Source organism: Endozoicomonas sp. ALD040, from assembly GCF_049275945.1.
Classification (GTDB): domain Bacteria; phylum Pseudomonadota; class Gammaproteobacteria; order Pseudomonadales; family Endozoicomonadaceae; genus Endozoicomonas_A.
Map to the genome: position 1 here is coordinate 5,390,133 of NZ_CP184829.1, position 922,746 is coordinate 6,312,878.

The window sequence follows — 922,746 nt, forward strand, 5'->3', positions numbered from 1 at the left end:
CAGAAAAATTATCAGAGATGTCGAGGCGGAGTGTACGGCCCCTGCCTCCCTCGGCCTCTTCCAGCATGCTTATGGTGCAGACGTGCACTCCGAGTTTCGCACTGACAAAAGCGGCATCCACCATATTAAGCATGCGTAGCCTTGTTATGGGAAGTTTGCTCGCTACCGACATGCACTTGTCGTTTAATAGTCCCAAAGCGCCCTGAGGGAGTATATTAATCAGCACTCTGGCGTCTGTAATTTTGGTGATTTGTCCCTGCCCTGATGCTTCTGCCACCGAGTCGAGTGCAAGAACGAATTGCTGATGAAGCCAGTAAACCAGGTCGTGGGCAGAACTAATATCGAGCACAGATATGGGCCGGGTCAGTTTTTGCAATCTATCCTGCAAGGTCTGGCAATCGCTTAGCCACTGTCTGAAATTCGCAGGTTGGTCGGGTAATTCCAGCTCGGTGGTTAGCGGCAAGACCACCTTTAAGCGCAGTTTATCAATGGCATCTTTCAGGCTTTTGCAGTGTTTTTCAAGGAGATGGATTACCTCGGTAAAGGGTTTGACTTTGGATGGTGCAGTATTTGATTCAGATGCTGTGGCCAGACCTAAAAAGTGCTGATAACCAGAGACAAACAGGTCTAAATCCTTCTGTAGTTGCTGAATCTCAAGGTCAAGTTGTTGTAATAGTTTCGATCGGTTTGCTGACATGCTGACTGCCTTACTTCGGCCCGGGCCAAGGCAGCGACTTGTTATACGGTCAGGGTGAAAATAGTCAAGCAACCGGTGATTCTGGCGATTCAGCCAGGCAAAACCGTCGTCGACACGGGTAAAGTCGGGTGGTTCCGCAGGACTGGTTGCGGCTGAGCTGATGATATCCTGACCGGAAGTGGTGCTCCTGGCCTGCCAATAGGCAGACTGGTCGCCTGACAGCAAACAGGCTCCGGGGCTGCCGACAAAACTGCCAGCCACCAGTGTTACCTGTTGTCCGCTGCTCTGTCTTAATGCTTCAGAATACTGAGAACCAGCCAACAGACAGCTTACACCTGCCTGTCGCAAGGTGATGGCAACATGATCATTGGTTCCTCCCTGTTTGAACACGCAGCCGCCCAGACGTTTTAAAATATCAGGTGCCAGCATCCAGTCACTGGCGTGATTGGCAAACAGAATGGCACCGGGTGGAATCTGTTCCGCATTGACCGGTTCGGTGACCATCAGGGCGACACCACTGCAACAACCTTCACTGACCATGGTTCCTTTAGCCAGTGGCAGGGTTGGCGCAGGTGCAGAGAAACGGGTACTGCCCGGCAGCTCGGTCACTGGTCGACTTTGGAACACGTGGAGTTGCAGATCGCCATCCACGCCAAACTCAGCATCGACCGGGCAACAGAACATATCTTCCAGCTTTTCTATGTTTTTCTGCAGTTCTTGCAATATCTCGTCAGAGAGCATGATGTCTTTTGCATCAGTAGTTGCCGTGTTGCTCCGTTCGATATAACCCGCTTCACCGGTCTCTTCATCGGTGATTTTTTCCAGGACAAACTGTGTCGTAATATCACCCGGGGTAAATTGCCGATTTGGTTGACTGTTTTTATCGTCACTGCGCCTGATTGTATAGCGATGGGGGCGAATTCCTGTTGTTCCGGAGACCGCCCCCCGCGGCTGACCCAGAGCATATTCCACCTGAATGGCATTGTCCTGTAGTGTTGAGTGGCTGATCACTACGCCCCCTAGCTGGCAATGAATGCACTGCTGCAGGACCAGCGCCATGGGCTTTACCTGTCCGTTTGGACAGACTTCAGGCCGGTAGGCGGACGACAGGACTTGCAGGCAGGTTTTCAGGATATCGCCGCCACCATGAACCCGGGAATCATAGCGACCGGCCTGGGCATTGCCGAAGCAGTCTTCATCGACGCCGGAACTGCGAACGATGCAGGCTTCGCTGGCTTGTTGACGAAGCATGAAGTAGCGATGACGAATATATCGGGCAGCACTGATATTTTCTACCTGTTGATAGAAATCCTCACTGGCAATAAATTCGGATAACCCCTTGAGCCATTTTGATTGTTGCTGATGCGGTAGTTCGGTAACGATCGTGCGCAATTGTTCCAGGCTGAATGATGCCTGACCCCGCGTGCCAATATCTGGCAAAAAAGGCAACAGGCATATTGCGGGAAAAGACTGTTGCTCCAGCCTGGCGATCAGGGTTGTGTCAACCACCGTGAAGGGTGGAACCGGGATCCCGGCCTGCTGCATAAGGTGCAGAAACAGGCCCTTGCCGCCCACGAAGCCCCGGGATTGCCTGTCATCGGTGGCTGGCAAGGTGGCAGGTTGCAAGTTATGGCTGGCAGACCCGCAGATATCCGTATTCGGAAGTTTGATATCACGATCAGGTAGTTGAGGATAAGAGAGAACGGTTTTATCTGAATCATCCGTCATGTGCCCCACGCAAGGAGGGGAGTCTTGCCCGGCAGAAATAACAGAATGAGCGAATGCCCGTCCGATGCAGCGGTCTGCTTCACTGGCAGATTCGGGCAAAGTAAAGCCCGTCGTTGTTGGTTGAGTCTTTTCCATGACTGTGATCTCCTTAATCCCTCTTACCTTTGACCGGTGCTTTTGAAAAAAGTTTCAACTACCCGTCAGTCCGGATCCAGGCGGCAGGAACTTTTTGGATATAAAAAAGTCAGAAAGCATCAATACCGGTTTTAAATGAACCTTAATGTCAACACCATCATCCCGATGAAGGCAGTTATTTTATCGTCAGGCTCCTGGCGGCAATACGAGTGAGGTAATTCTAATCCGGACATCACAATGGCTTTCCAATGACTCTAAGGATTATTGATATGGATTCATTACCAACAACAGGAAATTCACTCTCGACAGTATCGTTTACGAACCCTGAGAGTTGTTCTGCGCAATCTGGCAAAAATTCAAACACTGCACATTGCCTGTCCCCGGGTAGTAAAGAGCAGCTAAGACAGGAATTGCGGGCAGCTCTGAAGGCAGGCACTTTCGGTGCTCGACAGATTGAGGTGTGCGACTCGGAATCATGTTTTACAAGATTCGAAAGAGAGTCGGTTTATCTTGACCATAACGACGAGCTTCCTAAAGCACCAAGACCTGTCAACCTGATTATCGAAGACGTACCCTCGATGTTAGTAAGACCAAACGATGTCATAGTCGGCATTCTAAAACCCGATACGCTCGCTGCTTATAAAGATCATGCCGGCACATTTTCTTTAGAGGAAAATACGTTAAAACCAGATGAACTGTCTACTAAATGCCTACCTGACCACAGTTCACTGCGATTGAAAAAGCTCGAGCAAGCTGACCGGCTCTGTAGTGTCTATAGGGAATCTACGTCAGGTGAACTGCGGCCGAACGGCACATTCAAACCGCCCGAATTCAGGGAAAAAGATAATGAAAAGTTAAGACGCCCTGCAGAATGGCTCACCACCGGGTATACAAAATCACAAATCAAGTGTTTTCTGACTGTAAAAGAGAACATTGCCAAAGGTGTTAGCGATCATTTGCAGGATAAACACCAATTAGAAGAGGCTTTTGGCATAGACCCATTGCCCTGGCTGGTTTATTCCCGGCAAGGCGGTTCTGCAGAAGTTTATTTTGAGGATGAACTCCACCGTGATCAGCTGTTAACGCTTAATGAAACCAAGCTTGGTAATTTTGCGATATCCCATAACATTTCTGAAGAGATCCTGAAGAGGTTATTGAATCTTCTGCCAATGCCGTTAAAAGCAGAAATCCTGAATCAACAGCATCTGCCAACGGTGCAGTTTCGAACTCAGGACATTATAAAACTGGTAACGAATCCGGATTGCTTCACTCGTGAACGCTTACGGGAGTTAATAGACCAGGGTTTCCCTGTTCAAAAAAAAGTACTTTACCGGGGAGAATACCAAACAATATTTGATTTATTGATCAAGTCAGCAACCGTATCTTGGCGGAACGATAAGCTTTACAGAATGACGGGTAATGACGAATTCCAGTGCCTGAGCTGGGCAGATTATCAGGAAGATATCCTTATCCAATTATCCACTGATCTGGCCAGATGCGGAGTGCCTGTTACTGAGAAAACCGCCAATAGGCTTTTAGAGGAATTTTATTCAAAAAGACTTTTCTGCCACTTGAAGGCATTGGGAGTATCCTACCAGGGTACAGATTTATGGTCTTTAATGATTGATCACGACTCTATCACCGATCCGGCTGTGATGCTGGAGTTTCATCAACGTTGCCAGAGACTCAGCTCAGCACAACTGCAGGAAGCGTTTCACCTTGTCCTTCGAAGACCTTTTGAGGGACATCATCCCTGTAAACAACTTAAGAAATATTTACTAGCGTTGTTTCATTTTGGCAAGCCCAATGAGCAAACATTAAGCGCCATCAGAAAAAAAATAGCAGACACCAGCGCTAACGGCATTAAAAAATCCCTGGGAACGCTAAGCACAGATGATTATATCCACTGGGTTAAAGCACTCTGGGAGCGGCGAGATCAAGAGTCCTTTTACCGGCAATGGCCAGAAAAAGTCAAAACAGAGCAGCAACAAATAGTCAAACTGCAAAAGTCCCTCGGCCTCACCGACTGTCGATCTGTCCAATCCGCCTCCCTGACGCAACCAGAGGCGTTGCAATTTCTCGTCGACGCCTTCGGCGTACCACCGGTTTTGCCCAATGCCAGGGATAACGAGGAGACCATTCTGAAAATACTGCAGCATTATTACCGACGTCCCGGACCGGAGCGAGTCATCCAATGCCTTGGCAGTGACACATTGCCCGGGGTATGGAAGCCTGATCACAACTGCAGTCATGTATTGCGGGCCCGGAACAATCTGATGTGGTATATCGAGTTGCTGGAGAAATTCGATCTGATGCATTTCTCTGAACCTGAAAAGAACCTGTTGTCATTGGCAATCATCTATCATGATGCCGCTGCAGAAAATGTCCCCAAAGAGGATGAAGAAGAAAGGGCGGCCAGCTATTTCAAGCGGGATCTGAAGGGGCAGTACCCACAGCATCAGCTGGATGATATTGCCGAAGCACTGACTTGCAAGGAAGACGACGTAGAGGGTAAGAGCGACCAGAATATTTCCACACGGGTTCGCGGTTATCTGCATGTACTGCGCTTTGCTGACCGCATGGACTTTATCCGATTCACCGGGGTTGATGCCTCGTTCCCGGGGTTCTTGACAGGACGACAGAAGTTCTGGCAGTTTGACCCATCGCGCCTGGATCTGCCGTCGCAACTGACCCGGAATTTCAGCCTTGATCCTGCCCTGAAACCGGACTTGCAACAGCAACTGGAAGCCGCCATGCACGGTGCTGCTGATCTGCTACAGGTCACTGGCAGTGATCATGAAGACCTCCGGGCGGTTTCTTATGTTCAAACTTTCCGGCTCCAGCCTGACAGGACGGCTATCACCGATAAATTTGAACAGACGCCCCTGCCTCTGCAGAACATGGAAAAATACCTGGATGATAACGTCCGGCGCTATATTGCCAGCCGTGCAGGCATTAACACCTGTTCCAGCCCTGACCATACAGAGTGCAAAACGGACCAGCAAAAGGGGATTACCCGTGGCATCCACAACAGTTTCCATGATCTCAGACAAGTCAGAGTGCCTGAAAGAATGACCCGTCTGGAAAAAATGCAATGTCGCCACGGTTTCAGATTACTGAGTACTGAAACACAAGAGGCCATCGTTCAGGAGGTGCAACGACTGCAATCCGAAGGGATACTCATGAGCCTCGGCACATTAACCCAGGAAACCCTGAAATCACCCCTGGCGAAAAGATCGCTTGAGCAAAGAGGATTTGCGGTGGTTAATGAGAAACGCTTCAGGGGATATAACGAGAAAGGTAAGGTAAACTTGCAGGAAATGCTGGTGCCTGTGAAGGTTCCGCCTGATCGTAATGAAGCGAACAAGCAATAAGGCTGTCCGGAATAACGTCATTCTCGTCATTCCCGCGAAGGCGGGAATCCACACTGACTCTCCACCAGAACCGTACTGCCCGGTGTCCCCCTGGCCTTGTCATCCCCGAGAAGACAGAGATCCACCGTTGGCGCTGGATTCCCGCCTTCGCGGGAATGACGACTTCAGAGCGTGAGAATGAGCTGTTGAAGTTTTGCAACACCCTCTTCACGGCGGGGAGGATGTCAAGAAACTTACGGAGGTCAGACCTGACAGAATGGTCACCCATTCCACTACATCCTTTCAGCTGCAGACTGAATATCCGGATCAGATTTCAGTTTGTCGCTAAGGTATACGTAGATTTGGGGAACTCGTAAGAGCAGAGGCAGGACAAAATCCTTGTCATTTTTAAGGGAATCAGCGACATAGAACATGGCTAAAGGATTTTCCTCAATGATTGTCCTCAACAGGACTTTGTTGTTTTTTGCTGTCTGTCCGGCATAGTAAAAGGCAGGAAAATAGCTTCTGGTAGCCAACAAAACCACTTGCGGGTCATTCCTGAGATCCGTGCTGGCATATTTGAGTGCATCCGCATAATTATTGATGGCAAGCTTTACCAGCGACTTGTCATTTCTGAGACGTTCACTGGCATAAGCTAACAAATCTCCTTGCTGCTCTATGGCAGATTTCGCTATGTCAGTATCATCTTTAAACAGGTCGGCGATCAAACTAAATATTTCCGGGCTTTGCTGAACCAGCGAAAGTACCAGATCCCTGTCATGATCTAAATCAAAGTCCTCTCGCAGCAGTTCAATGCAAGCTTCCCGCCCCTGCCATTCGCTTGCAATGGCCATGCTACAGAGCAGTTCCTTTATTATTCTTGCAGCATCATTCGGCTCAAGGTGTTTGGTATCAGCATTAAATATTTGGCGAAGTTCTGAATTTCTATTCGGATCTTCAGTTGCCTCAATAAAATGACAAGCTTTACTGGCCATATCAAAAAACAGCTTGTATTCGCTATCCAGATAATCGAGGAAAGTATATTCATGATTCCAATAATCTGCCTCCCTGTCATTGATTGCATCCAATACCAGGCAATGTTTGAACGTCCAGTTATTTAAAGGTTCGTCCAGCCCGTTTTGACACCTTTTAACCAGCGTTTCAAAATACCATTTGTCGTTATTTTTACTGAAATTAAATTGGTTGATTGATATATCCATGGAGGTGAGCCCGGACAGAATGTTCACCAATTCCACAAAGGCCTTCTGTAATGCTGGTGTGGAATCAAACCGGGTATACTCTATGGTCATTTTTCCCGCGCTTTGATTGAAGCTGATCGCCATTGGCCGTGAACTTTTATCTAATGATGCGCAACGCAGTGTCTGGACCAAAAACCAGAAACGCTTCAATTTACCCTGTAAGTGCTCGTTTTTCTTGTCTTGGGAAAAATCATCTGAGATGTTGAGGCGGAGTGTTCGGCCCTTGCCTCCCTCGGCCTGTTCCAGCATGGTTATGGTACAGATGTGCACTCCCAGAGTTGCATTAACAAAGGCGGCATCCACCATATTCAGCACGCTTAGTTCAAATAAACTAGGCTTGCCCAGTACCGAGATGCAATTGTCGTCTAATAGTCCGGAAACTCCCCGGGGGAGTATCTCAACCAGCGTTTTGTCTTCTTCAACTTCGGTAATTTTTCCCTGGCCGGATGCGCCAGCCACCGGCGCGAGAGCGTTGACAAATTGCTGATGAAGCCAGTAGATCAGGTCGTGGACAGTACAGATTTCGCATTCATAACTGGGCTGGTTCAGTTTTTGCAATGTATCCAACAAGGTCTGGCAATCTCTCAGCCATTGTCCGAAATCCGTCCGCCGGGAGGGCAATTCTTCATTGCCAGCCAGCGGCGTGACCACTTCTGTGTAAAGGTCATCAATGGCATCCTCCAGGTCTATCAATTGTGTTTCAAGGTACGGGAGTTCATCGGTAAAGGGCTGGATTTTGGAGGGTATAGCAACCGCTTCAGACCCGACGGCCAGATCTAAATAACGCCGATAACCGGATAAAAATTGTTGCAGATCGCCCTGCAGAAGATGAATCTCCCTGCCAAGTTGTGATAACAGATCCGATCGGTTTGCTGACATGCTGATTGCCTTGCTTCGTCCTGGTCCAAGGCAATGGCTAAGTAACCGGTCAGCGCGAAAGTAGTCCAGCAACCGGTCATTCTGGCGATTCAGCCAGCCAAAACCTTCATCGACTCTGGTGAACTCGGGTGGTTCTGCAGGACTGCTTGCGGGTAAGCTGACGATATCCTGACCGGAAGTGGTGCTATTGGCCTGCCAGAAGGCAGACTGGTCGCCGGTCAGCAAACAGGCTCCGGGGCTGCCGGCAAAACTGCCTGCCACCAGTGTTACCTGTTGTCCGCTGCTCTGTCTTAATGCCTCAGAATACTGACAACCAGCCAACAGACAGGGTATACCCGCCTGACGCAGGGTGATGGCAACATGATCGTTGGTTCCCCCTTGTTTGAACACACAGCCGCCCAGACGTTTTAAAATATCGGGTGCCAGCATCCAGTCACTGGCGTGATTGGCAAAAAGAAGGGTTCCGGACGGGATCTGTTCTGCGTTGACCGGTTCGTTGACCGCCAGGGCCAAACCACTGCAGCAACCTTCACTGACCATGATGCCTTCAGCCATCGACACGGCTGGTGCTGGTTCAGAGAAACGGGTACTGCCCGGCAGCTGGGTCACTGGCCGACACTGGAACAGGTACAATTGCCCTAACATAGACACGCCGAACTCAATATCCATCGGGCAACAGAACATATCTTCCAACTGTTCTGTGTATTCCTGCAGTTTTTGCAATATCTTGTCAGAAAGCATGATGTCTTTTGCATCGGTGGTTGCCGTGGTGCTCTGTTCGATATAACCCGTTTCATCGGTCTCTTCGTCGGTGATTTTTTCCAGAACAAACTGTGTGGTAACGTCTCCAGCGGTAAATTGCCGATCCGGTTGACTGTTTTCGTCATCATTGCGCCTGATCCTGAAGCGATGAGGGCAGATGCCTGTACGTCCGGAGACCGCCCCCCGGGGTTGACCCGGAGCAAATTCCACCTGAATGGTATCGTCCTGTAAGGTTGAGTGGCTGATCACTACGCCCCCCAGCTGGCAATGAATGCACTCCTGCATGACCAGCGCCATGGGTTTTACCTGTCCGTTTGGACAGACTTCAGGCCGGTAGGCGGAGGACAGGACTTGCAGGCAGGTTTTCAGGATATCGCCGCCACCATGAACCCGGGAATCATAGCGACCGGCCTGGGCGTTGCCGAAGCGGTCTTCATCGACACCGGAACTGCGAACGATGCAGGCTTCGCTGGCTTGTTGCTGAAGCATGAAGTAGCGATGACGAATATCCTCGGCAGCACTGACATATTTGACCTGTTGATAGAAGTCCTCACTGGCAATAAATCCGGATAACCCCTTCAGCCATTCTGATTGTTGCGGATGGGGGAGTTCGCTAATGATTGTGCGCAATTGTTCCAGGCTGAAAGATTCCTGGCTCCGGGTGTCAATATCTGGCAAAAAGTGCAACAGGCATTTTGCGGGGAAAGGCTGTTGCTCCAGCCTGGCGACCAGGGTTGTGTCAACCACAGTAAAGGGTGGAACCGGGATACTGGCCTGCTGCATACGCTGCAGAAACAGTCCCTTGCCGCCCATAAAGGCCCGGGTTTGCCTGTCATCGGTGACTGACAAGGTGTCAAGCTGCAAGTCATGGCTGGCAGGTCTGTGGTTATCCGTATTCGGAAGTTTGATATTACGAGCAGGTAGTTGAGGACAAGAGAGAAGCGTTTTGTCTGAATTATCCGTCCAGTGCCCCATGTCAGGAGGAGAGTCTTGCCTGGCAGAAATAACAGAACGAGCGAATGCAGATGCGCTGTTGCAGTCTGGCTTACGGGCAGGTTTCAGTGAAGTTAAGCCTGGTGTTGTTGGTTGAGCCTTTTCCATGACTGTGATCTCTATAATTCTTCTCACATCTGACCGGTGCTTTTGAAAAAAGTTTCAACTAATCGTCAGTCCGGGTTTAAGCTGCAGGAACTTTTTTGATGTAAAAAAGTCAGAAACTATAGTGCCGTTTTTAAAAGAACCTTAATACCAACACCATCATCCCGATGAAGTCAGGTATTCATCGTCAGCAGTGACTCACCAGCGGCTCAGGAATGACGTCGGGTTTATCTCTATGTTTAACGCTTCCTTGCTTCAGGAACATCAGGGCGGCAATACGAGTGGGGTAATTCTAATCCGGACATCACAATGATTTTGCAATTACTCCAGGGGTTATTGATATGGATTCATTACCAGAAACAGGAAATTCACTCTCGACAGCATCGTTTACGAACCCTGAGAGTTGTTCGGCGCAATCTGGCAAAAATTCAAACACTGCACACTGCCTGTCCCCGGGTAGCAGAGAGCAGCTAAGACAGGAATTGCACGCAGCCCTGAAGGTCGGCACTTTGGGGGCTCGACAGATTCGGGCGTGCGACTCGGAATCATGTTATACAAGATTCGAAAAAGAGTCGATTTATCATGACCATAACGACGAGTATCCAAAAGCACCAAGACCGGTCAACCTGATTATCGAAGATGTGCCTTCTTTATTACCCCCAACGAAAGATGTCACAGTTGGCATTCTAAAACCCGATACGCTCGCTGCTTATAAAAATCATGCTGTTACAGCTCATTTACAGTTCAGGGGTTTAAAGCCGGATGAACTTTCTACTAAATGCCTCCCTGACCACAGTTCACTGCGATTGAAAAAGCTCGAACAAGCTGACCGGCTCTGTAGTGTATACAGGAAGTCTACGTCAGGTGAACTGCGACCGAACGGCACATTCAAAGCGCCCGAATTCAGGGAAAAAGATAATGAAAAGTTAAGAAACCCTGCAGAATGGCTAACCACCGGCTATACAAAATCACACATCAAGTGTTTTTTCACGATCAAAGAGAACATTGCCAAAAGTATTACCGATCATTTGCAGGATAAACACCAATTAGAGGAGGCTTTAGGCATAGACCCATTGCCCTGGCTGGTGTTTTCCAGGCAAGGCGGTTCTGCAGAGGTTTATTTTGAGGATGAACTCCCCAGTGATCATCTGTTAACGCTTAATGAAGCCAGGCTCAGAAATTTTGCGATATCCCATAACATTTCTGAAGAGATCTTGATGATGTTATTGAATCTTCTGCCATTGCCGTTAAAAGCAGAAATTCTGAATCAACAGTATCTGCCAACACAGCGGCATCCGGTTCAGGTTGAGGACATTATGAAACTGGTAACGAACCCGGATTCCTCCACTCATCAACGCTTACGGAAATTAATAGACCAGGGTTTCCCTGTACAAAAGAAAGTATTTTACGAAGGAGAATACCAAACACTATTTGATGTGTTGATCGAATCAGCAGGCGAATTATGTCTTTACGACCATCTTCACAGAGAGACAGCAGCTGACGAAGACCAGTGTATGAGCTGGACAGCTAAACAGGAAGCTATTTTTGTCCAATTAGCCACTGATCTGGCCAAATGCGGAGTGTCTGTTAATGAGAAAACCGCCAACAACATTCTACAGGATTTTTATTCAATAAGGCTTTGCCGCCATCTGAAGGCGTTGGGATTATCCTACAAGGGTATTGATTTACGGTCTATGATACTTTGCCACCCATCTTGCAATGATCCGGCTGTGATGCTGGAGTTTCATCAGCGTTGTCTGAGACTCAGTTCAGCACAACTGCAGGAAGCGTTTTACCTTGTCCTTCAACGACCTTTTGAGGGACATCATCCCTTTAACCAACTTAGGAATTATTTGTTAGCACTGTTTCATTTTGGCAAGCCCAATGAGCAAACATTAAGCGCCGTGAGAAAAGAAATAGCTGACACCGGCCCTGAAGGCATCAAAGAATCCTTGGGAAAGCTGAGTGCAGATGACTATATCATCTGGATTAAAGCACTCTGGAAATGCCGAGATAAACAGCCCTTTTACCAGCAATGGCCAGAAAAAGTCAAAGCAGAGCAACAACAAATAGTCGAACTGCAAAAGTCCCTCGGCCTCAGCGACTGTCGATCTGCCCAACCTGCCTCCCTGACGCAACCAGAGGAGTTGCAATTTCTCGTTGACGCCTTCAGCGTTCCACCGGTTTTGCCCAATGCCAGGGATAACGAAGAGACCATTTTGAAAATACTGCAGCATTATTACCGTCGCCCCGGTCCTGAGCGAGTCATCCAATGCCTTGGCAGTGACACATTGCCCGGGGTATGGAAGCCTGATCACAACTGCAGTCATGTATTGCGGGCCCGGAACAATCTGTTGTGGTACATCGAGTTGCTGGAGAAATCCGATCTGATGCGTTTCTCTGAATCTGAAAAGAACCTGTTGTCGTTGGCGATCATCTATCATGATGCCGCTGCAGAAGATGTCCCCAAAGAGGATGAAGAAGACAGGGCGGCTTCCTATTTCAAGCGGGATCTGAAGGGGCAGTACCCACAACATCAGCTGAATGATATTGCCGAAGCACTGGCCCGCAAGGAAGACGACCTACAGGGTAAGAGCGACCAGAATCTGTCCACACAGGTTCGCGGTTATCTGCATGTATTGCGCTTTGCCGACCGCATGGACTTTATCCGATTCAGCGGGGTTGATGCCTCGTTCCCGGGACTCTTCAAAGACCGACAAAAGCCCAGACAGTTTGACCCATCGCGTCTGGATCTGCCGTCGCAACTGACCCGGAATTTCACCCATGGTCCTGCCCTGAAACCGGACTCGCAACAGCAACTGGAAGCCGCCATGCACGGTGCTGCTGATCTGCTACAGGTCACTGGCAGTGACAGCAAAGACCTGCGGACGGTTCCCTATGTTCAAACTTTCCAGCTCCAGCCAGACAGGACCGCTATCACCGATAAATTTGAACACACGCCCCTGCCTCTGCAGAACATGGAAAAATACCTGGATGATAACGTCCGGCGCTATATTGCCAGCCGTGCAGGCATTAACACCTGTTCCAGCCCTGACCATACAGAGTGCAAGACTGACCAGAAAAAGGGGATTACCCGTGGCATCCACAACAGTTTTCATGATCTCAGACAAGTCAGGGTGCCTGAAAGAATGACCCGTCTGGAAAAGATGCAGTGTCGCCATGGCTTCAGATTACTGAGCACTGAAACACAAGAGGCCATCGTTCAGGAGGTGCAACGACTGCAATCCAAAGGGATACTCATGAGCCTCGGCACATTAACCCAGGAAACCCTGAAATCACGTAAGGCAAAAAGAGCGCTTGAGAAAAGAGGATTTGCGGTGGTTAATGAGAAACGTTTCAGGGGATATGACAAGAAAGGTAAGGTAAAGCTGCAGGAAATGCGGGTGCCCGTGAAGGTTGTTCCTGATCGTGATGTTAGTGTTTTGCCGTATAAGGAATGAAGCGAAGACGCAACAAGGCTGGCTGGAATAGGCACAGCCAGCCTCATAAGTTGTGCCTATTGCTCTATTGCCTGAATCAAGCGTCCTGGTTCCGGGCTGCAGCCTGAATATCCGGATCAGATTTCAGTTCCTCGCCAAGGTATTCGTAAATGCGGACATCCCTTGAGAGCAGTGGCAGAACAAAGTCCTTGTCGTTTTTAAGGGACTCAGGAGCAAAGTCCATGACCTTAGGGTTTTCTTCAATGAGTATTCTCAAGAGGGTTTTATTGTTTTTTACTGTCTGCCCGGCATAGTGAAAGGCATCAAAATGCCTTCTGGTAGCCGCCATAACCACATCAGGGTCATTTTTGAGATCCGTACCGGCATACTTTAGTGCACAGCCATCACTTTTAATGGCAAGCATTACCAGCACTCTATCCTTTTTGAAACGAGCGCTGGCATATTTTAATGACAGCCCTTGCTGTCCTATTGCAGATTTGGCTATTTCAATATCATCCTTGAATTCGTCGGAGATATATCTGAATACATTTGGGTTTTGTTGCACCAGGAAAAGCACCAGATTCCTGTCGTGATCTATATCAAAGTTCTCACGCAGGAGTAAAATAAAAATCTTTGGAGAGTGGGTTTCAATGGCCATGTGAGCTAGCAGTTCTTTTGTTATTCTTGCAGCATAATTCGGCTGAAGGTGTCCGGTAGCAGCGGTCAGGATTTGACGAAGATTTGAACTTCTATCCGGGCCTTGAGTTGTGTTAAGAAAATCATCAACTTGTTGGACCATTTCATGGAAGAACCTGTATTCGCCGTCCAGAAAATCAAGGAACGCAAAGTCATAGTAGTATGAGGGTATATGGCGGCTTTTGATGACATCCAATACCAGGCAATGTTTGAATATCCAGCTATTCAGGTCGTCGTTCAACCCGTTTTGGCACTTTTTAACCAGTGTTTCAAAATACCACTTATCGGTATTATTTCCGCGATTAAAATTGTTGATTGATATATCCATCGAGGGCAGTCCTCTCAGGACAGTGATCAATTTCACAAAGCCATTCTGTAACGCTAAGGTGGTATCAACCTGGGTGTATTCTATGATCATTTTCCCCGCGTTTTGATTGAAACTGATCGCCATTGGTCGTGAACTTTTATCAATTGATGCACAACGTAGTGTCTGGACCAAAAGCCAGAAACGTTTCAATTTGCCCTGTAGGTGTTTTTTTTCCTCGTCTTGGGAAAAACGATCAGAGATGTCGAGCCGAAGTGTACGGCCCTTACCTCCCTCGGCCTGTTCCAGCATTGCTATGGTGCAGATGTGCACTCCGAGGGTTGCATTAATAAAAGCGGCATCCACCATATTAAGCATGCGTAGCTTTACTATGCCAAGTCTTCTCAGTACAAAAAGGCAATTGTCGTTTAATAGTCCGGGAACTCCTTGGGGGAGTATGTCAATCAGTGTTCTATTTTCTGTGATTTTGGTGATTTGTCCCTGCCCTGATGCTGCTGCCACCGGGGCGAGAGCGCTAACAAATCGCTGATGAAGCCAGTAAATCAGGTCGTGGGCAGAGCGGATATCGCGCACTTCTTCTGGCTGGTTCAGTTTTTGCAATTTATCCAGCAAGGCCTGGCAATCTCTCAGCCACTGTCTGAAATTCGCAGACTGGTCCGGTACTTCCTGGTCGCTGGTCAGCGGTATGACCACTTTTGAGCGCAGGTTAGCAATGGCATCTTTCAGGCAATTGCTTTGTGTTTCAAGGGATGAGAGTTCCTCGGTAAAGGGTTGGACTTCGGCTGCTATTGCATTCGATTCAGACGCTGTGGCCAGCGTTAAAAAGTTCTGATAACCGGATACAAACCGTTGTAAATCCTCTTGTAGCTGCTGAATCTCGATGCCAAGCTGTTTTAATAGTTTCGATCGGTTTGCTGACATGCTGACGGCCTTACTTCGCCCCGGGCCAAGGCAGAAGCCTGCTAACCGGTCAGGGTGAAAATAGTCCAGCAACCGGGTATTTTGGCGATTCAGCCAGTCAAAACCTTCGTCGACTCGGTTGAAGTTCGGTGGCTCAGCAGCACCGGTTGCGGGTGAGCTGATGATATCCTGTCTGGAACTGGTGCTATGGGCCTGCCAGAAGGCAGACTGGTCGCCGTTTAGCAAACAGGCTCCGGGGCTGCCGGCAAAACTCCCTGCCACCAGTGTTACCTGTTGTCCGCTGCTCTGTCTTAATGCCTCAGGATACTGAGAACCAGCCAACAGACAGGGTATACCCGCCTGGCGCAGGGTGATGGCAACATGATCGTTGGTTCCCCCCTGGTTGAACACGCAGCCGCCCAGACGTTTTAAAATATCGGGTGCCAGCATCCAGTCACTGGCGTGATTGGCAAACAGAAGGGTTCCGGGCGGAATCTGTTCTGCCTTGACCGGTTCGGTGACCGCCATGGCTACACCACTGCAGCAACCTTCACTGACCATGATTCCTTCAGCCAGTGGCAGGGTTGGCACAGGTGCAGAGAAACGGGTACTGCCCGGCAGCTGGGTCACTGGTCGGCACTGGAACACGTAGAGTTGCTGATCGCCATCCACGCCGAACTCAATATCGACCGGGCAACAGAACATATCTTCCAGCTGTTCTGTGTATTGCTGCAGTTTTTGCAATATCTCTTCAGAGAGCATGATGTCTTTTGCATCCGGGGATGCCGTCGTGCTTTGTTCGATATAACCTGCTTCGCCGGTCTCTTCACCGGTGATTTTTTCCAGAACAAACTGAGTGGTAACGTCTCCAGCGGTAAATTGCCGATCCGGTTGACTGTTTTCGTCATGACTGCGCCTGATCGTATAGCGATGGGGTTGGATACCTGTATTTCCGGAGACCGCCCCCCGGGGTTGACCTGGTGCAAATTCCACCTGAATGGTATCGTCCTGTAACGTTGAGTGGCTGATCACTACACCCCCCAGCTGACAATGAATACACTCCTGCAGGACCAGCGCCATGGGTTTTACCTGTCCGTTTGGACAGACTTCAGGTCGGTAGGCGGAGGACAGGACTTGCAGGCAGGTTTTCAGGATATCGCCGCCACCATGAACCCGGGAATCATAGCGACCGGCCTGGGCGTTGCCGAAGCGGTCTTCATCGACGCCGGAACTGCGGACGATGCAGGCTTCCCCGGCTTGTTGCCGGAGCCTGAAGAAGCAATGGCGAATATCCCGGGCAGCACTGATATTTTTGACGAGTTGATAGAAATCCTCACTGGCAATAAACCCGGATAACCCCTTGAGCCATTCTGATTGTTGCAGATGGGGGAGTTCGGTAACAGTCCTGCGCAATTGTTCCAGACTGAATGATTCCTGACCCCGCGAGTCAATATCTGGCAAAAAGGGCAACAGGCATTTTGCTGGGAAAGACTGTTGCTCCAGTCTGGCGACCAGGGTTGTGTCAACCACAGTGAAGGGTGGAACCGGGATACCGGCCTGCTGCATACGCTGCAGAAACAATCCTTTGCCGCCAAAAGAGGATCGGATTTGCTCGTCTGTGATGAGAGTAGAAATGTCAGGTGGCAAGTCATGGTTGGCAGGCTTGCTATTTTTCGTAACCGGATGTTCGACACCACGAGCGGGTAGCGGAGTAAAAGACGGGAAAGCTTTACCTGGATAAACCTTCATTAACTGCAGCTGCTTGCGAGAAGGGCTCTCTTGATCGTAAGGAGTGACAGAACGGTTGAGTGCGTACGCTGCCTGATCACCCGATAACCGGGCAGATTTGTCCTCAGCCGGACCTGATTTTGTGGGTTGAATACTCTCCATAGCCTTGATTTCCTGGATTTCCTTGATTTCTTTGAAATAAGACCCTTACTTTTGAAAAAAGTTTCAATAAATGAACACCAGACCTCTTCTTGCACAGAGCTAATACCAATCGTATTTTCTAACTCCCGCAATGAGCATGGAGATTTGAGCCTTAAGACAAGGCGGCGTGAGGAGTCATAGCCTTAGCTATGGCGACGATCGCCAACGCAGGATTAAGGCTCAAATCTTCAGCGCAATAGGGAGTTAGAAAGTTCGATTGGTATAACAGAATGAGAGGTGTTTCTTGAGGGGTGTAGCGAAATCTTCGGGACAACATCGGGTACCGGTCATCTTTTTCTGCACCCCATCCGTTCACAAAAGCGCACTCAGAAGGTGAAAGTCAGAGTCAGAGGATTACACACGAAGAGCCCTGGTCTGTCGGCTTTTCAGGCTGATCTGAGCTCGTGATTTCAGGTTCAACTATATTCCTTTGACTGGCTGCGGCCAGAATATCCGGATCAGATTTCAGACTGTTGCTGAAATATTTATAGATGCAAGGCTGTTGTGAGAGCAGTCGAAGAATAAATTTCTTGTCATTTTTAAGGGAATCATCAATGCATGCGAAGGCTAAGGGTTGCTCCTTAATGATAATTCTCAACAAGGCTTTATCGTTTCTTGCTTTCTCCCCGGCATCAAGAAGGGGAGACGCAATCTTTTTCACGGCCAACAGAACCACCTCGTGGTCATTCCTGAGCTTGCTGCTGGCATACTTGATTGCATGACCATCTTTTTTGACGGCAATCTTTACCAGCGTTCTATCATTTCTGAGACGATCGCTGGCATATTGTAAAAAATATGGATTTTGTTCTATTGCAGTTTTAGCGATGTCAACATCATCCTTCAATTTGTCATCGAGAGATGCAAATATCTTTGGATTTTGCTTAACCAGCAGAAGCACCAGACCTCTATCCTTATCCAAATCAAAGTCCTCACGCAAGAGTTTAATAGCAACATCACGTATGCGCCGCCAATCATCCAGACTAGCCATACAAAATAACAGTTCTTTTATAATTCCTGGTGCAGCCTTCGGCTCAAGGTGGCTGGTAGCAGTGGTCATGACTTGGCGAAGTTCCGTATGGTTATTCGAGTCCTCAGTTGTCTGAAGCCAGTCTTGGACTTCTTTGGCCATTTCATAAAAGAGCCTGTATTCACTTTCCAGATAATCAAGGAGCGAAACACGAGGTCCGTAGTGGTCTAGACGATCGTCGAAGTCACCATCCCTGCCCCCTGAGATTGAATCCAATAGCACGTATTTTTTGAAGCTTGTCTCATTTCTTATGATTGCATCCAATACCAGGCATTGTTTGTATGTCGACTTATTTAAGGGATCGTCCAGTCCGTTTTGGCACCTTTTAACCAGTGTTTCAAAATCCCACTGATCAGTAGCACCCTGATAAGAATTGCTGAGTGACATATCCATGTCGCGCAGTGCTGACAGAATAACCAACAATTTCACAGAGGCCTCCTGTAATGCTGATGTGGAATCAACCTGATTGCACTCTACGGTTATTTTACCCGTGCTTTGATTGAAGCGGATCGCCATTGGCCGTGAACTTTCATCAATCGATGCACAACGGAGTGTCTGGACCAAAAACCAGAAACGCTTCAATTTACCCTGTAGGTGCATGTTTCTCTGGTCTTGGGAAAAATCGTCCGAGATGTCGAGGCGGAGTGTACGGCCCTTGCCTCCCTCAGCCTGTTCCAGCATGGTTATGGTGCAGACGTGTTGTCCGAGGGATATAGTGGCAAAAGCAGCATCCGCCATGTTAAGCACACCTAGCTTCAATCCGGGAATATTCCTCAGTAACGAGATGCAATGGTGGTTTAATAGTCCGTAAGCGCCTGGGGGGCGCATATCAATCAGCGATCTCTTTTCAGCAAATTTGGTAATTTCTCCCTGTCCTGATGCTTTAGCCACCGGGGCAAGAGCTTTAACAAATCGCTTATGAAGCCAGTAAATCAGGTCATGAGCAGAATGGATAGCTGTCACTTCCTTGGGCTGGGTCAGTGTTTGCAATTTATCCCGCAAGGTCTGGCAATCCTTCAGCCATTGTCTGAAATTCGCAGGCTGGCTGGATACTTTCAGGCCAGTGGTCAGCGGTATGACCACTTTTGAACACAGGTTATCAATGGCATCTTTAAGGCTCTTGCATTGTTTTTCAAGGAGCTGGATTTCATTGCAAAAGGTTGGCACTTTAATGTGTGCTTTATCGGATTGAGACACTTTGGCCAGATCTAAAAAGTGCGTATAACCGGATACAAACAGTTGCAAATCATCCTGCAACAGCCGAATCTCCATGCCAAGCTGTTGCAACAGATCCGTTCGGTTTGCTGACATGCTCACGGCCTTGCTCCGCCTCGGACCAAGGCAGTGACTGAGTATTCGGTCAGGGAGAAAATAATCCAGCAAGCGGTTATTTTGGCGATTCAGCCAGCCAAAACCTTCGTCGATCCGGGTGAAGTCCGGGGGTTCTGCAGCACCTGTTGCGGGTGAGCTGACGGTCTCCTGTCCGGAATGGGTACTATTGGCCTCCCAGAAGGCAGACTGGTCGCCTGTCAGCAAATAGGCTCCGGGGCTGCCGGAAAAACTGCCTGCCACCAGTGTGACCTGTTGCCCGCTGGCTGCCTCAGAATATTGAGAACCAGCCACCAGACAGGGTATACCCGCCTGACGCAGGGTGATGGCAACATGATCGTTGGTTCCTCCCTGTTTGAACACGCAGCCGCCCAGACGTTTTAAAATATCCGGTGCCAGCATCCAGTCACTGCCGTGATTGGCAAGCAGAATGCTACCGGGCGGAATCTGTTCCGCGCTGACCAGCTCGTTGACCACCAGGGCCAGGCCACTGCAGTAACCTTCACTGACCAGGGTTCCTTCAGCCAAAGGCAGGGAGGGAGCGGCTGCACAGAAACGGCTACTGCCCGGCAGCTGGGTCACTGGTCGGCACTGGAAGACGAAGACATTCCCCCGGTTATCGACACCGAACTCCACATCCACCGGGCAATAGAACATATTTTCCAGCTGTTCTATATACTTCTGGACTTGTTGCAATATCTTGTCAGTAAGCCTGATGTCTTTTGCATTGCCGGTTGTCGCAATGCACTCTTCAACATAACCCTCTCCACCGGTGATTTTTTTCAGAACAAACTGGCTGCTAACGTCTCCCGGGGTAAATTGCCGATCCGGTTGACTGTTTTCGTCATCACTGCGTCTGATCGTATAGCGATGGGGGCGAATGCCTGCATTTCCGGAGACGGCCCCCCGTGGTTGCCCCTGTGCATATTCCAGCTGCATGGCATCGTCTTCCAAGGTTGAGTGGCTGATCACTACACCCCCCAGCCGACAATGGATGCACTGCTGCAGGACCAGCGCCATGGGTTTTACCTGCCCTTTCGGGCAGACCTCAGGCCGGTAGGCGGATGACAGGACTTGCAGGCAGGTTTTCAGGATATCGCCGCCACCATGAACCCGGGAATCATAGCGACCGGCCTGGGCATTGCCGAAGCGGTCTTCATCGACGCCGGAACTTCGGACGATGCAGGCTCCCCTGGCTTGTTGCCGAAGTAGGGTGTAGCAATGGTGAATCTCCCTGGCAGCACTGGTTTTTTTGACCTGTTGATAGAAATCCTCACTGGCAATAAATCCGGATAGCCCCTTGAGCCATTCTGATTGTTGCGGATGGGGGAGTTTGGTAACGATCGTGCGCAATTGTTCCAGACTGAATGATTTCTGGCTCCGCATGTTTATGTGTGGCAAAAAGGGCAACAGGCATTTTTTGGGGAAAGGCTGTTGCTCCAGCCTGGCGACCAGAGCAGTGTCAACCACAGTGAAGGGTGGAACCGGGATCCCGGCCTGCTGCATATGGTGCAGAAACAGTCCCTTGCCGCCCACAAAGGCCCGGTCATTGTTGGCTTGCAAGCTGGACAAGTCATGGCTGGCAGGCCTGCGGTTATCCGTATTCGGAAGTTTGATATCACGAGCAGGTAGTTGAGGACAAGAGAGGACAGTTTTGTCTGAATTATCCTTCATGCAGGGTGGGAAATCTTGCTTGGCAGAAATAACAGAACGAGCGAATGCAGATGCAGATGCTTTTTCGCATTTTGGCGAACAGGCAGATGTGGGTAATGCTAAGCCCGATGTTGTTAGCTGAGTGTTTTCCATGACTGTGATCTCCATAATCCTTTCTATATTTGACTGGTGTTTTTGAAAAAAGTTTCAACTATCCGTCAGTCTTATCCTCAACAGGGCTTCAATGTTTTTTGCTAACGACCTGGCATAGTCAAAGGAATAAATATTTCTTCTGGTAGCTGACAGAATCACATTATTGTCATTTTTGAGATCTTTACTGGCAGAGTGGAGAGCACAATCAATGATTATTGACGGCAAGCGATACCAGCGATGTATTGTTTCTGAGACGTTCGCTGGCAAAGGCTAATAAATCAGTTTCCTGTTCTATGGCAGTTTTAGCTATGTCAATATCATCCTTGAATAGGTCGGCGACATTTTTAAATATCCAAGGGTTTTGCCGAACCAGCAAAAGCACCAGATCCTTGTCATGATCTAAATCAAAGTCCTCACGCAGGAGTTCAATGCAAGCGTCCTGCAATGGCGAGCCGCTTGCAATAGCCATGGAAAGTAACAGTTCTTTTATTATTCTTGCGGCATCATTCGGCTCAAGGTCTTTGGTATCAGCATTAAATATTTGGCGAAGTTCTGAATTTGTGTTCGGATCTTCAGTTGCCTTAATACAATGACAAGCTTTATTGGCCATATCAAAAAACAGCTTGTATTCGCTATCCAGATAATCGAGGAAAGTATATTCATGATGCCAATAAGCAGCATCTCTGTCATTGATTGCATCCAATACCAGGCAATGTTTGAACGTCCGGTTATTTACTGGTTCGTCCAGCCCGTTTTGACACCTTTTAATCAGCGTTTCAAAATACCATTTGTCAGTATTTTTACTGAAATTAGATTGGTTGATTGATATATCCATGGAGGTGAGCCCGGACAGAATGTTCACCAATTTCACAAAGGCTTTCTGTAATGCTTGTGTGGAATTAACCTGGGTATACTCTATGATCATTTTCCCCGCGCTTTGATTGAAACTGATCGCCATTGGCCGTGAACTGCTATCAATTGATGCGCAACGGAGCGTCTGGACCAAAAACCAGAAACGCTTCAATTTACCTTGTAAGTGCTTGTTTTTCTCGTCTTGGGAAAATTTGTCCGAGATGTCAAGGCGGAGTGTTCGGCCCTTGCCTCCCTCAGCCTCTTCCAGCATGGTTATGGTGCAGACGTGCACTCCGAGGGTTGCATTAACAAAAGCGGCATCCGCCATATTTAGCATGTCTAGCTCTACTACAAAAAGTTTGCTCAGTACTGAGAGGCAATCGTCGTTTAATAGTCCGGGAACTCCCTGGGGGAGTATATCAATCAGCGTTCCATATAATGTAATATCGGTAATTTGTCCCTGACCGGATGCTTCAGCCACCGGGGCAAGAGCACTGACAAATCGCCGATGAAGCCAATAGATCAGGTCGTGGGCAGAATGGATATCGCTCATTCTTCCGGGCTGGTTCAGTTTTTGCAATTTATCCAGCAAGGTCTGGCAATCTCTCAGCCATTGTCTGAAATTCGTCCGTCGTCTGGGCAATTCTCCTTTGCTGGCCAGCGGCGTGACCACTTCTGAGTACAGGTCACCAATAGCATCCTTCAGGTAGCGCCATTGTTTTTTAAGGAGCGGGAGTTCATCGATAAAGTAACTGACTATCGAGCCCGCTGTAGACCCAATGGCCAGATCTAAAAAACGCTTATAACCGGTTATAAATCGTTGCAAATCGTCCTGCAGAAAATGAATCTCCATGCCAAGTTGTAGTAACAGATCCGATCGGTTTGCTGACATACTGATCGCCTTGCTTCGCCCTGGTCCAAGGCAGTGGCTTAGTAACCGGTCAGCGCGAAAGTAGTCCAGCAACCGGTTATTCTGGCGATTCAGCCAGGCAAAACCTTCGTCGACTCTGGTGAAGTCGGGCGGTTCTACAGGAGTGGTTGCGGGTAAGCCGATGATATCCTGGCCGGAAGTGATGCTGTTGGCCTGCCAGAAGGCAGACTGGTCGCCGGTTAGCAAACAGGCTCCTGGGCTGCCGGCAAAACTGCCTGCCACCAGTGTTACCTGTTGTCCGCTGCTCTGTCTTAATGCCTCAGAATACTGACAACCAGCCAACAGACAGGGTACACCCGCCTGGCGCAGGGTGATGGCAACATGATCGTTGGTCCCCCCTTGTCTGAACACGCAGCCGCCCAGACGTTCTAAAATATCGGGTGCCAGCATCCAGTCACTGGCGTGATTGGCAAACAGAAGGGTTCCGGGTGGAATCTGTTCTGCGCTGAGCGGTTCGGTGACTTCCATGGCCACACTACTACAGCAACCTTCACTCACCATGATTCCTTCAGCCATTGGCAGGGCGGGTGCTGGTGCAGAGAAACGGGTACTGCCCGGCAGCTGGGTCACTGGTCGGCACTGGAACACGTGGAGTTGTTGATCGCCATCCACGCCGAACTCAATATCGACCGGGCAACAGAACATATTTTCCAGCTTTTTTATGTATTTCTGCAGCTGTTGCAATATCTCGTCAGAGAGCGTCATGTCTTTTGCATCCGAGGTTGCCGAGGTGCTCTGCTCGATATAACCCGCTTCGCCGGTCTCTTCACTGGTGATTTTTTCCAGAACGAACTGTGTGGTAACGTCTCCAGCGGTAAATTGCCGATCTGGTTGACTGTTTTCGTCATCACTGCGCCTGATCCTGTAGCGATGAGGGCGGATGCCTGTATTCCCGGAGACCACCCCCCGGGGTTGACCCGGAGCAAATTCCACCTGAATGGTATCGTCCTGTAAGGTTGAGTGGCTGATCACTACCCCCCCCAGCTGACAATGAATGCACTGTTGCAGGATCAGCGCCATGGGTTTTACCTGCCCGTTCGGGCAGACTTCAGGCCGGTAGGCGGACGACAGGACTTGCAGGCAGGTTTGCAGGATATCGCCGCCACCATGAACCCGGGAATCATAGCGACCGGCCTGGGCATTGCCGAAGCGGTCTTCATCGACGCCGGAACTGCGAATGATGCAGGCTTCGCTGGCTTGTTGCCGGAGCATAAAGAAGCAATGGCGAATGTCCCGGGCAACACTGATATTTTTGATCTGTCGATAGAAATCCTCACTGGCAATAAATCCGGATAACCCCTCAAGCCATTCTGATTGTTGCTGATGGGGGAGTTTGGTAACGATCGTGCGCAGTTGTTCCAGGCTGAATGATTCCTGGCTCCGGGTGTCAATATCTGGCAAAAAGGGCAACAGGCATTTTGCGGGGAAAGTCTGTTGCTCCAGCCTGGCGATCAGGGTTGTGTCAACCACAGTGAAGGGTGGAACCGGGATTCTGGCCTGCTGCATACGCTGCAGAAACAGCCCCTTGCCGCCCATAAAGGCCCGGGTTTGCCTGTCATTGCTGCTAGGCAAGGTGACAGGCTGCAAGTCATAGCTGACGGGCCTGCGGTTATCCGTATTCGGAAGTTTGATATCACGAGCAGTGAGTTCAGGACAAGAGAGATGAGTTTTGTCTGAATTATCCTTCATGCAAGGAGAGGAGTCTTGTCTGGCAGAAATAACAGAACGAGCGAATGCAGATGCTCTGTCGCAGTTTGGCTTACGGGCAGGTTTGAGTGAAGCAAGGCCCGATGTTGTTAGCTGAGTGTTTTCCATGACTGTGATTTCCATAATCCTGGTTAATTTCGACCAGTGCTTTTGAAAAAAGTTTCAACTAATCAGTCCGAGCTTAATTGAGGTGTGCGACTCGCATCCACTGAGCTGGCTATGAAGCAGGCAGCCTCTGTAGTGCATGGGATGCAGAGATTTGGCGTTGATCAGTATGAGATTTCCATCCTTTGCGCTGCAGCCTGGATGTCCGGATCAGATTTCAGTTTATCGCTAAGGTCTTCGTAAATGCAGGGATATCGTGAGAGCAGAGGCAGGACAAAATCCTTGTCATTTTTAAGAGATTCAGTAGCAAAGTACATGGCTTCCGGTTTTTCCTTAATGATTTTCCTCGACAGGGCTTCATTGTTTTTTACTGTCTGTCCGGCATAGTAAAAGGCAAAAGCATAGTTTCTGGTAGCTGACAAAACCACAGCGGGGTCATTTTTGAGATCTGTACTGGCATATTCGATGGCTCTACCACAATTATTGACGGCAATCGTCACTAGCGATTTATTATTTTTGAGATGATTGCTGGCATACTCTAATAAATCTCCTTGCTTTTTTATTGCAGATTCAGCTATTTCAATATCATTCTTAAATCGGTCGGCAATATATTCAAATACCCTTGGGTTATGGCGAACCAGGAATCTAACCTGAGCCCTGTCGTCATCTAAATTAAAGTCCTCACGCAAGAGTTCAATATAAGTGAGTGTCGATATGCTTCCAATGGCCATGTGAGCTAACAGTTCTTTTATTATTCTTGCGGCATCATCCGGCTCAAGGTGTTTGGTCGCTGAGCTAAGGATCTCGCGAAGTTCTGTATTTCGATTCGGAGCTTTGGATGTGTTAGTCTGGTGGCGAGCTCTTTTGGCCAATTCAAAGAAGAGTCTGTACTCGCTATCCAGATAATCGAAGAACGTATAATCATAATGCCATTCTGTCGGCATATATCGGCTAGTGATTGCATCCAGTACCAGACAATGTTTGTATATCCAGTTATTTTCAGGTTCGTCCAGCCCGTTTTGGCACTTTTTAACCAGTGTTTCAAAATACCACTTTTCAGAAGTGTCACCGGGATTAAATTTGTTGATTGATATATCCATGCTGGTGAGTCCTGACAGAATGGTCACCAATTTCACAAAGCCATCTTGCAATGCTCGTTTTGTATCAACCTGAGTGTATTCTATGGTCATTTTTCCCGCACTTTGATTGAAACTGATTGCCATTGGCCGTGAATTGCTATCAATGGATGCGCAGCGCAGTGTCTGGACCAAAAACCAGAAACGCTTCAGTTTGCCCTGTAAATTCCTGTTTTTCTCGTTTTGGGAAAACTTATCTGAGATGTCGAGGCGGAGTGTTCGGCCCTTGCCACCCTCGGCCTGTTCCAGCATGGTTATGGTGCAGGCATGTATTCCGAGTGTTGCACTAATCAAAGCGGCATCCATCATATTAAGCATGCGAAGACTGGCTACGTTAAGTATGCTCAGTACCGAGATGCAATTGTCGTTTAATAGTCCGGAAACGCCTCGGGGGAGTAAATCAATCAGGATTCTCTTTTCTGTAATTTCGGTAATTTTACCTTGGCCGGATGCTTCGGCCACCGGGGCGAGAGCGCTGACAAATCGCTGATGAAACCAGTAAATCAGGTCATGAGCAGAATGGATATCGCACACTTCTCTGGGTTGGGTCAGTTTTTGCAGTTTATCCTGCAAGGTCTGACAATCTTTGAGCCATTGTCCTAAATTCGTCCGCCGGGTGGGCAATTCTCCTTCCGTAGCCAGCGGCAAGAGCACTTTTGAGCAGAGACCATTAATGGCATCCTCCAGGTATTTACATTGTTTTTTGAGTGCCGTGAGTTCATTGACAAAAGGCTGGACTCCGGAAGATAGGGCGCCCGATTCAGAGCCTGCAGCCAGATATAAAAAGCGCTCATAACCGGTTAGAAATTGCTGCAAATCGTTCTGCAGAAGAAGAGTCTCCATACCGAGTTCCGGTAATAGATTCGTTCGGTTTGCTGACATACTCATTGCCTTGCTTCGACCCGGAGCAAGGCAGTGGTTTAGTAGTCTGTCGGCATGAAAGTAGTCCAGCAAGCGATTATTCTGGCGGTTCAGCCAGTCAAAACCTGTGTCGACTCTGGTGAAGTCGGGCGGTTCTGTGAGACAGCTTGAGGGTCGGCTTATGATATCCTCACCAGAAGTCCTGCTATTGGCCTGCCAGTAGGCAGACTGGTCGCCGGTCAGCAAACAGGCTCCGGGGCTGTCGGCAAAACTGCCTGCCACCAGCGTTACCTGTTGTCCGCTGCTCTGTCTTAATGCCTCAGAATACTGACAACCAGCCAACAGACAGGGTATACCCGCCTGACGCAGGGTGATGGCAACATGATCGTTAGTTCCTCCCTGTTTGAACACGCAGCCACCCAGACGTTTTAAAATATCAGGTGCCAGCATCCAGTCACTGGCGTGATTGGCAAACAGAATGGCACCGGGTGGAATCTGTTCTGCGCTGACCGGTTCGGTGACTGCCAGGGCCACACCACTGCAGCAACCTTCACTGACCATGATTCCTTCAGCCAGTGGCCGGGCTGGCGCAGGTGCAGAGAAACGGGTACTGCCCGGCAGCTGAGTCACTGGTCGACTCTGGAACAGGTGGAGTTGCAGATCGCCATCCACGCCGAACTCAGCATCGACCGGGCAACAGAACATATCTTCGAGCTTTTCTATGTTTTTCTGCAGTTCTTGCAATATCTTGTCAGAGAGCATGATGTCTTTTGCATCGGTGGTTGCCGTCTTGCTGCGTTCGATATAACCCGCTTCACCGGTCTCTTCATCGGTGATTTTTTCCAGGACAAACTGTGTCGTAACATCACCCGGGGTAAATTGCCGATCTGGTTGACTGTTTTCGTCATCACTGCGCTTGATCGAATAGCGATGGGGGCGGATACCTGTGGTTCCGGAGACCGCCCCCCGGGGTTGACCCAGTGCATATTCCACCTCAATGGTATTGTCCTTTAGTGTTGAGTGGCTGATCACTGCGCCCCCCAGCAGGCAATGAATGCACTGCTGCAGGACCAGCGCCATGGGCTTTACCTGTCCGTTCGGGCAGACTTCAGGCCGGTAGGCGGATGACAGGACTTGCAGGCAGGTTTTCAGGATATCGCCGCCACCATGAACCCGGGAATCATAGCGACCGGCCTGGGCGTTGCCGAAGCGGTCTTCATCGACGCCGGAACTGCGGACGATACAGGCTCCACTGGCTTGTTGCCGAAGTCTGAAGTAGCGATGGCGAATACCCCGGGCAGCACTGATATTTTCTACTTGTTGATAGAAATCCTCACTGGCAATAAACCCGGATAAACCCTTAAGCCATTCTGATTGTTGCGGGTGGGGGAGTTTGGTAACGATCGTGCGCAGTTGTTCCAGGCTGAATGATTGCTGACTCTGCGTGTCTATATCTGGCAAAAAGGGCAACAGGCATTTTGCGGGGAAAGGCTGTTGCTCGAGCCTGGCGATCAGGGTTGTGTCAACCACCGTGAAGGGTGGAACCGGGATTCCGGCCTGTTGCATACGGTGCAGAAACAATCCCTTGCCGCCTATAGAGGATCGGATTTGCTCGTCTTTGATGAGAGTTGAAAAGTCAGCTGGCAAGTCATGGCTGGCAGGCTTGCTATTTTTCGTATCCGGGCATTCGATACCACGAGCGGATAGCGGAGTAAAAGACGTGAAAGCTTCACCTGGATCAACCTTCATTAACCGCAGCTGCTTGTGAGGAGGGCTCTCATGATCGTTAGGAGTGATAGAACGGCTGAGTGCATACGCTGCCTGACCACCCGACAACCGGGCAGATTTGTCCTCAGTCGGGCCTGATCTTGTTGGTTGAATGCTATCCATAGCCTTAATTTCCTTGATTTCGTTGATTACCTTTATATGAGACCGGTACTTTTGAAAAAAGTTTCAATAAATCAACATCAGGCCTCTGCTTGCACAGAGAGACCAGAATGAGAGCTGTTTCTTGAGGGTTGTAGCGAAATTTCCGGGCGACCTTCGAAAATAGCAGACACCCACCCTGAATATATTGAGAAATCTCTGGGAACGCTGAGTGCAGATGATTATATCCACTGGGTTAAAGCACTTTGGAAACGGCGTGGTCAAAAGCCCTTTTACCGGCGATGGCCAGAAAAAGTCAAAGTAGGGCAGCAACAAATAGTTGAACTGCAAAGGTCCCCTGGCCTCAGCCATTGTCGATCTGTGCAACCTGCCTCCCTGGCACAACCAGAAGCGTTGCAATTTCTCGTCGACGCCTTCAGAGTACCCCTTCAGAGTACCACCGGTTTTGCCTAATGCCATGGATAACGAAGAGACCATTCTGAGAATACTACAGCATTATCACCGTCGCCCCGGGCCAGAGCGAGTTATCCAATGCCTTGGCAGTGACACATTTCCCGGGGTATGGAAGCCTGATCACAACTGCAGTCATGTATTGCGGGCCTGGTGGTTAAGGAGAAGCGCTTCAGGGGATATGACGAGAAAGGTAAGGTAAACCTGCAGAAAATGCTGGTGCCCGTGAAGGTTCCGCCTGATCGTAATTAAGCGAAGACGCAACAAGGCTGGCTGGAACAGAAGCAGGTAGCCCTCATGCAATAGCTACTGCTTCCTTCGACCGCTGCCATTCCAGAAGCTCTTTAATGGCTTTAATCACTTCTTCAACACCATGAATAATAGGGCTTGAATTGAGGTGGGTACTCTGTTTGAGGCTGGTTTCAAGCTCCAGACAGGCTTTCAGAAGTTTTGGTGCCGCGCAATATCGGCAAGCTCCGTGAAGTCTGTGAACCCGATCCAGTAACGGCTCATGGAGATGGTTTCGGAAGCTCTCTTCGATGGTCTGCAAATCCTCTGGCAAACCATCAAGTAGCATGTCCAGCATTTCTCTGGCCAGTTCCCGGTTGCCGGCTGCCAGTTGTATGCTCTTCTCCACGTCTATTGGTGAGGAGTCAGCCTCTAGCTGAACGGATAGGCTCTCTTCAGTCGGGTCATCCGGTGCCTGCACTGAATTGCCTGTCCAGTGACTGATGGTAGAGACCAGCTGACGGGTGTTGACGGGCTTGGTCATATAGTCGTCCATCCCGCTTTGCAGGATCTGCTTGCGTTCTTCAGGCAGTGCGTGGGCAGTCACTGCAATAATAGGAATACGGTTGTAAATAGTGTTGATATTTCTGATTCGACGAGTCGTTTCCAAGCCATCAATCTCAGGCATCTGAACATCCATCAGTATCAGGTCGAAGATTTTCTGATGGCAACATTCAATGGCTTCAAAACCATTTTTGGCAGTGACTACAGACTGATCCATTTTTAACAGAATGGTTTCCAATAGCTTAAGGTTGACCTCATTATCATCCACGATCAGGATATCCAGTTTTTTTTCAAACACTGCTTTGGCAGGTCGCATGACATCGGCTCCGGGGGCGGGGTTCGAAGTCATCCCTTTAATCGCCCGCAAGAGCTTGTTTCTGGCTACGGGTTTAAGGAGGCAGTGAATCCCTGAGGGCAGAGTATCCAGCAGGTTGCTGCTACCGGCCACGGCAAGAATCAGAACCGGGCTTTGCTGGAGATAGTTTACGGCGATTTTTAGGGTGCGCTGCAGATGATCGTCACCCTGGCTCAGCAGAAGCAGGTCATGGTTGTTATGAGTTTCAACGTAAGTCTGCAGTTCTGACAAAGACTGAAAAGAAGTGACTTTTAATCCCAGGCTCTGTGCCTGATGCCCTATGGAAAGCCTGGAGAGTTCCTGAGGCTCGTAAAGTAATACATGACGGCAGCCGGGTAAGGGCTCCGGCTTAAACAGAAGGCTCTCATCTTTTATCGAACGGACTCGAATGGTAAACCAGAAAGTAGAGCCTCTGCCCAGATCAGAATCGAGTCCGATTTCCCCCTGCATCTGTTCGACAAGACTTTTGCTGATGGCGAGTCCCAAACCAGTACCACCGGCTTGTCGTGTTCTGCTGGAGTCAGCCTGAGAGAAAGATTTGAAAATGCGGGAGTGCTGTTCAGACGTCAGCCCTGAACCAGTATCTGTGACGGTAAACTTAAGTGTATGGATGTCAGCGTCATCCACTTGCTCCAGCATGACTCGAATGGCGACACTGCCGTAATTGGTGAACTTGATGGCGTTGCTTACCAGGTTGGTCAGAATCTGGGAGAGCCGCAGCTTGTCGCCAATGATATCTTCAGGAGTATCTTCATAAATGAAACTGACCAGTTCCAGCGATTTATGGTGTGCCGCAGGGGCCATAATAGCCAGGACATCGTCGATCACTTCCCGGATACTGAGTTGCTGATTGTCCAGTTCGAGCTTGCCTGCCTCGATTCTGGAGAAGTCGAGAATGTCATTCAGTATGGTCATAAGACCCTGGGCAGATTTCTCAATAGTGCACAGATACTCCCTTTGCTGTGATTTAAGTTCCGTTTCAAGCAGTAGGGCAGTGTAGCCGGAAATACCGTTTAGAGGTGTCCGAATTTCATGGCTCATATTGGCCAGGAATTCACTTTTACTCTTATAGGCTTCGAGTGCTTCTTTTCGGGCCAGGTCCAACTCAACATTCTGGATTTCTATGGTTTCCAGAGTTTCGTGTAATTCATTGGTGGATAAGTCAGCGCTTCTTTGCAACACCTCCCGGGAGTGAGTGAGCCGCTCGAGCAGTCTGTTGATAGCCAGCTCCAGTGTAAAGTAGAGACTCCCGGGAGAGGCTTCCAGTCGGCTATCCTGATCATCTGCATCGATTTTATCCATAGCATCGGCGATGGCCCGCATGGGGTTTATCAGGGAGCGGGACAGCTTCATGTAGAGAGAAAGGACAATGCCAATAGCCAGAGCCAGCAGAATAACGGCCACAAGAGTGGCTCTGTGTTTTTGTATACGTGTTTCCGAATAAGCGTATTCAATCTGCAGCCAGCCAAGGGTTTCAGTTGAATCACCACTGAGTCGAACCACGGGGGTAATAGCTCTTAAGGTATCCCGGGTGGTGAAAAGAGTCAGAGCGTCGGGAAGTGGTTGATCTATGCCTACAGGGAGCAGGTTGGGGCCGGTATGAAGTAATTCCCTGCCATTTCGATCGAGCAGGCTGACTGCCCTGATATCAGTATCATCCAGAATCCGGACCGCCAAATCACGGGTGTTCTGCATCTCACCGCTTTCTATTGAATAAACTACAAGCGTCGCCAGCTTGCGAGTCATGTCTCTGGCTTTCGTGGTCAGCTGCTGGTCAAGTCCGGCTAAATGTGCCCAGAGATAGAGGCTGCACGTAAGGGCAGAGATGAGTGTGCCCGGTAGCAGTGCTAAAACAAGAATCCTGCGCTGAACAGTCTGGAAAGATGTTTTCATAAGTAATAATTGTACAGACTGGATTATTATCATTTATGCTGGGGGCATCATAAGAGTTATGTGTCAGTTTTGGAAGTTTTGGTTTAGGAAGTTTTGGTTTAGAGAGTATGGATTACCCCACAATCGAGTCGCTGGTAGGCAACACTCCTCTTATTCGGCTGCAGAGGCTTTCTGCCGGGCGAGGGAACACTATTCTGTTGAAGATGGAAGGAAATAACCCCGCCGGATCGGTCAAGGATCGTCCTGCGCTCTCCATGATATCTGAGGCGCAAGCCAGGGGCGTCATCCAGCCCGGTGATAATCTGATCGAAGCGACCAGTGGTAACACCGGTATAGCCCTGGCCATGGCTGCTGCTATCAAGGGTTATCGAATGATTCTGATCATGCCCGATAACATGAGCGAAGAACGCAAGGGTGCCATGGCTGCTTATGGTGCAGAGCTTAAAATGGTGAGCAAGGAAGAGGGTATGGAAGGGGCCCGGGATCTGGCGCTGGAAATGGAAAAGCAAGGTCTGGGCAAAGTGCTCAACCAGTTCGCTAATCAGGATAATCCTCTGGCGCATTACAAAGGCACCGGCCCTGAAATCTGGCAGCAGACTGGTGGTGAGATCACCCACTTTGTCAGCTCCATGGGTACTACCGGCACCATCATGGGTACCTCAAGGTTCCTGAAAGAACAGAACCCGGATATCCAGATTGTAGGTCTGCAACCTGCTGATGGAGCCAGCATTCCCGGTATTCGGCGCTGGCGACCGGAATACCTGCCGGAAATATTCGATGACAGTCGTGTAGACAGAGTGATGGATATCCATCAGTCCGAAGCCGAAGAAACCATGAAAACCCTGGCCAAAAAAGAAGGTATATTCTGCGGTGTATCTTCCGGTGGCTCTGTCGCGGGAGCATTAAGACTGGCTGAAGAAGTGGAAAATGCCACCATCGTCTGCATTATCTGTGACCGGGGTGATCGTTATCTTTCTACCAACGTCTTTAACCGATAGGGGAATCAACGCATTGACTGTGTCGTCTAAAAGCGGGTTCAAAAAACATTTACACAGTCATTGCTCTCCAGTACTGAAATTTTATACAGCTGTAGGTACAATTCTCAACGGTATTAATTTTTACGCAGCTATTCCCGTGAAAATACAGCATTATTCACTCCGGCACTGCTTCTTGTTGTGAGGGGCTGTGTTGTTTCGTTGACAGGCTGCGTGTGTATTTCTGAATCTGAAGGATACAGTTTCATGCGATCTCAGAAGGCTTCTCCGGGCGCCAGACGTCGGGTCGTTGGAGAAGTTCTTGTACAGGGTCTTTCCCATGATGGTCGGGGTCTTGCCCGATTAAAAGGCAAAACCCTTTTTGTCGATGGGGCGCTTCCCGGGGAGCAGGTTTCGGTCCTGCTGACAGAAGATCGACGTCGTTTCAGCAGTGGTCGGGTCACTGATATAGAGTCTGCTTCAGATGAGCGGGTCTCTCCTCCCTGCCGACATTTTAAAGTCTGTGGTGGTTGCAGCCTGCAATACTGGTCCCATGAGGGCCAGCTTCAGGGCAAACAAATTATTGTACTGGATCAGTTGCAGCGGTTTTCGTCGCTGACGCCCATGGCAATAGCTGAACCTCTGGCTTCTCAACCCTATGGTTATCGTTATCGTGCCCGTTTGTCGATCCTTTGGAAGAAGGGCCACTTATCACTCGGGTTCAGGGAGAGAAGCAGTAAACAGATTGTCGATGTTCGTGAGTGTCCGGTCCTGGCAGAACCCTTGCAGTCACTACCGGCGTTGCTGCGAGACTGTTTACCAGAACTGAACCAGCGAGAAGCGATCAGTCATGCTGAACTGTTGCTGGCTGATTCCGGCCGCGCCATTCTGCTCAGACACACCAGGGGGTTGCCGCCCGAGGATTTGAACAGGCTGGAAGCAATGGCCCGGGAGCAGCAATTGCACCTGTACCTGATGGGGGATGAGAAGCTTACCCGTTGCCTCTACTCTCCGGTGGCTGATCCCTGGCTGTATTACCGGATACCGGAGATGGACCTTAGGTTTCAGTTCAGGCCAACAGACTTTACCCAGGTCAACTGGCCTGTTAATTGTCAAATGGTGGCACAGGCTCTGGATTGGCTGGAATTGACACCGCAAGACCGGGTGCTGGATCTTTTTTGTGGTCTTGGCAATTTTTCTCTGGCAATGGCCAGAAAGACAACTTCTGTCGTTGGTGTCGAGGGCAGTGCGGGGGCTGTTGAGAGAGCTGCATTCAATGCCGGTCTGAATGGTCTGAAAAACACCCACTTTTATCAGGCCAACCTTGCTGCTCTGGTTGAGGGGAACAAGTCAGGGGAGGGCTGGTTGCATCAACATTACGACGCCATGTTGCTGGACCCTCCCAGAACCGGTGCTATTGAAATTATTGAACACATGAAAGGTCATATACCCGATCGGTTGCTTTATATCTCGTGCAACCCTGCAACCCTGGCCAGAGATGCCGGAGCCCTCGCCCAACAGGGGTTCAAGCTGGTCAGATTAGGCGTGATGGACATGTTCCCGCAAACCGGGCATGTCGAATCCATGGCACTTTTTAAACAGTCCTGATTCAGGAGATCCCTTCATTCAGGCAGTGCCTCCGAAGAAATAAGTGGAAAACTTGCATGGTAAAGGTAAGAGAAGATCATCCCGTTCGCTTTGATGGCTCCATCGATTTGGATGCCTGGCTGGTGCGTATGCAGGAAAGCTTTGGTGTGACCGGAACGGATCGCCTCAGGGCTGCCTGTGAACTCAGTCGTTGGGCCGAGCTTGAGGCTCGTCAGCAGGCAGATACTGTCTGGCCTACAGGTTTGGGTTGTTTTCGTACCGGCCTTGAGATGGTTGAAATCCTTGCAGAGCTGAGGCTGGATACTGAAACGCTGGTGGCTGCTGCTCTCTATCGGGCTGTTCGTGAACACAGACTGTCCATGAAACAGGTGGAAGAAGACTTCGGCAAGACCGTCGTTCGTCTGATTAAAGATGTTCAGGGTATGGCCGCCATCAGTGAACTCCTTAACCCGGCCAGAACCCAGGTACTGGATCAGAGTCAGGACCAGCTGGAAAAAGTCCGCAAGATGCTGGTTTCTATTATTGACGATGTTCGGGTAGCACTGCTCAAGCTGGCAGAGCGTACCTGTGCCATCAGAGCTTTGAGAGATGCTGATAAAGACAAGCGCCGCCGGGTGGCCCGTGAGGTTTTTGAAATCTATGCCCCCCTGGCTCACCGCCTGGGTATCGGTTATATCAAGTGGGAGCTGGAAGATCTTTCCTTCCGCTATCTGAATCCTCAGGATTACAAACGTATTGCCCGCCTGCTGGATGAGAAAAGAACCGATCGCCAGCAATATATTGACCATGTTGTCGATCAACTCAGGCAAGCGCTGGGTGAAGCTCAGATAGAAGCCAATGTTTATGGTCGCGCGAAACACATCTACAGCATCTGGCGAAAAATGAAACGCAAGGGGCTGGACTTCAGGGACCTTTATGACATTCGTGCTTTTCGGGTGATTACCAGAGAAGTCAGGGATTGCTACGCGGCTCTGGGTGTTGTGCACTCTCTGTTTAATCATATCCCTCAGGAATTCGATGATTACATCGCAACGCCCAAGGAGAATGGTTATCGCTCCCTGCACACAGCGGTCTTTGGACCGGAAGGCAAAACGCTTGAGGTACAGATTCGAACCGAAGCGATGCATGAAGAAGCTGAGCTGGGTGTTTGTGCCCACTGGAAGTACAAGGGCACCGACGTTAATACCAAAAGTGACAGTTATGAAGAAAAGCTCAACTGGCTGCGTAATGTCATGGAGTGGCATGAAGAGTTGGGTGATCTGGGAGGCATCGCTGAAGAGTGGCGTTCTGATGTCGAGCCGGATCGTATTTATGTGTTCACAAAAGCAGGTCATGTAGTGGATCTGTCTCTGGGTGCTACGCCCATTGATTTTGCTTTCAGAATTCATTCAGAAGTGGGTTTGAAGTGTCGCGGCGCTAAGGTGGGAGGCCGCATTGTGCCTCTGAATCACAATCTTAAAACCGGAGATCAGGTAGAAATTCTGACCGGACCTAATGTTCAACCCAGTCGTGACTGGCTCAACCCGGATCTCGGTTATGTCAATACCAATCGGGCAAGAGCCAAAATTACCAACTGGCTGAAAAAGCAGGATCGCGACTCCAATATTGTTGATGGCAGTAGTCAGCTCAATGCTGAACTCAAACGTCTGGCTCTGACGGGCGTTGATTTCAACGATCTCCTGCCTCAGACGCCCTTTAAGGAAATGGATGATATGTACGCAGCCATCGGAGCTGGCGATTATCGTGTCACCCAGGCCGTAGCCCTGGCTCAAAGAGAGCTGGAGCCGGAAGCAGAAAAAGAGTTTGAGATACGTACCCGGGCACCTCAGGAAAAAGTGTCAGACAGTACTATCACCATTGACGGGGTGGGTAATCTGATGACCCAGATGGCCGGCTGCTGTCAACCGGTGCCCGGTGATCCCATCATAGGCTATATCACGATCGGCCGTGGTGTCACCATTCACCGACAGGACTGCAATAACGCCCTGAATCTTCAGGAGCTGGAACCGGAAAGGCTGATTGAGGTGAACTGGGGCTATTCTCCGGAATACATGTACCCGGTGGAAATTATCATCACCGCCTATGACCGCTCAGGGTTGCTGCGCGATATTACCATTGTTCTGGCTAATGAGCGTGTCAACGTTCTCTCAGTACAGACGCGAACCAGCAAGGAAGACAACATTGCCAATATGTTGTTGACGGTTGAAGTTCAGAGTCTGCAGCAACTGAGTAAAGTCCTGGCTAAAGTCAATCAGCTGCCCAACGTGGTCGAAGTTGCGCGTTATCGCAAGGAAGGCAGATGAGTCAGAGTAGCCTGGAGGATATGCTGTATCTTATGAGCAGGCTTCGGGACCCCGAAGCTGGTTGCCCCTGGGATCTGGAGCAGAACTTTACGACTATAGCCCCCTATACACTGGAAGAGACCTGTGAAGTTCTGGAGGCCATTGCCAGCGAGGATTTTGAAAACCTTCGTGAAGAACTCGGTGATTTGCTGTTTCAGGTAGTGTTTCATTCAAGAATGGCAGAAGAGGCCGGGCTCTTTGATTTTCATCAGGTCGCTGCTGGTCTGGTGGAGAAAATGGTGCGTCGTCATCCCCATGTTTTCCCTGACGGAACCCTGGAATCCAGAATGTCGCCGAATGATGACACCACTTCCGATCAAGTCGTTGAAAGTTGGCAGGCGATCAAGCAGAAAGAGAAACTGGCAAGGGGGGAGAAGACTTCAGAGTCGGCCATGCCGTCAAAATTACCGGCTGCTTTACCCTCGTTAACAAGAGCGTTCAAACTGCAAAAAGCGGCTGCAAAGGTCGGTTTTGACTGGCCAGAAGTCGAACCCGTGTTTGACAAGATTCAGGAAGAAATGGAAGAAATTCGTGAAGCTGTGCGAGAACAGCAGGGCAATGATCGGATTGCAGAAGAAATAGGTGATCTGATGTTTGCCTGTGTCAATCTTGCGCGTCATCTTTCAGTGGATGCGGACTTGTCATTGCGCAAAGCCAGTGACAAGTTTGAGAAGCGTTTTCGAACCATGGAATTAAGGGCTGCTGAAGAAGGCCATGAGTTTCATCAGTTAACACTGGAAGAAATGGAAGCGTACTGGCAGCTGGGAAAAGTTCGTTAGTGGGCTTTTTTGACCCTTTGCAGAAATAACATTGACATTTTTCCACCCTGGCCCCATGAAAGGCACGACATTGAAAAAATAGCAGAGCAAGATGCTTGACTCTTTACATAATGCGCGGAGTGATAGACCTGATTAGAAAAAAAACGAACATGTTTGAACATTGGTTGACTTAAATCAATGGTTTTGCGTTGATGAGTTTTGTTGTTGTTTGAAATAATCTGCCCGCTGTCGGGGCTGCTAAAAATAAACAAGTTTTTATAAGGCCTCGCAATTAATATCTTGAATGTATACCTACGTGGGCGGAGCTCATTTTTATGCGAAAATCTTTCTTTGGTGAATGTCTGGCTGAGTTTATCGGCGTTGGCCTTCTGATTTTCTTCGGTGTTGGCTGTGTTGCCGCATTGGTTCTGGCAGGCGCGGATTTTGGTCAGCTGGAAATTTCTATTGTCTGGGGGCTGGGCGTCTCTATGGCGATATACGTAACCGGTGGTGTTTCCGGCGCTCATCTGAACCCGGCAGTCACTTTGGCATTGACTGTGTTTAAAGGTTTCGAAAAGCACAAGGTTGTGCCTTACATCCTTGCCCAGATTTTGGGTGCTTTCTGTTCCGCTGCATTGGTTTATTTTCTTTATAGTAATCTGTTTGCCGATTTTGAACTGTCTCAAGGTATCGTCCGTGGTTCCGAAGAGAGCCTGGCCACAGCGGGTATCTTTTCCACCTATGCGCACAGTGCCCTGAGCAATATGCAGGCATTTGCTGTGGAGTTTGTGATTACTGCAGTGCTGATGGGGGTTATTCTGGCTATTGGTGATAACAACAATGGTGACTCCAATGGTGCGCTGTCTGCCCTCCTGATCGGTTTGCTGATTGCGACCATTGGTTCTGCTTTTGGCCCACTGACTGGTTTTGCCATGAACCCTGCCCGGGATTTTGGTCCCAAGCTGTTCACCTATATGGCAGGTTGGGGTGAAGTGGCTCTGACCGGCGCTCGAGCCAATCCCTATTTTTGGGTACCAATAGTGGCTCCGATCGGCGGCGCAATGGCTGGCGCATGGATTTACATTAACCTGTTAGGCAAACAATTAGAGCCCGAGACAACATCGAGCCAATTAGAGATAAAAACCACATAACACAGTAAAACCCGTTACGCACCCTGTTACATAGAAAGCGCGGTCTTTTTCACTGTTTTGTATAACAGGCTTAACTGGGTGCACTGCTGATATCAGCCCAGAGCTGAATGATAAAGAAGATTGATTATGACGACTGAGAAGAAATACGTTGTTTCATTAGACCAGGGTACTACAAGCTCCCGAGCCATTATCTTTAATCACGACGGTGACATGGTGGGAACTTCACAGCGTGAATTTACCCAGCACTACCCACAGGCGGGTTGGGTTGAGCACGACCCGATGGAAATCTGGGCGACCCAAAGTTCTGTGCTGACGGAAGTTCTGGCTAAAACAGGTATTCGTTCTGACGAAATCGCTGCTCTGGGTATCACCAATCAGCGTGAAACCACTGTCGTTTGGGATAAGAACACTGGCCGCCCTGTTTATAACGCCATTGTATGGCAGTGTCGTCGTACAACCGAAATCTGCGAGCAGCTGAAGAAAGAAGGTCTGGAAAACTATATCCGGGAAACCACCGGTCTGGTTCTGGATGCTTATTTTTCGGCAACGAAAATCAAGTGGATTCTGGACAATGTAGAAGGTGCTCGTGAAAAAGCTGAAAACGGCGATCTGCTGTTCGGTACTATCGATACCTGGCTGACCTGGAAGCTGACCGAAGGTCGTGCCCATGTCACCGATTATTCTAATGCTTCGCGCACCATGCTGTACGATATCAATAGACTGGACTGGGACGAAAACCTGCTGAAGGCTATGGGAATTCCTTCCTCTATGTTACCGGAAGTGAAATCCAGCTCTGAAATTTATGGCCAGACTAACATTGGTGGAAAAGGCGGTACCCGCATTCCTGTAGCCGGTATTGCGGGGGATCAGCAGGCGGCTCTGTTCGGCCAGATGTGTCATGAAAAAGGTATGGCCAAGAATACCTATGGCACAGGATGCTTCCTGCTGATGAATACGGGGAGTGAGCTGGTCAAATCAGAAAACGGTTTACTGACCACCATAGCTTTCGGTATTGATGGCAAAGTGCAATACGCTCTGGAAGGTGCCGTATTTATGGGTGGTGCTTCAGTTCAGTGGCTTCGTGATGAACTGGGACTGATCCGTGATGCTGCCGACACGGAATATTTCGCCAATAAAGTCGACGACACTAACGGTGTTTATGTTGTGCCTGCTTTTGTAGGTCTGGGTGCCCCTTACTGGGATCCCTACGCGCGTGGTGCGATCTTTGGCCTGACCCGGGGAGCTAACCGTAACCACATAGTTCGTGCAACACTGGAAGCCATTGCTTATCAGTCCCGTGATCTGATTGACGCAATGGAACAGGATTCCGGAATTGAAATGAAACAGTTGCGCGTCGACGGTGGTGCGGTAGCCAATAACTTTTTGATGCAGTTCCAGTCTGACATTCTCGACACTGAAGTGGTTCGCCCGACAGTTGTAGAATCCACTGCCGCAGGTTCGGCCTATCTTGCGGGCCTGGCCGTTGGTTTCTGGAAAAGCACTGATGAGTTAAAGGATAAGGTTTCCGTTGATCGAGTCTATGCTCCGTCGATGTCCGATGAAGATCGTCTGAAACTTTACGACGGTTGGAAGAAAGCGGTCGTTCGCAGTCAGTCATGGGAAAATCAGGAGTGATGTAAATTTCCTGATACTATTGCAAATGAGCCTGCTCAGGCAGGCTCGCGATTGCAATGGGGGTTATTTACTCTGCGCTCTGAGTCTTGACTGAGTTCGGTTTCTGGTTCATTGGAGATGACTTTTTACGCAAGCCATCAAAGGTGAAAATAATCAGGGCCAGCCAGATCAGACCAAAGGTGATTAATTGAGCCTGAGTCACCTGTTCTTTGTAGACGAACAGTCCAACCAAAAAAGAAATGGATGGACCAAGATACTGCAGGATACCGATTGTGGTTAATGTCAGCTTTTTGGCCGCCGTGATAAACAAAACCAGAGGGACGGTGGTCACCAATCCGGCCAGAGACAACAGTAGACTGGTGTGAGGGTCCGAGAAACGGAAACTGTGGTTGCCACTTTTGTAGAGCCAGAAAAAATATCCCAGAGTCACTGGCAGCAGAATCAGAGTTTCGAAAGCCAGGCCAGGTACAGCCTCCACCTGAGTCTTTTTCCTGACCAGTCCGTACAAGCCAAAACACATAGCCAGGGCAAAAGCAACCCAGGGCACAATACCTAACATCAGTATCTGATAGATGACAGCGACAGTAGCCAGCAGGATAGCAATCTGTTTGAGCGGTGACAGTTTTTCATTCAAAAACAGATAGCCCAGAAGAACATTAAACAGTGGGTTGATGTAATAACCGAGACTGGTTTCAAGAATCCTGTCATTGGTCACACCCCAGATAAAGATCAACCAGTTTGCACCAACGAGAATAGCGGATAGTGTCAGTGTTCCCGACAGTTTGATACTGGAGAAAATCTGCTTTAGCTCTGAAATCGTACCTGTTATTTTCAGTAGGGCCAGCAGCAATAAAGCTGACCAGAATACGCGGTGTCCCAATACTTCCAGCGGAGGTGCGTGTTCCAGAGCTTTGAAATAAATGGGTACCAGCCCCCAGATGGTAAAGGCCATTATACCCAATGCAAAGCCAGAGAAATCTCGTTGTTCGGACACTCTTTTTCCTTAAATGGTTACTTCTAATTACGCAGTTATGGTGACGAGCATGGTGTTCTGTTTTTCACGAAGGGACATTGTGCCTGAACATTTGTTTCGAGTTAACCCACTTCTCTATTGATAAGCACGCATTGAGAAAAAAGCCCTTAAGCCGATGACTTTACTGATGGATGAGTAAAGGATGCAAAGGCTGCGATGCGATGGATTACCGGTTTTACGATAGTTCTGTTGAGTCTGTTTACTCAGGCCGAAGTGCGGTTACCTGTTTATCGTGTAGCGATCATCGATCGCTTTTTCCCTCCGGCCGAAGGTTTTAAAAATGATGAAGAGCGAGTTCTCCATGGTTGGCTGTATGGCATGATGGACTTAGACGACGATGAACGTCGGGAGCCTTTTTATCATGGTGATGTGGTTCGGATGATAGCGTCTCACCCTCAGATTACGTTTATCCAATACCCGATTCTGGATGGGAAAAAGCCCATGTCAGAAATCCTCGTCAACCTTCAGAATATTCTGGCTCGCTTCGAAAAACAGCCCGTTGATGCCGTTCTTCTTTCCTGGGAGTCTTCTACGTTGATCAGCACATTCAAAGCGCCACTTCAGTTGCAGCGGGCAGGAGAGTATAAGAAGAAAGTTAGGGAGATGGGGCAGGCGGATGAAGTCTGGAAAACCACTTACCAGATTATAATGGCTCTGGAGGCACTTACCACTCAGGGTATACAGGTCTATACCATAGCCGGTAATGGCGGGAGAGGAATGATCAATACCTTTTCTCTTGCGGATGATGTAGTCACGGTCGGCTCTGTGGAACCAGAGTTGCAACACTTTGTTGCTAATAATCCCTTTGTTGATACTTACGCCCGGGCTGCCTACGAAGTCATCCGTATTGATGATTCTGAAGGTAAGCCCGTTGGTTATGACCTCAATGGCGACCAGTGTGTAGATATTCCCTTAAATCGACTGACCGGCTATTCACGAAAAATGACAGAGTACCCTAAAAAATTCTGGCGATTGCTGACAGGTTCTTCATTTGCCGCTCCTGCTGCTCTCAAGGCGGCATTGTTTAACAGCCTGCCGCTAAGAGCCTGTCACTGACCTGCAAAACGTCATTCGTTGTCTTTTTTGATGGGGCTATTTTCCCTGCTGACTGACTTTTGGACAGCGGCAAGAATGCCTCTGAGCATATTCAGTTCTTTGGCTTCAGGCCTGGCCCGGTTATACAGACGACGAAGGCGGGTCATTACCAGACCAGGGTGCTGTTTGATAATAAAGTTGATGTTGTTGAGTGTCTCTTCCAGGTGCTCGTAGAAATATTCAAGCTCACGGGCCAGTGGATATTCTTCTGCTTCGTCGCCTGAGAAATCCGGCTGGCTCTTGCGCAATTCTGCCTTGCGAATGTCGTAGCAGAGAATCTGAATGGCAGAAGCCACGTTGAGCACAGGGTATTCAGGGTTAGCATCAATGGAGACATGATAATGACATTTCTCCAGCTCTTGATTGGTGAGTCCCATAGTCTCCTGACCAAAAACCAGTGCCACCGGATTTCGGGCCGCTTCAGCAACCAGCTTGTCGGCACAAACTTCAGCCGTCAGCATGGGGCGGTTAAAGGTATGGTTGCGGGTGCGGGCACTGGTTCCTATTACCATTGAGCAGTCAGCAATTGCTTCATCCAGGGTCTGAAATACTCTGGCAGCCGCCAGAACGTTCTGGGCTCCTGCTGCCATGGATTCGGCATCCGGATCCGGGAATCGTTGCGGGGAGACCAGGCAAAGATTTGAGAGTCCCATGGTTTTCATGGCCCTGGCGGCGGAGCCAATGTTTCCGGGATGAAAGGTATTGATCAGAATAATGCGAATGTTAGACAGCATCGTAACCCGAATTAGCACTGAGAAGAGGGGTTAAAAGCAGGTCATTATACGTTGAGTCGTTTTAACTTACGACCGGTTGGGTGAAACCGGATTGAATTATTGCCATTCCATCTGAAGAGTGACGGTAATTTACTGTTGCCTGACTGTATAACCACCCGAGTTCAGATAGAATAGTCTTCTTTTCCCCCTCAGGTTGTGTCCTCTGCTATGAGTCGTATTACGGAGAAGCAGGCTTATAAATGGTTGATTGGCCAGCTCAGTCCTACCCGGAACTGGTTGCTGGTAGCCATCATACTGGGCTTGATCAATGGTCTGTTGTTTCTGGCTCAGGCTGGGTTGCTGGCGAAAATTATTCATCAGATCGTAATGGAAGGCGCAGTCAGGGAGTCTTTGATCCATGACCTGATTCTGACGGCTATGATTATCCTGCTTCGGGCACTCTGTCATTGGGGCAGGGAGATCACCGGGTTCAGAGCCGGGTTGATCGTCAAGGAGACTATTCGAGGAGCTATTCTCAATAAGCTGAAAGCTCTTGGCCCTCTTGTCATTGCAGAGCAGCCAGCTGGTAGCTGGTCGACCATGGTGGTAGAGCAGGTGGAAGAGTTACAGGACTTTGTTGCCCGTTACATTCCGCAAATGGCTCTGGCAGTTCTGGTTCCGCTGGTCATACTCATCGTGGCCTTTCCAGTGAACTGGACTGCCGGTCTGATTTTCCTGGGAACAGCCCCTTTGATTCCTGTATTTATGGCCTTGGTCGGGATGAAGGCAGCCGAAGCGAATCGACGGAATTTCCGGGCCTTGGACCGACTGGGTGGTTTTTTCCTTGATCGTTTGCAGGGCATGGAAACGCTGAGGTTATTTCAGCGGACCTATCATGAGCACCAGTCGCTGAAATCGGCCAGTGAAGACTTTCGACACAAAACCATGCAGGTACTGCGACTGGCCTTTCTGTCTTCTACGGTGCTGGAGTTTTTTGCTTCTGTTTCCATTGCTATTCTCGCCGTCTATCTGGGAATGAGCTTTCTGGGCTATCTGAATTTTGGCAGTTATGGTGCCGGGGTCACGCTCTATACCGGCTTGTTTCTGCTGTTGCTGGCGCCTGAGTTCTATCAGCCATTGCGTGATCTGGGAACGCACTATCACGCCAAGTCAAAAGCGGTGGGTGCAGCAGAATTGATCCTTGAGCTGCTAGAGCGCAAAGAGTCCGGGATGCATCAGGGCAGCAATTCAATGGCTATGGACGTGCCGGTTTCACTCAGTGCTGATTGTCTGATGGTTCAGGGCAGTGCCGGTGGCAGAGCTTTGCTCAGGGATGTTTCTTTTGATATTGCAGCTGGCGAGCGAGTGGCCATCATTGGCCCCAGCGGGGCAGGTAAGTCGACCCTGGTAAATACCCTCATGGGGTTCTGGAACTACCAGGGTAAAATCAGAGCCGCAGGTGAAGACCTCTCCAGCCTGTCAATGGATGACTGGCGCAAAAGAATTGCCTGGCTGGGCCAACAGCCCCTGATTATTCATGGCACGGTCTATGAAAATGTTTCATTTGGTCGGGATCTGGATGAATCTCAGGTCAATCGGGCTCTGGCAAAGGCTCAGGCTATGGAGATTGTTGAACAGCTACCGGAAGGGCTGAACAGTCTGCTGCAAGAACAGGGAGGCAATCTTTCCGTAGGGCAGGCACAGCGGATAGCTTTGGCAAGAGCTATAGCCGAGCCGGTAAAACTGTTAATTCTCGATGAGCCAACGGCCAGCCTGGATGCCTACAATGAGCGTCTTGTCCTGGATGCTCTGGAAGCCATCGATCCGCAATGCACTGTCATTACTGTCACCCACCGACTCAAGCAGATAGATTCGATGGACAGAGTGTTGATGTTTGAAAACGGGGAGTTGGTCGCTGATGGTGAACCCGGTGTCCTCAGGCAACAGTCTGCGGTGGTGCAAGCTTTTGTGGCCGGTTTAGCAGGGAGTCTGGATGATGAGTGAGTTGTTGCCTTATTTAAAGCTTTATCGCAGGCACTGGGGGGCACTGTCTGTGGGTATGTTTTTGGCTTTGGCAACCTTGTTGTTCAGTCTTGGGTTGCTGGCACTGTCAGGCTGGTTTATCACGGCAACAGCTTTGGCTGGTCTGACGGTCGTGACCGCTCAGAGATTTGATTTCTTCTCTCCCGGTGCCGGGGTCAGAGGTTTTTCAATCGGTCGTACCGCTGCCCGTTACTTTGAACGTTTGGTGAGTCACGATGCGACCTTCAAACTGTTGGCCTGGTTAAGAAGCTGGTTTTTCGAAAAACTGCTCCCACTTTCTCTGACTCAGTTGAAACGTTATCGTAAGGCTGAATTGCTGAACCGCCTTGTGGCGGACGTTGATGCCCTGGATCAGCTGTATCTGAGACTGTTCAGTCCGGTTATTGCTGCGGTGCTGGTTGTGATTCTGCTTTCTCTTGGGCTGAGCTTTTTTAGCCCTGTTCTGGCTCAGGGGGCGCTGCTGCTGATGGGAGTCTGGTTGATCGTTCTGCCGGTGATGTTCTACCGTCTGGGTTTCAGGAGTGGCCGGGCACAGGGCAAACTTCTGGGGGAGCTGAGACAGAAAGCCCTGGATTATCTGCAGGGCATGGCCGAATCCAGAATTTATGGATCAGAAGTCCGGATGAGGGAGCGTATCGATGTTACTGGGCAAAATTTGAGTTATATCCAGAGAAAAATGTCAAGGCTGGAGGGGCTAGGTGGTGCGTTGATGGTGGCTGGGGCTGGTATTTCAGCGGTCATAATGCTCTATCTTGCTGCAGGGGAATACCAGCAAGGCGTTATTTCCGGACCAGTGATGGTTATGTCCGTCTTTGCAGTACTGGCAGGCTTTGAGGCGTTGATGCCTCTGCCGGGTGCTTTCCAGTTTCTCGGTAACACTCAACTGGCCGCTGCGAGGCTGACAGAGATCCTTGAAGAAGAAGCTATTGAGTTTGGTGATCAAACCATTCCGGATGCCTTCAAGGGTCATATCATTTTTCGGGATCTGTGTTTCCAATACCCCGCAGCTGCGGGAATTTCGGCAGCGGGGCCGATGATTCTGGAGGGCATCAGTCTTGATGTTCCGGCAGGTCAGCACTTGGCGTTACTGGGTAAAACGGGCTGTGGTAAATCGACACTGATCCGTATCCTGACCCGGCAGCTACCGGGTTTTGAGGGCAGTATCGAGCTGGGCGGCATTGCTATTAATGAATATTCCGAGGCTTCACTTTATCAATTATTAACGGTGATTCCCCAGCAAACCCATGTGTTCAGTACGACGCTGAGGCAAAATCTGAAAATGGCCCGACCCGAAGCGCAAGACAGTGAGCTACTGGAAACTGTCAAAGTGGTAGGCCTGGATCGTCTTGCGGCGGCTGAGGGTGAACAGAACCTGCTGGATCTATGGTTGGGACAGGCTGGGATCGCTCTCTCCGGTGGTGAGCAGCGCAGGCTCGCAATAGCCCGGGCACTCTTGAAAAAGGGTGAAGTGTTGATTATGGATGAAGCCAGTGAAGGTCTGGACCCGGTCAGTGAGGATCATTTGATGAATCTGATTCTGGACGCATACCGGGATAAAACCGTCATTATGATTACTCATAAGAAGGCCATGCTGGAGCGCATGGACCGAGTGATTCGAATGGATGGCGGACGTATTGTCTAGGAGGCTTATATGGTCCACAAATGTTATCGTCATGACGGTTTTTTTGGACGACCTTTCTCGTCCAGTTCGGTATCAAAGTCGACAAGACTGTCATCACTGCCTTGTCGCTCGCTTAGAAATTGAGCGGTCTCCTGTTTTTGACGGTCACTGATCACTTTTTTCAGCAGGTTCTGCTCGGATAGCTGATGACTTTCCGGGTGGGTCGCCAATTCATCCCGGCAGGCTTTCAGGAGTTCGATCTGTTCACTGGGGGTATAGTTGCCAATAAAACTGTCCAGATACATATCGGCTGATTCCTCATCATGATCGAGATTGAGAAGTTTTTCGTTATATTTCTCCTTTCTTTCAATCTCATCCGGGGTATCTGTGGGCAATACGGTTAACAGGCTTTCCCTTTGACCAGCGGCTTCAGAGGGATGCAGCAGCTTAACTGCAATGCTCAGGCGCAGGGACATGCGGGCCGCATGATTGCGATTAAGGCCCAGGCTGGCAAATTGCTCCATCTGCCAGGGGATAAGCTCTGCCTCCAGAAAGTGTTCCGGGAAAGGTTGATCGTTTTCAATGCACCAGAGAGCAAAACTGTACGGGTCTTTTTGCCAGAGTTCCCGGGCGAGGCGGGTGCGCTCAACAAGCTCCTGTTGAGGAATGTTGGCAGGAAAAAAATTCTGGTCAACCAGTCCAGCCCCGGCAACACTTCGAGCCCACCGGCATTCGCGAATTTCCCGTTCATTGATCTTTTTATTACTGAGCCAGCCCCGGCCCCTGAGTATATCGGCCAGCTTAAGACCGAAACCCTTTACTTTTCTGACCACACGCCTTCCGAGCCAGAGAGGCTTATTCTCAGATGTCTGCTGGCTTGTGGGAATGTCCTGAAGAAGGTCCTGGCGAAGTATATTGAGGCAGTTTTCAACGCTGCTGGTCATGATTAAGTCCCTGTAGAGCTGTCCTTGTTGTGTTTTGAAAGAAGACACTCTCAGTATAGAAGGCTACCCATGACGGCTTATGACAGCTTGTCATGCAGGTAGTGATCAATTTTATCAGTCATGGGTCACCCTGTGGCGGATCAATTTATTCAAAGTTTAATCGCAGTGGGGAGAACTGATCTGGCAAAATTTCCGGAACCATCGTTGTCTAACACAATATCGATTTTCTGTTCACCCAGTTCATCATGCAGATCAGCGAGAATATTGAGTTTATCTACAATGCCCAGTGTTTGTGAAGTTACCAGCAGATCAATATCGCCGCCTTTCTTACCGCTGTCAGCACGCGAACCAAACAATAGAATCACTGACTTTGCATCGTAACCTTGAATGACCTTTTTGATGATCTGTTGTTCCTGTTCAGTCAATCTCATAATGATTATCCGGATGATTTTCGGGGAAAATCATATCGTTTCACAGGTGCCAGAAAAAGCTCTCGACGGGTCTTGCATTATTTTTGTGTTTACTTGCTGCCTGTAAAAGAGATGTGTTGTTCCAGGGGTATGATAAAGATTCAGGCAACCAGCCACCCGGTATTCACTCAGAATTCCGGGCGCTATGGGTTCACAGTTTTTTTGAAAAGAAAAGACTGTTGGGGTCTTCGTGATAATCTCCAAAAGGTGCGCAGGGCTCGAAACCAAAGCGTTCATAAAGCTCACAGGCCGGTTTGAAGTGATTCATGGAGCCTGTTTCCAGGTACACGGTCTTATATTGTCTTCGTTCTGCCTCACTGAGAATATTTTTTAAGAGGGCGGAAGCTACACCTCTTCTGAGAAAGCCAGATGAGGTTTTCATGGATTTGATTTCGCCTTCAGAGGGCGAGAGGGCTTTTAATGCACCACAACCTGCCAGGTTGCGGTTTATCCAGGCGGACCAGAAGGTTATGTCTTGCGAACGCAACCTCTCAATATCGAGGGCATGAACGCTTTCTGCCGGTGAGTGACTATACATATCATCCAGGTGGTCTTGGAGCAGATGGGCAATTTCCTGACCCTGTAGGTCGTCTAGTTTTATTTCCATAAATTATTCTTTTACTGCTGAATGGTTATTTAATCTGCAAAGCTGATGCTGTGATCCGCTGGCTGCCGGGTGAGCATCACGATCTTGACTAGTTTCGGTGGCTCATCGTGAATGACTCCGGTTCAGAACATAATACTTTACCGTATCCATGTCCTCTTTTACTTTTTCAAGAATTTCCGAAGTGGACCGAAAACCGAGCCTTAAAAGAACCTGTTCGGACTTTATGTTCCTGGTCAGTGCCCTGGCCCGGATCTGGCTGAGTGGTAACTGTTCAAAGGCGTGGTTTAGCAGTGCTTGTCCGGCTTCTGAGCAATACCCTTGCCCCCAGAAGGGTAGACCCAGCCAGTAACCTAATTTAGCCTCGGTATGAGTTGCGTTATTCAATCCGATGGCTCCGATCAGTGTACTTGATGATTTCAATTTGATGGCATACACAAAAGCGCTGTTTGTTTCTCTCAGGCTTTCTTGATCTTTAATCCATTTTTCTGCCAGTCCGTCCGGGTAGGGGTGGGGAATATTTTCGGTCAGTCTGGCTACCTGCTCCTCTCCAGCCAGTGTCTGTACCTGGTCAGCATCCTGCTGAGTGAAGGCTCTGAGGATTAACCGGTCTGTGGCAATTGTTTTTTCCATAGTGTCAGACTCTTGTTGTTTCTTCCTGTTTGATATCCTGCCATGGATTTAAACAAAAATCCCTGTTTTGGGGCTTATTGAGATAATGTTAAAGTCACTGACATGGCTTGGCCTTTAACACTTTCATCAAAAGCACTCAACAATATCGTCGATTGAAGAGTGCTTCAGGATCAAAAGGACTTTAAGTACTCAACCATACGAAATCTTATTTTCTGACTCATTGTTCAGGCACTCGCGGCAACTGCTCCTGCGTTGCTCTAGCTCCTGCATCCATGCAGTCGTGCTGCGTTGCAACTCTGGTCACATAGCTTGCTATGCTCCCGTCGTTGCGCCTTGCAGAGCACCTGCCCAACAAGCCAGAAATATTCGATTCCGTATGGCAGAGTACTTATAATAAATAACTGATTGATCTATAGAGCTCAGTACTGTGAATGAATGCTCTCTGATCATCTGACAAGGACCTTGTTCCTTTTTTGATTTGTCCTATGAGTGATCTTGACGAGGCTGAAGTTCGATCAAAGCCTTTCTCCAGTCTCTTACTGGCCAGGTTTTTTATGGCATCTATAACCAACCGTCTTATAAAGTGGCTCCGTCATATAGTGAAGGCCTTTATTGCTGTGAAAGGGGTCTTCGCCGCCACCGGCACCACCACTGGCACCCGAGTTTTTACCATTTTTGCTACTTTTTCCATTGCGTCCATGGCTACCACCTTTCTGGCCATTTCCATTTTTCTTGCTTTTGGCGCCAGCTTTTCCGTTACTGCCTCTTGAGTTACCTTTTTTAGTTGCCTGTCGGATTTTGCTGACAGGGGCTGTGAAGTCAGGTCCTCCCATATATAAGCCAGTGCATGCGGGAAGACCTGTATCTGAAAAAGCCAACACCTGAAACGTCGCCAGTAATCAATGCGCCAAAAAGGGCAAGACCTGAATGGAAACAGCCACTGATGGTGGGTTTGAGTTGAGAGCGATCGATGATGAAACCATTTTCAATAATCACATCGCCCGGCAGTTCCAAAAGAACTTCCTCTTCATAGCCCGGAGCTGCCATTAAGGTGGGTTCTTTCCGTGTTAAGCCATCAGAATAACCATCATTGCTAGCACTGGGAGAATACATTGGATAATATTTGACTGTATGCGAGGTGGGTTCTATGTTGTCGAATGAAATAAATGACACATCTACTTCTTTGTGATTTTGACCGTCGCGGGCTATGGAGCCTCCCGAGTCAGAAACCGGAGATGGTTTCAAAACAATCGGGAGTCTGGCATCTACAAGAGAAACCTTCCTGTTGAGCTCGCTTAATGGAAGAACAGTGATGTTGCATTTATTATCAATCCACTCGCCATAGGCTCCTCCACGACTGGAGGGTGAGTTAGCCAAATTGAAACGCTCTCCATACTCTTCACACAATGTGTCCTTTGGTAATCCATAGGTGCTCGTCGACAGAGATATCGAAACAGCCAGAAGAAAAGACGGAGTTAAAGTTTTTGAGAAAGAAGGAAATGTTTTATTCAACGAAAACCTCACAGTTTATAGTACAGTTTTATCATTAGTTGTGAAGTATTCAAACTAGTTTAAAAAAAAACGTTTGAGTTTTTTTTGTAAGCATAAGCAACTGGTTAGGTACTTAATGTATAGGTGTTTTTAACTGCCTTTGTGGGAGTATAAACAGATGGAAGCAGCTTAAGCGGATGTCAGTTTGACTGCTTCACACTAAAAAATACATAAACACTAATGCGTGACACTCTCATAATTTGAGCCATCTCTATTATTATATCTTGGGAGTGCACAATTACATGCTCCACTACAATCACAGGGATCAAAGAATCTAAGTTCCGCCCAAGAGAGAATCAGGGGAGGTTGGTTGGCTAAAGCATCATAATTATTAATAACAAACGACAGGGTATAATAATTAGAGCTAACCGAAATCGCTAATACCTGAAGGTCATTGGTGAGTGATCTCTTGAGGTGGTATCGCAGGACGGTTCCGTCATCAAAGTATAATGATACAAAATCTGTTGGTTTCAGGGTGTCATCATCTTCACTCTCGTTTTCACTGTCTCGCTCTTGCACAAGAACCTCAGCAGGTCTGGCGGTATTGAATAACCCGGGTATTATAAATTCATGCGTCAGGTAGGTCTCCGAGTTTAGATATCCTGTTATCCATTTTTGTGTTTCCGGATTGCGCAGGAAAAGGTCAAATATATGGATATCATCGTCTATAACTTCTGTGTTTGATGACGAAAGCGTTTCATAATGACTGGTCATAGTTATATGAGCCATAGAGCGACTATCGATCGTGACATGTTCAGGCAAATGGTCTGGTGTTGCTGTTTCCAGCTCTCTCAGTTTTGCTTCCTGCTCCAGAATGTCTTGATTAATTATCTTGCTACTCAAAAAACAGGGAAGACAGAAAATGCAACATAATAATTGGGCAATAGATCCTGTTTTGGTTGTTGTTTGACCTCTTAGTGTGTAACGAGTATGAAAGCTGTGTAGAAGGTCATGGCTGGCATTTCCTAATAAGCCATGAAAAAAATCGGGCACATTAATGGTCGGATCATGCGGGTAAAATTCTATATTGGTGTCAGAGAGCAGATCGTAAATAACAAAATGATCTCCGGAAATACCACTCAAATAGTTAGTGAGGACATCCCAATAGCCTTCTCTTGTGGCTTCGCTATGACCGGAGTGAGTGGATGATGTGACTTTACCATTGAGTACAAGTTGACCCAGATGCTCCAACTTCCATCTGAAGTGCAAGTCTTCTGCATTTGAATAAGACGATAGCAAGTAGAGAAAGAATAAAATTATTACACTGACGTTTGTTTTCATTGTTAACTACCTGTTGCTCAGAGGTAAAACGATTATGCTTGAGAAATGTGAACAGGTGGAAATAGCTTAACCTGATGTTCATTACAGTTTCGTATTGAGTTTGCCATCCATATCTTGCGATTCCTGGGTGCCCAGCGGCACTATCACTTCTGCATGATTGAGCATGTCCTGGCCATTATCACCTATGGTTTCACGCTGATAATTTGAATTATGGGTATCATTATTTCTTGAAGTTGCACAATTACATGCCCCATGATGATGACAGGCTTGTTGTAATGGTAACTGTATTGGTAGCTCGGTGTAATGTGGCGGAGGCTGGTTTGCTATAACATCATAATTATCAATAACGAGTGTCAGAGTGTAACCAGCAGAACTAATAACAATTGCCAGTACCTCAATTTGATTGTTGGATAACCTGTTAAGGTGATATTGCACTCTAGTACCGGTCAGAAAGTTTAATGATAAAAAATGTGACGCTTGCAAGTTTTCACTGCCTTGCTCTTGCACGAGAACTGTAGCTGGTATAGCAGTTCGGATTAATCCGGGAATTATCAATTCCAATACATGGTTGGTCGTTGAATCCAGATGCCCTATAATCCATCGTTGAGTTTCCGGAGTATTCAGGAAAAGGTCAAATATACGGGTGTTATCATTTATGGCTTCTGTGTTTGACGATAAAAACTGTTGATAATTATTGGTCACAGCTGTATGAGATAGAGAGCGGCTGTCAATAGTTACATGCTCTGGCAAATGTTCTGGTGTGGCTGCTTCCAGCGCTCTTACTTTTTCGTCCAACAAGTCTTGATAATCCCCATTGCCAGCCACAAAAAAACAAGGACAGAATAAACAGAATATAAGTTCAGTAATCATGGATTTCCTGGTTTCAATTTGACCTCTTAGTGTGTAACGAGTGTGGAAGCTATGTTGAAGGTTATGAAGGCCATTTCCTAGCAACTCATAAAAAAAAACGGGTACATTATTTCCAGAGTTCTGCTGATTAAACTCTATATTGATCGAAGAAAGCAGTTCATAAATGAGAATGTAATCCCCGGATAGATCACTAAAACCTTTGGTGGGATCATCCCAGTAACATTCTCTTGTAGGCCCGCTATGACTAGAATGAGTGGATGATGTGGCTGTGCCGTTGAGTACTAATCTACCCAAATGCTCCAACTTCCATTTAAAGTGCAAGGCATCTGAGTTTGAATAAGATGATAACAAGATAAGACAGAATAAAATCATTAATTTGGCGCTTTCTTTCACTGTTAAATACCTGTTTTTTCACTCATATCGAATTTTAGAAATCAGAGGTGAAAGGTAGCACAAAACTTTCATATAACAATTTCATGAAGCTTGTAATAACTATTAGACGTCCTTGTACAACTCTAAAAAAACGTATAGAGTTTTTTGTCAACCTGATATGTGGGTGTTTTTACCTGTCTTCGTGAATGTAGTCGGCTTCGGGTAATCCTATTCTCGACCGCTTCAAGATGATAAAGCCTGAGAAATATACAGGAGAATAAGTAGTTTAATCTGATGTTCACTTCAACTGCTCCAGACCTGAAATTACATGACCAATAATGCTGTCACTCTGATAATCTGAGTCTTCTGTGCCCTGTGATTCATCTGTATCATTTTTTCTTTGGTTGGAACAATTACATGCTCCTCGGCAATGACAGGTGTTTGCTGGTGCTACTTCTGCCTGGTTAGAATACGCAGGAGGCTGGTTGGCTGAAATATCATAGTTATCAATAGCGAATGTCAGGGTGTAAAGATGAGAGCTAACTACAATTGCTAATACCTGTATATCATTATTGGATAATTTCTTAATGTGGTATTGCACTCTGGCTTCGTTAGGAAAATATATTGATACAAAATGTGAGGGTTGCAGGCTTACATTGTTATCTCCACTGGTTTGATGCTGCACAAAAATCATAGCGGGTAAAGCTGTATTGAATAGCCCGGGTATTATCAGTTGTAACATCATTCCGTTTTTAAGATTTAGATGCGCTATTATCCATTTTTGTGTTTCCGGATTATTCAGGAAGAGATCAAATATATGGGTATCATCGTCTATAGCTTCTGTATTTGACAATAAAAACGTATGACGATCATTTGACACAGCTGTTTCAGATAATATTGAGCGGCTATGGATAGTTACATGATCTGGCAAATGGTTTGGTGTTGCTGCTTTCAACTCCTTCACTCTTTCTTGCTGAATTTGCGAATCTTGAGAAACCAGCTCAGCAGGCATGAAGCAGGGAGTGCAGAAAGTGGAATATAACAGTTCAGCAATTGAAGATGTCGTCTTTGGCGATTGACTTCTAAGTGTATAACAAGTCAGGGAGCTATGTTTAAGGCTATTGAAGCCATCTCCTAACAAACTGTAAAAGAACATTGGTATAATATTACAAGATTGAGTCTGATTGAATTCTATAGAGGTAACAGTAGTTACTTCATAAATGCAAAAATCATACCCTGAGCAATCAGTCTTCGATTGAGTAAGGTCTTCATAATTACATTCTGTTAAATCTTCTCTATGACCACAATGATGGGATGATGTGGCTGTACCACTTAGCAGCAACCTGTCGTTCAGCTCCAGATTCCAGTTAAAGTGTAAGTCTTTTGAGTTGGAATAAAATGATAGCGAGTAGAGAAAGAATACAATAATTAATCTGACGTCTATATTCATTACTAACTACCTATTTTTTACGAATATCAATTTCCAGACATTTGAAGCTTAGAATAGCTTAAACATTTGATATAACTTTTTTTATGAGTTCTTCTAGCGACCAATAGACGTCTTTGTATAAATGTAAATCTTCGGCGAGCTGCTAGTGGCGATCAGGTAGAAACTGACGTATTGTCTTGAGCGACAGCCTGGTATAAATAAGGGCGAGTATTCACTGATGTGGGGCAGTTTTGAAGCGAATTGACACAAAGATGGCACGATTCGACAAAAGCATCATAACAGAGTCACTGCTGGGATTCTGTTGCTGTTAATTTCGCTCAGTTGGCCAGGGTCATTTTACCATCTGAATGACTCTCAGGGGGCTGGGAAGCAGATTGTTGCCAACGTCCACTGCCCAACGGAGACGCTCATTTTCAGCCTCACAGACGAGTATGAGGAAAAAATATACGAGGATTCATAATGTTAATTCTATGAATCCGATTATCTGAATTATCAGTATCATTTGCCCTTGAATGGTCACAATTACATGCGCCGTTACAGTTACAGGTTTTTGGTAATGCCGCATAATGTGGGGGAGGTTGGTTAGCTGTAATATCATAATTATTAACTACGAGTGTGAGGGTATACCCCTCAGCGCTTACCACAATTGCTAGTACCTCAATCTCTATGTCGGAGACTCGATTAAGGTGATATTGTACTTTAATTCCATTGGTAAAATCTAATGATAAAAAATGTGATGGTTGCAGGCTTTCATCATTAGTTTCCCCGTTATTCTCTTGCACAAGAATTGCAGCAGGTGCTGCTGTATTGAATAACTCAGGTATTATCAGTTCTAACCTCTGGTTGGTTTTTGGGTTTAGATTCTCTATTAGCCAATGCTGTGTTTCCGGAGTATTCAGGAAAAGATCAAATATATGAGTCTTAGCGTCTGTAGCTTCTGTGCTTGATGATGAAAGCATCTTATGATGACTGTCCACAGCCCCATGATATAAAGCGCATTTATGAATAGTGATATGCTCTGGAAAATCGGCTGCTATTGCTGCTTCCAATGCTTTGATTCTGGCCAGCTCATTGTCAGATCCATGTGAGACTTTGGCTGAGCATTTCTTGAATCCCAGATAAAAAGGATGACAGAGCACGCAACAAAAGAGTTCAGCAAGGTTACTTGCTTTTGTTGTGTGACCTCTTAGTGTGTATTGAGTATTGAAACTATGGTCAAGACGATCATTGCCATTGCCTAATAAAGTATTAAAAAGCTTTGGCACAGTATAACCTGGATTATTTTGATCAAAATTCACAGTAGTAAAAGAGACTACGTCATAATAAATGGCAAAACTGTCCCCTGAACAAGAAACAGAAGGTGGAGTGGAAATATCCAGCTCTGATGGGTGATCATTCCAACCTGTTAAAGAATTGCTATGACTTACCTGATTGGTTGTTACTGTTTTACCACTTAGTAGCAAATTATTATGGTGTTCCAGCTTCCAATTGAGGTGTAAATCTTTTGAATGCGAATAAAATGGTAGCAATAATAGTAGAAAAAAAATAATTGATCTGACGTGCATTTTCATTGTCAATCACCTGTTTTTCATTAAAATCAACTTGCCGATGTAGGCAATTAAGGATAGCTCAAGTCATTGGTGAGATATTTTTTGAGGATTTTAATAATGGGTAAACATACAGGTATGTTTGAAAAACTTTGTGCCGGATTATAATGTTTTGGTTGCATGGTTTCGTTAACGATTTCAGTATTTTGTACTTTTATATGAATAAAGGCAGGTAGAGTTGTACTTAATAATTCAGGTATTATTAATTCTAAAGTCAGGGTTTGTTTAGCGTTCGGTTTGTACATGACTGGGTGGAATTGATAAATTGTAATAAGTACCTGGCCAGTTGGTTTCGCATATTCTGGCGAGTGGATTTTTTCATCCTTCAAGGCGCAACGACGGGCGCGTAGCCATAGCTACGCAACCAGAGTTGTAACGTAGAAGGATGGAAAAAGCCGCCGTCCAGAATATGCGAAACCAACTGGTTAGGTACTTAACAGGAATTCAGCTGTTAAACAACAGTCAGACCGGTTGAGTACTTATGGGTCTGACGGAGGTGAGTGATGATAAGAGTCAGCAGAATTAACCATGTGGGCATTCGGGTAAGCGATTTGCAGACGACCAGGAGCTTTTATCAGCAGCTCGGTTTCCAGTTTCTGGCAGGGCCTGTGGGGCCAGAGCCGGTTGCCATTATGGAGCACCCCTGTGGCGTCAACCTGAACTTCATCCTGAACGCAACGGTTCAGCCGCAAGAGAATATCCTGATGGATATTGACCAAAAGCACCCGGGCTATACCCATATGGCGCTTGAAGTGGATGATATCCATGAGGTTCAGAAGCAGCTGCAGGCGTTTGGAATCACTATCACAGAAGGTCCTGTTACTACAAACAATGGCTCAATACTGCTTTTTATCCGTGATCCTGATAGCAATGTAATTGAGTTCCATCAGCCAGCGGGTAAAGGATGAATGAGTTTTTCTTTGTCTTTTAACCTTGCTGGACTAACTACGAGAAAAAAATCAGGAAAACAAACCGTTCTCTGGCTTCTATTGCCGAAGCGCTCGGACTGATCGCTTGTGTAAAGTGTTCCCCTGTCGTGGATTAGTATCCTCTACGACAGCGGGGGCTGTGGTTGTATGTCACCGGTGATAAGCGATTCTGAAAAGATTCAGGCGCGGTGATCTGGTCAGGCTCGCCGTATTTTTAGAACTATATGACCAAGTCTTTTCGGAAAATTGCCGAAACCATTATGGGTTGAGCGGGCACCCTCTCTAAGTCGAAAATAATCTAAGTAAAGACCACCTGTTATCAAGTGGCTTAACTACTTTTAGTGGTTTGTTATGAACAGGTCTGGTTATGAAAAAGCAGGTTATAAAAAAATATTGCAACCTGAAAGTCTTGTGGAGTTTTATCACTGTGTTGGCAATCCTGCTGATGCCCACGACTTCATTAGCAGGATATTACCTGCTTCACCTTAAAGGCACCAAGTCATACGTCAGACTATTGCTATCAGTCGAGCCCGATACAGAAACCGATGGATCATCGCAAGTGCAGGGGCCACAAGAGCCATCCTCCGGGTTGTTATCCAGAGCAAATCGGGAATCCGGAACCATTGATGACTTGCCTCCCCGGGAATCTGGCAGGACTGATAGCGCATCAGTCCCTCAGGAAGAGTGTGGAGCCGTTGGTGGCTTACCGGCTTACCCGGCAATTGGAACAGCTGCTTTGCCAGTTATAACGACATTAATAGATTATATTAATGACTGGACTCGTTCCCTGACAACCGGAAGTACTACTGTTTTGGCTTGGTTGACAAGTTTTAATACAGCAACAGACATAGAAACAGCAACAGAAATAGAACATTTACCGGCTCATGAAATACCTGAAAGCGAGCTGCGTAATTACGTTATGACGCTTATCAATCTGATGGAGGAGCCGATCCTAATCTATGCCAATCAGCCTTCCGTGAGCTCTGGCAGCTGTACATGTGATTCGCTCACAAACCTAAGCGGGTGGCGTCGAAAGTTTGCAATTTTTTTGAGGACTCTTTCAACAGCGGCACGCACTGCTGGCAACCTTGGTACAGGGGTACCTGGCATGGAATTCGGATGGTTAGTAGCAGAAAGTTTATCTACTTTTGGCTCTATCTCTTTTTTTAGCCATAGCCAGTTTCCAAATCATTTTCAGGTGAGCTTCACATTCAGCAGGAACGGCTTGACGATCACTCAGGAAATCGACGCTTTGCAGCAAATAGCGCAGTTACTGAAGTGCTCGGGTGGCTACAATTTAAGAGCCTTTGAACGACAGGTTGAAAGACAGATACTGACGTTTAATGTCCAGGTATCGGATTGCGTGGATGCCGATCAGCTAAGAAGATTGCTCGAAACCAGCAATCAACAGTTAGCTAATCCGTTTAGTATAAAAGTCTCCCCTAACGGGTCCTGATGACAGCCTGTAGAAACTGTAACAGGCCGGTACTATCTGCGAGCGATTCAGACCATGGATGGTCTGTCGGTATTGAGCCCCCTTTATATTCCTCAACATGAATTGTTAACCCGTATTCATGCTCTTCACGTAAATCTTTTTGTTGCTTATCAATCGGCTCCGGTGATGGCAAGGTACTTATGATAATGACCAAATTAACTACTTCATTGTAACGGTTGAACTTTATAGAAATATTACTGTCCAACCGGGATGAATGATTTTCTTTTCCAACTTTTTGGCACCATGATCACTGAAAACCACAGATATTAGCCATTAAGTCATGGACAAACATTAGACGTTATATTGGAGATCTTGATGCTAAATCCTCAATTTGGCAGTCCTGATTATCAAAGCCCGACCACTCAACCCTCTCAAAATAACGGGGCCAAAAGCCCATCCAAGAGATATTTAAAGGGTACTGATCCCCATGACACTCTGACCGAGACAAAACCATTAGCCAAGCGCATCTGCCGTAAACCTTTTCCTGTTTCTTCTGACCATTCTCTCCCCGACCGGCAACAGCTCGGGGGCAAGGGTATGTTTTTACAGCGTATGCAGGAAGCAGGGCTGACAGTCCCACCCTTCAGTTGTGTTGCAGCCTCTTTGACGAATGCTCTTGAACAACAGCCACTGGATAACCGTCGTTTAGCCCCGTACCTTCCTGAAATAGTGGCTGAATTGGGGGCAGAAACCAGCCTGGTGGATATCAGGAAGCACCTCACTGGCTGGCTGGATTCAGAGCCTACCAGATGGGTTGACTGGCTGACAGGGCTGGCAAAATTTGTTGCCAGTCATGACTTTTACGAGCAGGTAAAAGATTCAGAAACGGCTCAACAAATCAGGGATCTGCGCTTTGAACTGGGCGGGCCATCCCTATCGCAGCCTGTTATTGTCCGCAGCTCTGGTATCAATGAAGACAACTACGGCGATGTCCAGGCGGGCAAATACCTTTCTGAAATTCAGGGAGAAGATGATGTATTGCGCACCTGTCTTAAGGTTATGGCTTCAGGTTACAGGCCTGGAGTCTGTCATGGGGGTATACCGGAACCTATGGCACTGATCATCCAACAGTGTATTGTCTGCCAATGTGGCGGTGTAGCCATGAGCTTTCAATCACTCCAGGATAATACCATCAGGGTTGAGTACTCATCCGGTCAGCCCAGAGGCGCAGTGGCTGGCAAGTCCGTTAACATGCCTCACCGCATCAATATTGAACGAAGGGGAGGGGCTGACCAGGTGACTTACTTTCCCGGGACGGTCTCAAGTCACTTTATCTTGCAAAGGAATAGCGATAACGACGGCTATTCGGAAACAGAGATTCATAATATCGTTGGCAAACCAGACAGTGTTGGGGAACGACTCAGTGATGACCTGGTTTCAGAACTCAGGCAGGCAGTGGCAATACTTGAAGACCTGTTGCTCTGTCCTGTGGATGTGGAGTTTGGCATCGATCAACAGGGTCGTCTGTTCCTGTTGCAGGTGCGCCCAATTACCCGACTTTCCGGGGGCATGGATTTTGCCATGGCCGAACCCGAAGAAACCCTTGCCAGTGGCGAGGGCATCAGCGAAGGCTATTGCACCGGACCACTCTGGCTGGCCAAAAAACAAAAGGCAGACTCTATGCCAGACGGCGCCATTGTCGTGGCACGACACGCTGAAGACTGGATGCTTGAGCCTGATTGCCTGAAGCGGATTGCGGGTTTTGTCTTTGTTATTGGAGGATTCAATGATCATGTTGCGATCCTCCTGAGACAGAAAAAAATACCTTTAATGCTGGCCGGTGACCAGTGCCTGACATTGACGGGCCAGGATGAACAACAAGCCACGCTGGTCTGCGCCCGCTTTGACGGTATGCCCCGCGCGTTTATTGTTAACGGTGACCTTACTGGAAAACTGGTCAGTCACAGAACCCAATCCTTTGGATTCTCTGATGTGTCATCAGTAAGAATCGGCAAGTCAGCGGATGATTTATCTCCCCCTGAAGGGACCTTCCGTGAAGTTGCCAGCGGGTTTCAATGGCTTGTGGATCAAAATGCCCGCCTGTTGGCATTCTTTGCCGCCGGCGGCGGACTGGATTGTCTTGCAGATCCAATAAAACTAAGCATGTCTCCAGAACGCTTAAAGATAATGTCAGAGACAGAGGATGACGTAACCCTGCTGCTTCAGGGAGCTGAAGCACTGTTGGGAGGTTACCGGGCATTCCTGTTACTGGCGGGTGAGCACCTTTCACCCCAGCTCGAGTCATTGCACGATGAATTACCACAACTGATTAACCGTTTCGGGACGCTGAAAGAGACCATCGGATCAGCGTTAAAGCGTATCATTCTTCCCCTGCAGGCGGGTGAAGCACTGAAACTGTGTCCGGACATGTTTCGTCAGTGGATGGCCACCTGCCATCATCTGCAATCTTCTCTCCAGGCACTCCATCCCTTGGAGGCTGAACAGGTTCAGAGTGTCCATGACCTGATTTTTGCCCTGCATCAGCGCTTTGTAAAAGCGTTGGCAATGGTCTCTCTGGCTTCTGGTCAGGGCAAAGTCTCTACTGAACAGGAAGTCACCTATGTTGATTGCTCACCCCCGGGCGATAAAACGGCGCTATTGAATCAGACCTGCAAAGCAGCCATCGAAAAAATGCGGATTAATGCAACTGTCGTCAATATGGTTGATGCCGTGATTGTTAACCTGAATTTTGGCAATCATGTGGGTATCATTGAGTTACTTGAACAGGCAGAGGGTGGAAAAAAACGAACCTTGCGGCTGACATTCTCTGACCAGTTTTATAGTCCTGATGGCAGTGATCAACCCTTCAGGTTGAAGCGTATGTGGTTTCTGGTGCAGTTATTACAAGCGATCGAGCTGGATAAAAATGCTGATGGCATGAAGCTAAGTAGCAATGCCGTAGCGGGAGAAATTATCGTCGAATGCCCCCGAATGAAAACCACTGAAACTATGCAGGATGCCTTTGAGAAATTGATCGCAGTGTTAGATGATGCTCTTGATGAGGTGGAAGTTCACTTGAGGCACAATACGACCATTTTTGGTGGAGATCAGTGGAACTTTAACTTTCTTGCACAACGCCTTAATAGCGATTCTTTTGCAGAAGCTGATAGATTTGCCTTCCAGCATTGCCTTTTTTCAATGTTCTATTTCAGATTTTTCCACAGCGCTCCCGATTGGTGCCAGTTATTAAGCAGCCACCACAAGCAGTTTATGGATGACAGTCTACGGTTGGCAGAATCAAAGGAGAATCCTCAGGAAATGTTAATAAATGAAGGGATCGGTGAGGACAACTGCAAGAAATTTTTATTTCATCTCCTACTCGTTGGTTCCCGAAAAGCTACCCCATTATTTGAGCATTTTTATAGCCATCTGAGAAATGAATACTTTGTTATCAAGCCACCTCATACTTACAATCTGGAGTTTATTGTTTCACCGGGTCAATCGCTTCAGGATCACAAAGAAAAGGTCAGGAACATCCTGCTGGAATATGGGCTGACCTATGCCAGCCAACGGGTTCGAAGTGATAAAGATTTTGTATTACTCACCATTAAAGAACATCCGGGCGACCTGGAATATGCCAGCCCGGAACTTCGGGACAATGATGAGGTTGTAATGACCGCTATCGCAAAGTCCCCAATGGCTCTGAATGATGCAAGTGAAAGAATCCGAAGCGATAAGCACCTTATTCAAAGAGTCATTGCCGACGACATTAGTTTCTTATCATATGCCAGTAAAGAGATATTGAATGATCGCAAGTATTTGCTGAAATTAATTAAAAAGCATCCTCGTGCTTTCATTTATGCGGATGATGAGCTTAAAAATGATACAGTCTTTGTCAGGTCAGCAATTGAAAAAAACAGTAAAGTTCTTGAATTTATTTAGAAAGCGGCGCATAAGTCCTAGTTCACTATACTGTCATCACGTAAAACACATCTGAGCTTTATAATGCGTTGATAACTTTGAGCGACCGTTGGAAATCGTTGTTATTATTTATCATGTCTGCCTTGCCTGGTTCTTACTGCAAACCAGCGTGGCAGGAATCTTAAAACTCTTCCGTTTATTCAACCGGTCAATAGAGACAATAAAGTGCAATCTGAATCGAACATTAACAATCGGCCCTGGAGAGAAACTGCAGGACTATTTAAGCATCTTTGTATGCTGCGACTTTTCACTGCATTACTATTAGTAACTTTATCGCTGTCTGTGCCAAAGGTTAACGCCAGTTGTCCTGACTGCCAACATTTGTCAAACCTCGGGGCAGTGGGTGGCGTTTGCGCCAGATGTTTAGAAACAAGTTCTGACATGTCAAGTCGGGGTTTGCGTGGGTTCTGCGAAGTGCTGGTAGAGCTATTGAATGATAAAACAGACGACGATAGCATAATGAACGCAAATATACTGAGCGTTGCGAATAACTGTTTAACAGGTCAGCCAGTCATGCTGAATGAGAGGTTGAGCAATGAAATACAAACATTCAGAGAAAGATCTGAATTCATGCAGCGACATATTCACCGAAACCTTCCCGGGGGAGATAGTGAAGGCTATGCCAGCTTGTTCAGTCCGGAAGATCTGACAGTTTTTTTTGCCCTTATGGAGGCAGGTGAGATCACTGATGTTGATTTAGATCGGCTTGAGAAAACCTTCTTTATCAGAATTGGCTGGCTGTCCATTGAAATAAAAGCTGACCTGGCGAGCTATGACTGGAAGCAACTGAGGAATGAAAGGCGTTTTTTTGCTTATCTCTATTACATTATGCTGCGACAACAGCAGGCCCGTCAGGAAGAGGACAATAGTCTGGTCAAACGATTGCATGGCTATTTACTGGATTATGATAGGGGAGATGAGAAAAGTATTGACAATCTTTTTGTTCCTGAGCACATGACATTTGGCTCTTATATTGAGTCCTGTGTTGTGCCATCCTCGGTGCTTGACATGACAGGTTCATGGAAATGGAAGTGGCTTACTCAATATCTCAATCCGCAGGGTTGGACTATGATGTATCTGCAACCGCAGGATTGGATTTTAAGATTCCTGCAAGAGGGACGATGGAACTTTCTGGGACGTTTTTATATATCAGATGGAACCTCGACCTATCAATTACCAGAACCTCACTCTGACATCTGGATTTTGCTTGCTTTAAATGATGATCAAACGGTCACTTTGTTCACTAATCATGGAATGGGCATGATGATAGTCAACGAGAGTGACCTCGGATTGCTGTTGGAAGGAATGCAAAGCACTTTGGGTCATACAGACAATTTAAACTCTGAACCACCCGTATCGGATGAGCAGCTTCAGTGGCTTCTGCCTGATGATCATTTTGGGATTGATTCTCCTGAACAATTTAAATAACACTCTATTACATGACCCGCATCGTGTCTCTGGAGGGCCTTTTTATCTAATCGACCTGGCAAACATCAGCAGTCTGACTGAAAAGATATGTAAGTACTCAGCCATATGGAATCGAATATTTCTGGCTTATTGGGCAGGTGCTCTGCAAGGCGCAACGACGGGAACATAGCAAGCTATGTGACCAGAGTTGCAACGCAGTCAGAGTGCCTGAACAATAAGTCAGAAAATATGATTTCGTATGGTTGAGTACTTAGATTACCGTTCTCTGGCATGTATGATTACACGTCTCAGGCCATTGTTGCAGGCTATAGCCATTGCTGTTGCAGCAACAAAGACTAATCCGTTCACAATAAAAGTCACTAAAACTGCAGAGGCTTCCGACTCTTTAGTCGGTACATTCGGACAGCTTTCACATTGGCACGGGGAGTGCCGCCCAAAGAATTTTTCATTCGTGTCATCAAAAGAACTGAAATTTACAAAATTATAGAGCCTGGTTTTTAGAGGTCGGTCTAATAAGCGAGGGTCAGAGATGTTATGAACATACATTTCAATCTCTGATATATTGCCAATAGGTGAGTCAAGTCGATTACGCACTTCATCTATGACATTAACGAAAAGGACATTGGGTAATACTATTCCATCAACCAGACAGCCTCCAAATGCACTGGCCGCATGCCTTCCTGTTTTGCTGCAAATGGGGCACTGACACTGGAGTGAGTTGTCTGAAAAGCTAATGAACTCGCCTTTAGTCTTAAATGAGTGCACAGATTTGTTGGCTGATAAAGCAAATTCTCTCACCGTATTGGCGCTGGTCAATAGCGGAAAACCATTTTTAGGATCAAAAATTAATACGCCCTGTTGGTACATATCCCTTATTAACCTTTCAGTGTTGATAATGACAAAAACACGGCAGCCTGTGAAGTTATAAGAAGGTTGTTCTATATAGTCAGTAAAAGTGTTTTCCAGTGGCTTTGTGTAGAGCGGTGAAAATATTGAAACAAATAATGCCCCTGCAGGGCTGAATCGAGTGAAAGTCGGATAGTAACTTCGGATCATTAACCAGACTCTCCTGATCCAATGTGGAATTTCTTCGTTTAGTTCATCAAGATCATCCAGGTGTTTTACTATTTTTCCTATCTCTTCATGAATAGTTCTGGCTCTTTCAGAGTTCATCTGAACAGCCGAAGTTGTAAAGTAGATTGGAGTTCCATCAGGATTTGCGCTAAAGACAGTGGATTGCCTGAAAGTTTCTAAGGCATTTTTTATTGCTATAGGGGGAGCCTGTGTGGGTAGCTCGCTTTCACTGATGGCCACACGACTTTTATTGAGGCTAATGGCGCCTAAAACAGTTAAAGACGAAGAGGTTGATGTTGCGGCAAGTGTATTGGTTATAACAATTTCGGTATAGCCCGAATAAATTTCAGCGTCATCAGAGCCTGGTTGTTCGCCCGGTGTGTTGATTGGAACAGCCACCATCGGAACAGGCATGACCTGGCTCACAGCTTTTGAAATCGTAGATGCTTTGTTCTTTTTTTTTGAGATGCACAGGAAATACTGATAGGGACTGTCCTCCTTCAGTTTGGTGCCTTCTTTATCGCAATACTCCGTCAGGCTACGAGAATATTTAAACTCCCAGGCAGAAAAAGCGGCAGGCACAAAAAAAAAGACAGCAGGACACAGAGAAGTATTTTTCTGCTTTTTATTCTCCGGAATTGAGGTAAATAAAAAATTGGAGTCATGATAAAAATAACCTACTGAAGTACTACTTAAGTATAAATGTGAACAATAGGCGTCATTGGTAAGTATTTCTAATCTCTGCTCTCTGTTAAAGCATATCTCTGCTCCAGAAGCTTTTGTTCATGGAGTCTGGAGTTACCATTCGGAGTTTATCGTACAGCTTCAGTCAAGGGGCCTGGTAAAAGAATTGTCGAAATACTCTCTGCTCTGGGAGTCATGACTTAATCATGGTCACAGAATTGTGGCATGCAGTGCAAAAGATTTGTCAGTCAGACGCCAAAAAAGGCTCGATTCTGGCGGTCCAGCGAGGTGACCGGGCAGTCTTTGAGGGATTTTGTTAGGGGTGCTGTCGTTGCTGTTATGAACTTTTCTTGAAGACTAGGGCTCTAAACATTCATTTTATCAAGAAAGGGCTTAATCATGGATTCATCTATCAAACCATTATCAACTGTATCAACTATGGCACCGCCCCAAACGAGAGATGGAAGTGCATACTCTCCTGTGACAGTGGATCCTTCACCTAAAAACCTTGTCCTTAAAGATGATGATAAATTCAAACCAGGAATCATGAGGACAAGAAAAAAATTAGAGGAATATTTTGTTGCAAGGCAGCATAGTTCTCCTTCGCATAAAAATATAGATGCTCAACTTTTACCCACACAGCCTTATGCAGAATGGCTTCAAGATGAAACTGCCTTATTACGGCAGCCTGCACTGTCCGTAGGTAAGCCTGATAAGCTGCCTGGTAACAGTAATGCTTACAAACAAAGTAAAGTTATAAAAGCCTTCAAGGAAGGAAAACTTATTGCCAAAATGCTTGAAAATCCCAAGCGATTCGAAATTAGAAAAACTGGTCTGCGTTCAGGCTATGACAGAGTAAGTTTAGAGGTGGATGAGCTAAAGCATAGAAAATGCATTCAAGTGTCATCAGTAAGCTATATGTCCCCCAATGTTCCAACTCAGTTATTCAGAGATATTGGTTTTCTTCTTGAGCGTGATAAGTGCGAAGTAAAGGCTATATATTCGAAAGATGTGTATACACGATTACTGGATAATCAGGGCGAAGTTTGTAAGTGGAGTATAAACAAGCATGAATTTGTAAAAGATGAGCTCTTAAAGATAATAGATAAACAGTATGTCGGAGCAGAAGTTGTTTCTTTAATGTTGGACACATACTTTAACTTTGCACTACAGAATATTTACTCGAGGCTTACAGGTCAGGATCTTCGGGTTTCAATACCCGAGAAAGCCTTCGACTTAAACTTTTTTTTAAAAAATGAACAAGCCAAAAAAGCAAAATACTTTGAGCTGGAAACCAGTTTTGGAGGGTACTACCGAACGGTAACGGGGAGTCATGAATTTAAAAAGGAGTCCATTTCTGCACTGCAAGATTCATTGGATCTAAAGTATAACTCGGAAAAATGCCCTCTAGAAAACGAACTTATTATTTCATACTCGAAAAAATCCATTGTTGGAATGGTCGTTAATTTATCATCATATGAAAAAAAATATGGAAAAAATACTGAGGCAGGTTTATCGAGTCTCATTGTTAATTATATTTCAGAAGACTGTAAGTTGTTCCGGAACTTAGTGAAAAAAAAGTTAGGACTTGAACTGGATGTTTTTCTCTATAATTCTGATACCTGTGAACTGTCTGTTTTGGAGAGAGAGGTTCAGAGTGAGAGGTAGAATGACATGGCAAAAATAGGGTCAGCATCACTTTATTTTGATGGTTGCGGATTCTGTATTGACAATAATTCTCAGTAGGTATTATCCGCAAGTTTTATTGTCATCGTCTTAATATTAGTATTTGAAAGTCGTATTTATATCCCATGGCTTTTGTCTGGGTAGAAAATAAAGATGAGAATAAAAATGATAAAAACTTCTTTTGTCGGGCTGGCATCGCTGGCCACTGCAGTGTTTTCCAGTATGGCTATTGGTCATGGCTGGACTGAATTTCCCAAAGCAAGGCAGACAATCTGTGCTGATGATGGGGGTTACTGGGGTAATCAGGATGGCTCCACGATTCCCAATGCAGCTTGTCGTGCTGCGTTTCTGGAGTCTGGTACATACCCTTTTGTGCAGAAAAATGAGTTTGCTGCCAATGTCATTGATTATAATAATAACGCAGCTGTCAGCTTGGTTGTGACAGATGGTAATCTTTGCAGTGCTGGCTCTGCCGCTAAAGCGGGCATGGATATTCCTTCCTCGCAATGGCAAAAGACTGAATTGTCTGCCGGTACACACACACTGAGATTCAGGGCAACTGCACCTCACAACCCCAGCTATTGGCGAATTTATTTGACCAGACCCGGATTTGATTCTTCCCTACAAAGGTTGCACTGGTCCGATCTCGAATTGATCAACAGCCATGATGACCTGCCCGTAGTGAACGGGTATTTCGAGATGGATATCAATATTCCCGAAGGAAGAAGCGGTACCGGTATTCTTTATGTGCGGTGGCAACGCGCTGACCCTGCAGGAGAAGGCTTCTATAACTGTTCTGACATTGCTTTCAGCAGTGATGGGGTGACACCAGCTCCAACACCTTCTCCAGATCCGGATCCTTCACCTGAGCTGGTGAATGTTGGAACCTATGTGAGTACCGGGCACGATATTGCTGAAGCTGGTGATAGGGTCCGCTTCCGACTCTTTGACGGCACAGGTAAAGAAGTGGCGGATGAGCAGATTGCCATTACCAGCAGCAATGCCGACTTTAACCTCTGGACCACAGAGTTGGCACTGAAGGTGAATGATCGCAATCAGGGTAAAGCCTTCATTGGTATCTGGCATCAGGAGATGAATCATTTGATGTATGATGAAGACAACCTGTTCAGCAATCGTATCTGGGCTCCTGACACTAAACACTCAGCATCCACTTCCGTCATAAAAGCAGATAACGTTCCCACACCCTCTCCGACACCGAATTACGAATATAAGTATCCGGAAGGTAAAGGTAGCTATCAGCCTGGTTCAGTTGTCCTTGGCACAGATGGTGAGATCTATCAGTGCAAGCCTTTCCCTTACTCTGGTTGGTGTAATCAGTCTACTTTGTATTATGCTCCGGGAACCGGTTTACACTGGTCCGAGGCCTGGATGAAAAAGTAAGTTCGTTGATTCAGGTCGGGCTTTTGCCTGACCTGTTGACGGTTTTGAGAAAACCTTGTAGCTATCAATCCGGTGGCCATCAAAAATGGCAATTGATGTCAACAGAATATACAGATCAAAACATGGGAGCCTATGTTCAGCTGTATATGGTGTGCAACCGGAAGACAGCTAAATTACTGAGACTCCCATTTTTAAACATTCCAATAATCAGTAAGCTTTTACCTGGTTAATATTTTTTGCAATGATACATTTTTTATCTTTTGTCAGTGTGAATGTATATCGACCGGTATAAGGCATTACATCATCCCCACAAACTATATAGCCAGGAATGCCAGGATCAAAAAATCCTAATTGTATGTTTGAACCACGTTTTATACCTAAGTTTATTAATATAATATTGTCTTCAGTAATAGGTCTGGTGTCTCCTGGATAGAGAAACCCTCGTTGGTTATCAGCGGTAAAACCGTTTTTAGTTGCGGCAATTGCTGGGTAGACATTGATTCCTTTTTTAGTTGGATCACTTGGGTCAATCGAATCATTTCGGATGATAAATAAAGGAGCATCAACTTTTAAATGGTCCTGGCCTTTTGTGCAAGGAAAATCACTGCCCTCAAAAGCCCATCCATTTTTTTTACTTAGTGTAAAGCTATAATTACAACCTCCTGTATAGAACTGTTCATTTAAAGAAGTGTTTAATACTAGATTTATAGGAGTTGTGAACTTGTCTACTCTTACTATGAAGTAATTGGTTTTAGGATTTCGATCAAGATAAATGCTTCTATCATGCTGGTCGTATATGAGTGAATCTCCATCAAATACTTCTATAGTGTATTCATCCGGATTGTCGAATACAAAAGAATCAGCAAACAAAGAAAACGAAAAAAATAGCAGCAGAGAAATTAAAAAGGAGATGATTGATTTCATGATTTGACCCTCGCTATTACTTATCACATAGAACATTATACAAGAATTGATTAATCATTAGGTAAACCCCCGGCTATGCCGGGGAGACTCGCATAGGTCATACCGAGGCTTCGGTAGCTAACCTCAAGGGTTCCGCCAAGAACCAAGAGGTTTAACTTACCCTCTGTGTCAGGATAGATGTCGCCTCTTTTGATTCATGACTCTCAATAACTGAGAGAGCATATATGGGACATCCAATGTACTAGCTCAAGTCATATGTGGGACATCCAACAGACATATGTGGGACATCCAATGTTACAAGCATATGTGGAACATCCAATGTACTAGCTCATATTCAGAATTCTACTTAGCTAAATCCAACTGCATAAAAGAGCTCAGAGTATTTGCTGAAATCGACGTATCTGCAGGCACATCCACCAGGAGCTCTCTCATCAGCGATCGCCATTCAACAGACAAGAACACCCTTGGTGGTTCAAAAAAAATGGCCGCAGCCAAAAGTCTTCAATGATGACTTTTGGCTGCACCTGATTGGCAGGAGTCTCATAAGCTTAACCATCAACAACACGGCTGTATTGCTCTCTGAGATTTTCCATAGCCTGTAGAATTGCCGAAGCGACATCTACCTTGTACAGTGAGGCATTGAACGACACTTTTCTTGTCTTTCAAACCTTGGGCTTGTTTCTCTGGAGGGCTTATGGGTCAGCTTTAACCATCCTCGATGAACCTACCCCGGTGCGGACCCGAATGTCGATGTGCTTGGGGGCTGGAGAGTAGAGACATCCAGCTACCTGATTCAGGTGGCTATAGTTTTTTTTTAGCCCACCACTTATTTTTGTATAAGCGCTCTTTGAAGTAATTGACAGTTTTATTACGATCTAATGTAGTGGCTAACCTTCTTTCCATATTAATCATGTTTCTTTCATCGACAGCATCTGATGAACTTCTGTAAACCAGCTGCATTAGTGCAAAGATAAAGTTATCTGACAGCGCGTACAGATGCTCAAGAAGACCGTGAATGAAAGGATAGCTTATAACCAAATACACAAGAGTTGGATTTATTTCATAGCCGTAGTGTGAGTATATTTCCAGAGGGTCAGATTTGGCTTTAACAGATATAACTAAAATTAGTAGCAGTACTCCAGTAGCTTTAAACGTATGCATCAAAATGCCTTCCTAAAATGAAAAACTACCTATAAACACCTTCTTTATAGATCATCCTTCTAAGATAGCCAGTTACTGGTGTGCCACTATGATTACAATGGTGATTATGAGTGATAGTGATTATAGGGTGATTATAGGACATCCTTATATTTGACAAACAAGCCAGCTCGTCTAATTCTGTTCCCTGTCGCTGATTTTTAGTTCCGGCAGGAGAGATTATGACCCGTGCGCGAAGTTCTCTGATCGACCCAGGTTCCACGCCTTATTATCACTGTATAGCTCGATGTGTGCGCAGAGCGTATTTGTGTGGAGAGGATTATTTAACGGGCAAAAACTACGAGCACCGTCGGCAGTGGGTTGTAGATAAGCTCAGGGAACTGGTTTCAATCTTTTCTATAGAAGTCTGCGCCTATGCTGTTATGTCGAATCACTACCATGTGGTTTTGCATATCAATCAGAAACCTGCCAGAGAGTGGACACGAGATGAAATTTTGAGTCGATGGACAAGGCTTTTCACAGGGCCGCTTCTGGTTCAGAGATATCTTGCTGCTGACCAGTTGAGTCATTCGGAACTGGCTCGTTTGGATGAATTTGTTGAAGAGTATCGAAATCGTTTAACGAATATCAGCTGGTTCATGCGTTGCCTGAACGAATATCTTGCCCGTGAGGCTAACCAGGAAGATGGCTGCCAAGGTCGCTTCTGGGAAGGGCGGTTTAAAAGTCAGGCGTTGTTGGATGAGGCGAAGCCTGAGAATGTGGGAGGTTCCATGAACTGAAATCATTCATTGAAATCCAGCAGGTTCAACTCCTGCCCGGCAAAGACTAACCATCAGCCGGAAACGAGTCTTGCATAGCCAGCGGTAACGATGGTTGTGAAGCGTAGACAGTGGGTGCTAAAGCCATGTGATTGAGTCTCGAAATGTTGCAATTGTTGGTGGACTTCATTGTTCAGGAAATGGGGTCAGCATTGGTTTGCCGCTACGGTAAGGCAACATCAACCTAACCGGGATCGGAGAGCAGGGCAGAGGTACAGGATGGATTTCTCAGGAACCTGTGAGGTCCAGTATTGACCTGGGTGTAATCGCCATTGGTTCTATGGCTGAACAGAACCCGGTCATCAGGTATCGCTTTAAACCCGATGAAGCAAACATGAAGCAGCATGCAGGAACCCGGAAGCGAATACATAAGTGACCGGGCAGTAGGTACTGGAAGTCTTAGTGTCCCATAGTACTGATGACAACGGGGAACTCTGCTCAGGAGGACCCGGACGAGGAAAGGGGACATCATAGTTATTGACCCGTTTGTGGGAAACACAAGAGGTGCTCAGAAACCTGTGTTTGTGTCAACGAAACAGAAACGGATAGCCACACTGGCCAGAGACAACCCGGCCATGGCTTTCACTTCTCTCAATCATCACATGGATTATCAGTGGCTTTATCAGGCATACCAACTGACCCGTAAAGATGGCGCTACAGGAGTAGATGGTCAGACGGCTGAAATGTATGAACGACAGCTGGAGTATAACCTCCTGAATCTGTTGGATCGTATCAAATCCGGTCGCTACCGAGCACCCGCTGTGAAGCGGAGTTACATCGATAAAGGAAACGGTCAGAAACGGCCTTTGGGCATACCCACTTTCGAAGACAAAATTGCTCAGAGAGCGGTGGTTATGCTACTGGAACCCATCTACGAGCAAGACTTCTATAACGGCTCCTTTGGCTTTCGCAAACAAAGGTCGTCACATGAAGCCTTGTGTAGTCTGCGTGAAAACATTATGAGAAATGGTGCCTACTGGGTGCTGGACGTGGACATACAAAAGTATTTCGATACGATTGACCATGGTCAGCTAAGACAGTTTCTAGCCAGACGAGTGGCTGATGGCGTAGTAAGAAAACTGATCGATAAATGGTTGAAGGCAGGTATTCTTGAGTCTGGGGAGCTTGTCTACCCGACGCAGGGAACACCACAGGGCGGAGTAATTTCACCGCTACTAGCCAACATTTATCTTCACTATGTATTGGATAACTGGTTCACTCAGACAGTCCAGCCAAGGATGCGTGGAAGATGCAATCTGACGAGATTTGCTGATGACTTTGTCATGGTATTTTCGGTTCATGAAGATTGCAACAAGGTTGAGGCAGTGCTGTCAAAGCGGTTTGAACGCTTTGGACTTACACTGCACCCGGAGAAAACGCGATGCGTTGACTTTCGGCCTTACTGCCGGAAAGAAAACAAACGCAACGGCAATCCGGTCAGCTTTGACTTCCTCGGGTTTACCCACTTCTGGGGAACTTCCCGTAGAGGGAATACTGTTGTTTACCAGAAAACAGCAAAAGGGCGAATTGCCAGAACTTTGAAGTCGTTCAACCAATACTGTCAAAAATACCGACATAAGTCATTGGGTGAACAATATATAGCGCTCAACCGGAAGCTTCGGGGGCACTACGCATACTTCGGAATAACGGGCAACGCCAAAGCGTTAAGTACGATCCTACATCGAGTGAAGAAAATCTGGCACAAGTGGCTCAGTCGGCGTTCGCAGAAGAGCCATATCACGTGGGAGAAATTCAATCTGCTTCTGGATCGCTTCGCCTTGGCACCGCCGAAAATCTATCATCGGTATTCATATGGTCGTCGGCTAGTGAACCAATAATTGTGAGGAACCGGATGCGTTAATTGCGCTCGTCCGGGTCTGCGAGGGTTGAGGTCGGCAACGGCCTCTTCTACTCGGACACAGCGGGTGAGGTATGTCTGCTCTGACATGTGGAAGCCCTATGTAAAGGCGATCGCCGAGTTTGCCAATCAGGCGCTGCATATTCTGGATCGATTTCACATTGTGGCCATGCTGAACAAGGCCATCGATGAGGTCAGGGCATCAGAACACAAACAGCTTCAGGCTGATGGCTATGAGCCTGTTTTGAAAAAGACCCGTTGGTGTCTGCTGAAACGGAAGGAAAACCTGACCGAGAAAGAAGAGATCAAGTTAAATACAGTGCTTCAGTATAATCTCAAAAGTGTCAGGGCCTATCTGCTCAGAGAGGAGTTTCAAGTGTTCTGGAGTTACATATCACCACACTGGGCAGGAAAGTATCTGGACCGGTGGTGTACAAGAGTCATGCGGTCAAAGATAGAACCGATGAAGAAAGTAGCTAAAACTGTTCGGCGACACAGACCACTGATCCTGAATTGGTTCAGGGCAAAAAAAGCATTTTCCAGCGGAATTGTGGAAGGTCTGAACACCAAGATAAAACTCACTACGAGAAAATCGTATGGTTTCAGAACCTATAGATGTGCAGAAATCGCTTTATATCACGCACTGGGCAACCTGCCCGAACCAGAAATGCCCCACAGATTTTGCTGACGAGGCTCTTTTTTTAATGGATGTCCTGTTTTTCCCTGCTTTTTTTTCAATGTGGATGTCCTATTTTTTCTTATCGTCCACATCATTCGTTGCCAATACAAAGCCCCCTATAGAGCGCTCTGCATCTTTTCGACAGTCAACAGATATCCAAAAATCTCCGCTTGGATAAAACACCACGCTATTCGGTTTGGATCCTTTTCCGGACGACTCACCCTGTTATAGCACTGCAACACCATAAGACTAAAAATCCTCACATAACTGACATCTGTGCTGCTCAATATGTCAATAGGCATAACAAATTAGTTTGTTTAACTAACAATGTGGTTGTCGAGAGGAGATTTCTCACTGGTCCATGGTCAGAAATAATGCAGTCAATGTCATTCGATTTAATTAATTCAATAAGATTTTGCGCAGGCTGTTAATTAGAAGGTGTATTAATCTTTGTCATTGTAATTATTGTCACTGCAATTCTTGTCACTTATGTATACATTAATTAAACTGGAAATGATGCGAAGGCCGACGTTATTGATAACATGGTCTTCGCATAAATATACTGTATCAAAAGGAGATAATTATGTTCACGATTACCTGGCAGGGTGGTAATGGATTGAAACCAGTTTCACCACCGAATTTTGAGCAGACGCTGGATAAACTGGAAAACGAAATCAGTGAAACTTCTGTCTCAAAGTGGCTTGTTCGCACAGTTTGCCTTACTACTAGCCTGCAAGCATTGAAGATTAGCAGAAACTATGTTGGAGAAGGCAAAGCGGTAGCTATATCAATAGGTACTCTGATCTTGACTCGTGTCTTGACCCACAAACTTTTCGTTCAACCAAAAATAAACCGGTTGCGCACGGAATATCGTCTGTTAAGCGGTCAACTTGAAAGACAACAACATGTCGACTCTGGCTCACTCAAAAAGTTGCACAATATGGTCGGTTTAGAGAACTTAAAAAGACACGTCGAAAAAATACAACAAAAAATGATGGTTCGAGAAATGCGGAGAAATGCCAGCCTGGAGTGCAAGGATTTATCCCGTGGTCATATGCTCTTTACAGGTAATCCGGGTACAGGAAAAACCATGTCTTCTCGGCTGTTAACAAATATTTTGTATGAACTCGGAATAATAAAAGAAGACAAAATCGTTATAGCGGATCGATCCCGGCTGGTTGGAGAACATGTTGGGCATACGGCTATCAAAACCGAGGCGCTGGTTAATTCAGCACAAAACGGGGTACTGTTCATCGATGAAGCATACAGTCTCTTCAAGCCCGGTTCAGATCGTGATTATGGCACTGAAGCCATCGAAAAAATATTGGTCATGTTGGAAGACCCTAAAATAAATACATTAGTCATCCTGGCTGGATATCATAAGCAGATGGAACAATTGATTGAGTCTAATCCGGGGTTTAAATCCAGAGTGCCAATAAAGATCCATTTTGATGATTACAAAAATGAACAGTTAATCCAGATATTCCAGAAAATGTGTGATCACAACGGTTATCAGCTCTCAGATGATGCCGTCACTATTTGTAAAGAAACATTATTAGACATCAAAAAACAAGAGGGTGAACATTTCGCTAATGCCAGAAGTATCAGGAACTTTTTTGAGAGTGTTCAATCTGCTCAAGAGTGTCGGCTCGCCAGAGAATTTGGTGCACAATTTGACGGTAACAATGGGACTCCACAGGAGGACTCTATAACTTCTCAAGGGGCAAACTCTGCTCATCCTACTGCAGATGTTGAACAGCTGATGGAGTTTTCCGTGGCTGATTTGAAAGCAGCTATGGAGGATTATCAGTATCAGTCAGCTTATCATGAATCAGATGCCTGGAAGGACATATACCGCTGATCAGTTGCAACGGGCGAATCCTCAAGCTCCCGGCAAAAGCTCATCAAAAAGGGGTACCATGACCCATTCCCCGGCTTGTTTATTAGCATTTTCCTCTGCTAGGAGGCCGACCGAGAATAGACTGCCCTACTGCGGCGGCAGCAAATTGGTCTGAAAATCCGCTTTTGTTCGTCAAATAGCTCGCTATTCTCCTCACAAAACCGAATTTTCATCCTCAATTTTCTGCCGTCCTCGCTACGGGCGCTATTCTCGGTCGGCCTCCTAGGACGATACAGCAGTCAGACTGTTTCCTTTTCTGTTTCTCTTTTTTGGATGTCCTATTTTTCACTATTTTTCAGGATGATTTTTCTATTCTATTTTTCTATGATTTTTCTATTCTTCTATCATTCCGGGGTTAACAAAACCGGGTAGGGAATGCCCTCCAGAAAGCAACCTTTTGCCCACCATCAGGCACAATAACACCCGATTTTTTAAGCTTGGGGACCAGTGAAATTGGCCCCCAAAATTCACATCATTCTTCTAAATCTTTGTTTTCATTATCAAAATTCATCTCATGAAACTCATACCACATCAAGTTAAGCGCCCCTTCCTGTCACTCTAACCTCTTGTTTTACTGCAATTCTGATTACCGTTGAGAACTATAAAACCCCTTGAAACACCTATAATTCATCAGCATTTACTCCCAAATTTACTCCCAAAAACTTGCTTGAAAGGTAATGCTGATGAGTATCTATTGCGACACCCGAAAGCGGAAGAAAGGCACTGTTTACAAGTTCATCGTTCAGGTCATGAAAAAGCATTTCGTAGCCAAAGAACAGATGACATTTCCGGACAAGCCGTCAGGACGTGCCTGGGCAAAACAGGTTGAAAAGGAAATGCTGAGAGAAGCGGAAAAAGAGGAACCAAAGTACGAGGCGGCTCAGTCTCGAACCGGCGATATTACCCTGAAATCTTACCTTGAACATTACAGGCTAAAACAGGGTACCCTGCCAGAAGAAAAGCAGATCAGCTATCGGGATATGCAGGCGATCAAATTTTGGGAGAAAAGCTGGCTGGCAGAGAAGAGGTCAAATGAAATTACCGAGCAGGATTTAATCAAAATCCTCGATGAACGACTGGAGACGGTTACTCCATCGACCAATCATTTATATGTCTCTGTACTGAGGCGTGCCGTCAGCTGGCAAAAGAGGGTAGGAATTTACTTCAAGAGTTTTATTAATGATGAAGTGATGAAGGAGCTTTGGAAGCTCGGATTGGTGGGAAAATCCCGACGGCACGACATACGGCCTACTGAGGAACAGATACTTCAGCTATATCAGGTACTACTGGCTGGTTATAACAAACCAACTGGAACCATACCTCACCATCACATCATGATGTTCAGCATATACATACAGCACCTTTCGTGAGGGAGAGGTTTGTAGCATCAAGTACAGTCAGCTCGATATGGAGCATGGGCTTGTGATCATTGAAGACAGGAAAGACCCCAACAATAAATTCGGGAACCATCAAAAAGTGCCCATACCTGTTGAGTGTCTTGAAATTATTGAGAGGCAGCCAAAGTTCGAGGGGGAAGACCGGATATTTCCTTATAAGGCAAAATCTATCGCTGTGCGCTTTTCCTATTGGACGAAAGAGCTTGGGTTTCCAGATATCCGGTTTCATTCCTTTCGGCACGAAGGTGTATCAAGGCTGTTTGAGCAAAATATGTCGATTCCTGAAGTGGCACTTCGTAGTGGTCATAAAACCTGGGAGCATCTGCGGCGCTATACTCACCTCTTGCACAAAGAGCCACCGGATTTATGGGGGCAGTGCAAGAGAATAGAAAATAATTACTGGGCTGAAAATGAGCTGGTGAACAGGCAGTTGCTCAAGGCTTCGATGTCGCTTTCATGGGGAACGGAGTAAGAAACTTAAAGTTCTGCCTGCTGTGGTCAGTGCATATTTTCTAAACCTGTAGCCACTGCTTCAGTGTATTCTCCAGTTTTTCAAGCTGCTGCTGATGCTTGTCTTTGTTTTTTGACAACTGCTGAATATTCTTTAGCTTCCAGCGGATAGCCGGAAGTTCTGCAGCAGAAGGCTCGTCAAACAGTGTCCAGTCTGGCTTGCCTCGTTTGAAAGATAATAGAAAATCCTGGTCTCTCTCGGTGAAGTGAGCTTGCAAGGCTGCCACCATACGAGAACGGGTTTCTATTAGTTCGTTCAATTCCACTGGTTCTTTCGTCATACCGGCAAACTCATCGTAAAACGTTTGCTCCAACTCTTTCCAGCGTGGTGACATGACTTCATGTATGGGGCGTGGATGGCTCAGTGTGTAGGTTAGAAAGCCAGTAAATATCTCTCTGGAAATTCCACCTGCATTTAGCATTCGCTGTACATCATACAAGTCTCGTGGGTGCTGGCGATCCATAGCAGCACAAAGCTTTCCTCCATATAAATCGGCCTGACTGACAACAGGTATTTCAGCATAGCCAAATCCATCCTCTACTGACTCAACCACAGGCAGCAACTCTGGGTCATGCAGTGTACCCCGGGCAACAGGAGAGACTTCGATTTTGATGGTTGCGGATTCTGTAGTAACAATAATTCTTAATTCGTCTTGTCGGTTGTCCTGAAGCACTGCACTGGTTGAAGGCTGCGTATTAATCCGCTCAGCTATACGTTCGAGTGCTGAGCGAACATTTTTCAGTGCTTCATCCCTTGGTTCGAGAGGAAGGTAGGCAAGGTCAATGTCTACAGAAAGTCGAGGAAAATTCTGAACAAACAAATTGATGGCTGTTCCGCCTTTCAGGGCGAAGACAGGCTCGGTTGCCACAACTGGCAGCATTTGGATCAACAGGGACAGCTGTTGGTAATAAACGGATTTTTTGTCCATTTTAGTCTGATCTTCTTTTACGATGCAGGGTAGTGTAGAGATTGAGGAACAGTGATCTGGTAACGCTCGTCGAATCGACCGTTAGTCACTACTTGACGTTTACCTGAACCGAGTTGTATTTGAGATTCATCAAGACGGCCAAACCATTGATGGCCATAGTAATCACTCAGAAAGAGAAATATGCGGTTGGTCTGAACAGCATTACTGCGATTAAGAAGTGACTGCACTTTTCTTGGGCTCAAGTTAACTAAACCCTGAAATAATTCGGCGGCGTGTTCAAAACGAATATTTTTCCCGATAGCATCGACCACTTCATAAGCTGCGAGTTCCGGGCGACTGGCTCTGAGTTCCTTTCCTTTTACGGTTACTGTAGTGAAATCTTTGTCAGTTAGTTCACAAAGCTTTTGGTTACCACTATATAACCAGGGCTGTTCGGAAAACTCCCGAAACCATTTGGGCAGGATTTGCTTGCTTCTGGTCCCAATCCAGACCTGTTCTGAATTCAGTTGCAGATAATGGCTAAGCCCCTGGTGAGTCAAACTGCTAAGCCCTGCAAGGTGTATTGGCAACTGTAACTGTTGAGTAAGAGCCTGCAATGCGTCCGGCCAGTCAGGTTTGATCTTGCCACTGGGTTCCGGACGATAGTAGACACCAGAGCTGAGTCTCTTCAACCAGCCGCTTTTGGCATATTTCTGGGCTAGGGAATAACGTATACCGTTCTCCGTCAGCCATTGTTGGAGCACCAGAGAGCCCGGAGAGGTATGGTTTATTAGCCAGTTTATTTTAGATGACATATTAATACCCAAGGTGTTAATTTATATCTTATGCCAAACAGACAGGTTTGTCTAAATGCAGATATTAATACCTAAGGTGTCAATATATTAAATATCATAAACTGCGCTGTTTTGATCAACGTACTCCTCTAACCTTTTCCCAAGTACTGCTATAGGTTTGATGCCGATTATCAAGATAGTTGGCCAAGTCTGACAACCGAATCATCATCGGCGACTTCCTACTTTCAGTCAGCCGCACTACCGGTACAGGTAGTTGTTGGGAAGCTGCCGCTGCTTTAGCTTTTTTCTCACATAAACCAAAAAACTCGTCACATACCTCTTCGAGGCGGACGTAAGGTTTCTCGTACTTGGCAAAGAGCATCAGTTCAGTATTCATAATATTCAGACTATGACATTGGGTATTAGTGAGGGTTAAAGTGAGGCTTGCTAAATAGATTTATTTTTTCAGTTAGCAAACCTTTATCCCAGGTTTCATTGGTGATTCTGGTTTTCTGGAAGTCATCTTTATTGATCCAGCCTTGTTGATAGCCGCCTTTCACCACCCCTATCAGGAATACATGGACTCGTAAAAAATGCCCAAAATTTGAATGATCGTCCACTGCCTTTCCTTCAAGCCAATCACATGTTCCTCCTGATTATTGACCGTTAATACACTAAGCCCCTGGAAACAGAAAAATACCCATCTTGTTGTTGGGTTCTGGCAGGGCTTTTTTTTCTGGTCTGGAAATACACGACTTTGCTTTTTCAGTTCCTGCCTGATTCTGTGCTGGATAGCAGCGTAGACCATCAGGCATAGAGTCATCACCATTAACAGGGCTTCAATACGTTCCGCTTTCTTCAGATAGAGCGAAGAGACCAGAAAGTCCGGGCTCTTCAGGAACCGAAAGCCGCCTTCAACTTTTTGTTGCGACTTATAAGTAGACAGCAGCTCAGAGGCATTCAAACTATTTTTATCCAGTTCATTCGTGCTTAGGATAAAACAACCCAGTGAGGCTTCTGCATGCTCCCTTTTCTCGCAGGAAACAAAGCATTCAGCCTGCACAAAGTACTCGAAGTGATCAGGCTTGCTATCCGGCGATGGTCTTCCTTTGCCCGAATAGCAGGGTTTACGGATAACCTCTGGCTCTGTTTCGCTTTGGCAAAGTTTCGATTGTTTCTGCCACAAGGCAAAAGCCTTCAATGCATCGTCCCGGCACAAAAAGGCCTTTTTGCTCAGCTTCTCCAGATCACGGGCCTCTTTCAGTGACTGCTTTTGCATCTTTCGGGTCAATGTTTTCCGTTCACTAAGCCCGCGCTTTTTGTTGAGAAACAGGAACCATCGTTGCTGAACCCCTCCGTAGCAGGAAGGCACTTCAGCTGAGTAGTAATCTTCATAGCCTTCAACAGGCACCAGCGACACGGTTGGCGCTTTGCAGACCAGCTCCTTTGCCTCCTTGATGTTCAGGGGCACCCGGGAGATAAACAGCTGCTTTTGCTCATCAAGCAACTGAAGGGTTTCTGCAACATACATGGCAGCATCAGCAACCAGATAGCGGCTATTCAAAGCGGCCTTAAAACATGACAGATGATTTTTGATAATTTCCTGAAAACAGGTTTTGTCGTTTACATTACCGCTGGCAGGGGCCATAAACACAGGGATGCCCGCCTGATTTTCAGTCATTAACTGCAAGACTACCTGATTCAGGTCAGGCCGGTGGTCACGGCTGTAACCTTGGCAGATATGAATACAATTTAAGTCGTCTGGATTGTCATGACTGTTATAGACTCCATCCACATGAAAGCTGGTGCCATCCAGATTTAATGCCTTGCAAGGAAGTTTCAGATGATTGACGACCTTGACGGCCAGATTGAGATACAAGTCGCTAACACCAGCGTCGTACAAACTGTCGAGAGCCCGACCAAGTACCTTGTCGTTCAAGTGTTCGGCCTGTATACCTTCCCCGATAAGGCGGTCAATCGGCTTATCCTCAAAAAACTCAGGGAGCATGTACAGAGTTTGCCCCGTAAAGCCCAAGCCATTGATGATCATTGCGACTACAGCTTGTCCAATAGTGACATTACGAACATCGGAGTCATTTGTGATACGGGCAGCAATGTATTCGGCTATCTTTAACTCCCGACACATAGCGGCAACCAAGCCAAGGTGGTTGAGGTTCTTAGACTGGTATTGAGCTTGAGGCATGTTGGTGCACCTGAATGTCTGTTTATTTCTTTGACAACAGATTTTAGGCAAATATCAATCGGGGTGGTGAAAGGCAGGTCCAATCTACGAATTGCAGGAACACTCTCTGCTCTGGACAGCCATGACTCAACCCCCATGGTCACAGGGTTGTGGTATGCAGTGCATCAGACTTGTCTATCAAATGCCGAAAGGCGCTTGATTCTGATGATTACTGATGGAGCACCGGATATTGACCACTATGATGCGGTGGTTGACCTGGTGAAACGTTGTGAGTACTCAGGGATAGATGTTATGGGGCTGGGGATCAGTATTCAGCTACCAGAAGAGCTGTTCCCAAAAAGCCTGATGATTGAGCAGTTGTATCAGCTGAAATCTTCTCTGTTCGCTTTGACCAGGGACTGGCTGCTGCACTGAAACTAAAACGCCACTCACTGCTTTTTTGCTGTAGAGTGGCGTTTTCTTCCTGAGCAACTAAATCTTGCCACAAGGCACGATTCGGAATTGTTGCTTCTTATTGAGCATGTTCGGGAACAAAAAATGAGCTTGGGAGTAACAAAATTTTACTCCCAAACACCTGCCCTAGTCATCTAAATCATTGATATCATTATCAAATCCCATATCATGAAACTCATACCACATGACATTGATGATACCAAAGGCACACGCAAGGAGTACGCCCAGAATCCAGGCAAAATACCACATAGTCTGCCCTCCTTAGTAAAGTGAGTGGGTGTTTTCGTTAAGGTGTTCTGCTGTCATACGACCCCACAATTTGTAGAAACACCAGATGGTGTATCCCAGAATGATGGGAACAAATATCATGGCAACCACTGTCATAATTCCCAGCGTCAGGTAACTGGACGTTGCATCCCACAGTGTCAGGCTAACGTTAGGGTGGGTGCTGGACGGCAGAATAAATGGAAACAGTGAGAAGCCGGCTGTCATGATAATGCCTGCCTGGGTGATTGAACTGCAGGTAAAGGCCAGGCCGTGCAGACGGCTGTTGGCCAGAAGGAAGACACCAATGGCGCCAGCAAAACCCATGACCGGTGCAATCAGCATAACCGGGTACTTGGTGTAATTAGCCAACCAGATGCCTGCGTCAGCTATGTGAACTGTTTTGATCAGAGGGTTGGCTTCGCCATTCATAACCAGACCGCTGACGACCTCAAAGCCGGGCAGGTTAGCTACCCAGACACCCGCGAGTGCAAAGGTGACAATGGTCGCAAGGGCAGAGATGCGGGCGACAATGGTCGCACGCTCTTTGATTGGGCTACCAGAGCGCATGCTTTGCCATACAGATCCCTGCATGGTTAGCATAGAGACACTGACAACACCACAAAGAAGGGCAAAGGGGTTCAACAATGAGAAGAAACCCTGAGTAAAACTGGAGCGCATTGTGTCATCCAGATTAAAACCAAAGCCCAGGAACAGGTTGCCAAAGGCTACGCCGAATACCAGAGAAGGTACGATGCCGCTGATAAAGAGACCCCAGTCACAGTACTTTGTCTGCTCGGGTTTAACCTTGGAGCGATAATCAAAGGCCAGCGGACGGACAATCAGTGCGAACAGAACCAGCAGCATGGCCCAGTAGAAGCCAGAGAAAGCTGTGGCATAAACGATAGGCCACGCCGCAAACAGTGCGCCACCTGAAGTGATCAGCCAAACCTGGTTGCCGTCCCAGTGAGGGGCGACGGCATTGATCATGATACGACGTTCTTCGTCAGTTTTGCTCATGAAAGGCAGCAGGTTGGCGGTCCCCAGATCGTACCCGTCCATTATGGCAAAGCCAATGAACAGGACTCCGATCAGAACCCACCAGATGAATTTGAGAACTTCGTAGTCCATAAGGGCCTCCTTTTATGCCTGAGCCATATCGTCGGTACGATTGCGTTCAAAGTGGTAGCGGCCAGTGTGCAGGCTGCTAGGGCCTTTGCGGGCATATTTAACGATCAGGTAAATTTCGATAATGATGCAGATACTGTAGAGCGCAGTAAAACCAATGATGCTGAGCCAGAGGTCAGCTTCTGTCCGGGTAGAAGCAGACAGATAGGTAGGCAGAATGCCTGAGATCGACCAGGGTTGACGACCAAACTCAGCAACGAACCATCCCATTTCACTGGCAATGAATGGCAGTGGCAACGCATAGAAACAGAGTTTGAGGAATTTTGGACTATTGTACTCAGTTCTGCGGGCCGTCTTGTAGAAGGCGGTTACAAGCAGCAGGAGCATCACAACACCGAGACCTACCATGATTCTGAAAGAGAAAAACAGTGGCCACACGGTCGGAATAGCCTCTTCTGCAGCCTGCCGAACCATTTGGGGTGTCGCGCTTCGAATGTCGTCGGTATAGCGGCTGAGCAACAAGCCATAGCCCAGGTCATCCACGACTTTATCAAACTCGCGACGATTGTCGGGTGTATCTTCACCATTTTTAAGTTTTTCAAGCAGTTCGTAGGCTTTGATACCATTGTTGATTCTCTGAATCTTGTCGTCGATCAGATCTTTGATACCCAGTACTTCTGTGTTTGTTGAGCGGGTTGCGATTATGCCCATGACGTAAGGGATTTTGATCGCGTAATCTGTTTTCTGCTCTTCCTGGTTGGGGAGTCCAAAAACAGTAAAAGCGGCCGGTGCAGGTTCGGTGTCCCACTCGGCCTCGATCGCTGCCAGCTTGACCTGCTGTACGTCACCCAGTTCATAACCGGATTCATCGCCAAGCAGAAGCGTAGAGAGGATGGATGCCAGACCAAAGCCTGCGGCCACCGCAAATGAACGACGAGCGAAACCTATATCACGGCCTTTAAGCATGTACCAGGCACTGATAGACAGTACAAAGATGGCACCTGTTGTATAACCGGCAGAAACCGTATGAATAAATTTCACCTGGGCTACAGGGTTCAGAATCAGGTCAGCAAAGTTGGTCATTTCCATGCGCATGGTTTCATAATTGAACTCTGCACCTACCGGGTTCTGCATCCAGGCGTTAGCAATCAGTATCCACATGGCCGATAGGTTAGTACCTATAGCCATGAGCCAGGTACAAGCCAGATGCTGAACTTTACTGAGTCGGTCCCAGCCGAAGAAGAACATGCCGACAAACGTTGATTCGAGGAAGAAGGCCATCAGGGCTTCAATGGCCAGTGGAGCACCAAAAATGTCACCAACATAATGGGAGTAGTATGACCAGTTGGTTCCGAACTGAAATTCCATGGTGAGGCCGGTAGCAACGCCGAGTGCAAAGTTAATACCGAACAATTTACCCCAGAATTTGGTCATATCCCGATAGACTTGTTTGCCGGTCATAACATAAACCGACTCCATGATCGCCAGAATGAAGGTCATGCCCAGGGTCAGCGGCACAAAGAGGAAGTGATAGAGTGCTGTCATCGCGAACTGGAATCGCGACAGGTCGATGATTTCGTCTGTAATCATGGTGCTCCTCGTTTATGACAGTGTTAAATCAAATCCGTACTGAAAATCAGAAAATGCATGCTGCCACAGAGGTCCTTTTTGTGCTGCAGTTACCGCGCATTCTGGATAATAGATACATGCTAAATGCATGTATGTGGCCGGTGCGCCGGTATATACGAGTTTTAGATGGGTCTGGATCAATCTGTGGCTGGTTAAACAGATTTGTGGACATGTTACTCGGATTTGTTACATATATGAACTACAGTAGGACGCAAAGTTTGATCTTCATCAAAAATGTTTAAAATATATTGTTATCCAGGTTTTTTTTAGGGATATAAATGTTTTTTGTTTGAATATAAAGAATAAATCACTGTGTAAAAACGAAACATTCGAAATGTAAAGTGGATTTTTGGCTATAAGGAATGCTGATGGATGTAATATCTGTCTATCAGTATTTCTGATTGGCATATAGAAAATATTTGCTCGGTTGATTGTTATCAGGATGGGCTGAGAGGTGACTCAGCCATGGCTTCTGGCAGAGCTGTATTTGCTGATGACTTTATTGGCGTTGTATAAGTCAATGTGCCATTTGTTACTGGCAGGGGGAACTTCGATGGGCGAAATATTATCCCGTGAATAGCGAGCGCTCATAGGGCTCTCGAACTGGGCAATGAACTGTAATCGTTTCAAATCGGCCTGATAGGTGTGTACCAGGAAGTTAATGGTTCTCTCACTCAGGGGGACGCGATAGTAACGGATCAGGTTCTGGGCCAGTTTCTCGGCACTGGCCGAGAGGTTTTTATCAACATCTGCGGCCAAAGCTTCTCCCAGCGCTGCCTTGGTCCTGGCGCTCATACCGGGCTCAAGAAAAGCCAGGCTGGAAGCATTGGAACTCTCAATAGCCCTCTGAATCTGTGGGTCATGAAGATGTATGTAGGGGTCTAGAATAGTTGCCACCTCGATGGCCACCTCCCTGGCACGTGTTTCTGTCAGGTATCTCCGTGCAGGCGACAGGGAGTGGACTCGATGGCTATCTTTTCTCAAGCGGGTTTCCTTTGAAAACGCTTCCAGACGGTTGGCAACCTCCATTCTGGTGTCATCGTCCAGTTCGATACTCTGCTCTGAAATAGTCAGGCTGCGTTTTAAGTTCTCTTCAGGGTTGTGCTGATGGAGTGTGGAGAGTTTTTGCCAGTACTTCAGGGCGCGTTTGAGTTTGTCGCTGTCCCGTCCCTGTTTCAGGTAGGCGCGGTGAGCTTCATTGTAGAGTTGAATGGCTTTATCGAGTTGTTTGCGTTTTATGTTCAGGGCCTTAACGTGTTTGCCGGTTTTATGGGTCAGGTCCCTGGCCTGGCGAACCTGCAAACTGAGAGTGTCGAGTGACTCCCTGACTGCCGCCAGCAAATTCCGGGGGCTCAGGCCGTGATCGGTAATAATGTCATTCTGGATATCAACATTATGGAGCCAGGTTGCCAGAGCCTTGAGGCGTGAGTACACCCTGGCCCGGCTGATCCGGAAATCATTGCGTTCTTCCTCGAGCCTGTCCAAAGCCTTGGCCAGATCCCAGCGACCGGTATACTCAATTTTCAGCCAGGAAATTTTGCGCCCGCAAATCAGCTCGAAGCATAATATGAGTATTTCCTCGACATCGTGAAGGGTCATCAATTCTTCATTATCTCGCTCGCTGGCAGTGAGAATCCGCTCAATAAACAGAGGCTCCCTGGGTTGCCCTTCATGGGGTCTGGCCACGATCCCGCTTAACCTGTTTTTGAGCGCTTTGGCTATGCGTGGGTGAAGTTCTTTGAGTTCGTTTTGATAACGCTCTGTGTCATCGGAGACTTCGTGAACAATGTCATGCATTCTGTGATAAAGGCCAGCCCTGCGAAATATTTCAATCTGTTCGGCCTTGCGGGCCAGATCGGGGTCACCCGTAATATCTTCGATGGCTGTTGATATCCATTCCGGACCAAGATCGAACTTTTGCAAGAGAATACCGGCAGAGTGGATGCGACGTGCATCTTCGGTCATATTACGTTGGGTCAGATCACGCACCATGTAAATGATTTCGGGAATTCGGTCGATGATGCTGAGCAGGTTGTTTTTGTCTTGATTGATCCGTCGGCCGTGGGTAACGTCGTAAATTAGCTTGGTGAACAGACCCAGACCAATGGCAACAATAGAATAGCCAACAAAATACAGGGTTTTGTCCAAAGGCATCATGGTGCCGTAACCAATATAGTAGCCTGCAAAGGCGGCCAGAAGTGTGACCGGACCGGCAGTCCAGGCGTACTGCAGTATGGTGACACTCCAGGGCTCCTGGTGAGGAGCGCGTGCCACTTTCTCCAGCCAGCTTAAATTTCGTTCTTCAAGCTGCAGGTCTGCGTCATTCCGTTGCCGTCTCCAGCGACTGAAAAGAGCGGTCATTGTCGTATATTACGTTTTTTTCGGTAGGAGATGAGTACTATATTCTAAAGCCTCAGTGTGACGGTGTAGTATATGTAGATTTACGTTTCAGGATAAGCGTTTTGTAATCTCTTCTCGCGCAGGCTGTCCAACTTTGTCTGGTTCACCAACCGATAGTCGAATATCTGCACAGGAAGGTGCCCGACAGACTCTGTTCTTACCCAGATGCTTGGCCTGGTATAAAGCGTCGTCTGCCTCTTTAAGTATTTTGTCGAGAGTGTCGGTCTGCGGACCGGTGGCAGCAATGCCCAGGCTGAGGCTCAGGGGAACAGGACCTCCCTTGTAGAGTAATGCCGAGTTCCTGAGTCGCTCAGCGATCTTTACGCCCCTGACAGCATCTGTGTTGGGCAGGAGAACAACAAATTCTTCGCCGCCATAGCGGGCAATCAGGTCCTCTTGACGAAGATCTTTCCTTAGTTGACAGGCAAGGTCAGAGAGAACCTTGTCACCCGCCGGGTGACCGAAACGATCATTGATCTGTTTGAAATCATCGATATCTATGAAAATCAGACAGGATTGGGACTTTGCGGAATCAGGGCGGTGAAGCAGTTCTGAAGCCTCATTGACAAAAGCTCTCCGATTCAGAAGACCCGTCAGTGAATCAAGGCTGGCCTGCAGTTTCCAGAATCGAGTCTGCTGATTGGCCTGAAACAGGGTTCGCGCATGGTTGCTGATGTCGGTTATCTGTTGCCACTTCAAAGGTCTGTTGGGTTGGCTTCCCGGTGAGACCACCAGCAGACTATGGTGGTTTTCTTCACTGTGAAGCAGAAATATCCAGTATTTAACGCCGTTTCGATCTTCAAGCCGGATATGGTGCTTTTGTTCCGAGGTAATGATGTTCATCAGCTCATCTTCAATACTGTCAATACTGTTTGTTAGAATCTGGGCTGCTTTAGGGTAATGGCTGCTGACATCCCACTGGTCTTTATTCTTAATCAGTATCATAGAGGGTGTATCGGGTATTATCGCATCCAGAGTTGCCAGAATACGCTGTCGAATGGTCTTTTCATCCATTAGTGCATTGCTGGGTGCCTGAAGATGTTTGCGAAGGGCTGAATCAAAGACTCGTCGTTTATCAAATTGGCTGTTAACCAGATTGATAGAGATAGCCTGGCGATTCTTGTGTTTGCGGTTAATCCAGTAAAGACCGTTAATTAGCATGGATTGGAGAGCAATTAATGCCAGTTCGGCCTGACTGGGAATGACTCTGGGCCACTCTTTTGAGGCCCAGCTGCTAAATAGGGCAAAGAACAGTGTGAGCATGACCGGTAACGCCAGTTTGGCGGGTCTGACACCCTGCGAAAAAATAGTCAGAAGGCTGGCAATGAGCAGGACTGCGGACACTGCGATCATTAAAAATGCCGCATTGAGAAGCAGGGTTTTCTCTGTGGCGAAGAAGCTGAGAACCAGTCCGACCGACAGGCAGCTAAGCCAGAGCATAAGTCTGTCTGTTTTGGGATTATAGAGTGCCAGCAAACCGAGGTTCTTGTAACAGCCCAGGGCCGAGACAAGGCTGATGACCGTCATGATCAGCACCCAGAATTCGGGGTCCCAGGACCCGTTAATTATCCAGAAAATGTCGCCTTGGTAAAATACGATCAGCGTCGTGGTGGCCAGCAGGTGTGCAGTAAGCAACAGGTAGGAAGGGTGCCGGGTGTAGATCATTACAGCCGCTGTAACGATCAGAAAGAGCAGAAGCAGTGCCAGCAGTGAAGCTGACAAGGCCTGATTTTTGTATTCATCCAGCATGTAGAGTGATTGTGGCCAAAGGTGAGGGTTCAACCTGTTTGGTTCTGAGCTGTCCACACGTATATAAATGTCGTGGGTTTTGTTCCCAGGTAGCCGGAGTTTCAGAACTCTTGGGTCTGACTTGCGGCTTTGACTGCCAATACCCAATGAAGTGATCCGATAACCCTTTTCAGAAGGTGTGAAGACATCAAGTTTCTTGTGGGGAGTCCTTCTGAATACCAACAACCAGTCTGAATTAAGAGAATGATTCAATGTCAGGCGGAGTTTGTACCAGCGATCACTGGTGCCGGGCTGTTTTCCGCTCAGGATCGCTTCCGGAGCAGGAACCGAAGTCAGGAAGCTGACCAGTTTAACCGGTCCAGACGGTGAAGATTCTGCAACGGAAGTCCCGTGGGTAGCCTGGCTGACAAAAAAGATCAGCAGAAGCACCAGAGCCCTGATGAAAATGACTGCTCTTTGCGAACAGGTTGAGAAGGTCAATAGAACCCGCAATTCAGGCAGTCCTCCATGACGAATTGACAGCTTTTCACTCTTCCTTCAAAGGGTCGTCTGTTAAATCTATTTACCCTGTAAATGATTGTGACACAGACAAGGTGTGCAGGCCAAGGTGGCAGAGCGGATTCGTCACTAATTTAACTTCGACTGACGTTGCTTGTCACTGGTGCAACGAGTGTACATCAGGACGTCGAGTCCTGATGTAGTGGAAATTACATTGCAAAGTGCTCTTTAGAAAAAGTGACTTTCTCGTTAATAGGCATAGTCCAGTTGGGCAGAGACTCAATCAGCTCCAGACGGGGCTGGATGCCGCAGTCATTGGCGATCTGGATAGCCAGGCCGGGTCGGGCATTGAGTTCAAGGATCAGTGGACCATCCCTCTCATCCAGGACAATGTCCACGCCCAGATAACCCAATCCTGTCATGTCATAACAGGCTGATGTCAACTTGAGCAGTTTGTCCCAGTGAGGTACTGCCAGTTTTTCAAAGCTGTGACCCGTGTCAGGGTGCCTGTCAATCGGCAGATCAAACTGGACGGCTCTGAGGCTTTTGCCAGAGGCAATGTCCAGACCCACTCCAACGGCTCCCTGGTGAAGGTTGGCTTTACCATCAGAAGCCCGGGTGGCCAGACGCAGCATGCCCATCACCGGAAAGCCCCGGAAAACAATCATACGAATGTCCGGCACACCTTCAAAGCTGTAATCATTAAATACCGGGTCTGCCACGATCAGGCTCTCGATCATGGCTACATCACTTTTGCCTCCGAGACTGTAAAGGCCACCCAGAATGTTGGAAACATGTCGGTTGATGTCTTCAAATTCCAGAGTGTCGCCGCTGGCTTTTACATAACGTGGACCGTCGCGACCCACGATGACCAGAATGCCTTTACCGCCACTGCCCTGGGCGGGCTTGATCACGAAACTGTTGTGTTCTTCAAGCAGGGTACCCAGATCTTTAATGTCGTGCTGGTATTCGACAACACCCAGCAGTTCAGGGACGTCTACATTGGCTTTTTCTGCCATCCTTTTGGTAGTGAGCTTATCGTCCACCTGAGGTAGCAGTTTGCGGGGATTATATTTGATAACATAATCGAGGTTCCGCATGTTCATGCTGAGAATCCCGGCCTCGTGGAGGCTGGATGGACTGGCAAAACTGCGAAAAAATCGTTTGATGAACTCCATGGGTTAACCTCCAACCAGAGGCTTGAAGCGACGAAGTTCCAACAGACGGTAACCGGTGTATTGACCCAGCATGAGGGTCAGACCCAGAACGGTCAATAGCAACTCCGGAAAGTTATAGGTCAGGTGCTCAACCAGTGGGTTGGACATTAGCAGGTAACTCATAGTGGCCACCAGCAGACTACCAGAGCCTTCAATCAGTACGTCTTTGGGGCCTTCTTCTTCCCAGAGGATAGACATTCTCTCAATGGTCCACGCCAGAATAATCATTGGGAAGAAGGTCACGGTCAGGGCCTGGGTAATCCCCATCTTCCAGGTGAGTACGCTCATAACGCCCATTATGCCTATGACGACAATGATCACCGCCGCCAGTCGGGCGACAAGGAGCATATTGAGTTGACTCAATATCGAGCGAATCCAGAGGCCGATGGAAACTATGGTGACAAAGATAATCAAACCAGGCAGTAACTGGGTTTCCAGGAAGGCCACGGAGATCAGGACCGGCATAAAGGTTCCTGATGTTCTCAGGCCGACCAGGATACGCATGATCAATACGACCAGGGTGCCAATCGGAATTAGCAGAATGCTCTTGAAGGCATTCTGGACTTCCAGAGGCAGGGCGTAGATAGAGAAATCGACCAGTGCTGCATTGTCAGCCCGGGACGTTTCAATGGCCAGATCCCTTGTTGGCTCGTTCTGGGAAATCATCGAAAAAGAGACCCGGGACGCTGTGCCACCCATGACATCCAACAGGGATTTACCACCTCGTTGCCAGAGGAAGAAGTTTTCCGGGTTTCCGGATGCTCCGGTTTCAGGATCAAAGAGTAACCAACCATCATTGGTGTAGACTTCCAGCATCTCTACTATGGGCTGACGACGTCTGCCGTCTTCGAGGTAAAGGCCTCGAACAACCCGGGCCGGTATATCGGCCATGGAGAGCATCTCGATCAGCAGATTGGTGAGCTCAGCACGGCTATCAATCATGCTAAGCAGCATGTTGGTATTCTGACTGGGCTGTTGGGCAATAAATTCCTTGATCAGGGTGCCTGTGAAACTTCGACTATCAGCAGAGCGTTCTTTCACCTGTTCCAGCAGTGAGTCTGCTGCAGTCTGATAAGGTTCCGGCAGGGACGGTTTGGCCTTCAGGGTGTCGTTGTTTTCTTCAACAGGAGGGGCCAGAGGTTCCACCAGTTGTCGATCCGGATGCAGACTCACCTTGTAAAACAGGCTTTGTTTGCCACTGGCCTTGCGAATGCTCCACTCTGCACGACGTTGTCCTTCATCATCATACTGGTTGATGCCATAACCCGGAGAAGCAAAGGATTCATTCAGAATACGGAAGCCGGATTGTTGATCGGGTAAGGTCAGGGATGCCTTGGCGGGTCCACCGTCGGCCTTGAACTGTATTTCAGCTTCAACACTCCAGACGGTGGTAGTTTCTCCCCGGGTTAAGGGAAACCCCAGGGCAAAGTGTTTGTATAAAGTCAGGCCCAAACCTGCCGCGATCAAAATGACCACCGCCAGACTGAGTTGAAAACGTCCTTTCATTCAAAACCTCACTTCTTTTTCTCAGCAATATTTTGCTGGGCAACATCAACCAGAGCCGTATTGCTCAGGAGTCTTTCACCGATAAGAATCGGATGCTCGTAGCCAGTGCGATTGGTCAGCGTAAATTCAACATTTTTGGAAATCTTTCCCAAAGTTATGGGAATAAAGACAGTAACCCGGCTCTGGTTTGCCAGACCGCCGTGACGTTTGATTGAAACTTCACGATGGACTTTGCGCTCAAAGGTCCGGCTGTTGTCACCATTGACGATCTTGAAACGAACCCACTCTTCGCCATTTTTTGTGAAGTATTCAATATCGGTTGCATCAATGGAAGACGTTTTGGCACCTGTATCAATACGTGCCTTGAATGGGTTCTTGAATCCTTTGATACGAACCTCTTCAAGCTCTCCAAACAAAGCAAGACCACTGACGTCGACAGGCTTGTCAATCTGTTTCTTGATACTCAGGTTGCCGCCAGTCGGGAGCTTAACGGTCAAGGTATCCAGGACTTTCTCGGTTGCGATGTATTTCTTGCCAACATTGGCTATGGCCATGTCTTTGAGAAAATCCCGACCAATGAGCAGTGGGAATTCAAAACTTTCCCTGTCGTTCAGTGAGACATCCAGGTTCTGGGTAATATCGCCGACCTTGACGTTTATATTGACGACATAACGGGTCTGGGACTCTTCACCGCCCGGAACCTTGATCAAGACAGTGTCTTTGACGGGGAGTTCCAGAGTGACATTGCCCTTGCTGGTTCTGGGGAGGTCAAAGCGAACCCACTTTTTACCATCCCGTTCAAAGTTCTTAATGTTTCTGGCATCAATCGACGAGCGTCCTGCACCGGTATCGATCTTGGCATTCATTTTCAGACCGTATTCTGTGAGAGTGCCTATCTCTGCAAAACCCAACACCAGTTTTCCGCCAACACGGGCGGGGGTTTGAACCAGTTGCTGTTTAACAGAAATGGTATCCGGATGAAGAGGCTTGGAAGGTTTAAAAGTTTGTAATTCTTCTGTCTTCTGTTTTGAGTCGGGCGCCTCGGTTTCTGTCCTGGAGGTCTTTTGACTGTCCGTAGTTTGAGCAGGTTTTTGTAGCACCTGGCAGCCAGTCAAAGCGGATATCGCCAGGATAAGCGCGGGTAATGCCGGAAAACGGGTCATGGGTAAGCTACTTATTTTTACATAAAATGAGTGAATGGTAGCCGCGATAGTCTATCGCAAGCCGAGCAGCTTACTTGATGTTTGGTGACTTGCCAAGAAGTCTGGCCTTGTGAGCAGGCTATGAAGGGGTAACGCGTTTCCCGATCAGGCAGGTAAGAACAATAGTCACCACAGAGGGGGCAACCCAGCTTAAATTAAAGTCGTACCCTGGTAGTGACTCAAGAGGTACCAGAAGCTTTTGTGTAATTGGATGGTTCAAACCCTTACTGGCATCGACCAGACTGAGTATAAAGGTGACCAGGAGCGTGGCTCTGTAGACCAGCTGAGGATTGGGTAGCAGGCTTTTGATCAGTCCCAGGAGAATCAGGGCAATAGAGACCGGGTAGAGTACCAGTAAAACAGGAATAAACAGTTCGATCATCTGGTTGAGATTAAAGTTGGCAAACATCATGCAGGAGAGACTGATGGTCGCCACAAGTACCTTGTAATTGAGTTTCCCGGAGAGATCACAGAAATACTCCGAAGCAGCAGTGATCAATCCAATTGCGGTAGTCAGGCACGCCAGTGTCACAACCGTTGCAAGCAGAACATTGCCATAGAAACCAAACAGTCTGTTGACATAAACAGAAAGAATCTGGCCGCCGTTGTTTGGGTGGGCAATGATTCCGTGACTTTGAGCACCCAGATTGAAGAGGGACAGGTAGACCAGAGCCAGTCCGAAAGCTGCTAGACAGGCCGTTATGACAGAATATCTGGCCAGGGCGTCGGGTGCGGTAATACCGTGAGATTTAAGGTTGGTAATGATGACAATGCCGAACAGCAGTGCAGCCAGAGCATCCATCGTCATATAGCCTTCAAGGAATCCACTAAAGAAAGGATTTTCTGCATAGCCGTTCATAGGTTCACCGGCTTCTCCCAGAGGGGAGATGAGGGGAGATATACCGAGAATCATCAGCAAGAGGATGAGGGCCGGTGTGATGATCTTGCCTACGGATTCAAGTAATTTTCCCGGATAGAGGCTGAGATACCAGGCAGTGCCAAAGAAAATGATGCTGTATGCCAGTCTGGAAGTGCTGTCGGGCTCTTTCAGAAACGGGATTATTCCGATTTCATAGGCAACAAGGCCGGTTCTCGGGACACCGTATATCGGGACAACAATGATATAAATGCAGCAACCCATCAATGCAATCATGCTGCGTGGCAGTTCACCGGTGATCTCGTTGAAGCCGCCGCCAACTCGGGAAATCATGACCACAGCTAACAAAGGGAGAAGCACTCCGGTGACCAGAAAACCGGCAGCAGCAAGCCAGACGTGGGTGCCAGCCAGCTGCCCCGCCAATGGAGGAAATATGAGATTGCCCGCGCCAAGAAACATGGCGAAGGTCATAAAACCCATACCAATGATGTTCTGAAGACTTAATCGTTGCTTCATGCGTAAGGTTCTGCCTTGATTGAATGTTATCTGGTCAGAAACGGACGTCCATGCTCAATCCTGGGAGATGAACGATTTTTTTGTAATGAATAGGAAGTATGGACTCAATTTCAGAAAGTGGTAGTCCGGTCCGAGTTTTGCTCGGTCATTATTCGAGATGAGCATAAGATTAACTTTTGTTAATCTTATGCTCATTGGGTCTTCATTGTAGAGTCACTATCCTTTGCGATTATTCACTGATTTCATACAGGTAAGTGTCATGAGGCTTTTAAAAGAGGCCATTCTGGGCCTTTTTCTGGTATCAACTGCTGCTCTGGCAAGCCAGGAGGATGTCCTGCTTCAGCTGGCTATCGAAAATGCCAAAATCAAACCCGAACAGGCCATTGCGAAAATTTCCGACCGCTATTCCGGGCATCTCAGCGAATTTGGCATCGATGATGAAGACGGTAGAATGGTTTATGAGTTTGCCATTGTTGATCCTGAAGACAGCGTTGAGTTGGAAGTAATTATGGATGCTGACTCGGGAAAGGTCTGGCTGGACGAAAAAGACAGGCTTTCCAGCAAAAAGTTGAAACGTAAAAAGTACCAGCTGTTAATGAACAGTGGCATGACTTTGAAGAAAGCCATTGATGAAGCGAAAAAGATTGTTCCGGGGCAGCTGATGGAAGCAGAGCTTGAACAGGAGAAGGGTATTGTATTTTTTGAAATTGAGTTGTTGACGGATAAAGGCGTGCGCAAGGTGATTGTTGATCTTCAGTCTGGCAGGCCGATTCCGGTGACCCAAAAATGATCAGGCTTTTGATTCCCTTCCATGGTCGGAACGGAATAGGTGTGATGATATGAAGTTGCTAGTGGTTGAGGACGACCAGACAACCCGTGAATACATTGCCAAGGGATTCATGGAGCATGGCTGGACCGTGGATGTGGCTGACAATGGCCGGGATGGTCTGTTTCTGGCATCAGGCGAGAGCTATGACATCATTGTTCTGGATCGTATGCTACCCCAGATGGAAGGGCTCAAGGTGCTGGCGGCACTGAGAGCTTCTGAAAACCAGACACCGGTAATCATTCTCAGCGCTCTTGATGGCGTTGATGAACGCATTAAAGGCTTGAAGCAGGGAGGGGATGATTACCTTTGCAAGCCTTTCTCTTTTGGGGAACTTCTGGTTCGGGCAGAAATTCTGACTCGCAGAGGGCACAGTAAAGAAGCTAAAAATACTCTTGTTATTTCCGATCTCGAAGTAGATCTATTATCCAGGCGTGTGGTCAAAAACAGGGTTGAGGTGAACCTTCAGCCAAGAGAGTTCCAGCTTCTTCGCTTTCTCCTGGAGCATCAGGATCAGGTGATTTCCAGAACCATGCTGTTTGAGTCTGTGTGGGATTATCACTTTGATCCGGGCAGCAACATTATTGATGTTCATGTCGCTAAATTGAGGAAAAAGCTGGATACTGCCGGAGGAGCATCCCTGATTCACACTGTGAGAGGGGCAGGTTATGTTCTCCGTGAGTCAGCTTGACCCTCTGGGTCGGTTACGGGCATCCTCACTGCTGCGCTATACCTTGCTGCATACAGCTATTGTCCTGGTACTCTGCGGATCAGCCCTGTGGTTAGTGAAAGACTACAGTCTGGGGTTCTATCAGAAACGACAGGATCAATTTGTTCTGGAACAGCTCAATTCTCTGGCATCTTTGGCCAGAAGCCATTCAGAAAGTGAATTCAGCGCGGTTGTAAGTCAGATGGCTGAAAATAACCGGCAAGTGCTGGTGGTTTTTAAAAGCGCCGAAGGCTATCTGGGTAATTTGAATTATCTGCCTGAAACCGTCCCCCTGTCACCAGCGACGGGCAGTTTCTGGATACTGGGAGATTCGGTTCTGGGAGACGGTCGCTTCCAGAAAGTGCGGGGGAGTCGTATTAACAGTCGCTGGGGTCCCCTGGTGCTGGCCTACAACTCTTCAGACTTTAACCTGTTTGCTTCTCGTTTCACTCTGGCACTTTATGCCGCTATGGTATTGGTTTTGCTGGTAGGACTGGTGACCGGGTTTTTATTTTCAAAAAAAATATTGGCTCGTCTTCGCGCTATCAATAAAGTGACTGCAAAAGTCGGTGAAGGTCAGTTAGCAGCCAGAGTTAAAGTCACTGATAAGGGCGATGAGTTTGATGAGTTGGCTGGTCATATCAATCAAATGCTTGCGCAGATCGAAGACTCAGTAGAAGCCATTGCATCGGTAACCAGCAGTATTGCTCATGATCTCAGAACACCTTTATCCCGACTGAGGATCAAGCTGGATGGATACTTGCGAAATGGCGGTGCTGGTGTTGAGGATATTCTTGAGGCCCAGACTGAGCTTGATACGATCCTGCATACCTTCAATGCCATGCTTGAACTCACGAAACTGGAATATGGGCAGGGGGATCTTGAGTTTGTCCGTTGTGACCTGAAAGAAATAGGCTACGAAGTGGTTGAACTGGCGGAGCCTTTGGCAGAAGCCTGTGAGCAGTCTCTAATACTTGAAGTGCAGCAGCCTCTGGTTGTTCGGGGGAGTCACCAGTTGCTGTTTAGAATCCTGTTTAACCTGGTGGAGAATGCAATCAAGTACTCTCCTGAAAAAGGCGAGGTCAAAATTCGTATTGATCAGGATTCAGTATCAGTTATTGATCAGGGGGCAGGTATTCCGGAATCAGAGCAGGAAAAGGTATTCCAGAGGCTGTACCGGCTTGATCAGAGTCGAACAACTCCTGGTCATGGGTTGGGTTTGTCGCTGGTCAAGGTGGTCGCTGAGCTGCACAATGCCAGGATCAGTTTTGAGCAGGGTGAGCAATCTTTTGCTGTTAAACTGACGTTTCGCAGAGGAGAGTAAAGCCTGGCATATGGGCAGGCTTTACTCTGTTCGGTTACTTATAGCCAGCCTTTTCGTTTAAAGAAAAAATAAGTGCCAAGAGCGCTTGCCAGCATCAGAATCAGGGCCAGAGGGTATCCCCAACTGCTACTGAGTTCAGGCATTACCTTGAAGTTCATACCATAGATGCTGGCAATCAGGGTCGGCGGCAGAAACATCACGGCGGCTACGGAAAATATCTTAATGATATTGTTCTGTTCCAGATTGATGAAACCCATGGTGGCGTCCATCAGGAAGTTGATTTTATCAAAGAGAAAGCCAGTGTGGGGTGTCAGAGAGTCAATATCACGAAGAATGTCTCGCACCTGGTCAACCTGTCCGTCATCCAGCTTGTGACGGCAGTTTTTCAGTATGTATCTGAGGCAGCGCTGGCTGTCCAGTAGATTAAGACGAACTTTGCCGTTTATATCTTCCTGCAGGGTAATATTTTTCAACAGGTCATCAACATCAGTATCATCGTCAGAAAGAGCATGTTGACTGGTGGCTTCGAGATTTTCGTAAACTTCTTCCAGAGTGTCAGCTAGAAACTGAACTTTAGTGTCAAACAATGCGATCAAGATATCGATCGGTGTTCGTGCCTTTATGTGTTGCAGTTTCAGATAATTTCTCATCAGTCGGAACAGGGCGGTAGGCTCATCCTGTAGGGTGACCAACTGGTCGTCACGAAGGTTGAAAGCAACGTTGATGCTTCGAAATTCCTGGCCTGCCTGATGAGGGAATAAGGAACGAATATGAAAACCTGTCTCACTTTCAAAAAATCGTGATGAGGCTTCAATCTCGTACAGTGCATCTTCGTCTTCTATAAATCCCGGGCACTCCTGTTTCAGCCAGTCATCCTCGTTTTCGTCCAGTTCAACAAGGTCCAGCCAGAGTGTATTTTCAGGAAGCGCCACATCGGTCTGTATACGGGTGATGCAGTACTGCTCAGTATCACGGTGATAGGCGTTGATCATAAAAGACTCTGATAGCAAATCTGGTACTTGGCGTCTGTTGGACTCAGGCTTCCCGGAATTGGCTAAAATCGTCTAAGTCCATCAGGCTCCTTTAAGAAGGGTCGCTCTATTGTACAGATCGATGCACCTTAGTCCAGCAGTGATCTGGCTCTGGTGGAGGCAAGGCATTTGTCCACCAGAGTCTGGTGATATGCTTTATAAGGCTTTTTACCTGTCAGCAATAGTGAGACAGTTCAGCCCAGGCTCTATAAGCGGGTTCTTTCATCGCCTGTATGTTCAGATCTTCGCATCATAGAGGTGACCTCTATCCGAAAGGGATTGGTTGATTGCTGATTATAACTTTCGAGCCAGTCTCTTAGCTGGTTGGCATTCGGACATTAAGCATCAGTGTCTGGCTTTTGCGCTCCCTGTCAAAACGAAATCCGATCAAATAATAAGCAACTGAGCATTGCGGCATTTTTTCTTCATAATCATACCTTTTTAGTCAGAAGCTTCAGAATAGTTAGGTCAATGAAAAAAGATGCTTTTTACTTAGATGATATCTGAATGCAAAAACTCTCAATCAGCCATTCCCGCTGAGTAGCTGTAGATGGAGAAAAAATACAAAGTGACTCAAATCAGGCTGTAATTTTACTTTCTGGTCGTTTTTCAGTATCTGCTGTGGGACATGTCTAACTCATTTTCTTTCGGCAGGCCAGCTTTATCGCTATGCATTGTTGCGATAGGAAAGCTACCCGGCCTGCCGCCTTGTATAAAGTTAATGAGCCCTATAGTTCGGTTTCCTTTTCGACTTTATCCATCAGCTCGTTATCTGCCGGCTGATTTTCTGCCTGCTTGTTATCTGCTGGCCGATCTTCTGCCTGCTTGTTATCTGCTGGCTGATCTGCTGGCTGCTTGTTATCTGCCGACTCATCATCTGCCTGCGCGCCATCTGTTTGCTCTTTATCTACCGGCTCCTTATCTGCCTGCTCGCCGATAGAAGAGATCTCTATCTCAAAAGGATTAGCCAATTGCTGATTACGAGTATCGAGCCAGTTTGTTAGCTTCTCGGCATTCACAGCCTTCGTCACCCATAGCCTGAAACTCAATGTATGGCTGGCGTTTTGTTCGTTCAAACTGAATGAGAGCAACTCATAACTTCCAGAGTATTGCAGTATGGGCAACATATGCTGCAAAGTATCGATTTCCAGATTACTTGAGTTATACGTGAAGCTGACCTGAAACTCTTTTGGAAAGGTGGTATGACTAAAGAAAAGGCCTTCCAGACCTAAAGCGATCAGTCCTGCACCCAGGCATCCGCCTCCCAGCTCTGGAATCCCTATACCAAATCCAACTCCTGAAACAGCCCCTGTCGCGAGAAACGTAAGCGCAACCGCATACTTCATATATGACCATGACGGATTTACTTCCGAGTTACATATGTAGTTACCACATAAGCAGCTGAGCTGATGGTCGGGCTCTATGGCTTCCGGGTCTGATACACAGTGAGGCCGGGAGAAAGGCGGGGTGGAATACATTTCGTCGGCTTTCATGGCCACCAGCCTGGCGAATACGTGGATAAACGTTTTCAGCTGGTTTTCATTAATATGTACAAACGGTTCACCAGCGCCACGGTCTTCTCTTTCCAGCCAGGCGGAAACAGAGGCACTTCCGGTGGGTAGAAATTCAGCGGAACGTCTCGACATAGCAGCAGGCTGACTGGTCAGGGGCTGTTCGGGAGTGGTGGATTCAGCCCTGTTATCAGAATCAAAGAAAGACACTGAGACTGGTAAGGAAACCGCACCATTTGCCGGAGAAGTCGGCACTCCCCCAACAGCTCCCTGTTCCTGACCCGTATCGTCAGCCGCCGATGTCAAGCCACTGGAATGACTCTGGGCAGAAGGGATCCGTCCGGTAACGGGTAACCCGCCAACCATGTCAGATCTCTGGCTTTCAGTATTTTCATGGGTTGGTAACTCAGAATAGTCTCCCTGTGATCCGGGGGCTGGGGTTAGGTCATCAGCGACGGTTTTTGTGTCAGACTCTACGGACAGATAAACTTTGACGAGTGCCCGTGAGGTTTTGAAATTAAGCACGAAATTATCTGCGACTGAAATTGTGGGGGTCAGCAGGAATAGGAGTGCAGTGAAAAAACTACACAATCTCTTGATGCTCGAAATTTTTTTCATAACTACACCTGTTAATCAGAAATTTTAAAATAGTTAAGCCTATGGAAAAAATGGGGTTTTATTTAGAACATTTCCGACTATGACAACTATTAACCAGTCATTCCCTTTGACCATAGTAAATAAAGTATTTTGTTAGACTTTTTAACAAAGATATCGAGGCTCTTTAGATCGGTTGTGATGTTCCTTTATGGTCGTTTTTCAACACCTCTTGTAGGGTGCGTCCTGCTTGTTTTCTGTCAATAGGCCGCCTTGTATCGATAAAAGACGGTTGCGATGAGACAACAACCGTCCTGTTTTCCGCCCATAAATTCAAACTGAATTCTAAAGTCTGGATTCCCGCTCACCCATATAGTTTGGTCTGCTGATGTCGGAGACCCCTATCTGGAAAGGGCTGGCCCAGTGATGATTATGACTTTCGAGCCAGGCTTTTAACTGGTTGGCATCTACTGCGTCCGGCATCCGGACATTAAACCTCAGTGTCTGGCTATCGTGTTGATCGTCCAAAATGTACGATACCAATTCGTAACCTCCCGAATATTTCAGCATGATCGCTATTCGCTGCAAATTACAGATTTCGAAATTGTTCGAGCTAAATGTGAAGTTGACTTGAAACTGATTTGGAAAGTGGGTAAGACTATAGAATAAGGTAGAGGCAGAGGTGATGAGTAGCCCTGCGGCCAGGGATACGGCAGCAAGAATAGGAGCTCCCTCAGCAAATGCAGCACTGGAACTTGCTGCTGTCAAAATCAACGCAAAGAAAGGCACAAACTTTCCATATTTCCAAATCCGATTTGCGGCCGAGTCACATACAAAGATGCCACACCGTGTGAAAGGCTGGTAGGTATTCATTTCTTTAGGTTCCATAGCAACCAACCTGGCGAAGACACGGACAAACGCATTGAGCTGGGTTGAAGGAACATGAATTGACGGGGCGTCATCGGCCATCTCTACTCTTTCCAGCCAGGCGGAAACCGAGGCTCTTCCAGTTTGCAGATTTTGGATAGAATGGGTTGAAACTGCAACGGGTTGAGTGGTTAAGGGTTGAGCTGGAGGAGAGGATTCATCTTCGTCATCGGAATCAAACTCAAACTCAAGCTCGAATAAAGATACTGCAATTGGCAGGCCCCCAACGGCGCCTCGCTCCTCGGTCTCATCATTATAAAAGGGTGTCATCCCAGGAGCGTGAACCCGGGAAAATGGCGAATTAAAAATTGGTAACCCTTCAGCCTTTTTGGAATTTCGACTCGCACTGTTATCAACGTTTGGTAACACAAAGGAATGCCCTTGTAGCCCGCATGCTTGCGATACTTCATCGGTTTTTCTGTCAGGGTCTATAGATAAATAGACTTTGACGAGAGTCTTTGAAGTTTTGAAATTAAGCACGTAGTCATCGGCTGCTAAAACCATGGGAGCTGTCAGAAACACTGTTGTAGTGACAAAATGGAACAATGCTTCGATGATTAAAAATTTTTTCATAATCACACCTGTTAATCAGAAGTCTTAAAATAGTTAAGCCACTGGAAAAAGATGTTTTTTATCGCGTAAGAGTTCCCAGGGTGTCGCAAAAGCAGAGAGCAAAGCTGAGATAAGTAAGAAAGTACTGAAAAAGCGCAATATACTGCCACCCGGCAATACCATCACCCAAACTCTTTCAAAAGGCACCCGTTAAGTACCTGGCCAGTTGGTTTCGCATATTCTGGCGAGTGGATTTTTTCATCCTTCAAGGCGCAACGACGGACGCGTGGCCATAGCTACGCAACCAGAGTTGTAACGCAGAAGGATGGAAAAAGCCGCCGTCCAGAATATGCGAAACCAACTGGTTAGGTACTTACAATAGGCTGAGCGTCAGGACGTGACCTGCTGGCCTTTTGAGCAGGCTCATTGGCATCTGTGACGAAGCAGGCAGGAACCACTACGAAATCGTGAAAAAGTAGCTGCAAAGACAATCCCCCGCTGATTTCTTTGAATCAGTGGGGGGATGTTTAGATGAGGATTAATCTGTCGGCTGCGGATAAATTCAACCTTAGCCCTATAGCGTGGTTTCGGATTTGCCCATGGAAGAGACTTTTATTTGAAACGGATTAGCTAATTGCTGATTCTTACTTTCCAGCCAGTTTTGGAACTGTTTGGCATCCACGTTATCTGGCACGCGGACATTGAACGTCAGTGTCTGGCTGGCGTTTTGCTCATCCAAACTGAACGATACCAATTCATAACCTCCCGAGCACTGTAGAATATTCACAATTTGCTGAAAATCATAGATTTCCTGACTGATAAGCAACTGGTTTGAACTGAAAGTGAAGCTCACCTGAAACGGGTTTGGAAAACGTGTATGGCTGAAAAAACAGGTACACAGAGGAGTAAAGACCCCCCCTGCGACCAGAGATCCGTAAGCTAATCCAGAGACTCCCGTACCAAATCCAGTGCCCGTACCTGCCGCTGCCGCAAGAAACGTCGAGAGCACCGCAAACTTTCCACATGACCAGGTCGGATTTGCCTCGGAGTTAAAGACGTAGGTGCTGAAACGTGGAAAGGGCTTCCAGCTTCGCATTTTGTTGACTTTCATAGCAACCAGACTGGCAAACATCCGGACAAAGGCTTTAAGTTCATTGGCAGAAATATGAAACCGGTTGCCGCCGCTTACCTCTCCTCTTTCCAACCAGGCATAGACGATTGAACTCCCTGTTTTCAGATAGTGGACTGAATGCACCGACGCATCATCAGGTTGATTGGTTAAGGGTTGGGCAGCTGAAGTGGAATCAGCTGCGTCGATAGAGTCAATAATAGTCACTGAAACTGGCGAAGACGCAGGCCAGCGCCTGACTGCTCCGGGCTGCTGATCTAAATCAATGCCAGTAGATCTTAAATCAAGGGGCTGAGTCTGGGGAGAAACTGGCGGGCCGCCTGTTGCTCCAAGTTCCTGATCTATAGCATGTTCAACCATTGTCAAATCAGATAGCAGTCCCTGTATAATGCCATCTACTGTTTCAGGTTCACGGTCTCCATCACTGCCTATCGATGTCAAATCGCGAGGCTGGCTCTGGACAGAAGGTGGCGGCCCAGAAATTGGTAACCCTCCAACTGTCTTATGCTCATGGCTTCCACTCACATCATCGGGGGACATCCCGGTGGCCGTGGCTTGCTCTTCTGGTGCTCCATCAGTGTTAGTTTCAGGATCAATAGACAGGTATACTTTGACGTGTGTTTGTGAGGTTTTAAAGTTAAGCACGTAATTATCGGCCATTGAAACCATGGTGGTCAGCAGAAAGATCAGTGCAACGACAAAGCTGCACAACACCTTAACACTACAAAGTTTTTTCATAATTACTCCTCCAGCTTAATAGCCGGAAACGCATTTCCAATCTGCACAGTGAATTAGATAAGAATGAAAGGGAGAGCTGCTCCAGGGCAGAATAAAGACCCGGCGAGTAACTAAGCCTTCCCGAAAAAACAGAAAATGCATTCAATTAATGCTTGCCCGAAAACACTCCTCCATGATTGTTGATGGTGTTGTCTGCAAACTGTAAGGGGTAATAAAAAAATCGCCATAATGTGTCTTTTAAAGACTCAAACATTATTGCACCTGATTACCAGACGTTTTTAAAATAGTTAAGCCGCTGGAAAAAGATGCTTTTTATTTAGAATATTTCTGTCTATAAAATATAAAATAAAGGGGGGTCCACAAATTTTACTAACAAGGAAACAAAGAAAAACAAAGAAAAACAGAGAAACGTTCGGGGAATTCTTTGACCGGGTGACTTTAAAATAGAGAAGGAAAAAGTATCCATATATTTGACTAACTGACGTGTTGAACTACTTTTTAGACTTGTATCAGGTGGGGACTGTGCTCGAGTTTGCTTGCACCCAAAGTAGACTGATTGATCCGGGAAATACTCTTTTGTTATTGTGCGTCTTGTTCCGTAATCAGAGACTAATGTTGTTTTGAGAATTATACGACCATGGTTTTTTTCAATCTTCAAGGTGGCAGGTTGTCAACTGTTTAGGTGGATTGGACTCTATTTTTGCTATCAAATTTTGTGCTTATGCTTCAATGTTCAATTGCTATGTTTTTCTAGTCCCATATTCTAGTCGGCGTATTTGAATTCTTTGAATTTTTTTATTGTATTTCTACTGAATGATTTTGATGTGAAGATATACAGATTTTCAAAAAAAACCACGTATTCTGCTTTTTATAATAATTTTAATAAAGAGCGTTTGAGTTGAGCGGGTGGTTTTTATGTTTCTCATAACAGTTTGTTTGTTAATTTGGCGAAGGGGTTTTTGAGTATGTTATTTCTTCTCTCTTACAGCGTTTTGATACCAGGCTTCTGTAGTCCGAAATAACGGATATAAAGTTAATCTGTGCTCTAGAGGCTGGTTTCCAGAAGACCAACAGGGTGTGTTGTTGGCTCGCCAATGGCAGATACCTTTATTTGAAACGGATTTGTTAATTGCTGATTGTGCCTTTCAAGCAAGCCGCGGAGATTGCCAGCATGTACTGTATCAGGTACCTGGACTATAAATCTCAGTGTCTGGATGGAGGTCCGCTCGTTGAAATGAAATGACACCAGATTAAAGCCTCCTGTGCACTGCAGTAAATTCACTATCTGCTGCAAATGATTGATTTCCTCACTCATGAGTAAATTATCCGATCGAAATGTGAAACTCACCTGAAACCGGTTTGGAAACCAGGCACGGCTTAACATTAAAATGCTGGGAGGAATACAGATTCCGGTACTCAGACATGTGCCTCCCAAGGCAGGGATTCCCATACTAAATCCAACACTGGTAACTGCCGCTATAGCGATTGACTCAGTGAGAACCGCAATCCTTCCCCGATACCAGCGCGGATTTACATCCGAGTCACATATGTAGCTGCGGAGCCGGGTGAACGGCTGACAGGAATGCATTTCTTTAGCTTCCGTAGCAACCAGACTGGCGAACAGAACGACAAATTCATCCAGCTGATCTGGAGAACCTTCAAAAAAAAATGCACCACCGTCATCCTCTACTCTTTCCAGCCAGGAGGAAACGCTTGCACTTTTGGTTTGCAGCGGACGGATATATTCTTTCGATGCAGCAGTTGGTTGAGTTGTTAAGGGTAGGGAAGAAGTTGATGCAGTCCCGTCATGAGGATCAATGAAATGCAGTGAAACGGGTGAAGGAAGGCCTCCCAGGTTCTGGCCTTCATCGTTAATAATGTAAGTCAAATCAGAGAACTGACTTTCGGTGGATTCCGGCATGCCTCCAATTGCACCAGGTTCCTGATTTTCATCATTAGCACCTGATGTAAAATCAGAGGGCCGGACCGGGGGGGGAGAAGGCGGCGGTTCAGAAATTGGCAAGCCACCTACTGTTGTATATTTCTGATCTTCACTGGGTAACAATCCAGAGGGTTGTTCTTGTAATCCTTGTTCTACCGATGCTTGAGCTGCTTCTGTATCAAGGGGTACAGAGAGGTGGACTCTGACGATGGTCTGCGGACTCTGAAAAACAAGTAGGAAATGCTCTGCAACCGAAGCTGGTGGGGTCAGCAGGAGCAACACAGTAATGACAAAACTGAACGATACCCGGATAAGATATAGTTTTTTCATCATCACACCTGTTAATCAAAAGCTTAAAAATAGTTAAGCCACTGAAAAAAGATGTTTTTTATTTAGAATATTTCCGACTATGCAACACTTTGCAGGCGTTGTTAATGCTTTCCTGGCTCCGGTGTTTTTTGGTACAGCCATAAAGGGACACAAGAGTCATAAACAGCTTGAAGTCCCCGGTCGGCCTGGCTAAGAACTTATGGTTTCTGAAAGCGGATGACATCCTGTTCAGAGGCCTGTTGCAGAATCTGCTTCAGAGTCAGGCAGATATGCTCGGCAACATCAGGATCACTGATGGGCTGATGGTTTTTATCCGTTATAAAGAAGCTGTCTTCGAGTTTTTCACCAAAGGTAGCAACCTTGGCATTATGGACTTGCAGCTCCAGTTCCACGAAAGTCCTTACGACTCTGGCCAAAAGTCCGGGTCTGTCGGTTGCCCTGATCTCCAGCAGTGTCTTTTTAATGCCGGGTAAGTTGCTGATGGTGATCAGAGGTTCTTTGGCGAAGTGCCGAAGTTGTCTGGGGGTGCGTCTCTGGGCAGCAACGGGCATTTGCCCCGAATCGCTGAGAATATCTTGCAGGTAACTCTGTATCTGCACAATGCGAGACTCATTGTTACCTATGGCTGAACCGTCTTCTTCTAATACGGTATAAGTATCGAGGCTGAACTGTTCACTGGAGGTAATGATTCTTGCGTCCTGGATACTGATGTGCAGGGAGTCAAGTCCGGCCACCGTTGCAGCAAAGAGATTGGGGCGGTCAGGCGCATAAACAAAAATTTGAGAACCACTGTGCTCCCTGTCAGTGTCTGTTTCCCGGGTCAGTATCAGGGGCTGCTGCTCCTGGTGAGCGAGAATTCCCTTCGTATGCCAGGCGATTTCATGGGGGTCATGACGGGAAAAGTAGTCGTCATCCAGAGTGTTCCAGAGTGACTGAATCGATTGCATGTCCAGGTTGTCATCAGCCAGCAGTGCGAGAGTCTCCTGCTGAATGTCCAGCAGTCTTTCATCACTGTCAGGCATATTCTCTATGCCGTGCTCCAGGACCAGGCGGGTCTGGCTATACAGCTGTTGTAATAAAGAAGATCGCCAGCCATTCCACAACTCAGGGTTGGTAGCATTAATGTCGGCAACAGTGAGCAGGTAAAGATGGTTCAGGTTGTTCAGATTGCCCACTTTACGTGCGAAATCCTGAATGACTTCCGGGTCCGACAGGTCTTTTTTCTGGGCCGTGGTCGACAGGGTGAGGTGCTCGCGTACCAGCCAGACAATGAGCTTGGTATCTACACGACGCAGGCCGTGTCTTCGGCAGAATACTTCGGCATCAACGGCACCCAGCTGAGAGTGATCACCTCCACGCCCTTTACCGATGTCATGATAAAGGCCGGCGACATAGAGTAACTCTGGTTTTTTGATGTCATGTATGATTCGAGAGGCAATAGGGTAGCGCTGCTTGTTTTCTTCGTAGCGAAAGCTACGCAGGTGCTTGATCAGCAACAGAGTATGCGCATCGACTGTATAGGTGTGGAACAGGTCAAACTGCATCTGGCCAATAATGCGACCAAACTCTGGCAGGTAGCGGCCAAGGATGCCATAGCGAGCCATTCTTCTGAGACTGATGGTTAATCCATAGGGTGCCTGCAAAAGCTGAAGGAATAATTTTGCGCACCTTGGGTCTTTTCTGAACTGACTGTCAACGGTGTGACGAATATCGCGCAGCAACCGGATGGTCTCAGCCCTTGGGCCGAGAATATCGGGGTCGCGGGTCATGAGGACAAACATTTCCAGAATAGCTGGCGGGTGCTCAGCGAATACCCGGTCATGAGTAACTTCAATGTACTGATTGCGTATCTGGAATCGATCATTGATAGCCGTTACGGTCTGCGGTTTGTCCGCATTCAGAATCTTGTCATCAAAATTCTGGAGGATCAGGTCTTTGAACTGGCCAACAATCAGAACCGTGCGGAAGTAGCTTTGCATGAACTGTTCTACCGCCAGTGAGCCAGGTTGGTCCCGGTAGCCAAACTGTTCAGCCAGTGATCGCTGGTGGTCAAACAGGAGTCTGTCTTCGCCCCGGCCGGCCAGTGTATGCAGTGCCCATCGTATCTTCCACAAAAATGCCCGGCAGCGGATGAGTTGTTCGTATTCGGCTTCTGTCAAAAAATTCAAAGCCATCAGTTTGATCGGGTCCTGGGTACCGAAATGACGTCTTGCGGTCCAACCCAGCATGTGCAAATCACGGATGCCGCCGGGTGAGCCTTTTATGTTGGGCTCCAGGCTATACGCGGTGTCAGCATACTTTTTGTGTCGGGCTTTCTGTTCGTCAAATTTGGCCTGAAGGTACTGATTGCTGGGCCACATATGGTGGACGCTGATCTTTTCCTGAAGTTGCTTGTTGAGATTTTCAGGATCACAGAGGGGGCGTGCTTCCATCAGGTTAGTGATGATGGTCAGATCGTCTCTGGCCTGTTCGGCGCATTCTTTTATGGACCGCACACTGGAGCCTACTTTCAGGCCAATGTCCCACAATGTCGTCAAAAAAGTTTCGATTTCTGTCTGGTGGGTCTGGTACTCGTCATTCTCCAGAAGAATCAGAATGTCGATATCGGAGCCAGGATGAAGCTCGCCCCGACCATAGCCTCCTACTGCAAGCAGGCTGATGTGTTCAGAATCGTCCCAGGCAGATTGTTCCCATACTGTGATAAGAATTTGATCGATAAGCCAAGTATGACTGTATACCAGCTGATCAATATTGACTTTTTTCCTGAACCATCGGTTCAGCATATCTCTGCCAGACTGGATGGTGTCTTTGTAAAGAGGGATGGAAGGCTGATTGCTGAGGGCGGTAACAAACGAGTTTTTATCAAACAGCTGGGCTTCAAGCTGATTCGGAATCTTTGGGTTTGCGTGATTCATAATAGATTATTCTCCTGGCACTCCGTCGCTAAAAAAACGGCTCGCGCTTCTTTGAAGGCGAAATTCTACAGATCAGATTCTATAGATAAAACGTGCGAGCCATTCAGGGGTCAAAAAGGAAGCGTTTCTTCACTTCTGAGAGTCAGTACCTCGACGCCATCAGCGGTAACAAGAATGGTGTGCTCCCACTGGGCTGAAGGGCGACGATCCTTGGTGACCGCAGTCCAGCCATCTCCCAGGAGTTTGGTGAACTTCTTGCCGGCATTGATCATGGGTTCAATAGTGAATGTCATGCCTTCCCGCAGAACATAATCGTTATGATCGCCATAACCATCGTAATGAAGTACCTGAGGATCTTCATGGAAGACCTTTCCGATGCCGTGGCCGCAAAACTCTTCAACCACAGAGTAGTGGTTGGCGTGAGCATGCTGGGCGATGACCCGGCCAATATCACTCAACCTTACACCGGGTTTGACGATCTCGATGCCCTTGTAGAGACATTCCTGTGTGACATTGACTAATTTTTCTGCATAGGGCTGGACGTTGCCGACCAGGAACATCTTGCTGGTGTCACCGTGGTAACCGTCTTTGATAACAGTAATGTCGATGTTGAGCATATCGCCGTTCTTGAGGGTCTTCTTGTCATTGGGAATGCCGTGACAGACAACATGGTTCAGAGAGGTGCATATGGATTTTGGAAAACCGGGGCGACCGGGTGCAGCACCATAGTTCAGGGGGGCTGGAATAGCCTGCTGTTCATTAACGATGTAGTCGTGACAGATACGATCAAGTTCGCCAGTAGTAATGCCAGGTTTTACGTGGGGGGTGATCATCTCCAGTACTTCGGCAGCCAGCTTGCCGGCGATGCGCATTTTTTCAATATCTTCAGGGGTTTTGATCGTAACGTTCATTTCAAATATTCTTTGTCAGGCGCAGGAAATACCGAGAGTGCTCTATAGTGAGTGATCTTTGATGACGGGTTAACAAGGTCATTTTGATCACTTATGACGGTCTGCTTCGGTAGCTTCCCAGGGGCTTTATGGATTCATTGCTGAAATTCTAACAGAAAAGAAGAGAGAGTTGGTTATTGTTAACTGGAACTGGCTTCAACTGTATAAAGAATCCTCCTGCAAAGAAATCTGTCGACTTTGAATCATCATAAGATTGTGGTATAAAATTGCGTCCTCGTGTTCAGGGTCACCTGATTGCGAGGTTACTATTTGATTTTGTAAACAGAACTCACATACACCGACACATGATTCAGGGTGCCCGAGTGCAGTCAGCGAGAGCTGATCGTTGGGTCGAACTCATGGGGTGTGTGGAGGCCTAACCCTGTAACAGGAGAATTCTCATGGCTCAAGTCACCATGCGTGACATGCTCAAGGCGGGCGTGCATTTTGGTCACCAGACTCGTTTCTGGAACCCGAAGATGAATAAATTCATCTTTGGTGCTCGTAACAAGATTCATATCATCAACCTTGAGCACACCATGCCTGCCTTTAATGAAGCGATGAGCTTCATTCGCAAGCTGGCCGAAGGTAAGAACAAGATTCTGTTTGTTGGTACCAAGCGTGCCGCCGGTAAGATCATTCGTGAAGAAGCTGCTCGCTGCAGCATGCCTTTCGTAGCACATCGCTGGTTGGGTGGTATGCTGACCAACTACAAGACCATTCGTCAGTCTGTACGTCGTCTGCGTGACCTGGAAGCTCAGGCTGAAGATGGCACTTTCGAAAAGCTGACCAAAAAAGAAGCCCTGATGCGCCGTCGTGATTTGGAAAAGCTGGATCGCTCTCTGGGTGGTATCAAGGAAATGGGTGGTCTGCCAGACGCACTGTTTGTTATCGATGTCGAGCACGAGCGCATCGCTATCCAGGAAGCCAATAAGCTGGGCATCCCTGTCATCGGTATCGTTGACACCAACTCCAGTCCTGAAGGTGTTGACTACGTTATCCCTGGTAACGATGATGCGATTCGCGCTATTCAGTTATACATTAAAGCTGCTGCTGATGTTGTTCTTGAAGGTCGTTCCGCTGCCAACACAGGCGCTGAAAGCGAGTTTGTAGAAGTTGAAGTAGAAGCTGCAGAAGCAGCTGAAGCTGCAGAAACTACAGAAGCAGCTGAAGCCAAGGCTGAAGACGGCCAGGAAGACACTAAGGAAGCTTAATCTTCTGGTCGTTGCGAAAAGGGGGCGTGGCCCCCTTTTTCAGATTTAAAAGAGCGTTTGTCACTTTGGGGTGGTCATTGACAGGAGCTTCAGTATGCACAAGCCTATTTTGTATGTCATAAGCTTGAAGCGCTAAACAACTAAGCTCAAGGCTGCCCTGAATCCCTTATTGAATATTTGCGAGAGGAACCCACCATGGCAGCAATTACTGCAGCACTGGTTAAGGAACTGCGTGAACGCACTGGCCTGGGCATGATGGAGTGCAAAAAGGCTCTGGTTGCTTCAGAAGGTGATATTGAAAAGGCGATTGAAGAGCTGCGTAAATCTGGTCAGGCTAAAGCCGCCAAGAAAGCAGGTCGTACCGCAGCTGAAGGTATTGTCGCTACCAAAGTTGCTGAAGATGGAAGCTTCGGTGTAATGGTTGAAGTTAACTCCGAGACCGACTTTGTTGCTCGTGATGACAACTTCCTGGGTTACGTTCAGACAGTGTTAGACGCTGCTTTTGACCGTAAGGAAGCTGACGTAGCCAAATTGATGGAAGGTGAACTGGAAGAAGCACGCCTGGCGCTGGTACAGAAGATCGGTGAAAACATCGGTGTCCGTCGTATTGAAATCGTAGAAGGTGGCGTGATTGACGCATACGTTCACGGTAACAAGCGTATTGCTGTTCTGGTTAGCCTTGACGGTGGCAGCTCCGAGCTGGCTCGTGATGTAGCTATGCACGTTGCTGCTGTTAACCCTCAGGTGGTTAACAAGGACGACATGCCTGCTGAGCTGGTTGAAAAAGAGAAGGAAATCTTCAAGGCTCAGGCAGAGCAGTCTGGTAAACCAGCTGAAATTATCGAAAAGATGATTGCTGGTCGTATCAACAAGTTCCTGGCTGAAAACAGTCTTACTGAACAGCCTTTTGTTAAAGACCCTGATGTCAAGGTAGGTGCTCTGGCCAAGAAAGCTGGGGCAACTATCACTGGCTTCGTTCGTTACGAAGTTGGCGAGGGTATCGAGAAAGAAGAAGTGGACTTCGCTGCTGAAGTTCGCGCTCAGGCTGGACTCTGATCCTGATACTGGTTATTACTGGTTAATGGATGGTGCCTGACCTGTTAGCTGAACAGGCTTGACTGAGCCTGTTCAGCGGGTCTGCAGGTTTACCCGTGTTCTGGTATCTGAGCAATGATGCACTGCTGCAAGGTTGTATGTAAACGGCCGCTTTTGAGCTGCTGACAGTGCAGAAAGCTCATTTGGCAGGATGTGGGGTGAGTCGGCAGGTTATCGGGGACAGGCGCGCCTTCGCCTAACTCTGAATTGGAAAGCTGAATATGCCGGCAAATGATCGACAACCGAAATACAAGCGCATTTTGCTTAAGCTCAGTGGCGAGGCCCTTCAGGGAGCGGGGGACTTTGGCATTGATCCCAGTGTTCTTGACAGAATGGCTCTGGAAATTGGCCAGCTGGTCGGTATCGGCGTTCAGGTCGGTATCGTGATCGGTGGTGGAAACCTTTTTCGTGGCGCAGCGCTGAGTGCCGCTGGCCTTGACCGTGTGACTGGTGACCATATGGGGATGCTGGCCACAGTTATGAATGCTCTGGCTATGCGTGATGCCCTTGAACGTTCAAACATCAACACCCGGGTCATGTCTTCCATTCCGATGGATGGTGTTGTAGAGCACTATGACCATCGTCGTGCAATGCGCTACCTCAATGGTGGCGATGTAGTGATTTTTTCAGCGGGTACCGGCAATCCTTTCTTTACAACAGACTCTGCAGCCTGCCTTCGCGGTATTGAGGTTGAGTCCGATGTTGTGCTGAAAGCAACCAAGGTTGACGGTATCTATGACAAGGATCCGGTTAAACATTCTGATGCAGTAAAATTTGAATCCCTGACCTATGATGATGTGCTCGAGCGCAAACTCGGCGTAATGGATTTGACTGCGATCTGTCTGGTCCGTGATCAGCAGATGCCCGTTCGGGTTTTCAATATGAATAAATCCGGTGCTCTGCTCAATGCAGTGGTAGGTGGCGAAGAAGGAACACTGGTGAGTGGGGTGGAAAATGATTGAAGAAATTAAGCAAGATGCGCAGGAGCGCATGAGCAAGAGTGTTGACTCTCTGGACAGTGCATTTGCCAAAATTCGTACTGGCCGCGCTCACCCGAGTCTGCTCGATAGTGTCAGGGTCTCTTATTATGGCTCCGAGACGCCATTGAGCCAGGTGTCTAACATTTCTACTGAAGATGCCAGGACTCTGGCTGTCCGCGTCTGGGAAAAGCAGATGGTTCCTGATGTAGAAAAAGCGATCCTGAAATCTGATCTGGGTCTGAATCCTTCCACTGCCGGTGAAGTGATTCGTATCCCTCTGCCTCCCCTGACTGAAGAAACCCGGAAGGGCTACACCCGTCAGGCACGTCAGGAAGCTGAAAACGCTAAAATTGCTATTCGCAATATTCGTCGTGATGCGCTGGCCGATATCAAGGAGCTGGAAAAGGAAAAAGAAATCAGTGAAGACGATGAGCGTCGTGCACAGGACGATATCCAGAAGGTAACTGATAAATACATTGCGGCAGTAGATGCGGCGTTGGCCAGCAAGGAAAAGGACCTGATGGAAGTTTGAGCGCTTCATCTTCTAATTGATTGGTTATAGACAGTCATGAGCGAAGAAAATCAATCTGTGTCAATCTGGATATAGCAGTCTCACTTTAATTGCAAATGTGGTTATTGTGGTGTTGTCGTCAGCTCTGTGTCATTGGCATGGCTGTGTTTCCTTAACATGGCTGTTTGATCGCTCCTCTTAATGTCTCATTTGATCAGGGATGGTGTTTCTCAGGTGGATTTGTGTATCTGTTCTGAGGTGTTAGGAGTGGCACTTTGCTGGCGTTTACAATTTGCAGTGAACGCTTCCGGAGTGCTGCAAATAAATTGTATTTTCAGATCAACAAAATAGTGAATGGCCATGAAATCGCAAGAGGAAATCGGCAGCCTTAAGGAAGTACCAGTTCAGAAGTTGCCCCGCCATGTGGCCATCATTCTGGATGGAAATAACCGCTGGGCGAAACGGCGACTGCTTCCGAGTCTTGCCGGCCATCGAGCGGGTCTGAAAGCAGTCAGAGAAGTGATTGAAGCCTGCGGTGAAGCAGGTATTGAAGTTCTGACTCTTTTCGCTTTCAGCAGTGAAAACTGGAACCGGCCGAAGAGTGAAGTGGATGGCTTGATGGAGTTGTTTCTGAGAACGCTGCGCAAGGAAACCGCTAAGCTCAAGAAAAATAATATCAGACTGAAGATTATAGGCGACATTAGTCGTTTTAGTCCGGACATACAGGAACATATTGCTGAAGCAGAAGCTTTGACTGCTGACGAAGCGAAAGTGACTCTGGTGATTGCTGCCAATTACGGAGGAATGTGGGATATTGCCCAGTCTGCCCGCAAAGTGGCTAACATGGTAGAGCAGGGGGAGATATCCGCTGACCAGGTTGATGAGTCGTTAATTGGTCAGCATTTGAGTACAGTGGGTATACCCGAGCCTGATCTACTCATCAGAACCAGTGGTGAACAGCGTATCAGTAACTTTCTTTTATGGCAGTGTGCCTACAGCGAATTTTATTTTACCAAAACCTTGTGGCCGGATTTCGATCGCAGGGAGTTTGAGCGTGCGCTCCTGGCTTATGTCAATCGCCAGAGACGATTTGGCAAGACCAGTGAGCAGGTGGAGGCTGAGGCTACGTGTTAAAACAGAGAATTCTAACTGCTGTAGTTCTGGCAGTATTGGCCCTGAGCAGTGTTATTTTTCTTCCTCCCACCGCTTTTTCAGTCCTGATTGCCCTGGTTATCATGCTGGGAGCCTGGGAATGGGCTAATTTGTCCGGCTTTAAAGATGTTTTTGCCCGGGTGGTTTATGTGTTGCTGATCGCTGGGGTCTGCTGGTTTGTGAAAGATATGTCGGCCTATGCACTGCTGACAGTGTCTGTTATCTGGTGGCTGCTGGCATTTGCTCTGGTGAAGAGTTATCCGGCCTCTGCCCGTTTCTGTCAGAGTCGATTGCTCAGGCTGGTGATGGGTGTGTTGACCTTGGTTCCAGCCTGGTTTGCACTCTCAAAACTTAAACTCCATGATCAGCATGGCTGGACCATTATTCTGGTGTTTCTGCTTGTCTGGGCAGCCGATATAGGTGCCTACTTTGCCGGTAAGAATCTTGGTCGTCACAAGCTCGCCGAGAGGGTGAGCCCCAAGAAAACGGTTGAAGGATTGGTCGGTGGGCTACTAATGTCGTTACTGGTGGCGGCCTGTGTGGGCTTGTATTTTGACCTTTCTTTAGCTCGTGGGCTGGGTCTTTTGGTACTTTCAGTTGCTGTTGTTCTGGTTTCCGTATTGGGTGATCTTTTTGAAAGTATGCTCAAGCGTGAGCGCGGTATTAAGGACAGTAGTAATTTACTGCCAGGTCATGGTGGGGTGCTGGATCGAATAGACAGCCTGACGGCGGCTGTGCCGGTCTTTACTCTGGCTCTGATTGTCGGAGGGAGTTAAGCATGCAACAGGTTTGTGTCCTGGGTTCAACCGGGTCTATCGGAAAAAGCACTTTGGACGTCATTGCTCGAAACAATGATCGTTACAGAGTCAGGTCGCTGGTCGCATGTCGAAGTCATGATGCGATGTTGGAGCAGGTGAGGGCGTTTAAGCCGGACTTCGCTGTCATGTCAGATCCTGCTGTTGCCGATCAGTTGCGAGCATCGGTAAAAGCTGAAGGGATTAAAACAGAGGTTCTTGGTGGTAGTCGGTCAGTCGCTCTGATGGCTGCTGATTCAGACATCGATATCGTCATGGCTGCTATTGTCGGAGCCGCAGGTCTGCTGCCTACTCTGGCCGCTGTCAAGGCAGGTAAGAAAGTCTTGCTGGCAAACAAAGAGGCGCTGGTTATGACCGGGGCGCTCTTTATGGATTCGGTAAAAGAGTCTGGTGCCCAGCTGTTGCCAATTGATAGTGAGCACAATGCTATCTTTCAGTGTCTTCCCCATGGTTATAGTGAAGGTCTTCAGGGGGTTGGGGTTCGCAGAATTCTATTAACCGCTTCGGGTGGGCCTTTCAGGGATGCACCGGTAGACACTCTACCTGCTGTTACACCAGCCCAGGCATGTGCTCATCCGAACTGGAGCATGGGGCGAAAGATTTCAGTAGACTCGGCCACCATGATGAACAAGGGGCTTGAGTTTATTGAAGCTTGCTGGCTCTTTGGTGCTCGTCCCTCCCAGGTCGAGGTGCTGATTCATCCGCAGAGTATCATTCATTCTCTGGTGGATTATGAGGATGGCTCAGTTCTGGCACAAATGGGCAATCCGGATATGCGCACACCGATTGCTCATGCAATGGCCTGGCCTGAGCGCGTGCAATCCGGTGTGGAGCCACTTTCTCTGGCCGATATTGGCAGACTGGATTTTCAGAAGCCCTGTATGCAACGTTTCAGATGTTTGCAGCTGGCTCAGGATGCTGCAACTGCCGGTGGGACTGCAGCCGCTATGTTAAATGCAGCCAATGAGACGGCTGTGGAAGCCTTCCTGGGTGATCATCTACGTTTTGATCGTATCCCGGAAGTCATTGATGCCACGCTTCAGGCGCTTCAGGTGTTCAGTGCAGGTGATATTGAACAGGTGCTGGATGCTGACCGAAAGGCCAGGTTGCAGGCCAGAACCCAGATTGAACAGTGGCACAAGACAGCTTGATGCTGTCATGGCTTAAATACATATATTTACTGTCATTCTGGCGATATTCTATTTACAGTCGTACATTGAAACATAAAACTCTGTCAACCACTGCTGTCTGCGAGTTCAAGGTCAAAGCAGGCAGGCAGGCGTACCGGAGGTTGGGTAGCGCGAAATGATATTTGGAACTTTGCAAACGTTTTTGGCTTTTGTCATAACGTTAGGAATTCTTGTCAGTATCCATGAGTTTGGCCACTTCTGGGTGGCCCGTCGTTGTGGTGTCAAGGTTCTTCGCTTTTCCGTAGGTTTTGGTAAGCCGCTCTGGAAGCGAACTGATCGTCAGGGGACTGAATACGTAATTGCAGCCATCCCCCTTGGCGGTTATGTCAAGATGCTGGATGAGCGGGAGGGGCCTGTACCTGAATCGGAAAGAGCCTTCGCTTTTAACAACAAGCCTGTCCTGTCCCGGATAGCGATTGTGGCTGCGGGTCCGATCGCTAATTTCCTGCTGGCAATAGCGGCACTGTGGTTAATGTATGTTTTGGGTGTAAAGACTGTGCTGCCGCAGGTTGAAAAAGTATTGCCTGATTCTCCTGCTGCAATAGCCGGTATTCAGCCCGGTGATGAGATTTTAAGAATTGACTCAACAGATACACCCGGATGGCAACAGGTGAATATGGAGCTTTTGTCGTTTATTGGCGACAATCGCTCTGTTGAAATCGTGGTCAGGCCCGGAATCCCTGGTCAAAAGCCTGAAGGCACTGAAGTCATCAGGCAGGTGCCCCTGCATAACTGGCTGGTAGGTCAGGAGGATCTGAATCCCGTCAGGGCACTGGGGATTGTACCTTACTCACCACAACTACCTGCTGTTATCGGTCAGGTTGTTCCGGGCGGTGCTGCTGAGCAGGCAGGCCTCCAGCCCGGAGATAAAATTCTTAAAACCAATGGTGAGCCTGTACAGGATTGGCTGGCATGGGTTAACCTGATTCGTAGTCACTCTGGTAAAACACTGCAGTTAGACGTTGAGCGTAACGGCAGTCTCCAAAGTCTTACCATTACGCCTGGTGAGAAAGAGGTGGAAGGTCAATCTGTGGGTTATATTGGTGCTGGTGTTCAGTCGGTCTCCTGGCCTGACGATATGGTCAGGACCTTGCAGTTTAACCCGCTCTCCGCAGTGCCCAAAGCTATTCAGGCAACGTCAGCTTTGACAGGAATGACGCTTGAGTCGCTGTGGAAGATGGTTGTCGGGCTGGTTTCGGTAAAAAACTTGAGCGGCCCTATTACCATTGCTAAAGTGGCTGGCGCGTCCCTGCAATCAGGACTGGAGAATTTTCTCTATTTCTTGTCCATGTTGAGTGTCAGCCTTGGGGTTTTGAATTTACTGCCCATTCCTGTACTGGATGGAGGACACCTGTTGTTTTATCTGGTGGAGTGGGTCAGAGGGAAACCTCTGTCTGAAAAGGCTCAGATGGTTGGGTTGAAAATTGGGGTGACTCTGGTGGTCAGTGTAATGATGCTGGCTCTTTATAATGACATAAGCCGGCTTTTCTGATGCGACTACCCAGAGTGAAAAATGAACACGGACTAAGAACGGATTCCATGAAGCGATCACTGTTGTCTCTGCTGATTGGCTCGATGGCCTATGCGTCAGGCGCTAATGCTTTTGTAGTGTCTGATATCCGGATTGATGGCCTTCAGAGGGTTTCAGCCGGTACAGTATTTAATGCATTGCCCATAGAGGTTGGGGATGATATTGAATCTGTGCAGATTTCCAGTGCAGCTAAATCTCTGTTCCGCACGGGGTATTTCAAAGATATTCAAATGGCCAGAGACGGTGATATTCTGGTCATTTCGGTTATTGAGCGACCTTCAATCAGTGAAATTGTAATTAAGGGTAACAAAGCCATCAAAACGGATGATCTCAAGCAGGGGCTGAGTAAGTCAGGTCTGGCTGAAGGTGAGATTTTTCAGCAGGCTACCCTGGAGGCTATTCGACTTGAACTGGAGCGTCAATATGTTGCTCAGGGTCGTTATGGAGCCAGTATTACCGCTGATGTTGAAGCTCAGCCCCGTAACCGGGTCAAGCTGACTATCAATGTCAAAGAAGGCAAGGTAGCGACCATCCGACATATCAATGTCGTTGGTAATACGGTTTTCCCTCAGGAAGATGTACTGGGTTTGTTTGAACTCAAAGAGTCGCACTGGCTCTCGTTCTTTGGCTCCAGTGATAAGTATTCCCGGGAAAAACTCTCGGGTGATCTGGAGCGTCTGCGCTCTTACTATCTGGATCGAGGCTACATCAACTTTAATATTCGCTCCACTCAGGTTTCGATTAGTCCTGACAAACAGAGTGTTTTTATCACTGTTAATATTGATGAAGGTGATAAATACTCAATCAGTGATGTCAAGCTGGCGGGCGACTTGATTATCTCTGAAGAAGAGGCCACAAGCTTGTTGCTGGCCAGACCGGAACAAGTGTTTTCCCGTCGGGTGATTACGACGACAGAAGAAATTCTGAGCAGGCGCCTGGGTAATGAAGGTTATACCTTTGCCAATGTGACAGGTATACCGACTCCGGATCACGAAAAGAAAACCGTTTCCCTGACATTTTTTGTTGATCCTGGTAAACGTGCTTATGTTCGCAGGATCAACTTCACCGGGAATACCAAAACCGAAGATGAAGTTCTGCGTCGTGAGATGCGCCAGATGGAGGGTGCTTCTGCGAACACTCAGAAGATTGAGCAATCCAAGGTGCGTCTGGAACGTCTGGGTTTCTTTAAGTCAGTCAATGTTGAAACACCACCGGTTCCCGGAACCAGTGACCTGATTGACGTGAACTACACCGTTGAAGAGCAGCCTTCGGGCAGTATATCAGCCAGTGTGGGTTTCTCTCAGTCTGACGGCCTGCTTTTGGGCGGCTCTATCAGTCAGAACAATTTCCTGGGGACCGGTAACAAGGTGTCTGTAGGTCTGAACAAAAGTGATGTCAGTCAGCTCTATAACTTCAGCTTTACTGATCCGTATTTCACCGTTGATGGTGTCAGCCGTGGTTTCAACTTGTATCACCGTTCTTATGATTACAGTGATACTGATATCTCGAACTATGCTGCAGATACAACCGGTGCCAATGTTAACTTTGGTTACCCGATTTCGGAAACTCAGACAATCAGTATGGGATTGGGTATTGACGATACCAGTATTACAACGGGTTCAGAAACGCCGGATTATATTCTCAATTATCTGAAGGAGAATGGTGATAGTTTCACAAACGTCAAGACAACGCTGAGTTGGTCCGAAAATGAATTGAATCGGGGCTTGCTGCCGACACGGGGTTACTCTCAAAGTGCATCGGCGCAGGTGACTATTCCGGGGTCGGATGTCAGCTTTTACAAGCTGGTTTATCGTGGCCAGTACTTCTATCCGTTTACCGACACGCTGACAGGGCGCGTCTCTACCAGAATTGGTTATATCGGTGCCTATGGTGATACCACCGACATACCTTTCTTCGAGCATTTCTATGCGGGTGGCTTTGGCTCTGTTCGTGGCTATAAAGATAACTCCCTGGGTCCTAAGGCCAAAGAGCGGACAGACAATGATTACAACGCCATTGGTGGTGATTTTGTCTTCGAGGGTACCGCTGAAGTGCTCTTCCCTCTGCCTTTTGTGAAAGATCAGCGTTCGCTCAGAACCAGTCTGTTCTTTGATTACGGTAATGTCTTTGATACCAATTGTCCCAGCGGTGATATCAAGGATTGCTCGAAGCCTGATTTTGGTTCGCTTCGTTACAGTGTGGGCGTGGGCCTGACCTGGATTACTCCACTCGGACCGCTGACCTTTAGTCTGGCCAAAGCACTTAATCCCGAGGGAGAGGACGAGACTCAGGTGTTTGCGTTCTCCCTGGGTACGCCTTTCTAAAACCTCTCGTGATTTTATTGAGGGCTGCTTCTGGCATTAGCAGCTCTCAATAAGATTTTCAGAAGCCAATACAATCATACAGGTTGAGCGAGTGTTTCCTCAGCAGTTTTCGGCTCTGATTTCCACCTGATTATTCCTGCGATTCGATAATACCGAAGGATGGTTTTATATATGATGAATGCCCACTTTTTTTGCCAGGAGAAAGAATCAGTTTTTACTGATTCTATACAAGCAGAGCAGTATAAATAGATGCGATATAATACCATTTCATTATAATTAGTGCGTTCTCGCATGTGGCTTTAGGAAAGCTTTGAAGCTGTTTCAGAATTTATCAGGTGATTGTTTCAGGCTTTAGAGAGTTTCTGGTATACAAAGGTATACTCTGTTTTGGACTTTGCGTTTTTATTCAGGAGAAAGAACTTGAAATCGATCAAATTGGCGTTTGTTGCTCTGCTGCTGTTATCTCCATTGGCTCAGGCACAAAAAATCGCTGTTGTGGATTCTGAGATGGCTGTTCTGGAGTCAGACGCTGCCAAAAAATATGCCAAAGAAGCTGAAAAGATGTTTGCTCCTAAAATCAAACAGCTCAAAGCACTGCAGGAAGAAATCAGAGTAATGGAGCAAAAGCTGCAGAAAGATGGTCCTACTTTAACCGAGGGTCAGCGTGAGAATCGTCAGGTCCAGATCAAGCGTAAGTTTGAAGATCTGCAACTGCAAGATCGACAGCTGCGAAGCGAAAAAGCCCGTTCTGACCAGACCGAACTGGGTAAGCTGAGACCGAAGCTTGATAAAGCGATTGAGGAAGTGTCTAAAGAGCAGGACTATGATCTGGTTCTGGAGCGTGGTGCTACGCGTTTCGTTAAGCCTGGTTTTGATATCACCCGTAAGGTGATTGAGCGCATGAATAAGTTGAAGTAATTCATGAAACAGTCTTTTTCCTTTACCTTGTCTGAGCTGGCTGACAGAGTGGCTGCTGAACTCAAGGGTGATGGTGAGGAGTGTATCTCTGGCCTGAATACCCTTCAGGATGCTGTTGCTGGTGAGCTGGCCTTTTTAGCGAATCCCGCCTACGCTCGCTACCTGGAGACTACAGGGGCCAGTGCCGTTATTCTGGCACCCGCTCAGGCTGAAGCCTGGGCCGGGAATGCATTGATTCTGGATAATCCTTATCTGGGGTATGCTTCTCTTTCTCATCTGTTTGATACTGATAAGGGGTTGCCTGAAGGTATCCATTCCTCCGCAGTTATTGCTTCAGACGCCGCGATTCATCCAACGGCCGCAATAGGCCCAAAAGTAGTGATTGAGTCCGGAGTTCAGATCTCTGAGGGTGTTCGAATTGATGCCGGTGCTGTGATTGGTCATGACACTGTGATCGGTAAGAACAGTCATATTTGTCGAAATGTTTCAGTCTGTCACGGTGTCTTTATTGGTGAGCGCAGTATTATTCATGCTAATGCTGTTATCGGGGCCGATGGCTTTGGCAACGCCCGATTGGACGGGCAGTGGCATAAAATAGCCCAGATCGGTGGAGTAGTTATCGGTAACAATGTAGAGATTGGTTCCTGCACCTGTATCGATCGAGGCGCATTGGGGGACACGGTGATACACGACGGAGTCAGAATCGACAATCTTGTGCAGATCGCTCATAACGTGATAATAGGAAAGCACACTGCTATTGCTGCCAATGTCGGTATTTCCGGTAGTACCAGGGTTGGTGAATATTGCACCATTGCTGGTGCTTCGGGTCTTGCGGGTCATATCACCATTGCTGATCATGTTCATCTCTCTGGAATGGCAATGGTTACCAAATCCATATCCCGTTCTGGTGCCTATGCATCCGGGACAGGCATCATGGATGCGGGGGAGTGGAGAAAGAACGCGGTCCGCTTCAGGAGACTTGATGATATGGCCAAACGACTTAAACGGTGCGAGCGCCGACTCGAAGAATGAAACCCGTTTGATGTGCCGCACGTTCGGTATCTATCAGCAAGAGGCTGGTTTATCAGTCTCTTGCTGTATTTCCTGATCATCCTGTCATGCCCAGTGATCAGGTTTTGCTGAGGGCTTAATTTCTGGCCATGAAAAGAAATGTCTGGAAGTTCTCCTGTCAGGGGGAGGTTGATGGTAAGATAGCCCGCTGTGCTGAAATAACCTGTGCAAGAAAGGAACTATAGTCTTGATTGATTCCCGTTCCAGCCAAGAATCAAATGCTGTTCTGGATGAATTGATCCATCCGACAGCCATTATTGATCCGCGTGCTGCTTTGGCACCGGACGTAAAGGTCGGACCCTATGCCATTGTTGGTGCAAACGTTGAAATTGACTCTGGAACAGAAATTCATGCCCATGCTGTTGTCAAGGGGCACACCAAAATAGGCAGAAATAACCGCATTTTCCAGTTCGCCAGTGTTGGTGAAGATTGTCAGGACCTGAAGTACGCAGGCGAAACGACCTGGCTTGAAATGGGTGACAATAATGTGATCCGTGAGGGTTGTACTATTCATCGGGGGACTTCCCAGGATAATTCGATTACCCGCATTGGCAGCAATAACCTGTTGATGGCCTACGTTCATGTGGCCCATGACTGCATCGTTGGTAATAACATTATCCTGGCCAATAACGCTACGCTGGCCGGTCATGTCAGGATTGGTGATGGGGTCATCCTGGGAGGGTTCACCACCGTGCATCAGTTTTGTGTTATTGGTGATTTCAGTATGAGTGCTGCTCATACAGCTCTCTTCAAGGATGTTCCTGCATTCGTGATGGTCAGTGGTAACCCGGCCAAGGCTCACGGCATGAATTTTGAGGGGATGAGGCGTCGTGGTTACAGTTCGGAACTGATCCGTGAATTGCGTCAATGTTACAAGTTGATCTACCGGCAGGGTCTGCGGACTAATGAGGCACTGGACAGGCTTGAATCCATGAAAAAACAGCCCCAAATCCAGTTGCTTATTGACTCTTTGAAAGCGTCAACCCGAGGTATCACGCGCTGATTTTCGAAGTCAGTCTTTCCCTGCCAGCCACATATTTTTCACGGTAAATAGGAATGTCCAGAACACTGTCATTTGCTCTGGTGGCCGGGGAGGCCTCGGGTGATCTGCTGGGAGCAGCGCTGATCAGAAAGATCAAATGCCATCACCCCGATGCCCGATGCTGTGGGATTGGTGGTCCAATGATGATCGCTGAAGGGTTTGAGAGTCTTTTCCCCATGGAGAGGCTTTCAGTAATGGGGCTTGTTGAGGTGCTGGGGCGGCTGAGAGAGCTATTAGGGATTCGCAAGCAGCTGAAAGAAACTTTCATGGCAGAAAAACCAGACGTTTTTATCGGGATTGATGCGCCTGACTTTAACTTGGCTTTGGAAAAGTACCTTAAATCCAATGAGATACCTACAGTTCATTATGTAAGTCCTCAGGTTTGGGCATGGCGAGAAGGCCGATTGAAGAAAATTCGGTGTGCCGTTGATCATATGCTCGCGCTTCTCCCGTTTGAGGCAGATTACTATCAGGGGCATGGGGTTCCGGTCACTTTTGTTGGTCATCCGCTGGCCGATCAAGTGGCCTGGGAGCCGGACGCGGTTGCAGCTCGGCGCTCACTGGGAATGGATGAAGAAGGGCTTGTGGTCGCCTTATTGCCGGGCAGTCGAAAAGCTGAAGTATCCCGTTTGGGGGAGCTTTTTTTAAACACTGCGCGCCTGCTAAAGAAAGACCATCCCGATATTCGGTTCGTCATTCCCTGTGCCAATGAAAAGAGAAAGTTGCAGTTGCTACCCATGCTGGAAGATTTTCCAGATCTGAATGTCACGGTTGCCGTCGGTAAAACTTCCGAGATGATGGCGGCAGCCAATGCTATTTTGATCGCTTCAGGAACGGCTACTCTAGAAGCAGCTTTACACAAGAGGCCTATGGTGATCAGCTATCGAATGGCGTCACTGAGTTTTGCGATTCTCAGTCGTTTGGTAAAAGTTGACCACGTTGGCCTGCCGAATTTGTTGGCGAGCAAGCCCTGTGTACCTGAGCTGCTGCAAGACGATGCGACCTCTGAAAAGCTCTATGAAGCCATGATCAGGGCATTAGACGATCAGGAGTGGCGAAGTCACCTGGTTCAGGAATTTACAGCGATTCATAAAACCCTCAAACGTGATGCCAGTGCTCTGGCCTATGAGGCGGTGATGTCGGTAGTAGGAAAATACGATGCAACAAAATGAGCTGGGTTTTTTTGCTGTCCCCGTGACCGTTACACAGGTTTGTGGTGTCGACGAGGTGGGTCGGGGCCCACTCTGCGGTCCGGTGGTGACCGCCGCTGTCATTCTGGACCCTGATAATCCCATAGCCGGGCTTAATGATTCCAAGAAACTGTCTGAAAAGAAACGTGATGCGCTCTTTGAAGAAATCAAAGAGAAAGCACTGGCCTGGTCCATCGGCAGGGCTGAAGTTCATGAGATCGATGAACTGAATATTCTTCATGCCACTATGCTGGCCATGCAGAGAGCGGTTGCAGGCCTTTCAGTGAAGCCGGAACTGGCCCTGATCGATGGTAATCGTTGTCCTGATCTGCCCTGTCCTGCTGAGGCTGTGGTGAAAGGTGATGGTTCTGTTCCGGAGATTGGGGCAGCTTCTATTCTGGCAAAAGTAACACGTGATCGTGAAATGGTTGAGTTGGAAAAGCACTATCCCGGTTACGGGATTGCCGGTCACAAAGGTTATCCAACCAGAGTTCATATGGATGCCCTGAAAAAGCTTGGGGCGACGCCTATCCATCGTCGTTCGTTCAAGCCTGTCCGTGATGCATTGGAGGCATCGGGGTTATAACGAGCTGGCAGTTAACATGGCTCCGTTGTTAGAATTAAAAATCACCATCAATCGGTCTACCTTCTCTCATGCCTGCACGTTTCATACATCTGAGACTTCATACAGAATTTTCCCTGAGCGATGGCCTGGTTCGCATCAAGCCACTGATTAAGGCAGCGGGAGAGCTGGGTTTTCCTGCGGTGGCCGTTACTGATCAGTCGAACCTTTGCTCGCTGGTAAAGTTTTATAACAGTGCCCAGGGGGCGGGTATTAAACCGATCAGTGGCGCTGACTTATGGGTTACGCATTCTGATCCGGCTCTTGAGCCTGTGAGACTTGTATTGCTTTCTATGAATGAGAAGGGCTATAGAAACCTCACAGAGCTGATTTCCCGGTCCTTTCTGGAGAATCAGCAGCATGGCAAAGCCATTGTCAAAAGAGAATGGATTCAGGAAAAATCTGAAGGCCTGATAGCGCTATCAGGTGCCAGAGAAGGGGATGTAGGTCAGGCCATTCTTAATGGCAATGAAGCGCTGGCGGGTGAGCTTTTGACTGAATGGATGGAAGCTTTTCCGGGGCGTTACTATCTTGAGCTGCACAGAACATCCCGGGCGGGTGATGAGGATTGCCTGCATGGCTCCGTCGCGCTGGCTGAAAAATACGATTGCCCGGTAGTGGCCACCAACGATGTCATGTTCATCAATAAAGAAGACTTCGAAGCCCACGAAGCCCGGGTGTGTATCGGTGAAAGTTCAACCCTGGACGACCCGCGCAGGGTCAAAAGATACAGCGAAGAGCAGTATCTGAAAACGGAAGAAGAGATGTGTGAACTCTTCTCCGATATCCCTGAAGCGCTTGAAAATTCAGTGGAAATTGCCCGGCGCTGCTCGGTTTATGTGCATCTGGGCGAGTACTTTCTGCCAGAATTTCCCATCCCTGAGGGGATGACGATGGATGCCTTTTTCAGGAAGTTTTCCCATGATGGTTTGACTGAACGTTTGCAAACTATTCTGGACCCTGCTGATTCTGACTATGTCAGTAAAGAAAAAGTGTATCGGGATCGTCTCGATTTCGAACTGGATATTATTCTCCAGATGGGATTTCCGGGCTATTTCCTGATCGTAATGGATTTTATCCAGTGGTCTAAAAGTAACGGCATACCGGTCGGGCCGGGGCGTGGTTCCGGTGCTGGTTCACTGGTGGCCTACGCGCAAAAAATTACCGACCTTGACCCTATTCAGTATGACCTGCTGTTCGAGCGATTCCTGAATCCGGAGCGGGTGTCCATGCCTGACTTTGATGTCGACTTCTGTATGGATGGCAGAGACAGGGTGATTGACTATGTCGCCAGAACCTATGGTCGTGATGCGGTCTCCCAGATCATTACTTTCGGTACCATGGCTGCTAAGGCGGTGGTCAGGGATGTAGCCAGGGTCCAGGGCAAGTCCTACGGTCTTGCAGACCGGCTCTCGAAAATGATTCCCTTCGAGATCGGTATGACCCTCGGTAAAGCTTACGAGCAGGAAGCTACTATCAGGGATTTTCTTGATATCGATGAAGATGGCAAGGAAATCTGGGATATGGCGCTCAAACTTGAAGGGGTTACCCGCAATGTCGGTAAGCACGCTGGCGGTGTCGTCATAGCACCGACCAAACTGACCGATTTTGCACCGCTTTACTGTGATGAAGCCGGTGGCGGTGTTGTTACCCAGTTTGATAAAAATGATGTTGAGTCTGCTGGTCTGGTGAAGTTTGACTTTCTGGGGCTGAGAACTCTGACCATCATTGACTGGGCGTTGAAAATGATCAACCCCCGCCGCCAGCAACGTGGCGAGGATGAGCTTGACATCATGATGATCGATCTGGAGGACAAGTTCTCCTACGACATGCTCAAGCGGGCTGAGACCACTGCGGTTTTCCAGCTTGAGTCCCGGGGCATGAAGGATCTGATCAAGCGTCTTCAGCCCGATTGTTTTGAGGATATCATCGCTCTCGTAGCCCTTTTTCGCCCGGGGCCTCTGCAATCGGGCATGGTAGATAACTTCATTAATCGTAAGCATGGCCGGGAAGAGTTGTCCTATCCGGATGCTCAATATCAGCACGAGTGGCTTCAGCCGATTCTGCAGCCTACCTATGGCATCATCCTGTATCAGGAGCAGGTCATGCAGATCGCTCAGGTGCTGGCAGGTTATACCCTGGGTGGTGCGGATATGCTTCGTCGAGCCATGGGTAAGAAAAAACCCGAAGAGATGGCCAAGCAGAGAGCAGTCTTTGAAGAAGGGGCTATCAAACAGGGGATTGATGGCGAGCTGGCGATGAAAATCTTCGACCTTGTGGAGAAATTTGCCGGTTACGGCTTTAACAAATCTCACTCGGCTGCCTATGCCCTGGTCTCTTATCAGACGCTTTGGCTGAAAGCCCATTACCCGGCAGAATTTATGGCGGCGGTCATGAGTTCCGATATGCAGAATACCGACAAGGTTGTGACGTTTATTGAAGAGTGTCGGGAAATGGAACTTACGCTGCTGCCACCGGATGTAAACAGTGGTGACTATATGTTTGGCGTGAATGACGACGGGCATATTGTTTATGGTCTGGGTGCCATCAAGGGCGTTGGTGAGGGGCCTATCGAATCCATTGTTGAAGCCAGAAACTCAGGCGGTCCATTCAAGGACCTCTTTGATTTTTGTGAACGTGTTGATGCCAAGAGTATCAATAAACGGGTTCTGGAGGCTTTGATTCGTTCCGGTGCCCTTGATCTGCTGGGGCCTGCACCGGGTAAAAAGGCCCGATACAATTTTAACCGCGCGGTGTTGGAGTCCAGCCAATCTGAAGCCATGAAAGCGGCAGACCAGGCCGCCAAGAGTTTTGACTCTGGCCATGGTGATCTGTTCGGTGCACTGGTGCCCGCCGGTGAAGAGGATGTCTACGATAAGTACGGCAATGTCGAAGAGTGGGCCGATAAAGTTCGGCTGAGTGGCGAAAAAGACACTCTGGGTCTGTACCTGACCGGTCATCCCATTGATGAATATGAGCAGGAGATCAAACACTTTATTCGCAACCGTATCCGGGACCTTCAGCCAGCCAGAGGCGAAAGTCAAAACATAGCAGGCCTGGTGGTGGCCATGAGGACCATGAATAACAAACGCGGCGACAAAATGTGTTTTGTGACATTGGATGATCGTACTGGCCGAATCGAAGTATCGATCTTTGCCGATGTTTTTGAGCAGTGTCAGGCGCTCATCAAGATGGATACGGTGATTGTCTTTGAAGGGGAGGTCAGCTTTGATGACTACTCTGGTAGCCTCAAGGTCAGAGCCAAGAAAGCTCTCAACCTGATTGATGCCCGAAGTTACTATGCCCGCAGGCTGCTGGTGGATTTAAGCAGTGGGCAGGTGGACAATGCGTTTCATGCCAAAATGTCCGGCTTGCTCAGACAGCATCCGGGTCAGCTCCCGGTGCAGGTCAACTACACCCGTGACGATGCTTCGGCCAGTATCCGGCTGGGCGAAAAATGGAATGTTAGTCCCAGTGATGACCTGGTGATGGGTTTAAGGCAATGGCTGGGCAAAGAGTCCGCCAAAGTAGAGTATCAGTAACAGACGCTTACTCTTATTAACTCGACATATTGATCGCTTTTACGTATTTTTCAGCTGATGCGGAACTCTTGAAGTGGAATCTATGAACCCGAATTATCTGGATTTTGAACAGCCGATTGCTGAGTTGGAAGCCAAGATCGAAGAGCTAAGACTGGTTGGCACCGATGCCGAACTGAACATTACTGATGAAGTCAGCCGCCTGCAAGAAAAGTGCAAGACCCTGACTGAGCAGATTTTTTCTGATCTGTCTGCCTGGCAGGTAGTTCAGCTTTCAAGACATCCGCGTCGTCCTTACACTCTGGATTATATTCAACATCTCTTTACCGAGTTTGATGAGCTGCATGGTGATCGTCACTTTGCAGATGATCCTTCAATTATCGGTGGCATTGCCCGATTCAATGGTCGTCCGGTGATGGTCATGGGTCATCAGAAAGGCCGTGAAATCAAGGACAAAGTGCTTCGTAATTTTGGTATGCCCAAGCCCGAAGGCTACCGGAAGGCCTGTCGGCTCATGGAGATGGCCGAGCGCTTCAAAATGCCCATCATGACTTTTATCGACACGCCGGGTGCTTATCCGGGAATTGGCGCGGAAGAGCGTGGACAGAGTGAGGCCATTGCCTACAATCTGGCCGTTATGTCTCGCCTGAAAGTGCCCATTATCTCTACTGTTATCGGAGAGGGGGGCTCCGGTGGCGCGCTGGCTATTGGTGTCTGTGACCAGCTGCTGATGTTGCAGAACTCCATCTACTCGGTGATCTCTCCGGAGGGCTGTGCATCGATTCTCTGGAAAAAGTCTGAATATGCTTCCACAGCCGCAGAAGCCATGGGTGTAACTGCATCCCGGCTGATGGAGTTGGGACTCATTGATCGTCTGGTCATGGAGCCTCTGGGTGGTGCTCACAGTCAGCCAGAAGTGATGGCTTCTACACTGGGTGTTGCCCTGGAGGAGGAACTCCGGAAGCTGGAGACAATGGCCGCTGATGAATTGATAGAAAGTCGTTACCAGCGCATCAGGGATTACGGCGCTGTCTGATGGCGGATCAGCCTTTCGAAAAGAATCGACGATTGAAAAAGTCTTTCATTTCATCCAGTGACGAAAGATTTTTCTCCTTAACAGAGCATCTTTCTGAGCAAATCAGAGGCATTGCAGGGAAGCCAGTTTTAGTGGCGTTTAGCGGTGGATTGGATTCTACCGTTCTTCTTCATTTATCGGTGTCTCTTCGTGAACAGGGGAAGATTAAGTCTCTCTCGGCAGTTCATATTCATCACGGGCTCAGTGAGAACGCCGACTCATGGGCAGAGCATTGCCTGTCCCTTTGTGAACAATGGCAGGTTCCTCTGGAGGTGGTCAAAGTTGCTATTGAGTCATCCTCGGATATTGAACGACAGGGCCGTGAAGCACGCTATGCCGTTTTTGAAGACCGTCTGCCTGATGGTGGTTGTCTGTTGATGGGTCATCATCAGGATGATCAGGCGGAAACAGTGCTTTTTCGATTGCTGCGAGGCAGCGGGTTGGATGGTGTGGCCGGTATGCCCGTTTCAAGAGGGTTAGGTGGTGGAGTCTTGCTAAGACCTCTGCTTAATGTTTCCAGGCAAGCCATTGAAAACTATGCGAAAAATTATGGTTTGGTGTTTGTCGAAGATGAATCCAACCAGGATCAGAGGTTTCGGCGTAATTTCCTGAGGCAAAATCTGATGCCGCAGATTGAGGCCGTCTGGCCAGGTGTTGCAGCTCGGCTGGCGCAGTTTTCCGAGGACGTTTCTGAAGTGAATCAGATGCTCCTTGAGCAAACAGCGCAGTACGCCCGGCCGATTATTCAAGCCCCGCCTTCCCGGCTTTGGGGTGAACGCAGCGTTTTAGATCTGGAGGCGCTCAAGCTTATTAATGGTCTTGCAGCCCGGAGAGTGGTTCGCTATTGGCTGGCCTCTCATCAGGTCCAAATGCCAGACAGAATCCGACTGAACGCTCTGTTCACAGATTTGATTGAAGCGGCAGAGGATGCTGAGCCTGTTGTCTTAATAGGTGCTTTTCAGTTACGCCGCTTTGCAGGAAAGCTGGTGCTGCTTCGTAAACCTGAGCCTATTGAGAGAGAAGGTTTTGACTGGCAGTGGCGTGCGGAGCAAGTCATCAAGCTGCCTTTTTCGGGGGGGCGTTTAGCGCTGGAAGAGGGAGGGGATGTCCGGCTCCCGGAAACGGCATTGCGTATATTGTTTCGTTCTGAGCTGCCTGCGGGGCTAAAAGTCGCTGTGAAAGGTCGTGACGGCCGTAAGACGATCAAACGTTGGTTGCAGGACTACAAAGTTCCCCCCTGGGTCAGGGAGTCTGTTCCATTTGTTTTTCATGGGGATCAGCTGGTGGCGTTACCAGGGGTTTTTGTCACAGACACGTACGCCTGTGAGCCCGGTGCTGGCAGACGCCTGTCCTGGTGTCCCGATGACTGAGTCTGTACGGCAGGACTTAAACCAAACTTTCTACGCATTTTCTCAGTATGTGTTTTACGTTTAGCAGTGATTTTGGTATCCTGATCTCCCATCTTGAGTATTCATTTTTTTCCCGCATTTAAGAGTCAGCAGATAACAATGACGCGTTATATTTTCGTCACGGGTGGTGTTGTTTCCTCATTGGGCAAAGGCATCGCTTCAGCTTCCCTCGCAGCTATCCTTGAGGCACGCGGTCTTAAGGTGACGATGCTCAAACTGGATCCTTATATCAACGTTGATCCTGGCACCATGAGCCCGTTCCAACATGGTGAAGTGTTTGTTACTGAAGATGGTGCGGAGACCGACCTCGACCTGGGCCATTATGAGCGTTTTGTGCGCACCACCATGAAGCAGGGCAACAACTTTACCACGGGTCGAGTCTATCAGGACGTTCTTCGTAAAGAACGTCGTGGTGATTATCTGGGCGGTACGGTTCAGGTTATTCCCCACATTACCGATGAAATCAAACGTCGCGTTGTTCAGGGGGCTGGTGACGCAGATATAGCTATGGTTGAAATTGGTGGTACTGTGGGTGACATTGAGTCTCAGCCATTCCTGGAAGCGATTCGCCAGTTGAAAGTTGAGCTGGGTTCTTCCCGTGCTTTGCTGATGCACCTGACCCTGGTGCCCTTTATCAAGACTGCGGGCGAAACCAAGACCAAGCCTACCCAGCACTCTGTTAAAGAGCTACGATCCATTGGTCTTCAGCCAGACATTCTGGTTTGCCGAAGCGAACAGTTTATTGAAGCCTCTGCCCGTCGCAAGATCTCCCTGTTTACTAACGTTGAAGAGCGTGCGGTTATCTCTCTGGAAGATGCAGATACTATCTACCGCATTCCCCAGATGCTCCATGAGCAGGGACTGGACCAGATTGTTGTCGACAAGTTTGGTTTGGATGCTCCGGCTGCAGATTTGTCTGAGTGGGCAGATGTTGTGGATCGTGACACCCACCCGCAAAAGGAAGTGACTATTGCCATGGTGGGCAAATATATGGAGCTTCTGGATGCTTATAAATCCCTGATTGAAGCAGTTCGCCATGCCGGATTGAAAACCCGTACCAAGATCAATATCCGTTATGTTGATTCCGAACTGCTTGAGCAGGAGGGACTGAGTCGTCTGGAAGGTGTCAGTGCGATTCTGGTGCCTGGTGGATTTGGACATCGCGGTGTGGAAGGCAAGGTTCAGGCGGTTCGTCATGCTCGTGAGAACAAGATTCCCTATTTGGGTATCTGTCTGGGTATGCAGGTCGCTGTTATTGAATACGCTCGTAACAAGGCAGGTCTGGAAGGAGCCAACAGCTCAGAGTTTGATCAAAACTCCGAGCATCCGGTGATAGGTCTGATTACTGAGTGGTTGGCTTCCGATGGTGCTTTAGAAACTCGCACCGAAGCGTCCGATCTGGGGGGAACTATGAGGTTGGGGGCCCAGAAGTGTAACCTCATCTCTGGTACACAGGCTCACTCTGCTTACGCTAAAGACATTATTATTGAGCGGCACCGTCATCGTTATGAGGTCAATAACAATTACCTCGAAACGCTCCAGGATGCTGGTCTGGTTATTTCCGGGCGCTCTGAAGACAATGCTCTGGTTGAAATGGTAGAAGTCAAGGAGCACCCCTGGTTTGTGGCCTGCCAGTTTCATCCCGAGTTTACTTCTACGCCGAGGGATGGGCATCCGCTCTTCAAGTCATTCATTGAAGCGGCTTTAAACTATCAGGCTAAACAGGATTAAGGGCGCGTATGTCTGAACAGAAAGCAGTCTCTGTAGGCTCTCTTCAGGTAGCTAACGACAAGCCGTTCGTGCTGTTTGGTGGCATGAATGTGCTCGAGTCTCGTGACATGGCTATGAAAATAGCAGAGCACTATGTTGCTGTTACAGAGAAGCTGGGTATTCCTTATATTTTCAAGGCTTCCTTTGACAAGGCGAACCGTTCTTCCATCCACTCTTATCGTGGGCCGGGCATGGAAGAAGGTCTGAAGATCTTTCAGGAGCTGAAGGAGACGTTCGGAATGCCGTTGATCACCGATGTTCATGAAGTTTATCAGTGCCAACCGGTAGCTGAAGTGGTTGATGTTATTCAGTTGCCAGCTTTTCTGGCGCGTCAAACCGATCTCGTGTTTGCCATGGCCAAAACCGGTGCTGTGATCAACATCAAGAAGCCTCAGTTTCTGAGTCCTTCGCAGATGGGTAATATTGTCGACAAGTTTGCTGAGGCGGGCAATGAGCAGGTTATTCTCTGTGAACGTGGATCTTCTTATGGTTACGACAACCTGGTGGTTGATATGCTGGGCTTTCGTACCATGAAAGAGGTGAGTGGCCAGTCTCCCGTTATTTTTGATGCAACACATGCACTACAGTGCAGAGATCCAATGGGAGCGGCTTCCGGCGGTCGTCGTCATCAGGTGACTGAGCTGTCTCTGGCCGGTATGTCGACCCGTTTGGCAGGTCTTTTCCTGGAAGCCCATCCTGATCCGGATGCAGCTCGTTGTGATGGTCCCTCAGCGCTGCGTCTCTCTCAGTTGGAAGGCTTTCTGGTACAGGTGAAGGCTATTGACGATCTTGTTAAGTCAATGCCCGAGCTGGATACCCATTGAGCGTTCCGTTCGATGTAAGAAAACCGCCGAATTCCGGCGGTTTTTTTTGTCAAAAATAATCTCTTTGATGGCGGCAAAGGGTTCTGTCTTTAAGAGGCTGGGGTTCGTTTTTTTATCAAGCTTCATTCGCTCATTGTTATCCGTTTTTCATCACTGTGATATCAAGGGCTTCCATTGAATTCAAGTTTAATCTTTGCGCTTTCGGTGTTGCTGTGTGCAATAGTTGATAACCCGCCGGGAGTTGGTATAGTGTCCGCACTGCAGCGTCTGGGAAGCTAAAAACAGTCCAATTGGATAATGGCACTGGAAAATTGAATCAGTATTATTATCTAATCGGGCTGAGATGGTTGGGTTGGGAAGATCTGGATCTCAGACTTCATCGGTCTACAGTAAGATTCCTCACTGCCCGGTCAGGTCAGGTATATTTCCCTTCATAGACATGGTGTTGTGAAAAGTATTTTTGTCTTTCTGTGCAACAAGAGTGAAGCAACGTACTTTTCATCGTCTATCGGCATTTGTGTAGAGAGAAAGCTATTATGGCAAAAATTGTTGAAATCAAAGGCCGCGAAATCATGGATTCTCGCGGTAACCCAACCGTAGAAGCCGATGTCATTCTGGAATCGGGTGCCATGGGGCGTGCTGCTGCACCATCCGGAGCCTCTACCGGTTCCCGTGAAGCTCTGGAGCTGCGTGATGGAGACAAATCTCGCTACCTGGGTAAGGGGGTCCTGAAGGCTGTGGGCAACATCAATGGACCTATCCGTGAAGCTCTGCTGGGGTGTGATGCCGCTGATCAGCGTGGACTGGATGCGGCCATGATTGAGCTGGATGGTACCGAGAACAAGAGTGTTCTGGGCGCCAATGCCATTCTTGCAGTATCCCTGGCCGCAGCAAAAGCCGCTGCTGCAGATAAGAAAATACCTCTCTACCAGCATATTGCTGACCTGAACGGCACTTCTGGCCAGTTCATCATGCCGGTTCCTATGATGAACATTCTCAACGGTGGTGAGCACGCTGACAACAACGTCGATATTCAGGAGTTCATGATCCAGCCAGTCGCTGCCAGGACTTTTGCTGAAGGTTTGCGCATGGGTGCTGAGGTATTTCATGCCCTGAAGAAAGTTCTGTCTGCCAAAGGCTTGAATACTGCGGTAGGTGATGAAGGTGGTTTCGCGCCCAATCTCGCTTCTAATGCTGACGCGCTGGCTGTCATTAAAGAAGCAGTTGAAGCAGCTGGCTACAAGCTGGGTACTGATATTACTTTGGCGATGGACTGTGCGGCATCAGAATTCTATGTTGACGGCCAATATAATATGAAGGGTGAAGGCAAAATTTTCTCTTCCAATGAGTTTTCTGACTACATGGCCAATCTTTGTGAAGAGTACCCGATTATCTCTATCGAGGATGGTCTGGACGAGTCTGATTGGGACGGTTTCAAATATCAGACTGAAATTCTGGGCGACAAGATCCAGATTGTTGGTGATGACCTGTTTGTAACCAATACCAGGATTCTCAAGGAAGGTATTGAGAAAGGTATCGCTAACTCTATCCTGATCAAGTTCAACCAGATCGGTTCCCTGACTGAAACGCTGGAGGCCATCAAGATGGCCAAAGATGCTGGATACACTGCGGTGATCTCTCACCGTTCCGGTGAAACAGAAGACGCTACTATTGCAGATCTGGCTGTGGGAACTGCTGCAGGTCAGATCAAGACCGGTTCTCTGTGCCGTTCTGACCGTATTTCCAAGTACAACCAGCTGCTCCGTATTGAAGAAGAGCTGGGTACAAAAGCTCCATATCGTGGTCTCGCTGAATTCAAGCGTGCCTGACAGGTTGTTTGATTAGCGCGTCAATAAAGGGAGGCTTTTAATGTCTCCCTTTGTTCTGTGTAACGAGCCTTTGCTTTTATTTTTATGATCACTTTTCGGGTATTCTAGTTTTTTCTGTTTTCATCGTGGGCACATTTTACAGGCTTTGATAGACTCAATGGCTGGAAACAATGAGAGATTCAGATGCTAAAGCTGGTGCATACATTACTTCTTCTGGCACTGTTGGTCCTTCAGATTCAACTCTGGACGGGAGAGGGAAGTGTGGCCGAAATGGTAGCGATCAAAAAACAGATTGAGCAGCAGGAGCGGGAAAACGAGCGCTTGTATCGGCGAAACCGCTTGCTCGCTACCGAAGTTATTGAGCTGCAAAACGGTTTGCAAACCCTGGAAGAGCACGCACGTCTTGATTTGGGGATGATCAAGAAAGATGAAACGTTTTATCTGATATATGACTGAGTGTTCCAGCTACTTTAATACTGGCTCAATACCGGGCAAAAAATTCCACAACGCTCATCATTGCAGCTATTTTATAGATCGGGGCAGGTTCCTGATCGGCTATTTAAGTGGCGTTTCAGATTTATAACAGACTGAAACATATTCTGTTTGCAAAAGGTTCCTTATGACCTTTCGTAGGTGACAATGTGAGTACGAGTATCCCTCTTGAGCCCCGTTTTTGGGCAATTGTTCCTGCCGCTGGAGTGGGGCGTAGAATGCAGAGTACAATCCCCAAGCAGTATCTTGAGATTCATGGTCGCACCTTAATAGAACACACTCTTGAACGTCTGCTGGGTTTTTCTGTGTTGGAGAAACTGATTGTTGTGATTGGTGCTGAAGATGAGTACTACAAAAATATTGAGATGTTGCGGGATTCGCGAATTATGTTGGTGCAGGGAGGGGATGAGCGTTACCATTCCGTCTTGAATGGGCTGAAGGCTTTGTCCGAGTTGGCAGATGCCGAGGATTGGGTGATGGTGCATGATGTGGCCAGACCTTGTATTCGTCATTCCGATCTGGAGTGGCTTGTGAAACAGTTAGCTGGCCACGCCACCGGCGGTTTGTTGGGAATGCCTGTCAGAGATACTATGAAGCGCACTTCTTCTTCTGGCGAAGTGACTGAGACCGTGGATCGGGATGAGCTTTGGCATGCCCTGACCCCGCAGATGTTTCGAATGAAGCTGCTTTACGATGCACTCAAAAAAGCGCTGGATGACGGAATGCCCGTCACGGATGAAGCCAGTGCTATTGAATACGCTGGATTCAAGCCGCTGATGATCGAAGGGCACAGCGATAATATCAAGGTGACCCGTAGCGCTGATTTGACACTTGCAGCCCTCTACATTCAACAGCAAGATAAACTGATTGAGACAGTATGATGCGAATTGGTCACGGTTTTGATGTGCACCGCTTTTCCGATGAAGTGGCGGCTGATGCCAGCATTGTGTTGGGCGGGGTCACTATTGAACACAGCCATAAGCTTTTAGCCCATTCTGATGGCGATGTTCTCCTTCATGCCGTTTGTGATGCATTACTGGGAGCGGCTGCTCTGGGTGATATCGGTCAGCATTTTCCGGATACAGATCCAAGGTATAAGGGAATCGACAGCCGACAGCTTCTCAAGCATGTGGTGACATTGATTCATGAGAATGGCTACCAGGTAGTCAACGTCGACAGCACTATTGTTGCCCAGACACCAAAAATGGCTGCTTATATTCCTGCCATGAAAGAAAATATCTCCAGAGATCTTCAGATCGAAACTGAAGCTGTCAATGTAAAAGCAACGACAACTGAGAAGTTGGGCTATACCGGGAGAAAAGAAGGTATAGCAGTTCATGCGGTGGTGCTTCTGACTCATAGCAAAGGCCTTTTTTGTTGATCCGTTTGCGCTATACCCGAAAGATTATTGTTTAATGAATCAAATTTCTTACACACCATCCTGGTCTTATTGCTGGGGTGGTCCACTGGGGCAGTGCGCTTTCAAGTCTCTGCCTGAGGATTTCATCGTTGAAGAAGAGCTGCCCTTTCTTCCGGAAGGTGAAGGGGAGCATGCCTATGTCAATGTTCAGAAAACCGGAGAAAATACCGATTGGGTAGCAGGGCGGCTTTCCAGATTCGCTGGTGTAAAACGCTCTGCAGTCAGCTATGCAGGACGAAAGGATCGCCATGGTGTTACACGTCAGTGGTTTAGTGTCTGGCTGCCCGGGCAGGACTCCCCGGAATGGTCGCAGCTGAATAGCGAATCTTTGATTATAATTGCCGCGACCCGACATGGTAAAAAGCTCAAGACCGGAGCATTGAAAGGTAATCACTTTATCATCACTTTAAGGCATGTAAATGTGCCGCAGGTGCTGCTGGAAGAACGCTTGAAGTTGATCGCCGGTCAAGGTGTGCCCAACTATTTTGGAGAGCAACGCTTTGGTCATGAGGGCGCTAATGTTGATCGGGCATTGCTGATGTTTACCGACAGTTTCAAGGCTCACAGAAACAAACGCGCAATGTATTTGTCTGCAGCACGTTCCTGGATATTTAATCAGGTCGTTTCTGAGCGCGTCAGTCAGCACAACTGGACCCGCTACCTTGAAGGAGATGTACCCGGTTTTCAGGACAGTGGTAGTTTAATTCTGCGGGACCATGACCAGGACCTGATGACAAGAATTGAATCGGGAGAAGTCTCATTGACCGCGCCTCTCTGGGGTCGAGGGGAGTTGCTTTCAGGATCGGATTGCAGAAAGATGGAAGAAGAGATTTCTGCACGCAACCTGTTGTTGTGTGAAGGTTTGGAGCAGGCAGGTATAAAGCAGGAGAGAAGGGCCATCCGTCTGATACCTGCAGCTATGAGCTGGAAATGGTTATCAGATGATTGTGTTCAACTTCAATTTTCTCTTCCAAAAGGCTGTTTTGCAACAGCAGTATTGAGGGAAGCTTTAGAATGTATAGAAGGATGTTTCGGTGAGAATACTGCTCAGTAACGATGATGGTGTTTTAGCTACTGGGTTATCCACCCTGTACAGTTCGCTCGATGGCCTGGGTGAGAGAATTGTCTTTGCTCCTGATAGGAACAGTTCGGGCTTGAGCAGTTCATTGACCCTGGGTCGTCCCCTGAGGGTGACTGAGCATTCCAATGGTTTCAACAGTGTTGATGGAACTCCGGCTGATTGCGTTCATTTGGCGGTCAATGCGCTGTTGGAACAAGAGCCGGATATTGTTGTTTCAGGCATCAATCATGGCCCCAACCTGGGTGATGATGTTCTTTATTCAGGGACAGTAGGTGCTGCTATGGAAGGTCGTTTCATGGGCTTACCTGCCATTGCTGTGTCTGCCTGTGGCAAAAGTGAACAAGGCTTCATCACAGCAGGAAGGGTGGTCAGAGAATTGATCCCCAGACTTGAGCAATTATCTCTGCCAGAAAGAACCATTTTAAATGTTAATGTGCCCGATAGGCCTTATGAAAAGCTCCAGGGGCTGGCAGTGACTCGTTTGGGGCACAGGGAAAGGCCTGAAAAACCTGTTAAAGTATTGGACCCCAGGGGAAAGCATGTCTATTGGATTGCTCCTGTTGGTAAAGAACAGGACGCGGGTGAGGGTACTGATTTCCATGCAATTGCTGAAGGTTTAGTCTCAGTAACACCCCTTCAGTACGACCAGACTCATCATGCAACGCTCTCTGCGCTCAGTGAATGGCTGGGCAGATGATATGAAAGAGGTTGATATTCATGGTATAGGAATGACCTCCCGGAGAACCCGGGAGCGTCTTATCCATCGACTTTCAGATCAGGGGATTGACTCTGTCGAGGTTCTGGAGGTCATTCGACATACACCGAGACATCTGTTTGTGGACGAAGCGCTATCCCACAGAGCTTATGAAGATACTGCCTTGCCTATTGGTTTCGGGCAGACACTGTCGCAGCCGTATATTGTGGCCAGAATGACAGAGGCTCTCATGGCAGCAGGTCCACTCAACAGAGTACTTGAAATAGGCACGGGTTCTGGTTACCAGACAGCGGTCCTATCGCCGCTGGTAAAAAAAATATACTCCGTTGAGCGTATCAAACCCCTCCATGAACGAGCGAAGAAATTGCTTAAAGCACTTTCTATTCACAATGCTCAGTTTAAACTTAGCGACGGTGGTATGGGTTGGTCAGTCATGAGCCCCTTTGATGGAATCATTGTGACAGCTGCCCCGGATCAGATACCTGAAGAGCTATTACAGCAGTTGTCCGAAGATAATGGTCGTCTCATCGTTCCTGTTGGAGGTCGCAGTGTTCAGGATTTATTGCGGATCACCCGTCAGGGAGATACCTTCAAGAAAGAAATGCTTGAAGCTGTGCGGTTTGTGCCATTACTGGATGGGATTCAGAAGTAATACACTCCTTTGTATCTCAAGAATGAAAACCAGTCGGGTCGCTCTTAAAAGATAAACGGGTCTCTTGCTGATTTATGCATTACAGAATAAGACAGGTTGGATTATGTCAAAGATGAAAGAAAGTCTGGGTATTCTGCTCAAGGGGGTGGCGATGGGGGCTGCCGATGTTGTTCCCGGGGTTTCAGGAGGTACTATTGCTTTTATCACTGGTGTCTATGATCGTCTGTTAAATGCTTTGAAGAGTATCAATCCCGGTTTGCTGGTCAAGCTCAAATCCGGAGGGGTTGCTGAATGCTGGAAGCATATAGATGGGAGTTTTCTGGTTCTGCTGTTTGGCGGTGTGTTGATTAGTATAGTGAGTTTTTCGCATCTTATTACGTACCTGCTGGAAAGTTACCCGGAACTCATATGGTCTTTCCTCTTTGGTCTGATATTGATTTCAGGGATTCATATGCTAAAACAGATAAAGCATTGGACTGTCGCTTCTATGATACTTCTTATGCTTGGCTGTGGTGTCTCCTATTTTATCGGGACGCTGACGCCTACATCTCTGACTCCTTCTTATCTGATGTTGTTCTTTGCTGGTTGCATTGCTATTTCTGCGATGATTTTGCCGGGCATTTCTGGCAGTTTTATCCTGTTATTGATGGGATTATACCCTGCTGTTTTGGCTGCCGTGAAAGATCTGGATATTCTGTTGCTGGTGATTTTTGGATCTGGATGCATTGTCGGGTTGCTGACATTTTCTCATATCCTCTCCTGGTTGTTAAAGCAGCATCGTGATCTGACTCTGTCTTATCTGACAGGGCTGATGCTCGGTGCCTTGGGAAAAGTATGGCCGTGGAAAGAAACCCTGGAAACGAGAATAAACAGTTCGGGGCAGGAAGTTCCCTTCCTGGAAAGAAATATTTCTCCCTGGACGTATGAAGCGCTTTCTGGTCAGTCGGCTTACCTGTTGCCATCCATTACTTTAATGTTCTCAGGTATTTTGCTGGTTGTTCTGCTTGAGAAATTCAGTAATCGTTTTACTGAAAATTAACTATTGGGCTCTCTTGCTGCATAAGTGAGCAATTAATTCTTAATAGTTGTCAAGGGTTGGTTGCTGCTCCCGGCTGTTCTAAAGATTCTTTGCAGAATTGTGTGTTGGTGTCCTGGTCTCACGAACTAAATACATTCCTGACAGACAGTCTGGAAGGTGGCTGATATGAAAAGAATGTTTCGGTACTGATGATCCTTTGTAGGTAAACTGCGCTGAGATATAGGCGTTATCACTTTTTTTGATATATTTTTTTAGATTAAGAAAATTTAAATATATCCTAATTTATTATATTGTGGGACGTGCCTCGGAGGCTGAGTATGGAGCAGAGTCAATGACAGGTGATCGTCTTGGGCAAGAAATTAATTTGAGTGTTTGCTCAAGAATATTCGGTTGGATAGTATTGACTCTGTTACTGTCAGGGTGTTCTCATGACCCTTCCTCAGTTCAGGTTAAAGAGCTCAGGTTACCCCCCAAAGTAGTTAGTGGTAGTCATATTGTCCGTGGCGGCGAAACTCTTTTTTCAATAGCTTGGCTTTATAGTAGAGATTACAAAGAGTTAGCTGCTGTCAATGGAATACGTTCACCTTACACGATCTTTCCGGGCCAACATATCAATTTGACTTCCTCGAGCTATGTATCTCACTCTCCAGGTCCTGTAATAAAGAGCACAACCATTTCATCCAAGTCTGCTGCGGTTAAAAAAACAACAGTAAAAATGCCTGTGAAGGTAGAACGATCATCCAATATTTCAAGTTGGCGCTGGCCGGCCAATGGAAAAGTGGTACAGGGATACCACAACGGCAATGGGCTGAATAAAGGGATTGATATCAGAGGCAAATTGGGAGAGCCTGTAAGTGCAGCTGCCGCTGGTGAGGTGGTTTACGCGGGTAGTGAGCTCGCTGGCTATGGCAAGCTGATCATTATGAAACATAACAACAGCTATCTGAGCGCTTACGCTCACAATAAGGAGTTGCTTGTGCGTGAAGGAGACTCAGTTAAAGCAGGCCAGAAGATAGCCGAAATAGGTTCTACAGGAACGACAGAGCCTAAGCTGCATTTTGAAATTCGGCATAATGGCAAACCGGTCGACCCGATGCGATTCCTGCCTGTACGCTGATTTCATTCTGCGGTGTCGGTAGAGGGATCTCACGGGTGTCGACTCAACTCTCAGTTGGTTGTTCGACAGACAGTGGGGCTTTCGGATAGGACTGACTCTTATGGCAGCAAAGAGGGAAGACTCAGAGCAAAATAATTTTGCTGAGGATTTTACCCAGGGAAAGAGTGAAATTGATAACGTGTTGGACTCTGATCTCAATCAAAATGAAGAAGTTGAAGAGAAAGAGCCTGCACAGCAGACACTTACACCGAGCGCGTCAGATTACAGTAGGGCCCGTCGTGATGATGACGGTTTCTATAAATCCATTGATGCCACTCAGCTCTACCTCAACGAGATAGGCTTTTCACCTCTGCTAACACCAGAGGAAGAGGTGCATTATGCGCGTCTTGCCCGTCGAGGTGTTGAAGCGGGCAGGCGTCGTATGATTGAAAGTAACTTGCGCCTGGTTGTGAAGATCTCAAGGCGGTATGTGAATCGTGGACTGACACTACTGGATCTTATTGAAGAAGGAAATCTGGGTCTCATCAGGGCGGTTGAAAAATTCGATCCTGAGCGTGGGTTCCGTTTTTCAACATACGCCACCTGGTGGATTCGTCAGACAATTGAGCGGGCCATCATGAATCAGACGCGCACCATTCGTCTGCCTATTCATGTGGTCAAGGAACTCAATGTTTACCTCAGGGCGGCTCGAGAGCTGACTCAAAAGCTGGACCATGATCCTACCCCGGAAGAAATTGCGCAACTGCTGGATAAACCAGTCGATGACGTTAAAAGGATGCTGGGGCTTAATGAGCGTGTCACTTCTGTTGATACCCCATTGGGTCCGGATTCTGATAAGTCCATCCTTGATACCATCTCTGATGAGAAGGAGTCTGATCCAGCGGAATTGCTTCAGGATCTTGATCTTAATGACAGTTTGGACAAGTGGCTGGGAGAGCTTTCTGAAAAGCAGCGTGAAGTGGTGGCCAGAAGGTTTGGTTTAAGGGGCTACGAAACCAGTACCCTTGAAGAAGTGGGTAAGGAAATTGGTTTGACAAGAGAGCGAGTCAGGCAAATACAGGTTGAGGCTCTTAAGCGATTGCGCTCGATCCTTGAGAAACAGGGGTTGTCCGGGGAGTCTCTTTTTAGCTGATAGCAGTGCCTTGATAATAAAAAAGCCATGATCTTGGGGTCATGGCTTTTTGTTTGGGAAAGAGTTAACGCCCGAATCATTGCAAGGTCGTTCTGCACACTTTTCCTATAGTGATCTTCTTGGTTCTATCGTTCCAGATGTTCAAGCTTACCTTTAACGCCATCCCATTTTTCCGCGTCGGGGAGTGCATCTGTTTTTTCTGTAATGTTATCCCAGACGTCAGCAAGTACGGCGTTGAGTTCAATAAACTCCTGCTGATCTTCCGGTACCTCATCCTCGGAGAAGATCGCATTGGCTGGGCACTCAGGCTCACAGAGGGCGCAGTCGATACATTCGTCCGGGTGGATGACCAGAAAGTTGGGTCCTTCGTAAAAACAATCTACGGGACACACTTCCACGCAATCGGTGTATTTGCACTTTATGCAGTTTTCACCCACTACGAAAGTCATGATGGTTACACTCCGTTTGTTCAGGCTGATGATAAGTCAGTCACAATACATTCATGAAATGTCACCATCAGGAATGACATTTCCAATCGCATATCCCTGACTGGTTTGACGCAAGGCCTAACCAGTCGAGGCGACAAGTCTACCAGTATTGTTTCTAAGGTAGTAGTTTAACCAGTTATGAGCATAGTCAGTTTTGCGCAATCAGTGACTTGAGGTCGTACAGCAACCCGAGAGCCTGACGGGGTGACAGGTTGTCAGGGTTGAGATCTTTGAGTGCTTCGACGGCCGGATGTGGTTGTGAAGCTGCAAACATATCTGCCTGAGTCGGGTTCTCATGACAACCCTTTTTGGCCTGTTTTGGGGGCTGTCGCATAGCCTGATCAGTTGAGCCTTCTTCCAATTGTTGCAACCTGGATCGCGCCTGAGAGACTACATTTCTCGGGACGCCAGCTAGCTGAGCCACTTGTAAACCGTAACTCTGGCTGGCAGGGCCATCCTGAACCGAGTGCAAAAATACAATTTTATCGTCGTGTTCTGTAGCATTCAGATGAACGTTGGCAACTGAGCTGCACTCGTCTGGTAGTTGAGTCAGCTCAAAATAGTGAGTGGCGAACAGTGTGAATGCCTTGACGGTGTCGGCCAGGTGATGAGCGCAGGCCCAGGCCAGTGACAAGCCATCGAATGTGCTGGTTCCCCGACCCACTTCATCCATCAAAACCAGGCTGCTTGCTGAGGCGTTATGCAGAATATTGGCCGTTTCAGTCATTTCCACCATAAACGTGGATCGTCCCCCGGCCAGGTCATCGGATGAGCCTATTCGGGTGAATATTCTGTCTACCAGACCAATTTTTGCGTGGTTGGCAGGAACAAAACTCCCTACGTGGGCTAATAAGACGATCAGTGCCGTTTGCCTCATATAGGTCGATTTACCACCCATGTTTGGGCCAGTGATAACAAGCATTCTTTTTGTTGCATGCAGGTCTACATTGTTGGCGACAAAGGGCTCAGTTAACACCTGTTCGACAACCGGGTGGCGACCATCTTCAATATGAATGCCAGGATCCGGGCACAGTTCTGGCTGGCAGAAGTTCAGAGTCTCAGCTCTTTCTGACAAGTTGTTCAGAACGTCCAGTTCGGAGATGCTCATGGCTGTTTCCTGAAGAGGGCCCAGTGCTTCCAGAAGATTAACCAGTAATTCGTCGTAAAGTGCTTTCTCCCTGGAAAGCGCTCTGCTTTTGCTGGACAGAGCCTTATCTTCGAACTCTTTTAATTCCGGTGTGATGAAACGTTCTGTATTTTTCAGTGTCTGGCGACGTATGTAGTCTACCGGAGCGTCTTCAGACTCTCTTCGGCTGAGCTCAATGTAATAGCCATGAACCCTGTTAAAGCCGACCTTCAGGCTAGGTAGCCCTGTTTTCTCCTTCTCTCTTTTTTCCAGTTCAACAAGATAATCGCCTGCGTTCTGACTGAGAGCACGAAACTCATCCAGTTCTGTGTCAAAGCCCTCCGCAATGACGCCGCCGTCTCTGATGATGACGGGCGGATTTTCGATAATGGCCCGGCTCAGTAGATCTGTAACCTGAGGGTGTTCACTGATGGCTTCAGCCAGCTTATGAATGTCCTCATTGTCGATCGTTTTGAGAATGGATTGCAGCTCAGGCAGCTGATTTAGAGCATCTCTCAGACGAGCCAAATCTCTTGGACGGGCTGATTTTAATGCTACTCTGGCAAGAATACGCTCAATATCGCCAATGCCGCGAAGCAAGGGTTGAATCTGCTCGAAGTAATAGCCAGATTTTATTGTTGAGAGAATGGATTGGCGTTTTTGTAACTTATAAAGATTTCTCAGGGGGCGATTCAGCCATCTTGAAAGTAATCGGCTGCCCATAGCGGTCGCTGTTTTATCAAGTACTGACAAGAGTGTGTGATCCCGGCCACCATTGAGGTTCTGGGTTAGTTCCAGGTTTTTTCGGCTGGCTGCGTCAAGGACTACGCTTTCTTCGCGAACTTCCTGCCGGATGCTTCGAATGTGGGGCAGGGCAGTTCTCTGTGTTTCCTTGGCGTATTGCAACAGACAGCCTGCCACCTCCAGACCGACTGTTAATGATTCGCAGTCGAATCCTTGCAGGTTCTTGGTTTGAAACTGACGGGTTAATCCTTCATAGGCGCTGTCACGATCAAAGTCCCAGGGCGGGCGCTTGATTGTCCCCGGACGTTCAACAATTCGGACTGGCCATTCAACACTGTCATTGATGAGAATTTCGGCAGGGTTGATACGCTCAACTTCTGCCATCAGCGCTTCTTCACCCTCGACTTCTACTGCTGTAAATTGACCACTGCTGATATCCAGAGAGGCTATTCCATATCGATTTTCTGATCGGGTCAGTGCGGTCAGAAGATTGTCCTGCTGTTCGTCCAGCAGTGCTTCGTCACTCACTGTACCAGGGGTCAGGATCCGGACGACTTTTCTTTCAACAGGGCCTTTTGATGAAGCCGGGTCGCCAACTTGCTCGCAAATGGCGACAGAAACGCGCAGTCTGACCAGGCGAGCCAGGTAACCCTCTACAGCATGGTAAGGGATACCTGACATGGGAATGGGCTCACCGGCGGACTGTCCACGGGTTGTCAAGGTTATATCCAATAACTCCGCAGCTTTACGGGCATCGTCATAGAAGAGCTCGTAAAAATCTCCCATGCGATAGAATACCAGGTGCTCCCGGTGCTTCTGTTTGATTCGCAGGTATTGCTGCATCATTGGTGTATGCTGACTCTGGGTGTCTTTGCGCTGGCTCATAGATGAGGGTAAGCCTTGAATTCAGGTTGCTGACAAACAATCTGTCATTTTACTATGAAAAGCTGGCTGTTTTCATGGCAACAATGGTTTATCTTTAGCTATTGGCAGCTGCGGGCAGTTGAATGTATGTCTGACCCGATTCAAAAAAACTCTTCCTATTTGACCCAGAGGCGAAATTGATGTCCGGAGATTTTGACAAAAAGCTGCTGCTGCTGGCTGGAAAACTTCAGGCTGGAAACTTGAAAGTGGCTGCTGCTGAATCCTGTACTGGTGGCTGGCTCAGTCAGGTTTTTACTTCTCTTGCCGGTAGTTCATCCTGGTTTGAAGGCGCCATTGTCAGCTACTCCAATGCTATGAAACACAAGTTTCTGGGTGTGCCTGTTGCGCTGATTGATCGTTACGGTGCTGTCAGTCAGCCTGTTGTGGAAAGCATGGCATTGGGTGCTGTCAAGCGCCTTTCTGTACCCTTGAGTGTTTCCATTTCTGGCGTTGCTGGCCCTGAAGGTGGGACTGATGAAAAGCCGGTGGGTACAGTATGGGTTGGCTGGTGTTTTAACGATCAGGTAACGACTGAGGTCTTTCACTTTTCCGGAGACAGGGAGCAAGTGAGAAGACAGGCCGTTGATGTCGCTCTGGACGGCTTGATTAAACTGGCGGATAGAATTTCCAGATAAATGCTGGACAAATATACAGATAGTGTTTAAATATACAGTATCTAAAGATTTGAATACTTAAAGAATAGTGGCCTGTACTAAAAGGGTGGATTTGAATAATGGATGAGAACAGAAAGAAAGCATTAACGGCGGCTCTGGGTCAGATTGACCGCCAGTTTGGTAAAGGAACGGTCATGCGCATGGGTGACCAGAAGCAGGAAGCCATTCCAGCTATCTCTACAGGCTCATTACAACTGGACATAGCGTTGGGAATAGGGGGGCTACCAAAGGGTCGTGTAGTTGAGATTTTTGGTCCTGAATCTTCTGGCAAGACCACACTGACGCTCAGTGTAATTGCAGAAGCTCAGAAGCAGGGTGCTACCTGTGCTTTCGTAGATGCTGAGCACGCTCTGGATCCTCAGTACGCTGGCAAGCTGGGTGTGGATGTTGATGACCTCTACGTTTCGCAGCCTGATACCGGAGAGCAGGCACTGGAAATTACGGACATGTTGGTTCGTTCCGGTGCGGTTGATGTCATTGTTGTAGACTCCGTTGCGGCTCTGGTTCCCAAAGCTGAAATCGAGGGGGATATGGGTGACTCTCATGTCGGCCTTCAGGCACGCTTGATGTCTCAGGCTCTGCGAAAAATCACGGGTTCTATCAAACAGGCAAACTGTTTGGTTATTTTCATCAATCAGATTCGTATGAAGATTGGTGTAATGTTTGGTAACCCCGAGACTACCACGGGTGGTAATGCTCTTAAGTTCTATTCTTCTGTTCGTCTGGATATTCGCAGAACCGGTGCAGTGAAGCAGGGTGATGAAATTACTGGTAATGAAACCCGGGTCAAGGTGGTCAAGAACAAGGTTTCTCCTCCCTTCCGTCAGGCTGAGTTCCAGATTCTTTACGGTCAGGGTATTTATCACATGGGTGAAGTGATTGACTTGGGCGTTAAACAGAAGTTGGTCGAGAAATCCGGCGCCTGGTACTCCTACAAAGGTACGAAAATTGGTCAGGGTAAGGCCAATGCTGCTCAATATCTGACCGACAATCCAAAGATTGCTGAAGAGATAGAAGCACAGATTCGAGCTGAATTGTTGGGTTCTGCAGAACCTGGGTCTGAAGCCTCTGCAAAATCAGATGCAAAGCATCAGGATGAACTTCTGACGGAATAAGTTTTGGAAGTCTTTGACAAAGATATTCGCCGTGCTGGCATGGATTTGCTGGCACGCCGTGAACACAGTTTTCAGGAGCTTCAGCAAAAGCTCAGTCGGCGTTACCCTGATTTTGATGTGGTTCCTGCACTTGAGAGATTGCAAGACGAAGGTCTCCAAAGTGATGAGCGCTTTATCGAGAGTTATGTTCGTTCAAAAACAGAAAAAGGATATGGCCCCGTCAGAATACGCTCTGATTTGCGCAGGAAAGGCCTTGCTGATCAAGTAATCTCATCTTTTCTGTTTGAGGACGATGATGTCTGGCTGGAGATGGCAAGATCCAGTAGGTGTCGCAAATTTGGTAATAACTTGCCCGCTGGAGCGGGGGAAAGATCTAAACAGTATCGGTTTCTGGCGCAGAGAGGCTTTACCAGTCTTCAGATTTCAAATTGTCTAAAGCAGCTATTTTTAACTTAGCCCATATGAACAACATTTAACTTAAACAGAGTCTGCATGGCTGTTTTTCTTTCCCTTCTATATAATGTTCGTCTTTTATAGATTGCTGTTTAATCTCCCGTTTGGAAGACTTGTATGACTCGTGTGAAATATATGAAAAGTGCTGAGATTCGCTCTGCTTTTCTTGAATACTTCAGAGAAAATGGGCATGAAGTCGTACCCAGTAGTTCTCTGGTGCCTCACGACGATCCAACCCTGCTGTTCACCAATGCAGGTATGAACCAGTTTAAGGAAGCATTCCTCGGCAGGGAACAGCGAGCATATACACGAGCAACCTCGTCCCAAAAGTGTGTTCGTGCTGGTGGTAAGCACAATGATCTTGAAAATGTGGGCTACACTGCCCGTCATCACACCTTTTTTGAAATGCTGGGTAACTTCAGCTTTGGTGACTATTTCAAGCAGGACGCCATTCGTTTTGCCTGGACTTTCCTGACTGAAAAACTGCAACTGCCCGTTGAGCGTCTCTGCGTTACGGTTTATGAATCAGACGATGAGGCTTATGACATCTGGCTTAATGAGATCGGTGTTGCTGCTGAAAATATCATTCGTATTGGTGACAACAAAGGAGCTCCGTACGCCTCTGACAACTTCTGGCAGATGGGAGATACCGGTCCTTGCGGACCTTGCACAGAAGTCTTCTATGATCACGGTGATCATATCTGGGGTGGTCGACCCGGAACTCCGGACGAAGATGGCGATCGTTTTATTGAAATCTGGAACATTGTCTTCATGCAATACAACCGTCAGGTGGATGGACTGATGGAACCTTTGCCCAAGCCATCGGTGGATACAGGTATGGGGCTGGAAAGGATTTCTGCGATTATGCAGGGAGGGCATAGTAACTATGATATCGATATCTTCCAGAACCTGTTGAATGATGCTTCCGGAATTCTGGGTGGTGTACCAACACCAGAGGCTTCACTGCGCGTTATTGCCGATCATATCCGTTCAAGCTCATTTATCATTTCCGATGGCGTCGTGCCGTCTAACGAAAGTCGCGGATACACACTCAGACGTATCATCCGTCGCGCATGTCGCCATGGACACAAATTGGGAGCTACTGGGTCGTTCTTCTATAAGCTGGTAGCTTCTCTGGTGCGTGAGATGGGTGATGCTTATCCTGATCTTGCAAAAAATCAGGCGCAGATAGAGAGAATATTGCTACAGGAAGAAGAGCAGTTTGCTAAAACGCTCGATAAGGGAATGAAACTGCTGGAAGGCAAGCTCCAGGGGCTTGAGGATAGTGTTATTCCTGGTGATGTAGTGTTCACGCTTTACGATACCTATGGTTTCCCCGTTGATCTGACCAGTGACATTGCCAGAGAGCGTAAGCTGGCGGTAGATGAAGAAGGTTTCGAGCAGTTACTTGAGGCTCAGCGAGAAAGGGCCCGCGCAGCCAGCAAATTTGGCGTGGACTACAGCGAACAGTTGGTTATTGAGGGAGCTACTGATTTCAGGGGCTATGAAAGTCTTCAGGACGGAGCTGAAGTCACTGCTCTGTTTGTTGATGGACAGTCAGTTGATTTTATTTCTGAAGGTCAACAGGCGACGGTCGTTCTGCAGTCAACACCTTTTTATGCAGAATCTGGTGGTCAGGTGGGTGATAGCGGCTCGCTCAGGTTTGAGGGTGGCGAGGTTAAAGTGCTGGACACTCAGAAACAGGGCGACAGTCATCTTCATATCTCAGAAGTATCCCAGGGTAAATTAAAAGTTGGTGATATTGTGAGTGCCTACGTTGATGTTGAAGCCCGAAAGGCAACGGAGCAGAATCACTCTGCCACCCATTTGCTTCATGCTGCACTTCGCAAGGTTCTGGGTGAGCATGTTACTCAAAAAGGCTCTCTGGTAGATCATGACAAACTTCGCTTTGACTTTTCCCACTTTGAAGGGGTTAAGCCAGAAGAACTCCGGGCTATAGAGAGACTGGTTAATCAGCAGATCCGTAATAATAGTCAGGTGAAAACCGAGCTGTTAGATATGAAAGCTGCTCAGGCTAAAGGCGCAATGGCTCTGTTTGGTGAAAAGTACGGTGTAGAGGTTCGCGTGCTTTCTATGGGTTCTGAAGGCTTCTCTGTTGAACTCTGCGGGGGTACTCACGTTAGTCGTACGGGTGATATCGGTTCATTCAGAATTATTTCTGAGTCCGGTATTGCAGCGGGTGTGCGACGCATTGAGGCTGTAACAGGTGTAGCTGCGATTGATTATCAGGAAAAACTGGAAGATACCCTGAAATCGGTCGCAAGTCTGGTAAAAGGTTCTCAGGACAATTTACAAGATAAAGTTTCTTCTCTTCTCGATCGGAATAAAGAACTTGAGAAAGAGCTTCATAAACTTCAACAGAAGCTGGCCTCTGCCGACAGTGCTGACCTTCTGTCCAGGACAATTGATGTCGATGGTGTGAAGTTGCTGGCTACTGAGTTAGAGGGAGTAGACCCTAAGTCTCTCCGTGACATGGTCGATCAGCTGAAAGGTAAGCTCCAGACCGGTATCGTATTTCTGGCTGTCCCTGGCCACTCTAAGTTCCCTCTGGTAGCGGGAGTAACCAAAGATCTTACTGATAGGGTGAAGGCGGGTGACTTGTTGAAAATGGTTGCCAGTCAGGTCAATGGTCGTGGTGGAGGTCGTCCAGACTTTGCTCAGGGTGGTGGTTCAGATGCTTCCAAAATCAAAGAAGCGCTTGAATCTATAGTACCATGGTTACAAGAACGTCTGTAATGTGATCGATTTACCCCGATAAAAAAACGAGCCATATGGCTCGTTTTTTTATCGTAAGCTTTTTTTAATAAAGCTATTCGTGTTAAATTCCGGCGTTGGCTGATTGACGTAGAACGATATAAACATGGCGCTGTTAGTACAAAAATTTGGCGGCACCTCTGTTGGGGACCTGGATCGCATCCAGGGAGTAGCTGACAAGGTGAAAGGGTTCAGGGATAAGGGGCATGATGTCGTTGTCGTTGTCTCAGCAATGAGTGGCGAGACCAATCGACTGACTGATCTTGCGTCCAGTATTCAAAAACAACCCACACCCAGAGAGATGGATGTTCTGCTTTCCACCGGTGAGCAGGTCACAATAGCCCTTCTGGCAATGGCTCTTAATGAGCGTAACTGTCCTGCCCGTTCTTATAACGGTAGTCAGGTTTCCATTGTTACGGATCAGGCTCACACAAAAGCTCGTATACAGCATATAGATACAGAGAAGGTGCGGGCTGACCTTGATCAGGGTCGTGTAGTGATCGTCGCTGGCTTTCAGGGGTGTGATGCTGAAGGCAATGTTACAACTCTTGGAAGAGGCGGCTCCGATACTACAGCCGTTGCTTTGGCAGCTGCTCTTGAGGCAGATGAGTGTCAGATTTATACAGATGTCGACGGTGTTTATACAACCGATCCACGAGTTGTGGAGGGGGCAAGAAGACTGGACAAGATTACTTTTGAAGAGATGCTGGAAATGGCCAGTCTGGGTTCAAAAGTTTTGCAGATTCGGGCGGTTGAGTTCGCTGGAAAATATAATGTCAAACTGAGGGTACTGCATTCCATGCAGGAAGGCCCCGGAACTCTAATTACGATCGACGATGAGGATGTAGCTATGGAATCACCGGTAGTATCTGGTATAGCCTTTAACAGGGATGAAGCGAAAGTTACTATTAAAGGTGTACCTGACATTCCAGGTGTCGCATCCCGAATATTGGGTCCTGTCAGTCAGGCCAACATTGAAGTGGATATGATTGTTCAGAACGTGTCAGATGATCGTACCACTGATTTTACCTTTACTGTGCACCGTAATGATTATCAGAACACTCTTGATGTTTGTGCCAAAGTCTGTAAGGAATTGGGTGCACGCGAATATGACGGTGATGAAAAAATCGCTAAAGTTTCTATCGTCGGTGTGGGTATGAGATCCCACGCAGGTGTCGCCACCCGGATGTTTCAGGCTCTGGCTGCAGAAGGTATCAATATTCAGATCATCTCAACTTCTGAAATCAAAGTTTCCGTTATTATCGCAGAGAAGTATCTCGAGTTGGCTGTAAGGGCTCTTCACTCTGTATTTGAACTGGATAGGGAACCTGTAGAGAGTAGCGAAGTCTAAGGTTGAGTAGGGTATCTTGAAAAGGGAATGCTGCAGTTCAACGTGCTAAACCCGAATGGCTCTGAGACTGGTTTGATCAACAGTCAGGAGGAATATCGGACAAATACACCGTCATTCCCGTCAGGCATGGATTCTTCAACTAGAATGGGTTGTGCCTGTTAAAAACTTACAAAATGTGATTTTTTTGATGACTACATTTCTCTGCTAGTAAAAATACGCATGGAAATGTTGGGTTCGGTGGCTAGACTCTGTTGGCTGAGAGCTTCTCAAGCATGAAACGGTGATCTGGCAGTAGCTGCCTTGCTGAGAAAGTGTTCCCGTATTTGGGGCTAAGGTCAATCAAGCAAAGCATCACCGTGCTCAGGATTGACGGTCGTTGACTTACAGAGATGTAAATAAGGAGATTGTAATGCTGATTCTGACTCGCCGCGTAGGAGAGACCCTGATGGTCGGGGACGAGGTCACTGTCACTGTGCTGGGCGTTAAAGGTAACCAGGTGCGTATTGGAGTCAATGCGCCAAAAGAAGTTGCCGTTCATCGTGAAGAGATCTACCAGAGAATTCAGAAAGAGAAAGAGCACGGGGGTGTTCCGTCTGCCTCTGAGCCTTACTGAGTATCTGGTTTTAACACCGAATTCAGTGAAAAATACCCGGCTAACAGCCCGGGTATTTTTTTATCTATGAAAAATGTCTCGATTAAGGAGCGATAATGCGTTTGCCGATAAGGTGACAAACTTTAGAACCTTTATAAAAGTCTCTGGTCGTAAGTAAGAAGAAAAAGCTTGCATTCCAGGGTGCGAACAGTAGTATTAATTGCGCATGCGGTGAGGTGGCCGAGAGGCTGAAGGCGCTCCCCTGCTAAGGGAGTATACGGTTTGTAGCCGTATCGAGGGTTCGAATCCCTCCCTCACCGCCAGATTCTTTAATGTTTCCTTTCTCATTAAGATCACAGGGCAGGCTGGTTGTTATCAATCTGCTCCATGCTCTGCTCCAACCTTTGTGATGTGATGCTCCTTCAACTCTAACGATTGAAATACACTTATCGTTGCTCAGTGAATTTCGATAATGCTTTGAAATTTGATAGGGGATTATGGGGTCTTTGCTGCCATAAAAATGTCTTTGAGGAATGTCTCTGAGTTTATCTCGAAAATCTAACGGGTTCAGAGCAGAAGGCATTGGGCTGACTTTATGAAACTGGTTGGTGAAAAACGGGTCGAGGTTGCCAGCCACCGTCAAGATTGAGGCCACGTCATCCCTTTGGGCCGCTGATAACAGAGCCAGAGTGGCCCCTCCTGAGTAACCAATCAACTCGAGTTCTCTATAATTACCCTTTTTCTTCAAATAATCTAAAGCCTCGTTAATGCTTGTCAGAGAAGCCTTGTCGTAGCGGCCAAAAGTCCAGACTGATTTATTGCAGAACTTGGTCATGATGTACTGGCAAGGTCTGCCCAGATAAGCGATATCGGAGTATGGATCCTTCAACATAAGGCTATGAACCAGTCTATTGACCGGTGTTGGGTCGGAAGAGGGTGTACCCCTCTTTAGCCAGGCTTTACCATCTCCTTCTATATAGACCCTTAATCTTTCTTTTCTGGCGTTTTCAGATAGCCATGCCTTGAGGGTGTGGGTTGAAGTGGATATTTCCACAGAGGACAGTTTTTTCGAGTTGGCCAGAAGTTGTGTGGTAGTGGTATTAAAAGGAGCAGGGGAGTGACAGCCAGAGAAAATAAGGCTGAAAGAAAGTATTAAAAGAATGTGCTTCATAGGCAAGTATTTTTTAGAACTAATGTACATTTTTATTTATCGGAAGCTTAGCTCCCTAATATAGTGACTTAACCTGGCAGTTTTTGATTGATACTGTTGTGTTTGTTAAAACATATACGAAAAATTTACCAATGTTTTAATTAATAGGCGCTGGGGGTTAGTTGCAGGTTTCTAAAAGAAAGAATCTTTATATCTATAGAATCTATAGAAAAATTAATATCACTTTTAATTCTGAAAAAGTATTTAATATTACTTGTTGCCATCTGTACGATACCTTGCCTTCAGGCTCCTATGTCTGATATGTCCGTTAATTTGAAAACTCATAAATGAGAAAGTTCAACGAAAAGAACATCCAGAAAAGAGGTTGGAGTTGCAGTAATGAGACAGGTTCAGGTGTTTAATAAGACACTGCTTTCCATAGCCGTGGTCACGGCTCTTGGGGGTTATAGTAAATGTTCACAGGCTCAATTCCTCGTGAATAACAAAGATTTCTTTAAAACAGTTGAAAAAGTAGATCTTTCCGGAATGGTAAAAGTTCGGAATGAAATGCTTTCTGATGATCCACTGATTAAACAGGCTGATAAGGCAGTTAAACGTTATGAAGTCTATAAAGTTAAACATGATGAAAAACAAACAGATGCAGAGCGTTTATTCATCAATGCCAGTTTCTGGAAGCAGCTTGAAATAGATGCACCTGATTTTTTATTGTTAAGTGAAAGAAGTGTATCTGCCGATGATCGCAAGCCAAAAGAGTCAGAGTCTTTGGTTAAGCGGGAAAGGGCCGTTTTGGGGAGAGCGCATAGTGCACTTGAGTCTTTGGGTGCAGCAGAGACGCAATCGAGCTTTAGTGGTCAAGATTATGGGCTTGATAAACACCTTTTTAAAAAAGACGGTCAAAGCCTTAATGAAGCCAGGAACGCCTACGTTAAAAGATTGGTAGAACTTGAAAATTTAGCACTTCGTGATGCCATTCTCGTTGAAAAAGAAGTTGTGGATGAATCTACCAGGAAAACGAAAAAGGTTAAGGTGGCTCCGGATGCAATCATACTGAAAGGTATCGATTTATCTGACGGGGGTGTCAGAAAAACAGTTCTTGAAAAGCTGACCAATGTTGAAGAAGTCTTTGAATTAAAGACAAATGGCAATGGTAAAGTGACCGGGCTGGGCTTTAAAACCAGAGTGTTGGAACTGGCGGATGTCAGCAGTGGTTTTAAAGAGGGAGAAAGAGTACCAGTGGTAGCATCAGCTGCAACTGAAGACGAGGCTGATGTTAAGGCATACGGCACAGTTGTTCTTTCTGGGAGATCCAGTGCGGTGCATGAAGGTTTCGGCACAAGTGAACGAGCACTTGATGCATTTGTTGCCAAAGAAGGTACATCGGTACGTATCGCAAAAGATGGTGCTATCCGATCTACGATCATCTATCTGAAAGGTGTTGATGATGTAACGGGTGTTGATGTCGAAGTTGACGGAAAAAAAACCAAGACTGTTGATACTTTTTTAGACTTGGTAGGAGTACTACCAGAGCAATTGGAAATTATGGAAGAAGCCATGAATAAGCATGGTAAAAAGGTCCATAAGCCAATTGCACGAAAAGCTGCGGTAGCAGTTATCGATGGGGCTAAAAAAGGTACTGTCAATCTGAAAGGCTATGAAGATATAGAGATCAAAGGCTCCAGGTTAGTTGTTCGACAAATCGGTGTTGCGGAAGATGGTGTTACTCCAGCATCCGCTAATGTCACTATCACAGACAGTGATATAACTGTTGATGCAGGGTCCGACGATATAGCAAATGCTGGAAAAGGCGTTGTGGCTGGTCAGAATATCGTTCTGAGTAATACTCATCTGAGTATGCAGGAAGAGAACAAGATTGCTCTGGAAAGCATTATTTCTGATGAGTTAGAAGGTAATGACAACACTAGGAAAATGAAACAGCTAAATTCAATTACGGTTACTGAAATCAAGGCTGTTCCCGTTAAAGGTCTTAATGCTCAGAAGGCAATGGAAGGCTCCATTGATGGTTTTGCAGAGCACGTTGTTGATGTTGAAGCTGAAGATGTACTTGATGTGTTTGAGGTTAGGAAAGGCTCTGTCTCACACGTCAGTCTTACTGATATTGAGAAAGTTCTGGTTGAAGATGGTCAACTGTATGCCGACGAAGTCAGTACGCTCGAAAGGCCACTGGTCTCGTTTGACCTGAGAGGAAAAGCGACCGTTCGATCAATGTCTAATGATGCGCAGCCTGTTTTCGTTAGTAGAGACGCAGATGTAACTCTGGCTGTCGGGCAGGAAGTGTCCAAGGATATTCATGGTTTCAGACACTTTATTTTGGACGGTGGTACTTTAGAAGGTAGCCTACAAGGCTTTGCTGCTGAAAATGGCGATGAGAAAGATCCTGAACGCTTCACTGGTTCAACAGTTACTCTGAAAAAAGGTACTTTGAAGGGTGGTGAGATTGGCGGCGTTGTTGATGGGAAAGAGCGAGGGCACCTAAAGGAAGTGCTTGTAACGGGTCAGATTGATGTTAAGCCCGGCACTACTGAGCTGAGAACTTTGGATAGGGTAGCTACTAAAAAGTCTCAAATGCCTATCTTTCAATCTACTGAACTCAAGCAGGTCAAAGTGGTTGCTCCTTTGGTTGTCGATTCCAAAGGTAGTTTGAAACTCTTTAAGACGTTTAAGCAAAGCAAGCTGGATGAGAAAAATACCCCTGTTCTTGAGTCAGCACCTTCATTATTGGCAACGAAGGGTAAAACACTTGAGAAAGGTGCTAACCTGTTCCTTGTCGTGGATGGTGATGATAAATCACTGTCGTCTGTCCCCTATGTCAGTGTTGATGGTTCTTTGAAGTTGCAGGGGCAGAACCAGATCAAACTTGATTTGACCAATAGCATTGACAGTAAGAAACGTTTTGAAAATGCCAAAAATCTTTATGAAGAAGCCAAGTCTGGTAAGCCTTTGACTGCTTCGATTGCAGTTATTGAGGCCGATAAAGTAGAGGGTAGCTTTGTTGCTCCCGATACAGGTACCGTATTCATTGATGCTTCAGACAGTGGATTTGCGAAGAGTGAGAAGACTGGCAAGTCTGTATACTCTATTAATGTGAAGTATGATGACAATCCGGTTCAGAAATTGCGCTCTCAATATAGTCTGTCTGAAGATCAGGCAAAAATGTACATTGCTACCTATGAATCGGCATTGTCTACTGACAATATGGTTTCATCACAGTCTATGTTCAACCTTGTAACAATGGCGGAGCAGCAGGACATCAAGTTGTTTGCTGACCAGCAGTTGCCCGATCTCAATAACGCAGTGGGTCGTGCTTCTGTAACTTTGCAAAATAAAGTTAATGAGTCGATTGGTCGTCGTCTCAACAGTAACCGTACTGGAGTTAATGCTGGCGATATGTATCAGTCTCAGGGGTTTTGGGCCGAGTATATTTTCAATAACGGAAAGCTTGATAATGATGAAGTTCTAAAAGGTTATCAAGCCAGAGTTAATGGAGTCACTCTTGGTGCTGATACCACGCTTAATGATCAGATGACGGTCGGTTTTGCCTTCACCTATGGTAATACAAAGGTTGAAACTAACGACATACATCGTGAAACAGCGACCGATACTTATATGGGCACCCTTTATACTGGATGGAATCAAAATAATTACTTCCTAGACTCAATGTTCAGTTATGGTAAGGGAGTCAATGAATACAAGCGTAAAGTTCAGCTGGAAAAGACTGCTTACAGAGGCGAAGCCGATAGCACTGTCTGGGGGGCACGTTTAGTAGCTGGCTATAACTATCAGATAAATCAGTGGGTTCTTCAGCCTCAGGTCACCTTTGGCTATAACAGTGTTAAATTTGATGATCTCACTGAAAAGCAAACAGGTGACTGGGCTCAGAAGTGTAAGATGAAGGAATTCGAAGTCATGGAGCTGGGTGCAGGTTTGAAGCTTATGGGTGATTTCGAGTTGGGTCGAGGTATTCTCCAACCTGAGTTTGTTTTGATGGGTTACCATGACTTTAAGGATGAAAAGCCTGAAGCAACGGTGACAATCCTTCAAGGCGGTAAAACCTTGACATTCACGGGTGCTGAACGTGAGCAAAATCGCTTCCTGGCCGGTTTGGGTGTTAACTACAAAATGGAAAACAACCTGAGCTTGAGTCTGCATTATGACAATAACTGGATGGGGGACTTCAAGGCGGATAGCTTGAATGCAACTATCCGTTATGATTTTTGATTGGTTGCAAACTAACGTCTAACCACCTGCGTCTTTAGTTGGACCTGAACTTTTTTAGCCCTGCCTGTGTGGGGCTTTTTTGTTGTTGTGCGTTGTTGTTCAAATGTGAAAATTGCCACAATACCGTTGACTCCTCGGGGTTAAATCTCTATAGTTCGCTCCCGTTGATGCAGCGTGCTCGTAGCTCAGCTGGATAGAGTACCTGGCTACGAACCAGGCGGTCGGAGGTTCGAATCCTCCCGAGCGCGCCACTCATTAAAACGGCAAGTGTCGCTAGTATAAGTTGTACCGGTGAGGTGGCCGAGAGGCTGAAGGCGCTCCCCTGCTAAGGGAGTATACGGTTTGTAGCCGTATCGAGGGTTCGAATCCCTCCCTCACCGCCAGTGAACAAGTTAGTATTACGCGCTCGTAGCTCAGCTGGATAGAGTACCTGGCTACGAACCAGGCGGTCGGAGGTTCGAATCCTCCCGAGCGCGCCATTTAAGAAGTTTTCAAATATGAGCGTCCGTAGCTCAGCTGGATAGAGTACCTGGCTACGAACCAGGCGGTCGGAGGTTCGAATCCTCCCGGACGCGCCAATTTGAAAGTTGGGTAACCCCATCAAAACAAAGAATATGACGGTGAGGTGGCCGAGAGGCTGAAGGCGCTCCCCTGCTAAGGGAGTATACGGTTTGTAGCCGTATCGAGGGTTCGAATCCCTCCCTCACCGCCATTCTGTATCTCTTAACTCATTGATTTATCAATGCTTGACTATTTAAACAACTCAAGTTACGCAGTTAGCAACCTCTTTCAAGTGCCTCAGAGAAGCTTTTAGCCTTGCCATATAAATTTTGGCTCTGAGCTGAAAGTGATTCACTTTTGTTACGCGTTGCTCAGAATACAACGGCTTTCAAGTTCTACTTACAACAAATAGCATGGAGAATCAGCCCTAATCTGATCAGCCGCCGTTCTTTGATGGAGTTATTCAATGATCCAACTGAGAAAATGAGAGTCAATTTACTCATGAATCAGGGGGCTGGAGCTTGGGTATGTTTAGCCGGACAGTAGTGAGAAATCATATCAATTTCCCAGATGAACTTTATTTATTAAAAATGATTCTATCTTCAATAAGAAGTCGTTTAAAAGTTGTTAACTTGCCTATAGGTGCATAGTTACGAAGGTGTAACCTCTGCTATAAAGACCTCTTAAAGAGATTTAAAAGCTGAATGTCGGAGCATTGCAACAAAGCTGCTTTATTCTGTCTACCCTGAAATTAATAAACTATAAACTGTTTTTCGTGAATATAAGAGCGAAGGGAACTCGCCTTATTCTGTGCTTGAGTTGGCTGCACAGCACTTGGATCGAGTTTCCTCTTTTCCCTCAGGATTCAGAGAGTACAGAAATATGAATTCAAGCTCAGGAAACTCTGCACCTGCTATTGGTGAGATCTCAGCAGCGTCTGGTAAAGTGATCGCCATAAAGCCGGATGGAACCCAAATAGTTCTAGAGCCAGGGGACAAAGTTTTTCTTAATGATCGGGTCGTTTCAGAAAATGGTGATCTCGTTGTCATTACAACATCGAATAATCAGGTTCTGGAACTCAGTGGTCAGCAGCCACTTACTCTTACAGACAGTGTGCTGTCCGGTCAGGATACTGATATCGATGAAGAACAGGCCGAGGAAGAGCTGGCTGATGAAGAGATTCGGGACGCTGTTGCTGAAGGAGCAGATCCCGGTTCTCCAACAGAAGCTTCAGCGGCAAAAGAAGATACCTCCGAAGAGAGAAGTCCTGACCAGACAGAACCCAGGCTTGCCCCATCAGATATCCCTGTTATCACGCTTGAAACTGATGACCAGTTAGATGAGGAATCCATTACCGAGTCTTCTGAGATCCTGACTGCCAGCAGCAGGTCTGTCACTAACGCAGTTGTTCAACAACAAGAATCTGAGAAAGAATCGGAGACTCCAGAGCCTGTCGTTATTTCGTACCAGCCTGTCGCTCAGGCATTGTCAATGGATGGTAATGAAGATTCACCGATCCTTCAGGGACAGCTTTCTGCGACAGATAATAGTGGTGGTGCTGGCGGAGCATTGACGTACTCTCTGGTTTCTGCAACGGAAGCAGGTTCAATAAATATAAGTGGTGATGGCTCTTTTGAGTTCAAGCCTGGAGCAGACTTTGACTATCTGGCAAAGGGTGAAAGCCAGACTGTTACTTTTGTTTTTGAGGTTATCAATTCACAGGGAAACAGAAGTCAGGCATCCGTAGGCATCACGATAGAAGGTGTCAACGATACGCCTGAAGTAGAGGCTCCGATTGTTCTTGATCTAAATCAGAATGACTCTGGCATTAGTCTGGATCTTTTACAAAAAGCCAGTGATAAGGATCTGGACGATGAATTGTCTGTTACCAGCCTTCGTCTGGTTTCTGGTAACGAAGCTGGCGTCAGTGTGACCGAAGAAGGATCAGAGCTGGTTATTGATCCGGAAGCTTATAAGTACCTAGCCGTTGGCGAGATGGAAATCATCACCTACGAATATCAAGTATCGGATTCACAGGGAGATTTTACGACCCAAACCGCCAGCATCACCCTGGCAGGAAGTAATGATGACCCGGTAGTTCAAAATGCAATTTTATTGAGGACTAACCAGAATGCGCCATCAAAGAGTATTGATTTGTTGGCAGGTAGTACTGATGTTGATCAGACCGACACCTTAGATGTTGTGAACCTCCGACTCACCGCCGGTGATCCGGTTGGCATCAGTATCTCGGAGGATGGTAACAGCCTGTCTCTGGATTCGTCCGCTTATAACTATTTGGCGGCAGGGGAATCAGAAAGAATTGATTACAGCTACGAAGTTGACGATGGTCATGGGGGAACGGTTAGCCAGAGTGCTTCAATAACCATTGAAGGCCTCAACGACGCTCCCACTATTAGCAATGCCACTGATGTTGCCGGTGCAGTCACCGAGATTGTCGACGGGGGTGCCGGTGAAAACAGCAACAGCCTGACCGACACTGGCTCGTTCACCATTGCTGATGTCGATCTGAGTGACCAGCAGACTGTCAGCGTCAGTGCCGGGGCTAATGGTTATCTGGGCAGCCTGACGGCCACCGTGGCGGATGACACCCAGGGCGACGGCAGCGGTCGGATTGACTGGAGTTTCAGCGTTGATGATGCCGACATCGATTACCTGGGCGCCGGTCAGACTCTGACCCAGACCTACACCGTCACAGTTGACGATGGCGAAGGCGGTACCGTTGATCAGCAGTTGACTATCACCCTGACCGGCACCAACGACGCACCTACTATTGCCAGTGCCACCGATGTTGCCGGTGCAGTCACCGAGATTGTCGACGGGGGTGCCGGTGAAAACAGCAACAGCCTGACCGACACTGGCTCGTTCACCATTGCTGATGTCGATCTGAGTGACCAGCAGACTGTCAGCGTCAGTGCCGGGGCTAATGGTTATCTGGGCAGCCTGACGGCTAGCGTGGCAGATGACACCCAGGGCGACGGTAGCGGTCGGATTGACTGGAGTTTCAGTGTTGATGATGCCGACATCGATTACCTGGGCGCCGGTCAGACTCTGACCCAAACCTACACCGTCACAGTTGACGATGGCGAAGGCGGTACCGTTGATCAGCAGGTGACTATCACCCTGACCGGCACCAATGATGCACCTACTATTGCCAGTGCCACCGATGTTGCCGGTGCAGTCACCGAGATTGTCGACGGGGGTGCCGGTGAAAACAGCAACAGCCTGACCGACACTGGCTCGTTCACCGTTGCTGATGTCGATCTGAGTGACCAGCAGACTGTCAGCGTCAGTGCCGGGGCCAATGGTTATCTGGGCAGCCTGACGGCTAGCGTGGCAGATGACACCCAGGGCGACGGCAGCGGTCGGATTGACTGGAGTTTCAGTGTTGATGATGCCGACATCGATTATCTGGGCGCCGGTCAGACTCTGACCCAGACCTACACTGTCACAGTTGACGATGGCGAAGGCGGTACCGTTGATCAGCAGGTGACTATCACCCTGACCGGCACCAACGACGCACCTACTATTACCAGTGCCACCGATGTTGCCGGTGCAGTCACCGAGATTGTCGACGGGGGTGCCGGTGAAAACAGCAACAGCCTGAGTGATACTGGCTCGTTCACCATTGCTGATGTCGATCTGAGTGACCAGCAGACTGTCAGCGTCAGTGCCGGGGCCAATGGTTATCTGGGCAGCCTGACGGCCACCGTGGCAGATGACACCCAGGGCGACGGCAGCGGTCGGATTGACTGGAGTTTCAGTGTTGATGATGCCGACATCGATTACCTGGGCGCCGGTCAGACTCTGACTCAGACCTACACCGTCACAGTTGACGATGGCGAAGGCGGTACCGTTGATCAGCAGGTGACTATCACCCTGACCGGCACCAACGACGCACCTACTATTACCAGTGCCACCGATGTTGCCGGTGCAGTCACCGAGATTGTCGACGGGGGTGCCGGTGAAAACAGCAACAGCCTGACCGACACTGGCTCGTTCACCATTGCTGATGTCGATCTGAGTGACCAGCAGACTGTCAGCGTCAGTGCCGGGGCTAATGGTTATCTGGGCAGCCTGACGGCTACTGTGGCGGACGACACTCAGGGTGACGGCAGCGGCCGGATCGACTGGAGCTTCAGTGTTGATGATGCCGACGTCGATTATCTGGGTGTCGGCCAGACCCTGACCCAAACCTACACCGTGACTGTTGATGATGGCGAAGGCGGTACTGTCGATCAGCAGGTGACTATCACCCTGACCGGAACCAACGATGCGCCTACCATCAGCAGCGCCACTGATGTCTCCGGTACAGTCACCGAGATTGTCGACGGTGGCGCCGGTGAGAACAGTAACACCCTGACCGACAGCGGCTCGTTCACTATTGCCGATGTCGATCTGAGTGATCAGCAGAGTGTCAGTGTCAGTGCCGGGGCTAATGGTTATCTGGGCAGCCTGACGGCTACTGTGGCGGACGACACCCAGGGCGACGGCAGCGGCCGGATCGACTGGAGCTTCAGTGTTGATGATGCTGACGTCGATTATCTGGGTGTCGGCCAGACCCTGACCCAAACCTACACCGTGACTGTTGATGATGGCGAAGGCGGTACTGTCGATCAGCAGGTGACTATCACCCTGACCGGAACCAACGATGCGCCTACCATCAGCAGTGCCACCGATGTCTCCGGTACAGTCACCGAGATTTTCGACGGTGGCGCCGGTGAGAACAGTAACACCCTGACCGACAGCGGCTCCTTCACTATTGCCGATGTCGATCTGAGTGATCAGCAGAGTGTCAGTGTTAGAGCCGGGGCTAATGGTTATTTGGGCAGCCTGACGGCTACCGTGGCGGACGATACTCAGGGTGACGGCAGCGGCCGGATCGACTGGAGTTTCAGTGTTGATGATGCTGACGTCGATTATCTGGGTGCCGGTCAGACTCTGACCCAGACTTATACCGTCACTGTTGACGACGGCGAAGGCGGTACTGTCGATCAGCAGGTGACTATCACCCTGACCGGAACCAACGACACGGCGGTGATCACCGGCGCTGATACCGGCAGTGTTACTGAGGACGCTGGCAACACTCTGATGACTTCCGGTATTCTGTCTGTCACCGATGTTGATGGCGGTGAAGCCAGTTTCACCCCAGAGACCGTCACCGGTAGCTACGGTTCATTGACTATTGATGGCAGTGGTAGCTGGAGCTATTCGGCGGATAACAGTCTATCGGCTATCCAGACCTTGGGGGATGGTGACACCTTGACTGAGACGGTGACAGTCAAGTCCCTGGATGGCACTACCCACGATATTGTTATCACCATTAACGGCACCAACGACACAGCGGTGATCACCGGCGCTGATACCGGCAGTGTTACTGAGGACGCTGGCAACACCCTGATGACTTCTGGCAGTCTGACTGTTACCGATGTCGATGGTGGTGAAGCCAGTTTCACTGCGGAGACCGTCACCGGTAGCTACGGTTCATTGACCATTGATGGCAGTGGTAGCTGGAGCTATTCGGCCAGTAACAGCAATGCTGACATCCAGGCTCTGGGAGATGGTGGCACCTTGACGGAGACTGTGACAGTCAAGTCCCTGGATGGCACTACCCACGATATTGTTATCACCATTAACGGCACCAACGACACGGCGGTGATCACCGGCGCTGATACCGGCAGTGTTACTGAGGACGCTGGCAACACCCTGATGACTTCCGGCAGTCTGACTGTTACCGATGTTGATGGCGGTGAAGCCAGTTTCACCCCAGAGACCATCACTGGCAGTTACGGTTCATTGACCATTGATGGCAGCGGTAGCTGGAGCTATTCGGCGGATAACAGTCTATCAGCTATCCAGTCACTGGGTGATGGTGACACCTTGACTGAGACAGTGACAGTCAAGTCCCTGGATGGCACTACCCAAGATATTGTTATCACCATTAACGGCACCAACGACGCGGCGGTGATCACCGGCGCTGATACTGGCAGTGTTACTGAGGACGCTGGCAACACCCTGATGACTTCCGGCAGTCTGACTGTTACCGATGTTGATGGCGGTGAAGCCAGTTTCACTGCAGAGACCATCACCGGCAGTTACGGTTCATTGACCATTGATGGCAGCGGTAGCTGGAGCTATTCAGCGGATAACAGTCTATCGGCTATCCAGTCATTGGGGGATGGTGACACCTTGACTGAGACAGTGACAGTCAAGTCCCTGGATGGCACTACCCACGATATTGTTATCACCATTAACGGCACCAACGACGCGGCGGTAATCACCGGCGCTGATACCGGCAGTGTTACCGAAGATGCTGGCAACACCCTGATGACTTCCGGCAGTCTGACTGTTACCGATGTTGATGGCGGTGAAGCCAGTTTCACTGCAGAGACCATCACCGGCAGTTACGGTTCATTGACCATTGATGGCAGCGGTAGCTGGAGCTATTCGGCGGATAACAGTCTATCGGCTATCCAGACCTTGGGGGATGGTGACACCTTGACTGAGACGGTGACAGTCAAGTCCCTGGATGGCACTACCCACGATATTGTTATCACCATTAACGGCACCAACGACACAGCGGTGATCACCGGCGCTGATACCGGCAGTGTTACTGAGGACGCTGGCAACACCCTGATGACTTCTGGCAGTCTGACTGTTACCGATGTCGATGGTGGTGAAGCCAGTTTCACTGCGGAGACCGTCACCGGTAGCTACGGTTCATTGACCATTGATGGCAGTGGTAGCTGGAGCTATTCGGCCAGTAACAGCAATGCTGACATCCAGGCTCTGGGAGATGGTGGCACCTTGACGGAGACTGTGACAGTCAAGTCCCTGGATGGCACTACCCACGATATTGTTATCACCATTAACGGCACCAACGACACGGCGGTGATCACCGGCGCTGATACCGGCAGTGTTACTGAGGACGCTGGCAACACCCTGATGACTTCCGGCAGTCTGACTGTTACCGATGTTGATGGCGGTGAAGCCAGTTTCACCCCAGAGACCATCACTGGCAGTTACGGTTCATTGACCATTGATGGCAGCGGTAGCTGGAGCTATTCGGCGGATAACAGTCTATCAGCTATCCAGTCACTGGGTGATGGTGACACCTTGACTGAGACAGTGACAGTCAAGTCCCTGGATGGCACTACCCAAGATATTGTTATCACCATTAACGGCACCAACGACGCGGCGGTGATCACCGGCGCTGATACTGGCAGTGTTACTGAGGACGCTGGCAACACCCTGATGACTTCCGGCAGTCTGACTGTTACCGATGTTGATGGCGGTGAAGCCAGTTTCACTGCAGAGACCATCACCGGCAGTTACGGTTCATTGACCATTGATGGCAGCGGTAGCTGGAGCTATTCAGCGGATAACAGTCTATCGGCTATCCAGTCATTGGGGGATGGTGACACCTTGACTGAGACAGTGACAGTCAAGTCCCTGGATGGCACTACCCACGATATTGTTATCACCATTAACGGCACCAACGACGCGGCGGTAATCACCGGCGCTGATACCGGCAGTGTTACCGAAGATGCTGGCAACACCCTGATGACTTCCGGCAGTCTGACTGTTACCGATGTTGATGGCGGTGAAGCCAGTTTCACTGCAGAGACCATCACCGGCAGTTACGGTTCATTGACCATTGATGGCAGCGGTAGCTGGAGCTATTCGGCGGATAACAGTCTATCGGCTATCCAGACCTTGGGGGATGGTGACACCTTGACTGAGACGGTGACAGTCAAGTCCCTGGATGGCACTACCCACGATATTGTTATCACCATTAACGGCACCAACGACACGGCGGTGATCACCGGCGCTGATACCGGCAGTGTTACTGAGGACGCTGGCAACACCCTGATGACTTCCGGCAGTCTGACTGTTACCGATGTTGATGGCGGTGAAGCCAGTTTCACTGCAGAGACCATCACCGGCAGCTACGGTTCATTGACCATTGATGGCAGTGGTAGCTGGAGCTATTCGGCGGATAACAGTCTATCAGCTATCCAGACCCTGGGGGATGGTGACACCTTGACTGAGACGGTGACAGTCAAGTCCCTGGATGGCACTACCCACGATATTGTTATCACCATTAACGGCACCAACGACACGGCGGTGATCACCGGCGCTGATACCGGCAGTGTTACTGAGGACGCTGGCAACACCCTGATGACTTCCGGCAGTCTGACTGTTACCGATGTTGATGGCGGTGAAGCCAGTTTCACTGCAGAGACTATCACCGGCAGTTACGGTTCATTGACCATTGATGGCAGCGGTAGCTGGAGCTATTCAGCGGATAACAGTCTATCGGCTATCCAGTCATTGGGGGATGGTGACACCTTGACTGAGACAGTGACAGTCAAGTCCCTGGATGGCACTACCCATGATATTGTTATCACCATTAACGGTACCAACGACGCGGCGGTAATCACCGGCGCTGATACCGGCAGTGTTACTGAGGACGCTGGCAACACTCTGATGACTTCCGGTATTCTGTCTGTCACCGATGTTGATGGCGGTGAAGCCAGTTTCACCCCAGAGACCATCACCGGCAGTTACGGTTCATTGACCATTGATGGCAGCGGTAGCTGGAGCTATTCGGCGGATAACAGTCTATCGGCTATCCAGACCTTGGGGGATGGTGACACCTTGACTGAGACGGTGACAGTCAAGTCCCTGGATGGCACTACCCACGATATTGTTATCACCATTAACGGCACCAACGACGCAGCGGTGATCACCGGCGCTGATACCGGCAGTGTTACTGAGGACGCTGGCAACACTCTGATGACTTCCGGTAGTCTGTCTGTCACCGATGTTGATGGCGGTGAAGCCAGTTTCACCCCAGAGACCGTCACCGGCAGCTACGGTTCATTGACCATTGATGGCAGTGGCAGCTGGAGCTATTCGGCGAGCAACAGCCATGCTGACATTCAGGCCCTGGAGGTTGGTGACACCTTGACTGAGACTTTGACAGTCAAGTCCCTGGATGGCACTACCCACGATATTGTTATCACTATTAACGGCGCCAACGACGCGGCGGTGATCACCGGCGATGATACCGGCAGTGTCACTGAGGATGCGAGCAACACCCTGATGGCTTCTGGCAGTCTGACTGTTACCGACGTCGATAGTGGTGAAGCCAGTTTCACCCCAGAGACCGTCACCGGCAGCTACGGTTCATTGACTATGGCCAGCGACGGCAGCTGGAGCTATTCGGCCAGCAATAGTCAGGCTGACATTCAGGCTCTGGGGGATGGTGACACCCTGACCGATACTGTCACCGTGAAGTCCTTGGATGGCACAACCCACAATATTGTTATTACCATTAACGGCACCAACGACGCGGCAGTGATCACCGGCGCTGATACCGGCAGTGTTACTGAGGACTCCAGCAATACCCTGATGACCTCCGGCAGCCTGACTGTTACCGATGTTGATGGCGGTGAGGCCAGTTTCACCCCAGAGACCGTCACCGGCAGCTACGGTTCATTGACTATGGCTAGCGATGGCAGCTGGAGCTATTCGGCCAGCAACAGTCAGGCCCTGGGGGATGGCGACACTCTGACCGATACTGTCACGGTGAAGTCCCTGGATGGCACTACCCACGATATTGTTATCACCATCAACGGTACCAACGATGCTGCGGTGATCACCGGCGCTGATACCGGCAGCGTCACTGAGGATGCGAGCAACACCCTGATGGCTTCTGGCAGTCTGACTGTTACCGACGTCGATAGTGGTGAAGCCAGTTTCACCCCAGAGACCGTCACCGGCAGCTACGGTTCATTGACTATGGCTAGCGACGGCAGCTGGAGCTATTCGGCCAGCAACAGTCAGGCCGACATTCAGGCCCTGGGGGATGGCGACACTCTGACCGATACTGTCACGGTGAAGTCCCTGGATGGCACTACCCACGATATTGTTATCACCATCAACGGTACCAACGATGCTGCGGTGATCACCGGCGCTGATACCGGCAGCGTCACTGAGGATGCGAGCAACACCCTGATGGCTTCTGGCAGTCTGACTGTTACCGACGTCGATAGTGGTGAAGCCAGTTTCACCCCAGAGACCGTCACCGGCAGCTACGGTTCATTGACTATGGCTAGCGACGGCAGCTGGAGCTATTCGGCCAGCAGCAGTCAGGCCGACATTCAGGCCCTGGGGGATGGCGACACTGTGACCGATACTGTCACGGTGCAGTCCCTGGATGGCACTACCCACGATATTGTTATCACCATCAACGGTACCAACGATGCTGCGGTGATCACCGGTACTGACACCGGCAGCGTCACTGAGGATGCGAGCAACACCCTGATGGCTTCTGGCAGTCTGACTGTCACCGACGTCGATAGTGGTGAAGCCAGTTTCACCCCAGAGACCGTCACCGGCAGCTACGGTTCATTGACTATGGCTAGCGACGGCAGCTGGAGCTATTCGGCTAGCAACAGTCAGGCCGACATTCAGGCTCTGGGGGATGGTGACACCCTGACCGATACTGTCACCGTGAAGTCCTTGGATGGCACTACCCACAATATTGTTATTACCATTAACGGCACCAACGACGCGGCAGTGATCACCGGCGCTGATACCGGCAGTGTTACTGAGGACTCCAGCAATACCCTGATGACCTCCGGCAGCCTGACTGTTACCGATGTTGATGGCGGTGAGGCCAGTTTCACCCCAGAGACCGTCACCGGCAGCTACGGTTCATTGACCATTGATGGCAGTGGTAGCTGGAGCTATTCGGCCAGTAACAGCAATGCTGACATCCAGGCTCTGGGAGATGGTGGCACCTTGACGGAGACTGTGACAGTCAAGTCTCTGGATGGCACTACCCACGATATTCTTATCACCATTGACGGCACCAACGACACGGCGGTGATCACCGGCGCTGATACCGGCAGTGTTACTGAGGACGCTGGCAACACCCTGATGACTTCCGGCAGTCTGACTGTTACCGATGTTGATGGCGGTGAAGCCAGTTTCACTGCGGAGACCGTCACCGGTAGCTACGGTTCATTGACCATTGATGGCAGCGGCAGCTGGAGCTATTCGGCGGATAACAGTCTATCGGCTATCCAGACCCTGGGGGATGGTGACACCCTGACCGAGACGGTGACAGTCAAGTCCCTGGATGGCACTACCCAAGATATTGTTATCACCATTAACGGCACCAACGACGCGGCGGTAATCACCGGCGCTGATACCGGCAGTGTTACTGAGGACGCTGGCAACACCCTGATGACTTCCGGCAGTCTGACTGTTACCGATGTTGATGGCGGTGAAGCCAGTTTCACTGCAGAGACCATCACCGGCAGTTACGGTTCATTGACCATTGATGGCAGCGGTAGCTGGAGCTATTCAGCGGATAACAGTCTATCAGCTATCCAGTCTCTGGGGGATGGTGACACCTTGACTGAGACAGTGACAGTCAAGTCCCAAGATGGCACTAACCACGATATTGTTATCACCATTAACGGCACCAACGACGCGGCGGTAATCACCGGCGCTGATACCGGCAGTGTTACCGAAGATGCTGGCAACACCCTGATGACTTCCGGCAGCTTGGCTGTCACCGATGTTGATGGCGGCGAGGCCAGTTTCACTGCAGAGACCGTCACCGGCAGCTATGGTTCATTGACTATGGCCAGCGACGGCAGCTGGAGCTATTCGGCCAGTAACAGCCATGCTGATATTCAGGCCCTGGGGGATGGTGACACCTTGACCGAGACTTTGACGGTCAAGTCCCTGGATGGCACTACCCACAACATTGTTATCACCATCAATGGCACCAACGACGCGGCGGTGATTACCGGCGCTGATACCGGTAGTGTTACTGAGGACGCGGGCAACACTCTGATGACTTCTGGCAGTCTGACTGTTACCGATGTTGATGGTGGTGAAGCCAGTTTCACCGCAGAGACCGTCACCGGCAGCTACGGTTCATTGACTATGGCCAGCGACGGCAGCTGGAGCTATTCGGCCAGTAACAGCCATGCCGACATTCAGGCCCTGGGGGATGGCGACACCTTGACCGAGACCATCACCGTGCAGTCCCTGGATGGCACTACCCACAACATTGTTATCACCATCAATGGCACCAACGACGCGGCGGTGATTACCGGCGCTGATACCGGTAGTGTTACTGAGGACGCGGGCAACACCCTGACGACTTCCGGCAGCCTGACGGTCACCGATGTTGATGGTGGTGAAGCCAGTTTCACCGCAGAGACCGTCACCGGCAGCTACGGTTCATTGACTATGGCCAGCGACGGCAGCTGGAGCTATTCGGCCAGTAACAGCCATGCTGATATTCAGGCCCTGGGGGATGGCGACACCTTGACCGAGACCATCACCGTGCAGTCCCTGGATGGCACTACCCATAATATTGTTATCACCATCAACGGCACCAACGACGCGGCGGTGATTACCGGCGCTGATACCGGTAGTGTTACTGAGGACGCGGTCAACACCCTGACGACTTCCGGCAGCCTGACTGTCACCGATGTTGATGGTGGTGAAGCCAGTTTCACCGCAGAGACCGTCACCGGCAGCTACGGTTCATTGACTATGGCCAGCGACGGCAGCTGGAGCTATTCGGCCAGTAACAGCCATGCCGACATTCAGGCCCTGGGGGATGGCGACACCTTGACCGAGACCATCACCGTGCAGTCCCTGGATGGCACTACCCATAATATTGTTATCACCATCAACGGCACCAACGATGCGGCGGTGGTCACTGGTGCTGACACAGGCAGTGTCACTGAGGACGCGGGCAACACCCTGATGACTTCCGGCAGCTTGGCTGTCACCGATGTTGATGGCGGCGAGGCCAGTTTCACTGCAGAGACCGTCACCGGCAGCTACGGTTCATTGACTATGGCCAGCGACGGCAGCTGGAGCTATTCGGCGAGCAACAGTCAGGCCGACATTCAGGCCCTGGGGGATGGTGATACCTTGACCGAGACTTTGACGGTCAAGTCCCTGGATGGCACTACCCACAACATTGTTATCACCATCAATGGCACCAACGACGCGGCGGTGATTACCGGCGCTGATACCGGCAGTGTCACTGAGGATGCTGGTAACACGCTGACGACCTCGGGTAGCCTAACTGTCACTGATGTTGATGGTGGTGAAGCCAGTTTCACCCCAGAGACCGTCACCGGCAGCTACGGTTCATTGACTATGGCCAGCGACGGCAGCTGGAGCTATTCGGCGAGCAACAGCCAGGCCGACATTCAGGCCCTGGGGGATGGTGACACCCTGACCGAGACGGTGACGGTGAAGTCCCTGGATGGCACTACCCACGATATTGTTATCACCATTAACGGCACCAACGATGCACCTACTGCTGCGGATAATAACCTAAGTCTCAGTGAGGCGGGACAGCATACCTTTACCAATGCAGAATTCGGATTCAGCGATGTGGATTCCGGGGATAGCCTTGCTTCCATTACCTTGACGTCACTGCCCACTACGGGGAGCCTGACGTTGAACGGCAGTGCTGTCTCCGTTAACCAGGTGATCAGTGCCGGAGATATCCCCAACTTGGTGTTTACTGCAGATGCCAGCATTAACGGTAGCCACCATGGCAGTATAGGTTTCAAAGTGAGTGATGGTGCACTGGAGAGCAGCGCCCATACCATTGACTTTTATACACCGCCTAAAATTGATTCGGTGATGCTGGATGGCAGTTTCCAGCCTGTAATCACAGGTACCGGTCAACCAGATGCCGTCCTGAATTTCACTATTAATGGTAACAATTACAGTGCATCGGTTGGCAGTGATGGTAACTGGAGTTTCACGCCCTCGTTAACACTGAACGATGGTGATCCGCTGAATATCAGTGTTACCTCTACGGAAGCAGGTGGTATTGCCAGTTCTGCGACCACTTATAGTGCAAATGTTAGCCGTGGTGACGCTCAGGATAATACCGTAACAGGCGGCAACAACACTGACTTTATGTATGGTGATGCAGGTGCGGATGTGCTCACTGGTGGTGAGGGCGATGATTGGTTAACGGGTGGTAGTGGTCAGGATCGTTTTGTCTGGCAGGCTGGCGATGGTGGCTCGGCCGGTGATCCGGCCATTGACCGCATTACCGATTTTTCCGTCGGTGCCGGTGGTGACATTCTCGATTTGCACTCCCTTCTCAGTGGCGAGGAAAATACCACCGCAGATCAGTTTATTCATTTCCGCACAGAAGGCAGTGATACCATCATTGATGTCAGCGTTGTTGCCGGTGGTGATGTAATACAGCAGATTGTGCTGGAAAACACAGATCTCTCGCCGCTGGGTAATACGGACCAGGAAATTATTGAGCAGCTACTGAGCGATGGTCAGCTCACCCTTGCCCGAACCATTGCCATTGATAACAACATAATGGGTGACAACCAGATCAGCGCTGCCGAAGAAGGTGCCGTTCTCGTTTCCGGTGTTGGTGAGCCTGGTGCTTCCATTCAGGTCGAAATTGAAGACACATCAGCTGCGACTGTCTCCGCCACCGTCACGGTTAGACTGGATGGCACCTGGAGTTTGGCGGGTAGCGAACTGGATGTCAGTGCTCTGTCTGACGGCCAGCTCGATATTACCGTTACCCAGACTGACAGTGCTGGCAATGTCACAACGGATAATTCAACCGTCATGTTCTCCGGTACTGCTCCCACCCTGTCCTCTGCTGAAATCGTGGCCAATACCCAGAATCTGGTGCTGACTTTTAGTGAAAATATGGACAGGGACAGCACCCCTGATCTGGCTGACTTTGATGTAGCCATTGATGGTAGTGCTGTCAATGTTCTAAACATCTCCTACCTCAACGATACCCAGATTCGCCTCAGTCTTGACACTGCGGTCAGTCCCTCGGGCAATTTGACGCTTGATTACACACCGGGCAGTAATGTTCTTCAGGAACAGGTAGGGATCAACCCGTTTGCGGCATTGAGCGGTTTTTCAGCCACGGTGACACCTGATGTTTCAGCAGCAGTCCGCCAGAATATGACAGTAGAGGGTGACCAGCTGATCGTTGAGTATAACGAAGCACTTGACCCTGGCAGCGTTCCTGACAACAGCGCCTTCACTCTGTCTCTGGTGGGTGGCGGCAGCCGCACGGTATCAAACGTCAGCATTTCCGGTAGCCGAATGACATTGACCCTGGACAGCCCGGTTGGCGATTCAGATATCGTTCAGCTGTCCTATAGCGTGGTGGATGCCAGCAATAATGGGGGTGGTCCCATTCAAGATGCCCAGGGCAATGATAGCAGTGATTTCACTAGTGCTCTGGTTGAGAATAATACCGACACCTCGGTACCCACACTCAACAATGCTGTGGTAGACGGTGATACCCTCATCCTGACTTACTCGGAGGATCTGAACGAGAGTGTCAGCCTGACCGGTATTCTGGATGTTGAAGTGGCGGGTGCCAGCAGGTCGATCAGCAGTGCCTCGATCAGTGGCAATCAGGTGACGGTGCAGCTGACCAGTCCTGTGGCAGACGGGGAGTCGGTGACGTTCAGTTACAGTCCGTCCAGTGCTGACAGCAGTAGTAACAACGACCGGGTCGAAGACTTGCGAGGCTTTGATGCCGCTGCCCTCAATCATGGCGACGTGACCGTCACCAATATCACGGATACGATTTCGCCCAGCCTTTCCACCGCCGAGGTGGATGGTAACACTGTGACATTAACCTTCAGTGAGGCATTGAATGGTAATGCCACCATCAACCCCTCCCTGTTCAGTATTGTCGTAGATGGGCAAAGTGAATCGGTCAGTAGCCTTGCCATCAACGGCCAGCAACTGACCCTGACGCTCTCCAAAGCGATTACCGATGGCCAGTCGGTGACTCTGGATTACACTCCGCCCGCTGCGGGCAGTGCTCTGGACAATGATCGCCTGGAAGACCTTGTCGGCAATGACACTTCTTCGATATCCAGCTTCTCCGTCGACAACGTGACCAACAGCGGTGGTAACCCGGAAGTCGTGCGCCTTTACAGTGATGACGCGGATCAGTGGTATCGCGATGGTGACACCATTACCGTCAAAGTAGAGTTTTCTGAGCCAGTTCAGGTGACAGGGAACCCAACCCTGCAGCTGGAAACAGGAACCATTGATCGCCTTGCTACCTACAGCGGTGGGACAGGAACGAATGTCCTGTCATTTACCTACACGGTGGCTAACCCTGATGAGTCTGCCGACCTCAATGCATTATCCACCTCTGCACTGGATCTTGGTGGCGGTACGATTGCCGACCTTTTAGGTAACAACGCAGACTTGCTCCTGCCTGAGCTGAATGAAGCCGGAGCCCTGGCTCAACAAAACGACATCAGGATTGATACGGTGTCTCCTACCGTAGGGCTCAGCAGCAGCTCAGCCAGTTCAGCGGGCATTCTGACGCTCTCCGGCGATGGTTTCAGCTCACTGCTGTCACCAGGTGAGTCTACCGATACCGATCTGACTGGCAGACTGGACTGGTCAAAACTTTCATGGCGGGTTGTAGACAATAGCGGTAGTAACACAGATATCAGCTTTAGCGCTGCTGATATTGAATCCGCTCTGGCCGTGAACGATCAACAATTGAACATCAAGATCAGCAGTAACAAGCTTGCCAGCATGCGTGCCACTTCAGGCTATGGTAACGAGGAAGGTCAGGATCTGATCCGGATTACCAGTGATGGCTTCTTCCAGGATGCGGCTGGTAACACCATGAACGATGGCAACAGCGCTGGCGTGGAGATCTTCATACTGCCTCCTGATGGTATTGCACCTTCTATCAGCGGTGTCACCAGCCTGACAGCGGATGGGGAATACGCAACGGGTTCCGTTATCCGTTTGCAGGTGAGCTTTGATGAGGCCGTGGAGGTGACGGGTACGCCGGTACTGTTGTTGGGCACTGGTGACAATATCTCTGCTGCCCGGTTCAGTTCCGGGTCTGGCACTCAGGAGCTGGTGTTTGAGTACACCGTTCAGCCAGGAGATGAGGCGCCTGACCTGGATGTGCTCAGTGCCAGTGCCTTGCAGCTTAATGGTGGCACGATTAAAGACCTCTCGGGCAACGCCGCTGTGCTGACAGTACCTGTTGCCGCCAATAGCGATTCACTGGCCAGTACGGCGGATATCTTGATTGATGGCTCCGCCCCTGATGTGTCGATTACCGGGGTGACTCTGGCTCCCGAAGGCGCCAATGATCAAAAGCTGACCATCAATGGCAGTGGTTTTGATGCGTTACTGGGCAGTGGCGAATCCGTTGGCCTGAGCCTGACAGGAGACGAGCTGTCACGGTTTGACTGGAGCAAGCTGTCTATAAAACTGAAACAGCCTGATGGTAGCTTTGAAAGTGTCAGTCTTGACGCCTCCGATATTGGTTCAGTAGAGATTCACAACAACCGGCTTGAGATTGTCATTGATGAAGGCGTCAACAAGGTACTGGACAACAACGGTTTCAGTACCGTATCAGGTGATACAGCACTGGACATCAGTCAAGGCTTTATGGCTGACCGGGCGGGCAACCGATCTACTACCGATGCCCTTGCTGATCAGGCGGTCACTGTCACCAGCAACGGCGCTACGGTTCTTAATGTTTCCTCCGATACCGTAGACGGAAGCTATCAGGCCGGTGATGAGATTCTGATTCGCGTTCGGTTCAGTGAAAAGGTCTCGCTGCAAAATTACGACGCCAACAATGATCCTCTCTTGTTGTTGCTCAATGACAGGCAGCCGACCCTCCCGGCCGATCCTTATGGGGGTAATGCCGTTTATGTCTCCGGTGATGGCACCAGGGAGTTTGTGTTCCGCCATACCGTGAGTGCCGGGGAAAACATTGATGACCTTAACTATCGTGATACCAGTTCCCTGACATTCAGTAACGGCGTTTCAGGTTCGCCGGCTGTGAGTTCCCTGGTCAACGGTGCTGGCAGCAGCGTCAGCCTGACATTGCCCGGAACCGCCAGCACTGAATCACTGGCAGGTAGCAGTGACATTGTTATTGACACAGATGCAGCTACCACCACCATCACCAGTGCCGCCTACGATGAAAACAACAATCAGCTCCTGCTGAAGGGAGCGGACTTTGATCAACTGCTGAACAACAGCGAAAGTGCCACCGCCGATCTTTCAGGCAGGCTGGACTGGAGCAAGCTGGTGATTGATATCGACAAGGATGACGGTATCACACAAAACGTCAGCTTCTCTGCCAGTGATGTGACGGTTGCCCGTCTGGCGGGAACGGATACCCTGTCGATCCAGTTGACTGACGCCAAGGCTGCTGAACTTGAGGGTATTTTTGGCTACAAGGGCTCGGAGGACGGTGTTGATATCCAGGCGGGATTCCTGAGGGATCTGGCGGGTAACGAAGGGGCAGCGGCAGTCAGTGACCTGACCCTGGATTACGCCGATATTGCTGCTCCGACAGTGGTGCAGGTAAGTTTTGAAGATCCTGGTCGATTTATTAATGGCGATGAGGTGGTCATTCTTATCCAGCTGAGTGAGTCTGTGTCCATCACTGGTATTGACGCCTCTGATGCCAGCACCTACCCAACCCTGACACTTGATAACGGCGCTGTGGCCACCTTTGACAGTGGTGCAGGTACCGATACATTGAGGTTTGTCTATACCGTTGGCTCGGGCAACAGTGAAAACACCCTGGGGCTTAACTATGCCTCGGATACGGCACTGACCATACCTGCTGGAGTCATGGTCTTTGACTCCGCAGGGAATAACATGCTGACCACGCTGCCTTCGGTTAACAGTAACGATGCCCTGGCCCAGACAGGCAATGCCATCATTGACGTTAATGCTCCAGAAATTACCTCAGTCGACAGCCTGACCTCGGATGGCCCTTACAATGAAGGCAAGGTGGTTCAGATCGAGGTATCTTTTACCGAAGCTGTTGATATTACAGGAATTCCAGCCCTTAACCTGGATACCGGAGGTCAGGCCACCTACTCCAGTGGTGCCGGAACAGATAAGCTGGTGTTCAATTACACGGTTGGCAGCGGTGAGGATAGCTCTGACCTGGATGTCAGCAGTCTGGATTTGTCAAATGGCAGCATTACAGACCTCGCCGGTAATTCTGTTGATGTCAGTTCGCTACCAACTGGAGCAGATGTTAATTCTCTGGCGAGCAATGCTGCACTTGAAATTGATACCACTGATCCTTCTTTGCCTGGTCTGGGTGCCGTCAATATATGGGCAGGTAATAGCGGCCACCCAGGTGCAATATTTATTTATTCGGATGGCTTTAATACGCTTAATTCAAACGAAGTTAGTCAGATGACTCCGGACTGGAGTAAGCTGTATGTCGAAAATAAAGATACGGGTGATCGGCATTACTTCAAGGATGGGGATTTTGCGACGGACAGTTTTTCACGGCACAATTCCATTCAGTATGAGATGAATATAGAGCTGACCCAGGAAGGTGGCGAGTCCTTTAAAGAAAATTTCCGGGGTTATACCGACTGGCCTGATAAGCTCGTAGTGCATGTTGAGGAAGGCTTTTTGGTGGATCGTGCAGGAAACGATTATGCTTTTTCATCCCCACAAAATGGTTTGGATATGGAGGTGCTGCACCATTTGGATTCTGGAGGGAAATCATCCATTCAGAATAATGAAATTACTGATATCCGTGTTGTTTCAAATAACGATACTTACAAGGCGGGTGAAGAGCTGCTGATTCAAGTGGACTTTAACCATGTCGTTAAACTGAATTACAGTACAACCCCAGAACTGAGATTTGATATTGGTGGCGTTCAGCGTTCAGCGGTACTTGATACTTCAGCCCACCCGACCAGTGAATACAATAACAGCTTTTTGTTCCGATACACTATTCAAAGTGGTGACAACGTCAGTGGCAGTATTTCCCTTGCGGCGTCCAACCCGATTGACACGGTGTTTAAGGAACCTGATAGTTACGGATGGTCTAGTGGTGAGGTCAGTGTCAACTCAGATCGAAACATAACCCTGACACCGCCTTCAGGAGCAGGTTCTCTGGATAACAACAGTTCAGATCTGATTATTGATACGACCGCTCCTCTTACCACCATTGCATCGGCCAGTTATGACCCCGATACCAATCAGCTGGAGCTGTCGGGTTCAAACTTCAATGATATTTTAAGTGGCAACACCGCCGCTGACAGTGCTGAGTTAAGGCTGGTGCTGGACTGGAGCAAGATCAGTTACAAGGTCAATGGATCATTGACCGAGAGCTTCACTGAAGATGATGTACTGTCCGCCAAAGTGTTGGATAACAACAAACTCGTTATTGAGTTGGCAGCGGCCAAAGCTGATAGTATTGAAACCAACTCCGGTGGTGATTATAGCGATGATACGCTGGATGTCTCCGCCGGATTTATAAAGGATCTGGCTGGTAATGAGTCTACCACCGACGCGCTTTCTGCAGGCAGCGTGACTCAGGCGGATTTGAAAGCACCTGATTTAACCTCATCCCTGGCGTCCAGTAATGAACTGGTGCTGGGCTTCTCCGAAGCCATTTCCGGCTCGCCCTCGAACTCTGACTTTACCGTTCAAATTGACGGCAGTGCACGTCTGGTGACTGGAGTTGCCATAAGCGGTCAAGAAGTTACCGTGACTTTTGATGGTGCCCAGATTGACGGTTCAGAACAGTTATTGTTCAGTTACACCGGCAGTAGCCTGAGTGACAGCAGTGGTAATGATGTGGTCACCATCAGTGACCGGGTGGCAGGCTTTGACCATAGTTCCAGTGCCGGTTTGGATACTCTGATTGGCGATATCGGGGACGATATTTTCACCATTGACCATGACGATGTCACTGCTTCTGGCGGCCTGGGGGCTGATATCTTTGATTTTAATGCCACCGGCACTGCGCAAAACCCTGCCGAGCTGATTATTACCGATTTCAACACCGATGAAGGCGACGTGTTGAAGCTGGATGATATTCTGGTGGATCCAAGTGACAGCCTTGATGAGCATTTCCATTTTGTTGCCAGCGGCAATGATACCGTGATGGAAATCAGTGACACGGCCAATGGCGATGTCACGAAGAAAGTCACTTTCAAGGAAGTTGACCTGTTCGCCCTGGGCGGCAGTGATGCTGATATTCTTAATAACCTGATGGATAACAATAATCTCGATCATGGTACCAGTCCTTAGACTGGATATTTAATAGAGTGTCAAACTTATCGTTCTGTTATTTTTTCGAATGACACATTCTGTTGCCCTGTTCGTATATTGCGTGGATATGACGACAGAATGCTGTCATGGCGGGAAAAGAGCTACCATAAGCTATCAACTCACCTGCTAAACAGTGACTCTTTCCCACTTGCGGGTTTGCCAGACCATGACAAAAGCCATGGAGCTGATCAGTCTCTGCAACGTCTGAACCAGCCAGACTGCAGTCAGTCCAAGCCCGAGTACAGGACCAACCAGCCAGCATAGTGGCAGCAGGATTAACCACTGTCCGGCGGCTCTTATGCCCAGTACAGTGCGATTTGCACCAGCACCCAAAAGGGCTTGGGTGAATACCAGAGAGGCTGCATCAAGGAAGATGCTCATACCGGTCAGCTGAAGAGGAATTTTTCCCATTTCGACAAGAGATTCCTGGTGGAGAAAGAGGCTCAGCAGGAGCTCTGGAGCAATAAGTAATGGAAGGCTCAGGAACAGCAGCACACTGGCAGCCACCTTGACAATATCCCAGCCCCAGCGCCAGGCTTTATCGGGTTTGCCGGCTCCCAGGCTCTGACTCACCAGAGTATTAGCGGCCATACCCATACCCATACCCGGTAAAATTAATAGCAGGGAAATATTCATAAGAACATGAGCTACGGCCAGCTCACCGGTACCCATCCGGGCAATGATAGCAAACAGCACCATAAAGCCAAAAGAGAACAGCAACTGTTGCAGAGAGTCCGGAACAGCCAGTCGAATCAGTCGAATGGTCTGCCTGAAGTCACGCTTTATTAAAAATCTGAAGTCCATGAATCCCTGTTCTCTGGCGATCCCCATAAGACTGAACATATTCAGCATGGCGGCGAGGTACATAGCCAAGAAAGTGCCAAGCGCCGCACCGGCCACACCCATTGCTGGTAATGGACCTATGCCGTAGATAAGGCAGAAACTTACCAGCGCATTGAAGAGGTGGGAGATGACCAGAATGCGCAGAAACCCTGAAGGTCTGCCAGTGCCATTCCAGTAACCTCTAAAAGACAGGCAAAGAGCGGCGGCAGTCAGAGACATGACGCGAATGCGAAAATAGCTAACGGCAGTGTCATGCACTAGTTCACCCTGGTTAAAAATTTGCAATATCCAGGGGGCTAACACCATCAAGATGAGACTGACAGGTAGGGCAAAGAATAGTGCGATGATGATGCCATGGTTGACGGGTGTCGCACAGTGAAGGCTATGGCCAGCACCTAATCTGCGAGCTACCTGAGCTTGTACACCGGCGGAGAGTCCTGCAACAAGGGAGAGTGCGACAAAGTTTGCGTAACTGGCGGCACCTACCGCAGCAAGTGCTTCTTTTCCCAAGGGCCCAACCAGGGCAGCGTCGACAAGATTCAAGAGGCTTTGAGACAGCATCGCTATGATGATAGGGGTGCTCAATTTCAGTATGGTAGTTACGCGCTGTTTCAAGCAAACCTCAGGCTTTTTAGATGTTTCTGTTAGATTGTATGTGTTTAGAAGTGCCTGTGTCACGCCAGAACTGAATGCTTTTTATCTTGCAGCAGAGATCCCTAGCTGGGTTCTAATGAGAATATTCCCGTGCTGAAGACTTGCTGGAAAAGCGGTTCAATGTATTAAACATTTCAGTGGCAGGAACAGATCTTTGGTAGCAGAGATCTATTCCTGCCTGATTCAATAAGCCCTGACTTATTCAAGGTTTGGGCGCAACCAGCGTTCGGCTTCTTCCAGACTTATGCCTTTTCGCTCAGCGTAAGAAGCGAGCTGGTCCCTGGCGATCTTACCCAGACCAAAGTATTTGGATTCCGGGTGAGAGAAGTACCATCCACTGACACTGGCAGCAGGCATCATGGCAAAGTGTTCTGTCAGGTTGACTCCGGTATTTACCTCTCCATTGAGCAGCTCAAACAGTGCTGTTTTTTCTGTATGGTCCGGACAGGCTGGGTAGCCGGGGGCAGGGCGGATGCCGGTGTACTTTTCCTTAATCAGTTCTTCATTACTCAAGGCTTCATGTGGAGCGTAGCACCAGAATTCCTTGCGAACTTTTTCGTGCATATGCTCGGCAAAGGCTTCTGCCAGACGATCAGCAAGCGCTTTTACCATGATACTGTTGTAGTCATCACCCTTGTCTTCATAGGTTTTGGCCAATTCATCTGCACCAATCCCCGCCGTAGTGATAAAACCACCCACATAGTCTTTCAGGCCAGTGGCTTTTGGCGCCACAAAGTCTGACAGGCAGTAGTTTGGCTTATCATCCGGTCTCGGGTTCTGTTGACGAAGATGATGAAGCATGACTTTGACTTCAGAGCGACTTTCGTCGCTATAAACCTCAAGGTCATCGTTGTTTACCTGGAACGTCGGCCAGAAGCCAATAGCTGCACGAGCACCCATCTTCTTGTTCTCAACAAGATCTTTCAACATGGCCCTGGCATCATTGTAAAGGTTGGTGGCTGCTTCACCGACAATTTCATCTTCCAGAATATTCGGATATTTTCCCGCCAGATCCCAGGTGATGAAAAAAGGTGTCCAGTCGATGTAATCCACCAGTTTTTCCAGTGGGTAATCTTCAAAGACTTTTACACCTGTGAAGGTTGGAACTGGAGGTTGATAGTTGTTCCAGCCTGCATCAAAACGATTATCAACGGCTTCCTGATAAGTCAGTAGTTGTCGCTTATTACTGCGCTTCTCGTGGCGTACCCGAATTTTTTCGTACTCGGCACGCGTTTCCTCGATCAGTGCCGGTTTTAATTGTTTACTCATCAGTCGAGTCGCAATGCCGACACTGCGGGATGCATCGGTCACATAAAGCGCTATATCATTCTGAAACTGTGGCTCTATCTTAACCGCTGTATGAGCTCTGGAAGTGGTTGCACCGCCGATTAACAGGGGCAAGTGGATGTCCTGGCGTTGCATCTCACTGGCGACATGCACCATTTCGTCGAGAGACGGTGTGATCAAACCGCTGAGGCCAATGATGTCCACGTTTTCTTCTCTGGCTACCTGCAGGATTTTTTCGCAGGGCACCATAACACCAAGATCGATGACCTCGAAGTTATTACAGGCCAGCACAACACCAACAATATTTTTGCCAATGTCGTGTACATCGCCTTTAACGGTAGCCATTAGTATCTTGCCGTTGGACTGAACGTCGCCGTCTTTCTCTTCTTCAATGAAAGGAATCAGGTGGGCAACGGCCTGTTTCATAACCCGGGCACTTTTGACGACCTGGGGTAGAAACATTTTACCGGCTCCAAACAGATCGCCGACTACATTCATGCCCTCCATTAATGGACCTTCGATGACATGAATGGGGCGATCTGCCTGTTGACGAGCTTCTTCGGTGTCTTCAACAATGTAGGTGGTTATCCCTTTCACGAGAGCATGTTCAAGACGCTTGTTGACATCCTGCTCACGCCAGGAAAGATCTTCTACTTTTTTCTGGCCGGTGCCGCCACCGCGATAGTCCTCTGCAATGGCCAGCAAGGCTTCTGTGGCTTCGTTATTGCGGTTGAGAATGACATCTTCAACCCGTTCACGCAGCTCTTTGGGGATTTCCTCGTAAATTTCCAGCTGTCCGGCATTGACAATACCCATAGTCAGGCCACCTTTGATGGCGTGATACAGGAAGACAGCATGAATCGCTTCCCTGACCGGGTTGTTACCCCGGAACGAGAAGGAAACGTTACTAACGCCGCCAGAGATCATGGCATGGGGCAGGTTTTTCCTGATGTAGCGAGTCGCATTGATGAAGTCCACCGCATAATTGTTGTGCTCATCAATACCGGTAGCCACAGCAAAGATATTCGGGTCAAAAATAATGTCCTGGGGCGGGAAGCCCACTTCATTAACCAGAATGTCGTAAGAACGCTTACAGATTTCTATTTTGCGGGCTTCGGTGTCAGCCTGACCGGTCTCGTCAAAAGCCATCACCACAACAGCAGCACCGTAATTACGACATAGCCTTGCCTGATGGCGGAAAGCCTCTTCGCCTTCTTTCAGGCTGATGGAGTTAACAATGCCTTTACCCTGAATGCATTGCAGACCGGCTTCGATGACATCCCATTTAGATGAGTCCACCATGACCGGCACTTTGGAGATGTCCGGCTCAGAGGCCACCAGATTCAGGAAAGTAGTGATAGCCTTTTTGGCATCCAGCATCCCTTCATCCATGTTGATGTCGATGACCTGGGCTCCGTTTTCAACCTGCTGACGAGCAACGTCCAGAGCTGTGTCGTAATCTTCTTCAATAATCAGGCGTTTGAAGCGGGCAGAGCCGGTTACATTACAACGCTCACCCACGTTGACAAACAGCGAGTCTGCAAAAATATTGAAGGGTTCAAGACCGCTGAGCCGACAGGCGACAGGAATTTCTGGGATCTGTCGTCTTTCGATAGACGTCATTCTATCAGCAATTGCCTTGATATGAGCCGGAGTACTGCCGCAGCAACCACCAATAATGTTCACCAGGCCAGATTCAGCAAATTCGGCAACAATGTCTGCCATTTCATCCGGAGTTTGATCGTACTCTCCAAACGCATTAGGCAGGCCAGCATTAGGGTGTGCACTGATAAAAGTGTTGGCAATGTTGGACAATTCTTCCAGGTACGGACGCAGCTCACTGGCACCCAGTGCACAGTTCAGGCCTACAGAAATAGGATTGGCGTGTTGAATAGAGTTCCAGAAAGCTTCTGTGGTCTGGCCGGAAAGGGTACGACCAGAGGCATCGGTAATGGTGCCTGAAATCATGATGGGCAGTTCATAGCCCAGTTCGTCGAACAGTTCTTTTACAGCAAAGATAGCGGCTTTGGCATTGAGCGTATCGAAAATGGTTTCGATCAGAATAATATCGGACCCCCCCTCTATCAGGGCAAGGGCTGCTTCTTTGTAGGCCATAGCCAATGCTTCAAAGCTGGTATTGCGATAGCCCGGGTTGTTGACGTCAGGCGAAATGGAAGCGGTTCTGTTCGTTGGGCCTAGCACCCCTGCTACAAAACGGGGCTTATCAGGGTTTTGAGCAGTGGCTACATCAGCCACTTCTCTGGCTATACGGGCTGACTCCCGGTTGATCTCCGGGACCAGATGTTCCATTTCGTAGTCAGCCATGGCAATGGTTGTAGCGTTAAAGGTATTGGTTTCCAGAATGTCAGCTCCGGCATCCAGGTAAGACTGGTAAATCTCCTTGATGATCTCAGGGCGTGTCAGAGAGAGAAGGTCATTATTGCCCTTGAGGTCACAGCTGTGATCAGCAAACCGTTCTCCACGGTAATCTTCTTCATCCAGCTTATAGCCTTGAATCATGGTGCCCATGGCACCGTCAAGGATCAGAATCCGTTTCTCCAATTGCTCTTTAAGAAGGTTTGCTCTTGGAAAGTGTGCTCTTTCTTGACTGTTAGGCATGGGTACAGATTCCGGGCCAGTTCTCTCTATTGCCATGAAACAGGCCGTCAAGGTTTCAGTTTGACGGTTCACGGCTGCTTGTAGGTATTTTCAGGAGAGCGATGGTATCAGAAATGCGCCACAGAGTGTGTACTTCAAATCACACATATTCATAGAAAAAGTAAGTAAAATGCAAGGTCGACTATGATACCGTTGTCGGCATAACGACGTTCAATCCCATACCACGATCGAATAAAATATTGGCGAGCTTAAACAGTCAATAGCCTAAAATCGTGCCAATATAGTGAATTTTCGCTTACTTTGGTTGAATAAATGACGCGGGTTTTGCGCCTCCGGGTAAGACCGGGGATGGCCACTCATGAATCCGTCATCAGGGCCAGTTCTTCAATTGTGGGCATTTGTTGTTAATACCTGCAGTGGCAGCTTGAATAAGGGTAAAATTGCTGAGGCTTAATATCAGCGATCATTGTTTACCCATTGCACCTGCCTGATAAAAGGGCGTGACCCTACCCCAGCTTTTTCGGTGTCATGGCAATCACTAACACACGATAATCCCCATTACAGAAGTGCTGTGCCGCAGCGAAACCAACACCATTGCAGTTATCCGTGATCACTGCATTATTCATGATATTTTTCCCATTTTTTACTGTTATTTTAATGGGTAGAGAATACCAACCTGAGCCTGTCAAAGTGACCCGTGAACACTTTCGCGTGCGCCAGCCAAGTACCTTTACCTGGTGGGTGGTATTTGATAAACCCTATGGGCTGAATGGATGGCATGGACAACTTAGAAATGGCGAATGATATACGCAGTTTACTGAACACCTTCAACGATGCGTTTTCGAATCAGCGTCTTGATCGGGTTACAGAGCATTTCGCTGACGAGTGTGAATTCCGATAAATGAATGGTCATACTGCCCGAGGTAAACAGAAGGTTCGTAACGCCATCAAATCAGTGTTTAGCGGTATGTACGGAAAATTAACCTTTATTGAAAAAAAGTATGTTGGTTGATGAAGACAATAAAACAGCCAGTTTTGGATTGTAGGGTCAGCATGATATGCTGCCAGTGGCAGGTATGTCGTTTAGCCAGAAGGTTATTGCCTCACTGATTAAGCTGCGTTTTGGTAGGTCGTTTCACTGGGAGGGTATGGATTATTTTGTGTTTGATGATGAGTTAAAGATTGTCAGTAAACAAAGTTATGGCCGTGCGGCGATACCAAAATTTATTTGCGGGCCTGCACTGCGTCAATGTGACTGATTGATTATGAGGAAGACCCGTGACCCTTTCTAAAAAACATCACCTCCCAAGCGGTGGCTTTCGCAATAATGACAAGATGCAAATGCATCACCGTTCGTTATGGAAAATTTTAAAATGGAAGTTATTTGAAAAATTACCGGAAAAAGTTTCGATTCCTATTGTGGAAGATGATCATTCGGTCTTTGAGTACTCGGATAAATCGCTGACAAGTTGGATTGGTCATGCGACTTTTTTGATTCGTCATCAGGGCATGAATATTATTACTGATCCTCACTTTTCTGAACGAGCATCGCCAGTGCAGTGGGCTGGGCCAAAGCGTTATTCACCTCCTGCGATAGATATTAATGCCCTACCTCATGTTGATGTGATATTGATTTCCCACGATCACTTCGATCATCTGGATCGACAATCTGTGTTGACGATCCAGAAAAGGCAGAAACACAACCCGCCGTTATTTATGTTGCCACTCGGATTAGGCCATTGGTTCAGCAGGCGGGGAATTGATAATTGGGTTGAACTGGATTGGTGGGAATCGCATACCCATCGTGGCTGGACGTTCACGGCAGTGCCATGCCAACACTTTAGTGGCCGTTCCATCTTTCCTGACCGAACGCTCTGGTGTGGGTGGGTATTTGAAGCGCCTTCAGTATTTGCGAAACCGGGTAAACGCTTTTATTTTGCTGGAGACACTGGCTACAGCTCAGACTTTAAGGCTATTGGTGATCACTTTGGCTATATGGATATGGCCATGGTGCCCATTGGGGCCTATGAACCACGCTGGTTTATGAAAGAAATCCACGTTAACCCACAAGAGGCGGTGCGCATTCATAAGGATGTTGGCTCGCGCTTATCGCTGGCGATGCATTGGGGCAGCTTTATGCTCACCAACGAGCCGATGTTGCAGCCGCCGGAAGATCTACAGCTTGCCAAACGACAACAGAATGTTGCGGATAACGATTTTATTGTGATCAAGCCTGGAAAAATCACTGCTTTATTTAATGATTTATTGTGACAAGGGTGGAGCTGGCATTCGCGACGGAATTGCTAAAGACTCTCGGCTCCTCCTTTACTGTTTTGAAAATCGGGATGCTTATGCTGAAGCCTGAATATTGTCGTGGCTATTGTTTTGAAGGCAAAACCCAGCAACCAGGGTGGCAACCAGAGTTACACTGGCAAGCGTCACTGTTCCCATTTGTGGCAGTGAACCCACCAAACCACTGACTATTGTAGCCAGTAGCATTTCTATGAAGAAGATCAGTCCGGCAGCGGTGCCTGCATTGTTAATCATATGTTCGGTGGCTCTGGCCTGGCATAGGGGCATAAAGAGACCCAGTCCCAGCTCAAAGACAACCATACCAAACATATAACCCGGAATAGAGCTGCCATGACTCCACCAGGCAGTGGCAAAGGAAATGTTTGCACCTGCAGCCAGAGTGATCCAGGCAAGTCGAGTGCTTTTCTCACGTCCTAACCGGTCATTCAATTTGGGGCCATAGGTTGCACTGAAAAGGTAGCCCGCAATGGCTATCGCAAAAAGGAATCCATAAAATTTTGGAGCCAGGCCTAATTGGCTGATCATTACAAAAGGACCACCGGCGACAAAAACAAAAGCGCCAGAGAAGGCTGTGCCGGCAGCGATAGTGAACCGCAGATAGCGCCAGTCAGTTAATACGTCTTTATAGCCTGAGAGAATAGGGTGGCCAACGCGCCTGGGGATTTGATGTTTTTCAGGGATAAATAGCAGGCTCATCATCGCAATAATGGCCATAGCGCCCATGGCCAGAATGTTGTACTTCCAGCCTGCATATTCTTGAATAAATCCACCTGCGATGGGAGCCAGCATAGGGACCAGTGTCAGGCAGGCGCTGATATAGGACAACATCCTTACTTCCATTTTCTCTCGGAAATAATCTTTGGCCAAAATTCGGGCAACGGCAGTACCAAAGCAACCAAATACGGCCTGGGCAAAGCGTGCAGCTATGAATAGACCAATGTGATTGGTCAACAGGGTGGCAGCAGTGGCAAGCAGGTAGAGGGTATAACCCAGCATCAGGGTCTTTTTACGACCCAGGCGGTCAGCCAGTGGGCCCACTATGAGCATCGATATCGAAAAACCCAGCATAAAAATACCGATACTCCACTGGGTTGTAGCACTGTTACTGCCAAAATATTCTGTTATAGCCGGGAGAGAAGGTGAATAGATATCGATAGAGACTGGACCAACAATGGCAAACACTGTCAGTATCATCAGGACAGTAGTGGAGTGTTTTTCTATATCTAATGAGCTCATGGCTGCGACTCGTTCTACTGAAATTTATGCTGGAAGGGATAAGTTCGAAAGGTTCGAAGGAATTAATTGGCCCTTATTTTTAGGCAAAATTCCCCTTTAACCTGGAAAAAGAGCGCGAAGGGTACAGGCTTTTGAACAGGGTAACAATCGTATAATTTCACATAAGACTGGGGGCTCACGAAGCACTAAAGAGACAAGTACAGCAATGGGGTGTAACCTGCCATCGTTGAAGCACAAGTCTTTAATACCTGACTAGCCCACTGGGGATTTCAACATAACGCTGAATGGCATAGAATGTCGACAGAATGTTGAGAGGGTTCTTGAGTTGAAGATTACATTTGCGGAAGCAGCACAAAAGTACCTTGCCACCCTGTTGGAGAAACAGAATGTGGAGGGTATTGGGGTGCGCCTGTTCGTTACCCAGCCCGGTACTCCTTATGCTGAAACCTGCCTTGCCTACTGCAAACCCGGAGAGGAAAAGGAAGGAGATCTGATTCTTGAGCTGGAATACTTCAATTGCCATGTAGAAGGAAAAAGTGAACAGTACCTGGAAGACGCTGTTGTTGATTTCTCCGAAGATAAACTGGGTGGCCAGCTGACTATCAAAGCGCCGAATGCCAAATTGCCCCAAGTCAGTGAAGACAGTCCACTGGACGAGAAAATCAACTATTTCCTACAGACCGAAATCAATCCGGGGCTGGCTTCTCACGGTGGTGTTGTTTCTCTGGTTGAGATTGATGAGGATGTTGCTGTTTTGCAGTTTGGTGGTGGTTGCCAGGGCTGCAGTGCAGTAGATCTGACTTTGAAAGACGGTGTCGAGAAAACTCTGATTGAACGAATTCCTGAGTTGAAAGGCGTCAGGGATGTGACAGATCACAGCATTACCGAGAATGCCTACTTCAAGTAAAAGGCTGTCTGTCTTAAGAGCCGGTTTATAGACTAATGGCACTCCTATAAGCGAGTCCATTCTTTCCATAAACCGGTTTTTTTTGCGCTGGAAAATGGTAGAAATAGCGAATCAGTATCATTTTGCTATGTATGTACAATATACAATCATATTTATTGCTATTAATTGAAGTGAGGCTTCGTTCGAACTTTGAAACTCATATAAAAAAAAGAGGGACTGACTGTTAATCAGTCCACATTTGTCTGGGAGGGTATGGCAATCAAGCAATTATCTGACAGTAATGGGGTTGTCTAATTCCTCTTTGAAACAACGATGGTTCAGAGCTTGCCCGGCTGTATATCTCTTCTCTGGATTGGCTTCCAGTAGCTTAGGCAAGAGTTCTAAAATCATGAAACGATGCCCGGATCGAGTCTCTCTTTCCAATGTTTTATTACAGGCATCTTTTAATGTTTCGGCATAATCAACGATGGCCTTTCTGGAAGTCTTCAGCTTACCGGTGTTTTGCAGGGTCTCAACTATGTGTCCATCAGTAATGCTCTGGCACTCTCCAGGAGCAATACAATGAGCCATAGAAGCCATAGTGACACCCAGCGCCGAGATATCACCAGCTGTCTCATAACCTTTTCGTGGGAGAAAGCTTCTGGTGGCAAAAGTTCTGGATGAGGAACGTTAAAGATCGTTTCAGAAAAGTATTTTACCCGGTTCATCATGGATTTATCATGAAGTGCAGCACTGTCCTGATGTTCGGTTGCCATGTCAAAACCATCGAATCTAATCTGGTTATTATCTTCAACAATACATTCTTTACTGACACAGCCGTGGGCAAAACTTTTGCTATGGATGTAAACCAGACATTACAAAACGGGTTTTATTTTGTCTGTAAATGGTTTTAAGGACTCTCAGGCCTTAGGGCAGACCAGTGCTGCGGGTGATCCCGAATAGGCTTTGAATGTTTTTCCATCTGCCTCAACAAGGCTTGGTAAATAGCTGGCTCCTGTATCCTGTGTTCCTTTTTTTTGGTGCAGCTTCTTCAAGTTTGATATTTCGCAAAAATGCGTAGAACCAACTTTCTTTATATTGTTTTTCCAGTGTGGGTAATTTATTGGTTGGTTGGGCTAGACCGGGTGTAGGAAGGGCTTTCATGGTAATCGTCCTTGATTGATCAATATTCACACCATAGATGAAAATGTAAATAAAATGACTGTGCTGGATGATATTGCTAAAACAGTGCCTTGATTGATTTCTATCTTTGATTAGGATGTTGGGTTAACTCATTTTTTTCTATAAAAAAACTGGATTTCACTGGATTGGCATTAAATGAAGTCGAATCTCATTACACAGGCAGGCAAAGACAAGCTTGAAAAAGAGCTGCATGACCTCTGGCGGCATAAGAGACCGAAAGTGACTCAGGCAGTTTCTGAAGCTGCGGCGTTGGGTGACCGAAGTGAGAATGCAGAGTATAAGGAAGGGAAAAGACTGCTGAGAGAAATTGATCGAAGAATTCGCTTTCTCACCAGGCGGCTTGATGTTATCAAAGTGGTGGATTATTCACCTGAGCAGGAGGGCAAGGCTTTTTTTGGTGCCTGGGTGGAAGTCGAGAATGAGGAAGGAGAAGTGCTCCAATGCCGGATTGTGGGGTCTGATGAAATTGACGTCAAGCGAGGGCACATAACCGTTGATTCACCCATGGCCAGGGCTTTAATCGGTAAGCAGGTTGACGATGAAGTACTGGTCAGGACGCCGGAGGGAAACAAAATCTGGTTTATCAACAAGATACAATACAAGCCTTTCCATTGACTTTGATGACAATTTCGGTCCTGGATCTTGTAACCAGAGTTCATAACAAAAGCGCAGAGCCTTTTGCTGTATTTTTACCTATGTTGGTTTTAGGGTGTATGACAGTTGGCCATAAACGTATATCATAATGTGCCCTTTTTCGTAGTGTTTCTGGTTTTTCCAGTAAATAAAGAACCTGTGAAACGGTATAAGCAAGTCATACTGTCAAATTTCTTCGTTGCCAAGATCATCCAATCTTGCGGCTCCCAGTGTACACACTTGGTAGAAGCCAACCTTGATATTGAATCTCGCGCGGACCGCACACTGTGTACAGAAGTGTTACACGGTGCGCACCACTATAAAGTGCTGACCAATCACTTGCTGCCGGAAGTTTGCCCGATTTGTGCTGCTATCCTGGCTAGAAGAATCAGTAATATGCCAAAAAAGCGGTTGATTTCTTCCAGTTTTCCCGATGAAGTTTGTGTGGAAGTGCCAGAATCACAAATGGACCTATTATCTGGTCTGACAGAGAGAGATAGATATACTTGGAACTAAAGAGGTCACACAAGGACATCAATTCGATTTGTTTTAAAGGATGCTGACACAGTCATAAACTGACCGTGTCAGACTGTTAATTATTCTGCAATTCTTGCAGGAAGTAGGTTTTTTAACTTCTCCCTCATATCACGCAGGCTTTTCTCTGTAGTTTCCCAGTCAATGCAGGCATCGGTAATCGATACACCGTATTTCAAGTCTTCAAGGTTTGCAGGCACTTTCTGGGCACCCCAGCCAATGTTGCTTTCTATCATGAGGCCCACAACAGATTTGTTGCCTTCGATAATCTGATTAGTCACGTTTTCCATGACCAAAGGCTGAAGCGCCGGGTCTTTGTTAGAGTTAGCGTGAGAGCAATCAACCATAACGTTTGGCTTGATGCCGGCATTCTCAAGCTCCTGCTCGCAAAGAGTTATGCTGACAGAGTCATAGTTGGGCTTGCCGTTACCACCGCGCAGAACAATGTGACCATATTGGTTCCCCTTGGTACGCGTGACAGCTACCTGTCCATAGCCATCAATACCCAGAAAACGATGAGGATTGGATACTGAGTTCAGAGCGTTGATCGCTACTTCCAAGCCACCATCGGTACCGTTTTTGAAACCCACAGCCGAAGACAAACCACTGGCCATTTCACGGTGGGTCTGGGATTCAGTGGTCCGGGCACCAATAGCAGACCAGGATACCAGATCCTGCAGGTATTGTGGGGAGATAGGATCCAGAGCTTCGGTGGCAGAAGGCATACCAAGCTCGGCAACATCCATCAGCAGGCGACGGCCAGTGTGCAGACCTTCTTCAATCTTGAAGGTGTCATCGAGGTGTGGGTCGTTAATCAGACCTTTCCAGCCAACAGTGGTGCGTGGCTTTTCGAAATAGACGCGCATGACCAGATAGAGAGTGTCGCTAAGCTCATCTGCCAGTTTCTTTAGACGTCCGGCATAATCCATGGCCGCATCAACATCATGGATAGAGCAGGGGCCTACCACAACAAAAAGACGATGATCCTTGCCATCGAGAATATTGCGAATAACTTCACGGCCTTCGGAAACGGTTCGCTCAGCTGCTTCGCTCAGGGGAATTTCCTTTTTCAGCTGCTCTGGAGTGATCAGTAAGTCCTGAGATTCAATGTTCAGGTTTTCAATCGGTAATGCGGCCATTTGTTGCGCTCTCAACTTTGATTATTACTCCCTTCCGGGTTTGCGCCTTAGATTGCTCGCCCGGGTATGTATAAGTCGGGCTTGCAGAGTTCAGCGACGGTGATTCACTCTAATCAAGAACTGTGGCTGCTACAACCCTGTGAATAATAATTTTGCTTAATTTAAGTCGTTGCTACTATTGTGAAATCTTGCTGGTTTACATTAGGTAACGAATACCCAGCACCAGCAGAATAGTAGCCAGAATCATACGCATTATGTTCTCTGGCATGTATTTGCCAACTTTAGTGCCCAGATAAATGGCTGGGAGTGAACCAATCATCAGCGCTCCCAGAAGGTTAAAATCAACATTGCCCAGCAAGGTATGACCTATCCCGGCAACGAGGGTTAGTGGTACTGCATGTGCCAATTCAGTGCCGACTACTCTTACAGAAACCAGTGCAGGGTATATCAGTAAGAGAATTGCTGTTCCCAGTGCCCCGGCTCCTACAGATGACAGGGTGACCAGAACGCCCAGGACCATCCCCATAAATACGGTAAAGTACTTCAGTCTGTTTCCAGACAGCACTTTTCTGTTGTAAAACTGCATTTTTTTCAATTTGTTGCTAAATATAAGCACCAGTGCTGTTAAGGTAAGCATAAAGCCAAGGCAGGTAGTAAGTATCGGGCTATAATGATCGCTTCCAGTGAAAAGATATTTCAACAGGAATATAGTAGCCACAGTCGCTGGGATACTTCCCATACACAGTAGTTTGACGAGTCGCCAGTTAACACTATTTTGTCGATGATGAACCCAGACGCCACTGACTTTGGTCAGGGCGGCATACAACAGGTCTGTACCTATTGCTATGTGAGCCGGAAATCCAAATAAAAGGAGTAGCGGAGTCATCAGTGACCCGCCTCCTATGCCGGTTAAGCCAACGGCAAAGCCCACGCTGGCACCCGCTGAAATGTAGAGCAATGTGTCCATAAAATATGGTCTAAAGTTATAAGTAGCTCAGGCGATGTTTGAAATCATGATTAAAGCTGCATGATTCACTGGTAACTGTAGCGACCGGCTTGTATTCTTGGAAGTAATTAAATGATATTCTCTTATGCCGCTATGAACTAAGAGTGCTTGTATTTTTTCACGCTATGGGTAGACGTTAGCTCGACCGGAGGCCATCAATGAAGCTGCAACAACTGCGCTATATCTGGGAGGTCGCTCACCATGATCTCAATGTATCCGCCACAGCGCAGAGTTTATATACCTCGCAACCTGGTATCAGCAAACAGATTCGTCTGCTTGAAGATGAACTGGGTGTTGAGGTGTTTGCCCGCAGCGGTAAACATCTGACCCGAATCACCCCGGCTGGTGAAAAAATTATAGAAACTGCGGGTGAAATTCTAAGAAAAGTCGAAAGCATCAAACAGGTGGCACAAGAGTTCAGTGATGAACGTAAAGGCTCTCTGTCCATTGCTACGACTCATACCCAGGCACGTTACGCGCTGCCTGACATCATCAATAACTTTATTTCCCAGTATCCAGATGTGTCCCTGCACATGCATCAGGGTGCTCCGATCCAGATTGCCGAGATGGCCGCTGACGGTGTTGTCGATTTTGCCATTGCGACCGAAGCGCTCGAACTCTTTAACGATCTGGTGATGATGCCCTGCTATCGCTGGAATCGCTGTGTGCTTGTCCCGAAAGATCATCCGCTGGCACAAATATCTGAACTGACACTTCAGGATGTTGCCCGACATCCTTTGGTGACTTATGTATTTGGTTTTACAGGTCGTTCCAAGCTGGATGAGGCTTTTATGAATGAAGGCTTGTCGCCCAGAGTTGTCTTCACGGCAACCGATGCTGATGTCATTAAAACCTATGTAAGATTAAAGCTGGGTGTGGGGATTGTTGCGAAGATGGCCTATGACCCAGAGCTGGATTCCGACCTGGTTCCCCTGAATGCGGATCACCTGTTTGAACCCAGTGTCACCAAGATTGGTTTCAGAAGAGGGACCTTCCTGCGCGGATTTATGTATGACTTCATCCAGCATTTTGCGCCACATTTGACGAAAGAGGTTGTGCAGGAAGCGATTTCAAGACATAACAAAGCCGAGGTAGATGAACTGTTCTCTGGTGTTCAGCTACCCGATCACTGACTTTTATTTCCTTTGAAGTGGCGGCTGCATTACGCAGCCTGCCGATTCAGCACTTCCTTCACCAGCTTGAAGTAAACGGTGTAGACTCTCGGTTCCTGACCGTCTTCCTCAACGACAAAAAACGGAGCCTTGTCTACCTGGTAGTGATCGGCCAGAAGTGCACCCTCGCTCGAAGTTTCACCTTCCTTGGCAATCAGTACCTGGTCAATTTTTTCAAGGTGACCGGAGCTTTGTAGTCGCTCCAGAACTTCACTGCATTTTTTGCAGGGGCTACCGTCCGCCATTATTTTTTTGACCATGGTGATTTTCATCAAGAGACTCCTGTGGCTGGTTTGCGGTTTATTTTATTATGAAAACGTTGTTTTTTCTTCGCTCGTGGTTATTTATTCAAAGAAAGTTTCGAGAGCTGTCATCAGGTTTTTTACCTTGGTTATGGATTCCTGATATTCCTGGTGACAGTCTGAATCTGCAACAATGGCACCTCCACCCCAGCAGCGAAGCTTTTGATTATGAGCAACCAGAGTCCTGATGGTAATGCTGGTGTCCATCTTGTTGTTACAGCTGATATAGCCAATAGCGCCGCAGTATACGTTTCTGGCGACAGCTTCAAGTTCACGAATGATTTCCATGGACCTGATTTTTGGGGCGCCGGTGACTGAACCACCCGGGAAGGCACCTTCCATCAGTTCGAGAATGCTGTGTTCCTGACTCAGTTCACCGGTCACGGTGCTGACCAGGTGATGAACATTAGCATAACTTTCCAGCTCAAACAGTCTGGGAACGTTTATGCTTCCGGGCTTGCAGACTTTACCGAGATCGTTTCTCAACAGGTCAACAATCATCAGATTCTCAGAGCGATCTTTTTCGCTAGCCAATAATTCTTCAGCATGGGTAAGATCTTCTTCAGGTGTTTCACCTCTGGGTCTTGTACCTTTTATGGGGTGAGTTTCTACCTTGGAATCAGTCACTTTTATAAAACGTTCTGGCGAGTGACTCAGAACAGTGACATCGAGATGAGACAGGTAAGCAGAATAGGGCGCTGGACTCACTTTCCTGAGATGTTTGTATGCCTGCCAGCAATCGCCATTGAATCGACTGGTAAATTCCTGTGTCAGATTTACTTCATAGGTATCACCTGCAAGTATGTAGTCCTGAACTTTATTGAAGGCGGATTCATACTCTGATTCGCTGATGGTAGTAGAAAATTTTTCCTGCAACTGAAATGGCGATGAATCCTCGAGGCCTGCTTTGTTATGGATGAGAGCAAGAATACTTTCCCGGTTACTCTCTGGCATATCAGGGTGACTGAAAAAGACGGTTTTTTGTTGATGGTGGTCGGAAATAATGGCCCAATGATAAAGACCTACGCTCATTAAAGGCGTTTCCAGCTGTCGAAACTGAATCCTTTCCGGCTCACTCAAACCGCAAAGCTCGTAGCCCCAAAATCCCATGGCGCCACCCGTGAAGGGTAATTCAGAGTGTTCTACTTCCGACATGGTTGCGAGTAAATTATCCAGAATCTTGAAAGGGGACCGATCGCTCTCAACCCGACTTTCACCGGATAGACGATTGATGGTCTTTATGCGGTAGTGGCTGTCTACAGTGACGACGGCCCAGGGATCAGCAGTGATGATGTCATAGCGATTGTGCTGCTCTTTCAAGGAAGAGGAAGAGCAGCTGTCCAGATAACATGCCCAGGGTTGCTTGATAAAAGGCTCGAAATAAGGGCTGGAGTCACTCAGGTAGTCCAGTTCAACGATGAATAGCTCTTTCATAAAAGGCATAAAAATCCCGGGTCAGATCAGAGGCGCATTTTACCTTCAGAGTATTGTTGGCGCTACGGACTTTTCTGGTGTTTTATTGTTCAGGATTACTGTTTTCAAAGGCCGGTCAGGTTCTAAGAAATTAGTCTTAATTCAGTTGAAAGCAATATATCTTGCAAAAATTTTTGCCAATTTTCAGATTGTTAACAATAATCTGTATTTTGAAGCATTACTAATGTATAAATGGCTTAAAAAAAGAATATTGTAAACAATTCTTATGCCAGAAAAGTTCGCAAACAAGGGCCCGGTTCGTGTTGGGACTCAGTCGCAAGAGGTGATGGGCCTGCTGATCGGAGATATTACTTCGGGTCGTTTAAGTCAGGGCAGCAGAATCTCAGAGCCAGAGCTTTCAAGAAAGTACGGTGTCGGGCGTGGTCCTCTTCGAGAAGCACTCTTGAAACTTGAAGCTGCCGGTCTCGTTGTTCGTGCTCCTCATGTGGGTGCCAGGGTAGTCACTCTTAGCCAGAATGAGTTGTCAGAAATTTTTGCCGTTCGGGAAGCGCTTGAGGGCATGGCGGCTCGATTGGCAGCAATCCATATGTCCGATCAACAACTGCTGGATCTCGAATTCCTGCTTGAAACACATGCCAGCCATATTAATGAGCACAGTGGCCAGTCATACATTGATCAGGAGGGTGATCTGGATTTTCATTACCGTGTGATCCATGGTTCCTGCAATCAGAGGCTGATACGTTCGCTCTGTGATGAGCTCTATCATCTGATTCAAATGTACCGAAAAACTTCAGGTCGTCCTGCTCGTCCTGAAGAAGCGTTGACTGAGCATCAGATGATCTTCAGGGCTCTGAAAGACCGTGATGGTGAGTTGGCCGAAATGTTGATGCGCCGTCATATTGTCCGGGCCAGAAAAGAAATTGAACAATTCATTGACTCCAATCACCAGCATGAACGAATGAAATAACCTTTGCCCCAGGGGCAAAATATTTTTTCTGGATAAATAGAGGACGTGAAATGAGTGATAAAAACAACGCCCTTGGTCGACTGATCGCTAAAGAGGGCATTGTTACCGCGCCTGGTGTATACGATGGTATCTCTGCTCGTCTGGGTGAAGAAGCGGGCTTTTCTGCACTGTATGGAAGTGGTGGTGCTATAGCTCGAAGCACAGGTGTTCCCGATATTGGTCTGCTGACCTTGACTGAAGTGGTCGAACGTGTCCGTCAAATCTGTGAAGCCACTTCACTTCCCGTGATTGCCGATGCGGATACCGGTTTCGGTAACGAAGTAAATGTCAGACGCACCGTAGAACTTTTCAGAAGCGCCGGAGTGTGTGGCTTTCACCTGGAAGATCAGGAATTTCCAAAGCGTTGCGGGCATCTGGATGGCAAGTCTCTGGTGTCCAGTGAAGAAATGTGCAGGAAAGTTTCCATTGCTGCCAAATACGCCGGTAATGTCACTGTCATAGCGCGAACGGATGCTATTGCGGTAACCGGCTTTGACGATGCAATCGAACGGGTCAAGGCCTATGTTGATGCGGGAGCAGATATGTTGTTCGTCGAAGCTCCCCAGACTATTAAGCAGATAGAAGAGATCGCGAGACAGGCACCTGGCCCGAAACTGATCAATATGTTCTACAGTGGCAAGACACCGCTGGTACCTACAGAAGATCTTAAAGCAATGGGCTATCAACTGATCATCATTCCTTCCGATCTGCAGAGAGCTGCAGTGACTGCTATGCGTGAAGTGCTTGAAGTCATTAAGCGTGACGGCAACAGCGGTGCCATTGCCAATGGCATGATGACGTTTCAGGAACGTGAGCGACTGGTTAAGACCGAAGAATTTCTGAATCCTTAGTGATGACACCTATTCAATAAGAAGAACGGAGAACGATCGTGGCAGAAAAGACGCTTTCCATTAAGAAGCCCGGTGGTGCTGGCCTGCGTGGTCAGTCTGCTGGTGAAACTGCACTCTGCACCGTTGGTAAAACTGGTTCAGGTCTGACTTATCGCGGTTATGATATCAAGGAACTGGCTGACAAGGCTCAGTTTGAAGAAGTGGCTTATCTGCTGCTTTACGGCAAGCTGCCCAATCAGTCCGAGCTGGAAGCCTATAAAACCCGTCTGAAAGGGATGCGTTCACTGCCTGATGCCCTGAAGGTGGTATTAGAGCAGGTTCCTGCGGGTGCGCACCCAATGGACGTTATGCGAACCGGTTGTTCAGTGTTGGGTAATCTGGAGACTGAGCATAGTTTCTCCGAACAACTGGATCACATCGATCGTATGCTGGCCATCTTCCCAGGCATGATCAATTATTGGTACAACTACAGTCATAAAGGCATTCGTATTAATGTAGATACCGAAGCTGATTCCATTGCTGAACAGTTCCTGTGGACTTTGCATGACAGCAAGCCAGAACCTCTGCACGTAAAGGTAATGCACGCTTCCCTGATCCTGTACGCCGAGCATGAATTTAATGCTTCCACCTTCACCGGCCGTGTCTGTGCTTCCACACTTTCTGACGTTCACAGCTGTGTAACGGCTGCGATTGGTTCTTTGCGTGGACCTCTGCATGGCGGTGCGAACGAAGCTGCCATGGCTATGATAGAGAACTGGCGCTCTGCCGATGAGGCAGAACGAAACATCATGACCATGCTGGCTCGTAAGGATAAGATTATGGGCTTTGGCCATGCAATTTACCGTGAGTCTGACCCTCGTAACGCCATTATTAAAGAGTGGTCCAGAAAATTGTCTCAGCAGGTTGGCGATGAGTACTTGTATACTGTTTCCGAGCGTGTTGAAGCGGTCATGTGGCGCGAGAAGAAATTGTTCTGTAACGCTGACTTCTTTCACGCCTCTGCTTATCACTTTATGGGTATTCCAACCAAGCTGTTTACACCAATCTTTGTTTGTTCACGTGTTTCTGGCTGGGCGGCACACGTTATGGAGCAACGTGCCAATAATCGTATTATCCGTCCTTCTGCTGACTACACAGGTCCGGAAACTGCCGAGTGGGTTGCGATCGAAGACCGTTTATAAAACAGAAGGCCTGAAGTTATGAACATTGCCTATCGCAAACCATTACGGGGAACTCAGCTGGATTATTTTGATACTCGTGCAGCCGTCGAAGCGATCCAGTCTGGTGCCTACGCAACTTTGCCATATACTTCCCGGGTTCTGGCTGAGCAGCTCGTTCGTCGCTGTGACCCCGAAACCCTGACGGACGCCCTGAAGCAAATCATAGAACGTAAGCGTGAGCTTGATTTTCCCTGGTATCCAGCCCGTGTCGTGTGTCATGACATTCTCGGCCAGACGGCTCTGGTTGATCTGGCTGGCCTGCGTGATGCGATTGCCAAACAGGGAGGTGATCCTGCCGAGGTTAATCCGGTTGTTCCCACGCAGTTGATTGTTGACCACTCTCTTGCTGTAGAGTTCGGAGGCTATGATCCGCAAGCTTTTGAAAAGAACCGTGCCATTGAAGATCGTCGTAATGAGGATCGCTTTCATTTTATTGAGTGGACCAAAACGGCTTTTAAAAATGTTGATGTTATCCCGGCGGGTAACGGCATCATGCACCAGATTAATCTGGAGAAAATGTCTCCGGTGATTCAGGCCCGTGATGGTGTCGCTTATCCGGACACCTGTGTGGGTACAGACAGCCATACGCCTCATGTTGATGCTTTGGGTGTTATTGCAATGGGTGTTGGTGGGCTGGAAGCTGAAACGGTTATGCTCGGGCGTCCTTCCATGATGCGTCTTCCAGAGATTATTGGTGTTGAGCTATCAGGCAAGCGCCAGCCCGGTATTACCGCAACCGATATTGTTCTGGCCATAACAGAGTTCCTGCGTAATGAGCGTGTTGTTTCTTCTTACCTCGAGTTCTTTGGTGAAGGTGCTGCGGATCTGACTATTGGTGACCGTGCCACTATTTCCAATATGACACCGGAGTTTGGTGCTTCTGCGAGCATGTTTTACATTGATGAGCAAACCATCGACTATCTAAAGCTTACAGGGCGTGAGCCGGAGCAGGTGACGCTGGTTGAAAATTATGCCAGGACAACCGGGCTCTGGGCTGATGATTTGAAAACTGCTGAATATGAGCGTGTACTCAGGTTTGACCTGTCCACTGTTGTTCGTAATATGGCGGGGCCATCAAACCCTCATCGTCGTCTGCCCACCTCTGAGCTGGCCAAGCGTGGCATTGCTGTAAATCTGGACAAAGCTCAGGCCGAAGAAAAAGCCGGTCTTCTGCCCGATGGTGCAGTGATCATTGCTGCGATCACCAGCTGTACTAATACCAGCAACCCTCGCAATGTTGTGGCTGCGGGCCTTGTTGCCAAAAAGGCGAATGAACTGGGTCTGGTGCGCAAGCACTGGGTTAAATCCTCTTTTGCGCCAGGCTCCAAAGTTGCCAGACTCTATCTTGAAGCGTCTGGTTTATTGCCTGAGCTTGAGAAACTGGGTTTTGGAATTGTCGCTTATGCCTGTACGACCTGTAACGGTATGAGTGGTGCCCTGGACCCGGACATCCAGAAAGAATTGATTGATCGCGACCTCTACTCTACAGCGGTATTATCTGGTAACCGAAACTTTGACGGCCGTATCCACCCCTATGCAAAGCAGGCCTTTCTGGCTTCTCCGCCTCTGGTAGTGGCATATGCCATTGCCGGTACCGTTCGTTTTGATATAGAAAAAGATGCACTCGGGACAGATAAATACGGCAATGTCGTCACTCTGAAAGACATCTGGCCAAGTGATGAAGATATTGATGCGATCGTTGCTGAAAATGTGAAACCAGAGCAGTTTAACGAAGTTTACATCCCTATGTTTGATCTGGATAGGGTAGAAGAAGCCAGTAGTCCGCTTTACGACTGGCGTCCAATGAGTACTTATATCCGTCGCCCTCCTTACTGGGAAGGAGCGCTGACTGGTGAGCGAACACTGAAGGGTATGCGTCCTCTGGCACTTTTGGGTGACAACATTACTACCGATCACCTGTCACCATCGAATGCCATTCTGGCGAGTTCTGCGGCTGGTGAATATCTGGCGAAAATGGGATTGCCTGAAGAAGATTACAACTCCTATGCCACACACCGTGGTGACCATTTGACCGCGCAGCGAGCGACCTTTGCTAATCCGAAACTGCTCAACGAAATGTGTCTGGATGACAGAGGCGCGGTGAAACAGGGTTCCCTTGCCCGTATTGAGCCTGAAGGTAAAGAAACCCGTATGTGGGAAGCGATTGAAACCTACATGAATCGCAAGCAACCACTGGTTATTGTTGCGGGTGCCGACTATGGCCAGGGGTCGTCCCGTGACTGGGCTGCGAAAGGGGTTCGTCTTGCCGGCGTTGAAGCTATTGTGGCTGAAGGTTTTGAACGTATCCACAGGACCAACCTGGTGGGTATGGGGGTTCTGCCACTTGAATTCAAGGATGGCACTACCCGTAAAACTCTGGGTCTGGACGGTACTGAAACTTATGATGTTCTGGGTGAGCCTGCTCCACGAGCGAATCTGACGCTGCTGATTCATCGTGCCAATGGTGAAACCTTGGAAGTAACTGTGACCTGTCGCCTTGATACACAAGAAGAAGTTTCTGTATACGCTGCTGGTGGTGTACTACAGCGATTTGCCAAAGACTTTCTGGAGGGCAAATAAGAATGTCGCATGTGCCTCAGATCAGGATACCAGCCAGTTATATTCGGGGTGGCACCAGTAAAGGAGTCTTCTTCACTCTGGAGGACCTCCCTGAGCGGGCGCAGATTCCCGGCGAAGTCCGGGATAACCTGTTGCTGCGGGTGATTGGCAGTCCCGATCCTTATGAAAAGCACACTGATGGAATGGGCGGGGCTACTTCGAGTACCAGTAAAATTGTCATTCTTTCTAAAAGCCGTCAGCCAGATCACGATGTGGATTACCTGTTCGGCCAAGTTTCCATTGATAAGCCTTTCATAGACTGGAGTGGCAACTGTGGCAACCTGACTGGTGCTGTCGGTGCTTTTGCCATCAGTAGAGGTCTGGTTGATCCCCGCCGTGTTCCGGAGAATGGTGTTTCCATGGTGCGCATCTGGCAGTCCAACATCAAAAAGACCATTGTTGCCCATGTGCCTGTCATCAATGGGGAGGTTCAGGAGACTGGGGACTTTGAGCTGGATGGTGTGACCTTTCCGGCGGCAGAAATTCAGTTGGAGTTTCTTGATCCAGCCGACGGCGATGGCGTTATGTTCCCAACGGGTAACCTGATTGATGATCTGGAAGTTCCCTCTCATGTTATAGAGAGTGGGACGCTGAAAGCTACGTTGATTAATGCGGGTATTCCAACCATTTTCCTGAATGCGCAAGAGCTGGGTTACTCCGGAGTCGAGTTGCAGGAAGCCATCAATGGTGATGAAGAGGCAGTGGCACGTTTTGAAACCATTCGTGCTCATGGTGCTGTCCGGATGGGGCTCATTGACCATGTAGATGGAGCTGCAAAACGTCAGCACACTCCCAAGGTTGCTTTTGTCGCCAGGCCTGCCCCATATACCACATCCAGTGGTAAAGAGATCAAAATGGATGATATTGATCTATTGGTGAGAGCCTTATCCATGGGCAAGCTTCACCACGCCATGATGGGAACTGCCGCAGTAGCCGTCGCCACTGCAGCCGCTATTCCCGGAACATTGGTAAACCTGGCTGCAGGTGGTGGTGAACGCAATACGGTTCGTTTCGGGCACCCTTCTGGCGTCTTGCGAGTTGGCGCGGAAGCTGCCCTGGAAAAGGGAGGCTGGACAGCGAAAAAAGCTATTATGAGCCGCAGTGCCCGGGTTCTGATGGAAGGCTGGGTAAGAGTCCCCGGGGATTCTTTTTAATTTGACAATCAAAACTCCATCGAATGTTACTTCAGCCGTCGTTTGAGGTGAGCAAGATCCATAATACGAGTAGAAATTTCTTCAACAGAGTAATCAGTACTGTTGATGTAGGGAATACGTTCCTTGCGATAAATCTGCTCAATCGTATGGATTTCAAACTGACATTGCTGGCTGGATGAATAGCGTGAGTTTGGCCGTCTTTCGTGGCGAATACCAGCCAGACGACCGGGATGAATCGTCAGGCCAAACAATTTGTCCCTGTGTGGCTGCAAGGGTTTGGGGAGCCTGAGCGGTTCATCCAGATCTTCTTCTGTGATCGGATAGTTCGCTGCGAATATGCCAAACTGCAGGCCCAGGTAAATGCAGGACGGGGTTTTACCACTTCTGGAGGCCCCCAGCAGAATAATATCTGCCTTGTCATAATTTCTTGTTTTTGCACCGTCATCATTATCAAGAGCGAACTGAACAGCTTCTATACGTCGGTGGTAAATGTGGCTGTGAGTTGTGGAACGTTTTTTGCCCGTTCTATAGAGGGGGTGTTGGCCGAACTCATGCTCAAGACCCGGCAGAAAAGTTTCGAAGAGGTCTATTATATAAGCACCACTGGTGTGGAGTATGCGACTGACGTCTTCATTCAGAACTGTCATGAAGACGACAGGTCTTATCTGTTCTACTTTGTGAATGCTGTGAATCTTTTCAATCAGCTGAATGGTTTTTACAGTGGAATCTATATAAGGGAAGGTAACATGTTGAAACTCATAGCCTTCAAACTGCGCGAGGAGACTCTGTCCGAACGACTCTGCAGTGATTCCTGTGCCATCTGAGACGAAAATTGCCGTTCTTTTCACTTTTTTTCCTTCAAGGTATTTCATTTTATAACAAAATCTAACATAGTGTACCTACCGTAACACGGAAGCGATAGGCTGGACTGAATCTGGTATAACAGACGTTTGTCTTTTGTACAAAAAAGCCAAGAGTTGGCCATAAGCATACAAGCACGCCTGGCTAACCGAAACAGCCATAAGCAGATAGAAAAGAGCGGGGAATGCTGCTTTGAATAATTTTGTAGTAGGCCTGGAAACTCTGGGCATGGGAGACGTCGAAAAAGTCGGCGGCAAGAACGCCTCTTTAGGCGAGATGATCAGTGGCTTAAGCAAGGCCGGGGTAAAAGTCCCGGGTGGTTTTGCAACAACGGCCGAGGCTTATCGGGACTTTCTCGATGGCAACGGACTTTATCAAAGAATTCATAGCCTGTTGGATGACCTGGACATCAATGATATACGGGCGCTGACCACTGCTGGCGCTAAAATCCGTCGCTGGATTATGGAGGAACCTTTCAGGCCGGAACTGGAAGAGTCCATTATTAAAGCTTACCAGTCTCTTTCCGGGAGTGATGACCTGCCAGTAGCGGTCCGCTCGTCAGCGACTGCGGAAGATCTTCCCGATGCCTCTTTTGCAGGTCAACAAGAGACTTTTCTGAATATTCGCGGTGCAAAAAACGTGCTGATTGCTGTTCGCGAAGTGTTTGCCTCGCTCTTTAACGATCGTGCTATTGCTTACCGTGTTCATCAGGGCTTTGATCACAGGAATGTAGCACTGTCTGCCGGTATTCAGAGAATGGTGCGCAGCGAGACCGGTTCTTCCGGGGTTCTGTTCTCTCTGGATACAGAGTCCGGTTTTGATCAGGCCGTGTTTATTACGGCTTCTTACGGTTTGGGTGAGACAGTTGTTCAGGGTGCTGTTAATCCGGATGAATTTTACGTCTATAAGCCTGCTGTCAAAGCTGGACGTCCCGGTATTCTGAGACGTACTCTGGGCAGCAAGGCGATCAAGATGATCTATGGCCACAGCGGTTCGGCAGGTCGTTCGGTAGAAACGGTAGATGTGGATCTGGATGCCAGAGGGCAGTTTTCAATCAACGATGAGGATGTCACTGAGTTGTGCCGTCAGGCCATGGCTATTGAAGCGCATTACGGTTGTCCAATGGATGTTGAATGGGCTAAAGATGGTGATGATCAGCAGCTCTACATTGTTCAGGCTCGTCCTGAAACTGTACAAAGCCAGAGCAGTGGCAGAAAGCTGGAAAGCTTCATCCTTAAAGAGAAGGGCGAATTGCTGGCTGAAGGTCGCAGTATTGGCCAGAAAATCGGTCAGGGTAGAGTTCGCCTGATCGAAGATATTGATGAGATGGACAAGGTTCAGGAAGGCGATGTTCTGGTCACTGATATGACTGATCCTGATTGGGAACCAGTTATGAAGCGGGCTTCTGCCATCGTGACTAACCGGGGTGGCAGAACCTGTCATGCAGCCATTATTGCTCGTGAGTTGGGTATTCCTGCGGTTGTGGGTTGTGGCGATGCGACCTTCAGGCTCAGGGAAGGTACTCCTGTAACCGTTTCTTGTGCAGAAGGGGATACCGGTTTTATATACGAGGGCCTTTTAAACTTCGAGCACAAGGTTCGTGATCTGGATGTCATGCCGGAGTTGCCTTTCAAGCTGATGATGAACGTAGGTAATCCGGATCGTGCTTTCAGTTTCTCTCGTACACCCAACAAAGGTGTAGGTCTGGCAAGACTTGAATTCATCATCAACAAAATGATTGGTGTGCATCCGAAAGCCCTGCTGAATTTTAACAAGCTGCCTGTGGATGTGAAGCGACAGGTAGGTGAGCGCATATCAGGCTACAGCAGTCCGGTAGACTTTTATGTTGAAAAACTGGTTGAGGGAGTCTCCACCATTGCGGCCGCCTTTGCACCGGAAAAGGTCATTGTTCGTCTGTCTGACTTCAAGTCTAATGAGTACTTCAATCTGGTGGGTGGTCACCTCTATGAGCCCAATGAAGAGAACCCAATGTTGGGTTTCCGGGGGGCATCACGCTATATTTCTGAAGATTTTCAGGATTGTTTCGAACTCGAATGCCGGGCTATGAAGCGGGTGCGTGATGAAATGGGGCTGACCAATGTTGAGCTGATGGTACCTTTTGTCAGAACCCCGGAAGAAGCGGGTCAGGTCGTTTCCATCATGGAGAAGTTTGGCCTGAAGCGAGGTGAAAACGGTCTTCGAGTCATCATGATGTGCGAGTTGCCTTCTAATGCGTTGATGGCCGATGACTTCCTGCAATACTTTGATGGTTTCTCCATTGGCTCTAATGATATGACTCAGCTGACATTGGGTCTGGACAGGGATTCTGGCCTGATAGCCCATCTTTTTGATGAGCGTAATCCTGCTATCAAGCAGTTATTGTCGATGGCTATTCAGGCTTGTAGAAGGCAGGGTAAGTATGTGGGTATCTGTGGACAGGGTCCGAGTGACCATCCTGACTTCGCCAAATGGTTGATGGAAGAGGGTATAGAGACTGTATCTCTTAATCCGGATTCTGTGCTGGAAACCTGGCTGTACCTTGCTGACAATGAGTCTCAATAGCGATGAGCCATAAATGAAGCCCGTAATGCGGGCTTCATCATTTCTCTTTATATTCACTATTCACTTCCTTTGTCTTCTTCACTTCATTGATTCCTGTACACTTTTTGTCGGCAAACCTTGTTCATAAAAGAAGGAAAAAAGAATGACTCAGTTTACTACCCCGGATCTTTGTGATGATTTTCCTGAAAAGATCTCCGTTGTTGAACCGGGTTTCAGAAACTTTGGTGGCGTTAATGCTTTTCATGGACAGGTCGTGACCTTGAAGTGTTTTGAAGATAATTCTCTGGTTCGTGAGTGGGTAGGGCAGCCGGGAGAAGGCAGAGTGTTAGTGGTTGATGGCGGTGGTTCCATGCGCAAGGCCATGTTGGGCGATATGCTGGCAGAGCGTGCCGTTGAAAACGGTTGGGCAGGCATTATTATTTATGGCTGCATCAGGGATGTCGATATTATTGCCGATTTACCGCTGGGTGTTCAGGCGCTGGGCTGTCATCCCATGAAGACAGATAAAAAAGGCGTGGGTGAAAGCAATCTGGTCGTCTCTTTTCACGGTGTTGATTTTGTACCTGAGGGCTATGTTTACGCCGATAATAATGGAATTCTTTTCTCCCGAGAGCAGTTGATATGACGCAATCTTGAAGGAGGGTTGAAAAAAGCCTGCTGTTAGATCACACGAAAGGATGGTTGGGTCATCAATGAATGATCATAGCGTATTTTTCAATATCAATGTTTCCGCCTGAAGCGATGATTACAGTTGTTTTTCCCCTGAACTTTTCTGAGTGCTGCAATAGTGCCCCGAGTCCAATAGCGCCACTGGGCTCGAGGATTAGCTTCAGTTTGGAAGCCGCAAATCGGATGCCTTCGTGAACAAACTCTTCATCAACGGCCAGGCCGGCGACCTTTGAATTCTGTATGATTGAGAGATTCTTTTCCCCCGGGCTTAAAGCTTGAAGGGCATCACAGGAGCTGAATAGTTTGCCATCTGCTCTGGCGCGCTGCCCCTCTTCAATCGACAAAGTCATTCCTTCGTACCCGGAGGGTTCAATAGCCAGCACTTGGGTATCAGGGTAGTTCACAGTATTAAAAACCATGCTCGAACCGGCGGCCAGGCTACCGCCACCGGTCGGGCATAACAGGAAATGGCAGGTCTCTCCCATCTGTTCAAGTTGTTCGGAAGCTTCCATGGCGACAGCTGACTGACCCTGAATCAGAGTAGCATCATCAAAAGGGTGAAGCAGAGAGTAGTCATGCTGCCGGGAAAGTCTAACGGCCTCTGCGGCGGCTGCCTCCTCTCTGGATGGTTCGGATTGGTAACAGAGTTTAACGTCTGCACCATGGGCGCGGGCACTTTCTATCTTGTTCTTCGGGGCATCAGCGGGCATAACAAGGTGAACATCAATGCCCAATATCTCGCCTGCTGCAGCCAGTCCTCTGGCAAAGTTGCCGGAAGAATAAGCAATAACGCCTCGTGATTTCTCGTGTTTAGTGAGTTTTAGTAGTCTGTAGAGGGCTCCCCTGAATTTAAACGCGCCGGTTTTTTGCAGAGACTCAGCTTTCACAAATACTTTGCCTTGGACCCTGGCTCCCAGTTCTTCACTGGGAATCATAGGTGTCTTTCGAGTGTAGCTCTGCAGGCTTTGATAGATTTCCTTCAGGGTTTTTAAGTCAGGGATAGGCATAGAGGTCGGCATAGGGGTTCCATTTTGTACAACTCAGTACAGAATAGACACAATGAAGGGGGAGGGAGTTCCTATCGGTATGGAAAATGGCGTGCAACAAGAAACAGCTCTTCATCCGTTGAAGATGAAGAGCTGTTACAGGTACTAAAATTTGTCAGAAAGCTCCAAAATTTCCCACAATCAATTAAGGCACTATCGGTTCTTCTGGATCACGTGTGTGATGTGGTCAAAGTATCCTGTCCCAACTTCTTTCTGAGGGCATGAAAAGGTGTAGCCTCGTTCAAATGCAGCCTGCTCGGGTTGCTGAACCATTTCTGCGTAATGTTTCATGCCCTCTCCCTTACCGTAGTGATAAGCCAGATCAAACATGTTGTGCCACATACTGTGGATACCTGCCAGTGTGATGAACTGGAATTTGTAACCCATCTCACTTAGTTCATCCTGGAAGCGGGCAATGGTTTTATCGTCCATGTTCTTTTTCCAGTTAAAGGATGAAGAGCAGTTATAAGCCAGTAGTTGATTCGGGTATTCGGAACGAATAGCCTGGGCAAAGGTTCTTGCTTCGTCCAGATCCGGTGTCTCTGATTCATACCAGAGCAGGTCGGCAAAAGGTGCGTAAGCCAGTCCCCGGGCAATCGCCTGTTCAATACCCTTGCGGGTGCGATAGAAGCCTTCTTTGGTTCTCTCGCCGGTCAGGAAAGGCTGATCATAGTCATCGATATCAGAGGTGATCAGATCAGCTGTGCTGGCATCGGTTCTTGCCATAAGCAAAGTCGGAACTCCAGCGACATCTGCGGCCAGTCGAGCAGAAATCAGTTTGTCAACAGCTTCCTGGGTAGGAACAAGAACTTTTCCTCCCATGTGTCCGCACTTTTTGACAGAAGCCAGCTGGTCTTCAAAGTGAACACCCGCAGCGCCAGCTTCGATCATGCTTTTCATCAGCTCGTAAGTGTTACGGACTCCACCAAAGCCATCTTCACCATCGGCAATGATGGGAGCGAACATATCTCTGTATCCTGTATCGCCTGGTTCGATACCATTTTTCCATTGGATCTGATCTGCTCTCATGAAGCTGTTGTTCATTCTTTCGATTAACGCCGGTACCGAATCTACCGGATAGAGAGATTGATCGGGGTACATGGAGCTGGCCGAATTATTGTCGGCAGCCACCTGCCAGCCAGACAGGTAAACGGCTTCCAGTCCCGCTTTAACTTGCTGCAGTGCCTGACCCCCTGTCAGAGACCCCAGACTGTTTACGTAACCCTTGCGTGACTTGTTTTCATAGAGTAGAGTCCAGAGTTTCTCTGCTCCCATTTGTGCAAAGGTATTTTCTACCTTAATGGAACCGCGCAGACGGACGACATCCTCAGCTTTGTAGGTGCGTTTTACATTGGCCCAACGAGGATTTTCTGACCAGTCCTGTTCGATACGGGCAATCTCTTCAGCGCGATTATAAGTTGACATTGTATCGCCTCTCCTGAAAATCAAACGGTTGTTTGTCAAGGCAATTTCAATCTATAACAAAAGATAACAAACTTGATAATTTATTATGGTTATAGTGAATATTCTCATCAAAAATGTCACAATATCCTTCCCTTGCCACTACATAGTTGGCTCTTTTACTGAAAAACTCTTCTTTATAACCGGAAAGTTAATGTCACAAGACTTCCGGAAGCTTTAAAGCAGTATTCTCTGGATTCAGGTGTCCTGAAGTGTCATTCAAAGAGCTTGCTGCTGCTTATAGCAATAAATGGGGCGTTTTTCAGGATCAGAGGATTGTTTGACTTTGCAGCAGGGGGATAACTATTCTTGGCCATCTGGCGAACCGCTTCAGGATGTAAACAAAAAATATGAACTTGGCTCGTGTTGATCTGAACCTGCTAGTGTATCTGGATGTGCTTCTGCGTGAAAGAAGTGTCACTAAAGCGGCTGAGCAACTGGGCATAACCCAGCCAGCGATGAGTAACGGGTTGAAAAGACTCAGGAGTTTGTTTAATGACCCTCTGCTGGTAAGAACCAGTGAAGGCATGTCTCCAACAGAGAGGGCTCTTGCCCTGAAACCCCAGATTGCAGACGCTTTGAAACTTTTGGAGCAGGCTCTTCTGCCCAGGGATGCCTTTAATCCTGGAGAGAGTTCCAGGGTGTTTCGTGTTATGGCCAGTGATTATTCAGAATCCACTGTCATTCCCATGGTGCTGAAAAAGCTCAGAGCTGAGGCTCCGGGGATTACTCTCGATATTCTCACGCCCAGCGATGTGACCTTTCATGATGTGGAGCATGGTCGTGTTGATATGGCCATTAACCGTTTCAGTCATATGCCGCAATCTTTTCACCAGTCATTGATCTGGGAGGACTCTTTTTCCTGTGTCCTGAGTCGCGACAATCCGGTTATTGGTAATTTCACCCTTGATAGTTATCTTTCCGCGCAGCATATATGGGCAAGTAAGACAGGTATGGGTGTCGGGGTGGGTATTGACCCAAAAGATGTTCAGCAACTCGGATGGGTTGATGAGGCGTTGTCGGCTATTGGTCACAAGCGTGACATCAGGGTCCTGACGAGACATTACCAGGTAGCCATGCTGCTCTCATCCCAAAATGACCTTATTGCGACTCTGCCCAGTAAGTTGGCTGAATTGCACCGCCATGAAGATGAGCTGGTGGTTTTGCCGCCGCCGTTTGAGATCCCCCCAATCCAGCTTCGTATGGCATGGAGTCCGTTGTTGCATCACGACGCCGGGCATAACTGGCTACGGCAGGTCATCAAAGCTACTACACAACAAACCAAGCCGGGTGACGACCCTGTTTGATAACAAATGATAATTTATGTGAAATAAGTGGTCTATCTATCTAGAAAGTTGTGTTAACTAGTGTTAATCTCTGATTGCCTTTGAGCGATGGCGGGTAGCTAAGTGCTTTGCCTGTCGAAGTCCTGATAATACCCAAACGAGACCCACCGGAAGGTAAGATAAAATGAACTGGTTAACACAACTGAGCACAGAGCACACGCTTTACCCTGTGGCTGATGAATGTATTGAAAATACATCAGAAAGTTACTACCTGATCATCGCTGAGCAAAAGCAGGAATCACATCCGGACGATTGAGTTTCAGAATCCAGAAAAGCCGCCGTTGTGCGGCTTTTCTGTGCATAAGCTTTGTTAATAATTGCTATTTATTGAAAAAATATCATATATAACTGAGTTGAATTGGTCATCACCTGTCGGTTCAAACAGAATAGTGTCAGACTTGAGCTGTCGGATTTTTTGGTGAAAATCAGGCGGTCCATCTCAACATTGGCATTGTCCCCCACCTTATTTCGGTGAGGGTTACCTGTTGGTCACCTGACAGGTTTCTGTTACATGGTTCGCTGCTCAGGGTGTAATCTTGGTTACTGCGTAAAACTCTCCCAGAGGGAGCTTTTATTGGGCTAATCAAGTTTGCTTCCAGGGTCTCAAACCAACTCTGCAGACTTAACATCCCGTGAGCCCCACGGCAGGTCTGACAGAAGCAGAAAAAATAGTTCACAGGCTTGCTCTTCGCAAGCCCCGCTTACATCTCCACCTGATTCGGTGGTGGTCTTACGCGAATTGAAGATAAAAGCGTGTAGAAGGAAGGCATATGGCTGATCGTATTCAGATCGGAGGTTTGCAGATAGCAGCCCCTATCCACAATCTCTTGGTTGAAGCTATTGAGGGCACTGGAGTGACTCCAGAGGTCTTCTGGTCAGGTTTTGAGGGTGTCCTGGATGAGTGCGTCCTTGAGAACAGGTCTCTGTTGCAGAGGCGGGAGGCTCTGCAAAATCAAATTGATCAGTGGCATAAAGAGCATAAACAGCAGCCCCATGATCCTTCTGCCTATAAACAGTTTCTGTTGGAAATCGGTTACCTGCAATCTGAGGGCGAAGGCTTTAAGATTACGACGGAAAATGTTGATACAGAAATTTCCTCCCAGGCGGGACCTCAGCTGGTTGTACCAGTGATGAATGCCCGTTTTGCCCTTAACGCAGCGAACGCTCGTTGGGGAAGTCTTTATGATGCTTTGTATGGTACTGACGCTATTCCTGAAAGTGATGGTGCTGAGCGTGGTAAGGGCTATAACCCTGTGCGTGGACAGAAAGTCATCGCTTTTGGTAAGGCATTGCTTAATCAGGCGGCGCCTCTGGCTAAAGGAAGTCATTCCAGGGTGGCTGGTTATGCTATCAAGGAAGGAGAATTGGCTCTCTCTTTGGAAGACGGCAGCGTCACGGCGCTGGCCCAACCTGAAAAGTTTGTTGGGTATACAGGCAGTGAAAAAGCGCCTGACAGTGTTCTGATCAAAAATAATGGCCTTCATATTGAGATTCAAATTGACCGTCAATCTCCTATAGGAAAGGCTGATGCGGCCGGAGTGAAGGATCTGGTGGTAGAGGCAGCTCTGACAACTATTATGGACTGTGAAGATTCTGTGGCTGCCGTCGACGCTGAAGATAAAGCGTTGGTTTATCGAAACTGGCTCGGATTAATGAAGGCAGACCTGCAGGACACATTCATTAAAGGTGATAAAACCTTAACCCGTCAGCTGGTTGCTGATCGTAACTATACATCCCCCGCAGGTGAAGCGTTTTCTCTGCATGGCCGGAGTCTGATGTTTGTTCGAAATGTCGGGCATCTGATGACTACTGATGCCATTCTGGATCGTCAGGGAAATGAAATTCCAGAAGGCATTATGGATGGAATGTTTACTTCGCTGATTGCCATGCATGACCTGAAAAAACAGGACGGCATGAGAAACTCCCGTACCGGCAGTGTTTATATTGTTAAGCCAAAAATGCACGGGCCAGAAGAGGTAGACTTTACTAATAAGCTGTTTGGCAAGATTGAAGATGTTCTGGGTCTTGAGAAAAATACCCTGAAGGTTGGCATAATGGACGAAGAGCGTCGTACTTCTGTCAATCTCAAAGCCTGTATCCGGGCGGCCAGAGATCGCGTTGTCTTCATTAATACAGGTTTCCTTGATCGTACTGGAGATGAAATACACACCAGCATGGAAGCTGGTCCGATGATTCCAAAAGGCGAAATGAAACAGTCCGCCTGGATCAATGCTTACGAGGACCAGAATGTTGAGGTAGGACTTGACTGTGGTTTGGCCGGTCGTGCTCAGATTGGTAAAGGTATGTGGGCTATGCCGGATGAGATGGCCAAGATGCTGGCGACTAAAATCGGGCATCCCCAGTCAGGAGCGAATACCGCCTGGGTGCCTTCACCTAATGCCGCGACACTGCACTCTACTCATTATCATTCCGTAAATGTTCTTGAAGTTCAGGAATCTATAGCTGAGCGTCAAAGAGCGAGTCTGGATGATCTTCTGACTATTCCTTTGCTGCACGACAGGGCTTCTCTGACTGAAGATGTGATTCAGCAAGAGCTGGACAACAATGCTCAAGGTATTCTCGGTTATGTTGTTCGATGGGTGGATCAAGGTGTGGGTTGTTCAAAAGTTCCTGACATCCACAATGTTGGCTTGATGGAGGATCGCGCAACGCTGCGTATCTCCAGTCAGCATATGGCCAACTGGATGAGGCATGGTGTCTGTTCTGAGGAGCAGGTGATGGATGCCATGAAGCGTATGGCAAAGGTGGTTGATGAGCAGAATGCCGGGGATCCTGAATACCGACCTATGGCTCCCGATTATGATGCCAGTGTTGCTTTTAAAGCAGCGTGCGAGCTGGTCCTGAAAGGTTGTCAGCAGCCTAATGGATATACCGAACCGGTACTGCATGCAAGAAGGCGTGAATTTAAAGCCACTGCAAAATGAAATAACTGAATGGTAATGAATAAAGCCCTCAATTGAGGGCTTTGTTGTCTTGAAGCGATTTGCTCGCTTCGCTATCGTCAGGTTAGATCGCTCTAGCTTGAGAAGCGGCGTTGCCCACATAATTCGCGGGTGTCAGCTTCTTAAGTTCAGCTTTTACCCCGGCAGGCATGTTCAGGTTGTCAATAAAGGCCTCCAGAGTCGCCTGGGTGATGCCTTCCTGACCACGAGTCAGAGCCTTGAGCTTTTCGTAAGGCTGCTCAATACCGTATCGGCGCATAACTGTCTGGATGGGCTCCGCCAGAACTTCCCAGGCATTATCCAGGTCTTCATTCAGGCGTTCGGCATTGATCTGTAGCTTGCTGATACCTTTCAGAGTCGATGCATAAGCAATCAGGCTGTAACCCAGACCCGCTCCCAGGTTGCGCAGAACGGTTGAGTCTGTCAGGTCGCGCTGCCATCGGGAAACAGGCAATTTCATAGCCAGATGCTGCATAACGGCATTAGCAATACCGAGGTTGCCTTCGGAGTTTTCAAAGTCAATCGGATTAACTTTGTGAGGCATGGTGGAAGAGCCTACTTCGCCGGCCACAGTTTTCTGTTTAAAGTATCCCTGGGAGATATAGCCCCAAATATCACGATCAAAATCGATCAAGACAGTGTTGAAACGGCAAATGGCATCAAATAGTTCAGCGATGTAGTCGTGAGGTTCAATCTGGGTGGTGTAGGGGTTCCATTCCAGACCCAGACTGGTGACAAACTTTTCAGCATGTTGCTGCCAGTCAATTTCAGGGTAAGCGGACAGGTGAGCATTGTAGTTACCAACGGCACCGTTGATTTTGCCTAGTGGAGTAATTCGGTTGATTTGCTGAACCTGACGGCGCAGACGGTAAGCAACGTTTGCCATCTCTTTGCCCAGCGTGGTAGGGGAGGCTGTTTGTCCGTGAGTACGGGACAGCATTGACTGATCGCTGTGCTGATGAGCAAGACTTTCGATTTCCTTGATGATCTGATGCATGGGCGGAAGTACCGCCTGTTCAATGCCAGTCTTCAACATCAGCCCGTGAGACAGGTTGTTAATGTCCTCGGAAGTACAGGCAAAGTGAACAAACTCACTGATAGTAGCCAGCTCACCGTTATCCTGTATTTTTTCCTTGATCAAGTACTCAACGGCCTTGACATCATGGTTCGTGGTGCGCTCAATTTCCTTGACGCGCTGGGCATCCTCAAGGGAAAAGTTGTCGACCAGCCGGTCTAAGAGGACGTTAGCACCCTTGGATAGTTCAGGAACTTCGATGATTTCGGGGTGGCTGGCCAGTGCCTGTAACCATTTAACTTCAACGGTCACTCGAAAGCGGATCAGACCATACTCACTGAAAATGCTTCTCAGGCTTTGGGTCTTGTCCCCATAGCGACCGTCGACGGGGGAAACAGCAGTCAGTGCAGACAGCTCCATGTTTAACATGCCTTATGCTCATAGAAAGGGCGCATCATACCGGAAAAAGGCTTTGGATGCAGGGTGGATGATTTGGTTTAAAGCTGATTCAAGCCGTTCAATAACTTTTTTCGGCTAAGTAATAACTGCCAGCGGCTGCCACCTGTCTGGCGCCAGAGAATGGCAGCCCGTATCCCGGCAAACAAAATGGCGCGTATCTTGTCAGCATTGCCCTGATTCTGAAGATGTTGGAGGTCGCCTGAAACTTGCACTCTTGTCTTAAAGGTGCTGATGGTGTCGAGGTAAATACCGGCAAGGCTGGCAATAACATTTTCATGGAGGATGCCAAAGTGGTCGGCCTGTTCCCTGCAGCGTTGCAGGCGCTGGGAGATCTCATTCAGCATGTCACGATTTCGGGAAAGTTTGCGTTCCAGATGTATCAGGGTCAGGGCATAACGAACGGTGTCGGCCTGGATCGCGTCGGCCTGACGTTGCAGGACATCTTTCAGTATTTTTCTGCCAGTGAGCAGGCTGTCGTAACCATTGAAGACATCCTCAACGCGATCAGGAGAGATGACAAACAGGCTGCCAATCAGTGGTTCGAGTGGCCCTTCACTGATTTGCCCGCTCTTGGCCAGACGTTCTACAAGGCCAGCAGCCTGAAAAATCGCTGAGAGGGCAGCTGCCTGTTCCTTTGCTGTGTATTGCACCTGAGTTTCTCTACCTTACTTATGCTTTCTCTTTTCGGAAGGTTGTCTGCTCCCGGTTGTGGAGAGTTGAGCGAACTGATTGATGTCTTATTGAATCTGAGCCTCACTCAGAGAGTGATGTCTGGTTTCAATAACTCCACCGCCCAGACAAATATCATTCTGGTAGAAAACAACAGACTGCCCCGGAGTGGCCGCCCTCTGAGGTTCGTCAAAAACCACAAGATATCTCCCGTCTGGTGTTCGCTCAAGGCGGCAGGCCTGATCCTGTTGTCGATAGCGGATCTTGGCGGTCAGGCTGGCTGGCATTTCCGGCGCTGAGCCGGAGATCCAGAATATTTCAGAAGCGGTCAGGGCTTCAGAGAACAGCAAGGGGTGACTATTGCCCTGAGCAACGATCAGTTGATTGTTCTCAAGATCTTTCTCAACAACATACCAGGGCGATTCTGAAGCGCCTTTCAGTCCACCAATACCAAGACCCTGCCTTTGGCCGATGGTATGGTACATCAAGCCTGAATGCTCGCCAATAACTGTGCCCTGATCGGTCGCAATGTCGCCAGGCTGGGCCGGAAGATACTGCTTCAGGAAATCACGAAAACGGCGCTCACCAATAAAGCAGATACCTGTGCTGTCTTTCTTGTTGTGGGTGATCAAATCGTGTTCTTCTGCTATGCGCCGAACTCCGGGCTTTGCTATTTCACCCACTGGGAACAAAGTTCTGGCCAGTTGTTCGGTTCCGACCTGATGCAGGAAGTAGCTCTGGTCTTTATTGGGGTCAAGACCCTTTTTGAGGCAAGCCCGGTCATTAATGTTGTCTCTGCGGGCGTAGTGGCCCATGGCGATACAGTCAGCTTCCAGTGTCAGGGCATAATCCAGAAAAGCCTTGAACTTGATTTCCTTATTGCAGAGAATGTCGGGGTTGGGGGTGCGTCCGGCCTTGTATTCCTGCAAGAAATGCTCAAAGACATTATCCCAGTATTCAGCAGCAAAATTGGCTTTATGGAGTTTAATACCAATTTTGTCGCAAACGGCCTGAGCATCTTCCAGATCGGTCATGGCAGTGCAGTATTCAGTGCCATCATCTTCCTCCCAGTTTTTCATGAACAAACCTTCTACCTGGTAACCCTGCTGTTTGAGCAGAAGTGCAGATACCGAGGAATCAACACCTCCGGACATACCCACGATTACACGGGTGTCTTGAGGGTTTTCGTCAGAAAAAGTGGCACAAGAGTCTATCATAGTTACTGTATGGCTGAATCGGGAAGCAGGGCATTGTACCTGTCTGGCTAATTCAGTTCTATAGAGTATTTCGATATGCAAACAGAAGATTGTGTAGCAAAACTACATTTATTCCTTACGCACATTGGTATATCTTATAGGCGATAACGTCAAAAGCGTTACGGGGCTGTGCAAATAAAGTGATAAATAGTGGTCGTCAAACTCCACTTAAACCCCTCCGCAGAGGCACCACAGCCAGTTGTTTTTTGGAGATAACATGACAACAGATACAACCAGAATTATTTACACTATTACTGACGAAGCTCCCGCCTTAGCCACCTATTCACTGCTCCCTATTCTCAAGGCTTTTACCCGAGCCGCAGACGTAGCCGTTGAAACCAAGGATATTTCACTGGCTGGTCGAATCATAGCTAATTTCCCTGAGAAGTTGAGTGCAGCACAAAAGCAAAGTGATGCTCTGTCTGAGTTGGGTATGCTAGCTAAGACGCCTCAGGCAAACATCATCAAGTTGCCTAACATCAGTGCTTCTATCCCGCAACTGACAGATGCGATCAAAGAGCTACAAGAACACGGTTATGACATTCCTGATTTTCCTGTAGAACCCGGGAATCCTGAAGAAGAAGTCATCAAGGCTCGTTATGCCAAAGTGCTTGGTAGTGCGGTAAACCCGGTTCTTCGAGAGGGTAACTCTGATCGCCGTGTTGCGGCTCCCGTAAAAGAGTTTGCGAAGAAGCATCCTCACTCTATGGGTGTCTGGACTGCAGATTCCAAATCTCACGTTGCTCATATGCACAGCGGTGACTTCTACTCCAGTGAGCAGTCAGCAGTCATGCCCGAGGCTACGGATGTAAGAATCGAGTTTGTTGGCAGCGATGGATCTGTTTCGGTGCTAAAACCGAGTACGAGCTTGTTGGCCGGTGAAGTTATTGATAGCGCTGTCATGAATGTGAAAGCTTTGAGGGCATTCTACGAAGCTTCTGCTCAGGAAGCTAAAGAGCAGAATGTTCTGCTCTCCCTGCACCTGAAAGCAACAATGATGAAGGTTTCTGACCCGATCATGTTTGGTCATGCTGTCACAGTCTTCTTTGAAGACGTGTTTGAGAAACACGCTTCTCTATTTTCAGATCTGGGCGTCGATCCGGACAATGGTCTGGGTGACGTTTATGCTAAGATTGCCAAACTGCCTGCTGAGCAGAAGGATGAAGTAAAGGCGGATATTCAGGCCGTATACAAGACTCGCCCTGAGCTGGCGATGGTGGACTCCGATAAGGGTATTACCAACCTGCATGTACCGAACGATGTCATTATCGATGCATCTATGCCTGCCGCTTTGCGTTCCTCGGGCCAAATGTGGGGGCCTGACGGAAAGCTGCATGACACCAAAGCCATGATTCCTGATCGTTGCTATGCAGCTGTTTATCAGGAAGTCATCGATTTTTGTAAGGAGAACGGTGCATTCGATGTCACTACTATGGGTAATGTTTCCAACGTAGGCCTGATGGCTCAGAAAGCTGAAGAGTATGGTTCTCATGACAAAACCTTCAAGGCTCCTGCAAACGGCATTATCCGTGTTGTAGAAGAGTCTGGCAGTACTGTGTTTGAGCACAATGTTGAAGAGGGTGACATCTGGAGAATGTGTCAGACCAAGGACGCGCCAATTCGCGATTGGGTCAAGCTGGCCGTTAACCGTGCCCGGGCAACAGGGGCTCTGACTCTTTTCTGGCTGGACGAAAATCGTGCCCACGATGCCAACCTGATTGCCAAGGTCAACGAATACCTGAAGTTCCACAATACCGAGGGTCTGGATATCCGTATTCTTTCTCCGGTGGACGCTTGCCGTCTGAGTATGGAAACGATTCGGGCAGGTAAAGATGCCATTTCCGTGACCGGAAACGTTCTGCGTGATTACCTGACTGACCTGTTCCCGATTCTGGAGCTGGGTACCAGTGCTAAAATGCTCTCTATTGTCCCTCTGCTGGCTGGCGGAGGTCTGTTCGAAACTGGTGCTGGTGGTTCAGCTCCCAAGCACGTTCAACAGTTTGTTAAAGAGAATCATTTACGTTGGGATTCTCTGGGTGAATTTCTGGCTATCGCTGTATCGCTTGAAGATATTGCCGTTAAGACTGGGAATGCCAGGGCCCAGATTCTGGCTGACACATTGAACGCTGCTATTGGCCAATATCTGGATGCTAACAAGTCTCCTTCCCGAAGGGTGAAAGAGCTGGACAACCGTGGTAGTCATTTCTATCTGGCTCAGTTCTGGGCAGAAGCTCTGGCGGCTCAGCAAGTAGACCAGGAACTCAGCAGCAAGTTTTCCGGTCTGGCAAAGGAGCTGGTCGAGAAAGAAGGTCAGATTGTCTCGGAACTGGCAGATTGTCAGGGGGGGGCTGTTGATCTGGGTGGCTATTATGAGCCCACTCCAGCTAAAGCCACTGAAGCTATGCGTCCAAGCACTACCTTTAATGCGGCAATTGATGGCATGATTTAATTTCCGGGCATTTTTACCCATCAAGAATGGCTGCAGGCTTGTTCTGTGGTCATTTTCTTGCTTGTCAGATCAAATGATTATTTTTCTGATTCTTTTGCTATTTTATTTCGGTTGTCAGTCGATGGTATCCATGAAATCAATAGCTTTTGAAGTGACGAGTGATGTAAATTGTTTTTCTTTGCTCTCAGCGTGTTTAGAATGGTATTCAGGGTGTAGTGCTTTTGACGTTTTTCGTCATCGACACCTGGTTACAGGCAGTCCAGAGCCTGGTTAATTCAGCTGTAAATTCACCTGGAAGCGAGTGCAATGCAGCAGATAGCAGTTCATCAATACATGAGTAACTTTGAGTGGCTTCGTCTAAGCTTAGAGAATGAAGGGATAGAGCAGGAAGGCGATCATGATATCGCTCTGGCACCAGCTAAAGCCAGAGTCAAACCGCCCGCTATGTATCAGGTTCTGCTCTTGAATGATGATTTTACACCGATGGATTTTGTGGTTGAGGTCCTGGAGAAGTTTTTCAGCATGAGTAGTGAACAGGCAACACAAATCATGCTGATGGTTCATACGCAAGGCAAGGCTGTATGTGGATTGTTCAGCAAAGATGTTGCTGAAACCAAAGCCCAGCAAGTCAACGAGTACTCCAGAGAATTCCAGCATCCCCTGTTGTGCAAAACAATTAAGGCCGATTAGTGTTCTCAGGGTAATATCATATGCTCAATAAAGACCTCGAACTGACTCTTAACAGTGCTTTCCGTGATGTAAGAAGCAAGCGACATGAATTCATGACCGTGGAACATCTGCTTCTGGCACTGCTTGATAATGAATCCGCTTCCCGAGTACTTCTAGCTTGTGGTGTAGAAACCGAAAAGCTGCGCAGGGAACTGATTGATTTTGTTGATTCAACAACCCCTTTAATACCTGCCAACGATACCGAGCGAGAGACCCAACCCACTCTCGGGTTTCAGAGAGTTCTGCAACGCGCTGTATTTCATGTGCAAAGCTCAGGAAAAAAAGAAGTCACCGGTGCTAATGTTCTGGTTGCAATCTTCAGTGAGCAAGAAAGTCAGGCCGTTTATTTTCTGAAGCAGCAGGACGTTGCCCGCATAGATGTCGTCAACTATATCGCTCACGGAATTTCCAAAATGCCGGGCAATGAGTTGGAAGAGTTGGGTGGAGAGCTTATGGAGGAAAGCACTGACTCTGAGGCAGCCGGTCAAGACCCCCTTAAAAATTATGCCACTAACCTGAACGAACAGGCCCGTATAGGTAAGATTGATCCACTGGTAGGTCGGGCAGAAGAGGTTGAGCGGGTATCCCAGATATTGACGCGACGTCGTAAGAATAATCCTCTGCTGGTGGGTGAGGCCGGTGTTGGGAAAACAGCCGTTGCTGAAGGTCTGGCAAAAAGAATAGTGGACGGAGAAGTACCTGAAGTACTCTCCAAAGCGGTTGTGTATTCTCTGGATCTTGGTTCGTTGCTGGCTGGAACCAAATACCGTGGTGATTTTGAGAAGCGATTCAAAAAGTTGCTCAGCGAACTTAAAAAGCTCGATAACGCCATTCTCTTCATTGATGAGATTCACACTATTATTGGTGCCGGTGCTGCATCCGGTGGTGTTATGGATGCTTCTAATCTTTTAAAGCCACTGCTGACTTCTGGCGATCTTCGTTGCATAGGTTCAACGACCTTTCAAGAGTTTCGTGGTATTTTCGAAAAAGATCGTGCCTTGGCTCGTCGTTTCCAGAAAGTGGATATCAGTGAACCGAGTGTTGACGATACCATTGATATTCTTCGTGGTCTCAAGAGTCGCTTTGAAGAGCATCACACCATTGAATATAAGGATGATGCCCTGAAAGCTGCAGCAGAGTTAGCTAATCGCTATATCAACGATCGTCATATGCCTGACAAAGCGATTGACGTTATTGATGAGGCTGGTGCTTATCAGCGTCTTTTACCAGAGAATGAGCGCAAGAAGATCATTGAGGTGGGCGACGTTGAAAGTATTGTCGCCAAGATTGCCCGGATTCCACCTAAGTCTGTTTCTTCTTCTGATAAAGAGTTACTTTCCAAGCTTGAGAGGAATCTCAAAATGGTGGTCTTCGGCCAGGACGAAGCCATTGTTTCTCTTTCAACTGCGATTAAATTGTCGCGTGCTGGTTTGAAGGCGCCTGACAAGCCGGTGGGTGCTTTCCTGTTCTCTGGGCCAACAGGTGTCGGCAAAACGGAAGTTTGTCGTCAGTTAGCCAAGTCCATGGGGGTTGAGCTGGTCCGTTTTGACATGTCCGAGTACATGGAAGCTCATACAGTTTCCAGGCTGATAGGTGCACCTCCTGGCTATGTCGGTTATGACCAGGGAGGACTTTTGACAGAAGCGATCAACAAGACACCCCATTGTGTCTTGTTGCTGGACGAAATTGAGAAAGGGCATCCGGATGTATTTAACCTGCTTTTGCAGGTGATGGATCACGGCACTCTGACAGACAACAATGGTCGTAAAGCTGACTTTAGAAATGTTATTCTGATCATGACGACCAATGCTGGTGCTGAAAGCATGACGCGTACTTCTATTGGTTTCACTGAGCAGGATCATACGACAGACGGTATGGAAGCCATTAAGAAAACCTTTACACCGGAATTCAGGAACCGTCTTGACTCCATCATTCCCTTTGACTCATTGACCGAGGATACTATCAAGCATGTTGTCGATAAGTTCCTTACAGAGCTTCAGGCGCAGCTGGATGAGAGAATGGTTCAGATTGACGTTGATGATAAGGCACGAGAGTGGCTGGCAGAGAAAGGTTATGATCGGATGATGGGGGCTCGTCCTATGGGGCGTGTTATTCAGGAGCATCTCAAGAAGCCCCTGGCGGAACAGATCCTTTTTGGCAAGCTGTCTGAGAGTGGTGGCTTTGTCCGCGTGACGGTCAAGAAAGGAGGGCTGTTCCTGAAATTCGAACCTGCCAAAAGCCTGACTTCGGATCTTGAAGTTGTGGATGGTGAGCAGGGCTGAAAAAAAGCCAGGAGAGGGACAGGGGCAAGAGGCCCCTGTCAGCGGGAACGGTATGTGATACGGCCTTTGGTCAGGTCATAAGGAGTCAGTTCAACTTTGACTTTATCACCTGTCAGAATGCGGATGTAGTTTTTACGCATTTTGCCTGAAATATGTGCGGTCACAACGTGACCGTTCTCCAGTTCTACACGGAACATAGTATTAGGCAGGGTGTCAATGACAGTGCCTTCCATTTCAAGACTTTCTTCTTTCGCCATATAAAGTTTGACCTCAGGAATAGAGCGTTAGCTGAATAAATCTGGCAGGCATTCTGCCTGAAAACCAGCTTTAAAGCAAAGTGAACCGGCCTTTATCCATATAAAAACATTCTCTGTCATCACTTTCGATCCCCATCAAATCCTGATTGACCAGATAATACGGTGAATTAACTGGGAGTTAATGTCGCTGTAGCTGATCAACCCTGTCTGAATAATCAGTTACAGTATATATCAGGACGACTACCTCAAAGTAACCCAGCGGTTGTTAACATAGACTTCCAGAGGACGGTATTGAATTTTGTAACTCATTTTTTTGCAGTCCTTGATCCAATAGCCCAGGTGAAGGTGCTTGAGCCCCAGTTTTTTGGCTTCCTCTATCTGCCAGAGAATGCAGTAACTGCCCAGACTTCTGGTTTTGCTGACTTCAGGGTCATAAAAGGTATAAATTGCAGAGAGTCCATTTGACAGCTCGTCGGTGACTGCAACAGCCACGAGTTTTTCGTCCAGCCAGAATTTGTAGTAGCAACAGAATTCAGGGCAACCTACCAAAAAGGATTGGAATTGCTCCATTGAGGGAGGGTACATATCGCCATCGCGATGCTGTATGGAGATGTATTTTTTGTAAAGCTGATAGGTTTCTTCATCGTATTCAGCTTCGGATCGGGTGACCAGGATATCCCGATTTTTTTTTAATAGCTTTCTGTGCTTGCGTCTGGGTTCGAAACTCTTGGCAACCACTCTGGCCGGAATGCAAGCGTTGCAGCCCTGACAGTGAGGTCTGTATACGTGTCGACCGCTTCTTCGAAATCCAATGTCGGCCAAATGCCGATAAAGAGCTGGATCCAAGTCTTTGTCGGGATCCATAAATAATGTTATAGCCTGCTTATCCTCCAGGTAGCTGCAGTTGTGTGGCTGGGTTGCGTAAAATTTAAGATCTTTAAGTGCGCTCATCAGCTTTGGCCGTCCATTGCCCTGTCTAATTCCAGTGTGCACTGGTTGCAGGCGTTCGGCAACCGTCTTTCAATGCCTTGAGAAATGCATCCCGGCTTATCATTCTCGCGCCCAGTGACTCCAGGTGGGGGCTGTGTATCTGGCAATCGATCAGATGGAAGTTTCTATTCAGCAACTCTTTGCACAACATAATCATTGCAAGTTTTGAAGTATTGGTTTCGAAACTGAACATGGATTCTCCAAAGAATACTTTGTCAATCGTGACGCCATAAAGCCCGCCCACCAGCTTATCGCCTGACCAGACTTCCACCGAATGAGCCAGACCCTCTTTAAAAAGGGCAGTATAGGCTTCTTTCATTTCTTTGATGATCCATGTGCCATCCTGATTTTTTCGGGGCGACGAGCAGGCAGTCATGACTTCACTGAAGGCTTCATCAAAACTCACTCTATAAGAGTGCTTTTTTAGAAAACGCTTCATGGAGCGGCTTATGTGCAGATACTCTGGATAAAGCACCATTCTTGGGTTAGGAGACCACCAGAGAATGGGTTCGCCTTCGTTGAACCAGGGGAAGATGCCCCTCTTGTATGCGTCAGTCAGTGTTTCAGGGGCAAGGTTGCCACCCATAGCCAATAGGCCATCAGGGTAATCCAGAGCCTCATGAGCAGCAGGAAATTGAGGTCTATCGGGATCTAGTAAAGGAATGGTTTTGCGCATTATCTGGGCAGCCGGGTTAAAAAATAGATCAGGTTTTCGGTTTTACTGTTAGTGAATACGGCAATCTCGGTTTTTGATTAGTGTATTCACTAATGGGCGTTCGTTCTCGCAGGGGCTATTTTCATAGACTCTTTCCCCCCCCATCAACAGGAGATAGCTGTGACCCAGCTTGTTGAATTATCCCCTCAACCTATTTGGCGACACTTTCAGGCACTTTGCAAGATTCCCCGCCCCTCCAGGCATGAAGATGCTGTGCGTGCCTACGTAAAGGAGTTTGGCGAGAATCTTGGTCTGGATACCCTGATAGACGAAGTCGGCAACGTGATCATTCGCAAGCCAGCTACTCCGGGTATGGAAAACCGCCGTGGCGTTGTTCTCCAGAGTCACCTGGACATGGTGCCTCAAAAAAACGCAGATACAGAACATGATTTTACTAAAGATCCTATCAGGGCGTACGTTGATGGCGATTGGGTTACTGCGGAAGGAACCACTCTGGGAGCCGATAATGGTATTGGTGTTGCAGCGGCTATGGCGGTGCTTGAGTCGACGGATATTCCCCATGGTCCTGTTGAAGCTCTGTTTACCATTGATGAAGAGAGTGGGATGACCGGAGCTCACGGTCTTAAGCCTGGTTTGCTGAAGGGTGAGATCATGCTGAACATGGACTCTGAAGATGAAGGAGAGCTCTATGTTGGCTGTGCTGGTGGTGTCGATGTTTGTGTTTCTCACAGTTACCAGGAAGAGTCTTTGGAGGAAGGATATAGCAGTTTCACTCTTGCTTTGAAAGGCTTGAAAGGCGGTCATTCCGGTATTGATATCAAACTGCAGCGGGGTAATGCCAACAAGCTGATGGTGAGGCTACTGAAAGCCTTGTCTGGAATAGGTGCCAGACTGACAGAATATTCCGGCGGTTCACTCAGAAATGCAATCCCGAGAGAAGCCTTTGCTCAGGTAGCTATCCCTCTAAGTAGTCGCGAAGAAGCTGCCCGAATAGTTGATGAGTATCTGAATGTATTTCGTACAGAGCTGTCAGAAGCAGAGCCAGATCTGAGTCTTGTTATGCAGGTCTCAGAATCTGTTCGGAAGGCTATGACCCCGGAAGCACAAAGTCAGCTGATGAACACCCTGCATGTATCTCCAAATGGCGTCCACCGGATGAGTCTGAGTGTTGAAGGGGTGGTGGAAACATCAAATAACCTGGCCGTCATCAAGATAAAGGAGGGTCGGATTACCATAGAAAACATGGTACGAAGCCTTATTAACAGTGCCAGGGAAGAACATGCCGAGAGTATTGCCGGTCTTTATCGGTTAATCGGAGCAGAAGTCAAAAAGCAGGGGGGTTACCCCGGATGGAGGCCCAATGCTGAGTCTACTATTTTGAAAACCATGAAGGATATTCATGAACAGGTGTTCGGTTACGAGCCTGAGATCAAAGTCATTCATGCTGGCCTGGAGTGTGGGTTACTGGGTGGTGTTTACCCAAACTGGGACATGATTTCTTTTGGCCCAACCATTCGGTTCCCCCATTCACCGGATGAAAAGGTCCATATTCCGGCGGTTGGAAATTTCTGGAACTACCTGATTAAAACACTGGAGGCCATACCAGAAGCCTGATTGACCAATAATGCTGTCAGAATGAGCAAATAAACTGGCAGCATTGCAAAAAATTGTGTAAATTGCGCTTTCCTAGGGGAAGTAAGTGTAATAAACTTGCCTCCGTCTAAAGTCAGTCTGCTTTTGCCAGCCATTGAATGAAGAACAATTGATCTCATTATCAAATATCCCCCATACATGTGTGGATGCCCTGCGCTGGCAAGGGCAGCTTCCTGTTGTCATCACTTCAAACTCTTTTCGGAGGTAGGTAATTAATATGGGTACCCTGAGCGCGGGAGGCCGTTTCTTTAAAAATGAAGAACTGGACGTTATTGAGCAACAGCGCCTGCAAGCTCTCCTTGATATCACTGATCAGCACGATAAAGAAGTGACTCAGCTGAAGTCACGGCTTGATGCGGCTGAGCAGAAGGCTGAAAAGCTGAACAAGCAGGTCAAGAGCGCTGATAACGAGCTGAAAACGCTGCGAGCCAGCAATCCTGATCGTATGAAGAAACAGATCAAACGTCTGCAGGAGCAGAACCGGACTCTGACGACAGAGAACGGGACACTGAAAACCAAGCAGAAGCAGCTCACTCAGCAGCTCAATGCCAGTAAGCAGGAGCTGGAGCAACTTCAGGCTGAAAAGGTTGATCAGGAAGAAAGCGAAGAGAGCTTGTAAAAGGCTCTTGTAGTGTGCAGCAGGCTGTGCAGCGTATGGATATGAGGCTCAAGCCATCAGGCAGTTATGTCTTGAAAAGATATATACTGTATAGCCCTTGCTGATTAGCACGTTTATTCATCCAGTTGCCATTTCCTGGTAAAGGAGGTTCGATCAAAGCCCAAAATTCATTTATCCTTTCGTGGGGTCTGTATAAACTCTGTCTGTACCATCAGAGTGCTTTCTTGCCGTGCCTGTCAGGTAGGGTAATAAGCCACCAGGAGGATAATATATGAGTAACTGGTCGTTGTGTCAGTATGAAGGCGTTGATCACCTTGAGAAGTCCTATACCTTCAAAAAGTATTCGAAGTCTCTATGTTTTCTTAATGCGGTGGCGGGACTGGCGGAGTCCTACGTACATCACCCAAGAATGATTATTGAATGGGGCAAGGTAACGGTTGCCTGGGGGACTCATGAGTCTGAACAAGGGTCAGGAGTCATGGCCAGAGATCGTCATCTCACTCAGGAAACGGATCGATTGTTCGAGCTATTGCAGGTCAAACAGGTGTCGGACGATATCCAGCTATGATTATCTCTGCGTTGGCTGATTGAACCAGAACATGGGTGTGTTTTATAACCGTCAGAGAAAATTTTTATCTAAGGCATACCTGGTAGCGATCAAGCAAGAATAAAAACTTGCCAGGGTGGTGATCGAATTTGCAACAGAATGTTGGTCTGCTTCAATACAATCAAACAACAACGAAGCCGTCAGTTGTCATGAAACACCCTCAGGGTTAATGTAGGGCTACAGAGTAGTTATTTGATGACTATCAGCCATGAAAGTCCTTGAGGGTATTCTAAAAAACAATGAATGAGGATTTCATTAATACCTATCTAAATGAACTTCAACAGGAAGAGGTCGGTCGGTGTTGTAAATGCAAAAGGATTTCTCTGCGCTTTGCCAAGGTCGTTGCTCAACGGAGTCACGCTGATAAGGCTCATAAGAACAAGTAGAACTTTGGCGGGCTGCGATAGACGATTTTACTATTTTTGTGTTCGCCTGCAGTCAAGGGATCGTTTTTTTAGACACTCTTTCCATCCTCGCTCACCCGTGCCTGGCATACTGAAATAATGAGCCTTTCGTACTTACCAACTTGCAAGATAATCCCAAATACTTCTTACGCAGTTCCGAGATTTTTTTTGATTGCTTTATAGTAATCCCACTGTTTAATGCATTAATTTATAGAAAAATATAACATCCCGGGCTTCAAAACTGAGCACTGCCTGCCATTGTTCAGCAAGGTGCTGAAAGGTTTCTATTGAGTAAAAACAGACATGGGTAGGATCATTCTTGTAATGCCATCTGCAAAAGGCTTCCTGATCTATCACCATTTTGGTCATGAATGCCAGTGTCCCGCCGGGTCTGATCATACTCCAGAGTTTCGGCAACCATACATCCGGTTGATGGATGTGTTCTATGACTTCAGTGACTGTGATAAAATCGTACGTTTTTTCCAGAGCGCTTTGATCCGAATGGAAAAAGGGGTCATACAGAGCCATAGGCCAACCAGCTTCAGCCATCATCAAAGAAAGTGTGGGGCCAGGCCCGCAGCCAAAGTCCAGTCCCTGTGCATCCAAAGATATCCTGCCTTTCAACGGCTCTGTCACCCTTGAAAGAAATTTTCGATATCCCGGCTCAAAGGCATTGTTTGTATGAAGCTCATATTCTGAGCGTTCCAGCTCAGGCGTTGGCCAGCTTTTTTTATCAGCAAAAACCAGTGAGCAATCAGAACATCTGAAATAATCTCTTCTTTTATCGCTGGCAAAGTCTCTGGATAAGGCACTGCACAGGGGACATTGACTGTTTTCAGTGGTTGAAAGTGACATTATTAATCACTTTCATGACGGTATTCAGCGAATTTGGATATAGGCACCCAGCCCGTCTGTTTCTGTTGGTTTTCTACCCAGGCCCAAGCGTTAATCTCACGCATGATTCTCAAATTTTCACCCGCTTTCACACTGAGTTTCCTGGCGCTAAAGTCCTCTAATGCAATCCCGTGTTTCTGGTTCAAACGTCTTATCAGAGGCAGGGGAGTCCAGCCTTCTTTGCCCGATCCAGTTGTGACCCAGATCCATCCGGGAAACTCATCATCACTTTTACCTAATATCAGACTGTCACCTTCACTGAAAGTCACTGGGTCCGGGTAGCAGGCCTGATAATCTTCTATAACCTTGACTGTTTTCATAACTCAGCTTTTAGTAGACAACTCTTTCATACCCTCTTCCAGACCCTTCACCGTCAGAGGGAACATTCTGCCCTCCAGCTGTTCATGGATGATCTTTGTAGAATGGGTGAAAAACCAGCTGTCTTTATTGATGGGGTTCAACCAGATAGCATTATCAAAATGATCCAGAACACGCTGCATCCAGGTGTGCCCCGGTTCTTCATTCCAGTGTTCAACGCTTCCGCCCGGTGAGGTGATTTCATAAGGTGACATCTGGGCATCTCCAACAAAAATCACTTTGTAGTCTTTACCAAAGCGATGAACGATGTCCCAGGTTTCGGTTTTTTCACTTTGTCGTCGGACGTTGTTTTTCCAGACCCATTCATAGAGATAGTTATGGAAGTAGAAAAACTCCATATGCTTGAATTCAGAGCGTGCACAGGAAAAGAGTGCTTCACAGTCTTTGACGTGAGCATCCATGGAGCCACCGATATCCATAAAAAGCAGTACTTTCGCTGAATTACGCCTTTGCGGAACCATTTTTATGTCCAGCAACCCTTTATTGGCTGTGGATCGAATGGTGTCATCGAGATCCAGCTGATCCGGAACCCCCTGTCGTGCGAATTTTCTGAGTCTGCGCAGGGCCATTTTCATATTGCGACTGCCCAGTCTTTCATTGTCATCCAGGTTCTGGAATTCCCGTTTATCCCAGACTTTGGTGGCGCTCCGGTTTCTGCTCTCGTGTTGGCCAATACGAACCCCCATTGGATTGTTACCATAGGCACCAAAAGGGGATGTGCCGCCAGTGCCAAGCCATTTATTCCCCCCGGCATGACGTTCTTTTTGCTCCTGCAGACGCTGCTTCAGTGTCTCCATCAATTCTTCAAGGCTGCCGAGTGCCTTGAGCTTTTCCCGCTCTTCTTCGCTGAGCTGATTGATGAATTCTTTTCTGAGCCAATCTTCCGGTATAGTGGCTTCAAGCAGATCTTCAACGCTCTCAATGCCGTCAAAAAAAGCTTTGCAGGCTTTATCGAAGCGGTCGTAGTGACGTTCATCCTTGACCAGTATGGCTCTGGATAGTTGGTAAAATGCTTCGTTATCCGCGAAGACTACATGAGCCTGCATAGCCCTGAGCAAGTCAAGGTACTCCCGGGTACTGGCCGGGACACCAAAGGCGCGAACCGTATCGAAAAAGTTAGTCAGCATCGGTTCACCTTATCGACGAGTCATGAAGGCGAGCCGTTCCAGTAAATGAATATCCTGTTCGTTTTTAACCAGGGCTCCGTAGAGTGGCGGTATAGCACTGCGAGCATCGCTGTTTCTTAGCACATCGACTGGTATGTCGTCAGAGTTCAATAGCTTGAGCCAGTCTATCAGCTCAGAGGTAGAAGGCTTTTTCTTCAGGCCGGGGATATCCCTTAATTCAAAGAACATCTGCAAAGCTTCGGAAACCAGCCCCTGCTTCAGGGTGGGAAAGTGAACATCGACAATCTGCTTCATGGTCGCCGGATCAGGGAAACGGATGTAGTGGAAGAAACAGCGTCTGAGAAAGGCATCGGGCAGTTCTTTTTCATTGTTACTGGTGATGATCACGATGGGCCGCTGTCGAGCCTTAACCATTTTCCGGGTCTCGTAAACAAAGAACTCCATCTTATCCAGTTCCTGAAGCAAATCGTTGGGGAACTCGATATCAGCCTTGTCGATTTCATCAATCAGCAGAACCACCTGTTCATCGGCTTCAAAGGCTTCCCACAATTTACCTTTGACGATGTAATTGCCGATGTCGTGTACTTTTTCATCGCCCAGCTGAGAGTCGCGCAATCTTGAAACAGCATCGTACTCATACAATCCCTGTTGGGCCTTGGTGGTGGATTTGATGTTCCACTGCAAAAGTCGTTTGCCCAGGGATTCTGCTACTTCTTCTGCAAGCATGGTTTTTCCGGTTCCGGGTTCGCCCTTGATCAGAAGAGGGCGTTGCAAGGCAATGGCCGCGTTCACAGCAGTTTTCAGTTCGCTGGTTGCAATATAATTGTCGGTAGAATCGAATTTCATGATCACAATCGGATTTGTTGGCGTTAGAGTTCTGTCAGCACTCTAACGAGGTTTGTAGCTGCTGTGAATACTTATTTGATATTTTGTCCGATCAACGATGACTATCTTTCCATGATCTCTGTGACTTTTACAGAGGTTACGACAGATTTAGGACATTGTTGATTTTTTCTGTCAGACTGTCCGCTGAATTGATTCTACTTTTCAGGCTAAGGAGTGACTAAATGGGTTTTGAGATTACAGCCATTGCATTGGTAGTCCTGATCGCTGTGCTGATAGGTACTGGTGTCAGAATGGTTCCACAGGGCTTTCATTTCACCGTAGAACGTTTTGGTAAGTACACCCGAACACTGTCTCCCGGCCTGCATGTCATAGTGCCTGTTGTTGACAGGATTGGTAAAAAAATCAATATGATGGAGCAGGTTCTTGATATACCTTCACAGGAAATTATCTCCTCCGATAATGCCCAAGTAACGACAGATGCCGTTTGTTTTTACCAGGTTCAGGATGCTGTTCGTGCGTCCTATGAAGTCAATGAACTCTATCGGGCTATGCAGAATCTGGTGATGACAAACATTCGTGCGGTTCTCGGTTCCATGGAGCTGGATGAGATGTTGTCCAACCGTGACCGTATTAACAACATGCTGCTCCTCAAAGTGGATGAAGCTACCAGTCCATGGGGAGTGAAAGTGACTCGCATCGAGATTCGGGACATAGCTCCTCCTAATGATCTGGTGGAGTCCATGGCCCGTCAAATGAAAGCGGAGCGGGAGAAAAGGGCTCAGATACTTGAAGCGGAGGGTAGCCGGGAAGCGGCTATCAAAGTAGCAGAAGGTGAAAAACAGGCTCAAATTCTGCAGGCAGAAGGTGAGCTGGAAGCAGCCAAGAGAGAAGCTGAGGCCAGGGAAAGACTGGCAGAGGCAGAAGCGCGGGCGACTGAAGTTGTTTCTCAGGCTATTGCTAATGGCGACGCCCGGGCTATCAATTATTTTGTTGCGCAAAAATACGTGGACGCCTTGCAATCTGTTGCCGCAGCGGAAAACAGCAAGACCATCATGATGCCACTGGAAGCGGGTAATGTGATTGGCTCGCTGGCGGGTATTAAAGAACTCGTCGATGGCTTGAAGAAAACACCCTGACAGGATCTGGTATATCAATGGACTTTCTAAATACTTTGCAACCCTGGCATTGGTTGATTGTTGCGTTCCTGTGTCTGGGTCTGGAAGCTCTTGGGGCAGGAGGCTTTCTTCTTGGCAGTGCTGCAGCGGCTCTCCTACTGGCAGCCCTGTTGTGGCTGCTGCCTGAAACCAGTTGGGCCTGGCAACTGGTTTGGTTTGCATTGGGCAGCCTGATCTTTACGGTGGCTTACTGGAAGTTTTTCCGTCGGGTGAATGAAAAAAGTGATTACCCTCAGTTAAATCAGCGTTCTGCTCAATTGATCGGCCGGGTGCTGGTTCTGGAAAATGACCTGCCTGGCGGGCAGGGAAAGATCCGGGTTGGTGATACCCTCTGGTCGGTCAAAGCGCCCGGAGACCTTGAGAAAGGCTGCTCAGTGATCGTCACCGGTACAGAAGGGATGATACTTCTGATCGACAGACATAACTGACCGTGGAGAACAAATCGTGGGGCCGATAAAAACTAGCCTGCACTTTATCACCCAGAATCTGATGAGGTTGAGCTGGCTGGCACTGCTTGTTGTTTTGCTGCTGTTATTTTTTGGCAGCTGGTTGTTAATGTGGCTGTTCGGAGAACAGGAACTGACTTCTCCAGAGAACTGGTTTTATTATTTTGTGGCCACGGTAACCACAGTGGGTTATGGCGATTTCACCCCACAGACAGCAGGCGGAAAAATGACTGCCTCACTTTTGTTGATGCCGGGTGGTTTGGTAATTTTTGCTGGCTTTCTCGGCAAACTGTCTTCATTTTTTGTCGAGTTATGGAGAAAAAATATGAAGGGCAAAGGCGATTATTCAGCATTGGTCGGGCATGTAGTCATTTTAGGCTGGCATCCTGAAAGGACAGCCAGAATGATCGAACTGATTTTCGGTGATATCCGCAGAGAAGATCGTAAGGTAGTGCTCTGTGCCACAGAAGAGATGGACAACCCTTTTCCTGATCAGGTTTTGTTTATTCAGGGCAAGAGTCTGAGTGATTATGAACTGCTTAGCAGGGCCGGAGTGACTTCTGCCGACCGGGTCATCATTTACCGCTCCAACGATGACAAAACACTGACCAGTTGCCTGACCGTAACAGCAATGACGAAAACCGCTCATATTGTGGCCTGGTTTGAGCATGAACATATGGTCAAACTGCTCAAGTCCCATTGTCCGCAAGTGGAGTGTCATACCAGTATTTCCATGGAGATGCTGGTGCGATCGGCTCAGGACCCTGGTTCTTCTCGAATCCAGGGGCAGCTTCTGTCAACGTTGATTGGCCCCACACAATACAGCGTTAAAGTCCCTGAAGATTTTGAGGGAGTAAGGTTCAATCGATTGCTGGAATTTATGAAAAAACAGCATGAAGCTATTGTTCTGGGAGTCGCTGAGACGGCCACCGGTGATGATCTGGTTCTCAACCCCAATGGTGATCAGCGAGTAAAAGCAGGTCAACTGGTTTACTACATGTCGGCACAGAGAATTCGCTCCGGAGAAATTCGCTGGAGCGATATTAAGGAGTAATAAGGCATCCCGATTCATTATTCACTCATGACGGTAGTGAACCTGGCCTTCCCGGAATGCAATAAATTCTCCGGACTTCATAATGTTCCAGCTCTCATTGGTGGTCAGAGGTTCGGTGGCGACTACAGTGACAATATCGTTTTTAGTTGTCACCTGCTTAAAATCAACACTCAATGAATCATCCTTCAGAGTCGCTTTTTCAAAAGGTGCTTTTCGGGTAATCCAGCTTAATTTGGTCGAGCAGAAGCAATAAAGATGTTTTGAATCCGTTAATAACATATTGAACACCCCCAGCTTTCTTAATTCCAACGCCAGCTTATGAATGTAGCGGTGCAGGGTTGCAGCCCGTGCAGGGGGTTTAGGAAAGCGTTCCCTGAGCTGGCTCATTAACCAGCAGAAAGCATATTCGCTGTCAGTGGTGCCCACCGGACGGTAATAGCAAAGCGGTTTTTTCTTGATCCCTTTAAGCTGGCCATTATGGGCAAAGGTCCAGTTTCGTCCCCAGAACTCCCGGGTAAAAGGGTGGGTGTTTTCCAGAGAAACCCGTCCGGCATTCGCCTGACGGATATGGCTGATCACAATATCGCTCTTGATCGGATAATTCCTGACCAGTTTGGCGATTTCTGACTCACAGCTCGGATGGGGGTCGCGAAACTCACGTACTCCCGCCCCTTCATAAAAGACGATACCCCAGCCATCACTGTGGGGACCGGTGCGTCCGCCTCTCTGCATCAAACCACTGAAGCTGAAGCAAATGTCGGTCGGTGTGTTGGCGCTCATGCCCAGCAGTTCACACATCTCAACTGTCCGTTAGTATTGTTTCTTGGCATTGTTTGTTCCGTTGGTTCACAAAACTGTCAGCAGGTGGGTTCCTGCCTTTTGGATCGTATCTCGCTACCAGAGGGCTTCGGAGCTCGCTCAGTTTTTTTCTTGTCTGTGTTTGACTTCTTTACGGGCAGGACAAAGGCAATCAGGGCCGCTAATCCAGCGGCGAACACAATGATCATTCCTGTTCTGGACATGGCTTCAAAACCGTGGGTCATGCCATCGTATATCATTGTAAACAGCGCGGGAGACAACAGATCAGAGCCTCTGGTTATCCACCAGGGTGTGCAAAGCAGGGCAGCAGCTGTAAAACGCAGTACCCACTTCAAGCGCGCAGGCAGTCTTCCGGTAATCATAATAAGCGACACCAGACAACCCATTGCACCTGCCAGGTAGATTGTCCAGCCTAGAATAAATTGCGAACTTGTCATCCTTTCTCCTGTTGACGATGGCACCGGGCTAAGCCAGAGCTGGAGGAAAATAGCCGATAAGAAAAAATCAGGTGGTTGATCCCGGGATGTCGGCCGATAAAAACTGAAACAATAGTCTATATTGATGCAGGTGTTAACCCGTGAATATTACGCCTGAAGCAATCCAGAGTCTTAACTTGAGGCCACTTTAGCATATGTTTCCGGCAATTTGATCTTTTCCCGGCATGAGGCAGGTATTGCCTTCGCAGTCATGGCTATCGGGGTAGATAGAAGATACTGCTTTATCGAATGACAACAATAACCCAAGAGGACGGACTATGGTCAATCTATCTGGGGTTGCCTCCTGGTTTGACTGGCTGGCACTCCTGTCACTGATTTTACTGTGGGTAGGCTATACCATTTTTGCCTATCGAAGGGGGCAGGCAACGGCATGTCTGGCCAGCGTTCTGGCACTCTACAGACGAGACTGGATGTATCGGCTGCTTGGCAGGGATAACCGGATAGCCGATGCCAGTCTGCTCGCCAGCCTTCGGGCATCTGTCAGTTTCTTTGCTTCCACCAGTATTCTGGTTATGGCGGGCCTGATCACCGGAATTGCAGCATCAGAAGAAGCGGTCGGCGTTCTGTCGGCTATGCCTTTTGTGACGACCAATACCCGTGAACTCTGGGAACTGAAGGTTTTGGTCATGCTGGTTATATTTGTGTATACCTTTTTTGAGTTTACCTGGAGTCTCAGACTCTATAACTTTACCTGTGTTCTTATGGGGAGTGCCCCTCTGATGCAGGATATCAGTGGTAATAAAACGGAACAGAAAGTATTTGCGGATAAGGTGGGCTTTATCATGACGCTGGCCGCCAACCACTTTAACTACGGCCTGCGGGCCTATTATTTTTCTCTGGCCACATTGTCCTGGTTTATTCATCCGTCTCTTTTTATCATCAGCACGGTCATGGTGGTGGTTATTCTGTACCGTCGGGAGTTTCATTCCAAAGTGCTTGATACGCTCTCTGATACTGCTAAGGAGTAGCAGGCAAAAGAATATTCATAAAATTCTCGAATTCTGCCTTGAAATCAAAAAGCCTGTCCCCACATTAGTTTCAAAGCAATTTATGATCAGGCTGATCGCTCATGAGAAGGTTCTGAACGACGGCCACTGGCAGAAAACAATGTAGAGGGCCAAATGACTGCAGAAGCCAAAAAAGAAACACTGGGTTTCCAAACCGAGGTCAAGCAACTTCTTCACCTCATGATCCACTCCCTGTACTCCAATCGCGAAATCTTTCTGCGGGAGTTGATCTCTAACGCTTCAGATGCTGCTGACAAACTGCGCTTTGAAGCGTTGCATAATGATGGTTTGCTGGAAAGTGATCCCAATCTGGATATTCGTGTTGATTTTGACAAGGAAGCAAAAACCGTTACCGTCGCTGATAACGGCATTGGTATGAACCGTGAGGATGTTATTGCTCACCTGGGTACCATTGCTAAGTCCGGCACCGCTGACTTCCTGCAACAGCTGACCGGTGACCAGAAGAAAGACTCTCAGCTGATTGGTCAGTTCGGCGTCGGTTTTTACTCTGCCTTTATTGTCGCTGATAAGGTCACCGTTGAAACCCGCAAGGCGGATGCACCGGCTGAGCAAGCCGTCCGTTGGGTATCCGACGGCTCCGGTGAATTCACCGTTGAAGGGATCAGCAAAGAAAAACGTGGCACCTCCATCATCCTGCACCTGAAGGACGATGCCGAAGAGTTTGCTGACGGCTGGCGTCTGCGCAACATTGTTCGCAAGTATTCTGACCATATCTCCATGCCAATTCTGATGGTCAAGCAAGAGATGCCTTCAGAAGAAGAGGAAAAGGAGGAAGACAAGGCGCCTGAGTGGGAAACGGTTAATACCGCAAAGGCCCTGTGGACTCGCTCCCGTTCTGATATTACTGATGAAGAGTACAAAGAGTTCTACAAACACATCAGTCATGACTTTGCTGACCCTATAAAGTGGAGTCATAACCGTGTTGAAGGCAAGCTGGAATACAACAGCCTGTTGTTCATTCCTGCCAAAGCTCCCTTCGATCTTTATAATCGTGATATGCAGAAAGGCCTGAAGCTCTACGTTCAGCGCGTATTCATCATGGATCAGGCCGATGAATTCCTGCCCATGTACCTGCGTTTCATTAAGGGTGTGGTGGATTCTAACGATCTCTCCTTGAACGTATCGCGTGAAATCCTTCAGAAAGACCCTGCTGTCGACAGCATGAAAGCCGCATTGACCAAGCGTGTTTTGGACATGCTGGAAAAAATGGCCAAGAAGGAAGAAGAGCAGTATGCAGAGTTCTGGAAAGAGTTTGGTCAGGTATTAAAAGAAGGCCCTGCTGAGGACTTCGCAAACCGTGAGAAAGTTGCCAAACTCCTGCGTTTTGCTTCTACCGAGAGCAAGGGTAGTGACCAGGACCAATCTCTGGAAGGCTATGTTTCCAGAATCAAGGAAGGTCAGGACAAGATCTACTACATCACTGCAGAAACCCACAATGCGGCGGCCAACAGTCCTCACCTGGAAGTGTTCAGGAAGAAGGGAATCGAAGTTCTTCTGCTGAGCGACCGTGTCGATGAGTGGCTGATGTCGCATCTGAACGAATTCGATGGCAAACAGTTTGCAGACATCGCACGTGGTGATCTGGATCTGGGTCAACTGGACGATGAAGGCGACAAGAAAGCCCTGGAAGAAAGTGCCAAGGAGAAAGAAGATCTGCTCAAGCGCATCAAGGATGCCCTGTTGGACCAGGTTGAAGAAGTCCGTGTAACGCACCGTCTGACGGATTCACCCGCCTGTTTGGTCGTAGGTGAACAGGATATGGGCGCCCAAATGCGTAAGATCATGGAAGCTGCGGGTCAGGCCATGCCTGAATCCAAGCCTATCTTTGAGATCAATCCTGAGCACCCTCTGATTAACCGTTTGGACCAGGAAGCAGATGAAGATCGTTTTGCTGATCTGTGTCGTGTGGTCTTTGATCAGGCCAAGCTGGCTGCAGGTGGCCAGCTGGATGATCCTGCCAGCTACGTTCAGCGTTTGAACAAACTCCTGTTAGAAATGGCAGGCTAACAAATATTGGAGCTGGAGCTTAATCTAAGTTCCAGCTCTCAACTGTCACTTGTCCAGTTTTTTCCACCCTGCCTTAAAGTCATGCCTCAATTCTGACCATCGGTTTTTGACATCGTGCCTGAACTCGTTCATCTCTTTTCTAGCTTTCAATTCAAGGCGCTTGAATTTTGAGTCCGTATTGTTCATTTTGACATCAATACTGGCCTGTTCTGCCTCATGTCTGAGTTTATTGGCGGCTTTTATAAAGTTCTCAAGTGTTAACACCTGACACAGATAGTTGCTGATAGGCTTAAACTCCAGAGCCATGTCTTCAAGAAACTCCGCCAGTATATAAAGCAGGCTGTCCAGACTGGATCTGGATTGAACGTCCCGATTATAGGTACGACCACTGGCGGTTTGCGGAAGGTTGTCAGTCTCAGACTGATACGGTCTTCCAGATAGTTGTTGTCCTTCTACTTTCATAAACGATACCTCCCTGTTCGTTTTAATCCCTGTTTGATTGTAGAGTTTTTTAATGCTGTTTTGGTCCTGTTTCGTAAGTTAGATAACCGGTTCGTTATCATTCGGTCGGTTGATTCATAAGCGACACCTCCCTCGTACCTTTGGTCCCTCCATTCGTTTAGTCATTACAATGTTCGCACTCAGAATAGTGGAGAGGACTCCTTGAGCAGTATACGACCTTGATCGATTAGACTTAGGGCTAACTTGACAAAATTACTGCCAGTTCAGTTCATTGTTTCCAGTTTTGATCTACGCTGTATTAAGGCTGAAACGGGTTTTTCTCACCAGTTCCCTGTGACAGTGGCATTCTTTCATGAAGTCCGTCCGTACCGTATTTTTGTCAAAATGGCTGACTGTCCTGTTAGCGATTCTTCTCATTTCTGGCTGCAGCATGCAGTCATCTCCCATTCTTTATCCAAAAGGTCCGGTTGCTGAAACCGAGCGGAATCTGTTATTCCTCGCGACAGCCATCATGCTTTTTACTTTGCTGCCCGTTTACCTGATCACTTTCTGGTCATGCTGGCGTTATCGAGCCAATGGCAAAGGGGCCTATCGGCCAGACTGGCACAAATCCATTTTCGTTGAACTGTTTATCTGGGCCGGTCCACTGGTCATTATCGTTGTGATCGGTGTTCTTGTTGTGATTTACACCTACCAACTCGACCCCTACAAATCTCTGGTCAGTGATGAGAAAACGTTCAGGGTTCAGGCAGTGGCTCAGAACTGGAAGTGGCTATTTATCTACCCGGACCAGCAGGTAGCGGTAGTCAATGAACTGGCTTTTCCCAGTGACAGACCCGTTAATATTGAAATTACTTCAGACACGGTCATGACATCCTTCATTATCCCTGCGCTGGGTGGCCAAATTTATGCCATGGCCGGGATGACCACTCATCTGAACCTCAAAGCCTTCGAGCCAGGTCGTTTTACTGGAAGAAATACCCAGTTCAGTGGCCGGGGCTTTCCTCATATGGTGTTTGACGTTCAATCACTCTCTGAAAGTGACTTTACACAATGGCTCGATAACGTCAAAAAAGCAAACAAACGACTGGACTCAATGAGTTATCAGAAGCTCCTCAGGCCGGAAACAAAGTACCCGGTAGAGTACTACTCCTGGGTTGAACCGGAGCTGTTCAGTCGAATCATTGCTAAATACACCGGAGCAAGCGGTGCCTTACCCCTGCAAAAAACCGGAAGTCTGGAGTAAGCCATGTTAGGCAGATTGACCATTGATGCACTGCCGTTCTATAGCTCGGTTGCTATGGGAGGCGCTCTTGTTACCGTGATGGCTGTGCTTTTGACGGCTCTGGCCGTGACCTGGGCAGGCAAGTGGCGATATTTGTGGGAAGAATGGCTGACCAGTGTCGATCATAAGCGAATCGGGGTCATGTATATCTTGCTGGCACTGGTCATGCTTGTCCGTGGGGTTATTGAAGCCGTCATGATGCGAACCCAGCAAGCGATTGCTCTCAACAATGATGGGTATTTGCCGCCAGAGCATTTTGAGCAAATTTTTACTACCCATGGCACTATCATGATCTTTTTTATGGCCATGCCGTTTCTTACTGGCCTGATCAATATCGTTGTTCCCCAGCAGATTGGCGCCAGAGATGTGGCTTTTCCCTTCATGAATTCGGTCAGTTTATGGCTGACTGCTGCAGGTGCCGGGTTGGTGGGAATTTCCCTGGTTCTGGGCAAGTTCTCGACAGCGGGCTGGACCGGGTATCCACCTTATTCAGGTATTGGTTTCAGTCCGGGAGTTGGTGTCGATTACTGGATTTGGGCACTGCTTGTCAGTGGTGTGGGCAGTACGATGACCGGAATTAACTTTATAACGACCATTTTAAGATGCCGGGCTCCTGGCATGAAATTGATGCAGATGCCATTGTTTGTCTGGACCACACTCTGCACCAGTATTCTGATGGCGTTTGCTTTTCCTGCCCTGACCGTAGTGGCGGCTCTGCTGGGGCTGGACCGGACTGTGGGGATGCACTTTTTTACCAATGAGCTGGGTGGCAATATGATGAACTTTGCCAACCTGATCTGGATCTGGGGACACCCTGAAGTCTACATTCTGATTCTGCCTGCTTTCGGTGTATTCTCTGAAGTAACCGCTGTGTTTTCCGGGAAAAGGCTGTTTGGTTATCATTCGTTAGTCTACGCCACCATGGCTATAGGACTTTTGTCGTTTACAGTATGGTTGCATCATTTCTTTACTATGGGCTCCAGTCCAAACGTCAACGCCATATTCGGTATTGCCACAATGATTATTGCTGTTCCCACAGGCGTTAAAATATTTGACTGGCTCTTTACTATGATCAGGGGGCGGATTGTTTTTCATCCCGCTATGCTGTTTACCATCGGTTTTATTATTACCTTTGTAATAGGGGGTATTACCGGAGTCTTGCTGGCAATTCCTCCGGTAGACTACCAGATGCATAACACCACCTTTTTAGTAGCGCACTTTCATAACATGCTGATACCCGGCGCCTTGTTTGGTTACTTTGCAGGCACTCAGTTCTGGTTCCCCAAGGTCTTTGGCTTCAGACTTAATGAGTTCTGGGGCAAGATGGTGTTTTCCTGCTGGTTGATCGGTTTCTATCTCGCCTTTATGCCACTCTACGCCCTTGGGCTTCTGGGTATGACAAGGAGGCTTGAACAATACACCCAGCCTGATTGGCAACCTTTTCTGCTGGTGGCTTTTGCAGGCGCATGTTTTGTACTGGTTGGCATTTACAGTGTCTTTATGCAGTTTTACGTTAGTGTCAGAGACCGTAATCAACATCGGGATCTAACCGGTGATCCATGGAATGGCAGAACTCTTGAGTGGGCCACCTCCTCACCGGCAGCACCCTATAACTTTGCTGTGATACCCAAAGTCAACTCTGTCGATGCCTTCTGGGAAATGAAAAAAAAAGGGGAAGCCTATTATTTTCCTGATCAATACAGCGCCATCATAATGCCCGCTAATACCGGAGCTGGCGTTTATATTGGTTTGTTTGGATTTTTAGTAGGGTTTGCTTTCGTCTGGTATTTATGGTGGTTGGCCATCCTCGCCATGGTCGGTGCGGTAACAGTATTGATCGTTAGAAGTTCTAATGATCATGAAGAGGAGATCTTTACATCAGAAGCTGTCATGGCCATTGAGAGCAAACGAAAGGCTCAGTTAATGTCTGCTGAAAGTCTCTCACCCAGAGGAGGGCCTGTATGAATCAGAATGCGCTCCAACAAGCCATGGCTGAACATCTTGAAGAGTACCTTGATAACCGGGAATTCGGTTTCTGGCTCTATCTGATGACGGATGCGGTTATCTTCGCGCTGCTTTTTGCAACCTATGTCAGTATGTTCAGAAATACTGCCAACGGACCTGAGCCCATTGAACTTTTCGATCTCAAACATGTCTTTCTTGAAACCGCCTGCCTGTTGATCTCCAGTGTCACATTTGGTTTTGCCTGGTTGGCAGCTATGCATAAAAAACGACCGACTGTAATGCTTTGGTTAATCATTACCCTCGTTTTTGGTGTCACTTTTGTTTCTCTGGAAATCGCCGAATTTGCAGAAATGATCGGAGAGGGGGGTGGGCCTCAAATCAGTGGTTACTTGTCGTCTTTTTTTACACTGGTTGCTACCCATGGCATCCATGTGAGCATTGGCATGCTTGGCATCCTGATGATGGTGTCGCAGGTTTTTATGAAAGGGTTGACGCCCCAGGTCTGCTCCAGGTTGTATCGCCTCGGTTTATTCTGGCATTTTCTGGATATTGTCTGGATAGGGATCTTTTCTGTCGTTTACCTACCGGTGTTCATATAGGAGGTAGCCGTGCAAGCATATGAACATAGCCTGAAGGACTATCTAGCAGGGTTCGTTCTGGCGATCGTTCTGACGGTCATCCCTTTCTGGGTCGTCTGGTCCTCAGCTTTCCCGGCCAAAATACTGTTTGCCATTATTGCACTGTGTGCCTTGATTCAGGTGCTGGTTCACTTGCGTTTTTTTTTAAACATCACCCTCAGGCGTACGGGCAGAGACTATCTGACAGCGCTGTTTTTTGCCGGAGTTCTGATTTTCATTATGGTGGGTGGGACCATCTGGATATTGTTTGATCTGAACTTCAGAATGATGTAAGTCGCAGAAGGCTGCAGCCTAAAGAGTCAAGCGACAATCGCGTTATATTCTTTCACTTTCCTGGCGTATATAGCCGAACCTCTCATTGGGGTTTCAAGATATTTGGCCCGCAGATCAAGACCGGTGCGATATATGGTTTCGATGCAGCTATCGAGTGATACCGCGTGAGTACCGTCAACAGGCATAGCCAGACGAGCAGCAGTGATTGCCTTGATAGCCGCCATACCATTTCGCTCGATGCAGGGGATCTGGACCAGGCAGATCCCACCTCTGCCTGACAGCCTGCTTCTGCGCCCGATATGTCGGGTTCAAATATTGCCTTAAAAAAGCATTGTCATTTGGCGTGTTCTCTCATAAAATACTTCAACATTTTGGAAGTTGTTGGTTTTAAAGACTTTTATCTGAAAATCGATCCATTACGGCGAGTTAGCAAAGCGGTTATGCAGTGGACTGCAACTCCATTTAGACCGGTTCGACTCCGGTACTCGCCTCCATTCTCTTTTTTAAGAATCTAATCTTTCACCCATGGCAAAATATATGGGGCTTCGATGCCGGAGCATGTCAGTTGATTATCTATTTTCCAGGCTTATGATGAGTTCAAGAGGCGTTGGCCACTAACTTAGTGGTAAAAGAAAGCAGCCCAGCGGCTTGGGAACTCTTTCCGTTCCTTGATAAATTGCAGCAGGGTTTTCAAGGGCATTAATTTCAGGGAAGCCCTGGCCTTCTTGTAGCCGAGGCCGTAAACAGGATCGTCACTGTTTTCTATTGCTGCTCTGCGGAATTCTGCGTCTTTTGTATCCTGATTTTTCAACCAGATATAAGTACCTAACCAGTTGGTTTCGCATATTCTGGACGGCGGCTTTTTCCATCCTTCTGCGTTCCAGCTCTGGTTGCGTAGCTATGGCTACGCGCCCGTCGTTGCGCCTTGAAGGACGAAAAAATCCACTCGCCAGAATATGCGAAACCAACTGGCCAGGTACTTACTCCATCATGACACACATGCCTTCTTCAACCCCTAGGAGCCTTATATGGTCCGCCCCGTTTTGCAAGAGCCTGTTTTGTTAATTAGCAAACAAAGATAACTGCAATCATATATACGGCCTATTCATGAGGTCTAACCCTCTGGCCCTGATGGGTATCCGCGCAACCTGGCCTTATCAGTCCGACGGCCTCAAGGGCCAAGACTCCTATCAGGTTTCAGGTTGCCGGTTTTTACCTGTTTGCCATCAACTGTACATGCTCATCGCAATCTGCGGGGGGGTTCCCCTTTGGTTAAGCTTATGCTTTACTTTGCCGCTGCCGCCTTTACCTCATTATGCAGCCTTGTAAACTTCATTTCGGGTCATGATGACCCAGACAATCCGAGCCATTTTATTAGCCAGACCAACGGCGGCAACGTTGTGATTGCTGCGCTCATTAAGTTGGCTAACCCATTTTTTACAGCGGTCATCCTTATTTTTGAGGCAGTGGAGTACCGAACGTGCGCCGTGTATCAATAATGTGCGCAGGTATTTATCACCCCGTTTACTGATGCCCAGCAGGACTGACTTACCGCCTGTGGAATGCTGTCTTGGAACTAATCCCAACCATGCGGCAAGGTGTCGACCAGATTTAAAATACGTCGCATCACCAACGGCTGCCTTCAATGCTGTGGCAGTGATGGCTCCGATACCCGGCATAGTCATCATTCGACGACATTCGTCGTCGTTTTCAGCCAGCTCCTGAATTTTCTGGTCATACTGTTGAATACGCTTGTCAAGACTGGCCAACTCTTCTGATAAACCATGTAGCAGCTCACGAGTCAGCGAATGGAGTCCATTTTCAGCATCTTCCAGAATTCGTGGAAGCTGTGCACGAACTTTACCAATACCCTGGGCAACCACAATACCTTCTTCCAATAGTGACCCCCGGATCTGGTTAACCAGGGCAGTTCTCTGATCAACCGCTTGTTGACGATAGCGGTGCAGAAGTTGCCAGGCCTGCTGCTCTGACGTTTTAACAGGTACAAAACGCATGCTGGGCCGTGAAGCTGCTTCTGCAATCGCTTCAGCATCGTTGTAGTCATTTTTGTTGGTCTTGACATAAGGCTTGACAAATTGAGGTGAAATCAGCTTGACAGTATGCCCATAGTTCTTGAATAACCGAGCCAAATAGTGAGCACCACCACAGGCTTCCATAGCGATAATGCATGGCTCCAGATTTGCCACGTACTCCAGAAGGTTCTTCCTGGACAACTTCTTTCTGATGACTTTGCTACCCTGCTCATCAACACCAAACAGGTGAAAGTTGTTCTTGCCAATATCGATACCATGTACTGAAATAGTCATGGGTGGTTCGCTCCGGTTAATCCTGTTTAAATGGTTAACTCCATTTTGGCTCATTTGAAGCCGTTTAGGAGGGGCGGACCATCCCGTTAGACCGAGAATAGCGCCCGTCTAGGCGACCCCGTAGCGAGGACGGCAGAAAATTGAGGATGAAAATTCGGGTTTGTGAGGAGAATAGCGAGCTATTTGACGAACAAAAGCGGATTTTCAGACCAATTTGCTGCCGCCGCACGACTGCATGGATGCAGGAGCTAGAGCAACGCAGGAGCAGTTGCCGCGTAGGGCAGTCTATTCTCGGTCAGGCTCCTAGCAGGTCGCGATAGTTGTTGTAGAAGAACCAGGCATGGGTTAATTCATGGATGGCTACGGTTCTACGGTTCGGAAATGTTCTTCTGGAAGATGCCTCTGGATCAGAATATCGTTGAACTCTCTGGCTATCACCTGACCATTGGCTGTTGTAGAGGTGCTCCATCGGGTCAGACCCAGTATCGGCCTTTCATTATGAAAGTTACTTCGGCTGGCTTAACGATTTAGACTGTAAGTCTGACAGAACGACCAGAAGGATGAGACTAAGTCTTGTCTCGATGCAGATTATAGAATCAGTAATAGAGCCAGTGTGATTATAATACCGAAACCAGTATCGACTATGGCTTTACCCACAGATGAAGTGGGTACCTTGCTGATACTCGAATCCATACTGTAACTTGAATTAATAATGGAACTTGAATTAATAATGGAGCTTGAATTAATAATGGAGCTTGAATTAATAATGGAACTTGAATTGATAACGTAGCTTGAATTAATAATGGAGCTTGAATTTGAAAAGGTACTGGATACTGCGTTGTTAACAAAAGCGTAGTTTGTCATGTTTACCGGGCAGACTTCCGAGTCGAAGTATAAATGATCTTCGAGATTGATCAGTCCGCTGCAGGCAGTCGCTGTGGAACCTTTGATGGCTGTCCAGGTATTGATGGTCTGGTTGATGGCGTAGAGGGCAGGTGATGCCGTAACAACGGATGAGTTGGGTGTCAACCTTTCGCACTCATTTCTCAACAGGAACGGATCAGCCGCTTTCGGGCTGAATTGTTCCTCAATTTGTCGCCACGGACTGTGTCCTTGCAGGTGATTACAGGCAAAGGCCAGTTCAAGTGGTGCTTTGACGATTAAAGCGGTCGCTGTCACCTGAATCTGATTGCCTGCCAGGTTAAAAAGGGGACGTTCGGCATTGTTCTCTGTATGACCTGTAAGAACGAAGCCTCCTCTCCTTGGTGTTCGTAACCCGAGGGCATCTCGGGGTGCGAAGCCACTATTAGAGATGTTGACTTTGTTTCTGAAGATATTCACACGGGTTCCGGATCCAAGAATAAACTCAGCTGCGTCGGCCATTTTGCCCTGCAATGTGTTCCCGATAATCTCCAGTCTTTGCGACTGGTTCTTGATGGCAGGAAGATGAATAAACACCGCTTCCCCGGGAATAGCGTCGGTAATCGGCACGTTGAGGGTATCACCTATGACCGTGTTATTGGCAAACCTCAGACCCGGGCCAGATTGAGTGGGGTCAATCGATGCATCCAGAGATTCTCTGCAATCAAGATCAACTGCAGCCCATTTAGGGAGATGGAATACGTTGTTTTCGACAATCAGCCTCCGGTTAGAGCACGCAGCTGAAACAATGATGATATCCGACCAGGCGTACATAGGCCTACTTGGCAAGAAAGTAATATGGCTTATATGACTGTCTTTTGTTTCTCCAAAATTGAAGTTATCAGTAGCTCCAACCCAGATCATACCTATATGACGATAATTTGGCCGAAGCGTAATGACGATTTCAAAAGCTTCATCGGCAGCACCAATAATGTCCTGACCATCCTTCAAAACTATATAATTTTCAATGCCGTACTTAACTGAGATTTTATCAGGCAGAGGGGAAGCTGTTGATGGGGAAGGTGTCATTGTAGAAGTAGCAGTGTTGGAGGAAAGCAGTATCACGGTGTTCTCAGGAATCCGGTTGATCAACTCAGCCATATCTCTTGTCTGATCGGCATTGAGCAAGGTACAGTTTCGCCCGCGAACAAGATTACTGTATTCGTCCAGTCGTTTATCAACCCCCGCTGTTTGCCCTCTGAGGGATTCACACAATGCCGTTGTAGGGACTGTTGAAGCAGGAGAAGTTGTGGATTGAGCCTGAAGGCTTAAGGGTTGTAAAAGGAATACAGAAGCGATTAACTGAGCCAGATAATGTTGCTGCTTTATCATCGATTTTCCTCAACTGGATACCCCGTACTTCTAGTGCGGGGAGGAATGTTGACTTGCTGGGGTCGCCCAGACCGTTAGAGCAAGCCATCACTCTATTTTTGGTGCTTACACACCGTCCTAGCCTTGCGGCAGTAGAGTTCACCTCGACGGGGTCGCCTAGACAATGTTAATGGACGGTTTCTTGATAGCAGCACTGTAATTAACCCTCAATACACTGTTTTAACCACTATCCTTAGAGCTTGGGACTGGTGAAGTCGGTAGGAAGTCTAGGTGTTGTATTTATACTTATCCAATCAGACTGTGCACGGACTCCCGACAATGGTGTATAGAACGACATCTGTTTTTTTTTGTCCTGACTTAATGATAAAAGAATGCGCTCCAACGGGTAGGGAACGTTTTCCGTTCTTTGATGAATTGCAGCAGTGTTTTCAAAGGCATTAATTTCAGTGAAGCTTTGGCCTTCTGAAAACCAAGGCCGTAGACAGGATCATCGCTGTTTTCTATCGCCATTCTCCGGAATTCTGCGTCCTTTGTATCCTGACTTTTCAACCATATGTACTCCATCATGACACAGATACCTTCTTCAACTTCCAGTGGTAGGTCGCGATAGTTGTTGTAGAAGAACCAGGCATGGGTTAATTCATGGATGGCTACGGTCCGGAAATGTTCTTCTGGCAGATGTCTCTGGATCAGAATATCGTTGAACTCTCGGGCAATGACCTGACCATTGGCTTTCGTAGAGATACTCCATCGTGCCAGACCCAGTATTGGCCTTTCATTATGAAAGTTATGTCGGCTGGCTTCCCTGAGTTCATCACGACCGCACAGTGTCAGTGGGGTTTTGGATTGATGCAAATTCAATCCTACAGAGGAGAGGGCAGAGCGCATCTGCTCCATGATTCTGCCCCCTTCTTCCTGAGAAACTACACCGTGAAGATTGCAGAGGTTGCAGATCACCAGACCGTCCGGGAAAGACATGCCGCCATCGGTGATGTTTTTGCAGACTATGCGGCCGCAACTTGAACAATTGGTGTAGTCCTGATGGGTCTCGCAGAAGGTATTGCCCCAAAAATCCATCAAATATTGTTCACCGAGGGGTTTGCGGCAGACAGCACAGGGGGGATGATGCTGCTTCAGGTAGCAGTCCAGATGCCAGGGCATGCCATCGTTTTCTATGTATTTGTCTTTGATGGTCTTCCGGCATCCGGGGCATTTCAGGCATCTTGGATGAAAAGGACGGCCATTAAAGCCAACAAACGGTTTGTTCAAAAGCGGTTTTTTGCAGGTTCGACAGTTAAAACAATGTGTGTGCCAATGACTACCAAGGGCTTCCAGACCATTTCCGTGGATTGGCTTTCGACAGCTCTTGCAGAAATTCATGTCCTTCCCTGGCCATGTGATGCTTACTCAATAACTTTAGCAGGAGCAGGTTAAAGCTGTTGATGATTCAGAGAAAATGGGTTGCAGTCATTTGCTTCAATCTCTTGGCTTCAGTGTGGTAGTACTGGCTGGTGGTATTGATCGAGTCATGACCTGCAAAAATGGCCAAATCTTCTATGTCCATCTGACGGGCAAGGTGTGTCAATGCAGTATGTCGCAGAGCGTGGAAAGGCATAGCCTTGAATCGACTTGCCCTGATAGCCATCCCGTTTGCTTGATAAGCGCAGAAGTCCATAAAGCTCTGCCACCAGAAACGTAATCCTCTGGAGGAAAGTCCGCCCATTTTGCCCTGAATTTTGCGTGTTCTGGGAGCTAATGGGAAGTCGTCCCCCAACAGGCCTTCATAGTGAAACCTTTGCCTGAACGCCTTGATCTCTTCAATAAGCTTGTTATTCAGTGGCAGCTGACGACGTTTTCGACCCTTCCCCAGAATACTGAGAAAATAGCCGCCTTCAATATCCGGGTGAATATCATTACAGCTATGTCCGGTCAGTTCAGACTCTCGAAGTCCGAGACTGTAGCCCAGCATAATGATGTAGCGTGTTCTTGCTAACTCTGATTCAGAGATGCGCTCACTATGCCTTTGCAGCTCAAGGCAGTTCAGTAAATGCTGCCATTCTTCTTCATGAAAAAAGCGGACAATAGAAGTGCCCCTGGCGAGCTTTTCGCCGGAACGAATCAATGAAACAGCCGGGTTGCCCGGTGTGTATCGATTTTTCTCCAGAAAAGAAAAGAAAGATGAGAGTACGTCTATGACCTGATCAGTGCTTTTTCCGGGCTTGATGGATGCCTTAAACAGTATTCTTTCTGGTTGTCCTGGGATAATACCTTTCTTTAGCCAGCGATCTGGCAGATTTTGTACATGATGAAGATACATCTGAAGATGCTTCAGCCGAACCTCTTTATAAGTTGCCCCCATATCCTGATACAACCAGGCGCTGAAACGCAGGATTTCTCTTTCATAGCGTCTGAGCGTCTCGCTGGAGCGGGCTGCAGATTTGTTCAGAAACAAAGTAAGAATCTCACTGTCATTGACAGCGCCGGTCATATCAGTATTGAACGACGATAAGTCGGACTGATGGTTTGGATGGTTGCCCCCGGGAAGTAGCAGAAGTTTTGAGAGCGCTGGTAAACTCATGGCCTGCTCTCTTTGCTTTGTTCAATAGACAGCTTTAGAGCATCGTTATAGCCTTTAAGTCGTTCAACTTCGCGCTCCAGTGCTTTTGTTGAATCAAGTTCTTCCTGTAGCTCCCGGTTCTTTTGCTCAAGGTCAGCTTGATGCCTTCTGGACTCTTTGATGACATCCTCGTTATGTCGGGCCTTTTGTTCTGTATCCATAAGCTGTCGCACTGCACTGGTAATCGCTTCAACAGGCAGGTTCATAAGTAGTGCCAGCTCTTTAATAGCCTGAAGTTGCGGATCTGATTCTTTAACAATGGCTTTGTAATGATTCCTCTCTTCGCAAGCTTCCAAATGGGCTTTAGACTTGGCTTCCAATCGATATTGAATTTCATTGTGCGCCCTCTCGGCAGCCAATCCGTATTCTTTCTGTTTCTCCAGCTTGGATTCAATATCTGTTCTTAGCCGACGTTCACTGTCTACGGTTTTGATCCAGTGGTTGATTTGTGCCTGGTACTGACTGTCGAGCTTAGTCTCTAGAGAGGAGAGGGCATTGGTATGTTCTTTTTTATTGCAAGCCAGAGTTTCTTCATGCTTGTTATTTTTTTCGATCTCTGCGTTTAGCTGTTCCTTCAATTGAATGATGCTTTTCTCATGCTCTGATTGTTGCTGAATCAGCTTCTTTCCATTTTCTTGTAGCACCTCATTTTCAGCCGTTAGTTGCTCCAGTTGGTGTTTCAGGGCCAGTCGTTCTTCAGAGAGCTGCTGTACTACCTGTTGCAGCTCGTCAATTTCCTGATTGGCTTGATCTTCAAAGTCACGCTGCAAGGCGGTTGCATCATGTTTCCATTGGATTAGAGAGCGTTTCAGAACACGCACAAGATCAGCAGGTAGCTCTTCGTTTGTCTCTTTCTGGGCGTCATCCAGAAAGCGCCACTCATTGTAATAGGGCAAAACCGTTTGTTTCCCCATTTTGGCAATGCGGGCCAGTTTATCGGCATTAATTCGTTCTCCTCTGGTCTTGAGATCGTCGAGGACTCTGAAAACCAGCTCTCTGCGCTGAATTTCCTTCTGGTTCTCGCTATTGGCTTTGTTATCCATGATTTTTTACCCGGGAACATACTATTAATACCAGTATTATAATACTGGTATTAATAGTATTAAAGTTCTTTATCTACTACCGGTAACTGAACTTACCGGTAGTAAGTAATAGTTTTTGCGAAAATTCTAAAGATCTGCTTTAAATCTGAATGCGTACAAAACTATTTTGATGAATGACATACGATGAGGACTGAAAATGGATAGAAGAAAGTTTATGCAGCTTGGGTTGGCTTGCACCTTAATCCCACTGGTTGCCATGGATACTGTTGCGGAACCAGCAGCCGCTGGTGAAGTTCAGGAAGACGATCCACAGGCAAAAGCTCTCAACTACGTGAAGGAGGCTTCTGAGGCCAAGGGCAATCCAAAATATAAGGAAGGGGATATCTGCAAAAACTGTATGTTCTTTGAGGCTAGTAAGAATAATGGCTGTACACTTTTTGCTGGTCGCAGAGTAGAGGAGGGTGGTTGGTGCACAGCCTGGGTAGCAAAACCGAAATAATTTACCCTTTCAACGATTCGTTGTTCGGGGCTATCTGAAGAGTGACTTTATAGCAGGTAGAACGATGCGTCCGGTACAACCATCAGAGTCGGGCGCAATATAAACCGCAGTAAGGGCTCAAGCTGGAAAGTCGTACTTGCTAATATACCCGCTAGCAGCATTCCTGAGCCCAAAGGGAGGGTCACTTAATATAGCGAGCTTTGGATTTTACTTTTTCGACCAGCTTTTTACCTTTGGGAGTTAAGGTTAGTTTGAAATAACGACCGTCGTCCTCATGTTGAGCCTTTTTGATCAGACCCAGACCAGGGCGGTCATGGCGGCCTTCGCCCAGACGCTTCACACTGACAGCAATATCGCTGGGTGTGCCACAGGTCAGTTTTTCAGCATTCACCAGGTCAGTTATGGTTTCGCCAGGATTCTCAGCCACTACCAGCAGGATCTGCCATTGGATAATGGTAAGTGGGTATTCCTGAAGCAGGTGGGTAAGTTTAATCAGACCTTTTAATGTCATTATTAATCTACCTTTAGGTTAGGTTATGGGCGCGCTGTGAACTTAAGGCGTCGTATACTTCTTATTTTTCGGCCTCTAAAGCATACTGCACAACGGGTGCAACAACAGAGGTACCAGAACAAATATTAGACAGTTTTATACTGATCTGGCAAATTTTAAGAGTCAGGTCGTCTATTTTAATGCAAAGGTAGCATAGCTGTTACGCTTTGAAACAAGTAAGGCTACTATTAATCCATGATCAAAAAATGCCTTTTTCCTGCTGCTGGTTACGGGACACGCTTTCTGCCTGCGACCAAATCCATGCCCAAGGAAATGATGCCTATCGTAAACAAACCCCTTATTGAGTACGGCGTTGATGAAGCCCTGCAAGGTGATTTGCATGAGATTTGCATCGTTACAGGACGTGGTAAACGGGCTTTGGACGACCACTTTAATATAAATTATGAACTGGAACATCAGATCCAGGGAACAAACCCTTTCGGGTATTCGGGGTTTGATGGACGAATGTACATTCTCCTATACACGTCAGCGTGAAATGAAAGGACTGGGTCATGCCATTCTGACCGGAGAAACTTTGATTGGAGATGAGCCGTTCGCTGTCGTCTTAGCCGACGACCTCTGTATCAACCTTGATGGAAAAGGTGTTCTGTCCCAGATGGTTAACCTGTACAAACAGTTCCGTTGCAGTATTGTCGCCATCGCGGAAGTGCCTGCCGAAGAGGCCTGCAAATATGGGGTTATCAGCGGTGAAATGATCAAGCTATTGGTCGCTATATTTTAACGCCGGATATCTTCGACATCCTCAGAGAAACACCTCCGGGCAGTCATCTATTGATGACTTCTTGATATCCTTCAATTGCGCATAATATATATTATGTTAAATATATAATGAGGCTTTCAACTTACGCTGGCTTATGGAGCTTTCCTCCTTCCTCCGCATCAAGGTTCATATTCTATAAATTTCGAGTCATGTAGCCGCAATGTGCACCTAAAGCAAATTTACCTGCACGTAAGATACTTTTTCCTTGGAACTATTCAAGATTCAAGACCCTTTTCCTTTGTTTTACGGAACTTTTTTTTTATTCACTGGTCAACAAGCGTAAGTACCTGTAGAGGGTAACTTTCCTTCATCATGGATAAAGCCAAGAGAATAAAACGATGGACAGATTAACTAACACCTCATGTAATCCGGGACCAAGCCAGTCTGGTTATAGTGCTAAAAACGATGGTAATGAGAATTATGGCAATGCCTCATGCAGAACCGTGAGGTCTGTCAGCGGTGAGCCATCTGGAATCAATCAAGCAGATTTCACACCTGACCCTGCAACAAGACAGAAAGAGATCGAAATTTCCTCCAGAGCAGTTGCTTTCGATGTAAATGCTTGTAAAGCGGCTGAACGCAAACCAAAACTGGATTTTACTGATGTCAGTAGTATTGGTCTTATTTACTGGCAAGAAATCTCTAAGGCGGAAGCTCATCCCGGCAAGAAGTTTGAGGTTAGCAATAGACCGGGCGAATGCCGTGATATTTGTGATATTTCAGAAGACTCAATAGTTGGATTAATCCAATATCATAAGTTTATGGCTGAGCGTAAAGCTCTTTTAGCTGGGGACATAGTAACATATGCTCCATTATTGCCGTCCGAGTTTGATGAGATTCGCTGTTTTCTGGAGGACAACTTAAATCTAGATCCAAAAGACAATGTTATCATTGATGCAGGCTCAGGGCCTTTTTGTTATCACAGTGCGCTATTTGCCATGGCAGGCTTTACTGTGAGACCTTACGACTATTCACCTGCCAGAAGTCTCTACGATAAAGAAGATCATGGCTTAGCAGAGAAAGCTCTTTCTCCTTTTCTGAAGGTAAATGATAAGGATTTGACGGGCGATGATATTACTCCCTTTTTTTTTGATAAGAACTCAGTATTATTTATGAGTTTCCCTGACTTCCCGGGGCATCCTATTAGCTTTCCTCTGGTAAAAAAATACACTGAATCAGAAGCATTAAATAAAGTGGTTGTTCTCATTATTGTCGAAGATGACGACCAACAGGATCATTTTTTGTCTGTGTCAAAAGAGACAATAGAGTTTCTCAGAGAAAACTATGAATTGCGTGATAAAACTCTTATGCGAGGGACTTTGTTAAGCTGTACGCAGGTGCAAATCTACGTCAGGAAAGGAGTCAATCGAGCAGATTTCACAACAGATCCCGTAACAAGTAAAAACAAGACTACCGCTAAAGATAGAATGCGTGAAGCTTTCATAGAACTAGAAAAACAAAATTTCAGACATGCGGAAGGATTATTCCGAGACATTTTGAACGAAGGCCCGTTCACGCTGAGTGTTAGTGAATGCCAAAATATTATCATAGGGCTTGCAAGCTCGCTGAAAGAACAGACCTATGAAAAAAAGACGCAAGCATGCTCTATGCTGGAAGCGCTAAGGTCGAGAAACCCGCTTAATGAATTTGGAGCTTCGACTATTCCCAACCTTGACCTGACCCTGAGTCTTTGTGAACAGGCAGCTGGACGGTACTGTGTGGCTGAAGCACGGCTGCTGGCTCTGAGAAATAAAGGGCAAGATGCCGACGAGGCAGCACAATGTGAGCCATCTGGCAATTTTGACTTTGACCAGGCTCAGGTAAAAGTGTGGGAGTTGATGCGTAAACATGAATTGGCCGAAAAACTGCAGCTTAACTTGAGTGGCAAGCCTCCGGGCGACAGTGAGAGTAGCCCGAGCCAGCCCACTGATAACGATCCGGCCTGAATAAAGATTGGAGAAAATGGAACTTTTATTTTATTCATTTTATGGAACTTTTGTTTAATTCACTGGTCAATATTTACAAGTACCCATAGAGGGTAATTCAACTTCGCTATTATGGCCACTCTGCAGTTTTATGGCTTTTTTCACAGAGGGTTACCAGCAATTCTTTGAGTGTTGCCCACTTTGGTCATTAACAGAGGCAGTTAAAGATTGGAGAAAATTTAAATGGATATTTCATCGACGCTAAATCGAAGTACAACCGATCAGAATGAAAGGTTCTGGTTAGTGGGTCTGAGTGACTCGGAGGAGGATTCTGCATCAATAACCAGTACTTTTCACTCACGAAATACCTCTACAACAGAGCCACTTGAAATACAGAGTTTGAAGATTCGGGGATTTTCACAACGAGAAATCAGTGCAGCAGAGAAAACACTTCGAGAGAGAAACATTACCCCCACCTATGAAGCTATATCCCACTTTTTGGATTCGGGCTCGCGCACTGGTCGTTTTCCTCTTTTTGACCAGCTCAGTGAAGCTATTAAACGGACACCAGGCGTTCAGGGTAAAGCCCGGCTGGCCGAGGCACTGACAAAATTTGCAGAGTCAGTCAATAATGATGTAGCCGAGAAACTTGACAAACACTATGCCACCTTGTGGCCCAATAGTGAGGAAATTGCAACCATTGTCGACGGTTGGCCTCCTGAACTCAAAGAGCAAGCTCGATATATTAAAAGAAACTGGCCAGAACTGGTGTTAAAAGGTGACGTGAAGTTTAACTTCGATTCTACGTCGGAGGTTTGCTCCGACCACTATCGAAGCTATAGGGGTGCACCATCACCGTTAGGATATCTGGCATTTTTCCGTCTGGTCAAAGACATCTGGTTCGGTGCTGTGGATAAGAACAATGCATGCACTATGAACAGAGTCTGCCATCTGCTGATTTTCTTTACCAAGGAAATATCTGACAATACCTTCGCATACGAAGACGAAGGAGCCAGTCGAAAAGAACAATTCGAAAAAGTCATTCAACGGGAGCTGAAAAAAGGCATCTCATCGACTTATGATATCGGCGCTTTTGCTTTTATGCTGGTAGCAAACCCATCGTTATGGACTGATCATAAACTTGAAACCTTTCAGTTGATGATTGGCAGGGCCTTTATTGACGAGACCGATAAACTGACTCCCCTGTATTCTCAGTGGCAGGATCCAACCCAGCAAGATAAGGTTTGCAAAGCGGTCGAGGCCGAGATCATCCCTAATATTGCCCTTACCTTACATTACCTTGATGGCATTTATAACTACCTGATGAACTATAGATCAGTGGTCAGCTGGAGAAGTAATGCACTCAGTGAAGAGATTGCTAATGGAGACTATTTCGACAGCACCACTAAACAGTTGGCGCGTCCAATACAACTGGCTGAATGGAAAACGTTACCTCCTATTCCGCAAGTAAAAGAAATACTGTCTCAGTTTTATACTAATCCCAACAATCAGAAACTGTTTTTAGGAACAGAAGAATTCAAAGCATTCCAAAAAGAACAAAGACGACTGAAAGCCAGACAAGGGTTCATTGAGGCCATTAAAACTACGACAAAGCAGATTAAAAAAGAGAAATCTAAACTCATTAAAAAGCAGTTCAAAGAGCAGGGATTTGCAGTAACAAAGGATAATCAGGGCAATATCAGCTACGGAGAAGAATATTATCGAGAGCGCAAACAATACATTAGTCACCTTAAGGAACAAAAACTGGCCATTGAACAACATATTGGCATCCCTATTCCCTTTAAAGTAACGGCTTTGCAGTTGAGCCAGTTGCTTAAGGTATTTGATGAATTACCCATTGCTGAGCAACGGTACTGGAAAATGAGCCGCGCTTATGCTGAGAGCACTGCCATTCCAAAACTATTGGAAGACTTGACACTGACACAGGATTCGGAGCCTTCAGATCTGGCCGATGAGCACGAAAAACTGAGGGAACAACAAAGTAAATTTATTACTTGCCGCTGTTCAACGTGTACTGTTTGCGAAGCAACCCGTTATCTTTGTGAATGTCGAGATGGCTTGAACCGGAGACTTGCCATAAGAGAGAACAAACACAGAGATCACGTCCTGAAACAAAGAATTGCTAAAAGCGTTAAGGATTTTTATGCTAAAAATTTCTGTACAGAAGGCACTCCTGTGTTGGTCGAAGGTAAGCAAATAGCCATTCCCGCAGCACAGAGGCACAACCCAAATTACAGAAAACGCACAAAGTCCCCTGTTGATCCTGATAAAAGCACCCTCCCCCATCCAGCTAAAATGACTGTTTTTGAGCACATGCTCACGGATGGAAGCCAGTGTGAGAAAAAACACCGCTCAGAATTCGTGATTGATAAGGACCAGCGCAAGTTTATAACCGAAGTATTTCGTAAAAAAGTAAACTCTCCCGCAAAAAAACAACGACGTCACCGACATTCAGCACTACCTGCCGGGCAACTGAAATATAATAAAGTGCTCCAACAACTTTATAAACACCATGCTGACAATCCGGCCTCCCGAATAAGCACTACTAAAATCCTTGACTGGTTTGATAAAAACCCGGAACAGGCAGCTGCTGCTGTTAGCTATTTGCAGAAAAAGCCACAAGAGACAAGATCACTGTTTAAACCGGACACTCTGCAGTCTGCAACGCCTAAGTCATTTAAGGCAATTCCATGTCAGGAGGTCTATCACAATATTGAATCATTTAATAAACACCTTCATGACCTGGCAGCTGGAAAGGATAACAACTTCATTCCCCTGGATAAAAGGAAAATGAAGGGGTTATACCTCCATAAGACATTCTGCCTTGCCTGTCGGACTAATTTTGGTCAGAAGCGCGAGCTGCAAGCCCATTTAAAAGAGACGCATCAGGCAAGCATGGAGAAAACCTTTGAACGTATTCGAGCCATGGGACATGAGGCGACAGAAGAGCCGACTTCCACTGCGGTGATTGACTCTGTTAAAAACAGGGAGCTTCAAACCATTGAGCAAATGCCTTTCGATCAACGATCTGAAGCAATTGCGGCTGTTTTCGAGCATGAAAGTGTATAGATATAGAGATGCGATTTATCCAAATTGCAGGCTTAGATGCCAGAAGGGCATAATGTTCAACAGTAAGCATTATGCCCTTTTGAGAGATCAGCGAAATGAACGAGTTCGCCATTTCCCGGAGATCATCAGCAGGCAGGGGGTCACCAGCAGTGTTAACAGAGTGGCAAAGGTCAGCCCCCCTGCTATTGAGGTCGCCAGCTGATTCCACATCTGGGTGGAGGGTGCTCCAATCTCGATGGAATGATCAAACATATTGATGTTCATCGACAATACCATGGGCATCAGGCCCAATACGGTCGTGATGGTTGTCAGCATAACGGGCCTGAGACGCTGAGCGCCAGTTCTGAGAATCGCTTCTCGTACACTGTGCCCTTCTCTTTTAAGACTATTGAAAGTATCGATCAAAACAATATTGTTATTCACGACAATCCCCGCCAGGGCAATAATGCCGATGCCACACATAACGATGCCAAAGCTCTGACCGGTGATCATCAGTCCCAGGAAGACGCCACCGGTGGCCAATATCACGGCTGACATAATTAATGCAGCCTGATAGAAACTGTTGAACTGGGTGACCAGGATCATGGCCATGACAAACAGTGCGACGCTGAATGCTTGCATCAGGAATTGTCCGCTCTCTTTCTGGTCCTCTTCCTCGCCCTTAAAGTCAAAGCTGACACCATCGCCAAAATTGGCCGCTGCTAACGCTTGGGTCAATAACGGAATTTGTTGCGAAAGCAGCTCTCCAGCAACCAGATCAGCTGAAAGAGTGATGCTTCGTTTACCGTCTATGCGCTTGATATTATCGAGCTTGCTGGTGACTTCTCGCTCTGTAAAGTTACTGATGGGCACCAGTCCGGAAGAAGTCATTAGACGAAGCTGGTCAATACTTTCCAGATGTCGTTCACTTTCAGGGTAACGGATGCGTATATCCACCTCATCGTCGGAATCGTCAGGGCGATAGGACCCCACTGTTAATCCGGATGTCACCATTCTTACCATACTACCGGTTGTTGTAACGTCGGCTCCATATCGGGCAGCTTCAGCACGATCAATACTCAGACGCCACTCGTAACCGGGTGCTGGCCCTGAATCTTCAATATTGGTAAAAGAACCCAGATTCTCGAGCAGGTTTCTTGCTTTAGCTACTGCATTGTATAGAGTGTCGAGATTGTCGGCCCTGACAATCAGCTCCAGCGGCTTGCTGCCGGGAGGACCATCCTTGACACGTTCAACGGCTATGTCCAGCCCTGAGAATGCTGACAATCTTTGTTCAGCATCCCGGGCTATGGTCAAGGTTGTGTCACGGTACTGCCAGTCTTCAAGATTGATTCTTAAGGTCCCTACAACCTGGTTATCTCCGGTTCTGGCATAGAGTGTCTCCATGCCAGGCAGATCCAGCAGGCGGGCTTCTATGTTTGCCATCAGGGCATCTTTTTCGTCAACGGAAAGGTTCCCTGAGTTCACTTTTACGGTAATGATAATGGCATCAGTATCTACATCAGGGAAGAATTCAACACCACGGGAAGTCTTGATAAAAAGAGTAAAAATCAGCGCTACCGTGATGCAGGTAAAAAGTAACATCTTGCCAGGGTTGTCTATCGCGCGGGCTAAAACTGAAACATATCGTCCGGTGAATCCGGTGGTCTGATCAAATTCGCCTGACTCAACAGCCTGCATGGATGCTTTTTCTCCAGCCCCCAGTGAGCGGGGTTTGCCAATCATGGCACCCAGCGTCGGGATGAAAATCAGGGCCATGATCAGTGAAGAAGCCAGTGTTGCAATCAGAGTCAGGGGCAAGTACTTCATAAACTCCCCCATCATTCCCGGCCAGAACATCAGTGGAAAGAATGCTGCCAGTGTTGTGGCTGTGGAGGCGGTGATGGGCCAGGCCATTTTGCGAGAGGCTTCGAGATAGGCCTGTTGGCGATGAATCCCCTCCCCCATTCTCCTGTCTGCATATTCTGTGACAACAATAGCGCCATCAACCAGCATACCTACCGCCATAATCAGCGAGAAAAGCACGACCATATTAATGGTCAGACCCATAATCTCCAGAATCAGAATGCCCGACAGGAATGAACCGGGTATTGCGATGCCCACCAGAAAGGCACTGCGAGCCCCCAGGGCACCAATAATAATGATAACAACGAGAATCACTGCAGACAGGACGTTGTTCTGCAAGTCAGTCAGCATCCTTTTTATTTCTTCGGACTGATCACCCACGTAATCCACTTTCAACGTCTCGGGTCCGGCTGCAATACCATGATTGATGATAGTTTTTGCCACTTCAATGGCTTCGATAATGTTCTCACCGGGGCGCTTTTTTATTTCCAGGGCAATACTGTTTTCGCCGTTCAGGCGGGCATAGCCTCCGCCCTCTTTAAACGTACTCAGGACGGTAGCGACATCTGCAAAGGTCACTACCCGGTTCTCTTCTACTTTTACTGGTTGGGAAAGAATATCTGCCGGGGTTTTGTAAACGGCAGGGACTTTAACAGAGTAACTACCCTGGCCGGTATCCATGCTGCCAGCAGCGACCAGCTGATTATTCTGAGAAACCAGGTTAATGACATCGGCAGGCACCAGACCATAACTTTCCAGCTTCATAGGGTCGATAATAACGTCTACGACTTCTTCCCTGTCACCAGCGATATCTACTTCCAGAATCGCCTTGCGGGCTTCCAACTCATCCTTCAGGGCTCGGGCAATCTTTACCATGGTTCTTTCAGGAAGATGGCCCGAGAGAATAGCAGTCATCACAGGGTTTACGCTGGCCATGGTAATTTGTTCAATGACGGGCTCATCGGTTCCATCTGGCAGCTTGCTTTTTGCCAGGTTCACCTTGTCGCGGACATCGGCAAGCGCTTTATCAAGCTCCATACCAGCCTCAAACTCAAGTGTGACAGAGGCATGAGATTGTGAAGCCGTTGCAGAGAGTTCCTTGACGCCTTCAAGTCCCTGGAGCTCTTTTTCCAGAGGCAGAATCAGTAATCTTTCTGAATCTTCCGGTGAAATGCCTTCGTAGCTGACGGAAACATATACGAAGGGAATAGGAATATCAGGCGAAGATTCTCTGGGAATCGTCAGGTAGGAGACCATCCCCGAAATAAGAATCAGAATAAACATCATCAGAACTGTACGACTGCGATCCAGCGACAGGCCAATCAGGCTGCTCATGGTGTATCCCCTGCAAGCTTGTCTCCTTTAGCCGCAAGAGCCTGCTCCAGTTCAACCATCACCCGGTCCCCTTCCCTGACAAAACCCTGTCCTCTGGTGATGAGTCTGGCACTGGCAGGAATACCGCCAAGCCAGATACCGCTGGCTTCAGATTTGACAATATCAACGGCAGTGAAGTGCACCTGATCCTGTTCATCCACCCATTTGATGCCGGGGTTACCGGTCTCATCCAGACTTAATAAGGCCGGTGAAGCCTTGATGGCTTCAACTTGTTCCAGTTGAAGTTCAGCCTCAACACTCAAACCGGCCGGTGTCTCCATAGCTGCATTAGGCAGACTGAGTTCTACCTTAAAGGTTCGGGTGCCCGATTCCGCCAGACGGGCAATGTTGCGAACTTTTGCAGAGACTGTTTCACCGGAAGCAAAACGAATATCCGCGCTATCACCCAGGGTAACTGCAGCAATATGTGACTGGGGAACATCAACGGCAACCACCAGAGGATCAAGATCGAGTATCTCGGCGACGGGTTTCCCTGTTTCAATATAATCACCCTGCTCAACAAACCGGTCATTCAGAATGCCGGTTACTGGAGCACGGATTCGGGTGTTATCGAAATCAATTTCAAGCGTTGCAAGAGCTGATCGCGCTTCGCTCAGGTCCACTTCCAGTCGTGGCAAATCATTCTCAGCAATCAGGTTTTTACTTTTCAGTGACAGTGCTGATTCATAGTCCAGCTCAGCTTTTCGGACTCTGGCTTTGGCAGTGGCAATCTGGGCCGGTAATGCCCCCTCTTTCAAAGTGACGATAGCTTCTCCACTTTTCATGAGCTGCCCTTTCTGGCCGGTTGCGACTAGCACTCTGGCAGAGATTTCTGCACTGATCGTCACGATCCTGTCGGGCTGGGTTTCGCCAAATAAGCTAAGCGTACGATGAATGGATTCAACAGGAAAAACTTTGGCTGAGACTCTGGTCAGTGGTAATTCAGCAACAGGCCTGTTTTTCGCCACAGATGAGGATCTACCGGTATCGGACATGGAAGTCACATCTGCGGTCAGCAAATAGATTCCTAAAAGCCCCGCCATTCCTCCGGCAAGGATCCAGGATCGATTAATGTCAGGCATAGAGTGTTCGCAATGTGTGGTGATGGTTCCTGAGATGTCGTACGATCTTGTACGATTCTTTAAAGGAAACTATATAAAAGCTGACCAGTAAGCAGCAAGCAAAGGCTGATATATTTGCGTTTTTCTGACCTTTGTCCCTGATACTTCAGCTTATAACCCTGGAGCTTTTCGGCTATGATGCAGCTGATACCACCCAAGGAAGCCGTTTCAAGGTTATGAAAGTCATTACATTCAATGTCAATGGAATCCGTGTTCGTCTGCATCAACTCAAGGCCCTGATCGAAAAGCATCAGCCGGAAGTCATTGGACTGCAGGAGATCAAAGTCACTGATGAAGATTTCCCGGTCGAGGCTATTGAAGCCCTGGGTTATCATGTTGAGTATTTCGGACAGAAAACACACTATGGTGTTGCCTTGATGAGTCGTCGAAAGCCTGTCCGGGTCGAGAAAGGTTTCAAAACCGATGGCCCTGATGCCCAGAGGCGCCTTATCACCGGAGAATACCAGACCGACAGTGGCCAATCCTTTACCGTCATTAATGGTTATTTCCCTCAGGGCGAGAGCCGTGATCACCCTACCAAGTTTCCAGCCAAGCAGGCTTTTTATCGGGATCTGATGAGCACTCTGGATAAAGAGTATTCACCGGATCAGCCTTTGCTGGTTATGGGCGACTTTAATATCTCCCACACGGATACTGACATTGGTATCGGCCCCGATAATGCAAAGCGCTGGCTAAGAAGCGGGAAATGCAGTTTTCTGCCGGAAGAAAGAGAGTGGTTTGATCGTCTTCTGGCCTGGGGCTTCAATGATTGCTTTCGTGTGTGCCCTGAAAAGAACAGCGAAGAACTTTACAGCTGGTTTGACTACCGCAGTCGTGGATTTGATCGTGAGCCCAAACGAGGTCTTCGAATAGATGGTGTTATCGCAACGGACTCTTTGATGACGCACTGCAAAGCAACGGGCATTGATTACGATATTCGTGGTCTTGAGAAGCCTTCAGATCATGCTCCTCTCTGGGTAGAATTCGACGTTTGATTGTTATCTGATGCAAAATAGCCTCTTATATCAAGAGGCTAGAGTATTTTTATAATGCTCTTTGAGCCTATTCGATAATCTCAACGGTGTCGCCCAATCGGATAATGCCTTCTGATTCATGGATCAGGTTTTGTCCAAAAATGACGCCCATCTCCGTTCTTCTGTAACCTGACAATGTCAATAGCGGATCTTTTCCTGTCTTGGCGCCTGTTGCCGGATCAACCGTTGTCATGACACATCGACTGCAAGGCTTGGCGACACGGAAAACCACCTCACCTATTTTGATTCTTTTCCAACGATCTTCTGCATAAGCCTCGTTGCCCTGAACGACAATATTGGGTCTGAAACGGTCCATGGTGACCGGAGTATCAAGGCGGCTGTTAAGCTCCTGCAATGAAGCTTCTGTGGTCAGAAGAAAAGGGAAACCATCAGCAAAAGCCGTGCAGTCGCCCTCATTGGCAAAACGAAGATCCACCTGACGATGCACCTGATTTGAGAACTTAACCATTCTGCATGGCAAGCCAAGACATTCCGTGAGCCATCGGGATGCGGCATCGCCCGCATCAAGCGCCTGCATTTCATCTTTCCAAACCACAACAGGCTTTTGCGAGGCTGCAGACGCTTGCTCCGGGTCTTTAATGATGAGATCAGACATGCCCGGTGCAGACAGGTTCAATCCACCTTCGTCTGGAATGGCAGCAATCAATGCCATTTTTGGATAATGGCGCTGGGTCATAAATTTGCCATCGGGCTCGACGACCAGCCAGCGTCGATCATTAATAAATCCCATAGGATCAATAACAGCCTGATCGACTGAAATCTTCTTGAGTGACTTCACCGGGTGAATGGCAAGATGGGACACAGTCAGGGAAGAATGAGTCATTAAAGTCTCACTATGAATTTAAAGATTGAGCGCATAGCCCGATTGCCATGCCCACCTTATTTTGGAGAGAATGTACCAGATTTTTACCTGTAACTTCGAGGTTTTATGAACCCTAATCTGGTGGACATCGGTGTGAACCTCACCGATAAGCAATTTTCAGAGGATCGGGATGAAGTCGTGGCGCGTGCCGTTAAAGCAGGCGTGAATACGATGGTTCTTACAGGAACCTCTGTTGTTGAGTCTCAGCAGGCATTGGAACTGGCCGAAAAGTATTCCGATTACTGCTACTCAACGGCCGGTATTCATCCGCACGATGCAAAAAATGCCACAGAGTCCTGTTACAAAGTCCTGAAAGAGCTGTTTCAGGCACCGCCAGTAGTTGCTGCGGGTGAAATGGGTCTGGACTTTAATCGGGATTTTTCACCCAGACCGATTCAGGAAACCGTTTTTCAGCAACAGTTACAGCTGGCCGTTGAAGCAGGTCTTCCTGCTTTCTGCCATGAACGCGATGCAGCTGAGCGTTTTACAGCCATTGCCAGAGAGTTCAGAGATCATCTTGATGGGCTGGTTGTGCATTGTTTTACAGCCGACAAAAAAGCGCTCTATCAATACCTTGATCTGGATCTGCACATTGGCATAACCGGCTGGGTTTGTGATGAAAGGCGTGGTATGCACCTGCATTCATTACTGAAAGAGATTCCGGCAAATCGCCTGATGATAGAAACTGATGCCCCCTGGCTTCTGCCCAGAAGCATGGACAAAAAACCAAAGAGCAGGAGGAATGAGCCTGCCTTTTTGTCCTGGGTAGTGAAAACCATTGCCGAGCAAACGGGAAAAACCTATGAACAAGTGGCCAGAGAGACATCAGAAACGGCCAGTAGCTTTTTCGGACTGGTGAAGCGGTAACTCTACATTTGCCTTCCCGCGCAGAGTGGTTGGAGTTTTGCGACAACCTCTTCAGGGCGGGTTTCCTTGACCGGATTTCCTTTTTTTAGCCAGGGAAGCGACATCAACTGCACTTGAATATCGCCGATATCTTTCTATAATTCGTTGTACAATGTATAGCAATGTAATACATATTTGACTTATAGAGAGTAAAACATGAAGCAGGAAATGCTCAGTGCCCGTATCGATCACGATACCAAGGCCGCCTTTACTAATATCTGCGAAGCTGTTGGTTTAAGTACTTCTCAGGCTATTAATCTCTTTGCCAAAGCGGTAATCAATCACGGTGGAATCCCCTTTGAACTGCGAGTTCAGAAGCCCAACAAAACCTCGGTGGCTGCAATGAAAGAACTGTATGAAGGCAAAGGTCAAAGCGCCGAATCCGTCAGTGTTTTAATGAATGAGCTGACTGATGGCAAGGTAAATGACGTATAGCCTGGAATATTCCAATCAGTTTAAGAAGGACTTTAAAAAGATCACCAAACTGGCCATTGCAGATATTATTGCCGTAGGTGATGTTATTGGTACTTTACAGCGAGGCCAAACGCTGGATGCCCGCCATATGGATCATGCATTGGTTGGCGACTGGCTCGGCTTCCGGGACTGCCATATCAAACCCGATTTGGTATTGATCTACCGCATCCACGATAGAAAACTGCAATTGGCTCGCATTGGTTCTCACAGTGACTTATTTTAGCAAGTCAGTCATTCCCGTAGCCGGTTTCAATATAATTGATGGGTTACCTCCAGGAACGAGTGGGCTCTATGAATATCAAGGCTTGGGTGCACTAGCTTTTTCAATTTGGATCCAGATGAACAATGACGTCGGCATTGGGAAGGAACGCCATAATGGCATCTTCCGCTGCCTGACCAATGTCATGAGCCTCGTGCAAGCTCTGATCACCATCAAGGTCGATGTGCATCTGGATAAAGGGAACCCGACCAGAAATACGGGTTCTCATCTCATGAATACCAAGAACCCCTTCAATAGCCAGCACAATGCGTTCAATGTCCTGAACCTGCTGCTCTGGCAATGAATGGTCCATAAGCTGCTGAACCGCATCCCACGCCATTTTGCCAACACTGACCAGCATATAAATCGAAATCAGGAGAGCAAATCCCGGATCAAGATAGAAATAACCCTGACTGGCACCATAGAGCGCAATAATAACAGAGGCATTGGTGAGCAGGTCGACCCGGTAATGTGCGGAATCTGCAGCAATGGCAGCAGATCCGGTCTTCTTCACAACATAGTTTTGTATAGACAGAAGTATGAGAGTCACCACGATCGAGAAAAGCATGACGGTCATGCCCACTGTTTCATTGTCAACGCTGCCTTCCTCTCCTAACAGCTGGTCAGTTGCGCTGAGAAACAAAATAATGGCCGAGCCAGAAATAAAAGCAGATTGAGCCAGAACAGCCAGATACTCAGCTTTGCCATGGCCAAATCGATGCTCTTTATCGGCAGGTTCGAGGGAAATTTTGACTGCCACGAGTGTGATCACCGAGGCAACCACATCCATGACAGAATCCAGCAGTGTTGCCAGAACACTCAGAGAACCGGTCATAAACCAGGCGGCAATTTTAACGAATAAGAGGATGGCGGCAGTTGTGACTGAGGCCATTGAAGCGAGCTTCATTAACTTTTCATGGCTGTCAGAGATTTTTTTAAAGGCTGTAGACATACGATCCATCAATGTTGTGTAAACTGTTTCCCTAGTTTCAGAATACTGAATCTGTAATAAAAATCCTAGGAGCCTATATGGTCCGCCCCGTTTTGCAAGAGCCTGTTTTGTTAATTAGCAAACAAAGATAACTGCAATCATATATACGGCCTATTCATGAGGTCTAACCCTCTGGCCCTGATGGGTATCCGCGCAACCTGGCCTTATCAGTCCGACGGCCTCAAGGGCCAAGGCTCCTATCAGGTTTCAGGTTGCCGGTTTTTACCTGTTTGCCATCAACTGTACATGCTCATCGCAATCTGCGGGGGGTTCCCCTTTGATTAAGCTTATGCTTTACTTTGCCGCTGCCGCCTTTACCTCATTATGCAGCCTTGTAAACTTCATTTCGGGTCATGATGACCCAGACAATCCGAGCCATTTTATTAGCCAGACCAACGGCGGCAACGTTGTGATTGCTGCGCTCATTAAGTTGGCTAACCCATTTTTTACAGCGGTCATCCTTATTTTTGAGGCAGTGGAGTACCGAACGTGCGCCGTGTATCAATAATGTGCGCAGGTATTTATCACCCCGTTTACTGATGCCCAGCAGGACTGACTTACCGCCTGTGGAATGCTGTCTTGGAACTAATCCCAACCATGCGGCAAGGTGTCGACCAGATTTAAAATACGTCGCATCACCAACGGCTGCCTTCAATGCTGTGGCAGTGATGGCTCCGATACCCGGCATAGTCATCATTCGACGACATTCGTCGTCGTTTTCAGCCAGCTCCTGAATTTTCTGGTCATACTGTTGAATACGCTTGTCAAGACTGGCCAACTCTTCTGATAAACCATGTAGCAGCTCACGAGTCAGCGAATGGAGTCCATTTTCAGCATCTTCCAGAATTCGTGGAAGCTGTGCACGAACTTTACCAATACCCTGGGCAACCACAATACCTTCTTCCAATAGTGACCCCCGGATCTGGTTAACCAGGGCAGTTCTCTGATCAACCGCTTGTTGACGATAGCGGTGCAGAAGTTGCCAGGCCTGCTGCTCTGACGTTTTAACAGGTACAAAACGCATGCTGGGCCGTGAAGCTGCTTCTGCAATCGCTTCAGCATCGTTGTAGTCATTTTTGTTGGTCTTGACATAAGGCTTGACAAATTGAGGTGAAATCAGCTTGACAGTATGCCCATAGTTCTTGAATAACCGAGCCAAATAGTGAGCACCACCACAAGCTTCCATAGCGATAATGCATGGCTCCAGATTTGCCACGTACTCCAAAAGGTTCTTCCTGGACAACTTCTTTCTGATGACTTTGCTACCCTGGTCATCAACACCAAACAGGTGAAAGTTGTTCTTGCCAATATCGATACCAAGTACTGAAATAGTCATGGGTGGTTCGCTCCGGTTAATCCTGTTTAAATGGTTAACTCCATTTTGGCTCATTTGAAGCCGTTTAGGAGGGGCGGACCATCCCATTAGACCGAGAATAGCGCCCGTAGCGAGGACGGCAGAAAATTGAGGATGAAAATTCGGTTTTGTGAGGAGAATAGCGAGCTATTTGACGAACAAAAGCGGATTTTCAGACCAATTTGCTGCCGCCGCAGTAGGGCAGTCTATTCTCGGTCAGGCTCCTAGGAGCCTGACTAAGAAGCCATCAACTCCGGGATGAATGCTCAGTCAGGTGGTTATAGATCCATTCTCCGAGCTCTTCCATTTCAAACGGCCAGCCTATCTCGTCACCCTCTTCGGTAGCGATCACCGGGATTCGGACACCATATCGTTCAATCAAATCGTCAGATACGCTGATTTCAACCGCCGACCAACAGAATTGACTATGAAGTTGGGGATGTTGGCCGAGAATTATAAGGAACTCTTCAACATGATCACACAGATGGCAACCAGATGTGGTATAGAAAGATAAGTGCAGCACAAGTTTTCCTGAACAGCGGGAGGCTAAGTCGGATACAATTGTAACCGTTCATTTAGCTCACCCCAAAATTTTGCTAGAGAGCTGTATTTTCACTGTAAAAAGAATAACCAGGCCCTATAAACGATGGACTTTACTTTTTTCAATCAATTGATGTTAATTCTGGCTCTCTCCGTGGGAGCCATTGCTCTGTTTCATCGCCTGAATCTGCCCGAAAGCCTTGGCTATCTGGCGGTGGGTATCGTGCTTGGCCCCACCGCTACCGGCTTGATCGATCATAGCTTTGATATCAGCTTGCTGGCAGAAATTGGCGTGGTCTTCCTGCTGTTTACTCTTGGTCTGGAGTTTTCGCTTAAACGAATTAAGTCCATGAAGCGGGAAGTGTTTGGGCTTGGGGGCGGGCAGGTCCTCTTGTGTGGGGCAGGAATCTTTGCGGTTTTGCTGGTGGTTGGAACATCAGTAAAAGAAGCTTTGATCGTCGCAGCAGCTCTTGCTTTATCTTCTACTGCGATTGTTTCCAAAGAGTTGACCCAGAGCAATGAAATTCGCAGTCGTCAGGGCCAGATGGCGATTGGTGTGCTGCTGTTCCAGGACATTGCCGCAGTTCTGTTCCTGATTCTGGTTCCAGCCCTGGCGGGGGCGGGAGACAAATCAGTCTTCACCACCATTAGCATGGCTCTGGCCAAGGGCCTGCTTTTTGTCCTTCTCATGATGGCCGTTGGTAAATGGATTTTGCCCAGAGTCTTCAACGAAGTCGCGAGGGCCCGCTCTGAAGAGTTATTTGTATTAACCGCTCTCATGGTTGCTCTGATGGCGGCCTGGTTAACCCATGTTCTGGGTTTGTCCATGGCTCTGGGTGGTTTTATTGCTGGCATGATGATGGGTGAGAGTAACTATAAGCATCAGGTGGAAGCGGATATCCGACCTTTCCGGGATATTTTACTGGGACTGTTCTTTGTCTCCGTCGGGCTGATGCTGGATCTGAATATCCTGCTGAATTTCTGGCCAGCGATTATCCTGGGTACAGTGGGTCTGGTCATCTTCAAACTGGGTATCATTACGCTACTGGCAAGGGTGCTCAGAGAGAAAAAAAGCACTTCACTCAAAACCGGTCTGGCTCTGGCTCAGGGGGGGGAATTCTGTTTTGCCCTCATTGCTCTGGCTACTCAATATGGCCAAACGGAGGGAGAAAGAGCTTCCGTGGTGCTGGCCATCACTATTCTATCCATGATTCTGGCGCCATTGCTCATCAGAAACAGCAGCAAAATTGTCAATCTTTTATATAAGAAACAGGAGGCTATACAGTCCCAAATTGATCAGGGCGATATTGAGCAGCAGGTCTCCCACATCAGACAGCATACCCTCATTTGCGGCTACGGCCGTGTGGGACAGACAATAAGCCGATTCCTGGGGCAGGAAAAGCTGGCCTTTGTAGCAGTAGATAATGACCCCTTACATGTTCATGAAGCCGGACTTGCAGGCGAACCTGTCTTTTATGGAGACTCGCGTCGTTTGGAGCTTCTGGAGTCAGTTGGTTTGAAACGCGCCAGGCAAGTCATTGTCTGTATCGATCGCAGTGAAAATGCCCTGGAGATTGTCAAAACAATTCGTTCCCATTATCAGGATATTCCCATTCTGGTCAGAACCCAGGATGACAGTCTAACAGACTCACTCAAAAAGGCCGGTGCCACAGCCGTTATTCCTGAAGTGCTCGAATCCAGTTTGTTGATCGTCAAGCATGTTCTGTTAATGCTGGGCATAGATCGTAATCAGGTCAGAGACAAGATCCATAAAGCCAGAGAACAACAATACGATATTCTCAATGGTTACTATCCCGGCTATGAAGATGTTATGGGAGACAGCGAGGAAACTTCTTTACGGCATGCTGTTAACGTTTGCCGGGGTAATACCTGTGAAGGATTGAATCCCCGTGATTTACCGCTTGAAGACGATGTTTCTGTTGTTGAAGTAAAACGGGACGGCCAAAGTCTGGATCCGGAAGAAGTGGATGCCCTCGAACAAGACGATATTGTTATTCTGACCGGGCCTCTTGCACCTATGCAGCAATCTGAAAAGAACCTTATCTGATATTTTGGCAGTCCTGAAATACGGGCTGCCACATTCTCAAAACCCTTCCGAAACATTTAGCTTTTTTCAGTGTGAGATAACTGCCTGAGATAACAGTCACCATTTATATAATAAAAAGAACTCCATTCATTTCAATATGATACAAGAATAACCTAATAATTATTCAAACAGACACTATAATGAATTTTCGAAAGGACTTCTGTGTAAAACAGGGCGTTAACAAAAACTTTTATAATATTAAAATAGGTGAATACTATGGTCATTCGATCGATTCGGCTGTCCCTCAGTTCGTGTTTTTTGCTGATGTTGATTCTGACCATAAAGCCCTTAAACAGTCACGCCATCTTTCTTGAATTTTACTTGCCACCCTACTTCTCCGGCATGGAAGGACATCCGATTGTTTCCAGAGAAGAACTTCCTCAGAATACTACCCTGATCCAGCAGCAAGAACCTTTTTTCTGCAATGACTACGAGACTAATTTTAATTATTTTAACAGTCTTCCATCCGCCTCATTAATCAAGTTTGGTGGTTTCGCATTGTTGGGATCAGCTTTTACCAATTCAATAGCAGGCGGAGTTGATCCTCATAATTACTGGCACAAGCCTGTTTTTCTGTTGAATCTGGTCACCATTCTTTCCTGGTCCATCCCTCAGACCAGCTTCACCAACGAATACGCTCTACCTGTTGCAGAATACCGCGAAGTCGAAAAGGTGTTAGACCAAATAAAAACGACAGAAAGCAACGAGACTCAGCGTTATAAGGAAGAACCTTCAGCCGGTTACGTCCTGACGGGCCTGTCATTTGTTGGCCTTAATTTATTCGCTGAATTTTATAATGCCAACAATCCATCTCCGGGACCCGGAGTGAATATGCTGGAAAATTTCGCCATCGGAGCTAAATCCATTGGTGTCACCAGCAATATGGCATCAGCCCTGAGAACTCAATTAAAAAATATCTACCTGAGTAAAGGCTTTACAAGTTACGAAGCGACTGCGGCAGCATCAAGAGATGTAACAACCATCTACGTTGTCCTTCTGGCTGGGGTGGTAAACACGGGTCTGCTCAACTCAGCAGCCATGGAAGGTATAAACGCCAAAGATATTGAGCAGTATTCATTGGCGATGGCTCGTTATGTCGGTCGAAAATACTACCACGTATCCCTATCGGGCGGCCTGATGATCAGTGCCGCTTATGAAACCATTGGCTCTCTTGAGAATTACTGTATGGCAAACTTTGATCATGTTTTACCTCATGCCCACTATGGGGAGTCAGAAAAACTGGTTTTATGTAAAGGGTTAGCTTCTGTTTCTATGGCCAGCATGAGCGGTCTGGCCTTATTGAAATTATCCAGTGGTTTGCCCTGGGTCTATCTTGTGAATGCTCTAGAAGCAGCGGGTCTGGTCAACACTGAAATGGCGATCACTCTGGGTCGAAACCTGTTCGATCATCCGATTGCTAAAGATACGGCAGGGCTCGCCATGGGAGGCGCTATTACGGCAGGTTCGCTTTACCTCAACCTCCGATACTTCCCCGGATCGATGATGATGTACATACTCCAGGGCTCCGGGTTAATCATGATCTACGAAACGGGCTCTGCACTGGTAAGTCATTCTTATCCGACTGCAGGAAAGGTACTGGCACTTGGTCATACCGTGATGGGAAATTATGACTATGCCTGTAAGCCAAGACCTTAAGGTCTCAGTTATCAAACCCCTCAAGCTTTCAGGTGTTTTTATTATTAAAGGATGCTCTATGCAATTAATGCTCAAACAGTTAATTTTTTTGGTTTTATCTGCTTGCTTCACTTCTCTCTGTGTTGGCCAAACAAACTCGAAGTTGCGTGATCCTCATACTGCTCCGGCTCCGGGTTTTGAAACGGGAATCGATGTACATGCTGCCTGGTTTCAGCAGCACTTTGGTGTTGATGCTATACAAGAGCAGGAGTCCGTAGAATTTATCATAACTGAGTTACCGGATATGTATTCGGAAGAGGCAAGAGAATATCTCGAGGTGACATTACCTGGCTTGTTAAAGGCAAGAAGTCTGGATCACGAAATTCGGGCACCCTGTAATCAGCAGAGACTCAAGTGTGATGTTGAGATTTACCTTTTCAATCAACAGGAAACTTCAAAGCAGCTGACAGAGATTGTGCGCTTTACGGTACTTACGCAGATAAAGCCAGCCGAAGTATCCTCAGGCTCTGATCATTCATCATTAGAAAAAGATGCCCAGTCGCATTGTACTGCGAAAATGGATTGTCCTACCGCTACTGATTCGGAAACAAAAACGGCTTTATTTCAGGAGTCAGATCTGCCTGAACTTGGTACGGACTGGCTGGAAAAAGTCCATGTTTATCAAAATAAGGAGAATGGAGACAGTCTGGTCATAAGGAATAACATTGTTTATTACACCGGTAAATCACTGACTGTTCTTCTCAAACTTTTCAATTCCCTGCTCTTCAGCTCGGGACCTGTTGATACCAGTGACGGATATTATGGACATTTCGCCAACGCTCAAATACTGGCAGAAGCTCTGGCATTGGGGGATATAATACCGCTTTTGATCAGAGATCATAATTGGTCTTACATCACACCTCAGATAGATGCCAGCGGTTACACTTTGTCTCTTGCTATTTTTTGCACCTATTTACATTATCGGGATAATCTGGGCCTGGTTCTAAACAAGAAAGAGATGTCTGAGTCTGATGTGCGGATATTCTATACGTGGAAGCTGTTTGCGAATATTGCGACCAAAGCGATTAATGAGGTTGCTGAGAAGAAAATATTTGCCAAAGAGACCGATAGCGAGATTAATAAAATGAAATCCTCGCTGTTCACCAGTTTAGTTACAGCCCTTCCCTATGGAACAAAGTTAATGGTCACTGCCTTTACGGGTAATACCTATGCCAATAATATATTGAAGGCGGTACCGGCAGATCACTTCCTCTCCTGCTCGATCAGTGTCAATGGTGCCTGCATTCAACTGTTCTTCCATCGTATTCTGGGTGAAGCTGATATAACCATTGTTCCTGCCACCAGTCTGGAACCGGCCAAAAAAGTGACATCTGGCCTTTCCTATATCCCGTCAGCCATAACACAGGCTGCCATAGGAAAAGCGTTTAATAGCCTTGGAATGACTGTATGCGGTGGACATTACATAAAAGGAGCCGGGTATGCATTGGTTGATGGTGCCGATAAATATCTGGTGGCTCAGGGGGCCAGTGACTTTACCCGCTATTCAGCGTTAATGGCTGGCTCTCTTTTTATGAGTTACAGCAACTACTCATTCAGTAAGACATTTGCGAGCGGATTCACCAATCGCTATGCAAAATATCTCATGATTTGGGCGACTACAACTTTTATGACATTGTCTGAACTCTACTTTCACACGTCTACCTTGAGGTGATTTTTAAGATTATCACGCTTTGTTAATTTTTCTCCTGTCATATCACTTGCGACTTCATCACTGGCATGTAATAAATGAGACGAACTCACGAAACGGGGAATTATCATGGCAAAGGGCACTGGCTTCCTGTCAACGCTGCAGAGCGCCTTAGCGTCTGCGTTTGGTGTGCAGAGTGAAAAAAACAGGGCGCGTGATTTTTCGCAGGGACGTCCGGCGCACTTCATCATCGCCGGTATTGTGGGAACGCTTGTTTTTATTCTGATCCTGGTAATGTTGGTGAAACTGGTGCTCAGTCAGTCTGGGTAGCTTATTGATGGCTGACCCAGTATACAGCAGTAACAACAATCAGCATTACTATCGAAACAGCTGCAATGGCATCAACAGTACTGTCTTTCATGGGCTTTCCCTGAGACATTTCTCATTCCCTCAATCAGTTATTCGATGGTGCTCCTCCAAGCTAGCTGATTATCGCTTTTCGGGCAACTGCTCAATGATCCTTTTCCGCGCCATAAGTCTTGATTGAAAAGTTTATCTGGAATAATGTGTTTGTGGCACTTAAGCAAAGCTACCTATTCAGTCTCCCGAATACATGGATTTCTTCGGATATGCAGTTTTCATCTAGTTATATAAAAAAATTTTTTATTACTAAATACAAAAATACTGTTATCTTGTCTACTCTCGGTCGTAGCTGGAATCTGCATCGAGCCTGAAACAGATTTCCAGAAGCCTGATAAGTACTCAGCCATACGGAATCGAATATTTCTGGCTTATTGGGCAGGTGCTCTGCAAGGCGCAACGACGGGAACATAGCAAGCTATGTGACCAGAGTTGCAACGCAGTCAGAGTGCCTGAACAATAAGTCAGAAAATATGATTTCGTATGGTTGAGTACTTATAGTCAGGCCTCTGGATAGCTCGCCAACCCATTTAGAAAAATTATTCCCATGTATAAATACGATGAGTACGATCAACGCATCGTCGACGAAAGAGTGAGTCAGTTCAGAGAGCAGACTCGACGTTACCTCGCCGGTGAGATCGCAGAGGACGAGTTTTTACCCCTGCGTCTGCAGAATGGCCTCTATATTCAGCGTTTTGCTCCCATGCTGCGGATCGCAATCCCGTACGGCATGTTGAATACCCGCCAGGTTAGAAGACTTTCTGAAATTTCGCGCAAATATGATAAGGGCTATGTGCACTTCACTACCCGCCAGAACGTACAGTTGAACTGGCCTCTGCTTGAGCAGGTTCCTGATATCCTGGCTGATCTTGCGGAAGTTGAGATGCATGCTGTGCAGACCAGTGGTGCCTGCATTCGTAACACGACGACTGATCAGTTTGCCGGTGTTGCACGAGATGAAATTGTAGATCCAAGACCCTGGTGTGAAATCATCCGTCAATGGTCCACATTCCATCCGGAGTTTGCCTTTTTGCCTCGTAAATTCAAAATCGCTGTTTGTGGTTCTGAAGAAGATCGTGCAGCTACCATGGTTCATGACATTGGCGTCCATGCCTTTCGAAATGAGAACGGTAATGTGCGATTCAAGATACTGGCCGGTGGTGGACTGGGACGAACTCCCATGGTCGCCAGTGTCATCAGAGAGTCCATAGAGCCTGAACATTTATTGACCTATCTGGATGCCATTCTGAGGGTTTACAACCGCTATGGCCGTCGTGACAACAAATACAAGGCGCGCATCAAGATTCTTGTAAAAGCCATGACACCTGAAGTGTTCACAGAGAAAGTGGAATCAGAATGGGAGCAGATCAAAGATTCCGCATCCCTTCTGCCTGAAGCTGAGATAAAGCGTGTCAGCCAGCACTTTATTGATCCAGAATACAAGGGACTGGTGGATCAGGACTTTAATGAACTGGCTTTGAAAGCGCCAGCAGGTTTCCATTCCTGGCTGAAACAGAATGTGTTTCCCCATAAGAAACCAGGTTACTGTGCCGTCACCCTGACTTTGAAAGCTACCGGGGATGCTCCTGGTGATGTATCTGCAGAACAGCTGGATGTTATTGCTGATCTTGCCGATCATTACAGCCTGGGAGAGCTCAGAGTTAGCCACGAGCAAAATCTGATATTCGCTGACGTGGAACAAACGGCACTGATTGAACTTTGGGAAAAATTGTCAGCTGTTGGCTTGGGGACGGCCAATCGTGGCCTGTTAACCGATGTGATCTGCTGCCCGGGTGGTGATTTCTGTGCACTGGCCAATGCTCGATCTATTCCTCTGGCAGAGGAAATTCAGCGCAAGTTCGACGATATTGACTATCTGCATGACGTCGGTGAGCTGGACCTGAACATTTCAGGTTGCATGAATGCCTGTGCCCATCACCATGTGGGTCATATAGGTATTCTGGGTGTCGACAGAAAAGGCATTGAATATTATCAGGTTCAGGTCGGTGGCTCTGCTTCAAAAGAAGCTGCCCTGGGCAAGATTATTGGACCTTCATTCAAGCGTGAAGAAATTCCTGACGTGCTGGAGAAGATCCTCAGTGTTTACATAGAGCAGCGTCATGAAGATGAACTGTTTATCGATACCTGCCAGCGCATTGGCATAACCCCTTTCAAGGAGCGTGTGTATGCCCAGGCTGCTTAAAAATAGCGAAGTTTTTGAGGATGATTACCGGATTCTGGATTCAGAATCTGCAGATCAGGTATTTGCAGGGACACTGCTGATTCCAGCTAAGGAACTCGATCAATATAAGAAACTGCTTGAACAAAAGCAGCAACCAACCGGCTTGTTCCTTGATAGTGATGACGAAGTTGAAAATTATGCTGACATACTGTCCAGCTTCGACCTGATTACCATTAATTTTCCCAAGTTTATTGATGGTAGAGGCTACTCCCTGTGCCGCATCCTCAGGGACCGTTATCATTACAAAGGAGATATCAGAGCCGTGGGTGACGTGCTTATCGATCAGATTTTCATGTTGCAGCGGTGTGGCTTTTCAAGTTATTACCTCAGAGAAGACCAGAAAGCAGAAGATGCTATCAAGGCATTGGACACTTTTACCCTAAGGTATCAGGGAAGCACTGATGATCCTGAACCTCTCTACAGAAAAAGACAGGCATCTTAGAAGAGCCAGATCCAACTTGTTAAGGGCTGCTGTCAGCGGCCCTACCCTTCTCTTGTTTACCGGACTCACAGCCTTGGGTATATACTTGGCCTTTTAGCTTCAAGCAAAATGCGGGCTGGAATAGCCCTTTTATAAACAATCATTTATCTGGCGAGTCTAATGGAAAGTGGTTCCCTGCTCTTCTCTTTCTTCCTTATCTTCAGTGGTGCTGCAATACTCGCTACTGCTGCGCTGTTTACCCGTCAACCTCTCCTGGTCGCCTACATCGTACTGGGTGCCTTTCTGGGCCCCTATGGCATGGAAATGGTTACGGATACCGGGCTTTTAAATGATATTGCCCACGTCGGAATTATATTCCTGCTGTTTTTGCTCGGACTGGATATGCAGCCCGCCCACCTTGGTCATCTGCTCAAGAAAACAGCTACGGTAGGATTAATCAGTTCGATCATATTTGCACTAACCGGTTATGGACTGGGACTGGCATTTGGTTTCAGCCAAAAAGAAGCCGTCATAACCGGTGCGACAATGATGTTCTCCAGTACCATTATTGGTATCAAATTATTGCCAACCACGGTACTGCATCACAAACATACAGGCGAAATTCTTGTCAGTCTGCTGCTTTTGCAGGATCTGCTGGCGATTCTGGTTCTCCTGCTGCTGTACAACTTTGATGGTGGATTTGCCAACAGTAAAATGGATGTTCTGATGGCTCTCGCCGCACTTCCTATGATCATAGCTGCGGCTTTTTTGGCTGTTCGTTATGCTCTGCTGCCATTGATGGCACGCTTCGACCGGTTTCATGAATACATGTTCCTCTTAGCCATTGGCTGGTGTCTTGGCTTCGCTGAACTGGCCCATGCCTTGAATCTTTCCTATGAAATTGGTGCCTTTATTGCCGGGGTCAGCATTGCTACCAGCCCGATTTCTCAGTACATAGCCATTAATCTCAAGCCTTTGCGGGATTTTTTCCTGGTTCTGTTCTTCTTCTCAATCGGTGCCAGCTTTAACCTCAATTTGTTCGGAGAAGTGTGGCTGCCTGCGGTTATTATGACCGTTATTTGTCTGCTTCTGAAACCTGCCACATTTGGTATCTTACTGAGTGCCAATGAGAACAAATCAACGGCATGGGAAGTCGGTTTCAGATTGGGCCAGACCAGTGAGTTTTCTATTCTGATTGCAGTACTGGCAGCGGGACAGATGTTGATGGGAGAGATCGCAGCTCACGTCGTCCAGGCAACTGCCATATTAACATTGATCATCTCTTCCTACGTGGTGGTGTTTAACTATGAATCACCCATAGCGGTATCGGAAAAGCTGAGAAGAGACTAAACCGCACAATACGGGGTTCTCCCATCCAGATAACACTACAACTCGTTCCCATGCTCTGAGGTCGTCATTCCCGCGAAGGCGGGAATCCAGCGCCAACGGTGGATCTCTGCCTTCTCGGGGATGACAAGGCCAAGGGGGCATCGGGCAGTATGGTTCTGGTGGTGAGTCTGTGTGGATTCCCGCCTTCGCGGGAATGACGAGAATGAAGTCGGGAATGACGGGAGTCAACTCGTTCCCTCGCTGGAGAGGGTTTTGCGACACTCTCAGAGCGTGGGAACTATCCAGATATCACTTTGAGCAGTTAAGAAAAGTATCGATCCTGAGACAATCTTTCCCAGATTTTTCCGAAGGCATTGTCCAGAGTCGTTTCAGCAGCCAAGCCCAGTTTACTGGCCATTCCTTTCTTCACTTCATAACTGACCTGAATAATGTCTGAGGAGTCTACCCTGCTATAGATATACTCATCACTGGTCATGACCAGATCAATCAGGTTTTTCTCAATCGCCTGACGGCCATACCAGATTTCACCGGTAGCGACCTCTTCTACGTTGACCTGCTCACGTTCCTCCTTGATAAACTCTTTGAACAGCTCATGAGTGTCCTGGATATCCTGCTTGAACTTATCACGCCCCTTTTCAGTGTTTTCGCCAAGAACCGTCAGAGTGCGTTTAAATTCACCGGCAGTGTGCAGTTCAATATCAACATCATGCTTTTTAAGCAATTTATTGATATTGGGCAGCTGAGCCATCACACCTATGGAACCAATCACGGCAAAAGGCGCAGCAACAATCTGATTAGCCGTACAGGCCATCATATAACCGCCACTGGCAGCCACTTTATCGACTGCAATAGTGAAATTAATACCACGATCCCTAATACGTTGTAGCTGGGAAGCTGCAAGACCATAGGCATGTACCATACCTCCCGCACTTTCCAGCTTCAGAAGTACTTCATCCTTGTCTGTGATAACAGACAGTACTGCAGTGATCTCTTCACGAAGAGACTTGACTGCAGAAGCTTTCATATCGCCGTGAAAATCAAGGACATACAGACGTGGTTTTACTTGCTTTTCTTTATCCTTTTTCTTTTCCTTGTCGGCTTTCTTTTTTTCCTTTGCCAGCTGCTTCAGCCCTTCCTTGTCGAGCGTCGCATGCTGAAGATCATCCTTCAGATGCTGATAGTGTTCATTCAGTTTCTTGATTTCAAGATGCCCTTTACTGATCTTTTTGGATTTTTGTCCCATTGCAGCTGCCGCAACAATGATGATCAGCAGTGCCACAACAAATGTGACCACTTTGGCAAGGAATAAGCCGTATTCCGCCAGATACTCCAAGAGAGCCTCCAATAATTCATTTCAATATGAGTGCTTAAGGATACCTGAAAAAGAGAATGTGAAAAGTCCGTCGTTTTGCGGATGATAATGTACCGTTTCCCCATGGAGGCAGTCGGTTTGATGACCCTCTGTTCCGTATTTTTTCTGTGCTAAGAAATTGCACGGAGCTAAACATTTCGAAAGCAATAAAAAAATGATTGTATAATATCAAATATCTATCAACATCCTGGATATTGTGAATTTAGGGGGTATATCCGGCAGATCATCTCTACGGAACCATTCAGCACTCACCAGCTCTTCCTCTTCAAGCCTGATCTCACCTGATTTATATTCAGCGTGATAGCCCAGCATCAAGGCATGGGGAAAGGGCCAGCTCTGACTGAGTTGGTACTTTATTTCACCGACCTCCAGACCCACTTCCTCCCTGATCTCTCTTATAACTGCTTCCTCAGCACTCTCACCCGGCTCGACAAAGCCCGCGATGACTGTATGCATTGTTGTATCACGCAAATGTCGCTGATGTTGAACAAGCAGTACTTCATCCCCTTTATGAACAAGAACTATGATGCACGGAGATATCCTTGGATAGTAAGTCATCTCACAGGCTGAACAAACCATTGACCAATCCCCTTCGCTTGACCTGCATGGACTACCACAGCGGCCACAGAATTGGTGGTCTTTTCTGGATCTCAGGATTTGAGCGGCATGACTGTATAACGCCACCATCGATTCAGGTTGCATCGCCATATATTGTCGGGCATTAACAGCACTCCCCTCTTCAGGAATTCGGTCTGTTTTTATGACCGACACCGAATATTCGTCCAGATTTCCAGTTCTGATTGATTCGTGGTCATCCATCCAGGGGTGTTTCTCCCAGAGGAACTCCCCCTCGGAATTCATCAGGATGTCATGACCAGACAGAATTAGATAACGATCAGCATTACCCCCTTCCGGGGTCCAGCCGTTTGCAGGTTGGTATTGGTGCATGTATGTCACTGCTTTCGATGATGAGTTAATGGTCAGTCGGTCATTGCAAACTGGTAGCAATTACCAATTCTGCTGGCCTATCTTTTCCAGTTTTTCCTGATGCAACTGTAATTCAGCATCGGTCGGTTTGATGATTTTCAAGGCGGGTCTGTCCAAAGGTAGACGTCTGATAACCGTTACATCATCAGTCCCCTCTCCGGTTCCTCCCAGAAGCAGAGAAGTCTGACCACCCGTCATGGCAAGGTAGACTTCAGCCAATATCTCAGAGTCAAGGAGCGCACCATGGAAGGTACGAGCCGAGTTATCGATAAAATAACGTTTGCAAAGTGCATCCAGGTTATTTTTCTGACCAGGGTGCTTCTTTCTGGCTATAGCCAGAGAGTCGGTAATTTTACTGTAGTCCTCAACCTGCCCAAAGGCGGGATCCAGCCACTTTAGCTCATGGTTGAGAAAGTTAATATCAAAGGGGGCATTATGCGCAATCAGCTCGGCATCTTTGATAAAATCCAGAAAATCTTTGGCCACTGCAGCAAAGAGTGGTTTGTCCTGAACAAATTCGTTGGTAATACCATGCACCTGGATAACCTCATCATCCATATGCCGCTCAGGATTGATGTAGACATGATAAGTATTACCCGTCAGCTTACGGTCAATCATCTCCACACAACCGATTTCGACAATCCTGTGGCCCTGCGAAGGGTCTATCCCGGTGGTTTCCGTATCCATTATGATCTGGCGGTTCATTGCTTCTTACCTTCAATAATCTCTTGAGCACCACGACAGGCGAGTTCATCCGCCATTTCATTTTCCCGGTGTCCGGCATGCCCTTTTACCCAGCACCACTCAATCTTATGATGAGTATTCTGGGCATCAAGCCGTTCCCATAAATCTTGGTTTTTTACAGGTTTACCCGCCGCTGTTTTCCAGCCTTTGCGTTTCCAGCCGGACAACCACTCTGTAATACCCTTGCGTACATATTGGGAATCGGTTGTGACACGCACCTCGCAGGCCCGGGTTAATGTTTCCAATCCGACAATGGCGGCCATCAATTCCATGCGGTTATTGGTGGTTTCCTTCTCGCCACCATACAATCCTTTTTCAGCAGTACCGTAACGCAGAATGACACCCCAACCACCGGGGCCGGGGTTTCCTTTACAGGCACCATCTGTAAAAAGCTCAACGAGCTTGCTCAACGATTATCTCCCAATCGACTGGACCCTGTAATCGGTTTTCCGACCAGGGATTGCCCCACGGAGGACCAGACAGGCTTGATGGGTGTCATGCCTGCCACTTCCCGGGTGGCAACTATGATGTAAAAACTGCCAAAAGGCAGCATCCAACTACGACAGCGTTGTTCAATCAATTCCGACTTCAAGCCCATGGCTGAGTGGGTAGAAGGGAACAGGTAGGCACCATGAATCACTTTCTCAACACTGAACCCCAGCAAGGTTAACCAGTCCTTCATCCGACTTGGACTAATGAACTGGACACCACTGAACAACCTTCGATAACCCGGAAGTATCATACGCTTGATGTTGCAGAGACTCAGAGGGTTAAAACCGACTACCATCATCTTCCCTCCGGGGATGATGGTATGCCCCGCTTCGCTGAGAAGTCGGTGCGGGCGATCAGACACTTCTACCATATGATGCAGCAGGACCAGGTCAAGGCTGCCCGGAGCTATCGGCCAGTGATAAGGATCAAGCAACAACGAAGACGTCGGCTCAGAGTTTAAGGGGTGAAACTGAAAGTTTCGACTTACCTGGGACTCTGACAACAGAGCCGCAGTCGGAGATACCGATAATTCAACAGCATGATAACCAAAGATATACTTTAACTCATGTTCTATGTGACAGCGTTCTGTCTCAAGGACAAACTCTCCTGCACCGGATTGCATCCAACCCTGCAGGGCCTGCAATTTTTGAGGCATTTCAGGTCTGGTCGTTTTTTTAAACCATTGCATCAGGCTTTTTCCGTGTATGCTGCAGTGAAATCAGCAAAAACCTCGAGCCAGATTGTTGTCCTGCTCAAATACACATCTTATCGGGCACGGCAGGATTCAACCAGCATCGGTGTCATCCCCTATGACAATCGTAAAGAAAATAGTACAGACTTTACACGCAAAATTTGTAAAAATGGTTTTTTGTCCATTACAGGCATTAGAATGTTATTGACCATTATCCGACAGAATGTCCTATGATCCACATTCAAGCTATCCCGGCTTTTCAAGATAACTACATCTGGCTGCTCTCTGAAGATTGCAGTCAACAAAGTCTGGTCGTTGATCCGGGTGACGCTAGCGTGGTCGAGAAAGCACTGGATAGACTTGATCTGGAATTGTCGGGCATTTTGATTACCCATCATCACTGGGATCATACAAACGGCATAGAAACGTTAACAAAAAACCGTAGCATTCCAGTCTATGGCCCTGATAATTCGGCAATTTCCGGCATTACCCACACCCTGGATGGCACAGAGACACTGGCAGTGCTCGGTACTGAATTCAGTATTTTGAAAACACCGGGACACACGCTCGATCATATTGCCTATTTCGCTAATCCTGATCAGGATGATCCCATTCTATTCTGTGGCGACACCCTCTTTTCAGCCGGCTGTGGCCGACTGTTTGAAGGGACTGCTGAACAAATGCAGAGCTCATTCAATAAACTCCGCGCTCTACCCGAAAACACCCGGGTATATTGTGCACACGAATACACTCTGGCAAATCTTGCCTTTGCCCAGACCGTTGAACCCGACAACCACTCTATTAAGGAGTATCGCAACAAAGTCATCCGGCTTCGCGAGCAGAACAGGCCAAGCCTGCCCTCTAGCCTCAAGCTGGAATTTACCATTAATCCATTCATGCGTACTGACCAGAATAGTGTCATTACTGCTGTTAAGGAGCACGCCCCAAATGCCCCTCTGTCAAACGATTCAGAGGTATTTGGAGCATTGCGTCATTGGAAGGATCACTTTTGATGACGATAACCCCTGTGTTCCTTCAAGATAAATATAGTTTTTATGTCTGAACCTTTGATTACAGAGCAAACGTCTGGTCGCTATACCGGACCTGAAGTTAAACCCCTGATTCGAGTCTTGAGTGCCGCCACACTCATAATGACTCTAACAAGCTGTCAGAGTCATTCTCCAGAGCAGGCAGGTACTCCACCAGTCAAAGTTGAGCAAAAAGTTGCCAAAGGGAAAACGGCCAAAAAAACACTTAAGGATCAACTGGCCAAAAAACCATTGACCGACCTGTGGGATAGAACTCGTCGGGGTCTCGCTATGGACCTGGATAATAATCATCCCCGGGTATTGGCAGAATTACGCTGGTACAAGAAAAACCAGGGCTACTTTGACCGCGTTTCTGATCGCGCCAGTCCCTATTTCTATTTCATCCTGATAGAAGCTGAGAAACGTGGCGTCCCCCTGGAGCTGGCATTAATGCCCATAGTAGAGAGTGCCTTCGATCCATTTGCTTATTCCCATGCAGGGGCATCCGGCTTATGGCAATTCATGCCAGCTACCGGAGAACATTACGGACTGGAGCAGAACTGGTGGTATGACGGTCGTCGTGATGTGGTTGAGGCCACCCGTGCAGCTCTGGACTATATGGTCAGTCTGCACGAAATGTTTGACGACTGGGAATTAGCACTGGCTGCTTTCAACTCTGGGCCAGGGCGAGTCATGAATGCGGTCAACAAGAACGAAAGGCGGGGTAAATCCACCCGCTTCTGGCATCTTGACCTGCCAAGAGAAACCACCGCCTATGTTCCAAAGCTGATCGCCCTGGGCAAGATCGTTCGTGATCCGGCCAAATACGGTATCAAGCTAAAGTCAATTCCTAACAAACCTCATTTTGCCAAGGTTGAAACCGGTGGCCAGCTGGATATGGCCAAAGCGGCCAATTTGGCTGGCGTTACTCTGAATGAGTTATATCGCCTGAATCCCGGGATTAATCGCTGGTCCACCCCTCCTTCTGGTCCACACCACCTTCTGGTGCCTGTTGCCAAAGCCGAATCCTTCCGGACTGAACTGGCTCAATTGCCGGCGGAAAAACGTATGCAATGGCAGCGCTACTCAGTGAAGTCTGGTGATAGCCTGATCAGGATTGCCAATACTTTTAATACCAAGCCCGGGCTCATCAAGGAAGCGAACAAAATGGAAACAGACTTGATCCGGGTTGGTCAAAGTCTTTTAATTCCCGTCGCTGTCAAAGAGAAGGAAGAGTATGCCCTGACAGCGCCGCAGCGCCGTATTGCCAAGCAAAACACTCAGCGTGCCGGACGACACAAACTGAATCACTCTGTTAAATCCGGAGACAGCTTCTGGAGCATAGCCAAAAAGTACAATACCGGTGTCCAGGAACTGGCTCGCTGGAACAGTATGTCACCCAGAGACAATCTCAGGATCGGACAGACACTGGTGGTGTGGACCAAAACCAATGCGCCCCAGGACGGTGTTGTTCGCAGGGTCAATTACAAGGTTCGCAATGGTGACTCCCTGTCCAGAATCGCTGACAAGTTCAATGTCGCCGTAGCCCAGATCAGAACCTGGAATACCTTTGACAGCAAATACCTGCAGCCTGGTCAACAATTGACTCTCTATGTTGATGTGACCCGCGCTTACGAATGATAAATTCATAATGCTCAGACCCGGTTTTGAACGGGTCTGATATTTTTCTCTATAAACCACTCCCCTATCCTGTCGATGCTATATTCATTCGGATTAACAATACCAGGAAGCATCATTGAAACGACTGACGCTCTCTCTTCTGCTCTATTGGCAGGGTATGCACGCAATAGCTGCGGGTGAGCAATGGCAACATTATCTGTCCATCATGGACAAGCCTCTGTATAAGAAAGATTTCAAACACTTCCGGTACGTCAATCCCGCAGCGCCCAAAGGTGGTCATCTGCGATTAGCAGCCCTTGGAACCTTTAATACTCTGAATCCATACAGTGCCAGAGGAATAGCCCCCTCGCAGGCGAATAATACTTTCAGGTTTGGCTTTCTGGAGCTGAACGAACCCCTGATGGTGGGCACTGGTCCTTACGCCCCCTCCATGGAACATAAAAATACAGCCTATGGTTTAATCGCCGAAGCGGTAGCTTATGATACGGAAAAACATAAGCTCTCATTCAAGCTGAGAACAAATGCCCGTTTTCATGACCAGCATCCCATTACCACGGAAGATGTAGAGTTTTCCTATAAAATACTGCTGGAACACGGGCACCCAAACTTCAAACTGACACTAGAGCAAGTTGAACGCATCCAAATCGAAGATCACTACATTATCCACTTCTATCTGAAACCCTCATCCTCTAAAGCGCTCCCAATTAAACTCAGCGAGCTGCCTGTCTTACCAAAGCATTACTGGCAGAATCGTGATTTTGAAAAAACCACACTGGTCCCTCCCTTACTCAGTGGTCCTTATAAGATTTCCAGAGTCAAGCCGGGGTCAACGATCGTCTTTGAACGAGTGCCAGACTACTGGGGGGAAGATCTTCCCGTTAATAAGGGGCTTTATAATTTTGATAAAGTTACTCTGAATTTCTACCGTGACCGTCATGTCAGCTTTCAGGCTTTTAAGAACGGGGAGACCGATGTCCACTATGAAGGCGAGGCGAAAAACTGGGAAACAGCTTATGTCTTTCCAGCCATGCAACAAGGTAAGGCGACCAGACTGAACATTCCCGACAAGATGCATTATGGCAGAAGGTTCTTTGTCTTTAATCTCAGATCTCCACTGTTTCAGGATCGAAAAGTCAGGCAGGCTATCAGTCTGTTATTCGACTGGGAATGGTCTTCAGCAAACCTCTTCCATAACGCCTATGTCCGCACCACCAGTTTCTTTGGCGCCCATGAGAATAATACATCGGCGGTCCCGTCAGAGAGCGAGCAGGAACTGTTTAAAGCTTTTCAGTCGATAGTGCCACCGGGTCTCTATTCCCAACCTTTTGAACTCCCAAAAACAAACGGGGATGGGAATATCACAAGCCAGCGAAGACAGGCCCTGAAACTGCTAAAAGAGGCCGGCTGGCATTATCATCAGGGACAATTATTAAGCGCCCGGAATGAACCCTTTCACTTTACATTTATTCACTACTCAAAACTGGCTGATCGTTACATACTTCCTTTTGCGGCCAACCTTGCCAGCGTGGGAATCAAAATGGATTTTCGAGCCATAGACCTGAGCCAATATCAGCGAAGACTGCGTCAAAGGGATTTTGATATGGTTCAAACAACCCTGACGGTGCCTTTTCTTCCCGGCGAAGACCTTAAAGGGTTATTTCACTCGGAGTCTGCGGACTCTGAAGGCAGCCGCAATGTGGCCGGGATTCATAACCCGGCCGTCGATGGCTTAATTGATCATGCGCTGTCAGCCAACACCGGAGAAGCTCTTTATACTGCTATGCAGGCTCTGAATCGTCTCTTGCTCTGGGAATATTACTTCATTCCCAATTGGCAGGGGCGTTTTATAAGAATCGCTCATTGGCAGCATGTGCAACCTCCTGACACTTTTCCACCCTATGGTATTCGTCTCACTTCATGGTGGATGAAACCAGCCTCTAAAGCCCTTCAACAACAAGGAAAAAAATGACGATCAAACGATGGGCAAGAACTCTTCTGGCGCTGAACATTGCCTGGTTTTATCCTTCTGTACTGGCCAGTGTTCAGGAATCCTATCGCACAGGTCATGCCATCAGCCTGATCGGCACTCCCAAATATCCTGCCGACTTTCAACACTTTTCCTATGTCAATCCTGATGCTCCCCGTCAGGGTAAGGTCAGACTGGCGGTTCTAGGCACTTACGATACCTTTGATCTCTTTAGTTCCAAAGGTGTACCTGCTGCCGTTGGTGCCTACATTTACGACAGCCTGATGTTTGCCAGCCGGGATGAGCCCGGCAGTCTTTATCCAATGATTGCCGAACGTATCGAATACCCGGATGATAATCGCTGGGTACGTTTCGTTATTAACCCGAAAGCCCGTTTTGCCGACGGTAGCCCGATTACTGCCGAAACTGTGAGGGATACATTTTTTCAATATAAAAATGGCGACTTCTCCAACTTCAAGCTCCTGTTGAAGGATGTTAATCAAATAGAAGTTGAACCCGGAAACCGGGTAAAACTGACCCTGAATGTCCCCGAAGACAAAAAGCTGCCTTTTCGACTGGCCCAGCTACCCATAATTCACAGTAATTACTGGACAAAGTCTGAAGATGTTGACACTAAGATCCACATTCCTGTCAGCTCAGGGGCTTACAGCATCAAACACTATGAGCTTGGCCAGACCGTTTTTCTTGAGCGAAATGAGGATTACTGGGCTCAGAAGCTGCCTGTGAATATTGGCCGGAATAACTTTAAGCAGATCAGACTGGAGTATTTCAGGAACTCCACGCTCTCTCTCGAGGCTTTTCTCAGTGGACACTACGATATCCGGATAGAGAATCTGGCCAAAAACTGGACTTATGCCTATAAGGGTAAGGACCTGGAGAGCGGGAAAATCATCAAGAAAAATTACCCTCGCAAGAGCTTTCAGGTTCAGTCCTTTATCTTTAACAGTCGAAAATACCCTTTTAACGATCAACGGGTCAGAGAAGCCATCAGTCAGGGTTACGATGTAGCCTGGACCAACGCCAATCTTCTTTATGGCATTTATTCAGCGCCCGAAAGCCTGTTTGCCAACTCGGATTTTGCCCACTCAGGCATACCCGATAGAGCTGAAGCCCAACTGCTTGAACCTTATCGGGACATACTTCCTGAGAAGCTGTTTAAACAACCCTGGACTGGTGTACAAACAGATGGCACTGGCAATATCCGAAAACAGCTCAGTTATGCTAATAGACTTCTGAAACAGGCTGGCTGGGAACTCAAAAACGGCAAAAGGGTCAACAAGGAAACCGGTGAGCCACTCAGGTTCGAATTGATGCTGGCGGTGCCAGAACAGGAACGTGTTGCTATACCGTTCAAAAGTAATCTGGAAATGCTCGGCATTGAAATGCAGATCACCTCGCTGGATGTCTCTCAGTACATTCGAAGAGTGCGCAATCAGGATTATGATATGCTGCTCAGAACCTTCCACCAGCCCGATGTGCCTGGCAACGAACAAAGAGAATACTGGAGCAGCAGCACTGCCGATCAACAGGGTACACAGAACCTCGCAGGTGTCAGTCACCCTGCTGTTGACGCAATGATTGAATCTATTATCAAGGCTGAAACCATCGACCAGTTGCAGGCCGCCACCAGCGCTATGGATCGCATCCTGCTCTGGGAAAATTACACCATTCCCCAGCTCTACCATCGTTACTGGCGGGTAGCATACAGAAGCCACTACAACTATCCTGACAACGGAGGTCTTTACGGCTCTGTGGACCTCAGCATCTGGTGGGAGAAAGAACCAAAATGAAACGCCTTGTTGCGGGAATATTTTTGATAGTAACGTCCTCTTTGGCATGGGGAGCAGAAAACATTCCTCTGAAGCATGCCATAAGTCTCTATGGTGAACCAAAGTACCATAAGGGTTTTGAACACTTTGACTATGCCAACCCGGACGCACCAAAAGGCGGTGAATTCAGACAGGCCGTGACCGGCCAGTTTGACAGTCTTACACCTTTTGTAGATCGCGGTTCAGCTGCGGCTGGCAGCGACTTGCTCTACGACAGCCTGCTGCAAAGATCCTGGGACGAGCCTTTAAGTAAATACGGTTTGATTGCCCAGTTCATAGAATTGGACCCTGATAACCGCTGGGTTGCCTATCATATTAATCCCAAAGCTCGCTTTAATGATGGCCATAAGGTGTCAGCCAGTGATGTGAAATTCTCGTTTGATCTTCTGAGGGAGAAAGGCTCAACCTTCTACCGCCACTTCTATGATGATATCGAGAAAGCTGAAGTCACAGCGCCTATGAGGGTACTATTTACCTTTAAAAACAACAAAAACCGGGAGCTGCCTCTAATCCTGGGGCAAATGCCTATACTTCCAGAACACTACTGGAAGGACAGACATTTTCCGTCCTCCGGATTTGAAGTCCCCGTCACCAGCGGTCCTTACCAAGTCGATAAAATCAATCCCGGACGATCCATCAGTTATAAAAGAGACGAAGATTACTGGGCACAAGACCTGGCTGTAAACCGGGGTCGGTATAATTTTGACCGCATGCTGTTCGAATATTACGGAAACGAATCTGTGCTGTTAGAAGCGATGTTCAGCAATCAATATGACTTCAGACTGATTACAGACCCAACCATCTGGAATACCCAGCTGAGCGAGAACCGAATTAAAAAATATCGTCTGGTACAAGAAGTCATAAAGAACCATAACCCCCAAACCCTGACGTTAGCCTACAATACCCGGCGACCTTTTCTAAAAGATGCCAGAGTCAGGGAAAGTCTGGGATACGCTTTTAATTTCAAGCAGATCAACGACCACCTTTTCTTTGGAATGTATCGACCTGCTGAAAGCTTTTTTGCAGGCTCTGAGCTGGCAGCCAGTGGAATTCCATCAGCTGAAGAACTGAAATGGCTGGCCCCCTTTCAGCAACAACTGCCTGAAGCCCTCTTCCATGATCCCTTCAAGGTACCTGATAGCCGACTGGCATCGGGCGACCGATTGAGTATGGCAAGCGCACTCAGGTTATTAAAACAGGCAGGCTGGGAAATAAAAGATAATCAACAAGTTAATGCCATGGGGGAACCACTGGTCCTGAACGCACTGGTAGCCACTGAAGAACATGAAAAAGTTCTGCTTTCCATCAAGGACGGTCTGAGTCGTCTTGGTATTACCTTAAATGTTCATCGTATAGACCCACTCCAGATGGTAGCCAGACTCCGTGAACTGGATTTTGAACTGGTACTGCATGTCTATCGACATACTGCATCACCAGGCACCGAACAGGTATCCTTCTGGGGATCGGAAACCGTTGATCAACCAGGAACCAGAAACCTGTCGGGTGTTCATTCACCGGTGGTCGATCACATAGCTCAATTGATTCCATCAGCCACCAGCCGTAAAGAACTGCTTTCAATGGTTCATGCCCTGGACAGAGTTCTGCTGTGGGGACACTACTCACTGCCTCTCTGGTACTCACCCTCCTGGAACGTTCTGTACCGGGATACTCTGAAGCATCCTGAGACGACGCCGCTTTATGCTCTTGACCTGAGTACATGGTGGTATCAAACGAATAAACCACCATCAGCCAGAGCTAATGCTGGTTCAATACTGAAGAAAGTAGATTAACCGCTTGGGAGACAGGGTACATTGCGATACTAACAATCAGGAACTCTCTGGTTACATGTTTGTAGGCGTTGATTCTGAAGCAACACAGGTATTTTAATTGCTTCAGATCAACTTTTACCGTCATCTAAAAGTATTAATGACCTTTTTATGATGAATTAGACCTTGCCTGTCAGGTTTGATAGGTGTTTACAATATTGTCAGAAATCGGAACAACTCCGCAAGAAGCAATACCTGTAGTCAGGGAGCCGACTATAGTTTTGAGGCAAAAGTTATAACAATGCGATCCAGGCTAACCATGAATCATACAGTGATGATAAAAAGATCGTTGAAGACAACGATTTTCCAGTCCCTCCCCATTGCGACACTCTTGCTTTCCCTGTCTGTGATGCCTTTACCGGTAAAAGCAGAGGACGCAGTTAATAAACTCCCTTCCCTCTCGCTCTACGGCGACAGCAAATACTCAAAAGATTTCAAACATTTTGACTACGTGAATCCCGATGCACCCAAGGGTGGTACAATGCGGATGGCCAGCATGGGGACTTTTGACAGCCTGAATCCCTACATAGACAAGGGGACTCCCGCTGCTGGATTAGGCTTGATTTACGATACTCTGATGACCAGCAGTGCGGATGAACCTTTCTCCATGTACGCCCTGGTGGCTGAGTATGCGGAGCCTGCTGCTGATAACAGTGGTATCACTTTCCATATCAATTCAAAAGCCCGGTTTCACGACGGACAACCGATAACGGCTGACGATGTTGTTTACAGTTTTGAATTACTCAGAGATAAAGGTTCTCCTTTTTACCGGGCATATTATGGCGATATAGTCAAAGCAGAAGCCCTGTCCAAACGCAGTGTGCGCTTCGTTTTCAAACACAACCGTAATCCTGAACTTCCCCTGATCATTTCCCAGCTTCCGGTTCTTCCAAAACACTTCTGGGAAAAGGAGTCGAATAACTTCGAAGAGGGCAACCTGACTCACCCTTTGGGCAGCGGACCATACAAAATTCGCTCTGCCGAGCCGGGTCGCAGTATTGTTTACGAGCGAGTTGTTGATTACTGGGGTAAGGATTTGCCGGTCAACAAAGGTCGCTATAACGTTGATGAGCGTCGTTATGACTATTACCGGGATGCCAACGTATCACTGCAAGCATTGAAAGCCGGGGAATACGATCTCCGCTTTGAAAATATTGCCAGAAACTGGGCCACCGCCTATGACACTCCGGCAGTTAAAAAAGGTGACCTGATTCAGGAATCCATCCCAACCAAAGCCCCTCAGGGTATGCAGGGGTTTGTCTTTAACCTGCGCAGAGATATTTTCAAGGACGTCAGAGTTCGAAAAGCGTTGAATTACGCCATGGACTTCCAATGGCTTAACAAGAATCTGTTCTATAACAGTTACACCCGGACACAGAGTTATTTTGCCAACTCTGATATGGAAGCAACCGGCATTCCTGAAGGTAAAGAATTGGCCTACCTTGAGCCCTGGCGAGATCAACTCCCCGCCGAGTTATTTACCCAACCCTTCAAACTGCCTGTCACCGATGGCAGTGGCAGAATCCGCAATCAGCTGAGCGAAGCTCTGTCCCTGATGGAACAGGCGGGCTGGAAACTGGAAAATGGCTCGCTCCGGAAAAACGGCAAGCCCTTTGAATTCGAAATTCTTCTGTATGATTCAAGCATGGAGAAAGTGGCCCTGCCAATGAAGAAAAACCTTGAAGCCATGGGCATCGATGCCAACCTGCGAATCGTGGATATTTCACAATACATAAACCGCCTCAGAAGCTTCGACTTCGATATGCTGGTCAGTCGCATTCCCCAATCCAGTTCGCCCGGAAACGAGCAACGGGACTTCTGGGGCAGCGAATCAGCGGATCTGCCAGGCAGTCGAAACCTGATAGGGATTAAAAACCCGGTGGTTGATGGCCTGATCAGGGAATTAATCAATGCCGACTCCAGAGAGGATCTGGTCGCCGCCGTTAAGGCTCTGGATCGGGTGCTGCTCTGGAATCAATACATGATCCCCCAATGGTATCTGGCCAGTAACCGGGTTGCCTACTGGAAGCCCCTTAAACACCCTCTCAGCCGTCCTGATCAGGAACCTCTTTATCAGTTGGACCTGGACTCCTGGTGGATAGAACCGACAACCATCAGGGCTTCTTCAAACGCGACCGCCGATGGCGAAGAAAGAAATGAAGAAAATAAAGGCATACCACTTTGGCCTGTCGGCATTCTACTGGTCATCCTGTTTCTGGGATGGGTCATCCGTCGTTCAAAACGTCGCAACTGAATTATGAAAAGCTATATTCTACGCCGTCTGGCGTTAATGATTCCGACACTGTTTGGTATCCTGCTTCTGAACTTTGTCATCATTCAGGCTGCACCGGGTGGCCCTGTTGAGCAAATGATTGCCAAACTGGAAGGTTTTGAAATCAATGCCACCAGTCGCATCGGAGGCTCCAGTAGTGCCGAGATTCAACAATTGAGTGTGGACGAATCCGGTGAGTATCGGGGACGGCGGGGACTGGACCCGGAACTCATCAAAGACATCGAAAAGCTTTACGGTTTTGACAAACCCGCCTACGAGCGCTTTTTACAAATGGTTGTCAACTACGCTCAATTTGAGTTTGGCGACTCCTTTTTCAGGGATGCGAAAGTCATTGACCTCATCAAGGAAAAGTTGCCTGTCTCAATCTCTCTGGGTTTATGGAGCACACTGCTGATCTATCTGATCTCCATTCCCATGGGCATTCGAAAAGCAATAAAGCACGGTAGCCACTTCGATGTCTGGACCAGCGCTGTTATTACCACAGGCTATGCCATTCCCAGCTTTCTGCTGGCCATCCTGCTTATTGTTCTGTTTGCCGGTGGCAGTTACTGGAACTTCTTCCCACTGCGTGGGTTAACTTCGGAAAACTTTGATCAGCTCAGTCTGATCGGCAAACTGGCAGACTACGCCTGGCATATGGTTCTCCCGGTTTTTTGCATTGTTATTGGTGGTTTTGCAACATTAACGATGCTGACCAAAAACTCTTTTCTCGATGAAATTCATCGCCAGTATGTGCAGACAGCCCGCGCCAAGGGTCTGGATGATAACCAGGTGCTGTACGGACATGTTTTCAGAAACGCCATGCTGCTGGTGATATCCGGATTTCCTGCGGCCCTGATTGGCATACTGTTCACCAGCTCATTGCTGATTGAAATTATTTTTTCACTGGATGGACTGGGCCTGCTCGGCTACGAAGCCGCCATTAATCGCGATTACCCTGTGGTCTTCGGATCCCTGTTTATCTTCACTCTCATAGGCATGGTGGTAAAACTGCTGGGAGATCTGACCTACATGCTGGTCGACCCAAGAATTGACTTCGAGGCGAGGGACTAATATGGCATCGTCTCAAAGCATAAAACCTTCCCGTATAAGCCCGCTCAACCGGCGACGCTGGCAAAGTTTCAAAAGTAATCGGCGGGGCTATTACTCACTCTGGATTTTCGGTTTCCTGTTTTTCACCACGTTATTTGCCGAGTTCATCGCCAATGACAAACCCCTTCTGGTGTATTTCAAGGGTGAAATCTATACCCCCATTTTACATATCTACCCTGAGACAACCTTTGGTGGTGAATTTGAGCTGGAAATGGATTACCGTCAGGACTACGCAAAAGAGTTGATCGAGCCCCATGGCTGGATGCTCTGGCCTCCCATCCATTACAGCTACGACACCATCAACTATGCCCGCGTTGCTCCGGCGCCTCCCACGCTCGAGAATCTGCTGGGCACCGATGATCAAGGCAGAGATGTGCTGGCAAGAGTCATTTATGGTTTCAGAATATCCGTGCTTTTTGGCCTGATTCTGACGCTGTTCAGCTCTGTCATAGGGGTTGCCGTCGGCGCCATACAGGGATTTTACGGCGGACGAACTGATCTTATAGGACAACGATTTATTGAAGTCTGGTCAGGTATGCCCAGTCTGTATCTGCTGATCATTCTTTCCAGTTTTGTCGAGCCCGGTTTCTGGTGGCTGCTGGGGATTATGCTGCTGTTTTCATGGATGGCACTGGTGGATGTCGTCCGTGCTGAATTTCTGCGTGGTCGAAACCTTGAATATGTCCGTGCAGCCAGAGCCCTGGGGATGACCGATAGCCGATTGATGTTTCGTCACATTCTGCCCAACGCCATGATTGCAACAGTCACCTTTATGCCCTTTATTCTGACCGGAGCCATCACCACCCTGACTTCTCTGGACTTCCTGGGTTTTGGTCTGCCAGCCGGATCACCTTCACTGGGTGAGCTGATCGCCCAGGGTAAGAACAATCTTCAAGCGCCATGGCTGGGCATTACAGCCTTCATGGTAATGTCAGTGATGCTGACCCTGCTGGTGTTTATCGGGGAAGCCACCCGCGACGCTCTGGATCCACGCAAATACGTTACAGGTCACTAAGCGATGACAAGTTCCCTGCTCCAAATCAAAGACCTGAAAGTCCGCTTCAACCAGAGCGGTGGCAGCAGCGATGCGGTAAAAAACGTCAGTTTTGAACTGTTTCCCGGAGAGACGCTGGGTCTGGTGGGTGAGTCCGGCTCAGGTAAATCCATTACAGCTCTGAGCATACTGCAACTGCTTCCTGAAAATGCCAGTCACCAGGGCGAGATAGTGTTTGCTGGCAAAAACCTGTTGGCTCTGTCAGAAAGAGAAATGCGAGGCGTTCGGGGTCATCAGATTGGTATGATTTTCCAGGAGCCCATGACCGCTCTCAATCCACTGCATACCATAGAGAAGCAGATCTGCGAAGTTCTCAGTCTGCATCTGGGAATGCGCCCTCAATCTGCCAGTCAGCGGGCTTTGGAGCTGCTTGAACTGGTGGGCATTCAGGAGCCCGCCAAAAAGCTTTCAGCCTATCCTCACGAATTGTCCGGTGGCCAGCGCCAAAGAGCCATGATTGCCATGGCACTGGCCTGCGAGCCAAAGGTCCTTATCGCTGATGAGCCCACCACGGCACTGGATGTCACCGTCCAGAGGCAAATCCTGACACTGTTGGCAGAGTTGCAGCAGAAAATGGGTATGGCTATTTTATTTATCAGCCATGACCTCAACCTGATCCATCATGTTTCCCATCGAATCTGCGTCATGAAAGATGGAGAACTGGTGGAAACCGGTGCCACAGAAGCGGTTTTTAATCAGCCAAAACATCCTTATACGAGAGAGCTGCTCAATGCTGAGCCTTCAGGGGCTCCTGCTCCTGTCTCTGATGAGCAACATAAGGTTATCGAAGGACAGGACATCAGGGTCTGGTTTCCAGTCAAAGCCGGATTCTTTCGAAGAACGGTTGACCATATCAAAGCCGTCACCGATCTTTCCATCTCAGTTGCAAAAGGTGAAACACTGGGTATTGTCGGTGAATCCGGTTCTGGAAAAACCACATTGGGCATGGCCCTGCTGAAGTTGCAGGAAAGTCAGGGCCAGATCTACTTTGAAGGTGAAGCCCTCCATCTCCTGAACCAGAAACAGTGTCGTCCATACCGACGACAGATGCAAGTTGTTTTTCAGGACCCTTATGGCAGTCTGAGTCCGAGAATGACCATAGCCGATATCATTGGTGAAGGACTCGATATCCACCAGCTGGCCAGCAACAGTGAACGGGACGATCTGATCATAAAAGCCATGGCAGAAGTCGGTCTTGACCCTCAATGGCGACACCGTTATCCCCATGAGTTTTCTGGCGGACAGAGACAGCGTATTGCCATAGCCAGGGCCCTGGTTCTGAAACCCGGGCTGATTATTCTTGATGAGCCCACTTCGGCGCTGGACAGGACTGTCCAGTCTCAGGTGATTGAGCTGTTGAGAGACCTGCAGAAAAAATACAACCTGAGCTATATTTTTATCAGCCATGACCTTGCTGTAGTGAAAGCTATGAGCCACAGGATTCTGGTGATGAAAGACGGTGAGATTATTGAGCAGGGATCAACTGAACAGATCTTTCACCATCCGCAAACAGGATACACCCGCGAGCTGCTTGAAGCCGCCTTCGAAAGTCATCAGCGGCGCTGATTCCTGACAGGAAAAACAGTCTGCATTCTGAGAGTATTTCATCGTTCTTTTATGAAGAAGATGAAATACTTCACTCCCTGATTCATTGTCATCACTGGCTTTTCAACTATCTTCACTTCACCTGCAGACGAATCCCGTCGGAGTAAGCAGCATGTCCCTGTTTGAACATTACCAGCAAAGATATGACCTGACCCAGGAAGAAGAGATGAGCCTTCAGGCTTTCCTGGAACTGTGCAAGAATGAACCCGGAACCTACGCCAGCGCCGCCGAGCGTATTCTTGAGGCCATTGGTGAGCCGGAGCTTATCGATACTTCCAGAAACCCGAGACTCAGCAGAATTTTCTCCAACAAGTTAATCAAACGCTATCCGGCGTTTGATGGCTTCTTTGGTATGGAAGAAGCCATTGAACAGATTGTTTCTTACTTCCAGTACGCCGCCCAGGGACTGGAAGAGAAAAAGCAGATTCTCTACCTGCTTGGCCCGGTGGGCGGTGGTAAGTCGTCTCTGGCAGAAAAACTGAAAGAACTGATAGAAAAAGTGCCCTTCTATGCCATCAAGGGGTCACCGGTGTTCGAATCACCGCTGGGTCTTTTCAACCCGGAGCAGGACGGAGAGCTGCTGGCGAAAGAATTCGGTATACCCGGTCGCTGTCTGCGCTACATTATGTCCCCATGGGCTGTTAAGCGCCTTGAGGAATACAAGGGTGATATTACCCGATTCAGAGTCGTCAAACTCTACCCTGACCGACTGAAGCAGATTGCCGTTGCCAAAACCGAACCCGGCGATGAAAACAATCAGGATATTTCCAGTCTGGTAGGCAAGGTAGATATACGACAACTGGAAGAGTATTCCCAGGATGATCCGGATGCCTATAGCTTCTCGGGGGCGCTCTGCAGAGCCAACCAGGGCGTTATGGAATTTGTCGAAATGTTCAAGGCGCCCATCAAGGTACTCCACCCTTTACTGACAGCCACCCAGGAAGGGAATTACAACAGCACAGAAGGTCTTGGCTCCATTCCTTACGAAGGCATTATTCTTGCTCACTCGAACGAATCGGAGTGGCAGGCATTCAGAAACAACAAAACCAATGAAGCTTTTATTGATCGCGTCAATATAATCAAAGTGCCCTACTGCACCCGTATGAGTGAAGAGATAAAAATTTATCAGAAGTTACTTGAGCACAGCTCTCTGAACAAGGCCCCCTGTGCCCCGGACACATTGCGGATGCTTGCTCAATTCAGCGTTTTGTCGCGAATTGTTGATCCGGAGAATTCTTCCATTTACTCGAAGATGCGGGTTTATGACGGCGAGAATCTCAAAGACACCGATCCCAACGCCAAATCGCTCCAGGAATACAAGGATGCCGCTGGCGTTGACGAGGGCATGGAAGGATTATCAACTCGTTTTGCTTTCAAGATTCTCTCAAAGGTCTTTAATTTTGACCCTACCGAAATAGCAGCTAACCCGGTTCACCTGTTGTACGTTCTTGAACAGCAGATTGAACAACAACAGTTCCCTGAAGCGTTGGAAGAGCGTTACATCGGCTTTCTCAAGGAGTATCTGACGCCAAGATACGTTGAGTTTCTGGGTAAGGAAATACAGACGGCTTATCTGGAGTCCTATTCTGAGTATGGCCAGAACATATTTGATCGCTACATTACCTACGCGGATTTCTGGATTCAGGATCAGGAGTTCAGGGACCCGGATACCGGGCAGATTCTTGACCGTAAGGCACTGAATGATGAGCTGGAAAAAATTGAGAAGCCAGCGGGCATAGCCAACCCGAAAGACTTTCGCAACGAGGTGGTGAATTTTGTGCTCAGGGCCAGAGCTGACATGCAGGGCAAGAATCCTATCTGGCTCAGTTATGAGAAGATGAGAGCCGTGATTGAGAAAAAGATGTTCTCCAACACAGAAGATCTGCTGCCGGTCATCTCTTTCAACGCCAAGGCTTCTCATGACGACCAGAAGAAACATGCCGACTTTGTAGACCGCATGGTCCAACATGGCTACACCGAAAAGCAGGTCAGGCTGCTGTCTGAATGGTACATCAGGGTCAGAAAGTCCCAGTAGCCCGGCAAGTGACCGTCATGAGTATCATCATTGATCGACGCCTGAACAGCGGCAAAAAAAGTACCGTTAACCGTCAACGCTTTCTGCGACGGTACAAAAACACCATCAAAGAGTCTGTAAAGAAGCAAATCAACCAACGCTCGATTACCGATATGGAGCGTGGTACGGATGTCACTATTCCCAGGAAGGATGTATCAGAACCGGTCTTTCATCATGGCGATAATGGTCGCAGACAACATGTTCATCCCGGCAACAAAGAGTTCCACTCAGGTGACAGGTTCAAGCGCCCAGAGGGTAGTCAGGGTCAGGGGGCAGGTGAAGGCGAAGCCAGTCATCAGGGTTCGGGCATTGATGACTTTGTCTTCCAGATCAACCGGGATGAATTTCTTCAGTATCTCTTTGAAGATCTGAAGCTGCCCAACCTGATCAGGAAAAACCTGATGGACACCACCGAATACTCTCTCAGGCGTGCCGGATTCACCTTGTTTGGCTCTCCTGACCGGTTGAATGTCGTGCGTTCACTCAGGGCCGCTAATGCCCGCAGAATTGCCCTTTTTGGCAAGGAACGCAAATTGATCAGGGAGTTGAAGCGTCAACTCAGGGAGCTTGAGGTACAACCAGGTGGTCGTGACAGGGAGAAGGAAGAGGCGCTTCGCCATCAAATCACTGAATTGAACAAAAAGCTGCGTCGGTTGCCGTTTATTGACGACTTTGATCTGCGCTTTAACAATCTGGTGAGGGTGCCACAACCTTCCAGCAAAGCCGTTATGATCTGTATCATGGATGTCTCGGGTTCCATGACCCGGGAGATCAAGGATATCGCCAAGCGGTTTTTTCTTTTGCTTTACCTGTTTCTGGAAAGAAATTATGAAGCCACTGAAGTGGTTTTTATAAGACATCATTCCCAAGCACGAGAATGTAACGAACAGGATTTTTTTTACGCCAGAGAAACGGGAGGTACCATTGTCTCTTCAGCACTGGTGCTAGCCAGGCAGATCATTGATGATCGTTATCCATCGGCAAAATGGAATATTTATGTTGCTCAGGCCTCAGATGGCGATAACTGGGACAGCGATAACCCACTCTGTCATGACGCCATTACCCGGAAGCTTCTGCCTCTGGTCCAGTATTTCGCCTACGTAGAAATCGCCAACCGGCATCAGAACCTCTGGCATACCTACAAAGACATCGAAAAAAACTTCAGTGAACAGTTTGCCCAGCAGCAGATTCGTGACCAGAGCAATATCTATCCGGTCTTCCGACGTCTTTTCGAAAAGAAAGTGGAATAGCCATGACTCGCCAGTACCTTTCAACCGGTTCCGAATGGACCTTCGAATTGCTTCATGCTTATGACAGGGCCATTGGTCAGCTGGCAGAAAAATTTAAGCTTGATACTTACCCGAACCAGATCGAAGTCATTAATTCGGAACAGATGATTGATGCCTACGCTTCAGTAGGCATGCCCCTGATGTACCATCACTGGAGTTTTGGCAAAAAATTTCTCACCAACCTTCAAAACTATCAGCGCGGCCACATGGGCCTGGCCTATGAAATCGTCATAAACTCTAACCCCTGCATTGCCTACCTGATGGAAGAAAATTCCATGGCCATGCAGGCGCTGGTGATTGCCCATGCCTGTTATGGTCACAACTCTTTTTTCAAAGGCAACTACCTCTTTCGCCAGTGGACCAATGCAGACTCGATTGTCGATTATTTATTGTTTGCCAGGAACTACATTTATCAGTGCGAAGAGAAATACAGTGTGGATGCCGTTGAAGAGATGCTTGATGCCTGTCATGCGCTGATGAACCAGGGGGTCAATCGATATATGCGCCCTTCTGCTATTTCTGCAGAAATGGAAAAAAATCAGGCACGGGAAAGAGAAGAATATATCCAGAGAAATATCAATGACCTCTGGCGTACGGTCCCGACCAAAAAGGAAGACCCTGCCAAATTGAGAAGACGTTTCCCTCCGGAGCCGGAAGAAAATATTCTCTACTTTATTGAAAAAAACGCCCCACTGTTAAAAACCTGGCAGCGGGAACTGATTCGAATTGTCCGTAAGATAGCCCAGTATTTTTATCCTCAGCGACAGACCCAGGTCATGAATGAAGGCTGGGCCAGCTTCTGGCATTACACACTGATGCATCAGCTCTTCCGGGAAGGTCTGATAAACGAAGGCTACATACTCGAGTTTCTGCATTCCCACAGTAATGTCGTGTTTCAGCCGGATTTTGATGATCCACGCTATTCCGGCATTAATCCTTATACCCTGGGCTTTAATATCTACCGGGACATTCGCCGGATATGCGAGCACCCTACTGAAGAGGACCGGCTCTGGTTTCCTGACCTGGCGGGCAGTGACTGGCTGAAAGCTATCCATCACGCCATGGTTCAATACAAGGACGAGAGTTTTATACTCCAGTTCCTTTCACCCAAAGTGATGCGGGATATGAAGTTATTTTGCATTGATGACGACCACAAAAAAGCCTTCCTGGAAGTCAGCGCCATACACGATGAGTCAGGTTACAAAGCACTCAGGGAGGCATTGTCCAATCAATACAATCTGGGTAATCAGGAGCCTAATATCCAGGTTTATGATGTTGATGTAAGAGGAGACCGCTCGCTGACCCTGATTCATTCCATGCACCTAGGTCAGAACCTTCACGCAGGAACTGCTATGGAAATTCTCAAACACCTGCACCTGCTATGGGGGTTTGACGTACGGTTGAATTCCGTGGACGCTAAAGGTGTGGTACAGCACAGTTACTGTACCTCGGAAATACACTGCACCCCCTGAAAAAACTCATCAGATGAGCTTTTTCAGGACGATAGACTAATGCCTGTTATTGAAGAGGCAGGGTCTTGTGGTGATTACCGGTCATGTGTTGCAGAATACGATTGACCTGGCAGCTGTAACCAAATTCGTTGTCATACCAAACGTAGAGTACGCAGCGGTTACCATCAACAATGGTGGCCTGACTGTCAACAATACCCGCATTACGGTTACCGACAAAGTCACTGGATACCGCTTCAAAAGAGGTCACGTAATCGATCTGCTTCTTGAGATCAGAGAACAGCGCCATCTCGCGGAGATAGCTGTTAAGCTCTTCAACGGTAGTGTCTTTGGACAGATTCAGGTTCAGGATAGCCATGGATACGTTGGGAGTCGGAACCCGAATGGCATTACCGGTCAACTTACCCTGCAACTGAGGCAGCGCCTTTGAGACGGCCTTTGCAGCTCCGGTTTCAGTGATCACCATGTTCAGGGCAGCACTGCGACCACGGCGGGAACCTTTATGGTAGTTATCAATCAGGTTCTGGTCATTGGTGTAGGAGTGAACGGTTTCCACATGGCCATTCTCAACACCAAATTTGTCGCAGATCGCTTTCAGTACGGGTGTGATCGCATTGGTGGTACAGGACGCAGCAGAAATAATCTGATCTTCATCATTGATGATGTTGTGGTTGACACCAAACACAACATTTTTCAGATCGCCCTTGCCCGGGGCAGTCAGCAGAACCCTGGAAGCTCCGTTAGACTGAAGGTGTTGACTCAGACCTTCCTGATCACGCCATACACCGGTATTGTCTACGATGATGGCGTTGTTAATACCGTAGCTTGTGTAGTCGATGGAATCCGGAGAGTTGGCATAGATAAACCGGATCGCCACACCGTTTGCGTAGATGATATTGTTCTCTTCATCCACACTGATGGTGCCATTGAATGAACCGTGGACCGAGTCACGTCTCAGCAGACTGGCACGCTTTTGCAGATCGTTTTCCGCTTTGCCCTTGCGAACGACAACCGCTCTCAAATTCAGGCCGGAACCACCTGCTCGTTCAACAAGAATTCGAGCCATGAGTCGACCAATACGACCAAAGCCGTAGAGAACGACATCTTTATCGTCATGGCCATTGCCATTCTTGCCATCCACGAGCCCGGAGACCTGACTGCGAACGTACGCTTCCAGGGTTTGCTTGCCTTCACTTTTTTCGTAGCCGGATGCCAGCTTACCAATATCAATTCTGCCCGGAGCCAGGTTCAGCTTGCTCAGCAATTCAATGACAGGGAATGTCTGACGGACACAGAGGGCAGAACCTTCTACCTGGCGGACGTATTTGTGAGATTTAAGGATGTCAATCACAGAACGGTTGATGATTGAGCGGCCATAGATTGAGGTCACAACGTTGTTTTCGCGATACAAGCGGCCGATCAATGGAATCATGGATTCGGCTAAGGCTTCACGTTCTCTCCAGTCCTGAAAATGGTCTTTTCCCACGGTTCCAATCCTGTAATTTTTATGCACTCAAGGCTGTCAATCAGCTCAAGGCTGTTTACTTCTGGCAGACTGTCACCCGAAAGCAACCGACAGGTTACCTCAAACAACATAGGTCTACGTTTTTTGGCCTTTCGGCTCAGGGGCTATTATCCAGAGTTCACCCCCACTTGGCAACAAAGTACAACAAACTTTAACACTGCGTTTAATCATTCTTTCGATACATAAAAGACTGTTGCTGCGCCAGTGCATGGTATCTGGCGCCCCGAGCAGCTACAATTGCGGGTCTAGCGTATAAAGAACAAACCACCTTTCATGTCGCAGGCCAACTTGAAATCATCTTCTTTCCAGCTTCCAGAGACTCCGGGGCATAAAACCTTCTGGGGTCATTTAAGCCAGTCAACAAGCTCATACGCCATAGCCAGTGCCGCCCGGTCAACCCGCAGGCCGCTTCTGGTTATTACCCCGGATTCCGCTCAGGCCAATGCCCTTGAAGAAGAACTGAGTTTCTTCCTAAAAGGTGATCGGTCCACCCGGATTCTGCACTTTCCCGACTGGGAGATACTGCCCTACGATGCTTTTTCTCCCCATCAGGACATCATTTCCCAGCGGCTGAAAACCCTGTATCGACTGCCTCGCAGCGAAAAGACCCTGCTGATCATCTCGGTTTCCACCCTGCTGCACCGACTCTGTCCCCGGGATTATCTGGAATCCAACTGTCTGGTTTTGAAGCGGGGTGAAACCTTTGTACTTGCCAAGAAAAGGCAACAACTGGAACAGGCGGGTTATCGTTGTGTTGAAACAGTCTACGAGCATGGTGAGTTCGCAATTCGGGGGTCGCTCATGGATATCTTCCCCATGGGTTCCGATACCCCCTACCGGATTGACCTGTTTGATGATGAAATCGATACCCTGCGAATTTTTGATCCGGAAAGCCAGCGCTCCATAGAACAGGTTGATCATATAGAACTGCTTCCAGGTCATGAATTCCCAATGGACAAGACCTCCAGAGATCGCTTCCGCAGTCTGTTCAGAGAAGCGTTTGATGTGGATCACCGTGAGTGTCCCGTGTATCAGGACATAGGACAGGGAATGGCAAGCCCGGGTATTGAATACTACCTGCCCCTGTTTTTCGAAAAGACAGCCACGCTGTTTGATCATTTGTCCACTGACACAACGATCATTCAATATCAGGGCGTGCAGGAAGCGATTGAACACTTCTGGCAGGATCTGACGGATCGCTACGAAAACCGGAAAGTCGATAAACACCACCCGCTTCTGCCTCCCGCAAAGGTTTTAATGCCTTCAGAAGAAATCAACCGGGCTCTGAAACAATACCCGCGTATTATCCTGTCAGCTGAGCATGTTGATGCCCCGGACAGCTTCAACCTTGATCACCAGTCATTACCTGAGCTGACCCTGAATGCCCGAGCCGACCACCCTTTAAAGCCTCTTGAAGACCTGATCGAGTCAGGACCAAGGGTTCTTCTGGTGACCGAGAGCGCGGGTCGCAGGGAAGTCCTGCTGGAAATGCTGGCCCAGTCCGATATTCGCCCCGATACATTCAACAGCTGGGATACCTTCCTGAGCAGAAAAGAGACGCTGGGGATTACCCTGGGTACTTTAGCATCAGGATTCTTTCTCAAAGATCTGAATATTGCCCTAATTCCGGAATCCCTGCTTCTGGGCCAGAGAGTTATGCAGCGCCGCAGGCGAAAAGGCGATACCCAGACCGATACCGATCAAACCATCCGTAACCTGACCGAGCTGAGAGAAGGTGCTCCGGTCGTCCATATTGATCATGGCGTAGGACGTTATCGTGGGCTTCAAACCCTGTCCGTTGATGATCAGGAAACCGAATTCCTGACCCTGGAATACGCCAGCGAAGCTAAACTCTACATTCCTGTCGCTTCTCTGCATCTTATTGCCCGTTACACCGGCACGGATGATGAGCTTGCTCCTCTGCACCGTCTTGGCAGCGAACAATGGTCCAGGGCTCGTCGCAAAGCGGCTGAGAAGGCCAGAGATGCTGCAGCGGAGCTACTGGATATCTACGCCCGACGAGAAGCCAGAAAGGGCTTTGCCTTTTCGGCACCGGATCAACAGTATCATGCATTCACGGCCGGCTTTCCGTTTGAGGAAACACCGGACCAACAGCAGGCAATTATCAATGTCATAAAAGACATGTCTGAGGGTAAACCCATGGACCGACTGGTCTGTGGTGATGTCGGTTTTGGCAAGACAGAAGTGGCTATGAGAGCAGCCTTTCTGGCAGTCCAAAGTGGCAAGCAGATAGCGATCCTGGTCCCGACCACCCTGCTGGCTCAGCAGCATTACGAAAGCTTTCGTGACCGTTTTGCCGACTGGCCCGTTGAAATCGACGTAGCCTCACGTTTCAAATCGGCAAAGCAAATTCAAGGACTCAGGGAGAAAGTCGCAGAAGGCAAACTGGATATCATTATTGGTACCCACAAACTGATTCAGGGTGATTTCAAGTTCAAAAATCTGGGCCTGTTGATTATTGATGAGGAGCACCGCTTCGGAGTCAGGCACAAGGAAATGCTGAAATCCCTGCGTTCCGAAGTTGATATTCTGACTCTGACGGCTACCCCGATCCCACGGACACTTAATATGGCAATGTCGGGTATTCGCGACCTGTCAATCATAGCCACGCCACCTGCACGACGGCTGTCAGTTAAAACCTTTGTTCGACAAAACGATCAATTACTGGTCAAAGAAGCCATTCTGCGTGAGCTATTGCGCGGCGGTCAGGTCTATTACCTGCACAACGAAGTTTCCAGTATCGAGAAAGCGGCTGCTGATTTGCGGGAGCTTATTCCTGAGGCACGTATTGCCGTCGGTCACGGTCAGATGCGTGAAAGAGAGCTGGAGCAGGTCATGTCCGACTTCTATCACAAACGACATAATATCCTGGTCTGTACTACCATCATTGAGACAGGTATTGATATACCGAATGCCAATACCATTATCATCCACCGATCGGACAAGTTTGGCTTGGCACAATTGCACCAGTTGAGAGGTCGGGTCGGTCGATCTCATCATCAAGCCTATGCTTACCTCTTGACACCTTCACCAAAATCCATGACCAGGGATGCTCTGAAAAGACTGGAAGCCATTGCCGAAGCCCAGGACCTGGGAGCTGGCTTTATGCTGGCATCCAATGACCTGGAAATACGGGGAGCGGGTGAGTTGCTGGGTGAAGATCAGAGTGGGCAGATTCAGAATGTTGGCTTTACACTCTATACCGAAATGCTTGAGAAAGCAGTGGAAGCGATCCGAAAAGGTGAAACACCGGACCTGGACAAACCTTTACAGCAAGGCAGCGATGTGAACCTGCGGTTACCCGCACTGCTTCCGGAGGACTATATTCATGATGTTCATAACCGACTGATTCTCTATAAACGAATTGCTGCAGCGAAAAACGACGAAGATCTGAAAAACCTTCAGGTTGAACTGATTGACCGATTCGGCCTGTTGCCGGAACAGACCAAGAACCTCTTTCGGCAGACCCGTCTCAGGTTAAGAGCCGAGAAAATGGGTATCATTAAAATTGATGCAGGTGCCAGCAGTGCCCGAATCGAATTTAATAGTCAACCGGACATTGACCCCATTGCGATCATTCAGCTGATTCAATCTGAGCCGCACCTATACAAACTGGAAGGTAGCAGCGTGTTGAAGTACAGTGGCTCCATGGAAAAAGGCGAAGCACGATTCAAGCTGCTTGAGCAACTACTGGATCGACTGACCCCATGATCGACTGGCCCCATATACCTCGGCAGTGGCAAACGGCTGCACACCAGACTGAAGGTCTGAGAGTTTCAGGATTGAGCAGGGATTTTATGAAACAAAAAGCGATCGGCACCCTACTTCTGAGCACAATCTCCATGACAGCCATTGCCAGTGAGGATACGCAGTGGTACCAGGCCGACATGATTGTATTTTTGAACGAGCAGAGTGCCAGTGACAATGAGAAATGGCCTGATATTACGGCTCACCCTCTTCCCGCTGACACCATTAAACTAAAATCCTACAACGCCGGGGCGGACGCAAAAGGAACCTCTTCTGATCTCACTGACTTTCTGGATCGTCCTGACAAAAAGCCTGCAACAGATCTGGAGCGGGATGCCTTTGTGTCCCTGCCCTACCCATCACACTTGTTGCAAAGTGAAAGCAGTGCCCTGTCCAAAAATGGTGGCTACCGGATTCTCGATCAAAAAGCCTGGCTGATGCCGCTCAGGGAAGGCAAAAGTTCGAGGCCAATCAGGATAGGCAACTACAACACACAAAGTAAAAAACCCAGTATGTTGGAAGGTACCGTTACGATCAGCTCCAGTCGTTATCTGCATGTAAAAGTTAATCTCTGGTACAGCGAACTGGCATGGGAAGCACTGGCAAAAAACATGGAGAATGTTCAGCCGCACCCGGAGTCTCAAAAGAAACCAACCCTGGATAAAAATCTGCAACTGGTCAGGGCACCTGACGGTCAGCCCATGAAGATTTCCCGTAATTTTCATTTGCAGGAAAGTCGCAGAATCAAAAACAGTGATGAGGTTCAGTACCTGGACAGCCCGGTCATCGGTGTTCTGTTCAAACTGACGCCCTATAAAAAGCCGGATAAACCTTTGCTACCTGAAATGGAAGCTGACCAGGAAAAAAGCCCGGAGCCAGGGATACTACCCGGAATTGTCGATCAGGAAGGCAGCTGATTCGGAGTAATACCCATCGTGCTTTCTAACCCGAGACAAGGCGGCGTGGAAAGTTCGATTGGTATAAAAAGAGCTGTCAGTGGCGCAGCTCTTTTTTCATGATAAAGCTGTTCTTGTCCTGGTTTGACTCATAGGTCACCTGATCCATCAGCTTGTTCACAATGTGTAGACCACGGCCACTGCACAACCAGGCTTCAGGATGCTCAGGATCAACGACCATTTCAGTCTTATTCTGCATGACATCGTCCGGAATACTGTGTCCCCAGTCGCTAACAGAAATATTCATCATGGTCTTGTCCAGATTGATACACACTTCCACCGGATGGCCCGCTTCATTTTCGTAAGCATGCTCAATGGCATTGTTGACAATCTCTACCAGACAAAGCTCTAGCCGATTAATTTCAACAGGAGAGAGAGTGGTCATGGCACAGACACCTCTGACCGCCATAGCCACCAGCGTTGTATTGGATAACTGGCTGTCGATTTCCAGCTTCAGCACCTGTGACATGTCAGCTCCCTTTAACAGCCTCAGCCACTGAACCATGGAGTTTGAACAATTTATCCATGGACGTAAGATCAAACAGATCCTGCACCGCAGGTTGTGCAGAAGCCAGACTGAGTGACCCCTTACCCGACAATTTCTTAAGACCCGCTACCAGCACGCTCAAGCCTGTGCTGTCCATAAAACGCACTTCGGCAAGATCTATAACTATGTCGGATTTGCCGTCTTCAATCAGATCAAACACATAGGTTTTAAACGCTTCGGCAACGGAAGCATCAAGACGGGACTCATCAATCCGGACCACTGTAATGTGGCCTTCCTCGTGGTGTTCAAACGCCATGCCATCCTCCTGGCTTTCAGGGTTTCCATTCCAGTAACAGGTAGGTCACATCGTCATCGAAACGGTCCAGCTCACTCCAGTCTCTGACATTTTTCTCTACCTGGTCAATAACCGATTTTAAATCTTCTTCTAAAGTATCTTGCAGGCATTGCAGCAAACGGGCCTCACCAAACTGTTGACCTTCAGTGTTTTCACATTCTGTGACGCCGTCAGAATAGAGAAACAGACGGTCACCCGGCTGAAACTGCAAAGTGCAGGAGGTGTATTCCATATCCGGCATCATACCGATGGGCACGCCTCCACCCGCAACGGGCTCTACAATGGCTTTATCACGATGAATCCATAAGGGTTGCGGATGACCCGCCTGGGATAATGTGACTTGACCTGTGCGACTATTGATAAGTCCATAGGCAATGGTGAAATAAAGCATCGATTCCGGTGTCAGCTGAAACCGCCTGTTCAGTGAGGCCAGAACTTGTTCGGGCGCACGCACCTTATTGAATGGCTCATAATCCAATGTTTCCCTGACGATGGAGCCTCTGCCCGATGTTTCTGAGAGAATATTATTCAGAGTAAATGAAAAGAGCGCTGAGGGAATACCATGCCCGGCCACGTCCAGTTGATAGAACCCTAAGGTTTCACCATCAATAGCCTGATAACCAAACATGTCCCCGCCCAGTATTTTGCTGGGCTGGAAAAACCAGTCAAAAGAAACATGTTGTATGGTCGCCGGTTGAGCCAGCAAAACTTCCTGGGCTTTGGCCGCCGATTCAAGATCTTTTTCAACGGTCTGAATCGCTTCAACCAGGCGTGTATTTTGCAGCTCGAGCTGCCTCTCAAGTTCGATGATACGAATCCCTGCTTTCAGGCGGGCAGCCAATTCATCAAAATTAACCGGCTTGGCAAGAAAATCATCCGCCCCGTCATTCATGCCTTCAACAACTGCCTTATGATCTGCATTACCGGTGAGCAGGATAAAATAAATATAACGTCCAAGATCTGTTTTTCGGGTCTGCCTGAGCAGTTCCAGACCATCCATCTCAGGCATCATCCAATCGCTGATGATAATTCTGACATCCTGATGTTCCCGCAGAATCTCCAGAGCCTGTCTACCATTCTCGGCCTCGAGTACCTGGTGCCCCTGCTTTTTCAATACCACGGAGAGCATCAAACGCTGGTCACGAGCATCTTCAACGATAAGAATATTCATTCAGCCTTTATCGGCCGGGCCTTATTTCATCTTAATCAGTGGCTATCATTATCGGGTGAGTTACCTGACTCTGGTTCAGCATTCGCTTTATGAATCACTTTCATCACCGGATAGGCGAACTCCGCTCCTGCTTTTTGCACTGCAGAAGCAATGATCAACATGATGCTTTCCTGGACCCTGACAAAGTCCACTCTGCCCTTGGGAATGACATGCACCCGGACCTGACACTCCAGTGATGAATCCCCATATTTAAGAAACCTTGCATAGTGGGGCTCCGAACAATCCAGCTCGGGATGCTGAAGAAATTCTGTCGTGATCTGATTCATGACGGCGGGGATCTTGTCCAGATCCTCGTAGCGAATACCAAAGTTTTCAACAACCCGGCGGTTACGCATTCTGGATGGATTTTCCAAAACGATACTGGTGAAGACCGAGTTCGGGACAAACACGGGTCTGCGATCAAAATTTCTTATCTGGGTCAAGCGCCAGCCAATATGTTCTACATGGCCTTCTATCTGTCGGTCCGGAGAACGAACCCAATCGCCTTCTTTAAAGGGTTTATCCAGCATTAACATCAAACCACCAAAGAAGTTGGCCAACCATTCCCTGGCAGCCATACCCACAATCAAGCCGCCTACGCCACCAAAAGTCAGCAGCGCGGAGAGCGAATAGCCCAACTTTTGCGCCAGAATCATCACCGCCAGAACAATCAGAACGATATGAAAAAACCGTGACAGGGTTCTGGCCAGGTCGAGATCTTTATCTTGAACGCCCGAGATCTCGGCAATGTTCGGTAACTGCCTGATGAGTCTCAGCAGAAGCCAGAGTGGAAGTAATACTGAGCAGACAGCTTCTGATGTGGCCAGCCAGTCATGGCCTTCTTCTTCACTATGATCAACAAACCAGTGAGCGAGGTAAAAAAAACATAACAACCACGGAAGAAGCAACAACGGAGGACGAAAAGCTGAGGCCAGACAGGCTCTCACCGATTGATTCTCAGATTGAGCCCACCGACTGAGAAGGAAGTGGCTGAACCAGGAAACGATAACAGCAGCCACAAGCGCTGTCACTAAATCGACATTCTCCCCTTTAAGAAGACCCTCCCAAAACATTGCCTGCTCCTCGCACAAGAAAACCCCACGGTAAAGGAGATATCGGCCATCGCCTTCCCGGTTATATTCAGACCATTGAAATTATCCTCAAGGGATAAAAGCTGGACGAACATACTTTGATTTCAACACTGAAGGGTTGAAATCAATCTATCATAGCTCGTTCAGCCGTTTTTGCCGGTGTCTGTTTCAACTTGCCGAGCCACTCTTGCGGGACATCAAGCGTCCGGGTCGGGAAGGCAATATCAGCACCATGAGAATGGATAATAGCCATTATCCTGACCAGGACATCCTGTTTAACCCTGAGGTACTCTGCCCAGTCTCTGGTACATGTAAAGCAATAGACTAAAATATCGAGGCTGGAGGGTCCAAAGGCATTGAGCGATACGAGAAGAGTCTTATCGCTGGCGATTTCATCGTTGTCGTTCAGATACTGCCGTATTTCCTCGACGATCACCTCCACCTTCTGGCCATCCTGATACCTCAGGCCAACAGTTTCCTTGATCCTTCTATTTTCCATTCGCGATGGATTCTCAACAGAAATGCTGTTGAAAGTGGCGTTGGGAACGTAGAGTGGTCGCTTATCAAATGTCTTGATGCGGGTTTCTCTCCAGCCAATGTATTCCACAGTGCCTTCAATGTTTCTATCCGGCGAACGAATCCAGTCACCAACCCGGAAGGGTTTATTCAGGTAAATCATCAGACCACCAAAGAAATTGGCCAGCATATCCTTAGCGGCAAAACCGACTGCCAAACCTCCCACACCACCAAATGCCAAAAGACCTGAGATACTGTAGCCAAGTGACTGTAATACAGTCAGAAAACAGATGATGATGACCACAATTCTGCTTAATCTGCCAATCGCTACTACAGTCGTTGGATCATTAGACCGATCGCCTGCCAGTTCAGGATTCAGAAAGTTTCGCTCCAGCTGACGAATGAAACGGATAATGCTCCAACCCGCCAGAGTCAGGATAATGACATCCCTGAGATTATTCAGACCATCAATTAACTCAGAATCCGTAGCCTTGGCAGCTACACCAACAACCCAGCAGAAACCAATAACCCAGATCAGCAGGATCACAGGGGTTCTCAGTCCCCTGATAACGGCATCATTCCAAGGGGTAAGGGCTGCACGACCATCTCTGGAAAGATGAGCAAACACTCTGGACAAGATCAGATGGATAACGCCTGAAATCAACAGGACAATAACGGCCTGAATAACCCATTGAGGAATATCCAGTTCATGAAAAAAAGGGTGAGAAAGAGACATTATCAGACTTCCGGATAGAAAACGGGACACTTAACACTGAGAATGATTTCATTCCCACAAGGTTGAAATCATTCTATGGACGTTTTATGGCAGATCAGTTAAATCGTTCAGAAAGATAATCCAGTCTGTCCTTGCAACTAAGATAGCGATCCATGGTCACCAGCTCTTCCAGAGCTCGACCGCCACGGGCCTGAAGAGATGAAAGATCAGGCGTAGAGAAAGAAGACCGTTCAAGCCAGGGCAGAACTTCCCGGACACCCTCCCTGCTGCTTAATAACAATAAATCACAACCCGCATTCAAGGCTTTTTCGACCCGGACAGTGTAACTTCCGGCTGAAGCTGCACCCTCCATGGTCAGACAGTCACTGATCACTAAGCCATTAAAGCCGATCTGTTCTCTAAGGATGTCTTTCAACCAGATTGATGAAAAACCACAAGGCTGATCATCTACTTCAGGAAAAACAATGTGAGCGGGCATAATCGCTTCTATGCCCTGCTCTATCAGAGCTTTGAATGGCGCCATATCTTGCTGCTGGATGGCATCCAGCGCACGACTATCCCTGGGCAGGGTCAGGTGAGAATCTTCGTTAACACTGCCATGACCGGGAAAATGTTTACCTATACAGGGCATTCCTGATTCACGGACACCACTGAACCATGCACCGGCCAGTTTAATGACGGTTTCTGGCTCACAGCCGAAGGCACGGTCGCCCACTATATCTGTAAGACCCAGATTAAGATCCAGGACCGGAGCCAGACTCATGTCAAGGCCGCAGGAGAGTATTTCTTCAGCCATAAGCCAGCCACAATCCTCAACCAACTCCAGGGCTTTCTGGGGATCACATTTGAAATAGCTGGCATAACGCTCTGCAGGCGGCAAACGGGTAAAATCGTTTCTGAAACGCTGAACCCTGCCACCTTCCTGATCCACCATCAGAATCAGGTTTTGTCTGATACTTCTTATGTCTCTGACCAGATCACACAACTGTTTACGATCGTGAAAATTCCGGGCAAAAAACAACACGCCGACAACACCGGGATGCAGGAGTAATTCCCGCTCTTCAGGCTGGAGGGTCTGACCTTCAAGGTCGATTATCAGAACGCCATTATTTTTCGCATTGTTATGATCATGCCTGTACATACTTTTCTTGCTCTCCTGACCCGTCTGAATGCGATAAAACTACTTTGGCAGAATATCAATAGTAGTTCCCGGAAGAACCCGGTCAAATAAATCAATCATGTCACGACCATGCATCCTGATACAGCCTCTTGAACCCGGCTCGCCCATCACAGCGGTATCGGGTGATCCGTGGATATAGATGTAGCGTCGCATGGTATCGACATTTCCCAGACGGTTGTAGCCGGGTTCAAGACCGCTTAACCAGAGAATTCTGCTTAAAATCCAGTCCCGACGTTCAGAGTATTGTTGTAATAGTTCGGGTGAATAGATCTCACCCGTGTATCGCCTTCCCACAAAAACCGCATGGAGAGGGAGGCCCTCACCGATTTTCGCACGAATAATATGACGCCCCAGTGGAGTCTGCCAGCTACCTTCCTGCTGCCCTGTTCCTTTACTGGCGGTGGATACAGAGTAACAAATCGTTTCTGCACCCTTTTGCAGCAGCTCCAGAGTCTGCGAGGCAATTCTAACATTAATGTGCACAGATGAATCTCGTATTGACTGGTTTCGCTTTGGCTCAGGCTCGAGAGCCAGCAACTCGAATAAATATTATCGACCATTCTTATAGGTGGCATGAGCACGCAGACCAGCTGCCATAAATGGCACCATTCTTCTCATAATGTTCTCAAGATTGTCATCAATGTCATAATCTCTCTGGGCAATGGAGAGAAGTGCATCGGCGCCAGATACGGAAAAGACAGCAGAGCCAAGACTGAAATAGGTACGCCAGAATTTATCGGCTATCGGAAGGTCAGGACAGGCCCTGAACAACAACTCAAAGTATCGGCTGAAGACGGTTCCATAAGTTTCCGTCAGATAACGCTTCAAATGCCCCTGGTTCTGTGTGAAAGCCAGCCCCATGAGTTTCATAAAAATAGAGATGTCATCGGGCCTTCTGGGTTTTACAGCAAGAATATGGTCAACAAGTATCTCAAGCACAGCCTCAAGATCAGGTGGCTCACTCTGATCGGACCACTCATCCAGAGTGGTATCCAGCCCTTTCATGAAGGGGTCCAGAAAACGGGCAAAAACCGCCTGTATCAGCGCTTTTTTGGAACCAAAGTGATAGTTCACTGCAGCCAGATTAACCCCTGCCTGTTTTGTAATGGTTCTTAAGGAAGTCTCTGAGAAGCCATGTTCAGCGAAGAGCAGTTCGGCTGAATCCAGAATTCTTTCGACAGTTGAAAGTTGTGCCATGGTACAAAGCATTTTATAAGTTTATTAAACGACTGTGTAGAAGCTACGTATCTGGCCCCGAACTGTCAAGGCTGCTGCAGCTTGAATCGACTTCAAGTCAACACTTCAAGCCAATGCTCTGGACGACCTTGCATACCCTTTAGCTTACCCTCTACAACAGCCACCCTATGGTGGACCTAATGTCAAGAAAATAAATCAATAATTTAAGTCAAGTCCTGCATAGCAAGGAATACGGGAAAGCTCTTGCTTTGAGGGCATTCATGTTTGGGCTATCAACGGGACGGAGAAATATGTGGTAGGCATCACGGAAAGCCAGATTTCCAAATAGAATCGCTTGCCCGCAAGATCATCCATACTGTTGTTGGTCACTGGATAATGGTTGAAAACAGGAAGTTCTGCAAAAGCCGCTGAAATAGATAGAAAAAAAACGCATATACGAATGTTATTTAAAAATGATGATTCTCATAGCGATTACCTTTTCAGACTCTATGTAGATAAAAAAAACCTCCTTGATTTTAGACGGTCATTTGAGGTTCAGCTCGAACCAGATAATAAATTAATGAATTCATGACCATGATTTTCATTGGGTAATGTTTTTGTACGAAAACTATCTGATTAATCAGTATAATGCCCTGAGTGTTTTTGGTTCATTGAGCCTGTCATGTGACTTGGCAAAACCAATCCGATCATCTGTTTTATCGAAAACGGTGTAAAACGCTCTCATGAATGGATTTCCAAGGATCCAAGATTCATTATTTATTCCGGGCATTTCGTCAATTCCAGCATGACATTCAACCATTCCAAAGCAGTTTTGCTCTTTGACTACATAAATTTGTGGGGGAACCTCATAGATATGGCCACCAATGGAGACCTTCAGAGGTGGAAGTTGGCTGACGTTTGAGCAATCTGCTTTCACATCAAGAGATTCAAGAATGGATTCGACGTCTTTTTCTGGCCCATAAATATAAAGTGCCCCTGTATCAATATGGGCTTTGCATTGTCTTTCTTGACAGCTTAGGAGAATATTTTTTGCTCCGACTGAGATGCCGTCAAAAGAAATATCGTAATAAGGATGTTCACCATCGATAGCTATCAGGGAGTGCCAGTATATAGGCCCCTGATAATAGAAAGGGTCGGGCTCACCGATAATCATAACACTACCGCCCTTGTTGGTTTTTTGGGACAGGTAGAACGAAAAGACAGCTTTATCGATCAAACCCTGTTTTAGGGCATTGTCTAACCATGATGGGATGATACTATTGCTCTTAAAGCCCAAGCCTAAAACGCCATCGAACGGATGGTCCTCGATATCATCTGAAATAACGTCGGCTACAGCAAATCCCTGAGATACTACCTTTATGCCACCGAGAGTAATATCATCATAACCGAAGATACCAGATATTTTACCTCTGGCGTAACTTAGGTTCAGTCTGTGGCTAGTGCGTACAAACGAGCTGCTGCTTTGTGGATCAAAACGTTTTTTGTCAGAGCAGCTGTTAGAACTACATGTTGTACCAGGAACCCAGATATAACTTGATCCGGTATCTAAAAGAACTTTAAATACCTGATCGTCAGATCCAATTTTTATCTCGCCGTAATACTGCGTATTACCGAAGTTGTGTAGTAATGTCTTTCCTTTAGCCATTTCTGGTCCATAAATTTTCAAATAAAGTCGCTTACCGGGAAGGTCACCCATATTGCTGCTGGTTACTGGAATGCGGTTAAAAACAGGAAGATCTGCAAAAACCGCTGAAACAGATAGAGAAAAAATACATATAAAAATATTTTTTAAAAAGAGTTTGTTCATAATAATTACCTTTTCAGACTCCATGTAGTGCCTGCCCGAAAACCCACAAATAATCCGATTCAGCAGGCAGCAGCAAAAATTTTTGTTTAAAATTCAGCCTACTCATCTGTGGGTGCTACTTTTTGGTTTATTTCTGTTCAGCGGCTCTGTCGCCACAGGCTTTCATGCTGCTCCGAAAACAAAGTGGTTGCCCACTCTATCAACTTGCAAATAGCATCTCTGAGCAGGTTGATATCCGTCGGAAAGTGAACATTGGTTTTTACGACGATCGAGTCAGCGCGGGCGCGTGGCCTCTCTTCTTTTTTTTACCAATTCACGGCCAGCATTGACGACGACCTGATTGTTCTGGTCCAGAATTTCCGGTGTGAACAATGAGATGTTGTCTTGCAGGGTTTGCAGTTTGTACTGGTGTTCACAGTAAGACCCATGGCCTGGAATCTTTCGGTGAGTTCCATGCTCGTTAGCCAGCTCAAGAAGCCGGTCGTAGTCGCAGTTAATGACCAGCCGCAAGGCGCCAAAAACCAACATCCTCCAGGGATCCATTCCGGGACGCCCGTTACCTTGGTCGGCAGCTATCATACCCTGAAGCACGTGAAAAACCTGATTCCTCAACTCGATATTTGTCCAGATATATTGCAATGCCAGGAGCAAGCGGGGAGTGTCATCCCTTGACCTGAGATTGAATGTAATGGCAGAGATATCAACCTCGCCAAGCTGCATTTGTGGATTAATGGTCTGGCGCATAAGTTCGGGAACGTCCTGTTGTGGAAAACCTTCGTTCCTTAAATTAGGCTATAAGCCGCTATTTTCAAGTATTTGAGGGTTTTCGGACGGGCACTAATTATATTGCGACTGTATACGAATGAGCTGCTGCTTACTGGACTGTGGTTAAAAGCAGGAGATACCACAAAAGCCGCAGGAATGGATAGAGAAAAAAAACATATAAAAATTATTTTTAAAAAGATATGGAAGACCTTCTGCATCCGGACGCACCACTTTATTGCAGGGAGCAAGGCGTTATCGTAACTGACCAAGCGGTTAGTGATTTGTGAAAACAAATTGTTAACTATTAGATATAAATGGCCGCATCGTGACTCACGATTTACAGCTATATCAAAGCGTGGACGCAGTGAGTTCACTCACTATTTAGTCATCAGGAAAGGAGTTTAGCCTATGCAACCTCTCGGATATTCAATAGAACAAACATCACTGTCAGCGCAGCCATTAGACCTGCCAGACACATCCTCCAAGATCACCGTAGTGGCTTCCGACGTCGTTAAAAATCTGCTGGATAGAGTAAAAATCTCGATTCTGGACTTTACCGGCAAATCAAGTATAGCGCTGTCTTCTGTTGGCCTGGCTGCCAGTCTTGGCATGCTTCTGGCGAGTATGGATGATAAAGACAAGAAGGCAATGATTCTGGGCATCCCCGTAGAAGCCTTAACGGATGAGCTGGAGACTGAAATCCACAAAGAACTCGGCCAGCTCAGTCTAAAACACGCTTACGTTAAACACCTTGGTCAAAAACAGGCAATCTCTTGCACTAACTTTATAGCGACTAAAGATGCCACCAGGGATGAGCAGTTTGAAAAGAGGCTGTCTGAATGTTATCAAACCGAAAAACTGGAGTGTCCTGTCAGTTGCATAGCAGACGTCACAGAAACTTACATTAATGATGGCAAAATTAACAACTTGTTTAGTGGTTATTCTGAAGCTCAACGGCATGAAATTACAGCAGCCATAGTCAATGCGATGAGTTTCGATTTCAAGGGCATCTGGGAGACAAGTGCATCTTCAGATAAAATCACCACGGGCAATTTTATATGTACAACTGAAATTGATTTAAAGAAAGTTAAGATGATGAGTACAACTGATAATTTTCCAATTGCTGACAACGGACAATTCATTGCCATTGCCAAAGAATTAAAATCTGTAAATGGAGAAAACCTTAGATTGGTCGCAATAAAACCGCGTGTTGAATCTACGTCCACAATTACATTCCTTGATTCTGAAACAATTGATCACCTGATTGAAAGATTAAATGATAATAAAATGACATTAAACGTAAAGCTACCAAAAATAAACATGGAAACTTGTGAAAACCAATTATTCAAAAGAATTCATCAGGCATGTGAAATCAACACACTAGCAGCAGTAGATTTATCAAAATTAGGCAAACAGGCAGACCAAAATTTAAATATGATTCAGAAGATTACAGTAACCGTTGATGAACAAGATACTTGCAACCCATTGACCAATGCCGAAAAAACCACCGTAAAAGACGATCCTGAAACCCCTGACTTTGAATTTCTCTGCCCTGGCTACATTGGCATTGTAGACTCAGAAGGTAATCGGTTGCTTGATTTGGTCATTAAGGATGACAGATTTTTGGAAACAGTGGAAAACCCGGACTCTGACGACCTGATGTTTGATAGCTTTGATGACTCTGATAGCGATGATGATCTAACTCCCAAAAGAAACTATACATTTGATGCCAGATGGTACGCAGTTCAAAAAAGCGCAAATAATATAAAAAATATTGAAGACGCTATTGAAACCAGAATCAATGAGTTTCTTTCCAACCCTCTTCGCTATGGTGATATGACTATTTTAATACAACATAGATTTAACCAGGATGAAGAGCTTGAAATTATTAACGCTCGGGTAAAGTGCTTACCCGAAATAGATATCGATGTCGTTTCTTTGGATGACGCCAAAAAGCTTAAAAAAAGAATATTAGAATTAATTGGAGAAGAATATGAGGATTTACTTAGGCTTGAAGATTTTATCGAATATTTTAGAGTTGAAGTTCAATCTAATGCATGGGATGCTCTGCTGGAAAAGTTAACTGCTAGCAAATCGTGAATAAATATAATGCTAATTAAGTGGCTAAAATAACCTCTGGACAATCATAAACAAAGAGCCAAATCCGGTTTTTAATCACCTCCGGATATTTTTATTAACATAAGCCTGAAAGCAAACCAGACTCCATAATTTGGAAAAATAGATAAGTTAAATTTTATGGCAGAACTTCGGAAAGAGAAACATCTGCCACGATAACGAGCCTCTATTGCAGGAAACAAAGTGTTATCGTAACTAACCGGTCAGTGATTTCTGAGAAAAGAAATAATTAAATATCAAGTACCAAGGGCAATACTGTAACCCGGGATTTATGGCTATTTGCTCAGCATGGAAGCAGTGAGTTTATTCTCACTAATTAATTTTTATCAAGAAAGGGAGAATAGACTATGCAACCTATCAGACAATCAACCGAACCAATGCAATGGCAGACATCAAAACCGCCAGTTAACTCCCTGGAGGTCTCCGAAAAGGCTTCTAATATCGTTACAAAACTGATCAGAAAGCTGTCACTCAAAATCCTGCCTAAGGCGGTCAATGACGACAAAAGCAAGGTAGTGTCTGCTACCAGCCTGGCACCGGTTCTGGGCATGCTTCTGGCGAGTATGGATGATAAAAAAAGGAAGGCATTGATTCTGGACATCCCCGTAGATACCTTAACTGATGACCTGGAGAATGCAATCCATAAAAAACTCGGTGAATTCAGCGTAAAACACGCTTATAGTAAGGATCCTGATCAGAAACAGGCAGTCTCTTGCGCTGGCTTTATGGCTACTGAAGATGCCAGCAGGGATGAGCAGTTTGATCAGAGGCTGTCTGAATGTTATCAAACTGAAAAGCTCGACTGTCATGACAGCTCCGTAGCACGCGTCGCAGGAAGTTACATTAATGAGAAAACCAATGGAAAAATTAAAAACTTGTTTGATTGTTATCCTGAAACTGAGCGGGATAAGATTAAAGCGGCCATTGGTAGCGTGATACAATTCGATTGTAACTGGGAGAAAGCATTTTCTCCAAATGATACAGTCCCGGGCAATTTTCTTTGCGCAGATGGAACTCATATTAATGACGTAAAGATGATGCAGATGTGGGAAAATTGCCACTATTCCTATAACAGAACATTTGGCGCCATAGCCAAAAATTTCCGATCTGTGAATGGAGAAAACCTTAGATTAGTTGCGATATCACCCCGCGAAGAAAGTGCAACAGCAATTAACTACCTTAGTTCCAAAATAATCACTGATCTGATTAGCGATACAAGACATAATAAAGCGATATTTAATATAACGCTACCTAAAATAAACGTAGTAGAAAGTTGTGATATTCAATTACTCGAGATAATTTGCGAGGCATTTGGAACCGACGTAATAGTCGCACAAGACTTAGCAAAATTAGGCAAACCGGAAAATAGTAATCTGAGTATTCTTCAGAAGACTGTACTATCCATTGATGAAGAAGGTGCTCAGAACAAGCTTTTGAGTGATGAAAGAATTTCTGTAAGGTGCTTACCCAAAGTAGGTAGCTTTGACTTTGTCTGTCCTGGTTACATTGCCATTGTAGACGAAAATGAAAATCGGTTGGTTGAGTTGATCATTAAGGATGGTCGTTTTTTTGAATTTGCTCCGGCCGAGACCATTTCTTCTGAAAGTTTGAACACTGATGACTGTAAAGCTGAAAGCAAAAGAGCTAAAATCGAAACCAACACAAATGGTAGGAAAAAGCTTGCTTCCAAAAAACGCGGAAAAAGCGGTAAAGCTAGTATTGACTCTATAATAGAGCACTTATCTGATAAAACAAAAATCAAAAGTATTGATGCGAGTCCTCTAATACGTCATAGCTTTGATCCGAATGGGGAGTTTAATATCGAAAGTGCCTATTCAGGTAGATCTGATTTATCTATCAAAACTCGTACCAAGGAAGACGCTATTAAAATCAAAGATAAAATATCAGAATGGCTGGATTACAAACATGAATGTTTTGTTAAAGTTTTCGAGATCTCTGATGGCTCTCATGTAGAAGTTACATTTGACGCATGGGATGCACTGTTTAAGAAGTTAAAATCTATACATTCATAAATAAAATGCCAAATCCGGAGATTAACCATCTCCGGTTTTTTTTTAACAAAAGCTTAACCTGTAGTTGCCCCCACAGGTTAGACAAACGGACAATTAAAGTTTTCGGGCAGAGATACCTTCACTATGACAATCGGGCTCTATTGCAGGGAATAAGGTGTTATCGTAACTAACTAACCGGTCAGTGTTTTCTGAGAAAGGAAATACTTAAATATCAAGTACTAATGGCAATGCTGTAATTCATCATTTATGACTATTTGCAATAGCATGGAAGCAGTGAGTTTATTCTCACTACTTTGTATCAACCAAAGGAGAGAATACTATGCACTCATTTACCCCAACCGGAACAATTAGAACTTCAAGCCAGGCAATGCAATGGCAGCCATCTAATAGGCCAGCAACTTCCTTCGAGATCACCTCACAGGCTTCAGATATTGTTAAAAAACTGATAAATAAAGTGTCAATCGGGATCTTATGTACTCAGGATGCCAAGGACCACAAAAGCAAGGTGATCTCTTCTGTCAGCCTGGCTCCAGTACTGGGTATGCTTCTGTTGTGTATGGATGATAAAGCCAAAAAGGCATTGATTCTGGAAATCCCCGAAGAATCCTTAACTGATGAGCTGGAGACTGAAATCCATAAAAAACTCGGTGAATTCAGCAAAGACCACCCTTACGGAAGCCATCCTGATCAGTTGATCTCTTGCGCTAACTTTATTGCTTCTGCCTTTTGCGTCAGATTTGAGCAGTTTGAAAAAATACTCTCTGAATGTTATCTAACCCAAAAGCTGGAAGGTGCTTTCTGGGACGTAGCTGATGTCACAGAAGCTTTTGTTAAGGATAAAACCAAAGGAAAAATAGAAAAGTTGTTTGATGGGTTGAACGAAGTTAAAGCAGTAATTGGTAATGTAATAGATTGCCGGGCTGTCTGGGAGGATAGTTTTTCTCCAGATGAAACGGCTGCTGGACGTTTTCTATGTGCAAATGGAACTTGTATTGATAACGTCAAGATGATGTCTAAAACTGAAACGGTTCAATGTGCTTCTAACAGGAGATTTCGTGCCATCGCAAAGGAATTCCAATCTGTGAATGGAGAAGATCTTAAACTGGTCGCAATAAAGCCGCATAATAAAAGTGCCACAGCGATTGATAAACTTGATTCTGACACGATTAACGAGTTAACTGAACAATTAAATCATAGACAAGCGGAATATACGCTAACGCTACCCAAAATAAACATGGACAGTTGTGACACTCAGTTACTCAAGAAAATATGTAAGGTATTTGGAACTGACATAGTAGCGGGAGATCTAACAAAATTAGGCATTTCGGCAGATGATAATCTGGAGATGCTTCAGAAAATCATATTTTCTGTTGATGAAAAAGGTGCCAGCTGTGCGATGGCGACTGTTGCACAAATTCAAACAAGGTGCGAAAAACCTCGCTTTGATTTTGACTGCCCTGGCTACATTGCCATTTTAGACAAAAAAGGTAATCGGTTGATTGAGCTGGTCATTAAGGATGGCAGCTTTTTGGAGTGTGTTGGTGACCCTATAATCTCCACCGATGGAGAATCAGGCTCTAATAATCTGGCAAGTTTTAACAGTTTTTATATATCTGATAGCGAAGATGATAGTTTTTATAGCGAAGATGATAGTTTTTATAGCGAAGATGATCAAGAACCAGTGCATCGCAGTAAAATAGATTTACCCACAAAAATAAAGCTGGTAGAAAAAGACTTATCTGCAATAACACGCTTATCTTTTGACCCTCTTGAAACTATAGATGTGAGTGCTTTTATAAAAGACTGTTATAATCCGGATGGAAAGCTTGATATTAAAAGCGCTAAGGCAGATAATCATAGGCTAAATATGACAACATCTTCTTTCGATGACGCTAAAGATATCAAGAAAAGAATATTAAAATGCATTGGAGAAGACTATAGTTGCCATGTTAATATTCACGAAAGAGCTACTCCTATTGAAGTAAGTGTTTTAATTAATCCTTGGAAAAAAATGATTGATCAAATAACTTCTGGATTTATCAGTTCTTATATTTCTGATAGCGAAGATGATAGTTCTTATAGCAAAGATGATCCAGAACCAGTGGATCGCAGTGAAATAGATTTATCCAAAAAAACAAAACTGGTGAAAAAAGACTTATCTGCAATAACACGCTTATCTTTTGACCCTCTTGAAACTGTAGATGTGAGCACTTTCATAAAAGACTATTATAATCCGGATGGAAAGCTTGATATTAAAAGCGCTAAGGCAGATAATCGCAGGTTAAAAATAACAACATCTTCTTTTGATAACGCTAAAGATATCAGGGAAAGAATATTAGAATCCATTGGAAAAGAATATATTGATTCTGTTAAGATTTATGAAAGAGCTAAACCTATTCAAGTAGATGTTCTAACTAATCCCTGGAAAAAAATGATTGATAAAATAACTTCAGGACCTACCGATTCTTATATTTCTGATAGCAAAGATAATCCTATAATTACAACTGCTGAAAAACAGAGCTCTGATAATCTGGAAACTCTTAACGATTATGATATGCCTGATAGCAAAGTTTATACATCTGATAATCAATTCACAATTGAGAAAGATGTAACCGATCTAACTTCGATGGATAGGATTAGTACTTTAATACAACACCACTATAATCCGAATAGCGAGTTTGATGTTCGGATCGATGTGGCAGATCATATGCAGCTAACACTCAATATGTCTTCTAAGGATGAAGTTATAGAGCTTAGAGAAAGAATATTAAAATCAATTGGAGATGAACATAGCAAATTTGTTAGGATACTCGGTCAAAATTCTCCTTTTGAATTAGAGGTTTCTTTTGAAGCTTGGGAAGCACTGCGCAATAAGTTAACTTCTAATCAATCATGAATCAATACAATGCCAAATCCGGAGATTAACCACCTCCGGATTTTTTATTAACAAAAGCTTAAACTATAGTGGCCCCATAGGATGGACAGACGGACAATTAAAGTTTTTCGGGCAGAGATACCTCCACTATGGCAACCAGGCTCTATTGCAGGGAACAAGGTGTTATCGTAACTAACTAACCGGTCAGTGATTTCTGAGAAAGAAAATACTTAAATATCAAGTATTAAGGGCAAGGCTGAAGCTTGGCATTTATGGCTATTTCCTCAGCATGGAAGCAGTGAGTTTATTCTCGCTAATTAATTTGTATAAAGTAAAGGAGAGAAGGCTATGGAATCAATGAGAACTTCTATGAATACGGCGCAGTGGCAGCCATTTAATCTGCCAGACACATCCTTACAGACTACCTCACAAGCTTCTGATATTGTTAAAAAACTGCTGGACAAAGTGTCATTAGGCATCCTCAGCGCCAAAGGTGTCAGGGACGACGAAAGCAAGGTAGTGTCTTCTACCAGCCTGGCTCCGGTTTTGGGAATGCTTCTGGCGTGTATAGATGATAAAGCCAGGAAAGCAGCAGTTCTGGGTATCCCTGAAGAAGAATTAACTGATGAGCTAGAGTCTCAGATCCATAAAAAACTCGGTGAATTCAGTGTAAACCACCCTTATAGTAATGAGAAACAAGCACTCTCTAGCACTAACTTTATAGGTTCTGCCTCTGCCGTCATTAATGAGAAGCTTAATCAGATACTGTCTGCATGTTATCAAACCGAAAAGCTGAAATGTGATGGCCATAACAAGTTCCTGGCTGACGTCGCAGAAGCCTTCGTGAAATGGAAGACCAATGGAAAAATCGAAAAGTTGTTTCATGGTCACTCTAAAGATCGACGAGAACTAATTACAGCGGTAATAGGTAATGTGATGGAATTCGAGGGTATCTGGAAAGACAAATTTTCTAAAGACAAAACGGTCAACCGGCCATTTTATTGCGCAGATGGAAGTTTTATTACAAACGTCAAGACGATGAGGTCGACTGAAGAGCTTCAATTTGCTAATACCCGTGCCTTTGATGCCATAGGCAAAGAATTCCAATCCGTGAATGGAGAAGACCTTAAATTAGTTGCAATTAAACCACGCTTTAAAGATCCTAAAGCGATTAACAAACTTGACTCTGAAACCATTAATCATCTGATTGAAAGATTAAATGATCATAAAGTAAAGATGGATCTAAGACTTCCGAAAATAAAATTAGATAATTGTTATGATACCAGGTTACTCGAAAAAATTTCTGAGGTATTTGGAACCAACATAATAACGGCTGGTGATTTAACAAGATTAGGCGATTCATCATACTGTGATCTGGAAATACTTCAGAAGACCAAAGTATCTATTGGTGAAGAGGGAGCTTATGGTACAGTCGCCACTGTCGCAACAACTACTCTTAGGGACAAATCCTCTGAGCATCCCAGCTTTGATTTTGATTGCCCTGGCTACATTGCCATTGTAGATAGTCAAGGTAATCGGTTGCTTGAGATGGTGATTAAGGATGGCAGCTTTTTAGAACTTGACGGTACACCTGTAATCATACCCGCTGAAAAACAGAGCTTTGGTATATCTGATAGTGATGATGATATGTCTGATAGTGACGATGATCAAAGCAGTCAAATCGATTTACCCACAAAAACAAAGATGGTACAAAAAGACTTATCTGTGATAACACAGTTATCTTTTGATCTTACTGAAAGTGTAGATGTGAGTACTTTTATAAATAACTATTATAATCCGAATGGGAAGCTTGATATTCAAAGCGCTAAGGCAGATAATGAACGTTTAACTATCAAAATCTCTTCTCTGCGTGACGCTAAAGATCTTAAAGAAAGAATATTAGAATCCATTGGAAAAGAATATGAATCTTCTATCAACGCTTATCCTCTTCAAGTACATATTTCAACTGATGCTTGGGAAAAAATGATTCATAGAATAACTTCTGGGCAATCATAAACAAAAAGGCAAATCCGGAGTATAATCACCTCCGGATTTTTTTATTAAAAAAAGCCTAAAAGTATCGTAGCCCCCATAATATGGACAGATAGACAAGTTAAGTTTTATAGCAGTACTTTGGACAGAGATAAATCCACCATGGTAACGGCCTCTATGGCAGGAAACAAGATGTTATCGTAACTAACTAACCAGTTAGTGATTAATGCGAAAGCAAATACTTAACTCATAGTAATGCTACATAACACAGAATTTACGGCTATTTGAAAAGCATGCGCTGTCCGCAAACATGGAAGCAGTATGTTTGTCCTGAATAAAAATAAATTTTTATCAGAGTTAGGAGAAAATATAATGGGACCTATTAGACATTCATTAAGACAATTATCATTGTCATCGCAACTACTAAATGTGCGAAACACATCCTTCAAAACCATCTCACAGGCTTCATATCTTGTTAAAAAACTGATTGATAAAGTGTCATTAGGAATTCTGAACGCTGCAGACGCCAGGGACGATAAAAGCAAGGTAGTGTCTTCTACCAGCCTGGCTCCGGTTCTGGGTATGCTTCTGGCGAGTATGGATGATAAAGCCAGAAAGGCATCGGTTTTGGGTATCTCTAAAGAAGACTTAACTGATAAAATGGAAACTGAGATCCATAAAAAACTAGGTGAATTCAGCGTTAACCATCCTTACGCCAAGGATCCGGATCAGAAACAGGCACTCTCTTGCAGTAACTTCATAGGTTCTACCTCTGCCCTCGGGAATGAGAAGCTTAATCAGACACTGTCTGAATGTTATCACACCGAAAAACTGGAATGTCATGACCATGACAGGTGCCTGGCCGATGTCGCAGAAGATTACGTGAAAGAGAAGACCAATGGAAAAATCGAAAAGTTGTTTCATGGTCATTCTAAAGCTCGACGAGAACTAATTAAAGCGGTGATAGGTCATGTGATGGAATTCGACGGTATTTGGAAAGATGAATTCTCTGAAGACAAAACGGTCCACCGCCCATTTAATTGCGCAAATGGAAGTTTTATTAGAAACGTCAAGATGATGTCTTCAACTGAAGAGCTTCAATTTGTTGAGACCAGTGAATTTGATGCCATTGGTAAAGAATTCCAATCCTTGAATGGAGAAGACCTTAAATTAGTTGCAATACAACCACACTTTGAAGATCCTGAAGTGATTAATAAACTTGACTCTGAAACCATTAATCATCTGATTGAAAGATTAAATGATCGTAAAGTGAAGATGGATCTAAGACTTCCGAAAATAAAAATAGAGAATAGTTGTGATACCAGGTTACTCGACAAAATTTCTGAGGTATTTGGAACCAACATAATAAAGGCCGCTGATTTAACAAGATTAGGCGATTCATCAGACGGTGATCTGGAGATACTACAGAAGACCAAAGTATCCATTGGTGAAAAGGGAGCTTATGGTACAGTGGCCACTGCCGCAACAACTACTCTCAGGGACCCATCCTCTCGTCCCAGCTTTGAGTTTAATTACCCTGGATACATTGCCATTGTCGATGGACAAGGTAATCGGTTGCTTGAGATGGTGATTAAGGATGGCAGCTTTTTTGAGCTTGGCGGTACACCTGAAATCACACCCGCTGGAAAACAGAGCTCTGACAACCAGTCAGGTTATTACGATTTTGACATGTCTGATAGTGAAGATGATATGCCTGATAGTGACTATAATACAGAGCCTAAAATCGATTTGCCCACAAAAATAAGGCTGGTACAAGAAGACTTATCTGCAATAAAACGGTTATCTTTTGACTTTTTTGAAACTGTAAATGTGAGTAATTTTATAAAAGACTATTATGATCCGGATGGGAAACTTGAAATTAAAAGCGCTATGGCAGATGATAAAATTTTAACACTCGAATTCTTTTCTTCGGATGACGCTAAAGATCTTAAAGAAAGAATATTAAAATCCATAGGAGAAGAATACAGATCTGCTGTTAAGATTTATGAAAGAGATAATCCTGTTGAAATAATAGTTAATAATAATACCTGGCATAAAATGATTGCTAAAATAACTTCTGGACAATCATAAAAAAAAGCCAAATCCGGAGTTTAATCAGCTCCGGATTTTTTTATTAACAAAAGCCTGAAAGCAAACTAGCCCCCATAAAATGAACAGATAGACAAGTTAAGTTTTATGGCAGGAAACAAGATGTTATCGTAACTAACTAACCAGTTAGTGATTAATGCAAAAGCAAATACTTAACTCATAGTAATGCTACATAACACAGAATTTACGGCTATTTGAAAAGCATGCGCTGTCCGCAAACATGGAAGCAGTATGTTTGTCCTGAATAAAAAATTAATTATTATCAGAGTTAGGAGAAAATATTATGCACCCTATTGGACATTCATTCAGACAATTTTCATTGTCATCGCAACCGCTAAATCTGCGAAACACATCCTTCAAAGCCACCTCACAGGCTTCATATCTTGTAAAAAAATTGATTGATAAAGTGTCATTAGGAATTCTGAACGCCTTAGACGACAGGGACAATAAAAGCAAGGTAGTGTCTTCTACCAGCCTGGCTCCGGTTCTGGGTATGCTTCTGGCGAGTATGGATGATAAAGCCAGAAAGGCATCGATCCTGGGTATCTCTAAAGAAGAGTTAACTGATGAGATGGAGATTGAGATCCATAAAAAACTAGGCGAATTCAGCATTAACCATGCTTACGCCAAGGATCCGTATCAGATACAGAAGGCACTCTCTTGCGCTAACTTTATAGGTTCTGACTCTGCCGTCATAAACGAGCATCTTGATCAGATACTGTCTGTATGTTATCGAACCGAAAAGCTGGACCGTCCTGACCAGGACAGGTGCCTGGCCGACATCGCAGAAGACTTCGTGAAAGAGAAGACTCATGGAAAAATCAATAAGTTGTTTCATGGTCATTGTAAAACTCGACGAGAACTGATTACAACGGTAATTGGCAATGTGATGGAATTCGAGGGTATCTGGGAGAGGCCATTTTCTAAAGAAAAAACGGCCTCGGGCAAATTTATCTGCGCAGACGGAATTATGATTGAAAACGTCAAGATGATGAAGTCAACTGAAAACGTGCAATTTTTTGATAATGGAAAATTTGGCGCCATTGGCAAAAATTTCCGATCAGTGAATGGTGAAGATCTTAAATTAGTCGCAATAATAACCCCTGATGACAGTCCGACAGGGATTAACAACCTTGATTCTGATACAATCAATCACCTGATTGACGGATTAAATGGCCGTAAAAAAGAGATGGATCTAATGCTACCCAGGATAAAAATAGACGGCAGTTGTGACACTAATTTACTCGACAAAATTTCTCAGACATTTGGAGCCGATGTCATAAGGTCTGAAGATTTAACAAGATTAGGCCATCCCTCAAATTGTGATCTGGAAATTCTTCAGAAGACCAGAGTATCCATTAATGAAGAGGGAGCTTATGGTCAAGTTGCCACTGCCGCAACAAGAACACTCAGAGGCTTCGGTACAAAAAAACCACCACACTTTCATTTTGTCTCCCCTGGTTACATTGCCATTGTAGATGGACAAGGCAATCGGTTGGTGGAGATGCTGATTAAGGATGGCAGCTTTTTAGAATTTTATGCGGCCGGGAATGACTCAGCTGAAAGCTTGAAATCTAATGATTTGAAATCTGATAAAAGTTTGAAACCAAATGACTTGACAGCTGATAGCAAAATGACTCCTATCGAAAATTATAAAAATTACAGAAAAATAGATGAACCCAAAAAAGACGAAAAAATTATTGAAGAAACTATTAACTCTATAAAATATATGTTACCAGATGATGAATCTATTGATGTGAGTAAACTAATATACCATAAGTTTGATCCGAAAGAGGATTTTAATATCAAAAGTGCCAAAGCAGTTAAATCCAGATTAGCTATCCATACTGGTAGTAAGGATAATGCCCTTGATATCAGAGAAAGAATATTAGAATGGCTTGATTACAAACATGTAGATTTTGTTAAAGTTTGGCATGGTTTTGATGGCTTTGAAGTAGAAGTTTCAAATGATGCCTGGGATGCACTGCGGAAGAAATTAACTTCTACACAATCATAAATAAAATGCCAAATCCGGAGATTAACCACCTCCGGATTTTTTATTAAAAAAAGCTTCAGGGACTCAGCTTGCGAATTTCAGCCAACAACTCATCACTATGGTGGCAAAGCATGCCTCACCTGCACCATTGACGACCCTCTTGTCAGTTTTTGCTTATCGTCGCAGCCTGGATAATAACTTGCCACCACAAGAATACTGTATATAATCACAGATACTGTATAAAAAAACAGATTGAGAGACCATGATCAAACTGACTAAACGGCAATCCGAGATACTGGACCTGATCAAATCTCATATTGACGAGACAGGTTTCCCACCCACCAGAGCCGAAATCGCCAAGACCTTCGGCTTTCGCTCACCCAATGCTGCCGAAGAACATCTCAGGGCACTGGCCCGTAAAGGCGCTATCGAGATTACCCCCGGCGCCTCCCGCGGTATCCGTATTCCGGACAGCCAGCCTGAAGGCCTTCCGATTATCGGACAAGTTGCTGCCGGGAACCCGATCCTCGCCCAGGAACATATCGAAGACCACCTGATGCTCAATCCCGCTTTCTTCACCCCATCGGCAGACTTCCTGTTAAGGGTAAAAGGAATGAGCATGAAGGACATCGGGATTCTTGATGGTGACCTGCTGGCCGTTCACAAGACAACAGATGTTCGAAACGGTCAGGTTGTCGTCGCCCGGATTGAAGATGATGTCACCGTAAAAAGATTCGAGAAACAGAAAAACAAAGTATTGCTGCATCCGGAAAACGACGAGTTCGAAACCATAGTCGTTGATCTCACTCAGGATGCCTTTGCCATCGAAGGTTTAAGCGTCGGAGTCATCAGAAATCAGTCCTTAGACGGAATAAGATGAGCCTGACCATTACCAGAGACACTACTCACAACAGGCAGCTGTTGTTAAAGGCCCACTACGCTGAAGTGCGAATAACAAACAGCGTCCGGGCTATGCCAGAAGGAAGAATTTATGCTGTACCGAACCAGCAGTGAAAGGCACAATTTTTCAGCCCCAAGCTACCAGACCAATACAGTCTGCATTAACCCCTCGCGCCTAGAAAAGACTTTATCAGGAAAAACTGAAAAGTCTCTGAAGCCCAGTATTAATGAACTCATTCTTTCAGGTCAACCCTGGCAGGCAGAACAACTCCTGACGCCCATGCTCAGTCAGCTGTCCACTGACAGTGAACGTTGGTTGACCCTGATTCTGGCAGATGACACCAGAACCCTGCACTGGTTAAAGAATTGCGACTTAAATCATGACAAGGTGCAAATCTTTAGCTCCAACAATATTAATCAGACATTGGAACTCACCAGGAAAGCGCTGGCATCCGGAACCAGCCACACTGTCATCAGCTGGCTGGGGCATTTGGATAAAGGGTGGCTAACTAAGCTTGAAAGCGCAGCCAGGAATGGACAGTGTCAGGGGCTGGCTATTCGCAGTAGACAGGTTGCATGATGCCCGTCATTTTCATGAAAATGGAGTCAGTGCAGTACTCTGTTCTCAGGAATCTCTTCTTCAGAGGATTGCGGACGAGTGAGTTCAGCAACTTCACGCATGCCAGCATCAAACATGACCTTTGCCACTTGCAAATGGTCCCCTTCAAGATACTGTTTGGCTTCCTCTGAAAATTTCATAGTCAGCAGGGGCTCACCCTCGTCGTCACTGCTTCGCAGAACAATCTCTCCTGTTGGAAGTTCCACAATTTCCAAAAACGATGCAGCCATATTTCGTTCCATAAATAGCGTATAAGAGGGAGAAATCATGCAGCATTGTGACTTATGATGCAATAGGTCAGTAGAGAGTAATGCAAAGTGTTATTGCAGACTGGAAAGTAAAAACCCTTAAAAGAGCTGCAGCTTTTGCCCCCGTATTGCAGCATACACACGATAAACTGGAATTAATCAGGCTGTTAGCGACAGAGCAAAGCCCAACACTTTCGCACCATTCATCGTGCCATAATCAACAGGGCTGATCGCCTCAACCGGAACAGCATATTCGGCAGCACGCAGCTTGAGATCATTCAACATATATTTAACCTGAGGACCCAGCAGAACAACATCGAAACAGGCTACCTGTTCATCGAAATGACTAGCGCCGAAGGCTTCAACCTCGACTTCTTCACTCCGACTTTCAGCTGCTTCGCGCATTTTCTCCACCAACATGCTGGTAGACATACCTGCCGAACAGCACAGCATGATCTTAGTCATAAGATACCTCTGATCAAATTGAACAACAGCCATAAACAACAGAGTTCTAAACATTCCCACAATCATGCACGGTTTGAATCAATCCAGGCACACTATTATGAGTCATGAATCAGATCTAAAAAATCTAATCACCATTCAAGATTGAAATTTCTAAAGTGCCCTACCAACTCCTTGAGGGAGGCAAGAATACTCTTGGCACTTTCTGGCGTCTTAATACCTTTGGTGACTTCACTGGTATCCGAAGCAATCATAATCATACTGCTATTACTTGAATATGATTGTATATTACCATTAGCATTAAAAATATCGTCATAAGCTTTAAGTAAATCTGCCAGCCAACTGTCCGATGACTCCAGCTGCTTTAACTGCTCGAGTTCAGACACTTCTGCAGGTTGCTCATCCATCAATCTGCAAGCATCTTCCAGAGACAGCAACCGGGTCAGCTGCTCACCGTAGGGAGACAATATCTCCGCCAGCATCGAGGAATAGGCTTGACTGGCATGCATCAGAAATGCCTCTCGAAAAGCCTCCTGCTCAAAAGCTTCTGCTCTTTCCCAGGCATCCAGCTGTAAACGGGCATAGTGTAATTTTTTGTTGGTATGGGAACGCCACTGCTCAGACATAATCTTTCTCAAAAATAAAAAGACCTCCACGGATCTCTGTGAAGGTCTTGTTTGTGACGAGGCCAGGTCAGGATTTTTTACGCTTCCTGGTGACTTTTTCTTCCCACCTGCCGTCCTGGAAGGTAGCACTCCACCCTGTCGCCTTACCTTCAGACTCAGTCATAACATACTGAGTCCTGGTTTTGCGACTGTAGCGAATGATTGCGGGATTACCATCAGCATCCTGTCTCGGTGCATCCAGAAGATAATGATACTTTGGATCAATAGCCGCCTGATGCGGGATCAGTTCACTGACCAGAGGAGCACGGGTCTCACGGTTCTTTGGGAACTGACTGGCCGCCAGAAAAAGACCTGAGGCACCATCTCTGAGAATATAATGATCATCCACTTTCAGACATTTGAGCTCAGGCATGGGTACCGGATCCATTTTGGGGGGAGCCGCTTCCCCGCTTTTCAAGAGCTTACGGGTGTTTTTACACTCGCTGTTGGTACAACCAAAGTATTTACCAAAGCGTCCGGATTTGAGCTGCATCTCAGAACCGCACTTGTCACATTCAAGCACGGGACCATCATAACCCTTGAGTTTGAACTGACCTTTTTCCACTTCATAGCCAGAGCAGTCCGGGTTATTACCACAGACATGAAGCTTACGCTGCTCATCAATCAGGTAGCTTTCCATTGCCGTAGAACACTTGGGACAACGATGCATAGCCCGCAAGGCGTTGACTTCTGCATTCTCGTCGTCAGCATCTTCAACTTCTTCGCCGGGCACCAGATTAATGGTACATTTACAACGCTCCCTGGGCGGGAGCGAGTAGCCGGAGCACCCCAGAAATACTCCCGTACTGGCCGTGCGAATCATCATATCCCTGCCACAATCAGGACATTTGATATCGGTAGGAGAAGGGTCATTGGATCGCATACCGTCGCTGTCGTCTTCAGCCTGCTCCAGCTTGCTGCTGAAATCACTGTAGAAACTGTCCAGCAGATCTTTCCAGTTCTCACCACCTTCAGCCACTACATCGAGATTGGACTCCATCTTGGCGGTAAAGTTGTAATCCATGAGATCATGGAAGTTCTCAACCAGCCGGTCTGTGACAATATCGCCCATTTTCTCGGCATAGAAACGACGATTTTTCAGGGAAACATAACCGCGATCCTGAATCGTCGAAATGATGGAAGCGTAAGTCGAGGGCCTGCCAATGCCACGCTTCTCAAGCTCTTTTACCAGAGCCGCTTCACTGAAACGGGCCGGCGGTTTTGTAAACAGCTGTTTCGGGTCCAGTTTTTTCAGATCCAGCGGATCACCTTTTTCCAGAGCCGGCAGAATGATGTCTTCACCCTTTTTGGCTATGGCTGCCATAACCCGGGTGTAACCATCAAACTTGAGGGTTCTGCCCCTCGCTTTGAGATCAAAGTCGTCCACCCGAACTGTCAGGGACGTACTCAGGTACTCCGCAGGCGTCATCTGACAGGCAACAAACTGTCTCCAGATCAGTTCATAGAGCCGCTCTGCATCCTTCTCAAGACCGGAAATAGAGCCTGGCTCAGCAGTCACAGAGGAAGGACGTATTGCTTCGTGAGCCTCCTGAGCGCCTTCTTTACTGGAATACCGGTTCGGATTTTCAGGCAGATACCTTGAGCCGAACGTACCATCGATAAATTCCCGGGCACTCTCCACCGCTTCCTGACTCAGATTGGTCGAGTCAGTACGCATGTAGGTGATGTGACCCGCTTCATAAAGACGTTGGGCCATCATCATGGTCTTCTTGACACTGAATCCCAGACGCGTACTGGCCGCCTGCTGCAGGGTTGAGGTAATGAAGGGTGCAGAAGGACGACTTCGGGTCGGTTTGTCTTCACGCACGGTCAGCTTGTAATCAGCCTGTCTCAGCTTTTCAAGAACAACTCCGGTGGCAGCCTCACTGACAGGTCTGAAGGCATCGCCAGCTTCTTTGGCCACCTGAAAACGGATAACTTCTCCATTTTCCGTAGCCAGGTCAGCGTAAACTTCCCAGTACTCTTCCGGGATAAAGCTTCTGACTTCACGCTCCCGCTCAACAATCAACTTAACCGCTACTGACTGCACCCGCCCTGCTGACAGGCCACGGGCAATTTTAGCCCAGAGCAGAGGAGAAACCATATAACCTACTACACGGTCGAGGAATCGCCTTGCCTGCTGGGCATTGACTCGGTCAATATTGAGAGAGCCGGGCTCTTTGAAGGCTTCCTGGATGGCATTCCTGGTAATTTCGTTGAAGACTACCCGCCTATAACGACCAGGCTCCCCCCCAATGGCTTCCTGAAGATGCCATGCGATGGCCTCTCCCTCACGATCCAAATCGGTTGCGAGGTAAATTGTGTCAGCCGATGCTGCAAGTCGACGCAGCTCGTCAACCACCTTCTCTTTGCCGGGCAGTATCTCGTAACGTGCCTGCCAGCCTTTTTCAGGGTCGATGCCCATTCTTTCAATCAGCTGTTCTTTGGCTTTGCGCTTCTTATGGATGATTTTCTGCTCAGGAGATAGCTTACGTGTCTCAGCAGCAGCCTTTGCCCGAGCTTTGGGGTCCACAGGCTTCCTGGAGCCACCTGCAGTGGGCAAATCACGAATGTGACCAACACTGGACTTAACAACAAAGTCCTTGCCCAGATATTTGTTTATTGTCTTCGCCTTGGCCGGCGACTCGACGATAACTAAAGATTTACCCATGCTACCTTACACGTCCTGTAATCAGCTCCATTGTTCCGGTTATGCTGACCAGCCTGGAAAAAAGATCATAAAACACTCAGTGCTGTCTGCGACCAAAACAAGAAAGGTCGGGAATTGAAAATTGTTTCAATATATAAGGTCAAGAAAAACATCGGTCAAGGAAAACCCTGCAATGATCCTGAATTTTTCTCGAACGACCCTCTTATTTATCGTTTCACAGCCTCAATGATTAATCCAGCCAGTTATAAGCAATAATATCCTTGAATATCAAAAGATTATTTAATTACTGTGAAGCCTGACAGATTTCATGATGATCATTGACGGGAAAAAATGTCGGGTTTTACCGACAAAATAACTTATGCAGACACTGAAAAATATACTCATTTTCGAAGCAGAATCTCTGCATAAAAATGCATCAAAAAGGAATACCCCGGAATAGAATTCCGGGGCGAGTACTTTCAGGCAGGATAAGCCAGACAGGAACCCGTCTGGCAAAGGCCGACGCCTTACAGACGTTCAAATACCGTAGTAATACCCTGACCCAGACCTACACACATGGTTGCTACACCGAGCGTACCATTGTTCTGCTTCATTACATTCAGCAGAGTACCGGAGATGCGGGCACCAGAGCATCCGAAGGGGTGACCCAGGGCAATAGCGCCACCGTGCAGATTCACCTTCTCATCCATCTTGTCGAGCAGATTCAGGTCTTTCAGGACAGGCAGAGCCTGAGCAGCAAAGGCTTCATTCAACTCAACATGATCAATGTCATCGATAGTCAGTCCTGCACGCTCGAGAGCTTTCTTGGTGCTGGGCACAGGACCATAGCCCATGATGGACGGATCAACACCGGCAACTGCCATGGAACGAATCACAGCCATTGGCTGAAGACCCAGGTCCTGTGCACGCTGTGCAGACATAACAATCATGCAGGAAGCACCATCGGTAATCTGGGAAGACGTTCCGGCTGTCACTGTCCCTTTCGGGTTAAAGGCAGGCTTCAACTGCGCCAGTCCTTCGAGTGTGGTTTCAGGACGGATCGTCTGATCTTCGGTGAAAACGGCCAGATTGCCATCATCATCATGTCCCTGCATAGGGATGATCTCATCTTTAAACTGACCGGCTTTGGTCGCTTCCCAGGCTCTCATGTGAGACCTCACACCAAATTCATCCTGGGCTTCACGAGTAATGCCGTGCATCAACCCCAGCATTTCTGCAGTCAGACCCATCATACCAGCAGCTTTGGCAGCGTACTTGGACAAGCGCGGGTTAGGATCCACTCCGTGCATCATACCCACATGGCCCATGTGCTCAACACCACCTACAACAAAGACATCACCGTTACCGGTTTGAATAGCCTGAGCAGCGGTGTGTAGTGCGCTCATGGAAGAACCACAAAGACGGCTGACAGTCTGGGCTGATGAAGTATGAGGAATGGGAGTCATCAAAGACGCCATACGGGCGACGTTCCAACCCTGCTCCAGAGTCTGGTTGACACAGCCCCAGATCACGTCTTCAACTTCTTCAGGGTTAACACCGGGATTACGGTTCAATACTCCGGTGATAAGGTTGGCAGACAGGTCATCGGCACGGACATTTCGGTACATGCCACCCTTTGAGCGACCCATAGGGGTCCGCCCAAAGTCAACAATTACGGCGTCTCTCGGATTAAGGCTCATAGTCAATTCTCTCTTAAATCTGTTGCTCGTGATTAACCATTTTTTTGTCGCTCAAGGCTGTTTACGCGCCGTAAAACGTCTTGCCTTCACGGGCCATTTCCCGCAGCTTTTCAGTAGGCTGATACAGAGGACTGATGTGAGCGTACTGATCAGCCAGTTCAACGAATTTGTCGACACCCATGCTATCGATGTACTTCAGGGCGCCGCCTCGGAAAACCGGAAAGCCGATGCCGTTGAGCAGAGCCAGGTCAGCCTCAGCAGCTGTATCAACAATGCCGTCTTCCAGTGTACGAACGGTTTCCATACACAGTGGAATCATCATGCGATCAATAATTTCCTGAGTCTCAAACTCACGACTTTCACCAGCCACTTCAGAGAGAAGCTCATAAGCCGCTTCGTCGACCACCTTTTTGGGCTTACCTTTCTTGTCCTGCTCGTACTTGTAGAAGCCGACATTGTTTTTTTGTCCGTAACGCCCATTCTCGAACATCACGTCAATGGCACTCTTCCAGTCACGGGACATACGGTCGGGGAAACCTTCAGCCATCACTTTTTCCGCATGAGAGCCAGTATCGATACCCACTACGTCAAGCAGGTAAGCCGGACCCATTGGCCAGCCAAACTTCTCCATGACTTTATCGACTTGCTGGAAGTCGGCACCGTCTTTCACCAGCGCGGCGAAACCACCAAAGTACGGGAACAGCACCCGGTTAACCAGGAACCCGGGGCAGTCATTAACAACGATAGGAACCTTACCCATCTTCTTGGCATAAGCAACAACCGTTGCCACCGTTTCTTCGCTGGTCTTCTCACCACGAATCACTTCCACCAGAGGCATTGCGTGAACCGGGTTGAAGAAGTGCATGCCACAGAATTTTTCGGGTCTTTTCAGATCCTTAGCCAGCTCTGTTATTGAAATGGTTGAAGTATTGGAGGCCAGAACAGCGTCCTCACTGACGTGATTTTCTACTTCGCCCAGGACTGCCCTCTTAACATTGACGTTTTCGACAACGGCTTCGACAACGACATCAACATCACCAAACTCACTGTACGACAGAGTTGGAACAATGTGATTAAGAACCTCTCCCATTTTCAGAGGGTCCATACGACCACGGGCCACTCGCTTGGACAGCAGCTTGCTGGCCTCGCTCAACCCCAGATTCAGACCTTCCTGAGCGATGTCTTTCATCAGGATGGGAGTGCCTTTATAAGCAGATTGGTATGCAATACCACCACCCATGATGCCGGCGCCCAGAACAGCGGCTTTCTCAACTTTACCTGCCTTTTTGGTCAGCTCCTTGGTCTTCTTCTTGAGCATCTGGTCATTCAGAAACAGACCCACCAGGACGTCAGACACAGGCGTCTTGGCCAACTTGACGAAACCTTCAGCTTCCACTTTCAGGGCTTCGTCTCTTGGCAGCTCGGCATGCTTTTTGATCGCTTTGACAGAAGCCACAGGTGCTGGCATGTGAGGGCCCGCTTGCTGCTTGACAACCGCCGTAGCTGTTTCAAAAGCCATCAGCGATTCCAGCAAAGGCAGCTTGAGAGGTGAACGCTTTTCATCCTTACGGGCATTGTAATCCAGCTCACCTGCCAGGCAGCGTTTGATGATAGCTACCGCTGAGTCCACCAGCTTTTCGGTTTCAACGACTGCGTCTACAGCACCCACTTTCAGAGCTGCATCAGGCTTCTGTTCACGACCGGCAGCAATCCACTCGATCGCGTTATCAACACCGATCAAACGTGGCAAACGGACAGTCCCACCCCATCCCGGGTAGATACCGAGTTTAACTTCAGGCAGGCCGACACCGCCTTTGTTGGACAGAACACGATAGTCAGCACACAGGCAGATCTCAAAACCACCACCCAGAGCGCTGCCATTGATGGCGGCAACGGTCGGCATATCCAGATCTTCAAAACTGCTGAAGGTCTGGTTTACGCCCATGACCATCTCCATCAGTTCACTCTCTTCCTGACGGAAGTTGGAAGTGAACTCCTTGATATCAGCACCAACAATGAAAACGCCTTCCTTGCCACTGGTAAGAACGACACCCTTAATGGTGCCGTCCGACTTGATGGCCTGGACTGCAGCATTAAGATCTTCAATGGCAAGCCGGTTGAACTTGTTCACCGACTCCCCATCCAGGTCAAATCTCAACTCAGCGATGCCGCTTTCAAGTGCCAGAACCTTGAACGCTTTCCCCTGATATATCATTTATCTCTCTCCGGACGGATTGAAAAAGGTTGTCCTGATAACTGACGTCTGAACAAATGGCGCCAGAAGTCTGACTGAAAATAGTGCCTTTAACGAAAATGGCAGATTATTCTCAGTAAGACTCCTGATGAATACATCTCAGACTGTGTTCGCCAGAAATTCATACAACCGTTTGAATTTTTGAGCCTACCTTCTTTGAATTTTTTATCAATGTCAAGGAAATGAACACCAATATATCCGCAAAAATACTGATTCATAACAAATACCCATTGCAAATTTACTTGGACAACTCCAGCTACAGCCATACAATATAGGCGTTTGGTCTATGATGCCTGCAGTAAATCGCCACTTTATGTCACAACCTCATATCGCAACTTTATGCAGCGGTATTGTAGCTGTAGTGGTTATAGTGCATAGCCATGATCCGGAAATGCAGCTCACCGGCTCAGATGATAAAAATGGCTACGAAACTGGATTGAGCTACATTTCTCTGAAAAACACCGGGAAGAGAGAGACGGTCTATGAGTCAATATAACCATATACTCGTTGCTATTGACCTGTCTGACGAGGCAGACGATGTTCTGGATAAAGCAAAGTCTCTTGCAGAAACCTACCAGGCAAGACTGACACTGGTGCATGTGGTTGAACCACTGAGTGTGGCTTATGGCAGTGATATCCCACTGGACCTCACAACCCTTCAGGATGAAATCACCCAGCAGGCCAGAGAGCGTATTTCGCGTTTGGCAGAGAGTATTAATCTGGACAAGGGCGAACAGCATGTCGTTTATGGCCGCCCGGAAAGAGAAGTACATCGCATCGCTGACGAATCAGACGTTGACCTGATCGTTGTTGGAAGCCACGGCAGACACGGTCTGGCCCTGATCCTCGGCTCAACATCAACCAGCATTCTGCATGGTGCGGGCTGTGACGTTCTGGCGGTGAGAGTGGGTAAAAATAACAACCATAAGTAAGAACAGAAGTGGTGAGTTAACATTTAGCAGATATCTGTTCTTAAGACTGCACGCTGCTGACTGTTGACTCCCGACTTAATAAAAATACTATCTCATGGTTGAGGACTTGTTCGCATCTTCTTTAAATAATCGAGCCACTCCGTGAATTTCATCAAATAATATACACGTTTTATCAGATCTCTTTTCTGTAACTTTGCTGTCTTGTCACGTAGACGTTTTCTCAGTTCTTTTCTCTGTAACTTTGCTGCCTCGTCCATGGTTTCATTAACTTGTTCAGAGTCATGAGAGACAAAAGTTGGAAGCAAGCCAATAGTTGTGCCAGGAAGCAGTTCCCATAATTCAAATGATTGAAACACCAGATCCTTAAATCCGACGATGAGGATTTCCAGTATGACGCAATAATCATTTTGATCAGGAAAAACTCTGTGTAATTGTTGGTTTATATAATATTTGATGTGTACCAATAGTTTTCGAAATAATTCAGGTTCCAGATTTCCCAAAGAATTGAATGTTAGAGTTATTCCAATCTCGATTTTTTTAAATAATTCCTTTTCCTTGCGCTCATGGTTATAAAAGGTTGTCGTTTTACCTGATGTTCTGAAATATTTCTTTACATTATCAATCTCTTTCTCTACGTATGAATACCTTAAATGATCGAAAGGGTCGAGCATCAGATTTATGACATCAATCAGTTTCAAGAACTGATTACCCCAAGCCACTAATTCAGGTTCTTCATTACCATGCTCTTGTATTAGCTCCAGCATATGATCAGCTGATCTTTGCTGTCGCTTATAGATCGCTATTCTATGACTATTAATGTTATTGTTGAGCAGTTTGGCAGCGTCTATTAATAATAAATCGACTGATACAATATTGGATTGCCCAGACTCTAAGGGTGCCTCCAATTGCTGCAAAAGTTTCATGCGTTCTGTATCAAAAGATTTCAGACCAGAAAAGACTGAAGACGATTTTGTAACATTTTCTTTTAAAACATTTTTATCTTTTATCGGTTTACTTTTACCTAACAGCTCATCTTTATGCCAGTGAAGTCTGGATATTCCAGCTATTTCAGCAGCGTGAAGCAGGAATGAAGTAAAAAAACATGGGCCCTTTGAGAGGAAGCTCCGCTTGAATTTATGGCTGCATAGTAAGCCAACAGCAAATACGCGAGGCTCTCTTGTTGTTGCGAATTGTTAAGATCGACAGGCGACAGGGTAACTTGGAGATAAGATAGAGCCTCCATGATTGCATTCTGATTTTGATCAAGGTCGACGTGAAGACTAGCCTTGACTTGCTCAATCATGCTTGCAATGGTGAGATTATTACCCGGGGGCATTTCCGGAATCTTGTTCAACAGCGTGGTTAAAGTGTCTTCTGAGAGGCCTGAATTTAATTTGCGGATAATTTCTGCAATTTGTTCACGGGACATTGGCGGCAGCGAAAGGTTCATCAAAGGTTGCATCTGCGCTGCTTCAGCTCCCTGCGGTTCTCCCTGAACCTCAATCTCATTGACGTCTTGTTCATTCCCGGTGTTCATGGCAAAGATAAGATGGGTATCATTTGGGTTGATTAAGGTAAACCTCCCCGTAAGAGCATTATGGTTAATCAAGTCGGGTAGAAAGTCGGACTCTTTTGTTCCCTTTCCTTCAAAAAATATTTCATCCACCGGTGTTAATAAAGGATTTGCCGCCAGCAATGCCATACAGGGGCAAGCCATGATAATACCAAGGGAACCGGCGACTAGCTGACTCGCCCTGGTACAATGGGTCAATATTGATAGCCTTGTTGTTTTTGATAATTGAGAAATGGACTGGCTGACCATTCTACTTCCTAAAGGTTTGAGGAACCCTCGTAAAGTAGACCAGAGATCGCAATAATGCCCGATTCTGGTCACGAATATCAGATCTGACACTCACCGGTTCATTGTCGTCTTTGGGAGCCTGTCGGACTTCAGCATCCGTCTGGGCGACCCCGTCTGGGCGACCCCGTCTGGGCGACCCCGTCTGGGCGACCCCGTCTGGGCCCCCCGCAGCGAGGATTACGAGAAATTTTCAGACCAATTATCGCAACCGAACCGATGCATGAATGCAGGAGCCAGAGCAACGCAGGAGCAGTTGCTGCGTGGGATTTACACCTTCTGCTGTGTCAATAATCCTGTTCAGAATCACTCCCGTCAGAATAACTTTTGTAATCACTACTATCAGTATCACTTCTTTCAGATTCACTCTCGTAATTGAATTCAGAAACCTCCGTACTCCAACCAATTAAATAGTCGAGCCATTTCGAGAATTCATTCAATAACTCCAGACGTTTCATCAGGTCTTTTTTCTCTAACTTTGCTGCCTCGTCATCCATGGCTTCGTTAGCCTGTTCAGCGTCATCAGCGCCAATAGTTGTATCAGGAGGCAGTTCCGATAAATTCAGTGATTGCACCACCAGAGCCTTAAATCCTGTAGTGAGGGTTGCCAGTATGACGAAAGAATCATTTTCATCAGGAAAATCTACATGTAATTGTTGGCATATATAATATTTGATATGTACCAACAGCTTTAAAAATGTTCTAGGTTCCAGACTTCCCAAGTCAATGATTTTCTCTGCTATTCCTTTTTTTATTTCTTTAAACAATTTCTTTTTTTTGCGCTCACTGTTATAAAAGGTTGTCTTTTTACCTGATGCTTTGAAATATTTCTCTATGTTAGCAATGTCTGCAATCACGTCCCAACACTCCGGATGATCGAAAGGGTCAACCATCAGGCTTATGATATCAATCAGATTCAAGTACTGATTGCCCCAAGCCACTAATTCAGGTCTTACGCCACCATATGCTCGTATTAGATCCAGCATATGCTCAGCTGATCTTCGCTGTCGTACATATTTCGGCATTCCGTGCTTGTCAATGTCATGGTTAAGCAGTTTAACAGCGCCGCTTAATAATCCAACGACTGATACATTATCGGGTTGCCCAGACTCTAAGGGATTCTCCAATTGTTGCAAAAGCTTAATGCGTTCTGTTTCAAAAAATTTCAGACCAGAAAAGACTGAAAATGATTTCGCAACATTTTCTTTTAAAACATTTTTATCTTCTATCGGTTTACGTTTACCTAACAGTACCTCTTTATGCCAGTGGAGTCTGGATAGTCCAGCTATTTCAGCAGCGTGAAGCAGGAATGAAGTAAAAAAAACATGGGCTCTTTGAGAGGAAGCTCCACTTGAATTTATGGCTGCATAGTAAGCCACCAGCAAATACGCAAAGCTCTCTTGTTGTTGTGAATTGTTAAGATCGACAGGAGACAGGGTACCCAGGATATAAGATAGAGTTTTCATAATTGCATTCTGATTTTCATCAAGGTCAACGTGAAGACTGGCCTTTACTTGCTCAATCATAGTTGCAATGGTTAGATTATTACCCGGGGGCATTTCCGGAATGTTGTTCAACAGCGTGGTTAGAGTGTCTTCTGAGAGGCCTGAATTCAATTTACGGATAATTTCTGCAATTTGTTCGCGGGACATTGGCGGCAGCGAAAGGTTCATCAAAGGCTGCATCTGCGGTGCTTCAGCTCCCTGCGGTTGCTCTTGAACCTCACTCTCATTGACGTCTTGTTCATACCCGGTATTCATGGCAAAGATAAGATTGGTATCATTCGGGGTGGCTAAGGGAAACCTCCCTGTAAGAGCATTATGATTAATCAAATCGGATAGAAAGTCAGACTCTTTTGTTCCCTTTCCTGCAAAAAATCTTTCATCCACCGGCGTTAATAAAGGGTTTGCTGCCAGCAATGTTGAGCAGTGGCAAGCCATAATAATACCGAGTGAACCTGCGACTAGCTGACTCGCCCTGGTACGATGGGTAAATATTGATAGCCTTGTTGTTTTTGATAATTGAGAAATGGACTGGCTGATCATTCTACTTCCTAAAGGTTTGAAGAACCCTCGTAAAGTAGACCAACGATCGCAATAATGCCCGATTCTGGTCACGAATATCAGACCTGACACTCACCGGTTCATTGTCGTGGTCTGATTCTAACGACCTGCTCTCCATAGAGCGTACTTTACCTGATTCCAGAATTTCAGCAGTGGCCCGGGCAGCTCAAGCATTTCAACATCCAGTTCGTTGCAGCCTCGTTTATGGCCAACAGATTGACTGACCTCCCGAACAGTCTTGCCAGCCAGCAAGCGGCTGAGTTCTCCAGCGGTCAATGCTTTAACAGGAACACGACAAATGTTTACTGGAAAAAGGAAATTTTTTCTTACTTGAGAACATTTTACTTACCGAATTACACCTTGTGGCTTGTCAACATCATCCTTGTCAGAACCACTGCTGTCAGGATAATTTCTGGAATCCTCACTATCAGAATCACTACTCCAACAATGATAAGGAACAGAGAGACTTCTACCATAGAAATAATCGAGCCATTGCACGAATTCATCCAAGTGATTTAACCGTTTTTTCAGGCGTTTCCTTTTCCTCTTAGTCTCTTCTTTGCTAAGCTCTTTGTCTTCTTGTCCGCTTACTGCCTGGTCTTGCATGGTATCGTCAGCTGGCTCAGCGACATCAGACCTGATAGACCTGTCAAGCGCTTCCACTAAATCATATGATTGCAACTGCAGGGCCTTAAATCCTTTAGTGATGGTTTCCTGTATGACTTGAAATTCATTTTCATCTGGAAAAGCCACTTGTAATTGTTGGCATATATAAAACTTCATCTGTACCAACACTTTTAGAAATGATTTAGAGCCTGGATTTTCCTGGCCAAAAAATTCAACTGCCATTGCTTGTTTGATTTCTTTAAGTAATTTCCTTTTTTTACTCTTATAATTATAAAAGGTTGTCTTTTTACCTGTTTTTTTGAAATATTCCTCCATGTTAAAAATATTTGTAATCACGCCTCTCTCTTCTGGATCGAAAGGGTCAAGCATTGGGCTAATGACATCAATCAGATTCAGGTACTGATTTCCCCAAACCACTAATTCAGGTTCTTCGCCACCATATTCTTGTATTAGCTCCAGCATGTGCTCAGCTGATGTTTGCTGTCGCTTATACATCGGTATTCTGTAACTATCAATATTATGGTTGAGTAATTTAGCAGTGTCTCTAAGTAATGCCTCGACTGGTACATTGGGTTGCTCAGATTCTAAGGGATCCTTCAATTGTTCCAATAGCTTAATGCGCTCTGCTTCTAAAGATCTGATACCAGAAAAGACTGAAGATGATTTTGCAACATTTTCTTTTAAAACATTTTTATCTTTTATCGGTTTACCATTACCTAACAGTAGATCTTTATGCCAGTGGAGTCTTGATATTCCAGCCATTTCAGCAGCGTGAAGCAGGAATGAAGTAAAAAAAGTACGAGCCCTTTGAGGGGAAACACTACTTGAATTTATGGCTGCATAGTAAGCCATCAGCAAATAGGCGAGGTTCTCCATGTCATGCGGATTAAAAGGATTGACAGGAGACCCGGCACCCTGGGTATAAGACAGGGCTATTATGATTGCATTCTGATTTTGGTTAACGTCAACGTTAAGACTAGCCTTCACTTGCTCAATCATGCTGGCAATGGTCGGGTTATCACCGGGGGGCATTTCCGGAATATTGTTCAACAGTGTAGTTACTGTGTCTTCTGAAAGTCCTACATTCAATTTTCGGATAATTTCAGCAATTTGTTCACGGGACATTGGCGGGAGCGAAAAGTTCATCAAAGGCTGCATATACAGTGCTACAGCTCCCTGCGGTTGTTCCTGAACCTCACTTTCATTGACGTCTGGCTCATTCCCGATGTTGATGGCAAAGATAAGATTGGTATCATTTGGGGTGACTAAAGGAAACCTCCCTGTAAGTGAATTATGGTTAATCAAATCAGATAGAAAGTCAGACTCTTTTGTTCCCTTTTCTAAAAAAAATCTTTCATCAACCGGCGTTAATATAGGGTTTGTTGCCAGCAATATTGAGCAGTGGCAAGCCATAATAATACCAAAGGAGCCTGCGACTAGCTGATTAGCCCTGGTACGATGGGTGATTGATAGCCTTGTTGTTTTTGAGAATTCAAAAATGGAGTAGCTGATCATTCTAGTTACTTAAAGGTTTAAGGACCCCATATAAAGTAGACCAGGGATGGTAATAATGCTCAATTCTGATCACGAATATCAGATCTGACACTCATCGGTTCATTGTCGTCTCTGGGAGACTGTCGGGCTTAAGCGTCCGTCTAGGCGACCCCATCTCGGCGACCCCATCTCGGCGACCCCATCTCGGCGACCCCATCTCGGCGACCCCATCTAGGCGACCCCATCTAGGCGACCCCATCTAGGTGACCCCATCTAGGCGACCCCGTAGCAAGTTCAGAATCGCTCCCGTCAGAGCAACTCCTGGAATCACTACTATCAGTATCACTTCTTTTAGATTCACTAGTGTATGAGTAATCAGGAACACATGTCCTACTACCAAAGAAGCAATCGAGCCATTGTACGCATTCATTCAAGTGCTTTAGCCGCTTTTTCAGGTATTTTTTCCTCCTCTCTTTTCTACTAATCTCTTTGTCTTCTTGTCTTTTTACTGCCTCATCATATCTGGCTTCGCCAGCTTGCTCAGAGATATCAGTGCCATTAGTTGTATCAGAAAGCATTACCCATAATTGATATGATTGTTGATGCAGGGCCTTTAACCCTTTAGTGAGGGTTTCCACTATAACTTGATGATGCTTTTCGTTAGTAAAAGCAACATGCAGTTGTCCCGCTATATAGGACTTTAAGTATTCAATCACTATTTTAAATGATTTATGATTTTGATTTTCTTCGTCGAGCATTGCGTCTACTATTACTTTTCTTATTTCTGTCAGCAACTCCCTGCTTTTTCCACTCCCATGGGAAATAAAGGTTGCCCTCATATCTGATTTTCTAAAATAGACGTCTATGTTATCAATCTTTGCTATCAGGTCTATTTTTTCCGAAGCGAAAGGGTCAAGCATCAGTCCAATGAGATCAATTAAATTCAAGAACTGATAGTTCCAGGCTACTAATTCAGGTTCATCTTCACCATATTTTTCGATAAGCTCCAACATTCGCTCAGCTGACGTTCGCTGTCGCTTATACATCGATATTTCGTTCCTATCAAGGTCATTATTGAGCAGTTTGCCTGCGTCACACAGTAAGGCATCAATTGACTCAACTGAGGGGTCCTCAAATGGATCTTCAAATAGATCCTCAGATGGTTGCAAAAAGGTAATGCGCTCTTTTTCTAAAGATTCCAGAACGTAAAATACTGGATATAATTTTGCAACATTACCTTTTAAAGCATCTTTATCTTTTATCGGTTTATTTTCAGCTAATAGTTTGGTTTTTTGCCTGTGAAGTATAGATATTCCAGCCATGTTAGCAGCGTGAAGCATGAATGAATTAAAAAAAACATGGGCTCTGTACATAGAAGCACCACTTGAATTTATGGCTGCATAGTAAGCCAGCATCAAATAAGCGAGACTCATTTGTTGTTGCGAATTGTTCGGATTGACAGGAGACTTGGTACCCTGGATATGAGATAGAGCTACTATGATCGCATTCTGATTTTGGTTAACGTCAACGTGAAGACTAGCCTTAACTTGCTCAATCATGCTCGCAATGGTCAGGTTATCAACAGGGGGCATTTCGGGAATGTTGTTCAACAGGGTGTTTAGAGTGTCTTCTGAGAGGCCTGAGTTCAATTTACGGATAATTTCTGCAATTTGTTCGCGGGACATTGGCGGCAGCGGAAGGTTCATCAAAGGCTGCATCTGCGCTGCTTCAGCTCCCTGCAGTTGTTCCTGAACCTCACTCTCATTGACGTCTGGCTCATTCCCGTTGTGCATGGCAAAGATAAGATTGGTATCATTTGGAGTGACTAAGGGAAGCCTGCCTGTAAGAATATTATGGTCAATCAAATCGGATAGGAAGTCAGACTCTTTTGTTCCCTTTCCTTCAAAAGATCTTTCATCCACCGGCGTTAATAAAGGGTTTGCTGCCAGCAATATTGAACAGTGGCAAGCCATAATAATACCAAGGGAACCTGCGACTAGTTGATTAGTCTTAGCACGATTGGACAATATGGATGACTTTGTCGTTTTTGGTAATTGAAATATAGAGTGGCTGATCATGCTAACTACTCAAGTGTTCGAATGTCTCTAGGAGCCTGACCGAGAATAGCGCCCGTAGCGAGGACGGCAGAAAATTGAGGATGAAAATTCGGTTTTGTGAGGAGAATAGCGAGCTATTTGACGAACAAAAGCGGATTTACAGACCAATTTGCTGCCGCCGCAGTAGGGCAGTCTATTCTCGGTCAGGCTCCTAGCAGCCTGTCGGACTTAAGACTGTCCTACTGCGGTTGCAATAAATTGGTCTAAAAATCTCTGTTTCTTCGTCAAATAGCTCGCTATTCTCCTCAGAAACAGAGATTTTTATCCTCAATTTCTTGCAATCCTCGCTACGGACGCTTAAGTCCGACAGGCTGCTAGAAAAGTAGACCAGGGATCACAACTACACTCAGATTTATGTTTCAGGAGCTTGTTTTAAGCCAGTCCTTCACGGTAACAGCTCCTGCATTGCGCAGACCGCTGACAGCCTGTTATCTTTTTTTCGTACTTGCGAACATTTGACTTACTGAGTTACAGCTTCGGTGTATCAATATCGCTCCCGTCTGAATCAGTCCAGTCAGGGTTACTGTCAAAATCACTACTGTCAAGATCACTACTGTCAGTATCATTTTTTTCAGATTCACTACTGTCAGCAGGATCAGGAACCATTTGACTAGTACCAAAGTAATATTCAAGCCATTCGACGAGTTCTTTTAAGTACTTTATTCGTTTTTTCTGGTTTCTTTTTCTCTTCTCTTCTTCACTAAGCTCTGTTCCTTCATGTTCCTTAGCTGCCTCATCATGCATGACTTCATCAACCTGCACAGTATCATTGGAACCAATAGCTTTATCAGGAAGCAGTGCCAATAAATCATATGATTGTTCCAATAGAGCCCTGAATCCAATAGCAAGGGTTTCCTCTATGGTGTCGCAATCATTTTCATCAGTAAAAGTTAAGTGCAATTGTTGCGCTACATATATTTTTATGTATAAAAACAATTTCTTAAATGCTTTAACATCTTGATTGTTTTGATCATGCATCACTTCCATTGATACTTTTTTGAATTCTTCAAACAAATCCCTTCTTTTGTCTCTACCGGAATAAAAGGTCGTATCCTTACCTGATTTTCTAAAATAATCCTCTATATCTTCAATATTTACATTCGGATATTCACATTGTGGCGCGAAAGGGTTAAGAACCAGACATACGACATCAACCAAATTCAGGAAATGATAGTTCCAGGCTATTAATTCAGGTCTATCTTCACCATATTCTTCTATTAGTTCCAACATTCGTTCGGATGATTTTAGCTGTCGCTTATGACTCGACATTCCGTTCCTGTCGATGCCATCGTTCAGCAGTTTGGCTGAGTCTCTTAGTAATGCATCGACTGATATACTGGATTGCTCAGACTCTGAGGGATCCAGCACTTGTTGAAAAAACTTGATGCGTTCTGTTTCCAAGACTTTCAGACCAGAGAATACCAAAGATGATATTGCAACATTTTCTTTTAAAGAAGCTTTATCTTTTATCGGTTTATTTCTACCTAACAGTTGAGCTATGTGCAGATGGTGGAGGAATCCAGACATTCCAGCCATATCAGCGGCATGAAGCAGAAATGAAGTAAAAAAAGCATGGGCACTTTGAGGGGAAGCACTGCTTGAATTTATGGCTGCATAGTAAGCCAGCAAAAAACAGGCAAGGCGCTGTTGATGTTCTGAATTGCTCGGATTAACAGGGGACTGGGTCCCCTGAATATAAGATAGAGTTTCCAGGATTGCATTATGATTTTGGTCAATGTTAATTTGAAGACTCATCTTCACTTGCTCAATCAAGCCTGCAATGGTCAGGTTATCACCGGGAGGCATTTCCGGAATATTGTTCAACAGAGTGGTTATGGTGTCTTCTGAGAGGCCTGAATTCAATTTCCGGATAATTTCAGCGATCTGTGCACGGGACATTGGCCGGAGTGGAAAGTTCATTAATGGCTGCATCTGCGGTGCTCCAGCTCCCTGCGGTTTTTTCCGGCCCTTTCTCTTATTTATGCCATGCTCATTCCCGGAGTTCATGGCAAAGATAAAATCAGTATCATTAGGGGTGATGAAAGGAAACCTACCCGTAAGGGCATTATGGTTAATTAAAGCGGATAAGTAGTCAGACGCCTTGGCCCCCTTTTCTTCAACAAATCTTTCATCGAACGGCGTAAACAAAGGGTTTGCTGCCAGCAGTTTTGAGTAAGGGCAAGCCATGATAACGAGACCAAGGGAGGCTGCGAATAGCTGATTAGTCTTACTTCGATGGGGATATTTCGAGGACCTTGTTGTTTTCGTTAACTGAGACAGCGAGTTACTGATCATTCTGCTTCCCTTAGTCTTTAAACGCCCCTCATAAAGTAGTCCAAGGATCACAGCAATGCTCAATTTTAAGCTTTAGTCACCAATATCTGAACTGACACTCACCGGTATATTGTCGTCTGTAACCTCAGCTCTTACCCATCGTGCTTTCTTAAATAACGGTTTGGTGAATTGTTCAAGTTAATTGATAGCTCGAGGCTTATGGAGTACCTGCTATCATTGCTGAACGTATATTGAATCATAAGTACTGCCCTGACCGGAGACCTTGAGCTGTCTGGTTGACGGGCTGTAACTTCTTAAGTTTTCTTGACAGAATCACAGAAAAATCAATAAATTGATAGACAAGTACTTCAGAAAATAACAACGAACTATCCAATGATACCTTCTTATTTTGCTACTGCACTCAGGAATATGATTCATCCATTAGACGATTTGAGCGATAAAGACCGCTATCTGTTTGGCTCGAAAGAACAGTCACGATTTGTTTTTGGCAGATGTCCTTCTACCGAAAAGAGACACTTGTACCCGGATCCATCACAAACTCCTGATACCCTGTTACATGCCAGAAAAATAACCAGATTATCTCACGATAATTTTAAACAGAATGATCGCAGTTTTGAAAAAATAGTGAACGACTGTAAAGCTGCATTTAATCTGGGAAGAGTAGCAACGGTTGTTCAAGGGCGGAGGCATACTTATTATGCATACTTTCTTGCGAGACTGGACGGCTGGCTCAGCCATTTTGAATCAGTACCCATGTTTCAGTGGAATGAAAACAGCACTCTGAGTAAATGTGAAGACTTGGTCAGCGCTATAGACCAACTGCCTAATTATTTTAATTATTATAAGAAGGTTGGGGCTTTTACACGTAAGGCTTGCGCCCTTCTTCTTTCAGAAATGAGTATTGAAGAAATTCGACAATCTCTTATTGAACACGAAAAAGGTGAAAAGCGCTTCTCTTTGCGGTTATATCACCTTTTAAAGGGTATTTGCCGTGCTTCTGAGGAGACTGAAGAAGTGCAGACCATGCTGGATCACACAGAACAGTGCAAAGGCTTTCCTGTGGAAGAGCTGTACCGGCTTTTTATTGATGAGGATCACTCGAAAGAGTACGGTTTAGGGCTGTTTTGTTATGAGGATGAGCCCGGGTACGCAGCCGCTATGCTAAGAGCCTTTAAAGAAGTTGGTAATATATTGGCTAATAAACCCCTGGATTACAGTAAAATTGAAGCCATTCATACTTTGACAACATCCGGGGTTTTGTCAAGCAATGAAGATGTGGCCATTAAAGACATCTCCTGGAACGAAGGCAGCGTTTTCTATAAAAGAGGCATAAACTTGACAGAGGATGGTTTAGAAGAAATAACGAGACTGGCTAGTGTGAACAATTTTCCAAAAATAGAAAGGCTGAATTCTGATACATATCTTGTTGATTTTGATTATAAAGATCACAAAGGTATGGAGTTATCAAAAAATTATTGCCAAACCTTTGAGAAAAAGTTGCAAGAAATAACTGAAACTGACAGCCAACGGCGACAGGATGCAATTATTCATGCCATTGTTGAACTATGTCGGAATCTTCAGCATACCCACCCTTTCAGAGATGGGAATGCCAGAACCATCGGCTGTATTCTGCTGAACGGACTCCTTCTGCGAGAAGGTTTTTCACCCACCATAATTGATGATATTAATAAATTCGATGCTTACAGTGTGAATGAGCTGGTTCAAATCCTTAAGAAAGGGCAGCAATATTTTCAAACGCTTCGCAAGTAATCATAGTCAGCCATTGATCTAAAGTAACTTTTGTTAACCTGATGCGTTTGATCATTGCAGAAAAAACCAGCCTGGGCAGAACCATAGCCGATGTTCTGCACCGGCCACATAAATAAGAACAGAAGCTGTGAGTGAAATGCTGGCAGATATAGGACTGCACATTAACGACTGCTAACTCCCCACTTAATACCGAAGGTTTTCAACTCATATTTTCGAGTTCTTCCCAACGCTGCATCTTCTCTTCAATATCCTGATTGACGGCTTCCAAACGTGCGAGAGTGGTTTGAACAATTTCCTGATCACTCTGATAAAAGACAGGATCGGCGACAGTTTCTTCCAGCTGAATCAACTCTTCTTCTAACGTTTCAAGCTCTCCCGGCAAAGCATCCAGTTCACGCTGAAGCTTGTAACTGAGTTTTTTCTTTTTCGGTTCCGACCGGGATTGAATGCCGGGTTCAGGTTCAGCCTTCTTTTCTGGCTTGCTGGTTTGCGCTTGCGCAACCAGTTGACTGACCTCGCCTCCCTGTCTGAGCCAATCTTCAAAACCACCCACATACTCTTTAATCCTGCCGTCAGGCTGGAATACGAGGGTACTGGAAACCACATTATCGAGAAATTCACGATCATGGCTGACCAGCAGCACCGTACCCTCAAAGTCCACCAGTAATGACTCAAGGAGCTCAAGCGTTTCGACGTCCAGATCGTTGGTTGGCTCATCCATGACCAGCAGGTTAGCGGGCTTACTGAACAACCTTGCCAGCAGCAAACGATTTCGCTCTCCGCCAGACAAAGCCTTTACAGGAACACGACAACGGTTAGCGGGGAACAGGAAATCTCCGAGATAGCTGATCACGTGCCGGCTGGCTCCGTTAATCATGATGCTCTCACGGCCTTCAGCCACGTTATCTATGACCGTTTTTTCAAGATCCAGTTGATTTCTCAACTGGTCAAAGTAGGCTACTTCCAGCTTGGTGCCTTCCTTGATAGAACCGGATTCAGGTTGAAGTTGCCCCAGCAAAATACTTAATAATGTTGATTTGCCAGCACCGTTGGCGCCAATCAATCCGATCTTGTCGCCCCGGATCACCCTGAGATCAAAATCTTTAATAATGTGCCGACCTTCCCAGGACTTTGAAATACCCCTGGCTTCCATCACCAGCTTACCGGAACTACCGCCCTGCTCCAGAGAGAAGCTTGCCTTACCTTGAACTACCCGGCGCTCCATTCTTTCATTTCGAAGCACTTTCAACGCTCTGACACGGCCTTCATTACGGGTTCTTCGTGCTTTGATACCCTGGCGAATCCAGGCTTCTTCCTGAGCCAGCTTTTTATCGAAAAGCGCATTCTGTTCCGCTTCCACTTCCAGTGCATGGGCTTTTCTGTCCAGGTAAGTTTTATAATCACAGTCCCAACTGGTCAGGATACCCCGATCGAGCTCGACAATCCGGGTAGCGAGAGACTGCAGGAATGAACGATCGTGGGTGATAAACAGAAGAGCGCCCTGAAAATCAAGCAGCTGCTTCTCAAGCCAGTCAATGGCAACAACATCAAGATGGTTAGTGGGTTCGTCCAGCAATAACAGATCAGGTTCACACACCAGTGCCCTTGCCAACTCTACCCTTCTGCGCCAGCCACCGGAGAGTTCCTTCATTTTCTTCTCTTCCGGCAGACCCAGTTTCTGAATCACTGTGTCTACCTTCTGCTGAAGACTCCAGCCATCGGCAGTTTCCAGCTTTTGCTGAACTTTTTCCAGAGCTTTTATATCTTCATCCGACTGAATATTCTGGGACAATTCGTGAAACTGACTGATCCAATCGCCCACTTGTTCAAGGCCGGAAGCCACGACATCGTAAACTTTTTTCTCATCCTGCTCAGGAAGATCCTGGTTCAGAACGCCAATACGCATACCCGGCTTTCGCCAGATGCTGCCATCATCTGCATCGATTTTGCCGGATACCAATTTCATCATGGTGGACTTGCCAGCACCATTACGTCCCAGCAAACAGACCCGTTCACCTTTACGTATCTGAAACTCAGCGCCATCCATCAGGGGATGATCGCCATAGGCAAGGTTTATATTGTCAAATCTTAGTAATGGCATTCTCGAGTTAACCTGTCCTTTTCAACGTCCTACAACTGCGATAACACAGGATTAAAAGTGCCACCAAGCATACCTGCTTAAGTGTTTCGAGCCAAAAAATCCAGGCAAAAATCCACAGTTCACGATAAGGCTATATTTGTTTTGCGGTCGGCTGTTCTTTGCCATTGTTTCGAACAAAGCGGTTTAACCAAAGCGGCCCGGAGAAAGATTAGCCAAAGTGGCGAAGAATGGAATGTTTTCAGGGCACGACCATCTCAACCAATGTTGCCAATCCCGGACCGGGAAGCTCCATTTCCAGTACAGCTGCATTGCCAGTCATAAAGCCGGGTCCCTGATGAATTGATCCTTCGCAGAGCAGTCCGGTTAAAGCGCCGACAAGAGGCATATGACTGGCAAGAACGATATTTCCCTGAGCAGGCAGTTCTGAGATAACAGCCATCGGATCGTCGTCTGGAGTAATGCAATCCATTGTTTCCAGGGAGCAGCCCAGCGTTTCTGCCAGAATCCTGCCGGACTGCTGAGCCCTGAGATAAGGACTGGCCAGTATCCTGTTAATGCCAAGATGGGTCAGCTTCGAAGCTGTGCTGAGCACTTCTTGCTGACCCATGCCCGTTAAAGGTCTTTCCTGATCATTTGGCGCTGACCAACTGGCTTGTCCATGACGCATTATGATCAGTTTCATGATTAGATACCTGTTTGTTTAAATGAGCTGATATACGACTGAATATATACAATTTTGGATACAAAAACAGCTACATCCTGTCACCCTGTGAAAGTCCGGATTTCTGGCTCATTCGACAACATCTCAACACGAATTCAGGCATCTTTCTCATCACTGACAGGCTCTTTCTCTCCGGGCCAGTCACTGAATGGGTAAGGCTTGGTGTCGGCGTTATAAGTAACAAACTGGATAATCTGATAAAAATATTGATTCAGCCCGGCTGAGAAATCCAGCAACCGTGAATTCGGTTCAGATTTAATAAACCCGTGAATCACCTGAATAATGGCAATCAATAGAATCAGCAACCCGACAATATGGGCCAGCATGTAAAACAACACCATGAACAACAGCCTGAGCCATCGGGACTCTGATTTCAGATTATCTAACACTTTCTCATCCATAAAAAAACCCTCGCCGTTTTTGTTAATGGATATGCGTCATTAATTGACAATATTAAGGAAGGAAAGCCCTCCAGCCCTTCATCTGACCATAAATTCGACATCAGTTTTCTGTTCTCGAAGCATCATACCGCGCACCAGCTGATTGACATCAAACTCTTTGAAGATGACCATATGCAATGCTTCAACAATCGGCATATAGACTTCCAGCTCAACCGCTTTTTGCCTGACCTGCTGTAAGGTATTAACCCCCTCTGCGACCTGACCCAGTTCAGCTTCAGCTTCTTCCAGGGTTTTCCCCTGACCCAGAGCATAACCAACCCTGAAATTACGGCTGAGACTGGAAGTACAGGTGGCGACCAGATCCCCTACCCCGGACAGTCCGAGAAAAGTCATAGGGTCCGCACCAAGCTTGACAGCAAAACGACTCATTTCTGCCAAACTGCGGGTTATAAGCATACTCTTGGTATTTTCACCCATACCCATGGCCGCCCCGATACCCGAGACAATGGCATAAATATTTTTCAGGGCACCGGCCAGTTCAACGCCATAGACATCCCGATTGGAATAGACTCTGAAGTAATCCGAATGCAGCACCTTTTGTACTATCTCACACAACTCGTTATCTTCACTGGCAATCACGGTCGCCGTCACTGCTTTGGCGATAATTTCCCTGGCCAGGTTGGGGCCACTGAGAACACCCACTCTGGCTGAGTCAAGTTCCTCATTCAGAATTTCACTCATCAGGTCAAAGGTGACCGGTTCGATCCCCTTGGTGGTACTTATTACCATTTTGCCTTCCAGTGCATCGCCCGCCATCTGAACCACTGAACGGAAGGATTTGCTGGGAATGGCAATCAGGACAAGATCTGCAGATGAGACTGCGGCCTTGATATCAGTACAAGCCTGAACCGAAGGATGAATGGTAAAATCCGGTAGATAGCGATGATTAATATGATCCCGGTTAATCCCCTTTACCTGCTCATCACTGCGCATCCAGAGTTTAACCTGATGGCCGTTGTGAGCTGATATATCAGACAGTGCCGTACCAAAGCTGCCTCCACCCAGGATGGCTATGGTATACTGCTTGCTATCGTTATTCGGCGTCATCATTATAATTTCGGCTTCATTTCTCTTGATCTGGTGCAAATCAGCCTATTGGGCAGGCCATGAGTCAAGAATCATCTTTTCAGCCTCAAGCCGGGGAAAAATGATTCGAACAAATAATACAATACCTGAAACGTTTATTGCATGGGCTAAGTACATAAGTTAGTGCATAAGTCGGTATTGCGTTTTTCAAGGCACAAAAAACCCTGACCATTAAGGTCAGATCTTGATTAAATGTCACGAGAGCTGCCACATCTGTTGTTTTTTTGTTAATTTCAACAGAATTCGATGATGACAGTCTGAGACCGGTGGTATAGTGCACGCCGGAACGATAGTAATGAATTCCCGTGATCAGTGATCAGCCAGAAAGGGAGTCGATGTACCCGTGTCACCCCTGCCTTATCGGGCGACCATGTCATTTTCCAGGAATAATGAACGAATGAAGCAACAATCCTTCGATAAAGACGACCTGCTCCGCTGTTCACAGGGTGAGCTTTTCGGGCCAGGCAATGCCCAACTGCCAGCACCCAACATGCTGATGCTGGACCGTATCGTTCGGATCTCTGAGGAAGGCGGTAAATACGGTAAGGGCGAAATCGTTGCCGAGCTGGATATCACTCCAGACCTTTGGTTCTTCGACTGTCACTTTCCGGGCGACCCGGTTATGCCTGGTTGCCTGGGTCTGGACGCTATGTGGCAGCTGGTCGGTTTCTATCTGGGCTGGATGGGTAATCCCGGTCGTGGCAGGGCGCTGGGCAGCGGTGAAGTCAAATTCACCGGCCAGATTCTGCCAACTAATAAGAAAGTGACCTACCAGATCAATATCAAGCGTATTATCAGTCGCAAACTGGCGCTGGGTATTGCTGATGGAACTGTCAGTGTCGATGGACGTGAGATTTATACTGCCGATGGGCTCCGGGTAGGCCTTTTCCAGAGCACCGACGCATTCTGATTCATTCGGATAATTCAGGTTTAGATTAATGAAACGTGTTGTAGTTACAGGGATCGGCATTACCTCCTGCCTGGGAAACACCCAGAGTGACGTGGCCGACAGTCTCAAACAGGGAAAATCCGGTATCAGCTTTAACGAAAGCTACGCTGAAAAAGGCTTTCGCAGCCAGGTTTCCGGCACTGTCGACATTGACCTTAGCGAGCATATTGATCGTAAAACCCAGCGTTTTATGGGTATGGCGGCTTCTTACGCCTACATCGCCATGAAGCAGGCAATTGAAGATTCTGGCCTGTCAGAAGAACAGGTTTCCAACCCAAGAACTGGCCTGATTGCTGCATCCGGTGGCGCCTCATCCGAAAACATTGTCGAGGCCGCTGACATCATGCGTGAAAAAGGTGTCAAGCGTGTAGGCCCTTACCGTGTCACCCGAACGATGGGCAGCACAGTATCTGCCTGTCTGGCGACCCCATTCAAGATCAAAGGCGTCAATTACTCCATTACTTCTGCCTGTGCTACCAGTGCTCACTGCATCGGTAGTGCGGTTGAACAGATCCAGCTGGGCAAACAGAATGTTGTCTTTGCTGGCGGTGGTGAAGAAGAGCACTGGTCACAGACCGGCCTGTTCGACGCTATGGGCGCACTGAGTTGCAAGTACAACGACAGCCCGGACAAAGCTTCCCGAGCTTACGATGCTGACCGGGACGGATTTGTCATTGCCGGCGGTGGTGGCATGGTGGTTCTGGAAGAACTGGAGCACGCCAAAGCCCGTGGTGCCAAAATTTATGCAGAAGTCGTGGGTTACGGTGCTACTTCTGACGGTTATGACATGGTTGCTCCTTCCGGTGAAGGGGCTTCCCGTTGCATGCGTCTGGCTCTGGAAACGGTTGCCGGTCCTGTCGATTACATCAATACCCACGGTACATCTACTCCCGTTGGTGATGTAGCAGAACTGAAAGCACTGAAAGAAGTCTTTGGTGACACAATGCCTGCCATCAGCTCCACCAAGTCCCTCTCCGGTCACTCTCTGGGAGCGGCTGGTGTCCAGGAAGCGATCTACTGTCTGCTGATGATGAAACACAACTTCATCGCGGCTTCAGCCAACATAGAGACCCTGGACGAGGAAGCCAGAGATCTGCCCATTCTGGTCGGTAAAGCTCGCGAGCAGAAACTGAACCGCATCATGTCTAACAGCTTCGGTTTTGGTGGCACCAACGCTTGTCTGGTATTCCAGAACTACGAAGACTGAAGGGATTCAGATTTCCGGGTGTTTCAGAAGAATGATGGAGCCTGGTTTTATGGTTATGCTCCATCATTTATGTCCGGGAGCTTTGGCTGTGGCAAATTCAACTAACAATGCTCAGATAACGTTTAAAAGCGTCCTCCTCTGCTTCAACGACCATTGCTATGAAGTCTTGATAGCACAGGCTGGTATGAGCTTTATCCAAAGCTTCATAATAAGCAAGACGATTTTCCGCTCTGATAATGACGGGTAAGTAACCACTGCTCATTAAGTCAAAGTTCATCAGCAAGCGGGCTGTACGGCCATTGCCATCGACAAAAGGATGAATTCCTACAAAATCAACATGCAGCCTCGCTGCCCTCTCAACAGGATGGTAATCCTGATTTTCATAGCCATCCACCAGTTCCGTCATTAACGACTGCAAGTGCAGGTGTTCAGGAGGCGTGTTGAGCACCTGCAATCATTACATTTTCCTGTCGATAGCAACCCGCATTAGTGTTATCAATATTTTTTAATAGCAACTGATGAATAGACTTAATCAGTCGTTCACTGAATGGCTCATCTCTTGCGATTACAGACTCTACCCACTCAATGGCCTCCCGGTGATTAATGGCTTCAAAATGCTCCCTGATTGACTTGCCGCCAACAGTAATACCCTCAAGAACCACCTTGGTTTCCTTGAGAGTCAAGGTATTACCCTCTATCGCATTGGAATGATAAGTCCACTCAAGCATCATTGCTTCATGGAGCGACTGGACACTGTTTTTTGGCAGGGGCCTGAGGGCATCCAATTGGGCTTTGAGAGCATCTATGGTTTCAAACATACCGTGAGTAATCCATTGCGATCGTACTTGTGCCCATTATATGGCAAACAGGTTGCTTATGCTCTGGGTCATCAGTAACGGCGCAACTGTCATCCTTTCTATGCCACTCTTTGTTATTCTGGCTTACTTTATGGTTAGTATTAATTAACAAAATAATGAATTACTGTTCGTTTTATCTGTCAATACAACCAAGCCTGAAATGCAGTAGGATGAAAAAGCCGCCTTCCAGGAAGGCGAAGCCAGCTGATCGGGAACTTACAAAAATATCACGGAGTGTATGACAATGAACCCAGTGACAGAAACAAACTTACAACTTGTCCCTGCTTTAGCGCAAATAAGCATTTCAGACACTAGAGAGTCAGCGCCAAAAGAATTAGCAACTCATCACTTAAAAGCTGATCAAAGCCAGCCATCGCAGGTTGAAGGGAAATCCTTATCAGAAAGAAAGATTGGCTCCACCAATAAAGTTTTGTTCCTTGATGAAGAGCACCACACGGAAATATTATATGCTAACCGAAAATGCGATGGAACAACCTTTTTTGAACAAATTGACAACCCAGAACTCTACGCTGAAGAAACTCTTGTGTATTGGAAGCTTAAACTTTTACCTTTTACTTTGAATGGAGTCAAGCATTATAAAGTGCCAGCTAATACCCCTATTTTAAAGGAAGAATGTTTGGTTTCTTTGCCTTTAACTGAGGAAGCAAATATTGATTCATGTTATTTGAATCAAATAAAAAGCAGGCTGTCCTGTCTCTTTACAAAGGGCTTTGAGAATGTTTGCAAAACGGTTTTTCCTCTTGAAAATAAAGAAATTGATTCTCACGGTGTTTGTCATCAGCTTGTGAATTATTTGGCATTTGGTATGGATAAACAAAAGGATATAAAATTCAATGGGTGGTATGAAAAACTTCCTTTTGCTTCTATTCATACACATGATAAAACAAAACTATGCATCGGAGATATTCTGCAATTATTTTCAAATGAAAAATTGATTCATAGTCTGTTTTATATCGGAGGTGGAAGATGTATAAGTAAGCATGGTCCGATTGATATATTTTTCCAATCTTTACCTGCTGCTCTGGAGACATACCCTTCAGAATCAATAAGGATCGTTAGATTAGCGCCTGAATATTATTCAAAACAAATACCGTTTAGAGTAAATTACTGATCCTTTTGGTTGCCTCTCTATGCCGATTTAGCTGTGACAGGTGGAAAGGATTTAGCCCCTAATTGAGGACAAATACTTACTTAAAGAGATGAAAGCATGAACGGAATAAATAACAAATCCAGTATTGACAGCTCCACCCCATTAACATCTAATCAACCGCCATCAGAAACACCAACTGTTGTCAGTATGGGTAGAGACATCAGTGTACATAACAAGAGTGAACCTTTGTCAGTCAATATTCCTCCCTCAGAAGGCGCAGCCCAATCAATTGCTCCGGAGAAAAAATCACAGCTTGTTAAGGAAGCTTTAAATGAAGCTACCTCTGTCTTTTCAAGATGTGTCTCACTTCATAATGAGGTAAAGGAAGACAGTAGATTGTTATCTCATGCTACTTCTGAAACATCGACTGCAGACACACAATGTTTGTCTGAAAAACCTCAGGCAGAGGCAAGAGCTGCCACCTTATCTCCATTAGAGTTGAGTATTAATGAACTAAAAGATAAAAATATATGCCACACAACGGTATCAGTTCTTGAAAAACATCTCTCTAAAGAAAAGTATTCAGTAACTCATACCTTCATGTTTGGCGAACAACAATTATACAAGGAATACATCAATGGCAATCCAGAAAATAATTATGCTTTTTCACACAGAATCAGTTACATAAACGATAATGTGAAAGTATATTCTCATGAATTTGTTATTCTGAGGAAAAACAACAGATTCCATATCTTACAGTCGATGGTAGACGCTTTTAGTCTTGATCAATGGCTGAATGGTGACTCTTCAACAATAGTCAAAAATAAAAAAAGCTTAAAAAAAACCAATGATATGATTTTGTTTTATCAGGAGAATAATTTGCCATCACTTTTTTCTAAAGAAAGGGAAGATGAAATAAAAAAAATGACAGAAGATTTAAATAAAATCGAACCATCATTTAATAAAATAATAAAAACAAGAAAAAACAAATCCTGCTCTAAAGCTATTTTTAACCAGAAGATTTTGCCTACATTGTTTTCAACCTTAGGCAATTCGGATGATCGTCCTTACTTTAGAATATTCTCAGCTTCAAGAAGATACTTAGGCATTGATCCAAAATATGAGATGTTTTTCGAAGTATACGATTTCCAAATATAAGTCGTGTTCCCGAAGTAATTCTGACTGAATACAGCAAACCAGTGAGAGTGGACCCATCACTCTACAAGAAAAAAAGGAAAAACCTTCATTTCAGGATTCATTCTCATTACAATTTTGCTGAGCTCGGCAGCAGTTTGAGAAAAGCCAGGTAGTTTCAGTTAAGTACTCAGCCATACGGAATCGAATATTTCTGGCTTATTGGGCAGGTGCTCTGCAAGGCGCAACGACGGGAACATAGCAAGCTATGTGACCAGAGTTGCAACGCATCACGACTGCATGGATGCAGGAGCTAGAGCAACGCAGGAGCGGTTGCCGCGAGTACCTGAACAATAAGTCAGAAAATATGATTTCGTATGGTTGAGTACTTATTGTCCAACTTAAAAAGGTATAACCATGAAAACACGTGCAGCTGTCGCCTGGGGGCCAGGCAAGCCTCTCACTATTGAGGAAGTTGACCTTCAAGAACCCCAGGTTGGCGAAGTCCTGGTAAAATTAACAGCATCCGGCGTATGTCACACCGATGCCTTTACCCTGAGTGGCGAGGACCCTGAGGGTATCTTTCCCTGTATATTGGGTCATGAGGGTGCAGGTGTTGTAGAAGCCGTAGGAGAAGGAGTTACATCCGTCGCGGTGGGTGATCACGTTATCCCGCTATACACTCCGGAATGCGGCGAATGTAAATTTTGTACCTCTGGTAAAACCAATCTCTGTCAGGCCATTCGTGAAACTCAGGGCAAAGGCCTGATGCCGGATGGAACCTCGCGTTTTTCAAAAGATGGGCAGCCTATTTATCACTTTATGGGTACATCAACCTTTGCAGAGCATACGGTATTACCTGAAATTGCCGTGGCAAAAATCAATCAGGCCGCACCATTGGATAAAGTCTGTTTGTTAGCTTGTGGAGTGTCTACCGGTATTGGTGCTGTTCTGAATACAGCTAAGGTGGAAGAGGGAGCTACGGTGGCTATATTTGGTTTGGGCGGTGTTGGCCTGTCGGCAGTTCAGGGCGCTGTGATGGCCAAAGCCGCACGCATTTTAGTGGTGGATATTAATCCCGATAAATTTCAAATGGCCAAAGACCTTGGTGCCACCGATTGCATCAATCCAAAAGATTACGATAAACCGATTCAGGATGTGATTGTGGAACTCACCGGGGGCGGAGTAGATTACTCATTCGAGTGCATCGGTCGAACTGAAACCATGAGAAGCGCCCTGGAGTGCTGTCATAAAGGTTGGGGTGAGTCGACGATTATTGGTGTCGCTGGCGCTGGTCAGGAAATCAGTACCCGTCCCTTTCAATTAGTCACAGGCCGTGTCTGGCGCGGCAGCGCCTTTGGCGGGGTTAAAGGGCGGACGCAACTGCCAGAGTATGTTGAAAAATATATGGCGGGTGAAATTAAAGTCGACGAAATGGTCACCCATACAATGCCGTTAGAAGACATTAATATAGCCTTTGAGCTGATGCATGAAGGTAAATCGATTCGCACTGTCATCGAATATTGACAAATGAGTGAATGAGGCTCGTGAATTCTACTCACTCGCCAGGTAACTTTTTAAGTGAATCAACAGACAAAACCAGCTATGAAAGAATTATCTCGTGTTAAATGCTTTGGTGGCGTTCAACTGCAGTATGAGCATGAAGCTGACACTACCCGCTGCACTATGCAGTTCTCGATTTATTTACCCAGTAAAGCCGAATCCGAAAAGGTTCCGGTTCTGTATTGGCTGTCAGGTCTTACCTGTACGGATCAGAACTTTGTGACAAAAGCGGGCGCCCAACAGTTTGCGCAAGAACATGGTGTTGCTATTGTTTGTCCAGATACCAGCCCTCGTGGAGAGGCTGTGGCAGACGATTCCGAAGGCGCCTGGGATTTGGGTTCAGGGGCCGGTTTCTATGTCAATGCAACAGAGCAGCCATGGGCTGAGCACTATCAGATGTACGATTATGTGGTGCACGAACTTCCAGCCCTGATCGAGGCTAACTTTCCCGTTACTGGTAAAAAATCAATCTCAGGGCATTCTATGGGTGGCCACGGCGCCTTGGTGATTGGTCTGAACAATGCCAATCATTATGAGTCAATTTCGGCTTTTGCGCCGATCGTAAACCCCAGTCAGTGCCCATGGGGACAAAAGGCATTTACTTATTATTTAGGGCACAACCAGGACGCATGGCTTGCCTACGACGCCACTGTATTAATTGCGAATCAGGCATACGATCGTGTTTTGCCTATTATGATTAATCAGGGTCTGTCGGACAATTTCTTGCAGCAGCAATTACTGACAAATCATTTCAAGTCGGCGTGTGATAAGGTGAATTACCCCATCCAGCTATCGATGGATGAAGGCTATGACCATAGCTATTTCTATATAGCCAGTTTTATCAGCGATCATATCGCTTTTCATGCCAGGGCCTTAAACTCTTCACTTTAAAAAGACATTTAAAAACTCAGTCTTAAGTACTCAACCATACGAAATCATATTTTCTGACTTATTGTTCAGGCACTCGCGGCAACTGCTCCTGCGTTGCTCTAGCTCCTGCATCCATGCAGTCGTGCTGCGTTGCAACTCTGGTCACATAGCTTGCTATGTTCCCGTCGTTGCGCCTTGCAGAGCACCTGCCCAATAAGCCAGAAATATTCGATTCCGTATGGCTGAGTACTTATTGATCATTTTTCGAATCAGAGTCCTGTTTTCTTGTTAACTGCACTTACGACAATGTTATGAACTTTTATCCTGAAAGGAACTCCCAATAAATGGAGAAAATCAATATTGGATGACCTTCAATACAATATCTATGCAATGAAGGATAAATCCAACTTAATAAAAAGGAACATGATATGAATAACTTAAATAGCGCTCCCGGTGCTAACGGACTTCCGGACTTACACTCAACAAAACCTGCTCAGCCGCAGAGCGCATCAACAGGTGTTGGTTTCGGAAAGGTTGTTACTGCAGTTGAACTGAGACAATTTTGTATGGAGCGTTATGAGAGTTTGCAACAGCAAAGCTACCATACTCAAGGCGAAGGAAGCATTGGTCTCCACCGTTCGGTGGCCGTCAGTGCCGATGGCTGCGCGAAGATCTATAATCGGCAGGCCGATGGATCACTAGCAGAGTCCACCGTTCCCACTACAGGTCCTGTCAGCTCAGCCACCTTAAGCCTCAATGGTCTCCATCTGGTAACCATCAGTAACGATTACACGGCAAAAATTTTTGACCTGCAGGCAGACGGATCATGGACAGAAAAAACCGGTATTTGCCATGGTGACAAGATCAGATCAGCCACCTTTAGCAATGATAACAAGCATCTGGTGACCATCAGTGACGATTACACGGCAAAAATTTTTGACCTGCAGGCAGATGGATCATGGATAGAAAAAGCCTGCATTTACCATGATGACAACATCAGATCAGTCACCTTTAGCTCTGATGACAGGCATCTGCTGACCACCAGTGACGATCACACAGCAAATATCTTTGGGTTGACTGACGACGGATCATGGGCAGTAAAAGCCACTATTTACCACAGTGCCAAAATCGGAATAGCCACCTTCAGCGCTGATGACAAACATGTGGTGACCGCCAGTGACGATCACACGGCCAAAGTCTATTGCGAGGTGGCCAACGGATCATGGTCAAAACAAATCACCATTGACCACGATGGGCCGATCGAATCATTAATCTTCTACTACGATGGCCGCATCCTGGAGACCACCAGTGAGGATGGAACGAGGCAACTTACTGCTCTGACTTGAAATGATTGTTGGCTTGGAGGCAGAAGTTCCTGACTGCTCAAAACTGAGTTCGATGCAATAAAACAGGGGGCTTCTGGTTATTTAGCTATGGCTCCTTCCCATGCTGGAGAGGTTGTCGCAAAAGCCCAACAACTCCTTCCCACGCTCTGCGTGGGAAGGAGTCAAACGCATTCCAATAATCAGTCAGCTTTTGCCTGGTCAATACTTTTTGTAATAACACACTTTTTAGCTTTCGTCAGTGTGAATGTATATCGACCCTTGTAAGTCATTACATCATCCCCACAAGCTATATAGCCAGGAATTTCAGGATCAAAAAATCCTATTTGTATATTTGAACCAATTTTTATACCTAAGTTCACTAATATAATATTGTCTTCAGTAATCAGTCTGGAGTCTCCTGGTTCGAGAACCCCCCGTAGGTGATCAGTGGCAAAATCGTCTTTAGTTGCAGCAATCGCTGGGTAGACATTGATTCCTTTTTTAGTTGGATCACCTGGGACATTCGAATCGTTTCGGACGGTAAATACAGGGTAAAAATGATGCTGACCTTCTGTGCAAGGGAAAGCAGAGCCTGTAAATTCCCAACCAAGTTCTTTGCTAAGTGTAAAGGTATAATTACAACCTCCTTCATAGTACTTTTGATTTAAAGAACTGTTTAATTTTACATTTATAGGAGTTGGGAACTTATCTACTTTTACTGTGTAGTAATTGGTTTTAGGGTTTACCCCAAAATAGACGCTTCTGTCATGCCTGTCGTATACGACTGAATCCCCATCAAATACTTCTATGGTGTATTCATCTGGATTGTGCAATGCAAAAGAATCAGCAAACAAAGAAAACGGAAAAAATAGCAGCAGAGAAGTTAAAAAGGAGATAATTAATTTCATGATTTCACCCTCGCTATTACTTACCACACTGCCATATGACGATACGGCTCTGTTAAGTCAAACGCGGCCTCGCCCGAAGCATAAGTACTCAACCATACGAAATCATATTTTCTGACTTACTGTTCAGGCACTCGCGGCAACTGCTCCTGCGTTGCTCTAGCTCCTGCATCCATGCAGTCGTGATGCGTTGCAACTCTGGTCACATAGCTTGCTATGTTCCCATCGTTGCGCCTTGCAGAGCACCTGCCCAATAAGCCAGAAATATTCGATTCCGTATGGCTGAGTACTTAGCGTATGTGCATATAACATGTGTGGCATGTGTGGGACATCCAATATTTTAGCTCATATTAAGAGTTCTACTGAGCTAAATCCTACCAGAGCATATGTGGAGAGCATATGCAGGTCATTGCGACAGCCTCTGGAGCGTGGGAAGGAATCAAAATGCTCTTAATTGAACTTTTAGTACAAGCAAAAGTCTAACTTAATAACCTAATCAATAATAAAGTCTAAAAGCTATTTGCAAAAAGTTAATACAAGGGAGTACATAACTATGAACATGGAAGCGATTGGTTACATTTCAAAGGTCCTGTTTGACGTACATGACAGAGGTGGCTACTTGATGCATTCAGGCAATGGCACATCTGTGGGACCCGATTTAAAAATCAAACTTATGGAAGTTTATAATCAGCAGAGCCTTAAATCTTCCAATAAATTTCCGAATGACACACCTATCAATGAAAGAACTGTTGAATTCATTCATATATTGCCCACCCTTGCTCAAACCTCCGATTTTTTTGATAGATTAAACAGGCATGCCGAAAATTTCTGCAGAACGATAGAGAGTAATATTGCTGATTCAATAGAAATACAAGACGCTCTAGAAGAGCTCAACAAGCAACATAGATCGAAGAGGATCAATTTAAAAGAATCTTTAAAGGAACTTAAAGGTGTCGGAAATTTCATAAAATCAATTATAAATAAAATTTATGACAGAGTTACAATAACTGATAATGAAAAAAAAATATACAAGTTTCTGTTATCCAACATATTAAAGATTGACCAAAATACAGATAATTCAGATGTAGAGTACATTATTAGAACGTTGATAAGATATTTACATCCTGACAAATGTCTTGGTAAGAATAGTGATTTATATTCCTGCATTTTAAGCAATGGATTCGATATTATCAAACAGATAAATAATTTATGGAATGTCGACAAAACAGAGAATTCCAGAAGTCAGAAGGGTATTAGCCATGAATTAACTATTGACTCTTTGATAGAATCGATTGCCAACCTAAACAAAATTGACAACTGCTATCGACTCAAAACTTATGAAAAAATAAAAAAAGAGATGCTGGCACTCAAAGCTAGTGATCTGAAAGATAACCACAAAGAAGAATTATTAATGACGATCATCCAAACCGATTCATCGTCGCTGCTGAAAATAATGATAAATCTCCTAGGTATTAATAATTTAAAAATAAACAATGAAACACCGCTTATTTATGCCATCCAGAATTCTGCCGTGGAGATTGTCAAGATATTAATAGAAAAAGAAGATATCAATGCTCTCAGCCTCGAAGGAAAAACACCGCTCCAAATAGCCATTGACTGTTACAAGAAAAAGAAAGATCAGATTTTCACTAGTTGTTTACCTGCGATAATTCTGTTCATATCAGATTATCATAAACTCTCTGTTGATGCTAAGGACTCTGATGGTAAAACCGCATTATGCCATATTGCTTTTCAGGAAAAAATTGATCCAAATAGTCTTCTGATTATAAAAAAACTAATCAGTCTGGGTGCCAATATTGATCAGCCCATTATGCCCGATATAACAGTACGTAGCTTTTTAAAAGGGAAGATAAATAAGAATAAATTTTATGATATTGAGACATTGGCAGATAATCTGTAAGATTTAAGAGTGGGAGTTGAATTTCACGGAGATGACATTGTGGCATTAATTGACGAGTACAATAAAACTTCTCACAATAATGATAAAGCACGTAAAAAAGTTGAAGAGGCGATCAGCAATAGAAAAACACTTCTTCAGAAAAAAGACTGCAAAAAAACTGTACTGATGGCAGCTATTGAGTCTAACGCACTAAGTTTCATTCAATTACTATTAAAACGATCTGATTTCAGTCTTGACCAGCTAACAACTGAAGGTGATAGTCCATTAGATTATGCAAGAAAAAAAGGTGCTCATACAATTGTCGAATTTCTGTCCGATGTTGTTTCAACAACCGGTGCTTTCCCAACAAATAGTGGGAATACAAAGCAGTCATCAAATAGTCCATTCACTAACACCTCCACTGACGGAGCCACACCTCCGAAAATACAAAAAATGAGCTGATTTAACTAACTCAAGTACGCATCATCCTGAAAATCAGTCACTATAGGTGACATGGCTCGTTCCCACGCTGGAGAGGGTGTCGCAAAACTCTCTCCAGCCTGGGAACGAGTTGACTCCCGTCATTCCCGGCTTCATTCTCGTCATTCCCGGCTTCATTCTCGTCATTCCCGGCTTCATTCTCGTCATTCCCGCGAAGGCGGGAATCCACACTGACTCACCACCAGAACCATACTGCCCGGTGTACCCCTGGCCTTGTCATCCCCGAGAAGGCAGAGATCCACCGTTGGCACTGGATTCCCGCCTTCGCGGGAATGACGACTTCAGAGCGTGAGAACGAGCTGTTGAAGTTTTGCAACACACTCGCCCTGCGTGGGAATGCATACCTGCCATGAGAAACGGACTCTGCAGCGCGAGCTGGGTATGGGTTCCCACGCTGGGACCCACAGGGTCTAAAAGCATGGGAACCAGTGTTTTGCGACAGCCTCTCTGGTCCGTGGGCACGAGTCAAAATTCTCTTAATTGAACTTTTAGTACAAGCAAAAGTCTAACTTAATAACCTAATCAATAATAAAGTCTAAAAGCTATTTGCAAAAAGTTAATAAAAGGGAGTACATAACTATGAACATGGAAGCGATTGGTTACATTTCAAAGGTCCTGTTTGACGTACATGACAGAGGTGGCTACCTGATGCATTCAGGCAATGGCTCATCTGTGGGACCCGATTTAAAAATTAAACTTATGGAAGTTTATAATCAGCAGAGCCTTAAATCTTCCAATAAATTTCCGAATGATACACCTATCAATGAAAGAACTGTTGAATTCATTCATATATTGCCCACCCTTGCTCAAACCTCTGATTTTTTTGATAGATTAAACAGGCATGCCGAAAATTTCTGCAGAACGATAGAGAGTAATATTGCTGATTCAATAGAAATACAAGACGCTCTAGAAGAGCTCAACAAGCAATATAGATCGAAGAGGATCAATTTAAAAGAATCTTTAAAGGAACTTAAAGGTGTCGGAAATTTCATAAAATCAATTATAAGTAAAATTTATGACAGAGTTACAATAACTGATAATGAAAAAAAAATATACAAGTTTCTGTTATCCAACATATTAAAGATTGACCAAAATACAGATAATTCAGATGTAGAGTACATTATTAGAACGTTGATAAGATATTTACATCCTGACAAATGTCTTGGTAAGAATAGTGATTTATATTCCTGCATTTTAAGCAATGGATTCGATATTATCAAACAGATAAATAATTTATGGGATGTCGACAAAACAGAGAATTCCAGAAGTCAGAAGGGTATTAGCCATGAATTAACTATTGACTCTTTAATAGAATCGATCGCCAACATAAACAAAATTCCCAACTGGTATCAACTCAAAGCTCGTGAAAAAATAAGAAAAGAGATGCTGGCACTCAAGGCTAGTGACCTGAAAGATAACCACAAAGAAAGATTATTAATGTCGATTATCCAAACCGACTCATCAGATATGCTGAAAATAATGATAAATCGCCTGGGTATTAATAATTTAAAAGTCAACAATGAAACACCGCTTATTTATGCTATCCAGAATGCTGCCGTGGACGTTGTCATGATATTAATAGAAATACAAGATATCAATGCTCCCGGCCTCGAAGGAAAAACACCGCTCCAAATAGCCATTGACTATTACAAGATAAAGAAAGATAACTTTTGCCCTGGTAATTCAGCTAGGATAGTTCATTCCATATTAGATTGTCATAAAGTCTGCGTTGATGCTAAGGACTCTGAGGGTAAGACCGCATTATGCCATATTGCCTTTCAGAAAAACGTTGGTTCAGACAGCCTCAGCCTTGAAATTATTAAAAAACTAATCAATCTGGGTGCCAATATTGATCAGCCCATTATGCACGATTTAACAGTACGTAGCTTTTTAAAGAGGGAGCTAACGAAGAAGAAATTTCATGATATAGAGACATTGGCAGATAGTCTGAAAGACCTAAGAAATGCCGGGTTGCCTTTGATACCATCGATTGCGAAACTAAACACACTTACCGACATGGATCGATCCAAAGCTTATGAAAAAATAAGAAAAGAGATGCTGGAACTCAAGGCTAGTGATCTGAAAGATAACGACAAAGAAAGATTATTAAAGTCGGTTATCCAAACCGACACATCAGAGCTGATGGAAATAATGATAAATCGCCTGAGTATTAATAATTTAAAAGTCTACAATGAAACACCGCTTATTTATGCTATTCAGAATGCTGCCGTGAAGGTTGTCAAGTTATTAATAGAAAAAGAAGATGTCAATGCTCCCGGCCTCGAAGGAAAAACACCGCTTCAAGTAGCTATTGACTGTTACAAGAAAAGGAAAGATACGGATACCAATAGTGATCTTACTGAGATAATTAAGTCCCTATTAGAGTCTCATAAACTCTGCGTTGATGCTAAGGACTCTGAGGGTTTTACCGCATTATGCCATATTGTCTCGCAGAGAAAGATTGATTCAACAAGCCTTGAGATTATTAACAAATTAGTCAATCTGGGTGCCAATATTGATCATCCCATTATTCACGATATAACATTACGTAGCTTTATAAAGGACAGGCTAAACGAGAAGCAATTTTATGATATTGAGACATTGGCAGACAGTCTGGAAGACTTAAGAAATGGCCGGTTGCCGTTGATAGCATCGATTGCCAAACTAAACACGCTTACTAACATGGATCGATTCAAAGCTTGTAAAAAAATAAAAAAAGAGATGCTGGCACTCAAGGCTAGTGATCTGAAAGGTAACGACAAAGAAAGATTATTAATGTCGATTATCAAAACCGACACATCAGAGCTGATGGAAATAATGATAAATCACCTGAGTATTAATAATTTAAAAGTCAACAATGAAACACAGCTTATTTATGCTATTCAGCATGCTGCTGTGAAGGTTGTCAAACTATTAATAGAGAAAGAAGATATCAATGCTCCCGGCCTCAAAGAAAAAACACCGCTCCAAATAGCCATCGACTGTTACAAGCAAAGTAAAGATAGGAATACCAATAGTGATTTTACTGTGATAATTCAGTCCCTATTACAGTCTCATAAACTCTGCGTTGATGCTAAGGACTCTGAGGGTAATACCGCATTAGGCCATATTGCCTTTCAGATAAAGATTGATTCAACAAGCCTTGAGATTATTAACAAGCTAGTCAATCTGGGTGCCAATATTGATCAGCCCATTTCGCACGATATAACAGTACGTAGCTTTATAAAGTCGAGGCTAAACCAGAAGCAATTTTATGATATTGAGACATTGGCAGATAATCTGAAAGATTTAACAGTGGGAGTTGAATTTCACGGAGATGACATTGTGGCATTAATTGACGAGTACAATAAAACTTCTCACAATAATGATAAAGCACGTAAAAAAGTTGAAGAGGCGATCAGCAATAGAAAAACACTTCTTCAGAAAAAAGACTGCAAAAAAACTGTACTGATGGCAGCTATTGAGTCTAACGCACTAAGTTTCATTCAATTACTATTAAAACGATCTGATTTCAGTCTTGACCAGCTAACAACTGAAGGTGATAGTCCATTAGATTATGCAAGAAAAAAAGGTGCTCATACAATTGTCGAATTTCTGTCCGATGTTGTTTCAACAACCGGTGCTTTCCCAACAAATAGTGGGAATACAAAGCAGTCATCAAATAGTCCATTCACTAACACCTCGACTGACGGAGCCACGCCTTCGAAAATACAAAAAATGAGCTGATTTAACTAACTCAAGTACGCATCATCCTGAAAATCAGTCACTATAGGTGACATGGCTCGTTCCCACGCTGGAGAGGGTGTCGCAAAACTCTCTCCAGCCTGGGAACGAGTTGACTCCCGTCATTCCCGGCTTCATTCTCGTCATTCCCGGCTTCATTCTCGTCATTCCCGGCTTCATTCTCGTCATTCCCGCGAAGGCGGGAATCCACACTGACTCACCACCAGAACCATACTGCCCGGTGTACCCCTGGCCTTGTCATCCCGGAGAAGGCAGAGATCCACCGTTGGCGCTGGATTCCCGCCTTCGCGGGAATGACGACTTCAGAGCGTGAGAACGAGCTGTTGAAGTTTTGCAACACACTCGCCCTGCGTGGGAATGCATACCTGCCATGAGAAACGGACTCTGCAGCGCGAGCTAGGTATGGGTTCCCACGCTGGGACCCACAGGGTCTAAAAGCATGGGAACCAGTGTTTTGCGACAGCCTCTGTGGTCCGTGGGCACGAGTCAAAATTCTCTTAATTGAACTTTTAGTAGAAGTAAAAGTCTAACGGATGACCTAATCAATAATAAAGTCTAAAAACCATTTACAAAAAATTAATGAAAGGAAGTACATAACTATGAACATGGAAGCGCTTGGTTTGATTTCAAAGGTTCTGTTTGACGAACATAACACAGGTGGCTGCCTGATTCATTCAGGCAACAGCAGATCTGTGGGACGCTTTTTAAAAATTAGACTTATGGAAGTTTATAGTCAGCAGAGCCTTAAATTTTCCAATAAACTTCCGAATGACACACCTATCAATGAAAGAACTATTGAATTCATTCATATATTACCAACCCTTGCTCAAACCTCTGATTTTTTTGATGGATTAAACAGGCATGCCGAAAATTTCTGCAGAACGATAGAGAGTAATATTGCTGGTTCAATAGAAAAACAAGACGCTCTAGAAGAGCTCAACAAGCAACATAGACCGAAGAGAATCGATTTAAAAGAATCTTTAAGGGAACTTAAAGGTGTCGGAAACTTGATGGATTCAATTCTAAATAAAGTTGAGAACGGATTTACAATAACTGATAACGAAAAAGAAATATTCAAGTTTTTGTTAGCCAACATACTGAAGATTGATCAAAATACAGACAATTCAAATGTAAATTACATTATTAAAACGTTAACAAAATATTTTCATCCTGATAGATGTTCTGGTAAGAATAGTGATTTATATTCCTGCATTTTAAGCAATGGACTCCGTATTATCGATCACATAAAAATTTTATGGGATGTCGAAAAAACAGAGAATTCCAGAAGTCAGAAGGGTATTAGCCATGAATTAACTATTGACTCTTTGATAGAATCGACTGCCAACCTAAAAAAACTTTCCGGTTTAGATCGATTCGAAGCTTATGAAAAAATAAGAAAAGAAATACTGGCAATAAAGGCTAGTGTTCTGAAAGATAACTACAAAGAAAGATTATTTATGTCGATTATCCAAGCCGACTCATCAGATCTGATGGAATTAATAATAAATCGCCTGGGTATTAATAATTTAAAAGTCAATAATGAAACACCGCTTATTTATGCTATCCAGAATGCTGCCGTGAAGGTTGTCAGGATATTAATAGAAAAACAAGATATCAATGCTCCCGGCCTCGAAGGAAAAACACCACTCCAAGTAGCTATTGACTGTTACAAGAAAAGGAAAGATAAGGATACCGATCGTAATTGTACTAGTGATTTTACCAGGATAATTCAGTCCCTATTAGATTGTCATAAACTCTGCGTTGATGCTAAAGACTTTCGGGGCAAGACCGCATTGTGCTATATTGCCCATCAGAAAGAAATTGATTCAACAAGCTTTGAGATTATTAACAAACTAATCACTCTGGGTGGCAATATTGATCAGCCCATTATGCCCGATATAACAGTACGTAGCTTTTTAAAAGGGAAGCTAAAGAAGCAGGAATTTTATGATATAGAGACATTGGCAGACAATCTGGAAGACTTCAGAAATGGCCGGTTTCCGTTGATACCATCGATTGCCAAACTAAACACACTTACCAGCATGGATCGATTTGAAGCTTATGAAATAATAAGAAAAGAGATGCTGTCACTCAAAGCTAGTGATCTGAAAGATAACTACAAAGAAAGATTATTAATGTCGATTATCCAAGCCGACTCATCAGATCTGATGAAAATAATGATAAATCGCCTAGGTATTAATAATTTAAAAGTCAACAATGAAACACCGCTTATTTATGCTATCCAGAATGCAGCCGTGAAGGTTATCAAGATATTAATAGAAAAAGAAGATGTCAATGCTCTCGGCCTCGAAGGAAAAACACCACTCCAAGTAGCTATTGGCTGTTACAAGAAAAGCAAAGATAGGAATGCCAATAGTGATTTTACTGAGATAATTAAGTCCATATTAGATTCTCATAAACTCTGCGTTGATGCTCAGGACTCTGAGGGTAAGACCGCATTAGGCCATATTGCCTTGCAGATAAAGATTGATTTAACAAGCCTTGAGATTATTAACAAACTAATCAATCTGGGTGCCAATATTGATCAGCCCATTAAACACGATATAACAGTACGTAGTTTTTTAAAAGGGAAGATAAATAAGACGAAATTTTATGATATAGAGACATTGGCAGATAATCTGAAAGATATAAGAGTGGGAGTTGAATTTCACGGAGATGACATTGTGGCATTAATTGGCGAGTACAATAAAACTTATCACAATAATGATAAAGCACGTGAAAAAGTTGAAGAGGCGATCAGCAATAGAAAAACACTTCTACAGAAAAAAGGCTGCAAAAAGACTGTACTGATGGCAGCTATTGAGTCTGACGCACTAAGTTTCATCCAATTACTATTAAAACGATCTGATTTCACTCTTGACCAGTTAACAACTGAAGGTGATAGTCCATTAGATTATGCAAGAAAAAAAGGTGCTCACACAATTGTCGAATTTCTGTCCGATGTTGTTTTAACAACCGGTGCTTTCCCAACAAATGGTGGGAATACAATGCAATCATCAAATAGTCCGTTCAATAACACCTCGACTGACGGAGCCACAACTCCGAAAATACAAAAAATGAGCTGATTTAAATAACTCAAGTTACGCCACATCCTGAAAATCAGTCACTATAGGTGACATGGCTCGTTCCCACGCTGGAGAGGGTGTCGCAAAACTCTCTCCAGCCTGGGAACGAGTTGACTCCCGTCATTCCCGGCTTCATTCTCGTCATTCCCGGCTTCATTCTCGTCATTCCCGGCTTCATTCTCGTCATTCCCGCGAAGGCGGGAATCCACACTGACTCACCACCAGAACCATACTGCCCGGTGTACCCCTGGCCTTGATCCCGGAGAAGGCAGAGATCCACCGTTGGCGCTGGATTCCCGCCTTCGCGGGAATGACGACTTCAGAGCGCGAGAACGAGCTGTTGAAGTTTTGCAACACCCTCGCCCTGCGTGGGAATGCATACCTGCCATGAAAAGCGGACTCTGCAGCGCGAGCTGGGTATGGGTTCCCACGCTGGGACCCACAGGGTCTAAAAGCATGGGAACCAGTGTTTTGCGACAGCCTCTCTGGTCCGTGGGCACGAGTCAAAATTCTCTTAATTGAACTTTTAGTAGAAGTAAAAGTCTAACGGATGACCTAATCAATAATAAAGTCTAAAAACCATTTACAAAAAATTAATGAAAGGAAGTACATAACTATGAACATGGAAGCGCTTGGTTTGATTTCAAAGGTTCTGTTTGACGAACATAACACAGGTGGCTGCCTGATTCATTCAGGCAACAGCAGATCTGTGGGACGCTTTTTAAAAATTAGACTTATGGAAGTTTATAGTCAGCAGAGCCTTAAATTTTCCAATAAACTTCCGAATGACCCACCTATCAATAAAAGAACTATCGAATTCATTCATATATTACCCACCCTTGCTCAAACCTCTGATTTTTTTGATGGATTAAACAAGCATGCCGAAAATTTCTGCAGAACGATAGAGAGTAATATTGCTGATTCAATAGAAATACAAGACGCTTTAGAAGAACTCAACAAGGAACATAGATCAAAGAGGATCAATTTAAAAGAATCTTTAAGAGAACTTAAAGGTGTCGGAAACTTCATAGAATCAATTTTAAATAAAATTGAGAACGAAGTTACAATAACTTATAACGAAAAAAAAATATTCAAGTTTCTGTTAGCCAACATATTGAAGATTGATCAAAATGCAGACAATTTAAATGTAGAGTACATTATTAAAACGTTAACAAAATATTTTCATCCTGATAGATGTTCTGGTAAGAATAGCGATTTATATTCCTGCATTTTAAGCAATGGACTCCGTATTATCGATCACATAAAAAACTTATGGGATGTCGAGAAAACAGAGAACTCCAGAAGTCAAAAGGGTATTAGCCATGAATTAACTATTGACTCTTTAATAGAATCGATCGCCAACATAAACAAAATTCCCAACTGGTATGAACTCAAAGCTCGTGAAAAAATAAGTAAAGAGATGCTGGCACTCAAGGCTAGTGACCTGAAAGATAACCACAAAGAAAGATTATTAATGTCGATTATCCAAACCGACTCATCAGATATGCTGAAAATAATGATAAATCGCCTGGGTATTAATAATTTAAAAGTCAACAATGAAACACCGCTTATTTATGCTATCCAGAATGCTGCCGTGGACGTTGTCAGGATATTAATAGAAATACAAGATATCAATGCTCCCGGCCTCGAAGGAAAAACACCACTCCAAGTAGCTATTTACTGTTACAAGAAAAGGAAAGATATGATTACCGATCGTAATTCTATTAGTGATTTTACTAGGATAATTCAGTTCATATTAGATTGTCATAAACTCTGCGTTGATGCTAAGGACTCTGAGGGTATGACCGCATTATGTCATACTGCCCTTCAGAAAATAATTGATTCAACAAGCCTTGAGATTATTAACAAACTAATCAATCTGGGTGCCAATATTGATCAGCCCATTATACGCGATATAACAGTACGTAACTTTATAAAGGGGAGGCTAAATAAGGAGCAATTTTATGATATAGAGGCATTGGCAGATAATCTGGAAGACTTTAGAAATGGCCGATTTCCATTAATACCATCGATTGCCAAACTAAACAGACTTCCCAACATGGATCGGTTCGAAGCTTATGAAATAATAAGAAAAGAGATGCTGTCACTCAAGGCTAGTGATCTGAAAGATAACTACAAAGAAAGATTATTAACGTCGATTATCCAAACCGACACACCAGATCTGATGAAAATAATGATAAATCGCCTAGGTATTAATAATTTAAAAGCCAACAATGAAACACCACTTATTTATGCTATCCAGAATACTGCCGTGAAGGTTGTCAGGATATTAATAGAAAAACAAGATATCAATGCTCCCGGCCTCAAAGGAAAAACAGCGCTCCAAGTAGCTATTGACTGTTTCAAGAAAAGCAAAGACAAGAATACCAATAGTGATTTTACTGAGATAATTAAGTCCCTATTAGATTGTCATAAACTCTGCGTTGATGCTAAAGACTTTCGGGGCAAGACCGCATTATGCCATATTGCCCGTCAGAGAAGAATTGATTCAACAAGCTATGAGATTATTAACAAACTAATCAATCTGGGTGCCAATATTGATCAGCCCATTAAACGCGATATAACAGTACGTAGCTTTATAAAGAGGAGGCTAAACGAGAAGCAATTTTGTGACATAGAGACATTGGCAGATAATCTGAAAGATACAAGAGTGGGAGTTGAATTTCACGGAGATGACATTGTGGCATTAATTGGCGAGTACAATAAAACTTCTCACAATAATGATAAAGCACGTGAAAAAGTTGAAGAGGCGATCAGCAATAGAAAAACACTTCTTCAGAAAAAAGGCTGCAAAAAAACTGTACTGATGGCAGCTATTGAGTCTGATTCACTAAGTTTCATCCAATTACTATTAAAACGATCTGACTTCACTCTTGACCAGTTAACAACTGAAGGTGATAGTCCATTAGATTATGCAAGAAAAAAAGGTGCTCATACAATTATCGAATTTCTGTCCGATGTTGTTTCAACAGCCGGTGCTTTCCCAACAAATAGTGGGAATACAATGAAATCATCTAAGCGTCCGTTCACTAACACCTCGACTGACGGAGCCACACCTCCGAAAATACAAAAAATGAGCTGATTTAAATAACTCAAGTTACGCACCATCCTGGAAATCAGCCATTCTGCCAGTGTCAGATAATAAAATTTTGTTGGTTTTACTTATCAACCTGTTATGAACTTCCCTGCAAAAATCGAATCTAAATTCAAGTATCAACTATAGCGCCCCTTGCTTATCAAGGATGAAATACTCACTTTCAAGGAACAAAACATGAATAAAATAGACAATAGCTCCATCGTTCAAGGCCCTCACTCGCCACCACCCAAACGAGCTCGATTGGAAACATCAGCGATTACAAGGGCAGGAAGGAGCATCACGGTATCTGACTGGGAAGAAAAAGAAAAACCTTCATTATCAGTTATATCCCCGTCATCATCTGCCATGATTCTTCACGATTTGGAGCCTCGGGATATCCGCAGTTCAGAACGGGTTTGTCCCCCCCTTCGCGAGACTGTCATAGCTGATAAGGCTCTGGCAAAAGACTGGTATCGTCGGTTTTCTTCAGCACAGCAGTGTCGACTAGGCACTGCCATCAAAACAAAAGATGATAATCAACTTCGTGATTGGTTAGAGTCGTTCTCGAATGACCGGGCGTTGGTGGAGTCACTCATAAATCTCGATCGCGAGGATAGTTGTTTCCCTGCCCGGTTATATTCCACCAAAATCAGGCTGATGTCCGAATGTAAAACATTTAATTTGCTGACAAAAGCCACCATTCACGGAAAAAAACGTATCGCCTCAGCCGCACTCAGTTCCGACGGCCGCTATCTGGTAGCCGTCAATTACCAAAACAAGGCAAAAATCTATCGCCACATGACTGATGGATCATGGGAAAAAGTAACCACCATTTCCCATAAAAGCTTTGTCTACTCAGCTATTTTCAGCCTCGACGGGAAGCATGTGTTGACCGCCAGCCGCGATGGCACAGCAAAAATATATAGTTTGGGGTACGAAGAAGCATGGAAACTGGATGAATCATGGCAACCAAAAGCCATCATTTCCCATGATACCATGGTTCTATCAGCCAACTTTAGCGCCGATAGCCAACATGTGATAACCCACAGTTCGGATGGAAAGGTGCAAATCCATAGCCAGATAGACGATGGATCATGGCAATTGACAGCCACATTTTCCCATAATGATGGTGTCGAATCGGCCAGCTTCAGCCCTGATAGCCGCTATGCAGTCACCGCCAGTTGGGATAGTACGGCGAAAATCCTTGCCCGGAAGACCGATGGATCATGGGAAGAAGAAGCCATCATTGACCATGAGAGTAGTGTCTTATCAGCCACCTTCAGCCCTGATAACCGCCATCTCGTGACCACCAGTAGTGATTGCACTGTAAAAATCCATAGCCGCAAAGACAATGGTTCATGGGAATTAACCGCCATACTACTCCATGATGGTATTGTCGAATCAGCCACCTTCAGTCCCGACTGCCGTCATTTGGTGACTGTCGGCTATGATGGCACAGTGAAAATCTACGCCCGGAAAGACAATGGATCATGGCTAAAAAATGCCATCATTCACCATAAGGATCGCGTCAGGTCAGCCGCCTTCAGCCTTGATGGCCTCCATTTCGTGACCGCCAGTGACGACGGCACGGCGAAAATCATTGGTCAGCTGCCCGATGGGTCATGGGTAGAAAAAGCCTGCATTTCCCATGATGGCTGGGTTCTATCAGCCAGCTTTAGCGACGATGGCAGTCATGTGCTGACCGCTGGTGGCCACATGGTGAAAATCACTGAACTAAAGCGGAGTGATTTATTGCCTGCCCCACCCCTTTTACAGCGTACCTGTACAATCTTGTGATTTTTCTTACTCAACAGGGTGGTCAATGGTTGGATTCTAGCTGGATCAATATTAAACGTCGCTGCTCATTGAGGATACGTACCTGCTTTCAGAGAAAAAAATATGAATGGAATAGACAATAACCCCAGAATTGAAGTTTCACACTCGCCTCCTAAACGAGCTCATTTGCAAACACCAGAGGGTAACCATGCAGACAGGAGCGTCAGGGTACCTGACCAGAAAATAGAAGATAAACCTTCATTGCAGGCTTTAACCCCATTACCACTTTCCATGATTTTTTCCTATTTGGAGTTTAGAGATATCCGCAGCCTGGAACTTACCTGTACCATCCTTCGCACGGCTGTCAAAAAGGATAACGCTCTGGCAAAAGCCTGGTATCGTCGGTTTCCTTCACCACAGCAGTATCAACTAAGAACAGCCATCAAAACAAAAGATGCTACTCAACTCCGTGATTGGTTAAAGTCGTTCACGAATAATCAGGCGTTGTTGAAGTCACTCACAGGCCTCAACCCGGTGGGGGTTTCTGTGCCTGCTCAGTTATATTTCACCAGAGCCAGGCTGATGTCCGAATATAAAATATTTAATTTGGTGAGAAAAGACACCATTTACGAAAATGAATCAGTCGACTCAGCCGTCCTCAGTGTCGATGGCCGCCATCTGTTAATCGCCAACTGCGATTATGCAGCAAAAATCTACCGCCGCATGGCTGATGGATCATGGGAAACAAACACCATCATTCCCCATAGAAGAAGGATCCGCACAGCTATTTTCAGCCCCGATGGGGAGCAAGTTTTAACCGCCAGTTGGGATGACACAGCAAAAATATACCGTCTGGGGTGCGATGGGTCATGGTCAGAAAAAGCCTGCATTTTCCATAATGGCTCGGTTATAAAAGCCAGCTTTAGCGCCAATGGCCGCCATGTGATAACCAACAGCTCGGATAAAACGGCGCAAATCCATAGCCGGAAGGACGATGGATCATGGCAATTGACAGCCACATTTTTCCATGATAATGCTGTTTACTCAGGTAACCTGAGCCCCGATGGCCACCATCTGGTCACCGCCAGTTGGGACAAGACAGCGAAAATCCATCGCCAGAAGACCGATGGATCATGGGAAGAAGCAGTCTTCACTTTTTACCATCAGGATCGAGTCAGTTCAGCCGCCTTCAGCCCTGATGGCCACCATCTGGTGACCGCCAGCGACGATGGCACAGCAAAAATCATCAGCCAGCAGCCCGATGGCTCATGGTTAGAAATAGCCTGCTTTTCCCATGATAAGAAGGTTCTATCAGCCAGCTTCAGCCCCGACTGCCGTCATTTGGTGACCTGCAGTGATTGCAAAGTGAAAATCTACGGCCAGAAAAATAATGGAAAATGGGTAGAAAAAGCCATCTTTAAACATGAGGATCCTGTCACCTCAGCGACCTTCAGCCCTGATGGCCGCCATTTGGTGACCGCCAGTGATGATGGCACAGCGAAAATCATTGGTCTGCAGCTCGATGGCTCATGGTTAGAAAAAGCCTGCATTTCCCATGGATACTGGGTTATATCAGCCTGTTTTAGCGACGATGGCAGTCATGTGGTGACCGCTGGTGACAACACGGCGATAATCACTGAACTACAGTGGAGTGATTTATTGCCTGCTGCCCCACCCCTTCTTCAGCGTATCTGTACAATCTTGTGATTTTTCTTACTCAACACGGGTGGTCAATGAGTGACACCATACGGCCTGTGTTGAAAAAAATAAATTTTGTTAGCTGCACTTAACAACATGTCATGAACTTTCATTCTAAAACCGATTCTAAACCGCTGGATCAATATTAAACGTCGCTGCTCATTGAGGATACGTACCTGCTTTCAGAGAAAAAAATATGAATGGAATAGACAATAACCCCAGAATTGAAGTTTCACACTCGCCTCCCAAGCGAGCTCAATTGCAAACACCAGAGGGTAACCATGCAGACAGGAGGGTCAGGGTACCTGACCAGAAAAGAAAGGATAAACCTTCATTGCAGTTTTTATCCCCATTATCACTTTCCATGATTTTTTCCTATTTGGAGCTTAGGGATATCCGCAGCATAGAACGTACCTGTACCTTTCTTCACGAGGCTGTCAAAGAGGATAAGGCTCTGGCAAAAGCCTGGTACCGTCAGTTTCCTTCACCACAGCAGTATCAACTAAGAACAGCCATCAAAACAAAAGATGCTACTCAACTCCGTGATTGGTTAAAGTCGTTCACGAATAATCAGACATTGTTGAAGTCACTCACAGACCTCAACCCGGTGGGGGCTTCTGTGCCTGCTCAGTTATATTTCACCAGAGCCAGGCTGATGTCCGAATATAAAATATTTAATTTGGTGAGAAAAGATACCATTCACGCAAATGAATGTGTCGACTCAGCCGCCCTCAGTGTCGATGGCCGCCATCTGTTAATCGCCAGTTTCGATTATACAGCAAAAATCTACCGCCGCATGGCTGATGGATCATGGGAAACAAACACCACCATTCCCCATGGAAGAAGGGTCGTCTCAGCTATTTTCAGCCCCGATGGGGAGCAAGTGTTAACCGCCAGTTGGGATGGCACAGCGAAAATATACCGTCTGGGGTGCGATGGATCATGGTCAGAAAAAGCCTGCATTTTCCATAATGACTCGGTTCTGGCAGCCAGCTTTAGCAGCAATGGCCGCCATGTGATAACCAACAGTTCGGACAGAACGGCGCAAATCCATAGCCGGAAGGACGATGGATCATGGCAATTGACAGCCACATTTTTCCATAATGAAGCTGTTTACTCAGGCAACTTGAGCCCCGATGGCCACCATGTAGCCACCGCCAGTTGGGACAAGACAGTGAAAATACATCGCCAGAAAACCGATGGATCATGGGAAGAAGCAGCCTTCACTTTTAACCATCAGAATCGTGTCAGTTCAGCCACCTTCAGCCCTGATGGCCGCCACCTGGTGACTGCCAGCGAAGATGGCACGGCGAAAATCATTAGTCAGCAGCCCGATGGCTCATGGTTAGAAATAGCCTGTATTTCCCATGATCACACGGTTCTATCAGCCACCTTCAGCCCCGATAACCACCATGTGGTCACCACCAGTTGGGATAATACAGTGAAAATCCATCGCCAGAAAAACAATGGATCATGGGTAATAAAAGCCACCTTTAAACATAATGATCCTGTCAGCTCAGCGGCCTTCAGCCCTGATGGCCGCCATTTGGTGACCGCCAGTAATGATGGCACAGCGAAAATCATTGGTCTGCAGCGCGATGGGTCATGGTTAGAAAAAGCCCGCATTTCCCATGGATACCGGGTTATGTCAGCCAGTTTTAGCGACGGTGGCAGTCATGTGGTGACCGCTGGTGGCAACAAGGTGATAATCACTGAACTACAGTGGAGTGATTTATTGCCTGCTGCCCCACCCCTTCTTCAGCGTATCTGTACCATCTTGTGATTTTTCTTACTCAAGAGGGTGTCGCAAAACTTCAACAGCTCGTTCTCACGCTCTGAAGTCGTCATTCCCGCGAAGGCGGGAATCCAGCGCCAACAGTGGGTCTCTGCCTTCTCGGGGATGACAAGGCCGGGGGGCACCGGGCAGTATGGTTCTGGTGGTGAGTCAGTGTGGATTCCCGCTTTCGCGGGAATGACGAGAAACTTCACCAGATGTCATGAACTTTCATTCTAAAACCAACTCTAAGCAGCTGGATGAATATTGAACATCGTTGCTCATCGAGGATAGCTACCTGCTTTCAGAGAAAAAAATATGAATGGAACAGATAATAACGCCAGAACTCAAGTTTCGCTCTTACCACCTGAGCAAGTTCGTATGGAAACACCAAGGGGTACCTATGCGGGCAGGAGTATCAGGGTACCTGACGAGAAAATGGAGGATCAACCTTCATTGCGGAAATTACCCTCATTAGCATTTTCCAGGATTTTTCGTTATCTGCAGCTCCGGGATATCCGCAGTTTAGAACAGGTATGTAACTTCCTTCACAAGGTTGTCAAAGAAGATAATGCTCTGGCAAAAGCCTGGTATCGTCGGTTTTCTTCGTCACACCAGTACCAACTGAAGATGTCTATGACTGCAAAAAACAAGAATCAACTTTATGATTGGTTTGAGTCGTTTACCAGTGATCAGGCACTGGTGAAATCACTGGCAGACCGCAACCCGGAGGAAGTTTATGTACCGGCTCTGTTTTTTTTCACCAAGAGTAAACTGATGTCTGAATGTAAAACGTTTAAATTAGTTACAGCATCAAAGATTAAGAAAAATGAACAGGTAACTTCAGCCAGCCTCAGTGTTGATGGCCGCCATATGATCACCACCTGTATTAATGACTCAGCAAAAATCTTCGTCAATAAGCCTGACGGATCATGGCAACCAGAGGCCATCTTTCCTCATGCCAAAGCGGTCACTTCTGCCAGCTTCAGCCCCTCTGGTGACCATGTGGTGACTGCCAGTAAAGATGGCACGGCTATAATTTACGGCCTTAAGGCCGACAGGTCCTGGGAACCAGTGGGCCGCATTTCCCATACCAAAAAAGTCCAATCAGCCACCTTCAGCACCGATGGCCGCCGTGTGGTGACCGCCAGTTCCGATATGTCGGCGAAAATCTATGGCCTCAAGGACGATGGGTCCTGGGAAAGTGAAGCCACTATACTCACGAACAGTCCGATCATATTTGCTACTTTCAGCCCCGATGGCTACCACCTAATAACCGCGTGTTTAGTTGACACGGCGAAAATCCATACTCAGCAGACCGATGGATCATGGCGAGAAAAAGCTACCATTCCCCATTTTGATATGGTCATCTCAGCCGCCTTCAGTCCCGATGGCCGCCATGTGGTGACCGCCAGTATGGATAAAACGGCAAAAATCAATGGCCAAAAGGCCGATGGGTCATGGGAACCAGAAGACACCATTCACCATATTAGCCGTGTGCTCACAGCCAACTTCAGCCCCGATAGCCGCTATGTGGTAACTGCCAGTTTGGAAGGCACGGTAAAAATCCATAGCCAGAGAGCCGATGGATCATGGCAGCCAGAAGCCAACATTGTCCATGAACAGGGAGTCTTCTCAGGCATTTTCAGCCCTGATGGCCGGAATGTAGTGACCGCAGGCAATGACGGAACAGCGAAAATCATTGGCAAAAAGGACGATGGGACATGGTTAGAAAAAGCCTGCATTTCCCACAAGGATGGCTGCTGGATCAACTCAGCCAGCTTCAGCACCGATGGCCAATATGTGGTAAGCGTCGCCAGCAACCGCTCGGTCAAAATCACTGAACTGCGGAAGAATCATTCATTGTTTAGCGTCACTGAGTGACGCCATTCTGCCTGTGTTGAAAGATAGAAATTATTAACCATTGTCCGGAATCAGAGTCCTGTTTTTGTTAGTTGAACTAAACAACATGTCATGAACTTTCCCTCTAAATCCGATTCTAACTACCTGAATCAATATTGGACGTCTTTGCCAATCAGGGATAAGTATTCACTTTCAGGGAAATAAAACATGCATGGAATAGATAATAAATCGAGCACCGATGGTTCACACTCACCACCACCCGGGCAAGTTCGTTTGGAAACACCAAAGGTTATCTGCGCGGGCAGGAGCGTCATTGAACCCGACAAGGAAATCGAGAATAAACCTTCATTGCAGGTTTTATCTTCATTATCACTTTCCATGATTTTTTCCCATTTGAAGTTTCGGGATGTTAGCAGCTTAACAAAAGTATGTACCCGCTTTCGCGACCTTATCAACGAAGATAACGCTCTGGCAAAAGCCTGGTATCGACAGTTTTCTTCACCACACCAGTATCAACTCAGGAAAACCATCAATACAAAAAATGGGAATCAACTCCGTGCCTGGTTGCAGTCATTTACTAATGATGAGGCGGTACTGACGTCGTTCAAAGATTGCAAACCTGAGAGTGTTTATTTACCTGCACGGTTATATTTCACCAAGACCAGGCTGATGTCCGAGTGTAAAACCTTTAAATTGGTTAATAAAGCCACCATCAAGGAAGACAGGGCTATCAGAACAGCTCTCCTCAGTGTTGACGGCCGCCATATGGTAACCGTCGCTGAAGACCCAAGAGAAAGAACGCCGCAAATCTACGTTTATAAGACTGACGGATCATGGGAAAATATAACCACCATTCCCCATGAGGACTGGGTCAACTCAGTTATTTTTAGCCTCGATGGTGACCGTGTGTTGACCGCCTGTAGCGATGGCACAGTGAAAATCTATGACAAGGAGGCTGATGGGTCATGGAAACATAAAGCGACCCTTGCAAATAATCGTCATTCATTAAGCTTCATTGCCGATGAGCGCCATGTCTTGACTACCAGCAGGGACGGAACGACGATGATCCATGGCCTGAAAGACGATGGATCATGGGAATTACCAACCACCCTTTCCCATAATGCACGTATCGAATCAGCCGCCCTCAGCGCCGATGGCTGCCATCTGGTCACAGCGGGTTTTGATTACACAGCAAAAATACACAGTCAGAAGACCGATGGATCATGGGAAGTGAAAGGTATCATTCCCCATAAAAGTCTCGTCTACACGGGCAACTTCAGCCCGGACAGTCACTATATCGTGACCGCCAGCCGTGATTTCACAGCGAAAATCTATGGCAGGCAGGCCGATGGGTCATGGCTGCCAGAAATCACCATTGAACACGATTGTGCTGTCAAGTCAGCCAACTTCAGTCCCGATGGCCATTACGTGCTCACTGCCAGTAACGACTGCACGGTGAAAATCTATTACCTGAACGCTGATGAAAAATGGATAAAAAAAGCCACCTTTAACCATGACGATGGGGTCAATTCAGCCAGCTTCAGCCCTGATAGCCGCCACCTGGTCACTGCCAGCTGGGACGGAACGGCGAAAATCATCGGCCAGAACGACGATGGATCATGGTCAGAAAAAGCCAGAATTTACCACAAAGACAACGTCTTATATGCTACCTTCAGCGCCGATGGCAGCCATGTGATTACTGCCGGCAGGGACTGTGAGGTGCAAATCACTGAACTACGGATGAATGATTCATTAGCTGCTGTCATTGTCTGACACCTTTCTGCGTATGCGAGAAGACAGAAACTTTGTTAGTTGTACTTAACACAATGTTTTGAACTTATCATTCCGAAACAGTTTCAAACCTGAACGATTAACTTTCGAACGTCTCTATTGGTCGAGGATAAATTCCAAATTTTTCGGGAGTCAGACATGCACGGAATAGAGAATAATCCCGTCGTTGAAGGTCCAGTCTCACCACCAAAGCGAACTCCACTGGCAACACCAACGACTGACAGCGCGGGCAGGAGCGTCACTGTTATTGGCGAGGAAAAAAAGCAAAGATCATCACTACTGTCTTTACCCTCATTTTCCATGATTTTTCGCTGTCTGCAGCTTAGAGATATTTACAATACAGGACTGACATGCAAGCGCCTCCAAACCGCCGTCAAAGACGACAACGCTCTGGCAAAAGCCTGGTATCGCCAGTTTTCTTCAGCACACCAGTATCAATTCAGGATGTCCATCAATGAAAAAGACAGTCATCAAATTCGAGATTGGTTGAACCTCTTTACGGAGGATGAGGCGTTAGTCGAGCCATTGGCAAATCTCAGACTGGAGAGCGTTTATTCGCCTGCGCTGTTATATTTCAACAGAGCCCGGCTAATGTCTCAATGTGAAACATTTAATCTGAATCCAGAAGTCACTATTCACGAAAATAATTTTATCAACTCAGCCGAGCTCAGCGTCGATGGCCGTCATCTTGTGACCGCCAGAGAAGACTTTCAGGCGACTGTCTATAACCAGAAGAGTGTTGGATCATGGGTAAAAAAAACCAGCATTCCCCATCACCGCAGTGTCAAACCACCCATGTTCAGCCCTGATGGTCAGAATTTGCTAACAGTCGGCACCGATTACACGGCGAAAATATATAGTCTGGGATCCGATGAATCATGGGCATTATCAACCACCCTCGGCCTACCCCATGATGGTACTGTCCAGTCAGCCGCTTTCAGCACCGATGGCTGCCATGTGATAACCGCCTATTGGGATCAAACAGCGAAAATCCATAGCCAGATGGACGATGGATCATGGGCAGTAACAGGCAACCTTTCCCGAAATCATATCGAATTAAAATTAAGTAAATTGAGGTACCCCGATGACGTTAATGAGATATCTGCCACCTTCAGCACCGATGGCTGCCATTTGGTCATCGTATGGGGGAATCATAAAGCGTACATCCTTGGTCAGAAGTCCAATGGATATTGGGAATTAGAAGGTGTCATTTCCCATAAAAATAGCATCAACTCAGCCAGTTTCAGCCCCGATGGCCGCTATGCAGTGACTGCCAGCGAAGACAAAAAGGCGAAAATCTTTGGCAGGGATAGCAATGGATTATGGGTACAAATAGCCACCATTGACCATGAGGCTTCTGTCAATTCAGCTGCCTTCAGCCCCAATAGCCGCCATATAGTGACTGCCAGTCATGATGGTACAGTGAAAATCTACTGCCTGGACGCTAATGAATCATGGCAAGAAAAAGCCGTGATTGAACATTCTGATGCTGTGTGTTCAGCCACCTTCAGCCCTGATGGCCACCTTATAGTGACGGCTAGCGATAACGGTTTAGCAAAAATCATTGGTCAGGCGACCGATGGTTCATGGTCAGAAAGAGCCAGCATTACCCATGATGACAGTATTACGACAGCCAACTTTAGCGCCGATAATCACTATGTGGTGACTGCCAGTCGGGATGGAACAGTGCAAATCAATGAACTGCAGAGAAATAAATGAATGCTTTTCAATGACTAACGACATTGCACCTGTGCTGAAAAAACCTTCACTGCAGCATTTATCCTTGTTACCTCTTGCCAGAGTATCAACCAAGAACAGCCATCACCTCAAAAAACAGGCATCAACTCAGTGACTGGTTTGAATCGTTTTCGAAGGCTGAGAAGGTTGCCGAGCCACATACAGATCTCGAAAAAAATGTTAGTTGTACTTAACAAAATGTTTTGAACTTTCATTCCAGAACAGTCTCTAAATCATCATACACTTTTCGAACTCTCTGTTGATCGAAGATAAATTCCAAACTTTTCAGGAGTCAGACATGCACGGAATAGATAATAATCCCATCGTTGAAGGTCCAGTCTCACCACCAAAGCGAGCTCGACTGGCAACACCAACCAATGACAGCGCGGGCAGGAGCGTCACTGTTGTTGGCGAGGAAAAAAAGCAAAGACCATCACTAGTGTCTTTATCCTCACCTTCCACAATTTTTCGCTGTTTGCAGCTTAGAGACATTTACGATACAAGACTGAGATGTAAACGCCTTCGAACGGCTCTCAAAGAACAGAACGCTCTGGCAAAAGACTGGTATCGCCAGTTTTCTTCAGCACACCAGCAGCAACTGAATACGGCCATCAATGCAAAAGACAGGAATCAAATTCGAGATTGGTTGAAGCCCTTTATGGAAGATAAGGCGTTAGCCGAGTCAATGGCAGATCTCTCGCTGGAGAGCGATTATTCGCCTGCGCTGTTATGTTTCACGAGAACCCGGCTAATGTCTCAATGTGAAACATTTAATCTGAATACAGAAGCCACTATTCACGAAAGTAATATAATCAACTCAGCCGCCCTCAGCGTCGATGGCCGTCATCTTGTGACTGCCAATGATAACCATAAGGCGACTATCTATGACCATAAGAGTATTGGATCATGGGTAAAAAAAACCAGCATTTCCCATCACTGCAGGGTCAAACCACCCATGTTCAGCCCTGATGGTCAGCATTTGCTAACAATCAGCCACGATTGCACGGCGAAAATATATAGCCTGGGGTCCGATGAATCATGGGCATTATCAGCCACCCTCACCCTGCGCAATGATGGTATTGTCCAGTCAGCCGCTTTCAGCAGCGATGGCTGCCATGTGATAACCGTCTTTTGGGATTACACAGCGAAAATCCATAGCCGGATGGACGATGGATCATGGGCAGTAACAGCAAGCCTTTCCCGAGGCTGTATCGACTTAAGTGAATTCAGGTGCCCCCAAGACGTCAATGAAATATCTGCCACCTTCAGCACCGATGGCTGCCATTTGGTCATCGTCTGGGGGAATCACACAGCGAACATCCATGGCCAGAAGGCCGATGGATCCTGGGAATTAGAAGGTACCATTTCCCATGGAAATACTATCAATTCAGTCAGCTTCAGCCCCGATGGCCGCTATGTAGTGACTGCCAGCAAAGACAAAGAGGCGAAAATCTTTGGCAGGGATAGCACTGGATTATGGGTAGAAATAGCCACTATTGAGCACGAGGATTTTGTCAACTCAGCCACCTTCAGCCCCGAGAATCGCCATTTGGTGACTGCCTGTAATGACGGCACGGTGAAAATCTATTACCTGAACGCTGATGAAAAATGGCAAGAAAAAGCCGTCATTAAAGATGATAGAGCTGTGGCCTCAGCCAGATTCAGTCATGATGGCAGTTATATCGTGACGATTTGCCGGAACTGGACAGCAAAAATCATTGGTCAGACGAGCGATGGGTCATGGTCAAAAAAAGCCTGTATTACCCATGATGACTTTATCCTTTCAGCCACCGTTAGCGCCGATAGTCGCTATGTGGTAACCGCCTGTTGGGATGAAACAGTACGAATTACTGAACTGCAGAGCAATAATTGAATGCTTTTCACTGACTAACGACATTGCACCTGTGCTGAAAAAACCTTCATTGCGGCTGTCCCAAAACTCAGACAGGGGGAGCCTCACGACTCCCTCACCCATTGTTGCAAGCGAAGAAGAATGTGGCTTTGAAAGATTTTAATCTTCAAACTGATTTGTCTTTTTTGGCGCCAACCAGAAGTCCATCCTATGTTGAGTGCCTGATTTAACATTTGGTTGACCATTCTGCAGGGTAGCGGTTCATAAGATAGGAACGATATTCCCAGACATAGCCGAAGATTAAGACGACAAGGTACATACATGGCTTCATCAGTTAAGGCTTCCAATATAGTCAGGCAGTTCAGGTCCGTTCCAGTGTTATCCTGTTTGCTCTGCTTTCTGTTCACACCCTCACAACTTCTGGCAGTGAACTGTATAAAGTGCGGCCGTGAGTACAGTGATGACTTATTTAAAGAATCTGAACCCTGCCACTTATGTCGAACGAAAGACGGTTCTGATTCTGCTGATGAGGGTCATGATTTAAATCCCGGTACGCAGGCAGATGAATCACAGGGGACTCTGGGTCTTACCGTAGATATATTCAGGCGTGCAGCACAGGCAACTCCTGAAAATATGGTCCTGTCCCCTGATGGTATTTTTCAGACACCGTCACTGTTACTGATGGGGGCCACTGATGAAACCCGGGAATTGCTTGATAATAATCCCATCGTTGAAGGTCCGGTCTCATCACCAAAGCGAGCTCGACTGACAACACCAACCAATGACAGCGCGGGCAGGAGCGTCACTCTGGTTGGCAAGGAAAAAAAGCAAAGACCATCACTACAGTCTTTACCCTCATTTTCCACGATTTTTCACTGTTTGCAGCGCGGAAATATTGACAATACAAGACTGAGATGTATGCGCCCTGGAACGGCTCTCAAAGAAGAGAACGCTCTGGCAAAAGTCTGGTATGGCCAGTTTTCTTCAGCACACCAGCAGCAACTGAATACGGCCATCAATGCAAAAGACAGAAATCAAATTCGTGATTGGTTGAAGCCCTTTGTGAAGGATGAGGCGTTAACCGAGTCAATGGCAAATCTCTCGCTGGAGAGCGACTATTCGCCTGCGCTGTTATATTTCTCCAGAGCCCGGCTAATGTCTCAATGTGAAACAATTAATCTGAATACAGAAGCCACTATTCACGAAAATAATATGATCAACTCAGCCGTCCTCAGCGTCGATGGCCGCCATCTTGTGACCGCCAGTGAAAACAATGAGGCGTTTATCTACGGCCAGGAGACTGTTGGTTCATGGGTAAAAAAAACCAGCCTTCCCAACCACTGCAGGGTCAAATCACCCATCTTCAGCCCTGATGGTCAGCATTTGCTATCGATCAGTACCGATTACACGGTGAAAATATATAGCTTGGAGTCCGATGAATCATGGGCGTTATCAGCCACCCTCATCCTGCACAATGATGGTATTGTCCAGTCAGCCACTTTCAGCAGCGATAGCTGCCATGTGATAACCGTCTGCCGGGATCACACAGCGAAAATCCATAGCCGGATGGACGATGGATCATGGGCATTAACAGCCAGCCTTTCCGGAGGTCATATCGAATCAAGTCAATTCAGGAAGGCCGATGACGTCAATGAAATATCTGCCACCTTCAGCACCGATGGCAACCATTTGGTAATCACCTGGGGGAATCACACAGCGAACATCTATAGCCAGAAGGCCGATGGGTCGTGGGAATTAGAAGGTATCATTTCCCATAAAATGAGCATTAACTCAGCCAGTTTCAGCCCCGATGATCGCTATGTAGTGACTGCCAGCAAAGACAAAGAGGCAAAAATCTTTGGTAGGGATAGCAATGGTTTATGGGTAAAAATAGCCACCATTGAGCACGAGGCTTCTGTCAACTCAGCTGCCTTCAGCCCCGATAGCCGCCATATAGTGACTGCCAGTCATGATGGTACAGTGAAAATCTACTACCTGGACGCTAATGAATCATGGCAAGAAACAACCGTGATTGAACATTCTGACGCTGTGCGTTCTGCCACCTTCAGCCTTGATGGCCAGCTTATAGTAACGGCTAGCGATAACGGTATAGCAAAAATCATTGGTCAGGACACCGATGGGTCATGGTCAGAAAGAGCCAGCATTAGCCATGATGACAGGATCACGACAGCCAACTTTAGCGCCGATAATCGCTATGTGGTGACCGCCAGTTGGGATGGAACAGTGCAAATCAATGAACTGCAGAGAAATAATTGAATGCTGTTCACTGAGAGACGCCATTCGGCAATTAACCAGCTCAATGCTTTACGTAAGTACCTAACCAGGTACTTAATTGCTAATCAAGATAAATACTCAGTCTCTGGGAACAAATCATGAATGGGATAGGTAATAACTCCAGCATTGAAGGCTTTTATTCACCACCTGTGCAAGCTCAATCAAGAACAGATGCGGCTACCCGTGCGGGCAGAACCATCAGTCTGACTGACACAGAAAAAAATGAAAAACCTTCACTGCAGCATTTATCCTTATTATCTCTTTCCAGGGTTTTTCGTTATTTGAAGCTTAGGGATATTCGCAGTTTACAACAGGTATGTATCTACCTTCGCGATCTTGTCGAACAGGATAACGCTCTGGCAAAAGCCTGGTATCGCCGGTTTCCTTCACCCCATCAGCATCAACTGAGCATGACCATCAGCAGAAAAGATGACTATCAACTCCGTGATTGGTTGCAGTCGTTTTCGAATGACAAAGAGTTAGTCAATTCACTGATGGGGCGACGGGAAAGTGTTTATTTTCCTGCTCTCTTGTATTTCACCAGGGCTAAGCTGATGTCTCATGATGAAAGGTTTAAACTGGTAACAAATTCCATCATCGAGGAAGAGAAAACTATCAACTCAGCCGCCCTCAGTGCCGATGGCCGCCATCTGGCTACCGCCAGTGATATGGCGAGAATCTACGCCAGGGAGGCCAATGGATCATGGACACAAAAAGTCCTCATTTCACACAACCATGACCTCAACTCAATCAGTTTCAGCCCCGATGGTCAACATCTGGTGACTGCCTGTTATGATGGTACGGCAAAAATATATGGTCTGGGGTGCGATAAATCATGGACACAAAAAGCCATCATTACCCATGAGTATTCGGTGCAATCAGCCACCTTCAGTGCCGATAGCCGCCACGTGTTGACCGCCAGTTGGGACAAGACAGCGAAAATCCACAGCCAAAAGGACGATGGATCATGGCAATTAACAGCCACCTTTTGCCATGATGATTTTGTCCAATCAGCTACCTTCAGCAGCGATGGCCGCCATGTGGTCACCGCCAGTTGGGATAAAACAGCGAAAATCCATTCCCAGAAGGACAATGAACCATGGAAATTAGAAGCCATCATTCACCATAATGACATAGTCAATTCAGCCAGCTTCAGTCTCGATAACCGCTATGTGGTCTCTGCCAGCAGGGATCACACCGCGAAAATCTGCGGTAAGAACGACAAAGGTTTATGGGAAGTAAAGGCCATCATTGACCACAAGGATCATGTCAAGATAGCCAACTTCAGCCCGGACAGCCGTCATGTAGTCACTGCCAGCAAAGATGACACAGTGAAAATTTACGGCAGAAAGTCCGATGGCTCATGGGAAAGAAAAGCCATCTTTTATCATAGGGCCTGGGTCATATCAGCCATCTTCAGCCCTGATGGCCGCCATATTGTGACTGCCAGCGGTGACTCATCGGCCAAAATCATTGCTCAGAAGGCCGATGGCTCATGGTCAGAAATAGCCAGCATTGCCCATTTTAACTGGATATCATCAGCGACTTTTAACGACGATGGCCATCGTGTGATCACCGCCGGTTGGGATGCCAGCGTGAGAATCACTGAACTGCTTTGGTATCATTCGTTGTCTGCTGTCACCAAAAGACACCCTCCTGCATGCACCGAAAGAAACTTTGTCAGTTGCACTTAACAAGCTGTTATGAACTTTCGTTCCGAAAATGTCTCTAACTAAATAAATGATTTTTATCCGACCTTGCTAATCAAGGATAAATATCAATCTTACAGGAAACAGTCATGCATGGAATAAATAATAATCCTGGTATTAAACCTCCACTAAAGCGAGCCCGAGATCGATTCTTAGCGCTAGCAGGCAGGAATGCGGGTAGGTCCGTCACTGTACCCGATAAGAAAATAGGGCAACAATCTTCATTGCTGGCTTTATCCTCAGATACACTATCCAGGATTTTTTGCCATTTAACACTTCGGGATATTCGCAGTTTACAAAAGGTATGTGTCCGCCTTCGCGACCTTATCAAAACAGATAACACTCTGGCAAAAGCCTGGTTTAGCCAGTTTTCATCACCACACCAGAAGCAACTGAGGATGATCATTAATGCAAAAGACAAGGATCAACTCCGTGCCTGGCTTGAGTCGTTTTCTAATGACCAGGCGTTACTCAATTCGCTCACAGATTGTCGGCCAGAAAGTGTTGATTTAACTGATCTGTTATTTTTCACCAGGGCAGAGCTGATGTCTAAATGTGAAAGCTATGAACTGGTCACTAAAGCCATCTTTGATAAAACTTATCATGCCAACTCTGCCATCGACACTCCTGATCACCTGCCGATAGAATTCCTCGCTAAAGTGTATTCAGCCGCCCTCAGTGCTGATGGCCGCTATCTGGTTACCGCCAATGGAGACTATAGGGTAAAAGTCTACGCCCGCAATGCGGATGGGATATGGGAAATAAACACCACTATTCCCCATGAAAACCGGGTCGAGTCAGTCATTTTCAGCCCCGATAGTCAACATTTACTCACCATCTGTTTGAATTACAAGGCGAAGATATGTGCCCTGGGGTCCGATGGATCATGGGAACCAAAAACCACCATTCACCATAATGAACGCATCAAATCAGCCGCCTTCAGCACCAATAGTCAACATGTGGTGACCGCCAGTTGGGATTGCACAGCGAAAATCTATAGCCTGAAGGATGATGAATCATGGCAATATACAGCCATCCTTCCCCACGGGTCTGGTGTCTATTCAGCCAATTTCAGCACTGATGACTGTCTCTTGGTAACGGGCTGTCATGATAAAACGGTGAAAATTCATAGCCTGGGGGCTGATGGATTTTCATGGCAAGAAAAAGACTCCATTCCCCATAAAGGTATTGTCATATCAGCCAGGTTCAGCCCCAATGGCCGCTATCTGGTCACCGCCAGTAGGGATTGCAAGGCAAGAATCTTTATCAAGAAGGCCGACGGATCATGGAAAAAAATTACCACCATTGAACACACCAGAGTCGTCAACACAGCCACTTTTAGCCCCGATGGCCGCCATCTAGCCACTGCCAGCAACGATGGCACGGTGAAAATCTACGGTCGAAAAGCCAATGGCCTTTGGGAAGAGAAAGCCACCTTTTCCCATAAGAATTGGGCCTTATCAGCGACCTTCAGTCCTGACGGTCGCCATCTGGTGACTGCCAGCAGAGACAAAACAGTGAAAATCATCGCTCAGCAGGATGACGGGTCATGGTTAGAAAAAGCCACCATTACCCATGATGGCAAGATCTCATCGGCCGCCTTTAGCACCGATTGCAGCCAGGTGATCACAGCCAGTGAGGATGGCACAGTGATTATCACTGAACTACGAAAGAATCGTTCATTGCCTGCTGTCACTGAGTGACAGCCTCTTGCATGTGTCGAAAGAAATTTTGTTAGTTGCACTTAACAACCTGTTATGAACTTTCATTCTGAAAATTTCTCCAACTGACGTAAGTACCTAACCAGGTACTTATTAATTTTTTAAACGTTCTTGTTGATCGGAGATAAATAGCACTTGCAGGAACCAGAGATGCAAAGAATAAATAACAATCCCGGTATTAAAGCACCACTAACGCAAGATCAATCGCTGGCACTAACGGGTAACCATGGGTACAGGTCCATCACTGTAACTGATAAGAAAAAAAAAACAGTTTCATTGCAGGATTTAGCCTCAGATACACTGTCCCTGATTTTTCGCCATTTAAAACTTCGGGATATTCGCAGTTTACAAAAGGTATGTACCCGCCTTCGCGACGTCATTAAAGAAGATAAGGCTCTGGTAAAAGCCTGGTATCGCCAGTTTTCTTTACCACACCAGCAACAACTAAGGATGAGCATCAGGACAAAAAACAAGCATCAACTCCGTGCGTGGCTCAGGTCGTTTTCGAATGACAGGGCATTAGTCAAGTCACTCACAAATCGCCGGCCGAAGAGTGTTTATTCAGCCGGTCTGTTATTTTTCACCAGGGCTAAGCTGATGTCTGAATGTGAAACGTTTAAATTATTGACTAAAGCCACCATTGATAAAACGTATAAAGCCAACTCAGCCAGCAGCACTGAGGAATGCAACCGTTTAGCAGGCCTCAATCAAGTCAACTCAATCGACCTCAGTGCCGATGGCCAGTATCTGGTCACCGCCAATGGCGACAAAACGGCGAAAATATACGCCCAAAAGCCCGGTGGAACATGGGAAAAAAAAACCACCCTTGCCCATGACGCATGGGTCGAGTTAGCCCTTTTCAGCCCCGATAGTCACCATTTAGTCACCGTCAGTTTGAATGGAAAGGCGAGGATATATGATCTGGGGTGCGATCAATCATGGCAACCAAACACCATCATTCGCCATGATGGTCTCATCAATTCAGCCAGCTTCAGCAGCGATTGCCGTCATCTGGTGACCGCCGGTTCGGATAACACAACGAAAATCCATAGCCGGAAGGACGATGGATCATGGCAGTTAACAGCCACCCTTCCCCATAACTCTTCAGTCCGTTCAGCCACTTTCAGCACCGATGGCAGCCATTTGGTAACCGCCTGTAACGATAAGACGACGAAGATCTATAGCCAGAGGGCTGATCGACCCTGGGAGGAAAAAGATGCCATTCCCCATGATCGTGCCGTCCTGTCAGCCAGCTTCAGTAGCGATGGTTGCTATGTGGTCAGCGCCAGTATGGATTACAAGGCGAAAATCTATGAGAAGAAAACCGATGGATCATGGCAGGAAAATACCATTATTCAACACACGCAAACTGTCAACTCGGCCAGCTTCAGTCCCGATGGCCGCCATCTGGTGACTGCCAGCAACGACGGCACAGTGAAAATATATGGCCGAAAAACCGATGGTTTTTGGGAAGAAAAAGCCACCTTTTCCCATAAGAATTCGGTCTTATCAGCCACCTTCAGCCCTGATGGCCGCCATCTGGTGACTGCCAGTCATGACAAAACGGCGAAAATCATTGGTCAGCAGGATGATGGTTCCTGGTCAGAAAAAGCCACCATTGCCCATGACGACTGGGTCTTATCGGCCACCTTTAGCGCCGATGGCAGCCATGTGGTCACCGCCAGTTGGAATGGCATAGTGAAAATCACTGAACTGCGCAGGAATAATTTATTGTCTGCTGTCACTGAGTGACACTATCTCAATCACACTATCTCAATCACACTATCTCAATCACACTATCCTGCATGCACCGAAAGTCATTTTGTTAGTTGCACTTACCAACCTGTTCTGAACTTTCATTCTGAAACTGTGTCTGACTGACTAGATAATTTTTAAACACCCCTGTTAATTAAGGATAAATAACAACTTTGCAGGAACAGTCATGCATGTAATAAATAATGATTCCGTTATTAAACCACCAATAACGCAAACCCAAACTCTATCGCTAACACCAACCGGTAATAGTGCGGGCAGGTCTGTTGCTGTAACTGACAAGGAAAAAAAATCTTCATTTCAGGATTTAGCCTCAGATACGCTGTCCCTGATTTTTCGCCATTTGAAACTTCGGGATATTCGCAGTTTACAAAAGGTATGTACCCGCCTTCGCGACGTTATCAAAGAAGATAACACACTGGCAAAAGCCTGGTTTCGACAGTTTTCTTCAGCACACCAGAATCAACTGAGGATGTCCATCAACACAAAAGACAAGAATCAACTCCGGGCCTGGTTTGAATTATTTTCTAATGATCAGGCGTTACTCAAGTCTCTCACAGATCGCCAGCCCACAAGTGTTTATTCACCTGCTCTATTATTTTTCACCAGAGCAGAGCTGATGTCTCAATGTGAAACCTTTGAACCAGTCACTAAAGCCACCATTGACAAAACGTATAAAGCAAACTCAGCCACCAGCGATGAAGAACGCGACGATATACCACACAAGAATAAAATCTACTCAGCCTGCCTCAGTGCTGATGGCCGCTATCTGGTCACCGGCAATGGAGACTGTACAGCAAAAATCTACGGCCACAAGCCTGATGGAACATGGGAAATAAAAACCATCATTCCTCATGGTGGAGGGGTCGGATCAGTAACTTTCAGCCCCAATACTCAACATCTGGTTACTGCCGGCGGGAGTGGCAAGGCGAAGATATATGATCTGAGGTGCGATGAATCATGGGAACCAAACACCACCATTCGCCATTATGCTTCCGTCAGATCAGCCACCTTCAGCACCGATAGCCGACAGCTGGTGACCGCCAGTTGCGATAAAACAGTGAAAATCCATAGCCAGAAAGATGATGGATCATGGCAGTTAACGGCCACCCTTCCCCATAACGATGCAGTCTTTTCAGCCAGTTTCAGCACCGATGGCAGTCATCTGGTCACTGCCTGCTGGGATCACTCGGCGAGAATCTACAGCCAGAAGAACGGATCATGGAAAGTAAAAAAAGCCATTCCCCATAGAGAGGCTGTCCTGTCAGCCACCTTCAGCGCCGATGGTAACTATGTGGTCACCGCCAGTCAGGATGGCAAGGCGAAAATCTATACCAAGAAGGAAGATGGATCATGGGAAGAAAATTTCATCATTGAACACAGGGAAACTGTCCACTCGGCCACCTTCAGCCCCGATAGCCGCCATTTAGTGACTGCCAGCGACGATGGCACAGTGAGAATTTACGACAGAACAGCCAGTGGCACCTGGGAAAGAGAAACCACCTTTCGCCCTGGTAAGATAAGGTATGGGTTTCCACGCCAGAGCGTGGGAACCAAAGGTTTTGCGACACTCTGTCAGTTTCTGGGCTTATCAGCCACCTTCAGCCCTGATGGCCGACATATGGTGTTTTATCACAAAACGGCGATCATCGTTGGTCAGCGGGATGATGGGTCATGGTCAGAAAAAGCCTCCATTACCCATGATGAAAGGATCATATCGGCCACCTTCAGCGCCGATGGTAGCCTGGTGATCACAGCCAGTCTGGATGGCATAGTGAAAATCACTGAACTTCGGAGGAATCATATATTGTTTGATGTCACTGAGTGGCACCATCCTGAATGTACCGAAAGAAATTTTGTTAGTTTCACTGACCAACCTGTTATGAACTTTCATTCTGAAATTGTCTCTGACTACTAAATAATTTTGAACCCTCCTTGTTGATCAAAGATAAATAACAACTTTGCAGGAACCCGTCATGCATGGAATAAATAATGATTCCGTTAATGAACCACCACTACCGCAAATCGAAGCTCTATCGCTAACACCAACCGGTAATAGTGCGAGCAGGTCTATTACTGTCCCTGACAAGGAAAAAAAATCTTCATTTCAGGATTTAAGCTCAGATACGCTGTCCCTGATTTTTCGCCATCTGAAACTTCGGGATATTCGCAGTTTACAAAAGGTATGCACTCGCCTTCGTGACCTGATCAAAGAAGATAACACACTGGCAAAAGCCTGGTTTCGACAGTTTTCTTCAGCACACCAGAATCAACTGAGGATGGCCATCACCGGAAAAGATAATAATCAACTCCGAGCCTGGTTTGAGTCGTTTACGAATGATCAGGCGTTACTCAAGTCTCTCACAGATCGTCAGCCGACGAGTGTTTTTTCATCTGCTCTATTATTTTTCACCAGGGCTGAGCTGATGTCTCAATGTGAAACCTTTGAATTAGTCTCTAAAGCCACCATTAGTCTAAAGTGTAAAGTCTACTCAGCAGACCTCAGTGCCGATGGCCGCTATCTGGTCACCGCCAATGGCGACCATACGGCAAAAATCTACCGCCAAAAGGCTGATGGAACCTGGGGAAAAATAACCTCCATTACCCATAACAAATGGGTCATACCAGCGATTTTTAGCCCCGATAGTCACCATCTACTGACTGCGAGTGCTGATTACACAGTAAAGATAGTTAATCGGGAGTACGATGAATCATGGCAACCAAACACTACCATTTCCCATGATGCAGGCGTCCAGTCAGCCAGCTTCAGCACCGACAGTCGACATGTCTTGACCGCCTGTTATGATGGCACAACGCAAATCCATAGCCGGAACGACGATGATAGATCATGGCAGTTAACAGCCACCCTTCCCCTTCCCGATTACATACCTGTCTATTCAGCCTTTTTCAGCACCGATGCCCGCCATGTGGTGACCGCCTGCGACGATAAAATGGCGAAAATCCTCAGCCAGAGAGACGATAGATTATGGGAAGTAGAAGGTGTCATTACTCATAATGCTCCTGTCATGTCAGCCACCTTCAGTGTCGATGGTTGCTATTTGGTTACAGCCAGTGCTGATGGCAATGCGAAAATCTGTGAGAAGAAAGCCGATGGATCATGGGAAGAAAATAGCATCATTCAACACAGGAAAACTGTCAACTCGGCCGTTTTCAGCCCCGATAGCCGTCATGTCGTGACCGCCAGCAAAGATCGTACAGTGAAAATTTACGACAGAAAAGCCGATGGCTTTTGGGAAGAAAAAGCCACCTTTTCCCATAAGCATTCGGTCAAATCAGCCTACTTCAGCCCTGATGGCCGCCACCTTGTGACAACGGCCTCGTATTGTAAAACGGCAAAAATCATTGGTCAGCAGGATGATGGTTCATGGTCAGAAAAAGCCAACATTGTCCATGACGACACTATCTCATCGGCCACCTTTAGCGCCGATGGCAGCCAGGTGATCACAACCAGCCTGGATGGCGTAGTAAAAATCACTGAATTACGGAGGAATCATTTATTGTCTGCTGTTGCTGAGTAACAACTTCCTACATGCGCCGAAAGAAATTTTGTTAGTTTCACTGACCAACCTGTTATGAACTTTCATTCTGAAATTGTCTCTGACTGACTAAATAATTTTGAACCGTCCTTGTTGATCAAAGATAAATAACAACTTTGCTGGAACCCGTCATGCATGGAATAAATAATGATTCCGTTAATGAACCACCACTACCGCAAGTCGAAGCTCTATCGCTAACACCAACGGGTAACCATGCGGGCAGGTCCATTACTGTAACTGATGAGGAAAAGAAACCTTCATTGCAGCATTTAGCCTCAGAGACACTGCCCCTGATTTTTCGCCATTTGAAACTTCGGGATATTCGCAGTTTACAAAAGGTATGTACCCGCTTTCGCGACCTGATCAAAGAAGATAACGCTCTGGCAAAAGCCTGGTTTCGCCAGTTTTCTTCAGCACACCAGAATCAACTGAGGATGTCCATCAACAGAAAAGACAAGAATCAACTCCGAGCCTGGTTTGAGTCGTTTTCCAATGATCAGGTATTACTCGAGTCACTCACAGATCGCCAGACGACGAGTGTTTATTCAGCTAGCCTGTTATTTTTCAACAGGGTTGAGATGATGTGTCAATGTAAAACATTTGAATTGGTCACTCAATCCACCATTGACAAAACTTATAAACCCAACTCAGCCACCAGCGAAGTTGATCGCCTCCGTATGGTACACCTCAGCGGAGTCGACTCAGCCGCTCTCAGTGCTGATGGCCGCTATCTGCTCACCGCCAATAAAGACTGTTCGGCAAAAATCTACGGCTGCAAGGCTGATGGAACATGGGAAATAAAAACCATCATTCGCCACTACGGACACACCAGATCAGCGATTTTCAGCCCCGATAGTCGCCATGCTGTTATCACCAGTGATGCCAAGGCAATGATATATGATCTGGGATGCAATGAATCATGGGAACAAAACACCACCATTTTCCATGATCGTAAGATCAAATCAGCCACCTTCAGCACCGATAGTCGACATGTCTTGATCACCAGTTTGGCTAACACAGCGAAAATCCATAGCCAGAAAGATGATGGATCATGGCAGTTAACAGCCACCCTTCCCCGTCACAATGCCTTCCTTTCAGCCATTTTCAGCATTGATGGCTGTCATTTGGTAACTGCCTGTCAGGATAAGACGGTGATAATCTATAGCCAGAAGGGCGATGGATCCTGGGAACAAAAAGATATCATTTCCCATGATAGTGTTGTCGAGTTAGCGACCTTCAGCGCCGATGGTTGCTATGTGATCATTGCCAGTACCGATTGCAAGGCGAAAATCTATGGCAAGAAGTACGATGGATCATGGGTAGAAAATACCGTCATTCAACACGGTGATTATCTCAACTCGGCCACCTTCAGCCCCGATGGCCGCCACGTAGTGACTGCCAGCGACGATCGCACAGTTAAAATTTATGGCAGAAAAGCCAATGACGTCTGGGAAGAAAAAGCCACCTTTTCCTATAGCGGGTTTGTCTTATCAGCCACCTTCAGCCCCGATGGCTGCCATGTGGTGACTACTATCTTCTCCAGTAAAACGGCGAAAATCATTGGTCAACAGGATGATGGCACATGGTCAGAAAAAGCCAACATTGTCCATGATGACTGGGTCACATCGGCCACCTTTAGCGCCGATGGCAGCCAGGTGATCACATCCGGTTTCGATGGCACAGTGAAAATCACTGAACTTCGGAGGAATCATTTATTGTCTGCTGTTGCTGAGTAACAACTTCCTACATGCGCCGAAAGAAATTTTGTTAGTTTCACTGACCCACCTGTTATGAACTTTCATTCTGAAATTGTCTCTGACTGACCAGATGATTTTTAAACGCCCCTGTTGATCAAGGATAAATAACAACTTTGCAGGAACCCGTTATGCATGAAATAAATAATAAGCCCGGTATTGAATCACAACTGACTAGAGCGCAATCACTAACACCAATGGGCAACCATGCGGGCAGGTCCATCACTGTTCCTGACAAGGAAAAAAACTCGTCATTTCAGGATTTAACCTCAGATGCGCTGTCCCTGATTTTTCACCATTTGAAACTTCGGGATATTCGCAGTTTACAAAAGGTATGTACCCGCCTTCGCGACCTGATCAAACAAGATAATGCACTGGCAAAAGCCTGGTATCGTCAGTTTTCCTCAGCACACCAGAATCAACTGAGAATGACCATCATCAGAAAAGACAAGAATCAACTCCGAGCCTGGTTTGAGTCGTTTTCCAATGATCAGGCGTTACTCAGGTCACTTACAAATCTCCAGCCCACAAGTGTTTATTCACCGGCTCTATTATTTTTCACCAGGGCTGAGCTGATGTCTAAATGTGAAACCTTTGAATTAGTCACCAAAGCCACCATTGACATAGGGTGTGAAGTCTACTCAGCCGAGCTCAGTGCTGATGACCGATACCTGGTCACCACCAACGGAGACTATACGACAAAAATCTGCGGCCACAAACCTGATGGAACATGGGAAATAAAAACAACCATTCCTCATGATAAAGAGGTCGAATCAGCGAATTTCAGCCCCGACAGTCACCATGTAGTAACCATCAGTAATGATGGCACGGCGAAGATATATAGTCTGAGATGCAATGAATCATGGGAAGCAAACATCACCATTCGCCATGATCTTGAGATCAATTCAGCCAGCTTCAGCACCGATAGTCGTCATGTCGTAACCGCCAGTTGCGATAAGACAGCGCAAATCCAAAGCCGGAAGGGTGATGGATCATGGGTGTCAACAGCCACCCTTCCCCATAAAAAATCTGTCTATTCAGCCATTTTCAGCACCGATGGCCGCCATATGGTAACCGCCTGCAGGGATGAAACGGTGAAAATCCATAGCCAGAAGGACAATGGATTATGGGAAGAAGAAAATACCATCGCCAATTATACAAATGCCCGGTCAGCCACGCTCAGTCCCGATAGTCGCTATGTGGTCACCGCAAATATGGATGGCACAGCAAGAATCTTTAGCAAGAAGGCCGATGGATCATGGGAAGAAAATTTCATCATTGAACACAGTAAAACTGTCAACTCGGCCACCTTCAGTCCCGATGGCCGCCATGTAGCCACTGCCAGCAACGATGGCACAGTGAAAATCTATGGCCGAAAGGCCGATGGCTTTTGGAAAGAAAAAGCTACTTTTTCCCATAAGGATTGGGTCTTATCAGCCACCTTCAGCCCTGATGGCCGCCATGTGGTGACTGCCAGCTATGATAAAACGGCGAAAATCATTGGTCAGCAGGATGGTGGGTCATGGTCAGAAAAAGCCAATATTGTTCATGGTGAGCCTATCTCATCGGCCACCTTTAGCGCCGATGGCAGCCAGGTGATCACATCCGGTTTCGATGGCATAGTGAAAATCACTGAACTACGCAAGAATCATTTATTGCCTGCTGTCGCTGAGTAACACCTTCATGCATGTGCCGAAAGGCATTTTGTTAGTTGCACTTACCAACCTGTTCTGAACTTTCATTCTGTAATTGTCTCTGACTGACTAAACAATTTTTAACGCCCCTGTTGATCAAGGATAAATAACAACTTTGCAGGAACCAGTCATGCATCAAATAAATAACGATTCCGTTATTAAACCACCAATAACGCAAACTCAAACTCTATCGCTAACGGGTAACCATGCTGGCAGGTCCATCACTGTAACTGATGAGGAAAAGAAATCTTCATTTCAGGATTTAACCTCAGATACGCTGTCCCGGATTTTTCGTCATTTGAAACTTCGGGATATTCGCAGTTTACAAAAGGTATGTACCCGCCTTCGTGACCTAATCAAGGAAGATAACGCTCTGGCAAAAGCCTGGTTTCGACAGTTTTCTTCAGCACACCAGAATCAACTGAAGATGGCCATCACCGGAAAAGATAATAATCAACTCCGAGCCTGGTTTGAGTCGTTTTCCAATGATCAGGCGTTTCTCGAGTCACTCTCAGATCGCCAGCCCACGAGTGTTTTTTCACCTGCTCTATTATTTTTCACCAGGGCTGAGCTGATGTCTCAATGTGAAACCTTTGAATTAGTCACAAAAGCCACGATTGACAAAATTTGTAAAGTCGACTCAGCCACCGGCATTGACGACACCAACTATTTAAGAAAACTCAATAAAGTCCAATCTGCCACTCTCAGTGCCGATGGCCGCTACCTGATCACCACCAATGGCGACAATACGGCAAAAATCTACCGCCAAAAGGCTGATGGAATATGGGAAAGAACAACCTCCATACCCCATGGCAGTTTGGTCAGATCAGCGATTTTCAGCCCCGATAGTCACCATCTGGTAACCGTCTCGAATCACAGGGCGAAGATATGTGGCCTGGGATGCAATGAGTTATGGAAACCAAACATCAACATTCTCCATGATCATCAGATCAGTTCAGCCACCTTCAGCACCGATAGTCGTCATGTCGTGACTGCCAGTTATGATAAAACAGTGAAAATTCATAGCCGGAAAGATGATGGATCATGGGAGTTAACAGTTACCTTTTCCCATAATTATTCTGTCTATTCAGCCACTTTCAGCAGCGATGGCCGCCATGTGGTAACCGCCTGCGGGAGTAAAACGGCAAGAATCTATAGCCAGAGAGACGATAGATTATGGGAAGAAAAAGTGGTTTTTCCCCATGAAGGTGCTGTCATGTCAGCCGACTTCAGCCCCGCTGGTAACTCTGTGGTCACAGCCAGCCTCGATGGCACAGTGAACATCTATAAGAAGAAGTCCGATGGATCATGGAAAATAAACACCATCAGTCAACACAGAAATGGTGTCAACTCAGCTACCTTCAGCCCCGATGGCCGTCATGTCGTGACTACCATCTTCGATGGCACAGTGAGAATCTACGGCAGAAAAGCCAAAGGCTTATGGGAAGAAAAAGCCTCCTTTGACAATAATTTTTTGGCCATGTCAGCCACCTTCAGCCCTGATGGCCGCCACCTGGTGACAACTACCTTGCATTGTAAAGCGGCGACAATCATTGGTCAGCAGGATGATGGTACCTGGTTAGAAAAAGCCAACATTGTCCATGATGCCGCTATCTCATCGGCCACCTTTAGCGCCGATGGCAGCCAGGTAATCACATCCAGTGTGGATGGCGTGGTGAAAATCACTGAACTACGGAGGAACCCGTCATGCATGGAATAGATAATAATGCTGTTACTGAACCACCACTAAAGCAAGTTCAAGCTCCATCTCTCACACCAATGGGTAACCATGCGGGCTGGTCCATTACTGAATCTGACAAGGAAAAACAATCTTCATTTCAGAATTTAAACTCAAATACGCTGTCCCTGATTTTTCGTCATTTGAAACTTCGGGATATTCGCAGTTTACAAAAGGTATGCACCCGACTTCGAGACCTGATCAAAGAAGATAACACACTGGCAAAAGCCTGGTTTCGACAGTTTTCTTCAGCACACCAGAATCAACTGAAGATGGCCATCACCAGAAAAGACAAGAATCAACTCCGAGCCTGGTTTGAGTCGTTTACGAATGATAGGGCGTTTCTCGAGTCACTCTCAGATCGCCAGACCACGAGTGTTTATTCACCTGCTCTATTATTTTTCATCAGGGCTGAGCTGATGTCTCAATGTAAAACCTTTGAATTAGTCACAAAAGCCACCATTGACAAAACGAATAAACCCAACCCGGCTGCCGACAGGGGCGACCGCCTCTATATGAGACAACTCAGTAAAGTCTACTCTACCGCCCTCAGTGCTGATGAACACTATCTGGTTACCGTCAATGGAGACTATACGGCAATAATCTACTGCCAAAAGTCTGATGGAACCTGGGAAAAAAAAACCTCCACTCCCCATAACGAATGGGTCAAGTCAGCGATTTTCAGCCCCGATAGTCACCATCTACTTACTGCCAGTGATAATGGCACGGTACAGATATATGTTCGGGAGTGCGATGAATCATGGCAACCAAACACTACCATTTCCCATGGTGGTGGCATCACTTCAGCCAGCTTCAGCACCGACAGTCGACATATCTTGACCGCCAGTTATGATGGCGTAACGAAAATCCACAGCCGAAACGACGATGACAGATCATGGCAGTTAAGAGCCACCCTTCCCCATTACAGACCTGTCTATTCAGCCTTTTTCAGCACCGATGCCCGCCATCTGGTATTGGGCTGTCACGATAAAGTGGCAATAATCCTTAGTCAGAGAGACGATAGATTATGGGAAGGAAAAGGTGTCATTACTCATAATTCTTCTGTCATGTCAGCCACCTTCAGCGCCGATGGTTGCTATTTGGTTACCGCCAGTGATGATTGCAATGCGAAAATCTGTGAGAAGAAAGCCGATGGATCATGGAAAGAAAATACCATCATTGAACACAGGAAAACTGTCCAATCCGCCGTTTTCAGCCCCGATAGCCGTCATGTAGTGACCGCCAGCAAAGATTGCACAGTGAAAATTTACGACAGAAAAGCCGATGGCTTTTGGGAAGAAAAAGCCACCTTTTCCCATGAGGGTTGGGTCACATCAGCCAAGTTCAGCCCTGATGGCCGCCATGTGGTGACTAAAAGCTATGACAAAACGGCGAAAATCATGGGTCAGCAGGACGACGGGTCATGGTCAGAAAAAGCCAACATTGTCCACAGTGACATTATCACATCGGCCACCTTTAGCGCCGATGGCAGCCAGGTGATCACATCCAGCCTGGATGGCGTAGTAAAAATCACTGAACTACGGAGGAATCATTCATTGTCTGCTGTCACTGCGTGACGCTATCTTAATAGAACTATCCTGCACGTGCCGAAAGAACTTTTGTTAATTTCACTGACCAAGCTGTTTTGAACTTTCGTTCAGAAATTGTCTCTGATTATTTTTGATGATTTTTAAACGCCTTTGTTGATCAAAGATAAATAACAACTTTACAGGAAGCAGTCATGTATGAAATAAATAATTCCTTTATTGAACCGCCAATAGCGCAAACTCAAGCTCTATCGCTAACACCAATGGGAAAAAGTGCGGTCTGGTCCATTACTGTATCTGACAAGGAACAAAAATCTTCATTTCAGGATTTAACCTCAGATACACTGTCCCTGATTTTTCGCCATTTGAAAGTTCGGGATATTCGCAGTTTACAACAGGTATGTACCCGCCTTCGCGACGTTATCAAAGAAGACAACGCTCTGGCAAAAGCCTGGTATCGACAGCTTTCTCCAGCACACCTGAATCAGCTGAGGGTGACCCTCACCCGAAAAGACAAGAATCAACTCCGAGCCTGGTTTGAGTCGTTTACCAATGATCAGGCGTTACTCAATTCACTTACAGAACGCCAGCCCACAGGCCTTTATTCGTCTGCTCTACTATTTTTCATCAGGGCTGAGCTGATGTCTCAATGTGAAACCTTTGAATTGGTCACTATCGCCACCATTGACAAAACTTATAAAGCCGACTCCTATGATCTCTCTGCCAATATTTCAGATATGGCATTTCACAATCGAGTCATTTCAGCCGCACTCAGTGCTGACGGCCGCTACCTGGCCACCGCCAATGGCGACAACACAGCAAAAATCTTCGAACACAAGGCTGATGGAACATGGGAAATAAAAATCACCATTCCCCATTATGATGAAAGGGTCGAATCAGTGGTTTTCAGCCCCGATAGTCACCATGTACTGACCTCCAGTTCGATGAACACGGCGGAAATATATGATCTGGGCGATGAATCATGGGAACCAAACATCACCACTCTCGATGATCTTTACGTCAACTCAGCCACCTTCAGCCCCGATAGCCAGCACGTGGTGACCGCCGGTAGCCGCCAGGCGGCGAAAATCCATAGCAAAAAACGCGATGGATCATGGCAGTTAACCACCACCCTTCCCCATGAAAATACTGTCTCATCAGCCTCTTTCAGCAATGATGGCTGCTATCTGGTAACCGCCTGTTGCGATGGAACGGTGAAAATCTTCAGCCGGAAGGACGATGGGTCATGGGAAAAAAAAGATGTTATTCCCATTAATGATGGTGACATGTCACCCACCGCCACCATCAGCCCTGATGGTCGCTATGTGGCCACCGCCGGTGTGGATTATTGCATGGCGAAAATCTTTAGCAGGAAGGCCGATGGATCATGGAAAATAAATACCATCATTGAACATAGGAAAATTGTCAACTCAGCTAACTTCAGCCCCGATGGCCGCCATCTTGTCACTGCCAGCAACGATGGCACAGTGAGAATATACAGCCGAAAAGCCGATGGCTTATGGGAAAAAAGAACCATCTTTTCCCATAAGGATTGGGTCACATCAGCCACCTTCAGCCCTGATAGCCGCCATGTGGTGACTGCCAGCGATGACAAAACGGCGAAAGTCATTGGTCAGCAGGATGATGGTACATGGGTAGAAAAGGCCACCATTGTCCATGATGACTGTGTCTCATCGGCCACCTTTAGCAGCGATGGCGGTCTGTTGATCACATCCAGTGAGGACGGCATAGTGAAAATCACTGAACTACGCAAGAATCATTTATTGCCCGCTATCACTGAGTGACACTATCTCAATAACACTATCTCAACAGCACTATCCTGCATGTGCCGAAATTCATTTTGTTAGTTTCACTGACCAACCTGTTTTGAACTTTCATTCTGAAATTGTCTCTGACTGACTAAATAGTTTTAACCATCCTTGTTGATCAAAGATAAATAGCCACTTTGCAGGAACCCGTCATGCATGGAATAAATAATAAATCCGTTATTGAACCGCCAATAACTCAAGCTCTATCGCTAACACCAACGGGTAACAGTGCGGCCTGGTCCATTACTGTATCTGACAAGGAAAAAACCTCTACATTTCAGAATTTAACCTCAAATACACTGTCCGTGATTTTTCGCCATTTGAAACTTCGGGATATTCGCAGTTTACAAAAGGTATGTACCCGCCTTCGCGACGAGATCAAAGAAGATAACGCACTGGCAAAAGCCTGGTATCGCCAGTTTTCTCCAGCACACCAGAATCAACTGAGGATGACGATCAACAGAAAAGACAAGAATCAACTCCGAGCCTGGTTTGAGTCGTTTTCCAATGATAAGGCGTTACTCCAGTCCCTCACAGAGCGCGAGCCAACGAGTGTTTATTCACCTGCTCTATTATTTTTCACAAAGGCTGAGCTGATGTCTCAATGTAAAACCTTTGAATTAGTCACAAAAGCCACCATTGACAAAATTTATAAAGCCAACTCAGCCACCAGCTTTGACGAACTCATGTCTATGGAAGTTCACAATAAAGTCCACTCTGCTGATCTCAGTGCTGATAGCCGCTATCTGGCCACCGCCAATGGCGACAACACAGCAAAAATCTACGACTACAAGTCAGATGGAACATGGGAAATTAAAACCACCATTCCTCTAAACAGACCGGTCAAATCAGCCACTTTCAGTCCCGATAGTCACCATCTGGTCCTCGGCAGTATGCATGGCACCGTGTGGCTATGTGACCTGGGATCTGATGAATCATGGAAACTAAGCGCCACCATTTGCAATGAAAGTCCACTCTGTTCAGTCACCTTCAGCACCGATAGTCGACATGTCGTGACCGCCAGTTTTGATAAAACAGCAAAAATATACAGTCAGAAGGATGATGGAACATGGAAGTTAACAACCACCCTTTCCCATTACGGTTCTGTCCTTTCAGCCATTTTCAGCACCGATGGCCGCCATTTGCTAATCGGCTGCGGCGATAAAACGGCGAAAATCTATAGCCAGAGCGCCGATGAATTATGGGAAGAAAAAGAGGTTTTTCCCCATGAGGAGACAGTCCTGTCAGCTGCCTTCAGCGCCGATGATCGTTGTGTGGTCACCGTCACTATGTATGATGGCAAGGCGAAAATCTATGAGAAAAAGTCCGATGGATCATGGGAAGAGAATGTCTTCATTCAACCCATTAACGCTGTCAAATCGGCCTCCTTCAGCCCCGATGGCCGTCATCTAGTGACGACCAGAGCAGATAACACAGTGAAAATTTACGTCCGAAAAGCCGATGGCTTGTGGGAAGAAAAAGCCACCTTTTCTCATAAGAGTTCGGTCTTCTCAGCCACCTTCAGCCCTGATGGCCGCCATTTGGTGACTGCCAGCTATGACAAAACGGCGAAAATCATTGGTCAGCAGAATGATGGGACATGGTTAGAAAAAGCCAACATTGTCCATAGTGACACTATCGCATCGGCCGCCTTTAGCGCCGATGGCAGTCAGGTGATCACATCCAGTGAGGATGGCATAGTGAAAATCACTGAATTACGGAGGCATCATTCATTGTCTGCTGTCACTGAGTGACACCATCCTGCATTGAGTTTTAGAGTTTTACGACACCCACGGAGTGAGGGAACGAGTTGACTCCCGTCATTCCCGGCTTCATTCCCGTCATTCCCGTCATTCCCGTCATTCCCGCGAAGGCGGGAATCCACACTGACCCACCACCAGAACCATACTGCCCGGAGCCCCCCTGGCCTTGCCATCCCCGAGAAGTCAGAGATCCACCGTTGGCGCTGGATTCCCGCCTTCGCGGGAATGACGACCTCAGAGCATGGGAAAGAGTTGATGTTGGAGTTTTGCGACACCCATGTTGGAGTTTTGCGATGGAGTTTTGCGACACCCACAGAGTGAGGGAACGAGTTGACTCCCGTCATTCCCGGCTTCATTCCCGTCATTCCCGGCCTCATTCCCGTCATTCCCGGCCTCATTCCCGTCATTCCCGCGAAGGCGGGAATCCACACTGACTCACCACCAGAACCATACTGCCCGGAGCCCCCCTGGCCTTGTCATCCCCGAGAAGTCAGAGATCCACCGTTGGCGCTGGATTCCCGCCTTCGCGGGAATGACGACCTCAGAGCATGGGAACGAGCTGTTGGAGTTTTGCGACACCCACAGAGTGAGGGAACGAGTTGACTCCCGTCATTCCCGGCTTCATTCCCGTCATTCCCGTCATTCCCGTCATTCCCGTCATTCCCGTCATTCCCGTCATTCCCGTCATTCCCGGCTTCATTCCCGTCATTCCCGGCCTCATTCCCGTCATTCCCGCGAAGGCGGGAATCCACACTGACCCACCACCAGAACCATACTGCCCGGAGCCCCCCTGGCCTTGCCATCCCCGAGAAGTCAGAGATCCACCGTTGGCGCTGGATTCCCGCCTTCGCGGGAATGACGACCTCAGAGCATGGGAACGAGCTGTTGGAGTTTTGCGACACCCATGTTGGAGTTTTGCGACACCCACGAAGCGAGGGGACGAGTTGTTAGAGTTTTGCGACAGCCTCACAAGGCTTATTCCAATTCTCAGTCTCAGCAAAACAGACTACCTTGAATAAATTCAGCAACCTAACCGATCAGGCAATGTACAGCTTTTACACCTTTCTACAGTTGTCCAATGTAGCATTTGTAGCAACAGTAATTTCCTTTTTCACAAATCCTGAAGTGGCCACTGGTGAATATTTGGAATGGCAGTTGCCTGTAAACCAACAAAGTGATGCCTCTATATCCGTTCGAGCCAGGTCGGTAAGTGTTGCTAAAAAAACTCAGGGCACACGAACGCAGCCTTTTACTGGCGAAGTCACTGTTTTCGGGCAGATCGACCAGCCATTTATCGTCTGTGCACAAGGCTTAAACGCTCAGGGCTTTACTTATGAAGCCAGTGCTGTTGTACCTTTCCCCTTTTCTGATAGTGCAAAATCAACCCATCTTTATGTGCTCAGGTTGAGTGAGCAAACGGGCAGAATGGCGATTAAAAAAAGCCAGCCTTGTCCGGAGTCTTTTAATCACCCGTATCCATTCACATCAGGGCAATATCTGCGTTCAAAAAGGCCTTTTTTAGTGGTAGATGGACGAGTAGAAAAAACGCTCAATACTCAAAATGCCGGGGCCATTCCCCCTGCCGACATGCCAATCAAGCCTGTATTGTTTCAAAGCCCTTCAGGCGGTGGCTACGACACTGACGATTTCAACGATTTCAAACGTCCGCCCTTTATGCCCGTGCCTGACAAAATGATGGTCGACCTGCTTCTCCTGCCCACTCTCAGCCTGCCTGCTAACTGGCGTGATTATCTGCCCTTTGTCGGGGTGTACCACTGGCTTACCAATACACAGCCCGAAGGAGTAACGATGGTTGTACGGTTCGGTGATTCGCCGCCGCTTACCTTCCAAATCAGCCTGGCTGAATCCCGGGAACTGGCGGATAAGCTGCTTAATACACGGGCGCTTTTACACTGGCTCGCACCCAGACTCAGTGGCAGGGAGCATCTGATACAACGGCTTCTGGAGCTGACAGCAGACTCAGATGAACTACCCAACCCATTATCTGAAGAAATCCTTAAATCCCTCCGAAAGCAACTGGCTATCGTGTTGGAACTACCCGATACTGAGTTCAGTCTTGAGTTTGAATACTCGGAACTGGAACGCACCTTTAGAAGACAGACCAAGACTCAGACACCCCCCGGAACCATACAGTTGGGAAGCTCCGAAAGCACAAGTTCACAAAATCCCGCAGTGAATAAAGGCAACAAACAGCGTTATTCAGGCCGCCAGACACACAACAATGAAAGACAACAAAACCAGCCAGAGCAGAATTATCCAGAACCTGATAACAAAGGTACCGATTACACTCATAATGCATTTTCCGGGGATGATGAGTATTACACCGTCATACTGCATCAAACCGAATATCACGTCAGCAAACGACAGGTGTTAGCGAATCTGGACAGGCCTGCGTCAGAAGCCGGTTTAAGGCTATCTTGTGTGGATTGCGAACAAAGCGGGTTTCTGCTTCAGGAAGTACTGCCTCACGCAGAAAGGCACCGGATAACATGCGATCGGTGTCAACAATTCAGACCCATTGCAGGTACCCTTGATGCGCGCCAAATAATGCTACAAAACCATACCCAAAGTCAGTGTACTCGCTACAGAGGGCAGGTACTGGGAGCACCTTTAATGGACAATACTCTGACTCTGTTCCGTTTCATGATTCGTTTCGGAACGGAAAAAACCCTGCTCGACCTGTTACAACAATTCGATTTACCGATAGTCGCTGAGGATTTAAATCAGACCGATCGTAACCACAGAACCGTGCTTCACGATCTGGCTCAATATACTTCACCGGCAGTCATCCGATCGTTTCTTCAGCGTTTCAAACATTGGGTAACAGCAGAACTAATACAGCTTCCAGACAATTACGGCTGGACTTCAGCACACTACCTGTTTCAATATCAGTCAGAACAAGCCATCACTGAAACCATTCAATCTAATGGCAAGATGATTACCTGGGAATTGCAGTCCCGGCGAAACCACCAAGGTTCAACCCTGCTTCATATTCTTTATCACCGGCATTTCTTCCGGGCAGTGGCGGAAGTGTTTCAAAGATTACAAAATCAGACAGGCAGACCTGTTAGCCAGGATCTGGCAGTGAAGGATTTCAGTGGCGTGAACCTGCTGCATATTCTTTTTGCCAGTGGCAGTACCCCGCTGATTTATCATTTTATTGACCGGAATTACCTGAAGACCGGTTTTATGCTGGGGGATGTAGCCCATAACGGCGAAACGCCTCTGCACATACTGTTTGAGCAGGGTTCTTCATCTGCCATTCAACGGCTTATTGACCTCTATAAAAATTACCTTGACTCTCAGGTGTTAAGCAGAAAACGAGCCATTGATGGCTATACCCTGCTGCATCTTCTCTTTGCCAGAGGTGATATCTCACTGACTAAAGCATTTCTGGACAGCTTTGACTTTAATTATCTCACAGGACTAACAACCAACCATGCCGGTGTCTCTGTACTTCAGATGTTGTTGCAGCATGCTTCTCCTGCAGCTGCATCGACCTGGTTGCGGGCTACCCTTGTGCATGTGCATAAGCAGCTTCTAAAAACACTTTTGGAGACTAACCCTGAACTCAGCTGGGACGAGCTGTTTCAACGGGCCGGGCAGCTTCAGGTCAGGTCACATCGACTTGACTGGTTGAAGGTAGAGCGAGAAAAACTTGAACCATCATTTGTTGGATTTTCGGCACCGCTTTCAGAACCTTTGGGTTCGACAAGGCTTGCTCATGGGCCATCCGCTCCGCCGCTGTTTGTACCGGAGAAAGCAACGACTTCGGAAGTCTCCATTGCAAGTGCTGAAAAATCTTCAGAGGTTTTAAGCATCACAGAAAAATCCATAGTCACTGTCGCCAGTGGTGAAAACCAGTTACACGTAATAGCAAGAAACAGCTCACCTGAAGAGATTGCAGCAATCTTCGAACGCAATGCTGAAACCATCACGCCAGCCATGCTATCAAAAGCCAATACTGCTGGTATTACGCCTTTTCATATATTGGTTGTTCGAGGTATCAGCGCCGGTACTATTTTGTCTTGGCTTTCGCATGGTTTATCAGATGCTGTGACCGTTGAGCTGCTTGATAAAAATCTCTTTGCCGAACTTAGCTGGCGGCACTTATACGATTACGCTCGTGTATCTCCTTATCTTGAAAAAGACCTGAAACTCAAACAGGTTCTGGGCCTGCTTAAGCCGATATTCAATCAAAAACCCACATCATCTGAAATTGCTTCATCGCCATCAACTCAGGAGTTTTCAGACGCAGAGGCTCATATGGAGTGTCCAATTTGTATGGAGGCAATGGTCGAAAATGTTGCGGCCACTCCCTGTTGCGGTCAACTCTTCCATAAAGATTGCATTACCCGTTGGGTAGAAGACAAAAAAGAGTGTTCTCTCTGTCGCGAGAGTATTTCAGCCAATCAATTAACAACCATCCGACTGCCTAATATTGTTGTTCCGAAAGGGTTTGATGCTCAGCCTAAAGTGAAGCCAGAAGAAAAAAGCTCGTCGCCTGATGGAGCAAAAGGTTTTGCCTTTGGTGTTGAACCTGACTTTAAAGCCGGTATGCAATTAGAAACGACAGATAAGATGGGCGATACACCATTACCCCACTTGGCTACTGGTCAAGGCCAAACAGACACCGTCGAAGCCAAGGTATTGTCGGACATTGACCGATTCATCCGCTTTTGGGATTTTAACGTTGCTGCCCGCAATGGCAACACATGGTTGATCAGGGAATCGCTGAAGGTTGATCCCTCCCTGGCCAAAGAGAAGGCTAACGATGGCTCGACGGCTCTCCACTCAGCTGCTCGTAATGGCCAACTAGAAACCATCCAGACATTGCTGAACTTTGACCCCTCACTGGCCAAAAAGAAGGATAACTATGGCTGTACGGCTCTCCACTTAGCTGCTTATAACGGCCACACAGAGGCCATCCAGACATTGCTGAACTTTGACCCCTCACTGGCCAAAGAGAAGGATAACTATGGCTGTACGGCTCTCCACTTCGCTTCTGAATGTGGCCACTTAAAGGCCACCCGGACATTGCTGAAGTTTGACCGTTCTCTGGCCAAAGAGAAGGATTATTATGGCAATACGGCTCTTCACAAAGCTGTTTCTAATTTTTGGGGCCATACAGTGGTTATCCAGACATTGCTGAAGTTTGACCGCTCGCTGGCTAAAGAGAAGGATAACTACGGCGAAACCGCTCTCCACAAAGCTGCTCGTGAGGGATGCACAGCGGACATTCGGACATTGCTGAACTTTGACCGCTCCCTGGCCAAAGAAAAGGATAACGATGGCAAAACGGCTCTCGACTTTGCTATCAAGTGTGGCCACAGAAAGTGCAAGAAACTTCTTGAAGACTATGGAGCCCAACCATCTGGGAGCCTTCAACAGTGAGCAATAAAATTGCGCGGAGAACCGATTCTTGATTATTTCAAACCTCGCCCTCATACTGCGCCAAACCCGTCGCAGTACCTTTGATCTCCCCATCCTGAATAAACGCCTTTTCACCAACGTTTCTCAACTTTAGTCTTCAGGTAGCACGCCGAAAAATAACTGCATCAATTTTGGAAGAGACTAGTGCAGCTAAGCCTTGATATCCATACAGCCCTCGTTCCCAAGCTCTGAGGTCGTCATTCCCGCGAAGGCGGGAATCCAGCGCCAACAGTGGGCCTCTGCCTTCTCGCGGATGAAAAGGCCAGGGGCACCGGGCAGTATGGTTCTGGTGGTGATTCAGTGTGGATTCCCGCCTTCGCGGGAATGACGTGAGTCTAGCCGGGAATGACGGGAGTCTAGCCGGGAATGACGGGAGTCTAGCCGGGAATGACGGGAGTCTAGCCGGGAATGACGGGAGTCTAGACGGGAATGACGGGAGTCTAGCCGGGAATGACGGGAGGGGAACCAGGGTTTTTCGACAACCTCGGAGTATGGGAACGAGTTGTTGGAGTTTTGCGACAGCCTCACAAGGCTTATTCCAATTCTCAGTATCAACAAAACAGACTACCCTGTATAAACTCAGCAACCTAAACTCTTTGGCAATGTACATCTTTTACACCTTTCTACAGCTGTCGACTGTATCATTTGTAGCAACAGTAATTTCCTTTTTCACAAATCCTGAAGTGGCCACTGGTGAATATTTGGAATGGCAGTTGCCTGTAAACCAACAAAGTGATGCCTCTATATCCGTTCGAGCCAGGTCGGTAAGTGTTGCTACAAAAACTCAGAGCACACGAACACAGTCTTTTACTGGCGAAGTTACTATTTTCGGGCAGATCGACCAGCCATTCATTGTCTGTGCACAAGGCTTAAACGCTCAGGGCTTTACTTATCAAGCCAGTGCTGTTGTACCTTTCCCCTTTTCTGATAATGATAAATCAACCCACCTTTATGTGCTTACGTTGAGTGAGCGAACGGGCAGAATGACGATTAAAGAAAGCCAGCCTTGCCCGGAGTCTTTTAATCACCCGTATCCATTCACATCAGGGCAATATCTGCGTTCAAAAAGGCCTTTTTTAGTGGTAGATGGACGAGTAGAAAAAACGCTCAATACTCAAAATGCCGGGGCAATTCCTCCCGCCGATATGCCAATCAAGCCTGTGTTGTTTCAAAGCCCTTCAGGTGGTGGCTACGACACTGACGATGACAACGATTTCAAACGACCGCCCTTTATGCCCGTACCTGACAAAATGATGGTCGACCTGATTCTCCTGCCCACTCTGAGCCTGCCTGCTAACTGGCGTGATTATCTGCCCTTTGTCGGGGTGTACCACTGGCTTACCAATACTCAGCCCGAAGGAGTAACGATGGTTGTGCGGTTCGGCGATTCGCCGCCGCTTACCTTCCAAATCAGCCTGGCTGAATCCCGGGAACTGGCGGATAAGCTGCTTAATACACGGGCGCTTTTACACTGGCTCGCACCCAAACTCAGTGGCAGGGAGCATCTGATACAACAGCTTCTGGAGCTGACAGCGGACTCAGATGAACTACCCAACCCATTATCTGAAGAAATCCTTAAATCCCTCCGAAAGCAACTGGCTATCGTGTTGGAACTTCCAGATACTGAGTTCAGTCTTGAGTTTGAATACTCGGAACTGGAACGCACCTTTAGAAGACAGACCAAGACTCAGACACCCCCCGGAACCATACAGCTGGGAAACTCCGAAAGCACAAGTTCACAAAATCCCGCAGTGAATAAAGGCAACAAACAGCGTTATTCAGGCCGCCAGACACACAACAATGAAAAACAACAAAACCAGCCAGAGCAGAATTATCCAGAACCTGATAACAAAGGTACCGATTACACTCATAATGCATTTTCCGGGGATGATGAGTATTACACCGTCATACTGCATCAAACCGAATATCACGTCAGCAAACGACAGGTGTTAGCGAATCTGGACAGGCCTGCGTCAGAAGCCGGTTTAAGGCTATCTTGTGTGGATTGCGAACAAAGCGGGTTTCTGCTTCAGGAAGTACTGCCTCACGCAGAAAGGCACCGGATAACATGCGATCAGTGTCAACAATTCAGACCCATTGCAGGTACCCTTGACGCACGCCAAGTAATGCTAAAAAGCCATACCCAAAGTCAGTGCACTCGGTACAGAGGGCAAGTACCGGGAACACCTTTAATGGACAATACTCTGACTCTGTTCCGTTTCATGATTCGTTTCGGAACCGAAGAAACCCTGCTCGACCTGTTACAACAGTTCGATTTACCGATAGACGCTGAGGATTTAAATCAGACCGATCGTAACCACAGAACCGTGCTTCACGATCTGGCTCAATATGCTTCACCGGCAGTCATCCGGTCGTTTCTGCAGCGTTTCAAGCATTGGGTAACCGCTGAACTGATACAGCTTCCAGACAATGACGGCTGGACATCAGCACACTACCTGTTTCAATATCAGTCGGAACAGGACATCATGGAAACCATTCAATCTAATGGCAAGATGATTACCTGGGAATTGCAGGCCCGGCAGAACCGCCGAGGTTCAACTCCGCTTCATATTCTTTATCACCGGAATTTCTTCCGGGCAGTGGAGGGAGTGTTTCAAAGATTACAAAATCAGACAGGCAGACCTGTTCGCCAGGATCTGGCAATGCAGAATTTCAGTGGCGCAAACCTGCTGCATATTCTTTTTGCCAGTTGCAGTAACACGCTGATTTATAATTTTATTGACCAGAATTATTCCCTGATGACCGGTGCTATGCTGGAGGCTGAAGCCCATAATGGCGAAACGCCACTGCACATACTGTTTGGTCAGGCTTATCCATCTACCATTCAACGGCTTATTGAAGGCTGTCGCATTTACCTTGACTCTAAGGTGTTACGCAAAAAACGAGCCATTGATGGCTATACCCCGCTGCATCTTCTCTTTGCCAGAGGTAATATCTCACTGACCAAAGCATTTCTGGGCAGGGTTTACTTTGATTATCTCATAGGATTAACAACCAACCATGCCGGTGTCTCTGTATCTCAGATGTTTTTACAGCATACTTCTCCTGCAGCTGCATCGTCTTGGTTGCGGGCTGACCTTGAGCATAAGCATGACCAGCTTCTAAAAACACTTTTGGAGACTAACCCTGAACTCAGCTGGGACGAGCTGTTTCAACAGGCCAGGCTGTTTCAAGTCAGGTCACATCGACTTGACTGGTTGAAGGAAGAGCGAGAAAAAAGCATCACAGAAAAATCCATAGTCACTGTCGCCAGTGGTAAAAACCAGTTACACGAAATAGCAAGAAACAGCTCACCTGAAGAGATTGCAGCATTCTTTGAACGCAATGCTGAAACCATTACGCCAGCCATGCTATCAGAAGCCAATATTGCTGGTTGTACGCCTTTTCATATATTGGTTGATCGAGGTATCAGCGCCGGTACTATTTTTTCCTGGCTTTTGCATGGTTTATCAGATGCTGTGGCCAATGAGCTGCTTGATAAAAATCTCGTAGGCGAACTTAGCTGGCGGCCTTTATACGATTATGCTCGTGTATCTCCTTACCTTGAAAAAGACCTGAAACTCAAACAGGTTCTGGGGCTGCTTGAGCCGATATTCAATCAAAAACCCACGTCATCTGAAATTGCTTCATCGCCATCAACTCAGGAGCTTTCAGACGCAGTGGCTCACATGGAGTGTCCAATTTGCATGGAGGCAATGGTCGAAAATGTTGCGGCCACTCCCTGTTGCGGTCAACTCTTCCATAAAGATTGCATTACCCGTTGGGTAGAAGACAAAAAAGAGTGTTCTCTCTGTCGCAAGAGTATTTCAGCCAATCAGTTAACAACCATCCGATTGCCTGAGATTGTTGTGACGAAAGTGTTTGATGTTCGACCTGAATTGAAGCCAGAAGAAAAAAGCTCGTCGTCTGATGGAGCAAAATCACCCCACTTTGCTACCGGTCAAGGCCACACAGAGGCCGTCAAGGCCAAGGTATTGTCGGACAGTGACCGAATCAAGCACCTTCGGGATTTGCATACTGCTGTTCGCAATGGCAACACAAAATTCATCAAGAGAATGCTGGACTTTTACCCCTCCCTGGCCAAAGAGAAGATTGATCGCGAAACGGCTCTCCACCTGGCTGCTTCGGAAGGCCAGACAGAGGTCATCCAGACATTGCTGAACTTTGACCCCTCCCTGGTCAAAGAGAAGAATATCTTTGGCGAAACGGCTCTCCACAAAGCTGCTTATGAAGGCCCCTCAGAGACCATCCACAAATTGCTGAAAATTGCCCCCTCACTGGCCAAAGAGAGGGACAACGATGGCAAAACGGCTCTCCACAATGCTGCTTTTCGTGGCAACACAGTGGCCATCCAGACATTGCTGGAATTTGACCGCTCACTGACCAAAGAGAAGGACAACAATGGCAAAACGGCTCTCCACACAGCTGCTAATTGTGGCCATCCAGAGGTCATCCAGAAATTGCTGGACTTTGACCGCTTAGTAGCCAAAGAGAAGGATAAATATGGCAGGACGGCTCTCGACTATGCTATGCAGCTTATCTGCACAGACTGCAAGAAACTTCTTGAAGACTATGGAGCCCAACCATCGGGCAGCCTTCAACAGTGAGCAATAAAAGTGAAAATCACTGAATTACGGAGGAATCATTTATTGTCTGTTGTCACTGAGTGACACTATCTCAGTAGCACTATCCTGCATGCACCAAAAATCATTTTGTTAGTTGTACTTACCAACCTGTTTTGAACTTTCATTCTAAAACTGTCTCTGACTGACTAAAAATTTCTAAACGTCCTTGTTGATCAAAGACAAATAACAACTTTGCAGGAGCCCTTCATGCATGGAATAGATAATAAACCCGTTATTGAACCGCCAATAACGCAAACTCAAGTTCTATCGCTAACACCAACGGGTAACAGTGCAGGCTGGTCCATTACTGTATCTGACGAGGAAAAAAAATCTTCATTTCAGGATTTAACCTCAGATACGCTGTCCCTGATTTTTCGCCATTTGAAACTTCGGGATATTCGCAGTTTACAAAAGGTTTGTACCCGCCTTCGCGACGTGATCAAAGAAGATAGCGCTCTGGCAAAAGCCTGGTATCGCCAGTTTTCTTCGGCACACCAGAATCAACTGAAGATGACCCTCTCCATAAAAGACAAGAATCAACTCCGAGCCTGGTTTGAGTTGTTTTCCAATGATAAGGCGTTACTCCGGTCACTTACAGAGCGCGAGCCGACGAGTGTTTATTCACCTGCTCTATTATTTTTCACCAGGGCTAAGCTGATGTCTCAATGTAAAACCTTTGAATTAGTCAGAAAAGCCACCATTGACAAAATTTATAAAGCCAACTCAGACACCAGCTCTGACGAGCTCATGATTATGGAAGCTGACAATAGAGTCCACTCAGCCGACCTCAGTGCTGATGGCCGCTATCTGGTAACCGCCAATGGCGACAATACAGCAAAAATCTACGGCCACAAGACGGATGGAACATGGGAAATTAAAACCACCATTCCTCTTGATAGACAGGTCGTATCAGCAATTTTCAGTCCCGATGGTCACCATCTGGTGATCGTCAGTTCGTATGGCTATGGCATGGTGAAGGTATTTGACCTGGGATCTAATGAAACATGGCAACCAAAGGCCACCATTCGCCATGATAATCCAATCTCTTCTGCCACTTTCAGCACCGATAGTCGACATGTAGTAACCGCCAGTTTGGATCACACAGCAAAAATCTACAGTCAGAAGGATGATGGATCATGGAATTCAACTGCCATCCTTGCCCATTACGATGCTATCCATTCAGCCATTTTCAGCACCGACGGCCGCCATTTGCTAATTGCCTGCAGGGATAAAACCGCGAAAATCTACAGCCAGAACGGCAGATTATGGGAAGAAAAAGAAGTTTTTCCCCATGAGGAGGCTATCCTGTCAGCCGCCTTCAGCGCCGATGATCGCTATGTGGTTACCGTCGGTATGAATGATTGCAAGGCAAGAATCTATGAGAAGAAATCCGATGGATCATGGGAAGAAAATACCTTCATTCAACACACTAAATATGTCAAATCCGCCACCTTCAGCCCCGATGGCCGTCATTTAGTGACGGCCAGAAGAGATCAAACCGTGAAAATTTACGGTCGAAAAGCCGATGGCTTATGGGAAGAAAAGGCCTCTTTTTTCCATGATGATTGGGTCTTTTCAGCCACCTTCAGCCCTGACGGCCGTCATGTGGTGACTGCAAGCAAGGACGGAACGGCGAAAATCATTGGTCAGCAGGATGATGGCTCATGGTTAGAAAAAGCCAACATTTTCCATGATGACTCTGTTTCATCGGCCAGCTTCAGCGCCGATGGCAGCCAGGTGATCACATCCAGTATGGATGGCATAGTGAAAATCACTGAATTACGGAGAAATCATTCATTGTCTGCTGTCACTGAGTGACATCTTTCTGCATGCACCGAAAGGCATTTTGTTAGTTCCACTGATCAGCCTGTTATGAACGTTCATTCTGAAATTTTCTCTAACTGACTGAATATTTTTTAACTGCCCTTGTTGATCAACGATAAAAAGCAACTTTGCAAGAGCCAGTCATGAATGGAATAAATAAAAATCGCGTTACTGAATCACCACTAACACAAGCTCTATCGCTAACAACAACGGATAACAGTGCGGGCAGGTCCGTTACTGTATCTGACAAGGAAATAAAATATTCATTTCAGGATTTAACCTCAGATACACTGTCCCTGATTTTTCGCCATTTGAAACTTCGGGATATTCGCAGTTTACAAAAGGTATGTACCCGACTTCGCGACCTGATCAAAGAAGACAAGGCTTTGGCAAAAGCCTGGTTTCGCCAGTTTTCTTCATCACACCAGAATCAACTGAGAATGCCCCTCACCATTAAAGATAAGAATCAACTCCGAGCCTGGTTTGAGTCCTTTTCCGATGATCAGGCGTTACTCCAGTCACTCACAGAGCGCGAGCCGACGAGTGTTTATTCACCCGCTCTATTATTTTTCACCAGGGCTGAGCTGATGTCTCAATGTAAAACCTATGAATTAGTCACCAGAGCCACCATTGACAAAACTTATAAAGCGAACTCATCCCCCCCCATTGCCGGTCCCTTGAATAGGCCAGAGCTCAATAGGGTTAACTCAGCCGCTCTCAGTGCTGATAGCCGCTATCTGGTCACAGCTAATGGAGACCGTACGGCAAAAATCTACGGCCTCAAGGCTGATGGAATATGGGAAATAAAAACCACTATTCCCCATGACAAACCGGTTGTATCAGCCATTTTCAGCCCCGATAGTCACCATCTATTAATCGTAAGTTTTAATGCGGCGAAGATATATGATCTGGCATGGGATGAATCATGGGAACCAAACACCACCTTTCGCCATGGTGCTCTCATCAATTCAGCCACCTTCAGCACTGATAGTCGTCATGCGGTGATCACTGGTTGTGATGAGACAGGGAAAGTCCTTAGCCGGAAGGATGATGGATCGTGGCGATTAACGGCCACCCTCAGGAAAGCCTACAACTCAGCCAACTTCAGCGATGATGGCTGCCATGTGGTCACCACCTCTTTTAATAAAACGGTGGAAATTCATAGCCAGAAGGCGGATGGATCATGGGAAGAAACAGATTCCATTCCCCATAGCGGTAAAGTCATTTCAGCCAAATTCAGCCCCAATGGTTGCTATTTGGTCACCGCCAGTATGGATTGCAGGACGAAACTCTTTGAGAAGAAGCCCGATGGATCATGGAAAGAAAATACCCTCACTCTATACAACAACGTTAACAAATCGGCCACCTTCAGCCCCGATAGCCGCCATTTAGTGACCGGCAGCAACTTTGGCACAGTAAATATCTACGGTCGAAACGCCAATGGTGTATGGAAAGTAAAAGCCATTTTTTTCCATGATGATGAAGTATTGTCAGCCAGCTTCAGCCCTGATGGCCGCCACCTGGTGTCAATTTACAAGCGTTGTAAAACGGCAAAAATCATTGGTCAGCAGGATAATGGCTCATGGTTAGAAAAAGCCAACATTGTCCATGATGACTTTATCACATCGGCCAGCTTCAGCGCCGATGGCAGTCAGGTGATCACATCCAGTAAAGATGGCATAGTGAAAATCACTGAATTACGGAGAAATCATTTATTGTCTGCTGTCACTGAGTGACACCCTTTTGAATGTACCGAAAGTCATTTTGTTAATTTCACTGACCAGCCTGTTATGAACTTTCACTCTGAAACTGTCTCTGACTGACTAAATAATTTTTAAACGTCCTTGCTGATCGTAGATAAATAACAACTTTTCAGGAACCAGGCATGCATGGAATAAATAATAAGCCCGGTATTGAACCACCACTGACGCAGGCTCTATCGCTAACACCAACGGGTATCCATGCAGGCAGATCCATCGCTGTAGCTGACAAGAAAGAAAAGCAAAAACATTCATTGCAGGATTTGGCCTCAGATACACTGTCCCTGATCTTTTGCCATTTGAAAATTCGGGATATTCGCAGTTTACAGAAGGTCTGTACCCGTCTTCGCGACGTTATCAGAGAAGATAAGACACTGGCAAAAGCCTGGTATCGCCAGTTTTCTCCTCAACATCAGTCTCAACTAAGGATGACCATCACTGTAAAAAATAAGAATCAACTGCGTGCCTGGTTTGAATCGTTTTCCAATGATCAGGCGTTCATCGAGTCGCTTACGAATCGCCGACCAACGAGTGTTTATTTACCTGCTCTGTTATTTTTCACCAAGGCAGAGCTGATGTCGAACTGTAAAACCTTTGAATTAGTCACTAAAGCTACCATTGATAAAACTTACAAAACCAACTCAGCCACCGGCATTATTAATCGCATCCGCCTGGGACAGCTCAGTAAAGTCAATTCAGCCGCCCTCAGCAGCGATGGCCGTTATCTGGTCACCGCCAATGGAGACAATACGGCAAAAATCTACAGTCAAAACCCTGATGGAACATGGGAAATTAAAACCACCATTCCTCATGAAGGCCATGTCAAATCAGCAATTTTCAGCCCCGATAGTCATCATTTAGTCACCGTCATTAGTAATGACATGGCAAAGATATGTGACCTGGGATGCAATGAATCATGGGAACCAAACACCACCATTTCCCATGAAAATCACATCAGATCAGCTTCCTTCAGCACCGATAGCCAACATGTGTTGACCGCCAGTATGGACGGAACGGCGAAGATCCATAGCCAAAAGCGCGATGGTTCCTGGCAGTTAACAGCCATCCTTCCTCATGAGAAATCGCTCTATTCGGCCAGTTTCAGCACCGATGGCTGCCATGTGGTTACCGCCAGTTACGATAACACTGCGAAAATCCATAGTCAGCAGACCGATGGATCATGGACAGAAAAAAAGGTTTTTCCCCATGAGGCGACTGTCCTGTCAGCCGCCTTCAGCGCCGATGGTCGCTATCTGGTCACCGCCAGTATGGATTACAAAGCGAAAATCTATGAGAAGAAGTCCGATGGATCATGGATAAAAAATACCACTATACAACACAAAGATACTGTCAACTCGGGCACTTTCAGCCCCGATAGCCGCCATCTGGCGACTACCAGCAGAGATCGCACAGTGAAAATTTACGGCCGAAAAGTCGATGGCTTATGGGAAGAAAAAGCCTCCTTTCCCCATAAGCTTTGGCTCTTGTCAGCCAACTTCAGTCCTGATAGCCGCCATCTAGTGACTACTGTCGTGTTTTGTAAAACGGCGAAAATCATTGGTCAACAGGATGATGGCTCATGGTTAGAAAAAGCCAACATTGCCCATAATGACTGGATCTCATCGGCCACCTTTAGCGCCGATGCCAGTCAGGTGATCACATCCAGTGAAGATGGCATAGTGAAAATTACTGAACTACGGAGGAATTATTTATCGCCTGCTGTCACTGAGTGACACCATTCAGCATGCACAAAAAGTCATTTTGTCAGTTTTACTTACCAACCTGTTATGAACTTTCATCCCGGAACTGTCTCTGACTAACTAAATAATTTTCAAAATCCCCTCATAATCGAGAATAAACACCAGCTTTGCAGGATACAGACATGGATGGAATCAATAATTCCGGTTTTGAGCAACCACTGACGCAAGTTCAAGCTCTATCGCTAAGATCAGCGGGTCACCACGCGGCCAGGTCCATCACTGAAGCTGACAAGCAAGAAAAGCAAAATCTTTCATTGCAAGATTTAGACTCAGATACACTTTCCATGATTTTTTGCCATTTGAAACTTCGGGATATTCGCAGTTTACAAAAGGTATGTACCCGCCTTCGGGAAGTTATCAAAGAAGATAACACACTGGCAAAAGCCTGGTATCGCCAGTTTTCATCACCACACCAGAATCAACTGGGGATGACCATCACCAGCAAAGATAAAAATCAACTCCGAGCCTGGTTTGAGTCGTTTTCCAATGATCAGGCGTTAATCAAGTCACTCACAGATCGCCAGCTGACGAGTGTTTATTCACCTGCTTTATTATTTTTCACCAGGGCTAAGCTGATGTCTCAATGTGAAACCTTTGAATTAGTCACTAAGGCCTCCATTGACATAAAGTGTGATGTGTACTCAGCAAAACTCAGTGCTGATGGCCGATACCTGGTCACCGCCAATGAAGACCATACGGCAAAAATCTACGGCCAAAAGGCTGATGAAACATGGGACAAAGAAACCAGCATTCCCTATGACTTCTGGGTCCAATTAGCGACCTTCAGCAACGACAGCCAACATCTAGTGACAGCCAGTCTGGATGGCAGGGCCAAGATATATGATCTGGTGCGCAATGAATCATGGGAACCAAACACCACCATTGCCCATGGTAGTCCCATCCTGTCAGCTGCCTTCAGCACCGATTGCCAACATGTAGTGACCGCCAGTGGCGACCGAACAGCGAAAATCCATAGCCAAAAACGCGATGGTTCATGGAAATTAACCGCTACCCTTCGCCATAAAAGAGCTGTCTGGTCAGCCAGTTTCAGCACCGATGGCCGCTATGTGGTAACCGCCAGTTATGATAATACTGCGAAAATCCATAAACAGGTGGTCGATGAACTGTGGGAAGAAATAGATGTCATTCCCCATAATGAGCTTGTCTGCTCAGCCACCTTCAGTCCCAATGGCCACTATTTGGTGACTGCCAGTGTGGATCACACTGCGAAAATCTATGAGAAGAAGTCCGATGTATCATGGGAAAAAAACACCATCATTCGACACGAGAAACCTCTCAGATCAGCCACATTCAGCCCCGATGGCCATCACTTGGTGATTGCCTGCCAGGATGGCACAGTGAAAATTTGCAGCAGAAAAGCCAATGGTTTATGGGAAGAAAAAGCCACCTTTTCCCATAAGCATTGTGCCTTATCAGCCACCTTCAGCCCAGATGGCCGTCATCTGGTGACTGCGAGCAGGGACAAGACGGCGAAAATCATTGGTCAGCAGGATGATGGCACATGGTTAGAAAAGGCCAGGATTGTTCATGATGGCCCTATCTTATCGGCCACCTTTAACGCCGATGGCAGTCAGGTGATCACATCCAGTGAGGACGGCATAGTGAGAATCACTGAACTGCGAAGGAATCATCTATTGTCTGCTGTCACTGAGTGACGCTATCTCATCAACACCATTGCGCATGCACCGAAAGTCATTTTGTTAGTTTCACTGACCAGCCTGTTTTGAACTTTCATTCTGGAAATGTCTCTGCTCACTAAATAATTTTTAAACCGCCCTGACGATCGAGAATAAACAACAGCTTTGCAGGATCCAGACATGAATGGAATCAATAATTCCGGTTTTGAACCACCACCGACGCCAGCTCCAACCAAAGCCCCGGCACTAACGGGTAACTACGCGGGCAGGTCCACCTCTATAGCTGACACGAAAGAAAAGCAAAAACTTTCATTACAGGATTTACCCTCAGAGACACTGTCCTTAATTTTTTGCCATTTGAAACTTCGGGATATTCGCAGTTTACAAAAGGTATCTACCCGCCTTCGCGACACTATCAAAGAAGATAACGCTCTGGCAAAAGCCTGGTTTTGCCAGTTTTCTTCAGAACACCAGTCTCAACTAAGGATGACCATCGCTGGAAAAGATAAGAATCAACTCCGAGCCTGGTTTAAGTCGTTTTCGAATGATCAGGCGTTACTCGAGTCACTCTCAGATCGGCAGCCGACGAGCGTTTATCTAGCAGCTCTGTTATTTTTCAGCAGGGCTGAGCTGATGTCCAAATGTGAAAGATTTGAATTAGTCACTAATGCCACCATTGACAAAATATATAAACCCAACCCAGACCTTCAATTAGTCGATCGTATCCACCTGGAACACCTCAATAGAGTCAATTCAGCCGCCCTCAGTAGTGATGGCCGCTACCTGGTCACGGCCAATGGCGACAATACGGCAAAAATCTACGGCCACAAGCCTGATGGATCATGGGAAATAAAAACAACCATTCCTCATGAAGGATGGGTCAAATCAGCGAATTTCAGCCCCGATAGTCACCATGCAGTGAGCTTCAGTGGTGATGGCACAGCGAAGATTTATGCTCTGGGATGCAATGAATCATGGGAACCAAAAGCCACCATTACTCATTATGATCTCATCAGATCAGCCACCTTCAGCAACGATGGTCGACATATCGTGACCACCAGTTTGGATAACACAGTTAAAATCAGTAGCCAAAAAGATGATGGATCATGGGTGTTATCAGTCATCTTTTCCCATCATTGTGATATCTATTCAGCCACTTTCAGCACCGATGGCTGCTACGCGTTAATCGCCTGTCAGGATAGGACAGTGAAAATCCATCGCCAGAAGGACAATCCATCATGGGAAGTAAAAGATGTCATTCAACATGGTGGCAGTGTCATCTCAGCCACCTTCAGCGCCGATGGTGACTGTGTAGCCACTGCCAGTATTGTCGATTGCAAGGCGATCATTTACAGCAAGAAGACTGATGGATCATGGGCAGAAAATGCCGTCATTCGACACAGGGGACCTGTCAAGTCGGCCAACTTCAGCCCCGATGGCCGACATCTGGTGACTGCCAGCTATGATCACACAGTAAAAATTTACGACAGAAAAGCCAATGGCTTATGGGAAGAAAAAGCTACCTTTTCCCATAGGAGTCTGGTCATATCAGCCACCTTCAGCCCTGATGGCCGCCATCTGGTGACTGCCAGCTATGACAAAACGGCGAAAATCATTGGTCAGCAGGATGATGGGTCATGGTCAGAAAAAGCCGCCATTGTCCATGATGACTGGCTCTCATCGGCCAACTTTAGCGCCGACGGCAGCCAGGTAATCACATCCAGTGAGGACGGCACGGTGAGAATCACTGAACTGCAAAGGAATCATTTATTGTCTGCTGTCACTGAGTGACGCTATCTCAGTAACACCATCCTGCATCCACCAAAAGTCATTTTGTTAGTTTCACTGACCAGCCCGTCTTGAACTTTCATTCTGGAACTGTCTCTAACTAAATAACTTTTTAACCGCCCTGGCGATCGAGAATAAACACCCGCTTTACAGGATCAAGATATGCATGAAATAAATAATAATTCCGTTATTGAACCACCATCAGTGCAAGCTCTATCGCTAACACCAACGGGTAACCACGAGGGCAGGTCCATCACTGAAGCTGACGAGCAAGAAAAGCAAAAACTTTCATTGCAAGATTTAGACTCAGATACACTTTCCATGATTTTTTGCCATTTGAAACTTCGGGATATTCGCAGTTTACAAAAGGTATGTACTCGTCTTCGCGACACAATCAAGGAAAATAACGCTCTGGAAAAAGCCTGGTATCGCCAGTTTTCTTCAGCACAACAGAATCAACTGAGGATGACCATCAGCGCAAAAGATAAGAATCAACGCCGTGAGTGGCTTGAGTCGTTTTCAAATAATAAGGCGTTAGTCGAGTCACTCCTGGATCTCCAGCCGACGAATATTTATTTACCTGCACTATTATTTTTCGCCCGGACTGAGCTGATGTCTAAATGTAAAACCTTTGAATTAGTCACTAAAGCCACCATTGACAAAACTCATGAAATCAACCCAGCCATCAGCCTACAAAACCCCAACGCTAACGCAAGTCTCAACAAGGTCAAATCAGCGGCCCTCAGTGCCGATGGCTGCTATCTGGCAACCACCAATGGCGACCATAGGGCAAAAATCTACCGCCAAAATCCTGATAAAACATGGGAACTAGAAACCTCTTTTCCTCATGAAAGCAATTTCCAACCAGCCATTTTCAGCCCCAATAGTCACCATTTAGTCACCGTCAATCGTCATTGTGCAGCGAAGATATATGATCTGGGATGTGATCAATCATGGGAACCAAAAACCACCATTGTTCATAATGGGTACATCAGGTCAGCCACCTTCAGCACCGATAGCCAACATCTGGTCACCTCCAGTCTGGATGGTAAAGTGAAAATCCTTAGTAAGAAAGGTGAGGGATCATGGAAGTTATCAGCCAGCTTTTTTTATAAGAATGCTATCTATTCAGCCAATTTCAGCACCGATGGTTGTTATGTGGTAGCCGCCGGTAAGGATAAGACGTTGAAAATCATTGGCCAGAAGGACGCTGAATCATGGGAAGAAAAAGATGCCATTCCTCATGACGGTAGTATCATTTCAGCCACCTTTAGTGCCAATGGCGGCTCTGTGGTCATCGTCAGTCCGGATCGCAAAGCGGTAATCTATGAGAAAAAGGCCGACGGATCATGGGCAAAAAGCGGCATCATTCAACACGGTGATTTTATCAACTCGACCAGCTTCAGCCCCGATGGCCGCCATTTAGTCACTGCCAGCAATGATTGTAAAGTGAAAATTTACGGTAAAACAGCCAATGGCTTTTGGAAAGAAAAAGGCACCTTTTTCCATAAGGGTCGGGTCTTCTCGGCCACCTTCAGCCCTGATGGCCGTCATCTGGTGACTGCCAGCATGGACAATACGGCGAAAATCATTGGTCAGCAGGATGATGGCTCATGGTTAGAAAAAGCCACCATTGTCCATGAAGGCTGGCTCACATCGGCCACCTTTAGCGCCGACGGTAGCCAGGTGATCACATCCAGCGAGGATGGCATAGTAAAAATCACTGAACTACGGAGGAATCATTCATGGTCTGCTGTCACTGAGTGACACCATCCGGCACGCGACGAAAGTCATTTTGTTAGCTGTACTTACCAACCTGGTATGAACTTTCATTCCGGAACTGTCTCTGACTAACTAAATAATTTTCAAATCTTCCAGGTGATCGATAATAAACACCCGCTTTGCAGGATCCAGACATGCATGGAATCAATAATTCCGGTTTTGAACCACCACTGACGCGAGCCCGAGCCAGAGCGCTGGCACAGGCGGGTAACCATGCGGGCAGGTCCATCACTTTGGCTGACACGAAAGAAAAGCAAAAACTTTCATTGCAGGATTTAGCCTCAGATACACTTTCCATGATTTTTTGCCATTTGAAACTTCGGGATATTCGCAGTTTACAAAAGGTATCTACCCGCCTTCGCGACGTTATTGAGCAAGATAACGCTCTGGCAAAAGCCTGGTATCGCCAGTTTACTTCAGCACACCAGCAGCAACTCAGGATGGCCCTCAGTACAAAAAACAAAGATCAACTCCGTGCCTGGTTTGAGTCATTTACGAATAATAGAGCGTTAGTCGAATCTCTCACAGACCGTCGGTCGATGAGACTTTATTCACCTGGTCTGTTATTTTTCACCAAGGCTAAGCTGATGTCCGTATGTGATACCTTTGAATTAGTCACTAAAGCCACCCTTGACAAAACTTATAAAACCCACTCATCCAACAGCATTATCGATCCCATACGAATTAGACGAAACAATAGAGTCCACTCGGCCGCACTCAGTGTCGATGGCCGCTTTCTGGTGACCGCCAATGGCGACAATACGGTAAAAATCTACAGCCATAAGCCTGATGGAACATGGGAAAAAAAAACCATCATTCCCCATGTCAGAGAGATCAAATCAGCGATTTTCAGCTCTGATGGTCACCATCTGGTAACTGCCAGTTCGGGTGGCACGGTGACGATATACAATCTGAGGTGCGACGAAACATGGGAGCCAAACACCATCATTTCCCATAATGGTGACATCAAATCAGCCAACTTCAGCGCCAATAGTCGACATGTCGTGACCACCAGTTGGAATGGCACAGCGAAAATCCATAGCCGGAAGGACGATGGATCATGGGAGCTAACGGCCACCCTGCCCCATAAAACTGCTGGCGCTTCAGCCATTTTCAGCATCGATGGCTGCCATGTGTTAACCACCTCTGATAATACGGTGAAAATCCATAGCCAGAAGGACGATGGATCATGGGAAGAAAAAGATGCCATTCCTCATGTTGGTGATGTCCTGTCAGCCACCTTTAGCGCCGAGGGTCACTATTTGGTTGCCACTGGTCTGGAATGGAAGGCGAAAATCTATGGTCAGAAGGCCGATGGATCATGGAAAAAAAATACCACCATTCAACACTGGGGAATTGTCAGATCAGCCAGGTTCAGCAACGATGGCCGCCACCTGTTGATTACCGACAACGATAACAAAGTGAAAATTTACGGCAGAAAAGCCAACGGCTTGTGGAAAAAAAAAGCCACCTTTTTCTATGAGTCCTATGGGGATTGGACCTTATCAGCCACCTTTAGCCCTGAGGGCCGCCATATGCTGACTACTGCCTGCTATGACAACACTGTGAAAATTATTGGTCAGCAAGATGATGGGACATGGATAGAAAAAGCCACCATCACCCATGATGACTGGATCTCATCGGCCACCTTTAACGCTGATGGCAGTCAGGTGGTCACCTCCAGTCGGGACGGCATCGTAAAAATCACTGAACTGCGAAGGAAGCATTCATGGTCTGCTGTCACTGAGTGACACTATCTTGCAGGTACTGAAAGTCATTTTGTTAGTTTTACTAACCAACCTGTTATGAACTTTCATTCCGGAAATGTCTCTGACTAACTAAACAATTTTTAACCCTCCCTGATGATCGAGAATAAACACCAGCTTTGCAGGATCCAGACATGCATGGAATCAATAGTTCCGGTTATGAACCACCACTGACGCGAGCCCGAGCCAGAGTGCTGGCAGTGGCGGGTAACCATGCTGGCAGGACCATCACTCTTGCTGACAAGAAAGAAAAGCAAAAACTTTCATTACAAGATTTAGCCTCAGATACACTTTCCATGATTTTTTGCCATTTGAAACTTCGGGATATTCGCAGTTTACAAAAGCTATCTACCCGCCTTCGCGACGTTATCAAGCAAGATAACGCTCTGGCAAAAGCCTGGTATCGCCAGTTTACTTCAGCACATCAGCAGCAACTCAGGATGGCTCTCAGTACAAAAAACAAGGATCAACTCCGTGCCTGGTTTGAGTCATTTTCGAATAATAGAGCGTTAGTCGAGTCACTCACAGATCGCCAGCCGATGAGTGTTTATTCACCTGCTTTGTTATTTTTCACCAGGGCTGAGCTGATGTCTAAATGTGAAACCTTTGAATTAGTCACCAAAGCCATCATTGACAAAACTTATAAAGCCAACTCAGCCACCTCATTAAATGATCGCATCCGTATGATGTATGAAAATGAAGTCAACTCAGCGGCCCTCAGTGCTGATGGCCGCTATCTGGTTACCGCCAATGCAGACAAGACGGCAAAAATCTATGGCCACAAGCCTGATGGATCATGGGAAATAAAAACAACCATTCCTCATGAAGGATGTGTCAAATCAGCGATTTTCAGCCCCGATAGTCACCACGTAGTCACCGCCAGTGGAGATCACACTGCGAAAATCTATGATCGGGGGTGCAATGAATCATGGGAACCAAACACCACCATTTCCCATGGTAATTTCGTCATATCAGCCGCTTTCAGTTCCGATAGTCGACATGTGGTGACCGCCAGTCGTGATGGCACAACGAAAATCCATAGCCAGAAAGAGGATGAATCATGGGAATTAACGGCCACCCTTACCCTTCCCTATAACGATTCTGTCCATTCAGTCACTTTCAGCACCGATGTCTGCCATGTGGTGACCGTCTGTCAGCATAAGAAGGCGAAAATCCTTAGCCAGAAGGGCGATGGATCATGGGAAAAAAAAGGTGTCATTCCCCATGATAGAGCTGTCATGTCAGCCACCTTCAACGCCGATGGTAGCTATGTGGTCACCGCCAGTCTGGATGGCAAGGCGAAAATCTATGGCAAGAGCGCCGATGGATCCTGGGAAGAAAATACCATCATTGAACACAGGCTAATAGTCAACTCGGCCAGCTTCAGCCTCGATGGCCGCCACGTAGTCACTGCCAGCGATGATGGCACATTAAAAATCTACGGCCTGAAAGCCAATGGCTCATGGGCAGAAAAAACCACCTTTCTCCACACTGGTTTGGTCACATCGGCCACCTTCAGTCCTGATGGTCTCCACATAGTGACTACTGCCAGCTACAGGAAAACGGTGAAAATCATTGGTCAGCAGCATGATGGGACATGGTCAGAAAAAGCCACCATCGCCCATGATGACTGGATCTCATCGGCCACCTTTAGCGCTGATGGCAGTCAGGTGGTCACCTCCAGTCGGGACGGCATCGTAAAAATCACTGAACTGCGAAGGAAGCATTCATGGTCTGCTGTCACTGAGTGACACTATCTTGCAGGTACTGAAAGTCATTTTGTTAGTTTTACTAACCAACCTGTTATGAACTTTCATTCCGGAAATATCTCTGACTAACTAAACAATTTTTAACCCTCCCCGGTGATCGAGAATAAACACCCGCTTTGCAGGATCCAGACATGCATGGAATCAATAATTCCGGTTTTGAACCACCACTGACGCGAGCCCGAGCCAGAGCGCTGGCACAGGCGGGTAACCATGCGGGCAGGTCCATCACTCTGGCTGACACGAAAGAAAAGCAAAAACTTTCATTGCAGGATTTAGCCTCAGATACACTTTCCATGATTTTTTGCCATTTGAAACTTCGGGATATTCGCAGTTTACAAAAGGTATCTACCCGCCTTCGCGACGTTATCAAGCAAGATAACACTCTGGCAAAAGCCTGGTATCGCCAGTTTACTTCAGCACACCAGCAGCAACTCAGGATGGCCCTCAGTACAAAAAACAAGGATCAACTCCGTGCCTGGTTTGAGTCATTTACGAATAATAGAGCGTTAGTCGAGTCACTCACAGAGCGCCAGCCGATGAGTGTTTATTCACCTGCTTTGTTATTTTTCACCAGGGCTGAGCTGATGTCTAAATGTGAAACCTTTGAATTAGTCACCAAAGCCACCATTGACAAAACTTACAAAGCCAACTCAGCCACCTCATTAAATGATCGCATCCGTATGGTGCATGAAAATGAAGTCGACTCAGCGGCCCTCAGTGCTGATGGCCGCTATCTGGTTACCGCCAATGCGGACAAGACGGCAAAAATATATGGCCACAAGCCTGATGGATCATGGGAAATAAAAACAACCATTCCTCATGAAGGATGGGTCAAATCAGCGATTTTCAGCCTCGATAGTCACTACCTGGTCACCGCCAGTCATAACAGAGCGAAGGTATATGATCTGGAGTGTGATGAACCATGGGAACCAAAAACCACCATTATTCATGATGGATTCATCAGATCAGCCAACTTCAGCACCGATGGTCGACATCTGGTGACTGCCAGTTGGGATCAAACAGCGAAAATCCATAGCCAGAAAGATAATGGATCATGGGAATTAACGGCCACCCTTCCCCATAATGATCTTGTCGAGTCAGCCACTTTCAGCACCGATGGCTGCCATGTGGTGACCGTCTGTTGGGATAAGACGGCGAAAATCCATAGCCAGAGGGGCGATGGATCATGGCAAGAAAAAGGTGTCATTCCCCATGATAGAGGTGTCATTTCAGCCACCTTCAACGCCGATGGTAGCTATGTGGTCACTGCCAGTCTGGATGGCAAGGCGAAAATCTATGGCAAGAGCGCCGATGGATCCTGGGAAGAAAATACCATCATTGAACACAGGATAAGAGTCAACTCTGCCACCTTCAGCCTCGATGGCCGCCACGTAGTCACTGCCAGCAATGATGGCACATTAAAAATCTACGGCCTGAAAGCCAATGGCTCATGGGCAGAAAAAACCACCTTTCCCCATACTGGTTGGGACACATCAGCCACCTTCAGTCCTGATGGTCTTCATATAGTGACTACTGCCAGCCACAAAAAAACGGTGAAAATCATTGGTCAGCAGCATGATGGCTCATGGTCAGAAAAAGCCACCATCGCCCATGATGCCTGGATCTCATCGGCCACCTTTAACGCTGATGGCAGTCAGGTAGTCACCTCCAGTCGGGACGGTATAGTGAAAATCACTGAACTGCGAAGGAATCATTCATGGTCTGCTGTCAGTGAGTAACACCATCTTGAGTGTGCCGAAAGAAATTTTGTTAGTTGTACTTACCAACTTGTTATGAACTTTCATTCTGGAACTTTATCTGACTGAATAATTTTTAAAGCTCCCTGGTGATCGAAAATAAACACCAACTTTGCAGGATTCAGACATGCATGGAATAAATAATAATTCCGTTATTGAACCACCACTAAAACAAGCTCAAGCTCTATCACTAACACCAACAGGTAACCTCGAGGGTAGGTCCATCACTGAAGCTGACAAGAAAGAAAAGCAAAAACTTTCATTGCAAGATTTAGCCTCAGATACACTTTCCATGATTTTTTGTCATTTGAAACTTCGGGATATTCGCAGTTTACAAAAGGTATGTACCCGCCTTCGCGACGTTATCAAGGAAGATAACACTCTGGCAAAAGCCTGGTATTGCCAGTTTTCTTCAGCACACCAGAATCAACTCACGATGACCCTCACTACAAAAACCGAGAATCAACTCCGTGCATGGTTTGAGCCGTTTTCCAATGATCAGGCGTTACTCGAGTCACTCACTGATCGCCAGCCGACGAGTGTTTATTCACCGGTATTATTTTTCACCAGGGCTAAACTGATGTCTCAATGTGAAACATTTGAATCAGTCACTAAAGCCACCATTGACAAAACTTATGATACCAACTCAGCGAACTGCATTGCTGAATACCTTCGTATATTAAACCGCAATCGAGTTAGCACGGCGGCCCTCAGTGCCGATGGCCGCTATCTGGTCACCGCCAATGGCGACAAAACGGCAAAAATCTACGGCCAAAAGGCTGATGGAACATGGGAAAAAAAAACCTCCCTGCCCCATAGCGGACTGGTCGAATCAGCGATTTTTAGTGCCTATGGACACCATGTAATCACCACCAGTGCGGGCTGCACGGCAGAGATATATGATCTGGGGTGCGATGAATCATGGAAACGAAAAATCATCATTCTCCATTATTATCAGATCCATTCAGCCGCCTTCAGCACCGATGGCCGACATGTATTGACCGGCAGTCTCGACGGAGAGGTGAAGATCCATAGCCACAAGCGCGATGGATCATGGAAATTAACAGCCATACTTTCCCTAGGATTTCGTCTCGAATCAGCAGCCCTCAGCAACGATGGCTGCCATCTGATAACCACCTGTTGGGATAATACCGCAAAAATCTATAGTCAGAGGGCTGATGAATCATGGGAAGAAAAGGATGCCATTCCCCATGATAGTTCTGTCATGTCAGCCGCCTTCAGCGCCGATGGTGGCTATGTGGTCACCACCAGTAAGGATTGCAAGGCGAGAATCTTCAGCAAGAAGGCCAATGGATCATGGGAAGAAAATAAAATCATTCAACACAGGAATCTGGTCAAATCGGCTAACTTCAGTCCTGATGGCCGACATCTAGCCACTGGCAGCAGCGATGGCACGAAAATCTACGGCCGAAAAGCTGATGGCTTTTGGGAAATAAAAGCCACCTTTTCCCATGGCAGGGCGGTCTCATCAGTCACCTTCAGTCCTGAAGGTCGCCATCTGCTGACTACTGCCTACTATGAGAAAACTGTGAAAATTATTGGTCAGCAGGATGATGGGACATGGTTAGAAAAAGCCACCATTGCCCATGATGACTTCGTCACATCGGCCACCTTTAGCGCTGATGGCAGTCAGGTGATCACCTCTTGTTCGGATGGCATAGTAAAAATCACTGAACTGCAAAGGAATCATTCATGGTCTGCTGTCACTGAGTGACACCATCTTGCAGGCACTGAACGTCATTTTGTTAGTTTTACTAACCAGCCTGTTATGAACTTTCATTCTGGAAATGCCTCTGACTAACTAAACAATTTTTAACCCTCGCCGGTGATCAAGAACAAACACCCGCTTTGCAGGATCCTGACATGCATGGAATCAATAATTCCGGTTTTGAACCACCACTGAAGCGAGCCCAGACCAGAGCACTGGCACTAACGGGTAACAATGCGGGCAGGTCCGTCTCTGTTGCTGAGAAGCAAGAAAAGCAAAAACTTTCATTGCAAGATTTAGCCTCAGGTACACTCTCCATGATTTTTTGCCATTTGAAACTTCGGGATATTCGCAGTTTACAAAAGGTATCTACCCGCCTTCGTGACGTTATCAAACAAGATAACGCTCTGGCAAAAGCCTGGTATCGCCAGTTTACTTCAGCACATCAGCAGCAACTAAGGATGACCATCAGTACAAAAAACAAGGATCAACTCCGCGCATGGTTAGAGTCATTTTCGAATAATAAAGCGTTAGCCGATTCACTCGCAGATCGTCGGCCGACGAGTGTTTATTTACCTGGTCTGTTATTTTTCACCAAGGCAAAGCTGATGTCTGAATGTGATACCTTTGAATTAGTTACTAAAGCCACCATTGACAAAACTTATAACACACACTTAACCAACAGCATTGACGATCTCGTCCGAATTAGACGCATCAATACAGTCCACTCGGCCGCACTGAGTGCCGATGGCCGCTATCTGGTGACCGCCAATGGAGACAATACGGCAAAAATCTACGGCCATAAGACTGATGGAACATGGGAAAAAAAAACCTCCATTCCCCATGACGGACGGGTCAAATCAGCGATTTTCAGTCCCGATGGTCATCATTTAGTCACCGCCAGTTCGGATCATGTGGCGAAGATATATGGTCTGAGTTGTGATGAATCATGGGAGCCAAACACTCTCATTCACCATCATGGTATCGTCAACTCAGCTAGCTTCAGCACCAATGGTCGACATGTCTTGACCGCCAGCTGGGATGGCACAGCGAAAATCCATAGCCGCAAGAACGATGGATCATGGGAGTTAGCGGCCACCCTTCCCAATCGGTCTTTTGTGCATTCAGCCATTTTCAGCATCGATGGCTGCCATGTATTAACCACCTCTGATAAAACGGTGGAAATCCATAGCCAGAAGTACGATGGATCATGGGAAGAAAAAGATATCATTCCCCATAATGGTTTTGTCATGTCAGCCACCTTCAGTGCCGATAATGGCTTTGCGGCCACTGCCGGTTTGGATGGCAAGGCGAAAATCTATGGCAAGAGGGCCGATGGGTCATGGGAAGAAAGTGCCTTCAATCAAGGGGAAGCTGTCAGCTCGATCACCTTCAGCCCCGACAGCCGACATCTGGTGACTGCCGGCAACGATTACAAAGTAAAAATTTACGGCAGAAAAGCCAATGGCTTGTGGCAAGAAAAAGCCACCTTTTCCCATAAGGATTCTGTCTCATCCGCCACCTTCAGCCCTGATGGCCGCCATCTGGTGACTGCCAGCCGGGACAAAACGGCGAAAATCATTGGTCAGCAGGACGATGGCTCATGGTCAGAAAAAGCCACCATTGTTCATCATGACTGGCTCTCATCGGCCTCCTTTAATGCCGATGGCAGTCAGGTGATCAGCTCCAGTGAGGATGGCATAGTAAAAATCACTGAACTACGCAGGAATCATTTATTGTCTGCAGTCAGTGGGTGACACTATTCTGCATGGGCCGAAAGTCATTTTGTCAGTTTCACTAACCAACCTGTTATGAACTTTCATTCTGGAAATGTCTCTGACTAACTAAATAATTTTTAAACCTCCCTGATGATCGAGATTAAACACCCACTTTGTAGGATCCAGACATGCATGGAATCAATAATTCCGGTTTTGAACCTCCACTGACGCGAGCCAGAGCCAGAGCGCTGGCACTAACGGCTGACCATCAGGGTAGGTCCATCACAGTAGCTGACAAGAAAGAAAAGCAAAAACTTTCATTACAGGATTTGGCCTCAGATACACTTTCCATGATTTTTTGCCATTTGAAACTTCGGGATATTCGCAGTTTACAAAAGGTATCTACCCGTCTTCGCGACGTTATCAAGCAAGATAACGCTCTGGCAAAAGCCTGGTATCGCCAGTTTACTTCAGCACATCAGCAGCAACTAAGGATGACCCTCAGTACAAAAAACAAGGATCAACTCCGTGCATGGTTTGAGTCATTTTCGAATAATAAAGCGTTAGCCGATTCACTCGCAGATCGCCGACCGACGAGTGTTTATTTACCTGGTCTGTTATTTTTCACCAAGGCTAAGCTGATGTCTGAATGTGATACCTTTGAATTGGTTACTAAAGCCAACATTGACGATCTCATCCGAATTGGAAGCATCAATGTAGTCTACTCGGCCGCACTCAGTGCCGATGGCCGCTATCTGGTGACCGCCAATGGAGACAATACGGCAAAAATCTACGGCCATAAGCCTGATGGAACATGGGAAAAAAATACCACCATTGCCCATGAAGGACGGGTCAGATCAGCGATTTTCAGCCCCGATGGTCATCATGCAGTCACCGCCAGTTCGGATGGTACGGCGAAGATATATGATCTGAGTTGTGATGAATCATGGGAGCCAAACACCCTCATTCACCATAATGGTATCGTCAAATCAGCCAGCTTTAGCAGCAATGGTCGAAATATCCTGACCGCCAGTTGGGATTATACAGCGAAAATCCATAGTCGAAAGAACGATGGATCATGGGAGCTAACGGCCACCCTTCCCAATGAGACTTTTTTCTATGATGCCATTTTCAGCATCGATGGCTGCCATGTATTAACCGCCTCTGATAACACGGTGACAATCCATAGCCAGAAGTACGATGGATCATGGGAAGAAAAAGATACCATTACCCATGTTAGTAACGTCTTGTCAGCCATCTTCAGAGCCGACACTGGCAATGTGATCGCCAACACTCCTGATCGGAAGGCGAAAATCTATGGCAAGGAGGCCGATGGATCATGGAAAAAAAATACCACCATTCAACACTGGGTCAAATCCGCCAGATTCAGCACCGATAACCACCATCTGGTGACTGTCGGCTACGATCACAGAGTAAAAATTTACCGCAGAAAAGCCAATGGCTCGTGGAAAGTAAAAACCACCTTTTCCCATAAGAGTCACGTCATATCAGCCAACTTCAGCCCTGATGGCCGCCATCTGGTGACTGCCAGCCTTGATAAAACGGCAAAAATCATTGGTCAGCAAGATGATGGGTCCTGGTCAGAAAAAGCCACCATTGTTCATGATGACTGGCTCTCATCGGCCACCTTTAGCGCTGATGGCAGCCAGGTGATCACCTCCAGCGAGTATGGCATGGTAAAAATCACTGAACTGCGGAGACATCATTTTTTGTCTGCTGTCACTGGATAACATCACCCTGTAGGTGCTGAAAGAAACTTTATCCGTTGCGCTAAACAAGATGTTATGAACTTTCATGCTAAAACCCATTCTGATTTACAGAATCAATGTTTACTGTCTTTGCTAACCGGAAATAAACGCTAACTTTGGAGGAGCCAGACATGGACGGAATTAATAATAACTCCAGCATTTCAGGTTCATACTCGCCACCACCAAAGCGAGCTCGCCGGGGAAGTGTATCATCTTCTGTTAGTGAGGGTAGAACCTCCGATGTCACTGAAAAAACAGCATTGAATGCTTTAATCAACATTAGTGCTTTCAGCGACAGTGCATTCAAACTGGAACAAGCGCAAGTTACTGACGAGAATTGTTCAGTCTGTTATGGGTCACACACGGCAAGTATAATGAAAACGCCATGTAAACACCTTTTTCACGTGCATTGTTTGTATCAGTGGCTGCAAACCAGACTGCGAAACAGGACAGTTAAAACCTGCCCTGTTTGTCGCGCAGAATTGATTAGCTTAAGGAACAAACTTAAAGACTTAAATGGGCTATTGGATAAATACGACGGTTGTTACTCATTAGATATTGCTGCCAGAGCAGTGAACGAATGGAATAAAGCAGAAGCATGTCATGGAGTCTTATATCATTTTGTCCAACTTTGCAGACATAACAGCCAGGCATCGGATGATTTACAGTATGTAAGTATCCTGCGAAAAATAATTCATCCGGTTATAAAAGCTGAGATTATCCATAAATATAAGATCAACTCCGCCGTCTTCAGCAGCAATGGCCACCTGGTAATAACCGCCAGTGACGATGGAACGGCAAAAATCTATGGCTACCAGGCGGATGGATCATGGCAAGAAGAAGTCACTATCAGCCACTATGGTCCGATCAAATCAGCCTCCTTCAGTCAGGATGGACGACATGTGGTCACTGTCGGCAGGCATCACAGGGCGAAAATTACTGGCCAAAAGGACGATGGAACCTGGGAAACAGAAGCCACTATTCACCATAGTGGTTCGATCGAATCAGCCTCCTTCAGTGCCGATGGCAACCATGTACTGACTGTATCTAATGGGCAAAGGGAGAGAGTCGTTGAAATTAATGCCGATGGTCAGCTTTTTGTAACTATAAAAAACAAAAATCGGGTGACAGTAGCTGGCAAGCGAGCCGATCAAGTCTGGAAAGAAAAAGCCATCATTGTCCATGACAACACTGTCAACTCAGCCATCTTCAGTGCAGATAGCCTCCATCTGGTGACCGCCAGTGAGGATCATACTGCGAAAATCTTTGCTCAGAAAAACGATGGATCATGGCAAGAAGAAATGACCATTCGCCATAATACTCCGGTCAAATCAGCTAGCTTCAGTGCTGATGGCAGCCATATTGTGACTGTCGGTAAGGATAACGAGGTAAAAATCACTGGCCAGTGGAGCGATGGTTTATGGAAAGAAAGTGTCATCATTACCCATGATAAGACGGTCAATTCAGCCAGCTTCAGTGCCGATAGCCACCATCTGGTGACCGCCAGTGATGATAGAAAGGCGAAAATCTATGGTCTGAAAGATGATGGCTCATGGAAAGAAGATGCCACCATTCACCATAAAGGTATGATTAACTCAGCCACCTTCAGCGCCAATAGCCGTTATGTAATAACCGCCAGTGAAGATGGTAAAGCAAAAATCTATAGCCTGACGGATGATGGATTATGGGAAGAAGAAACCATCATCCGCCATTATGACCCAGTGATATCAGCCACCTTCAGCCCCGATAGCCGCTTTGTGTTAACCGCTGGTGTAGATAGAAGGGCGAAAATCTATAGCCGTAGGGGCGATGCAACATGGAAACATGAAGTCACCATCCGACATGGTGGTCCGATAAAACCAGCCTCCTTCAGCAACGATAGTCGCTTTGTGGTGACCGCCGGCAGAGGTCCCATGGCGATGGGTGGTCACAAGGCAACAATCACTGAGTTATGGAAGGAAGACTGATTGAATAGAAAGCTCATCCGAAAAACCCGTTGTAAATACTTAACTGGCCAGATAGACAAGTATTTTTCTGGCAAAGAAGTTGATTCAGCGAAAAGCACTCTGGCACAAGACAATTAACCGTTTAGCGATTCAGAAATTTTTGGCTATTCTCTGTTTCTACAACAAATAATGAAATCAACCAATGATGTTCCTTTATTTTTCCAGAACAGAAAGTCAAAACGGATTGTCCTGCCGTTTGCTATCAGGCGAAAAGAATGGAATTGATATTATTGACACAGCCTTTTTTGAGGGATTCGAATGCAAATTTGTCGTTTATTCATAGCATTTGTTGTTTCTCTGATAACTATCGTAGTTGTGCCATCAGTCTATTCTTCAACCATCATCGACCGACATAATCCCGATGGACAAAGAGTTCAGATTGAAATCAGCGACGATACAGATCCCCGGGATGTGAGTCATTGGCAAGTGAGTTTGCTGCTTTCGGAAAGCTTCAATGACCGAAACAGCATTCTTTGCTTTAAGGCACCTGTGGTACCAACTGATTTGAACAGTATCGCAATATGGGTCACGAACGACTTGAGTGACTATTGCTATAAGCTAGTGCTTCCAAATGAGAAGCAAACACCCGTCTTCCGGCCTCTCTCACAAGGTGCCTCTGAGAATAGCGCACTGGTTCGCTTGAAATCCACGACGGCGGACAGACCAGAGCTTATTTCTGTAACCACCGATCAACCGCTGAACGACAAAACCCAGGCTAGCCCGCTGACCCTTCTGCTCTATCCCGACAACCTGCCCGACATTGGGCTGAAAATCGGGCAAACCCGAAATAACACAATCACATTGAAAGGAGCCGGGTTCGCTGGCAAAACCGATTTTACCGGTGGCGGTAATGGAGGCTTCTTCTATTCGCCTCCCCCCCCGGGAGGCGGAGGGGGAAGACCATCGGGATTCTTCGAAATTGACCTGGTTATCCTGAAACCCGTCATCAACTGGCTGATGTCCATAGGCAAGGATTCTGTCTCGTTTGCGGAACAGCGATCCCCGGCGCGTCTGAAAATGACACGCGTCAATGCCGACGGCTCTTCCAGTGAGGCCGTTATACCCGTTGGTTGGCTTAACTTCCTGAATATAGAACAACTGACCGATGTTAATTTCTGGAACACCCTCTTCCAGCGTGCCGCCACTACTTGCCCAGCCAGCGAGAGCCTTCAGTGGCAGCTTGACTGTCTAAAACTATTTCTTGAGTACACTGCCTTGAAGACAGATCATGCTGATGTATTAAAGGCAGGTAATGGGGATGGGGAGTCATCGGATAAGGTACAAGATAAATCACTAAAGAACGAAAATAACGACCATCAAAAAGAAAAAAAAGGTGCCCCTGAAGATCAGGAGCGCAATTCACAGCGAGAAGACAATGATAGCAGTGGAGATGGTAATAACAGAAAAGACGACAATGGAAAAGAAAGTGAAAAAAACAGCAGGACTCAAGACCTTCAGGTACTGGCGAAGCAACTTGTAGCCATCATTGAAAGCGACGATCCCGATGCCGTTTTTAAGCTGAGGCAAATACTGGTTGAGCTGAACATGCCTCTGCGTTTGCAGGTTTTGGAAACAAAAAGCACAAACACCGAGGGCATTAGTCTCACGCCCCTTGAGGCGATATTGAAGCTGCAGCGTTCCTTCTACGAAAACTCAACACGCAACCGTTTTATCGAACAGCTGATAGAAGCCACCAGTGATAAAACACGGACTTTGGATGATATTAAGATTCCGTCTGAACTCCAGCCGATAATTCCACCTGACCGGACTCTGTCCGAAGCTGGAAACAAGAACCTGATCATTTTGTATAAAATTGTTCGGGATATAATCCACAGAGTCAACCAATCCAGCCAACAGCCACCTATAGGACAATTTGAAAAATGTTGCTTTGCAGAGTACTTCGTTCAATTGTTCCTGCTCCGTTCCAACCCACTTGAACTTATTCTTTATCCGTTAGGACAAATATCAGATCCGGAAGTAAGGCTAGATATTCTTATTGGCGCACAGTCATTTACACTTTCCACCTCTTTTTTATATACCGTTACACAATTCCCTCAACACCCATCGTTTCATGAATTAAAACATTTCTTAAATCGACTGTTGATTCAGTTAAAAACTTACACTTTACCACAGCAGCCTCCACTGCAAGGGGCTGCAATCATTAGTAGAGACAGCACTTCTAACAGAACAATAGCCTCTGGCTTTGCCGACAACTCCCTTCTCACTCGGCAACCTTATTCCCAACCATCCCTGCCTGCACCGATGAAGTATACCCACGGACTACTTTCAGATACCCCAGCGATTACTCCGGGAAATCCATCTAATGCAGGCGACAGCCCCAACAATCAAGAATTTCAAACTATCAATTGTGGTTTAGAAAAGCTGGAAACTGTTTTAAATGAGTACAGCAGGCTAAGAATCGAAGTTGAGCTGAAAAGAGGAGCTCAGGAAAAACAAGAAAATAAAAGACAACAGATTGAAGAGTTAACTGAAAAAGTTAAAGGGCTAAGCAAAGAGAATCGAGAGTTAAGAATGGAGGCTGAAGGGTTAAGAAGGCAGAATCAAGCGTTAAATACAGATAACCAGGGATTACGGAGCTGCGTGAGCTACCTGCAGGCTGAAAACGAATGCTTTAGTAAACAACTTGAAAAGGCGCAGTATGTGCTCAGAGAGCTACGAGAATCATTAAACGCTATGCCCCATTGGGCGCAAGAACCTATGACAGCCGCCAGCCCGCCGATGGGAAGCAATGGTGCCGGGCATAGTGGTTCTTACCAGCAGTCGGGCACTCACAATGAGCTTGCAACCCCTTCGTATGAGGCGACAAACTCATCCAATGAGCATTCAGAGCTACCATCAGTAGACGATATGCCCCATGGAGAGCAGCAACCGATTTCAACGACCAGCCCGTCGAAGGCACAGTCGACGACATCTGTACAAAAAAAACCAATGTCGCTCTGTTTTCATTACTACAGACTCTGCCTTCTGAAATTTGACTGCTGCAGATTCTATTTCCCCTGCCATAGATGTCATAACGAAAGTGATCTATGCGAGGTTACGAATAAACTGCCGTTTGATGCAAAACAGTTTCAATGTTCTCTCTGCAAATATGAGGGGGACATTACAGAAAACTCCCAGAAATGCCCTGGCTGCCACCAGCAAATGTCGGAATATTTCTGTGCACGTTGCAAACTCTTTACCTCTAGCGAAAGATCCATGTTCCACTGCGATAAATGTGATGCTTGCCATAGGAGCAAGGATAAACTCTTTCACTGTGATGTTTGCAACCTTTGCCTTGATATAAATTTACAAAGCACGCACAAATGCCGGCAAATCTCAGGGCGCGAAACCTGCTGCATCTGTCTGGAAGAGGTCCCCGGCAGCCGTTTTGTCCTTCCCTGCTCCCACCAGGTCCACGGGGAGTGCGGCCTTGCGATGGTTCAAAACAGGTTAAAACACTGCCCTGTTTGCAGGCATCCCCTATACCCGTAAGAAGGTGAACATGAACATAATAATTGCCCGACGGTGTGCATTTATTGAAAGCGGTTTAACACGCCTTTTCTTTCCCATAATCCCTGGGTGATCTGCATTGATCCTGGTCAGTGAGATGCAGAGTTGTGAGACTCTGCCCTATCCCAATTATATTGTTTCTCCTGTCATGCGGGTTTCTTTGAGCTTTCTACTTACATATAGAATGGCTGTTATTCCAAGAAGAGTGCCAACAACACCAGCTCCAATGCCAACAGTAATGTCAAAAATACAAAAAACATCCTTCCAATTATCTTTTTGAGACTTTTCTAAACTGGTATTATCTACGATAAAATCAAGATATTTTGATAGGGTTTCGAAGATAATTACGCCACCAGCCACGCCAGCGCTTGCGTCAAGTAATCCTAATAAATATGCAGTACCGTTCATGCTGTAGAATAGGGGGCCTCCGGAATTGCCATTTTCTGCATAACCAGCATAATTTAACTCATAAACTGAATTCTTAACTGATAACCATGTAAGAATCACTTTCTTCAAGGCATCGTGATCTGAATAAGCAGCAGCGTAAATGGGATTGATTTTATATAAATCATTTATTAAATATGTTTTATTATCGATTAAGGGTAGCTTTATACCTTTCTCATCCAGAAAAATTTTTTGATCTAGCTCAACTATCGCAAAGTCATAATTATAAATAATTCGTGAAGAATCAAATTTCGAGTACAATATATATCTGCTTGCTTTAACCGAAAATGGAGTCAAAGCATTTTTAAAATGAGCCTTAAGGCAGTCAGCATCCGGAAAAGAATCTAACGCATGAGCAACCGTTACTATATGTCTGTCTGATATCAATACTCCAGTAAAAGTGCCACCGGTATTTGTCATTTTAACAACCCAAGGTAGCAAGCCAGGTGCAACAACTTGAGTGGGTTCTGTGTATCGCTTTTGTCTATCTAATGCAAAAATGCAACTGGAGTAGACAATTAGAAAAACCAGCCCAAAATAGTGCATAACGACCTCACCTCAACCTTTCATACTATAAATTCAAAAAGGTAGTCTATAAACGCGACATAAATCGGGTTTTCGAAGGTCTCCAGGAGGCTGTCGGACTTGAGCGTCCGTCTGGATATGCTGGCGTATCCATTGATCCAGTCGTGGTATAGGTAGAATTTTCCCGTAAGTTACACATTGGTAGTCGTGTATGACTTTTAGTCGCCTGCCAGCGCTCGGCTGAAGCAGGCGGTTATGTTCCTTGAAACATCAATTATCGATAACGGAAATAAAGGTGCATAAGCCAATGATATGTTTGCCAAAAATAGTTTAGCGATGTTCTTATTAAAGTTCGGGTATGAGTAAGTAATCTATCATCAATATTGTGTTCATCATCCGGTCTTATTGCTTGTGCTTGCACAATTACATCTTGATCAGCATTCAACATTTGAATTTGGCCTTCCCGTAGCTCCAGAAAAACAACTTGAGGATTTATAACTGTAGTCCTGCGTGCATTTAATAGTGAACGATGATGAGCAATGGCATTTCTACAAATCGTATTAGTGACAGACGCACCTATAGAACCAACTATTAATGGTCGCTGTAAGTAAGAAGGGCATAGATTTACAAAAAACATCATGTGTGCGAAAGTGGCCGAGCCGGCACCTTGCAGTATTGGACTTAACGTGCCACTGATTCCATTATATCTGCAATAAGCTATCATTCCGGCAAAACAGACACTGGCTGAAAAAATAGTCACTCCATTTGGATAGCGTACCATCAGTCTTCTTATTGCTTGCGGTATCCATTCACCTGGAAAGAGATTGGCTCCCCGATTGATGCTATAGGGGATAAGCATCCCAGCATTTCGCATCTGCTCAAGTTGTTGTGAAAGCTGCTGAAGGAGTTCTTCATCTTCGGCATGCACATAAAATGTTTGTTGACCAATTTTCACCCAGCGTTTCTGCCAGTGACATGGGTCACGATCATCACCGCCGCTTGCTCCTCCTGATGAGGATATCGTGGGTGGGGGAGGCATCAGATCTGACCCCGCCATAGAGCTGGGACATACATCTAAAAATATGAATGTTAGCGTAACTAATACTCTAAAGCGGTAGAATAATATTTTGGCTTCATAAATAAATGACATATAGGTAACCCCTACGTCAGGATAGATATCGCCTCTTTTGATACATGACTTTCAATAAGTGAGAGCAGATAAAAAGAGACTGTTTTGGCTCGCTGCTGCAAAAAATGGAAGAACCCATTTTCCAGAAGGTGATGCTAGCAGCCTGTCGGACTTAAGCGTCCGTAGCGAGGATTGCAAGAAATTGAGGATAAAAATCTCTGTTTCTGAGGAGAATAGCGAGCTATTTGACGAAGAAACAGAGATTTTTAGACCAATTTATTGCAACCGCAGTAGGACAGTCTTAAGTCCGACAGGCTGCCAGGAGCCTGACCGAGAATAGCGCCCGTCTAGGCGACCCCGTAGCGAGGACGGCAGAAAATTGAGGATGAAAATTCGGTTTTGTGAGGAGAATAGCGAGCTATTTGACGAACAAAAGCGGATTTTCAGACCAATTTGCTGCCGTCGCACGACTGCATGGATGCAGGAGCTAGAGCAACGCAGGAGCAGTTGCCGACGACTGCATGGATGCAGGAGCTAGAGCAACGCAGGAGCAGTTGCCGACGACTGCATGGATGCAGGAGCTAGAGCAACGCAGGAGCAGTTGCCGACGACTGCATGGATGCAGGAGCTAGAGCAACGCAGGAGCAGTTGCCGACGACTGCATGGATGCAGGAGCTAGAGCAACGCAGGAGCAGTTGCCGACGACTGCATGGATGCAGGAGCTAGAGCAACGCAGGAGCAGTTGCCGCATAGGGCAGACTATTCTCGGTCAGGCTCCTAGCCAGTAATGTTTTCGTGGCTCAGCTTAAAAAAGAGAAACCGGCATTACTGATGCAGCTCTGTATACTTGACGCAAACAGACAAAAGTGCAAGGTATACTCGTGCCCGGTGATGGTAAGAATCCATCGGCTCTGTTAGTTCTGACAAACAAGGCAAAGGGAACTTGTACTGTGAAGGCCCACGCCAGGCTCAACCTGTCGATACACAGGGTTCAGCGCTGGCAAAAAATGAAGAACAGGTACGGGAAGATAAACGTCAAAGGGAAGGTAACCTGTCCTGTCGTCACAGAAACACTGGAGAACTTGAGGATAGCTTAAAATTAAACCTCTACATATCAGTGCCTTATTTTTTTTCAGCTCATAATGAACTTATTGGCACGGCATTTGGTCTAACCATTCAGTACATCTGAAACAATCAATGAGCAAGCCATCAACTTTCAGGGAGCGCAATATGAGAGATGAGATTTTAGAACGTATTAAAGACCACAACGTCATTATTCACTATGCCATTGAATCCGGGAGCTGCGCCTGGGGAGTAGCGAAACGAAAACCATTCAGGCTATGCTGGGACTGAATGAATTCATGGAGTCACAACTCTCTGTGCTGGAAGCCTTCAAGGGCAGCCAGCAAACGACTGTGGGATCATTTGAGACCATCAATCACCTGCTCCATAAAATTTTGGACCATACCGCTGAAAAAAATAAGAGAGGTGCAACATCATGCCAGTGATTACTTTGCTAGAGGGTACCGATAGCCAAAAGCCAGTTAAGATTTGGACGGATGAGGTCAGCCCACAGGCACTTGAACAGATGCGTAAAGTCGCCAGCCTGCCCTTTATTCACAAACATGTGGCTGGCATGCCTGATATCCATCTGGGCAAAGGTGCAACAATAGGATCGGTTATTGCTACCACAGAAGCCATTATTCCTGCCGCAGTTGGCGTCGATATAGGCTGTGGCATGAATGCGGTTCAGTTATCGCTGAAAGCCTCTGATCTGCCGGACAACCTTCTGGCCATCCGGCATGATATTGAAAAGGCTATTCCCCTTGGAGCCGGCGGACAGCATAAAGAAGCGCAAATAGCCGGAGATTCATCTGTTGCTCATGGCTTGCAACGTATTCTGGAAAAGCATCCGGATATTGTTCGTAGAGGCAATCGGGACAAGTTTGTTCGTCAGATGGGCAGTCTGGGTTCTGGCAATCACTTTATTGAACTGTGCCTGGATGAACACGACAACGTATGGGTAATGTTGCATTCCGGAAGCCGGGGTATCGGTAACCAGATAGGTCAGTACTTTATTCATCTGGCTCGAAAAGACATGGAAAGGCAGCAGATTCATCTGCCCGACAGAGACCTCGGCTACCTGAAGGAAGGCTCGGACCACTTTGATGATTACGTTGAAGCCGTGGCATGGGCACAAAACTACGCCCTGCTGAACCGGGAACACATGATGAACAGTATTCTCAACGTATTGCACCAGCATCTGAAACCGTTCACCGTCATCAATGAAGCTATTAACTGCCACCACAACTTTGTTGAGCAGGAGCTACATGATGGCCAGCAAGTCTGGGTAACTCGTAAAGGAGCCATCCGGGCCAGAAACAACGAACTGGGCATTATACCCGGCTCTATGGGAGCCAGGTCTTACATTATCCGTGGCAGAGGCAATCCCGAAGCATTTTGCAGCTGCGCTCACGGAGCTGGACGGAGCATGTCCCGTACCGCTGCCAAAAAAACCTTCTCTGTTCGTGATCTTGAAGATCAGACACAGGGCATAGAGTGCAGAAAGGACAAAGGCGTACTGGATGAAATTCCCGCCGCTTACAAAAATATCGATAAGGTCATGAGCCTGCAGAACGATCTGGTTGAGGTCGTGTGCACACTGCGACAGATCGTTAATGTGAAAGGCTAGTGCAGCTAAGCTCTGATATCCATACACCCCTCGTTCCCACGCAACAGAGGGTGTCGCAAAACCCGTTCCCCTCACGTCATTTCCGGCCTCACTCCCGTCATTCCCGCGAAGGCGGGAATCCACACAGACTCATCACCAGAACCATACTGCCCGGTGTCCCCCTGGCCTTTTCATCCGCGAGAAGGCAGAGACCCGCTGTTGGCGCTGGATTCCCGCCTTCGCGGGAATGACGACCTCAGAGTATCGGAACGAGTGGCCTGTATGGATATCAAGGCTTGGCTGCACTAGGAAAAAAGAGAAGTAGCAATGGTCTGGAGTTACCGAGTGATTGAAACCTGAAACCATGAATCCAGGTTTGCAGTGCGCAACGTGTATTACCAGGATGAAGGCAACATTCAAGGCCGGAATGGAAAGATACCAACAACATTCAGGAGACCGAACAATGAAAAAGCAAAAAAACGCTCGTAAGCACTCGCCTTCGGCGGTGCTGAAACTGATGCAAGGCCCTATGTTTCGCCAACGTCGGGAAGAGCTGAAAAACCGCTAAGTACTAAGCCATACGGAATCGAATATTTCTGGCTTATTGGGCAGGTGCTCTGCAAGGCGCAACGACGGGAACATAGCAATCTATGTGACCAGAGTTGCAACGCATCACGACTGCATGGATGCAGGAGCTAGAGCAACGCAGGAGCAGTTGCCGCGAGTGCCTGAACAATAAGTCAGAAAATATGATTTCGTATGGTTGAGTACTTATAACCGTAAAGATAAACATCGTGGTCGCAGCGATATCAGGCTGCACCAGAAAGCATTGAATGAGACAGTGTTTTCTTGTGCGGCTTGTTAAACTTTTTTTGCTTTAGTGTTGACAGGGTGATTGCCCGAGGGCATAGACCGCACGTAATCTTCCTGTTCCCTGGTTTCTATGGCTCCGATCCTGGCTTTTCGTACATTTGAAATAGCCTCATCAGATGATGCACCATAGGCCATTAGCAGTCTGGCAACCAACAGTCCGGTGCGCCCAAGCCCTCCACGACAATGAACCAATACTTTCTTCCCCTGGTCCAGGCAACGATAAATCGTATTAACAGACTGCTGCCAATGCTGTTCAAATCGGGCATCAGGAATGGAGAAATCTTTTATCGGCAAATGCAGCCACTGCATACCTGCTTTGTTAACTTCATCTTCAAGCTCATTGATACCCAGCATGTGGAACTCATGTTCTTCAATCAGAGAGATCACCAGCACTGCGCCCCATTTTTTTATAGCGGTAATGTCTTTAGCCAGATCCCGGCTCCAGTCCTCTCCAAACATTGACTGCCCCTTTTTACCGGGTGCAACGGCCATGCCCAGAATTCCACCTCCGGGAATAGAAACGCTATCAATGACTAAAGGATTTGATTGTGATGCTCGCATTTAAATGATTCCCGGACTTTATTCTGAGTTAATAATCGATATTCCCATAGTTTCTGACGGAATCTTTTAGTATATCCGAACAATCCGTTTTTGCAGATTTACGGAATTAGTTGTGACTGATGTTGTGTTCAGTAGTTTTGATTGACCCTGTAATCTTGTTGTTTGAGCCAATTAATACTACTATTTAGCTCATAATTTGAGTCGATTAAGATTCACAACCGGCTCACTATCTTGGGTAAACCCGTAAATGACCGATTATTCACCAACGCTGTGGATCTGGCAAAACAAAGACTGGCCCCAGTTTTGCTGGCAAGAAGAGGCTGTATTACCTCTGCTCAGAGAAGTTCGCTTCAGCTTGGGAGTCCTGTTAGGAAAAGCCAGCACTACCCAGAGTGATAAAGCAGAAGCCTCTGCACTGGACACCCTGCTGGAAAACATCATCACCTCTTCTGCCATCGAAGGTGAACGCCTTAATGCCCAGTCTGTCCGGTCATCACTGGCGAAACGCCTGAATCTCAAAGGTACTGATGACACTGCCTACCCGACTTCCGAGCGAACCGAAGGGTTGGCAGAAATGATGCTGGATGCAATCACTAACCTGGATGACCCTCTGAGTCTGGATCGTCTTTTCCAATGGCACCGCTGGCTGTTTCCCAATACAGAGTTTACCTTTCACAAGGTTCAGGCAGGTCAGTTAAGGAGCGATGAACCCATGCAGGTGGTGTCCGGACGTATTGATCGGCCCACCGTTCATTTTGAAGCACCGCCAAGAAGTGTATTGACCTCAGAGCTGGAGCGATTCTTTGACTGGTTTAACCAGAGCAGAAACGATCCAAAGTGTGATCCCCTGCTTCGTGCTGCCATCAGTCATTTCTGGTTTGTGACACTGCATCCTTTTGATGATGGTAATGGGCGATTAACCCGGGCTATTACCGACCTGGCCCTGGCACAAGCCGATGCCCAAAGCATCCGGCTCTACGCTGTGTCCAGCGCGATTCTGGATAATCGCAAAGCGTATTATCAGATCCTGGAACAATCCCAGCGTGGGAAGGTGGACATCACCCACTGGCTGCTCTGGTTTTTACAAATGCTCGATGAAACGATCAAAGCCTCGTTGAGAAAGATTGATCGTACACTACACAAAACGCGGTTCTGGCAGGCATTTCACGATACGGGGCTTTCCGATGAGCAGATCAAAGTACTTAACCGGCTACTCGACGGCGGGGAGAAAGGGTTTGAATCCGGGATCAGTGCATCGCAATACCAGAAGGTGGCAAAAGTCAGCAAGGCAACAGCTACCCGACATTTGTCTTATTTATTGAATAAAGGATGTATTGAGAAATTGCCGGGTGGTGGTCGCAGTACCCGGTATCAGGTCGCTCGTAAATGATCAGACGCTACATATCAACTACCGGAATGTTCTCTTGTCGTGACGGAGCAATAGCCATAACCGGGTCAATCACCAAAGCGATATGTGTTCCAAAAGTCGCTTATTCCGTTCCATGTAAACACTTCAGCAAGGCCAAACCAGACTGCGCCAGCGATCATTGAGGAAATAAGTCAGCAATGTGTTTGGCATTTACGCAGCATGACGTTCTTTAGTAATCCTGAGCCAATTCGCAGCCCCTGGTGATGATTGTCAACGGCGGGCCGCCCCACATAACTCCGGCTTATGCGCATGTGACAAGGCGATAACTCATCCAAAGCTGAAAGTCTTATAGCACCTACAGCCGCTTTGTAATCCATTAGATCCTGATATCGGACTCTGCGATGCCAGCACCAACCTGTGTCTGGACCGCCAGAGGATCAGACATACCCTGCAGCTCTTCTGCCACGACAGTCACATGTCATAGTCAATGGCGTCTGCAAATGCGTGTGGAGGAATTTTTTTCACTAAAAGATTCGGATAAAGTTTGTAAATAGAAAAAAAGGTTGAGATGACTACTGTCGTTCATCCCAACCAAAAAATCATTCAAAGAAAGTCATTAGCTGGCAGGCATTGGAATGATCTCAAACATTCCGTCAAAGTCATCCAGAGTTGCTGACAGCTTTTCTATCAGCTCTGCGTTGCCTTTGATCTCAGCATCACCTGACTTCAGGAGGGTTGTCAGGGAAGTTTGACCCAGCGCCATTTTTGTCAGGTCAGTTTTTTGAATGACCAGTTCAACATCAGTCTCCGGCAGTGTTTCCACTTCTATATTACTCATATTGGCGTTTGAAACTTCACCAAAAAAGCGCTGCTCCAAGTCCGGGTGATAAAGGCCAAAACTAAAGTCTAAACCCGCCTGCTCCGCTTTTTCGGCATTGAGGCGAACCGCCAGAAAGTCAAGAAACATGCCTGTTGGCGTATTAGCAATAACATCGGCAGAGGCCAGCTTAATGGATGGTTTGATCTCTCCGGTTCTCAACTCCACTGCACCTTGCAGGTAGGAGTTGCGCCACGCCATGGTTTCTGACTGATAACCCTGTTGCTCAAAGCTGTCAGCCAGTGCATAGCGATAATCCAGATTATCCGGGTGACATTGCACCAGATCGTTGAACAGCTGGGATGCTTCTTGATATTGCCCGTTATTGAAGTGTGAAACTCCTGCGCTATAAAGTGCCTCTGCACCCGCTGCATCCACATAAACACAGGACTTGTCTCTGGTTTCAAGCGGGTTGGTGTTTACCGGGTTCATATCGTGATAACCAAGATATAAATTGACCACCGCGCGAGCGTTGTGACTGTATGAACCGTGGTAGCCATTGGTGTGCCAGGTCTGCTTTTGAACCTCTGGCACCAGCTTCTCAATTTCACGACCTACGTCGTTAATAGTGGTGCCATGGTTGGCCAGGCGCATGGCCTGATTGTGAATAAAGCCATAGTTATCCCGCTGCAGGGTCATATACTCGGCAATTTCGTTGTTTTCAGTGGCGGGATCATTCCAGACTGGTGCCGAGTGTGCAGCGTGAATACTGTCAACCATTCCGGAATCCACAAAACGCATTTTCAGTTCAGTCAGATACTTGGTCCAGACCAGAGCATCACGAACTTTTGCTCCCCGGAAAGTGTAGATGTTATGCATGCCGTCATAAGTGAGCTCAGCGGTATTGAGTGAGCGGTATTGCGGAACATAGAGCACCATTTCCGCAGGTGCTTCAGCGCCCGGCATATTTATGGCATGAAACTCCAGGCCATCAATATTAATCACTTTTTCACGTGACGTAATTTCTGTCGTAGGCGCCACAAGAGTGACCTCGCCCCTTGACGTACCCAACCCCAGAGCATTGTCAACGATGCCTTTGGTACTATTGGTTAACGTTGTTCCATACTGATAGTTTGCCCGGCGGCCCATAGCAGTACCGGCGATGACGTTTTCGTCAGCCAGCTCTTTGATGAAATCTTTTGGCGCGTAGATTTGCGCGCCTTCGGCGAAGTTGCCGGACTCATAGACACCCCTGGAACCACCAAAGTGATCAGCATGCATATGGGAGTAAATCATCCCGGTAATTTTATGCTCACCATTGATTTCAGGCAGGTGTGTTTTGGCAAAATCCCAAGCAGCTGCAGCCGCTTCCCGGGACAACAACGGATCATGAATGACATAGCCGTTTTTGGATCGATAAATGGTCATATTGGATAGATCAGCCCCGCGAATCTGATAGACACCATCCGTCACCTGATACAAGCCACCCGCCGTATAATTCAGCATACCCTGACGCCAGATAGACGGATTCACCGTGGCAGGTATTTCGTCAATCGACATATCCGTCATGTACTGAAAACGATTTTTCAGCTCTCCCGCAGCATGATTGCCAAATTCTGCGATCAGCCCTTTGCGGGTACGTTCAAAAGCGGATACATCTTTCCATGGCAGGTTTTTTGCCAGATTCTGGTTTGCCTGTTCAGTATGGGCAGTGGCAGGTTTGCCCTGATAGTCCTCAAGGCTGGTATATTCAGCACTTGCATTAAACGACGCAAGAATAGCAAGGGTAATAGCTGATAGAGTCTGTGTCGGTTTCATAGTGGTCCTTATTCACAGTTGAACTGAAGACTCGATCACTTTAATGGCTAAATTCATAATGATAAATTTACGATTTTTTAGTTTAATCATCACTGCTGGTTATATATTGATGAAAGCATCAAAGTTCGACCTTAATCTCCTGCGAGTTTTTCTGGCGGTCTATCGCTATCAATCAATCACAGTGGCGGCTGAGGTTATGGAGCTAACCCAGCCCGGCGTCAGTGGCGCATTAAAGAGAATGCAAAACCAATTGGGAGATACCCTGTTTGTTCGTGATGGCCGAGGCATTGCGCCAACGGATTTTGCCCACGAAATAGCCCGCCAGATTGAGCCCGCCCTGGAAACTATAAACAATACTCTCATTGATATGCAGGGACTCAGCCATCATGGAAAGCGCCGGTTCATCGTGTATACCCCAGAGCCCGTAATGCTGATACTGCTCCCCAAGATTGAAGCTGACTCAACATTGGAAAACCGGGAAATAGTGCTTTTCCCAACACCGACCACTGAGGAAGAGTTACTTGATAAGCTCAATTTACGGCAAGCGGATTTAGCAATAGATTTTGCTCATGTCTCCACCTTATCTTATTTTTCCCAGCCTTTGTTTACTGACCAGATCTGCCTGATTGCCAGCCAATCCCACCCCAGAATCCAGGGAAGCGTTACAGCTGAGCAGTTTTATCAGGAAAAACATATAACGTTGAAACTAAGGCGTGAAAATACATTTTTGGCAGACTCTTTTACGCAAGAGCCCCTGCAACCAAGGAAGGTTATGGCTGAGTGCGACTCCCTGCTTGCGTTAATGGCTCTGGTAGCCAGTAGTGAAAGTATTGGCACTATGAGCAGCAGTCTGGCAAAGATGTTTTCTCAACAATTTGGTTTACAGATCATGAAAATACCGTTTCGTTCTTTGCCCATTAACTACAAATTGCTAGCCCATAGCCGGGTCCGGAATAGCAAAACCAACTGCTGGTTGCGCAGTAAAATTCTGTCTTATGTCACAGAGTTAAGGGGTGAATAGAAAAGGGCGGGCAGATCATTCCTGAAAAAGCTCCGTGACGGCACGATTCTGGATGGACTTCTTTGCTATCTTCCAGAACTCAAGTGCTCAGGAGGGTGTCAAAAAAGTAGCAAGCAAAGCTGCTGATGAGCAGGCAATTCCCCACACCGCAGGTAAATCACGCAGAGATATGACAGAAGCAAGCATTCAACAGACCTGTCCCAGGTACTTTCATACTCTTTTTAATGCAACTGGTGAAGGCACCTGACCACTTTCAGCATAAATTAGCCGGATCGAACCAGGTTGGCCGTAGAAATTCAGGTATAACCACAGATGATGAAAACCGGACAGGTTTGAGAAACTACAACCAATGGACAAAGGGGGAGCAAAGGACTTGCTTGCAAGATGCATGCAAGGAAGGCCAACAACAGGCTGACGCCATTTCGAAGCTTCTCTGGAAACGTCAATCGCAAGATTGGCGTTTTTTTTCGTCTGGTTGTACCTTTAACAACGCACTTCAGCAATGCGCCAGCCAAAAGTTCTTATCGTGTCAGATCATCACCGCAGCATCCACATTTTAGCCCTGCGCCCCGGTATGTATAGCCTACGCCATTGGCTGTTTACTATGAATGTGTCAGCAGGTTCGATGACATCAAAGTAAGTTTGATGCCAGAAGAATTTGTGCTCCTCCGTATTTACCCAATACTCCTGGCCATGTTCACACTTGTTGATAGCAACCACCGCAGCGGCGTCAGGCTCACCTCGGCTAAAAAGAAGAAAACAATCACCCTGCCCTATTATTCTCATTGGTAGCCCCTGGTTGGTTCTGTGAACTTCGAGCAACAGATTCTTGGCATCTTCATCCTTAATTCGCGTAAGCCCCCCAAGCTCGTTGAAGGTCTTACGCGAATGAAGATGAGAGCCGGTTACAGCAACGCTCGTCAGCAAACAGCGCCATGAATATCACGTTTTCCTGACAAGCCCTGGCAATCCGGGGACTGGAAGTTATGCTGTGGAATAGGCGAACAGAACCGCCTTTAATAACATGGCAGGGTCATCAGCTGGGCACCTGCCGCCGAACTACAAACTCTGATAATTTGCCCTGTGGTAGAGTTTGTAAATCAGGTAGCCCACAGAAGCAATCACACCAATTAAAACAAACGCTGCAACTTCTCCAGCTACTCCTTCTCCGATGGAGTCAGCAGGTTTTTTGCCAGAATGCTTTGGATCAGGTTTACCTTTACAACCAGGCATACAGCCTTTGGGTCTGCAAATCACAGATTTGCTGCCGGTCAACGACGAATTAGACCACGTATACTGGGCTGAACAAGATTTGCATGTAATAAAATCACCCTTCCTCTCATAATCCATTTCATCAGAATTAAAAGCGTACGAAGAGTTGAATGTACACTGCTCTTTTGACTTGGGGTTAACGCATGACCCATTTACATCAAGACCTGCAACACCTTCTGGTGATATAACTTCACTACAATTGTACATCCCCCTTTCTCGGCAATGAAAATAATAAGTATCGTTAGCCCTTGGACATCCGGGGTCATAGTCTTTTGCAGAAGCGTTTAATAAGTAGGATGACCTGATGCAAGTATCGCTTACCACTACGCAGAACAGCTGGTTTCTTAGTCTAACCGGAGCCCCATCAGGGATACTGATATCCGATGGCAGCTTGATCATTGTTTGCACTCCGGAATTTTGCTGGCTATCAAAGATAAAATAATGCTTTGTAACATTCATCTCTTCATCGCCTTGTTGCATGTAATAAGCCGTTAGCTCAATTCCATTTGTAACATTAACGGTACTCAATACAGGCGGTTGATAGGGCAAGTTATCAGCATAAAGATCTATAGACAGGAGACCTGCTGTAGCCGACCGATTATGTGAAGTTTGAATATGGCCAAGCTTCACGCTACCGGGACTCAGTACATTTATGTCAACGGCTTGCATGAATAGCGCGAGTATTTGCTTGGCGCAGGATGGCGAGGTAAAAATATGCTTTTTTGAAACCCGCACCCCAATACAAGGTTGAGCCTTTTCTGCAATGTAAATCCGGGGTTGAAAGTAAACAAGATTTTCGAAAGCGTTGCCCTGCGTATTTTCTTCGGCAAAGCTTTGAGCAGATAAAATTAGCAATAACAAACAATAGAAAAATGTTTTGTAGTTGTGCAGTCTCATAATAAATAACCTCTGATGAATTAACACTTACGCCGCCTGCTTATTTACAGCGGGTAGCGCTGCCGTAGCAGTTAGACTCGGAAAAACCTTCAGGCAGTAAAAAATACTGAAGCAGGTATGTACCAAGGCAATTGTTTTCATGATATTCATACACACAGCAGGCTTTAGAAGACCTGAGAGATACGATAGAAGCGACGATGCAGTATAGCTTGTAGCGCTCGGTCTGGACTGAAAACCTGAGCAAGCTTCAAGGCATAAAATCCTACGTTTAGACCTGGAAAAAAATATCAGTTCGAAACGTAGAGTTGAACAGAAGTAAGCGAACAGACTCCCTCCAGGAGGCCGACCGAACAGATAAAAACATCAGACACCTGACCGGAAAGACACCTGAAAGTGATCTAGGAGCCTTAGACCGAGAATAGCGCCCGTAGCGAGGACGGCAGGCTGCTAGAGGTTTTTTCCAGCTTTCGTTTCCAGTATCCAAATTTGGATACCCGGATGTCGTGCTGCTTGCACCAGGCATTCTGGGACAGTCCCGACGCCTGCCAGGCCTGGATGCGTTCTTGCCATTCATTGTGCTCGGGTGAGTTTTTTGCCATACCGGCCTCCGTTTTCTTGGGAGGCTTATCATTTCAGGCTGGAGTTTGATTCTGAAGTACGTGGGTTTGTTTGGCGTTTACGGTTTAACAACCAGGATCCACGTTGCGACGGATGCGCTTGGTAATCCTCTTCGCTTCATTCTCACGGCTGGACAAGCATCAGAATACGGACAGGCAAATGCTCTGATAGAGTGATTTTCAGCGGACTCCGTTCTTGCTGACAAGGGATATGACTCAAATGCATTCCTCCTCGAGGTCAAGAAGTCAGTTGCTGAAGCAGTGATTCCCCCGAAGTGAAATCGGGTAGATCAGCAAAAATATGACAAAGAAATCTACAAGGAGCAAAATCTAATAGTGAGAAAACGTGAGTAACAGGTACAAAAAAAGCCTCCCATTTCTGGAAGACTTTTTGGAGTTGGTGCCCGGAGCCGGAAAATTAATCCTGGATATTCCAGTTACTTACAGAATTAGTGGTAATCCTGTTGTGATCAAAAAATTTGAACGTTGCCAGCTTCACCTGTTTTCCGGGTACTTTCAGGGTGCCTGTGTTCGGAGTCCGTCTGGGCAGTAATATTAGCCATGATTTTTCAATCACGCCCTGCGCGAATTTCACGGGACTTGATAAGGAAAAATCCTTTTCATGCGCGTAGCGTCGCCTGTTGACCCGTCGGACAGAACCGTCATGGCAGAGCAATCCTGTCAAAACCAATCTGCCAGATCGTCCAGAGAAAAGCCCCTGTACTCAATTTCATACCCCTTCAGTTGCTGCACCAACTTGATGGCTTTTTCCTGTAAATGCGTTTTTCGGATATTTTTCGGGTTACGCTTGATTTCAGCAATCAGGACTTTTTTATCCAGTTCATTGACCGCGACAAGATCAATTTCATTCTGGTTCCCTCTCTCCCAGTAACTGCCGACGATATTGTACTCGCCAGTTTCCGCAATCACTTCCCTGACGATTTGTTTCAGCCAGTGACCACTCCAGGTCGGGTAATCACGCTCAATGACTTTATGGATAAACGGAAAGTTGCCAATCTCCACTGCGCTACGGTGCTTATAAATAAAGCGAAACCAAAAGGCCAGGAAAGCATCGGCAATACGATATTTAACCAACCGGGTTCCCGGTTTAGACAACACTGGTCGGTTTCGGCTGATGATATCAAATTCATTTTCCAGGCGATCAAGCTGTGGCCCCACGGAAATACCCAGCAAAGATTCTATTTCAGGTCGGCTCGTACTCCCGGAAGCAATAGCAGCCAGTATGGAAAAATAGGTACCATGTTCAGGTCCGAACTCTTCAGCCAGACGATAATGCCCTTCCTCAATGACCAGACTGTGTGCGTTAATCAGCTGCGACCAAAGGTCGGTTGCAGGATCAATGTTAAACAGCCACTCCAGATATTTAGGAACACCGCCACTGAGCATGTACCACTGCAGAAGTTTTTCAGGCGTAAACTCCTGCCGGTCATTCAGCATCTGGGCGATATAGCGACAACGCAACGGCTGAAGGTTGATGCGATGATCGGCACGACCAAACAAGGGCTCTCGTCCATCCTGAAACAACCGGGTCATAAGGCTGTATAAAGAGCCACAGCAGACCAGGTGCATACGACTCTGTTGTCTGTATCGATCCCATAAATCCTGAAGTTCGGAAAAAAACGCCCGATTAACCCGCTGGATATCCTGAAATTCATCCAGTATGACGGTAACCGGCGTTGTGATGCTGAACTGCAACAGGATTTCCATGACTTCCCGAAGACGTGCAGGCTGACCAAATATGGGAATATTTAAGACCGTTCTGATTTGCTCGACAAACTCCTCGCACAGCAATGACTCCTGCTTTCTGGATACGAACAGATAGATAGAGGCTGCAGAAGTATTGCGCTGAGGAAAGGTTTTATTTAACAGCGCTGTTTTACCGACCCGGCGCCTTCCTACTACAGTTGTCAGGTGGGCCGTTCCTTTAGAGGCTAGTTCACTCCACTCACGGAGCTGTTCAAGCTCATCTTCTCGATTATAGAATATCATCAAAAGTTACCGTAATAATTATTACAGTAACTATATCACAAAAACGGTCCTCTCCATACAAATATGCTCTGCGCAAACATCGAGCTATAAGTACTCAGCTACCTTCAGTGTCGATGGCCGCTATGTGGTGACCGCCAGCCTGGATAGCAAAGCGAAAATCCATGGCAAAAAGAACGAAGGATCATGGCCCTGCTGTGTCGGGAGTGTTGCCCAGGTTTACTTCTGCCTTCTCAAGCATCAATATCAGCTGCTCACGTTTTTTCCTCCTGGCCAGGTCCAGAGGTGTCTGGCCATGGCAATCCCTGGCATGGATATCAGCGCCGCTGTCGATCAGGACAGACAGAGACCGAATGGCATTTAACATGACAGCATGATGCAGCACCGTCCGGCCCATGCTGCTGGTAGCATCGATATTTGCCCCGTTATGGATCAGGAATTGTGCAGTCTTTGCCATGTCCCGCTTCATGGCCTTGTGCAGCGGGGTCAAGCCTTCAGGTGAAGCGATATTAACATCTGCCCCGCTGTTAATAAGGACTTGAGCACAGTCGATTCGGCTACACTGGGCCGCGTGATGCAAGAGCGATTCCCCTCCCTTTAACTCATTGACGGAAATACCGGACTTTGTCTGCTTATCAATCAACAGTTCCAGGCAGGCAGAATGACCATGTCGGGCAGCGTAGAACCCGGGCGAAAATCCACCGCTATCCGTGGCACTGATATTGGCATTGTTATCGATCAGGACTTGCACACACTGCACGTGACCGTTCATGACGGCCAGGTGCAGGGGAGTCAGGCCCTGTACATTCCTGATATTAATATCCGCTTTATAAGCCAAAAGGAGTTGAACACACTCCAACTGGCCAAATTGTGCGGCCAAATGCAGAGGGCTCCAATGCCTGTTACTCCTTAAATTAATATGCACATGGTCTTTAGCATTCAACAACACAGCCATACAACGAACCCTGCCAAACTGAGCAGCGATGTGCAGGGGGGTAAAGCCTGCCTCATCCACGGGATTGATGTTCACCCTTTTGTCCATCATCAGTAACCGAAGACATTCACTGTGATCATTTTTGCTGGCAAAATGCATGGGCGTCCATCCCCCTCCTCGTTGGGAGCTAACGATCAGCGCCTGGTGTTCAAGCAAGACTTTCAGACACTTTACACTCCCTTCCCGGGCAGCAATATGCAGGGGCGTCAAGCCATAAAGGGTCCTGGCATTGATATCAGCCCCTTGCCTGATCAAGGCCAGCAGATACTCCACGCTGTCGAACATTAGGGTATTATGGAGGGGGGTATTATTGCCCTCTGTAAGGGCCTGGATGTTGGCACCGTATTTGAGCAGGATATCCACGGAGTTTCGCTGGGGAGTTAAGGTGGCTCTGTGAAGAGCAGTCATACCGTCAGAGGTGGCCGCATTGACCTCATGCCCGGCGCCAAGCAAAAGTTCCACACATTCAACATGTCCCTGATCTGTGGCACTGTGCAGGGGTGACCAGCCAGGCTCTGTGGTGGCTTCAATAAACCCGGCACCATGAGCGAGTAAAAGCTTTACACACTCCGGATACCCTTGATGGGCAGCGCTGCTCAGTGGCGACAAGTTTCTGTTGTTTCTGCAATTGACGTTTGCCTGTCGGTGCAGCAGCCACTCCACGCACCGGGCGTTGCCAGCCAGGGCTGCCATATGTAGGGGCGTAGAGCCGCCGTTGTCCGTGGCATCCAGCAGGCTGGCATTGTGCTTGAGCAACAGTTCCAGAAAGTCCATACGGCCAGTAAAGGCGGCAACGTGCAGGGCTGTCCAGCCATTGTCGTCTTTGGCATCGACAGCTAACCCTCTGTCAAGCAGTACTTGCAGGGAATTAATGGGGCCACTTCGGGTGAGAACATGCAAGAGCGTCTTGCCCTTGTCCAGCAGGGCATTGATATCGGCTCCGTGATCCAGCAGGATTTGAGCACACTTGCCATGACCATTCAGAACGGCAAGGTGCAGTGCCGTATGGTGGTGATCACGGGTGGCATCTATGTTCTCTTCATGCCTCACCCAACTCCTCTCCCGTTTCTGTCTGGGCCCGATGAAGAGCAGGGCTGCCACACACGCATCGTGCCCCATCATAGCTGCGAGATGCAGGGGAGTGGTTTCAAAATGGTCAATTTCATTGCCAATCGCCTTGAATTCAAGAAAACGTTCCACGCACTTCACCTGACCATGCAGGGCAGCGCTGTGCAGGGGCGACCTGCCCATACTGTCCCGGATATTGATATTGGCACCATTGCAGACCAATGTCCTGACACACTGCTCCTGGCCAAATTCGGCAGCAAAATGCAGGGGCGTCGCGCCTGAAGACGAGACGGCATTGACATCAGAGTGATGGTCAATAAGCATCTGTACACACGCCTCATTGCCGGCCTGGACAGCGATATGCAGCAGCGTGACATAGCCACCATAAAACGCTGAGTAGAAGCTTTGACCGGCCAGCTCGGATTCCCGGTCAAGCCAGTCAGACAGCGCCTCAATATTTCCGGAACGACAGCATTGCAGGGGCAGAGGTTCATCGCCAGAAGTGGCCTGGTCATACAGTGGCTCAGCTGCAGCCTCATCTTCACCTTCATCTGACAGTTCCATATCTACCCCGGTGGCACGCTGCACAGCACACTGGAGTCCCCGTAGCTCACCCCTTGGTATCGTTTCTGCACCCTGGCGAGTAAGCATTAAAGTACCTCCTGCAGAACCATCATCAACAGAAACGGTATTTGCACCGCCCCTCCAGACAGGTACACCCCGTTGGGAGGCAGATGGTTTTTGAACAGGCAGAACGGCTACCGGTGCAAGGAAACGTTCCAGGACAGCATTGATCTCGTCATTTCTGTTTCTTTGATGCCCACTTCTAATTTGATTGGCAATCATATAACCCAGTGCTGTTACTGCGTTTTCAGACTCTGTCAACACCGCCGAAGCTCCCCCGGTTGCACCTTCAGTGGTTTGGGGCGCATTGCCTATTTCTCTTTGCTTTTTGGCTACCAAATAGTTATAAAGTTTTTTCAGCTTTAGCGATTGATCTTTCTTGCAGAATCTTTTCATAAACTCATCTTTCCCAGCAAGGTTGTCAGGAAACATTGCGTGCAACAAAGAATAAAAAGTGGTTGCTGTGGGCGATTTCTCCGCCAAAAACCTCAGCAGAATCATAGTGTCATTGATATCTCCAGTATCTGGGTAGTTGTTATAATTGATATAGGCCGTCACTTCCAGAAAAGCTGGCGTTAACGGATAATCCAGAAAGTCAGAGCGTAACGCTTTGTTGTCGTTTATTCCCGGTAGTCCATAATTTGTCGGTAAGAGTGTCTTTCCCTGATCGCCAAGACCTGAAAGAGAAAAAATAGCCTGACCCGGAGTCAGGCTGCCTGAATAGTATTCTTGCTGACTGCCCTTTTGATTTAAACCAGTCGGCCATTCTTTTGCCGTTATAGTAATACCTGAAAAATGCTGCCCTGTTTTTTTAATATCAGTTGAAGCATCAACAGGCGCAAAAAAAACCTTCTTCTTTTTTGCCAGAGCCTGCAAATCAATAGGTATCTGATTATCTGAAATATCAGTCACAACCAGGGACTGGTGAGCATCTGCCCGAAGTCTGATGATATTTTTCTTGTTAATGTCAGAAATAAGGAGTACCGAGCCTTTTTGGGAATCAAAAAATGGAGTAAAACCATGGATCGATAAAATCATATCGGCCTCAACAATAATGAAACCGTCACCGAGAACTATAGATAATGGCCCAGGCGGAGCATTTGGGAGAGTAGCTCCTTTAACCGTTCCAGTGGTAATCAAAATAGAAATTAACAATGTCTGCAACAAACTTTTTTCCACTGAAAAACCTCACTTAACATATAAATTTGAGCATACCTGAATATCCAAATCCCCCCTGTGCCAGCATAGTTGTCGCCTCTCCTGAATTTAGAAACCTAAACAGGGGGCGGGCACTGAGTGATCAATGGCTCGCTATTCAGAAGAGTTCAAAGAGTCCATCATTCAGATGATGATGCCCCCCAATAATGTGCCAGTTTCTCAGCTGGTACGTGATACTGGTATCCCCGATGTGACTCTGTACACTTGGCGAAAGAAAGCTTTATCTCAAGGAATACCTGTGCCAGGCAACGGAAAAAATCCAGATCAGTGGACACCGGAAAACCAATTAGCCGTGATCATTGAAACGGCGGCGTTAAATAAAGCAGAAATGGCCGAATACTGTCGTAAGAAAGGCCTTTTTGCTGAACAAATACAGCAATGGAAAGCAGCCTTTATCAGTGGCGTTTCGGCCAAACCTGTCAATCCTGGCTATTCCAGAGCATTCGGCCACTCAATCCGGTAGCATCCGGCCACCTCCCTCATCGGAGCGCAGCGACGCATCGGAATGGAGCTTAGGACTTATATTTGGATCTTGCCAGTTTAGTCTCTTCCAATATGAAATGAGCCTGAAGGGGAGCCCAGTTTCCAACATGCCTGTTAGCTTGAGAGTCTGAAGCTTTTCCAGGGTAGGATTGAGTAACATGATTCTTATCCCTTTGTTAACTGTTATTGGTAGTAGTCTGAGCCGCGCAGGTTCTCATGGTCATCCGGCAGCACTTCATCAGGCTCCAGCTCTGACAACGACTGTTGATCCAGATTGTTTTTCAGGATGGACTCAATGCTTCGGTAGGAGCAGGTATCTGCATACAGTGCACGACGGCGGGCGTTTTCCAACCGGTCATGACCATAGCCTAAACCTAACTTCATGATGCCGAGGCAACTGCGGTCACTTTGCTCTGGATGTCGACGGGTTGAGAGGATGCGACGGATGACTGCTTCTGTTTCCGGACCTGTCCTTGCCCCCTGTTTTGCAGTCGCTCAGGCGTCCATTCGGCATACTTTCGGTGTTTTTCAGGCATATGCCCTGGCTCGGTGGTATGACGCCCTTTATGCTAGGAACGTTGGTAGTGGCCAAGTCAACCCCGACACGGCAAAGCGTCCCAGATAGTCACTTACGGTTGCTCGGGAAATATTACAGCTGTTAGCGATTTTCCGCTCGCTGAGGAGGTGCTCGAATTTGAGTCTGAGTACTTCACGAATCTTGCGCATGGGCAGTCTCTTCATGATGCTATCCGCTCGTCCTTGAAGAGGTCTCAAGTTTGAGGGTAGCGGTGAAAAATAGGACTGCGCCACTGGTCAGAAAAGGGGTGGCTGGATTTACCGGAATCAGTGGCCGGATACTACCGGAATGGCTCCGGAATACCCAGAAATGCCCCACAGATTTTGCTGACGAGGCATTTTTTTAGCTACGTGATCCGTATGGCCGGTGTTGTGGGAGGAGCAGAGTTGTGAGACTCTGCCCTTTCCCGATTAGGCATCTAATTCAGGCTGGAATACTTCTTTGAGTTTCTTTTCACCTTGCTCAAACAATAGACGGTAGTTAGAGCAAAACTTTTCTTCATTAGGCTCAAGAAGCACTTCTACAGATGGTGCAATACCCTTTTTCCAAGCTGGCAAGTCAATACCGTGGAGCCGACACAATGTATTTGTTAACATCTCTGCTATTCCCCCAGAGCCTCTGCAGGTTGGAGCAAGGTGAACGTACCACCAGTGTATTCTTGGAATAACACTTAGATCACCGCTTATGGCTTTATCTATTAAATTTCTTACATGCTCTAGCACGATGGGTATTTGTTCCCTACCAGTGTGTAGCCAAAGACCAGATTCTTGATTATCTCCAATATAATCATCATCGCCCACTCCAAACCATCTTTCGCTTTCATATCTTCTATTGCCAGATTCTCTAGGGCAAAAAACATACTGCGTTAATGGAATTGGCGTATCATCTATGTGGCCATGAACCAAGCCATATCTCAATTCACCCGTAGCACCACCGCCATAAAAATGTTTTCTTGCCCATAATAATCCGTCGTCACTGATCAAATTGAAAAAGTGTTTTTTGTCATATGGAATCTTTACAGCCCGTTCCAGTGCATAGCCATATGCCTTACTTTTACGGTTTATTTTTGTATAACACGATTTATTATTAAATAAAGCACCCCCTGTATTTAAATCTCTACGCAAACCAAATAGGTTGAATTTCTCATTATTTCTTTTGAGCGCTATATGTTTTCTTGTTTTTTCAAAATGCTCAATAATGTTTGATGATTTCAGGTCATTTTTTTTAATACTATCCACTGCGTTTGTTACTGCATTTTCAAATTCAAGATCCCAAATTTTCGGATCGCCATAATTAAGCCACTCAACCCCTCTTTGTGCTATGTGCTTTCCTTCTGGTGTAGCACTTTCAAATTCAGGTATTTTTCTTGCTGTAGTATCTTGTATACTTTGAGCTTTTTCTTGATCAATATTAGAGTGTTTGCCAAGTAAGCTAGAGCTTGTGGTTACTGGATTCATGTATTTTAGTCCTCTTAGTCGTCCTTTAGTTCTTTAGTTCTTTATTAAGTTCAATATTGTTACTGACAGAGATGTAAGGATGCCTAACAAAAACTATTTGGTTCTGGACGTCTATAGCCGCATGATTGAGAGTTGGGAAGTCCATCAGAGGGAGTCCTCTGATCTGTCTGCTCAGATGATCCGCAAAGCTTTCATGCATCATAAGATCAGCCTTCAGGAACAACCGCTGGTCCTGCACTCGGATAATGGTAGTCTGATGAAGGGGGCGACCATACTGAGTACTCTTCAGCAGCTGGGTGCACAGACATCGTTCAGCAGGCCACGTGTGAGTGACGATAACTCAAACCCGGAATCAGACTTCAAAATCATGAAATACCCACCCGGCTATCCGAATCACTTCTCCAGTCTGGAGTCAGCCAGAGAGTGGGTGTATGGGTTCGTAAACTGGTACAACATGGAGCATAAGCACAGTGGCATCAAGTTACGACAGACACACAAGGAAGGCTCAAAAAAAGGGTCTGAATCGTGAAAGAGTTTACCGTAAAGCAAAAGAGCAACACCCTGAGCGTTGCTGAAGTCGTATAACCAGAAACTGGAAATTACCGCTAGAGGTATGACTTAACCCTGAGCGATCAGAGAATCAGCAGCATTGTGATTTAGCTGCATAAGTTGAGGCGACATCTTTGTTGACAAACACCGCCCTCCATATTTGGGTGTCCTAATTTCTCTATCCTAATTTCTCTATTTCTTTCGCTTTGCTCTAAAAGTCACTAACAATATCTTCTATGTGGTTTTCCGGTCCAGATGAAGAGGAAGATCCGCCAGATTATTGCTCGCTGGGCAAGCTCTTTATGAATCTGGATGTCTTATTTGTTTTTTTTCGGATTTAAAGGCCTCTTTCGAGCATCTGTTCTAAACAAGCAGAGATCGCTTACTTCACATCATTTACAGGTTCAGCCCTTCAGTTTGCGGCAACAAACCTACTATGGCGTCTGCTGACTTCTGTTTTCCCATCCCAACACCTCACGATGCCGGTAGCCTGAGGCAGGAGAACAGATCTCCCGAGGTAATGCGCGTGACCTTCCCACTTATACCCGCCGCATCTACGTCCGCAGTTTCCATGCAAGTATTGGGCTTTGAAGATAATGGCCTTCTTACCCACTGCGACCGCCTACTATGCGATTCCTGTTCGTCGGGTCAGTGTTTTGCCTTCAGCTTTCTTCAGATTCCACCTCACGATGGACACCCTTGCCGTTCGGCTAATCATTCCCCTTGCCGGGCTGATAGAGGACTTTCACCTCCAAGTCATCCAGCCGCCACCACGCGTACTGGTACAGCGCCGTTTGGCGCTACGCGCCATACTCGGCGCACCACAAAAAAAAGCCTCCCATTTCTGGAAGACTTTTTGGAGTTGGTGCCCGGAGCCGGAATCGAACCGGCACGATCTTAACGATCGGCAGATTTTAAGTCTGCTGTGTCTACCAATTTCACCACCCGGGCTAAATAAATAGCTTATCTATTCAAGCCGAAAAAAAACAGGCTAGTTACCTGTTTTTTTGAATTTGGAGGCGAGTACCGGAGTCGAACCGGTCTAAATGGAGTTGCAGTCCACTGCATAACCGCTTTGCTAACTCGCCTTTTATCTCTTGAGAGACTGGATCGGGAACGGGTTTCACCACTGCCATGTATAGACGAACCCAACCTTTCTCAGCTCGCAGACTTATCTGTAATTGAACTGGAGCGGGAAACGAGACTCGAACTCGCGACCCCAACCTTGGCAAGGTTGTGCTCTACCAACTGAGCTATTCCCGCAATGAAGATTATTCAGGACTTCTTCAAAGTCCGGAGCAGGAAACGAGACTCACTCTTTAACTCTGAGGCGACCCCAACCTTGGCAAGGTTGTGCTCTACCAACTGAGCTATTCCCGCAATGAAGATAATTTAGGACTTCTTCAAAGTCCGGAGCAGGAAACGAGACTCACTCTTTAACTCTGAGGCGACCCCAACCTTGGCAAGGTTGTGCTCTACCAACTGAGCTATTCCCGCAATGAAGATTATTCAGGACTTCTTCAAAGTCCGGAGCAGGAAACGAGACTCACTCTTTAACTCTGAGGCGACCCCAACCTTGGCAAGGTTGTGCTCTACCAACTGAGCTATTCCCGCAATGAAGATAATTTAGGACTTCTTCAAAGTCCGGAGCAGGAAACGAGACTCACTCTTTAACTCTGAGGCGACCCCAACCTTGGCAAGGTTGTGCTCTACCAACTGAGCTATTCCTGCAGTGAAGATTATTCAGGACTTCTTCAAAGTCCGGAGCAGGAAACGAGACTCACTCTTTAACTCTGAGGCGACCCCAACCTTGGCAAGGTTGTGCTCTACCAACTGAGCTATTCCCGCAATGAAGATAATTTAGGACTTCTTCAAAGTCCGGAGCAGGAAACGAGACTCACTCTTTAACTCTGAGGCGACCCCAACCTTGGCAAGGTTGTGCTCTACCTACCGAGCTATTCCCGCATTTGTATTCGTCAGTGCTTGAAGCGTTTGGGCTTCGTCTCCGTCGAAGATGCTGCGTAGTTTAAGAATATTTCGTCTGCTGTCAATAGATTGGAGCAACGAATTAGCTTTCAGCCCTAGAGAATGGTGTCAGATCAGGCCATGCCGCATGAAGGTATACGTACATGGACCAGAGTGTGAGGATCGCAGAAATGTAAAGCAGTGCCAAACCAATATAACCAATCATGGATTCCAGGGGAGCAGGTGCAAGCAGTAACAAGGTAATCGCCATCATTTGCCCGGCCGTTTTAAATTTTCCGATCATATTCACCGCCACACTGGTACGCTTTCCTATTTCGGCCATCCATTCACGCAGAGCAGAAATAACGATTTCCCGACCAATAATGATAACAGCGGGTATGGTCATCCAGGCTGCCCTGAATTCGTCGACCAGCAGACACAACGCTGTTGCAACCATGATTTTGTCTGCTACAGGATCAAAAAAAGCCCCGAAGGGTGTGGTCTGATTCCAGCGCCTGGCAAGATATCCGTCAAACCAGTCAGTGACAGCAGCTGCTGCAAAGATGCCTGCACAAAGGGTGTAACGCATCTCAATGGGCAGGTAGAAAATCAAGACCAGAAAAGGAACCAGAACAACGCGTAGCATCGTCAAAGTATTTGGAATATTCATAGCAACAGATAACTAACCATGATGTGAAAACAGTGCTGAGATCTTTGTATAAGAGCCCCCATACAACCTCGAATGGTCTGGTGCAGATGGAGACCCGACAGACTGTCGTTGAAAGTATTTACAGCCGCATAAGTTACACAGTCAGGAGACAGAGTACAAACCCGAATCCAGAAGCCTGTCAATTTCGGCCTCCTAGGAACCATGTAAATGAGCATGTATTTGCTCTGCCAGGTTCTGACTGATTCCCTCGACTTTTGCCAACTCATCTACTGGTGCATTCATTACGCCATGACGCCCTCCGAAGAACTTGAGCAATGCAGAACGGCGTTTGGCACCAATGCCCGGAATATCTTCCAGAGTTGATCGCTTTCTGGCAACACTGCGCTTCTGCCGGTGGCCGGTAATGGCAAACCTGTGTGCCTCGTCTCGTATATGTTGAATCAGTAGCAGAGCGCCATCTTGTTCCAGTGCAGCTAGCTCCCTGCCCTTATAGATGAGTGTTTCAAGACCTGGTTTTCTGGAAACTCCTTTAGCGACACCCAATAAAGGAATATGTTGCAGAGACAAATCGTACATGACTTCCTCTGCCACCCTCAACTGCCCCTTACCGCCATCAATCAATATCAGACCAGGTGTGTTCTCTGGATGCTCAGCCAAGCCTTTATAACGCTTATGTAAGGCTTTCTTCATGGCTGCATAATCATCACCGGGCTCAATGCCTGTTATGTCGAAACGCCGATACTGGCTTTTATCAGGCCCATCCTGATTAAAAACAACACAGGAGGCAACAGTTGCTTCTCCCATGGTATGACTGATATCAAAACATTCAAACCGGGTTAAAGGTTCTTTCAGCTTCAGCAGCTTACCCAATTGTTCCGTGCGCTTGCGCTGGTGAGTTTTCCCGGCCAGCTCAGACTGAAGGCTCATCTGTGCATTTTTTTCTGCCAGCTTCAACCAGTCCTGCCGCTCTCCCCTCACCCGATGCTTGATTTTGACACTTTTACCCGACAACTGACTTATTCCCTGCTCTAGCACCTGACAATCCTCCATGGCAATGGGCAGGATAATCTCAGAGGGAAAATTGCGACTGTTGGCGAGCTTGATATAAAATTGGGCCAGAAATTCTGACAGGTGATCTTCCGGCTGAAGATCCAGTCTGAAGTTCGGAAAATAGCTCTTGTGACCCAATAGCTGACCATTGCGGAAAAAAAGTACCGCAAAACAGACCTTACCCATCTGGTTGCTGTAACCGACTATGTCAGCATCGCCGGTGCTGCGGTTCACCGACTGCTGCTCCTGGACATGTCTGAGCTGGCTGATCTGATCCCGAATTTCAGCTGCCTCTTCAAACCTCAATGCTTCAGCCTCATTCTCCATTCTCTTGATCAGTTTACGGATGAGTTGTTGACTCTTTCCTTCCAGAAACTGACGAGTATCCTGCACATCTTGCTGATACTCTTCCGGCCTGACCAGATTGACACACGGAGCCTTACAGCGTTGAATCTGGTGCTGGAGACAGGGACGGCTTCTATTGCGAAAATAACTGTTCTCGCACTGCCTGACTTTGAACACCTTTTGCAGTAGATTCAGACTTTCCCGCACGGCACCGCCACTGGGATAAGGGCCAAAAAACAAGCCTTTCTTGCTTTTACTCCGACCTCTCTGATAGCCAATGCGAGGGTATTCATCTTCTAAAGAAAGATAAATAAAGGGATAGGACTTATCGTCTCTGAGAAGGATATTGTAAGGCGGCTTCCGGTCCTTGATGAGGTTTTGCTCCAACAGCAGAGCCTCCAACTCGGAGTTGGTAATGGTAACCTCTATAGTGTGTATCTTGCTGACCAGTGCCATGGTTTTGGTGGTCAGACCAGTAGGACGAAAGTAACTGGAAAGACGGTTTTTAAGATTTTTCGCCTTACCGATATAGAGGGTATTCCCGAGATTGTCCCGCATGTCATAGACACCCGGTTGTCTGGGCGCCTGTTTTAGAAAAGCCTTGTGATCGAAGCGCTCTTTTTCTTCACCCTGAACCATTGAGCCTGTCATGGAGTGTTAATACTGTCGATTAATTTCGAACAGTATACTGACAAACTAACCCAGAGACCTACTGAAACTTTAGTTCAGAGCATACGGCTGATTAGACAGAAACAATATCCTGCCCCACTTCAATCAGGCCACATCGAATGGCCAGATGAGTTAACTCCACATCACTGTTTATTTGTAGCTTCTCAAAAATACGGTAGCGATAACTGTTCACCGTTTTACTACTCAGACACAGTTTGTCTGAAATAGTTTGCACCTTTTCACAGTTGACGATCATCAGGCATATCTGCATTTCCCGGCTGGAAAGTTTTTCAAAGGGGGAGCCGGAGGAAGGACGTAACGATTTCAGTGCCATTTGCTGTGCAATATCAGGGCTAATGCAACGCTTGCCAACGACCACTGACTTGATGGTGGTCACCATCTCGTCGATACTGATGCCTTTGGTCACGTACCCGGCTGCACCGGCTTCCATCAGCTTGGCAGGATAAAGCTCATCATTGCAGACGGTGACAGCAATGACCTGAATTCCCGGGAATGACTGATTAATTCTGCGGGTGGCTTCCAAACCACCAATGCCTGGCATACGAACATCCATCAAGACAACCTGAGGCTTCAGGCTTCGACATTTCTCAATGGCTTCTTCCCCACTGCTGGCCTCTCCGACAATGACCAGCTCCTGTACATCAGAAAGCATACGGGATAGCCCCGTTCTCACCAGATCATGATCGTCAGCAATCAGTACGCGAATCATGAAACACTCCAACCTGCATCTTTATAGTTGTTATTTTCCTAATCCGTCTCTTACTTCCCTGATGGTAAATCATTCCAATGCCACCAAAAAAGCCTGTGCACGAATAATACCGTACAGCAGGCTTATTATGCTACCAGCCTGATAGCAACATCAGACTCTGAAATCAGAGTTTGCCTTCCAGCTCTGGTACAGCTTCAAACAGATCTGCTACCAGACCATAGTCGGCTACCTGGAAGATAGGCGCTTCTTCGTCCTTGTTGATGGCAACAATGACTTTAGAGTCTTTCATACCTGCCAGGTGCTGGATCGCACCGGAAATACCTACAGCAACATAGAGGTTGGGAGCAACAATCTTGCCGGTCTGACCGACCTGCATGTCATTAGGAACAAAGCCTGCGTCCACCGCAGCACGAGAAGCTCCTACGGCAGCACCCAGCTTGTCAGCCAGTTTGTACAGGATTTCGAAGTTTTCTCCATTACCCATACCACGACCACCGGATACTACGATTTTGGCACCACCCAGCTCAGGGCGATCAGACTTGGCCATTTCTTCACTGACAAAAGAAGAAATACCTGCATCGTGGGCAATATCCAACTGTTCAACAGCTGCACTGCCACCTGTAGCGGCGACAGGATCAAAGCCGGTACCACGAACGGTGATAACCTTCACAGGAGCACCACTCTGTACTGTTGCGATGGCGTTACCGGCATAGATAGGACGGGCAAAAGTGTCAGCATTATCTACACGGATAATGTCAGAAATCTGATCAACATCCAGCAGAGCAGCAACACGAGGCATATAGTTTTTACCGCTGGTGCTGGCAGCACTCAGAATATGGCTATAGCCTTTGCCCAGCTCAGCAACCAGCAAACTGACATTTTCTGCCAGCTGATGCTCATAGGCGGCGTTGTCCACAACCATAACCTTGTTGATACCTTCAACGGCTGATGCTGCTTCGGCAACAGAACCACATCCGGACCCGGCGACTAATACATGAACATCATCGCCTATTTGGCGGGCAGCCGCTACAGTATTCAGAGTGGCTGCGCCCAAGGCTGCATTATCATGTTCTGCAACTACGAGAATAGCCATTAGATTACCTTCGCTTCTGTTTTCAGTTTTTCGATCAGTTCATCAACACTGCCCACACGGATACCGGCACTGCGCTCGGCGGGCGGCTCAACTTTCAGTGTGTTCAGGGAGGAAGTTACCTCAACACCCAGATCTGCAGGTGTTTTGACGTCCAGAGGTTTACGCTTGGCCTTCATGATGTTAGGGAGGGAAGCATAACGAGGCTCATTCAAGCGCAGGTCAGTCGTCACGATAGCGGGCAGTGACAGGGAAACAGTCTGCAGACCACCGTCAACTTCACGAGTGACACAGGCCTTACCATCTTCTACAGTCACTTCAGAGGCGAAAGTACCCTGAGGAAGACCAGACAGTGCCGCCAGCATCTGACCGGTTTGGTTGTTATCACTGTCGATGGACTGTTTACCCAGAATCACCAGATCTGGCTTTTCTTCATCAACAATGGCTTTCAGCAGTTTGGCAACAGACAGAGAACCGAGCTTTTCTTCGGTTTCTACCAGAATGCCGCGATCAGCACCCAGAGCCAGAGCGGTGCGTATTTGCTCCTGACTCTCTTTGGTACCGAGAGATACGACAACGATTTCACTTGCAACACCCTTTTCCTTCAGTCTCACCGCTTCTTCAACAGCAATTTCACAGAAAGGGTTGATGGCCATTTTTACGTTCGTCAGATCGACATCACTATGGTCCGCTTTTACACGAACCTTGACGTTATAGTCGATGACTCTCTTAACGGCTACAAGAATTTTCATGGGTTCGCAGCCTTCCTTATTTATACTATGACTGGATACTTGGTTGTGAGGCAGGGCATGAAATCTCCGAAAACATCGCGCGGAGCATCAATTGTTATCATTGTTTCACATCACTGCTGTGTGGGCAGTCTAACAGCACGTCAATAAGGGTTCAAACCTATGTTCAAGATTGATGATTATCAAGCAGTTTTATGAACAATTTGTCTGACCAGTGCCTTTTATTAGAGCACCCGAACATTATCGCATATTCTGCAAACTGCCTCAGAGGCATCTCATTGGCAGAAAGCCACCTGACACTCTTCTGCGTCGAACGGACTCCGACTCAGCGAATGCTGGTTATTTGCGTATGAGACAGTATAATGCAGAAAAAAATTCAAACAACTGTTTGATTTTCATGCTGGCAGATTCTTCTGACAACGGCAGCCGGAAAATTTAACCGGAAAAGTTAAAGCGTCATCAGATAAAAAATAGTGTATGAAAATCACCATATGATAACTCGGTGAGGGAGGGGATTCATTTTGGAACGCGAGTCTATGCCATTCGACGTGGTAATTGTGGGCGCTGGTCCATCCGGTTTGTCTGCAGCATGTCGTCTTATGCAACTGTCACAGGAAGCGGGTCAGGAACTCTCTGTCTGCGTCGTTGAGAAAGGATCAGAGGTAGGAGCACACATCCTGTCCGGCGCCGTATTCGAACCCACTGCTCTGAATGAACTGTTTCCTGACTGGAAAGAAAAAGGTGCGCCACTGAATACCGCTGTCGCATCCGACGATATCTACTGGTTGAGTTCTCAGGAAAAGGCTCTGAAAGTGCCGGGGGTCTTTGTACCCAAGACCATGCACAACGAAGGCAATTACATCATCAGCCTGGGTAACCTCTGCCGCTGGCTGGCCGAGCAGGCAGAAAGCATGGGTGTAGAAGTTTTCCCAGGCTTTGCTGCCAACGAAATTCTGTTCAACGAAGATGGCAGTGTTAAAGGGGTTGCTACTGGTGACATGGGCATCTCTGCCAATGGCGAGAAAAAAGACAGTTACATGCCTGGCATGGAACTGCACGCCAAATACACCCTTTTCTCAGAGGGCTGTCGTGGTCAACTGGGCAAAGAACTTATCAGCCGTTTTAATCTGGACGAAGGTAAAGACCCTCAGCATTACGGTATAGGCATCAAGGAGTTGTGGGATATAGCTCCAGAGAACCACTCTCAGGGCCTGGTAGTGCACACCGCTGGCTGGCCTCTGACTGAAAGCGGCTCAACCGGTGGTGGCTTTCTTTACCACATTGAAAACAATCAGGTCGTTCTGGGTCTCATTACCGACCTGAGTTACTCCAACCCCCACATCAGTCCGTTTGAAGAGTTCCAGCGTTATAAACAGAGCCCAACCATCAAGAAATTCCTAGAGGGAGGCAAACGGGTTTCTTACGGTGCCCGCGCCCTTGCTAAAGGTGGACCTCAGTCGCTGCCAAAAATGACCTTTGCCGGTGGCATTCTGATCGGTTGTGATGCCGGCACCATGAACGGTGCCAAAATCAAGGGCTCTCATACGGCCATGAAGTCCGGCATGTTGGCGGCTGAAGAAGTTTTCAAGTCAATCAGCACTGGTTCCGAAGGTGGTGAAGATCTCACCTCTTACGCCCGGGCTTTTGAAAACTCCTGGCTGGGTGAAGAGCTTAAGGCGCAGAGAAACTTTGGACCGGCCATGCATAAGTGGGGCAATTTTGTGGGTGCCGGCTTTGCTTTTGTCGACCAGAATATTTTTGGCGGCAAGCTGCCGTTTACCCTGCATGATAAAACACCCGACTATGCAACCCTGAAACCAGCCGCTGATAGCAAGAAGATTGATTACCCAAAACCGGATGGAGTCATCAGCTTTGATCGCCTGAGTTCTGTGTTCCTGTCCAACACCAACCATGAAGAAGACCAGCCCTGCCACCTGAAACTGGCGGACGCATCAATTCCTCTGAAAGATAATCTGCCAAAATACGACGAGCCTGCTCAGCGTTACTGTCCGGCTGGTGTCTATGAAATTGTCGAAGAGGAAACGTCCGGCGAACAACGCTTCCAGATCAACAGTCAAAACTGTGTTCACTGTAAAACCTGTGACATCAAGGACCCTGCTCAGAACATTACCTGGGTAGCTCCGGAAGGTACCGGCGGCCCTAACTACCCGAACATGTAGCTCGGGTTACACAGAAAAGGAGCCATCAGGCTCCTTTTCTGTTTTATGTATGCTCAGGCAGATTTATTGACTCCCATCCCGGATCAGTATTCAGGTTTTATACTGCCAATGGTGAAAGTTTGACCGTGACTGTTGAGGCACAACTCTACATCATCATGCTCCGTAGATTTTTCTTCTGCCATCTCAATGAGTTGATAGAAGACGTTACGATGAACCAGAGCATCCAGCTGAGCCCTGACTCTGATGTACGGTGAAGGCTCTCCCGTCGACGAATCAATATTCACCCACAAAGGATGCTCTCGATCCAGAGTCACTTTATCACCTACGTTAGTAGTGAAAGTCAGGCCATTGTCATTATTTTCAACGGAGACAGCCACAAACGGAGCATCTTCTACCTGGATTCTCACCTTCTCTACCGGGGTCACCAGATAAAAACAGTCATCCTCATCATGCCTGAGAATGTTAGAAAACAGTTTAACCATGGACTCTCTGGCTATGGGTGATCCCATGTAGAGCCAACTGCCATCCCGACAGATTTTCATGTCTATATCCCCACAAAAATCGGGATTCCATGAATGAACAGGAGGTAACCCCTGCTGTTTCAGGAGAGGCTTCATGCTCTCAGCCAGCTGTCCGGGTGATATGGATTGATCACTCATAATTCGGCCCCTCAGTCTGTTGTCATTGTTCTGGCGAAACGTCAGTACTCGAATGAAACACGGATGCAACAAAGACATTATATCGTCTTAATGAGGACGCCGTCTGATTTATCTCTGCCGGACAATCGATCGATCCAGAAAGGATAGTTCGCAAGATCGAGATTAGAAGTCACCCATGACCCTATCAGGGATATGACAAATGCTACTATTTAAGTTGAAGCACTGAAGTTATGGAGAAGTGCATAGTCGAAGAACGACAGGGAAAAACAATGCAGCTCTTCAAATCACTCGCTGGCTTACTCACCAAATGGCTCATGCAACAGCCTGAAGACAACAACCGACCTCTCTGTAATTTCGAAAGAATCCGCCATGAGCTTAAGCCCTGCGATGTAGTGCTCGTTGAAGGTAAATCTCGAGTCAGCAATGTCATCAAACAGATCACCCAGAGCCCCTGGTCCCATGCCATGCTTTATGTTGGCCGCCTGCATGATATAGAAGACGACCGTATTCGACAGACCGTTAAAGAGTCTTATGACGGCTCTCCGGATGATCAACTTATCATTGAGAGTGAGCTTGGATTTGGAACAGTCGTACACCCTTTAAGCCGCTATGAAGGTGAACACCTGAGAATTTGTCGACCCAATGGATTAAACTATTCCGACAGCCAGCAGGTCATTCACTATGCTGTCAGCCGTTTGGGTCTTGATTACAACGTGCGCCATATATTGGACCTGGCCCGCTTTTTCTTCCCTTATTCCATAATGCCCAGGCGCTGGCGTTCCACTTTATTTCAACATTCACCCGGAGATGAAACCAAAACTGTTTGCTCCAGTATGATTGCCGAGGCATTCAGTTTTATTCACTTCCCGATTTTGCCTCTGGTGAAAATGAATGGAGAAAATGGTGTTCAGCTGTTTCAGCGCAATCCCAAACTCTGCACACCCAGTGACTTTGACTACTCTCCCTATTTCCAGATCATTAAATACCCCTTTCTCGATTATACCCACCATTCGGACTACAAACTGCTTCCCTGGCATGGCCATGGTGCTCTGGAAGGTAAGGAAGGAGATCTTTATATCACCCCTGATGAGGTGAAAGAACTGCAGCAGATAGGATTAAACAGTGGCTCAGGCTCAGAGACTCTGGACAACAGAAACACTTTGAACTGACGCCTGGTGAATAAACTGAGAGGCATCAAATCATTCAAGAGTAATAAAAAAGCTGATTATTCAGAATTGATCTTATAGCTCAGTGGACGCGAGAAGAATCTGCACCATAATTACTTCTACTGATCCGGTCGACTTCCCCCTACGATCAATCAGTCTGGGCTGCTGACTTAAGTGGCCTTGATACTTGCATTGTGTACCTATGTTTCACTCCTAAAATGGTCTTAGCCCGCGTACTCTTCCCCCAGAGTCGCGGGTTTCTTTTTGCCTGAAACTCTTGTGTAGCAAGGGCTTTTTACGCCGTTGCGACCTTCCATCCGTGATGCCATTGCTGAGCCGATGGCTTTTTTGCCCGTAGAAACCATCATTCGTGACCAACAAAATACCCATTATCAAGCATTGCGTCAGGCCGACGATGCCGGCGACTCAACACCATATTATCGCCTTCATACTTAAAAGCGATTGAGCAGACTCTCAACGAAGCACTTGCCAGTGAACCCATCCATTTCAGCGACCAAGTAAACCGTCAAGTAAAAAGTCTTCTTCAGCTTCTTCTGACTGACCCTGACGAACCTTTCAAATTTCCAGTATTCCTTGGAATAGCGGTACTCGTGAAGATTTCAGGGTAATTGACTAAGGTACTATGGTTCTGATCATCCGGCCTCAGTCTGGGCAGCCCTCACCAAACCCGTGGGTCAGTTGAAAACGAAGGTTTATGGATGTCCTGCAGGTAGCACTGCAGGTAGCAGATAAATATTACAAAAGAGACTGTATATGAAGAGTAATCCTTTGAATATCACGATAAAACTTATTCTTTATAATGGCTTCAAGAATATTGCGATTGACGTCAAGATAGTCATGCACTACCACATTTCGAAAACCGATCATCTTCATCGCTGTGTCGTAATCCTGTCGAGTTAAAGCGTTCCGCTTCTCTAAACCATCGATTGCCGCCCGGGATTTTGTGACTTTAACTCCGAATTTTTCCTGATAAACATATCGGGATAAGCCAATCAGCGACTCAATCAGAATTTGTAATGCTCTCTGGGCAGCCAGCATGTCCCTGGCTCTCCAGCTGCCAAGATCATCATGAAGCTCATCAAGAATAAGTATCATCTCCTGCTGAACATTCTCAATTTCCTGTTCGTACGCTTTATCGTTCATAGTCTTTTTCCCAGGCAGAAATAATGGCATGCTCAAGACGGCGAACGGCCGGAACATAGCGGTCAAACAGTTTCATACCCTGAATAATATTCCATTGCAGAGGCACAGGTACCTCTCGAAGATCAACAACACTGAGTTCAAGCTCGGGGTACAGCCGCTCTAGCTCGGCTTCCATCATTTGTGGCCGGACGGCACGTTCCAGAAGATCGGTTTCATAATCTGTATAAATAACAGCAAGATCCCAGTCGCTGTCGTCCCTGGCATTCCCTTTTGCCCGTGAACCGTATAGATAGATGGCATCAATTGCACTGAAATGTCGCATTGCATCAACCAGACCATCTGGAAGCTGACATGTTGAAGGGCTCAATAGAATGTCCTGCAGGTAGTGTCTAAAAAAGTATTACTAAGGGTTATCATTTCATCTGGCCAGTTATTTTTCCATAGTCATCCTGCCTCAAAATATCCATCATGAGCCAAACCTCCCAGACTGACAGCCAATGTGGCTAAAAACAAAGGTTATACCAATCGTGCTTGCTAACTGCCATGATGAGCATGGAGATTTGAGCCTTGAGACAAGGCGGCGTGAGGAGTCATAGCCTTAACTATGGCGACGATCGCCAACGCAGGATTAAGGCTCAAATCTTCAGCGCAATAGGAAGTTAGAAAGTTCGATTGGTATCACCCATCACTTTGGGCACCCTCTGAATTTTCAGAAGTTTTATGACCCCATCAGAGGGTCTGAAACGCCATGAGTGCCATTTTCAACCCTGCCACAATAACGTCTGAACGTGTCACTTCCTTCAACACTGACTTCCAGCTCATACCAGTTGGATGCAGGCTTGATAAACTGCTCAACAGACGATTTTTCACCGGCTGCCAGAGTGACAGTCTTTTGATTACCTGGCTCGTAGGCTGAGAAGTCTACAGTTACACGCTTCTCTGTATCTGCAAGATTTTCCAGCTTGACAAGAACCGACGGCGTTTCCTTGTTAACTCCATAACATACGGAGACTTCCTGGTTATGTTCCTGCTCGCAGGTTCCCTTAAACTGACGATGAAAACCGTTAGCAGAGAGCACCCACAAGTCATACTTATTGTCGAGAGATGTCGGCCATGTAGCCCGTACGGTATCTCCGGCTCCAATGACAAAACGCTTAGGTATCTCTTCCAGATTCAGTTGATCATAGACATGAATCACCGCGCCCTGCTGTCCACTGTTGGTCATAGTCAGAACAACGGAATACTGATCAATATCGACCAAAGCGTTGACGTGCAGCTCATAAGGAAGAGCTCTTGAAGGCCGGATACCTGCATCCGCAGCGGGCGGTAGCTGGTCATCTTCAGCCGGAGGATTAATCTGTGGCAATAGTTGTTGGAAGAATCTTATGGTATCAGCCTCGGACTTAGTCATTTCCGGTAGCGATGGCAATGGCTCGTCATTAGGGTTTTCAAAATTAAACGCCGATAATAAATTACCGCAAACCGCACGGCGAAAAGGCGTAATATTCTCTTCGATCACTCCAAAACGCTTCTCCAGAAACTGTAACACCGACGTATGATCGAACACCTGTGAGTTCACCCAGCCTCCCCGGCTCCACGGAGAAACAATCAATGCCGGAACTCTTGGACCCGGACCATAAGCCTGATTTTCAGTATGATACTCTCCGGTTGTATCAACAGTACTTTCACCATGAAAAGCTCCCTCACTCAGGGAAGGCGGGCAAGGTGGAGGCATATGATCAAAGAAACCATCATTTTCATCAAAATTGATAATCAGGACTGTTTTACTCCAGGTGTCCGGGTCACTGGTTAATGCATCCAGAACTTCCTGTGTATACCAGCCTCCCTGTACCGGTGACGAAGGTCCCGGGTGCTCGGAATAAGTTGCTGGCGCAATAATCCATGACACTTGTGGCAAAGTTTTGTTTTCAATATCATTTTTAAGACTTTCCAAAAAGCCACCGTCAGCCATGGTATTGGCGACGCCTTTCAGCAAAGGGCTTATGTTGTCATCGTCTTCTGACCATTCGGGATAAGGCTTACCATTGGATTGATTGCCTTTTGATTCATTGGCTTCCCGGTACTGTCTAAAACCGGCCAGAGGGTTGTCTGTAAAATTATCAGGTAAGTTCTGATAAATCCTCCAACTGACACCCGCCTGCTCCAGACGCTCGGGATAGGTTGTCCATGTATACCCTTCACTGGACGAGCCCAGACTATCATAATCATTAAAAATGGCAGGTGGGTTAGGGTCCAGTTCGTGATGATTGATACCCGTCCAATGATACAGCCGGTTAGGGTTAGTTCCCCCATGGAATGAGCAGTAGTATTCATCACAGACAGTAAAAGCATCGGCCAGGGCAAATTGAAAAGGTAATTCAGCCTCTGTGTAGTAACCCATCGACTGATCTTCTTTATAGGTTGGCCAATCGCTCATGCGCCCGTGATCCCAGGCTTCATGGGCATCCGGAAAAGTGTGTGGCGTACCATTCACCCGCTGGGCATTACCCTGTTCCGCATCCAGATGATAGGGATAAATAAAGCGTTCATTATTTCGTTGCTTATATTTTTGCTTCCAGACATTGCCATACACCGTAGGAACAGGATGGCGATCAGCAAAACCACGAACCCCTGCCAAGGTTCCAAAATAGTGGTCAAAAGCCCGGTTTTCCTGCATCAATATAACCACATGCTCGACATCATTGATGTTGCCATGGACATTATTTGCCGGAATGGATAAAGCCTTCACAATTGAAGGTGGAAGCAACCCTGATGCTGTCACTCCAGTTAAACCGATACCTGACGCTTTTAAAAATTTACGACGACTCAACGCTTTTTTCATAATTAGCTGATTGCCTTTACTATTTATTCAACTGGGCAGTGGTATTCACTGGTATTATTGTCACCATTGGCGGTTTCTGTTTCATCGTCACAGCCACTCAGCAATAGTGAAAAAACAATCAGTGGTATAAAACTCAGAACTCTCACAAGGACTCCCGTTTGTTATGGGTTATTTTGCGAGCACAGGGTATGTAAGAAATAAGACACAGTGATGTTACAAGGGTGTCAGTTTCATGATGAATTGGTGACAGCTGTTGGTCCTTCCTTTAATGCCTTTAGCTTGTGATTGCCCTTTATTTTTTATTTTCCGATCAAGGTTGTCTGCAGAACCATTTTGAGCGTCTATAGTTACCGTTTGTTATAAACCAGCAGGTATTTCTGGTGCGACAAACTGTTATTTTTCTGATTGTTATGACAACGGTTCGAGCGGTTATGGCGCAGGCACCGGCAGATTTGTTCCCTGAGTATCTGTGGATCGTTGACCATGATTACCACGCTACTGCTAATTACAGGAATGCAGGTTACCTCAGCTACGTGAAGTCATTTAAAGGTAAAGCCAAGCAAAATTTCTTCTTATCATCGCTGAATATTCTTGTTCATCCGCCCGAAATCAAAGGTACTACCTCTGTTGTCTCTGTTGGCCTGCCCGGTACCTCGGTTACTTACCGATTTGATGCTGTTCCAATGGTATGGTTTCCCCCTGAGTCTCTGGAAAAAGCCTCGTTCAGCTGGTCTGCAGATGGACAGTCTCTTTTTGTCAAACGAACAGTATCGGAGCGTACATCGGACAAACCTATTATCAGGATTGAATTTGAATATTCAGGCTGTCTCAGCAGCGTCTTCACTAAAGATGTTTTGAAGCATCTGTTTACAAGGTATAACAGTATCAACCCTGAACTCTTCAATTTTGTTGCCTTTCCGGCTACTGGTCAAACGCTTGGTGAAAGGCGCGCTGGTAAAAGAGCTGCTATATTCGTCGGTGACTTTAGGGAAGAGGCAGTCTCTGGCTGTTCTGCAGCCGCTGTATCTCAACACGCGCCTGATGCCGTTGACCCATTGCATTCAGATTACAAGCCTGACCACTCAGACAAACTGTCGCCTTTGGATAATACCCCAAAAGTAAAAAATTCCTCTTCGGAACAGAAGCACGAACTGCCAAAAAAAACACACTCCGCTTTCTCCAATTGAGAAGAAGCATAACATGCAGGGCATCGAAAAATTTGAGATAGGAAAATATTGCCGTACATCTATTCCAACAAAGTATTAAAGAATTCAGGAACCAATTCAGTAGCAGGACCGCTTAGACTTCGATCAAACCGGGAGGCGTTGGAGCCGGGCTCAAGATTCAACTCTACAGTTTCGGCACCCGCAGCTTTGGCTTCTTCAAAAAAGCCAGCAGCCGGATAAACATTACCTGAAGTTCCGATGGATACAAAAAGATCACACTGCGACAAAGCTTTGTAGATACGATCCATCTCCAGGGGCATTTCACCAAACCAGACGATATGAGGCCGCAAATTGCCCGCCATTTGACAACAGGGGCAGAGTGTTTCGGTAGTCAGATCCTCATACCACTCGAAAACCTGCTCTGTATCCTGACAACTCGCTTTATAAAGCTCACCATGCATGTGAATCAGGTTCTGACTGCCCGCCCGGGAATGCAGATCATCCACGTTTTGGGTTACCAGCAGAAACTCACCATCAAAAGACTTTTCAAAGTCTGAAAGAGCCTTATGAGCAGCATTACAAACCACTTCACTCAGTCGTTGTCGCCTGTCATTATAGAAAGCCTGCACCAGGGCCGGATTGCGATAATAACCTTCCGGCGTGGCGACATCTTCAATCGAATGGTTTTCCCAAAGGCCATCACTGCCCCTGAAGGTTCGAATACCCGACTCGGCAGAAATACCGGCACCAGTCAGAACTACAATGGATGGATAATTGAGCATGAGCCTTTGATCTGTAGTAAGTTGCATTTTATTTTGCCAGAAGCCTGAACAACTATTGCCTTCAGACTTCTGACCTGAACGGTATTACCGAGTGTATACCGAGGTATATGTAAACGTTTTCTTGCTTTTTGCGGGAACTTTGACTTTGATGGTGTCAGTCTGCTCCAGAGTACCGCCTTTCACATCTTCCAACTTAATCAGAGAATGATCGCGATCTGTCATCATCAAGGTCACCTCTTCATCACTGTCATTGAATACGACGGCCTGCCAGCGACTGATCAGCTCCTTCTCGCGCTGCTGACTGTCAACACGCTTTCTCTCAACCCTCACAGTCAGAGCTTCGCCCATAGCAAGATGGGCATAATCCCCTTTGGTGGTCTGGGGAATCATGGCATTACCACTGATAATCACAGTGCCGTCGCCGGTAGATTCAAGAATTCTCACCTCACCTGCAGGAAGATCGCGCCCTGCCTTAAAGCGATAATTCAGTCTGGGTCTTTGCAGATCTGAACCTCTGCCCGAATATGAACGTCCATTGACATCCAGCTGATAGTAATGATCGAGTGCTATCTGATCTTCCTTGTAGAGCGTCATCTGTTGCCAGGAGAACGGGGTCAGTTTCGTTTGATCCTTCGGCAAGGGTATGACCATGACTTCACCCACCCGCTGATTTTCCTGACCGGGCATGGGACTGGCAGCATTCGCCCTCACCATTTTATGGGCATAGCCCACGTTGGGTCGCCCCATATCACCGGCCACCAGCTTGATATCTGCGTTGTTGTAATCGGTTTCTGTGTTGTTGTTTAACAGCGCCGTCAGCTCAATACGAGCCTTTCCATCATCATCAAGAGTCATTCGATAATGGCTTGAATAGCGAATGGAAGGCGTGATGTAAGAAAGACGTAACTGGTCGGTACCTTCCAGATCCGGGAAGCGTGCTATCAGACGAGTCTGATAGTCTTTTTCCAGAAAAACCTGTTCGCGCGAAGCCAGCCTGATACCCTGCGGATCGTTCCAGTCCACCAGGTATTGTCGACCATTACTGCCCTGGACCAGACCCATTCCACTGTCATAGGAGAGCAACACACCCTGTACCGGAACGTTCAGCCCTCCCCCTACGAGTTCAACCGACTTGCCGACCAACCTGTTGTATAGATGATCCCGGTCCAGCCCACCTCTGTGCCAAGTGAGGCTATCGGGCACCAGACCTTGTTTGTCTTTGATGTATTCCAGCTCAAGGCTGTCATCTTCCCAGTCATCGGCCATGCCTTCGACGACCAGGCTCCCATCCGATCCGGGAAGCACTTTGAACTGCTGACGAACCAGGGTTTTGTCCGGGTAAAGCGTTAAATGAGTACTGTTGGCGTGACTGACTTCCACTCTTCCTGCCTGTTCATCTTCATCTGCCGTTACCATACTGGCAGCCATGCCAGTAAGAACAATAGAGCTAATCAGTATTCCGGTCAGTTTGAGTCTGGTTCTCATTATGACTTTCTCCCTTTAATGAGATACTGAGGACTGATTGAGTCTACCTTTATACATAACTCAATGACCAGCCCGGATAATGATGTAAAGCTTTTGAAGAACATGCCCGTAAAATAGACCATAAATCAACTGAACGTTTGCTCGGGTATGACTCAATAATATCATCCAGTGCAGCCGAATAACGGGATACATTAACTCTTCTTATGTCCCGGGCTGGAAAGGTGGTGCCCCCACTTCATCAGGCTTCCAAGATCAAAAAGACCAGAAAGGATTATCTACTTCCAGATTCACCGGGTGGCCGAAACCGGGTACCTTAATGGATTGGTCGGTGTACTCCAGATCGTCTTCTCCAAGAACCCCTTCACCAAATAGATAAATAGGCTCCGCCTGGCCAGACAGCTGTGCAGACTCATACTCTTCCTGACGGCGGAACGTAGTTTCATAGCACTGCTGCCAGGATGAAAGTGCCTGCTCGCCGTGTCTGGCTTTTAACATCTCACGGGTTATATCAGGACTCAGAACCAGTGCCGTAGCGTTGTTGCCCCCAAAACCTTTGGCATTGATCAGCGACATGGCCATCTGTGATGGGTCCATCTGTTTGTGATTCATACTGATATCAAGGTGTGAATGATGAACGTCTTCAGCAATGCCGGAAATGGTTCTGATTCCGGGAATAATGCCCTGATGCCAGACACCCAGTGTCGACATTAGCTGATCACCGGCAGCCGCACCAATAGAGTGACCCAGATAGCTCTTAACTGCAGTGACAGGCCAGTTATTCATACCAAAATGACGAGCCGTTTCATTGAGGACGCGGGATTCAGTCACCCGGTTCTGTGGGGTACCGGTACCGTGAGCCTGAACAAAACTTCTCTGTCGCAGAGCGTCCTCTCCCAGAATGGCCCTGCCGAGAGCGGCAGCCCTGGCAAGGGTCAGATAGTTGCCGGCACCGGGCGCTGAAATGGATTTCTTATAGCCGTCTGCGTTCACAAAAACATCAGCCACCGCCCCGAGAATTTCAGCACCGGTCTCCAGCGCCAGTCCATCATCCATCAAGACAAAGTATTGAGAAGACTCGGCAATGGTAAAACCGGTACTCTCTGCAAAAGGACGACAGGCGTTACGCCAATCGGGGTTGGTAAGATCGTCAAGACCATCAAGCTTCCTCAAAGCATCATCCGTAGCCAGAGCTCCCATGGTGCTATAGCCATCCATGATTTCAGGAATGACCGGTGCCTCACTGTTGCCAACAATCACCACACGGCGCTTGCCGGAACGAATGTCGTTTACTGCCAGCTGCAGGTTATAAAGCAAGGTCGCACAGGCTCCCATTGAAGTGCCGGTATTACCCAGTGAACCCAGGATATAAGCATTGATAAAGTCAGCAGACATTTCAGCAAAGCCCAGTGGACATTGCTTGGAACTAACTCTCTTACCCATCAGGCGGGCTTTCAGCATACCGCCATAGCCGTTATAGTCGAGCTGGCTCATGGCACTGCCAGAATAGACAGCAATCTGTTCGGGAGACAAATTCTCTTTTAAGAGCTGCCACTCCAAACCTGAGGATTGCAAGGCATCTGACGCACCATAAACCGTCATAGCCAGTGAGCGGGGATGATGTCTCGACTGATAGAGCGCAGCAGGATCAAAACCGCTGGGTAACTGACCAGCAGCATTGACCGAACCAGCCCTTGTTGAAGGCAACATCAGGGTTTGCAGACCAGAAAAACAAACTCTGACATTTCGACCATCATTCAGTGCTTCCACCTGCCAGTTTTCCGGCAATGGCTTGGGCAACCTGCACTTGGGCAGAATCAGCTCGGACCCCTTGTCGGCTTTGAGGGGCTGGTGATAATAGAGAGCGTTATTATCAAACAGATTGGTTTCCAGCTGCCTGATCAAAGTACCTGAAAGAATGGTGTCTGCCGGAGTGTCTTTATCCAACCCCCTGAGTCGTGCGATAGCAGACAATGTTTTCTGCTGTTGCTGAGCACCCAATTGATCAAATATCAGGCGATGATAGCCATGAAACCCTGAACTTCGTCCCGCCGGGCTGATGCCTCCCTGCGCGACAATGACCGGCAATCTGCTCACGGTAACAACTCCATTTAGAGAAAAGATATAGCGGTAGTTTAATAGGACATTCATCAACTCATCTGTACATTTACGCCAATATACCTGATTATTACGCCATACCATCGAATTCACAGGCCGGTGCATTGGTACAGAAAACGCTTTCACTGAATAGAGTTCTGATTCCCCTTGTGGATCATATGCTGTCTACCAGCATCAGTTTACCCCTTGAAATGATCCAGGCAGGAGTCACCTATAGTCGACTGAGACATCAGTATCCAGACGTCGAAGTCTGTTTCTGTGCTGAGCAACTTAACCCGATCATCAGCATGAGCAGAATTCCTCTGACACCGGAAGTGACCTTTCCTGAAACAGGTCCCGGAGACCTTGTCATTGTGCCCGGCCTTTGGCGCAATCCCCTACCCGTGGTCAAACAATCCAGAGCAATGGTGAAATGGCTAAGGTATCAGCATCAGCAGGGCGCTACCTTCTGCGTAGCAGCAACCGGGGTCACATTTATGGCCGAAACAGGTTTATTGAATCACCAGCCCGCAGCGACTCACTGGTATTTTCTTGAACGATTAAAGCGACACTATCCCAAGGTTGATTTTAAACCCCACCACCTGATTACCCGCTCAGGCAGAATATTCTGTGCCGGAAGTGTCAACTCGGTTGCCGATCTTATGGTCCACCTTATTAAGCTGAGCATGGGAGAACAAATTGCCCATAAGGTCGAGCAGCAGTTCTCCCATGAAATTCGTCGACCTATGGATCAGATGCTGTTCGCCGAAGACCACACAACCGCTCATAACGATGAAATCATCGTCCGGCTTCAGGAATGGATAAGGCAGCATTATTGTGAAGCTATTGAGATGGAAAACCTGATAGCAGCTTCAGGCTTGACACGAAGAACGCTGCACAGAAGATTCAAGGAAGCAACGGGCTTCTCCCCCACCGCTTATATTCAGCGAATGAGACTGACCCTGGCCTCGGATCTCCTGAAAAGTACCGACCTTTCAATCAGGGAAGCAGCCTACCAGGCCGGATACACAGACCCTGACTATTTCAGCCGACTGTTTCAGAAACACTTCCAGCTCACGCCGAGCGACTTTAAGCGCAGTGTTCGGGACAAACTTTTCTATCTTGAGAACTCTTGATACATTTCGTATCAATATACCGACTGATCTATACCGCCTGCGCCTTTTCCACCCTGCCGGTTTTGGATAAGCTTTACTCGACTGTTATGGCACAGTGAACCGAGTGCCGTCTCTTATCGTTAACCGGAGCCAAAGATGATTATCAAGCCAAGGATTCGCGGATTTATCTGCACAACGACCCACCCTGTCGGGTGTGAGCAGAACGTTAAAGAGCAGATCGCTTATACCAGGGCTCAGGGTGAAGTGGCCGGGGGTCCCAAGCGGGTCCTGGTTATTGGTGCTTCCAGTGGTTACGGCCTTGCCTCTCGAATTACTGCGGCTTTTGGTTCAGGCGCGGCCACTATCGGTGTTTTCTTTGAAAAGCCTGCGACCGAAAAAAAACCCGGTACGGCAGGTTGGTACAATTCTGCCGCTTTCGAAAAGCTGGCCCATGAAGCAGGTCTATATGCAAAAAGCCTGAACGGAGATGCATTCAGTCACGAAGCCAAAACCAAAACAATCGAACTGATCAAGGAAGATCTGGGCCAGATCGATCTGGTAGTTTATTCCCTGGCTTCTCCCGTCCGTAAACTGCCTGACAGTGGTGAAGTGATCCGTTCCGTACTCAAGCCTATGGGACAGCCTTATAAGGCGACTGCCGTCGACACCAACAAAGATCAACTGTTTGAAGCCTCTGTTGAGCCTGCGACCGAAGAAGAAGTAGCAGCAACGGTGACGGTAATGGGGGGTGAAGACTGGGAACTCTGGATAAAAGCTCTTTCAGAAGCCGATGTCCTGGCAGAAGGCTGTAAAACTGTGGCCTATAGCTATATTGGTACCGAACTTACCTGGCCTATTTACTGGGAAGGTGCATTGGGTCAAGCCAAAAAGGATCTCGACCGTGCCGCCCACGCCATTGATAAACAACTCAAGAGCCTGAATGGTTCAGCCAACATCGCAGTACTGAAGAGCGTCGTTACCCAGGCCAGCTCCGCCATTCCGGTAATGCCTCTCTATATCGCCATGGTCTTCAAAAAGATGCGCGAAGAAGGTGTTCATGAAGGCTGCATCGAGCAGATCAACCGAATGTTCCGTGATCGCCTTCACAGAGAAGACGGCCAGGCTCCGGCAGTGGACGACACCAATCGCCTGCGCCTGGATGACTGGGAGCTGAGAGATGACATTCAATCACACTGTCAGGCACTCTGGCCAGCACTGACCAACGAAAACCTGGCCGAGCTGACTGATTACATTGAATACAAGGAAGAGTTCCTGAAACTCTTTGGTTTTGGTGTTGAAGGCGTTGATTATGAGGCGGATGTTAATCCATTAGTGCCTTTTGACGTGATTGATATCTGATCGACCGATCCGGGAGGGCTTGAAAGCCCTCTTTTATCAATTCCCAAGCTCGTTGAAATACGACAGCCAACCAATCCTACCTATTTTTTTAAATCTGAATTTAATGCGTTTAAACGAAAGCCATGGTTCAGAAAAGGAGTATTATGCAATGGATATATTGACTGATCTCAAGGCTATTCTGCACTCAAAAAGAGCCAATATCTATTATCTGGAAAAATGCCGGATCATGCAGAAAGATGGCCGGGTGCTGTATCTCACCGAAGCAAAAAATAACAACCACTACTGGAATATTCCCATTGCCAACACCACTTGCCTGCTATTGGGCAACGGAACCTCTATTACTCAGGCCGCTGCTCGTATGCTGGCTTCTGCCGGTGTGTTAATTGGTTTTTGTGGTGGCGGTGGAACGCCCCTGTTGATGGCCAATGAGGTGGAATGGTTAACGCCACAAAGTGAATATCGCCCCACAGAATACATGCAGGGCTGGATGCAGTTCTGGTTTGATGACCAGAAAAGATTACAAGCAGCCAAACAAATGCAGCTCGCCAGAATTCAGTTTATGAAAACAATTTGGAGCAAAGACCGAGACCTCAAAAATGAAGGCTTTCTTATTGATAGCATAAAGCCTGACCTTGAGACTACTGAAAGCACAATCAACAAGGTATTAACAGTCAATGATTTACTACAGGCAGAGGCTCGGCTGACCAAGACGCTTTATAACTTTGCAGCACGGCAAACCGGTTATGGTTCATTTACTCGTGAACGCAGCGCAGAAGATCAGGCCAATACATTTTTGAATCATGGTAATTATCTGGCTTACGGACTGGCAGCGACCACGCTCTGGGTATTAGGCATCCCCCACGGTTTTGCAGTGATGCACGGCAAAACCCGCCGGGGAGCCCTGGTATTCGACGTAGCTGATCTCATCAAGGATACGCTGGTTCTTCCCTGGTCGTTTATCTGTGCAAAGGAAGACGCCACAGAGCAAGAGTTCCGGCAACAGTGCTTGCAGGCATTTACTGATCATAAGGCCCTGGATTTTATGTTTGATCAGGTAAAAGCCATAGCCCTGAAAGATGACTGGGAGTAAGCAGCCATGATGGTCACCTTTGTCTCCCAGTGTGAAAAAAATGCTCTGAAAAAAACACGACGGGTTCTGGATGCTTTTGCAGACCGAATTGGCGACAACACCTGGCAAACCATTATTACTCAGGAAGGATTAAACGCTGTTAAAAAATTGCTGCGCAAAACAGCGACTAAGAGTACTGCCGTCAGTTGCCACTGGATTCGGTCTCGGTCGCGTAGTGAGTTGGTGTGGGTGGTGGGCAAACGCAGCGCCTTTAATAACAAAGGCCTTGTGCCAGTCAATCGAACCCGGAGAACTCTGACGGGCACAGAGTGGGAAAACAACTGGACTATGGCAACCTCAATACAAATTGTTGCCGTACTTGCTGCACTTCTGCACGACCTGGGCAAAGCAACGGTTGGATTCCAACAAAAACTTAAGAGCTCTGGAACTCAACAAAGTGACCCTTACCGTCACGAGTGGATATCCCTTCGCCTATTTGAGGCGCTGATTTATGATTGTTCGACTGACAGGGAATGGCTGGAAAGATTATGCAATCTGCCCATCTATTTCAAACAGCAACCCAACTGGGTTGATAACCTCTACAACGACCATAAACACAAAAACAAATCCAAAGGTATTGCCTATCTTCCACCCTTGGCACAATTAGTTTCCTGGTTGATTGTCACCCACCACCGCCTCCCCTGTGATGACCGACATAATTTTAGGGAAAGGGAAAAACTATGCGACCAGTTGAAGTTTTTGCAACTGGATCTTGATCGCTTCTACAAGCGGCTATCAGCCTATAACTATTGGGTTTTCTCGGAAAAAGCACAGAGTGAACGCAATGATACAGGAGATTTTTGGCGATTTTCAGCTCAAGCCACCGACAGCCTGATGTGGCAAAAAACAGTAAAACGCTGGGCCACAAAAGCACTGAACCATCCTCAGCTATTGAATCCACCTGAAACGAATAATCCATTACTGATGCACTTGGCACGCTTATGTCTTATGGTGGGCGACCACAACTATTCCAGCCTGTCTGCGGATGACAAACGTCGTGTTACTGGTGATCAAAGCCTTTCAACTTCACTTATTGCCAATACTGATCACCTATCAAAACAACCAAAACAAGCCTTGGATGAGCATCTGCTTGGGGTTGCCCGGTTTACGGGTGATTTCTCGCGCTTACTACCACGGTTTGCCCATGAATTGCCCCGCCTCGAGGATATCAGCCCATTTTCCAGACGGACTTCAATACCAAGATTCCAGTGGCAAAACCAAGGTTGGAGCCTGATAAAAAAACACCAGAAGGAGGCTCGTCGGCAAGGTTTTTTTGGTGTAAATCTGGCCAGCACGGGCTGTGGTAAAACTCTGGGCAATGCCCGGATCATGGCCGCACTTGCTGATCCCGAGCGAGGACCCCGCTTTACCATCGCCCTTGGCTTGCGGGTATTAACCCTTCAGACGGGCATAGCCTTGCGAGAAAGATTAAACCTGGATGATACCGAACTGGCTATTCTTGTCGGCGGTACGGCCCAACGGACACTGTTTGATCTACAGCAGGAAGTGGAAGAGGAGATTACCGAGGATAACGGCAGTGAATCGGCTGCCGATCTGATTATCGATAAGCTCGACTACGAGAACTGCGTACTGGATAAATCCACCTTGGGAACCATTATTCAAGATCCAAAAGCCAGCGACCTGCTCTACGCACCGGTAGTTTCCTGTACAGTTGACCACATTATCAGTGCAACAGAAACACTGCGCGGTGGGCGCCATATCGTGCCGATCCTCCGTCTAATGACCAGCGACCTGATTCTTGATGAGCCTGATGACTTTGATCAAAATGATTTGCCCGCCCTGAGTCGTCTGGTTCATATGGCTGGTATGATGGGGAGTAATATCCTGCTCTCTTCTGCCACCCTGACACCAGACCTGGTTCAAGGACTCTTTGTAGCCTACCAAAAAGGCCGCCAGCTCTGGCAACTTAACCAGAATGAAAAAAACATGGATATCTACTGTGCATGGTTTGATGAATTCAACCAACATATTGAACCTTGCATTAACGGACAAACCTTTGCCAGGTGCCACACCAAATTTATTCGCAGGCGTATTAGAGCGTTGAATGCACTTCCGCCAAAACGTATAGGAGAAATTCTACCTACTGTTCTTCCCAAAGCATCTGAAGAGGAAAAAATTCACAACCGTACTCTGGCACAAATTATTACCGATGCCTGTTTACGCCTGCACAACACCTATCATGAAACCTGTCCTGTAAGTCACAGAACCGCCAGTGTTGGCCTGGTTCGGATGGCGAATATTGATCCAATGGTTGATCTGGCAAGAGCACTTTACCAGTCAACGTTACCGGACAATATTCAACTACATATCTGCTGTTATCATGCCCGACAACTGCTTCTTTTACGCAGCCGACTGGAACATAAGCTGGATCGTATTCTCAACCGGAATAGAGACAAAAACCTGTTTGACCATCCAGAAATTACCAATGCAGTTCAGAACGGCGATAAACAACATCATATCTTTATCGTTCTTGCTACAGCTGTTGCTGAAGTGGGCCGGGATCACGATTACGACTGGGCCATAATTGAACCATCATCAATGCGCTCAATCATTCAGCTGGTTGGGCGAATCTGGCGACACCGACCAGATAAGATAGCGACCAAAGCCAATGTGCTGATTCTTGATAGCAACATCAAAGCCCTTCAGGCCGGGAGCAATCTGGGGGTTGGAGACCCTGTATTTCTGCGGCCTGGATTTGAGAGCAAAACGCATCTTCTCAATAGCCATCGCTGCTCAGATCGCCTGATTACCGATCAGCAGCTGGATAATATCAATTCAGTCCCTCGAATAGCCCGGCCCGATGAACTCCAGCCAGACCTTCGGCTGGCCGACCTTGAACATGCAGTTATGGCCGACCTTCTCAACTCGGAAAGTACTAACGTTGTCAATGCTTTCTGGCAGCGCAACACTGCAGCACAGGCCAACATCCATATGCAGCGAGCAACTCCATTTCGATATGATCAGATCCCACAGGCTGACATTGTTGCTCTACCTGACGAGGGCTACCCGGCAGGAATACGTTTTCGTTATGCGGATAAAGCCTGGGAGAACCCTCAGGGGCAAGACAGCATAAACAGCCAGTTTGCCTACGACGATTTTGCACCACAAAATGCGACAAGCCAGCCCTGGTTGGTCAGTGATTTTCATACGGCATTGGATGATCTTTGTGCACAGTTGAATGACGAATCACCAATAAAGACTTCTATTCGCTTCAGTTCAATACGATTGGCCGAACAAAAAAGCTGGCGCTTTCATCCATGGTTTGGGTTTTGGCCAGCCTGAGCTGACACCCGGAAGTGAGATGCATCACCAAAAGGGCTTCTAACAGAAAGCCCTTTTGGTGTCTGCCTGTTCGGCAGTAATTTACGCATGGAGAACCACGCTTGCATTTTATTAGCTGCCTGCTCGGCAGAAGGGCAGAGTCTACCACAACTTTAAAAAGTCATAGTTTATTAATTACACAGATAAACACACCTGCATGGCTTTGAGAATCACGCTTACATGGTTGATTTATTCTGTTATACTACCCACTCTATTGAACTGATAGAGGTGTAAAGAAGCTATGGACTCAATCACACGTGATGACATTATCCAGGCCATTGATCAGCATCGTAACGAACATTATCAGAGCAAACTGGAGCCAGAACAGAAGAAACTGGAAAAGGCAGAGCCTGGCAGTGACCAAGCGAAAAAGATTAGGGAGAAAATAACAAATATCACAAATCGCTATGACAGAGACAACTGGATGGCAACGCTTGCGAATAAATATACCGAGCAAATCAAGTTCGGCACCCATCTTTCCAAAGGTGTACACCCCGATTCCAAGGGAGATAACATAAACTTCAGGCCATCCTCACTCCCGCCTCCAGGGATTGTTGGCACGCAGCTCTTATCATCCTCAGCTTTAGATGCCAACGGTAACGCTGCTGCTTTACCATTAGTTGCTTTTTTTAACATCCCTGTAAAGGATGACCTTCTTCGAGATCTGATCCTTGAAAACCACCTTGGACTGGAGAAAATTTTTGCTGCCGACACGTCACTTTCCGCTCAATATCAACAAAAATTTTACTCCTCACTCGCTGCGCAAACAGATTCGCCCAAAACTTCAGGCCTCAACAAGCAGCTGCTTTGGCCACGAGCGAATGCCATCGCCGAAGACAGCTATCTCTGTCTGGTGCCGCTGCACCCCTCGACAATGACTTACAGCGTTGCAAGCAAGATAAACAATAAACGGTTTAGCGAAGCGAACAAAAACGCCCGGGACAATCGCAAAAAAAAGAGTGTTGAGCAAAAGGCCTATGTTTCCGTTATGTCTCTGGCAGCGCTTAAAATAGGGGGCTCCAACCCACAGAACATTAGCTCACTGACCAGTAAACAGCGTGGTATTAACCTGCTACTTGAATCCTTGCCACCCACCTACTCCCGACAGAAAGACTTCTCCGTTGGCAAACGACAAGAAAGCTTCTTTAACAGAAATCTGGCTTATCACTGTTACGAAGGTCTGCAGATACTGTATGCAGTGATCGAAGCTCCCAGCAGTATCATGGATATTCGTGAACAGCGAAAAGAAGCTCTCAATCTTATTCTTGGCCAGATTTTACAAATAGCGGCCTATATACAACAAAACTTTCTTGCAGGGTGGAGTGAAAACTACCGGCTAAAAATGCCGCACAAACTCTGGCTCGACCCTTTGCGAGCAGATCAGGAAGACCAGGACACTTTCAAAGAACAGAGAGAAAGAGGCGAATGGGTAAAGACCGTAATGCAGGATTTCGCACTCTGGTTGAACAATTTGCTGCAGGCAAGATTCAAAAAACAAGCCACTGACTTTGACGATGTGGAATTCAGAGAATGGCAGCGAGAAATGGAAGCAGCCATCAAAGCGAGCCAGCGTCATGATGCGGGGATATTCTCATGAGTGATATTGATTACTACCTGCATATTGCCCAAATCAAGGTACAGGCTGCCAATGCCATCTCTGGCCCGCTCAGTTATGGCTTTCCAGCTTTAACAGGTTTTTTAGGTGCTGTTCACGCTCTGGAACGTAAAATTACGTTTCCTGTCAACCTGACTTTTGATGGAGTATTGATAGCCAGTCATGAGTGCAGGGTAAGACGTTATCGTCCCAATGCTTTCAGCGATTACACATTCAATCAAAGCCGTAACCCAATCAAAAAAAACGGTACAACGCCAGCCATAGTTGAAGAAGGCAAGGTTGATATGACTATCAGCCTGGTTATACCTATACGCTGTGAAGATTTCGATGACCAGGACTGGCTCAATGACAATGAACAAGAGTTTTGTCACTGGATCAACCAAGCAATGCAACAACAAAGAATGACTGGGGGAAGTGTATTTGGCATCAAAACAGTTGAGCTGATATCGGCAGAAAATCTGGATCAGCTAAAGGCTCGTCTGGCACCAGCCTTTATTCTTATGGATGCCCGTCAGGAGCTGATAGAGATTACCGAGCAGCTGCAGCAGCAATCACCGGATGCAACCGCTCTGGATGCTCTACTCGAAACAGCAATACTGCATCACGTACCCGAACAGCTGCCCGCAAAGGATAAAGACAAAGAACAACCCGTACAGTGGAAGACGACCAGCGTAAAACATGGCCGTGGCTGGCTGGTGCCGATTCCGGTCGGTTACCAGTCAATCTCACCGGTTTATGAACCGGCATCTATGCAACATAGCCGGGCTCCCCACTACCCAAGCCAATATGTCGAAACACTCTACAGCCTTGGTCGCTGGATTTTCCCTTACAGCCTCAACTCACTGGACAACGCCTTCTGGCGAATGAACACCGGTGAAAACGGCTTGTACCTGATTGCGCAAAATGTCGACTGATATCAAAGGAGTTATGTAATGACTAAACTAGCAACAGCCTCAGTTCTCGCTTTCGAACGCAACCTGGATATCTCCGACGCGGTATTCAGTCAATTCAATAGTCAGCTGGAACATCCTCAGGAGACCGTAATTGCCGTTCGTACCAAGTCAATTCGAGGCACAATCTCCAACCGCCTGAAAAACAAGGATGCCAGCGACCCGGCCAAACTGGACGCAAAAATTCAGGTACCTAACCTGCAAACTGTCGATGTCGCCATGTTGAATAGTGACAATGACACTCTCAAGATCAATTTTTCATGCAAGGTGATACCTTTTGATGGCACTCCCAGTGTCTGTAATAACCAGCACTATCAGGCCAAGGTGAAATCCATTGTTGCTCATTATATCCATGAGCATGGTGTAGAAGAACTGGCAAGACGTTATGCAACTAATATACTCAACGCCCGCTGGCTGTGGCGAAACCGTCTTGGCAGTGAGTCTGTTTCAGTCACTGTGCGCTGTAAAATAGATGGCACAGAGAAACGCGTCACCATCGGCAGTGCCCGCCAGCTGAGTTTGCAAACTTTTGATCACAAGTCCAATGAAATCGCCACCGTCGCTAAATGGATAGCTTCGGGATTACGTGATGAGCATTTTATTCTTCTCAATGTTGAAGCTCATGCCTGCCTGGGCTTTGGTCAGGAGGTTTACCCTTCACAGGAGCTGGTACTGGATACAGGAAAGACAAAAAGCAAGGAACTTTATATCGTGAATGAAACCACTTGCCAGACAGGCATGCACTCTCAAAAAATCGGTAATGCAATCCGTACTATTGATACCTGGTACAGTGACGATGCCATGATGCCTATCGCCGTCGAACCTTATGGTTCGGTAACAACTCTGGGTGAAGCCTTTCGGCAACCAAAGGAAAAAAAAGATTTCTATAGCCTGTTTGATAACTGGGTACTCAAGGACAAAAAGCCCTCTGTAGAGCAACAGCACTATGTGATGGCTATCCTGATCCGTGGTGGTGTCTTCGGTGAATCCGGTAAGGAGTAATTATGGACAGCTACTGTGAGCTTAAAGCACTGCCCAACCCTGAGATAATCCAGTCCGCTGTGGTTTCGGCAATTATTCAGGCACTGCACAAGCTATTACCGACCTATGAGGGTCGTATAGGCCTGAGTTTCCCCGCCTACAGACAGCAGCCTACACTGGGCGGTACTATTCGTATTCTGGGAAAAAAAGCGGATATTGATGACTTGCATTCAACTCTGGTAGGTCATGCTGTTATCAAGGATTATGCCTTGCTGAAACCGGTCAGTACGATACCTGGGAGTGTCACTGAACATAGTTGCTATCATCGCCGTCAACCCAAGGGTAACAGCAGATTGCGAAGGCAAAAAAAGCGTCATCTTGAGCGAGGGACCTGGACAGATGAGTTGGAGCAAGCTGTCCTTTCACAAATCTCAAAACCGCTTCAGTTACCTCATCTTGGACTGAAGAGCAGCAGTAACGGTCAGAATTTTCTGCTGTTTATAGAGCGCCATAGCAAAGCCAGCTCTGTAGTAGGACGGTTTAACAGCTACGGTCTGGCTATAGAAAAAGCCACTGTTCCTGAGTTTTAACACTGTTAGGGAGCCGCTAGTATCGGCGGCTCTCAAAAACCCTTTTTGTGATGAAATCCAGCATTTTATGAGCTGTCCGTGCGGCAGTGAACAAAGCAGCCAGGGTCAGGCGCTCATCTGAGAATTTCTAAGCTGCCTGTGCGGCAGTGTACACTGGCGAATGAACGTAAGAACCTGACAGACATTTCTAAGCTGCCTGCACGGCAGTGAACCCTGAATTCTGCACGGCCCACCTTCAGCACCGTTTCTAAGCTGCCTGCACGGCAGTGAACTGTAGCGTGATGATTTTACGGTATGCACCGTCCTTTCTAATCTGCCTGCACGGCAGTGAACGCTTTGAGCCACGTCAGGCTCTCCGCATTTGATTTCTAAGCTGCCTGCACGGCAGTGAACGAATTCACTGCGTCAATAGCCATTCGATTGACTTTCTAAGCTGTCTGCACGGCAGTGAACAGAAAGTTATGGAATCTATCAGTGATTCTCTCTTTCTAAGCTGCCTGCACGGCAGTGAACAAACTCGGCGGCATCATCAATAGAAACACACTTTTCTAAGCTGCCTGCACGGCAGTGAACTATTCAGTTTGAATCACCGGAGTATGGGGTCATTTCTAAGCTGCCTGCACGGCAGTGAACGTTAAGTTCAGCACGGAAGGTAGCCCCCGGCTTTTCTAAGCTGCCTGCACGGCAGTGAACGTCCCGTCGTTGTACTCAATCTCTCCAGAACCTTTCTAAGCTGCCTGCACGGCAGTGAACAATCTCCTTCGCCCCTTTTCCTTCATTTCTGATTTCTAAGCTGCCTGCACGGCAGTGAACAAGGCACGCATAACAACACGCAGCAGTCGGACTTTCTAAGCTGCCTGCACGACAGTGAACAAGGCTCTGATTGAGTATTCTGATTCTAGAACTTTCTAAGCTGCCTGCACGGCAGTGAACTAACAATCGTTGACTTCAGTGTTCCTGAAGACTTTCTAAGCTGTCTGCAAGGCAGTGAACCTGCTGTGCTGTGCTGACTATTCGTTTCAGTATTTCTAAGCTGCCTGCACGGCAGTGAACCCATCGCGCGCACCTTTTTATAATGCGTTTCATTTTCTAAGCTGCCTGCACGGCAGTGAACGCACCAGCTCAAAGCCGGTGCGCTCAGTGTACTTTCTAAGCTGCCTGCAAGGCAGTGAACCAGGGCAATGATGTGCCGGACGATGGCCACCCTTTCTAAGCTGCCTGCAAGGCAGTGAACTGTCCATTTCCTGTTTCATGTACTTCTGGCCCTTTCTAAGCTGCCTGCACGGCAGTGAACGCAGTCGTCGCCGCCGTCGCGGCACTGGTCCATTTCTAAGCTGCCTGCACGGCAGTGAACATGGCCCAGCGCGCGGGCAACATATTAATGATTTTCTAAGCTGCCTGCACGGCAGTGAACTTGCAGCGCTCATTCACGACGCTTCTACTGCTTTTCTAAGCTGCCTGCACGGCAGTGAACGCGCCCACCGTAAGGGAGTCGAATACATGTTTTTTCTAAGCTGCCTGCACGGCAGTGAACTCATCTGAGAATAGAACCAAGAAGTCCTGAAATTTCTAAGCTGCCTGCACGGCAGTGAACGATGCAAATTTAATGACACCACGAAATCGATCTTTCTAAGCTGCCTGCACGGCAGTGAACACAGACTCGACCCGATCACTGAATAGCACGGTTTTCTAAGCTGCCTGCACGGCAGTGAACGAAAAGGGGCAGGCCGGATAAATCCGCCAAATTTTCTAAGCTGCCTGCACGGCAGTGAACGCGGGCAGACATCGCGCTGGATTTTCTGCATCTTTCTAAGCTGCCTGCACGGCAGTGAACATCTAAGCCGATTCGGTACACCGTCGTCAATCTTTCTAAGCTGCCTGCACGGCAGTGAACACTGCTGAGCCTGTTTCAGAAGCTGCATTCTTTTTCTAAGCTGCCTGCACGGCAGTGAACAATATTTACGGTGATGTCATTTATGCTCTTGATTTCTAAGCTGCCTGCACGGCAGTGAACGAGACTTACACTCAGTCTGATCTCGAGGGCGATTTCTAAGCTGCCTGCACGGCAGTGAACATCAGCAAATATATCATATTGGGAATAATCACTTTCTAAGCTGCCTGCACGGCAGTGAACGTGAATATGAACACTGTGCTGTTTCCTCAACTTTTCTAAGCTGCCTGCACGGCAGTGAACTTTACTGAAATGGAGAGTTACGTCTCATTGATTTTCTAAGCTGCCTGCACGGCAGTGAACTGATGGATTTAACCGGCAAGCCGCCGCTTTCGTTTCTAAGCTGCCTGCACGGCAGTGAACTATTCGACTCTCTGGGGGCGACTCTGGGTACTTTTCTAAGCTGCCTGCACGGCAGTGAACCTATCCGGTGCAGGGGTGGGAAGCCTGCAAGCTTTCTAAGCTGCCTGCACGGCAGTGAACAACCACGCTTACATTTTCTAAGCTGCCTGTGCTTTCTAAGCTGCCTGCACGGCAGTGAACGCGTACTCCCTGAGCTGTTCTACTGTTGCGTATTTCTAAGCTGCCTGCACGGCAGTGAACCAGAAGTTACACCTGTGTTCTGGCCTTCATTGCTTTCTAAGCTGCCTGCACGGCAGTGAACTACACGAGGGAAACCAGGCTAAGCATTTGCAGTTTCTAAGCTGCCTGCACGGCAGTGAACGACTCCAAGGCCAGCTATATAATAAAGGTTACTTTTCTAAGCTGCCTGCACGGCAGTGAACGGAGAGCTGTATTACGCTGTTAACGAAGTTGATTTCTAAGCTGCCTGCACGGCAGTGAACTTTTAAGGGGTCCAGTTGAGGAATTAACATGATTTCTAAGCTGCCTGCACGGCAGTGAACTTGAGTAGCGCGGGCCTGCAGTTCTTCTGCCATTTCTAAGCTGCCTGCACGGCAGTGAACAAAGAGGTGGCGTTCCCGGACCCGATGCCGCATTTCTAAGCTGCCTGCACGGCAGTGAACAAAATCTCAGACGACGCCTGTGCGCTCTGGCTTTTCTAAGCTGCCTGCACGGCAGTGAACTGTAAGGCGACAGCTAATAGCAGTATCGAACCTTTCTAAGCTGCCTGCACGGCAGTGAACGCAGCGGGGGGGACGCTAACCCTTGGAAATCATTTCTAAGCTGCCTGTACGGCAGTGAACAAAGGATCAGGGCATGGGGGCCGGTTTCGAGTTTTCTAAGCTGCCTGCACGGCAGTGAACCTCCATACCCTGTGGCGTCACTACGGAGATAATTTCTAAGCTGCCTGCACGGCAGTGAACTCAAGTAGACGTATGTTAAACAGGGGTATTCATTTTCTAAGCTGCCTGCACGGCAGTGAACAAGGCGTGCAATCACGCTATGAGTCTCAGTATTTTCTAAGCTGCCTGCACGGCAGTGAACCCCCGGCCACCGTCCTGCGCTGGTTACGGCAATTTCTAAGCTGCCTGCACGGCAGTGAACTTTGAAGTTCAGGCCATTCTGGACACAGTGACTTTCTAAGCTGCCTGCACGGCAGTGAACATTTCTACGATCCCAAATCCAAGAATTATATTTTTCTAAGCTGCCTGCACGGCAGTGAACTTCCATCTGTTTTTGTTGCACCTTCTTCATCGTTTCTAAGCTGCCTGCACGGCAGTGAACGCTGATCGTGTCTTTGATTCCCTGATGTCTCATTTCTAAGCTGCCTGCACGGCAGTGAACGTTTATACCCCAGTCTCCGGTGAACAAATACTTTTCTAAGCTGCCTGCACGGCAGTGAACGATAAGACAAGTCTTTAGTCGCATAGGTCACATTTCTAAGCTGCCTGCACGGCAGTGAACTATTCAGCAAAAGAAAAACCCGCATCAAAGCATTTCTAAGCTGCCTGCACGGCAGTGAACGTAGATAACCGGGTTGTGTGTCCTGATTGTGGTTTTCTAAGCTGCCTGCACGGCAGTGAACGTCAGTAAGCCAGAGTCTACAAGTTTCTTACGTTTCAAAGCTGCCTGCACGGCAGTGAACGAATATCGCGCCGGGCACTTCTGAGTGTTTACTTTCTAAGCTGCCTGCACGGCAGTGAACTGAACGGGCAAGACGTTGTTCTACGGATTTACTTTCTAAGCTGCCTGCACGGCAGTGAACGCTTGCGAACGTATTCGAGCGCGTTGTTATATTTTCTAAGCTGCCTGCACGGCAGTGAACAAATATATTCACGGCAAAACGCCTTCTGTTTTTTTCTAAGCTGCCTGCACGGCAGTGAACCGCAAGGATACCCAAGGGCTGAACCGTTATGTTTTCTAAGCTGCCTGCACGGCAGTGAACAAGTCCGGTAAGCGTGGCTCTTTTTCTCCTTGGTTTCTAAGCTGCCTGCACGGCAGTGAACAGTAGTTCCATTAGCTGGTAACTTGTAAAAGATTTCTAAGCTGCCTGCACGGCAGTGAACGTTCCGCTACAGTAACAGTGACTTCTACAGATTTTCTAAGCTGCCTGCACGGCAGTGAACTTTAATGTGGTTATGTCTGATGTTCTCGGCTTTTTCTAAGCTGCCTGCACGGCAGTGAACTTATAAAAATTGAAGAGATAAGAACTCAGGAGTTTCTAAGCTGCCTGCACGGCAGTGAACATTTTAATCATAACCGGAGTCCAGTTTTTAATTTTCTAAGCTGCCTGCACGGCAGTGAACTCAAAAAAAGGGAAACTCGAAAGCCTCCCTATTTTCTAAGCTGCCTGCACGGCAGTGAACTATCATCTTTTAATTTAAAGCGATAAGTCAGGTTTCTAAGCTGACTGCACGGCAGTGAACGTACACCCAAAAAACGCAAAGAGGCGTTCACCTTTCTAAGCTGCCTGCACGGCAGTGAACGAGCAGCTTCAGAACTACTTATGCAACCGGTTTTTCTAAGCTGCCTGCACGGCAGTGAACGCTTCCGCTGATCGGGCCGCATTGTCCTGTACTTTCTAAGCTGCCTGCACGGCAGTGAACTTTCTGTTAATTTGAAAGCATGTTTTTTTTGATTTCTAAGCTGCCTGCACGGCAGTGAACTCAAGATCTTTATCTAACTTCTCGGCTTCATTGTTTCTAAGCTGCCTGCACGGCAGTGAACAGCAGCCTCTTCAAAATTCTTTTTTGATTGCTTATCTAAGCTGCCTGCACGGCAGTGAACTCGATCCCTCAGCACCACCTTTAACTGTTACATTTCTAAGCTGCCTGCACGGCAGTGAACTGGTCCAGATACATTGATACCTGCGGGTCTGTTTTCTAAGCTGCCTGCACGGCAGTGAACAAGCGGCCTGTCTGGGAGTTCTGAACATGATCTTTCTAAGCTGCCTGCACGGCAGTGAACGCCACCCTTCCATCCCATACAGCAGCTTCGAATTTCTAAGCTGCCTGCACGGCAGTGAACTTCATACTTAGACCCTCTCACAATGCCTCACATTTCTAAGCTGCCTGCACGGCAGTGAACTACAGACAGAATCAAGATTCCTTTCATTGGCTTTTCTAAGCTGCCTGCACGGCAGTGAACCAGACAATTTCGTCTATCAGCAGTGCGTAAAATTTCTAAGCTGCCTGCAGAGCAGTGAACTCTTCGCTGCAGCGTATCGCACCTCTTTTTTTTTCTAAGCTGCCTGCACGGCAGTGAACCAGGCAGCGCCAGCACCGCAACAGGTACAACATTTCTAAGCTGCCTGCACGGCAGTGAACCTCTGGCTGAGGCTGTAGGCGTTAAAAGCGAATTTCTAAGCTGCCTGCACGGCAGTGAACAATCGGCCATAGTCCTGCACCATCATGGAGGTTTTCTAAGCTGCCTGCACGGCAGTGAACGAACTCTTGGAAACTGAAGCTGCGGTGTCTGATTTCTAAGCTGCCTGCACGGCAGTGAACGCCACGATAATAAAGTTCTAACACCTCATCATTTTCTAAGCTGCCTGCACGGCAGTGAACACATTATGTTGGATTCTGCGCTAAATTAGATTTTTCTAAGCTGCCTGCACGGCAGTGAACCCTTACGCTCGGCAATCTTCCCTGCACAAACATTTCTAAGCTGCCTGCACGGCAGTGAACTCTTCGAACGATGCCCGACGCCATGCTCGTCATTTCTAAGCTGCCTGCACGGCAGTGAACTGTAAGTACAGACATGGATTCACCGGCACACTTTTCTAAGCTGCCTGCACGGCAGTGAACGGGCGAACCTGCCGCCGCTACAACTTTATTTTTTTCTAAGCTGCCTGCACGGCAGTGAACGTGATCTGACTTCTCAGTCTATCGATCTCATGTTTCTAAGCTGCCTGCACGGCAGTGAACAAACGTCGCCCGGTTCCCAGTTCCGAATGATTTTTCTAAGCTGCCTGCACGGCAGTGAACGGAGATACCCGAACATGTCTGGCGTTTTGCCGTTTTCTAAGCTGCCTGCACGGCAGTGAACATGAGTCCCAACCTTTTGAACCATCAAACTGGTTTCTAAGCTGCCTGCACGGCAGTGAACCTGTTCACCATGAAACGAGCCCTCCCTGGGGATTTCTAAGCTGCCTGCACGGCAGTGAACGTCTGGCTGAGTACTGGTGAAGGTCATCCGATGTTTCTAAGCTGCCTGCACGGCAGTGAACGGACTCGGATCGGCTTCTTTCGGTCCTACTCATTTCTAAGCTGCCTGCACGGCAGTGAACAACACACGACAATCACGAAGATTCCTCTGAACTTTCTAAGCTGCCTGCACGGCAGTGAACTCCTTGTGGTTTTCTTTTGCAACCGTGGTAGCTTTCTAAGCTGCCTGCACGGCAGTGAACATATTCAACCATAAGCATAACCATTCTTCGAAGTTTCTAAGCTGCCTGCACGGCAGTGAACAAACAAGAAGGTCAGGTACTTATCCGACAAGGATTTCTAAGCTGCCTGCACGGCAGTGAACGTGATGACAGCCCCAATGCACGCCGTCGTCCATTTCTAAGCTGCCTGCACGGCAGTGAACGGCGTATTCAACAATAGCGCCCGGATCGGGTATTTCTAAGCTGCCTGCACGGCAGTGAACTTGTTTTCGCAACGTCTCTGCCAGCTCTGCCATTTCTAAGCTGCCTGCACGGCAGTGAACTTCATCCTGAAGGATGCAATCGAAAGGAAGGCTTTCTAAGCTGCCTGCACGGCAGTGAACTTCAGACACCCAATCTGATAAAAGTCCTGAAATTTCTAAGCTGCCTGCACGGCAGTGAACTGTGCCCTTTGAAAGTTGGGAAGGCTTTATCATTTTCTAAGCTGCCTGCACGGCAGTGAACAAAATCAACTACATAAGAACGCTTTTTAGTCGTTTCTAAGCTGCCTGCACGGCAGTGAACGGTGCCATCGCCTGCCCAGAGTCGATTTCTCCTTTCTAAGCTGCCTGCACGGCAGTGAACTATGGCTGGCTGGTGGCCTAAACAGCCTTAGATTTCTAAGCTGCCTGCACGGCAGTGAACGATGGTGATAACTTCGGTGATGCAATGGATCATTTCTAAGCTGCCTGCACGGCAGTGAACCACATATCATACTGAGCACCGGTCTTTTTACTTTTCTAAGCTGCCTGCACGGCAGTGAACAACAGGATAGACCTTGCCCTTGATGCCTTCGATTTCTAAGCTGCCTGCACGGCAGTGAACTTCACCTTGGGTCAGGGCAGAGGCGGAAATCATTTCTAAGCTGCCTGCACGGCAGTGAACGTCGAGAAATTCAGGAAGTTGTTCGTCAGGATTTTCTAAGCTGCCTGCACGGCAGTGAACTTGGGTTCGGTTCGTTCTCTCGAGGTTCGCTATTTTCTAAGCTGCCTGCACGGCAGTGAACAATGTCGTATAGAGCTTTCCGAACTGGTTTTTTTTCTAAGCTGCCTGCACGGCAGTGAACTGTACGACAAAAAATTTAAAGGCCGGATCAAATTTCTAAGCTGCCTGCACGGCAGTGAACTTTGATTACTGGGGCTTCTGCCCCTTTTTATTTTTTCTAAGCTGCCTGCACGGCAGTGAACTCTTGTTGCTGCATGCACCTTACATTGCATGTTTTCTAAGCTGCCTGCACGGCAGTGAACCACAAGTATAAGTGTCTGTATTTAATATTTTGTTTCTAAGCTGCCTGCACGGCAGTGAACATTCACCTTGGGTCAGGGCAGAGGCGGAAATCATTTCTAAGCTGCCTGCACGGCAGTGAACCCTCGACTCTGCAGACTCTAATGGCCTATCGCTTTCTAAGCTGCCTGCACGGCAGTGAACATCAGGACAGGGAACGTCAAGGTTCGTACTGATGTTTCTAAGCTGCCTGCACGGCAGTGAACAAACCAGAAAAGATCTTGCCAGTGGGATGCAATTTCTAAGCTGCCTGCACGGCAGTGAACGTGCCGTTTGAAAGTTGGGAAGGGTTTGTTATTTTCTAAGCTGCCTGCACGGCAGTGAACGTTCAAACTACTTCTTCTGTTGATTCTTCAACTTTTCTAAGCTGCCTGCACGGCAGTGAACCAGTAACACGAGAAACTGAAACAACAGTTACGTTTCTAAGCTGCCTGCACGGCAGTGAACATTCGAGCCGCCACTCTTAACCGACATTTCAATTTCTAAGCTGCCTGCACGGCAGTGAACCAAAAACTTCATCATAAATCGGTGCTGTGTGCTTTCTAAGCTGCCTGCACGGCAGTGAACCTTAACCGACATTTCAAGGAAAAAATATGTTCTTTCTAAGCTGCCTGCACGGCAGTGAACAACCATAGACAAAATTTCAGAAGCAGGCATCTTTTCTAAGCTGCCTGCACGGCAGTGAACTTTTAACCGCAACGGCTCGCAAGCAATAAACATTTCTAAGCTGCCTGCACGGCAGTGAACGGCCGCAGGGATAGAGGAAGACGAGCCATGATTTTCTAAGCTGCCTGCACGGCAGTGAACAAGTGCTCGCTCTTTGCGGCGAACCTTCAAAATTTCTAAGCTGCCTGCACGGCAGTGAACGAGTCAGTAACCAGAGCTACTCATCTCGTAGATTTCTAAGCTGCCTGCACGGCAGTGAACGCTCAAAAGCAAATTGTCGATTTTTTGGAGAATTTCTAAGCTGCCTGCACGGCAGTGAACTAAAAGAAGAAACCTAGATAAAACCAACATTTTTTTCTAAGCTGCCTGCACGGCAGTGAACAGTAGCTGTATATGTGATTTACCCTTGAGCGTTTTCTAAGCTGCCTGCACGGCAGTGAACTTCTGTAAATTGTGGAAGTGCAGAAGGTGAAATTTCTAAGCTGCCTGCACGGCAGTGAACCTTTTTCACCGTGGGATTTGTTGCGTGTCTCTTTTCTAAGCTGCCTGCACGGCAGTGAACTGTGGGTGATGGCATTTCTATACCTGTGAAGTTTTCTAAGCTGCCTGCACGGCAGTGAACAACAATGAGGAAGCTGTGGCTCTTCACGATCATTTCTAAGCTGCCTGCACGGCAGTGAACAGCGCCCTTGAGTCTTTCTCCTGACATATCAATTTCTAAGCTGCCTGCACGGCAGTGAACGAGGCTCTTTTTCTTGATCCTGAAGTCGATATTTTCTAAGCTGCCTGCACGGCAGTGAACTGCCCGAACTCGCTAGACTGACTGATAAGTCATTTCTAAGCTGCCTGCACGGCAGTGAACTCTTCAGCATTCCCGAGTCGCCTCTCTTTGTTTTTCTAAGCTGCCTGCACGGCAGTGAACAGTGGCCGCAAGTATTGTTGAGCGATCATACTTTTCTAAGCTGCCTGCACGGCAGTGAACGCACAAATTAACGACCTGACAGGGGCAACCAATTTTCTAAGCTGCCTGCACGGCAGTGAACTGGGGCGTTTGACTTGGCGAGGTAGGCTTTCATTTCTAAGCTGCCTGCACGGCAGTGAACGACCCTACTGGAGCTTTGTCTGATTCCGAGTATTTCTAAGCTGCCTGCACGGCAGTGAACTTTCACAAGCTTCGTTAAGATTGCAAGTTTCATTTCTAAGCTGCCTGCACGGCAGTGAACGCATTGGGTGAACTGTCTTTCTCTGTCTCTGATTTCTAAGCTGCCTGCACGGCAGTGAACTTGTGGCATTAGCCGACCTTGATGATTGCAACTTTCTAAGCTGCCTGCACGGCAGTGAACGGATACACGGTCAGGAAAGGACACTCTATGTCTTTCTAAGCTGCCTGCACGGCAGTGAACAAGCGCCACGCCTGCATTCTATATTCCCCTTTTTTCTAAGCTGCCTGCACGGCAGTGAACGCCTACCTCAATCCCTCTTTCTCAGGATCAACTTTCTAAGCTGCCTGCACGGCAGTGAACAGAAGCTGAACAATGTGACCTGACCCTGAGCTTTTCTAAGCTGCCTGCACGGCAGTGAACCAACGTTTTCAAGGCTACACGATAACCGGGCATTTCTAAGCTGCCTGCACGGCAGTGAACCAGAGTATAAAGCATCAAACCACTTATATAACAGCAACTTAGGAATAAATATCAAATTCACCCCAATTTTTTGAGCCATTTATAACCATATGATTTTTAACATCTTTTTAAAGAGCGAATATTTTTGGTCAAAATCAGGAAAATGTCACTCTGTTGCAAACACCTAAAAAAGTCAAACCAGCAAAGTCGGTGGCGCAAATCTAATCCAACTATGCTCCCTAACCATCTGGCAGCCGAAGCGCATCGCGATAGATGACGATAGGCTTTTACTCATAGTAAGAAGCTTCCCGACTGTACCAGGACTGAGGGCGCCCGACGGGCTGATTGAAATCCGGGAATGGCAGTAGCTTGCCATTGGGACCTTTGGTCATTTTATAATCCTGCCATCGATCATCAATGTACAATTCATCACCGGCACGTATAAATTTTAATTGAGCATAGACCGCTATGGGCAGAGGCTTAACTCCCGCTGTGTATGCAACACCCGAGGTAAAACCTGTCAGCTCAAAGCCGTTTTTCAGCCAGTCGACATTGCCTGTAAGGGCATGGGACTCCACCACGGCAGGATCACTGTGGGACAGTACACTGCTTTCAAAATGCCATTGATGTTCGGCATCTATTCTTAATACGTAGCGAATCGCCAGATAGCGGTGCTCACGAAACTTTTTCTTGCGCTGATCATGTTTATTAATTTCGTAAAACGTATTCCTGATGGCTTCAATCGTATCAAAAGCGATGCCATCCGCCATTCGATAAGGATTACCAATAAGCACCTCACCCTTAGAGATGGTCAGTGTTTCCGGCTCATTTTCGACAGGTTTATTTTTATACTCCTTGTCAATAATGATACGGAACTGCCTGGCATGCATCGGCTCATACCGCCCAAGTACTGATTGCAGTTTTTGGAAGCCTGCATCCAGGCTTTCAATAGACGGGACAGGTTCGGCTGCATAGAGAGGCCAAATGACGATTGTGACCAATGAGAATACGCCAGTGATCGCCAATTTTCTCATCGCACCATTTATCGCACTATATATCGCACTGTTTATTGCACTATTCATCGCACTACTTGACTTGAGACTCTGTTTGTAAGCTAGTTCATACAGCAAAACTGTCCAGCCAGAACTTGATCAAAGCGTCAAATAAAGAGCAATATAAAAACCTGGCGGGTAATAAAGTGCTTTAAGGGAATGATTAACTTTGAACACACAATTCTGATTCTGATCTTTTTTGCAGGCTGCCTGATAACTACGACCATTGTCTTTTGGAGCCTGCGTTTGGGCATCACTCCAACACCCTCCTCTGGCAAGGTAAGAGTAAAACTACTGGAAACCCTGCCTTCAAGGGTCGATGGCAACATTTATGAACTGGGCTGTGGTTTTGGTTCTCTGATTTCAGTGTTGGCAAATGCCTATCCTGACCGCATCATCTTCGGAATTGAACGTTCTCCCCTCCCCTACTGGATCAGCCGAATACGCTGCAGCCATCTAAAAAATGTCATCATCATTCAGCAGGATATTTTTCAACATCAATGGGAAGAAGCCGGATTGGTCGTATGCTATCTCTATCCGGGCGCTATGGAAAAGTTATCCGGGGCATTCAAGGAGAAACTTAAGGATGGCTGTTACATCGTCAGCCACACATTCAGGCTACCGGGATGGCAGCCTGAACGTACGAATAAGGCTAACGATTTATACCTTAGCCCAGTCTATCGATATCGGGTTAATCACTCTGAACACAGACAGGAATGAGATCGTAGTGACTCGAGCTTAACCAACGATAGACAATCAACTGTTCAGGCCCACAACTGACACACCCCTGTTTGCAGCCGGATGACTCCTCCACCACTTTTCCTTTCCTGACCCAGTGACTCAGCATGGCCTGCATGGCTTCAGGGTCTACTTCAAAATGCTGACTCAGTTCAGCCAAAGTACAGATACCTTTTTCTGACAGAAAATCTCTGATTGTTAGCAGCATCAATGGCTTCCTGTAGAGCTTCTGAGTGTTTCAGCAGGTAGATCTTCTGAAGTGAATAGCATTCTCTGCCCTGCCCTCCTGAGTAGCAGAAACACCAGAGTCATGGCCAGCATTATGATGGACAGCCAGCTCAGGGATGTCAGTGGTTGAATAGTAATTCGGGACAACTGGTAGTATAGAGTAGCCACTGAATATCCCATGAAGAAAGTCCAGCCCGCCACAAAGAATGTCCAGCGAAGGCCTGATTCCCGATAAATAGCCCCCAGGGCTGCAACACAGGGTGTGTAGAGCAGGATCATCAGGAGATAAGCGACGACAGCCGCATCACTGATGAACAGTCTTTGCATGACCGCGAAGGTGGAAACTTCCACTGCCTGGTCCTGTGCTACTGATTCCAGATTACTCAAATCACCAACACTGAGTCCAAGAGGATCTGCCAGAGAAGATACCACCTCTGAAAGATTGACAGGAATGGTTGCCATGGCCTCCTTAAAACCAGACATAAAGTCAAAATTATGGGCTTGGGCTTGAGTGCCATTCTCCTGCTCAGCGATGGAGGTGTACATGGAGTTTAGCGTGCCAACCACCGCCTCTTTTGCCAGAATGCCTGTGAACAGGCCAACAGCCGCTGGCCAGTTATCTTCTGACATACCCATGGGAGCAAAAGCAGGTGAAATGGTTTGACCTATTTTACTGAGCGCTGATGACCGGGTGTCTTCATGGCCAAAACTGCCGTCAGTTCCTACAGAGTTCAGGGTATTGAGTATCATTACTACGAGAACTATGGCTTTACCTGCCCTGAACAAGAAGGCTTTCAGTCGACTCCAGGTTCTCAGCAGTACATGCTTGACTGACGGCCTGTGATAGTTAGGTAACTCCATAACAAAAGGTGTAACCTCTCCACTGAAGAGACTCTTCTTCAGCATCAAACCCGTTACCACCGCAGCCAGAATACCCGTCAGGTAGAGTGTAAAAACCACATTCTGACCGAAACCGGGAAAGAAGGCCGCAGCAAATAACGCATAAACAGGAAGACGCGCACCACAGGACATAAAAGGCGCCATGGCAATGGTCAGCATCCGGTCCTGCTGATTTTCCAGCGTCCGGGTCGCCATAATGGCCGGTACGTTACAGCCAAACCCAACCAACATAGGCACAAAAGCCTTTCCGGGAAGCCCCAGAAAACGCATCGCCCTGTCCATAACAAAGGCGGCTCTGGCCATATAACCTGAATCCTCCAGTACTGAAAGGAACAGGAACAGAAAAGCAATTACCGGTATGAAGGTAGAGACAGTCTGGATACCGCCACCGACACCTTTGGCCAGCAGTGCAATAATCCAGTCCGGCGCATCGATACTTTGAAGCAGATGGCTCACACCATCGACAAAGAAAGTGCCTGAGAGAATATCGAAAAAGTCTATAAAAGCACTGCCTATGTTCACAGAGAACATGAACATCAGATACATAACACCAAAGAAAACCGGCAACCCCACCAGTCGATTCAGGACAATGCGGTCGACACGCTCAGTAAGACCTTGACTTACATTCCCCACGCTTTTGACAGTATCCTTCATGATGAGGCTGATGCTTTCATAGCGACCGTTTGCCACCAGGATATCCATCTCTGCATCATAGGCGTCCTCAAGTTGGGATCGTGCCAAAACCGCAGCCTCCAACAGACCCTGAGAAACCTGGTCAACAAAACCGGCCTCGCCCTCCAGTAATTTAAGCGACACCCAACGTGCAATTGAGCGATCTTCAATCTCACTGGCAACACGTGCCTGCAGGCAAGTAACAGATTCTTCCAGAACGCTTCCCAGATATTGCGGCTTTGCCGGTTCAACTCCTTTAAAAAAGCATTGATTAATAAGATCCTTGAGCCCCGGTGTTCCTTTGTTTCTGGAGGCTATCATGGCATGAACAGGGCAACCGAGCTGTTCGGACAGCTTTTCAGCATTGATCTTGAGACCTTTGTCCCTGGCAACATCCATCATGTTGAGGACAACAAGAACGGGGAGTCCCATATCCAACAGCTGTGTGGTCAGATACAGGTTACGCTCAATATTTGCAGCATCGACAACGTTGACGATCAACTCAGCTTCACGGGCAAGGATAAAGTCACGGGCAATGCGCTCATCCATCGATACCTGATCATCAACCACGTCCAGACAATAGGTACCGGGCAGGTCAACCACTTCAACGAGCTGGCTTTTATACTCATAGCGGCCACTGCGCTTTTCTACAGTAACACCAGGCCAATTGCCTACATGCTGACTGGCCCCCGTCAAACTGTTGAATAAAGTGGTTTTGCCGCAATTAGGGTTGCCTACAATCGCAAACACATGTTCGTTCATAGACGAGTCACTTCAACGGCTGCCGCTTCGTGACGACGCAGACTGAGTTGAAATCCCCGAACCTGGAGCTGAATAGGGTCACCCAGAGGCGCGACCCGGCATACTCTGAAACAGGTTCCAGGCGTCAGGCCCATGGCCAGAAGCTTACGACGATAGGCTAAGCCTGCTTCCCTGAAAGCGAAGACCCGAGCTTCCTCTCCTGTCCGGAGATCCCCTAAAGTGACCGTCATCACAATCTCCCAAGCCTCCTCCCGGAACGCACAGCAAGCGGGAGAGAGTGCTTCCTGATACATCTGATGATGTAGTGAAAAGAGTAACCTGAGGCGGTTCATGGAAAGACAACAACAGATTGAAAAGCAAGCGGAATACTAGACCTAAATGAGAATTATTTCAATTAACAATCGAACTCATTAATATCGTAGTTTCAGAAATATTAATTTTTAATTCATATAGATTTTTTCAAAATATCAAAAAGAAATATCTGCTAAATGAGTACGAAAATATTAAATGGTCATACTGTGACATCTTGAAAATCAATTTAACTTTCAGCTCAGGGGGCCATTATTTTCTCTGTCTCCGACAATCTTCTCTGCCAGTGTATGGCGCACTTGAACCCTGGCTTCATCCAGTTCCTGAAGAGTGGCAATATTCATTTTTACTTTCAATCGAGATGGGGCTTTGTCGGCAAAAACAGGGGCAGAAAGAGCCAGCAGGGTCACTGCGGTAAAACTGATTATTCTTTTTCTCATCGGAGACATCCTTAACTTCCTGTCTGCCTCCCACGCTGCATCCTGAAATTTGGAAGATATACTAAGAAGGCTCTATAAACAGGTCTAGACAAGAACACTCAGTAAAACAAACAAATGGGGATATTACTCCCCTTCTACGCCCTGAATGGGTGCCAGAGTTCCCCAGCCATCACAACCCGGACAATGCCAATGCATCTCTTTGCCGGAAAAGCCACAGCTGAAGCACTGGTAAACAGGCTTTTCAAGCAACATCTGGTCTGTGACCTCTTTCAACAGTTTGATACTGGTCAGAGAGGGGTCAGAGGAATGATTTAACTGAATATTGATCAAGGCATTCAACCCCCTGAGAGAAGGTTGCCGTCGCAACTGAATGGTTAAAAATTCCATGGCAGACACTTCATCACGACTGTTCATTAACTGAGCCGTCATGGCCAATATAATAGCTGTACCCGACTTCTCATTGAGACACCGTGCCAGATAGCTGCCCAGAGCACGCTGCTGATGACTTCGGTGACAGACAGTTTCAAGCATTTCCAGAGTCAGTGGCACGTAACGATTATCCTGAATGGACACCTTCTGGAGAGCCTTAACGGCTTCTCTGTCGCGTCCTTCCTCCATCTCTATCTGGCCCAGTATCAAACTGGCCCTGACACAGTTCTTATCCCTGGAAAATGCTGTTCTGATGAACTTTCTGGCCCCCGATCGATCATTGTGAAGCAGTTTTTCTTCGGCTAACTCACAGTACAAATGAGCCAGCCTGGAGGCATAGTGCTCACCTGACAATTTACGGAGGGATTCTGCAATCTCAACGGCCTGCTGCCACTCTTTCTCTCTCTCATAGATTTTCAGAAGTTGTTCAAGCGCATCCACTCTATATTCATGATTTTGACTGGAAAGATCGACCAGCATGGCTTCGGCGCGATCAAATAATCCTGCGGTCATGTAGTCCTTGGCCAGCTCCAGCCGAACACGAATGGATTGAAGGGGGGTCAGACTGGGTCGGGCCAAAAGATCCTGATGCACCCGAATCGATTTATCCACCTCTCCTTTACGACAAAACAGGCTACCCAGGGCAAGATAGGTATCGACAGTATCATTATTAATATCCAGCGCTCTGATAAAGGTCTCAATGGCCTCATCCGTCTGCTCATTTAACAGATAGTTCAACCCCACAAAATACTCTTTAGAGAGGGGTCGCCCGGGGAAGTGGTCTTTTTTTTTCTTTTTTTCAGCACGTCCGAGAAGATATCCTGCCAGCATTGCCACCATAATCAGCGCCAGCAGTGCAACATCGGGCATCAGGTTAATCCTTGCAAGGCATTCGCTCTGAGTTTTTGTATTTCTGCATCACGTCGGCCCAGCTTACGCTTAAAACTGGCATTGGCCAACCTCAGCCGGGTCATAGCCACCAGTGAGACCAGCAGCCCGAATAGCCCGCCCATTATGAAGGAGATAACGACGACAGAAGACACCTTCACTTCTGGCAATAAAAAACCAGCCAGGTCGAATCTCACCAATTGTGGGTTAGCGACAATAAAATTGACGAGAATAATCAGCAGGAGGAGACTGCCCAACAGTATTACCAGCCGCTTCAGCCAGATACTCAAATGAGAGACCATATTCGATCAAACTCCAGTGATGACTTATTTACGATCCGATTCCGAGTCACAATTGAACAGAGCTTAACAACAGTGGAAAAATCAAGATTTCAGATTCTTAAGGCTACTGTTAACACGATCCCGCATATCTTTGCCCGGCTTGAAATGAGGAACGTATTTTCCATTCAGAACAACAGAGTCACCGGTCTTGGGATTTCGCCCCACCCTGGGAGCCCTGTAGTGCAGGGAAAAACTGCCAAACCCTCTGATTTCCACCCTTGTTCCACAGGAAAGAGAATGTGACATCTGCTCAAGAATAGATTTGATGGCCAGCTCTACATCCTTCACCGACAACTGATCTTGCAGATCGGTCAGTCGTTCTATCAATTCTGATCGGGTCATTGTCGTTCTTCCTATCCCTGCACCCTTGGGTGACACTGAAGTATCAGTATCGTTACAGACGCTGCACCCTGATCAGGAGATAAACAAGACATTAAACAGTCGTAGCCTGGAACGGCCAAGTATCTCATTAGCCGGACACCCGATAATTCAGGCAGCCCCGAACCTGACAGGGATTACAGATAATTCCTACCCTAGCCAACCCGATTCAATAAATCAAGCAACCTATTGATTACCATAAAAAAAACCGCAGCCCGAGCTGCGGTTTTTTTTATGGTAAAAGAAAGCTTCATCAGAAGCTTTCTCCAACAAGTATTACTTGTTTTCCATCTGAGCCTTGATCAGGTCACCGATGGTGGTAGGGCCGGAAGTCTCGTCTTCCTGCTTCGCACGCAGTTCTTTCATGGCCGCTTTCTCTTCAGCCTGATCCTTCGCCTTGATGGACAGGGAGATATTGCGGTTCTTACGATCGATACTGATGATGCGGGCTTCTACTTCTTCGCCTTCTTTCAGGACGTTGGTAGCGTCTTCAACGCGATCAACACTGATTTCAGAAGCTTTCAGAGTAGCCAGAACGTCTTCAGCCAGTTCTACGGTAGCTGCCTTGGCTGTCACTTCCTTGATCACACCCTTAACGATGGAACCTTTTTCATTCAGGCCAGCGAAAGAGTTGAATGGATCTTCGGACAGTTGCTTGATACCCAAAGAGATACGCTCACGCTCAGCGTCGATCGCCAGGATAACAGCTTCAACTTCGTCACCTTTACGGTACTTGCGAACAGCTTCTTCGCCAGTTTCATTCCAGGAGATATCAGACAGGTGAACCAGACCGTCGATGCCGCCATCCAGACCAATGAAGATACCGAAGTCAGTGATAGACTTGATCTTACCAGCCAGTTTGTCGCCCTTGTTGAAGGAACCGGAGAACTCTTCCCATGGGTTCTGCTTGCACTGCTTGATACCCAGAGAGATACGACGACGCTCTTCGTCGATGTCCAGAACCTGAACTTCAACTTCATCACCCAGAGCAACCACCTTGGATGGGTGGATGTTCTTGTTAGTCCAGTCCATTTCAGAAACGTGAACCAGACCCTCAACACCTTCTTCCAGCTCAACAAAGCAGCCGTAGTCGGTCAGGTTAGTGATTCGACCGGAAACACGGGTACCTTCAGGGAAGCGTTTGGTGATAGCCACCCAAGGATCTTCACCCAGCTGCTTCAGACCCAGGGATACGCGGTTACGGTCGCGGTCAAACTTCAGAACCTTGACGTTGATTTCGTCACCAACGTTCACAATCTCGCTTGGATGCTTGATGCGCTTCCAGGCCATATCAGTAATATGCAGCAGACCGTCAACACCGCCCAGATCAACGAATGCACCGTAGTCGGTCAGGTTCTTGACGATACCTTTAACTTCCAGACCTTCCTGCAGAGACTCCAGCAGCTGCTCGCGCTCAGCGCTGTTTTCAGCTTCCAGAACGCTGCGACGGGAAACGACTACGTTGTTACGTTTCTGGTCCAGCTTGATAACCTTGAATTCCAGCTCTTTGCCTTCCAGGTGAGCTGTGTCACGAACCGGACGCACGTCAACCAGAGAGCCAGGCAGGAAGGCACGAATAGTGTTAACGTCAACAGTAAAGCCACCCTTGACCTTACCGGAAATAACACCTTTAACGATCTCTTCAGCTTCGAAGGCTTTTTCGAGTTCGCCCCAAGCTTCCATACGCTTGGCTTTTTCACGGGAAAGACGGGTTTCACCGAAACCATCTTCAACCGCGTCAAGAGCAACCTGAACTTCGTCGCCGACAGCGATGGTCAGTTCACCCTGTTCGTTCAGGAACTGAGCTTTTGGGATAACACCTTCAGACTTCAGGCCTGCGTGGACAGTAACCCAGTCGCTGTCGATATCGACAACCTGACCGCTAACAATAGCGCCCGGCTTCATTTCGATATCTTTCAGGCTTTCTTCAAACAGTTCAGCAAAGCTTTCGCTCATGGTCATTCCTATCAATCAGCACTTCAATCAACACCACCTCAGAAAAGCAGTGACTACCGATCGCATGCTGGCCACACCGCCAGTCAGTGTGGGTTGTTTTTCAAAAAACACCGTATGGTTGTAACTGGCAATCTGCACCACACGGCTATTCACGCCGGTCTTTCCGGAAGTCGGTCAGACCACCTCGATATAAACAGGCTGTCGAGCTCCTCAACAACCAGCAGGTTCCGAAATGATTAACGTTAATCAGATCAGGCCATTCTGTCGCATGACATCCACTACACGACTGAAGACTTCCTGAATACTCAATCTGGTGCTGTCCAGAACAATAGCATCATCGGCGGGTTTCAGCGGGGCGACATCGCGATTCATGTCACGTTCGTCCCTGGCAAGAATGTCAGCTAAAAGCTGGTCAAAGCTAGCATCAATACCTTTCTGTTGCAACTGATTTTGACGGCGTTTCGCCCGCTCTTCCGGACTGGCTGTAAGGTAAACTTTGACGTTAGCATGGGGGAATACCACAGTTCCCATATCCCTTCCATCGGCAACCAGACCCGGAGCTTCTGCAAAGTCCTGCTGACGCCTCAAAAGAGCCTTCCTGACACCCGGCAAAGCCGCCACCTGAGAAGCTTTGGCTCCCACCTCTTCGGTCCTCAGATTAGCGCCAACGCGCTCACCCTCAAGAACGATTTTCAGACCTTCACCATCAGCACCCGGTTCAAATTGCACATCCAGGTGACCTGCTAAAACTTCCAGTGAATTTTCATCGGAAAAATCCACCCCGTGATTCATGGCCGCCAGCGCCGTCAGTCGATACAAAGCACCACTGTCGAGCAGATGCCAGTCAAACTCTTTCGCCAGCAGAGCCGCAACCGTTCCTTTCCCGGAACCGCTGGGACCATCAATAGTTACGACCGGCACGCTTATATATGAAGAAGTTTTCATTGACTGACTCTCTAATCCATGAAGTAATTAAGAATTACTTCTGTCGCTGCAGACATATCAATATCTCTCACGCTTGAATACCTTCTGTAGAGAGCGCCAGACCCGCATCGAAAGCCGGGTTGACGAAGTTAGCTAAGGATGTGACCACACTGGCACAATCCGGAATACGAATCTCAGCTTAGGGAATCACCCTGATTCTCATCAAGGGTATTCATACGGGCTCTTTTTTCCAGAATACTGGCAAAGTGCTGCCGTGCAGACTGGGCTCGCTCAAAACTCGCCAGTATCCCTTTGCTGTCTTTCTCAACGATGGCTTGACGAAGATGAGTCAAGCCCTCAGAAAACTGATCCAGCGAGGAAATAATAGCCTCGCTATTACCCAGGGCAATATCGTGCCACATGATCGGATCACTGCCAGCAATGCGGGTAAAGTCTCTAAACCCTCCGGCGGCGTAACGAAAGATATCCTGATTTTCAGGATTGCCCGCCAGCGTATCCACCAGTGAAAACGCCAGGAGATGAGGCAAATGGCTCGTCATTGCCAGCACTTCATCGTGACGCCGAAAATCCATAGCGTTGACCTGGGCACCACAGCATTGCCAGAGATGCCTGACGAGGGATAAAGCGGCAGTATCAGTGTTCTCCAGCGGTGTCAGGATCACCTTATGATTCTTGAACAGTCCGGCCCTGGCAGCAGTGACTCCGCTTTTTTCGGAACCGGCGATGGGATGACCCGGCACCAGATTCTCAGGTACACAGTCAAATATTTCCCGGGCAGCCTGGACCAGTACGCCTTTGCAACTACCCACATCCGTCATCACTTTGTCAGTGAGATCGAGACCCTTAAGTTGCCGGAGTAATTTTGGCATAGCCAGCATGGGAACTGATAGCAGGATAACATCAGCCTTGCTGACGGCGGATTCAAAATCTGTACAACCTTCTGCCACGATTCCCAGGGAAAGGGCTGCTTCGATGTTTTCGCCCTTGAGATCAAAACCCATCAGATGAAAGTTTTCACTGCACTCTCTGAGGGAAGCTGCAAATGATCCTCCAATAAGGCCCAGCCCGACCACCAGAATATTCAGTGGGGTACCGGTCTTGTTTTGCTCTATCACTACACGTTCAACCTTTTTCAAAAACCACTTTCAAATGTCTGTCGAATGAAAATGGCGACAGCCTCTTCAGACTAATAACTTTCGTACAGGGCTGTATTTCGCTCAGGGCTGTATTTCGCTCAGGGCTGTTATCACTCAAGACTGTTTAAGAGCGGACAGTGCTTCCAGAAAACGACGGTTCTCTTCTTCCAGACCAACGGAAACCCGCAGGTGCCCCGGCATTCCATAATTGCCAAGAGGTCTGACAATGACGCCCTGTTTGAGTAAGCGCTGATAACACTCCACACCTTCCATGCCAGCATCAAAAGTAATGAAGTTGCCATTGGATGGAATGTAATCAATATTCATGGACTTCAGACCCGCTTCAATCTGAGCCATTCCATCCTGGTTAACCTGTCTGGAACGGTTCAGGTATTCTTCGTCATTAAGAACAGCAACCGCTGCCGCCTCAACAAGATTATTAACATTAAAAGGCTGTCGTAATCGGTTGATAATAGAGGCTATTTCAGCGCTTGAAACAGAATAACCGATTCGACCACCCGCCAGACCGTAGGCTTTTGAGAATGTTCTGACCACTACAAGATTGGGGTATTCTTTCAGCAGCGCAATACCATCCGGGTAATCACTCTCCATGACATACTCAAAGTAAGCTTCATCCAGAACAACAATAACCCCTTCAGCTAGTTTACCCAGAAAGGCACGCAACTCTGTTTCTGAAAAACGGGTACCTGTCGGGTTATTAGGATTAGCCAGAAATACGATACGGGTATCAGAACGAACCGCTTTGGCCATCGCTTCCAGATCATGCCCCCAGTTTTTAGCCGGAACCACAATGCTTTCAGCCCCGCTCGCCTGAACTGCAATGGGATAAACCGCAAAGGCGTATTCAGAGAACACGGCTGAGAATCCTTCTTTCAGGTAGCACTGCGCCAACAGAACCAGAACATCATTGGAACCGTTACCAAAGGTTATCTGATCAGGATCAACCGCCAGCTTTCTGCAGAGAGTATCACGCAGATTGTAAAGACTGCTGTCCGGGTATCGGGCCAGCTCGGCCATCATTGCGGCAATGGCTTCACGGGAAGACTGAGCCGCCCCAAGAGGATTCTCATTGCTGGCCAGCTTAACAATACTGCTGGCATCCAGACCTTGTTCGCGCGCCAGCTCTTCCACAGGCTTTCCGGGAAGATAAGGATTCAGGGCACGTATTCCCGGTACGGCAAGCTTTGTAAAATCACAACCCATGTTTCACCTGTATATTCACCATCTACTCGTCCCCACACTGAAACCAGGGCTTTTAGACAGCCTCCAGAGGCAGGGACGAAAAATTGCTTCAATCGCGCATGGCTGTTTTGTTAAAGAACACCCTTCGGATAAGAGCCCAGAACACGGAGGTCATTCACTCTGTCAGCCAACTTTCCCAACACTTTCTGGATAACCGGATCGTCTTGATGACCTTCAAAATCAATGAAAAAGACATAGTTCCAGATGCCGGTACGGGATGGACGGGTTTCCACTCGAGTGAGATCCACATCATGAACATCGAACGCTTCAAGAATCGAATGCAGAGCACCGGACTGGTTTCTCATGCTGACGACAATTGAGGTTTTGTCTTCACCGCTGACGGGCACATCCTGATGACCAATAATCAGGAAGCGAGTGGAATTGTCGGGTTGATCCTCGATTTTCTCAGAGATTTTTTCCAGACCATAAATGTCAGCAGCCATATCACCAGCAATGGCCGCAGAGTTCCATTCACCCCTGATACGCTTGGCCGCCTCCGCATTGGAGCTGACCGCTACTCTTTCGGCCATTGGCCAGTGAGCATCCAGCCATTTACGACACTGTGCCAGTGACTGGGCGTGGGAGTAAATACGGGTAATATTGTCACGACGAGTGTTTTCAGAAACCAGCAGGTGCTGATGAATTCTCAATACAACTTCACCACAGATTTTCAGAGATGAATCCATGAAGCTGTCCAGAGTATGACTGACCACGCCTTCCGTTGAATTCTCAACAGGCACAACACCGTAGCTTACAGCTCCAGCCGTCACCTCCCTGAATACCTCATCAATCGCTGCCATAGGGACAGAAATCGCTGAATGGCCAAAGTGCTTCAAGGCCGCCTGTTGGGTAAAGGTGCCTTCCGGACCAAGAAATGCCACTCGGACGGGCTCCTCAAGGGCCAGACAGGCTGACATAATCTCCCTGAACAATCGAGCCATTTCTTCATCGTCCAGTGGACCATTGTTCCGTTCCATCACCCGACGCAAAACCTGGGCTTCACGTTCCGGGCGATAAAATACTGCCGCAGCGTCTTCAGTCTGCTTGACCCTGGCCACTTCCTGAGCGCAGCGTGCACGCTCACTGATCAGCTTCAGAATATCCTGGTCAAGTTTGTCAATTTTTGTCCGCAACCCCTTCAACTTATCATCTGTCATAATGTTCTCTGCGTTTAACTGTAATGACCAGAGCCGTGCAATCAGCGGCTGGCAATCCTGCGAGCTTTGTGATTGAGATTGCAACGGATCAAGAATTTGTTATCCAAATTTTCTTTCGAATTCACGCATAAAAGCAATCAACGCATCGACATGCTCTTCCGGTACTGCATTATAAATACTGGCCCGCATACCGCCTACTGCCTTGTGACCCTTAAGGTAAAGAAAGCCATTCTTTTCAGACTCTGCCAAAAAGACTTTGTCCAACTCAGGGTCAGTCAGTGTAAAGGGTACATTCATTCTTGAACGCCATCGAGGGTCCACCTTGTTGTGATAAAAACCGGACTCATCAATCACCTGGTAAAGCTTGCCGGATTTGCGGGCATTGACCTGGTCGATCACCTCCAGCCCCCCCTGCTCCTTCAGCCACTCAAACACCAGACCGGCCAGATACCAGGCAAAGGTTGGCGGGGTGTTGTACATGGAATCCTTGTCCGCCTGCACTCGATAATCAAAAACAGCAGGACAACTGGAATGTCCTCGACCCAGGAGATCGTCACGCACGATGACCACTGTTAATCCTGCCGGACCAATATTTTTCTGGGCACCGGCATAGATAACCCCAAAACGGCCGACATCAACAGGCCCGGACAGGATATTGGATGACATATCTGCTACCAGCGGGACATCCACTGAATCCGGTATAAACGGAAATTCAAGACCACCAATAGTTTCGTTTGGCGTGTAATGGACATAAGCCGCATCTGAACTGAAGCGCCATTCACTTTCTTCCGGCATGGTATGGAATGAAGCTCCCTTACCGTCAGCAATAACATTGACATTCAAATAACGCTGAGCTTCCTTGATAGCTGATTGAGCCCAGTACCCACTATTGACATAGTCGGCGCTATTTTTCTCACCTCTCAGATTCAGCGGGACGGCAGCAAACTGCCCACGGGCACCCCCCTGTAAAAACAGAACCTTGTAGTTTTCAGGAATCTTCAAAAGCTCACGCAGATTTTGCTCCGCCTGCTCTGCGACTTTGAGAAAGGATTTCCCTCTGTGACTGACTTCCATAATGGAAGCCCCTTCACGGTTGTAGTCCAGCAGCTCATCACGAGCACGCTCAAGCACCGACTTTGGCAAAGGCGCCGGACCCGCCGAAAAGTTATAGGTTTGCCCTTTTGGGTCAGCCAGTGTTTTTGCCAATAGATTGTTCATACCATCCTCCCATACAGCCAGACTCGTCGATTCAGAAATGCGTAACTGCCGCTGAAATTGCTCCTGCATCTCAGGGATAAATTACATCCCGGCAAGTAAAACGCCAGCATGATGCTGGCGTTAAATTATGGAATACAGAATCAGCCTTCCTGCCCTTCATCAGGTTCGGCCTGAGAGGTTTCTTCCCCAGCCTCTTCGGTTTCATTGCCCTCAGCTGAATACTCTGGCTCTTCCGGCTCCTCAACCCTGGCAACACCGACCAGCTTCTCGCCTTCCTGAACCTTGATCAGGGTAACACCCTGGGTATTACGACTCATGACAGATATTTCATCGACACGGGTTCTCACCAGGGTCCCCTGATCAGAGATCAACATGATCTCTTCTCCATCCTGCACCTGAATAGCACCAACCAGCTCACCGTTCCGATCGGTACATTGCATGGAAATAACCCCTTGACCACCGCGCCCGGTGATTCTGAAATCTTCTACCGCCGTACGTTTACCGAAACCATTCTGACTGACGGTCAGAATCTGGGTGTCGTTTTCGGGAATAATCAGAGAGATAACTCTTTGTGCATCCTGTAACTTGACACCACGCACACCTCTGGCAGTTCTGCCCATGGCGCGCACGTCAGTCTCTTCGAAGCGGATCGCTTTTCCGGCGTTGGAAAGCAGCATAACCTGTTTCTCACCGGTAGTAATTTCAGCACCCACAAGAGTATCGCCTTCATCAAGACCCAGGGCAATCAGACCACTGGTTCTTGGACGGGAAAACTGCTCCAGAGGCGTCTTCTTAACCGTTCCCGCAGCCGTTGCCATAAAGACAAAGTGACCTTCGGTATACTCTTCTACAGGCAGCATCGCCGTAATCCGCTCATCCTCTTCCAGAGGCAGGATATTCACAATTGGGCGGCCACGTGAAGTACGGCCAGCTTCCGGAATCTGATAGACCTTCAACCAATAGACCTTACCCCTGCTGGAGAAACAAAGAATCTGGGTATGGGTATTGGCCACCAACATATGTTCAACATAATCTTCGTCTTTTACCGAAGCGGCAGACTTACCCCGACCACCACGGCGCTGTGCCTGGTAGGTGTCGAGCGATGTGGTTTTTGCATAACCACCATGAGACAGGGTGACGACCATGTCTTCTTCAGAAATCAGATCTTCAACGGTCAGATCCCGGCGTGAACTGGTGATTTCAGTGCGACGCTCATCGCCATACTCTTCAACCACTTTTTCCATCTCTTCGCGGATGACTTCCATCAAACGCTCAGAGCTGGAAAGAATGAGTAGTAACGCGGCAATTTTTTCCAGCAGCTCGCGGTATTCACTGAGCAGTTTTTCATGCTCCAGGCCAGTCAGTCTGTGCAGACGCATTTCCATAATTGCCTGAGCCTGAGCCGGGGACAAATAGTAGAGACCATCCTCTCTCATGCCAAACTCTGCAGGTAATTCTTCAGGTCGACAGGCATCGGCTCCGGCACGCTCTGCCATTTCCAGCACGTGACCGGGCTGCCACCCTTGAGCCACCAGTTTCTCTTTAGCTTCTGCAGGCGTTGGAGAGTCCTTGATCAAGGCAATTACCGGATCAATATTGGAAAGCGCTACGGCCAGACCTTCCAGCAAATGACCCCGCTCACGCGCTTTTCGCAGCTCATAAACGGTTCTGCGGGTCACCACTTCACGACGGTGGCGAATGAAGGCTTCCAGCATCTCCTTGAGATTCAGGAGTTTTGGCTGACCATCCACCAGCGCAACATTGTTGATACCAAATACGCTTTCAAGCTGGGTTTGGGCATAGAGGTTGTTGAGTACTACGTCAGCCACCTCGCCACGACGCAGCTCAATCACGACCCGCATACCGTCTTTATCAGACTCGTCGCGCAGCTCGGAAATGCCCTCAATTTTCTTGTCTTTAACCAGCTCGGCGATCTTTTCAATCAGCCGGGCCTTATTCAGCTGATAAGGAAGCTCGGTAACAATGATGGTACTTTTGTTTCTCTTCTCATCGTGCTCAATATCCGCTCGGGCACGAATATAGATGCGACCACGCCCGGTTCGATAGGCCTGCAAAATGCCCGCACGACCATTAATAATGCCAGCCGTCGGGAAATCCGGACCCGGAATGTATTCCATCAGGTCATCAACAGACAGACTCTCATCATCAATAAGCGCCAGACAACCTTTGACCACTTCAGTCAGATTATGAGGAGGTATATTGGTTGCCATACCGACGGCAATACCGGCAGCGCCATTCACCAGGAGATTGGGAATGCGGGTAGGCATAACAGCAGGGATCTGTTCCGTGCCATCATAGTTAGGCACGTAATCGACCGTTTCCTTATCCAGGTCAGCCATGATGTCATGACTGATCTTCTGCATCCGGATCTCGGTATAACGCATGGCCGCTGCAGAGTCACCATCCACGGAACCAAAGTTACCCTGCCCGTCTACCAGCATATATCGCAGAGAGAATGGCTGAGCCATACGAACAATGGTGTCATATACTGCAGAGTCACCGTGGGGATGATATTTACCGATCACATCACCCACCACACGAGCTGATTTTTTGTAGGGCTTATTCCAATCATTGCCCAGCTCGTTCATTGCGAAGAGAACTCGCCGATGGACCGGCTTGAGTCCGTCACGTACATCGGGCAGTGCCCGCCCGACGATGACACTCATGGCATAGTCCAGATAGGACTGCTTGAGTTCGTCTTCGATGTTTACCGGAAGAATCTCTTTGGCGATATCAGTCATGTAAACCCAGTCGTCCTTTAGCTTGCGCCCAACGGATACCAGTCAGCACCCTTTCTCAACCCGAAAGGCCGGAAACCCGAACAATTCAATCAACACGCAGCCATGTGGAAGCAATCATACAGTTCCTGTCTGAATAGAAAGGAGCGTTGAAATGAATTTAACGATAAAAAGGGCATGGCTACTTTTTTCATATTAAGTAGGAAATAATACCACAGCTGCCAGCCCTACTGCGAGCAAGTCTATGCGTTGACAACAATATTTGTGAATAAAAAATGACACAGAAGTACGACATAGTAACTCTTTAGTATCCGGATAACAGGAATACTTAACTCTGATAACTCTGTCTGTATAATGCAGACAAGAATACAAACTGCGCTGTTACTTTCGGAAATCAACCGACTCTCGAAATTGGTTTTTTGCGTTATTCTTCGCATAAAGCGGTTTTCAGAGAGACCCGCTTCCCGGCGCACATTCAACACAACCGCATGAGAATCTGGACACTATGACTGCAAACCAGGACGAACCACGCCCAGTGCAAAACGTCGATCCAGCCGAAATTGCTAAATTTGAAGAGTTGGCCAGCCGTTGGTGGGACATGGAGGGTGAATTCAAGCCACTGCACGAAATCAATCCGCTGCGCCTCAACTACATCGACGAGCGAGTGGGTCTGGCCGGAAAAAAAGTACTGGACGTTGGCTGTGGTGGCGGCATTCTCAGCGAATCCATGGCACTTCGCGGCGCAGAGGTGACTGGCATCGACATGGGCGACGCGCCACTTTCTGTAGCTCGCCTGCACAGCATGGAAAGTGAAGTCGAAGTCAATTATCGTAAAATTCCGGTGGAAGAGCTGGCAGAAGAGATGCCCGGCACCTTTGATGTTGTCACCTGCCTTGAAATGCTGGAACACGTTCCCGAACCTGCATCCGTTATTCGCGCCTGTGAAAAGCTGCTCAAACCCGGCGGAAAGATCTTCTTTGCTACGATAAACCGCAACACCAAATCCTGGCTATTTGCCATTGTCGGAGCCGAGTATGTTCTAAAAATGCTACCCAGGGGTACACATGAGCATAGTAAATTCATTAAACCCCATGAACTCTGTAGCTGGATGCGCCAGACCGATCTGGAAGTACACGACATGACAGGCATGGTTTTCAACCCGTTTACTGGCGTTTATTCCCTCAAGAAGTCAGACACTGACGTTAATTACCTGATCTACGGCAGCAAACCAGAGCCCCAATGAGAACTCCGATGAGCCAAACGAACGCCATTGAAGGTATTTTTTTTGATCTGGACGGCACATTGCTGGACACCTCGGAAGACTTTATTTTCACCGTTAACAAAATGCTGGCAGACGACAATATGCCAGCGATTGATAGTGAACTGATTCGAAGCCATGTTTCGGAAGGCTCAAGAAAGCTTGTTCAACTTGCCTATGGTATAGAGCCACCTGATCCGAAGCTCGAAAGCCTCAGAACCAGGCTTCTTGAAGAATACAATGAATATATCAACAATGATCGCAGGGAAAAGGCTGCAAAACTGTACGACGGAATGCCAATGCTGCTGGATACTCTGGATGACAAAACCATTCCCTGGGGAGTCGTCACCAATAAACCTTCAGCTTATGCAAAAATCTTATTGGATCAGGCTGGCTTGAGCCAGCGTTCAAAAACATTGATCTGTCCAGACCATGTCAAACAGACCAAGCCCAACCCGGAAGCTTTGCTGGTAGCTTGCCAGCAAACAGATGCCAACCCGGCAAAGTGCATTTATATAGGTGATCATTTGCGTGATATCGAGGCTGGCAGAAATGCAGGAATGGTGACTATTGCAGCACTCTATGGTTTTATCAGCCCCATAGATACACCGGATCAATGGCACGCTGATTACAAGGTTTCGTCCGCAGAAGAGATTCTTCCGCTGCTGGAAAAGTATAAGTGGCAGCTGCCACGGAGAGCAACGCATGTTTGAATATACCGCACCCGACAACCTCCTCCGGGACAAAATCATCCTGGTCACCGGTGCAGGCAGTGGTATTGGCCGTACGGCAGCCCTGACCTTTGCACGCCACGGCGCAACCGTCATTCTGCTGGGCAGAACCATCAGCAAGCTTGAACAGGTCTATGACGAGATTGAAAAAAATGGCTGGCCCCAGGCAGCTATTTACCCCATGAACCTCGCCGGAGCCTCTGAACAGGACTATGCCAACCTGGCGGAAACTCTGAACAAAGAATTTGGCAGACTGGACGGGCTTCTGCACAATGCAGGTCTGTTGGGCGAACTCAAGACCATTGCACAGTTCGATCTGGACAAATGGAATGAGGTCATGCACGTTAATGTGACCGCCCCCTTTCTGCTCTCCAGAGAACTAATCCCCCTGCTCCGCAAGGCTGAATCGGGTTCTATTGCCTTCACTTCATCCAGCGTTGGCCATAAAGGGCGCGCTCACTGGGGAGCCTATAGCATTTCGAAATTTGCTACCGAAGGGCTTATGCAGGTCATGGCCGACGAAGAGGACGGCCTCAGTCAGGTAAGAGTCAACACGATTAATCCCGGAGGCACCCGCACAGCCATGAGAGCTTCTGCTTACCCCGGAGAGGACCCGATGAGTCGTCCGACGCCTGAAGATATTATGCCAGTCTATCTGTATCTGATGGGAGACGACAGTCACTCAGTCAGCGGCAAAGCCTTTCATGCCCAGCTTCCGGGTGATCCAGAGAACATTGCAACACTCTGACATCGCCGTGTGACCCACTTAAACGGTGGGTCATTATTTACCTTGTCAGCAAACAACCCGTTACAAAAAAACACGCCTTCCCTGAAACCTCGACTAGATTTTATCCTCGAAGCCCGCCGATAAATCGATCAGACAGAGGAATTCATGGCCATAGCTCAAACTTCAATCCTGCTCATAATGGCAGCATACACATCTGCATTGTCAGCACGTCCTGATGATTATTCCCAGAGAGAATTGAATGAAGAAAAAGTCGTTGCGTCCAATTGGCAACAACACTCACCGGAATATGAAGCACTGGTGTACCAGTCTTTTAACATGGCCAGAGACAACCTCAGCAACGCACTGAATCAACTACCGAAAGGCAAGCGTGCAGCGATAGTGACTGATATTGATGACACTTTGATCGAGGGCACCACCTATTTCTCAAGTATGGTGGGGACCGACGGTGCAAGAAACGTCGATGCTACTTTAGCCTGGTGGAAAGATCAGAAGATGGAAGCCTTGCCCGGTGCCTTAGACTTTCTGAATGAGGTTGATAACCAGGGGATAGACATCTTCTATGTCAGCGCTCGTTTTAATGAAGCCAAGGAACTTTCCCTGGCCAAACTAAAACGCTTGGGATTCCCGATCAAAGGAGCTGATTATCTACTCTTTCAGCAAACAGACAATAGAACATTAAGTAAAGAGAACCAACGTCAGAAAATCAGAGACAAGGGCTATCACGTACTGATGCTTCTGGGTGACCAGCTGGATGATCTGGCAGATGTGGAAGGCCATCACTTCAACAGGAGACAACAGTGGGTTCAGCAAAACCGAAGCAGATTCGGCAAAGATTGGATCTTTTTTCCCAACCTTGTCTATGGAAGCTGGGAGCATGCTGTGGTGACGGTGAACTTCAACCAGCTGTCTCCTGATGAGAAGCACGATGCCAAATTGAATGCGCTGAACTATTCTCACTTCGCGCAGATACAGGACCCAACATTTGCACTGCACAACATTAATGCAATGCTGTGGATGAACTCATCAGCGGATTATCATGCCCTGACGCATCAGGCTTACAATCAATCCACAAGAATATTGGCAAAAATGAATCAGAAAACCATGGAGAACCCTGCTATTGTCGTGAACATCAACGGTACCATATTACAATACACCCCCCAAAATCCTGACCTGAACCTACCTGCACCAGGATCAGAACAGAATCTGTTTAACTGGCACCTTGAACAACAAAAAAATGCAAAGCCAACCCCCGGAGCTCCCGAGTTTCTTGCTGGCGCAAAGGAAAAAGGATTTGATATCTTTTATGTCTCCGAAACACCAGTGTCGTCTGGTCGGCAGGGCAACAAGAAAGACATAGAAACGCTTACGGTCAGGAAATTAAGGGAGCTTGGCTACCCCGATGCAGACGAAACCCACGTTTTATTAAAAGGTGAACACTGCACTGAGGTCGAGCTGAAGAACTGCACAAAAACTTCTCAGCGACATGCGATCACCAGCGGACAGGTTGATAGAAAAAAACATCAGATCGCACTTTATATTGGTGACACACTCTCTGACTTTGGCCTTGAAGAAAATGGCTTTGACCCGGACCTGAAAGCATCCGTGGCAGCCAATAAAGACAGGTTTGGCCGTCAGTATATGATCATTCCCAACCCATTAAATACACGTCGACTTGTTACCATCTACAGCGATTATGCCGGTAAGCACATTGGTGATTTATCGAGTGAAGAGCAAGCCAACATCAGACGAAAATTGATCAGGAACTGGCCTGCGAAGCCTTTTTGACCACCAGCTCCAGATAACCTGTTTCATCATCTGCTTCCCGGGTGAAACAGGTATCGTCAAGAATACCCACAACTATTTCTGCTGTGGTTTCAATAATCGACCCCGGTTTTAAGTGACCACCAAAAACACGCCCTTCCTTGTCCGCCACACAGATATGCAAATGGAGCCCTGATAGACAACAGGTGCCAGAAAGAGAAAGAATTTCGAAGGGGCCCTGAAGTATCTTCTCCTGCTCTGCTCCGGCCAATCTGAGCGACAACACTTTCAGACTTCCCACGCAGGATAACAGAAAGGCTGCAGGCCATTCCTTGGCAAGGGTCAGGAGTTCGAAATAGAGATCATCGCCAGGAAGCAAACGTTGACTATGCGTTTTCATAACACCCAGATCTGTTTTACCTTAGGAAAGAGCTTAACAAACGCAGAAAAGAAAACAAACTCGCAGAAAAGAACAGGTTACTGACAGAGAGCAAGGGCAGCCCTGAAAAGCCGGGCCACCCTCTTAAAAAGCTCTGCTACCAAGCAGATAACCGGTCGTGACAAAGCGCCGTAAAACCCGGGGCTTACTTTAAGTACCTAACCAGTTACTTAGTCAAATTGTTCAGCATTCCCTATTGTCAGTTGCCCGTATTTCAGTGCCCGTTTTCCTGACTAACTACCTCTGTTTGCACAGTATTATTTACTGCATTTCTTACTGCTTATCAATTCTACTTTACGAGACTCGTTTGGTTTTCCATAATCGTGCCTTGACTCTATCAATGCCATCTCAATCACAGATTCAGCGTGGCATAACATTTATTTTCACATTAAGCAGCCAGGGAGTGCGGATTGACGGCATCTCGTGATATTCCTTCACTGATCAGCAACATTTTAACCAGCGGTCAAAAACTTAACCTGCAACCCGCAGAGCTAGCATTTCTTGCTACCCTGAGATACTGGAGAGATCAGGAATCTCAGCCAGAGTTCAGCGAAGCAGAGCTTCATATCGTCTATGAACAGGTTGATAAACACCTTATAGACAGTGATTCCGTCACATCTGAACGACGCTGCAATGAAACTATTCGTCGAATGATGGATCAAAACCTGCTGATCTGTCTGGAGGGTATCGGTGAAAAACAGCACGCTTACCTGCTTCCTCCCGTTTCAGAACAAATCGTTGAATCCATCTGCACAGGCTTTGACGCCTCCCATACCGCATTGAGCACACTGTTTATGACAGTCGCCAGCCACCTGCGGGAGATCAGGGATGCTGCTATCAATGATGGTAACGATCAGTACTGGCGTCTTCAAATCGAAGCACCCTTGGATGTCACTGTACAGCAACTCGTCACCGCGATTGATCATAGACAGAGACAACTGGACCAGGAAGCCATAGAAACACGGTCTGACGTCGTCGCCTTGCTGAAGCAAGACTGGCAAAATGCCATGACACAGTGTGAACACCTTCTGAATGATACCCAGGACCGATTACAGGATCTTCAACAACTGTTGCTGGCCTCCTGTCATGACCTGAGACAACTTCTGGAAGCCATTTCCCAGGCCTGCGAAACAGCGAATAGACATCTTGCAGCCCACTCGGTGTTCAGACTCGAGCAACACCTTGATCGCATTGAGCACTGGAGCGGAGAAAGACTGGCACACTGGGAAAGTTTCCATCAACGCGCCCATCAATATATCCGCCAGTTTATCAACATGGATGAACGCAAAGCCCTGATGGAAAGAACGCTGGACGCCATTCAACAGTATGATCAGAACCCCTGGTATCTCAATCTTTGCAGCGACGCTCCTTTACTTCGACTGAGAGAAATTGATGCGCCCCAGCCTGAAACCACTCAGTCCCGGGTCATCATGGATGAAGAGAGCATGACCGACATGGACGATCTTGAAAGCCGTAAAACAGCGATCGCTCAATGGCTAAAAACACGGGTTTCTGACAAAGGCTATCTTCCCTCCTATGAGGAAGCCTTAAGCGAACTTGCCAACACCCTACCCATGACCGATTTTTTGCAATCTGCGGGCTGGCTGTTCGAAGCCATGACCAGACTGGGCCATTTCCGTAATGCTCAGGATATTCCTGAAAGTTTCTGGCACCAAATCATGCCCAACCTCGAAGCCGAACACCTGCAATTAGAGCTAACAAAACCCATCACATCAGAGAGAGAATCTTCGCTTGAATGCTAACAACCCCTACCAGACTCTGGCCGATGTCATAAACGACGATCTCTTTCCCGAGCTGGACAGCCGACTGCGCCGGGGTGAGCATATTGATGCCAGACATACCCATCTCTATAGCATGTTACAGGCAGGCGAAACCTGGCTTGACGGGCATTACCAGCGTTATGGTATAGATCTGATTTGTGCTCAGGAAGACTATTATTACCTGCAGCCAAAACTGGGCAACAAAAATCTGATTCGCTCTAAAAAGCTCGACGAACTCAGCATGGTTCTGGGCCAGCTTTTGGCCTTGTATCACCTTGACCCGGAACAGCTCGAAGGCGGCGGCTGGATTCACGCGGATTCTTTGTTTGAACGTTTACGGATGCTTGTAGACGACAAGCGGCTGGCACGATTGCTGGACAGAAAGAAAATCGATACCCAGCTGGATCGTGAAAAAGCTATGGAAACCCTCAAGAGGTCACTGCGGCAACTGGCGAAGCTCGGCATGATCCGCATGGATGGCATAAAAGCAGACAGAGTTCAGACCCAATCCCCCCTGATGCGCTTTATTGAACCTGTAAGAAGCAGCCAAATGACCCGGGAAAGTCTGGAAAAGCTGGTGCAATCCGGTTCTATTTCTCTGGAGGCAGACGAAGAAGTGGCAGACGAATCAGTAACGGATGAAACACTAAACAGCGACGAACCGGCAGCAGAAAACAAAGGTTCCGTTGAAGGCAATGAAGAGATTAAGGAAGTCGAAGCATGAGTCAGACACGTACGCAGATTAACAGTCTGACGCTGGTCAACTTTCGAGGGATATTCTTTAAAACTCTCTCATTGCACCAGTGGATGAGCAACCTGATTGGCCATAATGGGGCCGGCAAAACGACCATTATGGGCGCACTGCTGGTTAACCGGGTACCAGACAATCGTCTGGTAAGATTAAGAAACAACTCCGACAGCGGTCAGGATCGCAGCGATAATGGTATCTGGGGACGCATTGACAAAGGCACCTGTTATTCTCTGGTGGATTACACCCTGTACAACGGTGAACGTGTCATCGCCGTCGTCCAGCTAAAGCGCCTTGGAAAGCCCAGAGTCGAGCTGAAAATGTTTGCCATTTCGGGCATAGACCAAGACATATCAGTAAAAGATCTGATGATGAGTCCTGCGGGTGAGAATCGTTACGATGCCCTGGAAGGAAACGCCCTTTCAAATCAGATTGCCATTCAGGGCGGAACACTGAAACGCTTCAAATCTCTCGGCCAGTTTATGGACTGGCAATTTCAGTGCCGGATCATTCCCCGCAGAATGGAAAACATCAGAGACCGCCAGCGTTATTATCGAATGTTGGAAACCAGCCTGTATGGTGGCCTTTCTTCTGAAATGCAAAAAGGGCTCCGGGACTACCTGCTAACATCGGAAGAAAATGTTAAAAAGTCGGTCGGTTCCATGCAGAATGCTTTGCAGGAAACTCGCAAAACACGGGACAGTATTCACCATACCCGTGAAAAACGGGAGCTGATTAAAGAGTTACTGGATTCAAGCTACAAACTGGGCGAAAACATCATAGCATTGGCACAGAGACTTCAGGTCCAACTTGAGCAGTCGCTGATTGATTGCCAGAACCAGACTGAGCGCACTGAGTCAGATATCACAGCTCAACGACAGCAAATCAGCGCAATTGAGCTTGAAATAGAGCAACTGGAAAGTACCAGGGAACAGCTCCAGACTCATGAAACCATGGCCCGTACTCAAAAGGAACAGGCCGAAACACTGGACCGAATCCACACTGAGTCCAGGCTGCTGAAACAAGAAAATGACAATATTCATGAACGCCTGCAACAACAGAACGAACAACTTGAAATACTGGAAGCTCAAAAACAGCAACAAAACCAGCAACTGGAACAAATAGAAGAGGACGTTCGATCACTCGTTAAACAGCTGGCTGACGCTGAAGATGCTTATTCTGAAGAAGCCCGTAAAGCCGGACTCTATAATCAGGCTTTAGCCAGCCTTGAAGAGTGTCGCAGCCATCTGTCGGATGCGACCCTGAGTGAAAAAAACCTCAGTCAGATTCTTCAGCAGACGATTGCGCAGCGCAGCGAACTCTCAGCAGAGTATCATGTTAAACGGCCCCTGCTGGAGCAGATGGAAAATATCAGACATCACTTTGATCAGTGTCTACCGATCCTGTCTCTCCTTGAAAACAGTGAAGTGTCTACCGCCAATGTCGGCCAGTTATCAGACAAGTGGATTCAGGTAAAGCGCTCAAAAGAGCATGATACACGTCAAATAAAGGTTATAAAGGACAGGCTGGAATTAACACAACGCAAACTGGCAGAACAACAACGACTTAAAGAAGGCATCGCCAGACTACCCTCCCCCTTCAACCATGCCATAAAAAACCATGCACAATGGCTGACTCACCTGAAGCAGGGAGAGACGGACAAAGCCCTGATCAGTGAACAACTGAGTACACTTTCCGATGCCATTCAGGACCTGAAAGTGAAGCAGCAGCAGCTGGAACAACAGCGTTTACAAAAGCAAAAAGATCATACCCAATGGCTGGAATATGAAAGTCTCAAACAACAGCTGTTTGAGCTAAACGACGATATTCAATTAGAACAGCCGGAGGAGCTGAGTACTCTTCGCTATACATTGACCGAACAGCAGAATATCTGCCATCGTCAGGACCTTGGGCTTGAGACCGAACTGAGCACCCTGAGACTCAGGTTGAAAGGGCTTGAAATCTGCGATTCAAAAGAGCAGATCCAGCTGCAAAGACTGGCGGAATTGACAAAGGGTCAGCTGGTAAGCCAGTTCTTTGATGAAGATGAGATTTCACTGGCAGAAGCCGCCTGGCTGGAAGCCAAAATGGGTCCCTTACGCAATGCGCTACTGGTAAAGGATGTTGAGAAGGCAGCGGCACTGATCAGACAGGAAACTGATCGCCCTGACGATGTCTGGTTGCTTGAGGGTGATTCGAGCACCAGCTTTTCTGAAGACCTCTTCATTGAATCACCGTTACATCAGGATGAAGACGGCAGTGTACTGGTGAATCTTTCAAAGAACATTTCCCGTCTCAGCAAGGAACCTGAATTTCCTACTCTCGGTAAACTGGCCCGCGAGAAAGAGAGAGCAAGACTCATTGAACGGGAAGAAAACATTCTCGATGAGAGACAAACGCTGGCCGTCAACCGCAGGAAACTTGAAAAACAGTTTACTCTGCTCGACAGGATGGCACCTTTATCGCAGTGGATTGGCCAGGAGGAGCCTGACCTCCAGTCACTGGCCGTAAGCATTGAAGACTGTCAAAACCAGCTCACATCGTCTCAGGCCACCCGGACTCAGAAAGATACAGAGTTAAAAACGCTTAACCATGTTGTCTCTTTTCTGGCCTCTCAACAATCCAATGCCACTGTTCTTGATGAAGTCGATCTTGCCATGACAGTGGAGAGTCTGGAGTCCCGGCAGACTCAGTGCCTCGAAGCCGCCGAATGGATCAAAATACATTCTGAAAATATCAGTCAACTGGAAAGCAGTCGTTTATACCTTGATACCCCTCCGGCTGAAGACATTGAAGTCTTCAAGGCCAGTCTTGATAAACTCGGCAACCAGATAGCCGAGTCAGGTAAGACTATTGATCTGCTCCAGCGCACAGAACAGACCCTGCCAAACCTGCGCTTTAAAAACTCAGTCCATCGTCAGAACGAAACCAGCTCTTTGAGAGAATCCCTGAAACGGGAATGGGAAGAAAAAGACTCCAGAAAACAGGTCCAACAGAGAGAACTCGAACTCCTTAAGGATCAGCTGCAGGCTCTTAACAGTAATATGTCTGCCGATAAGAGCGTACTGCAACACAATGAAGGTCAGCTCCTGCTCAAAGAAAACGAGATCAAAGGCATCCCACTGGATTGGCATGAAACACTGACAGAGCAGATGAAAGCTCGCTTGGACGAGGTCATCCGGCAACTGAAAGACCTTGAGCCAAAACACAATACCCTGTTCAAGTCAGTCACGGAACGTCGCTCAGAGCTGAATAAACTACAGGATCATTTAGAAGCCCTGCAGAAAGACATTCAATCTATTACCCCAAGGTGCGAGACAGCAAAGCAACAGTGGGCAGCGATTGAGGAGCGTGCCAGCCAGTCCGGTTTAATGACTCGGCTGCACTCTCAGCAATTACTCCATGAGAGTAATGAAGCGTTAAAAGAAAATATTTCAACCGCCCGGGCGAGATTGGAACAGGCTCTCAAGTCTGAACCTGAAAATACCCTGCTCAGACGCTTGTCCCAAGCCAGTGCTTCCGACTTGCCCGACCTGTTTGAATGTGTTCTTTATGCCCAGCAACTACTGGCAGAGCGAATGGATAAAACCATTTCCAACTCTGATGACCCCAGACAGGCACTGGAACAACTTGAAGAACATCTGGTTCGACTGGAAGAGCGACTCAAGGACGCAGAAGAGCAGTTCCTTGCTGAATCGGAATACATGGGCCAGAACATTCAACGCAGTATTAACAGACAGCGGAAGCAGATTTTTCAACTTAACTCTGCGTTGTCCAGCGTTCACTTTGGCACCATCCGCTCTATCAAAATCGAAGTGCAGGAGATTGAGAGCTTCAAAAAGGTACTGGATGCCCTGCAAAGCCAGTTCTATGGCGATCTTTTCAAACAGCCTGAAATGACAGTTGAAGATGCCCTTGCGGCAATATTCAAACGGGAAACAGGTGGCACCATTACCGGGGAGAAGCTGCTCGATTATCGCGAGTACATCAAACTTAACATTCTGATTCAACGCGCAGGTAGCAGCCAGTTTGAAGCAGCCAATCCGACCAACCTGTCTACCGGTGAAGCCATAGGCACAGGTTTGGCCGTACTCACCATGGTGCTGCACTCCTGGGAATCCCAGAACCGTGAAGGAAACGGCCATGCAGCCAATCGCCTGCTGTTCCTTGATGAGGCGGCGCGACTGGATGCCCGGGCACTCCAGACTCTGGAAGAACTCTGTGCCAATCAGTCATTGCAATTGCTGGTAGGCGCTCCGGACAATGTTCTTCCAAAGAATGGCGTGACGTACCGTATGGTGCGTCTAATGGAACCTTATGAGCACGTTATTTTTTCAGGAGTCAGAAGCAAGCCTGTTGCTTTGGAAAGTGTTTAATGGCTGACTTCCCGATGGAGGAAGACGCTATGATGGCTATCAAGTTACTCTATTGAAGCAATTGCCAATGCATCATTGCCTCTTGCTGATCTCCAACAATCCATTGAATCCGGAAACGACTGGAGCCAATAGCGTCTTCCCTCAGTCTGGATTGAAGGAGGCTTTTGAATTGTTGCAACCGCCTGCTGAGACTGTCCACCTCAGAGACTCTTTCAGCCGAAGCTGACTCGACCGTAATCAATAAGGCTCTGGTCTGGTTTTCAAAAGCCTTAAGCAGAGACTTGTAGGCTTCTGAACGGGCCAGGGTAGATGAACTGGTCGGCAAGGTGGTCATGACAACCTGGTTATTCCTCACTACTTTTGTTTTGCCTGCAGTGAAGATATCGACCAGGGCGTACTCTCTTTTGTCGCCTCTGCGAACCGTATAGGTCAGATAATAAACGGTCTTGCCATCGACTTGCTTTTCACCCAGAAAATAGGCTTGAGTCTTATCAAGTCCATACAAACGAGCTACATCAAAAACATTATTCGCCCAGAAATTGCTGGCCCCACAGCTGAAACGTTCGCAGCTGTATACAGAGGTGACACCCAGTTTTTCAAACTGATCGGTAAAAAATCGATAGGCTTCGTCACTGCTTTTACCACTGGGCAGCTGGTAGAGTTTTCGATTGAGAGAGCCATCAAGCCACTGCTCTGAATCGGCAGTCACGACACCATTCACCTTTTTCATTGGGCTACTGATAACCGGATAGCTGGTCACCTGCTGTTCGAATTCAAGGTTGAGAGTGGCATTGGGAAACGGGACTATTTCATCAGCAATTAGAGTAGCAGAGGCAATAAGGCCACCTGCCAATGTTAAAGTAAGTGTTCGTCTTAACAAAGAATGAAAAATGGCTATGATTTGCATTTCAATCCCGACCAATGAAGTACCGCTTTTTTATCGGATATAAGTACCTTTCAGGTGCCTGGCCCGCCAGACAGAGTCAAGAACTCATAACAGTGTTCACTATGGTGGCTACAGAATCCGTCTCCCCGTCCATATGAAAGTGGTGGGAGCCTGGCATCGGATAAAACCGGACATTATCAAGACGTTCACGGTATGGCTCAATCAAAGCATCAACATAACCTTCTTTTGCGTAAAGCATGTGTGCATCACAGCTCATCTGTTCTGCAAAGGCCAGCGCCTGATCTTCTGTAAAACGAGTGGGAGAAGGCAACTTCAGACGTGGATCGGTTCGCCAGGTCCAGGCATCACCGTCCTGAAATAACGCTCGCTCCACCAGCAATGCGGAAGAGTCCCGCGATACTGGAAATTGTCCCAGACAACGTACACGAATAGCATGCTCCAAAGAGCGGTAACGATTTACTGGCTTGCCTTTTCGAAAGGATTTTCGTTCCTGAATGTAGGCCGCCAGGGCACTGGGAGTATCTTCAGGTTTTCTGGGCATGGGAAAAAGCCCATCCAGCAAAATCGCTTTCTCAATCCGATCCCCCAGAATGGCTGAAGCCATCACCGAAACAATGGCTCCCATTGAGTGCCCGATTAAACTGAAGGATTCCAAATCCAGGCTATCAGCGATTCCAACCAGATCTTCGACGTAGTGCCAGATGGAATAATCCAGTTCATCGGGTCGATGGGAGGAACGCCCATGTCCGGCCTGATCAATAGCAATCAAACGCACATCTTTCAGAAAGGGAGCCAGAGGAGTAAAACTGGCGGCGTTGTCCAGCCAACCATGCAGGGCAATCAGGGGCTTTCCTTGCGGGTCGCCCCATTCCTGACCGGAGAAGTTCATCCGCCCGATACTGATTTCAATGTCTCTAGGCTCCATAGCTCTCTCTTGTCAGCCTCTCTATCTTCCACGACAGTGTGTCATTATTTTCGCCATAAATTATGGTCAGGAGCCTGTCGGTCTCATCACAAAAGTTTTCAGGCAGTTTTATCCATTCACCGAACAGCCCGAGAATGCCGAAAAATTATCAGGATATTAAAGGTAAAGCAACCAGATCCCCGCACCAGCGACAATAGGCTCAGGCACTCTTGGGGGCGAATTTTGAGGTTAATAGTCCCAGCTTCATGGCTTCATGTACTTTTGCCATCAGATCCATTTCTGTCAGACTGTGTAACTCTGAAAGGGACTGGATAATAAAGTAGACCGGCTGAAGAATATCGATCCGGTAGGGAGTTCTCAAAGCCGTCATCAAATCAAAGGACAGACGCTCAGGATCCTCACTTTCGATAGCGTAGACCGTTTCCCTGAAGCTGGAGAGAATACCTCCTCCATATATTCTCAACCCTTCATCTGTCATGACCAGGCCAAACTCCACGGTCAACCAGTACAGCCTTGCCAGATAAACTCTTTCTTCTTTGCTTGCTCTGAGTCCCAACTGACCATAGGTTTCAGTAAATTTCGCAAAATCGGGGTTCGTCAATAAAGGACAGTGTCCAAATATTTCATGGAAGATATCCGGTTCCTCAAGATAATCCAGCTCTTCACGGGTGCGAATAAAAGTAGCCACCGGAAAACGACGATTGGCCAATAATTCAAAGAAACGGTCAAAGGAGATAAGAGCTGGAACTCTGGCCACCGACCAACCGGTGCATTCAAGCAGCTTCTCACAGATGTCATTGAGCTGAGGGATTTGCTCAGCAGAAAGACCAAGAATCCCCAGCCCCCTGATATACTCGGGACAGGCTCTCTTTTCGACCGCCCTGATCTGACGTTCATAGAGTATTCGCCAGGTTTCATGCTCTTCGGCGGGATACTCAATAAAACCCTTTTCATCAGGCTTTCGGGCTGTATACTGTGTGGGCTTCTTCAATCTGAAATTCCTTTTGCTGTGAAAAAAGCAATCGCCATAGCCATTTTCACAGCCTGGAGGCTGTCCGAAAACAGACAGCCTGATCTGAGAGATGCAAGAAAAGTCATTCTTCCTGCAAAACACCACGACGAATCTGATCCCTCTCCATGCTTTCGAACAGAGCCTTAAAGTTACCCTCTCCGAAGCCTTCGTCGCCCTTACGCTGGATGATCTCAAAAAAGATCGGTCCGATGGCGGTTTCGGTAAAGATTTGTAGCAGCAAACCGCCGTCTGAAGTGGGAGCACCATCCATCAGAATAGCTCTGGTTTTCAGGTCTTCAACCACTTCCCCGTGCCATGGCAGACGCTCACCCAGCATTTCGTAGTAAGTATCCGGTGGCGGCGACATAAACTTAACCCCCAAACCCCTCATTCTGTCTACCGCTTCATAAATATTTCCGGCTGTCAGGGCAATATGTTGAATACCCTCGCCCTTGTATTGCTCAAGATATTCTTCTATCTGGCTTTTATCATCAGAAGATTCATTGATGGGAATTCTGACCTTGCCGCAGGGGCTGGTCATGGCCCTGGACTTGAGCCCCGTCAGCTTGCCCTCAATATCAAAGTAGCGAATCTCGCGGAAATTAAAAAGCCTTTCATAAAAACCAGCCCAGTGATCCATGTTGCCACGTGCCACGTTGTGGGTCAGATGATCCAGTATTTCCAGACCGACTTCAGGTTTTTCTGTCTGATCCTGAACAAACTCAAAATCGCTGTCATAAATGGTGCCTGCCGACCCATAACGCTCAACCAGGTAAAGCAAAGCGCCGCCAACACCAACAATGCAGGGGATTTCACGACCATCGACCGAATATTCAGATTCGCCCTGCTCTGCACCCAGACTCAGGGCTCGCTCCAGTGCATACTCAGCGTCTGCCACACGGATACCAAAAGAACAGGCACAGGGGCCATGTTTTTCATAGAAACGACGGCCAAAACTGCTGGCATCACCATTTACCAGAAGTTGAATGTCGCCTTGTTTGTAAAGAGCAACATCCCTGGTTTTATGATGCGCAGAGGCATGAAAACCGAGGCTTGCGAAGAACTCATGGAGCGCAGCGGGCTCTGCAGAGGCAAACTCTACGAATTCAAAGCCATCAGTCCCCATGGGATTAATATCAGAAACCTTTGCAGAATGGCCAATGCCTTTCATAAATTACCCTCATTTTATGGACGAATTCGGGCTAACTTTCCCTTTAAAGTCCGCTATTCTATCTATCGGCCAACCTTGGCAAATCAGACGCCTATTAGCTTCTTGTTAGTTCAGCTCAAGATTGCCAATAATCTGAAAGGTGTCAGGGAGAAGAACTCACCAACCATAACCAAGCGGTATCGGCCATTGAAAGTGCTGCATTTCCATAGTAAATACAGTATAAAAGGGTGGTCATGCAAAATGGTTGCGACATAAAAAGCAATAAAACAACATCATGCAATTTGATTGCATATCAGGGCCTTGTTCATGATGACTGAATCTCTGGATAAGTACGACGTAAGTCTTCTGGATAGTCTGCAGAAGGAAGATGGAGTCTCTCTGGCAGACTTGGCTAACAAGGTAAACCTGTCCAGCTCCCAATGCTCCAGACGCATTAGCCGCCTGAAAAAGCTGGGCTACATCAGGAAGCAGGTGGCACAACTAAACCCCGAAGCCCTGGGTCTGGATGTCTCGGCTTTTGTCACTGTGACACTGGAAACCCATGGCAAGCACTCTGCTGAAAGTTTTCAGACCTCCATCTTACCTATGGATCAGATACTGGAGTGCCACTCGATAACCGGCGATGGAGACTATCTGTTAAAAGTCATGGCAGCCAACAGTCAGGCTCTGAATGAATTTATCATGAAAGAGCTTCTGACCCTGCCCGGCGTCAGTCATGTCAAGACAGCCCTGGCCCTGGCCTCGGTTAAATCCACTACGGCGCTGCCTTTGTGAAACAAATTTACTGACGCACTGCTCTCCAGACCTCCACCAGAGTTTGCGGAACCAGCCCAAGCTCCTTGCTGTTTCCACGCCCTAACCATTTGTCCATGTGTGTGAAGACATAATAATGACCGGCCAAGCCCCAATAGGCTTCTTGAAGCTCAGTCTTGGCATTCATCATTAACGATAACAGCTTCATTAAATCATCGCGCTCATCACCAATAGCATGGTTGTGATGCCCGATTTCAAGAATATCGAAATAAGTGGAGTCACTGATGTTAACAGACTTCCCCTCAAAAAAAGGCTTATATTTGAACAGCCCCCTCAATAAGAATGCCAGGTCTTTATTCCAGTCCGTTGTCCTCGATAACCGATCCATGGCTTCTAAATAGTGCGCCAGGAAAAAAGCATTCCCGGGAGATGATGGAGAACCCGTTTGTAATTCCTGTCCCAGTTGCGTCAATGAATTATAGAGTTCATAGCTGTGCTGCTTAATGTCATTGGACAGTGTCGATAACAGTATGATGTAGCTCATACCGTGCCAGGCAGACATAGCCGGGCCCGCATAACAGTCGTCAGCTGTCAGAGACGGCTCGCTGAGTTTTGGGTGGTAAAGTGTCACCGGGTGCAGGCCATTTTTGCGAAGCTTATAGAGCGCTTTTATATCAGGCGCGCCGAGAAAAAGAACAGGTTTTTCCGGTGATTGTCCGAAGGTCTCATGATAGAAATGTAATCGATTATGCTCGGCAATATCAGCCCAGACTTTTGCCATGATGGGTATCTGCACCAGGTTTTTTTCTCGATCATAGATAAACGGCTCAGAATTTATGTCCAAAATTCGAAGCCAGGTTAAAACCGCTGCCGCTTTTTCAGAAGCCGCATGAGGGCAACGGTCAACACGCGTTGCTGATTTGAGGAAAGCTTTCCGATAGCGCTCATCAAGGTTAACCTGGACACCCTGAAAAGAGCCATCACTAACAGAATCAAGCTTGCTTATTGATGCAGAACCAAACTGAGCAGCTGGAAGCAACTGGGTGATCCAGGCATTCAAAAGGTTGTCAGTGGTGAGTTGACCGGCAAGGTGAATATGAATGTAGACCAGAAGGTCGAACATTTTTTCCAGCACTGCGTCATCATTTTTGACTTCAGAATTTTCAGTGCCAGAGGCCGGTAATATAAAGTCATTATTGCTGATTTTCTCAACCAGCTGTTCCGCTTCCACGTTTAAAGATTCATCATCAATGATGTCATCACGAAAAACCTTCCAGTCCGAGGCAGGAACATGACAGAACAGGAAATATCTTTGATTATGCTTCAGCCGACTGAGAAAGTCCGGCTCCTGATTGAGACAGCTTGCAGGTTCAACCACCTCATCAGATAAGATCTCCAGACTCAGGCCTGACAGAGGCAGTATCAGTGCCGTTAAAGTAAGAATACATCCGGACAGGAGATGATTTTTTTCACATCGCCACGATGGTCTTGTCATCACATTTACTGACATGGATTGCTCCTCTATACCTTAGGCATTTCATAGAATGTAGTGCATTAGCAAAAATGCTGGGACACATAGGGCCTGAAAATATGGGAAACAGAGTTTTGTGATACCTCAAATGGGCAGGGATATAGATTGAGGACTAACACCCTCACCGTAACCTTCAGAAGAAACCATTCTTACCGGAGGTGAAGGCGGTTACAGCTTTGACGACAACTAGCAGCAAAAAAACGGCTGCCCTGGATTCTTTTCCAGACCTGACACTAGAGCCTGATGGCACTTCCCGCCCTGAGACTGCCTGAAGGACTGAGGGATTTTATTCCCGGAACCCGGCTTTATTTCGACTTGTTAGAACAGCTTGGGTATAGCGAAGAGATCAATATCATCCTGCGCACTGATGGCCATAAACCCATCATTCAATCAGCTTGGCAATGGACACCTTCGACAACGCCATATCGATCTCGCTGTCAGAGGTCTGGAGCCGGAACGAAAACGTACGCTAACGGTCATAACCCCTATTTCGACAGTGGCCATTGCTGTGCGGCATGCAAAATGCGAAGTATCCGAATGGTGGTTTCACTTACCTTGTACACAATAATGTAATTTCCCCAAGCCACTAACTCCCTTGTACCTACAACCCGGCCTACCCTGCCAATTTTGGGAAAATCCATAAGCTTTTCAGCTTTGGCCTGAATGTCGTCCTTGAGTCGAGGGGCCGTCTCTAAGTTATCATCGGAGTGTAATCAACAATGGTCAAAAGGTCGTTACGAGCAAGGCCCAACCGCTCCAATTTATGCACGTTGTTTTTTCCTTTCGATCAAGGCTTGGGCTTCATCCATAACCTGGTTATGGGATAAAACATCTTCAGAGTTCAAGGCTTCCTTAACCCGCTCCCGGAACCAGGCATCATGCGCTTCAGGGTCACTGGTAAGGCCGACGGGCAGGCCACCTTCTTTGGTTATCCGGGTCAGCAGGATCCGAACCGCATCAGACAGGGTTAAGCCGAAGTTGGCCAGCTTTTCGGTCGCTTCTGTTTTTAAAGCAGAATCTACACGGACGTGCAACATTGATGTATGAGCCATAACAAATATCCTTTTTAAGTGATGTTTATTTAGTATGTCTCTCAATTGTGAGACAGCCAAGTATTGGGAGCTTCACTATTCCTTTTCTCCTTCGGGCCACGTATTTTACGACTCGTTCCCACGCTCTGAGGGTGTCACAAAACTCTCTCCTGAGGGTGTCACAAAACTCTCTCCAGCATGGGAACGAGTTGACTCTCGTCATTCCCGACTTCATTCTCGTCATTCCCAACTTCATTCTCGTCATTCCCAACTTCATTCTCGTCATTCCCAACTTCATTCTCGTCATTCCCGCGAAGGCGGGAATCCACACTGACTCACCACCAGAACCATACTGCCCGGTGCCCCCCTGGCCTTGTCATCCCCGAGAAGGCAGAGATCCACCGTTGGCGCTGGATTCCCGCCTTCGCGGGAATGACGACCTCAGAGCACGGGGACGAGCTGTTGGAGTTTTGCGACACCCTCTTTATCTGTGGGAGGATGTCAACGGGTGTTCCAGTACCAGATCATTGACTTGCAGACCTTACCAGAAAAGAAGCCCATTAAAGCATCTGCCGTCAATCTGGCTAAGGGTTGGCGAAGCCGGGCAAATCAAACAATCCTCAACTCCAGCTTTCTCCCCATCACCTGAGGGGCATTCGCCAGTGTTTTCAGATTCAGGCTGGTGCTGTTGGGATCAAGAAGCCGATCCAGTTGTGAACGGCTGGTACCCAGGCGGCGGGCAAAGGTTGATTTGTTGGCCTTCTCTTTTTCCAGGTACTCGCTTTATGGCCTCTGCCTGGCATTCGGGCAGCAAGCCCTCTTCTTCCAGGAAGTCGTCGAAACTGCTGCCAATATGGGGATTACTCATCACTACCTCCTTTCTGTTCCCTTAGCACGTCATCACGGCGCGTTTTTGCCAGCTTAAGATCGTTTGCCGGGGTTTTATCCGACTTTTTGATAAAGCCGTGCAGTAACAGCATGTTAGCACCGGCTACTGTATAGAGCACTCTGGCAATGGCGGTTTCCACCAGTGTGTACAGAATCGCACTGCTGTGACATGAGAAAATTGTACCCGGAATATACTGCGCTTTGTGGACATTGCACTTTTAGAAGAAATGGTCGCAATACCTTGATGGAGATGACAAATGGAACTATAAATTTGGCAGTTTTTTCCGCTTTATTCAGGCTCTTTTCCGCTTAACAATTGGGACATGACAAATAGCCTGTGTCTCTCTTGATGATTTCAACCCGTCCGGAGAACGGTTATGCAAGAGTACGAAGAAATGATGGGAGAGCTGATCGAGCTTGGCATCAATGCCAACCCCGTAGCACCTTTTTCCTGCTGCATCCTGGACCCCTGCGGCCAGATTCTGGTGACTGCCGCTTATGCCCGGCATATCAGTCCCCTGTTCAGCGCTGAAGGTCTGGCCCTTCATGCATTGGCACAGAACTATCATGTCCGCCGGGATCAGGAGCTGATTCTGCTGACCAATACCGAGCCGGACTGCGCAGCCATGTCGACGATTCTCTGGTGCAATATGCACGATATCAACATTGCCAGAATCGCCTACGGCGCTTCAAGAATCAGCCTCAAAGAACTCTGGGATTGCTCTTTCGGATTCGAAGCCGTCGAAATTCTCGACCGGGCAGGAAAAGACAACAAATACCGGCCTGAGTTGATTGGCCCAATTCTCGAAGATGACTGCCTTGAAGCCTTTAAAGATGCCAGGGCCTTGTCTGATCAGGGTGATCGCCCGGTATTATCACTGGATCTGGACGACTTTTGGATACCAGGTGACTGGATGCTCGAGCTGGAAAACTAATTCTCAATCGGTGTACCAATTCCGACCGGAGAGGGAGCGTCCCCCAATAATTGACAAGGGTTTGGCGCACACGAAACTGGCTTAACAACTCATGTTTCTCTGGCTTTTTATGATAGGTTAAAGTTTACACAGCCCCCCATCAGCCTCTTCATGGAAGATTAAGCCGGTATGCGGATACCCAGTTTTGTCAGCTCAGTCTATCGCTCTCTGCACAGTGGACTTGGCCGTCTCTCCGGTTTCTGGCTGGGTCATAAGGTCAGGAGTCTGCCCACACAAAATACGCTCCCGACAGTTCAGCCCTTTTCTGCAAAAACCCTGGCACACTGGCAAGTGACTGCCAGAGGTCAGGGAGAGGAACTACTGCAGTTGCGCCACAAAAAGCTCTGGCAGCGTGAACTGAATCAATTTGTAGCGTCTCTGGAACAGCACTATTCGGACTTTTATGCAGACAAAAATCAGCTGCGCAGCAAAGTAGCCTTTGTATTAACAAAGCTTGGAATGGCTTCTGGTCAGGTTAACTCACTGAAGCCTTCAGGATTCTTCGCATCAAAAGTGAATAACAGAAAGCTGTTCCTGCTTGATCGCTATCTCGCCTGTACAGACCCGGTTGAGTTTGGTCGAATCTGGTTAAACGACGGTGGAAAACTTGATCAGGGGTTTGTGTTTCACTGTGTTTATCCTGCCAGAACAGAAGAAGCACCACTTTTTACCAACAATGAGCTCAGCCAGATGGGCTTTATCCATCGGGAAGAAGACAACAGTTACACACTGGTTTCAGTCGATATCACGCTCGACCATATTGAACTGATGGAACGAACCCGCAGGTCCCGACCGGTTAAGGCGCTGGTGTCTGAACAAACAGGCCTGATGACATTACAAAAGCTGGAACACTTCTGTCAGTCCCTGTCGCAACAGGTCGATGAACCTTTGAAGAGTCAGCTTTGTGAACCCTTGGATGAAAACCATTTGATTAACCTGACTCTCCTACCCGGAATTCAGTACTTTGATGGACTAGAGCAGTCCATCAAGCGTTTTGTAAAAGCATTTCAGGCCGGAAAGACCCTGGAGCAGCAACTGCAAGCCGCAGAAACTTCAAATCCCATTCAGCCGGACTTGATAGAGTGCCTTGTGTCGTGGAGTTCAGCCTCCCTGGATGAAAGCACTAAAAAGATGCTGGCAGCAATGTTGTCCGATATTCAACAACAGCAGTTGACTCAGGAGAGACTTAATCATTACATCATGGGACTGCTGATTCAGGCCCCCGAACAAATGAGCATGCAGAGCCAGCTTTTTACCCTTATCGCCCGGCACCTGGCGAATGATCAACCTATCCATGGAATTCAGAACACTCCCTGGCAACAAACATTTCATCAGGATATGACTTTTATTGTACAGAGGGTTGAACGATTCAATAATTCTGATAGAAATTTAAGAAATTTCTACGTTGCAGACATTCCCACATTGCTGGTCCAAGTGGCTTCAGGAACGGAAATTTTTTCCTACGACAAAGGTCTATCACACCTGTTTGCTCTCGTTGAGGAAATACACGATGCCTGTTCAGTACCCAGTGTTTCTTCTGACACCCGCCAAATGATCGGGGAGCCTTCAGAAAAATGGCTGAGCCATATCACAGGCGAATTAACAAAAAGATTACCCGTGGCGTTAAAGTATGGTCTTAACCATGACATGCCTGTTTCCCCGGAATTTCTGGGCATAAAAGAAAACATGACGAAAGAGTGGCAAGTCATTCTGAACAGTATTAACGATTCCGAAGAAATGCTGACCCAATTTGAAAAGGACCGCCCGCGAACAGACTATCAGTTCAAGGTAGCTACCGGCAGCAAAAAGCGAAGAAAGGATCAAACTTTTTCTCGTATCGGACATACGCTGGAAGTCACTCAACTGATGCGTTTTCTTGGCGACATGCGTGCTGCCAGGACTCTGTCAAAACTTTTGACCCAGACTTTTGCTGCTTACCAGACCAAACTTGAGACTTATCGACTGTTTAAGGTGACTCCCTTCCTGCTGAATCCTATGGGCAGGGACGCTGACGATAACCAACAGATAACCGTCACACTACTGGCAGACGGTGACCTTGCCGTTGATTACACAATGATCGCCAGCAAACCACCCTATTCACTGGGAGCAAAAGGTGCCGGGATTATGGGACTGGAAACATATCAAATTTCCGGCAGATCCATTGTTTCCATGAAAGATCTGAAACGGGACATCGTTGCAGCAACAGAACCAGAAGTTACAGTGAAACTGAGCACCAAAAACGGTCAAATAGAATGGTATGTTGATGAAAATACTCAACTGCTTCAGATCCCCTGCCCTCATTTACCGCCAGAATAATAAGCATTTATTAATGGAAATTCAGGTATTTACAATACCTGCTGTGACGCTCTCCGCCTTGTCATGGGAGGTTTCTGACTTCACAGGCTACAGCCAGCCTATAGCGTCTGGACTTATAAAGAAGCCTTCATCAGCAGTAACCGGGTGCCCCTCGGTTTTTTTACGGCAAACGACTGGTGACGTCGGAACCACCGCTTGGTCATAGGCAGGAAATCAGACCGACCGAACTTACCCTGAAAAACCAGAAAAAAGTCAGTAACTGAATATCTGAAACAGGATTAAATGAATATTAAAGTGAGTCTCTTGGAGATAGCAGCCTTTGAGATGTTTTTTCTACAGACTCGTTACGTGACAAAAGACAAAAACGACTCTACCTTAAATGAAATTTCTAATGCATAGGTTGAGTCAATGAAAACAACCACTCACTCTACGATAAAGCTGTTTTATATAATATCGTTTCTCTTGGCTTTAGCCTCTTCCGAGCGTTCTTATTCATTTGAATTTAACTATAGATATTCAACTTCTGAATATAGATATTCAACTTCTGAAACAGGGGCACAACTTACCGTTGTAAGTAATGGCGTTCAAACAACATACCATGGCTGGCGAGCAACAATCAGATCAATTCCAACACTGGCAGGTGTTAGTATTTTAATAGGCGGCACTTTTCTTACCATTGGTGCAGCAACAGCAGTCACAGGTATTTCAATTGCAGCCCTTCCTGTAACTATCCTCTATGGCTGTCGTAGAGGATTTTCCTTAGTATTGCGAGCAACCAGGAATCTAAGGTTCCCGCCACCAGGAGCAAATGCTGAATTAGACGTACCACCAGAATTCAGTGTCAATTCATCATTAGTGGTTCCAATCAATGAAGCTATTCGGATGAACGAGGAGGATTTGTCTATCTTGATTGATAATGTAGAGCAGCAAGACACTTACATTAATAGACAGGAAGACATTGCCAAGATTATTAATTATTCAGGAGCATCATCTACAATTTATTCAACATTCGATCAACTTTCCAGACAAACCAAATCAGCTCAAATAAAAAATTATATTGTATTACTAACAGTAGAAAACAACTCTAAAGAAAACAAACCACGAGGGCTAACCAGGCATGATGTAGATTTAATGCTGTCAAACAGAACATTCCTATATCATGCATCAGAAACTGATTTAATTGAACATAACGAAAGCATTACACATTGCCTGTTGGACAATATCAAGCGTTATTCAATTAATATATCTAAAGAGCAATTCGAAGGCTGCTTTTTATACTTCATGATGAGTGATCATACGGCTAGAATAATTTTTGTACCATTTTCTTAACAAAGTCACCTGGACCAGCTTTGTCTTTTCCGGATGCAATGTCAGACCACAGTCTTTTAAACGTTGTATGACCTGCTCCGACAGATATTCCGCTTTCTGTTTGGTACGAAAATGGATAGTCGCCACTATGCGGACTGGAACAGCGCCAGTTGGCGCTGCGTGCCGTAATCGGCCAGAAAAAATAAACCCCGATAAAAACCGGGGTTTATGACTGCCATTCGGATTGGGTTAACCTGAGATCACTCTTCTTGTTTAGTGATCTTAACCTTTGCGGTTTCCTTCAGGCTCTTGAGGTACTCGGTAAAGAGGTTACGTCCATTACCGTTAGCGATGTAGCTCGCCATCATTCGATTACTGGCAGTATCTGCCTCGAGTGGCTTACCTTCAACTACTTTACTAAGGGCAACAACAGCGATATCACCATTGGACAATTCGACTGAAGCATAGCTCGACTTCCCGTCTTCAGGATGAGGCATTTTGAAAGATTCAATCAGAAGGGGTTGAGGAACGCCCTGCTCTCTTCTGGCAATCGTCTTGGCCTCAGTCCAGTTCAGACCCTCAGATTCAGCTACCTGCTTAACCGTGTCGCCGGCCACCAGTTTTGCCTGCAGAGCTTCTGCCCTCTTGACCAGCTGCTCTCGTGCTTCTTCAATCTTGAGAGCCTGTACAATGCTGTCCTGCACTTCAGCCATCGGACGCAATTCTGGTTTAAGGTGCTTTTTAACTCTAAGAACCATGGCCTTTTCTGGAGACAGCTCAATCAGTTCACTGTTGGCACCCAGTTCAAGCACATCATCACTGAAGGCAGCTGCAATAACTTTAGCGTTTGAAGTTACATCGGTGCTTCCACCCTGGCGAGTAAAAGGACCTGCCGTCTGGATGGTCAGGCCCAGCTGTTCTGCCGGTTGGGCCAGATCAGATGCTTCGAAGCTGATATCCGCCAGCTTACGGGTTTTTTCCAGATAAATGGTTTCGGCTTCCTGAGCCTTAAGCCCGGTAGCAATTTCATCTTTCAGTTCATCAAAGCTCGGAATGACGGGCTTCTCGCGAGAAGTTAATTTGATGATCTGGACTCCAAAGTCAGTTTCAACTGGCCTGGAAACCTGTCCTGGCTCAAGAGAGGCCACCGTTTCATCAAAAGTATCACCAAAGATGCCTGGTTGAACCTGCCCCATATCACCGCCCTTGGCAGAGGTTACGGGATCGTCCGAGTACTCTTCTGCCAGCCTGGCAAAAGCTTCACCCGCCTTCAGCCTGGACTCTACTTCTGCAGCAATTTTACGAGCTTCTTCCAGTGAGCGCTGATCACCGGTCTGAATCAAAATAGTGGACACTGTTTGTATATCAGCGGCATTCTCTTCGATGTCCTGGAGTCGACGCTGGTATTCATCTTGGACAGCCTGCTCATCGACTTCAAGATCCTCAACCATGGAAGCCCTATCCATTTCTACGAAACTGATCTCAACCTGCTCTGATGTCATGTACTGATCACGGTGGGCTTCGTAGTAGGATTTAACCTGATCTTCAGTCGGTTCAATACTGTCGCGAACTTTTGCAACATCCAGTGTCAGCCAGGTTATCTCACGCTTCTGGCTTTCCAGGGCAGTCAGCCTGTTAATCTCTGACTGGGTGACAAACTCGGAACCTGCAACACCGGCCTGAATTTGCTGCAAAACTGTTTCGTCACTCAAAAGCACACGGAACTGAGCTGGAGACATACCCAAACTGCGGACCATCATCATGAAGCGATCCTGGTCGAATTTACCGTCCTGTTGAAATTCAGGCATACGAACGATCATGGCATCCAGTTCTTTCTGACCTAAACCCATACCACCATTTTTGGCTTCCTGCAGCAGCAGACTGCGATCAATCAGAGATTGAAGAACAGACTCCCTGAGCTGTTTTTCATCAATCAGGGATGGATCAAACTGATCACCCATCTGCTGAATAAGCATTCTTCTCTGTTGCTCCAGCGACTGTGTCAACTGGGCACGGGTGATATCTTCACCGTTAACGCTAGCAACGTTAGGATTATTAGGATTCGGCGCCAGTGTTTCCAGGCCGGTAATCGCCATCATAAAAGCAATGATGCCGACAACAACAAATGTTACCCAGCTCTTTGCCTTATCCCTCATTGATTGGAGCATACTAACCTCAGGTTCCGGGCTCGCTTTAGCTTTATATTCATAGAGACACGAACCTGATGTTCGAGCCCTGTTACGATGACATCACTTACCTCTCTGTAAGCTCTTGAGAATGAGCTCTTGAGACGTAGTGTCAGGTGCTGCTGGTATGACCTTTATCCCCTGACCCGTAAAACGGAGTTTCAGAATTTCAGGCTTCACCAACAAAAAAAGCGCATCTTAAGATGCGCCTTTTCGGAAAGCAGCAAAAAATTAACAGCCTTTTTGAAAACAACTGCAGATTCTTGCCACAGTTCCTTTGTGGTTTGTTGAAGTCTCAGGACTTCATCCCAGGCGCGCTATCAGCTGTTAACCGCATCCTTGAGAGCTTTACCAGCCTTGAAGCTAGGGATCTTGGAAGCAGCAATCTCAATAGGCTCACCGGTTTGAGGGTTACGGCCAGTTCGAGCCGCACGCTCTTTAACAGCGAATGTACCAAAACCAACCAGGACGACCTGTTCACCATCTTTAAGTGCATTGGTGACAGAGTTAATCATGGCGTCCAGGGCACGACCAGCGGCAGCCTTGGGAAGGTCAGCAGATGCCGCAATTGCTTCAATCAGCTCGGACTTGTTCACTCTATTCCCCTTCTTTGTACGATGCTTTTATAGCCAAAAATAGCTATAACCAAAAATAGCTTGTTGGTACTGAAGACAGTCTGACTGCCCCAGATACCATACCTGACGGGTGCTTTGCTATGCTGCGTGATTTTAGCTGAAAACTCAAGCGATAGCGCAGGTTACCCGGTAATTTCTGCCGTTTTCTGCCTAATCTGATCGTATGTTCCAATCAAACAGTTAACAACAGCTCCCCGTTTATTACAGAACGGCCACAACGACTTCGAAATACCCTCTGACTTTCCATCTGAAAGAATCGAACAGGGCAAAAAAGCGAAACAGCATCAAACGAGTTGCAGATTGTATCCGAAACGGATAATTCTCAGGCTCATAAAACCCACAAGAGCCTACTTAACAGCAGACGCTGTTTATACCAATGCCTTATGGGAACTGTCAACAGCGGCAACAACCGCCAATACTGCCTCTGCGCACTAACTCCAAAAAAAAGGCCAGTACTCTTGTACCAGCCTGTTGTTTTAATAGGATCAGTATGCTCAATGGGTCTTGATTAAACGTCTCCTACCAGATGCAGCCTCGGTTTCAAGATCCTTAATAGGCTCTTCATTGTCAGCAGTTGGCATATACTGCAAGGCAATCTCCAGCACTTCATCAATCCACTTCACCGGCACGATCGTAAGGTCTTCCTTGATATTCTCCGGAATCTCTTTCAGATCCCGGCGATTCTCTTCCGGAATAACGACCGTCTTGATACCACCTCGATGTGCCGCCAAAAGCTTCTCTTTCAAACCACCAATGGCCAGCACCTGCCCTCTCAGAGTGATTTCCCCGGTCATGGCAACATCGGCCTTGACTGGAATATCAGTCAGTACAGAAACCAGAGCTGTGCACATGCCGATACCGGCACTTGGACCATCCTTGGGCGTAGCTCCCTCAGGAACGTGAATGTGCAGATCATTCTTCTGGTGGAAATCCTGAGGAATTCCCAGTGAATGGGCTCTGCTACGAACGACAGTCAGGGCAGCCTGGATAGACTCCTGCATAACATCCCCAAGAGAACCCGTCTTGGTAATCTGCCCTTTCCCAGGCACCGCCATTGACTCAATAGTCAGCAGCTCACCGCCAACCTGGGTCCAGGCCAGTCCGGTTACCTGACCCACCTGATCCTGATCTTCCGCCTTACCAAAGCTGAACTTGCGAACCCCCAGGAAATATTCCAGTGATTCAGGGGTCACTGTATCGTAACGCTCTTGAGCAGAAAGTGCTTCATCCTTAACCGCCTTACGGCAAATTTTGGCAATTTCCCTTTCCAGCCCCCGGACGCCTGCTTCCCGAGTGAAGTAACGGATGACATCACGTATGGCGTCTTCCTCAAACTCCAGCTCACCAGCCTTGAGACCACTGTTCTTGATCTGCTTGGTGACGAGATAACGCTGGGCAATATTCACTTTTTCATCTTCGGTGTAACCCGGAATCCGGATCACTTCCATACGATCAAGCAGTGGTGCCGGGATATCCATGGAGTTGGAGGTACAAACAAACATGACATCAGAGAGGTCATAGTCGACTTCCAGATAGTGATCGTTGAATGAGTTGTTCTGCTCGGGATCCAGCACCTCCAACAAAGCTGAAGAAGGATCGCCCCTCATATCAGAACCCATCTTGTCAATTTCATCCAACAGGAAAAGCGGGTTACGCACTTCGGACTTGGCCATTTTCTGTATCAGCTTGCCGGGCATGGAACCAATATAGGTTCTTCTGTGGCCACGGATCTCCGCTTCATCACGAACACCACCGAGAGCCATACGAACAAACTTACGATTAGTAGCCCTGGCAATCGACTCGCCCAAAGAGGTTTTACCAACACCGGGAGGTCCCACCAGACACAGAACAGGACCTTTTATCTTGCGAACACGTTTCTGTACTGCCAGGTATTCCAGAATACGCTCCTTCACCTCTTCCAGACCATAGTGTTCTGCTTCAAGAATATCCTGAGCACGCCTCATGTCATGACGAACTTTGCTGCGCTTTTTCCAGGGTACAGCAATCATCCAGTCGATATAACCACGGACCACAGTCGCTTCAGCGGACATTGGCGACATCATCTTGAGCTTGCTGAGCTCTGCTATGGCCTTCTCTTTCGCCTCGACAGGCATACCTGCATCATCAATCTTCTGTTTCAGCTCTTCCAACTCATTAGGCGTCTCATCCATATCACCCAATTCTTTCTGGATAGCCTTCATCTGCTCATTCAGATAGTACTCACGCTGACTGCGCTCCATCTGTTTTTTGACACGGCCACGAATCTTCTTTTCAACCTGCAGAAAATCCAGCTCACCCTGCATAATACCGATCAGGTATTCCAGCCGCTCACCCAAATCTTCGACTTCAAGCACTTTCTGCTTGTCCTCAATCTTCATGGGCATGTGAGCGGCGACAGTGTCAACCAGCTTGGAGGGCACATTGATTCCTGTCAGGGACGTCAGTACATCAGAAGGCACTTTCTTGCTCAGTTGAACATACTGTTCAAACTGGGACATTAATGACCGGGTCAGAACTTCCGACTCGCGCTCACTGACTTCCTGCTCAATGAATTCCTGAACTTCCGCCGTAACATAATCATTACTTTCATCCAAACGATTGATAGTGACACGGCCCTCACCTTCAACCAAAACTTTGACGGTACCATCGGGTAACTTTAGAAGCTGTAAAATGCTGGCAAGTGTGCCCACCTGAAAAATATCGTCTACGACCGGATCATCGACCTGGGCATTTTTCTGGGCCACCAAAAGAATCTTCTTATCTTGCTCCATGGCAAGGTCAAGGGCCTGTATGGATTTCTCACGCCCGACAAAAAGCGGTATCACCATGTGCGGATACACCACCACATCCCTGAGAGGCAGCAATGGCAGCTCAAAGGGCTCTGACAGATGCAAAGTATCGTTTTTATCCATGACTCAGTCCCCTTACGGCATTTCTACTTACATGACTCCGGTATTATAATGTTCCGGAACGGCTCACAACGGGCAACATCCTGTAAACGTGCAGCACCGTTGGCTTAAGGTTTAAGATGCTTCTTTTTTGCGGAAATTACAATAGTGTTTATTGCTTCCAACTGTGGTAGATTTTCATGATTGAGAAGCTTATCTTCGCAACTTCTTTCGATCAATTCTCTATACAGCCACTGATCTGATTTTTTACAAGACTCTCTACCCACCCGGCAAGTAAAATTTATAGACCTTAGTACCACAATAACGCTGACCCAATTCGTTAATGTAACAGTTTTTGAAGTCTGTCAAGAGCAATGTATCTCTTGTATTTTTCTGTCATCCCCATCAGAGCTGGGCCTATGTAATCCAACACTGAAAAAATAAAGCAATAAGCGTTTTACCAGAATCCCGCTATTTTGGTCGGTTGTGGATTTGCTCCCGGGAAAAAGAAACCCTGCCATTTGACAGGGTTCCCGGTTCTGTAAAAATGCGAACTTATAGTCAACTGTCGTCAGATGCTGCCATCTGTGCTCCAGTGTTTTCATAAATCATAAGCGGTTCAGACTTGCCTTCAATCACGGAAGCGTCAATGACCACTTTGGAAACCGTCCTCTCTGACGGTATGTCGTACATGGAGTCCAGCAAAACACCTTCGAGAATGGACCTTAGACCACGGGCACCCGTCTTTCGTTCCATAGCTTTCTTAGCCACTGCACGCAGAGCGTCTTCACGGAAGTCGACATCGACATCTTCCATTTCGAAGAGCTTTGAATACTGCTTGGTCAGAGCATTCTTTGGTTCGGTCAGAATCTGAACCAGAGCAGCTTCATCCAGTTCTTCCAGCGTGGCAATCACTGGCAGACGACCAATAAACTCCGGAATCAGACCAAACTTAACCAGATCTTCCGGTTCAACCTCTTTAAAGATTTCACTCAGATCCTTCTTGCTATCCTTGCTCTTCACTTCCGCCGAGAAACCAATACCACCTTTATCAGTGCGGTCCCGAATCACTTTATCCAGACCGGCAAAGGCACCACCACAGATAAACAGGATATTGGAGGTATCTACCTGCAGAAACTCCTGCTGAGGATGCTTGCGACCACCTTGTGGCGGAACGGAAGCAACGGTACCTTCAATCAACTTGAGCAGGGCTTGCTGAACACCTTCACCGGATACATCACGGGTAATTGAGGGGTTGTCAGACTTTCTGGAAATCTTGTCAATTTCATCAATATAAACAATGCCCACCTGGGCCTTCTCTACATCGTAGTCACACTTCTGTAGCAGCTTCTGAATGATATTTTCAACATCTTCACCCACATAACCTGCTTCGGTCAGAGTGGTGGCATCGGCAATAGTAAAGGGCACATTTAGCAGCCTTGCCAGTGTCTCGGCCAGCAATGTCTTACCACTGCCGGTAGGCCCGAGCAGCATGATATTACTCTTGCCCAGCTCTACATCATCTTTTTTCTTATCGCCATATCGCAGGCGCTTGTAGTGGTTGTATACAGCAACCGACAACACTTTCTTAGCGCGCGGTTGACCGATCACATATTCGTCGAGAATATCCTTGATTTCCCGGGGTGTCGGCAGCTTGTCAGAGGAAGTCTCTGTTTCACTGTCCTGAATTTCTTCACGGATGATGTCGTTGCACAGATCAACACACTCATCGCAAATAAATACGGAAGGGCCGGCAATGAGCTTGCGCACCTCATGCTGACTTTTTCCGCAGAAAGAGCAGTACAGCAACTTGCCGTTATCTTCACCCTTGCCGCTAGTTTCGTCGGTCATTCGATTACCTGTTGGAGGAACAACACCTGTCATAAAAACAAGATGCAGGCATTGGGACGTATTTTCAAGTGTCAAACAGGAGAAATTACAGAAAAATGGTCTACGAGAGGTTAGTCAGACCTATTTTTCATGCCTCAGGCAGAAACTGTCATGGATTCAATTTACTCCTTCACATTGGGGCAATCTGTTACCAATACTGAGACTGCCTCCACAAAAGCACTCACTGTCCACCTTTGCCTGATTTTAATCTGTTTCTGCCAGATGGTACTCGGGAGTCTGAACAAGAATAGACAGCTCGAGGCTATTTTCGTTCAAACTCCACGCTTTTACTTGTCAGTCGGAATGCGACTACTCAGAACCTTGTCAATCAGGCCGTATTCCATTGCCTGTTCGGCACTCATAAAGTTATCACGGTCAGTATCTTTCTCAACCACTTCCATGGGCTGTCCGGTATGCTTGGCCAGCACATGATTCAAACGTTCCTTGATGGTCATGATTTCCTGGGCGTGAATAGCAATATCAGACGCCTGTCCCTGAAAACCACCCAGCGGCTGATGAATCATCACTCTGGAGTGAGGCAGTGCATAACGTTTTCCGTTAGCACCTGCCGCCAGAAGCAGTGAGCCCATGCTACAGGCCTGCCCGATACACATGGTTGAAACATCCGGTTTAATAAACTGCATGGTGTCGTAAATAGACATACCGGCAGTAACCGACCCACCCGGAGAATTGATATAGAGATGGATATCCTTGTCTGGATTCTCTGACTCAAGAAACAGTAGCTGAGCCACAACCAGATTGGCCATGTGATCCTCAACCTGACCCACCAGGAAGATAACTCTTTCCTTGAGTAGCCTTGAGTATATGTCGTAAGAACGCTCACCTCTGGCGGACTGCTCAACGACAATTGGAACCAGGCCGGAATTGGTGATTGCCACGGATTGCGTTTCGATCAGTCTGGACATGTCCTGTCTTAACTCCTTGCCAAGTCGAAGAGGAACGACCCGCATAGAGCGGGTCGCGAAACGTGTCATGGTTTAACCACTGTAGTGATACAGTGACTAACATTATCGACGCACACAAGGCGTTAATACGGCAGCGCGCGTCAAAACCTTAGACGACGCCCTGATCAGGCCAGCTGTTCTTCGGAAGCTTCGGCTTCTTCAGCAGGAGCAGCTGGCTTGATTGCATCCTGGTAGCTGCATTCGCTATCAGAAACCTTGGCTGCTTCCAGAACAGTATCTACTACCTGCTCTTCCAGAACAACATACTTCACTTCAGAGAGCTGCTCTTCGTTGCTGTAGTACCAGTCGATAACCTGCTGTGGTGTCTGGTAAGCAGAGGCCATTTCTTCAATCATGGCGCGAACGCGATCGTCATCAACCTTGATTTCGCGCTGCTTGACGATTTCACCAATCAGCAGACCCAGAGCTACACGCTTCCTGGCATCTTTTTCAAACAGTTCAGCAGGCAACTGCCTGGGATCGAAACCACCCTGAGCACCACCAAAGCGTTGAACAGCCTGTTCACGCATGCGGTCGATTTCCTGAGTTACCAGTGGCGAAGGAACCTCAATCTCGTGAGTAGTCAGCAGACCGTCCATTACCTGATTCTTAACCTTGCTCTTTATAGCCTGACGCAGTTCACGCTCCATATTCTTGCGAACTTCAGTGCGGAAAGCTTCTTCGCCACCCCCAGCTACGCCGAAACGCTCAAAGAATGCCTCATCAAGTTCTGGCAGAGTGGCAGCCTGCACCTGGTGCACTTTGCAGGCAAACTTAACGGCTTGCCCTTTCAGCTCTTCAGCGTGGTAGTCTTCCGGGAAGGTCAGTTCCAGCGTCTTCTCTTCACCGACTGAAACACCAACCAGACCGTCTTCAAAGCCCGGAATCATCTGACCAGAGCCCAGCTCCAGAGTGGCATTCTCAGCCTTGCCGCCGTCAAACTCTTCACCGTCTTTCTCTCCTGAAGCAAAGGAACCCACGTAATCAAATACGATCTGGTCACCCAGTTCAGCAGCACGCTCTACATCTTCAAAGGTTTTGCTCTGAGCACGCAGAGTTTCTACCATTTCATCGATATCAGCATCGCAAACTTCAGCGACCGGGCGCTCAACTTCAACACCTGCGAAGTCACCCACTACAATCTCCGGATAAACCTCGAAGATGGCTACGAATTCAAAATCCTTGCCTTCTTCGTCATTCTTGGGTTCAACACGGGGCGCACCTGCAGGATTCAAATTTTCCTGGGTTATCGCTTCTACAAACGCCTGTTGCATCTGCTCACCGAGCACTTCCTGACGTGCACCCAGGCCATAGCGACGCTTAACGACCTTCATAGGCACTTTGCCGGGACGGAAACCATCCAGGCGAACACGACGAGACAGATCCTGCAGTCGCTTGTTGATTTCCCCATCGATCTTGTCGGCTGGGATTGTAATTGTCAGGCGACGCTCCAGACCGGAAGTCGTTTCTACGGAGACTTGCATTTGCGTTCCTCAATAAAACCTGAGTTGCAGTACGTATGGAACAAAGGCGCATAGACTAGCAAAAGTACTTATAGGTTGCACCCCGGATCATACAAACAGACCCCTGCCCCTCTCACGCCTCACCAGCGAGCTGGGACTGCGGACTAGTTGCAGAGAGAATGCCCGGCTCAAACAGGCTATTTCTCCAATACAAAAACGGGGATAAGCAAGCTTATCCCCGTATCGTTCACTGGTGCGGATGGAGAGACTCGAACTCTCACGCCTCACGGCACTGGAACCTAAATCCAGCGTGTCTACCAATTCCACCACATCCGCTTACAGCACTTTACTGATGCTGCTTAACTCTTGACAAACCAAATATCGGGCTTAAACCCTTTTTTCATACTGGGGTGGACGATGGGGTTCGAACCCACGACCACCGGAATCACAATCCGGGGCTCTACCAACTGAGCTACGCCCACCAGCAATAACCGACTCTTCGAGACAGTTAATTATGGCGCGCCCGGCAGGATTCGAACCTGCGACCATCCGCTTAGAAGGCGGATGCTCTATCCAGCTGAGCTACGGGCGCATCATAAGTCATCACTCGTCTAAACATTAAGAACATTTTAACCAGTGATTAATCTGGTCGGGGTAGAGAGATTCGAACTCCCGACATCCTGCTCCCAAAGCAGGCGCGCTACCAGACTGCGCTATACCCCGAGTTATGGATAACTTTCTGTTAATCCAATGTGCTGATCGTTGCAGCGCGGCGAATATTACCCAGAAGAGAGTGTCTCGTCAACGTCGATTTAATTCAATCATCTGAGCCATCAACGAGTCGCCGGACTTGAGCTCCGCCTTGCTTCCAACGGCAAACAATCTAACACAGGAGTACCAGACTGACCAGACTCGAAACGTTCATTTTTTGAGCCGAAAACAATCACCCGGGTCACTCGGCACTCCAGGAGAACTCCATCTAATAGCTATAGGTATCTTCGACCTATTCAATTCATGAACAATAAAGAACTTCCATGATAAAATGGGCAACTCGTCCGCTTAACAGGCATCCACCAAGAACCATGACCGCTAGAATCATTGACGGCAAGGCCATTGCCGAAAAACTGAAAGATTCCATTGCTGAACGCGTCAAACAACGGATTGTACAGGGACTCAGGGTACCGGGTCTTGCTGTCGTTCTGCTGGGTGACGACCCTGCCTCCCAGGTGTACGTAGGCAAAAAAAGAAGTGACTGTGAACGTGTTGGCTTTCACTCTGTTTCTCATGACCTGCCTGCTTCTACCAGCGAAGCAGACCTTTTGGGCCTTATTGACCAGCTGAATGAGGACCCGGCCATTGATGGCATCCTGGTTCAGCTGCCACTGCCAGAGCACATCAACTGCGACCCTGTATTAGAACGCATTCGTCCTGACAAAGACGTAGATGGTTTCCACCCTTATAATATTGGCCGTCTGGTTCAACGCATCCCAATGCTGCGCCCCTGCACACCAAAAGGTGTTATGACCCTGCTAGAGAGTACCGGTGAAGCCATTCGCGGCAAAAATGCAGTGATCGTTGGCGCATCCAACATCGTTGGCCGCCCCATGACCATGGAATTACTGTTGGCAGGCTGCACAACAACAACAGCTCATCGCTTTACCCACGACCTCAAAGAGGTTGTAGGCGGAGCCGAGATTCTGGTGGTTGCCGTTGGCAAACCAGGACTGGTCAAAGGTGAATGGGTTAAAGAAGGTGCAATAGTCATCGACATCGGCATTAACCGTATGGACGACGGTCGACTGGTAGGTGATATCGAGTTCGAAACGGCACAGCAGAGAGCCAGTTGGATCACGCCTGTACCAGGCGGTGTGGGCCCGATGACCGTGGCCACTCTGCTGGAAAACACACTTTACGCAGCGGAACACCTTCACGACTGACCGCGCAACGTTTGAAAAGCTCCGTTAAACAGGCCGGAGCTTCTTTACTCTGTATCAATGTCCTTATTTCGCACTTCACTTTTAACTCGCATCAGGCATCCAAACCAGATGTGTATAGTGAAAGGCTATGATCTTTTGTCAGGAGAAACAATTTGGCTAAGCGCTTGAGTTCTTTCTTTGCTCTGAACCTTTCTACAATACTTGTCGGAAAGTCCAGGCTTTTGAAAGGAAGCCCGTACAGACTCATATCCTTAGTATCTACAACTACGGACATTGGACGATCTAGGGTGTCACCGACAAACAACTGTTTTATGGGAATACCTTTTGAAGATACAAAATCGATCAAGCTCAAAAAACCGTTTTCCATACCTAAATATTGATACCAGCCACCGACAATATGACACTCGAGGCTTCTCATTTGTTGTTGATCACAAAACTTGTAAATATCTGACAGCTTTTCATATGAAAAATCAGCAGCCCCAAAATGACCAAGTAGCAGTTTACTTTGAGACCCGTCAAAAAGAGCAAGACAAATGCAGGGAGCGAGAGCCGTGGTAAATATATATCGTGGCGAACCATCTGTGAACCCCAATTCATCCATATTGACTCTTAACATAGAGGTATCAGCATCCCTTAATGCCCGGGGATTATAAAAAGGGGTAAAAGGCTTCGTTTCAAGTAGCACTTCCTGACCATACAAAGTATGAACGTAGGCCTCAGGAGCAACCTTGAGCTCTACAGTTAATTGTTTCTCCTTATAGCCTTTCCGAGCAATAGGAATCAGCCTTTCCGCTCTGATTATATCAGGGATATCTGTACCTTCGAACGCATTTCCGATTAAAGCGTGATATTCACCATCTTTAAAATAGTTGTCCTGATTCACATTATTTCTTTTAGTCAAATCAAAAATAAGCCTATCTTTATTCATGCTAACAGTAATTCCTTTTTTTCCTGAAACAATATCGTGAATCTTTTTGAATAGATGACTTCTACGATCATCATCAGCAGAGTACTTTCTTAAACTGACAGGTGTTTGTTGATAACCCCTCATCCCCTGATCGCCATGGGAGATTACAGGCTCGACACTCGCAACAGAATACCCCTGATGTGTTACCTGTTCTTTTAACTGGTTATTTGAAGTGTGTTTTATAGAAGTAAAAACAAGGTCTGCATCCAGGCCTACTTTTGGGTCCATAATACAATTCCTTAAACTACTCAGCTACTTGATTTCGGCAGTCGTTCACGCTCATTACGAACAACTTTGCAACAATGTCTGACATAGTTACACCTCCAGTTTTTTATCCTTAGCGTGCCACTAAGGGTGCCCTTTTGACTTGTTTCAGTTTCAATTCACTTCAGGAATCCAAACCAGCTGTCAATAATGAAAGACTGTGTTTTTTTGTTATGAGACGCATCGTTGCCATATGCCTGAACTTTTCCTTTGTTGAATCCATTTCATAGTGGCTTACTGGAAAATCAAGTTCACAAAAAGGAAGCTTATACAAGCTCATGTCTCTGGTATCTATGACTATAGATTTTGGGCGATCTTTGGTATCTCCTACAAACATCTGGTTTATGGGTATGTCTTTTGAAGATATATAATCTATCAAAGTTAAAAAACCGTTTTTCTGACCTAGATAATTATATTGACCGCCTACAATGTGACACTCAAGGCTTTTCATTTTTTGCTCATCACAAAAATCAAAGATCTCTGATAGATTTTTGGGTGAAATACTTGTTCCACCAAAGTGACAAAGTACCACTTTATTTTGAGATTTATCAAAAAAAGCGATACAAATGCAGGGGTAAAGACCTGTAGTAAAAATGTATCGTGGTGAGCCATCGCTAAACCCCACTTCAAACGCATCTACCCTCAGCATCGAAGTATTAACGTCATTTAAAGCTTGAGAATTATAAAAAGGTGCAATTGGTAGTGTTTTAAGAGTCGTCTCTTCTCCATATAGAGTATGGACATAGGCAGTAGGAAAATGCTTAAACTCTAAAAGCATTTGATTTTCACTATCACCTTTCTGAACAACAGGAATTAGTCTTTCAGATCTAATTAAATCAGGGATATCTGTGCCATCAAATAGATGTCCTAATTTAGCATGACACCCTAAGCATGTAAAAAAGCCACCCTGATCATCAATGATTTTTTCAGTTAAATCAAAAGCAAGCCTTCCTTTATTGACGACAACAGGGATTCCGGTTTTTTCTAAAAAAACATCTTGTATGTGTTTAAAGACTTGTTTCCCAGGATGATCATAAGCGGTGTATTTTCTTAAACTGATAGGAGTTTGCTGACAGGCACTCATCCCATAGGAACCAGACGAAACCAGAGGCATAACACTCAAAACAGTATGCCCCTTATTATTTCCCTGCTCTTTAATTTGGTTGTTTGAAGTGTGATCTATGGAAGCAAACACACAGCTTTCATGCAAGCCTGTTCTTGGGTCCATATATAATTCCTCAATCTTAAATCACTCAGTTATTTTAGAGACTTTATTTCGAGAATCGTTCACTTTTATTACTAACAACATTGCAAGAAAGGCCGACAATATCCTCCAGTCTTTGAACATACTGTGTCACGAAGGCTGCCCTTTCCACTCGTTTCAGTTTAAATCAGGCATCCAGACCAGCCGTTAATAATGAAAGGCTATGATTCTTCGTTATGAGAGGCATCTTTGCTATACGCCTAAGTTTCTTTTTCGATACATACATGTCTTGGCTGCTTGCAGGAAAAGCAAGATCACTAAAAGGAAGCCCATACAAACTCATATCCCTGGTGTCTATAACTACCGATTTTGGACGGTCTTTACTATCACCAACAAACATCTGTTTTATGGGAACACCTTTTGCGGATATAAAGTCAATTAAATCTAAAAAACCGTATTTCTGACCTAGAAACTCACATTCTCCACCAACAATATGGCATTCAAGGCTTTTCATTTTCTGCTGATCGCAAAAATCAAAAATTTCTGATAGTTTTTCAGATAAAAAATCTGTACCAGCAAAGTGACAAAGTAGCACCTTATTTAGAGATTTATCAAAAAAAGCAACACAAATGCAGGGGTAAATGCCTGTAGTAAAAATGTATCGTGGCGAGCCATCTATGAACCCCACATCAAACATATCCAGCCTTAACATAGAACTATCAACATCGTTTAATGCTTCAGGATTATAAAAGGGCATAATAGATAGTGTTTTAAGTGGCGTCTCTTCTCCATAAAGAGTATGCACGTAGGCCCCAGGAAAACACTTAAACTCTAAAATGAATTGACTTTTACTATCACCTTTCAGAACAATAGGAATTAGCCTTTCAGCTCTGATTAAATCAGGGATATCCGTACCATTGAAGGCACTTGTGATTAAATAATGATATTCACCAAATTCTAAAAGCCGATCCTGTTCTTCATTGATTTTTTTAGTTAAATCATAAACAAGCCTGTCTTTATTGATTCCAACAGTGATTCCATATTTTTTTGAAATAACATCTTGAATATGTTTAAAGACATGACTTAAAGGATGATCATAAGCGGTGTATTTTCTTAACCTGATGGAGGTTTGCTGACAGGCACTCACCCCTGGTAAATCAGAGCCGACTACAGGCTCCACACTGACTAGGGTATGACCCTGATACGTTACCGGCTCTTTTGCCTGGTTATTTGGACAATTATTTGTAGCAGCAAAGGAGCCACTAGCCTCCATATTTATGTTTGAGTACAATGTAGAACCCTCTAACTCTTACATCTCAGACTATTTTAGAGTCTCAGTTTTGATATTTGTTCAATATTCTTACTAACATCTTCGCAAGAAATCCTGACAAAAACATTCAGATTCTTTATCAGATATGCCGTTTAACCCCGTGTTCTGAAGACTGTCACAAAACTACAACAACTCGTTCCCACGCTACGAGCTACAGAGCCAAAAAGCATGGGAACAAGCTGAAAAGCCAATAGTTTCAAAGACCATAACGATCCATTACTTCGCGCTTAAGATCATTTCGTTTTATTTTTTCAAGAACAAGCAGTAAGTCTTTAAAGGTAAGTCCAACTTTCCTTTTTTTCCATCGTTCCAGCATTTCCATTGCCTTTCCATCATCTTCATCGATATCATCATCAATACTCCTTAGGTTGTGATTACTAAAAACACCCGTTTGTCTGGCAAAATTCTTCCAATCTTTGCCTAGTTTAAGACCAATATTCAGCAATTCTCCCAGTGGTAAAGGAGCTTTCATAATTACCGCCTGTGGAGTGCCTGTTTTAAATGGATGATACCGCGGATGTTTCGATACATACTCAGCGGCTTGCGTTAACGGAAAAAATTCGTGATTAACTTCCCAAGACAATAGATCAGATAATTCTTTGGGTACCATACCAAAGATCAAAAACATACTACGAATGAATTCGTCTCTTTCTTCTGGCTCACTAAGCTCCAATGCCTCAACAAGCTTTTCTCTGGCTTTAAGGGTAAAATCTATCAAAAGCTCAAGTTCTTTACTGGGTAGCTCTTCAGCCAAAAGACTATGTTCAGGAAATATACCACTTAAACGATACGATAACATTGATCTTATAAGAACTAAAGCAGTAAACATACCCCTAACATCTTCACATTTTGATGATCCATCGCCAGAAACATTTAATGCTAGTCCCTGAAGTGTTTGATGATCAGGCATTTCAAGCAAATTATTTTTGTTAGATGGAGTAATAAAAGAATATTGACCTTGGCTCGCATAGCCCCACATAATAATGTCAAACCCTCGGCCATCAATAACCGGAAAACCAAAAATATACTTAGCATAAACATCTCTGGCTAATTTATTTAACATTTCTATTGTTTTAAATCCCGACGGAACAGTTTGTTCTTGTAGTAGACGCCCCGTCTTTTTAAAAAGCTGATAAATAGAATTAATTAGCACCACTTTCTTTTCGCGAACTAACCCTGAATAAAAAACTTGGTCTGAGTCATCAGATATCAAAAGATTATTATCCACCAGGCTGTTCAGCAATTCGTTTTTGAATCGCACCAGCGCAACTTCGTCTATATATACATTTCTATATAATGCAAGCGCTATAATAATTCTCGTCACCTCGAGATGCTCTTCGACTCCCTGCGATGTTGCCAACTCACCAACATCTGAAATAAGATCATAAAGTGACAAGTTGTTCTTTACAAAACGAATCCATTTCGAATGAAAATCACTAAGAGTTTTTTTGTCTGAAAAAAAACTATGAGTTAAAAGGTTATAAATTTCTGGGAAAATATAGTGATCATTAGTGTGAAAAAGATTTGCTCTGCGCCTTTCATTTAATTTCAAATTTTTGAACCATTGGAATACCTCGAGTGCTGAAGTATCAGCATCTTTTGTTCCTGACACCGGTATTTCTCTATCTTGTCTAGTGGCAAGAGGCTGTTCTTCAGTCGCCTCCTGTTCTACCACTTTGATTCCTGACGCTCGTATTTTCCTAACTCTTCCTACTAAAGGAAGCCGTTTTTTAGCCGGTTCCTGCTCAAGTACACAAGACTCACGATCCAGACATTCTTTACATTTATTGAAAGCTAATACCGGTTTATTACAATTTTGGCATAACCCATTGTTTGAAGATCCACCTGACCCATCGTCGCCCCCACTCCCATTTCCACCTCGGCTACCTTGACTTTCACGACCATTGTCTTGTTTAAACCGGGTATTGGCAGGTTGGGTTTCACTAAGGTCGGCCATTTGTTTTTCAGCCTCACTGCTTCCCCCGGAGTGGCTGATCCCGGTGGGGACATGGCCCGGAAAAACGGTCACGCTGCGTAATTGTTTGGGACTTAAAATAAACTCGTGCTGTGCATAACGACGATAGTCTTCCGTTTGTAACGGCTGTGCCGGTTGACTGCTCAAGAAATGCTCAAATGCAACTTCCGGATTATCGGGATTTTTGGACAATGCCAGAAAAAGCCCTGAACTCCTTTCAAGATTTGCACCCCTTATCTTATTCCAAAGTTCCTGCGAAATAATAATCACCTGCTCATTCCAACCCCGTTTGATTTTGAGCACAATCCGGGTATCCCAAATTTGTTTTTTTACGGTCTGCCCGCCGGCGACAGGCACCAGGATCATTCTACTGACCGGCTGACTCGTTAATTCAAAAGAGTAAAGGGGAGCCATCCCATTTCCTGGCTTTTTCTTGAATAAATCACCTAAATCATCGCCACCACCAAAACCGCCACCACCAGAGCTTATGTAAGGCTCGCTGTTATCCGCAGTCTCAGAGGTTCCGGGTATTGCAAAAGGCCCACTGAAACGGCTGCTGCCATCAGGCTTACCAGGCCCATTTTGTACAGGTTGTTTATTACGGTAAAAAATATCGACAAATGATGCTTTTTTGCTATTAGATGCGTTGCTGCCCGATGACGACTTTAAAGCAGCGTTTTCTGAAAGAATACCGCTACATTCCGGTTCAATAACCCATCCATTACCATTGTCTTCGATGGCCAGAACCAAAGACTGATTACCTGCCGGTAAACGCCATCTGGCCGAGTACTCATGCTGCCGGAAACCACTGTCTTGTGCCGATTCGACCCGTCTCATTCTCCCATTTTGTATATCCATCATACCCTGACCCGTTAGAGGTTTTTTAATGACAGGAGGGGAGGGAAAATTTCCTGTCGATAATGCAGGAGGCGTCCTGAAACAAAAATTAAACAGGTCACCCGGTTGGCTATCGAGGATGATGTAAAGCTGATTTTTCTCCAGTTCAGAAACTGTTTTACCGCTCTCTTCAAGCGTCTTGCGATCATAAGTAAGAAGGAGGGGCGGATTGCTCCCTATAAACGACAGTTTGTTAATCTCTCCTGATGCCTCACCCCACTTCTCAGTGTCTTTGGGAGAACTCCCCCAATCTGGCCAACTCAACAGGCTGGTATAAGCAGAACTGTGACCTGCAAGTGGCAAAATAAAAGACAGAATGAACAACAGAAACAAGCGAGTCATAGCGAAAATCCTTGCCGTTTTCATAATGAGTTTTGCCTACAAATTTTATTGAGGAGGGATAACAATAGACCCTAAATTTGAAGTTGTTTTATCTATTCCCATCTTTTCTGATATTTCTCGAAAAAACCTTTAAAATTAGCAGCCAAACTACTATTAAACGTCGCCATCACTTTGCCCCTAAAATAACAAAATCAATGTTGTTGCTTGACAGCTCAGGCAGTACCTGAATCAGTCAAATCAGGCTGCTGCGGGTTCGAGTAATGGGATCTCCTGCTACAGCAGTAAAAATCGGAAGCAGGAGAAGATTATTATATCCGGTCGATTAGCCAAATACAGGGATAGCCATTTTAGTTCTCTTGGGGAGCCAGCCGGATAAAAAGTCAACAATTTCACAAATGATAACGATCTACTACCTCGGTTATAAGATCAAATCGTCCGATTAGTGCAAAAACATCCAGCAAGTCATTGAAGGTAATCCGAAATTTCATGCTTTTCCATTTTTTCATCATTGCCCCTGCCTTATCATCAAACCCAACGTTAGCTTTATCAATCTCTATTATATGTTTTTCATTAAGAACACCGGTATTTCTGGCAAATTTTTGCCAATCAATACCTATTTTAAAACCAATATTCAAGAGTTCCTCTTGGCTACGGTAGAGTCCAAAGTTACAGACTGTGGTGTGCTTTTTTTGACAAATGAGGAACAATCGATATCGAGTCTGGAACACACATCCAGGATTTCCGCTGTATCAGAATTCAAGGTTAGAGGCTGTAGCGCGCTTATTTCTGATTCATGATCCTGTGGATATGCGTCTGCATGTGCAGCGGCTTGCGTTAACGGAACAGGTTCGGGATCCAATGATTCATCTAACAGCTCATCCGATAGCTTCTCAGGAACCATACCAAAGATCATAAACATACTACGTATAAATTTGTCTTTTTTTTCTGATCCAGCCTGTTCCAGAACCTTAACAAGCGCTTCATGGGCTTTAATGCTAAAAGCGCTTAAAAGCTCAAGTTGCTCACTGGGTAAATCTTTCGTAAAACTGGCATATTCAGGGAACATATCATTTAAACGTTGTCCGTGCATTGATCCTATAAGAACAAAGGCGGTAATCATAGCTTCAACAGCACCAAAATCCAAATATTCATTGGCAGTAACTCCTAATGCCAGCATATGAAGTGATTGACTAATGATTCCACTTATAAAATCTTTGTTATATGGAGTAATAAAAGAATATTCACCACTACTCCCACAGCCCCACATAAGAATTCCTGGTGTGTCCTCATATTCCATTTCCAGATCCGGAAGACCAAAACCATACTTAGCATAAACATCTCTGGCAAATTTATTTAACATTGATATTGTTGTAAATCTCGATGGAAATCTTTCACTCTGTAGAGGTCGACTCGTTTTTTCAAATATCTGATAAATATTATTAATTAACTCTGCTTTTTCCTGGCGACCTAATCCTGGATAAAAAACTTTACCTGGGTCATCAGAAGCGAAAAAATCATTTCTCATTAAGTAGTTCAGCAATTCGTTTCTGAATTGTTTCAAACCGATTTCGTTCTCAAAGTCATCCCTGTAAACAGCAAGTGCTTTAACAATTTTTGCCACTTCAACATAATCTTCAATTCCCTGAGATTTTGCCAATTCCCCCACATCTGAAATAAGGTGATAAAGAGATAGACTGCCATTTAAAAACTTAACCCATTTCGAATGAAATTTACGTAGCGTATTTTTATCTGACATAAAACTTTGAGTTAAAAGTCTATAAAGCTCTGGGAACTTATAGTAATCATTAATGCGAAAACAATCTTCTCTCTGACTTTCATTTGATTCCAACATTTTGAACCATTCAAATACCTGGATTGCTGAAGTATCAGCATCTTTTGTTCCTGATACAGGTACTTCCCTATTTTGACTTATTGCAGGAAGCAGTTCTCCAGTCGATACCAGCTCAACAACACTGGCTCCTGACACAGGCTTTCCCTCATATTGTCTTATTGCAGGAAGCAGTTCTTCAATCGGATCCTGCTCAAGTACACTGGATTCACGATCCAGACATTCTTTGCATTTATCGAAAGCCAGTACCGGTTTATTACAATTTTGGCATAACCCACTGTCTGGTGATCCATCTGACCCATCGTCTCCTCCACTCCCACTTCCACCTCTGCTGCCTTGATCTTGATGACCATCGCCACTTTGAAACTGCGTATTGGTAGGCGGAGTCCTATTAACGTCACCCTTTTGATTTTCAGCCTGACTGGTTCCGGTTCCTCCAGAATGGCCTATCCCTGTAGGAACAGTACCCGGAAAAACGGTCACGCTGCGTAATTGTTTGGGACTTAAAATGAACTCTTGCTGTGCATAACGACGATAGTCTTCTGCCTGCAAAGGCTGTGCTGGGTGACTGCTCAGGTAATGATAAAATGCAGCTTCAGGATTATCAGGATTTCTGGACAACGCCAGAAAAAGCCCTGAACTCCTTTCAAGATTTGCACCCCTTATCTTATTCCAAAGTTCCTGCGAAATAATGATCGCCTGCTCATTCCAACCCTGCTTGATTTTGAGCACAATCCGGTTATCCCAAATCTGTTTTTTTGCGGTCTGGCCGACTGCGCCAGGAACAGGCATCAGGATCATTCTACTGAATGGCTCACTCGTTACTTCGAAAGAGTAAAGAGGAGCCATCCCATTTCCTGGCTTTTTCTTGAATAAATCGTCTAAATTATCGCCACCACCAAAACTGCCACCGCCAGAGCTTATGTATGGCTCGCTGTTATCAGCAGTATCAGAGGCTCCGGGTATCGCAAAAGGCCCACTGAAACGGCTGCTGCCTTCAGGAATATCAGGCCCATGTTTTACAGCCTGTTTATTAAGGTAAAAAATATCGACAAATGATGCTTTTTTGCTATCGAATGTGCTGCTGCCCGATGACGACTTAAAAGCAGCGCTTTCTGAAAAAATACCGCTACATTCCGGTTCTATAACCCACCCATTATCATTGTCTTCAATGGCCAGAACCAAAGACTGATTACCTGCCGGTAAACGCCATCTGGCCGAGTACTCATGCTGCCGGAAACCACTGTCTGGTGCCGATTCGACCCGTCTCATTCTTCCATTTTGTATATCCGTCATACCCTGATGAGATACAGTCTTCTTAATTACAGGAGGGAAGGGAAAATTTCCAGTCGAAGATGCGGGGGGCGTCCTGAAACAAAAATTAAACAGGTCGCCCGGTTGGCTATCGAGGATAATATAAAGCTGATTGTTCTCCAGTTCAGAAACTGTTTGACCGCTCTCTTCAAGCATCTTGCGATGATAAGTAAGAAGAAGGGGCGGATTGCTCCCGATAAACGACAGTTTGTTAATTATCCCTGATACCTCGCCCCGCTTCACAATGTCTTTGGAAGAACTCCCCCAATCTGGCCAGCGCACCAGGTTACTATAAGCAAAACTGTGACCAGCAAATGGTAAAATGACAGACAGGATGAATAAAAGAAACAGGCGTGTCATAGCGAGAAGCCTTGCCGTTTTCATAATTGGGTTTGCCTACAAATTTTATTAAGCAGGGATAACAATAGACCTTAAATTTGAAGTTGTTTTATTTTTTCTCACCTGTTCTGATATCTATCGAAAAAACCTTTAAAATTCGCAGCCAAGTTACTATAAACGTCGCATCACTCTTCTGTCACGACAACTCTGTCGGCCCCGGAAAAAGACGTGAATGTGGAACACCTGTTGCCAATGAAGATCAAACCAGAATTTTTAATAAACCCCACCCAAGCCTTGCGGGGTAGGTGTTGTTGGTTGAGCGCTCAGGCAGTAGCTGAATCAGTTAAAATAGGCTGCTACGAGTTCGAGTAATGGGATTTCCTGATAAAGCGGTAAAAATCGGAAGCAGGAAAAGATTATTATATCAAGTCGATTAGTCAAATATAGGGATACCCATTTTACTTCTCTCAGGAACCAGGTATAAAGTCTATAGTGTTAAAGATGATAACGATCTATTAGTTCGGTTATAAGATCATATCGTTCGATTTCTGCAAGAACATCCAGTAAGTCATTGAAGGTAATCCAGCCTTTCATTCGTTTCCATTTTTCCATCATTGCCTTTACTTTATCATCAAATCTAGCGTTATCAACATTAATACTTCTTAGTTGATCGTCACTGAGAACACCCGTATTTTTTGCAAATTTTTGCCAATCGATGTCAAGTTTAGAACCAATATTCAGGAGTTCCTGTTCTGCTACAATAAAGAAATTTAATTAACGCTACTTTCTTTTGTCGATCCAGCCCTGAATAAAAAACTTGTTCTTAGTCATCAGAGGCAATAATATTATTACTCGTTAGGCAGTTCAGCAAGTCGTTTCCGAATTTATTAAAACTAGTTTCGTTCTCAAACTCATCCCTATAAAAAGCAAGTATTTTAACTGCCCTTGTTACCTCAACATAATCTTCAATTCCCTTTAATTTTGCCAATCTACCGACTTCTGAAATAAGCTCGTAAATCGACATACTGTAATTTAAGAACCTAGCCCAATGCGAATGAAACTTACTAAGCGTATTTTTATCTGACATAAAACTTTGAGTTAAAAGATTATAAAGTTGTGGAAGTTTATAGCAATCATTTTCGTGAAAGCAATTTCCTCTCTGCCTATCCTTTAATTTTAAAGTTCTGAACCATTGAAATACATGGATTGCTGATGTGTCAGCATTTTTTGTTCCTGATACAGCTGTTTTTCTATCTTGTCTTATTACAGAAGGCAGTTCTTTAGTCAGTTCCTGCTCAGCTACACTGGGTTCACGATCCAGACATTCTTTGCAGTTATTGAAAGCTGGTACCGGTTTTTTACAAACTTGACATAACCCACTGTTTGGTGATCCACCTGAACCATCGTCTCCCCCACTCCCTCCACCATCACGGCTGCCCCGATTTTGACGACCATAGTCTTTTTTAAATTGGGTGTCGGCGGGTGGGGTTTCACTAAGGTTTGTCATTTGCTTTTGAGCCTGACTGCTTCCCCCGGAGTGGCTCGTCCCGTTGGGAACGAAGCCTGGGAAAAAAGACACACTAAGTAATTGTTTAGGACTTAAAATGAATTCTTGTTTTGCATAATGAGGATAGTCTTCTGCTTGTAAAGGTTGTGCCGGGTTACTGCTCAGGTACTGTTCAAATGCAGCTTCCGGATTATCGGGATTTCTGGACAATGTCAGAAAAAGTCCTGAACTCCATTTGATATGGGTGGCACTGTGACCGGCATTTATTCTCACCTATTCTGATATTTCTCAGAAACACTATTGAATTGCACAGTCGGGCTACTATAAACGACCGCGTCACTCTGTCCCAAAACTGCCAAAATCAATAGGCATGAGCCTTATGCCTCGCTGTAGCATGGGTAGCTCCGTTCATTGCAGGCAGAGCCAACAATTCATGACCACGTCCATGGGACGTGGTTTTTCGCGGTGCACTAAATTTTATGAAACACCTCAGAAACAGATCACATGGTTACATGAAAATACCAAAATTGGCTGTCCCGACTGTTGATGCCCACTGTTGTTTTACCGCTGCCATAAAATGCTCCAAAATCACTGAATTGAGACGACTTTCGATAAAAAAGTTAATGATTTCAAAGAGCATAAAGTTCCATTATATCGTCTACAAGATCATCTCGTCCGATGTTTTCAAGAACAATCAGTAAATCTACAAAGGTAATTCGGACTTTCAATTGTTGCCATAGTTCTAGCATTGCCATTGCCTTATCTTCAACTCTCTCGTTATCAGCATCAATCTTTCTTACATCAGCATTACTAAGGAAAGAGCTTTTGGCAAAATTTTCCCAATCTTCGTCAAGCTTAAATCCAATATTCTGGAGTACCCCTTGTGGTAAAGCAAAGTCCAAACTTACAGACTGCGGTATTCTTATTTTTGATGACAGATGCTGAGGATGTGCTACTGCGTGAGAAGCAACTTGCGATAATGGATAAAGTTCGGAATCCGATTCTTTAGACAATTCATCAGATAGTTCTTTTGGAACCATACCAAAGATCAAAAGCATACTACGTATGAATTCATCTTTTTTTTCTTCCCCACTAAGTTTTAGCACTTCAAAAAGCTGCTCTCTGGCTTTAGAAGTAAAAGTCCTTAAAAAATCAAGTTGCTTATAGGGAATACCTTTTATTAAAAGAGCATGCTCCGGAAAAACTTTTGTCAAACGTTCTGAAAACATTGATTTTACAATAGCCAAAGCCGTAAACATAGTGCTAACTTCTTCAGCATTTGATGATCCATCAGCAGAAACAAACAATGCCAGATTTTGAAGTGATTGATGACTGTTAACCTCAAGAAAATCATCCCTGTTGTTTGGAGTTAGAAAAGAATATTGATTGTGATTTGCATAACCCCACATAATAACGTCGAATAAACCGTCATCATCAACATCCGGAAGACCAAAAAAAAACTCAGCATAAATCTCTCTGGCAAAGCTATTTAACATTACCATTACTTCATATCCCAATGGTACAGTTTCTTCTTTTACCAAGGGAACAGTCAATTTAAATAACTGATAAATAAAATTAATCAATTCTGCTTTCTTATGGCAATGCAATCTTGAATAAGAAATTTGATCCGATTCATCAGATACCAAAAGATTATTGCTCGCTAGATAGTTTATCAATTTGCTTCTGAATAGTGTTAAAGAAATTTCGTTCTCATATACATCCCTTTTTAATGCGAGCGCTTGTATAATTCTCATCACCTCAACATAATCATCGACTCCCTGGGATTTAGCCAATTCACCGACTTCTGAAATAAGGGAGTAAAGTGCCAGATTTCCTTTTGTAAATTCAACCCATTTTGAATGAAATTTACTTAGATTATTCTTGTCTAAATAAAAGCGATGAGATAAAAGCTTATAAAGCTCTGGTAGATTATAGTAGTCATTATGGTGAAAATAATGTATTGCCTCCTTTTCATTTGATCTCAAAGTTTGAAACCACTGAAATACATCAATTGCTAAAGCATTAAAATCTTTTGCTTCAGACAGTGGCATTTCGCTATTTTGATCTGTTGAAGAGGAGAGCTCTTTATTAGCTACCTGCTCAAATAAATTAGATTCACGATTCAGGCATTCACGGCATTTATTGAAGGCAACAACAGGCTTATTGCAATTTTTGCATAGTCCACTGCTTGGTGATCTACCGGATCCATCATCTCCCCCACTCCCTCTTCTACCTTGGCTTCCTTGATGGTGCCGATCATCGTCTCTTTGAGATTGGCTATAGCCGGGAGGTTTCGCGCCAAGGTCTGCCATTTCCTTTTCAACCTGACCGGTTCCTCCAGAGCAACCGATCCCAGTGGGGCAATGGCCCGGAAAAACAGACACACTAAGCAATTGTTTGGGACTTAAAATAAAATCTTGCTGCGTATAGCGACGATAGTCTTCTGCCTGTAAGGGTTGTGCCGGGTTACTGCTCAGGTAGTGATCGAATGCAACTTCCGGATTATCGGGATTTCTGGACAATGCCAGAAAAAGTCCCGTACTCCTTTCAAAATTTGCACCCTTTATTTTACGCCAGAGTTCCTGCGAAATAATAATCGCCTGCTCATTCCAACCCTGTTTGATTTTGAGAAGAATCCGGGTATCCCAAATCTGTTTTTTTACGGTTTCGCCATCAGCGTCAGGGACAGGTACAAGGATTATTCTGCTGACCAGGTCACTCATCCATTCAAAAGAGTAAAGAGGCGTTAACCCATTTCCCGGCCTTTTCTTGAATAAATCGTCTAAATCATCACCACCAAAACCGCCACCACCAGACCTTGTGAATGATTCGCTGTTATCGATAGTATCAGGTGCTGCAGATATTGCTAAAGGCCCACTGTTACGGCTATTGTCGTCAGAACTGACAGGCTCATTTCTTACAGCCTGTTTATTACGATAAAAAATATCAACAAATGATGCTTTTTTGCCATCGAAAGTATTGCTTCTCAAAGGCGACGGAGAACGGGTGAGTTCTGAAAGAATACCACTACATTCCGGTTCTATAAGCCATTCATTACCATTATTTTCAACGGCCAGAACCAGCGAGTGATTACCTGCGGGCAAACGCCATCGGGCCGTGTACTCATACTGCCAGCGACCAGTACCTGGTGTCGATGCCAACAGTCTCAATCTCACGTCTTGTATATCGGGCAAACCCTTATCCGTTAAAGACTTTGTAATTACCGGAGGAGAAGGAATATTCTCCGACGAGAATACTGGAGGTGTCCTGAAACAAAAAACAAACCGGTCATTTGGTAGGCCATTCAAAATGATATAAAGCTGATTATTATCCAGTTCAGAAATTGTTTTATCGATCTCGACATTTGACTTGCTATCATAAGTGAGATGAAGCGGCGGACTGTGCCCTATAAACGACAGTTTGCTAATCCCCTCCAATGTCTCACTCCTTTTTTCAATGGCTTTGGAGGAACTCATCCAAGCTGTCCAGCTCAACAGGTTGGAAAAAGCAGCACTGTGACCAACAAGAGGAAAAGTCACAGCCAGAATGAATAACATAAACAAGCGAATCATAGTCAGAAGTTTTACTGTTTTCATGATTGGATTTGCCTAAAGATCTTATCAACGAGGCATAACAATAGACCTTAAATTTGAAAATGCTTTATTTATTCCCATCTATTCAGTGCCTGTCTGAAAAACTTGATGTGGCAAGGATTTTCCGGACATTTTTTTACCCTGCCTTGCATGTTTTTATTCACCTCGGGCGGGTGATGTAGTGTCACATCGATCAGGCCATGTCCAGAAGTCAACAGTAGGCAGTAGGCAGTAGGCAGGTATCGTGCCTCGTTATTCTGAAGAATATCGCCAACACCTTAACGGCTTATCAGGTGGTATGCAGAGACAGCAAGGACACATGTAGACTGTTTGCGGTGATCCGTACCACACAAGTTTGCTGGCGGAGTTCCCTGGCACTCCAAGATGGGGAAAGCCCATTACATGGCGAATGTGAACAAATTCCCCCACAAGGCAGCGGCAAGAGTGAAAGCTATCATGCAGAAATGGTGAAATTTCTTTCTCCATTAACCATATGGCCATTCACTACTGAGCAAAGAAAAGAGTTAAAATTAAAACCATGTGCCAAAGGCTTAGAGTTTGTCTAAATTTGGACAAAATCAAACTAAAGCCACAAAGGATTTTGGCGAAAAATGTGCTTGCCAGAAAAGTTAGTCCCTGAACTAAAAGCTAACGATTTAAGAAACCGGCATACTGATTTTGATTTTTATTAGTGGCTGGTTGCATTCATCCCTAAAGGTGCCATTGCTCTTTAAACTCTTTATGCTATTGTTGCATTATAAAAAATAAATTCGTAAATCCTTTAGCTACATAAAACTTAATAAGTAAAAAAAGGAGCAACTGTGGAGCAGGCGATTCTAGTATTTCTTGAGCTAGTTTGGTTCAACAACGTTTACTTAGCTCGTTTAATTCAAGATTGCATTGAGCTTTACCCAGTCGTTCAGCTTTATGTGTCACAGGTTCTGACCAACCCTTTTTTTGAAAATTACGAACAAATAGAGGCTATTTCAGATTATATCCATCTTTATTGCTCAGAGTATGGGTATCCGGATGAAACCTGAGAAACCGTTAGAAAAATAAGATAAGCACAACTGCTATCTCTACATCCCTCTTATTAAATATGCGAACTCATCTTTCCTGATTTAAAATCAATGCCGACCTATAAAGGTCATTAATTTATGGAGCATACAGACTGCACTTTTGAATGGCTCAACCGAAATAAATAATCGGATAAAGAATGATCCTGAACTTAACTGTTAAGTCGAGCTCAAAAACACGACAGAAAGCGGGTCATCTCAAATCAGTGGGTGAAGGTCATTCAAAACGGAGTTAACACCCTTCAGGCAACACCAATAATGACACTACTCTAAAGTGTAATAGAGCACCAGACCAAGTACTTATAAAAACTGGGAACCAACGCTGACAGACACAAGATTACACTAAAGAATCATTGGAGACTGGCTCAAAACCAGCAGGTATCTACCGCTAAAAAATACTCCGAACAGGTTTTGATCGAACTGATTGTCGGCACTTTTTTTGGTACATTACTTAACTACTGACAAAGCGGAAAAACTATCATACATCTGCCTGCTAACAGCTATTATGCCTATACTGTCCGAACAAAACGTACTATTTAAAGCTGAATATTGAAATGATTACTAAAGGTATAGTTCTATTACTTCTAGCAGTTACGTATAAAATTTTTGCACAACCTGGTGACTGTCTTGTAGTCACAAGTGAAGATTTGTTATTAACAGAACACATCGAGTCTCTCCATAGGAACAGAGTACCTTCAGAATTACGTCCTCAACCAGAGCAATTTGCGTTGAGCTTTGTTCAGGCCGGGTCGCGCAGGCCGGGTCGCGCAGGCCGGGTCGCGCAGACCCTGCCTCGCGACAACGCCCTTGCCCTTTCGCTAACCTTTGGCAGCGAATACCTGGTAAGAGGACTTCACCTCTCAAGTTAAGTGCCATGCTCGGCACACACACTAAAATCTGGTATGCCGTAGGTGTCACCTGGTTTTTTTTGTTAGCTGCGTTCTCCATTTTTTCTGAATAGAATTTTTATCCATCATGTAGAAAAGCCACTCTCTACCGTGTTTCTTTTTTTCAAAAATATTTAGATCAACTAGTCCGTTTAGTACAGTTGAAGCAGTATTATACGAGCAACCAAGATTGTCTCTTACACTAGATGCTGTGAAGACACTTGCTGTACCACTCTTTGCCACCTGAAACACAACCCTCTGTTTTTCTGATAGCTTTTTATAAAGTCCTGAAGACCAAATCCATTGATTGAAACTTTCAATATCATCTAATGCTTTTTTATATGCTTCTTTGAAATTATTTATTGCTTTATGAATAATTCCACACTGATATTCGATAAAATATGTTAAGTCCATATCATCCGTCTCAGTATATAAATATGACATTCCATATTTTACAGGAGCAGCTCTTAGTAAAACACTTATTGCAATATATCTGAATGCTGCATAATCATTTTTGAACATGAACCAATAAAATAATGATCGGGCAACTCTTCCGTTTCCATCTCGAAATGGATGCTCAAAACCAATCGAAAAGTGCAATGAAATTGCCTTGACTAGTGGATGGAGGTAGTCTGAGCTATCCTCATCATCATGACATTGATTTATCCAGTCGCATAAAAGTTTAAACCGTTTCTTTATCCCTTTATGAGAAGGCGGTGTATGGACGGTTTCACCATCACTATCTACAACGACAACATCATCAGTTTGTCTAAATACACCTGGCGTATATTTATCATCATCAATGTCACTGACACCAATCCTGTGCATGTCACATATCAAATCAATAGTCAGAGGCTCATCTCTATTGTCCCATGCAAATCTCATCATTTTATAGTTTCCAAGAATCATTTTTTCATCTGATGTTCTTGGTTTTCTCTTTCTCTTGAGCATGTCTTTTGCTACAAGAGTCGTTGTAGCTGCCCCTTCCAACTGGCTACTACTAATTGCTTCATCTTCAATGAGATCATTTAGAAGATATTCAAAATGTTGCTCTTCCCCAATTTTGCTACTCATCCACTCTAGTGCAGCTGTAGTTGCGTTCCGATCAGTGTGTGAGATCGTTTTTTGAATCGATGGCGTAAGTATTAGGCTACATAGTCCGGTTGGTTCACCTACAGGCAGCAAGTTTACATACTGGCTGTTTCTAGACAGTTTTGTTAAGGACCATGCAATAGCTACATCTAAGCCTTTCTTTACTCGATATCGGAATTCATCAAAGGGTAAATAGCGACCTTTTCCATCTAAGGGCTTGTAATAACTAAGATAATCTCCAAATTTCTCTGGACTATATTGGGAGATTTCCTCAAATACATTTGGATTTAGGCCTTCAGGTGGTGGTGGCTTGAACATAATATATCTCAAAAAAGTGTGATATTGAGATATTCTAACTCAATATTTCTAGTTTGTCTCAATTATGTCGTATTTTGAGATGTGGAGAGAACAGCTAACGAGCCTTTAGAAAAACCCAAAAACAAAGCCGTAAACCTGCGGTTACTGTTATTAGCGAGTACTGATCTTCAGATTCGCGGTTAATTTGTATTTTTCCATTCTGGCTTATTAGCAGCCTGAGAACCGTTCAGAACACTGCAGGCGCCTCTGGCGGGGCAAGCTGTTCACATAAATACCGACCAAAGTCGTTTCAGCGTTTCTTTTTTGATCTTCTCCATTCGTTGTAGCAACTTTCCGCCGCCATAACCATGGATTTTCTTGAGATACAGGGGTTAAGTCGCTTCCGTCGCAGTGGGCTTGAGAACGTTAAATTGGTGTTTGGCTTGCATCTGCTGGCTTACAACCTGAGCAGGGCTGTAAAAGCCGTTATTTACGCTATTTTGTGGCTAAACAAGCTTCTCTGTTGGCTTTTTGAAAAATATTGGTTACTTGATAGAAAATGGGTCAGTCGGAAAAGAAACTCAGTAAAGCCTCATACTTTGCAAAGGAGAGAGCTTTACTGTATTTGAATTTTGGCTTTTACGACACCCTCGATTGGACGAGGGTTTACGGCGATTTTGCTAGATCTGCTCTTGAAATGTTTAATAAAAATCATGAATAATATCTATTCGCAAACTCATGGTTTTGTTGAAACTTTATGTTTAAGATATGGAGTAATAATCACCCTATAAAATAAGCAAACATTGATAACGAAGAATAGATTATGAACTTTCTCCAGTCTCTTCTACCTGGTCGTTCATTTTCTTCTTTTCTGAATATACAAGTTAATTTACGAATAAAGTAGATTGTTAAGAAAATAAACAGTAGAAACTGAGGAATAAAAATGGTCAATGCGTAAACCATCATTATTCCGCCCATGCTATCACCAGAACATGTCCATCCAGAATTTAAGCACCCGAGAAAATATATGATCAAGTATATCGAAATATTACCAATTCCTACCCAAAAAATTGAATCAGGTATAACTCCCTTTTCTTCGATTTTCATACCAGTCTCCTTGCTCGGTTTGAGCATCTAACGCCTAGCCTATAAGCGGCGGTGCATCTAGCGCCGCCGGATTCTCTTTTAAGGTGCGTTGTCAATGTTTTCTTTGAGCTGAACTCACTGAAACGCCGAGAAGATAAAGAGTATCCTTGCTGAAATCTTGATCATTAGGCCATTCTACTGAGCTAAAAGCTACTCTGACCTGTTTAAAATAAGAGACATCTTTGAGTATTGCATCGAGCTTCCTTTAGACCGGGTCGCGTAGACCGGGTCGCGTAGACCGGGTCGCGTAGACCGGGTCGCGTAGACCGGTCGCGTAGAACCCGCCTCACGACAACGCCCATGCCCTTTCGCCAACCTTCGGCTCTGCGAATACCTGGTCAGAGGACTTTCACCTCCCAAGTTAAGTGCCATGCTCGGCACACACGTCATTTTCAACTGCTCCGCCGCAGGCGTAGTCTGCTGGAAATTTTTTATGCGCATGATCGTACTTGAATGAATTATTACGTTTTTTGATTAAGTGCCTGAATAAAAAGACGTATAAGTATTTCAGGGCAGTCTTTGTTTTTTAGAAGGAGGACAATAAACTCATCAGATGTATTTAAATTGCTAATCAGGTAATTTAGTGCGCGAGGGCTAAGATTATTGAGTAAGTTGACCCAACTTGGCGCATACGTTATCACTCCACTTCCTTGGCAATCAAAACCAGTATAATCACAGCTAGCAATAAAGTAAAATACTGAGCCATCATGTAGTTCCCCAAACATGACCCATGGAGCTTCATCTCTTTCACCTTCTGAATATGAAATCACTTTTTTAATTTCAAACTCCCTGTCTGTAGAATACTCCAGCATTCCTGCTTGAGGTGTTCCACGCACTTCCCAATCCCCATCTTCACTTAAATAGGAAGAATACGCGTAATTCAGCCACCTATTTCGACTTATAGTTCTTATTACATGTAGACCCGAGCTTTGTATTAATTCAGACAAACCCAAAAGAGATGAGTCACAACCAACCGCAGTTCGAAATGAAGAAATGCCTTGAAAGCTTAAATATTTTAAAATATTTGGAACAATTGAAGAGTTTGAAAAAACATCAATGAAACCTTTTCCAGTCTGTGAGCAGGCACAGTCTGAGAAACAATAGAATAAACATACTGTCTTTAGTAACTTTTTCACTTTTAAGTCATCATTCAAGTGATTAATAAGAAAATAATCATAGACCAAAACCTACCCGTCTAACTGGCTTTAACTGATTGCTGGCAGCGCAAAACCGAAAAACTGACGGGCGCACAATATGTACGTCCCAGTTGAGCCTGTTGTTGAACCAAGCCGCTACACGGAAAAAAAACTTACAATATTGCCTAATAATTCCTGATACCACATCAATTCTGATGTGTCTGAATAACAGGAATACCAAACATGAATTCAATCGAAAAAAACAGTTCGAAGAACTTTACCAAAAACACCTGACCGCACTCAAACTACAAAGCAAAAGCAAGCCCACCATTGATCTCTACAGCCGCCCGTTAGACGTCTTGCCAGCTATTTTAACTGCTGCCTCGATGCACTCAACACGGATGACCTTAAAACCTATTTTGCGGATCTGATCGAAAGCCACTCATGGAGTATATTAAAAACAGATCGCAACGGTATCCAGTTCTACTATGGACATGTGATCAACAAACCGTGGAAATTCATTGATATCTTCAAGCCTCTCTCAGTCAGGCGACTGCCGGATATCCTGACTTCAGCAGAGACCGCCCGGCTGCTCAACAGCTACCAGGAATCCAATATTCAAAAACTTTATTCTCGTTACTTACAGTTCGGGACTGAGGTTAGGAGAGGCATTGAGCCTCACTGTCAACGATGTTGACTCAGACAGAATGAGTGTTCATTTAAGACAGTGCAAAGGCGGTAAAGATCGTTAGGTCCCACTGCCAACCCAAGCACTCGGGGCCCTGAGAACCCATTGGAAAACCCACCGAAATCCACGTTGGGTTTTTCCACAAGACCGGGATAAAGCAGAAAAACACCTGGCACAAAAGCCGATGAATCGCTCGTTACCCCAAAGAGCCATGAGAAATGCACTGCCTACCAGTGCCGTGATATCACCCTCATGTGCACTTTGTAGTTCCGGATGGTGGTATTAATACCCGCCGTCGTGAATGGCGAAAGCTCAAGGGTAAATACCTGTTCAACAGTAACAACCTGGCCAGAGTCTTCCGGGGACGATTGTTGAAAGCCTCGAAAGAAGCGGGTTTACTGATACCAACGCTCAAAAAGTCATCGCCCGAACTCTGGGTGGTGAATTGTCAGCACGTCGGAAAAGGCGAACCTGCTTTGTAATACTTGTCCAGAGATCTCTACCGGGACGTTCTCACTGACCGGCAGATTACAGGTCATGATGACGGACAAGTGACTTTCATCTACCGGAACAGTAAAACCGGTGCAATGGAGCAGCGAACCATAAAAGGAGAAGACTTTATCTGGCTGGTTTTACAACATTTTCTGCCCAGAGGGTTGAGACGAGTCCGTGACTACGGATTCCTGTACTGTCGGGAGAGGCAGACTTACCTGATTCAGCTGATCTTGAAAGTCATGCTGGAACCTCTGTAACCCGTCATCCGACCCAAACACGCCTGCAGAACCTGTGGCTGCGATATGAAAGCCATAGCATTCCGGTTCACAGGTTTCACCTGACCGATAAAAAAGGTCTCAAACTCACTCAACACGACAACGCCCGTGCCCTTTCGCTAACCTTCGACTCTGCCAATAACTGGTAAGAGGACTTTCATGTCTCAAGTTAAGCGCTATGCCCGGCACACACGCACAAAACTATATGTGCCGTTGACGTCAACTGGATTTTTTTGTAACACCTTGTCCGAAAAATGCGTTTAATATACGTTCTTTTTCTAACGACACCCAGCTTCAGTTGCGATAAATTTTCTCAATTCCACAATAGATAAATGTCCCTGGCTATTCTTGACTACGAAGGCTCGTTTTTTAAAACTGATTGGTACGCACCTTGCTGGCTGTACAAGGTGGTTTTGCTCGTATAATTTTTGCTTGGCGATAGTGTGCTGCCTGGCCTTTCTCATGGAATCTATATTAGAGCAACTGCCAACAGCCTGCTTGATGTTTATTCTTTTTGCGCTCCAGAATTCGCTGATATCACCCTTCAAAATATCAAATTTCGACACATCGAATTCAAGATCTTCAAGATGACAATCCCCATTATTGCTATCAGTACTATCGATAGATCTTCTTTCTCTATCTAACCCTCGCGTTTCATTTGCTTTATCATCATGTGAGTCAAGACTCATATCATATGGTTTGGTCTCTAATGAAATATTGCCTGTCACCTCATCAAGTAATATTTCCCCCTCATAAATGGGGACATTATATTTCTTGGCTAACTCCAGCACGTCGTCAGCACTTTTATCATCCACTAGCCGGGAAAATGGCTCAATATCAACCGTCGGTTCAGTTCCATTTTTGTCACTCAATGTTGGAACAGGATTAGCCATACACACTGAACAGGAAAAAAGAGAGATTGCAATAGATTGCACAAGCCGACATTCATTAATACTCCGAACCTTCATACTTCACCTCAATAGCCTAGGAGCCTTATATGGTCCGCCCCGTTTTGCAAGAGCCTGTTTTGTTAATTAGCAAACAAAGATAACTGCAATCATATATACGGCCTATTCATGAGGTCTAACCCTCTGGCCCTGATGGGTATCCGCGCAACCTGGCCTTATCAGTCCGACGGCCTCAAGGGCCAAGGCTCCTATCAGGTTTCAGGTTGCCGGTTTTTACCTGTTTGCCATCAACTGTACATGCTCATCGCAATCTGCGGGGGTTCCCCTTTGATTAAGCTTATGCTTTACTTTGCCGCTGCCGCCTTTACCTCATTATGCAGCCTTGTAAACTTCATTTCGGGTCATGATGACCCAGACAATCCGAGCCATTTTATTAGCCAGACCAACGGCGGCAACGTTGTGATTGCTGCGCTCATTAAGTTGGCTAACCCATTTTTTACAGCGGTCATCCTTATTTTTGAGGCAGTGGAGTACCGAACGTGCGCCGTGTATCAATAATGTGCGCAGGTATTTATCACCCCGTTTACTGATGCCCAGCAGGACTGACTTACCGCCTGTGGAATGCTGTCTTGGAACTAATCCCAACCATGCGGCAAGGTGTCGACCAGATTTAAAATACGTCGCATCACCAACGGCTGCCTTCAATGCTGTGGCAGTGATGGCTCCGATACCCGGCATAGTCATCATTCGACGACATTCGTCGTCGTTTTCAGCCAGCTCCTGAATTTTCTGGTCATACTGTTGAATACGCTTGTCAAGACTGGCCAACTCTTCTGATAAACCATGTAGCAGCTCACGAGTCAGCGAATGGAGTCCATTTTCAGCATCTTCCAGAATTCGTGGAAGCTGTGCACGAACTTTACCAATACCCTGGGCAACCACAATACCTTCTTCCAATAGTGACCCCCGGATCTGGTTAACCAGGGCAGTTCTCTGATCAACCGCTTGTTGACGATAGCGGTGCAGAAGTTGCCAGGCCTGCTGCTCTGACGTTTTAACAGGTACAAAACGCATGCTGGGCCGTGAAGCTGCTTCTGCAATCGCTTCAGCATCGTTGTAGTCATTTTTGTTGGTCTTGACATAAGGCTTGACAAATTGAGGTGAAATCAGCTTGACAGTATGCCCATAGTTCTTGAATAACCGAGCCAAATAGTGAGCACCACCACAAGCTTCCATAGCGATAATGCATGGCTCCAGATTTGCCACGTACTCCAAAAGGTTCTTCCTGGACAACTTCTTTCTGATGACTTTGCTACCCTGGTCATCAACACCAAACAGGTGAAAGTTGTTCTTGCCAATATCGATACCAAGTACTGAAATAGTCATGGGTGGTTCGCTCCGGTTAATCCTGTTTAAATGGTTAACTCCATTTTGGCTCATTTGAAGCCGCTTAGGAGGGGCGGACCATCCCATTAGTCGGACTTAAGCGTCCGTAGCGAGGATTGCAAGAAATTGAGGATAAAAATCTCTGTTTCTGAGGAGAATAGCGAGCTATTTGACGAAGAAACAGAGATTTTTAGACCAATTTATTGCAACCGCAGTAGAACAGTCTTAAGTCCGACAGGCTGCTAGGTTCCAAGAACATCATCTCACCATCACAAAGAGCGAGAAATACATAGGCAGTTTGACACATATTTTTGCATTTTCAATTTCCTTCATAAAAGCATAACGAATCTGTAGAAAAAGGAGATTGCTACCATACGCAGAGTCTGAATACGCTTCTCATCGCCCTCACGATACTGCTCGTTCTGTGCTTCCTGAACGTCGTGCTTCTGATGCTTTTTCATCAGATGGGCGATCATCTGCTCGAGCTTTTTCTGTTTACTGGGCAGTTCCTTATGTTATGTGTCCCACTCCATTCCTTGCGGGCATTGGACGACATTTTACGACCATCAATAGCAAACATCTCACGACCAACCCGCTTTAGCTGATCACAGGTCATGAGGATCTCTAGAAACAGCAGACTGACAGGCTTGTGCATACACCAGTGTGTACAGAACCGCACTGCTGCGTGCACCAGCAATACTGTCTGAGAATAGCCAGCCTTTGTGCCCCATCACGAAGGGTTTGATCGCCCGTTCTGATGCGTTGTTGTCAATGCCCACAAGACCATTGTCCAGCTAGCGAACAAGTTACGTCCACTGGTTCTGCATGTAGCGAATCGCCTCACCCAGCTTGCTTTTGGGGGTGACATTCAGCGCCTGTTTTTCCAGCCAAACCTTGATTTTGTCCATCACCGGACCGGCGTCGTTTTGCCTCGCCAGGCGTCGCTCATCCGGTGTTTTGTCCCGCACTCTCTGTTCTATGGCGTAGCCATCGCGGTGCAGAGTCCCCTGATAGTCAGCTAAAATGTTCAGATCCACGCCCCTGCTGGTATTCGTAGATGACAATGGGTTTACTGTAAGCACCATTGCGATATAGCCACATATACGACTTGCTGGCCGCCTCTCGCCCTGGTTCTTTCAGCACTTGTAGGGTTGTTTCATCCGCCATGATCGCCAGACCCGACAAGGCAAAAGTGAAATTTCTTGGGACGTATATTAAATCCGATCCCAAGGGGCACACTTCCAAACATAAAAGTGGCCATGCGAAACGGGCAACACTTGCACGTACTGGTGCGGGCACCATAAGGCTCGAAGCTCCGATCATGGAGCTGATGGGCAAACTGGTTGAGGATGGATTTGCTAAGAAGGGGTCTTTTAAGGGAAAAGCGCGTAGAGATTTAATCCCGAGACAGGAATGGGAAATAGTCATGTACTACAACTCGGTCTTGGGAGAAGTTCTGAACTATTACTCTTTCGCTGCCAACAGGTCAAAAATGAGCTGGATGGTATACACGCTTCAAAGATCACTGATGCATACATTAGCGAGCAGCAGGCGCTGTTCAACCCGGCAAGTTTTGAAGAAATGCAACGGTAAGATTACAGCCTTGAAGACAACTAAAGATGGTATAAGACAGGTTAATTTTAATGGATACGGCAATAACCTGTCCCTGAAGGTGAACCAGAAAGCATTTAATGTCATCGGCAAAGGTCTTGATCCTGAGAAATTGTACCCGAAGCGAATAAACCAGCGAACAAGGAGCAAGTTGGGGTGTCACTGTGCAATTTGCGGTAAACCCGATGATATTGAGATGCATCATGTCCGGCATACCCGCAAGATGGGTCAGGAAGCCAAAGGCTTTAGCAAGGTAATGGCGCAAATCAACCGGAAGCAAATACCGGTCTGCCGTGACTGCCACATGAAAGTTTATGACGGAAAGTACGACGGCATGAAGCTGTCGGAACTAGTGTAGTGCGACCTAATTAACAGTACATAAAGACTCCTAACGGTCTACTATGGATGTTATTCCAACCACTGCCTGTTTTTACTATGCGAGTTGCCACAGAGATAATACTTGATGCTTCTGAAGAAATATGACTCAGAAAGATTACTTCATCAAATACTTGCCCTCTTCGCTTGGCCCGCCGTGCCCAGATTGTTCTTCTCTCTGCAGAAGGAAAAAGCAATCTTGAGATTGCGCAAATACTGAAGATCGGTCGTCATCAGGTCAGCCGCTGGCGTGACCGATATGCTCAGGAAGGCTTCTCCGGGATTGAACAGGATCGAACTCGCAGTGGCCGTAAAAAGCAGATTGATGCTGCTGAGATTGTGAGTCTGACCACAAACACCCTTCCGGAAAATGCCACTCACTGGAGCACCCGAACTATGGCTGCTGTTAGCGGTATCAGTGAGAGAAGTGTTCGCCGGATATGGCATGCATATGGCCTCAAGCCTCACCTGGAAAAGACATTCAAGGTTACGGAGAAAGACCAGTCCTTACCCGATTTATGCACTGGTCTCGAATAGTTAGTATTGCTAACACACATGTTTGTATTGGTAGAACTACTTGGCAGCAGCATTGTCAGATTAGTAATTAAATTGATTATTAAGGAGGATAAAGTGCAAGGAATAGATCAGGTAAACTTATTACAACCAAGTCCGCAAGACGCATCAAACCAAGAAAACCTTTCGTCAGGTAAATTTGCTAGTAAATCTATAACCAGTAAATCGCTGAGCTTTACTTATTTTCCTAAAAGCCAAGCTTTCATTTCAGCTGTAAAGCTAACGGAAAGAGAGGCTGCTCAGCAAGATGTATTAACAATATATTATCCTCCAGGTAAAATTTTTTTTAGCTTTGGAGAATGTCAAAATGCATTGGGTTATGATAGTGGAAGTATGATTTTTAGTTATCATCCAGACCATAAAGCAGAGTTACATAAGCCAGAAAATCCTACTAGTAAAAATCACAAGTTAGACGGTTGGCACTGCCATATCAAAGTAAATAGAGCAAAGCTTTCTGATTTCTTAGGGAAAGTTTTAATAAGGCATAATGTAGATACGACTGACGTTGCTCTTCATAAAAAACAATTTTTATATTCGATGTCTGCGCTCAGAGAAACACCCAGTCTCAGCGGGCTTACCTTTAAAGATGGCAGTATTACACAAAACTCTGAATGTACCAACATGAAAAAAAGCTTAGCTTTAAATAAAGCTGATTTTATGTCAGTTGAGCATATTGATTGAAGTGCCTAACGCTTGGTTCAGCTGCGCCGTAGGCGTCACCTGGAACCACTTGGTACGCCCGGCATGGGCATAAACTTATGGAGTGAAAGTCCCCTGTGAGTAAACCAGCATCGGATCTTGCGCCTAATAAGCCAACCGATGATAACCACTAGCTTAAGGCAAGTGCAATCCCGCGAGGGATTGTGCGGAGGCAGTCTAGGCTGCATAGGTGCGAGCCGACGTAGACTGGGCGTCCCCCAGAAATCGCATACAAGGCCGACTCTCGTGGGCAAGTGAGCCAAAGGTCAAAAAGCCTTCTGGTTTGAGAGATACGGTAAATGCGGCGGTCGTCTGCATGGATGCAGGACGCGGAAGCTTTGTGCACTGACGTGCGCCAAGCCATACTGGATGGAACATATAGGCCATCTCCGGTTCTTCAGGTTGTTATTGAGAAGCCCGATGGAGGAGAACGGTTGCTGGGCATTCCAACGGTTCAGGACAGGGTTATATAACAGGCCATAGTGCAGGTGTTGACCCCGATCTTTGACCCCGGATTCTCCAACAGCAGCTTTGGCTAAAGACCAGGAAAGTCTGCACGAGATGCTGTGCAACAGGTTAAACGCTATATCAAACAGGGGCTAAATCAGGCAGTTGACGTTGATCTGAGTAAATTCTTTGATACCGTCAGCCACGATGTACTCATGTCAAGAGTCTCTCGTAAGAAGAGCCTGCAACGCTTCAAACGGAAGATACTCAAACTCACCAGTCGCAGCTGGGAGTGTCAATGGATTACCGACTACGAAAGCTTGCCGAATATATCAGGGGCTGGATGGGTTATTTTAGGATAACCGAATATTACCGCCCCATACCGCAACTGGATCAATGGATACGTCGGCGCATCCGTTGCTGTTTTATCAAGCAGTGGCGTAAGCCGGAAACCTCTTATATAAATCTGATCAAGTTAGGCGTTGACCATGTCAAAGCCGCCTCGATCGCAGCCAGTAGCAAAGGGTATTACCGGTTGGCCAAAACCTTTGCAGTGCAGCAGGCATTGAACGACAGCTTTCTTGCAAACCTTGGACTTGTTTCTCTGAAAGACTTATGGATCAGGTTTCACCATCCTCGGTGAACCGCCCGGTGCGGATCCGCACGCCGTGGTGGTATGGGGGCTGGAGGTTAGAGACCTGCGGCTAACCGATTTAGGTGCGTTGTTTGACTGATTGGCACTTTGCAACCATAATGAAACCATTATGACATTTCAGGAGGTTAGGCAATGCCAGCCATTACGGTTAAAAACATACCCGAAACTCTTTATAACAGGTTGAAAGAAGCGGCTTCCGCCCACCACAGAAGCATAAATAGTGAGTTAATTCATTGTCTTGAGCAAATGCTTTTGCCTAAGCGAGTGAACCCTTCCGAGCACTTGCAGCGTGCCAGAGAGCTACGTAGAGGGATTGATGCCAATCTGGTTGATATTGACGATATCCAAGATGCGATTAATAAAGGCAGAGCATGATTGTTGTTGATACCAATGTACTCGTTTATTTGTACTTGCCAACGAAATACACCCCGCATGCGGAAAAGCTTCTCGAAATTGACCCGTTGTGGGTTGCTCCTCACCTCTGGCGTAGCGAATTTAGAAATGTTTTAGCACTCTATCTGAGAAAGGAGCTTGTTACCTACGACAAAGCTCTCCAGATACAGAATGAAGCTGAAACATTAATGTCTGGTAATGAATATGACATCAAATCACTGAACGTGTTATCTCTTGTAAATCAGAGCAACTGCTCAGCATACGACTGCGAATATGTTTCTTTGGCTATGAACCTTGGGACAAAACTGTTCACGATGGACAAGAAGGTAATTTCTGAATTTCCTCTGATAGCAGAGCCATTGCGCGATGTGAAGTTGTGAGCACCTAACGCCTTAATAACCTGTGCTGCCAGGCAACAGGCTGATTTATTTGTTATCAGTTTTGCGCAACCATATTCGACCTACAAATGCATAAATAATTAATATTGCAAAGCACGCCCCCAAACCAACCCAATCCATATATTCTTTAAACATGAAGCCTGCAAAGATTACTAAAGCTATGTATAGAGCACCAAACAGATCGATTACAAAGTTATGTTTTGCATCCTGATTGATCAAGTAAAGCATCAGCAGTGCTATAGGATAAGCTACAGCAAAGCAGTATACACCCAACGCAATAAAAGCTAGTGAGGTATTTGCGAGTTCTGAATCAGGCACCCCACGGGTAACTATGAACAATCCTAACCCAATACCAACGAGCATACCGCTTGCGATAAAGCCGCAACTTATTCCTGCTCTACAAGGAGCCAAAAAGATTTTTTCGAACCACCACTTTTCATTATGGTTCTTAGTCCCTCCCCAAGTAACTAAAGCAGTAGCCAATAGACTTAGAATACTCAATATAAAGAAGTATCCGATCGAGATAGGTTCTTGAATCAAATTTAAGTACCAACCTGGCAAGTCCCCACTAAGATCTACAAAACAGCCACCCAGAACAACCAATAGCATTCCCGCAACCAGGAAAACAAAAAGGCTTTCAAAAGCCGAACCGATCGATGTTTTTTCAAACGTTGATTTACTCATAATGTATCCCTACTGATAACGCCTGCAGCAAGGGCGCGAACACAGTGAGCCTCCCTTTGACTGCACTTGTTAAAAGGCGGTTGCTGCCCAACGTGATTGTTTAATCCGTGCTCTCTGAGTTTGTGGCCAACAGGTTAGGCTGGATGCTCAAAGTTTGATGCTTGCCTGACCATATCTAACCTTTCCATTACTGCCAACGGTATCGATGGCGTCGTCATTGAGGCTTACCCTGACCTTGCCAAACAGCACTGGCCTTCAGTGCGCCAAGCCATACTGGATGAAACATATAAGCCATCTCCGGTTCTTCGAGTTGTTATTGAAAAGCCCGGTGGAGGAGAACGGCTGCTGAGCATTCCAACGGTTCAGGACAGGGTTATACAAGAGGCCAGAGTGCAGGTGTTGACCCCAATCTTTGACCCCGGATTCTCCAACAGCAGCTTTGGCTACAGACCAGGAAAGTCTGCACAAGATGCCGTGCAACAGGTTAAACGCTATATCAAACAGGGGCTACATCAGGCAGTTGACGTTGATCTGAGTAAATTCTTTGATACCGTCAGCCACGATGTACTCATGTCAAGAGTCTCTCGTAAGATTCACGACAAGCGCCTGTTAAAACTGATTGGCCGCTTCCTCCGCGCTGGTTTCATGATCGATGGGCAATGCTACCCTACCCGGGTAGGCATGCCACAGGGCGGTCCTCTTTCACCGCTGCTGTCCAATGTACTTCTCGACGACCCGGACAAGGAACTGGAATACCGGGGCCACTGTTTCACGCGTTACTGCGATGACTTTGTGATACTGGTCGGCAGTCAACGAGCAGGGGAACGAGTGATGGATAGCATCACCCGTTACCTTGAGCGCCCATTAAAACTGACCGTCAACGCCACCAAAAGCAAAGTGGTGAAAGCCACTGAAGCCGAGTTCCTGAGTTTTACCTTCACAGGGAAGCGAATCCTCTGGTCAGAGAAGAGCTTGCAACGCTTCAAACGGAAGATATTCAAACTCACCAGTCGCAGCTGGGGAGTGTCAATGGATTACCGACTACGAAAGCATGCCGAATATATCCGGGGCTGGATGGGTTATTTCAGGATAACCGGATATTACCGCCCCATACCGCAACTGGATCAATGAATACGTTGGCGCATCCGTTGCTGTTTTATCAAGCAGTGGCGTAAGCCGGAAACCCGTTATATAAATCTGATCAAGTTAGACGTTGACCATATCAAAGCCGCCTCGATCGCAGCCAGTAGCAAAGGGTATTACCGGTTGGCCAAAACCTTTGCAGTGCAGCAGGCATTGAACGACAGCTTTCTTGCAAACCTTGGGCTTGTTTCTCTGAAAGACTTATGGATCAGGTTTCAACATCCTCGGTGAACCGCCCGGTACGGATCCGCACGCTACGTGGGGTGGGGGTTGGAGGTTAGTATCCTCCGGCTACCCGATTTAGCCCTCCGAGTATATTTGCCCCCAAGGTGTATGCGTAAGCAGCACTAGGCCTATATCGTAGCTTAACACCATCAACGGTTTGTTTCTGAGTTATTGTTTTTGTGGTTACTAAGCCATCATCTAAATCATGCTGCTTTATAAATGCGATAATCCCCTTTAGAACTCTAGAGTCAGAGCATGGTAAATCAGACCACTTTACTTCAACACACCAGTAAGGCTTTTGAGTTGCAAGATTTAACCACACAATATCAACTTCGCCTGCCTTCCAACGAGCATAGTGTAAGTTTTCTATATTGGGATTATGTACCCACTGACTGAAGATTGCTGTTTCTGTCAAGGTTCCCATTGCTTCATGGTTTCCCTCCACAGGGCCAAAAAGAGCGGCCCTCATTGAAGGGTTTGTAAGATATACCTTAAACGTTGTTGCCCTTTTGAATTTTTTTGCACTAATATCTACACGATGAATAATCTTTATTAGAAAAGCAGCTTCTAAATACTCAATATATTTTTTTATGGTATTTTTTGAAACACCTGACGACTTTGACAATGACTCTAAAGTTATTTCATTACCTGTGTTATAGGCTATAGCATTAAAAAGTTTATTCAATTCTTGAACATCATTTATCCCATAAAGACTTGGTAAGTCTCTTAAAAGCACTTTATCAATTATGTCACTCTTTATATATCTAGAGCTGTCTTCTTGTATCAATGATGAAAATACAGCTTCAGGATAACCACCATAGTTAAGATAGTTTACAAACTCTTTGTTTAGTTCTTCTATATCTAATGCTTCCCAAAATTCATCATCATAGCTCATGAGTTTATCTGACTTATTGATAAACGAAATGTACTCAGCGAATGTTAGAGATGGGAGATGAAACTCTGTGAACCGACCTGCACCTGATTCACGGCTTTTCAATTTAAGAGCAGCAGCGGCTGAACCTGTGGCAATATACTTATGAGATGCATATGAATCAACAAGTGATTTTAAATGAACTTCCCAGTTTGGAAGATATTGTATCTCATCAAAAATTATATAGAGTTTGCTATCTCTCTTATGCTTAAATTCTTCATTAAAAAAATTTAAAATTTGTTCAAGCGAAAGACCCGTATATATAGGTGTTTCCAAAGAAACATAAAGAATGCTGGTCGGACTAACACCTTCTTCAAGTAACTTTCCAATTGTATGGTAAACCATAACAGTTTTACCAACTCGTCTAGGCCCCATTAAGACAGCAGCTCTATTTATAGATGACTCTCTAACCAATTCAAAGAAAGGAGTAAAGTAAAACCTCTTGGGATAATTTTGGTACCTAGATTCAATATTGGAGGTTTCCCACCATGGGTTATCAAAGTAGAGGCGCTTTATTATTTCATTGCCAGATATAGTTAACATGAAAATTACTATAAGATCAATTTATTGATTTTAAGTTTACTCTGGAGCCAAATAAAGTCAAGGGATTGATCTTAGCTAGATTTAGGAGGGCTAACGCTTGCAGCAAGGGTGGCGAACGCAGTGAGCCATCCCTTTGCCTGTAACTGTTATGTTGCATGTGGATGGCGGTAGATTTGCCAGAGCCCACCTCTGAACTCTGTTTCTTTTTCGAGATTTGCACCTACAGATTTCGCTAGCTTTATTGATGCCAAGTTCTCTGAATGAATAAAACTTATCAAAGACAAATCTGGCATATATTTTTTGCCAGTTGCTTGAACAATCAGAGTTGCCTCCTTTGCAAAGCCATGTCCCCAGAACTCCGGAGCCAGTGCCCACTTTATTTCTGGAGATGGCCAGTCGTTAGGATACCAGAAGCCTACTGGACCCAGTACAGCGTTACTGGACTTTTCTACAACAGCATAAGGGCCATAACCTCGTAGTTGCCAATGGCCAATCATTCCTGCCATAGCTCTCCATGTTTCACCCTCTGTAAAAGAGCGACCAGTTGTGAATTTTGTAGCTACTGAGTCACAATAATATTTGTGCAAATCAACCCAATCACCGTCTTCGAATTGTCTGAGAATTAATCTCTCTGTTTCCAACACTTTGGGGACAAAAAAGTCCATTTGATGAATGACTCCTTTGATTTGTATGCAACATAACGCCTAAATCAGGTGTGCTGTAGGCGTCACCTGAATTTTTTTATGCGTCTGTTTGATACACCATGATCGTTGTTGTAACAGAATTCTGCTCTGCTTGATGTAATGCTTGAAAGCCATGTTTGAGATATAAAGCAATTAAGCCGCTGATTCTTGATTAATATCCCAACCAGGAAAGACTAGAACGGCTGGATGACATTTTAAAGCACGAGCTAAGATCTTGGCCCTTTCAACTCCAAGATTGACTCGATTATTTTCGATTGCAGAAAGTGTAGACTGCGGTATCCCAGTTATTTCCGCAAGTTCATTCTGACTGAGCTCTTGAAGCTCTCGTACAATCCGAACCGAATCGCCCACTGACAGCGCTACATGACGTTTAGCTTTCCTGTATTCGCTCATTTCATTTTCTCCTGTAGTCGTGTGGAGTTACTTTTACGACCTGCACAAGAACATTGTCTTTCTCAACTTTGTAAATCACTCTATATCGCATATTTAGGCGTGATGATCGAAAGCCCTTCCACTCTCCACGTAGGGCCTCATCATTAAACCCACGAATCTGTTTTAGGCCTCCAGGGCCTGAGATCATTACGATATCCTTCCATTTTTCATACCTTTGCAAGACATCCTTCGGAATTTTTCGAAGCTGACCAGCCAATTTCTTATGTTCGTATATTTCCCACATACCAAATATAGTATATATATCATTTATAGTATGTCAATGATAGGTAATGCGGTTTAACGCCGCCAGCAGCGGAGAGCGTAGCGATTCCGACTGACTGGCCTTGTTATGCTTTTTCTATCGTCATAGTATTTTTTTTCGGCACAGACAAAACTAAAACATAGCCTAATATGACTGGAAGGGTGGCCCACTTAAAAACAGCAAGCCAAGAATGGATTAAAAATATATCATCCGAAAAAATTGCAGTATTTTCTAAAAAACGAAGTTCAATAGTGTTTTCAATGCAATCGAGTATTCCTGCTAGAAAAGCTAGGTATACAACCCAAGTATAAGAAAAGTGCTTAGATTTGTTGTTCTTGAAAATAAGAAATGACAATAATGATGAAAAAAACAAAGAGTAAGATACAGCATAGATATAGTCAGTAAATATCAATGATTTAAAATTGTTTATACCAGAATCCCCCCAATGTCTCACCAACTCGATACCAACCGATTTATTAAAAGCCAGCTGCAAGCCAATAACTTCAAACCCATTTTTACCATCAATTAATGGATTTACATAAAACATGACAATTGAAAACATAATGCATGTAGATATCAATGAACATATTATTAGTACTTTGTTGTTTAGTTTATCTAACATATTAAATCCTATTATTATAAACGTACGTAGCATAACGCTTGCAGCAAGTGTTGCGAACGCAGTGAGCCATCCCTTTGCCTGTAATTGTTATGTTGCATGTGGATGGCGGTAGATTTGCCAGAGCCCACCTCTGAACTCTGTTTCTTTTTCGAGATTTGCACCTACAGATTTCGCTAGCTTTATTGATGCCAAGTTCTCTGAATGAATAAAACTTATCAAAGACAAATCTGGCATAATTTTTTTGCCAGTTGCTTGAACAATCAGAGTTGCCTCCTTTGCAAAGCCATGTCCCCAGAACTCCGGAGCCAGTGCCCACTTTATTTCTGGAGATGGCCAGTCGTTAGGATACCAGAAGCCTACTGGACCCAGTACAGCGTTACTGGACTTTTCTACAACAGCATAAGGGCCATAACTTCGTAGTTGCCAATGGCCAATCATTCCTGCCATAGCTCTCCATGTTTCACCCTCTGTAAAAGAGCGACCAGTTGTGAATTTTGTAGCTACTGAGTCACAATAATATTTGTGCAAATCAACCCAATCACCGTCTTCGAATTGTCTGAGAATTAATCTCTCTGCTTCCAACACTTTGGGGAGAAAGTCCATTTGATGAATGATTCCTTTGATTTGTATGCAACATAACGCCTAAATCAGGTGTGCTGTAGGCGTCACCTGAATTTTTTTCATGCGTCTGTTTGATACACCATGATCGTTGTTGTTGAACCAAGCCGCTAACGCGGCAAAAAAATACCGTTCATCCCAGCCACCCCAACATTGCCAATACTTCCTGATATCCGTACCACTCCGGCGCGGCTTATATAAGGAAGCAACATGGAACGTTCTGAGCAAATCCGGTTTGACAAACTGTATCAAAAACACATCACCACCCTGAAGCTTCAGAGCAAAAGAAAATCAACCATTGATCTATACAGCAGGCCAATTCGGCGGCTGGCAACCTTCTTTGATCGTTCTCCTGACAGACTCAGCCCTGAGGATTTAAAAACCTATTTTGCCGCCCTTCTGGAAAGCCATTCCTGGAGCAAGGTCAAAACCGATTGTAATGGCCTGCAGTTTTTCTGGAAACATGTTCTGGGAAACCCTGTGGCTTTGTTGAAATCATCAAACCACCGACCGTCAAGCGACTGCCCGTTATCCTGAAGCCTGCAGAGGTAGAACGACTGCTCAATACTGCACGGAAACTGCGCTATTACACCATTCTGTTGACACAGGAGAAGACTTCCTGTGGCTGGTACTGAAACATGTATTACCCAGGCGACTTCGACGATCGCGGGATTACGGATTTTTACACAGCAACGCAAAAAAACAATTATCACTGGTGCAACTGGTTTTAAATGTGATGGTCAAAGCATTCGAACCCGTGATTCGCCCGAAATTCACATGCAGGCGTTGCGGTGAGCCTATGAAACACATTGCGTTCAGTTTCCTGAAACCGACCTGAGCTATTGTCACATCAACAAACACCGCCATTCACAAGCAAGGAGGAAATGTAAGCTCAGCCAGACAGATCCGATATACCCAAGACTACCGTAATGCAGTGGTCTGGAGACACTCATCCTGAATAAATAGCGTTCAGAAAAAACGTTTTGATTCAAGGTCCGCCAGATAAGTAAACTTCAATAGACCTTTCTTACCAGAATTCAACCTGGGCTTGTGCAACAACAGGATAAGATTGCGGCTGGGCGCAATCTATCCTTATTCGTTATGCCCGTGCTTCGATACGATCACCATGACTCGGCGGAACAGATGTGACAACAAAAACCAAATCTTGAGAGCTTGTATTTTTAAGCTGATGTGGGACTTTAGCCGGAATATGCAAGCCTTGTCCTGTAATCAACGAATGAACCACTCCATCAGCTTCAATAACTGCGTTACCAGATAATATGTAGAAAAACTGCTCTGACTTTTGGTGAAAATGTCGAATTTCACTACAGCCACTGGGAACACGCTCTTGGATTACACTGAGCATGGCAGACTTTACGAGATGCCAACCATCACACTTTTCGCCCCATTTGTAATGCTTGGCAGTATCTATAGAAACCACTTTCATTGCTTGCCTTTATTTAACTTATGCTGGTTCTTTGCTTCTAGTAATTTCCTGAACTAACTCATTAAATTCACAATTTGCTGATATTTCCCAAGCATAATCTTCAGCGTATTGTGGGAGTGTGTGAATTATGTTATTGAAATATGTTTTCCTATTCTCATATCCAAGCCAATCAAAAAGGCTCCTGAGAACTTTTCTCGAAGCTTCGTCTTTCCCTTGAAGGGATAAATGACATGCTAAAGAAAAATAATTTCTGAACATCATATCTGTTCGGTTTGCCTTGTGGGACTCAATGATCTCTATGAGTTTTAGGAGTGATTCTTTTTTAGCCATTATATTTTTCTCACCGGTCAGATTGTAATTTGTTTTCTTGGTATAAGGGCATAACGCCTGCCTGTGCGGCACCGCTGCAAGCGGCGTCCCAGGAAGCTTGCTGCCGACACCACGCACTTGTTATGCGGCACTTTGACTGGTTGCCAAATTTCACAGCTTGTGCTGCATGAATTTGTGTTGTGTCGTATAGCGGGATATTTGTATGCTGCTGTTGAACAAGCAACGCAATTTCAGTACAACCAAGAATTACCGCTTCTGCTCCTTGCGAATATAAGTTGCTGATAATTTCGAGATATTTTTCTCTCGATTCATCATTAATTTCACCAAGGCACAGCTCATTGTAAATTACTTGATGAATAATGTTTTGATCTTGATCGTTTGGAACAATAACCTCTATACCATAATTTTCTGAAACTCGATTTTTGTAAAAATCTTGCTCCATTGTGAATTTTGTACCAAGCAAACCAACCCGCTTTATTCCATCAGTGATAAGTTTTTCTGCGGTTGCGTCTGCAATATGAACAAGTGGTATTGAAATAGAAGATTGAATCTCTTCTGAAACCTTGTGCATTGTATTTGTACAGATGAGGATAAAATCAGCTCCACCCGCTTCAACTGATTGAGCGGCTTGAGAAAGAATTTTTCCTGTCTTATCCCAGCAACCAGAATGTTGCAGCTTTTCTATTTCATCAAAGTCAACACTATAGAGGCAGATTTTGGCGGAATGTAAGCCACCAAGTACTTCTTTGATACCTTCATTTATTGCTTTGTAATAGCTTGCGGTAGATTCCCAACTCATTCCTCCAAGCAGACCAATAGTTCTCATATTTTTCTCGTTTTACTCAATTGTTGATTTGTGCCACATAACCGCCTACATGTGGGGCGCCGTAGGCGACCCAGCCAGCTTGCTGGCGACACCATGTGCTTGTTAGCCGTTTTTCCCCGATATTTCGTGCAAAGCAGCTAATGCGGCGTGAGCTTTTTCAGATTGAACAAAAACATGATCATGAAAATATGCTGCAATTACATTTGCACTGACACCTTTTGACGCAAGTTTGTTTGATATTGCTGCTGTTAAGCCAACAGCCTCCAAGCTTGAATGCACAGTTAAAGTGATTTGCTTGTAGGTATTTTCAAAACTAATGCCAGCACTTTCAGCAGATTTTTTTGGTAAAACCAATGTTAAGCCCTCTGATTCATTGAAAGTAGCAAGAGGGTTTAAATTAATATACTCGGACAGTTGACCTGATACATTGCAAAATACAAATTCATCCTCAACTAGCACTGGGTTCATACTTTCCAGAAGTTTTCCAAGATCTACTATTCCTGACATTACGATACTTCTCGATGTTATTATGACGGCTAACGCTTGCAGGCTGCGTCCCAGACAGTTAGCTGCGTTCTGATTGTTGCATTTTTTTGGACACAGAAATATCTGAATTGTTTTCTGAAGCCGCCAAACCGTTTACGACACCTGAATAGTCTGATGCTGTTTTATTTTGACTTAACTTGAAGTTACCAACTATATCATCAATAACGACCTCCAAACCAACAACAGCATTTATCAGTTTTTTAGTGAACTCAAACGGAGCATCTGAAACTGACCAAGGAAGGGTTTGGTTTAGTTCATGAAAGTCAGAAATATTGTTGAGCAGCTGAATAATCCAGTCACTTTCATGTCTGAAAAAAATTCGACCTCTAACGTGTACGACAGAGTAATTCCATGTTGGAACGACTTTACCCGTTTCTTTCTTTGATGGATATAAATTCGGGCTGATATAAGCGTTTGGTCCATGAAAGATAAGCAGAACCTCCTGACCGTCTGAGACCTTTTTCCATAAAGGGTTTACTTTTGCAATATGGCTTTGAAGTATTACCTGTGCATTCTTTCGTTTCTGAAGATAAAACGGAATATGGTCAGCATCCAAAGTATTTTCAGCTGAAACTATTAGAGTGCCAAGCGGATGCTCTTGAATAAACTCATACAATTTATCCAAGTTTTCTTCTTTAAATTTTGATGGAATGTGCATATTTACTCTTAGCAGCTGACGCCTGCATCAGGTACACCATAGGCTTCACCTGAAGCACTTGGTACGCCCGGCATGGGCATGAACTTATGGGGTGAAAGTCCCCTGTGGGTAAACCAGCATCGGATCTTGCGCCTAATAAGCCAACCGATGATAACCACTAGCTTAAGGCAAGTGCAATCCCGCGAGGGATTGTGCGGAGGCAGTCTGACTGCAAAGGTGCGAGCCGACGGAGACTGGGCGTCCCCCATAAATCGCATACAAGGCCGAGTCTCGTGGGCGAGTGAGCCAATGATCACAAAGCCCTCTGGTTTGAGAGACACGGTAAATGCGGCGGTTGTGCACTGACAGTTCATGTTCTTATCCGGGGAGGTCTGTTCAACATGCGATTGGTTATTCCCAGTTCTCAGCCACTGGTTACAACAGGCTCGGCGAGCAAGATTCATCACCCTGTTCGAGCAAACCCGATGACAACCAATAGCGCCCAAAGGAGTAATCCTGTGTGGTGATTGAACAGAAGTCAGCAGACGTCATACGACTGCATGGATGCAGGAGCTAGAGTAACGCAGGAGCAGTTACCGCGTAGTTGTTCGACAGGAGTCGTCAGCGAAGGACTGAACACCGATGACAAAGAGGAGACTGATTCCCTCAGCGCAGTGCAGCCGTCCGGCGAAACACTGTGTCTGGCGACAGAATCTTTAACCAGCTTTGAACCACGATCTACTAAGTTGTGCACTGGAGCCTGCCAACTTATTGAAGGCATGGAAACAGGTCAGAAGCAACAAAGGTGCTCCCGGTATTGATGGAGTCACCATTGAGGCCTACCCTGACTTTGCTAAACAGCATTGGCCTTCAGTGCGCCAAGCCTTACTGGATGGAACATATAAACCGTCTCCGGTGCTTCGGGCTGTCATTGAGAAACCCGATAGAGGAGAAAGGTTGCTTGGAATTCCTACCGTTCAGGATAGGGTTATACAACAGGCCATAGTGCAGGTGTTAACCCCCATCTTTGATCTCGGATTTTCAAACAGCAGCTTTGGTTACAGACCGGGAAGATCTGCACATGATGCTGTGCAACAGGTTAAACGCTATATCAAACAGGGGCTGCATCAGGCGGTTGACGTTGATCTGAGTCAGTTCTTTGATACCGTCAGCCATGATGTACTCATGTCGAGAGTCGCCCGTAAGATTAACGACAAGCGTCTTCTAAAACTGATTGGTTGCTACCTCCGTGCTGGCGTCATGATTGATGGGCAATGCTACCCGACACGGGTGGGTATGCCACAAGGCGGTCCACTTTCACCGCTGCTGTCGAATGTACTTCTTGATGACCTGGACAAGGAACTGGAATATCGGGGTCACTGTTTCGCAAGATATTGCGATGACTTCGTGATAGTGGTTCACAGCCAACGGGCAGGGGAAAGGGTGATGGAAAGCATCACCCGGTACCTTGAGCGTCGACTGAAACTGACAATCAACCCGACCAAAAGCAAGGTGGTGAAATCCACTGAGGTCGAGTTCCTGAGTTTTACCTTCACAGGGAAGAGAGTCCGCTGGTCACAGAAAAGCCTGCTTCGCTTTAAGCGGAAAATCATCAAACTCACCAGCCGCAGCTGGGGAGTCTCGATGGGCTACCGCCTGCGAAAGCTTGCCGAATATATCCGGGGCTGGATGGGTTATTTCAGAATAACCGAATATTACCGTCCTATACCGCTGCTGGATCAATGGATACGTCGGCGCATCCGTTGCTGTTTTATTAAGCAGTGGCGCAAGCCGAAAACCCGTTATCGAAATTTAGTCAAGTTAGGCGTTGATCATATCAAGGCCGCTTCGATTGCAGCCAGCAGCAAAGGGTATTATCGGTTGAGCAAAACCTTTGCAACACAGCAGGCACTCAACGACAGTTATCTTGCAAATATTGGGCTTGTTTCCCTGAAAGAGTTATGGATCAGGTTTCACTATCCTCGGTGAACCGCCCGGTGCGGACCCGCATGCCGGGTGCTGTGGGGAGGGCTGGAGAAAGACCAGTCCTTACCCGATTTATGCCTATACTGAGCTGGGCTGAGGCGCATAGACTTCCATCATGAACAAAATTTTTATCTTTAAGTTGTTGACCTTATCTTTATTCATAATCCCTCTACAAGCATTAGCGCAAGAGGCTTGCTCTTTATGCCTGGAAGTCTTAGAAGATAGTGACAATGTACAACAACTTTGTTGTGGGCATTTATATCATGCCACTTGTATAGCCCCTTGGTTTGAGGCCCATGATACATGCCCGAATTGCATGCAGAAAGCTTGTATTCATACTCCAGAGTACAGTACTGAAGAGCATGATAAATGCGTTGATGTTATTTGTGTAATGTCTAACCATGAAGAATCACGTCACCCACGACATTCACGTCGTCAACGATATGCTCCATACACATTTGGAGCACATGGGTTATCAATGTCGGCACAATTTTTACCGGCAACGCCCTCAATGCCTCCAATACCCTCAATGCCTCTAATGCCTCTAATGCCTCTAATGCCTCCAATGCCTCCAATGCCTCCAATGCCTCCAATGCCTCCAATGCCTCTAATGCCTCCAATGCCTCTAATGCCTCCAATGCCTCCAATGCCTCCAATGCCAGATTTGTCACATAGCAGTGGAATTTCTATTCAGCTTCAACAGCGTGGAGAAGGAATTTTCATTTATGGCACACAGGAGGGAGATCCTATTCAAATTAGTTTACCTTCAGAAGATCAAACAGCAACTTTGCAGCAAATAAACCATGGCAACTCTGTTACACAAATAACTACTGAATCAAAAGATGGATGTGTGCGAGTAAGAATATCGAGTAAGAATATGTACCAGAGATAATAGTGGTAATAGCACTGTTGAGGATTAAAGGCATAACGCCTGCGTGTGGGGCTGACGCCGCAGGCGGCAGTCCCAGCCAGCTTGCTGGCGACACCACGCACTTGTTATGCGCTGGTTTATATGCGAGAAGCTTGAACTAAGGCTCTTGAAATCCATTGGTTGATACTTTGACCGCTAACCTGAGCTGCTGTTGCAATGGTTGCATGAAGTTCTGGTGGAATACGTAGCATCAATTTTCCAGAGTATGGTTTCTGAGGCTCTTTGCCCACAGAGGCACAAGTTTCGAGATAATCTTCAACTGCGTCGTGAAAAGCATCTTTTAATTCTGTTACTGACTCACCATGAAAACCAACTCGATCTTTAATGCCTGCGATATGACCAATAAAGCATTCATCATCGTCACTGTATTCTATGCTAGCTGCATAGCCTTTGTATGTCATTGTGTTCATGGTTTAACTCCAATTCTAGTTAGAAAATCTCGTGCATCTTTAACCTGATAGGGCTTTGCCTCTTTTTTTGGGTGCGGTCTATGAAAAGTTCCGATTTCCCCATCTTTATAGAATCTTACACGTGACCCGCGCCCCTCGATAATATCAGCTCCGACAGCAATCAAGAGGGCTTCTATAGCCTTCCATTCCAACTGTTTTGGGGTTGGATCTTTGAATATCGCTGTGAGCGTTTTACGGTGTTTAGCATTCATAGAAGGCACTATAGAGCATAGTATCATAAAATGGTATCAACGTTATGATTTATGATGAATCGAAGCGCATAACGCCGCCCTGAGCCGCGCGCCGAAGGCAGCATCGGGTGGAGCCCTTTAGGGAGGAACGTACTCTAGGGCTTTGTTATACGGCTTCTCACGATTAGCATCTGAGTTGCTCCCTTTTGAAACTCATAGCTGACTTCTTTGAGAGAAGCTTCAATTCCATTTTTTCTTAAATGTTCTATACTACCGGCAAATGCTTTGATTCTCTACCATCCAATGTTAGTAATGGATAAATTCTTACTTCTCTTGCAATTCTAGTTAATTCAAGTATTGATTCGATATGCTGCGATTCAGAAAAGTGTTCACTGTAAAGAAATAGAAAATGTGAGCAAACTGCTAAATCAAACTCATTGTTTTGGAAAGGTAAGTTTGGCAATGAAGCATAAATATACCTACTATCAAGTCTACCACTATCGTAATCACTAAGGAATGCATTCATTGCTGACATTCTTACTGACTCTAACATTTCAGGAGATTTGATATTTTTCCAAACATATTCATTTTTATTTAGATATATTTGTTCCATAATAAGGGAACGAACTTCTTTGATTCTTGTGATTATCTGAGACTTTGAAAACTGATATATCGGATCAACTGAAACTACACTACCTCCAAGCTTTTTGATTTCCATGTTAAAGCTTGCTGGCCCATCCCCACAGCCAAGTATTTTCTTTCTTTTATCCTTATCACTCAAAGAAAACATCAATTCATACTCTTCGAGTGTACGTCCCCAAGGAACAACGTTTTCTAACTTCACTATAAAAACTCTCTTGTGGTATAGCTCTTTGATTTTTTCTGCCGTATAACGCCATGCTGTGGGGCCACTTTCATAGCCAAAGTCAAAATCTCTCCTTAGTGCTTTGTCCCAGATATCTCTTGATGATTTGGACAAACCATCAATTAAAGAAACATACTCAGCAATTATCTCATCGATCCCGCTACAGGCTGTTTCAAAGGATCCATAGTAAATACCATCAATCTCTTCATTACGAAACACGCAAATACGCTCTCCCCATTCCTTGATGATGGGAGATATATCAATCGACGATTCGATATCTAGATCTATGTTAAGAAAGTGGATCTCATTCATATTAACTTAACTTGATTTGGCACATAACACTTGCATCAGGTGCGCCGTAGGCGTCACCTGGAACCATTTGTTAGGGTGCTTTCTACCTTGTATTTTTGAGCTAGACCTACGAGATCAAGATAGGAATATCTATCCTTAGATACGACAGGGAAAGTTGAATAGACATAGTCTGTAAAATCATTGAAATATAATGTTTTTGTTTTAGTGATTACAGCATCTAATATCTGCTTATCTCTAGGAGATAGTTCAACAGGCTCAATATTACCATCAAACCCAATCAAAAGCTTATCAGAGCCATACATGGTTTTTTCGTGCGCAATTGTAAAACCATCGCCAGTTTTTACTGCATTGAAAACATCATCAACATATGGCCCATAGTGATTAAACAGCCACTTAATTGATGTTAACTGTTTTTCATCTGCTAAAGCACTAAACCAGTCAGCCAAATAAACTAGTTTTGTCAGCCTAGCTTTAGATAGCTCACCTTTATGTGGATATTGGGTGCAAAAGTAAGCAATTATATTCTGTAACCTAGTCACTTTAAGCCTCCCAACATATTCAATACATCAGCATCATTATCGACTGTCGCTGGTGCTTTGTTAGAATCAATTGATTTATCATACAAAATACCATCTTTTACAAAGTTACAAAGATGGCTTTGATAATCACTGCAATAATCCCTTATTTGTATTTTAACTTCATTAGGAAATGAATCTTTTCTTTCGCTTTCAAAAAGTATCACTCCAATGTTATCTCCAGCTTCAGTTATAGCCACTGCAAAATACCTACAGCTTTTCATATTAATAGATTCAAGAATTTCACGGCTATAGCTATAATTTTGCATCATATACTCAAAGTATCCATCTTTGTCTGAAGCAAACTCAGGGCTATTATCTTCAGAGTGCTCGCCATGCTGCCAAGCCTGACTAATAACACCCTCGTTTAGTCCAAACTTTGGTTTATGCACTTTAGCAAGCTTAGGATTTATTGAATACCTTGATAACAGATAAAAGCTTTCTCGGTTTTCATAGTAAATTGAAACCCTAGAATAGGAGTCCAAGTTAATTTGTTTAGACACACCTTTTAACCATGTTCCAACAAGGTCTTGATGGACACGGTAAATATCAGAGCGAAGGCTTTGTCCATCCTCTTGAGAGGCTTCCAATTCAGCCTCAAGATCTTTTACCTTAATATTTTCTTGGCGCAACTGATCGTTTTCTTTGGTCAGTTGTTTCTTTTCATCGTACACACCTTTGGCACCGAACACCGTTAGAGGAAAACCAACGATAAAAGCTGCGTAAGGGTTCGTCAGTAGATACGCTATAAAACTAGCACTAGAGTCCACAACAGCCCATGCCTTACTGTGGTCATAAGAGCCAAGGAATGCGCCTCCCAATGTCATGATAAAGGCACCAATAGGGGTCGCAAGGCTATAAAATGCTCCATCAAGGAACGCTCCAGCCCGTTCAAAAACATTTAAACTGCTTCTGTTTCTTCGTTCGACCACTAATGCACACCCTCCTATTTAACTGGATGGATATACACTGGTTTTAATGTATTTACTAGTTCTTGAGCTGGTGTAGCGCCCTAACGCTGGCAGCAAGGGTGGCGAACGCAGTGAGCCATCCCTTTGCCTGTATTTGTTAGCCCGGCAGTCCTGCCGCCTGGGACGATGTTGATTATTGCAGAGGAGCTTCAGTAAAACCTGCACCTGCTGCACCGATTGAAGTGCATAAAAGTTACCGCTGGAAAACTTGCAGGCAACGCCAATGCTGATACAACTTTTAACTGGTTTAGTGCGCCGGACCAAATACTCATAAACACCGTGAACCCACGCTGACATGCCCAACAAGACACCGCAGATTTTTCATCGACTGACACAGAATCTACAGACATGCATTACTGAGAACTAATCAGAACTGGAATTGACCAGACTGGTTGCTGGCGTAGATTTTGGTTCGTGATTCATCTATTGGAAAAATAGAAAAAACTTTCATATTGCTGCCGGCTAACGCCTGCTTCAACCGCGCGCCTACAGGCGCGTCGGGTGGAGGGGCGAAGCCCTGGAACGAACTGGAAGCACTTGTTGAACCAAGCCGCTAACGCGGCAAAAAAATACCGTTCATCCCAGCCACCCCAACATTGCCAATACTTCCTGATATCCGTACCACTCCGGCACGGCTTATATAAGGAAACAACATGGAACGTCCTGAGCAAATCCGGTTTGACAAACTGTATCAAAAACACATCACCACCCTGAAGCTTCAGGGCAAAAGAAAATCAACCATTGATCTATACAGCAGACCAATTCGGCGGCTGGCAACCTTCTTTGATCGTTCTCCTGACAGACTCAGCCCTGAGGATTTAAAAACCTATTTTGCCGCCCTGGTGGAAAGCCATTCCTGGAGCAAGATCAAAACCGATCGTAATGGCCTACAGTTTTTCTGGAAGCATGTTCTGGCAAACGCTGGGACTTTGTTGAAATTATCAAACCACCGACCGTCAAGCGACTGCCCGTTATCTTGACGCCTGCAGAGGTAGAACGACTGCTCAATACTGCACGGAAACTGCGCTATTACACCATTCTGTTGACACTTTACAGCATGGGCCGAAGGCCTGAACCTGACCATTGCCGACATTGATTCCGAACTCGTAGCCGACGGCTTGACTACCATCCCCATATACACTTTGTCGTGTCAGGTGGCGGCATCAATACCCGACGAAAAGAGTGGTGCAAACTCACAGGCAACTATCTGTTCAATGGCAAGAATCTGGCCATGGTCTTCCGAGCCAAACTCCTTCGCGCCCTGGTCGAAAAGGGACTACTATCTCCGAGCCTGAAAACAAGGCTGCCCAAAGAGTGGGTCGTCAATTGCAAACGGGTAGGCAAAGGATTACCAGCACTTGTATATCTATCCCGATATCTGTACCGAGGCGTGATCAGTGACAACAACATCCTGGCCAGCAAACGAGGAAAGGTGACCTTTTCTTACCTCAACAGTGAAACCGGCAAAAAGGAGAAGCGAACCCCGCCAGGAGAAGATTTCCTGTGGCTAGTACTGAAACATGTATTACCCAGGCGACTTCGACGATCGCGGGATTACGGATTTTTACACAGCAATGCAAAAAAACAATTATCACTGGTGCAACTGGTTTTAAATGTGATGGTCAAAGCATTCGAACCCGTGATTCGCCCGAAATTCACATGCAAGCGTTGCGGTGAGTCTATGAAACACATTGCGTTCAGTTTCCTGAAACCGACCTGAGCTATTGCCACATCAACAAAAACCGCCATTCACAAGCAAGGAGGAAATGTAAGCCCAGCCAGACAGATCCGACATATCCAAGACTACCGTAATGCAGTGGTCTGGAGACACTCATCCTGAATAAATAGCGTTCAGAAAAAACGTTTTGATTCAAGGTCCGCCAGATAAGTAAACTTCAATAGACCTTTCTTACCAGAATTCAACCTGGGCTTGTGCAACAACAGGATAAGATTGCGGCTGGGCGCAATCTATCCTTATTCGTTAGGGGCTTTGTCTGAAAATAGAAATTCAACTGATTTCAGGGTGTTCTCTAGGTCATCAAGAATCATTTGGGATGTGAGAACTATTGTTGGTATTCCTGCTTCTGCTGCAATGTTACGTTTTATTGCGTCTATTCTTCGTTGTTCTTTAGTTTTATGAGTTTGATGACCGTCAAGTTCAATAAAATATACTATCTCTTGCTTTGCATTATAAACCAAATAATCCATTCGCCCTTTTTTGGGATTTCGTGTATGTTCATCGTAGGTAAAACTTCTTCCGTAAGCGCTTTCATTACCCAGAGAAAATCGATGGACTTCAGGAATTAATGCTGGCGTTTCCTGAGAATAAAACCGTTCAATCCAAGCCTTATAAAATATTTTCTCGATATGGCTTGTTGAAATACCATTTAAAAGTGAAACGATATCGGTATAGTGCCCCATTGCAGGGATATATTGATTTACGTGATTTACTGTAAATGCATCTTCTATGTCAGGTAACTCACTTTTTTTCATCCTTTGCGTGCCGTTAGGAGTGTTTAGCCTCCAACCATACCGGATGTCACTTACTTTTTTATTACCACAAAAACTGAAAGCGGACCCAATTAAAAGAGCTTTTTCGTTCCTTGTATGGGACTCAAGCCTTCTTTGGAGGTATTTTATAGCAAAGTTTTGAATCTCAGGATTAGCCAAATCTGATGTAGTAATAGCATGGTAAGAATCATCTCTAGACTTTATGTAGATCTCAAGAAGTTGTTCTGATGACCAGATTTTATCTGTTCTGAATGCTTTATCGCAGAAAGCTGATAAAGATCCATTTAGCTGCAATATATTGATCATAATGATGTTGAAGTGTGGTTGCCCCTAACGCCTAAATCAGGTGCGCCGCAGGCGGTAACTTTCAAGGTAGATGTCGACTCAACTTATGCAGCTAAATCACAATGCTGCTGATTCTCTGATCGCTCAGGGTTAAGCCACACCTCTACCGGTAATTGCCAGTTTCTGGTTTCACGGCTTCCCCATCGCTCAGGGTGTTGCTCTTTTGCTTTACGGTAAACTCTTTCACGATTCAGAACCTTTTTCTGAGCCTTCCCTGTGTGTCTGTCGTAGGGGGTCTGGAACTTGATGCCACTGTGCTTATGCTCCATGTTGTACCAGTTTACGAACCCGTACACCCACTTTCTGGCTGACTCCAGACTGGAGAAGTGATTCGGATACCCGGGACGATATTTCATGGTTCTGAAGCCTGACTCTGAGTATGAGTTATCGTTACTCACGCGTGGCCTGCTGAACGATGTCTGTACACCCAGTTGCTGAAGAGTACTTAGCATGGTCGCCCCCTTCATCGGACTGCCATTATCCGAATGCAGGACCAGCGGTTGCTCCTTAAGGCTGATCTTATGCTGCATGAACGCTTTTCGGATCATCTGAGCAGCCAGATCAGAGGACTCCCTTTCATGGACTTCCCAGGTCACAATCATGCGGCTATAGACGTCCAGAACCAAATAGAGATAATAATATTTACCCCTGATGGGCGACCCCAAGAATGTTATATCCCACGACCAGAGCTGATTCGGTGCCGTAGCCCGATGCGATGTTGGCTTCCGCTTTGCGGGCTTCTGACTGCGACCGCGGTGATGCTGTTGATTATGGGCCTTCAGCACTCGATAAAAGCTTGACTCAGAAGCTATATAAACACCTTCGTCGGCCAGTGTCGGTACAATCTGGCATGGCGACTTACTTTTGAATCGCTCGCTGTTACAGACTTTCAGAATCTCGTTTTGCTCACTCTTGGTTAGTTGGTTGGCAGGCATTGGCCGGTCTGCGTATTGACGCTGATCTTCCCGCACCTGTTCTACATCTTTTTGCCAGCGCTGAACCGTGCGTATCGACAGGTTGAGCGCAGCACAGGCTTTCACTTTACGTGCACCCTGTGAAACAGCTTCCTGGATTAAAGCAACGGCTTCCTTGCGATCAGGGAGAGGAATCAATCGTCCTCGCGCTCCCCCCAGATCGCGTTTGCCTTTTTTGTTAGAACCAACAGTGCTGCGGTTTCAGCAAGTGCTTTGTCTTTGCGTTTGAGTTCTTTTTCCAGTTTCTGGATGCGCTTCTTGTCATCTCGTCTGGCAGCGGCCTGTACCTGACGGGATTCAGCAGGCTTTGTGCTGCCTGCGATAAAATCAGCTTTCCACTGCTGCAGGTCTTCATAGTAGAGACCCTTCTTACGACAGTATTCGGATAGCTCTGTTGTGTTCATGTTGGCGGTTTCCATCAGAACCGCGAACTTGTTTTCAGCACTCCACTGCTGAGGATTCTTACCATCACCGGGCACGGGTACACCTTGCGCTTTTGCCTGTTTGCGCCAAGTATACAGGGTTGCATCAGTAATGCCGGTTTCTCTTTTAAGCTGAGTCACGGAAACATTATTTGGCGGCATCATCTTCTGGATAATGGACTCTTTCATTTCTTTGGAATAGCGAGCCATAACAGCCTCTTTCTAAATGCTCTCAGTTATTGAGAGTCATGAATCAAAAGAGGCGACATCTATTCTGACACAGAGGGCAGGCGTCACCTGGATTTACTTGTTAGCAGCAGCTAGAGGCAGGCTCTTGCCTTGGATTTGTAATAGCTCTTGTTTACATAGATTTGGCATCTTCAACTTTTGTACTTCGATAGTTTTTATTTTATTGAAGTACTCATCGATATCAGAAGTTTCTGAAGGAAAAGTGTTGGTATTAGCAAGATGTAATGCCGTAAATCTAGATAGGCCTAGTGCCATAATATTTAGTGCTTCTTTACGACAAGAGCCAAACTCCAAATATATGTGATAAGGTTCTATTTCAAAATCATCTTCTACAAGCGTTTTCTCCAAAAGTACATGTTTTAATACGTCATTAAATGCAGAAAAATATTTCACCAATTTAAATCTAATTTCATGATCTAGTACATCTAGATAATTTCTAATTATTGTCGATGCATCAGCACCAGGATCATCTCTCCTTACAAAATTTACTCGCTGTGTTAGTAGTTCACCTAGTGATTTTCCCCACATCCAGTGGTGCGCCAAATAGCTAATTAAATTCTTAAAACCGGTGGTAATTTTCCACTCAAAGCATTCGATGAAAATATCGATAATATTTTCCATGACTGCCTTGGCACCTACAGAGTATGGGCTTAAGGGGGTATAGCTATCTAATTGATGGCAGTTAGTTAAGAATTCATACACACGCTGAAGGTGATCTGGTCTTATGGCCTTGTTTTTTTCTATTATTTCAGAGGGTAAATCGATAATTATTTCCGAGATGACGGATATGGTCTTATCTAGATTCTCAGAATTAGCATCTGTTCTATAGCTCTCAAAAGATGATAGGTCACCAGAATAATGATAATCTTGATAAAGCTTGCTGAATGCCATTTCTGCTTTATCAATAATCTTTCCTGAATCTAAATTTTCATCAAGAAGGTCTTGAATTAAAGACCCTCCATCAGTCATGACAGTGCTGATTGCAGAAGAAATCTCCTGAAGCTTCTCTCCTTCATATGAGTTATCTTCCCATGTTGAAGGTCTAATACACCAAATATTTCCGTGAAACTCTTTTAACAACCTTCCCGCACGTCCAGATAAGTTAAGAAAATCAGAACGTGACATGGGTATGTCACCAGATTTAGGGTTTTCGATTATAATATGTTTGGCTGGTAAGTTTACGCCTTGAAGTAATGTACTTGTGCAACATATATATTTTATTTCATCGTTTTTGAAAAGAGATTCAATCCCTGAACGTACAATCGAAGGCATTTTTCCATAGTGAAATCCTACGCCGGATTGCAAGCACTCAATAAGTGGATATTCTGGATGAACTTCTTTCTTTAAAAAGTCTACGAATTGCTTTATGTTTTCATTTGCTACGAAATCAGTTGCTGTTGAACTTATTGATTTTGCAACTGCTTCAGCGTCAGCTGGACCATTTGAAAAGACTATAACCGATTCCTGATTATTAGAAATTTCTTTGGCTAAGTGTGCCTTCTGAAGAGATTTGCTGTCTCTGAATTTAAAGTCAACGCCCCTAATTCCAAGATCAACATTTCCTGATTCAACAAGTAGCTCGAACCGAATTTCTTTAGGCTTACGATATACATCTGATGCTAATATTACGTTTTGAGAAACTGGTGAAATTGTTTCAGTGAAAAATTTCCCATTGTCCGTAATGTTAAATATATTGAAAAAATAGCCTGGGTTTTTTATTAGAGGGCTAGCGAATAATATTTCGGTTTTCGGATATTTTTTGAGCAGAAAATCTATTGCGCTTTGTAGCAGTATGCCTCGTTTTCCCTTTTGTATCTCATGGGCTTCATCAACAATGAGTGAGGATATTTTTGGCATCTCTTCACTAGTATTGCTGAGAAAGTTCATTAATCTCTCTTGAGTTAAGACATATACAACTCCATTTTTAGCTTTATCTGCTGATACAGTGAAAGGAGCAGTTCTGATAATAATGTCATCAAGTTTATATTGCCTCAATGACTCTCTAATTCTGTTAGAAACCTCAGTTATTAGAGCCCTTGTAGGAACAATGTATACAATGCACTGATTTTTCTTCTCTCTCAGTCTGTTTATAAGATTTAAGCCAAGAACAAAGGATTTACCAGCAGATGTTGGTGCAGAAATACTTAAAGCTTTTTCTTCTTGGAGAGAGTTATAAAAATTGTATTGAAAGTCTGTGAGTTGAATTGATTCATCATCTATAAAAATAGAGTTTTCAACTTCTCGCATTAAGCATTCAAGTTTTAGGAAACTTGGAACTTTTTTAGTTACAGAGCTGTGGCGTTCTCTGAGAAGCTGTCTGCCAGGAAAATTACCTAACCTGGACATTATGACTTCTGCAGAGTTAATTAGCTTTGGGTTTTTATCATTATCTATTTCTATAAGCCGAGTTATTATTTCATAAGCTAGTATTTTGTCTTCAGGCTTTTCTGATAATGATATTATAGAAGTATGACCAATTAGCTGATTGATTTCACCTTTAGTCAAAGTCATTTCATCATGTATCGGTTTACCCGGAAGTTGATTTTGAGTGCTAGATATCTGTAATTTTTCAATTAGAGTTGAGATGCTGGTCATTTTCTTTTAGTCCAGAGCCTCGTTGAAAGCATTTCGAAATTCTACGACTGATGGAAAAGGTAAAAAGAAAATATCAAAAGCAAGATACTTTTTATTGAAGTTATCCATCTTTTTCTGAAGAAGTCTTACTAATCTTTCTCCATCTGCTCTAAAAGATTCTTCAAACTTATCTTTCATGATATTTCTAGGCTCTGTTGCAACTGCTGCATAGCCATCATAGTCATAGCCGATCAAACATGCGTGGTTAATTCTAACGTTTTCTCCAGGGTTCCCGTTAGTGAATAGCTGGGAAATTTCACGCTTAACCTCTTCATCTGCATATTTAAAATGTTTGGTGACCATGTTGAATTCGTGCTCATACATTTTTATATCATGAAAGTCGTTGACACTTTTTAGAGCAGAAGTCATCGCACCAGCTACATCCTTATATAATTTTGACTCACCGAAATAAAAATCAACCATTTCGATCTCGTCATTCCATCTCGCATGTATGCCGTCAGAACCTTTTACTTCATCCTTATGGTTTGTTTTTAACTCCATTTTTGAAACTATTTGAGGAGCTTGTAAAACCGCCTCCATTAGAAAATAAAGTAGGGTTTCTCCCGCCTCCCCTGTCTTATCTGGGGACTCATCTGATATTTCGGGGTGACGGAACAGACTTCTGGCTTCTTTCACTAGAAGGGCTGATTGTCGTCCTGATAAAGATTCTTCTCTATTTTTTGCAGAAAGACAATAATCAATGATATATAAATACAAAGTATTGGCTAGAGCCCGTACCATAGGCTGCCTATTTCCATCGAATTTTAAGTAGTGCAATCTAATTGTTGTTTCGATGCCAGAGATTTTTAAGTCATGCTCTATTACATCAATGCAACTTGAAAAGTCAGGCGTTTCAACTGATATTTTATCTGCAATATTCTTTACTTGATCCATATGGTACTAATATTCCACTTTTCTTAAAAGATTACTCTGAACTCGATTTTTACTCTTTGCTGCTAACGCTGACAGCAAGGGTGGCGAACGCAGCGAGCCATCCCTTTGCCTGTATTTGTTAGCCCGGCAGCCCTGCCGCCTGAGACAATGTTGATTATTGCAGAGGAGCTTAAGTAAAGCCTGCACCTGCTGCACCTAGGGAAAAATCATGAAACCCCACACCCAGCAAGGACTTCAGACAGGTATTGTGTGTTCATGGCTGCCTTTTTCTGTTTACGCTTTAAGCCTGCTTTAAAGGTTTTGGTATTGTTCAACATATTCACTGCCATATGTCGAAAACCTGTGAGCATTTCAGCGGCATTGCCCCTTCTGATTCGACAATCATCTTCTCGCATTGCAACATCCATTTTCCAATGGAGTTTATTTTCGATCGCCCAATGCTCTCTTGCAGCATGTGAGAATTCTTCTGCTGTTAACTCCGCAGAGGAGATATAATAACGCACACTGATATCATCAGCGTTGAACACTTTATCTTCCATTCTGGCAGAGAAAATAATCCCGAGTGTTTTCATTCCTTTCCAATCAAAAGAAAAATTAACGAACTCATCAAAGGTATCACTTACTATGTGAAGGCGTGTTTCCATTCTACCATGGCTTTTTTCTTCGACTCTGAAAGTATCACCATTCCATTGATTCACTTTTTCAACAGAGAAATGTTTCTCAAATGCTTCATGAAGCTTGCCCTGGTTGCCTTTTACCGCTAACAAATAATCAGCGCCTTTATCAACGATTTTCTTGGCAATGTCCCTCTGACACCCCATGGCGTCTATAGTTATGAGGCAGCCACGGATTTCCAGGAGATCAAGCAATTCAGGTATGGCGGTAATCTCGTTACTTTTATCATTAATTTTAATTTGGCCAAGAACCAATTCGTTTGCAGTCGCAAATGCACTCACCATGTGAATTGCACCTTTGTCCTTGCCTTTATCGTAAGAGCCTCTTGCTGTTTTTCCATCAATTGCAATGATCTCACCATTGGTTGTCTGGTGACAGGCTTGCATCCACTCAATAAAGCATTTCTGAAATTGCTTTGGGTTAATAGCAGCAACTACTCTGGAAATTGTATAATGTGAAGGAATACCGTATTCAAATTCACCATACTTTTTTAACCATTGCAGTCTTTCATTGCCGAAGTCTTCAATTTCTTCCCAACCTTCACAACCTGCAATGACAGCACAGATGGTTAAGGGCAGAATATCGGCAAGTTTATGATCTACTTTCCATTGCTGGCGTGCGTCATAAATGACAGATAGCCTATTCATTAAATCAAATGCATTCATTTCCAGGACATCCAAATCTTTTTTATATAAGACAATGGATGTGTATTTTACTCTATAGGTGGATATCCTTATAGCCATTGAGCTCAGTGGCTTCGGGGGCTTTCATGATTTTTCCCTACTGCTGCACCGATTGAAGTGCATAAAAGTTACCGCTGGAAAACTTGCAGGCAACGCCAATGCTGATACAACTTTTAACTGGTTTAGTGCGCCGGACCAAATACTCATAAACACCGTGAACCCACGCTGACATGCCCAACAAGACACCGCAGATTTTTCATCGACTGACACAGAATCTACAGACATGCATTACTGAGAACTAATCAGAACTGGAATTGACCAGACTGGTTGCTGGCGTAGATTTTGGTTCGTGATTCATCTATTGGAAAAATAGAAAAAACTTTCATACTGCTGCCGGCTAACGCCATGCCGTGGGGCGCCGCAAAGCGGCGTCCCAGCCCCTACAGCGGCGACACCAACAATTTGTTAGGTGCTTTTGCACAAGCTGCTTTGTAATTCATGCAAACTTGGCATGGTTTTATGTTGGCATGAGCCTTGTGGCAAAACATCCCAGCCTGCTTTAGAAGATGTATGTAAATGGATTACCACTTTACCATCGGGATCTTCGAGAAGACCTACAGGAACCCATACAAGCTCAGTATTACTTAAAGGGTTTGGAACTGGGCTTCCACATGACTTGCAGAAATCTACACGGTAGCCTGAGTCTTTAACAAACGATGAAATATTATTCTGGCCTTGAACCCATTCAAAATATTCTTTGCTGATGAGAGCCCCTGCATTAGCCGAAGAGCCTGTTACCTTGCGGCATAAACTACAGTGGCATTGGTAGAAGTTTGGAGTTTCACAGGACAACTTAAACTTAACTTCATTGCATAAGCACTGACCAATCATAAATAGATCTCACTCATTATTACGGCGAACGCTCCGGTGTAGTTTTTAGTGGCACCTAACGCTGGCAGCAAGGGTGGCGAACACAGTGAGCCATCCCTTTGCCTGTATTTGTTAGCCCGGCAGCCCTGCCGCCTGGGACAATGTTGATTATTGCAGAGGAGCTTCAGTAAAACCTGCACCTGCAGCACCGATTGAAGAGCATAAAAGTTACCGCTGGAAAACTTGCAGGTAACGCCAATGCTGATACAACTTTTAACTGGTTTAGTGCGCCGGACCAAATACTCATAAACACCGTGAACCCACGCTGACATGCCCAACAAGACACCGCAGATTTCATAGCGACTGACACAGAACCCAAAGACATGCACTGCTGAGAACTACTCAGAACTGGATTTGAACAGGCTGGTTGCTAGCATGGATTTTGGTTCGTGACTCGTCCACTAAAAAAATAGAAAAAACTTGCACACTGCTGCCGGCTAACGCCTGCAGCATCGGCAGACAAAATTGGCGGTGTGTTGCCTGCACTTGTTATGTGCCGGGTACTGGATAAATAGTAACAACAACACTACCGCCGACCCCAGCCAATTTTTTTATTGCATCTGACTCTATTCTTGAATGAAAGTTATTTGGTGTAGTCCCACTTTCATAGCCAAAGTCAAAATCTCTCCTTAGTGCTTTGTCCCAGATATCTCTTGATGATTTGGACAAACCATCAATTAAAGAAACATACTCAGCAATTATCTCATCGATCCCGCTACAGGCTGTTTCAAAGGATCCATAATAAATACCATCAATCTCTTCATTACGAAACACGCAAACACGCTCCCCCCATTCCTCGATCATGGGAGATATATCAATCGACGATTCGATATCTAGATCTATGTTAAGAAAGTGGATCCCATTCATAGTAACTTAACTTGATTTGGCACATAACGTCGGCAGCAGCGGCCGGAGGCGATTGGCGACTTTTGTGCGGTACGCACAAAAGGTGACAATTGCCGGAGGTCCGTTGCCTGCCCTTGTTATGTGCGGCTATGTGGACCGTATTTCGTATTGGGCTAGTCCTAACCAGCCGTCTTCGTGGGAAACTGTCCGATGGATTTCATTCCCTTTAATTTCATATTGAGGTAAACCTAGCCAACCATCCACATGTGAAACTGACCGGAAAATCTCATTACCCTTAATTTCATATTGAGGTAAACCTAACCAACCGTCCACATGCGATACGGACCGAAAGATTTCGCTTCCTTTAATCTCATATTGGGGTAAACCTTGCCAGCCATCTACATGACTAACACTTCTATATATTTTTGACATACTAATAGCCCTTAAGATGCTTAAAAACTATCTATTGGGGCTGTTGTTTAAATTTCAAGCAACTTATGCACATAACGCCTGCGTGTGGGGCGCCGCCGTAGGCGGCGTCCAAGGCAGCTTGCTGCCGACACCACACACTTGTTAGGTGCGCATGATTATTTGCCAATAGCCGACATCCTGCCACTGATTGAACTTAAAACCAACTTTCTTAAAATGAGCAACTTTATTCATTCCTAGCTTTTCATGTAAGGCAATACTTTTTTCATTTGGTAATGTTATACAGCCAATAACTGTTTTAATTTTTTTACTCTGTAATTCATTTAATAACTGTTTATACAATGTACTGCCAAGTCCGTTACTTTGAAAGTTCGGATCGAGATAAATAGTAGCTTCTACTGAGAAACGGTATGCACTACGATCATGCCATTTTGAAGCATAAGCATAACCGACCACATCTGAATCATTTATTAAAACAAGCCAAGGTAACCCATTTGATTTGATTTTCTTAACTCTTAAATCAACATCAGACAATGAAACCTCTTCTTCTTCAAACGTAAATGCAGTGTTCCTTACATAGTGATTATAGATTTCTACAATCCGTTGAATATCACCGTCCTCGACTTCTCTTATCATTATTTCTGCCTCTTAACTGTGATGTATGAGCACACCTAACGCCTGGCGCAACGGCGAAGCACGCAGTGCTGAGTCCGGCACCCGAAGGGTGCGAATTGCCGCCACTTGTTATAAGGCATTTTGCTGCCATGTTGATTTACTAATTTTGTATAACACATGCTCACATTGCGGATGCGAAACTTCAATGTCTGGGTGCATAAATTTTTGGTTGCTGTTGTGCATGCCGATTTTTTGCATAACGGCTTTGGAGCGATCATTGGCTAATGTGGTAAATGAGACCACCTCATTTAGATTTAACGTATTGAACGCATATTTTAGTGCTTCTTTGGCAGCCTCGGTTGCGTAGCCTTTGCCCCAATAATGTTTTGATAACCGCCAACCGATTTCTACGCAAGGCGAAAACGGCATTTTATTTGTTGGTGTATGCAAACCAACAAAGCCAATAAATATATGCTGATTAGGAACCTCTACTGCCCAGAAACCCCAGCCTCGTTCATTGATAAGGGACAAGATTTTTCTCCCCATTTCGAAGCTTTCCTCTTGAGTTTGGAGTTTTGGAAAATGCTCCATTACTTCTTTGTCTCCGCACATTTCAGCGAATGGGAGAAAATCATTCTCTGACCATTGACGAAGCAATAATCTTTCCGTTTTCAACATTCTTCGACTATGCCTTATAACGCCTGGGTGAACCGCGCGCCGAAGGCGCGTCGGGTGGAGCCCTTTAGGGCGGAACGTATTCCACCCACTTGTTATGTGCGGATTACTCGGTGGTTTTGTTTGTTTTTGGCAACTTTCTAAAAATATAAAAAGATATAATAACAATGCAGATGAGCCAAAATAATATATATTTATTCCGGTCTTTATATCTTTCAAATCTTTCTTGGTAAGTTGACTTTAATAAGTATGATTTTACACCATTAATATTTATTTCAGTTACATATGGTTTTACCTGAAAATCATCTTTTTCTAAGTGAATGCGTAATGAAACAATATCACCTTTATTTAGATTTTTTATTTGCTCTGTTATTTCACTTGAGAGGTGATGAAATTTGAAAATAAACTTTCTGTCATTTTTTCGTAGATATATCGAGGAAATACGGCTTTTTCCTCCTGTTTGAAACCATGCATATGTTCCTTGAAATTCAGGCATTTCGTCATATCTCATTGGATGCACTGGTTTTGTGCTAATAGATATAAATAATATAATCAGGACTCCTAGCCATAAGTAACCTAATGATTTTCTTTTTTTTAGTCGATTATCAAGAGCAGATCTGATTTTTTTTATTGAAGTTTGAGGGCTGAATGTGAAGTACACAAAGATAATGAACGATAACCAAAATATATAGCTAGTTGCTTGATTATAAGTTAGATAGCCCTCAAGCATCTTTTCAACTACAGGCGCAGTTGCAATGATATATGATGCTTTTACTTCCTCATTCATAAAGCAGAATTCTTAGTTCTTATTATTGGTGAATTTGCATGCTTGAGCACATAACGCCATGCTGTGGGGCGCCGCACAGCGGCGTCCCTGCCCCTTTAAGGGCGACACCAGCAACTTGTTAGCATGGCAGCCCATCCGCAAGGGCAAATGGTGAATGATGCAGAGGATTAGCAGCTTTCTTGCTGAACTGATTGAAGCGCACAATCTCTGATATTTAAAAGCTTCCAGGCGATAAAGAAGCTGATGCAACTTTGAACTGGCATAGGGCCACTGAGCAAAAAGTACCGATAAACTGAAAACCAACGCTGACATGCCCAACGATACACCGCAGATTTTTCAGCGACAGACTTCACACCAGCAGACATGTACTGCTGAGAACTACTGAAAAGTTAGTGTAACAGTGTCTTTTTGCTGGGAGGTTCTAACTCGAAACCCACCATAGACAGTGAACCCAAAAACTCTTTTTGAAAACTGGTCTTTTCACAACCAGAAATTCTCGATTATTGCTGCCTGCTAACGCCGCCAACACGGGCGAGCAACTTGTTGCGAGTCCGGCACGCGCAGCGTGCATAAGTGCTTGGCCTTGTTAATGGACATTGGCGGCAGACCCTGTGAATACTATTGCCAGACCAACTAACGAAAGTAACCATGCCTTGATTAGTTGGCTCTTAGCTGTTTTTACAAACTGGGATGATTCCGGTGAAGATCTATCTACCATTAACAACCTCTTAATGAATGCCATATTTGCTAGTAGTGATATCTCGGATTTTGCATGAAAACCAAGAACTTGATTACCACCATAATCAATTGCCATTCTAAGAGTCACAGCTAGGGAGTAATAGAAGTAGATTCCAACAAAGAACGTAAATAAGCCAAATAATGTAGTCATTGTTTGATTACGTAACCATTAACGCCTGCTTCAGCCGCGCCGCCGCAAGCGGCGTCGGGTGGCGAAGCCACGAACTGGAAGCATTTGTTATGCGTCGTTTACTGCGATTACATAGCAATAAATACTCAATGTATCTGCAAGATTTTGAAGAGACAATGGTAGCTCTCTTTCCGTTACTAGCATTGCTCTTGCTGTTGGAGGCTTACCTAAAGCTCTTTGTTCTGCCCGTAATAAAGCCTGATACTTTATACATTGAAAGATACCACGATTGAGATCATCTTTATTTGACCGAATTGATTTTACTTCTACAGCGTATATATTATGGTCTGTGCTGAATACAATATCGGCTCGATCACCAGAAGCAAATAAATACTCTTGTTCAGTGGATATTATATTTTCTAACTCTATCTCTTCTGGGTTTTCAGAAACGTATTCTTTGAGATTCTTGTGTTCATCACTTTCATTGCAATCTGACCATCCCCCTTTTGATGGAGGACAGATTTCATCTTCATCACCTTCAGGTGCAAAGGCTCCATCCAGTGGCTCTAACTCATAAAGTTCTAGAACATCATCCCAGTATTCATAAGCAAAAATATCCGAATGTACTTCTTCTATCAGGGCTTGCTTATCATCTAATGACATATTGAGAATATACTCATCTGGCTCTGAGTATCTCTCAACATAATAATTTACTCCTTTACCAGGAAGACCAGTTTTAGCATTTACAATTATTGCGTTTAAAGGGGGAATCGACTCTTCCCATTCTTCTTCTGTTTCAATTAGTGCTTCTCCAATAGCTCCAGCAGGATAGCCATATTGAACAGGAAGAACATGGTGTCCCCAACCTCTACTTATTATTTCTTGATCCAGTTGCCCATAAGTTATTGTTTTACCATTTTTTGCACACCAAACAATCAATGGTAGAACTGTTCTTGCTGTGTACTCTGTCCATCTATCGCCTTGAAGTGATTCTGGTAAAGGCATTTTTACTCCTGAATTGATGTAGACGCATAACGCCATGCTGTGGGGCGCCGCACAGCGGCGTCCCAGCCCCTTTAGGGGCGACACCAGCAACTTGTTAGCATGGCAGCCCACCCGCAAGGGCAAATGGTGAATGATGCAGAGGTTTAGCAGCTTTCTTGCTGAACTGATTGAAGCGCACAATCTCTGATATTTAAAAGCTTCCAGGCGATAAAGAAGCTGATGCAACTTTGAACTGGCATAGGGCCACTGAGCAAAAAGTACCGATAAACTGAAAACCAACGCTGACATGCCCAACGATACACCGCAGATTTTTCAGCGACAGACTTCACACCAGCAGACATGAACTGCTGAGAACTACTGAAAAGTTAGTGTAACAGTGTCTTTTTGCTGGGAGGTTCTAACTCGAAACCCACCATAGACAGTGAACCCAAAAACTCTTTTTGAAAACTGGTCTTTTCACAACCAGAAACTCTCTATTATTGCTGCCTGCTAACGCCTGGGTGAGCCGCGCGCCGAAGGCGCGTCGGGTGGAGCCCTTTAGGGCGAAACGTACTCGACCCGCTTGTTATGGTGATTTCATTGCACTGTGCTAATGATGAGTAGGGCTATAGTACTCTGCATTGACTTTTTAGTTCCCTCAGTAAAAATTATTTAAGGCTCGCTTGAATTATTAGGAGTTCAATTTCTTCGGATGAGTCATTCACCAAACTATGGCATCCATATGGTTTGTTGACGATCATATCTCCGGTAGAAACTCGTCTTTCTTTGCCGTCGATTGTCATTGTACCTTCACCTTTTAAGATGATATACATCTCTTCGTCATTTGCATGACTATGCTCACCCATTGAGCTTCCAGTAGGCATAACAACACGAATTGCAAAATCCCATGCGCCATTAAAATCCTTGCGTCTAAATGCCCGATAAATTTCTATAGAGCCATTACCGTCGTGACTGTTGTGTTCAACTTCATTATCACAAGTGTAAAAATTACGAATCATCTTTTATTACTTCCTTCGATTAATTCTTTTGTTGATTGCACTATCTTATCACCATAACGCCATGCTGTGGGGCGCCGCACAGCGGTGTCCCAGCCCCTTTAGGGGCGACACCAGCAACTTGTTAGCATGGCAGCCCACCCGCAAGGGCAAATGGTGAATGATGTAGAGGTTTAGCAGCTTTCTTGCTGAACTGATTGAAGCGCACAATCTCTGATATTTAAAAGCTTCCAGGCGATAAAGAAGCTGATGCAACTTTGAACTGGCATAGGGCCACTGAGCAAAAAGTACCGATAAACTGAAAACCAACGCTGACATGCCCAACGATACACCGCAGATTTTTCAGCGACAGACTTCACACCAGCAGACATGAACTGCTGAGAACTACTGAAAAGTTAGTGTAACAGTGTCTTTTTGCTGGGAGGTTCTAACTCGAAACCCACCATAGATAGTGAACCCAAAAACTCTTTTTGAAAACTGGTCTTTTCACAACCAGAAACTCTCTACTATTGCTGCCTGCTAACGCCGCCAGCAGCGGCCGAGTGAAACGAGGTCCAGCGACCGCAGGGAGCGATGCTGGCTGGCCTTGTTATGTTTATATTCCATGGCTAAACCACCGATAAGCAAATGCTGTATATAACGCCATGGCTGCAATGCTTGACGGATATACTTTTTGAGCAAGATCACTGCCTACTTTTTTAAGGTGTGCTCCATAAATTAGAAACGAACTAATGATTAATTGGAATGTGTACATACTTGCTAACGCAGTTTTGCCACCTGGACCAGAAAGCTCTGTAAAGAAAGTCATCCAGAGGCCTGATGCAGCAGCAATGATTGCCAGCGCACCAATTATTTTTACGATTGTAGTCATAGGTTTACTTTGAAAACATAACAGCTATTAAAACTCAAACGAGTGATATCAGATATTACACTCACACGCGCCACATCCCCCCAAATCAGAGAAAATCAACGCACTCGAGATATATCCCGTTTTTTCAATCCGTCAAAAAGTCATTAATTATCAACAGACTACGAGCTGTTCTACCTACCGTCCCGAATAGGCCGCAAGTGAGTTATTTGCATTTTTGGTATTTTCTTCAATAATACTGTACAAAATAACAGTTATTGAGTTTACCATGCCATCTGCTTTTATGACTGAAGCAGACAAAACTCTGAGAGTGAGGGGCTATAGCTTTAAAATCAAGCTGACGGTTTCTTTAACAAAAAGACAACCGGATCTACATTGATATGACAAACCCGTGTGCTCATACAGTAAAAAGCCCTTGTCGCAAAATACAAGAAGCACGCTACCGCCCTGAGAGTTAAATCTGCCGAAACAGCAGACAAGCACATATCCCTTGGCTCAATGGCATTCTGGTTGGATGAGTAAACAGGTTCTATTGAGCGACATTGTGCCAGTATTTTTCATTGAAGGGCAGATATTAGGGCTTAATTTTTGGCAACAGGAGTAAAAATTCTTGAGGTTTGGCAGGACCTGAAGACTCCAGGTCCTGAAAAGTCTATCAGCGCTCAATACGCCAGGTGGTTCCTTCCCGACGGTCCTGCAGGATAATACCCTGACTGGCCAGCTCCTCACGGATACGATCCGCTTCAGCAAAGTCACGAGCCTTCTTGGCATCTTTGCGCTTCTGAATCATTGCTTCAATCCAGGCTTCATCGACATCGGCTCCGGACTTCAGGAAAGACTCGGCATCACCTTGCAGTATACCCAGGATGCCACCCAGTTTGACCAGCAAAGCTGCCAGCGGCATGGCTTTCTGCTCATCTTCGGCACGAATGGTATTCAGCTCACGTACCAGTTCAAACAGGGACGCCAATGCTTCCGGTGTATTAAAGTCGTCATCCATGGAAGCCATGAACTTTTCTTCAAAACGAGTGCCTTCAGCCGCAGTGACACCAGCCACATCCAGTCCTTTCAGTGCAGTGTATAGACGCTCAAGGCGAATAGACGCCTCTTTCAGACTATCTTCCGAGTAATTAACCGGACTGCGGTAATGACTGGAAATCAGGAAATAACGCACGACTTCGTCCGGGTACTTATCCAGCACCTCACGAATCGTAAAGAAGTTACCCAGGCTCTTGGACATTTTCACATTATCAATGCGAATGGCACCTGAGTGCATCCAGGTATTCACGAAGGTCTGACCGTTGGCCGCTTCACTCTGGGCAATCTCGTTTTCATGATGAGGGAACTTGAGATCTGAACCGCCGCCGTGAATATCAAAGGTTTCTCCCAGGCAGCACTTACCCATAACCGAGCACTCTATATGCCAGCCAGGACGGCCATTACCCCAGGGTGAGGCCCAACTTGGCTCACCTTCTTTAGCTCCCTTCCAGAGCACAAAGTCCATAGGGTCTTCTTTCTGCTCATCGACTTCGATACGGGCACCGGCTTCCAGTTCTTTCAGAATTTTTCCAGACAGCTTGCCATAGCCATCGAATTTGCGAACCCGGAAGTAAACGTCGCCATTGCCCGGTGCATAGGCAAAGCCTTTCTCAACCAGGTCACTGATCATTTCGATCATACCTTCCACGTGCTCGGTCGCCCTGGGTTCCTGATCAGGCTCCAGATTGCCGAGACGTTTAAAGTCTTCACGCATGGCGGCGATCATACGATCTGTCAGCACGTCAATAGTTTCACCATTATCAGTGGCGCGACGAATGATCTTGTCATCAATATCAGTGATATTGCGAATGTAAGTCAGGTTGTAGCCTTTAGCTCTCAGGTAACGGGAGACCACATCAAAAGCCGTAACCGTTCTGGCATGACCAATATGGCACAGGTCATAAACTGTCATACCACAGACGTACATCCGCACATGATTTTCATTCAGTGGTTTAAAGGCTTCTTTGGTTCTGGTCAGGGAGTTGTATATCTGCAACACGTTCTTTGTCCTGTAGCCCGATGATCCAGGCTGTATGCTCTCCCTGAAATGGGAGAGCTTGATTCCACTCGTCAGACTTTACTGGCCCAGGTATCCTTGAGACCAATCGTCATATTGAACACGGGTTTTTCAGAACAGTGTTCACGTCGATCGGCGACAAAATACCCTTCCCTCTCGAACTGAAAGCCCTGTTCCGGCTTCGCTTCTACCAGAGAGGGTTCAACCCAGCCTGTCACCACTTCCAGGGAAGACGGATTCACATGAGCCATAAAGTCTTCATCACCCTTGTCTGGAGCAGGGTTATTAAACAGGCGATCGTACTTACGGATTTCTGCCTGCTTGCCATGGCTCGCTGACACCCAATGAATCACACCACGAGGTTTAATACCTTCAGGAGGGTTTTCTCCCACTGTACCGGGTACATAGCTGCAGTGAATCTCAGTGATTTTGCCCTGCTCATCTTTAATTACCTGGTCTGATTTGATGACATAGGCACTGCGCAGGCGCACGTACTCACCCGACACCAGTCGCTTGAATTTTTTGCGTGACAGAGTGGTGTCTTCAGTAAAATCTGAACGATCAATATACAGTTCACGTGTAAACGGCAGTTTACGCTCACCCAACTCAGGCTTGTTAGGGTGTGCCGCTGCGGTCATTTCCTGTACCTCGCCTTCAGGCAGGTTGGTAATCACGACTTTCAGCGGATTGATAACCGCCATGGCACGTGCTGCGTTGTTGTTCAGATCGTCACGGATCGCATGCTCCAGCATGGAAACATCAGCAATACCATCGGAACGACTGACGCCCACCATATCGGAGAATTTGCGAATAGAAGCCGGTGTGTACCCACGCCGACGCATACCGGACACGGTAGGCATACGGGGGTCGTCCCACCCTTCTACGATACCTTCATCCACCAGTCGCTTCAGTTTTCGCTTGCTGGTGACGGTGTAGTTCAGGTTCGTTCTGGCAAACTCGAATTGTCTCGGCCTTGATGGCACCGGCAGGTTCTCGATAAACCAGTCGTATAACGGACGGTGGTCCTGAAATTCGAGTGTACAGATCGAGTGCGTTACCCCTTCAATGGCATCTTCCTGACCATGGGCAAAGTCATAGCTTGGATAGATACACCACTTATCACCCGTCTGGTGGTGAGGCACCTTGCGGATACGGTAAAGAATCGGATCACGCATATTCATGTTGGGGTTCTGTAGATCAATCCTGGCCCTCAGGCTGCACTGACCTTCTTCATACTCACCGGCACGCATCTTTTCAAACTCTGCCAGATTCTCTTCTACAGACCGCTTGCGGCATTCCGTTTCAACGCCGGGGGTATTAAAGTCACCCCGGTTTTTAGCCATGGACTCGGCGTCCTGATGATCCACATAGGCCTTACCTTCTTTGATCAGGTAGAGAGCCCATTCGTAAAACTGATCAAAGTAGCTGGAAGCATAGCGAACCTCTCCGCTCCACTTGAAACCCAACCAGCGAACATCTTCCTGAATGGCATCGACATACATCTGCTCCTCTTTTTCGGGATTGGTATCATCAAACCTCAGGTTACATTGGCCATTGAATTGCTCAGCCAATCCAAAGTTCAGACAGATGGAGGTGGCGTGTCCAATATGCAGAAAGCCGTTGGGCTCCGGCGGAAATCGGGTCTGAACCGATTGAACCAGACCTGCAGCCAGATCCTTTTCAATGATCTGCTCAAGGAAATTACCGGATTTTGATGGTTTGTTGGATGAAGTGTCTGTTGTGCTCATTGCAACCAGCGTCTTGGAAGAGAAAGCCCTCTCTGATACAGAAGCCCGGAGACATCAGACCGTTCAGGATCTGACCCGCCCATGCTCTAGAGGGAATGCATTATTTTACCGTAAAAAAATCTTTTGCCATCCAGAGCGATAATAGACTTTTCAATCGCCCATGGCTGTTTGGTTAACGCCTGAGACTAACATTTTCCCATCGAAGGGTACAGGTCAGACCGACTTTTGGCTTGCGGTTTCTGTAAATAGTTTCCTGCATCTCAAGCAGCTTGATTAAGTCACCCATCGCTGTTTATTCCACTCTGACCTTTTACACCTGTCTCATAACCACCTAGAATTGGAGGTTTTCCGTTCGCGGATCATCTGAACAGAGATTACGGTAACCCTATGGTTGTACTGCACACCAATTTTGGCGATATCAAACTGGAACTGGACGCTGAAAAAGCCCCCAAAACTGTGGCTAACTTTCTGGAATATGTAAAGAGTGGCCACTTTGACGGTACCATCTTCCACAGGGTCATTGATGGTTTTATGATCCAGGGCGGTGGTTTTGAGCCAGGTATGCTTCAAAAAGAGACACAGACACCTATCGAAAACGAAGCAGACAACGGCCTGAAAAACACCATTGGCACTATTGCCATGGCCAGGACGATGGACCCACATTCAGCTTCATCGCAATTCTTTATCAATGTTTCTGACAACCATTTCCTTAACCACACCTCCAAGACGCCGGATGGCTGGGGCTATTGCGTATTTGGTCAGGTCACTGAAGGTATGGATATTGTGAACAAGATCAAGGCGGCTAAAACCACCTTCCGGGCCGGTCATCAGGATGTTCCTGAAGATGACGTGTTGATTGAGTCTGCTGTCGTCGAATAGGAAGCCGATTGAATGAACATACAGTTCATTTCTGACCTGCATCTGACACCCGAACGCCCGGACATTGTCCGGGCGTTCACTTCTTTCATGCAGGAGCAGGCTTCTCAATCAGATGCTCTTTACATTCTGGGCGATTTCTTTGAATACTGGGTGGGCGACGACGCCATGGAACCCTTTCATCATGACATAGCCCGTCAACTCAAAGCCTACTCTGATTCAGGCAAGCCACTGTTTGTGATGGCAGGTAATCGTGACTTTGCCATCGGCAAGGATTTCCTGAGAATGACCGGAGCCACCTGGCTCAATGACCCCTGCGTCATTGATCTGAATGGCGAGACGGTTCTGCTGATGCACGGTGACCTGCTCTGCACGGGTGACACGCAATACCTTCGCTACCGCAAGATTATCCGCAACCCTCTGGTTCTGGGCATACTTCGCCTCACTCCACGGAGTTACCGGAAAAAACTGGCTCAAAAATTACGCAGCAACAGCAAAAAAGCCAAATCCACGAAGTCTCTGGCCATCATGGATGTCACTCCGGAGGAGGTGGTTCGGGTAATGGACAAGTATCAAGTCAAAACGCTGATTCATGGTCACACTCATCGCCCGGATACCCATGAAGTCGAACTGGCTTCAGGTACCGGAAAACGGATTGTACTTGGCGATTGGGACCGGCAGGGTTGGGTGCTGACCTGTGACGAATCAGGACTGAAAATGGACGCTTTCTGTATCGAGCCACTCCTGTAAGTTGAGATAATACCGACCCGGCACCTACTGCTATCTATCCATCTTCCAATAGCGATGATGGCTTCTTATGGATTATCATTCGTCCTTCAGGATTCCCATTGACGTTGTAGTCATATGATCCTCCCGAACAACAAATGAAGGCTGCCATGGCCACCACCCGTTAATCTCGACATGTCTTTTCCCTGAAGACCACCTGCCCAGCGGCGTATCCCAATGATAGAATTCTGTGGTGCTGGGTATTGCATCAACAAACTCCATTTTCAGGGCCAGTTCTGTTGCATTCAATGGAATACCCTCCATAGTTCTGGTCATAAAACCAACAATATCCTGATGCAGCTCCTTCTCACCTTCCGGAGTCTGGAATTTTAAGGTTGCCTTGATAAAGTAACTCCCCTTGTTTTCGAAGATGATTTGAAAAGCTTCAATCTCTTCCATCCAGTAAGGAATGACCTGCTTGCCACTAACCGACGCAAAGGTGTATGCAACAGGAACAAGATCTTCAGTTGTGGTGTTTGGTTGACTGGGCCAGATAGTGCTGATTACATCAGTATCACCCCCGGCGCTGGAGTATGATGCCTTTGCAGAACCATGCCCCAGCATGCTCTGTAAATTGCTGGCCTTGCCGGTAATACTCCACTGGGAAGAGTCTGAGAGTGACGCAACATTCATCCCGCTTTTTGCCAGAAGCACACTGGTTACCACTCCAAACCCCTGGGAAATGGCATCGGCTCCAGGATCATACATCTCCATATCTGCAGCGACTGATTTCAAGAAATCCATATTCTCATTGATAACCCGAAATGGCTCCTTCAAACTGTGCTCCTTTACCAGATACCATTGAGCCATCATCGCTCCTCGTTTGCTGAACTGCCATTTAAGGTCCGTATTTACACTCGCTTTTGATGACTGATCATTCATTGGAAATGAGGCTACCTGAGGACCTTTAACATGAGAAGTCGATATTTTCAGCTCTTCAGAAATGTCACCGGAGTCCACAGAGATTTTGGAAATCTGCTGCCCTGCAGAATGAAATATTCCAGTATCAGTATCAATCACACCGATCGCACCCGGCTTAATGGCAAGATCCAGCCCCCAGTTCCCCCATAAGTTTGGCCTGACCTCTCGTATCAGAGCATTGAAACTATTCGACGGACCCTCTCGGTCAAGAATCGATAGAGAAGAACTGGAAAATAACTGTCCAGCTCCAGAAAAAAAAACGATCAGCAGCAGTGATTTTCTTTTCAGCAGGGGCATTGCATATCTCCCGAAAACCAGTATCCCAGTCAAACTGAATCAGAATGAAGGTGGGAAATCAGAGATGAGAAGCCGTAAGAATAGAGTCAGTTGAAAGCACTTTACGCAACAGCTATTGAGATAAATAAAAAATTTACAGCACAGGGTAAACCCACTAAGTATTCGATTATAGACTACGAAGCTGATCTACCATTCCCTGATTGGCTACATTTCAGGCAGTGGCCGGAACGCCACTGTGAAAACGGAAGGTTTCATCAGCGGACTCAATGGCTTCCCGTTCTACTTTGGCAAAAAAAGCCACTCGCTCTTCTATGGATTCTTCTGAAAGACTTTCTGCCAGAGTCAGGTAATCTTTGAAATGTCGACCTTCCGACTTGAGCAGTGACAGGTAAAACTTCTTCAGCTCATCATCAAGATATGGGGCCAGCTTGTGAAATCGTTCACAGGAGCGGGCTTCAATGTAAGCACCAATAATCAAGGTGTCCACCATTCGAGCGGGCTCCCAGGTTCTTACGTGCTTTCTTAGCGCTCCGGCATAACGTGAAGCTGACAGGGTTCCATAAGGAATATCCCGTTTTTTGATAATGGCCAGAACTTGTTCAAAATGCCTCAACTCCTCACGAGCCAGGCGCGACATTTTGTTGAGCAACTGAAAATGCCCGGTGTAGCGATACATCAGGTTCAAGGCAGTGGAAGCCGCTTTTTTTTCACAATTAGCGTGATCAATCAGCAGAATATCCTGATTTTTCAGCGCTTCTGCAATCCATTCATCTGGCGTCACACAGGGTAAAAAAGCATCCAGTTCAGGAAAAAGTTCGGTCAGGCTCTGGTCACTCATTATTTCTATGTCTCTTAGCAACAAAATCCAAACAACCAGGTCCTGGTAAACGACCCTGATTAAGTTTGAATAAGGGTAAAAATTCCGGCACTACCTTACCTTTAAAGCTGAATGCTGTCATGGGTTGATGCCTGTTAATAGAGCCATCGTCACAAATTTCTGATTAACAAGTTAACGATATTAATGCAGATCATTTTTCCTCATCGGGCTATTCAGTTCGATCCCATTAGTCTATAAAAAAAACAGTTAGAGTTAGACCCCCTCAGGGTTATAGAAATTCTTAAGGTATAAAGGAGCAGGCCATGCAAGGAATACAACGAATACTCGTTATTGTTGATACTCGCAAAGCCCGTCATGTCGCACTCAATCGAGCCACCCAACTGGCCAGGGCAGCCCATTGCAGTCTTCATATTCTGGCTCCGAACCCCAAACCTGACGCAACGTCTGCTGAGGTACTCTCTACACTTAGCAAAAATGTCGAGGCCGACGGTATAGAAGTCACCAGTCAGGAGTCGTGGCGAAATAACCTTCTCGACACCATTATCCATGTCAGACAGATGGAACGCAGTCATCTGGTTATCAAGGATTTCCGGCAGGAAAGCTTTATGGAAAAGCCTTTCTCTACGCCTACAGATTGGGCTTTACTGAGAAAAAGCCGGGTTCCGGTCCTTCTGGTTCGTCATGATCGTCCGTGGGAAAATGAGCCTATGCTCGCGGCCATTAAGGCCGATCCCGGAGATGCCGACCATCAACAGCTGAATAAGGCCATCATGGAAAATGCCAGAGTGGTCAGAGACTATTTTGATGCACAGCTGCATCTGGCTTCTGCCTACCCCACCATAATGCTGGCAGTATCCGACAAGGGTGACGGTCAGACCAATGAGGAGCGTTACCTTCAGAATTGTCAGCATTTTGCCAAAGATTACGGGATTACCGAGGACGCTATCCACCTGATCACTGCACCAGCGGAGGCCATGATTCCGGACCTGACCCGTGAGCTGGCGGTATCACTGCTGATCATGGGCACCAATGCCCGTTCAGGCCTCAGTGGACTGACCCTGGGCAATACGGCTGAGAAGTTGGCCAGCAATATCGACTGTGACCTGCTTGCGGTTCAATCCAGACACCACATGCTGCCGCTGGAGCGTGAGCTGGAAGCCTGACCAGATTCCTGAGTGCTACTTTCTGTCAGGCCCGTCAGGCAGCGAGAAAGTAGCTTCATAGGATTAAGGTACGGATAGGCCCCGGATACATTGCTCTTATCAGGCTTGGCTCAATGCCATTGTCAAGGTGACTGCCTATATTTTTGTCATTTATGGTAGCCTCCAAAGCACAGTGGAACACGTCAGTGCCGACACGATTCGGGACGAAAACGGCAAGAGCTTCTATATTGTTCGGGTTAGAACGAAAAAAAACCATCCGGGCACTTCCGAGAACCCGTTACCGATTATTTCTGGAATGCAGACCAGCGTTGGCACTTCCACAGAAGAATATCGGTTCCGGATTACTTGCTTAAGCCGATCCGTCGTTCTGCTCTGAGAGAAGCCTGAATAGTAGGAAACTGACCAAGAACAGACAGCCTGTGACCAAAACTGGAATCCATCGGTCTTAATTCCTGATTAGGCGGCTTCCAATTTTGTAAAACGCCGCATTGAATTTGCTGAGGAAACTGATGGCCAACGAAGATTCAGTAGTAACCCCTATCACAACACATGGGGTTGAAGACCCTGACACTGGAATGTCTGCCAGACAGTTCGGAGCTCAGATCGTCGTTGATCGAACCAGACCCGTTTTTCAGAGGGAACTGTCGGATATTTCCACCAGTCACCAGCCTGTATTCCCCATAAGGCTGCACACGGCTCACGAACTTCTGCAAAGCCCTGCCCTGACCACCACTATTGATTACGCAAATTATGTCAGCGCCCCGGAACTGCCTGCCCTGCTCTGTACCCTGAAGCAGGCAGGCAGAAAAGATCTGATTGACCAGATATTCATCCGCCATAAACAGGATACCAGCGACAGCCATTGCAATTGTCGGTCCGTCGATGATCCGGCTTGCACCATCAACTATCCGGACCCCACACATCAGCCGCTTCTGGTTGTGAATTATGAGGAACAGCAATATGGCCTCTATCCTTCATCCTGAGTACGTCTGATACCAGAGATGCCCGTCGCCCATCCAGAGTTGCTCCGGGTGGGTATTCCTTCTCACCCACAGGTAATCATTGTCGAGACGCGCTATGAACAAGAAAGAACTTGTTGAAAAGGTCGCAGAGCAATCCAACCTTTCAAAGAACAAGGCGGAGCAGGCCGTCAATGCCTTCATTCAAAATACCCAGGATACCCTTGCAAAAGGGGATATTGTGCAGCTGATCGGGTTTGGAACTTTTTCAGTGGTGGATCGAGCGGCGCGCAAGGGAAGGAACCCGCAAACAGGCCAGGAAATTCATATACCCGCCTGTAAATTGCCGCAATTCAAACCGGGAAACAAACTGCGGGAAGTGGTGAAATAACCAGACAACACAAAGTTGTCTACCGCGTCACTACCCAAACCGGCTCGATCAAAGCAAAATGGAGAGGACCTGTCTGGACAATGCCAATAAGGCTTTTGTTCTGACAGGTCTTCAGTGAGCCTCTTTCATTGCAGCCAAAAATAGTTGTTTGATGCATGGTTATTGAAAAGGCGCTTTTCAGCGCCTTTTATCAAGCAAGTATACAAGCTATCAGAAGCTGTACTTTAGTCCAACCGATATTAATGAACTTTCGTTGGCTGCTCCGCCTCCGTCTTTCAAATAGAATGTTTCAGAACCATCATCGATCTTGAGATTAATGTTTTTCTCAGAAAATTTTGTGAAAGTATATTCACTGTAAATTTTCATCCTCGGACTTAGTTGATAGGCGTAATTAAACGATAAAGAGCCGTAAGTTGAATGGCCACTACCTTTGCCGTCATAAGTCGTATCTATAAGATGGTGCGTATCGAAATCTTCAGCTTTAACCAGAGGGCTCCATTTTATTTGGGCACCATACTGAGATTTTCCGACTCTGTAGTCTCCACTCAACCCCAGATATAACGTTAAAAATATTTGCTGGTATGAAACTCCAAGAGTGTCATGAGGTATAGTACCTACATCCTCACCGAAATCGTAATTATATGAACCTCCACGTGCCTCATAGTGCATTTTTTGACCAAACAGGCCGCCAGTAACGCCTACTTTATAATCGCTTTTTGAAAGCAGCCAATAAGAAGCACTTAGATCTATTGCAGAGGCCTTGGTTGTTTTTGTGTGAGGGTGTTTTGATATGTCAGATGGTTCAGCTATTCCTGACTCCCAGTCCCTATCTGTCAAATAGCCATTGCCGTGCGTCAGTGTCATCCAGTAGTCTGCATTAAATGTCCATCTTGGGTCTAAATCCCAAATTGCACCTAGCTTGATAACAGGGGCATTGTAAGTTTCCCAATCGAGTTGGCTGGCTCGTTCCCCGTCGATATAGACTAACTCGGTCGCCTCTCCACTTAAGACACCCAATGAGCCTTCAAATGTCACTTTGGCATTTGCACCTGTGGCTGCAACGGCAAAAAACGGAAATAAAATTAACTTTTTAACAACTCACCTCCGAGCATATGAAGTGAGAATATGAGCTTCTGAAGCCGATCACCCCATGGCTCTCATGACATTAAGAATGGCCCGCTTTTTCTTCAGGTTCATTCTGTTCAGGCTGCGAATGATCTCATCATCGACTTGAGTGTCGCAGATGGTATCTGCAGGTGAAGTCAGATACTGATTCCCCCTGCCTGTCGCCAACCATTCAAATGAAACTTCCAGAAGCTCAGCCATTTTGCGGAGATTTTCAAGACTGGGACTGCTCATTTCGGTTTCCCATTGAGCCAGAGCACTTCGGGAGACACCGATCAGATCAGCCAAAACTTGTTGGGAATAACGCTTTTCCTTGCGTGAGCGAAGAATCCTTGTTGTCAGGTTCATCCTTGAACTCTCGTCGATAATCGAAAAAGATACTTTATTAAAATTTAGTGTAACACATGCTCTGGTAATGACCGGTTGCAATTAGAGAATCCTTTCTCCCGAACCCTAACCTGCTTTCAAGATCAGGCTGTTATCCAGCACTGGCCTGAGTAAATCCAGTACTTGTCGGGAGTCAATGGCTTTCAGACATTGGTTATCGTTGCAACTGGTCTTCCTGTGATTCGCGGCACTGACACAGGGCGAACAGGGCAATCCGGCATAGATCGGAGTTGAATTCCCGAGGGCACCGTAAAGTGCGGGTGTTTCCGGGCCGAATATCACGAAGGTTTTCAGTTCTGTGACGGAAGCAAAATGAGGAGGTCCGGAATCATTGGACAACATCAGTTCAGAGAGAGAGTAAAGGGGAACCAGCTCCTTAAACTCAAAAGCACCGGCACTGTTGAGACAGCGTTCATGTTTCACCCGCTGTCTGAGAATTTCAGCTTCTGGACGTTCTGCCGGAGCACCGGTAATGACCACCAGAATATCTGAGTACTCGGCCAGCAAAGTCCGAATAACGTCAACGTAACGATCTTTCATCCATCGTCTCTGGGGGAGCAGGTCACTGGCATTAGGGTTCACAAGCACCAGACGCTGAACACCCGGTTCAAAACCGACATAAAGCGATTTCAGCTTGGTGATCACCGATGATCTCAGATCACTGCTTACTTCTGCTCTGGCCAGTTGAATTGACTCATCAAATAGCTCTTTCTGATAAGGCTGATAAGGTGTATTTTGAGAAGCCCTCACCAGAGTCATAAAGTTTTTCGAAATATGGCTGTATGGGTTATACATCACCGGGTTAGTTAAGTAATTACCCCGGTACAGACCCTCTTCATGAACCCGATCAAAACCTGTCCGATTGCTGGCACCGCAGAGTCGACTCAGAATGGCTGTAAAACGTGAGAACAACTCCAGATCAATCACCGTATCAATTTTCTTTTTCCGACACCAGATCAGGAATTTAAGGCTACTGATTGCCAGGCTGAATAAATTATCCGGTTTAATCAGGAAAATGTTGTCCCGATGAATGGTATTTAATAACTGCAGGCTGGTCGCATTTTTCTCAAAAATGACAAAATGCAGGGTTTTGCCCTGTCCCTTCAGCCAGCGCATGGAAGGGTCAGCCAGAATAGCACTGCCCATTTCAGACAACTCAATCAACAGTACATTGTTAGAAACCGTCTTCTGCCCCTTATGAATCCAGTCAAAAGGCCAGAAAACCAGTTTTAAAAGAAGACAGAGTGGAACACCCACATAATGATCAACCCATCGCATAGTATCTACTTTCACAGGTTGGCCCCCTTAGCTACATTGGACTTTTGTCCTGAAAAAACAAATACCGTTGCTATGGTGAAATTAAATAACATGCCCGCCAAAACACCGGATATCAGTGCCAGCTGTTTGTATTCCGTAAAGAAAGGTACAAAGGACGTTAATAAATAATAAGTTCCCCAGTTGGGGATAAAACTGACCATACACATAGTCAGATATTTACTCCACTGTTTCAGTTTTTTCTCTTTGGGGACATGGGAAAAAGTAAAAGTACGATTCCAGAACCAGTTCCAGCTGGCAGCGACCCAATAGGAACCGCCTCTTGCCAGCAAGTGAGGCACTCCCAGCCACTGCACTGAGAGAGTGTAAAAACCCATATCCACCAAGAATCCACTGGTTCCTACCATGCCGAACTTGGTCAGTCTCTGCCCTGTCATAAATAGCTTGTTCAACAGGGTTCCTGATTGTTTCATGCGAGCTTCCAGCTCGTCCTGATAAAGAGAGAACATACAGTGAGCGGATAAAACCAGAGCCAGCAACGCAAGTACAAATTGTAAATACATAATCACTTTATAAGAGCGGAATCCATTGTCGTAGAATGGCAATACAGCCACGCACAACAAACCCAGAAGAATAAAGACCATCCGACTCTTAAGGCCAGATGCCACTTTACTGGCGAGGAAGTCCCCTGTCACAGCAGCAAGAATACCCACCCAGGCGCCCAGAAAAATATCAAACGGCCAATGAGCCCCGACAACAATGCGTGAGATTGCAGAAAGAATTGCAATCGAAAGAAGCAGGTATTGAGTGAGTGAATTCAAATAAAGAAACGAAAGTCCAACCAAAAGAAAAACCGTACCGGTATGCCCCGAAGGCATGGTATCTGTTTTTAAAACAGGCCCCAGGACATTAACGGCTTCAAGCCCCAGCTCGCCGACCGGACGTGAGAAGGGAAGAAGTGCTTTACCACCACTCAATAAAAAGTCACCCACCAACATGGTAAAAATAATCGCCAGCTGTTTGTCCGGCTTTTTATAAAACAACAACATAGCCAGAGGAAACAGGAAAAAGCCATCCCCCAGGTTGGTTAATAACACCCAAAAAACAGCAGCGGGCGACTCAACACCCCAGTCATTGACCTGATAAAAAACTGAATGATTGACCGCTGTGACTGAAAACAGCGCCACGAAGGGAAACAGAAAGCAGCTGGCTTTATAGATTGTTGAGCGAGACCGGCCAGAATCGACTCCGAGCAAATCGGACATTCCTTATATAACCTCGAAACCCTGTCAAAACAGCTTTCAGCGATAAAAATGATGATTCATCATGAACAGATGAATTTATCCAACACTAAAAACCAAGTTACAGCAAACAGAAGAATATGCAAAGACAGAATAAAAAAACTGATGAAATCAATGTTAAAGGCAAGCCGTACAGAAAAGCACAAAAACCCCATCAATAGACCAGGGATGAGGCTTTAAATAAAACCTCAGTTACTGAGCGACCTGACACCGATAAAACTGGAATCGATTAACCGTAATAGTGTCCAGCCCGGATTCTGTCTCATCGACCAGTATGCAGGAAAAGTTCTGTATTTTAAGGCGGCCACTCTCAGGGGCTGATTTCTTATCGCGTACCAGCAGACCATAACTACCGGATTCTGGTTTGCCGTGCCAGAAATCAAACTGGGTTAATCGATCGGTCAGCAGTTGCACGGGTTCAGGGTAGGCATACCAGGCTATGCGACTGGCCTTGGTCCAGTTATCCACCATCAGAACCGATTCTATTCCTGCTTCTTTCTGCCACTTCTGCTTCAATAACTGCGCCTGTTCAGCCGCTGCTTTCCAACCCACCAGGTCTTTGATGGCTGAGGTCATGAAAGGGAAAGTAGAAAGAGGCATAAAGGCCAGAAAGAAAAACACAAAGCCAATCAGTCCCAGTGACAGGATGGAAGAAAAAACAACCAGACCTTTCACCCACAAACGGGACCAGCCATGGCAGATCCAATAGGCCGACAAAGGCGCCAGTAGTGTCCAACCCAGGGCTGGCCAGTTAGGCAACACTGTGCCATCACCGGCAGACCAGCTGGTCACAGCCAGTAACGGCACAGCACTCCAGATAATCAGCCAGGAAGATGCCCTGTGGCGCTCCGGGATTCGTTTCCTGATCAGTGAAAAAATCGCCGCTATGGCGGCAACATAAGCCAGTAAGGAATAGAGAAGCATTTGCGCCAATTGCATGACCAGAGCTTCTTTTAATGACCACTCCTCAACCCCGACACCACGATTAAACTGGTAAGCCAGAGATGCCCAATCGTTGTCAGCATTCCAGAGGAGTACAGGAGAAATCAACACCAGTGCTATCGAAGCTGCCAACCATGGACCGGCCTGTCGAAGCCATCTCAGTCCCTGATACTGAATCATGAAAAGTATCATGCCCAGGGGCAGGAATACCGCCGTATATTTGCTCAACCCCGCCAAACCAAAGACGATACCCAGAGCCAGCCAATAAGGTAAACAATTGTCATGGTGGATGCGGTAAATCAATTCCAGCGACAAGAGACCAAAGACCATCAGGGGCAGATCAGGTACCAGCCCCCACCCCATCAGCTGCAGAATAGGTGCCGTATTGATCAGAAAGACTGCCACCAGTCCGATCCAGACCGGACCATCAGGAAAAAGTATCCTGCTGACCCTGAATGCCAGATAACTGCTTAACGCATAAAGAATCGCAGGGACAAGCCTGACTGTAAATTCATCGTACCCCAGCGGTGCTACCAGAAGTTGTAACCAGCCCACCATAGGTGGATGATCAAAATAACTCAGGGCCGGATGAAGGGCATAAAGTGCATAGTGAGCTTCATCAACACCCAGTGGCACTCCGGATGCCATGGTTAAATGAATCAGGAGCACCGTGGTAATGATACCCCAGGCTGCAACTTGCCCTCGTTCCTGCATGAACACACCCGTTAATTATGATTGGATAAAGCGATCGCCCAAAGTTCCACTACCGATTCTGCATCACTTATCAGACAGGAATTGAGCAAACTTCCTGAATCTGATTAAAGTATTCCGCCCGGCTTTCCCCTGTCTGATAGAGAGCTCATTACTCTACGACAAGGGATGTCTAAAAAAAAGTATGTCAGAGTACCCATATCATTCTGAGACAGTGCGCTTTTTGTGAAAAATGCAGCATTCGGGTCTAAGGTAGATGAACTCTTTGTTGTTGCCTCATGGGTCTTTGCACCTGAGGTACCATACTGTGATGGCTGCAATCCCTCTCTGCCCGAAGCGCCCAAACTGGCCGGAGCAAAGTTTGTTAGTGCTAATCCGTAACTCATAACAACATAACATTCTTGAAAAACTATGTCCTTGGACAGTCAACGGATAAAAAAGTTCATAGCTAGCCAGCCGTCTTTACGCTGGTTCACACATAGCCATTCTCTTCCTTGGGCTCATTCAGAAACGGTATCTCATAGCGAACGAAGTGGTGCTGCACTTCATTGGACTGGTAATCAAATATCCGGACTTTGCCACCCCCTGCGACAGGTTAAAACTCAACAGGTTAATCGCAACGCAATTGCTGATTCTTTTGTTCATTGAATAATCTACCGCAACGGCCGCTCTGGCATTAAACACCCTGACTAGGAGCCTGACCGAGAATAGCGCCCGTAGCGAGGACGGCAGGCTGCTAGGCCTGGCTTTCGTGGGGGTAAGTCTCTCGCAGGAACAGGAATAGGAAACACGCCAGAGCCAGGATTAGCGGAATACACACCAGGGCCCATTGATAGTTGACGACGGTTTGCGCGGCATCTCCTTCTATATCAGCTATCCGCGCCACCAGCCCTGAGCCCGACAGGACCCGACCAGGAATTGCCATGATGATACCGCCCACAATGAACTGCACCGCATTCACAACGGCGGCCGAGGTGCCAATGAGGTGTGGCTCCACCAACTCCGCAGCAATCGGAAAGTTCAGCATGGACGCACCAGCCATCCATCCCCAGGCGAAGAAGAAGATATTCGCTTGTTGCGGTGACATGGAGGGATTTAACAGAATGAATAGAATGGTGAGTAGCTGGAGAAAGCAGCCAATGAACATGGTTTTCCTGCGGCTACGGAAAGTGTCTGAGAGCCAACCCCAAACCGGCGCGCCCAGTGCGAGTCCACCCCACATCATTGAGCTGGTGAAAAACGCGTCAGTCTGCCCCATACCCGCGACCATCAGGTACTTGGGACCCCAAACCACCCCCATAGACAGCATGGTACCGAAAGTCGCACCACCAATGAGAGCGTTGATCCAACTGTCCGGGATGGATGCCACCTCGTTGATCGCATGCACCACATCGTGCAGGAATTTACGTCCCCCCTCCCAGGGAATGAGGTGCTGGTCCTTCCGTGTCGGATCTCGCATCACGATAAACATAACTGCCGTCAGAGCTGTTCCGCCCAGTGCAAGGCCATTCAATACGGTGTTCCAGGGTAATTCCTGTACCAGGCTGCCCAGCACACGCTGGCCAATAATTGCTGCGGCGGACGCCACAAACTGTACCCAGCAGAACATAATTCCGTACTTGGCAGCACCGAACCAGCTCCCTCCGGTAAAGCCGGCCCCGACAAAGCCGAAGGATGCACCCAAGGCCATCAGCACCTGCCCCAATACCAATACTTTGGGGCCATCCGCATTGGCAAAAATTAACCCCCCGACCGAGACAAAGCCCGCTGCGATGGGCAAGACCCAGCGAATGCCGAAGCGATCCAGGATAGAGCCACTGGAGAACTGCACCACGGCAAATGCCCAGGTATAGATAGAGCCAATCAAACCCACCTGGGCCACCGTCAGCGAAAGATCTTCCTGCATGCCCACGCTGGTGATGGCATAGCCCGTCTGGAAGGTGAAAACAAAAACGACAAAAGCGGTTGCCAGTAGCCAGTTGATCCAGGCCTGTCCGCCACCCAGGGTGCTTTGCCTACTCATGCTGATACTCCTGTCTGGCCAGGTTTGATGGAGAGCTATTTCATTTCATGTCATGCTTGTGTCTCACTGGCTACTCGCTGGTACACGCAATTGCCGTTGACGTAGGTCGCACGTGCAGTGCGATCATCGCCCAGTGTCATGAGCACAAACAAAACCTCGTCCAGGTCGTTTGCGTACTTCAGGCGATAATCCATCAACGGGGTTGCCTTTAGATCCAACACCGCAATGTCTGCCTCCATCCCGACCGCAATGCTGCCGATCTTGTCATCAAGGTACAGGGCATTGGCAGCGCCACGGGTTGCCAGGTAATAAGCGTGATGGGCACTCAGGGAATAACCACCCATTTGCGCGACCTTGTAAGCCTCGTTCATGGTGACTAACTGGGAGAAATTGGTGCCAGCACCGAGGTCAGTTGCCAAACCGACCCGAATCGGCCGCTTGCTGTCCATGGCAGTTTCCACGCTGAACAGGCCACTGCCCAGGAACAGGTTGGAAGTTGGGCAGTGGGAAATCGCCGTTCCGGTATCGTGCAGGATCTGAAATTCCTCTTCAGTCAAATGGACACCGTGGCCAAGAATGCTGCGCTCACCCAGCTGCCCGTAATAGTGGTATACGTCCAGATACCCGGTACGCGCTGGGTACAGTTCCCTGACCCACTCAATCTCGCCCAGATTCTCCGACACATGGCTTTGCAAATAAGTACCGGGGTGCTCTTTCCATACAGCCCCGGTCATCTCCATCTGCTCAGGAGTACTGGTTGGAGCGAAACGCGGCGTAACACAGTAGAGGCTGCGCCCCCTGTTATGCCATCGGGCGATCAGTTCCTTGGTCTGGTCGTAGCCGTTCTGCGCCGTGTCCATCAGTTCCGGGGGCGCGTTGCGGTCCATCAACACCTTACCTGCGATATTGCGCATCCCCAGCTTCTCGGATTCCTCGAAGAAAGCATCCACCGACACCGGGTCTACGGTGCAGAAGACACAGGAGGTGGTCGTGCCACTGCGCAAACCCTCTTGCAGGAACACTTTCGCGACTTCCAGGGCATGCGCCTTGTCCCTGAAGTTTTGCTCGGCAACAAAGGTGTATTTATTCAGCCAGTCGAGCAACTGCTTGCCATACGCACCAATGATTTCCGTCTGCGGGTAGTGCACGTGGCAGTCAATGAAACCGGGGACAATCAGGGAATCTCTGTAGTTAGTGACTTCTATGCCCTCGGGCAAAGAGGGCAGGACCTGATCAGCAGGACCAAAAGCTGAGATCTTTCCGTCCTGCATCACTATCACACCGTCGGGCTCGTGGACGACACACTCTTCCAGCGGCGACTGGAAGGGGTCGTCCCGGTAGGACAGGACCGAGCCTCTTACCGCACATGGCTCACCGACACCCGGGGAATGGCTTGCAGACATAGCGTTTCCCTCAACAGTTGCTAGTTGCTTGAAACAAGAAACTTACGAACTAGATGGCGCAACTGTCGTTATAGCTCCAGACTGGGAAAACGCAAACCCCCGGATATATCTTCCTTTGAAAAAAACCTCTACAAAACAGAACATTTCAAGGTAGAAGTTTCGTAGTTTCATCGAGCAAGGGCAAAGGTAGTGATCACTCCTTCTTTTCATGCGTCCCCCGGCTTTCTGCTTTTTCTCACCCGACTTTTTCTTGCCCTGCCTTTTCTCGCGCGGCACACCCTCAGGTATATCCACAGTCGAGTCACTGTCATAGATTTCGATGCGACCTATTGATTCGGCATCAATTTCTGCTTTATTGGCAAACAGGATTCTTTGCCCTTCCCGTTCCGGACTGCACCTGGTCCAGCAGGTTAGGCCCGACAGCAGATGGAGAATCGTCATGGTCTGAGAATCAGAGGGGGTCTTGTAGCCCATTTGAAATAGCTGAATGTTAGCCCTGAAAACCCAATCAATAGAAGAGAAAATATAGAAAATAGCAGACTCAGTCAGGAAGAATTGAATGAGCCGTTGACTACGACTCACCCAATAACGGACTTCAAACGGCCAAGGCCAGGAACAGACCGGCAATAGTGGCACTCATCAGGTTAGAGAGTGTACCCGCTACCACCGCTTTCAAACCAAAGCGGGCGATGTCCTGACGACGGTCAGGCGCCATAGAGCCCAGACCACCCAGCAGAATAGCAATGGATGAAATGTTGGCGAAGCCACAGAGGGCAAAGGTCAGAATTGCCTGAGAACGATCAGACAACAAGGCAACACCGGCCTTGGCTGCCGCTTCAGCATCGACGTAGTTAGCCAGACTGCTGAAAGCAACAAACTCGTTAACGATCACTTTCTGACCCAGGAAGCTGCCTGCAGTCAGAGCTTCAGACCAGGGTACGCCGATCAGGTAAGCCAGAGGAGAGAAGGCATAACCCAGGATCAGTTCTATGGTCAGGTCAGGATAACCCAACCAGCCACCAGCCCAACCCAGCAAACCGTTAAGCATGGCAATCAGGGAGATGAAAGCCAGCAACATGGCACCAATCATGGCAGCCAGTTTGAGACCACTGGCAGCACCCGAAGCAGCAGCATCAAAAATATTAGCTGGCTTTTCTTCAGAGCCCTCCTCGTCAATGTCGTCTACGTCATCATGAGGTGTCTCGGTCTCAGGCTTGATAATTTTTGCCATCAAAAGGCCACCCGGAGCCGCCATGAAACTGGCAGCAATCAGGTACTTAAGCTCAACCCCCATACTGGCGTAACCCACCATAACTGCACCGGCAACAGACGCCAGACCGCCCACCATAACGGCAAACAGTTCGGACTGAGTCATAGGGCTGATGAAAGGACGAACCATCAGAGGTGCTTCAGTCTGACCAACAAAAACGTTAGCAGCAGCTGAGAGCGATTCTGTGCGACTGGTGCCCAGTAATTTGTGCAGAGCGCCGCCAAACAGTTTGATGACAAGCTGCATGATCCCCAGGTAATACAGCACTGCCACCAGAGCAGCAAAGAAGATAATGACAGAGAGAACATGGACAAAGAAGATAAAGCCAAGCTTGAAGCTGGCCAGTCCTCCAAACAGGAAACCAATACCACTGTTAGCATATCCCATAACAGCATTAACGCCGTTGGTAATGGCTTCCAGAATGTATTGTCCGGCAGGGATATAAAGAACGAATGCGCCGATACCCGCCTGAATAGCAAATGCCCCACCCACGGTTCGCAACTTTATCGCTCTGCGGTTGTCCGATAATAATATTGCAATACCCAATAGGACTGCGATTCCCAAGAGACTTATAAGCATGTGTTGCACGGGGATGGTCACCTTAAAACGGATTTTTGGGGCATTATACTTATATATTTATTGGCTTTAATAGAAAGTAATTACCGAATAAAAACATAATAATGACACACCCTATGTCCCGTAGAATTCGCCTGTAAACGGATACAAAGATTTCACTCAATCTGCCGACGACTCCGGCAACCTGCAAAATTGCTACAAATCTGCTCTCTGACTAGAATCTGATGTTGATGATATTCTGATGTAATGAAAGACAACTTGATTCTGTCCACTAAATGATTTCTTAAGAATTGGATCTCATCATGGGATACTGTTCAGAACGCTTTCTGGTTCTCGCCTTTCTCACCTTAATTGGATTATTAGAACCCCGGATTTCGACGGCCCAGGTAGCCTGTCCAAGACTACCTTCCTTTGGTGATCTGGCCGAAGGAGATTACACGACATCACCCAGTAGTTGCATTTTCAATGGGGCTGCACATCCGAACAACGGGTTTTCTGTCATCAATCGTTTGCAAAGCAAGCGGGTTTTTATCGGCTTTGGTGAAGCAGGTGTGCCCAATTTTAATATCTCCGACTATTCAGGCAGCTGCGCGGGACAAGGTTGCGTCGCACCTACCCATTTCAGACCGGGCTTCTTTTACGAATGCAATCCAGACCTCGGCTCTTGCACTATCAATCACGACTACACTCAGGACAACGGACAAATTGTCAACTTGAATTTCTCGGTCCCTTCTGGCTCGGAGGAGATAACGCCATTTGTCGCAAATGGTGGCAGATTTGACATTACTGCGCCGGTTTTTTCGGGAGTTCCCTCTGACATTTACGTAACCGCTCCGGCGGGACAGACGTCATACGTCGTTACGTTTGCGTCACCCACTGCAACAGACAATACCGATGGCCCTGTGACACCAACACTAACCTCCAGCCCTACTCCCGGATTGAACAGCGGAAGCGCCTTTCCACTGGGTGTAACGACCCTTACGTATACCGCGACAGATCGGACGGGTAACATAGCGGCCTACAGTTTTGGTGTGGTCGTTACGACTTCACCACATGTTGACAAGACCGCACCCGTTTTTTCGGGGGTTCCTTCAAACATATACAAAACCGCCCCAGCAGGTGAGACCTCAGCCGTCGTAACATTTACCTCACCCACTGCAACAGACGATGAAGATGGCCCGGTGACACCAACACAAACATCGAGCCCTACTGTCGGCTTAAACAGCGGAAGCGCTTTTCCATTGGGAGTAACGACCCTTACGGATACTGCAACAGATCATGCGGGTAACGTCGCGACCTGTAGCTTTGATGTAATCGTCTCGGCTTCACCACTTGGCTCGGTAACACTTGTGATCCGGTCTGACGTCGACGGTACTTTCTTTATTCGGTCGTCAGCTCCTGACTTGAACACTGCCATTCCGGTCAAATCCGGATCGGGCAGTTCCGGAGCCATTCCTTTGCCTCCCGGCAGTTATCCCATAAACTTTTCGGCACCGGATGGTATCGGGGTAGAAGGTGCTACATGCGACAATCCCTCAGGCGTTCTGGACGTACAAAAACAAACTGGTACGCTCTTGCTTACCTCTGCGGAATCGATTGTTTGCACGATTGATCTGAAGGACTCGCGGCGCGCCACAACGCATCAGATAGAGCAATTTCTGGAGGCGCGGTCCAGGCTGATCCTGCAACACCAACCCGATGTCGTCCGGCGCATCAACAGACTGGAAAATAGCATGCCAGGAACTTCTGGCATCGAAGGTTTCGGCTTTGCATTCAATGCCGGGAGCTTGCCATTCTCAGCGTGCCTCGGAGCAGATCGGTTCAGTTTTGCCTACAGCAGAAGCAATGCGCATTCGCATGCGTACTCACCTGGTTTACACGCTAATCTTCAGCAGGTTCTTGCAAATATCGATGTATTGATCGCGACATTAGGGTCTGACCAGCGGGTCGGTAGATCGTCCTCAGTTTCAAAAACAGGGCTGTCTCTGGATGACCTTCATCGCTCTCTCGAAAATCCAGACCCTCGACCACAATTCCCAACCGCAGTTGGCAAACAGATTATGCTTGCAGCCAACTCTGAGATCCCTTTTAAGTTCGACGTTTGGACCGAGGGACAAATCAGCAGGTTCAATTACAAAGAAGGTGATGGCAGTTTCGGAGTTCTTCATATTGGTATGGATTATTTGTTCCAGCCAAAGCTTCTTGTTGGTCTTTCCGTTCAGGGTGACTGGACGGACTTAGAGTACTTAGTCCCTGGTAGTGAAGCAGAAGGTGTTGGGTTTCTGGTCTCTCCGTATTTGACCACAGAGCTGTCAGACAATTTCTATGTCGATGCCCGTGCTGGTTGGGGTAAAGTAGAGAACAGGATTTCACCCTTTGGCACCTATCGGGATTCGTTTGATTCTGAACGCTGGCTCGCAACTGCTGCGCTGATCGGAACCTGGCAGATACAGGAAACTCGAATCACGCCAGAGGCAAGACTGTCCTACTACAAGGAAAAAAGTGATGACTATCTGGATTCGTTGAACGTAGCCATTTCTTCGGTTGAAGTCGAAACCGGCGTTTTTCAGTTTGGACCAACGGTCAGAAAAGACTTCAAAATGTCCACGGACACTCGTCTGTCACCCTTTCTCACGTTTGAGGGAATCTGGACCTTCAAACAAAAAAACTCTGCACCAGTTCCGTCCGGTTCATCCGGCCTGGCTGGTGAGGGTTTTAGAGCAATGCTCAAGACCGGCATTAACCTCTACAGCAGCAACGGTGTCAGTTTTTATTGTTCAGCCTATTATGACGGAATCGGCGATGGCGACTTTGAAGCCTCGGGATTAGACCTGCGTTTTGATCTTCAGTTTTGAAAGGTGTGAAGCCTGTAGAAAATCTGGTTCGATAAAGTATTCATAAGTATGCACTCCTGAGACCATTATCTGATACTATGATTACTCTGTCCGATAGATCCCCACTGGCGTATTGATTGTATGGAACTGACCGGCCCTCAACAGAGGGTAACCCGGCATGTAAATGGACATGCCCTTTGCATAGCCGTGGCCGGTTCAGGTAAGACCACCACCCTCTCCTTTCTCATTCATGAGTTGCTGAACCAGGGGGTTCCTCCCCGACGCATCATGGTCATGATGTTTAACAAATCAGCCCAGCTGGACTTTACCCGCAAGCTTCGAAAGCGCTGTCGACAGTGGCCGACACTTCCGATAGTCCGGACCTATCACTCAACAGGCCTGAAACTTCTGAAGTCGCTGGAAGGCTGGGGATTGAGAGCAACCTACAATCACCGCCCCCTGACAGAGAAAGAGATCGAACTGAAAGTCCGGGAACTGCTGCTGGCACTGGCACCTGACGTACTGCAAGACCGGATCAAAGCAGACAGCGCCCGTTACATTGAAGTGGCCAGCAGTTTTATCGATAACGTTAAAGCCAGTCTTAACGCCCCCTGCGAAGTTCTGGAACAGGCAGACTATCCTGATTATTTTCGATTTCTGGTGGAACTCTTTGAGGCCTTTGAACAGTGGCGCCACCAGCATCGGAGAATAACCTTCACGGATATGTTATACGACACAGTCTGTTTGATAGAAGCCAACCCGGATGTCATCCCCCGCATCACCAACAAAATAGATCGAATCATAGTAGATGAATATCAAGACACTTCGACCCTGCAACACCGGTTGACCCGTATCATCGCTGGTGAACGGGCAAAAATGATTGCCGTGGGCGATCCTGATCAAACCATTTATGAATTTGCCGGAGCCAATATCCATAATATTCTCCGGCATTTCGAAGCGGATTACGCCAGCACCGATGCCGTTCACGAGTTGACTCTGCCTCATACTTTTCGCTATGGCCACGAGATCGCCATGGCAGCCAGTCACTTGATCAGTCGTAACAAAAACAGAAAAGATGTGATCTGTATTGCCCACCCGGACAACCCGGATTCGAGTATCTCAATCTCGCAAGGGGCAGGCGAAGATACCGAACGGGTATTGGCCACTATCCAGCAACATATTTCCAACTCCGACTCCCGGATTGCTGTGCTTTTGAGGGTCTGGGCACAATCCGTCCCATTGGAGCTGAGACTGCTGGCAAACGGTCTGTCTTACCAGTGTGAAGGCCCTTCCCTGTTTGACCGTCCTGAAATATCAGCCTTGATCGCAGCCCTCAGAATGGCCTCAGGCGAGTTGCAGCACCTGAACCCTGCCGTTCGTTCCGAGATATTGACTTCGCTGTTTACCCTCCCTCACCTGGGCGTTAAAGCAGCCCTGTTAAAACAACTGGTTGCCCGCCTTCAGGAACAGGATCAGCAATGGGGAAAAGAATTGGGTCAGCTAGCCGGCAAAGTTTCAGGAATCAGTGATTATCAGGGTCAGAAGCTTTACGACAGGGGTGAGATATTACAGTTGTTGGAAAAGACATCCGATCAGCAACCTGCTGCTGAATTACTGCAAGGCTACATTCAACGCACAGAGCTCAGGGAAAGCCTGCAATCCATGAGCCTTAATGATCAGAGAACGGAAGAGCAACTGCTGGCCATCGATGGATTCCTCAGCTATCTGAGAAAAATGAACCTGACCGTCGGGGAAAGCTGCCTGCATCTGGATGAATTGAGATCCAAACAGAAAACACCATCCAGAACCTCGGGACAACAGACCGCTCACGGAACCGAACAGATCGTGATCAGCTCCTGCCACCGGGCTAAAGGGCTGGAATGGTCGACAGTATTGATTCCGGGACTGACCTCAAAATACTGGCCGTTCAAAAGAGAAGATGAACTGACCCCGGGCAGCAGCGAAGATCTGGAAAGTGAACGTCGACTGCTCTACGTAGCCATGACTCGTGCCAGAGAAAAACTCTACCTGTTTACCAGCAACGGATCTCTCCAGCCCAAAGCCAAAAGCTGGATGGATAACGGCTCACAACAGATCAGCCAGTTCCTGAAAGAGATGCAGGTCCCTCACGTCAAATCCGTTTGCCAGTCACTCAACCAGGCCTCAGAGGATGAACTGGTCAACCAACTCAAGAAAAATGGCCTGAGTAAAGCAGCACGTCGATACTTTCAGGCAATAAAGCCGAACCTGGCACAAAGGATTGAAACCATCCCTTCACTGGCAGAAAAGCATCGCTCAAAGCCTTCCGCTTCGTCTCACAGTCCGGCCTATCTGTCAGCACGACAAAACATCTTACGCAGGGAAGTACCGGAAAATGCCCCATGGCAACTTAACCGGAGGTTGAAACACAGCATTTTCGGGAAGGGTAAAGTCATTGAAGTCAACGACACTAACTTTGTCATCCTGTTTGACAGCGAGAATAGCGTAAAAAGGTTTGCCCGCAATCAGCAGGTTCTGCATATGTTCGAGCTGCTCTGAACGCTTCGCAAAGTTACATGTCAGCTGACTTTTTTCTATGCTTGAGCAACTCAGCCTCATGCCAATGAATGGAGAAAATGACATTGCTGTACTATAAATCCTTCTGAAAAACAGAAGTGGCCAAAAGCTGGCGCATTACAGGCTGCTAGGAGCCTGACCGAGAATAGCGCCCGTAGCGAGGACGGCAGAAAATTGAGGATGAAAATTCGGTTTTGTGAGGAGAATAGCGAGCTATTTGACGAACAAAAGCGGATTTTCAGACCAATTTGCTGCCGCCGCAGTAGGGCAGTCTATTCTCGGTCAGGCTCCTAGTGCATACCGATCAGCTTTTCGCAACAGAAATATAAGCCAAACCAGGGGGACATATAAAGCATCTGTCGCCCATGAACCTTAAGTACCTGGCCAGTTGGTTTCGCATATTCTGGCGAGTGGATTTTTTCATCCTACAAGGCGCGACGACGGGCGCGTAGCCATAGCTACGCAACCAGAGTTGGAACGCAGAAGGGTGGAAAAAGCCGCCGTCCAGAATATGCGAAACCAACTGGTTAGGTACTTATGCTGGATGTAATCAAAGTAACCGTGTACTCACGATAGGTAGGGTCAGTCTGGTATTTTGTTTATATCAAAACCGACTACCCGAATTAAGGGCGTAAATAATGAAAGCATCCGGTAAATCACTACCACTGTTTTTGTGCTTGCAATTTTTATGTTCAATCGCCTATTCGGGCATATCAAAACAAGAACAATTAAACTTATTGAGCCACTACAGCAATACAACGTCAGTTGAAGATGGCCTGAAACTGGCAACCAGCAGTTCCGGGCTGGTGATTTCCACCGTGATCAATTATGGATTATGGTACAGCATCTGCAGATCACCCGAAGTGATCTCTGCCCTTGTGGGTCGCTCCGATCTGTCAGGCACAGAGCAAAATGAGCAACTGGAGTTCAAATCCTCCTTTTGCAATCAACTCGCAGCCGTTGTCACTTCCACTGAGATTGCATTAGCAGGACACGTATCGCTCTGGCCGCCTGAGACACCCTGGTGGCAGCCGCTGCGGTTTGTAGCAACAGCATACAGCGCTTATCTGGTGTACACTGACCAGGATCCATATTATGGGCTCACAACGACTGCTGCTTACTTAACCCATGAGGTAATGGCAAGAACGGTAGCCGCAATCTACGCTGCACGTGCTTTAAGGTATCAGGATAGAGGCAAAATCGAACCTTTAGATTATGCCCGTAGTGAATATTCCTTCTTGTCAACAATGGCAGGCACGATGGTCGGGACAGCAGCTTATAACAGGATGGTCAGCAGAGGAGCTACAACTTTAGATGCAATCTCTGCATACCTGATATCGGCTTTATTGATAGAGCAAGTATTAGCAATAGGCTCTTCTTCAGCACATAATTCAGGCGCTGTTGATTCAGTCGAGGCAGAAGCAAAAGCCATAGCCGGAATTGGAGCCATAACGGGTTCACTAGCCACAGGCATAACCGGAGTCGCAACTGTTGGGTTGTCATCAGATGTGTACGCGTCCCTAATCACATTCGCCAAGCTGTTCATATCTATGACCAAGTTTCAATTCATAGCCAAAGACGCAGTGCTTGCCGGAATCATAGCCGGAACCGGATACAAGCAGCTTCTGGTGATACAAAGCTTCGTTCTGGACTCAAACCATTTATGGAGAAACATTGCTGTTACCATATCTCCTGCATTGGGAATCGCTCTGATGAATGGTTTTTCAAAGAATATTCTTTATGGTTACACGCTTGAAGAAAGTTTGACAGAAACTATCCGAAACCAATGGCAGAAATTTCATGCTCCTTTGCGTTATCTGCACACCTTGTTTAACTGACAGATAGCTGATTCGGGAGACTATCAATGGGCATTGGCAGAACAGTCAACTCCTGACAATAAATGGCGAAAGATCCATTATTGTACTATAAATCCCTGTTGAATTAGTAAAGCCCATAGTGCTGAGAACGCATGGCAGGCTCCTGCATGTGCCAAACAGGTTTCTTAACTGGAAAGTTCAGCCATAGGAGGGTGAATATAAAGCATCTGCCACTTATAACCCTTATACCGGATGTAATTAAAGAAACAGGATGCTTCTGGTATTTAAGGTTTGACTGGTCATTTACTAATAACAAATCAGTCACACTTAATAAGGACATAAACAATGAAAACAACCATTAAACTCATATCGCTATGCTCATGCTTATTATTTATAAGTTCAGCCGCTCATTCAGACGTATCGAGAGAAGAACAATTCAACTTATTGAGCCACTACAATAACGCATCTTTAGTTGAAGACGGTCTGAAACTGGTAACCAGCGGTTCCGGGCTGGCAGTTTCTACCGCGATCAATTATGGATTCTGGTACGGCATCTGCAGATCACCTGAGGTGGTCATTGCCCTTGCGGGTCGCTTTGGCCTGTCAGGCCCACAAGAAAATGAGTTACAAGAGATCAGATCATCTTTTTGTAAGCAACTCGCAGCGCTTATGACTTCTGCTGAGGTTGCTTTAGCCGGACACATATCGCCCTGGCCCGTTGAGCCGCCCTGGTGGCAGCCAATGCGATTTGCAGGAACAGCATACAGTGTTTATAAAGCAGGCACTGAAGAGGTACCTCATCTTGCGGCCATAACACCCTTCGCATACTTTACCAATGAGATAATAACAAGAACATTTGCCGGAGCCCATGCTATCAGGGGTTTAAGGTCTCAGGGCAATGATACAATCCAATCTTTGGATTATGCCCGTAGTGAATATACCATGTTGTCATCAATCGCTGGCACGATCGTTGGCATGATAGCCTATGACAAGGCAATCGATAGAGGTTATACACCTGCGAATGCAATCTTTGCTTTCGTGTTATCTTCTATATTGGCAGAGACAATATCATCATTTAGCTCTTTTTCAGCGTTAAATTCAGGCGTTGGCAATAAAAACGATACAGGAACAGCAGCCTTAGCCGGGGCCGGGGCCTTAGCTGGGTCAATGGCCACAGCCGCAATCTTAACCGGCCATGTTAGGAGCAGATCAAATGTTGTCTTGACTGTAACCGCAGTTAGCACCTTCACTCGCTCTATACCTAAAGTTGGATACAGAGTCTATTTTAGCGCCATAGCCGGAAGCTTCGTCGGGCCCATTTTCGAGGTGTTTCTCTGGAAACAGGGCCGGGAACTGAACTCAAGGCATTTATCGAGATACGCCGCTGTTATCCTGGCACCTGCACTGTCAATCGCTCTGATTAATGGCCTTTCAAACCATGCAGTTTATGGTTACCCACTTGAAGAAAGTTTATCCGAAACAGCCCGTAATCAATTGCAGAAACTTTATGACCCTTTAGATTATTTGTACACCATATTTAATTGACAATAACTGGATCAACCCGGCAGACTGTCTTACGAGTAGAATAAGCAGACTCTGAAACTTTTTGAGTTACTATGAACTCCTCGCATTGCGTCTGAATGACTTTAAATGTCAGCTGACTTTTCTTCGTTTGAGCGATTCAATAAAAGCGCCCTGGCGGCTTTGACTAATACGCACGCCCACTTATTTCTGAAAAAAACTTTTTTTGGTTCCGGGTGAATATTTCTTTCAGGTCAGACACCAGAAGAATTAATTATGATAATGAGTGGAGACAACTCCAATGCTGTACTATAAGGTATTACTCAGATAGAAAAGCCCAAAAAGCCAGTAACAGCAACACTGGTTCATTTGTATGACAAACAAGTTATTACAACTATTAAGGTCAGCCAAAGGAGGGCATATAGAGAGCATCTGTCACTCAAGAATCTCATGCTGGATTTAATTTAAGAAACTGGTTAATTCTGGTAGGTATTTTTTGACGTGTCATTAGCTTATAACAAACCAGAAAATTTAATTAAGGACATCAATAATGAAAACATTCACTAAACTAATACCGCTATTCTCGTGCTTATTATTTATATGCCCGGGAGCTCATTCAGACATATCGAAAGAAGAAAAATTCAACTTATTGAGCCATTACGATAATACATCATTAGTAGAGGACAGCCTGAAATTGGTTGGTAGCACTTCCAAGGTGGCCATTTCCACAGTGATCAATCACGGATTCTGGTACAGCATCTGCAAATCACCCGAGCTGGTCTCTGCCGTTGCAGGTCGCTTTGGCCTGTCCGGCACAGAAGAAATTGAGTTACAAGAAATCAAATCATCTTTTTGCAATCAACTCGCAACCGTTATTACCTCTGCTGAGATTGCTTTAGCCGGACAACTTTCGCCCTGGCCCCATGAGCAGCCCTGGTGGCAACCGCTGCGATACATGGGAACGGCCTACATTGGATATAAAGCATACACTCAACAGGAGCCTTATCATGTACCTTTAACAACTTTGGCTTTCTTTACCAACGAGATAGTGATGAGAACAGTAGCAGGAGCCGCTGCTATCGAAACTTTAAGGAATCAGGGAACAGTCTGGCCTTTGGATTATGCTCGCAGAGAATATTCCATGTTGTCAACACTCGCTGGATTGATGGTCGGTACTATCGTTTACGAACAGATGCTTGCCAAAGATGTTTCAGCGGTAAAAGCTGCTTTTGCCTGCATTATCTCCGCTACATTGACACTGAAAATATTAGCCATTAGCTCTTTTTCAGCACTCAATTCAGGCTCTTTTGATTTTGTCGGGACAGGGGCAGAAGCAGAAAGCCTGGCTGGAAACGCAGTCTTAGCTGGGTCATTTGCCACAACCATGTCCGGAATGATGTGGGTTGGGAGCTCACTTAATCAGTTCATCACTCTTGCCATCGTGGCCACGGCTTTTCCGATGTGGGGAATTGCAGCTGATTACAAAATCTTGGCCGGGTTGGTAACCGGGACAGCAGTCTCAACGGGAATCATTGAACTTCAGAAGCTGCAAAGGTCAAAACTGGATTCAAGGCATTTATTAAGCAATCTTGCGATTTCCCTGGCTCCTGCATTGGCTATCGCTCTGATCAATGGCGTTTCAAACAATGTCGTTTATGGTTACCCACTTGAAGAAAGTTTATCCGAAACAGCCCGTAGCCAATTGCAGAAATTTTATGCTCCCCTGGATTATTTGTACAGCTTTTTTAATTAACAGATAGTTGAAGCGAGAGATAGCCAACGGTTAAAGTCATTGGCAACAACTTTGTAATCCTGTTTAAAAACAACAAAGTGTAAAAAGATTCAACAGGAGTGAGCAGGTTCTGAACCTGCTCAAGTTGCTTTGAATGCTTCGGGAAGCAGCGGGTTGAGTTTAACTTTTCTCTTTGAATAACGAACCAACAAAAACACTCAACCACTTTTATTAATATTCCTCTCTAAAGCGCGGTGTATACATAGATCTGTCGCCCCTGAACCTCATAATGGATGCTATAAAAGAAACAGATTAATTCGGACAGTTAAGCTTTGACTGGTCTTATAACAAATCAGTTACTCCAATTAAGGACTTCAATAATGAAGACATTCGGTAAACTAACAATACTCTTCTCGTGCTTATTATTTTTATGTTCAGTCGCTCATTCAGGCAGATCAAAAGAAGAACAATTTAACTTGTTGAGCCACTACAATAATGCATCCTTAGTTGAAGATAGCCTGGAACTGGTGACCAGCAGTTCCAGGCTCGCAGTTTCTACTGTTATCAATTATGGATTCTGGTACAGCATCTGCAAATCACCCGAGCTGATATCTCCCCTTACGGGTCGCTTTGGCCTGTCAGGCTCTGACGAAAATGAGTTACAAGAGGTCAGATCATCTTTTTGTAACCAGCTTGCAGCCATTATCACCTCCACTGAGGTTGCCTTAGCCGGGCACATATCGCCCTGGCCCCTTGAGCTGCCATGGTGGCAGCCACTGCGGTTTGTAGGAACAGCATACGTTGGTTATCAAACATACACTAACCAGGATCCTTATCGTGTTGCGATAGTGACTTCGGCTTACTTTACCCATGAGGTAATGGCCAGAACCTTAGCCAGAGCCCTTACCATCCGAACTTTAAAGCATCAGGACACAGGCACAACACAATCGCTAAATTATGCCCGTATTGAATATAAATTGTTGTCATCAATCGCTGGCCTGATGGTCGGGGCAATAGTCTATAAAAAGATGCTCGACATAGGCTTATCACCTGTGCATGCAGTCTTTGCTTACATGATATCTACTTCAATGATGAAGACAATATCAACATTAAGCTCTCTTTTAGTTCTTGACTCAGGCAGTGGTCATGCAGTTGTGGAAGAAGCAGTAACCATGGCAGCGGCCGGAACCGGGGCCATAGCGGGAACAATGGCTGTAGCCATAAGCGGAGCCATGGCTGTTTGGTGCAGATCAGATCTATTCTTGAAAGTAAACACACTTGTTACCATAACCCTGGCCAGTCCTGAATCTGAAATTGGACACATAGACAGTTTTATTGGACTTAAAGCCGAAGTCGGAATGACAGTCGGAGCCGTACTCTTGCAATTTCTATTGCAACAAAGCCGGGAACTGGACTCAAGGCATTTAATGAGAAACGTCGCTGTTACCCTGGCTCCTGCATTAACACTCGCTCTGATCAATGGCGTTTCAAACCATGCTGTTTTTGGTTATTCACTTGAAGAAAGTTTCACCGAAACAGCCCAGAACCAATGGAAGAAATTTCATGCTCCTTTGGATTACTTGTACACCTTGTTTCATTGACAGAGTGAAGTCAATCGCACTATCTTTGTCATACCTTTTACCATCAGCAAGTTGCATTGGACACTTTATTTCCTGAACCCGGGAACCACTCAATGGTTGGCGAAAATTCCATTGCTGTTCTATAAATAGGATCCTGAGAAAACAGGAAATGCTCGCAACACATCAGTTTCATTTACCCTGATTATGGACACGAAGAATGAAAATGTCCGTTAGACTAATACCATTATTTTCGTGCTTATTATCTTTGTGTTTGGTCGCTCATTCAAGCTTAACCAGAGAAGAGCAATTTAACTTATTAAGCCACTACAATAATAATGCATCGTTAGTCGAAGACAGCCTGAAACTGTTCAGTAGTGGTTCCGGGCTGGCCGTTTCCACCGTGATCAGTTACGGATTCTGGTACAGCCTTTGCAGATCACCCGAGCTGGTCTCTGCCCTTGCGGGTCGCTCTGATCCGTCTGGTACAGAGCAAAATGAGCTGCAAAAATTTAAATCACTTTTTTGTTATCAACTTGCAGCCGTTATCACTTCCACTGAGGTTGCATTGGCCGGACGCGTATCGGCCTGGCCCCTTGCGCTGGATTGGTGGCAGCCGCTGCGATTTCCGGGAACTGCATACGTTGGTTACAAAACATACACTACCTGCAATCTCCCTTTTCTTATGCCCGTGGTCACTGCGGCATACTTTACCCATGAGGTCGTTGTAAGAACGGTAGCCGGAACCTATGCCATCCAGGCTTTAAGGCAGCAGGACAGAGGCACGAGCCAACCTTTGGATTATGTCCGTAGTGAATATACTTTGTTGTCATCAATGGCGGGTCTGATGGTCGGGGTAGTAGTCTACGACGCTATGCTCGCCGGAGGTTTTACAACGGCGCAAGCGATCGGTGCTTACCTGATATCGTCTGAATTGACAAAGAGAATATTTACAAGAAGCTCTTTTTCAACACTTAATTCAGACGATACTGATAGAATCGAGGCAGGGGCAGAAGCACTGGCCGAAGCCGGAGCCATAGCTGGATCATTAGCTGCAGCCATGGCCGCAGCCATAATGATGTCTGCTGAGCGCTCAAATTTAATCTTCGAAGGAATCACACTTGTCACTCTGGTCTCAGCCGTCCCCATAGTTCCGGAAGTCTGTGTTGGAGCCTTCGTCGGATTGCTAGCCGGAACACAAATCATTGGACTTATGATGCTGCAACACTCACAACTGGACCCAAAACATTTATTGAAAAACATCGCTCCTCTGGGTCCTGCACTGGCAATCGCTGCGATCAATGGTTTTTCAAACCATCGTGTTTATGGTTACTCACTTGAAGAAAGTTTCACCGAAACAGTCCGTAAACAATGGAAGAAGTTTCATGCTCCTTTGGATTATCTGTACACCTTGTTTAATTGACAAATAGTTAGATGCGAGAGACAGCTAATTAGATTTTAGCTCGTGTGTCGCTGAGCAATTTCCGCTAGGAGCCTGACCGAGAATAGCGCCCGTAGCGAGGACGGCAGAAAATTGAGGATGAAAATTCGGTTTTGTGAGGAGAATAGCGAGCTATTTGACGAACAAAAGCGGATTTTCAGACCAATTTGCTGCCGCCGCAGTAGGGTAGTCTATTCTCGGTCAGGCTCCTAGTGAATGCCGAAAATAAACAAGAATAGTGAACAACTAATGCCGTGTAAGCCCCAAAGGGCCAGGAAGATACCGGATGCTATAAAAGAAACAGGTTAATTCTGGTAGTTAAGGTTTGACTGGTCATTTGCTTATCACAAATCATTTACCCTGATTAAGGACTTCAATAATGAAAACTTCCGGTCAACTAACAACGCTGTTCTCGTGCTTGTTATTTTTATGTTCAGTCGCTCATTCAGGTATATCAAGAGAAGAACAATTTAAATTACTGAGCCACTACAGTAATACATCGTTAGTTGAAGACAGCCTGAAACTGGCAACCAGCAGCTCCGGCCTGGCCATTTCCACTGTGATCAATTATGGATTATGGTACGGCATCTGCAAATCACCCGAGGTGGTCTCTGCCCTTGCAGGTCGCTTTGATCTGTCAGGCACAGAGCAAAATGAGCTACAAGAGGTCAAATCATCTTTTTGTAATCAACTCGCAGCCGTTATCACTTCCACCGAGGTCGCTTTAGCCGGGCACGTATCACCCTGGCACCTTAAGCATCCCTGGTGGCAGACATTGCGGTATGCCGGAACAGCCTACAGTGGTTATGCAGCATACACTAACCGCAATCCTTATCTTATACCCATAGTGGCTGCGGGTTACTTTACCCATGAGGTAGTGGCAAGAAGGGTAGCCGGAGCCACTGCTATCCGGAGCTTGAGGTATCAGGACAGAAGCACAACCCAACCTCTGGATTATGCACAAAGTGAATATTCCATGTTGTCAGCAGTTGCTGGCATGATGGTCGGGTCGATAGTCTATGACATGATGATCGCCAGAGATGTCTCACGCGCAAAAGCAATCTTTGCTTACATAATATCCCACGTATTGGTAGAGGGATTATCAACAATAAACCCTCTTTCAAAATACAATTCAAACGGTGTTGCCAGCGTTTGGACAGAAGCAGGAGCAGATGTCCTGGCTGGAACAGGAGTCGGAGCCTTGGCTGGATCATGGGCTACAGCCATATCCGGAGGCGTAAGGGTCGCGCACACATCTGATCTATTACCGAGCGCCGCCATAGTAGTTTACACCGCGATTTTGGTTTCTCCTTATTCTAGAGGAAGGGACACCATTGTTGGAATGGTGGGAGGATTGATGGCCGGAAACCTGGTCTTGGCTCTTCTCAGTCATCAACGCTCAGCACTGGACTCAGGTCATTTATTGAAAAACGTTGCTCTTACTCTGGCTCCCGCATTGACTCTCGCTCTGATCAATGGCTTTTCAAACAATGCGATTTATGGTTACTCACTTGAAGAAAGTTTCAACGAAACAGTCCGTAACCAATGGAAGAAGTTTCATGCTCCTTTGGATTATCTGTACACCTTGTTTAATTGACAAATAGTTAGATGCGAGAGACAGCCAGTTAGATTTCAGCTCGTGTATCGCTGATACAATTTCCGCTAGTGAATGGCGAAAATTCAATCGTTGCACTATAAAATCTTCACGAAACGTTACAGGGCGAGACACAACAAAGACCACCCAAAAGACGGCATATATTAAGCATCTGTCGCCCTTAAGCCTAATGCTGGAAGCTATAAAAGAAACAGGTTAATTCTGGTAGTTAAGTTTTGACTGGTCATTTGCTTATCACAAATCATTTACCCTGATTAGGGACTTCAATAATGAAAATATCCGGTCAACTAACAACGCTGTTCTCTTGCTTGTTATTTTTATGTTCAGCCGCTCATTCAGGCACATCAAAAGAAGAACAATTTAAATTGTTGAGCCACTACAGTAATACATCGTTGTTTGAAGACAGCCTGAAGCTGGCAACCAGCAGCTCCGGCCTGGCCATTTCCACTGTGATCAATTATGGATTATGGTACGGCATCTTGTGCAAATCACCTGAGCTGGTCTCTTCCCTCACGGGTCGCCCTGGCCTGAATCTCCCAGAGCGAAATGAGTTCCAGGAGCTCAAATCTTCTTTTTGTCATCAACTCGCAGCCGTCACCACCTCCACTGAGGTTGCATTAGCAGGTCAGGTATCGCTTTGGCCCCTTAAGCGGCCCTGGTGGCGGCCACTGCGATTTGTTGGAACCGCATACACTGGTTATTTAGCATACACAAAATGCGACACTCGTTTTATACCCATAATGACTGCGACTTACTTTACCCATGAAATAGTGGCGAGAACGGTAGCCGGAGCTACGACTACACTGGCTTTAAGGACCCTGGACAGACCTCCAATCCAACCCGAAAATTATACCTGCAGTGAATATGCCTTAGTGAAATCAATCACCTGCGTGATGTTTGGAGCAATGTTTTATCGCCAGTTTCTCGCCGCAGGCTCTTCAACGGGTAAAGCCATCTCTGCTTATCTTGCGTTTTCTGCATTGATAGAATTATTACTACCCGAAAGCCATTTTTCAGCTTCTAATTCAGGCGGTGCCCATGCATTCGAGCTGGAAGCAGACGCAGAAACCTTAGCCGGCGCCTTGGCTGGATCAATGGCCCTAGCCTTGACCGGAGCCTTCTATGCTGGATTCTTTGACCTGACATTGTCCACAGTCGTAGTGGGTTATATGACCTTGTCACTCAGTAAAACTGAATTTTTATCCGGAGTTGAAGACGAAGTCCTACTTGGAGCTATGGCCGGAGCTGGAACCGGACTCACAGTCCTGATAATTCTGTTTAAACAAAGCTTAGAGCTGGACTCAAACCATTTATTAAGAAACATTGCTATTACCCTGTATCCTGCACTGACAATCGTCCTGATCAATGGCATTTCAAACTATGCGGTTTACGGTTACTCACTTGAGGACACTTTGACCGAAACAACTCGTAACCAATGGAAGAAATTTCATGCTCCTTTGGATTATTTGTACACCTTGTTTAATTAACAAATGGTTAGGTTAGATGCGAGAGACTAGTTTATTTCGTGAATCGCCAAACAATGACCGTTACTGAATAGCGAAAGTTCATTTGCTGTACTATAAATTCTCCCGTAAACAATAAAAGGTCAGGCACTGCAGCTTCCTGTATATGCTGATCGAACTCTCGTATCTGCAAAGACCAGCCAAATGCGGCCGTATATTAAGCATCTGTCACCCTTGAACCTCATTATGGATGCTATAAAAAACAAGCAGATTAATTCTGACAGTTAAGGTTTGACTGGTCATTTGCTTTATAGCAAATCAGATACCCTGATTATGGATTTCAATAATGAAAATATCCGGTCAACTAACAGCGCTTTTCTCGTGCTTATTATTTTTATGTTCAGTCGCTCATTCAGGCCTATCAAAAGAAGAACAATTTAAATTATTGAGCCACTACAGTAATACATCGTTGGTTGAAGACAGCCTGAAGCTGGCAACCAGCAGCTCCGGCCTGGCCATTTCCACCGTGATCAATTATGGATTCTGGTACGGCATCTGCAAATCACCCGAGGTGGTCTCTGCCCTTGCAGGTCGCTTTGATCTGTCGTGCACAGAGCAAAATGAGCTACAAGAGGTCAAATCATCTTTTTGTAATCAACTCGCAGCCGTTATCACTTCCACCGAGGTCGCTTTAGCCGGGCACGTATCATCCTGGCCACTTAAGCAACCCTGGTGGCAGACATTGCGATATGCCGGAACAGCCTACAGTGGATATGCAGCATACACTAACAGCAATCCTTATCTTATGCCCATAGTGACTGCGAGTTACTTTACCCATGAGGTAGTAGCAAGAACGGTAGCCGGAGCCACTGCTATCCGGAGCTCAAGGTATCAGGACAGAAGCACAACCCATCCTCTGGATTATGCTGAAAGTGAATATTCCATGTTGTCATCAGTCGCTGCCATGACGGTCGGGTCGATAGTCTATGACATGATGATCGCCAGAGATGGCTCACACGCAAAAGCAATCTTTGGTTACATAATATCCCACGCATTGGTAGAGGGATTATCAGCAATAAGCCCTCTTTCAAGATACAATTCAAACTGTGATGATAGCGTCTGGACAGAAGCAGAAGCAGGAGCAGATGTCTTGGCTGGAACAGGAGTCGGAGCCTTGGCTGGATCATGGGCTACAGCCATATCCGGAGGCGTAAGGGCCGCGCACATATCAAAAGATCTATTACCGAGCATCGCCATGGTAGTTTACACCGCGATTTTGATTTCTCCTTGTACCAGAGGAAGGGACATCACTGATGGAATGGTGGGAGGATTGATGGCCGGAAACCTGGTCTTGGCTCTTCTCAGTCATCAACGCTCAGCACTGGACTCAGGTCATTTATTGAAAAACGTTGCTCTTACTCTGGCTCCCGCATTGACTCTCGCTTTGATCAATGGCTTTTCAAACAATGCGGTTTATGGCTACTCACTTGAAGAAAGTTTCACCGAAACAGTCCGTAACCAATGGAAGAAATTTCATAATCCTTTGGATTATTTGTGTACCTTGTTTAACTGACAGGCAGTTTAGGCGAGCGACGACCTAAGTACCTGGCCAGTTGGTTTCGCATATTCTGGCGAGTGGATTTTTTCATCCTTCAAGGCGCAACGACGGGCGCGTAGCCATAGCTACGCAACCAGAGTTGGAACGCAGAAGGGTGGAAAAAGCCGCCGTCCAGAATATGCGAAACCAACTGGTTAGGTACTTAAGGCCCAGTCTGGCACGACGGGTTGAACCGTCAAAACAGTCCCATCTGTTCGTCAATCAAGGTATTAAAATCAAGATTTATAAACGGAAGAACACCCTCTGCCACCGGCTTTAGCTGCTTGTCGATGTAATGTTGATAATCAATGGGGCTGGTGCGATATTCCAGCGGCTCAGGGCCGTTGACGGTGATCAGGTATTGAATCCAGCCTTTTCGCTGGTACTTTAGTGGTTTTCCCAGTGACTGATTGATCTCATCGGCTTTTCTGGCTGCCCTGACCTGGGGAGGAATGTTTTTAACATAGTCCCTGAGATTACGCCGCAGCCGCTTTCGGTACACCAGTTTATCATCCCACTCTCCGGCCAGCGTTTTCTGCACAGTCTCCCTGACCAGGTTTTCCGGAGATTGATCGTTAAACACCAACGAGAACAGTTCTGTTTGAAAATATTTTGCCAGTGCCGTCCAGTCAGAACGGACCGTTTCCAGCCCCTTGAATACCAGTTGCTGCCCGCTGGCAGTGGCTGTAATGCCGGCGTAGCGTTTTTTACTGCCGGTATCCGCGCCACGAATGGTCGGCATCAGAAACCTTCGGTAACAGGTTTCAAACTCAAGCTCCAGTGCCGAGTCCAGTTGATAATCCTCTTTTAATTTGGCTGTCCAGCGTTCATTAATCAGCCGCTCCAGTTCTTTCCCGGTGGACCTGGCCTGTTCATCGGAATAGGCTTCATTCAGGAGCACGAACGTAGAATCGGTATCGCCATAAATCACCTGATAGCCCTGCTCTTCTATCCAGCGGGCCGTCTGCTGCATGATTTCATGCCCTCGCAGGGTAATGGAGCTGGCCAGCCGGGTATCGTAGAAACGACATCCGCCTGAGCCCAGCACGCCATAAAAGGAATTCATAATAATCTTCAGCGCCTGGGAGCGGGCAGCATCCTTTTGCTTCTTGGCCTCATCCCGTTGGGCCCAGAAAGAAGCAATAATATCTGGAAGAAAGTGCCGGTCACGGGAGAACAGGCCGCCACGAAAACCGGGAATCGCCCCTTCCGGTTCCTGCAGACCTTCCACCAGTCCCAGTGGATCGATTTTGAAGGTTCTGATGATCGAAGGATAGAGGCTCTTGAAATCCAGAACGATGACATTGCGATAGAGTCCTGGTATGGAATCCATAACATACCCCCCCGGACTGGCCAGCCCTCCGCCTTCCGGTAAATTCGGAGCCACATAACCGGCCCTGTGCAAACGGGGCATATAAAGATTGGTGAATGCCTGGACTGAGCCACCCATGCGATCAAGCTCCAGCCCGGTCAGATGACTGCGTAATCTCAGGTAATCAAGAATGTTGGTGTGTTGAAAAATCTCTGCAACCAGTCGGCAGTCCTGCAGGTTGTAACGGGCCAGTTTTTCCTTGTTATGGTGAAAGTCATGATTAATGATAGCCATCCGGTTATCTACGTCTTCTGTCGCCTTACCTTTGCCCAGAAGCGTCTGTGCCACAAACTCCAGACTAAAGCTGTCAAACTGATAAGTGGCCGCCTTTAATGCCTCAATGCCGTCAATGACCATTCGACCCGGCAGGGTAATAAACCCCTGCCCACTATCACCCCTGCGACTTCTCCAGCTGGCTGCCTGTTGCCCCCTGCCCAGTTTCAACGACATGCCATGGCGTTCTGCCCGTTTAAGCAGCAGCCGAAAATCAAAATTAATGACATTCCAGCCAATCACTATGTCGGGGTCCAGAGTTCCGAGCGTCACTTCAAGTGCCTCCAGAAGCGCTCTCTCATCAGCAACCCAATGTATCCAGTCAACCGGCTCCTGATCGCCCACCATGATGACCCGTTGAAAGTCCCCGGCCAAAAGTCCAATGGAGTAAAGTTCACCTCGCTCGGAACATTCAATATCCAGGGAGACCACCTTGAAGTCGGGATTAAACTCAGCAGGACGAATTCGCACCTTGCGGTATTCCTGATAGCCTGACTTCTGCACCAAATCACCCGTGAATGCCATGCCACCGTAAACAAAACGCTCCATCAGAAACCGGTCTGCCAGCCTGACATCGGCTTCCAGCAACTCTACACCCCTGGTACGAAAATAATCATGCATCTGAAACGATTGGTTCAGGTTTTGACTATAAAGGGCCGTGACTGGCTCATGGCGAAAGTTCTTCAGAGGCAGCGGCTTTGCCTCGATTGTTGGATAACTCCTGAAAAACTCACTCTGTAGTGGCTCAAACCCGGAGGAAACAACAAAACAGACGGGACGCTCTCCTTCAACCACCAGCTTTGCAGGGCCGTCATCAGTGACAACCCACAAAACAACTTCCGTCTGTCCTCTGCGGTCCTGGCTATGTCGGCTAAGAAGAAAGCCTTTGCGTACAGGCTGGGTATTTGGCAAGTCAGTTCTCAAATGTTGTCTATTCGGTCAATCAGGTTCTGAGAGATATTAACATTGCCGCAATATCTCCGGGAGAGGAAAAATTGGTCATCTGTACGAATAATACCCATCGTGCTTTCTAACTCCCATGATGAGCATGGAGATTTGAGCCTTAAGACAAGGCGACGATCGCCAACGCAGGATTTAGGCTCAAATCTTCAGCGCAACAGGGAGTTAGAAAGCTCAATTGGTATAAAGTCTCAGGACTGGCTAAAAATGGAGAAACCTCAAGCTTTGCAGCGACCTCTAAGAATACGGGATTATACACTCACTCGATGAATCTAATAAATGGCGAAAATTCCACTGCTGAACTATAAACTCCCGTGGAAACAGCAAAGTCCAGAGGGCTGGGGCCTGGTGATAGCTTCCTCTGTGAACTGGTCAGGTATACACAACTACAAAAAACAACCACAAAAAAGCAGTTATACCAATCGTGCTTTCTAGCAGCCTGTCGGACTTAAGCGTCCGTAGCGAGGATTGCAAGAAATTGAGGATAAAAATCTCTGTTTCTGAGGAGAATAGCGAGCTATTTGACGAAGAAACAGGGATTTTTAGACCAATTTATTGCAACCGCAGTAGGACAGTCTTAAGTCCGACAGGCTGCTAGCTCCCGTGATGAGCATGGAGATTTGAGCCTTAAAACAAGGCGGCGTGAGGAGTCTTAGCCTTAGCTATGGCGACGATCGCCAACGCAGGATTAAGGCTCAATTCTTCAGCGCAATAGGGAGTTAGAAAGTTCGTTTGGTACTAATTCCCGGTACGAAAAGGTTCAGCCTGACATTTCCTGACAATAAATCAGTTACCCCAATTAAGGATATGAACAATGGAAACACTGTGTAAGATATCAGCACTGTTGTCGTGCTTGTTATCTATAGGTTCAGTCGCTCATTCAGATCTATCGAAAGAAGAACAATTTAACTTATTGAGCCATTACAATAATGCTTCGTTAGTTGAAGATAGCCTGAAACTGGTCAGTAGCAGTTCCGGGCTGGCCGTTTCCACTTTGATCAATTACGGATTCTGGTACGGCATCTGCAGATCACCCGGGCTGGTATCTACCCTCACAGGCCGATCTGGCCTGTCTGGCACACAGCAAAATGAGTTACAAGAGGTCAAATCATCTTTTTGTAATCAACTGGCAGCCGTTATTACCTCCACTGAGGTTGCTTTAGTCGGACACGTATCGCCGTACTGGTCCCTTCGGCGGCCCCTGTGGCAACCGCTGCGATATGTAGGAACAGGATTCGTTGGTTTCAGAGCATACACGACTGACGACCCTTATTTTATACCCATAACAATCGCATACTTTACCCATGAGGTAATGGCAAGAACAGTAGCCGAAGCTGAGACCATAAAGGATTTAAGGGACCGTGACATTCGTTCAATCAAGCCTGAAAAAATTACCCTTCTTGAATATGCCATCTTGAAATCCATCACAGGCTTGATGGTCGGGGCAATAGTTTATGAGCGGTTGGCCGCCAGAGGCTCTACTCTTAATGCAATCTTTGCTTATGTGCTGTCTAACTTGATGGCACATTCAGTGATGTCAAAAATCTATATGTCAACATATAATTCAGACGATGCTCATGCAGTCGAGGTGGAAGCAGGAGCAAAAGCTTTGACCGCAACCAAAGAATTAGCCGGAACAAGGGCCGTTGCCACAATCGGAGCCATCGGAGCAGTAGCTTTCTGGATCTCTGACCCAGTCTTGTCCGTTATCGCATTCTATACTCTGGCCTTCTCTCTAGGAAAAATTGAAACCAGTATCCCGCATTCAGGTGATTGCGGAAGTACAGTCGGGGCCGTCGTCATGTTTCTTCTGTCGAGTCAAAAATCAAACCTGGACTCAAACCATTTATTGAAAAACGTCGCTTTTACCCTGGTTCCTGCATTGACAATCGCTCTGATCAATGGCGTTTCAAACAATGCTGTTTATGGTTACTCACTTGAAGAAAGTTTCACCGAAACAGTCCGTAACCAATGGCAGAAACTCTATGCCCCTTTGGATTATTTGCACACCTTGTTTAATTGACCTGTTGCACACACGACTTCTGTCGTCATGAAGGTAAGCCGTGGAGAGAAAAGCTCACAGGACTTGTGATAAAGAGAGAGCCCTGAAGGAGCCGGATTTAACACTGTCGCAGCAGCGCCGGGAGATTAAAAATCCAGAATCCTTATGGACAAACTCTCAGGACTGGCTAAAAATGGAAACAATTCAGGACCTCGACAAACAGCTTTCATCCTTACCCGGCAATTAGGCTTGGAAATAAGAAAAACGATAGGTTCAGTTTGATGACATTACCTGACGATCTTGAATACCAGACGGGCTTTGGTAACGAACACGAAACAGAGGCATTACCCGGTGCCCTGCCCAAGGCCTGCTTCAACCCTCAGAAAGTGGCTTACGGGCTCTATTGTGAACAGTTTTCCTCCACGGCCTTCACAGCCCCCAAACACCAGAACCGCCGGACCTGGACTTATCGAATCCGCCCCTCTGTTGTTCAGGGAGACTTCCAGCCCTGGGAGAACAATCCCCTGCTGGAAACCGCCCCCCTGACAGACCTGCCGCCTGTGCCAAGTCCGCTTCGTTGGGACCCACTGCCCGCTCCGAAACAACCGACTGATTTTATCAGTGGTCTGACTACCCTTGCGGCTAATGGTAAAGCCATTACACAGATCGGTAGTGCCATTCATCTGTACGCCGCTAACCAGAGCATGGAAAAGCGTTTTTTTTATAATGCCGATGGCGAGCTGCTGATTGTGCCACAGTCAGGCGCTCTGATGATCTGTACCGAACTGGGTCGATTACAGGTTAGCCCGGGAGATATCGCCGTGATTCCGCGAGGTATGAAATTCAGAGTGGATCTTCTGGAGAGTCAGGCCAGTGGTTATCTCTGCGAAAACTATGGAGCCCCTCTGACACTGCCGGAACGCGGCCCGGCAGGCGCCAATGGCTTCGCCAATGACCGGGATTTCCAATACCCCGTTGCCTGGTATGAAGACGAAGAAGGTAACTTCGAACTGATCGCTAAATTTGCTGGTCACCTTTATGCCTGTGAGCTCGATCACTCACCCCTGGATGTCGTTGCCTGGGTGGGAACTTCGGCACCCTATAAATACGAGCTGTCCCGTTTCAATGTCATCAATACGGTGAGCTATGACCATCCGGACCCCTCTATCTTTACGGTTCTGACCTCCCAATCTCACTCACCCGGCGTAGCCAACCTGGATTTTGTCATCTTCCCTCCCCGCTGGATGGTGGCTGAAAACACCTTCCGCCCCCCTTGGTATCACCGCAATATTATGAGTGAGTTTATGGGGCTGATTCAGGGTGTTTACGACGCCAAGGAAAAAGGGTTTGTACCCGGTGGCAGCAGTCTGCATAACTGTATGTCACCCCACGGTCCCGAGGCGGAGGTATTCAGGAAAGCCAGCGAAGCGGAGCTGAAGCCCGTGCGTTATGAAAACACTCTGGCGTTCATGTTTGAATCCCGATATGTCTACGTACCCTCAAAATTTGCCATGGAGAGCAACCTGCGACAAAAAGACTATCTTAAATGCTGGTCTGGCCTGAAGAAGCATTTTGACCCCAGTCAGAAGCCTTAAGTCAGACAGTCATTAACAACAAAAATCACGCGTGCCAGATAGGCTGTTTGCAGTTGCTGGTACCCTGCTTCTTGATGCATTCAGGATGACCAATGATTTCAATGAACGAGACCCATGACGTTAATCTAACCAGCTGGGTAATTTGTGCCAACAAATTGGATGCCGACTTTACCATTCAGAATCTGCCTTTTGCTGTTTTTCGCACAGGCAGTGAGCCTTTCCGCTGTGGCGTAGCCATTGGCAACCAGATTCTGGACCTGAAGGCAACGGACGCACTGAAGCCATTTGACGGCAAGGCAGCCGTGGCACTGACAGCCTGTGCCCAGGAAAATTTAACGCCCCTGATGGAGTTGGGCTTTGAATACTGGAGCGCTCTCAGGCTCAGCCTGTCCAGAGCACTGAGAACAGGCTCGGAACTGGAGAGCCAACTGAAGCCCTGTCTGATCACCATGAACAAAGCCGAATTCGCCCTGCCCTGCCAGATTCGGGATTACACGGACTTCTATTCCTCTATCTATCACGCCACAGCCGTCGGTTCACTGTTCAGACCCGACAATCCCCTGCTACCCAACTATAAGTGGGTGCCCATTGGCTACCACGGCAGGGCCTCATCCATTGGGGTTTCAGGACAAACTTTTCACCGTCCGGTTGGTCAAACCAAAGCACCGGACGCAGAACAACCTTCCTTTGGTCCCTGTAAACGACTGGACTATGAGCTTGAAATGGGCATTTTCATCGGTCAGGGCAACCCTTTGGGTGACCCTATTGCGTTGGATAAGACCGATCAGCATGTATTTGGCCTGTGTCTTCTCAATGATTGGTCTGCACGAGACATTCAGGCCTGGGAATACCAGCCCCTGGGACCGTTTCTGGCCAAAAGCTTTGCCTCCACTATTTCGCCCTGGATCGTGACGCTGGAAGCACTGGCTCCATATCGAACCAGTTATCTTCGTCCTGCCGATGATCCACAACCTCTGCCTTATTTGAGCTCGGAAGAAAACACTCGTCTGGGCGCTCTGGACATTCAGCTGGAAGTCCTCCTGCAAACACCCGCCATGAAAGGTTCTCAACAAAGCATGGAAAAGCTGTCTCAATCCAGCTTCAAACATTCTTACTGGAGTGTGGGCCAGATGGTGGCTCATCACGCCAGTAATGGTTGTAACCTGCAATCCGGCGATTTGCTGGGAACGGGTACCCAGTCAGGCCCCAGGCCAGAGGAAGCAGGCTCACTGCTGGAGCTGACCCGGGGTGGTAAGGAGGCTATAAACCTGACCAATGGTGAACAAAGAAGGTTCCTGCAGGACGGAGATACCGTGATCATGAGAGGCTGGTGCGAGAAAGAAGGCACGGCCAGAATCGGCTTTGGTGAAGTCTCGGCCACTCTTCTGCCAGCAAAGGGATAACACAATGAAGCTATACAGCTACTTCCGATCTTCAGCGGCTTACCGGGTCAGGATTGCCCTGAACCTGAAAGGGGTGGATTACGAACTGGTTCCGGTTAACCTGTTGAAGTCAGAACAGACAAAGGATAAATATAAAAACATTCAACCCCAGGGACTGGTACCGGCACTGGAAGTCGGCAATAACAGGCTGATTCAGTCCATGGCTATCATGGAATGGCTTGAAGAAACCTGTCCGGAACCAGCCATTATTCCCGGTGATGCCTGGCAGAAAGCCCGGATTCGAAGTCTGGCCAATATCATCAGCTGCGATATCCATCCTCTGAATAATCTGAGAACACTAAAATATCTGAAGTCAGAATTTGCAATCAGTGACGAGCAAAAAAACCAATGGTACCAGCACTGGATAAAAACAGGTTTTGATGCCTGTGAGCAGCAATTGGGGGATGACCCTTTCTGTATCGGAGACACCCCTACCCTGGCCGACATCTGTCTGATACCTCAGGTCTACAATGCCTTGCGGTTTAACGTGCCATTAAGGGATTATCCAAAAATCCAGAGGATCCACCAGCACTGTAATGAACTCAATGCATTTATTGATGCCAGTCCAGAGCAACAGCCTGACAGCACCTTATGATTGAAGCTCAGCGTCGCTTCAAAGCAATGACGGCACGGCGATCATTAATAGCCAGGTAGGCCAACCGCTCGAATTCAGGGTATTCACCGGGTTGATAGAGGTTTTTCTTAATGACGATCTGCCGCTTCACAACCAGAGTATTACCCTCCATCCTGTAATGACTGCTGTAAGTGCCGGCCTGATTATCCACCTTCAAATTTTCCGGAAGCCGGGTGACTTTATAATTTTTGGGGAGTTTCATTCGGTGCTCCCAATGATAATGCCGGGGTCCGACCGTAAACGGGTACTTGCGCTCTCCATCCACCAGATAGGTTCTCAGCGCCAGCACATCTTGAAAATCCAGCCCTGGTGCAGTGGTGATAAATCCTTCCTTGCCCAGTTCAAAAGCGTGAGGGCTGTGCCATTTACCCTTATAGGCGGGCTGTGTTTTCAGATCATAAGCAGACGCACCCTGAGAGATAGAGCCAAAACCGCCGATCAGGGTGTCCGCCAGCAGATTACTGGCCTTCCATTCACCGCTGCCACTGGCTGCCAGCAGCTCGCGAATCTCTTCTCCGATGGTTCCAGTCCCGGTGACTTTACTCTCTCCTCTCAAAAATCCATTCCCGGACAGCACCGACTGGTTTTTTACCCAATAACGGTTCTGATCCGGTTGCATGACGGGAAGAAATTGAGTTTCACCTTCAGGGCTGGCCAGCACCACTCGCTTGCCCGAAAGACTGTAATCCAGTGATCCGAATGGAGACAGGGGTGAAACAGGATTGAGCCAGGTGTTCATTTCAGGAATGTATAACAGCGCATGATTAAACTGCATGGAAGTCGGTACCGGCCAATCCTTATAGCTGTTATCCCAGCTGACCAATGCCGACTTTGACTCTATACCACGGGCTTTTAACAATGCCTGCAACAACAGAGCCTGATCTTTGCAGTCGCCATAACCATGAAGAAGAATCTCTTCCACCGGGTGAGGGACCAGCGTATCTTCAAGGTTGTAGCTCAGAGACAGGTAATTAATATTTTGGGCCACCCAGTTATAGATGAGTTCTGCCTCCTCCCGTGGATGCCTGGCTCCGCGGGTGATCTCTTCAGCCAACTGACGGATTTCTTCACTGTCAGCCTGTCTGTTCAGACTACTTTCGTAGTATATCTGGCCGATCTCTTCCCAGCTTTTCAGAGAGGTTATCGCAAACATGGGCAGCACATCATCCGGGCTGACCATATTTGGCTCCATCTCCTGATAAGGGAAGTTTTCAAGGCTGACCGTCAACTCTTTACGCTTGCCTTTCCAAAGTTCTTTAACAGAGAAATTGCCTCTGCTCCCCCATTTCATGGGTTTGTTTTCAGGCAGCACAATGGTAGCTGCCAATTTCTTTTGTTCCAGTTCCAATTCGGGTTGCAGCACCATGTTAAAGCCCATGGGGCTGTCCTTGTTCACCACATGCTCAAACTTCAGTTTCATGGTGCTGCCTGGTGTCAACCGGGAGAAAATCACCACGACTTCCCTGGAACGCCGCTCCTGATCACGCCCTCCCAGATCCTGTTCGTAAATATTATCTTTTTCAACAGGGAACACCTTACCATCCGGATGGGTAATCGAAGCTTCCAGAACCTTCAGGGATTCATTCTCGGAAAAATAACTGTAGTGGTATTCCTGCAACTCCTCAGCACCTGCAGGAGTCAACACCTGATACTCAAAGGTTACAATACGGGTGTAACTCAGATCGTCGTTGATCTCTATATGATATTCCGCCAACAGACTGCTATAGTCCTGAACAGCTTCATCCGCCAGAACCAACCCCGAAATAACCAGCAACAAGAAAGACAGAAGAGCAGAACAAGCACGCATAGAATATCTCGAATCAGACATAACTCCCCCTTTAACAATTAATGGAACTTTCTAAAAATTAATGAAACTCACTCAATAACTTTGACCGTCAATATATAAAAAAGTTCAGGGCAGAGTGTATTTTTAAACACTGAAAGACATTGAAGCAGTCCTGGATTCCTTCGGTATCTGACATCAGAGCAACTCAAGAAACCTTATTGCACGCTGGCCGCTTTGCAAGGCTCAGCATTGTTAGAAACTGAGCCATATTGTCTGATACTTTGCAATGAAGTTTTTTACCAACTTTTTCCACCCAAACCTCACCGGTTTCATTATTCAGGGTAAGATTGATATCTTCCATATCAGTGACGACAAAAAACAGGGTCAGAGGCTGTCGGAGTGATAGTGCTGAACTTTCACCTTGTCTCAATTCGTTCCCATATTCTGGAGGCCGCCGTGCGCACCTGAACCAGTCGTCAGGTGCGAGTCAATTGCGGGAGAGCCTCTTTTAATCCAAGTGAGCTGTATACTTGTGAAGGGTCTATTGGGGAAGCAGGGTCAAATTTTATTAAGCTTTTGATCAATGTATTTAAAGAACCGCTTCCCCGCATTGTTTCATCTATGATTTTATCAAGTTCAACTTTATCTTTAAGCTTGTCATCAACCTGATAGCAGGCTTTGCATTTATAAGTAACACTCTCTTTGCACTCATGAGATTCTTTCAATTTACAATAAAGAACAATTAATCCGATATTTTTCATGATTTCATTTTTCTCGGCAGGAATGTCAAAACATGCACTGTTAAAGTCTATGAATTTCAAAACTCCCTGATTGAAAAAATACACGACATTATTATCAAAAAGATCCTTGTTTTGAATCCCATTTTTCAACATAAATTCAGCAGCTCTTGACAGGTTATCAATGATAAAATTTCTTGTCTTAAACAATTTGTCGGTATTCTGTCCACATTATATACCTGATAATTCAAATTCAATTTATAACATCAGAGCATTACTTCTCTTTAAAGTTCATTGGAAAATAAATGTTTTTCGATGTATTCAAAAACTCACTGAACTCTGAACTTATGTCACTCCAGACTATCTGACCAACTCATTTATAATCTCGTTGGCAATTCTTTGAGACGTCCCTTGGCATCAACACTCTCTGAACTGGTACTTTTGAACTAGTCATCATTTTTCGACACAAAGTATATATGAGTAGAAGATACAACAACAGGAGCAAGCTCTTATCTCAAAGCTTAAAGTCCGCTGGCCTGCGTTCTACCGCCATTCCCCAGGCTGCGGCCAATTTCAATCAACATATTTAGCCCTTCCGAGCGATTAAGGTCAGGGTCCTCCGGGTGCCTGTTAAATCTAAAGTTATCAGCTCCAATCAACACATTTAGCGCTTGCGAGTGATCAGTGTCAGGGTCCTCCGGATGCTGGATAGGTGTGAAGCTATAAGCTGCCATCAAGGCATCAACAGGTGAGTCCTCTTGCTGGATTGTCCTATCTTTGAGGGGAGTTCTACACAAAGGACATTGATCTCCACGCTGTAGCCAGGTTTCCAGACAAGATGTATGAAAATAATGGTTGCATTTGGTAACCGATACTTTTTTTCCTGCAAAACAGAATTTACAAATAGTACATTCGTCCTCTTGCATGTATTCAGTAGCGGGCTGGTAATATTGGCTAGAAGAGCTTGTGATTCTGTTCATAATATTTATTCCTGATCGGCTGATTGTGCTTGTTTGACTTGCGTTAACTCTTTCAGTTCCTTGGTCCCTGGTATTTTTTGTCGTTATTGAATAGCCGTAACCATTTAATCGGAGTTGTAACACCAATCGTGTTTTCCAACTCCCGTGGTGAGCATGAAGATATTGGACTTCTTCGTTCATGGCGTTCTCCAGGTTTCCGAGTCGGACCGGCAGAAAAACAGGGACCTGAAAGTAGCTATGTTCAGATGTACATGGGCCACTCAACTGGAAAAATGACGACGGAATACCAGGAAGGACACGAGATCAGATACGAGTCTGTAGAAGCTGAACTGAGCTTGGAAGGTTTGGAGATTTGATCGTTTTTTTACGACGCAAAAAAAGCCCACTGTAAAAAATGGGCTTTTCTTTAGTGAAATCAATCACTTATATGGTAGGCGGTACTGGAGTCGAACCAGCGACCTTTACGATGTCAACGTAACGCTCTAACCAGCTGAGCTAACCGCCTGAAGTTGCTGCGTATAGTATCAACGCTGCTGAAAAATGCAACCCCCGATTCCCGATTAATCTAAAAGAAAATCAGGCGCTTAGCTGAATATCAGCTTGGTTAAAATATGTACAAAACAGAACATGGATATAGCTGAAAATCAGTCCAGATTTCTGTGCAAAAAACGTTCATTTTTTTGCCCTTTTACCGCCAGCAGGCAGTCGGCAATTTTTTTGAGGCGTCCCTTCGCATCATTCCCTGACCTGGTACTTTTGAACTATTTCTCATTTTTCAAGTCAAAGTATTATGTAGGTGAACTAATCATCCCTTCAGAAAAATTAATTTTTATCCAGAAGGATATATTTTCGTATCAATTAACTGATTTAGGAGAGAAACATGTTACTAATTAATAAAAAACTTCGTTTAAAAACCGCCTTCTTATTTCTTTTTGTTTTTTCTTCAAGCATCGGTGCTATTAAAGCACAAGCATTTGACATTGAGGAAGAGAAAAGAAAAGCTCAAGCAAGTGGTTTTTTAGTCAAGGCTACTATCTTTCAGAGCACCACTACCACAGTGACGGAAAGAAAATCGGTTAATGGAAAACTAAAGAGCTTTAAACAAATAAAAAGTCACTCACACAATAGCAAGATCATTTCTGTAATCAATAGACCACAGAGCCTGACTCGTCATGATTTTTATGCCGGGGCTGGTCTATTGACTATCAGCTCTGACATTAAAAGTGGAAGTAATGAAATCAAGATTTCTTTGATGGGTGCTGACAAGGGGCAATATGTAACCTTGACACTTTTCAATCAGCCACACTATTTCCAGATAACTCAGACTGCATTTTCAAATCAGAAAAAAAGTACCAACAGCATCATCCCAATCAACAGAGGTGCAAGTGCCATTCACGGTAAAGCTCATTTAAGCTGGTCTGTCAGTGGCGCTACTAAACGATTCAATGTATATGTTGGTAATATTCAGCTGGCCAGCTTTGATACCCCCAACTTCCCGGTAAAAGAAGTATTTATAGATAATGGTGGTGAGACGGTCAGAGCTGAATTACAAACTGTTTCAAACCACAATGGTCAACTGCTCGTTACAATGGATATGGCTGAGGCTTTTTCTCACAATTTTATCCATTAATACCCGTCGCACCGGGCTTAATACCGGTGCGTCAGAACGCTGATCCCCACAGACAATCGCTGCTGGGCTGGCTTAGGAAGAGAGTCAAATCATTTCAATACCCGATCCCTGAGCCTGGCCACCTGATCACGGACAGCTGCCGCTTCTTCAAACTCCAGATTGCGGGCATGTTCCATCATCTTGTTTTCCAGCTTACTGATCTCTTTAGCCAGTTCCTGAGCCGACATCTCATGGTGATAGTCCGCTTTCGGCTCAGCAACCTTGCGACTGGGCTGCCCTTTCTTCTTGCCGGGAATGACTGCGCCTTCAAGAATATCCGCAACCGATTTATGGACACTCTTCGGGGTAATCCCGTGCTCTTCGTTGTAGGCAAGCTGTTTTTTTCGGCGACGTTCGGTTTCATCAATCGCCCGCTGCATTGAGCCCGTGATTTTGTCGGCGTAGAGAATAGCCTTACCATTAATATTACGGGCTGCACGACCAATGGTCTGAATCAGAGAGCGATCAGAACGCAGGAAACCTTCCTTGTCGGCATCAAGAATAGCCACCAACGAAACTTCCGGCATATCGAGACCTTCTCTTAACAGGTTAATGCCTACCAGCACGTCAAACGTCCCAATCCGCAGATCACGAATGATCTCAACCCGCTCTACTGTATCGATACCAGAATGCAAATAGCGACAGCGAACACCGTTTTCATGGAGATAATCGGTTAAATCTTCCGCCATGCGCTTGGTCAGGGTCGTTACCAGAACCCTGTCGCCTTTAGCCACGGTTTTATTAAGCTCAGTCAACAGATCATCCACCTGGGTCGTGGCAGGACGAACTTCAATCTCCGGATCAACCAGCCCGGTGGGTCGAACCACCTGATCCACTATCTGTCCCTGATGTTCCGCTTCATAAGGGCCGGGAGTCGCGGAAACAAAAATAGTTTGCGGGCGTCGTCCTTCCCACTCTTCAAACTTCAGGGGCCGGTTATCCAGCGCAGAAGGCAGTCTGAAGCCATACTCCACAAGGGTCTCCTTACGAGAACGGTCGCCTTTGTACATCCCACCCACCTGGGGCACCGTGACGTGTGATTCGTCAATCACACACAAGGCATTGTCAGGAATATAATCAAACAGTGTCGGTGGTGCTTCGCCGGGTTGAGTGCCTGAGAGATAGCGGGAATAGTTTTCGATACCCGTGCAGTAGCCCAGCTCCAGCATCATTTCCACATCGTACTTGACCCTCTGCTCCAGACGCTGTGCTTCCACCAGCTTATTGTTATTTCTGAGCACTTCCAGACGTTCAACCATTTCGTCTTTGATAGCTTCTGTGGCTTCAATGATGGTCTGACGAGGTGTGACATAGTGAGTCTTGGGGTAAATAGTCACCCGGGGCAGTTTTCTGAGCACTTCGCCGGTCAGAGGATCAAATTCACTGATTTCCTCCACCTCTTCATCAAACAGCTCCAGCCTGATGGCTTCTTTTTCAGATTCTGCCGGGAAGATATCAATGACATCACCACGAACACGATAAGTAGCCCTTTTCAATTCTGTATCGTTGCGGGTATATTGCAGCTCGGCCAACCTGCGCAAAACCTCCCGCTGGTCAATCATTTCACCCCGGGAAATATGCAACATCATCTTCAGGTAAGATTTGGGATCACCCAGACCGTAAATCGCTGAAACCGTCGCAACAATAATGGCATCTTCCCTTTCCATCAACGCTTTAGTGGCCGAAAGTCTCATCTGCTCAATGTGCTCATTGACCGAGGCATCTTTCTCGATAAAGGTGTCCGAACTGGGCACGTATGCTTCAGGCTGGTAATAATCGTAGTAGGAAACAAAATACTCAACCGCATTGCCAGGGAAAAACTCCTTGAACTCGCCATACAGCTGGGCAGCCAAAGTCTTGTTATGGGCCATAACAATAGCGGGTCTTTGCAGCTTTTCAATGACATTGGCAATGGTGAAGGTTTTCCCTGAACCGGTCACCCCCAGCAATGTCTGGCAGGCCAGTCCCGAATGAATGCCGGACAGCAGCTTTTCAATGGCTTCAGGCTGATCTCCGGAAGGCTGAAATTTTGATGATACCTTGAATGTCTTTCCCATACGTATCCACTGGCAGAAGCGCTTAAATTATTTGTTGATTATAAACAGCCCAGGACAGGAAATGCAGCCAGAGAACACTGCGCTTAATCAGGAAAAGCAGCCACCATCGGTGTGTCGCAAAAATGTAACCAGACTTCCGTTTTCAGATGGCGCAGTGAAGAGGGCTTGTGTATGATGCGCATTGCTGATGCGTGATTCCCTGACAAGTCAGCTTGTCAACCTTATAAGATTCGCACCGGAATCAGTATCAGTCAGGACACTGGCTGAGCATTGCGCCAGATTGTCTGACTTTATACGGGTTTGAAAAACGATTAACGAGGAACATCGTGACTGGTCAACCTTCCCACCGCGTTCAGATGGTCAAACCATCACCTACCATGGCAGTCACTGCCCGAGCCGCTGAACTTCGCGCCGCCGGACACGACATTATTGGCCTGGGTGCCGGTGAACCCGACTTCGATACCCCTGATCACATCAAGGCTGCTGCGATCAGGGCCATTAACGAAGGAAAAACCAAGTACACTGCCGTTGACGGTACTGTAGAACTGAAACAGGCCATTATCGATAAGTTCAGGCGCGACAATGGTCACGAATATGCGCCAGACCAGATTCTGGTTTCCTCCGGTGGTAAACAGAGCTTCTTCAATCTCTGTCTGGCACTGATCAATAAGGGTGATGAGGTCGTTATTCCTGCCCCTTACTGGGTTTCCTACCCGGATATGGTCACTATTGCTGAAGGTGTCCCGGTGATCGTCAAGGGCAACCTTGAGAACCGTTTCAAACTGACTCCGGAACTTCTGGATTCGGCCATTACAACAAAAACCAGGCTGGTAGTTCTGAACAGCCCCTCCAACCCGTCCGGTACAGCCTACACCCGCAAAGAGCTGGAAGGTCTGGCCGCTGTTCTGCTGAAACACCCCCATGTTATGGTGGCTACTGATGATATGTACGAGCACATCCTCTGGAGTGATGAGCCTTTCTGCAACATCCTGATGGCCTGCCCGGAACTGTACGACAGAACAATTGTTCTGAACGGTGTATCCAAGGCTTACTCCATGACCGGATGGCGTATTGGTTATGCCGGTGGACCCGCCTGGCTGATCAAAAACATGAAAAAGATTCAGTCACAGAGTACCTCCAACCCCTGCTCTGTTGCCCAGGCTGCGGCGACTGAAGCTCTGGCCGGTTCACAGGAGTGTGTAAAAGAGATGCTGGTCTCTTTCAAAAAGCGTCATGACTATGTCGTAGGTCGTCTGAAGAAGCTGCCTGGTGTTACCACCATTGAAAGCGACGGTACTTTCTATACCTTCCCTGATTTCAGCGAAGCCATGCAGAAGCTGGGCTTTGAAAAAGACACCCAACTGGCAGAGATGCTCCTGGAAAAAGGCGTTGCCCTGGTACCGGGCTCAGCCTTTGGCATGGAAGGCTGTATGCGTCTATCCTACGCCACCAGTGATGAAGCCCTGGAAAAAGCCCTGGATCGAATGGAAGCAGCACTCAGTTGATCTTTCTCGTCATCCCAGCCAGCATTCTTTCCGAATGCTGGTCGTAGAATTACCTTTCGCTGCAATTACCTCTTGAAATGAAAACCATTTGGTTAACGAGCCTGGCCCTCATAGCATTCGCGGGAAATTCCATTCTGTGCAGATTGGCTTTGGGTGATAACGAGATTGACGCCGTTAGCTTTACGTGGATTCGATTACTTAGCGGCGTTTTGGTATTGCTGCTGATACTCAAGTTATCCCGATTCAATTGCGTTTCAACATCAAAAGGGAGCTGGAAAGCTTCCTTCATGTTATTTCTTTACGCCATCGCTTTTTCTTTTGCCTACCTCTCTCTGAATACGGGAACAGGGGCATTAATCTTGTTCGCTTCGGTACAAATTACGATTATTGTTGCTGAGCTTGTTACAGGAAAAAAACTTTTACCTGTTGAGTGGTTGGGTGCTTTTATTGCATTTCTGGGTTTTGTTTATCTGGTAATACCCGGTTTGTCCACGCCGTCACTGACGGGATTTATCCTGATGACTGTCTCCGGCGTAGCCTGGGGCTTCTATACGCTTGCTGGCAGGGGCTCACAAAATCCGCTGGGAGACACCACTTATAATTTTGTTCGTACGCTACCATTTGTATTGATTTTGGGGCTTGTATCCATTCAGGACAGCCGCTTGTCCACCGAAGGTGTCATATTGGCAGTGGTATCTGGTGGCGTCACATCGGGGATTGGTTACATGATCTGGTATATCGCGCTGGCGGGGCTTTCTGGCACACAATCGGCTGTCGTGCAATTGCTCGTTCCTGTTATTGCCGCAATAGGAGGTGTGTTGTTTACCAACGAGACCTTATCTATGAGACTTGTTCTGTCTTCACTGATGATACTTGGCGGTATCTTGACCTTGATTTCAGGAAAACACTTTTTTGTTCAGCGAGCCAAAAACCAAACAAAGTAGCAGTGAAAACTCAATCACTTTTGATCGTTATTTCTTCACTTTACTTTTTTGGGAACCCTGGTCGACGTGCTGGTTCATATCAACAGTCTTGTGTTTTCGATGTGCCCTTTTGTGGTCCAACAGGGCTTTTGTATTCTTGCAGATCTTTCCGCATGGCCAACGCTGACCACCCTCTCCGACCACTGTGTAGTAACAGGTTTGTTGCCCGCTGTGGTCAATTCTCTTGTGATCCGTCAGGGCTCCAGCATTCCTGCAGACCTTTGCACATGATTGCTGCTGGCCATTCTCACCGATCACGGTTACGTCACAGGTTCGTTTTCCACTGTGGATTTTGCTTCTGTGAGACCTCAGAGCCTGAGGATTCTTGCCGACAAACGCGCATGACCGCTTCTGGCCATCTTCCGAGACCACAATCAGGTCACAGCTTGCTTGCTTGGTGTGTCCATTTCTTTTGTGGATCATCAGGTCTTGGGCATTCTTGCAGACTGCCCCACATGGCCGCTGCTGGCTACCCTCCCCGGTCACCATCAAGTCACAGGTTTTTTGCCCGGTGTGGAATTTGTATTTGTGCGTCGCAAAAGATCGATTGTTCTTGAAGACTTTCTCGCAAGGCCGCAGCTGGCCACCCTTCCCGAGTATGGTCAATTTACAGATTCGTTGATTGCCATGGACTCTGGCTTTGTGAACCGACAGGGCTCCGGCATTCTTGAAGAAGGTTCCACATGGCTGCGACTGGTTATCCTCCCCGATCACCATCACGTCACAGGTTTTTTCCCCGGTATGGCATTTGCTTTTGTGACACGATAGTCTTTTTTCGTTTTTACAGACCTTCCCGCATTGTCGCAGATGGCCATCCTTTTCGAAGACTATCACATTGCAGGCTAATCGCCCGGCAGTAGTGTTTATAGCGTCTGTCACTGTAGCTATTGAGGCTGAGGCGACCCCGTCCAGAGAGTTACATCGATAACAATGTCTCCTTGCCAAATGGTGGGAGAAGCTTTTTTCGGATGTTTTACCCGTTTTGTCTGTAGAACTTTCTTCACAATTCTGCACTTTACCATCGGTTGAACCGGAAGATTGTCTAAATCGACAAACGCCATTACAGGGGTGGACGAAACAATTTAAGCCCAAAGTATGTGAGTGTTGTTGTGGCTCTTCGTTACCTTTGCCAGAGTCAGAGTAGAACAAATGGGTTAAATAGCCCAAAGGGTGGGTAGTGAACTGTATTGCCTGGTGGCCGGATGATTCTGGAGGTTGCCCCTGTGGTTGGTCCTGTTCAGAACCTGGCACCGTAATGCTGACCGCAAACGGGTGATTTTGAGACACTTCTTGTTGTTCAATCGGGTTAAACCGAGGTGAATCCCGGTTCCAAGAGCTTTTTAAAAGCCAGCCAACGGCGATAGCTGCTTCTAGAGAATAGGGGATGGCGCTTAGAGGCTTGTCTTTGGGTGTCAGGATCAGTTCATAAGCAACCAGCAGATTCCTGACGTAAGGCCATTGCAAGGAGGTCGACTCAACGGGAGGCGCTTCCATCTCGTAACTGTCAGGTCTATCAAGCTCGACAATAAAACCCCCGTTCAACGGTTTGGCCAGGCAGATGACAGACAACGACAATAACAGCAGTATTGCAAAACGGGAGTGTTTAATAATTTTATCCTTGCCTTCTGATTTCCAGAGAGGAAGGATAGATCAATATAGAAGTCTGCCCAGTGGTTGAGCCTAGGAGCCTGACCGAGAATAGCGCCCGTAGCGAGGACGGCAGAAAATTGAGGATGAAAATTCGGTTTTGTGAGGAGAATAGCGAGCTATTTGACGAACAAAAGCGGATTTTCAGACCAATTTGCTGCCGCCGCAGTAGGGCAGTCTATTCTCGGTCAGGCTCCTAGCAGCCTGTCGGACTTAAGACTGTCCTACTGCGGTTGCAATAAATTGGTCTAAAAATCCCTGTTTCTTCGTCAAATAGCTCGCTATTCTCCTCAGAAACAGAGATTTTTATCCTCAATTTCTTGCAATCCTCGCTACGGACGCTTAAGTCCGACAGGCTGCTAGCCATCAAAAAAGCCTTTACCATGGAAAACCAGACGCATCTTACTGACTTTTTTCGGCAGAAGCTTTATGAATAAGCTATACAGAAGATTCGTGTAGTTTTTTGATCTGACCTCCTAAATGTCCTTTATATTCAAGCCCCTTACATTCAGGGTTCGTGGCTGGCTGCGTAGAACTCTCCTTGCCCTGCCCTGCTTCCTGTTGGCCTTCACTGCTTCCATGCAGGTTTTCTCTTTGCCCCTTGAGAGGGGTCTGCTGGCCAACCCAAAATCCCTGCACCCCCACTATTTTGGCGGCTCACCCAACGCCCAGGTGCTCAAGGATGTTTTTGAAGGGTTAATGGTGCAGAACAAAAACGGTGAACCCGTGCCCGGAGTGGCCAGCGATGTTGAACGCGCCCCTGACGGCACCCGATATACCTTTATCATCAGAAAAAATCTGAAATGGTCAGATGGCAGTGCCCTCACGGCTGAAGACTTTGCCCGCAGCTTCAGGGCACTGGCCGATCCTGAACGTCGAGCCACCTACCGCTGGTACTTGAAAGTCGCTAAAATAAAAGGAGCCGAGCAGGCTCTGAATGGCGATCTTGATGCCCTGGCGGTGAAGGCATACGACGATAAAGTCATTATCGAACTGGATCAGCCCACTCCTTATTTTCTGGACCTGATGACCTTTCCCAGCTTTCTGCCTGTCCATAAGAGTAATCTCAAGGGCGATACCTCAACCATTCCGGTCACCAACGGTCCCTTCAAAATTCGTCAAGTGATCCCTGAAACCCGTATAGAATTAAGCAGCAACCCCCATTATTTCCGTCATCTGGATACTGACCTGCAACGGGTCAATTACCAGATTATTCCATCCGTCCATCGTCAAATAGAACAATTTGAGAATCACGTACTGGATGTAACGGCTCAATTGCCAGCGCTGCATATTCAGGAATTGAAGAAAAAGCACCCTGTGTCTGTGTTTGAAGATCAGGTTCTTGCCACCGCCAGCCTGATGGTCAGCCCGAAGGTAACGGTCCTGCATAATTTAAAAGCAAGGCAGGCTCTATCGATGGCTATTGACAGGAATGCGCTGGTCAAGAAGATATACCCCCACAGTCATACCACACCAGCGTGCAGTTTTGTGCCTCCCCATACCCGGGGCTTCAACCCGGACCCGGCTAACTGCAAAAGACTGCTCGATAATCCGGATCGCAGGGAACAGGCCATCAAGTTACTGGCTGAATCAGGCATTAAAGGGAGTGATATAAAACTAACTGTATTATCAAGCCCAAGGTACGATTCTCTGGATATTCTGCCAGAGATCTGCCACCAGATTAACAGCACTCTGGGCACATCCCTGAGCAGTAAGAGTGAGGAATGGGGTAGTTACCTCGAGCATATATCCAAAGGAGACTACGAGCTGGCATGGTTTGAGTGGTTAGCTGACTACAATGATGCCACGGCGTTCCTGATTCCTCTAACCGAAAGTCAATTCTTTGGCCCCTTCAGGGATCCAGCCTATCTCAGGGAACTTTCCCTGGCTGCAAGCAAGAAAACCACTGTAGCCCGTTTACCGAACTATCAGAATGCCGAAGCTATTCTGGCCAGAGAATTACCACTGATTCCTGTCCTCCACCCTTCCCGGATAACACTCGTCAATCCTGATATTGGTGGCTTCTACGCCTCCAATCCGGAAGGCTGGGTTCAAAGCTGGCACCTGTACCGAATACTTGACTGACCCGCCGAGAAAAAGCAGTGTTACCAGACTTTGAATACGCCCCCTATACTGAGGAAAGACACTCTGCTTTGAGAGCTGAGTTGAAAAGTTTCACAACAGGCATAAGAATCAGATCATCATGGATAGATCCAGACTCGATACACAAGCGACTCAATTCAAGCCTATTTCTGAAAAACAGTTCGATAAGTCTCAGAAAACAGGTGTGTTTGGCCGGTGGAAAGTCAAAATTTCCAAGTCCATGGGCAAATATTCCCCCCAAAAAGCCACTCTTAAAAACGATGCCCCTGTGAAACTCGAGCAGCGGGAAATCAAAAAACTGGCCATGAACAGTAAACCGCCCACAGAACCCAGAGTTCTCAGATCTATGGCCATTGATGCACAGTTGGCCGCTTACCCCTACCATCGCTCACTTGAGAAAATCAGTGAAGCCGGTGACATTCACAAACCAGAGAAAGAGGATTTTGCCGCTCAATGGCAACCTTCTGAGGATATCGCAAAACTGATTTCCGATGAGACAGGAGTGACCCTCAGCACCAAGGAACCCGGATTCCTGTATGACAAGAAAACAGGACTCACGGCTTACGTTCTTACCAATCCTGAACGTAAGGAAGTCCGTCTGGTGTTTGGCGGCACGACATCGGGACTGGCAGCAGGAGGGCTAATCGAACGTTCGAGAAAAAACATGCAGTTTTCAGGCAAGCAATGGCAAGCCAATCTCAAGAATCTCACGGGAAAAGGCATCCCTGACAGCTATAAACAAGCCAAAGCCCTGACCGCCAGTCTTATGAAAAATCTGCCTGCAACGCCTGAAGGCGAGCCTTTTTCTCTGAAACTCAATGGCCATTCCAAAGGAGGAGCCGAAGCAAGCTATGCAGCACTCTCCATGGTGCCTCCGGTCGAAGCGGTTTGCTTCTCAAGTGCCGAGCTGAGTCGTGCAGCTTTATCAGACATTCCCAGAGAAAATCTGGCCAGCGCCCACGAGAAGGTAACCCATTATAAGGTCAGCAAAGACCCGGTGACGCTTGCCGGAAAGTTTATCAGCGGTTTGTCCCATACCGGCAAAGTCATCACGCTTCCAGCCAAACATGCTTACGATTCGTTTCTGGATCGGCATGATAAGTTCACAAAACATATCGAGCATTACGCCAAAAATGAGTCCCACTGAACCTTTACGTTTGATTGAGAGGGCTTTTAAAACCCTCTCAAACAAACTTACAGCTCAGGTTCCATTATCGGATTTTCAATCAAAGGGAATTGATCACCTTCGCTTTCGCCCAAATTCATTTCAGGATCTTTCGTCAAGCCTGTTTTCATTTCTACGCCTTCGGATGGCGAAAAACTAACTGTATCATCATCCTCACTTAAACTGCCCCATTTGCGTTGGTTACACCATGCAAGCACTTTTGCAGTGGCAGCCAGTGCAAGGGTTTTGGGTAAGATAAAGAATGACCAGGCTCTCCCATGTCCAGGCAGATTGGTAAGACCATAGAGACCACACCCGCCGTATACAGCAGCTGCACCGACAGCCAAACCTATGCCGACCCATTGGCCCGTGCTCAGACCATTGTGTGAAGGTGTCGGTGCCCCCCTCAAGGCCTGAATATCGGGCAAAGCGCTGCAATTACCCTCAGCAAACTCGACAACATTAGAAGGTACTTCATTAAGGTTAACGGAGAAGTAACGGTTACTGCACACCCGAACCAGGCCATCAATTCTGGCAGGCTCTTTAGCCAGTCTGCCAACCGTGACGTCAATGGTTTTCTTCTCGTCAATAGCTGAACCCATGGCAATGTTGTCAGCGATAAGAGCAAAGATACCGCCCCTGTTATTTGGCAGTTCAACATTGATGTTCACCGAAACAGACTCGGTCTCCTGAACATTGTCATGAACTTTCAGGATTCTGTAGTGACGAACATCAATGGCAGCCGGTGCGGACTCGCCAGAATTTGAGTCTGTAAAGCGGTTACCCGAAATATCCATCTTCTGGAGTTCTTCCAGGCAATTTTTACAATCGGCATAAATGGCGGCTTTTTTCAGACCTCCGGAAAAAAACGTACTGCCAGTAATTATCACATCACCTGATGAGCCCCGTACCTCAACATAGTGGGAAGGTGCTTTTTCGTTCTCCCTGTTGACGTTATATTGAAACTCATCACTACTCATCAGGAGTTTTCCACGATAGTCGACCGCCTTGACTGCCGTGTAGAGAGGCTTGCCCCGGATATTGTCTACAGCGGAAATATCCCAGGTTATACCTTTGCTGAAGAAACCCTGAGCTGAACTGTTAATATCCAGCAGAACCAGTGATTCTGCCTCGGCAGGATAATCAATGGATTGCTTAATCACCGTATTGCCAACACCGGCCAGTGCCACGGGCCGGAGCATACGGAGTGGCCTATTCAGTTCATAACTGCCTGCTTCAAGCAAAATAACCTTGCCAGACTCTGACGTCGTGTTTACTGCGTAGAGCAGTTCCCCGATGTTTTTTACAATCTCCACTTCAGAAAACGTAGTCTTTACCCCCTCTTCCTGAAGCTCATTCAGAAGTTGCTGACAGAGCTGAGCCTTGACTGAATCGGTCAGCTGATCACATGGGCTGCTGAACACGGGGGAAGTGGTCGGTGTCAAGCTTGCTGTGGCAGATGATACGACAGTGGTTTTGTTTGCACCCAACTCAAAGGGTTCATAACTGTCCGTTACCAAGGTAGTCTGAATAGACTGCGAAGGCGTCAGCGAAGTTGGCGTTGAAGTAGACACTTCAAGGCCTGTAGTGTAGCGATAATTAGTAAAATCCAGAATCTTTAACCCATAGTAATCATTTCTGTCTACATCCACATAACCGTATACCTTTGCAGGGTCAAAAGGGCTCTTCTCAAGTTTTAGCTCAATAACTCTTGCATCTTCCGGTGCATCTTTGTTGGCTGTATTGTTTTTTATGGAAGCACTTTCGATATGCTGGTAATTTGCAAATTTAAGCTTTATCGCACCTGCTGCATGACGGTCTGCCTGAAGGTTGTCGTTAATTTTCAGGTGTTGATAATCAGAAAGAACGATAGCACTGGGTTGCGAAAGATCCGTATTACGGAAAGTCACGAACACATTAGTGTCGACCTCAATAGCAGCCTGAGAACTTGTGCTGGCACTGGACTTGACCACACTAACCGGTGTTAACGATGAATCAAAGAAACTATAACCAACGTAATACTTATAACCCGGGTTATTGTCCAGCACTACAGCATGTTCAGACCAGGCCCCTGGTTCATGATGAGTAAAGTGGTTTTGGTAAATCCGTATATCCCCGCTGTAACTTTTTGCAGAGATATGAGATTCAAATGGATATCCATAAGAACCGAAAGGCCGTTTGGTTTGCCACTCCAGATTCCAACTGTAAAAACCGGCATCCGGAGAATCATGGCTAGTACTCAGGTACAGCAATGAAGTGTGGGGGCCGACGTTATAATAGTCACCTGCTGGTTTTATTACAGGCAGCTTAACAGCTCCACCTACTACACCCACCATGGCAGTCCGGTGACTGATTCTCAGCGCCCCTGAGAGTTCATAGTCACCCGGTTTCAATAAAATAATTCTACCGAGAATAGCCCTGCCATCCTCGCCGATCGTTTTATTGATGGCTTTGAGCAGCTCCGCAGCCGTTGCAACCACAAAGGCATGTGAAAACTCAGGCTTGTTGGTCGCAGGCCCCGAGGCCCGTTCGTTTTGCAAAAACGCCCCGCAGGCAGCAAATGCAGCTGAATGGTCCAAGACATCATTACAAGGTTGCTTTTTCACAGGCAACGGGTTGATAGAAGCCGTAGCAGACAGCAGCAAACGGGTTGGCGTAATAACATCAGGAGACACACGGATTGCTACCGTCGATGGCACTTCCGTTGTCTGTGAAGACGCAATCACCTGTTTTCCGGGAATGTAATCAACATGACTCCAGGCAAGTCCCCGGTCATCAAACGTGTAATAATCATTGCCGTGAACAATTAGCTTGCCGACAATGAACGGAAGGTGTTTGGGATCATGGGTGGACTCAAAGATTATTTTTCGCTGAGAATCCGGTGCATCTTTATGGGCAATGTTATTCATTACATAGCCATTCATATGCTCTATATCGTTATGGTCCCTGATTAAAATAAGGCCTGGGGCATTTTCGGACGCCTGCTGGTTGCCGACAATCCTGAAGTTCGCATAGCCCTGGACGTATATTGATTTCAGATTTTCAATGCTTCGGATAAAATCACTATTGAAATAGTTACTACTAATTTCGAGCTGAGGTTGTGCGGTTATACAGGTGCCACTCGCACAACGGGCCACAACAGCAGCCGTTTTCAAATAAGGAGTATCAAACCAGTTGTATCCTACAAATGTTCCACCCATAACATTCTGTAGCTTGATATAATGAGCAGTGTAATCTTCTTTTGATTCCGAGAATTGATTGTCATAAATCCGCACTTCTCCCTGATAGGATTCACTGTAAATGGCGCCGTTAAACAACAACCCGAATCGATGAAAGGTTGGATTAGTCGTGTCCCAGTGAATGTGATGGCTGTAAAAGCCAGTTTCAGCTACCGCTGAATCCTGATAGAGGTGAACTAATGAAAAGTTGCTTGATTTAAATACGCCAGAGATTCGAATTTTCGGAAACTGACCGTTCTTGACGGCGCCAACCAAGGCTATTTTGTGTGAAATCTCCAGTCCATGCCTGAGCCGATAGATTCCGTTTTTTAACACAATCAGTGTGCTGGCATCAGCGTCTCTTGTTTCTGATGTGCCGATGGCCGCTTCCAATTGCTCCACATCACTGACCACAAGTGCCTTGGAAAATGACTGGCCTGCCGACGCTGTTGTATTGTTAAGAAACTCCTTACAAGCATTAATTTCAATGAGAGTTATCCCTGTGGACGATTGCATATGATCACAGATTGCCGTGGAAGCACCTGTGGGTGTTGGGGAAGAGATTGACGGTATCGCCGGGGTCGGTGAAGCCGTTGTGGAACGGCTGGCACTAACCTGTTGTGTTGGTGTCGGCATGATTGCCGCAGATGTCTGGACGACCCGGGATGGCAGCAACGGCGGTTGAGTGGTGGACGATGCCTGGGCAGTGGTTGCCGCACCACCGGCTGATCCCAGAAGAAACATTAGATTTCCTGGGTCAGAGAGGATGTAATTTGTGTTTCCCGTTACAGTCAAAGATCCGGTAAAACTCAGTGGCTCACTCCCAACCATGTAAGGCTCGATTTTTATTGTTTTCTGGGCTGTTGAAGTATCGCTTTGCGCGGTGTTGTTGCGAATAACACCACTCACTGCCCCGGTTTTATTTTTCAGGTAAACTTCAATCCGGGCAGCAGATTCTTTGTCATCCTGTTGATTGTTTTCAATCCGGAATCGATTATAGCCCCTGAGGTAAACACCCGGAGGAACCGTTCTCGGTGTATCTTCCCAGTCCCAGCCTTGAAAATGGTTTGAGACAATTTCCACTTTCGTGCCAAGTTCAGAACAATAGCTGCACTGGGCTCGGATCACCGCTGAATTAAGGTGGCTATCATTAAAATCGTTGTACCCTATGTAAATATCGCCGGAGGCATCCTGCAGCATCAGGAAGTGGCCAAAATTGTGGTTGTTCCGCCGATGATAAAAAAGGTTGTCATAAATCCTGATCTTGCCCCGATAAGAGTCACTGCTGATTGCACTCTCCTGGTAAACATTTTTTGAACCCCTTTTTATCTCACCAATGCTAGCTTCCCAATGAATATGAGAACTGTAAAAACCGGAGGATGGTTTCGATGAACTGTTTCTCAGAAGTACCAGCGATTTACGTGAACCGGGCGCGTCGAACATGTCTTCACTGGCTTGTATTTTGGGCTTAAAGCGATAGCTCGCACCGACCAGGGCCACTTTATGGTCGATTATTAACGGCCTCGGTAGCAGGTAGGGGTCATCTCCTGCAAGTCCTTCATGCAAAACAATAATGCTGCCGCTGTCGAGATAGTCTTTATTCTCCACTGCGCGATACAACTCTTGTGCATTGCGTACAACAAAGGCGTGAGCAAAGTTTTTATCGCCGCCTGTTGCCAGCGGGTTACCAAGAAAGTCGTTACACGCTTTTTGGGCAACAGTGTCATGACTTAAGTTATCGCAGGGATTGGTAACCGCCTCTGGCGTTGCACTTGCGCCGGGACTGACTGCCGTAGCAGAAGTGGGAGACAAAGAAGCTATGGCAGACGAAGAACGATCAGGAACCTCCTTTCCTGGCGTGAAAGCAATATAGGCGCCTATTTCATCCCCGTAATCAACATCGAAATAGTCATTGCCAGAAATGGTCACAAGACCTGACATTACACTGCGCGACTCGCCTGAGACTACTTCCAGGACCCGGTCATTGGGTGACGCGTCAATATGAGCCTTGTTGTCTTTGACAGAACCGTCTAATCCGGGCTCGTCAGGTAATTTAATGAAAATAGAAGGGTCAGTCCTTTCGTTCTGCGCAATATTATTTTCGATCGTGAATTTTTTGTAGTTGAAAAGAACGAAGGCATACTCACTGACGTCGTCGGATGCACCATTGGCGCTGGTTAATGTATTGTTAGTGATAACAATTTCGTTTTGATCCACATCGGAGCCGAAGATTTCCGCGTATACAGCCGAATAACTAAGATTACTGGTATTGAACCGGTTGCTGTCGATCACTATTTTTTTGGGTGAGCTTTCATTGTCCTCCAGATAAACAAAATTGCTTATATGGAATTCAGTACTGGTATGCGTAAACACGTTGTCATAAAGCCTGACTTCCCCCGGATAATTTTCCCCACTGACAGTTCTATAATCGTTGTACTTCCGATCACCTATAACCACGATGGTTTCCCAGTGTATGGAAGCACTGTAAAAGCCGACTGAAGCGCCCTCTGTTCCAGACAGAGAAACCATGGCTACCGGCTTATCACTCTTTAAATCAATATAGGTAGTAATATTAGGTCGGGTCCCATCTCTTTTAACACCCACCAGGGCGATTCTCTGAGTGGGTTTCAACACGTCGGTCAGCGTATACGTTCCGGGAGCCAGAAGTATAATGGAGCCTCCTGGCCCGGCGTTTTCAACTGCTCTGACCAGCTCACGGGCATTATGAACAACCAAAGCTGTTGCAAAGGACGCTGTGTCTCCAGAGGCTATTTCATTGTTGAAAAACTGGTTACAACTGTCCTTGGCTGCCTGATTAAGTCGAATATGACTGCACGGATTGTTCCTGCTGAATACCGATGTCGGAGTTATTGTCGTAGCCGTAACTGAAGTACTGTTTGGTAACAGGCCAGTCGGAGTGCTTTGTGAAGGAGCGGTCGTGTCAGTCAGATTATCAGGTGGGGGAGCAGTCGTATCAGTCGGAGTGTCCGGTGGGGGCGTAGTCGTGTCTGGGGAAGCGCCACTGCCGACACTATAAGCGGAAAGAGACAGAGCGCAGAATGCCAGAAAAAAAACCGATAAAAAACATCGTATTTTATACGACGGATAACAAATAGTTGCACATGAACTTTTCATAATAATGAGTAAGCCATATCTATAAAAATTAATAAAAAATCAAACGCATCTTCAATGACAGAATGTTTGAGTAATTAGTCGTGTAACTTCAGTTATAAAAACTGATAGTTAATAAGTTAGGAAAAATATTTCCAACAATTAAAATAGTTTGAAATAGATGTGGGATTTTTTACATTGAACGGCTTTAGGGAAAGATGAATTCGTAGATTTTCATGCACCAAAGCCACAATAACCGACAAGACTTTCAGGCTCCAGAGTAGAGGTTGATTTGTCAGCTAATGAAACGCACCAAAAATGGGCTGGAGCCCCATTTTAAGAACGACATTTGTCTTAAGTACCTGGCCAGTTGGTTTCGCATATTCTGGCGAGTGGATTTTTTCATCCTTCAAGGCGCAACGACGGGCGCGTAGCCATAGCTACGCAACCAGAGTTGGAACGCAGAAGGATGGAAAAAGCCGCCGTCCAGAATATGCGAAACCAACTGGTTAGGTACTTATTATATCTGGCTATTGACATAGATCTTTTTTCACAAATTGCCCAGATGGACAATGGATAAGGCCAAAGCACAGGCTTTGCTGTTCGAACCTGTAATACCAATCGAACTTTCTAACTCCCTATTGCGCTGAAGATTTGAGCCTTAATCCTGCGTTGGCGATCGTCGCCATAGCTAAGGCTATGACTCCTCACGCCGCCTTGTCTTAAGGCTCAAATCTCCATGCTCATTGCGGGAGTTAGAAAATACGATTGGTATAAGAAATACAGAACAGATGTGCCGGTCGGTGGCTGGAGTGGCTGGAAAACCGCACCGTTTTCTTAACCTCGATCAATGGCTAACCATACATGTAGCGTCTAGGCTTCGGTAAATTTCTCAGGAGTTCAGAGCATGATGAAGCTACAGCAATATCTGGCACGTTTAATTGTGCCTGTATTACTGTTTCAGGCCCTGAATACCCAGGCTCAAACAAGATTACAATCTTCAACAGCAACCCCTTCTGCCATAACTACGACGACACCCTGCGACGATCTTCTGAAGCCGACGAATCTTGCACTGCAGACGAAAGGAGTACAAAAACGACTGAACCAGCACAGGAAACTTGTTAAGGGAGAGCAGTGCGTTATTCTCAGTGCCAACCCCTTAAAAGATTTAAGTGAGTTAATAGAGCAGTTTCCCGAGAACACCGTCATATTGTTCTCATCCAATACTGACCCTATCGTGACACCCTCGCCAACAGCTACCTCTTTGACGGGCAAAACGCCGGTTGTGTACTTTGCTGACCATGAAATACATTTAAAGAATGGTCAGAACATTATTGGCGCAGCTGATGACGGCTTTGAGATCGTCATCAGGGATCGGCCAGTATTTGAAGGCAAATATCTGCTCAGGTTTGGATCTGCTAACTTTCAGCCCGCCCATACAGACGACAGCAATATAAAACACATTACTTTTCGGCCCACCCGAAAAAAAAAGCGCGACTCCATTAAATCCATTATTTACGCAGAGTGTTATAACCGAAAACTGATTGTAGAAAAAAATGTATTTTATCCCCCTGTCCTGGCCGAAATTATTGATGTAAATGATTTACATAAGCCTCCTTTCCGGGCCGCCGTTATTATTGCTTGCGAAAAAAATCTGGATGCATCTGTCAAATGGCTCCAGGGCCCAGAGTTGCAGTTTGCAGATAACAAGATCATCGGTGAAAAGTTCGACTCGATTAGCGACAAACTTTTTCCCTATGTTATTCCCGACCAAGGCCTGTTTATTAATCTTACTGGCATCGTGAATCAGCAGGACAAGATAGCTGTTTCCGGGAATATATTCGAAGGTTATATTGCAGAAGCGGCTGAGTTCACGCTTGGACCCGGGACCCGCATGGAGGTCTTCAATAACACTATCAGCATTTCCAATGAGGGCGACACAGAGCACAACTCTGTTCGCAAAGGGGGGTTCGTTCTCGCGGGGCCTGCAGATAACACGGAAATCCCCCCTGTTTTTTTACTGGCTGACAATCAGATCAGGGTAACACGGACAGCTATCATCGTAAGGGGGCAGCTCGGCCTGATAATGGCTTGTAATCACCTGCAGGCAGTTAATCCATGGTGGCAACCCCAAAAACAATTCAGCCTGAAAGCACTGCCATTGCCCTCGGGAAGAGAACCAGAATGGTGCAATGACATAGTGAGTTCAACGACTGTCAGGCCCACTTCTTCAGGTTCAGCCCATGACAGGTCAACATCCATTCCACCTGCAATAAGCAGCCGGTTTGCCAATACCTGGACTGCCATCAACGGTTCCTTCTTCACTGCCTGTAAGGGTCTGGTCAACTTCGAGGGTCGGTTTTTGTTTGCTACAGAAGTCTGCCAGCCTGTCATTTCCCATTCTGCTCCCGATACCAGCACGACAGCAGTCCCTCCCTCATCAACAATTACAGCTACAGTGGCAACCCCTCTGGGCATCATGACCACTCTGGCCATATTGTTGAATCTATAACCAGAGCCTGTTTATCCTCGCAGGCATTCCGGGAACATGGGAACGATTAAAGGGAAGTCCTGTTTATTTTCTTAATACCTGATAATGGCCAACTATTAATGGAGCGTCTAGGCTTCCTATCTAGATTCGCCAGGAGCCGGGAACATGATCAAGCAGCAATATTATCTGGCCCGATTGATCGCGCCTTTATTCCTTTTGCAAGCTCTGATTCTTCAGGCCCAGATGCCGACAGTCTCTCCTACTACATCAAGCCTTTCGACATGCGACACTCTCACGGGACAAACGAGTGGGGTTGAAAAACGGCTAAATCTATACAGAAAACTGGTTAATGGAGAAGAGTGCATTGTTCTCGATCACGACCCTTCAAAGGATTTAGGTGATTTAATAAAACAGATTCCAAAGGACACCTTTATCTTCCTCTCCTCCAGAACTGCACCCGGCGCAACGCTTTCTCCAGCTACCCCCGCATCCAGTATTGCACCCAGCGCAACGCTTTCTCCCGCTACCCAGGCAACTAATACCTCGGTTGAGTATTTTGTTGACAGTGAAATAGTTTTGAAAGACGGTCAGTCCATTATTGGAGCAGCTGATGACGGCTTTGAGATTGTCATCAGGGATCGGTCAACTTTCAATCACAAACACTTACTTAAAGTTGGATACCCTAAAAGCTTCAAGCCTGACGAAACCAAAGACAGCTATATAAGACACCTTACTTTCTGGCCATCGCTGAATAATCCACGCCTTCCCATTGACTCTATTATTTCTGCAAAGTGCTTCAACCGGAAGCTGATCATAGAAGATAACGTATTCCGTACTCCTGCAAAGGCCGCCTTCAAGCTTGAGTGCAACGAATTTTCCGATGCCTCTGACCCAACCCGCCCCCCTGGCCCACACCTGCAGTTCGCTAATAACAAAATCTATGGAGGAAAATACACCTCGATTATGGACAGAATTTATTCCCATGTTATTCAGGAACAAGGAATATTTATTAATCTTCCTTCTGTCATTAACCAGTCAGGTCGGCTATCGGTTATTGGAAACAGATTTGAGGACGATATTGCAGAAGCGGCTCAGCTCAGACTTGCCCCCGGATCTAAAATCAATGTCTTCAATAACATTATCAATATATCCAATGTTGGCCCCATAACTCGCAGCACCACTCAAAAAGGAGGTTTCGTTCTGGTTGGGCCAACATATGACCTTGCAAAGCTGCCTGTTTTTTTCCTGGCTGGCAATCAAATCAAGGTAACACGAACCGCTATAACCGTCAGGGGACAGCTTGGACTGACTCTGGTTTGTAACCACCTGCAGGCCGTCAACCCATGGCGGCAACCCTTAAAACAATTCAGCATTAAAGCAATGCCAGCACCTTTGGGACAAGTGTCAGGAGTGTGCAGTAGCCTTGTGGGTCCAACTTCTGTCATGCCAATATCTGGTACAAATTCAACCTTTGTTATGTCAACGCCCACCCCAGATTCAACGGCTGTCATGTCAACATCCGCTGTTGTGTCGGCTTCCAGTCCGAATGCAACCCTTGCCATGTCAACTCCCATTCCAGATTCAAACGCTGTCATGTCAACTCCCATTCCAAATTCAACCCTTGTCATGTCAACTCCCGCTGTAAATTCAACGATTGCCATACCAACGCCCACTACACATGGAAGCACCCGGTTTGCAAATATCTGGACTCCCATAAACGATTCCTCGTCAACTCCCTGTACCGGTCTGGTTAACTTCGAGGGTCAGTTCTTTTTTCGTAAAGAAATCTGCCAACTATTCACTCTGGCTTCTGCTTCTGTTGCTAATACAACGTCCGGTTCCCTTTTGGTCCCAACTACGGCAGCGGGAACAACCGCAGAGATTACTGGTTTGAGTGTTTTGGCTACGTTGGCCATATGGTTGAATCTATAACCTGAGCTAATTCTTTCGAGGCGATCATTCCCCACAAAGCGTCTGTTGCAAAACTCTGGTTCAGGTGCTTTCAGGCCTTGTGGGTTCAATGACCCACAGATATCCCTAAAGAGCCCGAAACATGAACAAGCTGCCAGATTATCTGACCAGATTGATCGCGCCTTTATTCCTTTGGCAAGCTCTGATTCTTCAGGCCGATGTGCCGACAGTCTCTTCTTATATATCATGCCTTAAGATATCATCTTGCAACACTCTCATGGGACAGTCGACGTTAGGGGTTGAGAAACGGCTGAAGCAATATAGAGAACTTGTTAATGGAAAACAGTGCGTTGTTCTCAGTGTCGACCCATCAGAGGATTTAGGTAGGTTGGTAAACAAGATCCCGGAGAACACCGTTATCTTACTCTCCTCCGCCACTGCACCTGGCGCGACACTTTCTCCGTCCCCTTTCCCCGTGACAGATAAAACGCCGGCTGTGTACTTTGTTGACACTGAAATAGTTTTGAAAAACGGTCAGGACATTATTGGAGCGGCTGATGACGGTTTTGAGATTGTCATCAGGGATCGGTCATATTTTGAATACAAACACATACTCAGAGTTGGATACCCTGAAAGCTTCAAACCTGAAGAAACGAAAGACAGCCATATAAGACACCTTGCTTTCTCGCCATGGCAGAAAAGTTTTCACCATCCCATTGACTCCATTGTTTTTGCAGAGTGCTTCAACCGGAAGCTGATCGTAGAAGATAACCTATTCATGAGTCCTGCAAGGGCCGCCTTCGCTCTTGATTGCAAAAAATCCTTCGATGCCTCTGACTCAACCCGGAACCCGGGCCCAAACTTGCTGTTCGTTAATAACAAAATCTCTGGAGGAAAATACAGCTGGATTCCCGATTATACTTTTTACTATGTTACTCAGGAACAAGGGATATTTATTAATCTTCCTTCTATTATTAACCAGTCAGATCGACTATCGGTTATTGGCAACACATTTGAGTACTATATTGCACAAGCGGCTGAGTTCAGACTTGCACCTGGATCTAAAATCAATGTCTTCAATAACATTGTCAATATATTCAATGCTGGCCTCACAATTCGAAGCTCTGCTCGCAAAGGAGGTTTCGTTCTGGTTGGGCCTGCACATAGCCCTTCAAAACTGCCTGTTTTTTTCCTGGCAGGCAATCAAATGAAGGTAACACAGACCGCTATAAACGTCAGGGGACACATTGGACTGACTCTGGCTTGTAACCAACTGCAGGCCTTCAATCCATGGTGGCAACCCTTAAAACAATCCAGCATTAGAGCAATGCCGGCACCTTTGGAAAAAGTGTCAGGAGTGTGCGGTAGCCTTGTGGGCCCAACGACTGTCATGTCAACTCCCACTGCAAATTCAACCGTTGCCATGTCAACTCCCGCTGTAAATTCAACGGTTGCCATACCAACTCCCACTAAACATGGAAGCATCCGGTTTGCAAATACCTGGACTCCCATAAACAATTCCTCGTCCACTGCCTGTGCCGGTCTGGTTAACTCCAAGAGTCAGTTCTTTTTTTACTCAGAAATCTGCCAACCATTCACTTTACGTTATGCTTCTGCTTCTGCTTCTTCTGTCTCTGTTGCTGATACAACATCCAGTTCCCTTCTGGCCCCAACTAAAGCAGCGGGAACAACCGCAAAGATTACTGGTTTGGGTGTTTTGGCTAGTCTGGCCATATGGTTGAATCTGTAACCTCAGTTAATTCATCCTTTTGACACCATCATTCCCCGCAAAACAGCATTGCAGAACCCTGGCTCCCATGCTTTCAGGCCCTGTGAGCCGCAACCTGGGAACCGATACGTTCTTGCCAATTTTTTCATGATCGAATTACATGAGATCGAATAATATTAATGGATAGTTATAAATGCAGAGTCTAGGCTTCCTTATTTTAGGATTTCCGGAAGTTTTTAAAGTGATTCATAATTTAACCCGATTAATCGCGCCTGTGTTTCTTATAAAGGCTCTGAGTCTCCATGCCCAAACGACAACTCAATCGACTATACCCGAACCCCCTTCTCCTTCAACACCCCCTCCGACGATGTCCTGCGAGGCTATTTCGGGGCAGACGTCAGGGGTTCAGAGTCGCCTTATCGAGCATAAAAGCCTCGTTCGCGGTCGGCAGTGCGCTGTTCTCAGTGCCGACCCGACAGTGGATGCAGATCAGCTGATCAATCAAATTCCTGAAAACACCGTGATACTGCTCTCCTCCGAAACTGCTGTGAAGACGCCTTCTCCATCAGGTTACCCTGTCTCGAGCAAAGTCCGGGTTGAGTACCTTATTGGCAGTGAAATACGTCTAAAAAACGGTCAAGTCATTCTTGGGGCGGCTGATGATGGCCATGAAATCGTCATCAGAGATCGGCCGGGATTTGTAGATAAACATTTCGTTAAGGTCGGAACCACTGACAACTTCCGGTTTGACGAAACCGAAGACAGTCACATCAGACACCTTACTTTCCAGCCCAATCGGGAAAATGGCTCCCCCTCAATTGACTCCATTGTTTTCGCAGAATGCTATAACCGGAAACTCATTTTAAAAGAAAACGTATTTCACCTTCCTCTCCGGGCTTCACTTGTCCTTGATTGTAAAGAATCTCTGGATGCATCAGACAATGACAAACACCAGGGGCCGGGCCTGCTGTTCGCCGGAAACACACTCATAGGTACAAACTTCAAAAAGCTCACCAAAACGCTTGTTCCCGAAATAGGCCTATCTATTAATTTGCCTGCCATCAGAAATCAGCAAGAGGCATTAACTGTTACCGGGAACACAATCCGGGGCAAAATGGCAGAGGCAGGTGCGTTTAAACCTGGCTCCGGAAGCGATATAAAGATTTTCAAAAACACGGTTGATATTCGCAATTACGGCAGCATTGGTCGCCCCGCTTACCGCAGAGGTGGTTTTGCTCTTTTAGGTCATACCGATATCAGTGCAAAAACGCCTCTCTTTAATGTGGTTGGCAATAAGATCCAGGTGACAGCAACAGCTATAACTATCGGGGGACTGATTGAACTGTCTATGTCTTGCAACCAGCTGCAAGCCTTCAATGCATGGTGGCAAATGCAACCGCAATACAAATTCAAGGCACTCCCTGCAACATTTGGTGATATTGGAAGACAGTGTGAAAACCTTGTGAGTTCAAACGATGTTATGCCAACTCCACATAAAAACAACCGGGCTGATAATACCTGGACGGCGACACATTATTCCTCTGATACGGCTTGCTCCGGTTTGGAAAACTATGTAGGCCAGCTCTTCTATGACTCAGAAAACTGCCAGTCCTTCACTCGATCCTTTGTTTCCAGAACCCGCAAAACTGACAGTCCCACTAAAACTGGCAGTAATAATAAAACTGACAGTAGCACTACCACTGAAAGTATCTGCATGAACTGCGGTAGATTACCAGAGCATACCGTCCAATTTTTTAGTGTGTGTTTTCTCCTGACCCTCGTGGCTGTGATGTGCACTAATTAATCTGAGCTGATTCACCCTTCCGGTTCAGGCAGGCTTTTAGAAAACTCTGGTTCCCTTTCAGGCTCTATGGGATCCGGAGTTGGAAACAACAGGCTATCTCAAGTTATTGAGACCGGTTTTCGGATAAGCAGAGCATGGAAACAAGTTGTACTTTCTCAACACAGACCAATGGATAACTACAAATACAGCGTCTAGGCTTTTTAACGACCTTCCCGAGGAACCCTGAAAATGATTAAGTTGCAGCGTTCTACAGCTCGGTTAATCGTTACTGCATTTCTGATACAAGCCCTGAGCCTGTTCGCCCAGACAACTCAGCCTGCAACCACAACATCCTTGCCATCAACATTGTGTGACACTCTTACAGGACAAACGACGGGGGTTCAGCAACGGCTCAACCAGTATAATGACCTTGTTCGTGGACGACAGTGCATTGTCCTCAGTGCCGATCCGATAGAAGATACCGCAGAGCTGATTAATCGAGCTCCTGAAAACAGCGTGATACTGCTCTCCTCCAACATTATCCATGGAGTGACGCCTACTCCCTTCATGACCCCTTCAACAAGTAAAAAACCGGTTAACTACTTCATTGACAGTCCAATACTTATAAAAAGTGGTAAGGATATTATAGGGGCTGCTGATGACGGTTTTGAAATCGTTATTTCGCCTTGGCCAAGTTTCCGACAAAATTATATGCTCAAGATGGGTTCCTATGATGATTTTCAGTTTGGAGAAACAAGAGACAGTCATATAAAGCACATTACGTTCCAACCCATTCTACCTGACAACAGCTCACCCATTCACACGATTATCTTCGCTCAGTGCTCTAACCGCAGATTGTTTCTGGACAACAACGTATTTTATCTCCCAAACTGGATCGGAGTCAGACTTGAGTGCACAGAACCTCTCGATGCAGCTGCCAATCATTTGCGTCCGGGCCCTGGTCTGCACTTCATCAATAACACAGTACTGGCCGACTCAATCAACGCTCACGGTCACATACGTATCCCTCTGCATGCGTTAAAAATCTATCTTCGTGGCATCGAGAACCAGTCCGGGAGGGTCAGTGTTATTGAGAACACTTCCCGGGGAAAGATGGGAAGCATGGGTCGCTTTGGTCTTGGACCCGGAAGCAGTATGGATATCTTCAGAAATATTATCGATATTGACAACTCAGGCTTGACACATAGAGAAATGAATTTAGGAGGAAAAATACTAAAAGGTGGTTTCATTCTTATTGGTCATAGTGAACGCGCTTCAGAACCGCCTCTCTATAATCTGGCAGGCAACCAGATTTATGTAACAGACACCGCTATAAGTGTCGAGGCAAAACTTGAACTGGCCCTGGCATGTAACCGCCTGCGGGCCTATAAACCCTGGCAACAAGACAAACAACAACACCCCGTCAAAGCTGCTGATCCGTTACCACTGGCAGGTGAGTGCGAAAGTTCGGTAAATTCAACCGTTGCCATGGCAATGACCCGGCCGCCCAGACTCTGTCAGATTGTCAATACCTGGACTGCCATCAATAATTCCACAGCTTCTGCCTTGAGTGGACTGTCCTACGTCGATGGTCAGTTCAACTTTGACCCGCTAGTCTGCCCGGCAATCAATTCGACCTCTGCTCCTGCCACCACACCATCTCCCCCTTCATCGGAGGGCACAAACCTCGCAGCAACGGCTTTAGGCGTCGTGACCTCTTTATTCCTTTTGTTAAAAAACTAATCTGAAGTCATGTCTCCGGCAAAGAGACTGATGGCTAATTGTAAATGCAGAGTCTAGGCTTCCTATCTAGATTTATCGGTAGTAGTCCTTAATATGAACAAGTCACAGTATTATTTAGCCCGTTTAATCGTTCCTGTATTCCTTTTACAGGCTCTGAATCCGGAAGCTCAAGCGACTCAGCCGCCACTTCCAACAGACTGCGCCTCTCTTTCAGGACAAACGACGGGGGTTCATCAATGGCTTGACGACAATAGTGAATTTATTCGTAGACGACAGTGTGTTGTTCTCACTTCAGACCCAACGGTGGATACCGCTCAGCTGATCAATCAAATTCCTGAAAATACTGTCATACTGCTCTCGTCCCGTACGACGATTCAACCCGTTATCCCCCCAACAGGTAATACCCTGATTATCTACCTTATTGATAGTGAAATCGTTTTGAAGGACGGTCAGGACATTATTGGGGCAGCTGATAAAGGTTTTGAAATAGTCATTACGCCTAAGCAAAGTTATAAAAAGCAATTTATGGTCAGGGTTGGAACCCGTGACAACTTCCAGTTTGAAAAAAAAAGAAGCAGTCATATAAGGCACGTTACTTTCACGCCAAAAGGCCACGGGTACCGCAGCCAAGTATACGCAATTGTTAAAGCAGAGTGCTATAACCGAAATCTGATTATAGAAAACAACCAGTTTTCTCTTCCTTATTGGACGGCAGTTGACCTTGATTGCAAAAAACCTCTGGATGCATCCGCCAATGATGATCACACGGGCCCGGGCCTCCTGTTCGCGAATAATTTGATCATCGGTAGTGGTATCAGAACGCGGTTCGGCCTCTTTTTTGCCGAGGAAGGGATACACATTAACCTTCCAGCCATCCAGAACCAGTCAAAGAGGCTCAAGGTTATTGGGAACAGATTCCTGGGCAGAATGGCTGAAGCCGGTGAATTTGTTCTTGGACCCGGTGCCCATTTAGATGTCTTCAGAAACAGGGTCTACATTTCCAATATCGGTATCACACTTCGCAGCGCCCGTCGACAACGACAATCATTGCTGGGAGGCTTTGCTCTCATACGTCACAAAGACAGCGACTCAGAGCCTGCTCGCTTTAATCTGGCGGGCAATGAGATTAAGACAACAACAGCCGCCATAACCGTCAGAGGCCCCCTTGAACTGGCCCTGGCTTGCAATCACCTGCGGGCAATCAGTCCCTGGTTACAACTTCAACCAGAATTCAGCCTGAAATCTGCTAATCCATTGCCACTGGGAAAAGAGTGCCCAAGTGTGATGAGTTCATCCATTGCCATGCTCACTCCTGACTCAACCGTTTCCAGACAGGCTCCAGTATCAACCGTTGACATGTCAACGCCAAACTCAACGTCTGTCATGCCAGGTCTGGAATCAACCGTTGGCGTGTCAACGCTAAACTCAACCTCTGTCGTGCCGGGTCTGGGATCAACCGTTGGCGTGTCAACTCCAAACTCAACCTCTGTCATGCCAGGTCTGGAATCAACCGTTGGCATGTCAGCTCCAAACTCAACCTCTGTCGTGCCAGGTCTGGAATCAACCGTTGGCGTGTCAACTCCAGACTCAACCTCTGTCATGCCAAGTCCGGGATCAACCGTTGGCATGTCAACTCCAAACTCAACCTCTGTCATGCCAAGTCCGGGATCAACCGTTGGCATGTCAACTCCAAACTCAACCTCTGTCATGCCAAGTCCGGGATCAACCGTTGGCATGTCAACTCCAAACTCAACCTCTGTCATGTCAGGTCTGGAATCAACCATTGGCACGCCGACACCAAACTCAACCTTTGACTGGCCAACTCCATACTCAACCGTTGTCATGCCAACACACAAATCCTATACAATCAACCAGATCAGGAACACCTGGACCGCCATCCATGATTCCACCGCCAACGCCTGCAGCGGATTGTTCAACTTCGAAGGTCAGTTCTTCTTTAACAGAGAAGACTGCCTGACAGTTGCCATGACCCACGCTTTTTTTATTACCGATACGATATCCATTAACAGCAGGACTCATGATACCGTCAAGACTATCATTACCTCTATGGTCCCCACTTCGTCAGCGGGCACAAATCTGTTGACTACTTCTGGCCTGGGAATCATAACCACTCTGGCCGTATTGTTATCTCCTTGACCTGAGCTTATTCATCCCTACGCAAGCGTGGCAACCGGTTTTGATTAATAGATGAGTAAAATTGCAGCGTTCAGGAGTATGACCCAGCATGATCAAACTGCAACATTATCTGGTCTGGTTGATTACTCCTTTGTTTCTGTTACAGGCTCTGAACCAGGAGGTTCCGGGCGCTCATCGCCCTAATAAACTTGACCCGATCGAGTGCGACTCTGTCCTATTGCCTGCGTTGAAGCATACGACGGGGGTTAAGCAACGGGTGGCCCAATACGGCAACCTGATTCGCGGACGACATTGCACGGTTCTCAGCGCTAACCCTGCAGAAGATTTAAGTGAGTTGATAAAACAGCTTCCGGATGACAGAGTTATACTGCTTTCCTCACACACGTTTTCACCAACCACCCCCTCTGTGCCAACCACTCCCTCTGTGACGGGTAAAACCCGGATTCACTATTATATTAGGAATGAAATAGTTTTGAAGAACGGTCAGTTCATTCTTGGGGCTGCTGATGACGGTTTTGAAATCGTTATTTCGCTTTGGGAACGTTTTCGGGATAAAAATATGGTCAGGGTTGGAACCACTGACAACTTCCATTTTGGCAAAACTCATGAAAATCGTCTGAGTCATCTTACCTTCCTTCCGACCGGGCCTCTGGACCAGCACCCCGTTAACACCATTCTTTTCGCAGAGTGCTATAACCGGAGACTGATTATAGAAGACAATGTATTTCATCTTCCTGACTGGTCTGCGGTTGATCTTGATTGCAAAAAAAGTCTGGATGCGTCTGACAATGACTCGGAGCAGGGCCCTGGCTTGCTGTTCACCAAGAACATAGTTATCGGTAAGATCATCAGCACAATAGACAACAGAATCACCATTCCCAGGGAAGGAATATTTATTAATCTTCCTGCCATCAAGAATCAGTCAAAGAGAGTCGCGCTTACCGGGAACACAATTCTGGGCGTAATAGCAGATGCAGGTCAGTTTGAACTTGGACCCGGAACCAGTATGGATGTCTTCAGAAACACGGTCAACATTACCAATGCTGGCCCCACTGTTCGCGACACCACTGGCCTTCGAATAACACAAAGGAGTGGTTTCGTTCTCAAAGGTCATTCAGAAAGTGATGCAGAACGTCCACTCTATAATTTGGCAGGCAACCAGATCCGGGTAACAGGAATGGCTCTGGCCGTCAGTCCACCCCTTGAACTGGCCCTGGCTTGTAACCACCTGCAGGGATCCAGCCCTTGGCGACAACTATACAAAGAATTCACCCTGAAAGCCGCTGATCCATTTCCACTTGGAAGTAAGTGCAAAAACTTCGTGAGTTCAACCTTAGTTATGCCAACACCCACTACCGGTTCCTATACAATCAGCCAGATCGAGAATAGCTGGACAGCCATCAGTGACTGCAGGATCAAGGCCCTGAGTGGACTGACCAACTTTGAAGGACAGTTCTTCTTTGGCCGGGAAGACTGCCTGAAAACAACTACACTATCTCCAGGCAACAGCAGTAGGCCTGCCGCTGACATAGACCCCGATTCATCAACAGCTACAACCTCAGTAACAACGGGTTTGGGTGTCATAACCACCCTGACACTATTGTTGAATCTGTAACCCGAGAGAATCCGTCCCTTCGGTTTAAAAGCCAGAGGCATGAATTCACTTACTCTGGCTCTCTTGCTTTCAGGCTCGGCAGGTCCCATCAGGAGCACAGACTGACGGCAAGTTTAAACGCAGCGCCCGGACTTCCTATCCACTCTTTTAAAAGGGCTCATAAAATGACTAAGTTGCAGCATTATACGATCTGGTTAATCGCCCCTGTATTCCTGTTTCATACTTTGAGTTTAAAGGCCCGGATAACGACTCAATCTTCAGCCACAACGAGCCTTCCAAGAGCGTGCAACAGTCTTAAAGAACAGACGACGGGGGTTAGGCAACGACTAAACCAGTACAGTAAACTTGTCAGCGGACGACAGTGTATTGTTCTCACGGCCAACCCTGCAGATGATTTAAGTGAGCGGATAAAACAGATTCCCGAAAACACCGTTATATTGCTCTCTTCCAATACCACGGCCCCGACCGTTACCCCAGCGACAGGTATAATCCCGGTTAAGTACTTTATCGGCAGAGAGATAGTTTTAAAGGACGGTCACGACATTCTCGGGGCTGCTGATGACGGTTTTATAATCGTCATTACGTTTCATTCAAATTATAAAAAGAAAGAGATGATCAGGGCTGGAACCACTGACAACTTTCAGTTTGAAAAAACAAGAGACAGTCATATAAAACACATTACTTTCCAGACCACCGGACCTAAGCACCACAGGCCGGTTAACACCATTGTTTTCGCAGAGTGCTATAACCGGAGATTGATTGTAGAAAACAACGTTTTCTTTCTTCCTGAATTGGCTGCAGTTTATATTGATTGCAAAGAACCCCTGAATGCATCGGACAATACCACACGGCCCGGCCCGGGTCTGCTGTTCGAAAATAACACGCTCAGAGTTGACCCCACCAGTGCGATGCACCACGGTACTATTCCCGAGGAAGGGGTCTATATTAATCTTCCCAACATCATGAACCATTCAAAGAGGGTCGCAGTTATTGGGAATCGGTTCGTGGGCGAAATGGCAGACGCAGGTGAGTTTAATCTTGGACCCGGAGCCAGTATGGATGTTTTCAGAAATACACTGGTGATTTACATTGCCGAAGGACAACCTCAACGAGGTTTTGTTCTTACTGGTTTTGCAGATACCGACGCAGAACGTCCTCTCTTTAATCTGGTCGGCAATAAGATCTATGTAACAGGGACGGCTATAGCCGTCAGCACACCCCTTGCGCTGGCTCTGGCTTGTAATCAACTGCAGGCAGTTAAACCCTGGCAACAACTTCAACCGCAATTCATCCTGAAAGCTGAAGATCCATTAGAACCTGGACTGGCAGGTGAGTGCCAAGGCTTCGTCAGTTCAACCGTTGCAATGCCCACTTCAGGCTCTGCAGCTGTCATGGCAACATCTATTCCGTTTTCAATCGGTCATATCATGAATACCTGGACGGCTATAAATGGCTCCACGGCGACTGCCTGCAGCGGACTGATCAACGTCGAAGGCCAGTTCCTGTTTGAGTCGTACAGCTGCCAGGCAGCAACCGCATCCCCTGCTGCTATTACTGACACGACTTGCATTAACGGCGCGATCGCCAGTTCTTCAGAAGTTACAACCCTGTTGACTACTGGCTTGGCTGTCATAACAACTCTGGCCATTTTATTGACTCCATAACCTGAGCTAATTCATCCCTTCGGTTTACAAAGGCCGTTGCAAAACCCCGCCTGTGAATGGCTCAGAAGTCAGGACTTCAACTCTGGCCAAAAGCACCAGAGGAACAATAGAAAGAAAAGATCACCTATTCTATAAAAACACTCTGGTCTCGTTAATGGATAAGTATTAATACAGAGTCCAGGCTTCCTATCGCCTTTTATGCGGTGTCCAGATAATGATTAAGTGGCTACTTTATTTTGCGCGATCAATCGTCACTGTATGTCTGATACTGACTCTGAGTCTGCAGGCTCAGACTCCAACCAATGATCCTGCAAGGGTACTGTGCGACTCTTTGTCAGGACAAACAACAGGGGTTCAACAACGGCTAAACCTCTACAGTAGCCTTGTCAGCGGGCGGCAATGCATTGTTATCGGTGCCAATTCGACAAAAGATTTAGCTCAGTTGATAAACCGGCTTCCTGAAAACACCGTGATACTGCTCTCCTCAGAGGCTGTCACTAACCTAACGACGCCTATACCATCGGTCACCCCTGCCCCTGCGTCGGGCATAACCCCGATTGACTACCTCATTGGCAGTGAAATCGTTTTGAAAGACGGTCAGGACATTCTTGGGGCCGCTAATGATGGTTTTGAAATCGTCATCAAGAATAACGCAAGTTATACAGATACACAGATGGTCAGGGTTGGAATCACTGACAACTTCCAGTTTGGAGAAACAGAAGACAGTCATATAAGACACGTTACTTTCCTGCCAACCGGACCTAAGCTACCCAGGCCCATTAATGACATTGTTTTAGCAGAGTGCTTTAACCGGAGACTGATTTTAGACAACAATGTATTCTATCTTCCTTATAAGTCTGCGGTTAACTTTGAGTGTAGAGAACACCTGAATGCGGCCCAAAATGACAGTCGTCCGGGCCCGAGCCTGATGTTTGTCAATAACACAGTTATAGGTAACACTATCCCAATGCAGATAGACGAATTAACTCCCGAGAGAGGGATACGTATTCATCTTCAATCCATCAAGAACCAGACACAGAGGGTCGCTGCCATAGGGAACATATTTCAAAATACAATGGCAGGAGCGGGTGAAATAATGCTTGGAGCCGGAACCAGTATGGATGTTTTCAGAAACAGGGTCGATATTTCCAATGTCGGCAAGACCTACAAGGAAGCTTCTGGTCGAGGAAAATTAATACAAGGGGGATTCATTCTCATAGGTCATACCAGTAAGATTGAAGAACCTCCTCTTTATAATTTTGCAGGCAATCAGATCCGGGGCTCAGCAGCAGCTATAGTCGTTATTGACACCATTAAACTGGCTCTGGCCTGTAACCACCTGCAGGCTGGCAGTCCGTGGCGACAACTTACAAAACACAGCCTGAAAGCCGTTGACCCATTGACACTGGCAGATAAGTGCGGAAGCCCAGCGACTTCAACTATTGGCATGGCAACTGGAAGTTTGCCTGCATTCTGCCAAATCGTGAATACCTGGACTGCTATTAATGTTTCTACAGTGACTGCTTTAACTGGACTGACCAACGTCGAGGGTCAGTTCTACATTAACTCAGCTGCTTGCATGGCAGACGCTCAGTCCTCTTCTTCTATTGCCAATACGACTTTCAGTACCAGTACCAGTCCGGTTCCCACTTCATCATCAGGTACCACCGCAGTGACCAATGGTTTGGGTGTCATAGTCACTCTGGCCATATTGTTGAAACTATAGACATGAACTGATTCATCCTTTCGGTTTAAACAGGTTGTTGCAAAACCCTGTATATAAATGGCTCAGGAGTCAGGGCAAACACCCTGAATAACAGAAACTTAAGAGAGAACAGACAGAAAGATCGATCTATTTTCTTGCAACGCCTTAATCCTATTAATGGATAATTATAAACACAGCGACTAGGCTTCCTATCGACTTTCCAAGGAGTCCTGAAAATGATTAAGTTGCGGCACTATTCGTCCCTGTCCATCGCACCTGTATTTCTTTTACTGCCTCTGAACCTTCAGGCTCAGAACACGACTCAACTTACAGCCGCAGTTCAATCGACAGCTGGAGTTCAATCGAAAGCCACAGTTCAATCGTCAGCCGCAGTTGAACCGACAACCACAGTTCAATCGTCAGCCGCAGTTGAACCGACAACCACAGTTCAATCGTCAGCCGCAGTTGAACCGACAACCACAGTTCAATCGTCAGCCGCAGTTGAACCGACAACCGCAGTTCAATCGTCAGCCGCAGTTGAACCGACAACCACAGTTCAATCGTCAGCCGCAGTTGAACCGACAACCACAGTTCAATCGTCAGCCGCAGTTGAACCGACAACCACAGTTCAATCGTCAGCCGCAGTTGAACCGACAACCGCAGTTCAATCGTCAGCCGCAGTTGAACCGACAACCGCAGTTCAATCGTCAGCCGCAGTTGAACCGACAACCGCAGTTCAATCGTCAGCCGCAGTTGAACCGACAACCGCAGTTCAATCGTCAGCCGCAGTTGAACCGACAACCGCAGTTCAATCGTCAGCCGCAGTTGAACCGACAACCGCAGTTCAATCGTCAGCCGCAGTTGAACCGACAACCGCGGTTCAATCGTCAGCCGCAGTTGAACCGACAACCGCAGTTCAATCGTCAGCCGCAGTTGAACCGACAACCGCAGTTCAATCGTCAGCCGCAGTTGAAACGACAACCGCAGTTCAATCGTCAGCCGCAGTTGAACCGACAACCGCAGTTCAATCGTCAGCCGCAGTTGAACCGACAACCGCAGTTCAATCGTCAGCCGCAGTTGAACCGACAACTGCGGTTCAATCGTCAGCCGCAGTTGAACCGACAACCGCAGTTCAATCGTCAGCCGCAGTTGAACCGACAACCGCAGTTCAATCGTCAGCCGCAGTTGAACCGACAACCGCAGTTCAATCGTCAGCCGCAGTTGAACCGACAACCGCAGTTCAATCGTCAGCCGCAGTTGAACCGACAACCGCAGTTCAATCGTCAGCCGCAGTTGAACCGACAACCGCAGTTCAATCGTCAGCCGCAGTTGAACCGACAACCGCAGTTCAATCGTCAGCCGCAGTTGAACCGACAACCGCAGTTCAATCGTCAGCCGCAGTTGAACCGACAACCGCAGTTCAATCGTCAGCCGCAGTTGAACCGACAACCGCAGTTCAATCGTCAGCCGCAGTTGAACCGACAACCGCAGTTCAATCGTCAGCCGCAGTTGAACCGACAACCGCAGTTCAATCGTCAGCCGCAGTTGAACCGACAACCGCAGTTCAATCGTCAGCCGCAGTTGAACCGACAACCGCAGTTCAATCGTCAGCCGCAGTTGAACAAACAGCCGCAGTGCAACCGACAGCTAGAGTTCAACCGTCCGCCGCTGTTCAATCGACAGTTACAGCTCAATCGTCAACTGCAGCTCCTACTACTGCAACTCCCCATCCAACGGAATTATGCAGCTCTCTCAGAGGTCAAACGACGGGGGTCCAACAACGGCTCGAGGACAGTGATCTTGTTAGCGGACGACAGTGCGTTGTTCTCAGTGCCGACCCTGCAGATGATTTAAGTGAGTTGATAAAACAGATTCCTGATAACACCGTTATCTTGCTTTCCTCCAAAACAACTTCTCCAACCGTTGCCCCCGTGACAGGTAAGCCCACTGCTGAATATCTTATCGCCAATGCAATAACTCTGAAGAACGGTCAGGACCTCATCGGGGCTGCCGATGACGGTTATGAAATTGTTATCAAGCTCCATGATAACTTTAAAAATAGATACATGATCGGGGTTGGCGTTGACTACGATGACAAATTCAATTTTGGAGAAACAGCAGACAATCATATAAAACATATTACTTTCCGGCCAACTGGAGTTAATCCAGATACTCAAACTGACGATATTGTCCACACAAACTGCTATTATCGGTCATTATCTATAGAGAACAACGTTTTTTATCTCCCTGTCTGGGCCGCAGTTAACATTAGTTGTTCTGCGAATCTGGATGCATCCACCAGTGATTTGCACACGGGTCCGGGCTTACGTTTCGCTAATAACAAGGTCATTGGTGAAACCATCCGCACAACAAAACTCAGTATGATTCCCGAGGAAGCAATATTCATTAATCTTCGCAACATCAATAACCTGTCAAACAAACTCGAAATAATTGGTAACACATTCCGGGGCAAAATCTCGGAATTGGCTGACATTGCAATTGGATCCGGAAGCAATATTAATATCTTCAGAAACACTGTTGATATTGATAATAAAGGCAAGACACGTAGCGAAATCCGTACAGGAATTGAAACCCGAAGGGGTGGGTTCGCTTTAAAAGGTCTTTTCGTTTTTGCCCATAGAAAAGCTCCTCTCATTAATCTGGTTGGTAACAATATCAACGTCACAAGGACAGCTTTAACTATCTATGACAAGCTTGATCTGGCACTGACCTGTAACCACTTTCGGGGAATGACTTTGTGGAAAGTAGACAACGAATATTTCCCCCTGAAAGCCGTTGATCCATTGCCACTGGCAGATAAGTGCCCAAGGTCTGTGAGTTCAACCGTCGGCATGGCAACGACCAGTGCACCGACACTTTGCCAGATCGTGAATAGCTGGACTCCTATCAATGATTCCAAAGCCACTGCTTTGACTGGACTGACCAACGTCGAGGGTCAGTTCTACTTTGACTCAGCTGTTTGCATGAGAGACCCTCAGTCCTCTGCATCTATTACCAATGCGACTTTCAATATCAACCCGGTTTCCACTTCATCGGCGGATACAATCCCAGTGACCAATGCTCTGGGGGTCATAGCGTCTATTACCAATGCGACTACCAATGCGACTTTCAATATCAACCCGGTTTCCACTTCATCGGCGGATACAATCCCAGTGACCAATGCTCTGGGGGTCATAGCCTCTCTGGCCATATTGTTGAATCTATAGCCTGAGTGTTTCATCCCCTCGTTTATAAAGAGGCTGTTGCAACGCCCTTGCCCTGTAAGTACCTGGCCAGTTGGTTTCGCATATTCTGGCGAGTGGATTTTTTCATCCTTCAAGGCGCAACGACGGGCGCGTAGCCATAGCTACGCAACCAGAGTTGGAACGCAGAAGGATGGAAAAAGCCGCCGTCCAGAATATGCGAAACCAACTGGTTAGGTACTTATATGAGCGGCTCAGGAGTCATGGCTAATACCCTGAGTAGCAGCACTAAAGAGAGGATTGACAGAAAGACCCATCTGTTTTCTTGCAACACCTTAATCCTATTAGTGGATAACTATAAACACAGCGACTAGGCTTTCTGTCGGCTTTTCAAGGAGACCTGAAAATGATTAAGTTGCGGCACTATTCGGTCCTGTTCATTGCTCCTGAATTTCTGTTACTGGCCCTGACCATTCAATCTACACCCACTACAGCGTTAACAGCCCCCATAAAGATTAATGATGCAGAAGACCTGAGCAAGATTGGTCGAGAATATCCACTAAACGGTACCTATCAACAGACAGCGGATATTGTTGTCACTAAAGACTATCAATCCATTGGCAATGATACCCATCCATTCACCGGGGAGTACTATGGGCAGTGCCGTACCATCAGCGGCCTGTCTGACTGTTTTATAGACACTCTGAAAGGCAGCATCAGGAACCTTCACTTTACGGGTGCCAATATAACTTCCTGGAAGACGACCGGGTTAGCAGCCTGTGTTGTTGATGATACTGGCAAAGTCAGTAATATCCGGGCGAAAGATGTTCGTATTGACAACCCAGGGGGGAGGCGTGTGCGCGTCGGCATCGGGGGTGGGGTGGTTAAAGGAATGGTTGACAACACCACGGCGGTGAACTGCCATGTCTTACTCAAGGCTTCGGATTCAAACGCCGGCATCGGGGGGGGGTATGTTACAGATACAGGAAAGGTTGCCAACACCATGGCGGTGAACAGCAGTGTCACAACCTCGGGTCAGCATGCACATGCCGGCATCGGGGGGGGTGGGTTGAAGGAACGGTTGCCAACACCACTGCGGTTTACAGCAGGGTCGAAACCAAGAATTTCAAGGCATGCGCCGGCATCGGTGGGGGGGTGGTTAAAGGAACGGTTGTCAACACCACGGCGGTGAACAGCCATGTCAAAACCGAGGGTAATCAAGCAGAAGCCGGCATCGGAGGGGGGTTGTTGTATTACCGGGGAAAGGTTGACAGCACCACGGCGGTGAAAAGCTCGGTCAAAACCTCGGGTTCGAATGCAGATGCCGGCATCGGTGGGGGGGAGGTTCACGGTACGGTTGACAAAACCACTGCGGTGAACAGCAATGCCAAAACCGAGGGTTGGTATGCAGACGCCGGCATCGGGGGGGCGTTTGTTACAAATACAGGAAAGGTTGCCAACACCATGGCGGTGAACAGCCATGTCGGAGCCACCAAGCGTGGATTTTCAAAAGCCGGGATCGGGGCTGGGGGAAATAGTGGAACAAAGGTTACCAAGACCAATGCGGTGAACAGCTATGTCAATGGCAATATAAGGAATTTTGGATCTATCCCCAATGATCAACTTTTTTGCCAAAATGCAGACCCACGTGTGTTAACAGCCAATTGCTCTTCGAGAACTGAATTTCGGGATGCGTTGGATTTATCGTTTTGCCTGGTAAATGCCGCTACCGCAACTTCCCTTCCAACGGAATTATGTAGCTCTCTCAGAGGCCAAACGACGGGGGTTCAACAACGGCTTATCGACGACAGTGATCTTGTTAGCGAACGACAGTGCGTTGTTCTCAGTGCCGACCCTGCAGATGATTTAAGTGAGTTGATAAAACAGATTCCTGATAACACCGTTATCTTGCTTTCCTCCAAAACAACTTCTCCAACCGTTGCCCCCGTGACAGGTAAGCCCACTGTTGAATATTTTATCGCCAATGCAATCGTTTTGAAGAGCGGTCAGGACATCATCGGGGCTGCTGATGACGGTTTTGAAATTGTTATCAAGCTTCATGATAACTTTACAAGTAAATACATGATCGGAGTTGGCGTTCACTACGATGACGAATTCAATTTTGGAGAAACAGCAGACAGTCATATAAAACACATTACTTTCCAGCCAACCGGAGTTAATCCAGATACTCAAACTGACGCTATTGTCCACACAAACTGCTATTCTGGGACATTATCTATAGAGAACAACGTTTTTTATCTCCCTGTCCGGGCCGCAGTTAACATTAATTGTTCTGCGAATCTGGATGCATCCACCAGTGATTTGCACACGAGCCCGGGCTTACGTTTCGCTGATAATCATGTCATTGGTCAAACCATCCACACAACAAAACTCAGTATGATTCCCGAGAAAGCAATATTCATTAATCTTCGCAACATCAATAACCTGTCAAACAAACTCGAAATAATTGGTAACACATTCCGGGGCAAAATCTCGGAATTGGCTCAGATTGCAATTGGATCCGGAAGCAATATTAATATCTTCAGAAACACTGTTGATATTGATAATAAAGACAAGACACCTGGCGAAATTCGTACAGGAATTGAAGGAGGGTTCGCTTTAAAAGGTCTTTTCGTTTCTGCCTATAGAAAAGCGCCTCTCATTAATCTGGCTGGTAACAACATCAACGTCACAACGACAGCTTTAACTATCTATGACAAGCTTGATCTGGCGCTGGCCTGTAACCACTTTCTGGGAATGACTTTGTGGAAAGTAGACAACGAAGATTTCCCCCTGAAAGCCGTTGATCCATTGCCACTGGCAGATGAGTGCCCAAGGTCTGTGAGTTCAACCGTCGGCATGGCAACGACCAATGCATCGACACTTTGCCAGATCGTGAATACCTGGACTCCCTTCAATGATTCCAAAGCCACTGCTTTGACTGGACTGACCAACGTCGAGGGTCAGTTCTACTTTGACTCAGCTGTCTGCATGACAGAGCCTCAATCCTTTGCTTCATCAGCGGGTACAACTCCAGTGACCAATGCTTTGGGGGTCATAGCTTCTCTGGCCATAGTGTTGAATCTATAGCCTGAGCTGATTCCTCGGTTAAAAGAGCATGCCCGCACCCTGTATATGAAAGGCTCAGGAATCAAGGCTAATACTCTGATTAGCAGCACTAAAGAGAGGATTGACAAAAAGATCCATCTATTTTCTTGCAACACCATCATCACATTAATGGATAAGTATAAACACAGCGTCTAGTCTTCCTAACGACTTTTCCAAGGAGTCCTGAAAATGATTAAGTTGCGGCACCATTCGGCCCTGTTCATCGCTCCTGTATTTCTGTTACTGCCCCTGAACCTTCAGGCTCAAAACACGACTCAACCTACAACCGCAGTTCATCCAACAACCACAGCTCAACCGACAGCAGCACTTCAACCGACAGCGGCAGCTGAATCGACAACCTCAGTTCATCCAACAACCACAGTTCAATTGACAACGGCAGTTGAACCGACAGCCTCAGTTCAAACGACAGCCGCAGTTCAACCGTTCGCCGCAGTTCAACCGTTCGCCGCAGTTCAATCGACAGCCGAAGTTCAATCGACAGCCGCAGTTCAATCGTCAGCCGCAGTTCAATCGTCAGCCGCAGTTCAATCGTCAGCCGCAGTTCAATCGTCAGCCGCAGTTCAATCGACAGCTGGAGTTCAATCGACAGCTACAGCTCAATCGACAGCTACAGCTCAATCGACAGCTACAGCTCAATCGTCAACTGCAGCTCCTACTACTGCAACTCCCCCTCCAAGGGAATTATGTAGCTCTCTCAGAGGTCAAACGACTGGGGTTGAACAACGGCTTAAGCAGTACCCTGGTCTTGTTAGCGGACGACAGTGCGTTGTTCTCAGTGCCGACCCTGCAGATGATTTAAGTGAGTTGATTAAACGGATTCCTGATAACACCATTATCTTGCTTTCCTCCAAAACAACTTCTCCAACCGTTGCCCCCGTGACAGGTAAGCCCACTGTTGAATATCTTATCGCCAATGCAATAACTTTGAAGAACGGTCAGGACATCATCGGGGCTGCTGATGACGGTTATGAAATTGTTATCAAGCTTCATCCAGGTTTTGCAGACAGAAACATGATCGAGGTTGGAGTTGAATACAATGGCGGATTCAATTTTAGCGAAACAATAGACAATCATATAAAACACATAACTTTCCGGCCAACCGGAGCTAATCCCGATAATCCAATCTACTCTATTTTTCACACAAACTGTTATAACCGGACACTGGCTATAGAAAACAACGTTTTATATCTCCCTACCTTTGCCGCAGTCGACATGAGATGCTCTTCATCTCTGGATGCATCCGCCAACAATTTGCAAACGGGTCCAGGCTTGCGTTTCGCCAAGAACGAGGTCATAGGTGAAACCATCCGCACAACACAGCACAGTATGATTCCCGAGGCAGCAATAATCATTAATCTTGGTAACATCACCAGACAGTCAAACAAACTCGAAATAATTGAGAACACAGTCCGGGGCAAAACCTCACAATTGGCTGAGATTCAGCTTGGGCCCGAAAACAGTATTGATATCTTCAGAAACACGGTTACCATTGATACTGAAGGCATAACGCGTTACGAAATTGCAACAGGATATGCAGGCCGACGAGGGGGATTCGCTCTTATAGGTGATCGGTTTGGCGGTAAAGTTTCTCGCTTTAAACTGGCTGGTAATTATATCTACGTCACAACGAAAAATATAAACATCTCTTACAGCATTGGACTGGCCCTGGCCTGTAACGACTTTCTGGGAACGGCTCTGTGGAACCAATACAGCGAATTTCGTCCAGTGATAGCAGTTGACCCCATACCGCTCGGAACTGAGTGCCAAAGATCCGTGAGTTCAACCGCCGGCATGGCAACGACCAGTAGACCGACACTCAACCAGATCGTGAATACCTGGACTCCCATCAATTATTCCACAGCTTCTGTTCTGACCGGGCTGACCAATATCCAGGGTCAGCTCTACTTTGATAATGATGCAAACTGCCCGACAGTTGCTGCCCCTGCTGTTATTGACACCACATCAGCAGGTATAGACGACTCTGATTTTGTGACCACTTCAACTGCAGGTTTAACCGCCGCGACGACTGCTTTGGGTGTTATAACCACTCTGGCTGTATTGTTGAATCTATAGTCTTATGCAACCAGGCCCTGACATAAATGTACCCTGCGTTTATTCTGATTCCCGTGCTTTCAGGTACTATGGGTGGTCCCGGCCCGGGAATCCGCACATCATCTCGGGAGATAGACATTCCCGTCGAGGGCAAAACGAGTGATATGAAATAGCTCTGGAGTCAGGGCTGGCTGTCCGGGCAAGAGCACTGAAGAGAGGGTAGTAAGAAAAATCCAACTGTTTTTCCTGAAACATCTTAACCATATTAATGGATAAGTATAAATGCGGAGTCTAGGCTTCCTATCTAGGAGCCTGACCGAGAATAGCGCCCGTAGCGAGGACGGCAGAAAATTGAGGATGAAAATTCGGTTTTGTGAGGAGAATAGCGAGCTATTTGACGAACAAAAGCGGATTTTCAGACCAATTTGCTGCCGCCGCAGTAGGGCAGTCTATTCTCGGTCAGGCTCCTAGGCTTATCGGGAGTCCTTAACATGACCAAGCTACAGTATTATTCAACCTGCTTAATCGCTCTTGTACTCCTGTCACAGGCTCTGATTCTGCAGGCACAGAACACAACTCGATCACCCAGTGTAACCCCTTCTGCTCCCCCCCTCCTTCCGACTGAATTGTGCGACCGTCTTTCAGGGGTTGATGCAGTAGTGAACCTTTATAGCGACCTTGTTTACAATCGACAGTGTATTGTTCTCAAAGCTGACCCGACAGAGAATTTAAACAAGCTGATCGAACGGATTCCCGAGAACACTGTTATTTTGCTCTCCTCCGAAACCGTGCAGACCTCAACCACTGCCCCAACCACTGCCAATGTCACCACCAGCTCTTCGATGAATATGACCTCTTCCTCAATGGTTCAGTCAAATAGCACCACAGCGATGCCGCCTCCGTCAACGACCTCGGCGCCTGGTAAAATTACCGCTAAATACTTTATTGACGGTGAAATTCGTTTGAAAGACGGTCAGGACATTCTTGGACCTGCCGAGGTCGATCATGAAATCGTTATCGAGAATCGGCCAGGATTTACAGGCAGTAGTATGATCAGGATTGGAGCCCCTGATAACTTCCTCTTCGAAGAAAGAAGAAAAAGTAATATACGACACATTACTTTCCGGCCAACCTGGGAGAATAACCTCCCCAAAATTGACTCCATTGTTTTTGCAGAGTGTTATAACCGCAGACTGATATTAGAAGAAAACGTATTCCATCTTCCTGTTCGGGCAGCAGTTAACCTGGATTGCAAGTTACCTTTGAATTTATCCGCCACTTATTGGTATCGAGGTCCAGGTCTACAGTTCGCCAATAACACGGTCATTGGGAAAAAATACACCGGGCTTCACAACGGCATTCTTTCCAATCTTATTCCCGATCAGGGAATATTAATCAATCTTCCCGCCATCAAGTACCAGTCCAGGTTATTGACTGTGACTGGGAACACATTCCGGGGCGATATGGCAGAGGCGGGAGAGTTCAGACTAGGCCCCAGAATCACCATGGATGTGTTCAAAAACACTGTTGATATTTCCAATGAGGGTATCACACGACTCGACCCTCTTCGCAAGGGAGGGTTTGTACTTGTTGGTACCGCAGATAAGGAAACAAAGTTTCCTCTTTTTTACCTGATTGGTAATCAGATCAAAACAACACAGACCGCTCTGACCGTCAGTGGACTGCTTGCTCTGAATTTGGTTTGTAACCACCTTCAGGCAGTCAAACCATGGTGGCAACCTCTGAAACGCTTCAGCTTGAAAGCAGCACACATAACACTGGACGACGCGGAAAAACAAAAACTGTGCGAAAAAGTTGTAAGTTCACCCAGTGTCTGGCCAATTCCCACTCAAACAACCGTAAATATCTGGACCGCCATGAATGCTTCCACGGCCACTGCCTGCGCCGGGCTGGTCAACCTCGAAGGTGAGCTCTTCTTTGTTTCAGAAGTCTGCCAGCCAGTCAGTCCGCCCCTTGACTCAGCTGCAGGTTTCGCAGCCTTCTTCAATGCCGTCAATATGAGTTCGGCAGCGGCCTCCAATTTATCAAACACAGTTACGACCACAGCACTCCCAACTTCATCAAATACAAATATGACCGTCGTACCCACTTCATCAACTACAAATATGACAGTCCTGCCCACTTCATCAGCAGGTAAAGCCGCAGTGACGACTGCTCTGGGTGTCATGGCCACTCTGGCCATATTGTCGAACTTATAACCTGATGCATTCCCGCGCAAAGGGCGGGAATGCAGTGGGTGGGGGATGTATTGTTTGAACTAAGAAGTTTGAGGATTAAACCACTTAAGCTTGTCGTGGAGCTGCACCACATCGCCAACAATTATCAGAGTGGGTGCCTTTACAGCATTCCCTTCAACAATACTGCAGATCGTCTCCAGAGTTCCGGTGAATACCCTTTGTTTCTGGGTGGTTCCTTTCTCAATCAAAGCAATGGGTGTGTCTGAACTGCGCCCGTGTTTGTGTAACTCTTCACAGATTCGTGGCAGCCCCATCAGACCCATGTAGAAAACCAGAGTCTGGGAAGTGTCAACCATTTCTTGCCAGTTCAGGTTATAGCTGTCGTCTTTAAGATGACCGGTTACAAACCTTACAGACTGAGCATGATCTCTGTGCGTCAGGGGAATGCCCGCATAACTGGCACAGCCGGATGCCGCCGTAACACCCGGCACCACCTGAAAAGGAATATTCTCTTCAGCCAGAGAGTCAATCTCTTCACCTCCCCGACCAAAAATAAATGGATCTCCTCCTTTTAGACGCAACACCCGCTTACCTTCTTTTGCCAGATCCACCAGTAGCTGATTAATTTCTTCCTGGGGGCGGGTGTGTCGATCGCGCTTCTTGCCTACGTAAATGTAATCCGCATCCCGACGACAGAGTGACAATACCTGTTCTGAAACCAGTCGGTCATGCAACACGACATCAGCCTGCTGCATCAACCTCAGCGCTTTGAATGTCAGCAGGTCCGGGTCGCCTGGCCCACCACCCACCAGATACACTTCCCCGGTTGTCACCGCTTCGGAGCTGGCCAGCTCTTCTGCCATTAAACGTTGGGCTGCTTCAACATCACCGGAAATGGCTTTTTCCGCAGCGCTCCCGGTTAACACGCGCTCCCAGAAATATCTGCGATCATTAATATGGCTGAATTTCCGGGACACTTCTGCACGAAACTGCCCCGCCATTTCGGCCAGACGGCCATAGCCCGCCGGCAAGATGGATTCCAATCGCTGTCGCAGCATTCGCGCTAAAACAGGTGCTTTTCCTCCCGTTGAGAAAGCCACCATAACCGGTGAGCGATCCACAATAGAAGGCATTACGGCATTACCGGATTGAGCGTCATCGACGACATTGACAAACAAATTTTGCAGCTTTGCCTGCCGGGCCACTTCCGAGTTCACTTCAGGGTCATCGGTTGCTGCAATCACGAGACAAACGCCTTTCAAGTCAGAAAGCTCAAAGGCTTTCTGCCGGAACTGATGATCTCCGGCATTGATCAATGTCATCAGGTCCGGGTGAATTTCGGGCGCTACCAGCTGAATCATCGCACCCGCATCAGACAGTAATCTGGCTTTGCGCAAGGCAATGTCCCCCCCCCCAACGAGAAGACAGGGACGATCACGAACTTCGAGGAATAATGGCAAATAATCCACTCGGACGACTCTCTTTCAGTTATCATTATTGTATCCGGGAAACGGTTTTTTCAGCGGCTTAACCTGATACTGAACCTGTTCCTCTCATTGTCCGGCATTATACCAGTGAATGCTTATCCTTTAATAAGAATAAATTTGATCCTTATACCCTCTTTTAAAGCCTTAAAATCCAATGCCTGGTTGTCTCACTTCAGAGTTCGGTATTTCCCAGCAGATGAGCGATACTTTAGTTCATATAATCTACGCCGAATAATTCAAGACTGAATCTAGAACAGTCTAAGTACTCAGCCATACGGAATCGAATATTTCTGGCTTATTGGGCAGGTGCTCTGCAAGGCGCAACGACGGGAACATAGCAAGCTATGTGACCAGAGTTGCAACGCATCACGACTGCATGGATGCAGGAGCTAGAGCAACGCAGGAGCAGTTGCCGCGAGTGCCTGAGCAATAAGTCAGAAAATATGATTTCGTAGGGTTGAGTACTTAATACCCTTTTTATCAGGAACTGCATGAATACATCCGCTTCACTAAGTTTTAGTGCGGACAGGGAGTTTTTTCATAAACTCTGGCGCCTCGCCCTGCCTGTTTCCCTGCAATCCATGATGTTTTCCCTGCTCGGACTCATCGATATTCTGATGGTCGGTCAGCTGGGTGAGACAGCCGTTGCTGCGGTGGGCCTGGGAAACCGAATCTTTTTCTTTAACCTGATTCTGACTGCCTCTCTGGGTAGCGGTATGAGTATTCTGGCCTCACAGTTTATCGGCTCGGGCGATCCTGCGGGCTTGCGAAGAACGCTGGTGCAATCGCTGCTGACCTCAGTACTCATCACGGTACCTATCGTGGCCTTTTACATGCTGCTGCCTGATGTCGTGATCGGGCTTTCAACCCGCGACCCTGAGCTAACCCGACTGGCTATTGAATACCTCCTGATTACCGCCCCTTCGATTATCTGTGCGGCAATTGTCGTACCTTTGGAAGCCGCGATGAGAGCATCTGGCGATGCCAGAACACCCACCCTCATTGGCTTTTATGCCATTCTGGTGAATGTATTCCTGAATTACGTGCTGATTTTTGGGCACTTTGGATTCCCGGAACTGGGCGTTGCCGGATCGGCCTGGGGAACAACCCTGTCCAGACTCTTCCAGACAGTCCTTCTGCTCTGGTACATCAAACAATTCAGAAGCTACCTGATTCCCGAAAAACAGGATTTAGAGTTGGGCCTGAAAACGAAAGAGCTGATTCGCTATTTCAAAGTCAGTGTTCCCATCGTGCTCCAGGACGGTTCCTGGGCTTTTGGTCTGATTATATACAGCGTCATCTATGCCGGTATTGGTGTCAATGAGCTTGCAGTCATGTCAGCGATCTCCTCTATCGAGGCCATCCTGATTTCACTGTTTCTCGGATTCGGTGTGGGCGGCTCTATTATTCTGGGTCAGGAACTGGGAGCCTGCCGTTTTGAGAGAGCCTGGCGACAGGGTTGGATGATGCTGATCATGTCACCCTTTATTGCGCTATTTATTGGTACTCTGCTGATCGTTTTCCGGACGGATGTAGTCACCCTGTTCGGAAACTTTGAAGGCCCTACCATGACTATGGCCGAGGAGGCAATGATCGTAGCCAGTGTGGGCTTATGTATCCGGGTTATCAACCTGATGGGAATTCTTGGTCTGCTGAGAAGTGGCGGCGATGTCAAAGCCACCGCTATCATCAGCACCTTTGCCATGTGGGGGATTGGCATCCCCATGGCCTGGCTCGCAGCGCACTGGGGACTGCCGCTGTACCTGGTGTTTATTTTCAGCCTGTTTGAAGAGCTGTTTAAGGCTATGATGGTGTTGTTCAGAGTATTCTCACGACGGTGGTTGAAGAACCTGGTCTCGGAGCCTGTGACCCAGAGCACCTGAAGGTGCTCTGGTTTCAGAACTATCTGTTTCAGAACTATCTGCCCAGGACAGTGACGCCACCCATGTAAGGCTGAAGCACTTCCGGGATAGTAATGGAGCCGTCTTCATTCTGATAATTTTCCAGAACAGCCACCAGCGTTCTGCCCACTGCCAGACCCGAACCATTGAGGGTATGCAGCAGTTCCGGCTTGCCGGTTTCGGGATTACGGAAACGGGCCAGCATGCGGCGAGCCTGGAAATCCAGACAGTTACTGACAGAAGAAATCTCACGGTACTTGCCCTGACCCGGCAGCCAGACTTCCAGATCGTAAGTTTTGGCGGCACCAAAGCCAAGATCACCGCCGCAGAGCGCGACTACGCGATAAGGCAGTCCCAGTTTCTGCAGAATAGCCTCAGCATGACCGGTCATGGCTTCCAGGGCCTCGAACGACTTTTCCGGATGCACTACCTGAACCATTTCCACTTTCTCAAACTGATGCTGGCGGATCAGGCCACGGGTATCACGACCATGGCTGCCTGCTTCGCTGCGAAAACAGCAAGAGTGTGCCGTCAGTTTCAGTGGCAGTTCAGTGGCATCCAGAATGCTTTCGCGCACGACGTTAGTCAGGGTCACTTCGGAGGTTGGAATCAGGTAGAAAGGTTTCTCAGCTTCAGCGCATTCGGTCTTGAACAGATCTTCACTGAACTTTGGCAGCTGTCCAGTCCCCAGCAGAGCGGTATCATGAACCAGAGCCGGTGTATTGACCTCTTCATAACCATGTTCCTGAACCTGAACATCCAGCATAAACTGAGCCAGGGCACGATGCAGTCGGGCAATGCCACCACGCATCAGTGTAAAACGTGCACCAGACAGTTTGGTGCCGGTTTCAAAGTCCAGACCCAGGGGCTCACCCAGATCAACGTGATCCTTAATGTCAAACTGGAAATCAGTCGGGGTCCCCCAGCGACGCACTTCAACATTGTCTTCTTCATCAGCTCCTTCCGGTACTGATTCATGGGGCAGATTGGGAACCCCCAGTAACAAGTCATTCAGTTCTACCTGCAGGGCTGACAGTTGGTGCTCGGACTCTTTCACCTCCGCAGAGAGCTGGTCCATACGAGCCTTGAGTTCGGAGATATCACCGCCCCGGGATTTGATCTTGCCGAACTCCTTCGACCCGGATTTACGTTCGCTCTGAAGCTGTTCGGTGCGAATCTGCAGGGACTTGCGACGCTCTTCCAAAGCGTTTAGTCGCTCTACATCCAGCTCGAAATGCTTTTTACGAAGCAAGGCAGCCACTTCATCGAGGTGGCTGCGAACGTATTTGGGATCCAGCATGTGAATTCCGTAACCTTATGTCTTGAACAATTCTGAGGGTCCTGAACCAGGACGAGCGCAGAGATCCTGAGCAGATCTCCGTGAAACATCAATAATAAGGAAAGTCTGTAAATTCACAAGGGGCAGGTTCTTTAATTGCGGAAATTGTTTATTGGGGAGTCTTTTTAATGGTGCCATTCAGCTCCAGGTCGCCTTGCGACACTGAACCTCAGAAGTCCTTGGGGTACGCCAGCTGGAACAGCCACTTGCTTTTTGCTGACTTGAAGAACTACTGGAGGGTGAATGTGTGGTCGCCCTCCCCTGCTGATGGCTAGTTCCGCTGCAGGTGGCTGTTCGGGCCCTTTCATCCGCCTCTTCCTGCATCATCTCCATCTCCATCTCCCGGCGTCTTTTCTCTTCTTTTGTCAAGAGATACCTGCGTTCCTTCAAATAGTCGTATAGCTTTATCAGCGATATCTGCATGCTGAGATTAATATCCACGTTACAGGAATAGGGATCCAGAGCCCCGGACCTGATCAGTACTTTCTCCGTAACCCTTCTATCAAAGCCTTCCATAATCTCTCCGATCTTTTTCCTGTCTCTCCTGTCAGGCTCCCGGTCCCTTCCTTCCTGATCTTCCAGCTCGAGTGCCTTGCCTAACTTTCTTTGCAACTCCTCCGCCTGTTCAATCTCCCATGTCCATTGCTCTCTTTGTGATAGCCTCTGGCCATGAGCAATGACTATACCCATCACGCCGGTTAAAAAACCTCCGAGCAAGGCGCCTGAAAGGAACAGTACTTTATAATTGAGACCATCAAGGTTATAACCACTGCGTGGGTGGTAGGTGACCGGCTTTTTACCCTCCAGAACTCTGTGAACCTGCTGGTACCATTCAGTGCCATAACCTTCAAGACCAGCGGCGTCCATAAACAGGGCGGAAAGATCTTCTTGATAATGACGACGTTCACTGTCTGTACGCCAGAGGGTGGAATGGCTGTTAAACAGTTCAGTCAAAGAGGAAACGTAAAGAACAAAGGCTGGGTCTCTGGCAATCTCCGGGTCCTGTTTTTGCTCATCGACCCTGTAGCTGAGATGACGAAGCGCCTTGCCACGGAGAAAAAGCTCCTGCATTTCTACCAGAATAAAACCGAGCTGCCGGGATAACTCTTCCTTGGAAAGCGGGTTGGACGGAAACTCTCTGAAACTGTTCTGCACTGCCTCCTCAATCAGGCTCTCTATTGAGTCCGTTCGGTCTTCAGCCGAGACCCCCTGAAGCAACACAGGTCGCGTTCGATACCAACGGGCAACATCCGGGGATTCTTCCATGCCAGGTGCTTTGTTGAGCAGAAGGTGAAACATAGGGTGGTCCGGATTGTCGCTAGCGGTGACTTTCGAAATAGTATGCCGGACAGCCTGCTGGACGAGTCTGGTCAGAAACTGCTGTCGGTTTTCTGTCTGACTGCCTGGGAAAAAGCGGTCCTGCGCCTCCTGATCCTGCTCATAGACTCGCCGAACCGAAACCATGATGGCTTTTAACAGCTTCTCATTTTCTTCGGCAAACACGTAATCAAAATAGAGACTATTCAGGTTATCCCGAACATTCCTGGCGGCTTTCTGCTCGGGTGACTCAGCACTGCCCCAACAGGAAGCCACCAGCAGCAAGCTGAGAAACACAAACAATAATTCTCGAAGAAAAAACATCTGACCTCCCTGTCAAACGGCAAATTTAGAAAGTATAGGACAAGCAACTGTGGTTGCTGCGGAATAAAAACAATGAATCCATGGCCAGAACCTTTAATGGCGGAAATTGTTTACTGAAATAAATCAGCTGACAAAGCTTTAAATAATCAATCCCAGCTAGCCTCCAGACCCTGAACTGAAAGAGTGGTCGGTGTATCCCAGCTGGAAAAGCCAAAACCACCATCGTTGTCTGAAGAATCCCAACTGAAGCCGGAATTGGATAGGGTATTGCGCTTATTTTGTTGATGGGTTGTTGCAGTGTAGGCGGCTGCTCTGGCTCTTTCAGCCGCTTCTTGCCGCTGCTGTTCATGACGTATTTTATCTTCTCTTGTCAGGATATATTCTTCTTGTCTCAAATGGCTATAAAGATCTGCCAGCGACCACTGCATATAGAGATCATCCAGATCCATGTCACAGAAATGGGGATCCAGAACCCCGGCTCTGATCATGACTTTTTCCCAAATCTTTCGATCAAAGCCTTCGATGATATCTCTTACCTTCTTCCTGTCCCTTCTGTTAGGTGTCCAGTCCCTTCCTTTCGGATCCTTCCGCCAGGGCTTGTTGAGTGCTCTGCCCAGCTTCTTTCGCAGCTTTTCCTCTTGCCGCCACTTGCGTTCCATTTTATATTCATCGACCATCAAAAAGGCCATTATGCTGATCATGCTGATGACCATGCCGCCTGCCGAAGCGATCACCCCAATTTTAAACCAGCGTTCACAGTTATTGTCATCCTGATGGCTTTGCCTGATCGGCTTTTTACTGACCAGCTTTTTACTGACCCGTTTTTCACCATCCAGAATTCTGCGAACCTGCTGATACCACCCAAGACCATAATCCTGACGGTCAGCCGCTTCCATAAACAGGGCAGAGAGGTTTTCCTGATAGTCACGACGTTTGCTGTCTTTATGCCAGAGGGTGGGATGATTATTAAAGTCTTCAGTCAGGATGGTCAGGTAAATGTTAAATGCAGGGTCTCTGGCAATCCGTGGGTTCTGTTTTTGCTTGTCTACCTTAAAGCTAAGCGAACGAAGCGCCTTGCCACGGAGAAAAAGCTCCTGCATTTCCAGCAGAATAAAACCGAGTTGCCGGGCTGACTGCTCCGGGGAAAGCGGGTTGGTGGGAAATTCTCTGAAGCTGTTCTGCACAGCCTCCTCAATCAGACTCTCCATGGAGTCCAGACGATCTTCAGCCATCACCCCCTGAAGCATGACCGGATAGGTTTGAGACCAGTGAACGACATCCTGAGATTCCTTCATGTCGGGAGCATCGCTGAATGCCTGCAGGAGATGAAACATGGGACGGTCCGGGTCACTGTCGTCCAATTTATCGTTAACTTTCGCAATAGTGTGGCGGGCAGCCTGCTGGACGAGTCTGGTAAGAAACTGCTGTCGAGCTTCTTTCTGATTGTCTGGAACCAGTTGGTCTTGCGGCCACTGATTCGGCTTATAAAGGTCATAGATTTGCCGGACAGATACCATCATGGCTTTTAACAGCCCCTCATTTTCTTTGGCAAAGACATAGTCAAAATAGAGATTGTTGAGGTTCTTCCGGGCATTCCTCTCAGCTTTCTGCTCGATTGACTCAACACTGCTCCAGCTGGAAGCCGCCGCTATCATACTGAGAAACAAAAACAGAAAACCACGAAAAACAAGCATCCAACACCCCTGTGTCCTGACAAATTAAGGAAGCATAGAACAAGGTAATGGCAGCTGCAGAGAAAAAACCAATGAATTCAGGGCAGAACGTTTAATTGTGGAAATTGTTTAGCGAAACGGGGGCCCTGGCTGACGTTTGCAGCCTATCCTCTTTTAGCTCTTCTTCGCGGAGGTTCCGGTTCACATATATCTTTCACTATTGATACCACCGTGAAGATGACCACCAAGGAAAACGGAATCATGATCACAGGTTTGATCCAATGTTCCCAATCATTGTCAGCCCCGAAAGGCTCTTCACTGACCGGTTTTTCTTCATCCAGAACCCTGCGAATCTGCTGGTACCACTCAATACCATAATCTTCATGATCAGCAGCTTTCATAAACAGAGCGGAGAGGTCTTCCTGATACTGACGCCATTTGCTCCCCCCGCTCTCTGTATGCCAGAGGGTGTCATGGCTGTTAAACCGTTCAGTCAAAAAGGAAAGAAAAAAAGCAAATGAAGGATCACTGGCAATCTCCGGTATCCGTTTGAAGCGGTTTACCGTGTGGCTAAGAGAACGGAGCGCCTTACCACGGAGAAAAAGCTCCTGCATTTCCACCACTATAAAACCCAGTTGCCGGGCTAACTGTTCCCGGGAAACCGGGTTAGACGGGAATTCTCTGAAACTGTTCTGCACAGCCTCCTGAATCAGGCTCTCCATAGAGTCCATACGATCTTCAGCGACGACCCCCTGAAGCAACACAGGCCGGGTTCGATACCAATGAACGACATCCCCGGATTCCTCCATGGCAGGAGCATTACTGAATGCCTGCAGGAGATGGAACATGGAACAGTCTGGGTGACTGTCAACCACCTTTTCGCTACCAATGACTTTCGAAGTAGTATGCCGGATAGCCAGCTGGATGAGGTTGGTGAGAAGTTGCTGTCGGGCTTCTGTCCGATTCTCTGTTGCAGAGTGACCTTCCGACCAAAGATCCTGATAATAGTAGTCATAGACTTGCCGCACTGAAACCATGATGGCTTCTAACAGCCTTTTATTTTCTTCGGCAAAGACGAAACTAAAATAGAGGCCGTTGACACTGAGCCGGGCATTCCTGTGAGCTTTCTGCTCGGGTGACTCAACACTGCTCCAACAGGAAGCCACCAGCATAAGATTAAAAAACAGAAACCATAAACTACGAAAAAGAAGCATCTGCCCCCCTATTTCCTGAAAAATTTACAAAGCATAGGACAATCAACTAGGAGGCTGAAAAAGTCATTAAAATAAACCCCAACAACTCGTTTCCACGCTGGAGCATGGGAACGAGTCAAAAAATCCCAACTGAAGCTGGTAAATTAGGTTGAGCGCTCTGCCTGATGTCCTTTGCAGCCTATCCTCAAACAGCTACTCATACCCTTGGTACAAACATTTCATATACATGTGCAGTTCTCAAAAGATGAGCCACCGCGTTGATCATCAGCATGCTAAAAATAGCAATCAGCTCAAGTCCGATCTTTCGATCCAGTAAATCGCTGATCATGTTCACGTAGTCTTTCCTGACTGGCTCTTTATTGACCGGCTTTTTATTGACCGGCTTTTTATTGACCGGCTTATTATTGACCGGCTTATTATTGAATAGCTTTCCACTATCCAGAATTCTGCGAACCAGCTGGTAAAACTCAAAACCATAATTTTCATGATTAGCGGCTTGCGAAAACAGGACGGAGAGGCCTCCCTGAAACTTAAGCCATTTGCTCCCCAGGCTCTTTGTATGCCAGAGGGTGTCATTGCTGTTAAACAGCTCAGTCAAAAAGGAAAGATAAAGAGTGAATGCAGGATCATTGGCAATCTCCGGGTTCTGTTTTTGCTGCTCTATCTTGTAGCTGAGAGACCGGAGCGCCCTGCCACGGAGAAAAAGCTCCTGCATTTCCAGCAGAATATAGCCGAGTTGCCAGGCTAACTGTACCCGGGTAAGTGGCTCATAATAGAATGCCCTCTTCACCACAAATCTTGGTAATAACTGTTCCCAGGTAAGTGGGTGAGACGGGAATTCTCTGAAACTGTTCTTTACCGCCTCCTGAATCAGGTTCTCCATGGAGTCCGTACGATCTTCAGCCAGAATCCCCTGAAGCAACACCGGCTGATTTTGATACCAATCAATAACATCCCGGGATTCCTCCAGAGCAGGAATACTATTGAATACCTGCAGAAAATGAAGCGAGGGACTGCAAGGGCGACTGTCATCCATACCATTGTCACCGGTGACTTTTGCAATAGTATGACGGATGGCCTCCTGAACAAGACTGGTAAGCAGCCGCTGCCGATCTTCTTTCTGACTGTCTGGAGTAAAATGACTTTCCAGCGACTGATACTGCTCATCGCGGTCATAGACTTTCCGTGCAGAAACCATGATGGTTTCTAGCAGCATCTTATTTTCTCCGGCAAAGACGTAACCAAAATAGAGATTGCTTATGTCGTACTGGACATCTATGAGAGCTTTCCGCCCGACTGACTCAACACTGCCCCGACAGGAAGCCACCAGCATCAGACTGAAAAGCAGAGACCATAAACCACGAAAAAGAAGCACCCGCCCCCCCCCTATGCCCTGACAAATTCAGAAAGCATAGGACAATCGACTAGTGGGTGCAGATAAAGTCATTAGAATTGCCCTTGGTGAAGGCGTATACGGTACGCAAAATCTTCCACAATAACGATCATCAGCCAATCAACCACAAGCCAAAGGGTAAATTTCTCCCTTGGGCCCACTTCAATGCAGTACAGGTAGTATTTGATGTCATTCCAGTACGAGTAGTATTTCCTGGTCGGCTTTTCATGGAGCAGCTTTTCACCATCCAGAATTCTGCGAACCCGCTGGTACCGCTCAATACCATAATTTTCATGATGAGCGGCTTTCATAAACAGGGCGTAGAGGTCTTCCTGATACTGACGCCATTTGCTCCCCAGGCTCTTTCTATGCCAGAGGGCTTCATGGCTGTTAAAAAGTTCAGTCAAAAAGGAAAGATAAAGAATAAATGCAGGATCACCGGCAATCTTCGGGTTCTGTTTTTGCTGCTCTATCTCGTAGCTGAGAGACCGGAGCCCCCTGCCACGGAGAAAAAGCTCCTGCATTTCCAGCAGAATAAAACCGAGTTGCCGGGCTAACTGTTTCCGGGAAAATGGGTTGGACGGAAATTCTCTGAAACTGTTCTGTACCGCCTCCTGAATCAGGCTCTCCATGGAGTCCCTGCGATCTTCAGTCGGCACCCCCTGAAGCAACACCGGCTGGTTTCGATACCAATGAATAACATCCCGGGATTCCTCCATGGCAGGAGAACCACTGAATGCCTGCAGGAGATGAAACATGGAACGGTCCCGGTAACTGTCATCTATATCATCGTTACCAGTGATTTTCGCAATAGTATGGCGGGTAGCCTGCTGGACAAGTCTGGTGAGCAGCTGCCGCCGGTGCTCTGTCTGATTGTCAGGAGCAAAATGACTTTCCGGCCACTGATACAGCTCATAGCGGTCATAAACTTTCCGTACTGAAACCATAATGGCTTCTAACAGCCTGTTATTTTCTTCGGCAAAGACGTGACCAAAATAAAGACCGTTGATGTCGTAATGGACATCTATGAGAGCTGTCCGTTCGAGTGATTCAACACTGCCCCAACAGGTGGCCACCAGCATCAGATTCAAAAACACAGACCATAAACCGCAGAAAATAAACATCCGCCACCCCAATGTCCTGACAAATTCAGGGAGCATAGGACAATCCACTGGCAGGTGCCGAAAAACTAATTAATGGTTCAGATTGAGACGTTCCCGGCAGGCAAATGAGGACACTGCCGGGCCTCCAAACATGGAATCAGGCACATAAATGACCTCAATTCCAGTCCGCATCCCGTCCCTGTACCTCAGTGGCAGTGGCAGTACCAAAGCTGACATAACCACTGTCGTCATCACTGCTTAGAAAATTATAAGTGAAGCTCGATGAAGACTCCGACCCGTTTTGTTGCGAGGTTGTTTCAGCGTATGAGGACGTCCAGGCTCTTTCATTAGCCTGTTCCTGCTCTTTTCTGCGGCGTTCTTTATATTCTTCCTGCTCCCTTTGTCGGCGAATTTCATCTTTTTCTGTCCAGATATAGCGTTCTTTCCTTAAATACCTGTAGAGCTCTGTCAGCGATATCTGCATGTAGATATCAGCTATGTCCATGTTACAGAAAAGGGGATTCAGAACCCCAGCCTGGATCAGTACATTTTTTATGATCTTTTCTTCAAAGCCTTCCGCAGCTTCTTTGACTTCCTTCCTGTCAGTTTCGTTGGGTTTCCAGTCCCTTCCCTGCGGATCTTCCCGCCCGGGTTTGTTGAGTGTTTTGCCCAATTTCCTTTGCAGATTCTCCTCCTGCCGCCGCTCCTGCCTGCCCTGCTCAGCTTCATGTTCAGACATTCCCAGACAGATCATGGTGGTGACAAATGCGCCAAACATAACACTCATCCCAAGCACCACTCTAAAGGGAGTGAGTTCAAACCAGCCTTCCCACTCATCATCATCATCCCGGTAGTAATGCCTGTGCGGTTTCTGAGCGGGCGTTGGTCGGGTAACAGGCACTGGCTTTTTACCATCGAGAATCCTGCGAATCTGCTGGTACCATTCATTGCCATAACCTTCACGATCAGCGGCTTTCATAAACAGGGCGGAGAGGTCTTCCTGATAATGACGACGTTTGCTGTCGGTATGCCAGAGAGTAGGATGCTTGTTAAAGGCTTCCGTCAGCAGGGACAGGTAAATGGTAAATGCAGGGTCTCTGGCAATCTGCGGGTTCTTTTTTTGCTTGTCTACCTTGTAACTGAGTAAACGAAGCGCCTTGCCCCGAAGAAACAGCTCCTGCATTTCAACCAGGATAAAACCGAGTTGCCGGGCTAACTGTTCCCGGGTAAGCGGGTCAGACGGGAATTCTTTAAAACTGTTCTGCACAGCCTCCTGAATCAGGCTCTCCATGGAGTCCATACGATCTTCAGCCAGAACCCCCTTAAGCATCACCGGCCTGGTCTGGAACCAATGAGCAACATCCAGGGATTCCTGCATGGATGGCGCATTGCTCAGTGCCTGCAGAATATGAAACATGGGAAGATAACTGTCTTCCGTGTCATCGTTACCATTGATTTTCGCAATAGCATGGCGGGTGGCCTGTTGAACCAGCTCGGTGAGTAGCTGCTGTCGGGCTTCTGTCTGATAGCCAGATGCAGTCTGACATTCCAGCCTCTTATCCAACTCATCGCGGTCATAGATTCGCCGCACTGAAACCATGATGGCTTTTAACAGCCTCTCATTTTCTTCTGCAAAGACGTAATCGAAATAGAGTCTGTTAATATTGTCCCGGGCATTCCTGGCAGCTTTCTCTCCGGGTGAATCAACGCTGCCCCAACAGGAAACTACCAGCATCAGACTGAAAAACACGGACCACAAACCGCGAAAAAAAAACATCCGGCACCCCTGCGCCCTGACAAATTCAGAAAGCATAGGACAACCATCTTGCAGGTTCTGAAAAAATTATTGGCTCAGGCTGCGTTCGGTTTAAAGAGCGGCCGGATACCCTGATAACCCAGACTGGCTCCCGGCAGGCAGACAGGAACAATGTCGGGCACACAGACGTAGAATCAAACAGATACATGACTTCATTCCCAGACCGCATCCCGACTCTGAACTTGTTCAGTAGAGGGTGTACCAAAGCTGTCATAACCACCAAAGCTGCCATAACCACCAGAGCTGCCATAACCACTGCCGCCATTACCGCTGCCTGGAGGACTGAAAATGGAGCCAAATGCCTCCCCTGACCCGTCTTGATGATGAGTTGATTGAGTGGCTTGTCTTTTAGCCTCTTCCTCCTGTCTTCTCAGGCGTCTTTCCTCTTCTACTGCCCAGATATCGCCTTCTTCCCACGAATAGATGTATAGCCTTGGCTGTGGAGACTGCATGAAACTGACCTGCTTCCCTTCAGCGCTGTTAGGTCTCAAGTTCCTTCCCTGGGGACCTTTCCGCCCGGGTTTGTCGATGCCCGATTCTGTGTCATATTCGAAGGAGATCGCCATGTAAACCGCAGCGCAGGTCAACACGCCAAGCATAGCCCCCATCCCAAGCGCTGCTTTTAACACAGTGGGTTGATACCAGGCTTCCCCATTACTTTCATGCCGATTGTGATGGCTGCCCGGATTCTGAACGGGCGGCGGTGGTGGTGTAACAGGCACCATCTTTTCAACAGCCAGAATCCTGCGGATCTGCTGGTACCACTCATGACCATAATCTTCACGATCTGTGGCTTTCATAAACAGCGCGGAGAGATTTTCCTGATACTGACGACGTTTGCTGTCTGTATGCCAGAGGGTGGGATGACTGTTAAAGGTTTTAGTCAGCAGGGACAGGTAAATGCTAAATGCCGGGTCTCTGGCAATCTTCGGGTTCTGCTTTTGCCGATCTACCTTGTGGCTTAGAGAACGAAGCACCTTGCCACGCAGAAAACGCTCCTGCATTTCCAGGAGAATAAAACCGATTTGCTGAGCTAATTGCTCCCGGGAAAGCTGGTTGGACGGGAATTCTCTGAAACTGTTTTGCACAGCCTCCTGAATCAGGCTTTCCATGGAATCCATGCGATCTTCAGCCAGAACCCCCTGAAGCAGTAAGGGCCGGGTGTGGAACCAGTGAGCAACATCCTGGGATTCCCGCATGGATGGCGCATTGCTGACTGCCTCCAGGAGATGAAACATGGAACGATCACTGCCATCCAGCTCCTCGTCACCATTGATTTTTGCGATAGTATGCCGGGTTGCCTGCTGGACCAGCCCGGTGAGAAGCTGCTGTCGGGCTTCGGTCTGATTGCCTGTTGCAGAGTGGCCTTCCAGCCAATGATCCAGCTCATAGTGGTCATAAAGTCGCCTTACAGAAACCATGATGGCTTTTAACAGCTTCTCGTTTTCTTCTGCAAAGACGTAGTCAAAATAGAGTCTGTTGAGATTTTCCCGGGCGTACCTGAGCGCTTTCTGCTCAGGTGAATCAACACTGCCCCAACAGGAAGCAACCAACACAAGACTGACAAAAACGGAACTAATTATTCGAAAAAGATACATCCTATACCTCCTTTTCTTTAAAGAATATTTTCCTTAACAAACCCCGGAAGCATAGGACAATCTACTGGCAGGTGCAGAAATAGCGATAAACGGTTGAGCCTGTATCCAGGTTCTAAAGCGCCCAGCGGACCCCCTGATAACCCAGCCAGGTTCCCAGCAGGCAAACAAGAACACTGCCAAGCCCATAGGCCAGGGCAGTCAGAAGCTGATCGGATTGAAGCAATCTCATCAGATCCAGAGAGAAGGTTGAGAAAGTGGTCAGTGCGCCCAGAAAACCGGTCATCACAAAGACCTTCCAGGTGGGTGATAACATGGCTTTTTCTGTCAGCAGGTACCAGCAAACTCCCATGATAACTGATCCCACCAGGTTAACCGTCAGCGTCGGAAAATGATGCAGATGAGGATTACGGGTCAGCACAAACAGCTCATAGACAAATGCTCTGAGAAGGGCTCCCAGTGCACCACCCGCAGCGACGGCTATCCAGTGTGTAGCTTGCATCATAATTCCTGTTTGTTTTCTGGTCACAGTTCTGCCCGTAGCCGCTTTTGCTACGTCAGGCGTGACCAGACTAATAGTGTTTGATCTGTGCCAAGATAACACGGGCTCCCTGGCATTGGCAGTGGGACAAACAAGTCAGCCGACTGGACAGATATCTCTGACCTGCTTCAATTGAACTGCCAGAACGGTTCGCCAAAAATCACGCCAAAGGTTCCAAAAAATCAGACACTTCAGGGCGGAGCAATTTGCAAAAATGTATCCTATAGGTTACAGTCTAAAAATTATGAAATACGATTTAGTGGCCACAGAGGTATTCCAGAAGTGGCGCAAAGGCCTTAAAGACCGCCAAGCGGCGGAGGCTATCGCCATAAGGCTTGAGCGGGTCAGGGTCGGCCATCTCGGAGATGTCCAGTCCGTTGGAAACCAGGTCAGTGAGATGAGAATTTTTGTTGGTAAAGGATACCGCCTCTATTTCACAATCCGGAACCGTCAGCTAATCGTACTCTTATGCGGTGGCGACAAAAGTAGCCAAAAGCGGGATATTCTCAAAGCCCACACATTGATAGAACAAATGAGGGATGACGATGGCACTGAAACTTGAACCTTTTAACCCTGTGGAAATGCTGGAAACCGATGACGAGATTGCACACTTTCTGGCTGAAGCTTATCTGGACGACGACCCAGCTGTTTTCGTGCTGGCTCTGGGTGATGTGGTTAAGAAAAAAGGGGTCGCTCAATTGGCCAGACAAACCGGGCTGAGCCGGGAGAGCCTTTACAAAACCTTCAATGGCAGGGTGCAGCCCCGTTGGGATACGGTTCACCGCCTGCTGAAATCACTGGGTGTTAAGCTCACTGTTGCAGCTTGAATCGCCAACGCGGTTCTTATGTGCTCTATATGATCGATGTCATCGACGACCATGAGCTTCAAGGTTGATCTCGACCAGCGCCTGATGCTCTGATTTGCAGCGGAAGTGCGCCTTATTCCATGTTTTCCAGATTCCGCGAGCTCCCAGGCATTGGCAGTGGGACAAACAGGTCAGCCGACTGGACAGATATCTCTGACCTGCTTCAATAACAGTGGGTCTCCCGTCTTTCATTCCATCATCAGAGTACACCCCGGTAAGCCGATGAAACATCGTTCAGAAGTCGATATTTTTAATGAACAATGGCAGTGCTACCGCTGGCTGGTCGATAACAATGTCATGGGGCACCAGCAGCTGATGCGTCTTGCTACCCGTAAACTCATGCAGCACTACGGCGATCAAAAAGTAAATCTGCTTGATCTTGGCTGTGGCGATGCGTCACTGGCAGCAGAGATGACCAGAGAGCTATCGCTAACCTCTTACACGGCAGTCGATCTTGCTGAATCTGTTTTAGCCATGGCCAAAGAAAACATGCAAAAACCCGGTGTTGATTCACAGTTCTTTCTCAGTAATATTTTCGAACCCCTGCCAGGCAGAGGCTCCTACAACCTGATCTTCAGCAGTTTCGCCATTCATCATGGCTCCCTGTCGGAAAAACAGGCGCTTTTCTCGGAACTCAGGAACAAGGCAGACCCCAACAGCCTGTTTGTGATGATTGATGCCATCAGGCTTGATCAACAGAGTCGGGATCAATACATCGAAAAAGTTGGCCAGTACTTCAAAAGTATTTCGGAACTTCAGGGCGACTGGCAGAACCTTGTTCTGGATCACGTCAGCCAGTTCGACTTCCCGGAAAGTATTGCGCAGCTTTGTGAAATAGGTGAGCAGGCTCGCTGGCAGCTGCTGGATCACCAGATAGTGAAAGAGCTGCCGGACTATCCGGCAGCGATCATGGTTTTTCAGGCGATTTGAGTATTATCTGTAAACCGGTAGCGTCCCACTGAACCTGTCACTGCAGAAAGAAACAGACCCTGTGGTGATTTTACATTGGCGGTGAATACCCTTATCCGGAACAATAGCCGACCCGCTGTATTTTTGTTCACAACCAGAAACCCTTCCCTGAATGATTTCGCACTGACGGTAGGCACCATTATTTTCAATCACCGCTGCACCGGTATACTTGCCACCACATTGGCTGATCTGACCATGACTGATTGAGCAGGTGCGATATTCACCGGCAAGGGTTATGCCTGACATCAGCAGGCTGGACAGGAATATCCAGAACTTCATTTTAAATACCCGGGGAAACTTTGCGCTTGCAGATTAACTTCATCATGATTGAGGTTCATCGGGGCCCATGGCTATCTTTCAGTTGTCACGAGAACCAGTATGGATCAGTCTTCCTGACGTCGGCGAACAGGACTCTGCTGATCCCATTGCGCCAGTTTCTCAAGCTTCTCGCGAATCTTGATTTCCAGCCCACGATCATTGGGCTGGTAGTACTTTCGGGCCTCCATATTCTCCGGAAAATAGCATTCACCGGCTGCATAGGCATTGGGCTCGTCATGAGCATAGCGGTATTCAGAACCGTAGCCCAGGGATCCCATTAGCTGGGTGGGAGCATTTCTGAGATGGTTCGGAACGTCAAAGGAAGGGTTTCCTTTGACATCGGCCATCGCCGCCTTCCAGGCCAGGTAGACGGCGTTACTCTTGGGCGCACAGGCACAATAAACCGTGGCATGGGCCAGAGCCAGCAGCCCTTCCGGACTGCCCAGCCGCTCATAAGCCTGCCAGGCATTCATGGTCATCTCCAGCGCTCTTGGGTCAGCATTGCCAATGTCTTCACTGGCAATCGCTACCAGTCTGCGAATGATATAGAGTGGATCAGCGCCACCATCCACCATTCTGGCAGCCCAGTAAAGTGCGGCATCGGGATCAGAACCTCTTACGGATTTATGAAAGGCTGATATCTGATCGTAAAATGCATCACCGCCCTTGTCGAAACGTCGGCCACTGTCGGCGAGAATCTCGGTCACCGTTGCCACTTTAATCTGGCCATCCTCACTGAGATCTGCCGCTACTTCCAGAGTATTCAGAACCCGTCTGGCATCGCCATCGCCATAACGCACCAGAATATCTTCGGCTTCAGGCTCCAGCGAAACAGGACTGCCCTTAAAACCCCGTTCGTCAGACAGAGCCTGATGGAGCACTTCTCTGAGGGCATCTTCCGTCAGCGGTTTTAATACATAAACCCGGGCCCTGGAGAGCAAGGCGTTGTTTAACTCAAAGGAAGGATTCTCGGTAGTAGCACCGATAAAGGTGATGGTGCCATCTTCAATATGGGGCAGAAAAGCGTCCTGCTGGGACTTGTTAAAACGATGCACCTCATCCACAAACAAAATGGTTTTGCGCTGACGGGTCATCTGCTCATCCCGGGCTCTGGCGACCGCAGCCCGAATGTCTTTGACACCAGAGAGTACCGCAGACAGTGTTTCAAAGTGGGCATCGCAGACACCGGCAACCAACCGGGCCAGGGTTGTTTTCCCGACCCCCGGTGGCCCCCAGAAAATCATGGAGTGAATGGCACCCTGCTGCAAAGCTTCACGCAGAGGTTTGCCCCTGGCCAGTATATGCTCCTGCCCCAGGTACTCATCCAGATTGCGGGGCCTCATGCGCGCGGCAAGGGGCTCATATCGGGATGACTCGTCGTCAAACAAACCGGCAGAATACACAGCTAACCCCGGGTCTCATCAATGACATCAAAACCTTTGGGAGGTTTTACCTTGAACAGGCTGTCATTCAGGTGCGTGTTTTCCTTTACCCCGGTGAACAGGATTCTGCGCTTGCCACCCAGAGAATCAGACAACTCAATAGCGCTTAGCTTCCCCTGGCGAAAATCAATATCCAGCTTCTCAAACAGGTCTGACGCCTCTTTGGGTGTCAGAGTGAATCTCTCATTGCGATCCTTGCTATAGACAGAAACCTTGTACTGTTTCAGCAACTCACGGGCATTCCCTGTCAGCAGTCTGGCTGGCGTATTGGCCATGCGCGCATCCTGCTTCTGGATGATCACCTGCTGGAGTTCAGGGTCTACCATCCAGACTTTATTGCCCTGGGCAACGATCTCCTGTTCAAAAGGTTCCCTGGTTAGCCAGCGAAAAAGATCAGGACGTTTCATTTGCATCTCCCCGGATTCTGTCTTGGTACGACCATCAGAAGAGACCGCTTGCTGTTGAAAATGAGCACTCAGACTTTTTATGGACTGCAGTTTTTTGGCGAGAGCCTGAGAGGCTTTCTCATCGTTCAGCTCCTTGCTGACATCCAGCTTCTTGACTGGTTGAGCCTTCAGGGTAGTGGCTGAAACATTTTCCAGCGGGGTAGCCATGACCTGCGCTGAGACATTGAAAATAGCAGTAATTACAACCACTTGGGAAATTTTATTAAACACTCAACTTCAACCCTTCACGGGAGGTGGTGCGATCACCTCACGATTACCATTATGACCTGCCGGACTCACCACACCGGCTACTTCCATAGTTTCTATGATACGCGCAGCGCGGTTATAACCGATCTTTAATTTACGCTGCACTGACGAAATTGACGCTCTTCGGCTTTCAGTCACAAAGGCGACCGCTTCATCATACAGGGCGTCTTGCTCTGAATCTTCATCCAGTCCACCACTGAAAGCACTGCCGTCAGAGGCCGTATCGGCGCCACTGAGAACGGCTTCCACATAATCAGGCTTGCCCCGCTTCTTCCAGTCAGCAACCACCCGGTGCACTTCATCATCGCTGACAAAAGCACCGTGAACACGAATAGGAACACTGGTTCCCGGCGGCAGGTAGAGCATGTCGCCATGACCCAGCAATTGTTCTGCCCCACCCTGATCAATGATGGTGCGGGAGTCAATTTTACTGGACACCTGGAAACTGATTCGGGTCGGAACATTAGCTTTGATCAGGCCGGTAATGACATCCACCGAAGGACGCTGGGTTGCCAGTATCAAATGGATGCCCGCCGCACGGGCTTTCTGGGCAATCCGGGCAATCAGTTCTTCGACTTTCTTACCGACAATCATCATCATGTCAGCAAACTCATCCACCACCACGACAATGAACGGCAGTGATTCAAGCTCAGGGGCCAGATCACCAAGGGTCATGGCTTCATGGAATGGATCACGCAAAGGCTCGCCCGTAGCCGCCGCATCTTTGACCTTTTTGTTGTAGCCAGCAATATTCCTGACCCCCAGAGCCGCCATCAGCTTGTAGCGACGTTCCATTTCCGCCACACACCAGCGCAGGGCGTTGGCGGCTTCTTTCATGTCGGTCACTACGGGAGATAGCAAATGCGGAATACCGTCATAAATCGACAGTTCCAGCATTTTCGGGTCAATCATAATCAGACGAACGTCTTCCGGCCCGGATTTGAAGAGCATGGAGAGCAGCATGGCATTAACGCCAACCGACTTACCGGAACCGGTAGTCCCTGCCACCAGCAGGTGCGGCATTCTTGCCAGATCTACCACCACCGGCTGACCGGCAATATCATGTCCAAGCGCCAGACTGAGAGGGGATGCGGCTTGTTCGTAAGCTCTGGAAGCAATCAATTCTGCAAAGAACACCGTTTCCCGGTCGTCGTTGGGAATTTCGATGCCCATCACTGACTTGCCAGGAATCACTTCAACCACCCGGACACTGACCACAGCCAGAGAACGGGCAAGATCCCTGGCCAGATTGGAAATCTTGCTGGCCTTGACTCCGGGCGCAGGCTGAATCTCATAACGGGTAATCACCGGACCCGGATGCACAGCGACCACTTCAGCTTTAACACCAAAGTCTGCCAGCTTGGCTTCCAGCAGGCGGGAGACAATGTCCAGCTCTTCCTGGTTAATACCGTTGCCATGATCTTTGATTTTGTCGAGTAAGCCCACGCCGGGTAGTTCACCTTCCGGCGGTATTTCAATGGCATCTTCTATATCGGCTAAAGGGCTTTTCCCGGGCACGGCAATTTTGCCGAGTCTGGTGGGTTTTGATTCGGGCTCAGGAGCCGGGAGAACCACTACAGGCTCCTGACGCTGCCCTGGAGCAAAGTCGGCAGGCTCCGGCTCAGGCTGAGCGGCTTGAAAGGCTTCACGATCCCTTTCACGTTGCTCTTTCCAATTAGCGATGCGAGCCCGGATGATTGCAACCAACCGGATAATACCCCTGCCTGTTCTGGCAAAAGTTATCTTTAATAACCGCCCGATTGTATCCAGAACCTGAAACCATGACAGATGGGTGTATAAAGTGAATCCCACCAGAAAAATGGCCAGCAAAATCAATGTGCTGCCGACCAGATTAAAAACAGGCAGTGACTGTTCCATAATCATGCGACCGAGAATACCACCGCTGCGGGCAGGCAAGCCTCTGCCGACTGTTTCCAGATGAATAGCAGCCAATGCTGCCCCTGTAGCCAGAGCCAGCAGTAATCCCAGTGAGCGCATAACAAACCAGCCGGGTTGCCAGCGCCAGGCACTGTATCGATATTGAAAAACCAGCACCGTTTTGATGACCAGCAGAACCGGTATCCACCAGGCAAATACACCAAACAGGGAAAACAGGACATCACTGAACCAGGCTCCCGCTCTGCCTGTGCTGTTTGCCACTTCTCCTTCATGGCCCACGTAGCTCCAGCCGGGATCTGTAGGGCTGTAAGAAAACAGCGCCAATGCAGTAAAAGCAGCCAGCACCAGCAGGAATAACATACCCGCTTCTCTCAGTCTCAGTACCAGAGCACTGGCTTCTTCAGTCCCTGCGCCAGAGTCCGCATCACGAATACCCGTTATGGCTTTGAGCATCGGCTTTTCTTTTGCGGCTCGCTTACGCTTCTTGGTGATCGGTTCGGACATTCGACTCCCGTTTAATCTCCTGACAGTCTCATCAATAGTTGCTCTGCGCGCAGAGCAGCTGACGGTTTATTTCAAGATACCATGCAACCCACACAGGGTCCCAGCATTGAATATTACGCCAGACGGTAACTCTCAAAACCCTGCTCAGGGTCGTGCCCCTCTCTCAACAACATTTGTCGTTTACCAAGATTCATTATCAGGGTCACCAGAGTTCCCGCATTTCCGGTCAGCTCATGATAACTGTAGGGCCTGAGAACCGGAAAAGGTTTTTCATTATTATCAAGCATTTGCATCATGGTCTTAAGGTTCAGTTGAGGGTTATACAGTAACCCATCCTCTAGCCGTTTGAGCCGGGTCTCAGTACACGGCTTTGATGAAGTTGGCTGGGCCTGGCCCGGCTGAAAGTAATGATTGGTATGCAGATAAGTAGCCTGTTCCGTGGATTGGAACCAGGGCTGATCAGGTGCCAACTCAACCGCTATGGTTTCATTTTTATCCGCGACCATAATGTGACTGGCCTTGCCTGCCCCGTGAGCCTCGATCAGGGAACGGGCCTCCTGAAGGCTTTGAGATTCCAGCAATGCTCTCAGTAAAATATGAACAGGTAAGCCGGTCAGTTTTCGAGTGGCGGGCAGAATATTCAGACAGACGCCCAGCCCCGCAGAGTTCATTCCGATTTTGGCCAGCATTCCCGGCTCGGTCATGGTCAGAAATCGATGACCGTTTTCGAGTTCAACATCTGCCAGGGCCAACTTGCCTGCAAGTGCTTCAGCCCAGTCCCAGTTTTGCCCTATCAGCCCCTGCCTTGGGAATGCGACAGAAGAACACTCAATGGGCGAGGACATAAGCTCACTGCGGGCGTTAATGCAATAAATCCAGAAAGGCTCAATGTCTGCGGCTTCGGCAATAGCATCCATCTCCACTTTATAGTGCGGTCTGAATGACAGAACTTTCTGCATCAGCAGATCAAGATGAGACTGTAAACGTTCCCTGTCTCTAAGAAAACGTGACCGGTAGTAATCCAGCACTGCGCTGATTTCATCGCGCATCTGCTCACCATGGATACGCCCCCGGTTTTTGGCTGATCCATTGAGCGCCAGTTTTTTCATCAATATGAGCCCCGAAATGTCCCGATTCATTAACAGCCCAATGCTCAATGGGCTTCCGTTGACGCTGCTGGTCTCGATTCTTGTGTCACTCTTCGTGGAAGATAACACAACAGAAAGCCAAGAAAAAAATCAGGATCATATGATTTCAGGAGTCGCTCCTGTATCAAAATCCCCGACAGAGAGTATCTTTCGATATCAAGCTATTGAGCCTTGCAGCTTTACCTTCACTGATGTCACTAAATATCATCCGTTTCAACTTCATACTTGACATAAAGCAATGAGGTTATAATCTGGATGCATGGCTTGGCTGACAGGCCATGATAATAATGATACTCATGACGTCAGAATATGGACTGTCTGGCTGCACTGAGTGCTCCGTTCACGAAAACCAGAACATTCAGGATATGATTCCGGAAACCCTGTGCAAAGAGGCCATTGGCCCCTCCCTTCATAACAACAAGAGAGATCAAAATGTTTCTGCCGGGTTTCTGCTGAAAGCCCTTAGATGTCGTCCTGAATTTAAATAATGATGCTGCCCAATGCCTTGTTCGAGCCAAGTTGTGTGTCTCGATTCCGGGTTACAGTAGCTTTGGATAATTGGAGACCTATTTACCATGCAACAGAATAAACTGTTTATAGGTAACCTTCCTTTCAGCAGTGATGAAAGTGACCTTCAGCAAGCCTTCGAGCAATTTGGTGAGATCGATGAAATTCGCGTGATTACCGACAGGGAAACCGGTCGCTCCAGAGGTTTTGCATTTATTACTTTTGCAGAAAGTGATAACGCTCAATCTGCTTTAACTATGGATGGTAAAGAATTGAATGGCAGACCCCTTCGAGTCAATTTTGCTACCGAACGCAATGCTGGAAAGACCCGTGGCAAGTCCCGCAATCAAACTCCTACGAGAAACAATGTCTGATTAAGGCGACGAACCTGACAGGGAAACAGATCGGTCATTTAATTTCAGTACCCGATATGACAGTGATGAAAGCTATGCTTTCCGGGCACCTGGTCAGCTCTGGTTGGCTTCAATCAGAAGGGCCCGGGAAATGGTTCCCGGCTTCCCTGATCATGACCCTGTCTTTTTTCTCCAGAATTTTTCATCATTCCCTGCTGTCACTTCATCGGGTTGATGGGTATTTTCTCGGCACTTGCAGATCCATCGCTCGTTGAATCTGCATTTGCGGTTGTTGAATGGCTTTTGCTATCGGGTTGAACCGGAATTACTGAATTCAGGAATGGGCACTCTTGAAGTGCTGCTACAGTTTTTATTCTGTGCCAAACCTAGCAGGTAATTGTAACGTTGACGAAAGGCATTAATTTCAATCTGCTCTGCCTGACTGAGGTCCATAAAGAACCAGGGAACCAAGAGAAACGCACCGGCCACCCCCAGGGTTACGTTTTTACCGGTTTTATCGGTCTTGGGAACCTGCCTTCTGATTTCCTCCTCGATAAAGACTATTTCGTTTTCCAGAGCTGCACAGGAGCGATTGATATCCCCGTACTGTCGTACAGCAACCGGATGTGCATCCCTGCCTGCACAGCCTGCCTGCAGCAGCGTGACGGCCAGTAGTGATAGACCGGCAATTCTATGACTATTTCTTAACAACATAATTTAATCTGAACACTCTAAAAAAAACCAGATATAGGTTAGACCAACAAAACGATACTTCGTTCACTCCTTACAAAAAAATAAATAAAAACCTCTTTCGCAAGCCTCATCCCTATCCACTTTTGCCGATACAAATCTAACGTCTCCCTGCAACTGATTAATGGATGTCCTGATGAATAATGTGATGAATAAAAAGTATTTGCTTTCCCTTGCTCTGGTTCTCTCTCCTGTCATACAAGCTAACCAAAAACCTATAAAACCGGTTGAACCCGTAAAGGCTGAAATGACCGTTGAATCTGCCACTCAACCCGAACTCTCAGATAAATCTCCTCTGCCACTGGTTTCTGCTGCGGTGCGCTATGGAATGATGGCCAGTGCTTATTTGAACAGCCCCAGTGGGATGGTGACAGAAGGCTATCGTTTTCAAATCAGAAGCCTCTACCTGTCTTATCTGAAAGAGATGCTGGCAAAGCCGGGTCATACCGTTGAAAAAATTAATGAGACACTGTTGGCACAGTGGATGATGAGGCTGGGCCGTGAAGGTTTTGGACCTGAGACACTCCTGAGTATCAAAAATGGCATGCAGGACAAACTGGCCGAGTGGAGCCAGAAAAGCCTGTCAGGACAGATTACGCCTTCCCTGGAGTCCACTGAAATCATGCCCAAACTCGAACAGCAGATTAAGGCCTGCAAGAGAATGACGCCTCAACCCTCCAGTGATCCCGCCAAACGTCGCTCTTGCCACCAGGCCGAATCCCTGACCAGAATTGAATCCAGTGCAGTGATCGGCCCTGACCTGCTGAAAAGCGCCATGCTGAAATTGATTCCCTCTTATGCCCAGGGTTTAATCGATGTATCCAGTCGTCCTTACTACCGGGCATTTATTACTTCCAAAGAAGATTTCCAGGGGAGCGTGAGCACTTTACTGGGTCAGGGTTACACTGCACGCCAGCTGGCTGAAATTCTGGAATTTGCCGGTGTGGATTACCCGGAGGTTTTTAACAACCTTTATTACTACGCCCTTCGAAACGACCAGAGTATTCATGAGCCAGTGGTGACTCAAAACTGAACATCCTTGTATAAAAAAAGAGCCGTGCTATTGAAAGTCACGGCTCGATTTTTTAGAGAGCAACGGCCTTATCCGTCATAGCGAACCTTGTAAAGCAGCGAATAAGTCACAGGCAGTACAATCAGTGTCAAAACGGTTGCAAAGCCGAGACCAAAGATAATAGTCACCGCCATTGAACTGAAGAAAGCATCAAACACCAGCGGTATCATACCCAGCATGGTGGTCAATGCAGCCATGCAAACCGGGCGTACCCTGCTGACAGAAGCATCAACAATGGACCTGGCAAGATTGCCGGTTTTCTCTTCTTCAATGTTGATTTGTTCCACCAGGACAATGCCATTCTTGATCAACATACCTGAAAGACTCAGTAAACCAAGCAGCGCTGTGAATGTGAAAGGCATATTCAGTAACAGCAAACCTGCCGACACCCCGATGACACCCAGAGGTACGGTAAACCAGATAGCCAGTGGCTGCCGAACCGTACTGAACAGCAAAACCGTAATAATAAACATTATCAGGTAACCCATCGGCAATGACTTAAAGATGCTGCCCTGGGCATTACTGGACATTTCGAATTCACCGCCCCATTCCAGGGTGTAACCTTCTGGCAGGCTGATGGACTCAATTTTATCCTTGAGCCTCAATCGAACCGATTCGGGGGTTTCACCTGTGAAGGGTCTTGCGTCTGCCATGACCGTGAGAACACGCTTCAGGTTACGACGCACAATCAGCGGATTTTCTGTAGCCGATTCGAAGCTGCTCACGACCTGAGCTACTGGCACAAAGGCATTACGCTCCTGGCTCCATACCTGAAGATCGGTCAGGGTATTGGCGTTCAGGCGTTCTTCCTCCGGAGCTCTGGCTATGATCGGCAACAGATGACTGCCATCCCGATACACACCCACCTGCTTGCCGGTAAAGTTCACCAGCAAGGCTTCATCCAGCGTCTGTTTTGAAATACCGCTTCGGCGGCCTGCCGCTTCATCAAACTGAGGACGGGCAATGGTAACCTGCTCTCTCCAGGACTGTCTCACGTCTACGGCTGAGGGCTCTTCCTCCATGATGGCCATGGCTTTGGCGCCCAGTTCCCGAAGAATAGCGGGGTCTGAGCCGTAGAACCTTGCTTCTATGTTGGCGGCGGGTGAAGGACCGTTCTGCAACAGCTTGAACTTGAATTCAATGCCCGGGTATTTGGCGTTCATAGCCTTTTCCATGGGACCAATCAGCGCTTTCATCCGATCCCTTTCATCGACCTCGATAATCAGCTGTCCGTAGCTGCTGTAACTCTTTTCCGGAGCATATGTCAGAATAAAACGCTGAGCCCCCCTGCCCATCACCGAAGTGACATTCACGACGCCCTCGTAAGTCAGTACATCCTGCTCAAGTTGCTTGATGGCTTCTTCAGTGGCACGAATATCACTGCCTTCCTGCATCCAGACATCGACAAAGAAGATCGGTGTATTTGAAGGAGGAAAGAAAGACTGCTTAACATAACCAAAACCGACAATGGCCGTGACCAGAGCGGCCACCGTCAATAACAGAGAAATAATTCTGTGCTTCAGGGCTTTGTTCAGAAACCAGCGATAAAAAGAGAACAGAGCGCCTTTATAGGGATCAGATTCACTGCCCACCATGGCCTCGGACGGTTCCTTGAATACCAGATGACAGAAAAAAGGTGTCAAAGTGAGAGCCAGAACCCAGCTGATCATCAGGGACAAAAACAGCACCTGAAACAGGGAAACCATGAAATCACCGGTGGTATCAGGTGACAGACCAATGGGCGCAAAGGCGATAATGGCAATCACTGTCGCGCCCAGCAAAGGCCACTGATTCTGAACCACCACCTGCCTGATGGCGTCCATTCGGGAAAGCCCTCTGTGCAAACCCACCAGAACCCCTTCGGTGACCACAATAGCATTATCCACCAGCATCCCCAGGGCAATGATCAATGCCCCGAGTGAAATAAGCTGCAAATCGACTCCCAGCAAGTTCATGCCGATGAAAGTGCCCAGAATGGTCAGCAACAGAATACCACCCATTAACAGACCGGAACGCAGACCCATGGCAAACAGCAAGACAACTATGACAATGGCAATAGCTTCAGCCAGACTGATCAGAAAGCCATTTACTGAAGCTCTGACCACTTCAGGCTGGTCATAGACAGTGGTAACATCGATCCCTACAGGACGGCTTGACTCCAGTTCGGCCAGACGGGCATTAACGGCATCTCCCACATCCACTACGTTCACGCCCTTGGCAAATGAGATGCCCAGAGAAATCGCCTGCTCACCATTACTTCGATAAAGGTTTTGAGGCGTGTCATCAAAGGTAGTGTGAACATCAGCAATATCACCCAGGTAGATCAGTTCAGTGGTGCCGGGTGAACTGACCAGCAATTCTTTCAACTCACTGATGTCCCTGAACTCTCCCGTGGGATGAATACGTACCGAAAAGCCATCAATAAACATCTTTCCGGCATTGGACACAACATTCTGATTTTGGATCAAACTGAAGATATAGGCCGGATCGACACCCAGGGCGGCGGCTTTGGGCTGAGAAATCTCAATAACCACCTGTTCATCGACCGTACCCGCCAGGCTGACTTTCTTGACGCCGTCGACCAGAGAGAGTTCACGTTGAAGAAAGTCGCCATAACTTTCCAGCTCACGATAATTAAAGTCGCGGCCACTGATGTTCAGCATGATGCCAAAGACATCACTGAAGTTATCATTGACACTCGAAGGAAAGACACCCGGAGGCATAGACGACTGGGTATCATTGACCTTACTGCGAAGCTCATCCCATATTTGCGGCTGATCGCTGGCCGTGAACTCATCTTTCAGCTCTATCATGATCTGGGAGAGACCGGCACTGGAGACAGAATCGATATTCTTCACGTATTCCATCTCCAGAATGGCCCGTTCCAAAGGTAAAGTGACCTCTTCTTCAACCTGCTGGGGTGAAGCTCCGGGATACGCCGTGTTGACCATCGCCTGGGGAATCGGAAATTCCGGGAACTCCAACTTGCCCAGACCAAAGAAGGATACCGTACCGCCAATCAGCAGCAGGACCACAAACATCCAGCTGATCACTTTGTTTCGAATCGAATACTCAGCAATATTCATGTTTACAGCCCCCGCTCACGCTGCAGTGGCTTGACAGTCATGCCGGGGCGCAGCCGATTAACACCGGCTGAAACAATGCGCTCACCTTCTTTGAGCCCTGAAGTGACTTCGATACCCGACTGGAGAATGGTACCTGTGGTCACTGCAACCGGATTCACGGTGTTATTATGCTCATCGTATATCCAGACCTGCTCCCTGCCGCTGGTATTGTCTTTCAAAACCGCCGACAGAGGCACAATAAAGTGCTGACCGCCGTTGCTTCCCGGTGAAACTTTTGCCAAATCCATTGTCAGGGTTGCGCCCATGCCGGGATAAACCGTTAAGTCTTCAGGAATAGGCATGGTGAAAACGGCTTCATAGGACTGGGTACCGGGGCTCACTCTGGTGGCGTGCTCTTTGTAACTGACTTTGTATTCCGTACCGGGTCTTCCGGCAAAAGTGACCGTCGGCTGATAGCTGAAATCCACCTCCTCTTCCCGGACATTGGCGACAATACTCTCCGGAACCTGAATACTGACATCCAGGGTATTGCTGCCCTCCAGAATAAGAATGGCCTGCTGCGCCTGAACAAACTGATAATTCTCTACCAGAGTCTGGGCAACCCGACCATCAAACGGCGCCTTGAGTACAGAGTACTTCAATTTATCCCTGGCCAACTCCAGGGCGGCTCTGGCTGACTTGAGTTTGGCGTTGGAGTTATCCAGCTCGGACTGAGAGACCACTTTTTTCTGATAGAGCGATTTAATCCGTTTATTGTCCGTTTCTGCCAGATCAAAATCTGCCTGTCGGGCAGCCAGCTCATTGCGAATATCACGGTCGTCCAGCCTAGCCAGCAACTGCCCTTTCTTAACCTCTTCAGCCTGTTTGACAGGAAACTCCACCAGTTCGCCGGGAATACGGAAAGAAATCTCGGCTTCCTTGCTGGCATAGACCTTGGCCGGAAACTGTCGTAAGTTGCCGGCATTGGAATCTTCCACCTTGAACAGCTTCACTGGACGAGTCACCACTTTCTGTTCTTCCTGTGGCTGCGAGCAACCTGAAAGAACCAGAACCGCAGCGACCAGTGAGGTCAGAAGGAATGGCGAGTAACCCAACTTGTTGTTATTGATTGAAGCCTTACCTTTGGGCAGGCTGAACATCGATTTCATAAACTTTCTCCCTCGCGGACACAGGGCATCCCAACCCCGAATATCATTCGCAAAACAGCCTAAAAAATCCCCTGCGTGAGGGGATCAACATAAACAGCAATAAGCAAAGAAAAACACTCTGTGCCAGCTGCACATTTCAGAAATGGCAAATCAAACCGTGTTAAAGTAAGACTTTCAGTAGTCTGCTTCAAGGACTGTATAGCTAGTCACAACGCCCACCAGCTGATTAAGCCGTGATCTGGGAACGACAGAATGAAGATTCCAACCCGCCAGATAACGTTCAATATTTGACAAGTGCAGATCCACCCCGTCGTCTTCTCGAAAGTCTGCATTGAAAACGCCAAAGCCTGACTCCTTAATCTGATAAAGACCGCAGGACAAGCCCCAAAGCCCCATCAACAGCTCAGCAACCAGCGCATCAGAAACGCCTTCATAGCCATTCTCAACAAGCGTCAGCCGAACCAGAGCCCTGAGCTGATTGTCAATATAGTTACCCAACTCATTCATGGCATTGCTGCGATTGGCAGAGGCTCTTTGCCAGATACTCGGGTTCATGGCCAGCTGACTGAGTGAAAAGTGCTCCGGATTATCCTGATTCACTTGCCAGAGGCAGAGACAGATCATGACCATCTTTTCGACTGAAGCCAGATCCGTATCCAGAACACGATGCAGCACCTGAATTTTTTGCCGGGCCAGAAAATAAGCGCACCCCAGAAGCAGATCTTCTTTACTGGAGAAATGAGAATAGATGGCTCCCATGGAGCACTCTGCCGCCTGGGCAACATCGGACATTCGCAGATCGAGGAAACTTTTCTCTTTCATCAGAAGGAGTGTGGCAGCAACGATCTCGGCTTCTCTCTGAATACGTTTCTGCTGTCTGGACATAAGGACGCTAATACTTGGAAATAAAAACGAATAATATTCGTTTTTGCTCAACTGACACAAGTTATTTTTTAGATTGGAAGGAGCCACGATCCGGATTTTTCACATTGCTGAATGGGTTCCCACCAAACGCTCCCGGCAAACTTTGCTGTTTGAGCTGATCCTGCAGTCCGAACTCCGCAAAGTCCGGGAACATATGCGCTAGCCGCTCCCTGACACAGACCTCATTATAGTTAAGAGATAAATATGGCTGATTTAAAAAAACCCGTACAGATTTTAACAATAATAAGCGGTCATTGGTTTTGACCACCAGCTTCAAGCCTTCGTTGTGTACTCTCTGAATAACATTTAAGAACTGCTTGATATGAGTATCATCATCAATAACATCACACTCCATAAAAACAGCCTGATGCTGTGTTTTGGTTAAATCTCTGAGATCGTAATCCGGGCTTACAACATATCTTCCGGGTAAAAAGGGGCTCCCCACCTGGCGGATCTGTTCGGCCGGAATACTGAGTACTCTGACCAATTCGTCTATTGATACTGCGTGTTCAGTGATCACTGCTGCCGCATTGCGGCCGTGATACTGAGCCAGTTGCGATATTGCATCAGCAGCCTGTACTTCAGGGCTGTGCCACCATCGGGAACGGTGACTGTCTCCCTGCAAATCGCTCAGATAAAGAAAATTATGTGCGTAGTCGGTTAAGGGATCGATATTGCAAGGGAATGCAGCTTTGACAGGAATATGATGATTTGAACTGACCATGATGGCCTTATCATAATTCATCACATGTTTCATTGTTTTTGCCAGAAGTTGTTTGCTAAAGCCATCGCTGCGGGCATCATCGATGACCACCAAATCTTTACCGGCAAGCATTTCGTCGATCTTTACATACCATCGCACTATATCAGCCTGTAAGTGCTGATAAAGCTCACCTAACTTATCTGCGTCCAGATACAGGGTGTTGACACCATACTTGGCTGCTTTTTTGGTAACAGCTGCACAAAGATGTGTTTTTCCTATTCCTGGTGATCCGGTCAGGAATAGTCCCATGGACTTTTTACACCGGGCTTCACCCTGATTATTAATCACAGCGTGCGTGAACTTCAGGGCCTTCTCATGCATGAGTTCCTGCTGTGTTGAATAGGGTTTGTATTGATCTATATCAGCATCAAGATTTTCAGTGTGGAGCTCTGACCCGTAATGCACCGGCTTTGGTTCCATAGTCGCAGTGACAGACAAAAGCGGTTGACGGTGCCAGACTTGATCGCACTGGGACAAAAAATATTCCCAGAACTCAGTATTAAAGCGAGCCGCAATAAGTATACCACCAATAGGGTGGTCATAGGGCAGGATATCGCTGGCCCGCTCTGTATAGTTCGTTCTCCCCTCTTTAATGGCAAAAATTGTCTCAGGAGTCTGTGGTTTATTGTAGCCATCAATCAGTATTTTTTTGACCTGATCGTAGGTTTTCGGCTCATCAAATACACCCGGACCAAACCCCAGATAGAGATTCTGTCCGCTGCTGTTTTGCCCGGTGCATACCAGATTGAAACCGACAGAACGACCATTTGCGTGCTTCAAATCGTAGCCCTCTACGCCCTGAATATAGAGGAAATCACCTTTTTTTATCTGCTGTTCTGACTGCTCAGTGCTCCCTGAACCTTTGTAAAACTCAAGATAATTAAACAGATGATGGAGAGGGTTGCTAAAATCGGTCAGTTTTAAAGATTCGCCTTCTTTTGCGAGTTCTTGGAAGGATTCATAAACATGGCTGATGTGACTGAAAAGGTCGCAGGAAATTCTAAACTTTGAGATCGGTGCGCCAAAGATGCGGTCGAATTCGTCTGTGCCAATGATGGTTTCTATGGCCCGATACTGACAGGCCAAAAGGGTCATTGCACAGTCTGCAGTGGTGGGGCCATGAAAAAAAGCATTCAGACACTCACTTGGTTTATGCCCATTATCCCTTGCTACAAAGCTACGCCTGTTCATCGTGTCAAAATATTCCGGTAGTGAGTGCGCCCCGAGGTAGATACTTTTTGTCAGCTTGCGAAGTTCGAGGGCCAGATAATCCTCCCGATAAAAAATACCCAGACGTTTTTCTTCTTCTGCCCAACAATTATCCGCTTGGTGACAAAAGCTTGTCGTGACTGAGCCCCGTTGATCGTATGGTGTGTTAACAAGCTGGAGCCAGTGAATTGTTTTTTCGGCGAACTGCTCAGCAAAGGGTTTAGTACTGAGACTTTTCGGGAAGGCGTTGTAAGGGGGGGTTATCTGGTGTAAAGATTTGATATGATCTCTAAAAACACACTTATCGTGGTATGAGACTTTTTTAAAAATTGAGTCAAAGAGGACAGGAAAGCCTGCGCCAATTCCAACACCATCGTTTCCCCCATTCATTATATTCGACTTCTGCACGCATGAATCCACCTTTTCATTAGGGTCGTCATGAGTGAACTCCGCACCAGAAGATAATACACACCTGGACGTAATAGCTGTCTGTATCGGTTTCCCATTGATATCGATTGGTTTAAAAAGTTTTGAATCATCTTCATAATCTAATGACAAAGATGATACAAGCCTTGAGGGGTTACCCAAAAATGTTTTGGTATTCCCTACTTCAGAAACTCTTTCAGTAGACTCTCCTGCCGGGAATTGGAGATTTGTGCCGGGTTGAAAGCTTGCAGGTTCAGTATACATATTTCTTATCCTCCATTTCTTATGCTTGCTGTTAATACCTTTTTGAAGTCAGCATATTTAGTCAGCACGTTGAATCCTGCCTGAGAGTATTTCAGGTAATCTCAGGAGAGCGTGCTTGTATAAATATGACACTAAAGTCCTAATATCTTTGACAACGAAGAAATGATTTAGTTCATTGCTAAATGGAGGTGTTCGGTTCAGGAGTTTGAACCATGGCCTACAGAATTGCTCACTGACAGCCTGTTACCTGCTCGCCCGGCAGGTCTGCTGGCGCCTTGCTATAAAAATGAAGCTCCCGTTGCGGGAATGGAATGGTGATACCTTCCCGGTCAAACCGGACTTTCACCTCACGGGTGATGTCCCAGTATACATCCCAGTAGTCGTCAGTTTTTACCCAGGGACGAACCACAAAATCCACAGATGACTCGTTGAGAATATTCAGACGAATGATGTGCTCCGGTGTTTTCAGTATTTTCTGGTGGCTGCAGACAATATCTTCAAGAAGGCTTTCAACCTGCTCAACATTGTCTCCATAAGCAACCCCAAAGACCATATCGACCCGGCGGATGCGCTCCGATGTGATGTTCTTAATGGTTTCTCCCCAGATTTTGGCATTGGGTACCATAAAGACCTGATTATCAAAAGTGCGAATTGTGGTGTTGACCAGACTCATTTTGCCCACTTTGCCTGCAACACCTCCGGCCTCAACATAGTCACCCACATCAAAAGGGCGATAGATCAGGATCATCATACCGGAGGCAAAATTGGACAGGGTATCCTGCAGGGCAAAACCGATAACGATACCGGCCACACCCAGACCGGTCAGTACCGGTGTTAAATCCAGTCCCACCTGTGCCAGGGCAAACAGGAGGCCGAAAACCACCACCAGGTTACCGCCAACACTGATAAAGAAATCCTGAACCAATGTACTGAAACGAGCTTTCTTAAGAGTAACGGCCCGGGATATCCCCCGCCGAACCAGACGAGATAGCATTATGGTGACTGCCATCAGAGCGACAAACAGTAAGAGGCGGGAGAGTATGCCGCCCAGATTGGATTTAAACCAATGAATCAAATCACCCCAGAGTCCGGCAATGACCGTGTGCAATGTTTCGATGTTAACGACGGCTTCTGCCAGATTACCGGTAGTTTTGAAAATCAGTTCATTATACTGTTCCACCGGCAGTCCCTGTTCTTGCATCATTATCACGATCTGTTTCAGATTCGCCACGGCACTGCGAACCAGACGGTCCTGAGTGGCAATTTTACTTTCCAAAGAACTTCGGGCATCTGCAGGAAGGGATTTCAGCTCCGTCTGTAACAACTCTTTCTGGCGGTTATTATTACGGAGATAGGTAGCCATAAACTCAGCGTAAAGGGTTATCTCCCGGTCAAGTTGCTGTTGCGCAGCGGCGCTATTGACCTTCCAGCTTTTCAGTAATTTCAGGTTATCCAGCCGTTCATTCAGCAGCCAGTTTATGTAGGCGTAGAAGTCGTTGATGTTGAACAACACCAGTAACTGCTCATCGGCACTGGCTTTCTCATATTGTTCAAACAGTTTGCGCAGATCAGTTGAGGCGGGGGTTAGCCGGGCTTCAAAAAAGCGGTTTTCTGCGTTCACCACCTCTTCACCCAGCTTTATGGTCTCTGGGGTATTAATAGCCTGAACCTGGTCAAGGAAATCATTAACCAGACGAGTAGTGGTGCGAATATCGGAAACGACTTGTTGCTGAATTAAATCGCGGGTCATCTCAGAACTGGTATCCTCCCAGTTGGCCTCCATCTGAACCACCCGTTTGCTGGCAGCTTCAATATTGCTGATGACCGAAGCCTGTGAAGCAACAAGCTCGGTTGCTGGCAGGGACTGGCTAGTGGTGTTTTCTGCTAAGGCGCTGAAAGAAAAAAACAGGAATATCCAGATAAGGTTTCTGAACATCGGAAATCTCCGAAAAGAACAAGAGTCTCTGTTCCAGTTTAGGTGGTGATGGGATTCCCTATGTGAAAATTTGGCACCTGAACTTGAATTCCGGTCTTGCCTTATAGTAGTCAGTCGTCGTTTATAAGTATAACCTGATTCACTCCGGTAAACTACTTCATGATTACCCTTATGGAGGCTGTCGCAAAACTCCAACAACTCGTTACCACGCTCTGAGGGTGTCGCGAAACTCTCTCCAGCGTGGGAACGAGTTGACTCCCGTCATTCCCGGCTTCATTCTCGTCATTCCCGGCTTCATTCTCGTCATTCCCGGCTTCATTCTCGTCATTCCCGGCTTCATTCTCGTCATTCCCGGCTTCATTCTCGTCATTCCCGGCTTCATTCTCGTCATTCCCGCGAAGGCGGGAATCCACACTGACTCACCACCAGAACCATACTGCCCGGTGCCCCCCTGGCCTTGTCATCCCCGAGAAGGCAGAGATCCACCGTTGGCGCTGGATTCCCGCCTTCGCGGGAATGACGACCTCATAGCATGGGAACGAGCTGTTGGAGTTTTGCGACACCCTCTATGGCAGCAGTTTTTTATAGCGACCAAATTGAAGCAGCGCTGCCACCACCTTGTTATTGAAAGGCTTATTCACATGCATTTGCTGCAGCCTGAAGTGATGGTTTGTTATTGAGTCCTTGTCCAGGCAGCTATCAATATAATCAGCCAGGGCTTGCTCAGAAGGATCAAGCGCTGCGAGCAACGCCTTTTTTTCAATCCCGCCCAGTTTTTCTGCTTTATGTAACAGGCTCATAATGGTGACTGGCCGCAATTGCAAAGGCGATGGCTGGGGGTCTGCCCATACAAAATCCAACGCCTCATTTTCAAATTCAAACTCGTTGGTCTTTATCTTGTCAATATAAGAAACTGCCTCTGCATAGCGACCTTCCCTGACAAAACTGGACAACTTTTTAAGGACTTCAATCCCGGTGCCTTCCCTTTCCATCTGTAGCTTGCAGGAAAAGGCCAGGGCCTTTAAAGCCTCCAGTGGCACTCCCATGTCCTGGGCCACTGGCGTATTTCCATAGGGAAGGAGAGAAAGATGGGGTTGGCCACTTTGCAACAGAGTCGTGGTCAGATTGGCACCTTCACTTAACACCGGGAACCGGGTGCTTTGCACCAGCTTATTGAAACTTTGCTGCGGCAGACTGGGCATAAGACACAGTAACCATTGGCTCCTGCCCGAGGCCATCAAAGAGGCCCGGTCCTGCTGATCCCGAAAGTCAACCAGTGTAAAACCCATGGTTCTCGCGATTTCTTTTAACGAACTCATTCCATTTTCATCCATATATTCATCTCCCTCTCTATCCTTATCCCTAAAAGCGCTGACCGTGGTGGTCACCACTACCGGGAGGGCGTCTGCTGCCTGACCCTGATTTATTTTAATAGCACTAAGCCAATTGCTTAGTATCGTTGCTTTATTCTGGCGCAGAACAGTGTGCAAACCATAAACTACCGCAATATGTATTTTTTCGTTGGCAGATAAATCACAAAGATCATCAATAGCAGAGATTAATGTTGCTCGATGGCTATCGACGGATTCGATGGCTGTTTCCGTTCCCTGTGGTTGCAGATCTTCGCCGGGAATAATGGCGTTTGCCGGTAGATGCAAAGAGACGATATTACAATCAGACACTGCATCCTTGTCGTAAATGGAAGTTGTGGGTAATTTATCGGTGAAAGTGGATTTCGAAACGTTGCAAGGCTGTGACCATAGAGAGTATTCGTTATTTTCATCATTCATTTTAACCGATGTTTTGGTATCCAAATACATCGTTTCATGCTCAATGAAAAAACGATAGGGTTTTAAAGTAACGTAGGATTCTTGTATGCATCCCAATTGCCAGTAAAGCATTTCGGGTCGAAAAAATGAAAGGGTAACGGCTGCATTGATTTTATTCTCGCTTCGAAGATTACAGCTGGAAATGATAACCCTGGTGTCTTTTATATAAATTTCCTGAATGTCCTGATTAATCTTTATTCCTGGCAGCAAGTAAGCCAACATTGATAATGCTATTCGCTGTTTCTTTAGGTATCCTGCCTGTTCTTTATGATTAAATTTTTGTCGTGTGATGAAATCACTGTAATCCGGGGGTGACAATTGCGCATGAATAGTTTTGGCGCCCAGGTCAACAAGGGTTTTAATGAGTCCAACCGATGCCACGGTATCACCCATAGACATGAATTGACCTTTTTTATCTAAATTTTCTTCAATGATACAATGTACATACACCCCTATTTCCTGCAACCCACTTAACAAGGCTTTAACCTTTGGCAAATATTTGTCGGATGATGATCTCTCGGCAAAACTGTTGTCGGGCTGATCCGATAAATTTTCTCCCCTGATATTTTTATTGAAAATTTTATCTTCTTCCTGCTGCAAGGTCTGTTGGAATAGCGTTTTTTCGAAATTCTTCACCGGGCAAAACGGCAACTTCACTTTCTTCCGGGCCTCTCTGATCAGTTTTGCACAGATACCATTTTCTTTACTCTGAAATTCAGAGGCATATCCCATTTTCGTCAGTCGATTTATGAAGAACGGCTGCTCGAGAAGATATTTTAGAATTTCATCATGGCCACGTTTTATAGCCAGCTGAGTTAGCGGCTCCAAGTCATTTAAATCAACCTCGTCAGGTGTGAAAGTATCTGGACAGGTTTGAACGAGCCATTTTACACAATCCAAATGCCCACACTTTACCGCATGGCGAAGAAGGCTATTGGGTCGAAAAAAAACACCCGCGTTTTTTGCACTGCTGATAATTACTTCTGCACACTGCTTATGACCATTTTCCATCGCCAGCCCAATAAGGGAATAATTGCCAACAAACAGATTCCGGATACTTTCATACTCAAGCATGACCATTAGGCCGGCTTTATTGCCGTGTTGCGCTGCCAGATGAACCGGTGTGGCTCCTGATTTGTCTGTTGCCAGCAGTTCTTTTTCCAATAATGACAAGTTGGGGCAATTATCCAGAAAAAATCTCAAAAAATTATTTTGTTCTTCTTTGGCTGCGATATGCAGAGGTCGTTCGCCGTTATTATTTGTTGCCTGCAACAGCTGCTGAGCTCTACTAACCAACAGCCGAGATAAATCATCATGGCCGTGTAGTACCGCCAGATGCAGGACGGAGTTACCTTCTTCATCTTTAATAGCCAGAGCAAGGGGGTTTTTGCTAATGCATTCTTTTACGCTTTCTGTATCCCCCTGCCTTATCAGGTTTATCAGGACTTGCGGGGATAAATTATCCGCAAGGTTGCGCTGATGCCATGGTGCCTCCTTCGAAGAGACTTGCAGTTCCGCCATCTCCATCATCACTTGTTGCATCAGCACATTACCAGATGATTCCGGGAGTGCTTTTTTATTTTCGGGTCTGGAGTAAGGGTGACCAAGAATGGAGCGAGCCTGGATCCGTTTTACTGTTCTTGTAGCGCGTAAGCTTTCAGATGGCACAGAGCTTTGACAATGCCCTGATGCCACGCTCTGGACAGAGGGTATTACGGTGGCGGGGACTGTTACGGGATTATGCTTTTCAGATGTATTTTTATCAACACCATTCAGGTTTACTGGATTGGAAGATGCCCCTCCTGTTGGCAGCATTGTTGTTTCCCTCCTGAAAATCTTGCCAGCATCAGCCAGCTTTTTTAATGCACGCTGTCTTTTTTTTGACAACTGATAAATAAGGAAGTTCAGACTCAGGAAACTTTTATTCGATACCAGAACAGCCTCACCAAGTGTATCTTCGTATTGGATGCAGCCCACCGTAACAAGGTTCATTTTATAGATTGAACTAATATCTGGTACTTTGGTCTAAATAAAAAAACTAATAGCTGGTACTTTGGTCTAAATAAAAAAGAACAGACTTTAATCATTACAAGCTGAATAAACGTTTTTAATCTAATTGCATATTCATAGAAAAGGAGAAAAGTCATGATTAACGGTATGAACACCCTCAAATCTCTCGTTCCGGCAACAATACAGGGCAACACTAGGGAAACTCCCCCTGGTAAGCCTGATGATGTTACGCAAAAACGTGACATCACCCCTTATCTGAAAACCGACGGCAACGAAATTCAACAACCGACCGTCGATCTTTCAAGCCGAACAGTTACTGATTTGAATTCAGACTTAAACGACTCTGACATCAGCCCGCCGCCCCTTCCACAAGAGGAAATCGCAAAATTAGCAAGCAAAACTGAGACAGGGCAAAAAGCGGCAAAAAAACGTCGTTTACTTGAAGTAGATGAGTATTTTGTGGCAATTTTTCATCCCCTGGCGGAGCGACCCACGAATGCTCCTTCCAAACAGTACACGGGCAGTTCCGAGCGTAAGAATTGGGAGCATATGAATAATAACCCCCGGGGCAACTACTATGCGAGCTATGCCAATGTACCGCTTGGGAATGAACCGGAAACTGTCCAGATTGGCAACCAGCAACTGATTACGCTGGATACTTCGCAAGCATTTGTTGATCGGGATCTGGAGGCAAAGAGGGAAGATCTGGAATACTATAACTTCAGCTTTCTGGTTGATTTTTTAAACGAAAACAGCTCAATCAAATACATTGTTGATATTGGCTGTGATAACGGAAAAATATCCCTGTTAATGCAAAACTATCTCAATGAAAAGGGAATTCAAATTAAAGTGATTCCTGTTGATATTGCCAATACCTATGACAATGTATATTGCGACGACAAGCCACTGCCCATTAACATTATCCCGGCTCAGGAAATTCTTGGCGCTACACCGGCAACTACTTTGTTTACCGCAATACACCCTTTTACTGGCTTCGTGGATGAAGTAAAAGAACTGAGCAGGGAGGTTACACAGGGGAAAACCGACTATTACATCACTACACTCATAAAAAACAATCCTGGCTGTTTTGTCCTGGCCACCGAAGACCCTAATTCATCCTCCCCCCAGCGTTATATTCCCCCGGAACTGGTGTACACCAAGCATTATCACGCCTACGCGAATAGCTTTTGGATAAAGTGGCTGGAGGATGATGACAGGGTGCCTTTTTACCAGGAAAAAGCTGCAGAAATGAACTCAGAAAACGGTAATATTCACCGGTTAAACCAATTACTGGCGAAACTTCCCGAACAGCGGGATGGTTATCTGGCTTCGATCTCCCAAATTACAGATCGAATAAAAAGTTACATACTCAAAGAGCCAGAGAAATTCTGGCCAGATAATATCTTCAACTTGCATATTAATGACACATTATTCATGGCAACTAACAAATCTTCCGAATGTATCACATTCGAAAGCATCGAAGATGAGATAAAAAGAAATAGATTGGAGATGCATTGCTGGCATGTCTATCGCCAGGATATCAATGCCTCAGAAGTTTCCGGCCAGGCAGGGAAAGAGCCCTAACTTTCAGATTGAAGCTACAAGGCAGCCCGATTTTGTTGAAAGCATAAATTGAGATTAAGCTCTGTTGTTGGCGATGACTCTCTGTCAGATAGTCTACCCTTTATCCGGCATCGCATTCGTTAGGGCTGATCCATATCTGGACAACGAAAGTAATGGAACAGTTGGTATTACGGAGAGCCCATCGGCAATAATTTTTATGTTCTGTCATAGTTACTTATCAATGGCTTCCTGACCGGTATTGTGAAAGACAGATATTGGGGTGACATGAACAAAATACATTGCACACTGGCTATTTGCAGGCTGCTCTTATTCTGTCTTATGATGCAGGCGACAATACAGCAGGCAATGGCCGTGGGTAGTCTCAGTGAGCCCATTTCACTGAGTTCGCTGCTACCCTTGATGGCCACTGTTTACCGGAATATTCCCGAAGCAAAGAACCTGTTGCCAGAACAGAATCCGTCTTATCTGAACAACGTCGTAAAATACATTGATCCAACTGAACATTGTCACCGACCCTGGTTTTTTGCGAGCAATGGCCATGACAGATCGGATAACAATGACCTTGACCCGGTAAAAAAACCGTTAACCCGCCTCCTCCCTGCTCCCTTCCCCCTGTCAATCCGTTACGCTGAGCCCGGCATTTCGGTTTTATTTCAGGATTCAATCTGGCTAAGGCTTAATCAGGAAGAATCGCTGGCTCTTGTGCCTGCGGAGTTTCCTGCCGTGGCGAAAGTCAGCGATATGGCCGATGAAAACTGGCCGCAACTCATTGCCGTTGAGTCTGTTTACAGTGATACCGGCGGTGTCAGATCTGTCTTCAGGTGGGCTAATCAATGGCTGCTGAACTCGTTATCTGATGACCCTTTATTAAGATTTATCGCACTCATTCACGGGGTAGCCTTTCATGTGCAGGACAGTCATGGACAAGTGTCATACATCATCCAACAAAACGGCAAGCTGTTATTCATCAGCAGGCTCGAAGCCTGCCTAAGGTTCAGTCAGTATGGCCAAAGTTTTCTTGAGTCGCTGTATCCGGAGATTTTCGGCCCGTCGCTGCCAGCGGGTGGTGGCTGGCATGAATGGAACCGCTTCATTCGCAAGCAGCCTTTTCATCCCCATGAGAGGCCTGAACAGGATGCCAATATCCGTTCTGGTGCTCAAAGGCCCTTAAATCCTGCAGGTGGAAATAATGAAAGAAACGATGGATCAACGGGTTCTGACACTCACGCAATGGGTCACTCAGAACGCAGCTCAGAACAAACCCCGGAGCCCTGCACAGCATCTACCGTAAGGAATGGAAGGCAAGAGCAGATAAACCAGCAACGCCAGTATTGTCATATTTGCACCGAGCCCATTACCAGAGGTCCCTCAGACTGTGAACACAGCTGCCCACCGGCCTTCATGAAGAACCAAAAAGTGGCGAAAAAGCGCCGTTTACAAGAAGTAAAAGAGCATTCTGAACCCACCATACCAGCTAAGAAGCCCCGCACTTTTGCGACAGCCTCACGTAGCCAGTCATGTAGCCAGTCACTTAGCCAATCACTTAGCCAAAGTCTCGCTGAGACCAGTGAACACATTGAACAAGATAAACATATCCCACAGCAGATCACTCCCTCCACGCCATACCCTGATACTTCCGGTTACAGACGCGTATATACCTTGATGGATAATGATATCCAGCGCAATTATCGCGCGAGACATGCCAATGTACCGGTGACGGTTGAACCGGAAACTGTCCGGATTGGCAACCAGAATCTGATGACGCTGGATACTTCGCAGCCCTTTGTTGACAAAGCCCTGGAGTCACACAGGAGCAATTGGGAAGAGTTTAACTTCGACTACCTGATTGACTTTTTACGTAAAAACAACACCATCGAATACATTGTTGATATTGGCTGTGGTGGCGGACAAACATCCCTGTTAGTACAAAACGTTCTCAACGAAGAGAAGTTCAAGATCAAAGTAATTCCCGTAGACGTTTACAATTATTACGACGATGAAGCTGTCAAGTCACTGCCCATCAACATAATAGCGGCCCAGGAAATTGTTGGCGCTACACCGGCAAACACTCTGTTTATCGCCATACACCCTTTTACCGGCCTCTACACTGAATCAAGAGAGCTAAGCAGGGACATTACACAGGGGAAAACTGACTATTACATCACCACACTCATAAAAAACAATCCCGGCTGTTTTGTCCTGGCCACCGAAGACCGCTGTGCCTCCTCACCGCAGCGTTATATTCCCCCGGAACTGGTGTACACCAAACATTATCAGGCATTCGTATACAGGATTCCGTTGGAGACCGATGAGGCCAGGACCTTTCGTCAGGCGAAAGCTGCGGAAATGAATTCAGAAAACGGTGATATCTACCGGCTAAACCAGTTACTGGCAAAACTGCCTGAACAGCGCCAGAGTTATCTGGCTTCGATCGACAAAATTACAGGTCGGGAACAACAGCGAATACTCAGAACGCCTTCTAAATTCTGGCCGGATGCCATCTTCAAGTTGCATCTTAATGGCAACCTGTTTAAAGAAGTTGGCAGAACTCTCAGAAGTATCAAACGTGAAGTAAAAAATAATAAATTGGAGATGCTTTGCTGGCATGTTTATCGCCAGGATATCAATACCTCAGAAGTTGCCAGCCAGGCTGTTAAAGAACCCTCTTGCTCAAATTGAAGCTACCAGACAGGTTCGGATGTATAGCTCTCAGAAACCCTGTGAATGCAGCCCCCACAGAAGAAGATTCGGTTTATGGATTGAACCAAAAACTTGTACCTTGGTCTAAATAGATAAGCACTGATCATTATCGGATCAAGCTGAATAAACGTTTTTAATCTTTTTGCATACTCATCGACAAGGAGAACAGTCATGATCAGAGGTATGGACACTTTCAACTCTCTCGTTCCGACGACAATACAGGGCAATACTGAAGAAACTCCCCCTGGTAAACCTGATGATGTTACGCAAAAACATGACATCACCCCTTATCTGAAAACCGACAGCAAAGAAATTCAACAACAGACCGTCGATCTTTCAAGCCGAACGGTTACTGAGTTGAAGACGCCTTCCAGACCTTATTACGGTTCATCCAGATCGATTAATGTCATTATGGATAATAATGCCATTGGCAATTACTTTGCTACCTATGCCCATCTATCGGATAAGGATAAACCGGAAACGGTCCGAATTGGTGGTCAGGAACTGATGACACTGGATCCTTCGCAATCATTTATTGATCCTGATCTGGCGGAGAAAAAAAGCTTTTTGGATTCATTTAACTTCAACTTCCTGGTTGATTTTTTGAAAAAAAACGACAAAATTGAATACATTGTTGATATTGGCTGTGGTGACGGAAAGATATCCCTGTTAATGCAAAATCACCTCAGGGCGCTTGGATCGAAGATCAAAGTCGTTCCTGTGGATGTCAACAATTCTCACACTGAATATAACGACAACAAACCAATCCCCTTCAACTTAATTCCGGCCCAGGAAATTGCTGGTGCTTCACCGGCAACTACCTTGTTTACCGCCATACACCCTTTTACCGAGCTGGGGTCTACAGCAAACAGACTGAGCAGGGAGATTACACAGGGAAAAACTGAGTATTACATCACCACAGTGATAAAAAATAATCCCGGCTGTTTTGTCCTGGCCACCGAAGATCTGCACACATCCTCCCCTCAGCGTTATATTCCTCCGGAATTGGTGTACACGAAACATTACCATGCCTACCCGATTTGCTTTGGCATGGTCTGTTCTGAACCAATGTCTGTTCGTCAGGAAAAAGCCGCAAAAATGAATTCAGAAAACGGTAATGTTAGCCAGTTAAACCAGTTGCTGGCAAAACTTCCCGAACAGCGGGATAGTTATCTGGCTTCAATCTCCAAGATTACAGATAATATAAAAGAGCACATACTCGAAGAGCCAGAGGTATTCTGGCCAGATAACATCTTCAAGTTGCATATTGAAGATACATTATTAAAGGCAGCTATCAAACCTTTCGAAAGCATCCAATATGAACTCACCAGAAATGGATTGGAGCTGCTTTGCTGGCATGTCTATCGTCAGGATATCAATGCCTCAGAAGTTTCCGGCCAGGCTGTTAAAGAACCCCCTTTTTCAAATTGAAGCTACCAGGCAGGTTCGGATGTATAACTCTCAGAAATCCTATGGATGCTGGCCCCTAGAATAGGGTTCGGTTTTGGATTGAACCATTAACTTGTTCATTGGTCCAAATAGATAAGCACTGATCATTATCGGATCAAGCTGAATAAACGTTTTTAATCTTTTGCATACTTATCGACAAGGAGAACAGTCATGATCAGAGGTATGGACACTTTCAACTCTCTCGTTCCGACGGCAAAACAGGGCAATACGAAAGAAACTCGTCCTGGTAAACCTGATGATGTTGCTCAAAAACATGACATTACCCCTCATCTGAAAACCGACGGTAACGAAATTCAACAACGGACTGTCGATTTTTCAAGCCGAGCCGTTACTGATTTGAATTCAGGTATAAACAACTCTGACACCAGCCCATTGCCCAAACCGCGCGAGGCAGATGCAAAAGTAGCCAGCAAAACTGAGACAGAGCCAAAAGTGGCGAACAAACGCAGTGCACAAGAAGTCAATGAACGTTTTGATCCCAACGTACCAAAGAAGCGCAAAACTTTTAAGATGACCTTGCACAACCAGAGCGTCCCTGAGACCAGTGAACACATTGGACAAGATAAACGTCCCACACAGCAGAACACTCCCTTAACGCCATACCCTGATACTTCCGGTTACAGACGCGTATTTGCCTTGATGGATAATAATACCCGACACAATTACTGTGCGAGACATGCCAATGTAACGGCTGAGGTTGAGCCGGAAACTGTCCGGATTGGCAACCAGAATCTGATGACCCTGGATACTTCACAATCATTTGTTGATCCAGACCTGGAGTCAGACAGGAGCAATTGGGAGGAGTTTAACCTCAGCTACCTGCTCGATTTTTTGGATAAAAACAAAACCATCGAATACATTGTTGATATTGGCTGTGGTAGCGGAGGAATATCCCTGTTACTGCAGAACGTTCTCAACGAAAAGAATTTCAAGATCAAAGTAATCCCTGTAGATGTTTACAATTATCACGACGATGAAGCTATCAAGTCACTGCCCATCAACATAATAGCGGCCCAGGAAATTGTTGGCGCTACACCGGTAAACACTTTGTTTATCGCCATACACCCTTTTACCGGCCTCGACTATGAAGTAATAAAGCTAAGCAGGGACATTACACAGGGGAAAACTGACTATTACATCACCACACTCATAAAAAACAATCCCGGCTGTTTTGTCCTGGCCACCGAAGACCGCTGTGCCTCCTCTCCACAGCGTTATATTCCCCCGGAACTCGTGTACACCAAACATTACCAGGCATTCGTATACAGGATTCCGTCGGAGACCGATGAGGCAAAGGCCCTTCGTCAGGAGAAAGCTGCGGAAATGAATTCAGAAAATGGTGCTATTTACCGGTTAAACCAGTTGCTGGCAAAACTGCCTGAACAGCGGGATAGTTATCTGGCTTCGATCAATAAAATTACCAGCTGTCAACAGCAGCAAATACTCAGAAAGCCTTCTGAATTCTGGCCAGATGTCATCTTTGAGTTGCATATTAATAATGACTTATTAACGGAAGTTGGCAGAACTTTTGAAAGTATCAAACGTGAAGTTGAAAATAATCAATTGGAGATGCTTTGCTGGCATGTCTATCGTCAGGCTATCAATCCCTCAGAAGTGGCAAGCCAGTAGGCGAAAAAAGCCCGATTTTTAAATTGAAGGCCCCAAACGGCACAGTTATCCCTGAAGAGCCTGAGTTGAACTAAGCGGTGATATTTTGGTCTAAACAAACAATTACAAATTTTAACCCGTTCAAGGTGAATAAAGTTATTGATCTTGTTGCATAGACGTGGAGACTAGTCATGATTCGTAGTACGGGCACAGCCAATTCTCCCATTCAGACGGCAAAACAGGGCAGTACAGAAAAAAAAACCTCTGGCAAACCTGATGATATTGCGCAAAAAAATAACATCACCCCGAAAACCAACGGCAACGGAATTCAACAACGACAAACCATAAGTCTTTCGAGCCGAGTGATTACTGATTTAAATTCGGACTCAAACAACCCTGAAATCAGTCCATCACCCTCCTCTCTGCACGAGACTGTCGAAAAAGTAGCAAGCAACGCTGTGACAAAGCAAAAAGTGGGTAAAAATCGTCGTTTACAAGAAGCAGATGGGTATTTTGAGCCACTTTTTAACGCTGTATCAGCGAAGCGACCCACTTTAGCGACAGCCTCGTATTGCTATAGCATCCCTGAGGCCAGTGGACCTATTGGACAAGGCAGAGGTGCCACACAGCAGATCCCTCCCTCCAGAGCATACCCTGGCCATCCAAGGTACGAGTCTGCCTTCATGGATAACAGTCCCCGCAGCAATTTCTCTGCAACCTATGCCAATGTACCCGTTACGGTTAATCCGGAAACTGTCCAGATTGGCAACCAGCGGCTGATTACGCTGGATAGGTCGCAGCGATTTGTTGATTCAACCCTGGCGGAAGACAGAATTGATTCGGAACTTTATAACTTCAGTTTTCTGGCTGATTTTTTACGCCAAAACAACACCATCGAATACATTGTCGATATTGGCTGTGGTAATGCAGAAGCATCCCTGTCAATGCAAAACTATCTCAACGAAAAGACATTACCAATCAAAGTGATTCCTGTGGATGTCAGCAATGCTTATGCCGGTAAATCTGACGTCGCCACGACACTGCCCATCAACCTGATACCGGCCCAGGAAATTGCTGGCGCTTCACCGGCAACCACTTTGTTCACTGCTATTCACCCTTATACTGACTCTGGCTCAGTAGCAAGGCAACTGAGCAGGGAGATTGCACAGGGGATGACTGACTATTACCTCACCAGGCTGATAAAAAACAATCCCGGCTGTTTTGTCCTGGCAACCGAAGATCCCTACCTCTCCTCGCCCCAGCGTTATATTCCTCCTGAGCTGGTTTACACCAAACATTATCAGGCATTCGCGAATGACATGAAGCTGGATGATTATGAAACAAACCCCAACCAAGAGGCAAAAGCCATGAGAATGAATGCAGAAAAAGGTGATATTCACCGGTTAAACCATTTGCTGGCAAAACTTCCTGAAGAGCGGGCCCATTACCTGGCCTCGATCCCTGCAATTAAAGAAAAATTACAAGTGGAATTGCCCGGAAAACCTGAGCGAGCCAGGCCAGACAAGATCTTCAAGTTGTATCTTGACAAGATGGCATCTACCAAGGGTTTCAGGTTATACCGTGATATTAAATATGACCTGGTAAAAAATGGATTGGAGATGCGTTGCTGGCATGTCTATCGTCAGGATATCAATGCCTCAGAGGTTTCCAGCCAGGCTGCTAAAGAGCCGTATTTTTCAAATGGAAACTACCAGACAAACTACCAGACAGTCCGTTTTATGAATGGAACTCAGTATTAATATTTTGGTCTGAAGAGAAAACGCAAAACTTTTATCAGTTCAAACTGAATAAGGATTTTTGATCTTATTGCTTATTAATCAACATGGAGAACCATAGTGATTAGAGATATGGAGACTTCTCATTTAAACGTCAAGACGACAGAACAGCTCAGTACTGAAAAAACTCCCCCTGACAAACCTGTTTATTGCAGGCAAAAACAAGAGGTCAACCCTTTTCTGAAAACCGATGGCAACGAAATCCACGAGCAACAAGTCTTCAGTCTTTCCTGCCGTAACGTTGCTGATTTGAAGACTCCTTCCAGGCCATATCCCGGTACTTCCAGATGTACATCAGTCTATATGGATAATAATCCCCGGGGGAACTACTCGGCTACCTATGCCAATCTACCGGAAACAGTTACACCGGAAACAGTCCGGATTGGTAATCAGCAACTGATCACGCTGGATACTTCGCAACCATTTGTTGATTCGGATCTGGCGGCAGAAAGGCGCTTTTTGGGATTGTATCACTTCGACTTTCTGGTTAATTTTTTATACCAAAACAACCAAATTGAATACATTGTTGATATTGGCTGTCACCGCGGAACAATATCCTTGTTAATGCAAAACTATCTCAATGAAAAGGGATTGCGGATCAAAGTAATTCCTGTGGACGTCCGTAATGATTATGCCAATGAAGCTGACGGTGCCAGGGCACTGCCCATCAACCTGATCCCGGCCCAGGAAATTGCCAATGCTTCACCCGCAACCACTTTGTTTACTGCCACACACCCTTATACCGGCTCAGGCTCAGGAGCAAGAAGACTGAATAAGGAAATTAGAGAGGGGATCGCTGACTTTTATCTCACCACACTGATAAAAAATAATCCCGGCTGTTTTGTCCTGATCACCGAAGATCCTTATGTATCCTCACCACAGCATTATATTCCCCCGGAACTGGTGTATAGCAAACATTACTACGCATACCCGAACTTCCTTGTTCCAGCGGCTTGTGAGACAGAGAAAGCCATTCGTCAGGCAAAAGCTGCAGAAATGAATGCGCAAAGCAGTGATATTCACCGGTTAAACCAGTTGCTGGCCAAACTTCCTGAAATGCGGAACAGCTATCAAGCTGAGATTTCTGCATTGAAAGACCAATTACAGCCGGAAATAGTCAAAAAGCCCGATCGATTTTGGCCAGATGAAATCTTCAGGTTATATCTTGATAAAAGGTCCTTTACCGAAGGTGTCAGACCTTATGATGATATCCAATATGACGTAAAAAGAAAGGCATTGGAGCTGCGTTGCTGGCACGTCTTTCGTCAGGATATAAATACCTCAGAAGCCTGTGGATACAGCCCCCCAGAACAAAGTTCGGTTTATGGATTGAACTAATAACTTGTACCTTGGTCTAAATCTATAAGCACTGACCATTAATGAATAAACGTTTTTAAACTTTTTGCGTGCTCATCGACAAGGAGAACAGTCATGATTAGAGGTATAGAAAACTCTGTCGTTCCGACGACATTACCGGGCAATACTAAAGAAACTCGCCCTGATAAACCTGATGATGTTGTACAAAAACATGACATCCCCCCTCATCTGAAAACCGACGGCAACGAAATTCAACAACAGAGCCTTGATCTTTCAAGCCGAACCGTTACTGATTTGAATGCAGATATAAAAAGCCCATTACCCAATGCGCGCGAGGCAGACGCAAAAGTAACCAGCAAAACTCAGACAAGGCAAAAACTGGCAAACAAACACAGTTCACAAGTATTAAAGCAATGTTTTGATCCCAGCGAATCACAAAAACGCAAGACTTCTGAGACAGCCTCGCACAGCCAAAGTGCCCCTGAGGCCAGTGAACACGTTGGACAAGATGAACGTCCCTTAGAACTGAACACTCCTCGCAAACCCTACCCAGGTAGTTCCAGGCGTCGACGTGAAGCCCATATGGATAATAACCCCTGGGGCAACTACTATGCGACCTATGCCAATGTACCGCGTACGTTTAGACCGGAAACTGTCCAGATTGGCAACCAGAAACTGATAACGCTGGATACATCACAATCATTTATTGATCCGGATCTGGAAGGAGACAGGAAAGATTTGGAACACCATAACTTCAGGTACCTGGTTGATTTTTTGAACAAAAACAACGAAATCAAATACATTGTTGATATTGGCTGTGGTGACGGAAAAAAATCCCTGTTAATGCAAAATTATCTCAAAGAAGAGGGAGTTCAGATTAAAGTGATTCCTGTTGATATTGCCAATGCTTATGACAATGTATATAACCACAACAAGCCACTGCCCATCAACATTATCCCGGCTCAGGAAATTGCTGGCGCTACACCAGCAACCACTTTGTTTACCGCCATACGCCCTTTTACCGAAGAGGACCGGGAAGCAGAGCAACTGACCAGGGAAATTGCACAGGGAAAAACCGATTATTACCTAACCACACTCCTGAAAAACAATCCCGGCTGTTTTGTACTGACCACCGAAGATCCGTACGCATCTTCACCCCAGCGTTATATTCCCCCGGAAATGGTGTACACCAGACATTACCATGCATTCGCAAATGCCTTTTCGCCGCACAATTATGAGACATTGTCTGATCGTCAAGCAAAGGCTGCGGAGATAAATGCAGAAAACGGTGATATTTACCGTTTAAACCAGTTGCTGGCAAAATTTCCTACTAGAAATCGGGATATTTATTTGTACTCGATCCCTCTAATCAGGATAAGGTTGCAAAAGGACTTACCCGGAGAACCTGAGCAACTTTCGCCAGAGAAAATCTTCAATTCGTATCTTGATCAGATGAGACTTTTCGAGCCTGTAAAACCATTTCTTAGAATTAAATATGACTTAGCAGTAAAGAATTTAGAGATGCGTTGCTGGCATGTTTATCGTCAGGATATTACTACCTCAGAAGTTACCGAGCAAGGCACTAAAGAGCCCTGATTTTTTAAATTGAAACTAATAGACAGCCCGGTTTATGAATGGAACTCTCTATTGATATTCTGGTCTGAAAAGTAAGGACAACCTTTAAACCAGTTCATTCTGAGTAAGCGTTTGTAGTCTTATTACATGCTCATCGACAAGGAGTATAGTCATGATTAGAAGTATGGACACTGCCAATTTCCAGGCTCCGACAACAGAACAGGGAATTACAAGAGAAACTCCCCCTGACAAAACTGATCATGTCAGGCAAAAACATAACATCGAGCCTCAATTAAAAACCGACGTCGATGGAATTCAGGAACAACAGGCCGCCAGTCTTTCAAGCCGTACCATTACTGGTTTAAACCCTCATTCTGCGCCGTACCCTGAAACTCGCTCCTATGCTTGTACCCTTATGGATAATAATCCCCGGCGCAATTGCTGTGCGAGACATGCCAATGTATCGGGTACGGCTGAACCGAAAACTGCCCAGATCGGCAACCAGAAGCTGATAACACTGGATACTTCGCAATCATTTGTTAATTCAACCCAGGAGGCAGACAGGGAGTATTTGGAACTCTTTAACTTCAGCTTCCTGGTTGATTTTTTGGACAAAAACAGCGGAATCAAATACATCGTTGATATTGGCTGCGGTAACGCAAAAATATCTCTGTTAATGCAAAACTATCTCAATGAGCTGGAACGTCAGATTAAAGTGATTCCTGTGGATATCGCAAATTTTTACAGTCGTTCCTATGCAGTTTTCTTCAACAAGCCACTGCCTATCAACATAATCCCGGCCCAGGAAATTGCTGGCGCTACACCGGCAACCACTTTGTTTACCGTTTTACATCCTTTTACCGGCACGCCTTCAGAAGAAGAAAAACTCTCCGGGGAGATCGTAAGGGGGGAAACCGAGTATTACATCACCACACTCATAAAAAACAATCCCGGTTGTTTCGTCCTGGCCACCGAAGATCCCTATGCATCCTCACCCCAGCTTTATATTCCCCCGGAACTGGTATACACCAAGCATTACCATGCATTACTGAATTGCGTTTCGTCGGAAGATATTGAGACAAAATCCCTTCAAGAGGCAAAAGCTGCAGAGATGAATGCAGAAAATGGTGATATTGACCGGTTAAACCAGTTTCTGGCAAAACTTCCTGAGCAACGGAGTCATTATCTCGCTATGACTTCTGCAATTACAGAGAGATTACAACGGCAAATGGACTTAAAACCCAGGCTATTCACGCCGGATTACATTTTTAATGCTTATCTCTGGGGAAAAAGGTTAGACAATAAGGCAATCAGGTCTCGCGCTCATATCAAATCTGTCCTGGAAAATTATGGACTGGAGCTGCGTTGCTGGCATGTTTATCGTCAGGACATCAGTGCCTCAGAAGTGACCAGCGAAACTGCGAAAGAGCCCTACTCTTCAAATTGAAGCTGCCAGACACCCTCTCTGGCCTGGGAATAGCCGTCAACAACGCCCGGTTTATGGATTGAACTAATAACTAGTACTTTGGTCTAAATATGTAAGCACAGACTAAAACCGGCCCAAGCTGAATAAAATGTTTGATCTTTTTGATGACTCATCGACAAGGAGAAATGTCATGATTAGAAGTATGGACACTGCCAATTTACAGGCTCCGACGACACAACAGGAATTTACCAGAGAAACTCCCCCTGACAAACCTGATCATGTCAGGCAAAAACATAACATCGCCCCACAATTGCAAACCGACGGCGATGGAATTCAGGAACAACAGGCCGCCAGTCTATCAAGCCGAACCATTACTGGCTTGAACCCTCATTCTGCGTCGTCACCTGAAACTTACTGGGAATGTGAGCATATGGATAATAATCCCCAGCGTTATTGCTGTGCGAGCTATGCCAATGTATCCGGTACGTCTGAACCGAAAACTGTCCAGATTGGCAACCAGCAACTGATGACACTGGATACTTCGCAATCATTTGTTAATCAGGCCCTGGAGGCAAACAGGAGTCATTTGGAACTCTATAACTTCAGCTTTCTGGCTGATTTTTTAAGCAAAAACAGCGAAATCGAATACATTGTTGATATTGGCTGTGGTTATGGAAAAATATCCCTGTTAATGCAAAACTATCTCAAAGAGCTGAACCCCCAGATCAAAGTAATTCCTGTAGATATCGGAAATGCTTATGCTATGCAGGATGGAACTTACTGTGACGACCCGCTGCCCATCAACATAATCCCGGCTCAGGAAATTTCTGGCGCTAATCCTGCGACCACTTTGTTTACCGCTATACACCCTTATACCGGCTTGCCTTCGGAAGAAGTACAACTTTGTAAAGAGATTGCACAGGGGAAAACTGACTTTTATCTCACCACACTCATAAAAAACAATCCTGGTTGTTTTGTCCTGATCACCGAAGACCCGCACGCATCCTCACCCCAGCAATATATTCCCCCGGAACTGGTGTACACCAAACATTACCACGCGCTCGCTCAAAGCATTACGCTGGAGGAGCGTGAGACAGAACCCCGTCGCCAGGCAATAGCCGCAGAAATGAACGCAGAAAACGGTGATGTCTACCGGTTAAACCAGTTGCTGGCAACACTTCCTTCGCAGCAGGGTATTTATCTGTTTTTTACCTCCATAAATACAGAAAGGCTTGAACGGGAAATATCCTTAGCACCCTGGCAATACTCGCCGGATTATATCTTCCATTCGGCTCTTGAACCCATGTCACAGGACGTGGGGATTAGATCCTACGAAAACATCAAATCTGAGGTCGCAATACATAACCTGGGGCTGTTTTGCTGGCATGTCTATCGCAAGGATGTCAGTGCCTCATAAACTTCCAGCCAGGCGGCTAAATCAAATTGAAGCTACCGGAGGGCTGTCGACCGGACAGCCCGGTTTTGTGGTGGGGATACACAGGCCGGGCTGTTCTAGAAACAGTTTGTAGGTCTCGGCAGACCTGCAATTCTGGCAGCCAGTTTGGCGGGACTGCCGGGAAACAGCTTCATCAGATAGAGACTGTTCCCCTTCTCTTTTCCCAGCTGGTTGGCAACATACTTAACAAAAGGTCTTTGACTGGGAGCGTGTTCAAATTGCTGATAATACTCTCTGAGCAGATTAAGGACTTCCCAGTGCTCATCGGTCAGAATAATATGGTCTTCAGCCGCTAACTGACCCGCTACCTCTGGATTCCAGTCACTGAGGTTGACCAGATAACCGTCTTTATCAAGCTTCAAATCCGACATATTCTAAAACCAGCTCACCACCTTGTCGTTGGCCTCCGTCAGCTCAACAAATCCCTGATGGTCCACCATACCAATATCCAGATCGTCTCTGTTTGTGATTCCCCGGGCCAGTACATCCGCCTCCAGCACATAGACGGTTACATGCCTGAGAAGATCTGATAACACATCACTGGCTTCGTACAAAGCGTAAACGCCCTCTTCCAGAAGCAGAACACTGTCACCGGCATTAAGGGCTCTCAGGCAGAGCTCCAGGGGTTGTCCGGTTTTATTGACCGTATGCAGAGTAGCCATCAGAAACTCAATACCTTATCTTGCTGTGCCAGGAAAGAGGCCACCGCGTCCCCTTCCAGAAGTGTGTACAGGGGTAATAACTGCTCTGGATCAAGGTGACGCTCTGTCAGCGATTCTCCATCCACATAAACTGTTTCAATGCCATAGAGCTCCAGGGATTGAAAAAGGGCTGAAAGTTTTTTCCTTTGCAGCTGTCCGGGAGACTGCCCATCCAGGATCTGATAAACACCATCCCCCATCAGCAACAGACGGGTTGGGATCTCATAGGATGCAGAAACCAGCACAGCGTCCAGGGCTTCTTTGGCAAATTGACCACGGTAAGGGGCCTGAGTCGATATAATACAAATGGATTGACTCATGCTTAGTCTCCAAAAGTAACCAGACGATCGGCCACAATCGTCGCTTCAATTAACTGACCCAGTCCCGAGAGATCGTACTCATCTCTGAGATTGCTTCCCGACAGTTCGTACCTTTCGGCTTCTTCAGTATTCACCACACCTCTGCGCAAAGCCGCTGCGACGCAGACAACGGCATCAATACCCTGCTCTGTTATCAGCTTTTGCCATTGCTCTGGCAGATTCACCTCATCCTGTGGTGGAGAAACCAGGCTGGAAGCATTGTGCACACCCTCCTGATAAAAAAAGACCCGAATAATCTCATGGCCACAAGCCAGCAGGGCCCTGGCAAAAGAAAGCGCTGTCAGTGAAGACTGCCCGGTGCCGGAGGCACCGTATACAGCCAGTGCGTATTTCATTCAAAGACTCCCTTCGACAAAAAAATACCCCGGGGATACCGGGGTATTTATATGGGCCATCGAATACTTAGTCGTCAGACATGCCCAGCAGAGAAAGCAGAGCCGTAAACAGATTGTAGATATTCAGATACAAAGAGACGGTAGCGCGGATATAGTTAGTTTCGCCGCCGTGGATGATACGGCTGGTATCAAACAGGATAAAACCGGACATCAGCAATACAATGGCAGCAGACAGTGCCATAGATGCCGCCGGGATCTGGAAGAAGATCAGAGCGATACTGGCGATTACGGCCACAATCAGGCCAACCATAAGGAAACCACCCATAAATGAGAAGTCTTTACGGGTAACCAGCACATAGGCTGACAGGGCAAAGAATACGACGGCTGTTCCACCCAGAGCCTGCATCACTAAAGAAGGACCATTAGGCAGAGCCAGGTAGAAGTTCAGCATTGGGCCAAGGGCTGCGCCCAGAACACCGGTGAAAGCAAAAACAGCCACCAGACCTTTGCCTGAGTCAGCGGTTTTATTGACAACGAAAATCAGACCAAAACCTACCAGGCTGAGCACCAGGGCAGTGATACGGCTGATTTCCAGTGCCATGGCCACACCAGCAGTAAAAGCACTGAACAGCAGTGTCATACCCAACAACAGGTAGGTGTTGCGCAAAACACTGTTGATCTCAATGCCGCTGCCAACCTGTGTCGGCCTTGACGCTATAACGGTAGATTTTCGTTCCATCTTTTTATTCCTCACGTTGGGAGATATATAAGGAGTATACCAGAGCTGAACATGTCGGCTATATCCAAAACTTCGTTTTACATGATGCCCACAGTACCCTGATGGCGTTACAAAATCGTAACAATCGTTACTTTTTCCGATGCTTTGCCATAAATATTTTTCCATTCAGGAGATATCCTTTGGTTTTCAAGGGTTTGACAGTTGATCGTTTTCAGGTAATATTCATTCCCGTTGCTGCGGAGGGATGGCTGAGCGGTTGAAAGCACCGGTCTTGAAAACCGGCGTGGGTTAATAGCCCACCCAGGGTTCGAATCCCTGTCCCTCCGCCATATTTAAATTTCCTTTGAAATCAGATATCTGTAGGCAGTTACTTGGGTGACAGCCTGCTTTTACTGTGAATTTTCACCTGATACGGTGGGTTGGCTGAGTGGTTGAAAGCACCGGTCTTGAAAACCGGCGTAGGTTAATAGCCTACCCAGAGTTCGAATCTCTGACCCACCGCCATCTATCACGAAAACGTCTGGAATCATGCTGGTCTGTTTGCGAGTTTCATTTGTTTGAAACCTTATTGCTTCAGACATCTTTATCTGAACGCTTTATTTAAGACTCCAGATCTTCGGAATTTTTCAATCATCATCAAATAGAGTGAATATCTCCCTGGCATTACGGGTGGTTGCAGCAGCAATCTCTTCAGCATCTACACCCAGTACTACACTCAGTGCATGGACCACATAGGGCAGATTAGCAGGAACATTATCAACTCTTTTTTTACTACCCTTCACAGGATTATCTTTTCGGGGCATCACCTGGAAGGGGCATAAAAATGGTGCATCAGTCTCAATCATCAGACGATCCCGCAGAACATCCCATCCAACAGTACGCAATGCTTCCACCAGATCTCTGTTGCAGCCACCAGCAATCCATCCTGTAATTCCAATAGAGCACCCCAGATCGATGTAATCTTGCAGAGCCTCGCTATTGCCGGTGAAACAGTGAACGCAGGCCATTTTTTTCGCGGGCAGTTGCTCAATATAATCCACCAGAATTTCCTTGAAATCGTCATGAGCGTCACGCTCATGCAAAAACAACGGTTTTTTCATTTCTACAGCCAGTGCCAGCTGCTGCCGAAAAGCTTCTTTTTGATCTTTCACAGGCGAGTAATTTCGATCGTAATCAAGCCCGCACTCACCCACTGCGACGCAGCGATTGCGATCCTTCTTGAGCATTTTTCTCATCGCCGGGATGCCACCCTCTTTTAAAAAGTCTTTGGCATCGTGAGGATGACAACCCACGGTGTAGTATAAAGAACATCGAGAGGCATCAGAGGAATCGGCAATAGCTGTTGCCTGATCAGTTGCTTTGCCTGGCACAGGGGAGGATTTCCCCCATTTCATGACCTCATTTTGGGTCTGTCTGGATATCGGGATAGATGCACCGGTTAAAATTATAGTGCCGACCCCCGAACGGGCAGCATCAGCAACAACTGCGTGCAAGTTTTGAAACCTACTATTCCCGACCAGATTGGCACCAATATCTATCAGCGGAGTATCATACCGGGGTCTCTCCAGCAGAGATTTCAGTTTTACTTTTGCCCCTTCTTTTGCAGGAGTTAACTGAAAACCAGTGGAAGTATCACCTCTGCCAGAATCAGTCAGCTGCAAGCCGGCCCGGGTTGAGTTCTTGCGATATCGGAACTTAAGTCCTATGTCAACCAAAGCCTGCTGCCCCTGAGCTGCACCCGGACTTGGGTTATTACGATGACGGGCAGCACAGGGTGGATACCCGGCAACAGACTTGCCCGCGAAACCTGAGCGCTTTTTCTTTTTGCCTTTCCGTGCCCGTGAATCAGCGACCAACACCCAGTCTCCTTGCGAACCCTTTCCGTCAGAATGATGCCTGGCATTTTGTAGATCTTTCCTGTGAGCGTCGGAGTCCGTAGTTACAGAGCTCAGTTTGCTTGTTTCTGATGACTGATACCAGGGATGTGCCGCTGCTGAATTATCAACACCTTTTGCCACAAGCTCCGGTATTTTCTTTTCTCCTCTCATTACAGGAGGCGATCCTTTAGTCACTTCCTGCTCATCGAGTTGAGATTCACGATTCAGGCATTTGAGACACTTATTGGAGGCTACAGCAGGTTTATTACAATGTTGGCATAACCCGGTGTTGGGTGACCCTCCTGACCCATCATCTCCTCCACTCCTTCTTCCACTGCGGCTGCCTTGATTTTGCCGACCATAACCTCTTTGAGATTGGGCATTGGTCGGTGGTTTCACACTAAGGTCAGCCATTGCCTTCTCAACCTGAGCGGTTTCTCCGGAGCAACCGATCACTGAGGGGCAATGGCCCGGAAAAACAGATACACTTCGTAATTGTTTAGGACTTAGGATGAACTCTTGCTTTGCATAGCGACTGTAGTCTTCTGGTTGCAGCGATTGTGCCGGGTTGCTGCCCAGGTAATGATCAAATGCAGCTTCCGGATTAGCGGGATTTCCAGACAATGTCAGAAAAAGTTCTGAACTCCGTTCAAGATTTGCCGCCCTTATCCTGTTCCACAGTTCCTGCGAAATTATGATCGCCTGCTCATTCCAACCCTGCCTGATTTTAAGCACAATCCGGTTATCCCAGACCTGTTTTTTAACAGTCTGACCGTCAGTATCAGGGACAGGCACCAGCACCATTCTGCTGACCAGTTCACTCACCCATTCAAAAGAGTAAAGTGGAGCCAACCCGTTTCCCGGCCTTTTCTTGAATAAATCGTCTAAATCATCACCACCGCCAAAACCGCTACCACCAGAAGAGCTTGCGAATGGCTGGCTGTTATCAGCATTATCAGCGGCTCCGGGTATTAAAAAAGGGCCATCTAAACGCGTTTTGTCATCAAGATAATCAGGGCCATTTTTAACAGTTTGTTTGCTTCGGAAAAAAATTTCGACAAATGATGCTTTTTTGTTTCCGTAAGTAATACTGCCATACATATTGCTTCTCGAAGGCGACGGTAAACCAGTGCTTTCTGAAACTATACCGCTACATTCCGGCTCTAAAACCCATCCATTGTCATTGTTTTCAATGGCCAGAACCAGCGACTTATTACCTGTCGGCAAGCGCCAACTGGCCGAGTACTCATGTTGCCAGCGATCACTGTCTGGCGCCAATGGAACCAGCCTCACTCCCCCGTTTTGTATATCCGGCATAGCCTGGCCCTTCAGAGCCTCTGCAATTACCGGGGGGTAAGGCAAGTTTCCCGTTGAAAATGCAGGTGGCGTCCTGAAACAAAAATTAAACAAGTCGCCTGGTTGGCCATTGAGGATGATATAAAGCTGATTGTTCTCCAGTTCAGAAATTGTTTTGATGTTCTCGTCAAACGCCTTGCGATCATAATTAAGATGGAGAGGCGGACTGCCACCTATAAATGACAGTTTGCTAATCCCTTCCGATGCCTCACTCTTTTTTTTAATGGCTTTGGAGGAACTCAACCAGCCAGTCCAGCTCAATAGGTTGGTAAATTCAGCACTGTGAGCAACAAACGGCAAAATGACAGACACTACGAACAAGAGAAACAGGTGAGTCATAGTGAGAAATCTTGCTGTTTTCATAATTGGATTTGCCTGCAGGCTTTATTAATTGAGACATAACAATAGACCCTAAATTTGAAGATATTTAATTTATCTTCCTTTTATTTTCGTACCTGTCAGAAAACGCTGGTCCCCCAAAAATGGCTTCATATTTCTGTATCACCCTATGCTAAATTTTCCCAATGAACCTGTTCTTTGGAGTCAATACCATGATACAGAAAGAATATGTACGCTGTGCTGTATTGATTGTCGCACTGGTAATTTGTTCGGCTGCACAGGCAAAAACCGCTGTTTTATATTTTAAAAGCAATACAGATAACAGCTACTGGGCCATCCACACGGATGACGGTAAGTGTATGGATGATAATCCTATGGATGATATTGGTTTCAATGGACTTAGAACCCGGGTTCCGCCGGGAGCAGTGACACATATATACTATTCCTCGTCGATTGTTCACTGCGCATGGCATCAGTCCTGGTTCGATTTCACTGTCAGTGATGTCCATGGACATAAGGCACTCATAAGGTGGTACAAGCACGCAGATAGCGAATTACCTTTTTTATGGATACGTACCGACCCCGACCATCTTATTAAAGACTGGTATTCGACGTATCATGATGACAGTGTGTCACGGGGAGGATATTACTCTACAACTATTGCCCTAAGCTATTGAGATAGCTGGACAGACTCGCCCCCTGACCCTCCGCCATTAAAAAAAGCCCCTGACCAGCATAAAAAGTGGTCAGAGGCTTTTTTCATTTCAATAACTCCGTGCTATCACTGCTGCAGAGAAAATGCTTATGCTGCGCCAGACACTCTTCAGCAACACTTCTCAATTGTTCTTCAACAACTCAAGCTGCAAAATGGACTGTTCAAATCCCTGACCGGCGGCCAATTTATAATAGGTTTCAGAAAGCTCTTTGTTCATGGGAATACCATGACCCATCTGGTACATTCTGGCCACCCAATGCTGAGCACAGTCCAGCCCATTGTCGGCTTCTACTTTGAGTACCTCAAACGCTTTGGCATAATCACCTGCGATATAGATGGCCAGACCTGATGAACAGCGTTTATTATCTACCACCTGTTCAGCCATCAAATGCAATGGCAATAAAATCAGCAATAGTGCTAATCCCTTAGCCTTCATGTCAAACACTCCCTGTTTGTTATGTGTGCTTCCCATATTGACAGAAAATTAACAAAGAAATGAAATTTTTCTTCTCAAATTTGCGTTATCAACCATAGCTGCTCAAACCGTGCACTCAAGCTGAAGCCGACTGATCTTTTGAGTCAGCTCTTCATAAACAAGCTGCCTGAACCAGATATGAGCCGGTTCTTTCATATACCTCTCATGCCAGATGATTGAGTAGGTAAAAGGCTTTTGCTCCATGGGAAAAGGCAGTATCGCCAATCCATAGTGACTGGCACAGCTTCTCACCAACCCATAAGGTGCTGTCAATATATAATCGGTATTGGCTACCAGAGCCAGTGCGGCAATAAAGTGCGGCACCCTCAGGGCAATTCGCCTGGACAATCCCCGCTCTTCCAACAGGTAGTCAACAGCACCCTTACGCTCCCCCCCCATGGTAATCAGTGCGTGGGAATGGCTGGCATAGCGCTCAATATCCATGCCCTGCTCCAGCAGAGGGTGTGAATCTCTGACAACACAGGCAAACTTGTCTTGACCTATTCCTCGCCCATGAATCATTGCCGGCGCGTCAGTGATAGAGCAGACAGCCAGATCGACATTCTGCTGATCCATCTGATGGAGCAAATGCGAACGCCAGGGCACAATTTCGAGCGAAATTCCCGGAGCCTCACGACTTAGCCTCCTGATGACTTCAGGCAGTAATACGTGAGCCCCATAATCTGAAGAGGCCATTCGAAAGCTGTGCTCAGACTCTGCCGCTATGAAACGGGGAGGCTCAATTAACTGGCTGATGTCTTGCAATGATTTTTGCAAGTCCAGGGCTATACCCTGGGCCCGTGGTGTCGGTGCCAGCCCCTGGGGAGTCCGGGTGAACAAAGGGTCATCAAAAAGTACCCGAAGTCTGGCCAGACTTCGACTGATGGCAGGCTGAGTCAGATTTAATCGACCAGCAGCACGGGTCACACTTCGCTCTTCCATCAGGACCTGCAACACCGGCAGCAAATTTAAGTCGGAAGACGAGAGATTATCAACAGGCAAACTCATTACTCACAATCATGATCAATATAACAATGATGCATTGGAGTCATATTGAGTACAACGATAAATTATTCCCTGAACTATCTGTTTCAGGACATTCGTTCATGTTTATAGAGAAAAATTGCGAGATTCATCTTGCCAGACGCCCCGAAGGTTTGCCAGACAGCACCTGCTTCAAACTGGTTTCTCAGCCCGTTGCAGAGCTGAAAGAGGGTGAAGTTCTGGTTAAAAACCTTTGGATGTCTGTTGACCCCTACATGCGTGGACGCATGGTCGATCGCAAAAGCTATGTGCCACCCTTTGCTTTGGATGCCGCCCTCGAAGGTGCAGCCATCGGCGAAGTCATAGAGTCACGAAATCCATCCCTGCCGACAGGTAGCAAAGTGTCCAGCATGAAAGGCTGGCGCGAGTATTTCATTTCTGATGATAAAGACCTTCAATTGCTACCCCAGACAGAGATTGACGATCAGGCCTTCCTGGGAATAATGGGTATGCCTGGCATGACAGCCTGGGTGGGATTAACACAAATTGCAGAACTGAAAAAAGGTGACCGTGTTTTTGTTTCTGCTGCATCCGGAGCAGTAGGGTCGACCGTCTGCCAGATTGCAAAGCTCAAGGGTTGTTATGTTGCCGGCAGCGTTGGCTCCGATGATAAGGCCCGTTACCTGCAGGAAGAATTGAAAGTCGATGCAGTGGTCAATTACAAGACCGTACCTGACCTGGCGAATGCCATTGCCGAAGCCTGCCCTGAAGGCATTGATGTCTATTTTGACAATGTCGGCGGCCAGCACCTTGAAGCCGCCCTCAATCTAATGAACGATCATGGACGTATAGCTGTATGCGGCATGATCGATCAATACAACTCAACTGCTCCTGTTCCCGGACCAGCCAATCTGGCTCAGATAATTGTAAAAAAACTGAAAATGCAGGGCTTTATTGTGTTCGAACATTGGGAGCATTACCCCGAGTTTATCCAACAGATGGACCACTGGATACAGGAAGGCAAGATCTCCTGGAAAGAAACGGTTTTTGAAGGTATCGAGCAGGCCCCTGAAGCTTTTCTCGGGCTTTTCTCTGGCATTAATACCGGCAAAATGCTCGTTAAACTCAGCTAATCAGTATTAGGTTTAATCATGAAAAACTTTTCATTTCACAACCCAACACGCATTCACTTTGGCAAAGGCATGATCGCCCGTATTGCTGATGAAGTCCCTCGTAATGCCAGAATTCTGATCACCTACGGCGGTGGTAGCATTAAAAAGAACGGCACTCTTGATCAAGTCAGGGAAGCCCTGAAAGAGCATACGTCCATTACCGAGTTTGGCGGTATTGAGCCTAACCCTTCCTTTGAAACACTGATGGAAGCGGTTGCTCTGGCAAAACAGGAAAACATTGATTTCTTGTTGGCCGTAGGTGGTGGCTCGGTCATTGATGGCACAAAGTTTATTGCCGCAGCCATTCCATTTGAAGGAGATCCCTGGACCATTCTCAGTGAGCACGCCAGGATTCATCAGGCCATACCTGCTGGCAACGTTCTTACCCTTCCGGCAACAGGCTCGGAAAGTAACTCAGGGTCAGTTATTACCCGCAGAGCCACCAATGACAAGTTGGCTTTTAGCAGCCCCGAAGTCTTTCCACAATTTACTGTGCTGGATCCGGAAACCACTTATAGCCTTCCGCAAGGCCAGACCGCTAACGGTGTCGTAGACGCCTTTGTCCACGTAATGGAGCAGTATCTGACGACCCGCGAAAATGCCCCTGTTCAGGATCGCTATGCCGAAGGTTTGCTGTTAACCCTGATTGAGCAAGGCCCGGTTGTACTCAAACAACCCCAGGAATATGAATCCAGAGCCACCATCATGTGGGCTGCAAATCAGGCCTTGAATGGTCTGATTGGCGTGGGTGTGCCCCATGACTGGTCTACTCATATGATTGGCCACGAGATCACTGCCCTGTTTGGCCTCGACCATGCCCAGACACTGGCCATCGTGCTCCCCTCAGTGATGCATGTCATGAGAGAAGAGAAAGCGTCCAAGCTGCTTCAGTATGCTGACAGGATCTGGGGCATTAAGGAAGGCAACGACCAGGAGAAGATGGATTCAGCCATCAGCAAAACCCGCGAATTCTTTGAACAGATGGGTATTAAAACGCGTTTGTCCGATTATGGCATTGAGGAAAGCGCCATCGCTGACCTTGTTGATCAGCTGAAACGGCACAAAATGACTGCACTGGGAGAAAAGCAGAATATTACTCCTGAAGTTGCCACCAAAATTCTCAGGCATGCCGCCTGACCATATGGAGATGAACTTATGAAGGTGTTATTCGTCCTGACATCCCATGACAAGCTGGGAGATACAGGTGAGAAAACGGGTTTCTGGATCGAGGAGTTTGCAGCGCCCTACTATGTGTTTGCGGATCACAATGCCGAGGTAACCCTCGCATCCCCGAAGGGTGGCCAGCCGCCCATTGACCCTAAAAGTGCCCAGCCGGACTCTCAGACTGCAGCCACAAAAAGGTTTGATTCGGACGGTGCCCTGAAAAACAAACTGTCAAATACCTTAAAGCTGTCTGAGGTGTCTGCTGACGAATACGATGCCATCTTTTATCCGGGTGGCCATGGCCCTTTATGGGATCTGGCCCATGACAAAAACTCTATAGCCCTGATAGAAGCATTCGCGAAACAGGGGAAGCCTGTCTCTGCCGTATGTCATGCACCAGCCGTTTTGCTGAATGCAAAGAAAGGAGACAATACACCACTGATCAGTGGCAAGAGAGTCACCGGTTTCAGCAACAGCGAAGAGGCCGCTGTAGGTTTAACCGATGTGGTTCCCTTTCTTCTGGAAGATGAGCTCAAAAACAAGGGAGGCCAATACAGCCAGGGAGATGACTGGTCACCCTACTGTATTACCGATGGTTTACTGGTAACTGGGCAAAATCCAGCTTCTTCAGAAGCTGTTGCAGAAGTTGTCCTGTCGATGCTTAGCTGACGCTGGCATTCAGGGCCTGCTTTGGTATTCTCTTTTCAAAGCAGGCTTTGGAAACAGCCACTCTCTTCTCTTATGAAGTAACCTGACCAACAATGCCTCTGACCAACAATGCCTCTGACTATCAATGCCTCTGACTATCCGGGAAAATCAATACTAATTAACTACCAGGGAATCAGGGAGCCGTCGTATGCCAGAAACTGACCAGTCTGCTCAGAACTTAAACGAAGAATCACCTCCAACATCCTCTGGGCTGAGTGCTGCGAAGAGAAGAGCTTTTCCGGTGGAACATTTTTTTTAAATGGCTCGGTAAGCTGAGTATCTACCGTTCCGGGATGAATGGCCACAATACAACCATCGGGCTTTTTTCTTCGCCACTCATGGCTGAGTGTTTTCAACACCATATTAAGAGCCGATTTCGATGCCCTGTAGCTGTACCAACCCCCCACCCTGTTATCTTCAATACTACCCACCCTTGCAGACAGTGCAACAAACCGGGGGCATTCACTGCCCTTAAAATTTTTCAGGAAGTAACGGGCCAAAAAAAGTGTCGACAGAACATTCACTGCCATTGTTTTGTGAAAAAAATCTGAATCTATCTGAGTAATCGATTTTTCAGGCATCTGAGTGGGAGTATGCAGCATTCCCGAAGCATTGATAATCCAGTCAATTGGCCCAACGCTATCGGCAAGCTGTTCAACGGAATCGGCATCGGTAAGGTCTGACCTGTGCCATTGAACGGAGTTTACGGAATTATTATTTTCTGGAGAGTTTTTGGAATCCGGAGAGCTTCTGAAAAAAGTGGCATGTACTTGCGCTTCTGGCATTTCATGCACGATCTCTTCGACAAAGGCCCGACCAATTCCACCACTGCCACCAGCAACCAGTATTTTCATAGAAGCCTCAATTAGATGCGTCACTCATCCTACGCATTCCGGTGAATCTGGATCACATTTTATCGCAATAATCAATTTAACTGGCTCCCGCGCTACACATGGGAACCTGCTACCGACATTCATCAGAGATTAGACAATGGATTGGCTGACTCTCCCCAGGGAGGGGTAAACATTTCGACTACTTTTTCCTGAGGAACCTCTTCAATCACTGGATAAGCCCATTGTGGCTGATTATCCTTATCCACCAGAAGCGCTCTGACCCCTTCCTGAAAATCGCCTTTCAGCACACAGTTGATGGAGAGCAAGAGTTCACTCTGAAAGACTTCCTTCAAAGAGACATGCCGACTCTTTTTAAATTGCTCGTAGGCAACCACAGCCGACAGAGCCGAACCCGTCAGAGCTATATTACGTGCCTGCTCAAGCCAGCTGTCTTCTGTTTCCAGGGCTTTCAGATCAGCAATGATCGCCGAAAAGTTTGACTTGTCCATCATTCGGGCTATTAAATCACGGTGTTCCCTGATCTTGGAGTAAGGCAACCAGCCAGCACTGTTATCTGCATAATATTGAACAACATCAGAGGTCACCTGATAATGGTCTCCGGACCAGTCAGCCTCCTGAAGTGATTCCAGCACATTTTTTCTAAAGGCATGATCAATAAATCGGTTAGCCAGACCCAGGTACATAGCATCCGCAGGATTTAAACGACACCCGGTCAAAGCCATAAACAGACCAATTTTTGCGGGCAGGCGATTCAAGATCCATGAACCACCGACATCCGGATAAAGTCCTATCGTAATTTCAGGCATGGCCATAACAGAAGTGTCGGTCACTACACGAAAGTCTGCCCCGGCCATGAGGCCAAAACCGCCCCCCATAATGACTCCGTTACCCCAGCAGATCACGGGTTTTCGGTAGGTATGAATCAGGTAGTCAAGACGGTATTCTTTTTCAAAAAACTGCCCCGGGGCACTGGTATCCCCATCAAGAACACTTTGCCTGAGAGAACGGACATCTCCACCCGCACAAAACGCTTTTTCCCCAGCCCCCTGAAGAAAAATACAGACGATTTTGTTGTCTTCCTGCCATTCACTGAATTGTTCATAAAGGCTGTCTAACATCGCTTTATCGAGGGAGTTAAGAGTGCGCTCAGCATTTAAAGTGATAACACCAACTTTATGCCCGGAGGCTGTATCGAGCCTGTCAAATAGGACCTTTTTGGTCATTTCTTCTTCTCCTGCAATGACCGGCGATAAACCGTTCAATCGTTATTCTGTGCTCACCCAGGGTCACTGGATAGGTAGTTCTCTCACTGATCCACTATATGAGACCAACGTGGGCTTTTCAAACCTGATCTGATCTACATCAACCACACCAGTGCATTTGCCGATAGCAAAATAAAGGCCCCTCCTATTCTTGAAGAGACCTGTGCATAAGGCATGAGATACATACGACGGCTGGCTGATAATACCGCCACATCTCCGGTTCCCCCCATATTTGCCATACACAGCCCCGCCGTTACAGAGGCTTCTATGGGATAAAAACCCAGTATTTTTCCAGCCAGTCCTGCACCCAGTATGGCCCCTGTGACAGTCGTCACTACCAGAATGAAATACTGCAAAGAGATCACTTGTGCAATCTGATGAAGATCCGTAAAACCTATTCCTATACAGGCAAGTAAAGCAGGCGTAAGAGACATCACCATAAAATCGCCCCACAGAGCAGCTCCTTCTTCAACGCTGGAAGGAAACACTCCCAGCGCTTTGACAAGGCCGACAGAGAAAATCATTAAGGCGTAAGGATGCAGAGAAATGAACAGACTGAGCAAATAACCCAAAACGTAGAAACCGCTCGCAACAAAAAGTCCGATCCCTATCTTCGCCAGATCGGGAACAGGCTCGACTTTATCTTCATGACGCTCTTCATGGCGCTCTTCATGAGGCTCTTCATGGGGCTCTTCATGGAGAGTGGCCTTCTGACTTTTCATCAGTTTGCCATTGCCTGTCAGACCGGGCTTGATCTTTCCCAGCCTTTCCAGCAACCCCGCTGCAATAATGGCGACCAGATTACCCAGTACAACCGCCGGGACCATTTTTGACAAAACCGTCGTAGCGTCGGAGTTCAGAATATTGGCAAAGATCTCTGCCAGCGGGACAGCTCCAGCACCCATACCGCCACCCATGATGGGCAGTCCAACATAGAAGACAGCTTCAACAAAGCCAGTACCAATGAGCATACCTGCCAGCCCCACCAGAGTAATGGCACCCAGAACACCGCCGACGATCACCGGTAAATACCAGAGTGCTGATCGCAACAGCAGCTGCCTGTCCATACCGAACAAACTGCCGGTAATAAGACCTGATATAAACAAAGTGAGAAAACCCTGATTTCGGACAAAATCAGAGACGCTGTCACAGGGGGATAGTGGCGCTCTTTCGGGGAGACATTTCTTTCAGGCAGAAAAACCGGTAGATTCTTAAGGTGGGGTTTAAGAAAAGTGTGGCTGTGGAGGATAATTTGGCGACACTAATTACTTCTTACCTATTTTTACCAATTTTTGGGTGGCCTGCGTGAACAATGGAAAACCCTCAGTATCTCTACTCTCTCGAGGTCGAGCCTAACACGATAAGGAACAACATACCTTGTGTTTGGCACAACCAACTCTCTTGTCCCAGAAACCCTTCCAGCTCGACCCGCTGAAGGATTATCAGCAAGACTTAAAACGGCCTTGTGTATTCTCTCCAAAATTTTTTGTGCCGCTGCTGGATCATCATGTGAAATGTAATCTAATTCATTATTCAGACTTTCTAGTGCTTTTCTAAGCCACTTACTCTCCATTCTCTAGCCCCCAGCGATCAAAAAGCCCCTGAACCTCTTGATCGCTAGCGAATTCTTCTGAATTTGCTTCCTTAACAGCAAGCTTTATCTCATCCACCTGCCACTCATTGAGTTCCACAAAATCTTTGATTGCCTCCGCTGCGAGAAAGGATTTTGATCTTTGCATGGCCTCAGAAAGCTTTTCCAAACGATCTTTGAGACTGTCTTCAAGCCTGATTGTCATAGTGGAATTCATATTGTGTGCCTCCATTGTGTTCGCATGTACACAAAATAGTACACCTGCAAGAAAAGTCCATAGCCAATTATTTTTCTGAGATAAATCCAAACCAGATAAATCGTCTGGCCTGGATACGAGAACTCAGCTTTCCCGGTCCGTCTGGGCCTTGCCAACAGACTCAACGGTCAATCTTCCCTTATCTTCTAGAACGGTATCCAGCGCCTGCTGAATCTCTTCAACAGAGACGGTCTTCACTTCTTCAGCAATGAGCTTCTGGAAATCAAAACCGGCTTCCTGACCATCCAGGGATTGCCAGAAACGGGAGCTGCGCTCATCCAGGTTGGCATCTTTCTTCAAAAGATCACCCAACAGGCCCTGACGATACTGCTCCAACTCTTCATCGGTCAGGGATTTCATCTTCTCTTTCTGGCCCTTCAGGAAGACTTCTACCTTCTCCTCGATACCTTCCGGCCCCAGCACAGGAGACTGCACCACAAAGATTAAGCCAGGATGACGTTCAACAGGACGGGGACCGGCAAAGACGATGTATCCCAGCTGCTGCTCTGTCCGCAACTGGTTGAAGAAGGGAGTCGCCAGCAGTCTGCCCAGCAGGGAGTATACGGCACGATCTCTGTCATCAGTACCAGGGCGCTGGTAGTAAGTGATATAGAGAGAGTCATTGTGGTTAAAGTCAGTCTTGATGGTGCGCTTCTTATCCTTCAGAAGATTAAGAGGCTGCCTGAATTGACGGCCACGGTTGTCTTTCGTTAACAAAGCTTTTTCCACCAGCTCAGCCAGCTTCATAGCCTCTTGTGAACTGTGGTTTCCATGGACCAGCATCTGGATATAAATCGAACGATAGAAGTCACTGGCAAACTGTTTAACATCACTGAAGGTCACCTTTTCAGCGGCTGCCAGTAACGTCTTATCGTCACGATAGGTGGGATAAAGTTCCTGGCTCAAACGATCCATACCCAGTCGATAGGGTGGCTGGAACTGCTTGTTTTTGAGCCTTCTGATCAGCAGCGCCTTCTCCTGGTCAAAACCGGCCTGATCGGGGTTGAACTGCCTGATGGCCTTGAGAATGTCTTTTAGCAGAAGCTCCTGCTTATCCTGATAGCCAGACAGCGCAATGGTCAGCCCTTCCCGGCTGGATGAAACACCGTAGTTCAGGCCCGCTTCTTTGGCTGGGTAGCCGTATTCATTCAGACTTCGTCTCAGGAGGACGCTGTAGAGTTGCATCTCTACAAGATCGGCTTCTGTTTCGGAAGCCTTCCCGGAGGATATCTTGATGCGAACATTGGCTTTGGGCACTTCAAAGCTGCTGTCTGTCATACTCCAGACTTGAAAGCCGGGCTCTTCCAGTAACACCCCGGGCTTATCACCGGAACTGCTTTCACGCAGCTTCAAATCCCGGGCAATAAAGTCATTAGGCTCGGGAATGGTCATTTCTGCATGAACCTGAGGCGATAAAAGTCGCTTCACCAGGGTATCAGACAGAGGTTTGATACTGTAATGAGTCTTGAAATAGGGCTCGACCTGATCCGTTTCAATGCCTCTGGCAATAACAACCTGCCTCATGTTCGAAGGCTTCATTTGATCAAGCAGATCACTGATCAGCTCGCGATCAAAGTCTTCGTAGAGGTAGCTGGTCCGCAAAATATCCTGAGGCGGGATATCGTGAATGCGAGAAGCCAGTCCGGATGCGGTCTGCTGTGGATTGGCATCTTCCTGGTAACGGAATCCCAGTTCTGCCAGCTGACGAGCTTCCTCGTATATCCGGAGCTCCAAACCCTGTTTGCGAACCAGATCCAGATAATCAAACACCAGGGCAGTCATCTCGTCGACCTGCTCCAGACCTTTTGGAGTCAACTCCATTCGAACCGTGAACTCACTGAACTCTCCGGGTAAATGGCTGGAATAAGAAGACAGCGACTCTATCAGACCACGCTCCTTCAAATAACTGTGCAGACTGCCCTCACCTTCATAACCCAGTATTCTCGCCAGATAGCCCAGAGGCTTCTTGCGGTAATTCTCATATTGACTGGGCATTGGAAAGCTCAAAGAGAGTACCCGGACGTCTTTTAGAGGTACCAGATCAATACGAACACCCAGCTGCTCAGGTGTATAGGGAGCAAGACCAATATGAGTGCCCGGTGACTGGCCTTCAGGTACTCCGGCAAAAGACTCTTTTAACCAATTTTCCAGAACATCTGTTGATTCCTTGCCATAGATAACAACGCCGATATTCTCCGCTACATAGTAGGCATCGTGAAACCTCTTAAGGTCTTTCCAGAGTGACCTGCCGTCTTCGTTGGCAAGGGTTTCCAGACTACCGATATTGAAACGACTGCGGGGATGAGCCGGATTTGAAGTAGCGTTCTGAGCTGTCATCAGACGCCAGCCATCTTCATTGGCATGAAGCTTATATTCTGAATCAACGGCATTACGCTCACGATCAACATAAGCAGGATCCAGCGTAGGGGAGACAAAAAACTGTGCCAGCTGATCCAGCGCAGGTCTCAGCTTGTCACTGTTAATATCGAAGAAATAATTGGTTCGGGTATCAGCCGTATAGGCATTGGCACTGCCGCCATTGGCACGGATGTATTCAAAATACCCATCCACTTCCGGGTATTTTTCATTGCCCAGAAATAACATATGTTCAAGAAAATGAGCCAGCCCCAGACGATTGTCCGGGTCCTGGAAACTACCCACTTTCACATCCACTGCGGCAGCGGCCTTATCGGTATCCGGATCAGAAATCAGAAGAGCCTTGAGACCATTGTCCAACTCGACAAAACGATAGTCCCGATCATCCGCTGGACTTTTCACCACCACCCGACTTTTTTCCATTGCATCTCGTTCAGCTGTCACTGTACACCCACTTGCCAGTATCGTTGCCAGCACTCCCACAATCAGAGACATGTGCTTTCGTAGCATAAAAGTTCCCACACCTTCTAAAGGTCTTGATCCCAGCTGAATACTTTCTGCAGACAGGGCTAATTATCAAGCACTGAGACAGCCAATTTACCATCCTTTTACTGTTCGCAAAGATGTCCGTATAGACGCACGTACAAAGGGTGCCTGTATTTATATCTATTTTTCTATTCGTCAAGATTTTAAACCAGAGTACAAAAGTAGCAGTCGTAATCTAATTACACTTGTACCACAGAAAGGATTAAAGGTTCGAGTATTAAGTACTCAGCCACACGGAATCGAATATTTCTGGCTTATTGGGCAGGTGCTCTGCAAGGCGCAACGACGGGCACATAGCAAGCTATGTGACCAGAGTTGCAACGCATCACGACTGCATGGATGCAGGAGCTAGAGCAACGCAGGAGCAGTTGCCGCGAGTGCCTGAACAATAAGTCAGAAAATATGATTTCGTATGGTTGAGTACTTATACCAATCAAACTTTCTAACGCCCTGTTGCGCTGAAGATTTGAAAATAAAGAAAACCAGCCCTGAAGGCTGGTTTTCTTCTTTGAGGGATCAGAAGCCCAGGGGAATATTGAAGGCGAAGAACCCTATCAATGCAGTCGTCCAGATAGTGATAAAGGCAATGGAATAAGGCATCATGATTCCGATCATGTCACCAATGGTCAGATCAGGCTTGTACTTCCTCATAAAGGCCAGAATAACACCCGCATAAGTCATCATCGGTGTAATAATGTTGGTGGAAGAGTCAGCAACACGAAATGCTGCGGCCACCAGATCAGGAGTCATCGCCGGGTTAGCCTGGTAGAGCATAGGTACGAAGATTGGACCCAGCAGCATCCACTTGGATGTCAGGCCGCCGACAAACAGGTTGATGACTGCAGTGGTGATAATGAAGCCAATGATCAAGAGAATTGGGAAATTATCCAACCCCAGGAACTGAAGGAAACTCGCTCCCAGAAAGGTAATGTAGGTCCCCAGTCCGGTAAAGCTCAACAGGGCCAGAAAGTTGTAGCAGAAGAAGGTCAACACCAGTACATAGCCGACAGTATTCATCTGCTTGACCATGGCACTGATAACATCCTGCATAACCTTGAATTTACCTGTCGATTTGCCATAGCAAACACCCACAATGAGGAAAGTCATGGTAATCATCAGGATGATGTTATTAAGGAATGGGTTGACCACCTTACCGGCTTCATTGGTGTATTCAGCCAGCGGCCCCATTGCCAGACCTGTCATAATGGCAATGGAAACCAGCAGGCCAAAAAATGCGGCCTTCAGGCCCTTGTTCTCAGCTTTGGTGAGTTCGAAATTGGTGATATCCAGATCTTCAGGTATCTGATAATCCATTTTCTCAAGTTTGGGAGTAACAAACTTGTGGGTCACCCAGGCACCCACAGTCGCCAGGATAAAAGTCGATGCAAAAATAAAGAAATAGTGCATGGTGGCAGGCGTTAGTGCTTCACCGGCTGCGTTAGTGAAAGGCACTCCCTGAGATTCAGCAAAAATCTGAGCATTGACACCAACGATAACATCCACCGGAGTAGCAGGCAGCAGATTCGCACTGAACCCGGCAGAGACACCGGCAAACGCAGCCGCCATGCCAATCAGAGGATTCTTGCCGAGGCCCGCATACAAAAGGCCTGCCAGTGGAATCAGAACCAGATAACCGGCATCGGTGGCTACACTGCTCATGATGCCAATGAATACCAGCAAAGCAGGCAGGTATTTATCGTTCACTTTAAGACCGGCCTTCTTGATCAGGGTGGATAGAAGACCAGAGTCTTCTGCAACACCGACCCCCAACATAACAATCAGGATGATGCCAAGAACGCCGTGACCAAAGGACAACCAGTTTGTCAGAATGGCATTTTCAAACATCCAGCGGACATTTTCTGTGGTCAGCATGTTTTTGACAGTATGAACAATCTGACCACCATCAGCGCCCATAACTTCAAAGCTGTGGCCTCCCATCAGGAAAGAACCTGCCAGAGTCAGGCCGAATAACCAGATAAAGATGATGACCGGGTCAGGTATTTTTTTTCCGATTCTTTCAATAATGGACTTCTTGCCGTCATTGGCAGAAGGTGCGACCGTTGACGTTGTGCTCATTAAAACCAGCCTGTTTAACAAGAGTTAAATACCTAACCAGGTATTTGTATTTTTCATTTGCCCTTTCTCAGAGTACAGGAAGCCAAAGGCCTGAGGGCCCTTCCCTTCTGAAAGGAATTGGAAAGACAGGATTAAGGTATTAAGTATGTTTGACTTTAATTTCAGTCAGAATGACTTGGATTAAATCAATTACCCTACCTCAAGGGACAGGGCATGAAGTGAGTTCTGTGGTCCGTTCACCGCATCGACGGAGAAAAACCCTCGGAGATGAAACTCTTCCACCTTCAAGCATCTGCCCCCACACACTATTATAATCTTGAACAAGAGGCTGTATTCTCATTGATATAGACCAGCTCAACAAATCGTATTAATACCAATGAACACAGTACTTTCAACCAATAAAAACTCGCACAACGAGAAATAAACCAGAACTTCAAATAAAAACAAAGTAATACCCTATTCACAAATGCGGCCTTTTAAAAAAACACGTGTAATCAGGGCATTAGGTTAACGGTGTCGTTAATCATTTTCTATTAATTAATACCCAAAATGGTATCGCACTTCGACAAGCCCAATGCAAGGATTCAGGTCTTAAGTACAACTCCACTGACCAGATTTGACAGCGGTTTCACGACCTGACCGGTTCATATACAATAAACTCACTGCATCAGCGAAGTATGAACATGGATATCAGCCATCTGCGAGAGAATTACACTCAGGCGGGTCTCGATCTGGACTCTCTTGATCCCGATCCATTCCAACAGTTTGACCTGTGGTTTCAACAAGCGGTCGAAGCACAACTGCCCGAACCCAACGCCATGAGCCTGGCAACAACATCCAGAGATGGTTTACCCAGCCTGCGCACCGTCCTGCTGAAATACGTAAGCCCCGAGGGCTTTGTCTTTTTCACCAACTACAGCAGTCGCAAGGCTCAGGACATTGCCGACAACCCCAATGTAGCCATTATGTTTCCCTGGGTTGCCCTGGAAAGACAGGTCACTGTTCGGGGTCGGGCCGAAAAGATTTCCAAAACCGACTCGCTAAAATATTTCGCCAGCCGCCCTCACGGCAGCCAGTTAGGAGCCTGGGTTTCACAGCAGAGTTCAGTCATCACTGGCAGAAAAGTGCTTGAGATGAAGCTGGAAGAAATGAAAAGAAAATTCAAGGAAGGCAAGGTTCCTTTACCGGATTTCTGGGGGGGCTATCGGATCATCCCTGAAGCCATAGAATTCTGGCAGGGGCGCCCCAATCGTCTGCACGACCGTTTCCTGTTTAAACGAACAGAATCCAACTGGTCAATAGAAAGGCTGTCACCATGAGTCAGAAGACGGCGGCCAGGATTGCCGTCAGAGACACCCTGATTCATATGGTGACCGTCAACAGACAGTTTCGTGATCAGGTCTATGATGACCAGCTCCTGCCCGTTTGGGTTATGAAATCCCCGGACGAAGACAAGAATGACCGTGCTCTGGCGGCAGAAACCAGCACCCGACTGATCTATACCGATCAACAAAACAAACAGGAAACAGCCCGACTGCCCGGAATAGTTGGCATTGCCAAAGAAACGCTGCAGACGGGTATAAAACTTAACGAAGCCCGGGAAAATTTCAAACAGGCTATGTCCGAGTTCAGGAAACTCTACGGAGACAGTATTGAGGCCATTGAAGAAACCTCGGACGAGATCAGGGAAAAAATGCTCGGCGGCTTGCAGTTTGCCCACATACATTTCGTCCAGAGTTACCGTCAACTAAAACTCTTTGAGACTCCACCCCGTCGCATTGGCTTCAGCTGGGCAGCCCACCACAGCGGCTCTGTGAAGCTTTCTGCAAATGAGGCGATTGATCACCTGCGCAAGAAATACCTGACTTCCAACGCCATCCAGACAGACATCCAGATGCTTGAGCAGATGCCTGCCGCTGAGACCGTTATTATTAAAAGAATGCTGAGCCCTCATCTGCGTGCCAACCTGACCTGGGCAAAGGATATTGAGCAACTGAGAAAAACGGATAAAGATTTTCGCAAACTCTATCCTGGCCAGATCAATACGCCCCTGCCTGTTTTTGTCCAGCTGGAAAAAGGCCAGCCATTACCAGAGTTCAACCGGATCAAACCTTTTGACCCCTCTGCCAAACAGGAGCGACTCACACGCAGTGACACCAGACTGGTGAAAATCTCGGAAAACCCGCACTCTCGAATTTATAAATATGCCTGAACGTGCCTGCTCATCAAAAATGCTTTTCGCTCCGGCCCGGTTTTCCATGGCAATGGCAGGGGCCAGATTCTGATCCCAGTAATGGTTGCACAGACGTTCTTTTTCGGCATCGTCGGCCTGTTGAAAAATGGGTCTGCGGTCTAGTCATGCCAGCTGGTCATAATGTCATCCCTGATCTATGCTGTTTTTTCAGTTTTTGTCGGGGTGGTTATGGAAAAGTCGTTATTTTCAGAGCTCAAGCGTATTGGCATTGATGAAGAACTGGCCAGTAAGGTCAGTGCTTCCCTTGATCCGGAATACAATGCCAGTAAAAAGGATATCCTGATCATGCAGGAAGCCATTATGCAGATACAACTGCAAAGTGAGCGCAATTATCAGTCACTGAGTTCGGATATCAGTGCCTTGCGTACTGAGATGCATAGGGAAATAGCCGGTGTGCGTACTGAGCTGCATAAAGAGATAGCCGGTGTACGTGCTGAAATTACCGATGCTCGAGCCGAAATGGGTTCTTTCACCCGACAATACATCATTACCTTTCTCAGTTTGATAACCACCATTGTCAGCGTCTTTATCATCAACTGGCACTTTCACTAGAAGGCTCATTGGTTGCAGTGGTTGTGCAGCAGCTGGCAATGGTGCAGCGGCTGGCTGTTGACCTCAGCCTTGCAGGGATTCCACCAACTCTTCTCTCAAATAGGCAGCCAACTCTGTGTAACCGCCAATGTACTTTTGGCCGTGAAAGATCTGAGGCACGGTTTCAACCGGCTTTCCAACGGTTTTTTCCAGATCTGCCTTGGTGATACCTTCCGCATGAATATCCACATACAGCATGGGCAGTCCACGGCTTTCCAGCACTTCTTTAGCCCGCACACAGTAGCCACAGCCCGGACGTCCAAAAACGGTAAAACGATCCATAAAATCCACCTAACCCTAATCAGGATTCAAATTCATATAAAAGGATGCCACTGACTATAAACGAGTCAGTGTAATGCCTGAAATCAGTATTTTTTAACGGTTTGATAGAGAAAGTCTATCCGTCATTACCGAACCTCCTTATTGCCTGTCAGTCCGGCTTCAACAACGGATTGCCCCGTTCTCCCAGACACCTCTTTTACAGCAGACTGGATTTTCAGCGGTGAACGATTACTTTTTTTTGTTGTCTATATATAAGTACCTAACCAGTTTGCATTGAAGTCAACCATTTTCAAGAGTTGAGGAAATATCATTTATGAAAAAGAGCTATCCAAAAAACTATCTGATGATTATTTTGGCTGCCGCTTTATTCAGTAGCGCAGTTTGGGCGGCGGATTCTTTAAGAAGCATCATTACAGGCAGGTTTGTAGCTTACCCCGTCCAGAGTAAAGATCAGGATCACAGAATATGGGTTCTGGATTCTGAAAACGGAAACGTTAAGCTTTGCAAGAAAGAGAACTTTGGCGGCGTGGTTAAATGCTCAAATTTCTCTGATTGACTCCTTAAAGCTGGGAGCTACTCTGGCTTTCAGCGATTTTTTGTCGCGTACATAAGCCCCGGACACATTGCCTTAAAAATTGAACGGCCTGCTTTCTGCCCGTCAGGCCATTCGCCCTGGCTATCTCTGACCAGTCATTCAACTGAAGTACTTTGGCTATCAAGACATTCAAAGCGACCTTCGAGACAGAGCTGTCAGAAATTTTTGATAAAAGGAGGGAGCGAATGGCAGGCAGACAACTTTCAAACAGACGATCCGAACAGACAAGAGATTTCAGATCCATCTGATCCCGCTGATCCAGAACCGATTCAATGTTTGAATGACTCAAGCGAAGTATCACTCGAGCCAGATCAGGAGTCATTTCTCTGAATACCCCGGGCAGCTGGATCAGAAAACCTGAAGTAAAACGACACTGCATTTCTTTAACAAGAAGACAAAATGCTTCATTCAGTGACTTCAAAACCATCACTGAATAACAGCCACTGGCCGCTTCACGGGTAATACCCACTCGAACAGGAAGATAGCCCGAACCTCCCCAAAAAGACGCCAGTTCTGAGGTTGCACCAAAGCTACTGCCCAGATAATCCAGTTTTCTGAGCTTTGCCTGCTCTTCAATGCATTTCAACAGATGAGTGCCGAGCCCATTCCCCTGCAATGAAGGATGTACCGCAATTCGAATAACCCTCAAACCTTTAAAGCCTGAAGCCTCCGGAAAACCACAATGATTGCTGAGAGACTGTGGAATAAGATGACCCCGAACCCTGCGCTGCCCAAGCCAGACCGCTTCCTGCAAGTTGTCTTCAATGCCACCTTCCAGCGCCATTAACGCCGTTGCCACGACACGTTCCTGATACCTGAGGCAGTGCACCTCGATATTCGGGCCATCCAGTAAATGCCTGAGATCAAAAGGACGGGTTCGATAATGGGCGAATACCAGCAGACCAAACACATCCGTCAGCAGCTGATCGTCATGAATCAGTTCAGTCGACTCAAGACGATCAAATGAACAGTTCTCAATACCTGCACCCTCTACCATTTCCTCTGAAACAGGTGAGGCATTCAGCATCAACGCTCTGAAAACAAACGCCTCGAAAGGATCATTACCAGCCCAACGGATCGGCTGTTTCAGATGCAGACCCTGCCATTTTGGCGTCAGTTCAGACAGTGTTGACTTGAACTTGATGGCAAAACCCCTGCCCGTTCCTTCATAGCCATGCTGGGTGGATGAGAAAACGATTCTGGAATGATTCCTTAACAATTGGGTCAACAGTGGCACCGGGATAGCAGCGGCTTCATCGACCAGCATTAGGTCGCAACCAGAGTCATCATCAGGATGCAGGAGTTCGTCGGGTGCTTTGAATTCAAGTATACTGCCTTCCCAAAGCAGTTTTCCCCGGTGGACTTCACACCCATCAAGCAATGATTCAGCGGTATTAAAGACGACTTCGGCAGAAGTCAGAGAGGGGGCCGTTACCCATATCCTTGAAAGCCCCGATTGCAGTAAGCGGGCGGAGGCAATACCCAGTGCAGCACTCTTGCCCCGACCACGATCTGCAGTCAGCACTAATGGACGACGCCGATGGCCTTTTGCCACGCGAAGAATAGCTTCAACAGCCCCGGATTGATCCCATGTTCTACAAGCACTGTCGCCTTTTGATCCAGCTTGATAAGAATCAGATAAATCGGTGTAACAAACAGTTTGTTGCCATCGAGCATCGCTGTTCTCGCATAACAGAGAGAGCGTCGTTTCAGACTTGATAAGGTTTGCCAGCCTTTTCAGATAGAGCCCCCCGATCTGCTCAGGCTTATAGGGGTAAACAGTAAGTCTTTTATGATCCGGGTCGCAGTAATCTGGCCAGTTATCCAGGTCTGGCACCAGAAGTACGAAAAGCCCTCCCCCTTTCAAAGCACCACTGAGTTGACCAAAGGCATCGACATCAAAACCGGAAAAGGCGTTAAATACCAGGAAGTCAATCTCACGCCCTAACCAGCTTGTAGCTTTAGATGCAGAGATCGAACTTTCATTTCCCCGCTTGCGCTCACCTACCCAAAGAGCTTGTAACTCCGGATTATTTGAGCACAGGAGTGCATTTTGAAACAGGCATTCAGCCTGCCGCTGTGCCCAGACTTCTGTCCCGGATAAAACCAATAGAGCACGATGATTGTTTTCAGCCGCCTGCCTGAAGACAGACTCAACTTTATCCATTTGCCGCCGCAATTTTTTCTAATGCCAACGTAACTATCCATAGTTCAGAATCAGCAGGAATACGGCTACCAAACTGTCTGGCAGGTGTCGCGTGGTTAATGCCTCTTTCTACCGGGAAGCCTGAACCCGTCCAGGCTTTAAGTCCACCATTGAGAAGTCGTACATCTTTGACACCGGCATATTGAAGAACAAACAAAACTCGTGCAGCGGCAATCATATCATCGCCATAAACGACTATAGGCGTATCTTTAGTGATACCCAGCCTGAGCAGGACCGACACCAGTTTTTTTGACTCCTTGATAATCGACTCCAGGCTGCCGGTTTCAACATGCAGGGCACCGGGAATATGCTCAACGACATAGCGAGCCCCCCTGCCCCAGGAGACATCCAGTACCATAAGATCGGAATTTACCTTAAGCTGCTCATCCAGCCACTCAGGTGTAACCAGTCGCTCATAACCCGGCAACTTGGCAGGCTTGCCACCCTGGGTCAGCCAGGAAGAAAAGCCTGCTTCAAACACACGAATCCGATCCTCATTAAAGCCCTGCTCATCCACCAGCCACTGGGCGAGCACCTGGGCATCCTGCTTGTCGCGACCATAAACAACGATATTGTTGTCAGGCGATATTCCCTTACTGGCCAAAAGGTTCTGAACAGGTTCAGGGTCGGCTGTCATCAAAGCCAGGTCAAAGTTTCGGGCACCCGGAATATGCCCCCCATCCGGATCATTACCCGAAGGCCATCCGTTATACCAGTTACTGTCTCGAACATCGACCAGGACCCAGCCCTGCTCCCGGACCAATGCTTCCATCTCAGGTTGATCAACGGATTTTAATGCCAGCCTGCTATTCCAAAAGCTGTCGCAGGCTGTAATAACCGGCAACAAGATGATCAACAGACAATTTTTTGCCCAACGCTTCATGGAACCTTATTTACCTGATAGTTATTGGGGTAACAGCGACGCTTATAGCTGTTTTACTTAATTGGTGGCCGTTTTGACTCTTTCAACTGCCATAATGGTGATCGGGTCAACAGGAACATTTGCATGAGGCCCTCTATTCCCGGTTTTCACCGAAGCTATGGAATCCATAACCTCGTCACCTTTAATCACCTCGCCAAACACTGCATAGCCCGGACGACCCGGACGATTATTCAAAAAATCATTATTAACGAGATTAATGAAGAACTGAGAGGTAGCGCTGTCCGGGTCAGAGGTTCTTGCCATAGCGACAGTGCCACGACTGTTCCTGAGGCCATTACCAGACTCATTCGTGATAGGTGCCTCCGTCGGCTTTTGACTCATATCTGCGGTCATGCCACCGCCCTGAATCATAAAGCCAGGCATCACTCGGTGAAAAACCAGACCTTCATAGAACCCTTGGTCTACATAAGCGAGAAAGTTCTCTACGGTGGCGGGGGCCCTCTCGGGATTCAGGCGAACTGTCATATCACCTTTGCTGGTCTTGATCACTACATCAACAGGCTGCACAGCTTCTGAAGCAGGTTTATCTGGAGCTGTTGCTTTCTGCTCTGCCAGCAGTTGACTGGCAAAGAGTAAAAAAGATAGCGTCAGAACCCTTTTGATTGCATTTAACACTGGCGTTAACCCATAAGAAAGATGATTAAGGTCGTTATCCTACTGGATTCGTCGTTAAGGCTATAGTCTGACACGGAGAAAAAGTAAACATTTCTTCATTTTCTGTTTGCTAATCCATTGTTGTTATAGAGGTTGCTATAGAAGGAAATCAGACTAAGACTTGCAAATCCGCATTAGAAAGGTAATATACAGCTCCGCCGCACAGAGCGGCACGTCGGAGCGTAGCGCAGCCTGGTAGCGCACCACAATGGGGTTGTGGGGGTCGGAGGTTCGAATCCTCTCGCTCCGACCAGTTATACCAAGTGTTCCAGAGTTTTTCGCCCATTTCAAAAAACAGGGCGGGACACGTCTGGGACATGCAAGTCTTTCATTAGTTTTTCACCCTCCTGAATTTTTCTCTTTTGCCCACTCTGAATTTCAAAAACTGTCTATCATGATGACAAATTTCAAAATAATCATTCGCAGGTAAGTTCGAAAAAACCGCGCACAATTTTCATTCAGCGAGAATAAAGGACTGAGATATGAATTATCACTATACAGAGTGTGGTTTATCTTACATTTACCTTGCTGATGGGTACGATATTGAAACCATAGATGGTGAGACTTATGTGGGCGTGGAAGATGTTCATGGTCTTCACCGAATCATTGCCAAATATATTACTGAAAAGAAAACCCCGCTCCTGGGTGAGGAGGTGCGATTTTTGAGAATCGAGTGTGGCATGTCTCAAAAAAACATGGCGGAAATATTGGGTGTTAATAGCCAAACAGTTGCTCGCTGGGAGAAGGATCAAATCGCTATACCAAGGACCTCGGACGCAGTACTTCGATCTATCTATCTGGAAACCATAAACACGAGCAGCAAAATCAGCTTTTTCCTCAACCTTCTTGCACAGAGCGAAGAGGCACAGGCCATCAAGCAGCTGACGCTCAAGGCTGAAAATAATCAGTGGTCGTTAGCGATTTAACTTGTTCGTGCGCTTCAAGGCTCTATTGCTCCATGCATGGAAACAAGTTGATTACTTGCTGGCAAGGTTGTTGACGATCTGGACCAGCAGCTCTTCAACCTTGTCGAAGCGCCTACTGTGATCCGCCAATTCTTCCCTCACTCATATTTGCCCCCTCAGAATCCAGGCCACTGTGCTTTTGAGGCCAGTGAGTATCTGATCGTGCTCACTAAAGCGCCTGTCATCTCTTTCTTCACCCCGGTGATCTCTTACTTCACCCCTTCCTGTTCCCTGAGAATCAACCCTAGAGTGCCTTCAATACCAACAAGGACCTTGTCGCAATGCTCCCGATTCTCTTCCAATGCCGTGGCTCTTGCCTCAAGACTCATACTACTTAAACTAATGGTTTTTTATTCGAGATCTGAGCATAGCAGATTAAAAGGAGTTGCAACCCTTTCGAACAGTCGAAAGGTTAGCGATCGAAGTCGTGAGCAAAACCTAGGCAAGGCAAATCAGAGATAGGTTCTAGCAGCCTGTCGGACTTAAGACTGTCCTACTGCGGTTGCAATAAATTGGTCTAAAAATCCCTGTTTCTTCGTCAAATAGCTCGCTATTCTCCTCAGAAACAGAGATTTTTATCCTCAATTTCTTGCAATCCTCGCTACGGACGCTTAAGTCCGACAGGCTGCTAGTACTTATTGCATAGGAAATCAATACAGTATAGATTTCAAAGAAAATACAAAACTCTTGAATTTCGTGTGCAAAATATACATAGATAATAGAGATCACGAAGCTTCTCCACCTTTATACAAGGTACTTATTACCTAGCTTATATTCGCACCTTTACGGGAACATAGCAGTAATACGCAATGTAGTAACCCTTAAATCAAGTGTGCAAATACACTATTACTCAAAAAAAACATAAAACTTAAAATGCTCAGCCAGCTTTCGATATCTGGTTGTTTCAGATCATATCTATAGGTCAGATGCACAAAACCGATCAAGGTATTGAAAATACACAATAACCTGATCAAAAGATAAATCTTAAAATACTCAGCCAAATTTTCCATCTCGATGTTTCAGTCTATGCGTGCTTGCGTCAGTCTTACAACAACTCACGAAGCAAAACTCGAAGGGCGGTAGCGTTTCTGAATATAAATCATTACGAACCATAGCGTAAATCTACTTATAGCTTGGGGAACAACCCCCTCAAATATCCATTAATCTCAGTCAATAGCGAACCAGAAGATTTGATGGCACAAAAGCCTGATCAGAAAACCATGCATCACACCAGTGATATTAAAAGTGGATTCTAAATTCACAATCTAACCCCTAAATTCTGTATTTGATACTTTAAATAAAGCTCACTTAAAAACAGCCAAAACTTTTAGAGATACAACATGAATGAATTTTTTATCGGTAACAGACGAATTGGTCCAAATGACGAACCACTGGTTATTGCTGAAATTGGAATCAACCACGAAGGCTCATTGAAAACAGCCTTCGAGATGGTAGATGCTGCAGCTGAAGCCGGTGTAGAAGTGGTTAAGCACCAGACCCATGTCATTGAAGATGAAATGAGTGCAGAGGCAAAAAAAGTCATCCCTGGCAATGCAGACGTTTCTATATACGAAATAATGGATAGATGCTCACTCAATGAAGAGGAAGAAATCAAGCTTAAAGAATATGTCGAAAGTAAAGGTATGATCTTTATTAGCACACCTTTCTCTCGTGCAGCTGCGAACAGACTCAAACGAATGGATATACCTGCCTATAAGATTGGTTCCGGTGAGTGCAACAACTACCCATTAATTGATTATATTGCCTCATTTGGTAAACCTATAATACTCAGCACTGGAATGAATACCATAGAAAGTATTAAAAAAGCAGTCTCTATTTTTGAAAAGCATGGCGTACCATACTCATTATTACACTGCACTAACGTCTACCCAACACCACCAGAATTAGTCAGACTGGGTGCTATGACCGAAATGCAATCTGCATTTCCGAATGCTGTAATTGGTCTGTCAGACCATACTGTTAATAATTATGCATGTCTGGGTGCCGTAGCACTGGGCGCCAAAATCCTTGAAAGACACTTTACAGATAGAATGGATCGACCAGGGCCAGATATTGTTTGTTCAAATGATTCAAAAACCATGTCTGAGCTAATCTTAGGATCTAAAATCATCCACAAGACTTTGGGCGGAACAAAAACACCGATTAATGAAGAACAACCTACTATAGATTTTGCATTCGCAACAGTTGTTGCAATCAGAGATATCAGAGAAGGTGATCTATTCAGTAAAGACAACATCTGGGTTAAGCGCCCTGGAACTGGTGAAATACTAGCAGAGGACTTCAATTCGTTACTAGGCAAAGTCGCAACACGAAACATCAGCTCTGACGAACATATTAAAAAGTCAGATGTAAATTAACTTGCCCATAAGATCTTTCGAAGTTCATTCGTCAGCTCTTCCTATTCTCTTCTCAACAGAAAAAAAAGTCATGGAGCAACGTAAAATACTATTCCTCACAGGCACACGTGCTGATTATGGTAAAATAAAGCCTTTAATGCTAGCTACTGAAAATCATGAAAGGTTTGAATGCCAAGTATTTATTACGGGCATGCATACACTACAACGTTATGGTTATACTGCCAGAGAGGTTGTAAGCGCAGGTTATAAGTCTGTTTACACATTTATGAATCAACATGTTGGTGACAGAATGGAGATGATTCTGGCTAGCACCATTAAAGGTCTCTCACGTTACATTCATGAAAATAAGCCAGACATGCTCGTCATCCACGGTGATCGAGTAGAAGCCCTTGCAGGCGCCATTGTAGGAGCCCTTACTAATACACTGGTGTGCCATATTGAGGGTGGTGAGCGATCTGGTACGATCGATGAATCTATTCGTCATTCTGTTTCTAAATTATCTCATTTACATATGGTTTGTAATGATGAGGCAGTAAAACGGTTGGTCCAAATGGGAGAAAAACAGGAATATATCCATAATATCGGTTCACCCGATATAGATGCCATGCTATCGTCTGACCTGCCTGATTTAGATATAGTGAAGGAACATTATTCCATCCCGTTTGAAAATTACAGCGTTGTTCTATTTCATCCGGTAACCACTGATATTGATAATATGCCAGCCAATGCCAAAGCAATAGTTGACGCTTTATTGAAATGCCAAAAAAACTTTGTGGTTGTATACCCCAATAATGATGAAGGTTCAGATTATATTCTTAAAGAGTATGATCGATTGAAGTACAGAGAAAACTTTAGAATTTACCCTTCTATCCGGTTTGAGTCATTTCTGACGTTACTGAAGAATTCTGAATGCATAATTGGCAACTCCAGCGCAGGCATTCGTGAAACACCATTCTATGGTATGCCATCAATTAATATAGGTAACCGTCAGAACGCAAGGTATTTTGCAAAGAGCATTATCAATACTGGTTACGATAGCGAAGACATATACAAAGCTATTCAAAAAGCCTCTCGCTTTACAAAAACCGTAAGAGACAGCTATTTTGGTGATGGCAATAGTACAGAAAAGTTCATCTCGCTTATAGAGAAAGAAGAAATCTGGTCTGCTGCAGACCAAAAACTATTCAATGATGTAGACTTTTCATTAATGGCAACTGCCATAAAGGAAGTAGCCTGATGCAGAAAAATACCTATACCGCCATTATCACTGCCAGAGGAGGCTCTAAAGGGTTACCCCGAAAGAATGTGCTTGACCTTGCTGGTAAACCAATGATTGCACACACTATAACAGCAGCACTGGAAAGCCAATGCTTTGAGCATATTGTTGTAACAACAGATTGCTCCGAAATTAAAGAGGTCAGTTTGACCTGGGGAGCTGAGGTCATTGACCGGCCAGATGAGCTGGCAACAGATTTATCAAGCAGTCTTGATGTAGTCAAACATGCTTTGTTAGAGCTTGTAAATCAAAATAAAGAAACGACGCATTTTATACTTTTGCAGCCAACATCACCTTTGCGTAGTGCTACACACATTAAAGATGCGAAGGAGAAATTCAATGCGTCTAATGCTAAAAGCCTGGTAAGTGTCACCAAAACAGACCACCCTATTCAAAAGAACTTATATTTTCGGAATGGTTTTATTGAACCGGTTTTTGACTGGGCTAGCCTCACAGCCCCAAGGCAAAGTTTAGAGTCAACATACTTAATTAATGGAGCAATCTATATATCAAATTGCATCAACTTCATAAAACGATTAGATCTCTTTGAAAAGCCGGTCATTCCATTTGACATGGAACGTAAATTTTCAATTGATATCGATAATATTGATGACTTGGTCAATGCTGAATCCATATTCTAGAGTTAGAGCTTTTTTTATAAGGAAATATTTTTCTTTTTTTGGTAAGAGCTCTGCAAACACTGAAAGACTCATTAAGCTAGCCTGTAAAGTTAGTCCAAGAACATTCCCTTTAGCTGTAAAGTTTTCAAAAGTATACCGTAGTGCTAACAATAATTTCTCTGCTGAAAGAATTATACGCTTTTATGAAACTCATGAGTCCCTTAAAGTTGATATTGCTAGAGAACTTTTTAAAATGAGATCTTTTTATAAAGTTGTAAGACTCTTCTCTAAAGAAAGACATGATGAAATTGAGCATAAATATGGCAAAAATACAGTTGAATTGATAGGTGATTCATATCATGCACTTAGAAATTTTGAACGAGCTTTGGAGTATTATGAGTACATTATAAATACCCATAAAGCGGCTAAATCATCAAGAATAAAGTCTGCTGAATGCCATTATCATTGTGGCAATTTTAAAAAAAGCTTATTCAGGTTAAAGCAATATATAATACGTAACGGTGTCAACCCAAGAAGTAGAATGTTATATAGCAACATAGTTGGCAATCAGGCAAAAAAACAATATGAGAAAAAGCTATTTCTGGAAAACAAGTACGGCCTTAAAATCAACTACAAGCTAGAAATTATTTAATATGGCCTCATTTTCACTGAACCCTAAAGTTGTTGAAGAAAACATCAGTCGAATTGAGCATGAGTTCAATGTAAAAAACATAAGATTTAATGGCTGGTATGTCTGGAACGCTGTAAAGTGCTTGCTAGCAGGTCTTCACCTGTGGTCTTTCGATAGTGCTGGGCTATTGGCTTCGGCCAATAGAAAAACTTATTCAGTTTTTAATAGTGATTCCTCATTTCGTCAAAACAAACTCTTCGCAAAAGAGGTTGGTGATAATTTGCTATTAGCGAAAGAAAAACCCTGCCTTAACAATAATTATGAAATTGTTTTTCTTGAAGCTCTTGATTCATTGGTTTTAAATGAGAGAGGCTCTTCAGAGAACAGGCTTTTTAAGCCTTTTCAAGATGAAATGTCAGAGTTTACACAGTTAAGCATTCTTCCATTTGATAACGGTTTCAGAAAAATCCAATTCGAAAGAGATATATTGTACTATAAGAAACCGATTGATAAATATATACCCAATAATTTTAAAGAACGTAACATACGAGGACTAAAAGAACTCTTCTTTTTCATTAGGAAGAATAAATTATTATGCCCATTCAGTTACGATTATGTTGATAGATGGATTAAATCCATATTTATAAGATCAGATAATTTCATAAATATTCTATCTAACATCTCACCTAAGCTTCTCATGTTAACCAGCTTTTATTCTTCTGAACGCCTGGCTGCGGTTATTGCCTGCAAAAAGCTCGGAATAAAAACGGTAGAAGTACAACATGGGATTCTGGGGCCAAACTTTTATAACTTGAAAAAAATTGATCATCAAAAGGATATCTTACCAGATACTTTTTGGGTCTGGGGTGAGTCTTCAAGAAAATACATAAAGCCAGTAAAAGACGATTTAACACCAGAAGTGCTAGTAGGAGGGAAATTAGACTTATTTTCCTATAAGAATGGAAGCAATAAAGAAGGTAAAAAGATCAAGAATATTGTATTTATTGAGCAATATACTCACAACCATACAAAATCAATGATAACCAAGGCCGCTAATACGATAATTGACAATAATCTTCAGGATAAATTTCAGATCTCTTTGAGACTGCATCCTCGAAGTCATCATTTGATAGAAAAATATACAGACTATTTTTCTAGTTATTCTTTTTTTGATATACAAGAAACCACCTCAAAGAATATATACGAACTCTTAAATCAGGCTTATGCGGTAGTTGTTGAAAGTTCTACAGTAGCATATGAAGCCAGTTTTTTCGGTTGTAAAGTCCTAGCCTATGGCGAAAATGCCAAGGAATATTTTTCAGAAGCGATCAGCAATAAGTTATTTCATCATATCGATGATTACAAAAAGACTGTCGAATACATTGTTAACATGCCTGAGATGGCAAGCGATGAAGATAATCACTTTTTTGTCAATTGCAAAGGGCAGTCAGATTACAATCTGAATAAATTAAAAGAATACATAATTTGATTATTCATTTAATCTTTTTAAAATTTTATATAACGTCAGCTGATACAATTTGCTTAAAAAATACTCATCATTAAATTTATCGAAATATGCAATTAAACATTCACTGGGTGATTGTTTTAAGAATGATATTTTGATTGAGAACTTGACTAACAAACAATTTATTAATTTTTTTGAACAAAATCATTCAAAGCTGATTGTTAGTTGTTTTTCTGGATACATTGAGGGGGATGATGCAACCATTTTATCCAGAGTCCAGTCTGATCTAATATTATTCAATTGTCCCAACGATTACGAAAGATATATAGAATTATCGAAAGAGCTTGCTTTTTCACCAGATAACGCTTTTTGTTTTGGCTACCCTCAGCTTTTAAACATCAAACATAACTTCGTCAACAAACAAAAAGATATAGTTTTTTTTGAGCAGCTTGTTGCGCCCAGGAATTTTCGTGAAAGATGTTATTTATTAAAAAAACTCGTTCATTTAGCGAAATCAAAACCTCAGGAAACCATATTAATAAAGCCCCGCTGCAAACTCGGCGGCAGAACAATTCATAAACAAATATGGCATCTAGAAAGAATAAGAAAATTACTGAAATTAAAATTTCCGGATAATTTGCGATTTACCTACGAACCGGTCGAAGAAATCCTTCAGCACACTGACCTATGCATTACTGTCAGTTCAACTGTCGCAATAGAGGCTATGGCTCGTGGCATCCCAACAGCCATTGTAAGTGATTTTGGCGTACGAAAAGATATACATACAGCTAGCTTTGTAGGCAGTGGATGCCTGGCAACCTTTGATCAACTGGCTACTGGGTGTGTGCCTTCGGTTAACCGACAGTGGTTAGAAAAAAATGTAAAAACACCTGATATGGAGGCATTAAAAATAAAACTAAATGAGCTTCTGATTCTTAAAAATAAAGGCCTGTTACCACATCGTCATATGCCAGATGGAACTTTTTCAAAAGTACCGGACAACAGGCCATTATTGTTAAAAAGAATGAAAAAGCTAATGAGTGATCCTATAGGATTTTGTAATGACTCCAGGTATAAAGTTTTAAGAAATTTTGCAACAATTATCGACTCAAAAACCAATAGACAGGGAGTCTCACAATAAAGTCTGACCACAAAACATATTTTATATGCAGTAGCCACAACCTATTATGACATTTACCCGACAGAAGCCGTTTTCACCATTAGCTCAGATATTGAGCACAGTGTTTTAGAAGCTTTCTATTTTTTTCACAATAGTGTCGCGTAAACCTTCTGGAATGAGATCCTTATATTTTTTTAAATATCTTACAATGATAGGTTCATCAAGATAGCTATCAATTTTATTCAATCTTGACCAGATGACATCACTTTTAACCAGCTTCGCTGGTGATCCGGCCCATACCGAAAACGGTGTAGTTTTCCCTGTAACAGTTGAGTTAATGCCAACACTACTGCATGGTTGGATTTGCGCCCCTTTTAAGATAGTCACATTTTTTCCTATCCAGCAATAATCACTCACTTCAATACTCTTGCATTGATTGATTTTTGTATCGCTGGCTAAATCAAAAATAGGATGAGAATCGGTCGTCCTGAGCTGAACCCCGGCAGCTAACATACAATCGTCACCAAAGATTATGGATGCTTTTTCGGCGATTAATTCCAGTCTGTTTCCAAATCTGCACCTGAGACCAATATTAACGCTAGCTTTGTGAGAAACACTTAAGCTCCCCCCAAAGAAAATTGCACCTTTTCTGATAATAACACTATTATGATCACCAATAAGCTCGATCTTGAGATTATTGATTTTGGCGCCTGACTCAATAAGCAGCGTATTACCGCTCCCCTTAGCCATTATACTAAGACCATTGATATCACTATTCATTTTGTTGATAGTAATATCGTTGCAATGTGTGTCTGCGTTGATTGATATCATTTTAATCTGGTTTCATCTTTCAGAGCCTTCGAGAAAAGCAGATTTTACCCAGCGGGTAAAGCAATCCAGAAATTAACCAGGATAAAGATGGCTGATCCTTAGCTTGAACTTATAATCCGAGGACATGCCTCTGAACAGTTCCGCAAAAAGCTCGCAACCAACCTTTTTTCTTTACCAACCTCCCCTAAATACCGACATTAGTGATGATGTCGAAATTACCGATCACAAGGATATCGTTAAAGCCGTGTTCACATGACGCCAAAGAACGAGTATCTTCGAAATTTTCAAGTAAAGCGAGAAGGGATCAGGCTAATAAGTTTTAGGAAGTTCCGGATTATATACCTCTACCTCAACCTGTCAAATAGTGCGCAAGCCCTGCATCATTACTATTTTCGTTGACCCGATGCATTAGCCTGAATGTCGTTTTTTTCTGATAGAGCCTGAGTAGAGCAAAACTTGTGCGCAAGCTCCTTAGTTCAGATGTTGGCTATCCCAGCGCTTTCGACTAGTGATTCAGGTACATCTGGCCACTCCCTATCGGAGCCCAGCGACGCATCGGAATGGATGTCTAGGACTTATGTTGCGCCTTCAATACCGCCCCAATGCTCACGATGCTCTTCCAATGCCGTGACTCTCTCCAAAAGACTCACACTACTTACCCCAATGGTTTTTTATTCGAGATTGGAACGTAGCAGATAAAAGAAGAGCTGCAACTCAGTTACATAGAGGGCCTAAAGCAAGGAAACCAGGGCGAAAAATCACCCAGCACCGCTGAGCAAAATGACCACAGACATTACCGCACAGAAAGTGCGATTGGATTGCGCGATGCTGGCGACTCTTTAAACGACACTAACCTTACACCAAGTCTTTCATAACTGGATAAACACTAAAATACACTAACATGGTAATATAATAGGACATTGGCGATTATCATGCTTTTCTTATTTCTCCAAGCAGGTATACTACCTATTGTATGAAACATTAGTACCATATAAATTACAAAAAGCCTACAAAACCAGACATTTTATGAACAAAGCATGAATATGAACAACAGCAATCAAGATACCTGATCCGCCTTTATACCCAGAGTTTATTGCCTTCCTTGTCTTCGCACCTGTACAAGAACATAGCCGCAATAATCGGTGTAACAAAAACGAAATAATCAAGTGCGACAATACACAATTACCTGAATAAAACACAAAGCTTATAGTACTCAGCCAAATTTCCCAACACGCTGTTTCAGTATATGCGTGCTCGTACCTGTCCTATGACAATTCATGCAGCAAATCTCGAAGGGCGGTAGCGTGCCTGAATATAAATCGATGCAAATCCAAGTTACAAACCTGCTAATGGCTCGAGCTGACTGACCTCATTTTTCTGATGCAATCAAGATCACCCTTACAAATTCAGTATGCTGTACTGCATGCGCTGCTCACACGCGAGCTTAAAACCCGCTTTGGAGCTTACCGGCTTGGCATAGCCTGGGCCTTTATTGAACCTGTGCTGCAGATAGCTGTTTTCATGGGGCTGTTTTACTTTGGCGGTCGAAGCTCTGTCGGAGGCCTTGAAATCCCCATATTTCTGGCCACCGGTATTGCCCCCTTTCTATATTTCAAGAAAGTCATAACGCAATCATTGAGCGCAGTGAATGCCAACAAAAACCTACTCATATACCGTCAGGTAAGAGTCTTTGACACCTTTTTGAGCCGCTTCATACTTGAATTTATAACATCTTTTATTGTCTTATCCGGGATAATTCTGATCACCTGGTGGGTTGGTTATGAAGTCAATCTGGTAAACAGCCTGATTATCATTTATTCCTACTGTTTGTTGAGCATCATTGCATTTGGTCTGGGTTTGATCTTTGGCGTCATCAATACGCTTTACCCTGAGCCTGGAAAATTTATACCCGCCTTGCTCAGACCACTCATGTTCATCTCTGGCACATTCTTCTCCATCAACGAGCTGCCTTCTGCTGCACAGGAAATCTTGCTGTGGAATCCACTGGTCCATATTTTTGAATTTATGCGCTCAGGTTTTTCATACGACTATGATACCAGCCTGCTCAGTCTTGAATACGTAGAGATGTGGGCCTTAACAACCTTAACTTTAGGCCTTCTGATGCTCCGGGCTAACTGGCGCAGGATGCTGACACAGTGATCACTTTCAATAACGTCACAAAATATTATCCGACTCCCAAAGGCCGCCACTACATACTCAAAGATGTAGACCTTGTTTTGCCAGGTGATAAAAACATCGGAGTGTTTGGAGCCAACGGAAGTGGCAAGTCCACTCTAATGCGACTGCTGGCGGGTGTCGACCATCCCAACAAAGGCAGTATCAAAATAGCAGGCAATGTTTCATGGCCTCTGGGGCTTTCCGGTTACCAGGGCAGTATGACGGGCCGAGAGAACGCTGAATTTATCTGCCGGATTTACGGAAAAAACAAAGATGAGATCAAGGATAAGATCGAATACATCAAAAACTTTTCTGAACTGAATGACTTTTTCGAAATGCCTCTCAAAAGCTACTCTTCCGGAATGAGATCCAAATTCTCATTCGCCGTCTGCATGGCTTTTGACTTTGACTACTACCTGATTGATGAGCTTACAGCCGTAGGTGACAAGCGATTCAGAGAAAAATGTCGTAAAACCTTTGATGCCAAAAAAGGGATAGCCAACTTTCTTTTTGTTTCACACAACATCAATGAGCTAAAGCGGCAGTGTGACATTGGCATTTATATAAAAGACGGCTCAATCCATGTTCATGACAGCATAGATGATGCCATTGCCGCCTATAACTCGATGTAAATTGACCTGACCCTATCGACATGCCAGACACTATTCAAGCACCACCTCAAACACCTCCTAAAGAAGAAAAACCAGCCAGTAAAAGCGAAGTTCTTCGAACTCCACCAGAGCACAAACAGACTGTCGCTCCTGCATATACCATCAAGAAAAAGCTAAAACAGCTTAACCTTGCCCATAAACTCAAGTCAGCACTTCTGACTCATCAAACCGGGCAGTGGTTTACCGCTATTGTTCTTATTCCCTGGGCACTCTGTGCAATATACTTTACCCTGATCGCTTCGGACCGATATGTGTCCGAGGCCAGCTTTCTTATTGAGCGAAGTGACTCAGGCGGCGGCTCTATTGAAGGCCTCAGTCTGTTTGGCGTGACTCCACAAGCCAGCAATGACCAGAAGATTCTGGAGACCTTTATACAGTCGCCCGATATGCTGGAGCACCTGGATCAAAAGCTTTCATTGAAACAGCATTACATTGAATCTGCCGACTGGATTTCCAGACTCTCCCCATCTGCCAGTCAGGAAGATTTTCTCGACTTTTATCGCAGCCATATCAATGTGCGATACAACGATACCAATGGCATGCTGGATATGGAGGTTCAGGGATTTGAGCCTGAATACACCAAAAAAGTCACCGACCTGATCCTTTTAAAGAGCGAGAGCTTTGTAAATGACATCAGTCACAACCTGGCCAATGAACAATTAACCTTTGTACGTTCCGAAGTCGAGCGGGCTGAACAAAGGCTCAAGGACTTCACGCGAAGATTATTAAACTTCCAGAACGAAACCGGATTACTGAGCGTCGAAGAACAGGGAGCTGCACTGAGCGGCATCATGAATGAACTTCAGGCTGAACTGATCAGAAGCCAGACCGAGTTACAGACCCTGACGTCTTACCTGAACGAAAACTCAGCTCAAGTCATTGCATTAAAACAACGGATCAGTGCTCTTCAATCTCAGATCACCACAGAAAAGGACAAGCTGGTCGATAGTGATGCTACTTCGCTGAACGAACTTGCTGCTCAACAACAAGAGTTACAACTGGATCTGGAGCTGGCTACCCAGGCCTATACGTCGGCACTGGTTGCCCTGGAAACAACACGCACAGAGGCAAGCCGAAAATTAAAGCAGCTGGTCGTCGTCAGCAGTCCATACCAGGCGCAGGATGCCAAATACCCCAGGGTGGCCTACTCACTTATCAACATACTGCTGATTTTGCTGATGATATTTGCTCTGGCACGAATGATTCGCGCCACTATCCATGAGCATCGTGATTGACGAAAGATCAAGAAAACAGCATCGTTAAAGCATTCCTGATTTCCCAGACTATGAATTTATGAAACAACAACTCATCTCTTCAACAGCTGCACTCATGCTGAGTGTGGCTGCTTACGCAAACACACCGATCCCCGAATCTACTGAAACGGAAACAGTAGGCCCGGAACTCGTTGAAACCGTCACGCAACATCCGGTATTCGGTCAAAATTTATTTGAAGGGTTCAAACAGGCCGAGTTTAAAGGCTTCAACCCTGAGTACACTCTGGCCATTGGTGACAGAGTAACCCTGCAAATGTGGGGAGCTTATGAAGTGGCCGTAGAACTTACGGTCGATGCACAAGGTAATGTCTTTATTCCACAGGTAGGACCCGTAAAGCTGCAAGGTGTTGCCAACAAAGACCTGAACCAGGTTATCGAGAAAAAAGTTCGCAGTGTTTACCAAAAAAATGTCAACGTCTACTCCAGCCTGAATGCAGCAGAACCGGTTAAACTGTTTGTCACCGGCTTTGTTCAATCACCCGGCCTTTATGGCGGCTTTTCATCGGATTCAATACTGGCCTTTCTGGCAAAAGCCGGTGGTATACGTCCAGAGTCTGGTAGTTATCTGAACGTTGAGCTAAAACGGAACGGCAAGACCCGAGCTATTTTTAACCTCTATGAGTTTCTTCTCACAGGTACCATTGAACAGGTTCAACTGGGCGACGGTGACACTCTGGTTGTCAACACACGACAAGGGGTAGCCGCTTTTGATGGACTGGTTGAAAACCCGGTTCAGATCGAATTCGCCAACGGCCAGACGGCTCTGAAAGACGCTCTGGATATGGTCGGTGTGTTACCCGAGGCCACCCACGTTCGGATTGCCAGAAACCAGATGGCCAAGCGCAACGTGGAATACCTGCCTATTGCCAAAACAGCGGACGTGCAACTTCATAGTGGCGATGAAGTCACCGTTGTTTCTGACAAAATGCCGGGAACCATCAGTGTATCAGTCGAGGGGGAACACAACGGTCAGGCTATTTATATCCTTCCTTACGGCAGCACCATTAAAGATCTGATGGCCCGGCTCTCCCCTAACGACCGGTCCAATATGGAAGCCATGCAACTCTTCAGAGAGTCTGTAGCAAAACGCCAGAAAGCCATGCTTGATGTGCAGCTAAAACAGCTTGAGCAAGCGGCACTCTCGGCACGAAGCAAAAGCATAGGCGAAGCCAACTTGAGAAAGGCCGATGCACAATCGATCCTGCAATTTGTAGAAAGAGCCAGACAGGCAGTCCCTCGTGGTCAGGTGCTGCTGGGCCAGAATAAAACCCGCATGGATGTCATGCTGAAAGACCAGGATAGAATCGTTATTCCTAATGACACCGTTCTGGTTCAGGTGCATGGCGAAGTCATGTTCCCCAATGCCATGGTCTTTGATAATGAAAAAACCATCAACGACTACGTTTCCGCAGCAGGGGGCTACTCTCAAAAAGCCGATCAATCCCGAGTGCTGGTCCTGCATCAGGATGGAACGATTTCTCGCATTGAATACAACGATGGTCTGTTCAGTAGTGGTTTAGCGAAATACGACGTTAAACCCGGAGACGAAATCCTGGTGATGCCACAGGTCGATGAAAAAACCATGCAATATACCAGTGATATTATGCAGGTCATTTATCAGGTGGCTATGAGTGCGGCGGTGGTGTTGAGGCTATAGCACTTTTTTGCGGTTATGAAAGGGTATTACTTTAGGTAGTACCCTTTCATGCTTATCCGTAGAAAAGCCGATCAAATCGAAATAACTGGTAATGTGGGTAAAATCTCTGATACAGCTTATTCCGCTCAACTCGAAGAGCATTAAGCCAGGCCATCAAGGCAGCTGCGATCCGATGGATCAAAACCATCGGCAGGTTTGCCATTTTCTGCCATATGCCACTGGAAAGGCACCTGCTCCGGTTTATTCTGCTGTGTGGAAATAGCCATGCGAATGAGTTGGTTTGCCAACTGGCTCACGGTTGTGCGCTCCCTGGCGGCTTGCTCCTTGAGCTGAGCAAGCAAGCCCGGCTCTAGATCCAGTGTTGTTCTCATGGTTTAAGCCCTTTTTTTAGTTTGATACATCATGAATGTGATAATAGTGCATCATGGTGCATTGGCAAATCATCATTAACAGAACCGGTTTTGACACTCACCTTTCCAGTAGTATCCAGTCAATAGCTGGGGCTAATGATTATTAATGGAATGGTGTGCAAATGACTGGTTAATATATGATCAATCCGTCGTCTGTTTGTACGGTTAATCCTGGTAATTTCAGTGCTACCTTTGCTTTATTGATAAATGTCCATGTATATGCGAAACAATACCGTTCTGGTGAGAGTCTATGGTGAAATAATGTTCCTAAATGACATGGTACCCACTGAGTGCAAACATCGGCTTGCGCCCTTTGACACGTAGACTTCCAGGTATTACTTTGAGTAATACCTTTATTTTCGGGAAGTCAGCCATGGCCAGCAGCTCTATTACCACCAAGGGACAAGTGACCATCCCCAGCGCCTTGCGGGAGAAATTCCAGTTGGAACCGGGCGATAAGGTGCTGTTTTTAGAAAAAGACGGGGTAATCACCCTGGTACCCATGAAACAGGATATTACCCACCTGGCCGGTTGCCTTGCCGACGATGTGGGCGGACGCCGGGCATCCCTTGAAGATATGGAATCCGCTATCAGGGAGGGCGCCACTAAGGATTGGGGGCAGAACAAGGAGCTTGACAATGGAAGGGATTGATACAAATGTACTTATCCGCTTCCTGGTCAAAGATGACCTGCAGCAGTACCAACAGGCACTGTCACTGTTTATCGGAATGCCGAAGGTTTATCTCTCCCCCATCGTGCTGGTAGAAACGGTATGGGTACTCAGTCATTTCTATCAGGTCAAGCGGTTACGACAGTGCGAGATATTAAAGGCTTTTATTTGCCAACAGGGCGTTGTCACCGATGACCGGCAAGCGGTCATGGCTGCACTGGATGACTATGAACAAGGGTATGACTTTGCAGATGCAATGATTGGCCACTATAACCTCAGTCATCAATGCAAAAAGACCTGGACCTTTGACAGAAAAGCATCAAGACTGCCAGCCTTTAGCCTGATTCAACCAGATCACTGAAATAACAGGATGGAAAAGCAACAAGATAGTCGCTGGAAGCAACGATTTGATAACTACCAGCGTGCCTTAGGCCGATTGCAGGCAGCTGTCAGTCTGGCCAACCATCGTGTGTTGAGTGAGCTTGAAAAACTGGGTTTGATCAAAGTCTTTGAGTTTACCCATGAGTTGGCCTGCAATACCCTGAAAGGCTTTTTGATTGAGCGCGGGGCTGAAAGAATTTACGGTTCCAGGGACGTCACTCGCCTCGCCTTCAAAGAAGGGCTTATAGAGCAGGGTGAAATCTGGATGAGTATGATTAAAAGCAGAAACCTGACATCTCACACCTATCGGGAAGAAGTTGCTCAGGAAATCTATGAAAATATCATCAGCCAGTATTTTTTTGAATTCAAAGCACTGGAGCAGATGTTAAAAAGGCTAGCAGCCTGTCGGACTTAAGCGTCCGTAGCGAGGATTGCAAGAAATTGAGGATAAAAATCTCTGTTTCTGAGGAGAATAGCGAGCTATTTGACGAAGAAACAGGGATTTTTAGACCAATTTATTGCAACCGCAGTAGGACAGTCTTAAGTCCGACAGGCTGCTAGGTGACGATAACTCATGAAATTTGGCTTAAGTGATAAAACCATAGAAGCCATTCAAGACGTATTAAACCGACACCAGCAAGTTGGGAGCGCCATTATTTATGGTTCCAGAGCAAAAGGAAACTACCGCACAGGCTCAGATATTGATCTAACCCTGGTGGCCGCAGAGGGTAAAACACTGGATTTAAACCTGCTGTTCAAAATTGATGATGCATTGGATAACCTGCTATTGCCTTACAGTTTTGATCTCTCGATTCTGGAAGACATTGATAACCCGGCGCTGGTTGAGCATATTCAGCGGGTGGGAAGGCTTTTTTATCAGAGCTGACTCTCCCCGCTTATCGGGCAAAGCTTTACGGCGAAACTGGTAAGTTAGCAATCTTGGCAGCATACTGGGTTCAAAGCTTTCAGAACCTTGAGACGAACAATGCCACTCAATACAAAATATCTATCTCTTTTTGAGCAAAACTGGTCTGAATCCCAAAGAGCCGTCAAACGCATGGAAGCCTCACTCAGGAGGCTTGAAGAGCACTTTCCATTGACTGCTCAAGCACTCAAGTCGGAAGATGAAGCGCTATTTGAAAAACTCGACGCTTTCAGAGTTCGATTTGCAGGCCTGCAAGACTGTATTGGCAACAAGCTCTTCAGAAACTTACTACTAATGGAAGATGAAGAAGGCTTGAATATGGCAGATACGTTATCCCGGATGGAAAAGCGACATATCCTCAGTTCCGCCGACAGCTGGCGGAAAATGCGTGAAATTCGCAATGTATTTTCTCACGACTACCCGGAGGCTGAATCACAACGGGCTGAAGCTCTCAACATGGCATGGGCTGTGGCTCCCGAACTGATTAAAATCACCGATCAGATCGAAGCTTACCTACTCAAGCTCCACAATTTAAAGTTAGGTGGTGACGATTGAGAATCAGTCCGAAGCAAAAAAACGACATCATAGAGTTGGTCAGGAAAGAGATCAGCCAGCAGGCCCGGGTCTGGCTCTTTGGCTCCAGGGCCAGAAATGACGCACGAGGTGGCGATATTGACTTGTTGATTGAAGTCGATGGATTGAGCAACCCGGTCGAAAAGAAAATCAACTTACGCCTCGCCCTGGAAGACCGATGGGGTGAGCAAAAAGTAGATATTTTGATTCACGATACACAGCACCCGGAACAACCCATTCACCAAATTGCCAAATTGGAAGGTGTTCGCTTGGTTTAGGGTCTATCAGTTGAATAAACGAGCTACGGTGATACCCTGGCTTTCAACACACGACAAGGTATCACCTCTTTTAATGGACTGTTAGAAAACCCAGTTCAGATTGAATTAACCAACGACCAAGTAATTTATATTTTTCCCTACAACAGATAGATCTGATTTCTGAACTCACCAACCCTTAACGACCTGTCAAAATGCTATTCGATAGGCTATTCCGTGACTTGTTCTTATTAATATGAAAGATAGTATTTTACCCACTACAGCAAATGTCGAAGACAGCTCTGTCTATCGCTGCACAGTTAAAGTCGAAAACGTAGACAACTACACAGCATTAAAGCTGACTGGAAAAAACAAAGATGGCAGCTTAATACTAAATCGTGATTTAAAAAGCGACGGTGAAATATCAACAATATTCTTTACCAAAGACAAGCCCGAATGCCTTAATATTCAACTAACAAGCAAGTGCAAAAAACCAATTAATACAAATAAGACTATTAAATACTTTCGTCTAGAAAAAGTTGGCTGCACTCAAAAAAACATCAAACTCAATACCAGTCAAGATACTATTTGCGCTGCAATTGCGACTTATCCTGCAAGGCAAAGAAGCTTACTCATAACTATTGATTCATTGATAAATCAGGTTGACTATTTACTCTTGTATTTAAATGAATATCAAGAAATACCACTAGAGATCAAAGAGCATAGCCAACGAAATAAAATTATTTGTATTATTGATGAGACAGGTAACCGCAGAGCAGAAGCAAAATTCCATTGGTTACAAAAAACAAATGGTTACTATCTGACATGTGACGATGATATCATTTATCCTGAGAATTATGTCTTCAGAACAGTATCTGCAATCGATAAACATAACCGTAAAAAAGTAGTTGGTTATCACGGTATTATTTTCAAGAAATATGTAGCAAGCTTCAAAGCCGATAGAAAGGAATTCTATAAGTTCACTGAAACGGTAAAAGAAGATAAGGTCTGCCACTTATTGGGGACTGGTGTTAGTGGATTTCATACTAGTCTATTTACAAAAGTGAATAGCCAAATTTTAAACGAATATCCATATGCAGTAGACCCAGCTTTTGCAGTAATCTGCAAGAAAAACAATATTGAAATGTTATGTTTATCTCATGAAGAAGGGTGGCTAGAGTCATCCCCATACATGCTTTATGGTTTACATGAAGAAAAACAAAATTTCAAAGATATTAAAAATTCAGTTAACAAATTACTAACTAATAATAGCCCTTGGGGAGGCTACTCAATTTTCAAACCCTTTGCATATATAAAACTAAATGCAAAATTTAGAAAACTGATAAATAATCCCAGGCAATTTTTTAAGGACAGCTACCTAGGTAGTAAAATTAAGTAAATCGGTACAACAAACAGTATGTTTAATTTAGAAAACACAAAAATCGCAGTAATCGGCCTTGGCTATGTGGGACTACCACTGGCAGTTGAATTCGGCAAAAAGTTGGAAACCAAAGGGTTTGATATCAATAAAAAGCGCATTAATGAGTTGTGCGAATTTGTTGATCATACTCTGGAAGTATCCAGCGAAGAGTTAAAAGCATCAGACAAAATAACGTTTACTGATAAGCTTGATGAAATTCGTGACTGTAATGTTTACATAGTAACAGTTCCAACACCTGTTACCGAATTCAAAACTCCCGATATGACACCTGTTAAGTCTGCTAGCCGCATGTTGGGTGAAGTGGTAAAAAAAGGTGATATTATCATCTATGAAAGCACCGTTTACCCTGGCGCAACAGAAGAAGATGCTATTCCTGAGGTTGAACGTGTTTCTGGCTTAAAGTTTAATAAAGACTTCTTTGCAGGTTATAGCCCTGAGCGAATCAATCCGGGCGACAAAGTAAATACCGTTACAACTATTCAAAAAATCACTTCTGGCTCCACTCCTGAAGTAGCGGATTATGTTGATAGTCTTTATAACATGATCATTACTGCCGGTACTCACAAAGCCCCTACCATTAAAGTTGCAGAAGCAGCTAAAGTCATTGAAAACACTCAGCGTGACGTTAACATTGCTCTGGTAAATGAACTTTCTCTGATTTTTGATCGTCTGGACATTGATACAAAAGATGTAATCGAAGCCGCAGGCACAAAATGGAACTTTATTAAAATGCAGCCAGGTCTTGTTGGTGGCCATTGCATTGGTGTTGATCCTTACTACCTGGCTCACAAAGCAGAATCTGCTGGTTATTATCCTCAAATGATACTGTCTGGCCGACGGATTAATGAAGGGATGTCTGCTCACGTGGCCAACAAGGTAGTCCGCCTGATGAACAGTAAGCGAATCCATGTGGTTGGCTCCCGTATTCTGGTGCTGGGTTACACCTTCAAGGAAAACTGCCCGGATGTGCGTAACACTCAGGTAGAAAATCTGGTTAAAGAGCTGGAAGCACACAATGCTGAAGTGGATGTGTACGATCCATGGGCTAACAATCAGGAATGCTGGGAAGAATATGGTCGCGATCTGGTAAACAAGCCAGTCAGTAATGCCTATGACGCCGTTATCTTTGCCGTAGGTCACGAGCGTTTTGTTAAGAACTACAGCCAGAAAGTTGAGCAGTTTGCCAAATCAGAGCGTGTAATTTTTGATGTTAAAGGTGTGCTGCCTGTGCATCAGGTTGATGGCCGTCTGTAATTTTTGGGTAATTGTTTAACCAATACCCCGGCTTTGCCGGGGTAATTTTTTGTGGCATTTGTAGTGAACAGTAATTTTATAACTAACTTTAAGGCACAGAGAAAAGCGAAAGAGTTAAAGAGTCACTTGATAACATTGGGTGAAAAGAAAGATTACTCTTCAGTGCATCAGCTTATATCTCAGGAAACCTATCAATCGCTCTATAGCAATAACACTGCACTCTCTGTTATCAAAACTCCCCGAATCATAACGATTTTAAATGAGGCTCGTGATCATTATGTAGAGCTTGGGGAGATTGATAAGGCATATGATTGTTTTTCTCAGTCTCTGTCGATCAGAAATCGACAAAGAGAAAATATAGATTTAGAAATTTCCAGACAGATTGATCAGGGACAGCTGAGTAATGTTCTTAAGCTGGCTAAAAAAGGTTATGATGCTTATAAACATACCCGCTATCTGGCTCTTCAGGCTTTTCTTCAGGCTGTATTATCAGAGTCTTCAGATAAAAGCTGCGACCAATCTATTCTGGAAGATGTTAATGGATATATTCAGTCTGGTAAGCTGAAAGGTTTTTACCGACTTTATCTTAAAAATAAGCTTTATCACAATGACAGTACTAAAGCATTTGTCTATACGATGCTAAAAAAAGGTGTTCGAGACCCACTAATAAAGCAGCTTCTGCTAAAAATAATCAAACAGTCAAATTACCTGAATATAAAAATTTGTAATCGCTATGTTGATTTGTGCATAACGACGCTTGTTGAAGCTAACAAGTCCGTTAGTGATGCCGCCTACCTGATTGAGAATATTGATGTATTGCCAGACGGGGACAGTCGCAATATATTAAAGATACTAAAAATGGCAGGAACAGAGGGCTCATTTGATGAAGCGGAAAAATTATTTTACCGGTTAAAACTGGCTTCAAGTCGTTATCATTTGATAAAACTACTGGCTGGAACTAATGCTGAAGCCTGGATTGATCGGTTAGCCCATAATGCTTGTAAATGGAAATCGCCAACATTTATAGCAAGAATATTCAAACTGCTTTTTGATGCAGGTAAAACAACCTTATTGATTGATCTATACGATCAATTATCAAATGAACACCAGCAACATAAGCAAATATTCAACTTTTATCTTGGCTCACTGCGAGTGACAGATCAGCTGAAAAAAGCCAAAGAAATGCTGGCCGCTGCTCCAGATTCTGTACCTGAAATCACCTTGCTGACGCAAAGCTTCTTTATCAACAAAAAAGAAAAGCGATTTGGCGATGCACTTGGAAATGCCAGACAAATATATCAACTTCAATCAGATAGAAACAAGCAACGCTGGGCTATGGCCATTGTTGAGTTGCTGGCGGCAGAGTCAGATTTTGAAGCAGCATACGCTTATGTCAAGCAGCACCCCCAGTATGCTAACGCCCTGCTGCCATTGATACACTTTCGTGAAGGTACGCTGGCAAAAATAGAAGATCAGTTAAAGTCCCGCATTCTTGCCGGGGAAGTGAGTGATGAACTGCATTATTATCTCTCTTATCTACACTGTGAGAGAAAAGAGTATACTCAGGCTATTGAGCAAATTACAGCAGCGGTTAAACTTAAAGTAAGTCGACGAAATGCTTTTCTCTATATATTGCTAAAAATTGTAGTTAAAAGTGATTTTAAGGCCTGTCTTGAGTTAATTCAAAACAGTGGAATAGATAAAGATTTATTGTTTGCAAAATACTATGCTTATTCATTGATTCAGCTTGGTCGCTATCAAGATGCTGATGATTACTTATACAAACAAGTAGATGTATTCAATGCTACAGAAAAAGGCAAGTATGAAAGATTGCTTCTGCTATCTAACTCTGCACGATTGATTGGAAATCACCAAAAGTCATTCACTTTATTCTCTGAAATATTTCCAAAGAACCAACGAAATTTTGCCAGTAAGGATGATAAAACACATTCATTTTCTGTAATGAACTTACAGTCAACGGCTGATGTAATTACGGATCATAATCAACCATTGATTTCTGTTATTATGACTAACTTTGGGTGGACTGAATATACCCCAGTGGCTATTCAATCAATACTAGATCAGACGCACAGTAATTTTGAATTGGTTATTGTTGATGATCGTAGTGAATCAAATGCTTACAGAAAACTGGCTAAATTTGTAAAACACAAGAAAGACAAACGAATTAATTTAATCAGGCTTAAAAAGAATTCGGGTACATACAGAGCTAAAAACCATGGGTTAAAGGCTGCCACAGGTGAATATATTACCTTTCAGGATTCTGATGACTGGTCTCATCCAAATAGGCTGGAAGTGCAACTTGATAAATTGAAGTCTGAAAAAGTTATGGCGCTGGTAGTTAATTATTGTAGAGTTGACGTTTTTTCAGTTGTGAACTTGCATAATGGTAATATTATGCGTAAAGGACCAATCACTCTTTTCTATAAAAGAGAAGTTTTTGAGACTTTAGGGTATTTTGATTCGGTCAGGACATCGGCAGATAGTGAGCTCCTTGATCGAATAGCAGCATATTTTGGTAGTGATGCTTTGTTCCATTTTGAAGCACCCTACTATATTGCTAGTTATCATGATCGTTCGTTGACTTCTTATGGTCCTCTAAGTCTTGATCCGATATTAGGTGTCAAAGGTGCTCGCAGAGAGTATAGCTCCGCTTACAAAGCTTGGCACAAAGATATAATTGAAACTAATAAATTTTATATTGAATTTCCTGTCAAACAACGGAAATTTAATGCCCCTGAAATATTGTCTTTATAAAGCAGATTTAAATTATGGAATTAAAAACATATGAACTAGCTTATTTGCCAAGCGAAGCGAATGAGTCAGTTGTACAGACCTTATTAGGTAATATTAAGTTTGAAGCTTTCTTTGCAAAAAAAAGTGACGTTAATAAACTGGTAGTAATGTTTCCTGGTGCTATTGATCGTTCTAAATTGAGCCCGCCGGTGTATCACAGATGGTCATGGCATAAAAGAATACATGCAAATGTTGTGGTTATAAATGACCCAACTTTATATCTTGCGGATCATCTTCGTATTGGGTGGTTAGTTGGCACAAAAGATGAAAATTATTTGAAGTTAGCAAAAGAGTTTTTGCTAGATATTATAAAAAAAATATTCCCTGCAACTGACGAGGTGTGTTTCTATAGCTCAAGTGCCGGGGGCTTTATGGCTTTGCAAATGGCAGCAGAGTTTCCATTGAAGAGCAAGGTGCTGGTAAATAATTGCCAGACAAATATACTCAAGTATCACAAAGGACATGTAAAACACTTTACTGATTTATGCTTCCCCGAAATGACACACTCCGATATTGAAAATATTTATGGAGAAAGAGTTTCTCTCATTAAGCGTTATGAAAACTGCACACTTCCCAGAACGGTTTATTTACAGTCTGTATCCGACGTTTTTCACTTAAATAATCATTGTTTGCCATTTATTCAGTCGCTTGGTAATGACTCTATTGACAACCATTCTAATTTAACAGTTCAATTTTATCGGGATGATGAACGTGGTCATGGTCCTTTAGATCAGGAAAAATCGTTAGCAGCATTGCATAAATTGTTACAGGAATGATTTTGTGTCTGTAGTTGTTTTTGGCCTATGGATTGGTGAATTTGAATTATAGGAAACCGGGATCAAGTAACCGGGGTCAGGTCTTGACTGTTGACATCGTTTAACTCTGTTCTATTTTCAAGGCTCTTTGGCTCGTTCCCACGTATGGCAAAACATTGGCTTTAATGCTGAACCCATAAGATATCTCAAGTTGTAGGTGCGTATTCTGGTATGCATTCCCACACTGGAGAGTGGGAACGAGTCATCTCTTGAAAATACTGTAACTGCCCACGCTTTACCATCAGCTTTTTCAAAATGAGACATGATTCAGTCTTGCTCTGTTTTGAATGCTTCTGAGTCGTTCACTGTGTAAACAATAGTTAAGTGCTTGTCTTTAATATCCATGATCTAAAGTCCTGTGTTTATCGCAATATAACAACTCGCTGGACCGGGGCACCTGTTAGTGCGCTCGTCAGCTATACGGTTAGCTGCAAGGAGAAATACCACACAACAGAGTAAGCTTTAAATTTTATCAATATGTATTCTTTAATCTATAGATTTAAAAAATGGTGCTGGTATGTTTAGCTGGCTCGCAAAGCTATTATTAACAAGCACATCAATAGCACCAGTTGGTTTCACTTACGCATGGGTAGCTTGGTTTGCTGGTGAAAAAGCCTTTGCAGCATTAGCTGTATGCTTATCGTTGTTCCTTGTTTTACTTTGCATTTGGTTGTTGAGGTATGCAAACAATTCGCTCGAGAGAATAGATTTTAGCGTTTCTACAGTTGAAGCAGCTGATCGAGAAAATATGGGCTTTTTGATTTTGTATTTACTCCCATTATTCACTGCTAGTTTTGACACTCTAAATTGGGAGGTTTGGCTTCCTACCCTTGTCATTTTCGCAATAATCACTAGCACGGGGTATAGCTATCATTTCAATCCACTCCTAGGTGTAATGCGTTGGCATTTTTATAAAGTAAGCACACCTGAGGGTGTTACATATGTATTAATTACAAAGAAAGAATTAAGGCGTGCAAGCCAACCTTTGGTAGTATCTCAACTAACTGAATATATTATATTAGACACTGAGGATTAAAGTAGTGACAGGACAGCAAAATTATTTTGCGCTCGTAAAGGACGGAAATGGAAATCCTGAAGTAAAATGGATTCGTGTTAACCAAACTTTGCAAAATGAAATAGCGAGAGTTTTCACTAAGCAGAAAGCTTCATTTGAAGCTGGCATTGATACAGAAATAGAATTTAATGGCGATTGGAAGCCTGATCAAAATGAATTACTGGTAATTGATGATTTGGCAGAATCTTCACTAATGGTAAATGCCATAAATGCAAACACCTCTTCATTTTCTGATCTAAACATTTCCAATTTTACTAACGAGCCAATTAAAGCAATCTTTACTGGCACCGTTACAAATGGGAATACTACAGTGCTAGTTCAAAAGTTTTCATCTAGGCAAGCACTTTCTTTGAATGAGATTCCTATTATAAAAATGCAAACAGGTAACACTTTTGTAAAATCAACAGATAAAATTTTTACCCTTGATAACAAGCTTGTTGCAATAATTGAAAACGACACAACAAAGTTTAAGAGCTTTCACAATGCCAGAATGGTTTTTGATCTTTCAGCCCAGTACATTGAGGCAACTGATGAAGATCTTGAGGTTATCACTCAACATGCATCTATAGAAGTTCCAGATGCCAGCTCATTCATCCATGAGGCTGATACCCAAGTTAGGAAAATGGTTCATACCATTTCAAGTACAGGAGTATTAGAGAATTATTCTGTCACTGAAATATCTAATGCTGCCAATAACTTTCCAAGCGTGACCATCAATGTTAATAACGGAAAGATTGTCATGCCAACAGAGAAACGAGAACTAAAAGAAGTTCTTCATTTCTTGCTTGAAGATATTTACAAAGGCCCTCTGACTGGGAGCGATTACCTTACAAATTCAAAGAAGAGTTTGTAGCAAGGGAAAACCGAGGTCAAGGAAAAGAAAAAAGAAACCGAGGTCAGATCTTGACTCTTGAATTAAGTCAAGAAAATTTTCAAACCCCTGGATGGAATTCAACTCCTAAACAGCCGCTTTTGCAATAATGTGCTGAAATTTCTCCGCCCATCAGCGCAAAGCAATATGGCAACGATGACGTCCTGGTTATTTTTTGTTGCGTCCTCAGTTACCAGATAAATTATACGAAAAGGCTTCCTTACCAACTGCCGATATTCAGTATTCCCGAACCGGGTCAGTTCCGGAACTATGGCACCTTTATAGGGCTGCTCCCTGAGGCTTTGCAAGGCGGTATTAAAAGTCTGCCTTAATTTCACTGCCCGGGGGTTGCCAAAGTGGTCTCTGGTGTAGGTGATAATGTCCAGTATGTCCTGTCGGGCATCCTGAGTGAGAATAACTTTTGTCATGATTATTCCCCTGTACTGTTTTGTAATTCTTCATCGTTGTTATCGTCTCGGTTATTATCAGGTGCGTCATCCACCAGGAGTTGATCGATATCGGCCATTACACTGTCTGCCGTAACGGTGTGATGGTCGGCCAGCTGTCGTTTTCCCAGAGCCAGCAGTTTTAACAGGGCGATATCTTCCTGCAATGCTTCATAACTGTGGATATCCTGAATAACGGCTTTAGCTTCACCGTTCTGGGTTATCACCAGCGGCTCCCGGCTTTCTTGCAGCTGGTTCAGTATCTCGGCTGCGTTGGCTTTCAGGTAGCTGATGGGCTTGACTTGTTGTGAGAGTTTCATCTGGAATTGCCTCCATAAGACTTAATTAAGACTTAATATAGTCTAGCTGGTTTACTATCATACACAAACCTTTTGGGTTGGTTTTAGCATTAACCGCCCTGCCTTTTCTATTGAGCCGTGCAAGATAATTTTCCATCCTTTTATTCCTTTAGTGATTTCCAATGACTAGAAAATACTTCGGTACCGACGGCATCCGTGGCCGTGTCGGTCAATTTCCTATTACCCCTGATTTTGTCCAGAAACTAGGCTGGGCTGCCGGGCGTGTACTAAGCCGCCAGGGCAATAACCGGGTGTTGATCGGTAAAGATACCCGTATCTCCGGCTATATGTTCGAGTCGGCTTTAGAAGCCGGGCTTTCGGCGGCGGGGATGGATGTGTATTTGTTAGGCCCAATGCCTACGCCAGCTGTCGCTTACCTGACCCATACCTACAGCGCCAGTGCCGGTATTGTGATCAGTGCTTCCCATAACCCCTATTACGATAATGGTATCAAGTTTTTCTGTGGTGAGGGCCTCAAGTTGCCCGATGAGGTTGAGCTTCAGATTGAAGCAATGCTGGAAGAACCGTTCAGCTGTGTGCCCTGCAATGAGTTAGGTAAAGCGCGCCGTATTAATGATGCCGCTGGTCGCTATATCGAGTTTTGCAAAAGTACCGTACAACCAAGGCTGAATCTGCATGGCCTGAAGATTGTGGTGGATGCCTCCAACGGCGCCTGTTACAAAGTGGGGCCTGCGGTATTTGCTGAGTTGGGGGCTGAGGTGATCAACACCGGTATTGAGCCCAATGGCACCAATATTAATGTCGGTTTGGGTTCCACCTGTATCAACCATTTGCAGCAGCAGGTGCTGGAACATCGTGCAGATCTGGGCATCGCCTTTGATGGCGATGGTGACCGGCTGATTATGGTGGATGGCAATGGTGCCGAACTGGACGGTGATGAGTTGTTGTTTATTATGGCCTGCTCACTGCAAGACCGTGGTCTGTTGCAGGGCGGTGTGGTGGGTACGGTGATGTCCAACCTGGGAATGGAGCACGCTCTGGCCCAGCGTAATATTCCGTTTACCCGTGCAGCGGTGGGCGACCGTTATGTTAATGAGTTGCTGCTGGCCAATGGCTGGTATCTGGGTGGCGAATCCTCCGGCCATCTGATCTGCCGACAGGTGACCACCACGGGTGATGGTATTGTGGCCGCTTTGCAGTTACTGGCAGCGGTTCAGCATTCCGGTAAGACCTTGGCGGAACTGAAGCAGGGCATGAACAAGTACCCACAGCATTTGGTCAATATTGTTATGACCGAGCGCCGAGACCTTGCCCGTATTCCTGCAGTGACCCGTGCTGTTACCGAATGCGAACAGGCACTGGCTGGCTGTGGCCGAGTCTTGTTGCGCCCTTCCGGTACTGAACCCGTCGTTCGGGTGATGGTAGAAGGTGAAGATAAGGCGGAAATTACCCGGCACTGTCAGGTGTTGGCGGAGAAGGTTGAGCAGGTATTGAAGGTGTTGAACGGGTAATAGACCTTGAATAAGCTTCTTTCCGTTATTATCCCCTTTCGGAAACGGTCAGGCGATCGGGCTTCTATTGAGCGACTTGATCAGGCCATTGCCTGTTTTGCAGATCAACCAGATATCGAACTCGTGGTTTTTGATACGGGGCGACAATCAACGCGCTTAAAATTGACTAATGGACAGCAGGACAACCTGCGCTATTTCCATCAGTATCAGCCAGGTGTATTCGCACCGGGGCAGGTCCGTAATGCAGCGGTTGCCCATGCAACCGGTCAGTATATTTTTCTGTTTGATGCGGATTTATTGATCAGCCGGGAAATGATTGATCAGCTATCAGGCTTTGTTCGGGAATTGTCACTGGAAGGGCCGCTGGCTTTTCGCATGTTCCCCTGCCTTTACCTTTCACAACGCTATTCTGCCCATTTTACGGCGGAATTTTTTAAGCCTGTTTTGCAGCAGGCTTTATACCAGGAGGCGTTTGAGTCCTGGTTTCGTGGTGAAGTATGTAAAGTGGATGGCATCGCCCTGGCCTCCAGCTGTTTACTGATCAATCGTGAATGGTTTCTGGCGATTGGCGGCTTTCGTCAGGCATTTGCCGGCCACGGCTATGAAGACTTTGATCTGATCCACCGATTGGCCATGTATTACCCTGTTGGCAAACGGCCTGCCGATTATCCTGTGGATGTGAAAAGTCAGTTTCCGGGGGATTACCGGGGCTTTCGCCGCTACTTTAGTTATTATGCGGTGCCGCATTTGTTTAACGGTTCATTTCTGCTGCACCAGTGGCACCCAAGGCCACTGACTCGACAGTACCACCGTAAAAGAAAGGAGAATGAAGCCTGTTTTGCCGAGATCCTCAAGGACGCCACGGTGACATTGCCAGAACCTTTGCCGGGCTTTCAGGCAGATGCTGAGATATTGGCTGTTTTAAAAAACGGTGTTTTCGACTCTGATACGGTACTTTCTGATTTTCCTTGCTGGTTACGGGAGCAACAAATATTGAATGGCTTTCCAGTTGAGGAGTATCCCGGTCTTTTTCATTTTCAGGCCGGTGTGAGAAAAAAGAATGGTGGTTTCTGGCGGAAATTGCGAAAGCTAATTTTAAATCCAAGAGCTTTTTTTCAAGATAGTATGTTCATCAGGAAAAATTATGAAAATCCTTGAAACCGTTTTATAAGAGGAGCCTAATGTGATAACCGACAACCCCGAACTCCTGAAACTCTTGGAAATCAGGGGCTAACTTGTAACACTTGATGCCACAGGACGTCAGTGAGATATGGTCCAGGCCATAGTCGAAACTGCCTTAATCTGACCGAAAGATTAGGATGTTCATCCAAAAAGAACCGGGGTCAAGTGTTGATTCTTGACCCCCTCTAATCCTGCTCTAGTCTAAAAATGGATTCAGCCATTTAACACCTATTCCTGAAAAGTTACTCTAACTTCTGGCTACAGCGATCAAATCGCAAGCCAGCACAGTCGCTGCAATCTGTTTATCAACGAGCCGCAAAACAGACCATGCTCGCACAGAAAGCCAGATGCAGTTAGCTGAGTAGCCTATTTAATCGCAGGGCAGCCAGTCATCCTCAATAATTTGCCCGAAGGTCCAGGGACACTCAGGTGTGAAACTGTTGTTATTAAGCTGCTGGTGCTTCTGCACGTAGCGGTTCATTTCTTTAATAGCCATGCGCTTGGCACTAGGGTAAACCTCACGGAGTGTTTCGTCGGTCTCCCGTTTCAGAGATGGATTTCTGCGGAGTAGCGACCCTATGGCATCCCTCGCCCTGTCTATGCTTGCAAACCATTCACGACAATTATATGGCTCCGGCAGCACCGGGTTGATAACTTCTACCTGATGCTGGTATTTCAGCAAATGTAATAAAAGAATCTTCAGATGTGACTCAAGGGTATGATGGTTATTCCCCATTTCCTGTTCCATTGCCTCTAGCAGGTTGGGTATATCCAGTTCGTTAAGCCTGTTGTTTTTCAGTAGCTCACGTTGCCGGGCGATCCAGCCGTGATAGTCGGTGTTATAGAGGTTTTCCATGATCATCTCTTAATGTTTAACTCCATTGACCTTCCAACCTAGATCAACTTTTGTAAGTTATCCAGTGATTTCATAATGCATATGCGTGCCTTTGCTGATGCCTGGCCGACCTTCACCTAAGAACCTAATATCCAACAGACTGTTGGACCAGGGAAAAATCATGAAACCCCCTGAAATTATCGACCTGTAGCTTATATTTGTTTTCTTTCTAATACGTTTATGGTCTTATACCTGAACATCAGATAAGGCCTCAGCATGATGCTCACGATTTGATTTCACAACTCTATATTATCAGTGACCCTCGCCAAGCTTGGAAAGTCGGCCACAAGCTAACAGACATCCTTTTTCTGACCATCTGTGCTGTCATTGCCGGCGCAGAAGGCTGGGGTGAAATCGAAGACTTTGGTCATGAACCACTGGACTGGCTTAAGCAGTATGGTGATTTTGAAGAAGGCATTCCTTCAAATGACACCATAGCGCGAGTCGTGAGTGCCATCAGCCCAAAGCGGTTCCAGAAGTGCTTTATTGGCTGGATGAATGCCTGTCATAACGTCTCTCAGCAGCTTTGACCCTTGATAATTCAGAGTGGTTGCGTAATGCAGTAATGAGTCCTGTATCACGGACGCTTCATCCTGGTGCATGAGAAGGTAACTGATTTCATCCAGTATCAGCCAACTTGAATACATCAGTTGCTGCACTTATCTCTCAAGCCAGTTTTCCTCTTGTGTTTTTTCCAGCGTGGCCATCAGCTTGTTAAGGCTCATGAACATCACCCGGTGTCCTGCTTCCCTCAAGGCAAGAGCTATTGCCAATATGGGTACAGGCTCTCTCGCTGAAGCCCTTGCTGAGGAGGCAATTGCATGATTTGCTGCGCGTCACGCCTCAATAAAACTTGACAGATCCCAACACGCACATACAGTGTACATACGATTAAATTTGAATGAGATCAGACTAAAAACCGATCCAACCGAAAAAAGCACGGAATCTCCTTCGAGGAGGCAAAAAGTATATTTTATGATGAATATGCTATTCAGTTTTATGACGAGGAAAGTTCTGAGGTCGAAGATAGATTTTTAATGGTTGGTGTGAGTCAACAATCCCGTGTTTTACTGGTATGTCATTGCGAGAGAGACGATGGTGAGACCATCCGTATTATCTCAGCAAGGAAAGCCACTAATACTGAGCGCAGTTATTATGAAGGGAACTTATCATGAAAGATGAATATGATTTTTCAAAAATGAAAGCCCGCAGAAACCCTTACGCTTCAAAGCTGAAAAAATCAGTAACAATGCGCCTTAGTGAAGATGTGATTGAATATTTCAAAAAAATGGCAGAAGAAACGGGTGTACCTTATCAAAGTCTGATCAACCTCTATCTCAAAGATTGTATGATACAGCATCGTAAAATCGACATCACATGGCAAGCCAGGACATAAATTGGTAGTCGGAGGTATCTAACCTTCAGCCCAAGGTCACGAGGCTTTGGTGTGTATTAATGATGGTACAGTTCTCAATGGCCATCTTCCAAAGAAGGCCGCAAGGTTGGTATCTGACTGGTCTGGTGACCATAAAACAGCACTATTTGATAACTGGCAAAAAGCAGTGGAGCTTCAGCCGCCAGAGCGTATTCCGGGAGCTGATTATGATTAAATTGATAAAAGCTGAGTGGTTATACGATAAAGAAATTCGACTTTCTTTCTCTGATGGTTCCCACGGAGTGATGGATTTTTCTCCGTTGCTGTCTAAAAAAACAGCTATGACATTACCCTTGGAGAGTTCACAGTATTTTTGCCGTTTTTTCCTTGAGTTGGGCGCTTTGTGCTGGCCTAACGGTTTTTAGCTGAGTCCAGGTAGCTTGCATGAGAAACTGGATAAGGCAGGTAAGCTAGTCAGGTTTGATGCCGCGTAACCAAGAAAAGAAACTCGGAGAAACCCGTGTGGTGAGACCCGGCAACACAAAACCGGTGTCATGTGTTTGAGCCGTAAACGTCTCAGGTAACCGCCGCATTGTGTTTGAATTTAAAGACGGTGATGCCTATATCGTAAACTATGAGGATTACCACTGATGGCTATACAACCATTTAACCCACCTCACCCGGGGGCATTGATCTACCGTACCTACATTGAGCCGTTCACCTCAATGACCGCTAACAGAATTGCCGACCAACTGGGCGTGGCCAGAAGTACTTTCAATCGTTTGTTGAATGAAAAAGCAGGTGTTTCACCGGAAATGGCCATTCGATTGTCCCAAGTACTGGGTGGTTCTGCTGAAAGCTGGATGACACTTCAGGAAAGCTTTGACTTGTGGAAAGCCAGGCAAGTGGTCGATACAGCAAGCCTTGAACGCATTGATTTTAATCAGGTAGCGTAGCGAATGAGAAGAAAGCAGAGTCAGATCTTGATTCTTGACATCCTTTAACTCTGTTATACTCCGGATTCCTCCCTGCCTTTTTGATTGACTTGAATGTGTCGTAATTATTGGGTTGTAATTTATCGGTGATAACTTGAGAGTGAGCTAGTGAGCCTGAATGATGTCTGCATTCACCATTACATCAGCTCTGAAGAGCTAACTGCTGAACAATTGGTGAGGCCATCCGGGAATATTGACACATCGAGAATAAGCTTCACTGACTGTACTAATCAAATTTCTGAGATATGATGGTCTAAATATCAATTGTCAGTAAGACACATGACTATAGACACTACTTTTTTTTCTCGTTGCATCAAGACACTGGATACTGCTTATAACCGTTTACTCGGCTGTGAAGAAGACAGTATAGAGTACGATATGTACCGTTCAGCCTGTGTGAAAGAGTTTGAAATCATCCTCGAACAGGCTGGTAAACTTCTCCGCAAGTGTCTGAAGGATTTTGCTCATAGCCCCAAGGCGATAAATCGCCTTGTGTTCAAAGAAGTCTTCAGGCAGGCGGGGCAACATAGCCTTTTGTCTGTTGAGGAAACCGAACGCTGGTTGATTTATCGGGATAATCGTAGTAACACGGCCCACGATTATGGTAAGAAATTTGCTGAATACACGCTAACGTTGCTGCCAGGTTTTATCGCTGATGCCATTACCTTGGAGAAAGCTATAGTGCAGCATCTAGGAAGAGTCAGAGATGATTGATTTACGAGAAAAAGATCGCAAGTCCGTCTGTGATCTGGCATCGCAGATATTCCCCGTTGGTACCATGCTATGGGCTTATGGAAGCCGTGTAAAAGGTACTAATTATGATGCCAGTGACCTGGACATTGTCGTTCACTTTCCTGATGAGCAAGATGAGAATGATAGTTTCGCTCAGCTAGCGGCGTTTAATGAAGCCTTACGTGACTCCAACATTCCCATAATTGTGCAGGCACTGTCCTGGTCTGCGATACCAGAGTCTTTTAAAACTAATATTAAATCCTGTTATCAAGAGCTTTGCCTGGTTTGAAGACAGGAAAAGATTAACCCCCTCCCCTGCTCTTTCATCAGCCTGGCAGACTTAACGACAGAGCAATCGGGTAAGGCCGGTCGGGAAACATTAGCACATCGAGTATAAGCTTAACTGGAAGTTTGATGTTACGATGAGAAAATCAGTGTCGAATTCAAAGAGTACACACTTCCCCGCTCAGGCTCTTGCTGAACTGGCACTTTCATGATTTTGCCATGTTACAGCCTCCGAAGCCGGAGCTTCGTCTTATAGAAAATATTGCCTGGCATAGTCACAGGGTTTCCAGAGAAGCACGTTCGAACCTGAAATCACAAAAGCCCTGCCTGATCCGGTTCACTGGCCTGAGTGGCTCAGGTAAGTCTACCGTTGCCAACGCAGTTGACGGTCTCCTGCATGGACAGGGTTATCATACCTACGTCTTGGATGGTGATAATGTTCGTCATCGTTTGAACAAGTTAGCACCTCTTGCAGAACTGAGCCAATCATTGCGGCTCTGTGCTGCCTTATAAGACGTTTAATAACCAGAGCTGCTTCGGGTAACCGTTCTTGCGCACCACAATCCAAAAATTCACCTGATGTACGTTTTTCTGTTATTTTAATCCTTTTATCATTGCTGATTTATCCACATGACCCCAACGCCTGATAATCGCTGGAAACAGCGCTTCGAGAACTATCAGAATGCCCTTGCTGTTCTGGACTCCGCTGTAGCTGCTGTTCAGGCAGCACCCGAAGATATTTTATATCGAATCGCCCTGATCCAGTCTTTCAAGTTCAGTTGGGAGCTTGGCTGGAAAGTACTGAAAGACTACCTGAACTATGAGGGTATCGAGGTTCAACCGTCGCCCAGACAGGTTATTAAGCAGGCATTTCAACAGCAGATAATATCAGATGGCCAGTTATGGATAGATATGCTGGAAGCCCGTAATACCATGAGTCATGCCTATGACAACCAGAAGGCGCAACAAGCTGCCAAGGCTATACAGCGCAGTTATCACCCAGCTTTAGTGGCGCTGTCAGATTACTTTACCGGGCGAGTGACACCCTGATGTTTGGGCTTCCTGAAGCAACCCTGCAACAAATTATTGCCTGCTTGTCCGGCTTCACTGAAATCAGTCGGGCGGCTATTTTTGGTTCCCGTGCTATGGGCACATATCGGGCAGGATCTGATATTGATATCGTAATTTGGTTAACCACCGATAACCCTCACACAGTAGCTCGTATTGCTGCGGCTCTGGATGAACTTCCAACACCTTATTTGTTTGATGTAGTGGATTATGGAACAATCACTCATGAGCCTTTGAAGGCTCATATTGATAATAAGGCAAAACCTCTGATTTTGGAGAGGTAGGTACCGCAGGCAGGTCTTGTAACACCCATAGTTACACATTGTCTTACACATTTTCACTTTAGACCTGTCGATTTTCAGATTCCAGGTTATTTATTCCAATCAACTATCAGTGACTACCTTGCCGTCTTCTCCAAAACCAAAACCAGCTTTTATCACCCTTTCTCAAGGGATCAGTGACGCCAGAGAACTAAAAGCTCTCTTACAGTGCAATGACATAGAGAAGAAAAAGCCTTACACAAAAATACAGCCATCTCACGTTGTTCTGGGCTGGGGTAAAAAAGCCAACACACAACAGGCTGTAAAACTTGCAGAAAAACACCAGGTCCCTTATTGGCACCTTGAAGACGGCTTTATCAGCTACCTGGGCCACCCTGCCCTGGGTGACAAACGCTTTGCTTTGATCGTTGATAAACGGGGCATTTATTACGATGCTACCTGCCCTTCAGATATTGAAGATCTTCTCAACCATCCAGACTGGTTCAGCTCAGCATTAAAAGAGCGGTCTTCAACCCTTCTGGCTCTGATTACTGAAAACAAAATCACTAAATATAATCATGAGCCAGTTGATAGCTGGAAGCCTGAAGCTGGAGAGCAGAAACGTATTCTTGTGGTTGATCAGACTTACGGGGACTGTTCCGTCAAATTTGGGTTAGCCGATGACTCCAGCTTTAATAAAATGCTGAATGCAGCTCTTGCTGAGAATCCGGATTCTGAAGTCTGGATAAAAGTTCATCCCGATGTTGTTCTGGGTACCAAAAAGGGCTACCTCGGCAGCAACCTTCCTGATAATCCCAGAATACGCATTCTTGCCGACAAGGTTAATGCCCAGTCGCTTTTCCCCTATTTTGAAAAAGTCTACGTTGTTACCTCTCAATTAGGCTTTGAAGCACTCTGGCACAAGAAGAATGTCGTTTGTTTTGGTGTCCCCTTTTACAGTGGCTGGGGGTTAACCGATGACCGAGTTCCCTGCCCTCGTCGAAAACAAGTGCATACTATTGAAAGCCTCTTTGCTGCTGCCTGCCTGAAATACACTCGTTATATCGATCCGGAAACGTTTGAACGGTGTGAGCTGGAAGCTATTCTTGAACTTATCCCCCTGCAGAGAAGATCACGCTGCCAACCCGTCAAAACACTCTATGCGGTTGGCTTCAGCCTATGGAAAAGAGCCTTTTTAAAGAGTTTTACCCGGGCAATTTCAGAGAAGGTTCAGTTTGTAAAATCAGTTCAGCAGGCTGAAGCAAAGGCTAAATCAGGAGACGGTGTTCTGGTTTGGGGTGCTAAACATCATGATTATAAACCTCCATCAAATATTAAGCTTTTCAGAGCAGAAGACGCATTTATTCGTTCAGTAGGTCTAGGCGCAGACCTGCGCAGACCCAGTTCATTGATTCTGGATCAGACGGGTATCTATTTTGATGCTTCACGACCTTCTGATCTTGAAACTGCGATCAATACCATTGAGCTCAATGATAAGCAGCTCGAACGGGCGAAGGCTTTGTGTAAAACACTGAAAGAGCAAAGAATCAGCAAATATAATCTGAAAGGCTCAGAACAATCCTTGTTTGCGTCAGCCAGAAGGGATCAGCGCAAGATACTGATTACCGGTCAGGTGGACAGCGATGCTTCCATTCAATGGGGCAGCCCCGAGATCTCATCCAATCTTGAATTGATCAAGGCGGTCAGAACCTGTGCGCCTGATGCTTTTATTGTTTACAAGCCTCACCCTGATGTTCTTTTAGCAGGAAGAGAGGGACATATTCCTGACAGTCTGGCATTGAACTGGGTTGACCATGTTGTGGCGAATGGTGATATTTTTGATTGCATAGAGCAATGTGATGAGTTGCACGTCATGACCTCTCTGGCAGGTTTTGAAGCCCTGACACTCGGAAAAACAGTTCACTGCTGGGGCCAGCCTTTTTATGGGGGATGGGGGGTAACCGTTGATCATTTAACCAGCAACAGGCGTTATCGTACGAGAAACCTGGAGGAACTGATCTATTTTGCGCACTGTTATTACCCCATGTATATCAACTGGCAAACCCGAAGGTATACGACACCAGAGAGGGTTATTGCTGCTATCGAGCAAGAACGTTGTTCAACATCAGAGAGTGGGCACTTTATAAACCGATGGTTGAGCAGAAAACGACGAAAGGTGGGCTATTTAATAGAGGCTCTGTTTAGTTAGATATTCCTTATACATTCAGTGGCATTCTCTGAGATAGCTGAATTGGTATTCACGATTCCCTCCTGAAGGGCCATGTTGTAGCCAGAAAACTTAACTTAATCAACTGTTCAGTGTATGAGATCCTCTGCATATTCAGCTCCAAAGTTGCAAAGCCAGCTATTTTTGGGTATGTAGATGAGTTCTCTAATCAACTTAAAGATGATGCTGGTTTTTAAGTAGATTCTTCGCTATTCTGCTCAACATTAATAATCTATGGGAAAATATAATGGCTATTAGCCCAAAAGAAGCGGCTCAAGCAGCAGCAAAGTATTTCGAAGATGTGTCATCAGAGAGGGTAAGATTGTCAATTGAGGAAGTTGAACTGGAAGATGGTTTTTGGTTAATTACTCTTGGTATGTCTGATTCTTACGCACTTGGAAGCATAGGAAATAAAGTAACAAGCTATAAAATATTTAAAGTCGATGCTAACACAGGTGAAGTAATCTCTATGAAAATTCGTAAAATCTAGTATTTCACAATGCTCACTGATTTATTGATAGAGTACAGGAACGGTGGTGCATTCTTGGATACCAATTTACTTATTCTATATCTAATTGGTAAATATCAACCTACATATGTACCAAAGTTCAAACGTACCACAATGTATTCTGAACAAGATTTCCATTGGCTTAATGGTTATGTGTCTCAGTTTTCAAAAATTGTCGTTACTCCTCAGGTTTTAGCTGAAGCCTGGAATTTTCTGGAAAAAATACCTGAACACAGATTCAAGGTCTTTTTAGATTCAATTCTCCCAACACTCTATTTAGTGAATGAAGAATATATTCATAAAGATGAAGTGATTAGTACATATGGCTTTAACCATATTGGGATTACTGATACATCCATCATTTTGGCAGCAAAGAGTTTGAAATGTTTAATTTTAACAGATGATCTGAGAGCTTATAACAACTTTGCATATCACGAAGTAATGGCCATTAATATCAATCATCTAAGGCAACTGTAATCTCTATCAAATACTGCTGATTCCTTCCGGGGTTTCTCCTCTTCACCTTAATATAAAGTCCGGTTTCCCTCGCAGGGGCCAACAGGGCCTGAAAAAGGAAAGAGAACCAGTGTCAACTTAACCATCTGCCCACTGTATTATGTCCAATTTGCTTTGAGCAGTGTTATTCTAATGGTTCAAACATCACTCAAAGAGAAAGTATGCACGCAGATTTGGATGCTTCCTATATCGAAGAGTCACTTAGAGCGGCATTTGGTAAAACTTTGCTGGGAGTCGTTTTGTATGGCGGCCAGGCGACTGGGCACGCCACAGCTGGAAGCGATATAGATTTGGCGGTCTTTATATCCGGAAAAACCTCCCAACAACTTTTGTGGGATAAAGCACAGGAGCTCGCTTGCCACTTTGGTAAGTATGTTGACCTGATTGACTTGAAAGGCGCGACTACCGTGCTCCAGAAAGAAGTATTTCAGCATGGTGTTTGGCTGGCCAGGATAGATGAAATGGCATGCGACCCTGTTTGAAACGCATGTTTTTTCACACTATCAGCAACTTCAGGAAGATCGCCGCGAGATTATTAATGACTTATTGAGCAGGATTAAAAATGGATGATGTGATTCTGAACAAATACAGTATTATTCAACGGCGCCTTGCCCGTATCGAAGAAGAGTATGTCGGGTACGAAGATGAGTTGACGACGAATTTTACCCGCCAAGACTCCATTATTTTAAATATCCAGCGAGCATCACAGGCCGCACTGGACCTGGCGAACCGGGTAATTCGCCTGAAACAGTTGGGCATCCCTCAGGGAAGTCGGGACTCGTTTTCCCTGTTGTCAGACCATGGTTATGTGCCTCTTGCGCTGGCAGATAGCATGATGAGAATGATCGAATCGTTCTCGCATATCACTCCTGACAGCTCTGCAACCTCTCCCTCTAACTTTATTTCATCGCGCTCTCAAGACATTGACAGTGATCTCAGGCAATTTTCTACCTGCCTGGACAGGCTCTGTTGGCTGGCTGCATCAACTTTAAATTGTTTAACCACTTCAGGACCCAGTGTTAAGGTGAGTTTAATCATTACCACGTACTATACGTATAGCCTTCCCAATGCAGAACCTAGTATTGTTTAAGGCAACCATATTAAAACCCAAACCAGTTTGCTTGCTACGGCAATTCAATTACATTCAGTTATATTTTTAGACTGGCTTATGCTAGGATTTGCACAACACACAACCACCGATAAGCGACCAAGGTCATACACAAGGATCGGATTTAGGCTATGACCAAATCTGCCGTACTTTTTCTTCAAGGCCCACTGGGGCCATTTTTCAAGCGGCTGGCACGCACCTTTTCCAGAGCGGGTTACACCACCCACAAAATCAACTTTAATGGCGGCGACCGGTTTTTTTCATGGGCTAATGTTCAGACCCACTACAAGGGAAAACCAGCTGACTGGGCCGCTTTTCTTGAACAGTACCTCACCGAACATCGTATCGAAGCCGTTTTTCTCCTTGGTGACTGCCGTTATTATCACAGAACTGCAAAGCCGGTCTGTGATGCATTGGGGGTTCAATTTTGTGTCTTCGAAGAAGGTTACTTACGACCTGATACCATTACACTGGAGTCCGGAGGCGTTAATTCACTGAGCCAGATGGATCTCAGCCGCGAAAGCCTGGAGAGAATAACGCCATGCTCAGCTAAATCCAGCCAGACAATCGGCGGCACCATGAAACGAAGGACCCGCTACGCTGCTTTTTATTATTGGGCCAGTTCTTTCTCAAGGGATGAATTTTCTGAGTACAGGCATCACAGGGCTACTAATCCGGTCAAAGAAGGCTTTTACTGGTTGAGAGGGTTTGCCAGAAAACTGCTGTTTAAAAGTTATGACAAGCAAACGCAATTTCGTCTGGATAATGAGTTTGATCAGAGATTTTATCTGGTTCCGCTGCAAGTTCACGACGACTCCCAGATGATTTTTCACTCTCCTTATGAGTCAGTGAAAGCTTTTATTCAGGAAGTCATAGTCTCCTTCTGGAAGCATGCAGATTTAGACAAGGTGTTGTGCTTCAAACACCACCCGATGGACAGAGGCTACACAGAATACGGGCAGTTTATTGAAGACCTGGCAACAAATCTGGGCATCCAGGACAGAGTGCTTTACTGCCACGACATCCCTTTACCCGATTTATATCATCACACCTGCGGCGTAGTAACCGTTAACAGTACCGTTGGGATCTCCGCCCTTCTGCACCACCTGCCTACCAAGGTCATGGGACGAGCTTTTTATGATATCGACGGCATTACCCATCAGGGATCTCTGGAGTCATTCTGGAAAAGTCCGGAGCCTGTTGACCGTCATTTATTCAAACAACTGCATTCCTACCTGTTTCAGAAAACCCAGATCAATGGCAGTTTTTTCAAATACTACCGGCTTACCTGTGATAGCAGTCTGCGCTTTTACGAAGAATTTCTGAAACCCACTTCAACATTCAGACCATCAGAACAAGCGCCTGTCCTGATCTCTGAACAAGCCAAACCCCTGCCCTCCTCTTATAGCAGTGCTGCGTAGAGCAGCATTGACCACCCGAGCCATATTCATTTAGGGCTCTCCTTCTCTTTGTATACACCTCTGCTCAACACCCTTCTCTACCTAATATCGGTGGGAGATTCCTGTTAGTCACTTGAAATGTCCAGCCAGTTGAGAACAGTTGTGGAAGAACTACTCTTTATTACAAACAAGTCTGCGTGACCAATGCGCAAAGGATTTTAGCCCTCTTCTCTCATCAAATCCCCCCGGCAATAAGCTGTCTGAAAATCTCTCATAAAGTTTCATTTTTATCGGCCGATAGCTAATGCGTGGAAACCACTAAGAGAATAATATCAAGGGGAAGTATATGAAGAGTGCTATTGCCAGCCTGTGCTTATCAGCGTCGCTGCTGATCCAGACACAGAGCGTTCACGCAGAGGACTTTGTTCCAGATGGTATCAATGTTAGCTATGGCCAGTACCTTGACCTTGTTTCAGGTCGTTCAGCGGATTACACCAATCTGCGCCTGGGTATCACCTGGGACTGGAAAAAGGACTTTTATCAGTCTGATAGCATTGTACTCAGCAGCTATTTTGAATTGGCTGCCAGCTCGTGGAAAAGTAATCTCTCGGCCAGTGACAATCCCAGTCCTGACGGCAAAGACAAAGTAACCACTATTAGTTTTTCGCCGGTATTAAGAATGGGATTTCTCCCCAACGCCAGCGTGCGTCCGTTTATAGATCTTGGGGTGGGTGCCGCCTACCTGTCTGAACAAGATTTGGAGAAAGAAAAGAGATCACCTATTAATATGGGCGGTCACTCCCAATTCGAGATCCGGCTCATGGCAGGTATTGAATTTGGAGCTAATCAGCAATTTGAACTCAGCTATGGCTGGTTCCATTACTCCAATGCCGGACTGCACAGCATGAATGAATCCATTGATTTTCATTCGGTGACATTTGGCTACAACTGGTAATCACTTAGTCAGCAGCCTTCTAAAACACTAACTAGAATGGATACATCATAGTGTTATGGTGTATTCCAATGGCTGTTGGCTTATCGACAATTTTTGGATTTTTTGCTGCCTGGATGCCTCTGGAATCTCCCTGGGTGGATGTAGCAACAGACACCCCGGAGGATTTCAACCCTCATTGCCACTATCAGGTTGAGTTCGATCAAGCCTGGTTCTTTGCAGCCGCCGTCAATAAAGATGCTCTCTTGTTTACCCCCTACGGCAGCCTGGAAAATGCCGAGACTTATATACTCAAAATTTCTGCCGCACAAAAAAACACTCTGATCGTTGAAAGCAGTGACGGCACCAGTGAAAAACCTCTTGGCTTTGAATCCATTCGCAGATGGTGCCCTTCTGTTCCAGAGAAATTAGATCTCAACAGCAACAGCAGCTTTAATCCTGACTGTTTCCATTGGATCAATGGAGAACAGGCTTTTTACAATTACCTGTCCACCTGTTACAACAAAACCCGGCTTGAACTGATACCCGAAGACTTCGGCGACCAGAAAACCGTACTGAAAGCCCATATTCAGTCGGACAGAAAAAATACTACCCTTGTTCAGAAAGCGGATGGACAAGCCAGCAAAGTGCCGACCCATACAATACTGAGCCAGTGTCAAAATATTGAATGGAAAGAGTTTCCTGATTCGGATTCAACTAAAAAAGTGATTCATGAAGCCAGAGGCAGAAAGCTTCAGGCCAGCAGCTTCAGCAGAAATTGCTTTTATCGAGTGCAGCTCGATAGTGACACAAGCTGGCAAACCGCTTTTGGTACAGATAATGGCGGCTTCACCCTCTATATCAACACTTATTTTCCGGATTCTTTACCAGGCACACAGAAAACCATTGACTGGATGACGACGGACCAGTACACCCGAATACGAACAGGTGAAGCGAAAACCACGGGCCTTGTAAATCGAATTCAGTACTTTTGTCCTAAGTAAACCAGGACATCTCCTGGCCTCTGCTGCTTTATAGTTCAAGCTTTCGTCGGCCTGCCAATGCGTGGGCCAGAGTGCCGCCGTCAACGTATTCCAGCTCACCACCCAACGGCACACCATGTGCTATCCGGCTGGCTTCAACGCCCATATTTTTGAGCTCTTCTGCAATAAAGTGAGCCGTGGCTTCACCCTCAACCGTCGGGTTAGTTGCCAAAATGACTTCTTTAACCTGAAAATCGGACACTCGCTCCAGCAAGTCGGTCACACCGATTTCGTCAGGACCAACTCCATCGATCGGTGAAAGGTGCCCCATAAGAACAAAATAGCGTCCGGAATAGCCACCGGCCTGTTCCAGGGCCATTACATCAGAAGGGTTTTCTACCACACAAAGTGTTGATTTCTCGCGACCCGGATGACTGCAAATATCACACAATTCACTCTCGCATAATGTTCTGCAAGACTTGCAGCGCCCAACCCCTTCTGCTGCTTCGGTGAGAGCTTTAGCCAGCCGAAGTGCACCCTCCCGGTCTTTTTCCAATAGATGCAACGCCATTCGCTGGGATGACCTGGGCCCCACCCCGGGCAAACAACGCAGGGATTCTATCAATTCCTTGATCAGAGGACTGAACATAAATGCACTCAAATTCCGGTCAGGGCCCACCCACCTTGAGTAGACCCTGGTAGCCAATGACTGTCCAAAGGTGTTTTGAACGAATAGCCTGCTGCAAGAAAATGACGCTTAAAAAGGCATCTTGAAGCCAGGCGGCAGACCCATACCAGCGGTCAGACCACTCATTTTATCCTTGCTGTTTTCTTCCACTTTACGTACCGCATCATTCACTGCTGCCGCCAGCAAATCTTCCAGCATTTCCTTGTCTTCTTGCATCAGGCTTGGATCGATTTGGACATCCTTGACATCATGACGACCGTTCATAATCACTTTCACCAGACCGGCACCAGACTCACCAGTCACTTCAGCGTTCGCCAGCTCTTCCTGGATACGCTGCATGTCTTCCTGCATTTTCTGGGCCTGCTTCATCAGGTTACCCATACCGCCCTTAAACATAAAAACTCCTTTACGTTATCTTTTGGCTTATTAAAAGCGACGAACTAAACACAAATACAACCGCCGGATGATTGAAATACCCGGCTATTCATCACTTAACGACATTGCCAACTGGCTGAATACTGTCTTCGATGACGACAGCAGAAAATTTATCAATCAGACTTTGCACATGCTGATCATTAAAAATACTGGAGCGAGCATCAGCCATTCGTTCAGCCATTTTGCGCTCTCGCCAGGCGGCAGGCGTTTCTGCCTGAACCTGACCAATTTCCACCTGAACCCTGAGCGGCTGATCAAAATAGTCGCTCAGCGCTTTCTCAACCCTTTGCCGATGCATGTCGTTGTACAAAGTACTTCTGCCACTATCCAGTCGCAGATCGACTCTACCTGCTGAATGACTGACATACTCAGAGTGAGAGGCAATCGTTCGGGTCACACCACCCAGAGGAAGACTTCTAAAAACAGGCACCCAGGACTGAACATTCAGATCAGCAAAAGAAATTCTTTCTTCAGGAGCAGAACCCTGAACAGGTTCTTCTATCACCTGTGCTGACTCTGGCTCTGGCTGAGCGACCGTCTCTCTTGATGCCTGCTCAGATGCATAAGCTTCATAAGTGGATACCGATGGCGGAACTCCATCCTCCTCCACTTGCTGTTTCTGAGAAGCTTCAACCGTTGGCGGAACTTCTTCATCGACATTTTGATCAGGCCCGCATACCTGAGCTGGCTCCAGACTGGATGGCGTTGAAGGAGAAAAATCTTCCGGCAAGAAATTTTCTGTAATAGCGGTAACAGGCCGCTCAGCTGAGGCCTGAGGTTGATATTCTTCAGTCACAGGCGATGACAGAGGACTTTCAGGCTCGCTTGTTTCAGTATCCCTCTGCTGCTGATTTTCGGACTGCAATACTGCAGCAGGCTCAGGTTCCGGATCAGGAGATGATACAACAGGTTCTGAAGCCTCTGTTGACTGAGCCTCCACTTCACGCCGGGCACTTTGTGGCACCTGAATGGCAACAGGCTCAGGTCTGAATGCCAGCATTCTCAAGAGAGCCATTTCGAAGCCGCCCCGTGGATCCGGCGCCAGCGGAAGATCTTTTTTCCCGACCAGACCGACCTGATAATAGAGCTGAACGTTTTCAGCCAGCATATTACCCGCCAGCTCCAGAACCTGCTCACGATCACCCTGACTATTGTCCACTGCCTCTGGAACTGCCTGGGCAATGGCAATCCGATGCAGCATGGAAAGCATATCGTCCAGCACTGCCCCATAGTCCGGTGCATGTTCAGCCAGGCTGGCAACAGCGGCCAGGACTTCAGGAGCCCCACCCGAAGAAAGTGCCCTGACCATCTTCATGACCTGGCCCTGATCAATGGTACCGAGCATGGCACTGACTTCCTGCTCGGTTACCTGACCATTACCGAATGCGATGGCCTGATCGGTCAGGCTCAGAGAGTCCCTCATACTGCCATCGGCTGCTCTGGCCAGCTGCCAGAGGGCCGGACCTTCAAAAGGGATAGCTTCCTGGCCGAGAATATTTTCCAGGTGACCGACAATCCTTTCCGGCGTCATATTTTTCAGCCCAAACTGTAAACATCGCGACAGAATGGTGACCGGTAACTTCTGAGGATCAGTGGTAGCCAACAGGAACTTTACATGGGGAGGTGGTTCTTCCAGGGTTTTTAGCAACGCATTAAAACTGTGCACCGAGAGCATGTGCACTTCGTCAATCAGATAAACCTTATAACGCCCTCTGGTAGGAGCGTACTGGACATTATCAAGCAGCTCCCTGGTATCTTCCACCTTGGTTCTGGAAGCAGCATCCACTTCAATAAGATCAACAAAACGACCTTCATCAATTTCGCAACAGGCAGCGCACTGCCCACAGGGAGTAGAGCTGACACCTGTTTCACAGTTAAGGCACTTGGCAAGAATTCTGGCAATCGTTGTCTTACCCACGCCTCGTGTGCCCGTGAACAGATAAGCATGATGCAGCCGATCCTGGTCCAACGCATTGACCAGAGCCTGTAATACGTGAGTCTGGCCCACCAGCTCTTTAAAAGAACGGGGTCGCCATTTGCGTGCAAGAACCTGATAGCTCATTGAAAAGCTTAAATACCGGTAACTGAAACTGAGGACTCTATGCTAACCAAGAAAGCGAAAGAATGCACGATTCACAGGGGTCTGATAAGGATATTTCAAGGACAGGGCAATACAGATGGAGGCAAACCCCACCAGCCACACCCCGGCACATGACGTCACTGCTACCGTTGCTCCCTTCCGGGCCTGGCGGGGTTCACAGCTGATCATTGCGAGGGGACCGACAGGGCCCACCAAAAAAACAGACGTCTCGTCTGGATGCAGCGCATTTTCCACAAAACGCCCTACTCCGTCAACTACTTATAGTGTCTCTCTGCCAGATGTTCAAAACCAGCTGGTCATGGCAGCGTCCTGCTGATAGATATCTTCTCTGAACCGGACTCTGCCCGATTCATCGGGCCAGGCTGTAAAGTAAACAAAATAGATAGGCACAGGCTGGAAAAGCATTCTTTTGTACGTCAGCTCTCCAGGGGTGGTTTTGTGCACCCACGCCATAGATTGCTGATGAAAGATGGTTTGGATCAAATCGGCAATCCCTTCAACCCGGGTACAGCCTGAACTAAACATCCTCCTTTCCTCTGCAAACAGCTCAGGCTTATCCGTATCGTGGAGATAGACACCGAACGGATTCGGCAGATCCAGCTTAAAGCGCCCTAATCGGTTTTTCTCACCGGGTTGCTGCTCAAGCCGGTAACGAAATGTTCCGGGCGTCAAGGATCGCCAATTGACTTTATCGATAGCAACAGCAGGTGCCCGGTCCTCCCAGCTTTCATAGACGACGAAACCTTCACGCTTTAAAAATCCCGGTTCTTTCCTTTCAGCCCTTAACATCGAATGGGCGGCTATAGAATGAGGAACTTTCCAGACGGGATTGAATGTCACACTTTCGACCTGATCATTGAAAACCGGCGTCTGCTTATGACGCATTCCAACGATCGCCTTATGAATCTTCTGATTGGTTTTATTCTTGACCCAGGCAACATTGAAACCCGCAATATCCACACGAATGTGAGGGTATGGCAGTGTCGATGGCAACCAGCGAAGACGTTCAAGATTAGCCTTAAGCGTTCTGATTCTTTCGTGAGTTATGGCTAACAATGCCTGACGCGTCATGACCCCCAGCCTGCCATCCGGCATCAGATCAAACTGAAGCTGTACTTGCGTCAGGACATCCTTATGCGCTTGAGTGTAAACACTTCCTTCCAAATGCTCTGCAAGATCCAGATCCATCAACCACTGATTCAGGCGGACAACAGCAGAGTGCCGGTCATCTTTGAAGAAAATCAGATCATCCGGAAATTCCTGAGCAGCCACCAGGCTCCAGTTCTTGAGTTTTTTCAGACTGTTGATCAAAGCACGATATTGGGGAAGGTCAGGCTCAAGACCCTTAAGGTCATCAATGGAATAGCGTTGCGATTGATCTTTTTCTTTACGTGGCTGGTCATCTATCTGCCAGCCTGGCTGAAACAATCTTTTATCAAGACGCCCTCTATCAACATACAAAGCGTACCGACGAACTATTTGTTGAAGTGCTGCAGAAGAAGGACTGGCAACCAGGCGCTGCCAGTCCGGGTCCTCCACAGGAATACCCTGTTCTGGTAAACCGGCAATCCAGTTGATATAAGCAGTATTATCGGCCTTGGCATAAAGCGTGAACCCAATCAGCATGACAACCCATCTATGCATAATATCCTCGTTTTCAGCTGCGCCCCGGGGACAGACAATGTCTGGGGAAACAAAATCAGTGGCTAAGTACCTGGCCAGTTGGTTTCGCATATTCTGGCGAGTGAATTTTTTCATCCTTCAAGGCGCAACGACGGGCGCGTAGCCTTAGCTACGCAACCAGAGTTGGAACGCAGAAGGATGGAAAAAGCCGCCATCCAGAATATGCGAAACCAACTGGTTAGGTACTTATATGAAGACTAAAGAGCGCTGCAAACGATCAGGCAAAGCGGAGGCCTGGCTGGCCGACAAAGAGCAGATTTCATTAGTGGGTGGTTGCCCGTATTATTTGCAGTGACAAAAATCTGTCAACTCAATGAGAAAAAGCACTCGCCGACGGGATTCACTCTGGAACGATATGTAACCCACGATCCCAATCGTAACGTAGCACTATGAGGAACAACTCAAAAAAAGCCACTTACGTAGTCACCCCAAACAAAGGAAAAACGCACCAAAATAGGTATTAACACCCGCCTTTCTATCATTGGCACGGGCTGTGCATATTATCCTCCCACAACGAGCAGCCCGTCCGAAGAAAGGATGTCAGGACAACAGGTGAACAGGATTCATTATTTTTAATGTTGAAAGTACGTTTAGCTCAAACAGATCACTTTTTAGCTAAACACGCACTTTTCGACCAAGGCGATTTGGAACAAGAATGAGCAAACCTGAACAAAGTCACATGGAAGCTTATCTGAAATACCTCAGAGCCAATGTGCAGCTGAAAGAAAAACATCAAGAAATCAACAACCTCAGATTAGAAGAAACTGTCAAGACAGAAGGTTCTTTAAACGTTAAAGACTCTTTAGCGCTTGAAGCCGAATATCTAAGAAGTATTTATAAAGTCCTGCCAAGAGAACAGGCCCTGCAAATGACTCTCAAACAGGCAAAAAACCACACCTCTATCAGACCTTGATACAAGCAGTGATGCCTTAAAACAAAGTAAACGACTGTGTCTACAAACAGCAATAAGAATCAAGGTCCTGATACTCCTCTCTTTACCGTCAGGATCTTATACCAATCGAACTTTCTAACTCCCTATTGCGCTGAAGATTTGAGCCTTAATCCTGCGTTGGCGATCGTCGCCATAGCTAAGGCTATGACTCCTCACGCCGCCTTGTCTTAAGGCTCAAATCTCCATGCTCATCACGGGAGTTAGAAAGCACGATTGGTATTACTGAAAATTCTTCATTGACTGCCGAAGCAACCTGCTGTTAACTCTCACCTCAGGACTGTCTGCGGAAAACGGCATGAGCACATCGGCTTCTGATCAAAAAAATGTTCTCGGGGAACCTCTTCAACCCTGTTGCCTTGATCCTGTTACCGGAATCTACCGGGATGGGTATTGCCATACTGACAAGAATGACATTGGACAGCACGTTGTCTGCGCCAGAGTCACTAAGGATTTCCTGGAGTTTTCCCTCGAACAGGGTAACGACCTGATTACCCCCAATCAGGCCTACCGTTTTCCCGGACTCAAAGAAGGCGACCAATGGTGTCTGTGTGCACAGAGGTGGATACAAGCCTATGAAGCCGACGTCGCCCCTCCAGTCTACCTGAGATCGACACACGAAAAGGCTCTTGAAATGATCAGCTTTGGTGTATTGAAATCTAAAGCCCTTGATATTCATTAATAAACGACACAAGTGTTCGGTTTCAAAACATATCATTAGAAGTCCACAATGCAGTACAATTGCACAGAACAAACATCCCAAGTAATCAGTCATGAGCACAATATGCACAATGCAGAAAGAGAAGATCTGACTATTTCAAGGGCAGATACTCAATGCAGTAACCTTTCTTCTTCTGATGAACAGACTTCAGCTAACGATAGAGATGAAATATCCAGTTCTGAAGCACTCCGCCTGATCAGGGAACGCTGGCCTGAAGCCTTTCGGGTGGCTTCACCGCGCCCCCTTAAAGTCGGCATCCATAATGAAATGAATCAGACCGGTGAATTTCCGGCCAGCACCATCAAAAAAGCCCTGAAACTCTTTACTCAGCAGGATCGCTACCTATCATCGATCAAGGAAGGCAGAAACCGCGTCGACCTGAATGGCAAACCTGCCGGCAAAGTCAAACTGAAAGAAGCTGTCAACGCCGAAATTCTTCTGTATCAGAGACAACTGACTCGCCAGAAAAAGAACGAACGAGTCTTTGTGGGGCAACTCAAACTGGTAGTGACCGGACAACCCGCTCAAAGTGACACTTGCAAAACGGCCACTAACCAAAATTCAACCACTCAGGAGTAATCTTATGGCGACTGCCGGTGCCAGACACATCCTGGTTAAAACGCAGGAAGAAGCAGAAAAGCTCAAAAAGCAGCTGGACAAAGGGGCTGACTTTGGCCAGCTGGCCAAAAAACACTCCCATTGCCCCTCTGGCAAGAAGGGAGGAGACCTTGGAGAATTTCGTCAGGGACAAATGGTAAAAGCCTTTGACCAGGTGGTGTTTCGAAAAGAAGTTCTTAAGGTTCATGGTCCGGTCAGAACTCAATTCGGCTTCCACTTGGTACAAACACTGTTTCGCAACGACTGACACTCAAATAGCAACCCGGCCAAGCCGGGTTTGGCTTTACTCGTAGCGCCAATCAGGTGAGCGCTTTTCCAGAAAAGCCTTAACACCTTCATTTTGATTCTGACCTTTAAACAACTTCAGGAACAGATCTCGCTCAACAGCGTACCTATTGCTTGAGGAAAGCCGATTCATTTGAATCAGCTTTTTACTGGCGACAACAGAATCAGGGCTTTGCTGACTGACCTTTTCAGCAAGCTCCCGAGCCATTGAACAGGCCTGCCCCTGCTCTACGACTTCTTCCACCAGACCAATCTGACAGGCTTTCTCTGCGTCCACTTTCTCACCCAGCAATATTATCCGCTTGGTCCAGGCTTCGCCCACCAGCCACATTAAATTTTGAGTACCACCTGCACAAGGCAGCAGACCCACTGATGCTTCTGGCAGCCCCAACAAGGCCTGTCTTTCAGCCACTCTCAGATCACAGGCCAGCGCCACTTCAAGCCCACCCCCCAGGGCAAACCCATTGATTGCTGCAATAGAGATGCCCTTAAATTCTGTCAGTGTTTCAAAAGCCATGCCAAATGCTTCCGCCATGGGCCGGGCCTGCTCAGGCGAAACATCGGCAAACAGCTTAAGATCGGCTCCGGCACTGAAAAATCTTTCTTCTTCAGAGAAAATAATCAGGGCGGTGACCCTCGGATTTTCATTCAAGTCATCAACCATCTCTTGAAGGAGCTTCAGACTTTCCAGTGTCCAGGTGTTGGCCGGCGGGTTATTCAGTTGGATGGTGGCGATATGGCCTTCGAGAGAAAGCTTCAAAAGATCAGACATAGTTCATTCCAGTCCTGCGTATTCATCAGCCAGAATTCTACGGGCAATGATCAGTCTCATTATCTCATTGGTCCCTTCCAGAATCTGGTGCACCCGGGTATCTCTGACATGCCGCTCAAGAGGATACTCATTGATGTAACCATAACCCCCATGGAGTTGCAGCGCCTCATCACAGATTTTAAAACCAACATCCGTGGCAAAACGTTTCGCCATGGCACAATAGGCAGTGGCTTCAGGGTCTTTTTGATCCAGCTTGAAAGCTGCGAGCCTGACCATCTGCCTGGCTGCCGTCAACTCTGTGGCCATATCGGCCAGCCGGAACTGCAAGGCCTGGAACTCGGCCAGAGCTTTTCCAAATTGCTTACGCTCCCTAAGGTATTCTCTGGCAGTATTCAGCGCCTGCTGAGCAGTACCGACAGAGCAGGTGGCTATGTTAATTCGACCACCATCCAGACCTTTCATAGCAAGAGTGAAGCCTTCTCCCTCCATACCCAGAAGAGAGCTGGCGGGAATCCTGACATTGTCAAAACTTACCAGCCGGGTTGGCTGACTTTTCCAACCCATTTTCTTTTCGTTACGACCATAAGTAATTCCTTCACTGTCGGCAGGAACCGCAAAAGCAGAGATACCTTTTGGACCCTCTTGCCCCGTTCGGGCCATGACCAACAGCAGACTGGTGCTGCCCGCACCTGAAATAAACATTTTCGAACCGGAAAGGATATACTCGTCTCCTTCCCTGACGGCACGGGTTTTCAGAGAAGCAGCATCACTCCCGGAACCCGGTTCTGTCAGGCAATAAGAAGCCAGTTTTTCACCCGTCACCAGAGCCTCACTCCACTCGGACAGCACCTCATCGCTGGCAGCCAGTCCTACCATCCAGACGACCATGTTATGGATGGTCATATAAGCCGTGGTTGACGTACATCCCATGGCAAGCTGTTCGAAAACCAGACTTGAGTCGAGCCGTGATAACCCCATCCCCCCCATTGATTCAGGTGCATACAGGGATAAAAATCCCAGTTTGCCAGCTCTTCTGAGGGTCTCAACGGGAAAAGTGCTATCTCTATCCCAGTCAGCCGCATGGGGTAACAGCTCTTGCCGGGAAAACTGGGCGGCAAGATCACGGAAAGCGATTTGATCTTCTGTCAGGGTAAAGTTCATTAACGGCCTCTTATTGTTTGTAAGCCTCAGGAGCCTGCCGGACTTCAGAAAACCATTACAGACTCCTTTTGCTTGTGGCGATTAATAAACGACCAAGTCGTCAAAAATCCTGAGCTCAAGACACATTAAATAAGCTCAAGTGCGATAGCAGTAGCTTCACCACCACCAATACAGAGGGATGCAACACCTTTGCTGCCCCCCTTCTTTTTCAGGGCATTAAGAAGCGTCACAATAATTCGGGCGCCACTGGCTCCCAGTGGATGGCCCAGCGCACAGGCGCCACCGTAGACGTTGACCTTGCTGTGATCCAGACCCAGCTCTTGCATGCACGCCATGGTGACAACCGCAAAAGCTTCATTGATTTCAAACAAGTCTACATCTTCTGCCTGCCAATCCACCTTTTCCAGCAATCTACTGATAGCAGCAATGGGGGCAATAGTAAACTCCGCCGGTAACTGGGCATGGCTCTGATAGCCTTTGATGCGTGCAACAGGTGCCAAACCTTTGGCCAAAGCATCTTCTTCACGCATCAAAACGAGGGCCGCCGCACCGTCGGAAATAGAGCTGGAGTTTGCTGCTGTGACAGACCCGTCCTTCTCGAACGCGGGTCTCAGCTGCCGAATCTTTTCAGGACGGGCCTTGCCGGGCTGTTCATCCACCGTAACTTGACCATTACGACGTGTTTCCACCGGAGCAATTTCATCTGCGAATGCCCCTTCCTCATTGGCAGCCAGGGCTCTTCTCAGTGATTCCAGAGCATAGTCATCCATCGATTCTCTGGATACTTCAAATCGTTTGGCGGTTTGCTCGGCAAAAACGCCCATGGCCTGGCCTTCATAGGCATCTTCCAGCCCGTCAGTGAACATGTGATCTTTAATCTCTCCGTGCCCTAATCTCAAACCTGAGCGAGCTTTTTCCAGAAAGTAGGGCGCATTCGTCATACTCTCCATACCGCCTGCAACCACGGCGTCAGCCTCGCCCAATTTTAGCTGAGCCGCGCCCATCATGACGGTTTTCATGCCTGAGCCACACACTTTATTGACAGTTGTCGTGCAAGTAGAGTCCGGCAGACCTGCTCCTCTGGCTGCCTGTCTGGCGGGAGACTGACGACAGCCTGCAGGCAACACACAGCCCATCAGAACTTCAGAGATATCGGAGGGAGAAAGGCCACTTTTCTCAAGGGCAGAACGGATAGCAACAGCGCCCAGTTCAGGCGCTGAGACGTCTGAAAGGCTCCCCTGGAAACCTCCCATGGGAGTACGTGAAGCTGAAACGATGACAATACTAACTTGATCAGACATGGTAATCTCTTGTTTTTGTTGATGCTAAATGCACATACGGCAAAAAGCTCCATTGTACAATACATCTGCACTTCGTCTGCACTTCATCGCACTGAAACGATTACGGCAGAACAGCGATACAATACAGCCAGTATCCGACAGAACTGACCGACTCTCAAACATTCTACTGCAAGAGAGGACAAAAAATACCACCCTGAACATTTGGACTCGTGATTGCACTTCTGTGACAGGCACCTCTAACCTGAGAAGGCAAGATGTATGGGGGGGGAATATTAATTCAGTTAGATGCAGCTATCATCCGCAATATCAAAGCATCCCCACTCGAGGAAGAGGCCTTCAACTTCGCGGATAGCTTCTTTGTCAGCACTACTGATGTGCCTCAGGACAGCATTGGCCATGACTGAAGCCAGATCACTTTTTAGCGACTCTCCCAAACCCGCTGGCAGGCGGAGAATGACATCCCCAAAGAGAATCGTGCTACCCTGGGTTACCCGGATAACATATTCCCCCTGGGTCGATTCAGTCATGGTGAGAACGGCTTTTTCTATAGACTTACTCATCAGTTTCTCCTCTTGGCTGATCGACGACACCTCTATCCATGCATCGGCTGAGAAGAGAAAAACATTGCTTGAATTCAGGTCATAAATACCTGACCGGTTAGTTTCGACTTTAGCAGCGGAGGAAAGTGGCCTTGTGAGCAGCCCCGAAGACAAAACCGAAAGCAACCTATTGTGAAAAGCACTATCTTGTGAAAAGCTCTACCCCTTGGCATTCAAACCCAGAATACCTTCCTTAAACTTCTGGTTGGGCGGGGTTTCACCAATCCAAACTTTAAGTATTGCGTTGAATAGTTTCTTGCCGGGTATGATCCCCTTTTCCTCCCCGGCAATAATGACTCTAGCTCCCTTACCAGGGATGTATTCAAAGGTTCCAGATTCTCCTTTGCTCAGAGTGCCATCAATCATGCCCATAAACTGAGCGATACCTTTTTCCAGCTCCTTCTGCTCTTCCTCAGATGTATTAATCTGAATCGCTTCGTAAAAGGCATTGGCCATACGTCTCGCACTCATTTTCGATAACAGAATGGTGAAGCTCATTCTCTGATAACTTTCTTCAGAGAGTATGCGGGATACGTCAGTGGTGGGGTTTTCAAGATAGAGTGCACCAATGTAACCGTCTACCACCAAATACCATGTTCGAACTGCTGCACCCTGAAGTTGCAAAACAGTGTCGTCTGACTTCACAACATCAGGGATCTCCACACCCTTCATCGAAAGAGCCTGAGCTGACTGCCAGAGGGCCATCCCAAATGCGACAATAAACAACTTTTTCATAAGTATCCTTTGGGTATTATTATTGTTTGTCGCGACATATTACAGCAGCTGATACTTTATTCCCATTTTTACCACGGACATGGCGAAAAAAGCTCAGAAAGATGATCCAGGCTGCTGAAGAAAGCTCAATTCTTCATCGGTACTCTCACGTTCCAGCAGGCTGTTGCGATGAGGAAAGCGTCCAAATCTGGCAACAATATCACGATGTCTGACAGCAAAATCCAGTGAACCTGCGAGGTATTGTTGATAGCCATCTCCAGCCCCGCCAAGAATGCTCTCAAACAGCCTCACACATTGCTCCTGATCTTCAAGCGACTCACTGTGCATGAAAGGCATGACAAAAAAAGCCTGTTGCAGCTCTGTCAGCTGATCCAGCTGACCCAGCTCTACACCCTCTCTGGAAATCGTCAGAGCAGTATGATCGTACTGAAAGGATCTGGGATCGCCCCGGAACATATTCCGGGGAAACTGATCCAGCGCAATAATCGCTGCCAACCGCCCTTCAGCGGATTCCAGCCACTCGTCGCACTCTCCGGACTCTATCGCCTCCGGCAAGCCAGCAAATTGATTGCGGATCTGCTGATCCTGAGCCTCACTTTTCTTCCACCAGCGAGACATTTGCACATCGCCAAGGGGTTCACCTTCAAACCAGAAACCCAAAACTTCCTGAAAACTTTTCATATTATTAACTCCCTTGATCGCGTCAGTTGAGTGGCACGCAGATTTTACTCAACCATACTTAATTACATCGCCTATTGAAATCACTGGAGATGACTCCAGATAGTCATTATCCGCTTACTATTCATTCCGAGACGTTATCCGAAAAGACTATGACAGATCAGGACAATCAGGAACCCGAAGTTATTTCAGCTGATGAACAGGTAGAGGATATGGGTACCGGACTGGTGCTCCCGGAACACGCTCTGCCTGACAAGCTTTACCTCATCCCTGTCTCAAACCGACCGTTTTTCCCGGCACAGGTTCAACCTCTGGTATTCAGTAGTCAGGAGTGGGAAGAAACACTTCATCGGGTCGCCCAGAGCCCACATAAAGTAGTAGGACTCAGTTATGTTGCTGGCATGACAGGAGCTGGCCATGTGGTCAGTCCGGGAGACTTCCCGCAGGTGGGCTGCACCGTAAGAATTCACAATATCCTTCCGGAAGGCGACCAGATCCAGTTCATCGCTCTGGGCATGCAGCGCTTTCGTATCAAGCAATGGCTTCGAAAACGCCCACCCTACCTGGTTCAGGTAGAGTACCCTGACAATATCGAAGATGACACCGATGAAATCAAAGCCTACGCACTGGCACTGATTCAGGCCATCAAAGAATTAATCCCGCTGAACCCGCTCTACAGCGAAGAACTGAAAAATTACCTCAATCGATTCAGTCCAAAAGACCCGTCCCCACTGGCGGACTTTGCAGCCGCCATCACCACTGCGCCGGGTAAGGAGTTGCAGGAAGTCCTTGAAACATTCTCTGTTCAGCGTCGAATGGAGAAAGTATTGATTCTCATCCGCAAGGAACAGGAAGTGGCCCGCCTTCAGGGTGAGATTAACGCTGAGGTGAACCGCAAGATCAGCAAGCATCAACGTGAATTTTTTCTAAAAGAACAGCTGAAAGTCATTCAGAAAGAGCTTGGCATTTCGAAAGACGACAGAACGGCTGAAATTGAGGCATTTGAAAAACGGATTGCCGAGCTGGCTATTCCGGAAACGCCCCTTAAAAAGATCAATGACGAGATGAAAAAGCTCTCGATTCTCGAAGTGGGCTCCCCTGAATATGCCATCTGCCGGAACTATCTTGACTGGGCTACCTCGGTCCCCTGGGGCAAATACTCCGAAGACATATTTGATCTTGCCCATGCCAGAGAAATTTTAAATGCAGATCATGATGGGCTTGAAGACGTCAAAGACCGAATCATCGAGTTTCTGGCTGTTGGTGCTTACAAACAGGAAATATCAGGCACTATCATGTTACTGGCAGGCCCTCCCGGCGTTGGTAAGACGTCCATAGGACGATCCGTCGCCCGTGCTTTAGGCAGAAAGTTTTATCGTTTCAGCCTGGGCGGCATGAGGGATGAAGCAGAAATTAAAGGTCATCGCCGGACCTATATCGGTGCACTGCCGGGCAAACTGGTTCAGGCCCTTAAGGAAGTCGATGTTGCCAATCCCGTTATCATGCTGGATGAAATTGACAAAATCGGTGCCTCTTATCGTGGAGACCCCGCATCCGCAATGCTGGAAGTGCTCGACCCGGAACAAAACAGTGAGTTTCTCGATCACTATCTGGACATGAGAATCGATCTTTCAAAAGTGCTGTTTATCAGTACTGCCAATCAATTGGACACGATTCCCGGCCCTCTTCTGGATCGAATGGATGTCATAAGACTTTCAGGCTATATCACAGAAGAAAAAATGGCTATCGCCAAAAATCACCTGTGGCCAAAACTGTTGAAACAGTCGGGTTTAAAAAAGAGCCAGATCAGGCTCTCCGACCTCACTCTTAAGGCAGTCATTGAGGGCTATGCCAGGGAAGCTGGCGTGAGAAACCTTGAAAAACTGCTTCATAAAATTATTCGCAAAGTCGTTGTTCAACTGCTTGAAGGCACCGGTAAGAGTCTCAGTGTGACTACCAGGAATCTATCTGACTATCTGGGTGCACCTTACTTCAGAAAAGAGAAGCGCATTGAAGGCATTGGTGTAGTGACAGGTCTGGCCTGGACTGCCATGGGAGGCGCAACCCTGCCAGTAGAAGCCAGCCTTATTCATCATCAGCGAGCTGGCTTCAAACTGACCGGTAAGTTGGGGGATGTCATGAAGGAGTCTGCTGAAATAGCTTATAGCTTTGTTTCAAGCCAAGCTGAAAAATTAGGCATTCCGGAAGCCTATTTTGAAAAAGCCTTTATCCATCTTCATGTGCCTGAAGGCGCAACTCCCAAAGACGGTCCTTCAGCCGGGATTACCATGGCAACCGCACTATTATCTCTTGCTACGAGCAAAAAGCCCGCCTCTCTAGCCATGACCGGAGAGCTGACTCTAACCGGAAAAGTTCTGGCTGTTGGCGGGGTCAGGGAAAAAGTCATAGCCGCCAAACGACAAGGTATTCATACCCTGATCATTCCGGAAGAATGCCGAAGAGATTACGATGAACTGCCGGATTATATTCGAGAAGATATGACCATTCACTTTGCCACAACCTTCGAAGATGTGCGCCAAGCAGCATTTCCTGAAAAGACATCGCCTGTAAAGACATCGCCTGTAAAGAAAAGCACAAAGAAAACTGCACGTAAAAAGCCTGTGAGGAAGCGTTGAGTTCAATCAGATCGACCCGGACTTGGAAATTTCTTTCCCCACAACGAACTGTGCCGCCCCTTAGGGGGCGGCACATGATTCAATGCTCTAACAACGAGGGAGACCCCCGTTAGGACACATTAGTGAGCGAGCTAAGTATTGACTTCTTAAAGATTGCTGTCCATCTGCAATCAAGAATTTTGAAGCATAAGAATTTTTTTTTAAGTCAATTTTCGTCACGCTGCAAAATGCCAGCCATTTCCTTTGACAGTCTGCCATTCATTCGACACTTTTTAGCAGCGCAAAAACACAATTTCTCCTACCGCCTCAACCAAGCTGCCAAGCTCTATTGCTATCAGCTAAGCTGTGTTAATAAATACTGAAATGCTGATGAACCCGAAAGCTCATAACGGACTGCAGCGACATGTCATCACCTCTTACACCTGGCAGCAACAACTCGCCCCCTTCCTCCAGATCTTCTGGCGATCGTAATCCGCCCTCTTCTCCACTCACTGGACAGGACCATCTGGGCAGACAAATCAGTGAGACAAGCACCAGGAGTCAATTGAGCCACGAATCATCTGATCAACGGGCACCTCAATCCCCTCAGATTAATGAGCGAAAAGCTGAAAGACGCCCCTGGTTCTTCCGGCGATGGTACAAAAGTTACATCGGCAAGAAAAACTCGACACTTCCTCCTACTAAGGATTTTGAACCTGAAGAAGCGGAAAAGCAGACCGGTTACCTTGGTTTACTGAAAGATCTTCCAGGCAGAGCTGTCGGAGCACTGGCGAACCTTCCTGGTGCAGGTTTCGAGAAAGTCGCATCAAAGCTTGATAATTTCGTCAATCATCAGGCTGGCATTGAGATCAGCCGTGAGGATGAAAGACGCCAGTGGCGCTCTTTATTATATGACTTGCTGTGCAGTTATACGGCGGTCATTGTCGACGGAGAGCAAACTCCATTCAACTTTAATGAGATACTCATAAAGAATGGCGATGATCTGCCCGTTAGAATTACAGCGCTGAACTTCGACTCGAAAAGAGTCGTCCAGGCATCAGAGAGCTATTTAATCAATGGACAAGCCACAAAAAACCATTTTGAAGTAGGGGATCTTTCCTGTACGGTTGAAATTCCGGTTAAAGATAAACCTCCACTGACGTTGCAAATCAGACTCGAGAACACGACTATCTCAGTCGGCACCGATATCAGCATCTCCCAGATATTGAAAAACTCATTCATTTCCTCTTCCGAGGATCGAACAGCGGTGCAACTTTCCGCTGAAAGAGTTGAAGTCCGATATGAAAATCTGGACTCTTATGAAGAGCTGACGGCAGTACCTGACCCTTCAAAAGAATCAGACTGCATAGTAGGTTATGAGAGAGGAAAGCTGACCATGAAAGGCGTCCGCTTTTGCAAACCTCTCGATCTGCTTAAAGCTTCAACAAAACAAACATCCATACTTGCTTTCGATGCGTTAAAGCTTGTCAACGAGTCAGCCCGGCCTGCCCTGCTGGAGGTTAAGAAAGTCAACATTCAGCACTTCGATGATACTCATAATGGAACCTTCAACAGCTCACTGATCATTCACCCCAAAACCATTCGAAACATCCCCTACATTGGTTGGCTATTAGCTCCTCTCTTCTCAAAACCTGTTCATCTCGATATCTTCGCTTTTATGCAGCACGGCGAAGTCAGGATAAAAGATTTGAAACACGGTATCAGAGTTTCAGGTGGAAGCCTGGCTGGGTGGTTGGTAAAAAAAGCGCTAACAGCCAAAGAAACACGCCTGGTTCCCTACGAAGGTGGAACAGGACTGCAAATAGGCTGGCCGTTTGAATTTATCGCATGCAAAATCGAGATACCCGGTCTGCTCCCTGGAAAACCGGCAACCAGAATAGAAGATCACGATCAGGTCACCTATGAGCGACTGAATCAGATGCACACTCAAGATGCTTCAATACCAGGTCAATCTCAATCAGGCAATACGCCAGATGAAGTGTCACCTGCACTTCACCACCAGCATATAGAAGCACTCAAAAAAGAAGAGGGTGTACTCATTGTACCCGATGCCTTCAGTAGAGTGCTCAGTGACATCATCTCAGAAGACCAGGCTTTAGCCCAGCCAGTAAGGATGGTGCCAAGATTAATGGAAAAACGTTGCATAGAAGCGGCAAGAGGTGACGAGGCCGCCTGCCGGATCCTGCTCCGCTTTGTCCGGGATCAGGAAAGATTTAAGCATGAAAGTGACTGCATGATCGCCCTGCAGGCTATCCCTGAAGCTTTCTATGCCAGGGAAGCTGCAGAAGCAGATGATGAGCAATGGCTATGGCTTGAGAGTGTCGCACACAGGCTGATTGTCGTTGAACGACAGAAAGCCTTTGAGCTATACAGACAGCTGTTGAAAAGAAAAGACATCGAAAATGCCAGTAAACTGGTGACTGACACTGAATGGCTGATCCATCTGGCAAAAAACCTCCCTAAAAACACGCCCGAGGAAAAAGCCATTGCCTTCCGCTTAGCCGAGTTTGCCTATAAATCCAATCCGGAAAAAGCAGAAGAAGTGATCAAGCTGCTTATCGACTGCAATAAAAACAATCTCTATAAAACAAAGCAGCTGAATGATCTTATTCAAGACTTGGTCAGTCACCATCCCTACTTTGCAGACCCTCATCATCTCATCTCATTATTAAACCTGCTTGACCAAAGCCATCCGGACATCGTTGCCCGCTCACTGGAACACTTTCCGATACAGACTCTTCTTCAAAACCTCTGGGCAGATGACAACATTCAAGCTCATAGCACTCTGAATTATCTTAAAATCCTGCTGATCAAGCATGGTCGCTTTAAAGAAGCCGCTGAACTTTTGATTGAGTCAGGGGATCCCAGACAGGCTGCAAGAATGCTTGACCTTGGTATCAGGCAGGGCAACCCATCAGCTCTTAAGGTGAAAGTGGAGTTGGCGGTAAGGGATGAGCTAGCTGAAGGTGTAACGTTAGAAAAGGAAGTTCGTCGCCTCAGGCATTTGATAGAGACTCCCACAACCCCGGAGGTCATGAGAGAGGCAGCTATTTCCGTCCTGGCTGATCTTGTTACAGAAGAACCCCATCCGGAACTTGCAGGGATTTTCACAGAAGATCTTTTGATGACAGAGGAAAAAAAGGCTTCTTTCGTGAAAGCAGTCAATAAGCTGTTTAACCTTCAAAAGGGAGAAGCGCTGAGTCTGAATGATCGCGTGAGAATCCTGAATCAGGTTGAACAGCATCTGAAAACTGCCCGAACTGATGAGTCAGCCTACTTAAGCAAACCTCTGCTGCTGAAGAAGATTCAGGATGCAAATCAGCAGGTTGATCGGGTTATGGAATTACTGATAAAAGTAAGGGGACCTGTTGAGCCCAACCTGCTGACCATGCTGACATCTCAAGGCCCGGTTGCCGAAACCAGCATCGAAAACAACACGGCCTCTGAGACAATATCTGGCATGAAAGAAGATGATGAGTTTTTCGATGCTTTGGATACACCCTACAACCCAACGATTGATCAAAAGTCCACTGCCTTCAATGAAGACTTGCCTATAGCAATCGATGATGAAGATAAGGAAATAAAGATCTCTCCAACCGATGAAACGGGCCATCTGGAAGAAGAGAACTTCTTGCTTTCAAACTCTTTCTCAAGCTATGCATCGCTGCTTAGCCAACCTGTATTTTCCAGATCTTCGAAAGGTTTTCTTGACCCGGGGCTCAAGCGTGAGTGGGCCTCAATACTTAAGATGATGTCGATTTGACCGGAAAGTTCAGGCAGATATTTCTCTGTCACCATAGAGATTCATCAAACGTTCAAGAGCCACGAGACTGTCTGGTGTGTATGTCCGGTTGAAGCGGTTTGACCGAATCTCTTCAGGCGACTCCATGATTACCCTTGCCACTTCTTCTTCCTGCAACCTCAGCTCCCCCTCATATTGACAGCTGTAGACCCTCCCCCAAACCTTGCAGTCATCATTCTGAAAGTAAAAGTGAAACAGAGGCTCCAAAGGTGTGTCTTCTATGCCAAGCTCTTCCGCCAGTTCCCTGACGGCAGCCACGTCATAACTCTCACCTTCAGCGACTACGCCTCCCGTTGCCGGCTCAAAATAACCCGGGTAAATATCCTTGCTCAACGTCCTTTCCTGAACGTAGAGCTGCCCTTTACTGTTAAAAACAAAGACGTAAGTAGCCCGGTGGCAAAGTTTCTTTTCTCTCATCTGGCTTCTGGGTAAAGCACCAAGCACCTGGTTACTTTCATCGACAATAATGACCTTTTCTGATGCAGGCTGCAGTTCTGGGTTAGATGGCATAAATACCAGGCTCCGGATATTCGTTTTATTTTACCGTGAGACATTTTCACGCAATCGTATCTCTCTGTCTCTTCGAGAGCACAACCGGATGCACGAGCTCCTGAAAGTCTTGCCAACCCAGTATCAAAAGTTCAGAGATATCATCACTGTTTTGGCCAAATTATGACCACTGATCTGTGCCTGTTCGGCAACTTCCTAAGCCGTAAAAGCGGATGGCTGGCGATGGGTTGAAAAGGTCACATGGTGATGATTCAGATAGCCCACTACTCTTTGTTTAGCCATTTTCACTACCTCTGGCAAAGCCTGAAAGAGCCGAAATGAAATGTGAGCCAGTGAGTCAACCATTCGGCTCTCAACAAGGTGTTAACACTCCCAATTTGTCAGAGGATGGACAATCCGTCAAGACTGAAAAAATGTCTTATATCCACATATAATCAGACTGTGGCCGATTAAATAACATGGCCACAAGGTCAGAACCACTTTGCTATCCAAATCGCTGGACGATTTTCACGATAAAAAAAACCAGGGGGTGCCATGACCGCCAGAAATACTGTTTCCACTATTGTTAACCCTGTAGGCTCCATGCGTGTTCTCTCAAACCATGAGGTCAGCAGCCTTCAGGACACCAGTCAGAAAGGGTTGCATCGTTTGTTCCGGCAGTGCGCCCTGGCCATACTCAACTGTGAACAGGAAGGTGATGACACCGAAGAAATCATGGAGCAATACCAGGATTTCGACATTCGTATTGTTCAGGAACACCGCGGACTAAAACTGGAATTAATTAATGCTCCTGCCGACGCCTTTGTTGCTGGAAAACTGATTCGCGGCGTTCGGGAAAACCTGTTTTCTGTCCTCAGAGATATACTTTATGTGTCGTCTCGCATCACAGAAGACCCGCGCTTTGCTGTAAACAGTTCCACGGATATCACGCATCTGGTTTTCCAGATTCTCAGACACGCTGACGCTTTTATTACCCAACAGGTTCCCAGTATTGTGGTTTGCTGGGGCGGACACTCCATTGCCCGACATGAATATGAATATACCAAGAAAGTGGGTTACCAGCTGGGCCTGAGAAGCATGAACATTTGCACAGGTTGTGGTCCGGGTGCCATGAAGGGCCCCATGAAAGGGGCTTATATCGGTCATGCCAAACAGCGAATGTCCCGTGGACGATTCATCGGTTTAACAGAGCCTGGCATTATTGCGGCCGAATCCCCCAATCCTATTGTCAACGAGTTGATTATCCTGCCGGATATTGAAAAGCGTCTGGAGGCCTTTGTTCGTCTGGGTCATGGTATCACCGTTTTTCCGGGTGGACCGGGAACCTGTGAGGAAATTCTCTATATTCTCGGCATTTTACTCAACCCTGCCAACAGGGAAATCCCTTTCCCACTGGTTTTTACAGGGCCAGAAGCCGCCAGAGAATATTTTGAAAAAATTGATGAATTTATCGGCAACACACTGGGGGAAGAAGCCCAGTCACGCTACCAGATTATTATTGATGATCCGCTGGAAGTCAGCCGGGTGATGAGAAGTGGACTGGAGCAGGTTACGCGCTATCGCAGAAAGCATGGCGACGCCTACTACTTTAACTGGTTGCTTCAAATTGACGAGGACTTTCAAACCCCCTTTGACCCAACCCATGAAAACATGGCGAACCTCGAGTTAAATACCCAGCTGCCTCCCCATATTCTGGCGGCCAATCTTCGACGCGCCATGTCAGGTATTGTGGCAGGCAATATAAAAGAAGAAGGCGTTTGCCAGATCAGGGCAAAAGGCCCCTATCAATTGAAGGGAGAGCCTGAATTGATGAAACAGGTCGATAGCCTGCTTCAGTCTTTTGTAGAACAATTCAGAATGAAGCTGCCGGGCAGTCATTATGTCCCCTGTTACGAGATCGAAAGCGAAAGCTAAAAAAGTAGCTCTGGAAAGCGAAGTGATAAGTACTCAGCCATACGGAATCGAATATTTCTGGCTTATTGGGCAGGTGCTCTGCAAGGCGCAACGACGGGAACATAGCAAGCTATGTGACCAGAGTTGCAACGCGGTCAGAGTGCCTGAACAATAAGTCAGAAAATATGATTTCGTATGGTTGAGTACTTACATCTTCGCTTTCTCCTTTTTTAGCACAATGACTCTTACCCAACCATTTAATGCCTCATCCAAAGGCAATCCCATGAATTTTTTTTAGCCGTTCGATGGATCGGATTTGAAATTTTCAATAATTTTCTCATTAAGGCACGATCTCAGAAATGTATTCATCAGGATTGTGTCTGCCGTTGCATAGAAATCAAGCATCAACTGGTTAAACTCTTTCTGACGTTTTGCTGGAACATTGACAATGGGAAACCCATGAGAAAGCAAAATACCGTTCATCATAAATCGCCCCATACGCTTATTCACATCCCAGAAGAACTGTGCTCTCGCCATTCTCAAAAAAGCGGTAAATGCCATATCATAAACATCGTTACAGGTAGCGATTTCCGACTCAATCTCAGCCCAGACGTTATCCAGCTCATTGGGCGAGGGAGGTTCGTATGCTGATCCACTTATCGTGACGTTACCAGTTCGAAAAGCCCCCCACACCAGAGCTTCTGCTTTACCCGCAATCTTGTGAATTGCCAAGGCAACGTCTTTGGAAAAAGAGAACTTTCCTTCAGCAGCCAGAGCAAACAAATATTTCCAAGCCTCTGCCTGATGTAGAGCCATATTCTGGTCACTTATTTTATGGCCTCCAACAGTAATCCCATCTAATAATGTTTGAATTTCTGGAAGAGTCATCGCAACCCCTTCAAGGTTGACAGCGTCATAAACCAGGGAAGGAATATCACGAACGGCAAGCTGCCTGGCCATCGCAGGATCAGGGTTCATACCCCAAACAGTATCTTTTGCCGTTGTCATTGGCTCATCCCAGAAGTTGTGGTTGAAATTTCCACATTATATCTGCACGAGTTCTTATCGTCATGCAGCTCGAAGAGTCTGGGCAATAACAGATAACGCCCCCACGAAAAACTCCCGGATGGTAAGTCAGTCACACATAACGGTAAATAATTAATGATTTGAGACAAATCTGGCAATCACCTCCTAAACTATTAGTAACCATTATGTTCAGGGAGCGAACAAAAATGTCTCAGTTAATTGAGGAATTCAAAAGCGAACATGTGCAAATCAGTGACTTACTTTTACAAGCACGTGATATTGGCATTGGTAACCAGAAAGGTCGGGATTTAATACTGTCCGCCAAAAAAATACTACTGGCACATTTAAACAAAGAAGATAAGCTCCTGTATCCCGTATTAAGAGAAGCCGCTGAGAACGATGAAAGCCTGAAGTCGACTCTGACTGACTACGCGCTTGATATGGATAAGATTTCTGCCAAAGTGATGATTTTTTTCAACCTTTATGAAAATGGTGATAATACCATCGAAAACTTTCAGCAGGACTGCAACAATATCATCAGGGCGTTAAGCAAGCGAATTTCCAAAGAAGAAGCCGTTCTCTACAAGACTTACGACAAAATCAAAGGTCTCTGAAACCACCAGCACAAATGATCGGCTGGTTCCCGGCCGATCATCATTCCCTTCCAGAAGAATACAAATCCAGATAGCACGACCCACCGAATCATCCCAAAGACGAAGTATGACATAACCGATGTTCCCTTTAGTTCTTTGTTATATTCGCTGACTCGAATGTTAGTGACATCTTCTTTTTATACAGATTTAATTAATCATTCAATCTGTTATCAAGGAAGAACCATGCAACCATTTCAAAATAGCACGGCATCAATTCAACCAGCAATGGACATCCCATCCATCTCTCAAACTGATCAGCCAGTAAATCGAAAACTGGAGATATGCCAATATAAAGTAACTAATAGAGACAATATGGGAGACTTTAAAGTCTATCCATTTATTCTAAACGGCAAGACTTATTACCATATTGACAAAGCCTCAGGTTGTGACTCCGTTTCAGAAAATGATGAGATTTTTATAGAACATTGTGCAGGACAACAAGAAGAGAAAAACCAACAATTAATAAAGAGACTCTCTGACATCATAACAAAAGGCTTTAGAAATGTTTGCACTGTTTTCTATCCAGATGATAAATCAAAAATAGAGGGTGTATGTCACGACTTTGCTTATTATTTGAGCTTTGGGCTTTCAGTTTTAATATCTACGAGAGATAACACTCATGATTCTTTTTACGAATCGCTTTCGAACATAAAAATTTATGAATTTACTGGAGAAAAGGATTTAGACTTTGGAGACATTGTGCAAATAACAAACAATACTTCCCACACTGAAAGAAAACCTTTAGTTTTTCATAGTGTGGTTTATATCGGTAATGGAAAATACATTAGCAAGCTTTCTAAGGAAGATATTTACATTCAGGATCTTGAATCAATATTAGATACTTTTGAACTATGGAAAAAAGGAAGTCTAAGGGTTGTTAAAGATCTAAGCACATAACTGCCTTTCTCATAAATAAACAAAGCGCCATAGTTTATTTTTGCTTCTTTACATATTCTGAAACCTTGAGTGCTTAAAAAGCTCCAATACTTCAGGCAGTGGCTCCTCCAAAACCATTTTTCTGATAATACTCCCCACCACAGGGGCAAACTTGAAGCCATGACCTGAAAAGCCCCCTGCTACAATGACTCTCTGGTGATCTGGTAATGCCTCCATAATGAAATGCCCATCGGGGCTATTAGTGTAAAGACATGGCTCTTCCCTGATAACTTCAGGCACCACCCCTGGCAAATACTTTTCAATAACTGACTGGATCTCTGAAAGGTTTCTGCGAGAATCTTGAAGCAACTGTTCAGGATTATCCAACAGAAAACCCGTTTTGTGTCTGCCAATCTTCACCAGTCGCTCAGCACCATATTGAGGCACACCATAATAAAATCCATCGGGAGTGTCGAAGGCAAAAGCTGGCGCATCCGCTGACAAATTCTCACTGTTTCTGCTCTTAAACCAATACTGAAGATTCATCTCAATTTCCAGCGGATACTTTCCACCGACAATGCTGTTCAGCCAGGAGCCTGCGGTTACGACCAGGTGTGAACAGGAAAAAACATCTTTACTGGTTGTAACCTCAACACCACTATCATGCTCCTTAAATGACTCCATTAAAGTGTTCTCCAGTATCTGACCTGAGTGACTTCTCAATACTTCAAGGAAATATTGCAATGACTTATCAAGATCCAAAAACCCGGCTTGCCGGTCCAGTATGCCTGTCCAGACTGAAGGGACTTTCAGACCGGAAACAAGTTCGCTGCATTCACTGCCTTTCAGGATATTAACGTCCAGATCATACTCAGAGGCACTGCTTAAAACTCCCTTTAAAGTCTGGCTTGACATCAGATCACCAGCAATTAGCAGCCCGTTCAGAGAGAGTATCTTCCCGTCTGTAACACGATTGATATCCTGCCAGTCGACCAGAGCTTCTTTAAGCAGGGGAACGTAGCGAGAGTCTTCAAAATAAGAGAGTCGAAAGAGTCTGGTCTGGCCGTGAGAACTGTTTCTTTTATTACCTAACTCATATTGCTCCAGACAAAGCACACTTAAACCAGCTTGGGTCAGTCGGGCTGCAACAGCGCATCCCATAATCCCCATACCCACAATAATGGCATCATAGTGCATCATATTCTAATGCCCCTGCCCCACCTTTATGGGAACTTGACCTACTTAAACCGATCACTTGATCAGTTGGGTTAAGTCATTTCAATGAATAGACATCGAAGTTCATTCAGACCAGATGGCATTCATTATTTGCGGTAATAATCAGCGATATACGAAAAAAACCGGCGCAACAAGGGCTTTTCCGACCGATTCAACCAGTATTCACCAAATTTATATCAAAGATTGCGGGCTTCCCTTAACTTGAATAACGCTATCCGCTATACTGCCCGCGCCGCCGGTTGGCTGAATAAGCGAAGGTTACAGTTCTTTTCACTGCTAATCTATACAGAATAATTCCGACCGGTTTACGATGCCTGCACACATCGTCATGGGCATGAAAGTGATCTAAAGTAAACTCCTGTTCTAGAGGAGGAGCAGAAGTATCCGGCAGAGCTTTCTTCTTTACCCGCCCAGCCATACCGTGCAGGACCTATATTCACAGGAACATCAGCAACTGTCCGCCCCATCACTGTAAACATTACAGCAAGGGTGAACGGGCAGGCCGCACAGATGATGAGGGTTGATCCGTGCTAGAAGCCTACAGAAAACATGTCGAAGAGCGTGCAGCAGAAGGTGTCCCACCAAAGCCATTAAGCGCTGAGCAAGTCACCGGACTGGTAGCCTTGCTGAAAAACCCACCCGCCGGTGAAGAAGAGTATCTGCTGGACCTGCTGGAAAACCGCATTCCGCCCGGCGTGGACGAAGCTGCCTATGTGAAAGCCGGGTTCCTGTCTGCCATTGCTACAGGTGAGGCAGAATCCCCACTGTTGGACAAGAAAAAAGCGGTTGAACTGCTGGGCCTGATGCATGGTGGCTACAACATTGAGACGCTGGTTGAACTGCTGGACAGCACCGAACTGGCAGAGCTGGCCGCAGAACAACTGAAAAGCACCCTGTTGGTGTTTGATGCTTTCCACGACATCGAAGAGAAAAGCAAGGCCGGAAACGCCCATGCTAAAGCTGTCCTGAAGTCCTGGGCAGACGCCGAATGGTTCACCCAGCGTCAAGCGGTTCAGGAAAGCATCAAGGTTGCCGTCTTCAAAGTGTCCGGTGAAACCAACACCGACGACCTTTCTCCTGCCCCTGATGCCTGGTCTCGACCAGACATTCCAGTTCATGCCCGAGCCATGTACAAAATGACCCGCGACGGTCTGGAACCTGAAGAGCACGGTGTTACCGGCCCTCTGAAGCAGATCGACGACATCAAGGCCAAAGGCCTGCCCGTTGCTTTTGTGGGCGACGTAGTAGGTACCGGCTCTTCCCGTAAATCCGCGACCAACTCTGTACTCTGGTTCTTCGGTGATGATATTCCGGGCGTACCTAACAAGCGTGCAGGCGGTATCTGTATTGGCGGAAAAGTAGCACCCATCTTCTTCAACACGATGGAAGATGCTGGCGCACTGGTTTTCGAAGCCCCCGTTGATAAGTTGGGCATGGGTGATGTGATCGAGATCCGTCCATACGACGGCAAAATCCTGTCCGAATCCGGTGAAGTACTGTCTGAATTTGGCTTCAAATCCGATGTCATCCTGGACGAAGTACAAGCTGGCGGCCGTATTAACCTGATCATTGGTCGTGGCTTGACCGACCGCGCCCGTGAAGCTCTGGGTCTGGGACATTCCGAGATATTCCGTCGCCCTGTTGCTCCTGAAGCCTCCGAGAAAGGCTTTACCCTGGCTCAGAAAATGGTCGGTAAAGCCTGTGGTGTTGAAGGCGTTCGTCCCGGTACTTACTGTGAGCCAAAAATGACCACCGTCGGTTCTCAGGACACCACGGGCCCAATGACCCGTGATGAGCTGAAAGATCTGGCCTGCCTGGGCTTCTCTGCCGACCTGGTGATGCAGTCTTTCTGTCACACGGCGGCTTATCCAAAGCCGGTTGATGTTGAAACTCACCACACTCTGCCAGACTTCATTATGAACCGCGGTGGTGTATCTCTGCGCCCGGGTGACGGTATCATCCACAGCTGGCTAAACCGTATGCTGCTGCCAGACACTGTGGGTACAGGGGGTGACTCTCATACCCGTTTCCCACTGGGTATTTCCTTCCCTGCCGGTTCCGGTCTGGTCGCCTTTGCTGCGGCCACCGGTGTTATGCCTCTGGATATGCCGGAGTCCATTCTGGTTCGTTTCAAAGGCGAAATGCAACCCGGCATCACTCTGCGTGATCTGGTTCACGCCATTCCACTGTACGGTATCAAGCAAGGCCTGCTGACCGTTGAGAAGAAAGGCAAGAAAAATGCCTTCTCCGGTCGCATCCTGGAAATCGAAGGTCTGGAAAGCCTGACAGCCGAGCAAGCCTTCGAACTGTCAGACGCTTCTGCTGAACGTTCCGCTGCAGGTTGTACTATCACTCTGTCTGAAGAGTCCATTGCTGAGTACCTGAAGTCGAATGTGACTATGCTGCGCTGGATGATCAGCGAAGGTTACGGCGACCCTCGTACTCTGGAGCGCCGTGCCCGCAAGATGGAAGAGTGGCTAGCCAACCCGGTTATGATGCGCGCTGATGCTGACGCAGAGTACGCTGAAGTGATTGAAATCGACCTGTCTGAAATCAAAGAGCCTATCCTGTGTGCTCCCAACGATCCGGACGATGCCCGTACACTGTCTGACGTGGCTGGCGACAAGATTGACGAAGTTTTCCTGGGTTCCTGCATGACCAACATCGGTCACTTCCGTGCAGCCGGTAAACTGCTGGAGCAGAACAAGGCCCCTCTGCAAACCCGCTTCTGGATGTCTCCTCCCACCAAGATGGACAAGGCCCAACTGGAAGAAGAAGGCTATTACAACATCTATCAGGACAGCGGTGTACGTACCGAAATCCCGGGTTGCTCACTGTGTATGGGTAACCAGGCACGGGTAGAACCCGGTGCTACAGTACTGTCAACGTCTACCCGTAACTTCCCGAACCGTCTCGGTGACGGGGCTAACGTATACCTGTGCTCTGCCGAGCTGGCTTCTGTTGGCGCGATTCTGGGTAAGATTCCTACAGCTGATGAGTACATGGAATACGCTCAAAATCTGGATTCCATGTCCAGTGAAGTCTACCGTTACCTGAACTTTGATCAGGTAGAGTCCTACCAGAAGGCAGCTGATGATGTTATCGCCAAAGCAAGCTGATCAGTAACCTGATTGTCCACCTGAAATCCCCGCTATTGTGCGGGGATTTTTTTAACAACTCGTTCCCACGTTCTAAGCTCGTCATTCCCGCGAAGGCGGGAATCCAGCGCCAACGGTGGATCTCTGCCTTCTCGGGGATGACAAGGCCAGGTGGGCACCGGGCAGTATGGTTCTGGTGGTGAGTCAGTGTGGATTCCCGCCTTCGCGGGAATGACGAGAATGAAACCGGGAATGACGAGAATGAAACCAGGAATGACGAGAATGAAGCCGGGAATGACGGGAGTCAACTCGTTCCCACGCTGGAGAGAGTTTTGCGACAGCCGCCATTGTGCGGGGATTTTTTTTACTAAGCCTGGTTGCCAGAGTGGGAAAATTGACAGCCTATTTCCAGCCAGCAGAAAGACTCGTCAGAAAGTCGATAACTTATCCGGCTGACGTTGTCAGCCAGCCTTGCCAGATACCTTTTAGCCTTGTAAATCCAGATCAGGAATGAACTGATTATACTGAAGACTATCAGTAGATTTTCTGGCTTATGCATGATTCCAACGTCTGACGTGTTCAGTTCGGCATCCAACTGGCAGATTTTCAAAAGCTGGGTAAAACACAAACTGCGCTCAGCCTTTACCTGGAACCGGAAAACCCGGGTACTGGAAGACCCTGCCGCCCTGCTCCAGGAAGCCAGAGCCAGGGGCGACAACCCTTATTCGCGCATAAGACTTCGAGACATCAAACGCCATGATAATCCCAGATCCCGGATTAATAGAGCCGCTCAACACTTCAGGAATGACTTTGCCCGTATTGGTATTGATGTCAGCTCAGTCACTGTAGAGACGGACCTTTTATCTGAACTTCAGAACAAACTGCTAACCCAAGCCAGGCGCCTTCAAATCAAAACCTACAAACAGGGAACGCTGGAAGACATGCAGGCTTTTTCCAAACTTGTGAACCAGGTGGGCGCCGCTAACTGGCCAGCTGTTTTGAATGATCTGACTCTGAGGCATCCTGCTGGAGAGGCTCACAAACTTGCCGATTTTGTCAGGCCTCTTGAGCTTCTTATCACTGCTTCAGCACAACCATCTACGGACACTCTGATGCAAACGGATGTCAGAATACCTGCTGACCAACTGCTAGGAAAAGAGGTCTTTTTGATGTCCGGGGATATCAGCCGAATGAATGAATTACAAACCCCGCCTATTCAAGCCATTGCCTGCCCGTACACCCCCAAGGGATCAAAAAATGAGACGGTTTTACTGAAGCAGCTTTCCGAAATTGATACCGGTTTGGCAAAAAAAGGTTTTTTGGAAGCTATTAAAAAGGTGCAACCAGGACTGGCCGTCATTGCACCCAGCCCTGCACTGCAGGACAGGGGCTTCAGTCACATGGTTCATGCCATGCTTCCACATGTCGATTCCGGGAATATTAATTCAGAGTTGGTCGCCGCCTACCAATCCACCATCGAAGCCGCTCACAGGAAAAATCTGTCGAGCATAGCCATCCCCATTTTCAGTTCTGAAATGAACCTTTCCCCGCAGCGAGCAGCGACCATCGTTTGTGTCGCTATCAGCCGTTACATGAGCAGCCATCCCTATGAAACCAGACCGCCCAAAGTGTATCTGGTTTGCCCCGGCACCGAAAAAGGTCAGGAAACCCAGCGATATATTAACCATTATCTGAGCCAGAAGATGCCAAAGCCACCCAAACGAGAAACTACCTAGCCCTAAAAACGGGTCAAAAGCCGCTTCAGCTCGTCCATTTCCGAATGCTTTTCTCCGTAAGCCGCTCGCATATAAGCCTCACAAAACGACATTACAGGTTCTGCAAGCGAGTCATCCGATTGGGAAATACGACGGGCAAAACTCAACTCTGCTTCACCCTTTCGAGGAACAAAGCCTCTTCTGGCCATTTTTTTCAGGAAGCGAGCATAGAGTTTCTGAAGCGGAGGCAGAGTCTGTCGGCGATACAGTAAAGTCAGGGACAGTATGGCCAGTATCACGCTTACCCCTATCGTCAGAGCCACCCCTTGTCGCCAATAAAAATCTTCATCACCCAACAGGCTTCTCAGAAACGCTTCCTGCTGATCCTGCTTGAAATTCACGACCGATCTCTGCCATTGATATTCTGCCTTCTCAAAGGCCAGCCTGACTCTGTTAATAATGCCTGAATCACGGTAACGATAGAGAGACAAAGGACTGTCTGGCAAAAAAGTTCCGGAGTTGCCAATAGCCGCTTCCAGACCCGCCTCTATGCGCTGGGGTGAAACTGCAGCAGTTGGATCAAACCTCTGCCAGCCCTGCCCTGCCACCCAGATTTCAGCCCAGGCATGAGCATCGAACTGCCGAACCTGAATCAGGTTATCAGCTTCCTTAAACTCTCCACCCTGATAACCGCCGATGACCCTGGCCGGAACACCCGCAGCCCTCATCAGATAAACGAATGCTCCGGCATAATGGGCACAAAAACCTCGCCTACCTTCAAACAGAAATTCATCAATCGTAGAGTTTTGATCGTACAAAGGCGGTGCAACGGTGTAGTAGAAATCATCCAGACGGAACAGCGACAGCAATCGAGCCGCCATTTTGACGGGATCCTGACCTGCCTGGTTGAACAGCCTGAGGGCATATTGTCGACTCCGGTCATTTCCAAAATCCGGAATCTGAGTATTCAAGGCAGCAAGCCAGTCAGGCATTAAGACAGATCGAGCCTGAGGCAACATCCCATCCAGTGAGTACAACAATCGGCTGTCAATCGGTCGTTCCGATGCCAGTCTCATTGTCCTGTATAAAAAGCTGTTTTCAGCCACTGTGCCAGCAGCTCCCAATGTATACATCCATGGTTTTCCGGTAGGCTCCATCATCACTTCATATTGATAGCTTCCCTGACGATTCTTCCACCAGCCTTCAATTTCAGGTTGCCTGCTGACCCAATCTTTCTGCGACATGGCGGCAACAGAAAAAGGCTTGTCCGTTTGCTTCCAGGTCTTGCCATCAAACTGATCCAGAACCACAGCCCGCCAGTATCTTTGCCGAGGTGGTGGTACATCACCAGCAAAGCGTGCCCGAAACACCAGCTCATCTGAACGACTGAGTCTTGCTATATCGCCTGGCGTCATGGCATCGGTTAAGCCAGTTCTGGCACTATTATCGGGAAGGGGTACTGACCAGAGCGGCCCCATCCGTGGCACCAGGACAAACAGGAGAATGGTTAAAGGAGCTGCCTGCAAAACAAGGAGGCCTGCAAACCTTATACTGGAAACAACAGGTGCCGCATTCGTTGATCGGAACAAGCCCTGCTGGGCAGCGATCAACATCACCAGACAAAACATCAGGTAGAGTGTTTGTAGTAACGACTGGGAGAAAAGAACGGCTGTCGCCACCAGAAAATAGCCGATGTAAACCACAATAAGCGCATCACGCTGGCTTCTCATTTCCAACAGTTTGAGTGCATACCCTGCTGCCAGAACAGAGACCGATGATTCCAGAGATATCAACGGCCTGAAACTGACTATCACCGTAACCAGTGCAATCAGAATCAGTCCCAGACGCAACAAAAAAGGTGGCCACTGCCCTCTACCCAGCAAAATAGTAATCCGCCAGCCTGCTGAAAGACAACCCAGTAAAATAATCAGCGTCGGAACTTGCTTCCAAATGGGCAACAGGACTGACAGAAGGGCTGCAGTTAACCACAGTGTTGAGGTTCTGCTCACCTGAGCATTACTCAGCACGACCACCTCCTGACTTTACACTGCCCGAAGCCCTGTCAGAGCCAGAAGCAAATAGAGCCAAAGTCTCAAGGCACTGTTTTAAATGCTTGCGCCCTCCATCGGCTGCCAACTCTGTCCCGGGAACAGACAAGCTGAAAGGTTTGTTAGTGGCTTCGCATCTCAGACACCATCCAGCCAGAACAGACAGTTTATCTTCAAGACTTACGCCGGGATTATGCTCCAGGGAGAGCTTAACCTGATGACCAATAGGCTCTTCAAACAGCTTGGTATTCAGCTCACTGGTTCTCGCATACCCTTTCCAGTCAACATGACCCGCAAGATCCGTCTCTTTAAAGCGGCGAAAGCCGGCAAAATCATCCTGCCCTGATCGTGTTTGGACACCGGTTTCCTCCCCCGCGCCCAGTAGGCTTGGAACAGGGTGGGTGTAATCAGGTCGGGGATAGATCAGTGTCTGCATTTCAAGTTGAACCCAGCTCCAGGCCCTGCAAAATCCCAGAGGATACAGGCTCTCGAGTCTCATCCTTCCCGGACGAAACCAGCCTCTGGATGTTGCTTTTACCCTCAGACTCACGTCCAGATCCGTTTCGAATGAATAGGTCACTTGCTCATTTTCGGGCCAGCCTAATCTCACAGATTGCCGACCCCGCCCACCTGTCTGCAATTGCAGATGAACGGGTATCAGGTCCCCAACATGTCCCGAACCGGCAGACTTTGAAATCAGAGTGATGCCCGCCAGATTTCTCCAGGTATGAAGAATGGACAGCATAAACAGACTGACCATAAAAAAGGACAGACCAAACGCCAGACTGTTAGCATAATTGGCAGCAAGAATAAAAATAAGGGCAGCAACAAACAGCCATGTGTAGCCCCCTTTTGTGGGCAGGATAAATATCCGTTTTTGATCCAGAGTCACCCGGGCAGCCGGAGGAATCCGTCGATCCAGCCATTGACGATATCGCCGTTTTACAGCGCCTTCTGACATACCCGTTAACCCATCACTTGAGTGCTAGTTAGCAACTCCCTGACCGATTGACCTTTTTCCTTTGCTTGTAATCGGTGATCGGCAACAGAGACAAACACAGCCTGAATATCCTCGGGAATAACATAGTCCCGACCTTCCATCCAGGCCCAGGCTTTTGCAGTCGCCATTAACGCCAGTCCCGCCCGTGGCGAGAGTCCAACATTGAAGCATCCCACTTCCCTGGTACGAGAAATCAGCCTCATGACATAATCCAATAACATCTCCCCGACATGTACCCGGGCTGATGCATTCTGAGCCTTGATCAATTGATCTGCATTAAAGATGACAGGCAGTGCATTCAGTTCTGCCCTGCCGGCTTCGCCTTTCAAAATGGCTTTCTCTGATTCAGGATCGGGGTAGCCCAGCTTCAATCTCATCAAGAATCGGTCAAGCTGGGATTCTGGCAGGGGAAAAGTGCCTTCCTGATAGACAGGATTCTGGGTGGCCACCACGAAAAAAGGTTCGGGCAGGGAGTGCGGCTGACCATCTACCGAAACCTGACGCTCCTCCATGGCTTCAAGCAAGGCACTTTGCGTTCTGGGTGAAGCCCTGTTGATTTCATCCGCCAGCAACAGCCGGGAAAAAACCGGCCCGGGGTGAAAAGCAAAGCTGGCACTATTTTTATCAAAAACAGTGACCCCGATAATATCAGCAGGTAGCAAATCACTGGTAAACTGCACTCGCTGATAATCTAACCCCATGACCCGCGCCAGTGCATGAACCAGCGTTGTTTTACCCATGCCGGGCAGATCTTCGATGAGCAGGTGGCCCCGGGCAAGAAGACAACATACCGCAAGCCGAATTTCCTGATCCTTGCCACGGATAATCGTATTCAGCGCATGAATACATTGATTGACTTCATTCATTGATTGGGAACCATTCTTATTATTTTGAAGACTTTGCTTTTTTGTACTCAAGGCTGTTTTATCGGTCAATCGACACAAAAGAACAGAATTCCTTTTCTGTTCCGGGGGGCTTATTTAAAGTTGAGCTAATCCTTTTTCCAGATCAGCCTTGAGATCTTCAAGGTTCTCAAGGCCTACAGCCACCCTGATCAGATTTTCGGTAATACCGGCTCTTGCTTTGTCTTCATCAGAAAGACGACAGTGCGTTGTGGTGGCCGGATGGGTGATCGTTGTGCGGGTATCACCCAGATTAGCGGTTCTGGAAATAAAGGTTACCGCATCCATCACTTTCCAGGCCTGCTCTCGACCGCCTTTGACTTCAAAGGCAAGAACACCGCCAAAGGCTTTCTGCTGCCGTTTTGCCAAACTATGACCGGGATGAGACTCAAGACCACTGTAGTGAACCTTTTCAACAGCAGGATGCGCTTCCAGCCATTGGGCCAGAGCCATTGCATTGCGGCAATGAGCATTGACCCTGAGATTAAGTGTTTCAAGGGACTTGTAGAAATTCCAGGCATTAAAAGGACTCATTGAAGCACCAGCCGCTCGTTGCCAGAGATGCATCTCACTGATCAGTTCCTTGCTGCCGACAGCTACTCCCCCCATGCAGCGTCCCTGACCGTCGATAAACTTGGTGGTAGAGTGGACGACAATATCTGCCCCAAGCTTCAGAGGCTGCTGCAGAGCCGGTGTACAGAAACAGTTATCCACCATCAATAAAGCATCATTCTCATGAGCAATGGCGGCCATGATTTCCAGATCCACTACTTCGCCCAGAGGGTTTGAAGGCGTTTCCAGAAATAAAAGACGTGTTTCAGGACGCATTGCATCTCGCCACTGCTGGTAATCCGTGAAATCAACAAAAGTGGTTTCTACGCCAAATTTGCCCAGGTATTTGGCAAATATGGTGACCGTCGTACCAAAAACACTGCGAGAGCAAATCACATGATCACCGGCTTTCAACAACCCCATGCACATACCCAGGATAGCCGCCATGCCTGAAGAGGCGGCACAGGCCAACTCTCCCCCTTCAAGGGCCGCCATACGCTCTTCAAACATTTTTACTGAGGGGTTGGTATACCGTGAATAAACATTGCCCTGTTCATCTCCGGCAAAAACAGCCTGAGCCTGCTCAGCACTGTCATAAGTGAAGCTGGAAGTCAGATAAATAGCTTCGCTGTGCTCTCTTTCACCACTGCGTATGACGCCAGTCCTGATAGCCTGAGTTTCAAACGCCCATTGATCCTGATTACTCAATTCGTTGTCTTTCATTTCTGGTCCTTTGTACCGCTGAGGGCAGTTTACCATGAATAATATTTTGTTCTGCTATTCAGATATTACGCTGCATTTTTTTCACTCATGGCTGTTTCTGAGCCTACAATTCCAAGGCTTCGATTATATGTCATGCTGAGGTTTTCTACCCGGCCTGAAAGAACCTTGAGTCTGACATATCCCGGATGGCTGAGATGCCAAAGATAGCGAAAAAAACCGGCGGTTGACAGTAGAAATAACCACCCTCACTGCTCGGTTTTAGAAAGATAAAAGAAAATTCCCGGCCCCTGAATGTGGTAATCTGGGAACACGATTATTAAATGTTTAGTGTTGATTTATACATCCATGGCTGTTCAGGAAAAACAGAATGCGCCCTCACCTGCTTTTGATTGATGCTCTGAATCTTATCCGAAGAGTACACGCTGCTGTCAGGGCCCCGGATGAAAACAGCCAGATAGACGGAGCAATTTCAGCTACCGTTGCTTCGCTAACTCGGGCCATTAAGGAAACATCGCCAACGCATTGCCTGATGGTTTTTGATTGCAACCCTCCGACCTGGCGACATGAGCTTTTTCCTGACTATAAAAAGGGTCGCAAGCCCATGCCCGAAGCACTGAGAAAAAGACTTGGCGACTTTAACAGAGCTTTTCTGAAAATGGGGGTAAAAACATTCAGAAAAACAGGTCTGGAAGCGGATGATGTCATTGCCGCTATAGCCTCCAAGGCATCAAAAGCCAACGCCGAAACCACCATCCTTTCAACCGACCGTATTTTCCTGCAACTGTTGAATGTTCCGCAGATAAAACTGCGTGATCATTTCCAGAAGATTGATTATCAGGGAGAGAGTGTACAGAACCTTTACGGCTTCGGGGCTGAAAAGCTAACCCAGTTCTGGGCAATTGCCGGTGTGGGCGATGTGCCCGGCGTTCAGGGTGTAGGCGATAAGGGAGCGACCTCCCTGATTCTGGAACATCAGGAAATAAGCAATATCTTTTTGTTGGGAGAGGAGGCTAAAGGGGCGGCGGGAAAAGTAGTGAAGCAGAAAGAACAGGCATTGTTAAGCCTGAAATTGGCAACTTTGGCTTGTGATCTTGAGATTGGGGTGAGGATGAAAGATTTGAGGTATGAAACTGTATCTAAACCAGACCCAGCTTAGCCCCTGTTAGCAAAGCTAACAAGGGCTTGGTAACTGGCGCTGTTGAGGGATAAATCAGGCAAGCTCTTCATCATTGTGAAGGTCAATGATCGAATCACTTCCTTTATTCGCCCGGGTTTGTTCGTTCCTGCTGGCAGCAAGACGACTGAGGTATTCACTGTCGATACCGCCAGCAATGTATTTACCATCAAAAACAGAACAGTCGAAGTCGGTAATCTCGGGATTCAACGAAGAAACAATTTTCTTCAGATCATCCAAATCCTGGAAGATCAGACGATCTGCCCCGATTTCCTGCTCAATTTCCTTATCTGTCCGATTGTAGGCTATGAGTTCTTCTGATGTCGGCATATCGATCCCGTAAACATTGGGGTAACGAATCGCAGGGGCAGCAGAGCTAAAATAGACTTTCTTTGCACCACTGTCTCTGGCCATCTCGATGATCTGCTGACAGGTTGTGCCCCTGACGATAGAGTCATCCACCAACAGCACATTCTTGCCTTCAAATTCCTGACGTATAGCACTGAGTTTTTGACGAACGGACTTCTTGCGGACCTCCTGACCAGGCATGATAAAGGTTCGACCGATATAACGGTTTTTAACAAAGCCTTCTTTGTAAGGAAGCCCCAACCGGTTGGCAATCTCCAGTGCCGATGTTCGGCTGGTGTCAGGAATAGGCATGACCACATCGATATCGTGCTCTGGCCACTCTCTGAGAATCTTGTTGGCCAGGATCTGCCCCATTCTCTGATGCGCCTGATAGACCGAAATACCGTCCACAATTGAGTCAGGCCGAGCGAGATAGACGTATTCAAACATACATGGGTGCTTGGTGCCCTCGACACACTGGAAAGTGTGCAGCTGATTGTTTGAGTCTATAAATACGGCTTCGCCTGGTTCAACGTCACGGATCACTTCAAAACCAGAGGCACTCAGAGCGACGGATTCAGAAGCCATCATATACTCTGTACCTTTCTCGCTTTCTCGCTTACCGTAAATCAGGGGGCGGATACCATAAGGATCACGAAAACCAATGATACCGTGACCATTGATCATAGCAACGACAGCATAACCTCCTTCACAACGCTCATAGACGCGACGAACCGCCTGAAAAAAATCTTCCGGACTGGGCTGCAACTTGCCAGACTGCTCCAGTTCATGGGCAAATACATTCAACAGAATCTCTGAATCAGAGCTGGTATTGATATGACGAAGATCTGCTTCAAAGAGCTCTTGCTTGATGCTCTGGGCATTGGTGAGATTCCCGTTATGGGCAAGGGCAACCCCGTAGGGAGAGTTCACATAGAATGGCTGGGCTTCGGCTGAGCTCGAAGTCCCTGCAGTAGGATACCGAACATGAGCGATGCCCATATTCCCTACCAGTTTTTTCATATGCCGGGTTCTGAAGACATCACGGACCAGCCCGTTATCTTTTCTCAGATAAAAATGCCCTCCCCCCAGAGTGACCATTCCGGCTGCGTCCTGCCCCCTGTGCTGAAGCACGGTCAGCGCATCGAACAACAGCTGGTTAACATTCACTGTCGCCGAAATACCGACAATTCCACACATTTATCACATCCTCAGGCTGGATCAGCGGCTCTAAAGCTATGGCAGGGTAACCTGAAAATCGGCTCTCCCCGCATTTTATGCTTTTGGTTGGCTTTAGAGCCTGTTTTTTCTCAAAAGTTCATTGAAAGCACTCCCTGGACGTTTGCCTGTTCCCGGGAAGCTTTCAGAGATTATTTCAACCGGCTTGCATCAATGGTTCAACCCACTGGACCACTGTTTGCCTGGACCAGTCTGCAAGCAGCAAAAAGTGTGGCAATAATACCGAATCTTGCCATGCTTCGTCATTCTCTAATGGGGCAAATGTCATTAGTCCCACCACAAGCACTACAAGCAGGCAGCCTCTGAGTCCTCCGAAAACCATACCCAACACCCTGTCAGTCCCAGTAAGGCCAGTGGCTTCTACCAATTCTGCAAACAAACGATTCACTAACCCCCCCACCAGTAGAGTTGCGACGAAAAGCAGGATTGATGCGGAAATTACTCTAACAGATGGGGTCTCTACATACTGGGTCAACAAGCTGGCAACACTGCCATTAAAAGTCCAGGCCACAAAAATGGCCACTACCCAAGTCAGAAGAGAAAGAACTTCCTTAAAAAAGCCACGTTTAAGGCTGATAAGAGAGGACACAGCCACTATGGCCACAATGACCCAGTCGATCCAGGTAAACGTCAAAGGAAAACTCCTGCATTAGTCTTTATTCGGGTCAGATTATCGGTTTTGGAACAGCTACTCAACACACAAAAAAGCCCGTCTCTATGGACGGGCTTTTTTGTGTGTATTATTCCTACTCTTCAAAAATTATTCTGGATTCGTTTTTCTTCATAAAGGCTTCACCGATGAACTTCACCTGATCCAGGTCATCCATATTCTTGTAAGGACCATGGGCTTTTCGGTGTTTTACTATCTCTTCTGCTGTTCGTCGACCTACACCTATAAGCTTTTCGTCCAGTTCCTGAACAGTGGCTGTGTTGACATTAACGACCCATTCTTTTTCGTCGCTATTGGCAAATGAGCCTGCAGAGAACATCAAAAGACTGGAAAGAGCGATAGCTGGGAAAAAATTATTCATAATCAAACTTCCTTATTGATTATTTGAGTTTGGCTTTAGATATTTCTAAAACCGTTATTTTCAGTTCTAGACGGATTTTAAAAAAAAACCAAACGCATTGAAAAAAAACTATGACTATGACAGAGCCATTTGGTGTAAACGACTGATTTTATAAAGAAGTCGGGACAGTCTCCAAAATAAGTACTCAGACAGCGAAGCCAATGTTTTGACAATATATAAGCATGAACAAAACTATTTCTTCAGGCTCTGACAACAAAAAGTCAAGAGTAAAACAAACCCTCAGGAGCCTTTCGGATTGATGACTTCGAGTATAAATTTCAGAACAAAACGAGCCGGAGTATTGAGTGCACTCATGGCTGCAACCAGTATCACCTTCTGACTCTGTATTAAACTACGCCCAGCCCTATAAATGAAACTTGATGTCCGCCCCGTCCTAAGGGACGGGTTTTTACGCTCATTCGATAATTAATTAATCGTGTCGGTGCTAATCCCTTTGCTTCTTTCCCTGCTTAGCTTTTCCTCTATCGCCTCACAAATGAACGCATTGATAGACTTTGGCCTTGTGTGATTAAGTGGTGCTTCGAGGATGGCTATGGCCATGGCCTTGTGAAGTTCCTCACCGACGCGAACATTCAGCGAGCCCTTGAATGGTTTATCAGGGGTTTTGCCTAGTTCCTCACAGTCTTTCAGGTAGTCATCTACTGACTGCTGAAATTCCTCTATCAGCTTTGGCAGCGTGTCCGCTCCATAAGTAATCAGATCTCGGATAAAGGCTACTTTGCCAAACAGCGTACCATCATCAATCTGTGGCTCTATTGTGCCTTGATAGCCCTTGTATTTGAGGTATTGAGTCATGACAGATGCCCCTCGTTATCCAGAAACTCAATAAGTGCCTTCAGGGCTCCCCCTTTCAGATTTTTGTCCGGGTGTGGCCTGTGCAGTCTTATCATTCGTTTCGTGTTTTTGTTGTAAAATCGTACCCGTGAGCCAGCCTTTTCCTCCTGCTTGTAGCCAAAATAATTCAATAGTGAGCAGACATCTTTCCATGGAAAGGTGTTCGGGCCTTCCTTCAGTTTTTCAATGTTCTTTTTCTGAGCCACAATAATTGCTCTCCAGTATGCGACTAATTATAGTCGCTTGGCTCTCTGTGGCAACTGCCGAGCTTACATCCCCCACCCATTTCGGTGGGGGTCTTACGCTGAAGTTCGATAAAAGCATGAATAAAACTATTTCTTCAGGCTCTGACAACAAAAAGTCAAGAGCAAAACAAACCGTCAGGAGCCTTTCGGATTGATGACTTCGAGTATAAATTTCAGAACAAAACGAGCCGAAGTATTGAGTGCACTCATGGCTGCAACCAGTATCACCTAATGACTCTTCATTAAACTACGCACAGCCCTATAAATGAAACTTGCACTATCGTTGTTGGTGCAGTTTAGATTCGTAAGGTACAAAGTAGGTAAGATAGACTGTAGGAAAGTGTGATAATGGACAAAGCAGGTGGCCTATATGCGTGACTTGTACGATACCGACTTTTACAGCTGGACCCAGAGGCAAGCAAAACTGATCCGTGAAGGTCGCCTCGCAGAACTCGATCTGGAAAATATCCTTGAGGAAATTGAGAGTATGGGTCGCAGTGATTACAGAGCTTTACAATCCCGGCTGGAAATACTCTACATGCACTTGTTGAAATGGAAGTATCAGCCAGAAAAAAGGCAGATGGGTCACAGTTGGGAACGCACCATTCGTGAGCAACGAAAACAGGCACGACGAATTCTCCAGGATTCTCCGGGCCTCAAAAACAAAATTGATGCCATGCTTCCTGTCGCTTATAAAAGAGCCGTCGAAGATGCTACTGAAGAAACTGGACTATCACCTTCAACCTTCCCCAAAGAGCGTCCCTGGAGCTATGAGCAAGCTATGAGCCCTGAGTTCTGGCCCTGATAATTCTCCAGGCAATAATATAAACTGAAAGGTGACTATGAAATCTTATAAAAACAGCAGGTGATCTTTGTGCGTGATTTATACGATACCGACTTTTACAGCTGGACCCAGAGACAGGCAAAACTGATCCGTGAGGGCCGACTCGCAGAACTCGATCTGGAAAATATCCTGGAGGAAATCGAAAGCATGGGGCGCAGTGACTACAGGGCATTGGAATCCAGAATATGTTTGCTTTTCATGCATTTGTTGAAATGGCGGTACCAGCCTGAAAAAAGACAAACCGGACACAGCTGGGAAAGGACTATCCGGGGGCAACGCAAGCAGATCAGACGGATTCTAAGAAAAAATCCAGGACTGAAAGGCAAGCTGCCAGAAATTCTGCTTGAAGCCTACTCCGACGCTATGGAAGATGCCTCAGATGAAACAGAACTCCCCTCCACTACTTTCCCAAAAGAATGCCCCTGGAGCTATGAGCAGGCAATGGATCCGGAATTCTGGCCTTAATGCTCAACTCTTCTAATATCCTTGTAGATATCCAGAACAGAAAGTTCGAGACCGACTGAGCGCAACAGCAAAGAGTCTCCTTCTCCGTAACGCTGTGAACATCATTGTCCTCCTTCCCGTCGGTATAGATCCACCAGAAGCTCATATTGAGAAACCAGCATGTATTCTTCCAGAGTTGCTATTTGAGTATATGCCTCAAGTTTCGCAAAACGATCATGCTGTTCTGTAGATTTTGAAAGGATCTCAATAATCAGTTTTGGATTCTCTTCAATATAATCATCACCAGAGCCACTGCCACAGGACACCATTATGTCAGGGTAAAAGAAGATATTATCGCTTTCAGAACCTGCACTGACTTTCATGTCAGAAGCAAAGACATCACAGCCAGTGCCCGATAGATGCTGATGAAGTCTCGTGGCAAGAGAAACCGTTAGCAAGTTATGCTTTCGACTGCCACCCACCATAGCGAAGACATATCCATTGATGTACTCGCTTTTCGATTCAGCCGTCTTTTCAGACTCTATATATTCATCAACGGATAACAGTGGATTTTTCATAGCATTTTGCATCTGACCCACCGATCATTATGAAATATGAGCCGTTCAATATAGACAGGGATTAAGCAGAAATCATAGCAAACGACAAATCAATGGTATTTCAATACTTCTCGCTCTGGTTTTGATTCAGCTTGTCTGGACTGATCCATCCAATCCACCACATCAGAGGTTGGATTAAAACCATTCACACAGCTGGAAAGCAGATCTCTCAGATCGGTAAAACGCCCACTTCTTGCCACTTCAAAAACAGTTTCCAGGACCAGCCTATAGTTACTCCATAATTCTTTGCTTTCCATAGCCATACTGATTTTAGGATGACTGGTACCTGTCACATTGTCTCCAATCAACAGTTCTTCATAGAGCTTTTCACCAGGGCGTAATCCTGTGTAGACAATTTCAATATCGCCTTCAGGGTTACTTTCATCCTTCAGGGTCAAGCCAGATAAATTAATCATACGCTTTGCCAGGTTGGCTATTTTGACAGGCTTCCCCATATCCAGCACGAAAACCTCCCCTCCGCTGGCCATCGCACCGGCCTGAATCACCAGAAGTGCAGCCTCATGAATCGTCATAAAATAACGATTAATGTCTGGGTGAGTCACCGTCACAGGACCACCGACCCGAATCTGTTCGCGAAACGCGGGGATCACTGAACCACTCGAACCCAATACATTTCCAAACCGCACCATTGTAAAACAGGTATTAACGGGTATTTTTGTTTCTGGCCTAAAGCCAAACCTGTCGGAATGGAACAGATTCACTGAACTTTCATCAGCCAATCCCTGCAAAGCCATCTCTGCCAGACGCTTTGAAGCACCCATAACATTTGTGGGACGTACTGCCTTATCGGTAGATATAAGAACAAAACGTTCTACCTGAGCAACAATGGCGGCTTGTGCCGTATAAAGCGTACCCAAAGTATTATTGCGTAAACCTTCTTCAATATTTTGTTCAACGATAGGTACGTGTTTATAGGCAGCAGCATGATAAACCGTATTCACAGCGAATCTTCGCAAGGTTTCAATTAAACGCTCCGGATTATTCACCGAACCGAGTACTGCTGCTATCTGAACCGCTTTAAAGTCATTCGAACTATTTTGCGTCTTAATTAAATCCTGTTCGACAGAATATAAGCTAAACTCACTGTGCTCATATAGCACAAGACATAAAGGTTTCTTTTTAAGAATCTGACGACAGAGTTCAGAACCGATAGAACCCCCTGCCCCAGTCACCATGACAACCTTACCGGTGATACATTTCTCCAAAAGCTCTTGCCTTGGCTCTACCTCGTCTCTTCCGAGCACATCACCAATATCAACTGGCTGAATTTCCTGCATTTTCATGCGACCGCTAGCCAGGTCAGCCATGGCGGGTATAGTTCGGATAGGTAGACCATGTTGTTCAAGAGTCTGAACGATCTTTTTTCGCCTTTGCCTACTCGCAGAGGGTATAGCCAGTAACACCTCCTGAACACCTGTCTCCTGAACCATCTGCTCAAAACATAATGGTCGATAAATGCGCCTCCCTTGAATAGCACGACCAGCATTGTCCTGCTTATCATCTAAAAAAGCGACTGGCTGGTATTCAATCCCTTTGTCTAAAGCGGACATTACCTGCACACCTGCAGCGCCTGCGCCATAGATGGCGACAGGAACTCCTCTGCGTGAGTGGCGTTCCCTGCGTGGAAAAAACTCAGGAAAAATATCTGCTATAGATTCCTCCAATAACCAGCTTCTGATCAAATAGCGAGAGATAATCATTGTCGGTAGCAACAGGAGCCAATATATAAAGGGAATGGACCGGGGAAGATGAGCCTGACCTGAAAGAAACCCTGCCAACATCAGGCAGATAGCAGCATAGGAACAGGCTTTAAAGATAACGATAAGAGAGTCTGAGCCCATGTACCGGAGGACAGCCCGATAAAGTCCCATCTTAACCAGGAAGGGCAAGGTGACGACTACAGCAATGATGAATGCAGGATAATATTGAGTGAACGAGTCCACCATATTCAGGCGAATATAGAACGCCATCCATAGACAGAAGATAATTGCTATTGAATCGAATAGCAATGTAACCAGCCGTTTGCCTGAGCGTGGGAGTGAGAGCAGTGTCTTGCGCATGTGTAACCTGAAGTAAAACTTAAATTACTTTATCAAAACTCTATCATTTAGACTGATTTACTCTATCACCCTGACCACGTCCAGCCAGAGTCATGAAAATATATCGAAAGTAGTTAGAAAAAGACATACCTTTAATCATTTCCGCATCTGTTTTTGCCAGTAATTCAGGCATTGACATATCAATATCTGAAACTTGGGCCAAGCCTGTAATCCCAGGCCTTACATCGTAAACTTTTAAACTATTACGATGCTCGATAAGCTCAGTCTGATTAAATAGATTGGGTCTTGGGCCGACCAAGCTCATGTCACCTTTTAGGACATTCCATAGTTGTGGCAGCTCGTCTAGTTTCGTTTTTCTAAGGAACCGCCCAAAGCGAGTTATAGAACTTATACAAGCAAGGTGGCTAGCTACTGAGGCAGTTTCTACATTCATTGTCCTGAATTTAATCAATATAAAAGGCTTTTTTTTGCGCCCCACTCTTTCCTGACGAAATAAAGGCGAGCCTGTATCGAATAGACCGATGATATAAATCATCATCATAATGGGTAAGCCAAAGATCAATCCAAAAAACGCCAAAACAAAATCAAAAAAACGCAGCACGTTAACGATTACCTCCAGATCTTTTATCCTCAATGTAAGCAGCCACTGTCGCGTCTATACCTTGCTGAAATGTATAAGGTGGCTTCCACGACAAAGTTTTCACTGCCTTTGAAGAATCTACTTGTAAGTCGCCTATCAATCGATCAACAATTGAACTTTTCCTAATTACAGCTCCTACAAAACAAAAACAAAATTTTGGTATGGGAAAAAGTCTTTCCGGCCTTCCAAGTGAAGATCGTATCGTTTTAATCAATACTGGCAATGATAGATCTGTTCCATCAGAGATGAGGTAAGTTTGATTTGCTGCCCTTGGGTGCTCTATACAGGTGATTATAAAGTCTACAAGATTTTCAACATACACCATACTGCGCATATTTTTAATCATGCTAAAAGGAAGTGGAATTTTTGTATCAGTAAGCTTCATTAAGTTTAGAAAGTTAGCCTTTACGTTTGCCCCATAAACAAGAGGAGGACGAATAATTACAACCTCCATAGCAGTTTCCAAAGCTATCTCACGCAACCCATCTTCAGCTTCCTTTTTTGAAATTCCATATGCATCTTGAGTTAGAGGGCTATGCTGTTCCGTAAATGCTGAAGCACCAGAAGTTGTTTCACCATTGACTTTTATTGAACTTATGAATATGAAGCGCTTTACTCCAGCAGATGCAGACTGTCTTGCTAAATTCAATGCTCCATCGGTGTTGACCCGGCGATATTCTGCTATTGATTCAGTGACTTTGTCCTTCATGATATGTGCACGAGCAGCAAGATGAACAACAACACCTATTCCTTGCAATGCTGCAGACCAATCAGTAGAAGCATCGATTGAACCAACAGCAATGGCATCTTCATCAGAGACTGATGGTAGTTTACGAAAAACTGCTTTGTAACTGTATGATTTTTCCGCCAGCTGAGCTTGCAGAGACTGACCAACAAAACCACTGGCACCCGTTATTAAAATCGTCAAATTGGAGTTCTCAAATAACGAATAGAAATAAAATTCATTAAAAATTAAACTTTTTCATTTATAAAATCATAAAACTTAAACAGAATCACCTGCAATGCAGGCGGTATTGTGAAGGCCCCTCAGAAGGGGGGTGGTTAGCTTAACGCTAGAAAGCTTCATTTGCTCCTGCCGTTTCTCTTCTGCTTCTTTGTTGCGAATATATTCAAAGATCATCTACTCATCTCAACCGCTCTAACCACGAAAAAATCATGAAAGCTCTTGCCGAGCAAACTGTTCAGTGAGTTATCGTTTACTCAAAGCAGCTTTCTTTTGTTTTCTCTTCAGGCCTGCTTTGAAGGTTTTCGTATTGTTCAGCAGATTGACAGCAATATGTCTAAAGCCTGCCAAAATTTCTGCACCGTCATTTCTTCGGATATGACACTCGTCTTCTCTCATCGCAAGGTGAGTAGGCAATTGGAACCTCCCCCACATTGCTGCTGCCAAATTCAACAATATCTAATGCCATCGCCTTCATAATCGCCCGTCGCGCATATTTTTCTGTAAATGTTGTTCTTGGTGTTGTAGTTAACTTAAGCCCTGCGAAAGCTTCGACAGCCTGTTGTGTATCAGACGGATAAAATACTGCACAATTATTCACTTCCATTGTAAGGAAATCAGCAGAATATCCAGAGACACCTGCTAATATAGGTTTCCCTGAGGCAGCGTACTCAAATATCTTAGAGGGTAGAACTTTCTTGAATGCCGGATAATCATTCAAGTGAAGGAATAACACATCTGCATTCATATACTCAGCAATAAGCAGCTCCCGGTTAACAGGGGGGAGAAGCGTGACATTTTTCACATTACAATTTTCCAATTCATCAATCAACTGTTGTTTTCTACCACCATCACCAATAATCCGGAACTTAACGTTAGTATCTAATTTTTTTGCCAAAAAAGGTACAATAGTATGAAGGCCCTGACCTTCACCAATATTGCCTGCATAAAGTATGGTAATTTCAGTATTGGAACCCTGACGCTGTATTGTATCCGGAACTACACGCAAGAACTCATCATCGATACCATTTGTGAACCAACGATATTCAATGGTTGTGTACCGCTTCTTAAAGTATGCAGAAAAACCTTTCGAGACGAGATTGATACGTTCTGCACGGCTAAAGGTGAAGTGCTCGACAATTGACGATACCGGACCGGCAAGCCACGAGATTTTCGGAGAAAGCACATTATTGAGTGTGTCTACGAAGATGTCACGAATATCCAGATAAAGTGGTGTTTTAGATCTGCTGGCAACAATCGCTCCCAAAAATGCTGTAAAGAGTCTTGAAGATGTTGAAAAGACAATATCGTATTGCTTTCCACTGACTAAACCTAAAGCAGCCCGGCAGTATGTAATAAAAGCCTTCATCTGATCAAACATCCCACTTTTGTGGGCAGGTAGGGGGATGCGTCGGACTGTTACATTTCCATTACGCTCAACTGGTGGCGCATCGACACCAAACGAAGCATAACGATTAGGCATGGTTGTTATGACTTCAATCTCAGTAACTAACGGACTCAGTTGCTCGACCAGGGCAGTACAACGAAAAGAACCAGCGCACAAATCCGGTTGGTAATAAAACGAAAAAATTAAAACCTTCACTTAAAACCTAGAATAGAAAAAGTTGTTGAATCCGAAAATATATGAAACAAAGAAAGCTTTTCATGGAATTGGTCTCTGGTTCACCGCTGTTTGCAAACATAGTTATAGCCAAACAGAACACTCAATTATTCCGCGCTGCTGAATGCTAATAATCAAGTTTTACTACACATTCGCTATTTACAAACTCAAAAATCAGGCAAAGATTTGGTATGGAAAGGCCAAACTCTGGATGCCAACTAGTTTGTTCTATCCTGCGTTTGCTGCTCTGATTATTTACCAGCACTTCATGCCCTCCAGGTAGGGTGAGCACTAAACACTCTTCGCGTTCAGCACAGCGAATATCCGGATGCAAATGGAAACGGGCTTCCGCCTTTTGAAACTTGCCAGTAATACGATCTTTTATCGAAAAGGTTCGAGCCGTCAAGGCCCACTCTCTGGAATGCAAAGGCTTACCCTTTAGCCAGCGGTAACCGTTGTGGCTACAGCTCACTCGATGTGATTCCGGTTCTAGTGAAAAGAAAGGCTGCCCAGGGTAAGCCCTGCGAGCTACCCGGAAGCCACTCCATACTTCGGAGGAATTCTGGTCATCAATCACCACGGTATTGTGAGCAGCAGTGCCACGTTGCCTCATGCGTTCATCACCCAAGCCGTAGCAGGAAGTGCCAGAATTAACGAACACACGATGACCAAACAGGGATAACTCAAACGATAGCGTATCGGCATGGGCATGGCCTGGAATATAGTCAGGCCCCACTTTTGCCAGATCCAGAAAAGCCACTGCCCGTTTATTTTCAAGACGCACGTAGCCAGAAGCCTTTAGATGTTTAAGCTTTAATAACTGCGGTTTAGCAGAAGACTGTATTGAATAACTTTTAGTAGCAATACCTAATGATCTGGCATAACTAGACATAGTTTTCAGTGAGGCAGCAATCCCCACGGCCGCATCATTAAAAAAAGCAATATCACCATCCGGATGACACATGGCTTGCAGCCAGGTAACCATATTTTCAGCATATTGCTGCCAACCGTTAATAAAAGGTTGCACTGTTGTTGCTGAGTAACACTGGCTGATGTTGATCAGGTCCAGCATATCCATCAGCATAATGCTGTGATACATCGGGGACAGTTCAAAGTTACCACCATCGTCTAAAACCTGTTCAGGAACTTCCCGCTGCAAAATTGCCAAACCAGTCTGCAACCATTTTTCTGCCTCAGCCCCCTGAAAATAGAGGCCAACAAATACCAGAGCCTTGGCATTTGCAAACAAATGATTACCCAGTAGATGGTGCTCTAGTTTTTGCATCAAAACCCGAGCCTGCAATGCCAGACTATCAAGCCAGTGTTTTTTCGGTGGCTGATTCGCTGAAATTCGCAGAAAGAATTTCACCCAGTTAACTATCCGCAGCGATAATGGATAAGGTTCCCAGCCATTCCCCCTAGGTGCCGGATTTTCCTTAATCCATCGTTCAATCAGCTCTGCATGCCAGGGCAACCGTAATTCTGCATCTTCAGCATTCAGGTCATCAAAGTAATGGAGGTTGTATAGCCATAGCTTTTCCCATTTCGGGTTATTCCAGTCACTGGCAGAAGACAGGGTATGGGTTTCATTTAAAAAGTGGAAAGTTTCAAGATTTAGAATGGAGGCTTTGATCTGTGCAGGCAGGTGCCATTGACCATTTGAAGCCAACGGTCGCCCTAGAGGTGCCGGTCGGGTATCCAGACGGATTTTATGCAATCGATGCCCGAGTCGGCCATAAAACTGAACAGGCTTAAGATGCCTTAGCGTATGGAAATAGCGGCAAAAAGTACTGGTTTTCAACAAGAGCGAAACTCATTGGTTTTGTTTTTGGAACCACTAAGGTCACGAAGAGCACGAAGGCTTAAAAGAATAAAACTTCGTGTCCTTCATGGTTAATAAAAAAATTACCCGCGTAAAGATTGAGCAACTTCAATGGACACACGAGCCACTTCTATCACTTCTTCGAATGGAATCGGCGATGGTGCACCCTGCCGAATGGCATCAACAAACGCCTTGGCGCAAGCCTTCTGCCCCTTATCCTGCTGCATCAGCTTTAGACCCTTGAAACCGGGCCAGCCGAAGCTATTCAGTCGACGAAAGTTATCCAGCTGCAACACTGCATCGTTACAAAAAACCTCAATCCGCTCTTTAGGGAAGCTCTTGCCACCTTTGGCCAAGTAAAGAATGGTGCCAAAAGTACGAACCGCAAAACTCAGAGTAATACTGGCCTTGTCTTCTCGTACTTCAACGCCTGGCGCATCCCACATCATGTCGGCGTTGAAGCCGGTAATCGGGCTACCCACCAGAAAGCGCATCAGGTCGATATAGTGACAGGTTTCACCAATAATACGACCACCACCGACTGTCGGATCCTGTGTCCAGTGACCAACGGGAATGGCACCGGTACTCATGGTCATAATTAAAATTTTTGAAGCTTTCACCGGTTCCAGCAGCGCCTACATACTTGCCAAATGGGGCTGCCGATAAAGGCAAAATCAATGTATTTTTAACCAGCCATTGATCCGGTGGGTAGAATGAACTACCAGAAATGAAATATGCAGTCTAGATATTGGTGAAATAGCTAACATCTCAAACACAGTCGCAGCTCTTTTAGACCTGAGAGTTGAACTTGTTATATTAGTCAACTTCTACATTCTCTTTAGTTGATAAATTAACTGATTCATTATTCCGCTAAACCTAGCAGCCAGCCATTGTAAATTTGATTTATTAAAAAACTTCCATGACAGATATATTTCGGCGTTATTGAGCGAACAAAGCACTCTATAATATTTCCAATTTTTTTCGTTCTTATTTAAAGTATATCTTGCAGACACCCCTAAGGTCTGAATTCCAAAAGGAAATTTAAATGCAAACCAAAGTGGCTGACTATTAATTACAAGATCACATTCATCTGTCGTATTTAGCTCACTAAAAGTACCATCCTTGAAGCTAAACTCTACTTTCTTTGATATATCATTAATTTCTACAGTGACAGGTTTAAGAATAAACCTAAACAAACTAGAAAAGTCGTACTTTATCTGCTTAAACCTTTCATTAAAAGCCTCTCTAATAGCCTCAATAGATTTTAATGCTGACGTTTCAAAAGTATTGTCAAAGTTACTTTCAAGTGCTTCGTATTTTTTTTTACTAGCTACATTGTTAAATGCCATGCCAAGCGTATATGTATCACCAGGATATAAGAGGGTGTAGTCTAACGACTTGCTCATCATGTGTTCGCAAAAATCTAATGGTGAATTGTGATAATTGTTCATATAGGCATTATCATCTTTACAGAAGTACACCAAGCTGGCGAAAGGTATAGTGACAGAAGCCCCTAGATCAATATGATTATTAGAGCAGTTTATCAGAGTATTTTTCGCCATTAGTGGAAGGTGGTTACCCCTGTCTGCCTGTCCAGAATAGCCAGCAATTGAGAATTGGTTAAGCACCACATCAGGTGAACCAATATCACCTTTCACAATGTTGCAATCTCTTTGGTTTAGTTCAGAATCATTGATATTAAAAATCACTTCCTCGTCAGCCATAACACCAAGTGCAGAGTCCATACCTCCTACTTGATAGCAATAGACTTTTGTTTGATCTGAAAGCTTAACAATTTCACGGTGAGGCAATATTTCAAAACTATTAAACCCAAAGCCCTTCAATGCTTTTATCATTTTATTTGAGTTATTCTTCTGATAAAGAACTGTAACTTTATTTTTAAAAGATTCTGGTAAAGTTTTAAGTATTGGGATGTGAAAGTGGTCAGGATGTTCATGTGAAATCCATAAATAGTCTATATTTTCATAGTCTAACGATTCTTTCGATGCTTGAGGTTTTAATGACCAAGAATCATTAAAGGCTGTACCAAAAAGCCATGGATCAGTTAATATTTTTATGTCTTCAGTATGAATTACAATACATGCATGTGAAATTAATGTTATTTTCATAGTTTTAATCTCTAATATTTTCTAAATCATATAGCGAACCTGTAGAAAGAGCTCTACAAAGAAAATGATACCTTACAGTTTCAACCTGCTAATTTATTGAAACTCATTTCAGATAATTTCGACTCAGAAAAAAATTTAACGCACTTTTCAATTAAACGTTGCTGAAATAAGACAATTAGTGCGAATGTCTGATAATTCCGAAGTGTCTCAGCCCTCACGCAGGTAATCAGCCACATCAACAGCTACACGTGCCACCTCAATAATTTCTTCCATTGGAATTGGCGAAGGTTTGCCTTCACGAATGGCTCTCAGAAATGCCTCAACACAAGCTTTTTGACCTTTATCCTGTTTACTAAGATTCATCTTTTTAAAGCTCGGCCATTCAAAACCGGTCATCTTGCGAAAATTATCAATCTGAAGGGTTGCGCCGGCGGCAAACACCTCAATACGCTCTTTAGGGAAACTGCTGCCACCATTAGCGAGGTAGTGAATCACGCCAAAAGAGCCATCAGCAAAATTCAACATAATAGCTGCTTTGTCTTCCCGAATCGCCATCGAAGGCACGTTACCAACCTGGGTGGCTTGATAACTGGTTATAGGACTGCCCGCGAGGTACCGCATTAGATCAATATAGTGACAGGCTTCACCTAATATACGACCACCACCGACAGCTGGATCCTGAGTCCAGTGATCAGCCGGAATAGCTCCCGCATTCATGGTCATTATAAAAGATTTGGGTTCTTTTATAGCATCCAACAGAGTTTTCATTTTCTGAATCTGTGGGGAGAAGCGTCGATTATAACCAACCATCAAACGCGGCTGAATTTCCGCTACGCCCAGCGCTTCAACTATACCGTCGATCTCATCATGATTGAGAGCCAGTGGCTTTTCTACAAACACATTTTTGCCTGCTTGCAAAGCCTCAGTAACAAAAGCAGCATGGCTGTTATGCTGAGTGACAATGGTGACGGTATTAATAGCAGGATTAGCCAGCATGTCATCAACAGAGGTGGAAGCCTCAGTAAAACCGGCCTTCTTGCCATGATGAACACCACTTACACCACCGCTAGTGACAATAGTGTGAAATTTTGCCCTGGCTTTATCAAACGCAGGGATAAGAATACGTGATGCATAATTGCCAGCTCCAATAAACCCACATACAGGATCAGTGGTGAGATAAGCAGGTGTTTTATTAGACAGTGCTACTCGATCAACCCGCAATGCATCAACCGATTGCTTGGGATACTGCAAAAGAATACCCAATGTCTTCGGTTCATCCGTTAAGGTTTGGTAGGCTTTAAGGGCATCATTAAATGCAAACCGATGGGAGATCAATGGTTTCATATCCAGCCGCTCATCCGCCATCATATCCAGAATGGCTTCAAAGTTACGCTGCTCCGTCCATCGGACAAAGCCCATTGGATAGTCCTGCCCCTTTTCTTCATAGTTGCTATCGTAACGACCAGGGCCGTAAGAGCAGGAAACCTGAAAAATGAGCTCTTTTTCATAAAAGTCCGCCCGACTCAGATTAAGGCCGGTAACCCCTACCAAAATAATGCGGCCACGCTTACGACTCATGCGTGCAGCTTGAGTCACTGGATCATTAGATTTGGTACTGGCTGTAACCAATACGGCATCCACGCCTTTACCCCGGGAAAACGCCATACCTGCCGCAACTGGGTCTTCACCTTGAGCAAGATTAACCGTTTCAGCACCAAACAACCGAGCCAGCGCCAATTTATCTTCATCAAAATCAACACCCAATACCCGACAACCTTGGGCACGAAGCAGCTGTACCGTCACCAAACCAATTAGACCAAGGCCAGTTACCACCACGCATTCACCCAGCGTTGGTTGGGCCAGTCGAACGCCTTGTAAGCCAATCGCTGCAAGGACGGTAAAGGCTGCCGATTCATCGTCTACATTATCTGGAATCTTTGCACACAGGTTTTGTGGTACCCGCACAATATCTGCATGGGGGCCATTACTGACCACTCGGTCACCAATAGAAAACCCTCTAACACCATTGCCCGTTTCAAGCACAACACCAGTATGGCAATAGCCCAATGGCAATGGCTGATCCAGCTTTGACTTGACAGCGTCCAGTGTGGTAGCCAAACCATCGGTACGCACTTTTTCAATCACCATTTTTACTTTATCTGGCTGCTGTCGTGCTTTTTCTAACAGGTTGGCCTGACCGAATTCAACTAGCATACGTTCCGTGCCAGCAGAAATTAGCGATGTTTTACTTTGTATTAATAGCTGGCCGCTTTTAGATTTGGGTGATGGTGTTTCAACTAGTGTGGTTTCACCGGTGGACATGTTTTGGAGGATTTGCAACATAAATCAAATACTAACTGAAATATTATTTGGCTAAATTAATACAGCGAACTAAATCATCGAAAGAGTTATATTGATACGTTTCAACTCCATCAGGTCGAACAACCACATCTGAAGCTATAACACTACATCCTAGAAATAGAGCTTCTCTCACACTGACGCTATCACCATCCGTCGATGTAAGTCTGAAAAATAACTTCGCATGTCTAAATAAAGGCCATAACTGTTTTTGACCAACAAGAAGGCATAGTCGACCCTGTTTTTGAAAGGATTTGATCATGTTCAAGACATTTGAAGGAAGTTTTTCAGATTCATACTCAGGTATCGCAAGTAAGAGCCTTTCACTCCTATAGACACTCAACAACTCTAAGCTAGTTGATATACCATATAAATCTAAACCATTAGAGCACGGTATATATCGCCATGCAGAGTTAATCCAGAACGAACCATTATCAACAAATGATCTAACATCCTTATCATAAGTTTCTATAATTTTTTCCTCATCTGCAATTCGAGGTGGAATGAAAGGAATAAAGACCTCTACATTTACTGCTTCTTTAATAGGGCTATAAAATGAAATAAGCTTTTCATTCACAACCTTAATTCCGAATGAACCCTTTAAAAAATAAAGCAAAAGTTTCTTTTTCATACCTGAAAAATGTCTAGATGCATTGTGATCATAAAAAATGCATCTCTTAGATTTCCCAAATAGAGTAAGAAATAAAACCAACTTTATGTTTAAGCTATGAACTTCGTAAATAGAGAAATTACCAAAAATCAAGTTTAGGATAGAACTGAAACTACCAAGATCTATTTTTTTTGTAACTTCATTATCAATAGATTGATTTAAACGGCGATCTGCATAGACACTAACTCCACCCAAAGGTGGAGGAAATCGAGCTACTATACCAACAACATTCATATAAATACTAATACAACCATGTCTTGTAGGGAAAAATATTACCCGCTAGAAATGAGACAAATATATTATAACACCAATAAGCAGAACTGATGAATACAATAGTAACATTAACAATCAATGAATTATAAAACTTAAATTTAGCTACATTATTGATTACAATAATGCTGAATAGAAAATCAATAACAAGTGATAATCTACTAGCAAGCATAGGTATATCTAGCAATATAAAAAACACACATAAAAATGTAAAAAACAGAGAGATCAAAGCATTGCTATTTAAATCATTATATTTGATTTTAAAGTAGAGAACAGCTAATCCAAATAATATATATTTAAAGACAAATAGATTAGACGCAGCTTCTTTGAAATTATTGGTATAACCAAGTATTTTATATTTCAGATAACTTTCACCAACAAAGGCTTGGAACCAATTTACAACATAAACTAAATCGATAAGAATTGAAAATACTAATGAAAGCCCTAGTAAAGTCCAAAATCTAGCCCCAGTGTTACATCTTTCAAAAATAACTTTATTAGCTATAACGAGAAGCAAAACTAAAAATGAAAATATGTGGATGAAAGAGGCCAAGAACAAAAGTAAAAATGAGGCAAAATATCGTTTAACGTTATAAAAATAAAATCCTGCAAAAATTAGTGACAATGCAAGAGTCCATCGTATTTGAATAAACTCTGAACTTATATAAACCAACGAAAAATAAACAAATAGGGAAACCACAGGATTTAATGAGAGTTTATTAAAAATATACCCTTTGCTAGAGATACTAATAGCAGCAAGTAAAGCTAAAAATAGAAAGCCTGGCATCCCAAGTGTGCTAAAAAACGAATTTGTTATCGAGTATAACGGTTCCATTCCATTACGATCGAAGAAATCAAACTTTAAAATATTCAGGCGTGATGCCTCATAGATATTTATATAAGCTTCATAATCAGCTCCAGAAAAATGCCTAAAGGCCGTAAATAATATAATCAGAAACAAAAATAGATAAAGACAAGCCTGTAAATCTTTCTTATTAAGAAAAGGTGAAATTAAGGCAATTAAAGTCAAATAAAAAACAAGAAAATAATAATCTAACAAAATCTATATACCGCCAGCCAACTTAATAATCGCATATAGCATCAAAATAGATCATCTATTATCTAATTCAACGATATGCTCAAACCATTTGTTATTAATATTATTTAAACTAAAGCGCAAACTCATGGAATAAGCATTATGTGCCAACTGGGAATATAGGACTTGATCAGTAGCAAGCAACTCAACCTTTTCGATAAATTCGGTCTCATTTCCATCATTTATAAGAAAACCATTTAATTCATTTTTTATCAATTCTCTAGGCCCAGTAGGACAGTCAAAAGATATCAAAGGCAATGAAAAAGAGTTTGCTTCAATTAATACCATTGGAAGCCCTTCATAGTAAGAAGTCAGTAATAATATATCAGAGTCTCTAAAATAGTCCTCAATATTACTTACCAGTCCAACTAACTGAACCCTATCTGATAACTCATATTTATTTATCAAATTTTGAATTTCATCTTTAAGATTACCCTCCCCTATGATTGTCAATTGAAAATCAATTTTTAAATTACTTACGATTGACATTAACCTATCATAACCTTTTTGTTCAACTAGCCTTCCTACTGATAATAACTTTACTGGTTTACTCACTGTTTTATTAGAAATTACACCTTGCCCAGGCAGCTCTGTGAGTGGATTTACCATCACAGAGGTAGATTCTCTTTTAAAAGGATTTTTTTTAGAGTAGACCTTCTTATCTCTATCTGTTAATACAAACAACTTATCTGCTCTGAAAAATGCAATCAATCTAATCACTCTTTTTAATCTATTTTTATATGCATAGTAATTATTATGCTCGCAGACAATCACTTTGTTTTTAAAGAAAAGCAAGGAAAACAAAAAACGAATGGATATATCAGTACCAGACAAAACTAAGACTTTACTCTTTCTACTCCTTAAAAAACCATACAATATGAAAAACCTACGAAACTGTTCAAAAACAAAAGAGAATTTATTTTTTGATCTGTAGTTAAATTTTAAAGATGTTCTTGTAATATTGTTAGACAGTTTATAAAAGTCATTTTCAGCTAAGTCTCCAGTCACAAGCTCAACATTTACACCATCAATCTCTGACCAACTATTACACAAGTTCGATGCAACTCTTTCAGCACCACCAGATTGCAAACTACCTAATATAAAGGCTATATCAACTTTCATAAGACTTAGCTACTTTCTGATCTTTAAAAAATGAAACAAAAATAGAAAAAACAAGTACACCATATATATGTATAATTGATAAAAATCTTAACTTAGTTATTGGGACTAAATGATCATGAAAATCATCAAAATCTTTTGAGCTTTTTTCTAAAGAAAACTCATTAGCTCTAATATAGTTTTTTTTCCGTATTTTATTGTAATCTTCGTCACTACAATTGAATAAAGATTTAACAATGTCAGTTATTTTAGATTTTTGATACTTAAGGCCATCCTCTTGGATATATTGGCCTTCCGTTTCATAAATATAACCGTAGCTCAATGGTTCTTTAAGAGAATCAATACCTATAATGGAAGGACAAGAACGACCAGCGGCTAAAATTAATGTAGTACCACTACCAACAAAACAATCTGCTGAGTCAATAATATCTCCTAACTTATCGTATGCAATGTTATCTTTTAAATGCACACAATCTCGTAAACCTAATTCTTTTATTTTTGAATTTATCTCACCTGATAAAGGTCCATTTCCATAGATACAATACTCTGCATCAATACCATCATCAATTAATTCCCTCATGACTTGTAACATAGAGAGATTATAGGTTTTAAAATCAACCAATCGACCAATTGATATAATTTTAAATTTTAAACCCTTTCCTTTTGATAGAAAGCTTTTATGAATTGGAACACCCATTTTCAATAAAAACACATCGTTCTGAGACGAATAATATTGATCCGCAACAACATTTCTAGTTACTGCACCGGTCGCCATAAAATTTTGAACTGGATAATAATCAATGATCTTAGAAATTAATATTTTATTAAAATAACTATCGCGTTCGAAGGCTATTATTTCAGCCGAGTGATATAGTCCGAATGAGGCCGTACAGCATAACAGCTTCCTGTAATATAACAGATTATAAAAAAACCAACCTATTAGATTGCAAAAGTGGCATACATCAGCTTCTGCCAAAACTTTTCTAAACTCGACACTATAGCAACTCAAAAATAAAAATATCTTAAATCTCTGAAAAAACTTAAGTCTATAAACAGATGAGATATGATCATCAATGAAATAAACAGTTGCTACAGCTTTAATTTCATTCAAAAGCGATACATCATACTCCTTTGTCAAAAGAACAACACTAATCTCATTGCCTCTCTTCTTCAATTGTCGGCATTGTTCAAGTAACTGAGTCTGAATACCACCAATAAGAAAATCCGTATAAATAAATAAATACTTCTTATTCATAATCACTTACAAAATGTAAAATTATATAATTCAAAATAACTTTAGAGGCTGATATTAAAACCATTAACCATATCAGTTGAGTTCCAGTAAAAAAGAGTGACAAAGAACAAAAAATTATTAAAAATAAAGTTTCGATCAATGAAACTTTATACTTACTAATCCTCGATAATATTAGATAGCCACTACAATAGCCTATAGAATTTAACACCAAATTTATTGATAGTGGAAAAAAATACGAAATAGCCCCTAACTGTTTTTCAGATAGTAATAATGTCACTAACTCACTTGAAAATAAATTTAAAAGCAAGCTACTTAGACTGAATAGAATGCATGAGGTGATACTTACTCTATACATATAAAGCTTTGCATCACTAAAGGTCATTTTACTTACATTAGAAAAGTAAAATGTGCTGTAAAAAGCTGCTGACAAGCTCAACATGATCTCAAATATTCTTTGTGCAGCAAAATATTGCCCCATTTCAGAAAAACCATAGCTATCATTTAGACTATCTCTAATAAGACCAGTTGTAATTATCCCCGACATAAGAGAGATAAATCCATATAAATAGAATGGTGTTGGATACCCTTTTTCTTCTTTAACTGGCTCACCACTCCTCACCATAGCTACCTTACCACTAAAAATTAAATAGAAAGACAAAGCTCCAGGTCGGATTAAAACAGCAACGATGAGAACTAAATAGCTTTCATAACTTATAGCAAGACATACTATAAACATTCCAACTACGGTATTTGCAATAGAGAATAAAAAATAATCACGACTATTATTCTGTTTTGCATTGACAGCTTGAACTGAAATAAACAACTGATAGACTATTGGAAGAAATAATAATACAACATAAACAGGAAGGGAAAGCTGAATGCTGAAAAACTTTTCAACTTTAGAGGAAAAAATGATTACAAGAAGTACTGAAATGTATCCAAAGCTAGTATAAAAAACAGTTGTTTTATGGTCTGATATAGAGGAACTAATTAAGTTATTCGACAATCCTGAAGTAAACAAAGCCATTAGAAATGTTGAAAACAATAAGAATTGCCCATAAAGAGCATATGATTCCTCACTTAAGTTTATAGCAGCAAACTTATTTAGAATTATTGAAATAACAAGCGCAATTAAAGTACTTCCTGATGAAGAAAATACATTTTTAAGTTTATAAAGAATCTCTTGCATTGAAGTAATTTATTATTGACTGACAAACTACCGAAATTTCATTATCGGTAATTCCATGATAAATTGGCAACCTGATTAGTTTCAATGACTCTGTTGAAGTAAACTTATTCACACCATGAAACACGCTAACTCTAGCTCCAAACTCAGAGCTGTGTAAAGGGATATAGTGAAAGCAAGCAGATATATTTCTACTTTTTAAGTACGCTATAAGATCATCTCGTATTGCTTGCTCTTTTACCTTTACACAAAAAATATGGCCATTATGTTTGGCTTTATTCACGGTTATCGGAGGTAATTCAAATTTATAATCATCTGAAAATGGCTTCAATCTTTCATAGTAATTATGCCATGCATCTAACCTATAGCTAATAATTTCTTCAGAGTGTTGTATTTGACCGAATAAATATGCAGCTTGTAGTTCTGATGGTAAATAACTACTACCAACATCTACCCATGAATACTTATCAACTAACCCACTTATAAATTTACTTCTATTAGTCCCTTTTTCTCTGATGATTTCCGCCCTATCTATTAAGCTTTCATCATTAACAATAAGTAAACCACCTTCACCACCACTGGTAAAATTCTTAGTTTCATGAAAACTAAACGTACCAATATGCCCTATGGTGCCTAGATTATAACCATTATATTCAGCCAACATTCCTTGGGCAGCATCTTCTATTACATACAGCTTATACTTTTTTGCTAGCTCCATTATTTTATCCATTTCACATGCCACACCTGCATAATGTACTGGAACAATAGCCTTCGTTTTTTCGGTTATAGCCGCCTCTATAAGATTCTCATCTATATTCATTGTGTCTTTGCGAATGTCTACAAAGACAATTTTTGCACCCCTTAATACAAAGGCATTGGCTGTGCTGACAAAGGTAAAGCTCGACATGATGATCTCATCGCCGGGCTGGGTATTGATAAGAATGGCTGCCATTTCCAAAGCATGAGTACAAGAAGGTGTAAGCAATGCTTTTTTACATGGCAAGGTACTTTCAAACCAATGGTGGCATCTTTTTGTATATTGACCATCACCTGAGATTTTTGTGCTCTTCATAGCATCAAGAACATACGCTTCTTCATTCCCAACACAGGCTGGCTTATTAAACGGTATCATTGTCATCAAAAACTCTTCATAAACTCTTTTGCATCGGGACCTTTATTAAAAATTAAGTCCAGTATGCTAACACCTGATTCAAATGGTGCATGGATTTGCTGGTAAGTTGGGTAATCAAAATAATCCATCCACTCTACTCTTATGTTTTCGTTTTCGAATATCTTAGAATCAAGATAGCCTTTTGCAGATGGCCCACTCAAGTATATCTTTGCATTTAAATCCTTACAAATACCCAGCAAACGTTCTGATTTTCCATCACACAAATCAAAGTCACTCGACCAATAGATATTTGTAGATATATCAAGAATCTTATTAATCAAGATAATAAAATTGTAATTAATCTTGCTTAAAAATGTTTCATCACCATTTAAATAAAGGTTTTCAAATAAATTTGAGTATTCTTTAAAGTAAGGAGCCTTACTGTACTCTTGTTTAATTATCCTCCAATGTTGTTCACGCCAACCCAAATCAGAAACTGTTGTCTCATTAATTTTTTGAAAATACTTCCCTTTCACATTTACGGGAACAGTTAGCCATTTTAATCCGTGAGCAGTATATATCTTGTTTCTATTTCTCCAGTCACGGCGAGTGTACTGCATATCATCATATAAAACAAAATCATCAACGCTATTAATCAGATCAAAGTAACCTTTCCAAGGGATGTAATTGGACTGGCTGATCGCAACCTTTTTCATACTTGAATTCTAGACTCCAAATATTCTGACACACCACTTTTAACACTAAATCTGAGCCCAAGTAACTTCTCAAACTTTTCAATATCAAATTTATATACAAACATTTCTTTATCAAGCTGTATTTGTTTGGCAAATATAGGTGCCGCATAAACGTGATTAACTGCACACCGATCATAAATAGTTACGTTTTTACCACCAGAATGATAAAGCATACAGTTTAAAATTAAATAATCACCAGCATTTGCTATGATTTGTTTTTCATTTTCATCTATATATTCATTTGATGGAAATGTCTCATGCAAATGAGATGAAGGTATTACTTTTGTCGCCCCATTATTAAGTGTAAACTCATCAACACAATAAAGGGCATTGATAGCAATTGGTCTTGATGTAGTAAAATGCTGATATGGTAAGTCCCTGTGCCATTTTCCTTGGTTGTACTCTTCACCTGCAGGATTAACAACGCCATTTTGCTGATTTAAAATAAAACCTTCACCTAAAAAGTGGGTGAGAAATTTTATCACTCGTTCATTTGCAGCTAACTCTAGAAATACATTACTCAATAATAATGGTAGCCGTATACCATTATGTTCATTCCTACTCTCCAAGTAGCTTGAGGAGTATTTTTGAATATACTTCTTTCTTATAGACGTAAACTCTTCTTTAATCTCTAGTATTTTTTCTTTTGAAAACCCTGATGATATTAGAGCGTAACCATTTCGTTCAAACTGTTCTTTTTCAAGATCAAACTCTTTTTTTATATCATACTGTTCTCTTACTCCGTAACTATTTATCACCATTACCAGCACTCTAACATAGCCAAACCAAAACCAGTTTTACCATGACCATTCCCATTATAAGTCATGTAAATCTTATCTTTATGTTTAAATACATAGGGATAACAAATCATATCGGAATCCCAACCCTTTTCAGATACATCAATACCTGAGCTCTCGTTTTCTAGTAACCAAGCTATACCATCAAAACTTTTTGCATAGCCTATTCGGTATTTATTTGGTGGCTTGCCTCTGTAAGAAAACCACATATGATATATTTTTTTATCACAAACAAAAACTGTTGGCCTTGAAAATGCCTGTGCATTACCCAAACAAAATGGTACTGCCAAACCTTTTAAATCCCAAGATTCGCCATTATGAGAGGATGCGTGATTAATTATATGTAGCATTTCGCCATTACCGCTATCCCAAGTCAATGTTGATCCATACCACATTTTGAATGAATTATTATCTTTATATACTGCTGGGTACGAAAGGCTAACTGGATCGGTATCAGATACACTTATAAAAGGATTATCGCTAGTTGATTTTAAATTTTCTTTATTAGTTAACTCTAATCTGCCAATATCACCACGCCAATGTTCGTCACCTGTAATTTTCCATCCCATAAAAAGAATATAATCTTTACCTTGACTCTGATATACATCACCAATACTTATACCGTGCGAGTAAAAACTTTCAGGTGATCCATGTTTAATTACAGGCTCGTTTTTTGTGTATATAATTTCTTTTGTTAATATATCAATATCTACAAAACCTACAGATGATCTATTTTTACAATCCCTACCGCTATAAAAAAATCTATATATATCCTTTTCTAAATGAATTGGTAGTGGGTTTGCCGCATGACTAATAAGTTTTTCATCAGTACTTGCTGGACTAAATATTAATCCTAGTTTGATCCATTTCATATTATATGCCTTTCATCTTGTAACTAGGAATTGCCCTGACTTTAGTTTTATCTGCCACATAAACCTGATCATTTTCGGTATTATGCATAATCGAAGCACTAGCACCGATCACATTTGAAGATCCTACTTTGATATGATCACGTAACGTGGCATTAACGCCAATAAACGAATGATGTCCAATGGTGACGCCACCAGAAATAACAACATGTGAAGTTATAAAACAGTGATCTTCAATTGTTGAATGGTGACCAATATGATTACCACTCCATAAAGTGACATTATTCCCAATCGTAACAAATGGCTGGATCGTATTATCTTCTAAAATAAAGCAATTTTCTCCAATATATTTGCTCCATATTGTTGCATTACTGCTCACATAGCTAGCCAAGCTATAACCTTTTTCTTTCATTTGAAGATACTTACTTTCTCGCAACTTGTTTACCTGGTTATAACCTATAGCAACAAAAACACTATTCTTTTCTGGCGGGTAGTCTCTTGTTAAATCGTCAGTAGTTATTAATGGTAAATCGCAAAATGTGTCACTTTCTTTAAAGTCTTTGTCTACAACAAATGCAACAACGTTATATTCGGTATCTTTACTAAAATAGAACCATGCTAACTCTGCCTGTTCGCCATTCCCAAAAATAACAAGATTTT

Annotated in this window: 684 protein-coding genes, 24 tRNA genes, 1 other RNA gene, 15 pseudogenes and 1 CRISPR repeat array (2 of these 725 running past the window's edge); of the genes and pseudogenes, 374 read left to right on the top strand and 350 right to left on the bottom strand. The window is 46.5% G+C overall.

Annotated features, from left to right (window positions below):
* Positions 1-2,560, bottom strand: the 5' portion of a protein-coding gene (locus ACOJUN_RS19490; protein WP_422133554.1) for a DUF4116 domain-containing protein. Its footprint begins 1,241 nt before the window's first position; only the first 2,560 of its 3,801 coding nucleotides appear in the window; its start codon is at positions 2,558-2,560; the stop codon falls past the left edge of the window.
* 269 nt (positions 2,561-2,829) lie between these two features.
* Between ACOJUN_RS19490 and ACOJUN_RS19495 the strand changes: the two genes are divergently transcribed.
* Positions 2,830-5,934: a hypothetical protein gene (locus ACOJUN_RS19495; RefSeq protein WP_422133555.1), complete on the top strand. Its 3,105-nt coding sequence runs from the start codon at positions 2,830-2,832 to the stop codon at positions 5,932-5,934.
* Entirely contained in the window at positions 5,915-6,109 is a 195-nt protein-coding gene (locus ACOJUN_RS19500) for a hypothetical protein (protein WP_422133556.1), read from the top strand. The genes ACOJUN_RS19495 and ACOJUN_RS19500 overlap by 20 nt, the downstream gene beginning before the upstream one ends.
* 97 nt (positions 6,110-6,206) lie before the next feature.
* Here ACOJUN_RS19500 and ACOJUN_RS19505 read toward each other — a convergent pair whose 3' ends face one another.
* Positions 6,207-9,914, bottom strand: coding sequence for a DUF4116 domain-containing protein (locus ACOJUN_RS19505; RefSeq protein ID WP_422133557.1), 3,708 nt, complete (start codon positions 9,912-9,914; stop codon positions 6,207-6,209).
* 338 nt (positions 9,915-10,252) lie between these two features.
* Here ACOJUN_RS19505 and ACOJUN_RS19510 point away from each other — a divergent pair, with 338 nt between their 5' ends.
* Positions 10,253-13,372, top strand: coding sequence for a hypothetical protein (locus ACOJUN_RS19510; RefSeq protein WP_422133558.1), 3,120 nt, complete (start codon positions 10,253-10,255; stop codon positions 13,370-13,372).
* 76 nt (positions 13,373-13,448) lie between these two features.
* Here the strand turns inward: ACOJUN_RS19510 and ACOJUN_RS19515 are convergent, their stop codons facing one another.
* From ACOJUN_RS19515 to ACOJUN_RS19530, 4 genes are all read right to left on the bottom strand, one after another.
* Positions 13,449-17,162 carry a DUF4116 domain-containing protein gene (locus ACOJUN_RS19515; RefSeq protein ID WP_422133559.1) on the bottom strand — a complete coding sequence of 1,238 codons (3,714 nt, stop codon included), beginning with the start codon at positions 17,160-17,162 and terminating at the stop codon, positions 13,449-13,451.
* A gap of 385 nt (positions 17,163-17,547) precedes the next feature.
* Positions 17,548-21,363, bottom strand: a complete 3,816-nt coding sequence (locus ACOJUN_RS19520; RefSeq protein WP_422133560.1) for a DUF4116 domain-containing protein — start codon at positions 21,361-21,363, stop codon at positions 17,548-17,550.
* A gap of 205 nt (positions 21,364-21,568) precedes the next feature.
* Entirely contained in the window at positions 21,569-24,961 is a 3,393-nt protein-coding gene (locus tag ACOJUN_RS19525) for a PEP/pyruvate-binding domain-containing protein (protein ID WP_422133561.1), read from the bottom strand.
* A 161-nt stretch (positions 24,962-25,122) separates the two neighbouring features.
* Entirely contained in the window at positions 25,123-28,845 is a 3,723-nt protein-coding gene (locus tag ACOJUN_RS19530) for a DUF4116 domain-containing protein (protein ID WP_422133562.1), read from the bottom strand.
* A 316-nt stretch (positions 28,846-29,161) separates the two neighbouring features.
* On the opposite strand from ACOJUN_RS19530, the gene ACOJUN_RS19535 reads away from it, so the two are divergent.
* On the top strand, positions 29,162-29,494 hold the full coding sequence (locus ACOJUN_RS19535) for a hypothetical protein (protein WP_422133563.1): 333 nt from the start codon (positions 29,162-29,164) through the stop codon (positions 29,492-29,494).
* A 93-nt stretch (positions 29,495-29,587) separates the two neighbouring features.
* Here ACOJUN_RS19535 and ACOJUN_RS19540 read toward each other — a convergent pair whose 3' ends face one another.
* Positions 29,588-32,332, bottom strand: coding sequence for a response regulator (locus ACOJUN_RS19540; protein ID WP_422133564.1), 2,745 nt, complete (start codon positions 32,330-32,332; stop codon positions 29,588-29,590).
* A 107-nt stretch (positions 32,333-32,439) separates the two neighbouring features.
* Here ACOJUN_RS19540 and cysM point away from each other — a divergent pair, with 107 nt between their 5' ends.
* The 6 genes from cysM (at position 32,440) to glpK (ending at position 40,800) form a co-directional block, all read left to right on the top strand.
* Positions 32,440-33,330, top strand: a complete 891-nt coding sequence (gene cysM / locus ACOJUN_RS19545) for a cysteine synthase CysM (protein WP_422133565.1) — start codon at positions 32,440-32,442, stop codon at positions 33,328-33,330.
* Positions 33,331-33,573: 243 nt separating this feature from the next.
* Positions 33,574-34,914 (top strand): 23S rRNA (uracil(1939)-C(5))-methyltransferase RlmD, encoded by a 1,341-nt coding sequence (rlmD, locus tag ACOJUN_RS19550; RefSeq protein WP_422133566.1) that lies wholly within the window; start codon positions 33,574-33,576, stop codon positions 34,912-34,914.
* A gap of 56 nt (positions 34,915-34,970) precedes the next feature.
* Positions 34,971-37,217 carry a GTP diphosphokinase gene (gene relA / locus ACOJUN_RS19555; protein WP_422133567.1) on the top strand — a complete coding sequence of 749 codons (2,247 nt, stop codon included), beginning with the start codon at positions 34,971-34,973 and terminating at the stop codon, positions 37,215-37,217.
* Positions 37,214-38,035: a nucleoside triphosphate pyrophosphohydrolase gene (gene mazG, locus ACOJUN_RS19560; RefSeq protein ID WP_422133568.1), complete on the top strand. Its 822-nt coding sequence runs from the start codon at positions 37,214-37,216 to the stop codon at positions 38,033-38,035. The genes relA and mazG overlap by 4 nt, the downstream gene beginning before the upstream one ends.
* 314 nt (positions 38,036-38,349) lie before the next feature.
* Positions 38,350-39,165 (top strand): MIP/aquaporin family protein, encoded by an 816-nt coding sequence (locus ACOJUN_RS19565; protein ID WP_422133569.1) that lies wholly within the window; start codon positions 38,350-38,352, stop codon positions 39,163-39,165.
* 126 nt (positions 39,166-39,291) lie between these two features.
* On the top strand, positions 39,292-40,800 hold the full coding sequence (gene glpK, locus ACOJUN_RS19570) for a glycerol kinase GlpK (RefSeq protein ID WP_422133570.1): 1,509 nt from the start codon (positions 39,292-39,294) through the stop codon (positions 40,798-40,800).
* Positions 40,801-40,867: 67 nt separating this feature from the next.
* Here glpK and rarD read toward each other — a convergent pair whose 3' ends face one another.
* Entirely contained in the window at positions 40,868-41,794 is a 927-nt protein-coding gene (gene rarD / locus ACOJUN_RS19575; protein ID WP_422133571.1) for an EamA family transporter RarD, read from the bottom strand.
* Between the two features lie 195 nt (positions 41,795-41,989).
* On the opposite strand from rarD, the gene ACOJUN_RS19580 reads away from it, so the two are divergent.
* The gene (locus ACOJUN_RS19580) at positions 41,990-42,889 is read left to right on the top strand and encodes a hypothetical protein (protein ID WP_422133572.1); all 900 of its coding nucleotides are present in this window, start codon (positions 41,990-41,992) and stop codon (positions 42,887-42,889) included.
* Positions 42,890-42,900: 11 nt separating this feature from the next.
* On the opposite strand, the gene trmJ is transcribed toward ACOJUN_RS19580, so the two are convergent.
* Positions 42,901-43,662: a tRNA (cytosine(32)/uridine(32)-2'-O)-methyltransferase TrmJ gene (trmJ, locus tag ACOJUN_RS19585; RefSeq protein ID WP_422133573.1), complete on the bottom strand. Its 762-nt coding sequence runs from the start codon at positions 43,660-43,662 to the stop codon at positions 42,901-42,903.
* A gap of 207 nt (positions 43,663-43,869) precedes the next feature.
* On the opposite strand from trmJ, the gene cydD reads away from it, so the two are divergent.
* Positions 43,870-45,645 (top strand): heme ABC transporter permease/ATP-binding protein CydD, encoded by a 1,776-nt coding sequence (gene cydD, locus ACOJUN_RS19590; RefSeq protein ID WP_422133574.1) that lies wholly within the window; start codon positions 43,870-43,872, stop codon positions 45,643-45,645.
* Positions 45,635-47,326, top strand: a complete 1,692-nt coding sequence (gene cydC / locus ACOJUN_RS19595; protein WP_422133575.1) for a heme ABC transporter ATP-binding protein/permease CydC — start codon at positions 45,635-45,637, stop codon at positions 47,324-47,326. Before cydD ends, cydC begins: the two co-directional genes overlap by 11 nt.
* Before the next feature lie 29 nt (positions 47,327-47,355).
* Here the strand turns inward: cydC and ACOJUN_RS19600 are convergent, their stop codons facing one another.
* The 4 genes from ACOJUN_RS19600 to ACOJUN_RS19615 all read right to left on the bottom strand — a co-directional run bounded on the left by ACOJUN_RS19600 (position 47,356) and on the right by ACOJUN_RS19615 (position 49,956).
* Positions 47,356-48,249, bottom strand: a complete 894-nt coding sequence (locus ACOJUN_RS19600) for a hypothetical protein (RefSeq protein ID WP_422133576.1) — start codon at positions 48,247-48,249, stop codon at positions 47,356-47,358.
* Positions 48,250-48,398: 149 nt separating this feature from the next.
* Complete coding sequence (locus ACOJUN_RS19605; protein ID WP_422133577.1) at positions 48,399-48,680, bottom strand: nucleotidyltransferase domain-containing protein; 282 nt, start codon at positions 48,678-48,680, stop codon at positions 48,399-48,401.
* 190 nt (positions 48,681-48,870) lie between these two features.
* Entirely contained in the window at positions 48,871-49,326 is a 456-nt protein-coding gene (locus ACOJUN_RS19610) for a GNAT family N-acetyltransferase (RefSeq protein ID WP_422133578.1), read from the bottom strand.
* Between the two features lie 102 nt (positions 49,327-49,428).
* A complete protein-coding gene (locus ACOJUN_RS19615) occupies positions 49,429-49,956 on the bottom strand; it encodes a GNAT family N-acetyltransferase (protein WP_422133579.1) in 528 nt (175 codons plus the stop codon).
* Between the two features lie 485 nt (positions 49,957-50,441).
* Between ACOJUN_RS19615 and ACOJUN_RS19620 the strand changes: the two genes are divergently transcribed.
* Positions 50,442-50,726 carry a hypothetical protein gene (locus ACOJUN_RS19620; protein WP_422133580.1) on the top strand — a complete coding sequence of 95 codons (285 nt, stop codon included), beginning with the start codon at positions 50,442-50,444 and terminating at the stop codon, positions 50,724-50,726.
* Positions 50,727-50,775: 49 nt separating this feature from the next.
* On the opposite strand, the gene ACOJUN_RS19625 is transcribed toward ACOJUN_RS19620, so the two are convergent.
* The 6 genes from ACOJUN_RS19625 to ACOJUN_RS19650 all read right to left on the bottom strand — a co-directional run bounded on the left by ACOJUN_RS19625 (position 50,776) and on the right by ACOJUN_RS19650 (position 57,416).
* Complete coding sequence (locus ACOJUN_RS19625) at positions 50,776-51,468, bottom strand: hypothetical protein (RefSeq protein ID WP_422133581.1); 693 nt, start codon at positions 51,466-51,468, stop codon at positions 50,776-50,778.
* 216 nt (positions 51,469-51,684) lie between these two features.
* Complete coding sequence (locus ACOJUN_RS19630) at positions 51,685-52,788, bottom strand: hypothetical protein (RefSeq protein WP_422133582.1); 1,104 nt, start codon at positions 52,786-52,788, stop codon at positions 51,685-51,687.
* An 81-nt stretch (positions 52,789-52,869) separates the two neighbouring features.
* Positions 52,870-54,051, bottom strand: a complete 1,182-nt coding sequence (locus tag ACOJUN_RS19635) for a hypothetical protein (protein WP_422133583.1) — start codon at positions 54,049-54,051, stop codon at positions 52,870-52,872.
* 277 nt (positions 54,052-54,328) lie between these two features.
* Complete coding sequence (locus ACOJUN_RS19640) at positions 54,329-55,480, bottom strand: hypothetical protein (protein WP_422133584.1); 1,152 nt, start codon at positions 55,478-55,480, stop codon at positions 54,329-54,331.
* Positions 55,481-55,899: 419 nt separating this feature from the next.
* A complete protein-coding gene (locus ACOJUN_RS19645; protein WP_422133585.1) occupies positions 55,900-57,051 on the bottom strand; it encodes a hypothetical protein in 1,152 nt (383 codons plus the stop codon).
* Positions 57,052-57,098: 47 nt separating this feature from the next.
* Positions 57,099-57,416 (bottom strand): hypothetical protein, encoded by a 318-nt coding sequence (locus ACOJUN_RS19650; protein ID WP_422133586.1) that lies wholly within the window; start codon positions 57,414-57,416, stop codon positions 57,099-57,101.
* 174 nt (positions 57,417-57,590) lie between these two features.
* On the opposite strand from ACOJUN_RS19650, the gene ACOJUN_RS19655 reads away from it, so the two are divergent.
* From ACOJUN_RS19655 to ACOJUN_RS19670, 4 genes are all read left to right on the top strand, one after another.
* On the top strand, positions 57,591-57,995 hold the full coding sequence (locus ACOJUN_RS19655; protein ID WP_422133587.1) for a VOC family protein: 405 nt from the start codon (positions 57,591-57,593) through the stop codon (positions 57,993-57,995).
* Positions 57,996-58,383: 388 nt separating this feature from the next.
* The gene (locus ACOJUN_RS19660; RefSeq protein ID WP_422133588.1) at positions 58,384-59,472 is read left to right on the top strand and encodes a hypothetical protein; all 1,089 of its coding nucleotides are present in this window, start codon (positions 58,384-58,386) and stop codon (positions 59,470-59,472) included.
* Positions 59,473-59,826: 354 nt separating this feature from the next.
* Positions 59,827-63,393 carry a DUF4116 domain-containing protein gene (locus ACOJUN_RS19665; protein WP_422133589.1) on the top strand — a complete coding sequence of 1,189 codons (3,567 nt, stop codon included), beginning with the start codon at positions 59,827-59,829 and terminating at the stop codon, positions 63,391-63,393.
* 468 nt (positions 63,394-63,861) lie between these two features.
* Positions 63,862-64,860 carry a hypothetical protein gene (locus tag ACOJUN_RS19670; RefSeq protein ID WP_422133590.1) on the top strand — a complete coding sequence of 333 codons (999 nt, stop codon included), beginning with the start codon at positions 63,862-63,864 and terminating at the stop codon, positions 64,858-64,860.
* A 255-nt stretch (positions 64,861-65,115) separates the two neighbouring features.
* Here the strand turns inward: ACOJUN_RS19670 and ACOJUN_RS19675 are convergent, their stop codons facing one another.
* The gene (locus ACOJUN_RS19675; protein ID WP_422133591.1) at positions 65,116-66,516 is read right to left on the bottom strand and encodes a hypothetical protein; all 1,401 of its coding nucleotides are present in this window, start codon (positions 66,514-66,516) and stop codon (positions 65,116-65,118) included.
* A 501-nt stretch (positions 66,517-67,017) separates the two neighbouring features.
* Here ACOJUN_RS19675 and ACOJUN_RS19680 point away from each other — a divergent pair.
* Complete coding sequence (locus ACOJUN_RS19680; protein ID WP_422133592.1) at positions 67,018-68,286, top strand: hypothetical protein; 1,269 nt, start codon at positions 67,018-67,020, stop codon at positions 68,284-68,286.
* A 183-nt stretch (positions 68,287-68,469) separates the two neighbouring features.
* Positions 68,470-69,705 carry a lytic polysaccharide monooxygenase gene (locus tag ACOJUN_RS19685; RefSeq protein ID WP_422133593.1) on the top strand — a complete coding sequence of 412 codons (1,236 nt, stop codon included), beginning with the start codon at positions 68,470-68,472 and terminating at the stop codon, positions 69,703-69,705.
* Positions 69,706-69,912: 207 nt separating this feature from the next.
* On the opposite strand, the gene ACOJUN_RS19690 is transcribed toward ACOJUN_RS19685, so the two are convergent.
* Entirely contained in the window at positions 69,913-70,629 is a 717-nt protein-coding gene (locus tag ACOJUN_RS19690) for a hypothetical protein (RefSeq protein ID WP_422133594.1), read from the bottom strand.
* Between the two features lie 801 nt (positions 70,630-71,430).
* Positions 71,431-71,790, bottom strand: a complete 360-nt coding sequence (locus ACOJUN_RS19695) for a hypothetical protein (RefSeq protein WP_422133595.1) — start codon at positions 71,788-71,790, stop codon at positions 71,431-71,433.
* 218 nt (positions 71,791-72,008) lie between these two features.
* On the opposite strand from ACOJUN_RS19695, the gene ACOJUN_RS19700 reads away from it, so the two are divergent.
* From ACOJUN_RS19700 to ACOJUN_RS19730, 7 genes are all read left to right on the top strand, one after another.
* Positions 72,009-72,566: a transposase gene (locus ACOJUN_RS19700; RefSeq protein WP_422133596.1), complete on the top strand. Its 558-nt coding sequence runs from the start codon at positions 72,009-72,011 to the stop codon at positions 72,564-72,566.
* 277 nt (positions 72,567-72,843) lie between these two features.
* The gene (locus ACOJUN_RS19705; protein WP_422133597.1) at positions 72,844-72,981 is read left to right on the top strand and encodes a hypothetical protein; all 138 of its coding nucleotides are present in this window, start codon (positions 72,844-72,846) and stop codon (positions 72,979-72,981) included.
* Positions 72,982-73,129: 148 nt separating this feature from the next.
* On the top strand, positions 73,130-74,443 hold the full coding sequence (gene ltrA / locus ACOJUN_RS19710; RefSeq protein WP_422133598.1) for a group II intron reverse transcriptase/maturase: 1,314 nt from the start codon (positions 73,130-73,132) through the stop codon (positions 74,441-74,443).
* 48 nt (positions 74,444-74,491) lie between these two features.
* Entirely contained in the window at positions 74,492-75,151 is a 660-nt protein-coding gene (locus ACOJUN_RS19715; protein ID WP_422133599.1) for a transposase, read from the top strand.
* A gap of 574 nt (positions 75,152-75,725) precedes the next feature.
* Entirely contained in the window at positions 75,726-77,003 is a 1,278-nt protein-coding gene (locus ACOJUN_RS19720) for an AAA family ATPase (RefSeq protein WP_422133600.1), read from the top strand.
* A 722-nt stretch (positions 77,004-77,725) separates the two neighbouring features.
* Positions 77,726-78,412 carry a hypothetical protein gene (locus tag ACOJUN_RS19725; protein ID WP_422133601.1) on the top strand — a complete coding sequence of 229 codons (687 nt, stop codon included), beginning with the start codon at positions 77,726-77,728 and terminating at the stop codon, positions 78,410-78,412.
* Between the two features lie 37 nt (positions 78,413-78,449).
* On the top strand, positions 78,450-78,911 hold the full coding sequence (locus ACOJUN_RS19730) for a tyrosine-type recombinase/integrase (protein WP_422133602.1): 462 nt from the start codon (positions 78,450-78,452) through the stop codon (positions 78,909-78,911).
* Between the two features lie 40 nt (positions 78,912-78,951).
* Here the strand turns inward: ACOJUN_RS19730 and ACOJUN_RS19735 are convergent, their stop codons facing one another.
* The 4 genes from ACOJUN_RS19735 to ACOJUN_RS19750 form a co-directional block, all read right to left on the bottom strand.
* A complete protein-coding gene (locus ACOJUN_RS19735; protein WP_422133603.1) occupies positions 78,952-79,878 on the bottom strand; it encodes a nucleotidyl transferase AbiEii/AbiGii toxin family protein in 927 nt (308 codons plus the stop codon).
* Between the two features lie 17 nt (positions 79,879-79,895).
* The gene (locus tag ACOJUN_RS19740) at positions 79,896-80,672 is read right to left on the bottom strand and encodes a type IV toxin-antitoxin system AbiEi family antitoxin domain-containing protein (RefSeq protein WP_422133604.1); all 777 of its coding nucleotides are present in this window, start codon (positions 80,670-80,672) and stop codon (positions 79,896-79,898) included.
* Between the two features lie 115 nt (positions 80,673-80,787).
* A complete protein-coding gene (locus ACOJUN_RS19745; RefSeq protein WP_422133605.1) occupies positions 80,788-81,048 on the bottom strand; it encodes a pyocin activator PrtN family protein in 261 nt (86 codons plus the stop codon).
* 171 nt (positions 81,049-81,219) lie between these two features.
* A complete protein-coding gene (locus tag ACOJUN_RS19750) occupies positions 81,220-82,854 on the bottom strand; it encodes an IS1634 family transposase (RefSeq protein ID WP_422133606.1) in 1,635 nt (544 codons plus the stop codon).
* Positions 82,855-82,884: 30 nt separating this feature from the next.
* Between ACOJUN_RS19750 and ACOJUN_RS19755 the strand changes: the two genes are divergently transcribed.
* A complete protein-coding gene (locus ACOJUN_RS19755) occupies positions 82,885-83,268 on the top strand; it encodes a hypothetical protein (RefSeq protein ID WP_422133607.1) in 384 nt (127 codons plus the stop codon).
* 165 nt (positions 83,269-83,433) lie between these two features.
* Here the strand turns inward: ACOJUN_RS19755 and cydX are convergent, their stop codons facing one another.
* The 9 genes from cydX to brnQ all read right to left on the bottom strand — a co-directional run bounded on the left by cydX (position 83,434) and on the right by brnQ (position 96,293).
* On the bottom strand, positions 83,434-83,556 hold the full coding sequence (gene cydX / locus ACOJUN_RS19760) for a cytochrome bd-I oxidase subunit CydX (RefSeq protein WP_422133608.1): 123 nt from the start codon (positions 83,554-83,556) through the stop codon (positions 83,434-83,436).
* A 12-nt stretch (positions 83,557-83,568) separates the two neighbouring features.
* Positions 83,569-84,702 carry a cytochrome d ubiquinol oxidase subunit II gene (gene cydB / locus ACOJUN_RS19765; RefSeq protein WP_422133609.1) on the bottom strand — a complete coding sequence of 378 codons (1,134 nt, stop codon included), beginning with the start codon at positions 84,700-84,702 and terminating at the stop codon, positions 83,569-83,571.
* A gap of 12 nt (positions 84,703-84,714) precedes the next feature.
* The gene (locus ACOJUN_RS19770; RefSeq protein WP_422133610.1) at positions 84,715-86,289 is read right to left on the bottom strand and encodes a cytochrome ubiquinol oxidase subunit I; all 1,575 of its coding nucleotides are present in this window, start codon (positions 86,287-86,289) and stop codon (positions 84,715-84,717) included.
* A 498-nt stretch (positions 86,290-86,787) separates the two neighbouring features.
* Positions 86,788-88,689: a hypothetical protein gene (locus tag ACOJUN_RS19775; protein WP_422133611.1), complete on the bottom strand. Its 1,902-nt coding sequence runs from the start codon at positions 88,687-88,689 to the stop codon at positions 86,788-86,790.
* Between the two features lie 87 nt (positions 88,690-88,776).
* Entirely contained in the window at positions 88,777-90,969 is a 2,193-nt protein-coding gene (locus ACOJUN_RS19780; RefSeq protein WP_422133612.1) for a diguanylate cyclase, read from the bottom strand.
* Positions 90,970-91,184: 215 nt separating this feature from the next.
* The gene (locus tag ACOJUN_RS19785; protein WP_422133613.1) at positions 91,185-92,153 is read right to left on the bottom strand and encodes an alpha-L-glutamate ligase-like protein; all 969 of its coding nucleotides are present in this window, start codon (positions 92,151-92,153) and stop codon (positions 91,185-91,187) included.
* 3 nt (positions 92,154-92,156) lie between these two features.
* The gene (locus ACOJUN_RS19790) at positions 92,157-93,698 is read right to left on the bottom strand and encodes a UUP1 family membrane protein (RefSeq protein ID WP_422133614.1); all 1,542 of its coding nucleotides are present in this window, start codon (positions 93,696-93,698) and stop codon (positions 92,157-92,159) included.
* 8 nt (positions 93,699-93,706) lie between these two features.
* A complete protein-coding gene (locus ACOJUN_RS19795; protein WP_422133615.1) occupies positions 93,707-94,861 on the bottom strand; it encodes an ATP-dependent zinc protease in 1,155 nt (384 codons plus the stop codon).
* A 118-nt stretch (positions 94,862-94,979) separates the two neighbouring features.
* Positions 94,980-96,293, bottom strand: coding sequence for a branched-chain amino acid transport system II carrier protein (brnQ, locus tag ACOJUN_RS19800; protein WP_422133616.1), 1,314 nt, complete (start codon positions 96,291-96,293; stop codon positions 94,980-94,982).
* 259 nt (positions 96,294-96,552) lie between these two features.
* Here brnQ and ACOJUN_RS19805 point away from each other — a divergent pair, with 259 nt between their 5' ends.
* Genes ACOJUN_RS19805 through ACOJUN_RS19815 form a run of 3 tightly spaced genes read left to right on the top strand, consistent with a single transcriptional unit; the run spans position 96,553 to position 99,152 of the window.
* Positions 96,553-97,083, top strand: a complete 531-nt coding sequence (locus ACOJUN_RS19805) for a PepSY domain-containing protein (RefSeq protein WP_422133617.1) — start codon at positions 96,553-96,555, stop codon at positions 97,081-97,083.
* 49 nt (positions 97,084-97,132) lie between these two features.
* Positions 97,133-97,810 (top strand): winged helix-turn-helix domain-containing protein, encoded by a 678-nt coding sequence (locus ACOJUN_RS19810; protein ID WP_422133618.1) that lies wholly within the window; start codon positions 97,133-97,135, stop codon positions 97,808-97,810.
* On the top strand, positions 97,788-99,152 hold the full coding sequence (locus ACOJUN_RS19815; protein ID WP_422133619.1) for an ATP-binding protein: 1,365 nt from the start codon (positions 97,788-97,790) through the stop codon (positions 99,150-99,152). Before ACOJUN_RS19810 ends, ACOJUN_RS19815 begins: the two co-directional genes overlap by 23 nt.
* A 38-nt stretch (positions 99,153-99,190) precedes the next feature.
* On the opposite strand, the gene corA is transcribed toward ACOJUN_RS19815, so the two are convergent.
* The 7 genes from corA to map all read right to left on the bottom strand — a co-directional run bounded on the left by corA (position 99,191) and on the right by map (position 111,732).
* The gene (gene corA / locus ACOJUN_RS19820; protein ID WP_317141697.1) at positions 99,191-100,144 is read right to left on the bottom strand and encodes a magnesium/cobalt transporter CorA; all 954 of its coding nucleotides are present in this window, start codon (positions 100,142-100,144) and stop codon (positions 99,191-99,193) included.
* 767 nt (positions 100,145-100,911) lie between these two features.
* Positions 100,912-102,219, bottom strand: a complete 1,308-nt coding sequence (locus ACOJUN_RS19825; RefSeq protein WP_422133620.1) for a hypothetical protein — start codon at positions 102,217-102,219, stop codon at positions 100,912-100,914.
* A gap of 414 nt (positions 102,220-102,633) precedes the next feature.
* A complete protein-coding gene (locus ACOJUN_RS19830) occupies positions 102,634-103,788 on the bottom strand; it encodes a hypothetical protein (RefSeq protein ID WP_422133621.1) in 1,155 nt (384 codons plus the stop codon).
* A 553-nt stretch (positions 103,789-104,341) separates the two neighbouring features.
* On the bottom strand, positions 104,342-105,634 hold the full coding sequence (locus ACOJUN_RS19835) for a hypothetical protein (RefSeq protein WP_422133622.1): 1,293 nt from the start codon (positions 105,632-105,634) through the stop codon (positions 104,342-104,344).
* A gap of 1,045 nt (positions 105,635-106,679) precedes the next feature.
* Positions 106,680-107,912 carry a hypothetical protein gene (locus ACOJUN_RS19840; RefSeq protein WP_422133623.1) on the bottom strand — a complete coding sequence of 411 codons (1,233 nt, stop codon included), beginning with the start codon at positions 107,910-107,912 and terminating at the stop codon, positions 106,680-106,682.
* A 191-nt stretch (positions 107,913-108,103) separates the two neighbouring features.
* On the bottom strand, positions 108,104-110,821 hold the full coding sequence (gene glnD, locus ACOJUN_RS19845) for a [protein-PII] uridylyltransferase (RefSeq protein WP_422133624.1): 2,718 nt from the start codon (positions 110,819-110,821) through the stop codon (positions 108,104-108,106).
* 110 nt (positions 110,822-110,931) lie between these two features.
* Entirely contained in the window at positions 110,932-111,732 is an 801-nt protein-coding gene (gene map, locus ACOJUN_RS19850) for a type I methionyl aminopeptidase (RefSeq protein WP_422133625.1), read from the bottom strand.
* Positions 111,733-112,172: 440 nt separating this feature from the next.
* Between map and rpsB the strand changes: the two genes are divergently transcribed.
* The 29 genes from rpsB (at position 112,173) to rpoS (ending at position 145,520) form a co-directional block, all read left to right on the top strand.
* Positions 112,173-112,985 carry a 30S ribosomal protein S2 gene (gene rpsB, locus ACOJUN_RS19855; protein WP_422133626.1) on the top strand — a complete coding sequence of 271 codons (813 nt, stop codon included), beginning with the start codon at positions 112,173-112,175 and terminating at the stop codon, positions 112,983-112,985.
* Positions 112,986-113,180: 195 nt separating this feature from the next.
* The gene (gene tsf / locus ACOJUN_RS19860) at positions 113,181-114,041 is read left to right on the top strand and encodes a translation elongation factor Ts (RefSeq protein WP_422133627.1); all 861 of its coding nucleotides are present in this window, start codon (positions 113,181-113,183) and stop codon (positions 114,039-114,041) included.
* A gap of 260 nt (positions 114,042-114,301) precedes the next feature.
* Entirely contained in the window at positions 114,302-115,042 is a 741-nt protein-coding gene (gene pyrH, locus ACOJUN_RS19865; RefSeq protein ID WP_317141688.1) for a UMP kinase, read from the top strand.
* Positions 115,035-115,592 carry a ribosome recycling factor gene (gene frr, locus ACOJUN_RS19870; protein ID WP_422133628.1) on the top strand — a complete coding sequence of 186 codons (558 nt, stop codon included), beginning with the start codon at positions 115,035-115,037 and terminating at the stop codon, positions 115,590-115,592. Before pyrH ends, frr begins: the two co-directional genes overlap by 8 nt.
* A 357-nt stretch (positions 115,593-115,949) precedes the next feature.
* Positions 115,950-116,705, top strand: coding sequence for a polyprenyl diphosphate synthase (gene uppS, locus ACOJUN_RS19875; RefSeq protein ID WP_422137102.1), 756 nt, complete (start codon positions 115,950-115,952; stop codon positions 116,703-116,705).
* Positions 116,699-117,499 carry a phosphatidate cytidylyltransferase gene (locus ACOJUN_RS19880; protein ID WP_422133629.1) on the top strand — a complete coding sequence of 267 codons (801 nt, stop codon included), beginning with the start codon at positions 116,699-116,701 and terminating at the stop codon, positions 117,497-117,499. Before uppS ends, ACOJUN_RS19880 begins: the two co-directional genes overlap by 7 nt.
* A gap of 2 nt (positions 117,500-117,501) precedes the next feature.
* On the top strand, positions 117,502-118,689 hold the full coding sequence (gene ispC, locus ACOJUN_RS19885) for a 1-deoxy-D-xylulose-5-phosphate reductoisomerase (RefSeq protein WP_422133630.1): 1,188 nt from the start codon (positions 117,502-117,504) through the stop codon (positions 118,687-118,689).
* Between the two features lie 154 nt (positions 118,690-118,843).
* Complete coding sequence (rseP, locus tag ACOJUN_RS19890; RefSeq protein WP_422133631.1) at positions 118,844-120,220, top strand: sigma E protease regulator RseP; 1,377 nt, start codon at positions 118,844-118,846, stop codon at positions 120,218-120,220.
* A 47-nt stretch (positions 120,221-120,267) separates the two neighbouring features.
* Positions 120,268-122,583, top strand: a complete 2,316-nt coding sequence (gene bamA, locus ACOJUN_RS19895; RefSeq protein ID WP_422133632.1) for an outer membrane protein assembly factor BamA — start codon at positions 120,268-120,270, stop codon at positions 122,581-122,583.
* A 420-nt stretch (positions 122,584-123,003) separates the two neighbouring features.
* Positions 123,004-123,501, top strand: a complete 498-nt coding sequence (locus ACOJUN_RS19900; RefSeq protein ID WP_422133633.1) for an OmpH family outer membrane protein — start codon at positions 123,004-123,006, stop codon at positions 123,499-123,501.
* Positions 123,502-123,504: 3 nt separating this feature from the next.
* Positions 123,505-124,533, top strand: a complete 1,029-nt coding sequence (gene lpxD, locus ACOJUN_RS19905; protein ID WP_422133634.1) for a UDP-3-O-(3-hydroxymyristoyl)glucosamine N-acyltransferase — start codon at positions 123,505-123,507, stop codon at positions 124,531-124,533.
* Positions 124,534-124,807: 274 nt separating this feature from the next.
* Positions 124,808-125,575 (top strand): acyl-ACP--UDP-N-acetylglucosamine O-acyltransferase, encoded by a 768-nt coding sequence (gene lpxA, locus ACOJUN_RS19910; RefSeq protein WP_422137103.1) that lies wholly within the window; start codon positions 124,808-124,810, stop codon positions 125,573-125,575.
* 53 nt (positions 125,576-125,628) lie between these two features.
* On the top strand, positions 125,629-126,786 hold the full coding sequence (gene lpxB, locus ACOJUN_RS19915) for a lipid-A-disaccharide synthase (protein WP_422133635.1): 1,158 nt from the start codon (positions 125,629-125,631) through the stop codon (positions 126,784-126,786).
* Positions 126,773-127,390 (top strand): ribonuclease HII, encoded by a 618-nt coding sequence (rnhB, locus tag ACOJUN_RS19920; protein WP_422133636.1) that lies wholly within the window; start codon positions 126,773-126,775, stop codon positions 127,388-127,390. The genes lpxB and rnhB overlap by 14 nt, the downstream gene beginning before the upstream one ends.
* A gap of 68 nt (positions 127,391-127,458) precedes the next feature.
* Entirely contained in the window at positions 127,459-130,968 is a 3,510-nt protein-coding gene (gene dnaE, locus ACOJUN_RS19925) for a DNA polymerase III subunit alpha (protein ID WP_422133637.1), read from the top strand.
* A gap of 82 nt (positions 130,969-131,050) precedes the next feature.
* Positions 131,051-132,001 carry an acetyl-CoA carboxylase carboxyl transferase subunit alpha gene (accA, locus tag ACOJUN_RS19930; protein ID WP_422133638.1) on the top strand — a complete coding sequence of 317 codons (951 nt, stop codon included), beginning with the start codon at positions 131,051-131,053 and terminating at the stop codon, positions 131,999-132,001.
* A 32-nt stretch (positions 132,002-132,033) separates the two neighbouring features.
* On the top strand, positions 132,034-133,410 hold the full coding sequence (gene tilS, locus ACOJUN_RS19935) for a tRNA lysidine(34) synthetase TilS (protein ID WP_422133639.1): 1,377 nt from the start codon (positions 132,034-132,036) through the stop codon (positions 133,408-133,410).
* A gap of 138 nt (positions 133,411-133,548) precedes the next feature.
* On the top strand, positions 133,549-135,180 hold the full coding sequence (locus ACOJUN_RS19940; protein ID WP_422133640.1) for a CTP synthase: 1,632 nt from the start codon (positions 133,549-133,551) through the stop codon (positions 135,178-135,180).
* 8 nt (positions 135,181-135,188) lie between these two features.
* Positions 135,189-136,043, top strand: coding sequence for a 3-deoxy-8-phosphooctulonate synthase (kdsA, locus tag ACOJUN_RS19945; protein ID WP_422133641.1), 855 nt, complete (start codon positions 135,189-135,191; stop codon positions 136,041-136,043).
* Between the two features lie 536 nt (positions 136,044-136,579).
* On the top strand, positions 136,580-137,872 hold the full coding sequence (eno, locus tag ACOJUN_RS19950; RefSeq protein WP_422133642.1) for a phosphopyruvate hydratase: 1,293 nt from the start codon (positions 136,580-136,582) through the stop codon (positions 137,870-137,872).
* Positions 137,873-138,055: 183 nt separating this feature from the next.
* Positions 138,056-138,328 carry a septum formation initiator family protein gene (locus ACOJUN_RS19955; RefSeq protein WP_422133643.1) on the top strand — a complete coding sequence of 91 codons (273 nt, stop codon included), beginning with the start codon at positions 138,056-138,058 and terminating at the stop codon, positions 138,326-138,328.
* Between the two features lie 185 nt (positions 138,329-138,513).
* Positions 138,514-139,245: a 2-C-methyl-D-erythritol 4-phosphate cytidylyltransferase gene (gene ispD / locus ACOJUN_RS19960; protein WP_422133644.1), complete on the top strand. Its 732-nt coding sequence runs from the start codon at positions 138,514-138,516 to the stop codon at positions 139,243-139,245.
* Positions 139,245-139,745: a 2-C-methyl-D-erythritol 2,4-cyclodiphosphate synthase gene (gene ispF / locus ACOJUN_RS19965; RefSeq protein ID WP_422137104.1), complete on the top strand. Its 501-nt coding sequence runs from the start codon at positions 139,245-139,247 to the stop codon at positions 139,743-139,745. The genes ispD and ispF overlap by 1 nt, the downstream gene beginning before the upstream one ends.
* Positions 139,746-139,779: 34 nt before the next feature.
* The gene (gene truD, locus ACOJUN_RS19970) at positions 139,780-140,838 is read left to right on the top strand and encodes a tRNA pseudouridine(13) synthase TruD (protein ID WP_422133645.1); all 1,059 of its coding nucleotides are present in this window, start codon (positions 139,780-139,782) and stop codon (positions 140,836-140,838) included.
* On the top strand, positions 140,819-141,562 hold the full coding sequence (gene surE, locus ACOJUN_RS19975; protein ID WP_422133646.1) for a 5'/3'-nucleotidase SurE: 744 nt from the start codon (positions 140,819-140,821) through the stop codon (positions 141,560-141,562). Before truD ends, surE begins: the two co-directional genes overlap by 20 nt.
* A 1-nt stretch (position 141,563) precedes the next feature.
* The gene (locus tag ACOJUN_RS19980; RefSeq protein WP_422133647.1) at positions 141,564-142,232 is read left to right on the top strand and encodes a protein-L-isoaspartate(D-aspartate) O-methyltransferase; all 669 of its coding nucleotides are present in this window, start codon (positions 141,564-141,566) and stop codon (positions 142,230-142,232) included.
* Between the two features lie 103 nt (positions 142,233-142,335).
* Positions 142,336-143,271, top strand: coding sequence for a DUF368 domain-containing protein (locus ACOJUN_RS19985; protein WP_422133648.1), 936 nt, complete (start codon positions 142,336-142,338; stop codon positions 143,269-143,271).
* A gap of 331 nt (positions 143,272-143,602) precedes the next feature.
* Positions 143,603-144,388 (top strand): peptidoglycan DD-metalloendopeptidase family protein, encoded by a 786-nt coding sequence (locus tag ACOJUN_RS19990; RefSeq protein ID WP_422133649.1) that lies wholly within the window; start codon positions 143,603-143,605, stop codon positions 144,386-144,388.
* A 100-nt stretch (positions 144,389-144,488) separates the two neighbouring features.
* A complete protein-coding gene (gene rpoS / locus ACOJUN_RS19995; RefSeq protein ID WP_422133650.1) occupies positions 144,489-145,520 on the top strand; it encodes an RNA polymerase sigma factor RpoS in 1,032 nt (343 codons plus the stop codon).
* 125 nt (positions 145,521-145,645) lie between these two features.
* On the opposite strand, the gene fdxA is transcribed toward rpoS, so the two are convergent.
* Both fdxA and mutS read right to left on the bottom strand, forming a co-directional pair.
* On the bottom strand, positions 145,646-145,969 hold the full coding sequence (gene fdxA / locus ACOJUN_RS20000; protein WP_257281113.1) for a ferredoxin FdxA: 324 nt from the start codon (positions 145,967-145,969) through the stop codon (positions 145,646-145,648).
* Between the two features lie 187 nt (positions 145,970-146,156).
* Entirely contained in the window at positions 146,157-148,763 is a 2,607-nt protein-coding gene (gene mutS / locus ACOJUN_RS20005; RefSeq protein WP_422133651.1) for a DNA mismatch repair protein MutS, read from the bottom strand.
* Between the two features lie 179 nt (positions 148,764-148,942).
* Between mutS and ACOJUN_RS20010 the strand changes: the two genes are divergently transcribed.
* The 14 genes from ACOJUN_RS20010 to ACOJUN_RS20075 all read left to right on the top strand — a co-directional run bounded on the left by ACOJUN_RS20010 (position 148,943) and on the right by ACOJUN_RS20075 (position 182,829).
* Positions 148,943-149,437 carry a CinA family protein gene (locus ACOJUN_RS20010; RefSeq protein WP_422133652.1) on the top strand — a complete coding sequence of 165 codons (495 nt, stop codon included), beginning with the start codon at positions 148,943-148,945 and terminating at the stop codon, positions 149,435-149,437.
* Positions 149,438-149,535: 98 nt separating this feature from the next.
* The gene (gene recA / locus ACOJUN_RS20015) at positions 149,536-150,591 is read left to right on the top strand and encodes a recombinase RecA (protein WP_422133653.1); all 1,056 of its coding nucleotides are present in this window, start codon (positions 149,536-149,538) and stop codon (positions 150,589-150,591) included.
* 3 nt (positions 150,592-150,594) lie between these two features.
* Positions 150,595-151,047 carry a regulatory protein RecX gene (locus ACOJUN_RS20020; protein ID WP_422133654.1) on the top strand — a complete coding sequence of 151 codons (453 nt, stop codon included), beginning with the start codon at positions 150,595-150,597 and terminating at the stop codon, positions 151,045-151,047.
* A gap of 132 nt (positions 151,048-151,179) precedes the next feature.
* On the top strand, positions 151,180-153,801 hold the full coding sequence (gene alaS / locus ACOJUN_RS20025; RefSeq protein ID WP_422137105.1) for an alanine--tRNA ligase: 2,622 nt from the start codon (positions 151,180-151,182) through the stop codon (positions 153,799-153,801).
* Positions 153,802-153,925: 124 nt separating this feature from the next.
* The gene (locus tag ACOJUN_RS20030; protein WP_422133655.1) at positions 153,926-155,170 is read left to right on the top strand and encodes an aspartate kinase; all 1,245 of its coding nucleotides are present in this window, start codon (positions 153,926-153,928) and stop codon (positions 155,168-155,170) included.
* 409 nt (positions 155,171-155,579) lie between these two features.
* A complete protein-coding gene (csrA, locus tag ACOJUN_RS20035) occupies positions 155,580-155,783 on the top strand; it encodes a carbon storage regulator CsrA (protein WP_422133656.1) in 204 nt (67 codons plus the stop codon).
* A gap of 209 nt (positions 155,784-155,992) precedes the next feature.
* Positions 155,993-156,085 (top strand) — tRNA-Ser (locus ACOJUN_RS20040).
* 1,226 nt (positions 156,086-157,311) lie between these two features.
* Positions 157,312-161,169, top strand: a complete 3,858-nt coding sequence (locus ACOJUN_RS20045; RefSeq protein WP_422133657.1) for an autotransporter outer membrane beta-barrel domain-containing protein — start codon at positions 157,312-157,314, stop codon at positions 161,167-161,169.
* Positions 161,170-161,343: 174 nt separating this feature from the next.
* Positions 161,344-161,420 (top strand) — tRNA-Arg (locus ACOJUN_RS20050).
* Between the two features lie 39 nt (positions 161,421-161,459).
* Positions 161,460-161,552: transfer RNA gene (locus ACOJUN_RS20055), tRNA-Ser, on the top strand.
* 19 nt (positions 161,553-161,571) lie between these two features.
* Positions 161,572-161,648 (top strand) — tRNA-Arg (locus ACOJUN_RS20060).
* 22 nt (positions 161,649-161,670) lie between these two features.
* Positions 161,671-161,747: transfer RNA gene (locus tag ACOJUN_RS20065), tRNA-Arg, on the top strand.
* Between the two features lie 41 nt (positions 161,748-161,788).
* Positions 161,789-161,881, top strand: a tRNA-Ser gene (locus ACOJUN_RS20070).
* Positions 161,882-162,552: 671 nt separating this feature from the next.
* Entirely contained in the window at positions 162,553-182,829 is a 20,277-nt protein-coding gene (locus ACOJUN_RS20075; protein WP_422133658.1) for a VCBS domain-containing protein, read from the top strand.
* Between the two features lie 147 nt (positions 182,830-182,976).
* Here the strand turns inward: ACOJUN_RS20075 and ACOJUN_RS20080 are convergent, their stop codons facing one another.
* Together ACOJUN_RS20080 and metH are read right to left on the bottom strand one after the other, a co-directional pair.
* Positions 182,977-184,308, bottom strand: coding sequence for an MATE family efflux transporter (locus ACOJUN_RS20080; protein ID WP_422133659.1), 1,332 nt, complete (start codon positions 184,306-184,308; stop codon positions 182,977-182,979).
* Positions 184,309-184,545: 237 nt separating this feature from the next.
* Positions 184,546-188,253 carry a methionine synthase gene (gene metH, locus ACOJUN_RS20085; protein WP_422133660.1) on the bottom strand — a complete coding sequence of 1,236 codons (3,708 nt, stop codon included), beginning with the start codon at positions 188,251-188,253 and terminating at the stop codon, positions 184,546-184,548.
* A gap of 1,058 nt (positions 188,254-189,311) precedes the next feature.
* Between metH and ACOJUN_RS20090 the strand changes: the two genes are divergently transcribed.
* Together ACOJUN_RS20090 and ACOJUN_RS20095 are read left to right on the top strand one after the other, a co-directional pair.
* Positions 189,312-189,512 carry a hypothetical protein gene (locus tag ACOJUN_RS20090; RefSeq protein WP_422133661.1) on the top strand — a complete coding sequence of 67 codons (201 nt, stop codon included), beginning with the start codon at positions 189,312-189,314 and terminating at the stop codon, positions 189,510-189,512.
* A 19-nt stretch (positions 189,513-189,531) separates the two neighbouring features.
* Positions 189,532-190,524 (top strand): MBL fold metallo-hydrolase, encoded by a 993-nt coding sequence (locus ACOJUN_RS20095; RefSeq protein ID WP_422133662.1) that lies wholly within the window; start codon positions 189,532-189,534, stop codon positions 190,522-190,524.
* 78 nt (positions 190,525-190,602) lie between these two features.
* Here the strand turns inward: ACOJUN_RS20095 and ACOJUN_RS20100 are convergent, their stop codons facing one another.
* Positions 190,603-191,802, bottom strand: coding sequence for a multidrug effflux MFS transporter (locus ACOJUN_RS20100; RefSeq protein ID WP_422133663.1), 1,200 nt, complete (start codon positions 191,800-191,802; stop codon positions 190,603-190,605).
* A 325-nt stretch (positions 191,803-192,127) separates the two neighbouring features.
* Between ACOJUN_RS20100 and nfuA the strand changes: the two genes are divergently transcribed.
* The gene (gene nfuA / locus ACOJUN_RS20105; protein ID WP_422133664.1) at positions 192,128-192,709 is read left to right on the top strand and encodes a Fe-S biogenesis protein NfuA; all 582 of its coding nucleotides are present in this window, start codon (positions 192,128-192,130) and stop codon (positions 192,707-192,709) included.
* 267 nt (positions 192,710-192,976) lie between these two features.
* Here the strand turns inward: nfuA and ACOJUN_RS20110 are convergent, their stop codons facing one another.
* The gene (locus tag ACOJUN_RS20110; RefSeq protein WP_422133665.1) at positions 192,977-193,288 is read right to left on the bottom strand and encodes a hypothetical protein; all 312 of its coding nucleotides are present in this window, start codon (positions 193,286-193,288) and stop codon (positions 192,977-192,979) included.
* Between the two features lie 738 nt (positions 193,289-194,026).
* Here ACOJUN_RS20110 and greB point away from each other — a divergent pair.
* Together greB and ACOJUN_RS20120 are read left to right on the top strand one after the other, a co-directional pair.
* Positions 194,027-194,506 carry a transcription elongation factor GreB gene (gene greB / locus ACOJUN_RS20115; RefSeq protein ID WP_422133666.1) on the top strand — a complete coding sequence of 160 codons (480 nt, stop codon included), beginning with the start codon at positions 194,027-194,029 and terminating at the stop codon, positions 194,504-194,506.
* A gap of 105 nt (positions 194,507-194,611) precedes the next feature.
* Positions 194,612-195,040: a hypothetical protein gene (locus ACOJUN_RS20120; protein WP_422133667.1), complete on the top strand. Its 429-nt coding sequence runs from the start codon at positions 194,612-194,614 to the stop codon at positions 195,038-195,040.
* A gap of 80 nt (positions 195,041-195,120) precedes the next feature.
* Here ACOJUN_RS20120 and ACOJUN_RS20125 read toward each other — a convergent pair whose 3' ends face one another.
* Positions 195,121-196,197, bottom strand: coding sequence for a 3-deoxy-7-phosphoheptulonate synthase (locus tag ACOJUN_RS20125; RefSeq protein ID WP_422133668.1), 1,077 nt, complete (start codon positions 196,195-196,197; stop codon positions 195,121-195,123).
* Between the two features lie 196 nt (positions 196,198-196,393).
* Entirely contained in the window at positions 196,394-197,164 is a 771-nt protein-coding gene (locus ACOJUN_RS20130) for a sulfite exporter TauE/SafE family protein (protein WP_422133669.1), read from the bottom strand.
* Positions 197,165-197,361: 197 nt separating this feature from the next.
* On the opposite strand from ACOJUN_RS20130, the gene cysB reads away from it, so the two are divergent.
* Positions 197,362-198,336 (top strand): HTH-type transcriptional regulator CysB, encoded by a 975-nt coding sequence (cysB, locus tag ACOJUN_RS20135; protein WP_422133670.1) that lies wholly within the window; start codon positions 197,362-197,364, stop codon positions 198,334-198,336.
* 29 nt (positions 198,337-198,365) lie between these two features.
* Here the strand turns inward: cysB and ACOJUN_RS20140 are convergent, their stop codons facing one another.
* A complete protein-coding gene (locus ACOJUN_RS20140; protein ID WP_422133671.1) occupies positions 198,366-198,647 on the bottom strand; it encodes a hypothetical protein in 282 nt (93 codons plus the stop codon).
* 72 nt (positions 198,648-198,719) lie between these two features.
* The gene (gene pabB, locus ACOJUN_RS20145) at positions 198,720-200,120 is read right to left on the bottom strand and encodes an aminodeoxychorismate synthase component I (protein ID WP_422133672.1); all 1,401 of its coding nucleotides are present in this window, start codon (positions 200,118-200,120) and stop codon (positions 198,720-198,722) included.
* Positions 200,121-200,376: 256 nt separating this feature from the next.
* On the opposite strand from pabB, the gene ACOJUN_RS20150 reads away from it, so the two are divergent.
* The 5 genes from ACOJUN_RS20150 to prpF are packed head-to-tail and all read left to right on the top strand — an operon-like array spanning position 200,377 to position 206,961.
* Positions 200,377-201,078 carry a GntR family transcriptional regulator gene (locus ACOJUN_RS20150; RefSeq protein ID WP_422133673.1) on the top strand — a complete coding sequence of 234 codons (702 nt, stop codon included), beginning with the start codon at positions 200,377-200,379 and terminating at the stop codon, positions 201,076-201,078.
* A 50-nt stretch (positions 201,079-201,128) separates the two neighbouring features.
* On the top strand, positions 201,129-201,968 hold the full coding sequence (locus ACOJUN_RS20155; RefSeq protein ID WP_422133674.1) for an isocitrate lyase/PEP mutase family protein: 840 nt from the start codon (positions 201,129-201,131) through the stop codon (positions 201,966-201,968).
* 38 nt (positions 201,969-202,006) lie between these two features.
* The gene (prpC, locus tag ACOJUN_RS20160) at positions 202,007-203,149 is read left to right on the top strand and encodes a bifunctional 2-methylcitrate synthase/citrate synthase (RefSeq protein WP_422133675.1); all 1,143 of its coding nucleotides are present in this window, start codon (positions 202,007-202,009) and stop codon (positions 203,147-203,149) included.
* An 18-nt stretch (positions 203,150-203,167) separates the two neighbouring features.
* Positions 203,168-205,768, top strand: coding sequence for a Fe/S-dependent 2-methylisocitrate dehydratase AcnD (gene acnD, locus ACOJUN_RS20165; RefSeq protein WP_422133676.1), 2,601 nt, complete (start codon positions 203,168-203,170; stop codon positions 205,766-205,768).
* Between the two features lie 2 nt (positions 205,769-205,770).
* Complete coding sequence (gene prpF, locus ACOJUN_RS20170) at positions 205,771-206,961, top strand: 2-methylaconitate cis-trans isomerase PrpF (protein ID WP_422133677.1); 1,191 nt, start codon at positions 205,771-205,773, stop codon at positions 206,959-206,961.
* Between the two features lie 26 nt (positions 206,962-206,987).
* Here the strand turns inward: prpF and ppsR are convergent, their stop codons facing one another.
* The gene (ppsR, locus tag ACOJUN_RS20175) at positions 206,988-207,809 is read right to left on the bottom strand and encodes a posphoenolpyruvate synthetase regulatory kinase/phosphorylase PpsR (protein ID WP_422133678.1); all 822 of its coding nucleotides are present in this window, start codon (positions 207,807-207,809) and stop codon (positions 206,988-206,990) included.
* Positions 207,810-208,014: 205 nt separating this feature from the next.
* Between ppsR and ppsA the strand changes: the two genes are divergently transcribed.
* Both ppsA and rraA read left to right on the top strand, forming a co-directional pair.
* Positions 208,015-210,384 (top strand): phosphoenolpyruvate synthase, encoded by a 2,370-nt coding sequence (gene ppsA, locus ACOJUN_RS20180; protein ID WP_422133679.1) that lies wholly within the window; start codon positions 208,015-208,017, stop codon positions 210,382-210,384.
* Positions 210,385-210,526: 142 nt separating this feature from the next.
* Positions 210,527-211,009 carry a ribonuclease E activity regulator RraA gene (rraA, locus tag ACOJUN_RS20185; RefSeq protein ID WP_422133680.1) on the top strand — a complete coding sequence of 161 codons (483 nt, stop codon included), beginning with the start codon at positions 210,527-210,529 and terminating at the stop codon, positions 211,007-211,009.
* Positions 211,010-211,073: 64 nt separating this feature from the next.
* Here the strand turns inward: rraA and ACOJUN_RS20190 are convergent, their stop codons facing one another.
* Together ACOJUN_RS20190 and aceA are read right to left on the bottom strand one after the other, a co-directional pair.
* Complete coding sequence (locus tag ACOJUN_RS20190; protein ID WP_422133681.1) at positions 211,074-212,072, bottom strand: threonine ammonia-lyase; 999 nt, start codon at positions 212,070-212,072, stop codon at positions 211,074-211,076.
* 180 nt (positions 212,073-212,252) lie between these two features.
* On the bottom strand, positions 212,253-213,524 hold the full coding sequence (gene aceA / locus ACOJUN_RS20195; protein ID WP_422133682.1) for an isocitrate lyase: 1,272 nt from the start codon (positions 213,522-213,524) through the stop codon (positions 212,253-212,255).
* Positions 213,525-213,910: 386 nt separating this feature from the next.
* Here aceA and ACOJUN_RS20200 point away from each other — a divergent pair, with 386 nt between their 5' ends.
* The 3 genes from ACOJUN_RS20200 to ACOJUN_RS20210 all read left to right on the top strand — a co-directional run bounded on the left by ACOJUN_RS20200 (position 213,911) and on the right by ACOJUN_RS20210 (position 217,851).
* Positions 213,911-214,867, top strand: coding sequence for a LysR family transcriptional regulator (locus tag ACOJUN_RS20200; protein ID WP_422133683.1), 957 nt, complete (start codon positions 213,911-213,913; stop codon positions 214,865-214,867).
* Positions 214,868-215,030: 163 nt separating this feature from the next.
* Positions 215,031-215,162 (top strand): hypothetical protein, encoded by a 132-nt coding sequence (locus ACOJUN_RS20205; protein WP_422133684.1) that lies wholly within the window; start codon positions 215,031-215,033, stop codon positions 215,160-215,162.
* A 514-nt stretch (positions 215,163-215,676) separates the two neighbouring features.
* Complete coding sequence (locus tag ACOJUN_RS20210; RefSeq protein WP_422133685.1) at positions 215,677-217,851, top strand: malate synthase G; 2,175 nt, start codon at positions 215,677-215,679, stop codon at positions 217,849-217,851.
* Between the two features lie 82 nt (positions 217,852-217,933).
* Here the strand turns inward: ACOJUN_RS20210 and purB are convergent, their stop codons facing one another.
* From purB to mnmA, 3 genes are all read right to left on the bottom strand, one after another.
* Entirely contained in the window at positions 217,934-219,304 is a 1,371-nt protein-coding gene (purB, locus tag ACOJUN_RS20215; RefSeq protein ID WP_422137106.1) for an adenylosuccinate lyase, read from the bottom strand.
* Between the two features lie 77 nt (positions 219,305-219,381).
* Entirely contained in the window at positions 219,382-219,993 is a 612-nt protein-coding gene (gene hflD / locus ACOJUN_RS20220; protein ID WP_422133686.1) for a high frequency lysogenization protein HflD, read from the bottom strand.
* Between the two features lie 87 nt (positions 219,994-220,080).
* Complete coding sequence (mnmA, locus tag ACOJUN_RS20225) at positions 220,081-221,229, bottom strand: tRNA 2-thiouridine(34) synthase MnmA (protein ID WP_422133687.1); 1,149 nt, start codon at positions 221,227-221,229, stop codon at positions 220,081-220,083.
* A 256-nt stretch (positions 221,230-221,485) separates the two neighbouring features.
* Between mnmA and ACOJUN_RS20230 the strand changes: the two genes are divergently transcribed.
* From ACOJUN_RS20230 to clpA, 3 genes are all read left to right on the top strand, one after another.
* Positions 221,486-223,717, top strand: a complete 2,232-nt coding sequence (locus ACOJUN_RS20230) for an NADP-dependent isocitrate dehydrogenase (protein WP_422133688.1) — start codon at positions 221,486-221,488, stop codon at positions 223,715-223,717.
* A 306-nt stretch (positions 223,718-224,023) separates the two neighbouring features.
* Positions 224,024-224,407 (top strand): ATP-dependent Clp protease adapter ClpS, encoded by a 384-nt coding sequence (clpS, locus tag ACOJUN_RS20235; protein WP_422133689.1) that lies wholly within the window; start codon positions 224,024-224,026, stop codon positions 224,405-224,407.
* A gap of 20 nt (positions 224,408-224,427) precedes the next feature.
* Entirely contained in the window at positions 224,428-226,728 is a 2,301-nt protein-coding gene (clpA, locus tag ACOJUN_RS20240) for an ATP-dependent Clp protease ATP-binding subunit ClpA (RefSeq protein ID WP_422133690.1), read from the top strand.
* Positions 226,729-226,766: 38 nt separating this feature from the next.
* On the opposite strand, the gene infA is transcribed toward clpA, so the two are convergent.
* From infA to aat, 3 genes are all read right to left on the bottom strand, one after another.
* A complete protein-coding gene (infA, locus tag ACOJUN_RS20245; RefSeq protein ID WP_252180026.1) occupies positions 226,767-226,985 on the bottom strand; it encodes a translation initiation factor IF-1 in 219 nt (72 codons plus the stop codon).
* A gap of 240 nt (positions 226,986-227,225) precedes the next feature.
* Complete coding sequence (locus ACOJUN_RS20250; protein WP_422133691.1) at positions 227,226-227,936, bottom strand: arginyltransferase; 711 nt, start codon at positions 227,934-227,936, stop codon at positions 227,226-227,228.
* 25 nt (positions 227,937-227,961) lie between these two features.
* Complete coding sequence (gene aat, locus ACOJUN_RS20255) at positions 227,962-228,651, bottom strand: leucyl/phenylalanyl-tRNA--protein transferase (protein ID WP_422133692.1); 690 nt, start codon at positions 228,649-228,651, stop codon at positions 227,962-227,964.
* Between the two features lie 159 nt (positions 228,652-228,810).
* Here aat and ACOJUN_RS20260 point away from each other — a divergent pair, with 159 nt between their 5' ends.
* The 3 genes from ACOJUN_RS20260 to ACOJUN_RS20270 all read left to right on the top strand — a co-directional run bounded on the left by ACOJUN_RS20260 (position 228,811) and on the right by ACOJUN_RS20270 (position 231,491).
* Complete coding sequence (locus ACOJUN_RS20260) at positions 228,811-230,265, top strand: aminoacyl-histidine dipeptidase (protein WP_422133693.1); 1,455 nt, start codon at positions 228,811-228,813, stop codon at positions 230,263-230,265.
* A 256-nt stretch (positions 230,266-230,521) separates the two neighbouring features.
* Positions 230,522-230,923, top strand: a complete 402-nt coding sequence (locus ACOJUN_RS20265; protein WP_422133694.1) for a hypothetical protein — start codon at positions 230,522-230,524, stop codon at positions 230,921-230,923.
* A gap of 271 nt (positions 230,924-231,194) precedes the next feature.
* The gene (locus ACOJUN_RS20270) at positions 231,195-231,491 is read left to right on the top strand and encodes a 4a-hydroxytetrahydrobiopterin dehydratase (protein WP_422133695.1); all 297 of its coding nucleotides are present in this window, start codon (positions 231,195-231,197) and stop codon (positions 231,489-231,491) included.
* Positions 231,492-232,129: 638 nt separating this feature from the next.
* Here the strand turns inward: ACOJUN_RS20270 and ACOJUN_RS20275 are convergent.
* Genes ACOJUN_RS20275 through ACOJUN_RS20290 form a run of 4 tightly spaced genes read right to left on the bottom strand, consistent with a single transcriptional unit; the run spans position 232,130 to position 235,179 of the window.
* Positions 232,130-232,789: a class I SAM-dependent methyltransferase gene (locus ACOJUN_RS20275; protein ID WP_422133696.1), complete on the bottom strand. Its 660-nt coding sequence runs from the start codon at positions 232,787-232,789 to the stop codon at positions 232,130-232,132.
* 2 nt (positions 232,790-232,791) lie between these two features.
* A complete protein-coding gene (locus tag ACOJUN_RS20280) occupies positions 232,792-233,148 on the bottom strand; it encodes an SH3 domain-containing protein (RefSeq protein WP_422133697.1) in 357 nt (118 codons plus the stop codon).
* A gap of 3 nt (positions 233,149-233,151) precedes the next feature.
* Complete coding sequence (locus tag ACOJUN_RS20285) at positions 233,152-234,333, bottom strand: vWA domain-containing protein (RefSeq protein WP_422133698.1); 1,182 nt, start codon at positions 234,331-234,333, stop codon at positions 233,152-233,154.
* A 9-nt stretch (positions 234,334-234,342) separates the two neighbouring features.
* A complete protein-coding gene (locus ACOJUN_RS20290) occupies positions 234,343-235,179 on the bottom strand; it encodes an AAA family ATPase (RefSeq protein WP_422133699.1) in 837 nt (278 codons plus the stop codon).
* Between the two features lie 221 nt (positions 235,180-235,400).
* On the opposite strand from ACOJUN_RS20290, the gene ACOJUN_RS20295 reads away from it, so the two are divergent.
* From ACOJUN_RS20295 to ACOJUN_RS20305, 3 genes are read left to right on the top strand one after another with little or no spacing between them, the layout of a single operon-like run.
* Positions 235,401-236,315, top strand: a complete 915-nt coding sequence (locus ACOJUN_RS20295; RefSeq protein WP_422133700.1) for an SPFH domain-containing protein — start codon at positions 235,401-235,403, stop codon at positions 236,313-236,315.
* A 17-nt stretch (positions 236,316-236,332) separates the two neighbouring features.
* A complete protein-coding gene (locus tag ACOJUN_RS20300) occupies positions 236,333-236,782 on the top strand; it encodes an NfeD family protein (RefSeq protein ID WP_422133701.1) in 450 nt (149 codons plus the stop codon).
* Positions 236,783-236,798: 16 nt separating this feature from the next.
* A complete protein-coding gene (locus tag ACOJUN_RS20305; protein ID WP_422133702.1) occupies positions 236,799-237,854 on the top strand; it encodes a potassium channel family protein in 1,056 nt (351 codons plus the stop codon).
* 21 nt (positions 237,855-237,875) lie between these two features.
* Here ACOJUN_RS20305 and ACOJUN_RS20310 read toward each other — a convergent pair whose 3' ends face one another.
* On the bottom strand, positions 237,876-238,652 hold the full coding sequence (locus ACOJUN_RS20310) for a class II glutamine amidotransferase (protein ID WP_422133703.1): 777 nt from the start codon (positions 238,650-238,652) through the stop codon (positions 237,876-237,878).
* 59 nt (positions 238,653-238,711) lie between these two features.
* Positions 238,712-239,110: a hypothetical protein gene (locus ACOJUN_RS20315; protein WP_422133704.1), complete on the bottom strand. Its 399-nt coding sequence runs from the start codon at positions 239,108-239,110 to the stop codon at positions 238,712-238,714.
* 317 nt (positions 239,111-239,427) lie between these two features.
* On the opposite strand from ACOJUN_RS20315, the gene ACOJUN_RS20320 reads away from it, so the two are divergent.
* Both ACOJUN_RS20320 and htpG read left to right on the top strand, forming a co-directional pair.
* Positions 239,428-240,138, top strand: a complete 711-nt coding sequence (locus ACOJUN_RS20320) for a DUF599 domain-containing protein (protein ID WP_422133705.1) — start codon at positions 239,428-239,430, stop codon at positions 240,136-240,138.
* 153 nt (positions 240,139-240,291) lie between these two features.
* A complete protein-coding gene (htpG, locus tag ACOJUN_RS20325) occupies positions 240,292-242,205 on the top strand; it encodes a molecular chaperone HtpG (RefSeq protein ID WP_422133706.1) in 1,914 nt (637 codons plus the stop codon).
* A gap of 45 nt (positions 242,206-242,250) precedes the next feature.
* On the opposite strand, the gene ACOJUN_RS20330 is transcribed toward htpG, so the two are convergent.
* Complete coding sequence (locus ACOJUN_RS20330; RefSeq protein WP_422133707.1) at positions 242,251-242,667, bottom strand: hypothetical protein; 417 nt, start codon at positions 242,665-242,667, stop codon at positions 242,251-242,253.
* A 352-nt stretch (positions 242,668-243,019) separates the two neighbouring features.
* On the opposite strand from ACOJUN_RS20330, the gene ACOJUN_RS20335 reads away from it, so the two are divergent.
* From ACOJUN_RS20335 to cyoD, 4 genes are read left to right on the top strand one after another with little or no spacing between them, the layout of a single operon-like run.
* Positions 243,020-243,913 (top strand): COX aromatic rich motif-containing protein, encoded by an 894-nt coding sequence (locus ACOJUN_RS20335; protein WP_422133708.1) that lies wholly within the window; start codon positions 243,020-243,022, stop codon positions 243,911-243,913.
* A 3-nt stretch (positions 243,914-243,916) separates the two neighbouring features.
* On the top strand, positions 243,917-245,917 hold the full coding sequence (locus ACOJUN_RS20340; RefSeq protein ID WP_422133709.1) for a cbb3-type cytochrome c oxidase subunit I: 2,001 nt from the start codon (positions 243,917-243,919) through the stop codon (positions 245,915-245,917).
* Positions 245,914-246,516 (top strand): cytochrome o ubiquinol oxidase subunit III, encoded by a 603-nt coding sequence (gene cyoC, locus ACOJUN_RS20345; protein ID WP_422133710.1) that lies wholly within the window; start codon positions 245,914-245,916, stop codon positions 246,514-246,516. The genes ACOJUN_RS20340 and cyoC overlap by 4 nt, the downstream gene beginning before the upstream one ends.
* Before the next feature lie 9 nt (positions 246,517-246,525).
* The gene (gene cyoD, locus ACOJUN_RS20350; RefSeq protein ID WP_422133711.1) at positions 246,526-246,828 is read left to right on the top strand and encodes a cytochrome o ubiquinol oxidase subunit IV; all 303 of its coding nucleotides are present in this window, start codon (positions 246,526-246,528) and stop codon (positions 246,826-246,828) included.
* 26 nt (positions 246,829-246,854) lie between these two features.
* On the opposite strand, the gene ACOJUN_RS20355 is transcribed toward cyoD, so the two are convergent.
* Complete coding sequence (locus tag ACOJUN_RS20355; RefSeq protein WP_422137107.1) at positions 246,855-247,127, bottom strand: L-serine ammonia-lyase, iron-sulfur-dependent, subunit alpha; 273 nt, start codon at positions 247,125-247,127, stop codon at positions 246,855-246,857.
* Positions 247,128-247,248: 121 nt separating this feature from the next.
* On the opposite strand from ACOJUN_RS20355, the gene ACOJUN_RS20360 reads away from it, so the two are divergent.
* Positions 247,249-247,322, top strand: a tRNA-Cys gene (locus ACOJUN_RS20360).
* A 125-nt stretch (positions 247,323-247,447) separates the two neighbouring features.
* On the opposite strand, the gene ACOJUN_RS20365 is transcribed toward ACOJUN_RS20360, so the two are convergent.
* The 7 genes from ACOJUN_RS20365 to ACOJUN_RS20395 form a co-directional block, all read right to left on the bottom strand.
* Positions 247,448-247,639, bottom strand: a complete 192-nt coding sequence (locus ACOJUN_RS20365; protein ID WP_422133712.1) for a hypothetical protein — start codon at positions 247,637-247,639, stop codon at positions 247,448-247,450.
* A 502-nt stretch (positions 247,640-248,141) separates the two neighbouring features.
* Entirely contained in the window at positions 248,142-249,155 is a 1,014-nt protein-coding gene (locus ACOJUN_RS20370; protein ID WP_422133713.1) for an IS110 family transposase, read from the bottom strand.
* Between the two features lie 295 nt (positions 249,156-249,450).
* Positions 249,451-249,624 carry a hypothetical protein gene (locus tag ACOJUN_RS20375; protein WP_422133714.1) on the bottom strand — a complete coding sequence of 58 codons (174 nt, stop codon included), beginning with the start codon at positions 249,622-249,624 and terminating at the stop codon, positions 249,451-249,453.
* Between the two features lie 119 nt (positions 249,625-249,743).
* Positions 249,744-251,408 carry a hypothetical protein gene (locus tag ACOJUN_RS20380; protein ID WP_422133715.1) on the bottom strand — a complete coding sequence of 555 codons (1,665 nt, stop codon included), beginning with the start codon at positions 251,406-251,408 and terminating at the stop codon, positions 249,744-249,746.
* A 357-nt stretch (positions 251,409-251,765) separates the two neighbouring features.
* Positions 251,766-252,788 (bottom strand): protein DA1, encoded by a 1,023-nt coding sequence (locus ACOJUN_RS20385; RefSeq protein ID WP_422133716.1) that lies wholly within the window; start codon positions 252,786-252,788, stop codon positions 251,766-251,768.
* A gap of 67 nt (positions 252,789-252,855) precedes the next feature.
* Positions 252,856-253,986 carry a tyrosine-type recombinase/integrase gene (locus ACOJUN_RS20390; RefSeq protein ID WP_422133717.1) on the bottom strand — a complete coding sequence of 377 codons (1,131 nt, stop codon included), beginning with the start codon at positions 253,984-253,986 and terminating at the stop codon, positions 252,856-252,858.
* Complete coding sequence (locus ACOJUN_RS20395) at positions 253,983-255,068, bottom strand: hypothetical protein (RefSeq protein WP_422133718.1); 1,086 nt, start codon at positions 255,066-255,068, stop codon at positions 253,983-253,985. The genes ACOJUN_RS20390 and ACOJUN_RS20395 overlap by 4 nt, the downstream gene beginning before the upstream one ends.
* Positions 255,069-255,264: 196 nt before the next feature.
* Between ACOJUN_RS20395 and ACOJUN_RS20400 the strand changes: the two genes are divergently transcribed.
* Positions 255,265-255,567, top strand: coding sequence for a high-potential iron-sulfur protein (locus tag ACOJUN_RS20400; protein ID WP_422133719.1), 303 nt, complete (start codon positions 255,265-255,267; stop codon positions 255,565-255,567).
* A 181-nt stretch (positions 255,568-255,748) separates the two neighbouring features.
* Here ACOJUN_RS20400 and ACOJUN_RS20405 read toward each other — a convergent pair whose 3' ends face one another.
* A complete protein-coding gene (locus ACOJUN_RS20405) occupies positions 255,749-256,078 on the bottom strand; it encodes a MarR family winged helix-turn-helix transcriptional regulator (RefSeq protein ID WP_317141597.1) in 330 nt (109 codons plus the stop codon).
* 234 nt (positions 256,079-256,312) lie between these two features.
* Between ACOJUN_RS20405 and ACOJUN_RS20410 the strand changes: the two are divergent.
* From ACOJUN_RS20410 to ACOJUN_RS20420, 3 genes and pseudogenes are all read left to right on the top strand, one after another.
* A pseudogene (locus ACOJUN_RS20410) lies at positions 256,313-256,900 on the top strand (sugar phosphate nucleotidyltransferase); the annotation flags it as partial.
* A gap of 336 nt (positions 256,901-257,236) precedes the next feature.
* Positions 257,237-258,844 carry a hypothetical protein gene (locus ACOJUN_RS20415; protein WP_422133720.1) on the top strand — a complete coding sequence of 536 codons (1,608 nt, stop codon included), beginning with the start codon at positions 257,237-257,239 and terminating at the stop codon, positions 258,842-258,844.
* A gap of 222 nt (positions 258,845-259,066) precedes the next feature.
* Complete coding sequence (locus ACOJUN_RS20420; protein ID WP_422133721.1) at positions 259,067-261,913, top strand: hypothetical protein; 2,847 nt, start codon at positions 259,067-259,069, stop codon at positions 261,911-261,913.
* 87 nt (positions 261,914-262,000) lie between these two features.
* Here ACOJUN_RS20420 and ACOJUN_RS20425 read toward each other — a convergent pair whose 3' ends face one another.
* Together ACOJUN_RS20425 and ACOJUN_RS20430 are read right to left on the bottom strand one after the other, a co-directional pair.
* Entirely contained in the window at positions 262,001-265,093 is a 3,093-nt protein-coding gene (locus tag ACOJUN_RS20425; RefSeq protein WP_422133722.1) for an efflux RND transporter permease subunit, read from the bottom strand.
* Positions 265,090-266,214, bottom strand: coding sequence for an efflux RND transporter periplasmic adaptor subunit (locus ACOJUN_RS20430; protein ID WP_422133723.1), 1,125 nt, complete (start codon positions 266,212-266,214; stop codon positions 265,090-265,092). The genes ACOJUN_RS20425 and ACOJUN_RS20430 overlap by 4 nt, the downstream gene beginning before the upstream one ends.
* A 215-nt stretch (positions 266,215-266,429) precedes the next feature.
* On the opposite strand from ACOJUN_RS20430, the gene xthA reads away from it, so the two are divergent.
* Positions 266,430-267,248 carry an exodeoxyribonuclease III gene (gene xthA, locus ACOJUN_RS20435; protein ID WP_422133724.1) on the top strand — a complete coding sequence of 273 codons (819 nt, stop codon included), beginning with the start codon at positions 266,430-266,432 and terminating at the stop codon, positions 267,246-267,248.
* A gap of 67 nt (positions 267,249-267,315) precedes the next feature.
* Here the strand turns inward: xthA and ACOJUN_RS20440 are convergent, their stop codons facing one another.
* Positions 267,316-268,131, bottom strand: coding sequence for an MOSC domain-containing protein (locus tag ACOJUN_RS20440; RefSeq protein ID WP_422133725.1), 816 nt, complete (start codon positions 268,129-268,131; stop codon positions 267,316-267,318).
* Between the two features lie 105 nt (positions 268,132-268,236).
* Here ACOJUN_RS20440 and ACOJUN_RS20445 point away from each other — a divergent pair, with 105 nt between their 5' ends.
* The 3 genes from ACOJUN_RS20445 (at position 268,237) to ACOJUN_RS20455 (ending at position 269,773) form a co-directional block, all read left to right on the top strand.
* A complete protein-coding gene (locus ACOJUN_RS20445) occupies positions 268,237-269,037 on the top strand; it encodes a TatD family hydrolase (RefSeq protein ID WP_422133726.1) in 801 nt (266 codons plus the stop codon).
* A 195-nt stretch (positions 269,038-269,232) separates the two neighbouring features.
* Entirely contained in the window at positions 269,233-269,511 is a 279-nt protein-coding gene (locus tag ACOJUN_RS20450) for a type II toxin-antitoxin system RelB/DinJ family antitoxin (RefSeq protein WP_422133727.1), read from the top strand.
* A complete protein-coding gene (locus ACOJUN_RS20455) occupies positions 269,501-269,773 on the top strand; it encodes a type II toxin-antitoxin system YafQ family toxin (RefSeq protein WP_422133728.1) in 273 nt (90 codons plus the stop codon). The genes ACOJUN_RS20450 and ACOJUN_RS20455 overlap by 11 nt, the downstream gene beginning before the upstream one ends.
* Positions 269,774-269,873: 100 nt before the next feature.
* Here ACOJUN_RS20455 and ACOJUN_RS20460 read toward each other — a convergent pair whose 3' ends face one another.
* The 3 genes from ACOJUN_RS20460 to ACOJUN_RS20470 form a co-directional block, all read right to left on the bottom strand.
* Positions 269,874-270,716: a cation diffusion facilitator family transporter gene (locus ACOJUN_RS20460; protein ID WP_422133729.1), complete on the bottom strand. Its 843-nt coding sequence runs from the start codon at positions 270,714-270,716 to the stop codon at positions 269,874-269,876.
* Positions 270,717-271,122: 406 nt separating this feature from the next.
* A complete protein-coding gene (locus ACOJUN_RS20465) occupies positions 271,123-272,136 on the bottom strand; it encodes an IS110 family transposase (RefSeq protein ID WP_422132667.1) in 1,014 nt (337 codons plus the stop codon).
* A 265-nt stretch (positions 272,137-272,401) separates the two neighbouring features.
* Positions 272,402-272,677, bottom strand: a complete 276-nt coding sequence (locus ACOJUN_RS20470; protein ID WP_422133730.1) for a glutaredoxin family protein — start codon at positions 272,675-272,677, stop codon at positions 272,402-272,404.
* Positions 272,678-272,827: 150 nt separating this feature from the next.
* Between ACOJUN_RS20470 and ACOJUN_RS20475 the strand changes: the two genes are divergently transcribed.
* The 7 genes from ACOJUN_RS20475 (at position 272,828) to ACOJUN_RS20505 (ending at position 282,577) form a co-directional block, all read left to right on the top strand.
* Positions 272,828-274,762 (top strand): cation:proton antiporter, encoded by a 1,935-nt coding sequence (locus tag ACOJUN_RS20475; protein WP_422133731.1) that lies wholly within the window; start codon positions 272,828-272,830, stop codon positions 274,760-274,762.
* 255 nt (positions 274,763-275,017) lie between these two features.
* Entirely contained in the window at positions 275,018-276,457 is a 1,440-nt protein-coding gene (locus ACOJUN_RS20480) for a hypothetical protein (protein WP_422133732.1), read from the top strand.
* 142 nt (positions 276,458-276,599) lie between these two features.
* Positions 276,600-278,168, top strand: coding sequence for a hypothetical protein (locus ACOJUN_RS20485; RefSeq protein WP_422133733.1), 1,569 nt, complete (start codon positions 276,600-276,602; stop codon positions 278,166-278,168).
* A gap of 105 nt (positions 278,169-278,273) precedes the next feature.
* Positions 278,274-278,474, top strand: a complete 201-nt coding sequence (locus ACOJUN_RS20490) for a DUF2970 domain-containing protein (RefSeq protein WP_422133734.1) — start codon at positions 278,274-278,276, stop codon at positions 278,472-278,474.
* 637 nt (positions 278,475-279,111) lie between these two features.
* A complete protein-coding gene (locus tag ACOJUN_RS20495; RefSeq protein WP_422133735.1) occupies positions 279,112-280,767 on the top strand; it encodes a nitrite/sulfite reductase in 1,656 nt (551 codons plus the stop codon).
* A complete protein-coding gene (locus tag ACOJUN_RS20500; protein WP_422133736.1) occupies positions 280,751-281,248 on the top strand; it encodes a DUF934 domain-containing protein in 498 nt (165 codons plus the stop codon). The genes ACOJUN_RS20495 and ACOJUN_RS20500 overlap by 17 nt, the downstream gene beginning before the upstream one ends.
* Before the next feature lie 159 nt (positions 281,249-281,407).
* Positions 281,408-282,577 (top strand): cation:proton antiporter, encoded by a 1,170-nt coding sequence (locus ACOJUN_RS20505; RefSeq protein ID WP_422133737.1) that lies wholly within the window; start codon positions 281,408-281,410, stop codon positions 282,575-282,577.
* On the opposite strand, the gene ACOJUN_RS20510 is transcribed toward ACOJUN_RS20505, so the two are convergent.
* The 6 genes from ACOJUN_RS20510 to ACOJUN_RS20535 form a co-directional block, all read right to left on the bottom strand.
* Positions 282,539-282,805 (bottom strand): hypothetical protein, encoded by a 267-nt coding sequence (locus tag ACOJUN_RS20510; RefSeq protein WP_422133738.1) that lies wholly within the window; start codon positions 282,803-282,805, stop codon positions 282,539-282,541. The genes ACOJUN_RS20505 and ACOJUN_RS20510 overlap by 39 nt on opposite strands.
* Before the next feature lie 73 nt (positions 282,806-282,878).
* Positions 282,879-283,910, bottom strand: coding sequence for a protease SohB (sohB, locus tag ACOJUN_RS20515; RefSeq protein ID WP_422133739.1), 1,032 nt, complete (start codon positions 283,908-283,910; stop codon positions 282,879-282,881).
* A gap of 207 nt (positions 283,911-284,117) precedes the next feature.
* Entirely contained in the window at positions 284,118-284,897 is a 780-nt protein-coding gene (gene nudC, locus ACOJUN_RS20520) for an NAD(+) diphosphatase (RefSeq protein ID WP_422133740.1), read from the bottom strand.
* A gap of 60 nt (positions 284,898-284,957) precedes the next feature.
* Complete coding sequence (gene dnaQ / locus ACOJUN_RS20525) at positions 284,958-285,641, bottom strand: DNA polymerase III subunit epsilon (protein WP_422133741.1); 684 nt, start codon at positions 285,639-285,641, stop codon at positions 284,958-284,960.
* A complete protein-coding gene (gene rnhA / locus ACOJUN_RS20530) occupies positions 285,638-286,090 on the bottom strand; it encodes a ribonuclease HI (protein WP_422133742.1) in 453 nt (150 codons plus the stop codon). Before rnhA ends, dnaQ begins: the two co-directional genes overlap by 4 nt.
* Positions 286,087-286,860, bottom strand: a complete 774-nt coding sequence (locus tag ACOJUN_RS20535) for a hypothetical protein (RefSeq protein ID WP_422133743.1) — start codon at positions 286,858-286,860, stop codon at positions 286,087-286,089. Before ACOJUN_RS20535 ends, rnhA begins: the two co-directional genes overlap by 4 nt.
* Before the next feature lie 233 nt (positions 286,861-287,093).
* Here ACOJUN_RS20535 and gloB point away from each other — a divergent pair, with 233 nt between their 5' ends.
* From gloB to ACOJUN_RS20595, 12 genes are all read left to right on the top strand, one after another.
* Positions 287,094-287,876 (top strand): hydroxyacylglutathione hydrolase, encoded by a 783-nt coding sequence (gloB, locus tag ACOJUN_RS20540; RefSeq protein ID WP_422133744.1) that lies wholly within the window; start codon positions 287,094-287,096, stop codon positions 287,874-287,876.
* 42 nt (positions 287,877-287,918) lie between these two features.
* Positions 287,919-289,532, top strand: a complete 1,614-nt coding sequence (locus ACOJUN_RS20545; RefSeq protein WP_422133745.1) for a LysM peptidoglycan-binding domain-containing protein — start codon at positions 287,919-287,921, stop codon at positions 289,530-289,532.
* Positions 289,533-289,647: 115 nt separating this feature from the next.
* On the top strand, positions 289,648-291,501 hold the full coding sequence (locus ACOJUN_RS20550; protein WP_422133746.1) for an extracellular solute-binding protein: 1,854 nt from the start codon (positions 289,648-289,650) through the stop codon (positions 291,499-291,501).
* Positions 291,498-293,309 carry an extracellular solute-binding protein gene (locus ACOJUN_RS20555; RefSeq protein ID WP_422133747.1) on the top strand — a complete coding sequence of 604 codons (1,812 nt, stop codon included), beginning with the start codon at positions 291,498-291,500 and terminating at the stop codon, positions 293,307-293,309. The genes ACOJUN_RS20550 and ACOJUN_RS20555 overlap by 4 nt, the downstream gene beginning before the upstream one ends.
* Positions 293,306-295,138: an extracellular solute-binding protein gene (locus tag ACOJUN_RS20560; RefSeq protein ID WP_422133748.1), complete on the top strand. Its 1,833-nt coding sequence runs from the start codon at positions 293,306-293,308 to the stop codon at positions 295,136-295,138. Before ACOJUN_RS20555 ends, ACOJUN_RS20560 begins: the two co-directional genes overlap by 4 nt.
* A 310-nt stretch (positions 295,139-295,448) precedes the next feature.
* A complete protein-coding gene (locus tag ACOJUN_RS20565) occupies positions 295,449-297,428 on the top strand; it encodes an extracellular solute-binding protein (protein WP_422137108.1) in 1,980 nt (659 codons plus the stop codon).
* Positions 297,429-297,431: 3 nt separating this feature from the next.
* On the top strand, positions 297,432-298,520 hold the full coding sequence (locus tag ACOJUN_RS20570; protein ID WP_422133749.1) for a microcin C ABC transporter permease YejB: 1,089 nt from the start codon (positions 297,432-297,434) through the stop codon (positions 298,518-298,520).
* A gap of 1 nt (position 298,521) precedes the next feature.
* Positions 298,522-299,574: an ABC transporter permease gene (locus ACOJUN_RS20575; RefSeq protein WP_422133750.1), complete on the top strand. Its 1,053-nt coding sequence runs from the start codon at positions 298,522-298,524 to the stop codon at positions 299,572-299,574.
* Positions 299,575-299,577: 3 nt separating this feature from the next.
* Positions 299,578-301,179, top strand: coding sequence for an ABC transporter ATP-binding protein (locus ACOJUN_RS20580; RefSeq protein ID WP_422133751.1), 1,602 nt, complete (start codon positions 299,578-299,580; stop codon positions 301,177-301,179).
* A 151-nt stretch (positions 301,180-301,330) separates the two neighbouring features.
* Entirely contained in the window at positions 301,331-303,253 is a 1,923-nt protein-coding gene (locus ACOJUN_RS20585) for a PrkA family serine protein kinase (RefSeq protein WP_422133752.1), read from the top strand.
* A gap of 17 nt (positions 303,254-303,270) precedes the next feature.
* A complete protein-coding gene (locus tag ACOJUN_RS20590; protein ID WP_422133753.1) occupies positions 303,271-304,542 on the top strand; it encodes a YeaH/YhbH family protein in 1,272 nt (423 codons plus the stop codon).
* A 2-nt stretch (positions 304,543-304,544) separates the two neighbouring features.
* Entirely contained in the window at positions 304,545-306,053 is a 1,509-nt protein-coding gene (locus ACOJUN_RS20595) for a SpoVR family protein (RefSeq protein WP_422133754.1), read from the top strand.
* 46 nt (positions 306,054-306,099) lie between these two features.
* On the opposite strand, the gene ACOJUN_RS20600 is transcribed toward ACOJUN_RS20595, so the two are convergent.
* Positions 306,100-307,536, bottom strand: coding sequence for a glyceraldehyde-3-phosphate dehydrogenase (locus ACOJUN_RS20600; protein ID WP_422133755.1), 1,437 nt, complete (start codon positions 307,534-307,536; stop codon positions 306,100-306,102).
* Positions 307,537-307,863: 327 nt separating this feature from the next.
* Between ACOJUN_RS20600 and mfd the strand changes: the two genes are divergently transcribed.
* Together mfd and ACOJUN_RS20610 are read left to right on the top strand one after the other, a co-directional pair.
* Complete coding sequence (gene mfd / locus ACOJUN_RS20605) at positions 307,864-311,307, top strand: transcription-repair coupling factor (protein WP_422133756.1); 3,444 nt, start codon at positions 307,864-307,866, stop codon at positions 311,305-311,307.
* A complete protein-coding gene (locus ACOJUN_RS20610) occupies positions 311,304-312,260 on the top strand; it encodes a CsiV family protein (protein ID WP_422133757.1) in 957 nt (318 codons plus the stop codon). Before mfd ends, ACOJUN_RS20610 begins: the two co-directional genes overlap by 4 nt.
* Before the next feature lie 76 nt (positions 312,261-312,336).
* Here the strand turns inward: ACOJUN_RS20610 and ACOJUN_RS20615 are convergent, their stop codons facing one another.
* The 10 genes from ACOJUN_RS20615 to ACOJUN_RS20660 form a co-directional block, all read right to left on the bottom strand.
* Positions 312,337-312,768 (bottom strand): ATP-binding protein, encoded by a 432-nt coding sequence (locus ACOJUN_RS20615; RefSeq protein WP_422133758.1) that lies wholly within the window; start codon positions 312,766-312,768, stop codon positions 312,337-312,339.
* Position 312,769: 1 nt separating this feature from the next.
* Positions 312,770-313,102 (bottom strand): STAS domain-containing protein, encoded by a 333-nt coding sequence (locus tag ACOJUN_RS20620; protein WP_422133759.1) that lies wholly within the window; start codon positions 313,100-313,102, stop codon positions 312,770-312,772.
* Positions 313,103-313,118: 16 nt separating this feature from the next.
* The gene (locus ACOJUN_RS20625; RefSeq protein WP_422133760.1) at positions 313,119-314,312 is read right to left on the bottom strand and encodes a PP2C family protein-serine/threonine phosphatase; all 1,194 of its coding nucleotides are present in this window, start codon (positions 314,310-314,312) and stop codon (positions 313,119-313,121) included.
* 35 nt (positions 314,313-314,347) lie between these two features.
* Positions 314,348-315,424, bottom strand: a complete 1,077-nt coding sequence (locus ACOJUN_RS20630) for a mechanosensitive ion channel family protein (protein ID WP_422133761.1) — start codon at positions 315,422-315,424, stop codon at positions 314,348-314,350.
* A 142-nt stretch (positions 315,425-315,566) separates the two neighbouring features.
* Positions 315,567-316,694, bottom strand: coding sequence for a mechanosensitive ion channel family protein (locus ACOJUN_RS20635; RefSeq protein ID WP_422133762.1), 1,128 nt, complete (start codon positions 316,692-316,694; stop codon positions 315,567-315,569).
* Between the two features lie 94 nt (positions 316,695-316,788).
* Positions 316,789-317,835: a beta-N-acetylhexosaminidase gene (gene nagZ / locus ACOJUN_RS20640; RefSeq protein WP_422133763.1), complete on the bottom strand. Its 1,047-nt coding sequence runs from the start codon at positions 317,833-317,835 to the stop codon at positions 316,789-316,791.
* Positions 317,836-317,874: 39 nt separating this feature from the next.
* A complete protein-coding gene (locus tag ACOJUN_RS20645; RefSeq protein ID WP_422133764.1) occupies positions 317,875-318,357 on the bottom strand; it encodes a L,D-transpeptidase family protein in 483 nt (160 codons plus the stop codon).
* A gap of 66 nt (positions 318,358-318,423) precedes the next feature.
* A complete protein-coding gene (locus tag ACOJUN_RS20650; protein ID WP_422133765.1) occupies positions 318,424-319,071 on the bottom strand; it encodes a TetR/AcrR family transcriptional regulator in 648 nt (215 codons plus the stop codon).
* A 619-nt stretch (positions 319,072-319,690) separates the two neighbouring features.
* Complete coding sequence (locus tag ACOJUN_RS20655; RefSeq protein ID WP_422133766.1) at positions 319,691-320,902, bottom strand: pepsin-like aspartyl protease; 1,212 nt, start codon at positions 320,900-320,902, stop codon at positions 319,691-319,693.
* 249 nt (positions 320,903-321,151) lie between these two features.
* The gene (locus tag ACOJUN_RS20660; protein ID WP_422133767.1) at positions 321,152-321,622 is read right to left on the bottom strand and encodes a hypothetical protein; all 471 of its coding nucleotides are present in this window, start codon (positions 321,620-321,622) and stop codon (positions 321,152-321,154) included.
* Positions 321,623-322,051: 429 nt separating this feature from the next.
* On the opposite strand from ACOJUN_RS20660, the gene ACOJUN_RS20665 reads away from it, so the two are divergent.
* The 8 genes from ACOJUN_RS20665 (at position 322,052) to ACOJUN_RS20700 (ending at position 336,264) form a co-directional block, all read left to right on the top strand.
* Positions 322,052-323,743, top strand: a complete 1,692-nt coding sequence (locus ACOJUN_RS20665; RefSeq protein ID WP_422133768.1) for a serpin family protein — start codon at positions 322,052-322,054, stop codon at positions 323,741-323,743.
* 383 nt (positions 323,744-324,126) lie between these two features.
* Positions 324,127-325,812: a serpin family protein gene (locus ACOJUN_RS20670; RefSeq protein WP_422133769.1), complete on the top strand. Its 1,686-nt coding sequence runs from the start codon at positions 324,127-324,129 to the stop codon at positions 325,810-325,812.
* Between the two features lie 319 nt (positions 325,813-326,131).
* Complete coding sequence (locus tag ACOJUN_RS20675; protein WP_422133770.1) at positions 326,132-328,708, top strand: serpin family protein; 2,577 nt, start codon at positions 326,132-326,134, stop codon at positions 328,706-328,708.
* A gap of 327 nt (positions 328,709-329,035) precedes the next feature.
* A complete protein-coding gene (locus ACOJUN_RS20680) occupies positions 329,036-330,703 on the top strand; it encodes a serpin family protein (RefSeq protein ID WP_422133771.1) in 1,668 nt (555 codons plus the stop codon).
* 297 nt (positions 330,704-331,000) lie between these two features.
* On the top strand, positions 331,001-332,770 hold the full coding sequence (locus tag ACOJUN_RS20685) for a serpin family protein (RefSeq protein WP_422133772.1): 1,770 nt from the start codon (positions 331,001-331,003) through the stop codon (positions 332,768-332,770).
* A gap of 301 nt (positions 332,771-333,071) precedes the next feature.
* The gene (locus ACOJUN_RS20690; protein WP_422133773.1) at positions 333,072-334,805 is read left to right on the top strand and encodes a serpin family protein; all 1,734 of its coding nucleotides are present in this window, start codon (positions 333,072-333,074) and stop codon (positions 334,803-334,805) included.
* Between the two features lie 241 nt (positions 334,806-335,046).
* Positions 335,047-335,664 carry a transcriptional repressor LexA gene (gene lexA / locus ACOJUN_RS20695; RefSeq protein ID WP_422133774.1) on the top strand — a complete coding sequence of 206 codons (618 nt, stop codon included), beginning with the start codon at positions 335,047-335,049 and terminating at the stop codon, positions 335,662-335,664.
* 111 nt (positions 335,665-335,775) lie between these two features.
* Positions 335,776-336,264 (top strand): SulA-like leucine-rich domain-containing protein, encoded by a 489-nt coding sequence (locus ACOJUN_RS20700; protein ID WP_422133775.1) that lies wholly within the window; start codon positions 335,776-335,778, stop codon positions 336,262-336,264.
* Between the two features lie 26 nt (positions 336,265-336,290).
* On the opposite strand, the gene ACOJUN_RS20705 is transcribed toward ACOJUN_RS20700, so the two are convergent.
* From ACOJUN_RS20705 to fadB, 6 genes are all read right to left on the bottom strand, one after another.
* Positions 336,291-336,533, bottom strand: a complete 243-nt coding sequence (locus ACOJUN_RS20705; RefSeq protein ID WP_422133776.1) for a hypothetical protein — start codon at positions 336,531-336,533, stop codon at positions 336,291-336,293.
* A gap of 177 nt (positions 336,534-336,710) precedes the next feature.
* On the bottom strand, positions 336,711-337,049 hold the full coding sequence (locus ACOJUN_RS20710; protein WP_422133777.1) for a PTS sugar transporter subunit IIB: 339 nt from the start codon (positions 337,047-337,049) through the stop codon (positions 336,711-336,713).
* A 95-nt stretch (positions 337,050-337,144) separates the two neighbouring features.
* A complete protein-coding gene (locus tag ACOJUN_RS20715) occupies positions 337,145-337,639 on the bottom strand; it encodes a DUF6586 family protein (protein WP_422133778.1) in 495 nt (164 codons plus the stop codon).
* A 67-nt stretch (positions 337,640-337,706) separates the two neighbouring features.
* A complete protein-coding gene (gene topA, locus ACOJUN_RS20720) occupies positions 337,707-340,349 on the bottom strand; it encodes a type I DNA topoisomerase (RefSeq protein ID WP_422133779.1) in 2,643 nt (880 codons plus the stop codon).
* A gap of 506 nt (positions 340,350-340,855) precedes the next feature.
* Entirely contained in the window at positions 340,856-342,028 is a 1,173-nt protein-coding gene (gene fadA, locus ACOJUN_RS20725; RefSeq protein WP_422133780.1) for an acetyl-CoA C-acyltransferase FadA, read from the bottom strand.
* A gap of 61 nt (positions 342,029-342,089) precedes the next feature.
* Positions 342,090-344,243, bottom strand: a complete 2,154-nt coding sequence (fadB, locus tag ACOJUN_RS20730; RefSeq protein ID WP_422133781.1) for a fatty acid oxidation complex subunit alpha FadB — start codon at positions 344,241-344,243, stop codon at positions 342,090-342,092.
* 521 nt (positions 344,244-344,764) lie between these two features.
* Here fadB and ACOJUN_RS20735 point away from each other — a divergent pair.
* Positions 344,765-345,214 (top strand): universal stress protein, encoded by a 450-nt coding sequence (locus ACOJUN_RS20735; protein WP_317146481.1) that lies wholly within the window; start codon positions 344,765-344,767, stop codon positions 345,212-345,214.
* A 92-nt stretch (positions 345,215-345,306) separates the two neighbouring features.
* On the opposite strand, the gene ACOJUN_RS20740 is transcribed toward ACOJUN_RS20735, so the two are convergent.
* The 6 genes from ACOJUN_RS20740 to ACOJUN_RS20765 form a co-directional block, all read right to left on the bottom strand.
* The gene (locus ACOJUN_RS20740) at positions 345,307-346,137 is read right to left on the bottom strand and encodes a hypothetical protein (RefSeq protein ID WP_422133782.1); all 831 of its coding nucleotides are present in this window, start codon (positions 346,135-346,137) and stop codon (positions 345,307-345,309) included.
* Between the two features lie 140 nt (positions 346,138-346,277).
* On the bottom strand, positions 346,278-346,916 hold the full coding sequence (locus ACOJUN_RS20745; RefSeq protein ID WP_422133783.1) for a hypothetical protein: 639 nt from the start codon (positions 346,914-346,916) through the stop codon (positions 346,278-346,280).
* A 443-nt stretch (positions 346,917-347,359) separates the two neighbouring features.
* On the bottom strand, positions 347,360-349,117 hold the full coding sequence (locus ACOJUN_RS20750) for a hypothetical protein (protein ID WP_422133784.1): 1,758 nt from the start codon (positions 349,115-349,117) through the stop codon (positions 347,360-347,362).
* Positions 349,118-349,480: 363 nt separating this feature from the next.
* Entirely contained in the window at positions 349,481-351,277 is a 1,797-nt protein-coding gene (locus ACOJUN_RS20755; RefSeq protein WP_422133785.1) for a hypothetical protein, read from the bottom strand.
* Positions 351,278-351,501: 224 nt separating this feature from the next.
* Positions 351,502-353,334, bottom strand: a complete 1,833-nt coding sequence (locus ACOJUN_RS20760; RefSeq protein ID WP_422133786.1) for a hypothetical protein — start codon at positions 353,332-353,334, stop codon at positions 351,502-351,504.
* A 507-nt stretch (positions 353,335-353,841) separates the two neighbouring features.
* Positions 353,842-355,560 carry a hypothetical protein gene (locus ACOJUN_RS20765; RefSeq protein ID WP_422133787.1) on the bottom strand — a complete coding sequence of 573 codons (1,719 nt, stop codon included), beginning with the start codon at positions 355,558-355,560 and terminating at the stop codon, positions 353,842-353,844.
* A 480-nt stretch (positions 355,561-356,040) separates the two neighbouring features.
* Here ACOJUN_RS20765 and ACOJUN_RS20770 point away from each other — a divergent pair, with 480 nt between their 5' ends.
* On the top strand, positions 356,041-357,438 hold the full coding sequence (locus ACOJUN_RS20770; RefSeq protein ID WP_422133788.1) for a hypothetical protein: 1,398 nt from the start codon (positions 356,041-356,043) through the stop codon (positions 357,436-357,438).
* 199 nt (positions 357,439-357,637) lie between these two features.
* Here the strand turns inward: ACOJUN_RS20770 and ACOJUN_RS20775 are convergent, their stop codons facing one another.
* The 4 genes from ACOJUN_RS20775 to ACOJUN_RS20790 form a co-directional block, all read right to left on the bottom strand.
* A complete protein-coding gene (locus ACOJUN_RS20775) occupies positions 357,638-359,539 on the bottom strand; it encodes an ATP-binding cassette domain-containing protein (RefSeq protein WP_422133789.1) in 1,902 nt (633 codons plus the stop codon).
* A gap of 238 nt (positions 359,540-359,777) precedes the next feature.
* Positions 359,778-360,221, bottom strand: a complete 444-nt coding sequence (gene sixA, locus ACOJUN_RS20780; RefSeq protein ID WP_422133790.1) for a phosphohistidine phosphatase SixA — start codon at positions 360,219-360,221, stop codon at positions 359,778-359,780.
* Between the two features lie 134 nt (positions 360,222-360,355).
* On the bottom strand, positions 360,356-360,661 hold the full coding sequence (locus tag ACOJUN_RS20785) for a DUF4389 domain-containing protein (protein WP_422133791.1): 306 nt from the start codon (positions 360,659-360,661) through the stop codon (positions 360,356-360,358).
* A gap of 78 nt (positions 360,662-360,739) precedes the next feature.
* On the bottom strand, positions 360,740-361,771 hold the full coding sequence (locus ACOJUN_RS20790; RefSeq protein WP_422133792.1) for an NAD(P)H-dependent glycerol-3-phosphate dehydrogenase: 1,032 nt from the start codon (positions 361,769-361,771) through the stop codon (positions 360,740-360,742).
* 433 nt (positions 361,772-362,204) lie between these two features.
* Between ACOJUN_RS20790 and fabA the strand changes: the two genes are divergently transcribed.
* Together fabA and fabB are read left to right on the top strand one after the other, a co-directional pair.
* Positions 362,205-362,717 carry a 3-hydroxyacyl-[acyl-carrier-protein] dehydratase FabA gene (fabA, locus tag ACOJUN_RS20795; RefSeq protein ID WP_317146541.1) on the top strand — a complete coding sequence of 171 codons (513 nt, stop codon included), beginning with the start codon at positions 362,205-362,207 and terminating at the stop codon, positions 362,715-362,717.
* Between the two features lie 28 nt (positions 362,718-362,745).
* Entirely contained in the window at positions 362,746-363,963 is a 1,218-nt protein-coding gene (fabB, locus tag ACOJUN_RS20800; protein WP_422133793.1) for a beta-ketoacyl-ACP synthase I, read from the top strand.
* 97 nt (positions 363,964-364,060) lie between these two features.
* Here the strand turns inward: fabB and ACOJUN_RS20805 are convergent, their stop codons facing one another.
* Both ACOJUN_RS20805 and ACOJUN_RS20810 read right to left on the bottom strand, forming a co-directional pair.
* Positions 364,061-364,369, bottom strand: a complete 309-nt coding sequence (locus ACOJUN_RS20805) for a Fic family protein (protein WP_422133794.1) — start codon at positions 364,367-364,369, stop codon at positions 364,061-364,063.
* A 22-nt stretch (positions 364,370-364,391) separates the two neighbouring features.
* On the bottom strand, positions 364,392-364,781 hold the full coding sequence (locus tag ACOJUN_RS20810) for a Fic family protein (RefSeq protein ID WP_422133795.1): 390 nt from the start codon (positions 364,779-364,781) through the stop codon (positions 364,392-364,394).
* Positions 364,782-365,064: 283 nt separating this feature from the next.
* Between ACOJUN_RS20810 and ACOJUN_RS20815 the strand changes: the two genes are divergently transcribed.
* The 5 genes from ACOJUN_RS20815 to ACOJUN_RS20835 all read left to right on the top strand — a co-directional run bounded on the left by ACOJUN_RS20815 (position 365,065) and on the right by ACOJUN_RS20835 (position 370,844).
* Positions 365,065-365,952, top strand: a complete 888-nt coding sequence (locus ACOJUN_RS20815) for a hypothetical protein (protein WP_422133796.1) — start codon at positions 365,065-365,067, stop codon at positions 365,950-365,952.
* A 96-nt stretch (positions 365,953-366,048) separates the two neighbouring features.
* The gene (locus ACOJUN_RS20820) at positions 366,049-367,089 is read left to right on the top strand and encodes a hypothetical protein (RefSeq protein ID WP_422133797.1); all 1,041 of its coding nucleotides are present in this window, start codon (positions 366,049-366,051) and stop codon (positions 367,087-367,089) included.
* Between the two features lie 393 nt (positions 367,090-367,482).
* Positions 367,483-368,592: an S-(hydroxymethyl)glutathione dehydrogenase/class III alcohol dehydrogenase gene (locus ACOJUN_RS20825; protein ID WP_422133798.1), complete on the top strand. Its 1,110-nt coding sequence runs from the start codon at positions 367,483-367,485 to the stop codon at positions 368,590-368,592.
* Positions 368,593-368,670: 78 nt separating this feature from the next.
* Entirely contained in the window at positions 368,671-369,519 is an 849-nt protein-coding gene (gene fghA / locus ACOJUN_RS20830) for an S-formylglutathione hydrolase (RefSeq protein ID WP_422137109.1), read from the top strand.
* 407 nt (positions 369,520-369,926) lie between these two features.
* The gene (locus ACOJUN_RS20835; RefSeq protein WP_422133799.1) at positions 369,927-370,844 is read left to right on the top strand and encodes a WD40 repeat domain-containing protein; all 918 of its coding nucleotides are present in this window, start codon (positions 369,927-369,929) and stop codon (positions 370,842-370,844) included.
* Between the two features lie 179 nt (positions 370,845-371,023).
* Here ACOJUN_RS20835 and ACOJUN_RS20840 read toward each other — a convergent pair whose 3' ends face one another.
* Positions 371,024-371,731 carry a hypothetical protein gene (locus ACOJUN_RS20840; protein ID WP_422133800.1) on the bottom strand — a complete coding sequence of 236 codons (708 nt, stop codon included), beginning with the start codon at positions 371,729-371,731 and terminating at the stop codon, positions 371,024-371,026.
* A gap of 550 nt (positions 371,732-372,281) precedes the next feature.
* Here ACOJUN_RS20840 and ACOJUN_RS20845 point away from each other — a divergent pair.
* The 11 genes from ACOJUN_RS20845 (at position 372,282) to ACOJUN_RS20895 (ending at position 389,313) form a co-directional block, all read left to right on the top strand.
* The gene (locus tag ACOJUN_RS20845; protein WP_422133801.1) at positions 372,282-373,649 is read left to right on the top strand and encodes an ankyrin repeat domain-containing protein; all 1,368 of its coding nucleotides are present in this window, start codon (positions 372,282-372,284) and stop codon (positions 373,647-373,649) included.
* Between the two features lie 39 nt (positions 373,650-373,688).
* On the top strand, positions 373,689-374,090 hold the full coding sequence (locus tag ACOJUN_RS20850; protein WP_422133802.1) for an ankyrin repeat domain-containing protein: 402 nt from the start codon (positions 373,689-373,691) through the stop codon (positions 374,088-374,090).
* Between the two features lie 109 nt (positions 374,091-374,199).
* The gene (locus tag ACOJUN_RS20855; RefSeq protein ID WP_422133803.1) at positions 374,200-374,421 is read left to right on the top strand and encodes a hypothetical protein; all 222 of its coding nucleotides are present in this window, start codon (positions 374,200-374,202) and stop codon (positions 374,419-374,421) included.
* A 287-nt stretch (positions 374,422-374,708) separates the two neighbouring features.
* Positions 374,709-377,855, top strand: a complete 3,147-nt coding sequence (locus ACOJUN_RS20860) for an ankyrin repeat domain-containing protein (protein ID WP_422133804.1) — start codon at positions 374,709-374,711, stop codon at positions 377,853-377,855.
* A 109-nt stretch (positions 377,856-377,964) separates the two neighbouring features.
* The gene (locus tag ACOJUN_RS20865; RefSeq protein ID WP_422133805.1) at positions 377,965-378,186 is read left to right on the top strand and encodes a hypothetical protein; all 222 of its coding nucleotides are present in this window, start codon (positions 377,965-377,967) and stop codon (positions 378,184-378,186) included.
* Positions 378,187-378,472: 286 nt separating this feature from the next.
* Positions 378,473-380,959, top strand: coding sequence for an ankyrin repeat domain-containing protein (locus ACOJUN_RS20870; protein ID WP_422133806.1), 2,487 nt, complete (start codon positions 378,473-378,475; stop codon positions 380,957-380,959).
* Positions 380,960-381,069: 110 nt separating this feature from the next.
* Complete coding sequence (locus ACOJUN_RS20875; protein WP_422133807.1) at positions 381,070-381,216, top strand: hypothetical protein; 147 nt, start codon at positions 381,070-381,072, stop codon at positions 381,214-381,216.
* A gap of 359 nt (positions 381,217-381,575) precedes the next feature.
* Positions 381,576-384,062, top strand: a complete 2,487-nt coding sequence (locus ACOJUN_RS20880) for an ankyrin repeat domain-containing protein (RefSeq protein WP_422133808.1) — start codon at positions 381,576-381,578, stop codon at positions 384,060-384,062.
* Positions 384,063-384,251: 189 nt separating this feature from the next.
* On the top strand, positions 384,252-385,853 hold the full coding sequence (locus tag ACOJUN_RS20885) for a WD40 repeat domain-containing protein (protein ID WP_422133809.1): 1,602 nt from the start codon (positions 384,252-384,254) through the stop codon (positions 385,851-385,853).
* A 102-nt stretch (positions 385,854-385,955) separates the two neighbouring features.
* Positions 385,956-387,539: an F-box/WD repeat-containing protein gene (locus tag ACOJUN_RS20890; RefSeq protein WP_422133810.1), complete on the top strand. Its 1,584-nt coding sequence runs from the start codon at positions 385,956-385,958 to the stop codon at positions 387,537-387,539.
* Between the two features lie 187 nt (positions 387,540-387,726).
* A complete protein-coding gene (locus ACOJUN_RS20895) occupies positions 387,727-389,313 on the top strand; it encodes an F-box/WD repeat-containing protein (RefSeq protein WP_422133811.1) in 1,587 nt (528 codons plus the stop codon).
* Here ACOJUN_RS20895 and ACOJUN_RS20900 read toward each other — a convergent pair.
* Entirely contained in the window at positions 389,289-389,519 is a 231-nt protein-coding gene (locus tag ACOJUN_RS20900; RefSeq protein ID WP_422133812.1) for a hypothetical protein, read from the bottom strand. The genes ACOJUN_RS20895 and ACOJUN_RS20900 overlap by 25 nt on opposite strands.
* A gap of 103 nt (positions 389,520-389,622) precedes the next feature.
* Here ACOJUN_RS20900 and ACOJUN_RS20905 point away from each other — a divergent pair, with 103 nt between their 5' ends.
* From ACOJUN_RS20905 to ACOJUN_RS20980, 16 genes are all read left to right on the top strand, one after another.
* Positions 389,623-391,188, top strand: a complete 1,566-nt coding sequence (locus ACOJUN_RS20905) for an F-box/WD repeat-containing protein (protein WP_422133813.1) — start codon at positions 389,623-389,625, stop codon at positions 391,186-391,188.
* Positions 391,189-391,374: 186 nt separating this feature from the next.
* Positions 391,375-392,940 carry an F-box/WD repeat-containing protein gene (locus ACOJUN_RS20910; RefSeq protein ID WP_422133814.1) on the top strand — a complete coding sequence of 522 codons (1,566 nt, stop codon included), beginning with the start codon at positions 391,375-391,377 and terminating at the stop codon, positions 392,938-392,940.
* A 156-nt stretch (positions 392,941-393,096) separates the two neighbouring features.
* The gene (locus ACOJUN_RS20915) at positions 393,097-394,677 is read left to right on the top strand and encodes an F-box/WD repeat-containing protein (RefSeq protein WP_422133815.1); all 1,581 of its coding nucleotides are present in this window, start codon (positions 393,097-393,099) and stop codon (positions 394,675-394,677) included.
* Between the two features lie 316 nt (positions 394,678-394,993).
* On the top strand, positions 394,994-396,568 hold the full coding sequence (locus ACOJUN_RS20920; protein WP_422133816.1) for a WD40 repeat domain-containing protein: 1,575 nt from the start codon (positions 394,994-394,996) through the stop codon (positions 396,566-396,568).
* 300 nt (positions 396,569-396,868) lie between these two features.
* Positions 396,869-398,824 (top strand): hypothetical protein, encoded by a 1,956-nt coding sequence (locus ACOJUN_RS20925; RefSeq protein WP_422133817.1) that lies wholly within the window; start codon positions 396,869-396,871, stop codon positions 398,822-398,824.
* A 116-nt stretch (positions 398,825-398,940) separates the two neighbouring features.
* Entirely contained in the window at positions 398,941-400,536 is a 1,596-nt protein-coding gene (locus ACOJUN_RS20930; RefSeq protein WP_422133818.1) for a WD40 repeat domain-containing protein, read from the top strand.
* A 104-nt stretch (positions 400,537-400,640) separates the two neighbouring features.
* The gene (locus ACOJUN_RS20935; protein WP_422133819.1) at positions 400,641-402,254 is read left to right on the top strand and encodes an F-box/WD repeat-containing protein; all 1,614 of its coding nucleotides are present in this window, start codon (positions 400,641-400,643) and stop codon (positions 402,252-402,254) included.
* Positions 402,255-402,422: 168 nt separating this feature from the next.
* Positions 402,423-404,024 carry an F-box/WD repeat-containing protein gene (locus tag ACOJUN_RS20940; RefSeq protein ID WP_422133820.1) on the top strand — a complete coding sequence of 534 codons (1,602 nt, stop codon included), beginning with the start codon at positions 402,423-402,425 and terminating at the stop codon, positions 404,022-404,024.
* Between the two features lie 190 nt (positions 404,025-404,214).
* Complete coding sequence (locus ACOJUN_RS20945; RefSeq protein ID WP_422133821.1) at positions 404,215-405,963, top strand: F-box/WD repeat-containing protein; 1,749 nt, start codon at positions 404,215-404,217, stop codon at positions 405,961-405,963.
* 58 nt (positions 405,964-406,021) lie between these two features.
* Positions 406,022-407,584: an F-box/WD repeat-containing protein gene (locus ACOJUN_RS20950; RefSeq protein ID WP_422133822.1), complete on the top strand. Its 1,563-nt coding sequence runs from the start codon at positions 406,022-406,024 to the stop codon at positions 407,582-407,584.
* A gap of 149 nt (positions 407,585-407,733) precedes the next feature.
* Positions 407,734-409,338, top strand: a complete 1,605-nt coding sequence (locus ACOJUN_RS20955; RefSeq protein WP_422133823.1) for an F-box/WD repeat-containing protein — start codon at positions 407,734-407,736, stop codon at positions 409,336-409,338.
* A gap of 149 nt (positions 409,339-409,487) precedes the next feature.
* Complete coding sequence (locus ACOJUN_RS20960) at positions 409,488-411,032, top strand: F-box/WD repeat-containing protein (RefSeq protein ID WP_422133824.1); 1,545 nt, start codon at positions 409,488-409,490, stop codon at positions 411,030-411,032.
* Positions 411,033-411,180: 148 nt separating this feature from the next.
* Positions 411,181-412,770: an F-box/WD repeat-containing protein gene (locus tag ACOJUN_RS20965; protein WP_422133825.1), complete on the top strand. Its 1,590-nt coding sequence runs from the start codon at positions 411,181-411,183 to the stop codon at positions 412,768-412,770.
* A complete protein-coding gene (locus ACOJUN_RS20970; protein ID WP_422133826.1) occupies positions 412,758-414,365 on the top strand; it encodes an F-box/WD repeat-containing protein in 1,608 nt (535 codons plus the stop codon). The genes ACOJUN_RS20965 and ACOJUN_RS20970 overlap by 13 nt, the downstream gene beginning before the upstream one ends.
* 164 nt (positions 414,366-414,529) lie before the next feature.
* Complete coding sequence (locus ACOJUN_RS20975; RefSeq protein ID WP_422133827.1) at positions 414,530-416,140, top strand: F-box/WD repeat-containing protein; 1,611 nt, start codon at positions 414,530-414,532, stop codon at positions 416,138-416,140.
* 176 nt (positions 416,141-416,316) lie between these two features.
* Positions 416,317-417,918 (top strand): F-box/WD repeat-containing protein, encoded by a 1,602-nt coding sequence (locus ACOJUN_RS20980; RefSeq protein WP_422133828.1) that lies wholly within the window; start codon positions 416,317-416,319, stop codon positions 417,916-417,918.
* Here the strand turns inward: ACOJUN_RS20980 and ACOJUN_RS20985 are convergent.
* On the bottom strand, positions 417,891-418,271 hold the full coding sequence (locus tag ACOJUN_RS20985) for a hypothetical protein (protein WP_422133829.1): 381 nt from the start codon (positions 418,269-418,271) through the stop codon (positions 417,891-417,893). The genes ACOJUN_RS20980 and ACOJUN_RS20985 overlap by 28 nt on opposite strands.
* On the opposite strand from ACOJUN_RS20985, the gene ACOJUN_RS20990 reads away from it, so the two are divergent.
* From ACOJUN_RS20990 to ACOJUN_RS21075, 18 genes are all read left to right on the top strand, one after another.
* The gene (locus ACOJUN_RS20990) at positions 418,258-418,530 is read left to right on the top strand and encodes a hypothetical protein (RefSeq protein ID WP_422133830.1); all 273 of its coding nucleotides are present in this window, start codon (positions 418,258-418,260) and stop codon (positions 418,528-418,530) included. The two genes, ACOJUN_RS20985 and ACOJUN_RS20990, sit on opposite strands and share 14 nt — an antisense overlap.
* Complete coding sequence (locus tag ACOJUN_RS20995) at positions 418,527-418,946, top strand: hypothetical protein (protein ID WP_422133831.1); 420 nt, start codon at positions 418,527-418,529, stop codon at positions 418,944-418,946. The genes ACOJUN_RS20990 and ACOJUN_RS20995 overlap by 4 nt, the downstream gene beginning before the upstream one ends.
* A 136-nt stretch (positions 418,947-419,082) precedes the next feature.
* Complete coding sequence (locus tag ACOJUN_RS21000) at positions 419,083-423,342, top strand: ankyrin repeat domain-containing protein (protein ID WP_422133832.1); 4,260 nt, start codon at positions 419,083-419,085, stop codon at positions 423,340-423,342.
* A 752-nt stretch (positions 423,343-424,094) separates the two neighbouring features.
* Positions 424,095-428,009: an ankyrin repeat domain-containing protein gene (locus ACOJUN_RS21005; RefSeq protein ID WP_422133833.1), complete on the top strand. Its 3,915-nt coding sequence runs from the start codon at positions 424,095-424,097 to the stop codon at positions 428,007-428,009.
* Positions 428,010-428,234: 225 nt separating this feature from the next.
* Entirely contained in the window at positions 428,235-429,845 is a 1,611-nt protein-coding gene (locus ACOJUN_RS21010; protein WP_422133834.1) for an F-box/WD repeat-containing protein, read from the top strand.
* 149 nt (positions 429,846-429,994) lie between these two features.
* Positions 429,995-431,587, top strand: a complete 1,593-nt coding sequence (locus tag ACOJUN_RS21015; RefSeq protein WP_422133835.1) for an F-box/WD repeat-containing protein — start codon at positions 429,995-429,997, stop codon at positions 431,585-431,587.
* A gap of 149 nt (positions 431,588-431,736) precedes the next feature.
* Positions 431,737-433,344, top strand: coding sequence for an F-box/WD repeat-containing protein (locus ACOJUN_RS21020; RefSeq protein ID WP_422133836.1), 1,608 nt, complete (start codon positions 431,737-431,739; stop codon positions 433,342-433,344).
* A 149-nt stretch (positions 433,345-433,493) separates the two neighbouring features.
* Entirely contained in the window at positions 433,494-435,047 is a 1,554-nt protein-coding gene (locus ACOJUN_RS21025; protein ID WP_422133837.1) for an F-box/WD repeat-containing protein, read from the top strand.
* 162 nt (positions 435,048-435,209) lie between these two features.
* Positions 435,210-436,820: an F-box/WD repeat-containing protein gene (locus ACOJUN_RS21030; RefSeq protein ID WP_422133838.1), complete on the top strand. Its 1,611-nt coding sequence runs from the start codon at positions 435,210-435,212 to the stop codon at positions 436,818-436,820.
* A 159-nt stretch (positions 436,821-436,979) separates the two neighbouring features.
* A complete protein-coding gene (locus ACOJUN_RS21035) occupies positions 436,980-438,584 on the top strand; it encodes an F-box/WD repeat-containing protein (protein WP_422133839.1) in 1,605 nt (534 codons plus the stop codon).
* 149 nt (positions 438,585-438,733) lie between these two features.
* Entirely contained in the window at positions 438,734-440,350 is a 1,617-nt protein-coding gene (locus ACOJUN_RS21040) for an F-box/WD repeat-containing protein (RefSeq protein ID WP_422133840.1), read from the top strand.
* 149 nt (positions 440,351-440,499) lie between these two features.
* On the top strand, positions 440,500-442,116 hold the full coding sequence (locus tag ACOJUN_RS21045) for an F-box/WD repeat-containing protein (protein WP_422133841.1): 1,617 nt from the start codon (positions 440,500-440,502) through the stop codon (positions 442,114-442,116).
* A gap of 149 nt (positions 442,117-442,265) precedes the next feature.
* Entirely contained in the window at positions 442,266-443,873 is a 1,608-nt protein-coding gene (locus tag ACOJUN_RS21050; RefSeq protein WP_422133842.1) for an F-box/WD repeat-containing protein, read from the top strand.
* A 145-nt stretch (positions 443,874-444,018) separates the two neighbouring features.
* A complete protein-coding gene (locus ACOJUN_RS21055; protein ID WP_422133843.1) occupies positions 444,019-445,626 on the top strand; it encodes an F-box/WD repeat-containing protein in 1,608 nt (535 codons plus the stop codon).
* A 149-nt stretch (positions 445,627-445,775) separates the two neighbouring features.
* Positions 445,776-447,377 carry an F-box/WD repeat-containing protein gene (locus tag ACOJUN_RS21060; RefSeq protein WP_422133844.1) on the top strand — a complete coding sequence of 534 codons (1,602 nt, stop codon included), beginning with the start codon at positions 445,776-445,778 and terminating at the stop codon, positions 447,375-447,377.
* A 149-nt stretch (positions 447,378-447,526) separates the two neighbouring features.
* Positions 447,527-449,089, top strand: coding sequence for an F-box/WD repeat-containing protein (locus tag ACOJUN_RS21065; protein ID WP_422133845.1), 1,563 nt, complete (start codon positions 447,527-447,529; stop codon positions 449,087-449,089).
* Positions 449,090-449,238: 149 nt separating this feature from the next.
* Positions 449,239-451,074, top strand: coding sequence for an RING finger domain-containing protein (locus ACOJUN_RS21070; protein ID WP_422133846.1), 1,836 nt, complete (start codon positions 449,239-449,241; stop codon positions 451,072-451,074).
* Between the two features lie 354 nt (positions 451,075-451,428).
* A complete protein-coding gene (locus tag ACOJUN_RS21075) occupies positions 451,429-454,605 on the top strand; it encodes a CHY zinc finger protein (RefSeq protein WP_422133847.1) in 3,177 nt (1,058 codons plus the stop codon).
* Positions 454,606-454,752: 147 nt separating this feature from the next.
* Here ACOJUN_RS21075 and ACOJUN_RS21080 read toward each other — a convergent pair whose 3' ends face one another.
* Both ACOJUN_RS21080 and ACOJUN_RS21085 read right to left on the bottom strand, forming a co-directional pair.
* Positions 454,753-455,613, bottom strand: a complete 861-nt coding sequence (locus ACOJUN_RS21080) for a trypsin-like serine protease (RefSeq protein ID WP_422133848.1) — start codon at positions 455,611-455,613, stop codon at positions 454,753-454,755.
* 253 nt (positions 455,614-455,866) lie between these two features.
* Positions 455,867-456,742: a hypothetical protein gene (locus ACOJUN_RS21085; RefSeq protein WP_422133849.1), complete on the bottom strand. Its 876-nt coding sequence runs from the start codon at positions 456,740-456,742 to the stop codon at positions 455,867-455,869.
* A gap of 845 nt (positions 456,743-457,587) precedes the next feature.
* Between ACOJUN_RS21085 and ACOJUN_RS21090 the strand changes: the two genes are divergently transcribed.
* From ACOJUN_RS21090 to ACOJUN_RS21105, 4 genes are all read left to right on the top strand, one after another.
* Complete coding sequence (locus tag ACOJUN_RS21090; RefSeq protein ID WP_422133850.1) at positions 457,588-457,818, top strand: hypothetical protein; 231 nt, start codon at positions 457,588-457,590, stop codon at positions 457,816-457,818.
* A 133-nt stretch (positions 457,819-457,951) separates the two neighbouring features.
* Entirely contained in the window at positions 457,952-458,074 is a 123-nt protein-coding gene (locus ACOJUN_RS21095) for a hypothetical protein (protein WP_422133851.1), read from the top strand.
* A 145-nt stretch (positions 458,075-458,219) separates the two neighbouring features.
* Entirely contained in the window at positions 458,220-459,413 is a 1,194-nt protein-coding gene (locus ACOJUN_RS21100; RefSeq protein WP_422133852.1) for an RtcB family protein, read from the top strand.
* Positions 459,414-459,566: 153 nt separating this feature from the next.
* Complete coding sequence (locus ACOJUN_RS21105; protein WP_422132603.1) at positions 459,567-459,701, top strand: hypothetical protein; 135 nt, start codon at positions 459,567-459,569, stop codon at positions 459,699-459,701.
* A gap of 552 nt (positions 459,702-460,253) precedes the next feature.
* Here ACOJUN_RS21105 and ACOJUN_RS21110 read toward each other — a convergent pair.
* Positions 460,254-460,826 carry a cyclin-dependent kinase inhibitor 3 family protein gene (locus tag ACOJUN_RS21110; RefSeq protein ID WP_422133853.1) on the bottom strand — a complete coding sequence of 191 codons (573 nt, stop codon included), beginning with the start codon at positions 460,824-460,826 and terminating at the stop codon, positions 460,254-460,256.
* Positions 460,827-461,073: 247 nt separating this feature from the next.
* Here ACOJUN_RS21110 and ACOJUN_RS21115 point away from each other — a divergent pair, with 247 nt between their 5' ends.
* Positions 461,074-462,216, top strand: coding sequence for a Fic family protein (locus ACOJUN_RS21115; protein WP_422133854.1), 1,143 nt, complete (start codon positions 461,074-461,076; stop codon positions 462,214-462,216).
* A gap of 595 nt (positions 462,217-462,811) precedes the next feature.
* On the opposite strand, the gene ACOJUN_RS21120 is transcribed toward ACOJUN_RS21115, so the two are convergent.
* Positions 462,812-464,830 (bottom strand): alkyl/aryl-sulfatase, encoded by a 2,019-nt coding sequence (locus ACOJUN_RS21120; protein WP_422133855.1) that lies wholly within the window; start codon positions 464,828-464,830, stop codon positions 462,812-462,814.
* 109 nt (positions 464,831-464,939) lie between these two features.
* Between ACOJUN_RS21120 and ACOJUN_RS21125 the strand changes: the two genes are divergently transcribed.
* Positions 464,940-465,851 carry a LysR family transcriptional regulator gene (locus tag ACOJUN_RS21125; protein ID WP_422133856.1) on the top strand — a complete coding sequence of 304 codons (912 nt, stop codon included), beginning with the start codon at positions 464,940-464,942 and terminating at the stop codon, positions 465,849-465,851.
* A gap of 537 nt (positions 465,852-466,388) precedes the next feature.
* Here ACOJUN_RS21125 and ACOJUN_RS21130 read toward each other — a convergent pair.
* The 5 genes from ACOJUN_RS21130 to ACOJUN_RS21150 all read right to left on the bottom strand — a co-directional run bounded on the left by ACOJUN_RS21130 (position 466,389) and on the right by ACOJUN_RS21150 (position 474,368).
* On the bottom strand, positions 466,389-466,778 hold the full coding sequence (locus ACOJUN_RS21130) for a hypothetical protein (protein ID WP_422133857.1): 390 nt from the start codon (positions 466,776-466,778) through the stop codon (positions 466,389-466,391).
* 132 nt (positions 466,779-466,910) lie between these two features.
* The gene (locus ACOJUN_RS21135) at positions 466,911-468,020 is read right to left on the bottom strand and encodes a hypothetical protein (RefSeq protein WP_422133858.1); all 1,110 of its coding nucleotides are present in this window, start codon (positions 468,018-468,020) and stop codon (positions 466,911-466,913) included.
* Positions 468,021-468,427: 407 nt separating this feature from the next.
* Positions 468,428-468,619 carry an IS66 family insertion sequence element accessory protein TnpA gene (gene tnpA / locus ACOJUN_RS21140; RefSeq protein ID WP_422133859.1) on the bottom strand — a complete coding sequence of 64 codons (192 nt, stop codon included), beginning with the start codon at positions 468,617-468,619 and terminating at the stop codon, positions 468,428-468,430.
* Positions 468,620-469,318: 699 nt separating this feature from the next.
* On the bottom strand, positions 469,319-470,647 hold the full coding sequence (locus tag ACOJUN_RS21145; protein ID WP_422133860.1) for an ATP-binding protein: 1,329 nt from the start codon (positions 470,645-470,647) through the stop codon (positions 469,319-469,321).
* Between the two features lie 181 nt (positions 470,648-470,828).
* On the bottom strand, positions 470,829-474,368 hold the full coding sequence (locus ACOJUN_RS21150; protein ID WP_422133861.1) for an ankyrin repeat domain-containing protein: 3,540 nt from the start codon (positions 474,366-474,368) through the stop codon (positions 470,829-470,831).
* A 265-nt stretch (positions 474,369-474,633) separates the two neighbouring features.
* Here ACOJUN_RS21150 and ACOJUN_RS21155 point away from each other — a divergent pair, with 265 nt between their 5' ends.
* The gene (locus ACOJUN_RS21155) at positions 474,634-475,011 is read left to right on the top strand and encodes a transposase (protein ID WP_422133862.1); all 378 of its coding nucleotides are present in this window, start codon (positions 474,634-474,636) and stop codon (positions 475,009-475,011) included.
* A gap of 203 nt (positions 475,012-475,214) precedes the next feature.
* Here the strand turns inward: ACOJUN_RS21155 and ACOJUN_RS21160 are convergent, their stop codons facing one another.
* The 3 genes and pseudogenes from ACOJUN_RS21160 to ACOJUN_RS21170 all read right to left on the bottom strand — a co-directional run bounded on the left by ACOJUN_RS21160 (position 475,215) and on the right by ACOJUN_RS21170 (position 477,065).
* Entirely contained in the window at positions 475,215-475,415 is a 201-nt protein-coding gene (locus ACOJUN_RS21160; protein WP_422133863.1) for a hypothetical protein, read from the bottom strand.
* Between the two features lie 201 nt (positions 475,416-475,616).
* A pseudogene (locus ACOJUN_RS21165) lies at positions 475,617-475,772 on the bottom strand (IS21 family transposase); the annotation flags it as partial.
* A 246-nt stretch (positions 475,773-476,018) separates the two neighbouring features.
* Positions 476,019-477,065, bottom strand: a complete 1,047-nt coding sequence (locus tag ACOJUN_RS21170; protein WP_422133864.1) for a hypothetical protein — start codon at positions 477,063-477,065, stop codon at positions 476,019-476,021.
* A 79-nt stretch (positions 477,066-477,144) separates the two neighbouring features.
* On the opposite strand from ACOJUN_RS21170, the gene ACOJUN_RS21175 reads away from it, so the two are divergent.
* Complete coding sequence (locus ACOJUN_RS21175) at positions 477,145-477,594, top strand: transposase (RefSeq protein WP_422133865.1); 450 nt, start codon at positions 477,145-477,147, stop codon at positions 477,592-477,594.
* Positions 477,595-478,477: 883 nt separating this feature from the next.
* Here the strand turns inward: ACOJUN_RS21175 and ACOJUN_RS21180 are convergent.
* From ACOJUN_RS21180 to ACOJUN_RS21245, 14 genes are all read right to left on the bottom strand, one after another.
* A tRNA-Leu gene (locus ACOJUN_RS21180) sits at positions 478,478-478,565 on the bottom strand.
* Between the two features lie 63 nt (positions 478,566-478,628).
* Positions 478,629-478,702: transfer RNA gene (locus ACOJUN_RS21185), tRNA-Cys, on the bottom strand.
* Between the two features lie 99 nt (positions 478,703-478,801).
* Positions 478,802-478,877, bottom strand: a tRNA-Gly gene (locus ACOJUN_RS21190).
* A 34-nt stretch (positions 478,878-478,911) separates the two neighbouring features.
* Positions 478,912-478,994, bottom strand: a tRNA-Gly gene (locus tag ACOJUN_RS21195).
* A 34-nt stretch (positions 478,995-479,028) separates the two neighbouring features.
* A tRNA-Gly gene (locus tag ACOJUN_RS21200) sits at positions 479,029-479,111 on the bottom strand.
* A 34-nt stretch (positions 479,112-479,145) separates the two neighbouring features.
* Positions 479,146-479,228, bottom strand: a tRNA-Gly gene (locus ACOJUN_RS21205).
* 34 nt (positions 479,229-479,262) lie between these two features.
* Positions 479,263-479,345, bottom strand: a tRNA-Gly gene (locus ACOJUN_RS21210).
* Between the two features lie 34 nt (positions 479,346-479,379).
* Positions 479,380-479,462, bottom strand: a tRNA-Gly gene (locus ACOJUN_RS21215).
* Between the two features lie 34 nt (positions 479,463-479,496).
* Positions 479,497-479,579, bottom strand: a tRNA-Gly gene (locus ACOJUN_RS21220).
* Between the two features lie 103 nt (positions 479,580-479,682).
* Entirely contained in the window at positions 479,683-480,249 is a 567-nt protein-coding gene (gene pgsA / locus ACOJUN_RS21225; protein WP_422133866.1) for a CDP-diacylglycerol--glycerol-3-phosphate 3-phosphatidyltransferase, read from the bottom strand.
* A 192-nt stretch (positions 480,250-480,441) separates the two neighbouring features.
* Positions 480,442-482,295 (bottom strand): excinuclease ABC subunit UvrC, encoded by a 1,854-nt coding sequence (gene uvrC / locus ACOJUN_RS21230; RefSeq protein WP_422133867.1) that lies wholly within the window; start codon positions 482,293-482,295, stop codon positions 480,442-480,444.
* A 91-nt stretch (positions 482,296-482,386) separates the two neighbouring features.
* Positions 482,387-483,043, bottom strand: a complete 657-nt coding sequence (gene uvrY, locus ACOJUN_RS21235; RefSeq protein ID WP_422133868.1) for a UvrY/SirA/GacA family response regulator transcription factor — start codon at positions 483,041-483,043, stop codon at positions 482,387-482,389.
* A gap of 163 nt (positions 483,044-483,206) precedes the next feature.
* On the bottom strand, positions 483,207-484,136 hold the full coding sequence (locus tag ACOJUN_RS21240; protein WP_422133869.1) for an electron transfer flavoprotein subunit alpha/FixB family protein: 930 nt from the start codon (positions 484,134-484,136) through the stop codon (positions 483,207-483,209).
* Positions 484,136-484,885, bottom strand: coding sequence for an electron transfer flavoprotein subunit beta/FixA family protein (locus ACOJUN_RS21245; RefSeq protein WP_422133870.1), 750 nt, complete (start codon positions 484,883-484,885; stop codon positions 484,136-484,138). The genes ACOJUN_RS21240 and ACOJUN_RS21245 overlap by 1 nt, the downstream gene beginning before the upstream one ends.
* Before the next feature lie 533 nt (positions 484,886-485,418).
* Here ACOJUN_RS21245 and ACOJUN_RS21250 point away from each other — a divergent pair.
* Positions 485,419-487,062: an electron transfer flavoprotein-ubiquinone oxidoreductase gene (locus ACOJUN_RS21250; protein WP_422133871.1), complete on the top strand. Its 1,644-nt coding sequence runs from the start codon at positions 485,419-485,421 to the stop codon at positions 487,060-487,062.
* 83 nt (positions 487,063-487,145) lie between these two features.
* On the opposite strand, the gene ACOJUN_RS21255 is transcribed toward ACOJUN_RS21250, so the two are convergent.
* Positions 487,146-487,721, bottom strand: coding sequence for a DUF1285 domain-containing protein (locus ACOJUN_RS21255; protein ID WP_422133872.1), 576 nt, complete (start codon positions 487,719-487,721; stop codon positions 487,146-487,148).
* A 269-nt stretch (positions 487,722-487,990) separates the two neighbouring features.
* Between ACOJUN_RS21255 and ACOJUN_RS21260 the strand changes: the two genes are divergently transcribed.
* Positions 487,991-488,890 (top strand): hypothetical protein, encoded by a 900-nt coding sequence (locus ACOJUN_RS21260; protein ID WP_422133873.1) that lies wholly within the window; start codon positions 487,991-487,993, stop codon positions 488,888-488,890.
* A gap of 300 nt (positions 488,891-489,190) precedes the next feature.
* On the top strand, positions 489,191-489,343 hold the full coding sequence (locus ACOJUN_RS21265; RefSeq protein WP_422133874.1) for a hypothetical protein: 153 nt from the start codon (positions 489,191-489,193) through the stop codon (positions 489,341-489,343).
* Positions 489,344-489,643: 300 nt separating this feature from the next.
* Here the strand turns inward: ACOJUN_RS21265 and hepT (ACOJUN_RS21270) are convergent, their stop codons facing one another.
* The 4 genes from hepT (ACOJUN_RS21270) to ACOJUN_RS21285 all read right to left on the bottom strand — a co-directional run bounded on the left by hepT (ACOJUN_RS21270) (position 489,644) and on the right by ACOJUN_RS21285 (position 493,039).
* Positions 489,644-490,051 carry a type VII toxin-antitoxin system HepT family RNase toxin gene (gene hepT, locus ACOJUN_RS21270; protein WP_422133875.1) on the bottom strand — a complete coding sequence of 136 codons (408 nt, stop codon included), beginning with the start codon at positions 490,049-490,051 and terminating at the stop codon, positions 489,644-489,646.
* A complete protein-coding gene (mntA, locus tag ACOJUN_RS21275) occupies positions 490,041-490,418 on the bottom strand; it encodes a type VII toxin-antitoxin system MntA family adenylyltransferase antitoxin (protein ID WP_422133876.1) in 378 nt (125 codons plus the stop codon). The genes hepT (ACOJUN_RS21270) and mntA (ACOJUN_RS21275) overlap by 11 nt, the downstream gene beginning before the upstream one ends.
* A gap of 351 nt (positions 490,419-490,769) precedes the next feature.
* Positions 490,770-492,893, bottom strand: coding sequence for a phosphocholine-specific phospholipase C (locus tag ACOJUN_RS21280; RefSeq protein ID WP_422133877.1), 2,124 nt, complete (start codon positions 492,891-492,893; stop codon positions 490,770-490,772).
* Between the two features lie 23 nt (positions 492,894-492,916).
* Positions 492,917-493,039, bottom strand: a complete 123-nt coding sequence (locus tag ACOJUN_RS21285; protein ID WP_422133878.1) for a hypothetical protein — start codon at positions 493,037-493,039, stop codon at positions 492,917-492,919.
* Positions 493,040-493,303: 264 nt separating this feature from the next.
* On the opposite strand from ACOJUN_RS21285, the gene ACOJUN_RS21290 reads away from it, so the two are divergent.
* On the top strand, positions 493,304-494,080 hold the full coding sequence (locus tag ACOJUN_RS21290) for a hypothetical protein (protein ID WP_422133879.1): 777 nt from the start codon (positions 493,304-493,306) through the stop codon (positions 494,078-494,080).
* A 59-nt stretch (positions 494,081-494,139) separates the two neighbouring features.
* Here ACOJUN_RS21290 and cobB read toward each other — a convergent pair whose 3' ends face one another.
* The 3 genes from cobB to ACOJUN_RS21305 all read right to left on the bottom strand — a co-directional run bounded on the left by cobB (position 494,140) and on the right by ACOJUN_RS21305 (position 498,420).
* The gene (cobB, locus tag ACOJUN_RS21295) at positions 494,140-494,868 is read right to left on the bottom strand and encodes a Sir2 family NAD+-dependent deacetylase (protein ID WP_422133880.1); all 729 of its coding nucleotides are present in this window, start codon (positions 494,866-494,868) and stop codon (positions 494,140-494,142) included.
* 57 nt (positions 494,869-494,925) lie between these two features.
* Positions 494,926-496,326, bottom strand: coding sequence for a DUF4139 domain-containing protein (locus tag ACOJUN_RS21300; protein ID WP_422133881.1), 1,401 nt, complete (start codon positions 496,324-496,326; stop codon positions 494,926-494,928).
* Positions 496,327-496,578: 252 nt separating this feature from the next.
* Complete coding sequence (locus ACOJUN_RS21305; RefSeq protein WP_422133882.1) at positions 496,579-498,420, bottom strand: beta-ketoacyl synthase; 1,842 nt, start codon at positions 498,418-498,420, stop codon at positions 496,579-496,581.
* Between the two features lie 179 nt (positions 498,421-498,599).
* Between ACOJUN_RS21305 and ACOJUN_RS21310 the strand changes: the two genes are divergently transcribed.
* The 8 genes from ACOJUN_RS21310 (at position 498,600) to cas6f (ending at position 509,501) form a co-directional block, all read left to right on the top strand.
* A complete protein-coding gene (locus tag ACOJUN_RS21310; RefSeq protein ID WP_422133883.1) occupies positions 498,600-499,556 on the top strand; it encodes a GlxA family transcriptional regulator in 957 nt (318 codons plus the stop codon).
* 135 nt (positions 499,557-499,691) lie between these two features.
* On the top strand, positions 499,692-500,894 hold the full coding sequence (gene fabV / locus ACOJUN_RS21315) for an enoyl-ACP reductase FabV (RefSeq protein WP_422133884.1): 1,203 nt from the start codon (positions 499,692-499,694) through the stop codon (positions 500,892-500,894).
* Between the two features lie 148 nt (positions 500,895-501,042).
* A complete protein-coding gene (gene cas1f / locus ACOJUN_RS21320; protein ID WP_422133885.1) occupies positions 501,043-501,984 on the top strand; it encodes a type I-F CRISPR-associated endonuclease Cas1f in 942 nt (313 codons plus the stop codon).
* A 6-nt stretch (positions 501,985-501,990) separates the two neighbouring features.
* The gene (gene cas3f / locus ACOJUN_RS21325) at positions 501,991-505,326 is read left to right on the top strand and encodes a type I-F CRISPR-associated helicase Cas3f (protein WP_422133886.1); all 3,336 of its coding nucleotides are present in this window, start codon (positions 501,991-501,993) and stop codon (positions 505,324-505,326) included.
* A 280-nt stretch (positions 505,327-505,606) separates the two neighbouring features.
* Entirely contained in the window at positions 505,607-506,962 is a 1,356-nt protein-coding gene (gene csy1, locus ACOJUN_RS21330; protein ID WP_422133887.1) for a type I-F CRISPR-associated protein Csy1, read from the top strand.
* Positions 506,959-507,894, top strand: a complete 936-nt coding sequence (gene csy2, locus ACOJUN_RS21335) for a type I-F CRISPR-associated protein Csy2 (protein WP_422133888.1) — start codon at positions 506,959-506,961, stop codon at positions 507,892-507,894. Before csy1 ends, csy2 begins: the two co-directional genes overlap by 4 nt.
* Before the next feature lie 18 nt (positions 507,895-507,912).
* Entirely contained in the window at positions 507,913-508,932 is a 1,020-nt protein-coding gene (gene csy3 / locus ACOJUN_RS21340; protein WP_422133889.1) for a type I-F CRISPR-associated protein Csy3, read from the top strand.
* 2 nt (positions 508,933-508,934) lie between these two features.
* Positions 508,935-509,501 carry a type I-F CRISPR-associated endoribonuclease Cas6/Csy4 gene (gene cas6f, locus ACOJUN_RS21345; protein ID WP_422133890.1) on the top strand — a complete coding sequence of 189 codons (567 nt, stop codon included), beginning with the start codon at positions 508,935-508,937 and terminating at the stop codon, positions 509,499-509,501.
* 124 nt (positions 509,502-509,625) lie between these two features.
* A CRISPR array of direct repeats spans positions 509,626-519,873; the repeat unit is 28 nt; unit sequence TTTCTAAGCTGCCTGCACGGCAGTGAAC.
* Between the two features lie 266 nt (positions 519,874-520,139).
* Here the strand turns inward: cas6f and ACOJUN_RS21350 are convergent.
* A complete protein-coding gene (locus ACOJUN_RS21350; RefSeq protein WP_422133891.1) occupies positions 520,140-520,886 on the bottom strand; it encodes a hypothetical protein in 747 nt (248 codons plus the stop codon).
* 177 nt (positions 520,887-521,063) lie between these two features.
* On the opposite strand from ACOJUN_RS21350, the gene ACOJUN_RS21355 reads away from it, so the two are divergent.
* Positions 521,064-521,624: a hypothetical protein gene (locus tag ACOJUN_RS21355; protein ID WP_422133892.1), complete on the top strand. Its 561-nt coding sequence runs from the start codon at positions 521,064-521,066 to the stop codon at positions 521,622-521,624.
* Here ACOJUN_RS21355 and ACOJUN_RS21360 read toward each other — a convergent pair.
* The 14 genes from ACOJUN_RS21360 to gyrA form a co-directional block, all read right to left on the bottom strand.
* Positions 521,596-521,850, bottom strand: coding sequence for a FeoC-like transcriptional regulator (locus tag ACOJUN_RS21360; RefSeq protein ID WP_422133893.1), 255 nt, complete (start codon positions 521,848-521,850; stop codon positions 521,596-521,598). The two genes, ACOJUN_RS21355 and ACOJUN_RS21360, sit on opposite strands and share 29 nt — an antisense overlap.
* On the bottom strand, positions 521,850-524,204 hold the full coding sequence (feoB, locus tag ACOJUN_RS21365) for a Fe(2+) transporter permease subunit FeoB (protein ID WP_422133894.1): 2,355 nt from the start codon (positions 524,202-524,204) through the stop codon (positions 521,850-521,852). The genes ACOJUN_RS21360 and feoB overlap by 1 nt, the downstream gene beginning before the upstream one ends.
* Entirely contained in the window at positions 524,201-524,434 is a 234-nt protein-coding gene (locus ACOJUN_RS21370) for a FeoA family protein (protein ID WP_422133895.1), read from the bottom strand. Before ACOJUN_RS21370 ends, feoB begins: the two co-directional genes overlap by 4 nt.
* Before the next feature lie 315 nt (positions 524,435-524,749).
* Positions 524,750-524,953 carry a hypothetical protein gene (locus ACOJUN_RS21375; RefSeq protein WP_422133896.1) on the bottom strand — a complete coding sequence of 68 codons (204 nt, stop codon included), beginning with the start codon at positions 524,951-524,953 and terminating at the stop codon, positions 524,750-524,752.
* 123 nt (positions 524,954-525,076) lie between these two features.
* Positions 525,077-526,252, bottom strand: coding sequence for a lipopolysaccharide assembly protein LapB (lapB, locus tag ACOJUN_RS21380; protein ID WP_422133897.1), 1,176 nt, complete (start codon positions 526,250-526,252; stop codon positions 525,077-525,079).
* Positions 526,252-526,572, bottom strand: coding sequence for a lipopolysaccharide assembly protein LapA domain-containing protein (locus tag ACOJUN_RS21385; protein WP_422133898.1), 321 nt, complete (start codon positions 526,570-526,572; stop codon positions 526,252-526,254). Before ACOJUN_RS21385 ends, lapB begins: the two co-directional genes overlap by 1 nt.
* Before the next feature lie 81 nt (positions 526,573-526,653).
* Positions 526,654-526,953 (bottom strand): integration host factor subunit beta, encoded by a 300-nt coding sequence (ihfB, locus tag ACOJUN_RS21390; protein ID WP_422133899.1) that lies wholly within the window; start codon positions 526,951-526,953, stop codon positions 526,654-526,656.
* 312 nt (positions 526,954-527,265) lie between these two features.
* Positions 527,266-528,945: a 30S ribosomal protein S1 gene (gene rpsA, locus ACOJUN_RS21395; RefSeq protein ID WP_317146341.1), complete on the bottom strand. Its 1,680-nt coding sequence runs from the start codon at positions 528,943-528,945 to the stop codon at positions 527,266-527,268.
* A 246-nt stretch (positions 528,946-529,191) separates the two neighbouring features.
* Entirely contained in the window at positions 529,192-529,890 is a 699-nt protein-coding gene (cmk, locus tag ACOJUN_RS21400; RefSeq protein ID WP_422133900.1) for a (d)CMP kinase, read from the bottom strand.
* Positions 529,891-530,063: 173 nt separating this feature from the next.
* Complete coding sequence (locus tag ACOJUN_RS21405; protein WP_422133901.1) at positions 530,064-531,026, bottom strand: prephenate dehydrogenase/arogenate dehydrogenase family protein; 963 nt, start codon at positions 531,024-531,026, stop codon at positions 530,064-530,066.
* 114 nt (positions 531,027-531,140) lie between these two features.
* A complete protein-coding gene (gene hisC, locus ACOJUN_RS21410) occupies positions 531,141-532,250 on the bottom strand; it encodes a histidinol-phosphate transaminase (protein WP_422133902.1) in 1,110 nt (369 codons plus the stop codon).
* Between the two features lie 110 nt (positions 532,251-532,360).
* Positions 532,361-533,446, bottom strand: a complete 1,086-nt coding sequence (gene pheA / locus ACOJUN_RS21415) for a prephenate dehydratase (protein WP_422133903.1) — start codon at positions 533,444-533,446, stop codon at positions 532,361-532,363.
* 99 nt (positions 533,447-533,545) lie between these two features.
* A complete protein-coding gene (serC, locus tag ACOJUN_RS21420; protein ID WP_422133904.1) occupies positions 533,546-534,664 on the bottom strand; it encodes a 3-phosphoserine/phosphohydroxythreonine transaminase in 1,119 nt (372 codons plus the stop codon).
* A 140-nt stretch (positions 534,665-534,804) separates the two neighbouring features.
* Positions 534,805-537,426 carry a DNA gyrase subunit A gene (gene gyrA / locus ACOJUN_RS21425; RefSeq protein WP_422133905.1) on the bottom strand — a complete coding sequence of 874 codons (2,622 nt, stop codon included), beginning with the start codon at positions 537,424-537,426 and terminating at the stop codon, positions 534,805-534,807.
* Between the two features lie 532 nt (positions 537,427-537,958).
* Here gyrA and ubiG point away from each other — a divergent pair.
* The 4 genes from ubiG (at position 537,959) to ACOJUN_RS21445 (ending at position 541,945) form a co-directional block, all read left to right on the top strand.
* Positions 537,959-538,666: a bifunctional 2-polyprenyl-6-hydroxyphenol methylase/3-demethylubiquinol 3-O-methyltransferase UbiG gene (gene ubiG, locus ACOJUN_RS21430; protein ID WP_422137110.1), complete on the top strand. Its 708-nt coding sequence runs from the start codon at positions 537,959-537,961 to the stop codon at positions 538,664-538,666.
* Between the two features lie 8 nt (positions 538,667-538,674).
* On the top strand, positions 538,675-539,394 hold the full coding sequence (locus ACOJUN_RS21435; protein WP_422133906.1) for an HAD family hydrolase: 720 nt from the start codon (positions 538,675-538,677) through the stop codon (positions 539,392-539,394).
* Entirely contained in the window at positions 539,387-540,160 is a 774-nt protein-coding gene (locus ACOJUN_RS21440; RefSeq protein WP_422133907.1) for a YciK family oxidoreductase, read from the top strand. Before ACOJUN_RS21435 ends, ACOJUN_RS21440 begins: the two co-directional genes overlap by 8 nt.
* A gap of 144 nt (positions 540,161-540,304) precedes the next feature.
* The gene (locus ACOJUN_RS21445) at positions 540,305-541,945 is read left to right on the top strand and encodes an HAD family acid phosphatase (protein ID WP_422133908.1); all 1,641 of its coding nucleotides are present in this window, start codon (positions 540,305-540,307) and stop codon (positions 541,943-541,945) included.
* On the opposite strand, the gene ACOJUN_RS21450 is transcribed toward ACOJUN_RS21445, so the two are convergent.
* Entirely contained in the window at positions 541,917-542,321 is a 405-nt protein-coding gene (locus ACOJUN_RS21450) for a PPC domain-containing DNA-binding protein (protein WP_422133909.1), read from the bottom strand. The two genes, ACOJUN_RS21445 and ACOJUN_RS21450, sit on opposite strands and share 29 nt — an antisense overlap.
* A 449-nt stretch (positions 542,322-542,770) precedes the next feature.
* Between ACOJUN_RS21450 and ACOJUN_RS21455 the strand changes: the two genes are divergently transcribed.
* From ACOJUN_RS21455 to mukB, 3 genes are read left to right on the top strand one after another with little or no spacing between them, the layout of a single operon-like run.
* Entirely contained in the window at positions 542,771-544,123 is a 1,353-nt protein-coding gene (locus ACOJUN_RS21455) for a hypothetical protein (protein WP_422133910.1), read from the top strand.
* Positions 544,113-544,865 (top strand): chromosome partition protein MukE, encoded by a 753-nt coding sequence (locus ACOJUN_RS21460; protein WP_422133911.1) that lies wholly within the window; start codon positions 544,113-544,115, stop codon positions 544,863-544,865. The genes ACOJUN_RS21455 and ACOJUN_RS21460 overlap by 11 nt, the downstream gene beginning before the upstream one ends.
* On the top strand, positions 544,862-549,265 hold the full coding sequence (mukB, locus tag ACOJUN_RS21465) for a chromosome partition protein MukB (RefSeq protein WP_422133912.1): 4,404 nt from the start codon (positions 544,862-544,864) through the stop codon (positions 549,263-549,265). Before ACOJUN_RS21460 ends, mukB begins: the two co-directional genes overlap by 4 nt.
* 49 nt (positions 549,266-549,314) lie before the next feature.
* On the opposite strand, the gene ACOJUN_RS21470 is transcribed toward mukB, so the two are convergent.
* The 4 genes from ACOJUN_RS21470 to hppD form a co-directional block, all read right to left on the bottom strand.
* Positions 549,315-550,172 (bottom strand): DUF4892 domain-containing protein, encoded by an 858-nt coding sequence (locus ACOJUN_RS21470; protein WP_422133913.1) that lies wholly within the window; start codon positions 550,170-550,172, stop codon positions 549,315-549,317.
* 76 nt (positions 550,173-550,248) lie between these two features.
* Positions 550,249-551,097: an alpha/beta fold hydrolase gene (locus tag ACOJUN_RS21475; protein WP_422133914.1), complete on the bottom strand. Its 849-nt coding sequence runs from the start codon at positions 551,095-551,097 to the stop codon at positions 550,249-550,251.
* A gap of 199 nt (positions 551,098-551,296) precedes the next feature.
* On the bottom strand, positions 551,297-552,214 hold the full coding sequence (phhA, locus tag ACOJUN_RS21480) for a phenylalanine 4-monooxygenase (protein ID WP_422133915.1): 918 nt from the start codon (positions 552,212-552,214) through the stop codon (positions 551,297-551,299).
* Positions 552,192-553,280, bottom strand: coding sequence for a 4-hydroxyphenylpyruvate dioxygenase (hppD, locus tag ACOJUN_RS21485; RefSeq protein ID WP_422133916.1), 1,089 nt, complete (start codon positions 553,278-553,280; stop codon positions 552,192-552,194). Before hppD ends, phhA begins: the two co-directional genes overlap by 23 nt.
* Before the next feature lie 306 nt (positions 553,281-553,586).
* On the opposite strand from hppD, the gene ACOJUN_RS21490 reads away from it, so the two are divergent.
* Positions 553,587-554,054, top strand: coding sequence for an Lrp/AsnC family transcriptional regulator (locus tag ACOJUN_RS21490; RefSeq protein ID WP_422133917.1), 468 nt, complete (start codon positions 553,587-553,589; stop codon positions 554,052-554,054).
* A gap of 7 nt (positions 554,055-554,061) precedes the next feature.
* On the opposite strand, the gene ACOJUN_RS21495 is transcribed toward ACOJUN_RS21490, so the two are convergent.
* The 3 genes from ACOJUN_RS21495 to ACOJUN_RS21505 form a co-directional block, all read right to left on the bottom strand.
* Positions 554,062-555,543 (bottom strand): hypothetical protein, encoded by a 1,482-nt coding sequence (locus tag ACOJUN_RS21495; protein WP_422133918.1) that lies wholly within the window; start codon positions 555,541-555,543, stop codon positions 554,062-554,064.
* A gap of 506 nt (positions 555,544-556,049) precedes the next feature.
* Entirely contained in the window at positions 556,050-556,229 is a 180-nt protein-coding gene (locus ACOJUN_RS21500) for a type II toxin-antitoxin system RelE/ParE family toxin (RefSeq protein WP_422137111.1), read from the bottom strand.
* A gap of 96 nt (positions 556,230-556,325) precedes the next feature.
* Positions 556,326-556,616, bottom strand: a complete 291-nt coding sequence (locus ACOJUN_RS21505; protein WP_422133919.1) for a type II toxin-antitoxin system RelB/DinJ family antitoxin — start codon at positions 556,614-556,616, stop codon at positions 556,326-556,328.
* 188 nt (positions 556,617-556,804) lie between these two features.
* Here ACOJUN_RS21505 and ACOJUN_RS21510 point away from each other — a divergent pair, with 188 nt between their 5' ends.
* A complete protein-coding gene (locus ACOJUN_RS21510; RefSeq protein ID WP_422133920.1) occupies positions 556,805-557,488 on the top strand; it encodes a hypothetical protein in 684 nt (227 codons plus the stop codon).
* On the opposite strand, the gene ACOJUN_RS21515 is transcribed toward ACOJUN_RS21510, so the two are convergent.
* A complete protein-coding gene (locus ACOJUN_RS21515; protein ID WP_422133921.1) occupies positions 557,456-557,623 on the bottom strand; it encodes a type II toxin-antitoxin system RelE/ParE family toxin in 168 nt (55 codons plus the stop codon). The genes ACOJUN_RS21510 and ACOJUN_RS21515 overlap by 33 nt on opposite strands.
* Before the next feature lie 237 nt (positions 557,624-557,860).
* Here ACOJUN_RS21515 and ACOJUN_RS21520 point away from each other — a divergent pair, with 237 nt between their 5' ends.
* The 3 genes from ACOJUN_RS21520 (at position 557,861) to ACOJUN_RS21530 (ending at position 562,102) form a co-directional block, all read left to right on the top strand.
* A complete protein-coding gene (locus ACOJUN_RS21520) occupies positions 557,861-558,418 on the top strand; it encodes a hypothetical protein (protein WP_422133922.1) in 558 nt (185 codons plus the stop codon).
* Positions 558,419-558,586: 168 nt separating this feature from the next.
* Positions 558,587-560,773 carry a hypothetical protein gene (locus tag ACOJUN_RS21525; protein WP_422133923.1) on the top strand — a complete coding sequence of 729 codons (2,187 nt, stop codon included), beginning with the start codon at positions 558,587-558,589 and terminating at the stop codon, positions 560,771-560,773.
* A gap of 408 nt (positions 560,774-561,181) precedes the next feature.
* Positions 561,182-562,102, top strand: coding sequence for a hypothetical protein (locus ACOJUN_RS21530; protein WP_422133924.1), 921 nt, complete (start codon positions 561,182-561,184; stop codon positions 562,100-562,102).
* Between the two features lie 239 nt (positions 562,103-562,341).
* Here the strand turns inward: ACOJUN_RS21530 and ACOJUN_RS21535 are convergent, their stop codons facing one another.
* The 10 genes and pseudogenes from ACOJUN_RS21535 to ACOJUN_RS21580 all read right to left on the bottom strand — a co-directional run bounded on the left by ACOJUN_RS21535 (position 562,342) and on the right by ACOJUN_RS21580 (position 572,831).
* A complete protein-coding gene (locus ACOJUN_RS21535; protein ID WP_422133925.1) occupies positions 562,342-564,249 on the bottom strand; it encodes a SurA N-terminal domain-containing protein in 1,908 nt (635 codons plus the stop codon).
* A 338-nt stretch (positions 564,250-564,587) separates the two neighbouring features.
* A pseudogene (locus ACOJUN_RS21540) lies at positions 564,588-564,866 on the bottom strand (HU family DNA-binding protein); the annotation flags it as partial.
* A 530-nt stretch (positions 564,867-565,396) separates the two neighbouring features.
* On the bottom strand, positions 565,397-567,790 hold the full coding sequence (gene lon, locus ACOJUN_RS21545) for an endopeptidase La (protein ID WP_422137112.1): 2,394 nt from the start codon (positions 567,788-567,790) through the stop codon (positions 565,397-565,399).
* Between the two features lie 561 nt (positions 567,791-568,351).
* Positions 568,352-569,641 (bottom strand): ATP-dependent Clp protease ATP-binding subunit ClpX, encoded by a 1,290-nt coding sequence (gene clpX, locus ACOJUN_RS21550; protein WP_422133926.1) that lies wholly within the window; start codon positions 569,639-569,641, stop codon positions 568,352-568,354.
* A 326-nt stretch (positions 569,642-569,967) separates the two neighbouring features.
* On the bottom strand, positions 569,968-570,606 hold the full coding sequence (gene clpP / locus ACOJUN_RS21555; RefSeq protein ID WP_422133927.1) for an ATP-dependent Clp endopeptidase proteolytic subunit ClpP: 639 nt from the start codon (positions 570,604-570,606) through the stop codon (positions 569,968-569,970).
* A gap of 164 nt (positions 570,607-570,770) precedes the next feature.
* Complete coding sequence (gene tig, locus ACOJUN_RS21560) at positions 570,771-572,129, bottom strand: trigger factor (protein ID WP_422133928.1); 1,359 nt, start codon at positions 572,127-572,129, stop codon at positions 570,771-570,773.
* Between the two features lie 230 nt (positions 572,130-572,359).
* A tRNA-Leu gene (locus tag ACOJUN_RS21565) sits at positions 572,360-572,444 on the bottom strand.
* Positions 572,445-572,514: 70 nt separating this feature from the next.
* A tRNA-His gene (locus tag ACOJUN_RS21570) sits at positions 572,515-572,590 on the bottom strand.
* Positions 572,591-572,623: 33 nt separating this feature from the next.
* Positions 572,624-572,700, bottom strand: a tRNA-Arg gene (locus tag ACOJUN_RS21575).
* A gap of 54 nt (positions 572,701-572,754) precedes the next feature.
* A tRNA-Pro gene (locus ACOJUN_RS21580) sits at positions 572,755-572,831 on the bottom strand.
* A 359-nt stretch (positions 572,832-573,190) separates the two neighbouring features.
* Between ACOJUN_RS21580 and folD the strand changes: the two genes are divergently transcribed.
* Positions 573,191-574,045, top strand: coding sequence for a bifunctional methylenetetrahydrofolate dehydrogenase/methenyltetrahydrofolate cyclohydrolase FolD (gene folD / locus ACOJUN_RS21585; protein ID WP_422133929.1), 855 nt, complete (start codon positions 573,191-573,193; stop codon positions 574,043-574,045).
* 91 nt (positions 574,046-574,136) lie between these two features.
* Here the strand turns inward: folD and ACOJUN_RS21590 are convergent, their stop codons facing one another.
* From ACOJUN_RS21590 to ACOJUN_RS21625, 8 genes are all read right to left on the bottom strand, one after another.
* A complete protein-coding gene (locus ACOJUN_RS21590; protein WP_422133930.1) occupies positions 574,137-575,240 on the bottom strand; it encodes a hypothetical protein in 1,104 nt (367 codons plus the stop codon).
* Between the two features lie 160 nt (positions 575,241-575,400).
* Positions 575,401-576,504: a hypothetical protein gene (locus ACOJUN_RS21595; protein WP_422133931.1), complete on the bottom strand. Its 1,104-nt coding sequence runs from the start codon at positions 576,502-576,504 to the stop codon at positions 575,401-575,403.
* Positions 576,505-576,667: 163 nt separating this feature from the next.
* Positions 576,668-577,771, bottom strand: a complete 1,104-nt coding sequence (locus ACOJUN_RS21600; protein WP_422133932.1) for a hypothetical protein — start codon at positions 577,769-577,771, stop codon at positions 576,668-576,670.
* A 235-nt stretch (positions 577,772-578,006) separates the two neighbouring features.
* Positions 578,007-581,024 carry a hypothetical protein gene (locus ACOJUN_RS21605; protein ID WP_422133933.1) on the bottom strand — a complete coding sequence of 1,006 codons (3,018 nt, stop codon included), beginning with the start codon at positions 581,022-581,024 and terminating at the stop codon, positions 578,007-578,009.
* Positions 581,025-581,413: 389 nt separating this feature from the next.
* Positions 581,414-581,659, bottom strand: coding sequence for a death domain-containing protein (locus ACOJUN_RS21610; protein WP_422133934.1), 246 nt, complete (start codon positions 581,657-581,659; stop codon positions 581,414-581,416).
* A complete protein-coding gene (locus ACOJUN_RS21615) occupies positions 581,656-584,571 on the bottom strand; it encodes a hypothetical protein (RefSeq protein WP_422133935.1) in 2,916 nt (971 codons plus the stop codon). Before ACOJUN_RS21615 ends, ACOJUN_RS21610 begins: the two co-directional genes overlap by 4 nt.
* Before the next feature lie 778 nt (positions 584,572-585,349).
* Positions 585,350-586,306 (bottom strand): hypothetical protein, encoded by a 957-nt coding sequence (locus tag ACOJUN_RS21620; RefSeq protein ID WP_422133936.1) that lies wholly within the window; start codon positions 586,304-586,306, stop codon positions 585,350-585,352.
* A gap of 356 nt (positions 586,307-586,662) precedes the next feature.
* The gene (locus ACOJUN_RS21625) at positions 586,663-589,629 is read right to left on the bottom strand and encodes a death domain-containing protein (RefSeq protein ID WP_422133937.1); all 2,967 of its coding nucleotides are present in this window, start codon (positions 589,627-589,629) and stop codon (positions 586,663-586,665) included.
* Positions 589,630-590,447: 818 nt separating this feature from the next.
* On the opposite strand from ACOJUN_RS21625, the gene ACOJUN_RS21630 reads away from it, so the two are divergent.
* Positions 590,448-590,666, top strand: coding sequence for a hypothetical protein (locus tag ACOJUN_RS21630; protein ID WP_422133938.1), 219 nt, complete (start codon positions 590,448-590,450; stop codon positions 590,664-590,666).
* Positions 590,667-591,616: 950 nt separating this feature from the next.
* Here the strand turns inward: ACOJUN_RS21630 and ACOJUN_RS21635 are convergent.
* The 3 genes from ACOJUN_RS21635 to ACOJUN_RS21645 form a co-directional block, all read right to left on the bottom strand.
* Entirely contained in the window at positions 591,617-592,999 is a 1,383-nt protein-coding gene (locus ACOJUN_RS21635) for a Fic family protein (protein ID WP_422133939.1), read from the bottom strand.
* Between the two features lie 759 nt (positions 593,000-593,758).
* Positions 593,759-594,085 carry a hypothetical protein gene (locus tag ACOJUN_RS21640; protein ID WP_422133940.1) on the bottom strand — a complete coding sequence of 109 codons (327 nt, stop codon included), beginning with the start codon at positions 594,083-594,085 and terminating at the stop codon, positions 593,759-593,761.
* 500 nt (positions 594,086-594,585) lie between these two features.
* Positions 594,586-595,308 carry a hypothetical protein gene (locus tag ACOJUN_RS21645; RefSeq protein WP_422133941.1) on the bottom strand — a complete coding sequence of 241 codons (723 nt, stop codon included), beginning with the start codon at positions 595,306-595,308 and terminating at the stop codon, positions 594,586-594,588.
* Between the two features lie 313 nt (positions 595,309-595,621).
* Here ACOJUN_RS21645 and ACOJUN_RS21650 point away from each other — a divergent pair.
* From ACOJUN_RS21650 to ACOJUN_RS21660, 3 genes and pseudogenes are all read left to right on the top strand, one after another.
* Positions 595,622-595,765, top strand: a pseudogene (locus ACOJUN_RS21650) (integrase); the annotation flags it as partial.
* Between the two features lie 124 nt (positions 595,766-595,889).
* Positions 595,890-596,012: a tyrosine-type recombinase/integrase gene (locus ACOJUN_RS21655; protein ID WP_422137113.1), complete on the top strand. Its 123-nt coding sequence runs from the start codon at positions 595,890-595,892 to the stop codon at positions 596,010-596,012.
* 178 nt (positions 596,013-596,190) lie between these two features.
* A pseudogene (locus tag ACOJUN_RS21660) lies at positions 596,191-596,784 on the top strand (IS91 family transposase); the annotation flags it as partial.
* A gap of 212 nt (positions 596,785-596,996) precedes the next feature.
* Here ACOJUN_RS21660 and ACOJUN_RS21665 read toward each other — a convergent pair.
* The 4 genes and pseudogenes from ACOJUN_RS21665 to ACOJUN_RS21680 all read right to left on the bottom strand — a co-directional run bounded on the left by ACOJUN_RS21665 (position 596,997) and on the right by ACOJUN_RS21680 (position 600,179).
* Positions 596,997-597,611 carry a hypothetical protein gene (locus tag ACOJUN_RS21665; protein ID WP_422133942.1) on the bottom strand — a complete coding sequence of 205 codons (615 nt, stop codon included), beginning with the start codon at positions 597,609-597,611 and terminating at the stop codon, positions 596,997-596,999.
* A 387-nt stretch (positions 597,612-597,998) separates the two neighbouring features.
* The gene (locus ACOJUN_RS21670) at positions 597,999-599,012 is read right to left on the bottom strand and encodes an IS110 family transposase (protein ID WP_422132667.1); all 1,014 of its coding nucleotides are present in this window, start codon (positions 599,010-599,012) and stop codon (positions 597,999-598,001) included.
* Positions 599,013-599,617: 605 nt separating this feature from the next.
* Positions 599,618-600,097: pseudogene (locus ACOJUN_RS21675) on the bottom strand (IS66 family transposase).
* Positions 600,027-600,179, bottom strand: coding sequence for an IS66 family transposase (locus tag ACOJUN_RS21680; RefSeq protein ID WP_422133943.1), 153 nt, complete (start codon positions 600,177-600,179; stop codon positions 600,027-600,029). Before ACOJUN_RS21680 ends, ACOJUN_RS21675 begins: the two are co-directional and overlap by 71 nt.
* Between ACOJUN_RS21680 and ACOJUN_RS21685 the strand changes: the two genes are divergently transcribed.
* From ACOJUN_RS21685 to ACOJUN_RS21715, 7 genes and pseudogenes are all read left to right on the top strand, one after another.
* Positions 600,178-600,981: a group II intron reverse transcriptase/maturase gene (locus tag ACOJUN_RS21685; protein ID WP_422133944.1), complete on the top strand. Its 804-nt coding sequence runs from the start codon at positions 600,178-600,180 to the stop codon at positions 600,979-600,981. The two genes, ACOJUN_RS21680 and ACOJUN_RS21685, sit on opposite strands and share 2 nt — an antisense overlap.
* A gap of 164 nt (positions 600,982-601,145) precedes the next feature.
* Positions 601,146-601,535, top strand: coding sequence for a helix-turn-helix domain-containing protein (locus ACOJUN_RS21690; protein WP_422133945.1), 390 nt, complete (start codon positions 601,146-601,148; stop codon positions 601,533-601,535).
* Between the two features lie 93 nt (positions 601,536-601,628).
* Positions 601,629-602,252, top strand: a complete 624-nt coding sequence (locus ACOJUN_RS21695; RefSeq protein WP_422133946.1) for a hypothetical protein — start codon at positions 601,629-601,631, stop codon at positions 602,250-602,252.
* A 317-nt stretch (positions 602,253-602,569) separates the two neighbouring features.
* A complete protein-coding gene (locus ACOJUN_RS21700; protein ID WP_422133947.1) occupies positions 602,570-602,743 on the top strand; it encodes a hypothetical protein in 174 nt (57 codons plus the stop codon).
* Positions 602,744-603,000: 257 nt separating this feature from the next.
* Positions 603,001-603,360 (top strand): annotated as a pseudogene (locus tag ACOJUN_RS21705) (group II intron maturase-specific domain-containing protein); the annotation flags it as partial.
* A 144-nt stretch (positions 603,361-603,504) separates the two neighbouring features.
* Positions 603,505-603,747, top strand: coding sequence for a FitA-like ribbon-helix-helix domain-containing protein (locus ACOJUN_RS21710; protein ID WP_422133948.1), 243 nt, complete (start codon positions 603,505-603,507; stop codon positions 603,745-603,747).
* Positions 603,744-604,145, top strand: a complete 402-nt coding sequence (locus ACOJUN_RS21715; protein WP_422133949.1) for a type II toxin-antitoxin system VapC family toxin — start codon at positions 603,744-603,746, stop codon at positions 604,143-604,145. Before ACOJUN_RS21710 ends, ACOJUN_RS21715 begins: the two co-directional genes overlap by 4 nt.
* Before the next feature lie 45 nt (positions 604,146-604,190).
* On the opposite strand, the gene ACOJUN_RS21720 is transcribed toward ACOJUN_RS21715, so the two are convergent.
* Positions 604,191-604,847 (bottom strand): hypothetical protein, encoded by a 657-nt coding sequence (locus ACOJUN_RS21720; protein WP_422133950.1) that lies wholly within the window; start codon positions 604,845-604,847, stop codon positions 604,191-604,193.
* Between the two features lie 201 nt (positions 604,848-605,048).
* Between ACOJUN_RS21720 and ltrA (ACOJUN_RS21725) the strand changes: the two genes are divergently transcribed.
* Positions 605,049-605,978, top strand: coding sequence for a group II intron reverse transcriptase/maturase (gene ltrA, locus ACOJUN_RS21725; protein WP_422137114.1), 930 nt, complete (start codon positions 605,049-605,051; stop codon positions 605,976-605,978).
* 289 nt (positions 605,979-606,267) lie between these two features.
* Here the strand turns inward: ltrA (ACOJUN_RS21725) and ACOJUN_RS21730 are convergent, their stop codons facing one another.
* The 6 genes from ACOJUN_RS21730 to ACOJUN_RS21755 all read right to left on the bottom strand — a co-directional run bounded on the left by ACOJUN_RS21730 (position 606,268) and on the right by ACOJUN_RS21755 (position 610,312).
* Complete coding sequence (locus ACOJUN_RS21730) at positions 606,268-607,689, bottom strand: ATP-binding protein (protein ID WP_422133951.1); 1,422 nt, start codon at positions 607,687-607,689, stop codon at positions 606,268-606,270.
* Between the two features lie 146 nt (positions 607,690-607,835).
* Positions 607,836-608,354, bottom strand: coding sequence for a GNAT family N-acetyltransferase (locus tag ACOJUN_RS21735; RefSeq protein WP_422133952.1), 519 nt, complete (start codon positions 608,352-608,354; stop codon positions 607,836-607,838).
* Between the two features lie 171 nt (positions 608,355-608,525).
* Positions 608,526-608,786: a helix-turn-helix domain-containing protein gene (locus tag ACOJUN_RS21740; protein WP_422133953.1), complete on the bottom strand. Its 261-nt coding sequence runs from the start codon at positions 608,784-608,786 to the stop codon at positions 608,526-608,528.
* Between the two features lies 1 nt (position 608,787).
* Positions 608,788-609,069 carry a type II toxin-antitoxin system mRNA interferase toxin, RelE/StbE family gene (locus tag ACOJUN_RS21745; protein ID WP_422133954.1) on the bottom strand — a complete coding sequence of 94 codons (282 nt, stop codon included), beginning with the start codon at positions 609,067-609,069 and terminating at the stop codon, positions 608,788-608,790.
* A 103-nt stretch (positions 609,070-609,172) separates the two neighbouring features.
* The gene (locus tag ACOJUN_RS21750) at positions 609,173-609,709 is read right to left on the bottom strand and encodes a hypothetical protein (RefSeq protein ID WP_422133955.1); all 537 of its coding nucleotides are present in this window, start codon (positions 609,707-609,709) and stop codon (positions 609,173-609,175) included.
* Positions 609,710-609,796: 87 nt separating this feature from the next.
* The gene (locus tag ACOJUN_RS21755; protein WP_422133956.1) at positions 609,797-610,312 is read right to left on the bottom strand and encodes a GNAT family N-acetyltransferase; all 516 of its coding nucleotides are present in this window, start codon (positions 610,310-610,312) and stop codon (positions 609,797-609,799) included.
* Between the two features lie 225 nt (positions 610,313-610,537).
* Here ACOJUN_RS21755 and ACOJUN_RS21760 point away from each other — a divergent pair, with 225 nt between their 5' ends.
* Entirely contained in the window at positions 610,538-610,864 is a 327-nt protein-coding gene (locus ACOJUN_RS21760) for a phage integrase N-terminal SAM-like domain-containing protein (protein WP_422133957.1), read from the top strand.
* Positions 610,865-610,931: 67 nt separating this feature from the next.
* Positions 610,932-611,165, top strand: a pseudogene (locus ACOJUN_RS21765) (transposase); the annotation flags it as partial.
* Between the two features lie 261 nt (positions 611,166-611,426).
* Here ACOJUN_RS21765 and ACOJUN_RS21770 read toward each other — a convergent pair.
* From ACOJUN_RS21770 to ACOJUN_RS21790, 5 genes are all read right to left on the bottom strand, one after another.
* Positions 611,427-611,768, bottom strand: coding sequence for a cupin domain-containing protein (locus ACOJUN_RS21770; RefSeq protein WP_422133958.1), 342 nt, complete (start codon positions 611,766-611,768; stop codon positions 611,427-611,429).
* Between the two features lie 24 nt (positions 611,769-611,792).
* Positions 611,793-612,104 (bottom strand): hypothetical protein, encoded by a 312-nt coding sequence (locus ACOJUN_RS21775; protein ID WP_422133959.1) that lies wholly within the window; start codon positions 612,102-612,104, stop codon positions 611,793-611,795.
* Positions 612,105-612,114: 10 nt separating this feature from the next.
* The gene (locus ACOJUN_RS21780; protein WP_422133960.1) at positions 612,115-612,930 is read right to left on the bottom strand and encodes an aspartate/glutamate racemase family protein; all 816 of its coding nucleotides are present in this window, start codon (positions 612,928-612,930) and stop codon (positions 612,115-612,117) included.
* 102 nt (positions 612,931-613,032) lie between these two features.
* Positions 613,033-613,437, bottom strand: a complete 405-nt coding sequence (locus ACOJUN_RS21785; RefSeq protein WP_422133961.1) for an ACT domain-containing protein — start codon at positions 613,435-613,437, stop codon at positions 613,033-613,035.
* A 58-nt stretch (positions 613,438-613,495) separates the two neighbouring features.
* The gene (locus tag ACOJUN_RS21790; RefSeq protein ID WP_422133962.1) at positions 613,496-614,134 is read right to left on the bottom strand and encodes an FMN-binding negative transcriptional regulator; all 639 of its coding nucleotides are present in this window, start codon (positions 614,132-614,134) and stop codon (positions 613,496-613,498) included.
* Positions 614,135-614,884: 750 nt separating this feature from the next.
* Between ACOJUN_RS21790 and ltrA (ACOJUN_RS21795) the strand changes: the two genes are divergently transcribed.
* Both ltrA (ACOJUN_RS21795) and ACOJUN_RS21800 read left to right on the top strand, forming a co-directional pair.
* A complete protein-coding gene (gene ltrA, locus ACOJUN_RS21795) occupies positions 614,885-616,102 on the top strand; it encodes a group II intron reverse transcriptase/maturase (protein ID WP_422133963.1) in 1,218 nt (405 codons plus the stop codon).
* Between the two features lie 112 nt (positions 616,103-616,214).
* Positions 616,215-616,403 (top strand): annotated as a pseudogene (locus ACOJUN_RS21800) (RING finger domain-containing protein); the annotation flags it as partial.
* Positions 616,404-616,494: 91 nt separating this feature from the next.
* On the opposite strand, the gene ACOJUN_RS21805 reads toward ACOJUN_RS21800, so the two are convergent.
* The 6 genes from ACOJUN_RS21805 to ACOJUN_RS21830 form a co-directional block, all read right to left on the bottom strand.
* Positions 616,495-616,770, bottom strand: coding sequence for a hypothetical protein (locus ACOJUN_RS21805; protein WP_422137147.1), 276 nt, complete (start codon positions 616,768-616,770; stop codon positions 616,495-616,497).
* A 337-nt stretch (positions 616,771-617,107) separates the two neighbouring features.
* Positions 617,108-617,440, bottom strand: a complete 333-nt coding sequence (locus tag ACOJUN_RS21810; protein WP_257282032.1) for a type II toxin-antitoxin system HicB family antitoxin — start codon at positions 617,438-617,440, stop codon at positions 617,108-617,110.
* Positions 617,437-617,691: a type II toxin-antitoxin system HicA family toxin gene (locus ACOJUN_RS21815; protein WP_422133964.1), complete on the bottom strand. Its 255-nt coding sequence runs from the start codon at positions 617,689-617,691 to the stop codon at positions 617,437-617,439. The genes ACOJUN_RS21810 and ACOJUN_RS21815 overlap by 4 nt, the downstream gene beginning before the upstream one ends.
* Positions 617,692-617,935: 244 nt before the next feature.
* Entirely contained in the window at positions 617,936-618,754 is an 819-nt protein-coding gene (locus tag ACOJUN_RS21820) for a class I SAM-dependent methyltransferase (RefSeq protein ID WP_422133965.1), read from the bottom strand.
* A 146-nt stretch (positions 618,755-618,900) separates the two neighbouring features.
* Complete coding sequence (locus ACOJUN_RS21825; protein ID WP_422133966.1) at positions 618,901-619,386, bottom strand: Panacea domain-containing protein; 486 nt, start codon at positions 619,384-619,386, stop codon at positions 618,901-618,903.
* Entirely contained in the window at positions 619,383-620,354 is a 972-nt protein-coding gene (locus tag ACOJUN_RS21830) for a hypothetical protein (protein ID WP_422133967.1), read from the bottom strand. The genes ACOJUN_RS21825 and ACOJUN_RS21830 overlap by 4 nt, the downstream gene beginning before the upstream one ends.
* Positions 620,355-621,046: 692 nt before the next feature.
* On the opposite strand from ACOJUN_RS21830, the gene ACOJUN_RS21835 reads away from it, so the two are divergent.
* The gene (locus ACOJUN_RS21835; RefSeq protein WP_422133968.1) at positions 621,047-621,373 is read left to right on the top strand and encodes a site-specific integrase; all 327 of its coding nucleotides are present in this window, start codon (positions 621,047-621,049) and stop codon (positions 621,371-621,373) included.
* 122 nt (positions 621,374-621,495) lie between these two features.
* A pseudogene (locus ACOJUN_RS21840) lies at positions 621,496-622,113 on the top strand (IS91 family transposase); the annotation flags it as partial.
* A gap of 254 nt (positions 622,114-622,367) precedes the next feature.
* Here ACOJUN_RS21840 and ACOJUN_RS21845 read toward each other — a convergent pair.
* From ACOJUN_RS21845 to ACOJUN_RS21920, 16 genes are all read right to left on the bottom strand, one after another.
* Positions 622,368-623,210, bottom strand: coding sequence for a DUF2726 domain-containing protein (locus ACOJUN_RS21845; RefSeq protein WP_422133969.1), 843 nt, complete (start codon positions 623,208-623,210; stop codon positions 622,368-622,370).
* Between the two features lie 83 nt (positions 623,211-623,293).
* A protein-coding gene (locus ACOJUN_RS21850; protein WP_422133970.1) for an IS3 family transposase occupies positions 623,294-624,855 on the bottom strand; the annotation gives its coding sequence in 2 pieces (ribosomal slippage) (positions 623,294-624,393 and positions 624,393-624,855; 1,563 coding nt in all).
* Positions 624,856-624,948: 93 nt separating this feature from the next.
* Complete coding sequence (locus tag ACOJUN_RS21855) at positions 624,949-627,489, bottom strand: DEAD/DEAH box helicase (RefSeq protein ID WP_422133971.1); 2,541 nt, start codon at positions 627,487-627,489, stop codon at positions 624,949-624,951.
* Between the two features lie 6 nt (positions 627,490-627,495).
* Positions 627,496-628,422, bottom strand: a complete 927-nt coding sequence (locus ACOJUN_RS21860; protein WP_422133972.1) for a HamA C-terminal domain-containing protein — start codon at positions 628,420-628,422, stop codon at positions 627,496-627,498.
* Positions 628,423-628,628: 206 nt separating this feature from the next.
* Complete coding sequence (locus ACOJUN_RS21865) at positions 628,629-629,762, bottom strand: ISAs1 family transposase (RefSeq protein ID WP_422133973.1); 1,134 nt, start codon at positions 629,760-629,762, stop codon at positions 628,629-628,631.
* Between the two features lie 483 nt (positions 629,763-630,245).
* Positions 630,246-630,671 (bottom strand): GFA family protein, encoded by a 426-nt coding sequence (locus ACOJUN_RS21870; RefSeq protein ID WP_422133974.1) that lies wholly within the window; start codon positions 630,669-630,671, stop codon positions 630,246-630,248.
* 528 nt (positions 630,672-631,199) lie between these two features.
* On the bottom strand, positions 631,200-631,514 hold the full coding sequence (locus tag ACOJUN_RS21875) for a hypothetical protein (RefSeq protein ID WP_422133975.1): 315 nt from the start codon (positions 631,512-631,514) through the stop codon (positions 631,200-631,202).
* Positions 631,515-632,129: 615 nt separating this feature from the next.
* A complete protein-coding gene (locus ACOJUN_RS21880) occupies positions 632,130-632,621 on the bottom strand; it encodes a GNAT family N-acetyltransferase (RefSeq protein ID WP_422133976.1) in 492 nt (163 codons plus the stop codon).
* 108 nt (positions 632,622-632,729) lie between these two features.
* Complete coding sequence (locus tag ACOJUN_RS21885; protein ID WP_422133977.1) at positions 632,730-633,278, bottom strand: GNAT family N-acetyltransferase; 549 nt, start codon at positions 633,276-633,278, stop codon at positions 632,730-632,732.
* Between the two features lie 103 nt (positions 633,279-633,381).
* Positions 633,382-634,062, bottom strand: a complete 681-nt coding sequence (locus ACOJUN_RS21890; RefSeq protein ID WP_422133978.1) for a hypothetical protein — start codon at positions 634,060-634,062, stop codon at positions 633,382-633,384.
* A gap of 586 nt (positions 634,063-634,648) precedes the next feature.
* A complete protein-coding gene (locus tag ACOJUN_RS21895; RefSeq protein ID WP_422133979.1) occupies positions 634,649-634,951 on the bottom strand; it encodes a hypothetical protein in 303 nt (100 codons plus the stop codon).
* An 87-nt stretch (positions 634,952-635,038) separates the two neighbouring features.
* Positions 635,039-635,935 (bottom strand): hypothetical protein, encoded by an 897-nt coding sequence (locus ACOJUN_RS21900; RefSeq protein WP_422133980.1) that lies wholly within the window; start codon positions 635,933-635,935, stop codon positions 635,039-635,041.
* Positions 635,936-636,582: 647 nt separating this feature from the next.
* Entirely contained in the window at positions 636,583-636,933 is a 351-nt protein-coding gene (locus ACOJUN_RS21905) for a cupin domain-containing protein (RefSeq protein WP_422133981.1), read from the bottom strand.
* Between the two features lie 592 nt (positions 636,934-637,525).
* Positions 637,526-637,801, bottom strand: coding sequence for a hypothetical protein (locus ACOJUN_RS21910; RefSeq protein ID WP_422133982.1), 276 nt, complete (start codon positions 637,799-637,801; stop codon positions 637,526-637,528).
* Positions 637,802-638,453: 652 nt separating this feature from the next.
* Positions 638,454-639,833: a cysteine--tRNA ligase gene (gene cysS / locus ACOJUN_RS21915; RefSeq protein ID WP_422137115.1), complete on the bottom strand. Its 1,380-nt coding sequence runs from the start codon at positions 639,831-639,833 to the stop codon at positions 638,454-638,456.
* 74 nt (positions 639,834-639,907) lie between these two features.
* Complete coding sequence (locus tag ACOJUN_RS21920; protein ID WP_422133983.1) at positions 639,908-641,602, bottom strand: glutamine--tRNA ligase/YqeY domain fusion protein; 1,695 nt, start codon at positions 641,600-641,602, stop codon at positions 639,908-639,910.
* A 387-nt stretch (positions 641,603-641,989) separates the two neighbouring features.
* On the opposite strand from ACOJUN_RS21920, the gene ACOJUN_RS21925 reads away from it, so the two are divergent.
* Entirely contained in the window at positions 641,990-642,481 is a 492-nt protein-coding gene (locus ACOJUN_RS21925; RefSeq protein WP_422133984.1) for a peptidylprolyl isomerase, read from the top strand.
* A gap of 12 nt (positions 642,482-642,493) precedes the next feature.
* Positions 642,494-643,228, top strand: a complete 735-nt coding sequence (locus ACOJUN_RS21930; RefSeq protein ID WP_422133985.1) for a UDP-2,3-diacylglucosamine diphosphatase — start codon at positions 642,494-642,496, stop codon at positions 643,226-643,228.
* Between the two features lie 75 nt (positions 643,229-643,303).
* Here the strand turns inward: ACOJUN_RS21930 and ACOJUN_RS21935 are convergent, their stop codons facing one another.
* Together ACOJUN_RS21935 and ACOJUN_RS21940 are read right to left on the bottom strand one after the other, a co-directional pair.
* Complete coding sequence (locus tag ACOJUN_RS21935; protein WP_422133986.1) at positions 643,304-644,482, bottom strand: hypothetical protein; 1,179 nt, start codon at positions 644,480-644,482, stop codon at positions 643,304-643,306.
* A 211-nt stretch (positions 644,483-644,693) separates the two neighbouring features.
* The gene (locus tag ACOJUN_RS21940) at positions 644,694-645,320 is read right to left on the bottom strand and encodes a tRNA-(ms[2]io[6]A)-hydroxylase (RefSeq protein WP_422133987.1); all 627 of its coding nucleotides are present in this window, start codon (positions 645,318-645,320) and stop codon (positions 644,694-644,696) included.
* A gap of 302 nt (positions 645,321-645,622) precedes the next feature.
* On the opposite strand from ACOJUN_RS21940, the gene ACOJUN_RS21945 reads away from it, so the two are divergent.
* From ACOJUN_RS21945 to ACOJUN_RS21955, 3 genes are all read left to right on the top strand, one after another.
* Entirely contained in the window at positions 645,623-646,483 is an 861-nt protein-coding gene (locus ACOJUN_RS21945) for a universal stress protein (protein ID WP_422133988.1), read from the top strand.
* 509 nt (positions 646,484-646,992) lie between these two features.
* The gene (locus ACOJUN_RS21950; RefSeq protein ID WP_422133989.1) at positions 646,993-647,466 is read left to right on the top strand and encodes a hypothetical protein; all 474 of its coding nucleotides are present in this window, start codon (positions 646,993-646,995) and stop codon (positions 647,464-647,466) included.
* Positions 647,467-647,560: 94 nt separating this feature from the next.
* A complete protein-coding gene (locus tag ACOJUN_RS21955) occupies positions 647,561-647,833 on the top strand; it encodes an HU family DNA-binding protein (protein ID WP_257254590.1) in 273 nt (90 codons plus the stop codon).
* Positions 647,834-648,043: 210 nt separating this feature from the next.
* Here ACOJUN_RS21955 and ACOJUN_RS21960 read toward each other — a convergent pair whose 3' ends face one another.
* From ACOJUN_RS21960 to ACOJUN_RS22000, 9 genes are all read right to left on the bottom strand, one after another.
* Entirely contained in the window at positions 648,044-648,868 is an 825-nt protein-coding gene (locus ACOJUN_RS21960) for an omptin family outer membrane protease (protein WP_422133990.1), read from the bottom strand.
* A gap of 108 nt (positions 648,869-648,976) precedes the next feature.
* The gene (locus ACOJUN_RS21965) at positions 648,977-649,306 is read right to left on the bottom strand and encodes a helix-turn-helix domain-containing protein (RefSeq protein WP_422133991.1); all 330 of its coding nucleotides are present in this window, start codon (positions 649,304-649,306) and stop codon (positions 648,977-648,979) included.
* A 105-nt stretch (positions 649,307-649,411) separates the two neighbouring features.
* The gene (locus tag ACOJUN_RS21970) at positions 649,412-650,638 is read right to left on the bottom strand and encodes a glycosyltransferase family 9 protein (protein ID WP_422133992.1); all 1,227 of its coding nucleotides are present in this window, start codon (positions 650,636-650,638) and stop codon (positions 649,412-649,414) included.
* Positions 650,635-651,885, bottom strand: a complete 1,251-nt coding sequence (locus ACOJUN_RS21975; RefSeq protein ID WP_422133993.1) for a GtrA family protein — start codon at positions 651,883-651,885, stop codon at positions 650,635-650,637. The genes ACOJUN_RS21970 and ACOJUN_RS21975 overlap by 4 nt, the downstream gene beginning before the upstream one ends.
* A gap of 228 nt (positions 651,886-652,113) precedes the next feature.
* Complete coding sequence (locus tag ACOJUN_RS21980; protein WP_422133994.1) at positions 652,114-653,577, bottom strand: glycosyltransferase family 39 protein; 1,464 nt, start codon at positions 653,575-653,577, stop codon at positions 652,114-652,116.
* Positions 653,578-654,310: 733 nt separating this feature from the next.
* Positions 654,311-655,597: an MFS transporter gene (locus ACOJUN_RS21985; RefSeq protein ID WP_422133995.1), complete on the bottom strand. Its 1,287-nt coding sequence runs from the start codon at positions 655,595-655,597 to the stop codon at positions 654,311-654,313.
* Positions 655,598-655,647: 50 nt separating this feature from the next.
* Positions 655,648-657,000, bottom strand: coding sequence for a guanine deaminase (guaD, locus tag ACOJUN_RS21990; RefSeq protein ID WP_422133996.1), 1,353 nt, complete (start codon positions 656,998-657,000; stop codon positions 655,648-655,650).
* A gap of 42 nt (positions 657,001-657,042) precedes the next feature.
* A complete protein-coding gene (locus tag ACOJUN_RS21995) occupies positions 657,043-657,474 on the bottom strand; it encodes a DbpA RNA binding domain-containing protein (RefSeq protein ID WP_422133997.1) in 432 nt (143 codons plus the stop codon).
* 121 nt (positions 657,475-657,595) lie between these two features.
* Positions 657,596-658,849 carry a NupC/NupG family nucleoside CNT transporter gene (locus ACOJUN_RS22000; RefSeq protein ID WP_422137116.1) on the bottom strand — a complete coding sequence of 418 codons (1,254 nt, stop codon included), beginning with the start codon at positions 658,847-658,849 and terminating at the stop codon, positions 657,596-657,598.
* A gap of 299 nt (positions 658,850-659,148) precedes the next feature.
* Between ACOJUN_RS22000 and ACOJUN_RS22005 the strand changes: the two genes are divergently transcribed.
* The 10 genes from ACOJUN_RS22005 (at position 659,149) to ACOJUN_RS22050 (ending at position 676,975) form a co-directional block, all read left to right on the top strand.
* Positions 659,149-661,701, top strand: coding sequence for an HYR domain-containing protein (locus ACOJUN_RS22005; RefSeq protein WP_422133998.1), 2,553 nt, complete (start codon positions 659,149-659,151; stop codon positions 661,699-661,701).
* 120 nt (positions 661,702-661,821) lie between these two features.
* Entirely contained in the window at positions 661,822-664,218 is a 2,397-nt protein-coding gene (locus tag ACOJUN_RS22010) for an ATP-dependent helicase (protein WP_422133999.1), read from the top strand.
* Between the two features lie 755 nt (positions 664,219-664,973).
* The gene (locus ACOJUN_RS22015; RefSeq protein ID WP_422134000.1) at positions 664,974-666,074 is read left to right on the top strand and encodes a hypothetical protein; all 1,101 of its coding nucleotides are present in this window, start codon (positions 664,974-664,976) and stop codon (positions 666,072-666,074) included.
* A gap of 648 nt (positions 666,075-666,722) precedes the next feature.
* Positions 666,723-667,598 carry a hypothetical protein gene (locus ACOJUN_RS22020; protein WP_422134001.1) on the top strand — a complete coding sequence of 292 codons (876 nt, stop codon included), beginning with the start codon at positions 666,723-666,725 and terminating at the stop codon, positions 667,596-667,598.
* Between the two features lie 625 nt (positions 667,599-668,223).
* Entirely contained in the window at positions 668,224-669,327 is a 1,104-nt protein-coding gene (locus ACOJUN_RS22025) for a hypothetical protein (RefSeq protein WP_422134002.1), read from the top strand.
* 458 nt (positions 669,328-669,785) lie between these two features.
* Entirely contained in the window at positions 669,786-670,907 is a 1,122-nt protein-coding gene (locus ACOJUN_RS22030) for a hypothetical protein (RefSeq protein ID WP_422134003.1), read from the top strand.
* Positions 670,908-671,151: 244 nt separating this feature from the next.
* Positions 671,152-672,306, top strand: coding sequence for a hypothetical protein (locus tag ACOJUN_RS22035; protein ID WP_422134004.1), 1,155 nt, complete (start codon positions 671,152-671,154; stop codon positions 672,304-672,306).
* A gap of 397 nt (positions 672,307-672,703) precedes the next feature.
* Positions 672,704-673,921, top strand: coding sequence for a hypothetical protein (locus tag ACOJUN_RS22040; RefSeq protein ID WP_422134005.1), 1,218 nt, complete (start codon positions 672,704-672,706; stop codon positions 673,919-673,921).
* A gap of 326 nt (positions 673,922-674,247) precedes the next feature.
* Positions 674,248-675,426 carry a hypothetical protein gene (locus tag ACOJUN_RS22045; protein WP_422134006.1) on the top strand — a complete coding sequence of 393 codons (1,179 nt, stop codon included), beginning with the start codon at positions 674,248-674,250 and terminating at the stop codon, positions 675,424-675,426.
* Positions 675,427-675,847: 421 nt separating this feature from the next.
* Positions 675,848-676,975 carry a hypothetical protein gene (locus tag ACOJUN_RS22050; RefSeq protein ID WP_422134007.1) on the top strand — a complete coding sequence of 376 codons (1,128 nt, stop codon included), beginning with the start codon at positions 675,848-675,850 and terminating at the stop codon, positions 676,973-676,975.
* A gap of 220 nt (positions 676,976-677,195) precedes the next feature.
* Here ACOJUN_RS22050 and ACOJUN_RS22055 read toward each other — a convergent pair whose 3' ends face one another.
* Positions 677,196-679,556, bottom strand: coding sequence for a DNA polymerase II (locus tag ACOJUN_RS22055; RefSeq protein WP_422134008.1), 2,361 nt, complete (start codon positions 679,554-679,556; stop codon positions 677,196-677,198).
* An 862-nt stretch (positions 679,557-680,418) separates the two neighbouring features.
* On the opposite strand from ACOJUN_RS22055, the gene ACOJUN_RS22060 reads away from it, so the two are divergent.
* From ACOJUN_RS22060 to maiA, 4 genes are all read left to right on the top strand, one after another.
* Positions 680,419-681,627, top strand: coding sequence for a hypothetical protein (locus ACOJUN_RS22060; protein WP_422134009.1), 1,209 nt, complete (start codon positions 680,419-680,421; stop codon positions 681,625-681,627).
* Between the two features lie 260 nt (positions 681,628-681,887).
* Positions 681,888-683,201, top strand: a complete 1,314-nt coding sequence (gene hmgA, locus ACOJUN_RS22065; RefSeq protein ID WP_422134010.1) for a homogentisate 1,2-dioxygenase — start codon at positions 681,888-681,890, stop codon at positions 683,199-683,201.
* Positions 683,202-683,293: 92 nt separating this feature from the next.
* Positions 683,294-684,604 carry a fumarylacetoacetase gene (gene fahA / locus ACOJUN_RS22070; RefSeq protein WP_422134011.1) on the top strand — a complete coding sequence of 437 codons (1,311 nt, stop codon included), beginning with the start codon at positions 683,294-683,296 and terminating at the stop codon, positions 684,602-684,604.
* A gap of 4 nt (positions 684,605-684,608) precedes the next feature.
* The gene (gene maiA, locus ACOJUN_RS22075; protein ID WP_422134012.1) at positions 684,609-685,238 is read left to right on the top strand and encodes a maleylacetoacetate isomerase; all 630 of its coding nucleotides are present in this window, start codon (positions 684,609-684,611) and stop codon (positions 685,236-685,238) included.
* Positions 685,239-685,245: 7 nt separating this feature from the next.
* On the opposite strand, the gene ACOJUN_RS22080 is transcribed toward maiA, so the two are convergent.
* The 5 genes from ACOJUN_RS22080 to ACOJUN_RS22100 all read right to left on the bottom strand — a co-directional run bounded on the left by ACOJUN_RS22080 (position 685,246) and on the right by ACOJUN_RS22100 (position 689,285).
* The gene (locus ACOJUN_RS22080) at positions 685,246-687,105 is read right to left on the bottom strand and encodes a DUF3857 domain-containing protein (protein WP_422134013.1); all 1,860 of its coding nucleotides are present in this window, start codon (positions 687,103-687,105) and stop codon (positions 685,246-685,248) included.
* Between the two features lie 163 nt (positions 687,106-687,268).
* Entirely contained in the window at positions 687,269-687,493 is a 225-nt protein-coding gene (locus ACOJUN_RS22085; protein WP_422134014.1) for a SecY-interacting protein Syd, read from the bottom strand.
* 46 nt (positions 687,494-687,539) lie between these two features.
* Positions 687,540-688,010, bottom strand: a complete 471-nt coding sequence (locus tag ACOJUN_RS22090; protein WP_422134015.1) for a hypothetical protein — start codon at positions 688,008-688,010, stop codon at positions 687,540-687,542.
* 311 nt (positions 688,011-688,321) lie between these two features.
* Positions 688,322-688,960 (bottom strand): RING finger domain-containing protein, encoded by a 639-nt coding sequence (locus ACOJUN_RS22095; protein WP_422134016.1) that lies wholly within the window; start codon positions 688,958-688,960, stop codon positions 688,322-688,324.
* 248 nt (positions 688,961-689,208) lie between these two features.
* Positions 689,209-689,285 (bottom strand) — tRNA-Val (locus ACOJUN_RS22100).
* Positions 689,286-689,660: 375 nt separating this feature from the next.
* Between ACOJUN_RS22100 and ACOJUN_RS22105 the strand changes: the two genes are divergently transcribed.
* On the top strand, positions 689,661-690,410 hold the full coding sequence (locus ACOJUN_RS22105; RefSeq protein ID WP_422134017.1) for a hypothetical protein: 750 nt from the start codon (positions 689,661-689,663) through the stop codon (positions 690,408-690,410).
* Positions 690,411-690,499: 89 nt separating this feature from the next.
* On the opposite strand, the gene uvrB is transcribed toward ACOJUN_RS22105, so the two are convergent.
* Entirely contained in the window at positions 690,500-692,506 is a 2,007-nt protein-coding gene (uvrB, locus tag ACOJUN_RS22110) for an excinuclease ABC subunit UvrB (RefSeq protein WP_422134018.1), read from the bottom strand.
* A 356-nt stretch (positions 692,507-692,862) separates the two neighbouring features.
* On the opposite strand from uvrB, the gene ACOJUN_RS22115 reads away from it, so the two are divergent.
* Both ACOJUN_RS22115 and ACOJUN_RS22120 read left to right on the top strand, forming a co-directional pair.
* Positions 692,863-694,011, top strand: coding sequence for a pyridoxal phosphate-dependent aminotransferase (locus ACOJUN_RS22115; RefSeq protein WP_422137117.1), 1,149 nt, complete (start codon positions 692,863-692,865; stop codon positions 694,009-694,011).
* A gap of 149 nt (positions 694,012-694,160) precedes the next feature.
* Positions 694,161-694,955 carry a DMT family transporter gene (locus ACOJUN_RS22120; protein ID WP_422134019.1) on the top strand — a complete coding sequence of 265 codons (795 nt, stop codon included), beginning with the start codon at positions 694,161-694,163 and terminating at the stop codon, positions 694,953-694,955.
* A 27-nt stretch (positions 694,956-694,982) separates the two neighbouring features.
* Here the strand turns inward: ACOJUN_RS22120 and ACOJUN_RS22125 are convergent, their stop codons facing one another.
* Entirely contained in the window at positions 694,983-696,563 is a 1,581-nt protein-coding gene (locus tag ACOJUN_RS22125; RefSeq protein WP_422134020.1) for a hypothetical protein, read from the bottom strand.
* A gap of 558 nt (positions 696,564-697,121) precedes the next feature.
* Here ACOJUN_RS22125 and ACOJUN_RS22130 point away from each other — a divergent pair.
* Positions 697,122-698,726 carry a peptide ABC transporter substrate-binding protein gene (locus ACOJUN_RS22130; RefSeq protein ID WP_422134021.1) on the top strand — a complete coding sequence of 535 codons (1,605 nt, stop codon included), beginning with the start codon at positions 697,122-697,124 and terminating at the stop codon, positions 698,724-698,726.
* Between the two features lie 118 nt (positions 698,727-698,844).
* The gene (locus tag ACOJUN_RS22135; RefSeq protein ID WP_422134022.1) at positions 698,845-699,891 is read left to right on the top strand and encodes a hypothetical protein; all 1,047 of its coding nucleotides are present in this window, start codon (positions 698,845-698,847) and stop codon (positions 699,889-699,891) included.
* Positions 699,892-699,938: 47 nt separating this feature from the next.
* Here ACOJUN_RS22135 and ACOJUN_RS22140 read toward each other — a convergent pair whose 3' ends face one another.
* Positions 699,939-706,262 (bottom strand): hypothetical protein, encoded by a 6,324-nt coding sequence (locus tag ACOJUN_RS22140; RefSeq protein WP_422134023.1) that lies wholly within the window; start codon positions 706,260-706,262, stop codon positions 699,939-699,941.
* 883 nt (positions 706,263-707,145) lie between these two features.
* Here ACOJUN_RS22140 and ACOJUN_RS22145 point away from each other — a divergent pair.
* The 9 genes from ACOJUN_RS22145 to ACOJUN_RS22185 all read left to right on the top strand — a co-directional run bounded on the left by ACOJUN_RS22145 (position 707,146) and on the right by ACOJUN_RS22185 (position 723,057).
* The gene (locus ACOJUN_RS22145; RefSeq protein WP_422134024.1) at positions 707,146-708,750 is read left to right on the top strand and encodes a hypothetical protein; all 1,605 of its coding nucleotides are present in this window, start codon (positions 707,146-707,148) and stop codon (positions 708,748-708,750) included.
* Positions 708,751-708,894: 144 nt separating this feature from the next.
* Complete coding sequence (locus ACOJUN_RS22150) at positions 708,895-710,661, top strand: hypothetical protein (RefSeq protein WP_422134025.1); 1,767 nt, start codon at positions 708,895-708,897, stop codon at positions 710,659-710,661.
* 502 nt (positions 710,662-711,163) lie between these two features.
* On the top strand, positions 711,164-712,390 hold the full coding sequence (locus tag ACOJUN_RS22155) for a hypothetical protein (protein ID WP_422134026.1): 1,227 nt from the start codon (positions 711,164-711,166) through the stop codon (positions 712,388-712,390).
* Between the two features lie 220 nt (positions 712,391-712,610).
* The gene (locus ACOJUN_RS22160; protein WP_422134027.1) at positions 712,611-714,173 is read left to right on the top strand and encodes a hypothetical protein; all 1,563 of its coding nucleotides are present in this window, start codon (positions 712,611-712,613) and stop codon (positions 714,171-714,173) included.
* Positions 714,174-714,401: 228 nt separating this feature from the next.
* Positions 714,402-715,895, top strand: a complete 1,494-nt coding sequence (locus tag ACOJUN_RS22165) for a hypothetical protein (RefSeq protein WP_422134028.1) — start codon at positions 714,402-714,404, stop codon at positions 715,893-715,895.
* A 93-nt stretch (positions 715,896-715,988) separates the two neighbouring features.
* Entirely contained in the window at positions 715,989-718,052 is a 2,064-nt protein-coding gene (locus ACOJUN_RS22170; protein WP_422134029.1) for a hypothetical protein, read from the top strand.
* 88 nt (positions 718,053-718,140) lie between these two features.
* Positions 718,141-719,667 carry a hypothetical protein gene (locus tag ACOJUN_RS22175; RefSeq protein WP_422134030.1) on the top strand — a complete coding sequence of 509 codons (1,527 nt, stop codon included), beginning with the start codon at positions 718,141-718,143 and terminating at the stop codon, positions 719,665-719,667.
* Between the two features lie 164 nt (positions 719,668-719,831).
* Positions 719,832-721,331 carry a hypothetical protein gene (locus tag ACOJUN_RS22180; protein WP_422134031.1) on the top strand — a complete coding sequence of 500 codons (1,500 nt, stop codon included), beginning with the start codon at positions 719,832-719,834 and terminating at the stop codon, positions 721,329-721,331.
* Positions 721,332-721,545: 214 nt separating this feature from the next.
* Positions 721,546-723,057 carry a hypothetical protein gene (locus ACOJUN_RS22185; RefSeq protein WP_422134032.1) on the top strand — a complete coding sequence of 504 codons (1,512 nt, stop codon included), beginning with the start codon at positions 721,546-721,548 and terminating at the stop codon, positions 723,055-723,057.
* Between the two features lie 306 nt (positions 723,058-723,363).
* Here ACOJUN_RS22185 and ACOJUN_RS22190 read toward each other — a convergent pair whose 3' ends face one another.
* A complete protein-coding gene (locus tag ACOJUN_RS22190) occupies positions 723,364-724,629 on the bottom strand; it encodes a hypothetical protein (RefSeq protein WP_422134033.1) in 1,266 nt (421 codons plus the stop codon).
* Positions 724,630-724,895: 266 nt separating this feature from the next.
* Here ACOJUN_RS22190 and ACOJUN_RS22195 point away from each other — a divergent pair, with 266 nt between their 5' ends.
* The 6 genes from ACOJUN_RS22195 (at position 724,896) to ACOJUN_RS22220 (ending at position 733,639) form a co-directional block, all read left to right on the top strand.
* The gene (locus tag ACOJUN_RS22195) at positions 724,896-726,263 is read left to right on the top strand and encodes a hypothetical protein (RefSeq protein ID WP_422134034.1); all 1,368 of its coding nucleotides are present in this window, start codon (positions 724,896-724,898) and stop codon (positions 726,261-726,263) included.
* A gap of 382 nt (positions 726,264-726,645) precedes the next feature.
* Positions 726,646-727,431 (top strand): hypothetical protein, encoded by a 786-nt coding sequence (locus ACOJUN_RS22200; RefSeq protein WP_422134035.1) that lies wholly within the window; start codon positions 726,646-726,648, stop codon positions 727,429-727,431.
* Complete coding sequence (locus ACOJUN_RS22205; protein ID WP_422134036.1) at positions 727,395-729,329, top strand: hypothetical protein; 1,935 nt, start codon at positions 727,395-727,397, stop codon at positions 729,327-729,329. Before ACOJUN_RS22200 ends, ACOJUN_RS22205 begins: the two co-directional genes overlap by 37 nt.
* Before the next feature lie 418 nt (positions 729,330-729,747).
* Positions 729,748-730,167 (top strand): hypothetical protein, encoded by a 420-nt coding sequence (locus tag ACOJUN_RS22210; RefSeq protein ID WP_422134037.1) that lies wholly within the window; start codon positions 729,748-729,750, stop codon positions 730,165-730,167.
* A gap of 5 nt (positions 730,168-730,172) precedes the next feature.
* Positions 730,173-731,441, top strand: coding sequence for a hypothetical protein (locus ACOJUN_RS22215; protein ID WP_422134038.1), 1,269 nt, complete (start codon positions 730,173-730,175; stop codon positions 731,439-731,441).
* A gap of 470 nt (positions 731,442-731,911) precedes the next feature.
* Positions 731,912-733,639, top strand: coding sequence for a hypothetical protein (locus tag ACOJUN_RS22220; RefSeq protein ID WP_422134039.1), 1,728 nt, complete (start codon positions 731,912-731,914; stop codon positions 733,637-733,639).
* A gap of 59 nt (positions 733,640-733,698) precedes the next feature.
* Here ACOJUN_RS22220 and cysG read toward each other — a convergent pair whose 3' ends face one another.
* Complete coding sequence (gene cysG / locus ACOJUN_RS22225; protein ID WP_422134040.1) at positions 733,699-735,087, bottom strand: siroheme synthase CysG; 1,389 nt, start codon at positions 735,085-735,087, stop codon at positions 733,699-733,701.
* A gap of 509 nt (positions 735,088-735,596) precedes the next feature.
* Between cysG and ACOJUN_RS22230 the strand changes: the two genes are divergently transcribed.
* Positions 735,597-736,988, top strand: a complete 1,392-nt coding sequence (locus tag ACOJUN_RS22230; RefSeq protein ID WP_422134041.1) for an MATE family efflux transporter — start codon at positions 735,597-735,599, stop codon at positions 736,986-736,988.
* A 34-nt stretch (positions 736,989-737,022) separates the two neighbouring features.
* Here the strand turns inward: ACOJUN_RS22230 and serS are convergent, their stop codons facing one another.
* From serS to crcB, 9 genes are all read right to left on the bottom strand, one after another.
* Positions 737,023-738,306 carry a serine--tRNA ligase gene (serS, locus tag ACOJUN_RS22235; RefSeq protein WP_422134042.1) on the bottom strand — a complete coding sequence of 428 codons (1,284 nt, stop codon included), beginning with the start codon at positions 738,304-738,306 and terminating at the stop codon, positions 737,023-737,025.
* Positions 738,307-738,483: 177 nt separating this feature from the next.
* The gene (locus ACOJUN_RS22240) at positions 738,484-739,986 is read right to left on the bottom strand and encodes a hypothetical protein (RefSeq protein WP_422134043.1); all 1,503 of its coding nucleotides are present in this window, start codon (positions 739,984-739,986) and stop codon (positions 738,484-738,486) included.
* A 146-nt stretch (positions 739,987-740,132) separates the two neighbouring features.
* Positions 740,133-741,680: a hypothetical protein gene (locus ACOJUN_RS22245; protein ID WP_422134044.1), complete on the bottom strand. Its 1,548-nt coding sequence runs from the start codon at positions 741,678-741,680 to the stop codon at positions 740,133-740,135.
* Between the two features lie 143 nt (positions 741,681-741,823).
* The gene (locus ACOJUN_RS22250) at positions 741,824-742,873 is read right to left on the bottom strand and encodes a hypothetical protein (protein ID WP_422134045.1); all 1,050 of its coding nucleotides are present in this window, start codon (positions 742,871-742,873) and stop codon (positions 741,824-741,826) included.
* Between the two features lie 196 nt (positions 742,874-743,069).
* Complete coding sequence (locus tag ACOJUN_RS22255) at positions 743,070-744,248, bottom strand: hypothetical protein (protein WP_422134046.1); 1,179 nt, start codon at positions 744,246-744,248, stop codon at positions 743,070-743,072.
* A gap of 71 nt (positions 744,249-744,319) precedes the next feature.
* Complete coding sequence (locus tag ACOJUN_RS22260) at positions 744,320-745,390, bottom strand: hypothetical protein (protein ID WP_422134047.1); 1,071 nt, start codon at positions 745,388-745,390, stop codon at positions 744,320-744,322.
* Positions 745,391-745,544: 154 nt separating this feature from the next.
* Positions 745,545-747,146 carry a hypothetical protein gene (locus ACOJUN_RS22265; RefSeq protein WP_422134048.1) on the bottom strand — a complete coding sequence of 534 codons (1,602 nt, stop codon included), beginning with the start codon at positions 747,144-747,146 and terminating at the stop codon, positions 745,545-745,547.
* A gap of 191 nt (positions 747,147-747,337) precedes the next feature.
* Complete coding sequence (locus tag ACOJUN_RS22270; protein WP_422134049.1) at positions 747,338-748,783, bottom strand: hypothetical protein; 1,446 nt, start codon at positions 748,781-748,783, stop codon at positions 747,338-747,340.
* Positions 748,784-748,895: 112 nt separating this feature from the next.
* The gene (gene crcB, locus ACOJUN_RS22275; RefSeq protein WP_422134050.1) at positions 748,896-749,285 is read right to left on the bottom strand and encodes a fluoride efflux transporter CrcB; all 390 of its coding nucleotides are present in this window, start codon (positions 749,283-749,285) and stop codon (positions 748,896-748,898) included.
* 250 nt (positions 749,286-749,535) lie between these two features.
* Here crcB and ACOJUN_RS22280 point away from each other — a divergent pair, with 250 nt between their 5' ends.
* Entirely contained in the window at positions 749,536-749,883 is a 348-nt protein-coding gene (locus ACOJUN_RS22280) for a type II toxin-antitoxin system RelE/ParE family toxin (RefSeq protein ID WP_422134051.1), read from the top strand.
* On the top strand, positions 749,867-750,148 hold the full coding sequence (locus ACOJUN_RS22285) for an addiction module antidote protein (RefSeq protein ID WP_317146204.1): 282 nt from the start codon (positions 749,867-749,869) through the stop codon (positions 750,146-750,148). Before ACOJUN_RS22280 ends, ACOJUN_RS22285 begins: the two co-directional genes overlap by 17 nt.
* 39 nt (positions 750,149-750,187) lie before the next feature.
* On the opposite strand, the gene ACOJUN_RS22290 is transcribed toward ACOJUN_RS22285, so the two are convergent.
* Positions 750,188-750,379: a hypothetical protein gene (locus ACOJUN_RS22290; protein WP_422134052.1), complete on the bottom strand. Its 192-nt coding sequence runs from the start codon at positions 750,377-750,379 to the stop codon at positions 750,188-750,190.
* 30 nt (positions 750,380-750,409) lie between these two features.
* Here ACOJUN_RS22290 and ACOJUN_RS22295 point away from each other — a divergent pair, with 30 nt between their 5' ends.
* Positions 750,410-751,117, top strand: a complete 708-nt coding sequence (locus tag ACOJUN_RS22295) for a class I SAM-dependent methyltransferase (protein ID WP_422134053.1) — start codon at positions 750,410-750,412, stop codon at positions 751,115-751,117.
* 3 nt (positions 751,118-751,120) lie between these two features.
* Here ACOJUN_RS22295 and ACOJUN_RS22300 read toward each other — a convergent pair whose 3' ends face one another.
* The 5 genes from ACOJUN_RS22300 to ACOJUN_RS22320 form a co-directional block, all read right to left on the bottom strand.
* On the bottom strand, positions 751,121-751,435 hold the full coding sequence (locus ACOJUN_RS22300; protein WP_422134054.1) for a hypothetical protein: 315 nt from the start codon (positions 751,433-751,435) through the stop codon (positions 751,121-751,123).
* Positions 751,436-751,539: 104 nt separating this feature from the next.
* The gene (locus tag ACOJUN_RS22305) at positions 751,540-752,817 is read right to left on the bottom strand and encodes a replication-associated recombination protein A (protein WP_422137118.1); all 1,278 of its coding nucleotides are present in this window, start codon (positions 752,815-752,817) and stop codon (positions 751,540-751,542) included.
* 62 nt (positions 752,818-752,879) lie between these two features.
* Positions 752,880-753,593, bottom strand: a complete 714-nt coding sequence (gene lolA, locus ACOJUN_RS22310) for an outer membrane lipoprotein chaperone LolA (protein ID WP_422134055.1) — start codon at positions 753,591-753,593, stop codon at positions 752,880-752,882.
* Positions 753,594-753,599: 6 nt separating this feature from the next.
* Complete coding sequence (locus tag ACOJUN_RS22315; RefSeq protein WP_422134056.1) at positions 753,600-756,032, bottom strand: DNA translocase FtsK; 2,433 nt, start codon at positions 756,030-756,032, stop codon at positions 753,600-753,602.
* A gap of 113 nt (positions 756,033-756,145) precedes the next feature.
* Entirely contained in the window at positions 756,146-757,141 is a 996-nt protein-coding gene (locus ACOJUN_RS22320; RefSeq protein ID WP_422134057.1) for a C45 family autoproteolytic acyltransferase/hydolase, read from the bottom strand.
* A 317-nt stretch (positions 757,142-757,458) separates the two neighbouring features.
* On the opposite strand from ACOJUN_RS22320, the gene ACOJUN_RS22325 reads away from it, so the two are divergent.
* Positions 757,459-757,668, top strand: a complete 210-nt coding sequence (locus ACOJUN_RS22325; protein ID WP_422134058.1) for a hypothetical protein — start codon at positions 757,459-757,461, stop codon at positions 757,666-757,668.
* A gap of 87 nt (positions 757,669-757,755) precedes the next feature.
* Positions 757,756-758,061, top strand: a complete 306-nt coding sequence (locus tag ACOJUN_RS22330; protein WP_422134059.1) for an RNA recognition motif domain-containing protein — start codon at positions 757,756-757,758, stop codon at positions 758,059-758,061.
* Between the two features lie 285 nt (positions 758,062-758,346).
* On the opposite strand, the gene ACOJUN_RS22335 is transcribed toward ACOJUN_RS22330, so the two are convergent.
* A complete protein-coding gene (locus tag ACOJUN_RS22335) occupies positions 758,347-758,754 on the bottom strand; it encodes a hypothetical protein (RefSeq protein WP_422134060.1) in 408 nt (135 codons plus the stop codon).
* Between the two features lie 172 nt (positions 758,755-758,926).
* Here ACOJUN_RS22335 and ACOJUN_RS22340 point away from each other — a divergent pair, with 172 nt between their 5' ends.
* Complete coding sequence (locus tag ACOJUN_RS22340; protein WP_422134061.1) at positions 758,927-759,823, top strand: hypothetical protein; 897 nt, start codon at positions 758,927-758,929, stop codon at positions 759,821-759,823.
* 68 nt (positions 759,824-759,891) lie between these two features.
* On the opposite strand, the gene ACOJUN_RS22345 is transcribed toward ACOJUN_RS22340, so the two are convergent.
* The 5 genes from ACOJUN_RS22345 to ACOJUN_RS22365 form a co-directional block, all read right to left on the bottom strand.
* Entirely contained in the window at positions 759,892-762,948 is a 3,057-nt protein-coding gene (locus tag ACOJUN_RS22345; RefSeq protein WP_422134062.1) for an efflux RND transporter permease subunit, read from the bottom strand.
* A 2-nt stretch (positions 762,949-762,950) separates the two neighbouring features.
* Positions 762,951-764,096, bottom strand: coding sequence for an efflux RND transporter periplasmic adaptor subunit (locus tag ACOJUN_RS22350; RefSeq protein ID WP_422134063.1), 1,146 nt, complete (start codon positions 764,094-764,096; stop codon positions 762,951-762,953).
* Positions 764,097-764,270: 174 nt separating this feature from the next.
* A complete protein-coding gene (locus ACOJUN_RS22355) occupies positions 764,271-764,981 on the bottom strand; it encodes a TetR/AcrR family transcriptional regulator (protein ID WP_422134064.1) in 711 nt (236 codons plus the stop codon).
* 61 nt (positions 764,982-765,042) lie between these two features.
* Positions 765,043-767,382: an ATP-binding protein gene (locus tag ACOJUN_RS22360; RefSeq protein WP_422134065.1), complete on the bottom strand. Its 2,340-nt coding sequence runs from the start codon at positions 767,380-767,382 to the stop codon at positions 765,043-765,045.
* 529 nt (positions 767,383-767,911) lie between these two features.
* The gene (locus tag ACOJUN_RS22365) at positions 767,912-769,618 is read right to left on the bottom strand and encodes a mechanosensitive ion channel domain-containing protein (protein ID WP_422134066.1); all 1,707 of its coding nucleotides are present in this window, start codon (positions 769,616-769,618) and stop codon (positions 767,912-767,914) included.
* 251 nt (positions 769,619-769,869) lie between these two features.
* Between ACOJUN_RS22365 and ACOJUN_RS22370 the strand changes: the two genes are divergently transcribed.
* A complete protein-coding gene (locus ACOJUN_RS22370; protein ID WP_422134067.1) occupies positions 769,870-770,298 on the top strand; it encodes a hypothetical protein in 429 nt (142 codons plus the stop codon).
* Here the strand turns inward: ACOJUN_RS22370 and ACOJUN_RS22375 are convergent.
* Positions 770,185-773,439 (bottom strand): ankyrin repeat domain-containing protein, encoded by a 3,255-nt coding sequence (locus tag ACOJUN_RS22375; RefSeq protein ID WP_422134068.1) that lies wholly within the window; start codon positions 773,437-773,439, stop codon positions 770,185-770,187. The two genes, ACOJUN_RS22370 and ACOJUN_RS22375, sit on opposite strands and share 114 nt — an antisense overlap.
* Before the next feature lie 153 nt (positions 773,440-773,592).
* Between ACOJUN_RS22375 and ACOJUN_RS22380 the strand changes: the two genes are divergently transcribed.
* The 9 genes from ACOJUN_RS22380 to ACOJUN_RS22420 all read left to right on the top strand — a co-directional run bounded on the left by ACOJUN_RS22380 (position 773,593) and on the right by ACOJUN_RS22420 (position 788,350).
* Positions 773,593-775,041, top strand: coding sequence for a hypothetical protein (locus ACOJUN_RS22380; RefSeq protein ID WP_422134069.1), 1,449 nt, complete (start codon positions 773,593-773,595; stop codon positions 775,039-775,041).
* Between the two features lie 264 nt (positions 775,042-775,305).
* Complete coding sequence (locus ACOJUN_RS22385; RefSeq protein WP_422134070.1) at positions 775,306-777,720, top strand: hypothetical protein; 2,415 nt, start codon at positions 775,306-775,308, stop codon at positions 777,718-777,720.
* A 192-nt stretch (positions 777,721-777,912) separates the two neighbouring features.
* Positions 777,913-779,172, top strand: coding sequence for a hypothetical protein (locus tag ACOJUN_RS22390; RefSeq protein WP_422134071.1), 1,260 nt, complete (start codon positions 777,913-777,915; stop codon positions 779,170-779,172).
* Between the two features lie 189 nt (positions 779,173-779,361).
* Positions 779,362-780,840, top strand: coding sequence for a hypothetical protein (locus ACOJUN_RS22395; RefSeq protein WP_422134072.1), 1,479 nt, complete (start codon positions 779,362-779,364; stop codon positions 780,838-780,840).
* Between the two features lie 170 nt (positions 780,841-781,010).
* A complete protein-coding gene (locus ACOJUN_RS22400) occupies positions 781,011-782,579 on the top strand; it encodes a hypothetical protein (protein ID WP_422134073.1) in 1,569 nt (522 codons plus the stop codon).
* 96 nt (positions 782,580-782,675) lie between these two features.
* Positions 782,676-783,953, top strand: a complete 1,278-nt coding sequence (locus ACOJUN_RS22405; protein WP_422134074.1) for a hypothetical protein — start codon at positions 782,676-782,678, stop codon at positions 783,951-783,953.
* A gap of 93 nt (positions 783,954-784,046) precedes the next feature.
* Positions 784,047-785,528 (top strand): hypothetical protein, encoded by a 1,482-nt coding sequence (locus ACOJUN_RS22410; protein WP_422134075.1) that lies wholly within the window; start codon positions 784,047-784,049, stop codon positions 785,526-785,528.
* Between the two features lie 151 nt (positions 785,529-785,679).
* Positions 785,680-786,954 carry a hypothetical protein gene (locus ACOJUN_RS22415; protein ID WP_422134076.1) on the top strand — a complete coding sequence of 425 codons (1,275 nt, stop codon included), beginning with the start codon at positions 785,680-785,682 and terminating at the stop codon, positions 786,952-786,954.
* Positions 786,955-787,123: 169 nt separating this feature from the next.
* A complete protein-coding gene (locus ACOJUN_RS22420; protein ID WP_422134077.1) occupies positions 787,124-788,350 on the top strand; it encodes a hypothetical protein in 1,227 nt (408 codons plus the stop codon).
* Positions 788,351-788,445: 95 nt separating this feature from the next.
* Here the strand turns inward: ACOJUN_RS22420 and ACOJUN_RS22425 are convergent, their stop codons facing one another.
* From ACOJUN_RS22425 to ACOJUN_RS22445, 5 genes are all read right to left on the bottom strand, one after another.
* The gene (locus tag ACOJUN_RS22425; RefSeq protein WP_422134078.1) at positions 788,446-788,760 is read right to left on the bottom strand and encodes a TusE/DsrC/DsvC family sulfur relay protein; all 315 of its coding nucleotides are present in this window, start codon (positions 788,758-788,760) and stop codon (positions 788,446-788,448) included.
* Between the two features lie 3 nt (positions 788,761-788,763).
* On the bottom strand, positions 788,764-789,051 hold the full coding sequence (gene tusB / locus ACOJUN_RS22430; RefSeq protein WP_422134079.1) for a sulfurtransferase complex subunit TusB: 288 nt from the start codon (positions 789,049-789,051) through the stop codon (positions 788,764-788,766).
* Positions 789,051-789,410, bottom strand: coding sequence for a sulfurtransferase complex subunit TusC (tusC, locus tag ACOJUN_RS22435; protein ID WP_422134080.1), 360 nt, complete (start codon positions 789,408-789,410; stop codon positions 789,051-789,053). The genes tusB and tusC overlap by 1 nt, the downstream gene beginning before the upstream one ends.
* 2 nt (positions 789,411-789,412) lie before the next feature.
* On the bottom strand, positions 789,413-789,805 hold the full coding sequence (gene tusD, locus ACOJUN_RS22440) for a sulfurtransferase complex subunit TusD (protein WP_422134081.1): 393 nt from the start codon (positions 789,803-789,805) through the stop codon (positions 789,413-789,415).
* A gap of 67 nt (positions 789,806-789,872) precedes the next feature.
* The gene (locus ACOJUN_RS22445) at positions 789,873-790,544 is read right to left on the bottom strand and encodes a Bax inhibitor-1/YccA family protein (protein WP_317146175.1); all 672 of its coding nucleotides are present in this window, start codon (positions 790,542-790,544) and stop codon (positions 789,873-789,875) included.
* Between the two features lie 238 nt (positions 790,545-790,782).
* Between ACOJUN_RS22445 and ACOJUN_RS22450 the strand changes: the two genes are divergently transcribed.
* Together ACOJUN_RS22450 and ACOJUN_RS22455 are read left to right on the top strand one after the other, a co-directional pair.
* Positions 790,783-790,873, top strand: a tRNA-Ser gene (locus tag ACOJUN_RS22450).
* A gap of 84 nt (positions 790,874-790,957) precedes the next feature.
* Positions 790,958-791,048 (top strand) — tRNA-Ser (locus ACOJUN_RS22455).
* Positions 791,049-791,170: 122 nt separating this feature from the next.
* On the opposite strand, the gene ACOJUN_RS22460 is transcribed toward ACOJUN_RS22455, so the two are convergent.
* Complete coding sequence (locus ACOJUN_RS22460; protein WP_422134082.1) at positions 791,171-794,116, bottom strand: TatD family hydrolase; 2,946 nt, start codon at positions 794,114-794,116, stop codon at positions 791,171-791,173.
* 212 nt (positions 794,117-794,328) lie between these two features.
* Here ACOJUN_RS22460 and ACOJUN_RS22465 point away from each other — a divergent pair, with 212 nt between their 5' ends.
* The gene (locus ACOJUN_RS22465; protein ID WP_422134083.1) at positions 794,329-794,793 is read left to right on the top strand and encodes a hypothetical protein; all 465 of its coding nucleotides are present in this window, start codon (positions 794,329-794,331) and stop codon (positions 794,791-794,793) included.
* A 159-nt stretch (positions 794,794-794,952) separates the two neighbouring features.
* Here the strand turns inward: ACOJUN_RS22465 and ACOJUN_RS22470 are convergent, their stop codons facing one another.
* Both ACOJUN_RS22470 and ACOJUN_RS22475 read right to left on the bottom strand, forming a co-directional pair.
* Positions 794,953-795,267 (bottom strand): hypothetical protein, encoded by a 315-nt coding sequence (locus ACOJUN_RS22470; protein WP_422134084.1) that lies wholly within the window; start codon positions 795,265-795,267, stop codon positions 794,953-794,955.
* 102 nt (positions 795,268-795,369) lie between these two features.
* The gene (locus ACOJUN_RS22475) at positions 795,370-796,314 is read right to left on the bottom strand and encodes a LysR family transcriptional regulator (RefSeq protein WP_422134085.1); all 945 of its coding nucleotides are present in this window, start codon (positions 796,312-796,314) and stop codon (positions 795,370-795,372) included.
* A gap of 98 nt (positions 796,315-796,412) precedes the next feature.
* On the opposite strand from ACOJUN_RS22475, the gene ACOJUN_RS22480 reads away from it, so the two are divergent.
* Genes ACOJUN_RS22480 through ACOJUN_RS22490 form a run of 3 tightly spaced genes read left to right on the top strand, consistent with a single transcriptional unit; the run spans position 796,413 to position 799,295 of the window.
* On the top strand, positions 796,413-797,423 hold the full coding sequence (locus ACOJUN_RS22480) for an NADP-dependent oxidoreductase (RefSeq protein WP_422134086.1): 1,011 nt from the start codon (positions 796,413-796,415) through the stop codon (positions 797,421-797,423).
* Between the two features lie 18 nt (positions 797,424-797,441).
* The gene (locus ACOJUN_RS22485; RefSeq protein WP_422134087.1) at positions 797,442-798,599 is read left to right on the top strand and encodes an iron-containing alcohol dehydrogenase; all 1,158 of its coding nucleotides are present in this window, start codon (positions 797,442-797,444) and stop codon (positions 798,597-798,599) included.
* A gap of 18 nt (positions 798,600-798,617) precedes the next feature.
* The gene (locus ACOJUN_RS22490; protein WP_422134088.1) at positions 798,618-799,295 is read left to right on the top strand and encodes a type 1 glutamine amidotransferase domain-containing protein; all 678 of its coding nucleotides are present in this window, start codon (positions 798,618-798,620) and stop codon (positions 799,293-799,295) included.
* A gap of 161 nt (positions 799,296-799,456) precedes the next feature.
* Here ACOJUN_RS22490 and ACOJUN_RS22495 read toward each other — a convergent pair whose 3' ends face one another.
* The 7 genes and pseudogenes from ACOJUN_RS22495 to ACOJUN_RS22525 all read right to left on the bottom strand — a co-directional run bounded on the left by ACOJUN_RS22495 (position 799,457) and on the right by ACOJUN_RS22525 (position 808,295).
* Positions 799,457-800,188: an SDR family NAD(P)-dependent oxidoreductase gene (locus ACOJUN_RS22495; RefSeq protein WP_422134089.1), complete on the bottom strand. Its 732-nt coding sequence runs from the start codon at positions 800,186-800,188 to the stop codon at positions 799,457-799,459.
* 122 nt (positions 800,189-800,310) lie between these two features.
* Positions 800,311-801,411, bottom strand: a complete 1,101-nt coding sequence (locus ACOJUN_RS22500; protein WP_422134090.1) for an enoyl-CoA hydratase/isomerase family protein — start codon at positions 801,409-801,411, stop codon at positions 800,311-800,313.
* Between the two features lie 134 nt (positions 801,412-801,545).
* Positions 801,546-802,589: pseudogene (locus ACOJUN_RS22505) on the bottom strand (2-hydroxycarboxylate transporter family protein); the annotation flags it as partial.
* Between the two features lie 143 nt (positions 802,590-802,732).
* Positions 802,733-803,023, bottom strand: a complete 291-nt coding sequence (locus tag ACOJUN_RS22510) for a type II toxin-antitoxin system RelE/ParE family toxin (protein WP_422134091.1) — start codon at positions 803,021-803,023, stop codon at positions 802,733-802,735.
* Positions 803,013-803,246: a CopG family ribbon-helix-helix protein gene (locus ACOJUN_RS22515; protein WP_422134092.1), complete on the bottom strand. Its 234-nt coding sequence runs from the start codon at positions 803,244-803,246 to the stop codon at positions 803,013-803,015. Before ACOJUN_RS22515 ends, ACOJUN_RS22510 begins: the two co-directional genes overlap by 11 nt.
* Positions 803,247-803,381: 135 nt before the next feature.
* Positions 803,382-806,183 (bottom strand): insulinase family protein, encoded by a 2,802-nt coding sequence (locus tag ACOJUN_RS22520; protein WP_422134093.1) that lies wholly within the window; start codon positions 806,181-806,183, stop codon positions 803,382-803,384.
* Positions 806,184-806,735: 552 nt separating this feature from the next.
* On the bottom strand, positions 806,736-808,295 hold the full coding sequence (locus tag ACOJUN_RS22525; RefSeq protein ID WP_422134094.1) for an AbgT family transporter: 1,560 nt from the start codon (positions 808,293-808,295) through the stop codon (positions 806,736-806,738).
* Positions 808,296-808,978: 683 nt separating this feature from the next.
* Between ACOJUN_RS22525 and pdxH the strand changes: the two genes are divergently transcribed.
* From pdxH to ACOJUN_RS22540, 3 genes are all read left to right on the top strand, one after another.
* Complete coding sequence (pdxH, locus tag ACOJUN_RS22530) at positions 808,979-809,614, top strand: pyridoxamine 5'-phosphate oxidase (RefSeq protein WP_422134095.1); 636 nt, start codon at positions 808,979-808,981, stop codon at positions 809,612-809,614.
* Positions 809,611-810,507 (top strand): DNA replication terminus site-binding protein, encoded by an 897-nt coding sequence (locus tag ACOJUN_RS22535; RefSeq protein ID WP_422134096.1) that lies wholly within the window; start codon positions 809,611-809,613, stop codon positions 810,505-810,507. Before pdxH ends, ACOJUN_RS22535 begins: the two co-directional genes overlap by 4 nt.
* 162 nt (positions 810,508-810,669) lie before the next feature.
* Positions 810,670-811,101: a hypothetical protein gene (locus tag ACOJUN_RS22540; RefSeq protein ID WP_422134097.1), complete on the top strand. Its 432-nt coding sequence runs from the start codon at positions 810,670-810,672 to the stop codon at positions 811,099-811,101.
* A 63-nt stretch (positions 811,102-811,164) separates the two neighbouring features.
* Here the strand turns inward: ACOJUN_RS22540 and ACOJUN_RS22545 are convergent, their stop codons facing one another.
* Positions 811,165-811,422, bottom strand: coding sequence for a GrxA family glutaredoxin (locus ACOJUN_RS22545; RefSeq protein ID WP_422134098.1), 258 nt, complete (start codon positions 811,420-811,422; stop codon positions 811,165-811,167).
* A 313-nt stretch (positions 811,423-811,735) separates the two neighbouring features.
* On the opposite strand from ACOJUN_RS22545, the gene ACOJUN_RS22550 reads away from it, so the two are divergent.
* Positions 811,736-811,978 carry a hypothetical protein gene (locus ACOJUN_RS22550; RefSeq protein WP_422134099.1) on the top strand — a complete coding sequence of 81 codons (243 nt, stop codon included), beginning with the start codon at positions 811,736-811,738 and terminating at the stop codon, positions 811,976-811,978.
* A gap of 4 nt (positions 811,979-811,982) precedes the next feature.
* Here ACOJUN_RS22550 and ACOJUN_RS22555 read toward each other — a convergent pair whose 3' ends face one another.
* Genes ACOJUN_RS22555 through ACOJUN_RS22565 form a run of 3 tightly spaced genes read right to left on the bottom strand, consistent with a single transcriptional unit; the run spans position 811,983 to position 815,781 of the window.
* Positions 811,983-814,184 carry a tRNA(Met) cytidine acetyltransferase TmcA gene (locus tag ACOJUN_RS22555; protein ID WP_422134100.1) on the bottom strand — a complete coding sequence of 734 codons (2,202 nt, stop codon included), beginning with the start codon at positions 814,182-814,184 and terminating at the stop codon, positions 811,983-811,985.
* Positions 814,177-815,106 carry a sulfurtransferase gene (locus ACOJUN_RS22560; RefSeq protein WP_422134101.1) on the bottom strand — a complete coding sequence of 310 codons (930 nt, stop codon included), beginning with the start codon at positions 815,104-815,106 and terminating at the stop codon, positions 814,177-814,179. The genes ACOJUN_RS22555 and ACOJUN_RS22560 overlap by 8 nt, the downstream gene beginning before the upstream one ends.
* A gap of 57 nt (positions 815,107-815,163) precedes the next feature.
* Positions 815,164-815,781 carry a peptidylprolyl isomerase gene (locus ACOJUN_RS22565; protein ID WP_422134102.1) on the bottom strand — a complete coding sequence of 206 codons (618 nt, stop codon included), beginning with the start codon at positions 815,779-815,781 and terminating at the stop codon, positions 815,164-815,166.
* 215 nt (positions 815,782-815,996) lie between these two features.
* Here ACOJUN_RS22565 and ACOJUN_RS22570 point away from each other — a divergent pair.
* The 8 genes from ACOJUN_RS22570 (at position 815,997) to ACOJUN_RS22605 (ending at position 824,296) form a co-directional block, all read left to right on the top strand.
* A tRNA-Pro gene (locus ACOJUN_RS22570) sits at positions 815,997-816,073 on the top strand.
* Positions 816,074-816,302: 229 nt separating this feature from the next.
* Positions 816,303-816,746, top strand: coding sequence for a helix-turn-helix domain-containing protein (locus ACOJUN_RS22575; protein WP_422134103.1), 444 nt, complete (start codon positions 816,303-816,305; stop codon positions 816,744-816,746).
* A gap of 1,379 nt (positions 816,747-818,125) precedes the next feature.
* A complete protein-coding gene (gene neuB, locus ACOJUN_RS22580) occupies positions 818,126-819,163 on the top strand; it encodes an N-acetylneuraminate synthase (protein ID WP_422134104.1) in 1,038 nt (345 codons plus the stop codon).
* A gap of 70 nt (positions 819,164-819,233) precedes the next feature.
* Complete coding sequence (neuC, locus tag ACOJUN_RS22585) at positions 819,234-820,400, top strand: UDP-N-acetylglucosamine 2-epimerase (protein WP_422134105.1); 1,167 nt, start codon at positions 819,234-819,236, stop codon at positions 820,398-820,400.
* Positions 820,400-821,080, top strand: coding sequence for a cytidylyltransferase domain-containing protein (locus tag ACOJUN_RS22590; protein WP_422134106.1), 681 nt, complete (start codon positions 820,400-820,402; stop codon positions 821,078-821,080). The genes neuC and ACOJUN_RS22590 overlap by 1 nt, the downstream gene beginning before the upstream one ends.
* Entirely contained in the window at positions 821,061-821,711 is a 651-nt protein-coding gene (locus ACOJUN_RS22595) for a tetratricopeptide repeat protein (protein ID WP_422134107.1), read from the top strand. The genes ACOJUN_RS22590 and ACOJUN_RS22595 overlap by 20 nt, the downstream gene beginning before the upstream one ends.
* A 1-nt stretch (position 821,712) precedes the next feature.
* Positions 821,713-823,179 (top strand): hypothetical protein, encoded by a 1,467-nt coding sequence (locus tag ACOJUN_RS22600; protein ID WP_422134108.1) that lies wholly within the window; start codon positions 821,713-821,715, stop codon positions 823,177-823,179.
* Between the two features lie 49 nt (positions 823,180-823,228).
* Positions 823,229-824,296 carry a DUF6716 putative glycosyltransferase gene (locus tag ACOJUN_RS22605; protein WP_422134109.1) on the top strand — a complete coding sequence of 356 codons (1,068 nt, stop codon included), beginning with the start codon at positions 823,229-823,231 and terminating at the stop codon, positions 824,294-824,296.
* A gap of 105 nt (positions 824,297-824,401) precedes the next feature.
* Here ACOJUN_RS22605 and ACOJUN_RS22610 read toward each other — a convergent pair whose 3' ends face one another.
* Complete coding sequence (locus tag ACOJUN_RS22610; RefSeq protein ID WP_422134110.1) at positions 824,402-825,106, bottom strand: acyltransferase; 705 nt, start codon at positions 825,104-825,106, stop codon at positions 824,402-824,404.
* Positions 825,107-826,486: 1,380 nt separating this feature from the next.
* On the opposite strand from ACOJUN_RS22610, the gene ACOJUN_RS22615 reads away from it, so the two are divergent.
* Genes ACOJUN_RS22615 through ACOJUN_RS22630 form a run of 4 tightly spaced genes read left to right on the top strand, consistent with a single transcriptional unit; the run spans position 826,487 to position 830,886 of the window.
* On the top strand, positions 826,487-827,266 hold the full coding sequence (locus ACOJUN_RS22615; protein WP_422134111.1) for an ABC transporter permease: 780 nt from the start codon (positions 826,487-826,489) through the stop codon (positions 827,264-827,266).
* Positions 827,263-827,916, top strand: coding sequence for an ABC transporter ATP-binding protein (locus ACOJUN_RS22620; RefSeq protein ID WP_422134112.1), 654 nt, complete (start codon positions 827,263-827,265; stop codon positions 827,914-827,916). Before ACOJUN_RS22615 ends, ACOJUN_RS22620 begins: the two co-directional genes overlap by 4 nt.
* Positions 827,917-827,936: 20 nt before the next feature.
* Positions 827,937-829,190 (top strand): hypothetical protein, encoded by a 1,254-nt coding sequence (locus ACOJUN_RS22625; RefSeq protein WP_422134113.1) that lies wholly within the window; start codon positions 827,937-827,939, stop codon positions 829,188-829,190.
* A 58-nt stretch (positions 829,191-829,248) separates the two neighbouring features.
* Positions 829,249-830,886 carry a polysaccharide biosynthesis/export family protein gene (locus ACOJUN_RS22630; RefSeq protein ID WP_422134114.1) on the top strand — a complete coding sequence of 546 codons (1,638 nt, stop codon included), beginning with the start codon at positions 829,249-829,251 and terminating at the stop codon, positions 830,884-830,886.
* Positions 830,887-831,026: 140 nt separating this feature from the next.
* Here ACOJUN_RS22630 and ACOJUN_RS22635 read toward each other — a convergent pair whose 3' ends face one another.
* Positions 831,027-831,257: a hypothetical protein gene (locus tag ACOJUN_RS22635; RefSeq protein ID WP_422134115.1), complete on the bottom strand. Its 231-nt coding sequence runs from the start codon at positions 831,255-831,257 to the stop codon at positions 831,027-831,029.
* A 379-nt stretch (positions 831,258-831,636) separates the two neighbouring features.
* On the opposite strand from ACOJUN_RS22635, the gene ACOJUN_RS22640 reads away from it, so the two are divergent.
* From ACOJUN_RS22640 to ACOJUN_RS22695, 12 genes are all read left to right on the top strand, one after another.
* Positions 831,637-831,948, top strand: coding sequence for an AbrB/MazE/SpoVT family DNA-binding domain-containing protein (locus ACOJUN_RS22640; RefSeq protein ID WP_422134116.1), 312 nt, complete (start codon positions 831,637-831,639; stop codon positions 831,946-831,948).
* Entirely contained in the window at positions 831,935-832,327 is a 393-nt protein-coding gene (locus ACOJUN_RS22645; RefSeq protein WP_422134117.1) for a PIN domain-containing protein, read from the top strand. The genes ACOJUN_RS22640 and ACOJUN_RS22645 overlap by 14 nt, the downstream gene beginning before the upstream one ends.
* A gap of 9 nt (positions 832,328-832,336) precedes the next feature.
* Positions 832,337-832,762, top strand: a complete 426-nt coding sequence (locus tag ACOJUN_RS22650) for a nucleotidyltransferase substrate binding protein (protein WP_422134118.1) — start codon at positions 832,337-832,339, stop codon at positions 832,760-832,762.
* A gap of 159 nt (positions 832,763-832,921) precedes the next feature.
* Positions 832,922-833,233: a nucleotidyltransferase domain-containing protein gene (locus tag ACOJUN_RS22655; protein ID WP_422134119.1), complete on the top strand. Its 312-nt coding sequence runs from the start codon at positions 832,922-832,924 to the stop codon at positions 833,231-833,233.
* 99 nt (positions 833,234-833,332) lie between these two features.
* A complete protein-coding gene (locus ACOJUN_RS22660; protein WP_422134120.1) occupies positions 833,333-833,827 on the top strand; it encodes a hypothetical protein in 495 nt (164 codons plus the stop codon).
* Entirely contained in the window at positions 833,824-834,123 is a 300-nt protein-coding gene (locus ACOJUN_RS22665; protein WP_422134121.1) for a nucleotidyltransferase domain-containing protein, read from the top strand. The genes ACOJUN_RS22660 and ACOJUN_RS22665 overlap by 4 nt, the downstream gene beginning before the upstream one ends.
* Before the next feature lie 232 nt (positions 834,124-834,355).
* Positions 834,356-835,498: a glycosyltransferase gene (locus ACOJUN_RS22670; protein ID WP_422134122.1), complete on the top strand. Its 1,143-nt coding sequence runs from the start codon at positions 834,356-834,358 to the stop codon at positions 835,496-835,498.
* A gap of 18 nt (positions 835,499-835,516) precedes the next feature.
* Complete coding sequence (locus ACOJUN_RS22675) at positions 835,517-836,794, top strand: nucleotide sugar dehydrogenase (protein ID WP_422134123.1); 1,278 nt, start codon at positions 835,517-835,519, stop codon at positions 836,792-836,794.
* A 51-nt stretch (positions 836,795-836,845) separates the two neighbouring features.
* A complete protein-coding gene (locus ACOJUN_RS22680; RefSeq protein WP_422134124.1) occupies positions 836,846-839,569 on the top strand; it encodes a glycosyltransferase in 2,724 nt (907 codons plus the stop codon).
* Between the two features lie 14 nt (positions 839,570-839,583).
* A complete protein-coding gene (locus tag ACOJUN_RS22685; RefSeq protein ID WP_422134125.1) occupies positions 839,584-840,384 on the top strand; it encodes a hypothetical protein in 801 nt (266 codons plus the stop codon).
* A 556-nt stretch (positions 840,385-840,940) separates the two neighbouring features.
* Positions 840,941-841,459, top strand: coding sequence for a hypothetical protein (locus ACOJUN_RS22690; RefSeq protein ID WP_422134126.1), 519 nt, complete (start codon positions 840,941-840,943; stop codon positions 841,457-841,459).
* 4 nt (positions 841,460-841,463) lie between these two features.
* On the top strand, positions 841,464-842,351 hold the full coding sequence (locus ACOJUN_RS22695) for a Kiwa anti-phage protein KwaB-like domain-containing protein (RefSeq protein ID WP_422134127.1): 888 nt from the start codon (positions 841,464-841,466) through the stop codon (positions 842,349-842,351).
* Between the two features lie 98 nt (positions 842,352-842,449).
* On the opposite strand, the gene ACOJUN_RS22700 is transcribed toward ACOJUN_RS22695, so the two are convergent.
* The gene (locus ACOJUN_RS22700) at positions 842,450-842,797 is read right to left on the bottom strand and encodes a type II toxin-antitoxin system RelE/ParE family toxin (RefSeq protein ID WP_422134128.1); all 348 of its coding nucleotides are present in this window, start codon (positions 842,795-842,797) and stop codon (positions 842,450-842,452) included.
* Between the two features lie 2 nt (positions 842,798-842,799).
* Positions 842,800-843,135 (bottom strand): type II toxin-antitoxin system Phd/YefM family antitoxin, encoded by a 336-nt coding sequence (locus ACOJUN_RS22705; protein ID WP_422134129.1) that lies wholly within the window; start codon positions 843,133-843,135, stop codon positions 842,800-842,802.
* Positions 843,136-843,296: 161 nt separating this feature from the next.
* Here ACOJUN_RS22705 and glmM point away from each other — a divergent pair, with 161 nt between their 5' ends.
* Positions 843,297-844,646 carry a phosphoglucosamine mutase gene (gene glmM, locus ACOJUN_RS22710; RefSeq protein ID WP_422134130.1) on the top strand — a complete coding sequence of 450 codons (1,350 nt, stop codon included), beginning with the start codon at positions 843,297-843,299 and terminating at the stop codon, positions 844,644-844,646.
* 6 nt (positions 844,647-844,652) lie between these two features.
* Positions 844,653-845,804 (top strand): glycosyltransferase, encoded by a 1,152-nt coding sequence (locus tag ACOJUN_RS22715; protein ID WP_422134131.1) that lies wholly within the window; start codon positions 844,653-844,655, stop codon positions 845,802-845,804.
* A 394-nt stretch (positions 845,805-846,198) separates the two neighbouring features.
* Here ACOJUN_RS22715 and ACOJUN_RS22720 read toward each other — a convergent pair whose 3' ends face one another.
* Positions 846,199-846,684, bottom strand: a complete 486-nt coding sequence (locus ACOJUN_RS22720) for a DUF29 domain-containing protein (RefSeq protein ID WP_422134132.1) — start codon at positions 846,682-846,684, stop codon at positions 846,199-846,201.
* Between the two features lie 269 nt (positions 846,685-846,953).
* Between ACOJUN_RS22720 and ACOJUN_RS22725 the strand changes: the two are divergent.
* From ACOJUN_RS22725 to ACOJUN_RS22815, 19 genes and pseudogenes are all read left to right on the top strand, one after another.
* Positions 846,954-847,235, top strand: a pseudogene (locus tag ACOJUN_RS22725) (ISAs1 family transposase); the annotation flags it as partial.
* Positions 847,236-847,640: 405 nt separating this feature from the next.
* A pseudogene (locus ACOJUN_RS22730) lies at positions 847,641-847,898 on the top strand (BrnT family toxin); the annotation flags it as partial.
* Complete coding sequence (locus ACOJUN_RS22735; protein ID WP_422134133.1) at positions 847,895-848,119, top strand: CopG family antitoxin; 225 nt, start codon at positions 847,895-847,897, stop codon at positions 848,117-848,119. The pseudogene ACOJUN_RS22730 and the gene ACOJUN_RS22735, both read left to right, overlap by 4 nt.
* A gap of 40 nt (positions 848,120-848,159) precedes the next feature.
* A pseudogene (locus ACOJUN_RS22740) lies at positions 848,160-848,333 on the top strand (DUF4160 domain-containing protein); the annotation flags it as partial.
* Positions 848,326-848,523: a DUF2442 domain-containing protein gene (locus ACOJUN_RS22745; RefSeq protein WP_422134134.1), complete on the top strand. Its 198-nt coding sequence runs from the start codon at positions 848,326-848,328 to the stop codon at positions 848,521-848,523. The pseudogene ACOJUN_RS22740 and the gene ACOJUN_RS22745, both read left to right, overlap by 8 nt.
* 225 nt (positions 848,524-848,748) lie before the next feature.
* On the top strand, positions 848,749-849,054 hold the full coding sequence (locus ACOJUN_RS22750; protein WP_422134135.1) for a HigA family addiction module antitoxin: 306 nt from the start codon (positions 848,749-848,751) through the stop codon (positions 849,052-849,054).
* Between the two features lie 318 nt (positions 849,055-849,372).
* Positions 849,373-849,807 (top strand): nucleotidyltransferase substrate binding protein, encoded by a 435-nt coding sequence (locus tag ACOJUN_RS22755; protein WP_422134136.1) that lies wholly within the window; start codon positions 849,373-849,375, stop codon positions 849,805-849,807.
* Complete coding sequence (locus tag ACOJUN_RS22760) at positions 849,800-850,114, top strand: nucleotidyltransferase domain-containing protein (RefSeq protein WP_422134137.1); 315 nt, start codon at positions 849,800-849,802, stop codon at positions 850,112-850,114. Before ACOJUN_RS22755 ends, ACOJUN_RS22760 begins: the two co-directional genes overlap by 8 nt.
* A 215-nt stretch (positions 850,115-850,329) precedes the next feature.
* Positions 850,330-850,623 carry an adenylyl-sulfate kinase gene (locus ACOJUN_RS22765; protein ID WP_422134138.1) on the top strand — a complete coding sequence of 98 codons (294 nt, stop codon included), beginning with the start codon at positions 850,330-850,332 and terminating at the stop codon, positions 850,621-850,623.
* Between the two features lie 117 nt (positions 850,624-850,740).
* On the top strand, positions 850,741-851,160 hold the full coding sequence (locus ACOJUN_RS22770) for a nucleotidyltransferase substrate binding protein (protein ID WP_422134139.1): 420 nt from the start codon (positions 850,741-850,743) through the stop codon (positions 851,158-851,160).
* Complete coding sequence (locus ACOJUN_RS22775) at positions 851,160-851,462, top strand: nucleotidyltransferase domain-containing protein (protein WP_422134140.1); 303 nt, start codon at positions 851,160-851,162, stop codon at positions 851,460-851,462. The genes ACOJUN_RS22770 and ACOJUN_RS22775 overlap by 1 nt, the downstream gene beginning before the upstream one ends.
* A 118-nt stretch (positions 851,463-851,580) precedes the next feature.
* Complete coding sequence (locus ACOJUN_RS22780) at positions 851,581-853,647, top strand: capsular polysaccharide biosynthesis protein (protein ID WP_422134141.1); 2,067 nt, start codon at positions 851,581-851,583, stop codon at positions 853,645-853,647.
* Between the two features lie 265 nt (positions 853,648-853,912).
* On the top strand, positions 853,913-854,155 hold the full coding sequence (locus tag ACOJUN_RS22785) for a hypothetical protein (protein WP_422134142.1): 243 nt from the start codon (positions 853,913-853,915) through the stop codon (positions 854,153-854,155).
* A 54-nt stretch (positions 854,156-854,209) separates the two neighbouring features.
* Positions 854,210-854,650, top strand: a complete 441-nt coding sequence (locus tag ACOJUN_RS22790; RefSeq protein WP_422134143.1) for a hypothetical protein — start codon at positions 854,210-854,212, stop codon at positions 854,648-854,650.
* 200 nt (positions 854,651-854,850) lie between these two features.
* Positions 854,851-855,171: a type VII toxin-antitoxin system MntA family adenylyltransferase antitoxin gene (mntA, locus tag ACOJUN_RS22795; RefSeq protein WP_422134144.1), complete on the top strand. Its 321-nt coding sequence runs from the start codon at positions 854,851-854,853 to the stop codon at positions 855,169-855,171.
* Positions 855,172-855,251: 80 nt separating this feature from the next.
* Positions 855,252-855,779 (top strand): type VII toxin-antitoxin system HepT family RNase toxin, encoded by a 528-nt coding sequence (gene hepT / locus ACOJUN_RS22800; RefSeq protein WP_422134145.1) that lies wholly within the window; start codon positions 855,252-855,254, stop codon positions 855,777-855,779.
* 149 nt (positions 855,780-855,928) lie between these two features.
* Positions 855,929-857,218, top strand: coding sequence for a capsule biosynthesis protein (locus tag ACOJUN_RS22805; RefSeq protein WP_422134146.1), 1,290 nt, complete (start codon positions 855,929-855,931; stop codon positions 857,216-857,218).
* Positions 857,219-857,543: 325 nt separating this feature from the next.
* Positions 857,544-858,152 carry an acyloxyacyl hydrolase gene (locus ACOJUN_RS22810; protein ID WP_422134147.1) on the top strand — a complete coding sequence of 203 codons (609 nt, stop codon included), beginning with the start codon at positions 857,544-857,546 and terminating at the stop codon, positions 858,150-858,152.
* A gap of 68 nt (positions 858,153-858,220) precedes the next feature.
* Positions 858,221-859,132 (top strand): hypothetical protein, encoded by a 912-nt coding sequence (locus ACOJUN_RS22815; RefSeq protein ID WP_422134148.1) that lies wholly within the window; start codon positions 858,221-858,223, stop codon positions 859,130-859,132.
* Between the two features lie 28 nt (positions 859,133-859,160).
* Here the strand turns inward: ACOJUN_RS22815 and recR are convergent, their stop codons facing one another.
* The 5 genes from recR to ACOJUN_RS22840 form a co-directional block, all read right to left on the bottom strand.
* Positions 859,161-859,760, bottom strand: a complete 600-nt coding sequence (recR, locus tag ACOJUN_RS22820) for a recombination mediator RecR (RefSeq protein WP_422134149.1) — start codon at positions 859,758-859,760, stop codon at positions 859,161-859,163.
* Between the two features lie 108 nt (positions 859,761-859,868).
* A complete protein-coding gene (locus ACOJUN_RS22825; protein ID WP_317146116.1) occupies positions 859,869-860,195 on the bottom strand; it encodes a YbaB/EbfC family nucleoid-associated protein in 327 nt (108 codons plus the stop codon).
* Between the two features lie 91 nt (positions 860,196-860,286).
* Positions 860,287-862,296 carry a DNA polymerase III subunit gamma/tau gene (dnaX, locus tag ACOJUN_RS22830; RefSeq protein WP_422134150.1) on the bottom strand — a complete coding sequence of 670 codons (2,010 nt, stop codon included), beginning with the start codon at positions 862,294-862,296 and terminating at the stop codon, positions 860,287-860,289.
* Between the two features lie 126 nt (positions 862,297-862,422).
* Positions 862,423-862,519, bottom strand: an RNA gene (gene ffs / locus ACOJUN_RS22835) — signal recognition particle sRNA small type.
* A gap of 98 nt (positions 862,520-862,617) precedes the next feature.
* Positions 862,618-863,979, bottom strand: coding sequence for a L,D-transpeptidase family protein (locus tag ACOJUN_RS22840; RefSeq protein WP_422134151.1), 1,362 nt, complete (start codon positions 863,977-863,979; stop codon positions 862,618-862,620).
* 694 nt (positions 863,980-864,673) lie between these two features.
* Here ACOJUN_RS22840 and ACOJUN_RS22845 point away from each other — a divergent pair.
* The 4 genes from ACOJUN_RS22845 to ACOJUN_RS22860 all read left to right on the top strand — a co-directional run bounded on the left by ACOJUN_RS22845 (position 864,674) and on the right by ACOJUN_RS22860 (position 866,553).
* Positions 864,674-864,931: a hypothetical protein gene (locus tag ACOJUN_RS22845; RefSeq protein WP_422134152.1), complete on the top strand. Its 258-nt coding sequence runs from the start codon at positions 864,674-864,676 to the stop codon at positions 864,929-864,931.
* A gap of 334 nt (positions 864,932-865,265) precedes the next feature.
* Positions 865,266-865,649 (top strand): DUF2237 family protein, encoded by a 384-nt coding sequence (locus tag ACOJUN_RS22850; RefSeq protein ID WP_422134153.1) that lies wholly within the window; start codon positions 865,266-865,268, stop codon positions 865,647-865,649.
* 102 nt (positions 865,650-865,751) lie between these two features.
* Positions 865,752-866,267, top strand: a complete 516-nt coding sequence (locus ACOJUN_RS22855) for a ProQ/FINO family protein (protein WP_422134154.1) — start codon at positions 865,752-865,754, stop codon at positions 866,265-866,267.
* Positions 866,268-866,271: 4 nt separating this feature from the next.
* Entirely contained in the window at positions 866,272-866,553 is a 282-nt protein-coding gene (locus ACOJUN_RS22860; protein WP_422134155.1) for a peptidylprolyl isomerase, read from the top strand.
* A gap of 36 nt (positions 866,554-866,589) precedes the next feature.
* Here the strand turns inward: ACOJUN_RS22860 and ACOJUN_RS22865 are convergent, their stop codons facing one another.
* The 6 genes from ACOJUN_RS22865 to ACOJUN_RS22890 form a co-directional block, all read right to left on the bottom strand.
* Positions 866,590-867,363 carry an enoyl-CoA hydratase gene (locus ACOJUN_RS22865; protein WP_422134156.1) on the bottom strand — a complete coding sequence of 258 codons (774 nt, stop codon included), beginning with the start codon at positions 867,361-867,363 and terminating at the stop codon, positions 866,590-866,592.
* Between the two features lie 3 nt (positions 867,364-867,366).
* Complete coding sequence (locus tag ACOJUN_RS22870) at positions 867,367-868,524, bottom strand: acyl-CoA dehydrogenase family protein (RefSeq protein ID WP_422134157.1); 1,158 nt, start codon at positions 868,522-868,524, stop codon at positions 867,367-867,369.
* Positions 868,525-868,649: 125 nt separating this feature from the next.
* Positions 868,650-869,825 (bottom strand): thiolase family protein, encoded by a 1,176-nt coding sequence (locus ACOJUN_RS22875; RefSeq protein WP_422134158.1) that lies wholly within the window; start codon positions 869,823-869,825, stop codon positions 868,650-868,652.
* A 281-nt stretch (positions 869,826-870,106) separates the two neighbouring features.
* Positions 870,107-870,385 (bottom strand): hypothetical protein, encoded by a 279-nt coding sequence (locus ACOJUN_RS22880; protein ID WP_422134159.1) that lies wholly within the window; start codon positions 870,383-870,385, stop codon positions 870,107-870,109.
* Between the two features lie 198 nt (positions 870,386-870,583).
* Positions 870,584-871,159 carry a chalcone isomerase family protein gene (locus ACOJUN_RS22885; RefSeq protein WP_422134160.1) on the bottom strand — a complete coding sequence of 192 codons (576 nt, stop codon included), beginning with the start codon at positions 871,157-871,159 and terminating at the stop codon, positions 870,584-870,586.
* A 93-nt stretch (positions 871,160-871,252) separates the two neighbouring features.
* Positions 871,253-871,840, bottom strand: coding sequence for a DUF924 family protein (locus ACOJUN_RS22890; RefSeq protein ID WP_422134161.1), 588 nt, complete (start codon positions 871,838-871,840; stop codon positions 871,253-871,255).
* Between the two features lie 149 nt (positions 871,841-871,989).
* Between ACOJUN_RS22890 and lon (ACOJUN_RS22895) the strand changes: the two genes are divergently transcribed.
* Both lon (ACOJUN_RS22895) and ACOJUN_RS22900 read left to right on the top strand, forming a co-directional pair.
* A complete protein-coding gene (lon, locus tag ACOJUN_RS22895) occupies positions 871,990-874,473 on the top strand; it encodes an endopeptidase La (protein ID WP_422134162.1) in 2,484 nt (827 codons plus the stop codon).
* Positions 874,474-874,876: 403 nt separating this feature from the next.
* Positions 874,877-878,236: a hypothetical protein gene (locus ACOJUN_RS22900; protein WP_422134163.1), complete on the top strand. Its 3,360-nt coding sequence runs from the start codon at positions 874,877-874,879 to the stop codon at positions 878,234-878,236.
* 9 nt (positions 878,237-878,245) lie between these two features.
* Here the strand turns inward: ACOJUN_RS22900 and yfcD are convergent, their stop codons facing one another.
* The gene (gene yfcD / locus ACOJUN_RS22905) at positions 878,246-878,785 is read right to left on the bottom strand and encodes an NUDIX hydrolase YfcD (protein ID WP_422134164.1); all 540 of its coding nucleotides are present in this window, start codon (positions 878,783-878,785) and stop codon (positions 878,246-878,248) included.
* A 534-nt stretch (positions 878,786-879,319) separates the two neighbouring features.
* Between yfcD and ppnN the strand changes: the two genes are divergently transcribed.
* Positions 879,320-880,699 carry a nucleotide 5'-monophosphate nucleosidase PpnN gene (ppnN, locus tag ACOJUN_RS22910; RefSeq protein WP_422134165.1) on the top strand — a complete coding sequence of 460 codons (1,380 nt, stop codon included), beginning with the start codon at positions 879,320-879,322 and terminating at the stop codon, positions 880,697-880,699.
* 273 nt (positions 880,700-880,972) lie between these two features.
* Here ppnN and ACOJUN_RS22915 read toward each other — a convergent pair whose 3' ends face one another.
* On the bottom strand, positions 880,973-881,686 hold the full coding sequence (locus ACOJUN_RS22915) for a Fic family protein (protein WP_422134166.1): 714 nt from the start codon (positions 881,684-881,686) through the stop codon (positions 880,973-880,975).
* 224 nt (positions 881,687-881,910) lie between these two features.
* Here ACOJUN_RS22915 and ACOJUN_RS22920 point away from each other — a divergent pair, with 224 nt between their 5' ends.
* Both ACOJUN_RS22920 and ACOJUN_RS22925 read left to right on the top strand, forming a co-directional pair.
* Positions 881,911-882,318, top strand: a complete 408-nt coding sequence (locus ACOJUN_RS22920; protein WP_422134167.1) for a hemerythrin domain-containing protein — start codon at positions 881,911-881,913, stop codon at positions 882,316-882,318.
* Positions 882,319-882,540: 222 nt separating this feature from the next.
* Positions 882,541-883,254, top strand: coding sequence for a hypothetical protein (locus ACOJUN_RS22925; RefSeq protein WP_422134168.1), 714 nt, complete (start codon positions 882,541-882,543; stop codon positions 883,252-883,254).
* 48 nt (positions 883,255-883,302) lie between these two features.
* On the opposite strand, the gene solA is transcribed toward ACOJUN_RS22925, so the two are convergent.
* A complete protein-coding gene (gene solA, locus ACOJUN_RS22930; protein ID WP_422134169.1) occupies positions 883,303-884,433 on the bottom strand; it encodes an N-methyl-L-tryptophan oxidase in 1,131 nt (376 codons plus the stop codon).
* A gap of 563 nt (positions 884,434-884,996) precedes the next feature.
* Between solA and acnB the strand changes: the two genes are divergently transcribed.
* Positions 884,997-887,588: a bifunctional aconitate hydratase 2/2-methylisocitrate dehydratase gene (gene acnB, locus ACOJUN_RS22935; protein WP_422134170.1), complete on the top strand. Its 2,592-nt coding sequence runs from the start codon at positions 884,997-884,999 to the stop codon at positions 887,586-887,588.
* Between the two features lie 32 nt (positions 887,589-887,620).
* On the opposite strand, the gene ACOJUN_RS22940 is transcribed toward acnB, so the two are convergent.
* The gene (locus ACOJUN_RS22940) at positions 887,621-887,875 is read right to left on the bottom strand and encodes a hypothetical protein (protein WP_422134171.1); all 255 of its coding nucleotides are present in this window, start codon (positions 887,873-887,875) and stop codon (positions 887,621-887,623) included.
* Positions 887,876-888,124: 249 nt separating this feature from the next.
* On the opposite strand from ACOJUN_RS22940, the gene ACOJUN_RS22945 reads away from it, so the two are divergent.
* The gene (locus tag ACOJUN_RS22945) at positions 888,125-889,303 is read left to right on the top strand and encodes a macro domain-containing protein (protein WP_422134172.1); all 1,179 of its coding nucleotides are present in this window, start codon (positions 888,125-888,127) and stop codon (positions 889,301-889,303) included.
* A gap of 2 nt (positions 889,304-889,305) precedes the next feature.
* Here ACOJUN_RS22945 and ACOJUN_RS22950 read toward each other — a convergent pair whose 3' ends face one another.
* The 4 genes from ACOJUN_RS22950 to ACOJUN_RS22965 form a co-directional block, all read right to left on the bottom strand.
* Positions 889,306-891,309 (bottom strand): transglutaminaseTgpA domain-containing protein, encoded by a 2,004-nt coding sequence (locus tag ACOJUN_RS22950; protein ID WP_422134173.1) that lies wholly within the window; start codon positions 891,307-891,309, stop codon positions 889,306-889,308.
* The gene (locus ACOJUN_RS22955; RefSeq protein WP_422134174.1) at positions 891,299-892,291 is read right to left on the bottom strand and encodes a DUF58 domain-containing protein; all 993 of its coding nucleotides are present in this window, start codon (positions 892,289-892,291) and stop codon (positions 891,299-891,301) included. Before ACOJUN_RS22955 ends, ACOJUN_RS22950 begins: the two co-directional genes overlap by 11 nt.
* Positions 892,292-892,296: 5 nt before the next feature.
* Complete coding sequence (locus ACOJUN_RS22960; RefSeq protein ID WP_422134175.1) at positions 892,297-893,196, bottom strand: AAA family ATPase; 900 nt, start codon at positions 893,194-893,196, stop codon at positions 892,297-892,299.
* 114 nt (positions 893,197-893,310) lie between these two features.
* Positions 893,311-894,507 (bottom strand): O-succinylhomoserine sulfhydrylase, encoded by a 1,197-nt coding sequence (locus ACOJUN_RS22965; RefSeq protein WP_422134176.1) that lies wholly within the window; start codon positions 894,505-894,507, stop codon positions 893,311-893,313.
* A 367-nt stretch (positions 894,508-894,874) separates the two neighbouring features.
* Here ACOJUN_RS22965 and ACOJUN_RS22970 point away from each other — a divergent pair, with 367 nt between their 5' ends.
* On the top strand, positions 894,875-895,663 hold the full coding sequence (locus ACOJUN_RS22970; protein WP_422134177.1) for a 5'-3' exonuclease H3TH domain-containing protein: 789 nt from the start codon (positions 894,875-894,877) through the stop codon (positions 895,661-895,663).
* 54 nt (positions 895,664-895,717) lie between these two features.
* Here the strand turns inward: ACOJUN_RS22970 and purF are convergent, their stop codons facing one another.
* The 5 genes from purF to ACOJUN_RS22995 form a co-directional block, all read right to left on the bottom strand.
* Entirely contained in the window at positions 895,718-897,229 is a 1,512-nt protein-coding gene (gene purF / locus ACOJUN_RS22975; protein ID WP_422134178.1) for an amidophosphoribosyltransferase, read from the bottom strand.
* A 175-nt stretch (positions 897,230-897,404) separates the two neighbouring features.
* On the bottom strand, positions 897,405-897,902 hold the full coding sequence (locus tag ACOJUN_RS22980) for a CvpA family protein (RefSeq protein WP_422134179.1): 498 nt from the start codon (positions 897,900-897,902) through the stop codon (positions 897,405-897,407).
* Between the two features lie 112 nt (positions 897,903-898,014).
* Entirely contained in the window at positions 898,015-898,299 is a 285-nt protein-coding gene (locus tag ACOJUN_RS22985; RefSeq protein ID WP_422134180.1) for a ComEA family DNA-binding protein, read from the bottom strand.
* 465 nt (positions 898,300-898,764) lie between these two features.
* Complete coding sequence (locus tag ACOJUN_RS22990) at positions 898,765-899,154, bottom strand: type II toxin-antitoxin system HicB family antitoxin (protein WP_422134181.1); 390 nt, start codon at positions 899,152-899,154, stop codon at positions 898,765-898,767.
* A complete protein-coding gene (locus ACOJUN_RS22995; protein ID WP_422134182.1) occupies positions 899,151-899,399 on the bottom strand; it encodes a type II toxin-antitoxin system HicA family toxin in 249 nt (82 codons plus the stop codon). Before ACOJUN_RS22995 ends, ACOJUN_RS22990 begins: the two co-directional genes overlap by 4 nt.
* Positions 899,400-899,808: 409 nt before the next feature.
* On the opposite strand from ACOJUN_RS22995, the gene ACOJUN_RS23000 reads away from it, so the two are divergent.
* Both ACOJUN_RS23000 and ACOJUN_RS23005 read left to right on the top strand, forming a co-directional pair.
* Complete coding sequence (locus tag ACOJUN_RS23000; protein WP_422134183.1) at positions 899,809-900,243, top strand: DUF29 domain-containing protein; 435 nt, start codon at positions 899,809-899,811, stop codon at positions 900,241-900,243.
* 69 nt (positions 900,244-900,312) lie between these two features.
* A complete protein-coding gene (locus ACOJUN_RS23005) occupies positions 900,313-900,747 on the top strand; it encodes a DUF29 domain-containing protein (protein ID WP_422134184.1) in 435 nt (144 codons plus the stop codon).
* Positions 900,748-900,848: 101 nt separating this feature from the next.
* Here the strand turns inward: ACOJUN_RS23005 and ACOJUN_RS23010 are convergent, their stop codons facing one another.
* From ACOJUN_RS23010 to ACOJUN_RS23105, 20 genes and pseudogenes are all read right to left on the bottom strand, one after another.
* Positions 900,849-901,304 (bottom strand): Uma2 family endonuclease, encoded by a 456-nt coding sequence (locus ACOJUN_RS23010; protein WP_422134185.1) that lies wholly within the window; start codon positions 901,302-901,304, stop codon positions 900,849-900,851.
* A gap of 89 nt (positions 901,305-901,393) precedes the next feature.
* Positions 901,394-902,647 (bottom strand): UDP-N-acetylglucosamine 4,6-dehydratase family protein, encoded by a 1,254-nt coding sequence (locus ACOJUN_RS23015; protein WP_422137119.1) that lies wholly within the window; start codon positions 902,645-902,647, stop codon positions 901,394-901,396.
* Between the two features lie 39 nt (positions 902,648-902,686).
* Positions 902,687-903,424: pseudogene (locus ACOJUN_RS23020) on the bottom strand (nucleoside-diphosphate sugar epimerase/dehydratase); the annotation flags it as partial.
* A 43-nt stretch (positions 903,425-903,467) separates the two neighbouring features.
* Positions 903,468-904,025: a sugar transferase gene (locus tag ACOJUN_RS23025; protein WP_422134186.1), complete on the bottom strand. Its 558-nt coding sequence runs from the start codon at positions 904,023-904,025 to the stop codon at positions 903,468-903,470.
* Position 904,026: 1 nt separating this feature from the next.
* Positions 904,027-904,992, bottom strand: a complete 966-nt coding sequence (locus ACOJUN_RS23030) for a UDP-glucose 4-epimerase family protein (protein ID WP_422134187.1) — start codon at positions 904,990-904,992, stop codon at positions 904,027-904,029.
* A 400-nt stretch (positions 904,993-905,392) separates the two neighbouring features.
* Entirely contained in the window at positions 905,393-906,631 is a 1,239-nt protein-coding gene (locus ACOJUN_RS23035) for a glycosyltransferase family 4 protein (protein WP_422134188.1), read from the bottom strand.
* Positions 906,632-906,776: 145 nt separating this feature from the next.
* The gene (locus tag ACOJUN_RS23040; RefSeq protein WP_422134189.1) at positions 906,777-908,450 is read right to left on the bottom strand and encodes a heparinase II/III family protein; all 1,674 of its coding nucleotides are present in this window, start codon (positions 908,448-908,450) and stop codon (positions 906,777-906,779) included.
* Between the two features lie 104 nt (positions 908,451-908,554).
* Complete coding sequence (locus ACOJUN_RS23045) at positions 908,555-909,091, bottom strand: Gfo/Idh/MocA family oxidoreductase (protein WP_422134190.1); 537 nt, start codon at positions 909,089-909,091, stop codon at positions 908,555-908,557.
* 207 nt (positions 909,092-909,298) lie between these two features.
* Positions 909,299-910,600: an MBL fold metallo-hydrolase gene (locus ACOJUN_RS23050; protein WP_422134191.1), complete on the bottom strand. Its 1,302-nt coding sequence runs from the start codon at positions 910,598-910,600 to the stop codon at positions 909,299-909,301.
* Positions 910,601-910,807: 207 nt separating this feature from the next.
* Positions 910,808-912,922: a bi-domain-containing oxidoreductase gene (locus ACOJUN_RS23055; RefSeq protein WP_422134192.1), complete on the bottom strand. Its 2,115-nt coding sequence runs from the start codon at positions 912,920-912,922 to the stop codon at positions 910,808-910,810.
* Positions 912,923-912,965: 43 nt separating this feature from the next.
* Positions 912,966-913,862, bottom strand: a complete 897-nt coding sequence (locus ACOJUN_RS23060; protein ID WP_422134193.1) for a hypothetical protein — start codon at positions 913,860-913,862, stop codon at positions 912,966-912,968.
* A gap of 7 nt (positions 913,863-913,869) precedes the next feature.
* A complete protein-coding gene (locus ACOJUN_RS23065) occupies positions 913,870-914,958 on the bottom strand; it encodes an EpsG family protein (RefSeq protein ID WP_422134194.1) in 1,089 nt (362 codons plus the stop codon).
* A 51-nt stretch (positions 914,959-915,009) separates the two neighbouring features.
* The gene (locus ACOJUN_RS23070) at positions 915,010-916,116 is read right to left on the bottom strand and encodes a glycosyltransferase family 4 protein (RefSeq protein WP_422134195.1); all 1,107 of its coding nucleotides are present in this window, start codon (positions 916,114-916,116) and stop codon (positions 915,010-915,012) included.
* Positions 916,106-917,368: a hypothetical protein gene (locus tag ACOJUN_RS23075; protein ID WP_422134196.1), complete on the bottom strand. Its 1,263-nt coding sequence runs from the start codon at positions 917,366-917,368 to the stop codon at positions 916,106-916,108. Before ACOJUN_RS23075 ends, ACOJUN_RS23070 begins: the two co-directional genes overlap by 11 nt.
* Positions 917,361-918,557 carry a hypothetical protein gene (locus ACOJUN_RS23080; protein ID WP_422134197.1) on the bottom strand — a complete coding sequence of 399 codons (1,197 nt, stop codon included), beginning with the start codon at positions 918,555-918,557 and terminating at the stop codon, positions 917,361-917,363. Before ACOJUN_RS23080 ends, ACOJUN_RS23075 begins: the two co-directional genes overlap by 8 nt.
* Positions 918,538-919,692, bottom strand: a complete 1,155-nt coding sequence (gene rffA, locus ACOJUN_RS23085) for a dTDP-4-amino-4,6-dideoxygalactose transaminase (RefSeq protein ID WP_422134198.1) — start codon at positions 919,690-919,692, stop codon at positions 918,538-918,540. Before rffA ends, ACOJUN_RS23080 begins: the two co-directional genes overlap by 20 nt.
* Entirely contained in the window at positions 919,692-920,381 is a 690-nt protein-coding gene (locus ACOJUN_RS23090) for a WbqC family protein (protein ID WP_422134199.1), read from the bottom strand. Before ACOJUN_RS23090 ends, rffA begins: the two co-directional genes overlap by 1 nt.
* On the bottom strand, positions 920,378-921,181 hold the full coding sequence (locus ACOJUN_RS23095) for a phytanoyl-CoA dioxygenase family protein (protein WP_422134200.1): 804 nt from the start codon (positions 921,179-921,181) through the stop codon (positions 920,378-920,380). Before ACOJUN_RS23095 ends, ACOJUN_RS23090 begins: the two co-directional genes overlap by 4 nt.
* A complete protein-coding gene (locus ACOJUN_RS23100) occupies positions 921,181-922,089 on the bottom strand; it encodes a hypothetical protein (RefSeq protein WP_422134201.1) in 909 nt (302 codons plus the stop codon). The genes ACOJUN_RS23095 and ACOJUN_RS23100 overlap by 1 nt, the downstream gene beginning before the upstream one ends.
* A gap of 1 nt (position 922,090) precedes the next feature.
* Positions 922,091-922,746: the 3' portion of an acetyltransferase gene (locus ACOJUN_RS23105; RefSeq protein WP_422134202.1), read on the bottom strand. It continues 4 nt past the right edge of the window; the window shows 656 of its 660 coding nt (coding positions 5-660); its start codon lies off the right edge, out of view; its stop codon occupies positions 922,091-922,093.

Excerpts from the sequence above, each read along its gene's own strand:
- ACOJUN_RS19495 (WP_422133555.1), top strand. The coding sequence starts at position 2,830 with ATGGATTCATTACCAACAACAGGAAATTCACTCTCGACAGTATCGTTT.
- ACOJUN_RS19500 (WP_422133556.1), top strand. The coding sequence starts at position 5,915 with ATGAAGCGAACAAGCAATAAGGCTGTCCGGAATAACGTCATTCTCGTC.
- ACOJUN_RS19505 (WP_422133557.1), bottom strand. The coding sequence starts at position 9,914 with ATGGAAAAGGCTCAACCAACAACACCAGGCTTAACTTCACTGAAACCT.
- ACOJUN_RS19510 (WP_422133558.1), top strand. The coding sequence starts at position 10,253 with ATGGATTCATTACCAGAAACAGGAAATTCACTCTCGACAGCATCGTTT.
- ACOJUN_RS19515 (WP_422133559.1), bottom strand. The coding sequence starts at position 17,162 with ATGGAGAGTATTCAACCCACAAAATCAGGTCCGGCTGAGGACAAATCT.
- ACOJUN_RS19520 (WP_422133560.1), bottom strand. The coding sequence starts at position 21,363 with ATGGAAAACACTCAGCTAACAACATCGGGCTTAGCATTACCCACATCT.
- ACOJUN_RS19525 (WP_422133561.1), bottom strand. The coding sequence starts at position 24,961 with ATGGAAAACACTCAGCTAACAACATCGGGCCTTGCTTCACTCAAACCT.
- ACOJUN_RS19530 (WP_422133562.1), bottom strand. The coding sequence starts at position 28,845 with ATGGATAGCATTCAACCAACAAGATCAGGCCCGACTGAGGACAAATCT.
- ACOJUN_RS19540 (WP_422133564.1), bottom strand. The coding sequence starts at position 32,332 with ATGAAAACATCTTTCCAGACTGTTCAGCGCAGGATTCTTGTTTTAGCA.
- cysM (WP_422133565.1), top strand. The coding sequence starts at position 32,440 with ATGGATTACCCCACAATCGAGTCGCTGGTAGGCAACACTCCTCTTATT.
- rlmD (WP_422133566.1), top strand. The coding sequence starts at position 33,574 with ATGCGATCTCAGAAGGCTTCTCCGGGCGCCAGACGTCGGGTCGTTGGA.
- relA (WP_422133567.1), top strand. The coding sequence starts at position 34,971 with ATGGTAAAGGTAAGAGAAGATCATCCCGTTCGCTTTGATGGCTCCATC.
- mazG (WP_422133568.1), top strand. The coding sequence starts at position 37,214 with ATGAGTCAGAGTAGCCTGGAGGATATGCTGTATCTTATGAGCAGGCTT.
- ACOJUN_RS19565 (WP_422133569.1), top strand. The coding sequence starts at position 38,350 with ATGCGAAAATCTTTCTTTGGTGAATGTCTGGCTGAGTTTATCGGCGTT.
- glpK (WP_422133570.1), top strand. The coding sequence starts at position 39,292 with ATGACGACTGAGAAGAAATACGTTGTTTCATTAGACCAGGGTACTACA.
- ACOJUN_RS19580 (WP_422133572.1), top strand. The coding sequence starts at position 41,990 with ATGCGATGGATTACCGGTTTTACGATAGTTCTGTTGAGTCTGTTTACT.
- trmJ (WP_422133573.1), bottom strand. The coding sequence starts at position 43,662 with ATGCTGTCTAACATTCGCATTATTCTGATCAATACCTTTCATCCCGGA.
- cydD (WP_422133574.1), top strand. The coding sequence starts at position 43,870 with ATGAGTCGTATTACGGAGAAGCAGGCTTATAAATGGTTGATTGGCCAG.
- cydC (WP_422133575.1), top strand. The coding sequence starts at position 45,635 with ATGATGAGTGAGTTGTTGCCTTATTTAAAGCTTTATCGCAGGCACTGG.
- ACOJUN_RS19600 (WP_422133576.1), bottom strand. The coding sequence starts at position 48,249 with ATGACCAGCAGCGTTGAAAACTGCCTCAATATACTTCGCCAGGACCTT.
- ACOJUN_RS19605 (WP_422133577.1), bottom strand. The coding sequence starts at position 48,680 with ATGAGATTGACTGAACAGGAACAACAGATCATCAAAAAGGTCATTCAA.
- ACOJUN_RS19610 (WP_422133578.1), bottom strand. The coding sequence starts at position 49,326 with ATGGAAATAAAACTAGACGACCTACAGGGTCAGGAAATTGCCCATCTG.
- ACOJUN_RS19615 (WP_422133579.1), bottom strand. The coding sequence starts at position 49,956 with ATGGAAAAAACAATTGCCACAGACCGGTTAATCCTCAGAGCCTTCACT.
- ACOJUN_RS19620 (WP_422133580.1), top strand. The coding sequence starts at position 50,442 with ATGAGTGATCTTGACGAGGCTGAAGTTCGATCAAAGCCTTTCTCCAGT.
- ACOJUN_RS19630 (WP_422133582.1), bottom strand. The coding sequence starts at position 52,788 with ATGAAAACAAACGTCAGTGTAATAATTTTATTCTTTCTCTACTTGCTA.
- ACOJUN_RS19640 (WP_422133584.1), bottom strand. The coding sequence starts at position 55,480 with ATGAATATAGACGTCAGATTAATTATTGTATTCTTTCTCTACTCGCTA.
- ACOJUN_RS19645 (WP_422133585.1), bottom strand. The coding sequence starts at position 57,051 with ATGAAAATGCACGTCAGATCAATTATTTTTTTTCTACTATTATTGCTA.
- ACOJUN_RS19655 (WP_422133587.1), top strand. The coding sequence starts at position 57,591 with ATGATAAGAGTCAGCAGAATTAACCATGTGGGCATTCGGGTAAGCGAT.
- ACOJUN_RS19660 (WP_422133588.1), top strand. The coding sequence starts at position 58,384 with ATGAAAAAGCAGGTTATAAAAAAATATTGCAACCTGAAAGTCTTGTGG.
- ACOJUN_RS19665 (WP_422133589.1), top strand. The coding sequence starts at position 59,827 with ATGCTAAATCCTCAATTTGGCAGTCCTGATTATCAAAGCCCGACCACT.
- ACOJUN_RS19680 (WP_422133592.1), top strand. The coding sequence starts at position 67,018 with ATGGATTCATCTATCAAACCATTATCAACTGTATCAACTATGGCACCG.
- ACOJUN_RS19685 (WP_422133593.1), top strand. The coding sequence starts at position 68,470 with ATGATAAAAACTTCTTTTGTCGGGCTGGCATCGCTGGCCACTGCAGTG.
- ACOJUN_RS19690 (WP_422133594.1), bottom strand. The coding sequence starts at position 70,629 with ATGAAATCAATCATCTCCTTTTTAATTTCTCTGCTGCTATTTTTTTCG.
- ACOJUN_RS19695 (WP_422133595.1), bottom strand. The coding sequence starts at position 71,790 with ATGCATACGTTTAAAGCTACTGGAGTACTGCTACTAATTTTAGTTATA.
- ACOJUN_RS19700 (WP_422133596.1), top strand. The coding sequence starts at position 72,009 with ATGACCCGTGCGCGAAGTTCTCTGATCGACCCAGGTTCCACGCCTTAT.
- ACOJUN_RS19720 (WP_422133600.1), top strand. The coding sequence starts at position 75,726 with ATGTTCACGATTACCTGGCAGGGTGGTAATGGATTGAAACCAGTTTCA.
- ACOJUN_RS19725 (WP_422133601.1), top strand. The coding sequence starts at position 77,726 with ATGAGTATCTATTGCGACACCCGAAAGCGGAAGAAAGGCACTGTTTAC.
- ACOJUN_RS19730 (WP_422133602.1), top strand. The coding sequence starts at position 78,450 with ATGGAGCATGGGCTTGTGATCATTGAAGACAGGAAAGACCCCAACAAT.
- ACOJUN_RS19735 (WP_422133603.1), bottom strand. The coding sequence starts at position 79,878 with ATGGACAAAAAATCCGTTTATTACCAACAGCTGTCCCTGTTGATCCAA.
- ACOJUN_RS19740 (WP_422133604.1), bottom strand. The coding sequence starts at position 80,672 with ATGTCATCTAAAATAAACTGGCTAATAAACCATACCTCTCCGGGCTCT.
- ACOJUN_RS19745 (WP_422133605.1), bottom strand. The coding sequence starts at position 81,048 with ATGAATACTGAACTGATGCTCTTTGCCAAGTACGAGAAACCTTACGTC.
- ACOJUN_RS19750 (WP_422133606.1), bottom strand. The coding sequence starts at position 82,854 with ATGCCTCAAGCTCAATACCAGTCTAAGAACCTCAACCACCTTGGCTTG.
- cydX (WP_422133608.1), bottom strand. The coding sequence starts at position 83,556 with ATGTGGTATTTTGCCTGGATTCTGGGCGTACTCCTTGCGTGTGCCTTT.
- cydB (WP_422133609.1), bottom strand. The coding sequence starts at position 84,702 with ATGGACTACGAAGTTCTCAAATTCATCTGGTGGGTTCTGATCGGAGTC.
- ACOJUN_RS19770 (WP_422133610.1), bottom strand. The coding sequence starts at position 86,289 with ATGATTACAGACGAAATCATCGACCTGTCGCGATTCCAGTTCGCGATG.
- ACOJUN_RS19775 (WP_422133611.1), bottom strand. The coding sequence starts at position 88,689 with ATGACCGCTCTTTTCAGTCGCTGGAGACGGCAACGGAATGACGCAGAC.
- ACOJUN_RS19785 (WP_422133613.1), bottom strand. The coding sequence starts at position 92,153 with ATGGAGTTCATCAAACGATTTTTTCGCAGTTTTGCCAGTCCATCCAGC.
- ACOJUN_RS19790 (WP_422133614.1), bottom strand. The coding sequence starts at position 93,698 with ATGAAAGGACGTTTTCAACTCAGTCTGGCGGTGGTCATTTTGATCGCG.
- ACOJUN_RS19795 (WP_422133615.1), bottom strand. The coding sequence starts at position 94,861 with ATGACCCGTTTTCCGGCATTACCCGCGCTTATCCTGGCGATATCCGCT.
- brnQ (WP_422133616.1), bottom strand. The coding sequence starts at position 96,293 with ATGAAGCAACGATTAAGTCTTCAGAACATCATTGGTATGGGTTTTATG.
- ACOJUN_RS19805 (WP_422133617.1), top strand. The coding sequence starts at position 96,553 with ATGAGGCTTTTAAAAGAGGCCATTCTGGGCCTTTTTCTGGTATCAACT.
- ACOJUN_RS19810 (WP_422133618.1), top strand. The coding sequence starts at position 97,133 with ATGAAGTTGCTAGTGGTTGAGGACGACCAGACAACCCGTGAATACATT.
- ACOJUN_RS19815 (WP_422133619.1), top strand. The coding sequence starts at position 97,788 with ATGTTCTCCGTGAGTCAGCTTGACCCTCTGGGTCGGTTACGGGCATCC.
- corA (WP_317141697.1), bottom strand. The coding sequence starts at position 100,144 with ATGATCAACGCCTATCACCGTGATACTGAGCAGTACTGCATCACCCGT.
- ACOJUN_RS19830 (WP_422133621.1), bottom strand. The coding sequence starts at position 103,788 with ATGAAAAAATTTTTAATCATCGAAGCATTGTTCCATTTTGTCACTACA.
- ACOJUN_RS19835 (WP_422133622.1), bottom strand. The coding sequence starts at position 105,634 with ATGAAAAAACTTTGTAGTGTTAAGGTGTTGTGCAGCTTTGTCGTTGCA.
- glnD (WP_422133624.1), bottom strand. The coding sequence starts at position 110,821 with ATGAATCACGCAAACCCAAAGATTCCGAATCAGCTTGAAGCCCAGCTG.
- map (WP_422133625.1), bottom strand. The coding sequence starts at position 111,732 with ATGAACGTTACGATCAAAACCCCTGAAGATATTGAAAAAATGCGCATC.
- rpsB (WP_422133626.1), top strand. The coding sequence starts at position 112,173 with ATGGCTCAAGTCACCATGCGTGACATGCTCAAGGCGGGCGTGCATTTT.
- tsf (WP_422133627.1), top strand. The coding sequence starts at position 113,181 with ATGGCAGCAATTACTGCAGCACTGGTTAAGGAACTGCGTGAACGCACT.
- pyrH (WP_317141688.1), top strand. The coding sequence starts at position 114,302 with ATGCCGGCAAATGATCGACAACCGAAATACAAGCGCATTTTGCTTAAG.
- frr (WP_422133628.1), top strand. The coding sequence starts at position 115,035 with ATGATTGAAGAAATTAAGCAAGATGCGCAGGAGCGCATGAGCAAGAGT.
- ispC (WP_422133630.1), top strand. The coding sequence starts at position 117,502 with ATGCAACAGGTTTGTGTCCTGGGTTCAACCGGGTCTATCGGAAAAAGC.
- rseP (WP_422133631.1), top strand. The coding sequence starts at position 118,844 with ATGATATTTGGAACTTTGCAAACGTTTTTGGCTTTTGTCATAACGTTA.
- bamA (WP_422133632.1), top strand. The coding sequence starts at position 120,268 with ATGAAGCGATCACTGTTGTCTCTGCTGATTGGCTCGATGGCCTATGCG.
- lpxD (WP_422133634.1), top strand. The coding sequence starts at position 123,505 with ATGAAACAGTCTTTTTCCTTTACCTTGTCTGAGCTGGCTGACAGAGTG.
- lpxB (WP_422133635.1), top strand. The coding sequence starts at position 125,629 with ATGTCCAGAACACTGTCATTTGCTCTGGTGGCCGGGGAGGCCTCGGGT.
- rnhB (WP_422133636.1), top strand. The coding sequence starts at position 126,773 with ATGCAACAAAATGAGCTGGGTTTTTTTGCTGTCCCCGTGACCGTTACA.
- dnaE (WP_422133637.1), top strand. The coding sequence starts at position 127,459 with ATGCCTGCACGTTTCATACATCTGAGACTTCATACAGAATTTTCCCTG.
- accA (WP_422133638.1), top strand. The coding sequence starts at position 131,051 with ATGAACCCGAATTATCTGGATTTTGAACAGCCGATTGCTGAGTTGGAA.
- ACOJUN_RS19940 (WP_422133640.1), top strand. The coding sequence starts at position 133,549 with ATGACGCGTTATATTTTCGTCACGGGTGGTGTTGTTTCCTCATTGGGC.
- kdsA (WP_422133641.1), top strand. The coding sequence starts at position 135,189 with ATGTCTGAACAGAAAGCAGTCTCTGTAGGCTCTCTTCAGGTAGCTAAC.
- eno (WP_422133642.1), top strand. The coding sequence starts at position 136,580 with ATGGCAAAAATTGTTGAAATCAAAGGCCGCGAAATCATGGATTCTCGC.
- ACOJUN_RS19955 (WP_422133643.1), top strand. The coding sequence starts at position 138,056 with ATGCTAAAGCTGGTGCATACATTACTTCTTCTGGCACTGTTGGTCCTT.
- ispF (WP_422137104.1), top strand. The coding sequence starts at position 139,245 with ATGCGAATTGGTCACGGTTTTGATGTGCACCGCTTTTCCGATGAAGTG.
- truD (WP_422133645.1), top strand. The coding sequence starts at position 139,780 with ATGAATCAAATTTCTTACACACCATCCTGGTCTTATTGCTGGGGTGGT.
- ACOJUN_RS19980 (WP_422133647.1), top strand. The coding sequence starts at position 141,564 with ATGAAAGAGGTTGATATTCATGGTATAGGAATGACCTCCCGGAGAACC.
- ACOJUN_RS19985 (WP_422133648.1), top strand. The coding sequence starts at position 142,336 with ATGTCAAAGATGAAAGAAAGTCTGGGTATTCTGCTCAAGGGGGTGGCG.
- ACOJUN_RS19990 (WP_422133649.1), top strand. The coding sequence starts at position 143,603 with ATGACAGGTGATCGTCTTGGGCAAGAAATTAATTTGAGTGTTTGCTCA.
- rpoS (WP_422133650.1), top strand. The coding sequence starts at position 144,489 with ATGGCAGCAAAGAGGGAAGACTCAGAGCAAAATAATTTTGCTGAGGAT.
- fdxA (WP_257281113.1), bottom strand. The coding sequence starts at position 145,969 with ATGACTTTCGTAGTGGGTGAAAACTGCATAAAGTGCAAATACACCGAT.
- mutS (WP_422133651.1), bottom strand. The coding sequence starts at position 148,763 with ATGAGCCAGCGCAAAGACACCCAGAGTCAGCATACACCAATGATGCAG.
- ACOJUN_RS20010 (WP_422133652.1), top strand. The coding sequence starts at position 148,943 with ATGTCCGGAGATTTTGACAAAAAGCTGCTGCTGCTGGCTGGAAAACTT.
- recA (WP_422133653.1), top strand. The coding sequence starts at position 149,536 with ATGGATGAGAACAGAAAGAAAGCATTAACGGCGGCTCTGGGTCAGATT.
- alaS (WP_422137105.1), top strand. The coding sequence starts at position 151,180 with ATGAAAAGTGCTGAGATTCGCTCTGCTTTTCTTGAATACTTCAGAGAA.
- ACOJUN_RS20030 (WP_422133655.1), top strand. The coding sequence starts at position 153,926 with ATGGCGCTGTTAGTACAAAAATTTGGCGGCACCTCTGTTGGGGACCTG.
- csrA (WP_422133656.1), top strand. The coding sequence starts at position 155,580 with ATGCTGATTCTGACTCGCCGCGTAGGAGAGACCCTGATGGTCGGGGAC.
- ACOJUN_RS20045 (WP_422133657.1), top strand. The coding sequence starts at position 157,312 with ATGAGACAGGTTCAGGTGTTTAATAAGACACTGCTTTCCATAGCCGTG.
- ACOJUN_RS20075 (WP_422133658.1), top strand. The coding sequence starts at position 162,553 with ATGAATTCAAGCTCAGGAAACTCTGCACCTGCTATTGGTGAGATCTCA.
- metH (WP_422133660.1), bottom strand. The coding sequence starts at position 188,253 with ATGCCTAACAGTCAAGAAAGAGCACACTTTCCAAGAGCAAACCTTCTT.
- ACOJUN_RS20090 (WP_422133661.1), top strand. The coding sequence starts at position 189,312 with ATGCTGCCAGTGGCAGGTATGTCGTTTAGCCAGAAGGTTATTGCCTCA.
- ACOJUN_RS20100 (WP_422133663.1), bottom strand. The coding sequence starts at position 191,802 with ATGAGCTCATTAGATATAGAAAAACACTCCACTACTGTCCTGATGATA.
- ACOJUN_RS20110 (WP_422133665.1), bottom strand. The coding sequence starts at position 193,288 with ATGGCTTCTATGGCTCATTGTATTGCTCCTGGAGAGTGCCAGAGCATT.
- greB (WP_422133666.1), top strand. The coding sequence starts at position 194,027 with ATGAAGTCGAATCTCATTACACAGGCAGGCAAAGACAAGCTTGAAAAA.
- ACOJUN_RS20125 (WP_422133668.1), bottom strand. The coding sequence starts at position 196,197 with ATGGCCGCATTACCGATTGAAAACCTGAACATTGAATCTCAGGACTTA.
- ACOJUN_RS20130 (WP_422133669.1), bottom strand. The coding sequence starts at position 197,164 with ATGGACACATTGCTCTACATTTCAGCGGGTGCCAGCGTGGGCTTTGCC.
- cysB (WP_422133670.1), top strand. The coding sequence starts at position 197,362 with ATGAAGCTGCAACAACTGCGCTATATCTGGGAGGTCGCTCACCATGAT.
- ACOJUN_RS20140 (WP_422133671.1), bottom strand. The coding sequence starts at position 198,647 with ATGAAAATCACCATGGTCAAAAAAATAATGGCGGACGGTAGCCCCTGC.
- pabB (WP_422133672.1), bottom strand. The coding sequence starts at position 200,120 with ATGCCTTTTATGAAAGAGCTATTCATCGTTGAACTGGACTACCTGAGT.
- ACOJUN_RS20150 (WP_422133673.1), top strand. The coding sequence starts at position 200,377 with ATGCCAGAAAAGTTCGCAAACAAGGGCCCGGTTCGTGTTGGGACTCAG.
- ACOJUN_RS20155 (WP_422133674.1), top strand. The coding sequence starts at position 201,129 with ATGAGTGATAAAAACAACGCCCTTGGTCGACTGATCGCTAAAGAGGGC.
- acnD (WP_422133676.1), top strand. The coding sequence starts at position 203,168 with ATGAACATTGCCTATCGCAAACCATTACGGGGAACTCAGCTGGATTAT.
- prpF (WP_422133677.1), top strand. The coding sequence starts at position 205,771 with ATGTCGCATGTGCCTCAGATCAGGATACCAGCCAGTTATATTCGGGGT.
- rraA (WP_422133680.1), top strand. The coding sequence starts at position 210,527 with ATGACTCAGTTTACTACCCCGGATCTTTGTGATGATTTTCCTGAAAAG.
- ACOJUN_RS20190 (WP_422133681.1), bottom strand. The coding sequence starts at position 212,072 with ATGCCGACCTCTATGCCTATCCCTGACTTAAAAACCCTGAAGGAAATC.
- aceA (WP_422133682.1), bottom strand. The coding sequence starts at position 213,524 with ATGTCAACTTATAATCGCGCTGAAGAGATTGCCCGTATCGAACAGGAC.
- ACOJUN_RS20200 (WP_422133683.1), top strand. The coding sequence starts at position 213,911 with ATGAACTTGGCTCGTGTTGATCTGAACCTGCTAGTGTATCTGGATGTG.
- ACOJUN_RS20205 (WP_422133684.1), top strand. The coding sequence starts at position 215,031 with ATGAACTGGTTAACACAACTGAGCACAGAGCACACGCTTTACCCTGTG.
- ACOJUN_RS20210 (WP_422133685.1), top strand. The coding sequence starts at position 215,677 with ATGGCTGATCGTATTCAGATCGGAGGTTTGCAGATAGCAGCCCCTATC.
- purB (WP_422137106.1), bottom strand. The coding sequence starts at position 219,304 with ATGGAGCTGTCTGCACTGACTGCTGTTTCCCCCGTCGACGGTCGCTAT.
- mnmA (WP_422133687.1), bottom strand. The coding sequence starts at position 221,229 with ATGATAGACTCTTGTGCCACTTTTTCTGACGAAAACCCTCAAGACACC.
- ACOJUN_RS20230 (WP_422133688.1), top strand. The coding sequence starts at position 221,486 with ATGACAACAGATACAACCAGAATTATTTACACTATTACTGACGAAGCT.
- clpS (WP_422133689.1), top strand. The coding sequence starts at position 224,024 with ATGCAGCAGATAGCAGTTCATCAATACATGAGTAACTTTGAGTGGCTT.
- clpA (WP_422133690.1), top strand. The coding sequence starts at position 224,428 with ATGCTCAATAAAGACCTCGAACTGACTCTTAACAGTGCTTTCCGTGAT.
- infA (WP_252180026.1), bottom strand. The coding sequence starts at position 226,985 with ATGGCGAAAGAAGAAAGTCTTGAAATGGAAGGCACTGTCATTGACACC.
- ACOJUN_RS20250 (WP_422133691.1), bottom strand. The coding sequence starts at position 227,936 with ATGAGCGCACTTAAAGATCTTAAATTTTACGCAACCCAGCCACACAAC.
- aat (WP_422133692.1), bottom strand. The coding sequence starts at position 228,651 with ATGCGCAAAACCATTCCTTTACTAGATCCCGATAGACCTCAATTTCCT.
- ACOJUN_RS20265 (WP_422133694.1), top strand. The coding sequence starts at position 230,522 with ATGGGTACCCTGAGCGCGGGAGGCCGTTTCTTTAAAAATGAAGAACTG.
- ACOJUN_RS20270 (WP_422133695.1), top strand. The coding sequence starts at position 231,195 with ATGAGTAACTGGTCGTTGTGTCAGTATGAAGGCGTTGATCACCTTGAG.
- ACOJUN_RS20275 (WP_422133696.1), bottom strand. The coding sequence starts at position 232,789 with ATGTCACTTTCAACCACTGAAAACAGTCAATGTCCCCTGTGCAGTGCC.
- ACOJUN_RS20280 (WP_422133697.1), bottom strand. The coding sequence starts at position 233,148 with ATGAAAACAGTCAAGGTTATAGAAGATTATCAGGCCTGCTACCCGGAC.
- ACOJUN_RS20285 (WP_422133698.1), bottom strand. The coding sequence starts at position 234,333 with ATGCTGACTAACTTTTTCGATACGGTTCGCGCCTTTGGTGTCCCGGCC.
- ACOJUN_RS20290 (WP_422133699.1), bottom strand. The coding sequence starts at position 235,179 with ATGAAATTCGATTCTACCGACAATTATATTGCAACCAGCGAACTGAAA.
- ACOJUN_RS20295 (WP_422133700.1), top strand. The coding sequence starts at position 235,401 with ATGGGTTTTGAGATTACAGCCATTGCATTGGTAGTCCTGATCGCTGTG.
- ACOJUN_RS20300 (WP_422133701.1), top strand. The coding sequence starts at position 236,333 with ATGGACTTTCTAAATACTTTGCAACCCTGGCATTGGTTGATTGTTGCG.
- ACOJUN_RS20310 (WP_422133703.1), bottom strand. The coding sequence starts at position 238,652 with ATGTGTGAACTGCTGGGCATGAGCGCCAACACACCGACCGACATTTGC.
- ACOJUN_RS20315 (WP_422133704.1), bottom strand. The coding sequence starts at position 239,110 with ATGACAAGTTCGCAATTTATTCTAGGCTGGACAATCTACCTGGCAGGT.
- ACOJUN_RS20320 (WP_422133705.1), top strand. The coding sequence starts at position 239,428 with ATGGTCAATCTATCTGGGGTTGCCTCCTGGTTTGACTGGCTGGCACTC.
- htpG (WP_422133706.1), top strand. The coding sequence starts at position 240,292 with ATGACTGCAGAAGCCAAAAAAGAAACACTGGGTTTCCAAACCGAGGTC.
- ACOJUN_RS20330 (WP_422133707.1), bottom strand. The coding sequence starts at position 242,667 with ATGAAAGTAGAAGGACAACAACTATCTGGAAGACCGTATCAGTCTGAG.
- ACOJUN_RS20335 (WP_422133708.1), top strand. The coding sequence starts at position 243,020 with ATGAAGTCCGTCCGTACCGTATTTTTGTCAAAATGGCTGACTGTCCTG.
- ACOJUN_RS20340 (WP_422133709.1), top strand. The coding sequence starts at position 243,917 with ATGTTAGGCAGATTGACCATTGATGCACTGCCGTTCTATAGCTCGGTT.
- cyoC (WP_422133710.1), top strand. The coding sequence starts at position 245,914 with ATGAATCAGAATGCGCTCCAACAAGCCATGGCTGAACATCTTGAAGAG.
- ACOJUN_RS20370 (WP_422133713.1), bottom strand. The coding sequence starts at position 249,155 with ATGACTATTTCAGTACATGGTATCGATATTGGCAAGAACAACTTTCAC.
- ACOJUN_RS20375 (WP_422133714.1), bottom strand. The coding sequence starts at position 249,624 with ATGGAGCACCTCTACAACAGCCAATGGTCAGGTGATAGCCAGAGAGTT.
- ACOJUN_RS20380 (WP_422133715.1), bottom strand. The coding sequence starts at position 251,408 with ATGATAAAGCAGCAACATTATCTGGCTCAGTTAATCGCTTCTGTATTC.
- ACOJUN_RS20385 (WP_422133716.1), bottom strand. The coding sequence starts at position 252,788 with ATGAATTTCTGCAAGAGCTGTCGAAAGCCAATCCACGGAAATGGTCTG.
- ACOJUN_RS20390 (WP_422133717.1), bottom strand. The coding sequence starts at position 253,986 with ATGAGTTTACCAGCGCTCTCAAAACTTCTGCTACTTCCCGGGGGCAAC.
- ACOJUN_RS20395 (WP_422133718.1), bottom strand. The coding sequence starts at position 255,068 with ATGGATAACAAAGCCAATAGCGAGAACCAGAAGGAAATTCAGCGCAGA.
- ACOJUN_RS20400 (WP_422133719.1), top strand. The coding sequence starts at position 255,265 with ATGGATAGAAGAAAGTTTATGCAGCTTGGGTTGGCTTGCACCTTAATC.
- ACOJUN_RS20405 (WP_317141597.1), bottom strand. The coding sequence starts at position 256,078 with ATGACATTAAAAGGTCTGATTAAACTTACCCACCTGCTTCAGGAATAC.
- ACOJUN_RS20415 (WP_422133720.1), top strand. The coding sequence starts at position 257,237 with ATGGACAGATTAACTAACACCTCATGTAATCCGGGACCAAGCCAGTCT.
- ACOJUN_RS20420 (WP_422133721.1), top strand. The coding sequence starts at position 259,067 with ATGGATATTTCATCGACGCTAAATCGAAGTACAACCGATCAGAATGAA.
- ACOJUN_RS20425 (WP_422133722.1), bottom strand. The coding sequence starts at position 265,093 with ATGAGCAGCCTGATTGGCCTGTCGCTGGATCGCAGTCGTACAGTTCTG.
- ACOJUN_RS20430 (WP_422133723.1), bottom strand. The coding sequence starts at position 266,214 with ATGCCTGACATTAATCGATCCTGGATCCTTGCCGGAGGAATGGCGGGG.
- xthA (WP_422133724.1), top strand. The coding sequence starts at position 266,430 with ATGAAAGTCATTACATTCAATGTCAATGGAATCCGTGTTCGTCTGCAT.
- ACOJUN_RS20440 (WP_422133725.1), bottom strand. The coding sequence starts at position 268,131 with ATGACTCATTCTTCCCTGACTGTGTCCCATCTTGCCATTCACCCGGTG.
- ACOJUN_RS20445 (WP_422133726.1), top strand. The coding sequence starts at position 268,237 with ATGAACCCTAATCTGGTGGACATCGGTGTGAACCTCACCGATAAGCAA.
- ACOJUN_RS20450 (WP_422133727.1), top strand. The coding sequence starts at position 269,233 with ATGAAGCAGGAAATGCTCAGTGCCCGTATCGATCACGATACCAAGGCC.
- ACOJUN_RS20455 (WP_422133728.1), top strand. The coding sequence starts at position 269,501 with ATGACGTATAGCCTGGAATATTCCAATCAGTTTAAGAAGGACTTTAAA.
- ACOJUN_RS20460 (WP_422133729.1), bottom strand. The coding sequence starts at position 270,716 with ATGAAGCTCGCTTCAATGGCCTCAGTCACAACTGCCGCCATCCTCTTA.
- ACOJUN_RS20465 (WP_422132667.1), bottom strand. The coding sequence starts at position 272,136 with ATGACTATTTCAGTACTTGGTATCGATATTGGCAAGAACAACTTTCAC.
- ACOJUN_RS20475 (WP_422133731.1), top strand. The coding sequence starts at position 272,828 with ATGTTAATTCTGGCTCTCTCCGTGGGAGCCATTGCTCTGTTTCATCGC.
- ACOJUN_RS20480 (WP_422133732.1), top strand. The coding sequence starts at position 275,018 with ATGGTCATTCGATCGATTCGGCTGTCCCTCAGTTCGTGTTTTTTGCTG.
- ACOJUN_RS20490 (WP_422133734.1), top strand. The coding sequence starts at position 278,274 with ATGGCAAAGGGCACTGGCTTCCTGTCAACGCTGCAGAGCGCCTTAGCG.
- ACOJUN_RS20495 (WP_422133735.1), top strand. The coding sequence starts at position 279,112 with ATGTATAAATACGATGAGTACGATCAACGCATCGTCGACGAAAGAGTG.
- ACOJUN_RS20500 (WP_422133736.1), top strand. The coding sequence starts at position 280,751 with ATGCCCAGGCTGCTTAAAAATAGCGAAGTTTTTGAGGATGATTACCGG.
- ACOJUN_RS20505 (WP_422133737.1), top strand. The coding sequence starts at position 281,408 with ATGGAAAGTGGTTCCCTGCTCTTCTCTTTCTTCCTTATCTTCAGTGGT.
- nudC (WP_422133740.1), bottom strand. The coding sequence starts at position 284,897 with ATGCACCAATACCAACCTGCAAACGGCTGGACCCCGGAAGGGGGTAAT.
- dnaQ (WP_422133741.1), bottom strand. The coding sequence starts at position 285,641 with ATGAACCGCCAGATCATAATGGATACGGAAACCACCGGGATAGACCCT.
- ACOJUN_RS20535 (WP_422133743.1), bottom strand. The coding sequence starts at position 286,860 with ATGCAATGGTTTAAAAAAACGACCAGACCTGAAATGCCTCAAAAATTG.
- gloB (WP_422133744.1), top strand. The coding sequence starts at position 287,094 with ATGATCCACATTCAAGCTATCCCGGCTTTTCAAGATAACTACATCTGG.
- ACOJUN_RS20545 (WP_422133745.1), top strand. The coding sequence starts at position 287,919 with ATGTCTGAACCTTTGATTACAGAGCAAACGTCTGGTCGCTATACCGGA.
- ACOJUN_RS20555 (WP_422133747.1), top strand. The coding sequence starts at position 291,498 with ATGACGATCAAACGATGGGCAAGAACTCTTCTGGCGCTGAACATTGCC.
- ACOJUN_RS20560 (WP_422133748.1), top strand. The coding sequence starts at position 293,306 with ATGAAACGCCTTGTTGCGGGAATATTTTTGATAGTAACGTCCTCTTTG.
- ACOJUN_RS20565 (WP_422137108.1), top strand. The coding sequence starts at position 295,449 with ATGATAAAAAGATCGTTGAAGACAACGATTTTCCAGTCCCTCCCCATT.
- ACOJUN_RS20570 (WP_422133749.1), top strand. The coding sequence starts at position 297,432 with ATGAAAAGCTATATTCTACGCCGTCTGGCGTTAATGATTCCGACACTG.
- ACOJUN_RS20575 (WP_422133750.1), top strand. The coding sequence starts at position 298,522 with ATGGCATCGTCTCAAAGCATAAAACCTTCCCGTATAAGCCCGCTCAAC.
- ACOJUN_RS20580 (WP_422133751.1), top strand. The coding sequence starts at position 299,578 with ATGACAAGTTCCCTGCTCCAAATCAAAGACCTGAAAGTCCGCTTCAAC.
- ACOJUN_RS20585 (WP_422133752.1), top strand. The coding sequence starts at position 301,331 with ATGTCCCTGTTTGAACATTACCAGCAAAGATATGACCTGACCCAGGAA.
- ACOJUN_RS20590 (WP_422133753.1), top strand. The coding sequence starts at position 303,271 with ATGAGTATCATCATTGATCGACGCCTGAACAGCGGCAAAAAAAGTACC.
- ACOJUN_RS20595 (WP_422133754.1), top strand. The coding sequence starts at position 304,545 with ATGACTCGCCAGTACCTTTCAACCGGTTCCGAATGGACCTTCGAATTG.
- ACOJUN_RS20610 (WP_422133757.1), top strand. The coding sequence starts at position 311,304 with ATGATCGACTGGCCCCATATACCTCGGCAGTGGCAAACGGCTGCACAC.
- ACOJUN_RS20615 (WP_422133758.1), bottom strand. The coding sequence starts at position 312,768 with ATGTCACAGGTGCTGAAGCTGGAAATCGACAGCCAGTTATCCAATACA.
- ACOJUN_RS20620 (WP_422133759.1), bottom strand. The coding sequence starts at position 313,102 with ATGGCGTTTGAACACCACGAGGAAGGCCACATTACAGTGGTCCGGATT.
- ACOJUN_RS20625 (WP_422133760.1), bottom strand. The coding sequence starts at position 314,312 with ATGAATATTCTTATCGTTGAAGATGCTCGTGACCAGCGTTTGATGCTC.
- ACOJUN_RS20630 (WP_422133761.1), bottom strand. The coding sequence starts at position 315,424 with ATGTTTTGGGAGGGTCTTCTTAAAGGGGAGAATGTCGATTTAGTGACA.
- ACOJUN_RS20635 (WP_422133762.1), bottom strand. The coding sequence starts at position 316,694 with ATGTCTCTTTCTCACCCTTTTTTTCATGAACTGGATATTCCTCAATGG.
- nagZ (WP_422133763.1), bottom strand. The coding sequence starts at position 317,835 with ATGTACAGGCATGATCATAACAATGCGAAAAATAATGGCGTTCTGATA.
- ACOJUN_RS20650 (WP_422133765.1), bottom strand. The coding sequence starts at position 319,071 with ATGGCACAACTTTCAACTGTCGAAAGAATTCTGGATTCAGCCGAACTG.
- ACOJUN_RS20655 (WP_422133766.1), bottom strand. The coding sequence starts at position 320,902 with ATGGAGTCTGAAAAGGTAATTATTATGAACAAACTCTTTTTAAAAAAT.
- ACOJUN_RS20660 (WP_422133767.1), bottom strand. The coding sequence starts at position 321,622 with ATGCGCCAGACCATTAATCCACAAATGCAGCTTGGCGAGGTTGATATC.
- ACOJUN_RS20665 (WP_422133768.1), top strand. The coding sequence starts at position 322,052 with ATGCAACCTCTCGGATATTCAATAGAACAAACATCACTGTCAGCGCAG.
- ACOJUN_RS20670 (WP_422133769.1), top strand. The coding sequence starts at position 324,127 with ATGCAACCTATCAGACAATCAACCGAACCAATGCAATGGCAGACATCA.
- ACOJUN_RS20675 (WP_422133770.1), top strand. The coding sequence starts at position 326,132 with ATGCACTCATTTACCCCAACCGGAACAATTAGAACTTCAAGCCAGGCA.
- ACOJUN_RS20680 (WP_422133771.1), top strand. The coding sequence starts at position 329,036 with ATGGAATCAATGAGAACTTCTATGAATACGGCGCAGTGGCAGCCATTT.
- ACOJUN_RS20685 (WP_422133772.1), top strand. The coding sequence starts at position 331,001 with ATGTTTGTCCTGAATAAAAATAAATTTTTATCAGAGTTAGGAGAAAAT.
- ACOJUN_RS20690 (WP_422133773.1), top strand. The coding sequence starts at position 333,072 with ATGCACCCTATTGGACATTCATTCAGACAATTTTCATTGTCATCGCAA.
- lexA (WP_422133774.1), top strand. The coding sequence starts at position 335,047 with ATGATCAAACTGACTAAACGGCAATCCGAGATACTGGACCTGATCAAA.
- ACOJUN_RS20700 (WP_422133775.1), top strand. The coding sequence starts at position 335,776 with ATGCTGTACCGAACCAGCAGTGAAAGGCACAATTTTTCAGCCCCAAGC.
- ACOJUN_RS20705 (WP_422133776.1), bottom strand. The coding sequence starts at position 336,533 with ATGGCTGCATCGTTTTTGGAAATTGTGGAACTTCCAACAGGAGAGATT.
- ACOJUN_RS20710 (WP_422133777.1), bottom strand. The coding sequence starts at position 337,049 with ATGGCTGTTGTTCAATTTGATCAGAGGTATCTTATGACTAAGATCATG.
- ACOJUN_RS20715 (WP_422133778.1), bottom strand. The coding sequence starts at position 337,639 with ATGTCTGAGCAGTGGCGTTCCCATACCAACAAAAAATTACACTATGCC.
- topA (WP_422133779.1), bottom strand. The coding sequence starts at position 340,349 with ATGGGTAAATCTTTAGTTATCGTCGAGTCGCCGGCCAAGGCGAAGACA.
- fadA (WP_422133780.1), bottom strand. The coding sequence starts at position 342,028 with ATGAGCCTTAATCCGAGAGACGCCGTAATTGTTGACTTTGGGCGGACC.
- fadB (WP_422133781.1), bottom strand. The coding sequence starts at position 344,243 with ATGATATATCAGGGGAAAGCGTTCAAGGTTCTGGCACTTGAAAGCGGC.
- ACOJUN_RS20735 (WP_317146481.1), top strand. The coding sequence starts at position 344,765 with ATGAGTCAATATAACCATATACTCGTTGCTATTGACCTGTCTGACGAG.
- ACOJUN_RS20740 (WP_422133782.1), bottom strand. The coding sequence starts at position 346,137 with ATGAAACTTTTGCAGCAATTGGAGGCACCCTTAGAGTCTGGGCAATCC.
- ACOJUN_RS20745 (WP_422133783.1), bottom strand. The coding sequence starts at position 346,916 with ATGGCATTGCTGGCGGCAAATCCTTTATTAACACCGGTGGATGAAATA.
- ACOJUN_RS20750 (WP_422133784.1), bottom strand. The coding sequence starts at position 349,117 with ATGATCAGCCAGTCCATTTCTCAATTATCAAAAACAACAAGGCTATCA.
- ACOJUN_RS20755 (WP_422133785.1), bottom strand. The coding sequence starts at position 351,277 with ATGATCAGCTACTCCATTTTTGAATTCTCAAAAACAACAAGGCTATCA.
- ACOJUN_RS20760 (WP_422133786.1), bottom strand. The coding sequence starts at position 353,334 with ATGATCAGCCACTCTATATTTCAATTACCAAAAACGACAAAGTCATCC.
- ACOJUN_RS20765 (WP_422133787.1), bottom strand. The coding sequence starts at position 355,560 with ATGGCTTGCCCTTACTCAAAACTGCTGGCAGCAAACCCTTTGTTTACG.
- ACOJUN_RS20770 (WP_422133788.1), top strand. The coding sequence starts at position 356,041 with ATGATACCTTCTTATTTTGCTACTGCACTCAGGAATATGATTCATCCA.
- ACOJUN_RS20775 (WP_422133789.1), bottom strand. The coding sequence starts at position 359,539 with ATGCCATTACTAAGATTTGACAATATAAACCTTGCCTATGGCGATCAT.
- sixA (WP_422133790.1), bottom strand. The coding sequence starts at position 360,221 with ATGAAACTGATCATAATGCGTCATGGACAAGCCAGTTGGTCAGCGCCA.
- ACOJUN_RS20785 (WP_422133791.1), bottom strand. The coding sequence starts at position 360,661 with ATGGATGAGAAAGTGTTAGATAATCTGAAATCAGAGTCCCGATGGCTC.
- ACOJUN_RS20790 (WP_422133792.1), bottom strand. The coding sequence starts at position 361,771 with ATGATGACGCCGAATAACGATAGCAAGCAGTATACCATAGCCATCCTG.
- fabA (WP_317146541.1), top strand. The coding sequence starts at position 362,205 with ATGAAGCAACAATCCTTCGATAAAGACGACCTGCTCCGCTGTTCACAG.
- fabB (WP_422133793.1), top strand. The coding sequence starts at position 362,746 with ATGAAACGTGTTGTAGTTACAGGGATCGGCATTACCTCCTGCCTGGGA.
- ACOJUN_RS20805 (WP_422133794.1), bottom strand. The coding sequence starts at position 364,369 with ATGACGGAACTGGTGGATGGCTATGAAAATCAGGATTACCATCCTGTT.
- ACOJUN_RS20810 (WP_422133795.1), bottom strand. The coding sequence starts at position 364,781 with ATGTTTGAAACCATAGATGCTCTCAAAGCCCAATTGGATGCCCTCAGG.
- ACOJUN_RS20815 (WP_422133796.1), top strand. The coding sequence starts at position 365,065 with ATGAACCCAGTGACAGAAACAAACTTACAACTTGTCCCTGCTTTAGCG.
- ACOJUN_RS20820 (WP_422133797.1), top strand. The coding sequence starts at position 366,049 with ATGAACGGAATAAATAACAAATCCAGTATTGACAGCTCCACCCCATTA.
- ACOJUN_RS20825 (WP_422133798.1), top strand. The coding sequence starts at position 367,483 with ATGAAAACACGTGCAGCTGTCGCCTGGGGGCCAGGCAAGCCTCTCACT.
- fghA (WP_422137109.1), top strand. The coding sequence starts at position 368,671 with ATGAAAGAATTATCTCGTGTTAAATGCTTTGGTGGCGTTCAACTGCAG.
- ACOJUN_RS20835 (WP_422133799.1), top strand. The coding sequence starts at position 369,927 with ATGAATAACTTAAATAGCGCTCCCGGTGCTAACGGACTTCCGGACTTA.
- ACOJUN_RS20840 (WP_422133800.1), bottom strand. The coding sequence starts at position 371,731 with ATGAAATTAATTATCTCCTTTTTAACTTCTCTGCTGCTATTTTTTCCG.
- ACOJUN_RS20845 (WP_422133801.1), top strand. The coding sequence starts at position 372,282 with ATGAACATGGAAGCGATTGGTTACATTTCAAAGGTCCTGTTTGACGTA.
- ACOJUN_RS20860 (WP_422133804.1), top strand. The coding sequence starts at position 374,709 with ATGAACATGGAAGCGATTGGTTACATTTCAAAGGTCCTGTTTGACGTA.
- ACOJUN_RS20870 (WP_422133806.1), top strand. The coding sequence starts at position 378,473 with ATGAACATGGAAGCGCTTGGTTTGATTTCAAAGGTTCTGTTTGACGAA.
- ACOJUN_RS20880 (WP_422133808.1), top strand. The coding sequence starts at position 381,576 with ATGAACATGGAAGCGCTTGGTTTGATTTCAAAGGTTCTGTTTGACGAA.
- ACOJUN_RS20885 (WP_422133809.1), top strand. The coding sequence starts at position 384,252 with ATGAATAAAATAGACAATAGCTCCATCGTTCAAGGCCCTCACTCGCCA.
- ACOJUN_RS20890 (WP_422133810.1), top strand. The coding sequence starts at position 385,956 with ATGAATGGAATAGACAATAACCCCAGAATTGAAGTTTCACACTCGCCT.
- ACOJUN_RS20895 (WP_422133811.1), top strand. The coding sequence starts at position 387,727 with ATGAATGGAATAGACAATAACCCCAGAATTGAAGTTTCACACTCGCCT.
- ACOJUN_RS20905 (WP_422133813.1), top strand. The coding sequence starts at position 389,623 with ATGAATGGAACAGATAATAACGCCAGAACTCAAGTTTCGCTCTTACCA.
- ACOJUN_RS20910 (WP_422133814.1), top strand. The coding sequence starts at position 391,375 with ATGCATGGAATAGATAATAAATCGAGCACCGATGGTTCACACTCACCA.
- ACOJUN_RS20915 (WP_422133815.1), top strand. The coding sequence starts at position 393,097 with ATGCACGGAATAGAGAATAATCCCGTCGTTGAAGGTCCAGTCTCACCA.
- ACOJUN_RS20920 (WP_422133816.1), top strand. The coding sequence starts at position 394,994 with ATGCACGGAATAGATAATAATCCCATCGTTGAAGGTCCAGTCTCACCA.
- ACOJUN_RS20925 (WP_422133817.1), top strand. The coding sequence starts at position 396,869 with ATGGCTTCATCAGTTAAGGCTTCCAATATAGTCAGGCAGTTCAGGTCC.
- ACOJUN_RS20930 (WP_422133818.1), top strand. The coding sequence starts at position 398,941 with ATGAATGGGATAGGTAATAACTCCAGCATTGAAGGCTTTTATTCACCA.
- ACOJUN_RS20935 (WP_422133819.1), top strand. The coding sequence starts at position 400,641 with ATGCATGGAATAAATAATAATCCTGGTATTAAACCTCCACTAAAGCGA.
- ACOJUN_RS20940 (WP_422133820.1), top strand. The coding sequence starts at position 402,423 with ATGCAAAGAATAAATAACAATCCCGGTATTAAAGCACCACTAACGCAA.
- ACOJUN_RS20945 (WP_422133821.1), top strand. The coding sequence starts at position 404,215 with ATGCATGTAATAAATAATGATTCCGTTATTAAACCACCAATAACGCAA.
- ACOJUN_RS20950 (WP_422133822.1), top strand. The coding sequence starts at position 406,022 with ATGCATGGAATAAATAATGATTCCGTTAATGAACCACCACTACCGCAA.
- ACOJUN_RS20955 (WP_422133823.1), top strand. The coding sequence starts at position 407,734 with ATGCATGGAATAAATAATGATTCCGTTAATGAACCACCACTACCGCAA.
- ACOJUN_RS20960 (WP_422133824.1), top strand. The coding sequence starts at position 409,488 with ATGCATGAAATAAATAATAAGCCCGGTATTGAATCACAACTGACTAGA.
- ACOJUN_RS20965 (WP_422133825.1), top strand. The coding sequence starts at position 411,181 with ATGCATCAAATAAATAACGATTCCGTTATTAAACCACCAATAACGCAA.
- ACOJUN_RS20970 (WP_422133826.1), top strand. The coding sequence starts at position 412,758 with ATGCATGGAATAGATAATAATGCTGTTACTGAACCACCACTAAAGCAA.
- ACOJUN_RS20975 (WP_422133827.1), top strand. The coding sequence starts at position 414,530 with ATGTATGAAATAAATAATTCCTTTATTGAACCGCCAATAGCGCAAACT.
- ACOJUN_RS20980 (WP_422133828.1), top strand. The coding sequence starts at position 416,317 with ATGCATGGAATAAATAATAAATCCGTTATTGAACCGCCAATAACTCAA.
- ACOJUN_RS20985 (WP_422133829.1), bottom strand. The coding sequence starts at position 418,271 with ATGACGGGAGTCAACTCGTTCCCTCACTCTGTGGGTGTCGCAAAACTC.
- ACOJUN_RS21010 (WP_422133834.1), top strand. The coding sequence starts at position 428,235 with ATGCATGGAATAGATAATAAACCCGTTATTGAACCGCCAATAACGCAA.
- ACOJUN_RS21015 (WP_422133835.1), top strand. The coding sequence starts at position 429,995 with ATGAATGGAATAAATAAAAATCGCGTTACTGAATCACCACTAACACAA.
- ACOJUN_RS21020 (WP_422133836.1), top strand. The coding sequence starts at position 431,737 with ATGCATGGAATAAATAATAAGCCCGGTATTGAACCACCACTGACGCAG.
- ACOJUN_RS21025 (WP_422133837.1), top strand. The coding sequence starts at position 433,494 with ATGGATGGAATCAATAATTCCGGTTTTGAGCAACCACTGACGCAAGTT.
- ACOJUN_RS21030 (WP_422133838.1), top strand. The coding sequence starts at position 435,210 with ATGAATGGAATCAATAATTCCGGTTTTGAACCACCACCGACGCCAGCT.
- ACOJUN_RS21035 (WP_422133839.1), top strand. The coding sequence starts at position 436,980 with ATGCATGAAATAAATAATAATTCCGTTATTGAACCACCATCAGTGCAA.
- ACOJUN_RS21040 (WP_422133840.1), top strand. The coding sequence starts at position 438,734 with ATGCATGGAATCAATAATTCCGGTTTTGAACCACCACTGACGCGAGCC.
- ACOJUN_RS21045 (WP_422133841.1), top strand. The coding sequence starts at position 440,500 with ATGCATGGAATCAATAGTTCCGGTTATGAACCACCACTGACGCGAGCC.
- ACOJUN_RS21050 (WP_422133842.1), top strand. The coding sequence starts at position 442,266 with ATGCATGGAATCAATAATTCCGGTTTTGAACCACCACTGACGCGAGCC.
- ACOJUN_RS21055 (WP_422133843.1), top strand. The coding sequence starts at position 444,019 with ATGCATGGAATAAATAATAATTCCGTTATTGAACCACCACTAAAACAA.
- ACOJUN_RS21060 (WP_422133844.1), top strand. The coding sequence starts at position 445,776 with ATGCATGGAATCAATAATTCCGGTTTTGAACCACCACTGAAGCGAGCC.
- ACOJUN_RS21065 (WP_422133845.1), top strand. The coding sequence starts at position 447,527 with ATGCATGGAATCAATAATTCCGGTTTTGAACCTCCACTGACGCGAGCC.
- ACOJUN_RS21070 (WP_422133846.1), top strand. The coding sequence starts at position 449,239 with ATGGACGGAATTAATAATAACTCCAGCATTTCAGGTTCATACTCGCCA.
- ACOJUN_RS21080 (WP_422133848.1), bottom strand. The coding sequence starts at position 455,613 with ATGCACTATTTTGGGCTGGTTTTTCTAATTGTCTACTCCAGTTGCATT.
- ACOJUN_RS21085 (WP_422133849.1), bottom strand. The coding sequence starts at position 456,742 with ATGTCATTTATTTATGAAGCCAAAATATTATTCTACCGCTTTAGAGTA.
- ACOJUN_RS21095 (WP_422133851.1), top strand. The coding sequence starts at position 457,952 with ATGAGAGATGAGATTTTAGAACGTATTAAAGACCACAACGTCATTATT.
- ACOJUN_RS21100 (WP_422133852.1), top strand. The coding sequence starts at position 458,220 with ATGCCAGTGATTACTTTGCTAGAGGGTACCGATAGCCAAAAGCCAGTT.
- ACOJUN_RS21110 (WP_422133853.1), bottom strand. The coding sequence starts at position 460,826 with ATGCGAGCATCACAATCAAATCCTTTAGTCATTGATAGCGTTTCTATT.
- ACOJUN_RS21115 (WP_422133854.1), top strand. The coding sequence starts at position 461,074 with ATGACCGATTATTCACCAACGCTGTGGATCTGGCAAAACAAAGACTGG.
- ACOJUN_RS21120 (WP_422133855.1), bottom strand. The coding sequence starts at position 464,830 with ATGAAACCGACACAGACTCTATCAGCTATTACCCTTGCTATTCTTGCG.
- ACOJUN_RS21125 (WP_422133856.1), top strand. The coding sequence starts at position 464,940 with ATGAAAGCATCAAAGTTCGACCTTAATCTCCTGCGAGTTTTTCTGGCG.
- ACOJUN_RS21135 (WP_422133858.1), bottom strand. The coding sequence starts at position 468,020 with ATGAGACTGCACAACTACAAAACATTTTTCTATTGTTTGTTATTGCTA.
- tnpA (WP_422133859.1), bottom strand. The coding sequence starts at position 468,619 with ATGGCAAAAAACTCACCCGAGCACAATGAATGGCAAGAACGCATCCAG.
- ACOJUN_RS21145 (WP_422133860.1), bottom strand. The coding sequence starts at position 470,647 with ATGATATTCTATAATCGAGAAGATGAGCTTGAACAGCTCCGTGAGTGG.
- ACOJUN_RS21150 (WP_422133861.1), bottom strand. The coding sequence starts at position 474,368 with ATGATTTTATCGATCCATGGTTTTACTCCATTTTTTGATTCCCAAAAA.
- ACOJUN_RS21155 (WP_422133862.1), top strand. The coding sequence starts at position 474,634 with ATGGCTCGCTATTCAGAAGAGTTCAAAGAGTCCATCATTCAGATGATG.
- ACOJUN_RS21160 (WP_422133863.1), bottom strand. The coding sequence starts at position 475,415 with ATGAAGTTAGGTTTAGGCTATGGTCATGACCGGTTGGAAAACGCCCGC.
- ACOJUN_RS21170 (WP_422133864.1), bottom strand. The coding sequence starts at position 477,065 with ATGAATCCAGTAACCACAAGCTCTAGCTTACTTGGCAAACACTCTAAT.
- ACOJUN_RS21175 (WP_422133865.1), top strand. The coding sequence starts at position 477,145 with ATGCCTAACAAAAACTATTTGGTTCTGGACGTCTATAGCCGCATGATT.
- pgsA (WP_422133866.1), bottom strand. The coding sequence starts at position 480,249 with ATGAATATTCCAAATACTTTGACGATGCTACGCGTTGTTCTGGTTCCT.
- uvrC (WP_422133867.1), bottom strand. The coding sequence starts at position 482,295 with ATGACAGGCTCAATGGTTCAGGGTGAAGAAAAAGAGCGCTTCGATCAC.
- uvrY (WP_422133868.1), bottom strand. The coding sequence starts at position 483,043 with ATGATTCGCGTACTGATTGCTGACGATCATGATCTGGTGAGAACGGGG.
- ACOJUN_RS21240 (WP_422133869.1), bottom strand. The coding sequence starts at position 484,136 with ATGGCTATTCTCGTAGTTGCAGAACATGATAATGCAGCCTTGGGCGCA.
- ACOJUN_RS21245 (WP_422133870.1), bottom strand. The coding sequence starts at position 484,885 with ATGAAAATTCTTGTAGCCGTTAAGAGAGTCATCGACTATAACGTCAAG.
- ACOJUN_RS21250 (WP_422133871.1), top strand. The coding sequence starts at position 485,419 with ATGCCATTCGACGTGGTAATTGTGGGCGCTGGTCCATCCGGTTTGTCT.
- ACOJUN_RS21255 (WP_422133872.1), bottom strand. The coding sequence starts at position 487,721 with ATGAGTGATCAATCCATATCACCCGGACAGCTGGCTGAGAGCATGAAG.
- ACOJUN_RS21260 (WP_422133873.1), top strand. The coding sequence starts at position 487,991 with ATGCAGCTCTTCAAATCACTCGCTGGCTTACTCACCAAATGGCTCATG.
- hepT (WP_422133875.1), bottom strand. The coding sequence starts at position 490,051 with ATGAACGATAAAGCGTACGAACAGGAAATTGAGAATGTTCAGCAGGAG.
- ACOJUN_RS21280 (WP_422133877.1), bottom strand. The coding sequence starts at position 492,893 with ATGAAAAAAGCGTTGAGTCGTCGTAAATTTTTAAAAGCGTCAGGTATC.
- ACOJUN_RS21290 (WP_422133879.1), top strand. The coding sequence starts at position 493,304 with ATGACAACGGTTCGAGCGGTTATGGCGCAGGCACCGGCAGATTTGTTC.
- cobB (WP_422133880.1), bottom strand. The coding sequence starts at position 494,868 with ATGCAACTTACTACAGATCAAAGGCTCATGCTCAATTATCCATCCATT.
- ACOJUN_RS21300 (WP_422133881.1), bottom strand. The coding sequence starts at position 496,326 with ATGAGAACCAGACTCAAACTGACCGGAATACTGATTAGCTCTATTGTT.
- ACOJUN_RS21310 (WP_422133883.1), top strand. The coding sequence starts at position 498,600 with ATGCTGTCTACCAGCATCAGTTTACCCCTTGAAATGATCCAGGCAGGA.
- fabV (WP_422133884.1), top strand. The coding sequence starts at position 499,692 with ATGATTATCAAGCCAAGGATTCGCGGATTTATCTGCACAACGACCCAC.
- cas1f (WP_422133885.1), top strand. The coding sequence starts at position 501,043 with ATGGATATATTGACTGATCTCAAGGCTATTCTGCACTCAAAAAGAGCC.
- cas3f (WP_422133886.1), top strand. The coding sequence starts at position 501,991 with ATGATGGTCACCTTTGTCTCCCAGTGTGAAAAAAATGCTCTGAAAAAA.
- csy1 (WP_422133887.1), top strand. The coding sequence starts at position 505,607 with ATGGACTCAATCACACGTGATGACATTATCCAGGCCATTGATCAGCAT.
- csy2 (WP_422133888.1), top strand. The coding sequence starts at position 506,959 with ATGAGTGATATTGATTACTACCTGCATATTGCCCAAATCAAGGTACAG.
- csy3 (WP_422133889.1), top strand. The coding sequence starts at position 507,913 with ATGACTAAACTAGCAACAGCCTCAGTTCTCGCTTTCGAACGCAACCTG.
- cas6f (WP_422133890.1), top strand. The coding sequence starts at position 508,935 with ATGGACAGCTACTGTGAGCTTAAAGCACTGCCCAACCCTGAGATAATC.
- ACOJUN_RS21350 (WP_422133891.1), bottom strand. The coding sequence starts at position 520,886 with ATGAGAAAATTGGCGATCACTGGCGTATTCTCATTGGTCACAATCGTC.
- ACOJUN_RS21355 (WP_422133892.1), top strand. The coding sequence starts at position 521,064 with ATGATTAACTTTGAACACACAATTCTGATTCTGATCTTTTTTGCAGGC.
- ACOJUN_RS21360 (WP_422133893.1), bottom strand. The coding sequence starts at position 521,850 with ATGCTGCTAACAATCAGAGATTTTCTGTCAGAAAAAGGTATCTGTACT.
- feoB (WP_422133894.1), bottom strand. The coding sequence starts at position 524,204 with ATGAACGAACATGTGTTTGCGATTGTAGGCAACCCTAATTGCGGCAAA.
- ACOJUN_RS21370 (WP_422133895.1), bottom strand. The coding sequence starts at position 524,434 with ATGACGGTCACTTTAGGGGATCTCCGGACAGGAGAGGAAGCTCGGGTC.
- ACOJUN_RS21375 (WP_422133896.1), bottom strand. The coding sequence starts at position 524,953 with ATGAGAAAAAGAATAATCAGTTTTACCGCAGTGACCCTGCTGGCTCTT.
- lapB (WP_422133897.1), bottom strand. The coding sequence starts at position 526,252 with ATGCCCGATGTTGCACTGCTGGCGCTGATTATGGTGGCAATGCTGGCA.
- ACOJUN_RS21385 (WP_422133898.1), bottom strand. The coding sequence starts at position 526,572 with ATGGTCTCTCATTTGAGTATCTGGCTGAAGCGGCTGGTAATACTGTTG.
- ihfB (WP_422133899.1), bottom strand. The coding sequence starts at position 526,953 with ATGACCCGATCAGAATTGATAGAACGACTGACCGATCTGCAAGATCAG.
- rpsA (WP_317146341.1), bottom strand. The coding sequence starts at position 528,945 with ATGAGCGAAAGCTTTGCTGAACTGTTTGAAGAAAGCCTGAAAGATATC.
- cmk (WP_422133900.1), bottom strand. The coding sequence starts at position 529,890 with ATGAAAACTTCTTCATATATAAGCGTGCCGGTCGTAACTATTGATGGT.
- hisC (WP_422133902.1), bottom strand. The coding sequence starts at position 532,250 with ATGGGTTGTGATTTTACAAAGCTTGCCGTACCGGGAATACGTGCCCTG.
- pheA (WP_422133903.1), bottom strand. The coding sequence starts at position 533,446 with ATGACAGATGATAAGTTGAAGGGGTTGCGGACAAAAATTGACAAACTT.
- serC (WP_422133904.1), bottom strand. The coding sequence starts at position 534,664 with ATGAACAATCTATTGGCAAAAACACTGGCTGACCCAAAAGGGCAAACC.
- gyrA (WP_422133905.1), bottom strand. The coding sequence starts at position 537,426 with ATGACTGATATCGCCAAAGAGATTCTTCCGGTAAACATCGAAGACGAA.
- ACOJUN_RS21435 (WP_422133906.1), top strand. The coding sequence starts at position 538,675 with ATGAGCCAAACGAACGCCATTGAAGGTATTTTTTTTGATCTGGACGGC.
- ACOJUN_RS21440 (WP_422133907.1), top strand. The coding sequence starts at position 539,387 with ATGTTTGAATATACCGCACCCGACAACCTCCTCCGGGACAAAATCATC.
- ACOJUN_RS21445 (WP_422133908.1), top strand. The coding sequence starts at position 540,305 with ATGGCCATAGCTCAAACTTCAATCCTGCTCATAATGGCAGCATACACA.
- ACOJUN_RS21450 (WP_422133909.1), bottom strand. The coding sequence starts at position 542,321 with ATGAAAACGCATAGTCAACGTTTGCTTCCTGGCGATGATCTCTATTTC.
- mukB (WP_422133912.1), top strand. The coding sequence starts at position 544,862 with ATGAGTCAGACACGTACGCAGATTAACAGTCTGACGCTGGTCAACTTT.
- ACOJUN_RS21470 (WP_422133913.1), bottom strand. The coding sequence starts at position 550,172 with ATGCAAATCATAGCCATTTTTCATTCTTTGTTAAGACGAACACTTACT.
- ACOJUN_RS21475 (WP_422133914.1), bottom strand. The coding sequence starts at position 551,097 with ATGGAGCCTAGAGACATTGAAATCAGTATCGGGCGGATGAACTTCTCC.
- hppD (WP_422133916.1), bottom strand. The coding sequence starts at position 553,280 with ATGAAAGGCATTGGCCATTCTGCAAAGGTTTCTGATATTAATCCCATG.
- ACOJUN_RS21490 (WP_422133917.1), top strand. The coding sequence starts at position 553,587 with ATGATGACTGAATCTCTGGATAAGTACGACGTAAGTCTTCTGGATAGT.
- ACOJUN_RS21495 (WP_422133918.1), bottom strand. The coding sequence starts at position 555,543 with ATGTCAGTAAATGTGATGACAAGACCATCGTGGCGATGTGAAAAAAAT.
- ACOJUN_RS21505 (WP_422133919.1), bottom strand. The coding sequence starts at position 556,616 with ATGGCTCATACATCAATGTTGCACGTCCGTGTAGATTCTGCTTTAAAA.
- ACOJUN_RS21520 (WP_422133922.1), top strand. The coding sequence starts at position 557,861 with ATGCAAGAGTACGAAGAAATGATGGGAGAGCTGATCGAGCTTGGCATC.
- ACOJUN_RS21525 (WP_422133923.1), top strand. The coding sequence starts at position 558,587 with ATGCGGATACCCAGTTTTGTCAGCTCAGTCTATCGCTCTCTGCACAGT.
- ACOJUN_RS21530 (WP_422133924.1), top strand. The coding sequence starts at position 561,182 with ATGAAAACAACCACTCACTCTACGATAAAGCTGTTTTATATAATATCG.
- ACOJUN_RS21535 (WP_422133925.1), bottom strand. The coding sequence starts at position 564,249 with ATGCTCCAATCAATGAGGGATAAGGCAAAGAGCTGGGTAACATTTGTT.
- clpX (WP_422133926.1), bottom strand. The coding sequence starts at position 569,641 with ATGACCGACGAAACTAGCGGCAAGGGTGAAGATAACGGCAAGTTGCTG.
- clpP (WP_422133927.1), bottom strand. The coding sequence starts at position 570,606 with ATGTCCAGACTGATCGAAACGCAATCCGTGGCAATCACCAATTCCGGC.
- tig (WP_422133928.1), bottom strand. The coding sequence starts at position 572,129 with ATGCAAGTCTCCGTAGAAACGACTTCCGGTCTGGAGCGTCGCCTGACA.
- folD (WP_422133929.1), top strand. The coding sequence starts at position 573,191 with ATGACCGCTAGAATCATTGACGGCAAGGCCATTGCCGAAAAACTGAAA.
- ACOJUN_RS21590 (WP_422133930.1), bottom strand. The coding sequence starts at position 575,240 with ATGGACCCAAAAGTAGGCCTGGATGCAGACCTTGTTTTTACTTCTATA.
- ACOJUN_RS21595 (WP_422133931.1), bottom strand. The coding sequence starts at position 576,504 with ATGGACCCAAGAACAGGCTTGCATGAAAGCTGTGTGTTTGCTTCCATA.
- ACOJUN_RS21605 (WP_422133933.1), bottom strand. The coding sequence starts at position 581,024 with ATGACTCGCTTGTTTCTGTTGTTCATTCTGTCTTTTATTTTGCCACTT.
- ACOJUN_RS21615 (WP_422133935.1), bottom strand. The coding sequence starts at position 584,571 with ATGAAAACGGCAAGGCTTCTCGCTATGACACGCCTGTTTCTTTTATTC.
- ACOJUN_RS21625 (WP_422133937.1), bottom strand. The coding sequence starts at position 589,629 with ATGAAAACAGTAAAACTTCTGACTATGATTCGCTTGTTTATGTTATTC.
- ACOJUN_RS21635 (WP_422133939.1), bottom strand. The coding sequence starts at position 592,999 with ATGTTCAAGCCACCACCACCTGAAGGCCTAAATCCAAATGTATTTGAG.
- ACOJUN_RS21640 (WP_422133940.1), bottom strand. The coding sequence starts at position 594,085 with ATGAAAATCGAAGAAAAGGGAGTTATACCTGATTCAATTTTTTGGGTA.
- ACOJUN_RS21665 (WP_422133942.1), bottom strand. The coding sequence starts at position 597,611 with ATGGCTAATCCTGTTCCAACATTGAGTGACAAAAATGGAACTGAACCG.
- ACOJUN_RS21670 (WP_422132667.1), bottom strand. The coding sequence starts at position 599,012 with ATGACTATTTCAGTACTTGGTATCGATATTGGCAAGAACAACTTTCAC.
- ACOJUN_RS21685 (WP_422133944.1), top strand. The coding sequence starts at position 600,178 with ATGATCGCCAGACCCGACAAGGCAAAAGTGAAATTTCTTGGGACGTAT.
- ACOJUN_RS21680 (WP_422133943.1), bottom strand. The coding sequence starts at position 600,179 with ATGGCGGATGAAACAACCCTACAAGTGCTGAAAGAACCAGGGCGAGAG.
- ACOJUN_RS21700 (WP_422133947.1), top strand. The coding sequence starts at position 602,570 with ATGCGGCGGTCGTCTGCATGGATGCAGGACGCGGAAGCTTTGTGCACT.
- ACOJUN_RS21710 (WP_422133948.1), top strand. The coding sequence starts at position 603,505 with ATGCCAGCCATTACGGTTAAAAACATACCCGAAACTCTTTATAACAGG.
- ACOJUN_RS21715 (WP_422133949.1), top strand. The coding sequence starts at position 603,744 with ATGATTGTTGTTGATACCAATGTACTCGTTTATTTGTACTTGCCAACG.
- ACOJUN_RS21720 (WP_422133950.1), bottom strand. The coding sequence starts at position 604,847 with ATGAGTAAATCAACGTTTGAAAAAACATCGATCGGTTCGGCTTTTGAA.
- ACOJUN_RS21730 (WP_422133951.1), bottom strand. The coding sequence starts at position 607,689 with ATGTTAACTATATCTGGCAATGAAATAATAAAGCGCCTCTACTTTGAT.
- ACOJUN_RS21735 (WP_422133952.1), bottom strand. The coding sequence starts at position 608,354 with ATGGACTTTTTTGTCCCCAAAGTGTTGGAAACAGAGAGATTAATTCTC.
- ACOJUN_RS21740 (WP_422133953.1), bottom strand. The coding sequence starts at position 608,786 with ATGAGCGAATACAGGAAAGCTAAACGTCATGTAGCGCTGTCAGTGGGC.
- ACOJUN_RS21745 (WP_422133954.1), bottom strand. The coding sequence starts at position 609,069 with ATGTGGGAAATATACGAACATAAGAAATTGGCTGGTCAGCTTCGAAAA.
- ACOJUN_RS21750 (WP_422133955.1), bottom strand. The coding sequence starts at position 609,709 with ATGTTAGATAAACTAAACAACAAAGTACTAATAATATGTTCATTGATA.
- ACOJUN_RS21755 (WP_422133956.1), bottom strand. The coding sequence starts at position 610,312 with ATGGACTTTCTCCCCAAAGTGTTGGAAGCAGAGAGATTAATTCTCAGA.
- ACOJUN_RS21760 (WP_422133957.1), top strand. The coding sequence starts at position 610,538 with ATGGAACGTTCTGAGCAAATCCGGTTTGACAAACTGTATCAAAAACAC.
- ACOJUN_RS21775 (WP_422133959.1), bottom strand. The coding sequence starts at position 612,104 with ATGGCTAAAAAAGAATCACTCCTAAAACTCATAGAGATCATTGAGTCC.
- ACOJUN_RS21780 (WP_422133960.1), bottom strand. The coding sequence starts at position 612,930 with ATGAGAACTATTGGTCTGCTTGGAGGAATGAGTTGGGAATCTACCGCA.
- ACOJUN_RS21785 (WP_422133961.1), bottom strand. The coding sequence starts at position 613,437 with ATGTCAGGAATAGTAGATCTTGGAAAACTTCTGGAAAGTATGAACCCA.
- ACOJUN_RS21790 (WP_422133962.1), bottom strand. The coding sequence starts at position 614,134 with ATGCACATTCCATCAAAATTTAAAGAAGAAAACTTGGATAAATTGTAT.
- ACOJUN_RS21810 (WP_257282032.1), bottom strand. The coding sequence starts at position 617,440 with ATGAACACAATGACATACAAAGGCTATGCAGCTAGCATAGAATACAGT.
- ACOJUN_RS21815 (WP_422133964.1), bottom strand. The coding sequence starts at position 617,691 with ATGAATGCTAAACACCGTAAAACGCTCACAGCGATATTCAAAGATCCA.
- ACOJUN_RS21835 (WP_422133968.1), top strand. The coding sequence starts at position 621,047 with ATGGAACGTCCTGAGCAAATCCGGTTTGACAAACTGTATCAAAAACAC.
- ACOJUN_RS21845 (WP_422133969.1), bottom strand. The coding sequence starts at position 623,210 with ATGATCAATATATTGCAGCTAAATGGATCTTTATCAGCTTTCTGCGAT.
- ACOJUN_RS21855 (WP_422133971.1), bottom strand. The coding sequence starts at position 627,489 with ATGACCAGCATCTCAACTCTAATTGAAAAATTACAGATATCTAGCACT.
- ACOJUN_RS21860 (WP_422133972.1), bottom strand. The coding sequence starts at position 628,422 with ATGGATCAAGTAAAGAATATTGCAGATAAAATATCAGTTGAAACGCCT.
- ACOJUN_RS21865 (WP_422133973.1), bottom strand. The coding sequence starts at position 629,762 with ATGAATGCATTTGATTTAATGAATAGGCTATCTGTCATTTATGACGCA.
- ACOJUN_RS21870 (WP_422133974.1), bottom strand. The coding sequence starts at position 630,671 with ATGATTGGTCAGTGCTTATGCAATGAAGTTAAGTTTAAGTTGTCCTGT.
- ACOJUN_RS21875 (WP_422133975.1), bottom strand. The coding sequence starts at position 631,514 with ATGATCGAGGAATGGGGGGAGCGTGTTTGCGTGTTTCGTAATGAAGAG.
- ACOJUN_RS21880 (WP_422133976.1), bottom strand. The coding sequence starts at position 632,621 with ATGATAAGAGAAGTCGAGGACGGTGATATTCAACGGATTGTAGAAATC.
- ACOJUN_RS21885 (WP_422133977.1), bottom strand. The coding sequence starts at position 633,278 with ATGTTGAAAACGGAAAGATTATTGCTTCGTCAATGGTCAGAGAATGAT.
- ACOJUN_RS21890 (WP_422133978.1), bottom strand. The coding sequence starts at position 634,062 with ATGAATGAGGAAGTAAAAGCATCATATATCATTGCAACTGCGCCTGTA.
- ACOJUN_RS21895 (WP_422133979.1), bottom strand. The coding sequence starts at position 634,951 with ATGACTACATTATTTGGCTTATTTACGTTCTTTGTTGGAATCTACTTC.
- ACOJUN_RS21900 (WP_422133980.1), bottom strand. The coding sequence starts at position 635,935 with ATGCCTTTACCAGAATCACTTCAAGGCGATAGATGGACAGAGTACACA.
- ACOJUN_RS21905 (WP_422133981.1), bottom strand. The coding sequence starts at position 636,933 with ATGATTCGTAATTTTTACACTTGTGATAATGAAGTTGAACACAACAGT.
- ACOJUN_RS21910 (WP_422133982.1), bottom strand. The coding sequence starts at position 637,801 with ATGACTACAATCGTAAAAATAATTGGTGCGCTGGCAATCATTGCTGCT.
- ACOJUN_RS21920 (WP_422133983.1), bottom strand. The coding sequence starts at position 641,602 with ATGAGCACAACAGACACTTCATCCAACAAACCATCAAAATCCGGTAAT.
- ACOJUN_RS21925 (WP_422133984.1), top strand. The coding sequence starts at position 641,990 with ATGGTTGTACTGCACACCAATTTTGGCGATATCAAACTGGAACTGGAC.
- ACOJUN_RS21930 (WP_422133985.1), top strand. The coding sequence starts at position 642,494 with ATGAACATACAGTTCATTTCTGACCTGCATCTGACACCCGAACGCCCG.
- ACOJUN_RS21935 (WP_422133986.1), bottom strand. The coding sequence starts at position 644,482 with ATGCCCCTGCTGAAAAGAAAATCACTGCTGCTGATCGTTTTTTTTTCT.
- ACOJUN_RS21940 (WP_422133987.1), bottom strand. The coding sequence starts at position 645,320 with ATGAGTGACCAGAGCCTGACCGAACTTTTTCCTGAACTGGATGCTTTT.
- ACOJUN_RS21945 (WP_422133988.1), top strand. The coding sequence starts at position 645,623 with ATGCAAGGAATACAACGAATACTCGTTATTGTTGATACTCGCAAAGCC.
- ACOJUN_RS21950 (WP_422133989.1), top strand. The coding sequence starts at position 646,993 with ATGGCCAACGAAGATTCAGTAGTAACCCCTATCACAACACATGGGGTT.
- ACOJUN_RS21955 (WP_257254590.1), top strand. The coding sequence starts at position 647,561 with ATGAACAAGAAAGAACTTGTTGAAAAGGTCGCAGAGCAATCCAACCTT.
- ACOJUN_RS21965 (WP_422133991.1), bottom strand. The coding sequence starts at position 649,306 with ATGAACCTGACAACAAGGATTCTTCGCTCACGCAAGGAAAAGCGTTAT.
- ACOJUN_RS21975 (WP_422133993.1), bottom strand. The coding sequence starts at position 651,885 with ATGTCCGATTTGCTCGGAGTCGATTCTGGCCGGTCTCGCTCAACAATC.
- ACOJUN_RS21980 (WP_422133994.1), bottom strand. The coding sequence starts at position 653,577 with ATGCAGGAACGAGGGCAAGTTGCAGCCTGGGGTATCATTACCACGGTG.
- ACOJUN_RS21985 (WP_422133995.1), bottom strand. The coding sequence starts at position 655,597 with ATGAGTAGGCAAAGCACCCTGGGTGGCGGACAGGCCTGGATCAACTGG.
- guaD (WP_422133996.1), bottom strand. The coding sequence starts at position 657,000 with ATGTCTGCAAGCCATTCCCCGGGTGTCGGTGAGCCATGTGCGGTAAGA.
- ACOJUN_RS21995 (WP_422133997.1), bottom strand. The coding sequence starts at position 657,474 with ATGGGCTACAAGACCCCCTCTGATTCTCAGACCATGACGATTCTCCAT.
- ACOJUN_RS22000 (WP_422137116.1), bottom strand. The coding sequence starts at position 658,849 with ATGCTTATAAGTCTCTTGGGAATCGCAGTCCTATTGGGTATTGCAATA.
- ACOJUN_RS22005 (WP_422133998.1), top strand. The coding sequence starts at position 659,149 with ATGGGATACTGTTCAGAACGCTTTCTGGTTCTCGCCTTTCTCACCTTA.
- ACOJUN_RS22010 (WP_422133999.1), top strand. The coding sequence starts at position 661,822 with ATGGAACTGACCGGCCCTCAACAGAGGGTAACCCGGCATGTAAATGGA.
- ACOJUN_RS22020 (WP_422134001.1), top strand. The coding sequence starts at position 666,723 with ATGACTTCTGCTGAGGTTGCTTTAGCCGGACACATATCGCCCTGGCCC.
- ACOJUN_RS22040 (WP_422134005.1), top strand. The coding sequence starts at position 672,704 with ATGAAAACTTCCGGTCAACTAACAACGCTGTTCTCGTGCTTGTTATTT.
- ACOJUN_RS22060 (WP_422134009.1), top strand. The coding sequence starts at position 680,419 with ATGGAAACACTGTGTAAGATATCAGCACTGTTGTCGTGCTTGTTATCT.
- hmgA (WP_422134010.1), top strand. The coding sequence starts at position 681,888 with ATGACATTACCTGACGATCTTGAATACCAGACGGGCTTTGGTAACGAA.
- fahA (WP_422134011.1), top strand. The coding sequence starts at position 683,294 with ATGATTTCAATGAACGAGACCCATGACGTTAATCTAACCAGCTGGGTA.
- maiA (WP_422134012.1), top strand. The coding sequence starts at position 684,609 with ATGAAGCTATACAGCTACTTCCGATCTTCAGCGGCTTACCGGGTCAGG.
- ACOJUN_RS22080 (WP_422134013.1), bottom strand. The coding sequence starts at position 687,105 with ATGTCTGATTCGAGATATTCTATGCGTGCTTGTTCTGCTCTTCTGTCT.
- ACOJUN_RS22095 (WP_422134016.1), bottom strand. The coding sequence starts at position 688,960 with ATGAACGAAGAAGTCCAATATCTTCATGCTCACCACGGGAGTTGGAAA.
- ACOJUN_RS22105 (WP_422134017.1), top strand. The coding sequence starts at position 689,661 with ATGTTACTAATTAATAAAAAACTTCGTTTAAAAACCGCCTTCTTATTT.
- uvrB (WP_422134018.1), bottom strand. The coding sequence starts at position 692,506 with ATGGGAAAGACATTCAAGGTATCATCAAAATTTCAGCCTTCCGGAGAT.
- ACOJUN_RS22115 (WP_422137117.1), top strand. The coding sequence starts at position 692,863 with ATGGTCAAACCATCACCTACCATGGCAGTCACTGCCCGAGCCGCTGAA.
- ACOJUN_RS22130 (WP_422134021.1), top strand. The coding sequence starts at position 697,122 with ATGTCCTTTATATTCAAGCCCCTTACATTCAGGGTTCGTGGCTGGCTG.
- ACOJUN_RS22135 (WP_422134022.1), top strand. The coding sequence starts at position 698,845 with ATGGATAGATCCAGACTCGATACACAAGCGACTCAATTCAAGCCTATT.
- ACOJUN_RS22140 (WP_422134023.1), bottom strand. The coding sequence starts at position 706,262 with ATGAAAAGTTCATGTGCAACTATTTGTTATCCGTCGTATAAAATACGA.
- ACOJUN_RS22145 (WP_422134024.1), top strand. The coding sequence starts at position 707,146 with ATGATGAAGCTACAGCAATATCTGGCACGTTTAATTGTGCCTGTATTA.
- ACOJUN_RS22150 (WP_422134025.1), top strand. The coding sequence starts at position 708,895 with ATGATCAAGCAGCAATATTATCTGGCCCGATTGATCGCGCCTTTATTC.
- ACOJUN_RS22165 (WP_422134028.1), top strand. The coding sequence starts at position 714,402 with ATGATTAAGTTGCAGCGTTCTACAGCTCGGTTAATCGTTACTGCATTT.
- ACOJUN_RS22170 (WP_422134029.1), top strand. The coding sequence starts at position 715,989 with ATGAACAAGTCACAGTATTATTTAGCCCGTTTAATCGTTCCTGTATTC.
- ACOJUN_RS22175 (WP_422134030.1), top strand. The coding sequence starts at position 718,141 with ATGATCAAACTGCAACATTATCTGGTCTGGTTGATTACTCCTTTGTTT.
- ACOJUN_RS22180 (WP_422134031.1), top strand. The coding sequence starts at position 719,832 with ATGACTAAGTTGCAGCATTATACGATCTGGTTAATCGCCCCTGTATTC.
- ACOJUN_RS22185 (WP_422134032.1), top strand. The coding sequence starts at position 721,546 with ATGATTAAGTGGCTACTTTATTTTGCGCGATCAATCGTCACTGTATGT.
- ACOJUN_RS22200 (WP_422134035.1), top strand. The coding sequence starts at position 726,646 with ATGATTAAGTTGCGGCACTATTCGGTCCTGTTCATTGCTCCTGAATTT.
- ACOJUN_RS22220 (WP_422134039.1), top strand. The coding sequence starts at position 731,912 with ATGACCAAGCTACAGTATTATTCAACCTGCTTAATCGCTCTTGTACTC.
- ACOJUN_RS22230 (WP_422134041.1), top strand. The coding sequence starts at position 735,597 with ATGAATACATCCGCTTCACTAAGTTTTAGTGCGGACAGGGAGTTTTTT.
- serS (WP_422134042.1), bottom strand. The coding sequence starts at position 738,306 with ATGCTGGATCCCAAATACGTTCGCAGCCACCTCGATGAAGTGGCTGCC.
- ACOJUN_RS22240 (WP_422134043.1), bottom strand. The coding sequence starts at position 739,986 with ATGTTTTTTCTTCGAGAATTATTGTTTGTGTTTCTCAGCTTGCTGCTG.
- ACOJUN_RS22245 (WP_422134044.1), bottom strand. The coding sequence starts at position 741,680 with ATGCTTGTTTTTCGTGGTTTTCTGTTTTTGTTTCTCAGTATGATAGCG.
- ACOJUN_RS22250 (WP_422134045.1), bottom strand. The coding sequence starts at position 742,873 with ATGCTTCTTTTTCGTAGTTTATGGTTTCTGTTTTTTAATCTTATGCTG.
- ACOJUN_RS22260 (WP_422134047.1), bottom strand. The coding sequence starts at position 745,390 with ATGTTTATTTTCTGCGGTTTATGGTCTGTGTTTTTGAATCTGATGCTG.
- ACOJUN_RS22265 (WP_422134048.1), bottom strand. The coding sequence starts at position 747,146 with ATGTTTTTTTTTCGCGGTTTGTGGTCCGTGTTTTTCAGTCTGATGCTG.
- ACOJUN_RS22270 (WP_422134049.1), bottom strand. The coding sequence starts at position 748,783 with ATGTATCTTTTTCGAATAATTAGTTCCGTTTTTGTCAGTCTTGTGTTG.
- crcB (WP_422134050.1), bottom strand. The coding sequence starts at position 749,285 with ATGATGCAAGCTACACACTGGATAGCCGTCGCTGCGGGTGGTGCACTG.
- ACOJUN_RS22280 (WP_422134051.1), top strand. The coding sequence starts at position 749,536 with ATGTATCCTATAGGTTACAGTCTAAAAATTATGAAATACGATTTAGTG.
- ACOJUN_RS22285 (WP_317146204.1), top strand. The coding sequence starts at position 749,867 with ATGGCACTGAAACTTGAACCTTTTAACCCTGTGGAAATGCTGGAAACC.
- ACOJUN_RS22290 (WP_422134052.1), bottom strand. The coding sequence starts at position 750,379 with ATGAAAGACGGGAGACCCACTGTTATTGAAGCAGGTCAGAGATATCTG.
- ACOJUN_RS22295 (WP_422134053.1), top strand. The coding sequence starts at position 750,410 with ATGAAACATCGTTCAGAAGTCGATATTTTTAATGAACAATGGCAGTGC.
- ACOJUN_RS22300 (WP_422134054.1), bottom strand. The coding sequence starts at position 751,435 with ATGAAGTTCTGGATATTCCTGTCCAGCCTGCTGATGTCAGGCATAACC.
- ACOJUN_RS22305 (WP_422137118.1), bottom strand. The coding sequence starts at position 752,817 with ATGAGGCCCCGCAATCTGGATGAGTACCTGGGGCAGGAGCATATACTG.
- ACOJUN_RS22315 (WP_422134056.1), bottom strand. The coding sequence starts at position 756,032 with ATGTCCGAACCGATCACCAAGAAGCGTAAGCGAGCCGCAAAAGAAAAG.
- ACOJUN_RS22320 (WP_422134057.1), bottom strand. The coding sequence starts at position 757,141 with ATGAAAAAACTGGCGCTCAATGGATCAGCCAAAAACCGGGGGCGTATC.
- ACOJUN_RS22325 (WP_422134058.1), top strand. The coding sequence starts at position 757,459 with ATGATAATAATGATACTCATGACGTCAGAATATGGACTGTCTGGCTGC.
- ACOJUN_RS22330 (WP_422134059.1), top strand. The coding sequence starts at position 757,756 with ATGCAACAGAATAAACTGTTTATAGGTAACCTTCCTTTCAGCAGTGAT.
- ACOJUN_RS22335 (WP_422134060.1), bottom strand. The coding sequence starts at position 758,754 with ATGTTGTTAAGAAATAGTCATAGAATTGCCGGTCTATCACTACTGGCC.
- ACOJUN_RS22340 (WP_422134061.1), top strand. The coding sequence starts at position 758,927 with ATGAATAATGTGATGAATAAAAAGTATTTGCTTTCCCTTGCTCTGGTT.
- ACOJUN_RS22345 (WP_422134062.1), bottom strand. The coding sequence starts at position 762,948 with ATGAATATTGCTGAGTATTCGATTCGAAACAAAGTGATCAGCTGGATG.
- ACOJUN_RS22350 (WP_422134063.1), bottom strand. The coding sequence starts at position 764,096 with ATGAAATCGATGTTCAGCCTGCCCAAAGGTAAGGCTTCAATCAATAAC.
- ACOJUN_RS22355 (WP_422134064.1), bottom strand. The coding sequence starts at position 764,981 with ATGTCCAGACAGCAGAAACGTATTCAGAGAGAAGCCGAGATCGTTGCT.
- ACOJUN_RS22360 (WP_422134065.1), bottom strand. The coding sequence starts at position 767,382 with ATGAATGGGGGAAACGATGGTGTTGGAATTGGCGCAGGCTTTCCTGTC.
- ACOJUN_RS22365 (WP_422134066.1), bottom strand. The coding sequence starts at position 769,618 with ATGTTCAGAAACCTTATCTGGATATTCCTGTTTTTTTCTTTCAGCGCC.
- ACOJUN_RS22375 (WP_422134068.1), bottom strand. The coding sequence starts at position 773,439 with ATGAACCTTGTTACGGTGGGCTGCATCCAATACGAAGATACACTTGGT.
- ACOJUN_RS22380 (WP_422134069.1), top strand. The coding sequence starts at position 773,593 with ATGATTAACGGTATGAACACCCTCAAATCTCTCGTTCCGGCAACAATA.
- ACOJUN_RS22385 (WP_422134070.1), top strand. The coding sequence starts at position 775,306 with ATGAACAAAATACATTGCACACTGGCTATTTGCAGGCTGCTCTTATTC.
- ACOJUN_RS22390 (WP_422134071.1), top strand. The coding sequence starts at position 777,913 with ATGATCAGAGGTATGGACACTTTCAACTCTCTCGTTCCGACGACAATA.
- ACOJUN_RS22395 (WP_422134072.1), top strand. The coding sequence starts at position 779,362 with ATGATCAGAGGTATGGACACTTTCAACTCTCTCGTTCCGACGGCAAAA.
- ACOJUN_RS22400 (WP_422134073.1), top strand. The coding sequence starts at position 781,011 with ATGATTCGTAGTACGGGCACAGCCAATTCTCCCATTCAGACGGCAAAA.
- ACOJUN_RS22410 (WP_422134075.1), top strand. The coding sequence starts at position 784,047 with ATGATTAGAGGTATAGAAAACTCTGTCGTTCCGACGACATTACCGGGC.
- ACOJUN_RS22415 (WP_422134076.1), top strand. The coding sequence starts at position 785,680 with ATGATTAGAAGTATGGACACTGCCAATTTCCAGGCTCCGACAACAGAA.
- ACOJUN_RS22420 (WP_422134077.1), top strand. The coding sequence starts at position 787,124 with ATGATTAGAAGTATGGACACTGCCAATTTACAGGCTCCGACGACACAA.
- ACOJUN_RS22425 (WP_422134078.1), bottom strand. The coding sequence starts at position 788,760 with ATGTCGGATTTGAAGCTTGATAAAGACGGTTATCTGGTCAACCTCAGT.
- tusB (WP_422134079.1), bottom strand. The coding sequence starts at position 789,051 with ATGGCTACTCTGCATACGGTCAATAAAACCGGACAACCCCTGGAGCTC.
- tusC (WP_422134080.1), bottom strand. The coding sequence starts at position 789,410 with ATGAGTCAATCCATTTGTATTATATCGACTCAGGCCCCTTACCGTGGT.
- tusD (WP_422134081.1), bottom strand. The coding sequence starts at position 789,805 with ATGAAATACGCACTGGCTGTATACGGTGCCTCCGGCACCGGGCAGTCT.
- ACOJUN_RS22445 (WP_317146175.1), bottom strand. The coding sequence starts at position 790,544 with ATGGAACGAAAATCTACCGTTATAGCGTCAAGGCCGACACAGGTTGGC.
- ACOJUN_RS22460 (WP_422134082.1), bottom strand. The coding sequence starts at position 794,116 with ATGACTCACCTGTTTCTCTTGTTCGTAGTGTCTGTCATTTTGCCGTTT.
- ACOJUN_RS22465 (WP_422134083.1), top strand. The coding sequence starts at position 794,329 with ATGATACAGAAAGAATATGTACGCTGTGCTGTATTGATTGTCGCACTG.
- ACOJUN_RS22470 (WP_422134084.1), bottom strand. The coding sequence starts at position 795,267 with ATGAAGGCTAAGGGATTAGCACTATTGCTGATTTTATTGCCATTGCAT.
- ACOJUN_RS22475 (WP_422134085.1), bottom strand. The coding sequence starts at position 796,314 with ATGAGTTTGCCTGTTGATAATCTCTCGTCTTCCGACTTAAATTTGCTG.
- ACOJUN_RS22480 (WP_422134086.1), top strand. The coding sequence starts at position 796,413 with ATGTTTATAGAGAAAAATTGCGAGATTCATCTTGCCAGACGCCCCGAA.
- ACOJUN_RS22485 (WP_422134087.1), top strand. The coding sequence starts at position 797,442 with ATGAAAAACTTTTCATTTCACAACCCAACACGCATTCACTTTGGCAAA.
- ACOJUN_RS22490 (WP_422134088.1), top strand. The coding sequence starts at position 798,618 with ATGAAGGTGTTATTCGTCCTGACATCCCATGACAAGCTGGGAGATACA.
- ACOJUN_RS22495 (WP_422134089.1), bottom strand. The coding sequence starts at position 800,188 with ATGAAAATACTGGTTGCTGGTGGCAGTGGTGGAATTGGTCGGGCCTTT.
- ACOJUN_RS22500 (WP_422134090.1), bottom strand. The coding sequence starts at position 801,411 with ATGACCAAAAAGGTCCTATTTGACAGGCTCGATACAGCCTCCGGGCAT.
- ACOJUN_RS22510 (WP_422134091.1), bottom strand. The coding sequence starts at position 803,023 with ATGGAGAGTAAGTGGCTTAGAAAAGCACTAGAAAGTCTGAATAATGAA.
- ACOJUN_RS22515 (WP_422134092.1), bottom strand. The coding sequence starts at position 803,246 with ATGACAATCAGGCTTGAAGACAGTCTCAAAGATCGTTTGGAAAAGCTT.
- ACOJUN_RS22520 (WP_422134093.1), bottom strand. The coding sequence starts at position 806,183 with ATGCTACGAAAGCACATGTCTCTGATTGTGGGAGTGCTGGCAACGATA.
- ACOJUN_RS22525 (WP_422134094.1), bottom strand. The coding sequence starts at position 808,295 with ATGAGCACAACGTCAACGGTCGCACCTTCTGCCAATGACGGCAAGAAG.
- pdxH (WP_422134095.1), top strand. The coding sequence starts at position 808,979 with ATGGATATCAGCCATCTGCGAGAGAATTACACTCAGGCGGGTCTCGAT.
- ACOJUN_RS22535 (WP_422134096.1), top strand. The coding sequence starts at position 809,611 with ATGAGTCAGAAGACGGCGGCCAGGATTGCCGTCAGAGACACCCTGATT.
- ACOJUN_RS22540 (WP_422134097.1), top strand. The coding sequence starts at position 810,670 with ATGTCATCCCTGATCTATGCTGTTTTTTCAGTTTTTGTCGGGGTGGTT.
- ACOJUN_RS22545 (WP_422134098.1), bottom strand. The coding sequence starts at position 811,422 with ATGGATCGTTTTACCGTTTTTGGACGTCCGGGCTGTGGCTACTGTGTG.
- ACOJUN_RS22550 (WP_422134099.1), top strand. The coding sequence starts at position 811,736 with ATGAAAAAGAGCTATCCAAAAAACTATCTGATGATTATTTTGGCTGCC.
- ACOJUN_RS22555 (WP_422134100.1), bottom strand. The coding sequence starts at position 814,184 with ATGGATAAAGTTGAGTCTGTCTTCAGGCAGGCGGCTGAAAACAATCAT.
- ACOJUN_RS22560 (WP_422134101.1), bottom strand. The coding sequence starts at position 815,106 with ATGAAGCGTTGGGCAAAAAATTGTCTGTTGATCATCTTGTTGCCGGTT.
- ACOJUN_RS22575 (WP_422134103.1), top strand. The coding sequence starts at position 816,303 with ATGAATTATCACTATACAGAGTGTGGTTTATCTTACATTTACCTTGCT.
- neuB (WP_422134104.1), top strand. The coding sequence starts at position 818,126 with ATGAATGAATTTTTTATCGGTAACAGACGAATTGGTCCAAATGACGAA.
- neuC (WP_422134105.1), top strand. The coding sequence starts at position 819,234 with ATGGAGCAACGTAAAATACTATTCCTCACAGGCACACGTGCTGATTAT.
- ACOJUN_RS22590 (WP_422134106.1), top strand. The coding sequence starts at position 820,400 with ATGCAGAAAAATACCTATACCGCCATTATCACTGCCAGAGGAGGCTCT.
- ACOJUN_RS22595 (WP_422134107.1), top strand. The coding sequence starts at position 821,061 with ATGCTGAATCCATATTCTAGAGTTAGAGCTTTTTTTATAAGGAAATAT.
- ACOJUN_RS22600 (WP_422134108.1), top strand. The coding sequence starts at position 821,713 with ATGGCCTCATTTTCACTGAACCCTAAAGTTGTTGAAGAAAACATCAGT.
- ACOJUN_RS22610 (WP_422134110.1), bottom strand. The coding sequence starts at position 825,106 with ATGATATCAATCAACGCAGACACACATTGCAACGATATTACTATCAAC.
- ACOJUN_RS22615 (WP_422134111.1), top strand. The coding sequence starts at position 826,487 with ATGCAATCAAGATCACCCTTACAAATTCAGTATGCTGTACTGCATGCG.
- ACOJUN_RS22625 (WP_422134113.1), top strand. The coding sequence starts at position 827,937 with ATGCCAGACACTATTCAAGCACCACCTCAAACACCTCCTAAAGAAGAA.
- ACOJUN_RS22630 (WP_422134114.1), top strand. The coding sequence starts at position 829,249 with ATGAAACAACAACTCATCTCTTCAACAGCTGCACTCATGCTGAGTGTG.
- ACOJUN_RS22635 (WP_422134115.1), bottom strand. The coding sequence starts at position 831,257 with ATGAGAACAACACTGGATCTAGAGCCGGGCTTGCTTGCTCAGCTCAAG.
- ACOJUN_RS22645 (WP_422134117.1), top strand. The coding sequence starts at position 831,935 with ATGGAAGGGATTGATACAAATGTACTTATCCGCTTCCTGGTCAAAGAT.
- ACOJUN_RS22650 (WP_422134118.1), top strand. The coding sequence starts at position 832,337 with ATGGAAAAGCAACAAGATAGTCGCTGGAAGCAACGATTTGATAACTAC.
- ACOJUN_RS22655 (WP_422134119.1), top strand. The coding sequence starts at position 832,922 with ATGAAATTTGGCTTAAGTGATAAAACCATAGAAGCCATTCAAGACGTA.
- ACOJUN_RS22660 (WP_422134120.1), top strand. The coding sequence starts at position 833,333 with ATGCCACTCAATACAAAATATCTATCTCTTTTTGAGCAAAACTGGTCT.
- ACOJUN_RS22670 (WP_422134122.1), top strand. The coding sequence starts at position 834,356 with ATGAAAGATAGTATTTTACCCACTACAGCAAATGTCGAAGACAGCTCT.
- ACOJUN_RS22675 (WP_422134123.1), top strand. The coding sequence starts at position 835,517 with ATGTTTAATTTAGAAAACACAAAAATCGCAGTAATCGGCCTTGGCTAT.
- ACOJUN_RS22685 (WP_422134125.1), top strand. The coding sequence starts at position 839,584 with ATGGAATTAAAAACATATGAACTAGCTTATTTGCCAAGCGAAGCGAAT.
- ACOJUN_RS22690 (WP_422134126.1), top strand. The coding sequence starts at position 840,941 with ATGTTTAGCTGGCTCGCAAAGCTATTATTAACAAGCACATCAATAGCA.
- ACOJUN_RS22700 (WP_422134128.1), bottom strand. The coding sequence starts at position 842,797 with ATGACAAAAGTTATTCTCACTCAGGATGCCCGACAGGACATACTGGAC.
- ACOJUN_RS22705 (WP_422134129.1), bottom strand. The coding sequence starts at position 843,135 with ATGAAACTCTCACAACAAGTCAAGCCCATCAGCTACCTGAAAGCCAAC.
- glmM (WP_422134130.1), top strand. The coding sequence starts at position 843,297 with ATGACTAGAAAATACTTCGGTACCGACGGCATCCGTGGCCGTGTCGGT.
- ACOJUN_RS22720 (WP_422134132.1), bottom strand. The coding sequence starts at position 846,684 with ATGGAAAACCTCTATAACACCGACTATCACGGCTGGATCGCCCGGCAA.
- ACOJUN_RS22735 (WP_422134133.1), top strand. The coding sequence starts at position 847,895 with ATGAAAGATGAATATGATTTTTCAAAAATGAAAGCCCGCAGAAACCCT.
- ACOJUN_RS22745 (WP_422134134.1), top strand. The coding sequence starts at position 848,326 with ATGATTAAATTGATAAAAGCTGAGTGGTTATACGATAAAGAAATTCGA.
- ACOJUN_RS22750 (WP_422134135.1), top strand. The coding sequence starts at position 848,749 with ATGGCTATACAACCATTTAACCCACCTCACCCGGGGGCATTGATCTAC.
- ACOJUN_RS22755 (WP_422134136.1), top strand. The coding sequence starts at position 849,373 with ATGACTATAGACACTACTTTTTTTTCTCGTTGCATCAAGACACTGGAT.
- ACOJUN_RS22760 (WP_422134137.1), top strand. The coding sequence starts at position 849,800 with ATGATTGATTTACGAGAAAAAGATCGCAAGTCCGTCTGTGATCTGGCA.
- ACOJUN_RS22765 (WP_422134138.1), top strand. The coding sequence starts at position 850,330 with ATGTTACAGCCTCCGAAGCCGGAGCTTCGTCTTATAGAAAATATTGCC.
- ACOJUN_RS22770 (WP_422134139.1), top strand. The coding sequence starts at position 850,741 with ATGACCCCAACGCCTGATAATCGCTGGAAACAGCGCTTCGAGAACTAT.
- ACOJUN_RS22775 (WP_422134140.1), top strand. The coding sequence starts at position 851,160 with ATGTTTGGGCTTCCTGAAGCAACCCTGCAACAAATTATTGCCTGCTTG.
- ACOJUN_RS22785 (WP_422134142.1), top strand. The coding sequence starts at position 853,913 with ATGGCTATTAGCCCAAAAGAAGCGGCTCAAGCAGCAGCAAAGTATTTC.
- mntA (WP_422134144.1), top strand. The coding sequence starts at position 854,851 with ATGCACGCAGATTTGGATGCTTCCTATATCGAAGAGTCACTTAGAGCG.
- hepT (WP_422134145.1), top strand. The coding sequence starts at position 855,252 with ATGGATGATGTGATTCTGAACAAATACAGTATTATTCAACGGCGCCTT.
- ACOJUN_RS22805 (WP_422134146.1), top strand. The coding sequence starts at position 855,929 with ATGACCAAATCTGCCGTACTTTTTCTTCAAGGCCCACTGGGGCCATTT.
- ACOJUN_RS22810 (WP_422134147.1), top strand. The coding sequence starts at position 857,544 with ATGAAGAGTGCTATTGCCAGCCTGTGCTTATCAGCGTCGCTGCTGATC.
- ACOJUN_RS22815 (WP_422134148.1), top strand. The coding sequence starts at position 858,221 with ATGGCTGTTGGCTTATCGACAATTTTTGGATTTTTTGCTGCCTGGATG.
- recR (WP_422134149.1), bottom strand. The coding sequence starts at position 859,760 with ATGTTCAGTCCTCTGATCAAGGAATTGATAGAATCCCTGCGTTGTTTG.
- ACOJUN_RS22825 (WP_317146116.1), bottom strand. The coding sequence starts at position 860,195 with ATGTTTAAGGGCGGTATGGGTAACCTGATGAAGCAGGCCCAGAAAATG.
- dnaX (WP_422134150.1), bottom strand. The coding sequence starts at position 862,296 with ATGAGCTATCAGGTTCTTGCACGCAAATGGCGACCCCGTTCTTTTAAA.
- ACOJUN_RS22840 (WP_422134151.1), bottom strand. The coding sequence starts at position 863,979 with ATGCATAGATGGGTTGTCATGCTGATTGGGTTCACGCTTTATGCCAAG.
- ACOJUN_RS22845 (WP_422134152.1), top strand. The coding sequence starts at position 864,674 with ATGAGCAAACCTGAACAAAGTCACATGGAAGCTTATCTGAAATACCTC.
- ACOJUN_RS22850 (WP_422134153.1), top strand. The coding sequence starts at position 865,266 with ATGAGCACATCGGCTTCTGATCAAAAAAATGTTCTCGGGGAACCTCTT.
- ACOJUN_RS22855 (WP_422134154.1), top strand. The coding sequence starts at position 865,752 with ATGCACAATGCAGAAAGAGAAGATCTGACTATTTCAAGGGCAGATACT.
- ACOJUN_RS22860 (WP_422134155.1), top strand. The coding sequence starts at position 866,272 with ATGGCGACTGCCGGTGCCAGACACATCCTGGTTAAAACGCAGGAAGAA.
- ACOJUN_RS22865 (WP_422134156.1), bottom strand. The coding sequence starts at position 867,363 with ATGTCTGATCTTTTGAAGCTTTCTCTCGAAGGCCATATCGCCACCATC.
- ACOJUN_RS22870 (WP_422134157.1), bottom strand. The coding sequence starts at position 868,524 with ATGAACTTTACCCTGACAGAAGATCAAATCGCTTTCCGTGATCTTGCC.
- ACOJUN_RS22875 (WP_422134158.1), bottom strand. The coding sequence starts at position 869,825 with ATGTCTGATCAAGTTAGTATTGTCATCGTTTCAGCTTCACGTACTCCC.
- ACOJUN_RS22880 (WP_422134159.1), bottom strand. The coding sequence starts at position 870,385 with ATGAGTAAGTCTATAGAAAAAGCCGTTCTCACCATGACTGAATCGACC.
- ACOJUN_RS22885 (WP_422134160.1), bottom strand. The coding sequence starts at position 871,159 with ATGAAAAAGTTGTTTATTGTCGCATTTGGGATGGCCCTCTGGCAGTCA.
- ACOJUN_RS22890 (WP_422134161.1), bottom strand. The coding sequence starts at position 871,840 with ATGAAAAGTTTTCAGGAAGTTTTGGGTTTCTGGTTTGAAGGTGAACCC.
- lon (WP_422134162.1), top strand. The coding sequence starts at position 871,990 with ATGACAGATCAGGACAATCAGGAACCCGAAGTTATTTCAGCTGATGAA.
- ACOJUN_RS22900 (WP_422134163.1), top strand. The coding sequence starts at position 874,877 with ATGTCATCACCTCTTACACCTGGCAGCAACAACTCGCCCCCTTCCTCC.
- yfcD (WP_422134164.1), bottom strand. The coding sequence starts at position 878,785 with ATGCCATCTAACCCAGAACTGCAGCCTGCATCAGAAAAGGTCATTATT.
- ppnN (WP_422134165.1), top strand. The coding sequence starts at position 879,320 with ATGACCGCCAGAAATACTGTTTCCACTATTGTTAACCCTGTAGGCTCC.
- ACOJUN_RS22915 (WP_422134166.1), bottom strand. The coding sequence starts at position 881,686 with ATGACAACGGCAAAAGATACTGTTTGGGGTATGAACCCTGATCCTGCG.
- ACOJUN_RS22920 (WP_422134167.1), top strand. The coding sequence starts at position 881,911 with ATGTCTCAGTTAATTGAGGAATTCAAAAGCGAACATGTGCAAATCAGT.
- ACOJUN_RS22925 (WP_422134168.1), top strand. The coding sequence starts at position 882,541 with ATGCAACCATTTCAAAATAGCACGGCATCAATTCAACCAGCAATGGAC.
- solA (WP_422134169.1), bottom strand. The coding sequence starts at position 884,433 with ATGATGCACTATGATGCCATTATTGTGGGTATGGGGATTATGGGATGC.
- ACOJUN_RS22945 (WP_422134172.1), top strand. The coding sequence starts at position 888,125 with ATGATTCCAACGTCTGACGTGTTCAGTTCGGCATCCAACTGGCAGATT.
- ACOJUN_RS22955 (WP_422134174.1), bottom strand. The coding sequence starts at position 892,291 with ATGTCAGAAGGCGCTGTAAAACGGCGATATCGTCAATGGCTGGATCGA.
- ACOJUN_RS22960 (WP_422134175.1), bottom strand. The coding sequence starts at position 893,196 with ATGAATGAAGTCAATCAATGTATTCATGCGCTGAATACGATTATCCGT.
- ACOJUN_RS22965 (WP_422134176.1), bottom strand. The coding sequence starts at position 894,507 with ATGAAAGACAACGAATTGAGTAATCAGGATCAATGGGCGTTTGAAACT.
- ACOJUN_RS22970 (WP_422134177.1), top strand. The coding sequence starts at position 894,875 with ATGCGCCCTCACCTGCTTTTGATTGATGCTCTGAATCTTATCCGAAGA.
- purF (WP_422134178.1), bottom strand. The coding sequence starts at position 897,229 with ATGTGTGGAATTGTCGGTATTTCGGCGACAGTGAATGTTAACCAGCTG.
- ACOJUN_RS22985 (WP_422134180.1), bottom strand. The coding sequence starts at position 898,299 with ATGAATAATTTTTTCCCAGCTATCGCTCTTTCCAGTCTTTTGATGTTC.
- ACOJUN_RS22990 (WP_422134181.1), bottom strand. The coding sequence starts at position 899,154 with ATGACTCAATACCTCAAATACAAGGGCTATCAAGGCACAATAGAGCCA.
- ACOJUN_RS23000 (WP_422134183.1), top strand. The coding sequence starts at position 899,809 with ATGCGTGACTTGTACGATACCGACTTTTACAGCTGGACCCAGAGGCAA.
- ACOJUN_RS23010 (WP_422134185.1), bottom strand. The coding sequence starts at position 901,304 with ATGAAAAATCCACTGTTATCCGTTGATGAATATATAGAGTCTGAAAAG.
- ACOJUN_RS23015 (WP_422137119.1), bottom strand. The coding sequence starts at position 902,647 with ATGAAAATGCAGGAAATTCAGCCAGTTGATATTGGTGATGTGCTCGGA.
- ACOJUN_RS23050 (WP_422134191.1), bottom strand. The coding sequence starts at position 910,600 with ATGAAAATAACATTAATTTCACATGCATGTATTGTAATTCATACTGAA.
- ACOJUN_RS23055 (WP_422134192.1), bottom strand. The coding sequence starts at position 912,922 with ATGTCCACCGGTGAAACCACACTAGTTGAAACACCATCACCCAAATCT.
- ACOJUN_RS23060 (WP_422134193.1), bottom strand. The coding sequence starts at position 913,862 with ATGAATGTTGTTGGTATAGTAGCTCGATTTCCTCCACCTTTGGGTGGA.
- ACOJUN_RS23070 (WP_422134195.1), bottom strand. The coding sequence starts at position 916,116 with ATGAAAGTTGATATAGCCTTTATATTAGGTAGTTTGCAATCTGGTGGT.
- ACOJUN_RS23075 (WP_422134196.1), bottom strand. The coding sequence starts at position 917,368 with ATGAATAAGAAGTATTTATTTATTTATACGGATTTTCTTATTGGTGGT.
- ACOJUN_RS23080 (WP_422134197.1), bottom strand. The coding sequence starts at position 918,557 with ATGCAAGAGATTCTTTATAAACTTAAAAATGTATTTTCTTCATCAGGA.
- rffA (WP_422134198.1), bottom strand. The coding sequence starts at position 919,692 with ATGACAATGATACCGTTTAATAAGCCAGCCTGTGTTGGGAATGAAGAA.
- ACOJUN_RS23090 (WP_422134199.1), bottom strand. The coding sequence starts at position 920,381 with ATGAAAAAGGTTGCGATCAGCCAGTCCAATTACATCCCTTGGAAAGGT.
- ACOJUN_RS23095 (WP_422134200.1), bottom strand. The coding sequence starts at position 921,181 with ATGGTGATAAATAGTTACGGAGTAAGAGAACAGTATGATATAAAAAAA.
- ACOJUN_RS23100 (WP_422134201.1), bottom strand. The coding sequence starts at position 922,089 with ATGAAATGGATCAAACTAGGATTAATATTTAGTCCAGCAAGTACTGAT.